Below are 676,221 nucleotides of genomic sequence, written 5' to 3' on the forward strand. Positions count from 1 at the left end.
GCAAGGCGAGGGCGAGGGGGACAAACAGGCGGGTGGGGGACATGAGGTCAGCGGCTCCGGCATTCACGACGAACGGCGAGCATAACCGAGATGAGACAAAGTGTGACAGGTTCAGAAATGGGGGGCGTCAGTAATGACGCCATCGCTAGCAGGCTAGCTGCCACAGGGGTTTGCAGTGAACACAAAATTTGTGAACACCACCGAACCTTGTGGGAGCTAGCTGCTAGCGATAGCGGTAGAACGGCGCTAAGTGACCGTCAGAACAAAATCTTCGCCACATCCGCAAAACGCTTGGCGAAATGCACGGTAATCCCTTCCTTCAGGTAATCCGGCAGCTCATCAAAGCTTCCACGGTTGGGCTCGGGCAAGATCAATTCAAAAATCTTCTGCCGCCGCGCCGCAATCACCTTCTCGCGCACCCCGCCAATCGGCAGGACATGCCCGGTAAGGGTCAGCTCGCCGGTCATGGCTACGCCTTTCTTCGGCGGCTGATTGCGTGCAAGCGAGAGCAAGGCACTGGCCATGGTCACGCCGGCGCTCGGGCCGTCTTTCGGAGTGGCGCCTTCCGGGACGTGCAGGTGCACAAAGGCTTCGTCGAAGAACTTCGGATCCCCGCCAAACGACTTCAGATTCGAGCTGACGTAGCTGTAGGCAATTTCCGCCGACTCTTTCATCACATCGCCCAATTGCCCGGTGAGTTTGAAGCCCCGGTTCAGCGTGTGAATCCGCGTCGCTTCGATCGGCAACGTCGCGCCGCCCATGCTGGTCCAGGCCAGGCCGGTGATCACGCCAGTGCCGGACAGCACTTGTTCGTTGCGGAACACTGGGTGCCCCAATGAAGCTTCAAGGTCCTTAGGCGCAATTTTGATCACCGCTTTCGGCTCGTCGATCAACTTCACCACGGCTTTGCGCACCAGTTTGCCCAGTTGTTTTTCCAACTGGCGCACCCCGGCTTCACGGGCGTAACCATCGATCAACGCCTTCAATGCACTGTCGCTAATGCTCAGGCTGCCTTTCGATACGCCCGCTTTCTCAAGCTGCTTGGGCCACAAGTGGCGCTTGGCGATCGCAATTTTTTCTTCGGTGATGTAACCCGACAGGCGAATCACTTCCATCCGGTCCAGCAACGGGCCGGGGATTGAATCGAGGGTGTTGGCGGTGCACACAAACAGCACTTTCGACAAATCCAGGCGCAGGTCCAGGTAGTGGTCGAGGAATTCGACGTTCTGTTCCGGGTCGAGGGTTTCCAGCAGCGCCGAGGCCGGGTCGCCCTGGTAGCTTTGGCCCATCTTGTCGATCTCGTCGAGCATGATCACCGGGTTCATCACTTCGACGTCTTTCAGCGCCTGCACGAGTTTGCCCGGTTGCGCGCCGATGTAGGTGCGACGGTGGCCCTTGATTTCGGCTTCGTCGCGCATGCCGCCGAGGCTGAAACGGTAGAACGGTCGGCCGAGGGATTCGGCGATGGATTTGCCGACGCTGGTTTTACCCACGCCCGGCGGACCGACCAGCAGCACGATGGAACCACTGATTTCACCTTTATAGGCGCCCACCGCGAGGAATTCGAGGATGCGGTCCTTGATGTCGTCGAGGCCTGCGTGGTGCTTGTCCAACACCTTGCGCGCGTGTTTGAGGTCGAGTTTGTCCTCGCCATACACGCCCCACGGCACCGAGGTCGCCCAGTCGAGGTAGTTGCGGGTGACCGCGTACTCCGGTGAACCGGTTTCGAGGATCGACAGTTTGTTCATTTCCTCCTCGATGCGTTTCTGCGCCTGTGCCGACAAGACCTTGCCTTCCAGGCGTTGCTCGAACTGCTCGATGTCGGCGCTGCGGTCGTCCTTGGTCAGGCCCAGCTCTTGCTGGATGACCTTCAGTTGTTCCTTGAGGAAGAACTCGCGCTGATGTTCGCCAATCTTGCGGTTAACTTCGGCGGAAATTTCTTTCTGCAGGCGCGCAACTTCGACTTCCTTGCGCAGCATCGGCAGGACTTTTTCCATGCGCTTGAGCATCGGCACGCAGTCGAGCACTTCCTGCAACTCGCTGCCCGTGGCCGAGGTCAGGGCGGCGGCGAAGTCGGTCAGCGGCGACGGGTCGTTGGGGCTGAAGCGGTTGAGGTAGTTTTTCAGCTCTTCGCTGTACAGCGGGTTGAGCGGCAGCAGCTCCTTGATCGCGTTGATCAGCGCCATGCCGTAGGCCTTGACCTCATCGGTCGGCTCGGTCGGCTGGTGCGGGTATTCGACTTCCACCAGGTACGGCGGGCGATGATGCTTGAGCCAGGTGCGGATGCGCACGCGAGTCAGGCCCTGGGCGACGAACTGCAGCTTGCCGTTTTCGCGGCTGGCGTGATGCACCTTGACCAGCGTGCCGTAGAGCGGCAGGGCCGAGGTATCGAAATGGCGCGGGTCTTCCTGGGGCGTGTCCATGTAGAACAGGGCCAGGGAGTGATGATCGGACTTGCTGACCAGATCCAGTGTTTCAGCCCACGGTTCTTCATTGACGATCACCGGCAACACTTGGGCCGGGAAGAACGGGCGGTTGTGGATCGGGATGATGTAGACCTTGTCCGGCAGGTTCTGGCCAGGCAGGGCGAGGCCTTTTCCGGTGGAGTGATGCTCGGCGTTCTCGGGGTCGGCGTATTCGCTCGGGTCTTCGGGGAATTCTTGCTGGTCGCTCATGGGGCACCTGCGCAATGGGGTATGGGTCTTAGATGGGGCAGGTGGGGGGTGGTTTCAATGGCAGGAGGGATTTCGTGATGTGTGTTCAGGTTCTGGACAGCTGCGCATCGCTAAGTGCTGGCTCCTCTGGAGCCGCAGAGGGCACGTAAATGAAAAAGCCCGCTGGACCGGTAATGGTCAGCGGGCTTTTTGAGAAATATCGGCGGTTTAAGGGCGGATTTCGATCATCGTGCCGTCCGGCACCAAACCCCACACTTCGCGCATGTCCATGTTGCGCATGGCGATGCAGCCGTCGGTCCAGTCCAGAGTGTGGAACAGGTCTTCGGGGTTTTCTTCGGTGTCCGGCGTACCGTGGATCATGATCATGCCGCCGGGCTCGACGCCTTCGCGCCGGGCGCGTGCGGAGTCGCTGATGTTCGGGTAGGAGATGTGCATCGCCAGGTTGAATTTATCGCTGACCTTGCGCCAGTCCAGCCAATAGAAACCTTCCGGCGTACGCTTGTCGCCTTCCATCAGCTTCGGCCCCTTGGGGCGTTTGCCCAGGGAGATGCGATAGGTCTTGAGCGGCTTGCCGTCGTTGATCAATTGCAATTGATGGGCGGATTTGAGCACCAGAACTTTTTCGATGACTTTGCCGTTCAGGGTTTCCGCAACGGAAGCCTGTGACAGAGCGACGAACGACAAGCAAAACACGGCAAGCAACCAGCGCATTGAAACGATATCCCTGAGAGGTGTCGCGGCTATTTTATTTATAGATGTTTTTTAGGTGATGGCAGGCTGAGCAAGCGGTGGGATCGACTCGGATCGCACGGGGTAGACCTCGGTCCGTCGGTCAGCGAAGAAGCATTCTAAGGTACGGCCCACCGTGCGGAAAGCCAGGTCGGACCACGGGATGTCGGCTTCGTCGAAAAGTGCCACTTCCAGGCTCTCGGGACCGGCGGAAAAATTCAGGTCAACCAGTTCGGCACGGAAGAACACATGCACCTGACTGATGTGCGGCACATCGATCAATGTATAGATGCTCAGGTTGCGCACCCGCGCGCAGGCTTCTTCGGCGGTCTCGCGAATGGCCGCCTGCTCGATGGTTTCACCGTTTTCCATGAAACCGGCGGGCAGGGTCCAGTAACCGAGCCGTGGCTCGATGGCGCGTCGGCACAGCAACACTTTCGAGCCCCAGGTTGCCACGCAGCCGGCGACGATATTGGGGTTCTGGTAGTGAATCGCCTGACAGCTGTCGCAGACAAAACGCAGACGCGAATCGCCTTCGGGAATGCGCTGGGTGACCGGGTTGCCGCACTGACTGCAAAATTTCATGCTTGGGTTCCTGAATGCTGCGCCTATCTTGGCGTGCGGCGGTGTCTGTCGGCAAGTTGTCGTTTAGCGACACACAACAGTTCGGGGCTTGGGCGGTCGGTGTGATTGGTGCATGATGCGAGGTAGCGAATAAATCGAGAAGACTCATGCTGGACGAGCTACTGCATCGAGTAAGCAACCACACCCCACGCACACTGGAAACCGACAAGCGTTTCCCGGAGGCCGCGGTTCTGGTGCCCATCACTCGCAGTGATGAACCGGAACTGGTTCTGACCCTGCGGGCCAGCGGGCTCTCGACCCATGGCGGCGAAGTGGCCTTCCCCGGCGGACGCCGCGACCCGGAAGACCCGGACCTGATTTTCACCGCGCTACGTGAGGCCGAAGAAGAAATCGGCTTGCCGCCGGGACTGGTCGAAGTGATCGGGCCGTTGAGCCCGCTGATTTCCCTGCATGGCATCAAGGTCACGCCTTATGTCGGCGTGATTCCGGATTTTGTCGAGTACCTGGCCAACGACGCCGAGATCGCTGCGGTGTTCAGCGTTCCCCTGGAGTTCTTTCGCAAGGACCCGCGTGAACATACCCATCGCATCGATTACCAGGGACGCAGCTGGTATGTGCCGAGTTATCGTTACGGCGAATACAAGATCTGGGGCCTGACGGCGATCATGATCGTCGAGTTGATCAACCTGCTCTATGACGCCAAAATCAGCCTGCACCAGCCGCCCAAGAGTTTTATCAACACCTGAAGCCATCGTTTGTATGGCGTTAAGCCGCGGCTGCCTGAGCCTGAGGACAACACGATGAAATACCGCCTGGGCGACGCCCGCGTCGAGACCCATCCACAGAGCTGGGTCGCCCCCAACGCCGTGCTGGTGGGCAAGGTCAAACTGGAAGAGGGCGCCAACGTCTGGTTCAACGCCGTGTTGCGTGGCGACAACGAGTTGATCCTGATCGGCAAGAACAGCAACGTCCAGGACGGCACCGTGATGCACACCGACATGGGCTACCCGCTGACCATCGGCACCGGCGTAACCATCGGCCACAACGCCATGCTGCATGGCTGCACCGTCGGCGATTACAGCCTGATCGGCATTAACGCGGTGATTCTCAACGGCGCGAAAATCGGCAAGAACTGCATCATCGGCGCCAACTCGCTGATCGGCGAAGGCAAGGAGATTCCGGACGGTTCGCTGGTCATGGGCTCGCCGGGCAAAGTAGTGCGCGAGCTCACCGAGGTGCAGAAGAAAATGCTCGAGGCCAGCGCTGCGCACTATGTGCATAACTCGCAACGCTATGCTCGCGATCTGGCAGAGCAGGAACAATGAGCACCCTCGAACGTCCGGTGCTATCGCCTTGCGTGAACATCTGTGCGCTGGATGATGATGATATTTGCACCGGGTGTCAGCGCACGGTGCAGGAGATCACGGGCTGGAGCCGGATGGACAACGAAGAGCGCCGCAAGGTATTGGGTTTGTGCCATGAGCGGGCCAAATCGAGCGGATTGATCTGGATGATCGGCGCCAAATCCGATCACTGAGGTGCGCCCCCTGTAGGAGCGAACTCGCGAAAAACCAGAGGGCGCCTCGGCATCCGGCTTATCGCATAATCGTTCACGACTATCGCGAGCAAGCTCGCTCCTCCACGTATTACCCACTCATTACCAGGTCTCGCCAATCTCCATGCTCTTCCTGATCGCCTACATCAGCAGCGTCGTGCTGATCAACTACGCCTTTTCCACCGCCCCGCACCTGGACATCATCTGGTCCGCCTGGGGCGGTTTGGTCTTCGTCCTGCGCGATATGGTGCAAGTCCGCTTCGGCCACGGGGCAATCGTGGCGATGCTGGCGGCGCTGGTGTTGTCCTATGTCACGTCCGATCCGTCCATCGCGCTGGCCAGCGCCACGGCGTTCGCGGTCTCCGAGTGCATCGACTGGCTGGTGTTCAGCATCACCAAGCGCCCGCTGCACGACCGCCTGTGGATAAGTTCGGCCCTGAGCATTCCGCTCGATACCTTCATCTTCTTCGGCATGATCGACGCCTTCACGCCGGCCGTGATTCTCACCGCCATGGGCTCGAAGTTCGCTGGCGTGACCGTCGTGTGGCTGATCATGGCGTGGCGCTTGCGCAAACAGGCCGTCACCGGCTGAAGCCAAACCCTCAGGTTCATGTAAAATGCCGCGCTTTCTCCCCATGGGAAGCGTGCCAGGCACAGCGACCCTCGATGATCCGCTCCTTTGAGGACCTGAGATGACCCGTATCGGAACTCCATTGTCGCCAACCGCGACCCGCGTATTGATGTGTGGCTGTGGTGAGTTGGGCAAGGAAGTGGTGATCGAGCTGCAACGCCTGGGCGTTGAAGTGATTGCCGTCGACCGTTACGCCAACGCGCCGGCCATGCAAGTCGCGCATCGCAGCCACGTGATCAACATGCTCGACGGCGCCGCCCTGCGTGCGGTGATCGAAGCCGAAAAACCGCACTTCATCGTGCCGGAAATCGAAGCCATCGCCACCGCGACCCTGGTCGAACTGGAAGCCGAAGGCTTCACCGTGATCCCGACCGCGCGCGCCGCGCAACTGACCATGAACCGTGAAGGCATCCGTCGCCTGGCCGCTGAAGAGCTGGACCTGCCGACCTCGCCGTACCACTTTGCCGACACCTTTGAGGATTACAGCAAAGCCGTTCAGGACCTGGGTTTCCCGTGTGTGGTCAAGCCTGTCATGAGCTCGTCGGGCAAGGGCCAGAGCCTGCTGCGCAGCATCGATGACGTGAAAGCCGCGTGGGATTACGCGCAAGAAGGCGGCCGTGCCGGTAAAGGTCGGGTAATCGTCGAGGGCTTCATCGACTTCGACTACGAAATCACCCTGCTGACCGTGCGACACGTCGGCGGCACCACGTTCTGCGCGCCGGTCGGTCACCGTCAGGAGAAGGGCGACTACCAGGAATCCTGGCAGCCACAAGCCATGAGCCCGATTGCCCTGGCTGAGTCCGAGCGCGTGGCCAAAGCGGTCACCGAAGCCTTGGGTGGCCGTGGTCTGTTTGGCGTTGAATTGTTCATCAAAGGCGATCAGGTGTGGTTCAGCGAAGTCTCGCCGCGTCCGCACGACACCGGCCTGGTGACCCTGATTTCGCAGGATCTGTCACAGTTCGCCCTGCACGCGCGGGCCATTCTGGGGCTGCCGATTCCATTGATCCGTCAGTTTGGGCCTTCGGCTTCGGCGGTGATTCTGGTGGAAGGGCAGTCGACCCAGACGGCTTTCGCCAATCTCGGCGCTGCATTGAGCGAACCGGACACGGCATTGCGTCTGTTCGGCAAGCCAGAAGTGAATGGTCAGCGCCGGATGGGTGTGGCGCTGGCGCGGGATGAGTCGATCGAGGCTGCTCGCGCTAAAGCGACCCGTGCTTCTCAGGCTGTTGTTGTAGAGCTTTAAACCGAGGTGCGGCAATCGCTAGCAGGCTAGCTCCCACATGGAAAATTGGTGTACACAAATCTGTGACCAGCCAATAACCCTGTGGGAGCCAGCCTGCTGGCGATGCTTCTGATTCAGGCAATCCGATTCAAATCGTTATTACGCGTCTCTTTCAGGCACAACACCGCAATCAAACTCAGCACCGCCGCCCCCGACACATACCCGCCGACATAACTCAAACCCCCCATCGCCACGAGCTTCTGCGCAAAGAACGGCGCCGCCGAGGCTCCGACAATGCCGCCCAGGTTGTAGGCCGCTGACGCGCCGGTATAGCGCACGTGTGTCGGAAACAGCTCCGGCAGTAGCGCACCCATCGGGGCAAACGTTACGCCCATCAGAAACAGCTCGATGCACAGGAACAGCGCCACACCCCAGGTCGAGCCTTGGGTCAGTAGCGGTTCCATCAAGAACCCGGAGAGAATTGCCAGAACGCCCCCGATGATCAGCACCGGTTTGCGCCCGTAACGGTCACTGGCCCAGGCCGACAACGGCGTCGCAGCGGCCATGAACAGCACGGCGAAGCACAGCAGTGCGAGGAAGGTTTCACGGGTGTAACCCAGCGTCGACACGCCATAACTCAGTGAAAACACCGTCGAAATGTAGAACAGCGCGTAGCACACCACCATCGAACCGGCGCCCAGCAACATGGGCGCCCAATACTGGCTGAACAGCTCGACCAGCGGGATCTTCACTCGCTCCTGACGGGCCATGGCATTGGCGAATACCGGGGTTTCGTGCAGCTTCAGGCGCACGTACAGGCCGACCATCACCAGCGCGGCGCTGAGCAGGAACGGAATCCGCCAGCCCCACGAGCGGAACTGTTCGTCGTTCAGCGTCATCGCTAGTGTCAGGAATAACCCGTTGGCGGCGAGAAAGCCGATCGAAGGGCCGAGCTGCGGGAACATGCCGAACCAGGCGCGTTTGCCCTTGGGCGCGTTCTCCGTCGCCAGCAATGCTGCGCCGCCCCATTCACCGCCCAATCCCAAACCCTGGCCGAAGCGCAGCACGCAGAGCAGGATCGGTGCCCAGGCTCCGATGCTGTCATAACCCGGCAGCACGCCGATCAGCGTGGTGCACACGCCCATCAGCAGCAAGGAGGCGACCAGGGTCGATTTGCGCCCGATGCGGTCACCGAAGTGGCCGAACAGTGCCGAGCCCAGTGGCCTGGCGAGGAACGCGATGCCGAACGTGAGAAACGCCGAGAGCATCTGGGCCGTGCCGGAGGTCTGCGGAAAGAACACCGGCCCGATCACCAGTGCCGCGGCAGTGGCATACACGTAGAAGTCGTAGAACTCGATGGCGGTGCCGATGAAACTCGCGGTCGCCACGCGGGTAGCGGAGTTCGTCGGTTGTGCAGGCGTGGTTTCGGTATAAGTCGTGCTGGTCGTCATGCGGTAATCCCTGACAGTCATGTGCCCCAGTGGAGCGAATTATTATGGTCGAACACCCAGGGATGTGGGTTTGATGCGGGGTGCGGGTAGCACGGGGGTGGGGCGGGGCTTGGGTAAGCTGGATCGATTATAGGAAGGTGGCTAACGATCAAACAAGGGCCAGAGGCGGGTGATGGCTTTCAGAGCGAGGGATGTCAGGGGTCAGATAACCACTGGAACTGAGCTGGTATGCCAGATCAAAACCCGAGTGACGCGGTTGTCTTCGGTCTCCAGAATCTCCAGTCGGTAACGCCCGATCTTCAGGCACACCGCGCTGTCCGGAATCGTCTCCAGCGCCTCGGTCACCAGCCCGTTAAGGGTTTTCGGTCCATCACTGGGTAAGTGCCAGCCGAGGCTTTTGTTCAGGTCGCGAATCGATGCCGCACCATCGATCACCAGGCGTCCATCGGCCTGCGGATGAATGTGCGGGTTGTCCAGGCTGTGCTGGCTTTCGAATTCACCGACGATTTCTTCGAGGATGTCTTCCAGCGTGACGATGCCGAGCACCTCGCCGTACTCGTCTACCACCATGCCCAGGCGCCGCTGCTGTTTGTGGAAGTTCAGCAGTTGCAGCTGCAGCGGCGTGCTTTCAGGTACGAAATACGGGTCGTGGCACGCGGCCAGCAGTGCTTCGCGAGTGAGTTGGCCATCGGGCAGCAGGTGGCGGATCTGCCGGGTGTTGAGCACCGCCTCGACCTGATTGATGTCGCTGTGGAAAACCGGCAGGCGCGTGCGCCGATTGGCCCGCAGCTGTTCGAGGATCTCTTCTATCGAGTCGTCGAGGTTGATCCCGTCAACGTCACTGCGCGGCACCAGAATGTCGTTGACCGTGATGTTGTCCAGTGCATGGATGCCGGCCAGCGCGTGCGGGCGACAGATCGGGCTTTGCGGGTCGTCGTGGCGATCTTTCGGCGTCTCGTCCTCGCTCTGCTGCACCACTTTGGCTTTGCGGGCGAACGGTCGCATCAGTAACTGGCTGATGCCATTGAGCAGCCAGGCGGCGGGGTAGATGATTTTCAGCGGCGCACCGAGCAGGGTGTTGCCCAGCGCCAGGACCGCGTCGGGGTAGCGAACGGCAAGGGTGCGCGGCAGGTAGTCGGCAAACACCAGCAGCATCGCGCCGGCCCCCAGGCAAGCGACCCATGGACCGTTCTCGGCCCACGTGAAAATCGCCAGCAAGGTGCAGATGACCACCACCAGCGCGCGACACAGGGTGTTGCAGAAAATCAGGCTGTTGAGCGCAAAACTCAGCTTCGCCACCGGTTTGTCGCTTGAGCGCGAGGCGGTGCGCTGGGCCAGCAAGTGTTGCTGTGCGGCTTCGATGGCGGTGAACAGCCCCGACCATAAAATCAGCAGGGCTACTACGGCGAGCATCGGCCCTATGGGCAAGTCGTCCATTAATACCGCCCGTCAGATGTGCAGGATGTATTCACGGACCAGCTTGCTGCCGAAATACGCGAGCATCAACAGGCAGAAACCGGCGAGGGTCCAGCGAATGGCCTTGTGTCCGCGCCAGCCGAGGCGGTTGCGGCCCCAGAGCAGCACGCTGAAGACGATCCAGGCCAGGCACGCCAGCAAGGTTTTATGCACCAGATGCTGGGCGAACAGATTGTCGACGAACAACCAGCCAGAGATCAGCGACAGCGACAGCAAGGTCCAGCCGGCCCAGAGGAAACCGAACAGCAGGCTTTCCATAGTCTGCAGCGGCGGGAAATTCTTGATCAGCCCGGACGGATGCTTGTGTTTGAGTTGATGGTCCTGAACCAGCAGCAGCAAGGCCTGGAACACCGCGATGGTGAACATGCCGTAAGCCAGGATCGACAACAGGATGTGCGCAAGGATGCCCGGCTCTTCGTCGATGATCTGTACCGTCCCGGCCGGGGCGAACTGTGCCAGCAGCACGGTCGCAGCGCCCAGCGGGAACAGCAATATCAGCAGGTTTTCCACCGGGATCCGCGAGCAGGCCAGCAGGGTCAAGGCAATGACCGCTGCGGCGATCAGGCTGGCAGCGCTGAAAAAGTCCAGGCCCAGGCCGATCGGCGTCAGCAGATGGGTGAACAGGCTGGCGCTGTGAGCCAGCACGGCGAGCACGCCGAGCGTGACCAGCAGGCGTTTGTTCGCCTTGGCGCCGATGGCCAGGCGAGTGCCCTGATAAATGGTCGCAGCGGCGTATAAGCAGGCGGCGGCGAGAGTGGTAAGCAAACTGGGTGATAAGGGGAGCATAAATCCTGTTAGGCAAGCCCGAAAGGCGCTGAGTTTGGCATAGAACCCACACACCACGAAAGTGCGAGGTGTCCGCCAGTCGCAGTCTTCGCTATAATCCGCGACCTGCCCACGCCGCAGGCTCGCCGAGCACATGTTGATTCCGGTCTGGGCCGCCATTATCCCGGTCTACACAGGGCCTGAAAGGATCGCGCAATGTTTGAAAACTTAACCGACCGTCTCTCGCAGACGCTGCGCCATGTCACCGGCAAGGCCAAGCTGACCGAGGACAACATCAAAGACACCCTGCGCGAAGTGCGCATGGCGTTGCTCGAAGCCGACGTCGCCTTGCCGGTGGTGAAAGACTTCGTCAATTCGGTCAAGGAACGCGCCGTTGGCACCGAGGTGTCGCGCAGCCTGACGCCGGGCCAGGCCTTCGTGAAGATCGTCCAGGCCGAACTCGAAAGCCTGATGGGCGCAGCCAACGAAGACCTGAACCTGAGCGCCGTTCCGCCCGCCGTCGTATTGATGGCCGGTTTGCAGGGCGCGGGTAAAACCACCACCGCCGGCAAACTTGCGCGCTTCCTTAAAGAGCGCAAGAAGAAGTCGGTGATGGTCGTGTCCGCGGACGTTTACCGTCCGGCGGCGATCAAGCAGCTGGAAATGCTCGCGGGTGAAGTCGGCGTGACCTTCTTCCCGTCCGACCTGAGCCAGAAGCCGGTCGAGATCGCGCAAGCGGCTATTAAAGAAGCAAAACTGAAATTCATCGACGTGGTCATCGTCGATACCGCCGGTCGTCTGCACATCGACGAAGAGATGATGGGCGAGATCAAGGCGCTGCACGCTGCGATCAACCCGGTCGAAACCCTGTTCGTGGTCGACGCCATGACCGGCCAGGACGCCGCCAACACGGCCAAGGCCTTTGGCGATGCACTGCCGCTGACCGGTGTGATCCTGACCAAGGTCGACGGCGATGCCCGTGGCGGTGCCGCGTTGTCGGTGCGTGCCATCACCGGCAAGCCGATCAAGTTCATCGGTATGGGCGAGAAGAGCGAAGCGCTCGAGCCGTTCCACCCTGAGCGTATCGCGTCACGCATCCTCGGCATGGGCGACGTTCTCAGCCTGATCGAACAGGCCGAAGCGACCCTCGACAAGGACAAAGCCGACAAGCTTGCTAAAAAGTTGAAGAAGGGCAAGGGCTTCGACCTCGAAGACTTCCGTGATCAGCTGCAACAGATGAAGAACATGGGCGGCCTCGGCGGCCTCATGGATAAACTGCCGAACATCGGCGGCGTGAACCTGGCGCAAATGGGTAACGCCCAGGGCGCGGCAGAGAAACAATTCAAGCAGATGGAAGCCATCATCAATTCCATGACCCCGGCCGAGCGCCGCGACCCTGAGCTGATCAGCGGTTCGCGCAAACGCCGGATCGCCATGGGTTCCGGCACGCAAGTGCAGGACATCGGTCGCTTGATCAAGCAGCACAAGCAGATGCAGAAGATGATGAAGAAATTCTCCGCAAAAGGCGGAATGGCCAAAATGATGCGCGGCATGGGCGGTATGTTGCCCGGCGGTGGCATGCCGAAAATGTAAAGAATCCGCGCCGTCAGTCATGTCGGCGCAGACCCACAGTGATGTGGGATCAACAGCAAACCCGCACTTGGCGGGAGCTGACTGGCCGTTTTCAACGACGGCTCTATAGCAAATCTGCATGGCGTCCGATAGGCCGCCGGAAAAAGACATTTGCAAAAGTCCGGATATTCCTTAGAATATGCGGCCTTTCGGGCACCTATGCCCGCTGTGCCTTTAGATTTGCAGCACCGACTACAGGAACGATGTTCACATGCTAACAATCCGTCTTGCCCTTGGCGGCTCCAAAAAGCGCCCGTTTTACCACTTGACCGTAACCGACAGCCGCAACCCGCGCGACGGTTCGCACAAGGAACAGGTTGGTTTCTTCAACCCTGTTGCTCGTGGTCAAGAAGTCCGTCTGTCCGTGAACCAAGAGCGCGTAGCCTACTGGCTGAGCGTTGGTGCACAGCCTTCTGAGCGTGTTGCTCAGTTGTTGAAGGATGCTTCTAAGGCTGCGGCCTGAGCAATATGAACGCGACGCCAGCTGTTGCTGATGATTTGATCGTTATCGGCAAGATTTATTCTGTTCATGGCGTTCGCGGCGAAGTGAAGGTTTATTCCTTTACTGATCCGACTGAAAACCTGTTGCAGTACAAAACCTGGACGCTCAAGCGCGAAGGCAATGTCAAACAGGTCGAGCTGGTCAGCGGACGCGGGAACGACAAGTTCCTGGTCGCAAAGCTCAAGGGTCTTGATGATCGTGAAGAAGCTCGTCTTCTGGCCGGTTATGAGATCTGCGTGCCGCGCAACCTGTTCCCTGAATTGACCGACGGCGAGTACTACTGGTACCAGCTGGAAGGTCTGAAGGTCATTGATCAACTGGGGCAATTGCTCGGGAAAATCGATCATCTTCTGGAAACCGGCGCCAATGATGTAATGGTGGTCAAGCCTTGCGTTGGCAGCCTGGATGATCGCGAACGCCTGTTGCCCTATACGGAGCAATGTGTGTTGGCAGTCGACCTCGCAGCAGGCGAGATGAAGGTGGAATGGGATGCGGACTTCTAAGCGTGGCTAATTTGCGCGTAGAAGTGATCAGTTTGTTTCCCGAGATGTTCTCCGCCATCAGCGAGTACGGCATCACCAGTCGGGCGGTGAAACAGGGGCTGTTGCAGCTCACCTGTTGGAACCCGCGAGACTACACGACGGATCGACATCACACTGTGGATGATCGCCCATTTGGCGGTGGTCCGGGCATGGTGATGAAGATCAAGCCCCTGGAAGATGCTCTGGTTCAGGCCAAGGCAGCAGCCGGGGAGGCGGCGAAGGTGATTTACCTGTCCCCCCAAGGCCGTCAACTGACTCAGTCGGCGGTACGCGAGTTGGCGAATCTGGATGCATTGATCCTGATTGCCGGCCGCTATGAAGGCATTGACGAGCGTTTTATTGATGCTCATGTCGATGAAGAGTGGTCGATTGGCGACTATGTACTGTCTGGCGGCGAGCTGCCGGCGATGGTCCTGATCGATGCGGTTACACGACTGCTGCCTGGAGCTTTAGGGCATGCGGACTCCGCCGAGGAAGATTCCTTTACGGATGGTTTGCTGGATTGCCCGCACTACACCCGACCGGAGGTGTATGCGGATCAGCGTGTTCCCGACGTATTGCTAAGTGGCAATCACGCGCACATCCGGCGTTGGCGTTTACAGCAGTCCCTTGGTAGGACCTTTGAACGACGCGCCGATCTTCTGGAAAGCCGCTCGCTTTCTGGAGAAGAGAAGAAGCTGCTCGAGGAATACATCCGCGAGCGGGACGATAGTTAACAACGTATCGATGGTAAGTCCGTTGATTTACCTTAGGAGCACAGCATGACTAACAAAATCATCCTTGCACTCGAAGCAGAGCAGATGACCAAAGAGATCCCTACCTTTGCCCCGGGCGACACCATTGTCGTTCAGGTGAAAGTGAAGGAAGGCGACCGTTCGCGTCTGCAAGCGTTCGAAGGTGTTGTTATCGCCAAGCGTAACCGCGGCGTAAACAGTGCTTTCACCGTTCGTAAAATCTCCAACGGTGTTGGCGTAGAGCGTACTTTCCAGACCTACAGCCCGCAAATCGACAGCATGGCCGTTAAACGTCGCGGTGACGTACGTAAAGCCAAGCTGTACTACCTGCGTGACCTGTCCGGTAAAGCAGCTCGCATCAAGGAAAAACTGGCTTAAGTCCAGCTTCCGATGCAGAAAAAAGCAGCCTACGGGCTGCTTTTTTGTTGCCTGCGATTTATCTTCCATGGCCGTACTGCCGGTCTTGCCTGAGCCTTTATGCCCGCCATCGATCATCCTTTGATAGACCAGTTTCTCGACGCGCTATGGCTGGAGAAAGGTCTCTCCGATAACACCCGCGATGCCTATCGCAGCGACCTGGCCCTGTTCAACGGCTGGCTGCAGGAGAAGGGCCTGGAGTTGATCAATGCCGGCCGCGAGTTGATCCTCGATCACCTGGCCTGGCGCCTGGAGCAGAACTACAAGCCCCGTTCCACTGCGCGATTTCTCTCGGGGGTGCGTGGCTTTTATCGCTATCTGTTGCGGGAAAAGTTGATCGCGGTCGATCCGACGTTACGCGTCGATATGCCTCAACTCGGTAGGCCGCTGCCAAAATCCTTGTCGGAAGCCGATGTGGAAGCGCTGCTGAAGGCGCCGGATCTGAGTGATGCGATCGGCCAGCGTGACCGCGCCATGCTCGAAGTGCTTTACGCCTGCGGCCTGCGGGTGACGGAATTGATCAGCCTGACGCTGGAGCAGGTCAACCTGCGTCAGGGCGTGCTGCGGGTGATGGGCAAGGGCAGCAAGGAGCGGCTGGTGCCGATGGGCGAGGAGGCGATTGTCTGGGTCGAGCGTTATATGCGCGATGGCCGCCAAGAGCTGCTCGGCGGACGTCCCAGCGATGTCATGTTCCCCAGTCAGCGCGGCGAGCAGATGACACGCCAGACGTTCTGGCACCGCATCAAGCATCAGGCCAAGGTCGCCGGGATCGGCAAGTCGCTGTCGCCGCACACCTTGCGTCACGCCTTCGCCACGCACCTGCTCAACCACGGCGCCGATTTGCGGGTGGTGCAGATGCTGCTCGGCCACAGCGATCTGTCGACCACTCAGATCTACACCCACGTCGCCCGGGCGCGCTTGCAGGACCTGCACGCCAAACACCACCCGCGCGGTTGATCACGATCCCTGTGGGAGCGAGCCTGCTCGCGATTGCGGTGTATCAGTTAAAGATGTGTCCACTGACACACCGCAATCGCGAGCAGGCTCGCTCCCACACTTGATCTGCGCAGGTCAGAATGTCCTGCGTCACCCGCATTCGGCCCCACCGGCCTTATGTGGTAGGCTTTGCCGGTTTGCACGATGGGCGGTTGTGACCCGGTGTTTCGGCACGGGCGTTCTGATCGTCCCATTTGTCCGCCTTCAGGAGTTCTCATGCGTCTGACCCAGATTTTCGCCGCCGCAGCCATTGCGTTGGTCAGCACCTTTGCCGTCGCCGATGACGCGGCCGACAAAGCCATCCGTAAAAGCCTGGAAACCCTCCAGCTCGAAGTGCCGGTAGAAAGCATTTCCGCCAGTCCGCTGCCGGGCTTGTATGAAGTCAAACTGCAGGGCAGCCGCGTGCTCTATGCCAGCGCCGATGGCCAGTACGTCGTTCAGGGCTACATGTTTCAGCTCAAGGACGGCAAGCCGGTCAACCTGACCGAGAAAACCGAACGCCTGGGCGTTTCCAAGCTGGTCAACGCTATTCCGGTCGCGGAAACCGTGGTCTACCCGGCTATCGGCGAAACCAAATCGCACATCACCGTGTTCACCGACACCACCTGCCCGTACTGCCACAAACTGCACGCCGAAGTGCCTGAGCTGAACAAGCGCGGCATCGAAGTGCGTTACGTCGCGTTCCCGCGCCAGGGCCTGGGCTCGCCGGGTGACGAACAGTTGCAAGCGGTCTGGTGCTCCAAGGACAAGAAAGCCGCCATGGACAAAATGGTCGATGGCAAGGAAATCAAGGCCGCCAAGTGCGATAACCCGGTTTCCAAACAGTTCGCCCTCGGCCAGTCGATTGGCGTGAACGGTACACCGGCCATCGTTTTGGCCGACGGTCAGGTCATTCCGGGCTACCAGCCTGCGCCACAAGTCGCCAAACTGGCGCTGGGCGCGAAGTAAATTCGCATCGTCACGGCCAGCCTTTGACGATCATGGTCCGGCGGCAACATGTGCCGGGCCATTAATAGAGAGCCGCGAGCATGCGGCTGTTTTCACGGCCGGCCTTGAGTCGGCCGTTTTATGGGGAGTTCACAGTGAAACCGGTCAAAGTAGGCATCTGTGGGTTAGGGACCGTCGGTGGCGGTACCTTCAACGTACTTCAGCGCAACGCCGAGGAAATTGCTCGTCGTGCCGGGCGTGGAATCGAAGTGGCACAAATTGCCATGCGCACGCCAAAGCCTCAGTTCCAAACGACCGGTATTGCGATTACCAACGATGTCTTCGAAGTGGCCACGAACCCTGAGATCGACATCGTTATAGAGCTGATGGGCGGCTATACCGTTGCCCGCGAGCTGGTACTCAAGGCCATCGAGAATGGCAAGCATGTGGTCACCGCGAACAAGGCACTGATTGCCGTTCACGGTAATGAAATTTTCGCCAAGGCTCGCGAGAAAGGCGTGATCGTGGCGTTCGAAGCGGCCGTGGCCGGTGGCATTCCGGTGATCAAGGCGATCCGTGAAGGCCTGTCCGCCAACCGTATCAACTGGGTCGCCGGCATCATCAACGGCACCGGCAACTTCATCCTCACCGAGATGCGCGAGAAGGGGCGCACCTTCGAAGACGTGCTCGCCGAGGCGCAGGCCCTGGGTTACGCCGAAGCCGATCCGACCTTCGACGTTGAAGGCATCGACGCGGCCCACAAGCTGACGATCCTGGCCTCCATCGCGTTCGGCATTCCGCTGCAATTCGACAAGGCTTACACCGAAGGCATCACCAAGCTGACCACGGCTGACGTGAACTACGCCGAAGCGCTGGGCTATCGCATCAAGCACTTGGGCGTGGCGCGCAGCACTGCCGCTGGCATCGAGTTGCGCGTGCACCCGACGCTGATCCCGGCTGATCGTCTGATCGCCAACGTCAACGGCGTGATGAACGCTGTGATGGTCAACGGTGACGCTGCCGGTTCGACCTTGTTCTACGGCGCCGGTGCCGGCATGGAGCCGACCGCTTCGTCGGTGATCGCCGACCTGGTGGACGTGGTTCGCGCCATGACTTCCGATCCGGAAAACCGTGTGCCGCACCTGGCCTTCCAGCCGGATTCGCTGTCGGCGCATCCGATCCTGCCGATCGAAGCCTGTGAAAGCGCCTACTACCTGCGCATTCAGGCCAAGGACCATCCGGGCGTGCTGGCTCAGGTCGCGAGCATCCTGTCGGAACGCGGCATCAACATCGAATCGATCATGCAGAAAGAAGTCGAAGAGCATGACGGTCTGGTGCCGATGATCCTGCTGACGCACCGTGTGCTGGAACAGCACATGAACGACGCGATCGCCGCCCTCGAAGCCCTGACAGGCGTGGTCGGTCCGGTCGTACGGATCCGCGTCGAGCACCTGAACTAAGCCGTTATCGTTCACCGGGCCCGCGAGCGGGTCCGGCTTGCGAACACTGTCCATTGGAGTCAGTCATGCGTTATATCAGTACCCGCGGCCAGGCACCGGCCCTGAATTTCGAAGACGTCCTGCTGGCCGGTCTGGCCACTGACGGCGGTCTGTACGTCCCGGAAAACCTGCCTCGTTTCACCCAGGAAGAAATCGCTTCCTGGGCCGGCCTGCCGTATCACGAGCTGGCTTTCCGGGTGATGCGCCCGTTTGTCACCGGCAGCATTCCCGATGCCGATTTCAAAAAGATTCTCGAAGAGACTTACGGCGTGTTCTCGCACAACGCCGTCGCACCGCTGCGTCAGTTGAACGGCAACGAATGGGTGCTGGAGCTGTTTCACGGCCCGACCCTGGCGTTCAAGGACTTCGCCCTGCAACTGCTCGGTCGTTTGCTCGACTACGTGCTGGAAAAACGCGGTGAGCGCGTGGTGATCGTTGGCGCTACGTCCGGTGACACCGGTTCGGCCGCCATCGAAGGCTGCAAGCACTGCGAAAACGTCGACATCTTCATCCTGCACCCGCACAACCGTGTGTCCGAAGTGCAGCGTCGCCAGATGACCACCATCTTCGGCGAGAACATCCACAACATCGCCATCGAAGGCAACTTCGATGACTGCCAGGAAATGGTCAAGGCGAGCTTCGCCGACCAGAGCTTCCTCAAGGGCACGCGCCTGGTGGCGGTGAACTCGATCAACTGGGCGCGGATCATGGCCCAGATCGTTTACTACTTCCATGCTGCCCTGCAGCTGGGCGGCCCGGCGCGTTCGGTGTCGTTCTCGGTGCCGACCGGCAACTTCGGCGACATCTTCGCCGGTTACCTGGCGCGCAACATGGGCCTGCCGATCAATCAGTTGATCGTCGCCACTAACCGCAATGACATCCTGCACCGCTTCATGAGTGGCAACCAGTACGTCAAGGAAACCCTGCACGCCACGTTGTCGCCGTCGATGGACATCATGGTGTCGTCGAACTTCGAGCGTCTGCTGTTTGACCTGCACGGTCGTAATGGCGCGGCGATTGCCGGGTTGATGGATTCGTTCAAACAGGGCGGTGGTTTCAGCGTTGAACAAGAGCGTTGGACCGAAGCGCGCAAGCTGTTCGATTCCCTGGCTGTGGATGATGCGCAAACCTGCGAAACCATCGCCGAGGTTTACGAGCAGACGGGTGAGTTGCTGGATCCGCACACGGCGATCGGCGTGAAGGCTGCGCGTGAATGCCGTCGCAGTCTGGATATTCCGATGGTGATCCTTGGCACTGCTCACCCGGTCAAATTCCCGGATGCGGTGGAGAAGGCGGGTGTGGGCAAGGCGCTGGAGTTGCCTGTTCACCTGGCTGATCTGTTTGAGCGGGATGAGCGGTGCACCGTGTTGCCGAATGACTTGAAGGCTGTTCAGGCGTTTGTCAGTCAGCATGGGAATCGTGGGAAGCCGTTGTAATCGGATAGATCGATTGGGGGCATATCCGTTGCTGCAGTAACGGCTGCTGGCGGTTTCGCCCTTACGGCGAGTCACTTGGAAGAGCCCCAAGTAACCAAGGGCTCTTGCCCCTTTCGTTCGGTGCCTCGCTAAGGCTCGGCATGCCCTCGTTCTGGTCCTGCTCCGTGGGCCCGCCGCCATCGGCCATCCATGGCCGGGGGCGGCTACCGCGGCATCCCTGCCGCGGTGCCCACTACGCAGAACCTCCACTCGGCCTCTCGAGGGGGCGACTACCGCAACAGCACCGCGAGGCGGCCTACTGGCCGGCCTGTCTCTTCAAGCGTACGCATTTATCCTGTGGGAGCTAGCCTGCTAGCGATGGACGTCCAGACAACGCGTTCATTCAGACCGTACGCGTTATCGTTAACGTCCATCGCTAGCAGGCTAGCTCCCACAGGAGATTGATGTCCGGCATTGCATGGGGTTACTCCGCCGGTGATTCAGCCGGACCAGGTCGGCTATCAGGCCGCCTCGCTTTGGTTTTTGATCTTGGCTTTGATCTTGATCTGCCCCGTCGGAAGGCCGTACGTCAGGGGCGCAGGCGCTTGGTTACTTGGCGCTTTTCCAAGTAACCCGCCGTAAGGGCGGAACCAATAGCCGCCGTTACCGAAGAAACGGATATTCACCCAATCCCAATCCCCACTGCCCACATACACAAACCTGTCATCTACCCCATGTCATGCTCCATCAACCAGAGACGCCGACGCGTCTGCATCTGGAATCCAGAACTTTCTTCTCGGGCCGGTGGTCACTTACTGTAGACACGCCCCAGGCACTTCGTTTTCGGACTATTGAGTGGTGATCGAGATGGAAAGTATCAGTCTATTGCTCGGTGAGGCTCTGAGCCCGTATCAGGTAACGTTGACCCCATCAGGCGCCCACGGCGAATGCCTGGTGACACTGAAGAGTTCGACCGGCGCCATCGTGGTCGAACGGCAATTCAATCAGGCTCAGTTGAGCGACAAACGTCTGCTCACGGACGTGGTCGACGGGTTGCATCGCGATCTGATGATTGCCGAAGGGCGCCTGGAACCCTGCGTTATCGCGGCGTTGCGCAACGCGGCACAGGACAAGGTCCTGGGCCGGCCGTAAGTGAATTATTTTTTATGGGAACCTTACGGGCCCAAGGTCGGTCAGAGTTTGTAACAGCAGGATCAAGCATTGTGCTCCGGTGCTTGTAGTCGTGCTGCCACTGGTCTTTTTGTAGGCCACGTTTAACCCCGAGTCGTCTCCCCACTTCTCGGGGTTTCTTTTTGCCTGCGATTTGTCATTCCTGGGCCTGTTGCTCGAAATACTTCCTGGATTCTTCCAGGTAGGCAGCGCGACTTTCCGGGTCGAGCCACGCAGCGTACGCCTCGCTCAAGCGATCGTGGGGCATTCTGCGCAGTAGCTGATTGATCTCGATAATCGCCTGCCGGCCTTTTGGCGTGTCGGTGCAGCCGATGTATCCGGACAAGAATTTCTCGGCGCCGCGAATCGGGTAGAACTGCAATTCATCCTCGGCGATGCCTTGCTGTTGGGCCTGGTAGCGGATTTCCGGACGGTATCCCAGCAGCAACCGCAAGCGCCCCAGGCGCTGCATCTGCAACAGGCTGCCCAAGGCGTCGTTGCCGTAGTGCGGGGTGAGCGAGTCTGCCGGTGCTTGTTTGAGCAGCGCGTCGAGGTAATCACCGTAGTTGCGCTCGGCGATAATGCCCAACTTCTCGCCGCCATTCGCCAGGAAGGCCGCCAGGTCCAGTTCATTGTCCTGGATGAAGGGCGCAAGCGTCTCACGGTCAACGCGCCGCACGGCCACGCCATTGCCCATGGCCCGAAACACCGGAATGGAAAACGCGATCCAGCGTTCGCGTTCCTTGCTCCGGTTCAGCGCCGCATCGCATGTCAGGGACGGCTCGTGGAGCATTTGCAAGGCGCGAGCACGGTTGACCCGCATCAAGGTGTGTTCGTATTGCGGCATGCCCGCGATCAACAGTGGCAACAATTGATCGATGACGCCCTGGCCCTTTTTCGGTCCTTCGAAAATCGTCAGCGGGGGGAGATCCCGCAACAGCCAGACCATGGTTTCCTTGGGTTGCGCCATCGCTGATGGCGCCGGGACAACGAGCAGGAACATGGCCGCGAGCGCGTACACCGCCCTCGCGCGGTGATGAGTGACAAGCAGCGAAAGCAGGCGCTTCAGCTTAGATGGCCCCGTCTTCACGCAGCTTTGCGATCTGTTCCTTGTCGTAGCCAAGATCGTTAAGTACCTGCGCATTGTGTTCGCCCAACTGCGGCCCGACCCATTCAGAACTGCCGGGTGTCTCTGAGAGTTTCGGCACAATTCCCGGCATCTTGAAATCTTTGCCGTCCGGCAGCTTCGCCTTGAGAAACATTTCCCGCGCCAGGTACTGCGGATCACTGAACATGTCTTCGGCACTGAAGATCCGGCTGGCGGGAACGTCGGCCTGATTCAACTGCTCGATGAGGGTGTCCAGAGGCAGCGAGTTGACCCAGCGATCAATCACCCCGTAAATCTCGTCGCGACGGCTGTCACGCCCGTCGTTACTGGCCAGGACCGGGTCATTGGCCAGGTCTTCACGGCCGATGATCAGCATGAAGCGTTTAAAAATCGCGTCGCCATTGGCGCCGATCTGCACATGTTTGCCGTCGGCACTGGTGTGGATCGAGGAGGGCGTGATGCCCGGCATGATGTTGCCGGTGCGTTCGCGGATGAAGCCGAACACGTCGAACTCCGGGACCATGCTTTCCATCATGGCGAAGATTGCTTCGTACAGCGCCACATCCACCACCTGACCCAGACCGCCGTTGACCTCGCGATGACGCAAGGCCATCAACGCGCCAATCACGCCCCAGAGCGCGGCAATCGAATCGCCGATGGAAATCCCGGTGCGCACCGGCGGTCGGTCTTCAAACCCGGTGATGTAGCGCAGGCCGCCCATGGATTCACCGACGGCGCCAAACCCCGGCTGATCCTTCATCGGCCCGGTCTGGCCGAAACCTGAAAGGCGCACCATGACCAGTTTCGGGTTCAGTTCGTGCAAGACATCCCAGCCCAGGCCGAGCTTTTCCAACACGCCGGGGCGAAAATTCTCGATCAGGATGTCCGCTTCACCGAGCAGCTTTTTCAGGATCGTCAGGCCATCCGGGTGTTTCAGGTTCAGGGTCAGGGACTTCTTGTTGCGCGCCTGAACGAACCACCAGAGCGAAGTGCCTTCATACAACTTGCGCCATTTGCGCAGCGGATCACCGCCGTCGGGAGATTCGATCTTGATCACTTCGGCACCGAATTCGCCGCAGATGCGCGAGGCAAAGGGTCCGGCGATTAACGTGCCCAATTCGATGACTTTCAGGCCTGAGAGGGGTTTGGCGGTGAACGGCATGCTGGATCCTTTAGGACAAAGGCTTGGCTGATAGAGCGTTTTAGCACAGCCCGCTGTCAGTCGCTCAAGGTTGATGGCCGCGAAGCCTGCCGCATCGGTTAGACTTGCCGCCTTTCCACGTATCAAGAAGCCCGTTCATGGCCCAGCCGTCCACGACCTACAAGTTTGAACTGAACCTCACCGACCTCGACCGCAGCGTTTACGAGACGGTGAAGCAGACCATCGCCCGTCACCCGTCGGAAACCGAAGAGCGCATGACCGTGCGGCTGCTGGCCTACGCCTTCTGGTACAACGAGCAGCTGTCGTTTGGCCGTGGTCTGTCAGACGTGGATGAACCCGCCCTGTGGGAAAAGAGCCTGGATGATCGCGTCCTGCACTGGATCGAAGTCGGCCAGCCAGACGCCGATCGCCTGACCTGGTGCTCGCGTCGCACCGAGCGCACCAGTCTGCTGGCCTACGGCAGCCTGCGCGTCTGGGAAACCAAAGTGATCCCGGCGATCAAGAACCTGAAAAACGTACACATTGCCGCGGTTCCTCAGGAAGTCCTGGAAACCCTGGCCAAAGACATGCCGCGCGTTATCAAGTGGGACGTGATGATCAGCGAAGGGACGATTTTCGTCACCGACGACCGTGGCCAACACGAAGTCCAGTTGCAGTGGCTGAGCGGCGAACGCGGCTGAGTTTTCATCGCGCTATTCGGTTTTATCCTACGTATCCAAGAGAAGCACCTGTCACCCCATGCGCATCGAACCTCGCCTGTTGCCCGACACCCTGCCATTCCTCGGTGATCTGCCGCCGCTGCTGACCCGCCTGTATGCGGCGCGGGGCGTGCTGTCCGAGGCTGAACTGGACAAGAGTCTGGCGCGGCTGATTCCGTTCCAGCAGCTCAAAGGCATTGATGCCGCGGTGGATTTGCTGGTGACGGCTCTGGAGCAGCGTCAGCGGATTCTGATTGTCGGCGACTTCGACGCCGACGGCGCGACGGCCAGTACCGTCGGCATGTTGGGCTTGCGCCTGCTGGGCGCGGCGCATGTCGACTATCTGGTGCCGAACCGTTTCGAGTATGGCTACGGCCTGACCCCGGAAATCGTCGAAGTGGCGCTGACCCGCACGCCGCAGCTGCTGATCACCGTGGACAACGGCATCTCCAGCGTTGAGGGTGTGGCGGCGGCGAAAAAGGCTGGCCTTCAGGTGCTGGTCACCGACCACCACTTGCCCGGCGACGAACTGCCGCTGGCCGATGCCATCGTCAATCCCAATCAACCGGGTTGCGGGTTTCCGAGCAAGGCACTGGCCGGCGTCGGGGTGATTTTCTACGTGCTGATGGCCCTGCGCGCACGCCTGCGCAGCCTTGGCTGGTACGAGAGTAAACCGCAGCCGAACATCGGTGAGTTGCTGGATCTGGTGGCGTTGGGCAGCGTCGCTGACGTGGTGCCGCTGGATGCCAATAACCGGATTCTCGTCCACCAAGGCCTAGAGCGAATTCGCGCCGGACGCGCACGGCCAGGGATCAAGGCGATTCTCGAAGTCGCCAAGCGCGACCACACGCGTATTACCTCGACCGACCTCGGATTCATCGTCGGCCCGCGCCTGAACGCGGCGGGGCGGCTGGATGACATGAGCCTGGGCATCGAATGCCTGCTCACCGAAGATGCCGCACTCGCCCGGGAAATGGCCGTTCAGCTAGACGGCATGAACCAGGACCGCAAATCCATCGAGCAAGGCATGCAGCGCGAGGCGCTGGCCCAGCTCAAGGACTTGCCGGTGGAATCGATGCCGTTCGGCCTGTGCCTGTTCGATCCCGAGTGGCACCAGGGCGTCATCGGAATCCTCGCTTCACGTATGAAAGAGCGTTATTTCCGTCCGACGATTGCCTTTGCCGACGCGGGCGATGGCATGCTCAAGGGCTCGGGGCGTTCGGTGCAGGGCTTCCATATTCGCGACGCTTTGAGCGTAGTGGCGGCGCAGCACCCAAACCTGATCAGCAAGTACGGCGGCCATGCCATGGCGGCCGGTTTGACGTTGCCGGAGGCGAATTTTCCGCTGTTCGCCGAAGCCTTTGACGCTGAAGTGCGTAGGCAATTGCGCGAAGAAGACCTGACCGGGCGTTTGCTGTCGGACGGGACGTTGGCCGTTGAAGAGTTCCACCTCGAGCTGGCCCGTGCCCTACGGCATGCCGGCCCTTGGGGACAGCACTTCCCGGAGCCGTTGTTCCATGGCGTATTCCAGTTGGTCGAACAACGGGTTGTTGGCGAACGGCACCTCAAAGTGGTGCTCAAAAGTGAATGCGGCTCGGTGAAGCTGGATGGCATCGCTTTTGGTATTGACCGTGATATCTGGCCAAATCCGACCATCAAGTGGGTGGAATTGGCCTACAAACTCGACCTTAACGAGTTTCGCGGGAATGAGACGGTCCAGTTGATGATTGCCCACATCGAACCGCGTTGACTCCATCGCCAGCAAGCCGGCTCCTACAGAATTTGCGCACACCCTGGAGTCGGCTCGCTGGCGATAGCGATTTTGCTGACGCTGAATCTCTTGGAACCCTCCCTCATCGCCCATTGTCGACTAGGCTCTAAGCACTGCTTGATAATCCTTGTGACGTCTTGTCAATTTTTTGCCCGCGGGGGCGGGTGCTGCACCTTTTCCTGTCACTCGTCGACTTTTCAAACAGAACCCTGGAGCCTGCCCACTGAGACGAGAGGTGCCCCATGAGTCTGCTGCTTGAACCCTATACCCTTCGCCAATTGACTCTGCTAAACCGCATTGCCGTATCACCGATGTGCCAGTATTCCAGCGTCGATGGCCTGGCCAATGACTGGCATCTGGTACACCTCGGCAGCCGTGCTGTCGGCGGCGCCGGTCTGATTTTTACCGAAGCCACGGCCGTCACCGCCGATGGACGCATCACCGCCGAAGACCTCGGTTTGTGGAATGACGAACAGATCGAGCCGCTGCAACGCATCACTCGCTTCATCGCCGCCCAAGGCGCCGTCGCCGGCATTCAGTTAGCCCACGCCGGGCGCAAGGCCAGCACCCATCGGCCGTGGATTGGCAAGCACGGTAGCGTCAAACCTGAAGACGGCGGCTGGACACCCGTTGGCCCTTCGCCGATTGCGTTCGACCCGCAGCACACACCACCGAAGCAGCTCGATGAGGGCCAGATCGCCGAGGTCATTCAGGCGTTCGTTGACTCAGCGAAGCGCGCGCTGACCGCTGGTTTCAAAGTCGTCGAAGTCCACGCTGCCCACGGTTACCTGCTGCACCAGTTTTTATCACCCCTGAGCAATCAGCGCCGCGATCAATATGGCGGTTCGTTCGAGAATCGTATTCGGCTGGTGCTGCAAGTCACCGAAGCGGTGCGGGCGGTGTGGCCAGAGGAGTTGCCGGTGTTCGTGCGTGTGTCGGCCACCGATTGGGTGGAAGACGGCTGGAACCCGGATGAAACCGTCGAACTGGCACGACGCCTCAAAGACCTGGGCGTGGACCTGATTGACGTCTCCTCGGGCGGCACGGCGGCCAACGCGGAAATTCCTACAGGTCCCGGTTATCAAACCCGCTTCGCCGAACGAGTGCGCAAAGAGTCAGGCATTGCGACCGGCACGGTAGGCATGATCACCGAACCGGCCCAGGCCGAGCACATTCTGCGCACCTGTCAGGCCGACATCATCTTCCTTGCCCGTGAGCTGCTGCGCGATCCGTATTGGCCGTTGCATGCGGATGATGATCTAGGCGGCCGCAAGGCCATCTGGCCGGCGCAGTACCAACGCGCGACGCATCGGGATCAGCCGATTCATGAATCGGATCTGCGGGACTGAGTGATGAGGTAAAAGCAAAAAGCCCCGATCTGGTTGATCGGGGCTTTTGCATTCCTGCTCTGGATTTTTGTTGTTTGTTCCGCCCTCATCGCGGGCGAGCCCGCTCCCACTTTTGATCTTTGTCGAACACAAAATGTGTGTCCCATGAAGATTCATTGTGGGAGCGGGCTTGCCCGCGATGAGGCCAGCTCGGACGCGAGCTTACCTTCAGGTGTACTTACGCTTCTCTGGCGCAGGCGGGAAGTACTGATACAACCAGGTCTCACTCAGCGTCCGGTCATTGGTGCGAATGAATAACCGCAGCTCTACCGGTGCGACGCTGTCATTGGTCGGGAACCAGTCAAACGTAATCCGGTAGCCCTTGATGTCATCCAGCACCAGCACGTTGAAGTCTTTGACCTCGCCGTTGGAGCACGTCACCACCGGCTCAATGCCTGTGCCTTCCGGCAAGCGGTCCAGACCGCCGCCAGTGAAGTCCACCGCAAACCGGCGTGCCCAGACCTCCGGGTAATGCTCACCCGGCGCCCAGCCCTCAGTGAAGCCGCCCATGCCTGAACGAGTCGCGGCGACCCGCGCCAGTGGCGTACCGACCGGCGGCAAAGCGCTCCAGTACAGCTTGTAGCCGTAGTTCAGGGAATCACCCGCAGCCACCGGTTTTTTCGGGGTCCAGAACGCGACGATGTTATCCAGGGTTTCGCCGGTCGTAGGAATTTCCAACAGATCGATAGAGCCCTCGCCCCACGCGGTTGTAGGTTCGACCCACAGGCTTGGGCGTTTGCTGTACCAGTCGACGGTGTCCTGATAATTGGCGAATTCGTGATCGGTCTGTACCAGCCCGAAACCTTTCGGATCGGTGTCGGCAAAGGCGTTGAATTGCAGGGTCGCCGGGTTGTTCAGCGGACGGCAGATCCACTCGCCGTTGCCGCGCCACATGGCCAGGCGATCCGAGTCGTGGATCTGCGGGTGAATGGTGTCGCACATGCGCCGTTCATGGGTGCCGCAACTGAACATGCTGGTCATCGGCGCGATGCCCAGTTGTTCGATGGCGGTGCGTGCATTGATGTGAGCGTCAACCTCCATCACCACGCGTTCGGCCTGGCAATCGATGTCGAACCGGTAGGCACCGGTCGCGCTCGGCGAGTCCAGCAGGGCGTACACCACGAAACGGGTGCTGTCCTTGTCCGGGGTCTCGAACCAGAACTTGGTGAAGTCCGGGAATTCCTCACGTTTCTTCGCGTAGGTATCGACCGCCAGACCACGGGCCGACAGGCCGTATTGGCCAGTGGCATCTACCGCGCGGAAATAACTGGCGCCGAGGAATGACAACACATCGTGTCGGTCCAACTCCGGCGCCTTGAACAGCTTGAACCCGGAAAACCCCAGGTCCCCCGTTAGCTGTTTGGTATCGACCGTGGTTTTTTCGTAGTTGAACAGCGAAGGGCGGAAATGCACCTCCCGCGCCTGACGCGTCTTGGGGTCAACGCTGTACATGCGCACCGGCTGCTTGAACCCCATGCCGACGTGGAAAAACTGCACATCCAGTTGACCTTTCAAATCCTTCCACAGGGAATGATTGGCGTCGTAGCGGATCGCGTTGAAATTTTGTGGGGTCATGGTCGCCAGGGTCGGCGGCAGCACCTGCTTGGTGTCCTGATAGCGGTTGCCGGCGAGCTGCTTGGCCTGGATTTTCAGGGCTTCGAAATCGAAGGCCTGAGCCTCGCCATCAGCGGTGCCGTTCCCGGCCCAGGCCCGCGCGGCCAGCAGGCCGGAGGCGGACAAACCGGTGTAGGCAGCGATGGCCATGGACGCTTTGAGCAAATTCCTGCGGTGCATAAGTACAACCTGTCGTGAACAATCCCGTGCCGTTCCTGGCACGTGCGGGATCAAAAATGGAGGTTCGGACATGCCTTCGGCCAAACGCAACGGACTTTAAACAGATGCCAAATAGCTTAAACCGTTCGGCGGCAGAGCAAAAATGATTGATGGCGTGACGATAGCATCGCAATGAAACAAGAAGTTTCGGTTAACGTTTCCCACAGAGATTTCTGATTTATAGGGCATTTCTGCTTTTTTCGACTAATTACTCTAAAAACCGCTTTTCAGCGCCCGGATAGTTTCTATTCTATGGGCATGACCGGTTTCTGCCCTCAGGCCGGTGGGATTCAGTTGGCACGCGGTGACCGCTGAAAAAGGGTAGGGCGATGCAGTTTTTGAAGTTTTCTTTTTTGACGTTAGAGAGGGACATCGTCCATGTCGAAAGTACAAGGCATCACCGAAATGTTGGGAATCTTCCCTTGCCTGGGCATCGGGCGACGAAGGCGTCGGCTGAATTCCGAGGAGTTGAAGCTGGTGGAGCGGTATCGCGAGTTGTCGGAGAGTGACCGGATCGCGATGCGGTATCTGGTGGATGCGATGCGCAGTGTTTCGCGGTTTTGATGGCGATGGTTACCGTGAAAGCCATTTAATAGATGTACCCAAACTGAAGGGGCGGACTGTGAAGTCTGCCCCTTTTGATTGGCTGTGCTTCAGCTGCAAGTGCCCATGATTGGAAACGGCCGCTGCGCCTGTACCAGATCTGGCATGTCCCGCCACTTGATCCAGGCCGACTGTTGCCAGTGCAGCAGTGGCACCGAGAGCCCGCCCCATTGCAACGAGCTCAGGCTAGGCATGTTTTCCACAGGTGCCGCGTTCGACTCTCGCAGCGCAGGTATGACTTCGTTACTCAGCCATTGGCGCAGGTTGCGGTTTTCCGGGACAAAATGGTGGACCAGCAATGCGTACATTCCAGACTCGCTGACCATTAATGATTCGACGGTTTTGCCGTTCTTCAGCAGCCAGACATATCGGCGCTGATCGGGATCGAGTTTTTGGGTGAGTCGCTGGTCCAGCGGGCGGCCCATCAAACGTCCCAGATCGTGGACGCAGAACCAGGCTTGGTTGGCTTGGATGACAGCGTGGAGGAAACGGTTGTGGCGGGGGAAAACGGTGGGGATGAAATGGCGATGACTTTCAGATGTATTTGAAGCGTGCGTAATCATTTTTTCGACTCCAATTTGAAAAGGGAGCCGCCACTCAGAGGAGCGCGGTAGCGCCGTATTGATTGTGTTCCGGCATCGACACCGAGCCGCTGATTTTGCAGCGACAGGGCAAAGCCTATCGGTCAGACGTTCGCGGCGACAAGTCTGCTCTTGCGTCGCGTGCCGTAGGAATCAGAGTCTTTTCGGGAAGGCTCGATCTGTAGGAATTTCCTGTTTTTTCACCGAGTACAGAAAACCGGAACCTGAGGCCTATGCCCAAGATCGCTTCGAAGCATAGGGATGAATTGGTGGCTGAACTGCGGGGGGACGACAGATGCCGTTTGACGAGTGAAGCTTGCCCCGGGAACCCACAGAATCCCGGGGCAATCGTTCTTAGTGACTAACCTTCCACGCATCCCCCGCAGGCGCCGCGCCATGGTCATACGGCTTGGCAATCCACATATAAAGCAGCCCCAACCCAATCACGATCGCCGTACTCAACACCATCGCATAGTTGATGTACCACGCCGCATCCGGTGTACGTGGCCAGGCCATGTTGATGATGGCGCCGACACCATAGACCAGCGCGCCGATGTTCACCGGCCAACCCCATGCGCCGAGAGTGAATTTGCCGCTCGGTTTCCAGCCTTTCAGGCGGGCATAGAGTGCGGCGAGCACGATCATCTGGAACGCGAGGTAGATGCCGATGGCAGCGAAGCTGACGATGGTGGCCACTGCGTCTTGCAGGAAGAAACCCAGAATAATGATCAGCGCCGGCAGGACGCCGGAAACGAACAGCGCGGCAACCGGAACCTGGGTGGTAGGGGAAATCTTCTTCAGCAGTGAGCTGCCGATGACCATTTCATCCCGAGCGTAGGAATACAGCAGACGACTCGCCGCCGCTTGCAGGCTGATGACGCAGGAGATGAAGGAAATCATCACCACGCCCATCACCACTTTCGAACCGACCGGGCCGAAGGCGTTGTTGAGGATGGTGGTGACCGGGTCTTTGTCGGTGCCGTTGATCACGGCTTGCATGTCCGGCACGGCGAGGATCAGCGCCAGGCAGGCGAACATCGCCGCGATGCCGCCGATGTAGATGGTCATGCGCATGGCCACCGGAATCTGCTTGCTCGGGTTCGGGGTTTCTTCAGCCACGTCGCCGCAGGCCTCGAAGCCGTAGTAGAGGAACATGCCTGCCAAGGAGGCGGTGAGGAAGGCCGGCAGGTAGGAACCATCAACGCTGATGTCGAAGGTGTTGAACAACACACTGATCGGCTGATGGCGTTCGAAAATCAGCAGGTACACGCCGACGATCACCGCGCCGACCAGTTCGCAGAGAAAGCCGAACATGGCGATTCGCGCCAGCACTTTGGTGCCGCTGAGGTTGACCAGTGTCGCGAACAGCGTCAGCACCAGGGCGATGACAATGTTGGTGTTACTGCTCGGTTCAAAACCCATCATCGCGGCCAGGTACGGCCCAGCACCGACGGCAACGGCGGCGATGGTGACGCACAGGGCGATGGAGTAGATCCAGCCGACCATCCACGCCCAGCGTTTGCCCACCAAGCGGCGAGCCCATGGGTAGACGCCGCCGGAAATCGGGAACTGCGAGACCACCTCGCCGAAGATCAGGCACACCAGCAACTGGCCGCAACCGACCAGCAAATAGGCCCAGAACATCGGTGGCCCACCGGCGGCCAGGCAGAGGCCGAAGAGGGTATAAACCCCTACGACCGGGGAGAGGTAAGTGAAGCCCAGGGCGAAGTTTTCCCACAGGCTCATGCTGCGGTTGAAGTTGGAGGTGTAACCCAGCTTGCGAAGTTGCTCGGCATCGCTGTCGGCAGCGACTGCGGAGAGTTCGGGGATTGCGCTCATGGTGTGTTAGCTCCGGAAAATCGGCAGATTTCGGATGTCCGAAACCGTGGCAGGGCCTTGGCGGCGCTGCCCGGATCGGTGGTTATTGTTTTGGTTGTCTGCGTTGATGCCTGGTGGTGCGTGTTGCCGGTTTCGGCCTTGAAACCGAGGGGACGCCATCGCTGGCAAGCCAGCTCCCGCAGGTCCGTGTCGTGCACCAAACCTAGTAGGAGTCGACTTGCTGCGGGCGGCGATCCGACGATGCTTTTAGTGCTTGAACATCACATGCCGCACAACGGTGTAATCCTCCAGCCCATACATCGACATGTCCTTCCCGTACCCGGACAATTTCTGACCGCCGTGGGGCATTTCGCTGACGAGCATGAAGTGCGTGTTCACCCAGGTGCAGCCGTACTGCAAACGCGCCGACAGGCGATGGGCGCGACCAACGTCGGCGGTCCACACCGACGACGCCAGGCCGTAGTCCGAGTCGTTGGCCCAGCCGAGCACCTGTGCTTCGTCGGTGAATTTGGTCACCGATACCACCGGTCCGAACACTTCGCGTCGGACGATCTCGTCGTCCTGCAGCGCGTCGGCCAGCACCGTTGGCTCGAAGAAGAAGCCGTTGCCTTCAACCGCCTTGCCGCCGGTGATCAAACGAATGTGCGATTGCGCCACGGCGCGTTCGACAAAACCGGTCACCCGGTCGCGGTGCTGCGCGGTGATCAGCGGCCCGAGTTCGGTCGCCGGATCATCCTGCAGGCCGTACTTGATGCTGCTGACCGCCGCGCCGAGCTTCTCGACGAATGTGTCGTAGATGCCTTCCTGCGCGTAGATGCGGCAGGCGGCGGTGCAGTCCTGCCCGGCGTTGTAGAAACCGAAGGTGCGAATGCCTTCAACCGCCGCGTCGATGTCGGCGTCGTCGAAGATGATCACCGGAGCCTTGCCGCCCAGTTCCATGTGCATGCGTTTGACGCTGTCGGCGGTGCTGGAAATGATGTTCGAACCGGTGGCGATCGAGCCGGTCAGCGACACCATGCGCACTTTCGGGTGGGTGACCAGTGGGCTGCCGACGGTAGGACCACGGCCGAACACGACGTTGAGTACGCCGGCCGGGAAGATTTCAGACGCCAGTTGCGCCAGGCGCAACGCGGTCAGCGGGGTCTGTTCCGACGGCTTGAGCACCACGGTATTACCGGCGGCGAGGGCCGGGGCGATTTTCCAGGCGACCATCATCAGCGGGTAGTTCCACGGCGCGATGGAGGCGATCACGCCCACGGGGTCGCGGCGGATCATCGAGGTGTGCCCGGCCAGGTATTCACCACCCGCCGAACCGCTCATGCAGCGGCTGGCGCCGGCGAAGAAACGGAACACGTCGGCAATCGCCGGGATCTCGTCGTTCAGTGCGGCGCTGTAGGGTTTGCCGCAGTTGTCGGATTCGAGTTTGGCCAGCTCTTCGCCGTGGGCTTCGATGGCGTCGGCGAGTTTGAGCAGCAGCAGCGAGCGCTCCTTGGGCGGGGTCTGCGACCAGCTGTCGAACGCGGCATCGGCGGCCCGCACGGCGGCGTCGACCTGGGCTTCGCTGGCTTCGTTGATTTCCACCAGCACACGACCGAGGGCCGGGTTGAACACCGGTTGGGCGGGGCCTTCGCCGTCGAGCAGTTGGCCGTTGATCAGGAGTTGGGTTTGCATGGCGTTGTCCTCTTCGAATCCATTATTTTTCTGCCGGAACCGAATCCCTGTGGGAGCGGGCTTGCCCGCGATGACTGACTGACATTCAACAGAGTTGTCGGCTGACAGACCGCTATCGCGGGCAAGCCCGCTCCCACAGGTATCCGGTTCCTCCAGTTATTCAGTTACTTCCCGCCACTCCCCGCCACGCTCTCACCGCCACGGGTCAGGTAATAGGCGCCGAGAATCGGCAACATGGTCACCATCATCACCAGCATCGCGACGACGTTGGTCACCGGCACGTCCCGTGGGCGGCTGAGCTGGTTGAGCAGCCACAGCGGCAGGGTGCGTTCATGGCCGGCGGTGAAGGTGGTGACGATGATTTCGTCGAATGACAGCGCGAAAGCGAGCATGCCGCCAGCGAGCAACGCCGAGCCGAGATTCGGCAAGACGATGTAGCGGAAGGTCTGCCAGCCGTCGGCGCCGAGGTCCATCGAGGCTTCGATCAAACTGTGCGACGTTCGGCGCAACCGGGCGATGACGTTGTTGTAGACGATCACCACGCAGAAGGTCGCGTGGCCGACGATGATGGTGAACATCCCCGGCTCGATGCCCAGCGTCTTGAACGTCGCCAGCAGCGCGATCCCGGTGATGATCCCCGGCAAGGCAATCGGCAAAATCAGCATCAGCGAGATGCCCTGCTTGCCGAAGAAATCCCGCCGGTACAACGCTGCCGATGCCAGCGTGCCGAGCACCATCGCAATCAGCGTCGCGACGGAGGCGATCTGCAGCGACAGCTTGATCGCTTCCAGCACGTCCGGCCGCGAGAACGCCACGCCGATCCACTTCAGGGTGAAGCCCTTGGGCGGAAAGCTGAACGCTGCGTCTTCGGTGTTGAAGGCGTAGAGGAAGATGATCAGGATCGGGAAGTGCAGGAACACCAACCCGCCCCACGCGGCGATTTTCAAGCCGATTGATGCTTTCTCAGAGTGCATCGAAGGCCCCCAGTCGTTTGACGATGGTCAGGTAAATGGCGATCAGCACAATCGGCACCAGCGTGAAGGCTGCAGCCATCGGCATGTTGCCGATCGCGCCTTGCTGGGCGTACACCATGCTGCCGACGAAGTACCCCGGCGGGCCCACCAGTTGCGGCACGATGAAGTCGCCCAGGGTCAGCGAAAACGTGAAGATCGAACCGGCGGCGATGCCCGGGATCGACAGCGGCAGAATCACCTGCATGAAGGTCTGGCGCGGCTTGGCACCCAGGTCGGCGGAGGCTTGCAGCAGTGAGGGCGGCAAACGCTCCAGCGACGCCTGAATCGGCAGGATCATGAACGGCAGCCAGATGTAGACGAACACCATGAAGCGGCCCAGGTGCGAGGTCGACAAGGTACTGCCACCCACACCCGGAATGCCCAGCACGAACTGCAAGACCGGCTCCAGCCCAAGGTGTTGAACGAACCACTGCGCCACGCCGCCCTTGGCCAGCAGCAAGGTCCAGGCATAGGCCTTGACGATGTAACTGGCCCACATCGGCATCATCACCGCGATGTAGAAAAACGCCTTGGTTTTGCCCGTGGTGTAGCGCGCCATGTAGTAGGCAATCGGGAACGCGACGATGGCGCTGGCGATCGACACCACGACCGCCATGCTCAGGGTGCGCAAAATGATGTCGAAGTTCGACGGCTGGAACAGCGCGGCGAAGTTGGCCAGGGTCAGGTCCGGCGTGACCGCCATGGTGAAGTCGTCGAAGGTGTAAAAGCCTTGCCACAGCAGCGCCAGCAGCGAACCGAGGTAGATCGCGCCGAACCACAGCAGCGGCGGCACCAGCAGCAACGACAGGTAAAAATTCGGCCGGCGATACAGCAGGTTGGAAAACCTGCGCAACGGCGAGCCGCTGGCCGGGGTTTGAGGGAGAGCCACGCTGGTCATCTCACACCCCGCCGACAACGGTGTCGTGCAGCGGGATCATCGCTTCCCGCGCCCAGCGTGCGCTGATGCGTTGCCCGGTCTGATGCTGCGCGCTGACGTCCAGCCACTGGTTGTTGGCCTGGCTGATGTTCAGGGTCTGGCCGTTTTCCAGTTTCAGTTCATAGCGGGTGGCGCTGCCCTGGTACTGAATGTCGTGGAGCAAACCGCTGACTTCGATTTCGTGACTGGCCAGCGGGCCTTCGGCGAAACGCACGTGTTCCGGGCGGATCGAAAACGGCTGCGGATTACCGCTCAGTTGCTGCGCCAGATCGCCGCGAATCACGTTGGAGGTGCCGACGAATTCCGCGACAAAGGTGGTCGCCGGTTTCATGTAGAGGTTGCGCGGCGTATCGACCTGCTCAATGCGGCCCTTGTTGAACACGGCCACACGGTCAGACATCGACAGCGCTTCGGTCTGATCGTGGGTGACGAAGATGAAGGTGATGCCGAGCTGGCGTTGCAGCTTCTTCAACTCGCTCTGCATTTGTTCGCGCAGCTTCAAATCGAGGGCGCCGAGGGGCTCGTCGAGTAGCAGCACCCGAGGGCGATTGACCAGTGCGCGAGCCAGGGCCACACGCTGGCGCTGACCGCCGGAGAGTTGCACCGGTTTGCGCGCGCCGTAACCGCCGAGGGCGACCATGCCGAGGGCTTCCTCGGCGCGTTGGCGACGTTCTGTTTTGCCGACGCCTTTGACTTTCAAACCGTAGGCGACGTTGTCGAGCACGTTCATGTGCGGGAACAGCGCGTAGTCCTGAAACACCGTGTTGACGTCACGCTCATACGGCGGAAGCCCGGCGGCTTCGTGGCCGTGAATCCGGATGGAGCCTGCGCTCGGTTGTTCAAAACCGGCGATCAGGCGCAAACACGTGGTTTTGCCCGAGCCGGAAGGGCCCAGCATGGAGAAGAACTCGCCGTCCTGGATGTCGATGGAAACCCGGTCTACGGCTTTCACTTCGCCGAATAGACGGGAAACGTTGGTGAACTGGACTGCAAGCGTCATGGTGCGGAACTCCGGGAATCTGAATCTTTAAAAGCATCGCGAGCAGGCTCGCTCCCACATTGGAATGCGTTCACTTGTGGGAGCGAGCCTGCTCGCGAAGAGGGCTTAACGGCCGCCCATGATCGCGATGTAGTCCTGGGTCCAGCGGCTGTACGGCACGAACTTGCCACCTTCAGCCTGTGGGGTTTTCCAGAAGGCGATCTTGTCGAACTGGTCGAAACCGTTGGTTTTGCAGCCTTCGGCGCCAAGCAATTCGCTCTCCTTGCACCCCGCTGGAACCGACGGCAACGAACCGAACCAGGCGGCCAGGTCACCCTGGACTTTCGGTTGCAGCGAATGGTCCATCCACTTGTAGGCACAGTTCGGGTGCTTGGCGTCGGCGTGCAGCATGGTGGTGTCGGCCCAACCCGTTGCACCTTCTTTCGGAATGACCGACGCCACTGGCTGCTTGTCCGCCACCAGCCCGTTGACCATGTAGCCCCAGGTGCTGGACGCCACGACGCCTTCGTTCTTGACGTCACTCATCTGCACGGTCGCGTCATGCCAGTAGCGGTGGATCAACGGCTGCTGTTTACGCAGCAGATCCAGCGCGGCTTTGTATTGTTCTTCGTTGAGCTGGTACGGGTCCTTGATCCCCAGTTCCGGACGCTTCGACTTGAGATAGAGCGCCGCATCGGCGATGTAGATCGGACCGTCGTAGGCCTGGACCCGGCCCTTGTTGGACTTGCCGTCCGGCAGGTTCTGCTCCTCGAACACCACCCCCCAGCTGTCCGGGGCAGTCTTGAAGACGTTGGTGTTGTACATCAGCACGTTTGGCCCCCACTGATACGGAGTGCCAAAGGTTTGTTTGTTGACGACGTACCACGGGCCATCCTTCAGACGCGGGTCGATATTCTTCCAGTTCGGAATCAACGCCGTGTTGATCGGCTGCACGCGCTTGCCGACGATCAACCGCAGCGACGCATCGCCCGACGCGGTCACCAGGTCGTAACCGCCCTTGGACATCAGGCTGACCATCTCATCGGAAGTGGCCGCCGTTTTGACGTTCACCTTGCAGCCGGTTTCCTTCTCGAAACCGGTTACCCAGTCGTAGGCCTTGTCGCTTTCGCCACGTTCGATGTAGCCGGGCCAGGCGACGATATCCAGCTGACCTTCGCCGGCACCGACGGCTTTCAGCGGTTCGGCGGCCTGGATACTGGCACTGGCCAGCAACGCCGTGGTGATTGCACTGAGCAGTGCGGTCTTGTGCACGAACATGGGAATTCCCTCTTCTTTAATTATGGTCGGGGCAGTTGTGAACGTGGTGAAGCGTGCCGTTGGCGGCTTGTTATTAGCGTAGTCAGAGATGCTGTCCGTGGCGCGCCATGATGTGCCGCACCACGCTGTAGTCCTGAAGCGAATCGCTGGACAGGTCTTTGCCGTAGCCCGAGCGTTTCAGGCCGCCGTGGGGCATTTCGCTGACCAGCATGAAATGGCTGTTGATCCAGGTGCAGCCGTACTGCAGGCGCGCGGCGACTTGCATGGCTTTGTCGAGGTTCTGGGTCCAGACCGAAGACGCGAGGCCGTATTCCGAATCGTTGGCCCAGTCCACTGCTTGCTCGAGCCCGTCGAAGCGGGTCACGGTGACCACCGGCCCGAACACTTCGCGCTGGACGATTTCATCGCTCTGTTTGCAACCGGCCAGCAGGGTCGGCTGGTAATAGAAGCCGGCGCCGGAATGCACGGCCGCGCCGGTCACGCGCTCGATGTGCGGCTGGCCGAGGGCGCGTTCGACGAAACTGGCCACGCGGTCGCGCTGGCGGGTACTGATCAAGGGTCCAATTTCATTGTCGGCATCGCGTTTGCCGGCGAAGCGCAGGCTGCTGACCGCCGCGCCGAGTTCGGCCACCAGTCGGTCATGAATCCCGGCCTGTGCATAAATCCGGCAGGCGGCGGTGCAGTCCTGGCCGGCGTTGTAGTAACCGTACGTGCGCACGCCGTCGACCACGGCCTGAATGTCTGCATCGTTGCAGACAATCACCGGCGCCTTGCCGCCGAGTTCGAGGTGCGTACGCTTGAGGGTTTTTGCGGCGGCTTGCAGGATTTTTTGCCCGGTGACGATATCGCCGGTCAGCGACACCATGCGGATTTTCGGGTGACTGACCAAGTGGCTGCCCACGCCTTCACCGCCACCACAAATGATGTTGATCACGCCGCGCGGCAGGATCTCGGCCAGCGCTGGCGCCAGGGCCAGAATCGACAGCGGCGTGTGCTCGGACGGTTTGAACACCAGCGTATTGCCGGCGGCGAGGGCCGGGGCGATTTTCCACGCGGCCATCATGATCGGGTAGTTCCACGGCGCGATGGACGCTACAACCCCAATAGGATCGCGGCGCACCATGCTGGTGTAACCGGGCAGGTATTCGCCGCTGAGCTGGCCGGTCTGGCAGCGCACGGCACCGGCGAAGAAGCGGAATACATCGACCGTCGCGCTCAAGTCATCCTGTCGGGCCAGGTGCAAGGGTTTTCCGCAGTTCAGGGATTCGAGGCGGGCGAGCAGGTCGGCTTGTTTTTCGATGGCGTTGGCAATGTCCAACAGCAGGTTCGAGCGCTGCTGCGGCGTGGTCCGCGACCAACCGGCGAACGCACGATGGGCAGCCAGGATCGCGGCTTCGACTTGCTCGGTGCTGGCTTCGGCGATGTGCGTCAGCACCTCGCCCGTGGCCGGATTGAGGATCGGTTCGACAAAACCCTGACCTGCGACCAGTTCGCCATCGATCAACAACGCGGTGAACAACGGGGTCTGCGCGCCAGCCATTTTTCGGGTTCTCTTTTCTTGTGTGGCCATGCTGCTCCCAGTGACTGGGGCCGGCCGTCTTATAGATGAACCAAGACTAGTGCCCGAACCCGAGGTCGACAAATACTAAATACTGAAGGTGGCGTTCGATTAAATAGATGGCTTGCGTCCGCCGTGGGGTTGTTCGCGAGCGACGGTCAGGAACGGGTCGACCAGCGCCGGGCGTGCCGTGCCCCGGCGCCATGCCAGGCCGACGTCGAGGGTCTGGCTCAGGTCGGCAATTGGCCGGGCTTCGATGATGTCGCCCTCCAATGACCATGGGCGATAGGTCATGTCCGGCTGGATCGACACGCCCAGTCCGGCGGCCACCAGGCTTCGCACCGCCTCGGTCGAAGCGGTTCTGAGGGTGATGCGCGGCTGAAGCGACGCCGCCGACCACATGCGCTGGGCGTTGCGGTCCATTTCATCGACGTTCAGTTGGATCAGCGGTTCACGGGCGACGTCGGCGAGGTTGATGCTGTCGTGTTCCAGCAGCGGATGCTGGGCCGGCAGCCATAACCGATGGGGCGAATGGGTCAGCACCTCCGTTTGCAGGGCGTGGCGATCTTCGAGGTTGGAGAGGATCAGCACGCCGACATCGATCTCGCCGCTGACCAGCAAATGCTCGATGTACGGCCTTTCGTCCTCCATCACGCGGATCTCGACGTTGGGGTAGGCGCGTTGAAAGCGGGTGAGCAAATCCGCGAGGTAGTAACCGGCGACGAGGCTGGTCACGCCAATGATCAATTGCCCGGCGACCTGGTCGGTGCTTTGTTGCAGGCTGCGTTTGGCGTTGTCCACGGTGGCCAGAATCAGGTGCGCCTGGCGTAGGAATTGATGCCCCTGGTGGGTCAGCGTCATGCCTTTGGCGTGGCGATTGAACAGTCCGACGCCGATTTCCTGCTCCAGTTGCTGGATGGCCAGGGTCAATGTCGATTGGGAAATAAACGCGGTTTGCGCGGCGGCGGAGATCGAGCCGGTCTCGGCCACAGCGATAAAATGGCGGATTTGACGCAACGTCATCATGAAGAAGTACCCGGTGGGCGGTTTTTATAGATTCATTCGAGTGTATATCTTTTTAATCGATAGGCTTTTCGGCGTTGCCAGAGATGAGCAACATCTGGAAGCACTCTCGCCGGGAGGTGCTGGGCACTTTCGATCTAGGCTGGTGGCCTTAAGTGTCCGGTTAATCCCTTTCGTGGAGGCGGCAAAAAATGAATACGCGTGGATTGCTCGATCAACTGCTCAAATCCGGCCAGGACCTGTTGCAGAACAAGGCTGGTGGCGCGCAGAACAAGGCATCAAGTGGTGGATTGGGCGGATTGCTCAGCGGCAGCGGTGGTTCGGGCGGGCTCGGCAGCTTGCTTTCCGGCGCGGGCGGCGGCGCTCTGGCGGCGGGCGCCATGGGCCTGTTGATCGGAAACAAGAAGGTTCGTAAGGTCGGTGGCAAAGTTGCCATTTACGGTGGCCTCGCGGCGCTAGGCGTCATTGCCTACAAGGCCTACGGCAACTGGCAGGCGCAGCAGGGCACGGCGCCTCGGGGCGAACCGCAAACTGTGGACCGAGTTCCGGCCGCCCAGGTCGAGCAACACAGTCAGGCGATTCTCAAGGCGCTGGTGGCGGCAGCCAAGGCAGATGGTCATGTCGATGAGCGCGAACGCGCGTTGATCGAAGGCGAGTTCACCAAACTCGACAACGACCGGGAACTGCAACACTGGCTGCACGCCGAACTCAACAAGCCGCTTGATCCAACCGATGTGGCGCGTGCCGCCAGCACCCCGGAAATGGCCGCCGAGATGTACATCGCCAGCGTAATGCTGGTGGATGAAGAGAACTTCATGGAGAAGTCTTATCTGGATGAACTCGCCCGCCAGCTGAAGCTGGAACCGGGTCTGAAGGCCGAGCTGGAAAAGCAGGTGCGCCAGGCTGCCATGTAGGCTCAAAATCGCCATCGCGGGCAAGCCCGCACACAGGACCTGTGTCAGTCTTGGAACTCTGGAACGACACACTACCTGTGGGAGCGGCCTTGCCCGCGATGGCGTCGTCAGGCGCGCCACATCATTCAAAGCCAGTACGAACGTTTTTCCTCGAGATGAGAAGCGCCGCGCATCCGTCTTATAAATGAAACACCGCCCTCGGCTATACTCCCCAGCATTTGAAATAGCCCCGAGGACTGACTGTGAAGAACTGGACGTTGCGCCAACGCATTTTGGCGAGCTTTGCGGTGATCATCGCTATCATGCTGCTGATGGTCGTCGTCTCGTATTCGCGGCTGTTGAAGATCGAATCCAGCGAAGCCAGCGTGCGTGATGACGCGTTGCCCGGTTTGTATTACAGCTCCATGGTGCGTAGCGCCTGGGTAGACACTTATCTGCAAACCCAGGAAATGCTCGGCTTGAAAGAAGGGCAGGGTTTTAGCGCTGAAGAGGCCGAAAAATTCAAAACCTTTCAAGCGCGCCTGCAAGAGCAGATGACCAGATATCAGGAAACCGTGACGACCGAAGAAGACAAGGTCGAGTACGCCGTCTTTGAAAAGCTCCATGAGAACTACCACAAAGTCTTGGCCTCAGTGCTCGACCTGCACAAGCGTAATCAGGAGGTCGAAGCCATCAAGATGTTCAACGAGCAGCTGACCCCGGCCTGGACCGCAGGTCGCATGAAGCTCAATGACATCATTCGCGAAAACAAAGCGGTGGCAGATGTCGATGTTGCGAACATCGATGACGCCGTGCTCACCGCAAAAACCATCATGGGCATTTCCCTGCTGGTGGCTATATTGGCCGCCGGCCTCTGCGGCTTGTTGCTGATGCGCGCGATCATGGCGCCGATGAACCGCATCGTGCAGATCCTCGAAATCATGCGCACCGGTGATTTGAGCGGCCGCTTGAACCTGGAGCGCAAGGACGAATTCGGCGCCGTGGAAACCGGCTTCAACGACATGATGGCCGAGCTGACGTCGCTGGTGTCCCAGGCTCAGCGCTCGTCGGTTCAGGTCACGACTTCAGTCACCGAAATCGCGGCCACCTCCAAGCAACAACAAGCCACGGCCACTGAAACCGCCGCCACCACCACGGAAATCGGCGCGACATCCCGTGAAATCGCCGCCACCTCGCGGGACCTGGTGCGGACAATGACCGAAGTCTCCACCGCCGCCGATCAGGCCTCGGTGCTGGCTGGCTCCGGGCAGCAAGGCCTGGCGCGCATGGAAGACACCATGCATTCGGTGATGGGTGCAGCCGATCTGGTCAACGCCAAACTGGCGATCCTCAACGAGAAGGCCGGCAACATCAATCAGGTGGTGGTGACCATCGTCAAGGTGGCGGACCAGACCAACCTGCTGTCCCTGAACGCTGCTATTGAAGCCGAGAAAGCCGGTGAATACGGCCGCGGCTTTGCCGTGGTCGCCACCGAAGTACGGCGTCTGGCGGACCAGACCGCCGTGGCCACTTACGACATCGAGCAGATGGTGCGCGAGATCCAGTCGGCGGTGTCGGCGGGGGTCATGGGCATGGACAAATTCTCCGAAGAAGTGCGCCGCGGCATGTCCGAGGTGCAGCAGGTCGGCGAGCAGCTGTCGCAGATTATCCATCAGGTTCAGGCACTGGCGCCGCGGGTGTTGATGGTCAACGAAGGCATGCAGGCCCAGGCCACCGGTGCCGAACAGATCAACCACGCGCTGGTGCAGTTGGGCGATGCCAGCAGCCAGACTGTCGAGTCCCTGCGCCAGGCCAGTTTTGCCATCGACGAACTGAGCCAGGTGGCCGTCGGGCTGCGTAGCGGCGTTTCGCGATTCAAAGTCTGATGGGCGAACTCACGGCCAAACGCGCCGCCGTGAAGCCGGCGATGCAGGCGTTGTTTCTGCTGTTTCGCATCGGCAGCGAGCGCTATGCCCTGCAAGCGATCGAGGTGGCGGAAGTGCTGCCGCGTCTGCCGTTGAAGCCGATCCCCCGCGCGCCGGACTGGGTCGCCGGGGTGTTCGCCTATCGCGGCGCGGTGGTGCCCGTCATCGACCTCAGTGCGCTGACGTTCGGTTTACCGGCTCAGGCCCGCACCAGCACGCGCCTGGTACTGGTCAATTACCGTCCGGATGAAACCCATGAAGCGCAGTTGCTCGGGCTGATCCTGGAACAGGCGACCGACACGCTGCGCTGTAACCCGGCGGATTTTCAGCCTTATGGCCTCGACAATCGCCAGGCGCCTTACCTCGGACCTGTTCGTGAAGATGCGCAAGGATTGCTGCAATGGGTGCGTGTCGCCGACCTGCTGGATGAACAGGTTCGCGCACTGCTGTTTCCGTCACCGCCACTGGATCCGGCGTTGCTTGAGGAGCGGCCATGAACAGTGATCAGCGTTTTTTCGACTTTCTCAAAGAGCGCATCGGCCTCGACGTGACCTCGGTGGGCCCAGCGATCATCGAGCGCGCCGTACGCCAGCGCAGCACCGCATCGCGGTCGCAAACGGCCGATGAGTATTGGTACACCTTGCAGGGCTCGCAGGATGAGCAACAAGCGCTGATCGAAGCGGTGATCGTTCCCGAAACCTGGTTTTTCCGTTACCCGGAATCCTTTGCCACCCTGGCAAAACTGGCCGCCAAGCGCCTGACCGATATCAACAACATGCGCGCATTGCGGATTCTCAGCCTGCCGTGTTCCACCGGTGAAGAACCGTATTCCATCGCCATGGCCTTGCTCGATGCCGGGTTCAAGCCGCATCAGTTCAAAGTCGAAGGCATGGACGTCAGCCCGCTGTCGGTGGAAAAAGCCAAGCGTGCGCTGTACGGCAAGAACTCGTTTCGTGGCCAGGACATCGCCTTTCGTGAACGGCATTTCGTCGCTGAAAACGACGGGTATCGCCTTAGCGAACGCGTGCTGGAACAGGTGCGTTTGCAGGTCGGCAATCTGCTGGATCCGGCGTTGCTGGCCAACGAACCACCGTATGACTTCGTGTTCTGCCGCAACCTGCTGATCTATTTCGATCAGCCCACCCAGCAGCAAGTGTTTGAAGTACTCAAGCGTCTGACCCATGTCGACGGCGTGCTGTTTATCGGCCCCGCCGAGGGCAGTTTGCTGGGGCGCTTGGGTATGCGTTCGATCGGTATAGCGCAGTCATTTGCGTTCAGTCGCCAGAGCGCGCCCGAGCCCGAGCCTTTTCCAGCCTTCGTACCGACGCCATTGCCACTGCGCCAACCAGCGCGCAGCGTCACGCCGCCGCCCGTGCGCCAGCGGCCCTTCGCAACGGTGACGCCGCTGCCGGTGGCGACAAAAGCCGCCAACCCCGACGCCGCCACGTTGCTGGCAAACATCGCCGCACTGGCCAACGAAGGCAAAAGCGCCGAGGCCCGCGCCGCGTGCGAAAGCTATTTGCGCAGCCATGAACCGGTGGCGCAGGTATTTTACTGGCTTGGATTGCTCAGCGATGTCGCCGGCAGCGCTTTTGAAGCCCAGGGGTTTTATCGCAAGGCGTTGTACCTCGAACCGCAACATCCCGACGCGTTGATGCACCTGGCGGCCTTGCTGCAATCCCAGGGCGACACGGCGGGCGCCAAACGATTGCAGGACCGCGCCGCCCGCAGCGAGCGCGCAGACAGTGAGCGCAAACGATGAATGTTGCCGACAGTTTTAGCCTCACCCATGAAGATGCGCAGGCCATCGACGATTGCTGGAACCGCATCGGTATCCACGGCGACAAGTCCTGCCCGCTGCTGATCGAACACATTCACTGTCGCAATTGTGCGGTGTACTCGGCGGCGGCTACGCGTTTGCTCGACCGTTATGCGTTGCAACAGGAAGACCGCGGGCAAGTCGGCGTCGCCGTCGAAAGCGAGGTGACAACCCGCTCGCTGCTGATGTTCCGCCTTGGCGAAGAGTGGTTGGGCCTGGCCACCCGCAGCCTGGTGGAAGTGGCACCGCTGCAAGCGATTCATTCCCTGCCGCACCAGCGCTCCCGGGCCTTGCTCGGCGTGGCGAATGTGCGCGGCGCTCTGGTGGCGTGCCTGTCGCTGGTGGAGCTGCTCGGGCTCGACGGCGCGAGCAGCGTGGCGTCCGGCGCGCGCGTGATGCCGCGCATGCTGATCATTGCTGCCCACGGCGGGCCGGTGGTGGTGCCGGTGGACGAAGTCGACGGGATCCATGCCATCGACGAGCGAGTCCTTGAGGCCGCATCGCGTTCCGGTACGCAGGCCAGCGCCAAATACACGCGGGGCGTGTTGCAATTCAAAGGTCGCAGCCTGCGTTGGCTGGATGAAGAACAGCTGCTGTCCGCCGTGACCCGGAGCCTCACATGACCCCCGAGCAAATGCGTGACGCCTCTTTGCTGGAGCTATTCAGCCTCGAAGCCGAGGCCCAGACCCAAGTGCTCAGCGCCGGTCTGTTGGCGCTGGAGCGCGATCCGACTCAGGCCGATCACCTCGAATCGTGCATGCGCGCCGCGCACTCGCTCAAAGGCGCGGCGCGAATCGTCGGGGTCGATGCCGGCGTGAGCGTCGCGCACGTGATGGAAGATTGCCTGGCCGGCGCACAGGAAGGGCGGCTTTATCTGCGACCCGAGCACATTGACGCGCTGCTGCAAGGCACCGATCTGCTGATGCGCATCGCGACGCCGAACAACGCTCCGACGCCCGTGGAGATCGATGCCTTTGTGGCGCTGATGGCGCATTTGCTGGACCCGCTGGCACTCGCCGCGCCGATCAGCACACCGATTGCGCCATTCATGGCCGAGGCCGAGCCAGTTGTCTCTGTCGTTGAACTGCCCGTTGCGCAAGTCCAGCCGATCGCCGCAGTGCTCGAAGCGCCGGCCGCACCGACTACATCCCCGCGTAAAACCAAACGCACCACCGAAAACGGTGAGCGGGTCCTGCGGGTCACGGCCGAACGCTTGAACAGCCTGCTCGACTTGTCGAGTAAATCCCTGGTGGAAACCCTGCGGCTCAAACCGCACCTGGCCACCATGCAGCGCTTGAAACGCATGCAGAACAACGGCCTGCGCGCGCTGGAAAACCTCAATGTCCATCTCAAGGATCAGACCTTGAGCCTGGAAGCCCAGGAAGCCCTCGACGATGCGCGGCGGTTGCTGGCGGAATCCCAGCAATTGCTGGTGGAAAAAAACGCCGAACTGGACGAGTTCGCCTGGCAGGCCAGTCAACGTGCACAAGTGCTGTACGACACCGCGCTGGCCTGCCGCATGCGGCCGTTTGCCGATGTGCTGAGCGGGCAAGCGCGCATGGTCCGCGACCTCGGCCGTGATTTGGGCAAGCAGGTACGGCTGGAGATCGAGGGCGAGAAAACCCAGGTCGATCGCGACGTCCTGGAAAAACTCGAAGCGCCACTGACGCACCTGTTGCGCAACGCCGTCGATCACGGCATCGAATCCCCGGAACAACGGCTGCTGGCCGGTAAACCGGAAGAAGGTTTGATCCGCCTGCGCGCCTCGCATCAGGCTGGTTTGCTGGTGCTGGAACTGAGCGATGACGGCAACGGCGTCGACCTGGAAAAGGTCCGCCGCAGCATCATCGAACGTCAGCTGTCGCCGGCCGACACCGCTGCGCAGTTGAGTGAAGAGGAGCTGCTGACGTTCCTGTTCCTGCCGGGTTTCAGCCTGCGCGACAAAGTCACTGAAGTCTCGGGGCGCGGCGTTGGCCTCGACGCGGTTCAGCACATGGTCCGCCAGTTGCGCGGCGCAGTGGTGCTGGAACAGACGGCGGGCGAGGGCAGCCGCTTCCACCTCGAAGTGCCGCTGACGCTGTCGGTGGTGCGCAGCCTGGTGGTGGAGGTCGGCGAAGAGGCGTATGCGTTTCCGCTGGCCCACATCGAGCGCATGTGCGACCTGGAGCCGGCGGACATCGTGCAGGTCGAAGGCCGTCAGCATTTCTGGTACGAAGGTCGGCATGTCGGGTTGGTCGCGGCCAGCCAATTGCTCCAGCGTCCGGCGAGCGCGAACAGTCAGCAAACCCTCAAGGTCGTGGTCATCCGCGAGCGCGATGCGATCTACGGCGTGGCCGTCGAACGGTTCATTGGAGAGCGCACGCTGGTGGTCTTGCCGCTGGACGAGCGTCTGGGCAAAGTGCAGGACATCTCCGCCGGCGCGCTGCTCGACGACGGTTCGGTGGTGCTGATCGTCGATGTCGAAGACATGTTGAGGTCGGTGGACAAACTGCTCAACACCGGACGTCTGGAGCGGATTTCCCGCCACAGTAATCAGGCGGCCGAAGTGGCGCGCAAGCGAATTCTGGTGGTCGACGATTCGCTGACCGTCCGCGAATTGCAGCGCAAGTTGCTGCTCAATCGTGGCTACGACGTGGCCGTGGCGGTGGACGGGATGGATGGCTGGAATGCCCTGCGTTCGGAGGATTTCGATCTGCTGATCACCGACATCGACATGCCGCGCATGGACGGCATCGAACTGGTGTCTTTATTGCGCCGGGACAATCGATTGCAATCGCTTCCGGTTATGGTGGTTTCCTACAAGGATCGCGAGGAAGACCGTCGTCGTGGACTGGACGCCGGAGCCGACTATTATCTAGCCAAAGCCAGTTTTCATGACGACGCCCTGCTTGATGCAGTGGTTGAGCTCATAGGAGGAGCGCGGGCATGAAAATCGCAATCGTCAACGATATGCCCATGGCCGTGGAGGCTTTGCGCCGCGCCTTGGCGTTTGAGCCTGCGCACGAGGTGATCTGGGTCGCCAGTAACGGCGCCGAGGCGGTGCAACGTTGCGTGGAAAACACCCCGGACCTGATCCTGATGGACCTGATCATGCCGGTGATGGATGGCGTCGAGGCAACACGGCGAATCATGGCCGAGACGCCGTGCGCCATCGTCATCGTCACGGTCGACCGCCAACAGAACGTACACCGGGTGTTCGAAGCGATGGGCCACGGCGCTTTGGACGTGGTTGATACGCCGGCAATCGGTGCCGGCAATGCCCAGGAAGCGGCGGCGCCGTTACTGCGCAAAATCCTCAACATCGGTTGGCTGATCGGCGACAAGGGCAATCGCGTGCGCCCCGCGCCCGCCCCGTTGCGCAACGCCGGTTCCCGGCAAAAACTGATCGCCATCGGTTCCTCCGCGGGCGGGCCGGCGGCCCTGGAAATACTGCTCAAGGGCCTGCCGCGAGATTTCCCCGCCGCCATTGTGTTGGTCCAGCACGTTGACCAGGTGTTCGCCACTGGCATGGCCGAATGGCTCAGCAGCGCCAGCGGCCTGAACGTGCGCCTGGCGCAGGAAGGCGAGCCACCGCAGGCCGGCACCGTGCTGCTGGCCGGCACCAACCACCATATTCGCTTGTTGAAGAACGGCACGCTGGCGTACACCGCCGAGCCGGTCAACGAGATCTATCGGCCCTCGATTGATGTGTTTTTCGAGAGCGTGGCCAGTTACTGGAATGGCGATGCCGTGGGGGTTTTATTGACCGGCATGGGGCGCGATGGCGCGCAGGGGCTTAAACTCATGCGTCAACAGGGCTACCTGACCATCGCTCAGGACCAACAAAGCAGCGCGGTGTATGGCATGCCGAAAGCGGCAGCGGCCATCGACGCGGCTGCAGAGATTCGCCCGCTGGAAAAGATAGCGCCACGATTGCTGGAGATTTTCGCCAAATGACTACACTTTGCAGCAATCCTGGTCCAGGCAGTACTCAGGTGACCGCACATGACTGACTTACAGCTCGACGGCTTCAAAACCGACGAAAACGCCGCGATGGTGTTATTGGTGGACGATCAGGCGATGATCGGCGAAGCGGTGCGCCGCGGGTTGTCGAATGAAGAAAACATCGACTTCCACTTCTGCGCCGACCCGCATCAGGCGATTGCCCAGGCGATCCGGATCAAACCGACGGTGATCCTGCAGGATCTGGTCATGCCCGGTCTCGACGGCCTGAGCCTGGTGCGTGAATACCGCAATCACCCGGCCACCAAGGATATTCCAATCATTGTGCTGTCGACCAAGGAAGACCCGCTGATCAAAAGCGCGGCGTTCGCGGCCGGGGCCAATGATTACCTGGTGAAGCTGCCGGACAACATAGAACTGGTGGCGCGCATCCGCTATCACTCGCGTTCCTACATGACCCTGCTGCAGCGTGATGCGGCGTACCGCGCGTTGCGGGTCAGCCAGCAGCAATTGCTCGACACCAATCTGGTGCTGCAACGGCTGATGAACTCCGACGGCCTGACCGGGTTGTCGAACCGTCGTCACTTCGACGAGTACCTGGAACTGGAATGGCGACGTTCGTTGCGCGACCAGAGCCAACTGTCGTTGCTGATGATCGATGTGGACTACTTCAAGTCTTATAACGACAACTTTGGCCACCTCGAAGGCGACGAAGCCCTGCGCAAGGTCGCCACGGCCATCCGTGACGCCAGCGCCCGGCCTTCCGACCTGCCGGCCCGTTACGGCGGCGAAGAGTTCGCCCTGGTTCTGCCGAATACATCACCGGGCGGCGCACGACTGGTGGCGGAAAAACTGCGCCAGACTGTGGCGGCGCTGAAAATTCCGCACATTTCACCGACCGAAGGCTCGAGCCTGACCATCAGCATCGGCCTCTCGACCATGACCCCGCAACCGGGCGCCGATTGCCGGCAACTGATCTCGGCGGCGGACAAGGGGCTGTATCTGGCGAAGAACAATGGGCGCAATCAGGTGGGGATCGAGTAGGCGTCATTGCCAGCAAGCGGGCTCCTACAGTTGATCGATGTGCGTTTGCGAATGCGCTACCGCGGCGCCGTTTCGAAAACGCACCGGGCCTTTTCGGCCAAGCGGGCTGCCGTTTACGGACGTTTGCCGTTATACTCGCCGGCTTTCAAAAGTTCGCCAACGAGTGCTGCCCGCCATGGAAATCAACCCGATCCTTAACAGTATCAAGGACCTGTCCGAGCGCTCCGAAACTATTCGGGGGTATCTTTGACTACGATCAAAAGCATGAGCGTCTGACTGAAGTCAATCGCGAGCTTGAAGATCCGTCTGTCTGGAACAACCCGTCTTACGCTCAGGAACTGGGCCGCGAGCGGTCCCTGCTGGCTCAGATCGTCGAAACCCTCGACGAAATGCACTCCGGCCTGGCCGACGCCAAAGACCTGCTGCTGATGTCCGCAGAGGAAGAAGACCAGGCCGCCGTCGATGACGTCGCCGCTGAAGTCGAGCGCCTGCGCGAGTCGCTGGAAAAACTCGAATTCCGTCGCATGTTCAGCGGTGAAATGGACGCCAACAACGCTTACCTGGACATCCAGGCCGGCTCCGGCGGCACCGAGGCCCAGGACTGGGCCAACATCCTGCTGCGCATGTACTTGCGCTGGGCCGACAAACGCGGTTTCGACGCGACCATCATGGAACTGTCGGCCGGTGAAGTCGCCGGGATCAAAGGCGCCACCGTGCACATCAAGGGCGAATACGCCTTCGGCTGGCTGCGTACCGAAATCGGCGTGCACCGTCTGGTGCGCAAGAGCCCGTTCGACTCCGGCAACCGTCGTCACACCTCGTTCTCGGCCGTGTTCGTGTCGCCGGAAATCGATGACAACATCGAAATCGACATCAACCCGTCGGACCTGCGCATCGACACCTACCGCTCCTCCGGTGCCGGTGGTCAGCACGTAAACACCACCGACTCGGCCGTACGGATTACCCACGTACCGTCCAACACCGTGGTCAGCTGCCAGAACGAACGCTCCCAGCACGCCAACAAAGACACCGCGATGAAAATGTTGCGGGCGCGCTTGTACGAGCAGGAAGTGCAGAAACGCAACGCTGCCTCGCAAGCCCTGGAAGACACCAAGTCGGACATCGGCTGGGGTCACCAGATTCGCTCCTACGTACTCGATGCGTCGCGAATCAAGGATTTGCGCACTAACATCGAACGCAGCGACTGCGACAAAGTGCTCGACGGCGACATCGACGAATACCTGGTAGCGAGCCTGAAACAAGGCCTGTAACACCGCCCCCTGTAGGAGCTCGGGGGGACGCCTAGTCCTTGCTGAGCGATCCCCGGCCACAGGCCGGGGACAATGAACCTGATGGAATACTTAAAGACATGAGCGACCTAGAACTCGACCCGCAAGCCCTGCAACAGGAAGAAAACTCCCTGATCGCCCTGCGCAAGGAAAAGCTGGCCGCCGAGCGCGCCAAGGGCAATGCCTTCCCGAACGACTTCCGCCGCGACAACTACTGCGAAGACTTGCAGAAACAGTACGCGGACAAGACCAAGGAAGAGCTCGCAGAGGCTGCAATCCCGGTCAAGGTTGCCGGTCGCATCATGCTTAACCGTGGCTCGTTCATGGTGATCCAGGACATGTCCGGTCGCATCCAGGTTTACGTCAATCGTAAAACCCTGTCCGAAGAAACCCTGGCCGCGGTGAAAACCTGGGACCTGGGCGACATCATTGCCGCCGAAGGCACCCTGGCCCGTTCCGGCAAGGGCGACCTGTACGTAGAAATGACCAACGTACGCCTGCTGACCAAATCCCTGCGCCCGCTGCCGGACAAGCACCATGGCCTGTCCGACACCGAACAGCGCTATCGCCAGCGTTACGTTGACCTGATCGTCAACGAAGACGTGCGCCAGACTTTCCGCGTCCGTTCGCAAGTGATTGCGCACATCCGCAGCTTCCTGATGAAGCGCGACTTCCTTGAAGTCGAAACGCCGATGCTGCAAACCATTCCCGGTGGCGCGGCGGCCAAGCCGTTCGAGACTCACCACAACGCGCTGGACATGGAAATGTTCCTGCGTATCGCGCCTGAGCTGTACCTCAAGCGTCTGGTTGTCGGCGGTTTCGAGAAAGTGTTCGAGATCAACCGCAACTTCCGTAACGAAGGCGTTTCGACGCGTCACAACCCTGAATTCACCATGTTGGAGTTCTACCAGGCGTACGCCGACTACGAAGACAACATGGACCTGACCGAAGAACTGTTCCGTGAACTGGCGCAGCTGGTGCTGGGCAGCACCGACGTGCCGTACGGCGAAAAAGTGTTCCACTTCGGCGAACCGTTCGTGCGTCTGTCGGTGTTCGACTCGATCCTCAAGTACAACCCTGAGCTGACTGCCGATGATCTGAATGACATCGACAAGGCCCGCGCCATCGCCAAGAAAGCCGGCGCCAAGGTGCTGGGCTTCGAAGGCCTGGGTAAATTGCAGGTGATGATTTTCGAAGAGCTGGTCGAGCACAAGCTGGAGCAGCCGCACTTCATCACCCAGTACCCGTTCGAAGTGTCGCCGCTGGCCCGTCGTAACGACGACAACCCGAACGTCACCGACCGTTTCGAACTGTTCATCGGTGGCCGTGAAATCGCCAACGCTTACTCCGAGTTGAACGACGCGGAAGACCAGGCCGAGCGTTTCATGGCGCAGGTGGCCGACAAGGACGCCGGCGACGATGAAGCCATGCACTACGACGCCGACTTCGTTCGTGCGCTGGAGTACGGCATGCCGCCAACGGCCGGTGAAGGCATCGGCATCGACCGTCTGGTGATGCTGCTGACCAACTCCCCGTCGATCCGCGACGTGATCCTGTTCCCGCACATGCGGCCGCAAGCGTAAATGTTTCAAACAAAAAGCCGCCTATAACAGGCGGCTTTTTATTGCCTGTCTGGTACAAACGTATCAATTGGTTACTTTTGAAGTGAGAGAGGAATTCCTGTCGTGAACCGTGCAATGGCTCAAGAAGGTGCAGCGGGTATCGCCACTGCGGTCGCTGAAAGTGTTCAGTACCAGGGTCGCAAGGCCAGCCGTCAGGGCAGCGAACAGCGGCGACAGGACATTCTCGATGCGGCGATGCGCATCGTCGTGCGCGATGGCGTACGGGCCGTGCGTCACCGTGCGGTTGCCGCGGAAGCCGCTGTGCCGTTGTCGGCCACCACCTACTATTTCAAGGACATCGATGACTTGCTCACCGATACCTTCGCCCAATACGTGGAACGCAGCGCGGCGTTCATGGCCAAGTTGTGGGTGAACAATGAAGGCTTGCTGCGCGAGATGGTCGTCAGCGGCGACGGCAGTCCCGAGTCACGCTCGCAACTGGCGGACGACATCGCGAGGTTGATGGCGGACTATGTCCATCGGCAATTGATCAACCGCCGCGAACATTTGATGGCCGAGCAAGCGTTCCGTCAGGAAGCGTTGCTTAACCCCCGCCTGGCGGAGTTGGTGCGCTCGCATCAGCAAATTCTCCTGCAGGGTACGTGTCAGCTTTTCCAGGTTTTGGGTTCCCGTGAACCCCAACAAGATGCCAAAGTGTTGACGGCGATTATCGGACGGATGGAATATCAGGGCCTGCTTAACGAAGCCGGGCCTGACGCCGAAGCTGAAATGCTCGGTATCCTGACGCGGTACATGCATCTGGTGTTGGCGTCGGTGTAAGCCTTTGATGGCGCTTTACCCTGTGGGAGCGAGCTTGCTCGCGATGACGGTTTTACATTCGACATGCATGTCGCCTGATATACCGCTATCGCGAGCAAGCTCGCTCCCACAGGGTTAGTGGCCACTTGAGGTCGGTGTTTGTTCATAGGGAGTGTTGAATGAAAGCCTGGCGTGTCGTTGTGATCGCCTTGTCGTTCCTGCTGCTCAGTGGCTGTCTGGTGACCTTCAGGGAGCCATTGCCCACGAGCGACCCCGCGCCCAAAGGATTACTCGGCAAATGGACCAGCACCAACGCCTGGGGCGAGCCGGTGAATCTGGAACTGACGCGCATCGGCGACAATCGCTATCAGGCGGTCAGCTACTTCAAGGCCAAACCCAAGGAACGCGAAGCCTATCCCTTCACCGTCTCGCGCCATGGCAACCGCTGGTATCTGTCGGCGAAGGTGCCGGCGCAATTCGGCGGGCATTTCACCATTGCCGGGTTCGAACTCACCGACAAGCATGAACTGGTGGTCTACAACCTCGATCTCGAGCAGATCAATCAGGCCCTGGGGCAGAAAGTCCTCAGCGGCGAAGGCTTCCAGACCGACGACGGCGACGGCGTGCTGATCGACACTCAAATGGACCAGGTCTTCGCCTGGCTTGACGATCCGGCCAATTCCGATGTGTTCGTCGAGGCCGTGCGTTATCAGCGCCTGGCCAAAGCCAAATAAACCCAGCACATAACGGTTTTTCTACAGGAGTTTCGGGTGGACGATTACCAGCAGACGATACGCATGTTGTCCGATCGCATTGTGCTGGCGCAGACGCCGATTCGCGTCCTGGATGCAGTGAAGTGGGACGAGAGCATTCGTAAGGGGTTCCTCAAGGCCAAGGGCAAGGAAATGCCGGCGGTGGACCGCGATTACTACCTGAACCGACCGCTGTCCTTCGACTCCAGCAAAGTGAAACTGGAATTCCAGAACATCGAGCGTGACATCACCCGCCAGCTCGGTCAGTTCAACCCGGTCGGCCAGATCATGCGCCGCATGTGCAAGGAATACCGGATGGTGGTGCGCATGCTTGAAGCGCGCGGCACCGAGGATTTCGGCCTGATTTCCCAGGAGCTGTACGGCGCGGCGTCCGACGCGTTTCACGCCGGTGACCCGACCCTGTCAGACCTTGGCCTGATGCTCTCCGATTATCTGAATAACATCGATGGCCGTGGTGACCTGAAGGACGAACCGAAAATCCTCACCGCCAAGGACGCCGTGCATTTATTGCAAACCCGGCTGAGCAAAGTGTTTGGCGAGGCCGAGGAAACCATTCGGGTGTTCGAGTCCGACGGCATCGTCGCCGATGCGGCAGCGGGCGCCGACTACATCAAGATCCGCACCGACGCGATGTTCAACGAGCGTGACGTGCGTGCCCTGGAAGTCCATGAAGGGCTGGTGCACGTGGGCACCACGCTCAACGGTTTGAACCAGCCGATCTGCACCTTCCTGTCCAAAGGGCCTCCCTCGTCGACCGTGACCCAGGAAGGGCTGGCGATCCTGATGGAAATCATCACCTTCGCCTCTTACCCGAGCCGCCTGCGCAAACTGACCAACCGTACCCGCGCCATTCACATGGTGGAGGAGGGTGCGGACTTCCTGCAGATCTTCGAGTTTTTCCGCGAGCAGGGCTTTGAAATGGCGGAAAGCTACGGCAACGCCAGTCGGGTTTTCCGTGGTTCGGTACCCAACGGTCTGCCATTTACCAAAGACTTGTCCTACCTCAAGGGCTTTATCATGGTTTACAACTACATTCAGTTGGCCGTGCGTAAAGGCAAGCTTGAGCAAGTGCCGCTGCTGTTTTGCGGTAAGACCACGCTGGAAGACATGCGCACGTTGCGCCAGTTGGTCGATGAAGGATTGGTGGTGCCACCCAAGTATTTGCCGGAGCAGTTCCGCGACATGAATGCGTTGTCGGCGTGGATGTGCTTCTCCAACTTCTTGAACCACCTGAGCCTGGACCGGATCGAAGCGGATTACTCCAATATTTTGTGACGATAATGCAATCTACTGTGGGAGCGAGCCTGCTCGCGATAGCGGCCTGACATTCAACATTGATGTTGCCTGATACACCGCTATCGCGAGCAGGCTCGCTCCCACAGGGGAAAGGTGTATTTCCACCCAAATTTTCGCGGGGTTTCAACGGATGAGAATCCTCGGCATCCTCTGCCTTCTCCTGACCCTCGGCGGTTGCAGCTCCTTGCTGTTCTACCCCGAGCCCGGCCAGTTGTTCACCCCGGAAAAAGCCAAACTCGAATACCGTGACGTGACCCTGGTCACCGCTGATGGCCTCAAGCTGCAAGGCTGGTGGCTGCCGGCGAAGAAAGGCATCGAGGTCAAAGGCACGGTGCTGCACCTGCACGGCAACGGCGGCAATCTGCCCATGCATCTGGGCGGCAGCTGGTGGTTGCCGGAAGAGGGCTATCAAGTGCTGCTGATCGATTATCGCGGCTACGGCTTGTCCGAAGGCGAACCGAGTTTGCCGGCGATTTATCAGGACATCGACGCCGCATTCAAGTGGCTCGACCAGGCGCCGGAAGTCAAAGGCAAACCGCTGATCCTGCTCGGCCAAAGCCTCGGTGGCTCAATGGCCGTGCATTACCTGGTTCAACACCCCGAACGCCAGAAGCAACTCAAGGCTTTTGTCCTCGACGGAGTGCCCGCCAGTTATCGCAGCATCGGCCAGTTCGCCCTCAGCAATTCCTGGTTGACCTGGGCGTTCCAGGTGCCGCTTTCGTGGCTGGTGCCGGACGGTGACAGCGCTATCCACTCGATGGCGCAGCTCAACGGCGTGCCGAAACTGATCTATCACAGCATCGACGATCCGATCGTGCCTCTTTCCAACGGCATCCGTCTGTATCAAGCTGCGCCGCCGCCGCGGGTGCTGCAACTGACCCGTGGCGGTCATGTGCAGACGTTCGCCGACCCGGTCTGGCGCAAAGTCATGCTGCGATACCTCGATGACCCGCAGCATTTCAACGGCCTGCGCCGCCTGGGTGAAATCCCCAACTACCCGGCACCCCCGAATTCAGAAGATGAACCACCAGAGAGCCCGCAATGAGTGAAGAACGTAACGCCATCCCGCTGATCATCACCGGTATCTGCAGCATCCTCGGCACCGTCGCCGCCCTGTGGTGGTACGGCTACCTGCACTTCGCCAAACCCGAGGACGCGCTGCTGCTGAGCGAATTCACCATGCTCAAGACCGTGCCGGGCGAGGATTACAAAGTCTCCCTGGAGCCGGCCCCGCAAGTCGCGCAGTGCATTGATGGCGTGCTGGTGATGTTCGACACCGAGCAGAAAGGCCTGACCGGTGTGTTGGTCAACAGCAAGAGAAAAGCCGTGCGCTGCATGGGGCAGGAAACCCCACAGAAGCTGGAGCCGTAGACAGCGGCATAACGGGCTCCCCTTCGGTCAACAGTGATTGAAGGGGACCGTTGGTTCATTGATTTACCCGTACGAGCAAAACAACCTAGGGGGCGACTTCAAAGTCGACGTAGTTGTACTGCGATGGGTTGAGGCCCATGACTTGCTGTACGCGCCCCTCGTACTTGCTGGCTGGTAATTGCGCTAGTGTTGAACTCCAGACTCCCGTGGCGTCTGCAACGGTGTTGATCACGTTCCACTTGCTTTCCCCAGACTTTCTATAGCCAATGACCATCCAGGCGCCGGGAGAGCCCGTGCCTGAAAAAACGATGGGGTTTTGAGCGGCTGGCGCTCCCGCTACAGGTTTTTGAATGTTGGGCGGCGGTAAAGGCGTGAAGCAACCAGGCAGTGCCTCTCCGTTCACCGCAACGGAAAAGATCGCTCCTTGATCAGAACGTGAACAAAACCCGACAGAGATTTTTGCCTCCTCATCTTTCAAAATTATGTTTCCTGTTAGTGTTGGATCAGCTGTCGAAGCTGTTTCCGGTGTGGCGTCCAGTTGAGTGTTTAGAAGATACCCTCCCATGCTGGTGTATCTGACCCAGACGCCGTTGACTCGATTGTCAGTAGGTGGAAAGTTGTCGAAAGGCGTCGGTTTGCGGTATTCAAAAGCCAGTTGTGTTGGCACCAATCCTGGACGATTGATGAGGTACAACTGCGGGCCTTCCTGACCCAGTACACCCAGGCGATAGAGGCCGGTACGTTCGATAACGGCAACTTGCTTGTTATCCAGCCAGCCGGAATACCAGCGGTTGTTCGCAGGGTAGAGTGTTGCTCCACCTGAAACCGAATCTCCCGTGTCGCCATTCCCAATCACGGTGCACCCGGTTGGGGCCGTTAAGGTGTCTCCCTCTTTCGGGCATTTGGTATACGTATTGCCATGGGCGTACCCCAGGTTGTGTCCGAACTCATGTTTGTACACATGGGATGCGCCACTCTGGCCGTACACGCCGATGAGTCGTCCGGGACGATAAGCCGATGCATTACCCCCACAATCAACCACGTTGATCACATAATCGAATTGCTCAGGATCAAGCCCGTGTCCCTGCGCCGTTTTTTTACCCTCTGCAATAGCCAGGGCCATCGGCATCGGCGAACCACCTTTGCATTGGTCTGGACGAGGGCCGGAAGTACTCTCGATGACCTGGCCAGTCAGCGTCAGTTTTCCAGCCGATGCCGCGTGGAGATAGGACTGTAAGGAGTCCGGATCCGAGGAGAGGGTATGTTTCTTGATCAAGGGGTAGTTCAGGGCGTCTCCATCCTGCCAATGGTTGACGGTTACCAGAAGGGTTTTGGTTCCCACCACGGGTCGTTGATTGATGTCTGGTTTGGGTAAGGGAATCGCGTTGGGTATGGCGTCCCTTTCGTCATACACAAACTCATTGTCTGGAATATGGCTACCCGCGCAGCCGGCCAGAATTGACGCTGTACAAAACATCACTGTTTTTCGCATCACGTAAGCTCCATAGATACTCGAGTAGCACCGGAGCCAAACTAAGCTTAAACAGAAAAGTCGACTACTGTCATAAATGACAGTCGTAAAAAAGCCCCGCCTGATCAGATCAGGCGGGGCTTTTGCGTTGCGGCGTGAAGCTTAGTTCGAGCTAACCGCCGAACGCGGGATCACCGGCTGGTTGTCGTTGGAAATGGTCACTTCCACGCGACGGTTCATCGCCCGGCCTGAGGTGCTGGAGTTTTCAGCAACCGGGTATTCCTTGCCATAACCCTGGGCAACGATGCGCGCCGGATCAACGCCCATTTTCACCAGTGCCGTGCGCACGGAACCGGCACGACGCTCGGACAGCGACTGGTTGTGCGACGCCGTGCCGGTGCTGTCGGTGTAGCCTTCGACGATCACCTTGCGGTCCGGGTTTTCCTGAAGGAATTGCGCCAGTTTGTTGATGTTCACCAGGCCGCTGGATTTCAGGTCGGCACGGTCAGTGGCAAACAGCACATCACCGAAGGTCACCAGCGTCCCGCGATCGGTCTGCTTGGCGTTCAGGCTGTCCTGCAGCTGCTTGATCTGCTGATCGCGAGCATCGAGACGCGCCTGGGCACGTTGCGCGGCAGCGTTTTTCAAATTGGCTTCAGCGGTGCGCAGGGCGATGGTCTGCTTCGCCACTTCAACCCGCTGATTGGTCAGGTAGGCCAGTTGATCGACCGTATGCTCGTCCTGCTTGTCCATATAAGCCTTGTCGGCCTTGTCCAGGTAATCGCTGGCGTCCTTGGTTTCCAGCGCGGCGACTTTGCTCGCCTGCGGGTTGGCTTGCAGGCCGCTGTAGTTGGTGCGGGCCTGTTCAAGGTTCGCGTTAGGCGGCGTGGAGCAGGCAGCCAGTGCAACGCTTGCGGCCAGCAGGGCAGGGATCATCAATTGTTTGCGATTCATGGTTTCGTCCTTTTAAGTCGAGAAAGAAGTACGTCGTGGCGGCGCTTATTGCACGGTGCGCTGGCTTTCCTGACGCAGTTCCTGAACCCCTTTCTGAGAGTCCTTCACCGCCTGTTCGGCTTTGATCGCCTGGGCTTTGCGTTCGGCTACGCGTGCGTCCCACTCGGCCTGTTCGGCGAGCATTCGGGCTTCGTCGTACTTTTTGTCGTGCATGGCGATTTCGGCTTGTTTGAGCTTGTCCTGAGCGGACTTCATCTCAACCGCCGAGAATTCGGTGCCGCCGGCGCTGACGGCGCTGTTCACCGCCGATTGGGTCACGGCGTATTGCTCGGTCGGCGGGTTACCGGCGCAACCGGCCAGAACCAGGCTGCTGCCGATGGCCAGGGCGGCCAGTTTCAGGCTGCGCAGGGGGGTGGACGAGGATTTGGCGGTGCTGATCTTCATGGTCTTCAACTCCATTGGAATAACTCCTGAAAAACTAAAAATCCATCCTGGGCAAGGAGCCGCAACCATCAATTTTCGAAGCATTTTGAAACGGCCGTCCCAGGCGTGGTTACTGGTTACGACCCGAGGCATTTTTTAAAAGTTCAGAGAAGATGGCCTATCGCCGGAAAAAACTTTGACCGAATGGACAAGGCTCTAAATAGGGAACTTTGGCGATGTGTAGCGGTATTCCCGGGCTTTTCCAGGCCCGGGAATAGGCAATTGTTGAAGGCGACTGCAACCCCTGTGGGAGCGAGCTTGCTCGCGATGGCGGAGTGTCAGGCAATAGAAGTGTTGAATGTCAGACCGCTATCGCGAGCAAGCTCGCTCCCACAGGTCTGGATGGTTTGAATCAGTGTTTCTGCTTGTCGTCGCCGGAAGACAAATCATGCAAATGACGACGGGACAACGCGAGAAAACGCGGGGTTGGGCCGATGTCTTCGTACAGCGGATCGCCTTCTTCGTCGGTGGCCACGACGGTCGAACCTTTCACGTACGGGAAGCTTTTTTCAAGTTCTTCGAGCGCAGCGCCGATCAACTCGCCGAGCAGTTCTTCGGGGTGCCGTTTGGGGTACATCTCGATGATCGCCGCGAGTCGTGCGGCGGCCTCCACATCCAGATGAATCGCGTAGCCGGTGTCGGTCAGGCGACCCTTGGCGTTTTCTTCCCAATGATGGGCAAGCTCGCGGATTTTCATAAAAACCTCATGGCGCGCCTGCTCGTGGCAGGCAGGGTAAGTGTCCGGTCATGGCCGGCGAAAGCCGTTGTACGGCTTACTCTTCAGACTAGCTCGCGGGCCCAAGGTTTAAAGTCCCTTCGTCGTGTGCTTGTAAGAAGTGCTTTACGGCGGCACTCTTTAACGCACGAAGCACACCGGATTTTTCGCTGGAGAACGGCTGATGACCGATATTGATGCACGCTTGCGCGAGGACGTTCACCTGTTGGGTGAGCTGTTGGGCAACACCATTCGTGAGCAGTACGGAGACGATTTTCTCGACAAGATCGAGCAGATCCGCAAGGGCGCCAAGGCCGACCGTCGCGGTTCGATGGACGCCGAACTGAGCGCCAGCCTCAATCAGTTGAGCGAAGACGAGTTGCTGCCGGTGGCGCGGGCGTTCAACCAGTTTCTCAATCTCGCCAACATCGCCGAGCAATATCAACTGATCCATCGCCGCGAAGCATCGCAGCCCGCGCCGTTCGAAGCGCGTGTGTTGCCGGAGTTGCTCGCGCGCCTGCGCGCCGAAGGCCATGGCGCCGAATCCCTGGCCCGGCAATTGGGACGGCTGGAAATCGAACTGGTCCTGACCGCGCACCCGACCGAAGTCGCGCGTCGCACGCTGATCCAGAAATACGACGCCATCGCTGCGCAACTCGCGGCACAAGATCATCGCGACCTGACCAGCGCCGAGCGCGAGCAGATCCACGCAAAGTTGCAGCGCCTGATCGCCGAAGCCTGGCACACCGAAGAAATCCGTCGCACCCGCCCGACGCCCGTGGACGAGGCCAAATGGGGTTTCGCGGTGATCGAGCATTCGCTGTGGCAAGCGATCCCGAACTATTTGCGCAAGGCCGATAAAGCCCTGCATGACGCCACCGGCCTGCATTTGCCGCTGGAGGCTGCGCCGATTCGCTTTGCGTCTTGGATGGGCGGCGACCGCGACGGCAACCCCAACGTGACCGCTGCCGTGACCCGTGAGGTGTTGCTGCTGGCGCGCTGGATGGCTGCTGATTTGTACCTGCGCGATGTCGATCACCTTGCGGCCGAATTGTCGATGCAACAGGCCAGTGACGCCCTGAAAGCCAAAGCTGGGGACAGCGCCGAACCGTATCGCGCCGTCCTTAAACAACTGCGCGAACGCCTGCGCGCCACTCGAAACTGGGCCCACACGTCTTTGACGACCGCCACGCCGGCCCCCGCCGATGTGCTGCAAAACAACCGCGATTTGCTTGATCCGCTGGAGCTTTGCTACCAGTCGCTGCACGAGTGCGGCATGGGCGTGATCGCCGATGGACCGTTGCTTGATTGCCTGCGTCGTGCGGTGACATTTGGTTTGTTCCTGGTGCGTCTCGATGTGCGTCAGGATTCGTCCCGTCACACGGCGGCGATGACTGAAATCACCGATTACCTCGGCCTCGGTCGCTACGAAGACTGGAGTGAAGAGGAGCGCATCGCCTTCCTGATGCGCGAGCTGAACAACCGTCGTCCGTTGCTGCCGGCGTACTTCAAGCCCTCCGCCGACACCGCTGAAGTGCTCGCCACGTGCCGGGAAATCGCTGCGGCACCGGGTGCTTCGCTCGGTTCGTACGTGATTTCGATGGCCGGCGCCGCCTCCGATGTGTTGGCTGTGCAACTGTTGCTCAAAGAGTCTGGCGTGTTGCGGCCGATGCGCGTGGTGCCGCTGTTCGAAACCCTCGCTGACCTGGATAACGCCGGCCCGGTGATTGAAAAGCTGTTGCTGCTGCCGGGTTATCGCGCGCGCCTGCAAGGCCCGCAGGAAGTGATGATCGGCTATTCCGACTCGGCCAAGGACGCTGGCACCACGGCGGCGGCCTGGGCGCAATATCGGGCGCAGGAACGGCTGGTCGACATCTGCCGTGAGCAGCAAGTGGAACTGCTGCTGTTCCACGGTCGCGGTGGCACCGTGGGCCGTGGCGGCGGCCCGGCGCACGCGGCGATCCTGTCGCAGCCGCCGGGTTCGGTGGCGGGGCGTTTCCGCACCACCGAACAAGGGGAAATGATTCGTTTCAAATTCGGCCTGCCGGACATCGCCGAACAGAACCTCAATCTGTACCTGGCGGCAGTGCTGGAAGCGACTTTACTGCCACCGCCACCGCCGGAACCCGCCTGGCGCCATTTGATGGACGAATTGGCCGCAGACGGTGTCAGCGCTTACCGCGCCGTGGTGCGGGAAAATCCGCAATTCGTCGAGTATTTCCGCCAGTCCACGCCGGAACAGGAATTGGGGCGCCTGCCGCTGGGCAGCCGCCCGGCCAAGCGCCGTGCCGGCGGGATCGAAAGCCTGCGGGCGATTCCGTGGATCTTCGGTTGGACCCAGACACGCTTGATGCTGCCAGCCTGGCTCGGCTGGGAAGCCGCGCTGAGCAAGGCGCTGGAGCGTGGCGAAGGCGAGTTGTTGGGGCAGATGCGCGAGCAGTGGCCGTTCTTCCGTACGCGCATCGATATGCTGGAAATGGTCCTGGCCAAAGCCGACGCCGATATCGCCCGCTCCTATGATGAGCGGCTGGTCGAGCCGGATCTGCTGCCTTTGGGGGCGCATTTACGCGACCTATTGTCGCAGGCGTGTGCGGTGGTGCTTGGTCTGACCGGTCAGTCGCAGCTACTGGCACATAGCCCAGACACCCTCGAATTCATCCGCCTGCGCAACACTTACCTCGACCCGCTTCATCTATTGCAGGCCGAGTTGCTGGCTCGTTCGCGACAACAGGAGGTGGCACAGGGTAGCCCGGTGGAACAGGCGCTGCTGGTGTCTGTGGCGGGTATTGCCGCCGGTTTGCGAAATACCGGCTAAGGTTTTCGTCGTGGGTTCGGGCACTCGATACGGGCGTCGAGTGTCGGTCCGCGCAGGGCTGGAAAGTGCTGCCAGGCGACAGTTATTGATGGGGTTGCGACTTGGGGTACCCCGTCGCAGGGTCACACAAGGCGGGGGTTTCTCCGACTTTCGGCGGCTTGTGTGGTCCGGGCCTGCTGTGTATCTTGATCAGCCTTTGGCCGTTTGGGCGGTCACGACCCTGTTTTTGAGATTGGCCCCACGAGGCGAATCCGTTGTTATCTATATAAAAAATTGAGGAGCACATCGATGCGCGTCATTCTGCTGGGAGCTCCCGGGGCCGGTAAAGGTACTCAGGCTAAGTTCATCACCGAAAAGTTCGGCATCCCGCAAATCTCCACCGGCGACATGCTGCGTGCTGCAGTCAAGGCCGGCACCGAGCTGGGCCTGATCGCCAAGAGCGTCATGGACAGCGGTGGCCTGGTTTCCGATGACCTGATCATCAATCTGGTCAAGGAACGCATCAGCCAGGCGGATTGCGCCAACGGTTTCCTGTTCGACGGTTTCCCGCGCACCATTCCTCAGGCTGAAGCCCTGGTGAAGGCCGGCGTCGAACTGGACCACGTGGTCGAAATCGCCGTCGATGACGAAGAAATCGTTCAGCGTATCGCCGGTCGTCGCGTTCACGAAGCCAGCGGCCGCGTGTACCACACCGTCTACAACCCGCCAAAAATTGCTGGTAAAGACGACATCACCGGTGAAGATCTGGTGCAGCGCAAGGACGACACTGAAGAAACCGTGCGTCATCGCCTGTCGGTCTACCACTCGCAGACCAAGCCGCTGGTCGAGTTCTACCAGAAGCTGTCGGCCGCCACTGACGGCAAACCGAAGTACAGCCACATCGCTGGCGTCGGTTCGGTTGAAGCGATCACCGGCAAGGTGCTTGAAGCGCTGAGCTGAAAAGTCTGAACCGCTTCATCTTCTACGGCCCGCTTGCGGGCCGTAGTTGTTTATACTGGCGCACTTTTTCTGACCTCTCTTACGGAAACATCGATGAGCACCTTGCTGGCCCTGGACACCGCGACTGAAGCTTGCTCCGTTGCCTTGCTGCATGACGGCAAAGTGACGAGCCATTACGAGGTGATCCCGCGCCTGCATGCGCAGAAGTTATTGCCGATGATCCAGCAATTGCTCGCCGATGCCGGGACCACCTTGCAAGCGGTCGATGCCATTGCTTTTGGCCGTGGGCCGGGCGCATTCACCGGCGTGCGGATCGCCATCGGCGTGGTACAGGGCCTGGCGTTTGCTCTGGATCGCCCGGTACTGCCGGTGTCGAACCTGGCGGTGCTGGCACAACGGGCGTATCGCGAACACGGTGTGAGCCAGGTCGCGGCCGCCATCGATGCGCGCATGGATGAGGTTTATTGGGGCTGCTACCGCGAAACGGCGGGTGAGATGCGCCTGGTCGGCAATGAAGCGGTGTTGCCGCCGGAAGTGGCGGCGTTGCCGGCGGATGCCAGCGGTGACTGGTTTGGCGCCGGCACCGGTTGGGGCTATGCCGAACGTATCGCCGTCACCCTGAGCGGTCAGGACGCAGGCATGCTGCCTCACGCCGAAGACCTGCTGACCCTGGCGCGATTTGCCTGGGCGCGCGGCGAGGCGATTGTGGCGGATGAGGCGCAGCCGGTTTATCTGCGTGACAAGGTTGCGACGCCGAAAGCGCGTTGAATTAGCCAGTACCGAGTTAGCCCCATCATGCTGGCAAGCCAGCCGCCACAGGATTCGCGTTGGGCACAAAATGTGTTTGCGACGCAAACCTGTGGGAACTGGCTTGCCAGCGATGGCGATCCAACAGATGTCACCAATCGTCGTTTTATCCCCCCCGCTTTTAAACCTTTTCGCTTTTCTGTGTTCTAGTTATCACTCGGCGGTTTGCGAAGTGGGTTATGTGCCACTAGACTGCCATCATCGATACCGAGCATGACTTTATGCGTATAGACGGCCTTTCCTCTCAGTCCTACCCCATCAAGCGCAAGCCTCGCAAAGGGCATGTGGTTGAGGACGAATCCGTCGATATCGAGGGCGAGCTGGAGTTCCCTTCCGAGGAGCAACTGGCGGCCCGCGCTGCCAAAGCCTCCGCGCAGCGCCTGAGCAATCTCCCCGCGCGTCAACAAGACATGATTTACCACCGCGCCATGAGCAAAAGCGTCGCGATGGCTCTGGCCAGCTACCTCAGCACCGCCGGTTTTGTCGATTGGGATTCGGACGTGCTGGGCCTCGACCTGTACATCTGATGCTGCAGCCTTACTACCTTGGCTGCCCGTCCTGGAGTGAAAACGCCTGGCGCGATTACCTCTATCCGCAAGACGCGAAACCCTCCGAATTTCTCACTCTCTATTCTCAAGTATTCAACGCCGTTGAAGGCAACACGACCTTCTACGCAAGCCCGGCTGCCAGCACCGTGCAGCGATGGGCCGAGACCATGCCCGAACACTTTCGCTTCACCGCCAAATTCCCCGGTGACATCAGCCACGGTGGTGACCTGCGCGAACAATTGACCGCCACCGAAACCTTTTTGCAATTGCTCAGCCCGCTAGGTGAGCGGGTGTCGCCGTTGTGGTTGCAGTTGTCGAAAAGCTTCACCCCGCAACGATTGCACGAGCTGGCGGGTTTTATCGACGCGGTGGACCGGCCTCTGGCCATCGAAGTGCGGCATGACGCGTTCTTCGCCAAGGGCGATGCCGAGCGTTCGCTCAATCGCCTGTTGCTGGACCGGGGTGTCGAGCGTATCTGCCTTGATCCACGCGCACTGTTCAGTTGCACCTCGACCGATCCTTCGGTACTCCACGCCCAATCGAAGAAACCCAGGGTGCCGCCCCGTCCGGCGGCTTTCACTCAGTTCCCGCAAGTGCGCTTCATCGGCCATCCGCTACTGGAGGCCAACGACCCGTTCCTGGTGCCCTGGGTCGAGAAAATCGCCCAGTGGATCGAAGAGGGGCGCACGCCGTATATCTTCCTGCACACCGCCGACAACTTGCTGGCGGCGAAACTGGCGCAACGTTTTCACGCAAAACTGATGCTGCGTTTGCCTGGCTTGCCGCCGCTGCCTGAGCTATACAGAGAGCCCGCCGCCGAGCAACTTGGCCTGCTCTGAGGCGGATTCCCTGCCTTTTTCAGGAGCCTGCCAATGGATGCGCAAACCCTTCGAGCCCAGGCGTTCAAAGCACTGCATGAACGCGCCGGCGCTTTTGTCATTCCTAACCCGTGGGACGCCGGCTCGGCGAAAATGCTCGCCAGCTTGGGCTTCGAGGCACTGGCGACCACGAGCGCCGGTTATGCCTTTTCCCAAGGCCGACCCGATGGCGGACTGACACTGGACGATACCCTGGCGAACGTTCGAGCGATCGTCGCGGCGACGGACCTGCCGGTTGCGGTCGATCTGGAAAACGGTTTTGCCGACGACCCCGCCGAATGCGCCCAAAGCATTCTGCGAGCCGCCGCAGCGGGCGCGGTCGGCGGTTCGATCGAAGATGCCACGGGACGCGCAGGCGCTCCGATCTACTGCTTCGAGCATGCGGTGGCGCGGATCGAAGCCGCCGTCGCCGCGGCACGCAGCTTGCCATTCCCCTTCACGCTGACGGCCCGCGCCGAGAACTTCCTGCACGGCAATCCTGATCTGGACGATACGATTCGCCGTTTGCAAGCGTTCGCCGAGGCCGGTGCCGACGTGCTGTATGCGCCGGGTTTGCGCAGTGCCGAAGACGTGTTGGCCGTGGTACGCGCCGTGGCGCCGAAACCGGTCAATGTGTTGATGTCCGGTGGGTTGAGACTGACGGTCGAACAGTTGAGCGAAATGGGCGTCAAGCGCATCAGTGTCGGTTCGGCGCTCGCGCTGGCGGCGCTTGGCGAATTTTATCGGGCGGCGCAAGAGATCAAGACTTCGGGTACGTTCAGCTTTACCTCGCGCTCGATGCCGTATGCGCAGGCCAATCAATTGTTCAAAGGCTGACGATGCGGTTTTTGCGGGTGCTGCTGGTGTTGGGGCTGATGGTGGGTGCGGCAGGGGTGAGCATCTGGCGCGGCTGGATCGCGCTGCCGCCGCAGTGGAACCCGTGGGCGCCGCTGGACGTGAAGGCCGAACCGAACCTGCTGACCCGCTACAAACTGATGCGGCTGCGCGATGATCCGCAATTGTGCGAGCAAGCCCTGAGCAGTTCCGGATTGCGCGTCGCCCCTCAAGCCGACAGTCCTGACGCAAAGTGTCCGTTGAACGATGCCTTGCGCGTGCAGGGTGGCGACGTCGCATTGAGCAGCAGCTTCCTCGCCAGTTGCCGCCTGGCGGTGTCGTTTGCCCTGTTCGAGCATCACGCGCTGCAACCTGCGGCGCAGGCGGTCTATGGGCAAGCAGTCACTCGCGTCGACCATCTCGGCAGTTTTGCCTGTCGCAACGTCTACGGCCGCGAGAACGGCAGGCTAAGCCAACATGCCAGCGCCAATGCGCTGGATATCGCCGGTTTTCGCCTGGCGGATGGGCGCGCCATCAGCGTGCTCAAGGATTGGCCGAAGGACAATCAGGACGCACGTTTTTTACGTCAGGTCCGCGACGGCGCCTGCGACGTGTTCAGTGTGGTGTTGAGCCCGGACTACAACAGCGCCCACCGCAATCATTTTCACGTGGATGTCGGACCGTGGTGGGTGTGTCGCTGAGGGTCAGGCGGCGATGCGCAGGTTCTGCAGCACGATCGGGCGTGCCCAGCCGATATCGAAATCGAAGTTTTTCTGTTGTTCCGCCAGCTCTTCGGGCGGGAACGGCGGGAATGGCTTGTCCAACAGATCGAGTTCGAATTCAGCGATCGGCAAGTGCAGCGCACGCGGTTGCGGTGCGGCACCTGGGACTGGCAGCGGTTGGCCGTTGGTCAGAACGATCGGGCGAACCCAGCCGCTTTCGAAATCCTGCTGTTTCTGTTGCGCAACGATTTCTTCTGCCGGGAACGGCGGGAATGGTTTGTCGGCCAGGTCCATTTCGAACTCGGCAATCGGCAGGAACAGCGGCTCGGGTGGCTTGACCTGGGTTTCCGTCACATCGCATTCGCGTTGGGAAACGATGTGCGCCAGCAGTTCGCTGCCAACCGTGGGTTCTTCCGGGCTCTCGAGATCGACCGGGGGAAAGTTGAGAGACGCCGGCACGACATCGCCCGACTGATCGGCCAGGGCCTGGGCAAAAAAATCCTGCCACAGGTGACTGACGCCGCTCAGTGCTTGGGAGTTTCGCAGGCCAAAATCGCCGTGGGGCGAGATGTAACCTATCGATGTGCGTTGAATGTCTGACATTTCTCTCGGTCGACGCTCAGCTCTGGCAAAATGCTCGTTAGTTTTGTTATCGGCCGTTTTTGCCGATCATTAATTTTTTGAGCGTGTTTTCCCATGATTGAGCAACCGGCGGCTTGCCGCATCCGTGTCGAGGCCCTGGGCGCGGCGTTTCAGCCACAGGCCGAGCAATGGGCCGAGCGCCTGGGCCTGCCTTTGCAGGTCGATGACGGCGAATTTGCCTTGCAGGTGGGTGAACAGGGTTTGCAACTGCAACAGCTCGGCCCGGACGCACCGGGACCGGTGCGGGTGGACTTCGTCGAGGGCGGCGCCGCCCATCGGCGCTTGTTCGGTGGTGGCACCGGTCAGATGATCGCCAAGGCGGTTGGCATTGCCCAGGGTGTGCGTCCGCGGGTGCTGGATGCCACGGCCGGGTTGGGCAAGGATGCGTTTGTGCTGGCGAGCCTGGGCTGCGAGATGAGCCTGATCGAACGTCAGCCGCTGATTGGTGCGTTGCTTGAGGATGGGCTGGCGCGTGGCGCGGAAGATTTCGATGTGGCGTCGATTGTGGCGCGCATGCGATTGCTCAAGGGCAATTCGATCGAGGTGATGCGCAACTGGGAAGGCGAGCCGCCGCAGGTGATCTACCTCGACCCGATGTTTCCCCATCGTGAGAAAACGGCGTTGGTGAAGAAGGAAATGCGCCTGTTCCGGCCGTTGGTGGGGGATGACCCGGATGCGCCCGCGTTGTTGGAGGCGGCGTTGGCATTGGCCAGTCACAGGGTGGTGGTGAAGCGCCCGCGCAAGGCGCCGTGCATTGCCGGGCCGAAGCCGAGTCATGCGCTGGACGGGAAATCCAGTCGGTATGACATTTATCCGAAGAAGGCGCTCAAGCCTTAAGTCCGAGGCGCTTTCATCGCGAGCAAGCTCGCTCCCACAGGGTTTGCGTGATCGCAGATGTTGAACACGACACATATCCTGTAGGAGCGAGGCTTGCCCGCGAAGGCGTCCGTCAGAACGCAATTGATTGATCAGACTGTCTCTGGCCGATAAGCCCGCATAAACAACCCCACCACTTCCCGCACATGTTCCTCGGCCGCATCACCGGTCAACGGCTCGCCACAGCCATACAACAAGCGAAAATTCCCCGCGCCCTTGAGCAGGCAAAAGAAATGCTCCGCCGCATTGCGGGGCTTGTCGATGCTCAACGCACCGCTCTGATCCACCTTGCTCAGCAACCGCTCCATGCCATGCAGCATGCGCTCCGGCCCGGCCTCGAAGAAAATTTGCGAGAGCTTCGGGTCCTGGCTGCCCAGCGTCATCATCAACCGGTGCAGGTTCACCGATTCATCACTGTTGATCAGGTGATGAAAACCGCGCGCGATGTTCAACAGCACCGTTTCCACTGAAATGCCGTCAGGCAACTCGAAAAACAGCGTAGGCAGTTGTTCTTCGCACTTGGCCATAACCGCGGCGGAGAACAGCGTCTCCTTGTCGTTGAAATGGCTGTAGACGGTCAGCTTCGACACCCCAGCCTCGGCCGCGACGGCGTCCATGCTGGTGCTCGCATAACCATTGCTCAGAAACAGGATTTTCGCCGCATTGAGGATGGCCTGGCGCTTGGCCAGATCCTTGGGGCGGCCCGGACCATTGGGTGCTGAAAGATTGTTCGGCATATTCGTTTTTAATACTGGACTGGTGAGTTTGCTATTAATAACATACTGCTCAGTATAATTATTCCAAGCACCATTAGCGAAAGGTCCTTCACCATGTTCCGCTATGCCTTGCCCCTCGCATTGCCAGTCAGTCTGGCGTTTTTATTGTCTGCGTGTGGTCACGAAGAGGCGCCGCAAGTCACTGTTCGGCCGGCCATGGTCGTGCAGCCAGAGCCCTCGGCCCAGGCGATGGAAAGCTTTCCCGGTGAAGTCCGTGCCCGCTATGAGCCGGACCTGGCGTTTCGCATCGGTGGCAAAGTCAGCCGACGACTGGTCGAAGAAGGGCAGCGGGTCAAGGCCGACCAGCCTTTGGCGGAACTCGATCCCCAGGACGTGCGCCTGCAACTGGAAGCTACCCGCGCACAGGTCGCGGCTGCCGAAGCCAATCTCAATCTCGTACGCGCCGAGCGTGATCGCTACAAGACACTGATGGACCGTCAGATGGTCAGCCGTTCCCAGTACGACAATTCTGAAAACCTCTACAGATCCGGTGAAGCGCGCCTGAAGCAGATCAAGGCCGAGTTCAACGTCTCTACCAACCAGGCCAGCTACGCCGTATTGCGCGCGCCTCAGGACGGTGTTGTGGCCAAGCGCGCGGTGGAAGTCGGGCAAGTCGTCGCTGCCGGTCAGACCGTGTTTACCCTCGCCACCGATGGCGAGCGCGAAGTGTTGATCAGCCTGCCGGAGCAGAGCTTCGGTCGATTCAAGGTCGGGCAGCCAGTGTCGGTGGAACTCTGGACCCAGCCCGATCAACGGTTCGCCGGACGCATCCGCGAGCTGTCGCCCGCCGCCGATCCAAAGTCCCGCACCTTCGCCGCCCGCATTGCGTTCACCGCCGGCAAAGTCCCGGCCGAACTCGGCCAGAGCGCCCGGGTATTTATTCAGACTGCCGATGTGGTCTCGCTGTCGGTGCCACTGTCGGCGCTCACCGCGGAAAACGGTGCCACCTACGTGTGGGTCCTTGGCGCCAACAACACCCTGAAAAAAGCCCCGGTCCGGGTCGGTGCATTCGGCGAGAAAACCGTGCCGGTGCTCGAAGGCCTGAACGCCAGCGACTGGGTGGTGGCCGCCGGTGTCCATGTGCTTCATGACGGGCAGCAAGTGCGCCCGGTGGATCGCTCCAACCGCGTGGTCAATCTGGCGGACAAGGAGTAATCCCCGATGGGTTTCAATCTTTCCGAATGGGCGCTGCGTAATCGCCAGATCGTACTGTTCCTGATGCTGTTGCTGGCGATCGTCGGCGCACTTTCCTACACCAAGCTTGGCCAGAGCGAAGACCCGCCGTTCACCTTCAAGGCGATGGTGATCCGCACCAACTGGCCGGGGGCCACCGCCGAGGAAGTGTCCCGCCAGGTCAGCGAACGCATTGAAAAGAAGCTGATGGAAACCGGCGAGTACGAGCGCATCGTGTCGTTCTCTCGCCCCGGCGAATCCCAGGTGACGTTTGTCGCTCGCGACTCCATGCACTCGGTGCAAATCCCGGACCTCTGGTATCAGGTCCGCAAGAAGATCAGCGACATTCGTCATACCTTGCCGCCGGGTATTCAGGGGCCTTTTTTCAACGATGAATTCGGTACTACGTTCGGCAATATCTATGCGCTGACCGGCGACGGTTTTGATTACGCGGTGCTCAAGGACTACGCCGACCGCATCCAGATTCAGCTGCAACGGGTCAAGGATGTGGGCAAGGTCGACCTGCTCGGATTGCAGGACGAGAAAATCTGGATCGAACTCTCCAACGTCAAACTCGCCACCCTCGGTTTGCCGTTGGCAGCGGTGCAGCAGGCGCTTGAAGAGCAGAACGCGATGTCCACGGCTGGCTTCTTTGAAACCACCAGCGAGCGATTGCAACTACGGGTTTCGGGGAATTTTCAGGCGGTCGAAGAGATCAAGAACTTCCCCATCCGCGTCGGTGATCGCACGTTCCGTATCTCCGATGTCGCGGACGTGCACCGTGGTTTTAACGATCCACCGGCGCCACGCATGCGCTTCATGGCCGAAGACGCCATCGGTCTGGCCGTGGCGATGAAGGACGGCGGCGATATTCTGGTGCTGGGCAAGGCGCTGGAGATCGAGTTCGCCAGAATCCAGAAAAACCTTCCGGCCGGCATGCAACTGCGCAAGGTTTCCGATCAGCCCGCTGCGGTGAAAACCGGTGTCGGTGAGTTTGTACAGGTGCTGGTGGAAGCCCTGGCCATCGTTCTGTTGGTGAGCTTCTTCTCCCTCGGCGTGCGCACCGGCATGGTGGTGGCGCTGGCGATTCCACTGGTGTTGGCGATGACCTTCGCCTGCATGTATTACCTCGGCATCGGCCTGCACAAGATTTCCCTCGGTGCGCTGGTGCTGGCGTTGGGCTTGCTGGTGGACGACGCGATCATCGCCGTGGAAATGATGGCGATCAAAATGGAGCAGGGCTTCGACCGGATCAAAGCCGCGAGTTATGCCTGGACCAGCACCGCGTTCCCGATGCTTACCGGCACGCTGATCACCGCTGCAGGCTTTCTGCCGATTGCCACTGCGCAATCGGGTACTGGCGAGTACACCCGCTCGATCTTCCAGGTCGTGACCATCGCGCTGCTGGCGTCGTGGATTGCCGCCGTGGTTTTCGTGCCCTATCTGGGAGAAAAACTCCTGCCGGATCTGGCGAAGATTCATGCAGCCAAACACGGCGCCGGTCAACCGGATCCGTACGCCACGCCGTTCTATGAGCGTGTCAGACGTCTGGTGGAATGGTGCGTGCGCTGGCGCAAGACGGTCATTGCGCTGACGGTGGTGTTGTTCATTGCCTCCATCGTGTTGTTCCGTTTTGTGCCGCAACAATTCTTCCCGGCCTCCGGGCGACTGGAGTTGATGGTCGATCTGAAACTCGCCGAAGGTGCTTCGTTGAGCAACACCGCCGACGAGGTTAAACGTCTTGAAGGTTTACTGAAGGATCACGCGGGCATCGATAATTACGTGGCCTACGTCGGCACCGGTTCGCCGCGCTTTTACCTGCCGCTGGATCAGCAACTGCCTGCGGCGAGCTTCGCCCAGTTTGTCGTCCTGGCCAAGACCATCGAGGATCGCGAAACCCTGCGCACCTGGCTGATCGAAACCCTCAACGAGCAATTCCCGGCCCTGCGCTCGCGGGTGACGCGTCTGGAAAACGGCCCGCCGGTCGGCTATCCGGTGCAGTTCCGCGTTACCGGTGAACACATCGAGGACGTCCGCGCCCTGGCCCGCAAAGTGGCGGCGAAGGTTCGCGAGAATCCCCATGTGGCCAACGTCCATCTGGATTGGGAAGAGCCGAGCAAAGTCGTTTATCTGAACGTCGATCAGGACCGTGCCCGAGCGCTGGGCGTAAGCACGGCGAACCTGTCGAAGTTTCTGCAAAGTTCACTGACCGGTTCCAGCGTCAGCCAATACCGCGAAGACAACGAGTTGATCGAAATCCTTCTGCGCGGCACGTTGCATGAACGCACTGAACTGTCGCTGCTGCCAAGCCTGGCGGTGCCGACCGATAACGGTCGTAGCGTGGCGCTGTCGCAAATCGCGACGCTGGAATACGGCTTTGAAGAAGGCATCATCTGGCACCGCAACCGCTTGCCGAACGTGACCGTTCGCGCCGATATCTACGGCAAGGAACAACCGGCGACGTTGGTGCAGCAGATCATGCCCACGCTTGATCCGATCCGCGCCGAACTGCCTGACGGCTACTTGCTGGAAGTCGGCGGCACCGTGGAGGATTCGGCCCGTGGGCAGAACTCGGTGAAGGCTGGTGTGCCGCTGTTCATCGTGGTGGTGCTGACATTGTTGATGCTGCAACTGCGAAGCTTCTCACGCACCGTGATGGTGTTTCTCACAGCACCCTTGGGTTTGATCGGCGTAACCCTGTTCCTGATGGTGTTCCGCCAGCCGTTTGGTTTTGTGGCCATGCTCGGGACCATCGCGTTGTCCGGGATGATCATGCGTAACTCGGTGATTCTGGTGGACCAGATCGAGCAGGACATCGCCGCCGGGCTCAAACCCTGGCAGGCGATCATCGAGGCCACGGTGCGGCGTTTCCGACCGATCGTGTTGACCGCACTCGCTGCGGTGCTGGCGATGATCCCGCTGTCACGCAGCGTGTTCTTCGGGCCGATGGCGGTGGCGATCATGGGCGGATTGATTGTGGCGACGGCGTTGACGTTGCTGTTTTTGCCAGCGCTGTATGCGGCGTGGTTCCGCATCAAGAAAGAACCCGCCTGACCACTCCTACATCTATTTCAGAAACCTCTGATATTGAGTCAGAGGGACCTGAATGCTGTACTCAAGCCTCGGTTTCATGAGGTTTTGAGACAGCAATAATGAAAAAACCACCGATGCTGAAGGGGCGGACCGATCCGGTTTTCGACCTGTTGGGCAAGTCACCCCACAAAGAGCGGCTTTCGGACTACCTCGCCCTGCTCAAACCGCTGGATGATCAAGGGCGCTATCGACCTTTCGGCGAGTTGCGTTACCGCTGGGCGCCGGGGCTGGATTCGAGCCTGTGCTGGGCGCTGGTCAAGAAAGCCCGGATTGCTCAGTACTCAAGCCTTCTGCCACTGGGCGAACCGCTTCAGTGGGGCAACTTCGTGCTCACGCCGCTGGCGCAAAAAGCGATCTCCGCCGTCGATCGACAAGCGACTACGGCCGCGCTGGAATTCATGACCAGTCAGATTGGCGAGCATGCGCACTTCAGCTATCTGCTCAACGATCTGATCGAAGACGAGGCGATCAGCAGCAGTCAGCTCGAAGGTGCGGCGACCACAACGCAGGTGGCCAAGGACATGCTCAAGCGCAAACGCCTGCCACGCACACCGGACGAGCGAATGGTGATCGGCAATTTCAAGATGATGAACTTCGCCTGGGAAAAGCGTTGTGAACCGCTGAGTGTCGAGCTGATTTCATCCATGCACCGGGTTGGCGTCGAGGGCATCGATGATGCTCAGTACTCGCCGGGGCAGTTCAGGGACAACGATGACGTGGTGGTGCAGGACGGCGAAGGCAACACCGTTCATACGCCTCCTCCTGCCGCCGGGGTGCTGTCACGATTGCAATTGCTGTCGAAGTGGATCAACCAGCCGCACAACGATCCCGAGCATGCGGAGTACCTTCACCCACTGATCAAAGGCATCGCGCTGCATTTTGCCTTGGGCTATGAGCATCCTTTCCGTGATGGTAATGGCCGGGTCGCACGGGCGCTGTTTTACTGGTTCATGTTCAAGAATGACTTCTCGGCCTTTCGCTACATTGCGATCAGCATTTTGCTGCGTAACGCGCCGGTGAAATACGGGCGGTCTTATCTGAACACTGAAACCGATGACCTCGATCTGACGTATTTCATCGACTTTCAGTGTGCGGTCATCCTGCGGGCTGTCAGGGGTTTTACCGAGGCTTATCGGAAAAGTCTGGCGTATGCCGACAGCTTTGACCGCTGGTTGTTGGAGTCCGGTTTTTTTGAGCAATTGACCGAGAAGCAGCGTGCCGTATTTCAAGTGGCCAAGAGTGGGATGGCCAAGGAATTTACGGCGGTCAATGTAAAGGAAAATCTGGATTGCTCTTACAACACGGCATCGGCCACCCTGAACGGGTTGGTCGAGATGAACGTGTTCGAGAAGAGGAAGATGGGGCGCGAATGGGTGTTCTTTCTACGGGCTGGATCGACGAGCTGATTCCTGTGGGAGCGAGCAGGCTCGCTCCCACAGGCTCGGTCTTGAGGCTTAAAGCGTACCAAACACCTTCTTCGCCAGACTGGTCGCCGCAGCCGCCGGATTCTTGCGAATGGTTTCTTCCTGTTTGCCGATCATCTCGAACAGACCGTTCAGTGCCTGCTCGGTGACGTAGCTTTCGATGTTGGCATTTTTTGTATCGATCACGCCCATGGTCGCGGCTTGCCCGGCGAACGAGTTGTACTGCTTGGCCAGACCTACCTGGTCGGTGGCTTGCTTGACGATTGGCAGGAACTTGGCGCGGATCTGTTCGCGGCTGGTTTTATTCAGGTATTGAGTGGCCGAATCGTTACCGCCGCTGAGAATCCCTTTGGCATCCTCCACGCTCATTTTCTTCACTGCATCCACAAGGATCGGCTGGGCCTGGGTCACGGCGGTTTCAGCCGCTTTGTTCATGCTGGTTTCCAGTTGATCCACCTGGTCACCCATGCCGAACTGCTTCATCTTGCTGGCGACCTTGCCCAGCTTGCCCGGCAGTTCGATTTTCACGTCCGGGTTGTTGCTGAACCCGCCCGGTGTACCGAGTTGTTTCACAGCCAGTTGCGCACCTTGGGTCAGGGCATCCTTGAGGCCGCCGGTGGCGTCTTTTTGTGACAGGTCACTGAGCGACAGCGCCATGGCGCTGGCGGAAATCATCAAGCCTGCGCAGAGGCCGGCGAAGCGAAGGGTAGGGCGGAACATGGCGGCTTCCTTGTTCATAAAAAAGTGTTCAAAAAAATAGAATTAACGGGCTGCGTCTACGCGGATTTTCAGTGGCTGCGGATCGCTGCCATCCAGCTGCACGGCGTGATGTTCGGTGGTGATGAACATCAGCTTGCCATCCAACTCGATGCGCGCGCTGACTGAATAACGATGGCCCGGTTTGACCTGAGCCGGATCGTAGCTCAGATGAAAGGGTAATGGCACCTGACCCTTGACGGGGCCTTTCTGTTCGTCGAGGACCACGGCGGGGGCATCGGCCAGAGACACGTCCTGCAAGCTGACGCTCAGGATGGCGGTCGGCGGCAGGGCGATGCGCTGGAGGTAGAAGACTTCGCCATCAAGGCTGGTTTTGGCGGCGGGTTGCATCGATTGGCAGGCGCCGAGCAAAGCGGTCATGGCCAATAGAGTGAGTTTTTTCATCGTACATCTCCACTTGATGCGGGAGCGAGCCGGCTCGCTCCCGCAGAGTTTTGCGTTAGTTCTCGGGTTGTGTGGGGGCCAGATCCGCCGCATCTTCACTGCGATGCAACGCCACCTGACGGATCGACAAACGAATCTCCGCCGGCAATACCCGTTTCGCCGCGCCTTCGGCCAGTTCACCGAGCAGTTCGTGATAGCTCAACTTGCCCGCTTCGTCGCGCTTGAGCACGTCGAGGTCGAGCATCGTCTGGATGAAGTGGCGGAACAGGCTCTTGTCGAAAAACTCCGGGGCGTTCAGGCCATGCAGGATCGACAGGCGCTGGGCCATCACCGTGCACAGGTCCTCCAGCTCTTCGGCGCTGATGCTGTTCTGGCCGCTGTTGAGCAGCAGGGAAACCGTCATGTAGAAGCGCTGCAAGGTCTGGGCGATGCTCTTCGACAGCAGCGTCAGCAGCACGAAATGCCGCGAACTTGGCGCCGGGCGCAGATAAACGTCGTTCTCGAAACGCAACAGGCCTTGCTCGACGAACGCTTCGAGCCATTGATCAATCACTGCATCCAGTTCGTCCAGCGACCAGCGAATGAACAGCTCCGATTGCAGGTACGGATACAGCGCGCGGGTGTAGCGCAGGATCTGCTCACGGCTCATGCGTGAGGCGCTCTGGAAGAAGCTCGCCAGCAGCGCCGGCAACGCGAAAATGTGCAGCACGTTGTTGCGGTAGTAGGTCATCAGGACGGCGTTTTGCTCGTCCAGGTACAGAATTTTGCCCAGCGCATCGCTCTGCTCGGACAACAGGTCCATGTCCTTCACATGCTCGATCAACGCGCGCCCGTCACCTTCCGGCAGCGTGGTGTGTGGCGAGTACGGAACCTTGCGCAACAGCGCCAGATACAGATCGAGCACCCGCGCCATGGCCCGATCATCCAGCGCGAGGCGGCTGGTGGACAGCAATGCCAACGCCACGAGGTTGACCGGGTTGATCGCCGCTGCTTCGTTCAGGTGCTGCGCGACTTTCTCGCCGAGGCGGTTGGTGGTTTCGTTGAGCCACGCCGGTTTGAACTGCGGGCTGAGTTCCTGTTGACGCCAGTCCGGCTGCTCGCTGTCGAGGAATTCCGCCAGTTTGATCGGCTCGCCGAAGTTCACCGCCACTTGACCGAAGCGCTGCTTGAGCGCGCCGATGACTTTGAAGATGTCGAAGATCGATTCTTTCTTTTTGCTCGCGCCGCGCAGTTCACCGAGGTAAGTCCGGCCTTCAAGCACGCGCTCGTAGCCGATGTAGACCGGCACGAACACGATCGGCATGCGCGACGAACGCAGGAAGCTGCGCAGGGTGATCGCGAGCATCCCGGTTTTCGGTTGCAGCATGCGTCCGGTGCGCGAGCGGCCGCCCTCTACGAAGTACTCGACCGGAAAGCCTTTGGTGAACAGGGTGTGCAGGTATTCGTTGAACACCGAGGTGTACAGCGGGTTGCCCTTGAACGTGCGGCGCATGAAGAACGCGCCGCCACGGCGCAGCAGGCTGCCGATCACCGGCATGTTGAGGTTGATCCCGGCGGCGATGTGCGGCGGGGTCAGGCCATTGCGGAACAGCAGGTACGAAAGCAGCAGGTAGTCGATGTGGCTGCGATGGCACGGCACGTAGATCACTTCGTGACCTTGGGCGACTTTCTGCACGCCTTCGATGTGGTTGACCTTGATCCCGTCGTAAATCTTGTTCCAGAACCAGCTCAGCACCACTTCCAGAAAGCGAATCGCGGTGTAGGTGTAGTCCGAGGCGATTTCGTTGCCGTAGCGCAGGGCCTGGGCCTTGGCTTTCTCCGGGGAGATGTTTTCGCGCTCGGCTTCATCGAGGATCGCTTGCTTGACCAGCGGCTGATTCAGCAGGCCTTTGACCAGGTTGCGGCGGTGGGAAATGTCCGGGCCGATCACGGCGGCTTTGAGGTTGCGGAAGTGCACCCGCAAGATGCGCTGGGCCATGCGCACGGTGCGCTCGTGGCCCTTGTTGTGGTCGATCAGTTCGCGCAAGTGGATCGGCGCGGAGAACTGCACGCGGGTCTTGCGTCCCAGCACGATGATGCTCAGCAAGCGCCGCAGGCGCCCGGTAACCGCCCAGCTGTCGGCGAACAGCAGTTTCCACGGGCTTGACTCGCTGTCCGGCGACTGGCCCCAGAACACGCTGACCGGAATGATCTGCGCGTCTTCGGCGGCATTCTGACTCAGGGCGCTGACCAGGCGGGTCAGGGTCGGCGGCGCGCCGCGTTTGTCCTGGCGGCCGAGCCAGTCGGGCTCCGGTGTCAGGTAAAAGAACGCGGCGGGTTCCAGCAGGTTGCCGACAGACACCGGCAGCACCGGGCGCGGCAGGCCCGCCTTGCTGCATTCGGTGTCGACCACGGCGAGGTCGGTCAGCGAAGGGTTTTGCAGGACATAGAACACCGGTCGGCTGCGGTCGAGGTTGAGGGTGAACGACGACTGATTGATCGTCTCTGAGCGAACCCAGAGATAGAGCAGTCGGCGCAGGGTGCCAAACACAAGACGGCGGAACGGGGAACGGGTCATACGGCTTCTGCGTGAGTGAATAAAACCGAGCGTTTGCTCGGGCGGTCGATAGTGTGCCGGATTAGGCGAAAATCGGCAAAAAAGCGCCTAAGTAAAGTGAGTTGAGAGTTTTCATGCCTGTCATATACTCGGCGAGCCCGCACTGGCCAGACAGTGGCACCGATCAGTGCAAGCAATGTTCCCGAGGCTTTCCTGCGAAAAGCCCGATCAATAATAAAAAAGGAGTATGAACAGATGGCAACGCGCGAAACCGGCAATGTGAAGTGGTTCAACGACGCCAAGGGTTATGGCTTTATTCAACGCGAAGACGGGGTGGACGTGTTCGTGCACTACCGCGCGATTCGCGGCGAAGGGCACCGCTCGCTGGCTGAAGGTCAGCAGGTTGAATATGCCGTGGTGACCGGCGAGAAAGGCTTGCAGGCTGAGGATGTGGTGGGGCTGTAAACCCACTCTTCAGAACACCAAAGACCACTGTGGGAGCGAGCTTGCTCGCGATTGCGGTGTGTCAGCCACAGTTGATGTCGACTGACACGCCCCCATCGCGAGCAAGCTCGCTCCCACAGGTTTTGTGTACTGTCTTAAGCGGTTTTCCAGGTGATCTCTTCTTCGCCATCGGCACTGATGCGCATCCAGCGATCCGCTGTCTCTTCACCTTCTTCCTCGACCCAACTGCCCGGCGCACAACGCACTTCGACGTTCAGCGCGGCAAACGCGGCGCGGGCGCAGGCGATGTCGTCTTCCCACGGGGTCTGGTCGCTTTCCAGGTACAAGCTGTTCCATTTTCCTACAGCTTTCGGCAGCCAGGTCACCGGCACGCTACCGGCCTTGCACTTGTAGGTCTGACCTTTCTGAACCCAGTCGGTGCACGGGCCCAAAGCTTCGCCGAGCCACGTGGCAACGGCCTTGTAGTCGACGTCGGCGTCTTTCAGGTAAATCTCGATATCGGGTTGGCGCATGGATGTCCTCACTGCGGGTCTGAAAAATCCATTCGCGGATTTAGCCGGCCTCAAGCTGTTGCTCAAGACCAAAAATTAAGATTGAAGAACAAAGTAATCGTAGCGCATCGAAACGGTGACCTCGAACGGCTCGGCCTGCTCGATGACCGCTGTCCGGCGTTCGGCACTGGCGCGCCAGCCGTGGGGTGTCATGGCCAACAGGTTGGCGCGATCCTGACCATTTGAAAGCGTCAGTTTGAACTCCAGGGTTTCACTGTGTTGCAGCGCCATGCCTTCCGGCACCAAGGCCAGATGCTTGTCGTCGGTGTACTCGCGCACTTCATCGTAGAGCCGTTCGCGCAATTCCATCAGATGGCCGCTGGTCGGCCCGACTTTCATCAAGCCGCCGCCGGGGCTGAGCAAGCGCTTGGCTTCTTCCCAGTCCAGCGGGCTGAAGACGCTGGCAAGAAACTGGCAACTGCCAGACGCCAACGGCACCCGCGCCATGCTGGCGATCAACCAGGTCAGCTGCGGGTTGCGTTTGCAGGCGCGTTTGACCGCTTCCCGGGAGATGTCCAGCGCGTAACCGTCGGCATTCGGCAAGGCTTCGGCGATTTGCGCGGTGTAGTAACCCTCGCCACAACCGATGTCGAGCCAGCGCTGCGGCGCGTATTGCGCTGCCAGTTCTGCCAGTCGCTTGGCCACCGGCGCATAGTGGCCGGCGTTCAGGAAATCGCGACGGGCTTCGACCATCGCCAGGTTATCCCCAGGGTCGCGGCTGTTTTTGTGCTGCACCGGCAACAGGTTCAGGTAACCCTGGCGCGCGCGGTCAAAACGATGCCCGGCGGGGCAGGCCACGCCGTTGTCCACCGCGTTCAGCGGTTCGCTGCAGATCGGGCAGGCGAGCATCAGGCGAGCAACTTGATCAGGGTCTGGTAGTAGATTTCGGTCAGCACATCGAGGTCGGCGGCCAGTACGCGTTCATTGACCTGGTGGATCGTCGCGTTGACCGGGCCCAGTTCAACCACTTGTGTGCCCATGGTCGCGATGAAGCGGCCGTCGGAGGTGCCACCGCTGGTGGACGCCTTGGTGTCGCGCCCCGTGATGTCCTTGATGCTCGACGCCACGGCATCCAGCAACGCGCCTGGTTCGGTGAGGAACGGCAGGCCGGACAGCGCCCAGTCGATGTGCCAGTCCAGGCCATGCTTGTCGAGGATGTCGGCAACGCGCTTCTGCAAGCCTTCGACGGTGGATTCGGTGGAGAAGCGGAAGTTGAACACCGCCACCAGATCACCCGGGATCACGTTGGTCGCGCCGGTACCGGAATTCACGTTGGAAATCTGGAAACTGGTCGGCGGGAAGAAATCGTTGCCATGGTCCCAGTGCTCGGCAGCCAGTTCGGCCAGCGCCGGGGCGGCGAGGTGGATCGGGTTCTTGGCCAGGTGCGGATAGGCCACGTGACCCTGCACACCGTGTACGGTCAGTTTGGCGCCAAGGGAACCGCGACGGCCGTTCTTGACCACGTCACCCACCAGCGTGGTGCTCGACGGTTCGCCGACGATGCACCAGTCCAGGCGTTCCTTTCGCGCTGCAAGGCGCTCGACGACCGCCTTGGTGCCGTGATGCGCCGGGCCCTCTTCATCGCTGGTGATCAGGAACGCGACCTTGCCCTTGTGATCCGGGTAGTCGGCGACGAAACGCTCGGCTGCCACGGTCATGGAGGCGAGGCTGCCTTTCATGTCCGCCGCGCCACGGCCGCAGAGCATGCCGTGTTCGTCGATCAGCGCGTTGAACGGGTCGATCTGCCAGGCCGTTACCGGGCCGGTCGGGACCACGTCGGTGTGACCGGCGAAGCACAGCACCGGGCCATCGTGTTTACCGTGGGTGGCCCAGAAGTTATCCACATCTTCGATGCGCATCGGTTCCAGGGTGAAACCGGCATCGCCCAGGCGCTGCATCATCTGCTTCTGGCAATCGGCGTCCAGCGGCGTCACGGACGGACGGCGGATCAGGTCGATGGCGAGTTGAAGGGTCGGCGAAAGGTCGGCGTGGGCCGTCATGGAAAAACTCCGGAGATCATGAATGTGGGCGCGGACTAAATGTGGGAGCCAGCCTGCTGGCGATGGCGGTGTGGCAGTCAACATAAATGGTGATTGTTACATTGCCATCGCCGGCAAGCCGGTCTCGCTCCCACAGGGATGGATATCACGCCAAGCCCTGCAAAATGGCGGTTATCTTAAAGCAAAACGGCGGCCATTGGCCGCCGTTTAGTGCATCTGCAAAGATTTAGACTGCCGGTGCCGTTTCGGCTTCGACTGCCGGTTTCGGCAGCGAAGACAGGAACGCCATGATCAGTGCTGCCAGGTACGGCAGCGACTGCACCAGCAACATGATCACCCAGAAGCGCATGTCGTTGCTCGGCAGCCCGTTCACCAGGAAGATCCCCAGCGCCGCGCCCCACAACAGCAACATGATGAACACCTCTTCACGCGCCTCCGAAATCGCCACCCAGAAGCCGTGGTTATCGGCGTTTTTCGGCGTCCGGAAGAACGGAATGCTGCTGGTGAAGAAGCCGTACAACACCGCTTTGGCGATGGTGTGCGACAACGCCAGCCCGGCCAGTGCGGCGCAGAATGCATCTTTGAGGTTCACGCCAACGGCGCGACGGTAAAGGAAGATGATCTTGCCGACCTTGAACACGAACAGCGCCAATGGCGGGATCGCGAAAATCAGCAACGGTGGATCGACTCGCTGCGGCACGATGATCATCGCCGCCGACCACAACAGCGCACCGACGGTGAAGAAGATGTTCATGCCATCCGCCACCCACGGCAACCAGCCCGCGAGGAAGTGGTAGCGCTGGCCACGGGTCAGCTCGGTGTCCTTGCCGCGCAGCAAACTGGCGGTGTGACGCTTGATGATCTGAATCGCACCGTAGGCCCAGCGGAAACGCTGTTTCTTGAAGTCGATAAAGGTATCCGGCATCAGGCCTTTGCCGTAGCTGGTGTGGTAATACGCCGCCGACAAACCTTTCTCGAACACGCGCAGACCCAGTTCGGCGTCTTCACAGATGCACCAGTCGGCCCAACCCAGCTCCTCGAGCACCGAGCGCCGGGTCATGGTCATGGTGCCGTGCTGGATGATCGCATCGCGGTCATTACGGGTGACCATACCGATGTGGAAGAAGCCTTTGTATTCCGCATAGCAGAGCTTCTTGAAGGTGCTTTCGTTCTGGTCGCGGTAATCCTGCGGCGACTGCACCACAGCGATTTTCGGATCGGCGAAGTGCGGCACCATGTGTTTGAGCCAGTTCGGGTCGACGCAGTAATCCGAATCGATCACCGCAATCACTTCGGCATCCTTGGCGGTATGCGGAATCAGGTAATTCAGCGCGCCGCCCTTGAAACCGGCCAGCGGTGCGACGTGGAAGAACTTGAAGCGCGGGCCGAGGGTTGCGCAGTAATCGCGCACCGGTTCCCAGACAGCCGGGTCCTTGGTGTTGTTGTCGATGATCAGGACTTCGAAGTCCGGATAGTCGAGGTTGGCCAAGGCGTTGAGGGTCTGTTTGACCATCTCTGGCGGCTCGTTGTAGCAAGGGACGTGAATCGAGACTTTTGGCCTGTAGTCCGAATCGCCCACCACCGGCAGGAATTCGCGCCGGCGTTTGTGGGTCCAGACCGCTTCGGCCAGTTCATGCGCCTCGGTCAGCAGTACGATAAAGACCCCGAGTGCGCCGAGTGCGAGGAGAAATCCTACGGTCAGGCTGAACCAGGTGCTGTATTGCTGGCTGTAGTCGTAACCGATCCACACCAGCACCGAACCGCAGAGGAACGCGATAAAGGTCAGGAAGGTGCGGCCACGTTGACGCAGGGCCGAGCCGTCGATCATCAGCAAGGTCAGGGACAGCAAGGCCAGCACTGCGGAACCGATGGCCAGCACGCGCCATTGCGGAATCGCGACGACCGGGCCTTCGAAGTTGAATTTCTGCTGCCGCGCGGCGTTGAACACGCCCCAATACGCACCTACCGAGCCTTCGTCACTGGCCTTCCACGGTTGGTCAAACGCTTCGATCACGAAGTAGTTGAAGCCCTGACGGTTGAGCTTGTTCACCAGCGTGCGCAGGTAGATCGCCTGATCCGCCGGGCTCGCATCGGTGCCGCCACGCATGCGGCCGTTGCTCGGCCAGCCAACCTCCGAGAGCAGCAGCGGTTTTTTCGGGAACATCTTTTTAAGGTCGCGGGCGCGGTCGAGGACGAATTGACCGGCCTTGTCCACCGGGACGTATTCCCAGTAAGGCAGGACGTGCGCGGCAATCAGGTCGACGTGCTTGGCCAGTTCCGGATGCTCTTCCCAGACGTGCCACTGCTCGGACGTGGTGACCGGCACCTTCACGGCGGCACGGACGCGATCAAGGATCACACTCAGTTCCGCTGCGGTAATTTCCTTACGGAAAATCGCCTCGTTGCCTACCACCACGCGAACCACGCTGCGGGAGGAGTTGGCGATTTCGATGGCCCGGGTGATTTCCCGCTCGTTGCGTTCCAGGTCCGGGCTGATCCAGATGCCGAGGGTGACCCGCAGGCCGAACTCTTCAGCCAGCTTGGGAATGTCGCCCAGGGTGCCATCGACCGAGTATGTACGGATGTTGTCCGTCAGCTTGCTCATGATCTCCAGATCGCGACGCATTTGATCGTCGGTCGGGTACTGCTCTTTCTGCGGGTACTGGCCTTGCTGGAACGGCGAGTACGAGAAGCCGGAGATCTGTTCTGGCCAGTTCGGGGCGGTGACCGGGCGATTGATCAGCGCCCAGAAGCCGGTAAACAAGGCTGCGATGGCGAGCACCACAACCAGGTTGAGTCCAAATTTACGCGATGACATAGCTATTTCGGGTTCCAAAGGCTGTGGAACGAAGGAACGGTCGGCATGGTGCCAAGGGGCGCGCATCCTACACCGTGCTTTCACTGAGCGTACAGCGGACAGGGAAAAGCCTGACGTTGGGCAATCCGGTTTCACATAAGTTCTTACACTTGTAACTGGAAACTTAAAACTTGCTGCTTTGTAGCCCTATAATGCGCGCCGGTTTTTGGGGTATTGGTCATGAGCACAGAAGATCCGCGGTTTGCAGGCATCGCCCGTTTGTATGGCATCGAAGGGCTTGAGCGCTTGCGCGCGGCCCACGTGGCGATTGTCGGCATCGGCGGTGTCGGCTCCTGGGCGGCGGAAGCCATCGCCCGGTGTGGTGTCGGCGAGATTTCGCTGTTCGACCTCGACGACGTCTGCGTCAGCAACGCCAACCGTCAGTTGCATGCGCTGGACAGCACCGTCGGCAAACCCAAGGTCGAGGTGATGGCCGAACGCCTGCGCGGGATCAACCCGGATTGCACGGTGCACGCGGTGGCAGATTTCGTCACCCGCGACACCATGGCCGAATACATCACGCCGAACATCGATTGCGTGATCGACTGCATCGACAGCGTCAACGCGAAAGCGGCGCTGATTGCCTGGTGCAAGCGCCGCAAGATCCAGATAATCACCACCGGCGGTGCGGGCGGGCAGATTGACCCGACGCTGATCCAGGTCTGCGACCTGAACCGCACGTTCAATGATCCGCTGGCTTCGAAAGTGCGCTCGACCCTGCGCCGCGATTACAACTTCTCGCGCACCGTGACCCGTCATTACAGCGTGCCGTGCGTGTTTTCCACCGAGCAACTGCGCTATCCGAAACCGGATGGCAGCATTTGCCTGCAGAAGAGTTTTGTCGGGGATGGCGTGAAACTGGACTGCGCCGGCGGGTTTGGTGCGGTGATGATGGTGACGGCGACGTTTGGCATGGTCGCGGCGACCAAGGCTGTGGATAAGATTGTGGCGGGTGTGCGGCGCCCTGCGGACCGGGTTAAACCTCAAGTTTGAGATTGCGAGTGATGGCCCCTTCGCGAGCAGGCTCGCTCCCACGTTATTGGAATGCGTTCCCCTGTGGGAGCGAGCCTGCTCGCGAAGGCGATTAACCCGCCAACTCATTCATTCGCTGGAGCACGGCGTTGAGGCCGTTACTGCGCGAAGGCGACAGTTGCCGACTCAATCCAAGCTGATTGAACCACTCCGGCAAATCCACCTGCCGCAACTCAACTGCCGACAGCCCGTTAACCCGCGCCAGCAGCAACGCCACCAACCCACGAATCAACCGTGCATCGCTGCTCGCCGAAAACTGCCAATGAGCGTTTTCCAGCGAGCCCACCAACCACACCTGACTTTCACAGCCATGCACGCGGTTGGCATCGACTTTATCCGCATCGCTCAACACGGGCAGACGGTCGCCCCATTGCATCAGCAGTCGCGCCCGTTGTTCCCAGCCAGCGGCAGCCTGAAAGGTTTCGAGTGCCGTGACGGCATCAGCGGGCAAGTTCATCGCAACAACTCCAACGCTTGATCCAGCGCTTCAAAGAATCGCTCCAGATCCTCGGAATCGTTGTAAAGCGCCAACGACACCCTAATCGCCCCGGCCAGTTCAAAGCTTTTCAGCAGCGGCATGGCGCAATGATGCCCGGCGCGCACCGCGATGCCTTGTTCCGTCAGCAAATGCGCCAGATCAGCGTTATGCACACCCTCGACGATAAAACTCGCCAGCGCCAGTTGCGGTTTGCCCAGCAGCCGAATGCCGTTGCGCGCTTCCAGGCCTTTCAACAAATAGTCATGCAGGGCGGCTTCATGAGCCGAGACCGCGTCCTGATCGAGGCCAACGAGGTAATCCAGCGTCGCCCCAAGACCAATCACGCTGGAGATCGGCGGTGTACCGGCCTCAAACCCCAGTGGCGCGGGGCGAAAGCGTGCGTGCTGGTAATCTGCGTCCAGCACCATTTCGCCGCCGAACTGCCAATGGCGCAGTTGCTTGAGCGCCTCATGACGGCCGAACAACACCCCCAGGCCATCGGGGCCATAGAGCTTGTGGCTGGAAAACACATAAAAGTCGCAACCCAGCACTTGTACGTCGTGTCGGCCATGGACCACACCTTGGGCGCCATCGACCACGGTCAATGCGCTGTGTGCCTTGGCCATCGCCAGCAAGGCGGGCAGTGGCTGCCAGGCACCCAGCACGTTGGACAACTGACTGACTGCCAGCAAGCGAGTCTGCGGGCCGATCAGCGACGCAGCGGTATCGAGGTCAATCAAGCCGTCGACATCCAGCGGCAGGACCACCAGCTTCAACTCGCGACGGTGGGCCAGTTGCTGCCATGGCAGCAGGTTGGCGTGATGCTCCAGAGCGCTGATGACAATTTCGTCGCCCGGATTGAACAGGTGTTCCAGGCCATAGGCCAGGAGGTTCAGCGCGGAGGTGGCGCCGTGGGTAAAGATAATCTGCCCGCAATCACCGGCATTCAGCCAGTGGGCGGCTTTGCGGCGGCTGTCCTCGAACGCCTGGGTTGCATGCGCGCCGGGCAAGTGTTGCGCCCGATGCACGTTGGCTGCGCCATTGGCGTAGTAATGCGCCAGGGCATCCAGCAGGGCTTGAGGTTTTTGTGTGGTGGCGGCGTTGTCCAGATAGGTCTGGTCTTGCCGTTGCAGAGCGGCGATGGCCGGAAAATCGGCGCGCCAGGGAGAAGGAATCATCATGGTGTTCGGCCCTGGTCAACATGGGCGGATATGCGCCTGACCTTTTGGGAGCGGGCTTGCCCGCGAAGCTTTTGACGGCCTCAAGGGCCCCTTCGCGGGCAAGCCCGCTCCCACAGGTTCAGTTTCGTTGCCCGTGACGCTTAGTTGTGAGCGTGCAGCGCTTCGTTCAGTTCGATGGCCGATTTGTGGGTTTTGCATTCCACGGCACCGGTTTCCGAATTGCGGCGGAACAGCAGGTCAGGTTGACCGGCCAGTTCACGGGCCTTCACGACCTTGACCAGCTTGTTGTTCTCGTCCAGCAGCGCCACTTTGGTGCCGGCGGTCACGTACAGGCCCGACTCAACGGTGTTGCGGTCGCCCAACGGGATACCGATACCGGCGTTGGCGCCGATCAGGCAGCCTTCGCCGACCTTGATCACAATGTTGCCGCCGCCCGACAGGGTGCCCATGGTCGAGCAACCGCCGCCCAGGTCCGAACCCTTGCCGACGAACACGCCAGCGGAAACGCGGCCTTCGATCATGCCCGGGCCTTCGGTGCCAGCGTTGAAGTTGACGAAACCTTCGTGCATCACGGTGGTGCCTTCGCCGACGTAAGCGCCCAGACGGATACGCGCTGCGTCAGCGATACGCACGCCGGCCGGCACTACGTAGTCGGTCATTTTCGGGAATTTGTCGACCGAGAACACTTCCAGCAGCTCGCCGCGCAGACGGGCTTCCAGTTGATGTTCCGCCAGTTCGGCCAGATCGATCGCGCCCTGGCTGGTCCACGCGACGTTCGGCAGCAGCGGGAACACGCCCGCCAGGTTCAGGCCGTGCGGCTTGACCAGGCGGTGGGACAGCAAATGCAGCTTGAGGTAAGCCTCAGGCGTGGAAGTCAGCGGCGCATCTTCGGCCAGAATGGTTGCAACCAGCGGCTTGTGGCTCTCGGCCAGACGGGTCAGCAGGGCGGCCTGGGCTGCGTCGACACCTTTGAGTGCTTCAGCCAGTTGCGACGCCTGGGCAGTGCTGAACGCGATGGCCTGATTGCCTTCGGTGTAACCCAGAACCGGCGCGATGGCTGCGATCAGATCGGCCGACGGGTTGAGCAGCGGCTGTGCGTAGAACACTTCGAGCCATGCGCCCTGACGGTTTTGAGTGCCGACACCAAAGGCCAGGCTGAATACGGAAGTGGACATGTAAATACCTCTAACAAAATTGAACGGGCTGGCTTACTTGAGCGCTGCCGCGTAGATATCTGGCTTGAAGCCAATCAGGGTTCGGTCACCGAGATCAAGCACCGGGCGCTTGATCATCGAGGGTTGTGCGAGCATCAGTTCGATGGCTTTACGCTGGTCGAGATCGGCTTTGCGTTCGTCGTCGAGCTTGCGAAAGGTCGTGCCTGCACGGTTCAACACCACTTGCCAGCCGTGCTCGTCGCACCATTGGGTCAGGTGTTCGCGGTCGATTCCGGCCGTTTTGTAATCATGAAAGTCATAGCGGACAGCGTGTTCATCGAGCCAGGTGCGCGCCTTTTTCATGGTGTCGCAGGCTTTGATGCCGAAAAGGTGCAACGTTTTGCTTGAATCGGTCAAGGAATTGCCCCCTTTGCAGGTGCTGGAAAAAAAAGGTGAAGGATTATGCCATGACCAGACGGTTTCGCGTCGGCCTTGGTTGTTTCGTCACTCTGTAGGAGGGCGGTTTCCAGGCGATGCGACATTGGTGCAGCGGTCAACCAGTAGGGTAAGCGGCTAATATGGCACTTCGATGCTGTCGATTGCCGGGGAACCGAGCTTTATGCAAACCGCCTACACCGTCCTGATCCTGTTGATGCTGGTCAGCGTTTCGCGCCTGGTCGGACGGGTGATCCCGTTGCCATTGCCGCTGGTGCAAATCGGTGCCGGCGCGTTGCTGGCCTGGCCGACGCTCGGGTTGCACGTCGCACTGGACCCGGAGTTGTTTCTGTTTTTGTTCCTGCCGCCGTTGCTGTTCTCCGACGGCTGGCGTATGCCCAAGCGCGAATTTTGGCGGTTGCGTGGGCCGATCCTGACCCTGGCGGTCGGTTTGGTGCTGTTTACCGTCGTCGGTGCGGGTTACTTCATCCATTGGTTGTTGCCGAGCATTCCGCTGCCGGTGGCTTTTGCTCTGGCGGCGGTGTTGTCGCCAACGGACGCCGTGGCCGTCTCGGCGATTTCGCAGAACCGCTTGCCGACGCCGCTGATGCACATGCTGCAAGGCGAGGCGTTGATGAATGACGCCTCGGGTCTGGTGACGTTCAAGTTCGCCCTGGCAGCAGCGGTGACCGGCGTGTTCTCCCTGGCCAACGCCAGCGTGACGTTTGTGTTGGTGGCGCTCGGCGGCCTCGCTGTCGGTGTGGCCCTTAGCTGGTTGGTCGGGCGTTTGCGCTCATGGATGATCGCCCGAGGCTGGGACGATCCGGCGACGCACGTTGTCTTCATGTTGCTGCTGCCGTTTGCGGCTTACGTGCTGGCCGAACGACTTGGCGCATCAGGCATTTTGTCTGCCGTGGCGGCGGGGATGATGCAGAGCTGGCTCGATCTACTGCCGCGCCAGACCAGCACCCGACTGCTCAATCGCAGCGTCTGGTCGTTGCTGGAGTTTGCATTCAACGGCCTGATTTTCCTGCTGCTGGGATTGCAGTTGCCGGACATCATCAAAGCGGTAGCCAGTCACGAAACGTCTTTGTGGCCGACGCTTCTGTATCGCTGCCTCGACGTGATCGCGATTTTCCTGGTCCTGTTGGTGTTGAGGTTTGTGTGGGTGCAGAGCATCTGGCGGCTGTCGGGGTTGCTGCGCCGCTGGCGGGGTAAAGGCGAAATGACCCAAGTACCCACGGCGCGCTCCTGCTGGTTGCTGACAGTCGGCGGCGTACGTGGGGCGGTGACGCTGGCGGGCGTGCTGTCGGTGCCGATGCTGATGGGCGGCGAGCCGTTTCCCGAGCGCGATCTGCTGATATTCATCGCCGCCGGGGTGATTCTTCTTTCGTTGATTGCCGCGTGCATTGCGCTGCCCCTGTTGCTGCGCGGCATCGAAAAAAGCCCTGACGACAAACGTCGCAGCGAAGTGCGCGATGCCTGGCGCAAGACCGCCGAAGCGGCCATTCACGCGCTCGAAGCCGAAGAGGCCAACCCTCAGGATGCGGCGCAGGCGGCGCTCGCCACCGAGCTCAAGGCGCGAATCATGTCCGAGTATCGCCATCAGTTGGAGGTGTTCAACGACTCGGCGGAGGCTCAGGCGCTGGCGTTTCAGATGGATTTGCTGGAGCGGCGTCTGCGATTGAAGGCTCTGCGAGCGCAGCGCCTGGAGCTGTACAAGCTCAGTCGTCATCACCAGATCGGTGATGACGTGTTGCGCGAAGTGCTGGGGGAACTGGATTTAAGCGAGGCCAATCTCGGCCAAGTGAAATAACCCCGCCGTTGCAGGCCTGCGTTTACTGGCGGCGCTGGATAAAGGCACGAATGCGTTCGGCCGCTTCCACGCACTCCGCCAAGGGGGCGACCAGCGCCAGACGCACTCGGCCCGCACCCGGATTGGCGCCGTCGACCTCACGGGACAGATAAGAGCCCGGCACCACTGTCACATGCTCTTCCTTGAACAGATCCCGGCAGAAAGCCTCGTCATCACCGGCAACGTTCGGCCACAGGTAAAAACCGCCATCCGGGCGCTGCACGTCCATGACCGGGCTGAGGATTTCCAGCACCGCATCATATTTTTCGCGGTACAGATCACGGTTGGCGCGCACGTGTACTTCGTCATTCCACGCGGCAACGCTGGCCAGTTGGGTCTGAACCGGCATCGCGCAGCCGTGGTAAGTGCGGTAGAGCAGGAAGCCCTTGAGAATGTCGGCGTCACCGGCCACAAATCCCGAACGCAGGCCTGGCAGGTTGGAGCGTTTGGACAGGCTGTGGAACACGACGCAGCGCTTGAAGTCTTTGCGACCCAGTTCCACGCAGGCGCTGAGCAGACCGGGCGGCGGGGTTTGTTCGTCGAAGTAGAGTTCGCTGTAGCACTCGTCCGCCGCGATCACGAAGTCGTATTCGTCGGCCAGGGCGATCAGCTTTTTCAGTGTCTCGACCGGGATCAGCGCGCCGGTCGGGTTGCCCGGCGAGCACAGGAAGAGGATCTGGCAACGTTTCCAGATGTCCGGCGCAACGGCATCGAAATCCGGGTTGAAGCCGTTTTCGTCCAGGCATGGCAGGTAATGCGGCTTGGCCCCGGCGAGGAACGCGGCACCTTCATAGATCTGATAGAACGGGTTAGGGCTGACCACCAGGGCGTCGTCGCCACGGTTGACCACGGTCTGGGTGAATGCGAACAGCGCTTCGCGGGTGCCATTGACCGGTAGCACGTTGCGCGCCGGGTCAAGCCAGCCGCTCGGTACGCCGAAACGGCGCTCGCACCACGCGGCGATGGCTTCGCGCAGCGCTGGAATGCCGAGGGTGGTTGGATAAACGGCCATCTGATCCAGATTGCTTGCCAGGGCTTCGGCGACAAAGCTTGGTGAACGGTGCTTCGGCTCGCCGATGGACAACGCGATAGCGCGCTTGTCCGGATTTGGCGTGACGCTGCCGAGCAGGGCGCGGAGCTTCTCGAACGGGTAAGGCTGCAATTGGGTCAGGGCGTTGTTCATCGGTAGATCTCGTTCGGTGTGGAGACCTGCCCTTTGCAGGCGCCAGCAAGCCGGCTCCTGCAAAGGACAGATCTCCACAGGGGGAAATTTGTTAATTCAGATACTGATTCGCGACAGTTTGATATCGGGTTCCTGGCTGACGCTGAGTTGTTCGACGATTGCATCCTGCAAACGGCTGCACAACAGCGGGTCGGACAACGGTTGATTGTTGGCGTCGGTAATGAAGAACACGTCTTCCACGCGTTCACCGAGCGTGGCGATCTTGGCGTTCTGCAACGACAGGTCGAACTCGAGGAAAATCGTGCCGATCCGCGCCAGCAAGCCCGGGCGATCCGGGGCGCTGAGTTCCAGCACCGTCACGGGGCGTTGGGCGTCGTTGTGGATGGTCACCTGCGGTGCAAACGCGAAATGCTTGAGCTGGCGCGGTACGCGACGCTGGATGATCGTCGGGTAATCGTCCGGGTTGCGCAGGGCTTCGGTCAGGCCTTCGCGGATCTGTTTGACCCGTGCCGGGTTATCGCCGATCGAGTCGCCGTCGGTGTCGAGCACGATGTAGGTGTCGAGGGTGAACTGACTGCTGGACGTGATGACCCGGGCGTCGTGAATGTTCAGGTTCAACTGATCCATCGCCGCCACGGTCACGGCAAAGAAGTCGTGCTGGTCCGGTGCGTAGATGAAGATCTGCGTGCCGCCCTCGAACTCGCGCTGGGTGGTTTCCTTGATCAGCACCAGCGGCCCGCCGTCGGCCGGCTGCTGCAGGATCGCGTCGGTGTGCCAGGCCACATCGCCGGCGGTGTGACGCAGGAAATAATCATCACCCAATTGCGACCACAATTGTTCGACGTCGTCCGGGTCGTTGCCGCCCCGCACCAGAATATCGAGGGCGGCGCTTTGGGTCTGGCGGATCTGCATTTCGCGATCAACCGGGTTCTCAAGGCCACGGCGCAAGGCGCGCTTGGTCTCGGTGTAGAGCTGGCGCAACAGGCTGGCGCGCCAGGAATTCCACAGCGTCGGGTTGGTCGCGTTGATGTCGGCGACGGTCAGTACGTACAAGTAATCAAGGCGGGTTTCGTCGCCGACGATCTGCGCAAAATCGTGGATCACCTGCGGGTCGGACAAGTCTTTGCGCTGGGCGGTGGTCGACATCACCAGGTGGTTCTGCACCAGCCAGACGATCAGGCGGCTGTCCCAGACCGGCAATTGGTGACGCTGGCAAAAGGCCTCGGCATCCACTGCGCCGATTTCCGAGTGATCGCCATGCCGGCCCTTGCCGATGTCGTGGTACAGCCCGGCCAGGTAGATCAGCTCGGGCTTGGGCAGCTTGCCCATGAGTTTGCTGGCCAGCGGGAATTTTTCCGACACTTGCGTGTACTGCAACTTACGCAGGTGCTTGATCAGGTTCAGGGTGTGTGCGTCGACCGTATAGATGTGAAACAGGTCGTGCTGCATTTGCCCGACAATGAAGCCGAACTCCGGCAAATAACGCCCGAGGATGCCGTAACGGTTCATCCGCCGCAGGTTACGGTGAATGCCGATCTTGCACTTGAACAGTTCGATGAACAGGCTGGTGTTGCGGATATCGTTGCGGAAATCGTCGTCGATCAGGTGCCGGTTTTCCCGCAGCAGACGAATGGTGTCGGCGCGCACGCCTTTGATTTCCGGTTGCTGGGCCATCAGCACGAAGATTTCGAGCATGGCGAACGGTGTGCGGCGGAATACGTTGTCGTTGCGCGCCTCGATGTACCCGTCGTGCAGCTGGAATCGCGAGTTGATCGGCTGCGGCGGCGCTTCATCTTCCGGCGCGAGGATGAGTTCCTCGAAGTGCTGGATGATCAGGTCGCTGAGCTGGGCGATGCTCATGACCACCCGGTAATACTGCTGCATGAAGTTTTCGATGGCTTGTTTGGCGTCATCGCCTTCGAAACCCAGCAGCCCGGCGATTGAGCGCTGGTGGTCGAACAGCAAGCGGTCTTCCGAGCGGCCGGCGAGCATGTGCAGCGCGTAGCGGACTTTCCACAGGAATTCCTGGGATGAAGCCAGCAGGGCGTTTTCGCTCTCGACCAGGAAACCTTCGCCGGCCAGTGCCCGCAGGTTCAGGGTGCCGTATTCGCGACGGGCGACCCACAGAATCGTCTGAATATCCCGTAGTCCACCGGGCGAGCCTTTGACGTTGGGTTCCAGGTTGTATTCGGTGTCGTTGTACTTGTGGTGGCGGGCTTTCTGCTCGGCGCGCTTGGCCAGGAAGAAGTCCTTGCTCGGCCACATGTGCGCGGTGCTGGTGACGTCGAGCATGCGCTGGCGCAAACGCTCGGGGCCGCAGATGGTACGGCTTTCCATCAGGTTGGTGACAACCGTCAAGTCGGCGCGGGCTTCAATGGCGCATTCGTCGACCGAGCGAACGCTCTGACCGACTTCCAGGCCGATGTCCCACAACAACGTCAGAAAACGCTCGATGGAGTCGCGGAAAACTTCGTGGTCGGCGCTGTCCAGCAGGATCAGCAGGTCGATATCGGAGAAAGGATGCAACTCACCACGACCGTAGCCGCCGACCGCGACCAGCGCGATGTCGGCGTCTTCGCTCCAGTTGAACTGCTCCCAGGCCTTTTGCAGGATGTTATCGACGAACCACGCGCGATCCTCGATCAGCCTGCGAATCTCCCGGCCGCTGCGAAAGCGTCCGTCAAGGACCTCGCGAGCCTGGCGGATCGCCTTCTTGAAGGCCGCGATCGGGCTGGCCTTCAGGGCCAGTTCAGCCTGGAACTGGCCACGGTCGAAGAGTTCGGGATCCACCTGCGGCATCGATTGGCTTTCCTATCTATAAGGCTGAGAGCTGTGCGGAGCGGATCAGGCCGAAACGCGCGGGATGGTGTCGTCGCTGCGCAGGGTGAAGATCTCATAACCGGTGTCGGTCACCACCAGGGTGTGTTCCCACTGGGCCGAGAGCTTGCGGTCCTTGGTGATCGCGGTCCAGCCATCGCCCAGCACCTTGGTGTCGGCCTTGCCCTGGTTGATCATCGGCTCGATGGTGAAGGTCATGCCCGCTTTCAGCTCCATGCCGGTGCCGGCGCGGCCGTAGTGCAGGATCTGCGGCTCTTCGTGAAACACCTTGCCAATGCCGTGGCCGCAGAACTCGCGAACCACCGAGAAACCGTTCTTTTCGGCATGCTTCTGGATCACTTCACCGATGTCGCCCAAGCGGCAGCCGGGTTTGACGATTTCGATGGCCTTGTACATGCATTCCTGTGTCACTTGCGACAGGCGCTCGGCCCAGACCGGCACGGTGCCGACGTGGAACATGCGGCTGGTGTCGCCGTGGTAACCGTCCTTGATGACAGTGACGTCGATGTTCAGCGTGTCGCCATCCTTCAGCGGCTTCTCGTTCGGGATACCGTGGCAGACCACGTGGTTGATCGAGGTGCAGATCGACTTCGGGTAGCCTTTGTAGTTGAGCGGGGCGGGGATGGCCTGCTGCACGTTGACGATGTAGTCGTGGCAGATGCGGTCCAGCTCTTCGGTGGTGATGCCTGGCTTGACATGTTCAGCAATCATTTCCAGCACATCGGCGGCCAGTTTGCCGGCGACACGCATTTTTGCGATGTCCTCCGGGGTTTTGAGGGTGACGGTCATACAGGCTCTCTCTGCGCTCGATGGCGCTTGTCAAAACGAAATGGGCAGTGTGCGATCAATCTTCGCCGCCCTGAAAAACGCGATTCTAACAGACGAGCAGCGTAAATCTGAGCCTCTGTACATCGCTTCTCTCTATAGATAGGCGCATTCTTGAGCGATTCCAAGGGTGCGGATAAAGGCACGCGTCAGGAATTGAGAATCCGGGTTCCGTTTTTTACAGCCTTGTGATATAAAATGCGCCGCTTTCCGGGGATACCCCGAAAGGCTTAAATCCACACACGTGTCGACACGATGACCTGGGTGCCTTCAGCTGATGCTGCTGGTTGGTCATTGGGATACGTGGAGGCCAAACCCGACTTATTAAGGAACTATCATGTCCCAAGTCAACATGCGCGATATGCTGAAGGCCGGTGTGCACTTCGGTCACCAAACCCGTTACTGGAACCCGAAAATGGGTAAATACATTTTCGGCGCGCGTAACAAGATCCACATCATCAACCTTGAAAAAACCCTGCCAATGTTCAACGAAGCTCTGACTTTCGTAGAGCGTCTGGCCCAGGGCAAAAACAAGATTCTGTTCGTCGGCACCAAGCGTTCCGCTGGCAAGATCGTTGCTGAAGAAGCAGCACGTTGCGGTTCGCCGTACGTCGATCACCGCTGGTTGGGCGGCATGCTGACCAACTTCAAAACCATCCGTGCTTCCATCAAGCGTCTGCGTGACCTTGAAGTACAAGCCGAAGACGGTACTTTCGCCAAGCTGACCAAGAAAGAAGCGCTGATGCGCACTCGTGATCTTGAGAAGCTCGATCGTTCCCTGGGTGGTATCAAGGACATGGGCGGTCTGCCAGACGCTCTGTTCGTTATCGACGTTGATCACGAGCGCATCGCGATCACCGAAGCCAACAAGCTGGGCATCCCGGTTATCGGCGTAGTCGATACCAACAGCAGCCCGGAAGGCGTTGACTACATCATCCCAGGCAACGATGACGCAATCCGCGCTATCCAGCTGTACATGGGTTCGATGGCTGACGCTGTAATCCGCGGTCGCAACCACGTTGCTGGCGGCACCGAGCAGTTCGTTGAAGAAGCTCCGGCAGCTGCAGCTGAGTAATTGACGCCTTGGCGTTGACTCAGTAAGCAAAAAGGGGGCTTGGCCCCCTTTTTGCCACCTCGAAAACCATTTGTCTGGTGGCGCAATTACAGCGTTTGTAACTTGCAGCTGCTAACAAGGGTGGTTCGGGAAGAATTGAACGCCCGTTCGATCGGGTGGAATGGTTGAAAACCTATCCAAGAGGAATTTTGAAATGGCAGAGATTACTGCAGCGTTGGTCAAAGAACTGCGCGAGCGTACTGGCGAAGGCATGATGGACTGCAAAAAGGCCTTGACCAAGGCTGGCGGCGACATCGAAAAAGCCATTGATGACATGCGTGCTTCCGGCGCCATCAAGGCTGCCAAGAAAGCAGGCAACGTGGCTGCTGAAGGCGCTATCGCTCTGAAAGAAGACGGTAAGTCCGCTGTTCTGCTGGAAGTGAACTCGCAGACCGACTTCCTGGCTCTGCAGGACGACTTCAAGGCATTTGTTGCTGCCAGCATTGAAAAGGCGTTTGCCGACAAGCTGACTGACGTCGCTCCGCTGATCGAAGCTCAAGAAGCTGCTCGCCTGGTACTGGTCGGCAAGGTTGGCGAAAACGTCAACATCCGTCGCCTGGCACGCGTTGAAGGTGACGTTGTTGGTGGTTATCTGCACGGTAACAAGATCGGTGTTGTGGTTGCCCTTAAAGGCGGCAGCGTTGAGCTGGCCAAAGACATCGCGATGCACGTAGCGGCCAGCAACCCTGAGTTCCTGCTGCCATCGGAAGTTTCTGCTGAAGCTATCGAGCGCGAAAAAGCCGTGTTCCTGCAGCTGAACGAAGAAAAAATCAAAGGCAAGCCAGAAAACATTGTTGAAAACATGGTCAAAGGCCGTATCAGCAAGTTCCTGGCTGAAGCAAGCCTGGTTGAGCAGGCGTTCGTCAAGAACCCTGAAATCAAGGTTGGCGAACTGGCCAAGAAAGCCGGTGCTGAAATCGTTTCTTTCACCTACTTCAAAGTAGGCGAAGGCATCGAGAAGCCGGTCGACAACTTCGCTGAAGAAGTTGCTGCCCAGCTGGCTGCCGCCAAGCAATAAGACGGTTTTTAACTGTCGCCCTGAAGAGGCTGCCCGCTTACGCGCGCAGCCTCTTTTCAGATGGGGCACCAATTTTTATTGGTTTCCCTTTGGAACTGGCTTACAAAGCCATGTTCCGATGGCGCTGAAGCAGCGCCAAGCTAGAGTGAACGCCAGCTGTAAACAGCTCGCAAAGAATTTTTAAAATACGCCGCAGGAGAGATTCGCAATGGCTCAGCAGGGCAGTGGTTATCAGGCTCGCTATAAACGCATTCTACTCAAGCTTAGCGGCGAGGCCCTGATGGGCTCGGAAGAGTTCGGGATCGATCCGAAAGTTCTGGACCGCATGGCGCTGGAAGTCGGCCAACTGGTCGGCATCGGCGTTCAGGTCGGTCTGGTGATCGGCGGCGGCAACCTGTTCCGTGGTGCAGCGCTGAGCGCGGCCGGCATGGATCGAGTCACCGGCGACCACATGGGCATGCTGGCCACCGTGATGAATGCCTTGGCCATGCGCGACGCGCTGGAACGTGCCAATATCTCGGCCATCGTGATGTCGGCGATTTCCATGGTTGGCGTGACTGATCACTATGATCGCCGCAAAGCCATGCGCCACCTGAATGCCAAGGAAGTCGTGATCTTCGCGGCCGGTACCGGCAATCCGTTCTTCACCACGGATTCGGCGGCCTGCCTGCGAGCAATCGAAATCGATGCCGATGTCGTGCTCAAGGCGACCAAGGTCGATGGCGTGTACACCGCTGACCCGTTCAAAGACCCGCATGCCGAGAAGTTCGATCATCTGACCTACGATGAAGTACTGGATCGCAAGCTGGGTGTGATGGACCTGACGGCCATTTGCCTGTGCCGCGACCACAAGATGCCGTTGCGCGTATTTAACATGAACAAGCCCGGCGCCCTGCTGAACATCGTGCATGGCGGCGCTGAAGGGACCCTGATCGAGGAAGGCCAACAATGATCAACGAAATCAAGAAAGACGCTCAAGAGCGCATGAAAAAATCCGTGGAGTCGCTGGCGCACAACTTCGGCCGTATTCGTACTGGCCAGGCGCACCCAAGCATTCTGGAAGGCGTGATGGTGCCGTATTACGGTTCCGACACTCCGATCAAGCAGGTAGCGAACATCACCGTCAAAGACGCCCGTACCCTGCAAGTTGTTGCCTTTGAGCGCAATATGCTCGGTGCCGTCGACAAAGCCATCGGTAGCGCGGGTCTGAACCTCAACCCGACCAACCTGGGTGAGCTGCTGCTGATCTCCATGCCGGCCCTGACCGAAGAAACCCGTAAGGGCTTCACCAAGCAGGCTCGCGATGTTGCTGAAGACGCCCGTGTTGCCGTGCGCAACATCCGTCGTGATGCGAACAGCCAGCTCAAGGATCTGGTCAAGGAAAAAGAAATCAGTGAAGACGAAGAGCGTCGCGCCACTGGCGAAATTGATGATCTGACCAAAAAGTACGTGGCTGAAATCGACGCGAATTTGGCGCAGAAAGAAAAAGACCTGATGGCCGTATAAGGGTCGCGTTTTCATGGAAAAGACCAAGCAGACTGTGCCGTCCGCGGTGCCGCGCCATGTCGCGATCATCATGGATGGTAATAATCGCTGGGCGAAAAAACGCTTTATGCCGGGTGTCGCCGGGCATAAAGCGGGTGTGGATGCGGTTCGTGCAGTGATCGAGGTGTGTGCCGAGGCCAAGGTTGAGGTATTGACCCTGTTTGCCTTCTCCAGCGAGAACTGGCAGCGTCCGGCCGATGAAGTCAGCGCCTTGATGGACCTGTTCTTCAAGGCGTTGCGTCGTGAGGCCAAGCGCCTCAACGACAACAACATCAGTCTGCGCATCATTGGTGATCGTTCGCGCTTCCATCCAGAGCTTCAGGCTGCGATGCGTGAGGCGGAAGCGATGACCGCGGGTGCCAATCGTTTCGTCCTGCAGATCGCCGCCAACTACGGCGGTCAGTGGGATATCGCGCAAGCCGCGCAGCGTCTGGCGCGGGAAGTTCAGGCCGGCCATCTGCGTCCGGAGGACATCACCCCGGAACTGTTGCAAACCTGTCTGGCCACGGGCGATCTGCCGCTGCCGGACTTGTGCATCCGTACCGGTGGCGAGCACCGCATCAGCAACTTCCTGCTGTGGCAACTGGCTTATGCCGAGTTGTATTTCTCCGACCTGTTCTGGCCGGACTTCAAACACGATGCCATGCGTACCGCGCTGGCCGATTTCGCTTCTCGCCAGCGCCGCTTCGGTAAAACGAGCGAGCAGGTCGAGGCTGGAGCCCGGGTTTAATGCTCAAACAACGAATCATCACCGCGCTGATCCTGCTACCGATCGCCTTATGCGGGTTTTTCCTGCTCGAAGGCTCCGGTTTTGCGCTGTTCATCGGGCTGGTCGTGACCCTCGGTGCCTGGGAATGGGCGCGTCTGGCGGGCTTCAATGAGCAACCGATCCGCGTTGCCTATGCGGCAGTGGTCGCGTTGATGCTGTTTGTCATGCACATTCTGCCGGGGCTGGCACCTTGGGTGCTGGGCGCTTCGGTGCTGTGGTGGGGGGTGGCGACGTATCTGGTGCTGACGTACCCGCGCTCCAGTGCGCACTGGTCCAGTGCCGCCTGCAAACTGGTGATCGGTCTGTTGATCCTGTTGCCGGCCTGGCAAGGTCTGGTCCAGATCAAGCAGGAACCCTTGGGTAACTGGTTGATCATGGCGGTCATGGTTCTGGTCTGGGGCGCCGACATCGGTGCTTACTTTTCCGGTCGGGCCTTCGGCAAGCGCAAGCTGGCGCCGCAGGTCAGTCCTGGCAAAAGCTGGGAGGGCGTCTATGGCGGCCTTGCGCTGAGCCTGGTGATAACCGCCATCGTCGGTTTCGTGCGTGACTGGAGTTTCGCCCAGATGCTGATGGGTCTGATCGGTGCCGCAGTGATCGTCTTCATTTCGGTGGTGGGAGACCTCACTGAAAGCATGTTCAAGCGCCAGTCCGGGATCAAGGACAGTAGCAATCTGCTGCCAGGCCATGGGGGTGTGCTCGATCGCATCGACAGCCTTACAGCCGCGATCCCGGTGTTTGCGGTGTTGCTGTGGATGGCAGCACCGTGAGCCGTCCACAACAGATTACCGTTCTGGGGGCTACCGGTTCGATCGGACTGAGCACGCTCGACGTCATTGCCCGTCATCCCGAGCGTTATCAGGTGTTCGCCTTGAGTGGTTTCACTCGTCTGAGTGAGTTGTTAGCGTTGTGTGTGCGTCATGCGCCACGGTTCGCCGTTGTGCCAGAGCAGGGCGCTGCCCGAGGCTTGCAGGACGATTTGCGTGCGGCAGGGCTGTCGACCCGTGTACTGGTGGGGGAAGAGGGGCTGTGTCAGGTCGCCGCCGACCCTGAGGTCGATGCCGTCATGGCGGCCATCGTCGGTGCGGCGGGCCTTCGCCCAACGCTGGCAGCGGTCGAGGCCGGCAAGAAAATACTCTTGGCCAACAAAGAAGCACTGGTGATGTCCGGTGCGTTATTCATGCAGGCCGTACGTAAAAGCGGTTCAGTGTTGCTGCCGATCGACAGCGAGCACAACGCGATTTTCCAGTGCCTACCGCAGGATTTCGCTCGCGGACTGAGTGCGGTCGGTGTCCGTCGGATTTTGCTGACAGCTTCGGGCGGTCCTTTCCGACAGACGCCTATGGCTGAACTGGTGCATGTAACCCCGGATCAAGCGTGTGCCCATCCGAACTGGTCCATGGGGCGCAAGATTTCGGTGGATTCGGCCAGCATGATGAACAAAGGCCTTGAGCTGATCGAAGCCTGCTGGCTGTTTGATGCCAAGCCGTCGCAGGTCGAAGTGGTGATTCACCCACAGAGCGTGATTCATTCGCTTGTCGATTACATCGATGGTTCGGTCCTGGCTCAACTGGGCAACCCCGACATGCGCACGCCTATCGCCAATGCGCTGGCCTGGCCGGAGCGTATCGATTCGGGTGTCGCACCGCTGGATCTGTTTGCCATTGCGCGTCTGGATTTCCAGGCCCCCGATGAGGAGCGTTTCCCATGCCTGCGCCTTGCGCGTCAGGCCGCAGAGGCTGGCAATAGCGCGCCAGCCATGCTCAATGCGGCGAATGAAGTGGCGGTCGCGGCCTTTCTCGACGGGCGGGTTCGCTATCTGGAAATCGCGAGTATCATCGAAGAAGTCTTGAATCTCGAACCCGTGGTTGAGGTGGATGATCTCGAGGCGGTGTTCACGGCTGACGCGAAAGCGCGAGTACTGGCCGGGCAGTGGTTGAGTCGTCACGGGCGGTAGTGCTGCAATACGTTGGCCCATGCAGCACCGGATAAGATTGCGGAGAAAGTAAATGAGCGCGCTCTATATGATTGTCGGCACCCTGGTAGCCCTGGGCGTGCTGGTCACCTTCCACGAGTTCGGCCATTTCTGGGTCGCACGTCGCTGTGGGGTCAAAGTGCTGCGTTTCTCCGTGGGCTTCGGTATGCCGTTGCTGCGTTGGCACGACAAGAAAGGCACTGAGTTCGTGGTTGCCGCTATCCCGCTGGGTGGCTACGTGAAAATGCTCGACGAGCGCGAAGGCGAAGTGCCGGCCGATCAGCTCGATCAATCCTTCAATCGCAAATCCGTCCGTCAGCGCATTGCTATCGTGTCGGCGGGGCCGATTGCCAACTTCTTGCTGGCGATGATTTTTTTCTGGGTGCTCGCCATGCTCGGCAGCGAGCAGGTGCGCCCGGTCATTGGTGCTGTTGAATCCGGCAGTATCGCCGCCAAGGCAGGTTTGAGTCCGGGTCAGGAAATTGTTGCCATTGATGGTGAGCCCACTTCGGGCTGGGGGGCAGTGAATCTGCAACTGGTTCGGCGTCTCGGCGAGAGCGGTTCCCTTCAGGTGCAGGTCCGCGAGCAGGGCTCCACAGCAGATTCACCGCGTGAGCTGGTGCTGGATAAATGGCTCAAGGGTGCGGACGAACCGGATCCGATACGCTCGCTGGGTATCCGTCCTTGGCGTCCGGCATTGCCGCCGGTTCTGGCAGAGCTCGATCCAAAGGGCCCGGCACAGGCTGCGGGCCTGAAAACCGGCGATCGGTTGTTGGCCCTGGATGGCAAGCCTCTGGATGACTGGCAGCAGGTGGTCGATATCGTCCGTATGCATCCGGATACCAAAATCCTGCTGCGCGTCGAGCGCGATGGTGCTCAAATCGACGTCCCTGTGACGCTCGCTGCTCGCGGCGAGAAAAAATCGCCCGGTGGTTATCTCGGCGCCGGGGTGAAAGCAATCGATTGGCCGCCGGAGATGATTCGCGAGGTCAGTTACGGTCCTTTGGCCGCGATTGGCGAGGGGGCTCGACGCACCTGGACCATGAGCGTACTGACCCTCGATTCGCTCAAGAAAATGTTGTTCGGCGAGCTCTCGGTAAAAAACTTGAGTGGACCGATAACCATTGCTAAAGTGGCGGGCGCTTCTGCCCAGTCGGGCGTCGCTGATTTCCTGAATTTCCTTGCTTATCTGAGTATTAGCCTGGGAGTTCTGAATTTGTTGCCCATTCCTGTACTGGATGGGGGGCATTTGTTGTTTTATCTGATCGAGTGGGTGCGTGGTCGCCCCTTGTCGGATCGGGTGCAGGGTTGGGGGATACAGATCGGCATCAGTTTGGTGGTCGGGGTGATGTTGCTCGCTCTGGTCAATGATTTGGGTCGTCTGTAACACTTCGCTGAATTGCGAATCTGCCGCATTTTGCGGCAGTTTGTTTATTGCCAGTTGGAATAAGAAAGGACTTCATGAAACGTCTGCTGCTAACTGCGGTTCTCACCGTATTGATGATCGCCGAAGTTCACGCCGAGTCCTTCACTATCTCTGATATTCGCGTCAATGGCCTCCAGCGGGTCTCCGCGGGTAGCGTCTTTGGTGCCTTGCCGTTGAACGTCGGTGAACAGGCGGATGATCGTCGCCTGGTGGAATCCACTCGTGCGCTGTTCAAAACCGGGTTCTTTCAAGATATCCAGCTGGGCCGTGATGGCAACGTCCTGGTCATCACGGTAGTCGAGCGTCCGTCCGTCGCCAGTATCGAGATCGAGGGTAACAAGGCGATCTCCACTGAAGACCTGATGAAGGGCCTCAAACAATCCGGTCTGGCCGAAGGCGAGATCTTCCAGCGCGCCACCCTCGAAGGTGTTCGCAACGAGCTGCAGCGCCAATACGTCGCTCAGGGTCGCTACTCGGCTACCGTCGACACCGAAGTGGTGCCGCAGCCGCGTAACCGTGTCGGCCTGAAGGTCAATATCAACGAAGGCACCGTCGCGGCTATCCAGCACATCAACGTGGTGGGGAACACGGTCTTCCCCGATGAAGACCTGATCGACCTGTTCGAACTCAAGACCACCAACTGGCTGTCGTTCTTCAAGAACGACGACAAATACGCTCGTGAAAAACTTTCCGGTGACCTGGAACGTCTGCGTTCCTACTACCTGGACCGCGGCTATATCAACATGGATATCGCTTCGACCCAGGTATCGATTACCCCGGACAAGAAACACGTCTACATCACCGTCAACGTCAACGAAGGCGAGAAGTACACCGTTCGTGACGTCAAACTGAGCGGCGACCTGAAAGTTCCTGAAGACCAGGTCAAGTCCTTGTTGCTGGTGCAGAAAGGCCAGGTGTTCTCGCGCAAGCTGATGACCACCACGTCCGAACTGATCACCCGTCGTCTGGGTAACGAGGGTTACACCTTCGCCAACGTCAACGGCGTGCCTCAGCCGCACGATGAAGACCACACTGTCGATATCACTTTCGCAGTCGATCCGGGCAAACGTGCTTACGTGAACCGCATCAACTTCCGTGGCAACACCAAGTCCGAAGACGAAGTGCTGCGCCGTGAAATGCGTCAGATGGAAGGCGGCTGGGCTTCGACTTATCTGATCGACCAGTCCAAGACCCGTCTTGAGCGTCTGGGCTTCTTTAAAGAAGTGAACGTCGAAACCCCGGCTGTACCGGGTGTCGATGACCAGGTTGACGTGAATTACAGCGTTGAAGAACAAGCGTCCGGTTCGATTACCGCCAGTGTCGGCTTTGCACAGAGTGCCGGTCTGATCCTCGGTGGTTCGATCACCCAGAACAACTTCCTCGGTACCGGTAACAAGGTCAGCGTTGGCTTGACCCGCAGTGAATACCAGAGCCGCTATAACTTTGGTTATGTCGACCCGTACTGGACTGCTGACGGTGTGAGCCTGGGTTACAACGCTTTCTATCGCACTACTGACTACAAAGACCTTGATGTCGACGTAGCAAGCTATGCCGTAGATAGCCTGGGTGCTGGCGTGAGCGTCGGTTACCCGATCAGCGAGACTTCGCGTCTGACCTTCGGCCTGACTGCGCAACAAGACAAGATCAAGACAGGTGTGTACACCGTTGACGAGATCTTCGACTTCGTTAACAAGGAAGGCGACAACTACCTGAACTTCAAGGCTTCGGCTGGTTGGTCTGAGTCGACCCTGAACAAGGGCGTGCTGGCGACCCGTGGTCATTCGCAAAGCCTGGTGCTGGAATCCACAACGCCGGGTAGCGACCTGTCGTTCTTCAAGCTCGACTACCGTGGCCAGTTGTTCCAGCCGTTGTCCGAAAACTACACCATGCGTCTGCATACCGAACTGGGTTATGGCGACGGCTACGGTTCGACCGATGGCTTGCCGTTCTATGAAAACTACTATGCTGGTGGTTTCAACTCGGTTCGTGGCTTCAAGGACAGCACCCTGGGTCCTCGCAGTACGCCGAGCCGCGGCACCAACCCGGGTACGGCGCTTGATCCGGACCAGGATCCGCTGCCGTTCGGTGGTAATGTCCTGATCCAGGGCGGGGTAGAGGTTCTGTTCCCTCTGCCGTTCGTCAAGGATCAACGCTCCCTGCGTACTTCGGTATTCTGGGATGTGGGTAACGTTTTCGACTCGACGTGCAAAGAAACCACCAACGCGAACGGTTCGTCGTCCAACACCAAGTGCAACGACATCAGCTTGAGCAACATGGCCAGCTCTGTCGGTGTGGGTGTGACGTGGGTCACCGCACTGGGTCCTCTGAGTTTCGCGTTGGCCATGCCGATCAAGAAACCGGATGAGGCTGAAACTCAAGTGTTCCAATTCTCCCTCGGCCAGACGTTCTAAGCGTCTGACCCAAGATAACGACAATGGATTTTGTAGGAGTGCATCGTGCGTAAGTTGACTCAATTGGTTCTCCTGGCGACCGTACTGGTAGCCGGTCCGGCTTTTGCCGACATGAAAATCGCCGTTCTGAACTATCAAATGGCTTTGCTGGAATCCGACGCGGCCAAGAAGTACGCCGTGGATGCCGAGAAGAAGTTCGGCCCGCAGCTGACCAAGCTCAAGACGCTGGAAAGCAGTGCCAAGGGTATCCAGGACCGTCTGATGGCTGGCGGCGACAAGATGCAGCAAGGCGAGCGTGAGCGTCTGGAGCTTGAATTCAAGCAAAAGGCCCGTGACTTCCAGTTCCAGTCCAAGGAATTGAACGAAGCCAAAGCCGTTGCCGACCGTGAAATGCTGAAGCAGCTCAAGCCGAAACTGGACAGCGCTGTGGAAGAAGTCATCAAGAAAGGTGCTTTTGACCTGGTCTTCGAGCGTGGCGCAGTGATTGATGTCAAACCTCAGTACGACATCACTCGCCAGGTTATCGAGCGCATGAATCAGCTGAAGTAATCCATGACAGCGACCATAAAACTCGGCCAGTTGGCCGAGTTCCTTGGCGCCACTCTACGTGGCGACCCGGAGAAGGAAATTACTGGGCTAGCCACTTTGCAAGAGGCTGGCCCAGCTCAGTTGAGCTTTCTGGCAAATCCTCAGTACCGCAAATACCTGGCTGACAGCCGGGCTGCAGCTTTGTTGCTGAAAGCCGCTGATGCTGAAGGTTTTGCCGGGAATGTATTGGTAGTGCCTGATCCCTACGCCGCCTACGCGCGTGTTTCCCACCTGTTCGATCCCAAGCCCAAGGCGGCTGCCGGCATTCATCCGACTGCAGTGATTGCAGCTGACGCGGTGGTTGATCCAGCGGCGAGCGTCGGTGCCTTTGTGGTCATCGAGAGCGGGGCGCGAATTGATGCCGGGACGACCATCGGCGCGCACTGCTTCATTGGCGCCCGTAGTGTCATTGGCGAAGGTGGCTGGCTCGCACCGCGCGTCACCCTGTATCACGACGTGCGCATCGGTAAGCGGGTGGTGATTCAATCCGGTGCCGTTCTGGGTGGAGAAGGCTTCGGCTTTGCCAACGAGAAAGGCATCTGGCAGAAAATCGCCCAGATCGGTGGCGTTCTGGTCGGTGACGATGTGGAGATTGGCGTGAATACTGCCATCGACCGCGGCGCACTGGCCGATACCGTTCTTGGCAATGGCGTGAAGCTCGACAATCAGATTCAGATTGCCCACAACGTCCAGGTCGGTGATCACACCGCCATGGCCGCGTGCGTGGGCATTTCCGGCAGCACCAAAATCGGCAAGCATTGCATGCTCGCCGGTGGCGTAGGGCTGGTGGGGCATATCGAAATTTGCGACAAGGTTTTCATTACCGGGATGACCATGGTGACTCACTCGATTACCGAGCCGGGCTCCTATTCTTCCGGTACGGCCATGCAACCGGCTGCCGAATGGCGCAAAAGCGCGGCACGTATCCGTCAGCTCGATGACATCGCGCGGCGGCTGCGACAGCTGGAAAAGCGAACAGGGGAAGTGACCCCTGACGGTATTGCTTCATCAGATGGCTGATACCATTTCCATATCAAGTGTGCACAGCCGCTAGACTGCCTCCTTGATTTGCTAGAGGAGCGCGCGTCAGTCGCGCGTTCCCAATCTTTACATAGGCTTCCTCCCGAAATGATGGACATCAACGAGATTCGCGAATACCTGCCTCACCGTTACCCGTTCCTGCTGGTGGACCGGGTCGTGGATCTGGATGTGGAAGGCAAGCGCATTCGCGCCTACAAGAATGTCAGCATCAACGAACCGTTCTTCAATGGTCACTTCCCTGCGCATCCAATCATGCCAGGCGTACTGATCATTGAGGCGATGGCTCAGGCTGCCGGGATCCTTGGTTTCAAAATGCTGGACGTGAAGCCGGCTGATGGCACCCTGTACTACTTCGTCGGCTCCGACAAACTGCGTTTCCGTCAGCCGGTCAAGCCTGGCGACCAGTTGATTCTTGAAGCCACCTTCATCAGCTGCAAACGCAAGATCTGGAAGTTCGAATGCCAGGCATCGGTAGATGGCAAGCCGGTCTGCTCGGCCGAGATCATCTGTGCGGAACAAAAAGTATGAGTTTGATTGACCCTCGCGCAATCATCGATCCGACGGCCATCCTGGCCGACGACGTCGAGGTCGGCCCTTGGTCGATCATCGGCGCAGGTGTGGAAATCGGCGAGGGGACAGTGATCGGGCCGCATGTAATTCTCAAGGGCCCGACCCGAATCGGTAAGCACAACCGCATCTACCAGTTTTCTTCGGTAGGCGAGGACACGCCCGATCTGAAATACAAGGGTGAAGAAACCCGTCTGGTCATCGGTGACCATAACGTCATCCGTGAAGGCGTGACCATTCATCGCGGGACCATTCAGGACCGTTCTGAAACGACCCTGGGCGATCACAACCTGATCATGGCCTATGCTCACATCGGCCACGACAGCGTCATCGGCAACCATTGCATCCTGGTCAACAACACCGCGTTGGCAGGCCACGTGCATGTTGAAGACTGGGCGATCCTGTCCGGTTTTACCCTGGTTCACCAGTATTGTCACATCGGTGCGCACAGCTTTTCCGGGATGGGCACCGCCATTGGCAAGGACGTTCCAGCGTACGTCACCGTGTTCGGAAACCCTGCCGAAGCTCGCAGCATGAACTTCGAAGGCATGCGCCGTCGTGGTTTCAGCGAAGACGCGATCCACGCCTTGCGTCGAGCCTACAAGGTGGTTTATCGCCAGGGCTTCACGGTAGAGCAGGCACTCGCGGAACTGGCCGAACCTTCAGAGCTGTTTCCGGAAGTTGCGGTGTTCCGTGACTCCATCCAGTCTTCAACCCGCGGCATCACTCGTTAATCGTGGCTAATCTGCGTATTGCGCTGGTGGCGGGTGAGGCTTCCGGTGACATTCTGGGCGCCGGCCTCATGCGCGCGCTCAAGGCACAGCATCCGGCAGTCGAGTTCATGGGTGTCGGTGGTCCGCTGATGCAGGCCGAAGGCCTGACCTCGTATTTTCCGATGGAACGTCTCTCGGTCATGGGCCTGGTGGAAGTGCTGGGTCGGCTGCGCGAGTTGCTCAAGCGCCGCAAGAAGCTGATTGCGGACCTGATCGCCGAGAAACCGGACGTGTTCATCGGTATCGATGCCCCGGATTTCAACCTCAATATCGAACTCAAGCTGCGTCAGGCCGGGATCAAGACGGTGCATTACGTCAGCCCGTCGGTGTGGGCTTGGCGGCAGAAGCGGGTGCTGAAGATTCGCGAAGGTTGCGACCTGATGCTGACGCTGTTCCCGTTCGAAGCGAAATTCTATGAAGAGAAGGGCGTGCCGGTGCGGTTTGTCGGGCACTCCCTGGCTGATGCAATCCCGCTTGAAGCGGATCGCAGCGCGGCACGGGCCGAACTCGGTTTGCCGGAAGGGCCGTTGGTCGCGCTGATGCCCGGCAGCCGCGGTGGCGAGGTCGGGCGTCTCGGCGCGTTGTTCCTCGATACCGCCCAGCGCCTGCGCGCCATGCGTCCTGGCGTGCGGTTTGTCATGCCTTGTGCCAGTCCTCAGCGTCGCGCGCAGCTTGAAGAGTTGCTGGTTGGTCGCGATCTGCCGCTGACTCTGCTCGACGGCAAGTCCCATCTGGCGCTGGCAGCCTGCGACGCAGTGTTGATTGCCTCCGGTACCGCGACCCTTGAGGCCCTGCTGTACAAGCGGCCGATGGTGGTGGCGTATCGCTTGGCACCGCTGACGTTCTGGATCCTCAAGCGCATGGTGAAAAGCCCTTACGTCTCGTTGCCGAACCTGCTGGCCCAGCGCCTGTTGGTGCCTGAATTGTTGCAGGACGATGCAACGGTCGAAGCCCTGGCCCAGACGTTGTCGCCCCTGATAGAAGGTGGCGAAGAGCAGACCCGCGGCTTCGACGAAATCCACCGAACCTTGCGTCTGGATGCCTCCAATCAGGCAGCGGACGCAGTACTGAATCTGATCGGCAAAACACAATGACTAAAGCACAACAGATGGGCCTCGATTTCACCCTGGTCGCCGAAGTAGAAGAGCTGGTTGCCGGTGTTGACGAAGTCGGTCGCGGCCCGCTCTGCGGTGCCGTGGTGACCGCCGCTGTGATCCTCGATCCGAACCGTCCGATCCTCGGTCTCAACGACTCGAAGAAGCTCACCGAAGCCCGCCGTGAAAAGCTCTACGACGAAATCTGCGAAAAGGCCCTGAGCTGGTGCATCGCCCGCGCGGAAGTCGAGGAAATCGACGAGCTGAACATCCTCCATGCCACCATGCTGGCCATGCAGCGCGCGATCGAAGGCCTGCACATTCAGCCAAAACTGGCGATGATCGACGGCAACCGCTGCCCGAAACTGGCCATGCGCGCTGAAGCTGTGGTCAAGGGCGACAGCAAGGTACCGGCCATCGCCGCCGCCTCGATTCTGGCCAAAGTCAGCCGCGACCGTGAAATGGCGGCATTCGAACTGATTTACCCCGGTTACGGGATCGGCGGCCACAAAGGTTACCCGACGCCCGTTCATCTGGAAGCACTGGCACGCTTGGGCCCGACGCCGATTCATCGCCGCTCGTTTGCGCCTGTACGGTTGGCGTATGAAGCGCGCGAAAGCCTCATGGAGAGTTAGTCCCAAGGCTGATGTTTTCGCCAAGGCCCGGTACAATCCGGGCCTTGTTGTTTTCATGACATAACGCAGGATCACTATGCCGGCTTCATTCGTTCACCTACGCCTGCACACTGAATACTCCCTGGTCGACGGTCTGGTGCGGATCAAACCGCTGGTCAAGACCCTGGTCGGCATGAACATGCCTGCCGTAGCGGTCACTGACCAGAACAACATGTGTTCCCTGGTCAAATTCTATAAAGCTTCGATGGGCGCAGGCATCAAGCCGATCTGCGGCGCCGACCTGTGGCTGTCGAACAAGGACCCGGACAACGCCCTGAGCCGGATCAGCCTGCTGGCAATGAACGCTGTTGGCTATCGCAACCTGACCGAACTGATTTCCCGTGGCTTCATCGACGGCCAACGCAATGGTTCGGTGATCATCGAGCGCGAATGGGTGGCCGAGGCCAGCGAAGGCTTGATCATGCTGTCGGCGGCGAAAGAAGGCGAGATCGGCCTGGCCATGCTCAGCGGCAATCCGGCGGAAGCGGAAAAACTGGCGCGCGAATGGATGGCGGTGTTCCCGGATCGCTTTTACCTGGAAATCCAGCGCACCAATCGTCCCAACGATGAAGAACAATTGCACGGCGCCGTGGCCCTGGCCGAGAAAATCGGTGCGCCACTGGTCGCGACCAACGATGTGCGTTTCATCAAGCAGGAAGACTTCGCTGCTCACGAAACCCGTGTTTGTATCGGCGAGGGCCGCGCCCTCGACGACCCGCGACGTTCGAAGAATTACAGCGATCAGCAATACCTCAAAAGCGCCGAGGAAATGGCTGAGCTGTTCAGCGACATTCCCGAAGCGCTGGAAAACACCGTCGAGATCGCCAAACGGTGCAACATCGAAGTGAAGCTTGGCACGCACTTCCTGCCCAACTTCCCGATTCCCGATGGCATGACCATCGACGAGTATTTCCGCAAGGTGTCCTTCGATGGCCTGGAAGAACGGCTGTCCGTTCTGCTGCCCAAGGACACCACCGAAGACTATGAAGCCAAGCGCCAGGTCTACGTCGATCGATTGAATTTCGAGCTGGATATCATCATCCAGATGGGCTTCCCCGGTTACTTCCTGATCGTGATGGACTTTATCCAGTGGGCCAAGAGCAACGGCGTGCCGGTAGGTCCTGGCCGGGGCTCGGGTGCCGGCTCGCTGGTGGCCTATGTGCAGAAGATCACCGACCTCGACCCGCTGGAATACGACCTGCTGTTCGAACGTTTCCTCAACCCCGAACGGGTATCGATGCCCGACTTCGACGTCGACTTCTGCATGGACGGTCGTGACCGGGTGATCGACTATGTGGCCGAGAAATACGGGCGCAACGCGGTCAGCCAGATCATCACCTTCGGTTCCATGGCCGCCAAGGCTGTGGTCCGCGACGTGGCGCGGGTGCAGGGCAAGTCCTACGGCCTGGCGGATCGTCTGTCGAAGATGATTCCGTTCGAAGTCGGCATGACCCTGGAAAAAGCTTACGAGCAGGAAGAAATCCTCCGTGACTTCATCAAGGTCGATGAAGAAGCCGCGGAAATCTGGGAGATGGCGCGCAAGCTCGAAGGCGTTGTGCGTAACGTCGGCAAGCACGCCGGTGGTGTGGTGATCGCACCGACCAAGCTGACCGACTTCTCGCCGATCTATTGCGACGAGGCCGGTGACGGCCTGGTGACCCAATTCGACAAGGACGACGTTGAAGCCGCCGGCCTGGTGAAATTCGACTTCCTCGGCCTGCGGACCCTGACGGTCATCGACTGGGCGCTGAAAACCATCAACCGCGACCGCGCCAAGGTCGATGAGCCGCCGCTGGACATTGCGTTCATCCCGCTCGATGACAAGCCCACCTACCAGCTGCTGCAAAAAGCTGAAACCACTGCGGTGTTCCAGCTCGAGTCGCGGGGCATGAAGGAGCTGATCAAAAAGCTCAAGCCCGACTGCCTGGAAGACTTGATCGCACTGGTGGCCCTGTTCCGTCCGGGCCCCCTGCAATCAGGCATGGTTGACGACTTCATCAACCGCAAGCACGGCCGCGCCGAACTCGCGTATCCGCACTCGGACTACCAGTACGAGGGCTTGAAACCGGTTCTGGCGCCGACGTACGGCATCATCCTGTATCAGGAACAGGTGATGCAGATTGCTCAGGTCATGGCCGGTTACACCCTCGGCGGTGCGGACATGCTGCGGCGGGCCATGGGTAAGAAAAAGCCCGAAGAAATGGCCAAGCAGCGTGGCGGTTTCATTGAAGGTTGCAAGACCAACAATATCGAAGCCGATCTGGCCGGTAACATTTTTGACCTGGTGGAAAAATTCGCCGGTTATGGCTTCAACAAATCCCACTCCGCTGCTTACGGCCTGGTTTCGTACCAGACCGCGTGGCTGAAAACGCACTACCCGGCGCCGTTCATGGCTGCGGTACTGTCGGCGGATATGCACAACACCGACAAGGTCGTGACCTTGATCGAAGAAATTCGCACCATGAAGCTGCGTCTCGACGCGCCGGATGTGAATACCTCTGAGTTCAAGTTCACGGTGAATGACGAAGGCCGCATCATTTACGGCCTCGGCGCGATCAAGGGTGTCGGCGAAGGGCCGGTGGAAGCGATCACCGAGGCGCGTCAGGACGGGCCGTTCAAGGATCTGTTCGATTTTTGCGCCCGTGTCGACCTCAAACGCATCAACAAGCGCACGCTGGACGGTTTGATCCGCAGCGGTGCGCTGGATCGTCTGGGGCCCTTTTTCCATGACGAACCGAAAGCCTATCAAGCGAGCATCGACCAGAACCGCGCGGTCTTGCTGAATGCGATGGAAGGGGCGATCAAGGCCGCCGAACAAACCGCCCGTACCCACGACAGTGGCCACGCCGACCTGTTTGGCGGCCTGTTTGTCGAGGAAGATGCCGACGTCTACGCCAATCACCGCAAGGCGAAAGAGTTGACCTTGAAGGAGCGCCTGAAAGGGGAGAAAGACACCCTGGGCCTGTACCTGACCGGTCATCCGATTGACGAATACGAGGGTGAAATCCGCCGTTTTGCCCGTCAGCGGATTATTGACCTGAAGCCGGCTCGCGATACACAGACCGTTGCGGGCATGATCATCGCCCTGCGTGTGATGAAGAACAAAAAGGGCGACAAAATGGGGTTCATCACCCTTGACGATCGCTCCGGGCGGATCGAAGCTTCGTTGTTCGCCGACGCGTTCCATTCGGCGCAGTCGCTGTTGCAGACCGACGCGATGGTTGTTGTCGAAGGCGAAGTCAGCAACGACGATTTCTCTGGCGGTTTGCGCCTGCGGGTCAAGCGGGTGATGAGCATGGAAGATGCGCGCACCAACCTGGCCGAAAGTCTGCGTTTGAAGCTGCAGACCAAAGATTTGAAAGGCGATCAGCTACGCTGGCTGGGTGAGCTGTTCAAGCGTCACCGCGGCGCGTGCCCGATCACCATGGAGTACACGAGCCCCGATGCGAAGGCCTTGCTGCAGTTCGGCGAGACCTGGCGAATCGACCCGGCGGATGCGTTGATTCAAGCCCTGCGTGACCAGTTCGGGCGAGACAACGTCTTCCTCCAATACCGTTGACGGTCAGGTGCCTTCCATACGCCCTGATCTCGACCTGAATTTTTAATCTCGACCTGAACGCGCCTCTCCCTTAAGGTAGGGCGCGAATAGACAACCGGCCGGCCCAAGCTCTCTTGGATGTCGACCCAAGACGGACGCCTATGAACCCGAATTTTCTAGATTTCGAACAGCCGATCGCCGACCTGCAAGCCAAGATCGAAGAGTTGCGCTTGGTCGGTAACGACAATTCGCTGAATATCGGCGATGAGATCTCCCGCCTGCAGGACAAAAGCAGCACGCTGACCGAAGACATCTTCGGCAAGCTGACCAGCTGGCAGATCGCGCGTCTGGCGCGTCACCCGAAACGTCCCTATACCCTGGACTACATCGAACACATCTTCACCGAGTTCGACGAATTGCACGGCGACCGTCACTTCTCCGACGACGCTGCCATCGTTGGCGGCGTGGCCCGTCTGGATGACCAGCCGGTGATGATCATCGGTCACCAGAAAGGCCGCGAAGTGCGCGAGAAGGTTCGTCGCAACTTCGGCATGCCGCGTCCGGAAGGCTACCGCAAGGCGTGCCGCCTGATGGAAATGGCCGAACGCTTCAAGATGCCGATCCTGACCTTCATCGATACGCCGGGTGCTTACCCAGGCATCGACGCGGAAGAGCGCAACCAGAGCGAAGCGATTGCCTGGAACCTGCGTGTCATGGCTCGCCTGAAAACCCCGATCATTGCCACCGTAATCGGTGAAGGTGGTTCCGGTGGTGCACTGGCGATCGGTGTGTGCGATCAGTTGAACATGCTGCAGTACTCGACCTACGCGGTGATTTCTCCGGAAGGTTGCGCTTCGATTCTGTGGAAAACCGCCGAGAAAGCGCCGGATGCCGCTGAAGCCATGGGCATCACCGCCGAGCGCCTGAAAGGCCTGGGCATCGTCGACAAAGTGATCGGCGAGCCTTTGGGCGGCGCCCATCGTGATCCTGCGGCGGCCGCAGCATCGATCCGTGCCGAGCTGACCTCGCAACTGGCGATGTTGAAGAAGTTCGATAACGAAGCGCTACTCAAGCGCCGTTACGATCGACTGATGAGCTACGGTCTCTGATCTGACCTCGCTGTACCCATGTGGGAGCGAGCTTGCTCGCGATGGCGGCTGAACATTCAACAAACAGGTTGGCTGTTACACCGCTATCGCGAGCAAGCTCGCTCCCACATTTGATTTGTGGCCAAGTGAACATTATGAGTTCATCCAGCGTTGATCTACCCACCAGGCTTCTTCTGAACCTGGCTCCCTGGCTCAATGCCACAACTTGGCGCATCGCCTTCTCCGGTGGTCTTGATTCCACGGTCCTTCTTCACCTTCTTGCCCATCTCGCAAAAACCAAGCATTTCCCCGCGCTCGAAGCCATTCACATTCATCACGGCCTTCAGTCTGCGGCGGACGCGTGGCCGGAGCATTGCCAGTCGGTCTGTGATGCGCTGGGTGTACCGCTGCAGGTGGTTCGCGTGCAGGTTCGGCCCGGTGCCAGCCTTGAGCGTGCGGCCCGGGATGCGCGTTATGAAGCGTTCACCGAGGCCACCCGGGCCAATGAACTGCTGCTGACCGCCCAGCATCGTGATGATCAGGCCGAAACCCTGTTGTTTCGGTTACTGCGTGGGGCAGGGGTGAGAGGGTTGTCGGGGATGCCACGCCAGCGGGTATTGGGCAAAGGGCATCTGTTGCGACCCTTGCTCGATATCACGCGAGCAGAGTTGGAGGTGTACGCGAACCAGCATTCATTGCGCTGGATCGAGGACCCTTCTAACCAGGACCGACAGTTCTCGCGCAATTACCTGCGGCATCAGGTGTTCCCCGTGCTGACCGAGCGCTGGCCTCAAGCTGTGGCGACCATGGCCCGCAGCGCCGCGCATCTTGGCGAAGCGCAGGAACTGCTCGATGATCTGGCGCAAATCGATCTGACCCATGCCAGCTCCATCAGTGAATTCGCTTGGCTGGGGGTACCGTCCCTTGAACTTTCGAAGCTTGCCAACCTGTCCGCTGCTCGTCAGAGAAATGCGCTGAGTCATTGGCTCTCCGCACTGACTCGTTTGCCGGACAGCGACCATTGGTCGGGTTGGGAGGATTTGCGTGATGCTGGCACGGATGCTCGTCCGGTCTGGCGCTTGGCCGATGGTGAATTGCATCGGGCGGGCGGGCGGATCTGGTGGCTGTCGGGCGCTTGGTTGCGAACGCCGCTGCCGGTGTCTGATTGGTCTGATCCCTCGCTATCGTTGAAGTTGCCGGACAACGGCGTGCTCACACTCAGCGGTCAAACCCCCGCTGGCCCGCTGCATATCCGCTATCGTGAAGGGGGTGAGGTCATGAGTCTGCCCGAGCGTGGCCATCGTGATCTGAAGCGTTTACTCAACGAACGCGGTGTTCCGGGCTTCGTCCGTGGCAGATTGCCGCTGCTCTACCAGGGCGAGCAATTGCTGGCGGTAGCCAACGTACGGGGCTTGAATGGCAGTGAGCAAGACGGTTGGAATTTGCATTGGCAGCCACCGAACGAAGATCAAGGTTTGAGCTGAAAGGGGCTTTCCGGTAGACTACGCTCCCTTCTTGATACAACTTCTGTGGATTCGCCTGAATCGCAGGAGTTGCCGATTACCAAGCAGTCTTTGCTGGGCGATTCCAAAAAATGTGTAGCGAGCAACCTACCGGTGTTTCATCTACCGGTCTGTCCCAACGCGGCGGTTTTTTTGAAAGGTGCACTGTGATTAATGCAGGTGATCGGGGGCTTCGGCCTTCCTTCGCTTTCCCCGGCGGCTCGGACCGCTTTAACGCAGACTTCTAGGGTTTTTCATGACGCGCTACATATTCGTCACGGGCGGTGTTGTTTCTTCATTGGGGAAAGGCATTGCATCGGCTTCATTGGCGGCCATCCTGGAGGCGCGGGGACTTAAGGTCACCATGCTGAAGCTGGATCCGTACATCAACGTCGATCCGGGCACCATGAGCCCGTTCCAGCACGGTGAAGTGTTCGTCACCCACGACGGCGCCGAGACCGACCTGGACCTGGGTCACTACGAGCGGTTCATCCGCACGACCATGACCCAGAACAACAACTTCACCACCGGCCGTGTCTACGAACACGTCCTGCGCAAAGAGCGCCGTGGTGATTACCTGGGCGCGACCATCCAGGTGATCCCGCACATCACCGACGAAATCAAGCGCCGGATCATCAAGGGCGCCGGCGACGCTGACGTGGCGATGGTCGAGATCGGTGGCACCGTGGGTGACATCGAGTCCCAACCGTTCCTCGAAGCGATCCGTCAATTGCGTTTCGAAGTCGGCGCCAAGCGCGCGATGCTGATGCACCTGACGCTGGTGCCGTACATCGCCACTGCCGGCGAAACCAAAACCAAGCCAACCCAGCACTCGGTCAAGGAACTGCGTTCCATCGGCCTGCAACCTGACGTGCTGGTGTGCCGCTCCGATCACCCGATCGATATTTCCTCGCGTCGCAAGATCGCGCAGTTCACCAACGTTGAAGAACGTGCGGTGATCGCGCTGGAAGACGCCGACACCATCTACAAGATCCCGGGCATCCTGCATTCGCAAGGCCTGGATGATTTTGTGGTCGAGCGTTTCGGCCTGCAATGCGGCGGCGCCGATCTGTCCGAGTGGGAAGCTGTGGTCGACGCGAAGCTCAACCCTGAGCACGAAGTCACCATCGCCATGGTCGGCAAGTACATGGAACTGCTGGACGCCTACAAGTCGCTGATCGAAGCGATGAGTCACGCCGGCATCAGCAACCGCACCAAGGTCAACCTGCGCTACATCGATTCCGAAGACATCGAAAACCAGGGCACCGCGCTGCTGGAAGGCGTCGACGCAATCCTCGTTCCAGGCGGTTTCGGTCTGCGTGGCGTGGAAGGCAAGATCACCGCCGTTCAATACGCTCGCGAAAACAAGGTTCCGTACCTCGGCATCTGCCTGGGCATGCAAGTGGCTGTGATCGAGTTCGCTCGTAACGTCATGGGCTGGAAAGACGCCAACTCCACCGAGTTCGATCGCACCAGCGGTCACCCGGTCGTGGGTCTGATCACCGAGTGGGAAGATGCCACCGGCGCGGTCGAAACCCGTACTGAAGCATCCGATCTGGGTGGCACCATGCGTCTTGGCGCACAGGATTGCCTGCTGGAACCGGGTTCCCTGGTACACGATTGCTATGCCAAGGACGTGATCGTCGAGCGTCACCGTCACCGCTACGAAGTGAACAACAACCTGCTGCCGCAAATCATGGAAGCCGGCCTGAAAATCTCCGGTCGTTCCGGTGATGGCGCACTGGTTGAAGTGGTCGAAGCCCCGGATCATCCATGGTTCGTCGCTTGCCAGTTCCACCCTGAGTTCACCTCGACACCCCGCGACGGTCACCCGTTGTTCAGCGGTTTCGTCAAAGCAGCTTTGGCTCAACACCAGAAGAAGGCTTGAACCTTATGGCGCAGAAGATCATCCGCGTAGGCGATATCGAGATTGCCAACGACAAGCCAATGGTGCTGTTCGGTGGCATGAACGTGCTGGAAAGCCGCGACATGGCGATGCAGGTCTGCGAAGAATACGTGAAGGTCACCGAGAAACTCGGTATCCCTTACGTGTTCAAGGCCAGTTTCGACAAGGCCAACCGTTCCTCCGTGACCTCTTACCGTGGCCCCGGCCTGGAAGAGGGCATGCGGATTTTTCAGGACATCAAGCAAGCCTTCGGCGTGCCGATCATCACCGATGTCCACGAGCCTGATCAGGCCGCGGTCGTCGCTGAAGTCTGCGACATCATCCAGCTGCCGGCCTTCCTGTCGCGCCAGACCGACCTTGTGGTCGCGATGGCCAAGACCGGTGCGGTGATCAACATCAAGAAAGCCCAGTTCCTCGCGCCTCAGGAAATGAAACACATCCTGAACAAGTGCGTGGAAGCGGGTAACGATCAGTTGATCCTCTGCGAACGCGGTTCGAGCTTCGGCTACAACAACCTGGTCGTCGACATGCTCGGCTTCGGCATCATGAAGCAGTTCGAATACCCGGTGTTCTTCGACGTGACCCACGCGCTGCAAATGCCCGGCGGTCGCTCCGATTCCGCCGGCGGTCGCCGCGCCCAGGTCCTCGATCTGGCGAAAGCCGGGATCAGCCAGTCACTGGCCGGTCTGTTCCTCGAAGCGCACCCGGACCCGGACAACGCCAAATGCGACGGCCCTTGCGCCTTGCGTCTGGACAAACTGGAGCCATTCCTGGCCCAGCTCAAAGCGTTGGACGAACTGGTGAAGAGTTTTCCGACGGTAGAAACCGCGTAATCCTCATTTCTCCGGTAAAGTACCGCACGATTTGTTGCTCAGGCCCTCGGGCCTGAGCCTTGTCGTCCGCAAGTCTGCCCGTTGCACATCACTTGCCGGCGATAAAAGATTTCCTTCAGCTGCGTCGTTTTCGTCAACTTTGGAGTGTTTACAACAATGGCAAAAATCGTCGACATCAAAGGTCGTGAAGTTCTCGACTCCCGTGGCAACCCCACCGTGGAAGCGGACGTGCTTCTCGATAACGGCATCATCGGCAGCGCTTGCGCGCCGTCCGGTGCTTCCACTGGCTCGCGTGAAGCGCTCGAGCTGCGTGATGGCGACAAGAGCCGTTACCTGGGCAAGGGCGTTCTGAAAGCCGTCGCCAACATCAACGGTCCGATCCGCGACCTGTTGAAAGGTACAGACCCAAGCGACCAGAAAGCCCTCGATCTCGCAATGATCAAGCTCGACGGTACTGAAAACAAAGGTTCCCTGGGCGCCAACGCGATCCTCGCCGTTTCCCTGGCTGCGGCCAAGGCAGCAGCACAGGACCAGGACCTGCCGCTGTACGCACACATCGCCAACCTGAACGGCACTCCGGGTGTCTACTCGATGCCGGTTCCGATGATGAACATCATCAACGGTGGCGAGCACGCCGATAACAACGTCGACATCCAGGAATTCATGGTTCAGCCAGTTGGTGCCAAGTCTTTCTCGGAAGGTCTGCGCATGGGCACCGAGATTTTCCATCATCTCAAAGCTGTCCTGAAGGCCCGCGGCCTGAGCACTGCAGTCGGTGACGAAGGTGGTTTCGCGCCGAACCTGGCGTCCAACGAAGACGCTTTGAAAGTGATCTCCGAGGCCGTAGCCAACGCCGGTTACAAGCTGGGCACCGACGTGACCCTGGCACTGGACTGCGCGGCGAGCGAATTCTACGAAGACGGCAAGTACAACCTGTCCGGCGAAGGCCAGGTGTTCACCGCTGAAGGTTTCGCCGATTACCTGAAAGGCCTGACCGAGCGTTACCCGATCATCTCCATCGAAGATGGCCTGGACGAGTCCGACTGGGCTGGCTGGAAAATCCTCACCGACAAGATCGGCGAGAAGGTCCAGCTGGTAGGCGACGACCTGTTCGTGACCAACACCAAGATCCTGAAAGAAGGCATCGATAAAAAGATCGCCAACTCGATCCTGATCAAGTTCAACCAGATCGGCACCCTGACCGAAACCCTGGAAGCCATCCAGATGGCCAAGGCTGCTGGTTACACCGCCGTGATCTCGCACCGCTCCGGCGAAACCGAAGATTCGACCATTGCCGACCTGGCTGTGGGCACCTCGGCTGGCCAGATCAAGACCGGCTCCCTGTGCCGTTCCGATCGCGTTTCCAAGTACAACCAACTGCTGCGTATCGAAGAGCAGTTGAATGGCAAAGCCAAGTACAACGGTCGCAGCGAATTCCGCGGCTGATTGCTACAAGGTAAAAAAGACACCGGATTGTGTCGGAAAAATCGCTACAGCGGCGTTTTTGCCACTAATCTGATGCCTTAAGAGCACAAGCCTGGATATTCCAGGCTTCGTGCTATCAAAAGCTTCAAAGTTTTGGCATGGCTGTCTTTTTTCACTGGATACCTGATATTCGATGCGCAGTCCCAATTGGTTGTTCCTCGTCTTGCTCTTGTTGCTGGCTGGCCTGCAATACCGCCTGTGGGTGGGTAATGGCAGTCTGGCGCAAGTGGCCGAGCTGACTCAGCAGATCGCGGATCAACACGCTGAGAACGAAGGACTGCTTGAGCGCAATCGGGTGATGGACGCTGAAGTCAGTGAGTTGAAAAAGGGCATGGAGACCGTTGAAGAGCGGGCTCGCCATGAATTGGGCATGGTCAAGGACGGTGAAACCCTTTACCAGTTGGCTCAATGAATTCCCCGTTACCGGCCTTCTGGGCCGTGATTCCTGCCGCGGGCGTCGGTGCCCGTATGGCCGCGGACCGTCCCAAGCAATACTTGCAACTGGGCGGGCGCACTATTCTCGAACACAGCCTTGGCTGTTTCCTTGATCATCCTGGCCTGAAGGGCTTGGTGGTCAGTCTTGCTGTTGATGATCCTTACTGGCCGAATCTGGCGTGCGCTGGCGATTCGCGTATTCAACGCGTTGACGGCGGCGCCGAGCGTTCCGGGTCGGTGCTCAATGCTTTGTTGCATTTGCATGCGTTGGGTGCGGACGATGAGGATTGGGTGTTGGTCCACGATGCTGCGCGGCCGAATCTGAGCCGAGAGGATCTGGACAAGTTGCTGAGCGAGTTGGCGGATGATCCTGTCGGCGGGCTGCTGGCAGTTCCTGCTCGCGATACGCTTAAGCGAGTCGACAAGCACGGTCGCGTGGTCGAAACCGTGGATCGCAGTGTGATCTGGCAGGCCTATACGCCGCAGATGTTTCGCCTTGGTGCGCTGCATCGGGCCTTGGCCGATAGCCTGGTGGCTGACGCGGTCATCACCGATGAGGCTTCGGCCATGGAGTGGGCAGGGCTGGCGCCACGCCTGATTGAGGGGCGCGCGGACAACCTGAAAGTCACTCGGCCCGAAGACCTCGAATGGTTGCGCCAGCGTTGGGCTAACCGCCGCTGAGTGATGTGGTGGTCTGCCGCATCGCCATCGCCAGCAGGCTGGCTCCCACCCTTGATCTGCGTTGAACAAAAATTCTGCATCCGCTAAAGATTCCCTGTGGGAGCTCGCCTGCTAGCGATGGTGGCTTCGCAGTCGACGCAAAACTCAAGTCCGGTACTCCGGCCGTTCGGCCAAACCTTCCTTCAGATAATCCACCAACTTGCGCACCTTCGGCGACAGGTGTCGTTGTTGTGGATAAAGCGCCCACACGGCCGTATTCGGCGGTTGGTGAGCATCCAGCAGCGAAATCAGTTCGCCGCTTTTCAGGTATTCCAGCACGTAGTAATCCGGCAGCTGGCACAGCCCGACGCCTTGTAACGCCGCATCCAGCACCGCTTGCCCACTGTTGCACCGCCAGTTTCCCTGCACTCGCTGGGAAAATTCCCGCCCGTTCTGTTCAAGTTGCCAGAGATCCGAGCTGCCGATGAGGCAGTTGTGGCGGCTCAGTTCCGACAAGCTGTGTGGGCGACCATACCGTTCGAGGTAGGACGGCGATGCGCACAGATACATGCGTCGCGGTGCCAGTCGCGTTGCCACCAGTCGCGAGTCCTGAAGGCGGCCGAGGCGGATCGCCAGGTCCAGACCTTCATGCACCAGGTCAAGTTGACGGTTGCTCAGCTCGATATCGATTCGAAGTTGCGGATAGAGCCCCATGAAGCGCGTCACCAGCGGCACGATGAAGCGTTCGCCGTAGGCCACCGCGCAGGTCATGCGCAACATGCCTTTGGGCTCGCTGGTCAGGTCGCCGACTGCTCTGAGCGCTTCTTCACGACCGTCCTGCAACCGCTGGCAATGCTGCAAAAATGTTTGCCCGGCTTCGGTCAGCGTAACTCGACGGGTGCTGCGATAAAGCAGCCGCGTCTGAAGGCGCTCTTCCAGGCGTACTATTTGGCGACTGATGTGGGAGGAAGAAACCCCGAGACGTTCCGCCGCCGCCGTAAATTGGCTGCACTCGGCCACGGCGACGAATTCGTCGATACCTTCCCAGCGGTTCTCGGACATCGATGATTATCCCTGTATGGCAATAATGTTTTGCTTTTGTCCTGATTATTCATCGTTAAGCGGTGTATTACACTTGCTGTCTCGTTTTTATTCACTGGAGAATCCACATGATCAAGTCGCGCGCCGCCGTTGCCTTCGAGGCCAAGAAACCCCTCGAGATCGTTGAAGTCGATGTCGCCATGCCGAAGGCCGGTGAAGTTTTGCTGCGTGTGGTTGCCTCCGGTGTCTGCCATACCGATGCATACACGCTGTCGGGCGCTGATCCGGAAGGTATCTTCCCCTCGATCCTCGGCCACGAAGGCGGCGCGGTGGTTGAAGCCATCGGTGAGGGCGTGACCTCCGTGGCGGTCGGCGATCACGTCATCCCGCTGTACACCCCGGAATGCCGTCAGTGCAAATTCTGTCTGTCGGGCAAGACCAACCTGTGTCAGGCGATTCGTGCGACCCAGGGCAAAGGCCTGATGCCAGATGGCACTACGCGTTTTTCCTACAAGGGTCAGCCAATTTTCCATTACATGGGTACCTCGACGTTCTCCGAGTACACCGTGTTGCCGGAAATCTCCGTGGCCAAAATTCCTAAAGAAGCACCACTGGAAAAAGTCTGCCTGCTGGGCTGCGGCGTCACCACCGGCATCGGTGCGGTGCTCAATACCGCCAAGGTAAAACCGGGCGACACCGTGGCGATTTTTGGTCTTGGCGGTATCGGTCTGTCGGCGGTCATCGGTGCTGTAAAAGCCAAGGCTGCACGGATCATCGCCATCGACATCAACCCGGCCAAATTCGAGATTGCCAAGCAGTTGGGCGCAACTGATTGCGTGAACCCGAAAGATTTCGACCGTCCAATCCAGGAAGTCATCGTCGACATGACCGATGGAGGCGTCGACTTTTCCTTCGAGTGCATCGGCAATGTGCAACTGATGCGTGCCGCTCTGGAGTGCTGCCACAAGGGCTGGGGCGAATCGGTGATCATTGGCGTGGCCGGTGCCGGTCAGGAGATTTCCACCCGTCCGTTCCAGTTGGTCACCGGTCGCGTCTGGCGCGGTTCGGCGTTCGGTGGCGTTCGTGGTCGTACCGAGTTGCCGAGCTATGTCGAAATGGCCGAGACCGGTGAGATCCCGCTGGATACTTTCATCACTCACACCATGGGTCTGGAAGATATCAACAAGGCGTTTGACCTGATGCACGAAGGCAAAAGCATCCGCAGCGTTATCCATTTCTGAGGTCGATCATGAGCCTGGAAAATATCTCCTGCCAGAAAAGCTTCGGCGGCTGGCACAAACGCTACCGGCACCGCTCTGACGTGCTGGGCTGCGACATGGTGTTTGCCGTGTACCTGCCGCCGCAAGCGGAGCAGGGCGGCAAGCTGCCGGTGCTGTACTGGTTGTCCGGCCTGACCTGTACCGACGAGAACTTCATGCAAAAGGCTGGCGCCATGCGCATGGCCGCGGAACTCGGGCTGATCATCGTTGCACCGGACACCAGCCCGCGTGGTCCCGATGTGCCGGGTGATCCGGATGGCGCCTGGGACTTCGGTCTCGGCGCCGGGTTTTATCTGAATGCCACGCAGGAACCGTGGTCGCGGCACTATCGGATGCATGACTATGTCGTGCAGGAATTACCGGCATTGGTCGAAGCCCATTTCCCGGCATCGGACAAACGCGGCATCAGCGGTCATTCCATGGGCGGTCACGGTGCGCTGGTGTGTGCGTTGCGCAATCCGGGGCGATATCAATCGGTGTCGGCGTTCTCGCCGATCAACAATCCGATGGATTGCCCATGGGGTCAGAAAGCCTTCTCTCGCTACCTGGGTGAAGACCGGTCGAAATGGCGCGAATGGGACGCTTGCGCCCTGATCGCCGAGGCCAATGAACAGTTGCCGTTACTGGTCGATCAAGGTGATCGCGATGATTTCCTGGCCACCCAACTCAAGCCGGAAGCCTTGCAACAGGCGGCCAAACTGGCCGGTCATCCGCTGACGTTGCGCCTGCAGCCCGGCTACGATCACAGCTATTTCTTCATCGCCAGTTTCATCGACGATCACTTGCAGCATCACGGGCGCGCTCTGGGCGCCTAATGCAGGTAGAATCACGCCCTGATAAAATTCGGGGCGTTTTTTTATGCGTATTGGCCACGGCTATGATGTGCACCGTTTCGCTGAAGGCGATTTCATTACTCTGGGCGGCGTGCGCATTGCACACGGCTTCGGGCTGCTCGCTCATTCCGACGGTGACGTCCTGCTGCACGCCTTGAGCGATGCCTTGCTCGGCGCCGCCGCGCTGGGTGATATCGGCAAACATTTCCCAGACACCGACCCGACCTTCAAGGGCGCCGACAGCCGTGTGCTGTTGCGTCACGTCGTCGCACTCGTCCACGCCAAAGGCTGGAAAGTCGGCAACGTCGATAACACCATCGTCGCCCAGGCGCCGAAAATGGCCCCGCATATCGAATCGATGCGCGCGCTGATTGCCGCGGATCTTCAAGTTGAGTTGGATCAAGTGAACGTGAAAGCTACCACCACCGAAAAGCTTGGCTTTGTCGGTCGCGAAGAAGGTATCGCCGTGCATTCCGTTGCCTTGTTGCTGCGCGCATGAACGAACTGCAATTGCTTGGCCCGCGGGCCTATGGTGAAGCCCTCGGCACCGCTGTACTGAAAGCCACGGCGGAAGATTTTCAGGTCGATGAAGTGCTCAATATCCCACTCAGCGGCGATGGCGAGCACCTGTGGATCTGGGTGGAAAAGCGCGGACTGAATACCGAAGAAGCGGCGCGGCGAATTGCCAAGGCCGCGGGCGTGCCATTGCGCACCGTCAGTTATGCCGGCCTCAAGGACCGTCAGGCGCTGACGCGCCAGTGGTTCAGTGTGCAACTGCCGGGCAAGGCCGACCCTGATTTGTCGGCGGCGGAAAACGATACGCTGAAAATCCTCAAGACCGGTCGGCACAAACGCAAGCTTCAACGCGGCGCCCACTCGGCCAACGGTTTCACCTTGCGCCTGACTCAGTTCGCCGGTGACAAGGCCGCAATCGAAGAGCGTCTGCAGTTGATCGCCAAGCAAGGTATCCCGAATTATTTCGGCACCCAGCGTTTCGGCTTTGACGGTGGCAACGTGGTCGATGCCCGCGGCTGGGCCGCGCGCAAGGCCTTGCCGGAGCAGCGCAACGTGCGGTCGCGTCTGCTTTCCACCGCCCGCAGTTTTCTGTTCAACCAGGTGCTGGCGGCGCGTGTCGCTGATGGCACCTGGCAGCAAGCTCAGGTTGGCGATCTGCTGGCGTTCACCGACAGCCGAAGCTTCTTTCCGGCCGGTGAGGCCGAGTGCAGCGACCCGCGTCTGGCGATTCTCGACCTGCACCCGACCGGCCCGCAGTGGGGCGAAGGTGACTCGCCGGCGACGGGGGCTGTCCATGAACTGGAGCAGGCAATCGCCGCCCGCGAAGCAGACCTTCGCGATTGGTTGATTAATGCCGGAATGAGCCACGAACGTCGCATCCTGCGACTGCCCATTGGTGGGTTGACGTGGCATTATCCCGAGCCTGACATTCTGCAACTGGAATTCGTCCTGCCGGCCGGATGCTTTGCCACTGTATTGGTGCGCGAGCTCGTTGATCTGGTGCCGGTGGGGCAGACGGACAGCCCATGCGTATTCTGATTTCTAACGACGATGGGGTAGCCGCACCCGGTCTCGCCGCGCTTTATGCTGCGCTGGCGGATTACACCGAATGCGTGGTTATCGCCCCGGACCAGGACAAAAGCGGCGCCAGCAGCTCGCTGACGCTCGACCGTCCGTTGCACCCGCAGACCTTGGCCAACGGTTTTATCAGCCTCAATGGCACACCGACCGATTGCGTGCACCTGGGCCTCAACGGCTTGCTGGAACGCGAACCTGACATGGTGGTTTCCGGCATCAACCTGGGCGCTAACCTGGGGGACGATGTGTTGTATTCCGGCACCGTGGCAGCAGCCCTCGAAGGGCGTTTTCTGGCGCTTCCTTCGTTCGCCTTTTCGTTCGTCTCACGGCAAATCGAGAACCTTCCCACAGCCGCTTACTATGCGCGCAAACTGGTGGAAGCCCACGCCGACCTTGACCTGCCACCGCGCACGGTACTGAACGTGAACATTCCCAATTTGCCGCTGGACCACATCCGCGGAATCCAGCTGACTCGCCTCGGTCATCGCGCTCGCGCGGCGGCACCGATGAAAGTGGTCGACCCGCGTGGCAAGTCCGGTTACTGGATCGCTGCCGCCGGGGACGCCGAAGACGGCGGCCCGGGCACCGATTTCCATGCGGTGATGCAAGGCTATGTGTCCATCACGCCGCTGCAACTGGATCGCACCTTCAATGATGCCTTCCGAAGCCTCGATGGCTGGCTGGAGGGATTGCGCTGATGGCTCGTGAACAAGACCCGATGCATCGCGGTATCGGGATGACCTCCCAACGCACCCGCGAACGTCTGATTCAGCGGCTGTATGAGGAGGGCATTTCCAACGCCAAGGTGCTGGAAGTGATCCGCCGTACGCCGCGTCACCTGTTCGTCGACGAGGCGCTGGCGCACCGTGCCTACGAAGACACGGCGTTGCCGATTGGTAACAACCAGACGATCTCCCAGCCTTACATGGTCGCTCGCATGAGCGAGCTGTTGCTGGAAGCGGGTCCGCTGGACAAGGTCATGGAAATCGGCACGGGTTCGGGCTATCAGACCGCGATCCTGTCGCAGTTGGTGGAACGAGTGTTTTCGGTCGAGCGCATCAAGGTTCTTCAGGACCGGGCCAAGGAACGCCTGGTTGATCTGAACTTGCGCAATGTGGTCTTCCGCTGGGGCGATGGCTGGGAAGGCTGGCCTGCGCTGGCGCCGTACAACGGCATTATCGTGACGGCGGTGGCGACCGATGTGCCTCAGGCCTTGCTTGATCAGTTGGCACCCGGAGGGCGACTGGTCATACCGGTCGGCTCGGGTGAGGTGCAACAATTGATGTTGATCATCCGCGAAGAGCACGGGTTTTCCAGGCGTGTTCTGGGGGCAGTACGTTTCGTTCCATTGCTCAACGGCCCCTTGGCCTGAGCATTTGTCTGGGCGCGGTGAATTCCTTTCGATTGCCCCTGTCTTACAGCGGCGTCGATCGGTTAAACGGGATTCATCGTCAGGTAGCAAACGTGTGCTTCACCTCATTAAAGGTAAAGCCTGCACAGACCGTTATACTTGCGACACTTCATGCCGGGAGCACGGCAATTCAACATTTCAGCCACCACAAAGGGAGCGGCGGGTGAGTCTCACAGTCATTGCGCAGCGAATGGGTATAACGAGCTTTCAGCGCCTGGTGACTGGCCTTGTCTTGAGTACCTTGCTGGTCGGTTGTTCCAGCAACAAATCGAGCGACGTACGCGTCGTCGATCGCAACAATGCCGTGGCCCAGCGTCCGGCAGTAACCACTGGCCAGTATGTGGTTCGACCTAAAGACACCCTGTTTTCCATCGCCTTTCGCTACGGTTGGGACTACAAAGCCCTCGCCGCACGCAACAACATTCCTACGCCTTACACGATACATCCGGGTCAGACGATTCGCTTTGACGGTCGCACCGGTTCAACGCCGACGGCGGTGGTCAGCCCGGCCGATTCAACGCCTTCATCGTCGAGTAAAACCACGGTAATCCGGCGCCAGCCAAATGGCGCAACTACGACGACAACGGTGGTTGCACCGTCCGTCGCCAACAAGCCAGCACCCGCTCCAATGCCTCCCGCAGGCCCGGCCCCGACCGGCTGGGGATGGCCTTCTAATGGCATTCTCATTGGAAAATTCTCTTCAAACGGTAGTTTGAATAAAGGAATTGATATCGCCGGGGATTTGGGACAGCCTGTTTTAGCTGCGTCTGATGGGACGGTGGTATACGCCGGGAGTGGCTTAAGGGGCTACGGCGAATTAGTCATCATCAAACACAGCGATACCTACGTCAGTGCCTACGGTCACAACCGCAGGCTTTTGGTTCGGGAGGGGCAGCAGGTCAAGGTCGGACAGACAATTGCCGAAATGGGGTCAACGGGTACAGACCGGGTGAAACTGCATTTTGAGATTCGCCGACAAGGTAAGCCTGTAGATCCGCTGCAATTCCTGCCACGTCGTTGATTTGTTGTCAGCCTGTTCCGTCGCGTAGAGGGAACAGGCTCCAGCGTTGCCAAGGATAAAGGCGCCGCTCGAGCTTGAGGTCGAACTCACCAAAGGACTATAACAATGGCTCTCAGTAAAGAAGTGCCGGAGTTTGACATCGACGATGAGGTTCTCCTGATGGAGACCGGCATCGGTACGGATTCGATGTCGAATGATGAAGGGGCTGCTCCACCTTCCGTTCGTGCCAAATCCAAACACTCCGCCTCGTTAAAGCAACACAAGTACATCGATTACACGCGTGCGCTCGATGCCACGCAGCTATACCTCAATGAAATCGGCTTTTCCCCTCTGCTGTCCCCCGAAGAAGAAGTTCACTTTGCACGCTTGTCGCAAAGTGGCGATCCGGCCGGGCGCAAACGCATGATTGAAAGCAACCTGCGGCTGGTGGTGAAAATCGCCCGGCGCTACGTCAATCGCGGCTTGTCGTTGCTGGACCTGATCGAAGAGGGCAACCTCGGACTGATTCGGGCGGTAGAAAAGTTCGACCCCGAACGTGGCTTCCGCTTCTCGACCTATGCAACCTGGTGGATTCGTCAGACCATCGAGCGCGCAATCATGAATCAGACCCGGACCATCCGGTTGCCGATCCATGTGGTCAAAGAGCTTAACGTGTACCTGCGGGCTGCACGGGAGCTAACGCAAAAACTCGATCATGAACCCTCACCCGAAGAGATCGCCAACCTGCTGGAAAAACCGGTGGGAGAGGTCAAGCGCATGCTCGGCCTGAACGAGCGGGTTTCTTCGGTCGACGTCTCGCTGGGTCCGGATTCGGATAAAACCCTGCTGGACACCCTTACCGACGACCGTCCGACCGATCCGTGCGAACTGCTGCAGGATGACGATCTGTCTCAGAGCATTGATCAATGGCTTTCGGAATTGACCGACAAGCAGCGCGAAGTGGTCATACGCCGCTTTGGCTTGCGCGGGCACGAGAGCAGCACGCTGGAAGATGTAGGCCTGGAAATTGGCTTGACCCGGGAACGTGTCAGACAGATTCAGGTTGAAGGCCTGAAGCGTCTTCGGGAGATTCTGGAGAAGAATGGCCTGTCGAGTGAGTCGCTGTTTCAATAAGCAAATCGCTTGAGCAGCAAGCAAAAAGCCCCGACTGGTTCGGGGTTTTTTGTTATCCAGAAACCCTCTGCAGGAGCCGGCATGCTGGCGATGAACGATTACGCGGTTTGCCAGGTTAACCGCGGTGTTTGCATCACCTGCAAGCTGACTCCTACAGGGGGGGATCTCAAGTTTGTAGTTTCGCGTTGTAAGCCTTTGCTTACTTTTTCGTAAGTGTTCGTTATTTTTACACCTTGGCAGACGACTATTGTTCGTCCGCATTTTTTTTATCTAACTGATATTTATAGATATTTATAAAGATTAAACACATGTGACAGCCGGTTTTGGCTTGGGAAGGCAATTGCACCTGCTCGGGAACGCTCTAGTATTCAGGTTGTGTCGACGGACAGACACGCCCTTCAAGGATGAGGGGAAAGGACATTGCAGGACGCGATTCATCAGGACGATGAAAAGGAACACAGGGAATAGGGAAAAATGTGGGCGGGTCAAACCGCCCCTTTTTTTTGCCTGCAGAAAAGCAAAAAGGCCCGCAAGGGGCCTTTTCGGAAACGCGGGGTCAATCAGCGTTCGAGGTCTTTGATCTTGCCTTTGACGCCATCCCACTCTTCGGCATCGGGCATCGATTCTTTCTTCTCGGTGATGTTCGGCCAGATTTCGGCCAACTCAACGTTCAGCTGAATGAATTCCTGCATCTCTTCCGGGACTTCATCTTCGGAGAAGATGGCCACGGCAGGGCATTCTGGTTCGCACAATGCGCAGTCGATGCACTCATCCGGGTGAATCACCAGGAAATTCGGGCCTTCGTAAAAGCAGTCCACCGGACAGACTTCTACGCAGTCGGTGTACTTGCACTTGATGCAGTTGTCGGTGACGACGAAGGTCATTTCTAATTTTCTCCTCAGGCGGCGGCAGCGGAGCCCCTTCACGTTGGGGTCGCCAGGTTTGGGAGCGATAGTCTGCAGACCAGGCTATTAGCCTGCAGCATCCCAAACCGCGCGAGATTCTAACAGCTTGCACGCAAGTGCGTTAGATCCGTGTCTTTAGTGTATAGAGCATTTCGAGCGCGCGACGCGGCGTCAGGTCATCCAGATCCAGTTTGGCCAGTTCATCAAGCACCGGATGCGGCAGGCTGGCGAACATGTCGCTTTGCTGCGGTGCGGCCGGTTTGCCCTTGGCGGGCTTCGGAGCTTCATGCGGCAGCGCAGTGGCTTCCAGTCGACCCAGGTGCTCGCGAGCGCGCACGATCACTTCGCTCGGCACACCGGCCAGCTGCGCAACGGCCAGGCCATAGCTCTGGCTGGCAGGCCCTGGCAGCACGTGGTGCAGGAACACGATGCGCTCGTTGTGCTCAGTGGCGTTGAGGTGCACGTTGGCCACCAGCGGTTGCGCTTCCGGCAATACGGTCAGCTCAAAGTAGTGGGTGGCGAACAGCGTGTAAGCCCGCAGCTGCGCCAGGCGTTCAGCCGCAGCCCAGGCCAGGGATAAGCCGTCGAAGGTGCTAGTGCCGCGACCGACCTCGTCCATCAGCACCAGGCTGCGCTCGGTGGCGTTGTGCAGAATGTTGGCGGTTTCGCTCATTTCGACCATAAAGGTCGAACGTCCACCGGCCAGGTCATCGCTGGAACCGATCCGGGTGAAGATCCGGTCCACCAGCGACAATTCGCAACTCGCCGCCGGCACGAAGCTGCCGATATGCGCCAGCAAAACGATCAGCGCGGTCTGACGCATGTAGGTGGATTTACCGCCCATGTTCGGGCCGGTGATCACCAGCATGCGCGTATTGTCATCGAGGCTCAGGTCGTTGGCCACGAACGGCGTGGTCAGCACTTGCTCGACCACCGGGTGACGACCCTGGCTGATGCGCATGCACGGCTCGTCGACGAAACGCGGGCAGTTCAGGTCGAGGTTCAGCGCGCGTTCGGCGAGGTTGCTCAGCACGTCCAGTTCGGCCAGGGCGGCGGCGGTGTCTTGCAGCGGCGGCAATTGGCTGATCAGGTCTTCGAGCAGCGCTTCGTAAAGCATCTTCTCGCGGGCGAGGGCGCGGCTCTTGGCTGACAGCGCTTTGTCCTCGAAAGCCTTCAGTTCCGGCGTGATAAAACGCTCGGCGCCTTTCAGCGTCTGGCGCCGGATATAGTCGGCCGGCGCCGACTCGGCTTGCTTGCTCGGCAACTCGATAAAGTAACCGTGAATGCGGTTGTAGCCGACTTTCAGGTGCGACAGGCCGGTGCGGGCCTTCTCGCGTGCTTCCAGATCGATCAGGAACTGCCCGGCGTTTTCACTGAGTGATTGCAGGTCATCGAGTTCGCTGTCGTAACCGGTTTTCAACACGCCGCCATCACGGATCACCGCGGGTGGGTTGTCGATGATGGCTTTTTCCAGCAGGGCCGCCAGTTCCGGGTAGGTGCTGGTGGTTTTCGCCAGTTGAATAATGTGCGGCGCTTCCAGCTCGACCATCGCCACTTGCAGCTCGGGCAATGCACCGAGGGCATCGCGCAGGCGCGCCAGGTCGCGAGGACGCGCATTACGCAAACCGATCCGCGCGAGAATCCGCTCGATGTCACCGATTTCCTTGAGCTGCGGCTGCAGCTTTTCGAAACGGTAACCGTCGAGCAGGCAGGTGATCGAGGTCTGGCGCGCCAGCAACACAGGCAAATCCCGCAACGGGCGATTCAGCCAACGGGTCAGCAGGCGGCTGCCCATGGCGGTCTGGCAGCGATCAACCACCGATTGCAGCGTGTTATCGCGACCGCCGGCCAGGTTGGTGTCCAGTTCCAGGTTGCGACGGCTTGCACCATCCAGCACCACGGTGTCGTCCAGGCGTTCATGACGCAGGCTGCGCAAGTGGGGCAGGGCGGTGCGCTGGGTTTCCTTGGCGTAGCTGAGCAGGCAACCGGCAGCGCCGATGGCCAGGGTCAGGTTCTCGCAACCGAAACCTTTGAGGTCCTGGGTCGAGAATTGCTGGCAGAGACTTTTCAACGCCGAGTCGCGCTCGAAATCCCACGGCGCACGGCGACGAACCCCACGACGTTTCTCTGCCGGCAAGTCTTTCGGCCAGTCATCCGGGATCATCAGCTCCACCGGATTGACCCGCTCCAGTTCCGCCAGCAGGTTTTCCCAACCCTTGATTTCCAGCACTGTGAAGTTACCGCTGGTGATGTCCAGCACCGCCAGACCGAACAGGCGCTCGTCACCCAGCACCGCCGCGATCAGGTTATCCCGACGCTCATCCAGCAGCGCTTCATCACTGACCGTGCCCGGCGTGATAATTCGCACCACTTGCCGATCCACCGGGCCTTTGCTGGTCGCCGGATCGCCGACCTGTTCACAGATCACCACCGATTCGCCGAGCTTCACCAGTTTCGCCAGGTAACCTTCCGCGGCGTGGTAAGGAATCCCACACATCGGAATCGCCTGGCCGGCCGACTGCCCACGGGCGGTCAGGGTGATGTCCAGCAACTTGGCGGCCTTCTTCGCGTCTTCATAGAAGATCTCGTAGAAGTCACCCATGCGGTAGAACATCAGCTGGTCGGGGTGCTGGTTCTTCAGGCGCCAGTACTGCTGCATCATTGGCGTGTGCGAGGACAGATCGGTGAGTGCTTTATTCATCGGATATCAGGCAAATTCGTTGAAAGGTGTAGGGCAAAGGAGGGACATCGGCCCGGCTTTTCCGCGATGGGCGCAAGGTTAACATGGGCGGTCCACCCGACGCAGGCATGAAAGCCGCGGGATACATGTCTGCTGTCTATACACGATTTATGCGCTTTTTATGCAATTCTGCATTTGCCTCCGAAAAAAAGATGAAGCACTATGCGCGTTATGCAAAAACGCAATGTTTCTTCCGTCTTAAGAGCGCTGCTCGATCAGCACGGGATCTCCCCCACGGAGCTTCACCGTCGCACCGGCGTGCCTCAATCCACCCTCTCGCGCATTCTCAGCGGGAAGATTGTCGATCCTTCGGATAAGCACATCTCGAAGATCGCCGAGTACTTCGCCGTGAGCACCGATCAGTTGCGCGGCCGCGCGGATGTCGCGCCTGTCGCCCATCCCGAACGCGATGAATTGCATTCCGAACTCAAGGACATAAGCCTGTGGGACGACGATACGCCCGTCGATGACGACGAGGTATCGGTGCCCTTTCTTCGCGAGGTTGAATTGGCTGCTGGATCAGGAAGATTCGTCATCGAAGAGAGCGAGCGCTCTAGCCTGCGCTTTGGCAAGCGCAGCTTGCGCCACAACGGTGTGCAGTTCGACCAGGCCAAATGCGTGACGGTACGCGGCAACAGCATGTTGCCAGTACTGCGCGACGGCGCCACCGTGGGTGTCAATGCCGGCAAATGCGGGATCGGCGATATCGTCGATGGCGACCTGTATGCCATCAACCACAACGGCCAGTTGCGGGTTAAACAGCTTTATCGCCTGCCGACGGGGATTCGCCTGCGCAGCTTCAATCGCGATGAGCATCCGGACGAGGACTACACCTTCCAGGAAATCCAGGAAGAACAAATCGTCATCCTCGGTCACGTTTTCTGGTGGGGCATGTACGCCCGCTAACCTCACCGCTGTCAGATAAAACCCGCCACTGCGCGGGTTTTTTTTCGCCTGCTGAAAACCGCCAACGCCTTTGCCTGTGGTGCTTTCATGCGTCAGTGCATTATAAATGCATAAATAAATGCATTTGTGCATTGACTGTATATGCATCCATGCATATTCTTTGTCTCAAGCCGCTCAACAAAGCAGCTCGAAACGAAGTTCTTTAGTTCCACCACAAAGGCAGCGATGAACCGGCCTCAACGGTTCAGAGGGTTGGCAACTGACCCGGGTGTGCAGCGTAAAGCACCACAAGCAGTTATCCGGCGGGCAGGGACCGCGGTCGGAAAAACAATCTGAATGGACCCGTACCGCGCCAGTAGCGCCGAAAGGTCAACGCGAAGGACCGCATTACTGAAAAGCCTGGGTGACCGGGCTTTTTGGAATGCCTGCCTCACGTCAGGTATCTCAACCCCCAATCGGGGACCGACTGCACAACAACCGTTGCGCGATGAATACACTTCACTCAATAGGTAAAACCATGAACGGACTCAAGAAAATCATTGCCCCGCTGATGTTGGCTCTGGCCCTTGTTGGCACTGCTGGCAGTGCCACGGCGGCGAACCTGCTGGTCAACGGCAGTTTTGAACAACCGGGTTGCAGCGACAGTTGCATTCTGGACACGACAGCGAAAGCCAACTTCATCACGGGCTGGACGACCTTTCTGTCGGGAGTCGAATACTTCAACGTGCGCGCTTCGGTCCCCGGCTCCGCCGCAGTGGACGGCGCGGTGATTGTTGATCTGGCTAACTATGTTTATGGCAACGGCGGTGGCATTCAGCAGAACTTCGCAACCGTCGTAGGGGCCAAGTATCGATTGACCTTCAGCATGGGCAACTCGCTGTACGCCAGTCGCTCCGGTGACTGTGTAGTTCAGGTGAAAGTCGCCGGTCAGACCGCCACCTTCAATACGCCAAAGGCCAAGGGCAGTGTTGTCGAGTGGAGCACCGTGACTTATGACTTCACCGCGACTACGTCCCAGACAACGCTGGCCTTTTCCAATGAGCAGAACCCGTACGTCAACTTCGCTTTCATCGACAACGTGATCGTTGAAAAGCTGTAGTTCTTCGTCGATCAAAACCAGGCGGCTCATTTCCGAGAGGCGCATCTCATCGATCCCCAGGAGGCGTGACATGACAAACGAGCAACAAGCGTTGCTGGACATGCCGATCTGGCTGGTCATCGTGCTCGCCTTGATGGGCGGGGTGTCTGGCGAAATGTGGCGCGCCGACAAGGAGGGCGCTCGCGGCTGGTCATTGCTGCGGCGTCTGGCTTTGCGTTCCGGGGCCTGCATGATCTGCGGGGTCTCGGCCATCATGCTGTTGTACGCCGCCGGCCTGTCGATCTGGGCGGCTGGCGCGTTCGGTTGCCTCACGGCGATGGCCGGCGCCGACGTCGCCATCGGCCTTTACGAACGCTGGGCAGCCAAGCGCATCGGCGTGTGTGATGTGCCGCCACGCGATTCCCGCCCGGATCAATAAATCCAGTCCCCTTGCCGTTCTGGCAACCCCCGGTCCGCTGCATGCACCCACGCAGCCGGACGCATCGAAAATTTGAACTGGAAGCCCCTTATGTCCCCCGACATTGATAAGCCGTCGCGTCTGTTTTTTGCCATTGCCGACGCGCTGCGTGCAGTTGGCCCGGGTTTGAAGGTCGGAGGTCGTCAGGACTTCGACGGCACGTTCGATCAGGCGTGGGTCCTGATCGCCTTCGAACGCAATGCCCCCGGCGACCGCGCCCATGACGGGCGCATCGCCCATGTTCTGACGGTCTCGCTGCAAATCATTGTGCCGCCGACATTGGCTAACCCTGGATTGGCCGCTGGCGATCTGGCGAGCGTACTCAAGGGATTGGTTACGGATAACCGCTGGGGCCTGCCGGGTAGTCAATGCGACCTGCCCATGAACATCGATGCCATGCCCTCGACGTTCATCAGCGGTTCGCAGGAGTACCTCGCCTGGACCCTTTCCTTCACCCAGACGATTTACCTCGGCGCATTGTTGCTGGACGACCCGCTGGGCATCCCGAAATTCGCCAAAACCTGGGAAGTCTCGAACATCGACGACCCGGACCAATACACCGCACTTGAGGATTGAGCCATGTTTGATGCGCTTTTACGTCAGCAGCTCGGCCCGATCATTGAGCGTCTGGCCGAGATGGAGGCCGAACTTGAAGACGTGCACCGGCGAACCGACAGCCTGTGTCGTATTGGCGTGTGCAAGGAAGTCGACGCGGCCAGCAACACCTGCCGGGTCAGTCACGGTGAATTGCTGACCCCGGCCATTCGTTTTTTCAACCCCAGCGCCGGGGCGCAAAGCGAGTCGCGGATCCCCTCGGTGGGCGAGCAATGCCTGCTGCTGAACCATGGCGGCGGTGAGGGCGGTGCGCAATCCGTGGCGTTGTTCGGGCTTAACGGCAATCGGTTTCCCCCCGCCTCGACACAGGCTTCGCTGACGCGTCGCCTCTATCTGGACGGTACGGAAAGCGCTTACGACGACGCCCTTCATGCCTTGCGCTGGAAGAACGGCCCGGCGGCGTTCAATGGCTCTCGCGAAGCGCTCGAGTTGAATCTCGGCCCGGCGAGACTTGCGATCACGCCTGAGGTCATCGAACTGCAACTGGGCGCGGTCGGCTTGCGACTCGACGCTTCCGGTGTGCACCTGAGCGGCCCGGTGGTGGATCACCAGGGGCGCGTCATCAGTACCGCATAAAGAGTTTCCCATGATCGGAATCGATAGAAACACCGGGGCGGCGGTCGACGACTGGCCGCAGTTTGTGCAGCGCGCAACCCGAGCGCTGACCACGCCGTTGGGCACCCGGCAGAAGCGTCCTTTGTATGGCTCGCTGATCCCGGATCTGCTGGGCCGCAACCTCGGCGACGACGTGCTGATGCTTGCCCAGAGTCATGCGGCGCAGGCGTTTTACAACGAACAGAACGGCATCAGTGATTTCCAGCCGCAGGTCATTGTCGCCGGCCGCCAGGGTGCCGGGTTGGTCCTGCGATTCGCTGGCACCTGGCAAAACCGCAATCAGACCTTCGAGGTGGTGACATGAGCATGTTGATACCCTGCCAGAACCAGTTGGCCGAACCGTCGATCGTCACCGTCGAAGCGTTCGAGGATTTGCTCGCCGAGTTCAAGACGTTTGTCGTCGAGTACGTCGGCGCCCGGTCTCCCGGCACGGCGGCGAAGCTCAAGGTCAGCCTGGAAAACGAAAGCGAGTTGCTGACCCTGGCGCTTGAGGCGTTTTGTGTGCGCCTGCAAATCCACGAGCGCAAGTACAACGCCCGCATCAAGCAGATGCTGGCCTGGTGGGCGACCGGCAGCAACCTCGATGCCCGTCTTGCGGACATGGGCCTTGAGCGGCAATTGCTGGACCCCGGCGACCCGGCGGCATTCCCGCCGATTGCGCCGGTGTTCGAGAGCGACGACGACGCCCGGTTGCGTTACTACCTGGCGCCGCACGCCCCGGCCGCCGGTTCACGCATGCAGTATCGCCGCGAGGTATTCACCCTCGGCGAGCGTCCTGTGGTGAAGGTGGACACCCATGCACCGGGCGAGGTGACGGTCACGTACACCTTCGATCCGGACGGTTACGCGGCGCAGGTCAAGGACGGCAACGGACGTCGCACCGCGCCCGGTGAGGTGATGGTCACGGTGCTGGCACGAGAGGGTGATGGCGCCGCGTCCGAAGAACTGCTCGACGGTGTGCGCCGGCACTTCGCCCGGCCTGACGTCCGACCGGAAACGGATCGGGTCACGGTGCAAAGCGCTCATATCAAAAACTACAAAATCCGCGTCGTCGCCCGAATCAACGCCGGCCCTGATTCAGGGCTGACCCGGGTTGCCGCGCAGCAACAACTGCACGCCTATGCCCAGAGCTGCCATCGACTGGAGGGGCGGGTCGACCCGAGCTGGATCGACTACACGCTGCATAACGCCGGCGCGGTGCAACTCGAGATTCTCGAACCGGTCGAGCCGATTGTGACGACGGCGTTTGAAGCGCCTTACTGCACCGGTGTCGAGGTCGAGGTGCTCACGCTATGAGTGACCAGACACCGCGCCCGAGCCTGTTGCCAGCCAACAGCTCACCCTTGGAAAAAGCCCTTGATCTCGGCTTTGGTGCGTTGCTTGACCGCATCACGCCGCCGTTCCCCGAACTGATGAACCCGACCTCGACGCCTCTGGCATTTCTGCCTTATCTCGCGGCGGATCGCGGTGTCAGCGAATGGAGCGCCGAGGCTGCCGAGGCGGAAAAGCGTTTAACCGTTGAACTGGCCTGGCCCACCGCGCGGCAGGCCGGGACCCGCCAGGCCCTGGAAAACGCCGCGAAAGGATTGCGGTTAATGCCGCAGGTGCGGGCCTGGTACGAGCAGACACCGCCGGGGGCGCCTTACAGCTTTTCCGTCAGGGCGTTCACCGAGCAACCCTACAGCGAAGCAATCGACGCACGTCTCGACCGACGTCTGGCGGACGCCAAAAGCGAACGCGATCTGTTGTCGGTGTCCGTCGGGTTGAGCGCGTTCGGCAGCCACGTCATTGGCGCGGCGACGCTGTGCGGCGAGCTGACCACGGTGTACCCGATTGTCATTGAAGGGCTCGAAGCCTCGGGTCAGGCCTTTATGGCTGCCGGGCTCTACGCCGTTGAAACATCCACTATTTATCCTCAGGGGGCCTGAATGGCTGACTATTACACCCTGCTCACGAATGCAGGGATTGCCTACGAAACCGCCTGCAAGGCGGCGGGCGTGCCGATCAAGCTGTCACAGATTTCCGTCGGTGACGGCGGCGGTGCGGTCTACAACCCGGCGGCGACCGCCACTGCGCTCAAGCGCGAAGTGTGGCGCGGGCCACTGAATGCGCTGTTCCAGGACGAGAAGAATCCGAGCTGGCTGCTGGCCGAAGTGACCATCCCGCCAGAAGAGGGCGGTTGGTATGTACGCGAGGCCGGGCTCTGGACCGACACCGGGATTTTGTACGCCATTGTCAAATACCCGGAGTCGTTCAAGCCGGTTCTGGCGACGTCGGGCTCGGGGAAAGAGTTTTACATTCGCTCGATTTTCGAGACCAGCAATGCCTCGAACGTCACGCTGCTGATCGACGACACCTTGGTCAAGGCGACGCGGGCGTGGGTAATGGGTTATCTCGCCGATGAGTTGGCCAAGCTGGATGGCAAGCAGTCGGTGCGCGTGGCGGCTACCGGAAACATCGTATTAAGTGGTGCGCAGCAGATTGATGGTGTCGCGGTGGTGGCGGGTCAGCGGGTGCTGGTGGCGGGCCAAACGGCGGCGAAGGATAACGGCATTTACGTTGCTGCCAATGGTGACTGGGTGCGTTCGGTTGACTCGAACACCAGCGCCAAGGTGACGCCGGGCCTGAACGTGATGGTTGAGGAGGGCACTGCGAATGGTGATTCGCTTTGGCACCTGGTTACGAATGGTCCGATTACGTTGGGTACTACTGCGCTGAGTTTTGAAATGCTGGCCGGTAGAACGGGGATTCAGGCGGGGACGTACAAGAGTCTCACGGTCGACAAGTATGGTCGCGCCATGGGTGGTTCTAACCCGGAAACGCTAGCCGGTTTTGGCATCAAGGACACTTACACGAAGCCTGAAATCGAGGCGCTGATTTCGCAGGCTTCGGCGCTGCCGGTCGGGAGCATGGTCGGGTTGCCGGTGAACAAGGTTCCGCCCGGCTTTCTTGAACTTGACGGCAGTGTGCGGAGCATTGCGACTTATCCGGATTTGGCTGCTTTTCTCGGCACGGCGTTCAATCAGGGTAACGAAGGGGCGGGTAATTTCCGTATTCCCGAATCGCGCGGTGAGTTCCTGCGCGGTTGGGACCATGGGCGCGGCGTTGATGCAGGTCGTGCGGTGGGTAGTTACCAAGTGGATGCCCTAAAGGCGCATAACCACGCATTTGGTAAATGGGCTGCAAGTGGATTTGACACAACCGGTGGGCCTTACCTTGTAGGGGCAGATACGGCCGGTGGTCAAATGGCTAACGATGTCACCACCACTACGGGTGATAGTGAAACACGCCCGCGCAACTTGGCGGTGATGTGGTGTATCAAGGCCTGGAATGCGCCGATCAATCAGGGAAATATTGATATTTCGGCGCTAGTTGCTTTGGCGGCTCAGGCGACCGAGATTAATCAGGGCACGGCCAAGGTCGCCACGGCTGCGCAAATGCTCGACAGCGCAAACGATACGGTTATCGCCACACCAAAAAAGCTGCGCCTGGGGTTCGCTTCCAGCCTTACACCAAACGGCTATGTTGTTTTCCCAAGCTGGCTGGGCGGATTGGTTATTCAGTGGGGCGCCGTTAGCTTCCCTACGACTGGCGATAACAGGCTGGCAGTCTCATTTCCTATCGAGTTTCCTGATTCCGTTTTTTACGCCGGTTGGTCCGTGGGGGCCGCCGCGTTAAGCCAGGTTGTTGGGACTTATGTTGATGCGGTGGGAAAACTAGGGATGACGTTAGTCGCGGATAAGCAGGCTTCCGAAGTAGTGACCGTAACTGCGCGCTGGCTTGCGCTTGGAAAATAAGGAGAGGTTATGCGTTTGTACAGTCCGTCTACAGGTTGCACGTATCTGCCCGCGATCCATGGCGCAAATATTCCGGGGGATGCGGTAGAAATGTCGGAAAGCGTTTTCGAATTGGTTATTGCAAACCCAGAACAGGGGAAGGTTCGGGCTCACGATGAAGGGGGGCTCCCTTATTTGGTTGATGCCCCGGTGGTAGTGCCTAATCCCGGCGCTACCGAGCGAGCCTGGCGCGATGCTGAGTTGTCATCGGTGATCTGGTTGCGCGACCGTCACCGCGATCAGCTCGATATCGGCAGCGACACCACGCTGGCCAGCGAGCAGTTCGCCGAGCTGCTGCTTTACATGCAGGCCCTGCGCGATTGGCCTCAATCAACTGACTTCCCCGACAGCCAACACCGACCGACGGCGTCGGACTGGATCGCCGAACAAACCCAATAAACGCCCCGCACCGCCGGGGCGTTTTCTTTTCCGCAAAACAACACCCACACAACACCCGACAGCCCCTTCCCCAAGGGGCTTTTTCGTTCAAGGAGAAACAGAAATGGCAGAACGCCAAACGTACACCGTGCTCCTCCCATTCCCTACCGGGGGTGGTCACTGGTCGAGCATCGGCCAGGAACTGCAACTGCTCGATGTGGAGGCCAACGCGTTGCGCAGCGCTGGTCGTCTGGAGCTGAAAAAAACCGAGGCTCCCGAGTCGGCCTCTACATCCACCCCGGCCAAAAAGGCCGCTGCCAAGAAGGCTGAATAACCATGGCTGAGGTTTTGAACTTCGAGCACAACGGCATCACCGTCAATGCCACTGAATCCCCCGAGGCCATGGGTGGCCTGGGCGACAACGTCATCGGTCTGATCGGCACTGCGCCGAAGGCTGATCCGTTGATTCCACGCAACGCGCCGTTCCGCATCAACAGCTTCACCACCCAGGCGCTGCTCGATCCGACCGGCACCGAGGCGGGCACGCTGTATCACGCCGTTTTCCAGATCCTGAAAGTGGTCAAGGTGCCGGTCTACGTGGTCATCGTCGAAGAGGGCGCGACCCCGGCCGACACGCTGAACAATGTCATCGGCGGCATCGATCCGCTGACCGGTCGCAAGCTTGGTCTCGCGGCATTGGGCAGCGTGCCTGAAGACCTGACCATCATCGGCGCGCCGGGCTTCACCAGCACCAAAGCCGTGGCCGGTGAGTTCGCGTCTTTCGGCAAGCGCATCAAGGCCCGTGTGGTGCTCGACGGCAAGGACGCCGCGGTCGCCGATCAAGTGACCTACAGCCAGGAACTGGGCGGCGCAGAACTGGGTTTCGACCGCTGCCTGCTGGTGCACAACATGCCGTCGGTGTACTCCAAGGCAGCCAAGAAAAATGTGTTCCTGTCGCCATCGAGCCTGGCCATCGCGGCCCTGGCCAAGGTCAAGCAATGGGAGAGCCCGGGCAATCAGGTGACCTTTGCCGAGGACGTGTCGCGGGTCGTGGAATACAACATCCTCGACACCTCCACCGAGGGCGATCTGCTCAACCGCTACGGCATCAGCTACTACGCCCGCACCATCCTCGGCGGCTTCTCGCTGCTGGGTAACCGCTCGATCACCGGCAAGTTCATCAGCTACGTCGGCCTCGAAGATGCGATCAGCCGCAAGCTGGTCAAGGCCGGTCAGAAGGCTATGGCCAAGAACCTGACCAAGTCGTTCATGGACCAGGAGGTCAAGCGCATCAACGACTGGCTGCAAACCCTGGTCGCCGACGAAACCATCCCCGGCGGCAGCGTGTACCTGCACCCGGAATTGAACAGCGTCGAGAAGTACAAGAACGGCACCTGGTACGTGGTCATCGACTACGGCCGCTACGCGCCGAACGAACACATGGTTTATCAACTCAATGCCCGCGATGAAATCATCGAGCAGTTCCTGGAGGACGTTCTCTAATGTTTACCAACCGCGTAAGACAGGCCATCGCGGCCACCCTGCAAGGCCTGCCGTTGTCGGCGACGGTGGAAGAGTTCACCCCGCCGAAGATCGAGTTCGAGATGGAGAACATGACCGGCGGGCGCTTCATCGGCGAGGAAATGGCCAAGAGCGGCAAAGCCCTCACCGCCACGCTCAAGCTGCAAGGAGTGGGCGCAGAAGTCATGCTCGCCCTGGGTGTGAAACTGGGCGACGACATTTTGCTGAACGTCCGTGAGGCCGGTCAGGATCAGGATGGCAACACCTGGTTCACCTACCACACCATCGGCGGCAAGTTGAAGTCCCTGGCCGAGACGGCGCTCAAAATGAATGACAAACCGACCACCACGCTTGAACTCTCCTGCCGCACCTACAACCGTCTGGAAAACGGCATCCCGGTGATCGACATCGACGTGCGCACGCAGAAGTTCGTGCTCAACGGTGTCGACATTCTTGGCGACGCCCGTCGTGCGGTGCTGATCCCTTAACCCCGCAACCCCCGTCCGGCAAACGCAAAACCTGTGGGAGCGAGCTTGCTCGCGATGGGGCCGGCACATTCAACACTGATGCTGACAGACACGCCGCCATCGCGAGCAAGCTCGCTTCCACAAGGGGCTTTACTGCCCAGAAATCTGCATCCATCAACCAGCATTGCTCAACGCCTTCTCATGATTCATCAAGGAATTCATTTCATGTCCTGGACACCTCCTGTTCACGTCTTGTTGTCGCCGATCACGGCCGACGATCAGTCGGTGATCGAGCAGATTCAGCTCAAACCGTTGTACTACGCCGCGCAGAAAGAGGCCCTGGCCCGTGCCGGCGATGATGAGGACGATCAGTTCTTCGAACTGGCGCTGCTGGCCACCGGGCTGTCGGTCAAGGCGCTCGATCAACTCAAACGCCCGGACTACGTGAGCATCGCGCAGTACGTGCATGACATGTCGACCTTGCCGTCGTCGCATTTCCTTGAGCAAGCGGACGAGGGTCAACAACCGTCCGCCGATCCCGACGACGTGAGCTTGCTGCAACCGCTCACCGTGGCGGGTCGCACCCTGACCACGCTGACGCTGGAAATGCCGGTGCTGCGCGCGACCAAAGCGATGAAAAAACTCAAGACGCCCAAGGAACGCGCCGAGTTCATCACCGCCCATTGCACCGGCCTGATGATTCCCGATCTGGCCCTGCTGACCGTGCCCGACTGGACACAGCTTCAGGTACGCATCGACGATTTTTTAAACAAACCGGCGGCCTTCTTTCGGAGCGCGACATCGAAGTAATCCTCGATGTGGTACCGCTCATTTACCCAGTAAGTGAAGCGGACATTCTGGAGTGGGACGTCGGCAAGGCATTGCGCCGCTACGACATTGCGATCACTCGCCTTGGCGTAAAACAGGAGTAGAGCGGGATGGCAGACAGTCAATATCAGCTGTCCGGAGCAGCGATGAACAGCATCGTGCTGCCCCAATCCGGCAGCACGAATGAAGTGGTCGGGTTGGGTGGTCTCAAGGATCATTTCACCCAACTGAGTCTGGACTTGGCCGCGGCCAGTCTCGACATCCGTTTGTTGGTAGCGGAGCAGGTAAAGCTCCGTGAAACACTGGCATTGTTGAACACGTCGCAGCAGTCGCTGCTCAAGGCAAGCGCATCGATGCCTGTGTCCGGCAGTGAGACAAAGTCAGCGCTCAAGGCTGAGGTTGCGCAGCGCTCGCCTCCCGAAGACTTGAAGTCGGCGATGGCGTTGCAGACGGCCATGGTCGATCTCAATCTGAAATTGAAGCTGGACCCTGATCACCTTCAAGCACTGTCCGAAGACAATCAGAAGCTGGCCAGCGACAAACAAATCGCCCCCAGCGGCGCTACGCCAGTGCAACTGGCGCAGGCTCAATTGGCGGCGGTCAACGCGGGGCTGGTCAAGGGCGTCAAACCGGAGGACCTGCAGCAAGCGCTGACTGATTTCGCCCGCGACAGTGGCGTCATGGCGTCGGCGTACAAGATTGACATCAAAGAAGCCGGCGCGATCATGACCGGCTGGCGCACCACGTTGGGCCTTGATCGAGCAAAAAGTCTCGACTTGGGCAACGCCGCTACCCGCCTTGGCGCCAGTATCAATTTGAATGCCTCCGCGACAGACATCGGCTCGGTCGCCCAGCGCGGCGGCAAGGAGGGTTTTGCGGCGGGCATGACGCCAGAGCAGGTGGCGGCAATCGCGGCGGCACTGCTGAACGCATCTGTGGGCAAGGACGAGGCCGGCGCCTCGTTGAACACGCTCGGTACTGCTTTTGGCAAGGGCAGCAACGCTACGGCAGAGCAGCGAACAGCTTGGGCGCAACTTGATATCGAGCCGGGCGCGCTGGCCAGCAGAATGCGCACGGATGCATCGGGGGCGATCAAGGATGTGCTGGCGGCGCTGAAGAACAAGCCTGCCGAACAACAGACCTCATTGATCAAGACGCTGTTTGAGGGCGATGAAGGCATCCGCAAGTTGGTGATGGCGCCTCAGGATCTGAAAGCGGCGTTCACGGTGGCTTCCGGCGAGGGCTCGATGGCGCAGACCGCCGAAGTCCGAGGCAACACCTCGCAAGCACGCTGGAATGCGCTGGATGCGAGTTTGACCCGGCTCGGTACAGCGATTGCCAACGCGGTGTCTCCGTTTACCGACCTTGCAATGCTGAGTGCCGATAAAGTGCTCAGCGGCTTTAGTGCTGTGGTTGAAACGTTACCGAAAGTCGCTGCTGCCTTGACGTTGCTCGGCGCTGCACTCTCGACTCCGTTACGCGGAGCCATCTTGAACAAACTGGTAGCCGTTGCGTCCTCCACCACCGCAGAACTACTGAAACCGGACGCTGCTATCCAGCCGCAACTGCATTCGGATAACACCGACACCTCTCGTCCAACGATGCGCAATCGGCTGGTCACCTCTGCGGCCAGAGCCAAGTCTTTCACTGGCAGGCTGGGTGCTCCTCTGACGATCGCCACTGTGGCTTACGACGGGATCAAAGCGTTGATGGCCGGAGATTTCAAAGCGGCTGCCGGTGCTGCCGGATCAGGTGTTGGCGCACTGGCCGGTGGTTATGCCGGTGCTGCAACCGGTGCCATGATCGGCAGTTTCATCCCTGTCCCCGTACTGGGGACTGCTGTGGGCGGCCTCATCGGCGGCCTCGTGGGTAGCTACTTCGGCAGCAGCTTGGGAGAAGAGGCAGGTGAAACCCTTTACACCGCTGCCGATCGACTTCAGTCACCCGACCAGGTCAGCAAAGACCTGACCGGCGTTCCGACAGACAACCGACAGGTCAACTATTCGCCGGTGATCCAGATCAGCGGCGGCGATCCGACGGACTCCGAGCGCGTGATTGAAAAGATCATGGCAAATCTGCGCCAGCATTTTAACGGCGAGTTTATGCCGTTGATGATGACCAATCCGCTCGCCGTGCGCAGTGACGCGGCCCTGACCGATGGAGGTATGTGATGCGTCAGCAAATGGCGTTGGGTAACTTCATTTTCGGCCTGTCCAGAAACTTCGCCTACAGCACGTTGGCGCGTACCTCGGACGGTGGCTGGAAGACCATTGACATCCTCACCAGTAAACCCAAATCCAGCCAGATCGGCCAAGGCCTGCAAGGGCTGACGATTACGGGCAGATCGATGTACGCGACGGCCATGGATCGGCTTGATGAGCTGCGTGCATTGCAGGCGCAGCGCATCCCGGTGCCGTTGGTTGACGGTATCGGTCGGAACTGGGGGTTGTGGCAGATCAGCAAGATCTCGGAGAACCAGGAAAGCGTCATCGATGACGGCACCGCGATGATGGTTGGTTGGGTGATCGAATTGACGGAGTTCGCCAATGCGTAGAGTTCGAAGTGTTGCCGGTGATTCGGTGAATCTGTTGTTGTACCGCGAGCTTGAGCGTAGTGATGATGCTGCCGAGGAAGCGCTCTGGCGCCTCAATCCGCTGCTGGCCGAACAGGGGCCGGTATTGCCGGCGGGGGTTTGGGTTGTCCTGCCGGAACTGGACTCAAAACCTATTGCAGCCACACCGGTTTCGGCCTGGGATTAAGGAGGCACCATGTCACTGGGTTTCACACCCTCGGCGCAGATTTACGGCGCGAACGCTGCGCTGCTCAATAAGCGATTGATCTCGTGGCAGCACATCGACGCGGCGGGGATCGAGTCCGATCAACTTATACTCACTCTCGATCTGGAAGGGCTCGACGGGCTGCCGGATCTCGGCGGCAAAATCGGTCTCAGGGTCGGTTACCTCGAGTCGGCCCTGATCGACAAAGGCCAATTCGTTATCACGCGACGCACGCCGACGCTGTTTCCCTTGCGTCTTACGCTGGTGGCCACGGCAGCGCCGTTCAGTGCGGCGGATCAAACCGGGTTCAAGCAGCGCCGCTCCGTCAGTCACGGTCCGACGACGCTGGGAGCGCTGTTTCGCCAATTGACCTCAAGGCACGGTTTCTCGCCTCGTGTTGCCCCGGACCTGGCGTTAATCAAGATCGAACACATCGACCAGTCCAACGAAACCGACATGGGGTTTCTGACACGACTTGCCTACCTTCATGACGCCGTCGCCAAACCGATCAACGAACTGTATGTGCTGGCGCGGCGCGGTCAGGCGAAATCGTTGTCGGGCAAAGTGCTGCCAGACATAAAGCTGTCGGTGACGACCAACAATCGGCCAGGCGAACACGCCTTCATTGCCGCCACGCTGGATGAGACCAGCCGAGCCAAATATCAGGGGTGCAAGACCAGTTGGTGGGATGCAGCGGCCGGTAAAGTGCGTATTGAGGAAAGCGGCATTGCCCCGTTCAAGACAGTCCGCCAGCGCTACCACAGCGCAGACGAAGCGCGGGCTGCCGGTGAGGGCGAGGTGCGCCGGATGATGCGTGAAGCGCTGAAGGTAAAGATCGACTGCCCCGGTCATCCGGGGTTGTCTGCCGAAGGTCTGATATTGCTGGATACCACTTGGCCCGATTTCATGCGCGGTCGTTGGTCGATTGACAAGGTCACGGCCAGCGGCAGTCGCCAGAATAGCTATCGTTGCTCGATCGAGGCGACCTGTCTGGACGCCCGGTCATAGCCTGCGGGCCGAATTCACTATGAAACCCCGGGGCTCCGACGGGTGCCCCGTTCAAGGGATGCGATGACGATTACACAATCACAACTGCAAAAGATCATGCCCAACGCCCGCAACCAAGCGGGCGTTTTCATTTCTGCTCTCAACACCGCCATGGCTCGCTCCAACATTAATACTCCCAAACGCATTGCTGCTTTTCTGGCGCAGGTTGGTCACGAGTCCGGCCAGTTGCAGTACGTGCGCGAACTCGGCGGTGATCAGTATTTGAACAAATACGACACCGGCACGCTGGCCGTTCGATTGGGTAATACCCCCGCGCTTGACGGCGACGGGCAAACATACCGGGGACGTGGGCTCATTCAGATCACGGGTCGTCAGAACTACCGACAATGCAGCCTGGGATTGTTCGGCGACGAGCGTCTGCTGAGGTTGCCGGAACTGTTGGAGCAACCGCAGTGGGCCGCCGAATCCGCCGCGTGGTTCTGGGCGCAAAACGGCCTCAACGAACTGGCCGACCGCGGCCAGTTCAACAGCATCACTCGGCGGATCAACGGTGGCCTGAACGGGTTGCAGGATCGTTTGCAATTTTGGGCACGGGCGAGGGCGGTGTTATGCCAGCCTTCGGTTTGATGTCCGCGTCCTGGCGAGTCATTGGCGCTGTTGTGTTACTGGCTATGTTGGCCGGCAGTTCGGCGGCGCTGGCCTGGCGATTTCAGGAGGGGCGTTACGGGCGGCAATTGGCGGAGCAAGCCAGGGCGCAGGCCGAGACCTTGAATCAACTGACAGTGGTGGCCGCCACTCGACAGCAGGCCGATCAGGATAAACGGCTGGCGCTGGAGCAACGGCTATCGGCCAGTGAACACACCCATTACCGAGCGCTGAGCGATGCCCAACGTGATCAAGGTCGCTTGCGCGATCGTCTTGCCACTGCTGATGTGCGCCTGTCAGTCCTCCTCGATGCCCATGACGCTGCCTCAGCCTGCGCAATGCCAACCGCCGCCAGCGCCGGCAGCGTGGATCATGGCGCCGCACGAGCCCGACTTGACCCGGCGCATGCTCAACGAATTATCGCCATCACCGACGCAGGCGACCGTGCACTGATTGCGTTGCAGGCCTGTCAGGCCTACATCAGAGCGCTCGGTCGCTAACATTTTGATCGATCCTGTAACTTGCAAGCGTGATCCGCTCGTGTACGGTAGTTCCCATTCCGCCCGCTCAGGAGATGACCGTGAAAGAAATCACCCAACTGGCCGCTGAACTGGGCAGACGCCTGCAGGTTCTCAATGCTCACGTGACGGCAGCCGAGTCCTGTACCGGCGGCGGCATTTGCGAGGCGATCACCCGGATTCCGGGGAGTTCGGCGTGGTTCGAAGCCGGTTATGTGACGTACTCCAACCGTCAGAAGACCGAGCAATTGAATGTCCCTGTCGAGTTGTTCGCGACGGTGGGGGCGGTCAGTCGCGAAGTGGTCGAGGCCATGGTCCGCGGCGCGCAGGAAAAAAGCCGGGCGTCTTTCGCCGTGGCGGTCAGCGGCGTTGCCGGCCCGGATGGTGGTTCACCGAACAAGCCGGTTGGCACGGTCTGGCTGGCCTGGGGCGTGGGTGAGCGGGTGTTCAGCGAAGTGCAGCACTTCCCTGGTAACCGCGATGAGGTCCGCCGACAAACGGTGAAGGCCGCGCTAGAGGGGCTGCTGCGCCATGCCGCTGGAGAAATCTCAAATCAGGGGTAGGCGATCCTGAATCGCTGTGGAATAATACTGGCTACTTATACAGGTGTTGGCCGTCAGGCCTTATTGATTACGTGAGGACTTTAATGGACGACAACAAGAAGAAAGCCTTGGCTGCGGCCCTGGGTCAGATCGAACGTCAATTCGGCAAGGGTGCCGTAATGCGTATGGGCGATCAGGACCGTCAGGCGATCCCGGCTATTTCCACTGGCTCTCTGGGTCTGGACATCGCGCTCGGCATTGGCGGTCTGCCAAAAGGCCGTATCGTTGAAATCTACGGTCCTGAATCCTCCGGTAAAACCACGCTGACACTGTCGGTGATCGCCCAGGCGCAAAAAGCCGGCGCGACCTGCGCATTCGTCGACGCCGAACACGCCCTGGACCCTGAATACGCCGGCAAACTCGGCGTCAACGTCGACGACCTGCTGGTTTCCCAGCCGGACACCGGTGAGCAGGCCCTGGAAATCACCGACATGCTGGTGCGTTCCAACGCGGTAGACGTGATCATCGTCGACTCCGTAGCCGCCCTGGTACCGAAGGCTGAAATCGAAGGCGAAATGGGTGACATGCACGTGGGCCTGCAAGCCCGTCTGATGTCCCAGGCGCTGCGTAAAATCACCGGTAACATCAAGAACGCCAACTGCCTGGTGATCTTCATCAACCAGATCCGTATGAAAATCGGCGTGATGTTCGGCAGCCCGGAAACCACCACCGGTGGTAACGCGCTGAAGTTCTACGCATCGGTTCGTCTGGACATCCGTCGTACTGGCGCGGTGAAAGAAGGTGATGAAGTCGTCGGTAGCGAAACCCGCGTCAAGGTTGTGAAGAACAAGGTCGCTTCGCCGTTCCGTCAGGCCGAGTTCCAGATTCTTTACGGCAAGGGCATCTACCTGAACGGTGAGATGATCGATCTGGGTGTTCTGCACGGTTTCGTCGAGAAGTCCGGTGCCTGGTATGCCTATGAAGGCACCAAGATCGGTCAGGGCAAGGCCAACTCGGCCAAGTTCCTGGCGGACAACCCGGAAATCGCCGCGAAACTTGAGAAGCAGCTGCGTGACAAACTGCTGACTCCAGCGCCGGACGTTAAAGCATCGCCAGTCAAAGAGACTGCTGATGACCTGGCTGACGCTGATATCTGATTGATCCGATGACCGCCGTACTCGATACTCTCGTCGCGGTGCGGCGAACCGCAATGGACCTGCTCGCGCGACGCGAGCACGGTCGAGTCGAGCTGACGCGTAAACTGCGTCAGCGCGGCGCTCTTCCTGAAATGATCGACACAGCACTCGACCGCTTGACGGAAGAGGGCTTGTTGTCCGAATCCCGTTACCTCGAAAGCTTTGTTTCCTACCGTGCCCGATCCGGCTATGGCCCTTTGCGTATTCGCGAAGAGTTGAGCCAGCGTGGCCTGCAGCGAAGTGACATCGAACTTGCGTTGCGCGAGAGCGGTATCAACTGGCAGGAGCAACTGGAAGACACCTGGCGACGCAAGTTTTCCGGGCATTTACCGATAGACGCCCGGGAACGCGCCAAGCAAGGGCGGTTCCTGAGTTATCGGGGCTATTCCATGGAAATGATCAGCCGCTTGTTCAGCGGCCGAGGGATGGACGATTGACTGAAACGGCTCGCTATTTTGATAGCGGGCCGTTTTTTTTTGCCTCACGTAACCTTTGATGGTTCCCGCGTGCGTTGTTGCGCCTGGGGTTTGGACGGCGCCCAGTTTTCCGGCAGGTTGATGTAATCCACCAATTCGCGCAGGCGTCCATGATCACGGGCGTTGAAGGTGAAAGCCAGGCGAGCGAGGTGGCTGAACTGCGGCTCGTCGTGCTCCTCACCGCTATAGACATGCTGATGGAAGTGATCGCTCAGGCACAGGTCGGCGAAGGCGTGCTGCATGTGTTCCAGCGCATCGTCACTGAGCTGGTGATTCATGCGGATCACGAACTGATGCTTGAGCCAGCGGCTGGAGTGGAAATTGCTGTAGAACTGATTGATCTGTTCCACCGCCTCTTCGGCGCTATAGACCAGACTCACCAGCTTCATGTCGGTGGGCAGGATGTAGCGGTTTTCCTCCAGTTGATGGTGAATGAAGTCCAGGGCGCCTTGCCAGAACTTGCCACCCGGAGCGTCCAGCAGTACCACCGGCACCAGCGGGCTTTTACCGGTCTGGATCAGCGTCAGCACTTCAAGCGCCTCGTCCAGCGTACCGAAACCGCCGGGGCACAAGACCAGCGCATCGGCTTCCTTGACGAAGAACAGCTTGCGGGTAAAGAAAAAGTGGAACGGCAGCAAGTTGGTTGTGCCGTTCACAGTGGGATTGGCATGCTGCTCGAAGGGCAGGGTGATGTTGAATCCCAGGCTGTGTTCAAGGCCTGCACCTTCGTGGGCGGCCGCCATGATACCGCCGCCGGCACCGGTGATCACCATCAGGTCCGAGCGCGCCAATGCAGCGCCCAGCTCTCTCGCCAGGCCATACAGCGGATGTTCTATCGGAGTGCGGGCCGAGCCGAAGACCGTGACTTTGCGTCGCCCGCGGAATTGTTCGAGTACGCGGAAGGCCTGTTCGAGTTCGCGCAGGGCTTGCAGGGTGATCTTGGCGTTCCAGCGGTTGTGATCTTCCTGGGCCATGCGCAGTACGGTCAGGATCATGTCGCGGTAGATCGGAATGTTCGGGCTATTGGGTGAAACCAGGTTGAGTTGCTCTTCGACCTTGCTGATGAGGTCGTGGCCGCTTTCTTCGAAATGACGGCTGAGGAGGTCATTCGGTTGGTAAGGCATCAACTTCTCCTTCCATACAGGCTCTGTTGTTCCTTTGGATGAAGGACACATTCGTATGAAAAAACGCAAACCAGGCAGCCCCTTTTCTGCCCTGAAAAGTGAACGGGAACACTATGAATCTAGACCCTCTCGGTGGTTTTCGCTGACTGGATCATTGCGCTGCAAAGTCTTTCCTGGCAACCGCTTATTGACGATTTGCAAGGTGATTTCACCGCTCGTCTGAACCTGCGGCAAGTGTCCGGCACTCTGATTTACTGAAATACAGGCGTGACACGACATCTTTGCGTCAATGGCAGGGCGCACGGTACAAGCGGTTCAAGGATTTTGTCGCTCAAGCAAGGGCGAAGTGCAAGGAGGCGGGATGCTATGGCCAGAGTCATTCTGGAGATCGATACGCAACTGTATCGATTATTGAAGTCATCGGCCGAGACCAATCATTTGAGTCTTGAAGAGGAGTGCTGCCGGCGTCTGGAGGGAGCCGACCGGCGCTCGCGCTATTTACAGGCGCTGCTGGCCGAACTGCGCGCCGAGGATGAACAGCGGCGCGCCAATTCCCATTCCCGTTGAACTACTTTTTCTTGGCTGGTGTGGCTTTCGGGCAATCCGATTCCTGATAGCTGGCGGAGCCGACCGAGCGGTTGGTCTTCACCTCAGTGAAGTCGTAACGCATGACGGCACCCTTGGCCATCAGTTTGCGGAACGATGGGTTGTTGCACACAGAGGCGCCAAGCTGGAAGTACACCGCTTTCGGATCAGCCCGCATCTTGTTGGCGTGGCTGCTTTGCACACTCAGGTGGTTGATCAACACATTGCCTTCGGCGGTGTAGCCCTGATCGAGAATGTCTTCGTTGATCGCCCGTGGCGTGCCGACGCTGCTTTGTGCGGCGACGTTTCGCAGCTCTCTGTTGAGATTCTGCTCACTCAAGGACGCAGCCTGAGCGCTGAAGGACGACGCCAGCACAATGGCAGCGGTGGGAACGATAAGGCGCAGCATGAAACTCTCCTGGTTCAGTGACTGGTGCTTCGACCAGTCACATGACTGTGCGTTCATTGGCGGCGAATTATAGGGGAGCCCGTCTGGACGGTACAGGCTTGCGCCGGCCGCTCTGGTAAACTGCGGGTCTTTTATCGCCCTGAGTGCCGTTCGTGTCGAGTTTTCCTGTCTGCCGGTGTTACCCACGATGAACCACGCCCCCAACGCCGTGGCCCGCTTGCGCGATCAGCGCGAAGAGGAGGGCATCAAGCCGATTCAGGCCCGAGGCTGGAGGGCGGCGCGTTGCCGTGCCTGCCGCGTGATCGAGAGCCATTGCCTGTGTGCCTGGCGTCCTCAGGTCGAGACCCGCTCGGGCGTGTGCCTGATCATGACCAACAAGGAAGTGTTCAAACCGAGCAACACGGGGTGGCTGATCGCCGATGTAGTGCGCGACAACCATGCATTCATTTGGTCGCGCACGGAAACCGACCCGCAGCTGCTGGCATTGCTCGCCGACCCGCAATGGCAACCGTATCTGGTGTTTCCGGGCGAGTACGTCGAACCAGAGCGGGTGACCAACACCGTCGAAGTCGATAGCAGCAAGCGACCGCTGTTCATTCTGCTGGACGCGACTTGGACCGAAGCCCGGAAAATATTTCGCAAAAGTCCGTATTTCGATGCGCTGCCAATCCTGAGCCTGTTGCCCGAGAAACTGTCACGTTATCGGCTGCGCCGGTCGACTCGCAGCGAGCATTTGTGCACGGCCGAAGTGGCGGCGCTGTGCCTCGATCTGGCCGGCGACGTTGAGGCCGCTTCGGCACTGGACGCTTATTTTGACGTGTTCAGCCAACATTACCTCGACGCTAAACATCAGCTGGAAATGAACGTTGTAACTCCGGCGCATGCGGAGTTGATGCCTTTCGTGCAGAACACCGTGCCTGTCACAGGCTGATTGTCACCCATACTGCAAAGATCTGTAGCGGCCAGGCACCTTGACCACCCTGGTTTCGCTGGGCATGCTTGGCGCCGATTGGGGCGCGGCCAAAGTTTGATACGCCGTATTCTTTACGTGATTGCCACGTGATTGGCGTTGAACGTGCCCTGTTGGTGCAGCTCCGTGGCTGCACCTCGAGTTGTTAGAAGAACAGGATCATTTGAAAAATGGCCACATACGAAATCCTGATTGCCGATGACCACCCTCTTTTTCGTAGCGCCCTGCATCAAGCGTTGACCCTGGGCCTAGGCCCGGACGTCCGGCTGGTGGAAGTGGCGAGCATTGCCGAGCTGGAAACCCGCCTGGACGAAAAGTCCGACTGGGACCTGGTGTTGCTGGACCTGAATATGCCGGGCGCCTACGGTTTTTCCGGGCTGGTGCTGTTGCGTGGTCAGTACCCGCAAATTCCGGTGGTGATGGTGTCGGCCCAGGAAGAGGCCTCGATCATGGTCAAGTCCCGTGAGTTCGGGGCCAGCGGTTTCATTCCTAAATCGAGTGACCTGAGCGTGATCCAGAAAGCCGTACGTGCGGTGCTGGATGGCGATGTGTTCTGGCCGCCCCAGGCGTTTGAAGCGGTCAGCGTTTCCGACGAAGCAAAGGCCGCCAGTGAAGGCCTGGCCAGCCTGACTCCCCAGCAATTCCGGGTGCTTACGATGGTCTGCGAAGGCTTGCTGAACAAGCAGATTGCCTATGAACTGAGCGTGTCCGAGGCGACGATCAAGGCCCACGTCACGGCGATTTTTCGTAAGCTGAATGTGCGGACCCGAACTCAGGCGGCGTTGCTTCTGCAACAACTTGAGTCAATTTCAAGCCACTAAGCGTTGGCGTCTTCACGCTTTTTTGACTTTGGTTGGTCTAGCTTTCCCACTCCTTTTTGGTCAGTTGCCACGCTTATGTCCCCTTTCAAAGGCCAGACCGGCCTGAAACGCATCCTCAACGCTTCCGGTTACTCGCTGGACGGCCTGCGCGCAGCCTTCACCGGTGAAGCGGCTTTCCGGCAACTGGTGTTGCTCAATGTCATCCTGATCCCGATTTCGTTCTTTTTGAACGTCAGCCGCGTCGAGCAGGCACTGCTGATTGCCGTCTGTTTGTTGGCGTTGATCGTCGAGTTGCTCAATTCGGCGGTGGAAGCGGCCATTGACCGCATCTCCCTTGAACTGCACCCGCTGTCCAAGAACGCCAAGGACATGGGCAGCGCCGCACAGCTGGTGGCGTTGACCATGATCGGGCTGGTGTGGGCGGTGATCCTGCTTTAAGCGATGGTGGGCAACACGATCTCGTCGCTGCGCTGAACCCCGGCGGTGAAAGCGCGGCACAGGTCGAGGAATTCGCGCATCGCCGAGGTCTGATATTTCTGTTTGTGCCAGATGAAGTAGAACTGCCGCGCCAGGTCCAGATCCGGTGTCTCCACCGGCACCAGGCTGCCGCGTCGGAACGCATCGCGCAGGGCCAGCCGTGAAATGCAGCCAATGCCCAATCCCGACTCCACCGCGCGCTTGATCGCTTCAGTGTGTTCCAGCTCCAGGCGGATATTCAACGCGCTGCGATGGTGACGCATGGCCTGATCAAAGGTCAGCCGCGTACCAGAGCCTTGTTCACGCAGGATCCATGCCTCATGGCTCAGTTCCTCCATGCTCGCCGTGCCACGAATGGCCAGCGGATGCTGCGGCGCACAGAACACCACCAGCTCGTCCTCGACCCAACTCTGTACTTCGATGTCCGGATGGCTGCAGTCGCCTTCGATTAGACCCAGATCAATTTCATAGTGGGCAACTTGCTGCACGATGTTGGCAGTGTTTTGCACGTGCAGCTTCACTTGGCTTTCCGGGTGGAGCTGCATGAAGCTGCCGATCAGCAACGTGGCCAGGTAGTTGCCGATCGTGAGGGTCGCGCCGACCGCCAACGAGCCGAAACCGGACTTGCCGTTAAGCAGGTCCTCGATTTCCTTGGCCTGGTCGAGCAGCGCCACCGCTTGCGGCAATAGCTGTTTGCCGAGGGCGTTAAGACTTAGCCGTTTACCGGCGCGGTCGAACAGCTGGCAGCTGGACTGGCGCTCCAGTTCGGTGATCGAGGTGCTGGCCGCTGATTGCGACAGGTTGAGCAGGCCCGCAGCACGGGATACGCTTTCCTGCTGGGCGACGGCGACGAAGACTTGAAGTTGACGGAGAGTAAATCGCATATCTATATAACCGATAACCCTTATCTTAATAATCCATTTAACAGATATTGTCGCTGCCATTAGAATGCGATGCAATTGCGCATATCGCCGGCGCAGGCAAAATCTCCAGGAGTCCCACGTACATGAGCAACATGAACCACGAGCGTGTCCTCAGTGTTCACCACTGGAACGACACTCTGTTCAGCTTCAAGTGCACCCGCGATCCGGGTCTGCGCTTCGAGAACGGTCAGTTCGTGATGATCGGCCTGCAACAGCCCAACGGCCGGCCGCTCATGCGCGCTTACTCGATTGCCAGCCCGAACTGGGAAGAGCATCTCGAGTTCTTCAGCATCAAGGTGCCTGATGGCCCGCTGACTTCCCAGTTGCAGCATCTGAAGGAAGGCGACGAGATCATCATCAGCAAGAAGCCTACCGGCACGCTGGTACTGGACGACTTGAAGCCTGGCAAACATTTGTACCTGCTCAGCACCGGTACCGGTCTGGCGCCGTTCATGAGCGTCATTCAGGACCCGGAAACCTACGAGCGTTTCGAAAAAGTGATCCTGTGCCACGGCGTACGTTACGTCAACGAAGTCGCTTACCGCGAGTTCATCACCGAACACCTGCCGCAGAACGAGTTCTTCGGCGAGGCGTTGCGTGACAAGTTGATCTACTACCCGACCGTGACCCGCGAGCCGTTCGAGAACGAAGGTCGCCTGACCGACCTGATGCGCAGCGGCAAGCTGTTCAGCGATATCGGCCTGCCACCGATCAACCCGCAGGACGACCGCGCCATGCTGTGCGGCAGTCCGAGCATGCTCGACGAAACCAGCGAAGTGTTGAACAGCTTCGGCCTGAAGGTTTCGCCGCGGATGCGCGAGCCGGGTGATTACCTGATCGAGCGTGCGTTCGTCGAGAAATAAGAACGCCGCTCAACTGCTTTGCTCTACCTGTGGGAGCGAGCCTGCTCGCGATGGGGGAGTGTCAGTCGACATCAATGTTGACTGTCACTCCCCCATCGCGAGCAGGCTCGCTCCCACAGTTGTTTTTGGTGTTCAGACCTTCGCCGAAATGACTTCGAGAACGCGGATCATGCCTGCTTCGGGATAATGCCATCGCACATCCACATCCCAGAACTGCGCCCCATATTCGCGTTCAGGCGCAGGCGTCTGATACGCCGGCCGTGGATCTTGCGCCAGGCACTGTTCAATCAACTCCACCAACGGCTCTTCAAGACGCTGAGCGTGGCCATGAGCCTGTTGCAGCGCTGAGTCCGTCCACTGCACGGGAATCAGTTGCGGCGCCGCGCTGGCGATGCTGTTGGACGCCGTGTCGATGATGTCGGCGTAAGGCACGTAGGGTTTGATGTCGAGAATCGGCGTGCCGTCCAACAGGTCGATGCCGGATATCCACAGGCGATGGGCTTCAACCTTGTCCAGCTTCACAACGGATTGACCGATGCCATTGGGCCGATGCGTCGCGCGGGTGGCGAACACGCCCATGGACTTGTTGCCGCCGAGGCGAGGCGGGCGGACTTTCAGGCGTGGCTTTTCTTCCAGGGCCTGATGGAACAGGAACAGCAGCCAGACGTGACTCACCTGCTCCAGACCTTGCACCGCATCGCCCTGATCGAACGGCGCCACCAGTTCCAGCACGCCACGCGCGGCGGGTGCCAGTTGCGGCTGGCGCGGGATGGCGAACTTCTCCTTGAAGCAGGAGCGCACGAAGCCGATGGGGGAAACGCTGTAGGTCATGGTTTGCGATCGAGGCGGGATGGGGGCGGGCATGATAACCCGATCGACCTCAGGATCGGAGGTGCCTGTCAGTCCGTCATCGCGAGCAGGCTCGCTCCCACAGTGGATCTGTGGTGCTCAGGAGATCCAATGTGGGAGCGAGCCTGCTCGCGATAGCCGCACCACCGATCTAGAGGCTAAACCCACCATCCAGCGGAATAATATTCCCGGTCATATAAGCCCCGGCCGTACTCGCCAGACTGATCGCCAACGCTGCCATCTCTTCCTCGCGGCCCCAACGCTTCATCGGAATCAACGCCGTATCCTCCGCCAGTGCCTGCTCATCATTGCCAATGTGCTGGGTCATCTTGCTCGGGAAACGCCCTGGCGCGATCACGTTGACGTTGATGTGCTGGCTCACCAGTTCCCGCGCCAGAATCCGCGACAATTGATGTAGGGCTGCTTTACTCGGCCCGTAGGCATAAGCCTGTTCGCCGAAGGAAGAAATCCCCGCCACCGAGCCGATGTTGATGATCCGCGCCGGATTGGCTTCTGAGCCGGCCTTGCGCAGCAGCGGCAGGAACTGCTGAATGCAGTTGAACACCGAGGTCACGTTGAGCTGCATGACCTTTTCCCAGCCCTTGATCGGGTAACTTTCCAGCGGCGCCCCCCAGGTGGTGCCGGCGTTGTTCACCAGAATATCCAGATGGCTGATCTGTTCGCCCAGCCAAGTGGCCAGTTGCAGCACGCCCTCTTCAGTGGCCAGGTTGGCGGCCACGCCGTGGCAAACGCCGAAGGCGCGCAACTCTTCAGCGGTTTGCTGACAGGCTTCGGCATCTCGCGCGCAGACATACACCGTTGCGCCGGCCTCGACATAGGCCTTGGCGATCATTTTGCCGATACCACGGGTGCCGCCGGTCACCAGAGCGGTGCGGCCTTGCAGGGAAAAGTACGGGTGCATGGCGAATCCTGAGAGCTGAGGGTCAATACACCCTAGTCTTCAGCCGCCCGAAGCGGAGCCACTATTTTTGCGCGGAATGAACATCTATACAGATTGGCCTGCGAGCGCTTTTGTAGGAGCCGGCTGGCTGGCGATGGCGATCTTCAAAACGCTATCGCCAGCCAGCCGGCTCCTACAGGTCAACGCGCGTCAGGCTTGCTGTGGGCGAACGCGCAGGGTCAGGCCCTTGAGGAAGTTGCGCAGCAACTGGTCGCCGCACGGGCGGTAGTTGGTGTGGCCGAACTTGCGGAACAGCGCGCTCAGCTCAGGCTTGGACACCGGGAACTCGGCGGCCTTGAGGATCGCGTGCATGTCGTCTTCTTTCAGTTCGAAGGCCACGCGCAGTTTCTTCAGGATGATGTTGTTGGTCACCGGCACTTCGATCGGCTGCGGCGGACGGCTTTCGTCCTTGCCACGCTTGAAGATCACCAGGCCATCGAGGAAGTGCGCCATGACTTCGTCCGGGCAGCGTACGAAGCCTTCCTCGTCCTCTTCTTTCTTGTCGAGGTAGGTCAACAGGTCTTCCAGAGACACGTCCATGCCGCCGAGCTTGATGATCTCGATGACTTTCTTGTCGCTGATGTCGAGCATGTAGCGCACGCTGCGCAGTACGTCGTTATGAATCATGGTGTGCAATCCTGATATTCGGCAGTGGGCGCCGCATAAGTCGCGGGGCCAGAATGTGTGGCGGCGTGAAAAGTTCTTAGAACTTCTCTTTGCCGGACAGGTAGCGCCATTGCCCCAACGGCACTTTGCCGATGGACACGCCGCCGATGCGGATGCGGCGGATGGCGACGACCTTCAGGCCGACGGCCTGGCAGAACAGGGCGATCACGCCCGGTTGTGGGTTCTTCATCGCAAAACGCAGGCGGTTTTCGTTCTGCCAGCTGGCTTTGACCGGCGGCAGTTCCTTGCCCTTGTAGGTCAGGCCGTGGTTCAGGCGGTTGAGGCCGTGAGCCACCATCTCGCCTTCAACCTCGACCACATACTCTTGCTCGATTTTCGCGGAGTCGGCGGTGAGTTTGCGCAGGATCTTCCAGTCCTGGGTGAACACCAGCAGACCGCTGGCGTTGGCCTGCAGGTCAGTGCTGGCGGTCAGGCGCAGGAAGTGGCCCTTGAGCGGACGTTTGCTGAAGCGGTGTTCTTCGCTCAGGGTTTCGGCGCTGATGGTGGCCATGGCGGTTTCCGCGTCCATGCCGGCCGCGACGTTGAACAGGATGGTCACCGGCTCCGGCGCGGTGGCCTGGGCCTGCGGGTCGAGCTCGACTTTCTGGTTCTCGACCTTGAACTGCGGCTCGTCGATGACTTCGCCGTCCACGGTGACCCAGCCGCCCTCGATGAACAGCTCAGCCTCCCGACGGGAACAGCCGACGAGTTCGATGAGGCGTTTGGAGAGACGAATCGGGTCAGTCATGACAGGGCCGTAACAAAAAAGGGGTGGGCATTGTACCTGCTGGGCGCCGGTTAATCCCGGCTCCATTTCACCGTTTGGCTTTTTGTGGGAGCTGGCTTGCCAGCGATGCAGACGATGCGGTCTGCCTGTCGGACCGCAGAGATGCCATCGCAGGCAAGCCAGCTCCCACATTGTTCGATGTCGTTTCAGCCATTGCGCGTCAGTTGATGTGTTTGGCGCAACCGCATATGCAACAGCGGATAAGGTTGCCCCATGCCGTCATGCTCGGTGCGGCCGATCACCTCGAAGCCCTGCTTGAAGTAGAATCCCAGCGCCTGCGGGTTCTGTTCGTTGACGTCCAGTTCATCGGCGTTCAGGTGTTCCATGGCGTAACGCAGCAACTGTTTGCCCAGGCCCTGGCCGCGATGAGCGGGGTCGATGAAGAGCATTTCGATCTTGCCCGCCGCGACGCCGGCGAACCCGGTGATGCGCTGGCGCGAGTCTTTGGTGCAGATCAGCATGACCGCGTCGAGGTACCTCGTCAGCACCAGGTTCTTCAACAATTCGATGTAACTGTCCGGCAGAAAGTCGTGGGTGGCGCGCACCGAGGCTTCCCAGACTTGTGTCAGTTCCTGATAGTCGCTCTGTTTCGGCGTGTGGATGACCGAATGTTGGCGCATGGCCGAATGCCCCTTTTTCAGTGATTGGTGCGAGTCCTTTCTCCCACAAAACGATAGACGTAAAAAAGCCCCGCATCTCGTCAAGAGAGCAGGGCTTTTCGTATTTTTTGCGTCTAGATCTGTTCAGCCCACAGGTCGTATTCGTCGGCGTCGGTGACCTTGCACCAGACTTTGTCCCCCGGCTTCAGGTTGCTGCCATTGTCGATGAACACGTTGCCGTCGATTTCCGGGGCATCGAAGAAGCAGCGGCCGACCGCGCCTTGCTCGTCGACTTCATCGACCAGTACTTCGATCTCACGGCCAACGCGCATTTGCAGACGCGCCGAGCTGATGGCTTGCTGGTGCGCCATGAAGCGGTCCCAACGGTCTTGCTTGACGTCGTCCGGCACGATGTCCAGGTCGAGGTCGTTGGCCGGTGCGCCTTCGACCGGCGAGTACTGGAAGCAGCCGACGCGGTCGAGCTGGGCTTCGGTCAGCCAGTTCAGCAGGTACTGGAAGTCTTCTTCGGTTTCGCCGGGGAAGCCGACGATGAAGGTCGAACGGATGATCAGGTCCGGGCAGATCTCGCGCCAGTTCTTGATCCGCGCCAGGGTCTTGTCTTCGAAGGCCGGGCGTTTCATCGATTTGAGGACTTTCGGGCTGGCGTGCTGGAACGGGATGTCCAGGTACGGCAGGATTTTCCCGGCGGCCATCAGCGGGATCAGCTCGTCGACGTGCGGGTACGGGTAAACGTAGTGCAAACGTACCCAGACTCCGAGGGTGCTCAGGGCTTCGCAGAGTTCGGTCATGCGGGTTTTCACCGGCGCGCCGTTCCAGAAACCGGTGCGGTATTTCACGTCGACGCCGTAGGCACTGGTGTCTTGCGAGATCACCAACAGCTCTTTGACGCCGGCCTTGACCAGGCGTTGCGCCTCGTCGAGCACGTCGCCGACCGGACGGCTGACCAGTTTGCCGCGCATCGATGGAATGATGCAGAAGCTGCAGCTGTGGTTGCAGCCTTCGGAAATCTTCAGATACGCGTAGTGGCGCGGGGTCAGCTTGATCCCTTGCGGCGGCACCAGGTCGATCAGCGGGTTGTGATCCTGACGCGGCGGCACGGCGTCGTGCACGGCGTTGACCACTTGCTCGTACTGCTGCGGACCGGTCACGGCCAGCACGCTTGGGTGCACGTTGCGGATGGTGCCTTCTTCGACGCCCATGCAGCCGGTCACGATGACCTTGCCGTTTTCCTTGATGGCTTCGCCGATCACTTCCAGGGATTCGGCCTTGGCCGAGTCGATGAAGCCGCAGGTGTTGACCACCACGACATCGGCGTCCTGGTAGGTGGACACAACGTCATAACCTTCCATGCGCAGCTGGGTAAGGATGCGCTCGGAGTCGACCAGTGCTTTGGGGCAACCCAGGGATACGAAGCCAACCTTTGGATTGGCCGGCGCAGGAGTGGTGGACATGTCTAACCTCGGTATTTGTGACGCCTCCAGCCGAAGACGGCAAGGCGACAAACGGGCACTTGGTGTGCCTCTGATCAAAAAGTGCGCAATTCTAGCGATGACCAACGCACTTGACCAGCTTTATGGAGGGAAATGCGACGAGTGCTGCGCTATGCTTCGCGCCGTTACGCTTTACCAATTTTTTACAGTCAACAAAACGTCTGTAACGTCATGTAAAACAGCGCATGCTGCACGGCAAAGCATAGTGCTTCTTATAAGAAGTCCGGGTCTGAGTAGTAGGAGTTTTGGATGGGGCAGGCAAGTAGTCAGGCGGCGGGTGCCGAGCATTCGACGGCGAAGCCGATCGGCATGCTGGTCGCGGCGGTCGGGGTGGTTTACGGCGATATCGGCACGAGCCCGCTGTACACCCTCAAAGAAGTGTTTTCCGGTGGCTACGGTGTGCCGGTCAACCATGACGGCGTGTTGGGCATCCTGGCGCTGATCTTCTGGTCACTGATCTGGGTCGTCTCGATCAAGTACATGATGTTTGTCCTGCGCGCCGACAACCAGGGCGAAGGCGGGATCATGGCCTTGACTGCGCTGGCTCGACGGGCAGCGGCGGGACACAAGAAGTTGCGCACATTGCTGGTGGTCTGCGGGCTGATCGGCGCGGCGCTGTTCTATGGCGACAGCATGATCACCCCGGCGATTTCCGTGCTCTCGGCGATTGAAGGACTCGGGCTGGCCTTTGAAGGCATCGACCATTGGGTGGTGCCGCTGTCGCTGGTCGTGCTGGTGGCGCTGTTTTTGATCCAGAGCCACGGCACCGCGCGAATCGGCATTCTGTTCGGGCCGATCATGGTCACCTGGTTCCTGGTCCTGGGCGCGCTGGGCGTCTACGGCATCATTCAGCACCCGGAAGTGTTGCAAGCGATGAACCCGGTCTGGGGCGTGCGCTTCTTCATCGTCCATCCGGGCATGGGCGTGGCGATCCTTGGCGCCGTGGTGCTGGCGTTGACCGGCGCCGAAGCGCTGTACGCCGACATGGGGCACTTCGGGCGCAAGCCGATTGCCCGCGCCTGGTTCATCCTCGTGCTGCCGGCGTTGGTGCTGAACTACTTCGGCCAGGGCGCTTTGCTGCTCGGTGATCCGGAAGCCGCGCGCAACCCGTTCTATCTGTTGGCGCCAAGCTGGGCATTGATCCCGTTGGTCGGCTTGTCGACCCTGGCCACGGTAATTGCCTCGCAAGCGGTGATTTCCGGCGCGTTCTCCCTGACCCGTCAGGCGATCCAGCTCGGTTACATTCCGCGCATGCACATCCGGCACACGTCTAGCGCCGAACAAGGGCAAATCTACATTGGCGCGGTGAACTGGGCGCTGATGGTTGGCGTGATTCTTCTGGTGTTGGGTTTCGAATCTTCCGGCGCCCTCGCTTCGGCCTACGGCGTGGCGGTGACCGGCACAATGCTGATGACCACCATCCTGGTGTCGGCGGTGATGCTGTTGTTGTGGAAATGGCCACCGCTGCTCGCTGTTCCGGTGCTGATTGGCTTCCTGTTGGTGGACGGTCTGTACTTCGCCGCCAACGTGCCGAAAATCGTCCAGGGCGGTGCATTCCCGGTGATCGCCGGTATCGCGCTGTTCGTGCTGATGACCACCTGGAAACGTGGCAAACAACTGCTGGTGGAGCGCATGGACGAAGGCGGCTTGCCGCTGCCGATTTTCATCAGCAGTATCGCCGTACAGCCGCCGCACCGCGTCCAGGGCACCGCGGTGTTCCTGACTGCGCGCCCGGATGCCGTGCCTCATGCGTTGTTGCACAATCTGCTGCATAACCAGGTGCTGCATGAGCAAGTGGTGCTGTTGACCGTGGTCTACGAAGACATCCCGCGGGTACCGCCGAGCCGACGTTTCGAAGTCGATTCCTACGGCGAAGGGTTCTTCCGGGTGATCCTGCACTTTGGCTTCGTTGACGAACCGGACGTGCCGCAAGCGCTGAAGTTGTGCCATCTCGATGACCTCGACTTCAGCCCGATGCGCACCACCTACTTCCTCAGCCGCGAGACGGTCATCGCCTCCAAGCTCGAAGGCATGGCCCGTTGGCGCGAGGCGTTGTTTGCGTTCATGTTGAAGAATGCCAATGGCAATTTGCGGTTCTTCAATCTGCCGTTGAACCGGGTGATTGAGTTGGGTACTCAGGTCGAGATGTAAGCCCCCGACATCAAAAAGCCCCCGTTGCCAGTGAGGCAGCGGGGGCTTTTTTATGTCTGGTGTATTTGATCTCAACCCAATGAAGATCCCTGTGGGAGCGGGCTTGCCCGCGATGACGGTGGCAGTTCCAGCGTTGATGTGACAGGCAGACCGCCATCGCGGGCAAACCCGCTCCCACAGGATTTGTGATGTTCAGGTCATTATTTTTTAGATTCGGTTTTTGTCCGAGTCGGTCGCTCCAGCACCTTCACTGCATCATCCACCACGGCCTTGCTCATCGCCGTCAGATAATGCGCGGCCCAGGCGTGTCGGTCGGTGTCTCGGGCGTAGGCAGCATCTTTAGCCAGCTCCTTGGCAAGGAACAGAAAATCGGAGGCCATGGCTAAAGCATCGCTGAGGGGAACGTCTCGCGTGACATGGAATAGGGGTTGGTTTGAGCAGTAGATGACGGGGGTGAGGCCGATGGTTTTCAGTTCTGAGGGAGCGGACGAATCTGTTTTGTTCATAGGGGTAACTCCTTGACTTAAGGGGCTGCCACGTTCGTTTCCAATCGAATGGGTGGCAGCTGTGCGCAGGTTGGAAAACCGGGAGCCAAGGAAACCGGCACGCTCGAAGGCGTCCCACGCACAGCCGCCATAACAAAGAATCACAGCCGTAAACGACTGCAGTCGTGATGGGGTTGTTGTTTCGCTTGACTTGACGGGTTTCCAAGCCCGATCGCTGAAAGATCAGCGACGACCAGAGACTATCCCGTCAAAGAAAAGCGCAACAAGGCATCAAAGTGCCCAAAAAACACGATTCGGAGTTTGCCTACAAGGTCTGCGGGCGTCATCTGATATTTCGATACCTTAAGTCAACGAAACTAAACGCGGCGAGCGATGTTACACATCGCCGGAGTAATGGCCGAGCACTTAACTTGAAAGCGGTAAAGATCCAATGTGGGAGCGGGCTTGCCCGCGATGGCGGCGGCAGCTTCGAATTGATGTGACAGACATACCGCTATCTCGGGCAAGCCCGCTCCCACAGGGGGCTGCGGGGTGTGGTTGAGTTGAATACAAATGAAAAAGCCCCCGCTACCGTGAGGTAACGAGGGCTTTTTTGAGGGCAGGTTCAGATCACTCCTGAGCCGCCGCATCCTTCGCCTGACGCTTCTCGATCACATCCACCAGCCGCTGGGCCAGTTTCGGGTAGTTCTCGTCGAAGTGGTGGCCGCCGGGCAGTTTGATGGCTTCGCCCACGGCGGTCTTGTCGGTGCAGCCGCTTTCGTCGATTTCTTCTTCGCCGAAGATGCACACCACTTTCTCTGGTGGCAGCTTGGCCATTTCCGGGCCGGTGGCGGCTTCTTTGCCGGCGTTGCCGAGCCAGCCTTCGACTTCGATTTCGAAGCTGCCGGTGCGGGCGAAGGCCAGCAGGATGATTGCGTCGACGCGTTGCTGTTCCGAGGCTTCGAGGCGGTTGTAGATCGCCGGCAATACGTCAGCACCGAACGAGTAACCGGTCAGAATGAAGCGCTTGGTGCCCCATTTCTGCCGGTAGTGCTGCATCAGTTCGGCGAGGTCCAGGGCGCTTTGCTCCGGGCTCTTGTGCTGCCAGTAGTAGCGCAGGGTGTCGATGCCGACCACCGGGTAGCCGATCTTGGCCATCTCGCCCGCTACGTCGCGATCGAGGTCGCGCCAGCCGCCGTCACCGGAGAGAAACAGGGTGACGGTGTCCTTGGCCTGACCGGCCGGCACTTCCACCACTGGAATTTGCAGGCCGCCAGCGGCTTTGTCGCCACCGACGAGGAGCTTGCGCAGTTCGTTGTTCAGCACTTGCGGCAGGTTGATGTCGTAGTCGCTGATGCTGGTTTCGGCGTTGGGTTGGTCGCGCACGAAGCCGGCGCTGGTGTCGTCCGGGTTGTCGTTCCACGCCACCAGCCAGTGGCCGTGAGCGGCGCTTTTTGGCAGCAGGTGGGTGCAGCCGGGTTTTTCCAGGGCCAGGTCTACGGAAACGGCCTGGGATTTGTCGTCCTTCTGCTCGGACAACCAGCGCCAGGCCAGCACGGCGCCAGGGCCGATGCCGCTGACCAGGGTCGCCGGGCCTTTGAGTTCTCTGAGGCCCGCTTGCAGGGCGCGGCTTTGCAGCAGGCATTCCTTGGGCAGGATCACCTGAACGATCTGCGCCGTGCCGGTGCGGCTCAGGGTCATCAATTGTTTGTCGCTGAGCTTCTGGTCTTCATTGACCGCCACCAGCACTTGGGCGCGTGGCGTATTGCCGGGGATGACGCGGGTCATCGCAGCGCCGTCGGCGGGTGTCAGCCGTTCGAGGGTCGGTTCCGGCGCCGGGCGTTTGAGGTACCAGTAACCGCCACCGAGAATCAGGGCCAGCACTACCAGTGTGGCCAGTACGTACCGCAGGGAGCGTTGAATCATCAGCGTTTCACCAATCCAGTCAAGCCGCCCGCAATCAGGGCAGCAGTGTCGGCCAGGGCCACCAGCGGATCGAGTCCGGCGGGCACGGCCATATAACGGGGTTCCCAGTCAGGCTGGAACTTGTCTTTAAAACGGCGCAAACCTTGGAAGTTGTACAGCTGCTCACCACGGCGGAATACCATCGAGCCCAGACGCTGGGTCAGTGGTGCGCCGCGACGGGGTTGCAACCCCGACAGCGGCACCATGCCCAGGCTGAAACGCGCGTATCCATGATTTTTATAATGCTGAATCAGGCCGACCATCATGAACTCCATGGTCAGTTTGGGGGCGTCCGGGTGCGCGCGCATCAGGTCGAGGCTGGCCAGGTCATGACCGTAGGTCTCGAGCAAATTGGCGAACGCCACAGGGCGCCCTTCGAAACGAATCACCGCGATGCGGAAATGCTTGAGGTAGTCATCACTGAAGCGGCCGAGGGAGAAGCCTTTCTCGCGCACGTTTTTGCCGGTCAGCCAGGCATCGGAAATCACCTTGAGCTCATCCATCGGCGCATGTCCTGGCTCATGGATTTCCAGCGACAGGCCGTCGCGGGTGCCACGGTTCCAGGTGTAGCGCAGGTCTTTCATCTCTTTGCCTTTGGCTTCGAGATCAAAGCGCTGCAGATCGACCCGGGCTTCTTCGCCGAGCTTGATCGCGGTCAGGCCGATGTCCATGTAGTACGGCAGGTTTTCCGCGCGGACTTGATAGAACACGGGGCGGGCATGGTGGATGTCGCAGAGGTCGCGGAACTGCCAGATCATCTCGGCGCGTTGTTGGGTCGGCCCGATCGGGTCGTACAAGGCCACGAGGCTGCGCCCACGGCGGGCGTACATCAGGAACGCCTCGTCGTTAGGGTGGAACAGCAGCGCCTTGTCACCGGTCAGGGCGAGGCCACCGTCCGGTTGTGACGACGCCATCAGGATTTTTACCGCACGGTCCAGTTCGTCCGGCGTGGGCAGGTGGATCACCGGGCGCGCGGTGCGCAACAGCCAGGTCAGCGACACCACCACCAGCAGCACGGCGGCGCCGAGCAACGAGCGCAAGCCACGCGGGGCGTCGGCGTCGAGGGTGAACTGCCACCAGAGTTGATGACTGTACGGAACGTCCTGATAAGCGAACAGCAGCAGCCAGATCGACGCTCCGAGCACGCACAGGCTCGACACCAGATACAGCGGCGAAAACGGCAATTCGGTCAATCGGCTCGGGCGATAGAACGAGCGCCGGAAAACCCCCAGCAGGCTCGCGGTCAGGGTCATCAGGCAGGCTTCTTCCCAGTCGAAGCCTTTGAGCAACGAGAGCACCGCACCCACCAGCAACAGAATAGTGGTCAGCATCCACGCGGCCGACAGGCGTCGGCGCAGGCCTTGAGCCAGCAGCAGGCAGAGCACGCCGACCAGGCTGGCGCCGAAGTGCGAAGCGTCGACCAGTCGATGGGGAATCAGAAAGCCGATGTGCTCCAGGCGCGTATCGATTTCCGGGGTCACGCCGGAAAACAGCAACACCACGCCGGACAGGAACACCAGCACCGCCAGAATCGGCGCGGCCAGACCGGAAGCGGCGCGCAAGGACTGACGCGTCTGAAACAGGCGCTGGCCTTCGTTGATCAGCAGGAGCAAACAGGCGACGAGTAGCGGCAGCACCACGTAGATCAGGCGATAGAGCAACAGCGCAGCAGCCAATGGCGCGGCGCCAAGTTTGTCGGCGAAAGCGGCCAGCAGAATCGCCTCGAACACCCCGACACCGCCGGGAACATGACTGAGCACGCCTGCGGCCAGGGCCAACAGGTACACCAGCAGGAACGCACCGAAGGGCGGGGCCTCCGGTAGCAACAGATACAGCACGGTCGCGGCGGCGGCGACGTCGAGGGCGGTAATGATCAGTTGCAGAAACGTCAGGCGGCGCCCGGGAAGGCGCAAGGTGCGACGGCCGACCTTGACCAGCAGGTTGTCCGGATAGGGCTGCTCCGGCAGGCGCCGGCGATAGATGCCGACGGCCAATACGGTAAACAGCAGCAACACCGCAGCGGCAATCGCAGCCAGCAACGTCTCGGAGAGTCCAAGGGCGGAGGAGGCGGCAGGCAGGTTGCTCAGCGTGGCGAGGGCGGCCAGCGGGGGCAGGGCGCAGCCGAGCGAGAGGCTGGCGAACAGCGTCATGTGAGCGACTTCCGAAGCCCCCAGACCATGACGTGCATATAAACGGTAGCGAACCGAGCCGCCCGAGAGCATCGACAGACCGATGGCATTCCCAATGGCGAATGCCGTAAACCCACCCAGGGCTAGAATCCGCGGGGCCAGCGTTACGCCGGCGTAGCGGCTGGCCGACCATTCGTAACCGAGCAATATGATGAAGCCGACCACGGTCGCGGCCAATGCGCCGAGCAATGCCGGTTTCGGTACGTCGAGAATGGAGTCGTGCAGAGCGTACAGATCGAGTTCGCTCAACAAGTGGTGACAGGCAATCAGCGCGATAGCGAACAACAGCAGGGTGACCGCCAGGCCAATGGGCTGACGGTACTTGCTGACCAGATCAAGCAAGCGCAAACGCTCGGCCTTGATCGGTTGTGTCGCTGTGACGGTGTCTTGTGAATCAGACGAGTTGGCGCGCATCAATCACCTCTTGGATTGTGCGCGACAGGATGGGGGTATCCAGCCAAGTTACCAATCCCTGTAGAAAAAAATAATCACAAATATTAACGCCTCTCACCGGTTGTCGGCGATGGCATGTCATCCGTCGTAGGGGGTTCGGTCTGCGATTCAGCATAGGCTGAACTCAGAACTCTGGTGATCCCGTACGCTTCCCTACACAGTGACAGGTCATTGTTGCGAAAGGACTTTTTCAACAGATACAAAAAAGGCCACTCTTTCGAGTAGCCTTTTTTGATGTTTGGTTGCGGGAGCCGGATTTGAACCGACGACCTTCGGGTTATGAGCCCGACGAGCTACCAGACTGCTCCATCCCGCGTCTGTGTGGCGGCATTCTATAGAGATACGCCTGTGTGTCAACCGTTAATCCGGAACCGGGTCAAATAAGCGTAAATAAGCGGCGAACGGTCGCAGGGGAGACCTAACTTCTGGAATCAGAACGGTTTCTCATTCCTGGGGGAAAAACAGATACCTGAGCGAGTTTGCTCCGGGCGGCGTTCCGACGGTGGTCGTGAACGAAAACGCGTAAAACCAGATACCCCGTGGTGGCCTTGAGGTTTTCGCGAGCAAGCTCGCTCCTGCAGTGGGTGTTTTCGGCACGCACAAAAAAGGCCACTCTTTCGAGTAGCCTTTTTTGATGTTTGGTTGCGGGAGCCGGATTTGAACCGACGACCTTCGGGTTATGAGCCCGACGAGCTACCAGACTGCTCCATCCCGCGTCTGTGTGTCGGCATTCTACAGAGGATCGCTGGGCTGTCAACCTTAAATCCGGATAAAACCTGTTCTGGTTCAATCGCTTAGCTTTGATTGAGGGCGATGTGATCGGCTGTGAGTCAGGCGTGGCAAGGCTTGCAGCTCTATTGGGGGCGGTCAGTCGATTGAAAAAATAAATTCCTTCGCGACTTTTCCTACCGGTGGGAAAGAACATTCAGACTACTGGTGCTATATACAGGTGTCAGTGAGATACTGCCGATCCGGCCTGCCATGTCTCCTTTTCTTTGCCATGAACACCGCTTTCATATGACCCAGCGAAAAATCATCCACGTCGATTGTGACTGTTTCTACGCCGCCATCGAGATGCGTGACGACCCGCGCCTGGCCGGAAAACCACTGGCGGTGGGCGGTTCGGCGGATCGGCGCGGGGTGATCGCCACCTGTAACTATGAGGCGAGGGCGTATGGTGTGCGTTCTGCGATGTCGTCCGGGCATGCCTTGAAGTTGTGCCCCGACCTGACCATCGTCAAGCCGCGCATGGACGCCTATCGAGAAGCCTCGAAGGAAATTCACACGATCTTTCGCGATTACACCGACCTGATCGAGCCGCTTTCCCTCGATGAGGCCTACCTCGATGTGTCTGACAGCGCACACTTCGGCGGCAGCGCCACGCGAATTGCCCAGGACATCCGCCGACGGGTGTCCAATCAGTTGCATATCACGGTCTCGGCCGGCGTGGCGCCGAACAAGTTCCTGGCCAAGATTGCCAGTGACTGGAAAAAGCCCAATGGTTTGTTCGTCATTACCCCGGATCAGGTCGAGGATTTCGTCAGCGGTTTGCCCGTGAGCAAGCTGCACGGCGTGGGCAAAGTGACCGCCGACAAACTGGGCAGGCTCGGCATTGTCGATTGCTCGCATTTGCGCGAATGGGACAAGTTGGCGCTCGTGCGTGAATTCGGCAGTTTTGGCGAGCGACTTTGGAGCCTGGCCCGTGGGATTGATGATCGGTTGGTACACAACGACAGTCGGCGGCAATCGATCAGTGTCGAAAACACGTATGACGTGGACCTGCCGGATCTGGTGAGCTGCCTGGATAAATTGCCGGAGTTGCTGGAAACCCTGGCGGGCCGCATGGCGCGGATCGACGACAGTTATCGGCCAGGCAAGCCGTTCGTCAAAGTGAAATTCCATGACTTCACCCAGACCACGCTGGAACAGGCCGGGGCAGGGCGGGATCTGGGGAGTTATCAGCTGTTACTGACCCAGGCGTTCAATCGCGGCGGGAAGCCGGTGCGGTTGTTGGGGATTGGGGTGCGGTTGGAGGATTTGCGGGGCGGGTTTGAGCAGATGGAGTTGTTTGAGCGGTAGGGGCAGAGTTTTGATGCCGTTGTGACTGTCAGGCCGCCATCGCGGGCAAGCCCGCTCCCACAGGGATTTGAAGGGATCACAAATAATGTGTTCACAGCAGATACCTGTGGGAGCGGGCTTGCCCGCGATGCTTTTCAGGCTTTAATTCGGTCCCGGATCCGCCACCAATCGCCCGGCGTCCTTGGTCAACGACTTGAGGAATTCGGTCTGCAGCTCAGGATCGTTGCGAGTCAGCTCGATCAGGCTTTGTTCCAACTCACTGGCTTCTTCTTCCAGACCCAGCTCCGACAGACGCTTGACCCGGTGTACCCACTGGCTCACTTCGTCGTCTTCGAGGTCGTCGTAAATCAGCCCGTGGGCTTCAAGCAGTTTGCCGCGCAACGAGCTGCTGACGGCCAGGGTCGAGTCGGTGTGCACATCGTCCTGAGCATCTTCGACCTTGATCAGCAGCCGACTCAGGTGATTGATGTCATGTTCGGCGAACGGGCTGTCGAGCAGATTCAGGCGCAAGACACCGCTTTTGTCGGTGCTCAGCTCGAACGTTTCCTTGCCAGCCTTGACCTCCACCGGACGCTCGCTCCAGGGCAGGCTCGAGTATTCCGTGCGCTTGTCGAGCTGGACTTCGTCGATGCCGGCGAGGTTCTGTTGCGCACGACCGTGAGAGGGCGCGTTCATGAACGGGTTGAGCCCGGCGAAACCGTAGCTGAACCAGTCCTTGGTCACGCTATCCGGCAGGTTGCCGAGGGCGAACACGTTGACCACGTTCGCGCCGACACCCGCCACCACGGCCACCGCGCCCAGCGGGATCTCGTAGACCTCCCGCCAGGGTTGGTAAGGCGTGTAACGATCGTAATGCCGCGTGACTTCGAACTCAGTGACCTCGAAGGTCTTCTGCTCGTGGATCTTCACACGACGTTGCGGCAGCTCAAGCACCTTGGGCTCACCGACATCGATCTGCAGGCTGTGATCGAGCAATTTGCGCTCGACGCGCTCCTCGTGCTCGCTGCGTTGCGACATGTGATTGGCGCAGCCGCTGACCAGCAGGGTGCCGCACAGGGCGGCACCACCGAGGCCTAAGGTGTTTCGCTTGAACATGACTTCTCTATCTGGTGTCAGCGGCGGATACGGGCCTGGAGGAAGGACAGCACGTCAGCGACCGGCAGCGCTTGCGCCTCGGACTCGGTGCGGCTCTTGTATTCCAGATTGCCTTCGGCGAGGCCGCGGTCACTGACCACGATCCGGTGAGGAATGCCGATCAGCTCCATGTCCGCGAACTTGATGCCCGGGCTGGTTTTCTTGTCGCGATCGTCCAGCAGCACTTCGAAGCCGGCCGCAGTCAGTTCTGCGTACAGCTTGTCAGTGGCTTCGCGAACCAGATCGGTTTCGTAGCGCAGTGGCACCAGGGCGATCTGGAACGGTGCCAGGGTGTCACTCCAGATGATCCCTTTCTCGTCGCTGTTCTGCTCGATGGCGGCTGCAACCACGCGGGAAACGCCGATGCCGTAGCAACCCATTTCCAGGGTCACCGGCTTGCCGTTCTCGCCCAGCACTTCGCACTTCATCGCTTTGCTGTACTTGTTGCCCAGCTGGAAGATGTGCCCGACTTCGATGCCGCGCTTGATTTCCAGGGTGCCTTTGCCGTCAGGGCTAGGGTCGCCAGCCACCACATTGCGCAGGTCGGCAACGGTCGGAACCGGCAGATCGCGCTCCCAGTTCACGCCAAAGTAGTGTTTGTCGTCGATGTTCGCACCGATACCGAAGTCGCTCATCAGCTCGACGGAACGGTCGATGATGATCGGCAACGGCAGGTTAAGCGGGCCGAGGGAACCGGCACCGGCGCCAATGGCGTCGCGCAATTCGCTTTCGGATGCCATGACCAGCGGACTGGCAACGCCTGGCTGGTTGGCGGCCTTGATTTCGTTCAGCTCGTGGTCGCCACGGATGATCAGGGCAATCAGTTTGCCCTGCTCTTCAGCGTGAACCACCAGGGTCTTGATGGTCTTCTCGATCGGCAGGTTGAAGCCTTCGACCAGTTGCGCGATGGTCTTGGCGTTCGGTGTGTCGACCAGGCGCAGCTCTTCAGCCGGTGCAGGGCGGGAAGTTTCGCGCGGCACGGCTTCGGCCTTCTCGATGTTCGCGGCGTAGTCGGAACCGTTGCTGAAGACGATGTCGTCTTCGCCGGATTCGGCCAGAACGTGGAACTCGTGGGAGCCGGCGCCGCCGATGGAACCGTTGTCGGCTTCAACAGGGCGGAATTTCAGGCCCAGGCGGGTGAACACGTTGCAGTACGCCTGGTGCATGCGGTCATAGGTGACCTGCAGCGAAGGCTGGTCAGCGTGGAACGAGTAGGCGTCCTTCATGATGAATTCGCGGCCGCGCATCAAACCGAAGCGTGGGCGGATTTCGTCACGGAATTTGGTCTGGATCTGATACAGGTTGATCGGCAGCTGCTTATAGCTGCTCAACTCGTTACGCATCAGGTCGGTGATCACTTCTTCGTGGGTCGGGCCGGCGCAGAAGTCGCGACCGTGGCGATCCTTGAAGCGCAGCAATTCAGGGCCGTATTCTTCCCAGCGACCGGATTCCTGCCACAGCTCAGCCGGTTGAGTACTCGGCATCAACACTTCGAGAGAGCCCGCGGCGTTCATTTCTTCACGAACGACGGCTTCGACCTTGCGCATTACTCGCAAGCCCATCGGCAGCCAGGTGTACAGGCCTGAGGCGAGTTTGCGGATCATGCCGGCGCGCAGCATCAGCTGATGGCTGATGACGACCGCGTCGGAAGGCGTTTCTTTCTGTGTGGCGAGCAAAAATTGACTGGTGCGCATGGTTGGCCGTTGTCGGTTGCTGATGACGAGAAATGACGGAGCATTGTACGGGCGAGATCTGCTGGCGTACAGGCGCGCGGTCGGTGGTGTGGCAGGAGGGCGGGATTCGCCGCGCCCTCTGCGAAACTTCCTACGATTCTTCCGCGACCTGGGTCGGAGTCGGGGTCGGTTCCGGCGTCGGTTTCGGACCTTCGCGACGGTTCTCCTGGAACCAGTGCAGGGCGATCAACAGCAGCGTCGGAACGCCCAGCAGCGCGGTGATCAGGAAGAAGTTGTGATAACCGAATTTTTCCACCATGACCCCTGAATACCCACCAATAAGGCGCGGGAGCAGGAGCATGATCGAGCTGAGCAGCGCGTACTGGGTTGCGGAGAACTTGAGGTTGGTCAGGCTCGACAAATAGGCGACGAAGGCCGACGTCGCCAGGCCTGAGCTGAAGTTATCCAGGGAGATGGTGCCTATCAGCATGTTCAGGTTGGCGCCCATGTCGGCGAGCATCAGGAACAGCAAGTTAGTGCCGGCCGACATAATACCGCCGATGAACAGGATCGGCAGGATGCCGAAACGCACGATCAGCAGGCCGCCCATGCCGGCGCCGACCAGCGTCATGATCAGGCCGAAGATCTTGCTGACGCTGGCAATCTGATCCTTGGTGAAGCCTTGGTCGATATAGAACACGTTGGCCATCACGCCCATCACCGTATCCGACATCCGGTACGTGGCGATCAGCCCGAGCAGCAGCAGCGCTTGCCAACGGTAACGCAATATGAAGTCGTTGATCGGGGTCAGCACCGGCGCCAGGCCACGACGGCCCATGGCCGACAGGCACAGCGCGGTGAGCGAGGTGTAGAGGATCGCCCGCAGGAATGCGCGGTCTTCCAGCAGCAGATCGAGCAGGCTCACGCCGTCAAACAGCACGCTGGCGAAGTCGGTGTTGTAGAGCTGGGTGAACATGGCCGGCACGGAAACCAGCAGCACGATCAGCACGAACACCGAGGCCAGCTGATGCGCAAAACTGTAGCGCCCGGCCTGCAGTTGCGTGCGCAACGGCACCGGTGGTTCGCGCATGAAGAAAGAGGTGAGCAGCGCCGGAACCATCAGGGCGCCGAACAACAGGTAAGTGCCGGCCCATGCCGAATGCTTGTAGTTGAAGCCGGTGGAGCCAAAACCTTCGGCGAAGAACAGGGCGCCGGCGGTGGCCAGCAGCGCCGCGATCCGATAGCCGGACATGTAGCTGGCGGCCAGGGCAGCCTGGCGGCTGTCGTCGGCGATTTCCAGGCGATAGGCGTCGACCGCGATGTCTTGCGTCGCCGAGGCGAAGGCAACGACGACGGCGATGGCAATCAGCCAGGACAGGTGTTTTTGCGGGTCGCAGAAACCCATCCCGATCAGGCCGAGGATCACCAGTGCCTGGGAAAGCACCAGCCACGAGCGACGGCGACCGAGCTTGCCGAGCAATGGCAGGCGCCATTGGTCCAGCAACGGTGACCAGACCCATTTAAAGGCGTAGGCCAGACCGATCAAGCTTGCATAGCCAATGGTTTCGCGAGCCACACCGGCTTCACGCAGCCAAACCGAAAGTGTCGAAAACACCAGCATGTAGGGCAGGCCGGCGGCGAAACCAAGCAACAACAGCACAAGTGTCGATGGGCTGGCATAGGCGGCGAGCGCGGCGCGCCAGGTTTTACGGGGCATGGGCTGAAGTCTGCCTCAAGATTACGGAAACAAAGCGCGCACTCTAACCGCTGTGCTCTACCGGGCGCCAGCCATGGCGCTGAATATCAACACGATTGTTCAGGACACTGATGCCTTCGCAGCGTAATCGCGCACGCTGCTCATCCCCCGAAGGGCTGCCTGCCGGGAGGCTGATCCGACCACCGGCACCGAGTACGCGGTGCCAGGGCAGTTTGGTGTCACCGGGCAACTGGCTCAGGGTACGACCGACCCAGCGTGCCGCACGGCCGAGTCCTGCCAGCTCGGCAAGCTGACCATAACTCACCACTTTGCCCTCGGGCACCTGCGCCAGGGTCAGGTAGAGCGCCGTGCGTCGGATTTGCGCGGCGCTTTCTGTTTCGATGGTTGGGTCGGTCACGGCCGGGGTCCTGTAGGAGCGAGCTTGCTCGCGATGAGCGTCAACGATGACGCGAACTGTCTGGAGTAACGCGTCTGTTTCGAGTTTATCGCGAGCAGGCTCGCTCCTGCAGTGGGTTACCGTCTGTAGGGTAAATCCTCGATCAGTAACTGAGAAATGAACTCAATAGAAATAGTCGGGTCAGTCCTTGTCAGGGCCTTATTCCTACCGATAATGCCGACTTTTTTCGCAAACTTGAGCCTGTATTTGCTTATGGTGTCCAGAACCCTGCTGTGCCTCGCTGTCCTGAGTGCATCCACGCCCTTGCTCGCCGACACCGTCTGGTTAAAAAACGGTGACAAGCTGAGCGGCAAGATCACGCTGTTCGACGGCGGCAAACTGTTGATCCAGACCGAATACGCCGGTGCGGTTCCGATCGACTGGAAACAGGTCAAAACCCTGGAGAGCGATCAGGAGTTGCTGGTCAAACAGGAAGCCTACAGAGGCGAGAAAGCCAAGTCGTTGCACGCGGCGGATGACGGCAAGGTGACGCTGGAAAACGGCGAGGCGCCGAAGACGGTCGAACTGGCGAGTATCCAGCAGATTCTCAAACCCAAGCCGGTCGTCGAAGATCTGGTCTGGAAAGGGAATATCGATGCGGCGCTGGATTACCAGCGGGCGGAAAAGGACACCGATGACTACGACGTCGACTTCAAGACCACTGCACGCCATGGCAGATGGCGGCACATCGCGGAAGGCGAGTACAACCGTGAATTCCAGGATGACGTGGTCACCAGCGACAACTGGCGGGGCGAGTACTCCCTCGACCGCTTCCTGACCGAGAAATGGTTCTGGCAGGGCCGCGCTGTCTATAAGCGTGACAAGGTTGAAGAACTCTCTCGTCAGCGCACCGTCGGTACCGGTCCGGGTTACCAGTTCTGGGATGACGAGCTAGGCGCATTCTCGCTGGGCTCGCTGGTCAACCGAACGGATTACCAATTCGACGATGGCAGCAAGGAAAACTTCTATTCCCTGGCGATGAAGTGGGATTACAACCGCTACTTGATCGGCAAGAAGGTGGAGTTCTTCACCAATGGCGAAGTGGGTAAGCCGTTGTCGGGCGTGGCGGATTATGCGCTCGATGCGGAAATGGGCTTGCGCTACAAAGTGACCGAGTGGGCGTCGCTAAACCTGAAGGCTGAGCGAGACATCATCAGCGGTACTGACGATGCCGATCTGGACAAGACCCGCTACACCGCAGGATTCGGTGTGGCCTGGTAAGACGCAAAAAATCGCAGCCCGTGGGCTGCGATTTTTTTTGCCTGCAAAACACACAGACACAAAAAAGCCCCGCTTTTGAGGGCGGGGCCTTTTACTAAAGCAAGTACAAGTTAGATAACTTGAACTTCTTCAGCTTGCATGCCTTTCTGACCGCGGGTAGCGATGAAAGAAACCTGTTGGCCTTCTTTCAGGCTTTTGAAGCCGTCGGATTGGATAGCTTTGAAGTGAACGAACAGGTCGTCACCGGATTGTGGAGTGATGAAGCCGAAGCCTTTTTCATCGTTGAACCACTTAACGGTACCAGTTTGGCGATTAGACATGGTGTAACTCCTTGAACAAAGATAACTGCGACGCAGGAAGAACCCTGGCCGAGACTGAGTGCAAAGAGCAGGAAAAATTCTTGTAGATGGTTGGATCGAAATTCAACATATCGTGTAGAGATTCTCAGTGACACAAGCAGCACAGTGGCGCCACCTTAACCCTTTTTCCGGGACGTGCCAATGCTTCCTGCGAAGGTTTCTCTGTTTTCGTGACTGACGGTGCATGGTATTGCGGTGAAACGCCGGAATTTATGGGGGATCGGCGCGAATTGCGCCACGGTCTTTGAACCCTAAGCGCGCGCCCGGTAAGATGCCGGACAGATTTTTTCCACCTCGCTATTCAGGACACACGCCATGAGCATCAAATCGGACAAGTGGATTCGCCGCATGGCGCAAGAGCACGGCATGATCGAACCGTTCGTCGAGCGCCAGGTGCGCGGCAGCGACGATAGCCGTGTGATCTCCTACGGCGTGTCGAGCTACGGCTATGACGTTCGTTGCACTAATCATTTCAAAGTGTTCACCAACATCAACTCGGCAATCGTCGATCCGAAAAATTTCGATGCCGGCAGCTTCGTCGACATCCATAGCGACGTCTGCATCATCCCGCCGAACTCTTTCGCCCTGGCCAGTACCGTCGAGTACTTCCGTATTCCGCGCAACGTATTGACCATCTGCCTGGGTAAAAGCACCTACGCCCGCTGCGGCATCATCGTCAACGTCACCCCGCTTGAGCCTGAGTGGGAGGGTCACGTGACCCTGGAATTCTCGAACACCACCAACTTGCCGGCGAAAATCTACGCCAACGAAGGCGTGGCGCAGATGCTGTTCCTTGAATCCGACGAAGAGTGCGAAGTGTCCTACAAGGACCGTGGCGGCAAGTACCAGGGCCAGCGCGGCGTGACCCTGCCACGCACCTGATCGACTCATCTGGCAGGTGGCGGGAATTCCTGAGCGGGTAGACACTCTATTGGGGTGTACTGCCCGGTTTGCGTACAGCGGACGGGGCCAATGCTCAGGAGTGCTCTATGAAGATCGATCCGCGAATAAGTGCCGAACTGGCAAGGCTTGAGCCCAATCAGGTTGGCGTTTTGGCCTGGTCCTTGTTGGCACATCCGCCAATCAGTATGGCAGGGGGCATCCCCGGTCAGCCTGATCCCGATACGCCCAACGAACAACCCACCGAACCCGGTGAGCCGACCCTGCCAGATGAGCCGCCTCCCGCTCCGGTTGCGTGATTTTCAGGTTTTGGACGAATGGCCAGTCAGCCGACTGGCCATATTTCGTTGTCGCCTATGACAAAAATCCTGCAGATATCATCCCGTTCTACCGGGTACCCACCGGTAAACGCACCGAAAGCCGGTAGCAGGCTGATGCGCTCTCCCAGTCTGAAACACGCCAGTCGCAAGCGTTGCCGACCTCTGCCGTTCAGCCGATAAACCGGATGTACATGTCCGGCGAGTACATGTCGCTCCGGATGGGAGGCTGGTTCGTGCTGCAACGCGAACGGCCCCAAGAGCAGCGGCTCAGGCACCACACGGATGTTTAGCGACGCGGGCGGATCCCCGGCGCGTTGGTCGTGGTTGCCGCGAATTAGCGTCATCGACAGATCAGGGTGCCGAGCCCGCCAGTCAGCCAGTGCCTTCAACGTCGGGGGTGCATGGGAACCAGGCCCGTGAAGGAAGTCCCCGAGGAAAATCAGTTGGCGACAGGGCAGCGCCGCCAGCAAGCCATCCAGCACGGCGATGTTCCGGGACGTAGTGCCTCTCGGGACCTGCTGACCAAGCCTGCGATACGCCGCCGCTTTGCCAAAATGCACGTCGGCGATCAGCAAGGCGTGTTGCGCCGGCCAGTAAATGGCTTTTTCCGGCAGCAGCCACAATTCTTCGCCGGCCAATCGCACGGGATAGGGCGCGCTCATCAGGCTTTCCCGGTTTCGGCGGTTTTCTCGAGGTCGCCGACCATGCGTCTGATACGGTCCGCGAGTTTTTCCGAACTCATGGCTTCGCGCATGCGTTCCACCAGCAGAGGGAAGCCGAGGGGCGTAGGACGTTTGACTCGATGCAGGTCGAGTCTGAGCTGACTGATGCGCGCCAACATCTGTTCCATGCGTTGAATATCCAGTTCCTCTCGTAAGACTTCTTCCCCAGCCTGGGCCAGCAACAGATTCTCCGCGTCGTACTGTTTAAACACTTCAAAAAACAACCCGCTCGAGGCTTGAACCTGACGTGTACTTTTAGGCGCACCGGGATAACCGGCGAACACCAGCCCGGCAATTCGCGCGATTTCCCGAAAGCGCCGCAGCGCAAGCTCTCCGGCATTCAGACTGGCGAGTATGTCCCGCAGCAAATGTTCAGCACTCAACAAATCCGGGTTCAACACCTGTAGCCAATCCACTTCAGTGGGGCTGAGCAACTCCAGCCCGTAATCGTTGACCGCAATGGAAAACGTCACCGCCTGTTGTTGACTGACCCGCCACGCCAGCAAGCTCGCCAATCCCAAGTGCACCCGGCGGTCGGCGAAGGGGTAGAGGAACAGATGCCAGCCTTCACGGGATTTCAACGCTTCGGCCAGCAGGGTTTCCGAGGTCGGCAGTCCGGACCAGCGTTGCTGGACTTCCAGCAATGGACGTAGCGCCCGCATTTCCGGGCCGATGAATTCGCCCTGCGCGGCGGCACTGAAACGCGCGACCACCGCTTGGGCGAGTTCGTTGGAAAGGGGCATCCGCCCGCCATTCCAGCGCGGCACGGCGGCTTTTTTCGCGGTGCTGCGTTTGACATAAGCGGTCATGTTTTCCACCCGAACCAATTCCAGCAAACGGCCGGCAAACAGAAATCCGTCGCCAGGTTTGAGCCGTGCGATAAAACCCTCTTCAACACTGCCCAACTGCTTTCCACTGCCGCCCTTGCTCCAGAACTTCAGCTGAATGCTCGCGTCGCTGACGATGGTCCCGATGCTCATGCGATGGCGGCGGGCCAATCGCGCATCCGGTACGCGCCAGATACCCTGTTCATCCGGTTCAACCCGGCGGTAATCCGGGTAAGCAGTCAGGGAAAGCCCACCGTGACGTACGAATGCCAGCGCCCAGGTCCAATCGGCCACGGTGAGGTCGCGATAAGCCCAGGCGCCGCGTACTTCTTCGTACAACTCGTCAGGAATAAACCCACCGCCCAACGCCATGCTGACCAGATGCTGCACCAGCACATCCAGCGGTTTATTCGGCGATTCACGGGGTTCGATCCGGCGTTGCGCCACGGCGTCCCGGGCTGCAGCGGCTTCGATCAGTTCCAGGCTGTGCGTCGGCACCAGCGTCACCCGCGAGACGCGTCCCGGCGCGTGACCGGAACGCCCCGCCCGCTGCATCAGGCGCGCCACGCCTTTGGCCGAGCCAATTTGCAGCACCCGCTCCACCGGCAGAAAGTCCACGCCCAGGTCCAGGCTGGAGGTGCAGACCACCGCTTTGAGTTGACCGTCCTTGAGGGCGCGCTCGACCCAATCGCGGGTGTCGCGTGACAGCGAGCTGTGATGCAAGGCAATCAAGCCGGCCCAGTCAGGGCGTGCTTCCAGCAGCGCCTGATACCAGATTTCGGACTGGGCACGGGTGTTGGTGAAGACCAGGCTTGCGGGGCTGGCATCCAGTTCTGCGACCACCTGCGGCAACATTTTCAAACCGATGTGCCCGGCCCATGGAAAACGCTCGATGGCGGGCGGTAGCAGCGTGTCGACGCGCAATTCCTTGGTGCGTTGCCCTTGCACACTGACGCCAGCGCCCTGTGGGATTAATACCTGTTCGGCGTGGGCCTGATTACCCAGCGTCGCAGAAACGCCCCACACGATCAGTTCAGGATTCCACCGACGCAGGCGGGCGAGGGCCAGTTGCAGTTGTACGCCGCGCTTATTGCCGAGTAACTCGTGCCACTCGTCGACCACCACCATGCGCAAGGTCGACAGCGCGGTTTGCGCATCGGTCCGGGCGAGCATCAGGGTGAGGCTTTCCGGGGTGGTGATCAGCGTGGTGGGCAGGCGTCGACTCTGCCGCGCGCGTTCGCTGCTGCGGGTGTCGCCGGTGCGCAGGCCGACGCTCCACGGGATCTGCAAGTCGAGCAGCGGTGCCTCCAGTGCACGCGCCGTGTCTGCGGCCAAGGCACGCATAGGCGTGATCCATAGCACGGTCAGCGGTTGGGCCACCGGTTTGCGTTTTTGAGGTTGTTCTACTGAAGAGGCGAAGCGGTTGAGTGCGGCAAACCACACTGCATAGGTTTTACCGGCACCGGTACTCGCGTGCAGCAACCCGGACTGTCCTTGCTTGACGGCCGCCCACACCTGTTTCTGAAAGGCGAACGGTTGCCAACCGCGAGCGGTGAACCAGTACTTTGCGAAGTCGGGGGAGGTTCCCATGCCGGCGGTGTGCGCTCTGAAAGTGTTCTTTCAGTGACCGCGACAAACTGTGAAAGGTTTAATGACGAAATGCGGTCCTGCAGGAGCAGGCAAGCCGACTCCTGCAGGGGTTACTTGAGATTGCCGCTTAGGAACTGCTTCAACCGCTCGCTCTTCGGATTGCCCAGCACGTCTTCCGGCGCACCTTCTTCCTCGACCAGGCCCTGGTGCAGAAACAGCACCTGGCTCGACACTTTGCGGGCGAAGCTCATTTCGTGGGTGACCATGATCATGGTCCGCCCTTCTTCGGCCAGCCCCTGAATCACCCTGAGCACTTCACCCACCAGCTCCGGGTCGAGTGCCGAGGTCGGTTCGTCGAACAGCATGACTTCCGGTTCCATGGCCAACGCTCGGGCAATGGCCACCCGTTGCTGCTGTCCCCCGGAAAGAAACGCCGGGTACTGGTCTGCCACGCGCGCGGCCAGGCCGACCTTGTCGAGATAACGGCGTGCGCGGTCTTCGGCTTCCTGCTTGCTGCAACCCAGCACCCGGCGCGGCGCCATGGTGATGTTTTCCAGCACGGTCATGTGGCTCCACAGGTTGAAGTGCTGAAACACCATGGCCAGGCGGGTGCGGATCTTTTGCAGTTCATCGGCGTCGGCCACGTGCATGCCATGGCGATCCTTGATCATGCGGATGTTCTGACCGTCCAGGGTCATGGCGCCGTCGTTGGGTTGTTCGAGAAAGTTGATGCAGCGCAGGAAGGTACTTTTGCCCGAGCCGCTGGCGCCGATCAGGCTGATGACGTCGCCGGTGTTGGCCTTGAGTGACACGCCTTTGAGCACATGATGATCGCCATAGCTTTTATGCAGGCCTTCGATGGTCAGTTTGTACATGGGGCATGCATCCTCAAGGCGAAAGTAGGTAACCGCTGCGATAGGCTTCGGTGCCCGCGACGTGGGCGATCACCATGCCGGCAGTGGCCATGCGCCGCAGCGAACGGGCGTACATCAGCCCGGCGACGGTGCAGTGAACGGGGGTGACGAGATCGTTGACCGGATCGATGATTTCGGCAATCAGTTGCCCGGCTTCCAGGTATTCCCCCGGCAGCGCGGTGAACACCAGCAAACCGCCCACGGGCGTGGCCACCGGTTCGACGGCGGCCAGCGGCGTGGCGGGATACGGCAGTTCCGGCAGTGGCGCCGGTTCGCCGGCAATCGCGCCGAAATGAATCAGGTAATCGAGCAACGCCTGGCAGTCGAGGCTGGCCAACGGGTGATTGACGTCGCCCTGGCCGCGCAATTCGACGGTGACCGAGAAGCTGCCGAGCGGAATGGCGAAGTGTTCGCCGAAGCGCTCTTTCAACTGCCACCAGAGCAGGGTGAAGCACTCGTCGAACGACTGACCGCCGGAATCGGTTGCCAGCAGGCTGGCTTCGGCACCGATGTAACGGGCCAGCGGCTCGACCTGTGGCCAGGCCTCGGGCGTGGTGTAGAGGTGCGCGACTGCTTCGAAATCGCAATGCAGGTCCAGCACCATGTCGGCATCACAGGCCAGTCGTTGCAGGACAAGACGCTGGGATTGCAGTTGAGTGCTGGCAGTCTGTCGCGCCAATGCATGACGCAGGCTGCTGCGGATCAGTTCGAGGTTGCGCTGCGGATCGTCGCCGAGCAGGCCTTCGATCTCATTGCCAACCTCTTCGCTCAAATCGACGAACCAGCGGTTGAAGTTCTGCCCGCTTTCGAGCTCGTAGCGGCCCAGCGGCACATCCATCAGCACTTGTTCGAGGCCGACCGGGTTGGCAACCGGCACCAGCACGATTTCGCTGCGCAAGTGGCCGGCGGCTTCGAGCTCCGCCAGGCGCTGCTTGAGGTGCCAGGCGACCAGCATGCCGGGCATTTCATCGGCGTGCAGGGACGCCTGGATGTAGATCTTGCCTTGGGCCGTCGTCGGGCCGAAGTGGAAACTGTGAATCTGTCGTGCGGTCCCCGGCAGTGGGGCCAACAGGTCATGTATCTGGTGGCGCATGTGCGAAAAGTCCTAGTGGGTCGGCCCGAGGAACGCCAGCCATCGGCGTTCGGCGAGGCGGAACAGGCCGACCAGCGCAAAGGTAACGGTCAGGTAGATCAACGCGGCGATGCCGAACGACTGGAAGGTCATGAAGGTCGCCGAGTTGGCGTCCCGCGCGACTTTAAGGATGTCCGGGATGGTTGCGGTGAACGCCACGGTGGTCGAGTGCAGCATCAGGATCACTTCATTGCTGTAATACGGCAACGAGCGACGCAGCGCGGAGGGCATGATCACGTAGGCATACAGCTTCCAGCCGGTCAGGCCGTAGGCCTTGGCCGCTTCGACTTCACCGTGGGCCATGCTGCGGATCGCCCCGGCGAAAATCTCCGTGGTGTAGGCGCAGGTGTTCAGGGCGAAGGCGAGGATGGTGCAGTTCATCGCGTCGCGAAAGAACGCATCGAGTATCGGCTGCTCGCGCACGGCGGCCAGGCTGTAGATCCCGGTGTAGCAAATCAGCAGCTGGATATACAGCGGCGTCCCACGGAACAGGTAAGTGTAGAACTGCACTGGCCAGCGAATGTAGAAATGCGGCGACACCCGGGCGATGGACAGCGGGATCGACACCAGGAAACCGATGAAGATCGACGCACTGAGCAGCCACAAGGTCATGGCCAGGCCGGTGATGTTGTAACCGTCGGTATAGAGGAAAGGTTTCCAGTATTCCTGCAGGAGTTCGATCATCGTACGGCCTCCCGGGAGCCGGCGGCGTAGCGGCGTTCAAGCCAGCGCAGGATGAAGTTGGAAGCACTGGTGATCAGCAGGTAAATCAGCGCGGCCAGCACCAGGAAATAGAACAGTTGATAGCTGCTTTTGCCGGCGTCCTGGGCAGCCTTGACCAGGTCGGCGAGGCCGATGATCGATACCAGCGCGGTGGCCTTGAGCATCACCATCCAGTTGTTACCGATGCCCGGCAGGGCGAAACGCATCATCTGCGGGAACACCACGATCCAGAACCGCTGGCCACGCTTGAGGCCATAGGCGGTGGCCGCTTCAACCTGGCCCCGTGGCACCGCGAGAATCGCGCCACGGAAGGTTTCGGTGAAGTACGCGCCATAAATGAAGCCCAGGGTGATGACCCCGGCGCTGAACGGGTTGATCTCGATGTATTCCCATTCCATGAAGTCGGTGAACGACGTCAGCCAGGTTTGCAGGCTGTAGAAAATCAGCAGCATCAGCACCAGGTCCGGCACGCCGCGAATCAGCGTGGTGTAGATCTGCGCCGGGACGCGCACCAGTTTGACTTTTGACAGTTTGGCACTGGCGCCGAGCAGGCCGAGCAACACGGCCACCAGCAGCGACAACGCCGATAATTTGATGGTCATCCAGGTGCCTTCCATCAGCAACGGACCGAAGCCCTTGAGGCTGAAGGCAGAGAGCCCCAGATTTTGTAAGAGGTTTTCGAACATAAATCAGCAACCTGATCGGATGAAAAAAGCGCCCATCGCGAGATGGGCGCCGGGCATTATTTGCCGCTGTACAGATTCAGATCGCCAAAGTGTTTCTTCTGAATGGTGGCGTAGGTGCCATCGTCGTGTAACGCTTTGATACCTTTATCCAAAAGTGCCTTGAGGTCTTTGTTACCTTTAGAGATACCGATAGCTGTTTTGGCTGGCAGCAATTCGCTGTCCACCGGCTTGCTGACTTCGTAGCCTTCGCCTTTAGGCGACTTCAAAAAGCCCAGTTCGGCTTGCAGCATGTCCTGGATGGCCGCGTCGAGGCGACCGGACATCAGGTCCGAATACACCTGATCCTGGTTCTGATAGGCCTGGGTTTTCACGCCAGCCTTGTCCAGCACGGCCTTGGCGTAGGCTTCCTGAATGGTGCCTTGCTCATAGCCAACGGTCTTGCCTTTCAGCGAAGCAACGTCTTCGCTCAGACCGGAACCTTTCTTGAACACGTAAGCGGTTGGGCCGGAGAACAGCTCGCTGGAGAAGTCGATGACTTTTTCGCGGGCCGGGGTGACGGTCATCGAAGAGATTACGCCGTCGAATTTATTGGCCTTGAGGCCTGGAATCATGCCGTCGAAATCGCTCTCGACCCATTTGCACTTGACCTTCAGCTCGGCGCAGATCGCGTTCCCCAGATCGATGTCGAAGCCCACCAGGCTACCGTCGGCCGCTTTCGACTCGAACGGTGCATAGGAAGGGTCAACGCCAAAACGCAGTTCTTTGTATTCCTTGGCCAGCGCGGAGCCGGCAGCCATGCACAACGCCAGTGCAGAAAGGGTCAGCAATGCTTTTTTCATTATTCAATCCCTAAGAACCAATATGAGCGCTTGTGGCGCAGAATTATTGTTACTGGAAAGCGTAAGACCTAATGAAAGTAGCAATTTCCGAACCAGAGTGCCGAACAAGCGTTTAAAAGGTGATTCAGGAAATGGCTGGGCGGGATTTATGCACGGAAACGGGCGCCGGTAAATGGCTGCACCAAATTTGCACAGATGAGCCTGCTTTTTGCAGGAGCTGGCTTGCTGGCGATCAGACCGACGCGGTGCTTCAGCGTGACCGCGTAATCGTTCATCGCCAGCAAGCCGGCTCCTACAGGAGCGCGCATTAGCCGAGCAAATCCTGCAGGGTCGCGAGATGGTCAGCCTGGTCAACTGTCTTGTCCTGCCGCCACCGAAGCATCCGCGGAAACCGCACCGCGATACCGCTCTTGTGCCGCCTGGACAGAGCAATCCCCTCAAATCCCAATTCAAATACCAGGCTCGGTTTCACGCTGCTGACGGGGCCGAATTTCTCCACCGTGGTCTTGCGCACGATGCTGTCGACCTGGCGCATTTCCTCATCGGTGAGCCCCGAATACGCTTTGGCGAACGGCACCAGCGTGCGTTCGCTCGCGTCTGGCGGGCCGTCCCACACGGCGAAGGTGTAATCGCTGTAGAGACTGGCCCGACGGCCATGCCCGCGTTGCGCGTAGATCAGCACTGCGTCGACGCTGAACGGGTCGACTTTCCACTTCCACCAGACGCCCATGTCCTTGGTGCGGCCGACGCCATACAACGCGTCCCGAGCCTTGAGCATCATGCCCTCGACGCCCAGGCTGCGGGAGGCTTGGCGTTGGCGGGCGAGGTCGAACCAGTCTTCGCCGGTTAGCACGGGGGAGGGCAGTAGCACCGGGTTGTTGCAGTGAGCGATGACGCGTTCCAGTTGTTCGCGGCGCCTGGCCTGAGGCTGGTTGCGCCAGTCTTCGCCCGCCCATTCCAGTAAGTCGTAGGCGAGTACGACCACCGGCACTTCATCGAGGATTTTCTTGCCCAGGGTTTTACGGCCGATCCGCTGTTGCAGCAGGGCGAACGGTTGCACTGCGGGCGGCGTTGGTGCCTGTGGATCGAAGGCATCTTCGGTGTTCGGTGGTGCGGTTTTCCAGGCAACGATTTCACCGTCGATCACCGTGCCGTCGGGCAGGCCGTGAACCAGGCTGTCGAGTTCGGGAAAACGCTCGGTGATCAATTCTTCGCCGCGCGACCAGATCCAGAGTCGCCCATCGCGCTTGACCACTTGGGCGCGGATGCCGTCCCACTTCCATTCCACCTGCCAGTTGTTCGCGGGGCCGAGCAGGGTTTCGAATTGCTCCACCGGTTGCGACAACGCGTGGGCGAGAAAAAACGGGTACGGCTGACCGCCGCGCTGAGCATGTTCATCCGACGATTCGGCGGCGATCAGCTTGCGGTAGCTGGCCGCGCTCGGGCGATTGGACAGGTCGGTATAACCCACGAGCCGCTGGGCCACGCGTTTGCTGTCGAGCTGCGCCATGGCCGCCAGGGCGCGGGTCACCAGCAATTTGGAGACGCCGACGCGGAAACTGCCGGTGATCAGTTTGATGCAGAGCATCAGGCTGGGGCGGTCCAGTTGCGACCAGAGTCTGGGCAAATGTTCGGCCAGTACTTCGGGAGATTCGCCGCGCAACGTCAGCAGTTTGTCTTCGATCCACACCGCCAACCCGTCGGTGGAGCTGTGAGGCGCTTCGGGCAGTACCAGCGAGATGGTTTCCGCCAGATCGCCGACCGCCTGATAACTCTCCTCGAACAACCACGGCGACAGGCCGGAATACGCCACGGCGAGTTCACGCAGGATGCGCACCGGCACCAGTTGGCGAGGACGCCCGCCGGACAGAAAGTACACCGCCCATGCGGCGTCTTCCGGCGCGGCCTGGGCGAAGTAATGTTGCATGGCCGCCAATTTGGCGTTGCTCGAGGTCGTGGCATCGAGTTCGGCGTACAACTCGGCGAAGGCCTTCATGGCAGTACCTCGGCGCGCTCGGGTTCGGTGGTCGCGATGTCTTCTTCATCGTCGCCGTACTCGGTGGTGAACCCTTGGGCGTCGAGACCTTGTTCGCGCAGATGGCGCACCAAGACCGCCACGGAACCGTGGGTGACCATGACGCGCTCGGCACCCGTCTGCTCGATGGCCCAGAGCAGGCCCGGCCAGTCGGCGTGGTCCGACAACACAAAACCACGGTCCACTCCCCGTCGCCGACGCGTGCCGCGCAAGCGCATCCAGCCGCTGGCGAAGCCATCGCTGTATTCGCCAAAGCGCCGCATCCAGGTGCTGCCACCCGCCGATGGCGGGGCCAGGACCAGCGCCTTGCGCATCATCGGGTCGCTCTTTTTGACGTCGCCGGCATAGATCGTCGGCGGCAGATAAACGCCGCTCTCGCGATACACCCGGTTCAGCGGCTCTACGGCGCCGTGCACCAGAATGGGGCCCAGGCTGGCGTCGATACCGTGGAGAATCCGCTGCGCCTTGCCGAAGGAATAGCAGAACAGCACGCTGGTTTTGTCTTCGGCGGCGTTGGTTTGCCACCACTGATTGATCTCGGCAAACACCTGCGCCTGGGGTTGCCAGCGATAGATCGGCAGGCCGAAGGTCGATTCGGTGATGAAGGTGTGGCAGCGCACCGGCTCGAAGGGCGCACAGGTGCCGTCGGGCTCGATTTTGTAATCCCCGGAAGCGACCCAGACTTCGCCGCCGTATTCCAGGCGCACCTGTGCCGAGCCGAGCACATGGCCGGCGGGATGGAAACTCAGAGTGACGCCGTGGTGCAGCAGCCGTTCGCCATAGGCCAGGGTTTGCAGGTTGATGTCCTGACCGAGTCGCGCGCGCAGGATGCCTTCGCCGGGCGCGGCCGCCAGATAATGCTGGTTGCCGCCTCGGGCATGATCGCCGTGGGCGTGGGTGATGACCGAACGCTCGACCGGCCGCCACGGGTCGATATAGAAATCGCCGGCGGGGCAGTACAAACCTTCGGGACGCGCGATAACAAGATCCATGTTGTTACCAAAATGGAGGGACTTGTTAGCTATGAGGTTTGGGGGAGGGCAGAAGTTCTATCGATATTCAGCGGTATTGGTGAATACCAATGTGGGAGCGAGCTTGCTCGCGATAACGGTGTGTCAGTTCCATTAATGGTGGCTGACAGGGCCTCATCGCGAGCAAGCTCGCTCCCACAGAGATCTGCGGCGATTGTTACTTGCCAGGCGTCAGCGTCAACCGCTTGGTCCCGTACACCTTGTCGAAGTTCTGCGGCTGCATCGGCAAACTCACGTATTGCCCCTTGAGCCACGGATCGACGCTGTCGAGGTAGTTCCGGCTGGCCGGGTTGCCGGATTGGCCAGTGCCGATCTGGCCCATCAGCGGTTCGGCCTGGCCGAAATCGACGATGAAGCGCATGGCCGGTGCCTGCGTGGTGTTGAAGTCCTGGCCCCAGGCGAACGCCGCGGTGTTCAGCGTGGTGTGATCGCCGCCGGCCGCGAGCGGGCCGCGCACGGTCTGGCCACTGGCGTTCTTCCATTCATAGCGGTGCAGTTTGCCCCACTGCCAGGCTTTGTGATCGCCACCCAACTGGCTGTCGCCGGCGGTCATGGCGGCTGCAAGGCTGCGTGCGAGAATCGCCGGCTTATCCTCTTTCTGCGGCGTGCGCACGTCATCCCAGAACGGGCTGTCTTCACGCCCCAGCAGGTGATCGGCCTGGGCCGCGTAGGACAACTTACCGTTGGCGATAAAGGCTTTCCACGCCGGGCTGCTTTCCGGACCCAGTTCGTCGAGGAAGGTTTGCTTGGCGCTTTCCTGCAGGAACAGCTCGTAAATCGCCGCATCGGCGGAGGTCGCGGCGAGTTTGCCGTCGAACGCCATCAGGCGGGTAAACGCTTCACGCGCCTTGCCGCGATCAGCCACCGGCAGGGCTTCAATGGCTTGCTTGAGCGGCTGGGCCATGCCCGGCGCGGCAAACATCTTCTTCAGTTTGGCGGCGAACGTGGTGGTCTGATCGTATTGCATGGCAATCACACTGCGTGTGTCGTGTTTGCCCACACCGGCCAATTCCGCCATGCGCTCGCCACGCTCCGGTGCCGACCAGGAATTGGACAGCTGCATGCCATAGCCATGGGGAATGACCCGCTGGTTGGCGGTGCCGAGCCAGCCTTGCGCCGGGTCCTGATCGTACGGGTGCAGCATCGGGTCGGCGTAACCGTCCCAGTCGTAACGACCTTCCCAACCCGGCGACGGCAGCAGGCCTTCGCCTTCGCGGCGATTCGGGTAACGACCGGTGACTTGCCAGCCAATATTGCTGGCGTCGGCGAAGACCAGGTTCAGCGTGATCGCGCGGATTTCACGGCTGGCGTCCGAGGCTTTTTCCACGGTCTGCGCACGGGACAGGTCGAAAAACGCGTCCAGCGATTTGTCATCGGTGAAGTTCGGTGTCTGCAACGCCAGACCCAAGCCGTTGCTCAGTGCCGTGCCTTTGGCGCTATTGAGCAGCGGGCCGTGGCGGGTTTCGTACACCGCTTCGCGAATCGGCCGCTGGCCTTTGACGAAGTAGGTTTCGTTGCGAACGATGGCCGGCTGCCATTTGCCGCTGACTTCATAGGAAAGCCCGTTGCCCTGGCGTTGGATTTTTTCCAGGAACAGGTCCTGGTTGTCGCCCATGACCGAGGTCATGCTCCACGCCACTTTGCCGTTGAAACCGCCCAGCACCATCGGCAAACCGGCGATGGTCACGCCGGACGCCTGATATTTCGGTGTACGAATCTGCACGTAACTGAACAACGACGGCACGCCCAGCGGCCCATGGCTGTCGCTGGCCAGCAGGCTTTTGCCGCTGCGGCTGCGTTGCGGGGCGATTGCCCAGTTGTTCGATGAGGTGGTGCCCAGCAGATTCAGGTCGGACAGTTGACTGGTGGCCTTGCTGATTTCGGCGAGCCCTGGAATCGCTCCGTTGAGCTTGAGGCCCTGAAGTTTTTCGGCTTCGGCCACCGGCAGTTTTTCGTCGGGAGCAGACGGCGTCAGCCACGCGAGTTTGTCGGTGGTGACCGATTGGGCGAGCACCAGCGAGGAAATCTCCTCGGGCAGGTTCGCCGATTGGCTGAAGTTCAGCAGGCAGAAAATCAGCGCCGAATCTTCCGGTTTCCAGTATTCGGGTTTGTAGCCGGTGGCAGCGAGGTCGGCTGGCAACTTGTCGCGGTAGCGGAACAGGTAGGCGTTGACCCCGCGGGCATAGACTTCGAAGAAGCGTTTGAGGCGCGGCGACGAGGCCTTGTACAGCTCGCCGGCGCTTTTCTTCAGGTTGACGGCGCGCATGTAACGGTCGGCGTCCAGCAGGTCCGAGCCGGACATCTCCGACAACCGGCCTTGGGCCAGCAGGCGCAGGGTGACCATTTGTGTGATGCGGTCGCTCGCGTGCACGTAGCCGAGGGTGAATAAAGCGTCGTGGAAGGTACTGCTTTCGATCAACGGCATGCCCATGGCATTGCGGCGCACCGAAACGTTTTGCGCCAGACCTTTGAGCGGCTGCACGCCGATGGTCGGCGGGAGCGTGTCTTGAGCGTTCCAGGTCTGACAACCGGACAGGCTCAAAACACCGGCCACTGCTGCGGCAACGCCGAACCGGGGAAGAAAATGTGTAAGGGCTGGCGAGGCCATGGCAAAGCTCCTGCGGGGGTAGAGGCGCAATAAAGGCGCTACGTTAGAGAGCAGGAGGTGGCCGCGCAAGCGGGGTGTGGGGTTATTTCAGGATTTGTCTGTCGAACGAACAAAGAATGCGGCCTTCGCCGCCAGCGCATACGCTTTCACCGTCGCCGGTCAGTCGATTTAGCGCCTGGGCGTCAGGTCATCCTGTTTGCGATCGAGGGCTTGCCTGCAGGAGGAGCTGATGCTGAAGTGCGTGAAATCCAATGACCTTGCGTGAGAAAAGTCGGCATGGAGCTCAAGACCAACGCGGCACTGATCATCATCGATCAACAAAAAGGCATTTTGGAGCCCAGGTGCGGCCGACGAAACAATCCTCAGGCCGAGGTGCGGATTCTGGAACTACTGGGTTTTTGGCGTGAAACCGGGCGCCCGGTGATTCATGTGCAGCACCTTTCCCGTTCACCGGACTCGGTGTTCTGGCCGCAGCAATCGGGCGTGGAGTTTCAGGAGCGGTTCCAGCCACTGGCCGGTGAGCGACTGATTCAGAAACAGGTGCCGGATGCGTTTTGTGCGACGGCGCTGGAGGCGGGGCTGCGCGAGTCGGGGATCGATCAATTGGTCATCGTGGGCGTCGCGACCCACAACTCGGTAGAGTCCACGGCGCGAACGGCCGGTAATCTGGGGTTTGATACCTGGGTGGCGGAGGATGCGTGCTTCACGTTCGACAAGGCGGATTACTTTGGTAATGCCCGTTCTGCCGAAGACGTGCATGCCATGTCGCTGGGGAATTTGCAGGGGGAATATGCAACGGTCGTCAGCACGGTGCAGGTATTGAACGCAAACTGAAAAGCCCGTGCGTTAACTGATACATGGAGGGTGAACGTACGGCCGCCATCGCGGGCAAGCCCCCTCCCACAATTGATCCGCGTCAGGCACAGGTACTGTGTAGAAAGCGGACCCTGTGGGAGCGGGCTTGCCCGCGATAGCGATTCAACAGGCGAAGAATTTTTTCGCCCGAAGCATCAAGCGCCGTGGCACTTCTTGAATTTCTTGCCGTTGCCGCAAGGGCAAGGGTCGTTGCGGCCGACGTCCTTCAGGGCGTTGCGCACCGGCTCCTGGTGAGCGTGGCCGCAGTTCGGGCCGTGGACATGGCCATGGTCGTGATCATGGTGGTCGTGATGGTCATGATCGTGGTTGCAGTCAGGGCCATGGACGTGGGGTTGCTGGGTCATCGGGTGTGCTCCGGAATTAAATCGGCGGGGATTATCACGCCTTTGCGCGCCAGGTGCACGTAATGCGCGATGAACACACCGGTTTCCAGCTCACCTTCAAGACGATAAGGGATGGGTTGCTCGGGTTTTTTCAACAGTTTCACCAGATCCCGCACCTTCGGCCACAGGTTGGTGCGGATCGGCACTTTGAAATACGCGCTGCGCCTGGGGCTGACCGTAAACCAGTGTTCGTGCTCGCCTTCGGTCAGCAGCATGTCGCCCAGGTGAATCCGGTATTCGAGGCCGCGTACCGTCAAGTCGCTGTCACGAGGGTTGTCGACTCGGAAGAACAACAGGAAGCGTTGCTCCATCAGTTTCGCCCGGACTACTTCGACCTTGACCAGGTGCACTTGAGGTTCCGGCTCATCGTCGCTGAACCAGGACGCACAGCCGCCAAGCCCGAGAAACAGGAGCAGGGTGAGCAGAAAAAGCGCGAATCGCCGGGTGATCATGGTTGTGTTTCTCCCTTGATCCCCAGTCTAGCCCTTCACGGATCACCTTAACTGGTGAAATACCCCGAACAACACTTCTTGAACTTCTGCCCGCTGGCACACGGGCAGGCGTCGTTGCGCCCGGCCTTGAGGGGCACGGTAGGGTCGATGAAGTACCAGTGGCCGGCGTTCTGCACGAACGATGAGCGCTCGCGGTGGCTGTGTTCGCCACTGCCGTCATGCCAGCGCGCTGTGAAGGTGACGAAGGCGTGTTCCGGTTGACCGCCGAACACCTCGGAGCTTTCCACTTCCAGGCCGAGCCAGGTGCTTTGCGCGCTCCAGTCGCTGATGGACTGACGATCAAGGCCGGACTGCTGTGCGGGCAGGGTGGTCGCTACCAGATAATCGATCAGGCCCAACACATAAGCGCTGTAGCGCGAACGCATCAACGCTTCGGCACAAGGCGCCGGATGCCCGGCATGGTAATGACCGCAGCAGGCGTCGAGCAGGGTGCCGCTGCCGCAAGGGCAAATGGATGTACTCATTGCGTTACCACCAGTATTTCCCGAAGTTTTCCGGATTGGCCCAGAACCGTGAGTTGAGCCAGTCGGGGACTTGTTTGTAGTCAAGCAGGTCGTAGGTGAACAGGGTCAGTACTTGCTCCTCGCGCTGGAAACGTTCGCTGGCTTGCAGGGCCAGGGAGAAAAAATCGGTTTCCTGCCAGCCACTGGCCGGCAAATCCGCCAGCACCGCAATGCGACTGGCATTGAGATTGCGGATGCCGCCGAGCAAATTCAGGCCATCGCGTTTGGGCAAGTGTTCGAGGCAATCGACCACCAGCGCCAGATCAAACCGGCGCGCTGCCAGTTCGGCCGGCAACGGGCCGGGCGCGGCGTGGGCGACGCAGGTGTCCGGGTGCGCGAGCCTGAACGCCTCAAGCGCCGGGAACTCACTGGCGCCGATCAGCAACAGGCGTGGCGGGGCATAACGATCCAGCAAAGCGGCCAGCGCTTGCTGGGGCGTGCGCGAAGAAATACCTGCAATCATCGAAAATCCTCAATCAGAGCGCCAAGACTAGCCTGCCCGAAGGTCCAGATATAGAGCGCCATAGCGCCAAAAGTGTCGATCAGCCGTGAACACTGGACAAAAACTGCAATGGCCTATTGCTGGCGGAGATGAAAACTCGGGTCTTTACTCCCTGAATCGGTTCTAAGCCGATCCCTCAGGAGAAAACTAGATGAGCATAGTTCGGACAGCATTACCCTTGGTTCTGCTAACCAGTGTGTTGACTGGTTGCGCAGGTTTGCAGAAAACCGACTGGCCGACCTGTGCGGCAGTCGGTGGTGTGGTCGGTGCAGGCCTCGGCGCGACCGAGAGCACGGCATGGGCGGGGTATGGCGCGTTGGCAGTCGGCGGTTTGGCCGCAGCCTATTGCTGGGTTCACGGTGATGGCGACGAAGACGGCGATGGCGTGCCGGACAGCCGCGACAAGTGCCCGGGTACGCCTAGAGGCGTGCAGGTCGATGCCGAGGGTTGCCCACCACCAGTTCCTGCGCCAGTGGTTGAAGAGGCGGTTGTGGTCAAGGAAGAAGTCATTGTCATCCGCGATGTTCACTTCCAGTTCGACAAAGCCACACTCACCCCTTCTGATAAAGACGTACTCAACAAAATCGCCACGCGCCTGAAACAGGAATCTACTACCGCTCAGTTGAGCGTGACCGGTCACACCGACAGCGTGGGCAGTGATGCCTACAACCAGAAACTGTCGGATCGTCGCGCTCACTCGGTTGTGGACTACCTCGTCCAGAGTGGTGTGCCACGCAACAGCTTCGTGTCTGTGAGCGGTGCCGGTGAAAGCCAGCCGGTAGCCGATAACAAAACCGCTGACGGCCGTGCATTGAACCGTCGCACGGAAATCAAAATCAACCGCTAACCCCCCCATACTCCGCGGCTTGTGCAGTCGCGGATGCGGGTCTTTACTCCTGTGTAACCGGCATCGGCCGGTAACACAGGAGTTTTCACCATGAGCGTTCTCACACGGACCGTCTTGCCGGTTCTGCTGCTGGGCAGCCTGTTGACCGGTTGCGCGACTCACAGCGATGGCACCGCCCCCCTCAATCAACGCACCTGGCCGATCTGCAGCGTCATCGGTGGCCTGGTCGGTGGAGGCTTGGGCGCTATCGAAAGTAGCGGTTGGGCGGCCGGTGGAGCGGCGCTTGGTATCTTGACAGGTGGCCTGATCTGTTACGCCCAGGACGGCGACGAAGACGAAGATGGGGTCTTCGATCGACGTGATCGCTGCCCGGATACACCGGCTAATACCCCGGTCGAACATCATGGTTGTCCACTGCCGCAGTACCCCGCCAGCGTGAAGCCTGCCGAATCCGAAGTCATCACCCTGAGCGATGCCGGCGACGTGTTGTTTGCCTTCAACAAATCCGACCTGACGCCCTCGATGCAAAGTCACCTGGATGCGCTGATGCCCACACTGCAAAGCGCCGACGTGGTCAGCATCAAAGTGATCGGTCATACCGACAGCGTGGGGTCCGACGCCTATAACCAGGCACTCTCGGAACGACGCGCCAGCAGTGTCGCGGCTTACTTGCTGGGCATGGGCCTGGCGCCGAACAAACTCACCAGCGAAGGCCGGGGCGAAAGCCAGCCCGTGGCTGATAACGAAACAGAAGAAGGCCGCGCGAAAAACCGTCGCGTGGAATTGCACATCAATCGCTGAGCCCCGTAATAGAGCCGTCGGTCCATGATTGCAGTGGCGCCGACGGCCATTCGGTGGCGCTCATGAAGAATTTTCCGTTGCCCTCTGGCTTATCCCGCGTGGAAGCCGTTACTGTGCGTGCAAAGAATAATTCTCAACGGGGGAGCGTATGAAGGTGTTTTGGGGGTTGGGGAAGCTGTTGACCCTGCTGTTCTGGCTAGTGGTGCTGGTCAATCTGATGACGCCGTTTGTCCATCCGCTGCACCTGTTGGTCAATCTGGCCGGTGGTCTGTTGGCGTGCCTTCATCTGCTTGAGGCGGTGTTCTGTTTCCGCAGTCTCAGAGGTCGCGCCCACCCTTGGCGTGATCGCTTGAGCGTTCTTTTTTTCGGTGTTTTCCACCTGCAAACCATTCCGGCTCCTGCCGTACCGAAGGCTTCCCATGCGTAAACTCTGTCTGCTCGCTGCACTCGTCAGCCCCTTCGCCTGTGCCCAAGTGGTCAGCGTCGAAACGAACTCGCTGATGCGCTTGCCCAATACCGCCAGCACCTTGCAGCTGGAACGCCTGGAAGTGGCCGATTACGGCACGTTGTTGATTCCCTCGAATGTGACCGAAGTCATCGTCGGCGAATTGCACCTGGGGCGTGAAGCGCGTATCGCCATCGTGCCCGGCGAAACAGCGCTGGAATTGAAGGTCAGCCGTGCCCAATTGTCCGAAGGCAGCCAGATCACCGCTCGCGGCGCGCCGGGGACCTACCTCAAGGCGGCTCGCTCGGGACGTAACCTGAATGTGCAGATCAAGGCACTGAACGCACCGCAGTTGTTGGTAGATGCACGCGGTGGTGCAGGCGCTCCAGGGTTTGTCGGCCTCGATGGCGCCAACGGCCAGGCGCCGGGTTGCACCTGGGGCCAGGCCGGTCGCGGGGCAGATGGCAGCAATGGCAGCGACGGTCAGCCGGGTGCGCCAGGTGCGCTGGTCAGGCTTGAAGTGCCGCGTGACTATCCGGCGGAGCAGATCAAGGTTCAGGTCGCCGGCGGCGCGGGTGGTTTGGCCGGTCCTGGCGGTAAGCCGGGGGCGGGCGGCAAGGCCAAGGGGTGCTTTGTCTACAAGGCCGATGGCGGCAAGAGCGGCAAGCCTGGCGTTGACGGCCAGCCGGGGCCTGCGGGTGCGGCGGGTTCGGTGACGGTTCAAAGGTTGTAAGTAGTTTCGGAACATTTCGTCGTCTGATCGATTGCCATCGCGAGCAGGCTCGCTCCCACAGGGATCACACCAGTCACTGTGGGGGCTAGCCGGCTCCGGTCGGCGTTCCGACGAGGCTTTTAAAACATCGGCCGCGCCGCTGCAATCGCCACTAGCACCAGCCCCACAATCAAATTGATCCCCACCAATTTGCGAATCTTCCCCAGCACCGCCGCACCCGTCGGCCAATCCTGCGCCGTCACCGCCGTGCGCAATTCCGGCAATAGCAACGCCTGTATCCGGATAAACAGCGCGGTCATCACCACGTACAACCCCATCATCACCTGCACATAACGCGGCGCCGTTTCAAAACCGGCGTATTGAAGGTGGATCATGCCGACACCGCTGATCGGCAGCAGCACCACCGCCACCCAGACCCAGCGGAAAAAACCTTGAAACACTTCCACCCACAGCTTCAACCGGGCAGGGCCTTCCAGCGCCTTCATCGCGGCGGGCCGCAAGACCATCCAGGCGAAAAACATGCCGCCGACCCACACCAGGGCGGACAGCACATGCAGGGTGTAAACGATGCCAAAAGGTGTCATTGAGGTACTCCGTTCTGCGCGGGATTAATTAGCGCGGTATGATAGCCGCCGAACCGAACCACTGAAAATTTATCCAGCGTTTTTTGCGCCCGACAATCCATGATCAGCACTGAACTCAAAACCACGATCCAGGGCGCCTACTCGCGTTTTCTCGAAGCCAAGAGCCTCAAGCCGCGCTACGGCCAACGCCTGATGATCGCTGAAATTGCCAAAGTCCTCGGTGACATCGACACCGACGACGAAGGCCGGCGCAGTGGCGACCCCGCGATTGTCGCGGTGGAAGCCGGCACCGGTACTGGCAAGACCGTGGCCTACAGCCTGGCGGCCATCCCGACCGCGAAGGCCGCCGGCAAACGCCTGGTGATCGCCACGGCCACCGTGGCCCTGCAAGAGCAGATCGTCTACAAGGATTTGCCCGACCTGATGCGCAACAGCGGGCTGAATTTCAGCTTCGCCCTGGCCAAGGGGCGCGGGCGCTACATGTGCCTGTCCAAGCTCGACATGTTGCTCCAGGAAGGTCACGCACAAACCGCCACGGCGCAGCTGTTCGAAGAAGAAGGCTTCAAGATCGAGGTCGATGAGGCCAGTCAGAAGCTGTTCACCAGCATGATCGAGAAACTCGCCGGCAATAAATGGGACGGCGACCGCGACAGTTGGTCCACCGCGCTGGAAGACGCCGACTGGGCGCGCCTGACCACCGATCACAGCCAGTGCACCAACCGTCATTGCCCGAACTTCGGCCAGTGCGCTTTCTACAAGGCCCGCGAAGGCATGGGCAAGGTCGACGTGATCGTCACCAACCACGACATGGTCCTTGCGGATCTGGCATTGGGCGGTGGTGCGGTTCTGCCGGACCCGCGCGACACCATCTACGTGTTCGACGAAGGTCACCACCTGCCGGACAAGGCCATCGGCCACTTCGCTCATTACACGCGTCTGCGTTCCACCGCCGACTGGCTCGAAACCACCGCCAAGAACCTCACCAAATTGCTCGCCCAGCACCCGCTGCCGGGCGACCTGGGCAAGTTGATCGAGCAGGTGCCGGAACTGGCCCGTGAGATCAAGACCCAGCAACAGTTCATGTTCAGCGCCTGCGAACAGGTCGCCGATTTCAAACCCGGCGAAGACGTCGAAGGTCGCGAGCGGCCGCGTCACCGTTTCGTCGGCGGGGTAATTCCCGAGCACATGCGCGAAATGGGCGTCGAGCTGAAGAAAGGCTTTGCCCGCCTCACCGACTTGTTCACGCGGCTCACCGAACTGCTCAAGGAGGGCATGGACGGCGAGGTCAACATCGGCATCGCCAGCAACCAGGCCGAAGAGTGGTATCCGCTGTTTGGCAGCTTGTTGTCGCGCTCGTCGGGCAACTGGGAATTGTGGGTCGCATTCACCGCCGAAGACCCGGAAGACAACCCGCCCATGGCCCGCTGGCTGACCCTGGCCGAAAGCGGCTCGCTGTTCGACATCGAGGTCAACGCCAGCCCGATCCTCGCGGCGGAAATGCTTCGGCGCAACCTGTGGAACGTTGCTTATGGCGCACTGGTGACCTCGGCGACCCTGACCGCACTCGGCACCTTCGACCGTTTCCGCATGCGCGCCGGCCTGCCGAAAAAAGCCGTGACCGCCGTGGTCCCGAGCCCGTTCCATCATGCTGACGCCGGTGTGCTGCGAGTGCCGGACCTGAAAGCCGACCCGCGTGATGCGCCGGCGCACACCGCCGCGATCATCCGAGACCTGCCGCAACTGGTCGAAGGTTCCCGCGGCACGCTGGTGTTGTTTTCCTCGCGCAAGCAGATGCAGGACGTGTTCGACGGCCTCGACCGCGACTGGCGCAAACAAGTGTTCATTCAAGGCAACCTGTCAAAACAGGAAACCCTGAACAAGCACAAGGCGCGAGTCGATGGCGGCGATTCCAGCGTGCTGTTCGGCCTCGCGAGTTTCGCCGAAGGGGTCGATTTGCCTGGTGCGTACTGCGAGCACGTGGTCATCGCGAAGATTCCGTTCTCGGTGCCCGATGATCCGGTCGAAGCGGCACTGGCCGAATGGATCGAAGCCCGGGGCGGCAATCCGTTCATGGAGATCTCTGTGCCGGACGCCTCGCTGAAGCTGGTCCAGGCTTGCGGGCGCTTGCTGCGGACCGAAGAAGACCGCGGCACCATCACCTTGCTCGACCGGCGCCTGGTCACCCAGCGTTATGGCAAAGCCATCCTCAATGCGCTGCCGCCATTCCGTCGAGAAATTTCCTGATACATCGGTGGGCAAATTTGCCCGCCGTGTTGTCTATCTCTCTGCCATCGCTTTTCCATTGGCCCATTGAGGTCGTTAGGGAGAATTTCGTTCTCATGATCCGCCGTTCGTTGCCTGCTGTTTTTGCCTTGTTGCTCACAACACCCGTGCTCGCTGCTCCAGCAGCCCAGCAGACGTTGTTCAACTTTGTGCGCCCCGCCGACGTGGTTCAGGTGGCGACTCAGGACGCCAGCCTGCCGCAATCCAATGCCGAGCAAACAGCCGAGGGCGAAGTGCTGCGTCGGGTGACGTTCAACCCGGTGGCGCAGCCAACCCTGCGTCTGACGCCGCAAACCGGTGCCTGGGACTGGTCGCAATCCGGCGTGATGAGCCTGCGGATCCAGAGCGCAATGAACTGGGCCGTGACCCTCTACGTGAAAATCCAGAGCAACGATGGCAAGACGCTGGTCAGTCGCGTCGACCTGCCGGCCGGTCCTGCGCAGACGCTGCTGGTGCCATTGGTCGCCACTTCGCCGCTGAGCCAGGGCATGAAGGCGGGCCCGCCGATGCCCATGACCGTGGACGGTCAACGCATCCTGTTGGCCAGCAGCACCGGTGAACTGGAACGCAGTCAGGTGGTGTCGGTGACCTTGTCGATGGATCAGCCGAAAGTCGCCCAAAGCATCCTGCTGGAACGCTTTGGCGTGCAGGATGGCGAAGCTGTGACTCAGGCCGTTTATGGCGGGCTGGTGGATGCTTTCGGGCAATCGACTCGAGCCAAATGGCCAGAAAAGGTCAGCAGCGACGAGCAACTGAAAAGCGCCGCCGCCAAGGAGCAGCAGCAGACCAAAACCTGGTTGGCCGACCGCGAGAAGGCGTCGCTGGACAAGTTCGGAGGTTGGAACAAAGGCCCGGCGTTCAAGGCCAGCGGCTTTTTCCGCACCGAGAAACGTGACGGTCGCTGGTACCTGGTGACTCCGCAAGGCCATCCGTTTTACTCGCTCGGGGTCAACACCGTTGCCCCGGACGTGAACCAGACCTACATCGCCGGTCGCGAATGGATGTTCGAATCGCTGCCAAAACCCGACGAGCCACTGGCCAGTCACTTTGGCGAAGGCGACAACCGTGGCGGTAACGGCGTCGATCAGGGGCGTGCCTATAACGCCGGTCGTTGGTACGACTTCTATGGTGCCAACCTGCAGCGCCTGTATGGCGCCCCTTGCACACTCGGCAGCGACACCAAGGCCGGTGTCGCCGAAGCGGCCAAGGCCGACGCGGTTGAGGCGACGGTCGAGAAGGCTGCCGAGCAACCCGTGGTTCCTTCCACCGCCGAAGCCGGTGTTGCCGAAGCCGCCAAGACTGGCGCAGAGCAAGCAACGGTCGCGAAAGCGGCCGAGCAGAAACCCGCCGAGCCCTGCACAGCGGTGATTGATGAACAACGCTGGGCCAGCCACACCCTGGATCGCTTGCAAGCCTGGGGGTTCAACACCGTCGGCAACTGGAGCGCCCCGGCTCTGGCCAACGCTGATCGCGTGCCCTACACCTTGCCGCTGTCGATCGTCGGCGATTACGCCAGTATCAGCACGGGCACCGACTGGTGGGGCGGCATGCCTGACCCGTTCGACCCGCGCTTCGCCATGGCCACCGAACGCGCCGTGGCCATCGCCGCCCGCGATCATCGCGACGATCCGTGGCTGATCGGTTACTTCGCCGACAACGAACTGGCCTGGGCCGGTCCCGGTGACGACCCGAAAGCCCGCTACGCCCTGGCCTACGGCACCTTGAAAATGACCACCGACGTGCCGGCCAAACGCGCGTTCCTCAAGCAATTGCGCGACAAGTACCGCAATCAGGCAGGCCTGTCCAAAGCCTGGGGCATCGACTTGCCGGCCTGGGAATTGATGGAAGACCCGGGTTTCGTACCGCCGCTGCCAAGCGCTGAGCACCCGGAAATCGAGGCCGACTTCAAGTATTTCCAGAAGGTCTTCGCTGACACGTACTTCAAAACCATTTCCGACTCGCTCAAGTGGCACGCGCCGAATCAGCTATTGCTGGGCGGCCGTTTTGCCGTCAGCACCCCGGAAGCCGTGGAATCCTGTGCGCAGTATTGCGACGTGTTGAGCTTCAACATGTATACCCTGCAACCGCAGGACGGCTACGATTTCGCCAAGCTGCGCAGCCTGGACAAGCCGGTGCTGATCACCGAATTCAACTTCGGCTCGGCCGATCGCGGCCCGTTCTGGGGCGGCGTGACGCAATTGGCGAAGGAAGAAGACCGTGGCCCGGCGTACGCCAACTTCCTGAAACAGGCACTGAGCGAGCCGTCGATTGTCGGCGTGCACTGGTTCCAGTACCTCGATCAACCGGTGACCGGCCGTCTGCTGGATGGTGAAAACGGCCACTTTGGTCTGGTGGGTATTACCGATCTGCCGTTCCAGGGCTTTGTCGACAGTGTGCGCAAGAGCAACCTGGCGGCCGTTGATCAGTTAGGTAAAGAGGCCGAGAAGGCCAAGGCTGCGGCAGACAAAGCCAGTCACGATGCCGAGGGTGGGAGAAAAGCTGAAGCCGGCAAAGGCCCGGGGAAGGGCACCGGGCAGGCGGGTGGGCACTCCGGGAATGGTCATTAAGGCCTGAGACCGCGTCATCGTTCATCGCTGGCAAGCCAGCTCCCACAAGGATTGAAGTTGCCGCAAAAATCGGCGGACAACCGGAACCCGTGGGAGCCGGCTTGCCAGCGATGGCGGCCTGACGGACACCAGAAAATACTGATCATATCCATGGGCAAACCGACCGCCCGGCCCAACCCTGTTCCCAAAACCATCAATGGCTGGAACAATGCGGGCCACTTTGTAGAGCTTTGTCCGAGGGAGTAGCGGGTGCAGATTCAGGGTCATTACGAGCTTAAGTTCGAAGCGGTTCGCGAGGCGTTCGCGGCGTTGTTCGACGATCCCCAGGAACGTGGCGCCGCGCTGTGCATCCAGATCGGCGGCGAAACCGTTGTCGACCTTTGGTCCGGTACCGCCGACAAGGATGGCCTTGAGGCTTGGCACAGCGACACCATTGCCAACCTGTTTTCCTGCACCAAGACCTTCACCGCCGTCACTGCCCTGCAACTGGTCGCCGAAGGCAAGCTGCAACTGGATGCACCGGTGGCCCGCTACTGGCCTGAATTCGCCGCCGCCGGCAAGGAATCCGTCACTCTGCGTCAACTGCTCTGCCATCAGGCCGGCCTGCCGGCGTTGCGTGAGTTGCTGGCCCCGGAAGCGCTTTACGACTGGCAAACCATGGTCGATGCACTGGCCGCCGAATCGCCTTGGTGGACGCCGGGCACTGGTCACGGTTATGCCGCGATCACCTATGGCTGGCTGGTCGGTGAGTTACTGCGCCGTGCCGACGGACGTGGGCCGGGCGAGTCCATCGTGGCCCGGGTCGCCAAACCGTTGGGCCTGGACTTTCACGTCGGTCTGGCGGATGAAGAATTCCATCGAGTGGCGCACATCGCCCGCGGCAAGGGCAACGTCGGCGATGCTGCCGCCCAGCGCCTGCTGCAAGTGACGATGCGCGAACCGACGGCCATGACCACGCGGGCCTTCACCAACCCGCCGTCGGTCCTGACCAGCACCAACAAACCCGAGTGGCGGCGCATGCAGCAACCAGCGGCCAATGGCCACGGCAATGCCCGCAGCCTGGCCGGGTTCTATGCCGGTCTGCTCGACGGCAGCCTGCTGGAAAGCGAGATGCTCGAGGAGCTCACCCGCGAACACAGCCTCGGCGAGGACAAGACTTTACTGACCCGGACCCGTTTCGGTCTGGGTTGCATGCTCGATCAACCGGACGTCCCCAACGCCACTTACGGCCTCGGCCCACGTGCTTTCGGCCATCCGGGGGCGGGCGGTTCCATCGGTTTTGCTGACCCGGAGCACGATGTCGCCTTCGGTTTTGTGACAAATACACTGGGGCCTTACGTCTTGATGGATCCGCGCGCGCAAAAGCTCGCACGGGTACTGGCCACTTGTCTGTAAAACGCGCTTACGGGTTCCAGGGCCGGAACCCGAAGGCCTTTATGTTTTCCAAGCGTCTATTTATCCGGGTCATGCCGGCCTGATTTTTTATGACTTCATTTTTGTGGATATCCAATGTCATTCAATAAAACCACCCTCGCTTTGGCCCTGTGTGTCGCTGTTACCGGTTGTGCGCAGACTCCACAAAATGATTCGGATGGCAGCAGCTGGTGGCCGTTCGGGTCCTCCGACAAAGTCGCGGCAAAAGAGCCGGCGGCGGCACCAGCACCTGTGAAACCAGTCGCTGCGGCTCCGGTGGCCAAGGCTGAAAGCTCCAACCCTTGGTACTGGCCGTTCGGTTCCGAGGAGGTTCTGGACAAGAAGCCAGAGGTAAAACCTGAAGCCAAACCGGTCGAAGTGGCCAAGGCTGAAGCCGAGGCTGGTGGCAAGTGGTGGTGGCCGTTTGGCGGCAAAGAGCAGAGCACGGCCAAAGTCGTGCCGATGCCGGACCCTAAAGTCACTCAGGCCTGGCTCGATGATTACGAACCGCGCCTGCGCACCGCCATCAAGGACAGCAACCTGCAACTCGAGCGTCGTGAAAATGTGTTGGTGGTGACCGCGCCGGTAGAAGGCTCGTTCAACCCCGACCGTCCGGCCATGTTGCTGCCGGTAACCCTGGGGCCGTTCACTCGCGTGGCGAAAATCCTCGAAGTCGATCCGAAGACTGCCGTGCTGGTCTTGGGTCACAGTGATACCTCGGGCGCCGCACCGGCCAACGTGAAACTGAGTCAGGAACGCGCACAAGCCGTGGCGGCGATTTTCCGTCTCAGCGGTTTGCAGCGTGATCGCCTGATGCTGCGCGGCATGGGCGGCGAAGCCCCGCGTGCAGCGAACGACAGCAATGAAGGCCGTGCCTTGAACCGTCGCGTTGAACTGTTGGTGACTCCGCAAAACACCATGGTCGCGCTGCTGAGCAAATACAACATGCCAGCCCCGGCGCCGGTAAAAATGGTTGCAGCGCAGGACGTCAAGCCAGTGGCCAAGCCGGTCACGCCTGCACCTGCCGCCAAGAAAGCCAATGTGCCTGCCGCGAAAAAAGCGCCGGCCAAGAAAGCCGCCGCCAAGAAGGCCCCGGCCAAAACTGCGACGCCGGCCAAGAAGACCGCGCCGGCCAAAGCCGCAACAGCTGACAAGAAAGTCGCTGCCGCCGATGCTGTGAAAAAGTGATTCGTTAACCAAAAGGAATGCGCCATGACCCAGGGCCTGGCTGATATGCGTCGCGACTACACCCGAGATGGCCTGACCGAGGCACAAGCCCCGGCCGAGCCGTTCGCGCTGTTCCATCAGTGGTTTGCCGACGCGGTGAAAACCGAGCAGGCGCCGGTGGAGGCTAACGCCATGACTCTGGCGACCGTCGATCAGGACGGTCGACCGCATTGCCGCATTCTGCTGCTCAAGGGGCTGGACGCGCAGGGCTTCACGTTTTTCACCAACTATGACAGCGCCAAGGGTCAGCATCTGGCCGCGAATCCGTTCGCGGCCATGACCTTTTTCTGGCCGGCTCTGGAGCGCCAGGTGCGTATCGAAGGTCGGGTGGTGAAGGTCACGCCTGAAGAGTCCGACGCCTATTTTCAGGTCCGGCCATTGGGCAGCCGTCTCGGTGCCTGGGCTTCACCGCAAAGCCGCGTGATCGCCGATCGCGCCGAACTGGAAGCGCTGCTCAAGAACACCGAGCAACGTTTCAGCGATACACAGCCTCATTGCCCTGAGCATTGGGGCGGTTATCGCCTGTTGCCTGAGCGCATCGAATTCTGGCAGGGCCGTTCGAGCCGCCTGCACGATCGCCTCAACTACCGCTCGCAGGACGCCGACTGGATTCTTGAACGACTGGCACCCTAAGCAGTCTACCGACCGGGATAGCCTGCCGCAGCAGCCTCAAGCCACTGTTGCAGGTCCCGACGCTTGATCTTCTGCGCTTGAGCGTTCGCCAGTTGCTGGAGCATGTAGGCTTTTTTGTGCTCATCGCTTCCCGCCAGAGCTAACGCCAGATCGCGGTCCATCCAGCGTTTGATCCGTACGTACAACCACCCATGGAAGTACAGGCCGGCGACAGTGGTGACGACAATGATGAAGTAATCCATGAAAATCCTTGGGCCAGTGGCGCAGATCTCGTATTTGTCGCTACTGTGTGTTGAGTGTGAAGAGGCCCCTGTACCGGGCCTGAATCAAACCAATATTATCCGGGCAACGTCGTGACACGCGTCAAGCTGCGGAGTTTAATGGCTACCTGTCCTTTGGAGTTGATGCTATGCGTAAGTCTGTTCTGCTGGTTGCTTCCTTTTCTACCATGGCGATGTTGCTCACTGGCTGCCAATCGAGCTTGACCGGTGACTCCTATTCCCGTGACGAAGCGCGTCGTGTGCAGACCGTTCGCATGGGCACCATCGAATCCCTGCGTCCGGTGAAAATCGAAGGCACCAAAACCCCGATCGGCGGCCTCGCCGGTGCAGCGGTGGGCGGCGTTGGTGGTAGCGCCATCGGCGGCGGTCGCGGCAGCATCGTCGCAGCGGTCATCGGCGCCGTTGCCGGCGGCCTGCTGGGTTCGGCCACCGAAGAAGGCCTGACCCGCACTCAAGGTGTGGAAATCACCGTTCGCGAAGACGACGGCAGCATGCGCGCCTACGTGCAGCAGGTTCAGGAAAATGAAGTGTTCCGTGTGGGCGAGCGGGTGCGGATTGCTACTGTTGATGGTACGAGCCGCGTTTCGCACTAAGCGGAGTGGTAACAAGGAAAACCCCGATCAGGTGACTGGTCGGGGTTTTTATTTGGTTCTTCATGGCGTTTCGAAGGAATACGGAAATGCCGATTTGATCGGGTGCATATCCGTTTCTGCGGTTACGGCTGCTGACAGTTCCGCTTTTGCAGCGGGTCACTTGGAAAAACGGAACGCCGCCCGGCCCCGAACGTGGCAAATCGTGGCTGCAGGACGGATCCTGAATGTCGTTAAGCGTGTTCTCTATCACTCAAGATGGCCGCGCGGTGCGCTTGCGACTCGCGGCCTTCGTCACCGCATAACCGATTAATGCCGCGCTATCAGTTCTGTTAGTAGGCAGCTTCGGTGAATCGCGTAATAGTCGAACAACTACAACGGATGGTTAGCGGGGTGAATCATGCCGCCAAAACGTGCAACGTTGCTCTGCCGCTATCAGTACGATCCATTGGATCGCTTAACCACATGCACACTGTCGGTCGCCCAAGGCGTTCAGCGATTCTATCTGGAGAATCGCTTGGTCACGGAGGTTGAAGGCCAATTGCAGTGGTCAATCTTCCAGTACCAGGATCAGTTGCTGGGGCAACTTGCGCGTTACAACGGAGCAGTCGGTGCCACTTTGCTTGCCACCGATCAACAGCGCTCGGCGTTGAATGCACTTGGCGCAAAGCGGCAATCGAATTCGTTCGCCTACTCCCCGTATGGCCACCGACTGTTGGAGGGCGGGTTGCCGGGGTTGCCGGGTTTTACCGGTGAAAAGCCGGACCCGGTGACCGGACACTATTTACTGGGCAATGGCTACCGGGGGTTCAACGCGGTCTTGATGCGGTTCAATAGCCCGGATAGTTTGAGCCCGTTTGGCGAGGGTGGGATGAATGCATACGCCTATTGCTCGGGCGATCCAGTGAATCGCGAGGATCGTACGGGACATGTTTGGGGATTTCTGAAGAAAGCGCTTAGAGCTTTAGGCTTTAAAATAAAATCGAAGGGGCCGCCGGTTTCAATGCCAAAGTCTTCCGTTACTCAGGTTGGGGAGCCACATCGGATTTTAGAACAAGCCGGGTTGCTCACAGAGCCAATTGCTCCCACGCCATTTCCTCATGGGATTAGCGTTCGAGACGTCCCCCATTTACAGATACGATTAAAAGAAGTCGCCTATAACAACGCTAGATCTTCGAGTGCGAGATCCTCACACACTATTACGGTTGCGAATGAGCGAGGAGAGTTTGTTGCAAACTATCCGATTAGTGATAGGGACCGTATTCTAATTAAATTGTCGATTTCAACATTTCCAGCCCCGTCCACTCTCTTGGAAAAGTCAGAGGTTCTCAAGGGGAAGTCAGCGTTTATCAGGAAGCTGGTTTGGCGTGACCAACAGTTTCCGCCAGGCTGGACTTTCCAGCGCTTGGAGGATCTGTAATTGAGTTGTTTTCCCCATACTTTTCATCCGTTGGCAGCCCTTTGACAGGGCTGCCCGATGGTTATAAGTGGGGATAAAGGGGCAAGCTTCCCTGTTATGCGTTTTGCCCGGCAATACTCTTGCGACTCGCCGCCGCCGTCACCGCATAGCCAATCAACGCTGCCAGTATCGAACCGGTCAAAATCCCCATCCGGTCCATCCCGGCGTACTCACTGGCGCCCGGCACAAACGCCAGGGAACCGACAAACAAACTCATGGTGAATCCAATCCCGCAGAGGATTGCCACGCCCAGCACCTGGCCCCAATTGGCGCCTTGGGGCAGGGCGGCGATGCCGATTTTCACGGCCAGCCAGGTCAGGCCGAACACGCCAAGCGTCTTGCCCAGCAGCAGGCCGACCGCGATACCCATCGGTACGTGATGGGTGAAGCTTTCGACGGTCACGCCGCTCAGGGACAGGCCGGCGTTGGCGAAGGCAAATAGCGGCAGGATGCCGTAGGCCACCCACGGGTGCAGTGCGTGTTCCAGCGTCAGCAGCGGCGACGGTTCGGCGTTTTTCGTGCGCAGCGGGATGCAGAAGGCCAGGGTTACGCCGGCCAGCGTGGCGTGGACACCACTCTTGAGCACGCACACCCACAGGATCAAACCGATGATCATGTACGGCCCGAGCTTGACCACGCCGAGCCGGTTCATCGCGATCAGCGCCACGATGCAGGCCGCCGCGAGCGCTAGGGACAGGGTCGACAGGGTGCCAGAATAGAAGATTGCGATGACGATGATGGCGCCGAGGTCGTCGATGATTGCCAGGGTCATCAGGAACAGCTTCAGCGACACCGGCACGCGTTTGCCCAGCAGGGCCAGGACGCCGAGGGCGAAGGCGATGTCGGTGGCCATCGGGATGGCCCAGCCGGCGAGCGCAGCCGGATTGTCACGGTTGAAGAACCAGTAGACCAGCGCCGGCACGACCATGCCGCCAATCGCCGCGGCACCGGGCAGGACCACTTGTGAAGGCTTCGACAGTTGACCGTCGAGGACTTCGCGCTTCACTTCCAGGCCGATCAGCAGGAAGAACAAGGCCATCAGGCCGTCGTTGATCCACAGCAGTGCCGGTTTGGCGATTTGCAGCGCGCCGACCTGAGCCACCACAGGGGTGTCCAGAAAGCTGCTGTAGAGCCACGACAGCGGGGAGTTGTTGATGATCAAAGCCAGGGCTGCTGCGGCGATCAGTAACAGACCGCTGGCAGCTTCCAACTGAAAGAAACGCGTGAAAGTGCTACGCAGAGGCAAGGTCGCTCTCCATCGAATAATCAAAAAGGTGGCACACCCTAACCCGTACCGTTAGTTGTTAAAACAAAAGTTATATTCTTTTTTGTTATATGCCGTTACAGCGCGAAAGGTCGGCACGGACCTGAGCCTAGCAGTTGTCGGACGTATTGAACCTCAGCTGTATCTGTGCGGGATGTCGGATTTTTCCTAAGCTTGTGGGCTGAGCCTTGTGACAAGGCCGACTCAACGAGAAAACCATCATGAGCGACAACCGACAGTGGGCCCGGGAAGCCATCCGGATCATCGAAGCGGATTTCCAGCGCAGCGCCGACACCCACCTGATTCCTTTGCCGCTGCCGGGGTTGCCGGGCATCGAGTTGTATTTCAAGGATGAGTCGAGCCACCCCACGGGCAGCCTGAAACATCGCCTCGCGCGTTCGTTGTTCCTCTATGCGTTGTGTAACGGCTGGCTCAAACCCGGTGCGCCGGTGATCGAGGCGTCCAGCGGTTCCACGGCGATTTCCGAGGCGTACTTCGCCCGTTTGCTGGGCCTGCCGTTTATTGCGGTGATGCCGGCCAGCACCTCCAAAGAGAAGATCGCGCAAATCGAGTTCTACGGTGGCAAGAGCCATCTGGTGGACGACCCGACGCAGATCTACGCCGAATCCGAGCGCCTGGCACGCGAGCACGACGGGCACTTCATCGATCAGTTCACCTACGCCGAGCGCGCCACCGACTGGCGGGCGAACAACAACATTGCCGAATCGATCTTCCATCAGATGCGCTTCGAGCAGCACCCCGAGCCGAGCTGGCTGATTTCCAGCCCTGGCACCGGCGGCACCACCGCGACCCTCGGCCGTTACGTGCGTTATCGCCAGCATTGCACCCGCGTGCTGTGTGCCGATGCCGAGCGTTCGGTGTTTTTCGATTACTACCTGACTGGCGATGCCAGCCTGCGCCTGGATCACGGTTCGCGGATCGAAGGCATCGGTCGGCCACGGGTCGAGGCATCGTTCCTCCCGAAGGTGATTGATGCGATGGTCAAGGTGCCGGACGCTCTGTCACTGGCTGCCATGCACTACCTGGCGCAACGCTTGGGACGGCGTGTGGGCGGGTCGAGCGGGACGAATCTGATCGGCGCGTTGATGGCGGCCCAACAGATGGTGGCAGCAGGGGAAGCGGGGTCGATCGTGGCGATTCTGTGCGATGGCGGCGAGCGATATGAGACGAGTTATTACGATCAGGCTTGGCTCAAGGCTCAAGGGTATGAGTTGAGTGGGTTGATGGATAGCGTGGCGGCGAGTGTCGAGCGGGGTGAGCCATTGCCGGCGACCGTGCTGCGCGCCAATATCTAGATCGTTCAGACGCTGAAATCCTTGTGGGAGCCGGGCTTGCCCGCGATGACGGATTCAAATTCAACGGAGATGTTGACTGAGCCACCGCCATTGCGGGCAAGCCAGCTCCCACAGGGTTCTGCATTGTTTCAGAAATTGCCCGTCAGGCTTCGAGGCCGAGGATGTCGCGAGCGACGGCTTCCGCGATGCGAATCCCGTCCACCCCTGCCGACAGAATCCCGCCCGCATAACCCGCGCCTTCACCCGCCGGGAACAAGCCCTTCACGTTCAAACTCTGCATCGACTCGTTACGGGTAATCCGCAGCGGCGACGATGTACGCGTTTCGATCCCGGTCAACACCGCATCATGCAGCGAGTAGCCACGAATCTGCTTCTCGAACGCCGGCAAGGCTTCGCGAATCGCCTCAATGGCGAACGCCGGCAAGGCCAGCGCCAGATCACCCAGGGCAACACCAGGTTTGTAGGACGGTTCAACGCTGCCCAGCTCGGTGGACGGTTTGCCAGCAATGAAATCGCCAACAAGTTGCGCCGGCGCTTCGTAGTTGCTGCCGCCCAGCACAAAGGCGTGGGATTCCAGGCGTTCCTGCAACTCGATACCGGCCAGTGGGCCGCCCGGATAATCGACTTCCGGGGTGATGCCGACGACGATTCCGGAGTTGGCGTTACGCTCGTTCCGCGAGTACTGGCTCATGCCGTTGGTGACCACGCGGCCCGGCTCGGAGGTGGCCGCTACCACCGTGCCGCCCGGGCACATGCAGAAGCTGTAGACCGAGCGACCGTTCTTGGCGTGGTGCACCAGTTTGTAGTCGGCGGCACCCAGTTTCGGGTGGCCGGCATACTTGCCGAGGCGCGCGCGGTCGATCAACGACTGCGGGTGTTCGATGCGGAAACCCACCGAGAACGGCTTGGCTTCCATGAATACGCCACGACCGTGGAGCATGCGGAAGGTGTCGCGGGCGCTGTGGCCGAGGGCCAGAATCACGTGTTTCGAATGGATCTGTTCGCCGCCGTTGAGCTCGACACCGACCAGTTGGCCGTCCTCGATCAACACGTCGGTGACGCGCTGCTGGAAGCGTACTTCGCCGCCGAGTGCGCGAATCTGCTCACGCATGTTTTCCACAACGCCGGTCAGACGGAACGTACCGATGTGCGGTTTGCTGACGTAGAGGATTTCTTCCGGCGCGCCCGCTTTGACGAATTCATGCAGGACTTTGCGACCGATGAATTTCGGGTCCTTGATCTGGCTGTAGAGCTTGCCATCGGAGAATGTCCCCGCGCCGCCCTCACCAAATTGCACGTTGGACTCGGGGTTGAGCACGCTTTTGCGCCACAGGCCCCAAGTGTCCTTGGTGCGCTGGCGCACTTCGGTGCCGCGCTCGAGGATGATCGGCTTGAAGCCCATCTGTGCCAGCAGCAGCCCGGCGAAAATCCCGCACGGACCGAAACCGACCACGACCGGGCGTTGCTGCAGATCAGCCGGCGCCTGGCCGACCACTTTGTAGCTGACATCCGGCGCGACGTTGACGTTTCGGTCGTCGGCGAACGTGTGCAGCAACGCCGCCTCATCCTTCGCCGTGAGGTCGATGGTGTAGATGAAGCACAGTTCGGAGGATTTTTTGCGCGCATCGTAGCTGCGCTTGAACAAGGTGAAATCGAGCAGGTCATCACTGGCGATGCCCAGGCGCTGCACGATGGCAGGGCGCAGGTCTTCTTCGGGATGGTCGATCGGCAGCTTGAGTTCAGTGATTCGTAACATGACGGGATCCGGTTCGCGGGGCGCACAACTGCGCCAAGGCGTTTGAAGGCGGCGATTATAAGCCCCAAAAGCCGAGTCCCGTGAGGCTTAAACGATCAGTCGTCGCGCGATCCGCCGAAATACCCGCAGCCACGTTGAACCTGGCCATCGATGCGCAATTCGGCGCTCATGTGCTGAACACTGCCGGTGCTGCTGTCGACGCAACGTTGCGGCGCGACCCACAGTTCGATGCGCTGGTTGTTGGCTTCGGTGCTGAGGTTGAAGCGGCCATCACCCAGTTGCTCTTCAACGTAAGGCAAGGCCAGGGGTGGTTGACCCGCACGGTCGATGACCATGCCTTTGCCACTGACTTTCACGTTCCACTCCGGACCATGGCCGGCGGCGCGCAGGATCAGCAGTTTGAAATTCGGATCGTCGCACGCGGTGCCCGAGCGTTCGACGCGGTACAACTGCGCAAGGTCCAGGCGGCTGCCCTCGATCCGGCCACGCACGTCGGCGAACAGCTTGCCCTGGGCATCGGCCAGGCTCGCGGCCTCTTGCAGGACGCTGGTGCCGCCGGTGTCGTTGACCACGAAACTGCGCTGTTCATTGCATGGCTGGAACAACAGCTTGCCGTCGGCCGCCGTCAATTGACCCTGCATTCGGGTCTGGCCCACGTGGGAAGCACTTTCACGCGGGCCATCGAGCAACTGGCAGGCGGCGAACAGCGGAAGCAGGGCAACAAGGACTAAGGAACGGGCAACACGCATCTTTGGCTCTCCAGACAAGTGCCGCCACGTTACTCAGCCTGACCGTTCATCACAAGGGCTCAGCCCACATGAAAGGTCTGACCGGTTTGCAGGCCTTCGACGCTTTTGGCGTAGGCCAGTGCCACATCGACGGCCGGAACCGGTTTGTAGCCGCGGAAGTACGGCGCGTATTTGCCCATGGCTTCGAGCAGCACGTTCGGGCTTACCGAGTTCACCCGCAGGCCGCGCGGCAGTTCGATCGCGGCGGCACGCACGAAACTGTCGATAGCACCGTTAACCAGTGCTGCCGACGCACCGCTGCGAATCGGGTCGTGGCTGAGCACGCCGGTGGTGAAGGTGAACGACGCACCGTCATTGGCGAATTCGCGGCCGATCAGCAGCAGATTGACTTGGCCCATCAGTTTGTCTTTCAGGCCCAGGGCGAAACTGTCTTCGGTCATTTCGCCCAGCGGTGCGAAGGTCACGTTGCCCGCGGCGCAGACCAGCGCGTCGAACTTGCCGGTCTGTTCGAACAGTTTGCGAATCGAGGCGCTGTCGCTGATATCCACCTGCAAATCGCCGCTGTTGCGACCGATGCGGATGATCTCGTGACGCTCGGACAATTCCTTGTCGATCGCCGAACCGATGGTGCCGCCAGCGCCAATCAAAAGAATTTTCATGCTGTTTATCCTCATGTGTTTGAAAGTGGCTTCAGTCTAGAGTGGTTTTTTCTGCGGATAAGCGCGCTAATAGGCAACCTTTGGTTTTCAAATGGAAACAATCCATGAGCGAGATGGATGACCTGGCGGCGTTTGCGGTGTTGATCGAAGCGGGCAGCTTCACCTTGGCGGCGCAGCAACTGGGTTGCAGCAAAGGCCAGTTGTCCAAGCGCATCAGCCTGTTGGAGACGCGGTTTTCGGTGGTGCTGCTGCAACGCACCACCCGCCGCTTGAGCCTGACGGCGGCAGGAGCGGCGCTGTTGCCGCAAGCCCAGGCGTTGGTGGTGCAAGTGGAACGGGCGCGTCAGGCATTGGCGCGATTGAAAGACGATATGGCAGGGCCGGTGCGTATGACGGTTCCGGTATCCCTGGGAGAAACGTTCTTCGATGGGTTGTTGCTGGAGTTTTCCCACAAGTACCCGCAGGTGCAAATCGAACTCGACCTCAGCAACAATTACCGTGATTTGTCCCGCGACGGTTTCGATCTGGCGGTGCGCTCCGACGTCGGCAATGACGAGCGTCTGGTGGCGCGACCGCTGTTGGCCTGGCACGAGATGACCTGCGCCAGCCCGGCCTACCTTGAGCAATACGGCGAACCATTGACACCGCATGCACTCGCGGAACACCGCTGTTTACTCAACAGCCACTACAGCGGTCGCGAAGAATGGCTGTATCACCAGCAACACGAGTTGTTGCGGGTTCGCGTATCGGGACCGTTCGCCAGCAATCACTACAGCCTGCTAAAAAAAGCCGCACTGGCGGGGGCCGGTATTGCGCGTCTGCCGTCCTACCTACTGCAAACGGAATTGGCTGACGGCCGTTTGCGCTGGCTCCTGCGCGATTATCAGACGCGTCGCATGCCGATGTACCTGGTGCATCCGTATCAGGGTGGGTTGCCCAAGCGCACGCAGGTGTTGGCGGATTATTTGATTGGCTGGTTCAAGCGCAGTGGGGAGGCGCTGGATCGGCTTTAACTGACACGACCACAAACCCTGTGGGAGCGAGCCTGCTCGCGATAGCGGAGTATCAGCCAACATCAATGCTGAATATGAAACCGCTATCGCGAGCAGGCTCGCTCCCACAGGGGATTTTGATTGTTCTGGGGATTGTGTACAGGCATAAAAAAACGGCCCGAAGGCCGTTTTCTGTTTATCACGAAGGCTTAACCACCGAGGTACGCTTCGCGCACTTTCGGGTCGGTCAGCAGCGCTTCACCGGTGCCTTGCATCACCACGCGGCCGTTCTCCAGAACGTACGCGCGGTCAGCGATTTTCAGCGCCTGGTTGGCGTTCTGCTCGACCAGGAACACCGTCACACCGTCCTTGCGCAACTGTTCGATGATGTCGAAAATCTGCTGGATGATGATGGGCGCCAGACCCAGCGAAGGCTCGTCGAGCAGCAACAGCTTGGGCTTGCTCATCAGCGCACGGCCGATCGCGAGCATTTGCTGTTCGCCGCCGGACATGGTGCCGCCGCGCTGGTTGAAGCGCTCTTTCAGGCGTGGGAAAAGTCCGAGGACCTTGTCCATCTGTTCCTGGTAATCGCCCTTTTCAGTGAAGAAACCGCCCATGGAGAGGTTTTCTTCCACGGTCAGACGGGCAAACACCCGACGACCTTCCGGCACGACGGCGATGCTTTTACGCATGATCTGCGACGAACTCTGGCCGACGAGCTCTTCGCCCATGTAGCGGATGCTGCCGCTGTGGGCTTGCGGCGAACCGCAAAGGGTCATCAGCAGGGTCGACTTGCCAGCGCCGTTGGCACCGATCAGGGTCACGATCTCGCCCTGACGGACTTCGACGTTGACGCTGTGCAGCGCCTGGATCTTGCCGTAGAAGGTGGAAACGTTTTCGAATTGCAGCATTTACGCTTCCCCCAGATAGGCTTTGATCACTTCAGGATTGTCGCGGATCTGATCCGGCGTGCCGTTGGCCAGGGGCGTGCCCTGGTTGATCACGACGATGTGGTCGGAAATGCTCATGACCAGCTTCATGTCGTGTTCGATCAGCAGCACGGTGACGTTGTGCTCTTCACGCAGCATGCCGATCAGCGCCTTGAGATCCTCGGTTTCCTTCGGGTTCAGGCCGGCAGCCGGTTCGTCGAGCATGAGGATCCGCGGACGGGTCATCATGCAGCGAGCGATTTCCAGGCGACGTTGCTGACCGTAGGCCAGGGTGCCGGCCGGACGGTTGGCGAACTGCGTAAGGTTGACCTTGTCCAGCCAGTACTCGGCGAACTCCATGGCCTCGCGCTCGCTTTTGCGGAACGACGGGGTCTTGAACAGGCCGGAGAGGAAGTTGGTGTTCAGGTGACGGTGCTGGGCGATCAAGAGGTTCTCGACCGCGGTCATGTCCTTGAACAAACGCACGTTCTGGAAAGTCCGCACCACGCCTTTGAGGGCGATCTTGTGGCCCGGCAAGCCTTCGATCGGCTCGCCGTCCAGCAGGATGCTGCCGCCACTCGGTTTGTAGAAACCGGTCAGGCAGTTGAACACGGTGGTCTTGCCGGCGCCGTTGGGGCCGATCAGCGCAACCACCTGCTTTTCCTTCACGGTCAGGGCCACGCCGTTGACCGCCAGCAAGCCGCCGAAGCGCATGCTCAGATTTTCAACTTTAAGGATCTCGCGGCTCATTTGCGCAGCTCCATGTGAGGACGTTGCATGGGCAGCAGGCCTTGAGGTCGCCAAATCATCATCAGCACCATCAAGGCGCCGAACATCAACATGCGGTATTCACTGAACTCTCGCATCATTTCCGGCAACAGGATCATCACCACGGCCGCGAGGATCACGCCCAGCTGCGAGCCCATGCCACCCAACACGACGATGGCGAGAATGATCGCCGACTCGATGAAGGTGAAGGACTCCGGCGTCACCAACCCCTGACGTGCAGCGAAGAAGCTGCCGGCGAAACCGGCGAAGGCGGCGCCCAGGGTGAAGGCCGACAACTTGATGACCGTAGGATTGAGACCCAGTGCACGACAGGCGATTTCGTCTTCACGCAACGCTTCCCACGCGCGACCGATCGGCATGCGCAGCAAACGGTTGATCACGAACAGCGCACCGAGGGCCAGCAACAGCGCAACCAGGTAGAGGAAAATCACCTTGTTGATCGAGTTGTATTCCAGGCCGAAGTACTCGTGGAACGTCTGCATGCCTTCGGCTGCTTTACGTTCGAAGGTCAGGCCGAAGAACGTAGGCTTCTCGATGTTGCTGATGCCGTTCGGACCACCGGTGAGACCGGTCAGGTTACGCAGGAACAGACGGATGATTTCACCGAAGCCCAGGGTCACGATCGCCAGGTAGTCGCCGCGCAGACGCAGGACCGGGAAGCCGAGCAGGAAGCCGAACGTGGCCGCCATCAGGCCGGCGATCGGCAGGCAGATCCAGAAGCTCAGACCGTAGTAATGCGACAGCAGCGCATAACTGTAGGCGCCGACGGCATAAAAGCCTACGTAACCGAGGTCGAGCAGACCGGCCAGGCCGACCACGATGTTCAGGCCCAGGCCGAGCATCACGTAGATCAGCACCAGGGTCGCAATATCCACCGCGCCGCGAGAACCGAAGAACGGCCAGACCAGCGCGCCAGCGATCAACGCGATGATGAACCAGCGCTGGGTGCTCGGCAGGGTCAGGAAGTTACTGGCCTTGGCCGGAACCAGCGGCATGTTGGGCGAAGAACGCCAGGCCGAACTGATCTGTTGATCGAACAGCACGCGCAGGAACATCAGCACCGAACACACGGCGATGGTGATCAGCGTGGCATTGCTGGTGCCGTGGACTTCGAGGTTGATGCCGACAATGGTCAGTTTCAGACCGAGCACCGGGTAGGCCACCGCCCACACCAGCAAGGCGCTGAACAACGCCTGTTTAAGATTCCTAGTCATACTTTCTCAACCTCCGGACGGCCCAACAGGCCGGTTGGCCGGAACAACAACACCAGAACCAATAGACCGAACGCCACAACGTCCTTGTACTGGTCGCCGAAGATATCGGCACCGAAGGCTTCCGCTACCCCAAGCACCAACCCGCCGAGCATGGCGCCGGGAATGCTGCCAATACCGCCCAGTACCGCTGCGGTGAAGGCCTTGAGGCCGACGAGGAAACCGGCGTTCGGGTTGATCACGCCGTATTGCATGCTCAGCAGCACGGCCGCGATGGCCGCCAGCGCGGCACCGATGACGAAGGTCAGGGCGATGATGTTGTTGGTGTTGATACCCAGCAGGTTGGCCATCTTGATGTCTTCGGCGCAGGCGCGGCAGGCGCGACCCAGGCGAGAGCGGGAGATGAACAGCGTCAGGCCGAGCATGGCGACGAGGGTCACCACGAACACCACGATTTGCATGTAGGAAATCAGCACTTCATGTGCGCCACCTGGCCCGAAGGCAATGTTGCCTGGAATCAGGTTGGGGATGGATTTGTCCTTGGAGTCCTGGGCCAGCAGAACCGTGTTCTGCAGGAAGATCGACATGCCGATGGCGGAAATCAGCGGGATCAGACGGTTGCTGCCGCGCAAGGGGCGGTAAGCGATCCGTTCGATGCTGTAGCCGTAGGCACTGGTCACGACGATGGTCGCCAGGAAAGCGGCGGTCATCAACAGCGGAACACTGTCGAGTCCCATCATGGTCAGCCCGGCGATGGCGATGAACGCCACGTAGGAACCGATCATGTACACCTCGCCGTGGGCGAAGTTGATCATTCCAATGATGCCGTAAACCATCGTATAGCCGATGGCGATCAGGGCATACGTGCTGCCAATGGTCAGACCATTAACCAGCTGTTGGAAAAAGTGATAGAGGTCAGGCATTACTGCGCTCCTAAAAACCTGATACGCATTTCACTGGTGGAGTCATTTTCCCGCTCGAGCCCCGTGGATCTGCATCCACTTCGAACGCGAGGTTTGCCAGCGAACCGCTGATGACGGTTTTGAGATTTTCAGGTGGGGAGACTGGCGGATCACGCCAGCGCGGCCCAATACGTTCGTAAAACAAAGCCCACGGCACGCCGTGGGCTTTATTGGCAGTCAGTCAGGCAACGCCTTACTGAGGCTTGGCTTCAGTTTTAGGTTTGCCGAAGTGCCACTCGTAAACCACAAATTTGAAGTCTTTCAGGTCGCCCTTGGCGTCGAAGCTCAGGTCGCCAGTCGGGGTTTTGAAAGTGCCGGCGTGGATGGCAGCAGCCACTTTGGCAGCGTCTTCGGACTTGGCAGCCTTGATACCTTCGGCGATCACTTCCACAGCCGAGTAGGCCGGGAATACGAACGGACCGCTTGGGTCTTCTTTCTTCGCTTTGAACGCGTCAGCCAGGGCGATGTTGGCCGGATCCTGGTCGAAAGATTTCGGCAGGGTCACCAGCAGGCCTTCGGAAGCGTCCTTGGCGATCTGCGAAATGGAGTCGTTACCCACGCCTTCCGGACCCATGAACTTGGCTTTCAGGCCTTTTTCCTGTGCTTGACGCAGGATCAGACCCAGCTCCGGGTGGTAGCCGCCGTAGTAGACGAAGTCGACGTTGGCTTGCTTGAGCTTGGCGATGATCGAGGAGAAGTCCTTGTCGCCGGCGTTGATGCCTTCGAACACGGCAACCTTGGTGCCTTTCTTCTCGAGGGTTTGCTTAACGGCGGTGGCGATGCCTTCACCGTATTGCTGTTTGTCGTGCAGAACAGCAACGATTTTCGGTTTCACGTGATCGGCAATGTAGTTACCGGCGGCAGGGCCCTGGGCGCTGTCCAGACCGATGGTGCGGAACACCATTTTGTAACCACGGTTGGTGATGTCCGGGCTGGTGGCAGCCGGGGTGATCATGATCACGCCTTCGTCTTCGTAGATGTCCGAAGCCGGTTGAGTGGAGCTGGAGCACAGGTGACCGACGACGAACTTGACGCCGTCGTTGACGACCTTGTTCGCGACAGCCACAGCTTGTTTTGGATCACAGGCGTCATCGTATTCAACGGCTTCGAGTTTCTTGCCGTCTACGCCGCCCTTGGCGTTGATCTGTTCGATGGCCATTTTGGCGCCACTGAACTGCATGTCGCCGTATTGGGCTACAGGACCGGTCTTAGGGCCGGCGATGCCGATCTTGATGGTGTCAGCTGCGAACGAATGGCTGGCAACCCCGGCCAGAACCATAGCGGCAAACAGTTTGGAAATCTGCTTAGTAGCCTTAGTCATAGTGCTCCACTCTTACTGTTGTAGTTTTTATAGTCCTGGCGCCGTAGCAGCAGAACCGGGTCAGATATCTTCGAATATCCTCCGGAAAATGCCCCCGGCAACTGTACCGGTACAGTGTAGAGCGCCGATTGTCAGCCTGGGAAGGCAGCGCCGGGGGGCAAAACCTGAGGGTGTCGCTTTTTTGAAAGAAAAAGACAGAATTGCGGCGGGGGGTTCAGCTGAAAAATCAGCAATCCTTGGCTTTCCTGCAGTTTTCGATCAGTGACTCAATTGCATCCGGGTTTTTCTGCCAGACCACCGACGTTATCATTCACGTCGATTTCTTTTCCGGACAGGACCCATGACTCAAGAACCTAGCACCCTCTATGCCAAGCTGCTTGGTGAAACCGCATCTATTACCTGGAAGGAGCTGGAGCCCTTCTTCGCCAAGGGTGCCCTATTGTGGGTCGATCCCGGTCTGGATTTGATCGCGGCGGCGGAGGCCGTGGCGACTGACGAAGGTGAGAAAGTGGCTGCCTGGCTGGCCGCCGACGAGGTCGCCAAGCTGTCTGAAACGCGGGCGCTGGATCTTTTTGAACGCGATCCGGAGCTGTGGGCAGTGGTGGTTTCGCCGTGGATTTTGATCCAGGAAAGGGCGACGAAGTGAAGTTGTGCACCGAATGAGTGCAATGGTCCGCGGGGCAAAAGTGTGTAGCCGAGTAGCGTGATGGCATGTTGCCGTAGAGAAAGGCCACAGAAGGGTCTTGGCGAGGGTGACGTAAACGTAACGGGAACAGTTTATTGAGCAGCCGATGGGCTGCTTAATTGTTTCTGGATGTTGGAATTTGTGCTGAATGTGAGGCCGTCATCGCTGGCAAGCCAGCTCCCACAGTGTCCGTGTCGAATACAGCATTTGTGACCGACACAAAACCTGTGGGAGCTGGCTTGCCAGCGATCAGCCGCGACGCGGAGTCAAATCAGACTGTAAACGTCTTGCCCGTATGGTTATTCAGCGAAATAACCTTGGTCTTGCCAATCCGGTGACGATAGATCTCGCGCAGGTACTTGATCGCCTTCTTCACGCAATCGCGCGACAGACGGATGTCATTGATCGAGACAAACTTGTCCTTGTCGTTGATCAGCTCGCGGTACTTCTTCTCGTACATCGGTTTGATTGCATACCAGTTGGTATCGAGGATCTTCGCCGGGTTTTCGAACTCGTTCAGCAAGTCGTCGATCAGGTCTTCGTCGAATTCCTCATTGATGATGAAGTCGAGGATCGAGTTATCCAGCGTGTCGTCGAAGCGGTACGGGTTCTTCGCGAAGCAGCGCTTGATAAAGGCCACGATCAGCGTCAGGAAGTCGTCCGACAGGCACGGGCTCTTGGCGATCAATGTGGTCAGCGACAAGTTGGCCGACGCGCCGATCACCAGCGCATAACGCTTGAGCGTGGTGTTCGGGAACAGGCTGTTGAGGTGGGTCTTCAACCGGTTCAGGTCCATGTACGACAGCTTGTAGTCTTTCGGCAACGAAACAATCGACACCACCGACGAGCAGTTCTTGAAGAAGTGCAGGTCGTGCAACGCGGCCGCGTCGTAACCGGAATTCTTGTACTGCTCCAGCGAGGCGCGATAGCGCTTGGACTCGATTGGCAGCAGGCTGATGCCTTCGATGGCCTGGGTCACTTTGTTGAAGTGCGGCAGGTCGATGGAGCGGAAGAACAGGTCATCGATGTTCAAGCGCTGTGGCTCTTTCTCGAACACCTTGAACTTGTCGCTGCTCGGTGGCGGAGTTTCCGGGACTACCGACTCGGCGTAGGCAATCGCCACCGGGCCGGCCAGGCTCATGAACAGGTCGTTGGCGTCGAGGCGAATGGTTTCGCCGATGTCGATGCCGGCGCGACGGAAATAGTTCTGGTCGTAGTCGGTCGTAACCGCCTGCGCCGTCAGAATGTTGAAGATCTGTTGTGAGATGTACTGGTTGGCGTGCTTTTCCATCGCGTTGACATCGATGTTCTGGATGTTGCCGTCATCGCTTTCTTCGGCATACCGCATGATGTCGTTGGAGATCAGCATCATCGCGTTCCATGGGCGGATACGGCCCATGACGCTGGCTTCGCTGCTGTCTTCGTTGGCGAAGTTGTAGGAGAAGTCCCATTCTTCCGAGAGGTATTTGCACAGCAGGCGACCGGCGTTGATGTGCAGCGCCTCGGACATTTCACTGCGGTGATCGGAAATGTTCGGCAGCACGCAGATGCCGCTGGTGAAGATCGGTTCGAAGACGAAGGAATGACCGCTTTTGCCGTCGTGCTCGTCCATCGGCTTGGTGTCGAACGTCTTGTTCATGTACGAGTGTTGCTGAGCCAGGCCGAATTCCGAGGCCATGCCCGAACCGGTACCGCCGCCGGCACTGAAGATCGAGAAGTACAGGCGCGACTGGTTGGCTTTGATGCCGCAGCTGTCGATCAGGTACGAGTGAATCATCTTCCAGTCCGGGCTGGAGAACCGCTGGGTGTCCTTGTTCAGGATGATCTTGGCCAGGTACTGACCGAGGATCGGCGCGTTACCGGCGCCACCGGCGTGGACTTCCGACAAGTCCATGATTTTCATTTTGCTGTAGTCGCGCAGGAAGCCGCTTTTTTCGCCCTTGCGCGAGAAACGGATGCGACCGGCGATGTCTTTGTCTAGGTCGCCGAGCATGACCAGCGGCTCGACCAGGAACACCGGTTTGGTGGCCTTGTTCGGCCCCAGGCGCAGGTTGTTGCGGATCCACTGGGCCGGGCTGTAGCCCTTTTCGGCGTAGCGTTTGTCCGGCGACAGGCGATCTTCGTTGTTGAATTCGTTGAGGTAGAACTTGCGCGCGTTGTACACCAGCTCCGCGACGTCCAGCGCAATGTTCGAGCCGCAGCGACCGAGGCCGATCAGGCACACCGACGGGAATTCCTGATCGCTGTGCTGCTCGTTATCGCCTTCCAGGTGCGGCGGGCGCGGGAACACCATGTCGCGCAGGCCATCGAGGTTATCGAGGATGCGGTCGGTGTTGGTCTCGGTGAAATACAGGTATTGCTGAGTCGCCAACGGGCGCGAGGGGCTCAATGGCTTCGATGGCGTGGGGCTGTTCGCCGCGGGGCTCAGCGTCAGATCGGATATCGCAGTGGCCGGATTGTTTTTAGAAGTCATTGTGCGCCATGTACCTGGGCTGGTTGGCTGGACGACAAAGCGTCGTCAAACCATCACGGATGGGTTCTCGCGTCATTTTTTCAGCGCGTATTGGGCCCAAGCGTCAGGGACTGGGCCTGAACGTCACTCGGGGGAATCCTTTCCTTAGTCATGATGAATCGGCCAGTATTTGACGATCTTTAATGAAAAAGAAGGCCAAATGATGTCAACACTACCTTCGTTGGGTTTTGCCGGGATCGGCCTGATGGGCTTGCCGATGTGCCAGCGCCTGCTGGCGGCAGGGTTTGCGCTGACGGTGTGGAATCGCAACCCGGCCAAATGCGCGCCGCTGGTCGAGGCGGGCGCGCGACAAGTCGCCACGCCTGCCGAGCTGTGCCAGCACGCCGATGTATTGATGTTGTGTCTGGCGGACACGGCAGTGGTGCGCGAAGTGGTGTTTGGTCCGGGCGGGATTGTCGAGGGTGGGAAAAGCGGTCAGTTGCTGGTGGATTTTTCCAGCCTGGAACCCACCGCGACGCGGGAAATGTCGGCACAGTTGGCCAGTCAGACCGGCGTGCGTTGGCTGGACGCTCCGGTGTCCGGCGGTGTTGTCGGCGCCGAGGCCGGGAGCCTGGCGATCATGGTGGGCGGCGAAGCGGCGGACCTTGAGCGAGTCAGACCTGTTCTGCTCAGCCTCGGCCAACGTGTCACTCATATGGGCGCGGTCGGGGCGGGGCAGGTGACCAAGGCCTGCAATCAGATGATTGTCGCCTGCAACGCGCTGGTCATCGCCGAAGTCGTCGCGTTGGCCGAACGTTCCGGCGTGCAGGCCAGCCTGATTGCGCAGGCACTGGCCGGCGGTTTTGCCGATTCAAAACCGTTGCAGATCCTTGCCCCGCAAATGGCCGAAAGCCGCTTCGAACCGGTCAAATGGCATGTGCGCACGCTGCTCAAGGACCTCGACACCGCGGTGAAATTTTCCCGTGAGCAAGGTTCGGCCACGCCCATCAGCGGATTGGCCGCACAATTGATGCGGTTGCATGGTAGCCAGGGATTCCTGGAAAAAGATCCGTCGACGCTGGTGCAGCTGTACCGCGAGCCAGACTTGGCAGACTGACCGTGTGTGCGTGTTTGCGCTGGTTGATTGCGCTCAGCACTGGACTCAGTTCTGCCAGCGGTACCGGGTGGCTGAGCAGGTAGCCCTGGACGAAATCGCTGCCGTTACGCTGGAGGAATTCGTATTGCTCAAGGGTTTCGACACCTTCGGTGACCACCTGCAAATGCAGGGTGTGGGCCATGATGATAATTGCCTGAACGATTTCCATGTCCTGAGTCGCCCTGGGAATATCCTGGATGAACGAGCGGTCGATCTTCAGCGTATTGAGCGGCAGGCGCTTGAGGTAGGCGAGGGAGGAGTAACCGGTGCCGAAATCGTCGATCGACAGCGACACGCCGAGGGCGCGAATCTGGCGCAGCAACACCAGCGAATGGGCGATGTTGCCCATCAGCGCGTTCTCGGTCACTTCCAGTTCCAGTCGTTGCGGCGCCACTCCGGCGGTGCGTAACGCGTGTTCGATTTCATCGGCCAGATCTTCGCGCCCCAGGTTCAGTGGTGAGCAGTTGACGGCGATGTGCAGATCTTCACAGCCCTGACGTGACAACTCGCCCAGGTCCTCGCAGGCCTTGCGCAGAACCCAATTGTCCAGCTCGGCAATCAGGCCATTGGCCTCGGCGATGGCAATGAAGCGGTCTGGTGCCAGCAGCCCGTGAATCGGATGTTGCCAGCGGACCAGCGCTTCCAGCTTGCTGACCTGTGCGGTTTGCACATCGTAAATCGGTTGGTAATGCAGGATCAGCCCGGTGTTTTCACGCAGGGCATGGCGCAGTTCCTCTTCCAGTTGCAGCTCCAGCATGGCGCGGGTTTTCAGGTTCGGGTTGAAGAAATTCAGGCCGTTACGCCCGCCGCCCTTGGACTGGTACAGCGCCAGGTCGGCGTGTTTCAGCAGTTCCTCGCAGGTGGTGCCATCGTCCGGAAACAGGCTGATGCCAATGCTGGTGGTCATGACCATGCGCCGCCCGGACAACTCGATCGGCTCCTTCATCTTCAGCATGATGCGCTGGGCCATGAGCCGGGCTTCGTCGCGATCATGCAGGCTGATGAGGAGACAGAACTCGTCACCGCCGAAGCGCGCCACCACATCGTCGTGACTGCGTACCGAGCCCTTGATGTGCTGGGCCAGGACTTTGAGCAATGCGTCGCCGGCGTCATGGCCGAGGCTGTCGTTGACCCGCTTGAAGTGGTCGATGTCCAGAAACATCACCGCGAGCATGCCGCCTTCATTGGTCTTCTGAAGTAGCTTCTCGGCGAAAATCTGGTTGAAGCCGCGCCGGTTGATCAGGTTGGTCAGGGCGTCATAGTTCGCCAAGTGTTGCAACGACATGCGCGCCTGGTCCAGCTGGCTGAGCAGGGTGTTGACCCGTTGCAGGTCGCGCTCCTTGTGTTGCAGTTTCTTGTCCGCGAGTGCCGCGCTGATGCTGCTGCCAATGATCAGCAGTGTGATAACCGCCACCGTCAGCCCCAGTTGCAGGTGATTGTTGTCACCGGGCAAGGCCAGCAGGCTGCCGGTCGGCAGCACCAGGGTGAAGGCGGCCATGCCGGTGAAATGCATACTGACAATGCCCGCCCCGAGCACCAGGCTGGCGCTGAATTTGACCCATTGATGGAACAGGCCAGAGCCTTCACGCAAGCGGCTCGACAGCAACAGCGCCGCGAGGCTGGCGCCAATGGCGATGACGATGGAAAGGGTGAACAGCCCCGGTTGGTAATACGTCATCGCATTCGTACGCATCGCCGACATACCCACGTAATGCATGGTCGCGATGCCCAGGCCGATGCAAATGGCCGCCTGGACGTACTGCCAAAGTCTCAGGCGAGGATGACTGAGGGTGTGCATCGCCAACCACGAGGTGAGCAGGGCAATCAACAGGGAGGCAAGGGTGATAGGCAGTTCGTAATGAATCTCGACCGGCGCCTGAAATGCCAGCATGGCGATGAAGTGCATGGCCCAGATCCCGCCCGCCAGGCAGGCAGCACCGACCCAGCGCCAGAGCCGTTGCGAGGCCGGGTTTTCCGAATGCCCGACCCGTTCGGCCATGTCCAGTGTGGCGAAGCCGCCTACGCAGGCGACCAGGTACGCCAGTAGCACCAGAAAGGGGTCATGCGTGCAATTGAGGATAACCTGCCCGTTTGCTGTCTCGGCAAAAAAACGCAAACCAAGCCACTCCATAGCGCGCCTCGTCTTGTCCTGGCCGCGTCATGCACGCTGGCGAATGCTTTGCAGTATAGAACTCATACAAAGGCCGCAAGCGGTGGTGGCATATTGATTCCAACCTTTTTGGAATGAGATTTAGATCGTTTAGACATAAATTGTTGCATGCACAGCGCCGGGTTCCATGGGGCGGTATCAGCTTTACGAATAATTACAGACAGCTCTGGCGGGCCTGACTAGATTGCAGGTTCCGGGCTCGGATGCGTCGGCAGTGAAGCCCCAATAACAATAAAAGAGACGGACCCATGCAGAACTCGACCCAAGCGGCGAATGCCTGGCGCATTCTGTTCCTGCTGTTCCTGGCCAATCTGTTCAACTTCTTCGACCGCACCATTCCCGCCATCATCATCGAGCCGATCCGCATGGAATGGCACCTCAGCGATTTTCAACTGGGGATCATCGGGACTGCATTCACCCTCGTCTACGCGATTGCCGGCCTGCCTTTAGGGCGGATGGCCGATACAGGCTCGCGCGCCAAGTTGATGGGGTGGGGGCTGGCGGCCTGGAGCGGGCTGACGGCGGTCAACGGGCTGGTGGGCAGTTTCTGGAGTTTCCTGATTGTGCGCATGGGCATCGGCATTGGTGAGGCCAGTTACGCACCGGCCGCCAACTCGTTGATCGGCGACCTGTTCCCGGCCCACCGCCGCGCGCGCGCGATGGGTATTTTCATGCTGGGTTTGCCATTGGGCCTGCTGCTGGCGTTCTTCACCATCGGCTGGATGGTCAAGGCGTTCGATAGCTGGCGCGCGCCGTTCTTCATCGCGGCGGTGCCGGGGCTGATCCTGGCGGTCTTCATGTTTTTCATCAAAGAACCGAAACGTGGCGCAGCGGAAAGTGTGCAGGTCTCGCAGGAGCGCGTGGACCGGCCAATCCGCCGGGTGCTGGCGGTGCCGACCTTCCTGTGGCTGGTGATGGCGGGGTTGTGCTTCAACTTTGCGACCTATGCCTGCAACTCCTTCCTGGTGCCGATGCTGCAACGCTATTTCCTGATGCCATTGCATGAAGCGGCGGTGGCGACCGGTGTAATCGTCGGTGTGACGGGGCTGTTCGGCCTGACATTGGGGGGCTGGGTCGCGGACAAGATTCACCAGCGGGTGGCCAATGGACGACTGCTGTTTGCGGCGTTCAGCCTGATCGTTTCGACGCTGTGCACTGCATGGGCGTTGCATGCCGGGCGAATCGAGATCGGAGTGTTTGTCGCGGTGTTCAGTGTGGGCTGGTTGTTTGCCTACAACTTCTACACCTGTGTTTACACGGCCATTCAGGACGTGGTCGAGCCACGCCTGCGGGCCACGGCCATGGCGTTATTCTTTGCCGGGTTGTATTTGCTGGGCGGCGGATTGGGACCGGTGGTGGTGGGCGGTTTGTCCGATCACTTCGCGCACACGGCAATGCTGGCGGCCGGCGCCGCACAGATGACCGAAGCGTTCAAGGCGGTCGGGCTGCATGACGCGATGTACCTGATCCCGGTGGCGCTGTTCCTGACGATGGTGTTTCTGTTTCTGGCATCGCGGTGTTTTGTGCGGGATGCGAAGCGGATGAAGGATGGTTTGGTGGCTGTGGTTGAGCCTGGGGTTTCTGTGGCGACTGCATAATTGCTATCGCGAGCAGGCTCGCTCCCACAGGGATTTGTGAGCGCCACAAAACCAATGTGGGAGCGAGCCTGCTCGCGATGAGGTCATCAGCAACACCACGGAATCCGACTGACAAAAAAGGCCCGCATCGCTGCGGGCCTTTTTTTCGGTAGAGCAGGGGGCGATTAACCCGCCACCAACACCCGAATCGCTTCCAGTCGCAGTGCAGCCTTGTCGAGCATGGCCAGGCCTTGCTCACGCTGTTTACGCAAGGCAACCAGTTCGCTGTCGCGTACGGTCGGGTTGACCGCTTGCAACGCGGTCAGGCGCGCCAGTTCTTCATCGGTATCAGCCGCGAGGCGACGTTGCGCCTCGGCCACGCGCTCGGCGTGACGCGGGAAGATTTTCTCTTCACCGGCGTTGATCCGTGGCGTCAGCTGATCGCGCTGGGCCTGGATGAACTTGTTGGCGCTGGCACGCGGCACGCTTTCCAGTTGATCGTTCAGGGTTTCGAACGACACTCGGGCCGACAGGTCGTTGCCATTGGCATCGAGCAGACAGCGCAGCGCAGCGGGCGGCAGATAACGGCCCAGTTGCAGCGAGCGCGGCGCCACCACTTCGCTGACGTAGAGCAATTCCAGCAACACGGTGCCCGGTTTCAGCGCCTTGTTCTTGATCAACGCGACGGCGGTGTTGCCCATCGAGCCGGACAGCACCAGGTCCATGCCACCCTGAACCATCGGGTGTTCCCAGGTGATGAACTGCATGTCTTCGCGGGACAGCGCCTGGTTGCGGTCGTAAGTGATGGTCACGCCTTCGTCGTCACCCAGCGGGAAGCTGGCGTCGAGCATTTTTTCGCTCGGCTTGAGGATCAGGGCGTTTTCCGAGTGGTCTTCGCTGTCGATGCCAAAGGCGTCGAACAGGGTTTCCATGTAGATCGGCAGCGTGAACTGATCGTCTTGCTCGAGGATGTCCTCGACCAACGCATCACCTTCGCCAGCGCCGCCGGAATTGAGTTCCAGCAAGCGGTCACGGCCGGTGTGCAGTTCGGCTTCCAGACGCTCACGTTCGCTGCGGGCTTCGTCGATCAGCGCTTGCCACTCGCCGTCGTCGGCATTTTCCAGCAGCGGCAGCAGGCGCGGGCCGAACTGATGCTGCAAGGCGTTACCGGTCGGGCAGGTGTTGAGGAATGCGTTCAACGCTTCGTGGTACCACTGGAACAGCCGCTGTTGCGGGCTGGTTTCGAGGTACGGTACGTGCAGTTCGATGATGTGCTTCTGGCCGATCCGGTCGAGACGACCGATCCGCTGCTCCAGCAAGTCCGGGTGCGACGGCAGATCGAACAGCACCAGGTGGTGCGAGAACTGGAAGTTGCGACCTTCACTGCCGATTTCCGAGCAGATCAGCACTTGCGCGCCAAATTCTTCATCGGCGAAGTAAGCGGCGGCGCGGTCACGCTCAAGGATGTTCATGCCTTCGTGGAACACCGTCGCAGGAATACCGGAACGCACGCGCAGGGCGTCTTCCAGGTCCATGGCGGTTTCGGCGTGGGCGCAGATCACCAGCACTTTGGTGCGCTTGAGCATTTTCAGCTGGTCGATCAGCCACTCGACGCGCGGGTCGAATTTCCACCAGCGTTCTTCTTCGTTGGCATCCGGCTGGGCCTGGAAGCTGACTTCCGGGTACAGCTCGGCGTGATCGCCCAGCGGCAGTTCGAGGTATTCGTCGGGGCACGGCAGCGGATACGGGTGCAGTTTGCGTTCCGGGAAACCTTGCACGGCGGCACGGGTGTTGCGGAACAGCACGCGGCCGGTACCGTGGCGGTCGAGCAGTTCGCGAACCAGACGGGCACTGGCTTCGGTGTCGCCATCATTGACGGCGGTCAGCAGCGCTTCGCCTTCGTTGCCGAGGAAACTGTGAATGGTCTTGTGCGCTTCAGGCGACAGACGCCCTTGGTCCAGCAGTTCCTGAACGGCTTCGGCCACCGGGCGATAGTTTTCGCTCTCGGCGCGGAAGGCGTGCAGGTCATGGAAACGGTTCGGGTCGAGCAGGCGCAGACGCGCGAAGTGGCTGTCCTGGCCCAGTTGTTCCGGAGTCGCGGTCAGCAGCAGTACGCCGGGAATGACTTCGGCCAACTGTTCGACCAGCGAATATTCCGGGCTGGCCTTGTCTTCGTGCCACACCAGGTGGTGAGCTTCGTCGACGACCATCAAGTCCCAGCCGGCGGCGAACAGCGCGTCCTGGGCCTTTTCGTCTTCCACCAGCCATTCCAGAGCGACCAGCGCGAGCTGGGTGTCTTCGAACGGGTTGGCGGCATCGCTTTCGATGAAGCGTTCTTCGTCGAACAGCGCGACTTGCAGGTTGAAGCGGCGACGCATCTCCACCAGCCACTGGTGCTGCAGGTTTTCCGGGACCAGGATCAGCACACGGTTGGCACGGCCTGAGAGCAGTTGGCGATGGATCACCAGACCGGCTTCGATGGTCTTGCCCAGACCCACTTCGTCTGCCAGCAACACCCGCGGCGCAATGCGATCGGCGACTTCACGGGCGATGTGCAACTGGTGCGCGATCGGTTGCGCGCGCACGCCACCCAGGCCCCACAGCGCCGACTGCAATTGGCGGCTGGTGTGTTCCAGGGTGTTGTAGCGCAGGGAGAACCAGGGCAATGGGTCGATCTGCCCGGCGAACAGACGGTCGCTGGCCAGTCGGAACTGAATGAAGTTCGACAACTGGGTTTCCGGCAGGGTGACCACTTCGTTCTGCGCGTTGAGGCCGTGGTAGACCAGAAGGCCGTCGACGTCGTCGACTTCCTGCACGGTCAGTTTCCAGCCTTCGAAATGAGTGATCGAGTCGCCCGGCGAAAACCGCACGCGGGTGAGGGGCGCATTCCGTAGCGCGTACTGGCGAGTTTCGCCAGTGGCCGGATAGAGCACGGTCAACAAGCGGCCGTCCTGTGCCAGAACGGTGCCCAAACCCAGCTCGGCTTCGCTGTCACTGATCCAGCGTTGCCCCGGTTGATACTGCTGCGCCATGCTGCCTGACTCCCACCTTGAAAAAGCGGGCTATCTTAACGGAATGAGGGCTTCAGGGCCAAAGGACTCTCATAAAAACTGACGGTATTACGATAGTTCAACGATGCAAGGGGCGCAGGCCGGGGCACTTGTGAGTGCCAATCAGGTCACAGTTTGCGACCGATGGCTCAAGTCGCCATCCCCGCAGCCGACAGCCTGCTGACAGGAGACTATTAATTATGCTGCCACCGATGCTCCCATTGAGTGCCGTGCCGATCACTTCCCAGCACGACCCGATCCGCCAGCGCCCGGACATTCCGCCCGTTGTGCCGGTGCAGGAAAGCTCCAACGAAAGCACGATCGACCTGCAACAGCGCGATCCGGAAGAGGCAGCTTTTCAGCTGCGCGAGGAACAGCGCCGCAAGCAGGAACAGCAAAGGCGTCGTCGCGAGGCCGATGAAAACCCGGAAGAACACCTGGCGATTCCCGGTACCGAGCTCAACGCCGACAACACCGTGCCGGTAGCGCCGCTGATTGAAGACGAGTCGCGTCAGGGGTTGTGGGTCGACATTCAGATTTGACCTGGTTGGGCGGACATTTCGCTCAGGGACTCCAGCAACACGTCCATTTCCTCTTCGGTGTTGAGGTAGCTGACCGCAATCCGCGCGATGCTGTCTAGCCCACGGGCCTGCATGTCCAACGGTGTATAGGCCACCCCATTGGCACCGATGTTGATCCCTCGTTGCGCCAGCCGCTGCTTCAATTCAACACTGTCCCAACCCTTGAGCGTGAAGGCGATCAGACCTGATTGCTGATGTGCCGGCCCCAGGTTGTGCAGCGTCAGCCCGCTGACCGTTTCGAGGCGTTGGCGCAACTGCCGACACAATCCATCTATCCGCTGGCGAATCCGGGTTGCACCCAAGCGGTTGAACTCCTCCAACGCATTGGCCAGCCCGGCCAGCAAAGCCACCGACACTTCGCTGGTTTCAAAGCGCCGAGCGTCGTCGCGCACGGCGAAACCTTCGCCGTCCCACGGTGCGGAAAGCACGTCCAGATGGCCAGGCGAGAGCCGTTCGAGAAACGCCGGGTTGATGTACATCAGCGCCGTTCCTCGCGGGCCGCGGAGGAATTTTCGCCCGGCGCCCTTGAGCACATCGCAGTTCAACGCCTGCACGTCGCAGGGCAATTGCCCCAGCGCCTGGCCGGCGTCGATAAAGTAAGCAATGCCGTGCTGGCGCGCCACGGCGCCAATGGCCTCGGCGGGGTTGATCAGGCCGCCGTTGGCCGGAAGCCAGGTCAGTGCGATCAGCTTCACCTTCGGGTCGATCATCTGCTGGAGAGCGGACACGGACACGGCGCCTGTCTCATCGCAGGGAATCACCTCCAGTCGTGCCCCGGCGCTGACAGCCCGGGCGATACAGGCGAGATTGCCGCCCCATTCATGGCGCCCGACCAAAATCCGCTCACCGTCCCGCCACGGCCCCAGCGCATTGAACGCCATGCCCCAGGCCGCGGAACCGCTGCTGGCGAACGCGATGCTTTCAGCGTGTGCATTGAGCAACAGGGCCGCCGCGCTGCGAGCACGGGCCTGCACGCTCTGGTCGGCGGCCTCCATCGGGCCGCAAACGGCTTCCAGTCGCAGTTGCTCGACGATCGCATCGAGGGTGGCCTGGCTCGGCAACGAGGCGCCGGCGTGGTTGAAGTGAATCACGCTGGCGCACCCCGGCGTTGCCGCTCGTAAACGCTCCACTTCGCCGGGGTTCATGGGCGCAGCTCGAAAATCGCGTCAATTTCCACCGCCACGCCTCCGGGCAGGCTGGAGACGCCGACAGCCGTGCGTACATGCCGGCCTTTTTCGCCGAGGGCATTGACCAGCAGGTTAGACGCGCCGTTAGCGACCGCACCTTGACGCGGGAAGTCCGGGGCGCTGGCGATGAACACGCCAAGACGAATGATGCGCACCAATTTCGACAGGTCATCGCCGAGCGCATTGTTCAGTTGTGCGAGCAGGCCCAATGCGGCGAGTTCGGCGGCGTTGGCGCCTTCTTCGTCGGAGATCGATTCACCGAGTCGGCCGATGAACGCCGGTTTGCCGTCCAGTAACGGAATCTGACCGGAAATGAATAGCTGGTTCTGGCTGATGACATGGTTGACGTAATTGGCGATGGGCTGGCTCGGTGTTGGCAGGCTCAGGCCAAGTTGCTGGACACGCTGGGCGAGTGAGTCGGTCATGGTGAATTCTCCTGAATGAGTCTTCAGCATGTTGCGGGGTGCCATGCGCTACAAACGGATAGATCTAATTCGACGTATTCAAATAACTCATGCATGGATAAAAGGTGGGAGCGAGCAGGCTCGTGCCCCCATTTGAACTTCAGTCGCCGTGAGATATGCGCGCGATGTCAGCCATCTCAAACAGCCACTCAGCAAAGCATTGCGCTGCGTGGCTCGGTGGCCGTTCGGGCGTGACCAGCCAATACCCGATATCGCTAATGAACGGCGGGGTGGCGAAGGCTTCTACCAACGAGCCGTCCTTGAGTCGGCGCTCGATCAAGTGATGACGTCCCATGGCGATACCCTGGCCGGCCACGGCGGCTTCGACCACGATGTTGTAGTCATGGAGCATGACGCTGGGGCAGTGGCTGAGGTCGAGGGCGTTATGCGCGCTCCAGTCGATCCACTCGAACGGTTGGTGCGATTTGGCCATGAGCAGCGGACCCTGGTCAGTACCCTTGGCCTTGAATGCCGGGCTGCAGACAGGTGTCAGCGTTTCCACCAGGAAGCGTCGTGCCTGGACTTTCGGCCAGCCACCCTTGCCGTAGCGGATTGCCAGGTCGACTTCGCCACCCCCGACGTCGGCCAGTTGTACTGAAGGAAGGAGTTCAACATGGATATGCGGGTGGCGCGCGTTGAAACTGGCCAGACGCGGCGCGAGCCACAGGGTGGCAAACGAGGCCAGGAGGCCGATGCGCAGGGTGGTTTCCTGGTGCTCATTGCCCCGCAGTTCATGGGTGGCCAGAGCGATGGATGCCAGGGCCGGTTGAATCTGTCGGTAGTACGCTTCGCCGGCTGGCGTCAGATCAATGGCCCGGGTGCGGCGGATAAACAACCGCTGGTTGAGAAATTGCTCCAGTTTCTGCACTTGATGGCTGATCGCACTTTGGGTCACCGATAATTCATCGGCGGCCTTGATGAAACTCAAATGACGCGCCACGGCCTCGAAGGCGCGCAGGGCCATCAAGGGAGGCAGATCCTGGTGCAGTTCCACGGCGCGGGTCCTTTGGGTCCATCGCAAAGTCGCGATTGTGCGTTGAAAAAACGCCGTGAGCACATATTTTGTTAAGCCGCTGTTACGTCGGTGACTGGTCAGCGCCGGCGCCAGACCGCATTATTGGCGCAATCCTGCCGAACGATGCGGCAGTTGAACTTCATTTCACGCGATGCACTGAAGACCATGAGCCAAGACGACAAACTGATCGACCTCAATTCCGAACGCGCCAAGCGCGTTCATGACCTCAACGAAAAGCGTCTGAATGAAGTGCGCCAGGCTTTTGAGCAAGCGATGCCGTTGGGTAAAGCGAAGAAGAAGCCGAAGAGCAAACCGAAAAAGCGTTAACCCTCCGTTTCCGTTGATGCAGATCAGTTTTCCCCCTCCTTTGCGCCCAGTCTCGGGCGATATTGATCCCGGTCAATTTTCTCTCCTGTCTGATTGGTTAACTTAGCCCTATCGCAACAGCGCAAGTGCAGGAGGCCAGTCATGTTTTTCGACAACGTGGTGATCGCCGGAGTGCTGACAGTCGGCCTCATGGTTCTGTTTTTCGCAGGGTTTGGATTTTTTATCTGGAAGGATTCGCATAAACGGAAAAAACCGTAGGTCTTTCTGGATGCAATGAGCACGCAAGGCATTTTGGGCAACTTCGGTTGCCCTTTTTTTTGCCTGCGATTTTTGGATTGATACAGGGTTTTTTGTTGGGCGTAAAAAAGGCGCGAACCTTACGGAACGCGCCTTTTTCGTTGCAGCGATGTATCAGCTGCCCAGTGCCTTCGACGCCAGCCAGAACAGGCCGGCCGACAGGGCAACGGTCGCTGGCAGGGTCAGGACCCAGGCCAGCAGGATGGTTTTGACGGTGCCGCCCTGCAAGCCGCTTTTGTTGGCGACCATGGTGCCGGCCACGCCCGAGGACAGAACGTGGGTGGTGGACACCGGCAGGCTGAAGATGTTCGCCATGCCGATCAGGCTCGCCGTAGTGATCTGCGCCGACATGCCCTGGGAGTAAGTCATGCCTTGCTTGCCGATCTTCTCGCCGATGGTCAGTACCACACGTTTCCAGCCCACCATGGTGCCCAGGCCCAGGGCCAGTGCGACTGCCAGAATCACCCAGAACGGGGCGTATTCAGTGGTGGTGGTCAGGTCTTTGCGCAGTTTGTCCAGGTCAGCCTTTTCACGGGGTGCGAGGCCAGGCAGTTTGCTGACTTTCTTGGCCGTGTCGTCCAGGCAGAGCAGGTAGCGACGCACTTCGATGCGGCTTTCCGACGACAACGAGTGGTAATCGGCCACACCTTTAAGGGTGTCGAGCAGGGCAGAGATGGTCGGTTCGGTCTGTTGCGGGTTGCAACGGAATTTCTCCGGCAGATCACCTTCCACGCTTTTGCCCAGTGCCAGGAACTCGCCCAGCGTATCGGCATTGCGTTTGTAGAACTGGCTCAGATGCAGGGTCGCATCGCGAGTTCGTTCGATCTGGTAAGTCGTGCTGCCCAGATCGAGCACGAACTGCGCCGGGACGATACCGATCAGTACCAGCATGATCAGGCCGATACCTTTCTGACCATCGTTGGAGCCGTGCACGAAACTCACGGCCATGGCCGAAATCACCAGCACCAAGCGGTTCCAGAACGGCGGATGCTTCTTGTCGTCGATCTTGCGGCGCTGTTCCGGCGTCTTGTGCATCTTCGACAGTGGGCGCCACCACTTGAGGCCGATCAGAATCAGCGCGGCGACCAGAAAGCCCGCCATTGGCGAGAACACCAGGGAGGCACCGATATCGATCGCCTTCTGCCAGTTCACGCCATCGGCCAACGGGATGTCGTTGATCAGGGCATTGGCCAGGCCAACCCCGAGGATCGAACCGATCAGCGTGTGGGAGCTGGAGGCCGGAATACCGAAGTACCAGGTGCCCAGGTTCCAGGTGATGGCGGCGGCAAGCAACGAGAACACCATGGCCAGTCCGTGACCGGTGTTCACATTGATCAGCAGTTCTACCGGCAGCAGGTGGACGATGGCATACGCCACGCCAACACCGCCCAGCAGTACGCCGAGAAAGTTGAACACACCGGAAAAGAACACCGCCAGATGAGGTGGCATGGCTTTGGTGTAGATAACAGTGGCCACCGCGTTTGCAGTGTCATGAAAGCCGTTGATGAACTCGAAGGCGAGGACAAAGGTGAGGGCGAGCAAGAGGCTCACAAGCACCCAAGCATCCAGTCCGCTGAATAAATCGATCATGAAGGTTTTCTGACCCGGTCGTAAGGGGGCGCGATTATGCCAGAAAAGACTGCTAATCGATGCACTAGCTGCTCATCGGTAACATTCTTCAACGAATTAATTTGCGGCAATAGCCCAGGCAACAGGCTTTCCCCGGGTTTTGCAAGTCGTTGAATTTCTTTGAAAAGCCCGCAGGCACAAGGGTTTCTCTCCTGTAGGCGAGAGGCTTGAACGCTTGTGTGAAATATCTGAGAAGAGGGCCAGACATGAGCCAATTGCCTCATCAGATAGATGAGGTGACCGCTGCCCGCTCGTAGCGGGCGCGAATGGCAACATCAATGCATCCCGCTTTTAACGGGGGCAGACGCAGGCCCTTTAAAGAAGTCAGGCCGAGCGATCATGGCTCTTCGGCTTTGAGTTCCTTTTCCATCTTCTGCAGTTCCTGGGTGAAAGCCTGGTCCTGAACGGTGGCGCGTTTACGCCAGGGTTTGCGTTCCGGTTCGGGCTGAGCGGCGTAGGTGGTGACTTCCCCGCCGTAAACTTCCTTGTAACGTTGTTCCTGGCGCTCAAGTTCCGCGCGCAGTTCGTCTTTCGTCACAGTGCTACCTGTATGGGTTGAGATTAATTCTGGTAAATCGCGCTGCATCAAACGTATCGAACATGCTCGCCGAAAGGACAAGGCCCGGGAAGGCATTGTTTGACGGCACGGCGATCGATACTTCCATGTTGCAGGCGGCCACGGCACCAGAGCAAAACAGCTGACGTAGCATCAGTTTCCTGTTTCAGCGAGCGCGCTGTCAGAGCATTGGAAATGAGCATCAGGCGCTTGCTGCAGGCAGCAGCGATGGAACATCGCGCTACCGGGTGGCGGAACCGGCGAGTAGAAAAACCGGTTCGTCACTGAATTGCATTATAGCGGTCGATTTGAAGAACACTATCGCCACCGAGTTAAAAATGGATCTTCATGTGTGATCGTTTTATTACTTACAACTTTTTACCTTCACTTGGCCGTGCTGACTTTCTGGCGTCATTAAGTCGAACAAGTTAGACCCTAACATGGGGCCTTTAACTCAGGGTTCAAGCACGGGGTTAAAAACCATATAGCGGGGAAGGGCGCACGCGTGCAGGGGCCACCAATTGCGATTATCGGTCAGAGGTTCGATAATCGCCCAATCTCGGCTGCCTGTGGCTTGTGTGCCGAACCGGAGCCGCTTGTAATAGCCGTCGCTGATCCGTGTGGGAAAAGGACCTGATATGAACGAGCAAATGCGTAATTCCTTCGCTTCAGTAGCGCCGCCGATCGTTGCGTCGCCCGCCAAGCGGATCCAGGCCCTGACCGGCGACCCGGATTTCATGACGTCCCTGGCCCGTGGCCTGGCCGTGGTGCAAGCGTTCCAGGAGCGCAAACGACATTTGACCATCGCCCAGATCAGTCACCGCACGGAAATCCCCCGCGCCGCTGTGCGACGTTGCCTGCACACCTTGATCAAACTCGGCTACGCCACCACCGACGGTCGCACCTATTCGCTGTTGCCCAAAGTGCTGACCCTCGGCCATGCCTACCTGTCTTCGACCCCGCTGGCGGTGTCTGCCCAACCTTACCTCGACCGCATGAGCGAACAACTCCACGAGGCCTGCAACATGGCCACGCTGGAAGGCGACGACATTTTGTATATCGCCCGCTCGGCGACGACTCAGCGTTTGATCTCGGTGGACCTGTCGGTAGGTGGACGCCTGCCAGCCTATTGCACCTCAATGGGCCGGATTCTTCTCGCAGCACTGGACGACACTTCGCTGCATGAGTACCTCGACCATGCAGACCTGCAAGCCAAGACCAGCCGCACCTTGCACACTCCCGAAGCGTTGCTCGAATGCCTGCAAGAAGTTCGGCAACAAGGCTGGTGCATCGTCGATCAGGAACTGGAACAAGGCCTGCGTTCGATTGCCGTTCCGGTGTACGACGCTTCCGGACAAGTCGTGGCGGCGCTAAACGTCAGCACGCACGCCGGGCGGGTCAGCCGCAACGAACTGGAGCAGCGTTTCCTGCCAGGTCTGCTGGGTGCCAGTCGCAACCTCAGCGCTCAGTTGTTTGCCTAAGCTGTTCGATAATCGCACGGACTCGCGTTTAACGAATTGACGCACTTTCCCCAGGATCACTAATGTCGCGGCAGCGCCAGCCCAGGCTGGCACCTGTCCGACTGCGTTGTTGCGTGGAATAAAAATAATGAACCAGCCTCAGTCTGCTGTAGGTAACTGCCTCGACGTGCAGTCCTTCATCAATACTCAACCCATTTCGCGCTACCAGTGGCGAGTGGTGATCCTGTGTTTCCTGATCGTCTTCCTTGATGGCCTCGACACCGCGGCCATGGGCTTCATCGCGCCGGCCCTGTCTCAGGACTGGGGCATCGATCGCGCCAGCCTTGGTCCGGTGATGAGTGCGGCGTTGATCGGCATGGTCTTCGGCGCACTGGGTTCCGGCCCGTTGGCTGACCGCTTCGGGCGAAAAGTCGTACTGGTGGGCGCGGTGCTGTTGTTCGGCGCCTTCAGCCTGGCGTCGGCTTACAGCACCAATGTCGATCAACTGCTGGTGCTGCGCTTCCTGACCGGCCTGGGCCTTGGCGCCGGCATGCCGAACGCCACGACGTTGCTGTCGGAATACACCCCGGAACGCAAGAAGTCCCTGCTGGTGACCAGCATGTTCTGCGGCTTCAACCTCGGCATGGCCGGTGGCGGGTTTATTTCGGCAAAGCTGATTCCTGCGTACGGCTGGCACAGCCTGTTGCTGATCGGCGGAGTTCTGCCGCTGATCCTCGCCGTCGTTTTGCTGCTCTGGCTGCCGGAATCGGCGCGTTACCTGGTGGTGCGCAATCGTGGCACCGACAAGGTGCGCAAGGCGCTGGCGCCAATCGATCCGACCGTCGTTGCCCAGGCTTCAAGCTTCAGCGTGCCGGAACAGAAAACCGTGAAGGCCCGCAACGTATTTGCGGTGATCTTCTCCGGAACCTACAGCACCGGCACCTTGCTGTTGTGGCTGACCTACTTCATGGGGCTGGTGATCGTTTACCTGCTGACCAGTTGGCTGCCGACGCTGATGCGTGACAGCGGCGCGAGCATGGAGCAAGCGGCGTTTATCGGCGCGTTGTTCCAGTTTGGCGGCGTGTTGAGTGCCGTTGGCGTAGGCTGGGCGATGGATCGGTTCAATCCGCACAAAGTCATCGGCATTTTCTACTTGCTGGCCGGGGTGTTTGCCTACGCGGTAGGGCAGAGCCTGGGCAACATCACGCTATTGGCAACCCTGGTGCTGGTGGCCGGGATGTGTGTCAACGGCGCGCAATCGGCAATGCCTTCTTTGGCGGCGCGGTTTTATCCGACTCAAGGGCGGGCGACGGGCGTGTCGTGGATGCTCGGGATTGGCCGGTTTGGCGCGATCCTCGGTGCGTGGATGGGCGCGACGTTGCTGGGGTTGGGCTGGAACTTTGAACAAGTGCTGACGGCGTTGGTGATTCCGGCGGCGTTGGCGACGACAGCGGTGCTGATCAAGGGCATGGTCAGTCATGCGGATGCGACCTGACCGGCTGATCCGGAATCTCCAGTGGTTTTGATGGCCTCTTCGCGGGCAAGTCGGATCTTTGCCCGCTCGCTCCTACGGGTGTTCGCGAAATCGCGGAGATCATCATTCCTGTAGGAGGCGAGGTTTGGTCCGGGGGGCGTTCCGATGAAGCTTTTGAGGATCGGTAGTGAGGCAACAATCTGTTCGATAAACGAACACTCAGTCGATTATCGGATTGTTTGAGGTTTTTATGGGGCTTACTCTCTAGTCATTCCGGCGCGCGCATCGCGCCTTTTTCTACCACTGTCGGTTCATAACAAAACGGGAGCCTGCCCCATGGCTGAAATCCTTTCGCTGCACGACGCGGTGAAGCAATTCGTTAACGACGGCGATACCGTCGCCCTCGAAGGCTTCACTCACCTGATCCCTACGGCGGCGGGTCACGAAATCATTCGTCAGGGCAAGAAAGATCTGACGCTGGTACGGATGACGCCTGACCTGATCTACGACCAGTTGATCGGCGCCGGTTGTGCTCGCAAGTTGATTTTCTCCTGGGGCGGCAACCCGGGCGTCGGTTCGCTGCACCGTCTGCGTGACGCGGTCGAGAAGCAGTGGCCGCACGCGCTGGAAATCGAAGAACACAGCCACGCCGACCTGGCCAATGCCTACGTCGCTGGCGCCTCCGGCCTACCGTTCGCCGTGCTGCGTGCCTACGCCGGTTCCGACCTGCCGAAGGTCAATCCGCTGATCAAGAGCGTCACTTGCCCGTTCACCGGCGAAGTGCTGGCCGCCGTGCCTTCTGTGCGCCCCGACATCACTGTGATCCACGCGCAGAAAGCCGACCGTAAAGGCAACGTGCTGCTCTGGGGCATTCTCGGCGTGCAGAAAGAAGCCGCACTGGCCGCCAAGCGTTGCATCGTCACCGTCGAAGAAATCGTCGACGACCTCAACGCACCGATGAACTCCTGTGTACTGCCGACGTGGGCCTTGAGCGCGGTTTGCCACGTTCCTGGCGGTGCGCATCCTTCCTACGCCCACGGCTATAACGAGCGCGACAACCGTTTCTACCAGGCCTGGGACCCGATTGCCCGCGACCGCGAAACCTTTACCGCGTGGATCAACGAATACATCCATGGCTGCGCTGACTTCAGCGAGTTCCAGGCCAAGCTGGCCGCTGCATCGGAGGCGAAGTAATGACTTACACCACCAATGAAATGATGACCGTCGCCGCTGCTCGCCGCCTGAAGAACGGTTCGGTGTGCTTCGTCGGCATCGGCCTGCCGTCGAAAGCAGCCAATCTGGCACGTCTGACTTCTTCGCCGGATGTAGTACTTATCTACGAATCGGGTCCGATCGGTGCCAAGCCGAGTGTACTGCCGCTGTCGATTGGTGACGGTGAGCTGGCGGAAACCGCTGATACCGTCGTCCCGACCGGTGAGATTTTTCGCTACTGGTTGCAGGGCGGGCGCATCGACGTCGGTTTTCTCGGCGCCGCGCAAGTTGACCGCTTCGGCAACATCAACACCACGGTGGTCGGCGATTATCACGCTCCGAAAGTCCGACTGCCGGGTGCCGGTGGTGCGCCGGAGATTGCCGGTTCGGCCAAAAGCGTCTTGATCATTCTTAAACAGTCGGCGCGCTCCTTCGTCGACAAGCTCGACTTCATCACCTCGGTCGGTCATGGCGAGGGCGGTGATTCGCGCAAGCGTCTGGGTCTGCCGGGTGCCGGTCCGGTCGGCATTATCACCGACCTGTGCATCATGGAACCGGAAGCGGGCACCCATGAATTCGTGGTCACTGCGTTGCATCCTGGCGTGACCCGCGAGCAAGTGGTTGCGGCCACCGGTTGGGCGATTCGTTTCGCCGACACGGTTGAACACACCGCCGAGCCCACCGAGGTCGAACTGAAAGCGCTCAGGGATCTGGAAGCCCGCACCGCCGCCGCCCACGGCCAAGCACCCGGAGAAGCGTGATGCGTGACGTTTATATCTGCGATGCGATTCGCACCCCCATCGGCCGTTTCGGCGGTGGCCTGTCGACGGTTCGCGCCGACGACCTGGCCGCTGTGCCGATCAAGGCGCTGATGGAGCGCAACCCGTCGGTGGACTGGAACGCGGTGGACGAGGTGTTCCTCGGCTGCGCCAACCAGGCCGGCGAAGACAACCGTAACGTGGCGCGCATGGCGCTGCTGCTGGCGGGCCTGCCGGAAACCATTCCCGGCGTGACCCTCAATCGCCTCTGCGCTTCGGGCATGGATGCCATCGGCACCGCGTTCCGCGCCATCGCCAGCGGCGAAATGGAGCTGGCGATTGCCGGCGGCGTTGAGTCGATGTCCCGCGCGCCGTTCGTGATGGGCAAGGCGGATGCGGCGTTCTCGCGCAACATGAAGCTGGAAGACACCACCATCGGCTGGCGTTTCATCAACCCGTTGATGAAAGCCCAATACGGCGTCGATGCGATGCCGCAGACCGCCGACAATGTGGCGGACGATTACGAAGTGTCCCGTGAGGATCAGGACGCGTTCGCCCTGCGCAGCCAGCAGCGGACAGCCGCCGCGCAAGCCGCAGGATTTTTCGCGGAAGAAATCGTCGAAGTGCGGATTGCCCACAAGAAGGGTGAAACTGTCGTCAGCCAGGACGAACATCCTCGCGCCGACACCACGCTGGAAACCCTGGCCAAATTGAAACCGGTCAACGGTCCCGACAAAACCGTCACTGCCGGCAATGCGTCGGGGGTGAACGATGGTGCCGCCGCGCTGATCCTGGCCTCGGCCGACGCGGTGAAGAAACACGGTTTGACGGCTCGCGCCAAAGTGCTGGGCATGTCCAGCGCCGGTGTCGCACCGCGTGTCATGGGCATCGGCCCGGTCCCGGCGGTGCGCAAACTGACCGAACGTCTCGGCCTGGCTGTCAGTGATTTCGATGTGATCGAACTCAACGAAGCCTTCGCCAGCCAGGGCTTGGCGGTGTTGCGAGAACTGGGCCTGGCGGACGACGCGGCGCAGGTCAACCCGAACGGTGGTGCCATTGCCTTGGGCCATCCGTTGGGCATGAGCGGTGCACGCCTGGTGATGACCGCGTTGCATCAGCTGGAAAAAACCGGCGGCAAGAAAGGTCTGGCGACCATGTGTGTTGGCGTCGGTCAGGGTCTGGCCTTGGCGATCGAACGCGTCTGACGCGCAGCAGTGACAATAAGAACAGAGGAATGTGAAATGACTGACAAGCCTGGTTACCGTCGCCCACAGGAAGGCACCCAGCCGGACTACCTGCACCCGACGTATCAATCTACCAACCTGCGCTCGCCGTCCAAGCCGTTGGTGTTTCTGCCCCATTCGTTGTCGGAAATTACCGGCCCGACGGTCGGTGTCGAGCGTGTCAATGAGAAGGACAACGACCTGACCGCCCAGCACACGGGCGAGCCGTTGGGCGAACGCATCATCATTCACGGCCGCGTACTGGATGAAAACGGTCTGCCAGTACCGGGGATTCTGGTGGAGATCTGGCAAGCCAACGCCGCCGGACGCTACAACCATGCCCGCGACCTGCACGATGCGCCGCTGGACCCGAACTTCACCGGCACCGGCCGTACCGTGACGGATGCCGATGGCTGGTATCAATTCCAGACCATCAAACCCGGTGCATACCCGTGGGGCAACCACCACAATGCCTGGCGTCCGGCGCACATCCATTTTTCGCTGTTCGGGCCGAGCATCCTGACGCGCCTTGTCACGCAGATGTATTTCCCCGGTGACCCGTTGCTGGCGTACGACCCGATCTACAATTGCGTGCCCGATACCAGTGCCAAAGAACGCTTGATCGCCAGTTTCGACCTGGAAAAAACCATCCCTTCCTATGCCCTGGGTTATCGCTGGGACATCGTTTTGCGCGGCCGCGATGCCACGCCGATGGAGAAATAAGATGACGCTGACTGCGACCACGTCCCACACCGTCGGGCCGTATTACCACATCGGCTTGACCTGGCTGAACCGCGAGAACCTGACCGTCGAACAAACCCTGGGCGAGCGCGTGGCGATCACCGGGCAAGTCGTCGATGGCAACGGTGACATCGTCAACGACGCGATGCTGGAAGTCTGGCAGGCCAACGCCGCCGGCAAGTACGACCACCCCGAAGACGATCAGGCCAAACCCCTGGACCCGAACTTCGAAGGCTTTGGCCGGATTCCGGTGGATGCCGAAGGGCGCTTCCGCTTCACCACGATCAAGCCGGGCACGGTGGAAGGCCTGAAAGGTTCGACCCAGGCACCGCACCTGGTGGTGCTGGTGTTTGCGCGCGGGTTGGTGAAGCACTTGCTGACACGGATTTACTTTGATGGTGAACCGGCCAATGTGTCGGATCCGCTGCTGGAGTGTGTGCCGGCCGAGCGCCGCGGTACCTTGCTGGCGAAGCAGGATGCGAGCGGTGTTTACCAGTGGAATGTGATTCTGCAGGGTACCGATGCCGAGACGGTGTTCTTCGATTACTGAAAACCCCGCAAATCCCTGTGGGAGCGGGCTTGCCCGCGATGGGGCCGGATCATCCAACATCCATGTTGACTGACCCAACGCCATCGCGGGCAAGCCCGCTCCCACAGGTGCAGCATCGCCAATTGTGGAACGGGACTGTTGCAAAGTGTGTCTAGACTGTCACTGTCCCCAAAGAGTGAAGAACAATGACAACCCCAACCGCTATTCCAGCGCACTACACCGGCGAAGAGCGCAGCAAGCGCATCTTCGCGATTGTCGGTGCCTCGTCCGGCAACCTCGTCGAATGGTTCGACTTCTACGTCTACGCCTTTTGCGCGATCTATTTCGCCCCGGCCTTTTTTCCGTCCGATAACCCGACGGTGCAGTTGGTCAACACGGCGGGCGTGTTCGCCGCCGGGTTCCTGATGCGACCGATTGGCGGCTGGATTTTCGGCCGTGTCGCGGACAAGCACGGGCGCAAGAATTCGATGCTGATTTCGATTCTGATGATGTGCTTCGGATCGCTGCTCATCGCGTGCCTGCCGACCTACAAGGACATCGGCGTCTGGGCGCCGATCATGTTGCTGTTTGCGCGCTTGCTCCAGGGGTTGTCGGTGGGCGGCGAGTACGGCACCACCGCCACCTACATGAGCGAAGTCGCCCTCAAGGGCCAGCGCGGTTTCTTCGCCTCGTTCCAGTACGTGACGTTGATTGGCGGGCAACTGCTGGCGGTGTCGCTGGTGGTGATCCTGCAACAGTTCCTCACCGAAGATGACCTGCGTGCCTACGGCTGGCGGATCCCGTTTGTGGTTGGCGCGGTGGCCGCATTGATTTCGTTGTTCCTGCGTCGCTCGCTGAAAGAAACCACCAGCAAGGAAATGCGCGATAACAAGGACGCCGGCAGCATCCGCGCGTTGTTCCGCGACCATAAAGCCGCGTTCATTACCGTGCTGGGTTACACCGCCGGTGGCTCGTTGATTTTCTACACCTTTACCACGTACATGCAGAAATACCTGGTGAACACCGCCGGCATGCACGCCAAGACGGCCAGTTACATCATGACCGGCGCGCTGTTTCTTTATATGTGCATGCAGCCGCTGTTCGGCATGCTCGCCGACAAGATTGGCCGACGTAACTCGATGCTATGGTTCGGTGCGTTGGGTACGCTGTTCACCGTGCCGATTCTGTTGAGTCTGAAAAGCGTCAGCAGTCCGTTCCTGGCGTTTGTGCTGATCACAGTGGCGCTGGCGATTGTCAGTTTCTACACCTCGATCAGCGGCCTGGTAAAAGCCGAGATGTTCCCGCCGGAAGTGCGCGCCTTGGGCGTTGGCCTGGCGTACGCGGTGGCGAATGCTATCTTCGGCGGTTCGGCGGAATACGTCGCGCTGAGCCTCAAAGCGGTGGGCATGGAAAACTCTTTCTACTGGTACGTCACGGTGATGATGGCGGTGGCGTTCCTGTTCAGCCTGCGTCTGCCGAAACAAGCGAAGTACTTGCACCACGACCTTTGATCCATCTGCGTGGGCCACACCGGTCCACGCCTTCAGGGACTGTTTATGAACCAGCGACCGGGCAATCAATTGTTCGATGCCTATTTCACTGCCCGCGATATGCGTGACGTGTTCTGCGATCAGGGCCGGGTGCAGGCCATGCTCGATTTCGAAGCGGCGCTGGCACGGGCAGAGGCGAAGGTCGGCTTGATTCCGCAAACGGCTGTGGCGCCTATCGAAGCAGCCTGCCGCGCCGAACATTATGACTTCGCGGCCCTCGCCGAGGCGATTGCCACGGCCGGCAACTCGGCGATTCCGCTGGTGAAAGCGTTGGGAAAACAGATCGCAACCACCGCTGCCGAAGCCGAGCGCTATGTACATCTGGGCGCCACCAGCCAGGACGTGATGGACACCGGTCTGGTGCTGCAACTGCGTCGGGCGCTGGAACTGATTGAAGGCGATCTGTCGCAACTGGGCGAAACCCTTTCAACTCAGGCCAGGCGTTATGTCGCCACACCACTGGCCGGTCGCACTTGGTTGCAGCACGCCACGCCGGTCACCTTGGGCATGAAGATCGCCGGTTGGCTGGGCGCCGTCACCCGCAGCCGGCAACGTCTGCAAGAACTCAAGCCGCGTCTGCTGGTGCTGCAATTCGGCGGCGCCTCCGGAACCCTCGCGGCCCTCGGTACGCAGGCGATGCCGATTGCCGACGCGCTGGCCGCAGAGTTGCACCTGACGTTGCCCGACCAACCGTGGCACACCCAACGTGATCGCCTGGTGGAATTTGGTTCTGTGCTGGGATTGATCGCTGGCAGCCTCGGCAAGCTCGGTCGCGACATCAGCCTGTTGATGCAGACTGAAGCGGGCGAAGTGTTCGAACCCTCGGCGCCAGGCAAGGGCGGTTCGTCGACCATGCCGCACAAACGCAACCCGGTGAGCGCCGCGGTGCTGATTGGCGCTGCAACGCGCGTCCCCGGTTTGCTCTCGACGCTGTTCAGCGCCATGCCGCAAGAGCACGAGCGCAGTCTGGGCCTGTGGCACGCCGAGTGGGAAACCTTGCCGGAGATTTGCTGCCTGGTGTCCGGCAGCCTCAAACAAGCGTTGCTGGTGGCGGACGGACTGGAAGTGGACGCCGAGCGCATGGCCCGCAACCTCGATCTGACCCAAGGCCTGGTGCTGGCCGAAGCGGTGAGCATCGTCCTCGCCCAGCGGGTCGGCCGCGACACGGCGCATCATTTACTGGAGCAGTGCTGCAAGCGCGCTGTCGCTGAGCAGCGGCATTTGCGCGCGGTGCTGGGCGACGAGCCGCAAGTGACTGCCGAACTCTCGGCGGCTGAACTCGATCATCTGCTGGACCCCGCCAACTACCTCGGTCAATCCCGTACGTGGGTCGAGCGAGCGGTGGCTGAACATTCTGCGTTGACTGCCTGAAGGAGATTGCTGTGGCTTTCGTACAACTCGCCGAGGGCGAACTGCATTACCAACTCGATGGGCCGGCCAATGCGCCGGTGCTGGTGTTGTCCAACTCGCTGGGCACCGACCTGCAGATGTGGGACGCGCAAATTGCCGCGTTCTCCAAGCATTTTCGTGTGCTGCGTTTTGACACGCGCGGGCACGGAAAATCGCTGGTCACGCCGGGGCCGTACAGCATCGAGCAACTGGGCCATGACGTGCTTGCGTTGCTGGATGCGTTGCACATCGATAAAGCGCATTTCTGCGGCCTGTCGATGGGTGGCTTGATTGGCCAGTGGCTGGGCATCCATGCCGGTGAACGATTGAACAAACTGGTGGTGTGCAACACCGCGGCGAAAATCGGCGACCCCTCGATCTGGAACCCACGCATCGAAACCGTGTTGCGAGACGGCGCGGCGGCCATGGTTGCCCTGCGTGATGCGTCGATTGCACGCTGGTTTACCGCGGATTTTGCCGAAGCCAATCCGGCTGCGGCGAAGCAGATTACCGACATGCTCGCGGCCACTTCGCCGCAAGGCTATGCGGCCAATTGCGCCGCTGTGCGCGATGCCGATTTCCGCGATCAGTTGTCCTCGATCAAGGTGCCGTTGCTGGTCATCGCCGGCACCGAAGACGTGGTGACGCCACCATCCGGTGGGCACTTCATCCAGGAGCAGGTGCAGGGCGCCGAGTACGCAGAGTTCTACGCGGCGCACCTGTCCAACGTGCAGGCCGGCGATGCGTTCAGCGATCGCGTTCTTGCTTTTCTGCTGGGCCATTGAGGGAACATTCGTGGACGAGAAACAACGTTACGATGAAGGCCTGAACGTCCGTCGCGCAGTCCTCGGCGACGCCCATGTCGACCGCAGCCTGAGCGCGTTGACCGAGTTCAATTCGGAGTTTCAGGAAATGATCACCCGCCACGCCTGGGGTGATATCTGGACCCGCCCGGGCCTGCCGCGCCATACCCGTAGCCTGATCACCATCGCCATGCTGATCGGCATGAACCGCGAGGGCGAACTCAAATTGCACCTGCGTGCCGCCGCCAACAACGGCGTGACCCGCGGCGAGATCAAGGAAGTGATCATGCAGAGCGCCATCTACTGCGGCATCCCGGCGGCGAATGCGACGTTCCACCTCGCCGAATCGGTGTGGGATGAGTTGGGGGTCGAGTCGCGGGAGTGATTCCTTGCGATGTGCGGTGTTTGATCTGACGCTATCGCGGGCAAGCCCGCTCTCACAAGGTTTTGTGTCATGCCCGGATGTCGGAGCACACCTACAAAACCTGTGGGAGCGGGCTTGCCCGCGATGGCGATGGTGAGGTTTACAAAAGGCTGATCGGATAGCTGACAATCAACCGGTTCTCGTCGAACTCGTTGTTGCTGTAGTCGCGGCGCATGGTCGAGTTGCGCCATTTGACGTTCAGGTCCTTCAGCGCACCGCTCTGCACGGTGTAGCCCAGTTCACTTTCGCGGCCCCATTCCTTGCCATCGGTGACGGTGCCGGTGTGCACGTTTTCGCCGCTGATGTAGCGGTTCATCAGGGTCAGACCCGGTACACCGAGTGCGGCGAAGTTGTAGTCGTGGCGCAGCTGCCAGGATTTTTCCCGGGCGTTGTCATAGCTCGAGTTGTAGCTGTCGTTGGCCAGCGTGCCGCCGCTGGTGCCGTTGACCCGCATCCAGGCGCTGTCGCCGGTGAGTTTTTGCAGACCGACATAGAAGGTGTTGCCGCCGTACTTGGCCGAGAACAACCCCGACCAGGTCTTGTTGTCCAGATCGCCAGCGCGAGCGCTGCCGTCTTCCTTGCCATAGAAAAATCCGAGGTTGGCGCCCAGGGTCCAGTCGCCAATGGGTTGGCTGTGGGTCAGGTTGACGTATTGCTGGCTGTAGATGTCCTTGAGTTCGGCGTTCCACAGGCCGATCTGGGTGCGCTTCTCGTTGAACAGATATTCGCCCCCCTGGAAGTTGAAGCGGTCTGAGGTGAAGGCCGCTTTGCCGGTCATCGACATGTCGCTCATGCTGCTGTCGTCACGCGGGCTGTTCTGGCGGAACTGGCCGCCGTAGAGCGTCAGGCCGTTGATTTCCTTTGAGGTGATCTGGCCGCCACGGAAGGTTTGTGGCAGTGAGCGCCCATCGTCCGAACGCAGGATCGGCAGCACTGGCATCCATTCGCCGACCTTCACTTCGGTCTGCGACAACTTCGCTTTGAACGCTACGTTGGTGCGACCGAAGTGGTCTGCCGGACGGCCATCGTGGTCCAGCGGCAGCAGTTGCGTGCCGCCGGTGCCTTTGCCGCCGTCGAGTTTTACCGAGTACAGCCCGAGCACGTCCATGCCGAAGCCGACGGTGCCTTGAGTGAACCCGGACTTGGCGTCGAGGATGAAACTTTGCGTCCACTCTTCAGCCTTGCCCTGCGCCTTGGTCGGGTTGGTGAAGTTGCGGTTGATGTAGAAGTTGCGCAGGTTCAGGTTGACCTTGGCACCCTCGACAAAACCGGACTCTTCGGCTGTGGCGGGCAGGGCGGCGCCGGCCAGTGCGATGGCAATCAGGCTGGGAACGAAATAAGTGGAAGGCGTCATGGGCTGGGTCTCTCTGATTCTTGGAGATGAAACGGGGTGATGCCGCAACCGTCGGGTTGCAGACAAAAGATTCAAATTCAAATGTAACGGGCGAGATCAGCCGGACAGGGCAGGGCGCGGGGGCATGGTGTCGAACCTGTTGTTATTGGTTTTGTGTGGCTAATGGTGCGGGGAATTAACTAGATGGTTCAATTGGTGGGAGCGGGTTTTGGGCGATAATCGAACGTAAGATTGGCGAGGGGTTTGTGTTGTCCGTATTGCCAACACAACGTTTCCCGCCGCCAACAAAAAGCCCACCAAACGGTGGGCTTCGTGTTTACAGCCGTTCGATCAGAACAACTTCAGCTTCGGCGCTTCTTCTTTCAGCGGCTCGACTTTCGCGGTCTGCTCATTCCAGCCACCGCCCAGTGCCTTGTAGAGATTCACGGCACTGGTCAGTTGCGCCAGACGATCGGTGATCAGCGCCTGTTGGGCACTGAACAGCTGACGCTGGGCATCGAGGAAGGTCAGGTTGCTGTCGACGCCAATGCGATAACGACGCTCGGCCAGACGGTAGTAGTCCTGGTTGGCGGTGACGAAATCACGCTGGGCCTGCAACTGCTCGGTGTAGGTCTGGCGGGCGGCCAGGCCATCGGCGACTTCCTGGAAGGCCGTTTGAATGGACTTCTCGTAGTTCGCCACGCCGATGTCTTTCTGGATTTTCGAGTAATCCAGGCTGGCGCGCAGGCTGCCGGCGTTGAAGATCGGCAGGTTGATTTGCGGCTGGAACAACCAGGTGCCCGAACCACCCTTGAACAGACCTGACAGGTCCGGGCTCAGGGTACCGGCATTGGCGGTGAGGCTGATGCTCGGGAAGAACGCCGCCCGTGCCGCGCCGATGTTGGCGTTGGCAGCCTTCAGGTTGTATTCGGCTTGAAGGATGTCTGGACGACGTTGCAGCAAGTCCGACGGCAAGCCCGGCGGTACGTCGCTCAGCAGGTCGTCAGCCAGCGGCTTGGCTTCTCGCAGATTGGCCGGGATGCCCGTGCCAAGCAGCAGCACCAGGCTGTTTTCATCCTGGGCGACCTGGCGGGTGTAACGGGCCAGTTGCGCACGGGCGTTTTCCACCGAGGTCCGCGACTGCGCCAGATCCAGCGCCGAAGCGACGCCGACTTCGTTGCTGCGTGCGGTGAGCTTGTAGCTCTCCTCGAACGCGCCAAGCGTGTCTTGAGTCAGCTTGCGCAGCTCTTTGTCAGCCTGCCAGGTCAGGTAGGCATTCGCCACGCTGGCCACCAGGCTGATTTGCGTGCTGCGACGGCCTTCTTCGGTGGCGAAGTATTTTTGCAGCGCTTCTTCACTCAGGCTGCGAACCCGACCGAACAGGTCGAGTTCATAAGCACTGATGCCGACGGTGGCGGAGTAGGAGCTGGTGATCCCCGCTTGACCGGTCTGCGATGCATCTGCCGGAACGCGCTGACGGCTGCCGGTGCCATTGGCTGACACGGCCGGGAACAGATCCGCACGCTGGATGCGGTACTGCGCCGCGAACGCGTCGATGTTCAGCGCCGCGACACGCAGGTCGCGGTTGTTTTCCAGGGACACCTGGATCAGCTGTTGCAACGCCGGGTCATGGAAAAACTGCTTCCAGCCCTGTTCGGCGGCGGCCTGGTTCGGCGCCTGGGCCGGCGAATACGCCGGACCTTGCGGGTACTGGGCTGCCACCGGTGCCTCAGGCTGCTGATAGTCGGGTATCAGCGAGCAACCGCTCAGTACGAACGCGGCGACTGCGATGGAGAGTAGCGACTTGCTCATTGGCCAGCCTCTTTAGAAGGTTCAATAGCGTCGTCCTGACCGGCGTTTTTACGCTGACCAATCGACGACACGGTGACAAAGAACAGTGGGACCCAGAAGATCGCCAGGATCGTGGCTGTGATCATACCGCCAATAACGCCGGTACCGATCGCGTGTTGGCTGCCTGAACCGGCGCCCGTGGAAATCGCCAGCGGTACTACGCCGAGGACGAAGGCGAGGGAGGTCATGATGATCGGTCGCAAACGCATGCGGCAGGCTTCAATCGCCGCGTCGCGCAGGCTGCGCCCTTGCTCATGCAGTTCCTTGGCGAATTCGACGATCAGGATGGCGTTTTTCGCCGCCAGACCGATGGTCGTCAACAGGCCCACCTGGAAGTAAACGTCGTTCGACAGGCCGCGCAGACTGGTGGCCAGGAGCGCACCGATGATCCCCAACGGCACCACCAACATCACCGCGATCGGGATCGACCAGCTTTCGTACAGCGCTGCCAGACACAGGAACACCATCAGCAACGACAAGGCGTAAAGCGCTGGCGCTTGCGAGCCGGACAGCCGTTCCTCGTACGACAAACCGGTCCAGGAAATACCGACACCGGCCGGCAGTTTCTTGGCCAGGGCTTCGACTTCCGCCATGGCTTCACCGGTGGAGTAGCCCGGAGCCGGGGCGCCGAGGATTTCCATCGCTTCTACGCCGTTGTAACGCGAAAGCTTCGGCGCACCGTAGATCCACTCACCCTTGGCGAAGGCGGAGAAGGGAACCATGGTGCCTGCGCTGTTACGCACATACCATTTCTTGATGTCTTCCGGGCTCATCCGCGCCCCGGGTTGACCTTGCACGTAGACTTTCTTCACCCGACCACGGTCGATGAAGTCGTTGACGTAGCTACTGCCCAAGGCAATCGACAGGGTGCTGTTGATGTCGGAGAGGGTAATGCCCAGCGCGCTGGCCTTCTCGTCGTCGATTTCGAGCTGATATTGCGGTTCGTCGTTCAGGCCGTTCGGACGTACCTGCGACAGCACTTTGCTCTGCGCTGCCATGCCGAGGAACTGGTTGCGCGCTGCCATCAGTTTTTCGTGACCGATACCGGCACGGTCCTGGAGGAATACGTCGAAGCCCGTGGCGTTGCCCAGCTCCAGTACCGCAGGTGGCGCGAAGGCGAACACCATGGCATCACGGAACGAGAAGAAGTGCTTTTGGGCCCGAGCGGCCAGGTTGAATACGCTGTTATCGGCGTTACGCTGGTCCCAGGGTTTAAGCATGATAAAGGCCATGCCCGAACTCTGGCCGCGTCCGGCGAAGTTGAAGCCGTTCACGGTAAACACCGAGGCCACCGCATCGCCTTCACCGCCGTCCTTGGTCGGACGCAGCAGGAATTCGCGCATTTCATCGATCACTACCTGCGTGCGCTCGGCGCTGGAGCCGGCCGGGGTCTGTACCTGGGCAAACAGTACGCCCTGGTCTTCTTCCGGCAGGAACGCCGTTGGAATACGGGTGAACAGCCAGATCATGCCGACAACAATGATCACGTACGCCAGCAGGTACGGCGCCTTGTGCGTCAGCATGTTGCCCACGCCACGCTCGTAGCTTTTGACGCCACGGTCGAAGCTGCGGTTGAACCAGCCGAAGAAGCCGCGTTTCGGTGTGCCGTGCTCGCCTTTCGGAATCGCCTTGAGCATGGTGGCGCAGAGTGCCGGGGTGAAGATCAGTGCGACCAGTACCGACAGGGCCATGGCCGAAACGATGGTGATCGAGAACTGCTTGTAGATCACGCCCGTGGAGCCGCTGAAGAATGCCATCGGCAGCAGTACCGCCGACAACACCAGGGCGATACCGACCAGTGCACCCTGGATCTGCCCCATGGATTTCTTGGTGGCCTCCTTGGGTGACAGGCCTTCTTCGCTCATGACCCGTTCGACGTTTTCCACCACGACGATGGCATCGTCCACCAGCAATCCGATGGCCAGCACCATACCGAACATGGTCAGGGTGTTGATGCTGAAACCGAACGCCGCGAGGATCCCGAAGGTACCCAGCAATACCACCGGCACAGTCATCGTGGTGATGACGGTGGCGCGGAAGTTTTGCAGGAACAGGAACATCACCAGGAACACCAGCACGATCGCTTCGACCAGGGTTTCAAGCACACCCTTGATCGACTCGGTCACCACCGGAGTGGTGTCGTACGGGAACACCACTTCCATGCCTTGCGGGAAGAACGGCTTGAGCGTGTTGATGGTGTTGCGCAACGCTTTCGCGGTGTCGAGGGCGTTGGCTCCGTTGGCCAGTTTCACCGCCAGACCGGAAGCCGGTGCGCCGTTGAACTGAGCGTTGATGCTGTAGTTTTCACCGCCCAGACCCACATCGGCGACATCGGACAGGCGCACTTGCGAGCCGTCCTTGTTGACCTTGAGCAGGATCTTGTTGAACTGATCGGCTGTTTGCAGACGGGTCTTGCCGATGATCGTGGCGTTCAACTGCTGGCCGGGCGCGGCAGGCAGGCCGCCCAGTTGACCGGAGGACACCTGGATGTTCTGCGCTGCGATGGCCGCTTTCACGTCCACTGGCGTCAGGTTGAAGTTGTTCAGCTTGGCCGGGTCGAGCCAGACACGCATCGCGTACTGGGAACCGAAGACCTGGAAGTCACCGACACCGGCGGTTCGCGAGATCGGGTCCTGCATGTTCGACACGATGTAGTTGGACAGGTCGTCCTTGGTCATGCTGCCGTCGCGCGAGACCACGCCGATCACCAGCAGGAAGTTCTTCACTGCCTTGGTCACGCGAATACCCTGTTGCTGCACTTCTTGCGGCAGCAGCGGGGTGGCCAGGTTCAGCTTGTTCTGGACCTGAACCTGCGCGGTATCGGAGTTGGTGCCTTGCTCGAAGGTCGCCGTAATGGTCATGCTGCCGTCGGAGTTACTTTCCGAGGAGACATAACGCAGGTTATCGATACCGTTGAGCTGTTGCTCGATCACTTGCACCACGGTGTCCTGCACGGTTTGTGCAGACGCGCCTGGGTAAGTCACCTGAATCGCAATGGCCGGAGGCGCAATGCTCGGGTATTGGTTGATCGGCAGTTTGAGAATCGAGAGTGCCCCGACCAGCATGATCACCAGGGCAATTACCCAAGCGAAAATCGGACGGTCGATAAAAAATTTCGACATGGTTTACTCCCCTTTGCCGCTGGAAGCCTTGCTAGCTGCCTGTGCGGGGGCCGGGTTCTTTGCGCCAACGTTAGTCGCCTCAGTGGCCTTGACTTCAATGCCAGGTTTGACGAATTGCAGGCCTTCGGTGATCAGACGATCGCCGGCTTTCAGGCCGTCCTCGATCAGCCATTGGCTGCCGACTGTGCGGCTGGCCTTGAGCTGACGCAGTTCGACCTTGTTGTCCGCACCGACGACCAGCGCGGTCGGGGTGCCTTTGAGGTCGCGGGTCACGCCTTGTTGCGGCGCCAGGATTGCAGCGGCGTTGACGCCAGCCTGCAGCTGGGCGTGCACGAACATGCCTGGCAACAGAGTGTGATCAGGGTTCGGGAACACCGCACGCAAGGTCACGGAACCGGTGGTCTGGTCAACCGAGACTTCGGAGAATTCGAGCTTGCCGTCGAGTTTGTACTGGCTGCCGTCTTCGAGGGTCAGCTTGACAGTGGCCGAGTTGTCGCCGGCCTTTTGCAGACGACCGCTTTCCAGTTCGCGACGCAGTTCAAGCAGCTCAACCGAGGACTGGGTGACATCGACGTAGATCGGATCGAGTTGCTGGATCACCGCCATGGCGTCCGCTTGTCCGCTGGTGACCAGAGCGCCTTCGGTCACGTTGGAGCGACCGATGCGACCGGACAGTGGCGCGTACACTTTGGTGTAGCGCACATTGATCTGGGCGCTTTGCAGCGCGGCTTCCGATTGCAAGCGGTTGGCCAGGGCCGTGTCGTATTCCTGACGGCTCACGGCCTGTTCATTGACCAGTTGCTTGTAGCGATCGGAGATCGATTTGGTCTGTTGCAGGTTGGCTTCAGCGCTTTTCAGCGTGGCTTCATAAACCGCCGGGTCGATCTGATACAGCTGCTGACCGGCCTTGACGTCGCCGCCTTCCTTGAACAGACGCTTGAGAATGATGCCGTTGACCTGCGGGCGAACTTCGGCGATGCGGTAGGCGCTGGTGCGGCCCGGCAGCTCGGACGTCAGGGTAAAGGCTTGAGGTTGCAGGGTTACAACGCCGACCTGAGGGGGTGGCGCGGCCGGTGCCGCTTCTTCCTTTTTGCATCCGCTGAGCAGCGATGCCAAGGCGACGGCAGTGACCAGAGCGGTAACAGCTGGCTTGAATTGCATGAAAATCCTCGGGTCAGGCGCGCAAATTGCGCACAAGAAATGTGAAAGGGTAAAAAATGTGCGCTGAGTGGATAAGTAGCTTGCTAAGGAATATACTTACGTTCATGGTTGTTTGTAAATACCTTGGCTGCGTACCCACACCGTTACAAAAGCCGTTCAAAGGTTCGAATTGTAGGCCGGGGACGACACCCAAGAGCGTTCGCCCCACTTTTATTCAGCGGCTGTTCAGGCATCGCTGAAGCATCCTGATTGAGGTTGTACTGCCATGGTCCGTCGTACCAAAGAGGAAGCTCAAGAAACCCGCAGCCAGATACTCGAAGCGGCAGAGAAAGCCTTTTATGAAAGGGGCGTGGCGCGCACGACGCTGGCGGACATCGCTACCCTGGCCGGCGTGACTCGCGGGGCCATCTATTGGCATTTCAGTAACAAGGCGGATCTGGTGCAGGCCATGCTCGATACCTTGCATGAGCCGCTGGATGAAATGGCCAAGGCCAGTGAAAGCGAAGATGAACTCGATCCGCTGGGTTGCATGCGCAAGCTGCTGATTCATTTGTTTCATCAAGTTGCCCTGGACCCGAAAACCCGACGCATCAATGAGATTTTGTTTCATAAGTGCGAATTCACCGATGAAATGTGTGACTTGCGCCAGCAGCGCCGGGAGGTCAGCCTCGATTGCAATGTGCGTATCGGCCTGGCCCTTACCAATGCAGTGAATCGGGGGCAGTTGCCGGAAAACCTCGACACTGCGCGCGCAGCTATCAGCCTGCATGCCTACATCGATGGCATTTTGTATCAGTGGCTATTGGCGCCCGACAGTTTTCAACTGCATACCGAAGCCGAGCGTTGGGTCGATGCAGCGTTGGACATGCTGCGCCTGAGCCCCAGCCTGCGCAAATGAAACAAAATGCGTAATTGGATCCGTTTCTGTCAATAGACGCGGGCGAAGATAAACGCTTCGCCCGCGTTGGTGTAATGGGGTGCTTTTATATACGGACGCGCTTTGGGATGACAGGTAGCGAGCTACGTATTTTGTAGGAAATTTGTGTCGCTGATGTGAAAAGGTTCGCGCCATCCCGCAAGTTCGCTGCTTCAGCCGAACGTGATTTCCACCTCGAAGTTGAAAGGTTCATCCGCTGCCATGCGGGTGATTTTGGTTGAGCAATTGACCCTGGATGAGCCAATGGAGGTGACGGTATTTTTTACCGTTGCCCTGTGTCTTGGCGAAATCACGCCGAAGGATTTGTTCATTATCATGCCGAGGTCAAAACGGACCCCGACGTTCTGATCGATGAAATCAACAAACTGATTGAACATGATTTTGTTTTTGGGCCAAGGGTAACCGTACGTATAAGCGAAATCGGATTTGAATGCTGTTTTTGTATGAGGGGAAAGCTGGAATGACTGGCGCTCTGATTTTTGCAAAGGCAGAGTGGTTTGTGCGATTGTAAAAGTGTGCGGCGTGTTATTGATTAGTTTGACGATCACGCGAGTGTTTTTCGTGCTTTTATCTTCATTTCGCCACAGCTCAATTCTCTCGTTCAGAAGGCGTTCTGACTCAATCCCTTCAAGAAAGTGTATTAATTCTACCTTGGCTGTTCCGATCAACTTGTCCAGTGCTTGCTGATTTTCCTCGCTGAAAAACAGCGGCGTCAGATTGTACAGTGGTCCAATGGAGATGGAGTTGAAAAACGACAGTAGGTCTTCGTACTGGTTACTGGTTTCTTTGATGTCGTTCATATCGATTCCTTTCGAGTAAGTAAGTAATTTTACGGTGGATTGCAGCTCAACGATCCATGATGACCGCGAGCATGCTGTAGTTGTACGGATAGCTGTCGCTTTGGGCCTCAAGGAAGGACTGGCTGAAAATCGGTACTTTCCCAATGGACAGCGCGTGGTGCTCCCAGAAAAACTCCACTTTGGGTGGACGATGATTCAGGCGTTTTCGATGAGCGTATTGAAAAGCCGTTTTGATATGCACGGTCTGACTGTAGTTGGTGTATAGGGCCTGGGTGCCGAAATTAACCTCGCTGTAAGTTTTGGGGCAATGTAAATGTTGTTTCATTAGTTGAACGCTTTGCAAATAAAAAAAGCCCCGGGTATTTCTATCCGGGGCTTTTTTTATTTGGGTAAGGTTTACATGACTGGGTAGTCGATATATCCCACCGGACCTTTAGCGTAGAACAATTCCGGGCGCGCCTCGTTCAATGGCGCATCGGCTTTCAAACGTGCCGGCAGGTCCGGGTTGGCAATGAACGGCACGCCGAAGGCGACCGCGTCAGCCTTGCCGCTGGCCAGCCAGGCGTTGGCGCTGTCCTTGGTGAAGCGTTCGTTGGCGATGTACGGGCCGCCGAAGGCTTCTTTGAGTTGTGGGCCAAGGCTGTCGCCGGCTTCTTTCTCGCGCGAGCAAATGAACGCGATGCCTCGTTTGCCCAGTTCGCGAGCGACGTAGGTGAAGGTCTCGGACAAGTTGTCGTCGCCCATGTCATGGGAGTCGGCGCGCGGTGCCAAATGCACACCGACGCGGCCGGCGCCCCAGACTTCGATCGCCGCGTCGGTCACTTCCAGCAACAGGCGTGCACGGTTTTCCAGGGAGCCACCGTAGTTATCGGTGCGCTGGTTGGTGCTGCTTTGCAGGAACTGGTCGAGCAGGTAACCGTTGGCACCGTGGATTTCCACGCCGTCGAAACCGGCGGCCTTGGCGTTTTCGGCACCTACGCGGTAAGCGTCGACGATGTCGGCGATTTCAGCGGTTTCCAGTGCACGCGGCATTGGGTAATCGGCCAGTGGGCGAACCAGGCTGACATGACCTTTGGGCTGGATAGCGCTCGGTGCAACCGGTGCTTCGCCGTTCAGGTAAGACGGGTGGGAAACCCGGCCGACGTGCCACAGTTGCAGGACGATCTTGCCGCCAGCGCCGTGGACCGCTTTGGTCACGTTGGTCCAGCCTCGCACTTGGTCGTTGGACCAGATGCCCGGGGTGTCCGGGTAGCCGACGCCCATCGGCGTGACCGAGGTGGCTTCGCTGAGGATCAGGCCGGCCGAGGCGCGTTGAACGTAGTACTCGGCCATCAGCGCGTTCGGCACACGGCCTTCGTCGGCGCGGCAACGGGTCAGCGGTGCCATGATGATGCGGTTGGCCAACTCGAGGTCGCCCAGTTTGATCGGATCGAAAATAGTCGTCATGAAATGCACCCTCGTGAGGTATCAGTGAGTCAGTTGGTAGCAGGGGCCAGTTCGGAATTACCGCTCTGACGGAAAGTAATCAGGGTCACCAGCAGGGCGAGTACCGCCAGTGCGGCGGCCGCGAGTGGCACGCTGGTCAGGCCGAAGCCGTGGGCGATGACGCTGCCGCCGACCCAGGCACCCAGTGCGTTGCCGACGTTGAACGCGCCGATGTTCAGGGTCGAGACCAGGTTCGGTGCAGCCTTGCCGTAGGTCACCACGTTCACTTGCAGGGCAGGGACGGCGGCAAAGCACGCGGTAGCCCAGAGGAACAGGGTGATTTCGGTCGGGATCAGCGCAACGCTGGTCCAGGTCAGCACGGTGGACACCACGGCCATGCTGATGAACACGCCGATCAGCGTCGCTGCCAGGCCTTTGTCCGCCAGCTTGCCGCCGATGATGTTGCCGACGGTCAGGCCCAGGCCAATGAGCATCAGCGTCCAGGTCACGCCGCGTGGCGAGACGCCGGTCACCTCGCCCAGCAGCGGGGCGACGTAGGTGAACAGGGTGAACACCGAGGCGGCGAACAGTGCGGTCATGCTCAACGACAGCCAGATGCCGGCGCCTTTGAGGGCACGCAGTTCGGCGCGCATGTCGAGTTTTTCTTCATCGCGCTTGGCTGGCAGGAAGCGAATCAGGCCGATCAGGGCAATCACGCCGATCACGGTCACCGCCCAGAAGGTCGAGCGCCAGCCGGCTTGTTGACCGAGCGCGGTGCCCAGCGGCACGCCGAGCACGTTGGCCAGGGTCAGGCCGGTGAACATCAGGGCCACGGCCGAAGCGCGCTTGTTGGCCGGGACCAGGCCTGCCGCGACCACCGAACCGATACCGAAGAATGCACCGTGGCACAGGGCAGTCACCACCCGGGCAAACATCAGCACGTTGTAATCGCTGGCCACTGCACACAGCAGATTGCCGATGATGAAGATGCCCATCAACGCCACCAGTGCAGCCTTGCGCGGCAGTTTTGCGGTGGCCAGTGCCATGAACGGCGCGCCGATGGCCACGCCGAGGGCGTAACCGGTCACCAGCCAGCCGGCGCCGGGGATCGACACACCGAGGTCGGCCGCCACATCGGGCAGCAGGCCCATGATGACGAACTCGGTGGTGCCGATAGCGAAAGCGCTCAAGGCCAGAATGAGGAGCGAGAGGGGCATGGGTGATTCCTTATCGGCGTACTGACGTAAAGGGTCAGAGCTCTTTGCTGAAGGTGCTGAGGAAGGCCTGGATGGTTTCCTCGTTGCGTTTGAAAAAATGCCACTGGCCGACTTTGCGGCTGCTGATCAGGCCGGCGCGTTGCAGGGTCGCCAGGTGAGCGGACACCGTGGACTGCGACAGGCCGCAGCGTTGATCAATCTGACCGGCGCAGACACCGTGCTCGTTGCTGTGGGTCTGGTCGGGAAATTCGACGTCCGGGTTTTTGAGCCAGTGCAGGATTTCTCGGCGTACCGGGTGTGCCAGGGCTTTTATTATTTCGTCGAGGTCGAGGTTCATGGCTTGGGGCTCGTGATGAGTAAAACGCTATATCGCGATGGGGCGAACTTTAAATCGGTAGTTCGCGATATACCAATATGATTTTGGTCTTACGGCCGTATAAATCGGTATATCGGGTTATAACGATATTTAGGCTGCAGTGTTAAGCTGCGAGGCATGAACTATCTCGCGCATCTTCATCTCGGTGGCCAGCGTCCCGGTCAATTGCTCGGCAGTCTGTATGGCGATTTCGTCAAAGGACGGCTGCAAGGGCAGTTCGACCCGGAGATCGAGGCGGCTATCCAGTTGCATCGCAGCATCGATGTCTTTACCGACCGCCATCCGTTGGTGGACGTGGCGTTGTCGCGGTTTTCCCTGACCCGACGGCGTTACGCGGGGATCGTGCTCGACGTGTTTTTTGACCATTGTCTGGCGCGGGACTGGACGCTGTATGCCGACCGGTCGCTGGAGCTGTTCACCTCGGATGTGTATCGGGTGCTGTCCAATGAACCGCAACTGCCGGAACGCCTGGCGAGGATTGCGCCGCACATGATGGCGAATGACTGGTTGGGTTCTTACCAGGAGTTCGACGTGCTGGAGCAGGTGCTGCGGGGGATTTCGCGGCGGCTGAGCAAGCCTGAGGAATTGGCGGCGGCGATGCAGGAGTTGCGGGTGTTGTATGAGCCGTTGAGCGAGGATTTCAGATTGTTCTATCCACTTTTGCAGAATTTTTCGCAGAACCATCAAACGGCGTAAATTCCTGTGGGAGCGGGCTTGCCCGCGATGAGGCCGGATCACCCAACATCCATGTTGACTGACCCACCGCCATCGCGGGCAAGCCCGCTCCCACAGGGTTCTCTGTGAATCAAAGAGTGCGTCAGGCCGCGATGGCGGGCCGCATCGGAACCTGCTGTTTCTCCGGAATCGTCCCAAACAACGCCTTCTGCACCGCCTGCTGTGCCTCAAACGCCAGCGCCGCACGCTCGCGACCTTCACAGGCAATCGGCTTGAGCAGATGAATCTCCACATCGCCCCGGTCATTGGCAAACAAGCGCATCAGGTGCGAGAGCAAATCATCGTCGCCAATGAACGGCGCCAGCGAATCGACTTCACCGTCGCGCAGATAACGAATCGCCAACGGTTGCAGCTTCGCTTGCGAATCAATCGCCGCCGACAGCAAGCGACCATGAAAGGTGCGCAACGAACGGCCATCGGTGGTGGTGCCTTCCGGGAACATCAGCAGCGGATGCGCTTGCTCCAGGTGGCGTGTCATCTGTTTGCGGATCAACTGACTGTCGCCCGAGCCACGGCGGATAAACAGGCTGCCGGCCTTGGCCGCCAACCAGCCCGCCACCGGCCAGGTACGCACTTCGGCCTTGGACAGGAACGACATCGGCGTGAGCATGCCCAGCAGCGGAATATCCGTCCACGACACGTGATTGCTGACCCAGAGCATCGGCTCTTTCGGCAATTCACCGTGAACCGTCACGCGAAAGGGCAGGGCATTCGCCAGGCGTGCCATGAAAAATCGCGACCAGCGCTGACGGCGGACCATCGAATGGGCGATACCCAGGCGCTCGAACACGCCGAAAACACTGGCCATGCTCAGCCCCAATGCCACCACCACCAGCACTCGCGCAATTCGCGCGTACACCCGCAGGCGGCTCATTACACGGCCGCCTTGAAGTGTTTGGCGTAGCGCGGGCAGAGTTCGTCGCGCTTGAGCAGGATGAACACGTCGGCGACCTGGAAGTCTTCGTCCCAGCACGGCTCGCCGCAGATCTTCGCCCCCAGACGCATGTATGCCTTGAGCAGCGGTGGCATTTCGGCGATGACGTTGGAGGGGAGGTCCAGCACCGGCAACGGTTTTTTCGGCTCGGCGCGCAGGTGTTCGGTGCACAGGTAACGTTCGCGCAGACGCTGCATGATCGCGTGAGCCTGAATGCCGCCGTCCTGCATCGGGATGCTCGCGCAACCCATCAGATAGCTGTAACCGCCCTGGTTCAACACTTCGGCCAGTTCACCCCAGAGTACGGCGATGGTGCCGCCGTTGCGGTAGGCCGGGTCGACGCAGGTGCGGCCGATTTCGAGGATCGGGCCTTTGAGGTGAATCAGGCCGTGCAGGCTGAATTCTTCTTCGCTGTAAAACCTGCCCAGGCTGCTGGCGGCGGTGTGGTCGAGCAGACGGGTGGTTGCCACCAGGCGTCCGGTGTTCAGGTCACGCACGCCGATATGGGCGCAGTGAACATCATAGTCATCCATGTCCAGACCCCGTTCCGCGCCTTTCAGCTTGGCGTTGAACTCGCCGCTGAACACGTTGAAGCGCAAAGCCTGGGCTTCCTGCAAGGCCTCGGCGCCCACCAGGCGTTCGGCTTGCAGGCGGCGTTCATTGCCGGTGTCGCTGATGCGGGCGATCTGAGTCATTGCGAATCTCCGTGCGGGCTGGTCACCCGTCTTGGGTTAGAGCCGATCGACTTTCTTTATGCGGCCGTGTTGTGCAAAGTCAGGCTATGTAGCCCCGGTGTCATCGCCATGAAGCTTTGGTGATGCTTATATGACAGCCCACAAGGAGCCTCTTATGCCCTGGCAAACCCTGTTGAAACGCCGCGATCGCTTGCCCGCCAATCCGGACCTCGGTGAAGGTTTCGCGACCTTGCTGCAGCAGTTGGGCGCGGTCACGCCGTTCGAGTTGGCGGTGCTCGGTGGACGCCTGATGACGACACCGGGGCTGGCGTTTCTGGTGGGTTATCAGGCGGCGTTGCGCATGCTCTGGCCGAGCGCGCCGCCGAGTCTCGGCGCGTTGTGCGCGACCGAACTGCGCAGCCTGCGAGTGGCAGACATGCAGACGCGCCTGACCGATCTGCGCCTGAGCGGGCGCAAGGATTTCGTCACCGCCGGCGATGCGGCCGACTGGCTGCTGATCGCCGCTCGCAGTGAAGCGCCCGGCGAGTCGCCGCGCCTGAGCCTGGCGGTGGTTTATCCCGGTGAGCCGGGCGTGCGCCTGGAAAAACTGCCGGCGATGCCGCTGATGCCGGACATCAGTCATGGCCAGCTGTTTCTCGACAATGCCTTGTGTGAATTGCTGGCAGGGGATGGTTGGGATGCGTACGTCAAACCGTTCAGAACGCTGGAGGACGTCTATGTTTTGAGCGCGATGACGGCGTGGTTGTATGGCGTCGGCCAGGAGAGTGACTGGCCGCAGGTCTTGCAGTTGCGTTTGCTGGCGCTGTTGGCCGGGTGTGCGGAAGCCAGCCGGCAGGCGCCGAACAATTCGGCGGGGCATGTGTTGCTGGGCGGTTTGTTTGCGCAGTTTGACGGGTTGAAGGTTGAGGTGAATCAGGCATTGGCCGATGGTCCACCGCAGTGGGCGGCGATGTGGCAGCGGGATCAGGCGGTGATGGATTTGGCGGCGGGCGCGCGGGGCAAGCGATTGGTCAAGGCATTGGCTGGATCTTCAGTGAATTGACTGGCCCCATCGCTGGCAAGCCAGCTCCCACATGATCTGCGTCGTACACAAATTTGCGCACGCCAGAGATCCCTGTGGGAGCTGGCTTGCCAGCGATGGCGGCCTCCTTGACGACAGAAACTCCGAAATTGTCATCAACCTCAACTAACCTCAGCGAGCCAATCCCGCCGAGCCCCCACCATGTTCAAAGGCTTGTCCCTGTTTTTCATGCTGCTGCTCAGCCTCACGGCCCAAGCCGAAACCTGGCCCGCCGAGCAATGGTCAACCGGCCCGGCCGTCAGCGGCCCGGCGTTGCAAGCCCTGGAAACCTACGCCTTCCCACCCCGCGACGAGAGCGCCCGAAAAGGCATACGCACGGACGCCTTGCTGGTGATCCGCGACGGTCAGTTGGTCTACGAGCGCTACGCCGGCCCGACCACTGCCGACACGCCGCACCTGACCTGGTCGATCAGCAAAAGTCTCATGGCCACCGTGCTCGGCGTCGCCTATGGCGAAGGCCTGTTCAAACTGCAGGACCCGGCGCTGAAGTTCTATCCGCCGCTGGAAAAACACCCGGCGATCACCATGGCCGATCTGCTGCACTGGGCCTCGGGCCTGGACTGGCAGGAGGATTACGAATACGCCCCGTTGAAGTCCTCCGTCGTGGCGATGCTGTACACCCGCGGCCATCACGACATGGCCGCCTTCACCACCGATCACGCTGAGTACGCCAAGCCCGGTCAGGCCTTTCGCTATTCCAGCGGCGACAGCAATCTGCTGTCTGCAGCGCTGAAAAACATCGTCGGCCCGGCGCGTTATCCCGACTATCCTTGGACCGCGCTGTTCGCGCCGCTGGGGATTCGTCACGCGGTGTGGGAAACCGACGGCACGGGCACTTTCGTCGCCTCGTCCTATGCCTACCTCACCGCCCGCGACCTGGCGCGAGTCGGTCTGTTGATGGCGCGCGACGGCCGTTGGGGCGACCGGCAATTGCTGCCCAAAGACTGGGTCACCTTCAACCGCGAAGCCTTTGCCCACTTTCAAGCGAATCAGGACGACGCGGTGCCGGGCGGCCAGTGGTGGCTCAATCGTGCCGTGGAGGGTGCCGCACAACCCTGGCCCGATGCGCCCCCCGACACCTTCGCCGCGCTTGGCCATTGGGGCCAGGCGATGTACGTGATCCCCAGTGAAAACCTGGTGATCGTGCGCTACGGCGATGACCGCGACGGCAGCTATCGACACAACGAAATGCTCAGACTCGTGCGCATGGCATTCGCCGGGAAGGTGCAGCCATGAGCCTCCGCCCGGTCAGTTCACTGTTGTTGATCCTGTTGATCGCCTTGCTCGGCTGGGCCTGGCACGAGCGGGTGGCGTTGTGGGCGTTCCCGGACATCATCAGCGCCTACACCGCCAAGGAATATTGTTCGTGTCGGTACGTGATGAATCACCCGGTTGAGTATTGCCGTGGCTATGTGAAGCAGTGGCTGCCCTTCAGTGGATTTTCCGATGACGCCGCCGGCAAACGCGTGACGGTCAGCGGCATGGGCCGCAGCAACAGCGCGCAATGGATCGGCGAACACCAAGGCTGCCGCCTGCAACCCTGACAGATTGCTGCTTGCTTGCCGACGATGGCGATCTCCGGGACGCCATCGCCGGCAAGCCGGGCTCCGACAGACACGGTGTTTAGTCATCGCGGTTTGCAATGCGCTCACGGACGGTTAAGGTTCGCTCAGGTTTATCTGCCCCACGAGTCTTTATGTTCAAGCGGTCTCTCACCAAAACCTTCGCCTTTGTGCTGCTGGCCGGCGCCACTTTATCGGCCCAGGCCAATTGGTACCTGGACGGCGAATCCTCGCGGCTGTCGTTCGTTAGCACCAAAAACGCCCATGTTTCCGAAGTGCAACGCTTTCTGGTGCTGCACGGCAAGGTCAGTCCCAAAGGCCTGGCCGAGGTGGAAGTCGAACTGGATTCGGTGAACAGCGGCATCCCCCTGCGCGACGAACGCATGCGCAAGGAGCTGTTCGAGATCCAGACCTACCCCGAAGCCTTGATCACCGCGCAGATTGATTTGCGCCCGATCAACGACCTTGCCCCCGGCGCGCAACTGGAATTGCGTTTGCCGGTGACCGTCAACCTCCACGGCAAAACCCGTGAATACAATGCCGAACTGCTGGCGACTCGTCTCGATGATCGGCGCTTTCAGGTGGTGACGCTCGAACCGCTGGTGATCAACGCCTCGGATTTCGATCTGGCGCCGGGGCTGGACAGTTTGCGCAAAGTCGCCGGGTTGTCGGCGATCAGTTTGTCGGTGCCGGTGGGTGCGGTACTGATTTTCACGGCACGCTGACATGGCCGGCGCGATTTTTCCCTGGCGTGAAGGCAACAGTTTCGAACTGCTGATCGACGGTCCGCAGTTCTTTCCACGGATGCTGGTCGCGATTGCGCGCGCCGAGGAACAAGTCGAACTGGAGCTTTACCTGGTGGAGGCGGGCGCCTGTGCCGAGGCCATGGTTCAGGCATTGGTCCAGGCCGCCGAGCGCGGCGTGCGGGTGCGCTGCCTGTTCGATGATTACGGCAGCCTCGCGTTCACCCTGACCTTGCGCCAGCGGCTGATGGCGGCCGGCGTGGAACTGCGGTTCTACAATCGCCTGAGCTGGCGGCGCTGGGTCGGCAATTTCTACCGCGATCATCGCAAGCTGCTGCTCGTCGATCAGAGCATGGCCGTGGTCGGCGGCACCGGTGTCACCGATGAGTTCTGGACGCCGGGTGAAGACACCAGCGAATGGCACGAAGTGATGGTGGAAATCACCGGTCCCCTGGTCATCGACTGGCAGTTGCTGTTCGACCGCCAATGGATCGCCAACCGCCACCGCCGCGCCTGGAAACCTGCTGCGCATTTCGGCCTGCCACGATTGCCGCGCGTGCCGTCCACAGGCGAGGGCATGGGCCGGGTGGCGTATGCCGACGCCCGCCAGCACCGCGACATTCTGCAATCGCTGGTTCGTGCGCTGAACAGCGGCCAAAAGCGCATCTGGCTGGCCACGCCATATTTTCTGCCGACCTGGAAAGTCCGCCGCTCATTGCGCCGGGCGGCGGGCCGAGGCGTCGATGTGCGGCTCTTGTTGACCGGGCCGCGTACCGATCACCCGTCGGTGCGTTACGCCGGGCATCGCTACTACCCGCGACTGCTCAAGGCCGGAGTGAAGATCTTCGAATACCAGCCATGTTTCCTGCACCTGAAAATGGTGCTGGTCGATGATTGGGTGAGTATTGGCTCGTGCAATTTCGATCACTGGAATTTGCGCTTCAATCTGGAGGCCAACCTTGAAGCACTGGACCCAGGGCTGACGCGGGCAGTGGTGGCGAGTTTCGAGCGGGACTTTGCGTTGAGCCAGGAGGTCAGCCTGGAGGCATGGCGACGCCGCCCGCTGTGGCGGCGGGTGAAGCAGAGGGTTTGGGGATGGGTGGATCGGCTGGTGGTGAACCTGCTGGATCGACGGGGATAGTAGCCCCCCCAAAAAACACTGTGGGAGCGGGCTTGCCCGCGATGGCGGCCTGACAGTCAACAATGATGTTGAATGTTATGGCCTCATCGCGGGCAAGCCCGCTCCCACAGGTTTTTGCAGTGTGTTGGAAGCGTTACAGCAGCTCGAAACTCTGCTGCGTCACGTCCTGGGAATCCAGGCCGATCTGCACGTTGAACTTGCCTGGCTCCGCCGCGTACTTCAACTGGGCGTTGAAGAACTTCAGATCATCCTCGGTGATGGTGAAGTGCACGACTTTCTGTTCGCCGGCCTTGAGCGCGATTTTCTGGAAGTTCTTCAGCTCCTTGATCGGCCGGATCATCGAACCGGTCACGTCCTGGATGTACAACTGCACCACGGTTTCGCCGTCACGCTTGCCGGTGTTTTTCACCATGACGCTGGCGTCGAGCTTGCCGGTCTTGTTCAGCGTGGTCGATGACAGGGCCATGTCGGTCAGGCTGAAATCGGTGTAGCTCAGGCCGAAGCCGAACGGGAACAGGGGGCCGGTGGTGTCATCGAAATACTGCGAGGTGTAGTTGCCCGGTTTGCCCGGCGTGAACGGCCGGCCAATGCTCAGGTGGTTGTAGTAGGTCGGAATCTGGCCCACCGAACGCGGGAAGGTGATCGGCAGTTTGCCCGACGGGTTGTAGTCGCCGAACAGCACGTCGGCGATGGCGTTGCCGCCTTCGGTGCCGCTGAACCAGGTTTCCAGAATCGCGTCAGCCTGATCCTTCTCTTCGAGAATCGACAGCGGACGGCCGTTCATCAACACCAGCACCAGCGGTTTGCCGGTGGCTTTCAAGGCACGGATCAGCTCACGCTGGTTTTGCGGGATGTTCAGGTCGGTGCGGCTCGACGATTCGTGGGACATGCCACGGGACTCGCCCACCGCTGCCACCACCACATCGGCATCCTTGGCGGCTTTCACCGCTTCGTCGATCAGCACTTGCGCCGAACGCGGATCGTCCACCACTTCCGGGGCGTCGAAGTTGAGGAAGTTCAGGTAATCCAGGACCTTCTTGTCGCTGGTGATGTTGGCGCCTCGGGCGTAGATCAGCGTCGATTTATCGCCCAGAGCGTGGGTCATGCCGTCGAACAGCGTGACCGATTGAGCCGGACGGCCAGCGGCAGCCCAACTGCCCATCATGTCGATCGGTGCCTTGGCCAGTGGACCGACCAGCATGATTTTCGCGGTTTTCTTCAACGGCAGGGTTTCGCCCTGGTTCTTCAGCAACACCATGCTGCGACGCGCAACATCGCGGGCCTCGGCACGGTGCAGGCGGCTGTCGGCGTAAGTGTCGGCCGGATCATCCTCAGCCTTGCCGATGCGCAGGTACGGGTCCTTGAACAGGCCCATGTCGTACTTGGCGTCCAGCACCGCACGCACGGCGTTGTCGATATCGCTTTGCTCGATCTCGCCGGCCTTCAACAGCCCTGGCAGTTCCTTGCCGTACAGGGTGTCGTTCATGCTCATATGGATGCCGGCCTTGATCGCCAGCTTCGCGGCTTCGCGACCATCACGAGCGACGCCGTGCTTGATCAGCTCGAAAATCGCCCCGTGGTCGCTGACGGCCAGGCCCTTGAAGCCCCATTCCTTGCGCAGCAGGTCGTTCATCAGCCAGGTGTCGGCCGTGGCGGGTACGCCGTTGATCGAGTTCAACGCGACCATCACGCCGCCGGCACCGGCGTCAATCGCCGCGCGGTACGGTGGCAGGTAGTCCTGGTACATCTTGACCGGGCTCATGTCGACAACGTTGTAGTCGCGACCGCCCTCGACCGCGCCGTACAAGGCAAAGTGCTTGACGCTGGCCATGATGCTGTCCGCCGCGTTCGCACCGGTGCCCTGGAAAGCCTTGACCATCACGCCGGCGATGCGCGACACCAGATAGGTGTCTTCGCCGAAGCCTTCGGAGGTCCGGCCCCAACGCGGGTCGCGGGAGATGTCGACCATCGGCGCGAAGGTGATGTCGAGGCTGTCTGCCGCAGCTTCCTTGGCGGCAATGCGCCCGGACAGGCCGATAGCGTCCATGTCCCAGCTCGACGCCAGCGCCAGCGGGATCGGGAAAATCGTGCGATGGCCGTGGATCACGTCATAGGCGAAGAACATCGGGATCTTCAACCGGCTGCGCATGGCCGCGTCCTGCATCGGACGGTTTTCCGGGCGGGTGATCGAGTTGAACGTACCGCCGATGTTGCCGGCGGCGATTTCCTTGCGGATCATCTCTCGAGGCATTTCCGGGCCGATGCTGATCAGACGCAACTGGCCGATTTTTTCATCGAGGGTCATCTGCTTCATCAGGTTGCTGATGAAAGCGTCCTTGTTCTCCAGAGGTGCGGGTGTCGTGGCGGCCAATACGGTATGACTGGCCAGGCTGACGAACAGGCCCAGCAAACACAGCTTCTTCATGAATGGTTTTCTCTAAAGCCTAAACGGCAGTGAATACGCGCCGGTCAGCCAAAATTTAGGGAGCGACTATTGTTGTTCAGGTAAATGCAGCACACTTCTGCGTGTTTTTTGCGCTGGGGCATCTTTTAGCCCATTGGCTCGATGCAATCCAGTGGCGGCGGCAGATTATGCCCCAAGAGTCCGGTCAGGAGGTTGCTGGATGTTTTTTCAACGGAATGTGCACGGGAGCGTCAACCAGATGAATGTACGACACCACACTCGGTCAAGCCTGCAGATCGCAGCCTTGATGTTGCTGACCACGTTGCTGGCCGGTTGCGGCATCAACAACATTCCGACCCTCGACGAACAGGCCAAGGCCGCCTGGGGCCAGGTGCAGAACCAGTATCAGCGTCGCGCAGACCTGATCCCCAACCTCGTGGAAACGGTCAAGGGCTATGCCAAACACGAAGAGGAAACCCTGACAGCGGTGATCGAAGCCCGGGCCAAGGCCACTTCGATCCAGGTGGATGCCAGCACCCTCGACAACCCGGAAAAACTCAAACAGTTCCAGCAAGCCCAGGATCAGCTGACCGGTGCCTTGAGCCGTTTGATGGTGGTGTCCGAGCGATACCCGGACCTTAAGGCCAACCAGAACTTCCTCGCGTTGCAATCGCAACTGGAAGGCACCGAGAATCGCATCGCCGTGGCGCGTCGCGACTTCATTCTTGCGGTGCAGAAATACAACACCGAAATCCGTACCTTCCCGGGGCGCCTGTGGCACACCGTGATGTACAGCGATCTGCCGATCCGCGAAACCTTCGAAGCCACCAGCCCCAGTGCCGAAAAAGCACCTGAAGTGAAGTTCTGACCGGCCTGAAGCATTACCACGGATGAGGTTGCCAATGCGTGTGTTGAAAGTGGGCCTGGCGCTGTTGCTTTGGGTGTTTGTCGCCACGGCGCAAGCGGAGCTGAAGTTTCCGCAGCTGACCGGGCGGGTGGTGGACAACGCCCAATTGATCGAGCCGTCAGTGCGCGAGCAGTTGACGCAACAGCTCAATGCTCATGAAAAGGCCACCGGTGAGCAGTTGGTGGTGGTGACGTTACCGGACTTGCAGGGCGCCGAGATTGCCGACTTCGGTTATCAGCTCGGGCGTTACTGGGGCATCGGTCAGAAGGACAAGAACAACGGCGCCTTGCTGATCGTCGCCCGCGATGAGCGCAAGTTGCGGATTGAAGTCGGTTATGGTCTGGAAGATCGGCTGACCGATGCGCAGAGTTCGGTGATCATCAATCAGGTGATCACCCCGGCGTTCAAGGCCGGCAACTTCAGCAAGGGCATCAGCGACGGGGTCGCGGCGATGCTGGTGGTGTTGGGCGGCAGTCCGCTGGATGAACCTTCGACGGTGTACGACTCCGGCGGCAATCAGGAGAGTGACTTCGTTTCGCGGCATCCCGGGGTGTTTGTGTTCCTGGTGTTGCTGTTCATCCTGACGATATTTGTCTTGCAGATGTTCGGGATTCTGCCGGCGGGCCGAGGTGGCTCGGGCGGTTCGAGTGGTGGTTTTGGCGGTGGAGGTTTTGGAGGCGGCGGTGGAGGCGGGGGCTTCAGCGGCGGCGGGGGCAGTTTCGGGGGCGGCGGTTCGTCGGGCGGCTGGTGATGACAACAATGAACGGGCATTCGTAAACATGGCACTACTGACTGAACACGAACAACGCAAAGTCGCCGAGGCGATTGCCCGGGTCGAGCGCGACACCGACGCCGAACTGGTGACCGTGCTCGCGGCCCGCGCCGACGACTATGCGTACATCCCGCTGCTATGGGCCAGCCTGCTGGCGCTGGTGGTGCCGGGAGTCGTGCATTATCTGACCGGCTGGCTGACCATGCACAGCCTGCTGCTGGTGCAATGGATCACCTTCATCGTGTTGTGCCTGGTGTTCCGTATTCCGAAAATCACCACGCACCTGATCCCGCGCTCGGTGCGGCACTGGCGCGCCTCGAACCTGGCGCGCCGGCAGTTCCTCGAGCAGAACCTGCACCACACCGTTGGCAGCACCGGCATGCTGATTTTCGTCTGCGAGGCCGAGCGTTACGTGGAAATTCTGGTGGATGAAGGGATTTCCAAACGGCTGGATAACAAAAACTGGGACGCCATTGTGGCGGTGTTCACCCAGCAGGTGAAACAAGGGCAGACGTTGCAGGGCTTTGTGACGTGCGTGGAAGCGTGTGGCGAACTGCTCAAGGTGCATGTGCCGGTGACGCATGTGAGGAATGAGTTGCCGAACCGGTTGGTGGTTCTAGGCTGAACCTCATTCCTTGTGGGAGCGAGCCTGCTCGCGATGGTCGTCAACGATGACGCGGGATTGCAGGATAATCGCGGTGTTTTTGAGCCCATCGCGAGCAGGCTCGCTCCCACAGGTCGCACCGTTCGGGAAATTACCCGTGCCCTCAATCCCCATCCCCCCTAAAATACCCGCCACTTCCGATTCGCTCCGCCCGAGGCCGTTTTTTCCATGTCCGTCACCGCCACTCCCGCCAGCCTCGCGCCGGATCACCACGCCCAGTTCATCGACCTGCTGCAAACCAGCCTCGACGCCAATGCCTTCATCAAACTGGTGCTGGCCAAGTACGTCGGCACCGAAGTGGATTTGCAACGGCTGATCATCAAACAACTGACGGTCAAGGATCAGCCTTGCCTGTCCTTCGTCTACCGCTACAAAACCCGCGACATCACCAAGAACCTGCCGCTGGCCGAGGGCGTTGCGACCCTCGCCGCGTTGTTGCCGGCCTCGTTCAAAAATGCGCATTTGTTGTCGCTGACTGACGAAGCCCAGCTCGAATACAGCAAAAAGGGCAAGTCTTCGCTGTTCAAGAGCAAACCCCAGCAATTGCGCGAAGTGCCATCCGCCGAGCACAACCGTGAGAAGAACCGTTTCCTCGACCTGAGCCGGCCGTTCCTCGCCGACCTCGGTGTGACGAACAGCAAGCACGAGCTGATCCCGGCGATGTCGCGCAAATGGAAGCAGATCAACAAGTTCATCGAAGTCTTCAGCCATGCGCTGACCACCTCACCGCTGGCGCTGGACAAACCGGTGCGGGTCGCCGATTTCGGCTCGGGCAAGGGCTACCTGACGTTCGCGATCCACGACTATTTGCGCAACACCTTGAACGCCGAAGGCGAAGTGACCGGCGTCGAGCTGCGTGAAGAAATGGTCAACTTGTGCAACGCCGCCGCCGCGAAGCTGGACCATCCGGGGTTGGTGTTTAAATGCGGTGACGTGCGCAGCGTGGCACCGAGCGAGCTGGACGTGATGATCGCGCTGCACGCCTGTGACATCGCCACTGATTATGCGATCCACACCGGCATTCGTTCCGGCGCCTCGATCATCATGTGCTCGCCGTGCTGCCACAAGCAGATCCGCCTGCAAATCCAGAGCCCGGCGCTGCTCAAACCGATGCTGCAATACGGTTTGCACCTGGGGCAGCAAGCGGAAATGGTCACCGACAGTTTGCGCGCATTGTTCCTCGAAGCCTGTGGTTACGAGACCAAGGTCTTCGAGTTCATCTCACTGGACCACACCAACAAGAACAAGATGATCCTGGCGGTCAAGCGTGCCGAGCCGGTGGACCCGGCCCCGTTGTTGGTGAAAATTCAGGAACTGAAGGATTTCTACCACATCACCGAGCACTGCCTGGAAACCCTGCTGCGCGCCGACAATTACCTCTGATCCCCTGCGATCCTGTGGGAGCGAGCCTGCTAGCGATGGCGGCCCTACATTCAGCATAAATGTTGAATGTTACGGCCTCTTCGCGAGCAAGTTCGCTCCCACACTTGGTTTGATGGCGGTCTTGCGTCCAAGCATCACCGTCACAATCACCCCGGCCGCAAACAGCCAGGTGATCGGTTCAACGTGTTCACCAAAGAACAACGCCGAAAACGCGATGGTGAAGAAGATCTGCAACAACTGGATCTGACTGACCCGGGCAATGCCGCCCATCGCCAAACCGGCGTACCAGGCGAAGAAACCGATGAACTGCGAGAACAGCGAGACGTAACCAAACGCCCACCAGGTCTTGGCCGAAATCTCGCCCTGGTGTTGCAGCGCCAGGTACACCACCGGTCCGATCAACAGTGGCGTGGACAATACCAGTGCCCAGCAGATCACCTGCCAGCCACCCATCTCCCTGGCCAGACGGCCACCTTCGGCATAGCCCAGTCCGCCCACGGCAATCGCGCCGAGCATCAGCAAATCCCCGGCCTGAATGCTGCCGGCGCCGCTGATCAGTGCGTAACCCAGCACCAGCGCACTGCCCAGCGCGGCGCAGGCCCAGAAGGCTTTCGACGGTCGTTCGTGGGACAACCACGCGGCGTACAGCGCGACGCACAGGGGTTGCAGGCCATTGACCAATGCGCCGTGGGACGCGGGCAAGGTTTGCATCGCCCAGGCCGAGAGCACCGGGAAACCGAGGATCACCCCGGCGATCACCAGCGTCAGGCCTTTGACCTGTTTCCAGGTCGGCCATTTTTCCCGGTGCCACAGCAACAGTATCGCGGCCGGAATTGCCGCGAACAACGCACGACCCAAGCCGTTGAGCAGCGGATGGAGTTCCTGCACGACGATCCGTGTGAAGGGCAGGGTGAGGCTGAAAATCACAACGCCGAGCAGGCCGAGGGCCATGCCGGTGTTTTCGCGCGAGGACATGATGGGGACCAGAATCTAGGGTGGCGGGAAGACTTTCATCTAGCCATAAACCGCGGGCGTTGCTCTGTTACAGCTAGGTGCAGAGTTATCCGTACAGTTTGAAACCGTCATCGCGGGCAAGCCCACTCCCACAGGTCCTGCGCCGTTCTTGCGGCCGATGCAAAACCTGTGGGAGCGTGCCCTGCGGCGTTCCGACTTGCCCGCGATGAACGGTAACGCGGTCTATCAGGTAGTAGCTGGTTATTACCCGACCCCGCAGATTAGGACTACCTTGAGTACTCCTGCATGCCCACGTATTCCCAGAGGAGTCCACCCCATGGCTGCCAAGAAAATCCTGATGCTGGTCGGCGATTACGTCGAAGACTATGAAGTGATGGTGCCGTTCCAGGCATTGCTGATGGTCGGTCACACGGTGCACGCCGTCTGCCCGGACAAAACGGCAGGCCAGACCGTGCGCACGGCGATCCACGACTTTGAAGGCGACCAGACTTACAGCGAAAAACCCGGCCACCTGTTTGCCCTGAACTTCGATTTCGCCAAGGTCGCTGAAGCCGACTACGACGCGCTGCTGGTCCCCGGCGGTCGTGCCCCGGAATACTTGCGCCTGAACGAAAAAGTCCTGGAACTGGTGCGCGCCTTCGACAAGGCCGGCAAACCGATCGCCGCCGTGTGTCATGGTGCGCAATTGCTGGCGGCGGCGGGGATTCTCGAAGGTCGCGAGTGCAGCGCCTACCCGGCCTGCGCGCCGGAAGTACGCTTGGCAGGCGGGACGTTCATCGATATCCCGGTGACGCAAGGTCACGTTCAAGGCAATCTGGCCACTGCTCCGGCCTGGCCGGCCCACCCAAGCTGGCTTGCCGGTTTCCTCGGCTTGCTGGGCACCAAAATCACGCTGTAACGAGGAACGCTTCCATGTGCGAGCTCTACGTCAAGGCCGATCCGATCCTCTACGAATCGCGCTCTCGCTCGCTGCGCATCTGCGGGGTGGTCACCACCCTGCGGCTGGAGAATCAGTTCTGGGACATCCTCAGCGAAATCGCCGAGGTCGACGGCATGACCACCAACCAGTTGATCGCCAAGCTGTATGAAGAGGTGATGGATTATCGCGGTGAGGTGGTGAATTTTGCTTCGTTCTTGCGGGTGAGTTGTACGCGGTATTTGTCGCAACGGCGGGTGCAGGCACCCGAGTTGTCGGTGGTGCGCGCGGTGGTGAAGTAGGCGGTTCTGTGTTGTCCTGACCGGCCTCATCGCGAGCAAGCTCGCTCCCACAAGGGATTGATGTACACAAATCCCCTGTGGGAGCGAGCTTGCTCGCGATGGGGCCCGGCCAGGCGACAGATACCCCAGGCTGGTCTTTACTCTGAAGCGCTAAATCTCTCAATCGCCAAGGAGAAAATCATGTCTGGATGGTATGAGTTGAGCAAAACCAGCAACGGCCAGTTTCGCTTCGTGCTGAAAGCGGCGAATGCCGAAACCGTTCTGAACAGCGAGCACTACACCACCCGCAGCGCCGCCGAAAACGGCATTGCCTCGGTGCAGAAGAACAGCCCGCTGGATGAACGCTACGAGAAAAAGACCACCAAGGACGGCCAGCCGTACTTCAACCTCAAGGCCGGCAACCACGAGATTATCGGCAGCAGCGAAACCTATTCCTCTGATGCCGCGAGGGAAAAAGGCATCGCCAGTGTGAAGGCCAACGGCCCGACGACGGTGATCAAGGACAAGACGTTGCCGGTGCTTTGACCACACCTTCGCAACCAATACAAATCCATTGTGGGAGCTAGCCTGCTAGCGATGGCTGCTTAACATTCGACGAAGATGTTGAATGTCAGGCCGCTATCGCTAGCAGGCTAGCCCCCACATTGGTTTTTTGTGAACGTCGAGATCAGCGCAATGCTTTCAACAAGCCTTGAAGCTGACCAAGCCCAGCTTCACCCAGCGCAAACACCGGCAAACGCGGATCGCCCACTTCCAGCCCGGTCGCGCGCAAGCCAGCCTTGATGGTCGCCGGCAAGCCACCCTTCAAAATGAAATCGAGCAGCGGCAGCTGGCGATAGAACAGGTCACGCGCCTTGCTCAAATCGTTGGCCAACACCGCTTCATACAAATCAAGGTTGAGCTGCGGAATCAGGTTCGGCGCCGCCGTGCACCAGCCTTTCGCACCTGCCGCGAAGGCTTCCAGCGCCAGCGGGTTACAGCCGTTGTAGAACGGCACCTGACCTTCGCCGAGCCGTTGCAATTGGTGCATGCGCTGGATGTCGCCGGTGCTCTCCTTGACCATCGTCACGTTGTCCACCGTGTTGACGATGCGCAGGATCAAGTCGACCGACATGTCCGTGCCGCTGGTGGCCGGGTTGTTGTAGAGCATGATCGGCACGCCGATGCTCTCGCCGATGGCTCGGTAATGGGCGAGGATTTCTGCTTCGCTGAGCTTCCAGTAAGACGTCGGCAATACCATCACCACATCGGCGCCGTGTGCTTCGGCGAAACGCGCGCGGCGAACCGCTTTGGCGGTGGTCAGGTCGGACACGCTGACGATGGTCGGCACGCGTTTGGCCACGTGCCTGATGCTGAATTCGCTGACCTGGTCCCATTCCGCGTCACTCAGGTAAGCGCCTTCGCCGGTGCTGCCGAGCGGCGCGATCGAGTGGACGCCGTCGTCGATCAGACGGTCGATGGAACGCCCGAGCGCGTCAAGGTCAACGCCTTCGCCATTGGCGGTGAACGGGGTGATGGTGTAGCCGATGATGCCGTGAATCGTTGGGGTCGACATGGCGACGCTCCTCTTGAAAATGCGTGGGTTCAGTTCAGGCAATCGGCGTGTTGGCGCAGGTTCTGCCGAGCGTAATAGTTGAAAGCGGCGCCATGGCGCTTGGGTGTCGAGATCCAGTCATGGGCTTCACGACCCAGCTGCGCAATGATCGGCTTGATAGTCCCTGCACTCATCGCCAACAGTTGCAGCTTGGCGGCGCGTTCGATCAGTTGCGCGATGACGCAGGCTTCCTCGATGGTCGTGCCGGTGGACAACTGGCCGTGGTGCGACAGCAGGACCGCGCGCTTGTCGCCGAGGGCGCCGGCAATCAGTTCGCCCTCTTCGTTACCGACCGGCACGCCCGGCCAGCCTTCAAGAAACGCACAATCGTCGTAGAGCGGGCAGAGGTCCATGTGGGAAATCTGCAGCGGCACTTCGAGCATCGACAGCGCCGCGACGTGGGTCGGGTGCGTGTGAATGATGCAGTTCACGTCCGCACGGGCGCGGTACACCCAACTGTGGAAACGGTTGGCCGGGTTGGGCATGCCGTGGCCTTCAAGCACTTCCAGGTCTTCGTTGACCAGCAGCAAGTTGCTGGCGGTGATTTCGTCGAAACCCAGGCCCAGTTGTTGAGTGTAGTAAGTGCCGGGCTGCGGGCCACGGGCGGTGATCTGCCCGGCCAAGCCGGAGTCGTGACCATTCTCGAACAGAATCCGGCAGGTCAGGGCCAGCTTTTGCCGGTCGGTCCACGTATTATCCGCCAGGGTATTTTGCATCTGGGTCAGTGCTTGCTTGACCAGTTGCTCTTTGGGTAGTGCTAAGGTCTTCGCCATATCAGTGTCCTCGGGTGTTTCACGCAAATGACACTAACGAGGCTATATGACACCTTGTGTCATTGGCAAGGGCAAATCGTCGCCTTCTTGATGGGTTAATCGATCTCCATGTCTATCCGTTTGAAATTATTGAGAAAAAAACTAGGCGTGACGCTCGAAGCCTTGGCCGAAAAATCCGGCATGACCAAGAGCTATCTGTCGAAAGTCGAGCGTGGGCTGAATACGCCGTCCATCGCGGCCGCGCTGAAGCTGGCCAAGGCGCTGAACGTCAAGGTCGAGGAATTGTTCTCCGAAGACAGCGTCAGCCTCGATAGCTACAGCCTGGTGCGCAGCCACGAGCGCCAGTCGTTGGCGGCCAATGATGAGAGTCCTGGTTATGCGGTGCTGGCGCATCAGGTGAGTGAGCGCAGTCTGTTGCCGTTTATCATTTATCCGCCGTTCGAATTCGCGGACAAAACCTTCAAGGAACACTTGGGGGAAGAGTTTCTGTTTGTCCACGAAGGGCAGGTGGAAGTGGACTTCATGAACGAGCGCGTGCTGCTCGATCGCGGCGATGCGCTGCACTTCAATGCGCAGAAACCGCACAGGATTCGCTCGGTGGGCGAGGTTCAGGCGCAGTTGCTGGTGGTGGTGCATAGCGCGGAAGAATGAGTCGGCTGGACTGACGCCATCGTCGGAATGCCGCCCAGACGATGGGGTCATTAGCGTCGCCGCTAAACCTCGACAGGAACGGTCAGCTTCGGGCTCCCCAGCGCATGCGTTTTCGAATCAAAAAACCGCAGCTCTGATCCGGTCCCCTCAAACACCTTCGCGTAATGCCGCTTCTGATGCTGGATGAACGCCTTGCTGCGCGGATAGATCGAAATCGCGACCACCTTGGGTTTTGCCTGGCGCAGTGCATGAATGATGTGGCTGTCCTGCTCACCCAGGGCATGCCCAAAGACGCACAAGCCCTCGGCATGCCCCAATAACTGGTCATAGCAAAACGACAAATAATCCGAACTGCGAATGGTCTTGAGCTTGTCCGCGCTCGGCCCTTCGTTCACAAACAGCGGCACGTCATCGAGGGTCTTGATCGTGTTGTTGATCGCAAAACTGCCCAGCAACGTGCCCTCGGTCGACATCAGTTTGCGCGCCGTGCCGTCCTGATTGCGCACCAGGTGCAAACCGCCATGCAGGTACAGCAAACGGGTTTTATCGGTCGCCGTGGCGCTCAAATCAAACCCCGGCTCGGCGCCCTGGAACAGATCGGTGATGGCCTCGGGCTGGTGCTGGATTGCCCAGTAGCTGAGCAAGTCGTAATTGGTGGTGAACACCGTCCGGTAGCCGCCCAGTTCCTGACTGATCGTCGCCAATGTCGAAGGCATTACCAGCCGCCACGGGATGTGCACCGCGTGCACGGTGTTGATCAGCGCTTCCTTGATCGCGTAGTAGCGATTACGCGGTGCGGCGGAGCTGACGGCCAGGGCCTTGTTCACCCGGCTGGTGGTTTTCAGCGCGCTCAACACCTGCTCGAAACTGCGCGTCTGCATGGCGTCGAACACGCTCAGCTCGGACTGGCTCAGGGGTTTTTCTTCGACGGTGCGGGCGTTTTCGAACAGCGAGTCGTAGCCGAAATCGTCCCACACCGCGCGGCTGGCGCCGTTGCCTACCAGCAGGCCGCTGATCGAGGCGGTGGCGCGCAAGGCGTTCCAGTCTTCAAGCTGGGCATCGACATCCTGGAATTCGGTCATTGCGTTCGTCGTCTCAAAAAGCAAAAGGTCGGATGGGCGGCGACTTTATCACGACCCGGACTTGAGCCAGATCAAGTTAGCGCTTGGCCGATGGGGCGATCCTGTGGGTATCCGCCGGATCGAACAGCCGATACGGCCCTAGACCTGGAGATTCGCCATGAGCAGCACGTTTTTCATCCCCGCCGTGAACATCATGGGTATTGGTTGCCTCGACGAAGCCATGGCGGCCATTGGCAAGTACGGCTTTCGCAAGGCGTTGATCGTCACCGACGCCGGGCTGGCCAAGGCCGGCGTGGCGGCGATGATCGCCGAGAGGCTGGCGATGCTGGACATTGACTCGGTTATCTTCGACGGCGCCAAGCCCAACCCGAGCATCGCCAACGTCGAAAGTGGCCTGGGCCTGCTCAAGGAAAGTCGCTGTGATTTCGTTGTGTCGCTGGGCGGTGGTTCGCCCCACGACTGCGCCAAGGGTATCGCCTTGTGCGCGACCAACGGCGGGCAGATTCGCGATTACGAAGGCGTCGATCAATCCGAGAAGCCGCAACTGCCGCTGATCGCCATCAACACCACCGCCGGCACAGCCAGCGAGATGACGCGCTTCTGCATCATCACCGACGAATCCCGTCACGTGAAAATGGCCATCGTTGACCGCAACGTCACGCCGCTGCTGTCAGTCAACGACCCGGCGCTGATGGTCGCCATGCCCAAAAGCCTGACCGCCGCCACCGGCATGGACGCGTTGACCCACGCCATCGAAGCCTACGTGTCCACTGCCGCCAACCCGATCACCGATGCCTGCGCGCTGAAGGCGATCACACTGATCAGCAACAACCTGCGCCTTGCTGTGCGAGATGGCAGCGACCTGTCCGCGCGGGAAAACATGGCTTACGCACAGTTTCTTGCGGGTATGGCGTTCAACAATGCGTCGCTTGGCTACGTGCATGCCATGGCCCACCAGTTGGGTGGTTTCTACGACTTGCCCCACGGCGTCTGTAACGCCGTGCTGTTGCCGCATGTGCAAAGTTTCAACGCGCTGGTGTGCGCCGACCGCCTGACCGACGTGGCCCACGCAATGGGCGCCGATATCCGCGGCTTCAGCCCGGAAGAGGGCGCGCAGGCGGCCATTGCGGCCATCCGCAGCCTGGCCAGGGACGTGGAAATTCCTGCCGGTCTGCGTGAACTCGGCGCCCGGCTCAACGACATCCCCACCCTCGCCACCAACGCCTTGAAAGACGCGTGCGGCGTGACCAACCCACGTGCAGCGGATCAGCGGCAGATCGAGGAGATTTTCCGCAGCGCGTTCTAAGCGGTTTTTCGGCCGGGCGCGATGATCACGCAGAGCATCGCGCCCAGGGCCAGCAACGTGCATAACAGTGATAACGGCCATGCCTGCTGGCTGGCAATCAGGCTGGCGATGCCGCCGATGACGGCCGCCATCAGTTGATGGATGAACCCGCTCAACGCCATCGCATAGGCACCGCCGACCGGCGAACCGTCGTTGGCCAGCGCCAGGCTGATCGGGTAATTCAACGACTGGCCGAACACCGCAACGCAGTAGGGCAACCAGAACAGCAGCGCAATCGAAGTGCCGGCGATGCTCCCCAGCAACATCACCGCGCTGCCGGCCAGCACCAGTCCCACACCCGCCGTCATCAACCGACGCTGACCGGTGCGCAGCACCAGACCGTTGACCGCCAAGGCCCCGAGGAAATACCCCGCGCTGATCGGCCAGCCCAACAGCCCGTATTCCACGGCCGACCAGTTGAACGGTCCTTGCAAAATCAGCGGGCCGGCAGTGTTGAACGCGATGATCACCCCATAACCCAGCCCGCCGGTGAGCGCCGGCAACAGGAAGGCCCGATCACGCAGAATACGCCAGTAACTCGACCACGCGGACGACTGAACGGTGTCTTCCACCCGCACCGGGAACGTGACCCGTGCCACGACCATCGCCAGTAACAGACTGACACTGCCCAGCAGGTAGAAAATCGCCGGCCAGCCCAATGTGACCTGGATAATCGATCCTAGATACTGGCCAATCCCCAGCGCCACCACGAAAGAAATTGAAAGCCAGGACAGCGCTTTGGCCAACAAGTCTCCCCGAAAACTGTCGCGGATCAACACCCGTGCCATGACCGAAATTCCGCTGGCGCCAATGCCCTGAACCAGTCTGAAAAACAGAAAGGATTCCAGCGTCTGGCCCAAGGGCAGCGCAAGGTTGCCCAACCCATAAATAGCAAGCGCCGCAAGCAGCACCGGTTTTCGACCGATGCGCTGAGCCAGGCTGCCCCAGAACAACATTGGCAGCGCCATGCCGATCAGATACACCGCTAGCCCCCACGAAACCTGCGAGGCCTCGGCAGACAGATATCGAGCCATCTCCGGCAGCGCCGGCAGGTAAATGCTCATGCCCAACTGCGCGAGAAAAACCGTGCTGCAGGTGACGAGGAGGGTGGTGCTGCTCTTCATGGAAAGCCTTGGGTTGTTGTTTTGTCAGGCGTTTTGATTGCGGCAGACTATACCGAGGCGACCGGTCGAGGACGAATCGTCCACGGTTTTGTGTTGCCAGACCTGAATGGCGATCTCCTCCCGACACAGCCAACCCCAAAAACATCGAGCAACAAGGGGGGGCGTTGGCAAGCCAACTACAGGATCGGGACCCTCAAGCAGTGCGTTGAACGGGTTGAATGGGCGGATAGAGGAGGCGATAGTGCGGGTCTGAAATTATCTGGTTTTCAGCAATACATAAGGAACAGGGAATGACCTTGAAGTCTGGATGGATGAGTTGTGTAGCGCTGTGTGGACTGGTAATGACAACGCAGGCCTTCGCTGATTGCGCGAAACCGTTTCTGGCCGGCGATTTCGGCTATTCGGTGTGCAAAGACTGGCCGGCTTATCCGGGGCTGACGATCACAGCGTTGTCGCAGTTCGAATCGGGGTATTCGGCGAGCGATGATGGCCCTCAGGGTAAATACGATCTCAATCTTGCCATTGTCTCGGCTGGCGATTCGAAACCGCTGGCGACGTATCACAAAGCAGCGGCTTTTGAGTCGGATGCCATCGCTTATGAAGACCTGCAACTCGACACCGCACGTTACAAGCTCACGCCGGACCTGAGAGCGTTTGGTGTGCGCGTCACGTTCAATGGTTCGTCACGGGTCAATCCCGTGAGTGAAACGTTGCTCTCGCTCTATGTGAAAGAGGGCGGCCAGTTGCGTCCGGTTCTCGACAAGCTCATCACCTATGAGTACGGCGGTGAATGGGATGGCAATTGCGCCGGAGAGCTTTATCAGCACACCCGAACCCTCGAAATCGGCAACACCCGCTCACATGGCTACGCGGATCTGATCGTCAAAACAGTGTCCACCCGCGAAAACGGGAAGGGCGAGGGGGAGGCTTGTGAATCAAAGACCATTACCGAAAAACCGGTGCTGACGACGCTTCGATACGACGGTAAAAGCTACGTCCTGCCACAAGGTTTCAAAGGTCTATAACTATCATGCTGAGCGGCCTCAACCACCTGACCCTCGCCGTCACCGACCTGACCCGCAGCGTTGAGTTCTATCACGACCTCCTGCAACTTCAGCTCGACGCTACCTGGGACACCGGTGCCTATCTTTCGCTGCCCGGCCTTTGGCTGTGCCTTTCCCTCGATCCGCTGCGCAACTGCGAACCTGCCGCCGATTACACCCATTACGCCTTCAACATCAGCGCACCCGACTTCCCGCCCTTCGTTGAACGCCTTCGAGCCGCCAACGTCCGGGAATGGCGCGACAACCGCAGCGAAGGTGCCTCGTTCTACTTCCTCGACCCGGACGGTCACAAGCTCGAAGCCCATGTCGGCGATCTGGCGTCGCGACTGGCCGCTTGTCGGCAACGGCCCTATGCGGGAATGAAGTTCTTTGACGATCAGTCAGTTGATTGCCAGGGACCTGATATAGACTTGCGCCCATTCACCACATAGTTCGGAAGGATTTCCCCGATGACTCCATCGCTGCTAATGGCCGTTCTCGCCTCGGGCTTCATTTACGGGATCACTCCGGGGCCGGGCGTATTGGCGGTGTTTGGCATCGGCGCGGCGCGTGGGCGGCGGGCAGGGGCGGGTTTTTTGTGTGGTCATTTGCTCGGTGACGTGGTCTGGTGCAGTACCGCGCTGATCGCCATTGTCGGTGCGCGGGAAATCGGCAGTACGGCGTTTGACGTGTTGGGCGTGCTCAGCGGGCTCTATCTGTTCTGGCTTGGTTTGCGCGCGGTGCGGGCCAAACGCAGCAGCGCCGAAGCGCCGCAGGGCCCGGCGCGCCAACCTTTCTGGCACGGCATTCTGTTCGGACTGACCAATCCCAAGGCGTATCCGGTGGCGGTGGCGACGTTTACGGCGTTGCTGTCCAGCCGTGCGGAACTGCTGCATTGGTCGATGCTGCCGTGGTTGATTGTCTTGAGCTTCGTTGGTGGTCTGTTGGCCTACGCTATCCTCATTGGCATCGTCGGTGCACGGCAGGTACGCAGCCTGTATCAACGGCATGAACTGGCGATCACCCGGTTGTGCGGGGTGATGTTTATCGGTTTCGCCATCAACGCCCTGGTGCATGCTTTACCGGGGCTGATGCCGAACAAGGCTTGACACTGATCGCAGGGACGCGTCAGCGACATTATTACCGGTCAGGGATGTTTTTTTATTGCTGCATTGTTCGGACATGCTCTCTGCATCATGGCAACCAGAAATTCCGCGCCGCTGGCGAGTTACATCGATCTACTGCTGGACGCCGTTTGCGCGGTCGATAAACAGGGTCGCTTTGTTTTTGTCAGTGCGGCGTGCGAGCGCATTTTCGGTTACACGCCTGATGAGCTGGTGGGCCTGCCGATGATCGATATGGTGCATCCCGCCGATCGCCAGCGCACCCTCGACGCTGCGCGGGAGATCATGGGCGGCGAGCCCAAACTCAACTTCGAAAATCGCTACCTGCGCAAGGATGGCGGCGTGGTGCACATCCTGTGGTCCGCGCGCTGGTCGGAAGTCGATCAACTGCGCATCGCCGTGGCCCGCGACATCACCGAGCGCAAGCAGGCAGAGTCCCGGCAGGCCGCGCTGTATGCGATTTCCGAAGCGGCTCACGCGGCGGAGGACTTGCTGGCGTTGTTCAAACGCATTCACTTGATTATCGGTGAATGGCTGCCGGCGCTGAATTTCTCCGTCGCGCTGTATGACGAGCACTGCGCGCAACTTAATTTTCCTTACCACGTCGACGACAGCGAACAGCAACCCGAGCAGCCGGGAACCGTTACCGGACGGCTGTGTGCCGAGGTGATCCGCAGCGGCCAGCCGATTCTGCTGACCCCGGATCAGGACAATGCCCCGGAAGGTTTCGAGTTGATGGTTGCCGGCCAGCATTCGCCCTGCTGGCTGGGCGTGCCGTTGAACTCGCAGAACGGCACCATCGGTGCGCTGATCGTTAAAAGCGTGGCGGGCGGCGAGCGCTACACCGAGCAAGACAAGGAACTGTTGCAGTTCGTGTGCGCTCAGGTCGCGACTGCCATCGAGCGCAAGCAGTTGCATGCCCGGCTGCAGCGCATGGCCCAATACGATCAACTGACCCAACTGCCCAATCGCGAGTTGCTGCGCGACCGGCTGAAAGCCTCGCTGACACTGGCCAAGTCGGAGTGTGGGCGCATGGCCCTGCTGTACGTCGACCTCGACCGCTTCAAGGAAGTCAATGACACCCACGGCCATGCAGTCGGTGACATGCTGCTGCAAGCGGTAGCCAATCGGCTCAAGGGCTGCGTGCGCGACACCGACACCGTGGCACGCATCGGCGGCGATGAATTCGTGGTGTTGTTGCACAGCATCCAGGCCTCGGAAGATGCTGACAGTGTGGCGGGAAAAATCCGTCAAGTTCTGGCGCAGCCGCTGCGATTGGACGGTCACAGCGTCAGCATTCAGCCGAGCATCGGCGTCGCGCATTTTCCCGAGCATGGCACGGAAGAAAAGCAATTGCTCCGCCATGCCGACGAGGCCATGTACAGCGCAAAGCGGCAGAATCATTTGCGGCTTGAGTGCTGAACACGGGTAGCCGTTCGTCGCATCGACCCCAGTTTTTCTAAACCTTTACCGTGATCGAAATTCAGATTCTATGCGGGCTACAGCTCGCTGCGATCAATCCCATGAGGTAGAGAATCATGCCTAACTCAAGAAACTCGAACACGGGACATACTGCCACCGATCGAACGAAAGCGTCTGAAGCCGGTCGCAAAGGTGGGAAAACTACCACCACGACTGTCGATAAAGAGCCTTCGAAACCCGATATGGGCCGCAAAGGTGGTCAGAAATCCAAGTAGTGGTGAACGTAGTTTTGATTGAGAAGCGGGAGCGAAAGCTCCCGTTTGAATTTTATATTGAGGAGGGCGCGACCATGAGCCGGATGGCCACCCGATTACGCAGTGCAAGTTTTGCCACGTTACTGGGCCTGTGTGCGAGCAGTGCGTTTGCCCAGTCCCCCGCCGAATTCATCAACGATGCTTCGGCCAAAGGCATGGCCGATATCGAAGCCAGCCGCCTGGCGCATCAGAAATCCGAATCCAAAGAGGTCAAGGATTACACCATCGTCGTCATCAACGACCGCACCACCGCCAACCAGCACCTGGCGAAAATCGCCAAGCAACTGGATCTGCCGGTCGCCCCCCGTGAAGAAGTGGTCGACAAGGCCAAAGCCTTGATGCCGCAGGTGCAGGACGGCGCGTCCTTCGACCAGGCATACGCGGCCAGTCAGGTGAAGACCACGCAGGCAGCTATCGAGCAGCTTCAGCAGACTGCGCAGACCACCGACGTGCCGGAAATCAAAGCCTTCGCTGAAGAAACCCTGCCGAAGTTGCAGAATCATTTGCAGATGGCCAAAGCGCTGCAGGCCAGTCGCTGACGCACATGTTTGGTAACCGGCTCCTGCTGCAGGAGCCGGCTTGCTGCGGGCGGCGTTCCGACGACCCAATAGCCGTGGTGTATCAGACACGCAGTTCCCGCACTCAGCAGTCGTTCAAATCCTGTTTGTGCTTGCCCTTGGTCGCTAACCCCGCCAGGTCATGCACCTCGTTTTCACCCATGGCACGGTAGTGTTTACGCAGGGCCTCCAGTTGCTTGAGATCCAGCGCCTCGAGCCCGAGCATCGCGTTTTTCGCCTCTTTGTTCACCCGCAACAACTCATCGATTTTCAAGTGCAAAATGTCAGTGTCGCGGTTCTGCGTGTTCTGGATCAGGAACACCATCAGGAATGTGATGATCGTGGTCGAGGTGTTGATGATCAGTTGCCAGGTGTCGTTGTAATCAAAGATCGGCCCGCTCAACCCCCACAGACCGATGAGAATCAACGCCCCCATGAACGTCTTGGGACTGCCGGCCCACAAGGCGAGTTTCTGCGAGATTTTTGCGAATTTCATTGCCGTTGTCCTTATAGGGATGCGCCTGAATTTGTGACAGCGCGGGGGCGATGAAAATTCTGCTTACATTCTTTGATTCCCTGAAAAGCGGTGAAGTCCCGGATCGAAGCCTGGAGGCGGTTGTTCGCTATTCTTGGGCGGAATCTTTCTTTGTGCCGGTTTATGTCTAGTATCAAAGGCAGTCAATTTGCCAGCATGCAAACACACGGATCGAACAGGAAGGGGTCACGCATGGAATTTTTCGAAAAGTTAGCAAGTCTAGCCGCCAAAGTTCGTTTGCAGAGCGCTGCAATTCAAACGGAAGAGGCGACCAAGAACGCTTTTGTCATGCCCTTTATCAGCACGGTGCTCGGCTACGATGTCTTCGATCCGACTGAGGTTACTCCTGAATTCGTTTGCGATATCGGAACGAAGAAGGGGGAGAAAATTGACTACGCGATCATGAAGGGGGGGGAGGTTCAGATCCTGATCGAGTGCAAAAAAATCGGCGAGCCGCTACACATCAATCATGCCTCACAGCTGTTTCGTTATTTCCATGTCACCAGCGCTCGTATCTCCATCCTCACCAATGGCCAGGTTTACAAGTTTTTCACCGATCTGGACGCGCCCAACAAAATGGATGAGAAGCCTTTTCTTGAACTCGACCTTCTGGACATCGACGAATACTCCGTCCCCGAATTAGTAAAGCTCACCAAATCGGCGTTCGATGTGGATTCGATTATCAGTGCCGCTGGTGAGTTGAAGTACGTCAGCCAAATCAAAAAAATCATCGCTTCACAAGTCAGCAAGCCCGACGATGATTTTGTGAAAGTGTTCGCTTCGCGTGTCTACGACGGCGTGATTACTCAGAAAGTCCGTGAGCAGTTTCATGAGCTGACGAGAAAGGCTGTGGTTCAATTTCTCAATGACCAGATAAATGACCGGCTCAAATCGGCCATGAGTGGTTCTATTCAACCAGCGCTGGCATCTTTACCGGTTTCTTCCAGTGGTACCGAGCAGCCGGATGTGCGGGATGAGTCAGAAGACAAGGTGCTGACAACTTTGGAAGAGCTAGAGGGTTATCACATCGTTCGTGCAGTGGTTCGATCAGTCGTGGATGCCAAACGGATTGTTCAGCGCGATACCCAGAGTTACTTCGGCATTCTGCTGGACGACAACAATCGCAAACCGATCTGCCGTCTGCACTTCAATCGTTCACAGAAATACATCGGCATATTTGACGAAGAGAAGAATGAAACCCGGCATGCAATCAACTCGGTCGACGACATCTACGAGTACTCGGATCATTTGAAGAAGACGGTAGGGTATTACGATTAAGTGCTTTATCCCGCGACGAAAAAACTGGCCAGTAAAGCCGGTATTTTTTGCGGAGGCGCTCAGTGATATTGCCCACCGAAGGTGGAGTAGAGCGGAGCCTGCCAGGCGCTGTATCGTAGCGAACCGGTTGTCGGCCCAGGTCCGGACAACGATTCGACAGGAGAACGCAATGAGTTGGTCCGCCCAGCAATACGTCACTTTTGAAGATGAACGCACCCGCCCCGCACGTGATCTGCTCGCGGCGATCCCGCCTGTGGACGCGCGCTCGGCCATCGACATCGGTTGCGGCCCCGGCAACTCGACCGAATTGCTGGTGGAGCGCTTCACTAACGCCACGGTGCGTGGCGTCGACAGTTCGAGCGACATGATCGAAGCCGCCCGCAAGCGCTTGCCGCACGTGCAGTTCGACACCGTGGACATCGGCACCTGGAACGACAGCGGTTCGTTCGACGTGATCTTCGCCAACGCGGTGCTGCAGTGGTTGCCCGATCACGCGACGTTGCTGCCCTCGCTGGCCGCCCGTCTGACCCAGGGCGGTAGCCTGGCCATTCAGATGCCCGACAACCTCAACGAACCGTCCCATCGCCTGATGCGCGAAGTGGCAGCCGATGGCCCGTGGACCAGCAAATTGGCGGACGCCGCCGGGCAACGCACGGAAATGGCCAGCGCCAGCGACTACTACTCGATGCTGCGACCGCACTGCGCGCGCGTCGATGTGTGGCGCACCACTTACCATCATCCGCTGGCGGGCGGCGCGTCGGGCGTGGTCGAGTGGTTCAAGGGCAGCGGCTTGCGACCGTTTCTCGAACCGCTGGATGACGCGGAAAAGGCGCAGTACCTCAAGCAATATCACGCCGCGATCGAGCAGGCATATCCGGCGCTGAGTGATGGTTCGGTGCTGCTGCCGTTCCCGCGATTGTTCATCGTCGCGACTCGCTGATGGCAACAAGGGACGGATAACGCTGAACGTTATCTGTCCCTTCGCTTGGCGCTCAAGTAATCGAAAAGAAACGACGCAAAGCCGAACAACCCAATCATTGAAATGATCATGATCCCCAACTCTGAATTTTCCATGCTGATCTCTGCCTGAAAGGTGAGCCGGCAGGGTAGGGGGTTTTTGGTCGGGGATGATGCTGCGCTACTGCATCTTTACTGGGTGGCGGGGATCTATACGGAAAATATACGTGGGGCGCCAAAAAACCTGTGGCGAGGGAGCTTGCTCCCGTCGGACTGCGCAGCAGTCCTTTTTTGGGGCTGCTTCGCCACCTAGCGGGAGCAAGCTCCCTCGCCACAGTAATTGGTCGTTCGCTCTATCTCTTAACGGACCCAGGCATGTCCAGATATTTGGTCATGTCGATGTCTAGCTCTGCCCAGACAAACGCTGCGTATTTCGGATTAGCCGAATGCCGGTTGAAAACGCTGGCTAGTGGAATCGGGGATCTGAACTCGTGGAGAAGCTCAAAATGGCCTTCGATGGCTTCGCGAGCCATGGCCACTGCTTCGTCGAGACCTTCCCCGGCGGAAAAACAACCTGGGATATCTGGGACGTCTACGCCCCACGCGTGTTCGTCATCGCCGATTGAAATAGCTATCGGATAAAGCATGTTCACCTTTCCTCTGCTGATCCAGTTACTGACGCTGGAAACGCAAAGGGCGCCTCGAAAGGCGCCCCTAAGTCACGGCACTACTATTCCGCATCCATCCGTCGCGCAATGACATCCAGCACATCGCAGCCATCGCGCAGCGGGATGGCGCAGAGCATTGCGAAGTCGCTGAGAATCACCGAATCGCTGGAGATTTCGCCGCGCATCGCGAGGTTCTCCAGAACCTGCGTTACCGCGCCGATTCTGTAGCGGGCGGAGCTGAGCAGTGAATGCAGCGGTTGGGTGGTGTTGACGTAGAAGGTGGGGAGGTCGTCGGCGTTGCTGGTTAAAGCCATGTATTCATTCATGAGTGATTACCTTGAAGTTAGGTGAACTACCACTCATCGTCGCCAAACAAAGGGTGGTAGCTGTACGCGGGTTGGCGAACCGGGCAAGGCACAAACCGGCAGACCTAAAGGTCTCCCACGCACAGCCACCAAAAACAGGCAGCCGAGTGCGTTCAGAAACTCTCCGAGCGGACTCGGAGGCTTCTGTACCTTGCTATCGAGTCGCCAAACCCGATACGCCATTTGGGCGCGGTTCGGACTATAGGCTTCGTGGCAAAGGCACAGCAATGCGCAAGTGTACGGACAATTCCCAGAGTCGTGTAGGACCCTGCCTTTTCTGCATACTGCCTCGTTTAAACCCCCGAAGAATGGGCATTGCCCCTTCGGTGTCAGTGTCGGCAATCCTTTAATTGGGCATCGAAAACGCTAACAAAACGCCGATTTCATAGAAAAATGCTAATTTCCGCGTTGAAACCGAGACGGATGCTCACGAGGCCGGTTGCTTCACGCCTCCAGGGTGGCTTTCTCGTTGTTTTTTCTGGTACTCCTCCGCCTTGTGCGAAGAACCCGAGTCTTTCTCCAGCGTTTTCGAATCGGCTCCGGAATTTGCCCCCGAAGACTCCTCGCCCTTTTTGCTGGCCTTGTCCTTGTTTGATTCAGCGTCTTGCCCCTGGTTAAGACCGGGAAGGGCGGCAGGAGGAACGGCACTTCCTGTCGTAGTCTTCTCGGTCGCTAGCGCGTAGAACGAACAAGAAGACAGTAGACCCGCAAGCGTCAGAGCAGTGATTTTGGTGTTCATGCTTAAGCCTTCTGTGCAAGGGAATGTACTTATTGGAAGGCAGGGTCGAGGGAGTGTGCTGGAGAGCTGACGAGCGGCAGGAATTAAAAGCAGGCGGAGCTGAGCAGTGAATGCAGCGTGTCACTAAATCCGAACCATAAAAAAAACCGGCCACATGGGCCGGTTTTTTTCTTTCTACATCCCCGTCAAAACCATCTTAACGCGAGACAAAAATTCGATTGGAGCGGGTGAAGGGAATCGAACCCTCGTTATCAGCTTGGGAAACTATTATTGGCGTAATGCCATCATCTACCGGGGAATATCATTAACCCCCCTAAGCCCAGTAGGATCGCGCCTTTCAGCGTGGTGGAGCATTCAGTGTTCGTTCAGCTCGGGCCACAGTAGTTCCGGCGAACTGTCACCACGAACTGTCACCAACTGCCAGGACGAGACACCTATGCTCACGGATAAGCAGATACGGGCGCTGCAGCCACGGGAAAAGCCATACGTCATATCGGACGGACGTAGTGCGAGGGGAGAGGGCGTACTGCTACTCAAGATTCGTCCAAACGGGACAAAGGAGTTCTATTTCCAGCGCTTCGTTGGTGGGAAGAAAAAACTCACGAAGCTAGGCACTTGGCCAGACTTAAGCCTGACCGTTGCCCGGGACAGTTGCCGTGAAGAAAAGGAACTGGTGATTTCAGCGGGCACGTTCCAGCAGCTCATGGACAACTACATCGCAAAGCTTCGCGCTGAAAATGCCGCATCGGTCGAAGACGTCAAAAGCTCGTTTGAGCGCTATGTGACTAGGCCTTTTCCGCAAATGGCCCAGCGCCCGGTAGCGATGATTGGACCGGTCGAGATCCGCACTGTTATTGCGAGGATGATCGACAACGGCATAACCACCTACTGCAACCGCGTGCGATCGCAACTGCACGCAGCGTTCCAGCTGGGTTTGGAGCAAGAGCACAACCCGCGCAACTATCTGCAGAACAAGGTTCAGTTCGGGCTGCTGAGTAATCCGGTGGCCAGCATTCCGGTGCAGGCAGACTGGGAGCTGCCAGGTAATCGGGCGTTGTCAGTTGCTGAACTCAAATCCCTATGGAATCTGCTGCCCGAACAGCTGTCGCTTGTGACGTCCGAACTGATTAAGTTTCTGATCGCGTCAGGTGGCCAGCGCCCCCAGCAATTGCTTGGCACCACGCGCAAACAGTACTTCGACGATCACCTGGTCATCCGTAACCTCAAGGGCGTTGACGGTGAGCGGATCTTGCATGCGGTGCCTTACAATAGACTGATGCGGAAAAGCCTCAAGACGCTGGATGAGATCAGCGAAACGAGCGCCTATCGGTTTATGGGGAAGATGGAAGACAGGCCCCTACACACTCAGTTGTTGTCCAGGGCGGTGACGAAGCTTTACAGCCGACATACAAAACTGTTCGACGGGCCGTTCACGCTTCGCGATGTTCGGCGGACCTGTAAAACGCTGATGGGGGTAGCGGGCCTGGAAAAGGAATTGCGCGATCGGATCCAGGGCCACGCATTCAACGATGTGTCGTCCAAACACTATGACCGATACGACTACTTTAAAGAAAAGCAGCGCGGCCTGCAGCGTTGGTCGTTATGGTTACAGAAAAACATTCTCAGTCACAAGTAAAGTTGTTGGTGTGCGACGGGGTCGCCTGATGTATTAGGTTTGCCAAGCTAGATATTCTGGCTTGGCGTTACCTGAGGTGATGGCTTGCAAGGAAGAGGTGGTTTTAGTCGAAGATGTCGTCTTTCTGTTTCTCTGCGCTTACTATCAGTTTGTATTTTTGTATTGTGTCAAACAATTCTTGTTCTATTGCTGTTAGCGTCTTCCATACTGAGCTTTGATCAAAATTGTCGACCATTGCTTTAATGCTTATCTCTAGCACTCCCTTTTTGCTGGATACGGTTTCGCGCGTTGCTTTGTGGATAATTCTACTAGATGATTTTTTCTCTTGCTCTCTCATGTTATTAATGATGGCGAAGATGATTTCGTTCGTAAAAAAATGCTGTTTTTCAGATGAGGCGCTTGTAAATGATCTGAAAGTTGAATTACCAACGCTAATCGTAAAGTCTGGTGCGATGTTGTTTATATATTCAATAAGCGATTCAGGAGTCCTTTTCCTAAGGGTTTCTGATAGCGCGTCTAAGGCTTGAGGAAAATATTCCAGAATGTACAATTTTCCGTATCTGTATTCATCAATATAGCTGAGAAAGCCTAGGGTCTCCGCCCACGAATCGTAGTCTTCCGGTGCTCGACTATAGAATTTTGTGGCGAAATCATCACCTGATGTCTGTATAAAAGAGGCAGCGTGGTACTCCATAATGCTCTTGTGTAAGAAACTGATTTGCTCAAATCCGTCTTCAAGCATCAAACAAGCCACATTGGTGATGTCTTTTTTAAAGCCTTCGATTTCACAAATAGATGCGGGAGTGTATTTAAGAGCCCTAGTAAACGATTTGCGAAAGTCGGAGTTTTGAAGGGTTCGGCCGAACCCTTCTTGCAGCGTCATGAAGCAAAAAGCATCGAACAGTTTTTGTAGTTTTGACGCCGAAAGTTTGCTGTGGTGTTCACGCTCGAAACCAGGTTTATAGCCATCATGCTGAATGAATACAGCGCTGAAGAGTCTGTCAAAAAAATCAGGAAGTGTCGCGGGTATCTCTGTTTCGACTTGATAAACTCTTACAAGAAGTGTGAGCATTAGCGGGGTTGTGATCACTCCGCGAATATTTTGTGGTGCGTCTACAATGGCTGACTGGATGTTGAAGCGAGTAATTGGGTCGTGAACTATTTTCCTTAAAAAAGGTTCATAATCTTTGTCTGTAAGTTCAGCCAATTGATGGACGTGAAATCCCGCTAAGTTTTGTATCGTTTGTGATGGTCGTGATGAAATAACAATTTTTAGATCGTCATGCAGTTTTTGTAGTTGTGATATGTTGTATACGGTGCTTTTGATGAATGGCGAAGGTATTTCGTCAAACCCGTCAAGGATTAATACGATTTTGTTTTTGTTGGCTAAGTAGCTGAATATATCACTCCCGCCGGGAATGCCTGCCGCATCCATGAAGTCTGTAATTAGATTCGTGAGTGAACGGTCTTGAGAGATCATTCGAAGCTCAATGAATATTGGAATAATCCCATTTTCCACGGCAAAGTTACACAGTTGCCGCATTAAAATGGATTTTCCCTGTCCTACAATCCCCTCAATAATTGAGTTTTCGAAGATCAGTTTTGTCGGTTCTAAATCGCCGAGCCGAGATCGCGTTCTTTTTATTTTTGATGGATAGTAGAAGTCATCTATTAGAATTCCTTTGTCTCTGGACCATACGGTTTTTACCGTGTTGATTCCAACTATTATTTTCGACAATTTTTTTGCGGAGCTATCAGCTGACCATTTTAGGCGCTGGTCTTTGAATAGGTTTACGCCTTCTTTTATTATTGGTGCGATAATAGGTGTAAGAGCTTTCGTGAGAGCGCCTAAAGTTATTTCTAATGGCATCGATTTATCCCTTCGAACGATGTCAGGTTTAAATAGTTTCCGCCCTACACGGGCCGTAATCTCATCAAATACTGGCACGTTGCAATCATTAAAACCAGTTAAGGTGAGCATGCGGCCACGATGATTGGGCGGGATGCTCAGTGCCGTCCATTGGGATAGCTGATGGCACTACTCTCAACTAAAATCAGTGACCTTCCAGTCGCTTGGGCTTTTTTGCCAAGCAACGATCGAAGATTCTCTCCATCCGACTCGTCCTGGTGAAATGAGGACGGGCCGCGGGAACCTACCAACCTTCATCGCACGCCAAATAGTGGAATGTGACAGCGATGTCACCGCAATCACATCCCTTTCTCGCATGAAGCGATCCAGTTTACTCATTGAAAGTTGCTCCATTTTCTGGCCAATACTGCAGCTCTTTTGCTTCTCTGATGGGGGGGGCTAGGTGCATCGATCAACCAAGGCGATCGGATCACGTCCGTGACGCTCGCCGGCAACCAGATGGCCATCCGATGGAAGACGCAATCCGCCGCGCAGTAGACCGGCAATTCCCTGAACTGAGTGGCGGTTACCACTTGCCGCGCTTTGGCCGTGTGGTGGCCGTCCCTGATGCGCCTGCAGCGCCTGGACTGTGTGACGACTTCCGGCCACGCTTTGGCGTCGACGTCGAAGTGCTGCTGCCGGATGGTGAACCAGATCCGGACCTTCCGATCCTCCACAGCCTGCCGTTACCGGCACCCATGGGGGGACAGGAAGCCGGCATGTTCGGCTTCCCCGAGGAGGGCTCCACCGTAGTGATCAGCTTCGCCTACGGAATGCCAAACAAACCCTTTATCACGCAGATCCTGCCGCACGGCCTGAGCCTACCCCGGGTGCCGAAAGGCGACCAGGTGTGGCAGCACAGCGAGGCATGCCAGCAGCGCGTCGACGCCGAAGGCAACTGGCTGCGCCAGACAGACGGGAAAATTCAGGACAAGGCGATCGAGCGTGAAGTCGAAGCCCTGGACAATACCGAGCGCTTCCAGAGTCACACCAGGACGGTGGACGACCATTCGACCGAGTCAGTGGGCGGCATCAAGAAGATCGAGGCGCTGGGCGCGCTCAAGCTGCTGTCGGGCGGATCCGCGAGTCTGGCGGCGGTGGACGATCTGCATCAAGCCACCGGTCGTGATTTGAATCTGGTGGTGGGGCAGAAGCACAACGCCACGGTGGGTGGCGACATGCAGGAGAAGATCCAAGGCTTACGCAAGAGCGCGGCCGGGATCAGCCAGCGGATGCAGGCGCCGAAGACGTGGCTGGGGTCGGAAGGGATCAATGTGTTGCGGGTGTTGGGTGACACACTCGATCTGCTCGAGCAGATGGCCAGCGAAATCGCCAGCCACGTCCATGGCTCTGGCCCGGTACCGACCACGGCGGCGGCATTCACCGCTGATGCGGTGAAAGCTGCTTTGCTTTCTACAACGCTCGGTGGGATCACACTTTAAACAGCGTATGGTATCTGGTTTGCTATTCTCGTCGGTCTAATTCCGTAGACTCTGCCGAAAAGGACATCCAGCATGACGAATAACGAAGAAAAAAGAGATACGTTAAAAGTTTCAGATCTCACTGATCCAGAGTTTCCAGATAGGCAGGAGGTCGTGGGCAATATGGCAAAATCTATTGCTGTGTTTTTGCAGCGACCAGAAATTCCGGCTTACATAGAGGGTTTCCGAAATGTAATTAATCGAATTGCACCGCCGGCAATAAAGTTTTTCTCAGAGTTTGGCGAGCTGATTCTAAAGATGCAGGAGGCAGATAAGCTCAGGGCGGAACACTATCCGCGCATTGTAGAAAATTTAAATTTTCTAGCAGAGAAAACTTGGTTTGTTTCTATGTCTCTGGCGTTGTCAGATTATGAGGGGCTCGCTTTTTCACCTGAAAGAATTGGTAAAAGTGAGGGGAGTGATAAGGAGTTGGATGATCATTTTATAAGTGTGTATGGCGAGAATTTTGAATATCTAGTATCAGTAATTTTAGAGCAATTCCCTAGTCGGGCGTTCGCAATAAGTCCCGCGATAGGCGCCCATAATAGGGGGGAGTACGCGCTATCTATCCCTGTTTTTCTTTCCCAAGCTGATGGTATTTTATTGGATATTACGTCTGCGGAGCTTTTTACTTCTAGAGGTCATATTTCAAAACATGCACAAAAGCAGATAAGCACGACTGCTCATGAGAGCTGGCATGAATATTTTGATGATGCTGCATGGTCGCCTTTAAGCGTTGTTAGGCCAGTTGGTTGGGGCCTGAGGGAACGTCTGGAAGCAGAGTACTTTGGATTCAATAGACACACAGTTATGCATGGGCTAGATCTAAATTATGCAACTAAGATTAATAGCTTTAAGTCATTTTCGATTTTGTCTTATATTGTTAGTTTGAAAGATAAAGATCAGTAGTGTTTTTTTTTTTGAATTATTGATATGAGGGCGCCTATGGCGCCTTCGTAATTTGCGTGCGTTAGCATCTGATAAATGGCTGAAAGGACCTATTCCTAAGCCGGGCGGCACCACAATAACTGAATGTATGCGTAGCCTTCAATGTAATCAACATCGCTGCAGAAAGCCTCTTGGAGATCTGAAGGGCTCAAGTCGATTGCTCGGGACGTGACTTTTATCGTTTCTTCTGGCCGCGCAATTTAAGTTCCTTTACTCGTTTTATGACATATTGCTCAAAAAGCTCGTGCTCTTTAAATCCGGGTATTCCATCTCTTGATCTGAAAGATCTTAATACGCCTCCGCAGATATCTACTTCTGAAAGATGTTTGTACTTGTCGAAGGCGGATGACATGATTGAGTTTATGCTGCCGAGTCTGGCTTGCAAGTCCGTTTCTTCGAGGATTTGCGCTAGAATTTCACGCCAGGTTCTAGGGTCAAGCTCTACAATTTCTTTTCCTTTAAATGTCCAAGCGCAGAATGCCTTGCCATCTATGAAGAACTCTTCAAATTTATGATCTATATCTTTGTATGCTTGTCGAGGGAGAGTGCCTTGTTCATCGTGAGGCGCGAATCTAGTGCGCTTCAACTGCGATATTGTTCCGTCAACTTCATCAAGTCGCGCACATGCAACCGGAGCATCTAATTCTTTGAATATTTTGTAAAAAACTGCTTCTTTTGATGCTCCTGTAACTATTAGGACCTTTCTGAAGAAGTTTTCTACCGAGTCTGACTCGACATACTGCTGTTTCAACCACTCTGTCGGCATTAGAAGTTCTGCGGCAAATCTATTAGCCTCTTGCTCCATGAGCCAATAATCTTCATCGTCGGAACCGGGGTTGAGATGTGAAACTACGGTGCCGGTATGCCATGGGATTACTATATGGCCAACTTCGTGGGCGAGGGTAAAGCGCTGTCGAGTATCGGGATAGTCGCTATTTATATATATTATTGGTCGAGCTTGCTCGCCAATACCGACTGTTATTCCGTCAGCTTTAAAAGGGAAGCTCCTGAATCTGAGCTCACCATAGCTATTTGCTAAATCTATAAGATCGTAGGGTGGGGTAAGTCCTTTTCTTTTGAGCACCCTAGCTGCCATCTTTTCCTCTGGGTACATCAACCAGCTTCCTCTTGCTGTAACCACTCCATAATACGTTTGGCCTCGAACGGGGAAGAGGCGCGTGCAGCTAGTGCATAGCGATCGCGGTTGAGCTCCTCATGGAAGCTGATGCCATTTTTTCGTGCAGACAGAATGTATGGAAGCATCGATGGGTTTGTAGCCCAGACCGAATACTCTTCCCAACTCATCCCCAAAAATACGTGAAGATCCTGATCTGCGCCGGCCTTGCCGTCATGCCAGTCTTGCACGAAATCATCAATCTCGTCGGTCAACACATCGCCTTTCAGGCAAAGCTCAATAAAGTTCATATTTATCCCCTAATTTGGGTTAAACCGCCGCCCTCTGACGGGTGGTTTCAAGGTTACTCCCGTTGTGGGACATACCGAGCCCAAGTGATTGCCGCGCTTGTCAAATACTTCAAACTCACCGTGAAGGGAGTCCCATGAATAAAAGCGCTGCTCATTGGGGTCAAAAAAATATTGCCTTCCACCCTCGACCTTGTGTTTCTTGAAACTGTCGATAATAGACGGTCTGGGTCGTGCGATACCGCCCATCGGTGCTCCTTCGCCATCTCCTACGGTGTACCAGTCCCGGAACCGTTTGTAGGAATGCTATCTGATATAGCACCTATTGTCTTGATCCGCCCGGTCAAAAGGGATCATCAGGTGCACGGTCAATTACCTCAGAAAAGCTGTGTTTGATTACGTTCTCGAAATAAAAGGATCTTTGGTAAAAAAAAACTGCGGTAAAAAAGCACTTATCCCCCTCCCGCCGACGGGCCTTGTGTCCTTTTTTTGTGCAAAACCGGATGTAGTGCAAACGAACCTGCAGCCCAGGCGGGCCGTGGTGCTCTGCAGGGGATCGGCCATTTCACAGAATGCAAAATTTTGAAGGGAAATGCAGCGCGGTTGCACAGCGGTGCATGGAGCGATCACGGAGAGGGTATTGCTGGCGTGCCCGGTTTCATTGGGCGAAAACTTTGAAAACGTGGGTTTCGGTGTGTTTTCGGAAACGAGCGCGATCAATTCGAACGAGCAAATGCCGGCATTCTCAGAGCAGAAAAAACCTCCACATTCCAAGTGGGGCGGGGCCTGCAGGTTGATTCGGGCTTTTCACGAAATCACCTAGCGAAGGTGAACTGGTCAGTCCCTTCTTCATGGCCTCGAAAAACGCCACTCAAGGGCGATCGGGTTTTTTTCAGATGGTGGCAGGGGGCTATTTCCGTACCCCCTCCGGGAAAAGGTAATTTTGGTAACTGGTACTCGCGGCTTGGCTAAGCGCCTTATAGGACGCGGCTTTGAGCAATTACCAGAGAAGGTAATTTAGGGTAATTGAAAAGGTAATTTTTTTGTAAGTGGCTGATTTTAAATGGTTTTGTAAGGTCAGAACCTTGCCATGCAAAAAGGTAATCTGATTACTAAAAAATTACCCTATTATTACCTTTAACAGTATGAGCTAACCCATTGATTTTAAAGGCTTCTGGTGGGTCTCAAAAAACCAATTACCAAAATTACCTTTTTCCCATGGGTCAACATAAAACGGGGAGGGATGTAGAGCGGGGCTGGCCAGAAGCGTGATGCGCGAATTCTGAGTAACTGTCACTGAAACTGTAACCAGTCTCGCTTGACGCTACCTCGATACCTCTGGAGGCCTTGAAAATAGTGGAGCGGGTGAAGGGAATCGAACCCTCGTTATCAGCTTGGGAAGCTGGAGTAATGCCATTATACGACACCCGCTCAGAGCGGCTGACTTTGTACCAGATGTGCGCGTGGAAATGAAGTTTTTCTTTGCGCTGGATGGCTTTAGCGCAGGTGAAACAAGACATCGGGCCGTGTGACGGTCGTTCGCGGGCAAGCCTCGCTCCTACAATACGGCGTTAGGCTGCGAAGCTTGCTCGCGATGACGCTGTTTCAGATTGCGAATGCATGGTGGTCCTGGACGTAGTGATAACGCGGTCGGCTTGCCTGCTGCTCAGGTTTCAGGAAACCCAACAGCGCATTGCGGCTGTCTCGGCAGGCGGCTTTGTGTTCCATGTCGAGAAAGTGACCGGTCGCATCCAGTGTCGTGAACGTGGCGTGTTGCACGCGATTGGCAAACAAACGCGCGCCATCGGCGGCGGTGTATTCGTCCCATTCGCCGTTCATGAACAGCACCGGTACGTTGATTTTTTCCGAGGCCTTGAGGAAGCACTCGCGATCACTGTGCAGCAGGTCGCTGATGTGGAAGTGCATCTGCCCGTATTCATGATCGGCCAGGCTGCTGACGTGGCGATAGTTGAAGCGTTTGAACAGGGTCGGCAGGTGTTTGCCGATGGTGCTGTTCACCAGATTGCCGACACGGTCGCCGTCACGGCTGCCGAGGTAGTCCACACCGCGCTCGAGGTAGTCGAGCATGTGTGCGTTGATCTCCGGGGAGAACGAGCTGATCACGGCTTTTTCGATGCGCCGTGGCCGTTGGGCGAGGGCGACCAGGGTCGCGGCGCCACCCCAGGAAAACGACAGCACGTGTTCGGCGGCGAAGTGGTCGATCAGCTCCAGGAGGATCTGCCCTTCGACTTCCTTGGTGAGCAATTTCTCATGCAGGTTGTGGGCTTTGGACTTGCCCGCGTAGGGCTGGTCGTAGCAGACCACGTTGAACTGCGGGTGAAGGTTTTTCACGGTTTGTGCAAACGACGCAGTCGTGGCCATCGAGCCGTTGACCAAGATAATGGTCTTCTCTGCGGCGTCTGCGCGATAGAACTCCGTGTAAACCCGATACTGACCCTGTATATCCAGCACAGCGATTTCTGGCCTCATGTCATAAGACTCCTGGCAAGCGGGTATGCGCGCAAATGAGATTGCACGAGCTTTGTGACAGGTAGGCATACGCCTGGAATGTTGGAGGCCCATGTCGATCCATTGCAGTCCGGTCGACGGGTTTTATTATTGGCGGGCAGTCTGCCGGTCTGAGGCGGAACCTGAGGGTTCTCTAACCGACAAAAAGTTTCTTAGAAGTATGTTGTGACTCGTCAGTCACATTTCGGCTGACGTCCTGATTCAAGCAGGGGAGCAGGGATCGCGCAAGTGCCATTGGTAAATTGTTCGACAACTTCTGCTGAGCGGTAGGCTGCTTAGATCAATTGGATCTCTTCGGTGCGCAACGCGCGGTACTCGCCCGGTTTTAGCGCGTTATCGAGCACCAGCGGGCCCATGCGTTCGCGGTGCAGGCGCAGTACTTTGTTGTCGAAGTGGCCGAACATCCGCTTCACCTGATGGTAGCGGCCTTCAACGATGCTCAGTCGCGCCGATTTCGGTCCGAGCAGCACCAGTTCGGCCGGCAACGTGGTGAGGTCCTCGAAGGCAAAGTACAGGCCTTCGGTGAATGTCAGCGCGTATTCCGGGCCGATCTCCTGCTCGGTCTCGACGTAATAGACCTTGGGCAGTTTGGTCTGCGGTTGGGTCAGGCGTCGCGACCAGCTGCCGTCGTTGGTGATCAGCATCAGGCCGGTGGTGTTGAAGTCCAGGCGACCGGCGATGTGCAGGTCTTCCTTGTCGGGCTCGTCGAACAGATCGAGGACCGTCGGGTGCTCCGGGTCGCGGGTGGCGCTGACGCAACCTGGCGGTTTGTGCAGCATGAAGTAACGCGCGGGTTTGCCGACTTGCAGCACTTCTTCATCGACTTCGACGCGGCTGAACTCCAGCACCTCAGCGTGCGGGTCGCTGACGACTTTTCCGTCAATCCGCACGCGCTTTTCCACCAGCAACAGGCGAACCTGCTGACGGTTGAAGCGGGGCAGGTTGCTGAGGAAACGGTCAACGCGCATGAAATGAGATCGACAGGAAACGGGCCGCGCATCTTACGTGATCGGCCACAAGGATGCTTACAACTGCGCCTCGACCTGGGCGCAACGTGGGCACAGGCAGGATTTGTCGCGCAATTCGGGCGGCAGCGCTTCGAGGACTGCCGGGTCGATGCTGACGCCGTAGCACCAGCAGGCCCGATCGGCGGTTCGAGGGTCGGCCAGGGTGCAGTCATTGGAGGCGCCGCAGGCCGGGCAGAATTCAGGCTTGTTCATGTAGGACTATGCATAACTGGTTTGGGACATTTCCGCGCAGGTACGGTTACGGCCGGATTGCTTGGCCCGATACATCGCATGATCGGCCCGGGAGAGCAGGGTGTGCAAGGTGTCATCCCGTTGCAAAGTGGTCAAGCCGATGCTCACCGTCAGGTGCAAGACCTGATCGTTGTAGGCATAACGCTGTTCTTCGACATGTTGACGAATTTTCTCGGCAATCTTCAGACCGGTCTCACCGTCGGTGTCCTTGAGCAGCACGATGAACTCTTCGCCGCCCCAGCGGCAGACGATGTCGGAATGGCGCAGGCAACTCTGCAGATCCCGCGCAAAGCCGATCAGCACTTGATCGCCGGCCAAGTGGCCGTAGGTGTCATTCAAGACCTTGAAGTGGTCCAGATCCAGCAGCAGCGCGGTCAGCGGCTTCGGTTCGCGCTGAGCCTCGTGCATCGCTTGCGCCGCCAGCAGGTCGAAGCCGCGACGGTTTGGCAGCTCAGTGAGGCTGTCGAGGGTTGCCTGCGCCTGGATCTTGCCCTGATAGCGCTTGATCACCCGGTTGAGCAGGGCCAGCACGGTCAACGTCACGAGCAGGCAAATCAGCAGATTGAGGTACAGCGATTGACGAATTTCGCTGAGCGCGCCGTCTTCGCGTTTGTCGACGAACAGGTACCAGTTCAGCTCCGGAATGAACCGCACGTTGAGGAAATGTCCCTGGCCCTGGACGGAGTATTCGTAGCTGCCGCTATGGGGCTTGGGCAACTGGCTCACCAGGCCTTTCATGCTCTCGAGCTCGCTGAGTTTCTGGCCGATATGTGCACCCTGCGGACCACCCTCGGCGCCGGTGAGCACCAATCGGCCGAAGCTGTCGACGAAGTACACGCTGCGTTGATAGCGCTGTTGATACTTGTCGATCAGCTTGATCACCGCATCCACCGTCAGACCGACACCCGCCGCGCCGATGAAACGGTCGTTGTAGTCGTAGACCTTGTAGTTGATGAAGAAGGTCAGGTTGTCCTTGTTGGCAAGGTCCGGGTCGACGTTGATCTCGTAAGGATCAGTCATGTCACGCACGCGGAAATACCAGGCATCGCGCGGTTCGGTGACTTTGACCTGCTTGAGCACGCCTTTGGCATGGTAGTAGGTCAGCGTGCCGTTGGAGACGAAAAACGCGGTGTAGGCGCCGTAGTGAGTCATGACCTCGTTGAGGTAGCGGGTCATCTGGTCGGGGTTGTGTTCGCCGTTGACCACCCAATCGCGCATGAAGGTGTCGCGGGACATCATCGAGGAAATCAGGATCGGTCTGACGAGGTCTTTCTGGATTTCCGAGTAGACCGTGTCCGAAGTCAGCGGCAGTTCAGTGTTGACGATGTTGTCGCGGATCGAGGCGCGCGAGGCGTAGTAGCTGAGCAATGACGTGGCGAGAAAGCCTGCGCCCAGCAGCGCGATCAGCGTGAGAACCAGCGAACGTTGCGAATACAGCGGCGAGTGAAGCGGCATGGCGATTCCGTTGGCAGTGACCCGTTGGGGAGCATTCTAGTGGGACTGCTGGGAAATAACTGCGGGATTTGTAGGGTGAATCGGCAAGGATCAGGTTCAGTGGCGCCTGGGCGGACGCCATCGCTGGCAAGCCAACTCCCACAAGGACCGCGCAAAACCTGTGGGAGCGGGCTTGCCCGCGAATCGAAAGATCACCCCAGATTTTTCAGGTACGCACGCCATCCGCCCAAATGACTGATATCCACCGCGCCCTCCAACCCATACGCCTCACAGATAAACCCGCTTTCCCAACGCCCATCCGCCAGTTGCACCTTACCCAACCCCAGCGGTGCCGGAATCCCGGTCAAAAACGACCCCAACTCACTGCTCGGCAACTCCCAGACCTCCACCGCAACCGCCACGCCGCCATCCTTCACCCGCACCATCCCTGGACGAAACGGCGGGCCACCGGCCAACGCATACAGCTGATAGTCCGGCGAACTGAACGTCGTTTCGACCAACGTCGCGCCGCGCCGTTTCAGTTGCCAGTTCAGCGCCAGCCCATCCAGATGCGCGCCGCACACCACCAGCCGCGCACGGTCATTGCGAGCGACGGCCAACGGTGCGGGCGCATCTGAACGACGTTGAAACGCATCCGCCACGCTCAACAGATACTGATCGGTAAACGCCCGGCCAAACAGCGTCACACCCCACGGCAAACCATTGCCCATGAACCCGCTCGGCACCGCGACGGCGGCGTAATCGAGCAGGTTCATGAAGTTGGTGTAGTAACCCAGTTCCGAATTGCGCAGCACCGGTTCAGCCTCAAGTTCCGCCAACGTCACCGGACGGCCGATGGTCGGTGTGACCACGCAATCCAACCCTTCCAGCGCCTTGTCGCACAGGGCTTTCAAGGCTTGCAGCCGATACTGCGCGCGGAACGTTTGCACGCCGCTCACCGCTGGCGCCTTGGCCAACACCGCACGAATCACCGGCAACACCGCTTGAGGATTTTGCTCCATCAACTCGCCAGCCACGCTGTACCGTTCCGCCACCCACGGGCCTTCATAAAGCAGGCGCGCCGCTTCAAGGAATGGCGACAGATCCAGTTCCACCGCCTCACCGCCCAACGCCTTGAGCCGATCGATGGCATCGCCGAACAACAGCGGTCCTTCCGGGCAACCGAAGAACTCCAGGTCCTGCGCACGCGGCACGCCGAAACGCAAGGGACGCGGTGTGCCAAACGCCGAGCCGTCATTCCACAGCGGGTTGCTGCGGCTGTACTCGTCCCGTGGATCGAGGTGTGCGGTGAGCGCCAGTAACTGACTGGCTTCCTGCGCCGTCGCGGTAAACGTCGTGACGCAATCGAGCGTGCGACACGCCGGCACCACACCCGCCGTGGAGATCAACCCTTTGGTGGCTTTCAATCCCACCAGATTGTTCAACCCCGCAGGCACGCGCCCGGAACCCGCCGTGTCCGTGCCCAACGAAAAACTCGCCACGCCCAGCGCCACCGCCAGCGAAGACCCGGCGCTGGAACCCCCCGACGGGTATTCCGGCAACACGCTGTTCGGGCACGCGCCATAGGGCGAGCGACTGCCATTGAGGCCTGTGGCGAACTGATCAAGATTGGTCTTGCCCAGCGGAATCGCGCCGAGTGCCAGCAACTGCTCGACGATGGTCGCCGACTGCTGCGGCACATAGGCAAACGCCGGGCACGCTGCTGTGGTTGGAATGCCGGCCAGATCGATGTTGTCCTTGATCGCGAACGGCACGCCGTACAGCGGCAGGCTGTCGATATCGCGACCGTCGAGCGCGGCGAGGTACGGTTCCAGTTCTTCAACGCTGAGCAAATGAATGAACAGGTGATAGTCCGGGTTCAGCGCGGCGGCTTTGTCACGCAGGCTCAGCAGCAATTGACGTGGCGTGATGTTGCCGACGCGATAGGCACTGCGCAGGGCGTCGAGTTGCAGATTGATGGTCATGATGTGAGTCCTTTTCCAAATGGGTTCAGTCGAGTTGCAGCACCACGACGCGCTGTCCGGCGCGCACCGCCGAACCCGGTTGCACGCGGATCTCGCGCACCACGCCGGCGGTGGGCGCGAGCAGCGGGATTTCCATCTTCATCGACTCCAGAATCACCAGCACATCACCGGCGGCGACGCGGCTGCCGGTCTCCACCTGAACCTGCCAGAGGTTGCCGGCGATGTGGCTGTCGACGCTCATTTCGCCGCTGGCCAGCGGTGCGTCTTCGGCCGTTTCCGGGGCCGCTTCTTCACTGTCGAAATGCGCCTGGCCACTGGCAATCCAACGCTCGCGCTCGGCGTTGAATGCGCCTTTCTGTTGATCCCGAAAAGCGGCAATGCTCGAGGACTCTTTAGTCAAGAAAGCCTGGTAATCCGCGAGGTTCAACTGGCTGTGCTCGATGTTCAGCTCGAAACGCCCGAGGGGGAAATCCCGGCGGATGCGCAGCAGTTCATCGGCGCTCACCGGGTAGAAACGGATCTGATCGAAGAAACGCAGCAGCCATGGTTTGCCATCGAACGCGGCGACTTCGCGGTAGCGGTTCCACATTTGTAACGTGCGACCGACGAACTGATAACCGCCGGGGCCTTCCATGCCGTAGACGCACATGTAGGCGCCACCGATGCCCACCGAGTTTTCCGCGGTCCAGGTGCGCGCCGGGTTGTATTTGGTGGTGACCAGGCGATGGCGCGGATCGAGCGGGGTGGCGACCGGCGCGCCCAGGTAAACGTCGCCCAGGCCCATCACCAGGTAGCTGGCTTCGAACACCGTGCGCTGCACTTCATCGAGGTTCGGCAGGTCGTTGATGCGGCGTATGAATTCCAGATTGCTCGGGCACCACGGTGCGTCCTTGCGCACGGTGGTCATGTATTTTTCGATCGCCAATTGGCAGGCCGGGTCATCCCAGGACAGCGGCAGATGGACGATGCGCGAGGGGACTTGCAGGTCTTTGGCGGCGCACACCGCGTCCCATTCACCGGCGACGATACCGAGCAGATCGGTCAGTGGCAGTTGTTCGGGCTGGTAGTGCACTTGCAGCGAGCGGATACCCGGTGTGAGGTCGATGACACCGTGCAGGGTTTTGCTTTCCAGGGCTTGCATGAGAGCGTGGGCGCGGAAGCGCAGCACAAGGTCCAGTTCTGGCGCGCCGATTTCCAGCAGAAGATGCGTATCCCCCGACAACCTTGCAACCAACCGCGTATCCCCCTGACCCAACTCCAACACCACAGGCGATATAAGGCCCTGTGGGAGCTGGCTTGCCAGCGATGAAGTTGATGCGGTGTCTGGTCGGGCCCCATCGCTGGCGAGCCAGCTCCCACAGGTATCCCATTTGCAGGCGAGGTTGCGGGCGGTCTTGAGATCGACGGGGAGGAACTGGACTTTGTCGCCGGCCTTGAGCTGCCCAAGCTGCCAAAGATCCGCCTCGATCACGGTCACCGGGCACACAAACCCGCCCAGGCTCGGGCCGTCCGGCCCGAGAATCACCGGCATGTCCCCGGTGAAATCCACGGCGCCAATGGCGTACGGATTGTCGTGAATATTCGACGGATGCAGCCCCGCCTCACCACCGTCCGCACGTACCCATTCCGGCTTCGGCCCGATCAGACGCACGCCCGTTCTGCTGGAGTTGAAATGCACTTCCCATTGAGTCGCGAAGAACGTGCCGATGTAGTTTTCGGTGAAATATTCCGGTGCGCCGTGCGGGCCGTAGATCACCCGAATCTGCCGCACGGCAGGCAACTCAGGGATTTCCGGCAGTTGCTCACCGACGCTGTGATCGCTCAACGCCGGCACATGCAATACATCGCCGGCTCGCAATGCTCGACCACCATGCCCACCAAACTGCCCGAGCGTGAAGGTACTTTTACTGCCCAGATAATCCGGCACTTGCAGGCCGCCACGCAGGCACAGATAGCTGCGAGCGCCCGCACCGGCAATCGTCCCGAGGCTCAGCGTGGCACCGGCGGGAATCAGCAGCGCCGTGTTCATCGCCACGGTTTCACCGTTCAGCGTCAGCGGAATCACTGCCCCGGTGACCGCCACCACTGCGTCGCAATTGAAGCGCAGCAACGGCCCGCTCATGGTGATTTCCAGCGCGGCGGCACCTTCTTCGTTACCCAGCAACAGATTGCCCAGACGCAATGCGCGACTGTCCATCGGCCCCGACGGCGGCACGCCCACCGCCCAATAGCCGAGTCGCCCCGGATAGTCCTGAACGCTGGTTTGAGTGCCAGCGCTGAGCACTTCAAAGGTGTTGGCCTGATAGATCAGATGTTCGAGGCAGCGGGTCCACGGCTGGCCGCTGGCGAACGGCGCATCGAGCAAGATCTGCCGCAGGTAATCGCGGTTGGTTTCCACGCCGTAGAGCAGGCTGTCGCCCAAGGCCTGATGCAGATCGGCCCGCGCTTCTTCGCGGGTCGGTGCCCAGCAGATGACCTTGGCGATCATCGGGTCGAAGTACGGCGGAATCTCGCAACCGGCCTCGACCCAGGTGTCGATGCGCAGCTGTTTGCCATCGGCGACGGGGAAATTCACAGCGGTCAGCAAGCCGGGGCTCGGTTGAAAATCACGACCCGGATCTTCCGCATACAGCCGCGCCTGAATCGCATGGCCGTTGGCTTTCAAACCTTGGCTCAACACGCTCAGCGGCGGCAGATCACCCGCCGCCAGTTCCACCATCCAGCGCACCAGATCCACGCCCCACACCTGTTCGGTGACGCCGTGTTCGACCTGCAAACGGGTGTTCACTTCCAGAAAATAGAAGCGCTGGTCTGCGCTGTCGAAGACGAATTCCACGGTGCCGGCGCTGCGGTAATTCACCGCTTTGGCCAGTTTGATCGCAGCGGCGCAAAGCGCTTCGGCCATCCCTTCCGGCAGGTTCGGCGCCGGGGTTTCTTCGAGGACTTTCTGATTGCGGCGCTGCACCGAGCAGTCGCGCACGCCGAGGGCGATTACTTCACCGCGACCGTCACCGAACACTTGAACTTCGAGATGCCGCGCGCGCTGAATGTACTTCTCGATGAACACACCGGCGTCACTGAAATTGTTCTGGCCGAGGCGTTTGACCGCTTCGAAGGATTCGCTCAATTCGGCAGCACTGCGGCATACGCGCATGCCGATGCCACCGCCGCCAGCGGTGCTTTTGAGCATCACCGGGTAACCGACTTGTTCGCCAGCGATCAATGCCGCATCGAGGCTGTCGAGTAGCTCGGTACCTTCGAGCATCGGCACGCCGTGCTGTTTGGCCAAGGCGCGGGCCGTGTGTTTGAGACCGAATACGCGCAGCTGTTCTGGCGTCGGACCGATGAAGGCGATGTCGGCGGCTTCGCAGGCTTCGGCGAACGCGGCGTTTTCCGAGAGGAAACCGTAGCCGGGATGGATCGCCGTGGCGCCGCTGGCTTTGGCGATGGCGAGGATTTTGTCGACCGCCAGATAGGTGCCGGCCGCCGCGCCTTCACCGAGGCTGTGGGCTTCATCGGCTTGCAGGATGTGCAGGCTCGCGGCATCGGCTTCGGAGTACACGGCGACGCCTTTGACGTGCGCTTCACGCAAGGTGCGCAGGATGCGGCAGGCAATGGCGCCACGGTTGGCAATCAGGACTTTTTCGAACATGGCATAACCCCTGGAGGGGATGCGGGCCGTCCCGCAGTTTTTCGTTGGGCGCCGGGGTCGTCCCCGACGGCAGAATCAATTCACTCCCAAACACCACAAAACCCTGTGGGAGCGGGCTTGCCCGCGATGAGGCCGGCACTTTCAACACTGATGTCGACTGACACACCGCTATCGCGGGCAAGCCCGCTCCCACAGGTTTAGTGGTGGTCTGGAGATTTCAGGCACTGCCCGGAACGGGCCTGGCACAGGGCAAACAACCACCGCCGCAACCGCGAAAGTTTCAGTTCCATACCAGCAGCTCCGCAGGCGTAGGGTTGTAGGCATTGCACGGATTATTCAGTTGCGGGCAGTTGGAAATCAGCACGATCACATCCATCTCTGCCCGCAGGTCCACGTACTTGCCCGGCGCCGAAATCCCGTCTTCAAAGGTCAGCCCGCCATCCGCCGTGACCGGCACGTTCATGAAGAAGTTGATGTTCGGCCCGATGTCACCCTTGCCCAGTCGTCCGTCGTGGACGCAGGCGCGCAGGTAGTTGTCGCGGCAGCTGTGCATGTAGCGTTTTTCCAGCGCGTAACGCACGGTGTTGCTCTCCTGCGCGCAAGCACCGCCGAGGGTGTCGTGGCGGCCGCAGGTGTCGGCGACGATGGTCAACATGGGTTTGCCGAGGTTGGAATACAGCACGCTGCCGGTGCTCAGGTAGACGCTGTTTTGCCGGCGCAAAGTGCGTTGCACGTCGTAGCGTTCTTTCGGATTGGCGACGCTGTAGAACAAGGTGTCGACGGCCTGGTTGCCTTCCAGATCGAGGATGCGTAGGGTCTGGCCGGCCTTGACTTCCATCAGCCACGGTTCGCCGGCGGGGATGGTGGCGCGGTAGACCGCGGCTTCTGGTTGCTTGGGCGTGGTAGCGATTGCGAGTGACATGGCAGCGATCCTCAGGCGAACAGACGGTCGGTGTTGATGAAGCCGCGCTCGTTTTCCGGGCGCGAAGTGCGGCAGTGTTCGGCGACGCTGGCGTCGGCGTTCATCCAGCTCAACTTCAACGGTTTCGGTGCGTATTCCGGCGATGGGTCCATCGGGTGTTGCAGGGCGGTGAGCACCACCAGCGTGTCCATCGGCGCGTACAACTCGATGTAGTCGCCGGCCTTGGAGTTGCCTTCGACGAAGTGGAAACGCCCGGCCTCATCGACATTCACGCGGCTGAACAAATTGAGCGTCATCAGCAAATCCGACAGGCCCAGACCCCACTTGCCCAGTTCCACCAACAGGTTATCGGTGCCGTTGCGGAAGAAGCCGTTGCGCAGTTCCTGGTAGCGGCCGGTGCCGTATTTTTCTGCCACTTCTTCAGCGCAGAGCACGCCGCCGAGGCTGTCGCTCCAGCCGCAGGTGTCGGCGGTAATTGCCGCCAGCACCCGGCCCATGTCCGAGTAGAGGCAATGGCCAGTGGTGAGCTTGGCGGTGTGTTGGCATTTGAGGCTGTCGGGCAGGTTCAGACGCTCGGTTTTTTCATTGGCGTTGAGCAGCGTCAGGCTGACATTGGCACCGCCACGCAGGTCGGTGAGGCGCAGCAATTGACCGCGCTTGAGGACGAAAGAACGATGGCCGCCGCCGGGGAGCATTTCTTCGGCGAAGGGTGGAAACAGTTGGGTCGAATCAGTCATGTGCAAATCCTCTTAAGCGGTGCGAAGCGTGCCTGCCAACTCAATCGGCAAGGCATCGACGGCGGCACGGGAGGCGCGGCGGTCGCTGTTCAATGGGATGTCGTAGGTGATGCGCGCGCCATAGGCGCCGGGGGCGTGCGGGTCGACGCGGACCTTGTCGAACACCAGCAAACGGGTGCCGAGGCTGAAACCTTCGGACAGGTCATGGGTGACCATGAACACCGTCAGTTGCGTCTCGCGCCACAGTTCCAGCAGCAAGGCGTGCATGTCTTTGCGGATGCCCGGATCGAGCGCGCCGAACGGTTCGTCGAGCAGCAACACGCGGGGTTTCATGATCAGCGCCTGGGCGATGGCCAACCGTTGTTGCATGCCGCCGGAGAGCTGCGCCGGGTACTTGTCCAGCGAGTGGCCGAGGCCGACTCTGTGCAGCAGCACCGAAGCCTGTTCGCGCGCCTCTTTTTTCGCGCTGCCGAACAGGCGTCCGAGCAGCGGCGAACGTGGCAGTTCGAGGCCGAGGGCGACGTTGTCCAGCACGGTCAGGTGCGGAAACACTGAGTAGCGCTGGAACACCACGCCACGGCTCGAATCCGGCTCGCTGGCCAGGGCCTGGCCGTCCAGCAGAATCTCGCCGCGACTGGCGCGTTCCTGGCCGAGCAACAGCCGCAGGAAGGTCGATTTGCCGCAACCCGACGCGCCGACCAAAGTGCAGAACTCACCTTCGTTGACGTTCAGGTTCAAGCCTTCGAGCACCACCTGATCGGCGTATTGCTGCCAGACGTTTTTTACCGTGATGAAGCTCATGCGCGGGCTCCTTCATACCAAGGGAACGCGCGTTGGGTCAGGCGCTTGAGGCCCCAATCCATCAGCCAGGCGAGCAGGGTGATCCAGACCACGTACGGCAGGATCACATCCATCGCCAGATAACGGCGCACCAGAAAAATCCGGTAGCCAAGGCCGTCGGTGGAAGCGATGGCTTCGGCGGCGATCAGGAACAACCACGCCGAACCGAGCATCAGCCGCAGTGAGATCAGCAGGCGCGGCAGCAATTGCGGCAGCACCACACGCAGCATCAGCGTCCAGGTTGAAGCGCCGAGGGTCTGGGCCTTGATCAGCAACTCCACCGGAATTTCCCGGGCGCGCTGTTCCAGATCCCGCGCCAGGCAAGGGGTGATGCCGATCACGATCAGCATCACTTTCGACAATTCCCCCAACCCGAACACGATGAACAGAATCGGCAGGATCGCGAGCGGCGGCACCATCGACAGCACCGTCAGCAACGGCGACAACGGCGCGCCGAACAGCGGCAACGTCCCGGCGGCGATGCCCAGGCACAGCCCGGCCAGCGCGCTGATGCCGAGGCCGATCGCCAGGCGCCGCAAACTGGACGCGGTGTCTTGCCACAACACGTATTCACCGGTGCGGCTGTCGGCGCTGAACGCCAGGCGCTTCACCGCATCGGTCATCTGCACGGCGCTCGGCAACAGTTTGTCGTTGGGGTTGTCCAGCAGCCGCTCGGCCGAGCCCATGAAGTAGGCCAGCAGCACCAGGGCGAACGGCAGGATCACCAACAGCAGGCGACTCGGACGATCCGGGTGACGATTGATCAGGCGCATGGCCAGGTCCTCTTCTTACAGCTTGGCGTCGGCGGCCATCTGCACGTAACTCGGGTCGAAGCGCAGCTTGAGGTTGGTCTTGTCGCCGCTGGTCACGCCATTGGCGAAGGCCATGCCGACGGCGCTGGTGTCCTTGGCGCCTTCACCGAGCAAGCCGTGCTGGAAGGAAAACTCGGCGACCTTGCGCATGGTTTCCGGCAGTTGCTTGCTGGTGGCAAACCCCAGGGCCTCTTTCGGCGTGGCGAACAATTTGGTGGTGTCGAGTTGCGCCTGGAAACCCGCGAGGTCGGTGCCCGAGGCCTTGGCCATGTGTTCGAGGGCGGCTTTGCTGGCGGCGTTTTTCGCGTTCATCAACTCGACCACTTCGAACCACGCACCGGTCAGCGCTTTGCCCAGGGCCGGGTTGTCTTTGAGGGTGGCGCTGTTGACCACCATCATGTCCATGATTTCGCCGGGGATCTGGCTGGAGTTGAAGACTTCGGTCACGCCCGGTTTGGCCTTGATGTCCGAAAGCATCGGGTTCCAGGTAGTGACAGCGTTGACTTGATCCGTGTTGAAAGCCGCCGAGATGTCGGCGTCCGAAGTGTTGACCACTTTCAGGTCTTTCTCGGTGAGGTCGACCGAATCCAGTGCACGGGCCAGCAAGTAGTGGGAAACCGACAGCTCGACGAGATTGACGTCCATACCCTTGAGGTCGCTGACTTTCTTGCCGTCGCCCTTGAGCACGATGCCGTCGTTGCCGTTGGAGAAGTCGCTGACGATCAACGCGGTGCTGTCGACGCCGCCAGCCGCCGGAATGGTCAGCGCGTCCATGTTGGTCATGGTGCAACCGTCGAATTGGCCGGCGGTGTACTGGTTGATGGATTCGACGTAGTCGTTGAGCTGCACCACATCAATCTTGATGCCGTACTTCTTGGCCCATTTGTCGACGATGCCTTGGCTGCCGGCGTATTCCCAAGGCATCCAGCCGGCGTAGATGGTCCAGCAGACGCTGAAGTGGTCTTTTTGCGCAGCCTGGGACGAGACGCTCACGAGGGCTGCAAACGCAGCGGCGAGGAGGGCGGGTAAACGAAGCTTGAGCATGGGTGATTCTCCAGTTGATCAAGGGCGGGCAGGAGTCAACGCGGCACCGTAAACGGTGGCTTGTCTCCCGGGCTTTTGTCCCGCCGTGTAACCTCAACTGGAGGTCGCCAACTCTCGGACCAGCCACTCGCCTTAGCGAGCCGGAACCCTAGTCAGCCATTGCAAATTGTGGTGCCGCGAACCTGTGATGACTCCTGCACGGGTTTGCTAAAGCGAGAGCCGTGCCAAGTCGCCCGAAGCGCTCTGGGCCGGGGGATTGCTTTTTGGCCGGGAGAGTCGAGGGTCGTTCGTTGCTTTGTGATGGTGCATCCGTGCACTGAGATGTAGCGTGGCGGGCCGCTGATCTGAAGGTCGGTGTCGTCTGGCACTTGCCATTGCATCGTCAGTCAAAACAGGTGTCAGCCGGCCTGTATCGGCTGTGGTCTTTCAGGAGGCCGCCATGTTTCGTCGACTGTTGCTGGGTGTTGTGCTCGGTGTCGGGTTGGCCGGTTGCTACTACTACGCCGGCTCCTACGACGTGTATTCCACGCCTTATTACTCTCCCGGCTATGCGCCGTATTCCTACTATTACGGCCCGCGCTACTACTATGGCCCGCGCTTTTACGGTGGTTATCGCTACTACTATTGGGGCGGGCATGCGCCCCGTCATTACGGCGGTGGATATCGCGGAGGTCACCATTAATCAGCGGATGAATGGATGAAAAACCTTTCATCGGCCAGATGTTTCAACTTGTTGCAAGACCGCACCAGATTTCGAAATCGATGTCTGATCTCTCGACAGTCACCGAATAATTGACTGTCGCCCGCCAGCGTCGCTGGTGTGGCTCACTCGCGGTCCAGGAGGCCGCCATGCTCCTTCAAAAAATGCTCCGTCGAATTCTTCTGATAGCTGTAGTGGGATTGTCTCTCGGTGCGTGCGTGCCCTATGCCGATGGAGGAGGCAGCTACTACAGTTCCGAGGTGTACACGTCCCCTGCGCCGTATTACTCCGGTGGCGGGCCTTACTACTCCAATGGCGGTTACTACACGTCGCCGCGCCGGTATTACTCACCGCCGGCCCGCTATTACCAGCCGACACCGCGGTACTACCACCAGCCACGGGTGTATCAACCGGCACCGCGTTATTACCAGCCATCGCCACGAGGCGATTACCGGGCTCATCAGAGTCGCGGCTGGGACGGCAATGGCCGGGGCGGTTGGGATGGACGGAATCGTGGCAATTGGAACAACGATAATCGCGGCGGCCATGGTGGACGCGATGGCCGAGGCGGGCGGGGCAGTCATGATGGACGTGGCAGTCACCGGTAGCCTCCTACAAAACCTCAACAAAAAAGCGGCGCATCAAGCGCCGCTTTTTTTATGCGCCACGGATAGGGCGCGAAGGTCATGACTGGGATGAACGTGACGTCCTCAAGGAAGCGCACAGTGCCGGGAGCGCCTGCTCGATTCGAAATTCACCCTCCTTGCTCCATCTCCTCGGGCGTTCTCGGAACCCTCCTACATTTTTATTTCTGCGCGTTTGTTAGCGTTTGTGCATTCGTATTGATGTTGAAAAAACTTCAATGAAATGAGGGCGTACGAGCAGAAAAATTATTTAAATTATGAACTTGCTGATTATCCATCAAAACTTCCCTGGTCAATTCCAGCATGTTGCATTGGCGGCGTTGAGACGGCCAGGCAATAACGTCATTGCTATAGGGCGAGATACTGCTCCAGGTGTGCCAGGAATAAAGCTCTTCAGATATAGATCTATAAGAAAGGCGTCACAGCATACTCATCCGTATTTGCGTCAATATGAAGACGCGGTAGTTGATGGGCAGCAAGTAGTTTGGGTGTTGAAAGGTATCAAGCAAAAAGGTTATCGCCCTGACGTGATACTTGCGCATCCAGGGTGGGGTGAAACATTGTTTGTAAAGGATGTTTATCCTGACATTCCTCTGATTCATTTTTGTGAATATTATTATCATTCAAAAGGCGCGGATGTAGGTTTTGATCCTGAATTTTCGTGCACCCCAGATGCTTCTTCAAGAATTCGCCCACTGAACTCGATGCATCTTTTGAATCTTGAACAATGTGATGTTGGAATTGCCCCAACACATTGGCAGCGGAGTTTGTTTCCGACAGCGTATCACTCAAAAATTCACGTGATTCATGAGGGTATTCCTTTAGAAGCTCTTGGGCCTATGCCGTCTGCCTCTGTAAGGCTACCCAATGGGTACGTGCTGGAAACCGGGCAGCCAATCGTGACGTATGTGGCGAGAAACCTAGAACCCTATCGCGGATTTCATAGTTTCATGAGATCCATTCCTTATATTCAGGCCGAGTGTCCGGACGCCCAGATCGTAATCGTGGGAGGCGATGGTGTCAGTTATGGGCGTTTGCCGAAAGGGTTTGAGAACTGGCGCAGTAAGTTGCTGGCGGAGTTGGATATAGATCTTTCCAGGGTGCATTTCACGGGCAAGCTGCCTTATAAAACTTATAGAGCCGTTTTGCGCGTTTCAGAGGTGCATGTTTATTTGACTTATCCCTTCGTTATGTCTTGGTCGCTACTAGAGGCAATGGCGTCTGAGTGTGTCGTGATAGGTTCTGATACTGCTCCGGTTCGGGAGGTGATCGTTGATGGTGTAAATGGACTGCTGGTGGATTTTTTTGACGCTGAGGCAATAGCGGGGAACGTATGCAGGGTTTTAAGAAGTCCCGATGATTTTAATTTGATTGGGGCATCAGCGAGATCTACAGCGAGCAGGTTTGATGTAAAGCATGGCTTGCAAGGGTATTTCGAGATTTTTGATCGCGTGATTTCTTGTTCTTAATAGGCAGCTTGATCATTTTAAATGGAGTTTGAAATGTATAAGGTGATTCGCAAGGATGCATATTGGTGGTGTAAAACCATACTGAAGTACGGTTTGGTTGTGGCTTTTTGCTTTTGGTTGGTGAGTTGTTACGTTGAATCTGAACGCAGGGCGGAAGAGCGGGATCGTAGCCGAGAGGAATCAAAAAAATGCAGTCAGAAACTTGCTGGTATGGAGCACGTTCCCATCTTGGGTGGGAGCCTTCTTGATCGAACCAAGATACCAGGATTCCATTTTGGTTCTTCAACGAGAGACGGGCTGTGCATTGCAGATGTTCTTGAGGGTTCTTTCTGGTGGACGGGGACTGAACTCCGCACGGAGTATCAGGAGAGCGGGAAAGAAAAGCCATCTAGCTGGGGGCATTTCAATGTGGCTGCGAGGTTGTATACAAGAAAGCCATCCACGGAACCGTACAATATGGGACGTAAGACTATCGATTGGCCTGATGAGCTTACTGTAAAACTAAAGAATTACCCGGGCTTGGAGCTCTGGCTTACCGCTCCTCCTCCTAGTATTAAGAATGAATTCTCAGTTACAAGTTTTGTAATACGTGATTGGCGTCGACGTGACGGAACACCGCGCACGATATCGTGTGACGGGTTGGATTCGCCGCGGAAGAAAACTCTAGAAAGCGGGGTGAGTGGGGCGGATCTATTAAGGTTTGACAAGTCGCAACTGGAAAATTTAGATTTTGGTGATTTGAATGCCTATTGTACGGTCGGATTGCATAATTTCGATTTTGCAGGTGGAGATGCTCGTGTAGGAACTGGAACTGAATCGTTACGTGGCGCTCCCATAGCGCTTCAGATGATTAGTGAATATCTTTCGAATGCTATAATTACAGGGAAGTAACTATGAGCTATGTTTTTAGTGTTTTAGAGAAAAAAAGAATTTTCGAAGCTGTCAGTATATGCAGTGGGATGGTATTTGGATCGGAAGAAGAGAGGTATAAGGCAGTAGCGAAAGAAGGTAGTAATTGCGTGCCTTTCTATCAAGCTTTATCAGATATTGTTGGTGAGAAGCTTTCAGGGAAAATTATTCTTGATGATACCACTAAGCGCACTTTAAAAAGTGCCAAGCTCTGGCTTGATGTGGCGATTGATGCGAATGGAGGAAACGGTGCTTACTCTGCATTAATTCGAGCTTATACACTACGGCAAGGACAGTTGAGGCTCAAAGAAACGTTTAGCTCTGAGTTGATACAAGAAGCATCCAATGGTGTGGCAGTCAATTTTGTAAATGCTCTGATATACGGATCAGTTAAAGAAAATTTGGCACCGTGGACAGTGCCTTTAATTAGTCAAATCGCTTCCATCGATGCAAGAGCCGTCGGCGAAATATTGTTCGAAGACGAAAGTGGTACAGAAGATACTGCCTCAAGCCGTAACGCAGGATGGTCGGGCACAATCGCCTTTAGCCTGTTGGGTGGGGAGTTTCCCTATGAAACGTGGAGGTTAATATCGGCAGGTGATCCCGGTTCGGAAATAAAAGGCAGTCATGAACAAGCAAAGGTTAATAGAATCGATGATTTCAAGAATATCCTGTTTGCCATAGACTCATACAGTGTGGCGCTTGAGGCGGTGATCAAAAACTTTGGTGGGAATGTTTTTGAGAGCTTGTTTTCCGTTGTGCCAGAGCAAATAAATGTGGCGCTTAGTAGTGGGAGTGTTAATCCGTTAATCCAGTATGTGGTTAAAGGTACGCCTATTTCATCAGTGGTTGATCTGATATTAAGATACGGTGTGAATGTCTTCTTTGACATGTTTAGACGAACCTACGATGGTGACGCTAATGTTGCGGCTACCACGGATGAAACTTTTGCTGTTAATGTCCATGCATTTTTCTCGGCGCTCCCACCGAGTCAATCCCAAAGCATTGTTGCAAAGACAATTGGGGAATATGGCAGCGCTTCTGAGTGGGGAGTACTAGCCGCCCAGGATACGTCTATCGGGCAGGCAATACGGAATGCTCTAAAATACCTCAGCGAAATAGTTATAGAAAGAGACGACGGTTTTTCAGGGCGCGGACTTGAACTCTATGACTCAAAAACTGGTGAAGGCGTCATCACCGAGCAATGGTTGATTGATCGGGCGGAAATGTTAGGCCGATTGATAGCCAGGACCAACGGATCATTTGGTGAAAACACAACTCAGAAGTTCTCCTATTCAGATCTTGCATCGGGTAAACAGGTATCAATGGCTACAGGGGTTTCAAATCCTCTGGTCATGTTTGGTGATGATGGAGGACGGTCGTTCGGCGGCGGAGCAAACATCGACCATCTTTACGGCGGTGTGGGCAATGACACTATCACCGGTTTCGAAGGACATGACTATATAGAGGGGGGTCATGGCAACGACCTGTTAAAAGGAAATGATGGGAATGATACGTTGTATGGAATGTTCGGTGACGACGTATTAGTGGGCGGTAAAGGCGGCGATATTCTGATTGGAGGAGTTGGCAACGATCGATATGAGTTTTTGAATGGCGATGGGGTTGATCAGATTTTAGATTTCAACGTCGATGGTCAGATCCTGATAAATGGCAGCCTCATACCTGTCCCCAGACGTCTTGGTCCTTTGGACAACACGTGGGTCACCGAAGATGGCGCCATTACTTTAACCCTCATCGAAGAACCCACTGAAAAAACACTCAATATCAAATACGGCCAGAATGACCTGATTGTCATAAGACACTTCACACCGGGAATGTTTGGCATCCAACTTCCAGGCTACGTAAGCCAGAGCTTTGCGAAGCCCTATCTCACCATCACCGGTGACCGAAAAGCTGAAGATGCCGATCCGGATGTTCCCGGTGATCAGCTTTCTTACGATGAGCTGGGCAACGTTGTGGTGATGCCGAAGGTAAAACAGAGCAACCGGGCAGACGTGCTGCACGGATCGTTTAGCCACGACATGCTCATTGGACTCGGTGGTTCCGATCGGTTGTTCGGTAAAGCCGGAAATGATCGTTTGTTTGGAGATAAGCGGGTCACTATCGAAAAGGCAATGACTGGCGGAGCCGTTCGCGGACGAGCAAGTCGTGGCGATTGGCTTGATGGGGGGCTTGGCGACGATCTCCTGGTCGGTAGTTCATCCAGAGACATGCTACTGGGCGGCACCGGAGAAGATACGCTGGTTGGCGGGGCGGGCGACGACAATCTATCGGGTGATGGTATGTCCGGTGGTTTGTTGGACAGTTGGGACTTCAAACGCGTTGAACTCCCTTTCGGCAAGGACAGTAGCAGTTGGCATCCAGGCCTATCCGATGCCTCCATTAGCACGGCGGTAGAAGGTGGTAATGACATACTTTATGGCCAGGGTGGTCACGATTTTATGACCGCCGGCGGGGGGGACGATTTACTCGATGGTGGTCCCGGGAATGATGTCATGAGCGGTGATCAAGGAAGTGACACCCTTCTCGGTGGCAGTGATGACGACCTCCTGCTGGGAGACAACCACGATTCCGCTGGCGGGCTCGAAAGCAGGAGCCATGGAAACGATTTGCTGGACGGTGGTGATGGCAATGACAAGCTTCACGGTAATGGTGGTAGCGACGTGTTGTACGGCGGTGTCGGTAACGATTATCTAACGGGCGATGACTCTGAGTTGCAGGGTATAGAGGGTGATGCAGCCCATTATTTCGGGAGTGACTTTCTGGATGGTGGTGCAGGCAACGACACCCTCCAGGGGGGCGGTGCTGATGATTCACTTTATGGCGGTGCAGGTAACGACAATCTCTCTGGTGATTACCTCTCCCACCCAGTTCACTACCACGGTAATGATTTCCTTGATGGCGGCATCGGTGATGACACGCTTATAGGCATGGGTGGCTCCGATACGCTGATAGGGGGAGAAGGACATGACGCCTTGGACGGAGATGAGCACAGCCTGCAAGAGGGGGGAACCAATGATGACTACATTCAAGGAAATGCAGGAAACGACACACTCTGGGGCGGCTTGGGCGCCGATACACTTTATGGCGGCGCTGATGACGATTTCTTGTTGGGTGATTATGAGCTAAGGCCCGAAACGGAACATGGTGCAGACTATCTTGATGGCGGTTCAGGAAACGACACGCTGATTGGTGGCGGCGGAAACGACACTTTGTATGGCGGCGCAGGTGCGGATTACCTTCGCGGTGGTTCTGGCGATAACGTTTTTTATGGAGGTGCCGGCAGCGACTATCTGGAGGGACTAGACGGCAATGACATCTTTCATTTCGGTATTGGTGATGGACTCGATGTTATTGCCGATACCGGTGGAAACAACGTCATAAAATTCGGACCTGGATTTACCTCAGATAATTTAAAAGCTGACATCATTGTTGTGGATGTCGGTCCGGTATTGCGGCTATTTAATGGGTTGGGGGACGCCATTCTGATTCGGGACTACAATAAATGGGAAACCTCCATATTTCGTTTTGAAGATGGTGCCGTTTTAAGTTTCAAGGATGTAATGAGGGAAGTGCAAGGTCCGCGAGAAGTAGAGCCCACGGTTGCCAATGATGCTACTGGCGATAACGCTATCCTTGAAATCGCTGATGATAAGTCGTGGAGTGAAGAGTTTCTGAGTAACCTGAAAAAGCGTCGTTCGGCATATATACTTGCATCGGGGTTTGTACTGAATGCTCAAGGAGCCTGGAGCAAGAGCTTTATTACTGACAGTGAAAACAGTTATCAAGAAAAAACACACTTAGTTGTTGAGAGCTTTCAGCCAGGTTCATTGTCAGATACCCCCGCACGGATGAGTCTCGTTTTCGGTAGAGCAGTGCTCAGCGAAAGAAATTCAAGCACATCGTCCCATACTGAGTCCCGACCCGCAGTGGTAGGCAGGCTGGAATACAAACCAAAACAAGAGCCGCATTACTATCCGTCCGGTGCAAGCTATAGTGGCTTTTCTCTGAGTGCTGGTGAAGTTATCGTTGAGCATAAAAGCGCGACAGGTGTTATTCAAGGTTGGTATGTTTATCCTCCTGGAAGTTTTGATGGAAATGAAGTGAGTTACAAAAAGTTCAGCTCGGAGGTCACGACTGAAACTGTCAAGCATAAAATTGTTCAGGGTGACAATGAAGGCGGGAGGGTTAATCTGGAAGCCGGTAATATTTTCCATGGAGGAATGGGCGACGACTTGGTGGTTACCTACGAGGCGCCCAATATCTATTACGGTGAAAATGAGGGTAGAGTTTCCGGTGCGTTTCTTTCAGGCGGGGAAGGAAATGATACATTGCTCGGGTCAGAGGGCCAGGATTATTTAATGGGTGGCTCAGGGCATGATTGGCTTTACGGTGGGAACGGTCCAGACACTTATATAATTGGTGCGCATGCTGGGGGGGAAACCATTGTTGCGGACATGTTAAGCCCCGTTTATCTTCGCCCAGAGGTTGGGGCCGCAGGGTGGAATTCCGAGTTTGGGTTGATCGATACAGATACCGTTAGACTGCCGGATGGAGTAACTCTTGAACAGTTGAAGTTAAGCTGGGGAGCAGTGTTGGTTGAAGCGGTCAATATAGAGTTGGCACCCAACCCGAAGCGCGGCACCTATCGCAATCCGCCGCTTGGTCAGATGCTGTACTCCACGCTTGATATTTCCTGGGATAAAGCGCAGCAGGTTCGTATTGTATTACCTAATGCAAGTGATCTTGCTGGTTCAGGTATAGAAGTTGTGAAGTTTGCAGATGGATCACACATTAGCTTGGATAACCTGATAGTTAACAGTCAATTGGGTCCTGCTCCCGATACTTATAAGCATGGTGTCTTGGTCGAAAATGCGGTTGAGGCTGTCTCTTTTCGGGATGGTAAAAAGCTCCCTCTTGTAGGTGGTCAAGGTAATGACACTTTGAGTGGTGCTGGTGAGATACGAGGCATGCAGGGGGATGACCTGATTTCGGGCGGTGCGGGAGACGATGTACTGTGGGGCGGGCCCGGTAATGACACGTTGGCTGGCGGTGAGGGTAATGACATTTACAAATATGACGGGCAGGGACGCGATTTGATCGTAAATACATCTGGTGGTGTGGATGGAATCGACTTTACGGATTTTGGTGCGTCCCTAAATCAGCTGAATTTTCATCGGGAAAAGGATGATCTCGTCATAGTTGTGAATTATGGGATGTCTCCAAAGATTCGAGTTTACGATCATTTTCTTGGTGGCGATCTGGCTATAAATTTTGTACGAACGCTAGGGGAGGATAGAACCGCTAAAGATCATGCTGCGAGCAAATTAATCGAACTTCTACACCCGCTACCCCCGATGAGAGATATGGACCATTTAATGTCTCTTGATGAAGAAAAGGCGTCGGAAGCAATGAAGGAAATAGTTGAATTCTACGGGCTCAACTTAAGTTAGCATGGCTTGCCCGCGACAGCGTTTATGAGCTTGCCATCGCGGGCAATACCCGGCTTTCAGTATCTCTACAAATCCGCCAACGGATGCCGCCCCTCCCAAACCTTATGAAAATGCGCTTCCACCACCGCATCCGGCACATTATTGATGTCTGGCCAATGCCAGTGCGGTTTCTGATCCTTGTCGATCAACCGCGCCCGCACGCCTTCGCTGAATTCCGGATGACGGCAGCAGTTGAGGCTCAAGGTGTATTCCATCTGAAAAACCTGAGCCAGCGACATATGCCGGGCGCGCATGATCTGCTCCCACACCAGATGAGCGGTCAGCGGCGAACCTTCACTCATCGTCCGCGCAGCACGGCTCAGTAGCAGGTCAGTGCTATCACGCTGTTGGCTGATGGCCTTCCACGCGCATTGCACGTCACTGACGTCCAGCAGTTCATCGATCTGCTGACGACGCGGCAGCCACTGGGCTTCGGGCATCTGCGCGAGTGCTTCCTGCTGCAGGGCCTTGAGCAGACTGTTGAGCTGCATGGCCGTCTGTTCCTGCCAGTTCAATTGCAGCAGGCCTTCGATCAGCGCTTCCTGTTGTTCATCGAGCAGGAAACGGTCGGCGAGGTCCAGATCGATCGCATCCCGACCATTCATGTGCGCACCGGTCAGGCCAAGGAACAAACCGAGTTTCCCGGGCAACCGCGACAGAAACCAACTGGAGCCAACATCCGGATACAAACCAATGCTGATTTCCGGCATCGCCAGCCGACTGCTCGGCGTGACGATGCGGATGCTCGCGCCCTGCAGCAGGCCCATGCCGCCACCGAGTACGTAGCCATGGCCCCAGCAGATCAACGGTTTCGGGTAGGTGTGCAGGCTGAAGTCCAGTCGGTATTCCGCCGCGAAGAAGTGCGCGGCCAGCGGCGGTACTTCACCGGGATGCGCGCGACAGGCTTCCACCAGGCTGCGGACTTCGCCGCCGGCGCAAAAGGCCTTGGCACCTTTGCCGCGTAATAATACGCAGACGATTTGCGGCTCCTTGGCCCAGGCGTCCAATTGATCGCGCAAGGCGTTGATCATCGGCAAGGACAGGGCGTTCAGGGACTTTTCGGCATCCAGGCTGGCAACGCCGATGCGGGCGCCGTCGGTGCCGGTGAGTTCTTCGAAGTGCAGATTCATCGTGACCTCGATCGGGAATTTGAGCGTTCAGTATGATCGCAATGCAGGAAAGTGCCGGTTCCGTGTCTGATCAATTGACAAGCGTGCCGGGCTTTCCTAGGGTTCGCCCCATTGTTTTTGCCGGATGTAACCATGACTGCTGACGACCGTATCAAACTCGAACCGGGCTGGAAGGAGGCACTGCGTGCTGAGTTCGACCAGCCCTACATGGCAGAGTTGCGCCATTTCCTGCAACAGGAGCGTGCCGCGGGAAAGGAAATCTATCCTCCTGGACCGATGATTTTCAACGCGCTGAATTCGACGCCGCTGGACAAGGTCAAGGTCGTCATCCTCGGTCAGGACCCGTATCACGGCCCAGGACAGGCCCATGGCTTGTGCTTCTCGGTGCAGCCGGGCGTACCGGCGCCGCCGTCGCTGGTGAACATCTATAAAGAGTTGAAACGCGACCTGAACATCGACATTCCCAATCACGGTTACCTGCAGAGCTGGGCTGACCAGGGCGTGTTGATGCTCAATACCACCATGACCGTTGAGCGCGCCAATGCCAATGCGCACAAGGACAAGGGCTGGCAGTTTTTCACGGATCGGATCATTGAAGTGGTCAGCCAGCAGCAACCGCATCTGGTGTTCATGCTGTGGGGCGCCCATGCCCAGAGCAAGCAGAAGCTGATCGACGCGACCAAGCATCTGGTGCTGACGTCGGTGCATCCGTCACCGCTGTCCGCTTATCGCGGTTTTCTTGGGTGCGGGCACTTCAGTCGGACCAACAAGTTTTTGGAGCAGAATGGCGAGACGCCGATCGAGTGGCGGTTGCCGCCGGTTTGATGGGCTGACCGAGGCGTTCCGACGATGAGGGCGCCTCGGTCTATCTGACGGAGTCCGGGTTGCGATTCCAATACTTGAACAACGGCTCGGCCAAAAACAATACAAACAACAACCGCATCACTTGCATCGCTGTCACCAGCGGCACCGACAATTGCAGGGTTTCCGCCGTCAGGCTCATCTCTGCAATCCCGCCGGGCATCATGCCCAGGGTCAGTGAACGCAAATCCAGATGTGTCAGCGCACTCAACCCGAGCGCTGCCGCCGTGGCGATCAACATCGTCAGTACCGTTCCGATCAAGGTCCGCCCCATAAACGAAGGCGCCCGCCGGAAAAACTGCCGGTTGAAGTGACAGCCCAGGCCGCTGCCAATCAGCCATTGGCCAATCTGGCTGCCGCCATGGGGCAAGCCGATATGCAAATCCCAACCAATACTCACCGCCGCGCTCACGAGCAGCGGTCCGAACAGCCACGGATTGGGTTGACGAAGACGTTCCCAAAGCCAGGCCGCCAACGCGCCTGCCGGGAATAGAAGGGCCAGCCACCACCAGTTGACGGCCGTCGGATGAACGATGGGCGCACCGTCGCCCAGCAAATACTTGAACGCCGCCGGCACACACAACACCACTACCAGCACCCGCAAACTTTGCCCGGCCGCTACGCGACTGAGCACCGCGCCATTGCGCGCGCCGAGGTTGACCATCTCCCCGGAGCCGCCGGGCATGCTGGAGAAGAACGCGGTGGCACGATCCTCACCGGTGCGCCGCATCAACCAGACCCCGACGATGGCCGAGAGGCTGGTGACCAACGCACCGAAAAAAATCAGTCCGAAGTGGCTCAGCACCTGCTCCATCACCATCGGGGTGAAGTGCAGGCCGATGCCGATACCGACAACCCATTGGCCGCACTTGCGGCCACCGGGGATTTCCGCCAATTGCCACGGTGTCAGACAGCGCACCAGGATGATCGCCAGCAACGAGCCGACCATCCATGGCAGCGGCCAGCCGACAAGGCTGGCCAGGTAACCGCCCAGCGCGCCGACCAGCGGCGTACCCCACCAGGCTTTGAAAGGTGTTCGATCAGACATCGGCAATGGCGCGCTGAGCAGCCGAACGTTTGCGCCAGATACGCAGCAGCGGCATCAACAGCATTATCGCCGTCAGTACCCAGCAACCGAACGTGATCGGGCTCGACCAGAGGATCTCCAGCGCACCGTTGGAAATCGACAGGGCGCGACGCAGGTTCTGCTCCATCAAGCCTCCGAGGATGAAACCCAGCAAGACCGGCGACAACGGGAAGTCCAGCTTGCGCAGGATGTAACCGAAGATGCCAATGCCGATCATCAGGAACAGGTCGAACGTGGTGGCGTGCACCGCGTAGACGCCGATCCCGGTGATGATCGCGATCACCGGAACCAGCGCCCAGTTCGGCACGGCGAGGATACGGGTGAAGATGCGGATCATCGGGATGTTGAGGATCACCAGCATGATGTTGGCGACGAACAGGGAGGCGATCAGGCCCCAGACGATGTCGGGTTGCTGCTGGAACAGCAGCGGACCCGGGGTGATGTTGTACAACGACAGGGCGCCGATCATCACCGCGGTGGTGCCCGAGCCTGGAACGCCGAGTGTCAGCATGGGCACCAGTGCACCGCACGCGGCACCGCCAATGGCGGTTTCCGGTGCCGCGAGGCCGCGCATGTCGCCTTGGCCGAACGTGCCTTTGGTACCTGCAATGCGCTTCTCGGTCATGTAGGCCACGGCGCTGGCAAGGGTCGCGCCGGCACCCGGCAACACGCCCATGATGAAGCCCAGCAGACCGCAACGAATGTTCACCACGAACACCGCCGAGGCTTCCTTGAAGTTGAACATCATGCGGCCGGTGGCTTTTACTGCCTCCTGACCGTGGTGGGTTTTTTCCAGCAGCAGGAGAATTTCACTGATGGAGAACAGGCCCAGCACCAACACGACGAACTGAATGCCGTCGGTCAGGTGAATGTTGTCCCCGGTGAAGCGGTAGACACCGCTGTTGGCATCGATGCCGACCGTCGACAGAAAGAGACCGATCAGCGCTGCGATGAAGGTCTTCAATGGACGATCACCAGCCATGCCGCCGAGACAGACAATCGCGAACACCATCAGCACGAAATATTCCGCCGGCCCGAAGGCAATCGCCCATTTCGCCAGCAGCGGAGCGAACAGCACCATGCCGCAAGTGGCGATGAACGCACCGATGAACGAACTCCACGCCGACAGCGACAGCGCCACACCGGCCAGGCCTTTGCGGGCCATCGGGTAACCGTCGAGGGTGGTCATGACGGTGGAGGCTTCGCCCGGAATGTTCAGCAGGATCGAACTGATCCGGCCGCCGTACTCGCAACCCAGATACACCGCAGCCAGCAGAATCAACGCCGACTCCGGTGGCAGCCCAAGGGCAAATGCGATCGGGATCAACAGCGCTACGCCGTTGATCGGGCCCAGGCCCGGCAACAAGCCGACAACGGTGCCGATCAAGGTGCCACACAGGGCGGTCACCAGATTGTACGGGCTCAGCGCGACGCCGAAACCCTGACCCAAATAGCCAAGAGTATCCATATCAGTTCTCCAGAACGTCGAGCACGCCCAGTGGCAGTGGCACGTCCATCAACTTGTCGAACAGCAGGTAAAGACCGATCGCCATCAGGCTGATGATGATCGCGCTGGGCAGCCAGCGGCCGCCGTACAGGCGCGCCATCGGGACGCCGATCAAAATGCTCGCGGCAATGAACCCGAGTGGTTCGAAAGTGCCCGCGAATACCAGCAACAGCACCACGCAGATGCCGATTTTGGTCAGGGTTTCGCGGTCCATCGGCGGTTCGTCAGGGTTGTGCTTGATCGGTGCGGGACGGAACACCATGTACAACAGTGCCATGCCCATCAGCCCGAGCATCAGCAGCGGAAACGCACGAGGACCCACCGGTTCATAAGAAAAGGCCGCTTGGTACGGCCATGCCATCAGTGCCAGACCCACACAGGCCAGTAACAGCACCGACGCAAAAATGCGTTGTAAGAGCATAGGAAACTCCTGTGCCGCAGCCCCGCAGAAAGGGGGCCGCAGCCGCTAGACAGAGGCGATCACTGAATCAGGCCGAACTCTTTGGCCAGCACTTTGTAGTCCGCGACCTGCTTCTTCACGTAGGTGTCCAGCTCCGGGCCGGTCATGGCGAACGGGAACAGTTCACGCTGATCGCGCAGCTTGGCGAACTCAGGTGATACCAGCAGTTTGTCGAAGGCGTCTTTCCACCAGGCGTAGTCTTCATCGCTGACTTTTGGCCCGAGGTAGAAGCCGCGAACCACTGGCCAGACGATGTCGTAGCCTTGCTCTTTGGCGGTCGGAATGTCTTTCATTTCCGGCTCGTCCAGGCGTTTCTCGGAGAACACCGCCAGCAGGCGCATGTCGCCGCTCTGGATGTGCGGCATGGAGTCGGAGATGTCGGTGCTGCCGACCTGGATGTGGCCGCCGAGCAGCGCGGTGGCGATTTCACCGCCGCCTTCGAGGGCGACGTAACGCAGATCGCGCGGGTTGATCCCGGCGGCCTTGGCGATCAGTGCGGTTTGCATCCAGTCCTGGCTGCCGACGGTGCCGCCGGAACCGATCACCACTTTGCTCGGATCTTTCTTCAGCGCCCGAACGAGATCGTCGAGGGTTTTGTAAGGCGAATCGCTTTTCACCGCGATGGCGCCGTAGCTGGTGCCGACGGCGGCCAGCCAGCGCACGTTGGTTTCATCGAAGCGACCGAACTTGCCCTGGGCCAGGTTCAGCAACGAACCGCTGGACCACGCCACGAGCGTGCCGGCATCGGCCGGGCGTTGAGCGACCACCGCGTTGTACGCCACCGCGCCGACACCGCCGGGCATGTAGGTCACGCGCATCGGTTTGGTCAGCAGCTTTTCGTTGACCAGCGCGCTTTGCGCCAGTTTGCAGGTCAGGTCGAAACCGCCGCCAGGCGAGGCCGGGGCGATGCATTCCGGGCGTTTCGGCTCGGCCATCAGTTGGCCGGCAAACAGCATGCAGCTGGCGGCGAGGGCGAAACGGCGCAGTGATCGATTCATTGTTGTCTCCACGGGAGTTGTTGTTTTTGGGGATGTTTCAGGTGCGACAGTTTCGCGTTGCGCAGCCGTTGACGGCGCTGACAAACGTAAACGATGGGAATTGAGAAAAGAGATGATGCGGACAAACCTGAAGCTGTGTGGACAGCATGGCGACGTACCTCGTTATTGTTCTTATTGGCGAAAACGCATCAAGGCGTTTTTCGGGAGCTACATTTCAAAGCACGGTCGATGGCTTACAGGCGAAACCATCCGTGGGCCGACTGTAACGGTCGAACCTTTCACTAACCTTTCAGTGGGCTTTCACGGTTTTCGGGCTTCACAGCGGCGGATGCGGCTGTAAACTCCGCGCCAAAGAATGGCGTCGAACATCCCTGAATGAGGTAAAGATCCATGCGTGTTCTGCTCGTCGAAGACCATCTGCAACTCGCCGACAGTGTCGCCCAGGCGCTCAAGAGCACCGGGCTGACCGTGGATGTGCTGCATGACGGAGTGGCTGCCGACCTGGCGTTGAGTAGCGAGGAATACGCGATGGCGATCCTCGACGTCGGCCTGCCGCGCATGGATGGTTTCGAAGTGCTGGCGCGCCTGCGGGCTCGGGGCAAGAACTTGCCGGTGCTGATGTTGACCGCGCGCAGCGATGTCAAGGACCGGGTCCATGGCTTGAACCTTGGCGCTGACGATTACCTGGCCAAGCCTTTCGAACTGACCGAACTCGAAGCCCGGGTCAAAGCCTTGCTGCGCCGCAGCGTGCTTGGCGGCGAGCGCCAGCAGACCTGCGGCGTACTGGCTTACGATCTGGACACCCGGCGCTTCACCCTTGGCGAAGAATTGCTGACCCTGACCTCCCGCGAACAAGCGGTGCTCGAAGCGCTGATAGCGCGTCCCGGTCGGGTGATGAGCAAGGAGCAACTGGCTGCCCAGGTGTTCGGTCTGGACGAAGAAGCCAGTCCCGACGCCATCGAAATCTACGTCCACCGCTTGCGCAAGAAACTCGACGGCCAACCGGTCGCGATCGTGACCTTCCGCGGTCTCGGCTATTTGCTGGAAAGCCGCGATGCATAAGCCCAGCAGCCTGCGCTGGCGGTTGCTGTGGAACCTCGCGTTGTTGTTGGTGGTGTTGATGCTGGCCAGTGGTTTGAGCGCGTACTGGAACGGGCGCGAGGCCGCCGACACCGCGTACGACCGAACCTTGCTGGCCTCGGCACGAACCATTGCCGCCGGGGTGTCCCAGCGCGATGGCAGTCTGAGCGCCGACGTCCCCTACGTGGCCCTCGATACCTTCGCCTACGACAGCGCAGGGCGGATTTTCTATCTGGTCAATGACATCAATCAGAAGTTGATCTCCGGTTACGAAAACCTGCCGCCACCGCCGCCGGGCACGCCGCGCACCGATGACTATCCGGCGCTCGCACGTTTCTACAACGCGACGTATCAGGGGCAGAACGTGCGGGTGGTGAGTCTGCTCAAACCTGTGAGCGAGCCGAACATGAACGGCATGGCGGAAATCCGCGTGGCGGAAACCGATGAAGCGCGGGTCAGCATGGCCCGTAGCCTGGCGGCGGACACGTTGCTGCGACTGGGCATGCTGGCGGTCGGCGCGTTGCTGATGGTGTGGTTTGCGGTGAGTGCAGCGTTGCGTCCATTGGAGCGTTTGCGTACAGCGGTGGAGGAGCGGCAGTCCGACGATCTGCGGCCGCTGCCGTTGGTGGAAGTGCAGCATGAATTGTGGCCGCTGGTGCGCGCCCTCAATCACTTTACCGAACGCCTGCGCGGGCAGTTTGAGCGGCAGGCGCAATTCATCGCCGATGCCGCCCATGAACTGCGCACGCCACTGGCGGCGCTCAAGGCCCGGCTTGAGCTAGGCCTGCGCTCGACCGAGCCCGAGACCTGGCGCAACACATTGGAAACGGCGGCCCAGGGCACGGACCGCTTGACCCATCTGGCCAATCAATTGCTCTCGTTGGCGCGGGTCGAGAACGGTGCCCGGGCAATCGCCGAGGGCGGTGCGCAATTACTCGATCTGAGTCAGCTGGCCCGGGAACTGGGCATGGCGATGGCGCCGCTGGCCCATGCCCGTGGCGTGGCGCTGGCGCTGGAGGCCGACGAGCCGGTGTGGCTGCGCGGTGAGCCGACGCTGTTGAACGAGCTATTGAGCAATCTGGTGGACAACGCGCTGGCCCATACGCCGCCCGGCGGCAATGTGATCCTGCGGGTCTCGGCGCCAGCGGTGCTGGAAGTCGAGGATGATGGTCCGGGGATTCCGCTTGAAGAACGTGATCGGGTGTTCGAGCGCTTCTATCGTCGCAACCAGCAGGTGGCCGGGTCGGGGTTGGGGCTGGCGATTGTCGGCGAGATCTGCCGCGCGCACCTGGCACAGATCAGCCTGCACGATGGCGAGCAGGCGGGGTTGAAGGTGCGGGTGAGTTTTATCGCGGGGGAGTGATGGCTGTGCTGCCAGTTCGCGATGGGGGAGGCGCGGTTTCAATCAGTAAAACATCGACCGCGACTCTTCCAGATCCCTGCACATCGCCTCATTCTCCGGGTCGATTCCCAACTTTTTGAAGGCCGGTACGTTGAGCGGGTCGATACGGGCGATGGGATGGTCGGTGTCCTTGTGGCAATACAAGCTGGCCACTTGCACCAGATCCACATAGTCGACGCGCTCGGACTCACGCTTGAAGTCCAGATACAGCCCCGGCACCTGTACCAGCATTTCCGGAAATTCCCAGACCCGGAGCAATTTGTCGCCCAGCAGCGGGTGAATCTGGTCGATCACATGGTTCAGGCTGACCGAGTCCGACAACAGTTCGTAGTGGTCCTCGGCGTAGGTCAGGATCGGCAGTACGCCAATCTGATGTACCAGTCCGCCCAGCGCGGCCTGATCGGGTTTGAGCTGCGTGTAACTGCGGCACAGCGCATAGCTGACCCCGGCGATTTCCAGGCTTTTGCGCCAGACATCGCGCATCTTTTTTTCCACCACGTCAGAGCGCGCATGGAAAATCTGTTCCATGACCAGGCCGATGGCCAGGTTGCTGCTGTAGTTGACGCCCAGGCGCGTGATTGCCGTGTGCAAGTCAGTGACTTCCTGGGTCGCACGCAGCAGCGGGCTATTGACCACTTTGATCAGGCGCGCCGACAGCGCCGTATCGCGGCCAATCACTTTACTCAGGGTGCTGACACTGATTTCCGGGTCTTCAGCGGCCTTGCGAATCTGCAGAGCCACTTCCGGTAACGTTGGCAGAACCAGGTCATCGTTATCGATGGCCTCAACCAAATCCTGTTGGACCTTATCCGCCAAATCGCTCATTTCTTTTCTCTAGGGTGTTGCAAACAGGTACTGCTGTTAACGCTGGATTTCGCGATCGCGATCCAGTTCATAAGGCAGATCAAGCAGGTGCAGGGCTTGCCCTTCGAGCGCGCCCAGATGGACATCGCCACCGTCCGCAGCTTCGGCTTGCAGGACTGCCAGGAGTTCAATGTTTTGCTCCGCGCGTGCGGCAATCACCACTTCGCCGATGGAACTGCCGTGTGTCGGGGAAAACAACGGTGTGCCGGGCTCAGGCAATGCATCGGCGTCCAGCTTCAGACGATACAAGCGACGCTTGAGTTTGCCCAGATACTGCATCCGCGCAACGATTTCCTGGCCGGTGTAGCAACCTTTCTTGAAACTCACGCCGCCGACGGCTTGCAGATTGAGCATCTGCGGGATGAACAATTCGCGTGTGCCCGGCATGACCTGGCCGATCCCTGCGCGGATCTGGCCCAGCAGCCATTGATTGAGGTCGCCTTCGGCCAGCAGGGCAGACAGCTGGCCCTTGACGACATCGGCCTGATCGGCGCTGACCCAGAGTTCGGCACGGTCCGGCGAAACGCGGATAGCGATCAGTTGGTCATGGCGCGCAACGCTGTCGGTGTCTGCCGGCAACGCAAGTCCCAGGCTGCCGAGTGCGGCATCGCCATGGTCAACGCCGAACCGGACCCAGGCAGCGCTTTCATCGGTCAATTTCGACTTGGAGAACACGGCGTACTTTTTCAGATCCGCCAGTTGCGGCTCCAGCAGCTCGGTGGCCATGGCCATGAGCACGCCATCACCTTGCAGCAGAATGCGGAAGCTCGATTGCATCCGGCCCTTCTGGGTGCAGCGCGCGCCGAGGCTGGCCTGGGTGTCGCTCAGGTAATTGAGGTTGCAGGTCAACTGGCCTTGCAAGAATTTGCCGGCATCAGCGCCGCGGACCGCGAGAACGCCTTCGTGAGACAGGGTGCAGAAAAAAGCAGAATCGGCCATGGGACATCGCAGGTTAAAAGAGTCTGGGGGACATCATAAGGGGGCGCCCATGAAATGGGTAGTTCACAAAAGTTCGGCACTGCCCGACCAAAGCCGACTGTTCGATGATGTCGGGGGCTGTATACTTGCCGCCTATTTGAGGAGCGCTCCATGGTCGAAGATGTAGAACTGAATCGCCTCTACTGGCACAGCCGCCGCGGCATGCTTGAACTTGACGTGTTGCTGGTGCCGTTCGTGAAAGAGGTCTACCCGCACCTCAATGATGTCGACCGTGATTGCTACCGCAAGCTGCTCGAATGCGAAGATCAGGACATGTTCGGCTGGTTCATGGAACGCGCCGAATCGGAAGACCCTGAGCTGCAGCGCATGGTTCGCATGATCCTGGATCGTGTCCAGCCCAAGTAATGCGTTCGAATGCCGCTGGCATGCCTCACGGCAGTTGCTGGCGGCGTATCTGTTGGCCCAGCTGTTCGCGCTGGGTGCGTTGTTTCTTCTCTCTATGCCGGTCTGGGCCAGTCTGCTCGGCGTTGTGCTGTGCGTCGCTCATGGTGTTTGGGCACTGCCGCGACAGATTTTGCTGACACACCCACAGGCGTTTCGCGGCTTGCGTCGCGATGCGGATGGCTGGCAGTTGTGGAATCAGGCGGCGGGTTGGCAGGCGGTTCAGCTACGGCCGGACAGCCTGGCACTGCCGCTGGTCGTGGTCCTGCGTTTTCGCCTGCAGGGCGAGCGTCGGGTTCGGGCGATCTGCGTGCCCCGGGATTCGCAGGCGGCGGATGTGCACCGACGCCTGCGGGTTCGGCTCGCGTTCAGTCGGCGTAGGTGGGCGGCACCAGAATAGTGTCCAGCGCCACCGGCAGCAGGTTCGGGTAGTCGAGGGTGTAATGCAGGCCGCGACTTTCCTTGCGTTCCATGGCTGACTGGATCATCAGTTCTGCCACTTGGGCCAGGTTACGCAGCTCGATCAAATCCCGGCTGACCTTGTAGTTGCTGTAGAACTCGTCGATTTCGTCGAGCAACAGCCGCACGCGATGCTGTGCTCGTTGCAGGCGTTTGTTGGTGCGCACGATGCCGACGTAATCCCACATGAATCGCCGCAGTTCATCCCAGTTGTGCGCAATGATCACGTCTTCGTCCGAGTCGGTGACCTGGCTGGCATCCCAGACGGGCAGGGCGATCGGAATCGAAACTTGCGGCAGTTGCTCCAGAATGTCCGCTGCCGCGGAGCGCGCGTAAACGAAACACTCAAGCAACGAGTTGCTGGCCATGCGGTTGGCACCATGCAGGCCGGTGAAACTGGTTTCGCCAATGGCATACAGCCCCGGCACGTCGGTGCGGCCTTGCTGATCTACCATCACGCCGCCGCAGGTGTAGTGCGCTGCGGGAACCACTGGAATCGGTTGCTTGGTGATGTCGATGGAAAACTCCAGGCAGCGCTCGTACACCGTCGGGAAGTGCGTCTTGATGAACGCTTCCGGCTTGTGACTGATGTCCAGATAAACGCAATCGACACCGAGGCGCTTCATTTCGTGGTCGATGGCCCGGGCAACAATATCCCGTGGCGCCAGTTCGGCGCGCGGGTCGAAACGTTGCATGAAGCGTTCGCCATTGGGCAGTTTCAGGTGTGCACCTTCGCCGCGCAGGGCTTCGGTGATCAGGAAACTCTTGGCTTGAGGGTGATACAGGCACGTCGGGTGAAACTGGTTGAATTCCAGGTTCGCCACCCGGCAACCCGAACGCCAGGCCATGGCGATGCCATCACCGCAGGCGCCGTCGGGGTTGCTGGTATAGAGGTAGACCTTGGCGGCACCGCCGGACGCGAGGATCACGAAACGTGCGCCGTAGGTGTCGACTTCTCCAGTGCCGCGGTTGAGCACGTAGGCGCCGAGGCAGCGGTCGCCTTCAAGACCCAGGCGCTTCTCGGTGATCAGATCGACGGCGACCCGTTGTTCCAGCAACTCGATGTTGGGCCGTTGTCTGGCTTTGTCGAGCAGGGTTCTGAAAATCGCTGCGCCGGTGGCATCGGCGGCGTGAATGATGCGCCGATGGCTGTGACCGCCTTCACGGGTCAGGTGAAACTCGAAACCACCGTCTTCGGTGCCGGATTGTTCATCGCGGGTGAACGGCACGCCTTGATCGATCAGCCATTGGATGGCTTCTTTGCTGTGCTCGACGGTGAAGCGCACGGCGTCTTCGTGGCACAGGCCGCCACCAGCGTTGAGGGTGTCATCGACGTGGGACTCAACTGTATCGGTGTCGTCCAGAACGGCAGCGACACCGCCCTGGGCCCAGAATGTCGAGCCGTTGGCGAGGTCGCCTTTGCTCAGTACGGCGATACGCAAATGATCGGGCAAGGTCAGCGCAAGGCTCAAACCGGCAGCACCGCTGCCAATCACCAGAACATCGTGTTGAAACTGTTGGCTCATTTCAGGATTCCGCTCAAAGCGACCCGGGTCGGGGTTGGCGCATGACTCTGGAACGGCGAGTCGAGGCAGCCACACAGCGCACTAGTATATAGAGGGGGGGAGCGGCACAATAGCCGAGGTCACATGGCATTGTGAAACTACTGTGACGGAAAAGACTTGACGCTTCGTCGGATGATTTTTTCACCGGTTCGGCGACAAGAGGACTGTATCGTCGATTTAACAGTCTTTTTCCATTCACGGTTGCACAATGTCGGTCTGGCACAGCTATAAATATTTGGAACTTTTGCCAAAGGCCCAAGATCAATAGACCGTTGCCTGAATCAAGGGACAGTGTCGGCTTCAATGCAGGATTGCGGTTTGATCCTTGCCGGCGAATCCGATGACAAGATTATTCGCGCAGCCGGGTTTTCCCGAGCTGCGCTTTTCGTGCGTGCCAAATCAGAGCCCGCAGGAAACTTGCTTGGAGGGGGAGAACTTTTGCGAAAAGCCCGAGTCTATGTTTGCAAGTCTGGTCGTTTAGTTATGCAAGCTTCCTCCGAGCTTATCGAGGAGAGTTCATGCTAACCCAGGAAGAGGATCAGCAGCTCGTCGAACGCGTTCAGCGCGGCGACAAGCGAGCTTTCGATCTGCTAGTGCTGAAATACCAGCACAAAATTCTCGGGTTGATCGTGCGTTTCGTGCACGACACCCATGAAGCCCAGGATGTGGCACAAGAAGCCTTTATCAAGGCATACCGTGCGCTTGGAAATTTTCGCGGAGACAGCGCGTTTTACACGTGGCTTTACCGCATCGCCATCAACACGGCGAAAAATTATCTGGTTTCACGCGGCCGTCGGCCGCCGGATAGCGATGTCAGTTCTGAAGATGCCGAGTTCTACGATGGCGATCATGGCCTCAAGGATCTCGAGTCGCCTGAACGCGCATTGCTGCGGGATGAGATCGAAGGCACCGTCCATCGAACCATTCAGCAACTGCCAGAAGATTTGCGTACGGCTTTAACTTTACGTGAATTCGATGGTCTGAGTTACGAGGACATTGCGGCAGTCATGCAGTGTCCGGTGGGTACCGTGCGCTCCCGGATTTTCCGCGCTCGGGAGGCCATCGATAAAGCCCTGCAGCCGTTGTTGCAGGAAAACTGAGACAGCGGCGACAGCCAAGAGAGGAACGCCATGAGTCGTGAAGCCCTGCAGGAATCGCTGTCCGCAGTGATGGATAACGAAGCGGACGAACTGGAATTGCGTCGGGTATTGAATGCCTTCGACGATGTAGAAACCCGTGATACATGGGCTCGTTATCAAATCGCTCGGGCAGTGATGCACAAGGATCTGCTGCTTCCACGTCTGGACATCGCTGCGGCAGTTTCTGCTGCGCTGGCTGACGAAGCCGTGCCGGCGAAAGTCTCCCGTGGTCCATGGCGCAGCCTGGGTCGACTGGCTGTAGCTGCGTCGGTCACCGTTGCCGTATTGGCAGGTGTTCGTCTGTACAATCAGGACGAGATCGCGGGTGTCGAACTGGCTCAGCAATCCAGTCAACCGGGTCTGGCCGTTCCTCAGGTCAAGGGCCCAGCTGTATTGGCAGGCTACAATGAAAGTTCGGAAGCCACCGGTCCTATGGCCAATGGCGTTTTGCAAGGTCAGCCAGGCTGGCACGATCAGCGTCTGCCAAGCTACTTGCGCCAACATGCTCAACAGGCTGCACTGAAAGGTACTGAAAGCGCTCTGCCTTACGCTCGTGCAGCAAGCCTGGAAAACCGTTAAGGAGGATCATGCGCGCCATACCTCTACTTTCGCTTCTGCTCGGTGGCTGGTTCATCGTTCCAGCCCACGCCGATGAGGCACAAGACTGGTTGACCCGTCTTGGTCAGGCCGAGCAACAGCAAAGCTTTCACGGTACTTTCGTCTACGAGCGTAACGGTAGTTTTTCTACCCACAACATCTGGCACCGCGTCCAGGATGGCAAGGTCCGCGAGCGGTTGCTCCAGCTCGACGGGTCGGCTCAGGAAGTCGTGCGCATTGATGGACATACTCAATGCGTCAGCGGCACTCTGATTGCAGGGCTTGGGGATTCCCCCAGCTCCGCAGCTCGTGCACTTGATCCACAAAAGCTCAAGAATTGGTACGAACTTGCCGTCATCGGCAAGTCGCGTGTGGCCGGACGTGCGGCGGTCATTGTTAGCCTGACGCCTCGCGATCAACATCGCTACGGTTTTGAATTGCATCTGGATAAAGAAACCGGCCTGCCTCTCAAATCATTGCTCCTGAATGAGAAAGGGCAGTTGCTGGAGCGATTCCAGTTTACGCAGCTGGATACTTCCGACGTGCCCTCCGACGACGAGTTGCAGGCGGGCCCGGATTGCAAAGCCGTCACCCTCGACAGCGACAAGGCGTCAGCGGTCAAGGCTGCCCAAAACTGGCATACGGACTGGTTGCCTGCCGGCTTCGAGCTGACAAGCAGTACCTCGCGCAAGGATCCCGAAACCAAAACCCAAGTCAGCAGCCTGATGTATGACGATGGTTTGGCCCGTTTCTCGGTGTTTCTGGAACCGCTGAATGGCGCTACCGTCACCGATACTCGTACTCAGTTGGGCCCAACCGTGGCTGTATCCCGGCGTGTGACGACCCCTCAAGGCGAGATGATGGTCACCGTGGTCGGTGAAATCCCGGTAGGCACTGCTGAACGGATCGCGCTGTCCATGCGCACCGATGCCACTGCAACCCAGTAGTGAGCTATATCGAAATGTTTGGTGAGCATTTCTATTTGCAAATATCCCCGAAATTTTTTATAGGTCAGAGCCCCTCGGCTCTGGCCTTGTTTGTTGTTCCCGGAACAAAAATACCGGCGTATTGTTCCCGGTGTTCCTTGCTCCATATCGCTTAACCATGCTCGTCGTAACGGGAGCCGTATGTCGATACCACGCTTGAAGTCTTACCTCTCCATATTTGCCACCGTGCTGGTGCTCGGTCAGGCGGTCGCTGTGCAAGCGGCCGAATTGCCTGACTTCACACAGCTGGTCGAGCAGGCCTCGCCCGCGGTGGTGAACATCAGTACCACGCAGAAACTGCCGGATCGAAAAGTGAGCGAGCAGATGCCCGACCTCGAGGGCTTGCCGCCGATGTTGCGCGAGTTTTTCGAACGCGGCATGCCGCCACAACCGCGTACACCTCGCGGCGATCGTCAGCGTGAGGCCCAATCCTTGGGGTCGGGTTTCATCATCTCGTCTGACGGCTACATCCTGACCAACAACCACGTGATTGCCGATGCCGACGAAATTCTCGTTCGTCTCGCTGACCGCAGTGAGCTGAAAGCCAAACTGGTCGGCACCGATCCACGCTCCGACGTGGCGCTGCTGAAAATCGAAGGCAAGGACCTGCCAGTCCTGAAACTGGGCAAATCCCAGGACCTGAAAGCAGGCCAGTGGGTTGTGGCCATCGGCTCGCCATTCGGTTTCGACCACACCGTGACACAAGGCATCGTCAGCGCCATCGGCCGCAGTCTGCCAAACGAAAACTATGTGCCGTTCATCCAGACCGACGTGCCGATCAACCCGGGTAACTCCGGTGGTCCGCTGTTCAACCTGGCGGGTGAGGTAGTGGGGATCAACTCTCAGATCTACACCCGTTCCGGCGGTTTCATGGGCGTGTCGTTCGCAATCCCGATCGACGTGGCCATGGACGTTTCCAACCAGCTGAAAAGCGGCGGCAAAGTCAGCCGTGGCTGGTTGGGTGTCGTCATTCAGGAAGTGAACAAGGATCTGGCCGAGTCGTTCGGTCTTGAAAAGCCGGCCGGTGCGCTGGTGGCCCAGATCCAGGATGACGGTCCGGCTGCCAAGGGTGGCCTGCAAGTGGGTGACGTGATCCTGAGCATGAACGGTCAACCGATCGTCATGTCTGCAGATCTGCCGCATCTGGTCGGCGCACTGAAGGCTGGCGCCAAGGCCAATCTTGAAGTGATTCGTGAAGGCAAGCGTCAGAATGTCGAGTTGACGGTCGGCGCCATCCCTGAAGAAGGTAAGGAGCTGGATGCCCTGCCGAAATCAACCACTGAGCGCAGCAGCAATCGCCTGGGTGTTTCGGTGGCCGAGCTGACCGACGAGCAGAAGAAAACCTACGACCTCAAAGGGGGTGTGGTGATCAAGGAAGTCCAGGAGGGTCCTGCTTCTCTGATCGGCTTGCAGCCAGGTGATGTCATCACTCACCTGAACAATCAGGCGATTGGCTCCACCAAGGAGTTCACCGATATCGCCAAGGCGCTGCCGAAGAACCGCTCGGTGTCGATGCGGGTTCTGCGTCAAAATCGCGCCAGCTTCATCACCTTTAAACTGGCTGAATAAACCGGTTGTCGGCTGAATAAAAAACCGCCTCGAAAGAGGCGGTTTTTTTGTGCCTGTTGAAAGGCGTCAGCCCATCATGTCCTTGATCATGCGCTCTTGCTCCATCAGCTCCCGTTGGCGGGCGTCGATACGCGACGACAGCGGGAAGTTGGTCCCGGCTTTGCGCTTGGCGAAGTCCAGTTGCTGAATGGCCTGGCGGTAGTCGCCAACCAGCGCAAAGTACTCGGCGCGCGCCTGATGCAAACCGATGATATTGCCTGACAGACCACGGGTTTCCGCCACCATGTACCAGACATCAGGATCATCGGGACGGCTTTTGAGCAAACTCTCCAGCGCTTTTTCCGCTTCGGGCGCCCGGTTTTGCTTGAGCAGCAAATCGACGCGCACCTGATTCAGCGGGTAGTTGCCCGGATACTGAGTCAACATCCGGTCCACCCGGGTTTGAGCGTCCGGCAGGCGATTGTTGGTGATATCCAGATCGATCTGCGCCAGGTTGTAGATGATCTCGTTTGGCGACTTGGCCAGCAGCAACTTGAGATTTTCCCGCGCTTCGTTCAGTTGGCCACCCTTGATCTGGGCGATCGCCAACCCATAACGCGCAACGTCGTTTTTTGGGTTTTCATCCAGCTGTGCGCGGAAGCGCTTGGCGCCCAAGCCTGGGGTTTCTTCGTAAATCAGCTGGACTCGCGCGCGAATCAGCTGATAACGCATGGTGTCTTCGATTCCGCCCTGTTTGGCCTGCTCGGCGCGGTTGCGGGTGTCGGCGATCCGCGATTCGGTCACCGGGTGAGTCAGCAGGAACTCCGGTGGCTTGGCGTCGAAGCGATATTGACGCGCCAACCGTTCGAACATGGTCGGCATCGAGCGGGGGTCGTAACCGGCTTTTTCCAGGTTGAGGATGCCGATGCGGTCGGCCTCCTGCTCATTCTGGCGCGAGAAACGTCGTTGTTCCTGAATCGCTGCTGCCTGCGTGCCTGCAATGGCCGCGATCCCGGCATCACCGGCACCGGCAGCGGCAATCACGATCCCGGCCAGCAGCGCTGCCATCATCGGTACCTGCATGCGCTGTTGCGCTTCAACGCCCCGGGCAAAGTGGCGCTGCGACAAGTGAGCCAGTTCGTGAGCGAGTACCGAAGCGTATTCGCCCTCGGTCTGGGCATTAAGGAACAACCCGCCGTTGACCCCGACAATCCCGCCCGGCGCCGCAAAGGCGTTGAGTTGCGGGCTGTTGATCAGGATGAACTCCAGGCGACGGTCGTTGACCTGGCTGGTTTCCACCAGCCGATAAACGCTGGATTCGACGTAATCCTTGAGCTGCGGATCATTGAGCTGGGAAACCTGGCTGCGCAACAGCGCCAGCCAGGCGCGGCCCAACTGGTGTTCCTGTTGTGGCGAGACAATGGCAGAACTGGCGTCGCCGAGTGACGGCAGATCGTCGGCGAAGCCCGGTGAGGCGAGCAGGCAAGCGAGCGTCAGCAGGGTAGGGCGCAAAAAAGTCATGCACAAAGCCTTAGTCGACAAAGACCTTACTGTAGCCGGACAGTACGCTTCGGACCAGATATTCTAAGCCGCTCGAACACCCGACCAGGAGTAACGCAATGACCGACGCTGTAGCCCATGACGCCGAACTGGACGCCAGCGGCCTGAATTGTCCGTTGCCGTTGCTCAAGGCCAAGCTGGAACTCAATCGGATGGCCAGCGGCGCGGTGCTCAAGGTGATCGCCACCGATGCGGGCTCGCAGCGCGACTTTCGCACCTTTGCCCGTTTGGCCGGTCATACGCTGCTTCGTGAAGAAGATGAAGCGGGCGTTTACCGCTACTGGTTGAAAAAAGCCTGAAAACTGCTGCGTTCGTTTCTAAGGATTATTGATGTTCAAAGTGTTACGCGACTGGATTCAGCGTTATTTCTCCGATGAAGAGGCGGTGGTACTGGCGGTCCTGCTGTTTCTGGCGTTTACCGCTGTGCTCACCCTGGGCGGCATGCTCGCACCGGTGCTCGCCGGGATGGTGCTGGCGTATCTGATGCAAGGGCTGGTGGTGACACTTGAACGACTTCGCGTGCCGGGTGGCGTGGCGGTGGGGCTGGTCTTCGCCTTGTTCATGGGCGTGTTGCTGGTGTTCATTATTGTCGTGGTGCCGTTGCTCTGGCATCAGCTGATCACGCTGTTCAATGAGTTGCCGGGCATGCTCGCCAAGTGGCAATCACTGTTATTGCTGTTGCCCGAGCGCTACCCGCATCTGGTCTCCGACGAGCAGGTTCTGCAGGCCATTGAGGTGGCGCGAGGCGAGATCGGCAAGTTCGGCCAGTGGGCACTGACCTTTTCGCTGTCGAGTCTGCCGCTGCTGGTCAACATCATGATCTACCTGGTGCTGGTGCCGATTCTGGTTTTTTTCTTTCTCAAGGACCGGGAAATGATCGGCCAGTGGGTCCGCGGTTATTTGCCTCGTGAGCGCGCGCTGATCACCCGCGTTGCCCACGAAATGAACCGGCAGATCGCCAACTACATTCGCGGCAAGGTCATCGAGATTTTCATTTGCGGTGGGGTGACCTACATCGCGTTTGTCGTATTGGAACTCAACTACGCGGCACTGTTGGCGTTGTTGGTGGGCGTGTCGGTGGTGGTGCCTTATGTTGGAGCCGTGGTGGTGACCGTGCCCGTGTTGCTGATTGCGTTGTTTCAGTGGGGCTGGAGCGATCAGTTCATCTATTTGATGGCGGTCTACGGAATTATTCAGACGCTGGATGGCAATGTGCTGGTGCCGCTGCTGTTCTCGGAAGCGGTCAACCTGCATCCGGTGGCGATCATCTGCGCGGTGTTGTTGTTTGGCGGGTTGTGGGGATTCTGGGGGGTATTCTTTGCGATCCCCCTGGCGACGCTGTTCAAGGCAGTGCTGGATGCCTGGCCGCGCAAGGAGCCAGTGGTGGCGCCGCTGCTTTAATCTGATTCACAGGATGAGGCGGAGGGCCTCATCGGGGCAAGCCCGCTCCTACAGGATCGATGCAGTCCCTGTGGGAACGGGCTTGCCCGCGATGGCGTCAGTACAGACGCCAATAAAGCTTAGGCCTTGTTCAATGCCTGAGCCGCTGCCAGAACGGCATCCACATGCCCCGGCACCTTCACACCACGCCATTCCTGACGCAGCACGCCATTCTTGTCGATCAGGAACGTGCTCCGGTCAACGCCCATGTATTCCTTGCCATAAAGCTTCTTCAGCTTGATCACATCGAACAACTGGCACAGCGCCTCTTCTTTGTCGCTGATCAGCTCGAAGGTGAACGCCTGTTTGGCTTTGAAGTTCTCATGGGATTTCAGGCTGTCACGGGACACGCCGAAGACTTCGGTGTTTGCCGCTTTAAAGACCTCAAGCTGATCGCGAAAGCCTTGACCCTGGGTCGTGCAGCCCGGCGTGCTGTCCTTCGGATAGAAGTAGATCACCACTTGCTTGCCTTTAAGGCCCGCGAGGCTGACGGTCTGCCCGCTGGTGGCGGGCGCTTCGAAGTCGGCAACCGGTTGGTCGATGGCAACGGCCATGAAAGCTTCCTTACATTGGGTTTTGTGGGCGCCACGGTTCGATCAGGGCATCCAGGTTCAGCGCGTCGGCGAAATCCAGGAACTGATCGCGCAACCAGCTGATTTGCACGCCGGCGGGCAAGGTCACGGTAAACGTGGCGTTGAGCATGGTGCCGCCGGTTTGCGGCGCCTGATACGTGTCGCAGGTCAGGTTTTCCAGCTCGACGTTATGGTCCATGAAGAACTGGCACAGCTCGTTGATGATGTCCGAGCGATAGGCCGAGCTGACATAAGCGACGTAAGGCAAGGCCTGGGGACGATTCTCCAGCGCCGCGCTACGCACCACGTTAACGGTAAATGCGTGCTTCTTGGCGAGGCCCGACAGGCTGCCTTCCAGGCGAGCCAGGGCGTCCCAGCTACCGGAGATCTCGAGGATCAACGCACTGCACTCGCCATGACGGGTCAGGCGAGAGGTGACCACGGCGCAGCGGTTTTCATGGCTGGCGCGGCACAGGACGTTAGTCAGCTCCATGGGGTTGGCGCCGAGGGCACTGATGACAAGGAATTGTTCGCGAACTGTGGGGGTGGACATGCAGCATTCCTAAAGCGATGAGCGGTCGATACTTCTACGGGCTTTTTTGACCGGGGGCGAGCCTGCGGATGCGAATTCAGAAAACCCGGGCCGAAGGTTGCGACGTGCTCCAGTGTGGCAAGAGCGAGGGGTGGCAACGCTGGATCGGGGCTTGTGATGCCGAAAATGGAGGCTGGAACCCGGCGTACGAGCTTATCAGTACCGATCAAAGTCTGAAGGGTAGCGAAAAGCGGCGCCAAGGGGAATGGCAGCAGCGCAGTACTTCGCTTGTACAAGCATCTTGGCGCCAGTACCATTACGGCTCTCTTTTTCCGGCAGGAGCGGTTGCATGATTGCGGGCAGTATGGTGGCACTGGTCACACCCATGGATGCACAGGGTCGTCTCGACTGGGACAGCCTGAGCAAACTGGTGGACTTTCACCTGCAAAACGGCACCCACGCCATCGTGGCGGTCGGCACGACAGGTGAATCGGCCACGCTAGACGTGAACGAACACATCGAAGTGATTCGTTACGTGGTCAAGCAGGTTGCAGGGCGCATTCCGGTGATCGCCGGTACCGGCGCCAACTCGACTCGCGAAGCCATCGAGCTGACCACCAATGCAAAAACCGCCGGCGCCGATGCTTGCCTGTTGGTGACGCCTTACTACAACAAGCCGACCCAGGAAGGTTTGTACCAGCACTTCAAGGCCATCGCCGAAGCCGTCGACATTCCGCAAATCCTGTACAACGTGCCGGGCCGTACGGCGTGCGACATGCTGACCGAAACCGTGATTCGCCTGTCGACCGTGAAAAACATCATCGGTATCAAGGAAGCCACCGGCGACCTGGCCCGTGCCAAAGCCATCATCGATGGCGTCAGCAAAGACTTCCTGGTGCTGTCCGGTGACGACGCCACCGCAGTCGAGCTGATTCTGCTCGGCGGTAAAGGCAACATTTCGGTGACCGCCAACGTTGCCCCGCGCGACATGGCCGACCTGTGCAACGCTGCTCTGAAAGGCGATGCCGTCACGGCCCGCGCGATTCACGAAAAGCTGATGCCGCTCAATAAAACCCTGTTTATCGAATCCAACCCTATCCCCGTGAAATGGGCGCTGCATGAAATGGGCTTGATGCCGGACGGTATCCGTCTGCCGCTCACCTGGCTCAGCGCTGCCTGTCACGAACCGCTGCGGCAGGCCATGCGCCAGTCCGGCGTACTGGTTTAATTGAGGAAGCACTACGCATGAAGCGATTGGCCGGACTTTCCGCACTTGCCTTGATTATCTCCAGCACCAGTGGCTGCGGATGGGTCTGGGGCCCGGAAGGTTATTTCCGTGACCGTGGTAGCGATTACCTGGAAGCGCAACAGACTGCACCTATGCAAATGCCACCGGACGTCAGCACCGCCAAACGTCTGGATCCGCTGCTGCCGATTCCTCGCAACGTGGCCGATGACACCGTCAAGGGCGAGTACATCGTGCCGCGTCCGCAGCCACTGTCCGCCGCTGCCGATGCCAGCGCCTACTCGCTGCAGAAGACCGGCGACTCTCGCTGGATCGTGGCCCAGAACCCGCCGGCCGAAGTCTGGCCAGTGGCCGTGCAGTTCTTCCAGGACAACGGTTTCCGTCTGGATGAGCAGCGCCCGCAAACCGGCGAATTCACCACCACCTGGCAGCATTCCGACGAGCTGTCCGCCGCGATGGCAAAACGCCTGAGTGCGGCCGGTGTCGGCGCCGACAGCGAAACCCGCGTGCGGGTCCGAATCGAGCCAGGCGTGCAGCGCAACACCAGCGAAGTCTATGTGGTCAGCGCCGAGCGTCCTGCCGGCAGCACCGCCGATGTGGCCTTCACCAACCGTTCGGTCAACACAGGCCTGGACGCGGCACTGGTCGACGATATGCTGGCAAGCATGAGCCGCATCTCGGAGAAGGGCGGTTCGGTCTCCATGCTGGCTTCGCGTGATTTCGATACGCCAAGTCGCGTCAGCCTGAGCGAAGACGGCAGCGGCAACCCGGTTCTGAACGTCGGTAACGACCTGGATCGTGCCTGGTCGAGCGTCGGTCGTGCGCTGGAGCAGGGCGAATGGCGCGTTGAAGACATCAACCGCAGCCTGGGCCTGTACTACATCAACCTGGCCGAAAAAGCCGAGAAGAAAGACGAGAAGCCTGGTTTCCTCAGCGGCTTGTTCGGCAGCAAGCCGGACAAGGAAGAAGTTGAAGCCCGTGCCGAGCGTTATCAGGTTCGCCTGAGCAAGGTCGGCGATACCGTTCAGGTCACCGTCGAGAAAAACATCAACACCGTGGCGCCGGCTGACGTGGCGCGCAAAGTGTTGAGCGTGATTCAGGACAACCTGGGCTGATCACATGCGTTTTGCCGTTCTCGGCAGCGGTAGCCAAGGGAACGGCACGCTGATAGCCAGCGCTGATACGTATGTGCTGGTGGATTGTGGTTTCTCCTTGCGGGAAACCGAAAAACGCTTGCTGCGCCTGGGTGTGAACCCGGCGCAACTGAGCGCGATACTCGTGACCCACGAACATGCCGACCACGTGCATGGCGTGGGTTTGCTGTCTCGGCGCTACAATCTGCCTGTCTACCTCAGTCGCGGCACCCTGCGCGGGATGCGCAAACCGATTGAACCGGCTGGCCTTCTGGCCGGCGGCGAGCAACTGCAGATCGGCGCACTGAGCATCGGCGTCATTGCCGTGGCCCACGATGCACAGGAACCGACGCAATATGTGTTCAGTGACGGTGAGCGGCGCTTCGGCCTGTTGACCGACCTGGGCTCATACTGCAACAAAGTGCTGGACGGCTATCGTGACCTCGATGCGTTGATGATCGAGGCCAACCATTGCCGTGACATGCTGGCTCGCGGTCACTACCCGTACTTTCTCAAGCAGCGGGTGGGTGGTGAACTGGGACATTTGAACAACCACCAGGCGGCATTCCTGGTGTCCGAGTTGGGCTGGCAAGGCCTGCAACACCTGGTCCTGGCCCATCTGAGCAGCAAGAACAACCTGCCGCAGCTGGCCCGGCAATGTTTTGTCGACACCCTCGGGTGCGACCCGGACTGGCTGCAACTGGCCGATCAAGATTCAGGGCTCGACTGGCGACACATCGCCTAGCCCACCTACTTAGCAAGCGGAGCCCATCATGGAAAAACGTGAAGAACTCTACCGCGGCAAAGCCAAATCGGTTTTCAAGACCGACGACGCTGACCGCTTGATCCTGCTGTTTCGCAACGACACTTCGGCGTTCGACGGCAAGCGCATCGAGCAGCTCGACCGCAAAGGCATGGTGAACAACAAGTTCAACGCCTTCATCATGCAGAAACTCGAAGCCGCCGGCGTGCCGACCCAATTCGACAAACTGCTGGGCGACAACGAATGCCTGGTGAAAAAACTCGACATGATCCCGGTCGAGTGCGTCGTGCGTAACTACGCCGCCGGCAGCCTGGTCAAGCGCCTGGGCGTCGAAGAAGGCATGAAGCTCAACCCTTACACCTTCGAACTGTTCCTGAAGGACGACGCCAAGGGTGACCCGTTCATCAACGAATCCCACGTCGTGGCCTTCGGTTGGGGCACCGCCGAGCAACTGGTTCGCATGAAAGAACTGTCGCTCAAGGTCAACGAAGTCCTGAGCAAACTGTTCGACGACGCCGGCCTGCTGCTGGTCGACTTCAAACTCGAATTCGGCGTGTTCTCCGACGGCTCCATCGTCCTGGGCGACGAGTTCAGCCCGGACGGCTGCCGTCTGTGGGACAAGGCCACCGGCAAGAAAATGGACAAGGACCGCTTCCGTCAGGGCCTCGGTGACGTTATCGAAGCCTACGAAGAAGTCGCCAATCGTCTGGGCGTACCGCTTTAATCGACGCAAGCATCTGATAGCACGGAAAAATTTCGCTTAGGGGGTTCGCTTCCGGCAAAAGTGTTGTTATGATGCGCGCCGTTGGAGAGATGCCAGAGTGGCCGAATGGGACGGATTCGAAATCCGTTGTACCTTCACCGGTACCTAGGGTTCGAATCCCTATCTCTCCGCCATTACATAGAAAAAGCCCCGTAGCTGAATAAGCTACGGGGCTTTTTCGTTTCTGGTCGTTTTTTTTGGCGATTTTGGAGCGCGGTAGCAGGGCCGCATTCAGCCGCAACGGGGTGGATGTCGCAAAGCGTACAGTTTTTATTTTGCGTAGGAGCCGTCAGCATACTGGCGTAAGAAAAACACGTCCGTTCACGAGAAAAGTTACTCAACCAAGTAGCTCCAATTACCACTCCCCGTCTCTACAGGTTGCCGCTCCAATCAAGGGTTTTCTCTCGAAATATCCCCTGACATTGCAAAGCCTCGCCCCCCAAAAACCTCATCTACTCTGGTTTCGCAGGTCACTGATCTGCCGTCATCAGCAATCGCAAGGAGCGATCAATGTATTTTGAGATTTACAGGCAAACCCGTGGCACCGCGCAGACTGGCAAAGGTCAATGGCGGTGGCGTTTGCGGGCGGGGAACCATGAAACGATTGCCAGCGGGGAGTCTTACGTCAACAAGGCGGATTGCGTGCATGCCATCAGCCTGATCAAGGGCACTGAGGATCAGACCCCGGTGAAGGAAATCTAGGCCTGGACCGGTGAAGCTGCTCAATCAGGGCAGCTTCGTTTCAAACAGCCTCGCTTCGGATTGAACGCAAACTGCTTGAGTCGCATAGACGCCGCTTGGGACAGCTACCTAAACTGTCGGCAGTTAGGGACACCCTGGGGCAGTGGATGAATCGCAACGAACTACGCAAGGCGGATATCAACCTGATGGTGGTGTTCGAAACCTTGATGCTCGAACGCAACGTTACCCGGGTGGCGGAGAAGTTGTTTCTCGGGCAGCCGACCATCAGCTCGGCCCTCAACCGCTTGCGCACGATGTTCAACGACCCGCTGTTTATCCGGGTGGGTCATCGGATGGAGCCGACCGCCAGGGCCGAGGAGCTGATTCAGTATTTGTCGCCAGCACTGGACTCGTTGTCAGTGGCGTTGAGCCTGACCCATGATTTCGATCCCGCCGTCAGCACCATGACCTTTCGTATCGGGCTGTCGGACGATGTCGAGTTTGGCTTGTTGCCGCCGTTGCTGCGCGCCCTGCGTCAGGAAGCGCCAAAAGTGGTATTTGTGGTTCAGCATGTCGATTACTGGCGAATTCCCGATTTGCTGGCATCCGGTGACATTACAGTGGGTATCAGCCAGACCCGCGGTCTCCCGGCCAATGCCAAGCGCAAATTGCTGCGGCACATCCAGCCCATGATCTTGCGCGCCGATGCGTCCGACACGCCGCTGACCCTCGATGAGTACTGCTCGCGCCCGCACGTGCTGGTGTCTCACACCGCCAACGTCAGTGGTTACGCTGACGAGTGGCTGGCGGATATCGGTCGTACGCGTCAGGTGGTGCTATCCGTGCCGCAGTACAGTTCGTTGCCGGCCTTGCTCGCCGGAACCGACCTGATCGCCAGCCTGCCGGATTACACCGCCGAGGCGATGGCGGCGTCCGGGCAACTGTTCACGGAGCCTTTTCCGTTCAAGACACCAACCCTAGACCTGTCCATGGTCTGGCTCAGTCATGTCGATACCGACCCTGCCGAGCGCTGGTTGCGCTCGCGACTGGAGGCGTTCATGAGTGAGCGCTTTGTATCGCCGCCGTCCCGGTGAGCAGGACAACTCTGTGTTATATGTACGACCTTTCCGCCAGCCTCAAGGAGCCACGCCATGCCTCACCTGCACATGGAATACACCGCCAACCTGCCTGATTTGAACGCCGACGTGGCGTTGATCCGGCTCAACAATGCGCTGGTGGCTTCCGGTCAGTTTGCTGCCGAGTACGACATCAAAAGCCGAGCAGTCAAGATCGAAACCTTCAAGGTCGGTACGGCAATGGCTGAGCGGGCTTTCGTGCATGTGAAACTGGCGTTGTTGAGTGGGCGCTCGCCGCAGATCAAAAAACAGTTGTCTGAAAGCCTGCTGGCAGTGGTGCAGGACCTGTGTGTATGGCCGACGGGGGTTGAAGTGCAGTTGGCGGTGGAAATCCTCGACATTGATCGAGAGTCCTATAGCAAAGTCGCCATCAACCACTGAGTTTCAGGCCGTTGCCTGTTCAGTGCAGGCCTTGACCACCTGTTCACGCAACCAGATATTGGCGCTGTCCTGATCGGCGCCTTGACTCCATTGCATGTCGAGAGTGAAACCCGGCAAGCCTGTGGGCGCTTCGCAGTGATTGAAGATCGCTTCGCTGGCCAGTAAATGCTGGATGCGTCGGGGCAGGGTAACGATGAAGTCGGTCCCGGTGATCATTTTCAGTGCTGCGCTGTAGCTGTTTGAGCGTGCGATGATTTGGCGTTTTTGCGCTTGCTGTGCCAGCCAGCCATCAACCATGTTGGTGGTCGACGTCCAGGGGGTAGGAAACACGTGCCGGCGTTCGGTGAAGGCTTGCAGACTTAAACGCGGCTCCAGGGGCGTGGCTCGTGTATCGAAGACACAGACCAGATCATCCTCCAGCAGCAGGCGGGATTTGAAGTCGGTGTGATTGCGATGAAAATTCGGGCCGAAGCAAATCACCAGGTCGAGACTGCCGTCACGCAGTTCATCGGCCGGAATGTCGGTTTCGAACTTGTGCATGTTGACCATCACCGGTAAATCGGCGGAATCAAAGCTTTTCAATAGACGCGGCAGGATTAACTGCTCGAAGTATTCCGGTGCGCAAATATTGAAGGTGACCGGTTGCAGAGTAGGGTCGAACGCCTGCGCCCCGGCGTGACAGAGGTTGATGCTTTCGAGGATTTTCAGCACGTGGGTGTACATGGTGCTGGCTTTGTAAGTGGGGCGCATCCCCGCGCGGGTGTTGATGAACAACTCGTCTTCGAACGCGCAGCGTAGCTTTTTCAAGCAGTAACTGACGGTGGACTGACTGACGCAGAGCGATTCGGACACTACGGTGACGCTGCTTTGTTCATACACGGCGACAAACACCATGAGGTCCTGCATGTCGAGTTTTCTAAGCAAGTTACTGTTCAGCATCCATTCCATCTCGCTGTGATCCTTGCGCTGACTGAGCGCAGACTCGTTCGGAAGATCCTAACGGAACGATGGTTCCAGGAGAATGCCTTGTGGGAAGTTTCCCTTTTAGTTGTGAGGCAGTGCCAAATGCACAGTGCGACGGCTGGAGATCAATAACGCCAGCATGCCGATGCCTACGAGTACAGCGCCGACGATTTCCAGCGGCAGTGGTGATTGACGCCACCAGAACCAATGAAACAGCGTGATGAACAATGTGCTCAGGTAAATGTAGGAAATAACCGAGGAGGGGGCGATGACGCCGATGGCCCGGTGCAGCAACCAGAAGGTCGCCAAGGTGGCGAACAGCGCCAGGTAAACCAGCCAGTAAAAATCGTTCAGGGTCAGCAACGACGCGGATCGCCAGCCGCCACTGAACCCACAGAACACCAGCAGGAACAACGCACCGAACAGCATGTTCCAGAAGGTCATGCCCACCGGGCCACGGCCCTTGAGGCTGCTGGTTTTAAGCCGTTGACTCAGGGGCGAATAGAGCGCCATCGCCAGGCAACCGAGCCCGTACACCCACACCGCATAGAGCGACGGCAACTCGCCCGGACCCGCGCCTTTCAACACCAGCAGCACGGCTCCGACGGCCGCGATCAGCATCGGCAATACCCGTTGTTTGAGGCTGCTGTCCGGCATCAATACGGCTTCGAAAAGCAGAGTCAGCAAGGGCACCAGCGTGAACATTGTGCCGGTGTTGACCGCGGAGGTGTAGCGCAGCGCTTCGAACAACGAGCCAAAATACACGGCCAGCAGCAAGCCGAGGACCGCATGGCCGAACAGGCCGCATCGGGTCATGGCGGTGTCACCCTTGAGTAGCAGCAACGGTAAAAACACGAGGGCGCAAAATAACAGGCGCAAACCGGTCAGCAGGATCGGATCAATGGTTTGACTGACCTGTGCCGCCGCGGAAAACGAAGCAGCAATCAACAGCGCCCAGAGCAGCATGCCGACGTGGGCGGCGGCGAAACCGGTGTGTTTCATGAGGGGCGTCCGGGTCAGTGAATGTGGCGGGCGTAGTGCCGCGGGTTGAATCGCAGGACCATCAACATCATCAGCGCCATGACGCCGGTGAGTGACCACCAGGCCCATTCGAAACTGCCAAGTTGATCGCGGATCATTCCGGCCATCAGTGGCGAGAGACCGGCGATCAGGTAGCCGATGCCTTGGACAAAGGCCGTCAGCCCGCCCGCACGTTGCGGGTTGTCCAGGTGATCCAGCGACACGATCAGGCTCATCGGGAACAGTCCGCCAATGCCCAGCCCCAGCAGGCACGGCCATAACAGACTCAGGTGTCGCGGGCACACAATCAGCCCGCAGAAACCGGCCATGATCAGCACCAGCAACACCACTAGCACCAGGCGACGGTCACGACTGCGGTTAGCGATCGCAGGCGTCAGCAAGCCAGACAGTACTTCCATGGCTGTCAGAAAACCTAACAACAAACCGGCGTTTTGTTCGCTCCAGCCTTTTTCCACGTAGTACGGCGCCAGCCAGGCCAGCACACAGGTGTAGGACGCCGTGCCCAGGCCGAAGAAGATCGCGAGTAACCAGGCGCGGGAATGGGTGAAGAACGACCCGTTTCGTTGCACTTGAGCGGGCCGTGCCGGCATCGCCGAACGTTGGCCGAACCAAAACAGTAGTGCCACCAATGCCAGGATTGCCCAGACCGCCAGGCCTGTCCGCCAACTGCCGGTGCGCGTCATCACCAGCGGCGCGAAGGACGCGGCGAGGGCGGCGCCTCCCATGATCGACGTGACGTAGAGGCCCATGCACACGGAAACGTTGTCGCTGAAACGCGACTTGATCAGTGCCGGCATCAACGCTTGAATCAGTGCGATACCGACGCCCGCCAGAACGGCACTGAGGATCAGTTCGGCTGCCGAGTCAAGGAACAGGCGCGACACCGTTGCCAAGCCGATAATCAGCAACGACACCTGCACCGTGCGCTGTTCGCCGAGCCATTGACTGACGCTGAGGCCGACGAACATCGCCATCCCCATGGCCATTACCGGCAACATGGTCAGCAGCGACGCCAGGCTGAAACTCAGCGGGATGTCGCCGCGAATCGCCGAGAGCAAAGGGCCGACCGCGGCCATGGAAGGGCGCAGGTTCAGGGCGACGAGCATGATGCTGACCATCAACCAGAAGGCAGGGCGGGAAGTGGCGCGGACGTTTTCCATCGATGGGACCTTGAATGACAAGGCCCAATTAGGCGTGCGAGGCTGGAAGGCCGCAAATCAGAAAGTCCGGTCTGGTATTTAGAAATTAAATAAAGGGAGGGCAACGCAAATCCAATGGGGCGCTCTGGAGTAATGTTTAGCCAACCCACAACCAAGGTTCTTCAAATCCCGATTTAACGACTTAACCAGCCATGTGACGCTGATGCTCATCTGTCTACTGCGGTCTTCTTTATGGACGATTGTCCAGTCGCACTTCCTTCCGAACTCGCCTTCTGGGCGTTGTGGCATTGTCGTCACGCGCGCCCGCCGGACTCCTGCCTTTCCCTTTGATTGTTTTTACAGGTCCTGCGCTGTGCGCCGGGATCAAACTGGCAGCGCCTGTGCGTTTGCCTGACGCGCAAACAAGAGAATTCCCATGAGTTGTGCCACGACCTCCTTCGCCACGAAGCAAGAAGCGCTGACTTTTCTGGAACAGAATCCGGATATCGAGATGTTCGAGTTGTTCATCCTCGACAACAACGGTGTGCCACGGGGAAAGTTGTTGCATCGCGATGAGCTACTGGCGGTGTACGAAAGCGGTCGCCCCCTGCCGAGCACCATTCTGGGCCTGACCATCAACGGCGATGACGTGGAAAACTCCGGACTGGTCTGGGACGTGGGTGATATCGATTGCCGGGCCTACCCGATCAGCGGCAGCCTGACCCGCATGCCATGGCGGTTGATTCCGACGGCGGCGGTGCAGGTCAGCATGCACCCCAAGGAAGGCATGCCGGCCACCATCGCCGACCCGAGGCACCTGTTGGCGAAGGTAATCGAAAGCTTGCAGGCCGACGGTTATTACCCGGTGATGGCTGCGGAGCTGGAGTTCTATCTGCTGGATCAACAGCGCGACAGCAACGGACGGCCGCAACCGGCGCGGGATGTCGATGGCGGGCGCCCGCGCGGGACTCAGGTCTACGGATTGCGTGAATTGGAACAGATCGAGCCGTTTCTGGCCGATCTCTACAGCGCCTGCAAACTCCAGGGCATTCCGGCGCGCACGGCGATTTCGGAATACGCGCCGGGACAAGTGGAGATCACCCTCGAACATCGCACCGACGCCTTGCAAGCCATGGACGAAGCCGTGCGCTACAAGCGGCTGGTCAAGGGCGTTGCGCATAAACACGGGATGATCGCGTGTTTCATGGCCAAACCGTTCGATGACCTGGCCGGCACGGGCATGCACATGCATGTCAGCCTGGCGGACAAGGACGGCAACAACCTGTTCGCCAGCGAGGCCGCGGACGGTACTCCGCTGCTCAAGCAGGCGGTAGGCGGGATGCTCAGCACTTTGCTCGATTCGTTGTTGCTGTTTTGTCCGAACGCCAACTCCTACCGTCGCTTCCAGACCAACAGTTACGCGCCGCTGGCGGCTACCTGGGGCGTGGACAATCGCACCGTCAGTCTGCGTGTGCCGGGCGGGCCGGCATTCTCGCGGCATATCGAGCATCGAATCTGTGGTGCCGACGCCAACCCGTATCTGGCGGCCGCGGCGATTCTGGCCGGCATTCATCGCGGCATTCGTGAGCAACTTGACCCTGGCGCACCGGTGGAAGGCAATGGTTACGCCCAGGCCACGGAACTGTTGCCGACCGACTGGCTGACCACATTGCGCGCACTGGAAGGTTCGGGCTGGGCGCGAGAGGCGTTCGGCAGTGAGTTTCTTGGTGTTTACCTCGCGGTGAAGCGTGCCGAGTATCGACAGTTTATGGGCGAAGTCGGTGAGCAGGACTGGCGCTGGTACCTGAACCAGGCCTGAACCGTTCTCAAATACAACTTAAGTTTTTGTTAAGCACCATAAGCCAACTAATCGTTGGCTTCTTTTTCACAAAAAATTGATGGTTGACTGCCTAAAGTTGCTGCTGTCGCGGTAAATGAAATTTTTACATTTACCGACGGCGCTTCTTTTCAGGAACAGCCGACTATCATGTGGAAATTCAAAGCCGTTCGCCCCGAGTGGGTAACGTTGATTGCCAGCGCCTTTTTATTGACAGGCTTTAATTTAGTTCTCTGGCAACATGTGTTTGAAATCACCGCGTTCGACGGACACGGCGTCGTCATGCGCGTGGCTTTCGGCTTGATGATTCTGGCTGCTTTCAACATCGTATTGACCCTGCTGGCGTTCCGCCCGTTGCTGAAACCAGTCTTGACCCTACTCTTCATGATCAGCGCCGGGGTGGCGTATTTCATGGGCCAGTATGGCGCACTGATTGACACCGGCATGTTGCGTAACTTTGCGCAAACCAATGCCACGGAAGTGCGTGACTTACTCTCGATAAAGTTACTTGTTTATATTGTTTTGCTCGGGGTTTTACCGTCGTGGTTGTTGTGGATGACACCGATTAATTACCGCCGCTGGCACCGTGAGTTACTCAGTAAAGTACTGGTGAGTGTTGCGTCCGCTGCGGTGATCGGTGGCGTCGCACTGGTTAACTATCAAGGCCTGTCCTCGCTGTTTCGTAATCACCATGAGTTGCGTTTGATGGTGGTCCCGAGCAACTACATCGGCGCCTCGTTCGGCTACCTGGGTGAGCAAGTCGCTTCTGCCCGGCAGCCCTTCGTCAAAATCGGTGAAGATGCCGAGAGAAATCCGACCTGGCAAGCGCACGGCCGCAAATCCCTGACCGTGTTGGTGGTGGGAGAAAGTGCCCGGGCCGAGAACTTCGGCGTGCTGGGTTACAACCGTGACACCACACCAAAACTGGATAAGGAAGCAGGCCTGATTGCCTATACCGATGTGCATTCCTGCGGTACTGAAACGGCCGTGTCGGTGCCCTGCATGTTTTCCAACATGGGCCGCAAGGATTACAACGCGAGCAAGGCCAAGAACGAAGAGGGCCTGCTGGATGTGCTCAAGCGTGCAGGCCTCGAGGTGATATGGCGCGATAACCAGTCGGGCTGCAAAGGCACGTGCGACCGTGTCACCCTCGACGATGTCAGTAACCTGAAGGACCCGGTGCTTTGCGCCAATAGTGAATGCCGCGATGAAATTCTCCTGCAAGGTTTGCAGCACTTTATCGACACCCTGGATAAAGACACGGTGTTGGTGTTGCACCAGATGGGCAGTCATGGCCCGGAGTACTTCAAGCGCTACCCGAAAGAGTACGAACGCTTTACGCCGGTGTGTGAAAGCAATGCGCTGAATAATTGCAGCCGCGAAAGTATCGTCAATGGGTATGACAATACCCTCGTTTACACCGACCACGTGTTGTCGACCCTGATCGATCTGTTGCGCAGTAACCAGGACAAAGTCGATACCGCGATGCTCTACCTGTCGGACCACGGTGAATCACTGGGCGAATACAACCTGTTCCTCCACGGCACACCTTACATGCTGGCGCCGGATCAACAAAAGCATGTGGCGATGCTGGCCTGGTTCTCGGACAGCTATCAAAAGTCGTTTTCGGTGGATACCCATTGCCTTCAGTTGAGCCGTGAAAAGCCGCTCAGCCAGGACAACCTGTTCCATTCGATGCTCGGATTGCTGGAGGTCAACAGCAAAGTCTACAACCAGGATCTGGACCTGTTTGCCGGTTGCCGTGGCGCGGTGATCGACGGTGTATTGGCCAAAGAGTGAGGGCAACGACCTTTTTTTCACGTGTCGACCGTTAACCTGCGGCCGGTGGATTTTCCTACAGAGCAATTACACATGTCCCCTCAGCCGCCATCCGCCATCGAGCTTGAGTTCGCCCGGCGCTACGACCAGGAACACGCGCGCGTCTGTCAGCAGCCGCACCCGCGAGGTCTTGCCGGGCGCCTGGCGTTCTGGCGTGACGAGCAGTTGGTGCGCAACGCGCTCAAAGTGGCTGGCGAGCCGGGGTTGATTCTTGACGTCGCTTGCGGGGCCGGACGTTTCTGGCCGGTGCTGGCCGAACATGCAAACCGGGTGATCCTGGCGTCCGATCCGTCGCAGGACATGCTCGATCATGCCCCCACCCATCACCCGCAATACCTGTTGAAACGAGTCAAGACCTTTCAGAGTTCGGCGTTCACCATCGGTTTGTCGGCGAATGCGGTGGACTGCATTTTGTGCATGCAACTGTTTCAGCACATCGCCAGCGCCGAGCATCGGTCGGCCATGCTCGGCGAGTTCCACCGGGTCAGCCGCGACACCGTGATTGTCGCGGTGCGCATCGATGCTCACTTCAAGCGCCGGCAGCCCGCTGCACAAGGCGTTCATGCCCGGCAGTCGGCCAGCAAGGCCGAGGTGGAAGCCGAGTTCAAACAGGCGGGGTTCCGTTTACTCAGCCACCAGGACTTCCTCCCCGGTTACACGCGGATGCGGGTCTACGTGCTGCGTAAGGCCAGATAACCTCCCTCTGTCAGACAATTCTTGCTAACAAGCAGGTGTTTTCGCTAAAGCTCTTGTTCAGTGGAGGCGCGGAAATCGCCGGGGGCGATATATACTGCGCGCCATTCTTCAAGGGAGAGCCGTGTGGCCATCGATATTCACTGGATTCGCGACAACGATAGCCTCGGCCGGTTTTGCGCCGAGTGGCAGCAGCTGCCCTACGTTGCCCTCGACACCGAATTCATGCGGGTCGACACCTTTTATCCGATCGCGGGTTTGCTGCAGATCGGCGATGGCGTACGCGCTTACCTGATTGACCCGTTGACCATCGACAACTGGCAACCCCTGGCCGCACTGCTGGAAAACCCGGCCGTGGTCAAAGTCGTGCATGCGTGCAGCGAAGACCTCGAAGTTCTGCTGCGTCTGACCGGTAGCCTGCCGACGCCGCTGTTCGACACCCAGCTCGCCGCTGCGTACCTGAACCTCGGTTTCTCCATGGGTTATTCGCGGCTGGTGCAGGAAGTGCTCGGCATCGACCTGCCCAAGGGCGAGACCCGTTCCGACTGGTTGCAACGTCCGCTGTCCGACACCCAGATCAGCTACGCCGCCGAAGACGCCTTGCATCTGGCGGAAGTTTTCGTACAGCTTCGTCCGAAGCTGTCTGACGACAAGTACGCGTGGGTCTTGGAAGACGGCGCCGAGCTGGTGGCCAACCTGCGTCGTGAGGTCGATCCGTACGAGGTTTACCGCGAAGCGAAACTGGCCTGGAAGTTGTCTCGCGCTCAACTCGCCGTTTTGCGCGAACTCTGCGCCTGGCGTGAACGCGAAGCCCGCGCCCGTGATCTGCCGCGCAATCGCATCATTCGTGAACATTCCCTGTGGCCGCTGGCGCGGACGCAACCGGACAACCTCGGCGCGTTGGCGAAAATCGAAGACATGCACCCGCGTACCGTGCGTCAGGACGGCGAATTTCTGCTTGATCTGATCAAGCGCTCTGGCAGTGTGTCGCCAGATCAATGGCCGCCTGCCGTGCCGGAGCCGTTGCCGGTGGACGCCGCGGTGCTGATCAAACAGTTGCGTGCACTCGGTCAGGCCGAAGCCGAGCGACTGAACGTTGCGCCGGAACTGATGCTGCGCAAGAAAACCCTGGAAGCGCTGCTCAAGAGCGGCTACCCCAATGGTCCTTACCAATTGCCTGATTCGCTGCGTGGCTGGCGCCGCGAATTGATGGGCCAGGCGCTGCTCGACAGCCTGGCCACCGCCGGAGAACAGCCTTGAAACGTATCTGCTCCATCTATCGAAGCCTGAAGAAAAACGAGATGTACCTCTATGTGCTCAAAAGCGATGCACTGGAGCGCGTTCCGGAAAGTCTGATGGCCGCTTTCGGCAAACCTCACCACGCCTTCGATCTGGTGCTGACCCCCGAGCGCAAGCTGTCGCGCGAGGACATCACCGTGGTCCTGGAAAACCTCGAGAAGCAGGGTTACCACCTGCAAATGCCGCCGGCCGAAGACGAATACATCGAACACTTGCCGGAAGAGCTGTTGCGACGCAACGATCCGATGTGATCGGCAGACAGGCTCTGTTCAGAGTCTGCGTGAAACACTGGAATGATTTTGGCGATGGCCGCGACGAGGGAGCGATACTCCCTCGGCGGCTATCTGCGCTGCTTTTGAAAGGTTTGAACCATGCGCGTTCTGATTGCTGAACACGACCACCCTGTGTACGCCCAACTGCTGCGTCAGGCAGCACCTGATCTGGAAGTGCTGACCAGCGGTGACTCCGCCGAACTGGCCAGGCAGGCTGCCGATTGTCCGATCTGGCTGGGCCAGCCGGACCTTCTGGCGACATTGCTGCGTCAGGGCCATCAGCCACAATGGTTGCAGTCGACCTGGGCCGGCATCACGCCGCTGCTCGCCGACGGCTTGCCGCGTCACTATCGCCTGACCCGCGCGGTGGGGATTTTCGGTCAGGTGATGGCCGAATACGTGCTGACCTACATGCTCGGCCACGAGCGCGAAGTGCTGCCGCGGCTGGTCAGTCAGGTCGAGCGCAAATGGGACAGCCGTCAGGGCCAAAGCCTGGCGGGACGCAAGGCGCTGATCGTCGGCACCGGTGATATCGGCCAGACCGTCGCGCAGTTCCTGCTGCCGTTTGGCGTCGAGTTGTATGGCATCGCCAGTGAAGCTCGCGAGCAGGCGCCGTTTGTCGAAGTGGGCGCGCTGGCGGACTTGCCACGCCTGGTCGGTGAAGTGGATTACGTGATCAATTTGCTGCCGAACACCCCGACCACCCACGACCTGTACGACGCAGCGCTGTTCAAGCAGTTCAAGCCGACCGGTTTGTTTATCAACGTCGGGCGCGGCGTCGCGGTAGTCGATGCAGATCTGGTGGAAGCCTTGAAGGAAGGGCATCTGGCGGGCGCTGTGATCGACGTCTGCCGTCAGGAGCCGCTGCCGCAACGTCACCCGTTCTGGACGGCCTGGGGCCTGTTGCTGACCGGCCACAGTTCGGCGCCGACGTCACCGACGATGATGGTTAAGCTGTTTGTCGACAATGTGCGGGCGTATCAGGCGGGCGAGGCGTTGCGCGGGGAAGTCGATTTCAATCGCGGGTATTGAATCCACTTTGCTTGAATAGTGTGCGAAACCCACTGTGGGAGCGAGCCTGCTCGCGATGGCGGTGTATCAGTCGACATCATTGTTGGCTGACGTTCCCTCATCGCTAGCAGGCTAGCTCCCACAGTTGTTTGCGGTGTGGCTTAGAGGGTGAAGTCGCCTTCAGCCGCCAACTCGCTCAATGGACGACGCGGGCTCGGCGCTTCGCGCGCTTGCAGGTAATCCGCCAGTGTCGCCTTGTCCCCCAACTTGCCCACCGCCACTGCCGCGTGCAGTGCGTAACCTTCAGGAATGTTCAGCACCTTGCGGGTCAGCTCCTGATCGAAACCGGCCATGCCGTGGGTGTGCCAGCCGCTGATGCTCGCTTGCAACGCCAGATGGCCCCAGGCTGAACCTGTGTCGAAGGTGTGCCACAGGGCCGGGGTTTCTTCAGTGGCGCCGGGCGCCGTGAAGGTGGTTTTCGAGATCACGATCACCAGCGCAGAGGCATGTTGCGCCCAGCTGCGGTTGAACTCGTTGAGCAGGCCCAGGTAACGCTCCCAGTTCGGCGTATCGCGACGCGCGTAGAGAAACCGCCACGGCTGCGAGTTGTAGGCCGAGGGTGCCCAGCGTGCGGCTTCGAAAAAGCTCAGCAGCGTTTCTTCGGGAATGGTTTCGCCGGTGAAAGCCCGGGGCGACCAGCGATCGGTGAATTGAGGGTGGATGGCATATTCGGCAACGCGTGGGTTGGCACTCATGCAGAGATTCCTTGCGACGTTTGAGTGAGAAAGTCGATTAAAAACCGGCGGGCACAGTCAGGCTGGGCGATGAGGTTTTTCGTGAGCCTGGCACTTCATCTGAATGCAACGCAGTGGGGCGTTAATGGCACGCAGGTCTGGCTCCTTGCGACTGGCAAAGCTACTGGTCGGCGCAATATCTGACAAGTCCCGGTCTACCGGCAGTCGCCAATGCTTGGCCCGCAAGGGCCTTGGCACTAGACTGGCGGCCTTTTCACCACCTGATGTTGATGCTTGAGCCATGGCCGCCAAAGTCGAACCGTTCTGGATACGCAAAACCCTCGATCAACTCGATCAGCAGGAGTGGGAGTCGCTGTGCGACGGTTGCGGTCTGTGCTGCCTGCAAAAGCTCGAGGATGAAGAGGACAACAGCGTTTATTACACGCGCATCGCGTGCAAGTTGCTGGACCTGAAAACCTGCCAGTGCAGCGATTACCCGAACCGCCGCGAATTCGTGCCGGACTGCATCCAGCTCACACCGGGCAAGGCCGATGAGTTCAAATGGCTGCCGCCCACCTGCGGTTATCGCCTGGTCAGCGAAGGCAAGGATTTGCCACTCTGGCACCACTTGGTGTGCGGTGATCGCGACGCGGTGCATCACGAACGCATTTCCCAGTCCGGGCGCATGCTCGCCGAAGGCAGCGTGGCCGAGGACGATTGGGAAGACCATCTGATTTTCCGGGCAGGTTAGTTTTACAAAGGAGTGTGTATGGCTGTGGGATTGCGGCTGGCGTTGGCCGTTGGGCTACTGGCACTGAGTTCGCCGGTGTGGGCGGCGAAGAAAGTCGATCTGGATTACCACGTGCGTCTGTTGCCGCAAAGCGATCAGGCTGAAGTGCGCCTGACGCTGGCCCAGGGTTCGGCGGTGCGCAGTCTGGATTTCGACCTCGACGATGGCAGCCATTACAGCGACTTCAAGGCCGACGGCCAATGGCAACTCACGCCAGGCAAACAGGCCCGGGGTGTCTGGCGCCCGGCGGCCGACAAGGCGAGCCTGACCTACCGCGTGCGCATCAGCCACGGCCGCAAGAGCGGCAGCTTCGATACGCGCATGACCCCGACCTGGGCGTTGATGCGCGGCGATGATCTGGTGCCCGCCGCCAAACTCGATCAGCAGGACGGCATCGAACTGGTCTCACGCCTCGAATTCGAATTGCCCACCGGTTGGAAAAGTGTCGAAACCGCCTGGCCACGGATCGGCAAGAACAAATTCCGCATCGATAACGTCTCCCGTCTGTTCGACCGGCCAACCGGCTGGATGCTTGCCGGTCACCTCGGCAGCCGGCGCACGAGACTTGGGGAAACCGAAGTCACCGTCGCCTCGCCTCAGGGCCAGGGCATGCGCCGCATGGACGTGCTGACGTTGCTGACATTCGTCTGGCCGCAGGTGCAGGCCGTGTTCCCGCGCCATCCCGCCAAACTGCTGATTGTCGGCGCCAATGACCCGATGTGGCGCGGCAGCCTGGCGGCGCGAGAGTCGATCTATCTGAATTCGCGTCTGCCGCTGGTCAGTGAAAGTGGCAGCAGTGCGCTGGTGCGTGAGTTGGCCCAGGTGTTCGGGCGGATCAACGACAAGCAGCGCAGCGACTGGATCAGCGAAGGCTTTGCCGAGTACTACGCCATCGAGCTGGTGCGCCGCGCCGGTGGCATGAGTGATGAACGGTATGAGAGTTTGCGCAGGAAGTGGGCCAAGGATGGCCAGAAGGTCACGACGTTGCGGGGCGAGCAGGTCAGCCCGGCACAGATTGGCAAAGCGGTCTTGTTGCTGAGTGAACTGGATCAGGAAATTCGCATTAAAACCCGTAACAAACGCTCGCTGGACGATGTGTTGCGCGGGGCGATGCATCTGGAAAGTGTGGATACCAAGGAATTCGTGCAACTGGCCGAGAGTGTGATTGGCGAGTCTTCAAAAGTCCTTGATACCGATTTGATTCAGTGACACCGCCATCGCTAGCAGGCTAGCTCCACACTGGAGCTTCGTCGTACACGGAACCAATGTGGGAGCTAGCCTGATAGCGAAGAGGCCATAAGCCTCAACGAATATTCGGGATCAAACCCCGGCTTTCGGCGACTTCAGCGAATCATTCCCGGTCACGGTGGCGGTGTTGGTCGCCGCCTCGGCATTCGCTTTCAACCGAGCCAGGTCTTCACCGGCACGCTCGATCTTCGCCCGCACGTTATTCATGTCCTGACGACTCTTCTCCAGCAGGCTCTTGGCCGAACTGTGGCCCGTAATGCCACGGGCCAGCGCTACGCCGCCGATGGCCACCTGGATCAACCCGAAAATACCGCCGCGACGCAGACCTTTGCCCACCATCACCAGGCCACCAGCGAGGGAGCCGGCGCGTTCCCAACCGTGGACGTTATGGTTTGAATGGGTCTGGAACGGGGTGGATTCGATGCGCTCCACGCGTTTGAGTTCGCTCATGATCTGTCTCCTGCTGGAAGGGCTGCTTCAAGAATAGATAATTAAGCTGACTGCCGAGGCGGGCGGCTTGTTCCATCGGATGTGCGTCGATTCAGCGGAATTTCGGCCCGGAGCGGGTATTGAGGCCCTTGGCCATGCGGTCATAGAGTACGACGTTGACCGTGGCCGCAAGGTTCATGCAGCCGGTGGTCGGGATGTAGACCACGTCTTCGCACCAGTCGCGAATCTCTTTATCCAGCGAGCCGTCTTCCGGGCCAAATATGTACAGCGCGCGATCCGGGTGGGTGTATTCCGGCAGCGAACGGGCGCCTTCGACCAGTTCCACGGCCACTGGCACGCAGCCCAGCGGCAGGATCTTTTTCAGGTCGTCGATACCGATCAGCGGGATGTCGTAGTGGACGCGTTTGGTATCGGTGACGAAGTCGGCGGCGCGGTCGTAACGCTTGCCGGTGTAGAACACGGACGCCACGTTGTAGCAGCCGGCGGCGCGCATGACCGAGCCGACGTTTTCCGGTGATTTGGGGTTGAACAAACCAATGCAGCTGTACCGTTTGTCTGCCACGAGCGGGGTGCCTTCGGGGAAAAAACGGCGATTATACGGGGATTGGGGGAGGGGTGTTCGGTTTGGAGACTTGTGGTGCCTGGGCAATTGCTATCGCTAGCAGGCTAGCTCCCACATTGGATCCAGGGCGTTCACAAATACTTATGTGCACAGAAGATCCCTGTGGGAGCTAGCCTGCTAGCGATGGGGCCAGGTCAGACAATGAAGATATTCAGTCGTCTTTCTTCATCAACCCGGCCAACGCCGCAAACGGGTTATGCGTCGCCTTGGCAATCTTCGGCGTGCTCAGCGAGCCCTCATCGAAATACTGCTGATCGGTGTACCGCGAGTGCTCGTTGTCGTGGCAATACAGGCACAACAATTCCCAGTTCGAACCATCCTGCGGATTGTTGTCGTGGTTGTGGTCGCGGTGGTGCACGGTCAGTTCGCTCAGGCGCTTGCCGGAAAATTCACGGGCGCAGCGGCCGCACACGTGCGGGTACATCTTCAGGGCTTTGTCGCGGTAACCCATTTCCTTGTCGCGCTGGTTGTCGGCGAGGATGCGGTCCAGCTTCGAAGTGTTGGTCGGTGTTGACGAACTCATGGGTTCACCTTTGTAAAAGACTAATGACGGTTATGAACGAAGTTTAGCTCAGCCCTTGAGCTTCTCGGCAATCCAGATGGTGTGGCGGGTGCCTTTGTTGCCGTGGGCGAAGACCTGGACTTCCTCGGCCTTGAAGCCGGCCTTCTTCAATTTGTCGGAAAACTGCTTGTCGGCACTGGCCGACCAGACCGCCAGCACGCCTTTTGGCCGCAGGGCTTTGGCGCAAGCGCTCAAGCCACCCGCAGAGTAGAGCCAGCTATTGGCCCTCTGGGTCAGGCCTTCGGGGCCGTTGTCGACGTCGAGCATGATCGCATCGAAACCTTGCGGTTCGGCTTGCAGCACGTTGGCCACGTCTTCCATGCGGATCACCGTGCGTTTATCCAGCAACGGGTTCCCGGCTTTTTCGCCCAATGGCCCGCGATTCCACTCGACCACGCCGGGCACCAGTTCGGCGACCACGACTTCTGCGGTCTTGCCCAGATGCTTGAGGGCTGACGCGAGGGTGAACCCCATGCCCAGCCCACCGATCAATACCCGCGAGTTCGGCCGGCCAGCGACCTTGCGGCAGGGGATTTCGGCCAGCGCATCTTCGGAACCGTGCATGCGCGTATTCATCAATTGTCCGCCGTCGCCGCCCTGGATCTTGATGACGAAATCCTCACCGTATTCGAACAGGCACAGGGCACCGCCGTTTTCAGGGATGGGTGCGGTGTCGAGCAGAACGAAACGTTTCATGGAGCTCTCTTGAGAAGATTGGGTATTGGGGAAGGCAAACGAACGCAGTTGGGAGTAGCCTGCAAACAGACAACAAGGCCAACGGAGCCATTGATGAAGCGCACCATTCTAACGGTCATTGCCTTGGCCGCGCTCTCGATAACTGCAGTGCAGGCCCAGGAGCTGCAAACCATTCCCACCAGCCCGTCGCCGCTGCCCGGTTCGCCCGGTACCGCAACGCCGACCCCGTACCCGCAAATCACCCCCAACAGCGTGCCCAAGGCCGGACCCGGCAGTGGCGGGCCGCCGCTGTTGCCACCGATTGAAGTGCCCAGCCCGCCGAAGGACCAGCCCTTGCCGGGCCTTGAGCAGAACCGCACGAAGATTAAGTCGCCCGGCGGTTGAGCCCGCGCAGTTAAACCTGCTGCGAGAGCAGTTGCCCGTCGGCCATGCGCAGGCGTTTGGACAGCGAGACGGCGAGGGCGCGGATGATCTTGGCGGCGATTTTCGGCGCATCGTTGAGCATCTTTTCCATCGAGTCCTTGCCCAGGTTAAGCAACTGACAATTGCTCGCGGCCACGCAACTGGCGGAGCGGCGTTCGCCATCCAGCACCGCCATCTCGCCGAACGCCCGACCGCTGCGCAGGGTGGCCATGGTCACCAATTGTCCGTCGCTGTTGGTTTTTTGCACCGCGACCTGGCCGGTGTGGATGATGCACATGAAGCTGCCGGCATCGCCTTCGTGGAAGATCTCTTCGCCCTCGGCCACCGTGCTGATGCTGAAGTAGCCCGAGGCGGCGGCGAAGTCGGCGGGCAGCAGTTGATCGAACAGGCCACAGTCCATCAGCCAGTCACGGATTTCGTTGTTCAGTAAGGTCGGTTCTGACATGTCGTCACGGTCTTTTTTTGTGTCTGTGCGAGGTTCGGGTCTTCAGTCCGGTGTCTGATCTTAAGACTCATTCACCGGACCAAGTTCCTCAGGCAATCCCCAAAACCCCGAAAACAAATGCGTATTCGAGCGCTACGTCACGCAATCCCTGATATCGGCCACTCATTCCGCCATGCCCGGCGCCCAATTCGGTCTTGAGCAGCAGCGGGTTGTCGTCGGTTTTGGTCGCGCGCAATTTCGCGACCCACTTCGCCGCTTCCCAGTACTGCACGCGACTGTCGTTGTAGCCGGCGATCACCAGCGTCGCCGGATACGCCTGCGCGGTGACGTTTTCGTACGGGGCGTAGGCCTTGATCCGATCATAAACGTCCGGCTCTTCAGGATTGCCCCACTCGTCGTATTCCGTGACGGTCAGCGGCAAGTCCGGGTCGAGCATGGTGTTCAACACATCGACGAACGGCACTTCGGCAATCGCCGCGCCGAACAGCTCCGGCCGCATATTGAGCGCCGCGCCGATCAGCAACCCGCCAGCACTGCCACCGCTGATCGCCAATTGCGGTGAGGTGGTGAACCCGTTGGCGATCAGGTGCTCGGCGCAGGCGATGAAGTCGCTGAAGGTGTTGTGCTTGTGTTCCTGTTTGCCAGCGCGGTACCAGGCTTCACCCAGTTCGCCGCCGCCACGCACGTGCGCAATGGCAAACGCCACGCCGCGATCCAGCAGGCTCAGGCGCGCATGGGAGAACCACGGGTCGAGGCTTTCGCCGTAGGCGCCGTAGCCGTACAGATAAAGTGGCGTTGGCTTACCGAGGGCTTCACGTTTGACCACCAGGCTGATCGGCACCTGAGTCCCGTCCGGTGCGGTCGCCCACAGGCGTTGGCTGACGTAAGCGTCGGCGTCGAACGGGCCGAGCACCGGGGTTTCCTTGAGTACTTTCTGCTCGCCGCTGACCAGGTCCAGTTGGCGGATCTGCGCCGGACGGTTCAGCGCTTCGTAACGCAAACGGATGCGGTCGCTGACGAATTCCAGGCTGTTTTGCACATGCAGGCTGTAGGCCGCATCGGGCAATTGCACGCGGTAGCTCGGCAGGCCTTGCGGGTGAACTTCGATGATTGGCAAGCCACCTTCACGCAGGCTGAGGCTCATGGCCCCGACGTTGAGGCTCATGCCATCGATCATCGTGGTGTCGCTGTGGGGAATCAGGTTCTGCCAGTCGGCTTCGGTCGGCGCAATGCCGGTATCGACAGCGGTGTACAAGGCAAAGTTGATACCGTCGCGGTTGGTGCGAATGAACCAGGTCCATTGGCCGTCGAGTGCGCCGTGATCAACGTCGTACTCATGGTCTTCAACCCTCGGCGCGATGCAGGTAAACGCCTGCTGCGGCTGGAACGCATCGAGCACCCAGACTTCGCTGGTGGTCTTGCTGCCCAGCGCCAGCAACAATTGCTGTTCCGAACTCGAGCGGTAGCAATGCATGAAGAAGCGGCCGTCCGGCTCATGGAACACTTCTTCGGCCGCTGTGCCGTCCAGTCGATAGCGGAACAGCTTGTGCGGGCGATGGGTGTCGTCCAGTTCGCCGAAGAACAGCGTCAGGCTGTCGTTGGCCCACGTCATGCTGCCGTCGCAGTCAGCGAACTCCAGTTCACTGACGCGGCCGCTGGATAATTCCTTCACGAACAGCGTGTAAATCTCATCGCCCGTGGTGTCGAGGCTGTAGGCCAGGCGCTGATGGTCCGGGCTGATGCTGAACGCACCAAGGGAAAAGAAGCCACCGTTGGCCAGTTCGTTCGGGTCCAGCAGCAACTGTTCCTGGCTTTCGTCGAGTTGCAGGCTGTCATCCGCCGGGCGCGGGCAGCGGTAGTGACGGGCGTATTCGTCACCGGCCGTGGTGCGCGTGTAATACAGATACGGGCCCCACGGGGAGGGCAGCGACAGGTCGGTCTCGAGAATCCGACCCTTGATTTCTTCGAACAGGGTTTCGCGCAGACCGGCCTGATCGGCGGTGTGCGCCTCTAGATAGCGGTTTTCAGCCTTGAGGTAATCGAGCACCGCGTCGGTGTCGCGTTCCTGCAGCCAGGCATACGGGTCAGAACCTTCAGCCTTGTGGGCAATCGGGGCGCTGGTGATGTTGGCGGATTGGGGCATGAAGGGCTCTCGGACGATGTACGGAATAGAGGGTTTCGCAGGCGATATGCAGATCTTGATGCCTCTGCGGTCCCTGTGGGAGCGAGCTTGCTCGCGATGGCGGACTGCCAGACAACATGGATGTTGAATGTACTGACCTCATCGCGAGCAAGCTCGCTCCTACAGGGTTTGTGTCCTGACCGACTGGCATTGGGACAAGCCTGATGTGCGAAAAGTCGTTACTATAAGCGCCTCTTTGCCTGCCTTGCCATGGACACCATGACCGAGAACGACTATCTGATCGCTTGGGGCCTTTACGCCTTCGCCGCTTTAGGCTGCCTGTTGGTGTGGATGCGCATGACCCGCTGGATGTGGCGCTGGTTGCGCGAGCCCCTGCGGCTGCTGGTCGCCGTGTTGCTGTTCAGCCCGACGATCATCGATCCGGTGAAGGAAAAAGTCGCGCCGGCCATCGCCATCACCGCCCTGGACCTCGCGTTCAAGGTCGGCAACAACGCCTGGCGGGCGATCTCCGATCTATTCATGTACGGCATGATCGCCTTCGGCATTTACCTGGTATTCGTGGCGATCCGTTTCCCCATCGAACGCGCTTCCAACGCTCGCAAGGAGCGCACGGCGGCCGCCAAGGCTGCGGCGCAGGCCGACGACCCTGACGACAATCATCCTTTCGGCGGTGCCGGTGATGACCGTTATGGACGTCCGCCGGTCCCGAGCAACCCTCAGCGCATGCGGGTCGAACCGCGTTTGTAACCTTGCCCCTGCCTTTCAGAGAGTCCGAGCATGTGTGAGTTATTGGGCATGAGCGCCAATGTGCCGACCGATATCGTGTTCAGCTTCACCGGGCTGATGCAACGCGGCGGCCGCACCGGCCCGCATCGTGACGGTTGGGGCATCGCCTTTTATGAGGGGCGTGGCCTGCGGCTGTTCCAGGACCCGGCGGCCAGCTGCGAGTCCGAAGTCGCCAACCTGGTGCAGCGCTATCCGATCAAGAGTGAAGTGGTGATCGGGCATATCCGCCAGGCCAACGTCGGCAAGGTCTGCCTGTCCAACACCCATCCGTTCGTGCGCGAACTGTGGGGCCGCAACTGGTGTTTCGCCCACAACGGCCAACTTGCGGACTTTCAACCGACCCAGAGCTTTTACCGCCCGGTCGGCGATACCGACAGCGAAGCGGCCTTTTGCGATTTGCTCAATCGCGTGCGCGCGGCGTTTCCGGAACCGGTCGAGATCGAAGCGTTGCTGCCGGATCTGGTGGCTGCCTGCGCCGAATACCGCAGCAAAGGGGTGTTCAACTGCCTGCTCAGCGACGGCGACTGGCTGTTCTGTTACTGCTCGACCAAACTGGCGCAAATCACCCGTCGCGCACCGTTCGGCCCGGCGCGCTTGAAGGATGTCGACGTGATTGTCGATTTCCAGGCCGAAACCACGCCCAACGACGTGGTCACGGTGATCGCCACCGAGCCCTTGACCGAAAACGAAACCTGGACCCGCTACGAACCGGGCCAATGGAGCCTCTGGCGACGCGGTGAATGCGTCCGCCAGGGCAAGACCGAATAAGGATTCTTTCCCATGTTGCTCAGTTATCTACGGCTGGTGTTGTTCGCGGCGGGCCTGTTGATTGGTGTCCAGGTGCCGGGGTTCATCAACGACTACGCCAAGCGGGTCGAAGCCCACCTGATCGAGGCGCAGACCGGCCTCAGCGGTTTTCAGGGCACCGCCAATCAATTTTTCAAGGGGGATATGCAGGCGCTGGTCGCTCATTACCGCGCCAGCGAAGACCCGATCTTTCGCAGCGATGCCGACAGCCTGAGCAATCTGCTCACCCGTCAGTTGGCCCTCGATAAACAGTTCCAGGCCATGCAAGGCCCGTGGTACATCCGATTCCTGCAGGTTGTACTGGCCGCCGATCCGGATATCCGCAAGGAAACCTGGAACGGTTACAGCTACCAGATCCTGCTGACGCCGGAAGCGATGATCTGGGGCATGAGCGGCGCATTGCTGCTGTCGTTCGGGATTGAATGCCTGTTCCGGCTGATCGACTGGGTGGTGCTGGGCGGCAAACGCCTGCGCCAGAGCCGGCCGATTGAAGAGCGGGATTTGCGCGGGTTGTAAGAGAGGCCATGCGAACCCTGTGGCGAGGGAGCTTGCTCCCGCTCGGCTGCGAAGCAGCCGCCAAGCTTTTTGGGCGCCGTGCGACCCAGCGGGAGCAAGCTCCCTCGCCACAAGTTCGGTGTTCTATTTGGAAAGAAACCGCATCCCTTCCTCCAACCCCCGCAACGTCAGCGGGTACATCTGATCATCAATCAAATCCCGCACGATATTGGTCGACGATGTATAGCTCCACGTATCTTTCGGATACGGGTTGATCCAGATGAGCTTCTTGTACTTTTCCTTGAACCGCTGCATCCACACGTAACCGGCTTCTTCGTTCCAGTGCTCGACGCTGCCACCGGCCTGGGTGATCTCATAAGGCGCCATCGCCGCGTCACCAATGAAGATCACTTTGTAGTCGGCGCCGTACTTGTGCAACAGGTCCTGGGTCGACGTGCGCTCGGAGGTGCGGCGCATGTTGTTCTTCCACACCGACTCATAAATGAAGTTGTGGAAGTAGAAGTACTCCAGGTGTTTGAACTCGGTCTTGCAGGCCGAGAACAACTCCTCGCAGATCTTCACGTGGGCATCCATCGAGCCGCCGATGTCGAACAGTAGCAACAACTTGACGGTGTTGCGTCGCTCCGGTCGCATCTGGATGTTCAGCAGGCCGGCATCTTTGGCGGTGTGGTCGATGGTGCCATCGATGTCGAGTTCTTCCGCAGCACCCTGACGGGCGAATTTGCGTAGCCGACGCAAGGCGACCTTGATGTTGCGCGTGCCCAGCTCCACCGAATCGTCGAGGTTCTTGTACTCGCGCTGATCCCAGACCTTGACCGCTTTGCCCTGGCGCTTGCCGGCATCGCCGACCCGAATGCCTTCCGGGTTGAAGCCGCCGGAGCCGAACGGGCTGGTGCCGCCGGTGCCGATCCACTTGTTGCCGCCGGCGTGGCGTTCTTTCTGTTCTTCAAGGCGTTTCTTGAATTCTTCGATCAGCTTGTCCAGGCCGCCAAGGGACTGGATCTGCGCCCGCTCTTCATCGCTGAGGGAGCGCTCGAATTCCTTGCGCAACCAGTCTTCAGGGATCAAGGCCTGAAGGTGGTCATCGAGTTTTTCCAGGCCATTGAAGTAAGCACCGAAGGCCCGGTCGAACTTGTCGAAATGCTTTTCGTCCTTCACCAGAATCGTCCGGGACAAGTAGTAGAACTCGTCCATGTCGGCGAAGGTCACGCGCTGTTTCAGCGCGTTGATCAAGTCCAGCAGCTCGCGCACCGAGACCGGCACCTTGGCTGCACGCATTTCATTGAACAGGTTGAGCAACATGGCATCAGCCTCTTAGCGGGTGCCGCGACGGCTCATGAACGCCAGACGCTCAAGCAGTTGCACGTCCTGTTCGTTCTTCACCAAGGCCCCGGCCAGTGGCGGAATGGCCTTGGTCGGATCGCGCTCGCGCAGCACCGCCTCGCCGATGTTGTCGGCCATCAGCAGCTTTAGCCAGTCCACCAGTTCGGAGGTCGATGGCTTTTTCTTCAGGCCCGGTACCTTGCGCACGTCGAAGAACACGTCCAGCGCTTCGCTGACCAGATCCTTCTTGATGTCCGGGTAGTGCACATCGACGATCCGTTGCATCGTGACGCGATCCGGGAAGGCGATGTAGTGGAAGAAACAACGGCGCAGGAAGGCGTCCGGCAGTTCTTTTTCGTTGTTGGAAGTAATGATGATGATCGGGCGCTTCTTGGCCTTGATGGTCTCGTCGATCTCGTAAACGTAGAACTCCATCTTGTCGAGTTCTTGCAGCAGGTCGTTGGGGAACTCGATGTCGGCCTTGTCGATTTCGTCGATCAGCAGGATCACCCGCTCATCGGATTCAAACGCTTCCCAGAGCTTGCCCTTTTTCAGGTAATTGCGAACGTCGTGGACCTTATCCGTGCCCAGCTGCGAATCGCGCAGGCGGCTGACCGCGTCGTACTCGTACAGGCCTTGATGCGCCTTGGTCGTGGACTTGATGTGCCAGGTGATCAGCCTGGCGCCGAAGGATTCCGCCAGTTGCTCGGCCAGCATGGTCTTGCCGGTGCCCGGCTCGCCCTTGACCAGCAGCGGGCGCTCCAGGGTGATAGCGGCGTTGACCGCCAGCTTCAGGTCATCGGTGGCGACGTAGGCCTGGGTGCCTTCGAACTTCATCTGCTAATCCTCGAACGGTAAACGCCGACCTGACGGGGCAGGGCGGGGCGCAATAGTTGTAGTGCCCGACTATAACGCGCTGCCCGGTCGACTGTGAACGCAGACGGCTTATTCAGTCTCTGAATGGGGCGTCACATCTTGACTCGGTTTCGGCGGCTGGCCAATATTGAGCTATCGCCATTTTGGCGATAGCTTGCGGGGCATGTCTACTAAATATCGATTTCGCGATACGTACCGTATTCAGTTACGCGAGAAGGATCACCCGCCGCCCCATGTCCACCTGGCCGGTGGCGGACTGGATGTGATGCTCTGCCTTGAGACCGTTGAAGTGATGGCCGGCAAGGCGCCGCCGCTGATTATCAAGGAAGCGCTGAATTGGGTCAGGGCCCATCAGGTGCAATTACTGGAGGACTGGAAACGATGTTATCCATGAAACGACCACGGTTGTCCGCCGTGCAGGCGTTGCCGGATTACCGATTGGCCCTGACATTTATCGACGGTCAGCAACTCACGCTTGATTTGAGCCATGACCTGCGTACCTATCCGGGACTGCAACCGTTGCTGGAGGCGCGAGCTTTCTATGGTGCAACCCTGGGCGATGACGGCTGGAGCGTCGAGTGGCCTGAGCAGGATATCCAGATCGGTGCAGATACCGTTTATCTGGATGCGCTCGCACAAAACGCAGTGGATGAAAACACCCGGATCTTCATCGACTGGCGTGCGCGTACCGGATTGCCGCTCAAGCAGGCGGCCGAGGCTTTGGGGGTGAGCGCTCGAAGTATCACGCGCTACAGCAGTGGTCGTGAAGCTGTGCCGCGATCACTGGCCTTGGCCTGCCTGGGTTGGGATTTTCTGCAACAGCAATCCAATTCGGCACGGGCGGCTGAAGAAACCGGTCGCTATTCCGTTACGCGCAAACCTTAACCGGCCTCCGGCTTCGGCCGCTCATACCGGGCATTGAAGGCCTGGACAAAACCATTACGCAAAATCTGCAAAAACGCCTGAAACGCGCTGATATCTTGCCGATGAACGTTGCCGCTCAGTTCCACACGCGTCGCAAACTGGTTTTTGCCCTGGTTTTTCAGCACGGTTTCCGAGCCGCCGACTATGGCCTCCCAAATGGACCGGAACAGCCCTTTGTCCTTGTTTTCTACGTCCTGCTGCCAGTTGAAAACGTCAACATCCTTCAGCAGCGGTTTGATGTAGCCGGTCAATTGGGCCTTTTTCGCTTGTGCTTCAATCACCACATCACCGTGCCCGGCATTGAAATCGAACTTGCCATAGGCGGAGGCGAAGTCGTTCATGCGTTTGAGTTCGATGTCCCTGGCGCGCAGGCGGAACTGGAAATCTTCGAAATTGCTCAGCGGATCGAAGGTCGCGGTGGTTTCCAATGGGGCGTGCCCCAGCAGCAGCGCTTTGCCCTCGAAGCGTGCGTCGCGCTTGCCTTCCTTGTCGACGACGTTGGTCAGGTTGTAAATGCTGGCGTTGACCTGGGTCGCGTTCATGTTCACGGGAGGCTTGGAGTTGAAATTTCTGAAGCTGATCTTGCCATCGAAGATACGTACTTCGTCCAGGGTGATCGGTGCCAGTTTGCTCAATTGCGCGCGCCAGTCGGTGCCCTGGCCGGTCTGCGAGTTTTGCTTGTTGGCGCCGCCGTCGACGAAATTCACCTCAGGGTTGAAGAACTGCACCTTGGCCACGACAGCATGGTCGTACCAGAGCGAATGCCAACTGACAGCAAGATCGATCAGCGGCGCATTGACGAAAGGCACCGGGACCTTGCCGTCGACCTTGACGATTTTCAGCCCGTTGACTTTGTAGGCGCCGCGCCACAGGGCCAGGTCCACGTCGGTGATCTGGCCACGGTAGTCGCCCATGTCGGCGAGCTTGTCGTTCAAGTAGTCCCGCACCAGATAGGGCAGGGCAATATGCACGGCCATCAGCAGTACAACGAGACCGACGAGGATCCACAGGGGCCAGCTGTATCGACGTTTCATGATGGTAAATCTCCGGCGATGTAAAGCCATTGACTGCGGCGGTCCCCGGACGTTCGACCTGACTGGACGGCTACGGGCAACAGGCATACCGTGGAGAGCTCATTCAACGCTGCATAAGGACCCAGCCATGAGCCGTATTTTCGCTGACAACGCTCATTCCATCGGTAATACGCCGCTGGTGCAGATCAACCGCATTGCGCCGCGCGGTGTAACCATCCTGGCCAAGATCGAGGGGCGCAACCCGGGTTACTCGGTGAAGTGCCGGATTGGCGCGAACATGATCTGGGACGCCGAAAGCACCGGCAAACTCAAGCCTGGCATGACCATCGTCGAACCCACCTCCGGCAATACCGGCATTGGCCTGGCGTTTGTCGCCGCCGCACGGGGCTACAAGTTGATGCTGACCATGCCGGCGTCCATGAGTATCGAGCGGCGCAAAGTGCTGAAGGCGCTGGGCGCTGAACTGGTGCTGACCGAGCCGGCCAAGGGCATGAAAGGCGCGATTGAAAAGGCCGCTGAAATAGTTGCCAGCGACCCGTCCCTCTACTTCATGCCGGCGCAATTCGAAAACCCGGCCAACCCGGCCATTCACGAAAAAACCACCGGTCCGGAAATCTGGAATGACACCGACGGTGCTGTCGATGTGCTGGTGGCCGGCGTCGGAACAGGCGGAACCATTACCGGCGTTTCGCGGTATATCAAGAATACCCAGGGCAAACCGATTCTTTCGGTGGCGGTGGAGCCCGTGGTATCGCCGGTGATCACACAAGCGCTGGCCGGTGACGAGATCAAACCGAGCCCTCACAAGATCCAGGGTATCGGCGCCGGGTTTGTGCCGAAAAACCTCGATCTGTCGATGGTGGACCGGGTGGAGCTGGTCACCGATGACGAATCGAAGGCGATGGCGTTGCGCTTGATGCAGGAGGAAGGGATTTTGTGCGGCATCTCTTGTGGGGCTGCCATGGCCGTGGCCGTTCGCCTGGCCGAAACACCGGAGATGCAAGGCAAGACGATCGTGGTGATTCTGCCGGACTCCGGTGAGCGCTACCTGTCGAGCATGCTGTTCAGTGATCTGTTTACCGAGCAGGAGAATCAGCAGTAATCGATCAAACCTGTGATGTTCCGATGGTGATCCCGATTGGGGGGGGCTGATCCAGGTCAGCCCCCATTCAGGTGCCCTATGTTAAGAAGTACGTTGTTGCATATCCCTTAACAGTGAATGTTGAGAAAAGCGGGTTTTTCCCTAGGCCGGTAGTGTTTATCATGGCCGGCTGCCACGTCGGGTAAATGGCGTCGTGCAGAGTTGCTAATTCTCAAGGAGTTGTAGATGACCTTTTCCTTTGCCGCGAAGGCGTCGCTGTTGCTGCTGTTCCTCGGCAGCACTCTTTATGTGCACTTGCGCGGCAAGGCGCGTTTGCCGGTCCTGCGTCAGTTCGTCAACCATTCCGCTCTGTTCGCACCGTACAACGCCTTGATGTACCTGTTCTCCAGCGTGCCGTCCAAACCCTATCTGGATCGCAGCAAGTTCCCGGAACTTGATGTGCTCAAGGACAATTGGGAAGTCATCCGCGACGAAGCCATGCACCTGTTCGATGAGGGCTACATTCGCGCTGCCGAAAAGAACAACGATGCCGGTTTTGGCTCATTCTTCAAGAAAGGCTGGAAGCGTTTCTACCTCAAGTGGTACGACAAACCCCTGCCATCGGCCGAGGCGCTGTGCCCTAAAACCGTGGCCCTGGTCAGCAGCATCCCCAACGTCAAAGGCGCCATGTTCGCCTTGCTGCCGGGTGGCAGTCATCTCAACCCGCACCGTGATCCGTTTGCCGGTTCCCTGCGCTATCACCTGGGGTTGTCGACGCCGAATTCCGATGACTGCCGCATCTTCGTCGACGGTCAGGTTTACGCCTGGCGCGATGGCGAAGACGTGATGTTCGACGAAACCTATGTGCACTGGGTCAAGAACGAAACCGAGAAGACTCGGGTCATTCTGTTCTGCGACATTGAGCGTCCATTGAGCAACCGCGTCATGACCCGCCTCAACCGCTGGATCAGCGGCCTGCTCGGTCGCGCCACGGCGCCGCAGAACCTTGATGACGAACGTGTCGGCGGGATTAACCGGGCCTATGCCTGGAGCAAGAACTCCAGCGACAAGGTCAGTGGCGTGGTTAAACAGTGGAAACGTCGCAATCCCAAAGCCTACCGAGTGCTGCGGCCGGTGCTGGCGGTGGTGGTGTTGACGTTGTTGGGGTATTGGTTGTTTGGGTGATTCGTTTTTCAGATGAAAAAACCGCTCTTTCAGGGCGGTTTTTTTTGCCCGTAAACATCCGGAGTGCCCGGCTGGCACGTCAGGGGTTTCGCGTTGAATGGCTGTCGCGGCTGTCGTTGTCCAAGTCATTGCAATTTATGTCGCCCGCTGGTTATAGTCGGCGCTCGGTGAATTCCAACTCACCGTCCACCTCACCAAAAAAGATCAGCTCATGCCAGCTTCCCTCATCAACGCGGTAGTCGATTCAGCGGTCCTCGCTGGCGTCGTGCCGTGCGGGAATCAGCAGCCTGCGCAGATCAGTCATTACCCCCCACCTGTCCGTAGCACGCCGGTGTACGCAGTCGTATCACCGCCGGGCGTTGGCGTTTCGGGCTGATCAGCTTCTGTTTGCTGTGACCCGTGCCTGCCTGAAAAAACTACTGGATTTCAGCTTCGGCTGAGTTGGCTTTTTGCCTGACTACAGGTGGTCTTCATGTTTGTCCTTTCGAAAAAAACCGCGCTCGCGGCGGCGTCCACGAGCCTGTTCGTTCTGCTGTGGAGCAGCGGGGCGATCTTCTCCAAATGGGGGCTGGCCCACGCGTCACCCTTTGCTTTTCTGCTGATTCGCTTTGCCATCGCTCTGTGTGGGTTGGTGCTGCTGGTGCCCTTGCTCAAGCTGAAACTGCCCAAGGGCGGCAAGCCGATGCTGTATGCGATGGCCACAGGCGTGGTGTTGCTGGGGGCTTATCAGATTTTCTATCTGCTGGCCCTGGACTTGAAGGTCACGCCAGGTGTGATGGCCACGATCATGGGCGTGCAGCCCATCCTGACGGTGGTGATCATGGAGCGGCAGCGCTCGGCCAGCCGGATGTTTGGTCTGACGTTGGGTTTGGCCGGCTTGATCATGGTGGTCTATCAGGGCATCGGTCTGGCCGGTATGTCGCTGGCGGGGATGCTCTTCGGTTTGCTGGCGCTGGCGAGCATGACGTTCGGTTCGATCATGCAGAAGCGCATCACTGAAAACCCTCTTGGTACATTGCCTGTGCAGTACCTCGCGGGGTTGTTGCTGTGCGGGATCTTCGTGCCGTTCCAGCCATTTCACTTCGAGCAAAGCAGCGGTTTTATCGTGCCGGTGTTGTGGATGGGGCTGGTGGTGTCGGTGCTGGCGACGTTGTTGCTGTATCGGCTGATCGCACGGGGCAATTTGGTGAACGTCACCAGTCTGTTTTACCTGGTGCCGGCGGTGACAGCGGTGATGGACTATCTGTTTTTCGGCAACAAATTGGCGGTGTTGAGCATGCTTGGGATGGTGCTGATTATTGTCGGTCTGGGGTTTGTGTTTCGTAAGACAGCGTAGAAACGGGACGGGGGCATATCCGTCGTTTTGGTAACGGCGGCTATTGCCTTCGCCCTTACGGCGAGTCACTTGGAGAAACGGAACGTAATCAACCCATACGGCGGCAACCGCGCTTCCAACTTGATCGGCAACACCGCCAGCTAATCACGCCCGGCGTGATGCCGAGCAAGTCCTCGGCCTCGTGCAGCATCTTGGTCGCGGTCGGTTGGATCATGCCGATATGATCGGCGGCGTGGCGTCATGAGCCGAATTCTGCAACGCCGGCATCAACCGCAATTGGCGCAGACGCAGTCGACTGTGGATCACGTTGGCATCAGAAATTCGGGTCATGGCCGTGCTCGCGAAAAAGACGGCGGCAAGCCTGACAACAAATGTCAGGCGTTGCCAGCATTGCTGTGTCTAACCTTCTTCACCACCGAAGTCTTCAACACCAACCACAACGCCGCCGCAATCAACACCCCGCCATAAACGTGCGCCATCGACAGCGGCTCATCCAGCAACAACGCTCCCCACAACACGCCAAACGGCGGAATCAGGAACGTCGTTGTCATCGATTTCAAAGGCCCGATCGAGCTGAGCAAGCGGAAGTAAACGATGTACGCAAATGCCGTGCAGCCCAGCCCCAACCCCAGCAACGACAGCCACACATTCCAGCCACCCCAGCTCGCCGGTGGCTGGCTGATCACGCTGTAGCCGAACAGCGGCAGCAGGAACAAGGTCGCCCCGAGCATGCTGCCCAGTGCCGAAAGACGACTGTCGAGCCCCCCGGCCTGATCGAGCCAGCGGCGGGCGAGGAACCCGGCGAAGCCATAACAGGTGGTGGCGAGCAGGCAGGCGAGGGCGCCCATCAGCAATTGCAGGTCGAACGCCACCGGGCCGGCACGGGTCAGGATGCCAACGCCGAACAACCCGAGGAACACCCCGCCCAGCTTGGCGGCAGTGAGTCGTTCACTGAAGAAAAGGCCCCCGATCAACACGCCCATCAATGGCGTGGTGGCGTTGAAGATGGCCGAGTAACCGGCGGGCAGCACCTGGGCCGCCACGGAATAGAGGGTCGCGGGAATCCCGGAGTTGATCACCCCGAGCAGCATCACGGTTTTCAGTTTGCCCTTGAAATCCCAGCTGATGCGCATCAACCCGAGAATCACCAGCAACCCCACCGCCGCAATCGACACGCGGAAAAACGCCGTGGGAATCGAGCCGATCACCGGGGCAATGATGCGCATGAACAGGAAACTCGCGCCCCAGATGGCTGCCAGCGACAGTAACCGAACGATATCGACAGGGCTCACGACGCTCTCCTTCCTTGATGGGGACGAGAGTGTTGCCGAGAGCTCTGGTGTTCGCAACCGCTAACTGGGCATCGAAATCACAAGGTCGATATTTCGGGCATTTTTGGTCAGCGTCCGTTTGGAAAGCTGATTATGTTTCGCGAAATCTCACTCTCGTCTGGTAGCGATCGTAACTTAAAGATTGAAAGGTTCAGTCTCACCCTTGCATTGCTTTAGCCGAGCAATAACCTCAGGGGCAGTTTTAGCTATGTCGATCCTACCTGCTTGATCGAGATAGACGTCTATCGTCATGCCCCATTTGGGCGTGATATCGATGCACCTCTGAAAACCTTTGTCAGTCCACCAATCGAACCTCATAAAAAAATTTTCATCAGGGAATATGTAGCCGAACTCAACCGCTGAACCGCCATGCTTAATATCACCTCTATGGATTCTGTTCTTAGTGTTCCAAACGTATTGGAATTCTTCCTTACCATTTGGTGAAAAATTGACCGCTACGACCGGAGAGGCTAGATACAAAAATGCCGGTGGAAGGATAACGAGAATAAGTAGTATCCAGCGCCCGTATCGGACTTCAGGTTTGTTTACATGCATGTATTTTGACTCCCTTTCCCCTCGCGTCGGGTGTTACTGCTAACACTTCGTCCATGATTATTTTGGCGGTCACGCCTCCATCAGGATGTTGGCGATACAGCTTCACGCCAATGCTGATTGATATTCGGTCGGGAACATCATCCCAGGCCCTTAGACCATCCATATCTGCTGACCGATTTGGGCCGGGCAGTTCCCATTGTTCCTTAGGTTTTTTTGCTACCTCTAAAACCTTCCTTTTAGCATCTGAAATTATTTGCTCAGCCCCGGCACCATCCAATAAAGCGCTTTCGGAAAGGCCACCGGCCATGCCCACATATCCATAATGAATGTTCGACCAAATATCGTAGTAGTACGCGTACTTACCGTGCTTGTGCCAAACGTTTCCGTCGTACATCGCTAGAAGTTTTGGCTTGTGATCCCATTCTTGATCCTGGCCAACTTTTCGCGTCCATATCGCTGCCGCTGCAACTTTCTTAGCTTTTGCAATGTCGGCGAAGTCAGGTGATCCGTTCATACGAGCAGGCCATGGTAGCTGCGCAAAATCTTTCGCCGCCGAGTTGTGATCGTAATCAATCAGCTGTCTCATCTCCAAAACAGCGGGATCATCTATATTGCGATTCATCTCCCCAGCAATGTAAGCCGCCAACTCTTCCATCATGTCCGGATGAGGGCAGGATTGTGCAATGCAGAAGGATATAGAACGGCGGGATTTCGGTGTTCGGAAACCAAATCACCATGTCTTGGTAATCCGGCGGAAAGACCGGCTTGCCGAGGATTTTTTTGGCAGTTTCCGTCGGCGGGTACACCCAAACCGGCGGCAACGGCTGCGTATCTTTCACCATCGGCATGGGCGCTGCGGTGGCGGGTGTCCAGGTCAACTTGACGCCTTGTCCTAATTCAACGACAAAGCGTTCTCCCACAGCGGTCGCCGCAATGACGGGCACGTTTTCCCAATCCTTGTTTTTGTCGGTGTAGAAGCCATAAGCGCGAACCGAGTCGTCCGCGAGTCGCTCGACATGGAGTCGCACGCGGGTCTTGGCGGTCGTGAGCGTTGTGTATTGATCGAGGGTATATAGCGCGCAGTCGGTTGAGGTCAGGTTTGACACGAGCACAAGGGCGAGAATATCCAGATTCGCCGGCTCGGCTGTCAAAGTCCCGCCAAGGCGTCCGGTCAGGGCCGTGGCGCTGCTGGAGCCACCGATCCATGCCAGCGCTGCGTTGGCCGAGCCGCTGCCGAGTACAGCGAAGGAGCCATATTGCGTCAGTAACTCCACGGGAATGAACCCGCTGGGGTCGCTGTGGTTGGTCACGCCTTCTGGCAACCCACAGGATTTGGCGAATACACAGCCTCGAATTTCCGGCTTGGCGAGTGCCGGTTGAGGTGTTGCATTACGTCGGGCTTCATCGCGAGCCTGAGCTTGTTCGTAGCGCAAACTGTCCGCTTCCTGGCGGCGTATTTCGTCCTGGGTCGGTCTACGGACGCGGCGGCATTGGGGGCAATCACACATGATAAAAGCGTCAATACTCTATTTAAAAAAGTACACGCTAGCGGCGAGTTCAATAGTCGGCTGTAGGGCTATTCCGAAAATACGTACTCCACTTTCCTGTTTTGTCTGGCCGCTGGAGCTCATCGCAAGTAAATTCCCCTTCTCCTTTACCCGCTTCACTGGCTAAGCTCAGGCCTTCCGAATTCCCGCAGAGGTCTCACCATGCCGCAGCAATGGCCAGCCGCCGACATCGCCCGAATGATCCTCGATGGCTTTGACGATTACCGCGAGCATTTCCGGCAGATCACCGACGGCGCCCGGGCGCGCTTCGAGCAGGCCAAGTGGCAGGAGGCGCAAGTCGCCTCGGCGGCGCGGATCAACCTCTACGAAGAGAAAGTCAGCGAAACGGTCGAGCGGCTGCGCATCGCATTCGACGCCGACACGCTGGATGTCAGTTGCTGGCCGCTGGTCAAAAGCGCCTACATCAGCCTGATCGACTTGCGTTTCGACGATGAGCTGTCCGAGACCTGGTACAACTCGATCTTCTGCGGGCTGTTCAGCCACGACCTGATCAGCGATGGCTGCATGTTCATCCACACCACCCGGCCAAGCCTGCGCCGGGCCCGTGCCGCGCAAACCCGCACCTACAAGCCCCAGGGCAAGCTGTCCGACATGCTGGCGAGCATTTTTGCCGACTACCGTTTCAGCGAGGATTACGCCGACCTGGCGGGCGATCTGCGCCGCCTCGAAGCGCAGCTGCGCGAGAACCTGCCGGATTGGGTGTGCAAGGACCCGGAACTTAGCGTCGAGCTGTTTTCCTCGGTGCTCTATCGCAACAAGGGCGCTTACCTGGTCGGGCGCATCTACACCACCGACGAGCAATGGCCGCTGGCGATTCCGCTGCTGCACCTTGAGGGCCGTGGGATTCAGATCGATGCGTTGATCACCGATGAAGCCGACGTGTCGATCATTTTCTCGTTCACCCGTTCCTACTTCATGGTCGATGTGCCGGTACCGGCGGAGTTCATCGGTTTCCTGCGGCGGATCCTGCCCGGCAAACACATCGCCGAGCTGTACACCTCGATCGGTTTCTACAAGCACGGTAAATCCGAGTTTTACCGGGCGCTGATCAATCACCTGGCCAACACTGACGACCAGTTCATCATGGCCCCCGGCGTGCGCGGCATGGTCATGAGCGTGTTCACCCTGCCGGGGTTCAACACCGTGTTCAAAATCATCAAGGACCGTTTCTCACCGTCGAAAAACGTCGACCGCGCAACGGTGATCGAGAAGTACCGGCTGGTGAAAAGCGTCGACCGCGTCGGGCGCATGGCCGATACCCAGGAGTTCGCCGATTTCCGTTTCCCGCTCAGCAAGTTCGACCCGGCGTGCCTGGAAGAATTGCTGGAGGTAGCCGCGTCCACGGTGTCGGTGGAGGGCGACACCGTGTTGATCCGCCACTGCTGGACCGAGCGGCGGATGACGCCGTTGAACCTGTACCTGGAAAACGCCAACGACGATCAGGTGCGCGAGGCGCTGGAAGACTACGGGTTGGCGATCAAGCAACTGGCGGCGGCGAACATTTTCCCCGGCGACATGTTGCTGAAAAACTTCGGCGTCACCCGGCACGGTCGCGTGGTGTTTTATGACTACGACGAGATCTGCTTTCTGACCGAAGCCAACTTCCGCCACATCCCGCAACCGCGCACGCCGGAAGATGAGATGGCGTCCGAGCCGTGGTATTCGATCGGGCCGCTGGATGTGTTCCCCGAGGAGTTTCCGCCGTTCCTGTTCGCCGATGCCGGGCAGCGCAAGTTGTTCGATCAGTTGCATGGCGAGCTGTACAACGCCGATTACTGGAAAAGCCTGCAAGAGGCGATTCGTGGCGGCAAAGTGATCGACGTGTTCCCGTATCGGCGCAAGGGCCTGGATAACGAGTAGTTCTCTGCGTCCGCTGCGCGGCCGAATCGCGAGCAGGCTCGCTCCCACTTTTGAACGCGGTGCCGCCGACTCCGGGGGCGCCGCAGATCCCGTGTGGGAGCGGGCTTGCCCGCGATTCGGCCGCGCAGCGGACGCAAAATCTGCGACAATCGCCCCCCTGCGCCACTAGACGACTTATTGCGTACCTGATGACTGACGAATCGCCTTCACTCGACAAACTGCTGAAAAACCTCGATCACGCCATGCTCGCCGACCGCCACCGGCTGCGGCGGCAGTTGCTTGAGCTGCGCAAGAAGCCCGACGAGGCCAAGCTCGCCCAGTGGGTGACGCGTATGCAGGCGTCCTGTGATCAGGTGCTGGCGCGGCGTGCCAGCCTGCCGGTGATTCGTTACGACGACAGCCTGCCGATTGCCGCCAAGCGCGACGAAATCAAGGAAGCGTTGCTCAAGCATCAGGTGCTGATCATTGCTGGCGAAACCGGTTCGGGTAAAACCACCCAGTTGCCGAAGATCTGCCTGGAAATCGGTCGTGGTCAACATGGCCTGATCGGCCACACCCAACCGCGTCGAATTGCGGCGCGCAGCGTGGCGAGCCGGGTTGCTGAAGAACTGGCGACGCCCTTGGGCGCGCTGGTCGGCTATCAGGTGCGGTTCGAGGATCAGAGCGATTCCAACACCCTGATCAAACTGATGACCGACGGCATCCTGCTGGCGGAAACCCAGAACGACCGTTACCTCGAGCGCTACGACACGATCATCGTCGACGAAGCCCACGAACGCAGCCTCAACATTGACTTCCTGCTCGGTTACCTGAAAACCCTGCTGCCCCGTCGTCCGGACCTGAAAGTCATCATTACCTCGGCGACCATCGATCTGGAGCGCTTCTCCAAGCACTTCGACGATGCGCCGATTGTCGAAGTCTCTGGCCGCACCTTCCCGGTGGAAACCTGGTATCGACCGCTGACCCTGGAGCAGGACGAAGAGGGCAACCGCGTCGAGGATGACTTGACCGTGGATCAGGCGATCCTCGCCACCCTCGACGAAATTGCCGCGTTCGAACGCAGCGAGCGCAAGAGCCCCGGCGACGTGCTGGTGTTCCTGCCCGGCGAGCGCGAGATTCGCGACGCCGCCGACATGCTGCGCAAGGCCCAGCTCAAGCACACCGAAATCCTGCCGCTGTACGCACGGTTGTCGCCGGCCGAGCAGCAGCGGATTTTCCAGTCGCACCCGGGGCGCCGCGTGGTGCTGGCAACCAACGTCGCGGAAACTTCGTTGACCGTGCCGGGCATTCGTTATGTGATCGACAGCGGCACCGCGCGCATCAGCCGTTACAGCTATCGCGCCAAGGTCCAGCGCCTGCCCATCGAAGCCATTTCCCAGGCCAGCGCCAACCAGCGTAAAGGTCGATGCGGTCGGGTCGAGCCGGGTATTTGCATCCGCCTTTACGGCGAAGAAGATTTCATCGGGCGCCCGGAATTTACCGACCCGGAAATCCTGCGGACCAACCTCGCGGCGGTGATTTTGCAGATGCTGCACCTGCGCCTCGGCGAGATCACCGATTTCCCGTTTATCGAGCCACCCGATGGCAAAGCCATCAGCGACGGTTTCAACCTGCTGCAAGAGCTGTCGGCGGTGGATCGCAACAGCCAGCTGACCCCGCTGGGTCGCCAATTGGCGCGCCTGCCGGTGGACCCGCGCATGGGCCGCATGTTGCTGGAAGCGGCGAAACTCGGCAGCTTGCAGGAAGTGCTGATCGTTGCCAGCGCCATGTCGATTCAAGACCCGCGCGAGCGACCGCCGGAGCGTCAACAAGCGGCGGATCAGGCGCATGCGCAATGGAAGGACGTGGACTCGGACTTCGCCGGGCTGGTCAATCTGTGGCGTGGTTTTGAAGAGCAACGCCAGGCGCTGACGGCGAGCCCGCTGCGTAACTGGTGCCGCAAGAACTTCCTCAACTACCTGCGGTTGCGCGAGTGGCGCGACTCGCACCGTCAGTTGAGCCTGATCTGCCGCGACATGCAGTTGAGCCTCAACAAAGAACCGGCGGATTACCCCAAACTGCACAAAGCCGTGCTCTCGGGCCTGCTCAGTCAGATCGGGCAGAAAACCGATGAAGGCGATTACCTCGGCGCCCGCCAGCGGCGCTTCTGGATTCACCCGTCATCGGGCCTGGGCAAGAAGCGTCCGCAATGGCTGATGGCCGCCGAACTGGTGGAAACCACCAAGCTCTACGCGCGCATGGTCGCCAAGATCGACGCCGACTGGATCGAGCCGCTCGCCGGGCACCTGATCAAGAAAAACCACTTCGAACCCCATTGGGAGAAGAAGCGCGGGCAGGTCGTGGCGTTCGAGCAGATCACTTTGTTCGGGCTGATCGTGGTCGGGCGCCGACCAGTGCATTACGGGCCGATCGACCCGGTGGTGTCCCGTGAGTTGTTCATTCGTGAAGGCCTGGTGCGTGGCGAGATCCAATCCAAAGCCAAGTGCCTGACGGCCAACCAGCAGCTGCTGGAACAGCTCGACGAGCTGGAAGCCAAGGCCCGCCGTCGCGACATTCTGGCCGACGAAGAAACCCTGTTCGCCTTCTACGATGCGCGACTGCCGGCGGAGATTCACCAGACCGCGACCTTCGACAGCTGGTATCGGGTCAACAGCCAGAAAGACCCGCAACTGCTGATCATGCGCGAAGAAGACGTGCTGGCTCGCGAGGCCAGTGAAGTCACCGCGCTGCATTACCCGGACACCTTGCACATTGGTGATCTGGAACTGTCATTGAGTTACCACTTCGAACCGAACCATCCGCGTGACGGCGTGACGCTGAGGGTGCCGGCGCCGCTGTTGCCGATGCTGCCGGCGGAACGCCTGGAATGGCTGGTGCCCGGTGTGATCGAAGCCAAGTGCATTGCCTTGGTGCGCAACCTGCCCAAGGCGCTGCGCAAGAACTTCGTGCCGGTGCCGGACTTCGTCAAGGCGGCGTTGCAGCGCATGACCTTTGCCGAAGGCTCGTTGCCTCAAGCATTGGGTCGCGAGTTACTGCGCATGACCGGAGCGCGAGTCAGCGATGAAGCCTGGGCGGAAGCGGCGCAGCAGGTCGACAATCACCTGAGGATGAACCTGGAAATCGTCGATGGTCAGGGCAAGTTCCTTGGCGAAGGACGGGATCTGGCGGAACTCACCGCGCGATTCGCTGAAGCCAGTCAGGCCGCATTGGCCGTTCCGCAAACGGCGAAAAGTCAGCAACCGGTGGAGGCGAAAGTCTTTGCGGCGGTGGCGGAAAAGACCCAACAGAAGATCGCCGGGTTGTCGATGACGGTGTATCCGGCGCTGGTGGAAGAAGCCGGCACGGTCAAGGAAGGGCGGTTCTCGACGCCGGCCGAAGCCGAGTTTCAGCATCGCCGTGCGTTGCAGCGTTTACTGATGCAGCAACTGGCGGAACCGGCGAAGTTCCTGCGTGGCAAGTTGCCGGGCCTGACCGAACTGGGTTTGATGTACCGCGACATGGGGCGCGTCGACAGCCTGGTGGAAGACATTCTGCTGGCCAGTCTCGACAGTTGCATCCTCGACGGCGAAGACCCGTTGCCGCGTGATGGCGCCGGGCTGGCGGCGTTGGCCGAGCGCAAACGCGGCGGCTGGACCGAGCATGCCGAGCGTCTGGCGAAGCTGACCCTGGAAATTCTCAAGCTCTGGCACGGCCTGCAAAAACGCTTCAAGGGCAAGATCGATCTGGCGCAGGCCGTGGCCCTGAATGACATCAAGCAGCAACTCAGTCATCTGGTGTATCCGGGTTTCGTCCGCGAAACGCCGATGCAGTGGCTCAAGGAACTGCCGCGCTATCTGAAAGCCATCGAGCAGCGCTTCGAGAAACTCGGTGCTCAGGTGCAGAAGGACCGGGTCTGGAGCGGTGAATTGTCTGGTCTCTGGACCCAATACCAGACCCGCGCCAATAAACACGCCCAAGAGGGCAAGCGCGATCCGCAGCTTGAGCTGTATCGCTGGTGGCTGGAGGAATACCGGGTTTCGCTGTTTGCCCAACAGCTGGGGACGAAGGTGCCGATCTCGGACAAACGCCTGAACAAGCAGTGGACCCAGGTCGAACCGTAGACTACGGGCTCCCACAGATTTATGTCGTGCCTGTGGAAGCTGCTTCATCCAGCAAAAAGGCGCCAAACCCCAACGTTTATGGCAAACTTCGCGCCTATAAACGCCGGCCCCGCGGTTTTGAGCCTCTTAAGGTTCGGGCGGAACGGAATAAAGCGATGCCAGGTTTGCTTCCTCTGACGGGAACGGACCCTTTGTGTGTTGGTACGACGGTGCCAACACTTTCTGCCTGAACAGATTAGAGAAACGACCATGCATAATGTCGTCATCAGCGGCACCGGCCTGTACACCCCGGCCAACAGCATTTCCAACGAAGAGCTGGTGCAGTCTTTCAACGCTTACGTCGCGCTGTTCAACGCCGACAACGCCGATGCCATCGCCCGTGGCGAAATCGAAGCGTTGACCGAGTCCAACGCCGCGTTTATCGAAAAAGCTTCCGGCATCAAAAGCCGCTTCGTCATGGACAAGGACGGCATTCTCGACCCGCAACGCATGGCGCCACGTCTGCCGGAGCGCTCGAACGACGAGTGGTCGGTGCTTTGCCAGATGGCCATCGGTGCGGCCGAACAAGCCTTGCAGCGTGCCGGCAAAACCGCGGCGGACATTGACGGCGTCATCGTCGCTTGCTCCAACCTGCAGCGCGCCTACCCGGCCATCGCCATCGAAGTCCAGGAAGCGCTGGGCATTCAGGGTTTCGGTTTCGACATGAACGTCGCCTGCTCCTCGGCGACCTTCGGCATTCAAGCGGCCGCCAACAGCGTGCAACTGGGTCAGGCCCGGGCAGTGCTAATGGTCAACCCGGAAGTCTGCACCGGTCACCTGAACTTCCGCGACCGCGACAGCCACTTCATCTTCGGCGACGCGGCCACGGCAGTGATCATCGAACGCGCCGACCTGGCAACGTCCAAGTACCAGTTCGACGTGGTCAGCACCAAATTGCTGACCAAGTTCTCCAACAACATCCGCAACAACTTCGGTTTCCTCAACCGCGCGGCGGAAGAGGGCATCGGCGCCAGGGACAAACTGTTCGTACAGGAAGGCCGCAAGGTGTTCAAGGAAGTCTGCCCGATGGTTGCCGAGCTGATCGGTGCGCACCTGGAAGAGAACCAGCTCAACGTGGGCGACGTGAAGCGCTTCTGGCTGCACCAGGCCAACCTCAGCATGAACCACTTGATCGTGAAGAAACTGCTGGGCCGCGAAGCCACCGAAGAAGAAGCCCCGGTGATTCTCGACACCTACGCCAACACCAGCTCTGCGGGCTCAGTGATTGCGTTCCACAAGAATCAGGACGATCTGGCGGCAGGTTCGCTGGCAGTGCTCAGCTCGTTCGGCGCCGGTTATTCGATTGGTAGCGTAATTCTGCGCAAGCGTTGAGATATCGCGGTAAATGAAAAGATCGCAGCCTGCGAAGGTTGCGATCTTTTTTTTGCATAAAAAAACTCGCGCTGCTGTATCGGACGGATGATGGGGACCGAAACAGCAGCGCGAGTTTGTAAAAGCAGCTTGGGCTTCCTTGCCCGAGCCGTGTAGCAGGGATCAGAACTTGGCTTCGGCATCCAGTTGCAGGGTGTTGATTTTCGAGTCCCGCAGCGTGGCGTTGGTGTAGTCGGAATCAGCCATGAAGTACGTCGCGCCGAGGGCGAAGTTCTTGTCGATCTCGTAGCTCACTTTCAACTTGCTGCCGCGCGAACCGGTGAAACCGTTGGCGAAGTCGGAGTCGGTGAAGGCGCCGACCACCGCGTTGCGCTGTACGTCGCGATAGTTGTAGTCCACGCCAAAGCCGAAGACGTTGGTCTTGACACCGGCCAACCAGCCCATGTCCTGATCGTTGCTGGCATCGTCGTTGTTGACGACTTGACCGTAGATCGACAGCGGCATTGGCAGGCCGCCGATGTCGAGTTGACCAAAGCCTTCGTACAGTTTGAACTGCTCGTTCGCCGTGTTGCCGTTAATGGCCAGGCGGCAGGTGTTCGCAGCACACGTATTGTTGATGTCGTTGTCGTTATCGTAAGTGTAGAGGCTGCCGCCCAGGGTCATTTTCAAGTTGTCGGTGATCGCGAAGCGCGCACCCAACTGGCCTGCGTACAGACGCAGGTCGTGACGGAACTGCTTGCCTTCGCCGTCGACGTTGTCCTTGAGGGTGTAGTGGCCGGCGCTACCGAACAGCTCGGTGCTGCCGCCCAGCGGGTATTTGTAAGTCAGTGCCAGACCTTCCGGGCTGATGTCGCTATCCCAGATGATGTCGCCCATGCTCACCCATTGCTGTGGCATCTTGCCGCCAACGAGGTGCAGGTTTTTGATGGCATCGGGGTGGTAGTCGACGTAACCCTGGTCCAGCCAGATATCCTTCTTGGTGAAGTTGCCATCCAGGCTCTGGTTGGTGGAACGAGAGTCATTGTCGCTGCCAGTGGCGATACGGATGCCGGTGTCCACTTGCGGGTTGATTGCCGTGTAGGCACCCAGGCGGACACGAATACGTTGACGATCCTGGTCACCGGTGTTCGATACGCCATCGTTCTTGACCGTTTCCTGGCGGAAACGCACGTCACCCTTGAACTGGGTCTTGGCAGCCCACGCCAGTTTCTGGTCGAAGGTGCTCAGTGCTTCGGTTTTCTTCGCGGTGGCCGCGATCTGCTCGTTGGTTTCTTGTTGAGCCTGACGGGCGATTTGCTGTTCTTTCTGATCCCGGGCCAGTTCGGCTTGCAGTTCGCTGTACTGCGCGTTGGTAATCGAACCGTTAGCCTTCAGCATGTCGAGCAGTTTGGCGTCGACTGCGGCGCTGGCTGGCACACTCATGGCCAGCAGCAGACCGCCACACAGGGCCGCCGCAGTTTTCGTGGAAGCAAGACGCATATCAATCTCCGAAGATGAGAGGGGATGACTGAGCCATCCGGGGCACAACCGACCGCAAAGGGACGGAAAACAGTGGCCGGGTGCTATAACCCGGCGCTCTAAAAACAGGCGCCAGTATCGCGATGGTTTATGACAAAGCAGTGGCAATGTGATGGCGTCTCGATGACGATACAAAACTTGAATGAACTTTCTATTCCGGGCCCTGTCGGCGTATCGCGGGTGTGGATTGCGCCGCTATAGGCGATACTCGCGAGGCTGTTACGCCAAGAAGTGGAGAGGGAAGTGATGCCGCTGCAACGTCTGGAACGTCTGTCCGAAATAGCGCCGCACACCTGGGATGCCCTGGTGCCGGATGATCAGCCATTTCTGCGTCATGCCTTTCTCAGCGCACTGGAAGACAGTGGCAGCGTCGGCCCGCATTCCGGGTGGCAGCCCGAGCATTTGTTGCATATGGAAGGTGATCGGTTGATCGCTGCGCTGCCCAGTTATCGCAAATGGCACTCCTACGGTGAGTACGTGTTCGATCACGCCTGGGCCGATGCGTGCGAGCGTGCCGGCATCGACTATTACCCAAAATTGCTGACTGCCGTGCCCTTCAGCCCAGTCAGCGGACCGCGTTTGCTGGCGGCCACGGTTGAGGACGGTTTCGAACTGCTGAAGAGTTTGCCCGGCTACCTCGAGATCGAAGCACTCTCCAGTGCGCACATCAATTTCACCGATTCGTTCACTGACGCGGCGCTGGCCGAACAGCCTGGCTGGCTGCAGCGCATCGGCTGTCAGTACCACTGGCAAAATCGCGGCTATCGGGATTTTCAGGACTTCCTTGACGTCCTCAGTTCGCGCAAGCGCAAGCAGATGCGCAAAGAACGCGAGCAAGTAGCGGGGCAGGGCTTCGACTTTGAGTGGCTGGAAGGCCGGCAACTGGATCAGGCGCAGTGGGATTTCGTTTACGCCTGTTACGCCAATACCTACGCGGTGCGTCGGCAACGGCCCTATCTGACGCGGGAGTTTTTCAGTCTGTTGGCCGAACGCATGCCGGAATCCATTCGCGTGGTCCTGGCCAAACAAGGCTCACGACCGGTGGCCATGGCCTTCAGCCTCGTCGGCGGCGACAGTTTTTATGGCCGTTACTGGGGCTGTCTGGCGGAGTTCGATCGTCTGCATTTCGAGACGTGTTTCTATCAAGGGATGGACTACGCGATTGCCCACGGCTTTCAGCGTTTCGATGCCGGTGCTCAGGGTGAGCACAAACTGATTCGCGGGTTTGAACCGGTGATCACCCACTCCTGGCACTACTTGCGCCATCCCGGCCTGAAAGCGGCGGTCAAAGACTTCCTTCATCAGGAGCGTCTCGGTGTGTTGGCGTATGCCGAGGAAGCGAGGACCGCCTTGCCCTATCGGCAAGACTGATCCTCGTTCATTGGGTCAAGTGCCTTCCTTGCCCAGCCATCGATACGTCACACCGCCGACCACCGCGCCCAGCAGCGGCGCGACCCAGAACATCCACAATTGCGCGATGGCCCAGCCGCCGACAATCAGTGCCGGGCCGGTGCTGCGGGCCGGGTTGACCGAGGTGTTGGTGACGGGAATCGAGATCAGGTGAATCAGCGTCAGGGCCAGGCCGATGGCGATTGGCGCCAGCCCGGCGGGTGCACGTTTATCGGTGGCGCCGAGGATGATCAGCACAAACATCGCCGTCATCACCAGCTCACAGACAAAGCCTGCGGCCATCGAGTATTTACCGGGGGAGTGTTCGCCGTAGCCGTTGGAGGCCAGGCCGGCTGAGAGGTCGAAGCCTTCCTTGCCGCTGGCGATGTAGTAGATCAGCGCGGCGGCGATAATCCCTCCAATGACCTGGGCGATGATGTAGGCGGGCAGTTCTTTGGCCGGGAACCGGCCTCCCACGAACAAACCGACCGATACGGCGGGGTTGAGATGGCAACCGGAGATATGGCCGATGGCGAATGCCATGGTCAGCACGGTGAGACCAAACGCAATGGCCACGCCGAGCACACCGATCCCCAGCGGAGAAGACGCGGCCAGAACCGCACTGCCGCAACCCCCCAACACCAGCCAGAACGTACCTAACAACTCAGTGACTGAACGTTTGAACAGAGACATGAGAGCGTCCTTGATAGGCTTCCTATCGAGACTGTATCGAGTTATGCATCCTGCAGATTTACGACAGGCTCATCTCCAGAACCTTGGCTGAGTACAGCAGGGTTTTTATGGAATTCCAGTGGGTATGGGAACTGCCGGGGCTTGTGGGTGGCGGGTTGGGGCGGGTTTATTGGATTGGGATTGGGATTGGGATCGGGATTCGGGGCATATCCGTTTCTGCGGTTACGGCTGCCTACGGTTCCGCCCTTACGGCGGGTTACTTGGAAGAACGGAACGCCGCCCGGCGCCAAGTAACCAAGCGCCTGCGCCCCTAGCCGACCCGTTTTTTGCGGATGTACCCGGAACCGTGTGGGAGCTGGCCTGCCAGCTCCCACAGGGGAATGCGTACGCAGCAAGGGACTGGTCGGGCCGGAAGGCCGCCTCGCGGTCCTGTGGCGGTGGTCGCCCCTCGAGAAGCCGAGTGGAGGTTCTGCATAGTAGGCCCGCCGCCATTGGCCATCCCTGCCGGGTTGCCCACTGCACAGAACCTGCGCTCGGCGTTCCGACGGGGCAGATCAAGATCAAAAGCCAAAGCGAGGCGGCCTGATAGCCGACCCGGAACCGTGTGGGAGCTGGCTTGCCAGCGATGGACGTCCAGACAACGCATTCATTCAGACCGCACACGTCATCGTTAACGACCATCGCTGGCAAGCCAGCTCCCACAGGGGAATGCGTACGCAGCAAGGGATTGGTCGGCCGGAAGGCCGCCTCGCGGTGCTGTTGCGGTAGTCGCCTCCCCCACGCCCTGAGCCTGTCCGGCAATCTGTAACGACCTCCATCGGCGCTCTTCCAGGTAACCCGCCGTAAGGGCGGAACCCCTATCAGCCATCACCGAAAAAACGGATATTCACCCAATAAAACAGCCTCAATCGATCCCGACAAACCCCCCAGTCTGGTGTTGCCACAACCGCGCGTACAACCCGCCATGCGCCAGCAGTTCAGCATGGGTCCCCGTTTCGGCAATCTGGCCTTTTTCCAGCACCACCAAGCGGTCCATCCGCGCAATGGTCGAAAGCCGGTGGGCGATGGCAATCACGGTTTTACCCTGCATCAGGGTTTCGAGGCTTTCCTGGATCGCCGCCTCAACTTCCGAGTCCAGCGCGGAGGTGGCTTCGTCCATGATCAGAATCGGCGCGTCCTTGAGCAGCACGCGGGCGATGGCGATCCGCTGACGCTGACCACCGGAGAGTTTCACCCCGCGCTCACCCACATGCGCATCAAACCCGGTGCGCCCTTCGGCGTCCGACAGCAACGGAATGAACTCGTCGGCCCGGGCCTTGTGCACCGCTTCCCAGAGTTCGGCGTCGGTGGCATCGGGTTTGCCGTAAAGCAAATTGTCGCGGATCGAGCGGTGCAGCAGCGACGTGTCCTGAGTGATCATGCCGATGCGCTCGCGCAGGCTTTCCTGGCCGACTTCGGCGATGTTCTGGCCGTCGATCAGGATCCGCCCGCCCTGCACGTCGTAGAGGCGCAGCAGCAAGTTGACCAGGGTCGATTTGCCAGCACCGGACGGGCCGATCAAGCCGATTTTTTCACCCGGTTTGATCGTCAGGTTGAGGTCGCCGATGATCCCGCTCTTCTTGCCGTAGTGGAAATCCACGTGCTCGAAACGCACTTCGCCGCGATCGACGGTCAGTGGTTTGGCTTCCGCACGATCGGTGATGCTGACCGGTTGCGAGATGGTCTGCAAACCGTCCTGCACCATGCCGATGTTTTCGAAAATGCCCGTGACCACCCACATGATCCAGCCGGACATGTTGACGATGCGGATCACCAGGCCGGTGGCCAGCGCAATGGCGCCCACCGTGATCAGCGACTGCGTCCATAGCCACAGGGCCAGGCCCGTGGTGCTGACGATCAGCAAGCCGTTCATGCTGGTGATGACCACGTCCATGCTCGTGACCACGCGGCCGGCCAGTTGGGCTTTGACCGTCTGTTCCTCGATGGCTTCCTTGGCGTATTGCTGCTCGAAATTGGTGTGGGCGAACAGCTTCAACGTGGTGATGTTGGTGTAGCCATCGACGATCCGGCCCATGAGCTTGGAGCGCGCATCCGAGGACACCACCGAGCGCTCTTTCACTCGTGGCACGAAGTAGCAGAGGGCGCCGATGTAGGCGGCGATCCATGTCAACAACGGGATCATCAGGCGCCAGTCGGCTTCGGCGAACAGCACCAGCGAACTGATCGCGTAGATCAGCACATGCCACAGCGCGTCCACCGCTTGCACGGCGGAATCGCGCAACGAGTTGCCGGTTTGCATGATGCGTTGGGCGATGCGCCCGGCGAAGTCGTTCTGGAAGAAATTCAGGCTCTGCTTGAGCACGTAACTGTGGTTTTGCCAGCGGATCATGCTGGTCATGCTCGGGCTCAGGGTCTGGTGCACCAGCATGTCATGCAAGGCGAGAAACAGGGGTCTCAGGATCAGCGCAACCACGGCCATCCAGGCCAGTTCCACGCCGTGGATCTTGAAGAAGTCGACGTTGGGTGTGCCTTGAGTCAAATCGATGATGCGACTCAGGTAGCTGAACAGCGCCACTTCGATCAGCGCACCGAACAGGCCGACGATCAGCAACACCGCAAACATCGGCCAGACTTGCTTCAGGTAATAGGTATAGAAGGGCAGAACACGGTCGGGCGGAGCCGCCGTCGGGGCGTCACGGAATACGTCGATCAGTTTCTCAAAACGGCGATAAAGCATTTGTTCTCCGCCCGCGTGCGGGCTCTCCTTTAAACACTATGAGCGGCACCGAATGCCGGCGGCCGCTCAACATCCCTGTGCGGGTGGCTCTTAGTCGATGCGCTTGGCCGACTTGATGAACACAGGATCGGCCGGCACATCTTTCATGCCGTTGCGGGTAGTCGTTTGCGAGTTGACGATGACGTCCACGACATCCATGCCTTTCACGACTTTACCGAAGACCGCATAGCCATCGCCCTGGTCCAGGAAGTCGTTGTCCTTGACGTTGATGAAGAACTGGCTGGTGGCCGAATCCGGCACGGAGGTGCGTGCCATGGACAGCGTGCCACGGACGTTATGCAGGCCGTTTTTGGATTCGTTCTTGATCGGAGCCTTGGTTTCTTTTTGCTGCATTTGTTGGGTGAAACCACCGCCCTGGACCATAAAGCCCGGGATCACACGGTGGAAAATAGTGTTGTTGTAGAAGCCGCTGTCGACGTACTCAAGGAAGTTTTTGGTACTGATCGGCGCCTTGACCGGGTCCAGTTCGATTTCGATCTGGCCGTTGGTGGTTTCCAGCAGAACGTGTGGTGCCTTGGCGGGCGTGGCGGCCATCAGGTTGGCGGCAAACAGAACGGTGCCAGCGACGAGGGCAATTTTTTTCAGCATGGGTCAGTGATCCTGAGTGTGGTGGTGTCGACTGCGGTGAGAAACTCGAGCAGGGTTTGGTTGAAGCGTTCGGGTTGATCCAGCGGGGTGGCGTGACGCGAATCGGCGATCACCACCAGCCGCGCATCAGGCAGCAGTTTTACGTAAGTCTCCTTCAGCGACACCGGTGTGTAGTCACGGTCGGCGCTGACGATGAGGGTTGGACAGGACACTCGGGAAAGTCGTTCCTGAACACCCCAGCCAACAATCGCGTCGAAGCTGGCGAGATAAGCATGTTTGTCGTTTTTTGCCCAGCGCTCGGCCATCTTTTGACGCAATTCGACCTGTTCCGGCTTCGGGAACAGTTTGCCTCCAAGGGCTTTGCCGATGGTGCCCAGGCTGAGTGCGCGCATCAGGCTCCAGCGCTTGAACCACTGCCAGTAATCGTCGCGGCTGCGCAATTTGACCTCGGGCGCGCTGTTGACGATGCACAGGCTTTTGAGCAATTGCGGCTGATCCACCGCCAGCTGGAAGCCGATCATGCCGCCCATCGACAGACCCACATAATGTACCGGGCCGAGGTTCAGATGTTCGATCAGGGCGACCAGGTCGGCGCTGAACCCGGCGATGCTATAGCGCTCGCGGGGTTTGTCGGAGCGACCGTGGCCGCGCACATCCGGGACGATCACCCGGTAGTGAGCCGACAATGCCGGGATCTGTTTTTCCCAGTCCAGGGTGCTCGAACCGAGCCCGTGAACCAGCAGCAACGGCGTACCGTGGCCATATTCCTCGTAGTGCAGGTTGCAACCTTCGTGTTCGAAATAGGCCATGCGATCACTCCGTGTCAGGCTTGTTCTGGGGCGGCGAAAGGCGCATCCAGCGGCGCGGTGTCGAAGGTGCGCAGCAGTTCGATGAGGATTTGCGTGGCCGGGCCCAAGGGTTTGTCCTTGTTCGAATACAGGTAGAAGCTCGGGTTACGGCTGCCGCCCTGATCCAACGGTAGCAGCTTGAGCGTCCCTTCCCTCAGTTCGCGTTCGATCATGTGCCGCGGCAACCAGGCGAAACCCAGCCCGCTGCCGACAAAGGTCGCGGCGGTGGCGAGGCTGCCGACGGTCCAGCGCTGTTCGGCGCCGAGCCAGCCGACATCCCGTGGCTGTTGGCGGCCGGAATCGCGGATCACCACTTGCATCTGGCTTTCCAGGTCCTGGAAATTCAGTTCACGGTTCAGACGGTGCAGGGCGTGCTCGGGGTGGGCGACGGCGACGAATTCGACGTCGCTCAATTCCGCGCCCAGATAGCCAGGAATACTGAAACCGGTGATCGCCAGGTCAGCCACGCCTTCGAGCAGGACTTCTTCAACGCCCGACAACACTTCTTCGCGCAGCCGCACCCGGCAGCCACGGCTTTGCGGCATGAACGCAGTCAGGGCGCGGACGAGCCGGGCGCTCGGGTACGCGGCGTCGACCACCAGCCGCACTTCCGCCTCCCAGCCTTGTTCCATGTGATGCGCCAGGTCTTCCAGCTGGCTGGCCTGTTTGACCAGTTGCCGAGAACGGCGCAGCAGTACGCCGCCGGCATCGGTCAATACGGCTTTGCGACCGTCAATGCGCAGCAATGGCACGCCGAGCTGATCCTGCATGCGCGCCACGGTGTAGCTGACCGACGATTGCGAGCGGTGCAGCGCCTCGGCGGCCTGGGCGAAACCGCCGTGGTCGACCACGGCCTGTAACGTTCGCCATTGATCAAGGGTCACGCGGGGCGCTTTCATCTTGAGCTCCTCTTGTCCTAAGCTGGCGGTCCTTATTGGAGACTGCCGAATGAAAAAATTCTGTTGTGTGGTGTTGGCGATGTTGCCGCTGACTGCCTTTGCTTACCCGATCGACGTACAAAAACAGTTGAACGGCTTGAGCATCGACTACAACACGTATGACACGGATACCGACATCGCCTCCATTCAGGTGAACAACTACGGCAGCACCGATGCGGTCTGTAAGGTGGTTTTCAATAACGGTCCGGAAGCACCGCGCACTCGCAATATCGAAGTGGCCGCCGGCAAGCACAAAAATGCCACCGCCAAGTTCAACCGGACCATCATCAAGATGCGCATCAATCTGACCTGCACCCCGAAATAGCATCGAGACCCTGTGGGCGTTCGCTTCCACAGGGTGCATTCAGCTTATAAACGAATTTATTGATGGGTTGTAGCAGTTATTTGCGCTTTTTCATCGATATGACTCTGTTTAACCTTCACTCCATCGACTTACAGCATTCTCAGATGGAGGCTACATCCCATGTCCCGCGTTCTGATCATCGAAAGCAGCGCCCGTCAGCAAGACTCTGTTTCGCGTCAACTGACCCAGACCTTCATCAGCCAGTGGAAAACCGCTCACCCGAACGACCCGATCACCGTCCGTGACCTGGCCGTCAACCCGGTGCCGCACCTGGACATCAACCTGCTGGGCGGCTGGATGAAACCCGCCGAGCAGCGCAATGACATCGAACAGGCTTCCCTGGAACGCTCCAACCAGTTGACCGATGAATTGCTGGCCGCTGACGTACTGGTCATGGCGGCGCCGATGTACAACTTCGCGATCCCGAGCACGCTGAAAGCCTGGCTCGACCACGTGCTGCGTGCCGGCGTGACCTTCAAGTACACCGACACCGGCCCGCAAGGCCTGCTCAGCGGCAAGCGCGCTTACGTGTTGACCGCTCGCGGCGGGATCTATTCCGGCAGCACTGCGGATCATCAGGAACCGTACCTGCGTCAGGTCATGGGCTTCATCGGCATTCACGACGTGACCTTCATCCACGCCGAAGGCATGAACCTGGGCGGCGACTTCCAGGAGAAGGGCCTGAACCAGGCCAACGCCAAGCTTTCCCAGGTTGCCTGACCCGTTAATCGCCAGATAATCACTGGATGGTCTAGTGACTTGGCGCAACCCTTCAAGCCTGTACGCGCATCGACCTCCCTTTGCACTTGTTGCTCCTGAGTGCTGTAGCCCGATTGAACGCTTTAGCGAGATCGGGCTTTTTTTTGCCTGCGATTTGATGGGCGTACACATAAACCTGTGGGAGCGGGCTTGCCCGTGATGGCGGCGCCACATTCACCATGTATGTCGGCTGATATACCGTCATCACGGGCAAGCCCGCTCCCACAGGGATCTGTGTGTTCTCGCGATCGCCGACAAAACCCGCTATCGTCGCCGCCATTCAAAACGAGGCGAGCATGGGCTATCTACTTTTTGTCACGCTGATCCAGGCGTTTTCCTTCAGTCTGATCGGCGAATACCTGGCCGGTCATGTCGACAGTTACTTCGCGGTGCTGGTGCGGGTGCTGCTGGCGGGATTGGTGTTTATTCCGTTGACGCGCTGGCGCTCGGTGGAGCCGGCGTTCATGCGCGGCATGCTGCTGATCGGCGCGTTGCAGTTTGGCGTGACCTACGTCTGCCTGTACCTGAGCTTTCGGGTGCTGACGGTGCCGGAAGTGTTGCTGTTCACCATTCTCACGCCGCTGCATGTGACGCTGATCGAAGACGCGCTGAACCGGCGCTTCAATCCATGGGCCCTGGTCGCGGCGCTGGTGGCGGTGCTCGGCGCGGCGGTGATTCGCTACGACCGGATCAACCCGGATTTCTTCATGGGGTTCCTGCTGCTGCAACTGGCCAACTTCACCTACGCCGCGGGGCAGGTGCTTTATAAGCATCTGGTGGCGCGTCATCCAAGCGATCTGCCGCACTACCGGCGCTTCGGTTATTTCTATCTGGGCGCACTGGCGGTGGCATTGCCGGCCTTTCTGCTGTTCGGCAAACAGAATTTTCTGCCCGAAGCACCGCTGCAATGGGGCGTTCTGGGGTTCCTCGGTCTGGTCTCGACCGCGTTGGGGTTGTACTGGTGGAACAAGGGCGCGTGCCTGGTCAATGGCGGGACGCTGGCGGTGATGAACAATCTGCATGTGCCGGTGGGGCTGCTGATCAATCTGCTGATCTGGAATCAGCATGAGGAGCTGGGGCGGTTGTTCTTTGGCGGATCGGTGATTTTGATGGCGGTGTGGATCAGTCGACTGGGTGTACGAAAGTCCTTGGCTACGACCTGACTCCCGTAGGAGCCAGCAAGCCGGCTCCTACCAAATTTTGCGTTATATCTCTGCCAGCTGCGCCACCAGAAACTCAATGAACGTCCGGGTCTTCTGCGGCACCCGGCGTGCCGAAGGATAGACCGCGTTAATCGTGATCGCAGGCGCCTGCCATTCACACATCACCGGCACCAACCGGCCAGCCGCCAGCGCATCCTCGACGATGAAGTTGGGCAACAGCGCGATGCCCATGCCGGCCTCGGCGGCCTGGGCGAGCAAGTCGCCATTGTTGGCGTGCAACGGACCCGTGACGTTGACTCGTTGGGTTTCCTTGCCGTTGCACAGCTGCAAACTCACGCCGCTTTGCAAATATCCGTAGTTCAAACATTGATGGGCGCGCAGATCCTGCGGCGTCTGCGGCGTGCCTGCGCGTTCGAGATAAGCGGGTGAGGCGACCATGATGCGCGGAGCCGGCGCCAGTTGCCGGGCAATCATCGTCGAGTCCGGCATGCTGGCGATGCGGATGGTCACGTCGAAACCACCGCGCACCGGGTCAACCTGCTGGTCGCTGAGTACCAGTTGCAGCTCTATGTTCGGGTGTTGTTCATGAAACAGGGGAATCAGCGGCCCCAGTCGGCGCAACCCGAAAGACATTGGCGCATTGACGCGCAGCACCCCGCGTAACTCGCCGATGCCGTTACGTGCACGCTGTTCGGCCTCGTCCAGCGAGGCCAGTACTTCCCGCGCCGCGTCGAAATACTCCGCGCCAGCCTCGGTCAGGTGCAGGCTGCGCGTGGTGCGCTGCAGCAATTGCACGCCGATGGCTTCCTCCAGCGCCTGAATCTGTTTGCTGACTTTAGATCGCGGCACATCCATTGCCCGTGCAGCGGCGGCGAAGCCGTTCTCGCCGACCGTGACGACGAACGCGCGCATGCATTCGATGCGGTCCATGATTGTCCCTATTTTAGAATCAATGATTCTCGATTTTAGGGAATTGTCCCTTTCTCTGCTAGCCCCTAAAGTGACATCCAAGCCGACGACAAAGCCTCTGGAAGCCGCGTCGACTCACCCATTACTGATTTGAATTATCGACATCAAAAGGAACGCGCCATGTCTATTCGTGAACTGCTCAACCCAACCAACTCCGCTCTGATCCTGATTGACCACCAGCCGCAAATGGCTTTCGGCGTGCAGTCGATCGACCGTCAGACCCTGAAGAACAACACGGTTGGCCTGGCCAAGGCTGCCAAGATCTTCAACGTGCCGACGATCTACACTTCGGTGGAAACCGAAAGCTTCAGCGGTTTCATCTGGCCAGAGCTGCTGGCCGTGCACCCGGATCAAAAGCCGATCGAGCGCACCTCGATGAACTCCTGGGAAGACAAGGCGCTGGTTGACGCGGTGAAGGCCACCGGTCGCAAGAAGCTGATCATTGCCGCGCTCTGGACCGAAGTCTGCCTGACCTTCCCGGCGCTGGAAGCGCTGGCTGAAGGCTACGAGGTGTACATCGTGACCGACGCGTCCGGCGGCACCACCAAAGAAGCTCACGACATGTCGGTGCAGCGGATGATTCAGGCAGGCGCGGTGCCGGTCACCTGGCAACAAGTGCTGCTGGAATACCAGCGTGACTGGGCACACAAGGACACTTACGAGGCCGTGATGGAACTGGTGCTGGAACACAGCGGCGCGTATGGCATGGGCGTGGATTACGCTTACACCATGGTGCACAAGGCGCCGCAGCGTCAGGTCAAGTAAGCAGTGATCATCTGAACGATGCGGTCCATGTTGGAGCGGGCTTGCCCGCGATGGCGGAGTGTCAGTCTACGAACCATTGACTGGCACACCCCCATCGCGGGCAAGCCCGCTCCCACAAGTTTTTGTGGGGTTACATGATGTGTTTTTCGGGTTCGGGAATGTGGCTTGCGCCCAGCATGGCCGGGAGTAATCCGGCACGCAGATCCCCGCCACTGGGCTGCTGATAAAGGCTCAAGCCAAACTCCGGCAGCACCGCCAGCAGATAATCGAAAATATCCCCCTGAATCCGCTCGTAATCCGCCCACGCCGTGGTGCGGGTGAAGCAGTAGATTTCCAGCGGAATCCCCTGCGCAGTGGTCTGCATCTGCCGGACCATGCAGGTCATGTTCGGCTGAATCTCCGTGTGGCTCTTCAAATACGCCAGCGCATAAGCGCGGAAGGTCCCGATGTTGGTCATCCGTCGACGGTTGGCCGACATCGCCGCGACGTTGCCCTGCGCCTCGTTCCAGGCCTTGAGTTCCGCCTGTTTGCGGCTGATGTAGTCGGTCAGCAGATGCACCTGGGACAGTTTCTGCTCTTCGTCATCACGGATGAATCGCACGCCGCTGGCATCGATGAACAGACTGCGCTTGATCCGTCGCCCACCCGACTGCTGCATGCCGCGCCAGTTCTTGAACGATTCGGACATCAGGCGCCAGGTCGGAATCGAAACGATGGTTTTATCGAAGTTCTGCACCTTGACCGTGTGCAGTGTGATGTCCACCACATCGCCATCGGCGCCGACTTGCGGCATCTCGATCCAGTCGCCGACCCGCAGCATGTCGTTGCTGGTCAGTTGTACGCTGGCGACGAACGACAGCAGGGTGTCCTTGTAGACCAACAGAATCACCGCCGACATGGCGCCCAGACCCGAGAGCAGCAACAGCGGAGAACGGTCGATCAACGTGGCGACGATGATGATCGCGCCAAACACATACAACACCATTTTCGCCAGTTGCACGTAGCCTTTGATTGAGCGGGTGCGGGCGTGTTCGGTGCGGGCGTAGATGTCCAGCAAGGCATTGAGCAGGGCGCTGATGGCCAGCACCAGGAACAGAATGGTGAACGCCAGTGCGACATTGCCGAGGAAAATCAGGCTGGTTTTGTTCAGCTCCGGCACCAGGTGCAGGCCGAACTGGATCACCAGCGACGGCGTCATCTGCGCCAGGCGGTGAAACACCTTGTTTTGGCGAAAGTCGTTGACCCAATGCAACGCCGGTTGGCGACCGAGCATTTTGGTCGCGTGCAGGATCAGGTAACGCGCCACTCGTCCGAGGGTCAGTGCCACCACCAGCAACAGAAGCAGCCCGAGGCCGGAATGCAGGAGCGGATGCTGATCGAGCGCACCCCAGAGGTCTTGGACGTTGAGCCAGAGCTGTTTGATATCCATGGGTAAAACCGTTTCTTCTGTAGGACGCGTCGGAGCGATTAGAGCATTTAAGACGCTTTGCATGACGTTTGAAGACAAAAGACGCAACAAAAAAGCCACTGTTTACGCTCGATTGCATAAAGAAACTCGGCCTTCGCGCTCGAAACCGTTACCCTATGCAGCTGTTTTTTTGTATTTCTTCGAGGTAGCACCCGTGTTTTCCCAATTCGCCCTGCACGAACGCCTGCTCAAAGCCGTGGCCGAGCTTAAATTTGTCGAGCCAACGCCTGTGCAAGCAGCGGCTATTCCGCTGGCGCTCCAAGGGCGTGACCTGCGGGTGACAGCGCAAACCGGTAGCGGCAAAACCGCTGCTTTCGTTTTGCCGATCCTCAACCGTCTGATCGGCCCGGCGAAAATCCGCGTCAGCATCAAGACCCTGATCCTGCTGCCGACCCGCGAGCTGGCTCAGCAGACCATCAAGGAAGTCGAGCGTTTCGCTCAGTTCACGTTCATCAAGTCCGGTTTGATCACCGGCGGTGAAGACTTCAAGGTCCAGGCCGCCATGCTGCGCAAGGTGCCGGACATTCTGATCGGTACGCCAGGGCGGATGATCGAGCAACTGAACGCCGGTAACCTCGACTTGAAAGAAGTCGAAGTGCTGGTGCTCGACGAAGCCGACCGCATGCTCGACATGGGCTTCGCCGAAGACGTGCAGCGTCTGGTGGAAGAGTGCACCAATCGTCAGCAGACCATGCTGTTCTCCGCCACCACTGGCGGTTCGGGCCTGCGCGAGATGGTCGCCAAGGTCCTGAACAATCCGGAACACCTGCAGCTGAACAACGTCAGCGATCTGAACGCGACCACCCGTCAGCAGATCATCACCGCTGACCACAATCAGCACAAAGAGCAGATCGTGAACTGGCTGTTGGCCAACGAGACCTATCAGAAGGCCATCGTGTTCACCAACACCCGGGCCATGGCCGACCGCATCTACGGCCGCCTGGTGGCGCAGGAATACAAAGCGTTTGTCCTGCACGGTGACAAAGACCAGAAAGACCGCAAGCTGGCGATCGATCGCCTGAAGCAGGGCGGCGTGAAAATCCTCGTGGCCACCGACGTTGCCGCTCGCGGCCTTGACGTCGATGGCCTCGACCTGGTGATCAACTTCGACATGCCACGCAGCGGCGACGAATACGTTCACCGTATCGGTCGCACCGGTCGTGCCGGCAACGATGGCCTGGCCATCTCGCTGATCTGCCACGGCGACTGGAACCTGATGTCGAGCATCGAGCGCTACCTCAAGCAGAGCTTCGAGCGCCGCACCATCAAGGAAGTCAAAGGCACTTACGGCGGGCCGAAAAAGGTCAAGGCCTCGGGCAAAGCCGTTGGCGTGAAGAAGAAAAAGGTCGACGCCAAGGGCGAGAAGAAGAAAACCGGCGCCAAGGCACCGACCAAGCGCAAGATCGCCAACCGCCCGAAGACCGACGCCCTGTCGCTGGTCAGCAAGGACGGCATGGCGCCGCTCAAGCGCCGCAAGCCGGAAGCACCGGCTGCTGAATAAGGCGCTGTAGCGATTCCATAAAAAAACCGGACAAACGTCCGGTTTTTTTATACACGTAAATCAATTACTTGCAGGAACTGCGGGGCGGCATTCCCACAGATCAGCTTTCGGCTTTTTTATCCGCCGTCTTCAACTCCTTCATACGCTGATCGATCAACTGGCACTTGTCCGGCAGATCAGCGCTGGCTGTCCCCAAATCCATTTTCTGCAACTCATCGTTGATCTCCTTGGCCTTCTTCGGATTCTGCTCGGTGAGCTTGGCGACTTCCTTGGCCAGTTGTTCGCGTTTGGTCGTTGCCTCCTCGGGGGTGCAGGCCCAAACGGGCAGGGCACAGGCGAGGGCGGCAGCGAAGGTAAGTTTCAGCAGGGTTTTCATGGGCGGGCCTCAGCACTGGTAAAGGCGGGTTACCCGGTTGAGGGGTGAGATCAGGGGAAAGTTCAGCCTATCGGCTCCTTTTGTTCGAGTGACGAGCTGAAAGCCAAACGCTGGCGATTGCAGTGAGTCAGTTGTATCGGTGTTGAATGTCAATTAGCTATGGCGAGCAAGCTTGCTCCAGGGCTTGCGGTGTTCACGGGCCTTGTTGCATCCAGCCCGGACCGCTGCAGGTGCAAGCATGCTCGCGAGTGTTGCTGTCTACCCCCCATGGCAGCAGCTTGAAGTCACCTTGTCATCATATCGATCATGATGCTTCACCCATTCCATGATCTCCTCTTCGTTGCGTCCCTTGGGCGTGAGGTCGAGGTAGTTGTAAGCGCCGACCAGCATGTCCAGGCCTCGGGCGTAGGTGGAATAGGTGTGAAAGATTTCGCCGGCATCATTGCGATAAAACACACTCAGGCCGGGGAGTTCTTCTTCGGGGCTGTCAGACTTTTCGTAGTTGTAGGTGGCTTTTCCTGCGGCAACATCTTCGGCTCGGGCCGAGACGCCAAAATCGTAGTTGAAGTCGCAGCCTTCTGACGAAACCCAGTCGAACTTCCAGCCCATGCGTCGCTTGAACGCCTGGAATTCGGCGAAGGGTGCGTGGGAAACTGCCACCACCGCCACGTCGTGATGTGCCAGGTGCTGGTTGGCGCCGTCGATGTGGTCGGACAGGAAGGAACAACCGGGGCAGCCTTCGTCCCAACCGTCGGCGAACATGAAATGGTAGATGACCAACTGACTATGGCCGCCGAACAGGTCGGCCAGTTTCAGTTCGCCGTTGGGGCCCTGGAAGTGATAGTCCTTGTCGATTTTCACCCAGGGCAGCGCTCGGCGTTCGGCACTGAGTTTGTCCCGTTCCCGGGTGAAGGCTTTTTCGTGGGCCAGGTGTTGGCGTCGGGCGGTGAGCCATTCTTCTCGGGACACGACCGGATGGTTCTGAATGTTCATCGGGTTTTCTCCTGCGGGGGGCTGGGAGGTGACTTACACAGCCTAGTCGTTCGGCCTGCGCACCAATCGACATACCGCCGGTCGGCAGAGGCGAAAAGCCTGGCTGAACGGCTGACGACGTAGCCGGTCACAACCTATGAAGGCCATCACACTCACGGGCTTTGGAGGTTGGACAGGATGACGACTTATAACTGGGATTTGATTGAACGCCTGCTGCACGAAGTGCAAAACGCTGCGCCCAGCTTTACGCCGCGGCCCTATGCAGAAGATTACGCGGCGGAAAAAGGTGCGGAAGGCGAGCAGACTGAAAACCTGGATCACCTGAAAGCGGTGGCCGGTGAGTATGAAAAGTTACTGTTGGAGCGGGGCTATATCGAATCTCGACCTGAAGAGCAGGGCGGAACCGGCTCGAACTACATGCTGACAATGCGGGGTTCGCGGTTGTTGAGCCTGATCGACAGCAGCATTCCGGGCAATGAGCATCCGCGGCAGGTGCTGGATGACCAGGAAGATGCGCTGGACGAGGTGACGTTTGATGAGGTGGCGTCCAAGGCGCAGATTGCCTGACGTACACACGACCCTTGTAGGCGCTGGCTCGCCAGCGATTGCGGTATTTCGGTCAACATGGATGTTGGATGTTATGGCCTTATCGCTGGCAAGCCAGTTCCTACAGGAGGGTGGATGACTATCCCTGCTTCGCTGCTTTCAGGCACTTCAAATCATTGAAGTCTTTGCGCACGCCTTCGATTTTTTTCAGCAACCGCTGACGCTGGACCGGCGTGCTCTCGGCCATCAAATCGACAAACAACCCGCGTGCCTGAGCTTCGGTATTGGCGTAGGCCTGGCGGTAGGCCGGTGTCCATAAGCTCTCTCGATTTACCAGAAGCGTCTCAATGCGCTGTGGGAATTCCGGACTCTGGCGCTGCGCAACTGCTGCGCTGAACTGTTTCTGCCAATGAGCGCGGTTGGCAATCCATTGGGTGTTCTGGTCGCCCAACGCATTTGACCAGGCAACGACCCGTTGTTGTTGAGGCGGACTCAGTGGACCGATCCAGTCATCCAGGCGTTTTTCCATGCGCTCGCCACGCTTCTTGATCTGCTGATCGAGCGACGGTTTTACGTAGTTCTCTTGGCGTTTGCGCTGGTCCTTGGCAAAGGCTTCGTTCATTTCCGCAACTTGCGTGTCGTCCAGCCCCTGCAGCAACTCGATGGCCGACGGGGTGATTTCCCGGGCGGTCTGGGCGATGGCTTGTTTGGCTTCCAGGGTGCGGGTTTGCAGTTCGGCGTCGGTGACCTGATTGGTTTCTACCATCAGCTGCAAACGGTCCAGCCAGTCGAGATAGCCCGGCAATTGCGTAGTGCAGTGCCAGCTCAGGTGTTCCTTCAGGCGTTCGTTGAACCAGCCTTTCTGTTCGCCGTTCATGTCCAGGTAATCGCTGAGCGTCCATGGAATGATCACGTCGAGGTTACGATAGGCCAGGCCCACGCGGCTGCAGGCGCCGAGGGCGAGACAGAGGGTGATGACGATGGCAAGACATTTCAACCAGCGCGACATGGGCGAGTCCTTGCGAAAGCGTAGGTTCTCATGTGAACGCAGGATGAGCCTGGCAGTTCAGCCGATCAATAGAACGCGTGTTCGGCCTTGAGGGTGACCAGGCCGTCGCATTGACTGTTGTGTCCGGAATAGGCGGAGCAGTCGCTGCCGTTGAGGCTCGAGTCGCTGTAGATCAGGTCAAGGTCGATGCCCATGAACGGTCGGGACAGGGTCAGCGACCAGTCGGTGAAATTGCCTACGTACCCGCCGTCCACCGATACCGGGGTGTTGAGCTGGTGAGTGGTGTATTTCATGCTGATCCCGATCCCGAACGGCTGATTGCCACGGAGATCGGCGAATACGGTGCTGTTCTGTTTGTCCGGATCGTTGCTGAACGCTGCGCCGAAACGACTGCCCAACAGAGTCAAGCCGCCGAAGAGTTCCTGGGTGTCGAGCGTGTCCACTTTCGGGTAGCTGTAACGGATCATGCCGACTTCGTAACCGAGGGTTTGATCGAAGGGCTGTTTAAACCCCACGTAGGAATCCACTTCAAGGTTGTTCCCCGGACTCAACCCCATGCTCGGGGACCACTGCCCGAAGTAAAAGCCGCTGTCGTGACTCAGGTCGAGCCCGCCGTGGAAAGAGCCGGTGGTCGAAGGTTTGACCAGCCCTTGGGCCATGCTGCGACTGGGGGTGGTACCCAGCTTGAGATCGAAGTCGCCCAGCTCACGCTGGAAAACTTGCGCGTTGGCGACCGAGCAGAAAAGCAGGTTGCCCAGCAAGAAAAGAGAGAGTTTGAGCATGCGTCACTCCATGACCGCGAGGAGCAGAAACAAAAACTGCTGAAACGCTTGATCTAGACGTGTGCAAGCATACCGGCGAATGCTCGGCATCGAGGGCCGTTCGTCGATTTTTGAAATATTGGTGGGTTGGGCGGGGTGTTGCGGGAGGGTTCCAGTCCAAGCGCTTCGATGCTCAAAGCGCTTAGGGACCAGTTAACGCGGGGTCTTACTTCTTGCCGAGCGTGATCTGCTTGGACGGGCCGAATGTCTGGCCGCTGACGCCTTTGGCAATTTGCTGGATTTCGCCACCGGACTTGAGGAACGCAGCAATCTGGTTGTTGATCGATTCGCTGGTTTCAACGGCTGGAGCTGGCTTTGCTTTGCTGTTGGATGCTTTTACACGCATGGCGGCCATTAACCTGTAGAAAATTAACTTGGCCACGCATCGTACAGGAAATACTTGACAATTGCTTGGTAAATATCCCCCTGAAATACACGTCACAGAAACTGGATTAATCGCAAGTTATTATTCGAAATACTTCCCTAAGCTGCTGTTTTAACTAAGAACATCGGTGGATGGAAATGCTTTTTTGCTTGGCTGGGGGGAGCGAAAGTGCTCGGGATGTTCTGACGAGTGGCCAGCCCGTGTGACAAAACCCAGGAAAATTAAGGCCTTCATAGGATTTTCTCGCGCCATCGGGCCGGCCGCCGAACGCGGCCGGTAAAAACGGGTAGAATGCCGCCCACGCAATGAGGGTATTGGACATGGCTTTAGTCGGGCGTTACAACAGTTTGCAAGTGGTTAAACACACTAACTTCGGTTTATATCTGGACGGTGGCGCGGACGGCGAAATCCTTCTGCCTAATCGTTATATTCCCAAAGATATTCCCAGCGAAGATGAAGACTGGCTCAACGTTTTTATTTATCTGGACAGCGATGACAAACTCATCGCAACAACCGAAAAGCCGAAAGTTCAGGTCGGTGAGTTCGCCAGTTTGAAAGTCGTTGAAGTCAACAGCATCGGTGTCTTCCTGGATTGGGGCCTGCCGAAGGATCTGTTGCTGCCGTATTCCGAAGAAAAACGTCAGATGACCGCTGGCGAGTACGTCGTGGTGCACGTCTACCTCGACAAGCACACCCGCCGTATCACCGCGACCGCGCGTCTGGACCGCTACCTGGACAAGACTCCGGCCAACTACACCCCCGGCCAGGAAGTTGATCTGCTGGTTGCCGAAGCGACCGATATGGGCTTCAAGGCAATCATCAATAACAAGCACTGGGGCTTGATCCACAAGAACGAAATCTTCAAGTTCATGCGCGCCGGTAAAGAAGAGAAGGGCTTTATCAAAGAAGTCCGTGCCGACGGCAAGATCAGCCTGAGCCTGCAGCCGGTCGGCGAAGAGGCCGCCACCAGCCTGAACTCGAAGATCCTCGCCAAGTTGCGCGACAACAACGGCACGCTGCCGGTGAGCGACAAAAGCGACCCGACGGTGATCACCAGCATGTTCGGCGTCAGCAAGGGCAACTTCAAGAAAGCCATCGGTGCGTTGTACAAGAATGGCCAGATCGTGATTCATGCCGATCGCATTGAACTAAGCTGACCGCGCGCCGGCCCCATGCAGGTCAATCACATGAGGTTGGACTGCGATGAAAAAAGCGCTGTATGCCTACGCTGGCACCTTGCTGGCGTTTCTCGTCCTCGACGGCCTCTGGCTCGGCGTACTGATGGCCCCGACCTATCGGGCGCTGCTCGGTTCGCTGATGCTTGACCAACCGCTGCTGGCCCCGGCGGCGGCGTTCTATCTGCTTTATGCCGTCGGTTGTGTGGTGTTCGTGGTGTTGCCGGCGAGTACCTGGCCGCGTGCCGCACGCCTGGGTGCATTGTTGGGGCTGGTGGCTTACGGCACGTATGACCTCAGCAACTGGGCGACGCTGCATGGCTGGTCAGCGCAGTTGGCCCTGATGGACATGGCGTGGGGAACCCTGGCGACCGGTATCGCTTGCACTGCCGGCTATTGGGCGTCGCGCAAGATGACGTCCGTAGTCACTTGAAGGTCTCCTGCAGGCTCCTTTTTCTGGCCATCTGGTTAATAATCGACAGCATAATTTTTTCGCCCCGGCCCTGAGTCGGGGCTTTGCTTTCTACTGTGAGTCACTGCCATGGATTGTATTGTCGAGGTGTTCCGGTGAGCGCCACCCGGCGTAGCGCCGATGGGTTTGCCCTGCAAGTGATGATCGGGTTGTGCCTGATCTGGGGCGTGCAGCAAGTGATGATCAAGTGGGCGGCGCCGGACATCGCGCCGGTCATGCAGGCGGCCGGTCGGTCGGGCATTTCTGCGTTGCTTGTAGGATTACTGATCTGCTGGAAGGGCGGCTGGGATCAGGTCAGCCATACGTGGCGCGGCGGACTACTGGCCGGCGCACTGTTTGGACTGGAATTCTTCTTCATTTCCGAAGGCTTGCAGCTGACCACGGCCGCACATATGTCGGTATTCCTTTACACGGCGCCGATCTTCACCGCGTTGGGTGTGCACTGGCTGTTGCCGAGTGAGCGTTTAAGGCCGGTGCAATGGTTGGGGATTTTTCTGGCGTTTGTCGGGATTGCCATCGCGTTTGCCGGCGGGGTGTCTTGGGACAACCTCGACCACCGCATGCTGATGGGCGATGCACTGGGCGTGCTGGCCGGAGCCGCTTGGGGGGCGACCACCGTGGTGGTGCGCGCCTCGCGCCTGTCGGAGGCACCGGTGACGCTCACGTTGTTCTACCAATTGATTGTCGGTTTCGTCGGCCTGCTGCTGATCGCGATGCTCAGCGGCCAGGTCACCCACGTCAGCCTGACCACCGTGGCCGTGGCCAGCGTGCTGTTCCAGGGCCTGGTGGTCTCGTTTTTCAGCTACCTGACGTGGTTCTGGCTGTTGCGCCGGTATCTGGCGGCGAACCTCGCGGTGTTTTCGTTCATGACGCCGTTGTTCGGTGTCACGTTCGGCGTGGTGTTGCTGGGTGAGGCGCTGAGTCTCAACTTTGTCATCGGTGCCGTGCTGGTGCTGCTCGGCATCACGTTTGTCAGCGCGGAGCAGTGGGTGCGCCGGCGTTTGCGCAAGGCCCTCGGCCAGCTCTGACCGGACTGAACAACAAGCCGCCGCGCGGTGAAGCAGACGGTTTACCGATGAGGTGGATTCAGGTCCAGGCGATTATCTGAACTAATGGTCAGGTATTTGGATCAATTCAGTAACAGATCATTGCGGATTTTGCCGAGCATTGCGTAGGACTTCGGACTATTATCAGTGTGAAGGGGCTACAGAATTTCAGCCGCTCGGCACTACCCTGAAGGGGGCACCATGAAAGAGAAAATTCAAAACTGGCTGCATGACCTGGGTGTCGCACTCGGTTTGATCGAACCGCCTCTGCAACCTGTGCCAATTCGCACTGACGACGAACAGCGTCGACGCCAGCAGCGTCGGCGCTAATGTCCAGGTCTGGAAGACCGCAGCCGTGTTTTAGCAGCTGCCGAAGGCTGCGTTCGGCTGCATAGCAGACGTAGATTCAAAGATCGGGCGAAATCAATGCCGCCCGATCTCCATCAAAAACCGACTCAGATCATTCGCCGTCCTGGCGCTATTGAGCATCCGGTCTTCCTCAGCGGTAAACGCCGTCAACCCCAGCTCATCTTCCAGATGGAAGATCAGGTCTTCGATGTCCGCTTTATCCAGGCCCAATTCCGCCAGGCTGGCGTTATCGTCAAAGACATCCTGACTTTCCAGCAAGCGGCTGATGTACTGATGAACGGCGGCACGCACGACGGTTCTTTTCATGGTCGTTCTTCGAGGGCGTTATTGTTGTTGTCCCAGGGTTGAGTACAGCAGGCCTCAGTCATGGGAGCGCTGCCACTCATCAATCATCGTGCGCAAATGTTCTCCGGAAAAACTCCCGAAATGCCCGCCATGCACCGTGCGGATTGGCAACGCGCGCAAGCGTTGCAGACTGCGCGCGTAGTCGTCGAGGTTGGAATGGTAGGCGTCTTCGATCAGCGGGCCGTCGTAGATGATATCGCCGCTGAACAGCGTCTCGGTGACCGCTTCATACAGGCTGATACCTCCTGGCGAATGCCCCGGCGTGTGCAGCACCTGCAACACACGATCACCCAGATCCAGCACGTCACCTTCCTCAATCATCCCCGTGGCCGGTGCGGCTTTGACCCGGTATTCGGCGTAGCACAGCGGGCAATCGGGGTGAGCCTCGAACATGTCGTCGCCGACGAATGCCCGGCTCAAATCGTTTTCGCCGTCAGGTCCCGCAAGGATGTCGGCCTCGGCGGGATGCACCAGGCGTTCGGCAAATTCGTGATGACCGGCAATGTGGTCGAAATGGCAATGACTGGCCACGGCCACCAGCGGCCGCTCGGTGATCCACGGCAGTTGCTCGCGCAGGCTCACCAGCCCGGAGCCGCTATCCAGCAGCAGGTCCTTGTCACGGCCCTGAATATGCCAGAGGTTGCAGCGGTAGAAGGGGCGGATGTACGGCTCGTGAATCAGGCGGATGCCGTCGCTTAGCTGTTTGACTTCGAACCACTGATCGCGAGAAACAATCTTCATCAAAGGTTTTCTCCAGACGAAAAAAAACGGGTGTGGCAAGTGGGCGTGTCCTCCCTTATTTCATGCGCCGCGCCGGATCTGATGTCGTGCAGGGCAAGGCGCGAGGAGCGTGGTTTGGTTGTTCCAAATTAGCTCCGAGTAACGCAGCCCTGCACGACATCAGCTCCGGCCCTCCGGGTTGTGCCTAAAAGTGAGCCAGACTGCGTTGCAGTCCTTGGCAAGGAAACGACCCTTACCTACGGACTGCGCCTTGCCTGGCTCGCTTTTAGGCGCAACGCGGCGCATGAAATAAGGGAGGACACGCCCGTGCCACACCCGTCGAAGAAAGCATCAAGTCGTTATGTTCAGCTTAGGCGGCGCTGGCCACCACTGCCGGGCGAGGGGACAGCAAGCTGACCACCACGAAACTCACCAGACCTACGCCGAGGCTGTAGTAGATCGGGGTGTTGGCGTCCATACCGTCCTTGATCATGAACAACAGCGCGGTGGCGAAGCCCATGCCCATGCTGGCGATCGCGCCGGCGGTGGTTGCGCGTTTCCAGAAGATTGCTCCGATCAGCGGGATCAGCATGCCGCCCACCAACAGGTTGTAAGCCAGGGTCAGCGCGCTGATCACGTCGTTGACGACCAGTGCGATACCCAGCACCACGAGGCCGGTCAGCAGGGTGAACAGGCGGTTGATGCCCAGGCTCGACGTTTTACCGCCGCGCAGTTTCGGCAGCAGGTCTTCGGTGAGGGTGGTAGCAGCGGCGAGCAGGCCGGCGCTGGCGGTGGACATCATGGCGGCCAGGGCAGCGGCGATCACCAGGCCTCGGATACCATCCGGCAGGGACAGTTTGACTATGGCGGCGAAGGCGTTGTTGACGTTATCCAGGTCCGGGATCAGCACATGAGCAGCCATGCCGATCAGGGCACAGGCCAGTCCGTAAAGGATGCAGTAGAAGCCTGCGAATGTACCGGCGACCTGAGCCACTTTGGCGCTCTTGACGGTGAACACACGCTGCCAGATGTCCTGGCCGATCAGGATCCCGAAGAAGTAGATCATGAAGTAGGTGATGATGGTGTCCCAGCCAATCGTGGTGAAGCTGAAGGCGGTTGCCGGCAGTTTCAACACCAGCTCATCCCAACCACCGACGCGGTACAGGCAGATTGGCAACAGGATGAACATCAGGCCCACGGTCTTGATGACGAACTGGACGATGTCGGTCAGGGTCAGGGACCACATGCCGCCGATCGCCGAATAAATCACCACCACACCACCGCCGACCAATACCGACAGCCAGAACGGCAGGTCGAACAGCACTTGCAGCACGGTGCCAATGGCCAGGATCGAAACCACGCCGATCATCAGCGCATACGCCAGCATGATCACCGCGCTCGCGGTGCGGGCCATCGGGTTGTAGCGTTTTTCCAGCACCTGGGTAACGGTGTAGATTTTCAGTTTCAGCAGCGGTTTGGCGAGGAACAGGTTCAGCGCCACGATCCCGCAACCGAGGGCCGCGCAAAGCCAAAAACCGGAAATGCCATGGACGTAGCCCAGGCGCACGGTGCCGACGGTAGATGCGCCGCCCAGAACGGTAGCGGCCATAGTGCCCATGTACAGGCTCGGGCCGAGGTTACGACCGGCGACCAAAAAGTCTTCGTTGGTCTTGGCCTTGCGCATTCCGTAGTAGCCGAGTATCAGCATCGCGGCGGCGTAGATAAGTACGACGAATAAATCCAATGCCATGATGGCGTGTCTCCGATTGTCTTTTTTATGGTGAAACAAAGGCGTTTCTTTGGACCGGATCCCTGTGGGAGCGAGCCTGCTCGCGATAGCGATTTGTCAGTCACATTAATGTCGGATGTGCCGCAATCATCGCCGGTAAGCCGGTCTCGCTCCCACAGGGGGGGGTTGTCAGGCTGGCTGACGCATTTCAGGTTTTGCCTGGGTGCTTGCACCCTTGCTGCGTGAATCATTCGGTCCGAACACCGCAGCCGATTCCGGGAACAGGCTCAGCAGCGCCAGGTACACCAGCGAGGCCAGGCCCAGGGTCACCGGCAGGCTGATGTCGATGCCGCCGGCCAGGTCGCCCAGCACACCCACAAACTGCCCCGGCAGGTTCACAAAGCACAAACCGACCAATGCACTCGGGATCCATGCACCCAGTCCACGCCAGTTCCAGCCGTGGGTGAACCAGTAACGACCGCCTTTCTCACCGCGGGTGAACACTTGCAGGTCATCGGGGCAGTAGAAGCCGCGGCGCACCAGCAGTCCGATGATCATGATCACCATCCACGGGGTGGTGCAGGTGATGATCAGCACGGCGAAGGTCGACACGCTCTGCACCAGGTTTGCCGCAAAGCGTCCGATGAAGATGAAGGCAATCGACATCACACCGATCAACAGGGTGGCCTTGACCCGCGACAGCACACGCGGGAACACGCTGGACATGTCCAGCCCGGTGCCATACAGCGAGGTGGTGCCCGTGGACATGCCGCCGATCACCGCAATCAGGCACACCGGCAGGAAGAACCAGCTCGGTGAAACGGCCAGCAGGCCACCGACGTAGTTGTTGGCCGCGATGTAGTCCGGCGCCTTGATCGCAACGATGGTCGCAGTGGCGAGGCCGAACAGGAACGGGATGAACGTTGCGATCTGCGAGATCACCACCGCGGCCATGATCCGGCGCTTGGAGGTGTCACGCGGGATGTAACGCGACCAGTCACCGAGGAACGCGCCGAAGGAAATCGGGTTGCTCATCGCCACCAGCGCCGCGCCGATGAAGGCCGCCCAGAAACCCGGTTGGCCCATGCTCACGGTGCCGGCGTAGTTCACATCAAAAGGACCGGCGAAGGCGAAAATGCCCAGCAGAAAAAGCAGGCTGGCACTCCACACCGCGATCTTGTTGACCCACAGCAGGAAGCGGAAACCGTAGATGCACACCGTCAACACCAGAATCGCAAACAGACCGTAAGCCAGGCCCAGGGTCAGGTCGGTTTCCGGCAGGCCGATCAGGCGTTTCGCCCCACCGATCAGCGCATCACCCGAACTCCATACCGAGAGCGAGAAGAAGGCGATAGCGGTCAACAGCGACAGAAACGAACCGACGATCCGCCCGTGTACGCCGAAGTGTGCACCGGAAGACACGGCGTTGTTGGTGCCATTGATCGGGCCGAACAGGCCCATAGGCGCGAGGATCAGCGAACCCAGCAACACGCCCAGCACAATCGCGCAGACGCCCGCCTGAAAGGACAGGCCGAACAGCACGGGGAAACTGCCGAGCACGGCGGTGGCAAAGGTGTTGGAACCGCCGAAGATCATCCGGAACAAGTCCGTCGGTCCTGCGGTGCGTTCGTTGTCCGGGATCTGTTCGACCCCGTAGGTTTCAATGTGCGTAAGGCTTTGGTCGTTGTTGTTGTTATTCATGATCTGCTCCGATCATAAAGGCGCGCTCATCGTGTGTGAGCGTCACCTGTTTGGCTAAGGGGTTGGCAGCCCTTCCGGCATCGCGGACAAATGTTCGTGGCAGGCCAGCCATAGGCCTTGTTGTTCTTGGCCAGACGCTTGTTTTTTGAAAACAATCGTCTCGCGCTCCTGGCTGAAGTGTTGCTCCCCTTGCATGCGCAGCTCGGTGGCCACGTCATGGATGAAAATCGCCACGTCACCTTGCAGGCTGACGAAAGCGTTGCTCGAGGTGCACGACAGCACCTCGAAGCCATCCTCGGCACGCCAGATGTCCCACAACGCCTGATAGGCATCGCGCGACAGCAGAGGCTGCTCGAGGGTGTAGAAGACGAAGCTGGCATCGGCGCTGAACGCGCCGAAGTAGGCTTCGCGATCATTGCGGGCAAAGGCGGCCACCAGATCGGCGGCGGCCTTCAAAACCTGATCACGTTCATTCATGACCAATCCTCAGCGATGGGCCACGCCAGGCAGTACGCAGAGCATTTCGTACAGCAGGTTGGCGCCCAGCAGTGAGGTGTTGCCGGTGGTGTCGTACGCGGGCGAGACTTCTACCAGGTCGCAACCGACCAGGTCGAGACCTTGGCAGCCACGAACGATCTCGATTGCCTGAATGGTGGTCAGGCCGCCGATTTCCGGGGTGCCGGTGCCTGGTGCCCAGGCCGGGTCGATACCGTCGATATCGAAGCTCAGGTACACCGGACCGCCACCGACTTTCTCGCGAACTTCGGCCATCAAAGGCGCGAGGGATTTGTGCCAGCATTCTTCGGCCTGAACCACACGGAAGCCCTGATTGCGGCTCCAGTTGAAGTCGTCAGCGGTGTAGCCCTGGGCGCGCAGGCCAATTTGCACCACGCGGTCGCAATCCAGAAGACCTTCTTCGACGGCGCGACGGAAGGTGGTGCCGTGGGCGATTTTCTCGCCGAACATGTGATCGTTCACATCGGCGTGAGCATCGATGTGCACCAGGCCGACCTTGCCGTGTTTTTTGTGGATGGCACGCAGGATCGGCAGGGTGATGGTGTGGTCGCCGCCGAGGGTCAGCGGGATCACATCGTGTTCAAGGATATTGTCGTAACACTCTTCGATGATCCGCACGGCGTCGAGCAGGTTGAAGGTGTTGATCGCGATGTCGCCGATGTCGGCAACCGACAGCGAGTCGAACGGTGCAGCGCCGGTGGCCATGTTGTACGGGCGAATCATTACCGATTCAGCGCGGATTTCACGTGGCCCGAAACGGGTGCCGGGGCGCAGGGAAGTGCCGATATCCAGCGGGATGCCGATAAAGGCAGCGTCCAGGCCGGCAGCGGTGGGTACATGCGGGAGTCGGAGCATGGTGGCGATGCCGCCGAAGCGCGGCATTTCGTTGCCGCCCAGTGGTTGGTGAAGAATCTTGTCCACGGGTAGGGCCTCATCGTCGTTGTTTTATTTATGTCGGTTGCACCGCACCGGGGAGGTTCGGGCACCGTTAGGGGCCGATTCTGCGAAATGTAGTGGTCGGGAAGAATCGCTACGGGCAAATACTTAGTTCAGATTTTTCTAAACTAATGCCTTGGCTGGCGATAGACTTCAAGATCACCACAGACCCAATGTTTTTACAGAGACAGCGCGCGTAACCTTGCGACAGGAACTCCCCATGGCCAACGCTTTACCCGACTTGAAACTGTTGCGCATCTTCGTCAGCGTGGTCCGCCATCAGGGGTTCGCCAACGCCCAGCAAGAGCTCAACCTCTCGACCTCGGCGATCAGCACCTACATGAGCCAGCTCGAGGCGGCCCTCGGCCTGGTGCTCTGCCATCGCGGGCGCGGCGGGTTCAGCCTGACCAGCAAGGGCGAGCTGTTCCATCAGGAAACCCTGCGCCTGCTCGGCGAACTCGAAGGCTTCGAGCAATACGCGGCGGCGCTGAAGGGAGAATTGCGCGGTACGCTGAACCTCGGCGTCATCGACTCCACCGTCAGCGACAAGGCCTTGCCGTTCGCCGAAGCTATCGGCGCCTACAGTCAGGAACACCCGGCCGTGCATTTGCACCTGTCGGTGATGAGCCCGTACGAGCTGCAACTCGGCGTACAGGACAACCGCCTCGACCTAGCCATCGGTGCGTTTTCCACACGCATGAGCGGGCTGGTCTACATGCCGTTGTACCGCGAGCAGCACTGGCTGTATTGCAGCAGCCGGCACCCGCTGTTCACCGAGCGGCGCATCCCCGAGCAAGTCATCACCCAGCAGCGCATGGTCGGCCGTGGCTATTGGAGCCAGGCCGAGCTGGCGCGCCACGGCTTCAAACACAGTGCCGCGACCGTGGAAAGTATGGAGGCGCAACTGATCCTGGTGCTGTCCGGCGCCTACATCGGTTACCTGCCGGAGCACTACGCCCAGGCCTGGGCCGACAAGGGGGATTTGCGCGTGTTGCTGCCGGCGACCTTCGGTTACCAGGCACCGTTCTCGATGATCATGCGCCGGGGCCGCAGCCGCGAACCGTTGATCCAGACCTTCCGCGATCTGCTCAAAGCGCAACTCAATCAGGCTTGAGAACATGTCCAGAATCCAATGCCCGCGCTGCCTGCGTCCGCAAACCCACTGCCTGTGCCCACTGATCCCGAGCCTCGACAGCCGCACTCGGGTGTTGCTGTTGCAGCATCCGAGCGAAGTGAACCATGCGCTGAACACCGCGCGGTTGGCGGCGCTGGGGTTGAACAATGCCGAGTTGATTGTGGGAGAGGTGTTCGAAAATTTACCGGCACTGTTGAATCAATCGGGCTATCAGGCGCGGCTGTTGTTTCCGGCAGAGCAGGCACAGCCGTTGCAGGCTTACACCGCAAATGATCAAGCGCTGCTGCTGGTGGTCCCGGACGGCACCTGGCGCAAGGCGCGCAAAATGCTGCACCTCAATCCGTTGCTGGCGGCGTTGCCCCGAGTGACCCTGGCGGAGGGCGGCGTGTCACGGTATCGCTTGCGCAAGGCGCCGGGGCCGGGTGCGTTGTCGACGGTGGAGGCGATTGTGCAGGCGTTGCAGACGCTGGAAGCACCCGTGAGTTTCGAGCCGTTGTTGAAACCGTTCGAGGCGTTGATCGAGGGGCAGATTGCGGCGATGGGGGAGGAAACCTTCCAGCGCAATCATGGCGACAGATAAGTATTGTTTTTACCGGCCCCATCGCTAGCAGGCTAGCTCCCACAGTTGATCAGTGGTGAGTACAAAATACGTGATCGCTCCAATTCCCCTGTGGGAGCTAGCCTGCTAGCGATAGCCATTGCACATTCAATGAAAATTCTGGCCGGATCTATCGCTCCCGCATCGCCTCGGTCCGGGCTTTAAGCACCGGCTTCAGCAGATAATCCAGCACACTTTTCTCACCCGTGATGATGTCCACCGTGGCAACCATCCCGGGAATAATCAGCAACGGCTTCACATCTCCACCCAAGTGATTTTTATCGGTCCGCACCTGGATCAGATAAAAACTGTTGCCCTTGTCATCGGTGATCGTGTCCGCCCCGATCAGCTCAAGCTTGGCACTCAACCCACCATAAATCGTGTAGTCATACGCACTGAACTTGACCATCGCTTTCTGCCCCGGATGCAGGAACGCCACGTCCTGCGGCCGCACCTTGGCTTCGATCAGCAGGTTGTCTTCGATGGGGACGATTTCCACCATGTCGCTGCCCGGCTGGACCACGCCCCCGATGGTGTTGACCTTCAGCACTTTGATAATTCCGTGCACCGGCGACACCACCGTCGTGCGGCTCACGCGATCGTCGATGGCGATGCTCGACGCGGTGATTTTCGACAGGTCGGTGCGTTTCTCATTCAACTCTTTCGCCGCGTCCGAGCGGAAGGATTGTTCCGATTCGTCGATCTTGCTTTTGATCTCGTTGATCGCCGATTCGGCGCGAGGAATCGCCAGCGTCGTGGCATTCAGCGAACCGCGAATCTCCACTGCGCTGCGTTTGAGCCGCAGGATTTCCACCGGCGACACCGCGCCGGTACCCACCAGGGGTGCAGACATGTTCATCTCTTGTTGCAGCAGCGCCAGGCTTGAACTGTATTGCCCCTGTTTCGAGCGAAACTCCGCCAGTTCCTGGGTTTTCTGCCGCAGTTGTTCGGTCAGTGTGCGCTGTTCGCTGGCCAGCCGGCGTTGCCGTTGTTCGTACAGCGAGCGCTCGTCTTCGGCGACTTGCGGGGCCTTGGCGATCACCTCCGGCGACAACTTGAATGGCCGGCCCTCGGCCTCGGCGGACAGGCGTTCGACCTGTGCAGTCAGCGCATAGCGATCAACCTCGCTTTCTCCCTTGTTCGACAGAAAGCGCGTGTCATCCAGGCGCAGCAGCGTGTCGCCCTTGTTCACCATTTGCCCTTCGCGCACGAAGATCTCGGTGACGATGCCACCCTCCAGGTTCTGGATCACCTGCACCTTGCTCGACGGAATCGCCTTGCCTTCGCCCATGGTGACTTCCTGCAACACGGCGAACTTGGCCCAGACCACCGCACTGATGATCAACGCAGCGGCGAGCCACACGGTGATCCGCGACCAGCGCGGGGAATCCTGCAATGAGGCGCCGGCCGTTTCCGGCATGAACTCGCTTTCGGCACTTTTGCTGAAGCTGTCGAAGTACCCGCGTGTCTTCGACGTTACAGGCAGGGAATTAGGCATGGCGGACTCCTAGACGGCCGCAGAGCCGACACGGCCCTTGCGCAGTGCATCGATGACCGCTTCTTTCGGACCGTCGGCGACGATCCTCCCGTTGTCCAGCACCACCAGCCGATCCACCAGGCTCAGCATCGAGGTGCGGTGAGTCACCAGCAGCAAGGTTTTGCCCTGGACCCAACCGTGGAGTTTTTGCCGCAGGACATCTTCGCTGCTGTTGTCCATGGCGCTGGTGGGTTCGTCGAGCAACATGATCGGCGGGTCGAGCAACAAGGCGCGGGCCAGCAACACCGCTTGGCGTTGCCCACCCGACAGCAACTGCCCGCGTTCGCCGACAGGCCGGTCAAACCCTTGCGGATGTTGACGCGCCAGTTCGGTCACACCGGTCAATTCCGCCACTTCCAGCATCCGCGAATCGCTGATGTAACGCGCGCCGAGGGTCAGGTTGTCGCGCAGGCTGCCGGCCAGCAGCGGCAGGTCATGGGCGACGTAACCGATCTGTTGACGCAGGTCGGCGACGTCCAGTTGCCGCAGGTCCAGGCCATCGAGCAGCAACTGACCTTCCTCAGGTTCGTAGAAGCCCATCAGCAGTCGCCCCAAGGTACTTTTCCCCGAACCGCTGCGCCCGATGATGCCGACCCGTTCACCGGGTTTCAGGCTGAAACTGATGTTGGCCAGCGCTGGGGCGTTCTGGCCGTTGTAGTGAAAGGTCACGCCGCTGACGTCGAGGGCGCCTTGCAGTTGCGTGCGTTCCAAGGGGCGCTGTTTGGCGTCGCGCTCTTGCGGCAGGCCCATCAGCGCATCGGTGCTTTTCATCGTCAGTTGCGCTTGCTGATAGCGCGTGATCAGGCCTGCGATCTGTCCCAGCGGCGCGAGCACACGGCTGCCGAGCATGTACGTCGCCACCAGTGCGCCGACGCTGAGGTTGCCGGCAATGATGCTGTAGACCCCGGCGACGATGGTCGCCATGCCGGAGAACTGCTGGATGAACAACGTGCCGTTGGTGGCCAGCGCCGACAGGTTGCGCGCATGGCTGTCGAGGCGGGTGAGGGCGCCGTGGGTGCTTTCCCATTTGTGTTGGCGTTCACTCTCGGCGCTGCAAGCCTTGAGGGTTTCCAGGCCGCCGAGGGTTTCGATCAGCAGGGCCTGGCGTTCGGCGCCGAGGGTCAGGCTTTTTTGCACGGTGTCGCGCAGGCGCACTTGAATCACCATCGCGAACAGGATGGTGATCGGAAACGCCAGCAACGGAATCACCACCAACCAGCCACCGAGCAGGCCGATCACCACCAGCATCAGCACGGCGAAGGGCAGGTCGATCAGGCTGGTCAGGGTTACGGCGGTGAGAAATTCACGCAGGCCCTGGAAGTCATGAATGCTTTGAGCGAACCCCCCGATGGTCGCCGGGCGCGCTTTCATCGACATGCCGGTGATGCGTTCGAACAGCGTGGCGGACAGGATCACGTCGGTTTTCTTCCCGGCGGTATCCAGCAAATGTGCGCGGACCACCCGCAATGCCAGCTCGAAACCGGTGCCGATCAGCAAACCGATGGACAGCACCCACAGGGTCGAAGTGGCCTGGTTCGGCACCACCCGGTCGTAGGTCTGCATCACGAACAGCGGCACCATCAGCCCCAGCAGGTTGATCAGGAAACTCGCCAGGATCGCATCGCTGTACAGCCATTTCGACAACTTCAAGGTGTCGCGAAACCATGCCTCCACACGTGGCACCAGGGGCGAGCGCAGGTCTTCGAGTTCATGCCGTGGCCGGGCGAACAAGGCTTGGCCGCTGTAGTTTTCGGCCAGCTCTTCACGGCTGACCCATTGCTCGCCGCCGTCGGCTTCGCTCGGCAGAATCAGCAACCGGCCATCCTCGCCAAAGCGACGCAGCACTGCGGTGCGGCCGTTGTTGAGGATCAGCATCACGGGCAAATTGAGCGCGGAAATGTCGTCCAGTTCGCGGCGCAGCAAGCGCGCCTGCAGACTGGCCCGGGCCGCAGCGCGCGGCAGCAGGTCCAGGCTCAAGCGTTGGTGTGCCATTGGCAGTCCGGCACTCAGGCTGGCGCGACTGACCGTCGCGCCATGAAGTTTGCAGAGAATCAGCAGCCCGTCCAGAAGCGGGTCATCGAAGCTCAGCCGCGGATCGACACCATTGTTGCCGGATTCCATGCTGGTCACATTGATCGCTCCAGTGCACTACTTCAGTTCAGGCAGACGGGCTTCGTTTTTCACTTCGGTCCGGGCGATCGCGTCGGCGGGCAGCACCACGCGTTGTTTGCTCAGCAACTGGCCCATGTTCGCCAGCACGCGGTACATCGAGTATTCCTCGGTGTAGCGCACTTCGGTGTAGCGGCGGTTGGCGTTGTAGAGTTCGTTTTCGCTGTCGAGCACGTCAAGCAGGGTCCGTTGGCCGAGGCCGAACTGGTCCTGATACGCCGCACGAACGCGGGTGGTGGTTTCGGCGTATTCGCGGGCAGTCGGGGTTTGTTTTTTCGCGTTGACCATGGCGTTCCAGGCCAGGTGAATGTTCTCGTTGAGTTGGCGCAGGGCGTTGTTGCGGATGTCCATGGCCTGGTTGATCTTGTGCGCGTCGGACGCCAGCCGTGCCTTGTCGCTGCCGCCACGGAACAGGTTGTAGTTCATCACGACGCCGACGCGCCATTCATTGTCATGGCCTTCTTCACCGGCGATGTTGTTGTTCGCGCCCACCGCAGCTTCAGCGTCGAAGCGAGGGTAGAACGGCGACTTGGCGACTTCGTACTGGCTCTCCGCCGATTGCACGTCGGCCTGGGCCGATTTCAGGTACGGGTTGTTGTCGACCATGCTCTGTTGGGCATCCTGGATCGTGGCCGGCAGTTCGCCGCGAATCGACGGCAGCGTTTCCAGTTCATCGGGCATGCGCCCGGTGACTGCGTAGAAATTTGCTTCGGCATCGGCCAGATCGACTTCGGCGGTGTCGAGGTTGTTCTCCGCAAGTGCCCGACGCGCCACGGATTGATCGGCGTCGGCGTTGCTGCCGATGCCGCGCTGGGTACGCAGGCCGATCTGGTCGTTGACCCGTAGGTGGGCTTGCAGGTTGTTCTTGGCCAGGGTCACCAGTTCGCGGCGCTTGAGCACCTCAAGGTAGACCTCGATGGTACGCAGGGCCAGGTCCTGAGCGGTGCCCTGGGCGTAATAGGCCCGGGAGTTGACCACGCCTTTGGTGCGCTCGACTTCGTTGGCCGTGTTGAAGCCGTCGAAGAGCATCTGCCGCAGGCGCAATTCCGATTGGGTGTAGTTGAGGATTTCCGTGTTGTGATTGCCGAAGGCGCGGGTGTTGGTGTTATCGCTGTACCCGCGCCCGTACGAGGCATTTAGATCAACGGATGGATAAAACCCACCTTTGGCGACTTTTACGTCTTCATCGGCCGACAGACGGCTGTCCACCCGCGACGCCAGTTCCGGGTGGGTCGCAATGGTGCTCTGGATCGCCTCGGTCAGTGACATGGCTTGAACCTGAGAAGTGCAGGCCATAGCCAATAAAATCGCACTGCAGATGGGGTTCAATCGGCTCATGGGTGCATCTCCCTGATTCCTAATGGTGCTTATAAGTCGCCAATTATTTGGCGGCATTTATAGGTAAACCGTTTCATGCCTGTAACAACTAGAGCTAAGAACATTCTGGGAAGAACCTAAGAAGGATTTTTCATAAGGTTTATGCCAAAAAAAACTTATGCGCTCTGCAAAATCCAGCACATTGTTCAAGTCGAAACCCCTTGATTTACGAGCGTTAGGGCGCTCAAAAGGGCAAAAGGAAGGTTCTACCCACTTATCGATACAGGGCGTAGAAGTGCTGGAGGGGAGGGACGCGAAACGGTTTTTTTGGTGACGTTTTTTTGTCACTTGTTTGATTCAGAACCGTTACGCATCGCTCACTGGATGAGGTTTTGCCGAACAGGATCCCGATGCTTTTGACTGCAAAGGGGTTTATCTCGGATCGACACCTCGCCCACGAGCGACATGCTTGGCGAGACAGTCGCCAGGGCGGCGGCTTGGTATTGACAGGCCGCTGCCCGGTAGACGTTCGCTGGCCATCCGCTTGAACCCTGAGCACGTTCTTCGCAAACAACAGGATGCCGACAACGGTTGGCAGCGGAGGAAGTGCACATGGCTACGCTCATCGGTATCGTCAGTAAGGTCATTGGTCAGGTGTTCGCCCAAGGGAGCGACGGCACCCGGCGTGTGCTGATCGAGGGGGATCGCCTGTATACCGGCGATCAACTGATCACCGGTGCCGAAGGCGCGGTGGCGGTGCATCTGCAAAATGGCCAGGAACTGACGCTCGGGCGTGGCAGCAGTCTGCAAATGAATCCTCAGTTGCTCGCTGATCACGCGCCTCACGTGGACACCACTGAGGCGGCCACGCCGACTCAGGCGCAATTGACCGATGTCGAGCAACTGCAAAAAGCCATCGCCGCCGGTGATGACCCGACCCAAACCGCTGAAGCGACGGCCGCAGGCCCTGGCACACCGGGTGCCCCCGGCGGTGCATTGGGCGGCGGCCACAGTTTTGTGCTGCTGGAGGAAGTGGCCGGGCGGGTCGATCCGACCATCGGTTTTCCCACCGCAGGCTTCAACGGCATTCCCGAAATGCCTCTGGAACGTCTGGCCGGCGATCCGGACAATGGCGGCAACGGGCCCGCTGCGGCGATTGTTGCAGACACCCCGGATCGTCCGGACGTTCCTGACACTCCGGACAACCCTGTCACCCTCAACGGCCTCGACGTAGAAGGCGGCGAGCTGACCGTCTACGAGAAAAACCTCACCTACGGCACCGACCCGGACGCTCCCGTCCTGACCCAGACTGGCACCTTCTCCGTCACCGCTCTGGACGGTTTGCAAACCCTCACCGTGGGCGGCATCGCCGTGGTCACCGCGGGTGTCGCGGCAGGCTTTCCGCAATCGAGCGAGACCGATACCGGGGCGATTTTCACCATCACCGGTTACAACCCGGCGACCGGCGTGGTCAGTTACAGCTACACGCTGCGTTACGACAGCGATCACCCGAATGGCAGCGGAGCCAACAGCATCTCCGAACACTTCGACGTGGTGGCCAAGGACACCGACGGCAGCACCGCGACCGGGCAAATCAACGTCAACATCGTCGATGACACGCCCGACGCCAACCCCGATGCGACCTCGGTGGCGGAGGGCGGCGTGGTCAGTGGCAACGTGTTGTGGAACGACGTCGCGGGTGCCGACGGTCCCTTGCTTGGCGGTGGCGTGGTCGGCGTGCGTGCCGGTTCCGATACCTCGACCCCGGTCAGCGGCGGACTGAATCAGCAGATCAACGGCACCTACGGTTACCTGACCCTGGACGCCCAGGGCAACGCCGAATACCACAGCTACCCGAACAGCGTGAACGGCCCGGGCGCGACCGACGTGTTCACCTACACCCTGCGCGATAACGACGGTGATGAAAGCACCACGACCATCACCATCGACGTCAACAACAGCTGCATCAAAGCGGTCAGCGACAACGACGTGACCGTCTACGAGAAAGCGTTGGACCTGAGCCAGGACGGCCAGGACCTGGCGCCCGGCACCGTCATCGGCAGCCAGCCGGGCCACACAGGCGAAACTGCCTCTGGCACCTTGGTCGGCTCGGTCAGCGGCGCGGCGGGCGCGATCACTTATGCACTGGTCGGCAGTGACCAGGGGGCATACGGCCAAATCCTGCTCAACCCCAACGGCACCTACACCTACACCCTGACCTCGCCGGCGAGCACCACGCCGCACGCGGACAACGGCGCCAACACCCTGAGCGAAACCTTCACCTATCAGGCCACCGATTCGCTGGGCAACACCGTCACCAGCACCATCGTGGTGAACATCGTCGATGACGTGCCGAAAGCGGTCGATGACAGCAACGCGACGACTGCCACGCCCACACACCTGACCCTCGAAGGCAACGTCCTGAGCAACGACGTGCAAGGCGCGGACCGCGTGCCGACCGGGCCGGACAGCGGACCGATTACCGCCGGCACGTTCAACGGGACTTACGGCACGTTGGTGCTGAACGCCGACGGCACGTACACCTACACGCTGAACACCAGCGATGCCGATTTCAAAGCCTTGCACGGCGATGGCAACGGCACCGAAACCTTCCAGTACACGCTCACCGATGCCGACGGCGACACCAGCACCGCCAACCTGGTCTTGCAGATCCATAACAGCCCGGTGACCCTCAACGGCCTCGACGCGTGTGGCGGCGAGCTGACCGTCTACGAGAAAAACCTCACCTACGGCACCGACCCGGACGCGCCGGCGCTGACCCAGACCGGCACCTTCACCGTCACCGCTCTGGACGGTTTGCAAACCCTCACCGTGGGCGGCATCGCCGTGGTCACCGCGGGTGTCGCGGCAGGCTTCCCGCAATCGAGCGAGACCGATACCGGGGCGATTTTCACCATCACCGGTTACAACCCGGCGACCGGCGTGGTCAGTTACAGCTACACGCTGCGTTACGACAGCGACCACCCGAATGGCAGCGGAGCGAACAGCATCTCCGAACACTTCGACGTGGTGGCCAAGGACACCGACGGCAGCACCGCGACCGGGCAAATCAACGTCAACATCGTCGATGACACGCCCGACGCCAACCCCGATGCAACCTCGGTGGCGGAGGGTGGCGTGGTCAGTGGCAACGTGTTGTGGAACGACGTCGCGGGTGCCGACGGTCCCTTGCTTGGCGGTGGCGTGGTCGGCGTGCGCGCCGGTTCCGATACCTCGACCCCGGTCAGCGGCGGACTGAATCAGCAGATCAACGGCACCTACGGTTACCTGACCCTCGACGCCCAGGGCAACGCCGAATACCACAGTAACCCCAACGGCGTGAACGGCCCGGGCGCGACTGACACCTTCACCTACACCCTGCGTGATAACGACGGTGACGAAAGCACCACGACCATCACCATCGACGTCAACAACAGCTGCATCAGAGCAACCGTAGACAATGACGTGACCGTCTACGAAAAAGCCCTCGACCTGAACCAGGACGGCCAGGATCTGGCGGCTGGCACCGTCACCGGCAGCGAGCCGGGCCACACCGGCGAAACCGCCTCGGGCACGCTGGTCGGCTCGGTCATTGGTGCGGTGGGCGCGACGACCTACACGCTGGTCGGCAGCGCCACCGGAACCTACGGGCAAATCCTGCTCAACCCCAACGGCACCTACACCTACACCCTGACCTCGCCGGCCAGCACCACGCCAAACGCGAACAACGGCGCGAACTCGCTGAGCGAAAGCTTCACCTACAAAGCCACCGATTCTCTGGGCAATTCCAGCATCAGCACGATCAAGGTCAACATCGTCGATGACGTGCCAAAAGCGGTCGCCTCGGAGCGTTCGGTGTCCGCGGTGGAGATCGATACCAACCTTCTGCTGGTCATCGACGTGTCCGGCAGCATGAAAGACGGTTCCGGAGTGGATGGGTTGTCGCGACTGGATCTGGCCAAGCAGGCGATCGGCGCTTTGCTCAACAAGTACGACGACCTCGGCGACGTCAAAGTGCAGATCGTCACTTTCAGCAGCGATGCCACTGACAAGACCTCGGTCTGGGTCGATGTGGCAACGGCCAAGTCGATCATTTCCGGACTGACAGCGGGGGGCAATACCAACTACGACGCGGCGGTGGCGGTGGCGCAAACGGCATTCGACACCAACGGCAAACTCACTGGCGCGCAGAACGTCGGCTACTTCTTCTCTGACGGCAAACCCAACGAAGGGGACATTGGCAAAACTGATGAGGCGAACTGGAAAGCGTTCCTTGAAGAGAATCACATCAAGAACTTTGCGGTAGGCCTCGGCGACGGCGTTGGCCATACCAACCTCGATCCGCTGGCCTATGACGGCACTGCCGGTCTCGGCAATGGCACCAATACCAACGCCGTCATCGTCAACGATCTCAACCAGCTCAATCCGGTACTGTCGGGCACCGTGGTCGGTGCGCCGGTTACCGGTTCGCTGTTGGGCGAGGGCGGTACGTTTGGCGCCGATGGCGGCTTCATCAAAGCCATTATGGTCGACGGCACCACGTACACCTACGACCCCAAAGGCAACAGCAACCAGGGGTCGCTGAATTACAGCGGCGGCGCCAACCACGGCACTTTCGACACGGTCAACAACACCCTGAGCATCGCCACCGACGGCAAAGGCACGCTCGTGGTGAATCTCGACACAGGCGAATACACCTACACCTCGCAAAAAACCACGTCGGTGGTGATCACCGAAAACATTGGCTACACCGTCAGCGACAACGACGGCGACCTGGCCAGCTCGACGCTGGTGGTCAAGGTGGTTCCGAATGCGCCACCGGTGGCGGTCGATGATCACGTCATCACCAACGTGCTGTCGGGCAGTATCGTGGTGCCCGGCGAGTTGTTGCTGGCCAACGACACCGACCCCAACGGCGATCCGCTCACCGCTTCGCCAACGACTTTCAATACCGGCTGGATTGCCAAAGGCGCGGACTTCACCGGCAGCAACCAGAACTACAGTTTCACCGGCAGTAACGCTCAATCGGCGACCATCGCCCGCAGCGCATTCGTTGCCAACACGGCGGCCATGACTGCGGTACTGGTGGTCAGTGGGGCGTTGGGCGAAGTCAAAAACAACAACACCAATGATGAGGACCGCATCAACGTCACTCTCAAACAGGGTGAAACCCTCAACCTCGACCACAACCTGGCGGCCGGGCACGTCGCCATGGAGTACTCGGTCAACGGTGGGGCGTTCATTGCCATCGGCGATGGCCAGACCATCACCGCCGCGTCGGACGACACCTACCAGATTCACATCACCAACATCGACAACGGGGGGTGGGGCAATAGCGGCAAGGACGCGGAAAACTACAAACTGACCCTGACCGTCGATTATTCCGGCGCTCACACCCCCGCCCCCTCGGACTACCACGGCGCCTACACCGCCAACGACCACCATGGCGGCAGCGACAGCGCAGCGGTGACCATCAGCTATCAGGACGGTCACACCCTCACCGGCACAACGGGCGATGACGTGCTGGTGGCGGGCACCGGCGACAACGTGATCAACGCCGGCGACGGCAACGATGTACTCACCGCCGGTGCAGGCAACAACGAGCTGCACGGCGGCGCGGGCAATGACGTGCTCTACAGCGGACCGGGTAACGACCTGCTCGACGGCGGCAATGGCATCGACACCGCGAGCTACGCCCATGCCACCGCCGGGGTCAAGGTCGACCTGAGCCTGCTCGGCGCGCAAAACACCCTGGGCGCCGGCACTGATACTCTGACGGCCATCGAAAACCTCACCGGTTCCAATTTCGACGATAAGCTCACCGGCGATAGCCACAACAACATCATCACCGGTGGCCTCGGCAACGACGTGCTCAATGGTGGCGGCGGCGATGACTTGCTCATCGGCGGCCTCGGCAACAACACCCTCACCGGCGGTGCTGGCGAAGACACCTTCCAGTGGCTCAAAGGCAACAGCGGCCACGACGTGGTCACCGACTTCACGCCGGGCACCGACAAACTCGACCTGTCGCAACTGCTGCAAGGCGAGAACGGCACGGCGGCGTCGCTGGATGACTACCTGCATTTCAAAGTCACTGGCAGTGGCGATTCTCTGGTCACCAGCATCGACGTCAGCGGCATGGCCGGCGCTGCGCCGAACCAGACTATCGATCTGGCCGGTGTGAACCTGGCCAGCCATTACGGGGTGACGCCGGGGGCGGGAGGGGTGATTGCCGGCGGCGCGGATACGGCGACCATTATCAACGGGATGTTGAATGACCATTCATTGAAGGTGGACACCGTGTGATCTGAAACCTTAAACAAAAAAAACCGCCATCCCTGTGTAAAGGATGGCGGGTTTTTTGTTATGAGCCAAAGCTCAGGATCGATGCAGGGTTTTCTGTTTGAGGATGTAAATCGTCACCAGCACGGCACTGGTCAGCATGAATCCGCGTGCCCACGGCAAAGGCACCAGGTAGCAAGACAACAGAATGCTGACCCACATCAGACCAATGGCGTAGACCTTGCCCTTGAGCGGAATACCGTTGCCGTCGAGGTAGTCGCGAATCCACGGACCCAGCCGGGGGTGCTCCACCAGCCAGTTGTAAAAGCGCGGCGAGCTGCGGGCGAAGCAGGCGGCCGCCAGCAGCAGGAAAGGTGTGGTGGGCAATACTGGCAGGAAAATCCCGATCACCCCCAGCGCCACGCTCAGCCAGCCGATGGCCAGCAGCACGTAACGCAACATCAGGGAGCGGTTGCCTATGGGGTTGTCCATAGGCAAAACCTTAGTGGTGACGTGGCTTGAGGATCGCCGGTTTTTCGTCTGGCGCGTTGCACAGCAGGTACAACGCTGTCAGGGCTTCCGGGATCTGCACGATCATGTCGTCCATCAGGTTGGCGTCGGCTGCGATGTCGGAGAACTCGGGCTGCTCGTCGAACAGACCCGAACCGACCATGATCGGCAGCAGCATTTCACTGACTTCATCTTCGGCGGTTTCGAACCAGGCCGCTTCGCGCAGGAATACGCCTTCCATGAAACCGATGCACCAGCCACGCAGGTCGGAATCGTCCGGATCGTCGCCAAGGTCCAGATCGCACGGCAGCTCGAACTCCTCATCGGACGCCAGTTGGCGGGCGATATGAGCCTTGAGGGCCAGCAGTGTGGATTCGATCGCTTCACGCTCGGTGTCATCGGCGTAATGCGGCTCTTCGGCGAAGAGGGCGTCGATCCACTCACGGTCAGGAACGGGTTCGGAACAGATCGATAGCGCGGTGAGGTAGCCGTGGGCGGCCACGTAGTCCAGCGCCTCGTCATGCAGTTCATCGGCGTCGAGGAAAACTTGCAGGCGGGTTAGTTGCTCAGCGAAGGACATTAAAGGGCTACCTTGGGAATTAACAGATGCGGGAATTCTAGGCCTTCTTGAGCACTCAGGCCAGCCGCGCGGCATATTTGCCCCCCTTGACCTCTCGGAACACCGCTCCCACAGGTTCTGCGCCATATTGGATTTTGTGCGTCTTCTCAGCGGCGCCCTTTGGAAGGGAGGCCTCGGGTATACTCCCGCGTTTTGTGATGCCCTGCTGCGTCGCGGCTCAAATGTGAAGCGTCATGCAATGCGCACTTACGATTTGTCGGTGCAGACTGCGTGGTTCTGAACCAGCCTTGCAGGGATGTTTCGGTGATTTTTGGAGTTTTTATGCTCGAACAGGCTCAACGCGTCCTCAAGGACATCTTCGGCTACGACAGTTTCCGTGGCCGTCAGGGTGCAATCATTGAGCGCGTGGCCAGTGGCGGCGACGCCCTGGTGCTGATGCCTACCGGTGGCGGCAAATCCCTGTGCTTCCAGGTGCCGGCGCTGTTGCGCGAAGGGCTGGCGGTGGTGGTGTCGCCGCTGATCGCGCTGATGGACGACCAGGTCGCGACCCTCGAAGAACTGGGCGTCGCTGCCGCTGCGTTGAACTCCACGCTGAGCGCCGAACAGCAGCGCGATCTCGCCGCACGGATCAAGCGCGGCGAAGTGAAGATGCTCTATCTCGCGCCGGAACGTCTGGTCCAGCCACGCATGCTGGCCTTCCTGCAAAGCCTTGAAATTGCCCTGTTCGCCATCGACGAAGCCCACTGCGTGTCCCAATGGGGCCACGACTTCCGCCGTGAGTACCTGCAACTGGGCCAGTTGGCGGAACTGTTTCCCAATGTTCCGCGCATTGCCCTGACCGCGACGGCGGACAAGCGTACTCGCGAAGAAATCGTCGATCGTTTGCACTTGCAGGATGCCGAGCGCTTCCTCTCCAGTTTCGACCGCCCTAATATTTTTTATCGCATCGTGCCCAAGGAGCAGCCACGCAAGCAGTTGTTGGCGTTCCTCGCGGAACGGCGTAGCGATGCCGGCATCGTCTATTGCCTGTCGCGCAAGAAAGTCGACGAAGTGGCGGTGTTCCTCAGCGAGCAGGGGTTCCCGGCACTGCCGTACCACGCCGGGCTGGCCAACGAAACCCGAGCCCACCACCAGAAGCGCTTCCTCAACGAGGAAGGCCTGATCATGGTCGCCACCGTGGCATTCGGCATGGGCATCGATAAACCCAACGTGCGCTTCGTCGCTCACCTCGATCTGCCGAAATCCCTTGAAGCTTACTACCAAGAAACCGGTCGCGGCGGTCGTGACGGCCTGCCGGCGGACGCCTGGATGGCCTACGGCCTTCAAGACGTGGTGATGCTCAAGCAGATGCTGCAGAACTCCGAAGGTGACGAGCGCCACAAGCGTCTGGAACAGCACAAGCTCGACGCGATGCTCTCGCTCTGCGAAGAAACCCGCTGCCGTCGTCAAACGCTGCTGGCGTACTTCGACGAAGACATGCCTGAGCCGTGCGGCCATTGCGACAACTGCGTTGATGGCGTGCAAACCTGGGACGCTACCGAGCCGGCCCGTCAGGCGCTCTCGGCGATTTATCGCACCGGCCAGCGTTACGGCGTCGGGCATTTGGTGGATGTGTTGCTGGGCAAGGACAACGAAAAAGTCCGTAGCTTCGGTCATCAGCATCTGTCGGTATACGGTGTCGGCAAAGCGATGGGGGAGAGCGAGTGGCGCTCCCTGTTCCGGCAACTGGTAGCCCGTGGTCTGGCCGACATCGATCTCGAAGGCTATGGCGGCCTGCGTCTGAGTGACACTTGCCGGCCGCTGCTCAAGGGCGAAGTGACCCTGGAATTGCGCCGCGACCTCAAACCGCAAACCACCGCGAAAAGCAGCAAGAGCCAGGCAAGCCAACTGGTTCGCGGCGAAGAGCGCGAACAGTGGGAAGCCTTGCGCGCCCTGCGCCGCAAGCTCGCCGAAGAACATGGGGTGCCGCCGTATGTCATCTTCCCCGACTCGACCTTGCTGGAAATGCTCCGCAGCCAGCCGACCTCGCTGTCGGAAATGGCCACGGTCAGCGGCGTCGGTGCGCGCAAACTGGAGCGTTACGGCGAGGCCTTCCTCGAAGTCCTTGGAGGTCAGGTCGAGGCGCCAAAAGTGGTGGCCGACGTGCGCCATGAATTAATCACGCTCGCGCGGGCCGGCATGACACCGCTGCAAATCGCCGGTCAGCTGCAATGTTCGGAAAAGAATGTCTACACCATGCTCGCCGAGGCTATTGGCAAGCAGCAGTTGTCACTGGAACAGGCGCTGGATCTGCCCGAAGACTTGATGGGGGAAGTGCAGGACGCGTTCCTCGACGGCGAGGGTGAATTACCGCCCGTGGCGGAGATTGCTGCGCTGTTCGCCGGTCGTGTGCCGGAAGGAGTTTTGTATTGCGTACGTGCCGCGTTGCAATCGGAATTCGAGGTCTGAAGCTCAAATCCTGAAACGGTTGTATTGATGTAACGATTCAGTACAGAGCAAGCCTTGCCTCTAGCCAAGGGCCATGCTTAGCTGACTAATAATTAGTTTTTCTCTATTTCAGTCTAACCATGAGTGTTTTATGCCGTTAACCGATCAACACCGCTTTGGCATGCAACTGGCGCAGATGTCGCGCGGCTGGCGTGCCGAACTGGACCGTCGTCTCGCCGGACTGGGTTTGTCTCAGGCGCGCTGGCTGGTACTGCTGCACCTCGCTCGTTTCGACGACGCACCGACCCAACGTGAACTGGCGCAAAGCGTCGGCGTCGAAGGGCCTACCCTGGCACGGTTGCTCGACAGCCTGGAAAGCCAGGGCCTGGTTCAGCGCCAGGCAGTACTGGAAGACCGCCGGGCGAAAAAAATCGTCCTCTGTGCACCGGCCCGTCCCCTGATCGAACAAATTGAAACCATTGCCACACAACTGCGCCACGAGCTGTTCGATGGTGTCGATGAGGCGGATTTGAAGGTCTGCATGCGGGTTCATGGGCACATTCTGGCCAACCTGGAAAAATCTTGAGGCATAAGCAGGCGCCGGCTTTTTGAGATACCCCGTTGGGCAGACTATAAAGAACTACTAGGCAATATCGTGTTCGTACCGGATGTGCGAACACGCACTGGTTGGTCTGGTTATTTAAGGGATGCTCATGCTCGAGAGTTGGCACGTTGTATTGCGGTGTTGCGCCAGGCTGCTGCTGGCCGGTGGGGCTGTCACCTACTCGGCATTGGCGCCAGCGCTGGGCCTGGGGGAGATCACCCTGCATTCGGCGCTCAATCAACCGTTGCGTGCCGACATCGCGCTGGTGGATGCCGCCGGTCTTGAGGAGGGCGAGCTGTCCGTCAGCCTGGCGACGGCAGACGAGTTCAGCCGTGCGGGTGTCGAGCGGGTATTCTTTCTCAATGATCTGAAATTCACGCCGATCCTGCGGGGTAACCGCAGCCTGATCCGGGTGAGCTCCAACAAAGCGGTCAACGAACCCTTCCTGAATTTTCTGGTGCAGCTTAATCAGCCGAACGGTCGTGTGCTGCGCGAGTACACCGTACTGATCGATCCTCCGGGAGCGCCCGGGGTTGTTCCGGTCACTGACGAACCGTCCGCCAGCTCACCGAACTCTCCATTCCCGAGCGTTACACCTGCCGCTGCGCCTCGACCCGCGACGAAAAAAGCGGCCCAGCCGAAAGTTGAGCCACCGGCCGCTGTACCGGTGATTGATCCCGGCGCAGAACAACTGGCCGCCAGCGTGCTGCAAAATCAGCAATTGCAAAAAACCGCCGATGAGTTGAATGCAAAGCTGCAGGCTCAGGACGAACAGATCGCCGGTCAGAAAAAACAGATTACCGAACTGCAAACCCGTTTGGCGGAGGTTCAACAAGCGCCGCCGGTCACGCCGCAAACAGTGGTGCCCGCCCCTGTCGCGGTGCAAGAGCCCGAGGCATTCAACTGGCCGCTGATTATCGGGTTGCTGGCGCTGCTGGCGTTGCTGTTGTCGGGGTTGTTTGTTCGTCGGCAACGACAGCAGGTTCAGGCAGTGCCCGAAGATTCCCCGGTTTTACCGTTGCAACATGAGCCCGTGCTTGATCGAGCCGCAGCGCCGACTGTGAAGGTCGCTCCCGTCCATCACGAAGAGACGCCGTCTGGCGATGTGCTGGAGGGCGTAGGCATCTACTTGGCGTATGGCCGTTTTTCCGAAGCAGCGGCATTGTTGCGAGAAGCCTTGGCCAAGGAACCACAGCGCACGGATCTGGCGGTGCAACTGCTGGAAGTCCTCGGTAAACAGGGGGATGTGTCAGCCTATGACGCACAGGAAAGCAGTCTGCGAGACGCAGGGTTCGACCCTCAATCACTTCAGGATATTCGTGCCCGCTTTCCCAAATTGAACAGTGTGGCGCCTGCAGTGGCTGCGCCGGTTACCCATCCGATGACATCCGAGGGTGCGTCCGCTGATGAATTTCAGTTGAATCTGGATGACCTGTCGATGGATTCCAATTGGGACCTGGTCAGCCCCTTCGACCCTGCTAAACCTTTGGACGAACCTCTCAAGCCGGCAGAACCGGCGTTCACCTCGAACCTGCACGTTTTGCCCGATGTGTACGAGATGCCTGAAGAGCCGACGCTCGACGAGTCCGAGCTGGAATGGGGCGCCGAACCTGATTCACAGGCGCTGGACGATGATTTTCTTAACGCATTCAGCGAGGCCGGCGAGTTACTGGAGCTTGAGCCATTGGGTCAGGAGCACGCTGGGCTGAACAGCGCCGGCAAGCTCGAACAGGCCCAGACCTGCATCGATGACGGCGATCTCGACAGCGCGATAGAACTGCTCAACGAGTTGCTCAAGGACGGTGATGAGCCACTCAAACAGACTGCTCGGACTTTGTTGGCCGGTATCCGCTGACGCTCTATCATGGCGCTGCCCCTTGGCTCAGGAGTTTCGCCCGTCATGACCGCGCATAAACCGGAAATCGTCATCACTTATTGCACGCAATGCCAATGGCTGTTGCGTGCAGCCTGGTTGGCGCAAGAACTGCTCAGTACCTTTGGCGACGATTTGGGCAAGGTGTCGCTGGTGCCTGGCACCGGTGGGATTTTTCATATTGTCTGTGACGATGTGCAGATCTGGGAGCGCAAGGCGGACGGCGGTTTCCCTGAGGCCAAGGTGCTCAAGCAGCGGGTCCGCGATCAGATTGATCCGGACCGCGACCTCGGGCACAACGACCGCATTCAGTGAGACGCCGCTTCGACCGCCACGGTCTTCTTGCTTGAACCGCCAGAGAGCCTGCTGGACACAACAATTGCGACGATGATCAACACGCCGCCGATCAGCATGCGCAGCGTCGGGTTTTCATCGAACAGCAGCCAGGCCATGGTGATGCCATACACCGGCTCCAGGGCGAACACCACCGCAGCGGTCCGCGCCTTGATCACCGCGAGGCTGGCGACGAACAGACTGTGAGCGACGCCGGTGCAGAATATTCCCAGCAGGCCGATCCACAGCCAATCGATGGTGCGTACTTCGCTCAGTTGCGGTGCCGCCACCGGTAGCAAACACAGCGCGACCACCACGTTCTGACACAACGCAGCCTGCACCGGCGGAATTCGCCCGGAACTGGCGCGGTTGGTCAGTGACAGCAAAGCGAACAGCAGACCGGAACCTATCGCCCACAACAGGCCGGTAGTGGCGCCGCTGGCCAGATCGAAGTCAGGCGTGACCAGCACCAGCCCGATACTCACCAGCACCACCAGCAGGATTTCATTGGCGCGAATGCGCTCGCGGAAAATCAACCCTTCCAGGATCACGGTGAACGCGGGGAAACTGGCGAAACCGAGGGTTGCGATCGCCACGCCCGCCACTTTTACCGCAATGAAGAAACTCACCCAGTGCCCGGCCAGCAGCAAACCGCTGAGCAGCAATCGGCGCCAGTCCACGGCGTCGAGTTTTTGCCAGCGGGTGTGGCTGGCAAACCGCGCGAAAATGGCCAGGGCGAGCACGGCAAAGGCTGCACGACCGAAGACGATAACGGCGGGGGAGGCGGCGGCCAGTTTGCCGAACACACCGGTCAGGCCAAACATCAATGCGCCGATATGCAGTGCGCCCAGGGCGGTACGGGGAGTCATTGCGATCCTTAATAAACACAACCGACAGAGGTGCAGTCTAGAGCGCTGGCGGCACGCCTGTCTGTCGCCAGACTCGCATCATTTGTCGCCAGCCTCGCGCCGCAATTTGCCGGGCGAGACGCCGAACTCCCGCAACACTGCCGCTGAAAATGCACTTTGAGAGCTGTAGCCGACCCGGCTGGCAATTTCGCCTATGGGCAACGTCGAATCGCGCAACATGGCCACGGCCCTGTGCAAACGACGACTGCGAATGTAGTCCATCGGCGTCTGCCCGCATTCAGCGACAAACCGCGCATGCAGCCGAGCGCTGGACAGCCCGGCAATGCGCGCCAGATCGGCCACCTGCAGCGGGTAGGCCGCGTATTGATCGATGTGCGAATTCAATGCGGCGTACGGCAGACGCCGGCCGCCCGGCACTCCGGTTTTGGCGTTGTTGAGGCTGGCCAGCAACAGCACCGCGCCTTGTTGGGCGATCAGCGGGTCGCTGACCTGACTGCCCGCCAGCCAACTGACCAATTGGCTTTGCCCGGCATCCAGCGGCAGGCGCCCGGCGTTGTCGAGCAAGCGACGGCTGGCATCGGCGTGCTCGCCAAGGGATTGCGCCACCCATTGATCGCTCGGTACGTCCAGCACCAGGCAGCGGCTGCCATTGGGGCTGCCGCACGCATGATGGAACCCGGACGGGACCACGACGAAACTCTGCTGAACCACCTGACTGCCATGCCCGTCGACCTCGAAATCCAGCGCGCCCGAGAGCCCGAACACCAGTTGCGCGTGGTCGTGACTGTGGACGATCAGGTCGTGAGTGTATTGGCGCAGCGTGAGGATCGGTCTCATCGCAGGTCTCCCGATTAAGGCCGCCAGTCTACACCGCGAGGGCTCACGTGCGCTGTCACAGGACTGACTTGTGACTGTCATGGGCAATTAACCCGACCGGCGCAAGCTTGCAAAAACAATCGCAGAGGGTTGCCCATGACCAGCGCCGAGCTCGCCAAACCCAGTCGTAAGCAACGTGTGCGGACCTTGTGGATTTCCGATGTGCATCTGGGCACCCGGGATTGCCAGGCCGAGCACTTGTCGCAGTTCCTCAAGGGCTACCACGCGGACAAGATCTACCTGGTCGGCGACATCATCGATGGCTGGAAACTGCGTGGCGGCATGTACTGGCCTCAGGCCCACACCAACGTCATCCGTCGCCTGTTGACCATGAGCAAGCGCGGCACTGAGGTGATTTATGTCACGGGCAATCACGACGAATTCCTGCGCCGTTACTCGAAGCTGATTCTGGGCAATATTCAATTGGTGGATGAAGCGGTGCACGTGACCGCCGACGGCCGTCATTTGCTGGTGATCCACGGCGATCAGTTCGACGTGATCACCCGCTATCACCGCTGGCTGGCCTTTCTCGGCGACTCGGCCTATGAATTCACCCTGACCCTCAACCGCTGGCTCAACCATTGGCGCGCCCGGTATGGCTACGGCTACTGGTCCTTGTCGGCGTACCTCAAGCACAAAGTGAAAACCGCAGTCAGTTTCATCAGCGATTTTGAAGAAGCCATCGCCCACGAATGCGTCAAACGCGAATTGCATGGCGTGGTGTGCGGGCACATTCACCATGCCGAGATTCGCAAGGTCGGCGGGGTGGATTACCTCAATTGCGGGGATTGGGTGGAATCGTGCACGGCGCTGATCGAGCATTGGGATGGTTCGATCGAGTTGTACCGGTTGGCGGATGCCCAGGCGCGGGAGGCGGAGTTGAAAGCCGTTAAAATCGCGGAGCCGGCTTGAAAGTCAGCGTGTCGGCGCTGGCCTGATCGCGGGCAAGCCCGCTCCCACAGGATTCTCGGGCGTTCACAGATTTTGGGTTCACCCCAATTACTGTGGGAGCGGGCTTGCCCGCGATGAGGTCAGACCAGACACCCCTGATTCATCAGGCCGGCGCGTGCGCCTCCATCGCCGCTGTGTAAATTGAATGCTTGGGATGAGCAAACAACCGCTCCATCATCGGCTCAAAGAAGCTCAGCGGTAACGTCTCGTAAGCCGGATCAAACGCTGCCGCATCATACTTCGCGCAAAATTCGATGGTCGCCTGATACTGCGGATGCCCACTGAATTGCTCGCGTAAATGCCGGTCCATCCCCAAGTGATGGAAAAAGTAGTAACCCTGGAAAATCCCGTGTTTCTCCACCATCCACAGATTCTCGGCGCTGACGAACGGCTTGAGGATCGCCGCCGCGATGTCCGGGTGGTTGTAGGAGCCCAACGTGTCACCGATGTCGTGAAGCAGGGCGCACACCACGTACTCTTCGTCGCGGCCATCGCGCCAGGCGCGGCTGGCGGTTTGCAGGGAGTGGGTCAGACGATCCACCGGGAAACCGCCAAAATCACCCTCCAACAGTTTCAGGTGCGCCACAATCCGTGTCGGTAATTGTCTTGCGTAGGCACTGAAGTCAGCGGCGATGATCGCCCAGTCTTCTTGCGTGCCGTCCTGCATGTGGGTGAAACGGGCGTTGGCATTCATCGGCTAGTCTCTCTTTTTGTTGGCTGCGCCTAGAAAGGCACGCGACCCAGAATCATGTCGCGGTACATCACGAAATCGCCGAGCAGGCTGTAGAACGGATGTTGAAAGGTGGCAGGACGATTCTTTTCAAAAAAGAAATGCCCGACCCAGGCGAAGCTGTAGCCTGCCAGCGGTAAGGCCAGCAGCCATAGCCAGGCCCCTTTGCCAATGGTCAGGGCCAGAATGAAAATCACCAGTGTCGTGCCGATAAAGTGCAATCGTCGGCAGGTACTGTTGCTGTGCTCACTGAGGTAATACGGGTAAAACTCAGTGAAGCTGTTGAAACGCTTGATGTTTTCCACGACTGCGATCTCTGTGGTTATTGTTCTGACTGCAAGTTGTTCTGCGGGTAGCTTATTTGAGTCTAGAGTGATCATTGGCATCAGCCAGTGACATTGGGCGCCACTTTAGTATCCTTCGGAAATTGGCCGTAGCATGCGGCTCACCATGTAAGTAAACGCCATGAGCGAACGAACGACTTCTGCAAGCTGGGCGATGGGGATTGTCAAAGCACTGGAGATGGACGGCCTGGATTGCCGGGTTCTGTTCAAGCAGCTGGGGCTCGACTACGCGTCACTGGACGATCCTGATGCGCGCTTCCCGCAAGATTCCATGACACGACTGTGGCAGCGCGCGGTCGAGCTGTCCGGCAACCCGGCAATTGGCCTGAACATGGGCAAGGTGGTGCGACCGGCGTCCTTCCATGTGGCCGGGTATGCCTTGATGTCCAGTCAGACCCTGGCCGAAGGCTTTCAGCGGCTGGTGCGTTATCAGCGGATCATCGCCGAAAGTGCTGACCTGAGTTTTCGCCTGCTGGATGAGGGGTATGCACTGATTCTGACGGTCCACGGCGACCACCTGCCGCCGACCCGACAAAGTGCCGAAGCGTCACTGGCCTGTGCGCTGGCGCTGTGCGGCTGGCTGACCGGGCGCACCCTGCAACCGCGCAAGGTGCTGGTTCAGGGCGAACAGCCCGCCGATCTCGAACCGTACAAACAAGCCTTCCATGCCCCGCTGGTGTTCAACGCGCCTTATGACGCACTGATTTTCGAGCGCGCCGACATGGAAGCACCGCTGCCGACCGCCAACGAGGCCATGGCGCTGCTGCATGACCGTTTTGCCGGGGAATACCTGGCGCGGTTTTCCGAAAGCCGCGTGACCCACAAGGCGCGTCAGGTGTTGTGCCGTTTACTGCCCCAGGGCGAGCCCAAGCGCGATACCGTGGCGCAGACGCTGCATTTGTCGCAACGGACGTTGCAGCGGCGCTTGCAGGAAGAGGGCACGAGTTTTCAGACGCTGCTCGATGACACCCGACGCGAGTTGGCCGAGCAGTATCTGGCGCAACCGAGCATGACCCTGCTGGAAATTGCCTACCTGTTGGGGTTCGCTGATCCAAGTAACTTCTTCCGTGCCTTCCGACGCTGGTTCGATGCCACACCCGGCGAATACCGGGCGCGGCTGATGGAGGCGCCGAACGAGGTCAGTGACGCCAGAACGCCGGAATACACAGAACAAACACCGTAATGATCTCCAGTCGGCCGAGCAGCATGCCGAACGACAGAATCCACTTGGCGGCGTCCGGCAGGGTGGCGAAGTTGCCCGCCGGGCCGATGGTTTCGCCCAGCCCCGGACCGACGCCGGACACGGTACTGGCTGCCCCCGTCAGCGCCGTCATCCAGTCCACACCGAGCAGCGACAGCAACAGTGCGATCACGCAGATGGTGATGGCGAAGAAGAACGAAAAGGTCAGGATCGAACGCACGATCTCTTCGTCGAGGCGGTGACCGTTGTACTTCTGCTTGATCACCGCGCGCGGGTGAATCAACTGGTTAAGGTTGGCCTTGAGCAGAATGTAGGCGACCTGGAAACGAAAAATCTTGATCCCCCCTGCGGTCGATCCCGAGCAACCGCCGACGAAACCCAGATAAAAGAACAGCATCAGCGAGAAATTACCCCACAGGCTGTAGTCCCCGAGTGCGAAACCGGTGGTCGTCACCACCGACGTCACGTTCAGCGCCACATGCCGCAACGCTTCCAGCCAATGCAGCTGGGTGGTCCACCAGTACCAGGTGCCCAGCACCAGCCACGTCACCAGCAGCATGCCGAGCAAGCCTTGCACTTGCTGATCCTTGATCAGCGCCCGGCGGTTACCGCGCAAGGTCGCCACGTACAGGGTGAACGGCAGGCTGCCGAGAATCATGATCACGATCGCTACCCAGTGCACCGCCGGTTGCGTCCACTTGGCCAGTGACTGATCGGAGGTGGAGAAACCGCCGGTGGAAATCGCCGACATCGCGTGGTTGATCGCATCGAACGGACTCATCCCGGCCCACCAGAACGCCAGGCTGCCGAAAATGGTGATGCCGACGTAGGCCGCTACGATCAAACGCGCCACCATGTGCGAACGGGGCATGACTTTTTCGGAACGGTCCGACGACTCGGTCTGAAACAGCCGCATGCCGCCGATGCGCAGCAGTGGCAAAATCGCGACGGCCATGCCGATAAAGCCGATGCCGCCGATCCAGTGCAGCAATGAGCGCCACATCAGGATGCCGGGGGACATGTCATCGAGATGATTGAGTACCGTTGAGCCGGTGGCGGTGATGCCGGACATGCTTTCGAAGAATGAGTCGGTGTAGCTGATGTGCTGGGTCAACAGGAATGGCAGCGCCGCAAATATGCACACCACCAGCCAGCTACTGACGGTCAACAGGTACATGTCCCGCGGGCGCAGGTGCACGTGCTCGGGGCGACCTGGGATCACCAGCGCCAGACCGGCGACAAAGGTGATCATGCTGGCCCAGAGGAACGACGGCAGGTCGCCGGTGCGTTCGAAAATCACCAGTGTGGCCATGGGCACGACCATGGCGATAGCCAGCGTGATCAGGAAGAGGCCGATGATGAAACCAATGAGACGTAAGGTCGGCAACGCCATGAAGTCCGCTCGGGCTGAAAGTAGGAAGGGCGCCATTCTACCCGTGGGGCAGGGCATGTAAACCGGCATCCCCGTGGCACTTGCAGCTAGAATAGCCAGACATTTTTTTCAGGAGGTGGCCGATGCAGGCTCTCGACGCTTTGCTCAACCGTGTTTCCGTTCCACGACTGGTCGACCCGGCCCCCACCGCCGAGCAGCGCGAAGTGCTGTTCAACGCCGCAATGCGTGCGCCGGACCACGGCCACTTGCAGCCTTGGCGCTTCCTGACAGTCGAAGGCGCAGCGCGTGAGCAGATGGGTGAGTTGCTGGCCGAAGCCGCGAAACTGCAAGACAGCGACGTGTCCGAAGCGGCGCTGGACAAGGCGCGCAATGGTCCGCTGCGTGCACCGCTGGTGGTCGTGGTGATCGCGCGGTTGCAGGATCACGTCAAATACCCGAAGGCCGAACAGTTGCTGGCGGCGGGTTGTGCGGCGCACGGGATTTTGCTGGCGGCGTATGCGCAAGGGATTGGCGCAGTGTGGCGCACCGGTGATCTGGCGTATTCGGCACATGTGGCCCAAGGGTTGGGTTTGGCTGAAGGGGAAGAGGTGATTGCGTTCCTGTACCTGGGCACGCCACAGAAAGAACCGCGGGTGGCGGAGAAAGTCGATCTCGCCGAATTCGTCAGCGCCTGGTCCGGTAAGTCCTGACACCGCCGCTCCCACAGGGGGTCACGGTTGGACCACGGCTCCGGGCACCAAGGGTAACTCCAGGCTGGCGATGAACCCGCCATCCGGATGATTGGCCAGCACCAGACTCCCGCCATGCCGCTCCGCCGCCCTGCGTGCAATGGCCAATCCCAAACCGTGCCCGGCCGCCGTCTGCCCCGGCGCCCGATAAAACGGCTCCCCCAACTGACTCAAATGCTCGGCATCCACGCCGGGCCCATGGTCGCGCACACTCACCACAATCCGCTCACCCTGACGCACCGCCTGCATTTCAATCGATTGCCCTACCGGGTTGAAGCGCTGGGCGTTGCGCAGCAAGTTGTCCAGGGCACGCTCGATCATGGTCGGCCAGCCTTTGAGATTCAGCTGCGGTTCTGCGTCAAGGCGAACGTTCTGCTCCGGTGAACCCAGTTGTGCATCCTTTTGCAGGGTGTTGAGCAGCGCATTCAGATCAACGTCTTCCGCGCTGGCGTTGTCGGCATCGACCCGCGCCAGTACCAGGATTTCGCTGATCAGCGCTTCCAGTCGGTCGCATTCGCGGGTCAGGCGCGGCCAGAGTTTTTCCCGTTCCTCAGGGTTGGCCCGTTCGGCCAGTGCCAGCGCTATGCGTAGCCGGGCGAGAGGGGAGCGCAACTCGTGGGACACATCGCGCAACAATTGGCGCTGACTGCCGATCAAACTTTGCAGGCGTGAGCCCATGCGGTTGAAATCGTTGGCGAGCACGCCGAACTCATCGCGACGGTTGGCCAGTTTCACCAGGCTGTTCTGTTGATAGGTGGTTTGCCCAAGATCGTGCACCGCGCCGCGCAGGCGGCTTAGTGGTCGGGTGATGGACAAGGTCACGAACAGGCTGAACAGGGTCAGCACCACCAGCGCGATCCCCAGTGCACTCAGTGGCCAGAGCAGGCTTTCGCGGTGCCATGAGTCCAGCTCGGGGTGCGGAATGCGGTAGATCAGCAGGTAGGTGTCGCCGGTTTTGGCGCTGGTGTATTCATCGGTCAGACGGCGCCACGGCAGGCGCCGGTCATCGTTGTTCTGTCGAGCTTCGAAGGCCGCCGCGCGGCGAGGGAAGGTGCCGCGGACGACCGGATCACCGCTCTCGTTGAGCACCTGAACGTCGATGTGATATTGGCGTTTGCGCTGTTCCAGAATGTCCTGGGCGGCTTCTTCGCCTTGTGCTTCGTAGGTTTGCGTCCACTGTTCGGCCAGGGTGTTGAGGCCCGGGTGACGGCTGAGAATCCACGCGTCCTGGTTGAGCATGTGCCCGAGCAGAATGGACAACCCTGCCACCAGAGCGATAGCCAGCCAGAAGCTGGCCAGGATACGCCAGAACAATGAGCGCACAGAAAATCCTCAAGCTGACAGAATTCCATGTGGGAGCGAGCCTGCTCGCGAAAGCGGTATATCAGACGACATCATGCTGTCTGACACACCGCTGTCGCCAGCAGGCTCGCTCCCACATTAAATTGAGTGGTATCGGACCCAACGGTGTTCAGCCGTTGGGTCCGGGGTTAGCGCATTATTGCGCTTTTTGCGGTTGTTGCGCTTTCCACGCCTTGAACTCAGCCCATTCTGCGCGGCGCTCAGCCTGTTTCTTCTCGATCTCGTCGAATTTCTTCTGTTGATCCGGTTTCAGCACGGCGCGCACGTCGGCCTGGGCTTTCTGATGTTTGGCGGCCATTTCGTCTTTCAGGGCTTTCTGGTCCGCTGGCGAGAGTTTTTCCAGGTACTTGTCGACCAGTTGCTTACGATCATGCATCTGCTCGCCCATGATCTTGCGGATCTGCTCGCGCTGTTCGCGGCTCAAATCCAGTTGGCTGTACGGGCCGCCTTTACCGTGCTCGTGCATCTGACCGCCGTGGCGCGGGCCGTCCATCGGACCACCCATCGGGCCGGCGCCTTCAGGCATGGCCATGGCAACGGTTGGCAGGGCGGCAGCGAACATCAGAGCGATAAGAGTCTTGCGCATGGTGAATCTCCTTGTCTCGTTCCCGGTACGTTCCGGATGAGTACAGATTACGGAGATCAAGGTCAGCGGCGGTCAGCGGAGCGTAAAGCTTGGGTAAAGACGGTTTTGCACCTTCCTGACAAACTCTGCCTGAAGCAGCACCTGACCGGGAGCCGGCTTGCTGGCGATGCAGGCGACGCGGTATGTCAGATACACCGTTATCGCTGGCAAGCCAGCGCCTACAGGGGGCAGAGGATTTCAGAGGCTGTAGTAGTAGCCGCGGCTGCGCAGGGCGACGATGCGCGGGCGGCCGTCGGGGTGGGGGCCGATTTTTTTGCGCAGGTTGCTGACGTGCATGTCCAGGCTGCGGTCGTACAAGGTCAGCTTGCGGCCGAGGGCGATCTGCGCCAGTTCCTGTTTGTCCAGCGGCTCGCCCGGCTGCTTGAGCAGTGCTTCGAGCAGGCGACTTTCAGAGACAGTGAGGGTGAATTCCTGTTCATCGATGTTGACGACGCCGCGCACCGGGCTGAAACAAAGGTCGCCCAGTTCGAGCTGGCTGGACACCGCCGCCGGATGACTGCGGCGTAAGACAGCGCGCAGGCGCGCGGTCAGTTCCCGTGGATCGCAGGGTTTGGCCAAGTAATCGTCGGCGCCGAGTTCCAGGCCAAGGATGCGGTCCAGGGGCTCGCCGCGGGCCGAGAGCATCAACACCGGCAAGTCCGGGTGATCACTGCGCAATTGCTTGAGCAGCTCCAGGCCGCTGCCGTCCGGCAGCATTACATCCAGCACCACGGCCGCCGGGGATGTTTCGGCGAGCGCGCGGCGAGCACTCTGGCCGTCGTGGCAAGCGCGGACCTGAAAGCCTTCCTGGCTCAGCCAACTGATCAGCAGCTCACACAGCTCCTGATCGTCATCAATTAATAACAGCTCGCTCATGACTCACTCAATTTAGCCATTGTCGACGTTTTCGACCTGCACCACTGGCGAAGATACCGCAGAGCAGGGCCAATAGCGCTACTCCCGCACCGATCACGAACCATTGCTGCTGGTCTGTGAGAAAACGCGGCAGCGGACTGCTGGCCTGGGCTTCCTTGAGTTGCAGCTTCAGACGCTGGTTCTCCTGGCGCAACCGGCTCAGCTGAGCGCTTTCGCGTTCGGCATCGACACTTTGCAGTTGTTTGCTCAGTTCTTCTCGTTGCTGTTCGCTCGCCTTCAAGCGTTGCTGCAACTCGCTGATCTGGCTCCCGGCGCTCAAGGACAGAGGCGTCGAATTCCCACCGGCGGCACTTTCTTCACCGTGGGCGGGCGCCACGATCGACAACGTGACCAACATCAGACACAACGGACCTTTGCGCATCGGAGCTCCTGAATCCAATCGATTATTGGGCAGGTTGTCGGCAGGCAAACGAGAATAATGAGCGATTGAGAGCGCGATGAACCGAGAAGGTTCATCGCACGGGAGGGGTTTACGGAAGGACTTGCTTGAACGGCTTGACCGAAACGTTGGCGTAGACACCTGCGGCGATGTACGGATCGGCATCGGCCCAGGCCTGGGCGGCGCTCAGGGAATCGAATTCGGCGACGATCAGGCTACCGGTGAAACCCGCAGCGCCCGGATCATTGCTGTCGACCGCGGGGTGGGGGCCGGCCAATACGATACGACCTTCACCTTTGAGCACTTGCAGGCGCTCAAGGTGCGCAGGCCGTGCGGCCAGGCGGGCTTCCAGGGAGTTGGCGACGTCTGTGGCAATGATTGCGTAAAGCATGTCAGTCCTCGGTTTTTGGCGTGGTGGTATCGGCGTCGTGCAGGTGGCGGGACAGGTAGATACCCTGAGCGACCAGGAACAACAGCGTCATGCCCAGGCTTCCGAAGACCTTGAAGTCGACCCAGTAGTCCTGAAACGTGAACGCGACGAACAGGTTGGCGGCACCGCAAAACAGGAAGAATGCTATCCAGGCAATGTTCAGGCGAGTCCAGACCGCGTCCGGCAGGGTCAATGCGTGGCCCATGATGCGTTTGATCAGCAGTTGATCACCGATGAAGTGGCTGCCGATGAACGCCAGGGCAAACAGCCAGTTGACCACCGGGGCTTTCCATTTCAGGAAGGTCTCGCTGTGGAACGCCAACGTCAGGCTACCGAAGACCAGGCAGGCGATGAGCGTCAGCCACTGGCTTTTTTCCAGCTTGCGCTGCTTGATGAAGAGCGTGCCGTACACCACCAGGGAGCTGATGATCAGCATCGCGGTGGCGCTGTAAATACCGCCTACAGTCACTGGATGACCGGCGATGTCGACGACCCGTGGATCGATTTTGAAGACGATGAAAAACAGCAGGAGCGGGATGAAATCGATGAATTGTTTCACAGTGGCAGCCAGAAGCAGGATGTGGCGGCATAATAACAAACATATGGGCGCGCGATAGCGCCAGCTGATTTGAGGTTACACATCCCTGTGAATGTTGATTTGCACTGCCATAGCACGGCCTCCGATGGCGCCCTGGCGCCTGCGGTTCTGGTTGCGCGTGCGTTCGAGAAAGGCGTGCAAGTCCTGGCCTTGACCGATCACGACACCCTTGAAGGCCTCGATGAGGCCCGTAGCGCCGCAACGGCGCTGGGGATGCAATTGGTCAATGGCGTCGAGTTATCCTGCACCTGGGGCGGCGCGACCATTCATGTGCTGGGGTACGGATTTGATGTCAATGCAGCACCGTTGGTCGAAGCCATCGCCAAATTGCACGATGGCCGCTGGCTACGGTCCGAAGAAATAAGCCGCAAGCTGGCGTTGAAGGGCATGCCGGGCGCGCTGGAAGGCGCCCGGGCGATTCAGCAGGAACTCGGCGACAGCGGTAACGCACCGGCCCGCCCGCACTTCGCCGACTGGATGGTGCGCGAAGGTTTCGTCAAGGATCGCGCCGAAGCGTTCCGCAAATGGCTGGGCGCCGGCAAGCTGGGGGACGTCAAGCAACACTGGCCGACCCTGGAAGAAACCGTCGAAACCCTGCGCGCGGCGAAAGCCTGGGTGAGCCTGGCACATCCCTGGCACTACGATTTCACTCGCAGCAAGCGCCGCCGCCTGATTTCTGACTATATTCAAGCTGGGGGCCACGCTATCGAAGTGGTCAATGGCCATCAGCCCGCCGAGCAAGTGGGCAGTCTGGCGATTCTCGCCCGCGAGTTCGGTCTGCTGGTCAGCGCCGGCAGTGATTTTCATGGCCCTGGAGGCTGGTCCGAGATCGGTGAATACCGCCCGCTCCCGGAGGATCTGCCACCACTGTGGTGTCGATTCAAACATGACCCAATTATTGCCGCCGTCTGAACAGGTAGAGAATGTGAGTCAATTTTTCCAGATTCATCCGGAAAACCCGCAAGCGCGCCTGATAAAACAGGCTGTCGAGATCATCCGCAACGGCGGGGTGGTGATTTATCCCACAGACTCGTCCTACGCCATTGGTTGCCAGATCGGCGACAAGAATGCCGTGGAGCGCGTGCGCCGGTTGCGTCAACTGGATGAGAAGCACAACTTCGCGCTGATTTGCAGCGATCTGTCACAACTCGGGCTGTTCGCCAAGATCGATACCGGCACTTTCCGTGTGCTAAAGGCGCATCTGCCAGGGCCTTACACCTTCATTCTCAACGCCACCCGTGAAGTCCCGCGGCTGTTGTTGCACCCGAAAAAACGCACCATCGGCCTGCGTGTACCCAGTCATCCGATTGCCCTGGCGCTGCTGGAGGAACTCGGCGAGCCGCTGATGAGCGTGACGCTGATCATGCCTGGCGATACCGATCCGCTCACCGATCCGTACGAAATGCGCCAATTGCTCGAGCATCAGGTCGACCTGATCATCGACGGCGGTTTCGGCGGCATCAAGGCGTCCACCGTGATCAGCCTCGCCGACGGCGAGCCGGAAGTGATCCGCGTCGGTTGCGGCGACCCGACGCCGTTCATGGCCGAGGCGTAGATGTCTGCAGTAGAACCCGTTGTCGACAGTCAGGCCGGCGCCCAGCAAGAACTGCCTTTCGCCATGGTCTATGGCCAGGCGGTGCTGGAAATGCCGCTGGACCTCTACATTCCACCGGATGCGCTCGAGGTCTTTCTCGAAGCCTTCGAAGGCCCCCTCGACCTGCTGCTGTACCTGATCCGCAAACAGAACATCAACATCCTCGACATCCCGGTGGCGGAAATTACCCGCCAGTACATGGGCTACGTCGAGTTGATGCAGTCGGTGCGCCTGGAATTGGCCGCCGAGTACCTGGTGATGGCCGCGATGCTGGCCGAGATCAAGTCGCGGATGCTGTTGCCCCGCGCCGAAACCATCGAAGACGAAGAAGACGACCCGCGTGCCGAACTCATCCGCCGCTTGCAGGAATACGAGCGATTCAAGGCTGCCGCCGAAGGCATCGATGGCCTGAGCCGTGTCGGTCGTGATGTCGTGGTGCCCAAGCTGGATGCCCCGGAAGCGCGGGCGCGCAAGCTGTTGCCGGACGTCAGTCTGGGAGAGTTGCTGATGTCCATGGCCGAGGTGCTGCGCCGTGGCGACATGTTCGAAAGTCACCAGGTCAGCCGCGAGGCGCTGTCCACCCGCGAGCGCATGAGCGATGTACTGGAACGGCTCAAGGGCGGTGGTTTTGTGCCGTTTGTCGAGCTGTTCACGGCTGAAGAAGGGCGCCTGGGTGTCGTGGTGACCTTTATGGCGATCCTCGAACTGGTCAAGGAATCTTTGGTCGAGCTGGTGCAGAATGAGCCGTTCGCGGCGATCCACGTGCGAGCCCGAGCCGAATAACGAGTTGAATCATGAACCTGACTGAACCCCGCGAGCTGGCACCACTGCTTGAAGCCTTTCTGTTGGCCTCGGGAAAGCCGCAATCGCTTGAACGTCTGTTCGAACTCTTTGAAGAGGGCGAGCGGCCAGAGCCGCCGGTCTTCAAGAAAGCCCTGGCGATTCTGGCCAAGTCCTGTGATGGCCGTGCGTTCGAGCTGAAGGAAGTCGCTTCCGGCTATCGCCTGCAGATCCGCGAAAAATTTTCGCCATGGGTCGGGCGCTTGTGGGAAGAACGCCCGCAGCGTTACTCCCGCGCCATGCTCGAAACCATGGCCCTGATCGCCTATCGTCAGCCGATCACCCGGGGCGAGATCGAAGACGTGCGGGGCGTGGCGGTCAACAGTCACATCGTCAAGACGCTGCTGGAGCGGGAGTGGATTCGCATCGTCGGTTATCGCGATGTACCCGGTAAGCCCGCGATGTTTGCTACGACCAAGGCGTTTCTTGATCATTTCAACCTGAAAAACCTCGACGATTTGCCGCCGCTCGCCGAGCTGCGCGAGCTGGAGCCCGATCCGGTGCTCGACTTCGACGACGCGCCGGTGCCGGCCGGGTTGCAGGAACTGGCGGATGCCAGTGCCGAGCCGGAGGAGCCGAAGGAAGAAACCAGTTTCCATACGCTGTTGCTGGAGCTGGACACGATGGAGGAGGGGTTGAAGACCGACTTCGATGACATCCTGCGTGATAGCGCGGTGACGGAGTCTGAAGAGGTGCTGGAGCTTCAGGAACCGGAAATCGAAGCTGAACTACCGGTTGAGCCAGAAGCCACAGTCGAAGAAGAGCTTGAGGATGACGTGCTTGGCGTCGCCGAGGCGCGCGAGAAACTTCTGGCTGCTGTCGCTGCCCTTGAACAATCGAAACCCGAGCCCGAGCCCGAGCCCGAGTTGAGCGACGAAGAAGCCGAAGCCCGGGCCCTCGCCGAAGCCATCGAAGCCGAACGCCGCGAATTCGACGACTGACCCCTCCCCATTTTGAAGGCTATGGAGATCCTCTGTGGGAGCGAGCCTGCTCGCGATAGCGGTGTGTCAGGCAGCAATGATGTCGACTGACACTTTGCTATCGCGAGCAGGCTCGCTCCCACAGTGATTTGTGTTGATTGGAGTATTTGATGAGCTCAACCAGAGCTCCGCGCACATCAGCCTCTGCAAATTCACCGATGACATCTACCTCGGTTGCGGTCGCAGCAAGCGCGAGATCAAGGCCTGGAAGAAGCTCGACAAGACCGACAAACGCGCCATCCTCGCCGAAGCGGCGCTGCGCCTGATCAAACTCGGCGCCACCGGTCGGCGGAAATCCAGGTAACTCGCCATTCATCAGCTAGTCTCTGATGCGCAAACGCTCCCATGAGCGTATGATTCGCGACCCTCGAGCGATCCCTTCGCCCGAGTACAAGCTTTCAACGCTTCAGGCCCCTCACTTCAGAGCCGCCTGAACAGACCACACCGGGAGGTGCCCAGATGAGTATCAACGACCAGAAAGACGACCAGGAAATCGGCCCAGCAGGCGAAAAACTGCAGAAAGTCCTCGCCCGTATCGGCGTCGGCTCGCGCCGTGACGTAGAAGCCTGGATCAGTCATGGCCGCATCAAGGTCAATGGCAAAGACGCCACCCTTGGGCAGCGCGTCGACATGCACGACGCCATCACCATCGATGGCAAGGTGATCAAGCGCGAAGAAGCCGCCGAGTCGGTACGCCGCGTGATCATGTACAACAAGCCCGACGGTGAAATCTGCACCCGCCTTGACCCGGAAGGCCGCCCAACCGTTTTCGACAAGATGCCACGCCCCAAAGAAGGTCGCTGGATCAACATCGGTCGTCTGGACATCAACACCACCGGTCTGCTGATGTTCACCACCGACGGTGAGCTGGCCAACCGCCTGATGCACCCTTCCTACGAAATGGACCGTGAATACGCGGTACGTGTGCGTGGCGAAGTCGATGACGAGATGATTGAGCGTCTGAAGGCAGGCGTCGTCCTCGAAGACGGCCCGGCCAAGTTCACCGACATCAAGCAAGCGCCCGGTGGCGAAGGTTTCAACCACTGGTACCACTGCGTGGTGATGGAAGGGCGTAACCGTGAGGTTCGTCGTCTGTGGGAATCCCAGGGCCTGGTGGTCAGCCGTCTGAAACGCGTGCGTTTCGGTCCGGTGTTCCTCAACTCCGACCTGCCGATGGGTCGCTGGCGCGAAATGAGCCAGTACGAAGTCGACATTCTGAGCGCGGAAGTCGGCCTGACGCCGGTGGCCATGCCGCAGATGAACGCCAAGAGCAAAGACAAGCTCGACCGCATGCAGCGTAAATCGTCGCGTCCGATGGGCAAGACCGAACGCGTGCGCTCGTTGCGTCCAGCTATCGGTAACCAGACCGCTGCGACGCCGCGTGACTCCCGTGAACCGCAAATCGAAGGCGAGCGTCCAGCCCGCAAACCAGCAGCGCCACGCGCTGATGGCGAGCGCGGTCCACGCACACCGCGTCCGGCCAACGGTCGCACTGAACGCGGCGAAGGCCGCGGTGCGCCAAGCGGTGGTCGCAGCGATCGTGGTGCTCCTGCTGGACGTGGAGAGTCGGGTCGCGGTACGCCAGTGGCCGATCGTCCTTCGGACACCAAGCGCCCTGCGAAGCCAGCGCCAAAACGTCCGGGCATCAAGCTGGTCGAGGGAGACAAGCCATCGGGCAAGCGTCGCGGCGCGCCAGCCGGTTCGGGCCAGCGTCCGGGCTTCGGTCGTCGCAAGCCTGAGTAATCGGTAAGCGGTACTAAAAAACGCCAACCTTCGGGGTTGGCGTTTTTTTTTGCCCTGGTTTTGGCTGGGTGTTGTTCTTGAGGGTTTCTTCGCGGGCAAACCCCACATTCTGATCGCGCTTCAGTGCGACAAACCGGTCAACTGTGGGAGCGGGCTTGCCCGTGAAGGCGACAGTGGGAGCACTGCCAAAGTCCGGGTGGAAAACGGATGTTACGCCGCGTAAAGAAAACCTGACGATTTGTCCGGCTGGCCCTCGTGAAACCCACCTTAGGCAATAACTGTAAGAAATATCTTCCGCTCTATGAGCCTTCAGATCTTTTTCAGCGCTCTGGCCCGCTTGTTTCACCGTCCCATGCAGGGTGAGATGCGCCCCATGCCTGTCGTGCAGGTGCATAACAAAAAGGAGGCGCAATGTACGCCGTGACTCATTTCCACTTCTCCCCGTGGGGCGGTTTTCCCATCGCTCACGCCGACGACCCGCAAAGGTCCGACTCCCTTTTTGCAGCCACCCGAAACCTTCGGGGTGGACACAGGCAATCCCGGCAACCGACACGCTGATTCAGCGGTGTCTGGCAGCAGGGGGTTAGCGGTGTACAATGCGCCGCGTTTTACCTGTGACCTCCTGCGCATCTGCGCAAACCTCAAGGCTATCCGCCTTGTTCACTCCGCCGCGTCACGAGCGTGTCGGGTTCGATTTCGTCACAGATAAAAACAAACAGGTGACGCATGACCGTTGTAAATACGCTGAACTCCTGGTGCCTGCGCTGGGGTTTGATCGGCGCTGCTTAACGTCGCAACCGAGCAGCAACGTCTATTGAACATCATCAAACCTTGCGTGAGACCCTTTTCATGAGTGGACAAAACTCGCATTCAGGCGAGCTGAAACGCGGCCTGAAGAATCGTCATATTCAACTGATCGCTCTCGGTGGCGCGATCGGTACCGGCCTGTTCCTGGGCTCGGCCGGGGTGCTGAAATCCGCCGGCCCGTCGATGATCCTCGGCTACGCCATCTGCGGCTTCATCGCCTTCATGATCATGCGCCAGCTCGGCGAAATGATCGTCGAAGAGCCGGTGGCCGGTTCCTTCAGCCACTTCGCGCACAAGTACTGGGGCGGTTTCGCCGGTTTCCTGTCGGGCTGGAACTGCTGGATTCTGTACATTCTGGTGGGCATGTCGGAGCTGACTGCCGTCGGCAAGTACATCCACTACTGGGCGCCGGACATCCCGACGTGGGTCTCGGCAGCCGGGTTCTTCGTGCTGATCAATTTGATCAACCTGGCCAACGTCAAAGTCTTCGGCGAAGCCGAGTTCTGGTTCGCGATCATCAAGGTCGTGGCGATCGTCGGCATGATTGCCCTGGGCAGCTATTTGCTGGTCAGCGGCAACGGCGGCCCGCAAGCGTCGGTCAGCAACCTGTGGTCCCACGGCGGTTTCTTCCCGAATGGCATCAGCGGTCTGGTGATGGCCATGGCGATCATCATGTTCTCCTTCGGCGGCCTGGAAATGCTCGGTTTCACCGCAGCAGAAGCCGACAAGCCGAAAACCGTGATCCCGAAAGCCATCAACCAGGTGATCTACCGCATCCTGATTTTCTACATCGGCGCGCTGGTCATCCTGCTGTCGCTGACGCCATGGGACAGCCTGCTGTCGACCCTGAACGCCTCGGGCGATTCCTACAGCGGCAGCCCGTTCGTGCAAGTGTTCTCGATGCTTGGCAGCAACACCGCCGCACACATCCTCAACTTTGTGGTCCTGACTGCTGCGTTGTCGGTGTACAACAGCGGCACCTACTGCAACAGCCGCATGCTGCTGGGCATGGCTGAGCAGGGCGATGCACCGAAAGCCCTGGCGAAAATCGACAAGCGCGGCGTGCCGGTGCGCTCGATCCTCGCTTCGGCGGCGGTGACGTTGATTGCGGTGTTGTTGAACTACCTGATCCCGCAAAACGCTCTGGAACTGCTGATGTCGCTGGTGGTGGCCACGTTGGTGATCAACTGGGCGATGATCAGCTATTCGCACTTCAAGTTCCGCCAGCACATGAACAAGACCCGGCAGACGCCGCTGTTCAAGGCCCTGTGGTATCCGTATGGCAACTACATCTGCCTGGCGTTCGTGGTGTTCATTCTTGGCGTGATGCTGTTGATTCCGGGCATCCAGGTGTCGGTGTACGCGATTCCGGTGTGGGTCGCGTTCATGTGGATTTGCTACGGCATCAAGAACAAGCGCAGTGCTCAGCATGCGTTGCAGGCTGCAGTGAAATAGCGCAGCGCGCAGAAACGACAAACCCGGCCATGTGCCGGGTTTGTCTTTTTCGGCCTACACAAAACCCTGTGGGAGCGTGGCTTGCCCGCGATGAACGATAACGCGATGTACCTGATGAACCGCGGCGCCTGAATCGCGGGCAAGCAACGCTCCCCACAGGGACCGCGTTCTCGCCATTCATTCGCGGTATCCTGAAAGGCCTCAACCCGGACGCTTTTCCATGCTGGTGATTTCCAACAACGTGCATCTGCCGGATGCCGAGATCGAATTGACGGCCATTCGTGCCCAGGGCGCCGGTGGGCAGAACGTCAACAAGGTCTCCAGCGCCGTGCACTTGCGCTTCGACATTCCGGCCTCGTCCTTGCCCGAGTTCTACAAGGAACGGCTGCTGGCGTTGCGGGACAGCCGCATTACCAGCGAAGGGGTGTTGATCATCAAGGCCCAGCAATACCGCACGCAGGAGGCCAATCGCGCCGATGCGCTGGAGCGGCTGACCGAGTTGATCCTCAGCGCCACCAAGGTCGAAAAGAAACGCCGTCCGACCAAACCGACCCTCGGCTCGAAGAAGCGCCGGCTCGAATCCAAGACCAAGCGCGGCAGCATCAAGGCTGGACGCGGCAAGGTCGACTTTTAATGCGTGTCTCTTTCTTCGCGGTACTTTGGCGCTTGCCGGTACAGATAAACGCTGAGCATCAACCCGCTTAACGCGGCGAGTGCGGCGAACAGGAAGATCGAGGCAAAACCAAATCCGGCAGCAATCGCGCCCGCCAACGGCCCGGTAATCCCCAGCGACAAATCGATGAACAGCGAGTAAGCGCCGACCGCTGCGCCACGGCTCGACGCTGGCACCAGATTGACCGCTTCCACGCCCAGCGCCGGGAACACCAGCGAAAAACCGAAACCGCTCAGCGCTGCACCGGCCAACGCCCAATGAGCATCCGGTGCCAACCACAGCAGCAACAGTCCCAGGGTTTCCACCGACAGGCAGGCGATGGCCACGCGAAAACCGCCGAGACGGTTGATCAGGTTACCGAACAGCAGTCGCGCGCCGATGAAGCTCGCGCCAAACAGGCTCAGGCACAACACCGCGTTGTCCCAGTGTTGCGTGGCGTAATACAAGGTAATGAAGGTGGCGATGGTGCCGAAGCCGATCGAACCCAGCGCCAGGCCGCAACCGTGCGGCAGCACTCGACCCAGCACATGCATGAACGGCAATCGTTCCCCGACCACAATCGGTGCGGCGGTCTTCGGCCACGCCAGCGCCAGACCCAGCACGGCCAGCAAGACGATGCTTACGCCCATGCTCCACAAGCCCAACTGACTGACCAGCAGCACGCCCAGCGGTGCACCAACGGCCAGTGCGCCATAACTGGCGATGCCGTTCCAGGAGATCACTTTGGCGGTGTTCGCCGCGCCGACCCGGCCGATGCCCCAGCCGATCGAGCCGGAGCCCACCAGGCTTTCCGCGCTGCCGAGCACCAGGCGGCCGATCAGCAGGCTGATCAGACTCAGCATCGGCAGGCTTTGGGTCCAGGCCGAAAGCAGCATGAACACGCCGCTCAGGCCGCATCCGGCGAGGCCATACATGACCGCCAGTTTGCTGCCTTTGTTATCAATGATTTTCCCGGCGTATGGGCGGCTGAGCAGGGTGGCGAGGTATTGCACGCTGATCACCAGACCGGCGACCACGGCGCCGAAACCCAGATCGCTGTGGACGTAGCCGGGCAACACGGCCAGGGGAATGCCGATATTGAGGTAGCCAATAAAAGTGAACAGGACGATGGAAACGACTTGCAGCGTGACCGCCAGGGGGCGCTGGTTTTCAGACATGGGTAAAGATCCACGGGAAAGCAGGATAGATAGGCTGCTTATGATAGCGGCGTGAGCGGCCGCAGGGCGTGGAAAAGTAAAACTATTTGCCCGGTGGAGGCGAATCAGGGTTTGGCGGGGGCGACCAGTTGCGTCGTGACCAGGGCGGCCAAGGCATTTTCTTCGCTGCCGAAACGGGCGAGCAATGCGGCTTGTTTCTCGGGGGACAGGCGATTCCAGATCTCGATCATCTTCTCGGCCGTGCCGATCAGGACGCTGGCCTGAGTCTCGCTAAAGTCATCGGTCATGGTGTGCAACTCAAGAGTTCAGGCGGTGTGGAAAGCGCATGTTAGCGCTTTCCACACGGTCTGGCATTGCGGGTGTTTCAGTCTTCTCTGTCGGCCTGGCGGCGTTCAGTGGCTTCTTTCGGCTCGGGCTGTTGGGCGCCGGCTTGTTGCGTGGGTGTCTGCTCAGTTTCGTGCAGGCTTGGGAAGGGGAGATTAGGGATCTCGTGCATGTTTCGCGCTCCTCGCAAAGTCTGTTGATAGATCTGGTAGATCCGCGCTTTTACAAAGCTTGGGCAGGATACAGCAGGAGAAATGACAAATAGACTTTTATATCTATTTGTTTCGACGGGTGGGCTTGTCTAGACAGGTGTGTGCAGGAGCGAGCTTGCTCGCTCCTGCAGGGGGGGTTATTTGCAGACTTCTGCGATGGCTTCGGCCAGCAAATCCAGGCGCGTGGCATCAATCCCCGCCACGTTCGCGCGGCCGGTACCGACCATGTAAACGCTGTGATGATCACGCAACTGTTTAACCTGGTCAGGTGTTAATCCGGTGTAGGAAAACATCCCGCGTTGCACACCAATGTGCGCAAAGCGCTCGCGCAAACCATGAGGTTCCAGCGCCTCGACCAGACCGCTGCGCAGTTGGGCAATACGCAAGCGCATGGCTTCCACCTCGTCGGCCCAAAGGCTTTTCAGCTCCGGGTCGCCGAGGATCGTCGCCACCACGGCAGCACCGTGATCCGGCGGAGTCGACCACAAGTTGCGGGCGATATTGGCCAGTTGGCTGCGGATATCGACCAGTTTGTCAGCGGTCTTCGCGCAGACAATCAAGGCCCCCGTGCGGTCGCGGTACAGGCCGAAGTTTTTCGAGCAGGAACTGGTGATCAGCACTTCCGGCAGTTCAGCTGCGAACAACCGGGTCGACCATGCATCCTGCTCCAACCCGTCGCCGAAACCCTGGTAGGCGAAGTCGATCAGCGGCACCAATTTGCGATGGCGCACGACGTCGAGCACGCGGTGCCAATCGTCATGGGACAGATCGAAACCGGTCGGGTTGTGGCAGCAAGCGTGCAGCAAAACGACGTCACCCTCAGGTGCTTCGTTGAGCGCCGCCAGCATCGCTTCAACATCGAGACGGTTGTCGCTACCGACATAGGGGTAATGATTAACCTTGACCCCGGCCGTGGCAAAAATGGTTTCGTGGATCGGCCAGGTCGGGTTGCTCAGCCACACGCCACGGCCCGGCAGGCACTGGGCGATGAAGTCCGCGCTCAAGCGCAACGCACCGGTGCCGCCCGGCGTCTGGGTGGCCCCGGCCCGTTGTTCGGCGATCAACGCAGAGTCGGCGCCGAGCACCAACTCATTGATGGCTTTGCCGAACGCCGGTTCGCCGTGACCGCCGATGTAGGTCTTAGTGGTCTGGCGATCCACCAGGCGCTGCTCGGCGAGCTTCACTGCCTGGGGAATCGGCGTCAGGCCGAAGGCATCCTTATAGACGCCCACGCCAAGGTCGAATTTGCGCGGGTTGGGGTCCTGCGCATAGGCCTCCATCAGGCCCAGGATCGGGTCGCCGGGTACTCGACCGATGGCGTCGAAATGCATTATTTGCGGCCCTCGGCGTCCTTGGCCACTTCGTCAGTGCGCGCGGCCATGATGAAGTCGTTGCGGTGCAGGCCCTTGATCGAGTGGCTCCACCAGGTCACGGTGACTTTGCCCCACTCGGTCAACAGGCCCGGGTGGTGACCTTCAGCTTCGGAGATTTCCCCGACCGCGTTGGTGAACGCCAGCGCGTGTTTGAAGTTCTTGAACAGGAAAACCTTTTCCAGCTGCATAACGCTGTCGCGAACTTCGATGTTCCAGTCCGGGATCTGCTTGATCAGTACCGGCAACTCTTCGTCGCTGACCTGAGGGGCATCGGCGCGGCAGGCTTCGCAATGGGCTTGGTTCAATGTGGACATGATCTGTTCCTGAATTCGAATGATTGGCAATCGGCCGTCAGTGCAACCACGCTAAACCAAAGCGTCGCTTCCTGACAGGCTCACTTGATTCTAAAAGCTGCGGATCACGCGGCTTTTTTTGGCGGAAATTTAGGCGCGTGCAAACCCAGCTGCATACCTTGCTTGACCATGCCCATGATGTCTTCATGGGCGAGGTCGAACAAACGCTTGAGGTTTGGCAAGACGAAATACAACGGTTGCAGGATGTCGATGCGGTACGGCGTGCGCATGCATTCCAGCGGATCGAAGGCCTGATGCTCAGGTTCGTCCGACAGGCTGTAAACGGTTTCTTTCGGTGAGGACAGAATGCCGCCACCGTAAATGCGCTGGCCTTCGGGTGTATCCACCAGGCCGAACTCGATGGTCATCCAGTACAGACGCGCCAGGTATACGCGTTCTTCCTTGGACGCCTGTAGGCCGAGTTTGCCGTAGGTGTGGGTGAATTCAGCGAACCAGGGGTTGGTCAGCAGCGGGCAGTGGCCAAAGATCTCGTGGAAAATGTCCGGCTCTTGCAGGTAATCCAGCTCTTCGCGGGTACGAATAAACGTCGCCACCGGGAACTGCTTGTTCGCCAGCAATTCGAAAAAGGTCTGGAAGGGAATCAGTGCGGGGACCCGGGCAACTTGCCAGCCGGTGGTTTCACCGAGGACCTTGTTGATTTCACCGAGTTGCGGAATGCGGTCGTGGGGCAGACCGAGTTTTTCGATACCGTCCAGGTATTCCTGGCACGCACGCCCTTCGATCACTTTCAGTTGGCGAGTGATCAGCGTGTTCCACACCGCGTGTTCTTCGGCGGGGTAGTCGATAAAACCTTGCGCATCGGGCTCGCGAGCCACGTAGTGCGTCTGCTTCATGCTGCTCTCCTGCTAGGGGATTTCGTTCTTGTTATGTCCTGCTATGGACTTAGGAATACCCCAATAATTGCGGCATTGCAGTAGGTGATCGACGCTCCCTGTAGGAAAGAATCGCGAAATTCGTAAAGTTTTCGTTACGAATTGGCGACTACCGCGTAGTTGCTGAGATTCTCGGGTTTGAAAAGCGCTTTGGCTGTCACATAATCTTGACGGCCATCTGAGCGCCCCATCAGAAAAATCGGGCGCTAACCCTGTGGGAGCCAGCCTGCTGGCGATAGCGGTGTGTCATTCGACATCCACATCGCCTGATGCGACGCCATCGCCAGCAGGCTGGCTCCCACAGGTCAATCATCGTTTATCAGGTCTTTTATATGCGTATCAAAGTCCACTGCCAGAACCGTATCGGCATCCTGCGCGACATTCTCAACTTGCTCGTCGAGTACGGGATCAACGTCGCTCGTGGTGAAGTGGGTGGCGAGCATGGCAACGCGATCTACTTGCATTGCCCGAACCTGATCAACATTCAGTTCCAGGCACTGCGTCCGAAATTTGAATCGATTGCCGGGGTCTTTGGCGTCAAGCGGGTAGGGCTGATGCCCAGCGAGCGTCGGCACATGGAGCTCAATGCCTTGCTCGGCGCCCTGGAGTTTCCGGTGTTGTCGATCGACATGGGTGGCTCGATCGTCGCGGCCAACCGCGCGGCAGCGCAGTTGCTCGGGGTGCGTGTCGACGAGGTGCCGGGGATTCCCTTGTCGCGTTATGCCGAGGATTTCGATTTGCCGGAGTTGGTGCGCGCCAACAAATCGCGGATCAACGGGCTGCGGGTCAAGGTCAAAGGCGACGTGTTTCTCGCCGACATCGCGCCGCTGCAATCGGAACATGACGACAGCGAGGCCATGGCCGGCGCGGTGCTGACGCTGCATCGTGCCGACCGGGTAGGGGAGCGCATTTATAACGTGCGCAAACAGGAGTTGCGTGGGTTCGACAGCATCTTCCAGAGCTCGAAAGTCATGGCCGCGGTGGTACGTGAAGCCCGGCGCATGGCGCCGCTGGATGCGCCGCTATTGATAGAAGGCGAAACCGGAACCGGCAAGGAATTGCTGGCGCGGGCCTGTCACCTGGCCAGCCCGCGGGGGCAGTCACCGCTGATGGCGCTCAATTGCGCCGGTCTGCCGGAGTCCATGGCCGAGACTGAATTGTTTGGCTACGGCCCGGGTGCGTTTGAAGGGGCGCGGGCGGAAGGCAAGCTCGGGCTGCTGGAGTTGACGGCGGGCGGTACGCTGTTTCTCGACGGCGTGGGAGAAATGAGTCCGCGGCTACAGGTGAAGCTGCTGCGCTTCCTGCAGGACGGTTGCTTCCGTCGTGTAGGCAGTGATGAAGAGGTCTATCTCGATGTGCGAGTGATCTGTGCCACGCAGGTCGACCTGTCGGAATTGTGCGCCCGTGGCGAGTTTCGCCAGGATTTGTATCACCGTTTGAATGTGCTTTCGCTGCACATTCCGCCACTGCGCGAATGCCTGGATGGTTTGACGCCACTGGTGGAGCATTTCCTTGATCAAGCCAGTCGGCAAATCGGTTGCCCGCTGCCGAAACTGGCGCCGGCGGCTATGGACCGGCTCAGTCACTATCACTGGCCGGGCAACGTCCGGCAGTTGGAAAACGTGTTGTTCCAGGCGGTTTCGTTGTGCGAGGGCGGGACGGTCAAGGCTGAACATATTCGACTGCCAGACTATGGCGTGCGTCAGCCGCTTGGCGATTTTTCACTCGAAGGCGGACTGGATGCGATTGTCGGGCGCTTTGAAAAAGCGGTGCTGGAGCGTTTGTATTCCGAGCATCCGAGCAGTCGGCAATTGGGTAAGCGGTTGGGGGTTTCGCACACGACCATTGCCAACAAATTGCGTGAGTATGAAGTCGGCAAGACTGAGTCTTAGCGGGCTCTTGCATTGATTTTGCTGGCCTCATCGCGGGCAAGCCCGCTCCCACAGGGATTGTCAATGGATTCAAAATCTGTGAGCACCCGACAACTCTGTGGGAGCGGGCTTGCCCGCGAAGGCGTCAGCACTGCTGGCACCTGGGTCAAGCCTTGCCACATAACGGCATAACACCGCCGGTTTTTCGTCTTTGACACAATCCCTCATTCCCCTCTGAACCCCTCAAGTCCTTTGTTTGCCGGGCCCCGCGCCGCCAGAAAAAAGTTGGTCTGCAAATTGCTTATGGCTCAGCAGTACAGCGGTGGGCGGCAAACGTCCGGCATGCAGAGGAAAGAGTGTGGACAAGTACCTTTATGTGGCAATGACCGGCGCCAGCCAGAATGCACTGGCGCAGAAGGCTCATGCGAACAACCTGGCGAACATCTCCACCAACGGCTTCCAGAAAGACCTGGAGCAGGCGCGTTCGATGCCCGTGTTCGGTGACAGCTTTCCGGCGCGTGCGTTTGCGATGTCCGAACGTCCGGCCACCGACTTCTCCGCGGGCTCCCTGGTACAAACCGGCCGCGACCTCGACGTCGCGGTGCAGGGCAACGGCTGGATCGCGGTGCAGAACCCGGATGGCGGTGAGAGCTACGTGCGCACCGGCAGCCTGAACGTTGACGCGCTGGGCGTGCTGCGGGCCGGCAACGGTATGCCGGTGATGGGCAATGGCGGGCCGATTTCCGTGCCGCCCGAGCAGCAAATCGAAGTGGGTGAAGATGGCACTGTCAGCATTCGTGCGATGGGTGAAGGCCCGCGTGTGATGGCCGAAGTCGACCGCATCAAGCTGGTCAACCCGGACTTCAAGAACATGACCAAAGGCCTGGACGGTTCGATCCACACCAAGGACGGCAAGCCGGCGCAAGCCGATGCCAACGTCAAGCTGGTGTCCGGGTTCCTTGAGTCGAGCAACGTCAATGCCGTGGAAGAGATGACCTCGGTACTGGCCCTGGCCAAGCAGTTCGAGCTGCACATCAAGATGATGAACACCGCCAAAGATGACGACCAGGCCATGGCTCGGGTCTTGCAGATCAGCTAATTATCAGAACGTCGCGCCGTAAAACAGGCGCACGAGGAGAATCGAATGCTTCCGGCTCTATGGGTTGCCAAAACAGGTCTGTCCGCCCAGGACACCAACCTGACGACCATTTCCAACAACCTGGCGAACGTGTCGACCACGGGTTTCAAACGTGACCGCGCCGAGTTCCAGGACCTGCTGTACCAGATCAAACGCCAGCCTGGCGCCCAGTCGACCCAGGACAGCGAACTGCCGTCGGGTCTGCAATTGGGTACCGGTGTGCGCATTGTCGGCACCCAGAAAAATTTCAACGCCGGCAGCCTGCAAACCACCGAACAACCGTTGGACATGGCCATCGACGGTCGCGGTTTCTTCCAGATCCTGCAACCGGACGGCACCACGTCCTACACCCGTGACGGTACGTTCCACCTCGACTCCAACGGTCAGATCGTCAACGCCAGCGGTTTCGCCCTGGAACCGGCCATTGTCATCCCGAACGACGCTCAGACCTTTACGGTCGGTCGTGACGGCACCGTGTCCATCACCGTTGCCGGTAACCCGGCGTCCCAGGTGATCGGCAACCTGCAAACCGCCGACTTCATCAACCCGGCCGGCCTGCAAGCGGTGGGTAACAACCTGTTCCTGGAAACTGCCGCCAGCGGTGCGCCGCAAGTCGGCACGCCAGGCCTGGCCGGTTTCGGCACCACGCTGCAGAACACCCTGGAAACCTCCAACGTCAGCACCGTTGAAGAGATGGTCAACATGATCACCACTCAGCGCGCCTACGAGATGAACTCCAAGGTGATCTCCACCGCCGACCAGATGCTCTCGTTCGTAACGCAGAATCTGTAATCAAGTCTATGAGGCGGCCATGAGGTCGCCTGCAACACCGTGAGGTAGGGTCATGAATCGCTTTGTATCTGTCCTGGCACTGAGTGGCGTCGCCGCGCTGGCGGGTTGCGTCGGTCCGACGCCCAAGCCCAATGACCCTTACTACGCCCCGGTGTTGCCGCGTACGCCGTTGCCGGCCGCCGCGAATAATGGCTCGATCTACCAGGCCGGTTTCGAACAGAACCTGTACAGCGACCGCAAGGCGTTCCGGGTCGGTGACATCATCACCATCACCCTGAACGAAAGAACCCAAGCCAGTAAAAACGCCAACTCGCAAGTGGCCAAGAACAGCAAGGCCGGCATTGGCCTGACGTCGTTGTTCGGCGCAATCCCCAACACCAACAATCCATTGAGTGACGGGGACCTGACGCTGAATGCGAGTTACAGCGGCGACCGCGCGACCAAGGGTGACAGCAAGGCCGGTCAGGGCAACAGCCTGACCGGTTCGATCACCGTGACGGTGGCCGACGTCTTGCCCAACGGCATCATTGCTGTGCGTGGCGAGAAGTGGATGACCCTCAATACCGGTGATGAGCTGGTGCGAATCGCCGGCCTGGTCCGGGCCGATGACATCGCCACCGACAACACGGTTTCGTCAACGCGTATCGCCGATGCACGCATCACCTATTCGGGCACCGGTTCGTTTGCCGATGCGAGTCAGCCAGGCTGGTTCGACCGTTTCTTCCTCAGCCCGCTGTTCCCTTTCTAGGTGGCTACGTTGAATTTCAAAAGCCTCATGGTGGCCGCGCTTTTGCTGTCTGCGGCCTTCAACGCTCAAGCCGAGCGGCTGAAGGATATCGCCAGTATTTCCGGCGTACGTTCCAACCAATTGATCGGTTACGGCCTGGTGGTCGGGCTTAACGGCACCGGCGACCAGACGACGCAAACCCCGTTCACCCTGCAAACCTTCAACAACATGCTCTCGCAGTTCGGCATCAAGGTGCCGGCCGGTTCCGGCAACGTGCAGTTGAAGAACGTCGCGGCAGTGTCGATCAGTGCCGATTTGCCGGCCTTCGCCAAGCCGGGTCAGCAGGTGGATATCACCGTGGCCTCCATCGGTAACTCCAAGAGCCTGCGTGGCGGCACCTTGCTGCTGACGCCGCTCAAGGGTATCGACGGCAACGTCTACGCGATCGCCCAGGGCAACCTGGTGGTCGGCGGTTTTGATGCTGAAGGTCGCGACGGTTCGAAGATCACCGTCAACGTTCCGTCGGCCGGTCGCATCCCCGGTGGTGCATCGGTCGAGCGTTCGGTGCCGAGCGGTTTCAACCAGGGCAACAGCCTGACGTTGAACCTCAACCGTTCCGACTTCACCACCGCCAAGCGCATCGTCGACAAGATCAACGATTTGCTCGGCCCTGGCGTTGCCCAGGCCATCGATGGCGGTTCGATTCGCGTCAGTGCGCCACTCGATCCGAGTCAGCGCGTCGACTATTTGTCGATCATCGAGAACCTTGAAGTCGATCCGGGTCAGGCGGTGGCGAAAGTCATCATCAACTCCCGCACCGGCACCATCGTGATCGGCCAGAACGTCAAGGTGTCCCCGGCCGCCGTGACTCACGGCAGCCTGACCGTGACCATCACCGAAGACCCGATCGTCAGCCAGCCAGGCCCTCTGTCCAATGGTCAGACCGCTGTCGTGCCGCGCTCGCGGGTCAATGCTCAGCAGGAAGCCAAACCGATGTTCAAGTTCGGCCCGGGCACCACCCTCGACGAGATCGTGCGTGCGGTGAACCAGGTCGGCGCGGCGCCAGGTGACTTGATGGCAATCCTTGAAGCACTGAAACAGGCCGGCGCGTTGCAAGCCGACCTGATCGTGATCTGAGGCCGGCGACCATGGATATGTACAAGAGTGGTCTGGTCAGCAGTGCCGATTCGGGTTCCTACTCGGACCTCAATCGCCTGAACCAGCTCAAGGTCGGCGACAAGAACAGTGACGAAAACCTGCGCAAAGTGGCGCAGGAGTTCGAGTCGCTGTTTCTCGGTGAAATGCTCAAGTCCATGCGCAAGGCGACCGACACGCTGGGTGAGGGTAATCCGCTCAACACTCCGGCAGCCAAGCAGTACCAGGAAATGTACGACCAGCAGCTGGCCGTTTCCATGTCCCGCGAAGGCGGTGGTATTGGTCTGGCGGACGTGCTGATGCGGCAGATGTCGAAGAACAAACCACTGGCGCCGGGCGAAGCGGCAACGCTGTCGGCGGCCAAGCAGGAAGCGGCCAAAGCGGCGGCGCAGACGCCGATAGCTGCCGGCACGACCGCCACCAATGGGCCGCTGTCGCGAGTCAATGGCCAGCGTCCGTTGTGGGCTTCGCGCTCGATCAGCGCTCCACAGGCGGCAGGCGAGGGTGCTCATCGCAACGACATGGCGCTGATCAATCAGCGGCGCCTGGCGTTGCCACCGAAACTGGCTGACCGTTTGCTGGCAGGCCTGGTGCCTTCGGCGACGACGACCGCCGCGAAGCTCCCCGACACTCGATTGCCCGAGCGCACTGTGCCGACCGGATCGGGGCCTTTGTTCAATGGTGACTGGCTGGCCACTGCGCAAGCGGCATCGAGCGCCGGCTTGCAGATTCATGGGCGAGCCATCGCTCAGATACCGTTGGCGCCCGCGAAAAAAGCCTTCAATTCTGCCGACCAGTTCGTCAACACCATGTTGCCGATGGCCAAGGAAGCCGCCGAGCGCATCGGCGTCGATCCGCGTTACCTGGTGGCTCAGGCAGCGCTGGAAACTGGCTGGGGCAAATCGGTCATGCGCGCCCAGGATGGCAGCAGCAGCCACAACCTGTTCGGCATCAAGGCCAGCAGCAACTGGACGGGCAATTCGGCACGGGCGATCACCAGCGAATTCAGGAATGGCGCGATGGTCAAGGAGACGGCCGAGTTCCGTTCCTACGACTCTTACAAGGACAGCTTCCATGACCTTGTGACTTTGTTGCAAACCAACAATCGCTATCAAGATGTCGTGAAGTCGGCCGATAACCCAGAACAGTTTGTACGCGAGTTGCAAAAGGCCGGTTACGCAACCGACCCCGACTACGCGAGCAAGATTTCGCAGATAGCCAAGCAGATGACGAGTTACCAGAACTACGCTGCGGCGGGCGTTTCCACCACGCCTTTATAGGCACAAGGATTAAGGTCGAACCATGAGTTTGCTCAATATCGGGATGTCGGGTCTGGCCGCTGGCCAATCCTCGTTGATGACCACCGGCAACAACATTGCCAACGTCGACACCGCCGGGTACTCCCGCCAGCAAACAGTGCAGGGCACCAAGGCCTCGCAGCAGTTCGGCAATGTCTTCATCGGCACCGGTACGACGCTGGCCGATGTGCGTCGCGTGTACAACAGCTACCTCGATGCGCAGTTGCAGACCACCACTTCGCTCAACAGCGATTCGGCCGCCTACCTGAATCAGGTCACGCCGCTGGACAAATTGCTCTCTGACACCAGCACGGGTCTGAACGGCGCACTGACCAAGTTCTTTGCCTCGGTGCAGAACGTCAATGCCAAGCCGGGTGACGATGCTTCCCGCCAGTTGTTGCTGAGCGACGCTCAGGCCTTGAGCAACCGTTTCAACTCGATGTCCAAACAGCTGACCGAGCAGAATGCCAATATCAACGGCAACCTGACGAACATGGCCGATCAGGTCAACAAGCTGGCCGCTACCGTGGCGCAGTTGAATCAGAAGATCTCCGAGGTTTCCAACTCCGGCGGCATGCCCAACGATCTGCTCGATGCGCGTAACGAAACCGTGCGTCAGCTGTCCACCTTCACCGGCGCGCAGGTCGTTGAGCGTGAAGGCAGTCTCGACATTTATCTGGGCAGCGGTCAGCCGCTGGTCATGGGTAACACGGCCAGTAAACTTGAAGTGGTACCGGGCAAAGACGATCCGGGCCGCTTGTCGCTGCAACTCAATCGTGGTTCGAGCACCATTGATATCACCGCGATCATGACTGGCGGCGAGATCGGCGGGCTGCTGCGTTATCGCAGCACCGTGCTGGACCCGGCCATGAACGAATTGGGCCGTGTGGCCCTGGTCGTCGCCGACCAGATGAACAGTCTCCAGGCCCAGGGCATCGACAAGAACGGTGACTTCGGTTCGAACCTGTTCAACAATATCAATTCGGCCAAGCTGGTCTCTGAACGCAGCGTCGCCAGCCTGAACAACGGGGGCGCCGGCAACTTTGATGTGAGCATCAAGGACACCGGCAAGCTGACCATCAACGATTACAAGGTCACGTTCACCACCGCCACCGATTACACCGTTCAGCGCCTGCCGGACAACACGCCCATGGGCTCTTTCAGCACGGCGCCGCCGGCCACGGCCGCGGTCATCGACGGCGTCGAGCTGAAGTTCAACGCGGCTTCTGCCACGGCGGGCGACTCCTTCAGGATCACCCCGACCCGCGATGCGGCGGCGAACATCAAGACCGAGATGACCGACTCCAAGCGTCTGGCCATCGCGGCACCGCTGGGCGCGGCTATTGCAGCGAGCGGCAGTGGCAGCGGCACCCTGACGATCCCGGCCAGCGGTCAACCGACCCTGACCACCAAATTCGATATCTACGACGCGGCGACCGCCACCGCGATGCAGAACGGCCTGAAAAACTCCACACCGACCAAGCTGGTATTTGGTGCGGTGTCCGCCGACGGCACCAGCCAGGCCTACCAGTTCCTGGATGCCAATGGCGGTTTGATCAGCGGCGGCACCATCAAGCCAGGTGAAAGCAACACCCTGAACCTGAGCATTCCGCTCAAGGATGCCACGGGTGCGCCGATCCCGCCTGCGCCTGCCACTCAGTACACCGCGACCTTCAGCATGACCTTCGCTGGCGCGCCGAGCAGCGGCGCGGCCATCAACGTCTCGCTCAGCCAGCCTGGCAGCCTGGACAACCGTAACGGCACCGCTCTGGCCGGCTTGCAGACCGCGCAGACCGTGGATACCGGTTCGGCCAGCAAAGGCATTTCCCTGAACGACGCTTACGGCAAACTGGTCGAGGGCGTGGGTTCCAAAGCTGCACAGGGCAAGCTCGACAGTGCGGCGACGGGCGCCATCCTGGCGAATGCCAAGGGCGCGCGCGATTCGCTCTCGGGTGTCGACCTCGATGAGGAAACCGGCAACCTGGTCAAGTATCAGCAGTACTACACCGCGTCTTCGCAGATCATCAAGGCTGCGCAGGCAATTTTCAGCACACTGATCAACAGTCTTTAAGGAGTCGTAGCCCATGCGCATTTCTACCGCCCAGTTTTACGAGTCCTCGGCTGCCAACTATTCGAAGAACTTCGCCAACGTGGTCAAGAGCAGCGAAGAGGCGAGCAGCCTGGTTCGCGTCAACACCGCCGCCGATGATCCCGTCGGTGCCTCGCGCCTGCTTCAATTAGGTCAGCAGGCTTCGATGCTCGATCAGTTCTCGAACAACATGACGACGATCAAAGCCACGCTGGGTCAGACTGAAGCGGTCATGACCAGCATCGGCAACGTGCTGCAACGCGCCAAGGAACTGGCCCTGGGTGCCGGCAACGCCGGTTATACCGATGCCGACCGCCAGGCCAACGCTTCGGAGCTCAGCCAGATCGAAGAGCAGCTGTTGAGCCTGATGAACACCAAGGACGAAAACGGCAAATACATTTTCTCCGGTTCCAAGGGCGATACCGTTCCGTTCTCGCGCAATACCGACGGCACCTACAGCTATAACGGTGATCAGGTCACGCTGGACCTGCCGATTGGCGACACCCAGTCGATGGCCACCAATAGCACCGGTTGGGCTGTGTTCCAGCAAGCCATCAACACCAGTCGCACGCAGACCACAATGACTTCGCCTGCACCGCTCGTCGATGGCGGTCGCGTGGTGCTTTCCAATGGTCAGGTAGGTTCCGACGTGACCTACAACGCCAAATTCCGCAGTGGCGAGCCTTACACCGTGAATGTCCTCAGCCCTACGCAACTGGAAATTCGCGATTCGCTGGGTAATGACGTCACGTCCGAGGCTACTGGCAATGGCGCGTTCAGCTCCTCCGGTGGTGCTGCCACACAGACGATCAATTTCCGTGGCGTTGACCTGAAGTTGAACATCAACATGAAGGCTGGCGACGTTCCGGCAACCGTGTTTCCGGCGCCTCCGTCCCCCAATGCCTACAGCTTCACCCTGGCGGCCAAGCCGGACAGCTTCAATGCGTCCCGTGCTCCGGGCAACGTGTCTAGCGAAGTCGTCACCAACACCAGCATTACCAACAGTGCCGCCTACCACGCCAGCTTTCCGGAAGGCGAGGCGATTCTCAAGTTCACCAGCCCTACGGCTTTCGAGTTGTACGCCGCGCCTCTGACCGCCAACAGCAAGCCGGTTTCCAGTGGTGTTCTGGCGGGCAACGTCGCCACCGCATCGGGTGTCGCCTTTACGCTGAGCGGCGCGCCGGCACCGACGATGCTTGCCGGTGACCAGTTCTCCGTCACGGTCAACACTCACCAGACGCAGAACATTCTGGACACCGTCAGCCAGCTGAAAACCGCGCTGTCGACGCCGACCAACAACGATCCGCTGGCCATCCAAAAGCTCAACGCAGCCATCGGTTCGGGCATCGGCAACCTTGCCAGCGGCATGGACCAGTTGACCTCCAGCATCAGCTCGGTGGGTGGTCGCGGTGCGTCGCTGACGACCCAGACCGATATCAACCAGAGCCTGGTGCAGGCCAACACGCAGACCCAGGGGGCGATCCGTGATTCGGACCCGGCCACGGTGATGACCCGCCTGACCTTGCAGCAAACCATGCTGCAGGCCTCGCAACTGGCGTTCAGCAAAATCGCTCAGTTGGGGCTGTTCAACAAAGTCTGAGTCAAAGCCTCCGCGCCGTTGGTGTGGAGGTTAAGGCACCGAGTGCAAACCGTCTTTTTTCAGCGGTTCAGGGTTGCTCTACTCGTTCCAGAGTGAGCGCCCGCCGCTCGCGAGTTCCCCCGCCGTGAAACCAACGCCTCTTGTCAGCATCGCCATTCCCGCCTACAACCCGCTGTACTTTCAGGCGGCGCTGCAAAGTGCTCTGAATCAGACTTATGCGTCGCTTGAAGTGATCGTATGTGACGACAGCGACAGCGACGAAATCCATGAGCTGGTCCAGGCTTGCACGGTGCCGAAAACCGTGACGTTGCGTTATGTGCGCAATGACCAACACCTGGGGTTCAAGGGGAATCTGATGGCCTGCGCCGAGCAGGCAACCGGCGAGTATCTCAAGCTTCTCTGTGATGACGATCAGCTGCTGCCTGAGAGTATTGCTCGTCAGGTGCAGGGTTTCATTGGTCATGACGACGTGAATCTGGTGATTGCCCAGCGTCAGTATTGCGACGGCGATTACTTGCTGCTTCCCGAGCGTCTGGAGAACTCCAGCTTTTCCTCGGGGGATACGCTGTTCAAGGGTGAAGATTTGCTGGATGTGCTGGAAAGCACGGCCATCAACTTCCTCAGTAATCTGAGTGGCGCCCTGATGCGTACTCATCAGGTGCTGGAGTATCTGCCGGCATTGACCCAGATTGGCGAAGGCTTCGTCGCCCGTCTCGATTTCGCCTTGTTCGTCTGCCTGTTGCGTCGTGGCAATCTGGCGGTAATGGGGCAGGTGCTCAGTTTCGAACGCTTGCACCCGGCGCGTATGAGCAATCAATTGGAGGTCCAGCAGGCGGTGGCGGTCGAGCTCGGCTGGCTGACCCAGATGCTGGCGGTGCGCAGCGGCGAGCCGGCACCTGCGCCAGGGCACGTTCGTTACATCGATCTGGCCAGCGCCGCCCTCGGTGAGCCGTATGCCTGGGAGGAAATGCCCCTGAGTCGCTCTCTGGGCTTTTCCGCGACCCTGATCCGTTCGCGGGTGGGTGAAAACTGTGACAGCTTCGCTGATGTGTATCAGCAATGGCTGGCCTGTCGCACCCTCAACCCGGCCCAGCAGCGCCTGTTGCCCACGCGCCTTGCCTCCTGGGCATGGCAGCCGCGGATTGTGCCGGTGGTGATTGATGCCGACGCGGACGAAGCGGCACTCGGCGTCACACTGGAAAGCATCGAACGGCAGGTCTATGCCGCCGAAACGGTTTTGGTGCTCAGCGGTGAAAATCGTGCCAGCGCTCTTGCTGGTAACGTGATTCGTGTGACCTTGCAAGGCGACGGACTTGAGCAGCTCAATGGCCTGTTGATGCAGGCGGACAGTGCGGACTGGTTCTATCTTCTGCGGGCCGGTGATCGCCTGAATGAACTGGCCTTGCTGCTTTTGGCCGAGCGGATGGTCGAGAGTGCCGACGCTCTGTGCATCTACAGCGATGAAGGTGGCTTGCGCAATGACCTGTCGGTCGAGCCGATCTTCAAGTCCGATTTCAATCTGGACCTGTTGCGCAGTTATCCCTATATCGGGCGGACACTGGCGATTCAGCGCCAGCGCTTTGTGGATGCCGGTGGATTCGACCCGGATTTCACCGAGCTAGGTCCTCATGACCTGGTCTGGCGTCTCGTTGAAAACCACGGCGCGCATGTCGTGGAGCACGTCGCCCAAGTGCTGGTCGAGTCCTCGTTCGGCCTGTCGCAATGGCTCGCGCTGCCGCAGGTGGTCGAACAAAACGCTCGTGTACTGACTGCGCACCTTGATCGCATCGGCGCTGCACACCAGGTCCGCGAAGGCAGCGTGCCGCTGATCAATCGAATTGACTACCGGCATGGCGTTCAGCCGCTGGTGTCCATCGTTGTCGTGATGCGGGACCGGCTCGGCCCGCTTCAGCGCTGCATCGAAAGCGTGCTTGAGCACACGGCGTATGCTCACTACGAATTGTTGATCGTGGACAACGCCAGCACCTCGATCGAAGCGCGGGACTGGCTCGCCGCCATGTCGCAAATGGGTGGCGAAAAATTGCGCGTGCTGCACTGCGATTACGCCGATAACCCGGCTGCGGCGCAGAACTTCGCGGTTGCTCAGGTTCGCGGCGAGTATGTGCTGTTGCTCAGTCCGGACAGCCTGATCGTCAACCGCGACTGGCTAGACGAATTGTTGAATCACGGATTGCGTCCGGAGGTGGGGGTTGTTGGTGGCCGGATGGTCAACCCTCAGGGGCGTATTGAAGGTTCGGCCCTGGTGCTGGGGATGCGCGGCCCTGTCGGCGTGCCTTGGCGCGGGGAGGTGATGACCACCCCGGGGTATATGCAGCGCCAGCAGGCGGTGCAGAATTTGAGCGCTGTGAGCACCGAGTGCCTGCTGGTCCGCAAGCAGGTGTTCGATGAGCTTCAGGGGTTTGACGAGCAGGCCTTTTCCCAACGGCTCGGCGGCCCTGACTTCTGTCTGCGTGTTCGGCAGAAGGGGTATCTGGTGGTCTGGACGCCGTATGCCGAGTCGGTCCACGTGGCTGCCGAGACGGAGAGCGGGCCGGTGGTGTCAACGCTGGTGGCTGAGCACAAGCTGTTTTATCAGCGCTGGCTGCCGATCATCGCCAGAGATCCGGCGTACAACGTCAACCTGAGCCTCAACACCAATAATTTCAGTCTTGAACCTGGTTTCAAGAACGATTGGAATCCGTTCGCCCGCCACATGCTGCCACGGGTTCTGGCAATCCCGATCAACGAGACCGCTGTAGGGCATTACCGTGTCACCCAGCCATTTCTCGAGCTGGAGGCTGCGGGGCAAGTGCTCGGTAATCTTTCGTTCCATACGCCTTCGGACATTGAGCTGGAACGTCAGTCGCCCGACGTCATCATTCTGCAAGGGCGCTACAGTGACAGTGCGGTGAATGAAGTCGAGCGGGTCAGGAACAGTTCGCGGGCCTTCCGGATCTTCGAGCTTGATGACTATGTCATCGACGTGCCGAAGAAAAATGCTCACGTGCGCAAGTCCATCGTTGGCGTTGAGCAGATCGTGCGGCGTGCGATCGGGCTGTGTGACCGGGTGGTGGTGTCGACCCAGCCGCTGGCCGATGCGCTCAAAGGTATGCATGACGATATTCGCGTGGTGCCGAACATGCTCGCTCCGCATCTTTGGACCGGCCTGAGCAGTCAGCGACGCACGTCGCGCAAACCGAGGGTCGGCTGGGGCGGTGGGACCAGCCATGATGGGGATCTGGCGATCATTGCCGATGTCGTTCGCTTGCTGGCGGATGAAGTCGAATGGGTGTTTTTCGGCATGTGCCCGCCAGCACTCAAGCCCTACGTGCATGAATTTCATCCGGCCGTCGGTCTGCAGGCTTACCCGGCCAAACTGGCCAGCCTGAACCTTGATCTGGCGTTGGCGCCGTTGGAGTTTCACATCTTCAACGACTGCAAGAGCAACTTGCGCCTGCTGGAATATGGCGCGTGCGGGTACCCGGTGATCTGTACCGACACCGAGGCTTATCGGGGTTATCTGCCGTGTACCAAGGTGGTGAGCAACGGTACCGAGGAATGGCTTGAGGCGATTCGTATGCACCTGGCTGACCCGGACGCGAGTTACCGCATGGGTGACGCGTTACGCGAAGAAGTGCTGCGCGACTATATGCTGCGAGGCAACAACCTGAATTATTGGGCTGAGGGTTGGTTGCCGAACTGACCGCTGTGATCGGGTGTATATCCGCTTTTGCGGCAACGGATATACACCCAAAGCCAGCCCCCCCCAACCCGGCTATTACGTTCCACCCCCCCCGCCCGAAGAGAAAGAGCTGGCGCGTTTCCTGCAAGTCCCCCCGATATCGCCATAAAACGAGCACTTCCGGTCAATCCAGAAGCGCCATGACCGGCATTGAAGGTTTTATCCAGAAGGCCTGCAAAAGCTTGATACAGCTTGGCTGAGCCCTGTGACGAACAAGAGGGGAGACGATGAAGGCAGTTATTTTGGCGGGCGGCCTGGGCACGCGCATCAGTGAGGAGTCGCACCTCAAACCCAAGCCGATGATTGAAATCGGCGGCAAGCCAATTCTCTGGCACATCATGAAGCAGTACTCCGCTCACGGGATCCATGACTTCGTGATTTGCCTGGGCTACAAGGGCTACGCGATCAAGGACTTCTTCGCCAACTACTTCCTGCATACCTCCGACGTCACGTTCGACATGTGCAATAACCGCATGGACGTTCACCAGAACTACAGCGAGCCATGGCGCGTGACCCTGATCGACACGGGCGAAGACACCATGACCGGTGGCCGCCTGCGTCGCGCCGCCCGTTATCTGGAAGGCGAACAGGCATTCTGCTTTACCTACGGCGATGGCGTTTCCGACCTTAATATCGGCGCCCTGGTGGACTTTCACCTGAGCCACGGCAAACTCGCGACCGTCACCGCTGTGCAGCCACCGGGCCGTTACGGCGCCCTGGAGCGCGACGGTGACAGCGTCAAAGGTTTCATTGAAAAACCGCGCGGTGACGGCGGCTGGATCAATGGCGGTTTTTTTGTCCTGTCGCCAAAAGTGCTGCCGTACATCGCTGACGACCAGACCTCCTGGGAGGCCGAGCCGCTGGCCGCGCTGGCCGACGAACAACAGCTGCAAGCGTTTCAGCACGACGGCTTCTGGCATCCGATGGACACCCTGCGCGATAAAAACCACCTTGAGCAGTTGTGGCTGAGCGGGGAGGCCCCATGGAAACAATGGGACTGAGTCCGGAATTCTGGCGTGGCAAGCGGGTTCTGCTGACGGGCCACACCGGTTTCAAAGGCAGTTGGCTGACGTTGTGGCTGCAAAGTCTCGGCGCGAAAGTCAGTGGGTTTTCCCTCGATCCGTCCACCGAGCCGAGCCTGTTTGAACTGGCGCGTGTGCACGAAGGCATCAACGATCAGCGCGGCGACCTGCGTGACCTGGGTGCCTTGCTCGAGTTGATCACCGAAACCCAACCGGAAATCGTCCTGCACCTGGCGGCCCAACCGCTGGTGCGCGAGGGTTATCGCGATCCGCTGGGGACTTACTCCAGCAACGTCATGGGCACCCTCAATCTGCTCGAAGCGATCCGTCAGGTCGGCGGCGTGCGTGCTTGTGTGCTGGTGACCACCGACAAGGTCTACGCCAACCAGGAATGGTTGTGGCCATATCGTGAAAACGAAGCGCTCGGCGGCCACGATCCTTACAGCAGCAGCAAGGCCTGCTGCGAGTTGCTGGCGCAGTCTTATGCAGCGTCGTTCTTCCCGGCCGAAAAATATGCCGAACACGGTCTGGCGTTGGCCACGGCCCGAGCCGGCAACGTGTTGGGCGGTGGTGATTTTGCCCCTGAGCGTTTGATTCCCGATGTCCTGAAAGCCTGGTCCGCCGATGAACCGGTGACCCTGCGTTACCCGCAAGCGGTCCGCCCGTGGCAACACGCGCTGGAGCCCTTGGCCGGTTACCTGCAACTGGCCGCTGGCCTTTACGAGCGAGGTCCCGAGTTCGCCGGTGCGTGGAACTTCGGCCCGGGCGAAGCGGACATGTGCAGCGTCGGCGAAGTCGTCAAACTGCTCGCCGATCGCTGGCCGCAAGCGCGTGGATTGCGCATCGAACCGAGTGATTTGCACGAAGCAGGCCTGTTGCGCCTGGACAGCAGCCGCGCCCGTCAACTGTTGGCCTGGCAACCGCGCTGGTCGTTGCAGCAATGCCTGACCCAAACCCTCGATTGGCATCTGGCCTGGCAAAACGGCGACGACATGCGTGACGTCACGTTGGGCCAGCTGAACCTGTACCGAGGCGCGCTGTGAGCGAATTTTTGTTGAAAGCCCTACCGCTGAAGGGCTTGTTCAGCGTGCAGCACAAACGCTTTGAAGACGATCGCGGGCACTTCGCCCGGTTGTTCTGCGAGGGCAGCCTGAGTGCCTTTGGCGAGGCGTTTCATATTCGCCAGATCAATCATTCCTGCACCCGCGCACGCGGGAGTGTGCGTGGTTTGCATTACCAGAATGCCAACGCGCCGGAAGCCAAGCTGATCACCTGCCTGCGCGGTGAGGTCTGGGATGTGGCGGTGGACTTGCGACCGAACTCCGCAACCTTCCTGCACTGGCACGCCGAACACCTGCGTGCCGGCGATGGCCGCAGCCTGCTCATTCCTGCCGGATTCGCCCACGGCTTCCAGACCCTGACCGACGACGCCGAATTGCTTTATCTGCACAGCGCCGACTACGCGCCGGAGCACGAAGGCGGTTTGTCGGTGAACGATCCACGGCTGGCGATTGCCTGGCCGTTGCCTGTCAATAATCTGTCAGCCAGGGACGCCAGCCATCCCTTGCTCGATGAACGCTTCGCTGGAGTGCGTCTATGAACTGCCGTGGTTGCGGAACTCCTTTGGCCTTGCCGCTGATCGATCTCGGCACCTCGCCGCCGTCGAACGCCTACGTCCGTGCCGATCAGCTGGAACAGGCCGAACAATGGGTGCCGCTGAAGGTCGCGGTGTGTCAGCAGTGCTGGTTGGTGCAAACCGAGGATTACACCAGCGCCGACAGCCTGTTCGATGCCGAGTATGCTTATTTCAGTTCGTTCTCCAGCACCTGGCTGGCGCATGCCGATCGCTACGTCGCCGAGATGGTCGAGCGTTTCGGCCTGACCGCCGACAGCCGTGTGGTGGAAATCGCCGCCAATGACGGTTATCTGTTGCAGTACGTCGCCGGCCGCGGCATCCCTTGCCTGGGCGTTGAGCCGACCCGCAGCACCGCGCAAGCGGCGCGCGAAAAAGGCCTGGAAATCCGCGAGTTGTTCTTCGGCCGAAACACCGCTGCGCAATTGGTCGGTGAAGGCTGGTCCGCGGACCTGATGGCTGCCAACAACGTGTTGGCCCACGTGCCGGACATCAATGATTTCCTCGGTGGTTTCGCGACCTTGCTCAAGCCGACCGGCGTGGCAACGTTCGAGTTTCCGCAACTGCTGGCGCTGATGGCCGGGCAGCAGTTCGACACGCTGTATCACGAGCACTATTCCTACCTGTCCCTGACCGCCGTGCATACATTGTGCGAACGCAACGGTCTGGAAGTCTTCGACGTCAGTCAGCTGTCGACCCATGGCGGTTCGTTGCGGGTCTTCGTCCAGCGGGCTGATGGTGTTCGTCGTGACGTGCAGCCTGCGGTTGCTCGGCAATTGCAGGCCGAACTCGTCGCCGGGGTGAAAACGCCCGAGTACTACGCGACCCTCGCGCCGGCCGCCGAACGTATCAAACACGAACTGCTGCGCTTTCTGCTCAAGGCCAAGGCTGACGGCAAGCGTGTGGTCGGTTACGGTGCCGCCGCCAAGGGCAACACCTTGCTCAACTACGCCGGGGTCAAACCGGACCTGCTGGCCTGGGTCGCCGACGCCAACCCGCACAAGCAGGGCAAGTACCTGCCGGGCAGTCGCATTCCGATTGTTTCGCCGGCGCAGATCGAGTTGGAAAAACCGGATTACGTGCTGGTATTGCCGTGGAACCTGTTGCACGAAGTCAGCCAGCAGCTGGCTCAGGTGCGTCAGTGGGATGGTCGCTTCGTGATCGCCGTGCCTGAGTTGACCGTCCTGTGAAAGTGCTGGTGACCGGTGCTACCGGGTTCGTTGGCCGCCATTTGGTCGCGGCGTTGCTCGCCCGTGGCTGCGCAGTTCGCGCGGTGGCGCGCAACGCCGAAACCGCAGCGAGCTTGCCGTGGATCAATGCCGTGGAGTTCATCAAGGCTGATATTCACGGCGCAGACCTGGACATCGGCGCATTGACCAATGGTATCGACGCCTTGGCGCATTTGGCCTGGCCGGGCTTGCCCAACTATCAGGCGCTGTTTCACTTCGAGCACAACCTGATGGCCGATTACCGCTTCATCAAGGGCGCGGTCGAGGCGGGCGTACCCCAAGTGCTGGTCACCGGCACCTGCTTCGAATACGGGATGCAAAGCGGGCCGCTCAACGAGCAGACCGCGCCGCAGCCGGGCAACCCATACGGGTTGGCCAAAAATACCCTGCGCCTGTTCCTCGAAAACCTGCAGCGGGTTCAACCGTTCACGCTGCAATGGGCGCGGCTGTTTTACCTGCACGGCGCGGGGCAAAACCCCAACAGTCTGCTCGCAGCGCTGGACCGGGCGATCGATGCCGGCGACCAGTGCTTCAACATGTCGGGCGGCGAACAATTGCGCGATTACCTGGCGATCGAGACGGCTGCCGGTTACCTCGCGGCGATCATGCAACAGCGTGACTTCGACGGTGTGATCAATTGCGCCAGCGGCCAGCCGGTTTCGGTGCGGGCGCTGGTCGAACAGCGTGTGCGTGAACGCGGCGCGGCGATCGATTTGAACCTGGGTCATTACCCATACCCGACCCACGAACCGATGGCGTTCTGGGGCGTGGCGGACCGTTTGCAACAGCTACTGGGAGCAGAGCATGAGGCATGAGTTGTATCGGGTCGCCGACCTGCCGGTGTTGCAGAACCGGACCTTTGCCGACCCGGCGTCGGCCAGGGCCTCGGCGAGCGCCGACATGGTGCTGGTACAGGATGAAAAGAGCGGGTTGATCTTCAACCAGGCCTTCGATGCCGACAAGCTCAGCTACGACGCCGACTACCAGAACGAGCAGGCGCATTCGGGCCAGTTCCAGAAGCACCTGAGCGATGTCGAAGGCATCATTGCCCGTCACTTCAAGGGGCAGGAACTGATCGAAGTCGGCTGCGGCAAAGGCTACTTTCTCGAACTGCTCAAAGGTCTGGGCTACGCCATCACCGGCATCGACCCGGCCTACGAAGGCAACAACGCCGATGTGATCAAGGCGCCGTTCACCCGTGGCCTCGGCCTGGCGGCAGATGCCATCGTGCTGCGTCATGTGCTGGAACACATCCAGGACCCGGTGAGTTTTCTGGCCGAGATGGCCGACGCCAATCAGGGCGGGCAGATCTACATCGAGGTGCCGTGCTTCGACTGGATCCTCGAACACCGCGCCTGGTTCGACCTGTTCTATGAGCATGTCAATTATTTCCGCCTCGATGACCTGCGCCGGATGTTCGGCACCGTGCATGAGGCCGGTCACCTGTTCGGTGGCCAATACCTGTACATCGTCGCGGACCTTGCGACCTTGCGCCTGACCCCGGAACAACCGGTGTCACGCCTGGACCTGCCGCGTGCCTTCACCGGCAGCCTCGAGCGCGCGGTGCAAATCATTCAGGCAAACCCGGAGCAGGGTTCGGCGATCTGGGGCGCGTCGTCCAAAGGCGTGATCTATTCGCTGTTCCTGCAACGGGCCGGTGTGGCGGTGGATCGCGTGGTGGATATCAACCCGGCCAAACAGGGGCGCTATCTGCCCCTGAGCGGCGCGCGCGTGTCCTCGCCCCAAGAGGCGATGGACGCCTTGCCCGAAGGCGCCAACCTGTTTGTGATGAACTCCAACTACCTCGAAGAAATCAAGCGGATGACCGGTGGACGCTACGTCTATCACGCCGTAGACAGCGCTTCGTTCCAGTGACTATTGAGACTTATAAAATGACCGACAACACCATCAATAAAGCGTTCGAAGCCGAGTGCCAGGCAGAAATCGCGCGTCAGGGCGATGACCAGAAACTGACGGGTCTGGCCCGGGATTTCTTCAACGAATCGGCCAGACACAAATACAGCTACCACTTCTCGTGGATGGGGCGCCCGATCATTCAGCTGCCGCAAGACATGATGGCGATGCAAGAGATCATCTGGCAGGTCAAGCCGGACCTGGTGATCGAATGCGGCATCGCCCATGGCGGCTCGATCATCTACTACGCGTCCCTGCTGGAGCTGCAAGGTCACGGCGAAGTGCTGGGCATCGACCTCGACATCCGTGCACACAACCGCGAAGCCATCGAAAGCCATCCGATGAGCAAGCGCATCTCGATGATCGAAGGTTCGAGTATCGACCCGACTATCGCCGCACAAGTGCGCGCCGCGGCCGAGGGCAAGAAAGTCATTCTGGTACTGGACTCCAACCACACCCACGATCACGTGCTCGAAGAACTGCGTTTGTATGCGCCGCTGGTGTCGGTGGGCAGCTACTGCGTCGTCATGGACACCGTGGTCGAAGACATGCCGGAAGATGCGTTCCCGGACCGTCCTTGGGGCCCGGGCGATAACCCGAAAACCGCGGTCTGGGCCTACCTGGAAGAAAACCGCGATTTCGAAATTGACCGCGCGATGGATAACAAGCTGCTGATTTCAGTGGCGCCGGATGGCTACCTGCGCCGCGTGCGTTAAGCGACACCTTTATTCAAGCGTTCAACGGGCAATCGGTCTGTGGTGGGGAAGGATATGCAAGGCATTTACGGTTCTGAAAACACGCTGCCCCTGAGTGAACTGTTCACTCTGGTGCTGATTTCACACAATCGCCCGGCGTTTTTGCGCAGGGCATTGCAGTTCTACAGCACATTGCCTTGCAAAATTCTGGTCCTCGATTCATCGACCGTTGCGCTGGAGGGCGCGGCTGCGATCGCGGACACCGTCGACTACCGGCATTTGCCGCAGTTTGGATACTGGGGAATCCAGACCAAACTGGTGTACGGCGTCGAGCAGGTCACCACGCCGTATATGGTCTTCGCCTCCGACGATGATTTTCTGCTGCACGGTGCCCTTACCGAGTCCGTGAACTTCCTCGAAGCCAACCCGGACTACGGTCTGTGCCATGGCTATTGCCTGATGTACCTGACCCACTCCAACTATGTGCAGTACTACCGTCGTGACAAAAAAGTGCACGAGGACTACAACGCCGAGCGCGGTCAGGATCGTGTACTCGATTACATGAGCCAGTACATTCCGCCGTTCTATGCGGTTCACCGCACCTCGTTGCTGCGTGACTGGTATCAGGCGTTGCCTGAAAAAACGATCTTCGAGTGGCAGGAAATCGGGCATGTCTACTACATGCTGGCTCGGGCCAAGGCGCGGATTCTCCCGTCGCCTTACGTGGTGCGTGAGGTCAACTATGGCCGCTCGGATCACAACACCGAAATCATGACGACCCTGACCTTCAAGGATGCGCGTTCAGTGGCGGAGCGCGAGCGCTTTGCCGGTTTTCTGGCGTCGCTGCCGACCGGCATCAGTGGCCTGGATGAACAACAGACTGCAGAGGTTGCCCTGCAGAGCTTCGCCGTCCTGGCCGAAAGCCTGACAACCCGTAAGGCGCTGACCATCGAACCGATTTTCGAGTCTTACTGGAAGGATCCGACGGTGGAACCGAAGCGCGTCTTCGGGCCTCAGCAATACGTCGAAATGCCGTTCTACAACAGCGCTTTCTTTGAACAACTCACGCAATGCGAGTTTCTCCTGCATGCGATGCCGGCCGGGCGTTTGCAACTCGAAGAAATGGAAGGCGCATTGCTCAAGCAAGAGGCCTTGCAGCGCACCTACTCCAATGACAGTTCGGCAACGATCCAGAACCGTCTGCTTGAAGCGGTGCAGTTAGGAGCCTTCAACCGCCGGGTGGTGCAAAAACTGGCGCAGCAGTTGCGGCAGATGGACGAGCCTGCCGATGCGCAGGTGCTGACCGACTGGGTTCAGCGTCTGGACAGTGTGCCGACCTTCGACAGTCGCCAGTTGCTCGACACGATGCCTTCGGGACGTCTGCACAACTGGCTGCAAGCCCGGCAACCGAACGACACCGCGGTGAGGAGGATCAACCAGCACCTGGCGGCTAACGACGGGGGGCCTCAGTTCGGCATTCTGCTGCTCGATCTGGACGCAGACATGGACAAACTCCAGGTCACTCTGGATAGCCTCATGGAGAGTGCATTCCGGGCGTTCAAGGTGGTGATCTTCACCACGGGCGACTTGCCTGCCGTCACCACTGCACAGAACACCCTGCATTTCGTCAAAGTCACGACGGCCAATTACGTCGACAAGCTGAACCAGATCGCTCGCCAGTCGACTTCGGACTGGCTGCTGCTGGCCGAGGCGGGTGACGAATTCACCGCAGCCGGTTTCTTGCGCGCCAGTCTCGAGTTGCAGAACGCCGAGGGTTGCCGTGCGGTGGCGATGGACGAAATTCATCGCCAGGCCAATGGCACGCTGGTCGATGTGTTCCGTCCAGCCTTCAATCTCGACCTGTTGCAGAGCATGCCGGCACTCGTTGCGCGGCACTGGCTGATTCGCCGTGAAACGCTGGTGGAGGTCGGTGGTTTTGCCCGCGAACTCACCTCGGCACTCGAGTTCGACCTGCTGCTGCGCTTGGTCGAAACCGGTGGCCTGGCCGGTCTTGCCCATTTGGCCGAGCCGTTGCTGATCACTGCCGCACCTGATTTCGCACCCAATGATCACGAGCGTCAGGCGTTGGTTCGTCATCTGGCGACGCGCGGTTATCAGGCCCAGGTCAGCACCGAAGTGTCGGGTGGTTACCGTATCGACTACCGTCATGCCGGTCGCCCGAAGGTGTCGATCATCATCCATAGCGAGGACAACCTCGAGCACTTGCAGCGCTGCCTGGTCAGCGTCTTGCAGCGCACACGCTATCAACATAATGAAATCGTCATTGCCGATAACCACAGCCAGTCCACCGAGCTTCTCGCCTGGCTCGACAACCTGGAGAAAAACGGTGCCGGCCGGATTCGTCTGGTCAAGGCCGCACATCGCCTGAGCGCGTCAGCCCTGATCAACCTGGCCGTCGAGCAGGCGCAAGGGGAATACCTGGTGCTGCTGGCGGCGGACGCCGAAGTGGTCAACGCGAACTGGATCGAGGCGTTACTCAATCAGGCCCAGCGTCCCGAAGTCGGGGTGGTCGGTGCCAAGCTGCTGGATCGTGAAGGCCGTGTGACCGGTGCCGGCCTGATTCTGGGGCTCAACGGCGAGGTCGCTTCACCCTTCATCGGCGAGAAAAAGGACGCGTCGGGCTATATGCGCAGACTGCTCGTCGAACAGAATTATTCGGCCGTCAGCGGTGCCTGCCTGATGATTCGCAAGGAAGTTTTCGTTGCCCTCGGCGGGCTGGATCGTGAGCATTTCGATGAGGTGTACGCCGATGTCGATCTCTGCCTGAAAGTCGCCGACGCTGGTTTGCTCACGGTGTGGACGCCGCAGGTTCAGATTGCCCACCCGGGAACCTTGCCGAACGATCCAAATGCAGTGGCCGCCCTGCGTGACAAGTGGCAGGCGCGCTTTGCGCACGATGAGGCTTACAACCAGAACCTGGCTTTGACCGGCAAGGGCTTTACCCTCGGTGACGCATCCAGTGTGAACTGGGCGCAGTTGCTTGCATAAGCCTGACTGACAGGTACAAGGACTCAACGCATGTTCAACGGTAAATCGATTTTCATCTCTGGCGGCACTGGCTCGTTCGGGCGCAATTTCATCCGCCGTCTGCTGGAGCAATATCAGCCGAAGCGGGTGGTCGTGTTCTCGCGCGATGAGCTTAAACAGTACGAGATGCAGCAGACGTTCAACGCGCCGTGCATGCGTTATTTCCTGGGTGATGTGCGCGACGCCGACCGTTTACGTCAGGCCATGCGCGGCATCGATTACGTGGTGCATGCCGCGGCACTGAAACAAGTGCCGGCGGCAGAGTACAACCCGACGGAATGCATCCGTACCAACGTCAACGGCGCGGAAAACATCATCGCCGCGGCCATCGACAATGGCGTGGAAAAAGTCGTCGCGCTGTCCACCGACAAGGCTGCCAGCCCGATCAACCTGTACGGCGCTACCAAGCTGCTGTCGGACAAGTTGTTTGTCGCCGCGAACAACATTGCCGGTGACCAGAACACCCGATTTTCGGTGGTTCGTTATGGCAACGTCGCCGGCTCGCGGGGGTCGGTGGTGCCGTTTTTCAGCAAGTTGATTGTCGAGGGCGCCACGGAGCTGCCGATCACCGATGAACGCATGACGCGTTTCTGGATCACCCTCGATCACGGTGTGCAGTTTGTGCTCGACAGCTTCGCGCGTATGCACGGTGGTGAAGTGTTCGTGCCGAAGATTCCGTCGATTCGCATCGTCGATCTGGCATTGGGCATGGCTGAACATTTGCCCCACAAGCATGTCGGTATTCGTCCTGGAGAAAAACTCCATGAGTTGATGGTGCCGTTGGATGACGCGCGGATGACCCTGGAGTTCGCCGATCACTACACCATTCAGCCCTCGATTCGTTTCACCAGCGTCGACGTGGATTTTGCCGTCGACAAACTGGGCGAGCGGGGCCGGCCGGTCAATGAAGACTTCGAGTACCGTTCCGACACCAATCCGCACTACCTGTCGGTCGGCCAGATTGCCGATCTGCACGCGAAGCTGTCAGCATGATTCCCTACGGTCGGCAGAGCCTCGATCAGGCAGACATTGATGCGGTGGTCGCCGTGTTGCAGTCGGACTGGCTCACTCAAGGGCCGACCATCGAGCGCTTCGAACAAGCCATGGCCGAACGTTGCCAGGCTGATTTTGCGGTGGCGGTGTGCAATGCCACGGCGGCGTTGCACATTGCCTGCCTCGCGGCGGGACTCGGACCGGGTGATCGGCTATGGACCACGCCGAACACGTTCCTGGCCTCGGCTAACTGTGGCCGCTATTGCGGCGCCGAGGTGGGTTTTGTCGACATCGATCCACTGACATGGAACCTCGACGCCCACGCGCTGGCATCGAAGCTTGAGGCCGCCGAGCGCGATGGAACACTGCCAAAAGTGCTGGTGGCGGTGGCGTTTTCCGGTCAGAGCTGCGACATGCGGACCATTGCTGGACTGGCCAAACGTTACGGCGTTACGGTAATCGAGGACGCCTCCCACGCGGTCGGGGCCTCCTATGCCGGGCGCCCCGTGGGTTGCGGTGAATTCGCGGCGATGACGGTGTTCAGTTTTCACCCGGTGAAAATCATCACCAGCGCCGAGGGTGGCATGGTGTTGACCAACCGCCCTGAACTGGCCGAGCGCTTGCAGCGCCTACGCAGCCACGGTATGACCCGCGATCCGCATCAGATGACCGAACCCAGTCACGGCCCGTGGTACTACCAGCAAGTGGAACTGGGCTTCAATTACCGGATCACCGACCTGCAAGCCGCACTCGGCCTGTCGCAACTGAACAAGCTCGATGGCTTCATCGCGCGTCGCCGTGAACTGGTGGCGCGTTATGAGCGGTTGCTGGCGTACTTGCCGCTGACCTTGCCCGGCGCGCAGGCCGAGGCCGAATCGGCGTGGCATCTGTACGTAGTTCGGTTGCACACAGACCGGATCAAGCTCAGCCATCGACAAGTGTTTGAAGGCTTGCGAACGGCCGGGGTCGGTGTGAACCTGCACTACATACCGGTGCATTTGCAGCCGTACTATCGCGACCTGGGGTTTGCCGAAGGTGACTTTCCGCAGGCTGAGCGGTATTACGCCGAAGCCATCAGCCTGCCGATGTTTCCTTTGCTGAGCGATGAACAGCAGGACTATGTGGTGGCGCAGCTGCGGGGTCTGTTACTCGAGGCGTAGAAAGCGCTTGAGTGGCAGTTGTTCCGGCTCGCGGTGTCAGCCCGTAAATCGTGAACAATCTTTTGATGACCAATACAACGGGAGTGGCTTTGTGAAAGGGCAGCAGGCAGCACGGGGAGCAGGAGCGCACAGCGCTCGGCCACTGGTTCTGAGCATCGCCGGACGTCGTATCGGTCCGGCCGAGCCTCCTTACATCGTTGCCGAGATGTCAGGGAACCATAACGGCGACATCAACCGTGCCTTTCGCATTATTGAAGCCGCCAAGCTGGCTGGCGCTGATGCGGTCAAGATTCAGACGTACCGAGCCGACACCATCACCATCGACCACTGCGGGGCAGAGTTCATGGTGAGCGGTGGCCTCTGGGATGGACGTCGCCTCTATGAGCTTTATGAAGAAGCGCACACGCCGTGGGCGTGGCACGAAGCGATCTTTGAACATGGCCGCAAGGTCGGGATCACGGTGTTTTCATCGCCCTTCGATGCTACGGCCGTGGACTTCCTCGAGTCTCTTGGTGCACCTGCTTACAAGATCGCATCACCTGAATTGATCGACCTGCCGCTCATTCGCAAGGTGGCGCGCACGGGCAAGCCCATCGTGATGTCCACTGGCATGGCGACGCTGGAGGAAATCGGTGAAGCGATAGAGGCTGCGCGTGGGGCCGGGGCCACGGAAATTGTGGTACTGCACTGCACAGCCGCGTATCCGGCGCCGCCAGAGGAAGCCAATCTGGCAACGATCGCCGAAATCGCCCGGCGTTTCGATGTCGTGGCCGGGCTTTCCGACCATACGCTTGGCACGGTGGTGTCCGCCATTGCAGTGGGGCTGGGGGCGTCTTTCATTGAAAAACATTTCACCCTTGCCCGCGCAGAGGGTGGGGTCGATAGTGCCTTTTCGCTGGAGCCCGCAGAACTGGCCGAGCTCGTGACGACGGCGCGCATCGCCCATGTGGCGGTCGGTGCTCCCGCATTCGAACCCACGCGGTCGGAAGAAATTGTCCTGAAAAATCGCCGTTCACTCTATGTCGTGGCGCCTGTCGCCAAGGGCGAGATGTTGACGGAGGAAAATGTGCGCTCTATCCGTCCCGGCAACGGACTCAAACCCAAGTTTTTCGAAGCAGTGCTTGGGCGCAGGGCGGTACGTGCGCTTGCCTTTGGCGAGCCACTCGACGCCTCGATGTTCGAAGGGGGAATTGATACATGACTGGCACACCGACCGCTGTTGCGATCATTCCTGCCAGAGGGGGCAGCAAGCGAATCCCGCGTAAAAACATCCGCCTCTTTCGCGGTCGCCCCATGCTGGCCTGGTCCATCGAAGCGGCGCTCGAATCCGGTGCCTTCGACACCGTCATGGTCAGCACCGATGATCCGGAGATTGCAGAAATTTCGCGCGCCTTGGGTGCCGAAGTGCCATTTCTGCGCTCGGCCACCGCGGCGGATGATCACGCCACCACGTCGCAAGTTCTGCTTGAAGTGCTGGATCAATACGCCGAGGCGGGTATGCAATTCGATCTTGCCTGCTGCCTTTACCCGACGGCGCCATTCGTGCGGGCACAGGACCTTGCTGACGGACGCGCGACGCTGCTGGGGAGCCGGTTCGACGTCATCATGCCTGTGGCTGCTTTTTCCTATCCGATCTGGCGCTCGCTGCAACGGGAGGACGATGGATGCATCGCCCTCAACTTCCCTGAAAACCTCAACGCCAGGTCACAGGACCTTCCGATTGCCTATCACGATGCGGGTCAGTGGTACTGGTTCCGCACCGAGGCATTTCTGCGCGATCACGTGTTGATGGGGGCGAACACCGGTTCGATCATTCTGCCCGCAATGCAGGTGCAGGATATCGATACCGAGGAAGACTGGGCGCTTGCCGAGTTGAAACATGAAAGGATGTTTTGATGAATGACCAGCGTCTACGCCGGCACGAGCTCGGTTTTCTGGAAGTTGTGGATCGCCCTACAGCAGAGGCCTTGAGCGAATATTATGCGCAGGCTTACTTTCAGAACGCGGCCAGTAGCAGTTTTCGAACATCTTATTCCGAAGAAGAACTCGAGGTCATCGAGCTGCGAATCGCGCAAAAGGCAGGCCAGGCTCGCACGCTCTTGAGTGATGACCAGCCCGGCAGCCTCCTTGATGTCGGTTGCGGTGAAGGCTTCGTGCTCAGGTACTTCGAGCGGCTCGGGTGGCAGGTTCAAGGCATCGACTACAGCCGCGCAGGCGTGCAACAGGTCAATCCGGCTTACGCCGACCATGTTGAGCAAGGAGATGTTTTCGAACTGCTCGAGGCCCGTATCGCGTCTGAAAAACAATACGATCTGGTCTGGCTGGGCAACGTGCTCGAGCATGTTCTGGATCCTGTCAGCCTGCTGCAATCACTGCGCTGTTTAGTGGCTCCAGACGGGCTTCTTGTAGTGACTGTTCCGAACGACGGCACTCCTTATCACGAGGAACTGTACGCGACGGGCACGATACCTGACCGGTTCTGGATCGCTGTGCCCGATCATCTATCGTACTTCACCGCTGACAGCCTGCGCCGAACGGCCGAGGCAACGGGCTGGGATTGCCTTTCGATTCAGGGCGATTTCCCGATCGACCTGTTTCTCGCACATGACGGATCAAACTACGTCGCCGATCGTTCCCAAGGGGCGGCAGCCCACCGGGCCCGGTTGATGCTCGAACGGCTGATCGGCCAGGCCGGCATCGAGGCATCCAATCGCTTCTACGCTGCACTCGTTGATGTGGGGTTCGGTCGCAACCTGACCGCGTTCTTTAGACCGAAACCCTGAGGATTCACTACATGACAGACCAAACCATTCGAACACTGGTGGGCTCGACGCAGTCCGAGACTGACCGCAAGCAGATGCTTGTCGATCGCCTTCGCGCCTCACGGATTCCCGATCGCGAGCTGCTGGACAACATCGGCCTCTACCTCACGCGACAAACGCTGTCGCGGATCAACTTCATGCAAATGCTCTATCAGATGATCGTGCCCGTTCACGGAACCATCATGGAGTTTGGCGTGCGTTGGGGGCAGAACATGGCATTGTTCTCCACATTGAGAGGGATACACGAGCCCTTCAATTACAACCGCAAGATCGTCGGCTTCGATACTTTTGAAGGTTTTCCTTCGGTGGCGCCTGAGGATGGCGGTAGCGTACAGGCGGGGGACTACGGCGTTGTAGAGAACTGGAAAGAGGAGCTCGAGGATATCCTTGGCTTCCACACGCAAAATGCGCCAATTCCACACAAGAAAAAGCATGAGCTGGTTCAAGGGGATGCCACGCTGACGCTTCCCGGATATCTCAAGAATCATCCTGAAACCATCGTGGCACTGGCCTATTTTGACTTCGATATTTATAAGCCGACCCGCGATTGTCTCGAGGCGATCCTGCCGTATTTGACCAAGGGCAGCATTCTGGCGTTTGACGAGCTCAATACAGAGCAATTTCCCGGCGAAACCATCGCCGTGCGCGAAGTACTGGGGTTGTCTCGTTACGCCATACGGCGTGATCCATCCAACCCGCTGACTTCGTATCTGGTGATCGAATGAGTACAGAGGCCATTCGATACCAGGTGATGCCGACTCCGACGCTATCGGACGGGCTGCTTGAGGTCCGAGCGGTTCAACCGGCTGACATCGAAGCGATCCGGCAATGGCGAAATGCCCAGATGGACGTGCTGCGCCAAACGGCTCCGATCTCGCGAGACCAGCAGGCGCACTATTTTGCCGAGCATGTCTGGCCGCAGACCGAAAGCCTGGAGCCGTCGCAGGTGTTGGTCGCGCTGGAACGTGCTGGTGTCTTGATCGGGTACGGTGGGCTGGTCCACATTTCCTGGGCGAATCGCCGGGCCGAGGTTTCATTTTTGCTCACCCCGGAACTCGAAAAGAACTCAGACGAACTCATCGCCCTGTTTTTGCGTTTCCTTGACTTGATGAAACGACTGGCCTTTGATGATCTCGGACTGCGGCGCCTGTGCACCGAAACGTTTGCGCACCGCACTCGCCACATCGCGACCCTTGAGGCATCGGGGTTCCAATGTGAGGGACGTTTGCGCGAGCACGTGCTGATTGACGGTAAACCCACTGACTCGTTTGCCCACGGCTTGCTCGCCTGCGAATGGAAGAATGGCCAGTGAACGACAATCAGACGCCCTTGAAAGGCACGGCTCGGCATGTGCTCGTCACCTCGGCTTCGCGTAAGGCACCGTTGGTGCGTGCGATGCAGGACGCTGTCCGGCGGATACATCCCGAGGCTCGCGTGATTGCTGGCGATCTTGATCCGGAAGCCCCCGCGCGCTATGTGGCTGACGGGTTCTGGCAGATGCCACCCGTGACTGACGCTGAGCTGCCGGCGCTGATTCAAGGCTGTCGCGAGCGAGGGATTACGGTGGTTTTTCCGACTCGCGATGGCGAGTTGGCCTTTTGGGCGCGCCACCGTGCAACGCTCTGTGAAGCGGGAATCTCAGTCGTCGTTTCCAACCCCGAGGCCGTTGAGCGTTGCCTCGATAAACTCGCTTTCGCTCGCTTCGGCAAACAGGTAGGCCTGCCGGTTATTGAGGCGGCGATGACACCCGAGGTCGTTGGAGTCGGACCTTACGTGGTCAAAGAGCGTTACGGCGCGGGTTCCCGGACGATCGGGCTTGATTTGCCTATCGATGCCGCTCGCCATCACGCGAAAAACCTGGAGGCTCCGATCTATCAGGCGTTTGTGCCCGGGCCGGAAATCAGTATCGACGGCTGGCTTGATCGCGAAGGTTCGGTGGTGGGTGTCCTGCTGCGCCGACGCGACCGTGTGATCGCTGGCGAATCGCAGATAACGACCACTTTTCGCAATGAAGTGCTTGAGCGTGAAGCCGTTCGTGCCCTGGAGGCGCTGGATTTGCGCGGTCCCGTGGTGATGCAAGCCATCGTCATTGGCGACACGATGCGCATCATTGAATGCAATCCTCGTTTTGGCGGTGCCTCCACCACCGCCATTGCGGCTGGGCTGGACGTCCTTTACTGGAGCCTTGACGAGGCTTTCGGGCTGGGGCTGTCACCTGTTTTCAAACGTATTGCCGGCGAGGTCAGACAAATTCGTCTGCCCGCCGATCTGGTGCTGCATGATCCTGATTTTTGACCTTGACGATACGCTCTATGACGAGAGCAGCTTCGTCACTAGCGGGTTGGGCGCCGTGGCCCACCACGGCGAGGATGTCTTCGGCTGGAACGCTGAACGTTCGCTGGGTTTGATGCTGAACGTGCTGCAGCGCGAGGGGCGAGGGCGGGTATTCGACCGATGGCTTGAGTCGCATGGACAGTGGTCGAACGCGCGCGTGACCGCGTGCGTGAACGTTTATCGGCATCATCGCCCGAGTCTCGAATTGTTCCCCGCTGCCCGCGCCGTACTTGATCGGTACCGTGGGCAAGTACCGCTCTATCTCGTCACTGACGGGCACAAGATCGTGCAGAAAAACAAAGTCGATGCACTGGCGCTCTTTTCAACGTTTCGACGGGTCCTGATCACGCATCGTTTTGGTATCCGCCATGCCAAGCCGTCCCTTCACTGCTTCGAGCGTATTCGCCAGGCAGAAGGCTGTCGCTGGGCCGACATGGTTTATGTCGGTGACAACCCCTCCAAGGATTTCGTCAACCTCAACCCTCTGGGGGCATTGACCGTTCGGGTGCAGACCGGTGGGCATCGCAACGTCGTGGCGCTGCCGGGCTACGATGCGCAAGTATCCATCCCGGACCTTGACGCACTCCCCAGCGTCCTGGCCGCACACTTTCAGGCCGCTGCGCCCTTTGGTCGAATGGCCTCTTGTGGCGCTGATTCGGCAAAATAGCGTGACCTGCGAGTCATAACGCGCATCTTCACTGTATTGTATTAATAGGGAAGGTGGCGCCTGGCCTGTTTTGGGTCCAGTGATAGCCTTTTATTCTTCCCGTTGTCGCCTCGATGAGGCGATGTTTTTCTCCGTTTGTCGGCGCCCCTCGAATCATTACGAGCGGTGGTATTGGGCTGTTTATTATTGGGAAGCCGTAATGATTGGCATAAAAAGCATTGCGAGCTACGTTCCTGTAGCCGGCGTGGACAATTACGCACAAGGTGCAAAATTCGAAAAGGATGAAGAATTCATCCTGGGCAAGATCGGTTCGGCCTTCCTGCCGCGCAAAGACGCCGGTCAGGAAACCTCGGACCTGTGTGTCGAAGCAGCCAACGCGCTGTTCGCCAACAATCCCGACTTGAAACGTGAAGACATCGACGTACTGATCGTCGTTACCCAGAATGGCGACGAAGAAGGCCTGCCGCACACCGCAGCCATCGTTCAGGACAAACTGGGCCTGCCGACCACTGTCGCCGCGTTCGATATTTCCCTGGGCTGCTCCGGCTACGTCTACGGCATCTACGCGATCAAGGGTTTCATGGAAGCCGCGGGCTTGAAGAATGGCCTGCTGATCACCGCTGATCCGTACTCGAAAATCGTCGATCCGGAAGACCGCAACACCACCATGTTGTTTGGTGATGCCGCCACCGCGACCTGGATGGGTGAAAACGCGCCATGGCAATTGGGCAAGGCCAAGTTTGGCACCGACGGTTCCGGGGCGCCGCATCTGAAGGTGACTGACGGGGTGTTCTTCATGAACGGTCGTCAGGTGTTCAATTTTGCACTGCTTAAAGTTCCGGCGCATTTGCACGAACTGCTGGCCGATTCGCAGCTGACCGCTGACGATATCGATGCTTTTTGCATCCACCAGGGAAGTGCTGCGATTGTCGATGCCGTGGCGCGACGTTTCGAAGGGGAGCCGGAGAAGTTCATCAAAGACATGGTCGAGACCGGCAACACGGTGTCGTCGAGCATCCCGCTGCTGCTGGAAAAACACGTGCTCGATTCCACTTGGAAGCGCGTGGCGTTGAGCGGTTTCGGCGTTGGTTTGTCATGGGGTTCGGCGATTATCTATCGCCCTTGATCCTTCAAAAGCCAGGCACAAAAAAAGCGTTCAAGGTGTAACCTTGAGCGCTATTTTTTTGCACGAATGAAAAGCGAGGCTCCATGAGCGAGTTCTTTGAGCGCAACGGCGAGTTGATTCAGCGGCGCTGGCCCAAGGTCTGGCATCGACTGTCGGTGGAGAACAGTGCCGCCTTGCACGCTGATCTGGTGGAAGGCCTGGGCTCGACGTTGAGCATCGATGGCATTCAGTTGACCAGTCGCCATGATCGAACTCGCGAAGCGTTGCTTCAGGCCGACAGCTTGCCCGTGGACAGTCCGGTGGTGCATGTCTATGGCACCGGGCTGGGTGATTTACAGCTGCAATTGCTGGAGCGTGCCGGGCTTGAGCGTTTGTACGTACACATTCTGAACGGCGCGGTGTTTGCCCTGGTGCTGCAACTGCTCGATCAACAGCCGTGGCTCGGGGATTCGCGAGTGGTGCTGCTGTACGCCGGCGATCTGGCGGAAATCCAATTGCCGTTCTTCGCGTTGCCTTCGGAGCTGGTGCTGGCGGACGACTTCAACGCCAAGATCCGCGACCGTTTGATCAGTGAAACCCACTTGACCTTCAACAATCGCGATTTCGCTGCCGACAATCCGCAAATTGCCGAGCGATTGCAGGCGTGTGTCGAGCGTGTTCGCGCCGATGCCGATGCAGCCGAGCTGTTTGCCACCTGTTCCGGCAGAGAGGTGTTTGTCATTGGCACCGGGCCGACCCTGGAACAGCACTTCGACACGCTGCGTACGCTACGGGAACAGGCGCTGCGGCCGCTGTTCATTTGCGTCGATACCGCCTACCGGCCACTTGTCGCGCATGGGATCAGACCGGATGTGGTGGTCACGATCGATCAGCGCATCTCGACGCGACATTTGCCGTGCGATGACACGAGCGATATCACGCTGGTCTACATGCCTACGGTCGATCCAGAGGTTTTGGGAGGCTGGCAAGGCAAGCGTTACGTGGCCTACTCCGCCAGTCCTGTCTACAAGGACATGCGCCAGTTATTGCCCAAGGCCCAACTCTTTGTCGGTGGCAGTGTGATTCACCCGGCGGTGGACCTGGCGGTACACATGGGTGCCAGCCAGATCACTCTGTTCGGTGCCGACTTTGCTTTCCCGAACAACAAGACCCATGCCGGCTGGAATGACGGTGATCTTGGGCCGCAAGTGGGCGCTGCCCGGCACTGGGTCCTTGATGGTCACGGTCGGCGGGTCAAGACGCAGCTCAATTTCCGCAGTTACTTGTGCGAGCTGGAACGGTACATCGCCGGGTACCCTGGGGTGACTTTCTATAACAGCAGTCGGGCAGGGGCGATGATCGTCGGCACGACGTTTCACCCGGAGCTCACGCGATGACTGAAACCTCCCTGGTTGCCGAGGCGCGGCAGTGTGCTGTTTTGTTCCGTCTTGGGCGAGATGTCGAAGCTGCGCTGATCATGGTCCAGATATGCAGTGATGTGCAGTCCGCGATGGGGTGTGAGAATGTCGAGGTTCAATCTCGCTGGACAGTTTTGCTCACTGACATGCTTGCCTGTCAGGAGGCGCAGGATTGGTTGGCACTGGCTGATTATCTCGACCATGAGTTGCCCCAATTGTTGGAAGCGGCCACCGCCGGTTAAGGCTTTTTGACAATATGCCGGTACAGGCGAGTCCTCGCTGTCCCGTTACCGGCAATTCCCTGACGTCACTTTTTTGGATTGGATAGCCGCCAAGCCCTTGTTTCATTGAGGGTGGCAGTGTGATGGCAAATTTTTTTCAAAATGCCCTAAAGCAACCTGCATTCGCGACGATAACTATTACGAAGGTTCTCTAGGCCATACCCGGCGGTTGCCAGGGCCGGAAGCCGCAGTACCCAACCAACGAGGAATTCGTCATGGCTTTGACAGTAAACACCAACACTACTTCGCTGAACGTTCAGAAAAACCTGAACCGCGCTTCCGACGCTCTGTCGACTTCGATGACTCGCCTGTCTTCCGGCCTGAAAATCAACAGCGCTAAAGACGACGCCGCCGGCCTGCAAATCGCTACCCGTATGACCTCGCAGATCCGTGGTCAGACCATGGCTATCAAAAACGCCAACGACGGTGTTTCGATCGCTCAGACCGCTGAAGGCGCTCTGCAAGAATCGTCCAACATCCTGCAGCGTATGCGTGAAATCGCACTGCAATCGCGAAACGACTCCAACGGCACTGCTGACCGTACCGCTCTGGACAAAGAATACAAACAGTCCATCGACGAACTGACCCGTATTGCCAAGTCCACTAACCTGAACGGCAAGGCTCTGATCGACGGTACTGCTGGTGCGATGGAATTCCAGGTTGGTGCGGGTACTACTTCCGACAACCAGATCACCCTGACCCTGTCGACCAGCTTCGACGCCAGCGCCCTGGGCATGACCGGTACTACCATTTCCGGTACTTCCAACGCAGCCAACCACTCGGCAGTACTGTCGGCTGTATCGGCTATCGACGCTGCACTGGCGAACATCAACGCCACTCGTGCTGACCTCGGTGCTGCTCAAAACCGTTTCTCCACCACCATCTCCAACCTGCAAAACATCAACGAAAACGCCGAAGCTGCACGTAGCCGCGTACAAGATACCGACTTCGCTGCTGAAACTGCACAGCTGACCAAGCAACAAACTCTGCAACAAGCTTCTACCGCAGTTCTGGCCCAGGCCAACCAACTGCCATCCGCTGTACTGAAACTGCTTCAGTAATAGCTGGGTGAGTTTTGGCGGGGGAGTGCGCACGCGCGCTCTCTCGCTTTTTTAGTTTAAGAGGTGATGGACATGGATATGAGCGTGAAGCTGAACTTGTCTTATCCAGCTGCGAAGCCGGCGACGACTGTTGCTGACAAGCCGGTGGAGAAGCCTCGAGCCGATGCTGCTACAGTGGCAACGGTCAAGGATGAGCCAAAAGACGCGGTAACCGAGCGGGACAAACTGAAGATGGCCGTTCAGGAAATTGAAAAGTTCGTTCAATCGGTCAAGCGCAACCTGGAGTTCTCGATCGATGAGCCTTCAGGCAAAGTAATTGTTAAAGTGATTGCCAGCGACTCGGGTGAAGTGGTTCGCCAGATCCCCAACGAAGAAGTCCTCAAGCTGGCCAATAGTTTGAATGATGCAAGCAGTCTGTTGTTCAGCGCTAAAGTCTGACAGCTGGCATGAATTTTGTTGCTATGTTCTTTTGGGCGTTGTAATGGTCAAAAGGCCGGCGACACACTGAAGGGAGTCCCACATGGCAAGTCCAATTCTACCGGGTCTGGGGTTAGGCTCCGGGCTTGACACCGGTGCTATCGTCAAAGCCTTGGTTGATGCTGATAAGTCGGCCAAGCAGAGTCAGATCAACCGACAGACGACCACCAATACTTCGCAGATTTCCGGTATCGGGACCCTCAAGAGTGTCCTCGCGAATTTCCAGACCGCGATCAAAAACCTCGGTAGTACCACGACCCCGCAGTTCTTGGGTTACACCGCCACGAGTTCCGATCCCAAAGTGCTGACCTCAGTCGCCAGCAACTCGGCGGTCAACGGCACTTATGTCATCAAGGTCGACACCCTTGCGACCTCGTCCAAAGTGGCGACTGCTGCGTTTGCCGGTGGCCCTAGCAGTGCCATTCCGAGTGGTACGCTCAATATCACTCAAAATGGCATTAGCCGACCTGTCGTCATTCCCGCCGGCGCAACGTTGCAGTCTGTACGGGATGCGATCAACACCCAGCAAGGCGCCAATGGTTTCAGTGCCAACATTGTCACTGACTCTTTCGGTTCGCGTCTGGTCATGGGGTCTACCGTTACCGGTTCAGGCTCCGACATCACGCTCAGTGATATTCCTGGCCTGGAAATCACGGCAGGTCAAAAAATGGGCACCACGCCCACGGCGACCTCGGCCGGTGCCATCGGCGAACTCGCTGCGGACGCCAAGTTCACGGTTGACGGACTGGCAATCACCAGCAAATCCAACACCGTGGACGGCGCTATTTCCGGCCTGACACTGAACCTGGTGGCAGGTGGTGGTGTGACGTCAACTGTGACAGTCGGGCCGAACAGTGACGGTTTGAAAAAATCGGTCCAGGCCTTTGTCGACGCTTACAACCAGGTTGTCACTACCGTCAATACGCTGACCAAGCCCACGCTGGATAAAGATGGCAAGCCAACCGTTGCCGCCGCATTGACCGGTGACCCGCTGGCTCGGGGTATCCTGGCATCGATCCGTGAGCCGTTGGCCAGTACCGGTGCAGGCGACAAACTGACCGTGCTTTCGCAGTTGGGTATTACCACCAACCAGAAAACCGGCGCCCTCGATTTCGACAGTGCCAAGTTCACTACGGCGATGACCACGCAGAAACTGGGTGGTGAGATTCAGACGCTGTTTCTGGGTGACCCGACGGCAACCGGTGATGCGGCCAAGGGTTTGCTGGAACGAATGAATACGATGCTGACGCCTTATACCGTTACCGGCAGCGAAGGCATCCTTGATGCGCGTTCAACGAGCCTGGCGAAGGTTAAAACCAACCTGGCCAGCCAGCAAGAAGCACTGGATCGCCGGATTGAAACGCTGACAGCCGTGCTGACCAAAAAGTACAACGACATGGACACGCTGGTCGGCAAGCTCAAGGCGACGGCGAGCAACATTACCTCGATGTTCGATGCAATGAACGCACAGAAAAACGCTTCATAGCGCGCCAGCGCCAAAAGCCCGGCAGCGAATTCCGCTTGTCGGGCTTTTTTTGTTTAGATCTAAAGATTTTTGACGCGGTGTCGATACACTGGCTATACGAATCACAAAGTTTTGATGAGGTACAGCATGAACCCGATGTTAGCCCTTCGGCAGTACCAGAAGATTGGCGCTCAGGCCCAGACTTCCGAAGCCAGCCCCCATCGCCTGGTGCAAATGCTCATGGAGGGTGGCCTGGATCGCATCGCTCAGGCCAAGGGTGCCATGGAGCGCAAGGATATCCCCAACAAAGGCATTTTCATCGGCAAGGCGATCGGGATCATCGGCGGCTTGCGCGAAGGCCTGGACCTGGAAAATTCTGTTGAGTCTGTGGGGGAGCTGGACAAGCTCTACACCTACATGATGAAGCGTCTGACAGAAGCGAACGTCAAAACCGATCCAAAGATTCTCGACGAAGTCGCCGATCTGCTTCGCACCGTCAAGGACGGCTGGGATGCTATCGCCGCGCCGGGTCCGCAGTTTTAAGGAGATCACCATGAGTCTTGTTTTGCAGCGAATCGAAGAAACCCGTGAAGGCTTGGTCGGTGCCCTGGCCGAGCGAAACTGGGAAGCCATTGGTGAATTGGATCTGGCTTGTCGTTCCTGCATGGAAGATGTCTTGAGTGAAGCTTCGGTGGACGAGGCTGCCTTGCGCGACAATCTTGAGGAGTTGCTGGGGGTGTACAGGCAGCTTCTGGAGGCGGCGACAGGGGAGCGACAAGCAATAGTTGACGAGATGTCGCAGATCCATCAAGCACAGAACGCAGCAAAGGTTTACCATCTGTTTGGCTAATTAATCCCCAGTTAATCCAAACATAGTGCGCCATAAATTTGACTGTGCACGGTTTTTTGACTTAACTAGTGGCTGGTTCCAGATTTCAGGCGTCTACAGGCATAACGTGTCTGCAAGCGTCTAGCTTGCCCCATCATTTCGGGCATTGAGTTGACTAGGGAAGTTGCTATTGCATGTGGCGTGAAACCAAAATTCTGCTGATTGATGACGATAGCGTCCGCCGCCGCGACCTGGCGGTGATTTTAAATTTTCTTGGCGAAGAAAATTTACCCTGCGGTAGCCATGACTGGCAGCAGGCTGTCGGCTCTTTGTCATCAAGTCGTGAAGTGATCTGCGTCCTCATCGGGACAGTCAATGCTCCTGGTGCACTTCCGGGCTTGTTAAAGACACTCTCTACCTGGGATGAGTTCCTTCCGGTTTTGTTAATGGGCGATAATTCTTCCGTTGACCTGCCTGAAGACCAGCGTCGCCGAGTGCTTTCGACCCTGGAAATGCCGCCCAGCTACAGCAAACTGCTCGATTCGCTGCACCGTGCCCAGGTCTATCGCGAGATGTATGACCAGGCTCGCGAGCGCGGACGTCACCGTGAACCCAATCTTTTCCGCAGTCTTGTCGGCACCAGCCGGGCGATTCAACACGTCCGCCAGATGATGCAGCAAGTCGCCGACACCGACGCCAGTGTGCTGATCCTCGGCGAGTCCGGCACCGGCAAGGAAGTGGTCGCGCGTAACCTGCACTATCACTCCAAGCGTCGTGATGCGCCGTTCGTTCCGGTCAACTGCGGGGCGATCCCGGCCGAGTTGCTGGAAAGCGAATTGTTCGGTCATGAGAAGGGCGCCTTCACCGGTGCAATCACCAGCCGCGCCGGACGCTTCGAACTGGCCAATGGCGGCACGCTGTTCCTCGACGAGATCGGCGACATGCCGCTGCCGATGCAGGTCAAGCTGCTGCGCGTACTTCAGGAACGCACTTTCGAGCGCGTGGGCAGCAACAAGACCCAAAGCGTCGATGTGCGCATCATTGCAGCGACCCACAAGAATCTCGAAAGCATGATCGAGATCGGCACCTTCCGCGAAGACTTGTACTACCGCCTGAACGTGTTCCCGATCGAGATGGCGCCGCTGCGCGAACGTGTCGAAGATATTCCGCTGCTGATGAACGAATTGATCTCGCGCATGGAACATGAAAAGCGCGGTTCGATCCGTTTCAACTCCGCGGCGATCATGTCGCTGTGCCGTCACGGCTGGCCGGGCAACGTCCGCGAACTGGCCAACCTGGTGGAGCGCATGGCGATCATGCATCCGTACGGGGTCATCGGCGTCGTCGAGCTGCCGAAAAAATTCCGCTACGTCGATGATGAAGATGAACAGTTGGTCGACAGCCTGCGCAGCGATCTTGAGGAGCGCGTGGCCATCAACGGTCATACTCCGGACTTCACGGCCAACGCCATGCTGCCACCGGAAGGCCTGGACCTGAAAGACTACCTCGGTGGTCTGGAACAAGGCCTGATTCAGCAGGCGCTGGATGATGCCAATGGCATCGTGGCGCGCGCTGCCGAGCGGCTGCGGATCCGTCGTACCACGCTGGTAGAGAAGATGCGCAAGTACGGCATGAGCCGTCGCGAGGGTGATGAACAGGCGGATGATTGACGCCTGTTTTTCAAGTCGTTCATTTGTAGGCGGTTTTTTTTAGGCACGGGTATTGCTACATCCCTCGCAACGTTCCGTTTAACTGACGGTCAGCCAAGCGAGAGAGCCCGATGCCCCAAGCCGCCCAGATGTCTCCTGTCCCTGATGCTTCGGGTCAAACGTCGTCCGTAGAGCAGGCAAGCCGGCTTGGCCTTGAGCAGGCTTTCGCGCTGTTCAATCAGATGTCCAGCCAGTTGACCGACTCCTACAGCATGCTCGAAGCCCGGGTCACCGAGCTCAAGGGGGAGCTGGCGGTGGTCAGCGCTCAGCGCATGCAGGAACTCGCGGAAAAAGAACGCCTGGCCAACCGTCTGCAAAACCTCCTCGATCTATTGCCCGGCGGGGTTATTGTCATCGACGCTCAAGGCATTGTGCGCGAAGCCAATCCCGCTGCCTGTGAACTGCTCGGCCTGCCCCTTGAAGGCGAGCTGTGGCGTCATGTCATTGCCCGTTGCTTCGCGCCGCGTGAAGACGATGGGCACGAGATATCGCTCAAGGACGGTCGGCGCCTGTCGATCGCCACTCGCTCGCTGGACGCAGAGCCTGGCCAGTTGGTGTTGCTCAACGACCTGACCGAAACCCGTCATCTGCAGGACCAGTTGGCTCGCCACGAACGTCTGTCGTCTCTCGGTCGAATGGTCGCGTCGCTGGCTCACCAGATTCGTACGCCGTTGTCCGCCGCATTGCTCTATGCCAGTCATTTGACCGAGCAAGAGCTGCCGGTTGCCACGCAGCAACGATTTGCCGGACGGCTTAAAGAGCGTTTGCATGAGCTGGAGCATCAAGTGCGCGACATGCTGGTGTTCGCTCGTGGCGAGCTGCCGCTCACCGATCGCATCACCCCGAAAATGCTGTTGCAGTCCTTGCAGGCAGCGGCGCTGACCCACGTGCAGGATTTGCCGGTTCGCTGGCAATGCGACAGTCATGCGGGAGAGCTGTTGTGCAATCGTGACACGCTGGTCGGGGCGATACTCAATCTGATCGAGAACGCGATCCAGGCCAGTGCCGGCGACGTGCGCTTGAAAGTCCATCTCTACACCCGAGACAACAACCTGCGTGTCTGCGTCAGCGACAGCGGCAGCGGCATCGATACAAAAGTGCTGGCGCGTTTGGGCGAGCCATTCTTTACCACTAAAACTACCGGGACCGGCCTTGGCCTGACCGTGGTCAAGGCAGTGGCTCGTGCCCATCAGGGAGAATTGCAGTTGCGCTCGCGGTTGGGCCGTGGCACCTGCGCGCAGGTGATTCTGCCGCTTTTTTCTGATGAGAAGCGCAGTGCTCAGGGAGTGGAGTGAACGACATGGGGATCAAGGTTTTACTGGTCGAGGATGACCGCGCGTTACGCGAAGCGCTGGCCGATACGTTGTTGCTCGCAGGGCATGACTACATCGCCGTGGGTTCGGCGGAAGAGGCGCTGGACGCCGTCGGAACCGAGGCGTTCAACCTGGTGCTCAGTGACGTCAACATGCCGGGCATGGACGGTCATCAACTGCTTGGATTGCTGCGTGCTCGCCAGCCGCAGTTGCCGGTGTTGCTGATGACGGCGCACGGCGCAGTAGAGCGGGCAGTCGATGCGATGCGTCAGGGTGCGGCGGATTATCTGGTCAAGCCGTTCGAGCCAAAGGCCTTGCTGGATCTGGTCGCTCGGCATGCGTTGGGCAGTCTCGGCGCTGCCGACATTGAAGGGCCTGTAGCCTTCGAACCGGCGAGCGCACAATTGTTGGAATTGGCTGCGCGGGTGGCGCGCAGTGATTCTACGGTATTGATCTCCGGCGAGTCCGGGACCGGTAAAGAGGTGTTGGCGCGTTACATCCATCAGCATTCTCATCGCGCCAGTCAGCCGTTTATCGCGATCAACTGCGCGGCGATTCCCGACAACATGCTCGAGGCCACGTTGTTCGGACACGAAAAGGGCTCGTTCACCGGTGCCATCGCGGCGCAGGCCGGCAAGTTCGAGCAGGCCGACGGCGGAACCATTCTGCTCGACGAAATCTCCGAAATGCCCCTGGGTCTTCAAGCCAAGTTGCTGCGCGTGTTGCAGGAGCGTGAAGTCGAGCGGGTTGGCGCGCGCAAGCCGATCACGCTGGACATTCGGGTTGTGGCGACCACCAACCGTGATCTGGCCGGGGAAGTGGCTGCCGGGCGTTTCCGTGAAGACCTTTACTATCGCCTGTCCGTGTTTCCATTGGCCTGGCGTCCGTTGCGCGAACGCACCGCCGACATCCTGCCGCTTGCTGAGCGGCTGCTGACCAAACACGTCAATAAAATGAAGCATGCTGCGGCTCGACTGTCGCCCGAGGCGCAGGCGTGCCTGATCGGTTACCCATGGCCGGGCAACGTGCGGGAGTTGGACAACGCGATTCAGCGCGCATTGATTCTGCAGCAGGGCGGTGTGATCCAGCCGCAGGATTTCTGCCTGGTCGGGCCTGTTGCCTGTGCGCCGTTACCGGCATTGGCCGTCATGGCGATGCGGGTTGCGGAGGTGGAATCCGAGTCTGCCGGTGCGCTGGGCGACGATCTGCGTCGCCGCGAATTCCAGATGATCATCGACACCTTGCGCTCCGAACGGGGGCGTCGCAAAGAAGCGGCGGAGCGTTTGGGCATCAGCCCGCGCACCCTGCGCTACAAGCTGGCGCAAATGCGTGATGCCGGAATGGACGTTGAAGCGTACTTGTTCGCCACCTGATTTTATTTTGTAGGAGCGAGAGCGAAGGACAGGCTTTTGTTCAGAGCGGCCACGGAGCTGGCACCCTTGTTGCTAACACCTCACTACCCGCCGAGTGAGTGTCAAAAAATTGCGGGTCGCCAATGAGAGTAGACCATGAGCCAAGGTATTGAATTCAATCGGTTGATGCTGGATATGCGCTCCATGCAAATGGACGCCATGTCTGCGCCGAAATCGACTGCCGCCGTCCCTGAAATGAGTGGCAGCAGCTTTTCCGACATGCTCGGTCAGGCCGTCAATAAAGTGAACGACACCCAGCAGGCTTCCAGTCAGTTGGCCAGTGCCTTCGAAATCGGCAAGAGTGGCGTCGACCTGACGGACGTGATGATTTCTTCGCAGAAAGCCAGCGTGTCTTTTCAGGCGTTGACCCAAGTGCGTAACAAGCTGGTTCAGGCCTACCAAGACATCATGCAGATGCCGGTTTAAGGACGAGATTGAGTCATGGCAGAAGCAGTCGCCGATAACGTTCCGGCCAAGGCCACTCCGATAGACGGCAAACCGCCGCTGTTCGGCTTGTCTTTCCTGGAAAACCTCTCCGAGATGACCATGTTGCGTCAGGTGGGCCTGTTGGTCGGCCTGGCTGCGAGCGTGGCGATTGGCTTCGCCGTGGTGTTGTGGTCCCAGCAGCCGGACTACCGGCCTCTGTACGGCAGCCTTGCAGGTATGGACGCCAAGCAGGTCATGGATACCCTGGCTGCCGCTGACATTCCTTATACCGTTGAACCGAACTCCGGTGCCTTGCTGGTCAAGGCCGATGACTTGTCCCGTGCGCGTCTGAAACTCGCGGGCGCTGGTGTCACTCCCAGCGACGGCAACATCGGTTTCGAGATCCTCGACAAGGATCAGGGGCTCGGCACCAGCCAGTTCATGGAAGCGACCCGTTATCGTCGTGGCCTCGAAGGCGAACTGGCCCGGACCATCTCCAGCCTGAACAACGTCAAGGGTGCCCGCGTGCATCTGGCGATTCCGAAGAGTTCGGTGTTCGTGCGCGACGAGCGCAAGCCGAGTGCTTCGGTGTTGGTTGAGCTGTATTCCGGTCGCTCGCTGGAGCCGGGCCAGGTGGTGGCGATCATCAACCTGGTCGCGACCAGCGTTCCGGAATTGAGCAAATCGCAGATCACCGTCGTCGACCAGAAGGGCAACTTGCTCTCGGATCAGGCGGAGAACTCTGAACTGACCATGGCCGGCAAGCAATTCGATTACAGCCGTCGCATGGAAAGCATGCTCACTCAGCGTGTGCACAACATCCTGCAACCGGTGTTGGGCAACGACCGCTATAAAGCGGAAGTCTCGGCGGACGTGGATTTCAGTGCTGTCGAGTCGACCTCGGAGCAATTCAACCCGGACCAACCGGCGTTGCGCAGCGAGCAGTCCGTTAACGAACAACGCACCACCAGCAATGGCCCGCAAGGCGTGCCGGGTGCCCTGAGCAACCAACCGCCAGCGCCGGCCTCCGCGCCGCAAACCACCGGTGGCGCTACCGCGTCAGCCGGCATGGTGCAGCCAGGCCAGCCGCTGCTGGATGCCAACGGTCAGCAAATCATGGACCCGGCCACCGGCCAGCCGATGCTGGCACCGTACCCGGCGGACAAGCGTCAACAATCCACCAAGAACTTTGAACTTGACCGTTCCATCAGCCACACCAAGCAACAACAAGGGCGTTTGAACCGCCTGTCGGTGTCGGTAGTGGTGGACGATCAGGTCAAGATCAACGCGGCCAACGGCGAAACCACCCGTGCACCGTGGAGCGCCGACGAATTGGCGCGCTTCACCCGTCTGGTACAGGACGCCGTCGGTTTCGACGCCAGCCGTGGCGACAGCGTTAGTGTGATCAACATGCCGTTCTCCGCCGAGCGCGGTGAAGTGATTGCCGATATTCCGTTCTACTCCCAGCCCTGGTTCTGGGACATCGTCAAGCAAGTGCTGGGTGTCTTGTTCATCCTGATACTGGTGTTCGGTGTGCTGCGTCCGGTGCTCAACAACATCACCAATGGCGGTAAAGGCAAACAGCTGGCCGGTTTTGGCAGCGACGTGGAACTCGGCGGCATGGGCGGCCTGGATGGCGAACTGGCCAACGACCGCGTCAGCCTCGGCGGCCCGCAAAGCATCCTGCTGCCGAGCCCGAGCGAAGGCTATGATGCACAGTTGAACGCAATCAAGAGTCTGGTGGCAGAAGACCCGGGCCGTGTGGCCCAGGTCGTGAAAGAGTGGATTAACGCAGATGAGTGATAACCGAGCCGCTGTCGCCAAACTGTCCCGGGTTGATAAAGCCGCGATTCTGCTGCTGTCCCTGGGGTCTACCGATGCCGCGCAAGTGCTGCGCCACATGGGGCCCAAAGAGGTCCAGCGTGTGGGTGTGGCCATGGCGCAGATGGGTAATGTGCACCGCGAGCAAGTCGAACAGGTGATGAGCGAGTTCGTCGATATCGTCGGCGATCAGACCAGCCTGGGCGTCGGCTCCGACGACTACGTGCGCAAAATGCTCACCCAAGCGCTGGGCGAAGACAAGGCCAACGGCCTGATCGACCGGATCCTGCTGGGCGGCAACACCAGTGGCCTTGATAGCTTGAAATGGATGGAGCCGCGCGCGGTCGCCGACGTGATCCGTTACGAGCACCCGCAGATCCAGGCGATCGTGGTGGCGTATCTTGACCCGGACCAGGCCGGCGAAGTGCTGGGCAACTTCGACCACAAGGTACGACTGGACATCATTCTGCGGGTTTCCTCGCTGAACACCGTTCAGCCAGCCGCCCTGAAAGAACTCAACCAGATTCTCGAAAAGCAGTTCTCCGGCAACTCGAATGCCTCGCGCACCACCCTGGGTGGCATCAAGCGTGCGGCCGACATCATGAACTTCCTCGACAGCTCGATCGAAGGTCAGTTGATGGACTCGATCCGCGAAGTCGACGAAGACCTGTCCGGTCAGATCGAAGACCTCATGTTCGTGTTCAACAACCTGTCCGATGTCGACGACCGCGGGATTCAGGCGTTGCTGCGCGAAGTGTCCTCCGACGTGCTGGTCCTGGCCCTCAAAGGTTCCGACGAAGGCGTCAAAGAGAAGATCTTCAAGAACATGTCCAAACGGGCGGCCGAACTGTTGCGCGACGACCTCGAGGCCAAAGGCCCGGTACGTGTCAGCGACGTGGAAACCGCACAGAAAGAAATCCTCACCATTGCTCGCCGTATGGCCGAAGCCGGAGAAATCGTTCTCGGCGGGAAGGGCGGCGAAGAGATGATCTAAGGTCACTATGTCGTCCAAACATGATGAGTCCAACACCGACCTGATCCGTGCCAAGGACGTCGGTGGTTTCGATGTCTGGTCGCTGCCCAGTTTCGACCCGCATGTGCCGGAACCCGAGCCGGAGCCTGAGCCCGAGCCGCCGGAAATGGAAGAAGTGCCGCTGGAAGAAGTCCAGCCACTGACCCTCGAAGAGCTCGAAAGCATTCGCCAGGAGGCCTACAACGAAGGCTTTGCGACGGGTGAAAAAGAAGGTTTTCACAGCACTACGCTCAAGGTCCGTCAGGAAGCAGAGGCCGTCCTGTTGCCGAAAGTCGCTGCCCTGGAGCAGTTGATGGCCAACCTGTTCGAGCCCATCGCCGAGCAGGACACCCAGATCGAAAAGTCGCTGGTCGACCTCGTTCAGCACATCACCAGACAGGTGATTCAGCGCGAACTGGCGATTGACTCGACACAGATCGAACACGTCATGCGCGAAGCCCTCAAGCTGTTGCCGCTGGGCGTGGGCAACGTGCGGTTGTACATCAATCCGCAGGATTTCGAGCAGGTCAAAGCTCTGCGCGAGCGCCATGAAGAAACCTGGCGCATCGTCGAGGACGAAGCGTTGTTGCCTGGTGGTTGCCGGGTCGAGACTGAGCACAGTCGTATCGACGCCACCGTTGAAACCCGCGTCGCCCGGGTCATGGACAAGCTGTTCGATCAATTGCATGAACAGGCGCTGCACCCGGCCGAGCCGGACCTGAGCCTGGAGTTACCGATCGACACCAAGCCTGCCGTCGAATCAGAACCGGAAGCAGATCCCGATGCGCCTTGATCGCACCAGCTTCGCCAAGCGCCTGGGCAGTTACGCCGAGGCCACGGAGCTGGCCGGCGCACCAATTCTTGAAGGCCGCTTGCTGCGCATGGTCGGCCTGACCCTCGAAGCCGAAGGCTTGCGCGCCGCCATGGGCAGCCGCTGCATGGTGATCAACGACGACAGTTACCATCCGGTGCAGGTCGAAGCCGAAGTCATGGGCTTCTCCGGCAGCAAGGTCTTTCTGATGCCGGTCGGCAGCGTCGCCGGCATCGCGCCCGGTGCCCGCGTGGTGCCGTTGGCTGATACCGGTCGTCTGCCGATGGGCATGAGCATGCTCGGACGGGTGCTTGATGGCGCCGGTCGTGCGCTGGACGGCAAGGGCGGAATGAAGGCCGAAGACTGGGTGCCGATGGACGGGCCGACGATCAACCCGCTCAAGCGTCACCCGATCAGCGAGCCGCTGGACGTGGGCATTCGCTCCATCAACGGCTTGTTGACGGTCGGTCGCGGCCAGCGGCTCGGGCTGTTTGCCGGTACCGGCGTCGGCAAGAGTGTGCTGTTGGGCATGATGACCCGCTTCACCGAGGCCGACATTATCGTCGTTGGGCTGATCGGCGAACGGGGTCGAGAAGTTAAAGAGTTCATCGAGCACATTCTCGGTGAAGAAGGCCTCAAGCGTTCAGTGGTCGTGGCGTCCCCGGCGGACGATGCGCCGCTGATGCGTCTGCGCGCCGCCATGTATTGCACGCGAATCGCCGAGTATTTTCGCGACAAGGGCAAGAATGTCCTGTTGCTGATGGACTCCTTGACCCGTTTCGCCCAGGCCCAGCGGGAAATCGCCCTGGCCATTGGCGAGCCGCCGGCGACCAAGGGCTATCCGCCATCGGTGTTCGCCAAGTTGCCGAAACTGGTGGAGCGGGCCGGTAACGCTGAAAAGGGCGGCGGTTCGATCACCGCGTTTTATACCGTGTTGTCCGAAGGCGACGACCAGCAGGATCCGATCGCCGACGCCGCGCGGGGTGTACTCGACGGGCACATCGTCCTGTCCCGGCGTCTGGCCGAGGAAGGGCATTACCCGGCCATCGACATCGAAGCGTCGATCAGCCGGGTCATGCCGTCGGTGGTGTCGCCGGAGCACATGACCCGCGCTCAGTATTTCAAGCAGTTGTGGTCGCGTTATCAACAGAGTCGCGACCTGATCAGCGTGGGCGCCTACGTGCCCGGCGGAGATCGGGAAACTGACCTGGCGATTTCCCTGCAACCGCAACTGGTCAAATACCTGCGCCAGGGATTGAACGACAGCATCAGCCTGGGTGAAAGCGAAGCCTATCTCGGCTCGATCTTCGCGCCCGCGGCTGGCGGCTAATCGATCATGGCCCAGAGTCGGGCAGGGCGCTTGGCGCCGGTGGTCGAAATGGCCGAAAAGGCCGAGAAAACCGCCGTCCAGCGGTTGGGCCATTTTCAGGGCCAGGTTCGCTTGGCCGAAAGCAAACTCGCCGACCTTGAAGCCTTTCGACTCGATTATCAGGAGCAATGGATCGTGCGCGGCAGTAGCGGCGTCTCGGGCCAATGGCTGCTGGGTTACCAGGGCTTCCTCGCGCAACTGGGCACGGCCATCGATCAGCAACGGCAAAGCCTGGCGTGGCATCAGAACAATCTGAACAAGGCGCGGGAAACCTGGCAGCAGGCGTTTGCCCGGGTCGAGGGCTTGCGCAAGCTGGTTCAGCGCTATGCGGACGAGGCGCGGCAGCTGGAAGACAAGCGCGAGCAGAAGCTGCTGGACGAGTTGTCCCAGCGCTTGCCGCGCGAGAGTCCGTATTGAATCAGCCTGACCGCGTTATCGTTCTTCGTCGGAACGCCCCCCTCGGAGCTTGCCCGCGAAGACTTGCTCGGAAACTCCACAAATTTCCCGCCTTGCCCCCATCTCCACCAGGTGCTAAACCTTGTACAAGTATGTTCACCAATGACAAGGAAGCCGTTCAATGTCAGTTGTTACAGAAGTCTCTCCGAATGGGCAAAAACTGACGATATCGATCAAGGGACGATTCGATTTCGCCAAACATCAGGAATTTCGAGAATCCTACGAGAATCTTGAGCCAAAACCCGAGTCCTTCGAAGTGAACTTGAAGGACGCCACTTACCTCGACAGTTCCGCGCTAGGCATGTTGTTGCTGTTGCGTGATCACGCCGGTGGCGAGAACGCCGAGATCAAGCTGACCAACGCCAACGCCGATGTGCGCAAGATTCTCGCCATCTCCAACTTCGAACAGATCTTCGACGTGGCGTGACGGCCGTGCAATCGTTGTTCGAGCCGCTGACAATCCTGATCGCTGAAGACAGCGCGGCCGACCGCATGCTGTTGTCCACTATTGTCCGCCGTCAGGGGCATGAAGTCCTGACGGCGGCCAACGGTGCCGAAGCGGTCGAAGCTTTTCGCCAGCAGCGACCGCAGCTGGTCTTGATGGACGCCATGATGCCGGTGATGGACGGTTTCGAGGCGGCGCGGCAGATCAAGACGCTGGCCGGGGAAACCCTGGTACCAATCATCTTCCTGACGTCGCTGACCGAAAGCGAAGCCTTGGCGCGCTGCCTGGAGGCCGGCGGTGACGACTTTCTGGCAAAACCCTACAACCAGGTGATCCTCGCCGCCAAAATCAAGGCGATGGACCGCTTGCGCCGGTTGCAGGCCACCGTGCTGGAGCAGCGAGACCAGATCGCCCGGCATCACGATTACCTGCTCAACGAACAGCGTGTGGCCAAAGCTGTGTTCGATAAGGTCGCCCACTCTGGCTGCCTGAACGCCCCCAATATCCGCTACCTGCAATCGCCCTATGCGCTATTCAATGGTGATTTGCTGCTGGCGGCATTCACTCCGGCCGGCGACATGCACGTGCTGCTTGGCGATTTCACCGGCCATGGCTTGCCGGCCGCCGTCGGGGCGATGCCCCTGGCCGAGGTCTTCTACGGCATGACCGCCAAGGGTTATGGCCTGTCGGAAACCCTGCGCGAGATGAACGCCAAGCTCAAGCGAATCCTGCCGGTGGACATGTTCTGCTGTGCGACGCTGCTGTGCCTGAGCTTTCAACGGCGCTCGGTGGAAGTCTGGAATGGCGGGATGCCGGACGGTTACCTGCACAGTGTCGCCACTGGCGAGCGCACACCGCTGACGGCTCGGCATTTGCCGCTTGGCGTGCTGAGCCCGCAGACGTTCGATGACTGCACCGAAGTATTTCCAATGGCGGTCGGGGACCGGGTGTTCCTGTTGTCCGACGGGGTAATCGATACGTGCGATGCCAATGAGCAGTTGTTTGGTGTCGGGCGATTGCAGCAGGTGTTTGCGGCCAACCGTCAGCCCGACCGGCTTTTCGAGGAGATCGAACAGGCGCTGCGGGATTTTCGCGGTGAGGCTCGCGATGATGTCAGCATGGTCGAGGTCAGCCTGTTGGAGGCTGAACAGCTGAGTCCGCCGGCGCTGGTCTATTCCGATAGCGGTCAGTCCTGCCCGCTGGACTGGTCGGTGAGTTTCGAGTTTCGCGCTGCCACCCTCAAGCGCTTCAACCCACTGCCGTATCTTTTGCAGTTGCTGCTGGAGGTCCATGGTTTGCGCGCCCAGAGCGGCGCGCTCTACAGTGTCCTCGCGGAGTTGTACTCCAATGCGCTAGAGCATGGCGTGCTGGGACTGGACTCAAGCCTGAAGCGCGATGCATCGGGTTTTGCCCGGTATTATCAGCAACGCAATGCACGTCTGGACGAGTTGCAGGATGGCTATGTGCGGGTGCATTTACAGGTCACGCCCAGAGGTGAGGGCGGTTGCCTGACGATTCGTGTCGAAGATAGTGGCAAAGGGTTTGATGTCGATCGGGTGATGGCGCGCCCCCTAGATGGCGTCCGTCTGTCGGGACGTGGTGTCAGTCTGATCCGCCAATTGAGCCGCAGCGCCCAATGGTCCGACGATGGTCGTAGTGCCCGCGTGGAATTTTTCTGGGAGGCTCTGGCATAATCCGCGCATTCTTGATCAAGGAGTGAGCAAGTGGCTGACACACATCTGGACCGCGACGTGCTGAGCGCGTTGCAAGAGGTCATGGAGGATGAGTATTCGACGTTGCTGGATACCTTTCTCGCCGATTCCAAAGAGCGCTTGAGTCTGCTGCGCAAGGCAGACGACGCCGAGACGCTTGGTGCCACTGCGCACAGTTTCAAGGGCAGTTGCAGCAACATGGGCGCCATTCGCCTCGCGCAGCTGTGCAATGAACTCGAGCAGCGAGCCAGGCAGACACCCTTGGAAGGTATCGAGAAACTGGTCGGTGAAATCGATGGCGAATTCGCCATTATCCGCCCCCTCTATGAAGCAGAGCGCCAGCGCTCTCTCGCTGACGGTGCGACCGTCCGGCGTTTTTAGCGCCGATTGAACAAAACTGGCGCAACCCTTGCAGCAATCTCCGCAACTGTACCTACGATCCCAGTGCAGCGGAGACCGTTTCATGCCCGTTACCCCCAATATTCTTCTTCAGGCCGCCGCTCAGGCCAAGACTCAAGCCGCCTCCGCCAATCCACCGGCGCTGTCCGCTGAGTCCGGGGACAAGGCGTCCAGCTTCGCTCAGGTCTACGCCAATCAAGCCCAGAACAAGCCCTCGGCGGCCTCCGATGGATCGGCGAAGCCGGTGCGCGACAAAACCCCGGACAGCCCTGATAAAAAGAGCGTCGGCGACGACAAGTCTGCCGCCCCGGAACCGACGGTTGCCGATAGCGGCAAATCCTTGCCCGCCGACAAACCGGCGCCGGCTGACGACAAGACCGCCAGCGATGATGCGGCGGCTACTGTAGAAACTCCGGTAGCCGACACTGCACCGGTTGATCCTGCCCTTGATCCTTCATTGCTGCCAGCGTTGCAGGCTGTGGCGGCGGCTCCGGTTCCGCAGGCGCCGCCAGTGGTGGTCACTGAGCAGCCGCCAGTCCAGGCGCCTGTTGCTGCGCCAGTGACGGCGGCACAAGTGGCTGCGCCTGCGGATGACGCGTTCGATCCTGAAGCCGATCCGCTGGATGCGCTGCCGGCCGTGCGTATGGCCATGGAGCAGGGCGGTCATATTTCCGCTGCCAGTCAGGCGCAACCCAAGGCCGCACCGACGGCTGCTCAGGCCCAGGCTGACGGCGAACCTACCTCGGCGCAGAACTTTGCCGCCGGCATGGCGGGCATGCTCGATGTGCAGGCGGACAAGGACAGCACCAGCCAGGGCGGTGAGAATGCTTTCAGTGGGCTGATCGATGACGGCCTCAAGGACTTGAAGTCGGCCAGCAGCGACACCCGTGTCGATGACTTCGCCAACCGACTGGCGGCGCTGACCCAGGCTGCCACACCGAAAACCGCCAACGCGGTGCCAGTGAATCAACCGATTGCGATGAATCAAAGCGGCTGGACCGAGGAAGTGGTGAACCGGGTCATGTACCTGTCCAGCGTCAATCTCAAGGCAGCCGATATCCAGCTGCAACCAGCCGAGCTGGGGCGCCTCGACATTCGGGTGAACATGGTGCCGGATCAGCAGACCCAGGTGACCTTTATGAGCGCGCATCCAAGCGTTCGCGAAGCGCTCGATGGGCAAATGCACCGCTTGCGTGACATGTTTGCGCAGCAGGGCATGGGGCAGGTCGATGTCAACGTTTCCGACCAGTCGCGTGGCTGGCAGGGGCAGGGTCAGGAACAACAGGCTCAGCAGGGGCAGGGCGGACGCACCAACGCTAGCGGTGGTCGCCTCGATGGCGTGGATGAAGAGCTAGCGCCAACCGTTGCCGAAGTGGCGGCCAGTACGACCAGCGTCATCGGTTCCAGTGCTGTCGACTACTACGCCTGACAGGACCAAACACCAACTCTGTGGGAGCGGGCTTGCCCGCGATAGCGGTGCAGCAGTCGATGCAAATGTTGACTGTCCGGCCCTCATCGCGGGCAAGCCCGCTCCCACAGGATTTGCCGTTTTTCAGGCTACGGCCGTCCCCCCTCCCATCTCCCTCCCGACACTTCTGGCATAACACTTGCTCTTGCCTTGCCGTGCGACTGTGAAAACCCGAATAGTGACGGATTATTGGCATGGCGAAGAGCGAAGCAGCAGCAGTAAAAGACCCCGCAACCAAAGGCAAACTCAAGCTGATCATTGTGGTCGTGGTGGCCCTTCTGCTGGCGATCGGCTTGTCCGTGGGAGCGACCTGGTTCTTCATGCACAGCGCCCAGAGCAAACCGGTCGCTGCGGCTGAAACCACCCCGGTCGGCAAGCAGCCGGCGGTTTTCGAGCAAATGGCGCCGGCCTTCGTGGCCAATTACAACCAGAACGGCCGCCAGCGCTACATGCAGGTGAGCATCACCATGCAGGGTCGCAATCAGGCCGACCTGGAAGCGCTCAAAGTTCACATGCCGGTCATCCGCAACAACCTTGTCATGCTGTTTTCCGGGCAGGATTTCGCGACCCTGGCGTCGCCGGTCGGTCAGGAAATGCTGCGTCAGAAAGCCACGGCCAGCGTCCAGGAAGTGGCGCAGAAAGAGCTTGGCAAAGTAGTCATCGAACAGTTGCTTTTCACTAATTTCGTACTGCAGTAGGAACACGACATGGCCGTGCAGGACCTGCTGTCCCAGGATGAGATCGATGCGCTGTTGCATGGTGTCGACGATGGTCTGGTACAGACCGATACCGCTGCCGAGCCCGGCAGCGTCAAAAGCTACGACCTGACCAGCCAGGATCGCATCGTCCGTGGACGCATGCCGACCCTGGAAATGATCAACGAGCGTTTCGCCCGCTACACCCGTATCAGCATGTTCAACATGCTGCGCCGCTCGGCGGACGTTGCCGTCGGTGGTGTGCAGGTGATGAAGTTCGGCGAATACGTGCACTCGCTGTACGTGCCGACCAGCCTCAATCTGGTCAAGATCAAGCCGTTGCGAGGCACCGCGCTGTTCATCCTCGACGCCAAACTGGTGTTCAAACTGGTGGACAACTTTTTCGGCGGCGACGGCCGTCACGCAAAGATCGAAGGGCGTGAATTCACCCCGACCGAACTGCGGGTGGTGCGCATGGTGCTGGAACAGGCCTTCGTCGATTTGAAGGAGGCCTGGCAGGCGATCATGGAAGTGAACTTCGAGTACATCAACTCGGAAGTAAACCCGGCCATGGCCAACATCGTCGGCCCGAGCGAAGCCATCGTGGTGTCGACCTTCCACATCGAACTCGATGGCGGTGGCGGCGACCTGCACGTGACCATGCCGTACTCGATGATCGAGCCGGTGCGTGAAATGCTCGACGCCGGCTTCCAGTCGGACCTCGACGATCAGGACGAGCGTTGGGTCAATGCCCTGCGCCAGGACGTACTCGATGTCGACGTGCCGATTGGTGCCACGGTTGCCCGTCGCCAGTTGCGCCTGCGCGACATTCTGCATATGCAGCCGGGGGACATCATCCCGGTCGAAATGCCGGAAGAAATGATCATGCGCGCCAACGGCGTGCCTGCGTTCAAGGTCAAGATGGGCTCGCACAAAGGCAACCTCGCGTTGCAAGTGATCGAGCCGATCGAGCGCCGTTGACCGGCGCCTCTTCACATTCGCTTTTAACTGACGGCTGCCTTTGAAGGGTTGCCCGCCGAGGACACATAATGGCAGACGATATGAATACCCAGGACGACCAGGCGTTGGCTGACGAATGGGCTGCGGCCCTGGAAGAAACCGGCGATGCCGGGCAGGACGACATCGACGCTTTGCTGGCCGCTGACGCTGCCGGTTCGTCGTCCAACCGTCTGCCCATGGAAGAGTTTGGCAGCGTGCCGAAAAACAACGATCCGGTGACCCTGGACGGTCCGAACCTGGACGTGATCCTCGACATCCCGGTGTCGATTTCCATGGAAGTCGGCAGCACCGACATCAACATCCGTAACCTGCTGCAACTCAACCAGGGGTCGGTGATCGAGCTCGATCGTCTGGCCGGTGAACCGCTGGACGTGCTGGTCAACGGTACGTTGATCGCTCACGGTGAAGTCGTGGTGGTCAACGAGAAGTTCGGCATCCGCCTGACCGACGTGATCAGCCCAAGCGAACGCATCAAGAAGCTGCGCTGAGTGAACAAGGTTCTGGGGTTAGTGCTGGCCTTGCCGTTCAGTGTTCTGGCGGCCGAGCCGGTGGCGACTGTTGCCGCGGCCCCTGCGGTCAGCAGCGGTGTGGCGGGGCAGTTGACGCAACTCGTGCTCGGTTTGCTGCTGGTGCTGGGGTTGATCTTCTTCCTCGCCTGGCTGCTGCGCCGGGTCCAGCAAGCCGGACCGGCCGGAAAAGGGCAGGTGATCGAGTTGATCGGTTCCCGGGCGTTGGGTCCACGTGACCGATTGATGCTGGTGCAGGTCGGCAACGAGCAGATTCTGCTTGGTTTGAGCCCTGGCACCATCACCGCGCTGCATGTGCTCAAGGAGCCGGTGCACGTGCCGGTCACCGAGAAAGCGACCCCGGAGTTTGCCCTGCGCCTGATGGAGCTGATGGGCAAGGATCAGAAGGATAAGAAGTAATGGGTGCGCTACGCATCATCTTGACGCTGGCCCTGATGCTGGCTGCGCCGCTGGCCGTCGCCGCCGATCCGTTGTCGATCCCGGCGATTACCCTGGGCACCAACGCCAATGGCGCTCAGGAATACTCGGTCAGCCTGCAAATCCTGTTGATCATGACCGCGCTGAGTTTCATTCCGGCGTTCGTCATGCTGATGACCAGTTTCACCCGGATCATCATTGTCTTCTCGATCCTGCGTCAGGCCCTGGGCCTGCAGCAGACGCCGTCGAACCAGATCCTCACCGGCATGGCGCTGTTCCTGACCCTGTTCATCATGGCGCCAGTGTTCGACCGGGTGAACCAGGATGCCTTGCAGCCGTATCTGGCGGAAAAACTCACCGCGCAAGATGCCGTGGCCAAGGCCCAGGTGCCGATCAAGGACTTCATGCTGGCGCAGACGCGCAGCAGTGATCTGGAGCTGTTCATGCGCCTGTCCAAGCGCACCGACATTGCCACGCCGGATCAGGCGCCGCTGACCATTCTGGTGCCGGCCTTCGTCACGTCCGAGCTGAAAACCGCTTTCCAGATCGGCTTCATGATCTTCATTCCATTCCTGATCATCGACCTGGTCGTCGCCAGTGTGCTGATGGCCATGGGTATGATGATGCTCTCGCCGCTGATCATTTCCCTGCCGTTCAAGATCATGCTGTTCGTGCTGGTGGATGGCTGGGCGCTGATCATCGGTACATTGGCAAGCAGCTTCGGCGGTGTTTCGCCATGACGCCGGAAGTTGCGGTAGACATCTTTCGCGAAGCACTCTGGCTGACCACCATGATGGTCGCGGTGCTGGTGATTCCGAGTCTGTTGGTGGGCCTGTTGGTGGCGATGTTCCAGGCCGCCACGCAGATCAACGAACAGACCCTGAGCTTTCTGCCGCGCCTGCTGGTCATGCTGGTGACCCTGATCGTCGCCGGCCCGTGGCTGGTGCAGACGTTCATGGAGTACATCCTGCAGTTGTACGGCAATATTCCTCGGGTCATCGGCTAAACCATGCCGTCGCTGCTGCAACTGACCGATACCCAGATCAGCACCTGGGTGGCGACGTTCATGTTGCCGTTGTTTCGCATCGGTGCCTTGCTGATGGTCATGCCGGTCTTCGGTACGACCCTGGTGCCCAAGCGAGTGCGCTTGTATTTCGCCCTCGCGATCACCGTCGTGATTGCCCCCGGTTTGCCGCCGATGCCGCCGGTCAATGCGCTGGACTTGAGCGGGCTGCTGCTGATTGCCGAACAGATCCTCATCGGCGCGGTGTTTGGGTTCGCCCTGCAACTGTTCTTCCAGGCCTTCGTGGTCGCCGGGCAGATCGTTTCGATTCAGATGGGCATGGGCTTCGCGTCGATGGTCGATCCCACCAACGGCGTTTCGGTGGCGGTGATCGGGCAGTTTTTCACCATGCTGGTGACGCTGTTGTTCCTGGCCATGAATGGCCACTTGGTGGTCTTCGAAATTCTCACTGAAAGCTTCACCACGTTGCCGGTCGGTAGCGGGTTGATGGTTTCACAATTCTGGGACCTGGCCGGCAAGCTCGGTTGGGTGCTGGGTGCGGCGTTGATGCTGGTGCTGCCAGCGATCACGGCGCTGTTGGTGGTCAACATCGCGTTTGGCGTGATGACCCGCGCCGCGCCGCAGCTGAACATTTTTTCCATCGGCTTCCCGCTGACCCTGGTGCTCGGGCTGTTCATCGTCTGGGTAGGGCTGGCGGACATCATCAATCAGTATCAACCGCTGGCTACCGAGGCCTTGCAGTGGTTACGCGAACTGGCACGGGCGCGCTGAGTCATGGCTGAGAGCGAGAGCGGTCAGGACAAAACAGAAGACCCCACGGAGAAACGTAAAAAGGACTCCAGGGAAAAAGGCGAGATTGCGCGCTCCAAAGAGCTCAATACCCTGGCGATCATGCTCGCCGGTGCCAGTGCGCTGCTGATCTTTGGCGGGGCTTTGGCGCAGGACATGATGGAACTGATGCGCATGAACTTCACGCTGTCGCGGGAAGTGATTCTGGATCAGCGCAGCATGGGCGCCTTCCTTCTGCACTCGGGGCAGATCGCCCTGCTGTCGATTCAGCCAGTGATGATCACCTTGCTGCTGGCGGCGTTTCTCGGCCCGATTTCTCTCGGCGGCTGGCTGTTCGCGGCGGGCTCGCTGGCACCGAAATTCAGTCGCATGAACCCCGGCGCAGGGCTGAAGCGGATGTTCTCGGCCAAGGCACTAGTGGAACTGCTCAAGGCCCTGGCGAAGTTTTTCATTGTGCTGTTCGTCGCACTGGCGGTGTTGAAATCCGACATCGACGACTTGATGCGCATTGCGCATGAGCCGTTGGACATGGCGATCATTCACAGCCTGCAAGTGGTTGGCTGGAGCACCCTGTGGATGGCCTGCGGCTTGATCATCATCGCCGCTGTCGACGTGCCGGTGCAGCTGTGGGAAAGCCACAAGAAACTGCTGATGACCAAGCAGGAAGTGCGCGACGAGCACAAGGATCAGGAAGGGAAGCCAGAGGTCAAACAGCGTATTCGCCAGTTGCAACGCGAGATGTCCCAGCGCCGAATGATGGCGGCCATTCCTGAGGCCGACGTGGTCATTACCAACCCGACTCACTACGCCGTGGCGCTCAAATACGACCCCGACAAGGGCGGGGCGCCGATGCTGATTGCCAAGGGCAATGATTTCCTGGCGCTGAAGATTCGTGAGATTGCCGTGGCGAATGAGGTGTTGTTGCTGGAATCGCCTGCTTTGGCGCGGTCGATCTACTACTCCACCGAACTTGATCAGGAAATCCCTGGCGGGCTCTATCTTGCCGTCGCCCAGGTGCTCGCTTACGTCTACCAGATCCGACAGCACCGGGCTGGCAAGGGTAAACGGCCGGATCCGCTGAAGGATGATTTGCCGATTCCGCCGGATTTGCGGCGGGATTCTTGAAGGACCTAGCGTTTATTGAAAATGCTGATCGCGAATACGATAACGTTCAGCCTGTAAAACATCGACTTCGCCAGGTATGGCTGAATTCATTCTTTTTTTATATGAGGAAATTAATCCTCGATCCAGACCTTTACGACTTATGAGCGCAAGCCGCGTTGAAATGTCAGGACCCGTTATCTGATTCAATCGCTGGAATAGAATGCGATAACCTGCTTGATCAGTAGCTGCTGCGTTATTTATAAGTTTGTTGTAAGGTTTTTCGAAAGGGTGTGCTATGTATCTAGGATCCATAAACTCACGAGTTTCGGGGCGTGCAGCCCTGTAAGCGAGTTGTTCAAGCCGCATGGAAGCTTGGGGTGGTTTGCTGCTTGTAGATATGCTCAGGTCGAACTGGTCTCTTGTAAAAACTGATAGTTGTGCATCACTTATTAGCTCGGGGATTTTAGTTTCTATTTCAATAATTCGGGCATGAGCGCGCGTAGCTTCTTCAGGAGTTATTCCTGGCCTTGATACAAATCGACTACCAAAGCTCGAAATTGGTGTTGGTGCTGACGGTTGCCTGCCTAGTAGACGGGCAAAGAACTCTCGAACATGTCCAGTTGAATCGGTATTGTTAATTGGATCTCCCAAACAATACATATACGAATTCAGTCCGCCGTCTCCAAACGGACTCCAACTATCCGGACAATTAAACCGCATCAACACCGGATTAAACGCCCGATACCCATTCCCCAACAAGTAACAACCGGTAACCGGATCCGGCCGTTCGCCGTTAAAGCCAAGCAGGCTTAGCAATCCATTTTCAGGGCGGTGGTGGCCGTAGGGCGTATACGCGATAGGTCGCCGTGTTTGATTGGCATTAAGGGTCTGCAGCACGGAGCGCTGCTGATCAGTGGCCAGCAACGTGGTACTGAGTGCATCGCCCTCGCTCTGCTGCTGCGCCAGTATTTGGTCGCCGTGTTGCAGTAGCGAATACCGGTTCACACCCTGGATCTCGGTAGCCAAACGGCTTTTGCAATAAAACCGCTGCCGCTCAGGCGCACTCGGGTGCTCATTGGCTATCAGCCGGTCGAGGGCGTCGTAGCGGTAATGGCAGAGCAGGGTTTCGCGCAGCGATTGCATGAATGAGTGCTCCAAAGGTCAGAAGGACTGGCACTCAGTATTGGCGGTATCGCCAGGGTTGGGTACTAGCAGAACTGCTAGTTTTCCGGGGTCAAACAGCGTATTCGCCAGTTGCAACGCGAGATGTCCCAGCGCCGAATGATGGCGGCCATTCCTGAGGCCGACGTGGTCATTACCAACCCGACTCACTACGCCGTGGCGCTCAAATACGACCCCGACAAGGGCGGGGCGCCGATGCTGATTGCCAAGGGCAATGATTTCCTGGCGCTGAAGATTCGTGAGATTGCCGTGGCGAATGAGGTGTTGTTGCTGGAATCGCCTGCTTTGGCGCGGTCGATCTACTACTCCACCGAACTTGATCAGGAAATCCCTGGCGGGCTCTATCTTGCCGTCGCCCAGGTGCTCGCTTACGTCTACCAGATCCGACAGCACCGGGCTGGCAAGGGTAAACGGCCGGATCCGCTGAAGGATGATTTGCCGATTCCGCCGGATTTGCGGCGGGATTCTTGAAGGACCTAGCGTTTATTGAAAATGCTGATCGCGAATACGATAACGTTCAGCCTGTAAAACATCGACTTCGCCAGGTATGGCTGAATTCATTCTTTTTTTATATGAGGAAATTAATCCTCGATCCAGACCTTTACGACTTATGAGCGCAAGCCGCGTTGAAATGTCAGGACCCGTTATCTGATTCAATCGCTGGAATAGAATGCGATAACCTGCTTGATCAGTAGCTGCTGCGTTATTTATAAGTTTGTTGTAAGGTTTTTCGAAAGGGTGTGCTATGTATCTAGGATCCATAAACTCACGAGTTTCGGGGCGTGCAGCCCTGTAAGCGAGTTGTTCAAGCCGCATGGAAGCTTGGGGTGGTTTGCTGCTTGTAGATATGCTCAGGTCGAACTGGTCTCTTGTAAAAACTGATAGTTGTGCATCACTTATTAGCTCGGGGATTTTAGTTTCTATTTCAATAATTCGGGCATGAGCGCGCGTAGCTTCTTCAGGAGTTATTCCTGGCCTTGATACAAATCGACTACCAAAGCTCGAAATTGGTGTTGGTGCTGACGGTTGCCTGCCTAGTAGACGGGCAAAGAACTCTCGAACATGTCCAGTTGAATCGGTATTGTTAATTGGATCTCCCAAACAATACATATACGAATTCAGTCCGCCGTCTCCAAACGGACTCCAACTATCCGGACAATTAAACCGCATCAACACCGGATTAAACGCCCGATACCCATTCCCCAACAAGTAACAACCGGTAACCGGATCCGGCCGTTCGCCGTTAAAGCCAAGCAGGCTTAGCAATCCATTTTCAGGGCGGTGGTGGCCGTAGGGCGTATACGCGATAGGTCGCCGTGTTTGATTGGCATTAAGGGTCTGTAGCACGGAGCGCTGCTGATCAGTGGCCAGCAACGTGGTACTGAGTGCATCGCCCTCGCTCTGCTGCTGCGCCAGTATTTGGTCGCCGTGTTGCAGTAGCGAATACCGGTCCACACCCTGGATCTCGGTAGCCAAACGGCTTTTGCAATAAAACCGCTGCCGCTCAGGCGCACTCGGCTGCTCATTGGCTATCAGCCGGTCGAGGGCGTCGTAGCGGTAATGGCAGAGCAGCGTGTTGCGCCGTGATTGCATGAGTGAGCGCTCCGACGTTAAGAATGGCAGGCACTCAGTATTGGTGGTTTGGCCTGGGTCGGGTACTAGCAGAACTGATAGGTTCATTGATCTTTGGTCCGTCAGATTGGCTTTTCAGTGACGCACTTTTCCGGATGCTCATCCCGGACTTGCCCCCGATGAGGCCCTCCGAGACGACACAGCTCTCCCTGTTTTAACCCCCGGCAAAAAGTTGGAAGGCTTCTTGCAGTAGCCGCCCTGCGCCTGCTTCAGGCGTCAAAAGTTTGCTTTAAAGGAACGGGGAAAACCGGTGGATCGCTCTCAGTTACTCAACAGTGCCCGCACAAACGTTGCCGACTTAAGTCGGGGCAATCTGGGCGTGCCGTTGTTGCTGCTGGTCATGCTGGCAATGATGATGTTGCCGATACCGCCGTTCCTGCTGGACGTGTTCTTCACGTTCAACATTGCCTTGTCCATCGTTGTGTTGCTGGTCTGCGTCTACGCCTTGCGACCACTGGATTTTGCGGTGTTCCCAACCATTCTGCTGGTGGCGACGCTGATGCGGCTGGCGCTGAACGTGGCCTCCACGCGGGTGGTGATGCTTCACGGGCAGGACGGCCATGCCGCCGCCGGTAAGGTGATCCAGGCGTTCGGTGAGGTGGTGATCGGCGGTAACTACGTGGTCGGTATCGTGGTCTTCGCGATTTTGATGATCATCAACTTCGTCGTGGTCACTAAGGGTGCCGGGCGGATTTCCGAGGTGAGCGCGCGTTTCACCCTCGATGCGATGCCTGGTAAACAAATGGCGATCGACGCCGATCTGAACGCCGGCCTGATCGATCAGAACCAGGCCAAGCTGCGCCGGATGGACGTGGCCCAGGAGGCCGAATTCTACGGTTCCATGGACGGTGCCAGTAAATTCGTGCGCGGTGACGCCATCGCCGGTTTGCTGATTCTGTTTATCAACCTGATTGGCGGCATGGCGGTCGGTATCTTCCAGCACGGCATGACCTTTGGCGATGCGGGCAGGGTTTACGCGCTGCTGACCATCGGTGACGGTTTGGTGGCGCAATTGCCATCACTGTTGTTATCTACAGCGGCTGCGATCATGGTGACCCGTGCTTCGGGTTCGGAAGACATGGGCAAGCAGATCAATCGCCAGATGTTCGCCTCGCCGAAGGCGCTGGCCGTGGCGGCGGGTTTGATGGCGGTCATGGGCCTGGTGCCCGGCATGCCGCACTTCTCCTTCCTGAGCATGGCGGCCCTGGCGGCCGGCGGTGCGTATCTGTTCTGGAAGAAGCAGAACATCGTCAAGGTTCAGGCCTTGCAAGAGGTCAAGCGTCAGCAGGAATTGCTGCCATCGCCGGCACGCGCTCAGGAAACCAAGGAGCTTGGCTGGGACGATGTGACGCCGATCGACATGATTGGCCTGGAAGTCGGCTATCGTCTGATTCCGCTGGTAGACCGCAACCAGGGTGGTCAGTTGCTGGCGCGGATTAAAGGCGTGCGTAAAAAGCTGTCCCAGGATCTGGGCTTCCTGATGCCGACTGTGCATATCCGTGACAACCTCGACCTCGCACCGAGCGCCTATCGCCTCACCTTGATGGGGGTGATCCTGGCCGAAGCGGAGATTTATCCGGACCGCGAGCTGGCGATCAACCCCGGCCAGGTCTACGGCTCGCTCAACGGCATTACCGCCAAAGATCCGGCTTTCGGGCTGGAGGCGGTCTGGATCGAAGTCAGTCAGCGTGCACAGGCACAATCCCTCGGTTACACCGTGGTCGATGCCAGTACGGTAGTGGCAACCCACTTGAACCAGATTCTGTACAAGCACTCCAGTGAGCTGATCGGCCACGAAGAAGTGCAGCAACTCATGCAATTGCTGGCCAAAAGCTCGCCAAAACTGGCCGAGGAGCTGGTGCCGGGCGTGGTTTCGTTGTCGCAGCTGCTCAAGGTGCTCCAGGCGTTGCTGGCCGAGCAGGTGCCAGTACGCGACATTCGGAGCATCGCCGAGGCGATCGCCAACAATGCCGCCAAGAGTCAAGATACTGCCGCTTTGGTCGCCGCGGTGCGCGTCGGCGTATCCCGTGCAATCGTCCAAAGCATTGTAGGGACTGAGTCCGAGCTTCCAGTTATCACCCTGGAGCCAAGGTTGGAACAAATATTGCTCAATAGTCTTCAGAAGGCAGGACAAGGCTCGGAAGAGGGTGTTCTGTTGGAGCCAAGCATGGCTGAAAAACTGCAACGCTCGTTGATCGATGCGGCGCAGCGTCAGGAAATGCAAGGTCAACCGGTGATTCTGCTGGTGGCCGGCCCGGTTCGCGCGATGCTGTCGCGATTCGGCCGACTGGCAGTCCCGGGTTTGCACGTGTTGGCTTACCAGGAAATCCCTGACAACAAGCAAGTGACCATCGTTGCGACAGTAGGGCCCAACGGCTGAGGTAGTGGTTTATGCAAGTTAAGCGTTTTTTCGCCGCCGATATGCGTCAGGCCATGAAGCTGGTTCGTGATGAGCTGGGCGCTGATGCCGCCATCATTGGCAATCGCCGGATCGCCGGCGGTGTCGAGCTGACGGCTGCTCTAGATTACAAGCTGTCGGCGCTGGCCCCACGTGTTCCAAACATGGAGCTCGAGGACGAGCTGCGCAAGACCCAGTCGCGGATCGTCACCGCCCAGGCCGAACTGAGCCTGCGTAGCGAGGGCGAGAGCGACAAGTCCACCAATCGCCAGTTGTTTGCCGGCCTGCCACTCACCGCCGCCGAACCGCTGATCGAACCGACTTACACTGAACCCCGTCGTGCAGCGCCGGCGCCCGCGCCAGCCTCCGGCGGTGTCGATCCGCGGGCGTTCGATTCGATGCGTTTCGAACTCAACAGCCTGCGCGAACTGATGGAAGTACAACTCGGCTCCCTGGCCTGGAACCAGCTGCAAGGCAGCCGTCCGGCCCAGGCCAACCTTTGGCGTCGCCTGCAGCGCATCGGTTTGTCCGGCCCGTTGTCCCGCGATCTGCTGGAAATGATTACCGGCATCGAAGAGCCCCGTCAGGCCTGGCGCATGTTGCTGGCGCACCTGGCGCGGATGATCGCCACGCCGGAAGTCGAGCCACTGGAAGAGGGCGGCGTGATTGCCATGGTCGGCCCTGCGGGCATGGGCAAGACCACCACGCTGGCCAAGCTTGCGGCCCGTTACGTGCTCAAGTACGGCGCTCAGAACATCGCGCTGGTGAGCATGGACAGCTACCGTATCGGTGCTCAGGAACAACTCAAGACGCTCGGTCGGATCCTCAATGTGTCGGTCACCCACGTCGATCCCGGCCAGTCCCTGGTGCAGGCGCTGGATCCGTTGCTGCGCAAGCGTGTGGTGCTGATCGATACCGCGGGCCTTCAGGCCAGCGATCCCGCATTGCGCATGCAGCTCGAAAGTCTGGCCGGCCGTGGCATCAAATCAAAAAATTATCTGGTTCTGGCAACCACCAGCCAGAAACAGGTTCTAACCGCCGCGTATCACAGTTACAAGCGCTGCGGGCTCGCTGGCTGCATCCTGACTAAACTGGATGAAACGGCAAGCCTGGGTGAGGTGTTGAGCCTGGCAATCAGTCATGAATTGCCGGTGGCTTACCTGACCGATGGACCGCGTATTCCGGATGATTTGCATCTGCCGCGTCGTCATCAGTTGGTCAGCCGCGCCGTCAGCGTGCAAATGCAGGAAGAACCCAGCGAAGAAGCCATGGCTGACATGTTCGCTGATATTTACCACAGCCCGACCAAGCAGGTTGGCTGAGGTATTAATGAACAGTTTTTGTACCTACATCGATGGTCTGCCATGCATTGTTCAGTTGATGAACGCGCAGCCAGTAATGTGGCCTCCGTCTATGCAAGACAAGGTAAAGAAATAACATGGGCAGCATGCATCCCGTACAGGTGATCGCGGTGACCGGCGGCAAAGGTGGCGTCGGGAAGACTAACGTGTCAGTGAACTTGTCCCTGGCTCTAGCTGAGCTCGGCCGGCGCGTGATGCTGCTGGACGCCGATCTGGGGCTGGCGAACGTTGACGTCCTGCTGGGACTGACACCCAAACGTACCCTGGCCGACGTCATTGAAGGCCGCTGTGAGCTGCGCGACGTGTTGTTGCAAGGCCCCGGCGGAATCCGCATCGTCCCGGCCGCGTCCGGCACTCAAAGCATGGTGCATCTGAGCCCGGCTCAGCATGCCGGTCTGATCCAGGCCTTCAGCGATATCGGCGACAACCTCGACGTGCTGGTGATCGACACTGCTGCGGGGATTGGTGACTCGGTAGTCAGTTTCGTTCGCGCCGCGCAAGAAGTCTTGCTGGTGGTCTGCGACGAGCCGACCTCGATCACCGACGCCTACGCCCTGATCAAACTGCTCAACCGCGACTACGGCATGAACCGCTTCCGGGTCCTGGCCAACATGGCCCAGAGCCCGCAGGAAGGCCGCAACCTGTTCGCCAAGTTGACCAAGGTCACGGACCGCTTCCTCGACGTCGCCTTACAATACGTCGGTGCGGTGCCGTACGACGAAAGCGTGCGCAAGGCTGTGCAGAAGCAGCGCGCGGTCTATGAAGCCTTTCCTCGCTCCAAGTGTTCCCTGGCTTTCAAGGCCATCGCACAAAAGGTCGATACCTGGCCGCTGCCCGCCAACCCGCGTGGGCACCTGGAGTTTTTCGTCGAGCGCCTCGTGCAACAAACGGCAGGACCCGTGCTATGACCGCCAGCGGTTACAACCTCTACAAGAAGTCGGCACGTGACGCGCAGTACGAGCTGATCGAGCGTTACGCGCCACTGGTCAAACGCATTGCCTACCACTTGCTGGCGCGACTGCCCGCCAGCGTCCAGGTCGAAGACCTGATTCAGGCCGGGATGATCGGCCTGCTTGAAGTGTCCACCAAATACGACGCCAGCAAAGGCGCGAGTTTCGAGACGTACGCGGGCATTCGAATCCGCGGCGCCATGCTTGATGAAGTGCGCAAAGGGGACTGGGCGCCACGTTCGGTCCACCGCAATACCCGCATGGTCAGCGACGCAATTCGCTCGATTGAAGCTAAAACCGGCCGTGACGCTAAAGATCACGAAGTTGCGGCCGAACTCCAATTGAGTCTCGACGATTACTACGGGATTTTGAACGACACCCTGGGCAGCCGGTTATTCAGTTTCGACGATCTGTTGCAGGACGGCGAACACGAAGGGCTGCACGAGGATGGCGCGAGTGCTCATCTCGAGCCGTCACGCGATCTGGAAGATGAACGCTTCCAGGCGGCGCTGGCGGACGCGATTGCCAATTTGCCGGAGCGTGAGCGACTGGTGTTGGCGCTGTACTACGACGAAGAGTTGAATCTCAAGGAAATCGGTGAGGTCCTGGGGGTCAGCGAATCTCGGGTCAGCCAGTTACACAGCCAGTGCGCGGCCCGTTTGCGGGGGCGTTTGGGGGAGTGGCGAGCGCGCTGAAGGCAGTGTGGGGACACTGCGAACGTGGCTGGTGTGGTGTTGAACTGCGCCGGTCTCGATCTGTTGTGCTCCAGACAGTCATTGAGTGCTTTGCCGGATTGATTGAAATGGCGCGTCCAGGTGCTGGGGGCGTTTAAGACTGCTTGGAGGTCGAATTGGACAAGAACATGAAAATCCTCATCGTTGATGACTTCTCAACGATGCGGCGGATCATAAAAAACCTGTTGCGTGACCTTGGGTTCACCAACACGGTCGAGGCCGACGATGGTGTTACTGCCATTCCGGTTCTCAACAGCGGAAGCATCGACTTTCTGGTAACGGACTGGAACATGCCTGGCATGACCGGTATCGATCTGCTGCGTCATGTGCGCGCCGATGAAAAGCTCAAGCACCTGCCGGTGCTGATGGTGACCGCTGAAGCCAAGCGTGAGCAGATCATCGAAGCGGCCCAGGCCGGCGTAAACGGCTATGTGGTCAAACCCTTCACGGCCCAGGCGTTGAAAGACAAAATCGAGAAGATTTTCGAACGCATCGGTTGAGAAACTGCGCCACGGGGGAGCTATGGACCACAAAGAATCTTCACAGGGCGATTTTGAATCGACCCTGAAAAAACACGCGGTCGAACTGGTCGAAAGCCTTGAAAAAGGCAGGTTCGGCGACGCTGTGCAACTGATCCATGAGCTCAACCAGACCCGTGACCGCGGCCTGTATCAGGAAGTGGGCAAGCTCACCCGCGAGCTGCACAGCGCGATCGTCAATTTCCAGATTGACCCGCACATGCCGCAAGCCGAGGAAGTGTCCCAGATCACAGATGCCACCGAGCGTCTGGGTTACGTTGTCAAGCTGACAGAGGCCGCAGCCAACCGCACCATGGATCTGGTCGAAAACTCCACGCCGTTGGTCAACAGCCTGAGCGATGAAGCCCAGGCGCTGAGCACGGACTGGGGGCGGTTCATGCGTCGCGAAGTCGGGGCTGAGGAGTTTCGTGAACTGGCACGGCGTGTCGACGGTTTCCTGACACGCAGCACCGTGGATAACCGTGCAGTGTCGAGCAACCTCAACGACATTCTGCTCGCTCAGGATTACCAGGACCTCACCGGTCAAGTGATCAAGCGTGTGACCCAACTGGTCACTGAAGTTGAAAGCAACCTGCTCAAGCTCGTGCTTATGGCCAGTCAGGTGGACCGCTTTGCGGGCATCGAACATGACCGTGAAGCGATGCTTGCAGAAAAAGATCCGCAAAAACATCTCTCTCAGGGTGAAGGTCCGCAGATTCATGCCGATAAAAGAGAAGACGTTGTGTCCGGTCAGGACGATGTGGACGACTTGCTATCCAGCCTAGGGTTTTAGAATTTTAGGCATTTTAGGTTTTTAGACCTGTAGGAGCACACCCTTAATGAGCTTCGGCGCCGATGAAGAGATCCTTCAGGATTTCCTGGTTGAGGCCGGCGAGATTCTAGAGCAACTGTCCGAACAGCTGGTCGAGCTTGAAAGCCGACCGGATGATGCGGACTTGCTCAATGCAATTTTTCGCGGTTTTCACACTGTAAAAGGGGGCGCCGGCTTCCTCCAGCTCAACGAGCTGGTGGAGTGCTGTCACATCGCCGAGAACGTGTTCGACATCCTGCGCAAGGGTGAGCGTCGCGTCGACTCGGAACTGATGGACGTGGTTCTCGAAGCGCTGGACGCGGTGAACAGCATGTTTACCGAAGTCCGCGAGCGCAGCCCGATAACGGCTGCCACACCTGAATTGCTGGCGGCCCTGGCCCGTCTGGCCGAGCCGCAAACCGCCGAGCAAGCCGCACCGGTGGCTGAAGTGGTGGAAGAATCGGTTGCCGAAGCCGAATCAGGCGACATCACCGATAACGAATTTGAACAACTGCTGGACTCGCTGAACGCCGTCAAGGCGCAGGCTGAGGCCCCGGCGGCGGCTCCGCAGCCGGCCGGCGATGCCGCGACCAGCGACGAAATCACCGATGCCGAGTTCGAGTCGTTGCTCGATCAACTGCACGGCAAAGGCCAGTTCGCGGTCGACGCGGTGGCTGCACCCGCGGTGCCAGCCGCACCGGCAGCGCCGAAAGCGCCAGGCGACAGCTCCGACATTACCGACGACGAGTTCGAAGCACTGCTCGATCAGCTGCACGGCAAGGGCAACTTTGCGGTCGACGCGCTGGAATCGGCCATTGCCTCGGTACCGACCCCGGCTGTGCCAACCGCCGCAGCGGCCGGCGGCGATCTGATCTCGGATCACGAGTTCGAATCGCTGCTCGACGAATTGCATGGCAAAGGCAAGTTCACTGAAGTCGGCACAGGTTCTGCCGCTTCTTCAGTCGCAGCGCCTGTTGCCAAAGCCCCGGCACCTGTTGCCAAGGCACCCGAGCCGAAAGCCGAAACACCGAAACCTGCTGCCGCTGCTGCACCGGCGCCTGCCCGTGCACCGGCCGCGCCACCGGCGGAAAAACCGGCCAGCGAAGCCGAGACCACCGTTCGGGTCGACACCGCGCGTCTCGACGAAATCATGAACATGGTCGGCGAGTTGGTGCTGGTGCGTAACCGCCTGGTTCGCCTGGGTGCCAACAGCGCCGATGAAGCCATGTCCAAGGCCGTGTCGAACCTTGACGTGGTCACGGCCGACCTGCAAACCGCGGTCATGAAGACCCGGATGCAACCGATCAAGAAGGTCTTCGGGCGCTTCCCGCGTCTGGTTCGCGACCTGGCTCGCCAGCTCAAGAAAGAGATCAACCTGGAGCTGGTCGGCGAAGAAACCGACCTCGACAAAAACCTTGTCGAGGCCCTGGCCGACCCGCTGGTCCACTTGGTGCGCAACTCGGTCGACCACGGTATCGAAGAGCCGGCTGACCGCGAAGCGATGGGTAAACCGCGCAGCGGCAAAGTGATTTTGTCCGCTGAACAGGAAGGTGACCACATCCTGCTGTCCATCTCCGATGACGGCAAAGGCATGGACGCCGACGTGTTGCGCAGCATCGCGGTGAAGAAAGGCTTGATGGACAAGGATGCGGCAGACCGCCTCAGCGAGTCCGACTGCTTCAACCTGATCTTCGCCCCGGGTTTCTCGACCAAGACCGAAATCTCCGACGTGTCGGGTCGTGGCGTGGGCATGGACGTGGTGAAAACCAAGATCGCCCAGCTCAACGGCACGATCAATATCTACTCGACCAAGGGCAAGGGCTCGAAGATCGTCATCAAGGTCCCGTTGACCCTGGCGATCATGCCGACGCTGATGGTCATGCTCGGCAACCAGGCGTTTGCGTTCCCGCTGGTGAACGTCAACGAGATCTTCCACCTCGACCTGTCGCGCACCAACGTGGTGGACGGTCAGGAAGTGGTGATCGTGCGGGACAAGGCACTGCCACTGTTTTACCTCAAGCGCTGGCTGGTCAGCTCCGCCGCTCACGAAGAGCAGCGCGAAGGCCATGTGGTGATCCTTTCGGTGGGCACCCAGCGGATCGGCTTCGTTGTCGATCAACTGGTCGGCCAGGAAGAAGTGGTCATCAAGCCATTGGGCAAGATGCTCCAGGGAACTCCGGGCATGTCGGGCGCCACCATCACCGGTGACGGCCGCATAGCGCTGATTCTCGATGTTCCGAGCATGCTCAAGCGTTACGCCGCACGGCGTATTTGATTCTGGGGGAGCGGGGCGACTGCGCCTCGCCCCCGCCTAACGGAGTGTTTATGGTAGTCAAAGTCCTGGTGGTGGACGATTCGGGGTTTTTCCGCCGCCGCGTCTCGGAAATTCTTTCAGCGGATTCGAATATCCAGGTCGTCGGTACGGCGACCAACGGAAAAGAGGCGATCGATCAGGCGCTGGCGCTCAAGCCAGACGTGATCACCATGGACTACGAGATGCCCATGATGGATGGCATCACGGCGGTGCGGCACATCATGCAGCGCTGCCCGACCCCGGTCTTGATGTTCTCCTCGCTGACGCACGAAGGCGCCCGGGTCACCCTGGATGCGCTGGACGCCGGTGCGGTGGATTTCCTGCCGAAGAATTTCGAAGACATCTCGCGCAACCCCGAGAAGGTCAAGCAACTGCTGTGCGAGAAGATTCTCAGCATCTCGCGCAGTAATCGTCGTGTCAGCGCCTACAGCGCGCCGGCACCGGTCGCTGCACCCGCCCCGACACCTGCGCCTTCCAGCATCGGCAGTTATGGCAGCAGCGCACCTGCACGTCCGGCACCGGCACCGATGCCTGCTCGCAGCTCCGCAGCCAGCCCGTCGTCGCCAGCGCCGAAACGCAAAGCCTACAAACTGGTCGCCATCGGCACGTCCACGGGCGGCCCGGTTGCCCTGCAACGGGTTTTGACCCAGTTGCCGGCCAACTTCCCGGCCCCGATCGTGCTGATCCAGCACATGCCGGCCGCCTTCACCAAGGCGTTCGCCGAACGTCTGGACAAGCTCTGCCGTATCAGCGTCAAGGAAGCCGAGGATGGCGACATCCTGCGTCCGGGCCTGGCGCTGCTGGCACCGGGTGGCAAGCAAATGATGATCGACGGCCGTGGCGCGGTGAAAATCCTGCCGGGCGACGAACGTCTGAACTACAAGCCGTGTGTGGACATCACCTTCGGTTCGGCCGCCAAGACCTACGGTGACAAAGTTCTGGCGGTCGTGTTGACCGGCATGGGCGCCGACGGTCGTGAAGGTGCACGTCTGCTCAAGCAGGGCGGTAGTTCGATCTGGGCTCAGGATGAAGCCAGCTGCGTGATCTACGGCATGCCGATGGCCATCGTCAAAGCCGAACTCGCCGATGCGGTGTACGGCCTCGACGACATAGGTAAACACCTGGTCGAGGCGTGTATCTGATGGATGTACTCAGCCTTATCGGGATCATCATGGCGTTCGTCGCCATCATCGGTGGCAACTACCTTGAAGGCGGCCACCTCGGCGCGTTGGCCAACGGTCCGGCAGCGTTGATCGTGCTCGGCGGGACCGTCGGTGCGGCGCTGCTGCAATCGCCGATGAGCGCCTTCAAGCGCGCCATGCAGATTCTCGGCTGGATCCTGTTCCCGCCGCGCATCGACCTCGCCGGCGGCGTTGACCGCGTGGTGAATTGGAGCCTGACCGCCCGCAAGGAAGGTCTGCTCGGTCTGGAAGGGGTGGCCGACGCCGAACCCGACGCCTACTCGCGTAAAGGCCTGCAGCTGCTGGTGGACGGCGCCGAACCGGAAGCGATTCGCAGCATTCTGGAAGTGGATTTCTACACCCAGGAAAGCCGCGACATTGAAGCCGCCAAAGTCTTCGAAAGCATGGGCGGCTACGCGCCGACCATCGGCATCATCGGTGCGGTGATGGGCCTGATCCATGTCATGGGCAACCTGGCCGATCCGTCGCAACTGGGCAGCGGCATTGCCGTGGCCTTCGTCGCCACCATCTACGGCGTGGCCAGTGCCAACCTGGTGCTCCTGCCGATTGCCGCCAAACTCAAATCCGTTGCCTTGCGTCAGTCGCGTTATCGCGAAATGTTGTTGGAAGGCATCCTGTCGATCGCCGAAGGTGAAAACCCTCGCTCTATTGAGTTGAAGCTTCAGGGCTTCATGGATTGATGGGGGTAATGGATTATGGCTCGTCGCCGGCAACCTGAAGAACACGTAAACCACGAACGCTGGCTGGTTTCCTACGCCGACTTCATTACCCTGCTGTTTGCCTTTTTCGTGGTGATGTACTCGATCTCTTCGATCAACGAAGGCAAGTACAAGATCATTTCGCAAGCGCTGATCGGCGTGTTCACCGATTCGGATCGTTCGCTCCAGCCGATTCCCATCGGCGAAGAGCGTCCGAAAACCGTGACCCCGGCCAAGCCGCTGGTCAAGGACAGCGAGCAGGTCGACGCCGGCATCGCCGGTACCAGCGATCCGCTGAAAAGCATTGCCGATGACATCAGCGCCGCGTTCGGCGACTTGATCAGCTCCAATCAGATGACCGTGCGCGGCAACGAGCTGTGGGTCGAGATCGAACTCAATTCCAGTCTGTTGTTCGGCAGTGGCGATGCCATGCCTAGCGACATGGCGTTCAACATCATCGATAAAGTCGCAGCGATCCTGAAGCCGTTCGACAACCCGATTCACGTCGAAGGCTTCACCGATGATCAACCGATCCGTACCGCGCAGTACCCGACCAACTGGGAGCTGTCCTCGGCGCGTTCGGCGAGCATCGTGCGGATGTTGGCGATGCAGGGTGTCAATCCTGGTCGATTGGCATCGGTGGGTTACGGCGAATTTCAGCCGGTGGCCAATAACGCCACGGCCGAGGGCAGGGCGCGCAACCGTCGCGTGGTGTTGGTGGTGTCGCGAAATCTCGATGTCCGTCGCAGCCTCACCGGCACCGGAACCGCTCATGCGCAACCGGATGCCGCATTGAAGCGTGCTGGCACACAAACTGCACCTGCACCGGTCAAGTCGCCGGGACGAGAGAGCGCCGTCAATTCTCCGTCACCCGCATTAATACGTTGAGCTATTTCTCGGTCGACCGGGTCGACCGGGAGGAACAATCCGAATGAGAGTCTGGGCCGTTGCCAATCAAAAGGGTGGTGTTGGTAAAACCACTTCCTCTATCGCTTTAGCCGGGTTGCTGGCTGAGGCGGGCAAGCGCGTGGTTGTGGTCGATCTCGACCCCCACGGCTCGATGACCAGTTACTTCGGTTACGATCCCGACAGCCTGGAGCACAGCAGCTACGACCTGTTCCTGCACAAGGGCAGCGTGCCGCAGGGCTTGCCCGGTCAATTGCTGTTGCCCACCAGTCACGCGAGTATTTCCCTGTTGCCGTCGAGCACCGCGCTGGCGACCCTCGAGCGCCAGTCGCCGGGGCAGAGTGGTTTGGGCCTGGTGATCGCCAAGAGCCTGGCGCAACTGTGGCAGGATTTCGATTACGCGGTGATCGACAGCCCGCCGTTGCTCGGTGTGCTGATGGTCAATGCCTTGGCGGCCAGTCAGCAATTGGTGATTCCGGTGCAGACCGAGCACCTGGCGGTCAAAGGCCTGGAGCGCATGGTCAACACGCTGGCGATGATCAATCGTTCGCGCAAGCAGCCGCTGGCATTCAGCATTGTGCCGACCCTGTTCGACCGGCGCACCCAGGCATCGCTCGGGACCTTGCGGGTGTTGCGCGACAAGTACCCGGAAGAAATCTGGCAAGGCTACATTCCGGTCGACACGCGTTTGCGCGACGCCAGCCGTGCCGGCGTGACGCCTTCGCAGTTCGACGGCAAGAGTCGCGGCGTGCTGGCCTATCGCGCGCTGCTCAAGCACCTGTTGGCGCAGCAATCTGTTGCGCAGGTGGCGTGAGATGAATCGCCCGGTAAAAATCACTTCCCGCCCGCAACTTGCGCTGCAGTCCTATCTGGACAGCTTGCTGATGGAAGCGACCGAAGAGTTGCCACCGGAAATCGGAGCGTTGCCGCCGGAAATCGAAACGATTGTCCAGGTGGTCGAAGTTGAAGCGGCGCTGGATGAGTTCCAGGCGGCAGTACTTGAAGAACAGGCCCGCGATGGGCTGAAACCGGCCGAGAAACCGGCAGTCGTTACCGCACCGGTCGCGGCACCTGTGGTGAAAGCCCCGGTGGCGCTGATCGAAGCGCCGGCCCCGGTTCTGGCGCCGGTATCGACCATCGCGCCGCTGCTGCAAGCGCTGGTGCCGCCGATCGTTGAAGTCCATCTGCCACCGAGCAACACGCCGCCACCCGTGGAAACCGACGGCCGTCCTGCGTGGGCCGCCGAACCGTTCGAGTGCCTGTTGTTCGATGTCGCCGGGTTGACCCTGGCGGTGCCGCTGGTGTGCCTGGGCTCGATTTATTCCCTGGCCGGTCAGGAGCTGACGCCGCTGTTCGGGCAACCGGAATGGTTCCTCGGGATCCTGCCGAGCCAGGCCGGCAACCTGAAAGTGCTCGATACCGCCCGTTGGGTCATGCCCGACCGCTATCGCGATGACTTCCGTCAGGGGCTGCAATACGTTATTTCGGTTCAGGGCTACGAGTGGGGGCTGGCGGTGCATCAGGTCAGCCGCTCGTTGCGCCTGGACCCGAACGAAATCAAATGGCGCAGCCATCGTGGTCAACGGCCATGGCTGGCGGGCACAGTGATTGAACACATGTGTGCGTTGCTCGACGTTTCCCAACTGGCCGAGCTGATCGCCAGCGGTGGGGCGAAGCACATGGGCGGCGGCAAGCAGCCCCACAAACCGACATAAAAAACACGCGGGGCAAGTGACTTGCCATCGCACCGAACACACACCGCCAGGGGCGGTTTTTCGAGGGGTCAGGGTATGAATGATAAGGCGTCGTCTGCAAAAGGTTCCGAAGATCCGATCCTGCAATGGGTAACTTTCAAGCTGGACAATGAAACCTACGGCATCAACGTGATGCGCGTTCAGGAAGTCCTGCGTTACACCGAAATCGCCCCGGTCCCGGGTGCCCCGAGCTACGTGCTGGGCATCATCAACCTTCGCGGTAACGTGGTCACCGTGATCGACACCCGTCAGCGCTTCGGCCTGATGAACGCCGAGATCAGCGACAACACCCGGATCGTCATCATCGAAGCCGACAAGCAAGTGGTCGGCATCATGGTCGACAGCGTGGCCGAAGTGGTTTACCTGCGTCAGTCGGAAATCGAAACCGCGCCGAACGTGGGTAACGAAGAGTCCGCCAAGTTCATTCAAGGCGTGTGCAACAAGAACAACGAATTGCTGATCCTGGTCGAGCTGGACAAGATGATGAGCGAAGAAGAATGGTCGGAACTGGAGAGTATCTGATTGATTCTTGAGGTTGCGGTCATTGTCCTGTTTCTCTTCTGGGCAGGCACGCTGGCGATGTTTCTGGCGTACATTCGCGGTCAGCGGCAGATCGCCGCGCAACAGGCCGAGGGCGATGCGCTGCGCGATCAGCGCATCAAGGACCTGGCCAAGCGCGTTGACAACTATCAAAGTGGCAACGTGCGCATGGGTGAAGACCTGCACGAACTGCGCGCTGTCGTCGGCCCGTTGCCGGACAAGCTGGCTCAGCTTGAACAGCGCGATCCGTCGAGCCTGTCGTTTGCCCAGGCAGCGCGCCTGGTCGGAATGGGCGCGAGTGTCGACGAGCTGACTCAGTCCTGCGGGTTGACCCAGGCTGAGGCGGAGTTGATGAGCAAGTTGCACAAGAACTGATTGTTGCGATTCAGCTGAAATCGCTATCGCGGGCAAGCCCGCTCCCACAGGGAATCGAGGTGGACACAACAGGTGTGAACACCGCTAACTCTGGGGGAGTGGGCTTGCCCGCGATGGCGTCCTCGAAACCTCAGTAATCATCCCCGCGATCGGTGATGTCCTTCTCGATCATTTGCGCGCTCGGATCATGCCCTTCAGGAAACTTGCCTTTCAGGTTCCAGGCAAACGCAATGATCTCGGCAATCGTGCGATACAACTCCTCCGGAATACTGTCCCCAAGCTCCATCCTTGCCAGCAGCTTCACCAGTTCGGCGTTCTCGTAAATCGGCACTTCATAATCGCGGGCAATCTTCAGGATTTCTTCCGCCAGTTCTTCGTCGCCCTTGGCCGTGAGGGTCGGGGCGTGGGTGCCGTCGTATTTGAGGGCGATGGCCTGGCGTGGCGTCTCGGGATTTCTCATGCGGTTTCGTCGACCCAGCGTTGTTCCAGACGGGTTTGGGGGCCTTGCGGCGGTGTGCCAAGGTGGCAATCGAGATCGCCGACGTTCAGGCCAGACGCCAGCAAGCGTTCGCGCAGCCCGGCCAGATTGCTCTCGATCAGGCTCGCGGTGTACGGGCGCTCGGCCCACAGCTGGCTGGACAGACTGCCGTTGATCAACTGCGCCTGAATCTGCAGCGGACCTAACGGCTCCATGTCGAACGCCAGATCGACACGCCACAATTGTTGCTTGGGCTCTCGTTCGTCACGGCGTTCATGGGGTTGTTCTTTCTCCGGCGCTTCCTCGCGTTGAAACTTGACCTGCAGCGCCACGATGTCTTGCATATTGCGCATCGGGATTTCCAGCTGCCAGGTGCTCATCAGCCGACCGTCGTCGGTGACGCCGGTTTGCTCCAGGCTCGACAGTTGATGGCTTTGCAGACGTGAAACCGCCGCTGCCGCCAAACGCAGCAAGTGCTCCAGATCACCTTCGCCGTCCAGGCTCTGCAGGAAGCGCTCCGGCAGAGGAAAACTGGTTGGCTGCGGTTTGGCGCTGACCTGTCCGAGCATGCCGAGAGCGCTGCGTACGAAACTCGGCATGGCCTGGGCCAACGTGTTGGCCGCGATGATCGCGTTGAGATTGGTGTTGGCCGGTAACCCCGGTGTCAGTTGCGCGATCAGCTTCAGCAGATCGCCCTTCATGTCCGGTGCCAGCGTCGGATTCGTCCCGGCGAGCAGCTTCGCTTCAAGGAACAGCCCGCTATTGGCCAGCGCCAGGGCCAGGCCTTTTGGCGTGCTGAGTTGCTGCACGTCCGGCAGGCCGGCGAGCAGTTTGTCCACGGCGGCGCGCAGGTCGCTGGATGTCGTGTTCGAGGTTGGCAGGTTTTGCAGAAGCTTCAGTAATCCGTCCAGTGAGCCTTGGCGGCTTTGTTGGCTGACCAGTTGTTGGGTGACTGCCAGTTGTTCCTGGCGGTTGCTCAACGGTACGAATTTAAGGGTGTGGGTATCTTGCACCAGCGCGCTCAGCAGGGTGCCGATGCGCAACGGCGTCGGGCTGTCGATGTTCAGGGTGCTGCCGCTCAGCGCCGTGTTGAGCAGACTCACCATCGAACGAAACACCGTCGGCTGGCCCGGCACTTGCGGCAGCACTTGGGACGTCAGCACTTTGCCTTGCAGCAAGGTGCCCACCGGCAGTTGTGCCGTGTCGATGCGGGTGAGGGTGGCAACGCTGGAGGCAATGGCCTGTTGCACCGTCACGGCAAGGTTGCCCGCCGATGGCTGGGTGATTGCCAGGTTCGTGCCCTGTGGCAACGGTTGACTGCTGGTGGCCTGAACCGTGGTCTGACGGCCGCTTTCAAGGGTGACCTTGAGCAGCAGTTGAAAGGTCTGATCCGCCTGCTTCAGTGACAGCACTTCGGCTTTGGCGGTCTGCCCTGCGCTGATCAGGCCTTCCATCGGCGTCAGCAGCTTGAGCAGTTCACCACTCACCATCTGTGGCCGCGACGTCGCGGGCGTGGTCGGTGGTAGCGGGAGGATGTTCATTTCGCCTGTCATACGCGGTCACAACCTGAGGAAATTGCCCTCTTTAGAGTAGGGCATGGCATGTATAATGCCGCCCGTCTTTCGGAGAGTGGCAAAAACATTGCAATTGTTTGACGCAGCTCTCTAGAACAGGCCGCCAATGCATCTATGCTGCATCTCTTTAGCGGCTGCACCGCCGCCGACTTGAACCGTAAAGGCCCGTGATCTCTTGACCAGTCCAGTCCTGCAAACCGTTGCCCTTGCCTGTGAGCGAGACCTTCGGCTGCTCTTCGAAAATCTCGAATTGAGACTGACCGGTGGCGAAATGTTGCAAATCAGCGGCCCCAACGGCAGTGGCAAAACCAGCCTTTTGCGTCTGCTTTCGGGCCTGATGCAGCCGACCGCCGGTCAAGTGTTGCTCAACGGCCAGCCGTTGAACGAACAACGCAGCGAACTGGCGCGCAATCTGCTGTGGATCGGTCATGCCGCGGGCATCAAGGATTTGCTGACCCCCGAAGAAAACCTCAGCTGGCTGTGCGCGCTGCATCAACCGGCCTCCCATGAAGCCATTTGGGCAGCACTTGCCGCTGTCGGACTGCGCGGTTTTGAAGATGTTCCCTGTCACACCCTGTCCGCTGGCCAGCAACGCCGTGTGGCGCTGGCGCGGTTGTATCTGGACAGCCCGCCGCTATGGATTCTCGACGAGCCTTTCACCGCGCTCGACAAGCAAGGCGTGGCGCAACTCGAAGAACACCTGGCCGGGCACTGTGAGCGCGGTGGCATGGTCGTGCTGACCACGCACCACACGCTGAGCCGAATGCCGACCGGCTATCGCGATATTGATCTGGGGAATTGGGCCGTATGAGTGTTTTCGGCCTGTTGGTCGCCCGTGAGGCTCGCTTGTTGTTCCGTCGTCCGGCGGAGTTGGCCAACCCACTGGTGTTCTTCGCGATTGTGGTTTCACTGTTCCCGTTGGCGGTCGGCCCCGAGTCTCAATTGTTGCAAACCTTGTCTCCGGGACTGGTCTGGGTAGCGGCCCTTTTATCGGTTTTGCTCTCGCTGGACGGGCTTTTCCGCAGTGATTTCGAAGACGGTTCCCTCGAACAGTGGGTCCTTTCGCCGCACCCCCTGCCTCTTCTGGTTTTGGCCAAGGTACTGGCACACTGGGCCTTCTCGGGTCTGGCACTGGTTTTGCTCGCTCCACTGCTGGCGTTGATGCTTGGTTTGCCCACCGCCTGTCTGCCAGTGTTGCTGCTTTCCCTGTTGCTGGGTACACCGGTGCTGAGCCTGCTCGGTGCGGTGGGCGCGGCCCTGACGGTCGGCTTGAAGCGTGGCGGCTTGTTGCTGGCGCTGCTGATTCTGCCGTTGTACATCCCGGTGTTGATTCTCGGCAGTGGCGCCTTGCAGGCGGCATTGCAGGGCATGCCGGCGACCGGTTATCTCCTGTGGCTTGGTAGCCTGACCGCCCTGGCGATAACCCTGACACCTTTTGCAATAGCTGCTGGCCTGAAGATCAGCGTCGGCGAATAATGAGGTCTGGTTAAATTTTAACCAGTAAAGACCCTGCGCTGCTCGTGATGGCGAGCAGCAACCGTGATGGAAACAGTAATGAACTGGACCTGGTTTCATAAGCTCGGCTCACCCAAATGGTTTTATGGCATCAGCGGCAAACTGCTGCCGTGGCTGAGCATCGCAGCGTTGCTGCTGATCAGCGTTGGTGTCGTTTGGGGCCTGGCCTTCGCGCCGCCGGACTACCAGCAAGGCAACAGCTTTCGCATCATCTATATCCACGTTCCCGCCGCGATGCTGGCACAGTCCGTCTACGTCATGCTGGCGGTGTGCGGCATCGTCGGGCTGGTGTGGAAAATGAAACTGGCCGATGTCGCCCTGCAATGCGCGGCGCCCATCGGTGCCTGGATGACTGCCGTGGCGCTGGTCACCGGTGCCATCTGGGGCAAGCCGACCTGGGGCTCGTGGTGGGTCTGGGATGCACGACTTACGTCCATGCTTATTCTGCTGTTTCTGTACTTCGGTCTCATTGCGCTGGGCAACGCCATCAGCAATCGTGACAGCGCGGCCAAGGCCTGCGCGGTGTTGGCGATTGTCGGCGTGATCAACATTCCGATCATCAAATACTCGGTAGAGTGGTGGAACACCCTGCACCAGGGCGCGACCTTCACCCTCACCGAAAAACCGGCGATGCCGGCCGAAATGTGGCTGCCGTTGCTGCTGACGGTGCTGGGTTTCTACTGTTTCTTCGGCGCGGTTTTGCTGCTGCGCATGCGCCTTGAAGTGCTCAAGCGCGAAGCGCGCGCCAGTTGGGTGAAAGCCGAAGTGCAGAACAGCCTGGAGGCCGCTCGATGAGTTTTGCGTCATTCGGCGACTTCCTCGCCATGGGCCATCATGCCCTGTATGTCTGGTCAGCCTACGGCATCTGCCTGGCGGTGCTGGCCCTCAACGTGGCGGCGCCGATCCTGGCCCGCAAGCGGTATCTGCAACAAGAGGCGCGTCGTTTGCGCCGGGAGAACGGCAAGTGAATCCGCTGCGCAAAAAGCGTCTTATCATCATTCTCGCGATCCTGGTCGGTGTCGGCGCTGCCGTCGGTCTGGCCCTGAGCGCCCTGCAGCAGAACATCAATCTGTTCTACACCCCGACCCAGATCGCTAATGGCGAAGCGCCGCAAGATACGCGTATCCGTGCGGGCGGGATGGTCGAGAAGGGTTCGCTGCAACGTTCCGGCGATTCGCTGGATGTGAGATTCATCGTCACCGACTTCAAAAAATCCGTGACCATCAGTTACCGCGGCATCCTCCCGGACCTGTTCCGCGAAGGGCAGGGCATCGTCGCGCTGGGCAAACTGAACGCCGACGGCGTGGTGGTGGCCGATGAAGTGCTGGCCAAGCACGACGAGAAGTACATGCCGCCGGAAGTGACCAAGGCCCTGAAAGACAGCGGCCAGTCGGCACCCACTCCAGCAAAAGAGGGCTAATTGATGACATCCGGAATCTTTATCCCTGAATTGGGCCACCTGGCCATGATTTTGGCGCTGTGTTTCGCGCTGGTTCAGGCCGTTGTGCCGTTGCTCGGCGCCTGGCGCGGTGATCGTTTGTGGATGAGCCTGGCCCAACCGGCCGCCTGGGGGCAGTTCGCGTTTCTGCTGTTCGCTTTCGGTTGCCTGACCTACGCGTTCATGGCCGACGACTTCTCCGTCGCCTACGTCGCCAGCAACTCCAACAGCGCGTTGCCGTGGTACTACAAGTTCAGTGCGGTGTGGGGCGCGCATGAAGGTTCGTTGCTGTTGTGGGCGTTGATCCTCGGTGGCTGGACCTTCGCCGTGTCAGTGTTCTCCCGGCAGCTGCCGCAAGTGATGCTGGCTCGGGTGCTGGCGGTGATGGGCATGATCAGCACCGGTTTCCTGCTGTTCCTGATCCTCACCTCCAACCCGTTCGCACGGATCCTGCCGCAGATTCCGGCGGACGGTCGTGACCTCAATCCTTTGTTGCAAGACATCGGCCTGATCGTTCACCCGCCGATGCTGTACATGGGCTACGTCGGTTTCTCCGTGGCGTTCGCGTTCGCCATCGCTGCATTGCTCGGCGGTCGTCTCGACGCGGCCTGGGCGCGCTGGTCGCGGCCATGGACCATCGTCGCCTGGGCCTTCCTCGGTATTGGCATCACCCTCGGTTCGTGGTGGGCTTACTACGAACTCGGCTGGGGCGGCTGGTGGTTCTGGGATCCAGTGGAAAACGCTTCCTTCATGCCTTGGCTGGTCGGTACGGCGCTGATTCACTCGCTGGCGGTCACCGAAAAACGTGGCGTGTTCAAGAGCTGGACCGTGTTGCTGGCCATCGCTGCGTTTTCGTTGAGCCTGCTCGGGACTTTCCTCGTGCGCTCCGGCGTGCTGACCTCGGTTCATGCGTTTGCCTCCGACCCAGAGCGTGGCGTGTTCATCCTGATCTTCCTGCTGTTCGTGGTCGGCGGTTCGCTGACGCTCTTCGCCCTGCGCGCACCGGTGGTGAAGAGCCATGTCGGCTTCAACCTCTGGTCCCGGGAAACCCTGCTGCTGGGCAACAACCTGGTGCTGGTGGTGGCGGCGTCGATGATCCTGCTTGGCACGTTGTACCCGCTGATTCTCGACGCGATGACCGGCGCCAAGTTGTCGGTCGGCCCGCCGTACTTCAATGCGTTGTTCATTCCTTTGATGGCGTTGCTGATGGTGGTGATGGCGGTCGGCATGCTGGTGCGCTGGAAAGACACCCCGGTCAAATGGCTGATGAGCATGCTCACCCCGGTGTTGCTCGGCAGCGCCGCGCTGGCCGTGGTGGCTGGTGTCGCTTACGGCGATTTCAACTGGGCAGTCATCGCGACGTTCATGCTGGCCGCTTGGGTGTTGTTGGCCGGTGTGCGCGACATTCTCGACAAGACCCGCCACAAAGGTCTGATCAAAGGCTTGCCGACCCTGACTCGCAGCTATTGGGGCATGCAGATTGCGCATTTGGGTATCGCCGTGTGCGCGCTCGGCGTCGTGCTGTCGAGCCAGAACAGTGCCGAGCGCGACCTGCGCCTGGCGCCGGGCGAGTCCATGGACCTCGGCGGTTATCAGTTTGTGTTCGAAGGCGCCAAGCACTTCGAAGGCCCGAACTTCACTTCCGACAAAGGCACCGTGCGGGTCATCCGCGACGGCAAGGAAGTCAGCGTGTTGCACCCGGAAAAACGCCTGTACACCGTGCAGAACTCGGTGATGACCGAAGCCGGGATCGACGCCGGTTTCACCCGTGACCTCTACGTCGCACTTGGCGAACCACTGGGCGATGGCGCCTGGGCTGTGCGCGTGCACGTCAAACCGTTCGTGCGCTGGATCTGGTTTGGCGGTCTGCTGACCGGCTTGGGCGGATTGCTGGCGGCGCTGGATCGTCGTTATCGGGTCAAGGTAAAAAGCCGAGTGCGTGAAGCATTGGGCATGACGGGAGCGACGGCATGAGACGTTGGTTGATGCTGTTGCCGCTGGCGATTTTTCTGGTGGTGGCTGTTTTCCTTTATCGCGGTCTCTATCTGGACCCGGCCGAGCTGCCTTCGGCCATGATCGGCAAGCCGTTCCCGGAGTTTTCCCTGCCTGCGGTGCAGGGCGACAAAACCCTGACCAAGGCCGACATTCTCGGTAAACCGGCGCTGGTCAACGTGTGGGGCACCTGGTGCATTTCCTGCCGGGTCGAGCACCCGGTGTTGAACAAACTGGCCGAGAAGGGGGTGGTGATCTACGGCATCAACTACAAGGACATCAATGCGGATGCCTTGAAGTGGCTGGTGGAGTTCCACAACCCGTACCAACTGGATATCCGTGACGACGAAGGCACATTGGGTCTGAACCTCGGCGTTTATGGCGCTCCGGAAACCTTCTTCATCGATGCCAAAGGCATCATCCGCGACAAGTTCGTCGGCGTGATCGACGAGCAGGTCTGGCGCGAAAAACTGGCGGCCAAGTATCAGGCGCTGGTCGATGAGGCGAAACCATGAAACGCTGGATAGCCGCTGTTGTATTGGGCCTGAGCATGGCCGGCGTTGCACACGCCGCCATCGACACCTATGAGTTCGCCAAAGAAGGTGATCGCGAGCGTTTTCGCGAACTGACCAAAGAACTGCGTTGCCCCAAGTGCCAGAATCAGGACATCGCCGATTCCAATGCACCGATCGCCGCCGACCTGCGCAAAGAGATTTTTCGCATGTTGGGCGAGGGGAAGGACAATCAGCAGATCATCGACTTCATGGTCGATCGCTACGGTGACTTTGTTCGCTACAAACCTGCACTCAACGCCAAGACCGCCTTGCTCTGGTTCGGCCCTGCCGGCCTGCTATTGGGCGGTTTTGTGATCATCGCCGTGATCGTCCGCCGTCGTCGCGTGCAACGCGCTGATACCAAGGATGAGCTTTCTGCCGAGGAGCGCGAGCGCCTCGATCAACTGTTGGATAAAAACCAAGAATGATTGATTTCTGGCTCGCTGCAGGTCTGCTGCTTCTGGTTGCCCTGAGTTTTCTGCTGATCCCCGTTCTGCGTGGCCGTCGCGCCCAGCTTGAGGAGGATCGTACTGCCCTGAACGTCGCGCTGTATCAAGAGCGCGTGGCTGAGTTGCAGACTCAGCAGGAAGAGGGCGTTCTCGACACCGTGCAAATGGACACCGGTCGCGCCGAAGCGGCCCGTGAGCTGCTTGCCGACACCGAAGGCGTCGAGGCTCCACGCGTTTCCCGTCTGGGCAAACCCTTACCGCTGCTGGCAGCGGTTCTGGTACCGGTCTTGGGGCTTGGGCTCTACCTGCATTTCGGCGCGAGCGACAAGGTTGAACTGACCCGCGAATTCGCTCAGGCGCCGCAGTCGATGGAAGAGATGACCTTGCGCCTGGAGCGTGCCGTCGCCGCTCAGCCGGATTCGGCCGAAGGCCTGTACTTCCTGGGGCGCACTTACATGGCACAGGATCGTCCCGCCGACGCGGCGAAGATCTTCGAGCGCACGGTGAACGTGGCCGGTCGTCAGCCGGAACTGCTCGGCCAATGGGCGCAAGCCCAGTACTTCGCCGATGGCAAGAAGTGGTCGGACAAGGTACAGGCCCTGACCGACGAAGCGCTGAAAGCCGATCCGAAGGAAGTCACCAGCCTCGGCCTGCTCGGTATCGCCGCGTTTGAAAGCGCGCGTTATCAGGACGCCATCGATTACTGGAATCGCCTGTTGGTGCAACTGCCACCGGAAGACAATTCCCGCACCGCGCTGCAAGGCGGGATTGCCCGGGCTACCGAGAAACTCGAAGCCAGTGGCGGCAAGGTTGCCCAGGCGCCTGCGGCCAAGGTTGCGGCGCTGCTCAAGGTCCGCGTCGATCTGGCGCCAGAGCTCAAGGCGAAGGTTCAACCGGGCGACAGCGTGTTCATCTTTGCCCGCGCCACCTCGGGCCCTCCTGCACCGCTGGCCGCCAAACGCCTGACCGTGGCCGACTTGCCGGCGACCGTCGAACTGGGCGATGCCGACGCAATGATGCCGCAGTTGAAACTGTCGAACTTCCCTGAAGTCCAACTGGTTGCGCGCATCTCACGGGCCGGCCAACCGACTGCCGGCGAATGGATCGGTCGCAGCCAGCCTCTGGCCAGCACCACCACCGTGCCGCAAAAACTGACCATCGACAGTCCGGACAAATAACAGGAACCACCGCCATGACCGCCATCGCTCGTATCACCCTGCTCAGTCTGGTTATGGGGTTAAGCGCGTGTGCGGTCCAGCGGCCCGAGCCGACGCCGTTACCACCGATACCGCCGTCGCAGCCCCGTCCGACGCCGTCAACGACACCGACACCCGGCAAGCCGGGCATTCCAGCCAAGCCCGCCAAACCGCTGCCTCGCACCTCCGCCAGCTTCGCGCCACCGCCGGGTGGCAACAGCCATTGGGATGCGAAACTTGGGGTGTACGTGCTCGACGACCAGACCAACACCTTCTACCGCCAGCGCACGTACTACCGCTGGAGCAACGGCTGGAGCCGCTCGATCAGCCCGAACGGGCCTTGGGAGGAAACGGATATTCACGGCGTGCCGGGTGGGTTGGGACGGCAATTCGGGCAATGAACGGAAACGGCGATCTACGGATCGCCGTTTTGCTGTCTGGCGTCTGTGAGAGACGTTCAGGAATTGGTGCAGCAGCCTTGGGCTGCGATCACACGCTGTAAAACAACCGAACGTCGTGCTCGGGGTTTTTGTGCTTGAGTAAAGATAACTCTAGGGTTATTTTTGTTTGGCCGGAGCAAGGAGGCTGGTGGTGCAGAGCAGGTTATTGATCAAGGAGCTGGAGGAGGCGGGCTGGGCGCTGGATCGGATTACCGGGAGCCATCATCTCTTCACTCACCGTTACAACCCCTACACAATTCCCGCCCCCCATCCGAAAAAGGATTTACCTGTAGGGACGGTTAAAAGCATCAGGAGGCGTGCCGGGCTGCACTGCCCGCCAGCCAGTGACGCAGGAGATCTATAATGCAATATCCAATCTGTATCGAGTGGGGCGACGAGAACAGCGCCATCGGTATTCAGATCCCCGATATTCCGGGCGCCGTCACGGCCGGGGATACGTTTGAGGACGCCTACAACGCGGCGATCGAGATTGCCCACATCCTGCTTCAGGAAATGGCCGCTGACGGGGAGTCGATCCCGATGCCGACTTCGGCCGCCGCCCATCGTGGCAACCCGGACTTCGCGGACATGGGATGGGGAATGCTGGAGCTGGACATCGCGCCGTATATGGGCAAGACCGAGAAGGTCAATGTCACATTGCCTGGCTATGTGATTCAGCGTATTGACCGTTATGTGCGCGAGCACAATGTCAAAAGCCGCTCCTCCTTTTTGGCGGATGCGGCGATGGAGAAGCTGGTTCGACACTGATTGAAGTCAGGTACATCGCCGTCGCGGGCAAGTCGGGTTGCCCGCGAAGCTTTTTGCAGCCTATGCCGCCGCCAGCGAGCGCTCCTGCGAAACGCTCAAAAACCGCAACAGCGCCAACAGTGGAAACGCGCTGCCCACCATCACGATCCACAACCAGCCGCCATGCTCATACACCGCGCTGGCCACCGAGGAACCAAACGCACCGCCGATAAAGATGCTGGTCATGTAGAGCGCGTTCAGGCGGCTGCGGCTTTTGGCGTCAAGGGCGTAGACGGCCCGCTGGCCGAGGACCATGTTCATCTGCACGCAGAAGTCGAGCACCACACCGGTGACGGCGAGGCCGATGACGCTGTAGACCGGATGGATGAACGCGGGCAGGAAGCTCAGGCTGGCGAACAGTAGCGCCAGCAGCGAAGCGATACGGGTGTGACCAGCATCGGCCAGACGACCGGCGATAGGCGCGGCGATGGCACCGATGGCACCAACCAGGGCGAAGATCGCGATCTGGGTTTGCGACAATCCATGATTACGCGCCAACTCCAGTGGCACGGCGGTCCAGAACAGGCTGAACGTGGCGAACATGCAACCCTGATAAAACGCGCGCTGACGCAATACCGGTTGTTGGCGCAGCAGCGTCCACAGAGAGCCGAGCAACTGCCCATAGGAAGCGCTGTGATCAGGCTGGCGCTTGGGAATCGTCACGGCCAGCACGATACTGATCGCAGCCATCAACACCGCCGCAATCACAAACATCGCCCGCCAGCCGAAATGGTCAGCCACGACGCTGGACACCGGTCGCGCCAGCAGGATTCCCAACAGCAAACCGCCCATGATCCCGCCCACCACTCGCCCGCGAGACTCCTCTGGCGCCAGATGCGCGGCCAGTGGAATCAGAATCTGTACCGACACAGAACTGAAACCCACCAGCAACGAGATCAGCAGAAACACATTCGGCTGATCGGTGAACGCGGCGCCCAACAGACTGGCAATCGCCACCACGGTGGTGATGATCATCAACCGACGATTTTCCACCAGGTCACCCAGCGGCACCAGGAAGAACAGGCCCAGCGCGTAGCCAATCTGGGTCAGCGAAACGATCAGGCTGGCCATGGTGCTGGTCAGGCCGATGTCGGGCGCGATCAGGCCGATGATCGGTTGCGCGTAGTAAATATTGGCAACGATGGCGCCGCAGCAGAAGGCAAACAGCAGCACCATGCCTTTGGTCATTGTCGCGGCACCGTGGGGCACCTGGGTCGCTGAGTTCATAACGTGTCTCGCTGAACAGAAAGGAATGCGTGAAGGCTAAGTGGCAGGCCGGATCGGCGGAAGAGGGATTGGAGTGATAGCAATCATCCCTTTGCGGAATGAGTGGCGCAGGAACCTGCGCCTGAATTTCAGAATCCGATGATACATTCACTTACATCTTGTTCGATAGCGTGCTTATGTTCTCTCTTACGACTCATCACCGGAGGGCACGTTCATGAACGCGATGTTCCGTCACCTGATTCGCCGTTAACTACAAGGGCGGGCAGCAGAAAATCCTGGTGCCGGGGGGGCGCAGTTTGCTGAAGGTGGGTGTGTCTTCAGCGAACATCGTTTTCTGTCCGCCACAAAAAAGGCGACCGTCCAAGGTCGCCTTTTTCATTGGGTCATCAGCGTTTACTGAGTGTAAATCTGATCAAAAATCCCGCCGTCATTGAAGTGCGTCTTCTGCACGGTGCGCCAGTCACCAAAGGTTTTCTCCACCGACAGGAAATCCACTTTCGGGAAGCGGTCGGTGTACTTCGCCAGTATCGCCGGGTCACGCGGACGCAGGTAGTTTGCCGCGGCAATTTCCTGACCTTCCGGCGACCACAGGTACTTCAGGTATTCCTCGGCTGCCGCGCGGGTGCCTTTCTTCTCGACCACTTTCTGGACCACGGCAACCGGCGGCTCGGCTTCAGCGGAGACGCTTGGGTAGATCACTTCGAACTGATCACGGCCAAATTCGCGGGCAATCATCTCCGCTTCGTTTTCGAAGGTCACCAGCACATCGCCGATCTGGTTGGTCATGAAGGTGGTGGTGGCTGCGCGGCCACCGGTGTCGAGTACGGGCGCTTGTTTGAACAGCTTGCCGACGAACGCTTTGGCCTTGTTCTCGTCACCGCCGTTTTTCAGCACATAGCCCCAGGCCGAAAGGTAGGTGTAGCGGCCGTTGCCCGAGGTTTTCGGGTTCGGCACGATCACTTGCACGCCGTCCTTGAGCAGGTCAGGCCAGTCTTTCAGGGCTTTCGGGTTGCCTTTGCGAACAATGAACACGGTGGCCGAGGTGAACGGTGCGCTGTTGTCCGGCAGCAGGGTAACCCAGTTGTCCGGGACCAGTTTGCCGTTGTCCGCCAGGGCGTTGATGTCGGTGGCCATGTTCATGGTGATGACATCAGCCGGCAGGCCGTCGATCACGGAGCGCGCCTGTTTGCTCGAACCGCCGAAAGACATCTGCAGGGTGATGTTTTCGTTGTGCTCGGCTTGCCAGTGTTTCTGGAAGGCAGCGTTGTAGTCCTTGTAGAAATCGCGCATCACATCGTAGGAAACGTTGAGCAGGGTCGGTGCAGCCTGAGCCACGCTGGCCAATGCCAGGCCAGCGGCCAGAAGTGAGGCGCCAAAGAGTTTTTTCACTGCGCATTCCTTGTTCTAATTTAAAAGTGAGGCAATTTGCCAGCGACTATAACCGGGCCCGTATAGTCCTTTAAAGATTAAAAAGCACTTTGCTTATTCCAGTTTTTTAAACAACGCATTACCGCACCGCGAGCAAAATGCAGCGCCATGCTCGTGGCTGTTTTTCTTGCACACCGGGCAGTCGTGTTGCAACTGTTCGCCGCGCATGGCGTTGGCCAGTTCGGCGGTGAAAATCCCGGTGGGCACGGCGATGATCGAGTAACCGGTGATCATGACCAGCGATGAAATCACCTGGCCCAGCGGCGTCTTCGGCACGATGTCGCCGAAGCCGACGGTGGTCAGCGTCACGATCGCCCAATAGATGCCTTTGGGAATGCTGGTGAAGCCGTGTTCCGGACCTTCGATCACGTACATCAGCGTGCCGAACACCGTCACCAGCGTGCAGACACTGACCAGGAACACCACGATCTTCTGCTTGCTGCCGCGCAGCGCCGACATCAGGTAGTTGGCTTGTTTCAGGTAAGGGCTGAGCTTGAGCACGCGGAAAATCCGCAGCATGCGGATGATCCGGATAATCAGCAGGTACTGGGCATCGGCGTAATACAGCGCGAGGATACCGGGCACGATCGCCAGCAAATCCACCAGCCCGTAAAAGCTGAACGCGTAGCGCAACGGCTTGGGCGAACAGTACAGGCGCAGGCCATATTCGATGGCGAAAATGACGGTGAAACCCCACTCGATGTACGCCAGCACGTTGGCGTAGTTCTGATGAATCGAGTCGATGCTGTCGAGCATCACGATGACGATGCTGGTGAGGATGATCAACAGCAGAATGCCGTCGAAGCGCCGCCCGGCCTTGGTGTCGCTCTGGAAAACCATGACGTAAAGGTCTTCACGCCAGTTTTTGCTGCTGTCCATGGAAAACGCCTGAATCGAGAATCAGCGCAGCCTAGGGTGATTCTCCTCCAGAGTGCAAGGCGTACCGGCGACAGTGGGCTTGCGGAGCCTTTGAACAACCATGCGGATCAGCCAGCAGGCGAGGATGAACGGCGCGGTCAGCGTTGGCAGACCGATGGTGGCAAACACCGGCGTCAGCAACAGCGCTGATGCAATGCCGACCAGCGGCAACCACGGTTGCTGGCGCTGGGAGCTGAAGGCGAGGGCGGCGAGTACCGCGTTATAGCCACCGAGACCGATCAACGCGGTATAGAAGTCGTGATGCAACAGGCTCCAGCCCATGCCCGCGACAGACGCCAACAACGCCCAGCAGAAAGCGCGGCGATCAGCGATCAGCAAACCCACGGCAATCATCGCACCGGCCAGCGGATGGCCGAGGAACATCACCTGGCCTAAGCCTTTCAGCGGGGCGGTGAGCATGTTCAGCGTATTGATTTCGATCAAATGCGCGGTTGTCGAGGGTGTGGCGAAACACAGCAGCAACCAGCCCAGCCCCACGAAAGGCGCGGTGTAGGCAGGCAAGTATTGGCTGAGCCGGATGCGTCTGAGCCACTGTTGGGTGAGCATCGCACTCAGTCCACCCGCAGCGATGATCAGCGGCGGCAACAGCGCTGACCAGGGGAAATACAGGCTCAGCAGCAAACCGAGCAGGACACCGTTGTAACTGAACAGTCCGGCCTGACGATCGGCCTTGGCGTAGTTGCGACGTTGCGCGGTGAGCAGACCGGCGACGCCGCCCAGCAGCGCACCGCCGAGCAGGGTCGGCGCGGTAAAAAGAATCGCCAACAGGCACAGCAGACCAAACAGCGGATGGCGCTGGAGAAATATCTGGCTGAAGCCGTTGAGCAGGGCAGTCGCCCAATCGGGGCAGTGGGTGTTGAAGTGGTTGGCAGGCATGGCAGTTCTGAAAGTCAAAGGGAGCGAGTCGGTCGAGCGCGACCCTGCCTGATCGCCAGCAGGCTGGCTCCCACACTGAATCTGGGTTCAGTCTTGATTCCGTGATCGACACAAAACCAATGTGGGAGCCATCCTGCTGGCGATGAGGCCGGTATGGGCGCTCTAGATCAACGTCTCGATACGCAACGAGTTAGTCGACCCCGGTTGCCCAAACGGCACACCTGCCGTGATCAATAACGTGTCCCCGCGCTGCGCCATCCCTTGCGCCTGGGCAATTTCCAGCGCGGTCGAACACACCTCATCCACTTGCCGCAGTCGATCATTGACCACCGAGTGCACGCCCCACGCCACCGTTAAACGGCGCGCCGTCTGCAGGTTCGGCGTCAGGTTCAGAATGGGCACCGTCGGCCGTTCCCGGGCCGCACGCAGGCTCGACGTGCCGGATTCGCTGTAGTTCACCAGCACCGCCACTGGCAATACGTTACTGATGCGACGAATCGCACAGCTGATCGCATCGGAAACCGTCGCCTCAGCCTTCGGCCGGCTGACGTCCAGTTGTGTCTGATAATCCGGGCCGTTTTCCACCTGGCGGATGATTTTGCTCATCATCTGCACGGCTTCCATCGGGTACTCGCCGGACGCGGTTTCCGCCGACAGCATCACGGCGTCGGCGCCTTCGGCCACTGCGTTGGCGACGTCGGTGACTTCGGCGCGAGTCGGGGCCGGGGAGAAACGCATCGACTCCAGCATCTGCGTCGCCACGACCACCGGTTTACCCAGTTCGCGGCAGATGCTGATGATGTTCTTCTGAATCTGCGGCACGCTTTCGGCCGGTACTTCGACACCGAGGTCGCCACGGGCAACCATGATCGCGTCGCTCAGTTCGGCGATTTCCCGCAGTTGCGTGACGGCCGACGGCTTCTCGATCTTGGCCATCAAAAACGCTTTGTTGCCGATCAGTTCACGCGCTTCGCGAATGTCCTCCGGGCGTTGCACGAACGACAACGCGACCCAGTCCACACCCAGCTCCAGGCCGAAACTCAAATCGCGGCGATCCTTGGCCGTCAGCGGGCTCAACTCCAGCACCGCTTGTGGGACGTTCACGCCTTTGCGGTCCGAGAGTTCGCCGCCATTGAGCACGGTGGTGTCGATCGCGTCGGCGTATTTGGTCACCACGCGCAGCCGCAGCTTGCCGTCGTCCAGCAGCAGGTCCATGCCCGGCTCCAGCGCGGCGATGATTTCCGGATGCGGCAGGTTGACTCGACGTTGGTCACCCGGCGTCGGATCGAGGTCCAGGCGCAGGGCCTGACCACGATGCAACTGCACCTTGCCTTCGGCGAACTTGCCGACTCGCAGTTTCGGGCCTTGCAGGTCCATCAGGATCCCGAGCGGGTAATTCAGCTGGCGCTCGACTTCACGAATCCATTGATAGCGTTGAGCGTGGTCGGCGTGATCGCCGTGGCTGAAGTTCAGGCGGAAGATGTTGACCCCGGCCTGCACCAGCTCACGGATGTCTTCGATCCCGTCGGTGGCCGGGCCGAGGGTGGCGAGGATTTTGACCTTTTTATCAGGCGTCATTTTTTGTGCTCTCGAGAATCAGGATGGCGCGGAAGTCGTTGACGTTGGTGCGGGTCGGCTCGGTGACGATCAGCGCGTCGAGCGCCGCGAAATAGCCATAGCCATTGTTGTTGTCGAGTTCATCGCTGGCGCTCAAACCGAGGGCGGCGGCGCGGGCATAGCTGTCCGGGGTCATGATCGCCCCGGCGTTGTCTTCGGAGCCGTCGATGCCATCCGTGTCACCGGCAAGCGCGTAGACGCCGGGCAAGCCTTTGAGGCTGTCGGTCAGGCTGAGCAGGAATTCGGCGTTGCGTCCGCCACGGCCATTGCCGCGCACGGTGACCGTGGTTTCACCGCCCGAGAGAATCACACACGGCGCCGCCAAGGGCTGGCCATGCAAGACCACTTGCCGCGCGATACCGGCGTGAACCTTGGCCACTTCGCGGGACTCGCCTTCGAGGTCGCCGAGGATCAATGGGCTGAAACCGGCCTGACGGGCTTTCACCGCAGCGGCTTCAAGCGACTGTTGTGGACGGGCGATCAATTGGAAATGACTGCGCGCCAGGCACGGGTCGCCGGGTTTGACCGTTTCCGATTCGGCGCTTTGCAGCCAGTTGCGCACCGAGGCTGGAACCTCGATGCCGTAGCGCTTGAGGATCGCCAGCGCTTCGGCGGAGGTGCTCGGGTCGGCCACGGTGGGGCCGGAGGCGATGACCGTGGCGAGGTCGCCCGGCACATCGGAAATCGCGTAGGTATAAACAGTAGCGGGCCAGCAGGCCTTGCCGAGACGGCCACCCTTGATCGCCGAGAGGTGCTTGCGCACGCAGTTCATCTCGCCGATGGTGGCACCGGATTTGAGCAGGGCTTTGTTGATCGATTGCTTGTCGGCGAGGGTGATGCCTTGGGCCGGAAGGGCCAGTAACGCAGAACCGCCACCGGAGAGCAGAAAGATCACGCGGTCGTCTTCGCCGAGGTTGCTGACCAGTTCCAGCACGCGTTTGGCGACGGCCAGGCCAGCAGCGTCCGGCACCGGGTGAGCGGCTTCGACGACTTCGATTTTTTCGCACGGGGCGCCGTGACCGTAACGCGTCACCACCAGACCGGACACTTCACCCTGCCAGCAGCGCTCGACCACCTGGGCCATGGCGGCGGCAGCTTTACCGGCGCCGATGACGATCACGCGACCGCTGCGGTCGGTGGGTAAATGGGCTTCAAGGACTTGCTGCGGATGGGCCGCGTCAATGGCTGTGGCAAACAGCTCGCGCAGGAATTGTTGCGGATCGACCGACATGGCGGGCTCCCGGAATTCTTGTTATTGGGATAAGACGACAGCAGGTATTGCGACGCGGTCCTGTGGGAGCTGGCTTGCCAGCGATTCAGGCGCAGCGGTCTTTCAGGTAGACCGAGGCGATGGCATCGCTGGCAAGCCAGCTCCCACAGGTATTGCGGCGAATGTTACTTATCGCGAATCGAGAAATTCGCCATGTGTTCCAGGCCCTTGATCAGTGCCGAGTGGTCCCAGTTGCTGCCACCGATGGCCGCGCAGGTGCTGAACACTTGCTGGGTGTTGGCGGTGTTCGGCAGGTTGATGTTCAGTTCCTTGGCGCCTTGCAGGGCCAGGTTCAGGTCCTTCTGGTGCAGGCTGATGCGGAAACCCGGGTCGAAGGTGCCTTTGATCATGCGCTCGCCGTGCACTTCGAGGATTTTCGACGAAGCGAAACCACCCATCAGCGCTTCACGCACCTTGGCTGGGTCAGCGCCGTTTTTCGAAGCGAACAGCAGGGCTTCGGCGACGGCCTGAATGTTCAGCGCGACGATGATCTGGTTCGCCACTTTCGCGGTTTGCCCGTCGCCGTTACCGCCGACCAGGGTGATGTTCTTGCCCATCGCCTGAAACAGCGGCAGGGCGCGTTCGAAGGCATCGGCATCGCCGCCGACCATGATGCTCAGGGTCGCAGCCTTGGCGCCCACTTCGCCGCCAGACACCGGTGCATCGAGGTATTGCGCGCCTTTTTCGTTGATCTTGGCCGCGAAGGCTTTGGTGGCGGTGGGCGAGATCGAGCTCATGTCGATGACGATTTTGCCTTTGCCGACACCGGCAGCGATACCGTCAGCGCGGAACAGCACGTCATCGACCTGCGGAGTATCGGGCACCATGACGATGATGAATTCGGCTTCTTGCGCGACTTCCTTCGGGTTCGCCAGGGCGACGGCGCCCGCAGCGATCAGGTCGGCAGGCGCGGCGTCGTGGTGCGCCGACAGGAACAGGCTGTGACCGGCTTTCTGCAGGTTCAACGCCATTGGGTGGCCCATGATGCCGGTGCCGATAAATCCGATTTTAGCCATGAGAAATTCCTCTTGTTTTTGTGTTGCTCAAGCAAATAGGGGAGCGTTGCTTTTTGTGGGAGCGAGCCTGCTCGCGATAGCGGTGTAGCAGGCAACATCCATGTTGAATGTCACACCGCTATCGCGAGCAGGCTCGCTCCCACAGGGATCTACGTCAGATCGCGTTGTGGGTTTTGAGCCAGCCCAGACCCGCTTCGGTGGTGGTCAGCGGCTTGTATTCACAACCCACCCAACCTTGATAACCAATCCGGTCCAGGTGTTCGAACAGGAAGCGGTAGTTGATTTCACCGGTGCCCGGTTCGTTGCGCCCAGGGTTGTCGGCCAACTGGATGTGGTTGATCTCGCCCAGGTGCGCGGCCATGGTGCGGGCCAGGTCGCCTTCCATGATTTGCATGTGATAGATGTCGTATTGCAGGAACAGGTTGGCACTGCCGACCTGTTCGCGAATCGACAGGGCTTGCGCCGTGTTGTTCAGGTAGAAACCCGGGATGTCGCGGGTGTTGATCGCTTCCATCACCAGTTTGATGCCCGCCGCTTGCAGCTTGTCGGCCGCGTACTTGAGGTTGGCGACAAAGGTTTTTTCCACGGTGGCATCATCGACGCCTTGTGGACGAATACCGGCCAGGCAGTTGACCTGGGTGTTGCCCAGCACGTGGGCGTAGGCGATCGCCAGATCGACCCCGGCGCGGAACTCTTCGACCCGGTCCGGCAGGCACGCGATACCGCGTTCGCCCTTGGCCCAGTCACCGGCCGGCAGGTTGAACAGCACCTGGGTCAAACCGTTGGCGTCGAGCTTGGCCTTGATCTCGGCGGAGCTGAAGTCGTAAGGAAACAGGTACTCGACACCACTGAAGCCGGCCTTGGCGGCCGCTTCGAAACGGGCGAGGAAATCCTGTTCGGTGAACAGCATGGACAGGTTGGCTGCGAAACGCGGCATGGTGGTCTCCCGTAAATGTGTGAGGTCCCTTGCAGGAGCCAACTTGCTGGCTCCTGCAAGGGAAGCGATCAACTGTTAATCAAGCAACGAAATCGCCGTCGGCGCATCGTTGCCCACCAGCGCCAGGTCTTCGAATTCGTTGACAGCGTTGATCTCGGTGCCCATGGAAATATTGGTCACGCGCTCCAGAATAATCTCGACGATCACCGGCACCTTGAACTCTTCGATCAGCTCCTGAGCCTTGCGCAGGGCAGGCTGGATCTGAGCCGGTTCGAACACACGCAGCGCCTTGCAGCCGAGGCCTTCGGCGACTGCGACGTGATCGACGCCGTAACCGTTGAGTTCCGGAGCGTTCAGGTTATCGAAGGACAGCTGCACGCAGTAGTCCATGTCGAAACCGCGCTGAGCCTGACGGATCAGCCCCAGATACGAGTTGTTTACCACAACGTGGATGTACGGCAGCTTGAACTGCGCGCCCACCGCCAACTCTTCGATCATGAACTGGAAATCATAGTCGCCCGACAGCGCCACAACCTTGCGGGTCGGATCAGCCTTGACCACGCCCAGTGCTGCTGGAATGGTCCAGCCCAGCGGACCGGCCTGACCGCAGTTGATCCAGTGACGCGGCTTGTAGACGTGCAGGAACTGCGCGCCGGCAATCTGCGACAGACCAATGGTGCTGACGTAGCAGGTGTCTTTGCCGAACACCTGATTCATTTCTTCATAGACGCGCTGCGGCTTGACCGGCACGTTGTCGAAGTGGGTCTTGCGCTGCAGGCTGGCTTTGCGCTGCTGGCAGTCTTGCAGCCAGGCGCTACGGTTTTTCAGCTTGCCGGCAGCTTGCCATTCGCGAGCGACTTCGATGAACACGGTCAGCGCGGCAGCGGCGTCGGAAACGATGCCCAGGTCCGGGTTGAACACGCGGCCGATTTGCGTCGGCTCGATGTCAACGTGAATGAACTTGCGGCCCTCGGTGTACACGTCGATCGAGCCGGTGTGACGGTTGGCCCAACGGTTACCGACGCCCAGCACCACGTCGGACTTCAACAGGGTGGCGTTGCCGTAACGGTGCGACGTCTGCAGACCAACCATGCCAACCATTAGCGGGTGATCGTCCGGGATCGTGCCCCAACCCATGAGGGTCGGGATCACCGGAATGCCGGTCAGTTCGGCGAATTCCACCAGCAACTCGCTGGCGTCGGCATTGATGATGCCGCCACCGGCGACCAGCAATGGACGCTCGGCTTGATCGAGCATGGTCAGGGCTTTCTCGATTTGCACGCGGTTAGCGGTGGGCTTGGCCAGGGGCAGCGGTTCGTAGGCATCGATGTCGAATTCGATCTCGGCCATCTGCACGTCGAACGGCAGGTCGATCAGCACCGGGCCCGGACGGCCGGAGCGCATTTCGTAGAAGGCCTTCTGGAACGCATAGGGCACCTGGCCTGGTTCCATGACCGTGGTCGCCCACTTGGTCACCGGTTTGACGATGGTGGTGATGTCGACCGCCTGGAAGTCTTCTTTATGCATGCGGGCCCGGGGTGCTTGCCCGGTGATGCACAGAATCGGGATCGAGTCGGCCGAGGCGCTGTAGAGCCCGGTGACCATGTCGGTACCGGCTGGGCCGGAAGTGCCGATGCACACGCCGATGTTGCCGGCCTTGGTGCGGGTGTAGCCCTCGGCCATGTGCGAGGCGCCTTCAACGTGGCGAGCGAGGACATGATCGATGCCACCGACTTTCTGCAAGGCGGAGTACAGCGGGTTGATTGCGGCGCCCGGGATGCCAAAAGCGGTATCAACCCCTTCACGGCGCATCACCAGAACGGCGGCTTCGATTGCTCTCATTTTGCTCATGGTTTTGTGCCTCTTACGTTTTGTAATTGTATACAAGTGGCTTTGCGCAGAGTGTATTCACGGCGGACGGCGCAGGTCAATCCATTTTCTCAAGCGACTGTTTCATTCGTCGGAAGCCTGTTCTGCTGTGGCTTTTCGTCGCATGTGGCGCTTTTCGAGAATTATTGTATACAAAAAAATAACTCATTGTGTTCTATTTGTTGCATCGGACTGCGGCACAAACGCGCAGTCCATCCGCTTTCCCTATAACAAAATGAGGACGGCACCATGAGCGCTTTAACCTTGAAAGTGGCAGTCAGCCTGACCAGTCAGGCCATTTCCGCCGCACGTGCAATTTCCGCGGCCCCCTTGACCATCGCCGTACTGGATGCCGGCGGGCATCTGGTCACCCTGCAACGCGAAGACGGCGCCAGCCTGCTGCGCCCGCAGATCGCCATCGGCAAAGCCTGGGGCGCCATCGCGCTGGGCAAAGGCTCTCGCCTGCTGGCGCTGGACGCCCAGCAGCGTCCGGCATTTATCGCGGCGTTGAACAGCCTGGGGCAGGGCAGCGTGGTGCCGGCACCAGGCGGCGTGCTGATTCGGGATCAGGACGGGAACGTGCTGGGTGCGGTGGGGATCAGCGGGGATCTTTCGGATGTGGATGAGCAGTGTGCGATCAATGCGATCGAGGCGTTGGGGTTGCGGGCGGATGCGGGGGTGAGTGCTTGATCTTCATCGCCTGAACAAATGTCATCGCTGGCAAGCCAGCTCCCACAAGGACCGGCGGTGTTCACATATTTTGTGGGCACCATCAGACCCTGTGGGAGCTGGCTTGCCAGCGATTGCTATTTGGCAGACACATCCAGCTAAAAAGTCTATATCAACAATCAGAGTTTCCAGGTCTAGCCTTTTCATGAACTCATGATGAGAGAGGCAAAGGAATGCCTGATTTACCTGCTTCACATCGCCTGCGCACGGGACGCTATGCCGAACCCAACCGAATCTATTTACTGACCACCAACACTCTGGATCGCGAGCCGATTTTTGCCGACTTTGCTTTGGGCCGATTGGTGGTTCATCAATTTTCGCCGAGCACAAGATCTTGGATTGGCAAAATCATTGGCTTGGGTCGTCATGCCCGACCATTTTCATTGGCTGGTCGAATTGGAAAACTGTTCGCTCAGAAAGCTGATGCGCGAGACTAAATCCCTGATTACGAGGGCGGTGAATCTTTCGAGTGGTAGTGGTGGGTCGCTTTGGCAGCAGGGTTATCACGACCGGGCATTGAGGCGGGAGGAGGATTTGGTGAAGGTGGCGCGGTATGTCGTGGCCAACCCATTGCGGGCTGGACTTGTTGAAAAGCTTGGGGACTATCCGCTTTGGGATGCCATCTGGGTTTGAGCCGGCACCGAGTCGCCTTCATCGCTGGCAAGCCAGCTCCCACAGAGATTTGTGTTGTTCACAGAGTTTGAATGCAACAGAAAAACCTGTGGGAGTGGGCTTGCCCGCGATGGCCGCACCGCGGTCCATCAGTCCGGCTCACACCCCTTCAGCACCAACCGAATAATCGTCTGCGCCGCCGCTTCATAATCCTCTTCATCCAGCTTGGCCTTGCCGGTGATGGCGGTGATCTGCCAGTCAAAGTCGGCATAGGTCTGGGTCGCGGCCCAGATACTGAACATCAGGTGGTTGGGGTCGATGGCGGCGATCTGGCCGCGGTCGATCCAGGTCTGGATGCAGTCGATGTTGTGCTTGGCCTGGCCGTTCAACTGCTCCACCAGATCGACGCTCAGATGCGGCGCACCGTGCATGATTTCGCTAGCGAACACTTTCGAAGCGAAGGGCAGGTCGCGGGAGATGCGGATTTTCGAGCGGATGTAGCCGCTCAGCACTTCACTGGGCACGCCGTCGGCGTTGAACGGCGTCGAGGCCTGCAAGATCGGCTCGATGATGCTTTCCAGCACCTCGCGGTAGAGGTTTTCCTTGGATTTGAAGTAGTAATAGACGTTGGGCTTGGGCAATCCCGCCTTGGCTGCGATGTCACTGGTTTTGGTCGCAGCGAAGCCCTTGTCGGCAAACTCTTCGCTGGCGGCACGCAGGATCAGTTCTTTGTTGCGCTCGCGGATGGTGCTCATAAACCAGGGGGTTCCTTGCCTGTTCTGGCGGTTGCGCATGGTAGCACCGGCCTCGCGCGACGCTCAAGAATGCCCCATGCGGCGCTCGGCCGCGCTATGCTGCGCAGCATTCAATCCAAAAGGACATCTGATTCATGGCAGGAAGCAGTTTACTGTTGCTGATCGACGACATTGCCGCGGTACTCGACGATGTGGCGTTGATGACCAAAATGGCCGCCAAGAAAACCGCCGGCGTGCTCGGTGACGATCTGGCGCTCAACGCCCAACAGGTTTCCGGCGTGCGTGCCGAACGGGAAATTCCGGTCGTTTGGGCAGTGGCGAAGGGCTCGTTTCTCAACAAACTGATCCTGGTGCCGTCTGCGCTGGCGATCAGTGCATTCATTCCGTGGCTGGTCACGCCGTTGTTGATGGTCGGCGGCGCCTACCTGTGCTTCGAGGGCTTTGAAAAGCTCGCGCACAAATTCCTCCACAGCAAGGCTGAAGACCAGGCCGAGCATGCAGAGCTGGTCGAAGCCGTGGCCGATCCGGCAGTCGATCTGGTGGCGTTCGAGAAGGACAAGATCAAGGGCGCCATCCGTACCGACTTCATTCTTTCGGCGGAAATCATCGCCATCACCCTCGGCACCGTGGCAGGCGCGTCGCTGACTCAGCAAGTCATCGTGCTGTCGGGCATTGCCATCGTCATGACCATCGGTGTCTATGGCTTGGTAGCCGGCATCGTCAAGCTTGATGATCTGGGTCTTTGGCTGACCCAGAAGCCTGGGCAGATGGCCAAAAATATCGGTGGCGGGATTCTGCGTGCGGCGCCGTACATGATGAAAAGCCTGTCGGTGATTGGCACGGCGGCAATGTTTTTGGTCGGCGGTGGCATCCTGACTCACGGTGTACCGGTGGTTCATCATTGGATCGAAAGTGTCAGCGCAGGGGCGGGCGGTGCCGGGTTTATCGTGCCGACGTCGCTGAATGCGGTGGCGGGGGTTGTGGCGGGTGCGGTGGTGTTGGCGGGTGTGATGGCCATCAGCAAAATCTGGAAGGCAGTCAAAGACTAAAGCCTGACTCTATGCAACTGTGGGAGCGAGCCTGCTCGCGATAGCGGTGGATCAGTCAACATTTACGGGGACTGATGCTGCCTCATCGCGAGCAGGCTAGCTCCCACATGGGATGTGTGGTGTTGGACAAAACGCATGAAAAAGGCCATTCGACTCCCATCGAATGGCCTTTTTTGTTGCCGATGAATTACTCGGCGATCTGCAATTTGCGCGACTCGGTGTACACGTAACGCACCTTCTCGTACTCGAACGGCGAGTTCAGTTGGCCATAGCGGAAGCTGTTCTGGTGACGCTTGTCGATGCTGCGCAGGACCCAGACTTCAGGGTGGTTGGAGCTGACTTCGGCAACGTTCAGGAAGTTGATCGCGCTCTCGGCGGTAAAGTCCACGGCCAGGCCGCCGGTGTCGCGAATGTTGGAAGGGCCGAGGATCGGCAGCACAAAGTAGGCGCCGCCCGGTACGCCGTAGAAACCGAGCGTCTGGCCGAAGTCTTCGCTCTGGCGCGGCAGGCCCATGGCGGTGGCCGGGTCCCACAGGCCTGCGATGCCGATGGTGGTGTTGAGCAGCAGGCGTGCGGTGGTTTCCATCGAGCGCTTGCCTTTGAACTGCAGCAGGCTGTTCATCAGGTTCGGCACGTCGCCGAGGTTGTTGAAGAAGTTGCTGACGCCGGTGCGCAGGAAGCTCGGCGTGATGTAGCGATAACCATCGACCACTGGCAGGAACACCCATTGGTCGAAGCGGTAGTTAAAGTGATAAACCCGGCGGTTCCACTCTTCCAGCGGGTCGTAGACGGCCAGCGCGTTGAGCGTCGAGCGTTCGAACTCGCGCTGATCCAGCCCCGGGTTGAATTTGAGTTTGCTCAATGGCTCTTTGAAGCCGTCGCCGTCGATGACGACCGGTGCATTGGCTTTGCTGTTGTCGGCATTGGCGACGCCTGCACAGAGTAACGCTGCGACAAGCAGGAGGTATTTAGCCACGGAAGAACTCCAGCATGGCGTCGCTGTTGACGCGGTAGTTAAGGTTGCCGCAGTGGCCGCCCAGTGGATAAACAGTCAAGCGGTCGCCGAAGGTCTTGCGCAGGAACCCAAGGTCGCCCGGGCCGAGGATCACGTCGTCGGCGTTGTGCATGACCGCGATTTTCGGGCTGTCGTGCAGGTAATCCTTCAGGGCATACAGGCTCACCTGGTCGATCAGTTGCAGCAGACTTCCGCCGTCGGTGCGGGCGCGCCACATCGGGATCACTTGTTCGGTGATGTAGCAGTCGAAGTCGCACTGCAGCGCACGCTTGAGGAACGGTGTGAGGCTGGTGCCTTCGGTGATCGGGTATTTCGGCGGCGTGATCAGGCCGCGACGGTTGATCAGGTCCGAGGTGAAAGCGATGTCGGCCGCCGAAAAGCGGAACGACGTGCCGATCAACATGGCCATCTGTTCGTTGCTCAGATGCTGCTTGGACTGCTGGAAGTCATAAAGCAGAGCATCGTTGAGGTCGATGTAGCCTTTCTGCTGGAAGTAGCGGGTCAGCTTGTTCAGCACCAGTTCATAGAACGTCGTGCTGTTGTTGATGCCTTTGACTTCGGTCTGGACCAGCTTGTCGAGGTTGGTGATCGAGGTGTAGAGGTTGACCGGCGGGTTGAGCAGCAAGACTTTCTTGAAGTTGAAGCTGCGGCGGGTTTCGTCCAGGTGTGCGACGAATGCCGCGTCCAGTGCGCCCAGGCTGTAACCGGTCAAGTAGTAGTCGGTGACAGGCACATCGGGGTTTTGCGCCCGCACGGCTTGCATCACGCGGTACATGTCTTCCGCGTCTTCCTTGGTGATACCGGGTGTGGCAAAGCGTGAGGCGGCGCTCATGAAGTCGAAGCTGGTGGGCGACGACAGTTGCACTACGTGGTAACCGGCCTTGTAGTAGAGCTTCTTCAGGTATTCGTTAAGGCTGCTGTCATAGCGTGCGCCGGTGCCGGCGATCAGAAAGATCAGCGGGGCGGCTTTATCCTGGGTGGCGATGCGGTAGGTGAGCTTCTTCACCGGCCAGAAGTTGTCCGGCAGTTCGAACTCACGCTCCGGGCGCAACGTGACGCTGCGGGTTTGCTGGTCGATGTCTTCGTCAAGCGGCAGCTCCGGACGCATGTCCGGCGGCGTCGTGGCAATGGTCGCCTCGAACGGGTTGGTCAAGGGGAAGCCATAACTGGCTGCGTCGATATCGACCGCCAGTGCAGACGCACTCAAAATAAGGCCGCCAAACAGGGCGGCAAAGCGCAAGGAACGGAGCATGACTGGATCCCTTAGAGAACGGTGCCGAATGAAGTTCGCAGGCTATGACCACGGGGGTTGCGCCAAAGTGCCATGCATCGGCACCAATCAGGGCTAATTTCGGAGTAATAGTAGCTGGACGATACACTTTGCAGTGATTGACTGCCCAGTTAACTGTTGTTAACGCTTGCGTCAGGCTGTCGGCGGATTAAGCTGGCCGCCGTTTTCGTTTATTGGAGTGCCTCATGTCCCGCCGTCTGCCCGTGATTCTTCTGCTTGTCTTGCTGCCTTTATGGCTGGCCGCCAGTTATGGCGCGCGTTATGGCTTCATGGAGGATGCGCAATGGGTCGGTCTCTGCGTCGACGACGCGAGCCGCTGGGAATGCGTGGTCCGTTCGAACCTGGGCTTGATGATTCATTTCCAGGTGTTGGGCTGGGCAGCCCTGGCGGCTGCGGTGATCGGCTTTGTGTTGCCGGGCCGGGCAGGGTGGTGGTTGGCGATACTGGCGCTGGCGTTCGGTTTTCCGGCGCTGGCGTTGTACAACACGACGATGGCAGTTTTTGCGGTGGTGATTGCTGCTTTGCGTCTGGTCCGGGCGTCTCGTAGCGCCTGATAGTCAGTCTTCGCGAGCAGGCTCGCTCCCACAATAGATCTTCGGTGGCCACAGAGTTTGTGTACGACAAAGATTAAATGTGGGAGCGAGCCTGCTCGCGATGAGGCCGGTAGCTGCGCTGAAGCTCAGCCCTTGCGAACCCGCAAACTACGCCACAACGCCGCCACCATCAACACACTCACCAACGCCCAGCCCCAAGCCTGCTGGTTCTGCAAACCTTCGCGATACAACTGCGGCGCAATGCCAGCGCCGATGATGAAGGTCAGCAAGGCAATCTCTCGACGCGGCACGCTCACCGGGCGACACAGGTAAACCAGTGCTGGCAGGATGAACGCGACACTCGGGAAGCTGCGATAACGCGGATCGAACACCAGCTCCAGCATCATCACCGCTGCCGCAAACCCTGCCACCGCCAGCAACCAGCCCGCCCAACGTTCCAGCGCAGCGAAGGCTTGCCCACGCCAGCCCGTGCGAGCACTCAATGTCAGCGCTGCATGCGCCAGCACCAACAGATTCAAACCCGTCAGCAAGGCGACCCACAACCATTCGCTGGCAAAGCGCGTGGTGACCCGTGCCAGATCGCCCCAGGCGCCAATCGAACAGGCCGCCAAAGCGCCGAGCAGCGGTAGCACCAATGCAGAGCGGGTGCTTCGTACACGACCACCAAGGATCAACGTGCCCAGGAAGATCAAACCACCCACTGCCAGCCACTGCGACCAGTACGGCACGTTCGACACCGGACCGGCCAGCACGCCCTTGTCCTGGCGATCAGCGTCGAACAGGCCCCAGTAGCCGCCAACCGCCCCTTCACTGGCGCGTTTCCAGGGTTGGTCGAACGCTTCGATCAGGTTGTAGTGCCAGCCTTCTTGCTCGGCCATGATCACAAAGTTGCGAATGAACTTAGCCTCGTTGACCCTGCTCGGCAGCGCGGTTTCGCGCTGGCGGCCTTCGCTCGGCCAGCCGGTTTCACCAATCATCACGTCTTTTGGCGCGAATTTGTTGCCGAACACCTGACGCACTTCGCGAACATGTTGCAGCGCGGCGTCGATGTTCGACGGGTCGTCTTCCCAATACGGCAACAAGTGGATGGTCAGGAAGTCCACCGCCGGGGCGATTTCCGGGTGTTTGAGCCAGAACTCCCAGACGTCGGCATAAGTGACAGGCTGTTTGACCTGGCTTTTGACCTTGTTGATCAGCTTGGCCAGTTGCGCACCGGTGACTTCCTTGCGTAGCAAGGCTTCGTTGCCGACGATCACCGACGTGACCACATCCGGGTTGGCGTTGGCCGAGGCGATCAACAGATCGACTTCTTTTTCGGTGTCCACCGGATTGCTGTTCACCCACGCGCCGATCATCAACTTCAGGCCATGCTTGCGGGCCAGATCGGGCAGGGCCTCAAGGCCGGTCATCGAATAGGTGCGAATGCATTCGAAGCGGGTGGCCAGCAGCGCGAGGTCGGCGTCCATGCGCTCGGGACGCAACTTGAACGGCTGATCGAACGGCGACTGGTCCTTGTCGAACGGGGTGTAGGAGGCGCATTGCAGCTTGTGTGTCGAACTGGCCACGTCCGGCAGAATCACCGGTTTGCCGAGGCCGTACCAAAAGCCGCCGAGGGCAAACAGCCCCAGCAGGCAGGCAAACAAGTAAGCGAAAAAAGGAAAACGTGATGTCGCGGGCATGGTCAGGCCGTCTGGGAGCAAAGCCGCGCATGTTACCCGCATTTGTCCCCCGCTTGGTGGCCTGCATGATTTTGACATGCAAAGTTCGGGCGGATTGCCCGAGGCATTTCAGAGGGTCGAGATTAATGGCTTTCTGATGTCGTTTCTCGATGCCTTGAGGTCGCTGACAGCACAGGTCGCCGATGGCGTCAGGTTGATTATCGAGGCGTCAGTACCCTCGTTGATAAATCGCGCTGATGATCGAACGAATTTGCGGTGAGGCGTGATGGGGGCGCTGTGCACCATAACAATACGTTGACGCGACTCGGCATCCGTCGAGCGCAGCACTTTCGGGGAAGTAACGATGAAGATGCGACGACTTTTAGGCGCGGGTGCCGCACTGGTGCTTGCGATTGGCTCCACCTTGGCCAATGCCGAGAGCAAAACCCTGAGCATCGGTTACGTTGACGGCTGGTCCGACAGCGTCGCGACCACCCACGTGGCGGCCGAAGTGATCAAGCAGAAACTGGGTTATGACGTGAAGCTGCAAGCCGTCGCGACCGGGATCATGTGGCAGGGCGTGGCCACCGGCAAACTCGACGCCATGCTGTCCGCCTGGTTGCCGGTGACTCACGGCGATTACTGGACCAAAAACAAGGATCAGGTCGTCGACTACGGTCCGAACTTCAAGGATGCGAAAATCGGCTTGATCGTGCCTGAGTACGTCAAGGCCAAAACCCTTGATGACCTGAAAACCGACGACAGCTTCAAGAAACGTATCGTCGGCATCGACGCCGGTTCGGGTGTGATGCTCAAGACCGAGCAGGCCATCAAGGATTACGACCTGACCGGTTACCAACTCAAGGCCAGTTCCGGCGCCGGCATGATTGCCGAGCTGACTCGTGCAGAGAAGAAAAACGAATCCATTGCCGTCACCGGTTGGGTGCCGCACTGGATGTTCGCCAAGTGGAAACTGCGCTTCCTGGAAGACCCGAAAGGCGTTTATGGCGCGGCTGAAACCGTAAACAGCATCGGCAGCAAAGAACTGGCCACCAAGGCGCCGGAAGTGGCGAAGTTCCTGAAGAACTTCCAGTGGGCGTCGAAAGACGAAATCGGCGAAGTCATGCTGGCGATTCAGGACGGTGCCAAACCTGAAGCGGCAGCGAAGGATTGGGTCGCCAAGCATCCGGAGCGCGTTGCAGACTGGACCAAATGATTTGAGCTGACGTTTCTGGTCAGCGCTTCTCAAGGCCCCTTGGCATAAAAGCCAAGGGGCTTTTTGCTTTTCTGCGGGAGCGCCAAACCGAACATTGGCGATTCTGTCATGTCGTTCTAATACTAAGGTCGTCTGGAACCTGTCCCGCAGCCGCATAGAGTGGATACCGTTCCAACAATAATCTGTGCTGCGAGGATAAAAACAATGAACGACAGCATTTACCTCTCGATTCAAAACAGCCCGCGCTTCAAGGAGCTGGTTAGTAAGCGAGAAAGGTTCGCCTGGATTCTTTCGGCGATCATGCTTGGGCTTTACTCCGGATTCATCCTTTTGATCGCTTACGGGCCGCATATTCTGGGTGCGAAACTCAGCCCTGGGTCTTCGATAACCTGGGGCATACCGATCGGTGTCGGGCTGATTCTTTCGGCCTTCATCCTGACCGGGATCTACGTGCGACGCGCCAACGGCGAATTCGACGACCTGAACAATGCGATTCTCAAGGAGGCTCAGCAATGATCCGGCGTCTAATGGCTCTATTGAGCATCGCAGCTTTCGCACCGGGCGCCTGGGCGGCTGAAGCCCTGACCGGCGCCGTGCAAAAACAACCGCTGAACGTTGCCGCGATCATGATGTTCGTGGCGTTCGTCGGCGCAACTTTGTACATCACTTACTGGGCCTCCAAGAAAAACAACTCGGCGGCCGACTACTACGCGGCCGGTGGCAAGATCACCGGTTTCCAGAACGGTCTGGCGATTGCCGGTGACTACATGTCCGCGGCGTCTTTTCTGGGTATTTCCGCGCTGGTGTTCACCTCCGGCTACGACGGCCTGATCTACTCGATCGGCTTCCTGGTGGGCTGGCCGATCATTCTGTTCCTGATCGCCGAGCGCCTGCGTAACCTGGGTAAATACACCTTTGCCGACGTGGCGTCCTATCGCCTCGGGCAAACCCAGATTCGCTCGCTGTCCGCTTGCGGTTCGCTGGTGGTGGTGGCGTTCTACCTGATCGCGCAAATGGTCGGTGCCGGCAAGCTGATCCAGCTGCTGTTCGGTCTCGACTACCACGTTGCGGTGATCCTGGTCGGTATCCTGATGTGCATGTACGTGTTGTTCGGCGGCATGCTGGCGACCACCTGGGTGCAGATCATCAAGGCTGTGCTGTTGCTGTCCGGTGCCTCGTTCATGGCGCTGATGGTGATGAAGCACGTCAACTTCGACTTCAACGCACTGTTCTCTGAGGCGATCAAGGTTCACCCTAAAGGTGAGGCGATCATGAGCCCGGGCGGTCTGGTAAAAGATCCGGTCTCCGCGTTCTCCCTGGGCCTGGCGCTGATGTTCGGTACCGCTGGTCTGCCGCACATCCTGATGCGCTTCTTCACCGTGAGTGACGCGAAAGAAGCTCGCAAGAGCGTGCTGTATGCAACCGGCTTCATTGGTTATTTCTACATCCTGACCTTCATCATCGGCTTCGGCGCGATCCTGCTGGTCAGCACCAACCCGGTCTTCAAAGATGCGGCTGGCGCGCTGTTGGGTGGTAACAACATGGCGGCGGTGCACCTGGCCAACGCGGTCGGTGGCAGTATCTTCCTGGGCTTCATCTCGGCGGTAGCGTTCGCGACCATCCTGGCAGTGGTTGCCGGTCTGACCCTGGCCGGTGCTTCGGCGGTGTCTCACGACCTGTATGCCAGCGTGATCAAGAAAGGCAAGGCCAACGAGAAGGATGAGATTCGCGTCTCGAAAATCACCACCATCGCCCTGGCGGTGCTGGCGATCGGTCTGGGCATTCTGTTCGAAAGCCAGAACATCGCGTTCATGGTGGGCCTGGCGTTCTCCATCGCGGCGAGCTGTAACTTCCCGGTGCTGCTGCTTTCCATGTACTGGAAGAAGCTGACCACCCGCGGTGCGATGATTGGTGGCTGGCTGGGTCTGGTCAGTGCGGTTGGCCTGATGGTTCTTGGGCCAACCATCTGGGTGCAGATCCTGCATCACGAGAAGGCGATCTTCCCGTATGAATACCCGGCGCTGTTCTCGATGATCATTGCGTTTGTGGGGATCTGGTTCTTCTCGATCACTGACAAGTCGACCGCGGCTGACAATGAGCGGGCGCTGTTCTTCCCTCAGTTTGTTCGTTCGCAGACTGGTTTGGGGGCGAGTGGGGCGGTTTCGCACTAAGGCTTCGAGATTGTTTGTGTAAGTTGGGTTAAACAGAAATGCCCCGGTCGAGAGATCGGGGCATTTTTTGTTGTGCGGTTATCGCTCTTTGTTGCCCTGGGACTTGCCCCCGAGTCAGCCTGATAGTCGAGGATTGTGCGGGTTTACTCCATCCTCTGTGGGAGCTAGCCCTGCTAGCGAAAAACGTCCAGGCGACGCGTTCATGCAGACAGCACGCGTTATCGCTAACGACCATCGCTAGCAGGCTAGCTCCCACAGGGGGAATGCGTACGCTTGAAGAGCCAGGCCGGCCGGTGCGCCGCCGGCTATGGATGGCTGATGGCGGCGGGCCCACGGAGCAGGACCGGAGCGAGGGCATCTGAGCCTAAGCGAAGGGCCGAACGAGAGGGGCAAGAGCGCTTGGCTACTTGGGGTCGGGCGGCGTTCAGTTTTCCCTGGCGACCTGCTGTGTGGGCGGAAGCCATAGCCGTCGTCACCGAAGAAACGGATATACCCCCGATCAATGAGGCAGCCAAACCCGGCACAAACAAAAACGGCCTCTATATAAATAGAGGCCGTTCCCGATGCAACTTTAAGACGTTATCGCAAGACACGTCTTATTTGCGGTCTTCCAGCTTGGTGATGTCGCGCGACTCGTAGCCGGTGTACAGCTGGCGCGGACGGCCAATCTTGTACGGGCTGGAGAGCATTTCTTTCCAGTGGGAGATCCAGCCGACAGTCCGCGCCAGAGCGAAGATCACGGTGAACATGCTGGTAGGAATGCCGATCGCCTTGAGGATGATCCCCGAGTAGAAGTCGACGTTCGGGTACAGCGAGCGCTCGATGAAGTACGGGTCGGTCAGGGCGATCTCTTCCAGGCGCATGGCCAGTTCGAGTTGCGGATCGTTGTTGATCCCCAGTTCCTTCAACACTTCGTCGCAAGTCTGCTTCATCACGGTGGCGCGTGGGTCGCGGTTTTTGTAAACCCGGTGACCGAAGCCCATCAACTTGAACGGATCGTTCTTGTCCTTGGCCTTGGCGATGTACTTGTCGATGTTCGACACATCGCCAATTTCATCGAGCATGGTCAGAACAGCTTCGTTCGCGCCGCCGTGGGCAGGGCCCCACAGTGCAGCGATGCCAGCGGCGATACAGGCGAACGGGTTGGCACCCGAAGAGCCGGCCAGGCGTACGGTGGAAGTCGACGCATTTTGCTCGTGGTCGGCATGGAGGATGAAGATCCGGTCCATGGCCTTGGCGAGTACCGGGCTGATCGGTTTGATCTCGCACGGGGTGTTGAACATCATGTGCAGGAAGTTTTCCGCGTACGTCAGGTCGTTGCGCGGGTACATCATGGGTTGGCCCATGGAGTACTTGTAAACCATCGCTGCCAGGGTCGGCATCTTCGCAACCAGACGGATCGCGGAGATTTCGCGATGCTGCGGGTTATTGATGTCCAGGGAGTCGTGGTAGAAGGCCGAGAGAGCGCCGACTACGCCGCACATGACGGCCATCGGGTGGGCGTCGCGACGGAAGCCGTTGAAGAACGTCTTCAGCTGCTCGTGAACCATGGTGTGGTTCTTGACGGTGCTGACGAACTGGGCCTTTTGTTCTGCGGTCGGCAACTCGCCGTTGAGCAGCAGATAGCAGGTTTCCAGGTAGTCCGACTTTTCAGCCAGCTGTTCGATCGGGTAGCCGCGGTGCAGCAGAATGCCGTTGTCGCCGTCGATATAGGTGATCTTCGATTCGCACGAGGCGGTCGACATGAAACCAGGGTCAAAGGTGAAACGGCCCGTGGCCGTCAGGCCCCGAACATCGATAACATCGGGACCAACGGTGCCGGTTAAAATGGGCAGCTCGACGGGGGCTGCGCCCTCGATGATCAACTGCGCTTTTTTGTCAGCCATGTGGCCTCCTATTTATGCTTGAAATCATCAGACAGACCCCCCACGCAGGGCCCGCACCACTATAGTGAGATAAATTCGAATGTCAATTTGCCTAAAGTCTTGCTCCAGAAGGCTTTAACCGGACTTTTTCCTCGAAATTGACTGCCATTTACGCCTTTTATCCAACTTGTGCAATGCGCTATTAGGGGAAGGTGAACGCGTTGTCATTAGTAGCCTAACTGTCTATACTCGGCCTCCGACCGCCAGGGGCTTTTGGGCCTGCTTTATTGGGGGTCGCACTCCCTGGGTGGTGGGTACCTGACCAGTGCACTCCCCAACAACTTTGCCCTGATTGTTAGGGGCTCTTCAGTGTGAAAAAAAGCCGTGAATAGCCAACGACCTGTAAACCTAGACCTAAGGACCATCAAACTCCCAGTCACTGCTTACACGTCCATTCTTCACCGAATCTCCGGTGTCATCCTCTTTGTCAGCCTGGCCATCATGCTTTATGCATTGGACAAATCGCTCGACTCGGAAGAAGGCTTCGGTCAGGTGAAAGCGTGTCTGACCAGTCCGCTAGCCAAGCTAGTGATTTGGGGCATCCTGTCCGCCTTGCTGTATCACCTGGTTGCCGGCGTGCGCCATTTGATCATGGACATGGGCATCGGTGAGACGCTTGAAGGCGGCAAACTGGGCTCGAAAATCGTTATCGCCGTTTCTGTGGTGGTAATCGTTCTGGCAGGAGTTTGGATATGGTAACTAACGTTACGAACCTATCGCGTTCGGGCCTCTATGACTGGATGGCACAACGTGTGTCTGCGGTCGTTCTCGCGGCTTACTTCATTTTCCTGATCGGATACGTCGTTGCCCATCCTGGCATCGGCTACGCCCAATGGCATGAACTGTTCGCAAACAACTGGATGCGTATTTTCAGTCTCCTGGCCCTCGTTGCCCTCGGCGCTCACGCCTGGGTCGGCATGTGGACCATTGCGACCGACTACCTGACGCCAATGGCGTTCGGCAAGTCCGCGACTGCAATACGTTTCCTCTTCCAGGCAGTATGCGGCGTTGCGATGTTCGCCTACTTCGTCTGGGGTGTGCAGATTCTTTGGGGTATCTGATTCATGTCTACTACTGTTAATACGCTTTCGTTCGACGCCATCATCATTGGCGGCGGCGGTGCTGGCATGCGCGCTGCTCTGCAGCTGGCACAGGGTGGTCACAAGACTGCCGTTGTCACCAAGGTTTTCCCGACTCGTTCGCACACTGTATCCGCCCAGGGTGGCATCACCTGCGCCATCGCGTCCGCCGATCCAAACGATGACTGGCGCTGGCACATGTACGATACCGTCAAGGGCTCCGACTATATCGGTGACCAGGACGCTATCGAATACATGTGTTCCGTAGGCCCGGAAGCGGTCTTCGAACTCGAGCACATGGGCTTGCCGTTCTCCCGTACCGAGCAGGGCCGCATCTACCAGCGTCCGTTCGGCGGTCAGTCGAAAGACTTCGGTAAAGGTGGCCAGGCTGCCCGTACCTGCGCCGCTGCCGACCGTACCGGTCATGCATTGCTGCACACCCTGTACCAGGCCAACCTGAAGGCCGGCACCGTATTCCTCAACGAATACTACGGCGTCGACCTGGTGAAGAACGAAGACGGTGCCTTTGTCGGCATGATCGTCATCTGTATCGAAACCGGTGAAACCTCCTACGTTCGCGCCAATGCCACCGTTCTGGCGACTGGCGGTGCAGGCCGTATCTACTCGTCCACCACCAATGCCCTGATCAACACCGGTGACGGCGTCGGCATGGCGCTGCGTGCTGGCGTGCCGGTACAAGACATTGAAATGTGGCAGTTCCACCCGACCGGCATCGCCGGCGCCGGTGTACTGGTAACAGAAGGCTGCCGCGGTGAAGGCGGTTACCTGATCAACAAGCACGGCGAGCGTTTCATGGAGCGTTATGCTCCGAACGCCAAAGACCTTGCCGGTCGTGACGTTGTTGCTCGCTCGATGGTTAAAGAAATCATCGCCGGCAACGGTTGCGGTCCCGATGGCGACCACGTAATGCTGAAACTCGATCACCTCGGTGAAGAAGTTCTGCACAGCCGTCTGCCAGGCATCATGGAACTGTCCAAGACCTTCGCTCACGTCGATCCTGCCGTTGCGCCGATTCCGGTCGTTCCAACCTGCCACTATATGATGGGCGGCGTTGCCACCAACATTCATGGCCAGGCAATCACTCAGGACGCTGACGGCGTTGATCAGATCATTCCTGGTCTGTTCGCGGTAGGCGAAGTGGCGTGCGTATCGGTTCACGGTGCCAACCGTCTGGGCGGTAACTCGCTGCTCGACCTGGTGGTATTCGGCCGTGCCGCTGGCCTGTTCCTGGAGCAGACCCTGAAAGAAGGCGTTGATTACGCCCGTCCACGCCAGTCCGACATCGACGCTGCCCTGGCGCGTCTCGATGGCCTGAACTCGCGTACCGAAGGCGAAGACGTCGCCACCCTGCGTAAAGAGCTGCAAAGCTGCATGCAGAACTACTTCGGTGTATTCCGTACCGGCGAATACATGCAGAAGGGTATCGCTCAGTTGGCTGATCTGCGTGGCCGTATCGCCAACGTCAAGATCAACGACAAGAGCCAGGCGTTCAACACGGCTCGTATCGAAGCGCTGGAACTGCAGAACCTGCTGGAAGTGGCCGAAGCCACCGCCATCGCTGCAGAAATCCGCAAAGAGTCCCGCGGTGCTCACGCCCGTGAAGACTACGAAGATCGCGACGACGAAAACTGGCTGTGCCACACCCTGTACTTCCCGGGTGACAAACGCGTGACCAAGCGTGCTGTGAACTTCTCGCCGAAGACTGTTCCGACTTTTGAACCTAAGATTCGGACTTATTAAGGGTGGCCGCCATGTTGCAAGTCAGTGTTTATCGCTACAACCCTGATCAGGACGCTGCGCCGTTCATGCAGGAATTCCAGGTCGATACCGGTGGTAAAGACCTGATGGTGCTGGACGTGCTGGCTCTGATCAAAGAGCAGGACGAAGGTTTCTCCTATCGTCGCTCTTGCCGTGAAGGTGTTTGCGGTTCCGACGGCATGAACATCAACGGCAAAAACGGTCTGGCATGCGTCACGCCGCTGTCTTCTGTCGTAAAAGGTAACAAGCTGATCGTTCGTCCGTTGCCAGGTTTGCCGGTTATCCGTGACCTGGTCGTCGATATGAGCATCTTCTACAAGCAATACGAGAAGGTTAAGCCATACCTGCAGAACGACACGCCGGCTCCGGCCATCGAACGTCTGCAGACCCCTGAAGAGCGTGAAAAGCTCGACGGTCTGTACGAGTGCATCCTGTGCGCTTGCTGCTCGACCTCTTGCCCGTCCTTCTGGTGGAACCCGGACAAGTTCCTGGGTCCAGCTGCTCTGCTGCAAGCGTACCGCTTCCTGGCAGACAGCCGCGACACCAAGACTGCCGAGCGTCTGGCTTCGCTGGATGACCCGTTCAGCGTATTCCGCTGCCGCGGGATCATGAACTGCGTCAACGTCTGTCCGAAAGGCCTGAACCCGACTAAGGCCATCGGTCACGTACGTAACATGCTGCTGCAAAGCGGCGTGTGATTCAGCTGCTGTAACAGTAGGACCGCTGTACCCGTAGATGCTACGGCGCAGGCTTCAACCGGCGCCGTAGTTTTAACCTGAGCAGCAGCTCACAAAGCTGCCGCTCTTATTTTGAAGAAATGAGACAAGCAGGGGCATCCGGGCTGGTACCCGGACTATCAGCGTGATCCTAAGTGGCTTGTTTTGGTCGCTGCATTCGGACTTCTGCAAGTTTGCTCGGTGTCGACGCCGGTGGTGTTCCCCTAACCGAGGGTGACCAAGCATGCAAGAAAGCGTGATGCAGCGCATGTGGAACAGTGCCCACCTTTCAGGTGGAAACGCTGCCTATGTGGAAGAGCTTTATGAGCTCTACCTGCACGACCCTAACGCTGTGCCAGAAGAGTGGCGCACCTACTTTCAGAAGTTGCCTACTGACGGCAACTCTGCCACCGATGTTTCGCACTCCACAATTCGCGATCATTTCGTCTTGCTGGCAAAGAACCAGCGCCGCGCACAACCGGTTTCCGCCGGCAGCGTGAGCAGTGAGCACGAGAAGAAGCAAGTTGAAGTGCTGCGATTGATCCAGGCCTACCGTATGCGTGGCCACCAGGCAGCCCAGCTTGACCCGCTGGGGCTGTGGCAGCGTCCTGCACCTGCAGACCTGTCGATCAATCATTACGGCTTGACCAATGCCGATCTTGATACGACCTTCCGTGCCGGCGACCTGTTCATCGGCAAAGAGGAGGCGAGCCTACGCGAAATTCACGAAGCGTTGCAGCAGACATATTGCCGCACCATCGGCGCTGAATTTACGCATATCACCGATTCCGAGCAGCGCCAGTGGTTCCAGCAGCGTCTGGAAAGCGTGCGTGGTCGTCCGACGTACTCCGCCGACATCAAGAGCCACCTGCTCGAGCGCGTCACTGCTGGTGAGGGCCTGGAAAAATACCTGGGCACCAAATACCCGGGCACCAAGCGTTTCGGTCTGGAAGGCGGCGAAAGCCTGATTCCGATGCTCGACGAGCTGATCCAGCGTTCCGGTTCCTACGGCACCAAGGAAATCGTTATCGGCATGGCCCACCGTGGCCGTCTGAACGTACTGGTCAACACCTTCGGCAAGAACCCGCGCGAGCTGTTCGACGAGTTCGAAGGCAAGAAGAAGGTCGAGCTGGGTTCCGGTGACGTTAAATACCACCAGGGCTTCTCGTCCAACGTGATGACCACCGGCGGTGAAGTTCACCTGGCCATGGCGTTCAACCCGTCCCACCTGGAAATCGTATCTCCAGTGGTCGAGGGTTCGGTTCGCGCCCGTCAGGATCGTCGTAACGACCCTACCGGCGAGAAGGTTCTGCCGATTTCCATCCACGGTGATGCGGCATTCGCCGGTCAGGGCGTGGTGATGGAAACCTTCCAGATGTCGCAGACCCGCGGTTTCAAGACCGGCGGCACCGTGCACATCGTGATCAACAACCAGGTCGGTTTCACCATCAGCAACCCGCTGGACTCGCGTTCCACCGAGTACGCGACCGACGTTGCGAAGATGATCCAGGCACCGATCCTCCATGTGAATGGTGATGATCCGGAAGCCGTGTTGTTCGTGACCCAGCTGGCCATCGACTACCGCATGCAGTTCAAGCGTGACGTGGTAATCGACCTGGTCTGCTACCGTCGTCGCGGCCACAACGAGGCCGACGAGCCAAGCGGCACCCAGCCGATCATGTATCAGCAGATCACCAAACAGCGCACTACCCGTGAACTGTATGCCGATCGTCTGACCCAGGCCGGGGTGCTGGACGTTGAGCGTGTTCAGGCGAAAGTCGATGAATACCGCAACGCGCTGGACAACGGTCTGCATGTTGTAAAAAGCCTGGTCAAAGAGCCGAACAAAGAGTTGTTCGTGGACTGGCGTCCGTATCTGGGCCACGCCTGGACTGCGCGTCACGACACGCGTTTTGATCTGAAAACCTTGCAGGAACTGTCCGCCAAGCTGCTGGAAATTCCGGAAGGCTTCGTGGTTCAGCGCCAGGTCTCGAAAATCTACGAAGACCGTCAGAAAATGCAAGTTGGCGGCCTGCCGATCAACTGGGGTTACGCCGAAACCATGGCGTACGCGACCCTGGCGTTCGAAGGTCACCCGATCCGCATGACGGGTCAGGACATCGGTCGCGGTACGTTCTCGCACCGTCACGCTGTCTTGCACAACCAGAAAGACGCGGGCACCTACGTCCCGCTGCAAAACCTGTACAACGGCCAGCCACGTTTCGACCTGTACGATTCGTTCCTGTCCGAAGAGGCCGTGTTGGCGTTCGAATACGGTTACTCGACCACCACGCCTGAGGCGCTGGTGATCTGGGAAGCCCAGTTCGGCGACTTCGCCAACGGTGCCCAGGTGGTTATTGACCAGTTCATCACCAGTGGCGAGCACAAGTGGGGCCGTCTCTGCGGTCTGACCATGCTGCTGCCGCACGGTTATGAAGGTCAGGGTCCGGAGCACTCGTCGGCTCGTCTGGAGCGTTACCTGCAACTGTGCGCCGAGCACAACATTCAGGTTGCTGTCCCGACTACACCTGCTCAGATCTACCACTTGCTGCGTCGTCAGGTGATTCGCCCGCTGCGCAAGCCATTGATCGTTCTGACTCCGAAGTCGCTGCTGCGTCACAAACTGGCCATCTCGACGCTGGAAGATCTGGCCGAAGGTTCGTTCCAGACCGTTATCCCGGAAATCGATACCCTGGACCCGAAAAAGGTCGAGCGCGTTGTTCTGTGTAGCGGCAAGGTCTACTACGACCTGCTGGAAAAACGCCGTGCCGAAGGTCGTGATGACATCGCCATCGTGCGTATCGAGCAGCTGTACCCATTCCCTGAGGACGACTTGAACGAAGTCCTGGCTCCTTACACCAACCTCAAACATATCGTTTGGTGTCAGGAAGAGCCGATGAACCAGGGTGCCTGGTACTGCAGCCAGCACCACATGCGCCGCATCGTTGGCAATCACAACAAGTCGCTCGTACTCGAGTACGCCGGCCGTGATGCTTCTGCTGCACCTGCTTGTGGTTATGCATCGATGCACGCTGAGCAGCAGGAAAAACTGCTGCAAGACGCCTTTACTGTTTAACGCCTTCGCGCACCTGAAACCGAATTTAAGGACTCACAGATAATGGCTATCGAAATCAAAGCCCCCACTTTCCCGGAATCGGTTGCCGACGGCACCGTTGCCACCTGGCACAAACAACCGGGCGACGCTGTAAAGCGTGACGACCTGATCGTCGACATCGAAACCGACAAAGTTGTGCTGGAAGTGTTGGCCACTGCTGACGGCGTGCTGGGCGCTATCGTCAAGAACGAAGGCGACACCGTTCTGTCCGACGAAGTCCTGGGCTCCATCGAAGCGGGCGGCGCTGCTGCCGCTCCAGCCGCTGCCGCTGCTCCGGCCGCTGCACAGGCTGCTGCTCCAGCCGCCGAAGGCGAAGACGATCCTGTTGCTGCACCGGCTGCTCGCAAGCTGGCTGAAGAAAACGGCATCAACATCGCTTCCGTTGCCGGCACCGGCAAAGGCGGTCGTGTGACCAAGGAAGACGTCGTAGCCGCTGTTGCTGCCAAGAAAGCCGCTCCGGCTGCCGCGCCTGCCAAGGCTGCTGCTCCTGCTGCCGCTGCTCCTGTGTTCGCCGCTGGCGACCGCATCGAGAAGCGCGTACCGATGACCCGCGTTCGCGCTACCGTGGCCAAGCGTCTGGTAGAAGCTCAGTCGAACATGGCGATGCTGACTACCTTCAACGAAGTCGACATGACCGAAGTCATGGCCCTGCGTTCGAAGTACAAGGACCTGTTCGAGAAGTCCCACAACGGCGTACGCCTGGGCTTCATGTCGTTCTTCGTGAAAGCGGCCACCGAAGCGCTGAAACGCTTCCCGGCTGTCAACGCGTCGATCGACGGTGCCGACATCGTTTACCACGGCTACGCTGACGTCGGTGTGGCTGTTTCCAGCGACCGCGGCCTGGTCGTACCGGTTCTGCGTAACGCCGAACTGATGAGCCTGGCTGAAATCGAAGGCGGCATCGCCACCTTCGGCAAGAAGGCTCGCGACGGCAAGCTGTCGATGGACGAAATGACCGGCGGTACGTTCACCATCACCAACGGTGGTACCTTCGGTTCGATGATGTCCACCCCGATCGTCAACCCGCCGCAAGCGGCCATCCTGGGCATGCACAACATTCTGCAGCGTCCTATGGCGATCAACGGTCAGGTCGTTATCCGTCCGATGATGTACCTGGCTCTGTCCTACGATCACCGTCTGATCGATGGCAAAGAAGCTGTGACCTTCCTGGTTACCATCAAGAACCTGCTGGAAGACCCGGCTCGTTTGCTGCTGGATATCTGATTTCGTTGCACGGGTCGCCGCTTGACGGGCGGCCCATCTGTAATGACCAGCTTCGTCCCACGACGGTCCCCAAAAGGGACCGTCCGGTTTGATTCGAGAAGGAATGACACATGACTCAGAAATTCGACGTGGTAGTGATTGGCGCGGGCCCTGGCGGCTACGTGGCTGCCATTAAAGCAGCGCAACTGGGCCTCACCACTGCCTGCATCGAGAAATACACCGACAAGGAAGGCAAACTGGCCCTCGGCGGTACTTGCCTGAACGTCGGCTGCATTCCATCCAAGGCACTGCTGGACAGCTCCTGGAAATACAAGGAAGCCAAAGAAGGCTTCGCGATCCACGGTATCAATCACGCTGGCGTGACCATGGACGTGGCGGCAATGGTTGGCCGCAAAGCCAACATCGTCAAAGGCCTGACCTCTGGCGTTGCCACCCTGTTCAAGGCGAACGGCGTCACTTCCCTGCAAGGCCACGGCAAATTGCTGGCCGGCAAGAAAGTTGAACTGACCAAGCCAGACGGCAGCGTTGAAATCATCGAAGCCGAGAACGTGATTCTGGCTTCGGGCTCGCGTCCGATCGACATTCCACCGGCTCCGGTTGATCAGAACGTGATCGTCGATTCGACCGGCGCACTGGAATTCCAAACCGTACCTAAGCGTCTGGGCGTTATCGGCGCTGGCGTAATCGGTCTGGAACTGGGTTCGGTATGGTCGCGTCTGGGCGCTGAAGTCGTTGTTCTGGAAGCGCTGGAGAAGTTCCTGCCAGCCGCTGACGACGCAGTTTCCAAAGAAGCCTACAAAACCCTGACCAAACAAGGTCTGGACATCAAGCTGGGTGCTCGCGTCACCGGTTCCAAAGTGAACGGCGACGAAGTCGTTGTGAACTACACCGATGCCAACGGCGAACAGAGCATCACTTTCGACAAGCTGATCGTTGCCGTTGGTCGCCGTCCAGTAACTACCGAACTGTTGGCTGCCGACAGCGGTGTGACCATCGACGAGCGCGGTTTCGTATTCGTTGACGACCAGTGCGCCACCAGCGTACCGGGCGTTTACGCGATCGGTGACGTGGTTCGCGGCATGATGCTGGCGCACAAGGCGTCCGAAGAAGGCATCATGGTGGTTGAGCGCATCAAGGGCCACAAAGCACAAATCAACTATGACCTGATCCCTTCGGTTATTTATACTCACCCGGAAATCGCGTGGGTTGGCAAAACCGAGCAGGTATTGAAGGCTGAAGGCGTTGAAGTTAACGTTGGCACCTTCCCGTTCGCAGCCAGCGGCCGTGCCATGGCAGCCAACGACACCGGCGGTTTCGTGAAAGTCATTGCCGATGCCAAGACTGACCGCGTATTGGGCGTCCACGTGATTGGCCCGAGCGCTGCAGAACTGGTTCAGCAGGGCGCGATCGGCATGGAATTCGGCACCAGCGCTGAAGACCTGGGCATGATGGTTTTCTCCCATCCGACCCTGTCTGAAGCCTTGCACGAAGCAGCTCTGGCAGTGAATGGCGGCGCCATTCACATCGCCAACCGCAAGAAGCGTTAAGACAATAAGAAACCACGGCGGTATGGCCCGTCGTGAGCCTTGCATGCAAGACTCACCGCGGAATATCCGCTGGACGCAGTCTTGCGTAGCTGCACCGGTTGTCCGGAAAGGCTACGCAAGCAGCAGTCACAGGTGGTGCGGCACTTGAACGAGTGCAGCACCGAATGCGCAGTACCTAACGAAGACGGTAATAAGCATGAATCTTCACGAGTATCAGGGTAAGCAGCTGTTCGCTGAGTACGGCCTGCCAGTTTCCACCGGTTATGCGGTAGACACCCCGGAAGCAGCAGCAGAAGCTTGCGACAAAATCGGCGGCACCGAGTGGGTTGTCAAAGCCCAGGTCCACGCTGGTGGTCGCGGTAAAGCGGGCGGCGTAAAGCTGGTTCGCAGCAAAGAAGACGCTAAGGCATTCGCACAGCAGTGGCTGGGCAAGCGTCTGGTGACTTACCAGACTGACGCCAATGGTCAGCCAGTCACCAAGATCCTGGTTGAATCGTGCACTGATATCGCTAAAGAGCTGTACCTGGGCGCTGTCGTTGACCGTTCGAGCCGTCGCATCGTGTTCATGGCTTCCACCGAAGGTGGCGTGGACATCGAGAAAATCGCTCACGACACTCCAGAAAAAATTCTGAAAGCCACTATCGATCCACTGGTTGGCGCTCAGCCATTCCAGGGTCGCGAGCTGGCATTCCAGCTGGGTCTGGAAGGCAAGCAGGTTGCTCAGTTCGCCAAGATCTTCGTAGGTCTGGCCAAGCTGTTCAAGGATCACGACCTGGCTCTGCTGGAAGTGAACCCGCTGGTGATCAAGGCTGACGGCGATCTGCATTGCCTCGACGCCAAGATCAACATCGACGCCAACGCCATGTATCGTCAGCCTAAGCTGAAGACTTTCCACGATCCGTCGCAAGACGATCCGCGCGAAGCGCACGCTGCCAAGTTCGAACTGAACTACGTAGCACTGGAAGGCAACATCGGTTGCATGGTCAACGGTGCTGGCCTGGCCATGGGTACCATGGACATCGTCAACCTGCATGGCGGCAAACCAGCCAACTTCCTCGACGTGGGCGGCGGTGCTACCAAAGAACGCGTTACCGAAGCGTTCAAGATCATCCTGTCCGACACTAACGTCGCTGCAGTACTGGTCAACATCTTCGGCGGCATCGTTCGTTGCGACATGATTGCCGAAGGCATCATCGGCGCTGTGAAAGAAGTCGGCGTGAAAATCCCGGTTGTTGTTCGCCTTGAAGGCAACAACGCTGAGCTGGGCGCTAAAGTACTGGCAGAAAGCGGTTTGAACATCATCGCTGCTACCAGCCTGACCGACGCTGCTCAACAAGTTGTCAAAGCTGCGGAGGGCAAATAATGAGCGTCCTGATCAATAAAGACACCAAAGTTATCTGCCAGGGTATTACCGGTTCGCAAGGTAGTTTCCACACCCAGCAAGCCATCGAATACGGCACCAAGATGGTTGGCGGCGTTACTCCTGGTAAAGGCGGCACCGAGCACCTGGGTCTGCCAGTGTTCAACACCGTGAAAGATGCTGTAGCTGCCACTGGCGCCACCGCCAGCGTGATCTACGTTCCAGCTCCTTTCTGCAAGGACTCCATCCTGGAAGCGGCGTTCGGCGGCATCAAGCTGATCGTTTGCATCACTGAAGGCATTCCTACCCTGGACATGCTGGATGCCAAGGTCAAGTGCGACGAGCTGGGCGTAGTCCTGATCGGCCCTAACTGCCCAGGCGTGATCACTCCAGGCGAATGCAAGATCGGCATCATGCCAGGTCACATTCACTTGCCAGGCAAGGTCGGTATCGTTTCCCGTTCCGGCACCCTGACCTACGAAGCTGTGAAGCAGACCACTGACGCCGGTTTCGGTCAGTCGACTTGCGTCGGCATCGGCGGTGACCCGATCCCGGGTTCGAACTTCATCGACATCCTGAAGCTGTTCCAGGAAGACCCGAAGACCGAAGCGATCGTAATGATCGGCGAGATCGGCGGTTCGGCTGAAGAAGAAGCGGCTGCCTACATCAAGGCACACGTGACCAAGCCGGTTGTTTCCTACATCGCTGGTGTGACTGCTCCTCCGGGCAAGCGCATGGGCCATGCTGGCGCAATCATCTCTGGCGGCAAAGGCACTGCAGACGAGAAGTTTGCTGCCCTGGAAGACGCAGGTGTTAAAACCGTGCGTTCGCTGGCAGACATCGGCAAGGCTTTGTCCGAGCTGACCGGTTGGGCTGTCAAATAAGCTTCGTGCTTAGCTGACGCTTCACCAAACAAAGGCCACCTTCGGGTGGCCTTTGTCGTTTCGGAAGTTTGCGTCGACAGTGCGGACGCCATCGCGGGCAAGCCCGCTCCCACAGGGAATTGTGCCGTATGCATTTTTTGTGAGCGACCCGCTCCACTGTGGGAACGCGCCTGCCCGCGATGGCGGACTTACAGGCGCCAACCCATTACATGCAAAAACGCGACACAAAAATGTCGTGTATCGGAATGTTCGCCCTCTAACAGTGCGTTTTTCGCTCAAATTCGTTAGGCTAGCCGCCATTTTTGCGTCCGCATCCCACAAGGAAGCTTCGCGCTAAAGGGTCAGTCCTATGCGGGCCGACAGCATTTCCCTCACCCATAAGGGAAATCCCTCTCTAAATTCCGATTCAGTAGTGTGGTATTTCCTTAATGAAAGTGTTGAAAGGCCAGGACATTCTGGCACTTGGTTTTATGACGTTTGCCCTGTTCGTCGGGGCTGGCAACATCATCTTCCCGCCTATCGTCGGTTTGCAGTCCGGGCCTCATGTCTGGATGGCGGCGCTGGGCTTTCTGATCACGGCGGTGGGTCTGCCGGTGATCACCGTGGTTGCCCTGGCCAAGGTCGGCGGCGCCATGGATGCCTTGAGCAGCCCGATCGGCAAGGTCGCTGGTGGCCTGTTGGCCGCTGCGTGCTACCTCGCCGTTGGCCCGCTATTCGCGACGCCGCGTACGGCGACTGTATCGTTCGAAGTGGGCCTGGCGCCGCTGACCGGCGAGAGCCCGCTGGCGCTGTTCCTCTATAGCTCGGTGTACTTCCTGTTGGTGTTCTTCATCTCGCTCTACCCGGGCCGTTTGCTGGACACCGTAGGACGTTTCCTCGCACCGTTGAAGATTATCGCCCTGGCTGCACTCGGCATCGCCGCGTTCGCGCTGCCGGCCGGTGACATCGGCGTGGCGACACCTGAGTATGTTGCTGCACCGTTTTCCCAAGGCTTCATCAATGGTTACCTGACCATGGATACCCTGGGTGCGCTGGTGTTCGGCATCGTTATCGTCAACGCCATCCGCTCTCGCGGCGTGGATTCTCCGGTACTGATCACCCGTTACGCGATCATTGCCGGGCTGATTGCCGGTGTCGGTCTGGCGCTGGTGTATGTCAGTCTGTTCCGCCTCGGTTCGGGCAGCCATGAAGTGGCTGCCGGCGCCACCAACGGTGCGGCGGTGTTGCACGCTTACGTTCAACACACCTTCGGCTCCTTGGGCAGCGGTTTCCTCGCGGTGCTGATCTCGCTGGCTTGCCTGGTGACGGCGGTCGGTCTGACGTGTGCCTGCGCCGAGTACTTCAGCCGTGTGCTGCCACTGTCCTACAAGAGCTTGGTCATCATCCTCGCCGCGTTCTCCCTGCTGGTGTCCAACCTGGGCCTCACCAAGCTGATTGCGTTCTCAATCCCTGTTCTGACTGCGATCTACCCGCCGTGCATCGCGCTGGTCGCCCTGAGCTTCTGCAAGGACTTCTGGCATGAGCAGGGACGCATTGTGGGTCCGGTGATGTTGGTGTCGTTCATCTTCGGCCTGATCGATGCGCTCAAGGGCGCGGGTCTGGCGGATTGGATGCCGACGCAATTGGCTCATTTGCCGTTGAGCGAGCAAGGTCTGGCGTGGCTGGTGCCGTCGGTCATGACCCTGGTGGTGGCGGTGGTTTGCGACCGGATGCTGGGCAAGCGCGAAGAAGTGCTGGCTTAAGCTGCTTCACGGCCCGCCATAAGCGGGTCTTGAGCTTCAACAGAAATGCCCCGTATCAATCGATACGGGGCATTTTTTATGCGCGTGAGGCAGTGTCTTTTTTTGTGAGCTAACGTCGAAGCATTGCAAATCCCACAGGGTTTCGGATCCTCCGCAAATACATCACAAGGACCTGCATGTCGTTCATCCACGCCAACCTGATCCACATTCTTGCCGCCGTCTGGTTTGTCATCTGCTGGGGCGGCTATACCCGTTATGCGACATGGAAGGGCCGCGACACCGCGTGCCTGGCCAGCGTATTGCACCTGTACCGTGAAGACTGGATGCGCCGCATGCTGCTGCGCGACAACCGTATTGCCGACGCCAGCGTGGTCGGCAATCTGGAGCGCAATGCGTCTTTCTTTGCTTCCAGCACGTTGATCATTCTTGCCGGCATTCTCACCGTTCTCGGTGCTTCTGAGCGGGCCGTGTCATTGCTGGCGGATATTCCAATGGTGCAACAGGCCTCGCAGGGCATGTCGGAAATCAAGTTGCTGTGCCTGGCGCTGGTGTTCGTCTATGCGTTTTTTACTTTCAGCTGGTGCATGCGGCAGTACAACTTTGCAGCGATTCTGATCGGCTCGGCGCCAATGGTCGGAGAGCGGCACGTTTCAGAGCAGGAGCGCAAAGCCTTCGCGGCCCGTGCGGCGCGTGTCATCTCCATGGCCGCCAACCAGTTCAACTTCGGCCTGCGCTCCTATTACTTCGGCATGACCATGCTGGCGTGGTTCGTCAGTCCCTGGTTGTTCATGTTGATGAGTGCCGGCGTGGTGCTGGTGCTGTATCGCCGGGAGTTTCATTCCGACGTTCTCGACGTGATGGTCTATACCCCTACTGAGGCGCCATTGCCTGAGGCAAACAAAGAGGCAGCTTGATGAGTATTCCGTTCTGGTGTGTGTTTATCAGCGCTTTGCTGATTTACGTGGCCCGCATGCCGGTGGCCAAGGCCATGAAAGAGCAGGGCGGTTACAACAATCACCTGCCACGCCAACAGCAGGCCCAGCTCACTGGCTTCGGTGCTCGAGCGGTGGCGGCCCATCAGAACTGCTTCGAAGCTTTCATATTGTTCGCGGTGGGGGTGTTGATCGCGCACACCACGCAAACGGCGGGTTGGCTGATTGATACGCTGGCAATCATCTTTGTGATCACCCGCATCATTTACTTATTGTGCTACTGGGGCGATCTTGCCTGGCAACGAAGTCTGGTGTGGGTTGTCGGGTTAGTGTGTTCGTTGCTTTTGATGATTAGTCCGACTTTTAGAACGATTTTGCTCTAACAGGGTAAATGTCAGGCAAAAGAAAACCCGCACTTGGCGGGTTTTCCTTATCACGCTAAAAACTGTTTTAGTTTTTAGGTGCTTCTTTTGCAGCGGCTTCGTTCGATTCAGCCTGCGCTTTGGCAGCTTCAGCGTTTTCTTTCGCTGCGTCGTTCACTTTATCCTGAGCTTTGTTCATGTCTTGCTGAGCCTGCTCAGCATGTTGGTTGGCATCTTGAGCTTTGTCCTCGGATTTTTTATCGCAGGCAGCGAGACCGAGGGAAGCGGTCAACATCAAGGCAATAGCTAAAGTCTTACGCATGGGGTGTTTCTCCTTATGGAAAATATCTACTGGCCTTTCGAGCGCGGCCATCAGGGTTAAGTTCCTCAATTCGTTCAGATATATAAGATTATTCCCACGGGAACTTTTACGAATACGCCTAGTGCGGTGTCGGAATACTAAGAAGAGTTTTTATCAAATGGCCGAAAACCCCGTTTTTGAGCGCGCGACGCGATTTCTATCGGCATTGCGACACTGTCAGGTACTCGGGCTGCGAGTTCATAGCGCCAGCAGTGCCGGGCTCACCGTGATTCTGCCGTACAGCCCGCAAATCGTCGGTAACCCGCAAACCGGCGTGATCCACGGCGGTGCACTGACTACCTTGATGGACACCGCGTGTGGAATGTCCACCCTCTGCGTACTGCCCGAGTTCGAAGTCTGCCCGACCCTCGATCTGCGCATCGATTACATGCACGCGGCCGAGCCGCACAAGGATGTGTACGGTTTTGCCCAATGCTATCGGGTCACCACGGACGTGATCTTCGCCCGCGGCTTTGCCTATCAGGACGATCCCGAACAGCCCATCGCCCATGTCGTGGGCACGTTCATGCGCATGGGCAAGGCCATCAAAGGCACCAAAGGCTTTGGTGGCGTCATCGCCGGAGGGGCGAAGTGACTGACAACTTCAAGGAACAACTGCAACAGGCCCATGAGCAGGGCGATTACGCCTCGCTGCTGCATTTGATTCCCTACGCCAAATTGATTGGAGTCGAGTGCTCGCGGGTCGGCGATGAGCTGCTGTTTCGCCTGCCTGCGAGCAAGGACAACATTGGTAACCCATTATTGCCGGCGATTCACGGCGGTGTAATTGCCGGGTTCATGGAGCTGTCCGCTGCCTTGCACCTGCTGATTTTTACCGGCTCGCCGGGCGTACCGAAGATTATCGACTTTTCCCTCGACTACCTGCGTGCCGGGCAGTTCCGCGATACGTGGGCTCGCTGCCAAGTGTGCCGTCAGGGGCGGCGTGTCGCCAACGTGGCAATAACCGCCTGGCAAAGCACCGAAGCCGAGCCCATTGCCACCGCCCGTGCCCACTTCAAAATCGATGAGCCCTTGAAATCCTGATCCGAGCCCCCAACTTTGATGACAACCCGCCGCCGACCCTCTAGGTCGCGGCCACTGCCATCTGATTGGAGTTTGATGACCATGAGTGTGGAAACTCAAAAGGAAACCCTGGGCTTCCAGACCGAGGTGAAGCAACTGCTGCACCTCATGATCCATTCGCTGTATTCCAACAAGGAAATCTTCCTTCGCGAATTGATCTCGAACGCCTCTGACGCTGTCGACAAATTACGTTTCGAAGCCCTGTCCAAGCCTGAGTTGCTGGAAGGTGGCGCCGAACTGAAAATCCGTGTGAGCTTCGACAAAGACGCTAAAACCGTCACCCTCGAAGACAACGGCATCGGCATGAGCCGTGAAGACGCGATCACCCATCTGGGCACCATCGCCAAATCCGGCACCGCTGATTTCATGAAACACTTGTCTGGCGATCAGAAGAAAGATTCGCACCTGATCGGTCAGTTCGGCGTGGGTTTCTACTCCGCCTTCATCGTCGCCGACAAAGTCGACGTGTTCAGCCGTCGTGCCGGTGCTGCCGCCAGCGAAGGCGTGCACTGGTCGTCCAAGGGCGAAGGCGATTTTGAAGTTGCCACCGTCGAGAAAGCCGAGCGCGGCACCCGCATCGTCCTGCACCTGAAGTCCGGTGAAGACGAGTTCGCCGATGGCTGGCGTCTGCGCAACATCATCAAGAAGTACTCTGACCACATCGCTTTGCCAATCGAGTTGCCGAAAGAAGTGGCAGCCGTCGAAGGTGAAGAGAAGCCGGCCGTTGAATGGGAAACCGTCAACCGCGCCAGCGCCCTGTGGACCCGTCCTCGCACCGAGATCAAGGACGAGGAATATCAGGAGTTCTACAAACACATCGCGCACGATTTCGAAAATCCGCTGAGCTGGAGTCACAACAAGGTCGAAGGCAAGCTCGAATACAGCTCGCTGCTTTACGTACCGACCCGTGCTCCGTTCGACCTGTACCAGCGCGAAGCGCCGAAAGGCCTGAAGCTGTACGTGCAGCGCGTGTTCGTCATGGATCAGGCCGAGTCGTTCCTGCCGCTGTACCTGCGCTTCATCAAAGGCGTGGTCGATTCCAACGACCTGTCGCTGAACGTGTCGCGGGAAATCCTGCAGAAAGATCCGATCATCGACTCCATGAAGTCGGCGCTGACCAAGCGTGTGCTGGACATGCTGGAAAAACTGGCGAAGAACGAGCCTGAGCAATACAAAGGCTTCTGGAAAAACTTCGGCCAGGTCATGAAAGAAGGCCCGGCAGAAGATTTCGCCAACAAAGAGAAAATTGCTGGCCTGCTGCGTTTCGCCTCCACTCAGGGCGAAGAAGGCGAGCAGGTGGTCGGTCTGGCCGAATACCTGGCTCGCGCCAAGGAAGGTCAGGACAAGATTTACTACCTGACCGGCGAAACCTACGCGCAAGTCAAAAACAGCCCGCACCTGGAAGTCTTCCGCAAGAAAGGCATCGAAGTGCTGCTGCTGACCGACCGCATCGACGAGTGGCTGATGAGCTACCTCAGCGACTTCGACGGCAAGAGCTTTGTCGACGTGGCGCGCGGTGACCTGGACCTGGGTAACCTGGACTCGGAAGAGGACAAGAAAGCCGCAGAAGAAGTCGCCAAGTCCAAAGAAGGTCTGGTTGAACGTCTGAAAACTGCACTGGGCGATTCGGTTGCTGAAGTACGGGTTTCCCATCGTCTGACCGACTCCCCGGCGATTCTCGCTATCGGCGAGCAGGACCTGGGCCTGCAAATGCGTCAGATCCTCGAAGCCAGCGGTCAGAAGGTTCCGGATTCGAAGCCGATCTTCGAATTCAACCCGGCTCACCCGTTGATCGAGAAGCTCGACAGCGAGCAGAGCGACGAGCGCTTCGGCGACCTGTCGCACATCCTCTTCGATCAGGCGGCCCTGGCGGCCGGCGACAGCTTGAAAGACCCGGCCGCGTATGTGCGCCGTCTCAACAAGCTGCTGGTTGAACTGTCGGTTTAACGGCGTTGTAAAAAAACCCGCTTCGGCGGGTTTTTTTATTCCTGGGCTTTAGCGGGCGGGGGGCAGCTCGATCCGCTCAACTTCTCCCGGCACCGTTGGCCAATCCCCGGCCGCCCAGCGTCGGCGTGCTTCATCGATAGCCGCCGGATCGCTCGCCACAAAATTCCAGTTGATCCTTCGCGGCCCATCCAGTGGCGCGCCACCAAACAGCACTGCATGACAGTCGGTCTCGGCGAACAACGTCATCTCTTCCCCCGCTGGCAGTACGACCAGCGCATGCGGTTCTATCCGTTCGCCATCGAGCTGTACATCGCCGCTCAACACGTACAGCGCCCGTTCTTCATGCTCGGTGGGAATCAGCAGCGTGGTTGCTGTCTGAAGGTTCAGTTCCGCGTAGAGCGTAGGAGAAAGCACCGGCACCGGCGATTCAAGGCAAAAGCCTGACCCGGCGATCATCCGGATCTTCACCCCAAGGTTATCGCTGAGCGGCAACGTACACGCTGGATGATGACTGTAGTGTCCCGGTCCCTGTTCATGATCTTTCGGTGATGCAAGCCAGATCTGTAAACCGTGCAGGGTGAATCCGCGGTCCTTCAAGTCCTCGGGCGAGCGCTCGACGTGGGCAATGGCACTGCCGGCGGTCATCCAGCTGACGTCACCGGCCTCCACCACCTGATCGGAACCGAGGCTGTCCTTGTGCTGGATCTGCCCCTGAAACAGGTAGGTGAGCGTCGACAGACCGATGTGCGGGTGCTGACGGATGTTCATGCCTTTGCCCGCGGGATAACGGGTTTCCAGCATGTGATCGAAAAACACAAAAGGCCCGACGCTGCGGCATTTGGCTGACGGCAGCGGGCGAAGAATCGGTTGGCCTTCGACATCTTCGGCGCGGGGACGGATCACGAGGGGAGTGTTCATGGTGCATTCCAGGCTGAGCGGGTGACGCGTGGAGCATAACCCGCTTGCCCGGCCCTTGCCGCTATTGGCTGAAGGCGCCTTCTGACAGATGGGTTTCGATGCTGACTTCAGTGGTGGTCATCAGCTTGTGCACCGGGCAACGGTCGGCCACGCGGTGCAGTTCATCGCGCTGGGCATCGGTGAGCACACCCTTGAGCGTCAGTTTGACGTGCAGGACATATTTGCCTTTCTGCTCTTCACTGTTGTCGCGTTTGACCTCCACACCAACACCCGTCAGCGGAATGTCTTTTTTCTTCGCATACAGCTTCAGGGTCAAAGCCTTGCACGCGCCGAGCGCAGCATCGAAGTAATCATGTGGCTCGGGTGCCGAGCCTTCACCGCCGGCGGAGGTTGGCACATCGGCAAAGAGTTCGTGGTCATCGATTTGTACGCTGTGACGAAAACCTTCGGCGGAAACGGTATTGATGGTAACGGTCATGGCAAGCCTCCCAGGCAGGAATTAAGTCATTCGATCAAAAAGACTTCGTTGTTATAGAGCATTCCTGTCCGGTCGCGTTCCACTTTCTTACCGGCTGAACCGTCTGCAGTGCGCCGAGGTCTACGCTTTTCCTGTCGCTGGAGATTGCCTGTGCGTTTATCCCGCTTGAGCTTTACCGCGTTGATGCTGCTGACGAGTGTTGAAGCCTTCGCTCGCGAATATGGCTACAGCGACGCGCACCTGCATTACGTGGATTTCTTCCAGGAAAGTGCGGGCATGCCGAAATTGCTCAAGGCCATGGCCGACAATCGCATTGATCATGTGATGATTTCCGGCATTCCGGTGGCCAAAAAATGGCACGAAGATGAACCGAAGCGCCCGCGCTATTACGCCGGTGATGACGCCGATGCCTATTGGTACAGCGCAACAGACACTATCGTCGCCGCCGCGGTGAACAAACTGACACCCGAACAGCGACAACACTTTCATCCGTTCCTGTCCGGCTTCAACCCCAACGATAAAAACTCCGCGGCCCATATCCAGCGCGTGCTGGATCTCAATCCGGGGCTGTGGCAGGGCATCGGCGAAGTCTTCACCCGTCACGATGACCTGACCGCGCTGACCTCCGGGGATACGCCGCGGGCCAATAACGAAGCGATGACACGGATCTATCACCTCGCCGCCGAAAACGACTTGCCAGTAATGCTGCACTCCAACATCACTTCCAAGCGTGAGAAAAATCCGCTGTACCTCGCGGAAATCGAAGAACCGCTGCGCAATCACCCGCACACCCGCTTTCTCTGGGCGCATGCGGGCACCAGTGCCGAGATACATCGGCACCAGACTCAGCTGGATTTTCTGCTGCCGACCCTGACGCGCATGCTTGAGGCTTATCCCAATCTGTACATCGACCTGTCCTGGAGCCTGCTGACGCCTTACTTGCTGGACGAGCAGGGCAAGCCTCGCGAAGCGTGGTTAAAGCTGGTGGAGCGCTTTCCGGAGCGCTTCATGATCGGCTCGGACGTGGTGGGACGTTTCAACAAGCTCGGTCAGGAAATTCATGGATTTGATCCGCTTCTTGACGCATTGCCCGAGGAGATTGCGAGAAAAGTCGCGCGGGACAACTTTCTGTCGATCCTGCCGCACGCCGTTCGCTAGTCGTTGCTGCCCTTCGATCAAAGTATTTGGATGGTTTGATATTACGTTTTCGTCTTACTAAAAAGTTTTGCGAGCCGATACCTTCTAAAGAAACCAGCTGCAGGTACGATGCAGCATTTTTTTTTTGGAAGGAACCAAGGCAATGAGTATCAGAAGTATCAATATTGCGCCGCGTGCAGGCCTGGGTTTTGGTCTGTTGGCGTTGATGGTGTTTGGGTTGGGGGCGTTCGCCCTGCTGCAAATGTCGAACATGCGCGCACAGTCGGATCAGGTGGATGACAACTGGCTGCCCAGCGTGATGGTGGTCGGTGAAATGAGTCAGGACATGTTGCGGCTGCGGGCCTTGACCATGCGCCTGCTGATCGAGCGCGATCCGCAGGCGCTGGGGCAGAATGTCGGCAAGCTCAACGAACTCAAAGGTACCCTCGAAGAAACGCATCAACGCTATGAGCGGCTGATCGTGTTGCCGGAAGAGCGTGTGCTGTTCGACCGTTTCAAGGCCGCCGAGCAGAAGTACCTGCAGTTTCAGAGTCAGGTGATGAACCTGTCCGCTCAAGGACGAGTGGAGGAGTCGGCAGCAATTCTCAACGGCGATATGAGCCCGATTGCTGATGGTATCGCCGTGACGCTCAAGGAGTTGGTGGAACTGAACAAACGCAACGCCAATCTCGCTACCGAGTCGGGGCGTGTGGTGTTCAGCTACTCCAGGTTCTGGGTCGGCGTGATGATTGGCGTGACGGTGTTGATGACTATCGGCCTGGCGCTGTTGTTGACGCGCAGCATCGTGTTGCCGCTCGCGCAATCGTTGAAGGTGGCTGAAGGGGTGGCGGGCGGCGATCTGACCGGTGACATCCGCATCTCCGGCAAGGATGAACCGGCGCGTCTGCTGCAGGCGCTGAAAAGCATGCAGCAGAGTTTGCGCGACACCCTTCGGCGCATCTCCGACTCGTCCAGCCAATTGGCTTCGGCTTCGGAAGAACTCAGTAGTGTCACCGAAGCCGCGACCCGTGGCCTGCATCAGCAAAGCCTGGAAATCGATCAGGCGGCGACGGCGGTCAACCAAATGACGGCCGCCGTGGAGGAGGTGGCAAGCAACGCGGTGGCCACGTCCGAAGCGTCGCGTGAATCTGACCGGATCGCCCAGCATGGCCGCGAGCAGGTTCACCAGACGGTGTTGTCCATCGAGTCTCTGGCTGACGATGTCACCGCCAACGCCTCACAGGTCGAAGACCTCGCGCTGAAGGTGTATGGCATCAGCAAGGTGCTTGACGTGATTCGCTCGATCGCCGAACAGACCAACCTGCTGGCCTTGAACGCAGCGATCGAAGCGGCGCGGGCCGGGGACGCCGGGCGCGGGTTTGCGGTGGTGGCTGACGAGGTGCGCGCCCTGGCGCACCGGACGCAGCAATCGACGGGGGAAATCGAGCAGATGATTATGGGTATCCAGCAAGGCACCGATTCTGCCGTCAGCTCAATGCAGCAGAGCAACACCCGCGCGCGTTCGACACTCGAAGTAGCGAAAGCCGCCGGTGTCGCTCTGGAAGAAATCGCGTCGGCGTTCACCTTGATCAATGAGCGCAACCTGGTGATCGCCAGCGCCTCAGAGGAACAAGCGGCAGTAGCGCGAGAGGTGGATCGCAATTTGATGAACATTCGTGATCTGGCATTGCAGACTTCGGCGGGGGCGAATCAGACCAGTGCGGCGAGTCAGGAGTTGTCGCGGTTGGCGGTGGACCTGAATACGATGGTCGCGCGGTTTTCGGTCTGACCAGACGCTGCAAACCCCGTAGGAGCGAGTGTGCTCGCGATGGACGTTAACGATAACGCTGTAAACCTGACAAGCTGCGGCGTTCATCAACCCATCGCGAGAAAGCTCGTTCCTACATAAAGGCGAAAAAAAACCCCGCATTAGCGGGGCTTTCCATATCGATCCGGATCAGCTGCCCTTGACAGCCTTGCCGTTGACCTTGCCGTCGAGGAGCATGATGTTGTACTCCTTGCCGTCGGTTTCGACCTGTTGCAGGCGGACCAGCAGGTAATCCCAGTCCTTGGCGAACCACAGCACGGTGATGCGCTTGCTTTGTGTCGGATCGCGTACGCGCTCGACCTTGATCGCGTCGATCTGGCCAGCCTTGGTGTCGACCTTTTCCGAACCCAGCACGCGGAAGTCATAGGTATCGACTTCACCATCATCGACCACCTGGTAGCTCATGCTTTTCTTGCCGGCAGCCACGTCATGCTGGAGAGCAAGCTGATAGGTGGATTTGTCGACCATGCCGCGGTTGAGCGGAATGTTGACGGCGTCACCACGATCGGTGCCGGTGACCTTTTTGGCGGTCCAGTCGAAATCCAGGTCAGCCTTTTTGGCTTTGCCCAGGCCACCGCGTTCAAAGTGGTAGGACTGTGGCAGCAGGGTGTCCTTGTCCAGGGTCAGGGTACTTTCTTCGGTCAGGCTGGCGATCATCATCGAGGCCTTAAAGCTGAGCTTCCAGACGCCGTTGGCTTCCTTGGTGAGGCTGCGCTCGGCGGTGCCGCTCATGGGCAGCTGCTTCCAGTCGGCGGTGTAGCTGGCGGAGAAAGGTTGAAGTTCCGCAGCCTGCGCGAAAGGCAGGGCAAGCAGAGCGCAAGCGAAGAGCAGGGCGCGACGCATAAAATCTCCTAGGTTCGAATCAAGTGGCCTCTGGCCGCGAGTAACTTGCCATCCAGTAAAGCACCTTGTTCACCGAGTGATAAACGACCTTCTGCAAACCAGCGTACGGCCATCGGGTAGATCAGGTGTTCCTGGGTGTGAACTCGCTGCGCCAGACTCTGCGGCGAATCGTGCAACTCTACCGGTATTACTGCCTGTACGACCAGTGGTCCGCCATCGAGTTCCTCGGTGACAAAGTGCACGGAACAGCCGTGTTCAGTGTCGCCGGCCTCCAGCGCGCGCTGATGAGTGTGTAACCCTTTGTATTTGGGTAGCAGCGAGGGGTGGATGTTCAGCAGGCGACCCGCGTAGTGGCGCACGAAGTCAGCGCTGAGAATGCGCATGAAACCGGCCAGTACCACGAGTTTGGGATTGAAGGCGTCGATCAGTTCGATCAGCGCGGCATCGAAGGCTTCGCGGCCTTCGAACGCCTTGTGATCCAGGGAGCGGGTGTCGATACCCGCCTCCCTGGCGCGTTGCAGGCCGTAGGCGTCGGCGCGGTTGGAAATCACCGCGGCGATGCGGACCGGGCTGTCGCCGGTCCGCGTGCTGTCGATCAAGGCCTGCAAGTTACTGCCGGTGCCGGACAACAGCACCACCACATCACAGGTCTGGGACATCAATGAGCCTTGAGGTTCTTCAGTTCAACCTGAGCCGCGCCTTCGGCAGCGGTGGCGATCTGGCCGATGACCCAAGGCTGCTCGCCGGCTTCACGCAGCACGTTCAGCGCGGTTTCAACGTGCTCTTGAGCCACGCAGATCACCATGCCCACGCCGCAGTTCAGCACGCGGTGCATTTCGTTTTCGTCGACGTTGCCTTTCTCTTGCAGCCAGTCGAACACGGCAGGGCGAGTCCAGCTCGCAACGTCAACCACCGCTTGAGCGCCTTTTGGCAGCACGCGCGGGATGTTGTCCAACAGGCCGCCACCGGTGATGTGGGCCATGGCTTTGACCGCGCCGGTGTCCTTGATCAGCTTGAGCAGCGGCTTCACGTAGATGCGGGTCGGGGCCATCAGCAGGTCGGTCAGCGGCTTGCCGTCGAGCTGGATGTTTTCGATGTCGGCACCGGACACTTCGATGATCTTGCGGATCAGCGAGTAGCCGTTGGAGTGCGGGCCGGAAGACGGCAGGGCGAGCAGGGCATCGCCGGCAGCGACTTTCGAACCGTCGATGATTTCGGTTTTTTCCACGACGCCGACGCAGAAACCGGCCAGGTCGTAGTCTTCGCCTTCGTACATGCCAGGCATTTCAGCGGTTTCGCCGCCCACCAGGGAGCAGCCGGACAGTTCGCAGCCTGCGCCGATACCGGTCACGACCTGGGTCGCGGTTTCGACGTTGAGTTTGCCGGTGGCGTAGTAGTCGAGGAAGAACAGTGGCTCGGCGCCGCAGACCACCAGGTCGTTCACGCACATGGCCACCAGGTCGATGCCGATGCTGTCGTGCTTGTTCAGGTTCAGCGCCAGACGCAGCTTGGTGCCGACGCCGTCAGTGCCGGAAACCAGTACAGGCTGCTTGTAGCCGGCCGGGATTTCGCAGAGGGCGCCGAAACCGCCCAGGCCGCCCATGACTTCCGGGCGCGCAGTGCGCTTGGCGACGCTCTTGATGCGTTCGACCAATGCTTCACCGGCGTCGATGTCTACACCGGCGTCCTTGTAGCTCAGGGAGGGTTGCTTGCTCATGATCCAGGCCTTTAGGGGGGATTCAGGGGTAACGACCGAGTCCAGTGGGACCGCCGAAACAAACGAAGGGCATGTGCCTTGCGCGAATTTCAGGGTGCCCGGCTGTTGCCGGTCTGCGAAGGCGCGCGATTTTATCAGGCTTGAGGGGCAGCGGCCATCCTCAGGCCGACAGCAGGGGCATATCGATACAAAAAAACCGCAATTGCCCGTGTTGGTCGCCTCCCGCTTGGCTGTATAAGGTATCGCGATTAACCGTCTATCGTTATGGCAGTGCGAAAAACTTAACCGGGACGCGTGAATGTTTTACGTCGGGCGATGGTCACAGCCTTGCTCGATTGTCTTCATGCGGTCAGTTCCAGCCGCTCTTGTCGTCAGGAATCTTCCATGCGTTTTTTCAGATCATTGTTTGTGGGTTGTTTGTCTCTGGTCAGTCTGGCAAGTCATGCCGACACTGTAAAAGGTCTTTATCAGGTGCGTGAGCCTGTCACTAGTCAGGCGCCGGAAGAGCGTGATCAAGCCACCCAGCGTGCGCTCGATACGCTGGTGTTGCGCCTGACCGGCGATCCCAAGGCTGTGCAAAGTCCGGGGTTGGCGGCCATTCGCAAGGACCCGCAGCAGATCATCAGTCAGTACGGCTTCGATGCTGGCCCACCGGAAGTGCTGAAGGTGGATTTCGACCCGGCCAGCACCGAACAGGCGTTGCGCCGTGCCGGGCTGTCGTTGTGGGGCGCGAACCGGCCATCGATTCTGACGTGGTGGCTGAACGACTCAACCGACGGTTCGAGTCTGGTCGGTGATGGTCAGGCCAGTGCAGCGCCGTTGCGCCGCGCGGCGCAACACCGGGGTCTGCCGCTGCGTCTGCCATTGGCGGACTTGAGTGAACAATTGGTCGCCACCGCGCCGAATCTTGAAGGCGCCGATGCGACGCCATTGCGCGGCGCATCGGAACGTTACAACGCCGATGCCCTGCTGGCGGTGCATGCCCGGGAAGAGGGCGGCCAGTGGCAGGCCAAATGGCGTTTGTGGCTGGGCGATCAGAAGGAGGCGGGCAGCGTGCAGGGCGCGGATCAGGCCGCAGTGGCTGATGCGGTGTTGTTGGCGGTCAGTCAGCGTCTGGCGCCACGGTTTGTGGTCAAGGCGGGTGCTTCGGGCGAGCAATTGCTGGAAGTGCAGGGCATGAATCTGGAGCGCTATGCCGCGCTCGGACGTTTGCTGGAGCCGTTTGGCGCGCGCCTGCAAAGTGTTGACGGTGACCGGATTCTTTACCGGGTCAACGGCAGCGCCGAGCAGTTGCGCTCGCAGTTGTCGCTGGCGAAGTTGCAGGAAGTTCCGGCGGGTGAGGCGCCGGCACCAACGGTGGCTGTTCAGCCGGTGGCGGAGGGTTCGGCGCCTGCTGTCGCGCCAACACCTGCACCGGTGCCGCAGTTGCGTTTCCGTTGGTAAGGTTTTCTTTCTTTATATAGATGCATATGGAGTGGTACATGGCCGATACGCGGCGTTGGTTCTGGTTGGGTGGGGTGGTTCTGCTCTGCGCGTTTATCTGGCTGTTGCATCCGATTCTCACGCCGTTCCTGGTGGCGCTGTTATTGGCGTATCTGTTCGACCCGCTAGTGGATCGGCTGGAAAAGGCCGGTCTGTCCCGGACCTGGGGCGTGGTGGCGGTGTTCGCGCTGTTCACCTTGATCTTCACCACCTTGTTGCTGGTGCTGGTGCCGATGCTCGCCAAGCAGTTGTTTCGCTTGTATGAGCTGGCGCCACAGATGCTCGACTGGTTGCAGCACACGGCATTGCCGTGGGCGCAATCGAAGTTCGGGTTGTCGGATGGCTTCTGGAAATTCGACAAACTCAAAGCAGCGATCAGTGAGCACATGGGCCAGACCACCGACATTGTCGGCGTGGTGCTGAGTCAGGCGACCGCTTCTGGCCTTGCGTTGATCGGTTGGCTGGCCAATCTGGTGCTGATCCCGGTGGTGAGTTTTTACCTGCTGCGGGACTGGGACGTGATGATGGCCAAGATCCGCAGTCTGTTGCCCCGCGATCGTGAAGAGCGCGTCGTGACGCTGGCGGGCGAGTGCCATGAAGTGCTCGGCGCGTTTGTGCGTGGACAGTTGCTGGTGATGGTGGCGCTGGGCGTGATCTACGCGGCGGGGCTAATGCTGGTCGGGCTGGAGCTAGGACTGCTGATCGGGATAATTGCCGGCCTGGCGGCGATCGTGCCGTACATGGGGTTTGTGATCGGGATTGGCGCGGCCTTGATTGCCGGTCTGTTCCAGTTCGGCGGCGACTTGTACCCGATGGTTGGGATCGTCGCGGTGTTCATGGTCGGCCAGGCGCTGGAAGGCATGGTGCTGACGCCATTGCTGGTGGGCGACCGGATCGGTCTGCATCCGGTGGCGGTGATCTTTGCGATTCTGGCCGGGGGTGAGCTGTTCGGTTTTACCGGCGTGCTGCTGGCGCTCCCGGTGGCGGCGGTGATCATGGTGCTGGTGCGCCATGTGCATGATTTGTATAAAGATTCTGATATGTACGGTGGCGTTGACGAACCCGGGCGGTAAGGATCGCTGATGGCACGTTGCGGGCCGCCTGGTTCAGTGCCAGGCTGGCCCGTATCCCTTGAGCGGCTGTCACATGCGCCGCCAAAGAAACGCTCATAAAACCGGTGCGATAACGCAAACCTTTGATTTTGCTTATGGTCTGTCGCATTGTGCGGTCAGCGTCACGGGTATAAACTTCGCAAACTTTACACAGAGGCCACTAACGGTTCCTTTGGAACTGTTCAGTCAGCATGAAACCGATTCAGCTGCCCCTAGGTGTGCGTCTGCGTGATGACGCTACCTTTATCAATTACTACCCAGGCGCCAATGCCGCTGCACTCGGCTATGTCGAGCGGCTTTGCGAAGCCGACGCCGGCTGGACCGAAAGCCTGATTTATCTCTGGGGCAAGGACGGGGTAGGGCGTACGCATCTGCTGCAGGCTGCCTGTCTGCGCTTTGAGCAGTTGGGGGAGCCGGCGGTGTACCTGCCGTTGGCCGAGCTGCTGGACCGCGGCATCGAAATTCTCGATAACCTCGAACAATACGAACTGGTCTGCCTCGACGACTTGCAAGCGGTTGCCGGGCGCGCGGATTGGGAAGAGGCGTTGTTCCATCTGTTCAACCGCCTGCGTGACAGCGGTCGGCGTTTGCTGATTGCGGCGTCGACCTCGCCGCGTGAATTGCCGGTGAAGCTGGCGGACCTGAAGTCGCGTCTGACCCTGGCGCTGATCTTCCAGATGCGACCGCTGTCCGACGAAGACAAATTGCGTGCCTTGCAACTGCGTGCATCCCGTCGCGGCCTGCACCTGACCGACGAAGTCGGGCATTTTATTTTGACTCGCGGTACTCGCAGCATGAGCGCGCTGTTCGAGTTGCTTGAGCGTCTCGATCAGGCCTCCCTTCAAGCTCAACGCAAGCTGACCATTCCGTTCCTGAAAGAAACGCTGGGCTGGTAAAGCCCAGGTTTTTCACGGGTTCCGGCATATTTCAGGCGCCACAAAATCCGCTTTCCTACATGAGGTAGGCTGCGCAAGCGTCTAAATGGGGCTTAAGCGCTTAGATGGAAACGCGAAACCGGAAAGTCACATAAAGTTCGATTGAATTTGCAAATGAGGATGATAGCGGGCATAGTCTCGGCTTCTTTACAACTATCAGCCACGGTCGTGCCCATGCTAAATCGCTTCGCACCCCTCGTGCCTCTCGCACTCGTCACCCTGTTGTTCGGTTGCGCTGCTCACTCTCCAGTGTCCCAGCAAGAGCAACAACAGCAGGTTAGAAATTCAGTTACTGCGCAATCTTCTTCCGTTCTTTTCCCGGAAGAGCTGGCCACCGATAAAGAACTGGCTGACTTCGCCGATGGCAAGTCGTACCAGCTTCCGGTTCTGGCCGACAGCATTCTCGAGCGTGGCATGTCCCTGATCGGTACTCGTTACCGTTTCGGCGGTACCTCCGAGGCTGGGTTCGATTGCAGCGGTTTCATCGGTTACCTGTTTCGTGAAGAGGCCGGCATGAACCTGCCGCGCTCCACTCGCGAAATGATCAATGTTGACGCGCCACTGGTTTCTCGTAGCGCGCTCAAGCCGGGTGATCTGCTGTTCTTCGCCACCAATGGTCGTCGCGGTCGTGTCAGTCACGCCGGGATCTACCTCGGTGACAATCAGTTCATCCACTCCAGCAGCCGCAAAAGCGGTGGTGTCCGGGTCGATAGCCTGGGTGACAGCTACTGGAGCAAGACCTTCATCGAAGCCAAGCGCGCACTCGCGATGGCCCCGACCGTGGTCACGGCTCGCAAGTAATTGACTGGCCTGTCGCCACATCAGTGGCGACAACGACTTCTCTGCAACAGAGAAGGCGGACAGTTTGTAAGGCGAACTTAAAGTCTTACTTGAAGTTTGCTGCGTACCCGCTAGAATCCTGATCTATTATTGATGGCAAACCGCCTGCGTCCTGCGCAGGCGGTTTTCTTTTCTGCCCTGTCGGCAGGAAAAAGCCGCAGCCAGATCAGGATGTTCTGTTTATGACGATGTCGGCCCGCCTCGCACTCATGTTCTTCGCAGCGCTGCTCAGCGCCTGCGCCAGCCGTACACCGCCACCTGCGCCGGTGGTTCGCGCACCGCTTGTTTTCAGTTCTTCCCAGGCTTTTTCTCCCGAAGCGGAAGACGTGCTCTTTCGCGCGTTGGGGCTCGTGGGCACGCCTTATCGCTGGGGCGGCAATACGCCGGATTCCGGGTTCGATTGCAGTGGCTTGATCGGTTATGTCTACCGTGACGTGGCGGGCATTTCCCTGCCGCGCACCACCCGCGAGATGATCGGCATGCAAGCGGCCAATGTCGGCAAGGAAGGCTTGCAAACCGGTGACCTGATTTTCTTCGCCACCAATGGCGGCTCTCAGGTCAGCCACGCCGGGATCTACGTTGGCGAAGGCCGCTTCGTTCATGCGCCAGCCACGGGCGGCACGGTGAAGCTCGACAGCTTGTCCAAGGCGTATTGGCAGAAAGCCTACCTGAGCGCCAAGCGTGTTCTGCAACCCGAACATTTGGCGCGCAATCCCTAGTTCGCAGAGGTCGTCATGACCGCACGCACACTCAATCTCGACGACTCCCTGTATCAATACCTGCTCGACGTTTCCCTGAGGGAAACGCCGCTGCTCAAGCGTTTGCGCGATGAAACCCAGGCGCTGCCAATGGCGCGCTGGCAGGTGGCGCCGGAGCAGGGGCAGTTCCTCGCCTTGTTGGTGAAACTCACTGGCGCCGAGCGCTTGCTGGAAGTCGGCACCTTCACCGGTTACAGCGCGTTGTGCATGGCGGCGGCTTTGCCGGATGGCGGTTCGCTGATTTGCTGTGATATCCCCGGTGACTACAACGCCACGGCGCACCGCTACTGGCAGGAAGCAGGCGTCGCCGAACGAATTGACTTGCGCCTGGCGCCCGCGCTGGAAACCCTGGCTCAGTTGGATCAGCCCGGACAATTCGATTTGATGTTCATTGATGCCGACAAGGCCAACTATCCGGCCTACCTGGAGCACGCGCTGCGTCTGCTGCGCGTTGGTGGCCTGGCGGTGTTCGATAACACCCTGTGGAGCGGGCGGGTGTTGGAGCGCAATCCTGAGAGTGAAGACACCCAAGCCATTCAGGCACTGAATCTCGCCTTGAAGGATGACTCGCGTGTGGATTTGTCGCTGTTGCCGCTGGGCGATGGGCTCACGCTCTGTCGCAAGCGCTAAACGCAGCCCCTGTGGGAGCTAGCCTGCTAGCGATAGCGGTGCACCAGGCAACATCAATGTTGGATGTGCTGACCCTATCGCTAGCAAGCTAACTCCCACAGGTCTTGAGTGTGGCAGTTACTTCGCCGCAGAAACCCGCCACACCTTGTTCCCCACATCATCCGCCACCAGCAAATCACCCTGTTGATCAATCACCACGCCCACCGGCCGGCCCATGGCATCTTCATCTTTATTGAGGAACCCGGTCAGCACATCAACCGGTTGCCCGGTCGGTTTGCCGGCACTGAACGGCACGAAAATCACTTTGTAACCACTGTGCGGCTTGCGGTTCCACGAACCGTGCTGGCCAATGAACGCGCCTTCCTTGAATTGCGCTGGCAGCGTGTTGCCTTCCGCAAACGTCAGGCCCAGTGATGCGGTGTGCGGGCCGACCGCGTAGTCCGGCGCTATGGCCTTGGCGACCAGGTCCGGGTTTTGCGGCTCGACGCGAATGTCGACGTGTTGGCCGTAATAGCTGTATGGCCAGCCATAGAACCCGCCGTCCTTCACTGAAGTGATGTAGTCCGGCACCAGGTCGCTGCCGATTTCATCCCGCTCGTTGACGGCTGTCCACAGGGCGCCGCTTTGCGGCTCCCAGGCCAAACCATTTGGATTGCGAATCCCCGAGGCGAAGATCCGGTGGTTGCCGGTGGCGCGATCCACTTCCCAGATTGCCGCGCGACCTACTTCCTGATCCATGCCGTTTTCGGCGACGTTGCTGTTGGAGCCCACCGTGACGTACAGCTTGCTGCCGTCCTTGCTGGCGATGACGTTTTTCGTCCAGTGGTGATTCAGCGTCCCGCCGGGTAGATCGACCACTTTGATCGGCTGCGACTTGATGGCCGTGTCGCCGACTTCATAGTGGAAACGCAGCAAGCGGTCGGTGTCGGCGACATACAGGTCATTTCCAACCAGCGTCATGCCGAAGGGCGAATTGAGGTTTTCCAGAAATACCGTGCGGGTTTCGGCGATGCCATCGTGGTCCTTGTCGCGCAGCAAAGTGATGCGGTTCGGACTCGGGACGCCGGCACCGGCGCGGCCCATGACTTTCTTCATGACCCAGCCTTTGACGCCTTTGCCATCGTCGGGTTTGGGCGGCGCATTGGTTTCGGCGACCAGCACGTCGCCGTTCGGCAGCACGTACAGCCAGCGCGGGTGATCGAGGTTTTCAGCAAAGGCCGCCACTTGCGTTCCCGCTGCCGCCACAGGTTTCACGCCGTCCGGCCAACCGATCGCCGGGGCGATGTTCACCGTAGGGATCAGGGTTTTGTTCGGTTCTGGCAGTTTGGGTGACGGGCCGGTGCCGTCGGAGACTTGCAGGCTGGAGGTTTCACCACAGGCGGCGAGCCCTCCGGCGAGGGCGATGACGAGAACGAACTGGGGCTTGCGCATACTGATCTTCCCTATAAATGCAGTGGCCTGATCAATAGAGAAGCGCAAACCCGCGATGGTTCAACCGGTCAGCCGCGGGCTTCCTTGAACAGCACGGCGATGCCGGGATGATAGTTGCCCGCTTCGTTGCGCAACTTGCGGTAGGCGTAGGGGAAATACCAGGCGACGGCGCAGGTGTGTTCCTTTTGCAGGTCGTCGACCATGTCCTGGAGTTCTTCCGGGGTGGCGCCGTGTTGGGACTTTTGCGGTGCGACGAACAGGCAGCCGAGTTTCAGGTCGCTGGCGTAGCTGATGCGCTTGGCGTCGCTGGTGATATCGACCAGGGCCTGTGTCAGGTTCAGGCTGTTGACCCGTGGCCAACGCTGCGTGGCCTGAAGGTAGGCGCGTTCTTCGCTGGTGGCAATGAACAGGTCGGCGCGAGCGTTGCGTTCACCTTCCTCGTTCTGTTTGCGGGTCGGTGTGTGCTGCAGCGTGACCATTTCCGCCATCCACGCCGCGGCCGAGAGCAAGCCGAGGTTGGCTTTTTCGTCGTACCAGTAAGGCGTGTCGTTATCGCCGCGAACCGCGTTGTAGCGGTCTATACAGTCAAACCAGCGCTCCAGCACCGGGCGCAGGAATTCCAGCTTCGGATTGCTGATGATCATGCCTTGCATGTGGCTCACCCTTGTTATTGTGTTGTCAGGTTGTGGCGCTTTGATATCACTGCTGAGAGCGTGGCACAAGATTGGCGTCATTTTATTGATCAGTGGCAGTTATTCGCCCAGCGGCGTCCCGGCTTTAATTGACGCTCCACCCCCAACCCTCTAACCTTCGCGGCTTGTTTCAGGTGCTCTGTGGCGTTGGTCGACAGAGTGAAACAGGGAAGCCGGTGAGTGCGTGCGTTCAACACATGAACAACCACGATCCCGGCGCTGCCCCCGCAACGGTAAATGAGAGAAGACTGCGCCTTGAGCCACTGTGTCGATTGACATGGGAAGGCGCGCAGTCAGGCGAAGCGCCGCTCATGAGCCCGGAGACCGGCCTGATCCATCCAGCGGCATCACGGTGGGCGATGCCAGGCTTCTTGCCGTCTATTCTTGTGCCTGCCCGCCGTTATCCAGCCTCAACGGAGAGCTCCCCCATGACTGATACCCCTGATCGTGACGAACGCCATCTGGCGCGCATGCTGCGCAAAAAAGCCGTGATTGACGAGCGCATCGCCAACTCCCCGAATGAATGCGGCCTGCTGCTGGTGTTGACCGGCAACGGCAAAGGCAAAAGCAGCTCGGCCTTCGGCATGCTCGCGCGCTCTATGGGCCACGGCATGCAATGCGGCGTGGTGCAGTTCATCAAGGGTCGCAACAGTACGGGCGAAGAGTTGTTCTTCCGGCGCTTCCCGGAGCAGGTGCGGTTTCATGTGATGGGCGAGGGTTTTACCTGGGAAACCCAGGACCGCCAGCGTGACATCGCCGCCGCCGAAGCTGCATGGGAAGTGTCCCGCGAACTGCTGCGTGATCCGTCGATCGGCCTGGTGGTGCTGGATGAACTGAACATCGCCCTCAAGCACGGGTACCTCGACCTCGATCGGGTGCTCAGCGACTTGCAGGCGCGTCCGCCGATGCAGCACGTGGTGGTCACCGGTCGCGGCGCCAAGCCGGAAATGATCGAGCTGGCCGACACCGTCACTGAAATGGGCGTGATCAAGCATGCGTTCCAGGCCGGGATCAAAGCGCAAAAAGGCGTCGAGCTGTGAATCAACCACGTCATTGCCCGGCGGTCTTGATTGCCGCGCCGGCCTCCGGTCAGGGCAAGACCACCGTCACCGCCGCGCTGGCCCGTTTGCATCGCAATCAGGGGCGCAAGGTGCGTGTGTTCAAATGCGGCCCGGACTTTCTCGATCCGATGATTCTCGAGCGCGCCAGCGGTGCGCCGGTGTATCAATTGGACATGTGGATGGTCGGCGAGCAGGAAAGTCGTCGACTGTTGTGGGAAGCCGCCGGTGAAGCGGATCTGATTCTGATCGAAGGCGTCATGGGGCTGTTCGACGGCACGCCGTCCAGCGCTGACCTGGCGCGGCACTTCGGTGTGCCGGTGCTCGGGGTGATCGATGGCACGGCGATGGCGCAGACCTTTGGCGCGCTGGCGTTGGGGTTGGCGAAGTATCAGCCGGACTTGCCGTTCGCCGGGGTGCTGGCCAACCGCGTCGGCACCTTGCGCCATGCGCAATTGCTTGAAGGCAGCCTGACTGAAGGTTTGCGTTGGTACGGCGCGTTGTCCCGGGAAACCGGGATTGAACTGCCGAGTCGGCACCTCGGCCTGGTTCAGGCCAGCGAGCTGAACGACCTCGACGTGCGCCTCGATGCAGCGGCTGAATCACTGGCCAACAGTTGTGACGTTGCACTACCGCCGCCTGTGGAATTCGCTGCTCCAGAAGTGATCGCTGCCGAGCCGTTGCTGGCCGGCGTTCGCATTGCCGTGGCCCGTGATGAAGCGTTTGCGTTCACTTATGGCGCGAGCCTGGATTTGCTGCGAGCCATGGGCGCCGAATTGTCATTTTTCTCGCCGATCCGCGACACGCAATTGCCGGAGGCTGACAGCCTCTATCTGCCGGGTGGCTACCCCGAATTGCACCATGTGGCGCTGTCCCGGAACACCCAAATGCTCAACGCCATTCGCGCTCACCACGCGGCGGGCAAACCGTTGCTGGCCGAGTGCGGCGGCATGTTGTATTTGCTCGATTCGCTGACCGATGTCGAAGGCTCGCGCGCAGAACTGGTGGGGTTGCTGGCCGGTGATGCGGTGATGCAGAAACGCCTGGCGGCGCTGGCGTTGCAAGCGGTCGAGTTGCCGGAAGGCTCGCTCCGTGGGCATACCTATCATCATTCGTTGACCAGTACCGAGCTGGAGCCGCTTGCTCGCGGCCTGAGTCCTAACGGCGGGCGTGGTGCGGAGGCGGTTTATCGTGAGGGGCGGATGACCGCTTCTTATGTGCATTTTTATTTTCCGTCGAATCCGACTGCGATTGCCGCGTTGTTTGCGCCTGACCGTGAAGCCGCCATCGCTGGCGAGCCAGCTCCCACGGTTGACCGTGTATTACCTGAAGAAACGCAAGTCCCTGTGGGAGCTGGCGTGCCAGCGATGAGGCCATGACCGACAACGCATTCAGTCAGGCCGAAAGGGAAGCGGTTTATCGCGCGATAGCCGAACGCCGCGACATGCGCCACTTCAGCGGAGGCACCGTCGAACCTGAACTGCTCCGACGCCTGCTCGAAGCCGCACATCAGGCGCCGAGTGTCGGCCTGATGCAGCCCTGGCGGTTCATCCGTATCAGCGATCGGGTCCTGCGCGGCAAGATCCAGTTGCTGGTGGAGGAAGAACGCATGCGCACCGCCGAAGCCCTTGGCGAGCGCACCGACGAATTCATGAAGCTGAAAGTCGAAGGCATCAACGATTGCGCCGAGGTGCTGGTCGCGGCGTTGATGGACGATCGCGAGCGGCACATCTTTGGCCGTCGCACCTTGCCTGAAATGGACATGGCCTCATTGTCCTGCGCGATCCAGAACCTGTGGCTGGCGTCCCGTGCCGAAGGGCTCGGCATGGGCTGGGTCTCTTTGTTCGAGCCACAAGCCCTGGCCGACCTGCTGGGTTTGCCCGCCGGGGCCAAGCCGTTGGCAGTTCTTTGCCTTGGCCCGGTCAAGGAATTCTATCCGGCGCCGATGCTGGTACTCGAAGGCTGGGCGCAAGCGCGTCCGCTCAGTGAATTGTTGTACGAAAATTATTGGGGAGTGAGTCAATGAGTGTGGCGTTGTTGAGTGTCGCCGCGGTTGCGCTGGATGCGCTGCTGGGTGAGCCCAAACGCTGGCATCCGCTGGTGGCGTTCGGCCGTTTTGCCGACCGCATCGAGCAACGTTTCAATGGTGGCGGGCGCGGCTGGCGTAGTCACGGCGTCACGGCATGGGTGATCGCGGTGTTACCGCTGACCTTGCTCGCCACCGCTTTCTCCTGGGCGCCTTATGTCGGCTGGGTCGTCGAGATTCTCGCGCTCTATTGCGCCCTCGGCCTGCGCAGTCTCGGTGAGCATGTCGAGCCGGTCGCCAAGGCGCTGCGCAGTGATGATCTGGACGAGGCGCGCAAACGTGTTGGCTATCTGGTCAGTCGCCAGACCAGCGAACTGGATAAGACCGAAGTGGCCCGCGCCGCCACCGAATCCGTCCTGGAGAACGGCAGCGACGCAGTATTTGCCGCGCTGTTCTGGTTTGCCGTGGCCGGCGCGCCGGGCGTGGTGCTCTACCGATTGAGCAATACGCTGGATGCGATGTGGGGCTATCGCAACGAACGCTTCGAACGGTTTGGCTGGGCGGCGGCGAAGATCGACGACGTGCTCAACTACATTCCTGCGCGGCTGGTGGCATTGACCTACGCGCTGCTGGGTAAAACCCGACTCGCCCTGAAATGCTGGCGCACCCAAGGCCCGACCTGGGACAGCCCGAACGCCGGGCCAGTGATGGCCGCAGGTGCCGGCGCGTTGGGCGTCGAGCTGGGCGGGGCGGCGATTTACCACGGTGAATTGCATCAGCGTCCGCAGCTGGGTGAAGGGGTGCCGGCGGACGCGGACTCCATCGACCGCGGCTGGCAATTGGTCCAGCGCGGGGTATGGTTATGGCTGCTGATTCTTTGCGTGGGAGCTGAATTCTATGCTTGAACACGGTGGACGTTTGCGCAAGGCAGCGCTCGAATACGGCATCGCCGAAGCCGATTGGCTTGACCTGTCCAGCGGCCTCGCGCCCTGGCCGTTTCCGGTCCCGGACATTCCATTGCGCGCCTGGGCGCGATTGCCGGAAACCGATGACGGACTGGAACAAGCCGCCTGCGATTACTACGGTGCCGCGCAGGTGTTGCCGGTGGCCGGTTCGCAAATGGCGATCCAGTTGCTGCCGCGTTTGCGTCGGGTCGGCAAGGTCGGCGTGCTGTCGCCGTGTTACGCCGAGCACGCCGAAGCCTGGCGCCGCAGTGGCTACATCGTGCGTGAAGTGCTGGAGCAAGAAGTCGACTTCTTCCTCGACAGCCTCGATGTGCTGGTGGTGGTCAACCCGAACAATCCCACGGGCCTGTGCCTGACCCCGAGCCGTCTGCTCGACTGGCATTCCAGGCTGGCGCAGCGCGGTGGCTGGCTGGTGGTCGACGAAGCGTTCATGGACAACACGCCGCAGCTGAGCCTGGCGCCGTGTGCCCATCTGGTCGGTTTGATCGTACTGCGTTCTTTCGGCAAGTTTTTTGGTCTGGCGGGAGTGCGTTTGGGGTTCGTGCTGGCGGAGCGCAAGTTGCTCAAGTTGCTCGCCGAACAAGTCGGACCCTGGGCCGTCAGCGGACCGACCCGCGTGTTGGGCCAAGCGTGTTTGCAGGATGCCGAAGGTCACGCCAGGCAACGCCTGCGTACAGAAGAGGCCAGCGAACGTCTGGCGCTGCTGCTGGAAAAATACGGTTTCAAACCTCAGGGTGGTTGTGCCCTGTTTCAATGGCTAACCACCGAGCGCGCCGAAGAGTTGCATGAATTCATGGCCCGGCGCGGCATTCTGCTGCGGTTGTTCACCCACAACAGCAGCCTGCGTTTCGGTCTGCCGGGCGAAGAGTCTGACTGGGCCCGGCTCGATCAAGCGTTCGTCGATTACGCCAAGGAAAGCCGATGACTACGCTGATGGTGCAGGGCACCACCTCCGACGCCGGTAAAAGCACGCTGGTGACAGCGTTGTGTCGCTGGGTCACGCGGCAGGGCGTGCGCGTGGTGCCGTTCAAACCGCAGAACATGGCGCTCAACAGTGCCGTGACCGCCGACGGTGGCGAGATCGGCCGTGCGCAAGCGGTGCAGGCTCAGGCCGCCCACCTCGAACCGCACACCGACATGAACCCGGTGCTGCTCAAACCCAACAGCGACACCGGCGCCCAGGTGATCATCCATGGGCGCGCCGTCACGACGATGAACGCGGTCGCTTATCACGACTACAAAGCCATCGCCATGCAAGCCGTGCTCGCCTCCCATACGCGGCTGAGCGCGGCGTATCCGGTGGTCATGGTCGAAGGCGCAGGTTCGCCGGCCGAGATAAACCTGCGGGCCGGCGACATCGCCAACATGGGTTTCGCCGAGGCAGTGGATTGCCCGGTGGTGCTGATCGCCGACATCAATCGCGGCGGCGTTTTCGCGCATCTGGTGGGTACGCTGGAATTGCTTTCTCCCTCCGAACAGGCGCGGGTCAAAGGCTTCATCATCAACCGATTTCGCGGCGACATTGCGCTGCTGCAACCGGGTCTCGACTGGCTGGAAGCCCGCACCGGCAAACCGGTGATTGGCGTTCTGCCGTACGTAATGGACCTGCACCTGGAGGCCGAGGACGGCATCGATCAGCGCCAGACCGACAAGGCCGATCAAGTGTTGAAAGTGGTGGTGCCGGTGTTGCCGCGCATCAGCAATCACACGGACTTCGATCCGCTGCGCCTGCACCCGCAAGTCGACCTGCAATTCATCGGCCCTGGCCAGGCGATTCCGCCCGCCGATCTGATCATCCTTCCCGGATCGAAAAGCGTGCGCAGCGACCTCGCGTATTTGCGCGCCAACGGTTGGGACACCGCCATCGCCCGCCATCTGCGCTACGGCGGAAAAGTCCTGGGTATTTGCGGCGGCCTGCAGATGCTCGGCGAACAGGTGCACGACCCGCTGGGCCTCGAAGGTGCACCAGGTTCCAGCGCCGGTTTGGGGTTGCTGGCGTTCCAGACGCAACTGGAAGAAGAGAAGCAGTTGCGCAATGTACGCGGGCGTCTGGCGCTGGAAGATGCACCGGTCAGCGGCTATGAAATTCACGCCGGCGTGACCACCGGACCTGCGTTGGAAAATGCCGCCGTGCAGTTGGACGATGGTCGTTGCGACGGCGCGCAAAGTGGCGACGGGCAGATTTTCGGCACTTATCTGCATGGCCTGTTTGAATCGCCGGCGGCGTGCAGTGCGCTGTTGCGTTGGGCGGGTTTGCAGGAGGTGCAGGATGTGGATTACCACGGGTTGCGCGAGCGTGATATCGAACGTCTGGCGGATTTGGTGGAGAAGCATCTGGATACCGGGCTGTTGCGTGAGCTCTGCGGGATTTGACGCCGCTGTTCCGGCCTCATCGCGAGCAGGCTCGCTCCCACAGGGAATGAAGTTGTCCACATATGTTTGATTCACCCACGGGACCTGTGGGAGCGAGCTTGCTCGCGATGAGGCCGGCACAGTCACCGAAGATTGAAAGGAATGAACCATGCTGCAACTGATCCTCGGCGGCGCCCGCTCCGGCAAAAGTCGCCTGGCCGAAAAACTGGCAGCAGACAGCGAGCTAGCGGTGACCTACATCGCCACCAGCCAACCGCTGGACGGTGAAATGAACGAGCGGGTTGCCCACCACCGCGCCCGTCGTCCGGTCGAATGGGCGCTGATCGAAGAGCCCGTTGAGCTGGCCCGCGTGCTGCGAGAAACCGCCAGCGCCGAGCGTTGCCTGCTGGTGGATTGCCTGACGTTGTGGATGACCAATCTGCTGATGCTCGACAACGCCGAGCGTCTGACGGCCGAACGCGAAGCGCTGCTGGACTGCCTGGCGCAATTGCCGGGTGAAATCATTTTTGTCAGCAACGAGACCGGAATGGGTGTCGTGCCGCTGGGCGAATTGACTCGCCGCTACGTCGATGAAGCCGGTTGGCTGCATCAAGCTTTGGCCGAGCGCTGTCAGCGAGTCGTCCTGACCGTCGCCGGCCTGCCCCTGACTCTGAAAGGAACCGCGTTATGACTCAATCCTGGTGGCTGAACCCGTGTAAGCCGATCGATGCCCACGCCGTCGAACAGGCTGAAGCCCGGCAACAGCAATTGACCAAGCCGGCCGGCTCCCTCGGACGGCTGGAGTCGGTGGCGGTGCAGTTGGCGGGATTGCAGGGGCGGGTCAAGCCAAGCATGGATCAACTGTGGATCGCGATTTTTGCCGGAGACCATGGCGTGGTCGCCGAAGGTGTGTCGGCGTTTCCCCAGGAAGTCACCGGGCAGATGCTGCACAACTTCGTCAATGGTGGCGCAGCGATCAGTGTGTTGGCGCGTCAGCTCGGCGCGTCCCTCGAAGTGGTTGACCTCGGCACGATCACGCCGTCGTTGAGTCTGCCGGGCGTGCGCCACTTGAACATCGGCGCCGGCACCGCGAATTTTGTTAACGGCCCAGCCATGACTCAAGCCCAGGGCGAACGCGCCTTGCAGGCTGGTCGCGACAGCGTGCAGCGCGCCATGGCGGCGGGCGCGCAGTTGTTCATCGGCGGCGAGATGGGCATTGGCAACACCACGGCGGCCAGTGCATTGGCCTGTGCCTTGCTGGATTGTCCGGTGGTGCACCTGACCGGGCCGGGCACTGGCCTGAACGCGGCGGGTGTCAGCCATAAAGCTCAGGTCATCGAGCGCGCTTTGGCCTTGCACAGCGCTCAGCGCGGCGATGCGCTGCAAACCCTGTTCAACCTCGGCGGTTTTGAAATCGCCGCGCTGGTGGGCGCGTATCTGGCGTGTGCCCAGGAAGGTGTCGCGGTGCTGGTGGACGGGTTCATTTGCAGCGTCGCCGCCGTGGTGGCGGTGCGCTTGAATCCGCACTGCCGCGAATGGCTGTTGTTCGGGCATCGTGGTGCCGAGCCCGGTCATCGCCATGTGTTGGAGGCCCTGCACGCCGAACCCTTGCTGGACCTCGGCCTGCGCTTGGGCGAGGGTAGCGGTGCTGCGTTGGCCGTGCCGTTGCTGCGCCTGGCGTGTGACCTTCACGGGCAAATGGCGACCTTCGCCGAAGCCGCCGTGGCGGACCGTCCGGCATGACCTTGCGCCTGGACCTGTTACGCCACGGCGAAACCGAACTGGGCGGCGGTTTGCGCGGCAGCCTCGACGATGCACTGACCGCCACAGGTTGGGCGCAGATGCGCGCAGCGGTGGTCGCGCAGGGGCCGTGGGATCGGCTGGTCAGTTCGCCATTGCAACGCTGTGCGCGGTTCGCCGAAGAACTGGGCGCGCAACTGGGTTTGCCGGTGCAACTGGATAAAGATCTGCAAGAACTGCACTTCGGTGCCTGGGAAGGGCATAGCGCGGCGGCGTTGATGGAAACGGACGCTGAGGCGTTGGGTTTGTTCTGGGCCGATCCCTATTCGTTTACGCCGCCGCAGGGTGAGCACGTCGCGGATTTTTCGACGCGAGTGCTGGCCGCAATCGGGCGTTTGCAGGCGGCCTGCGCGGGCGAACGTGTGTTGCTGATCAGCCATGGCGGCGTCATGCGTTTGTTGCTGGCGCAGGCAAGGGGATTGCCGCGCGAGCAGTTGCTCAACGTTGAAGTCGGCCATGGTTCGCTGTTTTCGTTGAGCGTCGAACCCGGCGTCATCCTCAAGGAATCGATCTGATCATGTTGCCCTTCTGGATCGCCCTGCAATTTTTGAGCAGCCTGCCGATTCGTCTGCCGGGCATGCCGGCGCCTCAGGAATTGGGGCGCTCGCTGCTGTTCTATCCGCTGGTCGGGCTACTGTTCGGCGGGATCTTGTGGGTGTTGAACTGGCTGTTGCTGGGCACGCCGTTGTTGCTGCATGCGGCGTTGTTGTTAACGGTTTGGGTATTGCTCAGCGGTGCGTTGCACCTCGATGGCCTGGCCGATAGCGCCGATGCCTGGCTGGGTGGTTATGGCGATCGCGAGCGTACGTTGACGATCATGAAGGACCCGCGCAGTGGTCCGATAGCGGTGGTCACGCTGGTATTGGTATTACTGCTGAAGTTCGCGGCGTTGCTGGCATTGATTGAGCAGCAACACAGCGTTTTCCTGATCATCGTTCCGTTGATTGGCCGTTCCGCGTTGTTGGGGTTGTTCCTGACCACGCCGTATGTGCGCGCCGGCGGTTTGGGGCAGGCGCTGGCCGATCATCTGCCGCGTTTGGCCGGCAAGCGGGTGCTGGCGGTCAGTGCATTGGCGTGTGTGCTGATTGCAGGCCTCGGCGGTGTTTTGGCGTTGGTGTTGGCAGCGCTGATGTTTGTCTGGTTGCGGCAAGTCATGTTGCGACGACTGGGCGGCACGACCGGTGATACGGCGGGGGCGTTGCTGGAATTGCTGGAGGTCGGGGTGTTGGTGGGACTGGTGTTGGTCATCAGATGATTAATGTGCTGAATTTTCTGGCCTCATCGCGAGCAAGCTCGCTCCTACGGTGGTGCGAGCTTGCTCGCGATAGCGATCTACCCGACACTCTCAATCGCTAAGCGACGAATCTGTAACTTGATTTAACCTACTCGCGGGTATATACACGCACCATGCTCGACTCCCAATGTTTATGCATCAACCTGCGTCGCGCCGCCCGTGGCGTCAGCAGGCATTACGACGGCGCTCTCGACGGCTTCGGAATCAACGTTGCCCAGTATTCTTTGCTGTGCAATCTGCAGCGTTTGAATGAGCCGAGTATTTCCGCCCTGGCGGAAGCCATGGGCCTGGACCGCAGCACCCTCGGGCGCAATCTGCGGGTGCTGGAGGGCGAAGGCCTGGTCATGCTGGTCGAGGGCGAAGACATGCGTAATCGCATCGTCAGGTTGACCGAGTCTGGCGCTCAACGCCTGGCAGCAGCCTTGCCGGCCTGGGAGGCGGCGCAGCAGCGACTGGTTGATCGTCTGGGCGCCGAAAAACGCGAAACTTTGCTGAAGCTGCTGGACGAACTGGCCTGACGCCAGTTTTTCCGATCTTAAGCGGGTATATACCCGCTACCGGAGAATAAGAATGACATCGATGTGGCGTACTTGCGGTTGGGTTTTAGTGGGGAGTGCGCTGATCCTTGCGTTGTCACTGGGCGTGCGACACGGTTTTGGGCTGTTTCTGGCGCCGATGAGTGCCGAGTTCGGCTGGGGGCGTGAGACGTTTGCCTTTGCCATCGCCCTGCAGAACCTGATCTGGGGGCTGGCGCAGCCCTTCACCGGCGCGCTGGCCGACCGCTTCGGCGCGGCGAAAGTGGTGCTGATCGGCGGCGTGCTCTACGCGATGGGCCTGCTGTTCATGGGTTTGTCCGATTCGGCAGTCACCCTGTCGCTGAGCGCGGGCCTATTGATCGGTATCGGTCTGTCGGGCACTTCCTTTTCGGTGATCCTGGGCGTGGTTGGCCGCGTGGTACCCCCAGAGAAACGTAGCATGGGCATGGGCATCGCCAGCGCTGCCGGTTCTTTTGGCCAGTTCGCGATGGTCCCGGGCACGCTGGGTTTGATCGGTTGGCTCGGCTGGTCGGCGGCATTGCTGGCGCTGGGCCTGCTGGTCGCGCTGATCGTGCCTCTGGTGAGCATGCTCAAGGACAAGCCGTTGCCAGTTTTCGGTCATGAGCAGACCCTCTCCGAAGCCTTGCGCGAAGCCTGTTCCCATTCGGGCTTCTGGTTGCTGTCGTTCGGCTTTTTCGTCTGCGGTTTCCAGGTCGTGTTCATCGGCGTGCACTTGCCGGCGTATCTGGTGGATCAGCATTTACCCGCCACGGTCGGCACGACGGTGCTGGCGCTGATCGGCTTGTTCAACATCTTCGGTACTTACACGGCGGGCTGGCTCGGCGGGCGGATGTCCAAGCCGCGTTTGCTCACCGGCCTGTATTTACTGCGGGCCGTGGTCATTGTCCTGTTTCTGTGGGCGCCGGTGACGACCACCACGGCGTATCTGTTTGGCATGGCCATGGGTTTCCTTTGGCTGTCGACGGTGCCGTTGACCAACGGCACTGTGGCGACCTTGTTCGGCGTGCGAAATCTGTCCATGCTCGGTGGGATCGTTTTCCTGTTCCACCAGCTCGGATCGTTCCTGGGGGGCTGGTTGGGCGGGGTGGTGTATGACCGAACCGGGAGCTATGACTTGATCTGGCAAGTAGCGATTCTCTTGAGCCTGTTGGCGGCTGCCTTGAATTGGCCAGTGCGAGAGCGACCTGTGGCGCGCCTGCAAACCCGGATGAGTGCGACATGAACAGCCTCTGGCCAAGAATCGCCGTGGCAGCGGGCGGCGTGTTGCTGCTGGCCTTGGCATGGTGGGGTTGGCATCAGGGTGGGTTGGCGCTGATGCAGTTGGGCATGGGCGCTTGCTAGCACGATGTGAGGGCGAGTAAGTTCGTTGCAGACGACTTTTTCAAGGATGCATGGACATGTTTATGCGTTGGCTTGCCGTTCCCGCGTTACTGGTGGCGTTTACCGGATTGGTTCACGCGGCCGAGTGTCCCGAGCTTTTGGAAGGCTCGTTGCCCAAGCTGCGGTCCAAGGAAACGATCGACCTGTGCCAGCGCTTCGCCGGTAAACCGCTGGTGGTGGTCAATACCGCAAGCTTTTGCGGTTTCGCCCCGCAGTTCAAAAGCCTCGAAGCGCTGAATCAGCGTTACAAGGGGCAGGGGCTGGAGGTGATCGGTGTGCCTTCCAATGACTTCAAGCAGGAGTCCAAGGACGGTGAGGAAACCGCCAAGGTTTGCTACGTGAATTACGGCGTGACCTTCACCATGACCGAGCCGCAGAAGGTTCGCGGGGATGATGCGACTCATCTGTTCGAGGTCCTCGCCGCCCAAAGCGACGCGCCGAAGTGGAATTTCTACAAGTATGTGATTGATCGCAAAGGCAAGGTAATCGCCAACTTCTCCAGCCTCACCACGCCGGACGATCCTGAATTCATTGCCGCCGTGGAAAAAGCCCTGGCTTCACAACCCTGATCGACACCGACTAAAAAGCCCCGCCTCTGTAAGGAGCGCGGGGCTTTTTTGATTCAGGCGGCGAGGGGGTCAGGTTCGCCGTGAATCACCTCAGAAGCGGTAGGTTGCACCGACGCCGAAACCGTTCGCCCAGTTTTCATACTTGGCGCTGTAGCTCTGGTTGCGAGGGGCACCGTTGCTGTTGTTGACCTTGACCGACTCTTCGCGCAGGTACGAATACGCTACGTCGATGGTCAGGTCGTCGGTCGGGCTCCAGCCAGCGCCCAGGCTGAAAATCTTGCGATCGCCCGTCGGGATGCGTGGGGAGCGGTTTTCGTTGTTGGTTGGAGCCTGGTCGAAGGACAGACCGGTACGCAGCACCCATTGCTTGTTCAACTGATAGGAGGCACCGATGGCGTGAGCCCAGGTGTCGTGCCAGTTCTGCTCTTCAGTGATGGTGCCAAGGCCACGGGCGGCCAGTGCGGCAGGAACGCCTTCGTTCTCGACGGAGATTTCTTTCAGGCGGCTCCAGCGAGTCCAGGTGCTGCCTGCGTAGAGGGTCCACTGGTCGTCCAGCTGATGAGTGACCGAGAAGTCCAGGGACTCAGGCGTGGTAATGTCCAGCGAAGCGTCGAACTTCTGGTTCGGGTTCTGGCCCAGTGCCGCGAGCACGCCGTAGTTGACCTTGGTGTCACCTTCGAGCTTGTACTTCACTTTCGAGTGATAGGTCAGGCCGAGGCGAGTGCTTTCGAGGGCTTGAACCATGATACCGATGTTGTAGCCGATCGCGGTGTCGTCACCTTTGATCTTGACCTGGCCGTCCGGCGCCAGCGGGTTCAGCGACAGGTTCGATTCCAGCTTGCCGTCGATGCGGTTGATGGTCGGACCGAAACCGATCGATACCTTGTCGTTGAAGGCGTAGCTGACGGTTGGCTGCAGGGTGACGATTTTGACTTCGCTCTTGCTGCCGAAGTATTTGCCGGCGAAGCCGTTCTCGTAGTCGGTCACCAGGCCGAACGGAGCGTAGACGCCGAAACCGACTGCCCACTGGTCATCGATTGGCTTTACGTAGTAGCCCATGGGAACGCCCATGAAAGGGACCATGTCACCTTTGTTGGTACCACCATTCGGGCGGGAGCTGGCATCGCTGATGTCAGTGTGCGCGTCGATAAATGCCACGCCACCGGTCACTTGTTCGCGCTTGAGGCGAGCCATGCCGGCAGGGTTGCCAAATACTGTGCTTGCGTCATCGGCAGAGGAAGATCGCCCGGCAAACCCTGTGCCCATTCCACTGATGCTTTGTTCGTTAAGGGCAAAACCACTGGCGAAGATTTGAGTGGATGCCAAGGCAACGGCGAGGCTAAGGGTGGTTTTGAGCATTACTTTTTTCATTATTAGAACTCCTGGTGATCACCGGGGCGGAAATTACCAACATTTTCGTCCCAGCGCCATAGGCTGTATTGCTTGATTTAGAGCGGTTTTGTAGGACAATCCGACCAAATCGCCACCTGTTGGGCGATCTTCTTGAGCGAGGAATTCAGCAGGCGACTTGATTCAGCGGTGATACACAGGTTTGCCAGGCGTAGGTGAAGTCTCTCAGGCGTCCTTGAGGCTGGAAGGTCTGGCGCCAGATTCGGGCCATTCCCAGCAAGTCGTCTGCTTCGGGGAGGGGGGTGTTCTGTTCTTCGACCAGCAGCCAGGCGATGGCGGTGGCGTAACGCAGGTTGACGGTCAATTCGAGGTGCGGGCCACTGAGGAAGGCATGCTGGCTGGCCAGTCCACGCACCAGGCTTGCGCGCTCCGGGTCAAGCGCCAGGTAGTGGTCCCAGAGTGCCTGGTGGCGGGGTTCGGCGATTCGGTACAAGCCGTGCCCGCGACGGTCATGCAGGGCGGAGCCAAGGGCTGACTGACTGGCGGCGATGCCCAGCAGCAGGGATTCGGCAGTCGCGCTATGGCGTCCAAGGTAGATCAGCGTCGGACGGATCACATAACGGCACAGTTCGCTGGCAGCGATACCCATAAAACCCTCGAACATGAAGTGGTCGGCGAGTCCTGAAAGTAGCGTTGGCAGCGGGTGGATCGAATCAGGCTCGCCGTAAGCGGTTCAAGCCGCTTGAGTTGAAGTGTAGTGTCATATTCGCGCTGTAAAGGCCTGTTTTTAAAATATTTCCGGCAGCCAGTTATAACCGTTATATCGGTTAGTGCTTAGGCGACGGCTGCGAAAAGAGAAATATCGGGCAATAAAAAGCCCCGCTATTCAAGCGAGGCTTTTGAGGTTTTCAGCGTTTCTGGCGTCTCAGGCAACCAGTGCCTGACGGGTACGCTCGATCACTGCCTGCAGCGGCTCGGCGCTGGAGTATTGATCGGGGTACAGGCGTTCGCTGTGACGAGCGATGCCGTGTTCATTGACCAGGGTGAAGCTGAAGCAGCCTTTGCGTGCGGCCATGATCAGGCAGTTCATTGGTGCAAAAGCGTTGGTTAGGGTGCGGATGGCATCCTGGGTGTGGATTTGAGTAGTCATTATTGGGTGTTCCTACAAGCGACACGGATAAGAACCGTGCAAAATTAAAACGTTCCAGTGACGACGACCACCATTGGTCGAACGAAGAACCCGACTGGAACAAAGCAGCCAGTTTGAAGCGCTGATTAAGTTGGCGCGCTTGGGCTGGCAGGTAGGTACTTAGGAGGGCAGGCAACACATCAAGGGCAAAGGTTCTGGGCCCGGGGTGAAGATCCTGATCAATTTGCAGGCTGGTTCGGTCAGAGTAAGTGAGCTTCGCAACACCCTTTGCTTTCGATTCAAAGGCTGTGTTGGCGCAAGGTTTACCTGGAAACCATCGAGGTGGTCGATCCCGCTTGTTCGGTAGAGGCTTCCTTTGGGAAGGCTGACCGGGAGGATTTGTTCGACCAGAATTGACTTTCAGCTTGGTACTAACGCCGCGGATACTAACGGATTGAATCGCAGAAGGGAAGTGTGTTAGCCAAAAACATCTCCACGGGCCGGCATTAGTCTGCGGATTGGCGCTCTCCAACGGCCATGAAGCGCAGGTTGCGCCTTGTAAAGGCACAGATTACGACCGTCGGTCGTCGACGTTCGTCGGTCCGGAATCAGCCTGGATCATGGGTTAGCCAGGGTTTATCCCCAGGTCAGGTGCCAAAATGCGCCGAAAAAGCGCATCGATATAACTGGCTTGAAGGTACTTGTGCACATAAGTTGCGCGGACTGTCACGGCCCTGTCATCTGGCCCTCAAGCGTAGTGGGTGCCTGTAACCAAAATTTAAGTCAATGAAAAACATCGGTTTTTTTTACTGGTGAAAAAATCGTCAGTTTGACTGCGAGCCCCATTCCACAGGGGTTTGCGAGAGTTCAAGGGCGGTTGTCCACTGAGTTATCCACAGCTTCTGTGGATTGTCCCGAGCGCTTGCTCTAGCACGGGCGTGCCGGGTTTTTTAGGCTTTACCTGTAAGAAAAAAAGAGTAGAGTGGCGCGCCTTCCGATCTGCCCCACAGTGCTTTATGAAGTTTCGCTCAATACCCGTTTCCGTAACCTCGACTCCTTCCAGCGTCCCCCCGCCCAAGCGCTTTTCGATGCGTGTGGCCGAGTGGTTGCTCGACAGCCCGCGTCTGGGCGAAAACCACAACGTCAAACACTTCGCCGGGCGTCTGCTCAAGCAGCCGGCGCGCGAAGGGGTAGTGGCGGCGCAGAGCCGTCTTGGTCAGTTGATGTGCCGCGAGTGTGGGAATGCAAGGGACCGCCGCATTGGCCAGGACCTCTTGCGTCAGGCCGCGCGGGCAGGGGATCGACGCGCTCAACAGGAACTCGGTCTGATCGAAGACTGAGCTGTCCAAGACCTGATGCCTTGGTTAACCTTCAAGCTTTATCGAACGGGCAGGATTGGCTATGGCGATGGACTTGACCAGCATATTGCTCGGTCTGGCGGGTGCGGCGCTGCCGTTGCTGGTATTGGCCTGGCAACTTCAGCGTCGGGCGAGCACCACGCAGTCTGAAGTTGCACTGCTGGAAGAACGTCTGGCCATGGCCAACCTGGCACAGGACGGGCTGAATGCCCAACTCGAGGCGGCTCGCGACGAAATCGCGGATCTGGGACAGGCCAATGCCGCCAAACAGGCAGACCTGGCCGCCGTGCGCCGTGAAGTCGAATTACTGCAGATTGAACGTGATGACGCCCGCGACGCCGCTCATGCCTGGAACATCGAGCGCGCCGGCAAAGACGTTGAGCTGCGTCGCCTGGACGCTCAAGCCGCGTCGCTGAGTGCCGAGTTGCGAGAGCAACAGGAAAGCCATCAGCAGCGCCTCAGTGACCTGCAAGGCTCGCGGGATGAGCTGCGTGCCCAGTTCGCCGAGCTGGCCGGCAAGATCTTCGACGAGCGCGAGCAGCGCTTCGCCGAAACCAGTCAGCAGCGTCTGGGGCAGTTGCTCGATCCATTGAAAGAACGCATCCAGTCGTTTGAAAAACGCGTCGAGGAAAGCTATCAGGCCGAGGCGCGCGAGCGCTTTTCGCTGGCCAAGGAGCTTGAGCGTCTGCAACAGCTGAACCTGCGCCTGAGCGACGAAGCCACCAACCTGACCCGCGCCTTGAAAGGGCAGAAGACCCAGGGTAACTGGGGGGAGTTGATTCTCGAGCGGGTGCTTGAACACGCCGGTCTGGAAAAGGGCCGCGAGTATCAGACGCAGGTCAATCTCAAAGGCCCGGACGGCGAGCGGTTCCAGCCGGATGTGATCATTTATCTGCCGGGCGACAAGCAGGTGGTGGTCGACTCCAAAGTCAGCCTGACGGCCTATCAGCAATACGTGGCGGCCGAAGACGATGCCATCGGCCAGATCGCCATCAAGCAGCATGTGCTGTCGCTGCGTAACCACGTCAAAGGCCTGGCCGGCAAGGATTACAAGCGTCTCGACGGTTTGCACAGTCTGGATTTTGTCTTGCTGTTCGTGCCCATCGAAGCGGCGTTTTCCGCTGCGTTGCAGGCTGAGCCAACGCTGTTTCAGGAAGCATTCGACCGCAATATCGTGATCGTCAGCCCGACCACGTTGCTGGCCACGCTGCGGGTCATCGACAGCCTGTGGAAGCAGGAGCGGCAGAGTCAGAACGCCCGGGAAATCGCCGAGCGGGCAGGGTGGCTGTACGACAAGTTCGTGTTGTTCATTCAGGACCTGGATGAAGTCGGCAATCGCTTGCAGCAACTGGACAAGGCTTACAGCTCCGCACGCAACAAGCTGACGGAAGGACGCGGCAATCTCGTCAGCCGCAGTGAGCAGCTCAAGTTGCTCGGCGCGCGAGCGAGCAAGAGCCTGCCGGCGGACTTGCTGGAGCGGGCGATGACTGATGTAGATGGGTTGGCCGAGTTGCCCGAGTAAGCTGAAAAGCACCGCCGGCAAGCCGGCTCCTGCACTGACCGATTTAATGTAGGAGCCGGCTTGCCGGCGATGGCGTCCGTTGAAACACCACAGGGCTAAACATCTACACACCTACAACGGTAAATGCCGACTCAACAACGCCCTCAATGCCGCCGGTTTCACCGGTTTGGCCAGGTAATCCAGCCCCGCTGCATGCACCTGCGCCACAGTCTCGGGGCGCCCGTCGGCGCTGATCACCACGCCCGGCACTGGCTCGCCCAAACGGGTACGCAGCCACGCCATCAATTCGGTCCCGGTCTCGCCATTGTCCAGGTGATAATCCACCAGCGCCAATTGCGGACGTACGCCATCGCTGAGCAGCGCCGCGCATTCGTCGCGATTGCGCGCGGTCCAGACCTGACAACCCCAGCGGGTCAGCAAACTGTTCATGCCGATGAGGATGCTGTCTTCATTGTCGATGCACAGCACCTGCGCGCCGCTCAGCAACTTGCCGTTGAGCGGGGCGACTTTGCTCGGCGTCGCGGTTTGCGCCTTTGCCAACGGCACGCTGACGCTGAACACGCTGCCACGGCCCGGCCAGGAACGCACTTGCAAGGTGTGCCCCAGAACGCGACACAGCCCGTCAGCAATCGCCAGCCCCAGGCCCAAACCTTTCTCGGCACGGGTCTGGTGACTGTCCAGGCGTTTGAATTCCTCGAAAATCACTGTCAATTTGTCTTTCGGGATACCCGGCCCACGGTCCCAGACTTCCAGGCACAGTTCACCCTTGTGCCGACGAACCCCCAACAGCACGGGGCCCTTGGCGTAGCGAAAGGCGTTGGTCAGAAAATTCTGCAAGATCCGTCGTAACAGTTTGATGTCGCTGTCGACCCGCAGCGTGCTGCCGCGAACTCGGAATTTGAGCCCTTGGTCCCGGGCCAGCGCCTTGAACTCTGCACCAAGAGTGTCGAACAGCTCATTGAGCACGAACGGTTTCGGATCCGGATTGATCTTGCCGTTTTCCAGGCGAGAAATGTCCAGCAAATCGCTGATCAGGTCCTCGGCCGAGCGCAGTGACGTATCCAGGTGATGAACCAGCTTCTGCGCTTCGCTGGACAAGCCGTCGTCCTGATGGGACAGCGCGGCGGAAAACAGCCGGGCAGCGTTCAGCGGTTGCATCAGGTCATGGCTGACTGCCGCGAGGAAACGGGTCTTCGACTGGTTGGCCGACTCGGCGGTGCCCTTGGCTTCGGTCAGGGCCACGTTGAGTTGCGACAGCTCGTGGGTCCGTTCGGTGACCCGCCGCTCCAGGCCTTCGTTGGCTTCGGTCAGCGCCTGCTCGGCCTCGCGGAACGCGGTGATGTCGGTAAAACTCATGACGAAACCGCCACCCGGCATCGGGTTGCCGATCAGCTCGATCACACGGCCATTGGGAAACAGTCGTTCAGAGGTGTGGGCGCGTCCCTGACGCATCCAGTGCAAACGCCGAGCGACGTGCACTTCGGCTTCACCGGGACCGCACAGGCCACGTTCGGCGTTGTAGCGAATGATGTCGGCAATCGGCCGGCCGACGCTGATCAAGCCATCCGGGTAGTTGAACAGTTCCAGATAACGCCGGTTCCACGCCACCAGCCGCAGCGACTGGTCGACCACGCTGATGCCTTGCGTAATGTTCTCGATCGCGCCTTGCAGCAAGGCACGGTTGAATTGCAGCACTTCCGAGGCTTCGTCGGCGATTCGGACGACATCCTCGAGTTGCATTTCCCGACCTTCGATGGCGGCTTTTACCACTGCCCGCGTCGAAGAAGCACCGAGAACACCGGCCAGCAAGCGTTCGGTATGGGCGATCCACTCGCCGTCGGCGTTCTGGTTCGGGTTGAAACCTTTACCTTGGCGATAGGCGAAACGGATAAAGCTCTGGCGGGCGCGTTCTTCACCGACAAACCGTGCGGCCAGTTGCAGCAGGTCGTCGATCTGCACCGACAGCATGGAACGGGCGCTGGGGCGGGCACTGATTTCCTGGCCGATGAACCGTCCGGCCTGCCAGTGTTCCGAAACACGCGTGCGCGACAACACCGATACCCAGGCGAATAGCGTGAAGTTGGCCGCGAGGGACAGCACCACACCTTGGGTCAGCGGGGTGAGCGGCAGGTTCAGCGGGTTGCCGTGCAGCCACGCCAGCCCGGGGAAAGTGTTCAACGACACACCCAGGCTGTGCGCGGCAATCGGCAGAACCAGCGTGTAAAACCACAGGAATGTTCCGGCAGCGAGGCCGGCGAACACACCGCGACGGTTGGCCTGTTTCCAGTACAACGCGCCCAGCATGGCCGGGGCCAGTTGGGTCACGGCGGCGAAAGCGATCTGGCCGATGGTCGCCAGGCTTGCGGTCGAGCCCAGTAGCCGATAGCTGACATAGGCCAGCAGCAAAATCACCACAATGCTGACCCGACGCACCGACAGCATCCACTGGCGGAACACTTCGAATGGCCGCTCGGCGTTGTTGCGGCGCAACAGCCACGGCAACAACATGTCATTGGAGACCATGGTCGACAGCGCGACGCTGGCGACAATCACCATGCCGGTCGCTGCTGAAGCACCGCCGATAAAGGCCAGCATCGCCAGTGCGGGGTGGGCCTGCGCCAGTGGCAGGCTGATAACAAATGAATCCGGCAACACCGAGCTGGGCAGCAGCATCTGACCGGCCAGCGCGATCGGCACGACAAACAAGGCTGCCAGCGCCAGGTAGGCCGGGAACACCCACTTGGCCAGGCGCAAATCCTGTGGGTCGATGTTCTCCACCACGGTCACGTGGAACTGCCGGGGCAGGCAGATGATCGCCATCATCGCCACACCGGTCTGCACCACCATCGACGGCCAGTTGATGGTTTCCTTCCAGTAGGCTTCGAGGCGCGGCGCGAGCATGGCCTGGTTGAACAGATCGTCGAAGCCGTCGTACAGCCCATAGGTCACGAACGCGCCCACGGCAAGAAAAGCAAACAGCTTGACCAGCGATTCAAACGCGATCGCCAGCACCATGCCGCGGTGGTGCTCAGTGGCGTCGAGGTTGCGCGTACCGAAGACGATGGTAAACAGCGCCAGCACCAGCGACACGATCAGCGCCGTGTCCTGGGCACGGGTGCCCATGGCGTCGGCGCCGGCACCGATCAACAGGTTCACCCCGAGCACAATGCCTTTGAGCTGCAACGCAATGTAGGGCAGCACGCCGACCATGCAGATCAGCGCCACGACGATTGCCAGTGACTGGGATTTGCCGTAACGGGCGGCGATGAAGTCGGCAATGGAGGTGATGTTCTCCTGTTTACTGATCATCACCATTTTTTGCAGGACCCACGGCGCGCAGACCAGCAACAGGATCGGCCCAAGGTAGATCGGCAGGAACGACCAGAGTTGTTCGGCGGCCTGGCCGACGGCGCCGAAGAATGTCCAACTGGTGCAATAAACGGCCAGCGACAGGCTGTACACCCAGGCGCGCACACGCGGCGGCAACGGCGCACTGCGACGGTCACCGTAGAAGGCAATGGCGAACATGATGGCCATATAGGCCAGGGCGACGGCGGCGATCAGCCCGCTGGACAGCGACATGGAAACTCCAGACAAAAGACACCCGGGACTACAGCCCGGACGGACAGTCTCGCACGACCGTCCGAGTTAGTCAGTGTCGACCAAGGTCGTGGCGTGGTGGGGTGTCGCAGGGTTTCAGATCCTGGTTGTCTGTGTTGGCGCCATCGCGAGCACGCTCGCTGCCACAGGGATCTATGTTGGCCATAGATTATGTGGCCGCTGAAGATCCGCTGTGGGAGCGAGCGTGCTCGCGATGGTGGTTTTACTGACTTAACGCAATCTCGATCAACCGATGCAATTCCTCAACCTCCAGCGGCGCTGGCGAAAACAGAATGCGAAAAACCGTCGGCGCCGCTACCAGATTGATCAGCCGATCCACACCCGGTTTTGGTTGATCGGGATAACGATCCAGAATTATCTGCAACTGCCCGCCAATCAGTGAAACGCAAAGGCCTGGCGTCGGGCTCGATTGCACATCGCGCAGCATGTTGCGTCCCGGTTCGGAGCTCATCTCGTCCAGATACTGCTCCGCCCACGCTTGCACATCCCCGCGCAGGCTGCCGGTGTTGGCCGGCTCACTGTCAGGCTGCATGCGCGCCAGGGCGACATCCGCCAGCAACACCGACAGATCGCCCCAGCGTCGATAGATAGTCGACGGCGTAACGCCCGCGCGCGCGGCGATTTGCGGGACGGTCACGGTGGAGCGGTCCTGTTCTTCGAGCAGTGCGCGGACAGCCGAGTGAATCGACTCTTGCACCCGGGCGCTACGGCCTCCAGGGCGTAAACCTTCTTTAATAGTCATGGAGCGGACCTTAACACAAAGAATTTGCTTTAAGCGCTAGCGAGTAGCACACTCCGCAAAAGCAATAAATTAGCTTTTGCGGAGTGTGCACATGTTGAATTCAGCTTCCAACCGTTCCAGCCTGTGGTTTCTGGCGATCACTTTACTCAGTTTCCTCGCCGCTTCCACGGCGCCGACGCCGTTGTATCACTTGTACCAAGAGCACCTGAATTTCTCTGCAGCGACGCTGACGATGATTTTCGGCGTCTACGCCATCAGTCTGCTGGTGGCCCTGCTGACGGTCGGCTCGCTTTCGGATTATCTGGGACGCAAACCGGTGATCTTTACCGCTGTGCTGCTGAACATGCTGGCGATGCTGCTGTTTATCAATGCTGACAGTGTTGCGTGGCTAATCGGTGCGCGGGCGCTTCAGGGGTTTGCGACCGGGATGGCCACTGCCGTGCTGAGCGCTGCATTACTGGATACCGATCGCAAGCAAGGACCGCTGGTCAATAGCGTCGCGCCGCTACTCGGCATGGCGTTCGGCGGCATGGGCTGCGGTCTGTTGGCCGAGTTTGCGCCGCTACCGTTGCGGCTCACTTATTGGGTGTTGTTCGCGTTGTTTGCGATGCAGGCGCTGTATGTCTGGCGCCTGTCGGAAAGCGTCAGTCCGCAGCCGGGGGCACTCGCTTCGTTGCGGCCTACGCTGCATGTGCCCCTCCAGGCGCGGTCCACTTTGTGGCGAGTTCTTCCGCTCAATACCGCTACCTGGGCGCTCGGTGGTTTTTACGCTTCGCTCGCCCCTTCGTTGGTGCGCACGGCCACTGGCTCAACCTCGAACCTGGTCGGTGGATCGACCGTAGCGGCATTGACGGTGACCGGTGCGTTGATGATCTTCACCTTGCGCAATCGGCCCGCCGCCACCGCGCTGGTGTTGGGCGGTACGTTACTGCCCATCGGCATTGTGTTGCTGTTGCTGGGCGTGCACAGCGCCAGCCTGGCATTGTTTTTCCTCGGCACACTGGTGGCCGGTTGCGGCTTCGGTGCCGGGTTCCTCGGCGCGGTGCGCAGCCTGGTTCCGTTGGCGCTGCCCCATGAACGGGCCGGGTTGATGTCGGCGTTTTATGTGCTCAGCTACCTGGCGTTTTGTTTGCCGTCGTTGCTGGCGGGGAATCTGACGCGGACGTTTGGTCTGGTGGCGACCACCGATGGGTATGGTGCCGTGCTGATTATCCTGTCTGTCGGTGCGTTGCTGGCATTGATGCGCGAGCAGTCCATCAAAGTCTGTAGCGCCGATGGTCAATGATCGTTAGCCTTGGCACGCCATTCCTTTCGACGGACCGAACATGAAGATCATCCGCAGCAACGCCTTCACCGCTGACCGTGCCTGGGGAGCGCTGGACATCGCCAATATGAACGGCATCACCACGCGTTTGCACTGGACCGATCAGCCCTACAAGTGGCATGTGAATGACGGCGAGGAAGTGTTCGTTGTGCTCGATGGCCAGGTGCAGATGCGCTATCGCGAAGCAGGCGTGGAGAAAGCGGTGGTGTTGGCTGTAGGCGATATCTTTTACGCCTCGGTGGGCACCGAGCACGTGGCGCATCCGCTGGGCGTGGCGAGGATATTGGTGATCGAATCGGAAGGCAGCGTTTGACGCTATATCTACAAAGCAGATAACAGTTAGAGATATTACCCGTTATATAGATATTCGATTTGCGCCTACCCTGAATTCCACCTCAACAGAGGACAGGAGTTCGCTATGACATGCCCCAACGCCACCCCCGTTTTCAAACCCTTCAGTCACTTGCAGCACCCGCGCGAGGTTATCCGCCAGTTCACCCCGAACTGGTTCGCCGCGACCATGGGTACGGGCGTTTTAGCGTTAGCCCTGGCCCAGTTGCCTGTCGCGTCGCCAGGTTTGCACGCGATCGCCGAAGCCCTGTGGCTGTTCAATATCGGTCTGTTCATCGTGTTCACTGCGCTGTACGCGGCGCGCTGGGTACTGTTCTTCGATGAGGCCCGGAGGATTTTCGGGCACTCCACGGTTTCGATGTTTTTCGGCACGATTCCCATGGGGTTGGCGACCATCATCAATGGCTTCCTGCTGTTTGGCCTGCCTCGCTGGGGCGAGGGGGTCGTCCATGTGGCCGCGTTGCTGTGGTGGCTGGATGTGGCGATGTCGCTGGCCTGCGGTGTGCTGATTCCCTACATGATGTTCACCCGCCAGGAACACAGCATCGACCAGATGACCGCCGTTTGGCTGTTGCCGGTGGTAGCAGCGGAAGTGGCGGCTGCCAGTGGTGGCCTGTTGGCGCCGCACCTGGCCGAGGCCCAGGCGCAAATGGTGGTGTTGGTGACCAGCTACGTGCTCTGGGCATTTTCCCTGCCGGTGGCGTTCAGCATTCTGACCATTCTTATGTTGCGCATGGCGCTGCACAAACTGCCCCACGAAAACATGGCGGCGTCGAGTTGGCTGGCGCTCGGCCCGATTGGCACCGGGGCACTGGGGATGTTGCTGCTGGGCGCCGACGCGCCGGCCATCTTCGCCGCCAACGGGCTTCCGGGCCTGGGTGAAATCGCAGCGGGGCTCGGGCTGGTGGCGGGAATCACGCTGTGGGGCTTTGGTTTGTGGTGGATGCTGATTGCTCTTCTGATTACCGGGCGTTACCTGCGGGCCGGGATTCCGTTCAACCTCGGCTGGTGGGGCTTCACCTTTCCGCTGGGCGTCTATTCTCTGGCAACGTTAAAACTGGCCAGCACGTTGAGCCTGACGTTTTTCAGTGCCTTTGGCTGTGTGTTGGTGGCGTTGCTGACGGTGATGTGGCTGATCGTCGCCAAACGCACGGTGCAGGGCGCATGGCGGGGCGAGTTGTTTGTCTCGCCGTGCATTGCAGGTTTAAAAAAATAACCTGCAAAGATTAGGTAATGTGTGGCCTGGATCGACGTCCGACATTCCAATAGCAGTATCCACGCCATCACAGGGACACACGGAAGATGAGTCACCCCTCACAGTTCACCTTGCTTCGCACCCGGCGCTTCCTGCCGTTTTTCGTGACCCAGTCCCTCGGGGCGTTCAACGACAACGTCTTCAAGCAATCGTTGATCCTCGCCATTTTGTACAAATTGTCCATCGAGGGTGATCGTTCGATCTGGGTCAATCTGTGTGCGCTGCTGTTCATTCTGCCGTTCTTTCTGTTCTCGGCACTGGCCGGGCAGTTTGGCGAGAAGTTCGCCAAGGACGCGCTGATTCGCCTGATCAAGCTCGGGGAGATCGTCATCATGGCGATCGGCGCGGTCGGGTTCGTCTTCGATCACCTGTCGCTGATGCTGCTGGCGCTGTTTGCCATGGGTACGCACTCGGCGCTGTTCGGGCCGGTGAAATACTCGATCCTGCCCCAGGCCTTGCATGAAGAGGAGCTGGTAGGCGGCAACGGCCTGGTGGAAATGGGCACCTTCCTGGCCATCCTCGCCGGGACCATCGGCGCCGGGGTCATGATGTCGTCCGCGCATTACGCGCCCATCGTGTCCACGGCGATCATCGGCATTGCAGTGCTCGGTTATCTGGCCAGTCGCAGCATTCCACGGGCGGCGGCCTCGTCGCCGCAAATGCGCCTGAACTGGAACATCTTCAGTCAATCCTGGGCCACCTTGAAACTGGGCCTGGGGCAAACGCCGGCGGTCTCGCGCTCGATTGTCGGTAACTCGTGGTTCTGGTTTGTCGGGGCGATTTATCTCACGCAAATCCCGGCGTATGCCAAGGAATGGATGCACGGCGACGAAACCGTGGTGACCCTTATTCTCACTGTGTTCTCGGTCGGCATTGCGCTGGGTTCGCTGCTTTGCGAAAAACTGTCCGGGCGTAAAGTCGAGATCGGTCTGGTGCCTTTCGGCTCGTTTGGTTTGACGGTGTTCGGTTTGTTGCTGTGGTGGCATTCCGGCGGAATTCCCGACAGCGTCAACGGCCATGGCTGGATCGAGATTCTCGGTTTTGGCCATACCTGGCTGGTGTTGATCGACATTCTCGGCCTGGGGGTTTTTGGTGGTTTCTACATCGTGCCGCTGTACGCGCTGATCCAGTCGCGCACCCCGGAGAACGAGCGGGCGCGGGTGATTGCCGCCAACAATATTCTCAACGCGCTGTTCATGGTGGTCTCGGCAATTGTTTCGATCGTGCTGCTGAGCCTGGCCAAGCTGTCGATCCCGCACTTGTTCCTGGTGGTGTCGCTGCTGAACATTGGCGTCAACGCGTACATCTTCAAAATCGTTCCCGAGTTCAGCATGCGTTTCATGATCTGGCTGCTCAGCCATTCCATGTACCGCGTGGAGCATCGCAATCTGGAGTTGATACCGGATGAAGGCGCGGCGCTGCTGGTGTGCAATCACGTGTCTTTCGTCGACGCGCTGCTGATCGGCGGCGCGGTGCGTCGGCCGATTCGCTTTGTGATGTACTACAAGATCTACAACCTGCCGGTGCTGAACTTCATCTTCCGCACGGCCGGGACCATTCCGATCGCGGGACGTCAGGAAGACATTCAGATTTACGAAAGGGCCTTCACGCGCATTGCTCAATATCTGAAGGACGGTGAGCTGGTATGCATCTTCCCTGAAGGCAAATTGACCGCCGATGGCGAGATCAACGAGTTCAAGGGCGGGTTGACGCGGATTCTCGAAGAGACGCCTGTGCCGGTGATTCCGCTGGCATTGCAGGGGCTGTGGGGGAGTTTCTTCAGTCGCGATCCCGACAAGGGCGTGTTCCGTCGGTTGTGGTCGCGGGTGACCCTGGTGGCGGGGCCGGCGGTGGCAGTTGAGGCAGCGGAACCGGCGAAGCTGCAAGGGTTGGTCGGGGCGTTGCGCGGCGCTGTTCGCTGATCCTTGTCGATGCGGGCCGATATTGCCGCGAGCCCGCGCTGGCGGCGGTCAGCCCGCCATCGCCAAGCGGTTGCGTCCTTCGCGCTTGGCCACATAGAGCGCACTGTCGGCCCTACGCAACAGGCTCTCGGCCGATTCTCCGGGCAACAGGGTCGAGCAGCCGAGGCTGACGGTCAGCTCGATCAGGTTGCCATCGGCTGAAAAATTCTTGGCTTGTGCCGCGAATCGCAGTCGCTCGCCGACCATGGCGGCGGCTTCCCGGCCGGTGTTGGACAACAGAATCAAAAACTCCTCGCCACCAAAGCGGAACACCATGTCGACGTTGCGCAGCTGGCTCTTGATCGAAGCGGCGACACCCCTGAGCACGTCATCGCCGGCGCTGTGCCCGTGGTTATCGTTGATGTGTTTGAAGTGGTCGATGTCCAGCATCAGCAGTGACAAAGGTTGCAGATGCCGGCGCGACATCTCGATTTCCCGCTGCAGCGTCTGATCCATGGCAATGCGGTTACCGGTGTCGGTGAGGGGGTCGCGCAGGGCACTTTGGGTGGCGGCGCGGTAGAGCAGGGCATTGCGCATCGGGTACATCAACGCGGACAGCGAAGATTCGAGATTGCCCAGTTCCTGCTCGCTGAAACGCTGGTTGCGGCGGAACACCAGTTCACCCAGATGCTCGCCTTCATGGCTGAGGCTATAGCTGATCGAATGGTGGCCGCGCTGGCCGTATTCCAGGCGCAAATCGCTGGCCTTGTGTTGGTAGCTCAGGGCATCGAGCGGTACGAGTCGCTGAATTTCACGGTAGAAGAGCCCAAGAATGCGTTGCGGCTCAAGACTGGTTTGCAGCTGCAAACTCAGTTGCTGGCGCAATTGCGCAAGGCTGACCGGCCTCTCCAGAAGAGGGGGCTGCTGACCAAAGCCCAGGCGTTGCAATTTGGCGCTATCGAAGTCAATTGCGTTGGTCTGGGAAGGTGATTTCATATGGCGTGCACCCCTAAGCAGTAAGGCTGTCTTACAGGCTGGGTGAGAGCGGCTTTGGGCTGCGCGTCATACTGGTCCATCAGTCCCGTAGGACATTTGGAGCAAGTCTAATCTGCTTTGCTGGAGATTAGTAACCAATCGACCCGAAGGTCTGCCCGCCTGCTTTCACACCGCGTGTCTGAACAGATATAGAGCGAAAGTCATGCCATTCGGTTCATTCGGATTAAAGCCGTTTAAAATCAACGCACTGGAAGTGTCTTAAGTTGTTTTCAGCTTATTCGGCGACATTTGTTTGACTGAATTCAGGTGCAGTTGCGCCGCTTATGGGTGCCGTGACGGAAATTCGCCACGGCACAAAAGCGACGCACGGTGTTACTGAGCGTTGAATGCCTGGCCGTTGATGCCGGTGCTGTCCGGGCCCATCAGGTAAAGGTAGACCGGCATGATCTCCTCGGGTGTCGGGTTGCTCAGCGGGTTTTCGCCCGGGTAAGCCTGGGCGCGCATGCTGGTGCGGGTGGCGCCCGGGTTGATGCTGTTGGAGCGTACCGGAGCGACGGTGTCGACTTCGTCGGCCAGGGTTTGCATCAGGCCTTCGGTGGCGAACTTGGAGACGCCATAAGCGCCCCAATACGCACGCCCCTTGCGGCCGACGCTGCTGGAAGTGAATACCACCGAGGCGTCCTGCGACAGTTTGAGCAGTGGCAACAGCGTGCTGGTGAGCATGAACATGGCGTTGACGTTGACTTGCATGACGCGCATGAAGTTCTCGCCGGAGAGCTGTTCGATCGGCGTGCGAGGACCAATGATCGACGCGTTGTGCAGCAAGCCGTCGAGGTGGCCGAATTCAGTTTCGATCATCGCCGCCAACTCATCGTATTGATGGGGCAGGGCGGTTTCCAGATTGAACGGGATGACTGCAGGTTGTGGATGACCGGCGGCTTCGATTTCGTCGTAGACCTGAGTCAGGTTGGCTTCGGTCTTGCCCAGCAACAGCACGGTGGCGCCATGCGCGGCGTAGGTTTTCGCAGCGGCAGCGCCAATACCGCGACCGGCGCCAGTGACCAGGATGACCCGGTCCTTGAGCAATTCAGGGCGGGCGGAATAATCAAACATAAAAAAACCTCAAAAATCAGAATGCGGGCGACCGATGCGCGGTCCTGCAGGAGCCCGGCAAGCCGGCTCCTACGAAGCGGTGCGGATCAGCAGCTACAGAGCGCGCTGTCCAACACCTTGCGCAACTCCAGCGGATGATCGACCACCACGTCCGCACCCCAGTGCCGCGGGTTATCGTCGGGGTGGATGTAGCCAAAGGTCACGGCGGCGGTCTTGGTGCCGGCATCACGACCGGATTCGATGTCACGCAGGTCATCCCCCACAAACAGCACGCTGGCCGGATCGAGGTTGAGCATCTTGCACGCCAGGATCAACGGCTCCGGGTCCGGTTTGCTGTTCTTCACGTGATCCGGGCAAATCAGCAGCGCCGAGCGTTCGGCCAACCCGAGTTGCTGCATGATCGGCTCGGCAAACCGCAGTGGTTTGTTGGTGACCACGCCCCAGATCAGGTTGGCTTTCTCGATGTCGGCCAGCAACTCGCCCATACCGTCGAACAGTTTGCTGTGCACCGCGCAACCCACGAGGTAGCGCTCCAGGAACTCCAGGCGAAGTTCTTCGAAGCCCGGAGATTCCGGGTCCATGGAGAAGGTCACAGCGACCATCGCCTTGGCGCCGCCGGAGATCTCGTCGCGGATGTGCTTGTCATTGATCGGCGGCAAGCCGCGATCGGCACGCATCGCCTGACAGATCGCAATGAAGTCCGGCGCGGTGTCGAGCAGCGTGCCGTCCATGTCGAAAAGGACTGCTCTGATACGCATCGACTTACTCCTCGCGCAGGGTCTGGATCATGTAGTTGACGTCCACGTCGGCCGCCAGTTTGTAGTGCTTGGTCAGCGGGTTGTACGTCAGGCCGATGATGTCTTTGACGGTCAGGCCGGCCATGCGGCTCCAGGCACCGAGCTCGGAAGGGCGGATGAATTTCTTGAAGTCGTGCGTGCCGCGAGGCAGCAGCTTCATGATGTATTCGGCGCCAACGATGGCGAACAGGTACGCCTTCGGGTTGCGGTTGATGGTGGAGAAGAACACCTGGCCGCCCGGTTTGACCATTTTGAAGCAGGCGCGGATCACCGAAGACGGATCCGGCACGTGCTCAAGCATTTCCAGGCAAGTGACCACGTCGAACTGCTCGGGCATTTCTTCAGCCAGGGCTTCGGCGGTGATCTGTCGGTACTCGACGCTGACACCCGATTCCAGCTGATGCAGTTGAGCGACGGCCAGCGGCGCTTCGCCCATGTCGATGCCCATCACGGTCGCGCCGCGTTGCGCCATGGCTTCGCTGAGGATGCCGCCGCCGCAACCGACGTCGAGGACTTTCTTGCCGGCCAGATTCACCCGTTCGTCAATCCAGTTGACCCGCAGCGGGTTGATGTCGTGCAGTGGCTTGAACTCGCTTTCGCGATCCCACCAGCGATGGGCCAGGGCTTCGAATTTGGCGATTTCGGCGTAGTCGACGTTACTCATGGTTCATCCTCTAAAACTTGAAAAATCCTGTTGCCCCGGCGTTGAGTCCAGGGTGCTTACAATTCGGTATGGCCGCTGATGCGCTGGCCCCAGGCCTTGGCGGTGGCGCACAGCTGTTCTTCATCCAGACGGGTCAGGCGGCGGTCGTCGAGCAATTGCTTGCCACCTACCCAAAGGTGTTTCACGCAGTCCCGGCCAGTGGCGTATATAAGCTGTGAAACCGGGTCGTACACCGGTTGCTGCGCCAGGCCGGAAAGGTCGAACGCGACCATGTCTGCGGCTTTGCCGATCTCCAGCGAGCCGACCTCGGCCTCGATCCCCAGCGCCCGTGCGCCGTTCAGCGTGGCCATACGCAACGCGCGATGGGCGTCCAGTGCGGTGGCCGAGCCGGCGACGGCTTTGGCCAGCAACGCAGCGGTGCGGGTTTCGCCAAGCAGGTCGAGGTCGTTGTTACTAGCCGCACCATCGGTGCCGACGGCCACATTGACGCCCGCCTGCCACAAACGCTCCACCGGGCAGAAACCGCTGGCCAGTTTCAGGTTCGACTCCGGGCAATGAATCACATTGGTGTTGCTTTCTACCAGCATCACCAGGTCGTCCTCGCTGATCTGCGTCATGTGAACCGCCTGGAAGCGCGGCCCCAGCAGGCCCAGGCGTGCAAGGCGGGCCAGCGGGCGCTCGCCACGCTGCTCGACCGATTGCTGCACTTCGAAGGCTGTTTCGTGGACGTGCATGTGAATCGACGCGTCCAGCTCTTCGGCGATCACCCGGATTTTCTCCAGGTTTTCGTCGCCCACGGTGTAGGGGGCATGGGGGCCGAAGGTGACTTTGATGCGTTCGTGGTGCTTGAGATCGTTGAACAGTTCAACGCCCTGACGAATGGCGTCGTCCGCCGTACTGGCGCCCGGAATCGGGAAATCGAGGATCGGAATCGCGATTTGCGCGCGTATGCCGCTGTTATGCACGCGTTCGCTGGCAACCTTCGGGAAGAAATACATGTCAGAGAAGCAGGTAATGCCACCTTTTATCTGTTCGGCGATGGCAAGGTCGGTACCATCGCGTACAAACGCTTCATCGACCCATTTGGCTTCGGCGGGCCAGATGTGGTTTTCCAGCCAGGTCATCAGCGGCAGGTCGTCGGCCAGGCCACGGAACAGCGTCATCGCTGCGTGCCCGTGAGCGTTGATCAGGCCGGGACTGAGCAGCATGTCCGGCAGTTCGCGGACTTCGGTTGCGTCAAGCTTCAGCGCGGCGGACCGCGGGCCGATAAACACGATGCGCCCGTCGCGGATGCCCACGCCATGCTCTTTGAGGACAACGCCAGCGGGTTCGACGGGTACCAGCCAGGTCGGCAGCAATAACAGGTCGAGCGCAGCGGCAGTGTTCGGCATCGAGGGTCGGTTCCAGTGCTTTTGTAAAGGATGGCGAAGTATACCCGAGCGTCTTCGCGGTGGGATCGCTATAATCGGCGGCTTTGTTTATGAGTGCGGGGTGAGGGATGCGCGATCGACTGTTGGCTGCGGAGAAGGTGAAGGCCATCGATTGGCGTGATGGCGCCCTTTATCTGCTGGATCAGCGTGTTTTGCCGTTCGAGGAAACCTGGATCGCCTACACCAGCGCGGCCGGCGTGGCCGAGGCGATTCGTTCGATGGTGGTGCGCGGCGCGCCGGCGATTGGCATCAGTGCTGCGTATGCCATGGTGCTGTCAGCCCGCGCCCGTATTCTCGAGGGCGGTGACTGGCAGGCCGCGTGGGAAGAGGATTACGCGTTGCTGGCCGATTCCCGTCCAACGGCGGTGAATCTGTTCTGGGCCTTGAGTCGCATGCGTGACCGCCTGGATCGTCTCAAGGGCGATACCGACCCTTTGGCGGCGCTGGAGGCGGAGGCCATCGCCATTCACGAAAGTGATCGCGAAGCCAACCTGACCATGGCGCAACTGGGTGTGGACCTGATCCGCAAGCACCAAGGCAACGCGCAGGCGATCCTGACCCACTGCAACACCGGCGCGCTGGCCACCGGCGGTTTCGGCACGGCGCTGGGGGTTATTCGCGGGGCCTTTATCGAAGGCATGGTCGAGCGCGTCTACGCCGACGAAACCCGTCCCTGGCTGCAAGGTTCGCGACTGACCGCATGGGAGTTGGCCAACGAAGGCATTCCCGTGACCCTCAATGCCGATTCCGCCGCCGCGCACATCATGAAGACCAAAGGCATCACCTGGGTCATCGTCGGCGCCGACCGGATCACCGCCAATGGCGACGTGGCCAACAAGATCGGTACTTATCAACTGGCGGTGAACGCCATGCACCACGGCGTGCGCTTCATGGTGGTGGCACCGAGCTCGACCATCGACATGAATCTGGCCAGCGGCGACGACATTCCGATTGAAGAGCGTGACGGCCGAGAGTTGCTGGAAGTGGGCGGCAAGCGGGTCGGGGCGGATGTCGATGCGTTCAACCCGGTGTTCGACGTCACCCCGGCGGACTTGATCGACGCGATCGTCACCGAGAAAGGCATCGTCGAGCGTCCGGACACGGCGAAGATGGCGCAGTTGATGTGCCGCAAGCGTCTGCATTGAAGGGATTTGGTGTCTGATCGATCGCCATCGCGGGCAAGCCCGCTCCCACAGAAATTTGTGTTGTGCCGCAAATCCCGGGCATTTCATGATCCCTGTGGGAGCGGGCTTGCCCGCGATGAGGCCCGCAAATTCAATAAAACAGTCTGAATTCTGCATTCGGCAACCCTCTGAGCCCCTCTCGTCCCCGTTAAGCCTGCCACCAGTCAACTAACTACACTCCATGCGCATCTGGGGGATAGGTGCGTGGCGGCTCTTGTGATAACATCCGGCGTTTTCCGAGGCAGTCCCACGGGGTTGTCTTTACTGCGCAAATCCATGGCATAACTCGTTGATTTGTCGTAAGTCGGTGCATGGCACTCAGCCTGCAGCGGCGAGCTTCGTTCGTCCCATATGGATGTGACGAGGTTTCACCAGAAAAAGGAATCGAGCTTCTCATGGGCGAACTGGCCAAAGAAATCCTCCCGGTCAATATCGAAGACGAGCTGAAGCAGTCCTACCTCGACTACGCGATGAGCGTAATTGTCGGGCGGGCCCTGCCGGATGCGCGCGATGGCTTGAAGCCCGTGCACCGGCGCGTGCTGTTCGCGATGAGCGAGCTGGGCAACGACTTCAACAAGCCGTACAAGAAATCTGCCCGTGTGGTCGGTGACGTGATCGGTAAGTATCACCCGCACGGTGATACCGCGGTGTACGACACCATCGTTCGGATGGCGCAGCCATTCTCGCTGCGCTACCTGCTGGTAGACGGTCAGGGCAACTTCGGTTCGGTGGACGGCGACAACGCTGCGGCCATGCGATACACCGAAGTGCGCATGACCAAGCTGGCGCACGAGCTGCTGGCTGACCTGCATAAAGAAACCGTGGACTGGGTGCCGAACTACGACGGCACCGAAATGATCCCGGCGGTCATGCCGACCCGTATTCCCAACCTGCTCGTCAACGGCTCCAGCGGTATCGCCGTGGGCATGGCGACCAACATCCCGCCGCACAACCTCGGTGAAGTCATCGACGGTTGCCTGGCCCTCATCGACAACCCCGAGTTGACCATCGATGAGCTGATGCAATACATCCCCGGTCCGGACTTCCCGACCGCCGCGATCATCAACGGTCGCGCCGGCATCATCGAAGCCTACCGCACCGGTCGCGGCCGCATTTACATGCGCGCCCGCTCGATGATCGAAGACATCGACAAGGTCGGTGGCCGTCAGCAGATCGTCATCACCGAACTCCCTTACCAGTTGAACAAGGCCCGTCTGATCGAGAAGATCGCCGAGCTGGTAAAAGAGAAGAAACTCGAAGGCATCACCGAACTGCGCGACGAGTCCGACAAGGACGGTATGCGCGTCGTGATCGAGCTGCGTCGCGGTGAAGTGCCTGAGGTGATTCTCAACAACCTCTACGCCCAGACCCAGCTGCAAGCCGTGTTTGGTATAAACATCGTTGCGCTGATCGACGGCCGTCCACGGATCCTGAACCTCAAGGATCTGCTGGAAGCCTTCGTGCGTCACCGTCGCGAAGTCGTTACCCGTCGCACCGTGTTCGAACTGCGCAAAGCCCGCGAACGGGGTCACATCCTCGAAGGTCAAGCGGTTGCCCTGTCGAACATCGACCCGGTCATCGCGCTGATCAAGGCCTCGCCAACGCCGTCGGAAGCCAAGGAAGCGCTGATCAAGACCGCGTGGGAATCTTCCGCCGTGGTCGCGATGGTAGAGCGTGCCGGTGCCGACTCTTGCCGTCCAGAGACCCTGGACCCGCAATACGGTCTGCGCGAAGGCAAGTACTTCCTGTCGCCGGAACAGGCGCAAGCCATTCTGGAACTGCGTCTGCACCGCCTGACCGGTCTGGAACACGAAAAACTGCTGGCCGAGTATCAAGAGATCCTCAACCAGATCGGCGAGCTGATCCGCATCCTCAGCAGTGCCACGCGCCTGATGGAAGTGATCCGCGAAGAGCTGGAAGTGATCCGCGCCGAATACGGCGACGTGCGCCGCACCGAAATTCTCGATGCCCGTCTCGACCTGACCCTGGGTGACATGATCCCGGAAGAAGAGCGCGTCGTGACCATTTCCCACGGTGGCTACGCCAAGACCCAGCCTTTGGCTGCGTACCAGGCCCAGCGTCGTGGCGGTAAAGGCAAGTCGGCTACCGGCGTCAAGGATGAGGACTACATCGCTCACCTGCTGGTCGCCAACAGCCACACCACGCTGCTGCTGTTCTCCAGCAAGGGCAAAGTGTACTGGCTCAAAACCTACGAAATCCCGGAAGCATCCCGTGCGGCCCGTGGTCGTCCGCTGGTCAACCTGCTGCCGCTGGACAGTGACGAATACATCACCACCATGCTGCCGGTCGAAGAATACACCGAAGGTCACTTCATCTTCATGGCCACCGCCAAAGGCACCGTGAAGAAGACCCCGCTGGAATCCTTCAGCCGTCAACGCAGCGTTGGTCTGATCGCGCTGGAACTGGATGAAGGTGACGTACTGATCTCTGCTGCCATTACCGATGGCAGCCGCGAAGTCATGCTGTTCTCCGACGGCGGCAAGGTCACTCGCTTCAAGGAAACCGACGTTCGCGCCATGGGCCGTACCGCTCGCGGTGTCCGCGGCATGCGTCTGCCGGAAGGCCAGAAGCTGATTTCCATGCTGATCCCGGAAGAAGGCAGCCAGATCCTCACCGCTTCGGCGCGTGGTTTCGGCAAGCGTACGGCGATCACCGAGTTCCCTGAGTACAAGCGTGGCGGTCAGGGCGTTATCGCCATGGTCAGCAACGACCGCAACGGCCGTCTGGTCGGCGCAGTCCAGGTGCTCGACGGCGAGGAAATCATGCTGATTTCCGACCAGGGCACCTTGGTTCGTACCCGTGTCGACGAAGTTTCCAGCCTGGGTCGTAACACCCAGGGCGTGACCCTGATCAAACTGGCCAGCGATGAAACGCTGGTCGGTCTGGAACGGGTTCAGGAGCCGTCGGAAGTCGAAGGTGAAGAGCTGGAAGGTGAAGAGGGTGAAGAAGGTGCAGTGTTCGACGGTGAAGTCGTGATCGACGACGTTGCCGAAGACCAGCAGCTCGACGCCGCCGCTGACGAAGAACCGCAAGAGTAAGCGGACAAACAGGGGGCGGATGAAAATTCGCCCCCTTGTTGTTTGTCCGTAATGAAATATCGACACCCATGGAGATCCCTTGTGGGAGCGAGCCTGGTCGCGATGCAGGCGCCGCGATACGTCTGAGGCGCTGCCATTGCGAGCAGGCTCGTTCCCACCGATGTTTTGCTTTAGCAGGGACTCTGTGTCGATTGATGTTGTGATTTATTGCGTGACTACCACCAAATCAGAGCGAGATTGGATGTGAGCAAGAGAGCCTATAACTTCTGTGCCGGTCCTGCGGCACTTCCCGAAGCTGTCCTGACGCGCGCCCAGGGTGAACTCCTTGATTGGCACGGCAAGGGCCTGTCGGTCATGGAAATGAGCCATCGCAGTGATGAGTTCGTGTCCATCGCCACCAAGGCCGAGCAGGATCTGCGTGATCTGCTGAATATCCCCTCGAACTATAAAGTGCTGTTTCTGCAAGGTGGCGCCAGCCAGCAATTTGCGCAGATTCCTCTGAACCTGCTGCCGGAAAGCGGCACCGCCGACTATATCGACACCGGTATCTGGTCGCAGAAAGCCATCGAAGAAGCTTCGCGCTACGGTAACGTCAATGTCGCCGCCACCGCCAAGCCTTACGACTATTTTGCTATCCCTGGTCAGAACGAATGGAAGCTGTCGAAAGACGCGGCCTACGTTCACTACGCACCGAACGAAACCATCGGTGGTCTGGAATTCAACTGGGTTCCGGAAACCGGTGACGTTCCGCTGGTCGCCGACATGTCTTCCGACATCCTGTCGCGTCCGATCGATGTCTCGCGCTTCGGCATGATCTACGCCGGCGCCCAGAAAAACATCGGCCCGAGCGGCATCGTCGTCAACATCGTTCGCGAAGACCTGCTGGGTCACGCCCGTTCCCTGTGCCCGACCATGCTCAACTACAAGGTCGCGGCCGATAACGGTTCGATGTACAACACCCCGCCAACCCTGGCCTGGTACCTGTCCGGCCTGGTGTTCGAGTGGCTGAAAGAGCAGGGCGGCGTCGAAGCCATCGGCAAGCTCAACGACGTGAAGCAGCGCACGCTGTACGACTTCATTGATGCCAGCGGCCTGTACAGCAACCCGATCAACAAGTCCGATCGCTCATGGATGAACGTGCCGTTCCGTCTGGCTGACGATCGTCTGGACAAGCCATTCCTGGCCGGTGCCGACGAACGTGGCCTGCTGAACCTCAAGGGTCACCGTTCCGTGGGCGGCATGCGCGCCTCCATCTATAACGCCGTCGATATCGTTGCGGTCAACGCACTGGTTTCGTACATGGCAGAGTTCGAGAAGGAACACGGCTAATGTCTGAGCAAGAACTCAAGGCACTGCGCCTGCGCATTGATGCCCTGGACGAAAAAGTCCTGGAGCTGATCAGTGAGCGCGCACGCTGCGCCCAGGAAGTTGCGCGAGTAAAGATGGCCTCGCTGGCCGAAGGCGAAGTGCCGGTGTTCTATCGTCCTGAGCGCGAAGCTCAGGTGCTCAAGCGTGTGATGGAGCGCAATCAGGGCCCGTTGGGCAACGAAGAAATGGCGCGGTTGTTCCGCGAAATCATGTCTTCGTGCCTGGCGCTCGAGCAGCCGCTGAAAGTGGCTTACCTCGGCCCTGAAGGCACTTTCACCCAAGCGGCGGCCATGAAGCATTTCGGCCACGCGGTGATCAGCAAGCCGATGGCGGCGATCGATGAAGTGTTCCGCGAAGTGGCGGCCGGTGCGGTGAACTTTGGCGTGGTCCCGGTGGAAAACTCCACCGAGGGTGCGGTCAACCACACGCTCGACAGCTTCCTCGAACACGACATGGTTATCTGCGGCGAAGTCGAGTTGCGGATTCACCACCACCTGTTGGTGGGTGAAAACACCAAGACCGACAGCATCAGCCGCATCTATTCCCACGCCCAGTCGCTGGCCCAGTGCCGCAAGTGGCTGGATGCACACTACCCGAATGTCGAGCGCGTCGCGGTTTCCAGCAACGCCGAAGCCGCGAAGCGGGTCAAGGGTGAGTGGAACTCGGCGGCGATTGCCGGCGACATGGCCGCAGGCTTGTACGGGCTGACCCGCCTGGCCGAGAAAATCGAGGATCGCCCGGACAACTCCACGCGATTCCTGATGATCGGCAGCCAGGAAGTGCCACCAACCGGCGACGACAAGACCTCGATCATCGTCTCCATGAGCAACAAGCCGGGCGCGCTTCACGAGTTGCTGGTGCCGTTCCACGACAATGGCATCGACCTGACGCGCATCGAGACGCGTCCTTCGCGCAGCGGTAAATGGACCTACGTGTTCTTCATCGACTTCGTCGGTCACCATCGCGATCCGCTGGTAAAAGGTGTGCTGGAAAAGATCAGTCAGGAAGCAGTGGCACTTAAAGTGTTGGGTTCCTACCCGAAAGCCGTTCTATAAGGGGTAGCAAATGAGTGGCAACTTCCTCGCTCTGGCACAGCCGGGCGTGCAACAACTTTCGCCTTACGTTCCGGGCAAACCCGTGGACGAATTGGCGCGTGAGCTGGACATCGATCCGGCCAGCATCGTCAAACTGGCGAGCAACGAAAATCCGTTGGGCGCCAGTCCAAAAGCCTTGGCGGCCATTCGTGAAGAGTTGGCCGAGCTGACCCGTTATCCGGATGGCAACGGTTTTGCGCTCAAGACCCTGCTGGCCGATCAGTGCCGCGTCGAACTGAATCAGGTGACGCTGGGCAACGGCTCCAACGACATCCTGGAACTGGTCGCTCGCGCTTATCTGGCGCCGGGCCTGAACGCGGTGTTCAGCGAGCATGCGTTTGCGGTCTATCCGATCGTCACCCAAGCGGTCGGTGCGACAGCCAAAGTCATCCCGGCCAAAGACTGGGGCCATGACCTGTCGGCCATGCTGGCCGCGATCGATGCCGATACCCGTGTGGTCTTCATCGCCAACCCGAACAACCCGACCGGGACCTGGTTTGGCGCCGAAGCGCTGGACGAGTTCCTGCAGGATGTGCCGGAACACGTGCTGGTGGTGCTGGACGAGGCCTACATTGAATACGCCGAAGGCAGCGATTTGCCGGATGGCCTGGACTTCCTGGCGGCGTACCCGAACCTGCTGGTCTCGCGCACCTTCTCCAAGGCTTACGGCCTGGCGGCGCTGCGGGTCGGTTATGGCTTGTCTACCGCGGTGGTTGCCGATGTGCTGAATCGCGTGCGTCAGCCGTTCAACGTCAACAGCCTGGCCTTGGCCGCTGCGTGCGCAGCGCTGCAAGACGCCGAGTACCTGGCTGAAAGCCGCCGCGTGAACGAAGCCGGCATGCAGCAACTGGAAGCGGGTTTCCGCGAACTGGGGCTGAGCTGGATTGCGTCCAAGGGCAACTTCATCTGCGTCGATCTGGGCCGTGTTGCTCTGCCGATCTTCCAGGGCTTGCTGCGCGAAGGCGTGATCGTGCGTCCGGTGGCCAACTATGGCATGCCGAACCACTTGCGCATCACCATCGGCTTGCCGGCGGAAAACAGCCGCTTCCTCGAGGCGCTGACCAAGGTTCTGGCTCGTGGTTGATGTCACTGCTCTGCAATCTCCTGAACCTGTGATCGGTCGCCTGGTGGTGGTCGGTCTGGGGTTGATCGGTGGTTCGTTTGCCAAGGGGTTGCGTGAAAGCGGCCTGTGCCGCGAAGTGGTCGGCGTCGATCTCGACCCGCAGTCGCGCAAGCTCGCGGTCGAATTGGGCGTGGTGGATCGCTGCGAAGAAGACCTGGCCGTTGCCTGCCAGGGCGCCGACGTGATTCAGCTGGCCGTGCCGATCCTGGCCATGGAGAAGATGCTCGGCCGGTTGGCCAGCATGGACCTCGGGCAAGCGATTCTGACCGATGTCGGCAGTGCCAAGGGCAACGTCGTGCGCGCCGCGACCGAAGCGTTTGGCGGTATGCCGGCGCGTTTCGTACCGGGCCATCCGATTGCCGGTTCCGAGCAGAGCGGGGTGGAAGCCTCCAATGCCGAACTGTTTCGTCGCCATAAAGTGATTCTGACACCGCTGGACCAAACCGATCCGGCCGCGCTGGCCGTGGTCGACCGGTTGTGGCGCGAACTGGGCGCCGATGTCGAGCACATGCAGGTCGAGCGTCACGACGAAGTGTTGGCGGCGACCAGCCATTTGCCGCACTTGCTGGCGTTCGGTTTGGTCGATTCATTGGCCAAACGCAATGAAAACCTTGAGATCTTCCGTTACGCTGCCGGCGGTTTCCGCGATTTCACAAGAATCGCGGGAAGTGACCCGGTCATGTGGCACGACATCTTCCTCGCCAACCGCGAAGCTGTCCTGCGCACACTCGATACATTTCGCAGCGACCTCGACGCCTTGCGCGACGCGGTCGATGCAGGGGATGGGCACCAATTGTTGGGCGTGTTCACGCGCGCCCGGGTTGCCCGCGAACATTTCAGTAAAATCCTGGCCCGCCGGGCTTATGTGGACGCTATGAACTCCAACGACCTGATTTTCCTGGGACAACCTGGTGGCCGCCTGACTGGGCGGATTCGTGTACCGGGCGACAAATCGATTTCCCACCGTTCGATCATGCTCGGCTCCCTGGCTGAAGGCGTCACCGAAGTCGAAGGTTTCCTCGAGGGCGAAGACGCTCTGGCGACCTTGCAGGCCTTCCGTGACATGGGTGTCGTGATCGAAGGGCCGCACCACGGGCGCGTGACCATCCATGGCGTCGGCCTGCACGGCTTGAAGCCTGCACCAGGTCCGATCTATCTGGGCAACTCCGGCACCTCGATGCGTCTGCTGTCCGGCCTGTTGGCTGCGCAGAACTTCGATAGCACCTTGACCGGTGACGCCTCGCTGTCCAAGCGTCCGATGAATCGCGTGGCCAATCCGCTGCGTGAAATGGGCGCCGTGATCGAGACCGCTGCTGAAGGTCGTCCACCGATGATCATCCGTGGCGGTAACAAGCTCAAAGGCCTGACCTACACCATGCCGATGGCCAGTGCCCAGGTTAAATCCTGCCTGCTGTTGGCCGGTCTGTACGCCGAGGGCAAAACCACCGTCACCGAGCCTGCACCGACGCGCGACCACACCGAGCGCATGCTGCGCGGCTTCGGCTACCCGGTCAGCGTCAATGGCGCTACAGCTTCGGTCGAATCCGGCCACAAGCTGACCGCGACCCACATTGAAGTGCCGGGCGACATCTCGTCGTCGGCCTTCTTCCTGGTGGCGGCGTCGATCGCCGAAGGTTCCGAGCTGGTGCTCGAGCACGTCGGCATCAACCCGACCCGTACCGGCGTGATCGACATCCTGCGCCTGATGGGCGCTGACATCACCCTGGAAAACCAGCGCGAGGTCGGCGGCGAGCCGGTAGCGGACCTGCGCGTGCGTGCAGCTAAACTCAAAGGTATCGAGATTCCCGAAGCGCTGGTTCCATTGGCCATCGACGAATTCCCGGTGTTATTCGTGGCGGCGGCGTGTGCCGAAGGGCGCACCATCCTGCGTGGCGCCGAAGAGTTGCGCGTCAAGGAGTCGGACCGGATCCAGGTCATGGCCGATGGCTTGCTGGCACTGGGCGTCAAGTGCGAACCGACTCCGGACGGCATCATCATCGACGGCGGCCCGATCGGTGGCGGCGAAGTGCATGGTCACGGCGATCACCGGATTGCCATGGCTTTCAGCGTGGCGTCGCTGCGTGCCACTGCACCAATTCGCATCCATGACTGCGCCAACGTCGCAACCTCGTTCCCGAACTTCCTGGCGCTGTGCGCGCAGGTCGGTATCCGTGTTGCACAAGAGGCTCAGTCGTGAAAAACATCGCACCGGTCATTACCATCGATGGGCCAAGCGGCTCCGGCAAGGGCACGGTGGCTGGCATTCTGGCCAAGCGTCTGGGTTGGAACCTGCTGGATTCTGGTGCGCTTTATCGGTTGCTGGCCTTCGCTGCGCATAATCACGGTGTCGACCTCACCAATGAAGAGTTGCTGAAGAAGCTCGCCGCTCATCTGGATGTGCAATTCATCGCGGCGACCGACGGTCAGCTGCAGCGCATCATTCTCGAGGGCGATGAAGTCAGCGATGTGATTCGCACCGAAAGCATCGGCTCCGGTGCCTCGCAGGTCGCGGCATTGCCCGCAGTGCGCGAGGCGCTGCTGCAGCGCCAGCGTGCATTCCAGGAAGCGCCGGGCCTGGTGGCCGATGGGCGCGACATGGGTACGGTGGTTTTTCCGGATGCACCGTTGAAGATTTTCCTCACCGCGAGTGCCGAAGAGCGTGCGCGCCGTCGATACTTGCAGTTGAAGGGCAAAGTCGATGGTGTTAGTCTGTCGAGTCTGCTAGATGAGATACGTGCACGCGATGAGCGTGATACCCAGCGAGCGGTAGCCCCGCTTAAACCGGCGGCTGACGCTATTCAGCTGGATTCCACGGAATTATCCATCGATCAGGTGCTGGAACGCATCATGAGCGAGATCGCCATTCGCGATATCGCCGGGTGACCAAGAAGTTGTGCAGGGGACCAGTCATAGTCCTGCGCCGCTTCTTTAAATGAACGTAACCCACGTCGTCTGGGATGTGGAGATGGGCGTATCCTTCGCCCTTATTCAACAGGAATTAAAATGAGCGAAAGCTTTGCGGAACTCTTTGAAGAAAGCCTAAAAACCCTGAACCTTCAGGCAGGCTCCATCATCACCGGTGTTATCGTTGATATCGATTACCAAGCTCGCTGGGTAACCGTTCACGCTGGCCTGAAGTCTGAAGCACTCATCCCGCTTGAGCAGTTCTACAACGACGCTGGCGATCTGACTATCAATGTCGGTGACGAAGTTCACGTTGCGCTGGACTCGGTTGAAGACGGCTTTGGTGAAACCAAACTGTCCCGTGAAAAAGCCAAGCGCGCTGAATGCTGGATTGTTCTGGAAGCTGCCTTCGCAGCCGAGGAAGTGGTCAAGGGCGTTATCAACGGTAAGGTTAAAGGCGGCTTCACTGTCGACGTTAACGGCATCCGTGCGTTCCTGCCAGGTTCCCTGGTTGACGTCCGTCCTGTGCGCGATACCACGCACCTGGAAGGCAAAGAGCTGGAATTCAAGGTCATCAAACTCGACCAGAAACGCAACAACGTTGTCGTTTCCCGTCGTAGCGTCCTCGAAGCCGAGAACTCCGCCGAGCGTGAAGCTCTGCTGGAATCCCTGCAGGAAGGTCAACAAGTCAAAGGTATCGTCAAGAACCTCACCGATTACGGCGCATTCGTCGATCTGGGTGGCGTCGATGGCCTGCTGCACATTACCGACATGGCTTGGAAGCGTATCAAGCATCCTTCCGAAATCGTCAACGTTGGCGACGAGATCGATGTCAAGGTTCTGAAGTACGATCGCGAACGCAATCGTGTTTCCCTGGGCCTCAAGCAACTGGGCGAAGATCCATGGGTTGCTATCAAAGCCCGTTACCCAGAAAGCACTCGCGTTACCGCTCGTGTAACCAACCTGACCGACTACGGCTGCTTCGCTGAGCTGGAAGAAGGCGTTGAAGGTCTGGTACACGTTTCCGAAATGGACTGGACCAACAAGAACATCCACCCTTCGAAAGTCGTACAAGTCGGCGACGAAGTGGAAGTTATGGTTCTGGACATCGACGAAGAGCGTCGTCGTATCTCCCTCGGCATCAAGCAGTGCAAATCTAACCCATGGGAAGATTTCTCTGGCCAGTTCAACAAGGGCGATAAAATCTCCGGCACCATCAAGTCGATCACCGATTTCGGTATCTTCATTGGTCTGGACGGCGGCATCGACGGTCTGGTTCACCTGTCCGACATCTCCTGGAACGAAGTGGGCGAAGAAGCCGTTCGCCGCTTCAAGAAGGGCGACGAGCTGGACACCGTTATCCTGTCGGTTGACCCAGAGCGCGAGCGCATCTCCCTGGGTATCAAGCAACTGGAAAGCGATCCGTTCTCCGAGTACGTTCAAGAGAACGACAAAGGCGCAATCGTTAAAGGCATCGTGAAGGAAGTTGACGCTAAAGGCGCCATCATCACTCTGGCCGACGATATCGAAGCGACTCTGAAAGCCTCCGAAATCAGCCGTGACCGCGTTGAAGACGCGCGCAACGTTCTGAAAGAAGGCCAGGAAGTAGAAGCCAAGATCATCAGCGTTGATCGTAAGAGCCGCGTCATTCAGCTGTCGATCAAATCGAAAGACGATGCTGAAGAGAAAGAAGCCATCCAGAGCCTGAAATCGGCTCCGGAAGGTGAAGCTGCTGCTGACACCACCATGGCGGCACTGCTGCGCCAGGCAATGGCCAAACAGAACTAAGTTCTGCTTGATCGTTAAAAAGGGCGACTTCGGTCGCCCTTTTTTGTGCCTGCGATTTGGTGTTTGCAGTAACGGCGTCGCACGACATTGATGGCCCATGAAACCAATAGCCCCGCGCAGCTGTCTCTTTCTTTAATCGGATCAATCGCTTATTTGGGCTAGTCTTTAATCAGAAGCGAGCGGAGCTCGGGCAGGGCGCCCGGCATAAGGAAGAGAATGAATAGGCTGATTGTCGCAATAGCATTACTGACATTGGCGGGTTGTACCACTAATGCCAAGACCCACGCCGCACGTGGGGTCAGTGGCATCGAGGTCGATTGTTCGGGGTTGGGGTCGGGATGGGAGAAATGTCACAAGCGCGCTGCCAAGGAGTGCAAGGGCGCTGGTTACAAGGTGGTCACTCGATCCGATGACGCCAAAGACGAAGATGAGTTTCCCTTTGGGTTCAACCCCGCAGGTTATCTGACGCGCACCATGCTGGTTATCTGCAGATGAGCAGGTCGCGCTTGATCGGCCTTCTGGGCTGAAATAGGTCATCCCCTTGACAGCGAAGATATGTCAAAGCTCGGGCTGTTCAAATTCCTTCGGGCATGCTAAAACCTTTGAAGCGATTTTCCTAGCTGCTTGAAAAAGAAGGGAAAAATATGACGAAGTCGGAGTTGATCGAACGAATTGTCACCCATCAAGGGCTGCTCTCATCGAAGGATGTGGAGCTGGCCATCAAGACTATGCTTGAACAAATGTCCCAATGTCTGGCCACTGGGGATCGGATTGAGATCCGTGGATTTGGTAGCTTCTCCTTGCATTATCGGGCGCCGCGAGTAGGGCGCAATCCGAAAACCGGTCAGTCCGTCAGCCTTGACGGCAAATTCGTTCCCCATTTCAAACCGGGGAAAGAGTTGCGGGATCGGGTGAATGAGGATGAGGAACCGATTTAACCAGGCTGGATTAGGAGAAGTTTTGTGCGCGGAGTAAAGAAGTTGTCTTCGCTGCTGATCGTATTGGTGGCGTTAGCAGCGACGCTGCTCTTTTCATTGGAGAATCAGCAGTCGGTATCCTTGGTGTTTGTGGGTTGGTCTACACCGCCATGGCCCGTGTCAATTTACATTTTGGGTGCGTTACTGCTGGGGTTGTTGGTTGGGCCGCTTTTGGGGGTTTTCTTCTACCGGCGAAACAGCCGCCGGCTTGGAAAGTAGGCGGGTTGGCTCTGAAGCCTGTGAGTGCCTTCGTGCCTGACTGGCTGATCGGTGCAGCGTTCGTTGGGAGGATGGCCCGGCGCTGAATGTTGGCAGCGCGCCGGACCCGGCCAGTACTTAGCCGCGTAACTCCATTGCATCGATCATCGCTGCATTCACACGATGTACGTCATACTTTTGTTCCGCTAGTTCGCGACTTGTGCGACCCATTTGCTCACGCAACTCGCTTGAACCTGCCAGGCGCGCCATGGCGGTTGCCAGGTCTGCCGAGTCCCGCGGTTTAACCAAAAAGCCGTTCACCCCGTCCTGAACCGTCTCACGGCATCCCGGTGCGTCTGTGGTAACAATGGCTCGTCCACAGGACATTGCTTCTAGCACCGAGCGTGGTGTTCCTTCGCGGTAGGATGGCAGCACGAATACGCTGCAAGCGGCGAGGTACGGTTTCACATCGCTGACGGCTCCGTGATACTGGATGACGCCCTCTTTTTCCCAGCCTGCAACGATATCTGCTTGAATCCCCGAGGGATTGGAATCCAGTGGCCCAACCAGATGGAAAGTGGCTTGCGGGTAGGTGGATTTCAGCGAGCGAGCAGCATCCACATACTCAACCACGCCCTTATCGCGCAGAACCCGACCGACGAACAAAAAGCTCGGTTGAGAGGGGAGAGGGGCGACCGGGAAGCTGTCGGTGTCGACCCCCGACCCATTGACGATCCAGGTTGGAAGGCTTGCGTTGAAAAGCCCCTGGTCCTTGAAGAGCTGTCGGTCATCCGGGTTCTGGAAGAACAGGCCGTTGGCGAAGCGCAATCCGAACCGGTACAAGCCTGATGCGATGCGTTTGACGAGGTCGCGACTGAAGCTGGCCTTGGCGTCAGTAAACGCATAGCCCAGGCCGGTAATCAGCGCGTAACGCCGCTTTACGCCCGCCAGACGGGCGGCGGGCAAGCCATAGACCACCGGCTTTATCGTATAGGCGAGCACCACGTCGGGCTTGATTTTGCGCAGGCACTGGCTGAGCTGCAGCAGATAGCGCAGATCGGCGAATGGATTTAATCCTGCACGTGACATTGGCACGACGTGGTACGCAATCCCTTTTTCAGCGAGTCGCGTGCGCACAGATTCATCATCTTCAGGTGCAATCGCGGCGACTTCATGACCATTCGCTCGCATTGCATCCAGAAGATCCCCGCGAAACCGGATCAACGATTCTGCGAACCCGGCGATGACGACAATTTTAGACATGCTTGCCTACATGGGTTGTGTAGTAGGTTGCAGAGTCCTGCAGTCCGGCGGCGATGCGATGCGTCGGTGCATAGCCGAGCAACGATTCGATCTTGCTGATATCCGCCTGGGAATGACGAACATCGGCGGCCCGGAAGTCGCGGTATACCGGATTCACATCCTTTAGCTCAGGCTTGACCGCGCTCGCAAGTTCACGGATGTGGGAGAACAGTTCCTTCAGCGTGGTGCGGTCGCCCACGGCCACGTTGTAAACCTGATTCACCGCATCGGCTTCTTGCGTGGTAGCCGCCAGCAAATTGGCCTGGACAGTGTTGGCAATGAAGCAAAAATCACGGCTGGTTTCACCATCGCCGTTGATATAAATGGGTTCGTCACGCAGCAGGGCACCAAACCATTTTGGAATCACGGCGGCGTAGGCGCCATCCGGATCCTGCCTTGGGCCGAATACGTTGAAGTAACGCAGCCCTATGGTCTGCAACCCATAGCAACGTGCGAACACGTCCGCGTATAGCTCGTTGACGTACTTGGTGACGGCATAGGGTGACAGTGGCCGACCGATGCAATCCTCTACCTTGGGCAATCCAGGGTGATCGCCGTAGGTGGAGCTTGATGCGGCATACACGAAGCGCTTGACGCCGGCATCGCGGCTGGCGACCAGCATGTTCAGGAAGCCATCGATGTTTGTGGTGTTGGTCCGGATCGGGTCTTCCAGCGAGCGAGGTACGCTGCCCAGGGCTGCCTGGTGAAGAACGTAGTCGACACCGCCTTCCATGGCGCGCTGGCAGTCTTCCAGTTCGCGGATATCACCTTGCACAAATTTGAACTGTGCCCAGGCGGTATCTGCAACAGCCTGCTGCACCAGATCAAGGTTGCGCTGGTGGCCGGTTTCGAAGTTGTCGAGGCCGATCACGCGCTGATTCAGCTGGAGCAGTGTCTCGAGCAGATTCGAGCCGATGAAGCCGGCCACACCGGTGATGAGCCAAGTGCGCGGCGACGCCGCCAGCTCTTGGCGCAGAGTTTCGTAAGCGTTCATGCCATTCTCCATCAGAGGCGCCAGAAGCGCGCTCCAGCACTTTCCAGAGCAGGGCCGTCGCAAACACCTTTGACATCGATGACGACGGGAGCGTTGTGCATAAGCTTCAGGTATTCGTCGGTGGTCCAGCGCGCATAGGCATCATGTGCAACGGCAACCACGACTGCAGCGGCAGGCTGGAGTTCGTCGAGTTTGCACAGCGAGACGCCATACTCGTGTAGGGCTTCTGCCGAATCGGCCTCTGGGTCGAACACTTGTACCTTGACGTCGAATTCTTCGAGCTCGCGAATGATATCGATGACGCGAGAGTTGCGCAGGTCAGGGCAGTTTTCTTTGAAGGTCAGGCCCAGCACGGTGACGACGGCGCCAGCGATAGGGTGGCCGGCGTGGATCATCTGCTTGATCGTCTGCTGGGCGATAAACGCGCCCATGCTGTCGTTGATACGACGACCGGCCAGAATGACCTGAGGAATATAGCCGAGCTTTTCGGCCTTGTGCGTCAGGTAGTAAGGGTCCACACCAATGCAGTGTCCGCCTACCAGGCCCGGCTTGAATTTCAGGAAGTTCCACTTGGTCCCGGCGGCTTCAAGAACGTCGAGCGTGTCGATGCCCATGCGGTCGAAGATCAGTGCCAATTCGTTCATCAGGGCGATGTTCAGGTCGCGCTGGGTGTTTTCGATCACCTTGGCGGCCTCGGCCACTTTGATCGACGCGGCTTTGTAAACGCCGGCAGTGACGACGGAGCTGTACACGTCGGCCACGATGTCAAGGGTAGCAGCGTCTTGCCCGGAGACGACTTTTTTGATCTTGGTGAATGTGTGTTCCTTGTCGCCCGGGTTGATGCGCTCGGGGCTGTAGCCCACGGTGAAGTCGGTGCCGCATTTCAGGCCGGATACACGCTCCAGGATCGGAACGCAGATGTCTTCGGTGACACCTGGATAAACAGTCGACTCGTAAACAACGATGTCGCCCTGTTTAAGCGCTTTGCCTACAGTTTCGGAAGCCTTCACCACCGGCGTCAGGTCCGGCTGGTGAGCGTCGTCGATCGGCGTCGGAACCGCGACGATATGGAAATCCGCCTTTGCGAGCACATCAGTCTTGCTGGTGAATTCGATTTGCGTCTGGCCCAGTTCATCGCTGGTGATTTCGTTGGTACGGTCCTGTCCCGCGCGCAGTTCCTGCAGGCGGCTTTCGTTGATGTCAAAGCCGATTACTGGTCCGTGTTTGCCGAACGCTACAGCCACCGGCAGGCCAACATAACCCAGCCCGACCACTGATATCTTTCTCAGATACATGGGTTTTCCTCTAATAAATGGAATCTTTTAATCAGTTGACTTGTTTGCGATCGAGCCACGCCTGGAACATCAGCACAGGCCAAAGCTGTTGCTGGTAATTTCCCTGCCCCCGAAGGTGCTTTTCCCACACGGCCCTGATCGGGCCCGGTACGAAATAACCTTCGCTCGCCAGTCGTTGTGGGTCCAGCAATGATTCGGCCCAGTCGCGCAAAGGGCCGCGGAGCCAATCGTGTAGCGGGATACCGAAGCCCATTTTTGGGCGTTCGATGAGTTCTCGTGGTACGTAGCGATCGAGTAGCTGGCGCAGAATCCACTTGGTGCTGCCATTGCGGATTTTGAGCGACATCGGCAATGTCGATGCAAACTCGACGATCCGATGGTCCAGGAACGGTACCCGGGTTTCCAGGCTGACCGCCATTGCCGCGCGATCTACTTTGGCCAGAATGTCGTCCGGCAGGTAGGTCAGTGTGTCTTGGCGCATCATCCAGGAGGCGAAATCGCTGTCCCCGACAGATGCAAGGCCTGGCATGGGGTCAGCGCCGATGACGATATCGGTTGCATTTGGCCATTGTGATACTACCCGATCATACATTTGGTCGGGAGAGGCATGTCGCATGACGCTGGCGAGTTTGTGGAGCTTGTCGCCAGGCAGCGCGACGCGCAAGCCTGCGGGGGTAATCGGGTTCAATCCGGCGGCGATGGAGTCCCAGCGAGCTGGCGAGGCGGATTCAATCATTTTTGCTGCCAGCCTGCGTGCTGGTCCCGGTACACGACTGAGCTTGCGCCATACGTTGGGCAGGTGCTGATAGCGATTGTATCCGCCGAACAGCTCATCGCCTGCGTCGCCGGACAGGCTCACCGTGACGTGGCTACGAGCCAGCTGAGAAACAAGAAAGGTTGGTATTTGTGATGAATCGGCAAAGGGCTCGCGGTAGATGTCAGGTAGCTTCGGCACCACGTTCATTGCATCCGTACCTGACACATAGAGTTCGGTGTGGTCGGTGCCGAGGTGGCGGGCAACGGCTTTGGCGTGCTCGGCCTCGTTGTAGCCCGGATTGTCGAAACCGATGGTGTAGGTCTTGACCTGTTGGGACGATAGCGACTGCATCAGGCTGACGATGAGTGTTGAGTCGATGCCGCCGGACAGGAACGCGCCGAGAGGTACATCCGCTACCATTTGGTCGCGGATCGTAGTGCTCATCAGCTCGTGAAGCTGGTCGATGGCTTCTGCATCGGAACGCGACGGGTTGTGTCCGGGTTGTGCGGCGGGCAGTTCCCAATAGGTCTGTGGCGTTCCTGTCGTGCCGCTATCGAGGGTGGCCTGGTCGAGCTCGAGCCACGTGCCCGGCGGCAATTTGTGAATGCCCTGGTAAATGGAGTGTGGTGACGGCACATACGCATACTTCAGGAGCAGGGCCAGGCTGTCGCGTGAAATCTCCGCGTCGAAGTTCGGGTGCGCTTCCAGTGCCTGAAGCTCCGATGCGAAGAACAGCGCGCCTTTGCTCAGGCCGTAATAGAGTGGCTTTTCTCCGATCCGGTCGCGCGCAAGCGTGAGGGTTTCGCGGGTGCGGTCCCATACTGCCAGCGCGAACATGCCGACCAGCTTGCGCAGGGTTTCTTGAATACCCCACTGTTCGAAGGCTGCCAGCATCACCTCGGTATCCGAATGGCCGCGCCATGGCAGCGGGCTCGGATGAGTCGCGTCGAGCGCTTGGCGCAATGCCTGGAAGTTGTAGATTTCACCATTGAACACAATGACGTAACGACCTGTCGGCGATGCCATTGGCTGGTGTCCGGCGGAGCTCAGGTCGACGATCGCCAGTCGGCGGTGGCCAAGAAAAAGGCCGGCGTCATTGTCCCAGGCGCCCGAATCATCGGGGCCCCGGCGAAGAATGGCGTTGGTCATGCGGGTGAGGGCGGATGGCCCGTCGTACCTGCCTTGGCTGTTAGGGTGCCAGAACCCAGCAATACCGCACATGGAGCAATCTCGTTGTAATCAAAGGGGTTGAGGCTTTTCGCGCACAGTAGTGAAACTGCCATTCTTGACCGCTAGCGCACAAATGATCATGTAGAGACTGAATACCGGTTGGCGGAGCGTGAAGTGCGCCCCTGAGAAAACCATTAGAACGACAAGTACAGCCAGCGAATAAGGGTCTCGGGCTCGATAGGCGTTGAGGAGAAGCCACAGGTACAAGGCGCCCATCAGCAACACGCCTGCGATGCCAGTCTGGGTCAAAATGTCGAAGCCGAGGTTGTGCGCCTCCTGCTTGACTTCGGGATCGTCAAAATAAGAGTACGCGCCCGGGCCATGCCCGATAACAGGGGACTTCAGCCATACTTCTGCGGCATGGGCCCACAGGATTTTGCGGGCAATGCCCTTGTTCTCGTCGAAGCCGACACCGAGCACGGAATCCGACTTTCCGATGAGCATTTCCCGTCCGGGGGCATCGATCACGAGCTTGAATGAACCAAACGCGACCAGGAAAGCGAACAGCATCGTCGCGAATATCTTCCAGTTGGCCCGTTTCACCCACAGCAGCGCGACGATTGTAAGGAGTGGCAGGCTAATGGCCCAGGCGAGTAGCAGTGCATCGCTGCGCACGCTCAATCCAACAGTGAACAGCATCCAGAAAAACAGGAAGTTGCGTAGCCAGCGTATCCCCTGCCAGTTTGACTCGCGGCAAGCGGCCATCGCCCAGATTGGGATCGGCAGCAGGAACAGGGCGAGCTGATTGGGGTTGGTGGACCAGGCAGAAAGGCGTGAAGGGAACAGCGTATTGATCCCTAGCCATTCCGCCAACTGTGGGGAGTTGGTCATCAAACAGAGAAACGGAATCGCCAGCAACGCAAGTGGAATGACGGTCAGGGCCTTGATGAAGCTATTGAACTCTTCCTGTGTCGCTTTCTCGAGACAGGCTAGCGCCATCAGAGAGAAGCATGCCGTGTACACATACGCCGCCGCGGTGTGGACAGAACTGCCTCCTTTGACAGGGCTGAGCAGCGCTGCAACCGCCGCAATCACCATGAAACCTACCCAGAAGAGCATGATGGGATGCGTCAGGTAGCGCATAGCCTGCTTGTAGCGCAGGGACCACAGAAACAACAACATAACGGCAAGTTCGCCGATTCCGAGTGGTAGTTTGCCGAAGCGCAGCGCCGTCGCAACGGAGGCAAAAACCACCAGGGCGGAACCGATCGAGATGAAATTTACCTTGCGCATTTTTCCTGCCTTAGGTCACGCAAACGCTTCGCCAGAAAGGCGAGGCTGCTCATGAAAACAGCAAGCAGGAGCAGTGAAACAAGTGCGCCTTCCATGCCATGAATTGAAGTTGTGATGAAAACTCCGATGCCTACCCCGAGCCAAGGCAGTAGCCCGATGACTGATTTTCGGAGCGAGGAGGACAAGAGTATACCGTTACGGATGTCGACAATGATGACCGCCAGCAATTGAGAAGCGAACCATGCCCAGCTGATTTCTCGGGTCGCGTATCCGTAAAATACGAAAAGCGTGGCCGCGCCAGCGCCAAGCGAAAGCAGATTGATCAGAAGTGCAGCGCCTGCATCCTTCTGTGCTTGCAGAAACTCATACCCGAGGCGGACATGCCCGGACATGCAAATCCCCGCAAGCAGTCCGGCGGCAAAGGGTGCGGCATCCTGAAGCGCCGGAAGCCATAGAACCAGTAACGGATAGAGCGCGATACCCGAGAGCGTGAGCGCGCCGTAAATCAACGCACTGCCCAGGTTGAGGTAGGGCATCGTGTCGCGAAGCCACGCTTTTTTGTCTGGATCAGCCAGCCATTCGCAAATTTTTGGATAAACCAGCACCGGGTAGAGAGTCGCAACGAACCAGATTTTGTTCAGCACGTCGTAGACGGATCGGTACTTGCCCAGTGTTTCGGCGCCATAGGCGTGGCTGACATAGATGGATATGAATTCGGTCGCGAGCACTTGCAGGAGCGCGACGCCGATGATGGGGGCTGCGTGTCGGTAGAGGGTGGCCACCAGTGGCCATGCGACCGGGGTGCGCAGCTCTGCTTCTTGCTTGCGCCAAAACAGCCACAAAATCAGGTAGTCGGGGATTTTCCTGAGAACGATGGCGGCAAGTACCCACTCGATCTGCTGTGTCGCGACGGCAACAATCGCCACGGCAAGGAAGCGGCTTAGCTGGATGCACAATTGGTATTGCGCGTAGGCAAAGTGCCGCGCCCGCAGCACGTTCAACATTTGGAAATACTGCCCCGGCAAGGCCAGAACGTATTCGACTACCGCGGCGGCGCCGATCCAGTACGCCAGGTTCAGTTGATCGGTATGCAGTGGGAAAAGGACGGAGACGCCCTTGGCAATCAGGGGCATAGCCAGTAACAGCACAATACCCGCCGCGACGTAGGCCGCACGGGTAGAGCTGACAAGCTGAGCGCGCTGCGTTTCCCCAGCCGAGTAAATAGCGCTGACCGCAGACTTGGATAATGCCGAATCCAGGAACAGCAGAGTGCTGGAGAGAATGATATAGACGGAATAGAAGCCGTAGCCTTGAAAACCGATATAGTAAACAAGGATCGGAATAATCAGAATGTTCAGTAGAAAATTCAGACCATTGGCTGAATACAGTGCAAGGGATTTCTTTAGCCAGCTATTCAATTCCACCTCCCTATGCCGAATACGTAATTTTCTCAACGTTCCGGTTTCCATCAGGGAATGGTCTGGATCGAAAAGCATGTTGTGATCTGTGGAGCATCGGAAACAGTTTCCTGACAGCCCTTCCATCTATGTGTGTGCTGGCTGAACACCGTGCCGGACTCCAAAGGACATGGAGGACGCGAACATAAAGGATGCAAGCGTGTTTGCAAGCAGTCAGGCACCATAGGCTGGAAGGTAGGGAATGATACTGGATAGAGCATTTCTGGCAAGTAGCATGAGCGCATTCCGCACTTGCACAAACAGCATGAATACTGGGTCGTGCTATTCATTGCTTGACGGTTGAAATTATGGTTGTCAAAATTTTTCGCTTTTTTGATGCCGATATTTCCGGGCGCCCGGCTGAGCGATGGCGCTGGAAATGGTATAACGACACCAGCAATTGGTTAGAGTCGTGTTTGTACCGATGACGTCGAAGTTGAGAGTTGTCGGGTCGATTTTTATTGCCTGTCAGGACATCCGCAAGCTGGATCCTTTTTCGATGATTATGTTTGCGTCCAGAGTGCTCGGGAACATCTGAGTCGCAGGTTACGGCGGCATTGAATACACGCGCTCATCAAATCAACACTCAGGTCAACACATGTTTAAACGGTTCATCGATATCAGTGCTTCATTGTGCGCCCTCGTACTCCTGGCTCCCGTGATGGCTATCGTCGCCTGGAATATCCGCAAGAAACTCGGGTCACCGGTTCTCTTCAGGCAGGTTCGTCCTGGCCGGGACGGGAAGCCTTTCGAGATGGTGAAATTCCGTACGATGCGTGATGCCGTGGATGCCGATGGCAATCCTCTGGCGGACTCGGAGCGAATGACCCCTTTCGGCAGTTTCCTTCGCGCCAGCAGCCTGGATGAGTTGCCGGAGTTGTGGAATGTCCTTAAAGGGGACATGAGCCTGGTAGGGCCGCGACCGTTGCTGATGGAATACCTGCCTCTCTATAGCCAGGAACAGAATCGCCGCCACGAGGCTCGTCCGGGTGTGACCGGGTGGGCGCAGGTCAATGGTCGCAACGCGTTGGGCTGGGATGAAAAATTCGAACTGGACGTCTGGTATGTCGACAACCAATCCTTTTGGCTCGACCTCAAGATCATCTTCATGACGATCAAGAAGGTGGTCGTCAAAGAAGGCATCAGCGCGGACGGTGAAGCCACCATGTCCAAGTTCACCGGTAATAAACGATGAAAAGGCTGGCGGTTCTCGGGGCCAGCGGGCACGGCAAAGTCGTCGCCGATACCGCACAATGCTGCGGCTGGGATCAGGTGGACTTTTTCGATGACGCATGGCCCGGTCTCACCTGCAATGGCAATTGGCTAGTGGTGGGCGATTCGGCGACCATGTACGCTCGACTCCAGAACTATCAAGGTGTCATTGTTGCCATCGGCAATAATGTTGTTCGACAGGCGAAATTGGCGGCGCTGATCGATGCGCAAGCACCTGTTGTGTCATTGGTTCATCCTGCGGCGGTCATCAGTCAATACGCCGCCCTCGGGACAGGCTCCGTCGCTTTTGCAGGGGCGGTGGTCAATGCCGACGCTAAAATCGGACTCGGTGCGATCCTCAATACCGGTTCCAGTGTCGACCATGATTGCGTGTTGGGAGACACTGTCCATGTCAGCCCGGGTGTCAGATTGGCCGGCGCCGTGAGCGTAGGGGCGCGGAGCTGGATCGGAATAGGTGCCTGTGTGAGGCAATCGATCAGGATTGGCAGTGACGTTGTGGTCGGGGCGGGCGCGGCAGTGGTCAGCGATGTGCCTGATGGCGTAGTGGTTGCCGGTGTGCCTGCCAGAGTCATTTCAACGGTCTGAGCTGGATCGACTTCACGCTGGAAACATGAGTCGGTTTTAAGTAAATAATGGATTTTCCAAATTTCATCTTGAAATTAATAGGATGTGGGCTGTGTTGAATTCTCCTTTTTCTCCTTGGCCTTCTTTTTCCGAAGAAGAAGCTAACGCAGTACGTGACGTCATTCTTTCGAACAAAGTCAACTACTGGACCGGGCAGGAGTGTCGTGAATTCGAGAAAGAGTTCGCTGCCTGGAGCGGAACCGAGTACGCCATTGCCTTGGCCAACGGCACCGTCGCCCTGGACCTCGCCTTCCAGGCGCTGGGTATCGGTGACGGAGACGAGGTCATTGTGACCTCCCGAACGTTTCTCGCCTCGGTATCCAGCATCGTCAATGCCGGTGCGGTGCCTGTGTTTGCCGATGTTGACGCGGATTCGCAGAACATCACCGCCCAAACCGTTGCCGCTGTATTGACCCCTCGCACCCGGGCGATTGTCTGTGTGCATCTGGCGGGTTGGTCCTGCGACATGGATCCGATCATGGCGCTGGCCGAGGAGCATGATCTCAGGGTGATCGAAGATTGCGCGCAAGCCCATGGCGCGAAGTACAAAGGGCGTCCCGTCGGCTCGATTGGTCATATCGGCGCGTGGTCGTTCTGTCAGGACAAGATCATGACCACCGGCGGTGAAGGCGGGATGGTCACTACCAATGATCGCAATTTGTGGCTGGACATGTGGGCCTACAAGGACCACGGCAAGAGCTGGGAAGCTATCTACGAGCGCGAGCACGCGCCCGGCTTCCGTTGGGTACACGAAAGTTTTGGTACCAACTGGCGGATGCTCGAAACCCAAGGCGTATTGGGGCGTATTCAACTGCGACTGATGGATCAATGGCAGCCAGTACGCCTGTCCAATGCTCGCAGAATATGGGCCGCCGCTGATGAGTTGGCCGGTTTGCGAGTGCCTGCCATTCCGGAGGATTACGTGCATGCGGCGTATAAGTGTTATGTATTCGTCAAGCCGGAGGCCTTGAAAGCCAGTTGGACCCGCGACCGCATTCTCAATGAGATCGTTGCGCGTGGTGTTCCCTGCTTTTCAGGTTCGTGCTCTGAGGTCTATCTCGAAAAGGCCTTCGACAATACGCAATGGCGTCCGCAGGTACGCCTGCCGATTGCCAAACAGCTGGGTGAGACGAGCTTGATGTTCATGGTGCATCCGACGCTGACATCCGCGGAAATTGACAAGACCTGTCAGGTTTTGTCCGACGTCATGCGAGAAGCGGTCGCCAGTTGACGTCAATGCGCTTTTGATTGTGAGGGGCTCGCCTGCAATTGCGAGCCCTGTTTGAAGCAACAGCACTTCAAGCGCATGGCAGTTCAGGACGGCTCTGGCTGCAGGCTTGTTTAATACACCGCAACGGTATGCCTTTTGATTTTGGAATGGACGGTCTTCAGGTCGCTAGTCGGTTCAAGAACAGTCCAGGTTTTACAAGAGGGAGTTATGGAAAAGGCACGAGCATTCTTGCTAGGGCTATCGCGTAGGAAAAAGCGGTTGATTCAGGTCTTCTGCGACGTTCTGCTGGTCTGGCTTGCACTATGGATGGCATTTGTCGTGCGCCTTGGCGTCGATGACCTGATCAATCCTCTAGAAGGGCATCGCTGGCTGTTTATCAGTGCTCCGATTGTGGCAATTCCCTTTTTCATCCGTTTTGGTATGTATCGTGCCGTCATGCGTTATTTCGGCAACGATGCGCTGATCGCGATTATCAAGGCTGTCAGTCTTTCTTCGTTGTTGCTAGCGCTCATCGTCTATTGGTACAGCAACCATGAAACGGTCGTTCCGCGTTCGATCATTTTCAACTATTGGTGGTTGAGCCTGGTGTTGATCGGCGGCTTGCGTTTGGCAATGCGCCAGTATTTTTTGGGCGACTGGTTTACCGCGGCTCAACATGTACCCTTCACCAGCCGGGATGACGGATTGCTCAAAGTCGCGATCTACGGCGCGGGGTCTGCCGGCAACCAACTGGCGGTAGCCTTGCGGATGGGGCGTCTGATGCGCCCGGTTGCGTTCATCGACGATGACCGCAGCATTGCCCACAGGGCAATTTCCGGGCTGCAGGTTTACACCCCAAAACACATCCAGCAGATGATCGATGAGACGGGTGCGCAGGAGATCTTGCTGGCGGTGCCCTCGGCAACCCGGGCCCGGCGTCGTGAGATATTGAATTTTCTTGAAGCCTTTCCACTGCACGTGCGCAGCGTTCCCGGCTTCATGGACTTGGCCAGCGGGCGGGTCAAGGTCGACGATATTCAGGAAGTGGATATTGCTGACTTGCTGGGCCGCGATGCGGTGCCGGCACAGGAAGACCTTTTCTCCCGTTGCATCGAGGCTCAATGCGTTCTGGTGACGGGGGCGGGCGGTTCAATCGGATCAGAGCTTTGCCGCCAGATACTGGGCGCCCATCCGAAAACGCTGCTGTTGTTCGAGCACAGTGAGTTCAATCTTTACAGCATCATGTCCGAGTTGGAGCAGCGGATCAGTCGTGAATCGCTATCGGTCAAGTTGCTGCCGATATTGGGCTCGGTACGTCATGAGGCAAAGCTTCTTGACGTCATGAAAACCTGGCATGTCGATACGGTCTACCACGCGGCGGCTTATAAGCACGTGCCGATGGTCGAGCACAACATTGCCGAAGGCGTTCTCAACAACGTCATCGGTACGCTCAACACCGCGCAGGCAGCGTTGCAAGCCGGTGTTTCCAACTTCGTCCTGATTTCCACCGACAAGGCCGTTCGCCCGACCAACGTCATGGGTAGCACCAAGCGTTTGGCCGAGATGACGCTGCAAGCCCTCAGCCGCGAAGCCGCGCCGGTACTGTTTGGCGATGTCAGCAATATCTCTCAGGTCAACAAGACCCGATTTACCATGGTGCGTTTCGGTAACGTGCTGGGCTCATCAGGCTCGGTCATTCCGCTGTTTCACAAACAGATCAAGTCAGGCGGGCCGTTGACGGTCACGCACCCGAAAATCACCCGCTATTTCATGACCATCCCTGAAGCCGCGCAACTGGTCATTCAGGCCGGCTCAATGGGGCAGGGTGGTGACGTTTTCGTACTGGATATGGGCGAACCGGTGAAAATTGTCGAGCTGGCCGAGAAGATGATTCACCTGTCGGGCTTGAGCGTTCGCTCGGATCGCAATCCGCATGGTGATATCGCGATCGAGTTCAGTGGTTTGCGTCCGGGCGAGAAATTGTACGAAGAGTTGCTGATCGGCGATAACGTCGTGGCAACGTCGCATCCGATGATCATGAGCGCCGATGAAGACCATCTGCCGTGGGATGTACTCAAGGCGAAGTTGAACGAGCTGTTGTCCGCTGTCGATCGGGATGATTACACGCGTGTGCGTCAGCTCCTGCGCGACACCGTCAGTGGCTACACGCCCGATGGCGAGATCGTCGACTGGATTTATCAGCAGCGTCGGCTAGAACCTTGATTGTTTCACATCCTGTAACGGACACATTTTTGACAAGCTACATACATCGCCTAAGTTTGGAAGGCAGCTTCGGAAAAGCTGCTTTCCCAATTGATGTCATGGAGCTTCATTTATGCGTACTGGCTACTTCTACTCTCTGATTTTTGCCCTCCTGACCACCACCTCTGTCGCCGCTATTGCGGCGCCGGCGGCCAAGCCGGAGGCGGGCAATGCGCCTCTGGTCATGGAGGTTGCTCCCAAGGTTCAGTCTGAAAAGGTTGACTTGAATCAGGCTGACGCGTCGACTCTGCAACGAGAGTTGTCCGGCATCGGGGAGGCCAAGGCCAAGGCGATTGTTGCGTATCGTGAGAGTAATGGGTCGTTTGCGTCGGTAGACGAGCTGCTCGAAGTGAAGGGAATCGGCAAAGCCATTCTGGATAAGAACCGCGAAAAGCTTGAGGTGAACTAAGCTTGTAATTCAGCGCCATGGGCCGGTCATTGACCGGCCTTTTTGCATTCTGGCGTACGTGGCGATTTAGCGCCTTCCGTCGATGGGCAAAAAATTACGGCTGTCATATTGTGATTGAATTATGCCTATAATAAATTCGTCGTTCGGCTTGGCGCTGTGAAGCGCAGGCGCTTTTCTTTCCCTTGTACATTTCCAGGAGCACTGTCATGAATTCTGTCCAGGTCCAAGGTATGGCTCTCGTTACCGGTGCTTCTTCCGGCATTGGCGCGATTTACGCTGAGCGGTTGGCGGCGCGTGGTTTTGATTTGTTGCTGGTCGCTCGCGACGAGCCGCGTCTTGAGGCCGCGGCGAGCAAGTTGCGCACCGAGCACGGCATTCAGGTCGAGGTGCTCAAGGCCGACCTGACTCAAAAAGACGACGTGTTGAAACTTGAGCAGCGCCTTCGCAGCGATTCGAGTATCAGCCTGCTGCTGAACAACGCGGGTGTCGCGTCTGATGGCTTGCTGGCCAACGCCGATTTGGACCAGGTTGAACGCTTGATTCAATTGAACGTGACGACGGTCACGCGCCTGGCTTCGGCGGCGGCCGCCAGTTTTGCCAAAGCCGGCCGGGGCACGATCATCAACATTGCCTCGGTGGTGGCGCTGTTTCCCGAGCGTTTCAATGCAACCTACAGCGCCAGCAAGGCTTATGTGTTAAGTCTGACCCAGTCGTTGAACGCCGAGCTCGATGGCACCGGTGTCAAAGTACAAGCCGTGTTGCCCGGCGTAACACGCACGGAAATCTGGGAGCGCTCCGGTGTCGACGCGACCCAGATTCCGGCGGACATGGTGATGGAGGCGGGGGAGATGGTCGATGCGGCGTTGTCCGGTCTCGACCAGGGTGAACTGATCACCATTCCTTCGTTGCCCGATGCTTCCGAATGGGATGCGTTTGTCGCGGCGCGTCATGTGATGGCGCCGAATCTTTCCAAAAGCAAGGCCGCTTCGCGTTACAAGTGAGGCACCTTCCATTGGCTTGAGGTAGTTGCGGTATGAGTGAACGTCGAGTGGTTGTAACGGGCATGGGTTTGGTTTCGCCGCTGGGTAGCGGGGTCGAAGCGGTCTGGGCGCGCCTGTTGGCCGGGCGTTCCGGGTTGCGCAGTTTGCCGGACGACGTCGTGGCTGATCTGCCGGCCAAGGTCGGTGGCGCAGTGCCGACGCTGGCCGAAGATGCCGAGGCGGGTTTTGATCCGGTTCGTGCGACGCCACCCAAAGAGCAGAAGAAGATGGACCGCTTCATTATGTTTGCCATGGAAGCGGCGCGTCAGGCGCTTGAGCAAGCCGGTTGGCAGGCGCAGGATGCCAATGCCCAGGAGCGTACAGCGACCATTATCGGTTCGGGGGTGGGTGGTTTCGGCGCGATTGCCGATGCGGTACGCACCACCGACAGTCGTGGCCCGCGGCGATTGTCGCCTTTCACCATTCCCTCTTTTCTGGTCAACCTGGCCGCGGGCCATGTGTCGATCCAGCACGGATTCAAAGGCCCCCTGGGTGCTCCGGTAACGGCGTGCGCGGCCGGGGTTCAGGCGATTGGCGATGCGGCGCGGCTGATTCGTTGCGGCGAGGCGGACATTGCGGTGTGTGGCGGCGCGGAGGCGGCGATCGATCGCGTCAGTCTCGCCGGGTTTGCCGCGGCTCGTGCGTTGTCCAGTGGTTATAATGATACCCCGGAGCGCGCTTCGCGTCCGTTCGACAGTGGCCGCGATGGTTTCGTCATGGGAGAGGGCGCGGGCCTCCTGGTGATCGAATCCCTGGAACATGCACTGGCCCGTGGTGCGCAACCGCTGGCGGAACTGGTGGGTTATGGCACCAGCGCCGATGCCTATCACCTGACCGCCGGCCCCGAAGATGGCAGTGGTGCGCGACGGGCGATGTCGTTGGCATTGGCTCAGGCGGGCATTGCTGCCGCGCAGGTGCAACATCTAAATGCTCACGCGACGTCGACACCGGTTGGTGATTTGGGCGAGTTGGCGGCCATCAAGTCGTTGTTCGGTTCAGACAACAAGATCGCCGTGACATCGACCAAGTCCGCTACCGGGCATTTGCTTGGCGCGGCCGGCGGGATCGAGGCGATCTTCACGCTCCTGGCGATCCGCGATCAAATCGTGCCGGCGACCCTTAACTTCGATAATCCGGACCCCGCCGCCCAAGGCGTGGATATCGTCCACGGTCAGCCGCGGCTGATGGCCATCGAGTATGCGCTGTCCAACGGCTTCGGGTTTGGTGGGGTCAATGCCAGCGTGCTGTTCAAACGCTGGAAGGATTAGTCCCAGGGTTGTTTGAGATACGTGCGAGTGACGTTGAGGATCCGCTGAGCCAGTTCCGGATTCTCGACGCTGCGCGAAAGCAGTAATGCCCCGACCAGTGCCGACATGATGTAGATACTGTGGTCGGCGGTGTCTTCGCCTTTAAGGGTGCCTTGTATTTGTTCGAGTCTTGAATTGAGTACCACGTCAGAGGTCGGGCTCGGCTGTCCGCGCAAGCCGAGTTCCGAAGACATGGTCGGCAGCGGGCAACCTTGATCAGGTGACGTCTGGTGCCATTGCGACAAATAGGAGTCGATGAATGTCTCCAGCGGTTGCTCCTGCGCAAACAGCTCGGCGCAGACGGCGTTGCACTGCTCGCCAGCCGCTTGCAAGGCTTTTTCCACAAGTTCGTCTTTGGACTTGAAATGCGAATAGAAGCCGCCGTGGGTCAGGCCAAGGGCTTTCATCAGTGGCTGCAGGCCGGTCGCGCCGATACCGTCGCGGCGAAAGCGCGCTGAGGCTTCCTTGATGATGCGTTGGTGGGTTTGGGCTTTATGGTCCTGCGAGTAACGCATCTGGAATCTCCGCAACAATGCGCCATATTAACCAATGAAAATGGGATGGTGACTGTACTTCTACGTCTAAAGAGCATGCAGATGCGTCTAACCCGTCATGGTGTACTGTCTCTTTTAGAACTTGCAATCGCGGCTCATCTCAGTGAGTCACCAGACTTTCCAGAAGTAGATCACCCATCAGGTTCAACATTGGCTGGAAGTGATCGCAGCACTGAATCACCCCGCGCGTCAAGGTTTGACGCGGGATTTCGACACCGCGTCGAGCGAAGATTGTTCTAAACGGTGCAGCGGCAGGCCATCGACGTACTTGGTCGTCAGCAGCATCGTCAATACGCTGGGGCTGGTCATGATTTTTTTCGATCAGTTGCGCGGGCTTGCCAATGGAGATCGGTGCAACTTCACAGCCACGGCACCCGTAAACTTTGTGAATATGTTTAATCACCCGGATCTGTATTGGCACAATATCCAGCGGTACGCTGGTTTCTTCGCCGATTGCGTGTTTGCGTCAACCGCAACCGCAACCGCAACCGCAACCGCAACCGCAACCGCAACCGCAACCGCAACTGCAACCGCAAGCCAACTCGTGCTTGGGGAGTTCGTAGATGACCTTGATGCGTGGCAAGTCAGCAGACAGAGGCTTGCGTTTGCCACAGCGCTTGGTCGGAGCGACAACCTCTTCGTCAGTTTCAACGGTCGCGGTCGTGTCGATTCTTTCGACTTCATTAAACAGCAACAGTTGTGGCGTCGTCGGATCAGCGGTTTGCTCTTACTTGCGCCCGAACAGGTGCTGACGAAGCAGTGCATTTTCTTTTTCAAGAAGAACGACCTTCGATTGCATCTAAGCAAATAACTGCTTGAGCGCAGCCAGGTCATCCGGAAGGTTGTCGGGTATGGAAATCATGGCTGGATTATACCCAGTTAAGCAACAAATCACGCGTCAAAACCTGATGGGGGGCGCGCCACAGGTCAAACCCGCCGAGTAGCTAGTTCAGTTCCTGGGCGCTCAATTCAATGACTTCGTTGGCGTCGGGTGAGGTATTGATCCGCTCGGATTTAACGCGTTTTAGTCGAAGGCAGAAGCCGTTGCGCTCCCCATAGTGGATTTCATCCGGTTACGGCGGCGATTCAGAAGAACAAAAAACACCGTGTCGAAAAACGCTACTTTGATATCCCGCTCGACTAAGGCGGCAAGGACGTCAATGGGCTTTCGAAAGTCCGTGGGCTTGGGGGAGAGGTACACCTTTTCGACTTTTGCAGCGGGTCGCATCATGCGGTACTGACTCCAGAAAGAGATCGGGCGTGCGCAGCGTCAGGCTTCAGTTGGTGGCTATGAATGTGTAGGTGAATCGCTTACGGTTGATGGAGCGCATACCAGTTTACAACCTGTGTTGACACATTACCGAGCCCTGAACGATGCCCAACCTGATGAAGGTCCTGCGCGATCGTCTTGCCACTGCTGATTTGCGTCTGTCAGTCCAACTCGATACCACCGAGTCAGCCAGTGGCTCAGAACCATGAACCACCTCACCCGGTCGCGTGGTTCATGACCCCCAAAGAGCCAAGCTTGCCCTGGTATATGCTCAACAAGTTATATTTACCGACGCCGGTGATCGGGGGGGGGCATCGCATTTGCGGCTTGTGAGGCTTATGCCGAAGAAGCCTCAATGCCGGAGTGAAAAAGAGCGACTGCGGTGGATTCTACAACATCCAGCCCACCCCTCCTGACGGAATTGCTTGGTGATCCTTCAGAAAAAATAGTGGATCATCAATTCACTTAATCGGGTATTTCCTCAGTAGATCATCAACAACCAAATCAGCACCCAAGATAGTTAAATGATCGGAGTTGTAGTAGAGCGGCTTTCCGTCAATAGTCGCCTTGCACAATTCGGTATCACAAAATAAATCAATGGGGTTGTAAATTTTTACTGAGGGTGCGCTAGCTGTTATTGTTTTCAACATGTCAGCATAAATTTTGTACCTGTCATTGTAGTGGCTGCGGTTTATGCCGCATACATCGCGGATTTTCCTATTGTTAATAACTAGTGGCCGCGAATCAAAGCAGCTTCTAATGTTGAAGTCTAAGTCGGGGGCGTCATTAATAAGTATAATATTTTTTCCTGACTTGACTATCTCTGACAGGAATTTTATGCCGGCGTCAACAAATGTTCTAGCATCCTTATCCATTGGTAGGCGAGGTTGTCGATAGTTTTCATTTTCGACAGCGAAACCTCCAGAGGCGAGAGAACTCCAGTATCCAGCAAGATAAATAGTCTTAATGCTGGGATTCTCTATCGCGAACTTCAGTGCAACGGCAATTTTCGGTTCGCAATTGTTCGTAGACATGTATGTGTGTGAAGAAAAAGGAAGGCAGCGCTGGATTCCTAGATTCATAACGGACATGCTAGGTAGCTTACGAGAAAGGCTCTTATAATACTGGTTGCTATGCGAGTCTCCTAGGATCAAGACTTCCGGGGGAGATTTTTTTGATGTTAGGCAAAAAAATAATGTCTTAAATTCAGGATGTAAGCCATCGCAAGCGTCATTCCGATAGGGCATATGTGGATATTCTTTTGTTAACTCAACAAATCTTGCGGTCTTACGCAAACCTTCTCTTGAATCAAACCCTTCCGCTTTATAAGTTATATATCCAGTAATACCACATACAATCATTAGTGAGCTTAGCGCGTAAAGCTTCTGCTTATCATGTCCGCCCGAACGAATCGGCCGCTCAACAAACTTGTAAGTGAGCCAAGCCAGTGCGATAGACAGTAGGACTGCTGCGATACGAGCTCCCCAACTTGGCACTTCGCTTTCTATGATGCGAAGAAATGATAAGATAGGCCAGTGCCACAAGTAAAGGGGGAAGCTAATCAAGCCAAACCAAACAAGTATTCTGTTTGATAAAATCAATCGATTAAACAATGCGTCGGGGCCTGCCGCTATGATTGAAACAGCCCCTAAAACAGGTGCTAGCGCCCATTTACCCGGGAACTCTGTCTCATTATTAATACTCCAAAATCCGGTCGAAAGTAATAGAAAACCCAGTAGCGACAACATATCAGCAAGCGTCTTTCCATTACTTGTGGGTAATTCTCGGTTGGCAATAGAGCGGAGTAATGAGTCAAGCTTTAGTTTGAGACTGGTAAAAGTTTCTTTTTTGTATAGAGTAAGCCAGGATAATAGGCTTCCACAAAGTAACTCCCAAAAGCGGGTTTGTGGCGAGTAAAATGTAGCAACAAGATCTTTTTTGATGCCGTTGAGGTTAAGGTAAAAAGACCCTGCGGTCACTATTATTGCAATTGTCAGAAGATTGATTTTCCGTTTGCAAGCAAGCCATAGCAAAAATGGCCAGACAATGTAAAATTGTTCTTCAATACCTAAGCTCCACAGGTGAAGTAGTGGTTTGACCTCTGCGGAGTGATCGAAGTATCCTGCCTCATTCCAAAGGGCCAAGTTGGAAACGAAGCCTGCGCCCGCGGCAATATGTTTGCCTAACTGTTTGTACTCGTCAGCTAGCAGGGCATACCAGCCAAATGTGAAGCTTGCAATTAACACAAGCAGAAGTGCTGGAAAGATGCGCTTGACGCGACGAGAATAGAACTCTCTAAAGCTAAATACTCCCCGATCTAAACTTTCAAATACGATCGTGGAGATTAGGAATCCGGATATGACAAAAAAAACATCAACACCAACGAATCCGCCACGAATCAAGTCTGGAAACGCATGAAACCCTACAACAGCCAGCACGGCTACCGCTCTGAGACCGTCAATGTCTGCACGGTACTTAGGGTGTGTCAGGTGAGGATGTGAAGCTGGCATTTAGGATAGAGCTCTCTGATGATGTGCTGGTTGTATTGTATACAGCACAATTGGAGGGGCGCGCGCGGAGATCAGGCTAAAAAAATCGCCAGATCATAGCCCAATTCCAGCGTAGCTACAACCGAGGCAGTCGGAGAGGACTGCGAATATATCTCACTGAAGCTATTTGTTGGACTCTGGAAGAACTTTTACTAAGCCAGCAGCGATGGAGGAGGTCAACTTGAAGGAGTGGGCTAGTCAGAGATACCCCATTGAGCGTGCCAAGGGAATCTGGCGATTATGTACTCCAGTTGCGCAAGAGGATATGAATGACTGCTATTATTTTTGAATTTATAATCGCGGTATCGTTTTAATCTGTTTATACATCAGGATGAAGGCTTTAATCCTGATGTATAAACTGGCAGTAAAAATTTAGTTGGAGTTTATGGTGTTTAACATAAAGTATGGATCGTAATCGTGATTTGTCGAGCTTCTTATGATGAAGTTGATGTTTTTCATATTGTTGCTTTTGATGTCTTGTTTAAATAAGTTTGCTGTCTCTTTGGTGTAACAGCATGCGTCTCTGTCATTATATATTAGTGTGAGTTTTGTTTTTGACCGGCTAATCTCTTTTATAAGCTCGATGGTGTTGGTTTTTCTGAAAAAATTCGAGCTGGTTTGCTCTGAGTCGCCGAAGTTATTTTTAATAAACCTGTACTTTAGTGGCATAACTCCAGCAGCTAAAATGCAATTGCTCAGCAAATCTTTCAACACATTGCATGCGTAAAGTCCGGTGGTTGCGCCGCCCGACAATCCTGCGAAATTGATTTTGTTGTATGTCTTTTTTAGACTTAAAGCGTTCACGACAGCGCTGTCCATGAAAAATCTCATGTAATGGGAATTTCCTGTGTCGAACAATTCAAAAACGCCGTGTACTGCGGCAGGGGTGGCTTCAAGATCCTCAGGATTGTAATTAACTTCGCCATCCCAGCTTTTAACCATGATGGGGTGGTATTGCTTTTCAACTCCAAGGAAGGGCATGCTTACCAATAATACATCATTTCCGCTTTCTAAGGCGCCTGCAATAAACGTATATGCAAAATGTTCAGTTTCGGCAGGAAGCCCTCCATGGCCATGGTTGTATATAAGGAGGTTTGGAGCGATCGATTCGTTTTTATGATTGCCTTTGATTAATACTGCGTGCGACTTGTATTCGGTTATGTCGTAACTTGTTGTTAGGCACTGTTTTATGTAAGAGGGGAATTTTTGAATGAACTCAAGATGCAATGCTTTGCAGTCTGAATTCGTGGTGTCTTGTGGGGGGGAGAACTCAATGTCGCTGTAAAGGTATCTTAAGCTACTGTTCGAGGGTATTGTTTTGAACACGGCTTCTCTAGCGCTTTCAGCATGGCTTAACAGGATTGTTGATAGGCACATAAGGGCAGATATACCTATTATTAATCGTTTTCTTAATGGAGTTGTGTTCATGGTCTGGTTTCACTTTTTCAGTATTCGGATTCGGCTTGCATGAGCTGTGGGCTTTAAGTATTGTTAGTTTTCTATGTTTGCAGAGGGTGTTCTTTTTTTAGCAAATTATAGAGTTTGGATGAGGCTGGTTTTTCAATTAATGTATTTATTGAGTAAGACATAAGTATCATTAGAAAAATCGTACCGAAAAATAGGAGGTGAATATTAATTGTTGAGTGAAAGTGATTGAATATTATATATCCTATAAACTGATGTAATAGATATAAAGGGTATGTAAGGG

At 59.2% G+C, this 676,221-nt stretch carries 633 protein-coding genes, 4 tRNA genes, 7 pseudogenes and 2 riboswitches (1 of these 646 only partly in view); of the genes and pseudogenes, 393 read left to right on the forward strand and 251 right to left on the reverse strand.

What is annotated here, in order from left to right:
* The 4 genes from F8N43_RS09430 to F8N43_RS09445 form a co-directional block, all read right to left on the reverse strand.
* Positions 1–43 carry the 5' portion of a protease inhibitor I42 family protein gene (locus tag F8N43_RS09430; protein WP_150633808.1) on the reverse strand. The gene continues 350 nt to the left of window position 1, outside the view, so 43 of the gene's 393 nt are visible here — the first part of the coding sequence; the start codon lies at positions 41–43; its stop codon lies off the left edge, out of view.
* Between the two features lie 214 nt (positions 44–257).
* Positions 258–2,675, reverse strand: coding sequence for an endopeptidase La (gene lon / locus F8N43_RS09435; RefSeq protein WP_150633807.1), 2,418 nt, complete (start codon positions 2,673–2,675; stop codon positions 258–260).
* Between the two features lie 207 nt (positions 2,676–2,882).
* Positions 2,883–3,386, reverse strand: a complete 504-nt coding sequence (locus F8N43_RS09440) for a L,D-transpeptidase family protein (RefSeq protein ID WP_150653681.1) — start codon at positions 3,384–3,386, stop codon at positions 2,883–2,885.
* Positions 3,387–3,437: 51 nt separating this feature from the next.
* The gene (locus F8N43_RS09445) at positions 3,438–3,989 is read right to left on the reverse strand and encodes an NUDIX hydrolase (RefSeq protein WP_150633805.1); all 552 of its coding nucleotides are present in this window, start codon (positions 3,987–3,989) and stop codon (positions 3,438–3,440) included.
* 146 nt (positions 3,990–4,135) lie between these two features.
* Between F8N43_RS09445 and F8N43_RS09450 the strand changes: the two genes are divergently transcribed.
* The 5 genes from F8N43_RS09450 (at position 4,136) to purT (ending at position 7,418) form a co-directional block, all read left to right on the forward strand.
* Positions 4,136–4,735 (forward strand): CoA pyrophosphatase, encoded by a 600-nt coding sequence (locus F8N43_RS09450; protein ID WP_008042385.1) that lies wholly within the window; start codon positions 4,136–4,138, stop codon positions 4,733–4,735.
* Positions 4,736–4,789: 54 nt separating this feature from the next.
* Positions 4,790–5,314, forward strand: coding sequence for a gamma carbonic anhydrase family protein (locus F8N43_RS09455; protein ID WP_150633804.1), 525 nt, complete (start codon positions 4,790–4,792; stop codon positions 5,312–5,314).
* Positions 5,311–5,526 (forward strand): DUF1289 domain-containing protein, encoded by a 216-nt coding sequence (locus F8N43_RS09460; RefSeq protein WP_150638936.1) that lies wholly within the window; start codon positions 5,311–5,313, stop codon positions 5,524–5,526. The genes F8N43_RS09455 and F8N43_RS09460 overlap by 4 nt, the downstream gene beginning before the upstream one ends.
* A 142-nt stretch (positions 5,527–5,668) precedes the next feature.
* Positions 5,669–6,136 (forward strand): VUT family protein, encoded by a 468-nt coding sequence (locus F8N43_RS09465; protein WP_150633802.1) that lies wholly within the window; start codon positions 5,669–5,671, stop codon positions 6,134–6,136.
* Between the two features lie 100 nt (positions 6,137–6,236).
* Entirely contained in the window at positions 6,237–7,418 is a 1,182-nt protein-coding gene (gene purT, locus F8N43_RS09470; RefSeq protein WP_150633801.1) for a formate-dependent phosphoribosylglycinamide formyltransferase, read from the forward strand.
* Positions 7,419–7,531: 113 nt separating this feature from the next.
* On the opposite strand, the gene F8N43_RS09475 is transcribed toward purT, so the two are convergent.
* The 3 genes from F8N43_RS09475 to F8N43_RS09485 all read right to left on the reverse strand — a co-directional run bounded on the left by F8N43_RS09475 (position 7,532) and on the right by F8N43_RS09485 (position 11,110).
* Entirely contained in the window at positions 7,532–8,848 is a 1,317-nt protein-coding gene (locus F8N43_RS09475) for an MFS transporter (protein ID WP_150633800.1), read from the reverse strand.
* Positions 8,849–9,049: 201 nt separating this feature from the next.
* Entirely contained in the window at positions 9,050–10,285 is a 1,236-nt protein-coding gene (locus F8N43_RS09480; RefSeq protein WP_150638935.1) for a transporter associated domain-containing protein, read from the reverse strand.
* 12 nt (positions 10,286–10,297) lie between these two features.
* On the reverse strand, positions 10,298–11,110 hold the full coding sequence (locus F8N43_RS09485) for an inner membrane protein YpjD (protein WP_150633798.1): 813 nt from the start codon (positions 11,108–11,110) through the stop codon (positions 10,298–10,300).
* Between the two features lie 195 nt (positions 11,111–11,305).
* On the opposite strand from F8N43_RS09485, the gene ffh reads away from it, so the two are divergent.
* The 9 genes from ffh to thrC all read left to right on the forward strand — a co-directional run bounded on the left by ffh (position 11,306) and on the right by thrC (position 19,774).
* On the forward strand, positions 11,306–12,682 hold the full coding sequence (ffh, locus tag F8N43_RS09490; RefSeq protein ID WP_017340267.1) for a signal recognition particle protein: 1,377 nt from the start codon (positions 11,306–11,308) through the stop codon (positions 12,680–12,682).
* A gap of 250 nt (positions 12,683–12,932) precedes the next feature.
* Positions 12,933–13,184 carry a 30S ribosomal protein S16 gene (gene rpsP, locus F8N43_RS09495; protein WP_010463010.1) on the forward strand — a complete coding sequence of 84 codons (252 nt, stop codon included), beginning with the start codon at positions 12,933–12,935 and terminating at the stop codon, positions 13,182–13,184.
* Positions 13,185–13,189: 5 nt separating this feature from the next.
* A complete protein-coding gene (gene rimM / locus F8N43_RS09500; protein WP_150633796.1) occupies positions 13,190–13,726 on the forward strand; it encodes a ribosome maturation factor RimM in 537 nt (178 codons plus the stop codon).
* Positions 13,708–14,481, forward strand: coding sequence for a tRNA (guanosine(37)-N1)-methyltransferase TrmD (trmD, locus tag F8N43_RS09505; protein WP_173860472.1), 774 nt, complete (start codon positions 13,708–13,710; stop codon positions 14,479–14,481). The genes rimM and trmD overlap by 19 nt, the downstream gene beginning before the upstream one ends.
* Positions 14,482–14,526: 45 nt before the next feature.
* On the forward strand, positions 14,527–14,877 hold the full coding sequence (gene rplS / locus F8N43_RS09510; RefSeq protein WP_003175895.1) for a 50S ribosomal protein L19: 351 nt from the start codon (positions 14,527–14,529) through the stop codon (positions 14,875–14,877).
* A 99-nt stretch (positions 14,878–14,976) separates the two neighbouring features.
* Complete coding sequence (gene xerD / locus F8N43_RS09515) at positions 14,977–15,873, forward strand: site-specific tyrosine recombinase XerD (RefSeq protein ID WP_150638934.1); 897 nt, start codon at positions 14,977–14,979, stop codon at positions 15,871–15,873.
* Between the two features lie 255 nt (positions 15,874–16,128).
* Positions 16,129–16,860, forward strand: a complete 732-nt coding sequence (gene dsbC / locus F8N43_RS09520) for a bifunctional protein-disulfide isomerase/oxidoreductase DsbC (protein ID WP_017340265.1) — start codon at positions 16,129–16,131, stop codon at positions 16,858–16,860.
* A gap of 134 nt (positions 16,861–16,994) precedes the next feature.
* Entirely contained in the window at positions 16,995–18,299 is a 1,305-nt protein-coding gene (locus F8N43_RS09525) for a homoserine dehydrogenase (protein WP_027924910.1), read from the forward strand.
* A gap of 65 nt (positions 18,300–18,364) precedes the next feature.
* Positions 18,365–19,774 carry a threonine synthase gene (gene thrC, locus F8N43_RS09530; protein ID WP_008025609.1) on the forward strand — a complete coding sequence of 470 codons (1,410 nt, stop codon included), beginning with the start codon at positions 18,365–18,367 and terminating at the stop codon, positions 19,772–19,774.
* Positions 19,775–20,274: 500 nt separating this feature from the next.
* Here thrC and F8N43_RS09535 read toward each other — a convergent pair whose 3' ends face one another.
* Positions 20,275–20,439 carry a hypothetical protein gene (locus tag F8N43_RS09535; RefSeq protein ID WP_191630123.1) on the reverse strand — a complete coding sequence of 55 codons (165 nt, stop codon included), beginning with the start codon at positions 20,437–20,439 and terminating at the stop codon, positions 20,275–20,277.
* A 181-nt stretch (positions 20,440–20,620) separates the two neighbouring features.
* Between F8N43_RS09535 and F8N43_RS09540 the strand changes: the two genes are divergently transcribed.
* Positions 20,621–20,905 carry a DUF3509 domain-containing protein gene (locus tag F8N43_RS09540; RefSeq protein WP_150630873.1) on the forward strand — a complete coding sequence of 95 codons (285 nt, stop codon included), beginning with the start codon at positions 20,621–20,623 and terminating at the stop codon, positions 20,903–20,905.
* A 175-nt stretch (positions 20,906–21,080) separates the two neighbouring features.
* On the opposite strand, the gene F8N43_RS09545 is transcribed toward F8N43_RS09540, so the two are convergent.
* Positions 21,081–22,067, reverse strand: a complete 987-nt coding sequence (locus tag F8N43_RS09545) for a TIGR02285 family protein (RefSeq protein WP_191630124.1) — start codon at positions 22,065–22,067, stop codon at positions 21,081–21,083.
* Entirely contained in the window at positions 21,994–23,193 is a 1,200-nt protein-coding gene (locus tag F8N43_RS09550) for a CaiB/BaiF CoA transferase family protein (protein ID WP_150638932.1), read from the reverse strand. Before F8N43_RS09550 ends, F8N43_RS09545 begins: the two co-directional genes overlap by 74 nt.
* 137 nt (positions 23,194–23,330) lie before the next feature.
* Here F8N43_RS09550 and F8N43_RS09555 point away from each other — a divergent pair, with 137 nt between their 5' ends.
* The 3 genes from F8N43_RS09555 (at position 23,331) to F8N43_RS09565 (ending at position 27,011) form a co-directional block, all read left to right on the forward strand.
* Entirely contained in the window at positions 23,331–23,873 is a 543-nt protein-coding gene (locus tag F8N43_RS09555) for a YaeQ family protein (protein ID WP_007944886.1), read from the forward strand.
* A gap of 58 nt (positions 23,874–23,931) precedes the next feature.
* Entirely contained in the window at positions 23,932–25,641 is a 1,710-nt protein-coding gene (gene recJ, locus F8N43_RS09560) for a single-stranded-DNA-specific exonuclease RecJ (RefSeq protein ID WP_150630870.1), read from the forward strand.
* Between the two features lie 263 nt (positions 25,642–25,904).
* Positions 25,905–27,011 (forward strand): NADH:flavin oxidoreductase/NADH oxidase, encoded by a 1,107-nt coding sequence (locus F8N43_RS09565; protein ID WP_150638931.1) that lies wholly within the window; start codon positions 25,905–25,907, stop codon positions 27,009–27,011.
* Between the two features lie 207 nt (positions 27,012–27,218).
* Here the strand turns inward: F8N43_RS09565 and F8N43_RS09570 are convergent, their stop codons facing one another.
* Complete coding sequence (locus F8N43_RS09570) at positions 27,219–28,844, reverse strand: glucan biosynthesis protein D (protein WP_150638930.1); 1,626 nt, start codon at positions 28,842–28,844, stop codon at positions 27,219–27,221.
* Positions 28,845–29,261: 417 nt separating this feature from the next.
* On the opposite strand from F8N43_RS09570, the gene F8N43_RS09575 reads away from it, so the two are divergent.
* Positions 29,262–29,447 carry a hypothetical protein gene (locus F8N43_RS09575; protein WP_017340256.1) on the forward strand — a complete coding sequence of 62 codons (186 nt, stop codon included), beginning with the start codon at positions 29,262–29,264 and terminating at the stop codon, positions 29,445–29,447.
* A gap of 89 nt (positions 29,448–29,536) precedes the next feature.
* Here F8N43_RS09575 and F8N43_RS09580 read toward each other — a convergent pair whose 3' ends face one another.
* The 9 genes from F8N43_RS09580 to F8N43_RS09625 all read right to left on the reverse strand — a co-directional run bounded on the left by F8N43_RS09580 (position 29,537) and on the right by F8N43_RS09625 (position 40,368).
* Complete coding sequence (locus F8N43_RS09580) at positions 29,537–30,049, reverse strand: Bro-N domain-containing protein (RefSeq protein WP_150638929.1); 513 nt, start codon at positions 30,047–30,049, stop codon at positions 29,537–29,539.
* A gap of 372 nt (positions 30,050–30,421) precedes the next feature.
* Positions 30,422–31,906, reverse strand: a complete 1,485-nt coding sequence (locus F8N43_RS09585) for an APC family permease (RefSeq protein ID WP_150638928.1) — start codon at positions 31,904–31,906, stop codon at positions 30,422–30,424.
* 246 nt (positions 31,907–32,152) lie between these two features.
* The gene (locus tag F8N43_RS09590; protein WP_150630865.1) at positions 32,153–33,577 is read right to left on the reverse strand and encodes a gamma-aminobutyraldehyde dehydrogenase; all 1,425 of its coding nucleotides are present in this window, start codon (positions 33,575–33,577) and stop codon (positions 32,153–32,155) included.
* Positions 33,578–33,741: 164 nt separating this feature from the next.
* Positions 33,742–34,551 carry an ABC transporter permease gene (locus tag F8N43_RS09600; RefSeq protein WP_150630864.1) on the reverse strand — a complete coding sequence of 270 codons (810 nt, stop codon included), beginning with the start codon at positions 34,549–34,551 and terminating at the stop codon, positions 33,742–33,744.
* Positions 34,541–35,488, reverse strand: coding sequence for an ABC transporter permease (locus tag F8N43_RS09605; RefSeq protein WP_150638927.1), 948 nt, complete (start codon positions 35,486–35,488; stop codon positions 34,541–34,543). The genes F8N43_RS09600 and F8N43_RS09605 overlap by 11 nt, the downstream gene beginning before the upstream one ends.
* 1 nt (position 35,489) lies before the next feature.
* A complete protein-coding gene (locus F8N43_RS09610; RefSeq protein ID WP_150630862.1) occupies positions 35,490–36,527 on the reverse strand; it encodes an ABC transporter ATP-binding protein in 1,038 nt (345 codons plus the stop codon).
* Positions 36,528–36,632: 105 nt separating this feature from the next.
* Positions 36,633–37,784, reverse strand: coding sequence for a putative ABC transporter substrate-binding protein YdcS (gene ydcS / locus F8N43_RS09615; protein WP_150630861.1), 1,152 nt, complete (start codon positions 37,782–37,784; stop codon positions 36,633–36,635).
* An 82-nt stretch (positions 37,785–37,866) separates the two neighbouring features.
* Positions 37,867–39,324, reverse strand: coding sequence for a gamma-aminobutyraldehyde dehydrogenase (locus F8N43_RS09620; RefSeq protein ID WP_150630879.1), 1,458 nt, complete (start codon positions 39,322–39,324; stop codon positions 37,867–37,869).
* A gap of 129 nt (positions 39,325–39,453) precedes the next feature.
* Positions 39,454–40,368 (reverse strand): LysR family transcriptional regulator, encoded by a 915-nt coding sequence (locus tag F8N43_RS09625; protein ID WP_008072897.1) that lies wholly within the window; start codon positions 40,366–40,368, stop codon positions 39,454–39,456.
* A 188-nt stretch (positions 40,369–40,556) separates the two neighbouring features.
* On the opposite strand from F8N43_RS09625, the gene F8N43_RS09630 reads away from it, so the two are divergent.
* The 15 genes from F8N43_RS09630 to F8N43_RS09705 all read left to right on the forward strand — a co-directional run bounded on the left by F8N43_RS09630 (position 40,557) and on the right by F8N43_RS09705 (position 57,098).
* A complete protein-coding gene (locus F8N43_RS09630; RefSeq protein ID WP_150630860.1) occupies positions 40,557–41,279 on the forward strand; it encodes a tellurite resistance TerB family protein in 723 nt (240 codons plus the stop codon).
* Between the two features lie 242 nt (positions 41,280–41,521).
* Positions 41,522–43,144: a methyl-accepting chemotaxis protein gene (locus tag F8N43_RS09635; protein WP_150630859.1), complete on the forward strand. Its 1,623-nt coding sequence runs from the start codon at positions 41,522–41,524 to the stop codon at positions 43,142–43,144.
* Complete coding sequence (locus F8N43_RS09640) at positions 43,144–43,680, forward strand: chemotaxis protein CheW (RefSeq protein WP_150630858.1); 537 nt, start codon at positions 43,144–43,146, stop codon at positions 43,678–43,680. The genes F8N43_RS09635 and F8N43_RS09640 overlap by 1 nt, the downstream gene beginning before the upstream one ends.
* Positions 43,677–44,945, forward strand: a complete 1,269-nt coding sequence (locus F8N43_RS09645) for a CheR family methyltransferase (RefSeq protein WP_150630857.1) — start codon at positions 43,677–43,679, stop codon at positions 44,943–44,945. Before F8N43_RS09640 ends, F8N43_RS09645 begins: the two co-directional genes overlap by 4 nt.
* Positions 44,942–45,625, forward strand: coding sequence for a chemotaxis protein CheW (locus F8N43_RS09650; RefSeq protein ID WP_150630856.1), 684 nt, complete (start codon positions 44,942–44,944; stop codon positions 45,623–45,625). The genes F8N43_RS09645 and F8N43_RS09650 overlap by 4 nt, the downstream gene beginning before the upstream one ends.
* Positions 45,622–47,931, forward strand: a complete 2,310-nt coding sequence (locus tag F8N43_RS09655; RefSeq protein ID WP_150653684.1) for a hybrid sensor histidine kinase/response regulator — start codon at positions 45,622–45,624, stop codon at positions 47,929–47,931. Before F8N43_RS09650 ends, F8N43_RS09655 begins: the two co-directional genes overlap by 4 nt.
* Positions 47,928–48,938 carry a chemotaxis response regulator protein-glutamate methylesterase gene (locus F8N43_RS09660; RefSeq protein ID WP_150630854.1) on the forward strand — a complete coding sequence of 337 codons (1,011 nt, stop codon included), beginning with the start codon at positions 47,928–47,930 and terminating at the stop codon, positions 48,936–48,938. Before F8N43_RS09655 ends, F8N43_RS09660 begins: the two co-directional genes overlap by 4 nt.
* 48 nt (positions 48,939–48,986) lie before the next feature.
* On the forward strand, positions 48,987–49,988 hold the full coding sequence (locus F8N43_RS09665) for a response regulator (protein ID WP_150630853.1): 1,002 nt from the start codon (positions 48,987–48,989) through the stop codon (positions 49,986–49,988).
* 175 nt (positions 49,989–50,163) lie between these two features.
* A protein-coding gene (prfB, locus tag F8N43_RS09670) for a peptide chain release factor 2 (RefSeq protein ID WP_150630852.1) occupies positions 50,164–51,259 on the forward strand; the annotation gives its coding sequence in 2 pieces (ribosomal slippage) (positions 50,164–50,235 and positions 50,237–51,259; 1,095 coding nt in all).
* 98 nt (positions 51,260–51,357) lie between these two features.
* Positions 51,358–52,860, forward strand: coding sequence for a lysine--tRNA ligase (lysS, locus tag F8N43_RS09675; RefSeq protein WP_150630851.1), 1,503 nt, complete (start codon positions 51,358–51,360; stop codon positions 52,858–52,860).
* A 102-nt stretch (positions 52,861–52,962) separates the two neighbouring features.
* A complete protein-coding gene (locus F8N43_RS09680) occupies positions 52,963–53,679 on the forward strand; it encodes a TetR/AcrR family transcriptional regulator (protein WP_191623656.1) in 717 nt (238 codons plus the stop codon).
* 158 nt (positions 53,680–53,837) lie between these two features.
* Positions 53,838–54,392, forward strand: coding sequence for a hypothetical protein (locus F8N43_RS09690; RefSeq protein WP_150653685.1), 555 nt, complete (start codon positions 53,838–53,840; stop codon positions 54,390–54,392).
* A gap of 63 nt (positions 54,393–54,455) precedes the next feature.
* Complete coding sequence (locus F8N43_RS09695; RefSeq protein ID WP_191630131.1) at positions 54,456–55,706, forward strand: flavohemoglobin expression-modulating QEGLA motif protein; 1,251 nt, start codon at positions 54,456–54,458, stop codon at positions 55,704–55,706.
* Positions 55,707–55,857: 151 nt separating this feature from the next.
* Positions 55,858–56,772, forward strand: a complete 915-nt coding sequence (locus F8N43_RS09700; protein ID WP_150630847.1) for an alpha/beta hydrolase — start codon at positions 55,858–55,860, stop codon at positions 56,770–56,772.
* Positions 56,769–57,098, forward strand: coding sequence for a hypothetical protein (locus F8N43_RS09705; RefSeq protein ID WP_150630846.1), 330 nt, complete (start codon positions 56,769–56,771; stop codon positions 57,096–57,098). The genes F8N43_RS09700 and F8N43_RS09705 overlap by 4 nt, the downstream gene beginning before the upstream one ends.
* 85 nt (positions 57,099–57,183) lie before the next feature.
* On the opposite strand, the gene F8N43_RS09710 is transcribed toward F8N43_RS09705, so the two are convergent.
* The 4 genes from F8N43_RS09710 to F8N43_RS09725 form a co-directional block, all read right to left on the reverse strand.
* Positions 57,184–58,590: a transposase gene (locus F8N43_RS09710; RefSeq protein WP_150630877.1), complete on the reverse strand. Its 1,407-nt coding sequence runs from the start codon at positions 58,588–58,590 to the stop codon at positions 57,184–57,186.
* A gap of 141 nt (positions 58,591–58,731) precedes the next feature.
* Entirely contained in the window at positions 58,732–59,523 is a 792-nt protein-coding gene (locus F8N43_RS09715) for an OmpA family protein (protein WP_150638920.1), read from the reverse strand.
* 45 nt (positions 59,524–59,568) lie between these two features.
* A complete protein-coding gene (locus F8N43_RS09720) occupies positions 59,569–59,982 on the reverse strand; it encodes a DUF4398 domain-containing protein (protein WP_150630844.1) in 414 nt (137 codons plus the stop codon).
* Between the two features lie 376 nt (positions 59,983–60,358).
* Positions 60,359–60,703 (reverse strand): pilin assembly protein, encoded by a 345-nt coding sequence (locus F8N43_RS09725; protein ID WP_150630843.1) that lies wholly within the window; start codon positions 60,701–60,703, stop codon positions 60,359–60,361.
* Positions 60,704–60,905: 202 nt separating this feature from the next.
* Here F8N43_RS09725 and ppc point away from each other — a divergent pair, with 202 nt between their 5' ends.
* From ppc to F8N43_RS09760, 7 genes are all read left to right on the forward strand, one after another.
* Positions 60,906–63,536: a phosphoenolpyruvate carboxylase gene (gene ppc / locus F8N43_RS09730; protein WP_150630842.1), complete on the forward strand. Its 2,631-nt coding sequence runs from the start codon at positions 60,906–60,908 to the stop codon at positions 63,534–63,536.
* A gap of 288 nt (positions 63,537–63,824) precedes the next feature.
* Positions 63,825–64,475, forward strand: coding sequence for an adenylate kinase (gene adk / locus F8N43_RS09735; RefSeq protein WP_150630841.1), 651 nt, complete (start codon positions 63,825–63,827; stop codon positions 64,473–64,475).
* A gap of 93 nt (positions 64,476–64,568) precedes the next feature.
* Positions 64,569–65,243, forward strand: coding sequence for a tRNA (adenosine(37)-N6)-threonylcarbamoyltransferase complex dimerization subunit type 1 TsaB (gene tsaB, locus F8N43_RS09740; RefSeq protein ID WP_150638919.1), 675 nt, complete (start codon positions 64,569–64,571; stop codon positions 65,241–65,243).
* Positions 65,244–65,503: 260 nt separating this feature from the next.
* Positions 65,504–65,809 carry a hypothetical protein gene (locus F8N43_RS09745; RefSeq protein WP_150630839.1) on the forward strand — a complete coding sequence of 102 codons (306 nt, stop codon included), beginning with the start codon at positions 65,504–65,506 and terminating at the stop codon, positions 65,807–65,809.
* On the forward strand, positions 65,809–66,669 hold the full coding sequence (locus F8N43_RS09750; protein WP_150630838.1) for a DUF72 domain-containing protein: 861 nt from the start codon (positions 65,809–65,811) through the stop codon (positions 66,667–66,669). The genes F8N43_RS09745 and F8N43_RS09750 overlap by 1 nt, the downstream gene beginning before the upstream one ends.
* A gap of 33 nt (positions 66,670–66,702) precedes the next feature.
* The gene (locus tag F8N43_RS09755) at positions 66,703–67,524 is read left to right on the forward strand and encodes an isocitrate lyase/PEP mutase family protein (protein WP_150630837.1); all 822 of its coding nucleotides are present in this window, start codon (positions 66,703–66,705) and stop codon (positions 67,522–67,524) included.
* A 2-nt stretch (positions 67,525–67,526) separates the two neighbouring features.
* Positions 67,527–68,222: an extensin family protein gene (locus tag F8N43_RS09760; protein ID WP_150653686.1), complete on the forward strand. Its 696-nt coding sequence runs from the start codon at positions 67,527–67,529 to the stop codon at positions 68,220–68,222.
* A 3-nt stretch (positions 68,223–68,225) separates the two neighbouring features.
* Here F8N43_RS09760 and F8N43_RS09765 read toward each other — a convergent pair whose 3' ends face one another.
* On the reverse strand, positions 68,226–68,846 hold the full coding sequence (locus F8N43_RS09765; protein WP_150630835.1) for an energy transducer TonB: 621 nt from the start codon (positions 68,844–68,846) through the stop codon (positions 68,226–68,228).
* 93 nt (positions 68,847–68,939) lie between these two features.
* Here F8N43_RS09765 and F8N43_RS09770 point away from each other — a divergent pair, with 93 nt between their 5' ends.
* On the forward strand, positions 68,940–69,722 hold the full coding sequence (locus F8N43_RS09770) for a class I SAM-dependent methyltransferase (RefSeq protein WP_150630834.1): 783 nt from the start codon (positions 68,940–68,942) through the stop codon (positions 69,720–69,722).
* 131 nt (positions 69,723–69,853) lie between these two features.
* Here F8N43_RS09770 and F8N43_RS09775 read toward each other — a convergent pair whose 3' ends face one another.
* Positions 69,854–70,498, reverse strand: coding sequence for a TetR/AcrR family transcriptional regulator (locus F8N43_RS09775; RefSeq protein WP_150630833.1), 645 nt, complete (start codon positions 70,496–70,498; stop codon positions 69,854–69,856).
* A 93-nt stretch (positions 70,499–70,591) separates the two neighbouring features.
* On the opposite strand from F8N43_RS09775, the gene F8N43_RS09780 reads away from it, so the two are divergent.
* The 3 genes from F8N43_RS09780 to F8N43_RS09790 all read left to right on the forward strand — a co-directional run bounded on the left by F8N43_RS09780 (position 70,592) and on the right by F8N43_RS09790 (position 76,209).
* A complete protein-coding gene (locus F8N43_RS09780) occupies positions 70,592–71,692 on the forward strand; it encodes an efflux RND transporter periplasmic adaptor subunit (RefSeq protein ID WP_150653687.1) in 1,101 nt (366 codons plus the stop codon).
* Positions 71,693–71,698: 6 nt separating this feature from the next.
* Positions 71,699–74,764, forward strand: a complete 3,066-nt coding sequence (locus F8N43_RS09785) for an efflux RND transporter permease subunit (protein WP_150630831.1) — start codon at positions 71,699–71,701, stop codon at positions 74,762–74,764.
* Between the two features lie 98 nt (positions 74,765–74,862).
* Positions 74,863–76,209: a Fic family protein gene (locus F8N43_RS09790; protein ID WP_150653688.1), complete on the forward strand. Its 1,347-nt coding sequence runs from the start codon at positions 74,863–74,865 to the stop codon at positions 76,207–76,209.
* Between the two features lie 48 nt (positions 76,210–76,257).
* Here F8N43_RS09790 and F8N43_RS09795 read toward each other — a convergent pair whose 3' ends face one another.
* The 3 genes from F8N43_RS09795 to plsB are packed head-to-tail and all read right to left on the reverse strand — an operon-like array spanning position 76,258 to position 79,945.
* Positions 76,258–76,947 carry a DUF4197 domain-containing protein gene (locus F8N43_RS09795; RefSeq protein WP_084322255.1) on the reverse strand — a complete coding sequence of 230 codons (690 nt, stop codon included), beginning with the start codon at positions 76,945–76,947 and terminating at the stop codon, positions 76,258–76,260.
* 42 nt (positions 76,948–76,989) lie between these two features.
* Positions 76,990–77,388, reverse strand: coding sequence for a YbaY family lipoprotein (locus F8N43_RS09800; protein ID WP_150653689.1), 399 nt, complete (start codon positions 77,386–77,388; stop codon positions 76,990–76,992).
* A gap of 55 nt (positions 77,389–77,443) precedes the next feature.
* On the reverse strand, positions 77,444–79,945 hold the full coding sequence (plsB, locus tag F8N43_RS09805) for a glycerol-3-phosphate 1-O-acyltransferase PlsB (protein ID WP_150638911.1): 2,502 nt from the start codon (positions 79,943–79,945) through the stop codon (positions 77,444–77,446).
* Positions 79,946–80,179: 234 nt separating this feature from the next.
* Here plsB and F8N43_RS09810 point away from each other — a divergent pair, with 234 nt between their 5' ends.
* Entirely contained in the window at positions 80,180–80,389 is a 210-nt protein-coding gene (locus F8N43_RS09810) for a cold-shock protein (protein ID WP_010462862.1), read from the forward strand.
* 134 nt (positions 80,390–80,523) lie between these two features.
* Here F8N43_RS09810 and F8N43_RS09820 read toward each other — a convergent pair whose 3' ends face one another.
* From F8N43_RS09820 to F8N43_RS09835, 4 genes are all read right to left on the reverse strand, one after another.
* Positions 80,524–80,901, reverse strand: coding sequence for a hypothetical protein (locus F8N43_RS09820; protein ID WP_150630827.1), 378 nt, complete (start codon positions 80,899–80,901; stop codon positions 80,524–80,526).
* 75 nt (positions 80,902–80,976) lie between these two features.
* On the reverse strand, positions 80,977–81,789 hold the full coding sequence (locus tag F8N43_RS09825; protein ID WP_150630826.1) for a putative RNA methyltransferase: 813 nt from the start codon (positions 81,787–81,789) through the stop codon (positions 80,977–80,979).
* Positions 81,789–82,940, reverse strand: coding sequence for a succinyl-diaminopimelate desuccinylase (dapE, locus tag F8N43_RS09830; protein WP_150630825.1), 1,152 nt, complete (start codon positions 82,938–82,940; stop codon positions 81,789–81,791). Before dapE ends, F8N43_RS09825 begins: the two co-directional genes overlap by 1 nt.
* Before the next feature lie 226 nt (positions 82,941–83,166).
* Entirely contained in the window at positions 83,167–85,758 is a 2,592-nt protein-coding gene (locus F8N43_RS09835) for a glycosyltransferase (protein ID WP_017336690.1), read from the reverse strand.
* 219 nt (positions 85,759–85,977) lie between these two features.
* Between F8N43_RS09835 and tcdA the strand changes: the two genes are divergently transcribed.
* The gene (gene tcdA, locus F8N43_RS09840) at positions 85,978–86,790 is read left to right on the forward strand and encodes a tRNA cyclic N6-threonylcarbamoyladenosine(37) synthase TcdA (RefSeq protein ID WP_191623655.1); all 813 of its coding nucleotides are present in this window, start codon (positions 85,978–85,980) and stop codon (positions 86,788–86,790) included.
* A 91-nt stretch (positions 86,791–86,881) separates the two neighbouring features.
* On the opposite strand, the gene F8N43_RS09845 is transcribed toward tcdA, so the two are convergent.
* The 4 genes from F8N43_RS09845 to F8N43_RS09860 form a co-directional block, all read right to left on the reverse strand.
* Positions 86,882–87,286 (reverse strand): SufE family protein, encoded by a 405-nt coding sequence (locus F8N43_RS09845; protein ID WP_150630823.1) that lies wholly within the window; start codon positions 87,284–87,286, stop codon positions 86,882–86,884.
* The gene (locus tag F8N43_RS09850; RefSeq protein WP_150638909.1) at positions 87,283–88,488 is read right to left on the reverse strand and encodes an aminotransferase class V-fold PLP-dependent enzyme; all 1,206 of its coding nucleotides are present in this window, start codon (positions 88,486–88,488) and stop codon (positions 87,283–87,285) included. Before F8N43_RS09850 ends, F8N43_RS09845 begins: the two co-directional genes overlap by 4 nt.
* A 140-nt stretch (positions 88,489–88,628) precedes the next feature.
* Positions 88,629–89,663: a 2,3,4,5-tetrahydropyridine-2,6-dicarboxylate N-succinyltransferase gene (gene dapD / locus F8N43_RS09855; RefSeq protein WP_150638906.1), complete on the reverse strand. Its 1,035-nt coding sequence runs from the start codon at positions 89,661–89,663 to the stop codon at positions 88,629–88,631.
* 33 nt (positions 89,664–89,696) lie between these two features.
* A complete protein-coding gene (locus F8N43_RS09860) occupies positions 89,697–90,059 on the reverse strand; it encodes an ArsC family reductase (RefSeq protein ID WP_150630820.1) in 363 nt (120 codons plus the stop codon).
* Positions 90,060–90,261: 202 nt separating this feature from the next.
* On the opposite strand from F8N43_RS09860, the gene F8N43_RS09865 reads away from it, so the two are divergent.
* Entirely contained in the window at positions 90,262–91,893 is a 1,632-nt protein-coding gene (locus F8N43_RS09865; protein ID WP_150630819.1) for a Na+/H+ antiporter, read from the forward strand.
* 22 nt (positions 91,894–91,915) lie between these two features.
* Here F8N43_RS09865 and dapC read toward each other — a convergent pair whose 3' ends face one another.
* The 3 genes from dapC to map form a co-directional block, all read right to left on the reverse strand.
* Positions 91,916–93,115, reverse strand: a complete 1,200-nt coding sequence (gene dapC, locus F8N43_RS09870) for a succinyldiaminopimelate transaminase (protein WP_150653690.1) — start codon at positions 93,113–93,115, stop codon at positions 91,916–91,918.
* Positions 93,116–93,211: 96 nt separating this feature from the next.
* Complete coding sequence (locus F8N43_RS09875; protein WP_150630817.1) at positions 93,212–95,914, reverse strand: [protein-PII] uridylyltransferase; 2,703 nt, start codon at positions 95,912–95,914, stop codon at positions 93,212–93,214.
* 45 nt (positions 95,915–95,959) lie between these two features.
* On the reverse strand, positions 95,960–96,742 hold the full coding sequence (gene map, locus F8N43_RS09880; protein ID WP_150630816.1) for a type I methionyl aminopeptidase: 783 nt from the start codon (positions 96,740–96,742) through the stop codon (positions 95,960–95,962).
* A gap of 373 nt (positions 96,743–97,115) precedes the next feature.
* Here map and rpsB point away from each other — a divergent pair, with 373 nt between their 5' ends.
* The 23 genes from rpsB (at position 97,116) to ispD (ending at position 123,238) form a co-directional block, all read left to right on the forward strand.
* Positions 97,116–97,853, forward strand: a complete 738-nt coding sequence (gene rpsB / locus F8N43_RS09885) for a 30S ribosomal protein S2 (protein WP_007907989.1) — start codon at positions 97,116–97,118, stop codon at positions 97,851–97,853.
* A gap of 193 nt (positions 97,854–98,046) precedes the next feature.
* Positions 98,047–98,910 carry a translation elongation factor Ts gene (gene tsf / locus F8N43_RS09890; protein WP_150630815.1) on the forward strand — a complete coding sequence of 288 codons (864 nt, stop codon included), beginning with the start codon at positions 98,047–98,049 and terminating at the stop codon, positions 98,908–98,910.
* A 208-nt stretch (positions 98,911–99,118) separates the two neighbouring features.
* Positions 99,119–99,862, forward strand: coding sequence for a UMP kinase (gene pyrH, locus F8N43_RS09895; RefSeq protein ID WP_003172271.1), 744 nt, complete (start codon positions 99,119–99,121; stop codon positions 99,860–99,862).
* Entirely contained in the window at positions 99,859–100,416 is a 558-nt protein-coding gene (gene frr / locus F8N43_RS09900; RefSeq protein WP_007907979.1) for a ribosome recycling factor, read from the forward strand. The genes pyrH and frr overlap by 4 nt, the downstream gene beginning before the upstream one ends.
* Before the next feature lie 13 nt (positions 100,417–100,429).
* Positions 100,430–101,185 (forward strand): polyprenyl diphosphate synthase, encoded by a 756-nt coding sequence (gene uppS, locus F8N43_RS09905; protein WP_150630814.1) that lies wholly within the window; start codon positions 100,430–100,432, stop codon positions 101,183–101,185.
* The gene (locus F8N43_RS09910; RefSeq protein ID WP_150638902.1) at positions 101,185–101,991 is read left to right on the forward strand and encodes a phosphatidate cytidylyltransferase; all 807 of its coding nucleotides are present in this window, start codon (positions 101,185–101,187) and stop codon (positions 101,989–101,991) included. The genes uppS and F8N43_RS09910 overlap by 1 nt, the downstream gene beginning before the upstream one ends.
* Complete coding sequence (gene ispC / locus F8N43_RS09915) at positions 101,988–103,178, forward strand: 1-deoxy-D-xylulose-5-phosphate reductoisomerase (RefSeq protein WP_150653691.1); 1,191 nt, start codon at positions 101,988–101,990, stop codon at positions 103,176–103,178. Before F8N43_RS09910 ends, ispC begins: the two co-directional genes overlap by 4 nt.
* A 52-nt stretch (positions 103,179–103,230) precedes the next feature.
* Positions 103,231–104,583: a sigma E protease regulator RseP gene (rseP, locus tag F8N43_RS09920; protein ID WP_150630811.1), complete on the forward strand. Its 1,353-nt coding sequence runs from the start codon at positions 103,231–103,233 to the stop codon at positions 104,581–104,583.
* 74 nt (positions 104,584–104,657) lie between these two features.
* Entirely contained in the window at positions 104,658–107,033 is a 2,376-nt protein-coding gene (gene bamA / locus F8N43_RS09925; protein WP_150653692.1) for an outer membrane protein assembly factor BamA, read from the forward strand.
* 45 nt (positions 107,034–107,078) lie between these two features.
* Positions 107,079–107,582 carry an OmpH family outer membrane protein gene (locus F8N43_RS09930; protein WP_008028980.1) on the forward strand — a complete coding sequence of 168 codons (504 nt, stop codon included), beginning with the start codon at positions 107,079–107,081 and terminating at the stop codon, positions 107,580–107,582.
* A 3-nt stretch (positions 107,583–107,585) separates the two neighbouring features.
* Complete coding sequence (lpxD, locus tag F8N43_RS09935; protein WP_150638895.1) at positions 107,586–108,641, forward strand: UDP-3-O-(3-hydroxymyristoyl)glucosamine N-acyltransferase; 1,056 nt, start codon at positions 107,586–107,588, stop codon at positions 108,639–108,641.
* Positions 108,642–108,749: 108 nt separating this feature from the next.
* Complete coding sequence (gene fabZ / locus F8N43_RS09940) at positions 108,750–109,190, forward strand: 3-hydroxyacyl-ACP dehydratase FabZ (RefSeq protein ID WP_008028982.1); 441 nt, start codon at positions 108,750–108,752, stop codon at positions 109,188–109,190.
* On the forward strand, positions 109,187–109,963 hold the full coding sequence (gene lpxA / locus F8N43_RS09945; protein WP_150638893.1) for an acyl-ACP--UDP-N-acetylglucosamine O-acyltransferase: 777 nt from the start codon (positions 109,187–109,189) through the stop codon (positions 109,961–109,963). Before fabZ ends, lpxA begins: the two co-directional genes overlap by 4 nt.
* Positions 109,964–109,965: 2 nt before the next feature.
* Positions 109,966–111,096 (forward strand): lipid-A-disaccharide synthase, encoded by a 1,131-nt coding sequence (lpxB, locus tag F8N43_RS09950; RefSeq protein ID WP_150630807.1) that lies wholly within the window; start codon positions 109,966–109,968, stop codon positions 111,094–111,096.
* On the forward strand, positions 111,093–111,731 hold the full coding sequence (gene rnhB, locus F8N43_RS09955) for a ribonuclease HII (RefSeq protein WP_150630806.1): 639 nt from the start codon (positions 111,093–111,095) through the stop codon (positions 111,729–111,731). The genes lpxB and rnhB overlap by 4 nt, the downstream gene beginning before the upstream one ends.
* Positions 111,732–111,807: 76 nt before the next feature.
* Positions 111,808–115,329, forward strand: coding sequence for a DNA polymerase III subunit alpha (gene dnaE / locus F8N43_RS09960; protein WP_150653693.1), 3,522 nt, complete (start codon positions 111,808–111,810; stop codon positions 115,327–115,329).
* 140 nt (positions 115,330–115,469) lie between these two features.
* On the forward strand, positions 115,470–116,417 hold the full coding sequence (locus F8N43_RS09965) for an acetyl-CoA carboxylase carboxyltransferase subunit alpha (protein WP_150630804.1): 948 nt from the start codon (positions 115,470–115,472) through the stop codon (positions 116,415–116,417).
* 134 nt (positions 116,418–116,551) lie between these two features.
* Complete coding sequence (gene tilS / locus F8N43_RS09970) at positions 116,552–117,880, forward strand: tRNA lysidine(34) synthetase TilS (protein WP_150630803.1); 1,329 nt, start codon at positions 116,552–116,554, stop codon at positions 117,878–117,880.
* Between the two features lie 274 nt (positions 117,881–118,154).
* Positions 118,155–119,786 (forward strand): CTP synthase, encoded by a 1,632-nt coding sequence (locus F8N43_RS09975; protein ID WP_150630802.1) that lies wholly within the window; start codon positions 118,155–118,157, stop codon positions 119,784–119,786.
* A 5-nt stretch (positions 119,787–119,791) separates the two neighbouring features.
* Positions 119,792–120,637, forward strand: coding sequence for a 3-deoxy-8-phosphooctulonate synthase (gene kdsA, locus F8N43_RS09980; RefSeq protein ID WP_150630801.1), 846 nt, complete (start codon positions 119,792–119,794; stop codon positions 120,635–120,637).
* Between the two features lie 156 nt (positions 120,638–120,793).
* Positions 120,794–122,083, forward strand: coding sequence for a phosphopyruvate hydratase (gene eno / locus F8N43_RS09985; RefSeq protein ID WP_150630800.1), 1,290 nt, complete (start codon positions 120,794–120,796; stop codon positions 122,081–122,083).
* Between the two features lie 172 nt (positions 122,084–122,255).
* A complete protein-coding gene (ftsB, locus tag F8N43_RS09990) occupies positions 122,256–122,534 on the forward strand; it encodes a cell division protein FtsB (RefSeq protein WP_008028992.1) in 279 nt (92 codons plus the stop codon).
* Positions 122,531–123,238 (forward strand): 2-C-methyl-D-erythritol 4-phosphate cytidylyltransferase, encoded by a 708-nt coding sequence (gene ispD / locus F8N43_RS09995; RefSeq protein WP_150653694.1) that lies wholly within the window; start codon positions 122,531–122,533, stop codon positions 123,236–123,238. Before ftsB ends, ispD begins: the two co-directional genes overlap by 4 nt.
* Before the next feature lie 144 nt (positions 123,239–123,382).
* Here the strand turns inward: ispD and F8N43_RS10000 are convergent, their stop codons facing one another.
* Positions 123,383–124,279 (reverse strand): LysR substrate-binding domain-containing protein, encoded by an 897-nt coding sequence (locus F8N43_RS10000; protein WP_150630798.1) that lies wholly within the window; start codon positions 124,277–124,279, stop codon positions 123,383–123,385.
* 107 nt (positions 124,280–124,386) lie between these two features.
* Here F8N43_RS10000 and F8N43_RS10005 point away from each other — a divergent pair, with 107 nt between their 5' ends.
* From F8N43_RS10005 to rpoS, 8 genes are all read left to right on the forward strand, one after another.
* Positions 124,387–125,499 carry an S-(hydroxymethyl)glutathione dehydrogenase/class III alcohol dehydrogenase gene (locus F8N43_RS10005; RefSeq protein WP_150630797.1) on the forward strand — a complete coding sequence of 371 codons (1,113 nt, stop codon included), beginning with the start codon at positions 124,387–124,389 and terminating at the stop codon, positions 125,497–125,499.
* Positions 125,500–125,507: 8 nt separating this feature from the next.
* The gene (fghA, locus tag F8N43_RS10010; protein WP_150630796.1) at positions 125,508–126,353 is read left to right on the forward strand and encodes an S-formylglutathione hydrolase; all 846 of its coding nucleotides are present in this window, start codon (positions 125,508–125,510) and stop codon (positions 126,351–126,353) included.
* A 43-nt stretch (positions 126,354–126,396) separates the two neighbouring features.
* A complete protein-coding gene (gene ispF, locus F8N43_RS10015) occupies positions 126,397–126,870 on the forward strand; it encodes a 2-C-methyl-D-erythritol 2,4-cyclodiphosphate synthase (protein ID WP_008029005.1) in 474 nt (157 codons plus the stop codon).
* Positions 126,867–127,925, forward strand: a complete 1,059-nt coding sequence (truD, locus tag F8N43_RS10020; RefSeq protein ID WP_150653695.1) for a tRNA pseudouridine(13) synthase TruD — start codon at positions 126,867–126,869, stop codon at positions 127,923–127,925. Before ispF ends, truD begins: the two co-directional genes overlap by 4 nt.
* A complete protein-coding gene (gene surE, locus F8N43_RS10025; protein WP_150630793.1) occupies positions 127,913–128,662 on the forward strand; it encodes a 5'/3'-nucleotidase SurE in 750 nt (249 codons plus the stop codon). The genes truD and surE overlap by 13 nt, the downstream gene beginning before the upstream one ends.
* Before the next feature lie 38 nt (positions 128,663–128,700).
* The gene (locus F8N43_RS10030; RefSeq protein WP_174602683.1) at positions 128,701–129,336 is read left to right on the forward strand and encodes a protein-L-isoaspartate(D-aspartate) O-methyltransferase; all 636 of its coding nucleotides are present in this window, start codon (positions 128,701–128,703) and stop codon (positions 129,334–129,336) included.
* A 202-nt stretch (positions 129,337–129,538) separates the two neighbouring features.
* Positions 129,539–130,396: a peptidoglycan DD-metalloendopeptidase family protein gene (locus F8N43_RS10035; RefSeq protein ID WP_150653696.1), complete on the forward strand. Its 858-nt coding sequence runs from the start codon at positions 129,539–129,541 to the stop codon at positions 130,394–130,396.
* Between the two features lie 105 nt (positions 130,397–130,501).
* Positions 130,502–131,509: an RNA polymerase sigma factor RpoS gene (gene rpoS, locus F8N43_RS10040; RefSeq protein ID WP_008154012.1), complete on the forward strand. Its 1,008-nt coding sequence runs from the start codon at positions 130,502–130,504 to the stop codon at positions 131,507–131,509.
* Between the two features lie 560 nt (positions 131,510–132,069).
* On the opposite strand, the gene fdxA is transcribed toward rpoS, so the two are convergent.
* Both fdxA and mutS read right to left on the reverse strand, forming a co-directional pair.
* A complete protein-coding gene (fdxA, locus tag F8N43_RS10050; RefSeq protein WP_054047139.1) occupies positions 132,070–132,393 on the reverse strand; it encodes a ferredoxin FdxA in 324 nt (107 codons plus the stop codon).
* Positions 132,394–132,535: 142 nt separating this feature from the next.
* Positions 132,536–135,115: a DNA mismatch repair protein MutS gene (mutS, locus tag F8N43_RS10055; RefSeq protein ID WP_150630790.1), complete on the reverse strand. Its 2,580-nt coding sequence runs from the start codon at positions 135,113–135,115 to the stop codon at positions 132,536–132,538.
* Positions 135,116–135,325: 210 nt separating this feature from the next.
* On the opposite strand from mutS, the gene F8N43_RS10060 reads away from it, so the two are divergent.
* From F8N43_RS10060 to recX, 23 genes are all read left to right on the forward strand, one after another.
* Positions 135,326–136,060, forward strand: coding sequence for an XRE family transcriptional regulator (locus F8N43_RS10060; protein ID WP_150638883.1), 735 nt, complete (start codon positions 135,326–135,328; stop codon positions 136,058–136,060).
* A gap of 517 nt (positions 136,061–136,577) precedes the next feature.
* Positions 136,578–137,159, forward strand: a complete 582-nt coding sequence (locus F8N43_RS10065) for a DUF642 domain-containing protein (RefSeq protein WP_150653697.1) — start codon at positions 136,578–136,580, stop codon at positions 137,157–137,159.
* Between the two features lie 70 nt (positions 137,160–137,229).
* The gene (locus tag F8N43_RS10070; protein ID WP_150630788.1) at positions 137,230–137,577 is read left to right on the forward strand and encodes a phage holin family protein; all 348 of its coding nucleotides are present in this window, start codon (positions 137,230–137,232) and stop codon (positions 137,575–137,577) included.
* Positions 137,578–137,667: 90 nt separating this feature from the next.
* Positions 137,668–138,192, forward strand: a complete 525-nt coding sequence (locus tag F8N43_RS10075; protein ID WP_150653698.1) for a hypothetical protein — start codon at positions 137,668–137,670, stop codon at positions 138,190–138,192.
* 3 nt (positions 138,193–138,195) lie between these two features.
* Positions 138,196–138,807 (forward strand): phage baseplate assembly protein V, encoded by a 612-nt coding sequence (locus tag F8N43_RS10080; protein WP_150638879.1) that lies wholly within the window; start codon positions 138,196–138,198, stop codon positions 138,805–138,807.
* Between the two features lie 10 nt (positions 138,808–138,817).
* Positions 138,818–139,150 (forward strand): phage baseplate protein, encoded by a 333-nt coding sequence (locus F8N43_RS10085; protein ID WP_150638877.1) that lies wholly within the window; start codon positions 138,818–138,820, stop codon positions 139,148–139,150.
* Positions 139,147–140,142 carry a baseplate J/gp47 family protein gene (locus tag F8N43_RS10090; RefSeq protein WP_150653699.1) on the forward strand — a complete coding sequence of 332 codons (996 nt, stop codon included), beginning with the start codon at positions 139,147–139,149 and terminating at the stop codon, positions 140,140–140,142. Before F8N43_RS10085 ends, F8N43_RS10090 begins: the two co-directional genes overlap by 4 nt.
* Positions 140,139–140,774: a phage tail protein I gene (locus F8N43_RS10095; RefSeq protein ID WP_150653700.1), complete on the forward strand. Its 636-nt coding sequence runs from the start codon at positions 140,139–140,141 to the stop codon at positions 140,772–140,774. Before F8N43_RS10090 ends, F8N43_RS10095 begins: the two co-directional genes overlap by 4 nt.
* The gene (locus F8N43_RS10100) at positions 140,775–142,643 is read left to right on the forward strand and encodes a phage tail protein (RefSeq protein WP_150638871.1); all 1,869 of its coding nucleotides are present in this window, start codon (positions 140,775–140,777) and stop codon (positions 142,641–142,643) included.
* 9 nt (positions 142,644–142,652) lie between these two features.
* On the forward strand, positions 142,653–143,081 hold the full coding sequence (locus F8N43_RS10105) for a phage tail assembly chaperone (protein WP_150653701.1): 429 nt from the start codon (positions 142,653–142,655) through the stop codon (positions 143,079–143,081).
* Positions 143,082–143,184: 103 nt separating this feature from the next.
* Entirely contained in the window at positions 143,185–143,394 is a 210-nt protein-coding gene (locus F8N43_RS10110) for a hypothetical protein (protein ID WP_150653702.1), read from the forward strand.
* 2 nt (positions 143,395–143,396) lie between these two features.
* Complete coding sequence (locus F8N43_RS10115; protein WP_017336747.1) at positions 143,397–144,563, forward strand: tail protein; 1,167 nt, start codon at positions 143,397–143,399, stop codon at positions 144,561–144,563.
* Positions 144,563–145,069: a phage major tail tube protein gene (locus tag F8N43_RS10120; RefSeq protein ID WP_150653703.1), complete on the forward strand. Its 507-nt coding sequence runs from the start codon at positions 144,563–144,565 to the stop codon at positions 145,067–145,069. The genes F8N43_RS10115 and F8N43_RS10120 overlap by 1 nt, the downstream gene beginning before the upstream one ends.
* A 204-nt stretch (positions 145,070–145,273) precedes the next feature.
* Positions 145,274–145,858 (forward strand): phage tail assembly protein, encoded by a 585-nt coding sequence (locus F8N43_RS10130; RefSeq protein ID WP_150653704.1) that lies wholly within the window; start codon positions 145,274–145,276, stop codon positions 145,856–145,858.
* Positions 145,859–145,986: 128 nt separating this feature from the next.
* Entirely contained in the window at positions 145,987–148,047 is a 2,061-nt protein-coding gene (locus F8N43_RS10135) for a phage tail tape measure protein (RefSeq protein ID WP_150653705.1), read from the forward strand.
* The gene (locus F8N43_RS10140; RefSeq protein WP_150653706.1) at positions 148,047–148,430 is read left to right on the forward strand and encodes a phage tail protein; all 384 of its coding nucleotides are present in this window, start codon (positions 148,047–148,049) and stop codon (positions 148,428–148,430) included. Before F8N43_RS10135 ends, F8N43_RS10140 begins: the two co-directional genes overlap by 1 nt.
* Positions 148,423–148,635 (forward strand): tail protein X, encoded by a 213-nt coding sequence (locus tag F8N43_RS10145; RefSeq protein ID WP_150653707.1) that lies wholly within the window; start codon positions 148,423–148,425, stop codon positions 148,633–148,635. The genes F8N43_RS10140 and F8N43_RS10145 overlap by 8 nt, the downstream gene beginning before the upstream one ends.
* Before the next feature lie 9 nt (positions 148,636–148,644).
* The gene (locus tag F8N43_RS10150) at positions 148,645–149,661 is read left to right on the forward strand and encodes a phage late control D family protein (protein ID WP_150653708.1); all 1,017 of its coding nucleotides are present in this window, start codon (positions 148,645–148,647) and stop codon (positions 149,659–149,661) included.
* A gap of 63 nt (positions 149,662–149,724) precedes the next feature.
* Positions 149,725–150,288: a glycoside hydrolase family 19 protein gene (locus F8N43_RS10155; RefSeq protein ID WP_150653709.1), complete on the forward strand. Its 564-nt coding sequence runs from the start codon at positions 149,725–149,727 to the stop codon at positions 150,286–150,288.
* Positions 150,270–150,806, forward strand: coding sequence for a lysis system i-spanin subunit Rz (locus F8N43_RS10160; protein ID WP_150653710.1), 537 nt, complete (start codon positions 150,270–150,272; stop codon positions 150,804–150,806). Before F8N43_RS10155 ends, F8N43_RS10160 begins: the two co-directional genes overlap by 19 nt.
* An 80-nt stretch (positions 150,807–150,886) precedes the next feature.
* Positions 150,887–151,387, forward strand: coding sequence for a CinA family protein (locus F8N43_RS10165; RefSeq protein WP_150630772.1), 501 nt, complete (start codon positions 150,887–150,889; stop codon positions 151,385–151,387).
* Positions 151,388–151,470: 83 nt separating this feature from the next.
* The gene (gene recA, locus F8N43_RS10170; RefSeq protein WP_007907270.1) at positions 151,471–152,523 is read left to right on the forward strand and encodes a recombinase RecA; all 1,053 of its coding nucleotides are present in this window, start codon (positions 151,471–151,473) and stop codon (positions 152,521–152,523) included.
* A gap of 8 nt (positions 152,524–152,531) precedes the next feature.
* On the forward strand, positions 152,532–152,999 hold the full coding sequence (gene recX, locus F8N43_RS10175; RefSeq protein ID WP_017336759.1) for a recombination regulator RecX: 468 nt from the start codon (positions 152,532–152,534) through the stop codon (positions 152,997–152,999).
* A 44-nt stretch (positions 153,000–153,043) separates the two neighbouring features.
* On the opposite strand, the gene F8N43_RS10180 is transcribed toward recX, so the two are convergent.
* Positions 153,044–154,162 carry a TIGR00730 family Rossman fold protein gene (locus F8N43_RS10180; protein WP_150653711.1) on the reverse strand — a complete coding sequence of 373 codons (1,119 nt, stop codon included), beginning with the start codon at positions 154,160–154,162 and terminating at the stop codon, positions 153,044–153,046.
* Between the two features lie 366 nt (positions 154,163–154,528).
* Here F8N43_RS10180 and F8N43_RS10185 point away from each other — a divergent pair, with 366 nt between their 5' ends.
* A complete protein-coding gene (locus tag F8N43_RS10185; RefSeq protein WP_150630769.1) occupies positions 154,529–154,729 on the forward strand; it encodes a hypothetical protein in 201 nt (66 codons plus the stop codon).
* A gap of 1 nt (position 154,730) precedes the next feature.
* On the opposite strand, the gene F8N43_RS10190 is transcribed toward F8N43_RS10185, so the two are convergent.
* Positions 154,731–155,156 carry a PA3611 family quorum-sensing-regulated virulence factor gene (locus tag F8N43_RS10190; protein ID WP_150630768.1) on the reverse strand — a complete coding sequence of 142 codons (426 nt, stop codon included), beginning with the start codon at positions 155,154–155,156 and terminating at the stop codon, positions 154,731–154,733.
* A 187-nt stretch (positions 155,157–155,343) separates the two neighbouring features.
* On the opposite strand from F8N43_RS10190, the gene F8N43_RS10195 reads away from it, so the two are divergent.
* The 3 genes from F8N43_RS10195 to F8N43_RS10205 all read left to right on the forward strand — a co-directional run bounded on the left by F8N43_RS10195 (position 155,344) and on the right by F8N43_RS10205 (position 157,385).
* Positions 155,344–156,087: a tRNA-uridine aminocarboxypropyltransferase gene (locus tag F8N43_RS10195; protein ID WP_150630767.1), complete on the forward strand. Its 744-nt coding sequence runs from the start codon at positions 155,344–155,346 to the stop codon at positions 156,085–156,087.
* A gap of 209 nt (positions 156,088–156,296) precedes the next feature.
* On the forward strand, positions 156,297–156,947 hold the full coding sequence (erdR, locus tag F8N43_RS10200; protein ID WP_017336764.1) for a response regulator transcription factor ErdR: 651 nt from the start codon (positions 156,297–156,299) through the stop codon (positions 156,945–156,947).
* A gap of 75 nt (positions 156,948–157,022) precedes the next feature.
* Complete coding sequence (locus F8N43_RS10205; protein WP_150630766.1) at positions 157,023–157,385, forward strand: diacylglycerol kinase; 363 nt, start codon at positions 157,023–157,025, stop codon at positions 157,383–157,385.
* Here F8N43_RS10205 and F8N43_RS10210 read toward each other — a convergent pair.
* Positions 157,382–158,308: a LysR family transcriptional regulator gene (locus F8N43_RS10210; protein WP_150630765.1), complete on the reverse strand. Its 927-nt coding sequence runs from the start codon at positions 158,306–158,308 to the stop codon at positions 157,382–157,384. The genes F8N43_RS10205 and F8N43_RS10210 overlap by 4 nt on opposite strands.
* Positions 158,309–158,430: 122 nt before the next feature.
* Here F8N43_RS10210 and fpr point away from each other — a divergent pair, with 122 nt between their 5' ends.
* Positions 158,431–159,210: a ferredoxin-NADP reductase gene (gene fpr / locus F8N43_RS10215; protein ID WP_003443014.1), complete on the forward strand. Its 780-nt coding sequence runs from the start codon at positions 158,431–158,433 to the stop codon at positions 159,208–159,210.
* Positions 159,211–159,342: 132 nt separating this feature from the next.
* Here fpr and tsaA read toward each other — a convergent pair whose 3' ends face one another.
* The 6 genes from tsaA to rimO all read right to left on the reverse strand — a co-directional run bounded on the left by tsaA (position 159,343) and on the right by rimO (position 164,544).
* The gene (gene tsaA / locus F8N43_RS10220) at positions 159,343–160,041 is read right to left on the reverse strand and encodes a tRNA (N6-threonylcarbamoyladenosine(37)-N6)-methyltransferase TrmO (RefSeq protein ID WP_150630764.1); all 699 of its coding nucleotides are present in this window, start codon (positions 160,039–160,041) and stop codon (positions 159,343–159,345) included.
* Between the two features lie 169 nt (positions 160,042–160,210).
* Positions 160,211–160,981, reverse strand: a complete 771-nt coding sequence (locus F8N43_RS10225) for an SDR family oxidoreductase (protein ID WP_150638848.1) — start codon at positions 160,979–160,981, stop codon at positions 160,211–160,213.
* A 189-nt stretch (positions 160,982–161,170) separates the two neighbouring features.
* Entirely contained in the window at positions 161,171–161,647 is a 477-nt protein-coding gene (locus tag F8N43_RS10230; RefSeq protein WP_150630762.1) for a DUF1456 family protein, read from the reverse strand.
* A gap of 76 nt (positions 161,648–161,723) precedes the next feature.
* Positions 161,724–162,434, reverse strand: a complete 711-nt coding sequence (locus F8N43_RS10235; protein WP_150630761.1) for an rRNA pseudouridine synthase — start codon at positions 162,432–162,434, stop codon at positions 161,724–161,726.
* A 185-nt stretch (positions 162,435–162,619) separates the two neighbouring features.
* Entirely contained in the window at positions 162,620–163,093 is a 474-nt protein-coding gene (locus F8N43_RS10240; protein ID WP_150638846.1) for a GNAT family N-acetyltransferase, read from the reverse strand.
* A gap of 113 nt (positions 163,094–163,206) precedes the next feature.
* Positions 163,207–164,544 carry a 30S ribosomal protein S12 methylthiotransferase RimO gene (gene rimO / locus F8N43_RS10245; RefSeq protein ID WP_150630759.1) on the reverse strand — a complete coding sequence of 446 codons (1,338 nt, stop codon included), beginning with the start codon at positions 164,542–164,544 and terminating at the stop codon, positions 163,207–163,209.
* A gap of 288 nt (positions 164,545–164,832) precedes the next feature.
* Here rimO and F8N43_RS10250 point away from each other — a divergent pair, with 288 nt between their 5' ends.
* Entirely contained in the window at positions 164,833–166,734 is a 1,902-nt protein-coding gene (locus F8N43_RS10250; protein ID WP_150630758.1) for a potassium transporter Kup, read from the forward strand.
* A 200-nt stretch (positions 166,735–166,934) separates the two neighbouring features.
* On the opposite strand, the gene F8N43_RS10255 is transcribed toward F8N43_RS10250, so the two are convergent.
* The 5 genes from F8N43_RS10255 to F8N43_RS10275 all read right to left on the reverse strand — a co-directional run bounded on the left by F8N43_RS10255 (position 166,935) and on the right by F8N43_RS10275 (position 172,542).
* Entirely contained in the window at positions 166,935–167,240 is a 306-nt protein-coding gene (locus tag F8N43_RS10255; protein ID WP_150638844.1) for a DUF3077 domain-containing protein, read from the reverse strand.
* A gap of 609 nt (positions 167,241–167,849) precedes the next feature.
* Positions 167,850–169,145, reverse strand: coding sequence for a virulence factor family protein (locus F8N43_RS10260; protein ID WP_150653712.1), 1,296 nt, complete (start codon positions 169,143–169,145; stop codon positions 167,850–167,852).
* Positions 169,145–171,787 (reverse strand): bifunctional lysylphosphatidylglycerol flippase/synthetase MprF, encoded by a 2,643-nt coding sequence (gene mprF / locus F8N43_RS10265; protein WP_150653713.1) that lies wholly within the window; start codon positions 171,785–171,787, stop codon positions 169,145–169,147. Before mprF ends, F8N43_RS10260 begins: the two co-directional genes overlap by 1 nt.
* 278 nt (positions 171,788–172,065) lie before the next feature.
* Positions 172,066–172,142 (reverse strand) — tRNA-Met (locus tag F8N43_RS10270).
* Positions 172,143–172,465: 323 nt separating this feature from the next.
* Positions 172,466–172,542 (reverse strand) — tRNA-Met (locus F8N43_RS10275).
* A gap of 301 nt (positions 172,543–172,843) precedes the next feature.
* Here F8N43_RS10275 and dinB point away from each other — a divergent pair.
* Entirely contained in the window at positions 172,844–173,905 is a 1,062-nt protein-coding gene (gene dinB / locus F8N43_RS10280; RefSeq protein ID WP_150630751.1) for a DNA polymerase IV, read from the forward strand.
* 141 nt (positions 173,906–174,046) lie between these two features.
* Here dinB and F8N43_RS10285 read toward each other — a convergent pair whose 3' ends face one another.
* From F8N43_RS10285 to F8N43_RS10300, 4 genes are all read right to left on the reverse strand, one after another.
* Entirely contained in the window at positions 174,047–175,000 is a 954-nt protein-coding gene (locus F8N43_RS10285) for a hypothetical protein (RefSeq protein ID WP_150639905.1), read from the reverse strand.
* A 17-nt stretch (positions 175,001–175,017) separates the two neighbouring features.
* A complete protein-coding gene (locus F8N43_RS10290; protein ID WP_150639904.1) occupies positions 175,018–176,733 on the reverse strand; it encodes a proline--tRNA ligase in 1,716 nt (571 codons plus the stop codon).
* A gap of 130 nt (positions 176,734–176,863) precedes the next feature.
* On the reverse strand, positions 176,864–178,429 hold the full coding sequence (locus F8N43_RS10295) for an AmpG family muropeptide MFS transporter (RefSeq protein WP_150630748.1): 1,566 nt from the start codon (positions 178,427–178,429) through the stop codon (positions 176,864–176,866).
* Positions 178,430–178,472: 43 nt separating this feature from the next.
* Complete coding sequence (locus F8N43_RS10300) at positions 178,473–178,826, reverse strand: MGMT family protein (RefSeq protein WP_150630747.1); 354 nt, start codon at positions 178,824–178,826, stop codon at positions 178,473–178,475.
* Between the two features lie 252 nt (positions 178,827–179,078).
* Here F8N43_RS10300 and F8N43_RS10305 point away from each other — a divergent pair, with 252 nt between their 5' ends.
* Positions 179,079–180,086: a DUF481 domain-containing protein gene (locus F8N43_RS10305; RefSeq protein ID WP_150653714.1), complete on the forward strand. Its 1,008-nt coding sequence runs from the start codon at positions 179,079–179,081 to the stop codon at positions 180,084–180,086.
* Positions 180,087–180,196: 110 nt separating this feature from the next.
* Here F8N43_RS10305 and F8N43_RS10310 read toward each other — a convergent pair whose 3' ends face one another.
* The gene (locus F8N43_RS10310; protein ID WP_002554837.1) at positions 180,197–180,406 is read right to left on the reverse strand and encodes a cold-shock protein; all 210 of its coding nucleotides are present in this window, start codon (positions 180,404–180,406) and stop codon (positions 180,197–180,199) included.
* Positions 180,407–180,760: 354 nt separating this feature from the next.
* On the opposite strand from F8N43_RS10310, the gene dcd reads away from it, so the two are divergent.
* Positions 180,761–181,327: a dCTP deaminase gene (dcd, locus tag F8N43_RS10315; protein ID WP_007904652.1), complete on the forward strand. Its 567-nt coding sequence runs from the start codon at positions 180,761–180,763 to the stop codon at positions 181,325–181,327.
* Positions 181,328–181,434: 107 nt separating this feature from the next.
* Positions 181,435–181,644 carry a hypothetical protein gene (locus tag F8N43_RS10320; protein WP_017336784.1) on the forward strand — a complete coding sequence of 70 codons (210 nt, stop codon included), beginning with the start codon at positions 181,435–181,437 and terminating at the stop codon, positions 181,642–181,644.
* 26 nt (positions 181,645–181,670) lie between these two features.
* Here the strand turns inward: F8N43_RS10320 and pdeM are convergent, their stop codons facing one another.
* The 11 genes from pdeM to F8N43_RS10370 all read right to left on the reverse strand — a co-directional run bounded on the left by pdeM (position 181,671) and on the right by F8N43_RS10370 (position 194,772).
* Entirely contained in the window at positions 181,671–182,327 is a 657-nt protein-coding gene (gene pdeM / locus F8N43_RS10325; RefSeq protein ID WP_150653715.1) for a ligase-associated DNA damage response endonuclease PdeM, read from the reverse strand.
* On the reverse strand, positions 182,327–184,804 hold the full coding sequence (locus tag F8N43_RS10330) for a ligase-associated DNA damage response DEXH box helicase (protein ID WP_150653716.1): 2,478 nt from the start codon (positions 184,802–184,804) through the stop codon (positions 182,327–182,329). Before F8N43_RS10330 ends, pdeM begins: the two co-directional genes overlap by 1 nt.
* 110 nt (positions 184,805–184,914) lie before the next feature.
* The gene (locus tag F8N43_RS10335; RefSeq protein WP_150639900.1) at positions 184,915–185,679 is read right to left on the reverse strand and encodes an ABC transporter ATP-binding protein; all 765 of its coding nucleotides are present in this window, start codon (positions 185,677–185,679) and stop codon (positions 184,915–184,917) included.
* A gap of 13 nt (positions 185,680–185,692) precedes the next feature.
* On the reverse strand, positions 185,693–186,811 hold the full coding sequence (locus F8N43_RS10340) for a succinylglutamate desuccinylase/aspartoacylase family protein (RefSeq protein WP_150631020.1): 1,119 nt from the start codon (positions 186,809–186,811) through the stop codon (positions 185,693–185,695).
* A gap of 12 nt (positions 186,812–186,823) precedes the next feature.
* Entirely contained in the window at positions 186,824–187,534 is a 711-nt protein-coding gene (locus F8N43_RS10345; RefSeq protein ID WP_150631019.1) for an ABC transporter permease, read from the reverse strand.
* Positions 187,531–188,259 carry an ABC transporter permease gene (locus F8N43_RS10350; protein WP_150631018.1) on the reverse strand — a complete coding sequence of 243 codons (729 nt, stop codon included), beginning with the start codon at positions 188,257–188,259 and terminating at the stop codon, positions 187,531–187,533. The genes F8N43_RS10345 and F8N43_RS10350 overlap by 4 nt, the downstream gene beginning before the upstream one ends.
* Before the next feature lie 56 nt (positions 188,260–188,315).
* Positions 188,316–189,098 (reverse strand): transporter substrate-binding domain-containing protein, encoded by a 783-nt coding sequence (locus F8N43_RS10355; RefSeq protein WP_017336791.1) that lies wholly within the window; start codon positions 189,096–189,098, stop codon positions 188,316–188,318.
* Positions 189,099–189,244: 146 nt separating this feature from the next.
* Complete coding sequence (locus F8N43_RS29325; protein WP_191623665.1) at positions 189,245–189,382, reverse strand: hypothetical protein; 138 nt, start codon at positions 189,380–189,382, stop codon at positions 189,245–189,247.
* A 23-nt stretch (positions 189,383–189,405) separates the two neighbouring features.
* Positions 189,406–191,094 (reverse strand): ATP-dependent DNA ligase, encoded by a 1,689-nt coding sequence (locus tag F8N43_RS10360; protein ID WP_150653717.1) that lies wholly within the window; start codon positions 191,092–191,094, stop codon positions 189,406–189,408.
* Positions 191,091–192,125 carry a ligase-associated DNA damage response exonuclease gene (locus F8N43_RS10365; RefSeq protein WP_150631016.1) on the reverse strand — a complete coding sequence of 345 codons (1,035 nt, stop codon included), beginning with the start codon at positions 192,123–192,125 and terminating at the stop codon, positions 191,091–191,093. Before F8N43_RS10365 ends, F8N43_RS10360 begins: the two co-directional genes overlap by 4 nt.
* A gap of 196 nt (positions 192,126–192,321) precedes the next feature.
* A complete protein-coding gene (locus F8N43_RS10370) occupies positions 192,322–194,772 on the reverse strand; it encodes a penicillin acylase family protein (protein WP_150653718.1) in 2,451 nt (816 codons plus the stop codon).
* 276 nt (positions 194,773–195,048) lie between these two features.
* Here F8N43_RS10370 and F8N43_RS10375 point away from each other — a divergent pair, with 276 nt between their 5' ends.
* Positions 195,049–195,606, forward strand: coding sequence for a cysteine hydrolase family protein (locus tag F8N43_RS10375; protein ID WP_150639896.1), 558 nt, complete (start codon positions 195,049–195,051; stop codon positions 195,604–195,606).
* A 176-nt stretch (positions 195,607–195,782) separates the two neighbouring features.
* On the opposite strand, the gene F8N43_RS10380 is transcribed toward F8N43_RS10375, so the two are convergent.
* Genes F8N43_RS10380 through F8N43_RS10395 form a run of 4 tightly spaced genes read right to left on the reverse strand, consistent with a single transcriptional unit; the run spans position 195,783 to position 197,509 of the window.
* Positions 195,783–195,992, reverse strand: coding sequence for an SEC-C metal-binding domain-containing protein (locus F8N43_RS10380; protein ID WP_007906737.1), 210 nt, complete (start codon positions 195,990–195,992; stop codon positions 195,783–195,785).
* Positions 195,989–196,483 carry an LEA type 2 family protein gene (locus tag F8N43_RS10385; protein ID WP_017336798.1) on the reverse strand — a complete coding sequence of 165 codons (495 nt, stop codon included), beginning with the start codon at positions 196,481–196,483 and terminating at the stop codon, positions 195,989–195,991. The genes F8N43_RS10380 and F8N43_RS10385 overlap by 4 nt, the downstream gene beginning before the upstream one ends.
* A gap of 47 nt (positions 196,484–196,530) precedes the next feature.
* Positions 196,531–197,007 (reverse strand): YchJ family protein, encoded by a 477-nt coding sequence (locus F8N43_RS10390; RefSeq protein ID WP_150631013.1) that lies wholly within the window; start codon positions 197,005–197,007, stop codon positions 196,531–196,533.
* Positions 197,008–197,011: 4 nt separating this feature from the next.
* Entirely contained in the window at positions 197,012–197,509 is a 498-nt protein-coding gene (locus F8N43_RS10395) for a DUF6231 family protein (protein ID WP_150631012.1), read from the reverse strand.
* A gap of 190 nt (positions 197,510–197,699) precedes the next feature.
* Between F8N43_RS10395 and F8N43_RS10400 the strand changes: the two genes are divergently transcribed.
* From F8N43_RS10400 to F8N43_RS10415, 4 genes are all read left to right on the forward strand, one after another.
* Positions 197,700–198,395, forward strand: a complete 696-nt coding sequence (locus F8N43_RS10400) for an OmpA family protein (protein ID WP_150653719.1) — start codon at positions 197,700–197,702, stop codon at positions 198,393–198,395.
* A gap of 90 nt (positions 198,396–198,485) precedes the next feature.
* The gene (locus F8N43_RS10405) at positions 198,486–199,196 is read left to right on the forward strand and encodes an OmpA family protein (RefSeq protein WP_150631010.1); all 711 of its coding nucleotides are present in this window, start codon (positions 198,486–198,488) and stop codon (positions 199,194–199,196) included.
* A 148-nt stretch (positions 199,197–199,344) separates the two neighbouring features.
* The gene (locus tag F8N43_RS10410) at positions 199,345–199,623 is read left to right on the forward strand and encodes a DUF1145 domain-containing protein (RefSeq protein WP_150631009.1); all 279 of its coding nucleotides are present in this window, start codon (positions 199,345–199,347) and stop codon (positions 199,621–199,623) included.
* Positions 199,616–200,374 carry a collagen-like protein gene (locus F8N43_RS10415; RefSeq protein WP_150653720.1) on the forward strand — a complete coding sequence of 253 codons (759 nt, stop codon included), beginning with the start codon at positions 199,616–199,618 and terminating at the stop codon, positions 200,372–200,374. Before F8N43_RS10410 ends, F8N43_RS10415 begins: the two co-directional genes overlap by 8 nt.
* 119 nt (positions 200,375–200,493) lie before the next feature.
* On the opposite strand, the gene F8N43_RS10420 is transcribed toward F8N43_RS10415, so the two are convergent.
* Positions 200,494–200,958 carry a CopD family protein gene (locus tag F8N43_RS10420; RefSeq protein WP_150631007.1) on the reverse strand — a complete coding sequence of 155 codons (465 nt, stop codon included), beginning with the start codon at positions 200,956–200,958 and terminating at the stop codon, positions 200,494–200,496.
* 99 nt (positions 200,959–201,057) lie between these two features.
* Here F8N43_RS10420 and dinG point away from each other — a divergent pair, with 99 nt between their 5' ends.
* From dinG to pdxH, 5 genes are all read left to right on the forward strand, one after another.
* A complete protein-coding gene (gene dinG, locus F8N43_RS10425; protein ID WP_017336806.1) occupies positions 201,058–203,202 on the forward strand; it encodes an ATP-dependent DNA helicase DinG in 2,145 nt (714 codons plus the stop codon).
* A gap of 95 nt (positions 203,203–203,297) precedes the next feature.
* Positions 203,298–205,808, forward strand: a complete 2,511-nt coding sequence (locus F8N43_RS10430) for a beta-galactosidase (protein ID WP_150653721.1) — start codon at positions 203,298–203,300, stop codon at positions 205,806–205,808.
* Positions 205,809–206,057: 249 nt separating this feature from the next.
* Positions 206,058–207,203 carry a serine hydrolase domain-containing protein gene (locus F8N43_RS10435; RefSeq protein WP_150631005.1) on the forward strand — a complete coding sequence of 382 codons (1,146 nt, stop codon included), beginning with the start codon at positions 206,058–206,060 and terminating at the stop codon, positions 207,201–207,203.
* A gap of 114 nt (positions 207,204–207,317) precedes the next feature.
* Entirely contained in the window at positions 207,318–208,409 is a 1,092-nt protein-coding gene (locus tag F8N43_RS10440) for an OmpA family protein (RefSeq protein WP_150653722.1), read from the forward strand.
* A gap of 24 nt (positions 208,410–208,433) precedes the next feature.
* A complete protein-coding gene (gene pdxH, locus F8N43_RS10445; RefSeq protein WP_150653723.1) occupies positions 208,434–209,081 on the forward strand; it encodes a pyridoxamine 5'-phosphate oxidase in 648 nt (215 codons plus the stop codon).
* A 5-nt stretch (positions 209,082–209,086) separates the two neighbouring features.
* On the opposite strand, the gene F8N43_RS10450 is transcribed toward pdxH, so the two are convergent.
* Positions 209,087–209,323 carry a hypothetical protein gene (locus F8N43_RS10450; RefSeq protein ID WP_150631002.1) on the reverse strand — a complete coding sequence of 79 codons (237 nt, stop codon included), beginning with the start codon at positions 209,321–209,323 and terminating at the stop codon, positions 209,087–209,089.
* A gap of 167 nt (positions 209,324–209,490) precedes the next feature.
* On the opposite strand from F8N43_RS10450, the gene F8N43_RS10455 reads away from it, so the two are divergent.
* Complete coding sequence (locus F8N43_RS10455) at positions 209,491–209,955, forward strand: glycine zipper 2TM domain-containing protein (RefSeq protein WP_150631001.1); 465 nt, start codon at positions 209,491–209,493, stop codon at positions 209,953–209,955.
* Positions 209,956–210,352: 397 nt separating this feature from the next.
* Positions 210,353–211,372, forward strand: a complete 1,020-nt coding sequence (locus tag F8N43_RS10460; RefSeq protein WP_150653724.1) for an RHS repeat-associated core domain-containing protein — start codon at positions 210,353–210,355, stop codon at positions 211,370–211,372.
* A 94-nt stretch (positions 211,373–211,466) separates the two neighbouring features.
* Here the strand turns inward: F8N43_RS10460 and nhaA are convergent, their stop codons facing one another.
* Positions 211,467–212,657 (reverse strand): Na+/H+ antiporter NhaA, encoded by a 1,191-nt coding sequence (gene nhaA / locus F8N43_RS10465; RefSeq protein ID WP_150630999.1) that lies wholly within the window; start codon positions 212,655–212,657, stop codon positions 211,467–211,469.
* 236 nt (positions 212,658–212,893) lie between these two features.
* On the opposite strand from nhaA, the gene F8N43_RS10470 reads away from it, so the two are divergent.
* Positions 212,894–213,991, forward strand: a complete 1,098-nt coding sequence (locus F8N43_RS10470) for a PLP-dependent cysteine synthase family protein (RefSeq protein ID WP_191623664.1) — start codon at positions 212,894–212,896, stop codon at positions 213,989–213,991.
* Positions 213,992–214,133: 142 nt separating this feature from the next.
* Here F8N43_RS10470 and F8N43_RS10475 read toward each other — a convergent pair whose 3' ends face one another.
* The 3 genes from F8N43_RS10475 to F8N43_RS10485 form a co-directional block, all read right to left on the reverse strand.
* The gene (locus tag F8N43_RS10475; protein WP_150653725.1) at positions 214,134–215,747 is read right to left on the reverse strand and encodes an NAD(P)/FAD-dependent oxidoreductase; all 1,614 of its coding nucleotides are present in this window, start codon (positions 215,745–215,747) and stop codon (positions 214,134–214,136) included.
* A 95-nt stretch (positions 215,748–215,842) separates the two neighbouring features.
* Complete coding sequence (locus F8N43_RS10480; protein WP_150630996.1) at positions 215,843–216,496, reverse strand: COG3650 family protein; 654 nt, start codon at positions 216,494–216,496, stop codon at positions 215,843–215,845.
* Positions 216,497–216,555: 59 nt separating this feature from the next.
* The gene (locus tag F8N43_RS10485) at positions 216,556–217,155 is read right to left on the reverse strand and encodes a short chain dehydrogenase (protein ID WP_150630995.1); all 600 of its coding nucleotides are present in this window, start codon (positions 217,153–217,155) and stop codon (positions 216,556–216,558) included.
* A gap of 104 nt (positions 217,156–217,259) precedes the next feature.
* Between F8N43_RS10485 and F8N43_RS10490 the strand changes: the two genes are divergently transcribed.
* Complete coding sequence (locus tag F8N43_RS10490; protein WP_150630994.1) at positions 217,260–218,168, forward strand: LysR family transcriptional regulator; 909 nt, start codon at positions 217,260–217,262, stop codon at positions 218,166–218,168.
* A gap of 188 nt (positions 218,169–218,356) precedes the next feature.
* Here the strand turns inward: F8N43_RS10490 and F8N43_RS10495 are convergent, their stop codons facing one another.
* From F8N43_RS10495 to F8N43_RS10515, 5 genes are all read right to left on the reverse strand, one after another.
* Positions 218,357–219,058: an ABC transporter ATP-binding protein gene (locus F8N43_RS10495; RefSeq protein ID WP_008034381.1), complete on the reverse strand. Its 702-nt coding sequence runs from the start codon at positions 219,056–219,058 to the stop codon at positions 218,357–218,359.
* Entirely contained in the window at positions 219,059–219,826 is a 768-nt protein-coding gene (gene livG / locus F8N43_RS10500) for a high-affinity branched-chain amino acid ABC transporter ATP-binding protein LivG (RefSeq protein ID WP_150630993.1), read from the reverse strand.
* A complete protein-coding gene (locus F8N43_RS10505) occupies positions 219,823–221,079 on the reverse strand; it encodes a high-affinity branched-chain amino acid ABC transporter permease LivM (protein WP_150630992.1) in 1,257 nt (418 codons plus the stop codon). Before F8N43_RS10505 ends, livG begins: the two co-directional genes overlap by 4 nt.
* The gene (gene livH, locus F8N43_RS10510; protein ID WP_150630991.1) at positions 221,076–221,999 is read right to left on the reverse strand and encodes a high-affinity branched-chain amino acid ABC transporter permease LivH; all 924 of its coding nucleotides are present in this window, start codon (positions 221,997–221,999) and stop codon (positions 221,076–221,078) included. Before livH ends, F8N43_RS10505 begins: the two co-directional genes overlap by 4 nt.
* 232 nt (positions 222,000–222,231) lie before the next feature.
* Positions 222,232–223,359: a branched-chain amino acid ABC transporter substrate-binding protein gene (locus F8N43_RS10515; protein ID WP_150630990.1), complete on the reverse strand. Its 1,128-nt coding sequence runs from the start codon at positions 223,357–223,359 to the stop codon at positions 222,232–222,234.
* A gap of 340 nt (positions 223,360–223,699) precedes the next feature.
* Here F8N43_RS10515 and F8N43_RS10520 point away from each other — a divergent pair, with 340 nt between their 5' ends.
* On the forward strand, positions 223,700–224,005 hold the full coding sequence (locus F8N43_RS10520) for a DUF2288 domain-containing protein (protein ID WP_084321763.1): 306 nt from the start codon (positions 223,700–223,702) through the stop codon (positions 224,003–224,005).
* 310 nt (positions 224,006–224,315) lie between these two features.
* Here the strand turns inward: F8N43_RS10520 and F8N43_RS10525 are convergent, their stop codons facing one another.
* The gene (locus tag F8N43_RS10525) at positions 224,316–226,517 is read right to left on the reverse strand and encodes a hypothetical protein (RefSeq protein ID WP_150630989.1); all 2,202 of its coding nucleotides are present in this window, start codon (positions 226,515–226,517) and stop codon (positions 224,316–224,318) included.
* 199 nt (positions 226,518–226,716) lie between these two features.
* On the opposite strand from F8N43_RS10525, the gene F8N43_RS10530 reads away from it, so the two are divergent.
* A complete protein-coding gene (locus F8N43_RS10530; RefSeq protein WP_150630988.1) occupies positions 226,717–227,613 on the forward strand; it encodes an NAD(P)-dependent oxidoreductase in 897 nt (298 codons plus the stop codon).
* Here F8N43_RS10530 and F8N43_RS10535 read toward each other — a convergent pair.
* Positions 227,504–229,783 carry a putative bifunctional diguanylate cyclase/phosphodiesterase gene (locus tag F8N43_RS10535; RefSeq protein ID WP_150653726.1) on the reverse strand — a complete coding sequence of 760 codons (2,280 nt, stop codon included), beginning with the start codon at positions 229,781–229,783 and terminating at the stop codon, positions 227,504–227,506. The two genes, F8N43_RS10530 and F8N43_RS10535, sit on opposite strands and share 110 nt — an antisense overlap.
* A 287-nt stretch (positions 229,784–230,070) precedes the next feature.
* Between F8N43_RS10535 and F8N43_RS10540 the strand changes: the two genes are divergently transcribed.
* Positions 230,071–231,420: a spinster family MFS transporter gene (locus tag F8N43_RS10540; protein ID WP_150639884.1), complete on the forward strand. Its 1,350-nt coding sequence runs from the start codon at positions 230,071–230,073 to the stop codon at positions 231,418–231,420.
* 164 nt (positions 231,421–231,584) lie between these two features.
* On the opposite strand, the gene rapA is transcribed toward F8N43_RS10540, so the two are convergent.
* Positions 231,585–234,431, reverse strand: coding sequence for an RNA polymerase-associated protein RapA (gene rapA / locus F8N43_RS10545; RefSeq protein WP_150653727.1), 2,847 nt, complete (start codon positions 234,429–234,431; stop codon positions 231,585–231,587).
* Between the two features lie 218 nt (positions 234,432–234,649).
* On the opposite strand from rapA, the gene F8N43_RS10550 reads away from it, so the two are divergent.
* Entirely contained in the window at positions 234,650–234,991 is a 342-nt protein-coding gene (locus tag F8N43_RS10550) for an aspartate-semialdehyde dehydrogenase (RefSeq protein WP_150653728.1), read from the forward strand.
* Here the strand turns inward: F8N43_RS10550 and F8N43_RS10555 are convergent.
* The 3 genes from F8N43_RS10555 to F8N43_RS10565 form a co-directional block, all read right to left on the reverse strand.
* A complete protein-coding gene (locus F8N43_RS10555; protein ID WP_150653729.1) occupies positions 234,982–236,175 on the reverse strand; it encodes an aminotransferase class V-fold PLP-dependent enzyme in 1,194 nt (397 codons plus the stop codon). The genes F8N43_RS10550 and F8N43_RS10555 overlap by 10 nt on opposite strands.
* A complete protein-coding gene (locus F8N43_RS10560; RefSeq protein WP_150653730.1) occupies positions 236,172–236,642 on the reverse strand; it encodes a RidA family protein in 471 nt (156 codons plus the stop codon). The genes F8N43_RS10555 and F8N43_RS10560 overlap by 4 nt, the downstream gene beginning before the upstream one ends.
* A gap of 139 nt (positions 236,643–236,781) precedes the next feature.
* Positions 236,782–237,675: a LysR substrate-binding domain-containing protein gene (locus F8N43_RS10565; protein WP_150653731.1), complete on the reverse strand. Its 894-nt coding sequence runs from the start codon at positions 237,673–237,675 to the stop codon at positions 236,782–236,784.
* A gap of 153 nt (positions 237,676–237,828) precedes the next feature.
* Between F8N43_RS10565 and F8N43_RS10570 the strand changes: the two genes are divergently transcribed.
* Positions 237,829–238,023, forward strand: coding sequence for a hypothetical protein (locus tag F8N43_RS10570; protein WP_150630980.1), 195 nt, complete (start codon positions 237,829–237,831; stop codon positions 238,021–238,023).
* Positions 238,024–238,164: 141 nt separating this feature from the next.
* Positions 238,165–238,281: a cytochrome c oxidase subunit CcoM gene (gene ccoM / locus F8N43_RS29760; RefSeq protein WP_007906619.1), complete on the forward strand. Its 117-nt coding sequence runs from the start codon at positions 238,165–238,167 to the stop codon at positions 238,279–238,281.
* A gap of 153 nt (positions 238,282–238,434) precedes the next feature.
* Here the strand turns inward: ccoM and F8N43_RS10575 are convergent, their stop codons facing one another.
* Both F8N43_RS10575 and F8N43_RS10580 read right to left on the reverse strand, forming a co-directional pair.
* Complete coding sequence (locus F8N43_RS10575) at positions 238,435–239,910, reverse strand: inorganic phosphate transporter (protein ID WP_150630979.1); 1,476 nt, start codon at positions 239,908–239,910, stop codon at positions 238,435–238,437.
* A gap of 376 nt (positions 239,911–240,286) precedes the next feature.
* Complete coding sequence (locus F8N43_RS10580) at positions 240,287–240,487, reverse strand: hypothetical protein (RefSeq protein WP_007935837.1); 201 nt, start codon at positions 240,485–240,487, stop codon at positions 240,287–240,289.
* 656 nt (positions 240,488–241,143) lie between these two features.
* On the opposite strand from F8N43_RS10580, the gene pcaR reads away from it, so the two are divergent.
* The 11 genes from pcaR (at position 241,144) to pcaC (ending at position 252,029) form a co-directional block, all read left to right on the forward strand.
* Positions 241,144–241,986 carry a pca regulon transcriptional regulator PcaR gene (gene pcaR / locus F8N43_RS10585; protein WP_150630978.1) on the forward strand — a complete coding sequence of 281 codons (843 nt, stop codon included), beginning with the start codon at positions 241,144–241,146 and terminating at the stop codon, positions 241,984–241,986.
* Positions 241,987–242,113: 127 nt separating this feature from the next.
* A complete protein-coding gene (locus F8N43_RS10590) occupies positions 242,114–243,460 on the forward strand; it encodes an MFS transporter (RefSeq protein ID WP_150630977.1) in 1,347 nt (448 codons plus the stop codon).
* A 315-nt stretch (positions 243,461–243,775) separates the two neighbouring features.
* Positions 243,776–244,633 (forward strand): CoA transferase subunit A, encoded by an 858-nt coding sequence (locus F8N43_RS10595; protein WP_150630976.1) that lies wholly within the window; start codon positions 243,776–243,778, stop codon positions 244,631–244,633.
* Complete coding sequence (locus tag F8N43_RS10600) at positions 244,633–245,412, forward strand: CoA-transferase subunit beta (RefSeq protein WP_150630975.1); 780 nt, start codon at positions 244,633–244,635, stop codon at positions 245,410–245,412. Before F8N43_RS10595 ends, F8N43_RS10600 begins: the two co-directional genes overlap by 1 nt.
* On the forward strand, positions 245,409–246,614 hold the full coding sequence (gene pcaF / locus F8N43_RS10605; protein ID WP_191623663.1) for a 3-oxoadipyl-CoA thiolase: 1,206 nt from the start codon (positions 245,409–245,411) through the stop codon (positions 246,612–246,614). Before F8N43_RS10600 ends, pcaF begins: the two co-directional genes overlap by 4 nt.
* A gap of 36 nt (positions 246,615–246,650) precedes the next feature.
* Entirely contained in the window at positions 246,651–247,355 is a 705-nt protein-coding gene (pcaH, locus tag F8N43_RS10610; protein ID WP_150653732.1) for a protocatechuate 3,4-dioxygenase subunit beta, read from the forward strand.
* Position 247,356: 1 nt separating this feature from the next.
* Positions 247,357–247,923: a protocatechuate 3,4-dioxygenase subunit alpha gene (gene pcaG / locus F8N43_RS10615; RefSeq protein WP_150630972.1), complete on the forward strand. Its 567-nt coding sequence runs from the start codon at positions 247,357–247,359 to the stop codon at positions 247,921–247,923.
* 185 nt (positions 247,924–248,108) lie between these two features.
* Positions 248,109–249,413 carry an MFS family transporter gene (locus tag F8N43_RS10620; protein ID WP_150639879.1) on the forward strand — a complete coding sequence of 435 codons (1,305 nt, stop codon included), beginning with the start codon at positions 248,109–248,111 and terminating at the stop codon, positions 249,411–249,413.
* 45 nt (positions 249,414–249,458) lie between these two features.
* Complete coding sequence (locus F8N43_RS10625; RefSeq protein ID WP_150653733.1) at positions 249,459–250,823, forward strand: 3-carboxy-cis,cis-muconate cycloisomerase; 1,365 nt, start codon at positions 249,459–249,461, stop codon at positions 250,821–250,823.
* 11 nt (positions 250,824–250,834) lie between these two features.
* Positions 250,835–251,626 carry a 3-oxoadipate enol-lactonase gene (pcaD, locus tag F8N43_RS10630; RefSeq protein ID WP_150653734.1) on the forward strand — a complete coding sequence of 264 codons (792 nt, stop codon included), beginning with the start codon at positions 250,835–250,837 and terminating at the stop codon, positions 251,624–251,626.
* A 10-nt stretch (positions 251,627–251,636) separates the two neighbouring features.
* Positions 251,637–252,029 carry a 4-carboxymuconolactone decarboxylase gene (gene pcaC, locus F8N43_RS10635; protein WP_150630968.1) on the forward strand — a complete coding sequence of 131 codons (393 nt, stop codon included), beginning with the start codon at positions 251,637–251,639 and terminating at the stop codon, positions 252,027–252,029.
* Between the two features lie 139 nt (positions 252,030–252,168).
* Here the strand turns inward: pcaC and F8N43_RS10640 are convergent, their stop codons facing one another.
* From F8N43_RS10640 to emhA, 4 genes are all read right to left on the reverse strand, one after another.
* Positions 252,169–253,422, reverse strand: coding sequence for an OprD family porin (locus tag F8N43_RS10640; RefSeq protein ID WP_150630967.1), 1,254 nt, complete (start codon positions 253,420–253,422; stop codon positions 252,169–252,171).
* A 330-nt stretch (positions 253,423–253,752) separates the two neighbouring features.
* On the reverse strand, positions 253,753–255,213 hold the full coding sequence (gene emhC / locus F8N43_RS10645) for an efflux RND transporter outer membrane subunit EmhC (protein WP_150630966.1): 1,461 nt from the start codon (positions 255,211–255,213) through the stop codon (positions 253,753–253,755).
* Positions 255,210–258,374 carry an efflux RND transporter permease subunit EmhB gene (emhB, locus tag F8N43_RS10650; protein ID WP_150653735.1) on the reverse strand — a complete coding sequence of 1,055 codons (3,165 nt, stop codon included), beginning with the start codon at positions 258,372–258,374 and terminating at the stop codon, positions 255,210–255,212. Before emhB ends, emhC begins: the two co-directional genes overlap by 4 nt.
* Positions 258,375–258,377: 3 nt before the next feature.
* Positions 258,378–259,535: an efflux RND transporter periplasmic adaptor subunit EmhA gene (gene emhA, locus F8N43_RS10655; protein WP_150630964.1), complete on the reverse strand. Its 1,158-nt coding sequence runs from the start codon at positions 259,533–259,535 to the stop codon at positions 258,378–258,380.
* A 265-nt stretch (positions 259,536–259,800) separates the two neighbouring features.
* Here emhA and emhR point away from each other — a divergent pair, with 265 nt between their 5' ends.
* Positions 259,801–260,433, forward strand: a complete 633-nt coding sequence (gene emhR, locus F8N43_RS10660) for an efflux system transcriptional repressor EmhR (RefSeq protein WP_150653736.1) — start codon at positions 259,801–259,803, stop codon at positions 260,431–260,433.
* Between the two features lie 191 nt (positions 260,434–260,624).
* Here emhR and F8N43_RS10665 read toward each other — a convergent pair whose 3' ends face one another.
* From F8N43_RS10665 to F8N43_RS10685, 5 genes are all read right to left on the reverse strand, one after another.
* The gene (locus F8N43_RS10665; RefSeq protein ID WP_150653737.1) at positions 260,625–261,272 is read right to left on the reverse strand and encodes a hypothetical protein; all 648 of its coding nucleotides are present in this window, start codon (positions 261,270–261,272) and stop codon (positions 260,625–260,627) included.
* Between the two features lie 46 nt (positions 261,273–261,318).
* Positions 261,319–261,597 (reverse strand): hypothetical protein, encoded by a 279-nt coding sequence (locus F8N43_RS10670; protein ID WP_224787818.1) that lies wholly within the window; start codon positions 261,595–261,597, stop codon positions 261,319–261,321.
* A gap of 71 nt (positions 261,598–261,668) precedes the next feature.
* Positions 261,669–262,718 (reverse strand): alkene reductase, encoded by a 1,050-nt coding sequence (locus tag F8N43_RS10675; RefSeq protein WP_150630960.1) that lies wholly within the window; start codon positions 262,716–262,718, stop codon positions 261,669–261,671.
* A gap of 29 nt (positions 262,719–262,747) precedes the next feature.
* Entirely contained in the window at positions 262,748–263,914 is a 1,167-nt protein-coding gene (locus F8N43_RS10680) for an MFS transporter (RefSeq protein ID WP_150630959.1), read from the reverse strand.
* A 34-nt stretch (positions 263,915–263,948) separates the two neighbouring features.
* Positions 263,949–264,251: an ArsR/SmtB family transcription factor gene (locus tag F8N43_RS10685; protein ID WP_150630958.1), complete on the reverse strand. Its 303-nt coding sequence runs from the start codon at positions 264,249–264,251 to the stop codon at positions 263,949–263,951.
* Between the two features lie 156 nt (positions 264,252–264,407).
* Between F8N43_RS10685 and F8N43_RS10690 the strand changes: the two genes are divergently transcribed.
* Positions 264,408–264,986, forward strand: a complete 579-nt coding sequence (locus F8N43_RS10690) for an ACP phosphodiesterase (RefSeq protein WP_150636266.1) — start codon at positions 264,408–264,410, stop codon at positions 264,984–264,986.
* A gap of 121 nt (positions 264,987–265,107) precedes the next feature.
* On the opposite strand, the gene F8N43_RS10700 is transcribed toward F8N43_RS10690, so the two are convergent.
* Together F8N43_RS10700 and olsB are read right to left on the reverse strand one after the other, a co-directional pair.
* A complete protein-coding gene (locus F8N43_RS10700; protein WP_150653738.1) occupies positions 265,108–265,899 on the reverse strand; it encodes a lysophospholipid acyltransferase family protein in 792 nt (263 codons plus the stop codon).
* Positions 265,899–266,654, reverse strand: a complete 756-nt coding sequence (gene olsB / locus F8N43_RS10705) for an L-ornithine N(alpha)-acyltransferase (RefSeq protein WP_150630955.1) — start codon at positions 266,652–266,654, stop codon at positions 265,899–265,901. Before olsB ends, F8N43_RS10700 begins: the two co-directional genes overlap by 1 nt.
* Before the next feature lie 154 nt (positions 266,655–266,808).
* On the opposite strand from olsB, the gene F8N43_RS10710 reads away from it, so the two are divergent.
* The 5 genes from F8N43_RS10710 (at position 266,809) to F8N43_RS10730 (ending at position 271,181) form a co-directional block, all read left to right on the forward strand.
* Positions 266,809–267,696, forward strand: coding sequence for an acyl-CoA dehydrogenase family protein (locus F8N43_RS10710; protein WP_150630954.1), 888 nt, complete (start codon positions 266,809–266,811; stop codon positions 267,694–267,696).
* A gap of 180 nt (positions 267,697–267,876) precedes the next feature.
* On the forward strand, positions 267,877–268,971 hold the full coding sequence (locus F8N43_RS10715) for a serine hydrolase domain-containing protein (protein ID WP_150653739.1): 1,095 nt from the start codon (positions 267,877–267,879) through the stop codon (positions 268,969–268,971).
* The gene (locus F8N43_RS10720) at positions 268,968–269,279 is read left to right on the forward strand and encodes an amidase (protein ID WP_150653740.1); all 312 of its coding nucleotides are present in this window, start codon (positions 268,968–268,970) and stop codon (positions 269,277–269,279) included. Before F8N43_RS10715 ends, F8N43_RS10720 begins: the two co-directional genes overlap by 4 nt.
* A 152-nt stretch (positions 269,280–269,431) precedes the next feature.
* The gene (locus F8N43_RS10725; protein ID WP_150653741.1) at positions 269,432–270,022 is read left to right on the forward strand and encodes a YceI family protein; all 591 of its coding nucleotides are present in this window, start codon (positions 269,432–269,434) and stop codon (positions 270,020–270,022) included.
* A gap of 1 nt (position 270,023) precedes the next feature.
* Positions 270,024–271,181 carry a phospholipase D-like domain-containing protein gene (locus F8N43_RS10730; RefSeq protein WP_150630950.1) on the forward strand — a complete coding sequence of 386 codons (1,158 nt, stop codon included), beginning with the start codon at positions 270,024–270,026 and terminating at the stop codon, positions 271,179–271,181.
* Positions 271,182–271,314: 133 nt separating this feature from the next.
* On the opposite strand, the gene bglX is transcribed toward F8N43_RS10730, so the two are convergent.
* On the reverse strand, positions 271,315–273,606 hold the full coding sequence (gene bglX, locus F8N43_RS10740) for a beta-glucosidase BglX (protein ID WP_150653742.1): 2,292 nt from the start codon (positions 273,604–273,606) through the stop codon (positions 271,315–271,317).
* A gap of 238 nt (positions 273,607–273,844) precedes the next feature.
* Here bglX and F8N43_RS10745 point away from each other — a divergent pair, with 238 nt between their 5' ends.
* The 4 genes from F8N43_RS10745 (at position 273,845) to F8N43_RS10760 (ending at position 277,311) form a co-directional block, all read left to right on the forward strand.
* Positions 273,845–274,453, forward strand: a complete 609-nt coding sequence (locus F8N43_RS10745; protein ID WP_150630948.1) for a LemA family protein — start codon at positions 273,845–273,847, stop codon at positions 274,451–274,453.
* Between the two features lie 34 nt (positions 274,454–274,487).
* Complete coding sequence (locus tag F8N43_RS29695; RefSeq protein ID WP_150630947.1) at positions 274,488–275,243, forward strand: TPM domain-containing protein; 756 nt, start codon at positions 274,488–274,490, stop codon at positions 275,241–275,243.
* 28 nt (positions 275,244–275,271) lie between these two features.
* A complete protein-coding gene (locus tag F8N43_RS10755) occupies positions 275,272–275,889 on the forward strand; it encodes a TPM domain-containing protein (RefSeq protein WP_150630946.1) in 618 nt (205 codons plus the stop codon).
* Between the two features lie 207 nt (positions 275,890–276,096).
* Positions 276,097–277,311 (forward strand): class I SAM-dependent methyltransferase, encoded by a 1,215-nt coding sequence (locus F8N43_RS10760; RefSeq protein ID WP_150630945.1) that lies wholly within the window; start codon positions 276,097–276,099, stop codon positions 277,309–277,311.
* 69 nt (positions 277,312–277,380) lie between these two features.
* Here F8N43_RS10760 and F8N43_RS10765 read toward each other — a convergent pair whose 3' ends face one another.
* On the reverse strand, positions 277,381–278,286 hold the full coding sequence (locus F8N43_RS10765) for a DMT family transporter (protein WP_150653743.1): 906 nt from the start codon (positions 278,284–278,286) through the stop codon (positions 277,381–277,383).
* 316 nt (positions 278,287–278,602) lie between these two features.
* Here F8N43_RS10765 and F8N43_RS10770 point away from each other — a divergent pair, with 316 nt between their 5' ends.
* The 3 genes from F8N43_RS10770 (at position 278,603) to F8N43_RS10780 (ending at position 280,029) form a co-directional block, all read left to right on the forward strand.
* Complete coding sequence (locus F8N43_RS10770) at positions 278,603–279,184, forward strand: DJ-1/PfpI family protein (protein ID WP_150630943.1); 582 nt, start codon at positions 278,603–278,605, stop codon at positions 279,182–279,184.
* A 14-nt stretch (positions 279,185–279,198) separates the two neighbouring features.
* Complete coding sequence (locus tag F8N43_RS10775; protein ID WP_008025707.1) at positions 279,199–279,504, forward strand: ribbon-helix-helix domain-containing protein; 306 nt, start codon at positions 279,199–279,201, stop codon at positions 279,502–279,504.
* Between the two features lie 180 nt (positions 279,505–279,684).
* The gene (locus tag F8N43_RS10780) at positions 279,685–280,029 is read left to right on the forward strand and encodes a YegP family protein (RefSeq protein ID WP_150630942.1); all 345 of its coding nucleotides are present in this window, start codon (positions 279,685–279,687) and stop codon (positions 280,027–280,029) included.
* 142 nt (positions 280,030–280,171) lie between these two features.
* Here the strand turns inward: F8N43_RS10780 and F8N43_RS10785 are convergent, their stop codons facing one another.
* Together F8N43_RS10785 and F8N43_RS10790 are read right to left on the reverse strand one after the other, a co-directional pair.
* The gene (locus F8N43_RS10785; protein WP_150653744.1) at positions 280,172–281,059 is read right to left on the reverse strand and encodes a dihydrodipicolinate synthase family protein; all 888 of its coding nucleotides are present in this window, start codon (positions 281,057–281,059) and stop codon (positions 280,172–280,174) included.
* A 29-nt stretch (positions 281,060–281,088) separates the two neighbouring features.
* Positions 281,089–281,871: an aldolase gene (locus F8N43_RS10790; protein WP_150630940.1), complete on the reverse strand. Its 783-nt coding sequence runs from the start codon at positions 281,869–281,871 to the stop codon at positions 281,089–281,091.
* 108 nt (positions 281,872–281,979) lie between these two features.
* Between F8N43_RS10790 and F8N43_RS10795 the strand changes: the two genes are divergently transcribed.
* Complete coding sequence (locus F8N43_RS10795) at positions 281,980–282,522, forward strand: helix-turn-helix domain-containing protein (RefSeq protein WP_150630939.1); 543 nt, start codon at positions 281,980–281,982, stop codon at positions 282,520–282,522.
* Positions 282,523–282,584: 62 nt separating this feature from the next.
* On the opposite strand, the gene F8N43_RS10800 is transcribed toward F8N43_RS10795, so the two are convergent.
* The gene (locus tag F8N43_RS10800; protein WP_150653745.1) at positions 282,585–283,604 is read right to left on the reverse strand and encodes a DUF4917 family protein; all 1,020 of its coding nucleotides are present in this window, start codon (positions 283,602–283,604) and stop codon (positions 282,585–282,587) included.
* Between the two features lie 157 nt (positions 283,605–283,761).
* Here F8N43_RS10800 and yiaY point away from each other — a divergent pair, with 157 nt between their 5' ends.
* Positions 283,762–284,910 (forward strand): L-threonine dehydrogenase, encoded by a 1,149-nt coding sequence (gene yiaY, locus F8N43_RS10805; protein ID WP_150653746.1) that lies wholly within the window; start codon positions 283,762–283,764, stop codon positions 284,908–284,910.
* On the opposite strand, the gene F8N43_RS10810 is transcribed toward yiaY, so the two are convergent.
* Entirely contained in the window at positions 284,907–286,073 is a 1,167-nt protein-coding gene (locus tag F8N43_RS10810) for an MFS transporter (RefSeq protein WP_150636282.1), read from the reverse strand. The genes yiaY and F8N43_RS10810 overlap by 4 nt on opposite strands.
* A 290-nt stretch (positions 286,074–286,363) precedes the next feature.
* On the opposite strand from F8N43_RS10810, the gene F8N43_RS10815 reads away from it, so the two are divergent.
* The 6 genes from F8N43_RS10815 (at position 286,364) to F8N43_RS10840 (ending at position 290,515) form a co-directional block, all read left to right on the forward strand.
* Positions 286,364–287,098 (forward strand): hypothetical protein, encoded by a 735-nt coding sequence (locus F8N43_RS10815; RefSeq protein WP_150653747.1) that lies wholly within the window; start codon positions 286,364–286,366, stop codon positions 287,096–287,098.
* Between the two features lie 5 nt (positions 287,099–287,103).
* On the forward strand, positions 287,104–287,568 hold the full coding sequence (gene fos / locus F8N43_RS10820; RefSeq protein WP_150653748.1) for a fosfomycin resistance glutathione transferase: 465 nt from the start codon (positions 287,104–287,106) through the stop codon (positions 287,566–287,568).
* A gap of 18 nt (positions 287,569–287,586) precedes the next feature.
* Positions 287,587–288,225 carry a LysE family translocator gene (locus F8N43_RS10825; protein WP_150636288.1) on the forward strand — a complete coding sequence of 213 codons (639 nt, stop codon included), beginning with the start codon at positions 287,587–287,589 and terminating at the stop codon, positions 288,223–288,225.
* 87 nt (positions 288,226–288,312) lie between these two features.
* On the forward strand, positions 288,313–289,662 hold the full coding sequence (locus tag F8N43_RS10830) for a bifunctional diguanylate cyclase/phosphodiesterase (protein ID WP_150653749.1): 1,350 nt from the start codon (positions 288,313–288,315) through the stop codon (positions 289,660–289,662).
* Between the two features lie 116 nt (positions 289,663–289,778).
* The gene (locus F8N43_RS29520) at positions 289,779–289,937 is read left to right on the forward strand and encodes a stress protein (RefSeq protein ID WP_150630931.1); all 159 of its coding nucleotides are present in this window, start codon (positions 289,779–289,781) and stop codon (positions 289,935–289,937) included.
* Positions 289,938–290,011: 74 nt separating this feature from the next.
* Positions 290,012–290,515, forward strand: coding sequence for a DUF4142 domain-containing protein (locus tag F8N43_RS10840; protein ID WP_150630930.1), 504 nt, complete (start codon positions 290,012–290,014; stop codon positions 290,513–290,515).
* A gap of 103 nt (positions 290,516–290,618) precedes the next feature.
* On the opposite strand, the gene F8N43_RS10845 is transcribed toward F8N43_RS10840, so the two are convergent.
* Complete coding sequence (locus tag F8N43_RS10845; RefSeq protein WP_150630929.1) at positions 290,619–291,029, reverse strand: low affinity iron permease family protein; 411 nt, start codon at positions 291,027–291,029, stop codon at positions 290,619–290,621.
* A 231-nt stretch (positions 291,030–291,260) separates the two neighbouring features.
* Here F8N43_RS10845 and F8N43_RS10850 point away from each other — a divergent pair, with 231 nt between their 5' ends.
* Both F8N43_RS10850 and tam read left to right on the forward strand, forming a co-directional pair.
* A complete protein-coding gene (locus F8N43_RS10850; protein WP_150653750.1) occupies positions 291,261–292,346 on the forward strand; it encodes a type I restriction endonuclease in 1,086 nt (361 codons plus the stop codon).
* A gap of 169 nt (positions 292,347–292,515) precedes the next feature.
* Positions 292,516–293,286 (forward strand): trans-aconitate 2-methyltransferase, encoded by a 771-nt coding sequence (gene tam / locus F8N43_RS10855; RefSeq protein ID WP_150653751.1) that lies wholly within the window; start codon positions 292,516–292,518, stop codon positions 293,284–293,286.
* A gap of 397 nt (positions 293,287–293,683) precedes the next feature.
* Here tam and F8N43_RS10865 read toward each other — a convergent pair.
* The 3 genes and pseudogenes from F8N43_RS10865 to F8N43_RS10875 all read right to left on the reverse strand — a co-directional run.
* Positions 293,684–293,950: pseudogene (locus tag F8N43_RS10865) on the reverse strand (type II toxin-antitoxin system HicB family antitoxin); the annotation flags it as partial.
* A gap of 83 nt (positions 293,951–294,033) precedes the next feature.
* Positions 294,034–294,297, reverse strand: coding sequence for a short-chain dehydrogenase (locus tag F8N43_RS10870; protein WP_150636297.1), 264 nt, complete (start codon positions 294,295–294,297; stop codon positions 294,034–294,036).
* Positions 294,298–294,763: 466 nt separating this feature from the next.
* Entirely contained in the window at positions 294,764–295,075 is a 312-nt protein-coding gene (locus tag F8N43_RS10875) for a hypothetical protein (RefSeq protein WP_150653754.1), read from the reverse strand.
* 436 nt (positions 295,076–295,511) lie between these two features.
* Here F8N43_RS10875 and F8N43_RS10880 point away from each other — a divergent pair, with 436 nt between their 5' ends.
* Positions 295,512–296,711 carry a tyrosine-type recombinase/integrase gene (locus tag F8N43_RS10880; protein ID WP_150653755.1) on the forward strand — a complete coding sequence of 400 codons (1,200 nt, stop codon included), beginning with the start codon at positions 295,512–295,514 and terminating at the stop codon, positions 296,709–296,711.
* Positions 296,712–296,814: 103 nt separating this feature from the next.
* On the opposite strand, the gene F8N43_RS10885 is transcribed toward F8N43_RS10880, so the two are convergent.
* Both F8N43_RS10885 and F8N43_RS10890 read right to left on the reverse strand, forming a co-directional pair.
* On the reverse strand, positions 296,815–298,659 hold the full coding sequence (locus F8N43_RS10885) for an NACHT domain-containing protein (protein WP_191630125.1): 1,845 nt from the start codon (positions 298,657–298,659) through the stop codon (positions 296,815–296,817).
* Between the two features lie 96 nt (positions 298,660–298,755).
* Complete coding sequence (locus F8N43_RS10890) at positions 298,756–298,974, reverse strand: helix-turn-helix transcriptional regulator (RefSeq protein ID WP_318182897.1); 219 nt, start codon at positions 298,972–298,974, stop codon at positions 298,756–298,758.
* Between the two features lie 116 nt (positions 298,975–299,090).
* Between F8N43_RS10890 and F8N43_RS10895 the strand changes: the two genes are divergently transcribed.
* Both F8N43_RS10895 and F8N43_RS10900 read left to right on the forward strand, forming a co-directional pair.
* A complete protein-coding gene (locus tag F8N43_RS10895; RefSeq protein WP_150653758.1) occupies positions 299,091–300,062 on the forward strand; it encodes a hypothetical protein in 972 nt (323 codons plus the stop codon).
* A gap of 72 nt (positions 300,063–300,134) precedes the next feature.
* On the forward strand, positions 300,135–301,010 hold the full coding sequence (locus F8N43_RS10900) for a hypothetical protein (protein ID WP_150653759.1): 876 nt from the start codon (positions 300,135–300,137) through the stop codon (positions 301,008–301,010).
* Positions 301,011–301,224: 214 nt separating this feature from the next.
* Here the strand turns inward: F8N43_RS10900 and F8N43_RS10905 are convergent, their stop codons facing one another.
* The 15 genes from F8N43_RS10905 to F8N43_RS10980 all read right to left on the reverse strand — a co-directional run bounded on the left by F8N43_RS10905 (position 301,225) and on the right by F8N43_RS10980 (position 317,685).
* The gene (locus F8N43_RS10905; protein WP_224787819.1) at positions 301,225–302,163 is read right to left on the reverse strand and encodes an ImmA/IrrE family metallo-endopeptidase; all 939 of its coding nucleotides are present in this window, start codon (positions 302,161–302,163) and stop codon (positions 301,225–301,227) included.
* Positions 302,163–302,474: a hypothetical protein gene (locus tag F8N43_RS10910; protein WP_150653760.1), complete on the reverse strand. Its 312-nt coding sequence runs from the start codon at positions 302,472–302,474 to the stop codon at positions 302,163–302,165. The genes F8N43_RS10905 and F8N43_RS10910 overlap by 1 nt, the downstream gene beginning before the upstream one ends.
* A gap of 9 nt (positions 302,475–302,483) precedes the next feature.
* Positions 302,484–302,720: a colicin E3/pyocin S6 family cytotoxin gene (locus F8N43_RS10915; RefSeq protein ID WP_150653761.1), complete on the reverse strand. Its 237-nt coding sequence runs from the start codon at positions 302,718–302,720 to the stop codon at positions 302,484–302,486.
* Between the two features lie 1,108 nt (positions 302,721–303,828).
* Positions 303,829–303,902, reverse strand: a tRNA-Gly gene (locus F8N43_RS10920).
* A gap of 174 nt (positions 303,903–304,076) precedes the next feature.
* Positions 304,077–304,961: an alpha/beta fold hydrolase gene (locus F8N43_RS10925; RefSeq protein ID WP_150636301.1), complete on the reverse strand. Its 885-nt coding sequence runs from the start codon at positions 304,959–304,961 to the stop codon at positions 304,077–304,079.
* A 314-nt stretch (positions 304,962–305,275) separates the two neighbouring features.
* On the reverse strand, positions 305,276–305,968 hold the full coding sequence (locus F8N43_RS10930) for a pseudouridine synthase (protein WP_150630924.1): 693 nt from the start codon (positions 305,966–305,968) through the stop codon (positions 305,276–305,278).
* Between the two features lie 57 nt (positions 305,969–306,025).
* Positions 306,026–306,220, reverse strand: coding sequence for a cysteine-rich CWC family protein (locus F8N43_RS10935; protein ID WP_008025763.1), 195 nt, complete (start codon positions 306,218–306,220; stop codon positions 306,026–306,028).
* 6 nt (positions 306,221–306,226) lie between these two features.
* Complete coding sequence (locus tag F8N43_RS10940; protein ID WP_150653762.1) at positions 306,227–307,714, reverse strand: sensor domain-containing diguanylate cyclase; 1,488 nt, start codon at positions 307,712–307,714, stop codon at positions 306,227–306,229.
* Positions 307,715–307,905: 191 nt separating this feature from the next.
* Positions 307,906–309,678 (reverse strand): allophanate hydrolase, encoded by a 1,773-nt coding sequence (atzF, locus tag F8N43_RS10945; protein WP_150653763.1) that lies wholly within the window; start codon positions 309,676–309,678, stop codon positions 307,906–307,908.
* A gap of 25 nt (positions 309,679–309,703) precedes the next feature.
* Positions 309,704–313,330 carry an urea carboxylase gene (uca, locus tag F8N43_RS10950; RefSeq protein ID WP_150653764.1) on the reverse strand — a complete coding sequence of 1,209 codons (3,627 nt, stop codon included), beginning with the start codon at positions 313,328–313,330 and terminating at the stop codon, positions 309,704–309,706.
* A gap of 280 nt (positions 313,331–313,610) precedes the next feature.
* Positions 313,611–314,252, reverse strand: a complete 642-nt coding sequence (locus F8N43_RS10960) for an urea amidolyase associated protein UAAP2 (RefSeq protein ID WP_150636312.1) — start codon at positions 314,250–314,252, stop codon at positions 313,611–313,613.
* Positions 314,253–314,263: 11 nt separating this feature from the next.
* Complete coding sequence (locus F8N43_RS10965) at positions 314,264–314,989, reverse strand: urea amidolyase associated protein UAAP1 (protein ID WP_150636314.1); 726 nt, start codon at positions 314,987–314,989, stop codon at positions 314,264–314,266.
* Positions 314,990–315,001: 12 nt separating this feature from the next.
* Positions 315,002–315,790: an ABC transporter ATP-binding protein gene (locus F8N43_RS10970; RefSeq protein WP_150636316.1), complete on the reverse strand. Its 789-nt coding sequence runs from the start codon at positions 315,788–315,790 to the stop codon at positions 315,002–315,004.
* Positions 315,787–316,602, reverse strand: coding sequence for an ABC transporter permease (locus tag F8N43_RS10975; protein ID WP_150630917.1), 816 nt, complete (start codon positions 316,600–316,602; stop codon positions 315,787–315,789). Before F8N43_RS10975 ends, F8N43_RS10970 begins: the two co-directional genes overlap by 4 nt.
* Before the next feature lie 15 nt (positions 316,603–316,617).
* Positions 316,618–317,685 carry a putative urea ABC transporter substrate-binding protein gene (locus F8N43_RS10980; protein WP_150630916.1) on the reverse strand — a complete coding sequence of 356 codons (1,068 nt, stop codon included), beginning with the start codon at positions 317,683–317,685 and terminating at the stop codon, positions 316,618–316,620.
* Positions 317,686–317,747: 62 nt separating this feature from the next.
* Positions 317,748–317,848: riboswitch (guanidine-I (ykkC/yxkD leader) on the reverse strand.
* Positions 317,849–318,124: 276 nt separating this feature from the next.
* Here F8N43_RS10980 and F8N43_RS10990 point away from each other — a divergent pair.
* The 5 genes from F8N43_RS10990 (at position 318,125) to F8N43_RS29700 (ending at position 326,881) form a co-directional block, all read left to right on the forward strand.
* Positions 318,125–318,367, forward strand: coding sequence for a hypothetical protein (locus F8N43_RS10990; protein WP_150630915.1), 243 nt, complete (start codon positions 318,125–318,127; stop codon positions 318,365–318,367).
* A gap of 167 nt (positions 318,368–318,534) precedes the next feature.
* Complete coding sequence (locus tag F8N43_RS10995) at positions 318,535–318,993, forward strand: hypothetical protein (protein ID WP_150653765.1); 459 nt, start codon at positions 318,535–318,537, stop codon at positions 318,991–318,993.
* A gap of 293 nt (positions 318,994–319,286) precedes the next feature.
* Complete coding sequence (locus F8N43_RS11000) at positions 319,287–320,498, forward strand: glycosyltransferase family 4 protein (protein ID WP_150653766.1); 1,212 nt, start codon at positions 319,287–319,289, stop codon at positions 320,496–320,498.
* Positions 320,499–320,531: 33 nt separating this feature from the next.
* The gene (locus F8N43_RS11005) at positions 320,532–321,389 is read left to right on the forward strand and encodes a hypothetical protein (RefSeq protein ID WP_150653767.1); all 858 of its coding nucleotides are present in this window, start codon (positions 320,532–320,534) and stop codon (positions 321,387–321,389) included.
* Positions 321,390–321,391: 2 nt separating this feature from the next.
* A complete protein-coding gene (locus tag F8N43_RS29700; protein WP_150653768.1) occupies positions 321,392–326,881 on the forward strand; it encodes a calcium-binding protein in 5,490 nt (1,829 codons plus the stop codon).
* A 65-nt stretch (positions 326,882–326,946) separates the two neighbouring features.
* On the opposite strand, the gene F8N43_RS11015 is transcribed toward F8N43_RS29700, so the two are convergent.
* A complete protein-coding gene (locus F8N43_RS11015; protein WP_150653769.1) occupies positions 326,947–328,050 on the reverse strand; it encodes an enoyl-CoA hydratase/isomerase family protein in 1,104 nt (367 codons plus the stop codon).
* 132 nt (positions 328,051–328,182) lie between these two features.
* Between F8N43_RS11015 and ung the strand changes: the two genes are divergently transcribed.
* Complete coding sequence (gene ung, locus F8N43_RS11020; RefSeq protein WP_150653770.1) at positions 328,183–328,875, forward strand: uracil-DNA glycosylase; 693 nt, start codon at positions 328,183–328,185, stop codon at positions 328,873–328,875.
* Between the two features lie 40 nt (positions 328,876–328,915).
* On the opposite strand, the gene F8N43_RS11025 is transcribed toward ung, so the two are convergent.
* From F8N43_RS11025 to F8N43_RS11040, 4 genes are read right to left on the reverse strand one after another with little or no spacing between them, the layout of a single operon-like run.
* Positions 328,916–329,959 (reverse strand): AbrB family transcriptional regulator, encoded by a 1,044-nt coding sequence (locus F8N43_RS11025; RefSeq protein ID WP_150653771.1) that lies wholly within the window; start codon positions 329,957–329,959, stop codon positions 328,916–328,918.
* On the reverse strand, positions 329,952–331,466 hold the full coding sequence (locus F8N43_RS11030) for a tripartite tricarboxylate transporter permease (RefSeq protein WP_150653772.1): 1,515 nt from the start codon (positions 331,464–331,466) through the stop codon (positions 329,952–329,954). Before F8N43_RS11030 ends, F8N43_RS11025 begins: the two co-directional genes overlap by 8 nt.
* A 1-nt stretch (position 331,467) precedes the next feature.
* Positions 331,468–331,926 (reverse strand): tripartite tricarboxylate transporter TctB family protein, encoded by a 459-nt coding sequence (locus F8N43_RS11035; RefSeq protein WP_150630910.1) that lies wholly within the window; start codon positions 331,924–331,926, stop codon positions 331,468–331,470.
* Between the two features lie 59 nt (positions 331,927–331,985).
* Positions 331,986–332,963, reverse strand: a complete 978-nt coding sequence (locus F8N43_RS11040) for a Bug family tripartite tricarboxylate transporter substrate binding protein (protein ID WP_150653773.1) — start codon at positions 332,961–332,963, stop codon at positions 331,986–331,988.
* Positions 332,964–333,353: 390 nt separating this feature from the next.
* Here F8N43_RS11040 and F8N43_RS11045 point away from each other — a divergent pair, with 390 nt between their 5' ends.
* Positions 333,354–334,025, forward strand: a complete 672-nt coding sequence (locus F8N43_RS11045) for a response regulator (RefSeq protein ID WP_084322654.1) — start codon at positions 333,354–333,356, stop codon at positions 334,023–334,025.
* Positions 334,018–335,406: a sensor histidine kinase gene (locus tag F8N43_RS11050; RefSeq protein ID WP_150630908.1), complete on the forward strand. Its 1,389-nt coding sequence runs from the start codon at positions 334,018–334,020 to the stop codon at positions 335,404–335,406. The genes F8N43_RS11045 and F8N43_RS11050 overlap by 8 nt, the downstream gene beginning before the upstream one ends.
* 42 nt (positions 335,407–335,448) lie before the next feature.
* On the opposite strand, the gene F8N43_RS11055 is transcribed toward F8N43_RS11050, so the two are convergent.
* Complete coding sequence (locus tag F8N43_RS11055; protein ID WP_150653774.1) at positions 335,449–336,270, reverse strand: HDOD domain-containing protein; 822 nt, start codon at positions 336,268–336,270, stop codon at positions 335,449–335,451.
* Positions 336,271–336,306: 36 nt separating this feature from the next.
* Complete coding sequence (locus tag F8N43_RS11060) at positions 336,307–337,248, reverse strand: YgfZ/GcvT domain-containing protein (RefSeq protein WP_150653775.1); 942 nt, start codon at positions 337,246–337,248, stop codon at positions 336,307–336,309.
* A gap of 150 nt (positions 337,249–337,398) precedes the next feature.
* Between F8N43_RS11060 and F8N43_RS11065 the strand changes: the two genes are divergently transcribed.
* Together F8N43_RS11065 and F8N43_RS11070 are read left to right on the forward strand one after the other, a co-directional pair.
* On the forward strand, positions 337,399–337,653 hold the full coding sequence (locus F8N43_RS11065; protein ID WP_007944081.1) for a succinate dehydrogenase assembly factor 2: 255 nt from the start codon (positions 337,399–337,401) through the stop codon (positions 337,651–337,653).
* Positions 337,637–338,089, forward strand: coding sequence for a protein YgfX (locus tag F8N43_RS11070; protein ID WP_150653776.1), 453 nt, complete (start codon positions 337,637–337,639; stop codon positions 338,087–338,089). Before F8N43_RS11065 ends, F8N43_RS11070 begins: the two co-directional genes overlap by 17 nt.
* On the opposite strand, the gene nadB is transcribed toward F8N43_RS11070, so the two are convergent.
* Positions 338,058–339,674, reverse strand: coding sequence for an L-aspartate oxidase (gene nadB, locus F8N43_RS11075; protein ID WP_150630904.1), 1,617 nt, complete (start codon positions 339,672–339,674; stop codon positions 338,058–338,060). The two genes, F8N43_RS11070 and nadB, sit on opposite strands and share 32 nt — an antisense overlap.
* A 557-nt stretch (positions 339,675–340,231) precedes the next feature.
* On the opposite strand from nadB, the gene rpoE reads away from it, so the two are divergent.
* From rpoE to F8N43_RS11100, 4 genes are all read left to right on the forward strand, one after another.
* On the forward strand, positions 340,232–340,813 hold the full coding sequence (rpoE, locus tag F8N43_RS11080; protein ID WP_007944079.1) for an RNA polymerase sigma factor RpoE: 582 nt from the start codon (positions 340,232–340,234) through the stop codon (positions 340,811–340,813).
* Positions 340,814–340,843: 30 nt separating this feature from the next.
* A complete protein-coding gene (locus F8N43_RS11085; protein ID WP_150630903.1) occupies positions 340,844–341,431 on the forward strand; it encodes a sigma-E factor negative regulatory protein in 588 nt (195 codons plus the stop codon).
* Positions 341,432–341,439: 8 nt separating this feature from the next.
* Complete coding sequence (locus tag F8N43_RS11090) at positions 341,440–342,396, forward strand: MucB/RseB C-terminal domain-containing protein (protein ID WP_150636334.1); 957 nt, start codon at positions 341,440–341,442, stop codon at positions 342,394–342,396.
* A gap of 180 nt (positions 342,397–342,576) precedes the next feature.
* Positions 342,577–344,004 (forward strand): DegQ family serine endoprotease, encoded by a 1,428-nt coding sequence (locus tag F8N43_RS11100; protein ID WP_150630900.1) that lies wholly within the window; start codon positions 342,577–342,579, stop codon positions 344,002–344,004.
* A gap of 66 nt (positions 344,005–344,070) precedes the next feature.
* Here F8N43_RS11100 and F8N43_RS11105 read toward each other — a convergent pair whose 3' ends face one another.
* On the reverse strand, positions 344,071–345,504 hold the full coding sequence (locus tag F8N43_RS11105; protein WP_150630899.1) for a M48 family metalloprotease: 1,434 nt from the start codon (positions 345,502–345,504) through the stop codon (positions 344,071–344,073).
* Positions 345,505–345,602: 98 nt separating this feature from the next.
* Here F8N43_RS11105 and F8N43_RS11110 point away from each other — a divergent pair, with 98 nt between their 5' ends.
* The gene (locus F8N43_RS11110; protein ID WP_028621876.1) at positions 345,603–345,842 is read left to right on the forward strand and encodes a sulfurtransferase TusA family protein; all 240 of its coding nucleotides are present in this window, start codon (positions 345,603–345,605) and stop codon (positions 345,840–345,842) included.
* A gap of 31 nt (positions 345,843–345,873) precedes the next feature.
* Positions 345,874–346,944: an AI-2E family transporter gene (locus F8N43_RS11115; RefSeq protein WP_150630898.1), complete on the forward strand. Its 1,071-nt coding sequence runs from the start codon at positions 345,874–345,876 to the stop codon at positions 346,942–346,944.
* Between the two features lie 119 nt (positions 346,945–347,063).
* Here F8N43_RS11115 and F8N43_RS11120 read toward each other — a convergent pair whose 3' ends face one another.
* Positions 347,064–347,537, reverse strand: coding sequence for a peroxiredoxin (locus F8N43_RS11120; RefSeq protein ID WP_150653777.1), 474 nt, complete (start codon positions 347,535–347,537; stop codon positions 347,064–347,066).
* A gap of 10 nt (positions 347,538–347,547) precedes the next feature.
* Positions 347,548–348,108 (reverse strand): glycine cleavage system protein R, encoded by a 561-nt coding sequence (locus F8N43_RS11125; RefSeq protein WP_109628402.1) that lies wholly within the window; start codon positions 348,106–348,108, stop codon positions 347,548–347,550.
* Positions 348,109–348,436: 328 nt separating this feature from the next.
* On the opposite strand from F8N43_RS11125, the gene dapA reads away from it, so the two are divergent.
* The 8 genes from dapA to F8N43_RS11170 all read left to right on the forward strand — a co-directional run bounded on the left by dapA (position 348,437) and on the right by F8N43_RS11170 (position 354,190).
* Positions 348,437–349,315: a 4-hydroxy-tetrahydrodipicolinate synthase gene (gene dapA / locus F8N43_RS11135; RefSeq protein WP_150630896.1), complete on the forward strand. Its 879-nt coding sequence runs from the start codon at positions 348,437–348,439 to the stop codon at positions 349,313–349,315.
* A gap of 17 nt (positions 349,316–349,332) precedes the next feature.
* Positions 349,333–350,448: an outer membrane protein assembly factor BamC gene (bamC, locus tag F8N43_RS11140; RefSeq protein WP_150630895.1), complete on the forward strand. Its 1,116-nt coding sequence runs from the start codon at positions 349,333–349,335 to the stop codon at positions 350,446–350,448.
* A 4-nt stretch (positions 350,449–350,452) separates the two neighbouring features.
* Complete coding sequence (locus F8N43_RS11145) at positions 350,453–351,211, forward strand: MBL fold metallo-hydrolase (RefSeq protein ID WP_008034928.1); 759 nt, start codon at positions 350,453–350,455, stop codon at positions 351,209–351,211.
* Positions 351,212–351,239: 28 nt separating this feature from the next.
* Entirely contained in the window at positions 351,240–351,953 is a 714-nt protein-coding gene (gene purC / locus F8N43_RS11150; RefSeq protein WP_008034929.1) for a phosphoribosylaminoimidazolesuccinocarboxamide synthase, read from the forward strand.
* Between the two features lie 83 nt (positions 351,954–352,036).
* Positions 352,037–352,126, forward strand: a tRNA-Ser gene (locus tag F8N43_RS11155).
* A gap of 376 nt (positions 352,127–352,502) precedes the next feature.
* Entirely contained in the window at positions 352,503–352,694 is a 192-nt protein-coding gene (locus F8N43_RS11160; protein WP_150630894.1) for a YegP family protein, read from the forward strand.
* Between the two features lie 146 nt (positions 352,695–352,840).
* Positions 352,841–353,767: a LysR family transcriptional regulator gene (locus F8N43_RS11165; RefSeq protein WP_150630893.1), complete on the forward strand. Its 927-nt coding sequence runs from the start codon at positions 352,841–352,843 to the stop codon at positions 353,765–353,767.
* A gap of 57 nt (positions 353,768–353,824) precedes the next feature.
* A complete protein-coding gene (locus F8N43_RS11170; protein ID WP_150630892.1) occupies positions 353,825–354,190 on the forward strand; it encodes a 5-carboxymethyl-2-hydroxymuconate Delta-isomerase in 366 nt (121 codons plus the stop codon).
* 3 nt (positions 354,191–354,193) lie between these two features.
* Here F8N43_RS11170 and F8N43_RS11175 read toward each other — a convergent pair whose 3' ends face one another.
* The 3 genes from F8N43_RS11175 to F8N43_RS11185 all read right to left on the reverse strand — a co-directional run bounded on the left by F8N43_RS11175 (position 354,194) and on the right by F8N43_RS11185 (position 357,354).
* Positions 354,194–355,129: a LysR family transcriptional regulator gene (locus F8N43_RS11175; protein WP_150653863.1), complete on the reverse strand. Its 936-nt coding sequence runs from the start codon at positions 355,127–355,129 to the stop codon at positions 354,194–354,196.
* A gap of 105 nt (positions 355,130–355,234) precedes the next feature.
* On the reverse strand, positions 355,235–356,155 hold the full coding sequence (locus tag F8N43_RS11180; protein ID WP_150653778.1) for a DMT family transporter: 921 nt from the start codon (positions 356,153–356,155) through the stop codon (positions 355,235–355,237).
* 14 nt (positions 356,156–356,169) lie between these two features.
* Positions 356,170–357,354 (reverse strand): cyanate transporter, encoded by a 1,185-nt coding sequence (locus F8N43_RS11185; protein ID WP_150653779.1) that lies wholly within the window; start codon positions 357,352–357,354, stop codon positions 356,170–356,172.
* Between the two features lie 415 nt (positions 357,355–357,769).
* Between F8N43_RS11185 and F8N43_RS11190 the strand changes: the two genes are divergently transcribed.
* The 6 genes from F8N43_RS11190 to F8N43_RS11215 all read left to right on the forward strand — a co-directional run bounded on the left by F8N43_RS11190 (position 357,770) and on the right by F8N43_RS11215 (position 364,305).
* Positions 357,770–359,152 (forward strand): glutamine synthetase family protein, encoded by a 1,383-nt coding sequence (locus tag F8N43_RS11190; RefSeq protein ID WP_150653780.1) that lies wholly within the window; start codon positions 357,770–357,772, stop codon positions 359,150–359,152.
* A gap of 168 nt (positions 359,153–359,320) precedes the next feature.
* Positions 359,321–360,970, forward strand: a complete 1,650-nt coding sequence (locus F8N43_RS11195) for a phosphoethanolamine transferase (protein WP_150630888.1) — start codon at positions 359,321–359,323, stop codon at positions 360,968–360,970.
* Positions 360,971–361,042: 72 nt separating this feature from the next.
* The gene (locus F8N43_RS11200) at positions 361,043–361,705 is read left to right on the forward strand and encodes a class I SAM-dependent methyltransferase (protein ID WP_150653781.1); all 663 of its coding nucleotides are present in this window, start codon (positions 361,043–361,045) and stop codon (positions 361,703–361,705) included.
* A gap of 123 nt (positions 361,706–361,828) precedes the next feature.
* A complete protein-coding gene (gene rnd / locus F8N43_RS11205) occupies positions 361,829–362,962 on the forward strand; it encodes a ribonuclease D (RefSeq protein WP_150630886.1) in 1,134 nt (377 codons plus the stop codon).
* Positions 362,959–363,252 (forward strand): YcgL domain-containing protein, encoded by a 294-nt coding sequence (locus tag F8N43_RS11210; RefSeq protein ID WP_007898694.1) that lies wholly within the window; start codon positions 362,959–362,961, stop codon positions 363,250–363,252. The genes rnd and F8N43_RS11210 overlap by 4 nt, the downstream gene beginning before the upstream one ends.
* A gap of 120 nt (positions 363,253–363,372) precedes the next feature.
* Entirely contained in the window at positions 363,373–364,305 is a 933-nt protein-coding gene (locus F8N43_RS11215) for a D-2-hydroxyacid dehydrogenase (protein ID WP_150636371.1), read from the forward strand.
* A gap of 140 nt (positions 364,306–364,445) precedes the next feature.
* Here F8N43_RS11215 and F8N43_RS11220 read toward each other — a convergent pair whose 3' ends face one another.
* Positions 364,446–365,039 (reverse strand): nitroreductase family protein, encoded by a 594-nt coding sequence (locus F8N43_RS11220; RefSeq protein ID WP_150630884.1) that lies wholly within the window; start codon positions 365,037–365,039, stop codon positions 364,446–364,448.
* A 280-nt stretch (positions 365,040–365,319) separates the two neighbouring features.
* Between F8N43_RS11220 and F8N43_RS11225 the strand changes: the two genes are divergently transcribed.
* Both F8N43_RS11225 and F8N43_RS11230 read left to right on the forward strand, forming a co-directional pair.
* Positions 365,320–365,769, forward strand: a complete 450-nt coding sequence (locus F8N43_RS11225; protein ID WP_150630883.1) for a YcgN family cysteine cluster protein — start codon at positions 365,320–365,322, stop codon at positions 365,767–365,769.
* 18 nt (positions 365,770–365,787) lie between these two features.
* A complete protein-coding gene (locus F8N43_RS11230) occupies positions 365,788–367,017 on the forward strand; it encodes a hypothetical protein (RefSeq protein ID WP_150653782.1) in 1,230 nt (409 codons plus the stop codon).
* Between the two features lie 111 nt (positions 367,018–367,128).
* Here F8N43_RS11230 and F8N43_RS11235 read toward each other — a convergent pair whose 3' ends face one another.
* From F8N43_RS11235 to F8N43_RS11250, 4 genes are all read right to left on the reverse strand, one after another.
* On the reverse strand, positions 367,129–367,506 hold the full coding sequence (locus F8N43_RS11235; RefSeq protein ID WP_150630881.1) for a DUF2892 domain-containing protein: 378 nt from the start codon (positions 367,504–367,506) through the stop codon (positions 367,129–367,131).
* 91 nt (positions 367,507–367,597) lie between these two features.
* Positions 367,598–368,068: an RNA methyltransferase gene (locus F8N43_RS11240; protein ID WP_017336996.1), complete on the reverse strand. Its 471-nt coding sequence runs from the start codon at positions 368,066–368,068 to the stop codon at positions 367,598–367,600.
* A gap of 211 nt (positions 368,069–368,279) precedes the next feature.
* A complete protein-coding gene (locus F8N43_RS11245) occupies positions 368,280–368,651 on the reverse strand; it encodes a YajD family HNH nuclease (protein ID WP_017336997.1) in 372 nt (123 codons plus the stop codon).
* Positions 368,652–368,699: 48 nt separating this feature from the next.
* Positions 368,700–369,386 carry a spermidine synthase gene (locus F8N43_RS11250; RefSeq protein WP_150634630.1) on the reverse strand — a complete coding sequence of 229 codons (687 nt, stop codon included), beginning with the start codon at positions 369,384–369,386 and terminating at the stop codon, positions 368,700–368,702.
* A gap of 93 nt (positions 369,387–369,479) precedes the next feature.
* On the opposite strand from F8N43_RS11250, the gene F8N43_RS11255 reads away from it, so the two are divergent.
* Complete coding sequence (locus F8N43_RS11255) at positions 369,480–369,770, forward strand: hypothetical protein (RefSeq protein WP_150634631.1); 291 nt, start codon at positions 369,480–369,482, stop codon at positions 369,768–369,770.
* Between the two features lie 10 nt (positions 369,771–369,780).
* Here the strand turns inward: F8N43_RS11255 and F8N43_RS11260 are convergent, their stop codons facing one another.
* A complete protein-coding gene (locus F8N43_RS11260) occupies positions 369,781–370,254 on the reverse strand; it encodes a Crp/Fnr family transcriptional regulator (RefSeq protein ID WP_150634632.1) in 474 nt (157 codons plus the stop codon).
* 88 nt (positions 370,255–370,342) lie between these two features.
* Entirely contained in the window at positions 370,343–372,397 is a 2,055-nt protein-coding gene (locus F8N43_RS11265) for a S9 family peptidase (protein WP_150653783.1), read from the reverse strand.
* Positions 372,398–372,646: 249 nt separating this feature from the next.
* Between F8N43_RS11265 and F8N43_RS11275 the strand changes: the two genes are divergently transcribed.
* From F8N43_RS11275 to F8N43_RS11285, 3 genes are read left to right on the forward strand one after another with little or no spacing between them, the layout of a single operon-like run.
* Entirely contained in the window at positions 372,647–373,144 is a 498-nt protein-coding gene (locus tag F8N43_RS11275; protein ID WP_150634634.1) for an MFS transporter, read from the forward strand.
* A 30-nt stretch (positions 373,145–373,174) separates the two neighbouring features.
* Complete coding sequence (locus F8N43_RS11280; RefSeq protein WP_150634635.1) at positions 373,175–373,951, forward strand: class II glutamine amidotransferase; 777 nt, start codon at positions 373,175–373,177, stop codon at positions 373,949–373,951.
* Between the two features lie 12 nt (positions 373,952–373,963).
* Positions 373,964–374,506 (forward strand): DUF2937 family protein, encoded by a 543-nt coding sequence (locus tag F8N43_RS11285; RefSeq protein ID WP_017337006.1) that lies wholly within the window; start codon positions 373,964–373,966, stop codon positions 374,504–374,506.
* 123 nt (positions 374,507–374,629) lie between these two features.
* On the opposite strand, the gene F8N43_RS11290 is transcribed toward F8N43_RS11285, so the two are convergent.
* Positions 374,630–375,808: a vWA domain-containing protein gene (locus F8N43_RS11290; protein ID WP_150634636.1), complete on the reverse strand. Its 1,179-nt coding sequence runs from the start codon at positions 375,806–375,808 to the stop codon at positions 374,630–374,632.
* A 12-nt stretch (positions 375,809–375,820) separates the two neighbouring features.
* Positions 375,821–376,666 (reverse strand): AAA family ATPase, encoded by an 846-nt coding sequence (locus tag F8N43_RS11295; protein WP_150636379.1) that lies wholly within the window; start codon positions 376,664–376,666, stop codon positions 375,821–375,823.
* 202 nt (positions 376,667–376,868) lie between these two features.
* Here F8N43_RS11295 and F8N43_RS11300 point away from each other — a divergent pair, with 202 nt between their 5' ends.
* Both F8N43_RS11300 and F8N43_RS11305 read left to right on the forward strand, forming a co-directional pair.
* A complete protein-coding gene (locus F8N43_RS11300; RefSeq protein WP_191630126.1) occupies positions 376,869–377,099 on the forward strand; it encodes a DUF4160 domain-containing protein in 231 nt (76 codons plus the stop codon).
* Complete coding sequence (locus F8N43_RS11305) at positions 377,087–377,590, forward strand: DUF2442 domain-containing protein (RefSeq protein ID WP_150653784.1); 504 nt, start codon at positions 377,087–377,089, stop codon at positions 377,588–377,590. The genes F8N43_RS11300 and F8N43_RS11305 overlap by 13 nt, the downstream gene beginning before the upstream one ends.
* On the opposite strand, the gene F8N43_RS11310 is transcribed toward F8N43_RS11305, so the two are convergent.
* Complete coding sequence (locus tag F8N43_RS11310) at positions 377,587–378,663, reverse strand: DUF748 domain-containing protein (protein ID WP_150634640.1); 1,077 nt, start codon at positions 378,661–378,663, stop codon at positions 377,587–377,589. The two genes, F8N43_RS11305 and F8N43_RS11310, sit on opposite strands and share 4 nt — an antisense overlap.
* A gap of 127 nt (positions 378,664–378,790) precedes the next feature.
* Here F8N43_RS11310 and cysK point away from each other — a divergent pair, with 127 nt between their 5' ends.
* The 3 genes from cysK to F8N43_RS11325 all read left to right on the forward strand — a co-directional run bounded on the left by cysK (position 378,791) and on the right by F8N43_RS11325 (position 382,265).
* Positions 378,791–379,765 carry a cysteine synthase A gene (gene cysK / locus F8N43_RS11315; protein WP_150634641.1) on the forward strand — a complete coding sequence of 325 codons (975 nt, stop codon included), beginning with the start codon at positions 378,791–378,793 and terminating at the stop codon, positions 379,763–379,765.
* 225 nt (positions 379,766–379,990) lie between these two features.
* A complete protein-coding gene (locus F8N43_RS11320; protein WP_150634642.1) occupies positions 379,991–380,929 on the forward strand; it encodes an aspartyl/asparaginyl beta-hydroxylase domain-containing protein in 939 nt (312 codons plus the stop codon).
* A 472-nt stretch (positions 380,930–381,401) separates the two neighbouring features.
* Positions 381,402–382,265 (forward strand): DMT family transporter, encoded by an 864-nt coding sequence (locus tag F8N43_RS11325; protein ID WP_150634643.1) that lies wholly within the window; start codon positions 381,402–381,404, stop codon positions 382,263–382,265.
* Between the two features lie 157 nt (positions 382,266–382,422).
* Here F8N43_RS11325 and F8N43_RS11330 read toward each other — a convergent pair.
* From F8N43_RS11330 to F8N43_RS11350, 5 genes and pseudogenes are all read right to left on the reverse strand, one after another.
* Positions 382,423–382,595 (reverse strand): annotated as a pseudogene (locus F8N43_RS11330) (LysR family transcriptional regulator); the annotation flags it as partial.
* Positions 382,596–382,639: 44 nt separating this feature from the next.
* On the reverse strand, positions 382,640–383,557 hold the full coding sequence (locus tag F8N43_RS11335; RefSeq protein WP_150634644.1) for a DMT family transporter: 918 nt from the start codon (positions 383,555–383,557) through the stop codon (positions 382,640–382,642).
* Positions 383,558–383,731: 174 nt separating this feature from the next.
* A complete protein-coding gene (locus F8N43_RS11340; protein WP_150634645.1) occupies positions 383,732–384,151 on the reverse strand; it encodes a hypothetical protein in 420 nt (139 codons plus the stop codon).
* Positions 384,132–384,773, reverse strand: coding sequence for a polymorphic toxin type 44 domain-containing protein (locus F8N43_RS11345; protein ID WP_412072593.1), 642 nt, complete (start codon positions 384,771–384,773; stop codon positions 384,132–384,134). Before F8N43_RS11345 ends, F8N43_RS11340 begins: the two co-directional genes overlap by 20 nt.
* The gene (locus F8N43_RS11350) at positions 384,754–385,584 is read right to left on the reverse strand and encodes an S-type pyocin domain-containing protein (RefSeq protein ID WP_191630127.1); all 831 of its coding nucleotides are present in this window, start codon (positions 385,582–385,584) and stop codon (positions 384,754–384,756) included. Before F8N43_RS11350 ends, F8N43_RS11345 begins: the two co-directional genes overlap by 20 nt.
* 276 nt (positions 385,585–385,860) lie before the next feature.
* Between F8N43_RS11350 and aceK the strand changes: the two genes are divergently transcribed.
* The 3 genes from aceK to F8N43_RS11365 all read left to right on the forward strand — a co-directional run bounded on the left by aceK (position 385,861) and on the right by F8N43_RS11365 (position 393,050).
* A complete protein-coding gene (gene aceK, locus F8N43_RS11355; RefSeq protein ID WP_150653787.1) occupies positions 385,861–387,579 on the forward strand; it encodes a bifunctional isocitrate dehydrogenase kinase/phosphatase in 1,719 nt (572 codons plus the stop codon).
* 188 nt (positions 387,580–387,767) lie between these two features.
* Entirely contained in the window at positions 387,768–391,679 is a 3,912-nt protein-coding gene (gene hrpA, locus F8N43_RS11360; protein ID WP_150636390.1) for an ATP-dependent RNA helicase HrpA, read from the forward strand.
* 249 nt (positions 391,680–391,928) lie between these two features.
* Positions 391,929–393,050 carry a beta-ketoacyl-ACP synthase III gene (locus F8N43_RS11365; RefSeq protein WP_150634065.1) on the forward strand — a complete coding sequence of 374 codons (1,122 nt, stop codon included), beginning with the start codon at positions 391,929–391,931 and terminating at the stop codon, positions 393,048–393,050.
* A 162-nt stretch (positions 393,051–393,212) separates the two neighbouring features.
* Here the strand turns inward: F8N43_RS11365 and F8N43_RS11370 are convergent, their stop codons facing one another.
* Positions 393,213–394,529: a putative porin gene (locus tag F8N43_RS11370; RefSeq protein WP_150634064.1), complete on the reverse strand. Its 1,317-nt coding sequence runs from the start codon at positions 394,527–394,529 to the stop codon at positions 393,213–393,215.
* Between the two features lie 285 nt (positions 394,530–394,814).
* Here F8N43_RS11370 and F8N43_RS11375 point away from each other — a divergent pair, with 285 nt between their 5' ends.
* Positions 394,815–395,939, forward strand: a complete 1,125-nt coding sequence (locus F8N43_RS11375; RefSeq protein ID WP_150634063.1) for a GNAT family N-acetyltransferase — start codon at positions 394,815–394,817, stop codon at positions 395,937–395,939.
* Positions 395,940–395,954: 15 nt separating this feature from the next.
* Here the strand turns inward: F8N43_RS11375 and aqpZ are convergent, their stop codons facing one another.
* The 5 genes and pseudogenes from aqpZ to F8N43_RS11405 form a co-directional block, all read right to left on the reverse strand.
* Positions 395,955–396,650 (reverse strand): aquaporin Z, encoded by a 696-nt coding sequence (gene aqpZ, locus F8N43_RS11380; protein ID WP_150634062.1) that lies wholly within the window; start codon positions 396,648–396,650, stop codon positions 395,955–395,957.
* Between the two features lie 904 nt (positions 396,651–397,554).
* A complete protein-coding gene (locus F8N43_RS11390) occupies positions 397,555–399,387 on the reverse strand; it encodes an ABC transporter ATP-binding protein (protein WP_150653789.1) in 1,833 nt (610 codons plus the stop codon).
* A gap of 90 nt (positions 399,388–399,477) precedes the next feature.
* On the reverse strand, positions 399,478–400,035 hold the full coding sequence (locus tag F8N43_RS11395; protein WP_150636401.1) for a peptidylprolyl isomerase: 558 nt from the start codon (positions 400,033–400,035) through the stop codon (positions 399,478–399,480).
* 3 nt (positions 400,036–400,038) lie between these two features.
* A pseudogene (locus F8N43_RS11400) lies at positions 400,039–400,844 on the reverse strand (alpha/beta fold hydrolase).
* A gap of 14 nt (positions 400,845–400,858) precedes the next feature.
* Positions 400,859–401,782: a LysR family transcriptional regulator gene (locus F8N43_RS11405; protein ID WP_150634057.1), complete on the reverse strand. Its 924-nt coding sequence runs from the start codon at positions 401,780–401,782 to the stop codon at positions 400,859–400,861.
* 49 nt (positions 401,783–401,831) lie between these two features.
* Here F8N43_RS11405 and F8N43_RS11410 point away from each other — a divergent pair, with 49 nt between their 5' ends.
* The 3 genes from F8N43_RS11410 to F8N43_RS11420 all read left to right on the forward strand — a co-directional run bounded on the left by F8N43_RS11410 (position 401,832) and on the right by F8N43_RS11420 (position 404,107).
* On the forward strand, positions 401,832–402,146 hold the full coding sequence (locus F8N43_RS11410) for a hypothetical protein (protein WP_017337035.1): 315 nt from the start codon (positions 401,832–401,834) through the stop codon (positions 402,144–402,146).
* 159 nt (positions 402,147–402,305) lie between these two features.
* The gene (locus tag F8N43_RS11415; RefSeq protein WP_150634056.1) at positions 402,306–402,905 is read left to right on the forward strand and encodes an FMN-dependent NADH-azoreductase; all 600 of its coding nucleotides are present in this window, start codon (positions 402,306–402,308) and stop codon (positions 402,903–402,905) included.
* A gap of 335 nt (positions 402,906–403,240) precedes the next feature.
* Positions 403,241–404,107, forward strand: coding sequence for a carboxylate/amino acid/amine transporter (locus tag F8N43_RS11420; RefSeq protein WP_150634055.1), 867 nt, complete (start codon positions 403,241–403,243; stop codon positions 404,105–404,107).
* 42 nt (positions 404,108–404,149) lie between these two features.
* Here the strand turns inward: F8N43_RS11420 and F8N43_RS11425 are convergent, their stop codons facing one another.
* Positions 404,150–405,037: a LysR family transcriptional regulator gene (locus tag F8N43_RS11425; protein ID WP_150634054.1), complete on the reverse strand. Its 888-nt coding sequence runs from the start codon at positions 405,035–405,037 to the stop codon at positions 404,150–404,152.
* Positions 405,038–405,196: 159 nt separating this feature from the next.
* Here F8N43_RS11425 and F8N43_RS11430 point away from each other — a divergent pair, with 159 nt between their 5' ends.
* Positions 405,197–405,841 (forward strand): hydrolase, encoded by a 645-nt coding sequence (locus F8N43_RS11430; protein WP_150634053.1) that lies wholly within the window; start codon positions 405,197–405,199, stop codon positions 405,839–405,841.
* Between the two features lie 130 nt (positions 405,842–405,971).
* Here the strand turns inward: F8N43_RS11430 and F8N43_RS11435 are convergent, their stop codons facing one another.
* Positions 405,972–407,270: a mechanosensitive ion channel family protein gene (locus F8N43_RS11435; protein ID WP_150653791.1), complete on the reverse strand. Its 1,299-nt coding sequence runs from the start codon at positions 407,268–407,270 to the stop codon at positions 405,972–405,974.
* A gap of 193 nt (positions 407,271–407,463) precedes the next feature.
* Between F8N43_RS11435 and F8N43_RS11440 the strand changes: the two genes are divergently transcribed.
* Entirely contained in the window at positions 407,464–408,810 is a 1,347-nt protein-coding gene (locus F8N43_RS11440) for a DEAD/DEAH box helicase (RefSeq protein ID WP_084323398.1), read from the forward strand.
* 100 nt (positions 408,811–408,910) lie between these two features.
* Here F8N43_RS11440 and F8N43_RS11445 read toward each other — a convergent pair whose 3' ends face one another.
* Entirely contained in the window at positions 408,911–409,186 is a 276-nt protein-coding gene (locus tag F8N43_RS11445; RefSeq protein WP_150653792.1) for a hypothetical protein, read from the reverse strand.
* Between the two features lie 258 nt (positions 409,187–409,444).
* Entirely contained in the window at positions 409,445–410,179 is a 735-nt protein-coding gene (locus F8N43_RS11450; RefSeq protein ID WP_150636407.1) for a DUF899 domain-containing protein, read from the reverse strand.
* A 177-nt stretch (positions 410,180–410,356) separates the two neighbouring features.
* Between F8N43_RS11450 and F8N43_RS11455 the strand changes: the two genes are divergently transcribed.
* Positions 410,357–410,746: a transcriptional regulator gene (locus F8N43_RS11455; RefSeq protein WP_150636409.1), complete on the forward strand. Its 390-nt coding sequence runs from the start codon at positions 410,357–410,359 to the stop codon at positions 410,744–410,746.
* Between the two features lie 118 nt (positions 410,747–410,864).
* Here F8N43_RS11455 and F8N43_RS11460 read toward each other — a convergent pair whose 3' ends face one another.
* The 3 genes from F8N43_RS11460 to F8N43_RS11470 all read right to left on the reverse strand — a co-directional run bounded on the left by F8N43_RS11460 (position 410,865) and on the right by F8N43_RS11470 (position 412,910).
* Positions 410,865–411,734: a DUF6279 family lipoprotein gene (locus F8N43_RS11460; RefSeq protein ID WP_150653793.1), complete on the reverse strand. Its 870-nt coding sequence runs from the start codon at positions 411,732–411,734 to the stop codon at positions 410,865–410,867.
* A gap of 65 nt (positions 411,735–411,799) precedes the next feature.
* On the reverse strand, positions 411,800–412,516 hold the full coding sequence (locus F8N43_RS11465) for a TorF family putative porin (RefSeq protein WP_150634048.1): 717 nt from the start codon (positions 412,514–412,516) through the stop codon (positions 411,800–411,802).
* A 205-nt stretch (positions 412,517–412,721) separates the two neighbouring features.
* Positions 412,722–412,910: a hypothetical protein gene (locus tag F8N43_RS11470; protein WP_017337097.1), complete on the reverse strand. Its 189-nt coding sequence runs from the start codon at positions 412,908–412,910 to the stop codon at positions 412,722–412,724.
* A gap of 350 nt (positions 412,911–413,260) precedes the next feature.
* On the opposite strand from F8N43_RS11470, the gene F8N43_RS11475 reads away from it, so the two are divergent.
* From F8N43_RS11475 to F8N43_RS29705, 4 genes are all read left to right on the forward strand, one after another.
* On the forward strand, positions 413,261–414,097 hold the full coding sequence (locus F8N43_RS11475; RefSeq protein ID WP_150634047.1) for a S1 RNA-binding domain-containing protein: 837 nt from the start codon (positions 413,261–413,263) through the stop codon (positions 414,095–414,097).
* Between the two features lie 46 nt (positions 414,098–414,143).
* Positions 414,144–414,548 (forward strand): DUF2177 family protein, encoded by a 405-nt coding sequence (locus F8N43_RS11480; RefSeq protein ID WP_150634046.1) that lies wholly within the window; start codon positions 414,144–414,146, stop codon positions 414,546–414,548.
* 134 nt (positions 414,549–414,682) lie between these two features.
* On the forward strand, positions 414,683–415,615 hold the full coding sequence (locus F8N43_RS11485; RefSeq protein ID WP_150634045.1) for a DMT family transporter: 933 nt from the start codon (positions 414,683–414,685) through the stop codon (positions 415,613–415,615).
* Between the two features lie 219 nt (positions 415,616–415,834).
* The gene (locus F8N43_RS29705; RefSeq protein WP_007914492.1) at positions 415,835–415,963 is read left to right on the forward strand and encodes a PA1414 family protein; all 129 of its coding nucleotides are present in this window, start codon (positions 415,835–415,837) and stop codon (positions 415,961–415,963) included.
* 93 nt (positions 415,964–416,056) lie between these two features.
* On the opposite strand, the gene F8N43_RS11490 is transcribed toward F8N43_RS29705, so the two are convergent.
* The 6 genes from F8N43_RS11490 to speB all read right to left on the reverse strand — a co-directional run bounded on the left by F8N43_RS11490 (position 416,057) and on the right by speB (position 421,934).
* A complete protein-coding gene (locus tag F8N43_RS11490; protein WP_150634044.1) occupies positions 416,057–416,308 on the reverse strand; it encodes an acyl carrier protein in 252 nt (83 codons plus the stop codon).
* A gap of 54 nt (positions 416,309–416,362) precedes the next feature.
* Positions 416,363–417,088 carry an MBL fold metallo-hydrolase gene (locus F8N43_RS11495; RefSeq protein ID WP_150653794.1) on the reverse strand — a complete coding sequence of 242 codons (726 nt, stop codon included), beginning with the start codon at positions 417,086–417,088 and terminating at the stop codon, positions 416,363–416,365.
* A gap of 349 nt (positions 417,089–417,437) precedes the next feature.
* The gene (locus F8N43_RS11500) at positions 417,438–418,817 is read right to left on the reverse strand and encodes a sodium:solute symporter (RefSeq protein WP_150634042.1); all 1,380 of its coding nucleotides are present in this window, start codon (positions 418,815–418,817) and stop codon (positions 417,438–417,440) included.
* A gap of 168 nt (positions 418,818–418,985) precedes the next feature.
* Entirely contained in the window at positions 418,986–420,497 is a 1,512-nt protein-coding gene (locus F8N43_RS11505) for a purine-cytosine permease family protein (protein WP_150653795.1), read from the reverse strand.
* A 54-nt stretch (positions 420,498–420,551) separates the two neighbouring features.
* The gene (locus F8N43_RS11510) at positions 420,552–420,974 is read right to left on the reverse strand and encodes a YybH family protein (RefSeq protein WP_150634040.1); all 423 of its coding nucleotides are present in this window, start codon (positions 420,972–420,974) and stop codon (positions 420,552–420,554) included.
* A gap of 9 nt (positions 420,975–420,983) precedes the next feature.
* The gene (gene speB / locus F8N43_RS11515) at positions 420,984–421,934 is read right to left on the reverse strand and encodes an agmatinase (RefSeq protein ID WP_150653796.1); all 951 of its coding nucleotides are present in this window, start codon (positions 421,932–421,934) and stop codon (positions 420,984–420,986) included.
* A gap of 235 nt (positions 421,935–422,169) precedes the next feature.
* Between speB and F8N43_RS11520 the strand changes: the two genes are divergently transcribed.
* Together F8N43_RS11520 and F8N43_RS11525 are read left to right on the forward strand one after the other, a co-directional pair.
* A complete protein-coding gene (locus F8N43_RS11520) occupies positions 422,170–423,063 on the forward strand; it encodes a LysR family transcriptional regulator (RefSeq protein WP_008034255.1) in 894 nt (297 codons plus the stop codon).
* A gap of 4 nt (positions 423,064–423,067) precedes the next feature.
* A complete protein-coding gene (locus tag F8N43_RS11525; RefSeq protein WP_150637644.1) occupies positions 423,068–423,664 on the forward strand; it encodes a tRNA-uridine aminocarboxypropyltransferase in 597 nt (198 codons plus the stop codon).
* A gap of 148 nt (positions 423,665–423,812) precedes the next feature.
* Here the strand turns inward: F8N43_RS11525 and F8N43_RS11530 are convergent, their stop codons facing one another.
* From F8N43_RS11530 to F8N43_RS11540, 3 genes are read right to left on the reverse strand one after another with little or no spacing between them, the layout of a single operon-like run.
* Positions 423,813–425,180, reverse strand: a complete 1,368-nt coding sequence (locus F8N43_RS11530; RefSeq protein ID WP_150634038.1) for an HlyD family type I secretion periplasmic adaptor subunit — start codon at positions 425,178–425,180, stop codon at positions 423,813–423,815.
* A 9-nt stretch (positions 425,181–425,189) separates the two neighbouring features.
* Complete coding sequence (locus F8N43_RS11535) at positions 425,190–427,349, reverse strand: type I secretion system permease/ATPase (RefSeq protein ID WP_150653797.1); 2,160 nt, start codon at positions 427,347–427,349, stop codon at positions 425,190–425,192.
* A gap of 18 nt (positions 427,350–427,367) precedes the next feature.
* Complete coding sequence (locus F8N43_RS11540) at positions 427,368–428,726, reverse strand: TolC family outer membrane protein (protein WP_150634036.1); 1,359 nt, start codon at positions 428,724–428,726, stop codon at positions 427,368–427,370.
* Positions 428,727–429,317: 591 nt separating this feature from the next.
* On the opposite strand from F8N43_RS11540, the gene F8N43_RS11545 reads away from it, so the two are divergent.
* Positions 429,318–435,011 (forward strand): retention module-containing protein, encoded by a 5,694-nt coding sequence (locus F8N43_RS11545; protein WP_150653798.1) that lies wholly within the window; start codon positions 429,318–429,320, stop codon positions 435,009–435,011.
* A gap of 72 nt (positions 435,012–435,083) precedes the next feature.
* On the opposite strand, the gene F8N43_RS11550 is transcribed toward F8N43_RS11545, so the two are convergent.
* Together F8N43_RS11550 and F8N43_RS11555 are read right to left on the reverse strand one after the other, a co-directional pair.
* Positions 435,084–435,479: a YbaN family protein gene (locus F8N43_RS11550; RefSeq protein WP_150630293.1), complete on the reverse strand. Its 396-nt coding sequence runs from the start codon at positions 435,477–435,479 to the stop codon at positions 435,084–435,086.
* Between the two features lie 10 nt (positions 435,480–435,489).
* On the reverse strand, positions 435,490–436,077 hold the full coding sequence (locus F8N43_RS11555; protein WP_150653799.1) for a YecA family protein: 588 nt from the start codon (positions 436,075–436,077) through the stop codon (positions 435,490–435,492).
* A 321-nt stretch (positions 436,078–436,398) separates the two neighbouring features.
* Between F8N43_RS11555 and recQ the strand changes: the two genes are divergently transcribed.
* From recQ to F8N43_RS11575, 4 genes are all read left to right on the forward strand, one after another.
* A complete protein-coding gene (recQ, locus tag F8N43_RS11560; RefSeq protein ID WP_150630291.1) occupies positions 436,399–438,525 on the forward strand; it encodes a DNA helicase RecQ in 2,127 nt (708 codons plus the stop codon).
* A 130-nt stretch (positions 438,526–438,655) separates the two neighbouring features.
* Entirely contained in the window at positions 438,656–439,090 is a 435-nt protein-coding gene (locus tag F8N43_RS11565; RefSeq protein WP_150630290.1) for a MarR family transcriptional regulator, read from the forward strand.
* A 127-nt stretch (positions 439,091–439,217) separates the two neighbouring features.
* Positions 439,218–440,963, forward strand: a complete 1,746-nt coding sequence (locus tag F8N43_RS11570) for a FimV family protein (RefSeq protein ID WP_150653800.1) — start codon at positions 439,218–439,220, stop codon at positions 440,961–440,963.
* A gap of 45 nt (positions 440,964–441,008) precedes the next feature.
* On the forward strand, positions 441,009–441,296 hold the full coding sequence (locus tag F8N43_RS11575; RefSeq protein WP_150630288.1) for a SelT/SelW/SelH family protein: 288 nt from the start codon (positions 441,009–441,011) through the stop codon (positions 441,294–441,296).
* On the opposite strand, the gene F8N43_RS11580 is transcribed toward F8N43_RS11575, so the two are convergent.
* Both F8N43_RS11580 and F8N43_RS11585 read right to left on the reverse strand, forming a co-directional pair.
* Positions 441,290–442,183, reverse strand: a complete 894-nt coding sequence (locus F8N43_RS11580; RefSeq protein ID WP_150653801.1) for a DMT family transporter — start codon at positions 442,181–442,183, stop codon at positions 441,290–441,292. The two genes, F8N43_RS11575 and F8N43_RS11580, sit on opposite strands and share 7 nt — an antisense overlap.
* 78 nt (positions 442,184–442,261) lie before the next feature.
* Positions 442,262–443,020: a helix-turn-helix transcriptional regulator gene (locus tag F8N43_RS11585; protein ID WP_150630286.1), complete on the reverse strand. Its 759-nt coding sequence runs from the start codon at positions 443,018–443,020 to the stop codon at positions 442,262–442,264.
* Positions 443,021–443,155: 135 nt separating this feature from the next.
* Here F8N43_RS11585 and F8N43_RS11590 point away from each other — a divergent pair, with 135 nt between their 5' ends.
* On the forward strand, positions 443,156–443,971 hold the full coding sequence (locus tag F8N43_RS11590) for a UDP-2,3-diacylglucosamine diphosphatase (RefSeq protein WP_150630285.1): 816 nt from the start codon (positions 443,156–443,158) through the stop codon (positions 443,969–443,971).
* 142 nt (positions 443,972–444,113) lie between these two features.
* Here F8N43_RS11590 and F8N43_RS11595 read toward each other — a convergent pair whose 3' ends face one another.
* A complete protein-coding gene (locus F8N43_RS11595; RefSeq protein WP_150630284.1) occupies positions 444,114–444,704 on the reverse strand; it encodes an HD domain-containing protein in 591 nt (196 codons plus the stop codon).
* Positions 444,705–444,733: 29 nt separating this feature from the next.
* Positions 444,734–445,045 (reverse strand): DUF962 domain-containing protein, encoded by a 312-nt coding sequence (locus F8N43_RS11600; protein WP_150630283.1) that lies wholly within the window; start codon positions 445,043–445,045, stop codon positions 444,734–444,736.
* A 160-nt stretch (positions 445,046–445,205) separates the two neighbouring features.
* Here F8N43_RS11600 and F8N43_RS11605 point away from each other — a divergent pair, with 160 nt between their 5' ends.
* Positions 445,206–446,267, forward strand: a complete 1,062-nt coding sequence (locus F8N43_RS11605; RefSeq protein WP_224787820.1) for an AraC family transcriptional regulator — start codon at positions 445,206–445,208, stop codon at positions 446,265–446,267.
* On the opposite strand, the gene F8N43_RS11610 is transcribed toward F8N43_RS11605, so the two are convergent.
* A complete protein-coding gene (locus tag F8N43_RS11610) occupies positions 446,224–447,678 on the reverse strand; it encodes a TrkH family potassium uptake protein (RefSeq protein ID WP_150630282.1) in 1,455 nt (484 codons plus the stop codon). The two genes, F8N43_RS11605 and F8N43_RS11610, sit on opposite strands and share 44 nt — an antisense overlap.
* Before the next feature lie 122 nt (positions 447,679–447,800).
* Between F8N43_RS11610 and F8N43_RS11615 the strand changes: the two genes are divergently transcribed.
* On the forward strand, positions 447,801–448,367 hold the full coding sequence (locus tag F8N43_RS11615) for an NAD(P)H nitroreductase (protein WP_150653802.1): 567 nt from the start codon (positions 447,801–447,803) through the stop codon (positions 448,365–448,367).
* A gap of 21 nt (positions 448,368–448,388) precedes the next feature.
* On the opposite strand, the gene F8N43_RS11620 is transcribed toward F8N43_RS11615, so the two are convergent.
* The 6 genes from F8N43_RS11620 to F8N43_RS11645 form a co-directional block, all read right to left on the reverse strand.
* On the reverse strand, positions 448,389–449,729 hold the full coding sequence (locus F8N43_RS11620; protein ID WP_150653803.1) for a sensor histidine kinase: 1,341 nt from the start codon (positions 449,727–449,729) through the stop codon (positions 448,389–448,391).
* A gap of 175 nt (positions 449,730–449,904) precedes the next feature.
* Positions 449,905–450,354, reverse strand: a complete 450-nt coding sequence (locus tag F8N43_RS11625; protein WP_150637655.1) for a Spy/CpxP family protein refolding chaperone — start codon at positions 450,352–450,354, stop codon at positions 449,905–449,907.
* 237 nt (positions 450,355–450,591) lie between these two features.
* Positions 450,592–451,269, reverse strand: coding sequence for a response regulator transcription factor (locus F8N43_RS11630; protein ID WP_150653804.1), 678 nt, complete (start codon positions 451,267–451,269; stop codon positions 450,592–450,594).
* Positions 451,270–451,276: 7 nt separating this feature from the next.
* Positions 451,277–451,690, reverse strand: a complete 414-nt coding sequence (locus F8N43_RS11635) for a translation initiation factor 2 (protein ID WP_150630278.1) — start codon at positions 451,688–451,690, stop codon at positions 451,277–451,279.
* Positions 451,691–451,799: 109 nt separating this feature from the next.
* The gene (locus tag F8N43_RS11640) at positions 451,800–452,099 is read right to left on the reverse strand and encodes a YciI family protein (RefSeq protein WP_008156126.1); all 300 of its coding nucleotides are present in this window, start codon (positions 452,097–452,099) and stop codon (positions 451,800–451,802) included.
* A gap of 1 nt (position 452,100) precedes the next feature.
* Positions 452,101–452,697: a septation protein A gene (locus F8N43_RS11645; RefSeq protein ID WP_150630277.1), complete on the reverse strand. Its 597-nt coding sequence runs from the start codon at positions 452,695–452,697 to the stop codon at positions 452,101–452,103.
* Between the two features lie 87 nt (positions 452,698–452,784).
* On the opposite strand from F8N43_RS11645, the gene F8N43_RS11650 reads away from it, so the two are divergent.
* The 8 genes and pseudogenes from F8N43_RS11650 to arfB all read left to right on the forward strand — a co-directional run bounded on the left by F8N43_RS11650 (position 452,785) and on the right by arfB (position 460,789).
* A complete protein-coding gene (locus tag F8N43_RS11650; RefSeq protein WP_150630276.1) occupies positions 452,785–453,648 on the forward strand; it encodes a PHP domain-containing protein in 864 nt (287 codons plus the stop codon).
* Between the two features lie 13 nt (positions 453,649–453,661).
* A complete protein-coding gene (locus F8N43_RS11655; RefSeq protein ID WP_150630275.1) occupies positions 453,662–454,291 on the forward strand; it encodes an L-threonylcarbamoyladenylate synthase in 630 nt (209 codons plus the stop codon).
* Positions 454,292–455,113, forward strand: a complete 822-nt coding sequence (locus F8N43_RS11660; protein WP_150637664.1) for a segregation and condensation protein A — start codon at positions 454,292–454,294, stop codon at positions 455,111–455,113.
* Between the two features lie 11 nt (positions 455,114–455,124).
* Positions 455,125–456,111 carry an SMC-Scp complex subunit ScpB gene (scpB, locus tag F8N43_RS11665; protein WP_150653805.1) on the forward strand — a complete coding sequence of 329 codons (987 nt, stop codon included), beginning with the start codon at positions 455,125–455,127 and terminating at the stop codon, positions 456,109–456,111.
* A gap of 149 nt (positions 456,112–456,260) precedes the next feature.
* Positions 456,261–456,454, forward strand: a pseudogene (locus tag F8N43_RS11670) (DUF1289 domain-containing protein).
* 155 nt (positions 456,455–456,609) lie between these two features.
* A complete protein-coding gene (rluB, locus tag F8N43_RS11675; RefSeq protein WP_150630272.1) occupies positions 456,610–457,893 on the forward strand; it encodes a 23S rRNA pseudouridine(2605) synthase RluB in 1,284 nt (427 codons plus the stop codon).
* A gap of 849 nt (positions 457,894–458,742) precedes the next feature.
* Positions 458,743–460,155 carry an amino acid permease gene (locus F8N43_RS11680; protein ID WP_150630271.1) on the forward strand — a complete coding sequence of 471 codons (1,413 nt, stop codon included), beginning with the start codon at positions 458,743–458,745 and terminating at the stop codon, positions 460,153–460,155.
* A 220-nt stretch (positions 460,156–460,375) separates the two neighbouring features.
* Positions 460,376–460,789, forward strand: a complete 414-nt coding sequence (arfB, locus tag F8N43_RS11685; RefSeq protein WP_008010994.1) for an alternative ribosome rescue aminoacyl-tRNA hydrolase ArfB — start codon at positions 460,376–460,378, stop codon at positions 460,787–460,789.
* On the opposite strand, the gene F8N43_RS11690 is transcribed toward arfB, so the two are convergent.
* From F8N43_RS11690 to phhA, 6 genes are all read right to left on the reverse strand, one after another.
* Positions 460,786–461,985, reverse strand: coding sequence for an MFS transporter (locus F8N43_RS11690; RefSeq protein WP_150653806.1), 1,200 nt, complete (start codon positions 461,983–461,985; stop codon positions 460,786–460,788). The genes arfB and F8N43_RS11690 overlap by 4 nt on opposite strands.
* A gap of 104 nt (positions 461,986–462,089) precedes the next feature.
* Positions 462,090–462,272, reverse strand: a complete 183-nt coding sequence (locus F8N43_RS11695; RefSeq protein ID WP_008030471.1) for a hypothetical protein — start codon at positions 462,270–462,272, stop codon at positions 462,090–462,092.
* A 77-nt stretch (positions 462,273–462,349) separates the two neighbouring features.
* The gene (locus F8N43_RS29710) at positions 462,350–462,481 is read right to left on the reverse strand and encodes a hypothetical protein (protein ID WP_263596737.1); all 132 of its coding nucleotides are present in this window, start codon (positions 462,479–462,481) and stop codon (positions 462,350–462,352) included.
* Positions 462,482–462,658: 177 nt separating this feature from the next.
* A complete protein-coding gene (locus tag F8N43_RS11700) occupies positions 462,659–463,852 on the reverse strand; it encodes an amino acid aminotransferase (RefSeq protein WP_150653807.1) in 1,194 nt (397 codons plus the stop codon).
* Positions 463,852–464,208: a 4a-hydroxytetrahydrobiopterin dehydratase gene (locus F8N43_RS11705; RefSeq protein WP_008030478.1), complete on the reverse strand. Its 357-nt coding sequence runs from the start codon at positions 464,206–464,208 to the stop codon at positions 463,852–463,854. The genes F8N43_RS11700 and F8N43_RS11705 overlap by 1 nt, the downstream gene beginning before the upstream one ends.
* 104 nt (positions 464,209–464,312) lie before the next feature.
* Positions 464,313–465,101, reverse strand: a complete 789-nt coding sequence (gene phhA / locus F8N43_RS11710; RefSeq protein ID WP_150630268.1) for a phenylalanine 4-monooxygenase — start codon at positions 465,099–465,101, stop codon at positions 464,313–464,315.
* A gap of 371 nt (positions 465,102–465,472) precedes the next feature.
* On the opposite strand from phhA, the gene F8N43_RS11720 reads away from it, so the two are divergent.
* The 55 genes from F8N43_RS11720 to flhB all read left to right on the forward strand — a co-directional run bounded on the left by F8N43_RS11720 (position 465,473) and on the right by flhB (position 523,655).
* Positions 465,473–467,032, forward strand: a complete 1,560-nt coding sequence (locus tag F8N43_RS11720) for a sigma-54-dependent transcriptional regulator (RefSeq protein WP_150653809.1) — start codon at positions 465,473–465,475, stop codon at positions 467,030–467,032.
* Positions 467,033–467,369: 337 nt separating this feature from the next.
* A complete protein-coding gene (locus F8N43_RS11725) occupies positions 467,370–468,110 on the forward strand; it encodes a flagellar basal body rod protein FlgF (protein WP_008030482.1) in 741 nt (246 codons plus the stop codon).
* Positions 468,111–468,155: 45 nt separating this feature from the next.
* Entirely contained in the window at positions 468,156–468,941 is a 786-nt protein-coding gene (flgG, locus tag F8N43_RS11730) for a flagellar basal-body rod protein FlgG (RefSeq protein WP_008030483.1), read from the forward strand.
* 52 nt (positions 468,942–468,993) lie between these two features.
* On the forward strand, positions 468,994–469,689 hold the full coding sequence (flgH, locus tag F8N43_RS11735; RefSeq protein WP_150630264.1) for a flagellar basal body L-ring protein FlgH: 696 nt from the start codon (positions 468,994–468,996) through the stop codon (positions 469,687–469,689).
* A gap of 27 nt (positions 469,690–469,716) precedes the next feature.
* A complete protein-coding gene (locus tag F8N43_RS11740) occupies positions 469,717–470,805 on the forward strand; it encodes a flagellar basal body P-ring protein FlgI (protein ID WP_191623643.1) in 1,089 nt (362 codons plus the stop codon).
* An 11-nt stretch (positions 470,806–470,816) separates the two neighbouring features.
* On the forward strand, positions 470,817–472,103 hold the full coding sequence (gene flgJ / locus F8N43_RS11745; RefSeq protein ID WP_150630262.1) for a flagellar assembly peptidoglycan hydrolase FlgJ: 1,287 nt from the start codon (positions 470,817–470,819) through the stop codon (positions 472,101–472,103).
* Positions 472,104–472,125: 22 nt separating this feature from the next.
* A complete protein-coding gene (gene flgK / locus F8N43_RS11750; protein ID WP_150630261.1) occupies positions 472,126–474,192 on the forward strand; it encodes a flagellar hook-associated protein FlgK in 2,067 nt (688 codons plus the stop codon).
* A 13-nt stretch (positions 474,193–474,205) separates the two neighbouring features.
* A complete protein-coding gene (locus F8N43_RS11755; protein ID WP_150630260.1) occupies positions 474,206–475,810 on the forward strand; it encodes a flagellar hook-associated protein 3 in 1,605 nt (534 codons plus the stop codon).
* Between the two features lie 124 nt (positions 475,811–475,934).
* A complete protein-coding gene (locus F8N43_RS11760) occupies positions 475,935–479,513 on the forward strand; it encodes a glycosyltransferase (RefSeq protein WP_150653810.1) in 3,579 nt (1,192 codons plus the stop codon).
* A gap of 266 nt (positions 479,514–479,779) precedes the next feature.
* The gene (rfbF, locus tag F8N43_RS11765) at positions 479,780–480,553 is read left to right on the forward strand and encodes a glucose-1-phosphate cytidylyltransferase (protein WP_150637681.1); all 774 of its coding nucleotides are present in this window, start codon (positions 479,780–479,782) and stop codon (positions 480,551–480,553) included.
* Positions 480,535–481,617 carry a CDP-glucose 4,6-dehydratase gene (gene rfbG / locus F8N43_RS11770; RefSeq protein ID WP_150637683.1) on the forward strand — a complete coding sequence of 361 codons (1,083 nt, stop codon included), beginning with the start codon at positions 480,535–480,537 and terminating at the stop codon, positions 481,615–481,617. Before rfbF ends, rfbG begins: the two co-directional genes overlap by 19 nt.
* A complete protein-coding gene (locus F8N43_RS11775; RefSeq protein WP_150630257.1) occupies positions 481,614–482,174 on the forward strand; it encodes a dTDP-4-dehydrorhamnose 3,5-epimerase family protein in 561 nt (186 codons plus the stop codon). The genes rfbG and F8N43_RS11775 overlap by 4 nt, the downstream gene beginning before the upstream one ends.
* On the forward strand, positions 482,171–483,397 hold the full coding sequence (locus F8N43_RS11780) for a class I SAM-dependent methyltransferase (RefSeq protein ID WP_150630256.1): 1,227 nt from the start codon (positions 482,171–482,173) through the stop codon (positions 483,395–483,397). The genes F8N43_RS11775 and F8N43_RS11780 overlap by 4 nt, the downstream gene beginning before the upstream one ends.
* The gene (locus F8N43_RS11785) at positions 483,394–484,251 is read left to right on the forward strand and encodes an NAD-dependent epimerase/dehydratase family protein (RefSeq protein WP_150630255.1); all 858 of its coding nucleotides are present in this window, start codon (positions 483,394–483,396) and stop codon (positions 484,249–484,251) included. Before F8N43_RS11780 ends, F8N43_RS11785 begins: the two co-directional genes overlap by 4 nt.
* The gene (locus tag F8N43_RS11790) at positions 484,241–485,311 is read left to right on the forward strand and encodes a class I SAM-dependent methyltransferase (RefSeq protein ID WP_150630254.1); all 1,071 of its coding nucleotides are present in this window, start codon (positions 484,241–484,243) and stop codon (positions 485,309–485,311) included. The genes F8N43_RS11785 and F8N43_RS11790 overlap by 11 nt, the downstream gene beginning before the upstream one ends.
* 17 nt (positions 485,312–485,328) lie before the next feature.
* Positions 485,329–486,066, forward strand: a complete 738-nt coding sequence (locus F8N43_RS11795; RefSeq protein WP_150630253.1) for a cephalosporin hydroxylase family protein — start codon at positions 485,329–485,331, stop codon at positions 486,064–486,066.
* Between the two features lie 54 nt (positions 486,067–486,120).
* Positions 486,121–489,054 carry a TIGR00180 family glycosyltransferase gene (locus tag F8N43_RS11800; RefSeq protein ID WP_150653811.1) on the forward strand — a complete coding sequence of 978 codons (2,934 nt, stop codon included), beginning with the start codon at positions 486,121–486,123 and terminating at the stop codon, positions 489,052–489,054.
* A gap of 30 nt (positions 489,055–489,084) precedes the next feature.
* A complete protein-coding gene (gene pseB, locus F8N43_RS11805) occupies positions 489,085–490,086 on the forward strand; it encodes a UDP-N-acetylglucosamine 4,6-dehydratase (inverting) (protein WP_150653812.1) in 1,002 nt (333 codons plus the stop codon).
* The gene (gene pseC / locus F8N43_RS11810) at positions 490,083–491,246 is read left to right on the forward strand and encodes a UDP-4-amino-4,6-dideoxy-N-acetyl-beta-L-altrosamine transaminase (RefSeq protein WP_150653813.1); all 1,164 of its coding nucleotides are present in this window, start codon (positions 490,083–490,085) and stop codon (positions 491,244–491,246) included. The genes pseB and pseC overlap by 4 nt, the downstream gene beginning before the upstream one ends.
* A gap of 91 nt (positions 491,247–491,337) precedes the next feature.
* Complete coding sequence (pseI, locus tag F8N43_RS11815) at positions 491,338–492,447, forward strand: pseudaminic acid synthase (protein WP_224787821.1); 1,110 nt, start codon at positions 491,338–491,340, stop codon at positions 492,445–492,447.
* Positions 492,444–493,142, forward strand: coding sequence for a pseudaminic acid cytidylyltransferase (pseF, locus tag F8N43_RS11820; protein WP_150653814.1), 699 nt, complete (start codon positions 492,444–492,446; stop codon positions 493,140–493,142). Before pseI ends, pseF begins: the two co-directional genes overlap by 4 nt.
* Positions 493,142–494,029, forward strand: coding sequence for a class I SAM-dependent methyltransferase (locus tag F8N43_RS11825; RefSeq protein ID WP_150637690.1), 888 nt, complete (start codon positions 493,142–493,144; stop codon positions 494,027–494,029). Before pseF ends, F8N43_RS11825 begins: the two co-directional genes overlap by 1 nt.
* Positions 494,030–494,040: 11 nt before the next feature.
* On the forward strand, positions 494,041–494,793 hold the full coding sequence (locus tag F8N43_RS11830) for a TylF/MycF/NovP-related O-methyltransferase (protein WP_150630248.1): 753 nt from the start codon (positions 494,041–494,043) through the stop codon (positions 494,791–494,793).
* The gene (locus F8N43_RS11835) at positions 494,790–495,380 is read left to right on the forward strand and encodes a GNAT family N-acetyltransferase (protein WP_150637692.1); all 591 of its coding nucleotides are present in this window, start codon (positions 494,790–494,792) and stop codon (positions 495,378–495,380) included. Before F8N43_RS11830 ends, F8N43_RS11835 begins: the two co-directional genes overlap by 4 nt.
* Positions 495,362–496,363: an ATP-grasp domain-containing protein gene (locus tag F8N43_RS11840; protein WP_150653815.1), complete on the forward strand. Its 1,002-nt coding sequence runs from the start codon at positions 495,362–495,364 to the stop codon at positions 496,361–496,363. Before F8N43_RS11835 ends, F8N43_RS11840 begins: the two co-directional genes overlap by 19 nt.
* Positions 496,347–497,069, forward strand: coding sequence for an HAD family hydrolase (locus tag F8N43_RS11845; protein WP_150653816.1), 723 nt, complete (start codon positions 496,347–496,349; stop codon positions 497,067–497,069). Before F8N43_RS11840 ends, F8N43_RS11845 begins: the two co-directional genes overlap by 17 nt.
* A gap of 199 nt (positions 497,070–497,268) precedes the next feature.
* Positions 497,269–498,195: a ketoacyl-ACP synthase III gene (locus F8N43_RS11850; protein ID WP_134421374.1), complete on the forward strand. Its 927-nt coding sequence runs from the start codon at positions 497,269–497,271 to the stop codon at positions 498,193–498,195.
* Positions 498,196–498,278: 83 nt separating this feature from the next.
* Positions 498,279–499,571, forward strand: coding sequence for a motility associated factor glycosyltransferase family protein (locus F8N43_RS11855; protein ID WP_150630243.1), 1,293 nt, complete (start codon positions 498,279–498,281; stop codon positions 499,569–499,571).
* A complete protein-coding gene (locus F8N43_RS11860) occupies positions 499,568–499,834 on the forward strand; it encodes a hypothetical protein (RefSeq protein ID WP_150630242.1) in 267 nt (88 codons plus the stop codon). Before F8N43_RS11855 ends, F8N43_RS11860 begins: the two co-directional genes overlap by 4 nt.
* A gap of 254 nt (positions 499,835–500,088) precedes the next feature.
* The gene (locus F8N43_RS11865) at positions 500,089–500,934 is read left to right on the forward strand and encodes a flagellin domain-containing protein (protein WP_008035234.1); all 846 of its coding nucleotides are present in this window, start codon (positions 500,089–500,091) and stop codon (positions 500,932–500,934) included.
* A 72-nt stretch (positions 500,935–501,006) separates the two neighbouring features.
* Positions 501,007–501,372: a flagellar protein FlaG gene (locus tag F8N43_RS11870; protein ID WP_150630241.1), complete on the forward strand. Its 366-nt coding sequence runs from the start codon at positions 501,007–501,009 to the stop codon at positions 501,370–501,372.
* A gap of 82 nt (positions 501,373–501,454) precedes the next feature.
* Positions 501,455–502,897: a flagellar filament capping protein FliD gene (gene fliD, locus F8N43_RS11875; protein WP_150653817.1), complete on the forward strand. Its 1,443-nt coding sequence runs from the start codon at positions 501,455–501,457 to the stop codon at positions 502,895–502,897.
* Positions 502,898–503,023: 126 nt separating this feature from the next.
* Positions 503,024–503,419 (forward strand): flagellar export chaperone FliS, encoded by a 396-nt coding sequence (gene fliS / locus F8N43_RS11880; protein WP_008035229.1) that lies wholly within the window; start codon positions 503,024–503,026, stop codon positions 503,417–503,419.
* A 10-nt stretch (positions 503,420–503,429) separates the two neighbouring features.
* Complete coding sequence (locus tag F8N43_RS11885) at positions 503,430–503,726, forward strand: flagellar protein FliT (protein WP_150653818.1); 297 nt, start codon at positions 503,430–503,432, stop codon at positions 503,724–503,726.
* A gap of 173 nt (positions 503,727–503,899) precedes the next feature.
* On the forward strand, positions 503,900–505,375 hold the full coding sequence (locus tag F8N43_RS11890; RefSeq protein WP_150630239.1) for a sigma-54 dependent transcriptional regulator: 1,476 nt from the start codon (positions 503,900–503,902) through the stop codon (positions 505,373–505,375).
* A 110-nt stretch (positions 505,376–505,485) separates the two neighbouring features.
* Complete coding sequence (locus F8N43_RS11895; RefSeq protein WP_150630238.1) at positions 505,486–506,709, forward strand: sensor histidine kinase; 1,224 nt, start codon at positions 505,486–505,488, stop codon at positions 506,707–506,709.
* A 5-nt stretch (positions 506,710–506,714) separates the two neighbouring features.
* On the forward strand, positions 506,715–508,100 hold the full coding sequence (locus F8N43_RS11900) for a sigma-54-dependent transcriptional regulator (protein ID WP_150653819.1): 1,386 nt from the start codon (positions 506,715–506,717) through the stop codon (positions 508,098–508,100).
* Positions 508,101–508,235: 135 nt separating this feature from the next.
* Positions 508,236–508,565, forward strand: coding sequence for a flagellar hook-basal body complex protein FliE (fliE, locus tag F8N43_RS11905; RefSeq protein WP_150630236.1), 330 nt, complete (start codon positions 508,236–508,238; stop codon positions 508,563–508,565).
* A 15-nt stretch (positions 508,566–508,580) separates the two neighbouring features.
* Positions 508,581–510,368: a flagellar basal-body MS-ring/collar protein FliF gene (gene fliF / locus F8N43_RS11910; protein WP_150637700.1), complete on the forward strand. Its 1,788-nt coding sequence runs from the start codon at positions 508,581–508,583 to the stop codon at positions 510,366–510,368.
* Complete coding sequence (fliG, locus tag F8N43_RS11915; RefSeq protein WP_003184041.1) at positions 510,361–511,380, forward strand: flagellar motor switch protein FliG; 1,020 nt, start codon at positions 510,361–510,363, stop codon at positions 511,378–511,380. Before fliF ends, fliG begins: the two co-directional genes overlap by 8 nt.
* A gap of 7 nt (positions 511,381–511,387) precedes the next feature.
* Positions 511,388–512,191 (forward strand): flagellar assembly protein FliH, encoded by an 804-nt coding sequence (gene fliH, locus F8N43_RS11920; RefSeq protein ID WP_150653820.1) that lies wholly within the window; start codon positions 511,388–511,390, stop codon positions 512,189–512,191.
* Positions 512,181–513,539 (forward strand): flagellar protein export ATPase FliI, encoded by a 1,359-nt coding sequence (gene fliI / locus F8N43_RS11925; protein WP_150630233.1) that lies wholly within the window; start codon positions 512,181–512,183, stop codon positions 513,537–513,539. The genes fliH and fliI overlap by 11 nt, the downstream gene beginning before the upstream one ends.
* A gap of 6 nt (positions 513,540–513,545) precedes the next feature.
* On the forward strand, positions 513,546–513,995 hold the full coding sequence (gene fliJ / locus F8N43_RS11930; RefSeq protein WP_150630232.1) for a flagellar export protein FliJ: 450 nt from the start codon (positions 513,546–513,548) through the stop codon (positions 513,993–513,995).
* Positions 513,996–514,155: 160 nt separating this feature from the next.
* Positions 514,156–514,461, forward strand: coding sequence for an STAS domain-containing protein (locus tag F8N43_RS11935; RefSeq protein WP_150630231.1), 306 nt, complete (start codon positions 514,156–514,158; stop codon positions 514,459–514,461).
* Between the two features lie 5 nt (positions 514,462–514,466).
* Positions 514,467–516,173, forward strand: a complete 1,707-nt coding sequence (locus F8N43_RS11940; RefSeq protein WP_150630230.1) for a fused response regulator/phosphatase — start codon at positions 514,467–514,469, stop codon at positions 516,171–516,173.
* A gap of 30 nt (positions 516,174–516,203) precedes the next feature.
* Positions 516,204–516,572, forward strand: a complete 369-nt coding sequence (locus F8N43_RS11945) for an Hpt domain-containing protein (protein ID WP_150630229.1) — start codon at positions 516,204–516,206, stop codon at positions 516,570–516,572.
* 82 nt (positions 516,573–516,654) lie between these two features.
* The gene (locus F8N43_RS11950) at positions 516,655–518,019 is read left to right on the forward strand and encodes a flagellar hook-length control protein FliK (protein WP_150630228.1); all 1,365 of its coding nucleotides are present in this window, start codon (positions 516,655–516,657) and stop codon (positions 518,017–518,019) included.
* 233 nt (positions 518,020–518,252) lie between these two features.
* Positions 518,253–518,756, forward strand: a complete 504-nt coding sequence (gene fliL / locus F8N43_RS11955; RefSeq protein ID WP_150630227.1) for a flagellar basal body-associated protein FliL — start codon at positions 518,253–518,255, stop codon at positions 518,754–518,756.
* Between the two features lie 9 nt (positions 518,757–518,765).
* On the forward strand, positions 518,766–519,734 hold the full coding sequence (fliM, locus tag F8N43_RS11960) for a flagellar motor switch protein FliM (RefSeq protein ID WP_008024584.1): 969 nt from the start codon (positions 518,766–518,768) through the stop codon (positions 519,732–519,734).
* Between the two features lie 68 nt (positions 519,735–519,802).
* Positions 519,803–520,261, forward strand: a complete 459-nt coding sequence (gene fliN, locus F8N43_RS11965) for a flagellar motor switch protein FliN (protein ID WP_008039811.1) — start codon at positions 519,803–519,805, stop codon at positions 520,259–520,261.
* Positions 520,262–520,699, forward strand: coding sequence for a flagellar biosynthetic protein FliO (gene fliO, locus F8N43_RS11970; RefSeq protein ID WP_150653821.1), 438 nt, complete (start codon positions 520,262–520,264; stop codon positions 520,697–520,699).
* Complete coding sequence (gene fliP, locus F8N43_RS11975; protein ID WP_150630225.1) at positions 520,699–521,457, forward strand: flagellar type III secretion system pore protein FliP; 759 nt, start codon at positions 520,699–520,701, stop codon at positions 521,455–521,457. The genes fliO and fliP overlap by 1 nt, the downstream gene beginning before the upstream one ends.
* Complete coding sequence (fliQ, locus tag F8N43_RS11980) at positions 521,454–521,723, forward strand: flagellar biosynthesis protein FliQ (RefSeq protein WP_008024593.1); 270 nt, start codon at positions 521,454–521,456, stop codon at positions 521,721–521,723. The genes fliP and fliQ overlap by 4 nt, the downstream gene beginning before the upstream one ends.
* Before the next feature lie 3 nt (positions 521,724–521,726).
* Complete coding sequence (gene fliR, locus F8N43_RS11985; protein ID WP_150630224.1) at positions 521,727–522,512, forward strand: flagellar biosynthetic protein FliR; 786 nt, start codon at positions 521,727–521,729, stop codon at positions 522,510–522,512.
* 3 nt (positions 522,513–522,515) lie between these two features.
* Entirely contained in the window at positions 522,516–523,655 is a 1,140-nt protein-coding gene (gene flhB / locus F8N43_RS11990) for a flagellar biosynthesis protein FlhB (protein WP_150630223.1), read from the forward strand.
* A gap of 12 nt (positions 523,656–523,667) precedes the next feature.
* Here flhB and F8N43_RS11995 read toward each other — a convergent pair whose 3' ends face one another.
* Positions 523,668–524,777: an RHS repeat-associated core domain-containing protein gene (locus F8N43_RS11995; RefSeq protein WP_150653822.1), complete on the reverse strand. Its 1,110-nt coding sequence runs from the start codon at positions 524,775–524,777 to the stop codon at positions 523,668–523,670.
* A 90-nt stretch (positions 524,778–524,867) separates the two neighbouring features.
* Here F8N43_RS11995 and F8N43_RS12000 point away from each other — a divergent pair.
* Positions 524,868–525,287 (forward strand): annotated as a pseudogene (locus tag F8N43_RS12000) (EscU/YscU/HrcU family type III secretion system export apparatus switch protein); the annotation flags it as partial.
* A gap of 12 nt (positions 525,288–525,299) precedes the next feature.
* Here the strand turns inward: F8N43_RS12000 and F8N43_RS12005 are convergent.
* Complete coding sequence (locus F8N43_RS12005) at positions 525,300–526,409, reverse strand: RHS repeat-associated core domain-containing protein (RefSeq protein ID WP_150653823.1); 1,110 nt, start codon at positions 526,407–526,409, stop codon at positions 525,300–525,302.
* 289 nt (positions 526,410–526,698) lie between these two features.
* On the opposite strand from F8N43_RS12005, the gene flhA reads away from it, so the two are divergent.
* From flhA to F8N43_RS12075, 14 genes are all read left to right on the forward strand, one after another.
* Positions 526,699–528,828 (forward strand): flagellar biosynthesis protein FlhA, encoded by a 2,130-nt coding sequence (flhA, locus tag F8N43_RS12010; protein WP_150630221.1) that lies wholly within the window; start codon positions 526,699–526,701, stop codon positions 528,826–528,828.
* 11 nt (positions 528,829–528,839) lie between these two features.
* A complete protein-coding gene (gene flhF / locus F8N43_RS12015; RefSeq protein ID WP_150630220.1) occupies positions 528,840–530,168 on the forward strand; it encodes a flagellar biosynthesis protein FlhF in 1,329 nt (442 codons plus the stop codon).
* 116 nt (positions 530,169–530,284) lie between these two features.
* A complete protein-coding gene (gene fleN / locus F8N43_RS12020; RefSeq protein ID WP_008001746.1) occupies positions 530,285–531,115 on the forward strand; it encodes a flagellar synthesis regulator FleN in 831 nt (276 codons plus the stop codon).
* Entirely contained in the window at positions 531,112–531,852 is a 741-nt protein-coding gene (gene fliA, locus F8N43_RS12025) for an RNA polymerase sigma factor FliA (RefSeq protein WP_007894214.1), read from the forward strand. The genes fleN and fliA overlap by 4 nt, the downstream gene beginning before the upstream one ends.
* A 167-nt stretch (positions 531,853–532,019) precedes the next feature.
* On the forward strand, positions 532,020–532,391 hold the full coding sequence (locus F8N43_RS12030) for a chemotaxis response regulator CheY (RefSeq protein WP_161986607.1): 372 nt from the start codon (positions 532,020–532,022) through the stop codon (positions 532,389–532,391).
* Between the two features lie 22 nt (positions 532,392–532,413).
* Positions 532,414–533,202, forward strand: coding sequence for a protein phosphatase CheZ (locus F8N43_RS12035; RefSeq protein ID WP_150630219.1), 789 nt, complete (start codon positions 532,414–532,416; stop codon positions 533,200–533,202).
* Between the two features lie 46 nt (positions 533,203–533,248).
* Positions 533,249–535,495, forward strand: coding sequence for a chemotaxis protein CheA (locus F8N43_RS12040; RefSeq protein ID WP_150653824.1), 2,247 nt, complete (start codon positions 533,249–533,251; stop codon positions 535,493–535,495).
* 50 nt (positions 535,496–535,545) lie between these two features.
* Positions 535,546–536,676, forward strand: coding sequence for a protein-glutamate methylesterase/protein-glutamine glutaminase (locus F8N43_RS12045; protein ID WP_150653825.1), 1,131 nt, complete (start codon positions 535,546–535,548; stop codon positions 536,674–536,676).
* On the forward strand, positions 536,676–537,416 hold the full coding sequence (locus F8N43_RS12050) for a flagellar motor protein (RefSeq protein ID WP_150630216.1): 741 nt from the start codon (positions 536,676–536,678) through the stop codon (positions 537,414–537,416). The genes F8N43_RS12045 and F8N43_RS12050 overlap by 1 nt, the downstream gene beginning before the upstream one ends.
* A gap of 15 nt (positions 537,417–537,431) precedes the next feature.
* A complete protein-coding gene (gene motD / locus F8N43_RS12055; protein ID WP_150630215.1) occupies positions 537,432–538,322 on the forward strand; it encodes a flagellar motor protein MotD in 891 nt (296 codons plus the stop codon).
* 43 nt (positions 538,323–538,365) lie between these two features.
* Positions 538,366–539,154, forward strand: coding sequence for a ParA family protein (locus tag F8N43_RS12060; protein WP_150630214.1), 789 nt, complete (start codon positions 538,366–538,368; stop codon positions 539,152–539,154).
* Between the two features lies 1 nt (position 539,155).
* On the forward strand, positions 539,156–540,055 hold the full coding sequence (locus F8N43_RS12065) for a CheW domain-containing protein (protein ID WP_150637725.1): 900 nt from the start codon (positions 539,156–539,158) through the stop codon (positions 540,053–540,055).
* A gap of 75 nt (positions 540,056–540,130) precedes the next feature.
* Positions 540,131–540,616 carry a chemotaxis protein CheW gene (locus tag F8N43_RS12070; protein WP_008024622.1) on the forward strand — a complete coding sequence of 162 codons (486 nt, stop codon included), beginning with the start codon at positions 540,131–540,133 and terminating at the stop codon, positions 540,614–540,616.
* Positions 540,617–541,009 carry a DUF2802 domain-containing protein gene (locus F8N43_RS12075; RefSeq protein WP_150630212.1) on the forward strand — a complete coding sequence of 131 codons (393 nt, stop codon included), beginning with the start codon at positions 540,617–540,619 and terminating at the stop codon, positions 541,007–541,009.
* 130 nt (positions 541,010–541,139) lie between these two features.
* Here the strand turns inward: F8N43_RS12075 and F8N43_RS12080 are convergent, their stop codons facing one another.
* Both F8N43_RS12080 and F8N43_RS12085 read right to left on the reverse strand, forming a co-directional pair.
* The gene (locus F8N43_RS12080; protein WP_150630211.1) at positions 541,140–541,469 is read right to left on the reverse strand and encodes an EscU/YscU/HrcU family type III secretion system export apparatus switch protein; all 330 of its coding nucleotides are present in this window, start codon (positions 541,467–541,469) and stop codon (positions 541,140–541,142) included.
* Positions 541,466–543,040 carry a flagellar hook-length control protein FliK gene (locus F8N43_RS12085; RefSeq protein ID WP_150653826.1) on the reverse strand — a complete coding sequence of 525 codons (1,575 nt, stop codon included), beginning with the start codon at positions 543,038–543,040 and terminating at the stop codon, positions 541,466–541,468. Before F8N43_RS12085 ends, F8N43_RS12080 begins: the two co-directional genes overlap by 4 nt.
* A gap of 196 nt (positions 543,041–543,236) precedes the next feature.
* On the opposite strand from F8N43_RS12085, the gene ccmA reads away from it, so the two are divergent.
* The 12 genes from ccmA (at position 543,237) to F8N43_RS12145 (ending at position 551,413) form a co-directional block, all read left to right on the forward strand.
* Entirely contained in the window at positions 543,237–543,872 is a 636-nt protein-coding gene (gene ccmA / locus F8N43_RS12090) for a cytochrome c biogenesis heme-transporting ATPase CcmA (RefSeq protein WP_150630209.1), read from the forward strand.
* Positions 543,869–544,537 (forward strand): heme exporter protein CcmB, encoded by a 669-nt coding sequence (gene ccmB / locus F8N43_RS12095; RefSeq protein ID WP_084320586.1) that lies wholly within the window; start codon positions 543,869–543,871, stop codon positions 544,535–544,537. The genes ccmA and ccmB overlap by 4 nt, the downstream gene beginning before the upstream one ends.
* Positions 544,538–544,615: 78 nt before the next feature.
* Complete coding sequence (locus F8N43_RS12100) at positions 544,616–545,371, forward strand: heme ABC transporter permease (RefSeq protein ID WP_150630208.1); 756 nt, start codon at positions 544,616–544,618, stop codon at positions 545,369–545,371.
* The gene (gene ccmD / locus F8N43_RS12105; RefSeq protein WP_008145547.1) at positions 545,368–545,544 is read left to right on the forward strand and encodes a heme exporter protein CcmD; all 177 of its coding nucleotides are present in this window, start codon (positions 545,368–545,370) and stop codon (positions 545,542–545,544) included. Before F8N43_RS12100 ends, ccmD begins: the two co-directional genes overlap by 4 nt.
* A complete protein-coding gene (ccmE, locus tag F8N43_RS12110; RefSeq protein WP_150637729.1) occupies positions 545,541–545,996 on the forward strand; it encodes a cytochrome c maturation protein CcmE in 456 nt (151 codons plus the stop codon). Before ccmD ends, ccmE begins: the two co-directional genes overlap by 4 nt.
* A 3-nt stretch (positions 545,997–545,999) precedes the next feature.
* The gene (locus F8N43_RS12115) at positions 546,000–547,988 is read left to right on the forward strand and encodes a heme lyase CcmF/NrfE family subunit (RefSeq protein WP_150630207.1); all 1,989 of its coding nucleotides are present in this window, start codon (positions 546,000–546,002) and stop codon (positions 547,986–547,988) included.
* Positions 547,985–548,521, forward strand: coding sequence for a DsbE family thiol:disulfide interchange protein (locus F8N43_RS12120; protein WP_150630206.1), 537 nt, complete (start codon positions 547,985–547,987; stop codon positions 548,519–548,521). The genes F8N43_RS12115 and F8N43_RS12120 overlap by 4 nt, the downstream gene beginning before the upstream one ends.
* A complete protein-coding gene (locus tag F8N43_RS12125; RefSeq protein WP_150637732.1) occupies positions 548,518–548,988 on the forward strand; it encodes a cytochrome c-type biogenesis protein in 471 nt (156 codons plus the stop codon). The genes F8N43_RS12120 and F8N43_RS12125 overlap by 4 nt, the downstream gene beginning before the upstream one ends.
* Positions 548,985–550,187, forward strand: a complete 1,203-nt coding sequence (gene ccmI / locus F8N43_RS12130; protein ID WP_150653827.1) for a c-type cytochrome biogenesis protein CcmI — start codon at positions 548,985–548,987, stop codon at positions 550,185–550,187. The genes F8N43_RS12125 and ccmI overlap by 4 nt, the downstream gene beginning before the upstream one ends.
* A 14-nt stretch (positions 550,188–550,201) precedes the next feature.
* A complete protein-coding gene (locus F8N43_RS12135; protein WP_150630203.1) occupies positions 550,202–550,606 on the forward strand; it encodes a hypothetical protein in 405 nt (134 codons plus the stop codon).
* 190 nt (positions 550,607–550,796) lie between these two features.
* On the forward strand, positions 550,797–551,009 hold the full coding sequence (locus F8N43_RS12140; protein ID WP_150653828.1) for a type II toxin-antitoxin system HicA family toxin: 213 nt from the start codon (positions 550,797–550,799) through the stop codon (positions 551,007–551,009).
* Positions 551,009–551,413 carry a type II toxin-antitoxin system HicB family antitoxin gene (locus F8N43_RS12145; RefSeq protein ID WP_150653829.1) on the forward strand — a complete coding sequence of 135 codons (405 nt, stop codon included), beginning with the start codon at positions 551,009–551,011 and terminating at the stop codon, positions 551,411–551,413. Before F8N43_RS12140 ends, F8N43_RS12145 begins: the two co-directional genes overlap by 1 nt.
* A 60-nt stretch (positions 551,414–551,473) precedes the next feature.
* Here F8N43_RS12145 and F8N43_RS12150 read toward each other — a convergent pair whose 3' ends face one another.
* The 9 genes from F8N43_RS12150 to gcl all read right to left on the reverse strand — a co-directional run bounded on the left by F8N43_RS12150 (position 551,474) and on the right by gcl (position 562,613).
* Positions 551,474–552,679: an MFS transporter gene (locus tag F8N43_RS12150; protein WP_150653830.1), complete on the reverse strand. Its 1,206-nt coding sequence runs from the start codon at positions 552,677–552,679 to the stop codon at positions 551,474–551,476.
* A gap of 393 nt (positions 552,680–553,072) precedes the next feature.
* Positions 553,073–554,068 carry a sulfate ABC transporter substrate-binding protein gene (locus tag F8N43_RS12155; protein ID WP_150637739.1) on the reverse strand — a complete coding sequence of 332 codons (996 nt, stop codon included), beginning with the start codon at positions 554,066–554,068 and terminating at the stop codon, positions 553,073–553,075.
* Positions 554,069–554,161: 93 nt separating this feature from the next.
* The gene (locus F8N43_RS12160) at positions 554,162–554,986 is read right to left on the reverse strand and encodes an ion transporter (protein WP_150630198.1); all 825 of its coding nucleotides are present in this window, start codon (positions 554,984–554,986) and stop codon (positions 554,162–554,164) included.
* Between the two features lie 21 nt (positions 554,987–555,007).
* Positions 555,008–555,922 carry an urea transporter gene (locus F8N43_RS12165; RefSeq protein ID WP_150653831.1) on the reverse strand — a complete coding sequence of 305 codons (915 nt, stop codon included), beginning with the start codon at positions 555,920–555,922 and terminating at the stop codon, positions 555,008–555,010.
* Positions 555,923–556,084: 162 nt separating this feature from the next.
* Positions 556,085–557,500 carry a pyruvate kinase gene (pyk, locus tag F8N43_RS12170; protein WP_150653832.1) on the reverse strand — a complete coding sequence of 472 codons (1,416 nt, stop codon included), beginning with the start codon at positions 557,498–557,500 and terminating at the stop codon, positions 556,085–556,087.
* The gene (locus F8N43_RS12175) at positions 557,490–558,770 is read right to left on the reverse strand and encodes a glycerate kinase (protein WP_150653833.1); all 1,281 of its coding nucleotides are present in this window, start codon (positions 558,768–558,770) and stop codon (positions 557,490–557,492) included. The genes pyk and F8N43_RS12175 overlap by 11 nt, the downstream gene beginning before the upstream one ends.
* A gap of 164 nt (positions 558,771–558,934) precedes the next feature.
* The gene (locus tag F8N43_RS12180) at positions 558,935–559,825 is read right to left on the reverse strand and encodes a 2-hydroxy-3-oxopropionate reductase (RefSeq protein WP_150653834.1); all 891 of its coding nucleotides are present in this window, start codon (positions 559,823–559,825) and stop codon (positions 558,935–558,937) included.
* Between the two features lie 154 nt (positions 559,826–559,979).
* The gene (gene hyi, locus F8N43_RS12185) at positions 559,980–560,762 is read right to left on the reverse strand and encodes a hydroxypyruvate isomerase (RefSeq protein ID WP_150630193.1); all 783 of its coding nucleotides are present in this window, start codon (positions 560,760–560,762) and stop codon (positions 559,980–559,982) included.
* Between the two features lie 75 nt (positions 560,763–560,837).
* Positions 560,838–562,613, reverse strand: a complete 1,776-nt coding sequence (gcl, locus tag F8N43_RS12190) for a glyoxylate carboligase (RefSeq protein WP_150653835.1) — start codon at positions 562,611–562,613, stop codon at positions 560,838–560,840.
* 267 nt (positions 562,614–562,880) lie between these two features.
* On the opposite strand from gcl, the gene F8N43_RS12195 reads away from it, so the two are divergent.
* Together F8N43_RS12195 and F8N43_RS12200 are read left to right on the forward strand one after the other, a co-directional pair.
* A complete protein-coding gene (locus F8N43_RS12195) occupies positions 562,881–563,321 on the forward strand; it encodes a GlcG/HbpS family heme-binding protein (RefSeq protein WP_150630191.1) in 441 nt (146 codons plus the stop codon).
* A gap of 212 nt (positions 563,322–563,533) precedes the next feature.
* Positions 563,534–563,993 (forward strand): annotated as a pseudogene (locus F8N43_RS12200) (REP-associated tyrosine transposase).
* Between the two features lie 128 nt (positions 563,994–564,121).
* On the opposite strand, the gene F8N43_RS12205 reads toward F8N43_RS12200, so the two are convergent.
* On the reverse strand, positions 564,122–564,727 hold the full coding sequence (locus F8N43_RS12205; protein ID WP_150653836.1) for a TetR/AcrR family transcriptional regulator: 606 nt from the start codon (positions 564,725–564,727) through the stop codon (positions 564,122–564,124).
* Between the two features lie 134 nt (positions 564,728–564,861).
* Between F8N43_RS12205 and F8N43_RS12210 the strand changes: the two genes are divergently transcribed.
* Positions 564,862–565,776 (forward strand): DUF808 domain-containing protein, encoded by a 915-nt coding sequence (locus F8N43_RS12210; protein ID WP_150653837.1) that lies wholly within the window; start codon positions 564,862–564,864, stop codon positions 565,774–565,776.
* Between the two features lie 187 nt (positions 565,777–565,963).
* Here F8N43_RS12210 and F8N43_RS12215 read toward each other — a convergent pair whose 3' ends face one another.
* Positions 565,964–566,752: a VacJ family lipoprotein gene (locus F8N43_RS12215; protein WP_150630187.1), complete on the reverse strand. Its 789-nt coding sequence runs from the start codon at positions 566,750–566,752 to the stop codon at positions 565,964–565,966.
* Complete coding sequence (locus F8N43_RS12220; protein WP_150630186.1) at positions 566,745–568,043, reverse strand: serine/threonine protein kinase; 1,299 nt, start codon at positions 568,041–568,043, stop codon at positions 566,745–566,747. Before F8N43_RS12220 ends, F8N43_RS12215 begins: the two co-directional genes overlap by 8 nt.
* A gap of 224 nt (positions 568,044–568,267) precedes the next feature.
* Between F8N43_RS12220 and F8N43_RS12225 the strand changes: the two genes are divergently transcribed.
* Positions 568,268–568,636 carry a hypothetical protein gene (locus tag F8N43_RS12225; RefSeq protein ID WP_150630185.1) on the forward strand — a complete coding sequence of 123 codons (369 nt, stop codon included), beginning with the start codon at positions 568,268–568,270 and terminating at the stop codon, positions 568,634–568,636.
* A 125-nt stretch (positions 568,637–568,761) separates the two neighbouring features.
* Here the strand turns inward: F8N43_RS12225 and F8N43_RS12230 are convergent, their stop codons facing one another.
* Entirely contained in the window at positions 568,762–570,357 is a 1,596-nt protein-coding gene (locus F8N43_RS12230) for a beta (1-6) glucans synthase (protein ID WP_150630184.1), read from the reverse strand.
* Positions 570,358–570,658: 301 nt separating this feature from the next.
* On the opposite strand from F8N43_RS12230, the gene F8N43_RS12240 reads away from it, so the two are divergent.
* From F8N43_RS12240 to F8N43_RS12250, 3 genes are all read left to right on the forward strand, one after another.
* Positions 570,659–571,510, forward strand: coding sequence for a glycine betaine ABC transporter substrate-binding protein (locus F8N43_RS12240; protein ID WP_150630182.1), 852 nt, complete (start codon positions 570,659–570,661; stop codon positions 571,508–571,510).
* Between the two features lie 204 nt (positions 571,511–571,714).
* Positions 571,715–572,026 carry a DUF485 domain-containing protein gene (locus tag F8N43_RS12245; RefSeq protein ID WP_150630181.1) on the forward strand — a complete coding sequence of 104 codons (312 nt, stop codon included), beginning with the start codon at positions 571,715–571,717 and terminating at the stop codon, positions 572,024–572,026.
* Positions 572,023–573,681 carry a cation acetate symporter gene (locus tag F8N43_RS12250; RefSeq protein ID WP_150630180.1) on the forward strand — a complete coding sequence of 553 codons (1,659 nt, stop codon included), beginning with the start codon at positions 572,023–572,025 and terminating at the stop codon, positions 573,679–573,681. Before F8N43_RS12245 ends, F8N43_RS12250 begins: the two co-directional genes overlap by 4 nt.
* A 596-nt stretch (positions 573,682–574,277) precedes the next feature.
* Here F8N43_RS12250 and gltA read toward each other — a convergent pair.
* Positions 574,278–575,567, reverse strand: a complete 1,290-nt coding sequence (gene gltA, locus F8N43_RS12260; RefSeq protein ID WP_017337241.1) for a citrate synthase — start codon at positions 575,565–575,567, stop codon at positions 574,278–574,280.
* A gap of 363 nt (positions 575,568–575,930) precedes the next feature.
* Between gltA and sdhC the strand changes: the two genes are divergently transcribed.
* The 12 genes from sdhC (at position 575,931) to F8N43_RS12320 (ending at position 590,367) form a co-directional block, all read left to right on the forward strand.
* Positions 575,931–576,305 (forward strand): succinate dehydrogenase, cytochrome b556 subunit, encoded by a 375-nt coding sequence (gene sdhC, locus F8N43_RS12265; protein WP_017337242.1) that lies wholly within the window; start codon positions 575,931–575,933, stop codon positions 576,303–576,305.
* Positions 576,299–576,667, forward strand: coding sequence for a succinate dehydrogenase, hydrophobic membrane anchor protein (gene sdhD, locus F8N43_RS12270; RefSeq protein ID WP_017337243.1), 369 nt, complete (start codon positions 576,299–576,301; stop codon positions 576,665–576,667). The genes sdhC and sdhD overlap by 7 nt, the downstream gene beginning before the upstream one ends.
* A gap of 3 nt (positions 576,668–576,670) precedes the next feature.
* Positions 576,671–578,446 (forward strand): succinate dehydrogenase flavoprotein subunit, encoded by a 1,776-nt coding sequence (sdhA, locus tag F8N43_RS12275; RefSeq protein ID WP_008032662.1) that lies wholly within the window; start codon positions 576,671–576,673, stop codon positions 578,444–578,446.
* 11 nt (positions 578,447–578,457) lie between these two features.
* The gene (locus F8N43_RS12280; protein ID WP_010456852.1) at positions 578,458–579,162 is read left to right on the forward strand and encodes a succinate dehydrogenase iron-sulfur subunit; all 705 of its coding nucleotides are present in this window, start codon (positions 578,458–578,460) and stop codon (positions 579,160–579,162) included.
* A gap of 262 nt (positions 579,163–579,424) precedes the next feature.
* Positions 579,425–582,256 (forward strand): 2-oxoglutarate dehydrogenase E1 component, encoded by a 2,832-nt coding sequence (locus tag F8N43_RS12285; RefSeq protein WP_150630176.1) that lies wholly within the window; start codon positions 579,425–579,427, stop codon positions 582,254–582,256.
* Between the two features lie 42 nt (positions 582,257–582,298).
* Complete coding sequence (odhB, locus tag F8N43_RS12290) at positions 582,299–583,519, forward strand: 2-oxoglutarate dehydrogenase complex dihydrolipoyllysine-residue succinyltransferase (protein ID WP_033056077.1); 1,221 nt, start codon at positions 582,299–582,301, stop codon at positions 583,517–583,519.
* A 110-nt stretch (positions 583,520–583,629) separates the two neighbouring features.
* On the forward strand, positions 583,630–585,066 hold the full coding sequence (lpdA, locus tag F8N43_RS12295) for a dihydrolipoyl dehydrogenase (RefSeq protein WP_150630175.1): 1,437 nt from the start codon (positions 583,630–583,632) through the stop codon (positions 585,064–585,066).
* 196 nt (positions 585,067–585,262) lie between these two features.
* Positions 585,263–586,429 (forward strand): ADP-forming succinate--CoA ligase subunit beta, encoded by a 1,167-nt coding sequence (gene sucC, locus F8N43_RS12300; RefSeq protein WP_007898980.1) that lies wholly within the window; start codon positions 585,263–585,265, stop codon positions 586,427–586,429.
* A complete protein-coding gene (sucD, locus tag F8N43_RS12305; protein ID WP_053156820.1) occupies positions 586,429–587,310 on the forward strand; it encodes a succinate--CoA ligase subunit alpha in 882 nt (293 codons plus the stop codon). The genes sucC and sucD overlap by 1 nt, the downstream gene beginning before the upstream one ends.
* A gap of 428 nt (positions 587,311–587,738) precedes the next feature.
* The gene (brnQ, locus tag F8N43_RS12310; RefSeq protein WP_150637757.1) at positions 587,739–589,052 is read left to right on the forward strand and encodes a branched-chain amino acid transport system II carrier protein; all 1,314 of its coding nucleotides are present in this window, start codon (positions 587,739–587,741) and stop codon (positions 589,050–589,052) included.
* A 176-nt stretch (positions 589,053–589,228) separates the two neighbouring features.
* Entirely contained in the window at positions 589,229–589,966 is a 738-nt protein-coding gene (locus tag F8N43_RS12315; RefSeq protein ID WP_150630173.1) for a DUF599 domain-containing protein, read from the forward strand.
* Positions 589,966–590,367, forward strand: a complete 402-nt coding sequence (locus F8N43_RS12320) for an MAPEG family protein (protein ID WP_150630172.1) — start codon at positions 589,966–589,968, stop codon at positions 590,365–590,367. Before F8N43_RS12315 ends, F8N43_RS12320 begins: the two co-directional genes overlap by 1 nt.
* 67 nt (positions 590,368–590,434) lie before the next feature.
* Here the strand turns inward: F8N43_RS12320 and F8N43_RS12325 are convergent, their stop codons facing one another.
* Complete coding sequence (locus tag F8N43_RS12325) at positions 590,435–590,668, reverse strand: hypothetical protein (protein WP_064679026.1); 234 nt, start codon at positions 590,666–590,668, stop codon at positions 590,435–590,437.
* 157 nt (positions 590,669–590,825) lie between these two features.
* On the opposite strand from F8N43_RS12325, the gene F8N43_RS12330 reads away from it, so the two are divergent.
* The 3 genes from F8N43_RS12330 to htpG all read left to right on the forward strand — a co-directional run bounded on the left by F8N43_RS12330 (position 590,826) and on the right by htpG (position 593,737).
* Entirely contained in the window at positions 590,826–591,302 is a 477-nt protein-coding gene (locus tag F8N43_RS12330) for a PaaI family thioesterase (protein ID WP_150630171.1), read from the forward strand.
* Positions 591,299–591,751, forward strand: coding sequence for a PaaI family thioesterase (locus tag F8N43_RS12335; protein ID WP_150630170.1), 453 nt, complete (start codon positions 591,299–591,301; stop codon positions 591,749–591,751). Before F8N43_RS12330 ends, F8N43_RS12335 begins: the two co-directional genes overlap by 4 nt.
* Positions 591,752–591,832: 81 nt before the next feature.
* Positions 591,833–593,737 carry a molecular chaperone HtpG gene (gene htpG, locus F8N43_RS12340; protein WP_150630169.1) on the forward strand — a complete coding sequence of 635 codons (1,905 nt, stop codon included), beginning with the start codon at positions 591,833–591,835 and terminating at the stop codon, positions 593,735–593,737.
* A gap of 48 nt (positions 593,738–593,785) precedes the next feature.
* Here the strand turns inward: htpG and F8N43_RS12345 are convergent, their stop codons facing one another.
* Complete coding sequence (locus tag F8N43_RS12345; protein ID WP_150630168.1) at positions 593,786–594,655, reverse strand: pirin family protein; 870 nt, start codon at positions 594,653–594,655, stop codon at positions 593,786–593,788.
* Positions 594,656–594,716: 61 nt separating this feature from the next.
* On the reverse strand, positions 594,717–595,133 hold the full coding sequence (locus F8N43_RS12350; RefSeq protein WP_150630167.1) for an OsmC family protein: 417 nt from the start codon (positions 595,131–595,133) through the stop codon (positions 594,717–594,719).
* A 183-nt stretch (positions 595,134–595,316) separates the two neighbouring features.
* On the opposite strand from F8N43_RS12350, the gene F8N43_RS12355 reads away from it, so the two are divergent.
* Positions 595,317–596,291 carry an amidohydrolase family protein gene (locus F8N43_RS12355; protein ID WP_412071766.1) on the forward strand — a complete coding sequence of 325 codons (975 nt, stop codon included), beginning with the start codon at positions 595,317–595,319 and terminating at the stop codon, positions 596,289–596,291.
* Between the two features lie 142 nt (positions 596,292–596,433).
* Positions 596,434–598,059 carry a methyl-accepting chemotaxis protein gene (locus F8N43_RS12360; RefSeq protein ID WP_150653838.1) on the forward strand — a complete coding sequence of 542 codons (1,626 nt, stop codon included), beginning with the start codon at positions 596,434–596,436 and terminating at the stop codon, positions 598,057–598,059.
* A 168-nt stretch (positions 598,060–598,227) separates the two neighbouring features.
* Here the strand turns inward: F8N43_RS12360 and F8N43_RS12365 are convergent, their stop codons facing one another.
* From F8N43_RS12365 to purM, 3 genes are read right to left on the reverse strand one after another with little or no spacing between them, the layout of a single operon-like run.
* Positions 598,228–598,941, reverse strand: a complete 714-nt coding sequence (locus tag F8N43_RS12365) for a DUF3108 domain-containing protein (RefSeq protein WP_150630164.1) — start codon at positions 598,939–598,941, stop codon at positions 598,228–598,230.
* Positions 598,942–598,949: 8 nt separating this feature from the next.
* Positions 598,950–599,600, reverse strand: a complete 651-nt coding sequence (gene purN, locus F8N43_RS12370) for a phosphoribosylglycinamide formyltransferase (RefSeq protein ID WP_150637764.1) — start codon at positions 599,598–599,600, stop codon at positions 598,950–598,952.
* The gene (purM, locus tag F8N43_RS12375) at positions 599,600–600,658 is read right to left on the reverse strand and encodes a phosphoribosylformylglycinamidine cyclo-ligase (RefSeq protein ID WP_150637767.1); all 1,059 of its coding nucleotides are present in this window, start codon (positions 600,656–600,658) and stop codon (positions 599,600–599,602) included. Before purM ends, purN begins: the two co-directional genes overlap by 1 nt.
* A gap of 384 nt (positions 600,659–601,042) precedes the next feature.
* On the opposite strand from purM, the gene F8N43_RS12380 reads away from it, so the two are divergent.
* The 6 genes from F8N43_RS12380 to F8N43_RS12405 all read left to right on the forward strand — a co-directional run bounded on the left by F8N43_RS12380 (position 601,043) and on the right by F8N43_RS12405 (position 606,415).
* Positions 601,043–602,101, forward strand: a complete 1,059-nt coding sequence (locus F8N43_RS12380) for a DUF2066 domain-containing protein (RefSeq protein ID WP_150637769.1) — start codon at positions 601,043–601,045, stop codon at positions 602,099–602,101.
* A 38-nt stretch (positions 602,102–602,139) separates the two neighbouring features.
* Entirely contained in the window at positions 602,140–603,213 is a 1,074-nt protein-coding gene (locus F8N43_RS12385) for an AI-2E family transporter (RefSeq protein WP_150630161.1), read from the forward strand.
* A gap of 230 nt (positions 603,214–603,443) precedes the next feature.
* Positions 603,444–604,148: a DnaA regulatory inactivator Hda gene (gene hda / locus F8N43_RS12390; protein WP_008033543.1), complete on the forward strand. Its 705-nt coding sequence runs from the start codon at positions 603,444–603,446 to the stop codon at positions 604,146–604,148.
* 213 nt (positions 604,149–604,361) lie between these two features.
* Positions 604,362–604,988 carry a C40 family peptidase gene (locus tag F8N43_RS12395; protein WP_150637774.1) on the forward strand — a complete coding sequence of 209 codons (627 nt, stop codon included), beginning with the start codon at positions 604,362–604,364 and terminating at the stop codon, positions 604,986–604,988.
* 221 nt (positions 604,989–605,209) lie between these two features.
* Positions 605,210–605,746 carry a C40 family peptidase gene (locus F8N43_RS12400; RefSeq protein ID WP_150653839.1) on the forward strand — a complete coding sequence of 179 codons (537 nt, stop codon included), beginning with the start codon at positions 605,210–605,212 and terminating at the stop codon, positions 605,744–605,746.
* Positions 605,747–605,761: 15 nt separating this feature from the next.
* Entirely contained in the window at positions 605,762–606,415 is a 654-nt protein-coding gene (locus F8N43_RS12405; RefSeq protein WP_150653840.1) for an O-methyltransferase, read from the forward strand.
* A 117-nt stretch (positions 606,416–606,532) separates the two neighbouring features.
* Here F8N43_RS12405 and F8N43_RS12410 read toward each other — a convergent pair whose 3' ends face one another.
* Both F8N43_RS12410 and F8N43_RS12415 read right to left on the reverse strand, forming a co-directional pair.
* Positions 606,533–607,846 carry a PQQ-dependent sugar dehydrogenase gene (locus F8N43_RS12410; RefSeq protein ID WP_150630157.1) on the reverse strand — a complete coding sequence of 438 codons (1,314 nt, stop codon included), beginning with the start codon at positions 607,844–607,846 and terminating at the stop codon, positions 606,533–606,535.
* A gap of 68 nt (positions 607,847–607,914) precedes the next feature.
* A complete protein-coding gene (locus F8N43_RS12415) occupies positions 607,915–608,499 on the reverse strand; it encodes a hypothetical protein (RefSeq protein ID WP_150630156.1) in 585 nt (194 codons plus the stop codon).
* A gap of 154 nt (positions 608,500–608,653) precedes the next feature.
* Positions 608,654–608,886, forward strand: a riboswitch (cobalamin riboswitch).
* Between the two features lie 80 nt (positions 608,887–608,966).
* On the opposite strand from F8N43_RS12415, the gene cobO reads away from it, so the two are divergent.
* The 14 genes from cobO to F8N43_RS12480 all read left to right on the forward strand — a co-directional run bounded on the left by cobO (position 608,967) and on the right by F8N43_RS12480 (position 620,539).
* Entirely contained in the window at positions 608,967–609,578 is a 612-nt protein-coding gene (gene cobO, locus F8N43_RS12420) for a cob(I)yrinic acid a,c-diamide adenosyltransferase (RefSeq protein WP_150637784.1), read from the forward strand.
* The gene (locus F8N43_RS12425; protein ID WP_150653841.1) at positions 609,575–610,975 is read left to right on the forward strand and encodes a cobyrinate a,c-diamide synthase; all 1,401 of its coding nucleotides are present in this window, start codon (positions 609,575–609,577) and stop codon (positions 610,973–610,975) included. The genes cobO and F8N43_RS12425 overlap by 4 nt, the downstream gene beginning before the upstream one ends.
* Positions 610,972–611,622, forward strand: coding sequence for a 5,6-dimethylbenzimidazole synthase (bluB, locus tag F8N43_RS12430; protein ID WP_150630153.1), 651 nt, complete (start codon positions 610,972–610,974; stop codon positions 611,620–611,622). The genes F8N43_RS12425 and bluB overlap by 4 nt, the downstream gene beginning before the upstream one ends.
* Positions 611,619–612,527, forward strand: coding sequence for an adenosylcobinamide-phosphate synthase CbiB (cbiB, locus tag F8N43_RS12435; RefSeq protein ID WP_150630152.1), 909 nt, complete (start codon positions 611,619–611,621; stop codon positions 612,525–612,527). The genes bluB and cbiB overlap by 4 nt, the downstream gene beginning before the upstream one ends.
* Positions 612,520–613,512, forward strand: a complete 993-nt coding sequence (gene cobD / locus F8N43_RS12440; RefSeq protein ID WP_150653842.1) for a threonine-phosphate decarboxylase CobD — start codon at positions 612,520–612,522, stop codon at positions 613,510–613,512. The genes cbiB and cobD overlap by 8 nt, the downstream gene beginning before the upstream one ends.
* Positions 613,509–614,960: a cobyric acid synthase gene (locus F8N43_RS12445; protein ID WP_150630150.1), complete on the forward strand. Its 1,452-nt coding sequence runs from the start codon at positions 613,509–613,511 to the stop codon at positions 614,958–614,960. Before cobD ends, F8N43_RS12445 begins: the two co-directional genes overlap by 4 nt.
* A gap of 148 nt (positions 614,961–615,108) precedes the next feature.
* On the forward strand, positions 615,109–615,630 hold the full coding sequence (cobU, locus tag F8N43_RS12450; protein ID WP_150630149.1) for a bifunctional adenosylcobinamide kinase/adenosylcobinamide-phosphate guanylyltransferase: 522 nt from the start codon (positions 615,109–615,111) through the stop codon (positions 615,628–615,630).
* A complete protein-coding gene (gene cobT, locus F8N43_RS12455; protein WP_150630148.1) occupies positions 615,627–616,682 on the forward strand; it encodes a nicotinate-nucleotide--dimethylbenzimidazole phosphoribosyltransferase in 1,056 nt (351 codons plus the stop codon). The genes cobU and cobT overlap by 4 nt, the downstream gene beginning before the upstream one ends.
* Positions 616,679–617,254 (forward strand): alpha-ribazole phosphatase family protein, encoded by a 576-nt coding sequence (cobC, locus tag F8N43_RS12460; RefSeq protein ID WP_150637786.1) that lies wholly within the window; start codon positions 616,679–616,681, stop codon positions 617,252–617,254. Before cobT ends, cobC begins: the two co-directional genes overlap by 4 nt.
* A 2-nt stretch (positions 617,255–617,256) precedes the next feature.
* A complete protein-coding gene (locus tag F8N43_RS12465) occupies positions 617,257–617,994 on the forward strand; it encodes an adenosylcobinamide-GDP ribazoletransferase (protein ID WP_150630146.1) in 738 nt (245 codons plus the stop codon).
* Between the two features lie 152 nt (positions 617,995–618,146).
* Entirely contained in the window at positions 618,147–618,551 is a 405-nt protein-coding gene (locus F8N43_RS12470) for a MarR family winged helix-turn-helix transcriptional regulator (RefSeq protein WP_150630145.1), read from the forward strand.
* A 52-nt stretch (positions 618,552–618,603) separates the two neighbouring features.
* On the forward strand, positions 618,604–619,812 hold the full coding sequence (locus F8N43_RS12475; protein ID WP_017337277.1) for an MFS transporter: 1,209 nt from the start codon (positions 618,604–618,606) through the stop codon (positions 619,810–619,812).
* Positions 619,809–619,931: a hypothetical protein gene (locus tag F8N43_RS29715; RefSeq protein ID WP_263596738.1), complete on the forward strand. Its 123-nt coding sequence runs from the start codon at positions 619,809–619,811 to the stop codon at positions 619,929–619,931. Before F8N43_RS12475 ends, F8N43_RS29715 begins: the two co-directional genes overlap by 4 nt.
* A gap of 56 nt (positions 619,932–619,987) precedes the next feature.
* Positions 619,988–620,539 (forward strand): glutathione peroxidase, encoded by a 552-nt coding sequence (locus F8N43_RS12480; RefSeq protein ID WP_150637788.1) that lies wholly within the window; start codon positions 619,988–619,990, stop codon positions 620,537–620,539.
* A gap of 90 nt (positions 620,540–620,629) precedes the next feature.
* On the opposite strand, the gene F8N43_RS12485 is transcribed toward F8N43_RS12480, so the two are convergent.
* From F8N43_RS12485 to F8N43_RS12495, 3 genes are all read right to left on the reverse strand, one after another.
* Positions 620,630–621,910 (reverse strand): OmpP1/FadL family transporter, encoded by a 1,281-nt coding sequence (locus F8N43_RS12485; protein WP_150630142.1) that lies wholly within the window; start codon positions 621,908–621,910, stop codon positions 620,630–620,632.
* Positions 621,911–622,055: 145 nt separating this feature from the next.
* A complete protein-coding gene (locus F8N43_RS12490; RefSeq protein ID WP_008033583.1) occupies positions 622,056–622,538 on the reverse strand; it encodes a hypothetical protein in 483 nt (160 codons plus the stop codon).
* Positions 622,539–622,814: 276 nt separating this feature from the next.
* Positions 622,815–623,039 (reverse strand): hypothetical protein, encoded by a 225-nt coding sequence (locus F8N43_RS12495; RefSeq protein WP_008031832.1) that lies wholly within the window; start codon positions 623,037–623,039, stop codon positions 622,815–622,817.
* Positions 623,040–624,034: 995 nt separating this feature from the next.
* Between F8N43_RS12495 and F8N43_RS12505 the strand changes: the two genes are divergently transcribed.
* Both F8N43_RS12505 and rmuC read left to right on the forward strand, forming a co-directional pair.
* Positions 624,035–624,358, forward strand: coding sequence for a sel1 repeat family protein (locus F8N43_RS12505; RefSeq protein ID WP_150630141.1), 324 nt, complete (start codon positions 624,035–624,037; stop codon positions 624,356–624,358).
* Positions 624,359–624,533: 175 nt separating this feature from the next.
* Positions 624,534–625,898, forward strand: a complete 1,365-nt coding sequence (rmuC, locus tag F8N43_RS12510; protein ID WP_191623641.1) for a DNA recombination protein RmuC — start codon at positions 624,534–624,536, stop codon at positions 625,896–625,898.
* A 111-nt stretch (positions 625,899–626,009) separates the two neighbouring features.
* On the opposite strand, the gene F8N43_RS12515 is transcribed toward rmuC, so the two are convergent.
* Both F8N43_RS12515 and F8N43_RS12520 read right to left on the reverse strand, forming a co-directional pair.
* Entirely contained in the window at positions 626,010–629,480 is a 3,471-nt protein-coding gene (locus tag F8N43_RS12515; protein ID WP_150653843.1) for a PAS domain-containing hybrid sensor histidine kinase/response regulator, read from the reverse strand.
* Positions 629,481–629,721: 241 nt separating this feature from the next.
* A complete protein-coding gene (locus F8N43_RS12520) occupies positions 629,722–630,261 on the reverse strand; it encodes a TetR/AcrR family transcriptional regulator (protein ID WP_150630138.1) in 540 nt (179 codons plus the stop codon).
* Positions 630,262–630,352: 91 nt separating this feature from the next.
* Here F8N43_RS12520 and F8N43_RS12525 point away from each other — a divergent pair, with 91 nt between their 5' ends.
* From F8N43_RS12525 to F8N43_RS12540, 4 genes are all read left to right on the forward strand, one after another.
* Positions 630,353–631,546 carry an MFS transporter gene (locus tag F8N43_RS12525; protein WP_150653844.1) on the forward strand — a complete coding sequence of 398 codons (1,194 nt, stop codon included), beginning with the start codon at positions 630,353–630,355 and terminating at the stop codon, positions 631,544–631,546.
* 40 nt (positions 631,547–631,586) lie between these two features.
* On the forward strand, positions 631,587–631,898 hold the full coding sequence (locus F8N43_RS12530) for a cupin (RefSeq protein WP_150630136.1): 312 nt from the start codon (positions 631,587–631,589) through the stop codon (positions 631,896–631,898).
* Positions 631,899–632,003: 105 nt separating this feature from the next.
* A complete protein-coding gene (locus tag F8N43_RS12535) occupies positions 632,004–633,152 on the forward strand; it encodes a TDT family transporter (protein ID WP_150653845.1) in 1,149 nt (382 codons plus the stop codon).
* Between the two features lie 86 nt (positions 633,153–633,238).
* Positions 633,239–635,113: an MFS transporter gene (locus F8N43_RS12540; RefSeq protein WP_150630134.1), complete on the forward strand. Its 1,875-nt coding sequence runs from the start codon at positions 633,239–633,241 to the stop codon at positions 635,111–635,113.
* 48 nt (positions 635,114–635,161) lie between these two features.
* Here the strand turns inward: F8N43_RS12540 and F8N43_RS12545 are convergent, their stop codons facing one another.
* From F8N43_RS12545 to F8N43_RS12565, 5 genes are all read right to left on the reverse strand, one after another.
* On the reverse strand, positions 635,162–636,088 hold the full coding sequence (locus tag F8N43_RS12545) for a GGDEF domain-containing protein (protein ID WP_150630133.1): 927 nt from the start codon (positions 636,086–636,088) through the stop codon (positions 635,162–635,164).
* Between the two features lie 372 nt (positions 636,089–636,460).
* Positions 636,461–637,201 (reverse strand): YciK family oxidoreductase, encoded by a 741-nt coding sequence (locus F8N43_RS12550; RefSeq protein ID WP_150630132.1) that lies wholly within the window; start codon positions 637,199–637,201, stop codon positions 636,461–636,463.
* A gap of 86 nt (positions 637,202–637,287) precedes the next feature.
* A complete protein-coding gene (mupP, locus tag F8N43_RS12555; RefSeq protein WP_150630131.1) occupies positions 637,288–637,959 on the reverse strand; it encodes an N-acetylmuramic acid 6-phosphate phosphatase MupP in 672 nt (223 codons plus the stop codon).
* A gap of 4 nt (positions 637,960–637,963) precedes the next feature.
* Positions 637,964–638,662 (reverse strand): bifunctional 2-polyprenyl-6-hydroxyphenol methylase/3-demethylubiquinol 3-O-methyltransferase UbiG, encoded by a 699-nt coding sequence (ubiG, locus tag F8N43_RS12560; protein WP_109633737.1) that lies wholly within the window; start codon positions 638,660–638,662, stop codon positions 637,964–637,966.
* Positions 638,663–638,718: 56 nt separating this feature from the next.
* The gene (locus F8N43_RS12565) at positions 638,719–640,053 is read right to left on the reverse strand and encodes a TRZ/ATZ family hydrolase (RefSeq protein WP_150630130.1); all 1,335 of its coding nucleotides are present in this window, start codon (positions 640,051–640,053) and stop codon (positions 638,719–638,721) included.
* A 107-nt stretch (positions 640,054–640,160) separates the two neighbouring features.
* On the opposite strand from F8N43_RS12565, the gene mtnA reads away from it, so the two are divergent.
* The 11 genes from mtnA (at position 640,161) to F8N43_RS12620 (ending at position 653,808) form a co-directional block, all read left to right on the forward strand.
* Entirely contained in the window at positions 640,161–641,237 is a 1,077-nt protein-coding gene (gene mtnA / locus F8N43_RS12570; protein WP_150630129.1) for an S-methyl-5-thioribose-1-phosphate isomerase, read from the forward strand.
* Between the two features lie 434 nt (positions 641,238–641,671).
* Positions 641,672–644,335: a DNA gyrase subunit A gene (gene gyrA, locus F8N43_RS12575; protein WP_150630128.1), complete on the forward strand. Its 2,664-nt coding sequence runs from the start codon at positions 641,672–641,674 to the stop codon at positions 644,333–644,335.
* 243 nt (positions 644,336–644,578) lie between these two features.
* Positions 644,579–645,664: a 3-phosphoserine/phosphohydroxythreonine transaminase gene (serC, locus tag F8N43_RS12580; protein ID WP_150637801.1), complete on the forward strand. Its 1,086-nt coding sequence runs from the start codon at positions 644,579–644,581 to the stop codon at positions 645,662–645,664.
* Positions 645,664–646,758 (forward strand): prephenate dehydratase, encoded by a 1,095-nt coding sequence (gene pheA / locus F8N43_RS12585; RefSeq protein ID WP_007899727.1) that lies wholly within the window; start codon positions 645,664–645,666, stop codon positions 646,756–646,758. The genes serC and pheA overlap by 1 nt, the downstream gene beginning before the upstream one ends.
* 10 nt (positions 646,759–646,768) lie before the next feature.
* Positions 646,769–647,881 (forward strand): histidinol-phosphate transaminase, encoded by a 1,113-nt coding sequence (hisC, locus tag F8N43_RS12590; RefSeq protein ID WP_150630126.1) that lies wholly within the window; start codon positions 646,769–646,771, stop codon positions 647,879–647,881.
* A 28-nt stretch (positions 647,882–647,909) separates the two neighbouring features.
* Positions 647,910–650,117, forward strand: a complete 2,208-nt coding sequence (locus tag F8N43_RS12595) for a bifunctional prephenate dehydrogenase/3-phosphoshikimate 1-carboxyvinyltransferase (protein ID WP_263596740.1) — start codon at positions 647,910–647,912, stop codon at positions 650,115–650,117.
* Positions 650,114–650,803 carry a (d)CMP kinase gene (cmk, locus tag F8N43_RS12600; RefSeq protein WP_008031791.1) on the forward strand — a complete coding sequence of 230 codons (690 nt, stop codon included), beginning with the start codon at positions 650,114–650,116 and terminating at the stop codon, positions 650,801–650,803. Before F8N43_RS12595 ends, cmk begins: the two co-directional genes overlap by 4 nt.
* Before the next feature lie 120 nt (positions 650,804–650,923).
* Complete coding sequence (gene rpsA, locus F8N43_RS12605; RefSeq protein WP_150630124.1) at positions 650,924–652,612, forward strand: 30S ribosomal protein S1; 1,689 nt, start codon at positions 650,924–650,926, stop codon at positions 652,610–652,612.
* Positions 652,613–652,828: 216 nt separating this feature from the next.
* Positions 652,829–653,107, forward strand: coding sequence for a hypothetical protein (locus F8N43_RS12610; RefSeq protein WP_150653846.1), 279 nt, complete (start codon positions 652,829–652,831; stop codon positions 653,105–653,107).
* A 149-nt stretch (positions 653,108–653,256) separates the two neighbouring features.
* On the forward strand, positions 653,257–653,550 hold the full coding sequence (gene ihfB / locus F8N43_RS12615) for an integration host factor subunit beta (RefSeq protein ID WP_115486009.1): 294 nt from the start codon (positions 653,257–653,259) through the stop codon (positions 653,548–653,550).
* Positions 653,551–653,616: 66 nt separating this feature from the next.
* Positions 653,617–653,808 carry a lipopolysaccharide assembly protein LapA domain-containing protein gene (locus tag F8N43_RS12620; RefSeq protein WP_224787826.1) on the forward strand — a complete coding sequence of 64 codons (192 nt, stop codon included), beginning with the start codon at positions 653,617–653,619 and terminating at the stop codon, positions 653,806–653,808.
* Positions 653,809–653,925: 117 nt separating this feature from the next.
* On the opposite strand, the gene F8N43_RS12625 is transcribed toward F8N43_RS12620, so the two are convergent.
* Genes F8N43_RS12625 through F8N43_RS12650 form a run of 6 tightly spaced genes read right to left on the reverse strand, consistent with a single transcriptional unit; the run spans position 653,926 to position 662,094 of the window.
* Positions 653,926–655,050: a glycosyltransferase family 4 protein gene (locus F8N43_RS12625; RefSeq protein WP_150653848.1), complete on the reverse strand. Its 1,125-nt coding sequence runs from the start codon at positions 655,048–655,050 to the stop codon at positions 653,926–653,928.
* Positions 655,043–656,083, reverse strand: a complete 1,041-nt coding sequence (locus tag F8N43_RS12630; protein WP_150653849.1) for an NAD-dependent epimerase/dehydratase family protein — start codon at positions 656,081–656,083, stop codon at positions 655,043–655,045. Before F8N43_RS12630 ends, F8N43_RS12625 begins: the two co-directional genes overlap by 8 nt.
* A gap of 11 nt (positions 656,084–656,094) precedes the next feature.
* On the reverse strand, positions 656,095–657,378 hold the full coding sequence (locus tag F8N43_RS12635) for a nucleotide sugar dehydrogenase (RefSeq protein WP_150653850.1): 1,284 nt from the start codon (positions 657,376–657,378) through the stop codon (positions 656,095–656,097).
* A 31-nt stretch (positions 657,379–657,409) separates the two neighbouring features.
* Positions 657,410–659,356, reverse strand: coding sequence for an asparagine synthase (glutamine-hydrolyzing) (gene asnB / locus F8N43_RS12640; RefSeq protein WP_150653851.1), 1,947 nt, complete (start codon positions 659,354–659,356; stop codon positions 657,410–657,412).
* A gap of 18 nt (positions 659,357–659,374) precedes the next feature.
* A complete protein-coding gene (locus tag F8N43_RS12645; RefSeq protein WP_150653852.1) occupies positions 659,375–660,598 on the reverse strand; it encodes an O-antigen ligase family protein in 1,224 nt (407 codons plus the stop codon).
* Complete coding sequence (locus tag F8N43_RS12650) at positions 660,586–662,094, reverse strand: lipopolysaccharide biosynthesis protein (RefSeq protein WP_191630128.1); 1,509 nt, start codon at positions 662,092–662,094, stop codon at positions 660,586–660,588. The genes F8N43_RS12645 and F8N43_RS12650 overlap by 13 nt, the downstream gene beginning before the upstream one ends.
* A gap of 559 nt (positions 662,095–662,653) precedes the next feature.
* On the opposite strand from F8N43_RS12650, the gene F8N43_RS12655 reads away from it, so the two are divergent.
* The 7 genes from F8N43_RS12655 (at position 662,654) to fabF (ending at position 670,101) form a co-directional block, all read left to right on the forward strand.
* Entirely contained in the window at positions 662,654–663,250 is a 597-nt protein-coding gene (locus tag F8N43_RS12655) for a sugar transferase (protein ID WP_150653854.1), read from the forward strand.
* Positions 663,247–663,873 (forward strand): acetyltransferase, encoded by a 627-nt coding sequence (locus F8N43_RS12660; protein ID WP_150653855.1) that lies wholly within the window; start codon positions 663,247–663,249, stop codon positions 663,871–663,873. Before F8N43_RS12655 ends, F8N43_RS12660 begins: the two co-directional genes overlap by 4 nt.
* Positions 663,874–663,964: 91 nt before the next feature.
* A complete protein-coding gene (locus tag F8N43_RS12665) occupies positions 663,965–665,143 on the forward strand; it encodes a DegT/DnrJ/EryC1/StrS family aminotransferase (protein WP_150653865.1) in 1,179 nt (392 codons plus the stop codon).
* A gap of 207 nt (positions 665,144–665,350) precedes the next feature.
* Positions 665,351–667,345, forward strand: coding sequence for a polysaccharide biosynthesis protein (locus F8N43_RS12670; protein ID WP_150653856.1), 1,995 nt, complete (start codon positions 665,351–665,353; stop codon positions 667,343–667,345).
* A gap of 112 nt (positions 667,346–667,457) precedes the next feature.
* A complete protein-coding gene (locus tag F8N43_RS12675) occupies positions 667,458–667,793 on the forward strand; it encodes a ComEA family DNA-binding protein (protein WP_150630120.1) in 336 nt (111 codons plus the stop codon).
* Positions 667,794–667,999: 206 nt separating this feature from the next.
* Positions 668,000–668,794 carry an SDR family NAD(P)-dependent oxidoreductase gene (locus tag F8N43_RS12680; RefSeq protein WP_150653857.1) on the forward strand — a complete coding sequence of 265 codons (795 nt, stop codon included), beginning with the start codon at positions 668,000–668,002 and terminating at the stop codon, positions 668,792–668,794.
* Positions 668,795–668,826: 32 nt separating this feature from the next.
* Complete coding sequence (gene fabF, locus F8N43_RS12685; protein WP_150653858.1) at positions 668,827–670,101, forward strand: beta-ketoacyl-ACP synthase II; 1,275 nt, start codon at positions 668,827–668,829, stop codon at positions 670,099–670,101.
* Here fabF and F8N43_RS12690 read toward each other — a convergent pair.
* The 5 genes and pseudogenes from F8N43_RS12690 to F8N43_RS12720 all read right to left on the reverse strand — a co-directional run bounded on the left by F8N43_RS12690 (position 670,098) and on the right by F8N43_RS12720 (position 675,941).
* Positions 670,098–670,655 (reverse strand): TetR/AcrR family transcriptional regulator, encoded by a 558-nt coding sequence (locus F8N43_RS12690; RefSeq protein WP_150653859.1) that lies wholly within the window; start codon positions 670,653–670,655, stop codon positions 670,098–670,100. The two genes, fabF and F8N43_RS12690, sit on opposite strands and share 4 nt — an antisense overlap.
* 142 nt (positions 670,656–670,797) lie before the next feature.
* Positions 670,798–671,493: pseudogene (locus F8N43_RS29535) on the reverse strand (transposase); the annotation flags it as partial.
* Positions 671,494–671,718: 225 nt separating this feature from the next.
* Positions 671,719–671,925, reverse strand: a complete 207-nt coding sequence (gene tnpB / locus F8N43_RS12705) for an IS66 family insertion sequence element accessory protein TnpB (RefSeq protein WP_224787822.1) — start codon at positions 671,923–671,925, stop codon at positions 671,719–671,721.
* A 500-nt stretch (positions 671,926–672,425) separates the two neighbouring features.
* The gene (locus tag F8N43_RS12715) at positions 672,426–674,474 is read right to left on the reverse strand and encodes an acyltransferase family protein (RefSeq protein WP_150653860.1); all 2,049 of its coding nucleotides are present in this window, start codon (positions 674,472–674,474) and stop codon (positions 672,426–672,428) included.
* A 411-nt stretch (positions 674,475–674,885) separates the two neighbouring features.
* A complete protein-coding gene (locus tag F8N43_RS12720) occupies positions 674,886–675,941 on the reverse strand; it encodes a hypothetical protein (protein WP_150653861.1) in 1,056 nt (351 codons plus the stop codon).
* Between the last annotated feature and the right edge of the window lie 280 nt (positions 675,942–676,221).

The organism is Pseudomonas fluorescens (assembly GCF_902498065.1).
Classification (GTDB): domain Bacteria; phylum Pseudomonadota; class Gammaproteobacteria; order Pseudomonadales; family Pseudomonadaceae; genus Aquipseudomonas; species Aquipseudomonas fluorescens_BJ.

Coding starts and splice junctions, on each gene's coding strand:
- lon (WP_150633807.1), bottom strand. CDS start 2,675: ATGAGCGACCAGCAAGAATTCCCCGAAGACCCGAGCGAATACGCCGAC.
- F8N43_RS09440 (WP_150653681.1), bottom strand. CDS start 3,386: ATGCGCTGGTTGCTTGCCGTGTTTTGCTTGTCGTTCGTCGCTCTGTCA.
- F8N43_RS09445 (WP_150633805.1), bottom strand. CDS start 3,989: ATGAAATTTTGCAGTCAGTGCGGCAACCCGGTCACCCAGCGCATTCCC.
- F8N43_RS09450 (WP_008042385.1), top strand. CDS start 4,136: ATGCTGGACGAGCTACTGCATCGAGTAAGCAACCACACCCCACGCACA.
- F8N43_RS09455 (WP_150633804.1), top strand. CDS start 4,790: ATGAAATACCGCCTGGGCGACGCCCGCGTCGAGACCCATCCACAGAGC.
- F8N43_RS09460 (WP_150638936.1), top strand. CDS start 5,311: ATGAGCACCCTCGAACGTCCGGTGCTATCGCCTTGCGTGAACATCTGT.
- F8N43_RS09465 (WP_150633802.1), top strand. CDS start 5,669: ATGCTCTTCCTGATCGCCTACATCAGCAGCGTCGTGCTGATCAACTAC.
- purT (WP_150633801.1), top strand. CDS start 6,237: ATGACCCGTATCGGAACTCCATTGTCGCCAACCGCGACCCGCGTATTG.
- F8N43_RS09475 (WP_150633800.1), bottom strand. CDS start 8,848: ATGACGACCAGCACGACTTATACCGAAACCACGCCTGCACAACCGACG.
- F8N43_RS09480 (WP_150638935.1), bottom strand. CDS start 10,285: ATGGACGACTTGCCCATAGGGCCGATGCTCGCCGTAGTAGCCCTGCTG.
- F8N43_RS09485 (WP_150633798.1), bottom strand. CDS start 11,110: ATGCTCCCCTTATCACCCAGTTTGCTTACCACTCTCGCCGCCGCCTGC.
- ffh (WP_017340267.1), top strand. CDS start 11,306: ATGTTTGAAAACTTAACCGACCGTCTCTCGCAGACGCTGCGCCATGTC.
- rpsP (WP_010463010.1), top strand. CDS start 12,933: ATGCTAACAATCCGTCTTGCCCTTGGCGGCTCCAAAAAGCGCCCGTTT.
- rimM (WP_150633796.1), top strand. CDS start 13,190: ATGAACGCGACGCCAGCTGTTGCTGATGATTTGATCGTTATCGGCAAG.
- trmD (WP_173860472.1), top strand. CDS start 13,708: ATGGGATGCGGACTTCTAAGCGTGGCTAATTTGCGCGTAGAAGTGATC.
- rplS (WP_003175895.1), top strand. CDS start 14,527: ATGACTAACAAAATCATCCTTGCACTCGAAGCAGAGCAGATGACCAAA.
- xerD (WP_150638934.1), top strand. CDS start 14,977: ATGCCCGCCATCGATCATCCTTTGATAGACCAGTTTCTCGACGCGCTA.
- dsbC (WP_017340265.1), top strand. CDS start 16,129: ATGCGTCTGACCCAGATTTTCGCCGCCGCAGCCATTGCGTTGGTCAGC.
- thrC (WP_008025609.1), top strand. CDS start 18,365: ATGCGTTATATCAGTACCCGCGGCCAGGCACCGGCCCTGAATTTCGAA.
- F8N43_RS09540 (WP_150630873.1), top strand. CDS start 20,621: ATGGAAAGTATCAGTCTATTGCTCGGTGAGGCTCTGAGCCCGTATCAG.
- F8N43_RS09545 (WP_191630124.1), bottom strand. CDS start 22,067: ATGCGCAGGTACTTAACGATCTTGGCTACGACAAGGAACAGATCGCAA.
- F8N43_RS09550 (WP_150638932.1), bottom strand. CDS start 23,193: ATGCCGTTCACCGCCAAACCCCTCTCAGGCCTGAAAGTCATCGAATTG.
- F8N43_RS09555 (WP_007944886.1), top strand. CDS start 23,331: ATGGCCCAGCCGTCCACGACCTACAAGTTTGAACTGAACCTCACCGAC.
- recJ (WP_150630870.1), top strand. CDS start 23,932: ATGCGCATCGAACCTCGCCTGTTGCCCGACACCCTGCCATTCCTCGGT.
- F8N43_RS09565 (WP_150638931.1), top strand. CDS start 25,905: ATGAGTCTGCTGCTTGAACCCTATACCCTTCGCCAATTGACTCTGCTA.
- F8N43_RS09570 (WP_150638930.1), bottom strand. CDS start 28,844: ATGCACCGCAGGAATTTGCTCAAAGCGTCCATGGCCATCGCTGCCTAC.
- F8N43_RS09575 (WP_017340256.1), top strand. CDS start 29,262: ATGTCGAAAGTACAAGGCATCACCGAAATGTTGGGAATCTTCCCTTGC.
- F8N43_RS09580 (WP_150638929.1), bottom strand. CDS start 30,049: ATGATTACGCACGCTTCAAATACATCTGAAAGTCATCGCCATTTCATC.
- F8N43_RS09585 (WP_150638928.1), bottom strand. CDS start 31,906: ATGAGCGCAATCCCCGAACTCTCCGCAGTCGCTGCCGACAGCGATGCC.
- F8N43_RS09590 (WP_150630865.1), bottom strand. CDS start 33,577: ATGCAAACCCAACTCCTGATCAACGGCCAACTGCTCGACGGCGAAGGC.
- F8N43_RS09600 (WP_150630864.1), bottom strand. CDS start 34,551: ATGCACTCTGAGAAAGCATCAATCGGCTTGAAAATCGCCGCGTGGGGC.
- F8N43_RS09605 (WP_150638927.1), bottom strand. CDS start 35,488: ATGACCAGCGTGGCTCTCCCTCAAACCCCGGCCAGCGGCTCGCCGTTG.
- F8N43_RS09610 (WP_150630862.1), bottom strand. CDS start 36,527: ATGACGCTTGCAGTCCAGTTCACCAACGTTTCCCGTCTATTCGGCGAA.
- ydcS (WP_150630861.1), bottom strand. CDS start 37,784: ATGTTCGTGCACAAGACCGCACTGCTCAGTGCAATCACCACGGCGTTG.
- F8N43_RS09620 (WP_150630879.1), bottom strand. CDS start 39,324: ATGGCTGGCGCGCAGACCCCGTTGTTCACCGCGTTGTTGATCGATGGC.
- F8N43_RS09625 (WP_008072897.1), bottom strand. CDS start 40,368: ATGATGACGTTGCGTCAAATCCGCCATTTTATCGCTGTGGCCGAGACC.
- F8N43_RS09630 (WP_150630860.1), top strand. CDS start 40,557: ATGAATACGCGTGGATTGCTCGATCAACTGCTCAAATCCGGCCAGGAC.
- F8N43_RS09640 (WP_150630858.1), top strand. CDS start 43,144: ATGGGCGAACTCACGGCCAAACGCGCCGCCGTGAAGCCGGCGATGCAG.
- F8N43_RS09645 (WP_150630857.1), top strand. CDS start 43,677: ATGAACAGTGATCAGCGTTTTTTCGACTTTCTCAAAGAGCGCATCGGC.
- F8N43_RS09650 (WP_150630856.1), top strand. CDS start 44,942: ATGAATGTTGCCGACAGTTTTAGCCTCACCCATGAAGATGCGCAGGCC.
- F8N43_RS09655 (WP_150653684.1), top strand. CDS start 45,622: ATGACCCCCGAGCAAATGCGTGACGCCTCTTTGCTGGAGCTATTCAGC.
- F8N43_RS09660 (WP_150630854.1), top strand. CDS start 47,928: ATGAAAATCGCAATCGTCAACGATATGCCCATGGCCGTGGAGGCTTTG.
- F8N43_RS09665 (WP_150630853.1), top strand. CDS start 48,987: ATGACTGACTTACAGCTCGACGGCTTCAAAACCGACGAAAACGCCGCG.
- lysS (WP_150630851.1), top strand. CDS start 51,358: ATGAGCGACCTAGAACTCGACCCGCAAGCCCTGCAACAGGAAGAAAAC.
- F8N43_RS09690 (WP_150653685.1), top strand. CDS start 53,838: ATGAAAGCCTGGCGTGTCGTTGTGATCGCCTTGTCGTTCCTGCTGCTC.
- F8N43_RS09695 (WP_191630131.1), top strand. CDS start 54,456: ATGTTGTCCGATCGCATTGTGCTGGCGCAGACGCCGATTCGCGTCCTG.
- F8N43_RS09700 (WP_150630847.1), top strand. CDS start 55,858: ATGAGAATCCTCGGCATCCTCTGCCTTCTCCTGACCCTCGGCGGTTGC.
- F8N43_RS09705 (WP_150630846.1), top strand. CDS start 56,769: ATGAGTGAAGAACGTAACGCCATCCCGCTGATCATCACCGGTATCTGC.
- F8N43_RS09710 (WP_150630877.1), bottom strand. CDS start 58,590: ATGCGAAAAACAGTGATGTTTTGTACAGCGTCAATTCTGGCCGGCTGC.
- F8N43_RS09715 (WP_150638920.1), bottom strand. CDS start 59,523: ATGAATCGCAAACAATTGATGATCCCTGCCCTGCTGGCCGCAAGCGTT.
- F8N43_RS09720 (WP_150630844.1), bottom strand. CDS start 59,982: ATGGAGTTGAAGACCATGAAGATCAGCACCGCCAAATCCTCGTCCACC.
- F8N43_RS09725 (WP_150630843.1), bottom strand. CDS start 60,703: ATGAAAATCCGCGAGCTTGCCCATCATTGGGAAGAAAACGCCAAGGGT.
- ppc (WP_150630842.1), top strand. CDS start 60,906: ATGACCGATATTGATGCACGCTTGCGCGAGGACGTTCACCTGTTGGGT.
- adk (WP_150630841.1), top strand. CDS start 63,825: ATGCGCGTCATTCTGCTGGGAGCTCCCGGGGCCGGTAAAGGTACTCAG.
- tsaB (WP_150638919.1), top strand. CDS start 64,569: ATGAGCACCTTGCTGGCCCTGGACACCGCGACTGAAGCTTGCTCCGTT.
- F8N43_RS09745 (WP_150630839.1), top strand. CDS start 65,504: ATGCGTATAGACGGCCTTTCCTCTCAGTCCTACCCCATCAAGCGCAAG.
- F8N43_RS09750 (WP_150630838.1), top strand. CDS start 65,809: ATGCTGCAGCCTTACTACCTTGGCTGCCCGTCCTGGAGTGAAAACGCC.
- F8N43_RS09755 (WP_150630837.1), top strand. CDS start 66,703: ATGGATGCGCAAACCCTTCGAGCCCAGGCGTTCAAAGCACTGCATGAA.
- F8N43_RS09760 (WP_150653686.1), top strand. CDS start 67,527: ATGCGGTTTTTGCGGGTGCTGCTGGTGTTGGGGCTGATGGTGGGTGCG.
- F8N43_RS09765 (WP_150630835.1), bottom strand. CDS start 68,846: ATGTCAGACATTCAACGCACATCGATAGGTTACATCTCGCCCCACGGC.
- F8N43_RS09770 (WP_150630834.1), top strand. CDS start 68,940: ATGATTGAGCAACCGGCGGCTTGCCGCATCCGTGTCGAGGCCCTGGGC.
- F8N43_RS09775 (WP_150630833.1), bottom strand. CDS start 70,498: ATGCCGAACAATCTTTCAGCACCCAATGGTCCGGGCCGCCCCAAGGAT.
- F8N43_RS09780 (WP_150653687.1), top strand. CDS start 70,592: ATGTTCCGCTATGCCTTGCCCCTCGCATTGCCAGTCAGTCTGGCGTTT.
- F8N43_RS09785 (WP_150630831.1), top strand. CDS start 71,699: ATGGGTTTCAATCTTTCCGAATGGGCGCTGCGTAATCGCCAGATCGTA.
- F8N43_RS09790 (WP_150653688.1), top strand. CDS start 74,863: ATGAAAAAACCACCGATGCTGAAGGGGCGGACCGATCCGGTTTTCGAC.
- F8N43_RS09795 (WP_084322255.1), bottom strand. CDS start 76,947: ATGTTCCGCCCTACCCTTCGCTTCGCCGGCCTCTGCGCAGGCTTGATG.
- F8N43_RS09800 (WP_150653689.1), bottom strand. CDS start 77,388: ATGAAAAAACTCACTCTATTGGCCATGACCGCTTTGCTCGGCGCCTGC.
- plsB (WP_150638911.1), bottom strand. CDS start 79,945: ATGACCCGTTCCCCGTTCCGCCGTCTTGTGTTTGGCACCCTGCGCCGA.
- F8N43_RS09810 (WP_010462862.1), top strand. CDS start 80,180: ATGGCAACGCGCGAAACCGGCAATGTGAAGTGGTTCAACGACGCCAAG.
- F8N43_RS09820 (WP_150630827.1), bottom strand. CDS start 80,901: ATGCGCCAACCCGATATCGAGATTTACCTGAAAGACGCCGACGTCGAC.
- F8N43_RS09825 (WP_150630826.1), bottom strand. CDS start 81,789: ATGCTCGCCTGCCCGATCTGCAGCGAACCGCTGAACGCGGTGGACAAC.
- dapE (WP_150630825.1), bottom strand. CDS start 82,940: ATGACGGCCCACGCCGACCTTTCGCCGACCCTTCAACTCGCCATCGAC.
- F8N43_RS09835 (WP_017336690.1), bottom strand. CDS start 85,758: ATGTCATCGCGTAAATTTGGACTCAACCTGGTTGTGGTGCTCGCCATC.
- tcdA (WP_191623655.1), top strand. CDS start 85,978: ATGAGCACAGAAGATCCGCGGTTTGCAGGCATCGCCCGTTTGTATGGC.
- F8N43_RS09845 (WP_150630823.1), bottom strand. CDS start 87,286: ATGAACTTGCCCGCTGATGCCGTCACGGCACTCGAAACCTTTCAGGCT.
- F8N43_RS09850 (WP_150638909.1), bottom strand. CDS start 88,488: ATGATGATTCCTTCTCCCTGGCGCGCCGATTTTCCGGCCATCGCCGCT.
- dapD (WP_150638906.1), bottom strand. CDS start 89,663: ATGTCCACTTCCGTATTCAGCCTGGCCTTTGGTGTCGGCACTCAAAAC.
- F8N43_RS09865 (WP_150630819.1), top strand. CDS start 90,262: ATGCAAACCGCCTACACCGTCCTGATCCTGTTGATGCTGGTCAGCGTT.
- dapC (WP_150653690.1), bottom strand. CDS start 93,115: ATGAACAACGCCCTGACCCAATTGCAGCCTTACCCGTTCGAGAAGCTC.
- F8N43_RS09875 (WP_150630817.1), bottom strand. CDS start 95,914: ATGCCGCAGGTGGATCCCGAACTCTTCGACCGTGGCCAGTTCCAGGCT.
- map (WP_150630816.1), bottom strand. CDS start 96,742: ATGACCGTCACCCTCAAAACCCCGGAGGACATCGCAAAAATGCGTGTC.
- rpsB (WP_007907989.1), top strand. CDS start 97,116: ATGTCCCAAGTCAACATGCGCGATATGCTGAAGGCCGGTGTGCACTTC.
- tsf (WP_150630815.1), top strand. CDS start 98,047: ATGGCAGAGATTACTGCAGCGTTGGTCAAAGAACTGCGCGAGCGTACT.
- pyrH (WP_003172271.1), top strand. CDS start 99,119: ATGGCTCAGCAGGGCAGTGGTTATCAGGCTCGCTATAAACGCATTCTA.
- frr (WP_007907979.1), top strand. CDS start 99,859: ATGATCAACGAAATCAAGAAAGACGCTCAAGAGCGCATGAAAAAATCC.
- uppS (WP_150630814.1), top strand. CDS start 100,430: ATGGAAAAGACCAAGCAGACTGTGCCGTCCGCGGTGCCGCGCCATGTC.
- F8N43_RS09910 (WP_150638902.1), top strand. CDS start 101,185: ATGCTCAAACAACGAATCATCACCGCGCTGATCCTGCTACCGATCGCC.
- rseP (WP_150630811.1), top strand. CDS start 103,231: ATGAGCGCGCTCTATATGATTGTCGGCACCCTGGTAGCCCTGGGCGTG.
- bamA (WP_150653692.1), top strand. CDS start 104,658: ATGAAACGTCTGCTGCTAACTGCGGTTCTCACCGTATTGATGATCGCC.
- lpxD (WP_150638895.1), top strand. CDS start 107,586: ATGACAGCGACCATAAAACTCGGCCAGTTGGCCGAGTTCCTTGGCGCC.
- fabZ (WP_008028982.1), top strand. CDS start 108,750: ATGATGGACATCAACGAGATTCGCGAATACCTGCCTCACCGTTACCCG.
- lpxA (WP_150638893.1), top strand. CDS start 109,187: ATGAGTTTGATTGACCCTCGCGCAATCATCGATCCGACGGCCATCCTG.
- rnhB (WP_150630806.1), top strand. CDS start 111,093: ATGACTAAAGCACAACAGATGGGCCTCGATTTCACCCTGGTCGCCGAA.
- dnaE (WP_150653693.1), top strand. CDS start 111,808: ATGCCGGCTTCATTCGTTCACCTACGCCTGCACACTGAATACTCCCTG.
- F8N43_RS09965 (WP_150630804.1), top strand. CDS start 115,470: ATGAACCCGAATTTTCTAGATTTCGAACAGCCGATCGCCGACCTGCAA.
- tilS (WP_150630803.1), top strand. CDS start 116,552: ATGAGTTCATCCAGCGTTGATCTACCCACCAGGCTTCTTCTGAACCTG.
- F8N43_RS09975 (WP_150630802.1), top strand. CDS start 118,155: ATGACGCGCTACATATTCGTCACGGGCGGTGTTGTTTCTTCATTGGGG.
- kdsA (WP_150630801.1), top strand. CDS start 119,792: ATGGCGCAGAAGATCATCCGCGTAGGCGATATCGAGATTGCCAACGAC.
- eno (WP_150630800.1), top strand. CDS start 120,794: ATGGCAAAAATCGTCGACATCAAAGGTCGTGAAGTTCTCGACTCCCGT.
- ftsB (WP_008028992.1), top strand. CDS start 122,256: ATGCGCAGTCCCAATTGGTTGTTCCTCGTCTTGCTCTTGTTGCTGGCT.
- ispD (WP_150653694.1), top strand. CDS start 122,531: ATGAATTCCCCGTTACCGGCCTTCTGGGCCGTGATTCCTGCCGCGGGC.
- F8N43_RS10000 (WP_150630798.1), bottom strand. CDS start 124,279: ATGTCCGAGAACCGCTGGGAAGGTATCGACGAATTCGTCGCCGTGGCC.
- F8N43_RS10005 (WP_150630797.1), top strand. CDS start 124,387: ATGATCAAGTCGCGCGCCGCCGTTGCCTTCGAGGCCAAGAAACCCCTC.
- fghA (WP_150630796.1), top strand. CDS start 125,508: ATGAGCCTGGAAAATATCTCCTGCCAGAAAAGCTTCGGCGGCTGGCAC.
- ispF (WP_008029005.1), top strand. CDS start 126,397: ATGCGTATTGGCCACGGCTATGATGTGCACCGTTTCGCTGAAGGCGAT.
- truD (WP_150653695.1), top strand. CDS start 126,867: ATGAACGAACTGCAATTGCTTGGCCCGCGGGCCTATGGTGAAGCCCTC.
- surE (WP_150630793.1), top strand. CDS start 127,913: ATGCGTATTCTGATTTCTAACGACGATGGGGTAGCCGCACCCGGTCTC.
- F8N43_RS10030 (WP_174602683.1), top strand. CDS start 128,701: ATGACCTCCCAACGCACCCGCGAACGTCTGATTCAGCGGCTGTATGAG.
- rpoS (WP_008154012.1), top strand. CDS start 130,502: ATGGCTCTCAGTAAAGAAGTGCCGGAGTTTGACATCGACGATGAGGTT.
- fdxA (WP_054047139.1), bottom strand. CDS start 132,393: ATGACCTTCGTCGTCACCGACAACTGCATCAAGTGCAAGTACACCGAC.
- mutS (WP_150630790.1), bottom strand. CDS start 135,115: ATGAATAAAGCACTCACCGATCTGTCCTCGCACACGCCAATGATGCAG.
- F8N43_RS10060 (WP_150638883.1), top strand. CDS start 135,326: ATGCAAAAACGCAATGTTTCTTCCGTCTTAAGAGCGCTGCTCGATCAG.
- F8N43_RS10065 (WP_150653697.1), top strand. CDS start 136,578: ATGAACGGACTCAAGAAAATCATTGCCCCGCTGATGTTGGCTCTGGCC.
- F8N43_RS10070 (WP_150630788.1), top strand. CDS start 137,230: ATGACAAACGAGCAACAAGCGTTGCTGGACATGCCGATCTGGCTGGTC.
- F8N43_RS10075 (WP_150653698.1), top strand. CDS start 137,668: ATGTCCCCCGACATTGATAAGCCGTCGCGTCTGTTTTTTGCCATTGCC.
- F8N43_RS10080 (WP_150638879.1), top strand. CDS start 138,196: ATGTTTGATGCGCTTTTACGTCAGCAGCTCGGCCCGATCATTGAGCGT.
- F8N43_RS10085 (WP_150638877.1), top strand. CDS start 138,818: ATGATCGGAATCGATAGAAACACCGGGGCGGCGGTCGACGACTGGCCG.
- F8N43_RS10090 (WP_150653699.1), top strand. CDS start 139,147: ATGAGCATGTTGATACCCTGCCAGAACCAGTTGGCCGAACCGTCGATC.
- F8N43_RS10095 (WP_150653700.1), top strand. CDS start 140,139: ATGAGTGACCAGACACCGCGCCCGAGCCTGTTGCCAGCCAACAGCTCA.
- F8N43_RS10100 (WP_150638871.1), top strand. CDS start 140,775: ATGGCTGACTATTACACCCTGCTCACGAATGCAGGGATTGCCTACGAA.
- F8N43_RS10105 (WP_150653701.1), top strand. CDS start 142,653: ATGCGTTTGTACAGTCCGTCTACAGGTTGCACGTATCTGCCCGCGATC.
- F8N43_RS10110 (WP_150653702.1), top strand. CDS start 143,185: ATGGCAGAACGCCAAACGTACACCGTGCTCCTCCCATTCCCTACCGGG.
- F8N43_RS10115 (WP_017336747.1), top strand. CDS start 143,397: ATGGCTGAGGTTTTGAACTTCGAGCACAACGGCATCACCGTCAATGCC.
- F8N43_RS10120 (WP_150653703.1), top strand. CDS start 144,563: ATGTTTACCAACCGCGTAAGACAGGCCATCGCGGCCACCCTGCAAGGC.
- F8N43_RS10130 (WP_150653704.1), top strand. CDS start 145,274: ATGTCCTGGACACCTCCTGTTCACGTCTTGTTGTCGCCGATCACGGCC.
- F8N43_RS10135 (WP_150653705.1), top strand. CDS start 145,987: ATGGCAGACAGTCAATATCAGCTGTCCGGAGCAGCGATGAACAGCATC.
- F8N43_RS10140 (WP_150653706.1), top strand. CDS start 148,047: ATGCGTCAGCAAATGGCGTTGGGTAACTTCATTTTCGGCCTGTCCAGA.
- F8N43_RS10145 (WP_150653707.1), top strand. CDS start 148,423: ATGCGTAGAGTTCGAAGTGTTGCCGGTGATTCGGTGAATCTGTTGTTG.
- F8N43_RS10150 (WP_150653708.1), top strand. CDS start 148,645: ATGTCACTGGGTTTCACACCCTCGGCGCAGATTTACGGCGCGAACGCT.
- F8N43_RS10155 (WP_150653709.1), top strand. CDS start 149,725: ATGACGATTACACAATCACAACTGCAAAAGATCATGCCCAACGCCCGC.
- F8N43_RS10160 (WP_150653710.1), top strand. CDS start 150,270: ATGCCAGCCTTCGGTTTGATGTCCGCGTCCTGGCGAGTCATTGGCGCT.
- recA (WP_007907270.1), top strand. CDS start 151,471: ATGGACGACAACAAGAAGAAAGCCTTGGCTGCGGCCCTGGGTCAGATC.
- recX (WP_017336759.1), top strand. CDS start 152,532: ATGACCGCCGTACTCGATACTCTCGTCGCGGTGCGGCGAACCGCAATG.
- F8N43_RS10180 (WP_150653711.1), bottom strand. CDS start 154,162: ATGCCTTACCAACCGAATGACCTCCTCAGCCGTCATTTCGAAGAAAGC.
- F8N43_RS10185 (WP_150630769.1), top strand. CDS start 154,529: ATGGCCAGAGTCATTCTGGAGATCGATACGCAACTGTATCGATTATTG.
- F8N43_RS10190 (WP_150630768.1), bottom strand. CDS start 155,156: ATGCTGCGCCTTATCGTTCCCACCGCTGCCATTGTGCTGGCGTCGTCC.
- F8N43_RS10195 (WP_150630767.1), top strand. CDS start 155,344: ATGAACCACGCCCCCAACGCCGTGGCCCGCTTGCGCGATCAGCGCGAA.
- erdR (WP_017336764.1), top strand. CDS start 156,297: ATGGCCACATACGAAATCCTGATTGCCGATGACCACCCTCTTTTTCGT.
- F8N43_RS10205 (WP_150630766.1), top strand. CDS start 157,023: ATGTCCCCTTTCAAAGGCCAGACCGGCCTGAAACGCATCCTCAACGCT.
- F8N43_RS10210 (WP_150630765.1), bottom strand. CDS start 158,308: ATGCGATTTACTCTCCGTCAACTTCAAGTCTTCGTCGCCGTCGCCCAG.
- fpr (WP_003443014.1), top strand. CDS start 158,431: ATGAGCAACATGAACCACGAGCGTGTCCTCAGTGTTCACCACTGGAAC.
- tsaA (WP_150630764.1), bottom strand. CDS start 160,041: ATGACCTACAGCGTTTCCCCCATCGGCTTCGTGCGCTCCTGCTTCAAG.
- F8N43_RS10225 (WP_150638848.1), bottom strand. CDS start 160,981: ATGCACCCGTACTTTTCCCTGCAAGGCCGCACCGCTCTGGTGACCGGC.
- F8N43_RS10230 (WP_150630762.1), bottom strand. CDS start 161,647: ATGATTCATAACGACGTACTGCGCAGCGTGCGCTACATGCTCGACATC.
- F8N43_RS10235 (WP_150630761.1), bottom strand. CDS start 162,434: ATGACTGACCCGATTCGTCTCTCCAAACGCCTCATCGAACTCGTCGGC.
- F8N43_RS10240 (WP_150638846.1), bottom strand. CDS start 163,093: ATGCGCCAACATTCGGTCATCCACACGCCGAAACAGAGCGACTATCAG.
- rimO (WP_150630759.1), bottom strand. CDS start 164,544: ATGTCCACCACTCCTGCGCCGGCCAATCCAAAGGTTGGCTTCGTATCC.
- F8N43_RS10250 (WP_150630758.1), top strand. CDS start 164,833: ATGGGGCAGGCAAGTAGTCAGGCGGCGGGTGCCGAGCATTCGACGGCG.
- F8N43_RS10255 (WP_150638844.1), bottom strand. CDS start 167,240: ATGAACAAAACAGATTCGTCCGCTCCCTCAGAACTGAAAACCATCGGC.
- F8N43_RS10260 (WP_150653712.1), bottom strand. CDS start 169,145: ATGATTCAACGCTCCCTGCGGTACGTACTGGCCACACTGGTAGTGCTG.
- mprF (WP_150653713.1), bottom strand. CDS start 171,787: ATGCGCGCCAACTCGTCTGATTCACAAGACACCGTCACAGCGACACAA.
- dinB (WP_150630751.1), top strand. CDS start 172,844: ATGACCCAGCGAAAAATCATCCACGTCGATTGTGACTGTTTCTACGCC.
- F8N43_RS10285 (WP_150639905.1), bottom strand. CDS start 175,000: ATGTTCAAGCGAAACACCTTAGGCCTCGGTGGTGCCGCCCTGTGCGGC.
- F8N43_RS10290 (WP_150639904.1), bottom strand. CDS start 176,733: ATGCGCACCAGTCAATTTTTGCTCGCCACACAGAAAGAAACGCCTTCC.
- F8N43_RS10295 (WP_150630748.1), bottom strand. CDS start 178,429: ATGCCCCGTAAAACCTGGCGCGCCGCGCTCGCCGCCTATGCCAGCCCA.
- F8N43_RS10305 (WP_150653714.1), top strand. CDS start 179,079: ATGGTGTCCAGAACCCTGCTGTGCCTCGCTGTCCTGAGTGCATCCACG.
- F8N43_RS10310 (WP_002554837.1), bottom strand. CDS start 180,406: ATGTCTAATCGCCAAACTGGTACCGTTAAGTGGTTCAACGATGAAAAA.
- dcd (WP_007904652.1), top strand. CDS start 180,761: ATGAGCATCAAATCGGACAAGTGGATTCGCCGCATGGCGCAAGAGCAC.
- F8N43_RS10320 (WP_017336784.1), top strand. CDS start 181,435: ATGAAGATCGATCCGCGAATAAGTGCCGAACTGGCAAGGCTTGAGCCC.
- pdeM (WP_150653715.1), bottom strand. CDS start 182,327: ATGAGCGCGCCCTATCCCGTGCGATTGGCCGGCGAAGAATTGTGGCTG.
- F8N43_RS10330 (WP_150653716.1), bottom strand. CDS start 184,804: ATGGGAACCTCCCCCGACTTCGCAAAGTACTGGTTCACCGCTCGCGGT.
- F8N43_RS10335 (WP_150639900.1), bottom strand. CDS start 185,679: ATGTACAAACTGACCATCGAAGGCCTGCATAAAAGCTATGGCGATCAT.
- F8N43_RS10340 (WP_150631020.1), bottom strand. CDS start 186,811: ATGCGCCACCAGATACATGACCTGTTGGCCCCACTGCCGGGGACCGCA.
- F8N43_RS10345 (WP_150631019.1), bottom strand. CDS start 187,534: ATGATCGAACTCCTGCAGGAATACTGGAAACCTTTCCTCTATACCGAC.
- F8N43_RS10350 (WP_150631018.1), bottom strand. CDS start 188,259: ATGTTCGAAAACCTCTTACAAAATCTGGGGCTCTCTGCCTTCAGCCTC.
- F8N43_RS10355 (WP_017336791.1), bottom strand. CDS start 189,098: ATGAAAAAAGCATTGCTGACCCTTTCTGCACTGGCGTTGTGCATGGCT.
- F8N43_RS10360 (WP_150653717.1), bottom strand. CDS start 191,094: ATGAAGGCCTTCGCCGAGTTGTACGCCGAACTCGATGCCACGACCTCG.
- F8N43_RS10365 (WP_150631016.1), bottom strand. CDS start 192,125: ATGGATCTTGTTATCGCGCGTCCCGAAGGTTTGTACTGCCCCGCCGGC.
- F8N43_RS10370 (WP_150653718.1), bottom strand. CDS start 194,772: ATGGCCTCGCCAGCCCTTACACATTTTCTTCCCCGGTTCGGCGTTGCC.
- F8N43_RS10375 (WP_150639896.1), top strand. CDS start 195,049: ATGGAGCTCAAGACCAACGCGGCACTGATCATCATCGATCAACAAAAA.
- F8N43_RS10380 (WP_007906737.1), bottom strand. CDS start 195,992: ATGACCCAGCAACCCCACGTCCATGGCCCTGACTGCAACCACGATCAT.
- F8N43_RS10385 (WP_017336798.1), bottom strand. CDS start 196,483: ATGATCACCCGGCGATTCGCGCTTTTTCTGCTCACCCTGCTCCTGTTT.
- F8N43_RS10390 (WP_150631013.1), bottom strand. CDS start 197,007: ATGAGTACATCCATTTGCCCTTGCGGCAGCGGCACCCTGCTCGACGCC.
- F8N43_RS10395 (WP_150631012.1), bottom strand. CDS start 197,509: ATGATTGCAGGTATTTCTTCGCGCACGCCCCAGCAAGCGCTGGCCGCT.
- F8N43_RS10400 (WP_150653719.1), top strand. CDS start 197,700: ATGAGCATAGTTCGGACAGCATTACCCTTGGTTCTGCTAACCAGTGTG.
- F8N43_RS10405 (WP_150631010.1), top strand. CDS start 198,486: ATGAGCGTTCTCACACGGACCGTCTTGCCGGTTCTGCTGCTGGGCAGC.
- F8N43_RS10410 (WP_150631009.1), top strand. CDS start 199,345: ATGAAGGTGTTTTGGGGGTTGGGGAAGCTGTTGACCCTGCTGTTCTGG.
- F8N43_RS10415 (WP_150653720.1), top strand. CDS start 199,616: ATGCGTAAACTCTGTCTGCTCGCTGCACTCGTCAGCCCCTTCGCCTGT.
- F8N43_RS10420 (WP_150631007.1), bottom strand. CDS start 200,958: ATGACACCTTTTGGCATCGTTTACACCCTGCATGTGCTGTCCGCCCTG.
- dinG (WP_017336806.1), top strand. CDS start 201,058: ATGATCAGCACTGAACTCAAAACCACGATCCAGGGCGCCTACTCGCGT.
- F8N43_RS10430 (WP_150653721.1), top strand. CDS start 203,298: ATGATCCGCCGTTCGTTGCCTGCTGTTTTTGCCTTGTTGCTCACAACA.
- F8N43_RS10440 (WP_150653722.1), top strand. CDS start 207,318: ATGTCATTCAATAAAACCACCCTCGCTTTGGCCCTGTGTGTCGCTGTT.
- pdxH (WP_150653723.1), top strand. CDS start 208,434: ATGACCCAGGGCCTGGCTGATATGCGTCGCGACTACACCCGAGATGGC.
- F8N43_RS10450 (WP_150631002.1), bottom strand. CDS start 209,323: ATGGATTACTTCATCATTGTCGTCACCACTGTCGCCGGCCTGTACTTC.
- F8N43_RS10455 (WP_150631001.1), top strand. CDS start 209,491: ATGCGTAAGTCTGTTCTGCTGGTTGCTTCCTTTTCTACCATGGCGATG.
- F8N43_RS10460 (WP_150653724.1), top strand. CDS start 210,353: ATGCCGCCAAAACGTGCAACGTTGCTCTGCCGCTATCAGTACGATCCA.
- F8N43_RS10475 (WP_150653725.1), bottom strand. CDS start 215,747: ATGTTACGAATCACTGAACTCAAGCTGCCGATCGACCATCCCGAAGAA.
- F8N43_RS10480 (WP_150630996.1), bottom strand. CDS start 216,496: ATGCGTGTTGCCCGTTCCTTAGTCCTTGTTGCCCTGCTTCCGCTGTTC.
- F8N43_RS10485 (WP_150630995.1), bottom strand. CDS start 217,155: ATGAAAATTCTTTTGATTGGCGCTGGCGGCACCATCGGTTCGGCGATC.
- F8N43_RS10490 (WP_150630994.1), top strand. CDS start 217,260: ATGAGCGAGATGGATGACCTGGCGGCGTTTGCGGTGTTGATCGAAGCG.
- F8N43_RS10495 (WP_008034381.1), bottom strand. CDS start 219,058: ATGCTGCAATTCGAAAACGTTTCCACCTTCTACGGCAAGATCCAGGCG.
- livG (WP_150630993.1), bottom strand. CDS start 219,826: ATGAGCCGCGAGATCCTTAAAGTTGAAAATCTGAGCATGCGCTTCGGC.
- F8N43_RS10505 (WP_150630992.1), bottom strand. CDS start 221,079: ATGACTAGGAATCTTAAACAGGCGTTGTTCAGCGCCTTGCTGGTGTGG.
- livH (WP_150630991.1), bottom strand. CDS start 221,999: ATGCCTGACCTCTATCACTTTTTCCAACAGCTGGTTAATGGTCTGACC.
- F8N43_RS10515 (WP_150630990.1), bottom strand. CDS start 223,359: ATGACTAAGGCTACTAAGCAGATTTCCAAACTGTTTGCCGCTATGGTT.
- F8N43_RS10520 (WP_084321763.1), top strand. CDS start 223,700: ATGACTCAAGAACCTAGCACCCTCTATGCCAAGCTGCTTGGTGAAACC.
- F8N43_RS10525 (WP_150630989.1), bottom strand. CDS start 226,517: ATGACTTCTAAAAACAATCCGGCCACTGCGATATCCGATCTGACGCTG.
- F8N43_RS10530 (WP_150630988.1), top strand. CDS start 226,717: ATGATGTCAACACTACCTTCGTTGGGTTTTGCCGGGATCGGCCTGATG.
- F8N43_RS10535 (WP_150653726.1), bottom strand. CDS start 229,783: ATGGAGTGGCTTGGTTTGCGTTTTTTTGCCGAGACAGCAAACGGGCAG.
- F8N43_RS10540 (WP_150639884.1), top strand. CDS start 230,071: ATGCAGAACTCGACCCAAGCGGCGAATGCCTGGCGCATTCTGTTCCTG.
- rapA (WP_150653727.1), bottom strand. CDS start 234,431: ATGGCGCAGCAGTATCAACCGGGGCAACGCTGGATCAGTGACAGCGAA.
- F8N43_RS10550 (WP_150653728.1), top strand. CDS start 234,650: ATGCTGCCACCGATGCTCCCATTGAGTGCCGTGCCGATCACTTCCCAG.
- F8N43_RS10555 (WP_150653729.1), bottom strand. CDS start 236,175: ATGAACCCCGGCGAAGTGGAGCGTTTACGAGCGGCAACGCCGGGGTGC.
- F8N43_RS10560 (WP_150653730.1), bottom strand. CDS start 236,642: ATGACCGACTCACTCGCCCAGCGTGTCCAGCAACTTGGCCTGAGCCTG.
- ccoM (WP_007906619.1), top strand. CDS start 238,165: ATGTTTTTCGACAACGTGGTGATCGCCGGAGTGCTGACAGTCGGCCTC.
- F8N43_RS10575 (WP_150630979.1), bottom strand. CDS start 239,910: ATGATCGATTTATTCAGCGGACTGGATGCTTGGGTGCTTGTGAGCCTC.
- pcaR (WP_150630978.1), top strand. CDS start 241,144: ATGAACGAGCAAATGCGTAATTCCTTCGCTTCAGTAGCGCCGCCGATC.
- F8N43_RS10590 (WP_150630977.1), top strand. CDS start 242,114: ATGAACCAGCCTCAGTCTGCTGTAGGTAACTGCCTCGACGTGCAGTCC.
- F8N43_RS10595 (WP_150630976.1), top strand. CDS start 243,776: ATGGCTGAAATCCTTTCGCTGCACGACGCGGTGAAGCAATTCGTTAAC.
- F8N43_RS10600 (WP_150630975.1), top strand. CDS start 244,633: ATGACTTACACCACCAATGAAATGATGACCGTCGCCGCTGCTCGCCGC.
- pcaH (WP_150653732.1), top strand. CDS start 246,651: ATGACTGACAAGCCTGGTTACCGTCGCCCACAGGAAGGCACCCAGCCG.
- pcaG (WP_150630972.1), top strand. CDS start 247,357: ATGACGCTGACTGCGACCACGTCCCACACCGTCGGGCCGTATTACCAC.
- F8N43_RS10620 (WP_150639879.1), top strand. CDS start 248,109: ATGACAACCCCAACCGCTATTCCAGCGCACTACACCGGCGAAGAGCGC.
- F8N43_RS10625 (WP_150653733.1), top strand. CDS start 249,459: ATGAACCAGCGACCGGGCAATCAATTGTTCGATGCCTATTTCACTGCC.
- F8N43_RS10640 (WP_150630967.1), bottom strand. CDS start 253,422: ATGACGCCTTCCACTTATTTCGTTCCCAGCCTGATTGCCATCGCACTG.
- emhC (WP_150630966.1), bottom strand. CDS start 255,213: ATGAGCAAGTCGCTACTCTCCATCGCAGTCGCCGCGTTCGTACTGAGC.
- emhB (WP_150653735.1), bottom strand. CDS start 258,374: ATGTCGAAATTTTTTATCGACCGTCCGATTTTCGCTTGGGTAATTGCC.
- emhA (WP_150630964.1), bottom strand. CDS start 259,535: ATGCAATTCAAGCCAGCTGTTACCGCTCTGGTCACTGCCGTCGCCTTG.
- emhR (WP_150653736.1), top strand. CDS start 259,801: ATGGTCCGTCGTACCAAAGAGGAAGCTCAAGAAACCCGCAGCCAGATA.
- F8N43_RS10665 (WP_150653737.1), bottom strand. CDS start 261,272: ATGAACGACATCAAAGAAACCAGTAACCAGTACGAAGACCTACTGTCG.
- F8N43_RS10670 (WP_224787818.1), bottom strand. CDS start 261,597: ATGAAACAACATTTACATTGCCCCAAAACTTACAGCGAGGTTAATTTC.
- F8N43_RS10675 (WP_150630960.1), bottom strand. CDS start 262,718: ATGACGACTATTTTCGATCCGATCAAACTGGGCGACCTCGAGTTGGCC.
- F8N43_RS10680 (WP_150630959.1), bottom strand. CDS start 263,914: ATGCCCCTCTCGCTCCTCATTCTGGCCTTGAGCGCTTTCGCTATCGGC.
- F8N43_RS10685 (WP_150630958.1), bottom strand. CDS start 264,251: ATGAACCTCGACCTCGACGAAATAATAAAAGCCCTGGCACACCCGGTA.
- F8N43_RS10690 (WP_150636266.1), top strand. CDS start 264,408: ATGAACTATCTCGCGCATCTTCATCTCGGTGGCCAGCGTCCCGGTCAA.
- F8N43_RS10700 (WP_150653738.1), bottom strand. CDS start 265,899: ATGAGCCGCCTGCGGGTGTACGCGCGAATTGCGCGAGTGCTGGTGGTG.
- olsB (WP_150630955.1), bottom strand. CDS start 266,654: ATGACTCAGATCGCCCGCATCAGCGACACCGGCAATGAACGCCGCCTG.
- F8N43_RS10710 (WP_150630954.1), top strand. CDS start 266,809: ATGCCCTGGCAAACCCTGTTGAAACGCCGCGATCGCTTGCCCGCCAAT.
- F8N43_RS10715 (WP_150653739.1), top strand. CDS start 267,877: ATGTTCAAAGGCTTGTCCCTGTTTTTCATGCTGCTGCTCAGCCTCACG.
- F8N43_RS10720 (WP_150653740.1), top strand. CDS start 268,968: ATGAGCCTCCGCCCGGTCAGTTCACTGTTGTTGATCCTGTTGATCGCC.
- F8N43_RS10725 (WP_150653741.1), top strand. CDS start 269,432: ATGTTCAAGCGGTCTCTCACCAAAACCTTCGCCTTTGTGCTGCTGGCC.
- F8N43_RS10730 (WP_150630950.1), top strand. CDS start 270,024: ATGGCCGGCGCGATTTTTCCCTGGCGTGAAGGCAACAGTTTCGAACTG.
- bglX (WP_150653742.1), bottom strand. CDS start 273,606: ATGAAGAAGCTGTGTTTGCTGGGCCTGTTCGTCAGCCTGGCCAGTCAT.
- F8N43_RS10745 (WP_150630948.1), top strand. CDS start 273,845: ATGAATGTACGACACCACACTCGGTCAAGCCTGCAGATCGCAGCCTTG.
- F8N43_RS29695 (WP_150630947.1), top strand. CDS start 274,488: ATGCGTGTGTTGAAAGTGGGCCTGGCGCTGTTGCTTTGGGTGTTTGTC.
- F8N43_RS10755 (WP_150630946.1), top strand. CDS start 275,272: ATGGCACTACTGACTGAACACGAACAACGCAAAGTCGCCGAGGCGATT.
- F8N43_RS10760 (WP_150630945.1), top strand. CDS start 276,097: ATGTCCGTCACCGCCACTCCCGCCAGCCTCGCGCCGGATCACCACGCC.
- F8N43_RS10765 (WP_150653743.1), bottom strand. CDS start 278,286: ATGTCCTCGCGCGAAAACACCGGCATGGCCCTCGGCCTGCTCGGCGTT.
- F8N43_RS10770 (WP_150630943.1), top strand. CDS start 278,603: ATGGCTGCCAAGAAAATCCTGATGCTGGTCGGCGATTACGTCGAAGAC.
- F8N43_RS10775 (WP_008025707.1), top strand. CDS start 279,199: ATGTGCGAGCTCTACGTCAAGGCCGATCCGATCCTCTACGAATCGCGC.
- F8N43_RS10780 (WP_150630942.1), top strand. CDS start 279,685: ATGTCTGGATGGTATGAGTTGAGCAAAACCAGCAACGGCCAGTTTCGC.
- F8N43_RS10785 (WP_150653744.1), bottom strand. CDS start 281,059: ATGTCGACCCCAACGATTCACGGCATCATCGGCTACACCATCACCCCG.
- F8N43_RS10790 (WP_150630940.1), bottom strand. CDS start 281,871: ATGGCGAAGACCTTAGCACTACCCAAAGAGCAACTGGTCAAGCAAGCA.
- F8N43_RS10795 (WP_150630939.1), top strand. CDS start 281,980: ATGTCTATCCGTTTGAAATTATTGAGAAAAAAACTAGGCGTGACGCTC.
- F8N43_RS10800 (WP_150653745.1), bottom strand. CDS start 283,604: ATGACCGAATTCCAGGATGTCGATGCCCAGCTTGAAGACTGGAACGCC.
- yiaY (WP_150653746.1), top strand. CDS start 283,762: ATGAGCAGCACGTTTTTCATCCCCGCCGTGAACATCATGGGTATTGGT.
- F8N43_RS10810 (WP_150636282.1), bottom strand. CDS start 286,073: ATGAAGAGCAGCACCACCCTCCTCGTCACCTGCAGCACGGTTTTTCTC.
- F8N43_RS10815 (WP_150653747.1), top strand. CDS start 286,364: ATGACCTTGAAGTCTGGATGGATGAGTTGTGTAGCGCTGTGTGGACTG.
- fos (WP_150653748.1), top strand. CDS start 287,104: ATGCTGAGCGGCCTCAACCACCTGACCCTCGCCGTCACCGACCTGACC.
- F8N43_RS10825 (WP_150636288.1), top strand. CDS start 287,587: ATGACTCCATCGCTGCTAATGGCCGTTCTCGCCTCGGGCTTCATTTAC.
- F8N43_RS10830 (WP_150653749.1), top strand. CDS start 288,313: ATGGCAACCAGAAATTCCGCGCCGCTGGCGAGTTACATCGATCTACTG.
- F8N43_RS29520 (WP_150630931.1), top strand. CDS start 289,779: ATGCCTAACTCAAGAAACTCGAACACGGGACATACTGCCACCGATCGA.
- F8N43_RS10840 (WP_150630930.1), top strand. CDS start 290,012: ATGAGCCGGATGGCCACCCGATTACGCAGTGCAAGTTTTGCCACGTTA.
- F8N43_RS10845 (WP_150630929.1), bottom strand. CDS start 291,029: ATGAAATTCGCAAAAATCTCGCAGAAACTCGCCTTGTGGGCCGGCAGT.
- F8N43_RS10850 (WP_150653750.1), top strand. CDS start 291,261: ATGGAATTTTTCGAAAAGTTAGCAAGTCTAGCCGCCAAAGTTCGTTTG.
- tam (WP_150653751.1), top strand. CDS start 292,516: ATGAGTTGGTCCGCCCAGCAATACGTCACTTTTGAAGATGAACGCACC.
- F8N43_RS10870 (WP_150636297.1), bottom strand. CDS start 294,297: ATGAATGAATACATGGCTTTAACCAGCAACGCCGACGACCTCCCCACC.
- F8N43_RS10875 (WP_150653754.1), bottom strand. CDS start 295,075: ATGAACACCAAAATCACTGCTCTGACGCTTGCGGGTCTACTGTCTTCT.
- F8N43_RS10880 (WP_150653755.1), top strand. CDS start 295,512: ATGCTCACGGATAAGCAGATACGGGCGCTGCAGCCACGGGAAAAGCCA.
- F8N43_RS10890 (WP_318182897.1), bottom strand. CDS start 298,974: ATGGAGCAACTTTCAATGAGTAAACTGGATCGCTTCATGCGAGAAAGG.
- F8N43_RS10895 (WP_150653758.1), top strand. CDS start 299,091: ATGGAAGACGCAATCCGCCGCGCAGTAGACCGGCAATTCCCTGAACTG.
- F8N43_RS10900 (WP_150653759.1), top strand. CDS start 300,135: ATGACGAATAACGAAGAAAAAAGAGATACGTTAAAAGTTTCAGATCTC.
- F8N43_RS10905 (WP_224787819.1), bottom strand. CDS start 302,163: ATGTACCCAGAGGAAAAGATGGCAGCTAGGGTGCTCAAAAGAAAAGGA.
- F8N43_RS10910 (WP_150653760.1), bottom strand. CDS start 302,474: ATGAACTTTATTGAGCTTTGCCTGAAAGGCGATGTGTTGACCGACGAG.
- F8N43_RS10915 (WP_150653761.1), bottom strand. CDS start 302,720: ATGGGCGGTATCGCACGACCCAGACCGTCTATTATCGACAGTTTCAAG.
- F8N43_RS10925 (WP_150636301.1), bottom strand. CDS start 304,961: ATGAGGCCAGAAATCGCTGTGCTGGATATACAGGGTCAGTATCGGGTT.
- F8N43_RS10930 (WP_150630924.1), bottom strand. CDS start 305,968: ATGCGCGTTGACCGTTTCCTCAGCAACCTGCCCCGCTTCAACCGTCAG.
- F8N43_RS10935 (WP_008025763.1), bottom strand. CDS start 306,220: ATGAACAAGCCTGAATTCTGCCCGGCCTGCGGCGCCTCCAATGACTGC.
- F8N43_RS10940 (WP_150653762.1), bottom strand. CDS start 307,714: ATGCCGCTTCACTCGCCGCTGTATTCGCAACGTTCGCTGGTTCTCACG.
- atzF (WP_150653763.1), bottom strand. CDS start 309,678: ATGACCATCAATCTGCAACTCGACGCCCTGCGCAGTGCCTATCGCGTC.
- uca (WP_150653764.1), bottom strand. CDS start 313,330: ATGTTCGAAAAAGTCCTGATTGCCAACCGTGGCGCCATTGCCTGCCGC.
- F8N43_RS10960 (WP_150636312.1), bottom strand. CDS start 314,252: ATGTCACTCGCAATCGCTACCACGCCCAAGCAACCAGAAGCCGCGGTC.
- F8N43_RS10965 (WP_150636314.1), bottom strand. CDS start 314,989: ATGACTGATTCGACCCAACTGTTTCCACCCTTCGCCGAAGAAATGCTC.
- F8N43_RS10970 (WP_150636316.1), bottom strand. CDS start 315,790: ATGAGCTTCATCACGGTAAAAAACGTCTGGCAGCAATACGCCGATCAG.
- F8N43_RS10975 (WP_150630917.1), bottom strand. CDS start 316,602: ATGCGCCTGATCAATCGTCACCCGGATCGTCCGAGTCGCCTGCTGTTG.
- F8N43_RS10980 (WP_150630916.1), bottom strand. CDS start 317,685: ATGCTCAAGCTTCGTTTACCCGCCCTCCTCGCCGCTGCGTTTGCAGCC.
- F8N43_RS10990 (WP_150630915.1), top strand. CDS start 318,125: ATGTTTCGTCGACTGTTGCTGGGTGTTGTGCTCGGTGTCGGGTTGGCC.
- F8N43_RS10995 (WP_150653765.1), top strand. CDS start 318,535: ATGCTCCTTCAAAAAATGCTCCGTCGAATTCTTCTGATAGCTGTAGTG.
- F8N43_RS11000 (WP_150653766.1), top strand. CDS start 319,287: ATGAACTTGCTGATTATCCATCAAAACTTCCCTGGTCAATTCCAGCAT.
- F8N43_RS11005 (WP_150653767.1), top strand. CDS start 320,532: ATGTATAAGGTGATTCGCAAGGATGCATATTGGTGGTGTAAAACCATA.
- F8N43_RS29700 (WP_150653768.1), top strand. CDS start 321,392: ATGAGCTATGTTTTTAGTGTTTTAGAGAAAAAAAGAATTTTCGAAGCT.
- F8N43_RS11015 (WP_150653769.1), bottom strand. CDS start 328,050: ATGAATCTGCACTTCGAAGAACTCACCGGCACCGACGGCGCCCGCATC.
- ung (WP_150653770.1), top strand. CDS start 328,183: ATGACTGCTGACGACCGTATCAAACTCGAACCGGGCTGGAAGGAGGCA.
- F8N43_RS11025 (WP_150653771.1), bottom strand. CDS start 329,959: ATGTCTGATCGAACACCTTTCAAAGCCTGGTGGGGTACGCCGCTGGTC.
- F8N43_RS11030 (WP_150653772.1), bottom strand. CDS start 331,466: ATGGATACTCTTGGCTATTTGGGTCAGGGTTTCGGCGTCGCGCTGAGC.
- F8N43_RS11035 (WP_150630910.1), bottom strand. CDS start 331,926: ATGCTCTTACAACGCATTTTTGCGTCGGTGCTGTTACTGGCCTGTGTG.
- F8N43_RS11040 (WP_150653773.1), bottom strand. CDS start 332,963: ATGAATCGATCACTGCGCCGTTTCGCCCTCGCCGCCAGCTGCATGCTG.
- F8N43_RS11045 (WP_084322654.1), top strand. CDS start 333,354: ATGCGTGTTCTGCTCGTCGAAGACCATCTGCAACTCGCCGACAGTGTC.
- F8N43_RS11050 (WP_150630908.1), top strand. CDS start 334,018: ATGCATAAGCCCAGCAGCCTGCGCTGGCGGTTGCTGTGGAACCTCGCG.
- F8N43_RS11055 (WP_150653774.1), bottom strand. CDS start 336,270: ATGAGCGATTTGGCGGATAAGGTCCAACAGGATTTGGTTGAGGCCATC.
- F8N43_RS11060 (WP_150653775.1), bottom strand. CDS start 337,248: ATGGCCGATTCTGCTTTTTTCTGCACCCTGTCTCACGAAGGCGTTCTC.
- F8N43_RS11065 (WP_007944081.1), top strand. CDS start 337,399: ATGGTCGAAGATGTAGAACTGAATCGCCTCTACTGGCACAGCCGCCGC.
- nadB (WP_150630904.1), bottom strand. CDS start 339,674: ATGAGCCAACAGTTTCAACACGATGTTCTGGTGATTGGCAGCGGTGCT.
- rpoE (WP_007944079.1), top strand. CDS start 340,232: ATGCTAACCCAGGAAGAGGATCAGCAGCTCGTCGAACGCGTTCAGCGC.
- F8N43_RS11085 (WP_150630903.1), top strand. CDS start 340,844: ATGAGTCGTGAAGCCCTGCAGGAATCGCTGTCCGCAGTGATGGATAAC.
- F8N43_RS11090 (WP_150636334.1), top strand. CDS start 341,440: ATGCGCGCCATACCTCTACTTTCGCTTCTGCTCGGTGGCTGGTTCATC.
- F8N43_RS11100 (WP_150630900.1), top strand. CDS start 342,577: ATGTCGATACCACGCTTGAAGTCTTACCTCTCCATATTTGCCACCGTG.
- F8N43_RS11105 (WP_150630899.1), bottom strand. CDS start 345,504: ATGACTTTTTTGCGCCCTACCCTGCTGACGCTCGCTTGCCTGCTCGCC.
- F8N43_RS11110 (WP_028621876.1), top strand. CDS start 345,603: ATGACCGACGCTGTAGCCCATGACGCCGAACTGGACGCCAGCGGCCTG.
- F8N43_RS11115 (WP_150630898.1), top strand. CDS start 345,874: ATGTTCAAAGTGTTACGCGACTGGATTCAGCGTTATTTCTCCGATGAA.
- F8N43_RS11120 (WP_150653777.1), bottom strand. CDS start 347,537: ATGGCCGTTGCCATCGACCAACCGGTTGCCGACTTCGAAGCGCCCGCC.
- F8N43_RS11125 (WP_109628402.1), bottom strand. CDS start 348,108: ATGTCCACCCCCACAGTTCGCGAACAATTCCTTGTCATCAGTGCCCTC.
- dapA (WP_150630896.1), top strand. CDS start 348,437: ATGATTGCGGGCAGTATGGTGGCACTGGTCACACCCATGGATGCACAG.
- bamC (WP_150630895.1), top strand. CDS start 349,333: ATGAAGCGATTGGCCGGACTTTCCGCACTTGCCTTGATTATCTCCAGC.
- F8N43_RS11145 (WP_008034928.1), top strand. CDS start 350,453: ATGCGTTTTGCCGTTCTCGGCAGCGGTAGCCAAGGGAACGGCACGCTG.
- purC (WP_008034929.1), top strand. CDS start 351,240: ATGGAAAAACGTGAAGAACTCTACCGCGGCAAAGCCAAATCGGTTTTC.
- F8N43_RS11160 (WP_150630894.1), top strand. CDS start 352,503: ATGTATTTTGAGATTTACAGGCAAACCCGTGGCACCGCGCAGACTGGC.
- F8N43_RS11165 (WP_150630893.1), top strand. CDS start 352,841: ATGAATCGCAACGAACTACGCAAGGCGGATATCAACCTGATGGTGGTG.
- F8N43_RS11170 (WP_150630892.1), top strand. CDS start 353,825: ATGCCTCACCTGCACATGGAATACACCGCCAACCTGCCTGATTTGAAC.
- F8N43_RS11175 (WP_150653863.1), bottom strand. CDS start 355,129: ATGCTGAACAGTAACTTGCTTAGAAAACTCGACATGCAGGACCTCATG.
- F8N43_RS11180 (WP_150653778.1), bottom strand. CDS start 356,155: ATGAAACACACCGGTTTCGCCGCCGCCCACGTCGGCATGCTGCTCTGG.
- F8N43_RS11185 (WP_150653779.1), bottom strand. CDS start 357,354: ATGGAAAACGTCCGCGCCACTTCCCGCCCTGCCTTCTGGTTGATGGTC.
- F8N43_RS11190 (WP_150653780.1), top strand. CDS start 357,770: ATGAGTTGTGCCACGACCTCCTTCGCCACGAAGCAAGAAGCGCTGACT.
- F8N43_RS11195 (WP_150630888.1), top strand. CDS start 359,321: ATGTGGAAATTCAAAGCCGTTCGCCCCGAGTGGGTAACGTTGATTGCC.
- F8N43_RS11200 (WP_150653781.1), top strand. CDS start 361,043: ATGTCCCCTCAGCCGCCATCCGCCATCGAGCTTGAGTTCGCCCGGCGC.
- F8N43_RS11215 (WP_150636371.1), top strand. CDS start 363,373: ATGCGCGTTCTGATTGCTGAACACGACCACCCTGTGTACGCCCAACTG.
- F8N43_RS11220 (WP_150630884.1), bottom strand. CDS start 365,039: ATGAGTGCCAACCCACGCGTTGCCGAATATGCCATCCACCCTCAATTC.
- F8N43_RS11225 (WP_150630883.1), top strand. CDS start 365,320: ATGGCCGCCAAAGTCGAACCGTTCTGGATACGCAAAACCCTCGATCAA.
- F8N43_RS11230 (WP_150653782.1), top strand. CDS start 365,788: ATGGCTGTGGGATTGCGGCTGGCGTTGGCCGTTGGGCTACTGGCACTG.
- F8N43_RS11235 (WP_150630881.1), bottom strand. CDS start 367,506: ATGAGCGAACTCAAACGCGTGGAGCGCATCGAATCCACCCCGTTCCAG.
- F8N43_RS11245 (WP_017336997.1), bottom strand. CDS start 368,651: ATGAGTTCGTCAACACCGACCAACACTTCGAAGCTGGACCGCATCCTC.
- F8N43_RS11250 (WP_150634630.1), bottom strand. CDS start 369,386: ATGAAACGTTTCGTTCTGCTCGACACCGCACCCATCCCTGAAAACGGC.
- F8N43_RS11255 (WP_150634631.1), top strand. CDS start 369,480: ATGAAGCGCACCATTCTAACGGTCATTGCCTTGGCCGCGCTCTCGATA.
- F8N43_RS11260 (WP_150634632.1), bottom strand. CDS start 370,254: ATGTCAGAACCGACCTTACTGAACAACGAAATCCGTGACTGGCTGATG.
- F8N43_RS11265 (WP_150653783.1), bottom strand. CDS start 372,397: ATGCCCCAATCCGCCAACATCACCAGCGCCCCGATTGCCCACAAGGCT.
- F8N43_RS11275 (WP_150634634.1), top strand. CDS start 372,647: ATGGACACCATGACCGAGAACGACTATCTGATCGCTTGGGGCCTTTAC.
- F8N43_RS11280 (WP_150634635.1), top strand. CDS start 373,175: ATGTGTGAGTTATTGGGCATGAGCGCCAATGTGCCGACCGATATCGTG.
- F8N43_RS11285 (WP_017337006.1), top strand. CDS start 373,964: ATGTTGCTCAGTTATCTACGGCTGGTGTTGTTCGCGGCGGGCCTGTTG.
- F8N43_RS11290 (WP_150634636.1), bottom strand. CDS start 375,808: ATGTTGCTCAACCTGTTCAATGAAATGCGTGCAGCCAAGGTGCCGGTC.
- F8N43_RS11295 (WP_150636379.1), bottom strand. CDS start 376,666: ATGAAGTTCGAAGGCACCCAGGCCTACGTCGCCACCGATGACCTGAAG.
- F8N43_RS11300 (WP_191630126.1), top strand. CDS start 376,869: ATGTCTACTAAATATCGATTTCGCGATACGTACCGTATTCAGTTACGC.
- F8N43_RS11305 (WP_150653784.1), top strand. CDS start 377,087: ATGTTATCCATGAAACGACCACGGTTGTCCGCCGTGCAGGCGTTGCCG.
- F8N43_RS11310 (WP_150634640.1), bottom strand. CDS start 378,663: ATGAAACGTCGATACAGCTGGCCCCTGTGGATCCTCGTCGGTCTCGTT.
- cysK (WP_150634641.1), top strand. CDS start 378,791: ATGAGCCGTATTTTCGCTGACAACGCTCATTCCATCGGTAATACGCCG.
- F8N43_RS11320 (WP_150634642.1), top strand. CDS start 379,991: ATGACCTTTTCCTTTGCCGCGAAGGCGTCGCTGTTGCTGCTGTTCCTC.
- F8N43_RS11325 (WP_150634643.1), top strand. CDS start 381,402: ATGTTTGTCCTTTCGAAAAAAACCGCGCTCGCGGCGGCGTCCACGAGC.
- F8N43_RS11340 (WP_150634645.1), bottom strand. CDS start 384,151: ATGCATGTAAACAAACCTGAAGTCCGATACGGGCGCTGGATACTACTT.
- F8N43_RS11345 (WP_412072593.1), bottom strand. CDS start 384,773: ATGAATCGCAATATAGATGATCCCGCTGTTTTGGAGATGAGACAGCTG.
- aceK (WP_150653787.1), top strand. CDS start 385,861: ATGCCGCAGCAATGGCCAGCCGCCGACATCGCCCGAATGATCCTCGAT.
- hrpA (WP_150636390.1), top strand. CDS start 387,768: ATGACTGACGAATCGCCTTCACTCGACAAACTGCTGAAAAACCTCGAT.
- F8N43_RS11365 (WP_150634065.1), top strand. CDS start 391,929: ATGCATAATGTCGTCATCAGCGGCACCGGCCTGTACACCCCGGCCAAC.
- F8N43_RS11370 (WP_150634064.1), bottom strand. CDS start 394,529: ATGCGTCTTGCTTCCACGAAAACTGCGGCGGCCCTGTGTGGCGGTCTG.
- F8N43_RS11375 (WP_150634063.1), top strand. CDS start 394,815: ATGCCGCTGCAACGTCTGGAACGTCTGTCCGAAATAGCGCCGCACACC.
- aqpZ (WP_150634062.1), bottom strand. CDS start 396,650: ATGTCTCTGTTCAAACGTTCAGTCACTGAGTTGTTAGGTACGTTCTGG.
- F8N43_RS11390 (WP_150653789.1), bottom strand. CDS start 399,387: ATGCTTTATCGCCGTTTTGAGAAACTGATCGACGTATTCCGTGACGCC.
- F8N43_RS11395 (WP_150636401.1), bottom strand. CDS start 400,035: ATGCTGAAAAAAATTGCCCTCGTCGCTGGCACCGTTCTGTTTGCCGCC.
- F8N43_RS11405 (WP_150634057.1), bottom strand. CDS start 401,782: ATGAAAGCGCCCCGCGTGACCCTTGATCAATGGCGAACGTTACAGGCC.
- F8N43_RS11410 (WP_017337035.1), top strand. CDS start 401,832: ATGAAAAAATTCTGTTGTGTGGTGTTGGCGATGTTGCCGCTGACTGCC.
- F8N43_RS11415 (WP_150634056.1), top strand. CDS start 402,306: ATGTCCCGCGTTCTGATCATCGAAAGCAGCGCCCGTCAGCAAGACTCT.
- F8N43_RS11420 (WP_150634055.1), top strand. CDS start 403,241: ATGGGCTATCTACTTTTTGTCACGCTGATCCAGGCGTTTTCCTTCAGT.
- F8N43_RS11425 (WP_150634054.1), bottom strand. CDS start 405,037: ATGGACCGCATCGAATGCATGCGCGCGTTCGTCGTCACGGTCGGCGAG.
- F8N43_RS11430 (WP_150634053.1), top strand. CDS start 405,197: ATGTCTATTCGTGAACTGCTCAACCCAACCAACTCCGCTCTGATCCTG.
- F8N43_RS11435 (WP_150653791.1), bottom strand. CDS start 407,270: ATGGATATCAAACAGCTCTGGCTCAACGTCCAAGACCTCTGGGGTGCG.
- F8N43_RS11445 (WP_150653792.1), bottom strand. CDS start 409,186: ATGAAAACCCTGCTGAAACTTACCTTCGCTGCCGCCCTCGCCTGTGCC.
- F8N43_RS11450 (WP_150636407.1), bottom strand. CDS start 410,179: ATGAACATTCAGAACCATCCGGTCGTGTCCCGAGAAGAATGGCTCACC.
- F8N43_RS11455 (WP_150636409.1), top strand. CDS start 410,357: ATGACGACTTATAACTGGGATTTGATTGAACGCCTGCTGCACGAAGTG.
- F8N43_RS11460 (WP_150653793.1), bottom strand. CDS start 411,734: ATGTCGCGCTGGTTGAAATGTCTTGCCATCGTCATCACCCTCTGTCTC.
- F8N43_RS11465 (WP_150634048.1), bottom strand. CDS start 412,516: ATGCTCAAACTCTCTCTTTTCTTGCTGGGCAACCTGCTTTTCTGCTCG.
- F8N43_RS11470 (WP_017337097.1), bottom strand. CDS start 412,910: ATGGCCGCCATGCGTGTAAAAGCATCCAACAGCAAAGCAAAGCCAGCT.
- F8N43_RS11475 (WP_150634047.1), top strand. CDS start 413,261: ATGGCTTTAGTCGGGCGTTACAACAGTTTGCAAGTGGTTAAACACACT.
- F8N43_RS11480 (WP_150634046.1), top strand. CDS start 414,144: ATGAAAAAAGCGCTGTATGCCTACGCTGGCACCTTGCTGGCGTTTCTC.
- F8N43_RS29705 (WP_007914492.1), top strand. CDS start 415,835: ATGAAAGAGAAAATTCAAAACTGGCTGCATGACCTGGGTGTCGCACTC.
- F8N43_RS11490 (WP_150634044.1), bottom strand. CDS start 416,308: ATGAAAAGAACCGTCGTGCGTGCCGCCGTTCATCAGTACATCAGCCGC.
- F8N43_RS11495 (WP_150653794.1), bottom strand. CDS start 417,088: ATGAAGATTGTTTCTCGCGATCAGTGGTTCGAAGTCAAACAGCTAAGC.
- F8N43_RS11500 (WP_150634042.1), bottom strand. CDS start 418,817: ATGGCATTGGATTTATTCGTCGTACTTATCTACGCCGCCGCGATGCTG.
- F8N43_RS11505 (WP_150653795.1), bottom strand. CDS start 420,497: ATGAATAACAACAACAACGACCAAAGCCTTACGCACATTGAAACCTAC.
- F8N43_RS11510 (WP_150634040.1), bottom strand. CDS start 420,974: ATGAATGAACGTGATCAGGTTTTGAAGGCCGCCGCCGATCTGGTGGCC.
- F8N43_RS11520 (WP_008034255.1), top strand. CDS start 422,170: ATGGCCAACGCTTTACCCGACTTGAAACTGTTGCGCATCTTCGTCAGC.
- F8N43_RS11525 (WP_150637644.1), top strand. CDS start 423,068: ATGTCCAGAATCCAATGCCCGCGCTGCCTGCGTCCGCAAACCCACTGC.
- F8N43_RS11530 (WP_150634038.1), bottom strand. CDS start 425,180: ATGCCTAATTCCCTGCCTGTAACGTCGAAGACACGCGGGTACTTCGAC.
- F8N43_RS11540 (WP_150634036.1), bottom strand. CDS start 428,726: ATGAGCCGATTGAACCCCATCTGCAGTGCGATTTTATTGGCTATGGCC.
- F8N43_RS11545 (WP_150653798.1), top strand. CDS start 429,318: ATGGCTACGCTCATCGGTATCGTCAGTAAGGTCATTGGTCAGGTGTTC.
- F8N43_RS11550 (WP_150630293.1), bottom strand. CDS start 435,479: ATGGACAACCCCATAGGCAACCGCTCCCTGATGTTGCGTTACGTGCTG.
- F8N43_RS11555 (WP_150653799.1), bottom strand. CDS start 436,077: ATGTCCTTCGCTGAGCAACTAACCCGCCTGCAAGTTTTCCTCGACGCC.
- recQ (WP_150630291.1), top strand. CDS start 436,399: ATGCTCGAACAGGCTCAACGCGTCCTCAAGGACATCTTCGGCTACGAC.
- F8N43_RS11565 (WP_150630290.1), top strand. CDS start 438,656: ATGCCGTTAACCGATCAACACCGCTTTGGCATGCAACTGGCGCAGATG.
- F8N43_RS11570 (WP_150653800.1), top strand. CDS start 439,218: ATGCTCGAGAGTTGGCACGTTGTATTGCGGTGTTGCGCCAGGCTGCTG.
- F8N43_RS11575 (WP_150630288.1), top strand. CDS start 441,009: ATGACCGCGCATAAACCGGAAATCGTCATCACTTATTGCACGCAATGC.
- F8N43_RS11580 (WP_150653801.1), bottom strand. CDS start 442,183: ATGACTCCCCGTACCGCCCTGGGCGCACTGCATATCGGCGCATTGATG.
- F8N43_RS11585 (WP_150630286.1), bottom strand. CDS start 443,020: ATGAGACCGATCCTCACGCTGCGCCAATACACTCACGACCTGATCGTC.
- F8N43_RS11590 (WP_150630285.1), top strand. CDS start 443,156: ATGACCAGCGCCGAGCTCGCCAAACCCAGTCGTAAGCAACGTGTGCGG.
- F8N43_RS11595 (WP_150630284.1), bottom strand. CDS start 444,704: ATGAATGCCAACGCCCGTTTCACCCACATGCAGGACGGCACGCAAGAA.
- F8N43_RS11605 (WP_224787820.1), top strand. CDS start 445,206: ATGAGCGAACGAACGACTTCTGCAAGCTGGGCGATGGGGATTGTCAAA.
- F8N43_RS11610 (WP_150630282.1), bottom strand. CDS start 447,678: ATGGCGTTGCCGACCTTACGTCTCATTGGTTTCATCATCGGCCTCTTC.
- F8N43_RS11615 (WP_150653802.1), top strand. CDS start 447,801: ATGCAGGCTCTCGACGCTTTGCTCAACCGTGTTTCCGTTCCACGACTG.
- F8N43_RS11625 (WP_150637655.1), bottom strand. CDS start 450,354: ATGCGCAAGACTCTTATCGCTCTGATGTTCGCTGCCGCCCTGCCAACC.
- F8N43_RS11630 (WP_150653804.1), bottom strand. CDS start 451,269: ATGAGCGAGCTGTTATTAATTGATGACGATCAGGAGCTGTGTGAGCTG.
- F8N43_RS11635 (WP_150630278.1), bottom strand. CDS start 451,690: ATGCGCAAAGGTCCGTTGTGTCTGATGTTGGTCACGTTGTCGATCGTG.
- F8N43_RS11640 (WP_008156126.1), bottom strand. CDS start 452,099: ATGCTTTACGCAATCATTGCCACAGACGTCGCCAACTCCCTGGAAGCC.
- F8N43_RS11660 (WP_150637664.1), top strand. CDS start 454,292: ATGTCTGCAGTAGAACCCGTTGTCGACAGTCAGGCCGGCGCCCAGCAA.
- scpB (WP_150653805.1), top strand. CDS start 455,125: ATGAACCTGACTGAACCCCGCGAGCTGGCACCACTGCTTGAAGCCTTT.
- rluB (WP_150630272.1), top strand. CDS start 456,610: ATGAGTATCAACGACCAGAAAGACGACCAGGAAATCGGCCCAGCAGGC.
- F8N43_RS11680 (WP_150630271.1), top strand. CDS start 458,743: ATGAGTGGACAAAACTCGCATTCAGGCGAGCTGAAACGCGGCCTGAAG.
- arfB (WP_008010994.1), top strand. CDS start 460,376: ATGCTGGTGATTTCCAACAACGTGCATCTGCCGGATGCCGAGATCGAA.
- F8N43_RS11690 (WP_150653806.1), bottom strand. CDS start 461,985: ATGTCTGAAAACCAGCGCCCCCTGGCGGTCACGCTGCAAGTCGTTTCC.
- F8N43_RS11695 (WP_008030471.1), bottom strand. CDS start 462,272: ATGACCGATGACTTTAGCGAGACTCAGGCCAGCGTCCTGATCGGCACG.
- F8N43_RS29710 (WP_263596737.1), bottom strand. CDS start 462,481: ATGCACGAGATCCCTAATCTCCCCTTCCCAAGCCTGCACGAAACTGAG.
- F8N43_RS11700 (WP_150653807.1), bottom strand. CDS start 463,852: ATGCATTTCGACGCCATCGGTCGAGTACCCGGCGACCCGATCCTGGGC.
- F8N43_RS11705 (WP_008030478.1), bottom strand. CDS start 464,208: ATGTCCACATTGAACCAAGCCCATTGCGAAGCCTGCCGCGCCGATGCC.
- phhA (WP_150630268.1), bottom strand. CDS start 465,101: ATGAAGCAGACGCACTACGTGGCTCGCGAGCCCGATGCGCAAGGTTTT.
- F8N43_RS11720 (WP_150653809.1), top strand. CDS start 465,473: ATGCGTATCAAAGTCCACTGCCAGAACCGTATCGGCATCCTGCGCGAC.
- flgG (WP_008030483.1), top strand. CDS start 468,156: ATGCTTCCGGCTCTATGGGTTGCCAAAACAGGTCTGTCCGCCCAGGAC.
- flgH (WP_150630264.1), top strand. CDS start 468,994: ATGAATCGCTTTGTATCTGTCCTGGCACTGAGTGGCGTCGCCGCGCTG.
- F8N43_RS11740 (WP_191623643.1), top strand. CDS start 469,717: ATGGTGGCCGCGCTTTTGCTGTCTGCGGCCTTCAACGCTCAAGCCGAG.
- flgJ (WP_150630262.1), top strand. CDS start 470,817: ATGGATATGTACAAGAGTGGTCTGGTCAGCAGTGCCGATTCGGGTTCC.
- flgK (WP_150630261.1), top strand. CDS start 472,126: ATGAGTTTGCTCAATATCGGGATGTCGGGTCTGGCCGCTGGCCAATCC.
- F8N43_RS11755 (WP_150630260.1), top strand. CDS start 474,206: ATGCGCATTTCTACCGCCCAGTTTTACGAGTCCTCGGCTGCCAACTAT.
- rfbF (WP_150637681.1), top strand. CDS start 479,780: ATGAAGGCAGTTATTTTGGCGGGCGGCCTGGGCACGCGCATCAGTGAG.
- rfbG (WP_150637683.1), top strand. CDS start 480,535: ATGGAAACAATGGGACTGAGTCCGGAATTCTGGCGTGGCAAGCGGGTT.
- F8N43_RS11780 (WP_150630256.1), top strand. CDS start 482,171: ATGAACTGCCGTGGTTGCGGAACTCCTTTGGCCTTGCCGCTGATCGAT.
- F8N43_RS11790 (WP_150630254.1), top strand. CDS start 484,241: ATGAGGCATGAGTTGTATCGGGTCGCCGACCTGCCGGTGTTGCAGAAC.
- F8N43_RS11795 (WP_150630253.1), top strand. CDS start 485,329: ATGACCGACAACACCATCAATAAAGCGTTCGAAGCCGAGTGCCAGGCA.
- F8N43_RS11800 (WP_150653811.1), top strand. CDS start 486,121: ATGCAAGGCATTTACGGTTCTGAAAACACGCTGCCCCTGAGTGAACTG.
- pseB (WP_150653812.1), top strand. CDS start 489,085: ATGTTCAACGGTAAATCGATTTTCATCTCTGGCGGCACTGGCTCGTTC.
- pseC (WP_150653813.1), top strand. CDS start 490,083: ATGATTCCCTACGGTCGGCAGAGCCTCGATCAGGCAGACATTGATGCG.
- pseF (WP_150653814.1), top strand. CDS start 492,444: ATGACTGGCACACCGACCGCTGTTGCGATCATTCCTGCCAGAGGGGGC.
- F8N43_RS11825 (WP_150637690.1), top strand. CDS start 493,142: ATGAATGACCAGCGTCTACGCCGGCACGAGCTCGGTTTTCTGGAAGTT.
- F8N43_RS11830 (WP_150630248.1), top strand. CDS start 494,041: ATGACAGACCAAACCATTCGAACACTGGTGGGCTCGACGCAGTCCGAG.
- F8N43_RS11835 (WP_150637692.1), top strand. CDS start 494,790: ATGAGTACAGAGGCCATTCGATACCAGGTGATGCCGACTCCGACGCTA.
- F8N43_RS11840 (WP_150653815.1), top strand. CDS start 495,362: ATGGAAGAATGGCCAGTGAACGACAATCAGACGCCCTTGAAAGGCACG.
- F8N43_RS11845 (WP_150653816.1), top strand. CDS start 496,347: ATGATCCTGATTTTTGACCTTGACGATACGCTCTATGACGAGAGCAGC.
- F8N43_RS11850 (WP_134421374.1), top strand. CDS start 497,269: ATGATTGGCATAAAAAGCATTGCGAGCTACGTTCCTGTAGCCGGCGTG.
- F8N43_RS11855 (WP_150630243.1), top strand. CDS start 498,279: ATGAGCGAGTTCTTTGAGCGCAACGGCGAGTTGATTCAGCGGCGCTGG.
- F8N43_RS11860 (WP_150630242.1), top strand. CDS start 499,568: ATGACTGAAACCTCCCTGGTTGCCGAGGCGCGGCAGTGTGCTGTTTTG.
- F8N43_RS11865 (WP_008035234.1), top strand. CDS start 500,089: ATGGCTTTGACAGTAAACACCAACACTACTTCGCTGAACGTTCAGAAA.
- F8N43_RS11870 (WP_150630241.1), top strand. CDS start 501,007: ATGGATATGAGCGTGAAGCTGAACTTGTCTTATCCAGCTGCGAAGCCG.
- fliD (WP_150653817.1), top strand. CDS start 501,455: ATGGCAAGTCCAATTCTACCGGGTCTGGGGTTAGGCTCCGGGCTTGAC.
- fliS (WP_008035229.1), top strand. CDS start 503,024: ATGAACCCGATGTTAGCCCTTCGGCAGTACCAGAAGATTGGCGCTCAG.
- F8N43_RS11885 (WP_150653818.1), top strand. CDS start 503,430: ATGAGTCTTGTTTTGCAGCGAATCGAAGAAACCCGTGAAGGCTTGGTC.
- F8N43_RS11890 (WP_150630239.1), top strand. CDS start 503,900: ATGTGGCGTGAAACCAAAATTCTGCTGATTGATGACGATAGCGTCCGC.
- F8N43_RS11895 (WP_150630238.1), top strand. CDS start 505,486: ATGCCCCAAGCCGCCCAGATGTCTCCTGTCCCTGATGCTTCGGGTCAA.
- F8N43_RS11900 (WP_150653819.1), top strand. CDS start 506,715: ATGGGGATCAAGGTTTTACTGGTCGAGGATGACCGCGCGTTACGCGAA.
- fliE (WP_150630236.1), top strand. CDS start 508,236: ATGAGCCAAGGTATTGAATTCAATCGGTTGATGCTGGATATGCGCTCC.
- fliF (WP_150637700.1), top strand. CDS start 508,581: ATGGCAGAAGCAGTCGCCGATAACGTTCCGGCCAAGGCCACTCCGATA.
- fliG (WP_003184041.1), top strand. CDS start 510,361: ATGAGTGATAACCGAGCCGCTGTCGCCAAACTGTCCCGGGTTGATAAA.
- fliH (WP_150653820.1), top strand. CDS start 511,388: ATGTCGTCCAAACATGATGAGTCCAACACCGACCTGATCCGTGCCAAG.
- fliI (WP_150630233.1), top strand. CDS start 512,181: ATGCGCCTTGATCGCACCAGCTTCGCCAAGCGCCTGGGCAGTTACGCC.
- fliJ (WP_150630232.1), top strand. CDS start 513,546: ATGGCCCAGAGTCGGGCAGGGCGCTTGGCGCCGGTGGTCGAAATGGCC.
- F8N43_RS11935 (WP_150630231.1), top strand. CDS start 514,156: ATGTCAGTTGTTACAGAAGTCTCTCCGAATGGGCAAAAACTGACGATA.
- F8N43_RS11950 (WP_150630228.1), top strand. CDS start 516,655: ATGCCCGTTACCCCCAATATTCTTCTTCAGGCCGCCGCTCAGGCCAAG.
- fliL (WP_150630227.1), top strand. CDS start 518,253: ATGGCGAAGAGCGAAGCAGCAGCAGTAAAAGACCCCGCAACCAAAGGC.
- fliM (WP_008024584.1), top strand. CDS start 518,766: ATGGCCGTGCAGGACCTGCTGTCCCAGGATGAGATCGATGCGCTGTTG.
- fliN (WP_008039811.1), top strand. CDS start 519,803: ATGGCAGACGATATGAATACCCAGGACGACCAGGCGTTGGCTGACGAA.
- fliP (WP_150630225.1), top strand. CDS start 520,699: ATGGGTGCGCTACGCATCATCTTGACGCTGGCCCTGATGCTGGCTGCG.
- fliQ (WP_008024593.1), top strand. CDS start 521,454: ATGACGCCGGAAGTTGCGGTAGACATCTTTCGCGAAGCACTCTGGCTG.
- fliR (WP_150630224.1), top strand. CDS start 521,727: ATGCCGTCGCTGCTGCAACTGACCGATACCCAGATCAGCACCTGGGTG.
- flhB (WP_150630223.1), top strand. CDS start 522,516: ATGGCTGAGAGCGAGAGCGGTCAGGACAAAACAGAAGACCCCACGGAG.
- F8N43_RS11995 (WP_150653822.1), bottom strand. CDS start 524,777: ATGCAATCGCTGCGCGAAACCCTGCTCTGCCATTACCGCTACGACGCC.
- F8N43_RS12005 (WP_150653823.1), bottom strand. CDS start 526,409: ATGCAATCACGGCGCAACACGCTGCTCTGCCATTACCGCTACGACGCC.
- flhF (WP_150630220.1), top strand. CDS start 528,840: ATGCAAGTTAAGCGTTTTTTCGCCGCCGATATGCGTCAGGCCATGAAG.
- fleN (WP_008001746.1), top strand. CDS start 530,285: ATGGGCAGCATGCATCCCGTACAGGTGATCGCGGTGACCGGCGGCAAA.
- fliA (WP_007894214.1), top strand. CDS start 531,112: ATGACCGCCAGCGGTTACAACCTCTACAAGAAGTCGGCACGTGACGCG.
- F8N43_RS12030 (WP_161986607.1), top strand. CDS start 532,020: ATGAAAATCCTCATCGTTGATGACTTCTCAACGATGCGGCGGATCATA.
- F8N43_RS12035 (WP_150630219.1), top strand. CDS start 532,414: ATGGACCACAAAGAATCTTCACAGGGCGATTTTGAATCGACCCTGAAA.
- F8N43_RS12040 (WP_150653824.1), top strand. CDS start 533,249: ATGAGCTTCGGCGCCGATGAAGAGATCCTTCAGGATTTCCTGGTTGAG.
- F8N43_RS12045 (WP_150653825.1), top strand. CDS start 535,546: ATGGTAGTCAAAGTCCTGGTGGTGGACGATTCGGGGTTTTTCCGCCGC.
- F8N43_RS12050 (WP_150630216.1), top strand. CDS start 536,676: ATGGATGTACTCAGCCTTATCGGGATCATCATGGCGTTCGTCGCCATC.
- motD (WP_150630215.1), top strand. CDS start 537,432: ATGGCTCGTCGCCGGCAACCTGAAGAACACGTAAACCACGAACGCTGG.
- F8N43_RS12060 (WP_150630214.1), top strand. CDS start 538,366: ATGAGAGTCTGGGCCGTTGCCAATCAAAAGGGTGGTGTTGGTAAAACC.
- F8N43_RS12065 (WP_150637725.1), top strand. CDS start 539,156: ATGAATCGCCCGGTAAAAATCACTTCCCGCCCGCAACTTGCGCTGCAG.
- F8N43_RS12070 (WP_008024622.1), top strand. CDS start 540,131: ATGAATGATAAGGCGTCGTCTGCAAAAGGTTCCGAAGATCCGATCCTG.
- F8N43_RS12080 (WP_150630211.1), bottom strand. CDS start 541,469: ATGAGAAATCCCGAGACGCCACGCCAGGCCATCGCCCTCAAATACGAC.
- F8N43_RS12085 (WP_150653826.1), bottom strand. CDS start 543,040: ATGACAGGCGAAATGAACATCCTCCCGCTACCACCGACCACGCCCGCG.
- ccmB (WP_084320586.1), top strand. CDS start 543,869: ATGAGTGTTTTCGGCCTGTTGGTCGCCCGTGAGGCTCGCTTGTTGTTC.
- F8N43_RS12100 (WP_150630208.1), top strand. CDS start 544,616: ATGAACTGGACCTGGTTTCATAAGCTCGGCTCACCCAAATGGTTTTAT.
- ccmD (WP_008145547.1), top strand. CDS start 545,368: ATGAGTTTTGCGTCATTCGGCGACTTCCTCGCCATGGGCCATCATGCC.
- F8N43_RS12115 (WP_150630207.1), top strand. CDS start 546,000: ATGACATCCGGAATCTTTATCCCTGAATTGGGCCACCTGGCCATGATT.
- F8N43_RS12120 (WP_150630206.1), top strand. CDS start 547,985: ATGAGACGTTGGTTGATGCTGTTGCCGCTGGCGATTTTTCTGGTGGTG.
- F8N43_RS12125 (WP_150637732.1), top strand. CDS start 548,518: ATGAAACGCTGGATAGCCGCTGTTGTATTGGGCCTGAGCATGGCCGGC.
- ccmI (WP_150653827.1), top strand. CDS start 548,985: ATGATTGATTTCTGGCTCGCTGCAGGTCTGCTGCTTCTGGTTGCCCTG.
- F8N43_RS12135 (WP_150630203.1), top strand. CDS start 550,202: ATGACCGCCATCGCTCGTATCACCCTGCTCAGTCTGGTTATGGGGTTA.
- F8N43_RS12145 (WP_150653829.1), top strand. CDS start 551,009: ATGCAATATCCAATCTGTATCGAGTGGGGCGACGAGAACAGCGCCATC.
- F8N43_RS12150 (WP_150653830.1), bottom strand. CDS start 552,679: ATGAACTCAGCGACCCAGGTGCCCCACGGTGCCGCGACAATGACCAAA.
- F8N43_RS12160 (WP_150630198.1), bottom strand. CDS start 554,986: ATGGACAGCAGCAAAAACTGGCGTGAAGACCTTTACGTCATGGTTTTC.
- F8N43_RS12165 (WP_150653831.1), bottom strand. CDS start 555,922: ATGCCTGCCAACCACTTCAACACCCACTGCCCCGATTGGGCGACTGCC.
- pyk (WP_150653832.1), bottom strand. CDS start 557,500: ATGACGCCTGATAAAAAGGTCAAAATCCTCGCCACCCTCGGCCCGGCC.
- F8N43_RS12175 (WP_150653833.1), bottom strand. CDS start 558,770: ATGTCGGTCGATCCGCAACAATTCCTGCGCGAGCTGTTTGCCACAGCC.
- F8N43_RS12180 (WP_150653834.1), bottom strand. CDS start 559,825: ATGGCTAAAATCGGATTTATCGGCACCGGCATCATGGGCCACCCAATG.
- hyi (WP_150630193.1), bottom strand. CDS start 560,762: ATGCCGCGTTTCGCAGCCAACCTGTCCATGCTGTTCACCGAACAGGAT.
- gcl (WP_150653835.1), bottom strand. CDS start 562,613: ATGAGCAAAATGAGAGCAATCGAAGCCGCCGTTCTGGTGATGCGCCGT.
- F8N43_RS12195 (WP_150630191.1), top strand. CDS start 562,881: ATGAGCGCTTTAACCTTGAAAGTGGCAGTCAGCCTGACCAGTCAGGCC.
- F8N43_RS12205 (WP_150653836.1), bottom strand. CDS start 564,727: ATGAGCACCATCCGCGAGCGCAACAAAGAACTGATCCTGCGTGCCGCC.
- F8N43_RS12210 (WP_150653837.1), top strand. CDS start 564,862: ATGGCAGGAAGCAGTTTACTGTTGCTGATCGACGACATTGCCGCGGTA.
- F8N43_RS12220 (WP_150630186.1), bottom strand. CDS start 568,043: ATGCTCCGTTCCTTGCGCTTTGCCGCCCTGTTTGGCGGCCTTATTTTG.
- F8N43_RS12225 (WP_150630185.1), top strand. CDS start 568,268: ATGTCCCGCCGTCTGCCCGTGATTCTTCTGCTTGTCTTGCTGCCTTTA.
- F8N43_RS12230 (WP_150630184.1), bottom strand. CDS start 570,357: ATGCGGGTAACATGCGCGGCTTTGCTCCCAGACGGCCTGACCATGCCC.
- F8N43_RS12240 (WP_150630182.1), top strand. CDS start 570,659: ATGAAGATGCGACGACTTTTAGGCGCGGGTGCCGCACTGGTGCTTGCG.
- F8N43_RS12245 (WP_150630181.1), top strand. CDS start 571,715: ATGAACGACAGCATTTACCTCTCGATTCAAAACAGCCCGCGCTTCAAG.
- F8N43_RS12250 (WP_150630180.1), top strand. CDS start 572,023: ATGATCCGGCGTCTAATGGCTCTATTGAGCATCGCAGCTTTCGCACCG.
- gltA (WP_017337241.1), bottom strand. CDS start 575,567: ATGGCTGACAAAAAAGCGCAGTTGATCATCGAGGGCGCAGCCCCCGTC.
- sdhD (WP_017337243.1), top strand. CDS start 576,299: ATGGTAACTAACGTTACGAACCTATCGCGTTCGGGCCTCTATGACTGG.
- sdhA (WP_008032662.1), top strand. CDS start 576,671: ATGTCTACTACTGTTAATACGCTTTCGTTCGACGCCATCATCATTGGC.
- F8N43_RS12280 (WP_010456852.1), top strand. CDS start 578,458: ATGTTGCAAGTCAGTGTTTATCGCTACAACCCTGATCAGGACGCTGCG.
- F8N43_RS12285 (WP_150630176.1), top strand. CDS start 579,425: ATGCAAGAAAGCGTGATGCAGCGCATGTGGAACAGTGCCCACCTTTCA.
- odhB (WP_033056077.1), top strand. CDS start 582,299: ATGGCTATCGAAATCAAAGCCCCCACTTTCCCGGAATCGGTTGCCGAC.
- lpdA (WP_150630175.1), top strand. CDS start 583,630: ATGACTCAGAAATTCGACGTGGTAGTGATTGGCGCGGGCCCTGGCGGC.
- sucC (WP_007898980.1), top strand. CDS start 585,263: ATGAATCTTCACGAGTATCAGGGTAAGCAGCTGTTCGCTGAGTACGGC.
- sucD (WP_053156820.1), top strand. CDS start 586,429: ATGAGCGTCCTGATCAATAAAGACACCAAAGTTATCTGCCAGGGTATT.
- brnQ (WP_150637757.1), top strand. CDS start 587,739: ATGAAAGTGTTGAAAGGCCAGGACATTCTGGCACTTGGTTTTATGACG.
- F8N43_RS12315 (WP_150630173.1), top strand. CDS start 589,229: ATGTCGTTCATCCACGCCAACCTGATCCACATTCTTGCCGCCGTCTGG.
- F8N43_RS12320 (WP_150630172.1), top strand. CDS start 589,966: ATGAGTATTCCGTTCTGGTGTGTGTTTATCAGCGCTTTGCTGATTTAC.
- F8N43_RS12325 (WP_064679026.1), bottom strand. CDS start 590,668: ATGCGTAAGACTTTAGCTATTGCCTTGATGTTGACCGCTTCCCTCGGT.
- F8N43_RS12330 (WP_150630171.1), top strand. CDS start 590,826: ATGGCCGAAAACCCCGTTTTTGAGCGCGCGACGCGATTTCTATCGGCA.
- htpG (WP_150630169.1), top strand. CDS start 591,833: ATGAGTGTGGAAACTCAAAAGGAAACCCTGGGCTTCCAGACCGAGGTG.
- F8N43_RS12345 (WP_150630168.1), bottom strand. CDS start 594,655: ATGAACACTCCCCTCGTGATCCGTCCCCGCGCCGAAGATGTCGAAGGC.
- F8N43_RS12350 (WP_150630167.1), bottom strand. CDS start 595,133: ATGACCGTTACCATCAATACCGTTTCCGCCGAAGGTTTTCGTCACAGC.
- F8N43_RS12355 (WP_412071766.1), top strand. CDS start 595,317: ATGCTGCTGACGAGTGTTGAAGCCTTCGCTCGCGAATATGGCTACAGC.
- F8N43_RS12360 (WP_150653838.1), top strand. CDS start 596,434: ATGAGTATCAGAAGTATCAATATTGCGCCGCGTGCAGGCCTGGGTTTT.
- F8N43_RS12365 (WP_150630164.1), bottom strand. CDS start 598,941: ATGCGTCGCGCCCTGCTCTTCGCTTGCGCTCTGCTTGCCCTGCCTTTC.
- purN (WP_150637764.1), bottom strand. CDS start 599,600: ATGTCCCAGACCTGTGATGTGGTGGTGCTGTTGTCCGGCACCGGCAGT.
- purM (WP_150637767.1), bottom strand. CDS start 600,658: ATGAGCAAGCAACCCTCCCTGAGCTACAAGGACGCCGGTGTAGACATC.
- F8N43_RS12380 (WP_150637769.1), top strand. CDS start 601,043: ATGCGTTTTTTCAGATCATTGTTTGTGGGTTGTTTGTCTCTGGTCAGT.
- F8N43_RS12385 (WP_150630161.1), top strand. CDS start 602,140: ATGGCCGATACGCGGCGTTGGTTCTGGTTGGGTGGGGTGGTTCTGCTC.
- hda (WP_008033543.1), top strand. CDS start 603,444: ATGAAACCGATTCAGCTGCCCCTAGGTGTGCGTCTGCGTGATGACGCT.
- F8N43_RS12395 (WP_150637774.1), top strand. CDS start 604,362: ATGCTAAATCGCTTCGCACCCCTCGTGCCTCTCGCACTCGTCACCCTG.
- F8N43_RS12400 (WP_150653839.1), top strand. CDS start 605,210: ATGACGATGTCGGCCCGCCTCGCACTCATGTTCTTCGCAGCGCTGCTC.
- F8N43_RS12405 (WP_150653840.1), top strand. CDS start 605,762: ATGACCGCACGCACACTCAATCTCGACGACTCCCTGTATCAATACCTG.
- F8N43_RS12410 (WP_150630157.1), bottom strand. CDS start 607,846: ATGCGCAAGCCCCAGTTCGTTCTCGTCATCGCCCTCGCCGGAGGGCTC.
- F8N43_RS12415 (WP_150630156.1), bottom strand. CDS start 608,499: ATGCAAGGCATGATCATCAGCAATCCGAAGCTGGAATTCCTGCGCCCG.
- cobO (WP_150637784.1), top strand. CDS start 608,967: ATGACTGATACCCCTGATCGTGACGAACGCCATCTGGCGCGCATGCTG.
- bluB (WP_150630153.1), top strand. CDS start 610,972: ATGACCGACAACGCATTCAGTCAGGCCGAAAGGGAAGCGGTTTATCGC.
- cbiB (WP_150630152.1), top strand. CDS start 611,619: ATGAGTGTGGCGTTGTTGAGTGTCGCCGCGGTTGCGCTGGATGCGCTG.
- cobD (WP_150653842.1), top strand. CDS start 612,520: ATGCTTGAACACGGTGGACGTTTGCGCAAGGCAGCGCTCGAATACGGC.
- F8N43_RS12445 (WP_150630150.1), top strand. CDS start 613,509: ATGACTACGCTGATGGTGCAGGGCACCACCTCCGACGCCGGTAAAAGC.
- cobU (WP_150630149.1), top strand. CDS start 615,109: ATGCTGCAACTGATCCTCGGCGGCGCCCGCTCCGGCAAAAGTCGCCTG.
- cobT (WP_150630148.1), top strand. CDS start 615,627: ATGACTCAATCCTGGTGGCTGAACCCGTGTAAGCCGATCGATGCCCAC.
- cobC (WP_150637786.1), top strand. CDS start 616,679: ATGACCTTGCGCCTGGACCTGTTACGCCACGGCGAAACCGAACTGGGC.
- F8N43_RS12465 (WP_150630146.1), top strand. CDS start 617,257: ATGTTGCCCTTCTGGATCGCCCTGCAATTTTTGAGCAGCCTGCCGATT.
- F8N43_RS12470 (WP_150630145.1), top strand. CDS start 618,147: ATGCTCGACTCCCAATGTTTATGCATCAACCTGCGTCGCGCCGCCCGT.
- F8N43_RS12475 (WP_017337277.1), top strand. CDS start 618,604: ATGACATCGATGTGGCGTACTTGCGGTTGGGTTTTAGTGGGGAGTGCG.
- F8N43_RS29715 (WP_263596738.1), top strand. CDS start 619,809: ATGAACAGCCTCTGGCCAAGAATCGCCGTGGCAGCGGGCGGCGTGTTG.
- F8N43_RS12480 (WP_150637788.1), top strand. CDS start 619,988: ATGTTTATGCGTTGGCTTGCCGTTCCCGCGTTACTGGTGGCGTTTACC.
- F8N43_RS12485 (WP_150630142.1), bottom strand. CDS start 621,910: ATGAAAAAAGTAATGCTCAAAACCACCCTTAGCCTCGCCGTTGCCTTG.
- F8N43_RS12490 (WP_008033583.1), bottom strand. CDS start 622,538: ATGGGTATCGCTGCCAGCGAACTGTGCCGTTATGTGATCCGTCCGACG.
- F8N43_RS12495 (WP_008031832.1), bottom strand. CDS start 623,039: ATGACTACTCAAATCCACACCCAGGATGCCATCCGCACCCTAACCAAC.
- F8N43_RS12505 (WP_150630141.1), top strand. CDS start 624,035: ATGAAGTTTCGCTCAATACCCGTTTCCGTAACCTCGACTCCTTCCAGC.
- F8N43_RS12515 (WP_150653843.1), bottom strand. CDS start 629,480: ATGTCGCTGTCCAGCGGGCTGATCGCCGCCGTCGCCCTGGCCTATATG.
- F8N43_RS12520 (WP_150630138.1), bottom strand. CDS start 630,261: ATGACTATTAAAGAAGGTTTACGCCCTGGAGGCCGTAGCGCCCGGGTG.
- F8N43_RS12525 (WP_150653844.1), top strand. CDS start 630,353: ATGTTGAATTCAGCTTCCAACCGTTCCAGCCTGTGGTTTCTGGCGATC.
- F8N43_RS12530 (WP_150630136.1), top strand. CDS start 631,587: ATGAAGATCATCCGCAGCAACGCCTTCACCGCTGACCGTGCCTGGGGA.
- F8N43_RS12535 (WP_150653845.1), top strand. CDS start 632,004: ATGACATGCCCCAACGCCACCCCCGTTTTCAAACCCTTCAGTCACTTG.
- F8N43_RS12540 (WP_150630134.1), top strand. CDS start 633,239: ATGAGTCACCCCTCACAGTTCACCTTGCTTCGCACCCGGCGCTTCCTG.
- F8N43_RS12545 (WP_150630133.1), bottom strand. CDS start 636,088: ATGAAATCACCTTCCCAGACCAACGCAATTGACTTCGATAGCGCCAAA.
- F8N43_RS12550 (WP_150630132.1), bottom strand. CDS start 637,201: ATGTTTGATTATTCCGCCCGCCCTGAATTGCTCAAGGACCGGGTCATC.
- mupP (WP_150630131.1), bottom strand. CDS start 637,959: ATGCGTATCAGAGCAGTCCTTTTCGACATGGACGGCACGCTGCTCGAC.
- ubiG (WP_109633737.1), bottom strand. CDS start 638,662: ATGAGTAACGTCGACTACGCCGAAATCGCCAAATTCGAAGCCCTGGCC.
- F8N43_RS12565 (WP_150630130.1), bottom strand. CDS start 640,053: ATGCCGAACACTGCCGCTGCGCTCGACCTGTTATTGCTGCCGACCTGG.
- mtnA (WP_150630129.1), top strand. CDS start 640,161: ATGCGCGATCGACTGTTGGCTGCGGAGAAGGTGAAGGCCATCGATTGG.
- gyrA (WP_150630128.1), top strand. CDS start 641,672: ATGGGCGAACTGGCCAAAGAAATCCTCCCGGTCAATATCGAAGACGAG.
- pheA (WP_007899727.1), top strand. CDS start 645,664: ATGTCTGAGCAAGAACTCAAGGCACTGCGCCTGCGCATTGATGCCCTG.
- hisC (WP_150630126.1), top strand. CDS start 646,769: ATGAGTGGCAACTTCCTCGCTCTGGCACAGCCGGGCGTGCAACAACTT.
- rpsA (WP_150630124.1), top strand. CDS start 650,924: ATGAGCGAAAGCTTTGCGGAACTCTTTGAAGAAAGCCTAAAAACCCTG.
- F8N43_RS12610 (WP_150653846.1), top strand. CDS start 652,829: ATGAATAGGCTGATTGTCGCAATAGCATTACTGACATTGGCGGGTTGT.
- ihfB (WP_115486009.1), top strand. CDS start 653,257: ATGACGAAGTCGGAGTTGATCGAACGAATTGTCACCCATCAAGGGCTG.
- F8N43_RS12625 (WP_150653848.1), bottom strand. CDS start 655,050: ATGTCTAAAATTGTCGTCATCGCCGGGTTCGCAGAATCGTTGATCCGG.
- F8N43_RS12630 (WP_150653849.1), bottom strand. CDS start 656,083: ATGAACGCTTACGAAACTCTGCGCCAAGAGCTGGCGGCGTCGCCGCGC.
- F8N43_RS12635 (WP_150653850.1), bottom strand. CDS start 657,378: ATGTATCTGAGAAAGATATCAGTGGTCGGGCTGGGTTATGTTGGCCTG.
- asnB (WP_150653851.1), bottom strand. CDS start 659,356: ATGTGCGGTATTGCTGGGTTCTGGCACCCTAACAGCCAAGGCAGGTAC.
- F8N43_RS12645 (WP_150653852.1), bottom strand. CDS start 660,598: ATGCGCAAGGTAAATTTCATCTCGATCGGTTCCGCCCTGGTGGTTTTT.
- F8N43_RS12650 (WP_191630128.1), bottom strand. CDS start 662,094: ATGCTTTTCGATCCAGACCATTCCCTGATGGAAACCGGAACGTTGAGA.
- F8N43_RS12655 (WP_150653854.1), top strand. CDS start 662,654: ATGTTTAAACGGTTCATCGATATCAGTGCTTCATTGTGCGCCCTCGTA.
- F8N43_RS12660 (WP_150653855.1), top strand. CDS start 663,247: ATGAAAAGGCTGGCGGTTCTCGGGGCCAGCGGGCACGGCAAAGTCGTC.
- F8N43_RS12670 (WP_150653856.1), top strand. CDS start 665,351: ATGGAAAAGGCACGAGCATTCTTGCTAGGGCTATCGCGTAGGAAAAAG.
- F8N43_RS12675 (WP_150630120.1), top strand. CDS start 667,458: ATGCGTACTGGCTACTTCTACTCTCTGATTTTTGCCCTCCTGACCACC.
- F8N43_RS12680 (WP_150653857.1), top strand. CDS start 668,000: ATGAATTCTGTCCAGGTCCAAGGTATGGCTCTCGTTACCGGTGCTTCT.
- fabF (WP_150653858.1), top strand. CDS start 668,827: ATGAGTGAACGTCGAGTGGTTGTAACGGGCATGGGTTTGGTTTCGCCG.
- F8N43_RS12690 (WP_150653859.1), bottom strand. CDS start 670,655: ATGCGTTACTCGCAGGACCATAAAGCCCAAACCCACCAACGCATCATC.
- tnpB (WP_224787822.1), bottom strand. CDS start 671,925: ATGATGCGACCCGCTGCAAAAGTCGAAAAGGTGTACCTCTCCCCCAAG.
- F8N43_RS12715 (WP_150653860.1), bottom strand. CDS start 674,474: ATGCCAGCTTCACATCCTCACCTGACACACCCTAAGTACCGTGCAGAC.
- F8N43_RS12720 (WP_150653861.1), bottom strand. CDS start 675,941: ATGAACACAACTCCATTAAGAAAACGATTAATAATAGGTATATCTGCC.